This window comes from Virgibacillus sp. Bac332 (assembly GCF_003667785.1).
Taxonomy (GTDB): Bacteria; Bacillota; Bacilli; order Bacillales; family Amphibacillaceae; genus Virgibacillus; species Virgibacillus salarius.
Map to the genome: position 1 here is coordinate 57672 of NZ_CP033046.1, position 922746 is coordinate 980417.

The following is a 922746-nucleotide window of genomic DNA, read 5'->3' on the forward strand; positions in this document are numbered from 1 at the left end:
CTCTTTGTTTCCAAGAAATTTACCTGCTAATGCGCCAAGTAAGGCTACAGATGCAGAAGTATGACCCAAAGCAATATTGTCGTTACCTGTAATCTTCCGCATAAATGGTTGGGTCAGAGCTGGTTGAATTGTCCAGTATAATCCCATGACAACTGCTAGGAAAATTACCAGCTTTCCAAAGGAGACATCACCAGCTGCTTGAATGACAACACCTGCGAATATCGTTGTCGTCCAAAACATCATATGTCCTGTTAAATAGATGTACTTTAACTTCGTAAAACGTGCTAGCAATACATTGATAATAAAGCCTAATGTCATTGCCAATGTTACAGCGCTCCCATATTTCGCATTAAAGCTTTCTTGCCCCATAAAATTGCCTAATGGCTCCGCTGAGAGGTTGAATACTTCCTTCCACAGAGGCTCAAAAACAGTTAAAGCATTAACAATGACTCCAGATCCAGCACTAATAATTAAAAATCCAATAACAGCCTTAAATGTTCCACTAATTGTTTGACTAACTGATTTCTTTTGCAGTATTAGTCCCAAAAGCACGATAAAGCCTAATAATATCGCTGCCTCACCGAAGACGTTCGTAGCGACCCATACAATAACATCCATCCTTAATTCCTCCCCTTTTATATCTCATTAGTAGTTGTAATTAGTTGCTATCAACATTCTGCTCAATTGCTTGATTAATTTCTTCCATATCAAAATAATTGTTCACAATAATAATTTTTGCAGGATGTCCTATTAGCCCTTCCGATAGCTCATTACTTGTAATAATGTAATCAGCATTTATACTGGAAGCAGTTGAAACATCGGTATGCTCAACATCTGCTCGTATCCCTTTCTCTCTAAGCGCCTGCTCTACATTCATTTTTAAAATTAAGCTTGTTCCTTGACCTAAACCACATACAGTTAATACTTTCATCATTCTTATCTCCCCATTTCGATTATTTTGTTTATATCAGCAATTCCTCTTGCATGAATTAATTGATTAATATTGTCAGCATTATTTAATAGTCCAGTTAATTTCCTTAATAAAACCAAGTGCTCATCGCTAGAAGCCGCTCCTAATCCAAATACCAGACGAACAGGATCGTTTGTTGCATGTCCAAATGGAATCGGTTTTTTAAGTTGGACGAGAGAAACCGAGGCTTCATTTACCCCATCCTCGGGCCTTGCATGAGGTATAGCTATTTGTGGTGCTAGTACAAAATATGGACCATTCGTTTGATAAGCTTGTTTCATTGCCTGAATATAGGACGATTCAATTAATTTTTGCTGTAATAGAAGGTTACCAGCAGCTTCTATTGCCTCTTCAGCATTTGCTACTTCTACATCAAACTGCACCATATTTTCTTCTAAAAATTTCATATGCTTTACACACCTAACTTTTCAAATAATAGTTAATTTTCTTTTGAGTAAACGCGGATAAAATGACTAATTTCACTTTTATCCATTGTCTGGGTAAGATGATTTTTATTTTTCTTATTGGAAAATAACCGTGTCAATTGTGATAAGGCTTTTAAGTGCTGCTCGTTATCCTTTGATGCTAATATGACAAGGATACGAACTTCCTTTCCTAGAATATTGACAGGCTCACGTAAGCCAAGCATACTAAAACCAGTTTTGTTAACACCATCGAAGGGGCCGGCATGAGGTAAGGCAAAATGTTCGGATATTACCACGTATGGCCCACTATTTTTTATATTCTCAATCATTTTTTCAATATAATGATTCTCAATATATTTTTCATATAATAATGGTTTTGCAGCTATTCTAACCGCCTGTTCCCATGTATCTACACGTTCCATTACCTTAATTCGTTGTGGTGGTAATAGTTCATGTAAACTCTGCTTCCCTCCCTCATTATCAAGGTGTACTGGAGCATAGAGATATCTTCTTAATTCCTGACGAAGCGCATCCTCATTGTGAATAGAGGAATAACGCCTTACTATATCTAATATAGTTTCAGCAGAATATCTTTGCTGCTTATTCCCATTGTCAAACAAACTATTCACTTTCTTGAATAACTGTTCTTTATCATCATCATTTAGGACAGGATTAACCACAAAAACAGGAACTCCACGTTGTGGAAGCGCTATGGTAGACACGATGAAATCTATCGTTAATTCCATTTGTTGATATTCTCTTAATGAGGTTACACCTTGAATCTCAATATTGGAAAACAACCCCTCAAGCTGACTTTCTAGGAGTCTTGAAGTCCCTAAACCATTGGTACAAACAATGAGTAATTTCTTAGGTGATTGCTCAAGAATTACTCCCTCTTTACGAAGCCAACCGCCAAAGTGAATCGCAATAAATGCTATTTCATTCTCATCAACTTTTTGATTCATGAGATTTTCAAAATGACGCATTACCTTTTTTGTAATATGGAATACCTCTGGATAATTCTGTTTGACGGATGCAACTAGCGTATTTTCTACTTTAATTCCGTATTTAATTCGGTAATAAGCAGGCTTTAGATGAAGCAAAAGATTCTGAATGATAATATCTGGTTCATCAAACTCAACCGCTGCATATAATTGAAAATCAGCAACCATGTTCTCTACCACGTCAAGCAATGACTGCATTTCTTTATTTGCTAAATCTGGGCCTAAATTATATTTCACTTTGGCACTGAGCAAATATTTAGTGATATAATAAACTTCTTCATGTAAAGCTTGTGGGTTTGACAATCGTTTAAATAGTTGCTCGCATAATAATTTAGCCCCTACATATTCCTCTGTTGCTGCGATGATTTGTTTCTCAATAGGGTCATTCTCAATGACTGCTCCTTTTTCCATTCTCTTCATAAAGAAATGAAACCATATTACTAAGTTGTTTAAAACATCATCGATGATCTCAATCTTAAATTGCTGTTCATACTCGATTAGATACTTGTGGAGAATTTGCAGCCACTCCATACGAAAAATAGAGAATGTTTGTAACGGTGGTATTTCATCCATCAGACTATACCAGCCGTCATTTGGGGTTACGATGGAAAGATAGTGAATCAGCAAATCTCTGACATCGCTTTCATTTCCAGTAATATAATAGCCTTCTCCTCGTTCTGAACTTAGTTGTAATGCATATTCACCTATTTCCCGCTTTAATTTCTTGATGTCTTCAAGAATGGTATTCCGGCTTACTTGTAGAAGCTCTTTTAAATCTTCGATAAAATACGCTTGGCTACTACTAGTTATATGAATATATATCCATGCCCTTCGTTCACCTGCAGAATATTCATAATAGGAATCCTCCATCAACGTGTACTTCTTTATTATTTCCTGTTTCGTTTGATCATCAAGGTATATCCCCTCAGATCTAACTTGTTTAATTGCATCAAACCCATGTTCCTTTAACCAATCATTAACCTTTTCTAAATCATTGTAAATAGACCTTCTTGATACATTAAAAATGGTCGAAAGCTTAGATACCGAGATATAAGCATCCTGTTGAATCAATTGTTTTAAAACTGCCATACTACGTTGATTCATATGATTTCCTCCTACATTCAATCGAAAAAGTAGTATGTCTTATTCTTATTATAATCAACTCGTATTGTCTGAATAAGACCAAATCAATCACAGCCAAATATGCAAAATTGGATTTTGATCCATAAATTTGTCGAGGGGGACAAAACGCCAAAAACAACTTTTTTATAAGGTACATACTTATATTTTCCTAATCAATTAGAAAAACTGAGCAAAATTCGCTCAGTCCTTATCACTAAATGCTCAGGTTTGCGCTTCCTCTAGTAGCTATTATGGAATAATAGCTACTGCTGGACCACCACTCCGGCTACCCACTTCCCTTTCCGTGGGGTTTGTCCTTCAGCTAACTTTTTTAGCAAAACCCGCTCAAAAAAGTGGATCTTCAGGTCAAACATTTCCCACAGGAGTTGAAGTGGCCGGCCTTCGCTATTATCAGGCTCTACAACGCTAGCATGAAGTAACACAGCTGCTTTTTATACTCACGGATAACGATTTTCACTTTACCCATTGTAAAAAAAGGTCAACCTATTACTTATGACAAGAATTGTTGCACCTTCTCATAGCGGAGACTAATTACGTAGACTCCTGCGGGATTAGCGCGAGCCGAAAATCCACTTTGCAACGTGTTCTTCTTTGCAAAGTTAGTTGAGGCCGTGCCCACGGAAAGCGAAGTAATTCGTCGGAGCATTGCCAATATACATCAAACATTTCAAAATAACTACTTGGCTTAACGCAGTCATTGCACTGATTTTATACTTTCTTAACTTTGAACAAAAGCACAAGCGCCCGAATAGAAACATAGCGACTGGAGCGAGACAACGGTGATAAAGGAGTCACGGTGAGCTTGCGAGCCGATGATGACTTATCGAAGGGTGATTCGTTTCGTTACCTCGTTTCTAGGCGCTGGAGCTGGACGCGGCTCCACGCGCTCATATTAATCCACAAGAGCGTATTTTATAATTTCTAGGCAATAAAAAACTCACCACTAATACTAAATAGTATTAGTAATGAGCTCTATACACATTAATTATTTTTTACTTTTGTTCATTTAAAAATTTCACACAAACAACTTCGGGAACGTCAACTTCGCTATTCAATTTTGTTAACTTACCCGTCACTTTGTTTCGCTCAAACAAGACCAAATTGCCACTATGCTGATTCGAAGCAACAATAAAGGATTCTGTTGGATCCAAAACAAAGTCACGTGGCCAATCGCCTCCAGTAGCTGTGAATTCAATCAGCGTTAGAAAATCTGTTTCTCCTTCTACTTGAAAGACAGCAATACTATTATGCCCGCGATTTCCTGTATAAAGAAATTTACCGTCCGATGAAATAGAAATTGCACTTGCATCATTCGTATCCGTAAAACCTTCTGGCTTTGCTTTGATTGTTTGTTTTTCAGTAAAGCTTCCATCATCTGCATGATAAGCTAATACAATGACTTCTGAGCTTAGCTCTGTTAGTAAATAAGCAGTCTTTTCGTTTGGGTGAAAAACGATATGCCGGGGACCACTTCCTGGTTTTATAGAAAGTGTATCATGCCGTATCAATTCACCTGCTTCTATACGATAGGTAACAAGTTCATCTGTTCCTAGGTCACATACTACTACATAGTTTCCATCTGGTGTAAAGCCAGCAAAATGAACATGGGATTTTTCTTGTCGTTCATGGGGACCATTACCTTCATGTTTTACAAATTGCCCTAGCTCAAGGGAACCATCCTTATTAACCGAATATAGACCAACTTCACCTTTATGATAATTTCCAGTCACCAATTTTCCATCACGAATACTTACATGGCATGGCGCTCTTCCTTCCAGCAACTGTTCATTAATTTGATTTAATGTATGTGTTTCTGCGTTTATCGCATAAGCACGCATTCCACCTAATTCTCCGTCTTGTCCAACTGAAAATAGGTAGCGATCATCCTCGCTTATTGTTAGATAGGTAGGACTTCCAACAGAAGCTACTGCTTGAACAGCCTGTAATTTTTTAGCTTCGCTGTCGAGCTCAAAACAATAGATTCCCTTACTTTGTTCTCTTGTATAGGTTCCTGCAAATCCAATATACTTTGTCATTCTACCCTTCCTTTTCTCAGTGAATATATAGTAAGATTTTACGTTTAAATCTACTAAATGTAAACCTACATCCATGGATAAATTCTTGAAAGGTCCCTAGCTTCTTAATGCTCCATGCAATATAAAATCTACGAATTGTTCAATCTTTTGTTCATCAAACAAAGATGTTTGCTTTCCTTTGTGAATCCGATGATGTGTACTCATTGCAATAATAGAAGATATGATTCCGACATTTAGCAATTCAAAATCGCAAACACCACTTAAATCTCCATTGTTAATTCGTACTTGTAATTCCTTACTAACTTCATTTTGTTCATATGTATATTGCACGTATTTTTTCGATATTTCCTCATGCAAGGGCGTTTCACGGAACAAGATAGCGTACTGTTCAAAATTCGTTAAGACAGCACGAGTTAATTGTCGTACATATAATTCCAAAAGCTCCTCTGTCCGTTTATGATGTAAACTACTACTTTCTGGTATTTCTAATTTTTCATGCGAAATTGTTTCCATTAAAAGATCGAGCTTACTATTAAAGTACTTATAGATCGTCGCTTCCGATACGCCACATTGATCAGCAATATGCGTCGTTTTTGTCATATCGTAACCTTTTTCAGCAAAGAGCTTTCTAGATTGCTCAACGATCATTTGTCTTGTTTTTTGACCTTTTCTCAAGAGACTAGAGCCCCCTTTCTAAGAAAAACTGAGCAAAATTCGCTCATTCCTTATCACTACATGCTCAGATTTACGCTTCCTCTAGTAGCTATTATGGAATAATAGCTACTGCTTGAACACCACTCCGGCTGCCCACTTCCCTTTCCGTGGGGTTTGTCCTTCAGCTAACTTTTTTTAGCAAAATCCGCTCAAAAAAAGTGGATCTTCAGGTCAAACATTTCCCACAGGAGTTGAAGTGGCCGGCCTTCGCTATTATCAGGCTCTACAACGCTAGCATGAAGTAACACAGCTGCTTTTATACTCACGGATAGCGATTTTCACTTTACCCATTGTAAAAAAAAGTCAACCTATTTCTTATGACAAGAATTGTTGCACCTTCTCATAGCGGAGACTAATTACGTAGACTCCTGCGGGAATTGCGCGAGCCGAAAATCCACTTTGCAACGTGTTCTTCTTTGCAAAGTTAGTTAAGGCCGTGCCCGCGGAAAGCGAAGTAATTAGTCGGAGCATTGCCAATATACATCAAACATTTAAAAATAACTACTTGGCTTAACGCAGTCATTGCACTGATTTTATACTTTCTTAACTTATAAGAAAAACTTGGCTTTTCGCCAAGTAATTGCGAAAACCTTAGTTTCTACATATACATTGTACTTAAAAATGTTCGCTACGTTGCTTAGTCGACTAAGCTAAAGTTTTATATCTTCCTAACGTGAAGAGCAAAAGCGTAAGCACCCGATTAGAAACATAGCGACTGGAGCGAGTCAATGGAGATAAAGAAATTATGATGTGCTTTCTAGCCAATGATGACTTATCGCAGAAAGATTCGTGAAGTCGCTTAGTTTCTGGGCTCTGGAGCTAGGCGCGACCCAACACGCCCATATCCACATGGACAAATTTTATAATTCCTAGACAAAAAAGTAAGGCTGGAGGAATCACCAGCCTTACTATTATAACTTATTTGAATGATGCATAACCATCATCAAGCATAACAATACTTCCATTAATAACATCTGCTTCTTTTAGTGATAGTAAATAGACAGCATTAGCAATAGCCTCTGGTTGAATCAACTGCTCGCGCATTTGCTGTTTCTTCAAATGTTCCAACATCCCTTTATCTTTATAACCTTGAATAATTGGCGTATCAACCCCACCTGGAGCAACACCAACTACGCGAATAGCAAATGGTGCGAGCTCTAGTGCTGCAGTTTGTGTCATCATTCGTACTGCACCCTTACTTGCTTGATAAGCAAATGTACCTTTATTTGCCATATAACCGAATACGGAAGCAGTGTTAATAATAACACCATTTACATTCAATTCCTTCATTTTACGACCTGCTGCGAAGATTCCATATGCCACACCGTGTTGATTCACACCTATTGTTTTATGATAAGAATCTATATTCGGCTCAAGGATTGATCCCATATCGCCAATTCCAGCATTATTAAACATTACATCTATGGATCCATATAACTCCACTGCTTTATCCACTAGGTTTTGTACGTCCTCTTGTTTGGAAACATCTGTTTTTATGAATGTAGCTTTACCGCCATCTTTAGTAATTTGCTTAGCTATATCTTGACCACTTCCATTCAAATCAGCAACTACTACCTTATCCCCTTCTTGCGCAAATTTTAACGCAGTTGCACGTCCAATTCCACTTGCGGCACCTGTTATAACTACTACTCTATCTGCCATCAAAGACACCCCTTTATCTTATTCACTAAAAAGTAAGTAAGTATTCACTTACTTTTTATAATACTAGCATACGCCTTTTTTTATAGATAAGCAATTATGTGAACTGGATAACCTAATGATGGCGGTATCATTTTTAGGGGTTATCCTGTCAATTATATACGGAATAAACAGTAATAGAAAAGTGCAAGCGCAATTTGAGAAGGTAGCTTATCATCCATCAACCCAAATTAGCAGCTTGCACGTAATAAAAATTTTTTCATATAGCTGATAGTAAGCCCTCCGTTTCAATAGTTCGAGTAGTCGTATTGTCGACTACTAGTAAAGCGTTGATTCGTTTTGGCCTACATAGAATTATAATATAAAGATTGTTGCTAGTAGCGGACCACTTTCGTTATACCTCAGAAGGACTGAAGTAACCTTAACTTTATTTTTTAAAGATTCCTTTCAACACAAAGGCAACGTTGGCAGGTCGTTCTGCTAAGCGACGCATATTATATCCAAACCAATCGTCACCATAAGGCATATAAACGCGCACCTTATACCCCTCTTCAATCAATCGTTCTTGAAGTTCAATTCGGATACCATACAGCATTTGAAACTCAAATTGATCTCTGGGAATAGCATGTGTTTTTTCCAGTTCTTTTGTATATGCAATAATATCATCATCATGTGTAGCTACAGCTGTGTAGTTACCATTTAACAGATTCTTCTTAATGATCTTTTTATAATTCTCATCGACATCCTGTTTATTTGGAAAGGCAACCTTTTCGGATTCTTTATAAGCACCTTTTACAAGCCGCAAATATGGGTTAAACTCATTTAGTGCATCTAAATCCTCTTCTACACGATAAAGATAAGCTTGTAGTACCGTTCCAAGATTATCAAATTCCTGCCTCAATGATTTAAAAATGGTTAACGTTTGTTCCGTTCGTTCATAATCTTCCATATCAATTGTGACAATGACTCCATACTCTTTCCCTGTCTGTAGTATTCTACGCATATTTCCCATGACAAGCTCATAAGAAATATCCATACCAAGTGAGGTTAATTTCAACGACAATTGTGCATTCAGATCTTTTTCCGCAATGACCTTAATTGCATGAATGCATTCCTCAGTAGATTGCCTCGCTTCTTCTTCATTGTCAATGAATTCTCCCAAGTGATCGACAGTTACTTCAAACCCCTTATCGTTTAATTCTTTAATCTTCTCAGCTGCACCATTAATATCTACTCCTGCGACAAATCGTGATGCTCCAAACCGAAAACCGTATTTCTTTGCTGCTTTCGTTAGTGGTTTATTATTTGATAAAAATAAAAAGAAATTACGCATGATTTGTTCCACGTTGATCCTCCCCCAAACTTCACTAATTTTCTAAAAAATATGTTCAAAAGATCAGGTAAAAAGGAATTTGCTCTTCCTTTTTACCTTTCTTTTTGAACATGCATTTCCACTTCATTATTTGTAAAGCATTGCAGGAGAGATAGTTAATGTATTATTTACAGCATTTCAGAACTTGTTTTACCTTGCATATGATGGATAAGATAATCTGGTCCACCTGCTTTTGAATCTGTTCCAGACATGTTAAATCCACCAAATGGCTGATAGCCTACAATGGCTGCTGTACAACCGCGATTGAAGTACAGGTTACCTACATGAAAATCCTGACGTGCTTGTTCTTGATGCGTACGATTATTTGTAATTACTGCACCAGTTAAGCCATACTCGGTATTGTTGGCTATATCAATGGCCTCATCAAAACTTTTCGCCTTCGTTAATGCAACCACAGGTCCAAATATTTCTTCTTGCATGATACGAGCCTCTGGATCAACATCTCCAAACACCGTTGGATTTACAAACCAGCCTTTGCTGTCGTCACCTGTACCACCGACTAATAAGTCTCCTTCTTTCTTCCCAACCTCGATATAATCCATAATTTTATCATAAGCTCCTTGATCAATGACCGGACCCATGAAATGGGAATTATCATAAGGATTTCCTGCCGATAACTCGCTGGTAAGTTCTACAACTCTATTTTTCACTTCATCATAGACATCTTCATGAATGACAGCGCGAGAACATGCTGAACATTTCTGTCCAGAAAATCCAAAAGCGGATTGTACAATTGATTCAGCTGCTAATTCTAAATCTGCTTCATTATCAACAACAATAGTATCTTTTCCACCCATTTCAATAATTGTTCGTTTCAACCATTTCTGACCTTCTTGTACTTTTGCCGCACGTTCAAAAATACGGGTACCTACATCACGAGAACCAGTAAAACTTATGAAACGCGTACGTGGGTGATCAACTAAATAATCGCCTACTTCTTTCCCAGGACCAGGAATGTAGTTAATAACTCCTGCTGGCATTCCTGCTTCTTCCAATACTTCCATCAGTTTATAAGCGATAACTGGAGTCGCACTTGCTGGTTTCAATAAAACGGTATTTCCAGTTACCATTGCTGCTACAGTAGTACCTGCCATAATCGCAAACAAGAAGTTCCAAGGAGAAATAACCACACCTACGCCTAATGGAATGTAATGATATTGGTTATATTCAATTGGACGGCTATTCACTTTAACTCCATCTTTTAATTCAAGCATTTGACGTCCGTAATATTCTAGGAAATCAATAGCTTCTGCTGTATCTGCATCTGCTTCCTTCCATGGTTTACCGCCTTCTTTGATTAAATGGGCAGTGAACTCATGCTTTCTGCGACGAATGATCGCAGCAGATCTAAATAAGATATCTGCACGGAATTTCGGATCCGATTTTCTCCAAGTTTCAAACGTTTTATCTGCAACTTGCATTGCTTTCTCAGCTAATTCTTTATTTGCTTTAGAAACATAGCCAATTACTTCCTCTTTATCGGCAGGATTAACAGAAACGATTTTTTCCTCTGTTGTAATACGTTCACCACCAATAATTAATGGGTATTCCTTACCTAAATCCTTCTCTACCTTTTTCAATGCAGCTAGCATTTGCTGTCTATTCTCTTCCACCGTAAAATCTGTAAAGGGTTCATGTGTATAAGGTACGACCATGTATAAAAACCTCCTAAATATAGTTTACTAGTTTCCAATTATTGAAAACGTTTTCAACATCAATGAAAATAATCAACCCTTAAGCGTATACATTGCTCATTAATTTAACTATTACTGTAATCAATAAGATGGCTAGCCTGTTACGGGTTGTTCATTAATGCTCAGAAGAAACTCTAAAAGCTAAAGCTGTTGTGAAATTTGAACTAAGAAAATTTTCTAATAATTTAAAGCGAAACTATTTAAGTATTACTTAAATTATGTTTAAATAAATTATAAGATATTTTTTGCTTTTTCGTCAACTGTTTTCTCATACAATTCTATAAAACTAGGCAAAAAGGACTATCAAAATATTCACAAAGTCTAAGCTGATCTTTTATATCTACAAGTTATCAATTGGGATAAGGGGAGAAATAAACCATGAACCACACACAAAACCTTGGAAGTAAAGTGAAGAACCTACGAAAACAAAAAAAGTTAACACTAAAACAAGTTTCTGAAAAAACCGGACTTTCCATTAGTTTTTTATCACAATTGGAGCATTCCAAAACTTCTGCTACCCTTCTATCTTTAAAACGAATTTCTGAAGCACTTGGAGTGAATCCAAGTTATTTCTTCTCATCATCTATGGATAACTCACGATCAGCAATCACAAGAAATATTGTTGATATGGCAAACTTAACTGAAAATCGATTTATTTATAAGGATTTAACCGGAGGAATGGAGAACCCACTTTTTGTTCCGAATCTTATCATTCTTAACCCAGGAGATAATCGAGGCAATAATTTTTCACACAAAGGACAGGAGTTTCTATATGTGTTAGAAGGCACGCTTACCATTGAAGTTGATTATGAGGAAGCCATTTTACAACCATATGATTGTATATTCTTAGATTCTTCAACACCACATAATTGGTATAATTATACGGACAAACCAATAAAGTTCCTATGTATTTCTTCCAGAGAATAGATATTCCATAAAGTACATGTTGATACAGCAATCTAGACCTTTGAATACTCCTGTTGGGGTGGCTGCCGTGTAAAGCCTAAAATAATTGGATTCATCCACAGGAGTCGGTCAGCCAAATCAGTTGCTCAAGAGGAGGCTGTCTTTTGGGACAGCTCCTTGTCTGATTACAAATGATTATCGATAAACACTGTTAGTACCCTCGCTGGTTCATTATTAACGGGAATAAATAAATGTGACTTATTTCCTTTAAAAAAAGCACTATCTCCTTTTTCCATGTAATGCTTCTCATCTTCATAAAGTAAATGGATAGCTCCCTCTAAAATATAAATAAACTCATCTTGGGAGTGCGTATAGGTCTCTTCGCGGACATTCATATCCCGAGGAGTTACATGAACAATAGTAGGTTCAATTCCTGTAAACCGCGAACGATTTGCCAGCAATTCATAGGAGTAACCCATATTCTCATCACCTACTTTAAATTGCCGTTCTGTATGAGGGAGTAAAACAAGATCTCGATCATCATGATCATCCAAAATCCAGGTTAGTGGTACTTCTAATTCTTCACTAATTTTGGATAAAGTGGCAATTGCTGAAGCTGTCTGTCCATTTTCAATTTTAGATAAAAGGCTTTTGGAGATTCCACATGCTTCCGCTACCTGCTGTTGTGTTTTTTTCATACGCAAGCGCATTTGCTTAATTTTCTTACCTATATTATTAAGATTTATTGCAATTCTCTCCTTCCGCTAGTGGTCACACGTTCTATAAACTTCTTTAATGATAGAATAGAACGAAACTATCGTCAATCCGAACATACAGATAATCACTGCCTATAGATTTAATCACATACAAGCAGAGTGTGCTGTTTTTTTAGCTAGTTCTGTTTACTTTGCTAATATTAACGGGTCAAAGCACCCTTCCTTTCGTTAGGTAACATCACCATTTAAAAAATGAATGATAAAGCACCCAACTACATTCCGAATATACTGATATGCTCGAAAGGTAATTCGGAGTTACTTTATCTTCATTCATTCAAAATGGTTTAATATAAGCGGCTACTAATATGCTTTCTTACTTCCACACATCCTTAGCGATATCTACTACATGTCTAACCTTATTCCATTGCTCTTCTTCTGTTATCAGATTACCTTCTTCTGTAGAAGCGAAACCGCATTGCGGACTAAGACAGAGCTGTTCATACGGAAGGTAGTTAGCAGCTTCAGCAATACGTTTCTTAATAACATCTTTATCTTCCAGCTCTGGGAACTTAGAAGTAACTAATCCTAAGACTACACAAAGATCATCTCTGTTCACATAGGATAAAGGCTCGAAACCTCCAGATCGCTCGTCATCAAATTCAAGGAAAAGCCCGTCCACATTCAACCCAGCGAAAATGGTTTCAGAAACAGCATCATAAGAACCTGTACTGAAATAATGGGAACGATAATTGCCTCGACAAATATGCATGGTGATAAGTAAATCTTTAGGCCTTTCAGCAATCGATTCATTAATCACACGTTTGCAAATATCCCTTAGTTTTTCTGGATTCATGCCCTTTGCTTGCAGTGAGGAAATCCCTTCTTCTGATAGAAAGGATGCCCATGATGTGTCATCTAACTGAAGGTAACGACAACCTGCATCATAAAATGCCTGAATTGCTTGTTGATAAGCCATAATCACATCTGGAACAAGGTCTTCGATTGTTTGATAAATATCTGTATCAAATCCAGCACGAACGAGTAACATGTTCGGACTTGGGATCGTCTGTTTGGCAACATGACGGTTCCCTACCACTTCATTCAGAAACTTAAAATCTGCGAGAAATGGATGCTCTTTATTAAACTCCACCTTTCCAGTAACATGAATGGAATGCTTTTTTGTCTCAATTCCAGCAAATTTCAAGCCATTATTTGGCTCAAATCCCTCAACACCATTTAAATTCTCTAAAAAGTCGAAATGCCACCAAGAACGCCGAAGTTCTCCATCGGTTATAGCCATTAGCCCAGCTGCCTTTTGTTTCTCTACTAGCTTAATAATTTCTGCATCTTCAATTGCTCTTCGTTGTTTTTCACTAATTTCTCCTTTAGCATATTGAGATCTCGCGTGCTTGATACGATCTGTTCTTAGAAAGCTACCTACATGATCTCCTTTGAAAGGTGCTATTCGTTCTACTGCTGTTGTCAATGTATCCACTCCTTTATAGTTATAAAAAGGCTGAGACAAAAGAATGAAGAAACAATTAAAAACGAACAATGATTGGTTGAAAATTAATTATCGTTCGTATTGATCAGAATCATTCATTTAGCACCTGAAATAAGCGAGACTCCGGCCGTAACACCACGAGTCCGAAGATCCACTAGAAAAAGCGTTTTCCTTACCAAGTTAGCTGAGACCGTTCCCGCGGAAAGCGAGTATATTTCACGATGCTGGAATGATACTCCTATTGATAACATGATTATTCGTATTTTGAGTAAATAAGTGTGTTTTGCCTCAGCCTCGTTAAAAAGGGGCTGAGACAAAACCCAGTAACTGAAAAAAGTGGTACGCCAATTTAGGGCGTATCACTTTTTTTACTTTTTTCAATATTTATATACGCAAAAAGGATACCTTCTGATAAAGTTAAAGTAACTACACAAAAACTTAGAAAAGAGGTATCCTTGATGTTTAAACATTATACCATGAATCAAGTCGTTTTGCCTTTAGATTTTGAAATGAAATTACAAGAAAATGATATCGCCTATGCGGTTAACCATATTGTAGAACATATCCGAGAGGAATCATTTGTGGGATTTTTGCGTGAAACAGGTTGTCCTGCATACCATCCACGCATGATGATGAAGATTATCTTATGTGCCTATACACAGTCTGTTTTTTCTGGCAGAAAAATAGAGGGATTAGTCAAAGACAGTGTACGTATGATGTGGTTAGCACAAGGCTATGAACCAAGTTATCGTACCATTAATCGTTTTCGTGTTCATTCCGAAGTAAAAGAATTATTACGTCAGTGTTTTGTCTTATTTCGTTGTCAACTTGTTGAAGAGAAGGCGATTGAAGAAGAGGCTATTTTTATTGATGGTACGAAAATAGAGGCAAATGCCAATAAGTTTACCTTTGTATGGAAAAAATCCATTGAAAAATACAGCACCGATTTAATAGAGAAGTCGAATCAAATGTATGAGGAATTACTGGAAAAAGAAATTATCCCTGAAATAGAAAGGGAAAGTTCCGATGAACTTTCAAAGGAAGAACTCAGTGAAGTGGTTAAAAAGCTAGATGAAAAAGTAGAAAAATATGATAATGCAATCGAAGAAAGCAAAGAAGCAAAAGAACGCAAACAACTTCGTTCCGAACGAAAAGAACCCAAGCAATACCGTAAACAATTCCAAGATTTTGAAGCTCGTAAACACAAATATCAAAAAGATATGGCAATCTTAGGCGATCGCAATAGTTATTCTAAGACAGATCATGATGCCACTTTTATGCGAATGAAAGATGACTATATGAAAAATGGTCAACTTAAAGCAGGTTATAATGTACAAATTGCGACCGAAGGTCAATACACATTAGCCTACGATGTATTTCCAAATCCTACGGATACTCGCACGTTTATTCCTTTTCTCGATAGTATTGAAGATAGGTACTTTCAATTGCCCGAGCATATTGTCGCCGACGCAGGTTACGGTAGTGAACAAAATTACAGTAATGTACTTCATAGAAAAAGAACACCACTGATTACTTATAATTCCTATCGGATGGAAAAGAAAAAGAAATATAAAACAAATCCTTTCCATGTATCCAACTGGGACTACGATTCAGACGGAGACTTTTTCACTTGTCCAAATGGAAAGAAAGTATCCTTTCATTACCTATCAAACAGAAAGGATAAGGCCGGGTTCAAACGAACCTTTCATGTTTATGAATGTGAACATTGTTCTAGATGCCCATTACGCGACCAATGTACCAAAGCAAAAGGGAATCGAAAGATTTATTACAATGCTCAATGGGAACAGCAAAAAGCATATATAAGAGAGCAGCTTTCAAAAGAAGAAACAGGAAAAATCTATGGTAAACGAAAAATAGATGTAGAACCTGTCTTCGGATTTTTGAAGGCCAATTTGCGTTTCACTCGAATATCGGTGAGAGGCAATTCGAAAGTGGAAAATGAATTAGGATTTGCCTTTATGGCGGTGAACTTAAGAAAGTACACCGCCATAACACAAAATTCATGTATTTATGATAATGAAAAAGATTCCAGCTATCTATTTTTGATAACTGGAATCTCTTTTTTACTTCTCCAGGCTAGTTATGTCCCAGCCCCTTTTGTATACATACATCGTCACCTTCTCATCTTTCAAGTTTATAAAACTTGCTAGAAGTAGCACCTTATTTATAAAACAGGTTGCTGAGGTGTCTTCAGGCTAGTCCCTCGACCTCTCTAGATAAGAATATTATGTAATTGAATCAATTTCATAATTGCTGTTTTTAAAAATGCATAGAGTTGTTCCTTGATGATTTTCAAGTTTTTTTAATAAAGGAATCAATTTTATTTATGCAGCTTTTAGCGTCTTATGTTTCATTTCTAGTCTAATCCGATCCGCGGCTAATCTTGAGGCATTATAAACAAGCGTCACCAAATGGAAGTGAAGACTTGATTTTTTCCCGGTTCGGTGACGGACATTATTCAGTCCAAAGAATTCTTTCAAATAGGCATTAACACGTTCGACAGCGGTACGTTCTTTGTACAGTTCATCCCATTTTTTCGATCCCCTTGCGGGATTGGTGTACTTTCGGATATCTGTAGATTGTTTGATTTTAAAAGTCTTTTGACAAAGTGAGTCGTGTTGTAATGGGCACGTTGCACATTCCTTCGGACGTGTATATTTCAATGTCTTGTATTTTGGATCGAAGCTGTCGTAGCGATAGGAATGCTCTAGGACACAAGTCGGTGCGAAGTACTCGTCATAACCAACCGTCTCTCCTTCGTTACGTCGGTTATATGGAATGACAGCTTGTAGATCCTGATCGATTAATTGTTGATAGATTGGTTCATAATCGTAACCGGCATCGAAAAGGCCAGCAGTAAATAAAGACGGAAGATCGCGATCAATTTTCTTTAATAAAGGGATGGCTGCCTTTCCATCATTGAGGCTACCGGACGTCATCATCCCCGCAAGAATGTACTGGCTTTTTGTGCTAACGGCTAAGTGACCTTTGTAGCCAAACCAGAAGATGTTTTTTCCATCACTGTTTTTCTTGACTCCCCATTTTGGTTCGATGGGGGCTTCATTCAACAACACTTCCACTGATTCAGAAAGCTGATGAACAATTTCTTTTTCATAAATCGGACGCGCTTCTTCCTCGGCCTGTTTTTCTTTGAGCCATTGTTCACGCTCAGCTTTTGGTTTGCGTCCGCGCTTTTTCGGTGTTGTCCTTTCTTTCTTATCGGATGTATGAGCGCGATCTCTTGCCTCGAAATGAGTAGCGTCAATAGCGATGTTTTCTTCGCCGATATGCCCTTCATCGATGGCAAGAAAAATAAGCTCATCATGGATATGTTCCATCTCATCTGATTCACTGATGATAGTAACCATTCTTGAATAAGAAGCTTCAGATGGAATTTGGTCAGAGTGAAGAAATCCACAGTCATATCGAAAAATAGGATCACGTTTTAAACGCCTAATCAGGTCTTTGATTGTTACAATTCGCTCCACCACACGAGCGATTAATGAGTAGATCATGGCACCGTAATTCAGTTCTCTTGGGGCACCAACTTTATTAGGTTTATCAAATAAATTCAAGATAGGATCCAAATTGATTGTTGAAAAAACAGCTTCAAAATGATGGGTAGGTTCCATCTCATATAATTCGTGTATGTCAAACAAGCTTTGTTGTCGTATAATAGACATAGGGGGCATCTCACCTCTCTGTTTATGTTTGTGTGGTAACTAACATTATACAGGATTTGGGGAGGTGCTCTAATTTTTATGTCTTTAAAGTCTTGAGCCCCAAGGGCTCTATATTATGAAATTAACTCAATTATTTAAATAATTAAAACTATCATAGCAATTCTATTAAAAAATAGCAAAAGATTCCTCACACTATTTAATAACTGCTGTCCATTTCACCCTTTCTAATAGCTTTATTGACATCTAATAATCAACAGATTCACCTATTATGAGGAAGCATGTAGTGATTATGTCTTTCTGCAAAAGCTACGTATGAAAAATCGACTTTTTACAAATGGTAATTATAGCTTTTATTCATTTTTTCAACCTTATACTAGATATCAAACCATCCATTTAGAGGAGGCTGTACGATGGATCACACCTGGTTCTCCCTCATTCCCTTTACTATTGTTATTGCTTTAGCTATATGGCAAAAAAGACTTCTTCCTGGACTAGTGCTGGGACTCCTTGTAGGTGCTTTTCTGTTAGAATTCAGCGTATTAAACGGAACAAAAGAAGCCGTAAACTATCTCATAACGACATTGGCAGATCCAGGGAATATTAATATTATCGCCTTTTTATATTTATTTGGCGGATTGATTGGTATGATGCAAATTTCTGGAGGAGTTAAAGGATTTTCTGAGTGGGTTGGTGACAAAATTCAATCCGAACGAGGACTTCTAGTTGTCATCTGGTTGACCCTACCTTTTACATTTATGATGCCGATGTTTCGAATAATGATGATTGGACCCGTGGTAAAATCCTTACTTAAAAAGGTGAACATGTCTCACTGGAAAGTAGGGTTCACGATGGATGTATCCACCAGTTCCGTTATCGTATTATTACCAGCTGCCACTGCTTTCGTCGGTTTCATGGTTTCCCTTATTGAAGGGGGAATTCAAAAACATAATCTGGAAGCAGATGCCTATCAAGTATTTTTGTACAGTATTCCATTTAACTTTTTTGCAATTGTAATGCTGATCATTGGACTAATTAGGACATTCTGGTCCAAGCCCAGCAAAAAGCAAACCAACAAAGATCAAAACATGCAACAGACAGATGAACATCACCGCATAGGAATTAAAAAAGAGCTATCCATGGTGAAAGCGCAGCCTTGGAATTTAATTGTTCCTTTGTTTTTATTGCTTGGTCTAACCTTATTTTTATTATGGCAAAACGGCGTAGAAAAAGGAGCTACCGGAATATTTAATGCCTTTGCAAAAGCGGATGCTACCTTTGTTATCTTACTTGCCGTATTTATTACACTCATCATCACGTTTATTTTCTATATGTTAAGGGACCAAAAACTAAGTGAAACCATTTACCACTTTTATGATGGTGGAAACCAACTCATGGAGGCAATTATTCTTCTGGTACTAGTATGGTCCTTATCTTTTGTTGCAGAAGACCTTGGGTTTTCCAAATTTATCGAGGCGACAATTGGCAGTTTTCTTCCTGCATTTACTATTCCAGCTATTGTTTTTTTAGTAGGTTCAGCTGTCAGCTATTTCCTAGGTTCATCCTTTGGAACATGGGGAATATTTATGCCACTGGGGATTGCTCTGGCAACTTCAACAGGAGCTTCATTACCGATGACAGTTGGTGCCGTATTTGCAAGCGGTTCATTTGGAGCAATGACCTCTCCGCTAGGCGACACTACCATTACAACGGCATCTATTCTAGAAGTTCCTCTTGTCGAATATGCACAGTATAAATTAAAAATTGTATCCATAGGCGTAGGTATTGCAGCAGCTTTGTACTTAGTAGTAGCATATTTTATTTAATAGGAAAAGGAAGAGGAGACTGGCCACAACCTATTGTATAGATGGAGGCAAGTCTCCTTCCTGAGAAGAAACGTCAAAGTCTCCTTGATCACCGAGTTGATGAATCGTTTGCTGAATGGTTTAGAGGGTGATGTTACTTACTGAAAGACGTATAAAGTAAAATGGGGGATTTTTGTTCCTCCACTGATGTTAGTACCACAAAGATATGACCTAAATCCCTTTGAACCATTCGGACATTTACTGGCAGTGGCAGTCGATCACTCACTTATTCATATTATTTTCACTTTATTGCTTGAAGTGGAGATATTACTGCCAATTATATAGGCGATAAACTCTTGCTTCATATGGTTTTAAAACCATATTCTTCAGTTGCTCTTCGTTCTCTACATCGTAATTGCTGATTAACAACTTTGCTGATGAAACTATCAGAGTTTCTGTCACGTTGACATCAGCTTCTTCTTCAAATAAATTCACAAGAATTAACATTTGCTGATCTCCATCCGTTCTGGTATAGCCATACACCTGATCATGATCTGCTAAGACCAGGTTGTAACTTCCATAAATAAATGCAGAATATTGCTTCCTAATGTGTATCAATTGTTTGTAATAATGGTAAATGGATGTTGGATCAGCCAGTTGATCGGAAACATTGATTCTTCTATAATTCGGATTGACCTTCATCCAAGGTTGTCCTGTTGTAAAACCAGCATTTTCCTTGCCATTCCACTGCATAGGCGTTCTCGAATTATCTCTTCCTTTTTCCCAAATGATCTCCATGATTTCTTGATGACTTGTGCCTTTTTCAATTTCTTCAGCATACAGATTTTTCATAGCCACATCGTTATAATCTTCAATCGCTGGAAATTGAACATTTGTCATCCCTATTTCCTGTCCCTGATAAATAAATGGTGTACCCTGCATAAGAAAATATAGCGTAGCTAATCCCTTTGCCGAAACCTTCCAATATTCATCATCATTCCCCCAACTCGAAACGGAACGAGTCTGATCATGGTTTTCGAGGAATAATGCATTCCAGCCGACTCCCTCAAGCCCCTTTTGCCATTTAGTTAATGTTTCTTTTAAGGCATGGATGTCTAATCCACCAGTAATACTTTTCCCCCAAAGATCCAAGTGTTCAAATTGGAAGACCATATTAAATTTACCCTTCTCTTCGCCAACCCAAAGTGCAGCGTCCTCCATCGTGACGCCATTCGCTTCTCCAACAGTCATAATGTCATATTGATCAAAGGTTTCATTTTTTAATTCTTGTAAAAATACATGAATTCCTTCTCGATTCATATGACCTGCAAATGACGGAACATATTTTCTGTTATCTGGATTTGGCATATCTGGGAAACCAGGTACTTTTTTGATATGGGATATCGCATCAACACGAAAACCATCAATACCTTTATCAAGCCACCAATTAACCATGCTATACAACGATTGGCGTACTGCTGGATTTTCCCAATTCAGATCTGGCTGTTTCCGAGAAAAGACATGCAAATAATAACTTTCTGTTCTGTCATCATACTCCCAAGCAGAACCACCAAATATAGATTCCCAGTTATTTGGCTCGGTTCCATTTTTACCTTCTTGCCAAATATAATAATCACGATAGGGATTATTTTTTGAAGACCTAGATTCTATAAACCACGGATGTTCATCAGATGTATGATTGATTACTAGATCCATAATCAATTTCATTCCCCGCTGATGAACTTCTTCTAATAACTGGTCAAAGTCATTCATTGTACCGAATTCAGACATAATCGCTTGATAGTCACTAATATCATAACCATTGTCATCATTTGGTGATTGATAGACAGGACTAAGCCAAATCACATCAATACCCAATCCCTCTAAATAATCTAATTTGGAAATAACACCTTGAATGTCTCCAATTCCATCCCCATCAGCATCCATAAAGCTACGAGGATATACTTGATAGGCAACCGCTTCTTTCCACCATACTTTTTTCATCATTGTATACTCCTTCATTGTTCAATTGTTAACATATAATGTAGTCTACCAGTCAGCTACATTGACTTCGATTGCAAAATGATCGGATACCACTGGTTTATTAATACCATTCAAAATAACTCTCGACGTAAGAATTTCTACCTTTTTAGAGGAAAAAATAAAATCAATTCGCTTCTTATCTGAATGATTTTCCCAGCCTGCAATCTCACCTAGAACCGTTACACCAGAATCCTTATGTTTAGCTAGTTGATACGTATCAAAATAGCCAAAGTCCTGAACATAATCATACCCTTCACCAGCAATCCCCGCCGGATTATTAAAGTCACCCATTAAAAAATGTGGTCTTTCATGATTAATTCGTGCAACTAACCGATCCATTTGGGAACGAAAAGGCTCCTCTTCATCCTGCCACCAGCCTAAATGACAAGCGTAAAATGCAGTTGATATACCTTTATAATTAACCGTCATTCCAACTACTTTACGTGTTTTCCAATAAGATGTATCTTGACTGCAACTGACAAAGAATGATTCACGCTGGAGAACAGGGTGCTTTGTTAACAAAGCTACCCCTTCCTCGAAACACTCATAACCAATATGTGAAATATCCCATTCATAGTCATACATCGATCCTAATTCCTTCAGCTTTTGCACAAGCAAAAACCCGAAATTATTAGCTTTTAACTTACCTTTAACCATTTCTGCAGTGATCGATTGACTTACTTCCTGTAAAGCGACTACATCATAGGATTGCTCATGAATTACAGCGGCAAGTATGTCCAGCTTTTTCCATTGATCCGCCTCCTGCCAAGAATGACAGTTAAGTGTCAATAGCTTCATTGGTTATCCTCCAAATAATCCTGTACTTTTGACTTTAGAACGTCGGCTTTTGGACCATATATTGCTTGAACGCCTGAATCTTTTTTCACTAGCCCCATAGCTCCAGTCTTTTTCCAATCCGTTTCTGACGCTACATCAGCTACATCCTTAACCGATACACGTAATCTAGTCATACATGCATCAACTTCGAGAATATTTTCCTGACCACCAAGCAACCGAATAATTTCTGCAATTTCGTTATCTTCAGCTGATTTATGAATAGAAGAATTTTGTTTTTCCTTATCTTTTTCAACAGTCGTATCATCATCTGAGTAATTTCCAGCACGTCCAGGAGTGGGAAGATTCATCTTCTGAATAATAAAGTTAAATAAGAAATAGCTAATTACAAAGAAAACGATACAGGTAATGACAAAGTTAATGATATCTCCAACAAGACCAGCGTTTATTGCCATCGGTAGTCGTGTGGCTAATTCAACTAGTCCAAACGAGTGTAGTCTCAAATCAATTAAATCAACCATCGCAAAGCTTAAACCAGCAATTACCGCATATACAAAATACAATAAAGGTGCTGCGAACATAAACATGAATTCAATCGGCTCCGTTACACCAGTAATAAATACAGCTAGTCCTGCAGAGAAAAACATTGATTTATATTTTGTTAGCTTATCTTTATCCACATTACGATACATTGCAAGTGCAGCACCAATTAAAACGGCACTTGATAAAATCATTTGCCCCATCTTAAACCTTGCCGGTGTCACTTCTTGTAATAAACTGTTGTATGCTTGCATATCTCCAGCTGCTTGCAGGTTTACTAAATCTGAAACCCAAGCAAGCCAAAGTGGATCCTGACCTGCAACTACTTCTCCTACAGATGCACCTGTCATAATCGTGTAGGTTCCACCTAGCTCTGTATAATTAATCGGTACTGTCAACATATGATGTAATCCAAACGGTAAAAGCAAACGCTCCAGCATTCCAAAAGCGAAAGGTGCTAGAAATGGTGCTGAATCCTTTGAATTCGCCAACCAGATACCAAATTCATTAATTACCCCCTGAATAAATGGCCATAAAACAGACATAATGAGTGCAATAATTACAGACCAAAGAATAACGACAAAGGGTACAAAGCGTTTTCCATTAAAGAATGAGAGAGCTTGTGGTAAGCGGTTGAAATTATAATATTTGTTATAAATCGTTGCACCTACAAATCCAGAAATAATCCCAATAAATACTCCCATATTAAGCGCGGGTGCACCTAATATAGAAGTAAAATAATTATCAATGATTAATTCACTTCCAAATAAAGAATTTACTGTTGCTCTGGGTTCAGTGAACATATCACTAGTTACTCCAAATACCACACCAGTAATTCGGTTTATCAAAATAAACGCTAGTAATGCTGCAAAGGCTCCGCCAGCTTTTTCCTTAGCCCATGAGCCACCAATGGCTACCGCAAATAAAATATGCAAGTTATTAATAATTGCCCACCCGATATCTTCCATTACTCGGCCAATCACTAGCAAAAATGAAAAATCGTTCATTGTCATGCCGATTACTTTCCCTAATGAAATCATGATTCCAGCAGCAGGCATAACCGCAACAACGACTAACAATGCTTTTCCAAGCTTTTGCCAGAAATCAAATGAAAACATGTTCTTCATGCTGTTTTCCCTCCTCAAATTTCTTTAGCATCCCAATTTTGATGCAAACGTTTTCGTAAATAAACCTATTCATTTTCCTTATAAAAAGATAGCAAAGGAGATGAATGTAAACACTTTCATTCCATGAATATAGTAATTATACATACTGATCTGAACTGAAATGCTCCATGCATCATTAGTGCAAACGTTTGCATTATTTATATAAACATAGTATAGTAGAATTGAAAGAAGGTCAAGTACCTAAACACTATTTTTTACGATAACTTAAGCAAGGATGGGGAAAACACTGTTAAAAAAACTGTAAGAATAAAGTAGCGCCTCAAAATATCAATCTTTATGCACCGGTAGACGGAAATGTAATTGGTTTAGAAGAAGTACCTGATCCTGTATTTCCCGAAAAATAATGGGTGATGGGATTGCTTTTAACCCAAAAAAAATGGAATTATTTTATCTCCAGTTAATGGGAGAATCATTCAGGTCTTCCTTACTAAGCATGCTCTTGGGATGCGTACAGATAACGGTGTTGAACTATTGATTCATATTGGTCTAGAAGCAGTTCAACTAAAGGGGAAAGGATTCACTTTCTATGTGAAAGAAGGTGATAATGTTTCCGCTGGAGGTAAGTTAATCGATTTTGATATAGTTGAGGAACAAGCAAGTAGTACGATCATTCCTTTAGTTCTAACCAACACAAAGGAAATGACTCGGATCAAGACTGTGACAACCAGTGAGGTCATAGGAGGTAAGGGTCTAGTATCGTTAGTAAGCAAATAAACCTAAATAAAATATCATAGGGGGGCGAATTTAAATATCGAAAGGCGATTAAGTGAAAGTGTGTTTGTTTATCCCCCACTTACCACTATTGATTTCACTTTATTGCTGAAGTGGGGGTATTACTGCCAGTTATATGCGCCATAAATTTTTCTTTCATCACAATTTAAGTTATAGGGTTCTTTTGTGGGCTCAGCTAACACTGCTACTCATATTTTATTTAGCAACGTGAAGCTTCAGAACCACTCATATGTTTTGTTCAGATTGACTAACGATTTTATCTCGATAGGAATGTTTACCATTTCACGATAAAACTCCAAACTACTATTCAAGAATATTTTATTAGTGTTATAGTAGTTATCAGAATTTCTTTTGTTTTGCCCTTGTTCTTGCTTTACACGGTCTTCTTGAAATTACTCAATTGGTAAGCGAGTGCTTTACTAGGAAGTCTCTTGCCTAATTTATCTTGAATATATAAAGCTGCTTGTTGAATTTTTTCTTCTTTTATTCCAGTTTCAATTCCTAACCCATGTAGCAAATAAAGGACATCATTCGTAGCGACATTACCAGCTGCGCCTTTTGCATACGGACAACCCCCTAATCCACCAACAGAGCTATCAAAGCGAGTAATTCCATATTGGATTGATGTCATGATATTTGCGATTGCCATTCCTCTAGTATCATGAAAGTGCATAATAATTTTTTCTTGAGAATAACGAGATAAGACGTGATCTAATAATGCTTCTACTTGACTTGGAACTGCAGAGCCAATCGTATCTCCTAACGAAATCGAATCAACACCATAATCAAATAATTGATCACAAACTGCGACCGCTTGTTCTGGAGAAATTCTTCCTTCATATGGACAATCAAAAACGGTAGATATATAACCGGTTACGAATTTTCCAGCAGTCTTTGCCTCTTGAATAACTTTTTTCAAGACTGGGTAGGTTTCATCTATTGATTTATTAATATTCTTTTGATTATGTGTTTCGCTAGCTGACATAAAGACGGAAGCTGCATCAATTCCTGTTTCCAGCGCATGGTCTAAACCTTTTAAATTAGGAACTAGTGCAGAGTAGGACACATTTGGATTTCGCTTTATCCTTCTTCCAACGTCACGTGCATCTGCCAAGGCAGGAATCCACTTAGGATGTACAAAGGATGAATATTCTATTTCCTGCACACCAGATTCAGATAGCATGTTGATCCATTTTATCTTATCATCGGTATCAATAAATACATTTTCATTTTGCAATCCGTCCCTAGGACCAACCTCTTTTAACTGGACATGTTTAGGATACTGACACATGCTTCCCCCTCCAATTTTTAAATGAATTTTTATAGAACCTACTTACGAAAAGGTTATTATTATCACTGTATGCCATCCTGATCATTTCAGTGCACGAAAAGTATGCGCTTTCATAATTATAGGTTAAAAGATCATTCATTATATCTATATTAGACCAAGTTTCATTTCATTCAACTTTGTTGAATAAAGTATATTATAAAAATTCAGTAAAAGTCAAATAAATACTAACCTAAATGAGGGGTCTGTTCAATAAAATAGCTTATATAAAGAGCGAACCAATCGTTATAATATCATCACTGCATTTATTCTTTCAGCATTAATTGAGCAACTAGATCGAAGTAAAAGGAAGTTTCTTCCTTTCATTATATTTTGGTTTATCTTTACGTATTTGGCTCATACTACCATCATGATTAAATCTGACGAAATGGAGTTGGAGAGAATGGATTCTATTAAGACTAAATTAATTGAATACAAAGAAGGTGTTGGGAAATTCACCGAAAAAATGCCTGAATTTGCGAAGACGTATACATCCTTTACAGAAGCATGCTTCTCAGAACGTGCATTATCTAAAAAAATGAAGCAATTAATGGCGCTAGGTATTAGCATCCATGCCCAAGATGAATATTGTATTATTTATCATACTAAAGGTTGCTTAGACCAAGGTTGCACAGAAGATGAAATTCTCGATGCGATTTGTGTAGCTGCTGCTTTTGGTGGTGGTCCTTCAATAAGCCAAGGAGTTACATTAGTTCAAGCATGCATTGATGAATTGAATCAATAGTTGATTGATTTTGAGGCTGGGACAAAACACAACTTCTTTACTCAAAATACGAATAATCATGTTATCAATAGGAGGAGCTTCGGACTCGTGCTGTTCCTGCCGGAGTCTCGCTTATTTCAGGTGCTAAATGAATGATTATAATCAAAAAGCGAAAAGATAATTAGTTTAAACTAATTAGCATTCGTTTTTTATTGTTTCTTCATTCTTTTGTCTCAGCCTCTTTATCGGACCACATTTTAGCTTTTCATTTTTCCTCAATTATTCCACATTTATCACATACTCATTCCATCTTCTTTGTTTACTATTAGTAGTGTGCTTCCATCTAAGCACAGCCAACTAACTATTTTGATTATATTAGAAAGACGGTGAAAAACAATGGAATTGCTTAGTCTAAATGGGTTGTCTCACATTGTCGGTGTTCCAAAGCACACTGCATCAACCTGGATTGAGGAATTTAACATGTACGTACCAAAGACACAGCAGCAAGATGACATGTATTATCTTCCGGAAGCAATTGACGTTTTGAAATTCATAAAAAAATGCAAGTACCAGCAATATAATAAAACTGACATTGAAAAAAGATTAGCAGATAGAAGCTTTCCAATTAGGGTAGAAAGCACCATTGAAGATGTACAGCAAGCATTTGATCAAGGAAGCTACAAAGAAAACATCTTGACAGTTATGCAAACAATTGGACTGACAGTATCCAATGTTGCAAACCAAGAGAAGTCGATACTAGCTTTACAAGAAGAACAAGCTAGGCGAGCAAAAATCGCAGAACAACAGTCAGAAGAAATTAATAAACTCAAACAACAGATTGAGCGATTAAAATATGAACTAACTCCTGGAGAGAAGTACGAAATGAAGAAGGATTCTTTCGCAAGACTTTTTAAATAGCAGCTTTCATCTAATGAATGGAGGAATAATTATGTTTAAACCAGATAAAAAAAAGGCAAAACCAGGAGATGTTATTGAGTTTGTAAAAGATAACTATATTCTTAAGGGACAAGTATTACCATCAAGTTGTAAACGGAGCATTATCGTTGATATTTCGTCGTCAAGTAATTTGCAAAAAATTAGTCATAGCTTTCCTAATACGGTAGTGGCTCATGAAAATTACAGGATCGTAGATAAAGTGCAAAACTAATTTGGTATAGAGACATAATAGTCGAATAACAATTTTGTCTTTTCATTGGAATATGAAATAAACCTCCGAACTACTATCCGAATATTCATACTCGGATTATAGTTCGGGTTTTCTTTAATTTCTAACCTTGTCCTATTATCCTTTTTATCATACCTCTTTCATAGATATTTATTATGGTTAAACAAACTATTTTTCATCGTATAAATTGCTCGTTTGTTCGCCCCTGATATTCTAGTTCCTCTTAAAATTGTCATCTTATCCCCCTTCGATTATCAGTTATTGTTTTAAACTTATGATTATAAAAGCTCTCTCTACGCGGAAAAACCTTACCTATAACTGTAGAGCATTAGCTTACCATCTTATTTGTGAACTACTCCCACCACTTACCACCCTTACGGGTTGCTTGAAGTGGGGCTTCTTGGGTAATCGCCACTTTTGGTAGCTGACGAAATGGACCAAGCTAACCCTCTTGTTCCAAGAGTTTATATTTTCATTAGGCACTTGCTAATAAGCGAATGCCTTCTTTTTTGATATGAAGCGCTGAATTATAATCTCTATCGAGATTTAGCCCACACGAACAAGCGTAAGTTCTAATTTCTATAGGCATTGGTTGGGTATTTCCGCAACTCGAACAAGTTTTGGTAGATGGGAACCATTTATCAATTTTGATAAGTTGTTTCCCTTGTTCTTTTAGTTTGTACTGTAAGAAAGAAGTGAACATTCCCCATCCATTGAAAAATCTAAGCCAACAACTTTTTCAATTTCCTTCCTTTTTATCTCCTTCTCGTACTCTGTAAGAATCGAAATATAGTATTTTCCTGATGAAGTCATAGACAAGGTACAAGATTTGATGTTGTACTCCGAAGGAATTGCTCGATGTTGCTTGATTTTGACCATTTTTAATTTAGGTAATTTGATATGACCATCCAACAACTGAATATTTCTATTGACGACATTCGTTGTGTAGCTTTGTTTATGACGTTTGCTTTTGAATTTTGGGAACTTGGCATTCCCTTTGAAGAAGGCTTTATATGCCTTATCTAAGTTTAGTTGAGCGTTTGCCAACGCTAATGAATCGACTTCTTTTAGCCATTGGTATTCTTTTTTGTAATTGGCAGGAGTAGGATGTTTTACCTTTTTCCATGCTTCTTTATCAGTTTTTAGGCTTTCATACGTTTCTTTTCGTTCTGCTAACATTTTGTTATAGACAAAGCGAACGCAACCGAAGGTTTTACGTATAACCAAAGCCTGTTCATCTGTTGGATACACTCTAAACTTGTACGCTTTATTTTGTTTAGCCATATCAAATCACCTCACTTTATCCTTTGATTTTCAATCTATTTTTTTACTACTTCAATAGGCGAACCGCAGTCGTCAACAAACAAAAACTTCTTGACCAAAACATTTCTTTCCATAACTTTTTACGAACATGAGGAAAATCCCTCTTGATAAGTCTTGGACTGGCACTTTTATAGGCATTGATGAATTTCGATCATTCACTGTTGGGTTGTGCTCTGAACAAAATATGAATATGTCAATATCGTGGTTCCATTCGACTAATGTGATATTATATTTTCCACTCAACGACACAAACTGATCTTTAGCATAGTCTGAAAATGGTATCATCTATTACTTTCCTTCGATACTTCACAACAAACACAAGATGGTAATACATCAAGAACACTGAATGATTATTACTGTCTAATTTCATTTTTATATCAATCCTTATACTTTATAAGACTGATTATACCATGTTGAGCAAAAAGGAAAAAAAGCCTTTGGGATGTCGCCCAACCGAAATTCATCTCCCCCTTACCGTTGGGCTACGCCCTTCACAAGCTTGAAGATGGAGACTTCTTTCGGAAGTACGTTAAAATCTTGTGTAAGACTACATCTTTTGTATACATGTATATACATGTATACAGTTTGCAAATTCGTTTCCCCTTTTCTTTGCTACTTATAAATTGGCATACTTTTTGCTTCATAATTATGAAAGGGAAATGAAATATAGGGGGTATTTACGATGGAATTCAAGTACATTAAAATAACTTATAACAGCAATATAGCCGTGGTAGAGCTGAATAATCCACCGGCTAACGCATTATCTACTACAACTATTGGAGAATTACGATCAGCTTTTAAGCAATTAGCCGATGCAGAAAATGTACACGCTGTCATTTTAACTGGTTCTGGTAAATTTTTTGCTGCCGGTGCAGATATCAAAGAATTTGTACCTGCTATGGGAGATTACGACAGAGGAATACAGATGTCAGAGTTAGGTCAACAACTTTGTAATGACATCGAGCAACTAAAAAAGCCGGTAATTGCTGCCATTAATGGGCCAGCACTTGGTGGAGGTTTAGAATTAGCAATGGGCTGTCATTTTCGCATTGCCGTTAATGAAGCAAAACTCGGGCTACCAGAAGTAAAATTAGGATTAATACCATCATTCGGAGGAACACAACGACTTGCTAGAATTACAAATATGGCTACTGCACTAGACTTAATTCTTTCCGGAAAACATATAGCTAGTCAAGAGGCTGTTAAACATGGTCTTATCCAAGTAACTGTTTCTGCGGAAGAACTGATGTCTACTGCTTTAACAATTGCAAATTCCTTTACTGAAGGAAATAGTATGGCAAGTGTTACTAGAGCAATACAAAGTATTGTAAAAGGTATTCATGAACCATTTGAAGAAGGATTAAAAAGAGAAAAGCAAAAATTTGCAGAGCTGTTTCTAACAGAAGATGCCAAAGAAGGTGTACAGGCTTTCGTTGAAAAACGGAAACCTTCCTTTCATCATAAATAATCGAGCAAAGGAGATTGTTAGCGTGGAAGAAGAAGTATTATTTTCAACAAATCATAATGGCGTTGCAACGATTACATTAAACCGCCCAAAAGCTATTAATTCACTAAACTATGAAATGCTCGTTCCAATTCGTAAAAAATTAACGGAATGGGAGCAAGATGACACTATTTGTATTGTAATTATGAAGGGAGCAGGTCCAAAGGGATTCTGTGCTGGTGGAGATATTAAAACATTATATCAAGCCAAGAATAATCAAGAAAGCTATGAACAAGCGATTACATTCTTTACAGAAGAATACCTAACCGATCAATTAGTTGCTAGTTTCTCCAAACCAATACTAGCTATTCTAGACGGTATTGTTATGGGTGGCGGAGTAGGACTTTCCTATGGGGCTAGCCACCGTGTTGTAACTGAGCGTAGCAAATGGGCAATGCCTGAAATGAATATAAGTTTCTTCCCAGATGTCGGTGCGGCTTACTTCCTGAATAAAGCTCCAGGTTATATCGGAAGGTATTTAGCGCTTACAGCAACTATTATCACTGCTACTGACATACTCTATGCCAATGGAGCTGATGCTGCTGTTTCCAGTGATCAATTAGATTCTCTTGAAACTCAAATTATGCAAACGAATTGGTATCAAGAGGAAGATAAAATGGCAAGGCTTGACCACCTACTAAAAACTTGTGAAACAGTTTCTTTACAAGAAGGGGAGTTAGCGTCTAAGCAAGCTAAAATTGATCAGCATTTCTCTTATGAAACTGTTGAAGAAATTATCAATTCACTAGAATCAGATGGTAGTGAATTTGCTAGTCGTACCAAAGAACTCTTGTTAACTAAATCGCCTATTTCCCTTAAAGTCACCTTAAATCAGATTATTAAAGGACAAAATAAAACCTTGGAGGAATGCCTGGAGACAGATTTAATCCTTGCTAAAAACTTTTTGAAGACGGAAGATTTTTACGAAGGTGTCCGGTCCGTTGTGATTGATAAAGACAAAAATCCGCAGTATCATTATCAACAATTATCTGATGTATCATCAACGGTTGTTCAATCATTCTTTACAATAGATTAACCAGATTAGTAGTTTGATAAAATAGTTAATGCAAAAGCCGAACTATCATTCGAAACGTTTTGGTACAACCCCGAAAATTAGAGTAAAAAATCTAACTACTGAGGGGGAACCAGTCGAATCGTTCGGCTTTTGCTGGTTCTAAACGTTTGCTGCCGAATCAAAACAAATTTTCTAACAGCCTAGGTTTTTAAAACCACCGTTCCGTTACTACTTTTTTTCTTGTATAAAATTGTACCCCGTCTTTTCCATTGGTTCCTAAATCTCCATAGAAAGACGCCTTGTTTCCTGCAAAGGCAAAGAAAGCCATTGGTGCTGGCACATTCACATTTACCCCAACCATTCCAGCATCTATTTTCTCACGAAAGATTTGTGCATACTTACCACTTGATGTATAAATAACCGCCCCATTCGCAAATTTTGATTGGTTCGTTAATGCTATTCCAGCTTCTAAATCCTTTACACGGACAACGCTTAACACAGGTGCAAAAATTTCATCCTGCCATATTTTCATATTCGGCGTCACGTGGTCAAAAATCGTTGCACCAACATAATAACCATCTGGTGTTTCTTCTTCAATATAGCGACCATCCACGAGCAGGTCGGCCCCCTCTTCTACTCCCGAATCGATATAACTAATTACTTTTTCCTTATGCGATTCACGGATAACTGGGCCAACAAAAGTTGATTCATCCATTCCATCTCCTGCTTTTAACTTTTTTGTTTCTGAAGTAAGCAAATCAAGGAAATCATCTGCTATATCATCAACAACTGCTACAACAGAACAAGCCATGCAGCGTTCCCCACTACTGCCGAATGCGGCACCAATGACACCCTGAACTGTTTTCTCTAAGTCACAGTCAGGCATAACAACGGCATGATTTTTCGCACCAGCAAGTGCTTGAACACGCTTGCCGTTGGCTGTGCCTGTTTGATACACATGTTTCGCCACTGGCTCTGAACCAACAAAGGAAATTGCTTCGATATCCGGGTGGTCCAATAAACCATTAACTACATCTTTTGCACCATGAACAAGATTCAACACCCCTTCTGGAAAACCAGATTGATAAAATAAATCAACAAGTCGTTCAGCCAAGATCGGGGTACGTTCTGACGTTTTTAATACAAAAGTATTTCCGCAAGCAATTGCTAAAGGATACATCCAAAGCGGTACCATCATTGGAAAATTGAATGGGGTAATACCAGCAACAACTCCAAGAGGATAACGCCAAATCGACCCGTCTATCCCTTTTGCAATACTTGGAAGAGCATCTCCCATCATTAAATTAGGTGTAGAAGTCGCTAACTCTACAACCTCTATCCCACGCTGAACCTCTCCTTCAGCGTCTCGCAATGACTTTCCATTTTCTAACGTAATAATCTTAGCTAATTCTGCTTTATGTTCTTTTAGTAGTTGAAGATATTGAAATAAATATCGGGCACGATTTGGTACTGGAACAGTAGACCAATGCCCATATGCTTCCTTCGCAGCGGCTACTGCTCGATCAACATCTTCTTTTTCAGATAATGCTACTTGTGCTATCGTTTCTCCTGTTGCAGGATTTGGAATATCAACCATTTCTCGTCCACTCGATTCCACCCACTTATTCCCAATATAATTCTTCATCACTTTCACTTCCGAAGAAATCATTTTGTTGCCTCCTTCTTCCTTGATTGTTCTTTTACCCGTTGGTAAAGTACAGCCATATCCTTTTCGCCATATCCTTCTTTTTCAACCGATTTATATAGTTCTAGTAATGATTTACTAATTGGTAAATCTAACTGATTCGCATCAGCAACATCCATCGCAAACTCCAAATCTTTTCTAAGCAATTTCAAGGAAAATCCTGGTTTGTAATCGTCGCTAGCAATAAAGGTTTGGTAATTTCGTTCATAGATCCTACTCTGCCCATAGCTAACATTTAGCATAGAGAACAAGTCGTCTAGATCAATGTTTTTCTTATTAGCAATATGCAAAGCTTCACTAACTCCTGCGGTATAAAAACCAATTAATAGATTATTAATCAATTTAACAGTTGTTCCACTGTCTATTTGCTCATCTACATGGAAAATATTCTCGCCTAGTACCTCGAGTACAGGTAGCACAAGGTTATAAACTTCTGTAGGCCCACCGACCATCACAGTAAGTGTTCGATTCTCTGCTCCAATTACTCCACCGCTTACAGGAGCAGCAAGAAAATGAATTTCTTTTTTCTTGCAAGCCTCCGCAATTTTTTGATTAAGTTCAGGTGCGACAGTGCTAGTATCTACTAATAATTTACTCGAATCGCTATACTCAATAAGTCCATCTTCACCTAAGTAGACTTCTTCTACTGCTTTTGATGACGGTAGGCTTGTAAAAATCAGCTCACTGCTTGCTACAACCTCTGAAATAGATGAGGCTATTTCCCCACCTTGCTCTTTCAATTTAAGGACCGCTGTTTCACTTAGATCATACCCCGTTACATGAAATCCTGATCTTATTAACCCCTTTGACATTGGTAGTCCCATATTACCTAAACCGATAAACCCAATTTTATTCATGATATCCCTCATTTCTTTATAAAATAGTGAAGATTCACTCCCCTTTGAATGTACAACCAGAGATTCAACGTGAATTATCTACTACGTTACCCCAAGAAATAACCATTTTTCTCAATAACTTCATTAGCGATTTCTTGTTTCTTTGTAATTATATTTGTATGCATAACAGGGAATGCGTTAATTTCGTTAATTAATTGCTCTTTATCCTCCTCAGAACAAATAGATGAAATGAGTACGATGGCATTGCTCTCCAATCGATAATAGCTTTCTTCACATAATATTTCAGTCATTTTCTTCCTAAATTGCTGATGCTTTTGAATAACCTCTGAATTTATATGGGAGCCCTTCATAACGTATAGCTCCTTCACACAATCCGCTAAAATGCGAGCATATACTTGGTTTAGATTGCGCAAATCGCACGTATTAGAAAGCGCATTCATAATGATGTTTACTATTTTACTTGCATAACGTACAAACAGATTATTGCTTGAACCATTCACGAGTTCTTCTTCAATCGTTGACTTGAATTGACTATACTTTTTGAGAAATGATTTAGCTATCGTCAAACGGTTTATTTCATTAGTACCTTCAAAAATTCGATTGATTCTAGCATCACGATAAATTCGTTCTACCTCATACTCTTGCATATACCCATAGCCGCCATGAATTTGTACAGCCTCATCCACAACATAGTCTAATACTTCGGAAGCAGCTACCTTATTCACTGAACAGTCCATTGCATATGCCGAGAGATTTTTTAAGACGCTTTCATCGTTTTCCTTGTCTAACCGATCTATTCTATCTGCTGTGTAATAAGCAGAGCTTTCAGCACCATATATCGCGATAGCCATATTCGCTATTTTTTCTTGAATCATGCCAAATTGTATAATTGATTGCTTGAATTGTTTACGCTCTTTGCCATAGCCAATAGCAATTCTCAAAGCCTGCTTTGAGGTTCCAATATTTGCGAAGGAGAGTTTTAATCTAGCTAGATTTAGAATATTTAATGCGATATGATGTCCTTTTCCAATTTCACCTAATACTTGATCTTCAGAAATTCGAACATCTTCTAAAATAACCGTTGCTGTGGAAGAACCCTTAATTCCAAGCTTTTTTTCCTCTGGACCAATAGTTACTCCTGGTGTGGATCTTTCGATAATAAATGCCGTCATTCCTTGATCAGTATTTGCAAATACAACATATACATCTGCAATATGAGCATTAGTTATCCATTGTTTCTCTCCATTTAATACCCAATCTGTAGTGTCTGCTACCTTTTTAGCTGTTGTATTTGCCGAAAGAGCATCAGACCCAGCATTTGGTTCCGTTAAGGCATAGGCGCCTACCCATTCACCCGATATGATTCTAGAAAGGTATTTTTGCTTTTGACTTTCCGTTCCGTAATAAACAAATGGCAAGGTACCTACTCCGGAATGAATATTAAAAGATACACTAAATGATCCAGCAAACCCCATTTTTTCTGCAATAAGTCCAGCAGTTCGTTTGCCCATTGCTAATCCACCATAAGCTTCAGGAACATCCGCACCTAATAACCCTAAATCACCAGCATACTTAAATAGCTCTCTAGCTACTTTATAATCATGCGCTTCCAGCTTCTCCATATCCGGGTTCACTTGTTCTAATACAAATTTATCAATTGTTTTCGCAAAAAGTTCTTCCTCATCTGAATGATTTTCGAAGCTACTAGACGATTCATGTGGAAATATAGGATGGTGATGTGTTGATTCTGTTTTTTCCATGTACCTTTCCCCCTTCACCTCTACAATGCAATTTCCATGCCAACTTTTTCAGTGTGTCTACCTGTAAAAACAATGGCAAAAAGTGTTACATGTCTATACAATTGCACATACATATTAACAATTAAGTCCTCCCTACTTGGTTAACAGTTTTAATTAATATATATAACCAAAGCGTAAGTGCGCGATTAGAAACGTAGCGACTGGAGCAAGTCAACGGAGATAAAGGAATCACGGTGAGCTTGTGAGTCGGTGATAACTTATCTTAGAGCGATTCGTGAAGTCGCCTACTATCTGGGTGCTGAAACTGCACGCAGCTCAACACGTCCATATTTATCCACCTGGCAAATTTTATAATTTCTTAGTCTATAACAAAAGATCACAGCTACTCCCCCTGTGATCCTATGTATTATAATTTTTGTCTAATGCATATCGGGAAATTTTATTATATAAGGTGGCTCGAGACACACCTAATAATTTAGCTGCCTGTGATTTGTTCCCCTTTACTTGTTCTAACGTTTGTTTAATTAACTCCTGTTCTTCCTTTGAAGCTTCAGCTAAAAGTTCTCTTCTTTTTTTTAGACTTTGAACAGGTGCAAGCGTACCTTCTTTCTGTAATTCGATATGAAGAAATTCTGGTAATGCATTAAATGAAATATGTTCTCCATCTGTTAAAACAAATAATCGCTCTAAAATATTCATAAGCTCACGAATATTTCCAGGCCAGTCATACTTGTACATCAACTTCAATAACTGTTGATCAATTGTTTTTACATTTGCCTGATAAACTTTAGCCAATTGCTGTAATTTATGGGCTATTATGATAGGAATATCGTTTTTCCGTTCTCTTAATGGCGGAATATCGATAGGGATTACATAAAGTCTATAGTATAAATCTTCTCGAAATTTACCATCATGTACCATTTGGGTTAAGTTTTTATTTGTAGCAGTGATTAACCGAAAATTTAAGGGGATTGGTTGATTTCCTCCCACCCTCTCTACCTTTTTCTCTTGAAGAACTCGTAATATTTTAGCTTGCATCCGTAAAGGCATATCGCCTATCTCATCTAAAAAAATAGTACCATTATGCGCTAATTCAAATTTTCCAGCTTTTCCTTCTCTATCGGCTCCAGTAAATGCTCCTTTTGTATAACCGAATAATTCCGATTCCATTAACCCCTCAGGAATAGCAGCACAATTAACACTTATAAAATCTCCGGCTTTCGTATCTCCAGCATAATGTATAGCCTTAGCAAACTGCTCCTTTCCTACACCACTTTCACCAGTTATAAGCACGGTAGCCTTGGAACTGGCAGCTTTCCTGGCAATCTTTTTAGCATTAGAAATAGCTGGGCTATCCCCTAGTATATCTTCAAAGTTTATGGCACTATCTAAAAAATTACTTACTTGCTTGAGCTGATAATTATGTTCATCTCGTTTATGTAATTGTTCCATGCGTTGGATAACTTGTTGAATTTCCGTTAACCCTTCGTAAACAAGAATTCCTGCTGCTCCGATTATCTTATTATCCTTCCAAATAGGAATACGATGTACCACCAAATCCTGACCTTGTAAGCGATGTGCCTGACTACGCTCTGGTACACCCGTCTTTAATACAACAGGTAATCTCGTATTATCTATTACGTTAGACGCATGTTGACCAACTGCTGCATCCTTAGGAACTCCAACATAACGGCTATACGCCTCATTAAATAACTGAATAACCCCATTCTCATCTACAACCGTTAACCCCTCGTATGCGGTATTAAAAATAAGCTCATACCATTTCATCAAATCCTCTGTTTTTTTCACCTTTTGAGTCAACTCTTTGTGATATAAAAGCAATTCTTTCTCTGTAAGAACCCCTTCTAACTTTCCACTTTCATCACTTACGATATAGCCTGGTAATTCACGAATATCCTGTAGTACTGTATCTTTGTTTAGCCTCACGAATGAATTCGTCATAACATTTGCTGTCTGTTGGTAAGATTTATCACCTTTTTCATTCATTAGGACAATAATATCCTGCAATCGTAAAATCCCTAACAAATGACCGTCTTGAGTAACTGGAAGCTCCGTTTCATTCAAATTTCTTAAGAGCTTTAGCGCTTCATGAACCTCCATTAATGGATCAATTGTTGTTGGCTTTGTATTCATCCACTTTTCAACCGTATCTAATTCTGGTTTCATCAAGGATCGATCTCCCCTTTGCAATTAAATATTTGGGGCAGTATGGAACAGCCTTTATCTTTATCAATCAAATGATTGAGCGCTTGTTCAATAAGCTACCATACTTAGGCCAAAATAATGAAAACCCTTACATTTTTTAGATGAACTATTAAATGAAACTTCAATCAGTTGGGGTTGTTTTAGCTTCCACTGATGGTTAGCAGCACAAGGGTATGACTTAAAGGCCCTTGAACCAAAAGGACATTTACTGGCAGTTGACCCCTCACTTCTCTATATTGGTTGCACTTTATTGCTTAAAGTGGGAGCTTACTGCCAGTTATATGCGGGATAAAGGCTTAACAGCAGTCCAGGAATAATTCGCATCCATTACATACTAGGCACAAAACATGCTTAACTTAGTATATCATATATAGCAATTTTCTGAATTATAGCATTCTTCAAGCACAATCGCAAATTTCCTTTACTGCTGTGTTGCTTAACTTTATGCATCCATATAATTAACTTACGTAGCCAATTACGTGATAAATTCCTCTTCTAGCAAAACAACTATAAAGATACACATGATTTTAACTAACTAAGCCAAACTAACTCGAAAGGAGGTAAAAAAATGGCTAAAGGTAAGACAAAAACGAAGAATAAAAGTAAACAAGAATTGAATGAAATGAAGAATCAAAACAAATATAAACGTAACCGTCCTCCTGGTAACTAAAAACTATGGCAATATGTCCCCTTAAGCTTAAGCAATATTTCTACCGCAGATTTGCTTAAGCTTTTGATGGATTAGTTATTATAATAAAGTAATTCAATCCATGGTATTTTGTTTATTCCCTACCACAAGGAGATGACCTAAAGACCTTGGAACCAATCGGACAGTTGATCCCCACTTATCCATATTGCTTTCACTTTATTCCTTGAGGTGTGGGAGTGATATGCGGGGTAACTGAAATAAAAAAAAACGGAGCAAAATTCGCTCAGTCCTTATCACTACATGCTCAGATTTACGCTTCCTCTAGTAGCTATTATGGAATAATAGCTACTGCTTGACCACCACTCCGGCTGCCCACTTCCCTTTCCGTGGGGTTTGTCCTTCAGCTAACTTTTTTAGCAAAACCCGCTCAAAAAAGTGGATCTTCAGGTCAAACATTTCCCACAGGAGTTGAAGTGGCCGGCCTTCGCTATTATCAGGCTCTACAACGCTAGCATGAAGTAACACAGCTGCTTTTATACTCACGGATAGCGATTTTAACTTTACCCATTGTAAAAAAAGTCAACCTATTACTTATGACAAGAATTGTTGCACCTTCGCATAGCGGAGACTAATTACGTAGACTCCTGCGGGATTAGCGCGAGCCGAAAATCCACTTTGCAACGTGTTCTTCTTTGCAAAGTTAGTTGAGGCCGTGCCCACGGAAAGCGAAGTAATTAGTCGGAGCATTGCCAATATACATCTAACATTTCAAAATAACTACTTGGCTTAACGCAGTCATTGCACTAATTTTATACTTTCTTAACTTAGAAGTAAAGGCTATCGAGGGGTTCTCGATAGCACCGTATTCTTATACTTTCGAACTAGATGGATAATGAAGGTTTAACTGTGAAGGTTAATCATTTTTTGATAAAGAGAGAAAAATACTCTGATAATCCAGCAGAAAAAGGAGATTCGGATGAAGCAGCACTTTTTTTGACTTACTTAATTATAAACATAACCATTCCTTTTAATCCTCGTTCATAGTAAGAAAACTGCTTCATAAAAATGGACCGGTTTTCCCTTTTAACTAAACAAATTTATAGAAGTGATAATAATTGGCATTGCGAAGACGTCGATTAGGAAAGCTCCAACTAAAGGAACAACTAAAAATGCTTTTTTAGAGGGACAGTATCGGTTGACTATTGCATCCATATTAGCAATGGCATTTGGAGTAGCGCCTAGCCCATGCCCTGTGAAACCACCAACCATCACTGCCGCATCATAATTCTTTCCTAGCAATCTAAATAATATAAAGATACCAAATAAAGCTATAAATAGTACCTGTACGATAACAATGACTAATAATGGCAATGCTAAATTAGCAACTTCCCATAATTTAATACTCATAAGAGCCATTGATAAAAAGATACCCAATGTAATATCACCTATAATTCCAATACTTTTCATCTCAATTAATGTTTTATCATATCGATCAAGCACATTTCGAACGATTACAGCAACAAACATGGCACTTACATATCCGGGCAGTACAAAACCGGTTACATTTGAGAATAGCTCTCCTAAATAAGAGCCTAATACCATACATAAAGTAATAATAAAAGCTTGTGTCATAAATGTTTTAGAATTAATAGAGCTTGCTTCTGTTTTAGCTTCAACCGTAACAGCACTTTCCTCTGTTGCCCGCTCCGTAGACTTCAGATTGTATTTCTTGATTAAATATTTTACAATTGGCCCACCAATCAGTCCGCCAGCTACTAATCCTACAGTAGCAGCAGCTAATCCAATGGATAATGCAGAGTCAACTCCAAGCTCTTCAATGGTTGTACCAAATGCAGTTGCGGCACCATGACCACCTTCCATTGATGTAGCTCCAACCATTACACCGATAAGTGGATCTAAGTTTAAAAGCGTTGCAAAAGATATTCCAATAACACTTTGTGCTAGTGCAAGAAATCCACATGATAACCAATAAATGATCAAAAGCTTTCCACCTAATTTGATTAAACCAAAGCTTGCACCCAAACCTACAGTAGTGAAAAAAGTTAACATAAATAAGCTTTGTAAAGATGTATCCAAATTAATATTTACAAGATGAAGTCCTTTTAGTAGTGTTACAAGTATAGCGAAAAGTAGCCCCCCAACAACAGGAGCAGGTATACAAAATCTCTCTAAGAATCTAATTCTTTTATTAAGGTATCCCCCAAGAAGAAATACAGCTATTGCAATAAACAATGTCGTAACTTGATTCATTTCTAATGTCATGTTGTCCCTCCTTCATATGTTAAACAACTGGGAAATTCGATATATTCATCGTTGAAATATTAAAATGTAACATTCTCTCTCATTGAACTGTATTATTAAAATTATGCAAAACCTCCGCCACTAGATAAGCAGCTAGCTTTGTAGTTCGTCCATTTTCATCTAAAAGAGGATTTACCTCTGATATATCAAAGCTACATACATTCTCTTTAGCAACAATATGACGTAATAACGTTCTTACGACAACAGGGTCCAGTCCAAAAGGGGACGGTGCGCTAACTCCTGGGGCTGCAGAAGAAGCAATCGAGTCTGTACATAGCGTAACGATAATGACATCGTACTGGTTACAAAATTGATCAATAACTCCATATTGTTTTTGTATGTTGTGTAGAGCTAGTGATTCTTCTAACACATAAATACATCCAAGCTGCTCTGCAACCTGAAACAGAGATTTTGTATTACCGAATGGTTGAATTCCTAAACATAAATAGCCTGCTTGCTTATCCTGTTCTAAAATCTGCCTAAACATAGTCCCAGATGAAGGTCTACTATCCTGACGCAAATCAAAATGTGCATCTATATTTATAATACCTATCGATGTGTTTTCTCCCACATACTTCCTAATTCCGAGATAATGACCGTACAGCGTTTCATGTCCTCCACCAAGAATAATTGGCGTGGATCTTTTATTAAATATTTGATCAACGCGATCCGCTAATTCTGCCTGCGCAGCTTCTAAGCTTTCTCCTTCGCATACTACATTTCCAACATCGATAATTGAAGCTGTATCTTCAAAGAGATAGGGTAGTTTACCAAGACTTTTTCTTATTTCATCAGGAGCCTTTGCAGCACCAATTCTCCCTTTATTCCTTCGAACACCCTCGTCAGATTCAAAACCAACAAGACAAAAAGCGCTTTCAAAATCATCATCCGTAGAGTTACATATCACACGTTGATGAATGCGAAAGCTATCTTTGTCTATTTTACTATCCACTCTACCTTGCCACGTTTGTCTATTTGGCAATTTATACATATCAACACCTCACTACCTACATATTTTGCTTATTCAGAAAATATATTATTTATTATAAATAACTATACATATAATTACTAATATGCAAATTTTATATTTCTATAGTTTAAAACTATAAATAGAATATAAGAGCAAAAGCGCCCGATTATAAACGCAGCGACTGGACCGAGTCAACGGAAAAAAGGAATCACGGTGTGCTTGCGAACTGATGATGACTTATCATAGAGAGATTCATGAAGTCGCCTCGTTTCTGGACGCTGGAGCTGGACGCCGCTCAACACGCCCAAATTTATCCACATAGGCAAATTTTATATTTTCCTAGACTAGACTAATAAAAAACTACCGACCAAACGTTGGCTATGGCACAACATTTGATCGATAGTTCATTCACTTTTAGGAATTTCATCTGCTGATTCTCTTAGTGAACTACTCCCACCACTTACCACCCTTACGGGTTGCTTGAAGTGGGGGCTTCTTGGATAATCGCCACTTTTGGTAGCTGACGAAATGGACCAAGCTAACCCTCTTGTTCCAAGAGTTTATATTTTCATTAGGCACTTGCTAATAAGCGAATGCCTTCTTTTTTGATATTGAGAGCTGAATTATAATCTCTATCGAGATTTAGCCCACACGAACAAGCGTATGTTCTAATTTCTATAGGCATTGGTTGGGTATTTCCGCAACTCGAACAAGTTTTGGTAGATGGGAACCATTTATCAATTTTGATAAGTTGTTTCCCTTGTTCTTTTAGTTTGTACTGTAAGAAAGAGGTGAACATTCCCCATCCATTATCAGCTACGCTTTTACCGAATTTAAGTGCTTGTGACATTCCTTTCATGTCTAAATCTTCAATCACAACAGCATCGAAGTTAGACACTAATTCCTTTGATTTATGGTGAAGAAAGTTCTTGCGTTGATTGGCAACTTTCTCTTGAATGTTAGCTACTCGAATACGTTGTTTATTCCAATTTGCAGAGCCTTTCTTTTTACGAGAAAGTTTACGTTGTTCTTTTGCTAATTTATTAAGTATTTGTCGATAAAACTTAGGATAATTGGCTTTCTCACCCTCACTATCAACAAACAACCCATCCATTGAAAAGTCTAAGCCAACAACTTTTTCAATTTCCTTCCTTTTTATCTCCTTCTCGTACTCTGTAAGAATCGAAATATAGTATTTTCCTGATGAAGTCATAGACAAGGTACAAGATTTGATGGTGTACTCCGAAGGAATTGCTCGATGTTGCTTGATTTTGACCATTTTTAATTTAGGTAATTTGATATGACCATCCAACAACTGAATATTTCCATTGACGACATTCGTTGTGTAGCTTTGTTTATGGCGTTTGCTTTTGAATTTTGGGAACCTGGCATGCCCTTTGAAGAAGGCTTTATATGCCTTATCTAAATTTAGTTGAGCGTTTGCCAACGCTAATGAATCGACTTCTTTTAGCCATTCGTATTCTTTTTTGTAATTGGCAGGGGTAGGATGTTTTACCTTTTTCCATGCTTCTTTATCATCTTTTAGGGTTTCATACGTTTCTTTTCGTTCTGCTAACATTTTGTTATAGACAAAGCGAACGCAACCGAAGGTTTTACGTATAACCAAAGCCTGTTCATCTGTTGGATACAATCTAAACTTGTACGCTTTATTTTGTTTAGCCATATCAAATCACCTCACTTTATCCTTTGATTTTCAATATATTTTTTTACTACTTCAATAGGCGAACCGCCAGTCGTCAACAAGCAAAAACTTCTTGACCAAAACATTTCTTTCCATAACTTTTTACGGACATGAGGAAAATCCCTCTTGCTAAGTCTTGAACTGGCACTTTTATAGGCATTGATGAATTTCGATAATTCACTGTTGGGTTGTGCTTTGAGCAAAAAAGGAAAAAAGCCTTTGGGCTGTCGCCCAACCGAAATTCATCCTCTTACCGTTGGGCTACGCCCTTCACACGCTTGAAGATGGAGACTTCTTTCGGAAGTACGTTAAATTCCTATTTCTATTCGTTGTATAAAATCCATCTGTGTCAGTGGATACTTTATATATGGAGCCCTTTTAAAACCATTTTCACATTATGTTTGTGTCATAGTATTATCCTGACTGACAATATTTCGCGTTGCTTTTGTATACGACTCCTCTAGCTCACTAACAATTCTCTCAATTGATTGAACCTTGTCAATCGCGCCAATTCCTTGACCAGAACCCCATACATCCTTCCATGCCTTTACTTCTGGATTATCCAATTTTTCAAAGTTAATTTCTTGTTTCTTTTCTAATTGATTTGGATCAAGCCCAGCTTTTACAATACTAGGAATTAAATAATTCGCGTTAACACCACTAAATGCATCTGTATAAATAATATCTTCAATCGATGATTCAACAATCATTTGCTTATATGCATCAGGTGCTCCACTTTCTTCAGAAGGTATAAATCGTGTTCCCATATAAACAAAATCAGCACCTAGAATTTCTGATGCAAGGATATCTTCTCCTTCCGACATACCACCTGCAAGTACGATAGGTCCGTCAAAAAATGAACGGACTTCATGAATAAACGGAATTGGATTTAATACTCCAGCATGGCCGCCAGCTCCACTGGCAACAAGTACCAAACCATCAGCACCTTTTTCAATCGCCTTTTTGGCAAACTTTACATTAATGACATCGGAAAAAACTACGCCACCATACTGATGGGCAATCTCGACAACTGGACTAGGATCCCCCAAAGACGTAATAACAATGGGTGGCTGGTATTTTTCAATTAATTTCAAATCTTCCGTATACCGCTTATTGGAACGATGAGTAATAAAGTTTATACCCCAAGGTGCGATTTTCCTCGTCGGTTCTTTTTCTTTGAGTACATCAATTTCCGTATTAATTTGATGCATCCAGTCTTCTAAAATATCACTAGTTCTTGCATTTAATGCTGGAAAAGTCCCAGCAATTCCAGCACGACAAGCTGCCACGACCATTTTAGGACTAGACACTAAAAACATCGGTGCCATAATGACTGGTAGACGCATTGATAATTTCATTTGTTGAATTGCTTGTTTAGACATTTCTGCAAACTCCTCTTCATTATAATTCTCTCTTTTCTGTCCACTACATCAATAATGTGAAACTCCAATCAGTTGGGGTTTTGTTTTATAGAAGTTTCTCTTGCAGAATCCCTCTACATCGACCTCTAATTGCTAAGTATATTTCCCCCAAAATGCAATCGTTTTCAATTATTCCTATTTAATTACATAAGATATAATTATTGATAATTCTAATAATTCATCCTTTGTATGTCAAGTTATATCTAGCTGGAGATCCGTTGCATAATCCCCCTTTTTAACGTTTAAAAGCGAAGCAACTTCTTCTATATCTGTTGAGAAAATCCGATCTTCACTTATCGTTGGCACGACCTTCCGATATGCTTCCCATTTTTCTTTTAGTTTACCGGCCATTTTGTCTATCCCTGTGCTTTCCACTGCTTGAAGAGCACATATGCATTCAATTGCTAACACACGTCTTGTATTATTTATGATCAGCCTAGCATGTCGAGAACCTATTGTCCCCATACTGACATGATCCTCTTGATTAGCCGATGACGGAATCGAGTCGACACTGGCTGGATGAGCTAACGTTTTATTCTCAGATACGAGCGACGCTGCAGCATATTGCATAATCATGGCCCCAGATTGTAGCCCAGGCTGAGCACTTAAAAATGCCGGTAAGTCATTCAACTGTGGATTAACCAAACGCTCTACACGTCGTTCAGAAATATTGGCAAGTTCAGCAACCGCAATTTTCAGAAAATCCATAGCTATCGCAATCGGTTGACCATGAAAATTGCCCCCTGAGATAACCAGCTTTCCCCCATCAAAAATAAGTGGATTATCTGTTGCAGCATTTGCTTCTATTTCTAATTTTTCCTTTACATAATCCAGTGCTTGCCATGTTGCCCCATGAACCTGAGGAATGCAACGCAAGGAATAAGCGTCTTGGACCCGTTTTTCTCCTTGATGAGTAATTAATTGACTGCCTTCTAACCAAGCTGTCATTCGCTTAGCCACCGCTACTTGCTGCGGATACCCTCGTACTTCATGAACAGCTGGATGAAAAGCATCGATAATCCCTTGCAATCCCTCCATCGTTAACGCAGCTATCCACTCACTGTCATAGGCTAGCTTTTCGGCTTCTATATAATTCATGACACCAACTGCTACCATCGCTTGGGTTCCATTAATTAGTGCTAGCCCCTCCTTTGCTTGTAATACAATTGGTTGAAGCTGTTTTTTAGAAAGAACCGAGGCAGCATCAACCGCTTCTCCCTTTTCATTAAAGACTTTCCCTTCACCGATCATCACTAAGGCTAAATGTGCTAATGGAGCTAAATCTCCTGATGCCCCCAGAGAACCTTGCTCAGGAATAACAGGATGTATTCGCTCATTAACTAGATCTGCTAATAGCTCAACGAGCACAGGACGTACGCCAGAGAATCCTTTTAATAGTGCGTTTAAGCGAAGGACCATCATTGCACGCGATACCTTTTCTTCAAATGGATTACCAACTCCACAGGCATGTGAACGAATTAAATGTAATTGTAAATCCTCTACGTCTTTTGCCTCAATCATAACATCGCTAAACTTCCCAAAACCAGTCGTAATCCCATAAACAATTTCTTTATTGGCAACAATGTTATCCACAGCTAATCTGCTTTCTCGAACCTTCTCCATACTAGTTTTTGAAATGGTAATTTGCTCCTGTTCAATACAGATGCGTTTCAATTGATCTATGGTTAAAGAATCTCCTGATAGCTCAATCATTACGCTTCCCCCTTTTCATTAACACAATAAAAAAGAGGCGATAATGGCATACAAATAAGCCACCATCACCTCCTCATGTCTACTCACTTTAGGTAATGATTTATATAATTAAATATGATTAACACCTAGTCCGACAGCTTCATGCTCCAAGCCTTTTATTGGAGCTCCAATGGTACCGTAAAAGGCAACGGCAATCCATTCACCTTCTTCAGGATTTACATATGGGTTCCCACGAACAACAACGAATCGTAACCCAACGGTACGCATCATTTCACCAATTGCCCACTGCCCTCTAGTAACTCCTTCTAATCCTTCTAAAATTGCATGATAAAGTGCATGTGTTTCTCGATAAACGCCTTCTTGAATTAGCTTGCTTCGTTTCACTGCCGTTTCTACTGCGGAAATCACTTTTTGCATATCCATTGATCCAACTTTTCCTTCACAAATTTGGACATCTGGAACTATCGATTGATAGGACGCTCGTTCTTGCTCATCTAGCATTGCAAGTAACGTAGCAATTTTTCCAATACGAAGTTTTTGTGTCATTGTTTCTTCTCCTAAAGGTCTCTGCTTATACAAAATGGTTTCTCAAAAGTCAGTTGCCTCCATACAACTGGAATACTCCGCTTTCGGGTAGCGGTTCAGCCTTCTTCTGAGTTGAAGACCTACTATGTAGTCCGCATAGCTCCTCTTTTTTGAAAGCCAAGTATATATCAAACGCTCTTTAAAATAATCTAATCTTAACTAATGACTAGTAACTACTTTTAGTATACGTCTTCGTAAAATTATCCGTCAATAACATTTACAAAAAATTCCGTCTATTATTATTCAAAAATCAAATATTACATAGCTATAATCATAGGGTGAAACATCAATTAGTGTGGATTTTTATCCCCATTGAAGGTTTGTACCACAAGATTATGACCTAAAGGTCTTTAAACCACTCGGACATTTACTGGCAGTGGATATCTCTATTATCCATTATTGGTTTCACTTTATTGCTTTTAGTGGAAATATCACTGCCAGTTATATACGCAATAAATCGTATTAACCTAATTCCACCCCATCTTTTGTTATTTCTTATACGGAGGATACATGCCTGTTACATGTGGACAAGTTCTCTTGTTCTACAACTACCTTTCCCTTCTTGATAACTGTATCCACATGATTCATTCCATATTGATAGGATAGCATTAGATAATTTGGTACATTAAAAATCGTAATATCTGCCTGTTTACCAATTTCTAGACTCCCGATTTTATCAGCACAACCAATCGCATGTGCAGCATTGATGGTTGTTGCTGTAATAACCTCTTCAGGTGTCATCCCCATTTTTAAACAGCCAAGATTCATAATAAACTGTAAGGATAACGTTGGGGATGAACCTGGGTTTGCATCCGTAGAAAGAGCAACGGCTAAGCCTTGATCTATCATTTTTCTTGCTTGAGCAAATTCTGCCATTAGGAAAAATGCAGTACCTGGTAAAAGAACACCAATAACATCTTGTTCAGCCATTTGACGAATTCCTACATCCGATGCCTTCAATAAATGATCAGCTGAAATCGCACCAACAGCTGCAGCTAATTCTGCCCCCCCATAGGATTCAATTTCATCCGCATGAATTTTTGGAATTAGTCCATATTCCTTACCCGCCTCCAGAATTCTTCTTGATTGTTCTGGCGTAAATACGCCTCGCTCACAAAACACATCATTAAATGTTGCCAAATTCCGTTTAGCAACCTCTGGAATCATCTCTGAAATAACTCGATCTACAAAAATATCTGGATTTTCTTTTTCGGCTACTGGTACAGCATGTGCTCCCATAAATGTTGAAACAACATCCATGACATGATCCTTATTTAATTGCTTGGCAACTTCCAATTGCTTGATTTCATGTTCTGTCGTTAAACCATATCCACTCTTTGCTTCTACTGTGGTGACGCCATTTGTTAGAAATGTATCTAGACGCAGCTTCGATTCATGATAAAGTTGGTCATAATTTGCTTGCTGCGTAGCTCGAGTTGTTGCGTGAATACCGCCTCCTGCATGCATGATGTCCATATACGACTTTCCTTTTAGTCGCATTGCATACTCATTCTCCCTTGTTCCGGCATGAACAAGATGTGTATGAGGATCGATCAGACCTGGGGAAACTACTTTATTAGACGCATCGATTTGTTTAGCTTGAGCAATTTCATCGGCATACTTCGCTTGAATTTTTTCCGTCGTACCAATGGCAATAATCTCACCGTCCTTCGCAAGTAATCCACCATCTTCTATACTATTAAGCTCTCTCATTGCATCAGTTTTAGCTGGCTTATCGGTATTTCCACTTATGGTAAGTAATTGAGCTGCATGTTTAATAAATAGGATATCTGACATTTATAACGCCCCTTTACGTTGTAGCATTGGAATATGAACACCTTTTTCCTTCGCAGTATCCTCGGCTTTTTCATAGCCTGCATCCACATGACGAACAATCCCCATCCCAGGATCTGTTGTAAGGACGCGATCCAAACGCTCCTCCGCCTCTTTTGTTCCATCGGCAACAATAACCATTCCAGCATGAAGCGAGTATCCCATACCAACGCCGCCACCGTGGTGGACACTGACCCAGCTAGCTCCCCCAACACTATTAATCAACGCGTTTAATATTGGCCAGTCCGCTACCGCATCGCTTCCATCCTTCATCGCTTCCGTTTCTCGATTTGGTGAGGCTACGGAACCTGAATCAAGATGATCACGTCCGATAACAATCGGTGCTTTTAATTCACCTCGTTCAACCATACGATTAATAATTTTTCCAAAGCGGGCTCTTTCTCCATACCCTAGCCAGCAAATCCGAGAAGGGAGTCCTTGGAAACTAATTTTCTCTTGCGCCATGCGAATCCACTTACACAGCGACTCGTTCTCACTAAATTCGCGCAGGATGACCTCATCTGTCTTATAAATATCTTCTGGATCGCCGGATAATGCCACCCAGCGAAACGGTCCTTTACCTTCACAAAATTGTGGGCGAATATAAGCAGGAACAAATCCAGGAAAATCAAATGCATTCGCTACTCCTTCATCCTTGGCTACTTGGCGGATATTATTTCCATAATCAAAGGTAACCGCCCCTTTTTGCTGCATTTGCAGCATTGCCTTAACATGAACTGCAATACTTTGTTTAGATAATTGAACATAATTCCCTGGATTATTCTCCCTTAATTTAGCTGCTTCTGCTAACGTCATATGAACAGGGATATAGCCATTCAGCGGATCATGAGAGGAGGTTTGATCTGTTAGTACGTCTGGAATGAATCCTTTTGTAAGCATTTCCGGTAGAAGCTCAGCTGCATTGCCTAACAAGCCTATAGATAGCGCTTCCCCTTTACTACGCGCTTCTTCAGCAAGCTTTATTGCTTCATCTAAGCTATCCGTAGAGGTATCTAAATAATTTGTATCTAATCGACGCTGGATACGATGAGGATCTATTTCTATAGCAATACAGATCCCCTCATTTAGTATCACCGCTAAAGGTTGCGCTCCTCCCATGCCGCCTAACCCCGCCGTCACAGTAATCGTTCCTTGTAAACTACCGTCAAAATGCTGCCTAGCACATTCTGCAAATGTCTCATATGTTCCTTGCACAATTCCTTGGCTGCCAATATAGATCCAGCTGCCCGCAGTCATTTGCCCATACATCATTAAACCTTTCTGATCCAATTCATGAAAGTGCTCCCAATTCGCCCATGCTGGAACTAAATTCGAGTTAGCAATCAGCACTTTCGGAGCATCTGTATGCGTACGGAACACAGCAACGGGTTTTCCTGATTGAATGAGTAAGGTCTCATTTTCCTCTATCTGTTTTAATTCCTTCACAATCGCCTCGTAGCATTCCCAATTTCGTGCTGCTTTACCTATCCCACCATAAACCACTAGCTCGTCTGGATTTTCTGCCACCTCTGGGCTCAGATTATTATTCAACATTCGAAGAGCAGCTTCTTGTATCCATCCTTTCGTATGTAATGCTGAACCACGATATTGTTCTACTTGCATGTTCTTTTCCATTCTCATTTTCTTCATCTCCTCCCTATGTTAGCAACCTCAAATAAACCGTTTACATTTTCTGTAGTTAAAAAATTCACATTCCTTTTCCATCTGATTATCGATCCTTCTGTTTATTTGGTACTATAGATAATAGAAGACATAACAATTATTTATTTTAATACCATACATTAAAATTATAATTATAATAATATATAATTACAAATATAAATATTCTATATTTTTATAAAATTCAACTATAAATTAAGGAGATTAGGATGGAATTTCGCCATTTAGTCTATTTTGTTACGATTGTTGAACAATCAACCTATACTCGAGCAGCAACCGTCTTACATGTATCTCAGCCATCACTTAGTGCTGCTATTAAAAAGCTAGAGAATGAAGTAGGATTGACATTAATTAAACGTAATACGAGGAGCCTCGAGGTCACAAGTGAGGGTAAAATACTTTATCAAGAGGCTAAAAAATTGTTAAATCACTATCAGCATGTATCTAAAGAAATGATCCGCTTGAAAGAGCAGGGACCGCTGGAACTCACAATCGGTTTAATAGAGTCCTCCAATTTTTGGGTACCAAAAATTTTGAAACAATTTCAGAAAGAATATCAGGATGCTCATATAAAATTATTAGAAATTCTAAGTTTAACGGATGTAGAGAAAGCTTTAACAAACTTCGATATTCATCTAGCTATAACAAATCAGAATTTGAATAATGATGCGATTGAGACATTACCTATCTATGAGGAAAAATTAGTTGCTGTTCTTCCTCAAGGGCACAACTTACAAGATCATACAGAGCTAACTATTTATGACTTGAAAGACGAAACATTTATCATTTGCAAAGAAGGCTTTCAAACAAGAGAGGATATTCTTTATGCATTTGCTAAATCAGGGATTCAGCCAATGATTCAATTTGAAATCGAGCGATTTGAAACAGCATGTCGTCTTGTTATCGAAGGTTTAGGAATCACAGTTGTTCCTGAAAACTATGTTAAAAATACAGTTCATTCAGATTATCATATAAAACATATTAACGATTCACATTTATCCAGAAGCGTATATCTAGCCTATGAGAAAAATCGTTATTTACCTCCAATTGTACTGAAGTTTATAGGATTGGTGGAAGAATTCTTTAAACAGTGATGCCCTTAGTTCACCTAGAAGTATTTCGTCCTATAGAACACGTACCACCTCAAGCATAGACTGGATGTCAACTTGTCATATTTTGATTGATTCGAGTAATTACTCTAGGTGAGATGCTTAGCTAAATTATGTTTTTCCCCACATATAACTAGCAGTAAGACCCCCGCTTCAAGCAATAAAGGAACAACACTATTGGTAACTAGGGGGACAAACAAAACCTTCAATTGATTGAAGGTTCACTTTATTTGTATGTCATTAAAGGAACAATTGAATAAACGATAGGCATCATTTCCTTGCTAAAATTCAAATAGCCTTGCGTGAAATAAGGAAATCTGTTATATTACAGACAATTAAATATTTCTTATTTCAATTATTTGAAGTGAGGATAGAGGTGCATCGGTCATCATTACACAGTTTGAGGATAATGAGATCCATTGACGATTGTGGAAAGGGATCGTTGCCGAAGTAACAGATAACTCATTATTTACTGTTGCTGGTTCTGCTATTGAATAAATACAGGACTGTCGTATAGGTAACTATATGGAGGGCTATCTGACGCAGAAAATGAAATACTACATTTCTGCAGTAGCAAACCCTTGCTGCTGTTTTTTTGCGTTAATTAGAAATGGTCTATCCATCTATTGTTTTAACTTATCACAAGGGGTGTAAAGAAATGGAATTTGGCCAAGTATTAACCGCAATGGTGACACCATTTGATCAACATGGAAAAATTGATTTTCATGCCACAAGATCTCTCGTAAATTATTTAATTAAAAATGGAACGGATGGGCTGATTGTTGCTGGAACTACAGGTGAATCAGCTACATTAACAGATGAGGAAAAGATTCAGCTTATGCGCTTCGTTGTTGAAGTAGTAAATGATCGAATTCCGGTATTAGCTGGAACTGGGGCAAATAACACAAAAGCTACTATTAATTTAACAATACAAGCGGAAAAAGTTGGAGTTAATGGTATCATGCTTGTTACTCCATACTACAATAAACCTTCGCAAACAGGAATTTATCAGCATTTCCAAGCGATTGCAGCAGCTACTAATCTCCCTATTATGCTTTATAATGTACCGGGAAGAACTGGTGTCAATTTAACTGTAGATACTACGGTACAGCTTTCTAAAATAGATAATATTGTTGCCATCAAAGAAGCGAGCGGTAACCTTGATGCGATGTCAGAAATAATTAGACGCACATCCAAGGACTTCTCCCTATACAGCGGAGATGACGGACTAACATTACCAGCATTAGCTATTGGAGGAAAAGGTGTGGTCTCAGTCGCCTCCCATATCATTGGTAATGAAATGCAAGAGATGATAAATCAATTTAGCTTTGGAAATGTCAAAGCTAGTGCAGCGCTACATCAACATTTACTTCCAATCATGAAAGCTTTGTTTGCTGCACCTAGTCCTTCGCCCGTCAAATCAGCATTATCTATGAAAGGTGTTCCAGTTGGGGATGTTCGGCTTCCAATGGTACCTCTAACACAAGAGGAAACAAACAATCTAAAACAAACATTACAGCACTTACAGTCCATCGTTTCAGCAAGTTAAACGATTATGAAGAGCGAGAGACTATAGAAATTGAGATAAGTAATGTCGAACTACTATTCGAATATGAAGTATATCAGGATAGTAGTTCGACAGTTCTTTGGAATAGTAATTATTCTACCGAGAGAAATCGATGCATGAACGTCTATCCTAGCCGAAAAAATTGTGAAAAAAGCACATGTCAAATGTAACTACGCCAGTGAAAAGCGATACAAAAATTCACTAGGATTCAGCTTTTGATAGCCCTCCTCTATTCAGTTCCTTTAAAATTCTTTAAAGGCTACCGTTACTTTACAACAAATTTTGCTCGACTAGATCCTTCTTTTGTCTTCTTTACCTCGAGTACTGCTGGGAACATAGCTTTTAATTCCTGCACATGTGAGATCACGCCAATCATTCTACCCGATTGCTGTAAACTTACCAATGTATCAACTGCTTTGTTTAGTGCTTCTTCATCCAGCGTACCAAACCCTTCATCAATAAACATTGTTTCAATCGAAATATTGCCTTGAAAACTTTGAATAACATCTGACATACCTAGTGCCAAACAAAGAGCTGCATTAAACTTCTCGCCTCCGGATAAGGATTTCACATCTCTTGTCTGTCCCGTGTATGCATCGAAAACGTCGAGGCCTAGACCACTCTGTCTTCCATGCGATTCCTGCCTGTCACTACGACTCAGGAAAAATTGACCATTTGATAATCGATCTAATCGTAAATTTGCCGCATCGATAATCTGCTCCAAATACTCAATTTGTAAATACCGTTCAAAGGATATTTTCTTGTTATTTTGCCCTCTTAATACATCATGGAGATCGGTTATAGTGGCTAATTTCTTTTCCAAGTTATTAGCTTGTTCAGTGACCTCGACAATGTTTTGCTGTAGTGTAATGATTTCCTCATAGTATTTATTTGATTGATCCCATGTCTTTAATGCTTGTTCGTATTCTACTTTTAATTCTTTCAGTTTGGCTTCAATAGTCGTTAATTCAACCTGCTGCTTATCTTTCAATTCTCTGTTCAGATCACGGACCTGCTTTTGCAGCGTAAGCCGATGCTGATTATATTCTTCTATGCTATGCTTTAACTGCTTACGCTCATCCTCTTCCAGCTTAGCTTGTTGAAACACCTCCTCCGTTTGGAAGGACGCTTGGCTTAATGCATCAACAAACTGTTTGTTTGCATTCTCCCGCCTTATCTTCGTTTCCTGCAGCTGGTTGCTTGCATGACTAACATCGGATTCACTTTTAGTCAATTCTTCTTTCTCCTGCAACAGCTTTTGTTGTATTTGCTCCCAGCGCTCCTCCAATTCCTTTCGTTGCTCTTCTTTTACTTCTATTTTTTTCTCTAATTCAGACAGAGTTCTCACATCTTGAGGAATCTTTTGTATTCTTTCCTGATAAACAGCATGAGCAGTACGATAAGATGCAACTTGCTCTTGATAATATTGCTCCGTTCTTTTCACTTTAGCTTCTACATCTTTGGTTTCTTTTAATGCCTGTTCGTACATAGCTTTATATTCAGCAAGCTGTTTTCTATCATGATGTAATTGCTTCACTTCTTCACTTAGTTGCTGCCCTTGAAGTACTAATGCTTCTTTAGCACTTGTTACATCTCTCTTATTTATGGAATAGTTATTTAATTCATTTTCCCTTTCCTTTAATTGTACGCTTACTGAATTCCATTCAGCAAAGCTGTTACGATATTGCGTATCTAGTATCTGAAATTGCTGCTTCGCTTTTTCTAAATGCTCCCTCGATACGTTACGATCCCTATTTATGGCTTTTTGTGGATGATCGATACTTCCGCAGACCGGGCAAGCTTGTCCATCATGTAGATGCGCTGCTAGAATACTAGCTTGATTATTAAGCCAATCCCTTTCAATTTGTTGGTAATCAGCTTGCGCTTGAGATGCTTCTTGATGTTTTTGTTTGGATTCTTTTTCTAATTTATCGTGTTTTTTTGCTAACTCTATATAATCTATTAGGACTTTTACTTGATCTCGCATCTCTTGTAATCGTTGCTGTTTATCTGGTAACTGCTCGACTGTGAGATCGAGCTTTTCTATTTGTTCGTGAATAGCTTCTGCTCGCTGATTCTTTACATCGAGTAGTTTTTGAAGTTTCTCCAATTCGGAGGCGCCATCCTGCACTTGCTGATTCAGCTTATTCAACTGTTGGTTAGACGCATCCATTTCTTTAACTATTGGTAAATAATCCTTTAGTTGTTCCAGAATAATACGTAGTTGTTCTCTTTCTTCCTTCTTATCTTCCTCTTTTTTATACAAGGCTTGCACTTGCTTTACTCGCTCGTTAGCTGTTTTAAGCTTATTTTCTGCGTAGTGAAGATTCTTTTGTTGCATTTCCTCTTCTTTATGCCAATCATTTCGCTGTTTTTCATAAGGAATGAGGTTGTTAGCTCGCTCTGCATCGTCTAATTGTTTTTCTCGCTTTTGATATGTTGTAAGCTGATTATCTAATTCGTTTAGTCTGGCTTTTTTTTGTTGCATTTCATTGAAACGATCATTTATAGCTTTTGCTTGGTGATATTCCGCCTGTTTGTTATTATGACCCTCATATGCTTGTTCATATCTAGCCTTATCACACGCGATTCTCTCCATATAAAAGTGACTTTCTTCTTGTAAACCAGTTATAACCTGATTGATATTGTAATGCTCACTTTCTAAAAGCTGAAATAGAAATGAATTTTCTCGTTTAGGTAACCTCACTTCAATATGCTTAATCAATTGATCACGAGCTTGGATAGCTTTATTGTATGCCTGTTCTGCATTAGCCTTCTTCTCTCTCATCCGTTCACTAATTTTTTTATACGGTTCCGTCTTAAATAGTCGACGTAATATTTCTTCTTTATTATCCGTTTTCGAGGTGAGCAGCTTACGGAATTCTCCTTGCGGAAGCATAACAATCTGCTTAAATTGATCCTGCGTTAAACCAATTAAAGCTTCTATTTTTTTGTTTATTTCAGATACAATCTGCCTATCTACACAAGGAATTTCATTGCCATCTATTAGCTCATAGAATTCGTATCGGTCACCTGTCTTCGTTTTATTCCCTTGCTTCACATGGCCTAGTTGGCGCAGAATTCGAAAAATACGACCGCCTAATTCAAACAGTAACTCCACTGCTGTATGGACATTGTCATCGGCAAAATCACTTCGCAGCATATTTTCTTCTCGATCTTCTCCGCTTGCTGAGCCATATAAAGCAAAGCAAATACCATCAAATATAGTCGTCTTACCGGCACCAGTATTTCCAGAAATAACAAATAAACGATACGCTTCTATTTCCGTAAAATCTATTGTTTCCGTATCTTTATATGGGCCAAGCGCTGTCATTGTTAACTTTAAAGGTCTCAATTATTCCACTCCCTTCTGCATTAAATGGTAAGATAAGGCTTCAACTTTTCTGTTTGTGTTACATCTGATTCCTCATGCAGCCATTCATTCAGTACTTCTTTAAAAAGCTGTTCCGTTTCTTGTGTTGCTTCTGTTCCCTTCACTTCTTTGTAAAAAGCATGAAATAATTCAAGTTCTGACAGCTTGGTGCGTTCTGCCCGATTATTCTCCTCATCATCAGCAAGAGAAAATTGATTATGCTTCCGTTCAACATGCAACGCATTTGGGTAAACAGATCGCACCTTTTCCATCGGTGAAAGTACTGGTAACTCGTCTGTTAAGCGAATAAATACATAATCATCATTGATAGGGTGTGTCAGCAACTCATTTATAGAAGCTTCAACTGTGCGCACATCTCTTCTCGGATGCAGTATACGTTTCTCAACATTAACAGCACCTTCTCCATCTATTTCCACAACATAGAATCCTTTCTTATGATGCTCCTCTGAAATAGAGTACTTCAATGGAGATCCAGCATAACGTATCGTCTCGTTCCATACATAATGCGCTTGATGAAGGTGTCCTAACGCTGTGTAATGAAATTTTGCAAAGTGCTCAGCAGCTACATATTCCGATCCACCAATAGATAATGGACGTTCTGAATCACTCGTATTTTCTTCTTCTGCTCCATAAGGAGTAACGAAAGCATGTCCTACAAATACATGTCTAGCATGTGAATCCATTCTCCCCTCAATCTGCTCGATAATTTTCTTTGCTGCATCATTATGTGTACGAACCGTATCATCCTGAAAAGTAGTTCTTACCACACTTGGATCACAATAAGGAACTAAATGAAAATGAACTTCTCCATCATGATCATGTAAAACAATTGGTTGTAAATCATTCGTGAGCGTCCCTACAATATGGCAGCCATTATCTCGCATAATTTTACTACCAAAATTTAATCGGCTCGGACTATCATGATTCCCAGCAATTGCCAAAACCGGAATACGAAGTTGAAGTACGATTCTCTCTAAAATTTTATCTAAGAGATGTACCGCTTCTGTTGGCGGCACTGCTCTATCATATAAATCTCCTGCAATAATAACAGCATCAGGTTTTTCATTTTCAATAGCCACGATGAATTGATAAAGTATGTACGCTTGATCTTCTGTCATATAGACACCCTGTACTAATTTGCCAAGATGCCAATCAGCAGTGTGAATAAATTTCATTCCATATTCCTCCTTATAATAAGATTCATCTATTATTCTTCGATTACTGTAAAATTCAATATTTCATGTAGTATAAAGTGCAACTTCCATCCGTAGGGGATTTTGTTTATCCCCACGGATGGTTAGCACCACAAGGGTATGACCTAGAGGCCTTTAAACCAACGGACATTTACTGGCAGTCGATTTCCCCCTTATCCATATTGCTTTCTCTCTATTGCTTGAAGCAGGGAACTAACTGCAAGTTATATGTGGGATAAATCGTTAAAAGTTAGAAACCATATCTTCATTCTACCTGCATGCTAGACTAGATGATTCTATGTTTCTCAATCATAATTTTAACATAATGATTCACATCTACGAACTAACTACTAAAGGTATACTTCTAACAAAATCACCCAAATGAATTCCGATTGACCCATAACTTATAGACTACAAACAATATATTTTCTAATTTGTATATTACTTGTAAAATTATCTTGACTAATATGTGAAGTTTCGACAGAAATAGACAAATTATAAAATAAGAATGGTATACTAAAGTAGTAATTTAATTATTTCCATCTGAGTAATAAGGAGGATAATTCCATGAAAGCTGCAGTATGGTACGGTAAAAAAGATGTACGAGTAGAAGAACGAGAATTGAAACCTTTAAAAGAAACTGAAGTAAAGGTGAGAGTAGCTTGGGCAGGCATTTGCGGAAGTGATCTTCATGAATATGAGGAAGGACCTGTATTTGTTCCTGTAGAAAAAGAAGATCCTTTAACAGGTGATACAACTCCATTAACATTTGGGCATGAGTTTGCAGGAGTTGTAGAAGAAGTAGGTGCAAAGGTTACCACATATAAGCCGGGCGACCGAGTAGCAGTAAATCCTACCCTTACATTCGGAAATAAATCAGAGGATCTTGACCCATATGATGGCTTTGCCTTTATCGGTTTAAATACAGATGGTGGATTTACATCATTTACAAATGTTCCAGAAAAAAATGTATATCACCTACCTGAGCCATTAACATTACAAGACGGAGCTTTAGTTGAACCGACAGCAGTTGCTGTTCAAGCAATAAAAGAAGGCGGACTAGTATTTGGCGACACTGTTGCAGTATTCGGTGCTGGACCGATTGGATTATTAACAATCATTGCAGCAAAAGCAGCAGGTGCAAGCAAAATTATTGCATTAGACCTATCGGAAACAAGGCTGCAAAAAGCAAAAGAAGTCGGAGCAACACATATTATTAATTCTGGGGAAACTGATCCAGTAAAAGCTATTACAGATATCGTACCTGAAGGTGTAGATGTTTCCTTTGAAGTTGCTGGCGTAGCTCCTACATTTGAGCAATCTATTCAAGCAACGAAACCAAGAGGAACCATGGTAATCGTATCAATCTTTGCTAGACCGATTGAATGGAACCCATTCCAATTAACAGGTAAAGGTGTGAAAATCACTTCATCTATAGCTTATACACCTACTTCTTTTCAGCAAACGATTGATTTAATGGCATCTGGTCAAATACAGCCACAATCTGTTATCACGGATGAAATACAGCTGGATGACATAATTGAAAAAGGCTTTGAAGCATTATCTAAGGACAAGTCTCAAGCAAAAATATTAGTAGAATTAAGTGGGGAAAAATAAGAAATAACGTTTAATTGTAATTAACCAGATATAGAGCATGGGATGTGCACACTATATAGATAAAGTGAAACAACGATCCGTGGAGGGATGTTTATCCTCCACGGATTGTTAGTACCACAAGGGTATAACCTAAAGGCCTTGGAACCAATCTGACCTATAACTGGTAGTTGATCCCCTTCTTATCCATATTGAGGGCATACTGCACGTGATATGCGGGATACAAGCTCCCGATTGGAAACATAGCGAGTGGAGCGAGTCAACGGAAATAAGGAAATCACAGTGAGCTTGCGAGCCAATGATGAATTATCGTGAGACGATTCGTGAAGTCACATCGTTTCTGGGCGCTGGAGCTGGACGCGGCTTAACACGCATATTTATCCACATGGACAAATTTTATCATTTCCTTCATTTCCGATGACTACCAAAAAATAGATTTCAAAGCAGGTATTTATACTTTAAAATCCATTTTATCTAGCCTATATAGCTAAATTATGTTAATAACTTCATCTATACCATCGCAACAGCAATTAAACCTAATATAAATTCTACCGTTCGTTTCATAGCTAACTCCTTATTTATATTTATCATTTATATACGAACACATTCATTTAATGGTTCCATCAATTATGAATGAAGATCAGCGGTACCAAGCTGGGATACACGTTGTAAAGTTTTTATGATCTCTAATAACATCTAGCGAATAGGTCAGCATGGTCTGATAGTTGCCCATTTTCCTTCCCCACACAAGCGAGGATACAATATGCATGGCACTATATAATGCATATTATATTAGCTGGTTAAACAATACTTGTCAAGGTAGTTGAAAGCTTGATATATAAGGGTTTGTAAATGTTGAATGTATTTTTTGCATTGTAAAATAATATATTCTCCACCAAATAATTGGGGGAGGTTTGGGGGAGTATTTTAATTGAGAGCGGACAGGTGTATCCTAATTTTAAATATCAAAAAAGAGAAGGGTTTTATGCCCTTCTCTTTTACTCTACACCTACAATAATATTTGCGCTGATCTTATGATGTTCAAAATTACCAACATTAAATGTAATCATTTTCGTTTCGGGGTTTGCATTTTGGATAATACCTGTAAACTTTTCGTACTTTCCTTTTCTATATGTAGTGATTGTAATTTCGTTCTTAAATTCCAATGCATCTGCTAGTCGTTCTGAAATCTCTAAAAGCCTATCTTCTGTTAAATTTGGACTGTTACTAGCTGACTTCTTTTTCCCTTTAGGCGGTTTAGGTACAGCAGTCATGTGATTACCTCCAATAAGAACATTTGTTTCTATCATTATATAAGAACATGCATTCTGTTTTCAAGAAAAAAATAAATTAAAAATTTGTCTATTTACTCTTTACTACTACATTTAAATGTAGTATAATAAGATTATAGAAAGGAGGTAAGAAATGGTTATACTGTTAAAAATAATAGCCGTAATAACCGGCATCGTAACGATTCGAAAAGTCTGGCACGACGGTACGAAATCGAAACGAGAAGCCGAGAAATTACGACTAGAAAACCAAAGAATGAGACGTGGGGGTTAATCCCCTCACTCTCAATAACAGTATACCATAAATAATATGGTGGAAAACATAATTAATATATTGTTAATCGTAGTTGCAGGATCATTGCTGATTGTTTGGTTACGTAAAAAATATTGGGACAGAAAAAAGAAAGGGAAGAAATAATATGCACCCTATTGACTCACTTTGTAAAGAATATGAAATGACTCGGTACGCTCTGTCAAAAAAGAGTGGTGTAAGAGAATCCGTATTTTCAAATTTGGTTCAAAAAAATTCATCGATTCAAAACATGAGGTTGGGCACAATTTTAAAAATATCTGATGCGCTGGATCTTCCAATAGGCGTATTAATTGAAAAGCTTTTACAATATGAAAAAACTGCCCCCTCCAACTAAGGACGGGGCAGTTTTTTATGCTATAAGTGCACAAAAAATTATTATTGTTTTGGTGAAAGATAAAATGAAACTGATCAAAATGTTTTTTGAAGTAGATGTTAATAGAAATTTTACAAAAAATATGGAAAATCCCCCTATAAAAAGGTATTATGGACTAGATACTCATCAAGAATGCACTTACATATAATACTTTTTAACTGCTATAGGAGATGAAATAATGAAAGTATTTATACCGAGAAATTTCAATCGCTCAACTATGTATCAGCTATTATCTTCTGTAATTGATTACGATCTCAAACCAAAAGATCATCGCATTGATTTCGATTTTACAAACTTGAAGTTTATTGAACCAGCCGGTGTAACTATTTTAAGTAACTTATTTGAGTGGTTACGAAAACGAGATGTAAATTCAACGATTACATATCCCAAAAACTCTTCAGGAAAGAATAATCCAATTCAGTTCCTTGATGATTCAGATTTTTTTATAAGGTATGCAGGAAAAAACCTTACCAGCTTTCCATCACCAAGACAGACTACTATCCCATTAAAGTTAATAGCTTATAGCGACAGCCCCAGGTGGCTTGAAAAAGAGTTTTCGTTTTGGTTATCTGATCAATTAGATATCCCATTTTCATCATTAGCCACTATAAGAATTTGCTTTGGCGAAATATTTAATAATATACGTGACCACGCTCAAGAAAATATCGGGTGCATATTCGCACAACATTATCCGAATAAAAATGAAGTAAAAATAACTATTTCTGATTTTGGTGTTGGTATTCCAGAAAACATCCGCAAAATCAGACCTTCTTTACAAGATCATGAAGCTATATTTATGGCTGCAACAGAAGGATTTACTACAAAAACTTCTCCGAGAAACTTAGGAGCTGGATTACATACTTTAATAGAAAATGTGGTAAGAAATAACAACGGTTCTGTTCACATTCATTCAAATTATGGTATATTAAACTGTACAAAGGGTATTATTACTAATGAAGTGGAAAAAAACACTTCTCTTAAAAGTAGTTTTTACCCAGGAACTTTAATTGAAACTGTCCTTAAAACGGACAGCATTCAAAATATAACTGATATTGAGGAGGAGTTCGAATGGTAATTAAAATTTCTAACCACGTAGAACGTTGCTACTCCAACGAAGAAGGCAAGATTATCCAAGACATCATTAAGCCTTATTTAAAAAATGATGAACCTTTAACACTTTCTTTTGAAGGAGTGTCCGGTGTTACATCATCTTTTGTTAACACTGCTTTTATTGAGTTACTCGATGAATTCAATTTTGATTTAATTAAGAAAAATATTAAATTTGTTCACACAACGAGGCAAATTAATAAGATGATCAAAGACCGTTACGAATTTGAGGTAAAAAAAAGGAATGATCTGGTCCTCGTTTGAAAACTTAAACTATATTAAGAGCCCTCACTAGGAGGGCTTATTTTCATTTACTCCACTCTCATTTACATACTTCTAACTATCACTAGACTTACTTAACCTCAGCACTAGTACCAGAACCAACATAAATATTACGATTACCTCTACCTGTTTTGATAGTAACTACATCTGGATATGGCTTATCTAGTATTTTATATGTCAATCCACCATACCTAGCAGGAGTAAGGCTCCAATCGCTATTTTTCTTTACAGGTTTAACATTAAGCTTATACGTTCTCCAGGTCTTTGCAGATGCAGGCAAATGAACGGTACCTTTGGCTTGACTAGGTTTAGACTTACTATTTGATTCATTCTCTTTTAAGGATCCATAAACCTCTTTACCAGCCAATCCATCCCGTTTCAACCCATAGTAAGATTGATAACGTTCTACTGCATCTTCTGTGTCGTCTCCATAATATTCATCAATACCGTTGTTTTTAGCTCCTTTGTTTGGATAGAATGGAGGATCGTTTTTAGATAGCATCGTTTGTAATTGTTTAACAGGCTTACCATATTGACCATTTCTAAGCGTCTGTCCTTTCCAATCACCAGTAACCTTTATCCAGTTCGTTACTGTTTCGGACTCTACTTTTTGATCTGGTGCTGTAATGATATCATCTACTTTACTTGTAAGTTTAGGGCGTTTACCAGCTTGTAGTTGTGATAAAGTAAGACCACCAGTCATTTGTAAATGAGGATAATCCTTAAAGCTAGACCAATCCCCGCCCCATTCAAATCCTAACGATTTACCGATTGTTGCAACTCTTTTCCACTTTGCATTAACTGTCCATATAGCCTTTTGACCGTCATCGCTAACAATGAAATAATCTACAGCTAGTCCATAATTATGCAATGATTGCCCAGGTTTAGCATTTGTTACGATATTACCGCTAGTTGTGCGCCCTTGATTATATAGTTTTTGTTGTTCTGCGTGTGAACGGTACCCATCAGATATTTGGACGTATATTCCTTCTTTATACGCCCGTTTAATCACTTCTAGTGCTGTTTGCTTAACAACTTGGTTCATGCCATTACCCATATTACGAATAGAACGTTCTAATAATGTATTTAAAGATACCGCCATCTTACTTCATCCCCCTATCACGTAAGAATTTATCATTATTCTTACCTTTTTTAGTAACAGGATTGTCTTTAAACCATGCCCATACAGCTACGCCAATTGTAGCTACTATAGATACACCTTGATAAATTTGGTCTTCAGTAAACGGTAGTGGATCCCATCCATACACAACTAATGCCTGATTTGCTAATAAAATTACCAATACGACAAGTCTTACAATTGCTTGTTTCATGTTAATTCCTCCTTAAATTTTGGTAATCAATAAAACAACTAGTGTTACTAAAGCAAAAAGCCACCCACCCCATAGGCGGATAGCTTCTGCAACTGATTTTCTTCCTTCTGTTATTGCTTCTATTTTTTCAACTTTGTCTTCTACCACATCAATTTTTTCACGTAAGCCGTTGTATTTTTTTATCATGTTACGAGTTTCTTGCATTTCGTGGCGCAGTCCAACAAAGTCTTTACTCATAGCATTTATCTGCTCAAATAATTGCTGGTTATTATACCATTGGTTACCCTCACTCATATTCAACCCCCTGCAGTAAATATAAAAAGCACCTCGTTTGAGATGCTATTTATTAAGACTATCGTTATAGATTTTTTGAAAATCGACATATCTCCCCACATCAGTAATTAAACTTGTATCGATATATCTATTATTGTAAGATTGTTTTCTTAACCTTTCTATTCTTTCAATTAACTCCTCAATAATTTTCTCGTTGCTTTTCCCATTAACAGAGATGTCTATGTCACCCAATTTATAATTACTTTCGTAGACAGGTTTAAAACCTCTCCTATAGCTTTTTTTATTTGTTGTAATAACTCGCCCTTTTATTTTGTAAACTTCAAAATTAACCTCTATCCATGCAATTACATCATTGTATTTATGATGAACAAAGTACTTGTCAATGTATCTTTGTTTTGCTTTTTCTAACTCTGCTTTGTCGTCATAAACCTCCTCTAATTCCTTATCCCACTTCTTAATAAATTCTTCTTCCCATCTTTTTGGACTAACTCTATATATTGGAACCACAAAGAGTAACATACCATCATTCCTCCTCACCTACTAATTTCGACAAAAAAGAACATTTTTCCTGCATAAAAATAACGCCTATTAAGCGTTAATTAAATTCTCACATTTTAAGAAGCCTTTCATACTCCGCAAACTGCCCCTTAATCATTTCGGGCAATGTCGGCTTCGATTGACCAAAAGTGGCATCAATTCGATAAGTACCTGGTTCATAGACCTCGCTTATCTCAGTAATGCGTGCATTCCTTGTTAATCCCCAACTTCTATTCTGTAAAGTTGTAATATCGCCTAAATCGTAATCCTTCCCATATACAAAAGGTGACATCGTTAATATTTCTGATTCCAGATAAAACTCATTTTCCAGTTCTTTCATCTTTTGTTGTCCACGCTCTGTTAGTTGGTTTGTTTCAGCTACATCTCTAGCATCTATAAATGTTTCAATACGTTCAAGACCAGTAGCTCCCCCTATTTCAATAACTTCACGCTCTACACCTTCTCCTTGACCAGCCACATAACCATAATTTCTCATGTTAATGTCACTGTCAGTAAAAGTCTGGTTTTTCACTGTTTCAAATTCTGGACTAAATAATATTGGTGGCACATCGCTCTGATCAGTTGTTTTATTTACACCTTCTACAACATCAAATACATATTGTCTATTTTCAAGGTCGAGTGTAATATCCCAACCTAGTTCAGTTGCCAAAGAAATGTCTTGCAGTTCCTCTGCTATGTTCTTGTATCTGCTTTGCCATGTAACATGTTGCCCTCGCTTCTGGTCTGGTGCAATCACAAGATTAGGTATTTTACGTTTAGGATCAGCAGGATTTACAAAGTGATTCATAATATAGTGTTTCATGACAGTTTCAGCTGGTCCACTTTTTCGGTCATATTCTGTATTTGCTGGCGGTATAGAAAGACGTTGACCAACAATACCTTTTAATTGATACCCCTTAATAGTCCATTGTTCAGAGCTTTTTCCTTTTTCATTTAGGGGTATTTCTCGATGCTTAATTATACCAACTTTATTAAGCTGACTACCTAACATAATTAACGCATTTTTAAGTAGCTTGTCTGTATGTTGTTTATACCTGTTAATTCGTAAATCAAAGCTGCCAATCGAATGAAAGGAACGTGGAAACTGTAAGGATTCGTAGTTATCTATTTCAGCTAGTAATGTTAAATCTTGCGTTAAAATGCGTATAGGCATCAACTTATTTTGAGCCATGTTTACACTTCCTCTGGGTCTGGTAAATTTTTATTTAACGGTTTTACAAATCCGCACAACGTTTCATCCTGTCTTGTGTCTGTAAGCTTGTATGCTATGAGTTGATCCGGATCTGGCTCGACAGTAGATATTGACAATTCATATAACTCCGTATTCCTAATTAAAGGCGGAATTTTGCCATGTTTTTCTTTCTTCACTACCTCAATATTTCCTGTTATTAAATCCAACTGGACAACATATCTATACATTTTGCCATCTCTTACTCCTGATACATCGTGACTAATATTATTTTCTTCGTAATAATAAGGGAGCCCCCCTATAATCGCATTTCCACTTGATAAACCCATATAATTAGCTGTTGCAAAAGATGGCTCAAGCCCACCCTCAAAAATCCCATCGGATAGTTTCAAGCCACCATTTATGACAATACTGGCTGCTTCTAATTCATCCTCAATGGGTTGTATGCGTTCTTCTAATACTTTCCCTGTTACATATGCTTGACCACGCTGATCTTCAAACCACGTATTCCAATCATCCTTTGTTCCTTGAAACCAGATATTCCAATCGGATTCTGTATTGCTGAACCAATTGTTCCAACTGTTATCATATTCCGTTGTTGCATCGACAAACCAGGCGTTCCATTGCTGCTCAAATTGTAAAATATGTTCGTTATACCAATCTTCCCATTGTCCTTCATGGCTTGCTGTTTTTGCTTCATACCACTGTTGGAACTGATTAAATATTTCTGTTGTATCAGCCTGAATCAATGAGTTAACCAATCCACATACATCATTATTAAGTCGCTCATCCGTAACTTGATACCCTTCAATATAAGACTTACCAGCTTCAATCTTCACCTGTGCTAACGACAATTCGTAAACATTATTTTCTCTAGTTAATACTGGTGCTTCTGGAGAAGTAGCTGGTGTACCTTTTAACACCACAGCATTAATAGATCTCACTTCTAAAGATGTATTTAAGCGCAAAACAATACGGTCAATACGATCTAACTCATTATGTGGTAAGTCATGTTGCAAATAAAAAGGTTCGTCCTGGATTTTATAGAGATAACCCTCTATCCAGCCGAACCCTTGATTAATATATGTTTCTATGTTGTTCCCATCTGCCTCCACTTTTAAATTGGTGCCACCATTAAAGATACCATTTGAAAGCAATCGTCTAAAATACTCGGCAAATTCATCCGCAGTATATTCTCGATCATCGTCCGGAGTCGAGTCAAAAAATCGTGATAATTCGGCCATACTTTACACCCCCACATACATGTTTCTATAGGATATAACTACCCTTGTTTTCGTGCTATCATTATTACTGTTATATTCCAATTGATTTTCTCCTATCTGCAGTTGGAAAAACCAACTTTCCGGATTAATCCAATTAAAAGCATCCGTTCGGTTACCTGCAGCATCTTCTATTTCTACAGACTTTTGACCAAATGTAGTATCAATAATTAACTTATCTGTCTCCGATAGAGTCCGATTGACCTGTATGAATTCTCCTGTAGTATTGTTCTTGATTATAGGGTTAATGGCAGGACCACGAAATTCAATATGCACTGGCGTTTCTACATCACCATCATTTTTAAAAATACGTCTGAAAGACCGCTGTGAGAATTTCGTACCTAGTCGTAATGGGAAAGAGAATCCCCCCATAACAAAAGACATTTGAGAAGATTTAGTAACCGTTTCTCTCCAATAAGGATTAGGACATTTCCACGTAATCATAAATTGTTGCCATACGTTTCGACCACGTTCTGGAAAAACAGGACCACCATCAAGTACACCAAATATTTCTTTGGTATCTCCATCTAATTCTAAAGTTATTTTTCCAAGACCTAATTTAGGATTGCAAACCCTCAGTATTTGTTTTCTAAAGCTCTTTATTTCTACAGGGTTTCTCCTGGTAATAATGCCTTCTAAATTAATAAAGCGAGGTTGTAATAATGTATCAATATGTGTATCTCCATCTTGATAAGGGGCTTTCTCACTCTGTAAATCAGCATCTATTTCACCAATACCTGTTAAGGACTCAATAACTAGAGGTGATAGATAAAAGACAATAGTATCACCCCTACTATTTTCAAATGTTAATCGACTCAATATCTATCACCTCAATTCCATTGCTGCTGTTCTTAGCATTTGCTTATTTTTCCTCGCTGTTTCCGCTGGTGATAATGGCGTCGGACTATGATAATGATTCGTTTGATTGATTTCTTTTGCTTCTCCAGCTGTCTGAAGAAACTCTTTCATTAAACCAATCAATTCATCGATACGATCATTCCCACCATTTTCACCTACTACATTAACTACTGTTTCATTACCTTTCCCATTAAGAGCGAGCAGCTTCATAAACTCATTGCCTCTTAGTCTTTCAGGACTAACAAAGCTTTGCCAGTCTTTTGTACCTTGAGCGTATTTTGGTGCTGACTTTAACAATTTTTCTGTTTCTCGATGCGGTATTACATGAGATCCTTTTGGTAGATTAGGTAATAAGGTATCCGTAGGTGGAGATAAAAAGGTTGAACCGTTAGGGGTTTGTATTAATTCTCTTCCACCGCCATCACCTACGACAGCATGGCCACCAGGATGACCACTTGGGGGTGTACCTTTTGCCCACCATTTAAAACCACTAGCAACAAACTCGATTGTCTTTTGAATTGGACTTTTCGCTTTTTTATCAAGATCATTAATAGAACCTTTATCATCGGCCTTGACATACTTCGTTACCATATCACTTGCAAGGTCATTAATGAACTTAATAGAGCCATTGTCCTTAGCATTAACGTTCTTATCAACGTCTTTAGCAGCTTCTTTGGTACGTGCTTTTTCTTTTTCAATACCCTTGTCTGTTTTGTTGTTGTTGTTGTCAATTTGAGATCCTTGCTTTTTAATAGCGTCAGCACCCAGGTGCACCTCATCTTTTACTTGATCCCACAAATCGGCTTCTTTAAGGATCTTTTTAAGAACGTCGTCGTTTTTTAGAATTTTATTATCAAGCTCAGCAACTTGATCTTTTATCTCTTGTTTGTTTAATCCCTGTTGTTTTCCGTTTTTTATAAGATTTTCACGCTCTTTAAGGTGTTCAGCGTTTTTGTCTTGAAGCTGTTTGACAATGTTACCTTCTTCAACCTTGATATCAGTCTTTAATGCAAGGTTTTCTATATTTAGTTGTTTTTCTTTTGACAGACTTGCAAATCTACCGTTCATGAGTGAGTTTAAATTTTTATAGATGCCTATTTCTTCAAATAAGTAATTCTTAGCCTCTAGTTGCTTGTTATTGCTTTTAACTAGCTTGTTATAACGTTTCTGTTCTTCTGCAGTTAGTTCACCATTTTTTTGACGTTTTAGTTCAAGAGCTTCAATTTCCTCTGTGTTCTTTGAAATGGATTTATCAAGTTGTGATAGACCTTTTTTTCCTTCTTCATTGATTCCAACTTGTTTTAATATGATGTTTTGCATTTCTTCATTTAACGCATCAATTTTCGCAAGTTCTTCTTCACTTTCCTTTTTGGATTCGCGTTTCTTATCAACCTTTTTTTGTAGAGCAGCTACAGCTTTTGCATGGTCACCATTTTCAATATCCATTAATGCTGTCAACTCTTGTTGCAATGAATTTTTTCTTGCTGAACTAGTATTACTATCATTTAGTAATTTATTGATTTCATTCTGCCTAGCTTTATTTTCTGTTAATGATAATTCAGAAGCCTTATTTTTAATATCCATTTCATCCAGCAAACCGTTAAGCTCTTTTTGTTTATCATTTATTTCTTGTTGGATATTTGCCTTTTCGGACAGTGCCGCTGATCGTTGAGCCTCTAACTCTGTCCTTGTCATTTCATATAACGATTCAACATATTCATTTACTGCATCTGAGTTTTTGGCAAACGCATTACCTTGATCAGAAACGTTTTTCTCTACATCAGGTGTTTGTTCAATGATATCTTTATTAGCTTTAAATAACTTTTTTAGCTCCTCTTTAGATAAACCACTATTCTTTGCTAATTGATCATATTGTTTTTGGAGCTCATTAATTTCACCAGGATTACTAGATTCAGATATACGTATATTTAAATCATTTAATTCAGCAAGTTGTTCGTTACTTATCTTTGCTTTTCCTGTTAATTTATCAAACGTATTTGCACTGTTTTCTAGTTCAGTAGCTTGATCGTTTAATGACTGAGCAACTTCCAGATTGACCTCTTTTGCCTTTTTTGATTTTTGAATTAAACCGTGTATGGTTAAACCTAGCCCAGCAACTCCTGCAATGGCTAAACCGACTACGCCACCTTTACTAAGCAACGATAATGCCCCAACAGCGCCTTTTCCACTGGCTACACCGATAGATTTCGATAATCCTCCCATGCCTTGCATTAACATTCCTGTACCCATTGTTAATTTCCCAAAAATACTTAAAACAGGTCCAGCTGCGGCTGATAATAAACCAAACTTCACAATGTTTTCTTGTGTTTTAGGGCTTAATTCCGCAAACCAATTAGTTAAATCTTTTAAGAGATTAATGGTTGTTTCGATGGTAGGCTTAAGGTTTTTGTACATCTCAATAAAGAGATCTTCCAACATAGACTTTAATTCTTTCACGCTACCTGCTACATTATCTTGCATGGTATCAGCCATTTCACTTGCTGCGCCTTCGGATCCTTCGATAGCTTTTGTTAAATCCTTATAATCAGATTCAGAGGCATTTATCACAGCTAATGCACCAGACATGGCTTCTTTACCGAATATAGTTGCTGCAGCTGAGGCTTGTTGTTTCTTGTCCAACTTGCCAAGATTTTTACGTAAGTCTTTCATAACCTTATCAAAAGACTTCATTTCTCCACTTGAATCTGTTAAAGAAATACCGTACTTATCCATTGCTTTTTGCATCGCCTTTGTTGGCTTAGATAAGTTAGTCATCATCGTACGCAATGCAGTACCGGCCTTTTCACCTTTAATACCAGCGTTGGCCATTAAACCAATTGCCTTAGATGTATCTTCCATCGTATACCCAAGTGCACCAGCAACAGGTGCCACATACTTAAAGGCATTACCTAAACCTTGTACATCTGTATTTGCGTTAGATGAAGCAGCAGCTAATATGTCAGCCATACGACTACTTTCTTTTGCTGATTCACCAAAAGCTGTTAAACCATCCGTAACAATATCAGAGACACTTGCTAAGTCCTCACCAGATGCAGCCGCTAAATCCATAACTCCAGATATACCATCCATCATATCTGCTGCATCCCAACCAGCTAACGACATATAGTAAAATGCATCGCTTGTTTCCTTGGCACTAAACACGGATGTTTTACCCATATCACGTGCTTTTGTTTCTAAGTTCTTCATTTCTTCAGCACTAGCACCAGATACAGCTTTTACTTTGGACATACCTGATTCAAAGTCCACGCCTGTTTTAATGGCAGCTCCGCCAACAATCCCAAGGGGTAAGGTTACATTTCGGTTTAATGTACTACCAATATCACTCATACCTGATCCAAAGTTTTTTACTTTTGAACCTGTATCGTGTAATTTATCCCCCATTTTCGTCCAATTCGAGTTGGCAATACGTTGTTCCTCTTTTAATTTGGCCAGTTCATCTTTGGTACGTTCCACATAGCGTTCTAAGTTGTTCAAAGATGCAGCTTGATTGTTGTATTCTCTCGCTGCCTTTTCTGCTTCGGTGGATCCTTCTCCATATTCATCTACCATTTTTTGATACGACTTATACGCTTTATCAGTGACTGCCCTTTGGACTTCTAACTTTTTATTAAGTCCTTTTAAGCGAGTCTCATATTTACCAACCGATCTATCACTGCGGTCAAAAGCAGACATATTAGCTTTCATTTCGCTATTAACCGTTTTAAGTTTAGACTTTAAATCATCCAAACCACTATTAACTTTCATGGTTTCGAGATCTAGCCCAATGGATAAGCCTTCTATTCGTTCACTCATTAGTTACCTCCTTTCTTTGGAGATAATAAAAAATCCCTAACCGCCAAATGCAGCGATTAAGGACTTTTCTTTTTTCGGTTTATTTTTATCTTTTAAGATTTCTACAACGTAATGGATGGGCATATCTAATATTTCATTGATATCCTTACCATTCTCCATCATGTCTACGATGAGTTTATCCATATACTCTGCTTGTTTGGCTAAAGAAAAGTCCTCATCGTTTAACTGTTCTTCGCCAGGTAGTTTTTTGTATCATTACTTTGTTGTCCATGTGCAACGAACAATACTTGATCATACAAGGCATCTTTACCTTCAGGAGCATGAAGACGATTATATATATCATCCTTCGTAATCTTGCCAGCATAAATTTCATTCGCTACAAAATCTGCCAACTTATCAAACTTATCTGCTTCAGACATTTCCATATCTGTTTCCAAATCATCAAACAGTTGAATTGCATCTCTACATACTCGAAACGGAATAAAGGCAGGTGTCCAATGTTTTTCAATTTCCACCTCTCCACCGTTCATTACTTCTTCTGGATTTTTTACAAGTTCTAACATGTTTCGTTTCAAATTCGCCATTCTAACCATCCTCTCTATTAAATTAAAAAAGAGAGCAGGAAAGACCTACTCTCAAGCTAATTATGATTATTGTGCTGGCCAAGGAACATCAAATGTAGATCCATCAGATTTCTCAAAGGTAATGTTAGTACCATCTGAAGTTGCACCAACTACACTAACACCATCAGCACCAGGATCACCCTTATCACCTTTTGCCCCTTTTGATCCAGCAGGTCCCTGTTCCCCCTGAGGACCTTGAGGACCTGCGGGACCTTGTGAACCACGTTCACCACCACTAGATTGCCTAACAAGTCTAGCAACTTCACCTGTCTTAATCGCATCTGTAACATAGCCTATTCCTTCAGTATCAGATGCAATCAGCACTCCACCTTCTCCAACTTCTACAAATTGACCAGCTGATAAATCTTCCCCTGCTTCCACGTTCCATATTGGTTTGTCTTTCATGGTTACAGTAACTACTTGGTTCTCTGTTAATTCACCTGTGGATACAAAGTCTGGTGATTCACCTGCTACGGTAATAGCTAAATGTGGTGCACCGTTACCGCCTGTCATGGATAATAGACGATTAGCCTGAACGTCTTCTGTTACAATAGCTTTAAATGTACTCATTATCCTTCAACGCCTCCTTGATTTTCTGTACCTGGGTATGGCTTACCAAATATTTTCTGGAATAAATCATCACGATTAGTTGTTTGTCCTTTTGGATCTTGGGCAAAAATAACGGATTTTTCCTCGTCAAATCCTTCTACAACACGATCCATAAATTGGGCAGAGATTTCTTCAGAACTAAACTCAACACCATCACCCTTTGTTTGACCACTAATATTTGGCCGAGTGAATAGTCCTTTCGGTAAACCAACATATTCCATCGATCCATCTTCAAATGTTTTCGCAAAGATAACACCTACATATGGAGAATTATCTTGACTACCTGCAGCAGTTAACCCTCCTACTTTCTCCCAACCTAATAACCGTTGCTTGTCCTCTATTGGGATTTTATGAAATTGAGATGTAACAGAAATATCTCCATTGGAGGTAGCCATTTCGGCTGTTTTATTACTTCCGTAAGCTCGAACAATTTCCTGCGGCATTTCTACATTGATATCTTGTAAAAAGTCAACATGCTCAATATATTGCGCTACAACATCATCGCCAACTTCACCATAGTAAAACTCATCTACACCAGTAGCTGCACGATAATTTTTCTTTGTTTCTTCTGCCAATGTAATCACTCCTTGTTTTGGTTATAAAAAACGACAGCCTATAAGCTGTCTAAATCATCTCTATATAAGGCGCCTCGATACCTTCTTGCATCTCGAAAAACACCTGTATCTTTGTCATATTCTTTCGGTCCTGGTTTTTGCGAAAAGCCAAAGACATCCCACATGATGTCACGAACTTTATCCGCTATGGCATCTGTTATTTTTCTATTGAGTGACCAAACATCTATTTGTATTAGATAGTCATACTTCATCCATTTATTAGATCCATAATCACTAGGATCTGGTGTATTAATTGGATCAATAACTATAAATGGCTTGGTTACATCTCCTGTTTCTGGATATTCATAATACTTTATTCTTCCGAGAGCCTGGTCTTTGATGTAATCATCAGCAATTAGTGATTTGTATATCTTATCTAGTATATCCATCACAAACCACCTTTTAAGGCATTACGTACTGCAGCACGATATGCCTTCTCACTATTTTTCATCGCTCTTGCAACCGCACCTTTTCCTCGTGGGTTTGGATTTTTAATTGTTCCCCACTCATTAAGATGTATAATCCGGTAACGACCATGCGGACCACTCCAATGCACCGTCACACGTCTCGCACCATCTGGACCATATTCAGGACCTTTTATAGTAATTTCTTCGATACTATAACCTTCATCTTTAAAGCTCTCAAACTCAGACTTTAATTTTCTAACAAACTCTTTCGCTGCATTTATCAAAGCCTCATCGCTAATTCGTTGCATGGCCTGTTTACCCAACTTAGATTCCAATTCAGATAGTAGTTTATCCAAACCTCTTATTTTAACGCTCACGATTGAATCCCTCCCACAATTTTTATAAACGCATTGTTTTGGGGATCCGGAAAATCCGCTTTTACGTTAAAGTGTTTTCCACGATAACCTCGGGCATCAATGGAAATATAGTGTTTGTTTGTAGGAATGTAGTCGTCTAACGGATCACGAATGGTAATGGTCACATCTTCGACAGTTCCATTCGTTTTCGCTTGTTCCAAATCTTTCATCCAAACATTATCAACTGCTGCAAAACACTCATATAATACTTTTTTGAGCTTTTCACCCGGTTCAGGACTATTATTAGGTGTATACTTATAAAACGTCACAGGAACCCTTAAATCACCTGTATTTTTACGTGGTGGCTTGTATTTAAATGGTTGCATCTTCATCATCCTCATTAGCGAAGGAAATATCTAGACCCAGCGTATTGATTTCGGTTAAAAAATTCGCCTCAAAATATTCAAGAGCATCGTTATATGCATATCGTGTGCGCTCAAAGACTAACTCTTTTGCTCTTAAATCAATATCGGTTTTCCCATCGATTTCAAAGTTGCCACACATACTTTTGATTGAGGAAATAGAAAAAGACAACAATCGCTTTAAATTGTTGTCCTCGTTATGAGATATATGCATACGCTCTTTAAATTCTTTCAATAGTTCATCAGTGACCAATTAGATCACCCCTCAACAGTTCCAGTACCCTCCGCAAGATATAAATCAAGATCATATACTTGAGAGGCAAAGTTATCTTTTGGTTTACCAGTAGCAAACTGCTTTGCAATAAATACATCCGCATCTTCAAGCGCTAAAGTCTCCTTATATTGTTTCACTTCCAATCCACCACCAACAGCAGCAACATATTCTCCTTTAACAAAAAATGCTACTTTCCCCTGTGGAACAAAAACGGATTCTGCTGAAATGGGGTTGAAAGGTAAATTAGTTACATAGACACCATTTGCATTTTGAACAGTTGCATTTGCCTGAATGTCAAAAGTGTCAAATGGATTTGTAACCATAACAACTTTACCAGCAACTTTACGAACCTTTTTCTCTTGATCTTTTCCAACTGGACGAATGGCAAGTTTTTTAATGACACCTTTCATTTCATTGATTGTAGTTCTCCCTGGTTTAAATGTTAACGTTCCAGAACTAGGTTTATCAGTAACTGCACCTGTATCTTTGTCCACTTGTTTTAATAAACCAATTGGTTCATGTTGAGCATCACCACGACCTGCAACATAACCTCGTTCAAGTCCAACAGCCATAGACTCTTTAATGATTGTACGAACATAACGCTCAATCCACTTAGGTCCTAATTTCAGCATGTCTTTTGCAATTGGTACAAATGCAGTTAATTTAAGCTGTTCAATTTTTTCTTTACGGAAGGTCGCATTAAGTTGCCCTTTAATTTCACCAAATAGTGGACCCCATACAGCCATTCCTTCAGGATCACCATAAATAAACTCTGTAACTGCACCCAGATTTTGTAAGCCGAGGTGTTTTAAAAGAGGATGTTCTTCTTTTAAATCTTCAAAAACTCGTTCTTGTGTGGTTTTCGGTAATGTATCTGTGTCTTTAAAACCACCTTCTTCAATAACTGCATTAAAGAATTTAGTCTCTTCACTAGTCAATACATTTTGACCGCGGGACTGTAAAACTACATTATCAGCCATTTGTGTATTGACCTGGTTCATAATATCTTTTTCCACATCTTTAGCTAATGCGTTAAGCATATTTTGTAATGCTTCTGATTGTTCTTCTGGAGTACCTTCTTGTGTTGCTTTGGCAAAATTAAGTTTTTGTTCTTCGAAATTAGTAAATTTAATTGGCATGTTCATTCTCCTTTATTTTAGATTTAAAAAGAGCTTACTCATGTTCTGCTTAGGTTCTGCAGGAGGAGTAGGCTCTGGTTTAGGTGGTTCGTTATTTTGTTGTGATTCGTTTTTTAGTAAGTCTTTTAAAGCAGCAAACATTTGTTCATAGTCTGCTGGATCCTTATCTTTACTTGTGGAAGCAATAGGCTTCAATCTGTTATTAAATTCTTCTGCTTCTTCTTGGAAAACTTCAGACTCTACTTCCTCTGGGTTACCATTAATAATCTCATCAATTAAGCCATGATTTTTAGCTTTTGATGCAGATAAATAAGTTTCATTATCAAGTAAATCTTTAACTGTGTCTTCATCGATTCGGTGTGTATAAGATGCAACAACGGATTCACCTATACTATCTAAATCATCTGCAGACTTACGTAATTCTTTTGCATTACCAATGGCTATAGTCCAAGCATTATGAATCATCATTTGAGAATTACTATACGCTTTAACTGTGTCAGCACCCATGCACATGATTGAAGCTGCACTTGCAGCAATTCCTGTAATAATTACAGTAACGTTACCCTCATGAGATCGTAATGTATTGCAAATATCGATTCCAAGAAACACGTCACCTCCATAAGAGTTAATAGACAATTCAATTTCTTCGTCCTTCTTTATGGAACGCATTTTATGATTAAATTCATATATACTTGAGTTCCAACGAACTATATCTCCTGTAATTTTATGCTTCACTCTTTCTCACCCCCTTCAAGCTTTTCTGAATAGTTTTTCGTAATAACGTACTTCTCATGGATTGGATCATCAGACTCCTCCATTCCTAGTTCATCTCTTAATTCATGACCATTTGCCGTACCAGATGAGCGTAATTTATCAACGGCTGATGCAACATCAAACATATTATTGTAGGACACACGTTTAATGTCTATCCTCTTACCGCTAAGGTACTCACTTTTTTCAAACAGCTGCGCATTAAGTTCGTCACCAATAGATTTAAGAAAAGCATCTATACAGAATTTCATAAAATTACGCGTAGGCTTTTCTGTATCAACTTTGTCACCCTGTATTAAAACGATTGGTATATGCAAAGCCCTAGCAACCTGATTTAAAAAACCATTAGTTACTTTGTCTACTTCATCTACTGATTGCCCTTTCGTTTCTTTTGAATGTTCTTCATAACTAAACCCATTTTGTTGTGGGACAATAGCAATGTCTTTGGAAGAAAAAGCACCGTAAATTTTGTTAACAAAGTTTTGTAATTTTTCCTGTGGTTTTTTGCTCTTTAATCGAGAGGTATCTACATCTACCGTTCCTCGAATCTGGCTTTTCCTCTTTTGGGAATTAAGAATACGCCCAAACAACTCACCATAATCGGAATACAAACCATCAATAATAGGCATTAACCGCTTATTGCTGTATTCTAGGTAAATGACCTCATCACGTTTAAACGTTCGGTTAAATTGAAAATCTTTAACCACAACATCCCTAAAAATATCACCATACAAGGCATATTCGACTTTAGTAAAAGTATCTGCCACTAGTAGATCACTGGTATCAGATTGGATGATGAGACACTCATTATCATAAATAAGTTTGTAGATTACTTGCTGCCAAAATGTAGATGCAGATTGATTCACATTCGGCTTAATGTTCAGACGGTAATACATTTCATTTTTAAGAGACTTTTTACCATTCTTAACACGAAACTCAGACATACTTATTGTTCGTGCAATCAAATTAATGCAAGTTAGCAAGGCCATTTGTTTCATGTAAATACGATTCGAAGTATCTTCTATTAGATCTTGATCATACATAATTTCTAGCTCTTTGTTATTTCCCAAATTTAAGAAGCCTATTTTTAATCACCTCCTTAATCTCTTTTAATGATTACGTGAGGAATACCCAATCTGTCTCGATTTTCGTTAATTCGATCCATTCCTTTTACACAATACTCTTTCTGAAGTTCAAAGCCTATCCAATTTCTTTTTGAATTGTCAGCAGATACTGCAGTAGTAAAACCACCCATGCAATTATCCATGACTGTTTCGCCTTCATGTGTGTAAGTACGTATAATATACTCAAATAGCTCCTCTGGCTTTTGAGTAGGGTGAAATGTCCCTTTATCACGTGGGAAAGATACAACCGATTTGGGATAATTGGTATAACGCACAACATGATAGTTACTTAGAGTTTTATTTCTATCACCTAATGCTTGCATACTAGGATTTCTTTTAACCTGTTTTGGTTTAATTTTCATTAATCCCTGTGGGTTATAAGTCGGGAGCTTTTTATAAAACACACAAATATTTTCATGGTTTTTTAATGGCATCCTGTTTGCGTTTGGAAATCCTGTAACATGATTTTCTTTCTTCCAAATCCACTCGTAACGGAACCACTTAAAATTCGATTCTATTAGTTTGGTAGTAAATGGCTGGCTTGCTGTAAGTGCAATGGCTCCGTTATCTTTAATGATTCGCTTATATTGTTCCCACAACTGATCAAAAGGGATAATACTATCCCAAGAGCACCTGGTAGTTCCATAAGGCAAGTCGCATAAAATTAAATCAATGGACCCGTCAGGAATATGTTTCATTCCCTCCAAGCAGTCCATGTTATAAATCGTATTTTGTTTAATGTTCATTTCCTTTCCCCTCTCATTATGATAATATTTAAAAGGGGAACATTTGTTCTTATTTGTATTGGTTGGAGATCTGTTTTCAGGTCTCTTTTTTTAATTAAAAGTCGATGGCATCCAACATAAAATCCACATCTTCGTCTATCAATTCGTCAGCTTTCCACAAGGCATGAATAAATGCTTGAAATCCATCTGTTTTCCGTTTTATTTCATCTTTCTTTAAATACTCCTTGTTTCCATCTTTTTTGATATTCACATATACATTTTGTGTGTACCATCTCATTAAAGGATTATCTCCAAAAATAATATTATGTTGAGCGAATAAAGTTTCAACCCTTGGAGCAACTCTAGAATGAATTGCTTTTGGGTTACGAATAAACTCAATTTCAAACCCTTCATTTTCCAATGCTGTCTTCACTAAATCTAAACGATAATTATCTATAATAATTTTTGTAAGACCATATTCTTCACGCATTTCTACAAACCAATTAACTATATGTTTGATATGAATAACTGGTCCATCTACAATGGTGAGTAATTCATCATTCTCCCAATCTTCAACAGGAATATTTAAATCTACAGTATTTAAGAATCCACGTCTAACGAATGAGTGAGTTTTCCAGATATAATCCTCGCCATCTTTAAATAGCAACCCAACTGCAGCAAAATCTCGAATACTTGCATAATCCAATCCTCCAACACATGAGCGATGTTTAAGGTCAGGAATTTTTCTAAGTGTTTTAAAATCTGCTTCAAGTCCTGTTCGTCTAATTTCATCCCATGTAGCCACAGAAGTTTGTAAATCAGTGGCAGGAAAGTTCATACGCTTCGTCATAAAGCGAATTCGCGCAGACGGTTTAGAGTTCCCTAAAGTAATATATTGTGTTTTTACTTTCCTGAATAATTCCCTAGCATACTCGCTCATGGGTTCATGAAACATGGGGTTAGCTTTTTGCCAATTGGAATAATCATCAAGTTCTTTTTCATCATCTAATGTGGCCATGAAAACAAAAAGTGGATCTTCAAGCGATTCACCATGTAATACCCTTATGGCTCGCTCTTTCAGATCGTCTAAGTAACCACCTCGTACAAATCCATCAGTAGTAATGAAAAACTCTCTAGAATGCTTGACCTTACCAAGACCGGAACTAAAAACATCAACAATTGCAGAGTCATTATACTCATGAACTTCATCATAGATCACACAGCCATCACGTAAACTATCTTTAGATCTTGGATTCGATGTATGATACTGCAAAACACTACCATTTGTCTTACTTTTAATTTCTGATTTTGTATGATGGAAAAGTGATTGCAATACCCCGTTTTTACCATCGTGTTCAATAGTGTCAAATACTTCATTAAAAGATGTCTTAGACTGATTTTCACTATTAGCAACGATAGAAACATTATAGTTTTCTATACCGTGAAGATCGCTAATAAAAAAATGGGTAAGGGAAGATATTAAACCATTCTTACCCGCTCCACGCGCTTTATATAAAAAGAATTGTTCAAAGAATGGATAATTGCCTTCTTTGTAATATAAAAAAACAAAAGCTGTAATGAACTTTTGAAACGGCATTAAAGGAAAGTAATTTTTTTCGGTAAAAGCAATGTATCTTTCATGAGTAACTTCGTCAAAGTAAATGTCATCGCGATTAAGAACGTAATTTTTTAAATAAGAAAATAAAAGAACCAAATACTTACTGACTTTTATCTTGCCAGCTTCATATTTGTTCATGTAATACTTAACATGTTTATTTATTTTCATTTATACCAAATCATTTACCGTGAATTTTGGTTTATCATCATCAGTGATAAATTCAATGGATCGTTCAATATTGATAATTGATGCATTTACTTTGTTCATTTCTCCCAAGAGGGGGTGAGATTTTACAAATACCTGACTACCATTTTTTGTACGTACAGATACACCCTCTTTTTTTACAGTACGTTCCATCCGTCGATACATTTCAATATGCTTTAAATACCTACCGACTTTTTCAACCTCGACAGGGTTTGAAGTATCTATTCTAGACATTAGATAATCCTTTATTTTATCTACGCCTACATCGGTTCTAAACTTGGTTGTCACATGCACCCACCCCCCTTACGCGAATTTTTACTTGTATATCTGGAATGTCGAGCCCACGCACCGGTCTCCCGGTAAAGAAAAAACATCAAAATATTTTGGCGGGGGGCTATTTATTTTTTATAAATCCCCTATACCCTTCTTTGTTTTTCTCATAGATATCTTTCCTGTTTAATTCCGGTTGACTTGCAATTTCCAACATACTGGTGATCTTATCCTCTAAAGCAGTAGCAATATAAGAACTTAACAAACATTGCAGGCAATTGCACTGCATACCTACCACCTCTCATCATCCCACTTTTTCTTTTTAGACTTAGGTCTAATCTTATCCATTGTCCTACCTTCTTTAACATTGTGATGATAAACGCATAACGTCTCTAAGTTTTCTAGGACTAAAGCTAACTTAGGATAAAACTCTATTGGATACTTGTGGTCAACATTGAGCTTTATCTCTTTGTGTTTACCTTCTTCTTGAATGGAATCGGTTGTCACTTTTCCTTCTCGTTTACACTGTTGACATTCATAGTTGTCACGTTCCAGTGCTTGTATTCTTAAACCATTCGGACCACGCCATGCATTAGAGTTATAAAAAGATTTCTTTTGCTGATCTGTTTTGTACTCAATCGAAGGCATGACCTTTCACCTTGCGTTCAATCCGATTGATTGCTGGATATCCTTTACCTGTATCAATGTGCTCAATGGAATAAGTTAAGCCACCAAAAGTATCTGTATCAGTATCCCAATCTAAGAACACATTACATTTATGCTTAATCTCTTCACCTTTATAAAAGACTTTAGGCACAGACGTTTCATCTTCTAATTCGATAGTTAATAACGAATTGGGCTTATCTTTTTTTGCATATAGTTCATAACGATAGCGATCTACAAAAGCTCCATTGCATTTCGGACAAACTGTTACCTTTTGGTATTCTTCATTCTTATCATTAAATGTTTTTTGAACATGCTCGCAAGCTAAACACTTTCTACTAACCCATGACATTTCATCCATCTCCTTTTACGCATAATAAAAAGACACCTCATACATGAGATGCCTCATAATCTTTTATTAACTTTTTGGATCTTACATCTAATTGATCAGTTCTCTTTTTAATACGTGATTCAATCTTTTCAACTTGTTCAACAAATAACCTTGCTTGACCATCATTAAGTTGATTTCTCCTCCTAAGCGCCTGCGCTCTTTTATTAATACCAGTCAGACGCTCTCTATCTTTTTTATTATCCTTCATTAACCGTCTTGATGTTTTGTCCATAACTAGAATCAAATGCTTATGATTACAATGAGGACAATCCCAATATCTAGCTTGTATACCTGATTTAATTGTATTGTCATGGATGTTTATTTGCTTAGGATGTATTAAGCTATTGCATGATTCACATTTAGTTAGATTGATCACCAGCAACACTCTCGCTTTGTTTAATTTTCTTAATATCTTCTAATAAACTAACAATTTTACCTAATGTTATAAGCACTGTTCCGATTGCAACATTTATTATTAAAGTTGCGATTCCAGCGACCCATGTAGATGTTAAATCATCTTTCATCACCTGCAACCTTATCTCGTCATCCTCGAGTAAATATGAATCATTTTTTAATTCCCCATATTCAGCATAATCAAAAGATGCCATAATTATTATAAATCCAATTACACCAATGATTATAAATAGAATGCCCATAAACTGTGCTAACTTTAAATCTTTTTGTTTTTCCACTTTATTCCCCTCCACATAGTTCTTATGACTCAATTATGATGGAGTTGGAAATTATATGCAATATTCATTTATATGAATCTACTTCTAATTACCTTCAATGATTAATTCTATCAAGCTTTTAACATCATCACTTAAATAACATTTGTGAATAAATCCTTCACTATCAGTAACTGGATTATTTACTTCCTCATAAATTTCAACTGGAATATTATGAAAAGCAGCTTTGGGATCATTCAATCTTCTTTTTAGCATCTTCATTCGTTCCGTTACTTGGTATTTATCCATATCATTTACTTTCAAATCTATCATCCCCTTTGCAACTATAATAACTTTCTCAAAATAATAATCATAGTTTTTATGAGCGGATTTTTTAAATAAAACAATTTGCAAGTATATTTCTTTATATTTTTCTTTAAATACTTTCTTTAGCATTTTGACATTATATGAAGGAAAAATTTTTACTGTACTCTATTTAGCGTACAGTAGTGTACTCTAATTAGCGTACACCCGTTTTTGTTATACCTTATTGAATTTCCGATAATATAAATTTATCACCTTTTAAGCCTAATGATTTAAACCTTTTTTATAATTTTTTTATAATATTTTTCTAGAATTTTTAAATAGGGTAATCAGAAAATAGTGTGGAAAAGTCAGCACCATAGATTTCTTCATAGACCCATTCATATCATCTGTTACTACTTTAAATGAATTCTTCTCCTAAATTGCTATTCCCTTCTATGTTCACCTTGTTTTTCAAACACAAACAAGGTAGGATTCACGCCCTTCAAACTCAGAGGATAAGATTTCAGACAAAAAAACCCTAATCGTTTTGCTTCCCAAAACAATTGATTGACACTTTCAGACAAAATAACGGCTCTCCCGTTAGGATTCAAGACTCTACATACTTCATTCATAATATGGTGATTGAACAATTCTAAATCCTCGTCGGGGGAAATTTGTCTACCAAATGGAAGATTAGTTACAATTTTATCGACATAATCAGTAGCAAAAGGCAATTTCCTTGCATCCCAAACATTAACTTCCACCATCGAATCATCAAGATTATTTTTTGCTATTTTTGTGACTGGTTCAGATATATCTCCACCAACTATCTGATTTGCAGGGTATGTGGCTCGTTCAGACAAAATCGTGCCTGAACCACAACAAGGGTCTACGAAAATATCTGTTGATTTAGGATCTGACAACCACACCATCGCATGAGCCACAGAAGGAAGTAATGATGCACGAGAGAAACGTCGATTCTGATTGCGAAAACGAAACGTCGCATCTGTAAGTCGAAGTGAAAAAATCACATTATGATGTTCAATGTCGAGCCTGAATTCTACCTGATGATTTTGAGACGTTCCAATGTTCCAATCAGGGTAACGCTTTTTAATGCCCTCCATTGCTTTTTGTGCTACTTCAAAACGACTATACGTTTGTTTTCCTTTACGGCTTGCATTTACCCAATATGAATCTTTATGATCAATAAAATCCAAATCCAACTGGGATATTCGATCACTTACCTGAGATAGGTGCTTTTTATGTGGACCAATTTGAAATTGATCAATCACTTGAAATAAATTATCTGCCGACCTTAAAGAACTTAAGCACGTAAAAGACTCAGCTATGGTAAAGAAAACTTTCCCTCTGTTTATTTGAATTATTTCAGAATCACTCACCTTGTTGTTAATTTCATTTGATAAAACGTATTCTAATCCAGACAATACGCTCGCAAAATAAAGAGTCATACTAACGCCTCCAATTTTTTGAACGCCGTTTAAGAACACAAAAAAAGCCGTGAATGAACCACCTTAAGATTCATCACGACCTCTTGTAAACTTTATTTATAAGCTGTTTTTACACGTGTGTGCAAACAGCATATTTAACGGCATTATGATGATTAAGTTCATTGACTGCTAATACTTGAAAATCACATGACAAATTACCCCCATCCATCAGGGTTTTTTTCAAGTATCATTGTTATTCAATTTGTGATTATCGAATAACTGTCAAGAACACTGCCATCATCATAATTAGAATACCTCCACCCATTTAATATTACTATTATTTTAAAACATCGGATTATAAAAAACAATAATTTATAGCATGAGTTGTAAGTTTACTCTCGGATTAAACCAACAATCGTTTAAAGTGATATAGAATTTACTGATACAATTATTTTCTATTACCCACACGATAATCCGAATACCGTTTAAATATAGAGAGACAAAAAATACACCAAACATCAAACTGTTCGGTGTATTTATATTGTTAATTATGACTTTGTAACAGCTATATTAAGGTTTAGAGCCAATTTATAAAATGCTTTCCACCTGAGCTTTGAGTATGTCATCGCACTTATAGGAGGTTGAAATTTAAAACAATAGACATTGATGTCCGTTATATACTCAGCATCTTCTTTAAGGTACCGTTCTTCAATCAGAAATCTCTCCATTTTAGGCAATCGTCTCACAGATCGCTCAATTCGTTCACAATATTTCCTAATCCGTTCCTGTTCAGATACATTGTGTACCGCTATGGATCCAGTTTGGTCACCAGGTAGATTGCTTCTGCCTCCGCCTACATCATCAATATGTGACGTAGTAGACGATTCTCGTTCAAATGTTAAGTATTTATAAATACGATATTTTTCCAACGCAGCTTCCACTGCCTTTTGTGTCTGTTTTCTGTCTAATTCTGGCAGTTCAAATCCCATGTTACGCCCCCTTTTTTAGGGATAAGCCCCGGTCAATTAAACCAGGGCAATATTATTAATTTAATAGATCATCATCATCAAAATTAACATCATCCGGTTCTCCTGAAGGAATGTCATCAAGACTAAGCTGTCCATCTACTACTTCCACAGTGCCATCTTTATCAACACTATAGTCAATTCCTTCATGTGCTTCTGTAGCATCCTGAAATTCTTCTATAGACATTTGAGAAGGTTCCAAGAATAAAGTGACATTACTTCCAGCTAATGAATAAAGTTTAATCACCCTATCTTCGCTATCACCTCTAACATTAAATTTAAGAGCTGTCTTTTTACTATCACGTTGAATCGACTTAAATTCTGCAGTTAATGGATCTGTTTCGCTGTTCTTAACCTCTAAGACTGCTATATTGCCAGCTAATTGAACCAGTTCATCCGAATGCTCTAATTCATCACCTTGTACATGAAATTCTAAAACTTCTTTTTTGTCATCCTTCTGGATCTTTTTAAACAATACACTTAATTCTATTTTTGACATATTAGTTTCCTCTTTTCTTATTAAATTTGGTCGATTTCCGTCGAATCTATCAACCTTTCATATTAATGAGTGTTATTGATCGTTTTATACCTAAAACCTCTCATAATGGCTTAAAAACACTCACAGGACTATCCGACTTTCACGTTATATAAAACCTCAGCTTGATAAGAATGTGATACCCTGCGTTCGACCAACGCCTTAGCTATCTGTGCTAATATATAAGCATCAACTACATTGTCGCTAGTATGGACAAATCCAAAGTGTTTTTTTACTGCATCCATAACAGCTAATTTCTTCTCTTTACCTTTCAAACGCTTTTTATTACCTGGCTCACCTTCCCAACCAGTTACGTGCACAAACTTTTTAACCGCATTTGGCGCAACTTCATAGTAACGGATGCCTTGCTTATATAACTCATTGCGTATGCCGTGATGCAAACCACCAGCAAACATGGCTCTTTGCGTGTTAAATGGCATACCCTCGATACAGATAATGTCTGTTTTTTGTACATGAGTTACTATGTCGTTTATTAAAGTCGTCATTCTCTTAGGATCCTTATCCCCAATACCAGAAAGCTCTTTTGCTTTTAAAACTTGGCCATCTTTTGCTAAAGCAACAAACCCTGTTTTAGATGCTGGATCTATTCCTACATATCTCATTTTCTACCAGCTTCCTTGTTAAGCAGTGGTGTAAGATAAGAAATCTTGTGGTAGTGCTCTCTTTCTTTGTGCTTCATATGATTGCCAACTTTACTGTTAGATTGATAGTATTTATTTGTTTCATCCCTTATCAAAACAAAATGATCAACACATAAGGGAACATAACCATGATATTGCTTGTCCTTAGCCTTCCATGCTCCCTTACCACTTCCTGCATAGCTGTCACCTAAATTCAGCCAAAGTGTGCCATCATTTTTTAAAACTCGTTTTACTTCACGAAATACCTTAACCATATTTTGTACGTAATCACTAACTGATTCCTCTAGTCCAAGTTGGCCATCTACACCATAATCACGTAATCCGTAATAAGGCGGGCTAGTAATACAGGATTGAATCGTATTATCAGGTATTGTTTTTAATAAAGATAAGCTATCACCTTGAAGTATTTGATTTATCACTCTTACACCTCCACCCCTACTGTTTTTAGTGCTGCTTTGCATATTGCTAGTGGGGCTGATTTGTCGTATTCCGTAATCATCTGACCAGAACCTTGATAAAAACTACAGCTGTAATCTTCATCACTCACGAAGCCCAAACCATACAACCAATATCCTTTTACTTTAAGTTTCTCTACCACTTGCCAAGCACACTCGATTTTTTGACTGTAGGATGGGATTCCAAACCTTTTCCCATCTTCCACACGTTGACCATTCCGTACTTCAAATCCCATAATCTTTTCAGCTATTAATCGATCTATCTTTCTGTTATCCATTCCTATGCCTCCTGTAGTTGTTCAGTAAGCCTCATGAACAAATCCCTGTCTTCATTATCGAGAGCATAATCTATTAAAATGTTAAAGATATCTTCATCAGTTACGGATGTTTCCACTCCAAATTCCAAGTCTTTATAATCTATTAATCCCATTTCTTTCTTGAAGGATTTTAAAAGTGCATATCTCAATGCATCAAACTCATCGGCATTCCTCATATAATCAGCCCCTCTTTTTCTTTTCCAGTTCAATAAATTGCTGTTTCCATCCTCGGAACAAGAGCCTAAATTCATTCAATCCTGTGTTTCGTCCTTTAGCTATAAATTGTTGGACCACCTTCCCTTTACTATCAGTGTCTTGTGGATCAACCCATAAAAACTCAACTACATCGGCATCTTGTTCAATGGATCCTGATTCTTTCAATTCTGAGAGCGTAGGCTTTTTAGGATTCTTATCGCTATCTCTGGTCATTTGAGACAACATCATGAAGCAACATTTTAATTCTCTTGCAATTTGTTTAGCTGCTTGTGTTACTTTCCCTATAGCTTCGGATCTTGTTTGTCCTTTAGCCTGTGGTATGTTCATAATCTGTAAGTAATCTACAGCCACCATTGCTAAATCACCGTATTTCCGTTTAAACCTTCGAGCAGTGGCTCTTACTTCTTCAATGGTCACTCCACTGCTGTCCTGCAAGAATATGGGTAGTTTTTCTATTCGGTTATACGTTTCTTCGATTAGTGCGTATTGTTTTGGATTGAGTTCTTTATTTCTGATCCGATTAAATCCAATACCTGTAATGTTGGAAACTATCCTATCTTTTAATTGGTTTTCATCCATTTCCTGCGACCAAATAAGTACAGGACCTGTTTCAGCAACCCCCATTGCTCTTTGGAGTAATTTTGCTGTTTTCCCAACGGATGGGCGCCCAGCAGATATAAATAAGTCGCCTCTATAAATCCCTTTTGCCCATCCATCAAATTGCGGAAATCCTGTTTCTATATACTCAACCGACTTGTCTAAAAGGTGATTGAAATAATTCTGCCTAGTCTCTTGTAGACTTCTCATTTTTCCTTTTACATCAGGTCTAATTTCAGCAGCTAAAGATTCAACTGCAGAAAAGTATTCCTCATCCGTTTCAAAATCTTCTCTTGCTAGATCGGTTATTTTATTTCCTATTTCGGATCCTCTTCTACGTATTGCTTTAGATCGAATAATATTTGCATGATGGACCACATTTGCAGTTGTAGGACAGGATTCTGCTAATTTTATAAAATACGAAGTATCTAATTGATCGGTTTTTTTGTACTTAATGTATTGCTCTGTTACAGTTACTACATCCACAGGGTAATCGTGTCGATCTAAATATTTCATTACTTTATAAATCTGCTGGTGTATTGGATTACGAAAGTCTCTTTCTTCAAGAAATGAAATATCGTCAAGCACATTTGCATCTAAGAAAACCGCACCTAAAACCGATTGTTCAGCTGATATATCTTCAATCGTTCCAGTTGAATTCATCCGGATCATTTCCTTCTGCTATCCATTGTTGTAACTCTATATCTTTATCACGATGGTCTTTAGGTTGTTTTGGCTTCTCAGGCTGTTTTTGTGCTTTCATTTTAATGGCCAACTCTGGAAACTTATCTCGCAATTTTCTAGCTGAAAGAACGTTCGTTTTCCAAAATGAATCATTCACTACCCAATCCATAACTTCCTTTGCCAGCTTTTTATCTACTTCATCAATTTCAACCAACTTCCTCATATCGTCCGCCCAGGTTTGCATATTTGCTTTTTTAGTTAGATGAGGAAGTCCAGCATCTTGCGCTACTTTTTCAACAAGGTTATAGAAATAAACTGCCATCTTGTAAAAGGTGTTATCTTCGTTGTACTTCCTTTTCCTGGTTGTTGGCTTTTTCTTAGGTTTAATCTCTGGAATAGCTTCTTCTTTGCTTGTATTTTTATCTGCCCATTCCTTGTAATTTTTATTGAATGACAATACTCTAGCCCCTTTCTGACCAATCTCTTTTACGGTGACAATCTTTCTATCTATCAAAGCTGTTAACTCTCTGTCTATATAGCTTCTACTTTTTGTATCAATCAATTGCGCTAGATAGCCAGTGGACATTTCATATTCCTTCCGTTGGAACCCATAAGTGAAACGCCATATTGCTATTACAAGCCGGAACTGTGTACCGTTGAGATTGGTCTTCATTATTTGATTTAAGATTTCATTGGCAACCCTTGTATGCCCGTTATGCAATTGTGGATTTGCCATTTATATCAACCCGTTCATTTTTGTTGTTGAAATAATTTAGTAACCATATGTGCAAAGTTCTCAATGTCTTTCTGTTCATCACCAACATAGGGTTTATTTAGCCAGAGCCTAATCATATTAGATAATTCATCCTGAATATTTATTTCAGGTTCATATCCATTTATTAATGCTTCAATGTACTTACGTGGGTTTTCCATAGCGAAATTCCGTAATATAGTCGCCTTTCCTCTTACTCGTGCTGATGGAATTGTCATAAACATAAGTGTTTTTTCATCATCCGACATACCATTCAAACATTCATGATGAAAATCAAATGCTTCAGCTACTTCTTTTGGCACTTTTACGCGCATCATATAACCTCCAATGTATAATGTTTCTTTTCGATAAACCCTTTTTGATACAAAGCTCTTTTCGCTGTCATTTCTGCCAAGGCAGGAAGATTATTATTACTGCTTAAATGCGTTAAATAGATCTGTTCACCCTTACCTTGAATCAACTCAGTTAATGCTGCAGCTGTTTGTACGTTGCTTAGATGCCCTATATCTGAAAGCACCCTAGCTTTTACGCTGTTAGGATAACTAGATGCTTCTACCATTCTTGGTTCGTGGTTGCTTTCTATGATGTAAACCTCTGATTTTTTCATAGCGTGAAGCATGTCGTCATCGACCTTTCCAGTATCAAGACAAACCGATACTTTGCGTTCTTTTGTCTGAACAACATAACCTTTAGGCTCGTAAGCATCATGGTGAACATCGAACGAAATAATTTCTATCCAAGGTTGATATCCTTCATAATCAAACAAAATGCTTTCTTGAGTGATAAAGTATACCAAGTCCTCATTAACGCTTTGAATATCCTTCCATTCACCTTCCGATGCATAAACAGGTATCTGATACTTATTAGCCAACGGCAACCCTTTTGTATGGTCCTTGTGGGCATGTGTAATAAAGATAGCAACTACATTCGTTGGCATAATCCCTACATCAAGCAACCGTTTTTCAATCTTTGTTTTGGCAATGCCAGCATCTACTAGAATGGTAGAATCACCTGCAGTAAGAGCAATACAGTTGCCAGAAGATCCGGAAGCTAGAATGTCAACTTTCATTATTGTTTCCCTCATTATCAGTTACCATCATCGCGAAATTGGCTATATTAGCGCACCGTTTAGTTATTTCCTGCTTATCCCTATTAGGTGATATCTTTATTAACTCATGGCGTAACTTTTCAAGATTCAAGAGAAGAAAACCTGTTAAATCCTGATGATTATCTCTTTTCCAACCGCCTTTATGTTCGTTAGCACTTAACTGTTTTTCCATTTCAAAGGCAAATTTCATCACTTCATTTCTGGGATTCGGCACAGGTCTTGTTTGCTGTACGAAATTAGCCACACATTCGCCAAGTTCATACACCAGAATACAATCTCTATCCATACCATAGCGTAGAGCAATAAGAGTATCGTTATCATCATGAGTACCATTTCTATATGTGTGCATCTCTGAATTTTCCTCAAAAGTTTTCCTTGCATCTTTTACAAAATCTAAATGCCTTTGTTCTATTTGCTGAACCATTTGATTTCCTCCAATTCTTTCTGGCACCGTGGGCAAATACTAAGCCCACGGTAATAATTTTCATTTCCTCGGTTCATTTCATTTCCGCATAATTCGCACTCTGCTCTTCTTTCATATACAACAACATGGGGTAGATACTTATTCAGGTAGTTCATCGTCATCAGCAGCTTGTAACTCCTGTAATTCGATGTTTCTATCCAACAATTCTATTAAGCCTATTAACTCTGACTCAGTAGCTGGATCACTCATTTTTACATTGTTATCTTCTAAATACTTACCGATCTTGGCATTTGTTGTTATTCCAAGTTGCTTAAATTTACTTTTCATTTGTTCGCGTAGACTAGCAATCTTATTTTCAGGCTGTTCTTCCTTTGGTTCAGTAATAGTTTCTTGGTTAGGTGTAATGTCTTTTCGCTCTCTGTGTTGATATTCAGGTACACCATTATCACCTTTACCTTCTACAGCCACCTCATCATCGAAATTAAGGTCATATGCAGCCTTTAGCGCTCTTCTTAACATGTGTTTTTTAAACATGTCGTTGAAATAATTGGTCCACATAGTTTTTTGCATACCGATCTGAGACTTTTTAAAATGTTCTACTTCATCTACTTCCATTACTACCGTGAAAGGCTTCATATTTTCTCTATAGGCAATGGCATATCCGCCAATTACTTTTCCTCTAGGAAATCCCCATGAATGTTCATCAATCACAGCAAAATATCTATCCTGGTCATCTTTTTCTTGGTGCATTTTAAATTCATCATTTTCATGTACCAGCTGTACATCATGCCCTTTGTATCCATCTGATTCCTTAGATTTTCTAACAAAGAATTCAACTGCGAATTGTACTGTTAATTGGCCAGCTCTAACTGCTGGGTATATTTCATTCATTACTGGATTAGCACCTGAAGATTTAGCAATTGACATAAATAATTTAAACTGAGAGTCGTTACAATCCTTTGCTAACGTTTGTCTAATCGTAAGAACATCCTGTTCTGAAAGCTCTCCAAATTCCATTCCTTTAACTGTTGCTAATTGATTATTTGCCATTGTTCATTTCCTCCTTGATAACTTCAATTTCTTCTGTGATTTCTGTAATTACTTGCGTTCTTGTATGTTTAATAATTTTCCCTTCCGCATATAAAGCAACTTTCATTGCTGTTTTTTGATTGTCATACACATAGGATTCTTCTCGATCAGTTGTAACTTTTAAATCTTTAATTGTGTCAGGCCCAAAAAATTCAGATCTTTTTACATATAGGCCTTCTTTAATTTTTACTGTATAGAAAACTTTCGTTTCATTTTTGATTAGTTGATTAGTCATTATTCATCCTCCTTAATCACAATAAGTTCGATTACAATGTGGACAACCGGTAATTAATTCATTTGCTGCTTTCTCAACAGTAATTCCGGTTGTGTATTTTTCTGTCGGCTTTCCTTCTTCCCAAAACAAAGTTCTTTCTTTCTCATTAGGTTCATAGATATTTTTATTGCAATTCCAGCACCATCCACTTCCTGGTGCGAAATGAGGTAGACCGTTTTCCTTACAATATTCCTCTTGTGCTGTTCTGCTTTTGAGAACATTAAATTCACTCATTGTTTGTTTCCTCCCTTTTTTCAAATAAAGAAATAGTTGCATCAAATTGCACTTTATTTAGCAGTAATAAAAGCTCTTCTCTCTCTTTACGAGATTTAAAAATCACATTGACATGAGGTTTCCGAGAATTAAAAGTTAATCCAAATTTAGTCCTGCTCATCTACTTTGACCTCCAACTCTTTCCCAGCAACAACTCTGCTAATAATCAGTTGTCCATTAGGCTCTTTAAACTTGGTGATTGATTCGGCATTATCTACAAACACTGGTGCAATTACTTCACTTTGTTCAGACAATACATTTCTTAATTCAAGCCCTGCTCTAATCCCCTCAGATAAGGACAGTTTTTTATAACCTTTTCCATCCATTTCAATTTCGAAGTCAGGCTGAAGTTCATCAGACGTTTTCAATTCTTTAAACAACTTAATGGATAAGTTTTCGAACAGTCCTTTCACCTTCTCAGCCTGTAGTTCAGCTTCTTTTGCCTCGAAATCTTTTATACTATCAAGAATAAAAATAGACTCATTTAGCGATAAAAGGGTATGCTTTTCGTTGTTTTCAGCCTCAGATACTTGTCCTTGCAAACCTTCTAGTTGCTTATGTTTTGACATCTCTTGTTGAAGAGGTGAACGTTTTGCTTCAAGCTCCCTAACCTTTGTCCTTTGTTCACTCACATCGACATATTCCAGACCTTTCAATTTCTCCTTTAGGGTATTACGCTTGTTGACAATTTCGTTATGCTGAGCTTTGTATTCATCTACACGCTTTGATTTATCATCTTCAACAGCTTGTATAGATTCTTCATCTAATGGCCTTTTACATGTTCTACACGTATCCTCTATCTTTTCATCACGTAGCTTCGGCCATCTCTCTTTAGACATTTCAATTTGATCATTTAATGCTAGAATTTGTGATTGCAGGCTATTAAACTCCGAATTTTTTTCAGCAGCAGAATCTATCACAGATTCAAGTTCTTTGATCTCTTTTTTCAAAATGCTATCTTCTGCATTTAGCGATTCTAACGGAACTGTTGGAGCATTATTTTCTAGCTGTTCTTTTAATGTTTTGGTACGACTCTGTGCTGCTATATATTGCTTGTTCAGCTTATTTTTGTTTTCGCGATGGATTTCCTGCAGATCTTTCATAGAATGTTTCTTTACAAGTTCAGATAACTTATTTCCCTGTGCTTCAGGTAACTCCTTAAACACTTGTTTATTTGCAGGAGCAGATACATACTGTAGAATCATTTTCCGTTGCTTTGTCCAATTTAATGTAAAAAAGTAATTTGGATTGAAGAGTGACAGGAATAAATCCTTATCAAACATTTCTGTTAGTACCTCATTAAATTCAGTTGCCTTGCTTGGTACTTCATTGATGTAATATTTTGCTTTTCCTTTTACTAACTCTCTACCTAGAAGCAAATCTTTACCATCTACATTTAAAAGTAAGGAAACCATTGTTTGATCCGCTTCATAAGTTATGGGCGTTGGATCCAATTTGCTTCCTAATGCATCCGTACCGTATAATAACCATGTAATAGCTTGAGGGATTGTTGACTTCCCTTTCGCATTGTCACCAGTGATCTTAGTCAGGTCGGCAAACTTAACTTCAAGGTCCTGGTGGCTTTTAAAGTTTTGTAGTTTAAGAGATTTAAATTTGATTTGCATACATTAAGACTCCTTCCGAAATACTTTATATTTGCTTCTTAATTCATACCAAGTCTTTATGATTTCCGGCGGTTGCATTATCGTTTGTACAAGATAATCACCTTTAAATGCTTTATATTCTTTCATGCCATCTTCTCTCCAACCAATATAGAACGTTACATCTTCATCTAATTTGATCACTGTATAACCAAGATAAGATCTATCACTAAGGTTTTTATGTTGAGCATCATATCTTTTTGAATGTTTAAGATTTAAGATGTTATCAACGTTTTTTGAATACAGTAATCCAGTCATTAATCCCACTTAACTCACCCTCTCTCAAATAATTATTGCTATAATCAAGGCTATAACCAGTGCACCTGCAAAACTTCCTAGTTTCACATCCTCACCTCCTTAAAAGACCACAATCATAACTTAACTATGTTTTTATAAAGATAGTGGTGCCATTTATCATTTGGATTAATTGTGATCTCTTGACCTATTTTGAATAATTGATATTTAAATGCTCGAATTACTTTTATAGAATCAGAACGATCAAGAATTTTGTTTCCAACTCGAACTTTCACATAACCGATTCGTTTGAAAGTTAATTGATCTACCATGCTCCCACCTCCTTCAATAAGTAATGATTAAGTAATAATTCCAAAGAGCTACAACAGCAAACAATATTCTATAAGTCCATTTAGACTCTTTGACTTTTTCTATCAAAACCAATCTTTCCTAACTTGTTCGTTTACTTTATTAAAACGATTTTCTTTGCCTAACTTCTTTTTGTTGTAATCAAGTATGGCTTTCATGGAATGATTAATCTGAAACAATGCATTCTTTGCTAAATCTTCATTGGCAGTTTTAGCTGACTTTAATCCATTAAGACCAGCTTCTGCTATGTTTTCAATGTGGTCTAAAACCTTGTCCATATCTTCTTCGAGATAGTGGTCTTTTAAAGACATTTAACAAACCTCCCATGTGATCATGTTTTCAAAGTCGTAATCAACGTTGAAAATTGTCTGGTAATTGCCATCTTTATCATAGAAGCTTAAATGACTAATGCTTCCATTTTTACCCCAGAAAATGCTTTTCACTGGACATTGCTTACCTTCAAAATTTATTATTGCTCGCATGTTTTAACCTCCTAAAGTTCTTTTCCGCAATCCTGGCATATTGTGTAAGCTTCATCAGTTCCACCAACTTTTATCGTTTCAAAATTTTCATGTGTGCATTTCATTTTCTATTCCTCCCTCAATTAGCTACTTCGCTAACCTTTTTATACAATTCTGCTATTCCTGAATATGCATTTGGATCTGGTAAAGAAAAGAGCATTTCCATGTCTTTCTGTAATAACTCAGCACGTTGTTTACGGATTTCTGGATAGTTACTTAAAATGTCATCAAATCTTTTTTGCAACAGTTGTAAATGTAATTGATTAGGATCGGTCATTTTGGTTCACTTCCTTCAACTAAAAAGATAATTTCAACGCCTGTCCGCGCTTAATTTGGATTACCATTCATTCATAATTTCTTTCATCACTTCTAAACTTTGTTCATAAAACCAAAAACGTTTCCCTTTTTCCTTTCTTCTCTCCAGGAGTTTCATTCGTGGATCATGCAAGAATTCATTTTCTAAAAAAGATTTACTCATGCACGTTCGTTTCGACATCTCTTCGATATCCCAAACAAATAATGATTTCTTTAATGTTTCATCTAACTTTCCTTTGATGTACTCCCTTATTTCCGATTGATCTACATCAATATTGACTTCTGCTATTGGCAATTAGGAAACCTCCTTTCTGTTAAATCCCTAAAATCTTTCTAATGTGTTTAACATGCTGTTGAGCTTTTGGACCAGTTCTTCTTCCGTTAATGATGTCACTAACGTATGGACTCGAAACCCCTAACTCTTTTGCTAACCACTTTTGAGTAATATTTTGCTTATACATTTCTGATTTAACTTTTGCTGCTAAATCGTTTGACATAACTATTTCTCCTTTCACGTCAATGACATTTGACTATTGCAATGATCTATTTCAATTTGTAACGATGTATTAGGTCGCCACAATTCAACAAAACGAATAGCTTCTTCAAACTTCGCCTTTGGAATGTCGCCATAACGAGGTACTTTAAAATACTGCTTAAACTCTCGCCAGAATGCTGAAAATACACGTTTACTCATTTCGTGATAAGCAGCAGAATCCCCACCGCCTAATGCTTGCACTACTGAATATTTAGCAGCTTGTTGTATTTCTTGTTGTTGGAGCGAATCGACACGCATACTGTCTTTCAGATAATTCACGTCTGACTTTATCGTCTTAATTTCTCGTTCATGTTCTAGTGCTGCTTGAAGAGCAATTTCTAATGATTGTGGTGGTTGTTGTTCTTTCACGTTGTAATATTCATCCACCAACATTTCGTAAGCATCCCAAGCTTCGTCTGTATTTAATGATTTAGCATGTAACCATGCGCCTTTTTCTGTCCAAAGGTAGAGTCTATTAAGGTTAGAAGGCAATTCCTCAAATTGATGATTTGCTCTGAACTCTCTTAAATCATCACCTGTTAAGCAAATAAAATGTTTACCTTCTTTATATCTCTCTTTATTACGGTTAAAATTATTACTAATCATCTTACTACTAGTTCCATAGCTATAAGATAACTGGCTAGTAGTCAAAACCCGTTGATCATTGTGGTTAATAATTGTTAAATCTGACATGTTATCATTCCTTTCTTTGGTATAATGTTCCTATTAATAGTGATGAGAGGTGTATTTACTTGGCTATTCCTAAATTTACTGATAATCAGATTGAAGCTATCTCCAAAATCATAGCCGATACTAATGAAGGAGTTTCTGGAAGTGATTTAACCAGACTACTTTCGCAAATTGGAATTGATGATCCTTCAACTCATACAAAATGGAGAAGACTGGATTACCACCTTAAAAACATCCAGAACAAACAAAACAGTGCAAATAATGTTGTTCAATTTATTCATAATGCTATGGAGCCTTCAAGGTTCATTGATGATATTGAATCTTTTAGCAATATGAGGTTAAAACTTAATAAAGTTCTCCTCCTAAATGGATTAAAATTAAATAACTCTGGTAAAGTTATTGTAGTTAATAAAGCTGAAACTCTTGATGAAGCTCAATCCCGAGCTAATGAATTGAAACGAAAATTAACTCTAAGAACCATCCACAGTAATCTTTTGATGTTTTGTGAAAAAGAGTACTTACAAGAAAATTATTTTCATGCTGTATTTGAAGCTGTAAAAAGTCTCCTTGACCGTATTAGAGAATTAACTAACCTTCATGAAGATGGTATTCCATTAGTTATGAAAGCTTTTAATGAAAAAAAGCCAATACTTAGTTTTAATAAATACCAAACTTCTAGTGAGCAAAATGAATTAATGGGGTTCAGATCATTATTAATCGGTTTAATTAAAATGGTAAGAAACCCTCATGCTCATGAATTAAAAGTAAAATGGGCTATTGAAGAAAAAGATGCTTTAGATGTACTAACCATGGTTTCTTATGTTCATCGAAGGCTAGATGAAACATTTAAGACAGGCTATTAAACTCTAGAAAATTTACGTATTCTTCTGTAAAGCCTAATACTTCGAGATTCATTAATTCCGAATAATAATTCTCAACTTTAGTTGCATAATCTCTAGCTAAATCCCGATCTACGAAAAGCATTGCACTGCTTTTATCAAGTGATATTGTTAACTTATAATCGGTGAGATAGTATTTAATGTGTTCACACTTCAACACTACTGAACTTAAAGTTCCCTCCGTTTTATCGGTGGGATTTTTTTTATCACTCACTCTCATCCCTCCTTTATCACTCACACCCAAGTTTCAAGACCTAAAGTCATGGCGTGACCTATTGGCGTCGCTCACTATCCCAATTGATAGGTCTTGGCGTTACTCCGCTCGTTTAGATTTTGAAACTTAGGTGTGAGTGTTTTTAAAATAAGCTATAAAATTAGCTAAAAATGTTGACATGCAGTATCCAATAGTATACTATTAACCCATAGCTAAATAAGACTATAAATAGCCTGCAACAATACATTTTATCCGTTCCCCAACGCAAAAACTGTATTTAGATAGGTCGTATTTTTTATTGTCTTTTTAGCTAATTAAGTAGCTTATGTGAATATAATAATACAAACGGATACCATAGTCAACCCGAAAGTATCCATTTGTATAATTTATTTCTCTCTAGATAGCTAGGAAGGTTGGTATTATGCTATTTGACAGAGTAAAAAAATTATCAGAAGAACGTGGAGAAAGTTTGAAAACAGTAGCACGAAAACTTGAGTTTAGCGAAAATGCTTTTTATAAATGGAAAAAACAAAGTCCAAAATCAGAAGCTTTACAAAAAGTCGCTGACTACTTTGATGTATCAACAGACTATCTCCTTGGACGTACAGACAAAAAGAGATACTATGACCTAACTGAGAAAGATGAAAAAGATATTCAAAAAGAATTAGAAAAAATGATTAACAGCATGAATAGTAATTCTGGATTCGCTGCATTCGATGGTAGTACCATGGATGATTTAGACGAAGAAGACAAAGAATTATTAATTGCATCCTTAGAACAATCACTCCGTATCGCTAAAAGAATAGCAAAACAAAAATTCACACCTAAAAAATATAGAGACTAGGAGTGTATTGAATGAGAAAAGTAAAAAAAAGGGTAAGTCAATTAGTTGAGCGATATGAAACGAATAATCCGTTTGAAATCGCAAAATCAATCGGGGTTGTGGTACGTCATGTTCCTTTAGGAAATTTATTAGGTTATCATTGTCGCCAGTTTCGGACTTCTATTATTCACATCAATGAGGTATTACCATTAAGCCAGCAAACATATGTATGTGCTCATGAGTTAGGACATGCTATTTTCCACCCTGACGCAGATACTTCTTTTTTAAAGTCCAATACATTTTTTTCTACTGATCAATTTGAAGTTGAAGCAAATACATTCGCAATAGAATTATTATTCTCTAATGAAGCTGTAAATTCTATCAGTATTCGTGAAGCTGTTGAAAAGTACCGAATACCTGAGCAATTTCTTAATAAATTTTTTTACGATTAAAACCGAACAAACGATCTATTTAAGGAGGTGATTTCAATATAAATATGCAACTGATATCTTCCTCCCTATTTTGAACGCCTGTCCGCGCAAAAGAAGGGAAAGATAACAATGAAATTGTATAACAGCAAAAAGGATAAGGAATTGTATTACTACTTTAATGCAAAAAAAGAACAACTATGGTGTTATAGACACAGATATTATGACGTTTTAGGGAAAAGAAAAGAGAAATATAAACAGGGTTTTAAATCAGAAAATGCAGCTTATAGAGAGTTACTTGAAGTAAAGACGGCTATTTTAAACGGGGATGTAAAACAAGTAGAAAAATCTAATTTGACCGTTTCTGAATGGTTGGACATTTGGTATGAAACACATAAAAATGAATGGAAAGAATCGACTAGAGATCACCGTAAGCGTGTAATTAAAACAAGATTCAAGCCTTTAATAGGTAATTACAAACTGGCTGAGCTAGATAAAACAACTTATAAACGAATTTTCATAAACAAACTTTTAACCAGCATGGAGCCAAGCACTGTTCAATTGTTGCATAGAATATTTAAAGCCTCTATCAACGCCGCTGTAGATGATGAAATTTTAGACAGAAATCGATTTACGAAAATAAAAATTATAAAGAAGAGAAAAGAAGAAAAGAACTTCTTAACCCCAGAGGAGTTAAATGTATTCCTTCCAGCAGCCAAGAAGTATCTATCAATTACTAGTTACACATTGACATTATTACTTACTTTTACTGGTTTCCGCAAGGGAGAAGCGTTTGGTTTACAATGGAGTGATATTTGTTTTGAAACAAAAACTATAACCGTAAATAAAACTAGAGATAAACATGGAGTTCGTTCACCAAAAAGCGAAAAAAGCTACCGAAAAATAAAAATAGATGAATTATTAGTTAACCAGTTAAAATTATATCAAAAATGGTGCAAACAAATTAAATTATCATTTGGATCACACTTGAATGATAATGACTTAGTTTTTATAAACAAAGATGGAAGACCATCTCAAGAATATATATTAAATAGAGCATTTAGAAATCTATTTAATAAATTAGACATTAAAGAAATCACACCGCATGGTTTACGACATACACACGCAACTATTTTAATTGGGAATCGTGTTCCTGTAATTGAGATAGCTGAACGCTTAGGTAACACACCTCAAATGATTTATAATATTTACGGTCACTCTTTCGATAAGATGGAAGATGAATCAGTAAGAGGATTTACTAGTAGTGTGGATTTAAGTGCAATACAGTAATTGGGGGAGGTTTTGGGGGAGGTTTTTCTTATGTCTCCTTCAAAGCCTTTGTGAACAGTGATCCTTTCATGCATGGCACTATATAATGCATATAGTTCCCAAAACTTTATAGAAACATCATTTTCGTTATAACCATCAACAATTCCCCTTGTAAACGCATTGCTTACTCGATTAGAAAAAAAGCCGAGTTTTTGGAGATCATGAATAGGATCACCCCAGTCTATTCTCTGAAAATCAATTATTCCTGCAAATCTGCCTTCGTTGATCAATAGATTAGCAGGATGAAAGTCATCATGCTGAAATGTATTTGGCCTATTGTATAATAATTGCTCATTTTCCTTAATATACGACCGAAGCATCCTTTTCATGTTTACATCAACATCGATAGCCTCCAATTCTGACAGATATTTATTACTTTTTCGTCTTTTAATTTCGTACCATGATGGTATATTTTCTGGGGCTGGAAAGGCGTGCAGCTTCTTTAATTCCATACCAGCTTGAATTCCCGCTTCGTACTGTTCATCTTCTGTTAAACATTGTAAGACAGCTTCTCCATCCTTACCGGTAATATAAGTAAGTATCATATATGAATAATCCGTATCCGTTATAGAGCCAAATTCAACTGCTTCAGGGACATACTTGGAATAAGTTTGTAAGCGCATGATTGTCTTAAATTCCTTTTCCCTACTCGCTTCCTGTTCACTTGAAAAAACTCGGATAAGATAGCGATTATCAACTACAAATTTTTTATCAGCTGAAAAACCCTTCTTAATTTTCTTTATTCTTGAATCGTGATTAACAAAAGGTATCTTATCTATTAGTTGATCCATACCATTCACCACCTTAATCTAAAATTTACGCATTAATATTCGACATAATTATGCAAATATCCTGTAAATTATAGACTAAATGTATACATATGAAAAGAGAAACTTTTAGATAAAGTAAAGCTTCAATCAGTGGGGGTTTTTGTTTATCAATTATTGTTTATCCCCCACTGATTACTAGTTGAACAAATAAGTGGGTTTTACCCTTACTCCGCAAAAAAATAATGCCTACTAAGCATTTATTATATCGACACTTCTTTTAATCACCTTTCATACTTCACAAACTGCCCCTTAATCTGATGTTGGTTTCGGTCAACAAAAGGTAGCATCGATCGATAGGTACCCAGTTCATAGACTTCACTTATTTCAGTAATGCGCGCAATCCTAGATAAGCCTTAGCTTCTATTTTGCAGGGTGATAATCTCGCCTAAATCGTTAAGTAAAATAATGTCGGAGAAATAGTCTCTCGGGTCTGCCCCCCACAATGTGCGATACAGAGTGAAGTCTCAGCAACTAATATTTAGTTATGCTATCTACTACTTTTGCTTTCATTTTCCGATGTGAATGTTTGATCTATAAATGCTTTAATAAACTCCTGATATTTTTTCTTATTATAACCATGGTATAATTCACTTGCTAATACATTAGGAACACCAAAGAAAAATCGCTCATATTGTGTTTGTCTGGAACCAAATGGGCTCATTGTCAAATCCCATGCTAATCGAAATAACTTCACCCTTTCCACTGCATCTTTTGTTGCACTCTGCAAATATTGATCCAAATCCATCCGTATAGACGAATTAAAATCTTCCTCTGTAGGTATAGTCATTAATCCGCTAGCAGCAAGTAATTGAATGATTTCCACTGCCCGTGGGTAAATTTTGGGAAATGCGCTACTTGCTGCCTGTAACGAAGCTAATTCCGGTCGCATCAGTCCAAACTCATCCAGTGTCGCATTCACCTCTGATTTAATTAACAATGCTTTTATTGTCTCTAAACCGACAATGATTTCTGCCATCTTCTCTTGTACATTCTCGTACGTACCAGTATGGATTGACTCGATAATCTCCTCAGCAATACCCAAAACGAATTCTAGCTTTACAACCTGCCTATTAATCACTTGATGCAGACTAAAAGGCAAAAACGCACTTTCTCGTTGAAAACGATTACCTACCTCGATGTTTTTATAAAAAAAGACCCGCTCCCATGGTATGAAAACATTATCAAATACAATCATCGTATCCATTTCTTCAAATCGAGAACTTAATGGATAATTAAAAGAGGAATCTCCCTTACAGAATGATTCGCGACAAATGAATTTTAGCCCATTAGCATCACTAGGAACAGATAAAAAGTATGCATTATTTTCTTCAAATATTCTTCCAGCTGAAAAAACAAGCAGCTCATCTGTCATTCCGCCCTGTGTTGCCAAAAGCCGGGCACCTTTTATAATTAAACCTGCTTCTGTTTCATCTACAATTTTGGCAGCAATTGGTTCTTCGCTATCTTCTATATAATGCTTTGACCGATTGAATTGTGGGTTAATAAAGGTATGTGTAAACGACATATCTTCTTCCCTAGCCCTTTCATAAAATTGAACAAGCCGCTTCGGAAAGCAATTTGCTTTTCGTTCCAATAACCTTGCAGAAGAAGCGAAGGCCATTAATACGGTGTTCATATAATCTGGACTCCTACCCATCATTCCACCATGTATTTTTGCCCATATTTGTATCATACGACTACGTTTCTTTAATTCCTGTATCGTCCTAGGCTGTATATAAGAAGTTCCAATACGATCACCTGTATGAGGTGAATGATAGGTCATTTCTTCAATATAATCATCCCTCAGCTGCAAATCATAGAGCATGGCTTGACTTTGAATCGCGCCTTTAAAAGCTGGATGCTGAGAAATCCTCCCATTTATTTTCCCCCCGTTATACCAAATTTCTGTGTTCAACTGATCAATCCGCTTTATATAATCGTCACCTGAAATGGCAGGCATTTGTTACACCCCTTACAATTTCCAAATTAAATGCATCGTATCATTTAAAAAGATTTTCTTTCTTAAAGTGAAACTTCCATCCGGCTTTTACTGAAACAAATACGTACAAAGGCTTAAATCGCCACGTCCTGTGGCAACGCCTTTGTGACCTACTTCCATGTAGGCCCGAACAAATCGGACATTTACTGGCAGTTGAACCCCTTCTTATCTATATTGCTTTCACTTTATTCCTTGAGGTGGGGGGCTTACTGCCAGTTATATGCGGGATAAAAACATCTATATACCAATATATTAGGCAGCCCAAATTATGTTAAAAAATCAAAGCATGCAAATTAAAACTATTTCATCTATAATGAAAGGACACCATTTAAAATTGTTTTTCTTGATCAAGTCATTTATCTTAGACATACTTAATATATATACATAAGTTTCTTTTAGAGGAGGATAAGCATGCGAAATCAAACTATATTTTTAAAGAATTTGAATCAGCATACGTTAAAACTTGATGTTAATCGAATGGCCATTTATAAACAAAGTAAGGTTATAGAAGCCACTGACCTCCAGCAGCAACGATATTATTTATTTTTCCATAACGATAAGTATTTAACGTATGACAGCTCAAGGACCACCCGAAAAACATCTCACCTAAGGAAAGCTTTCCAATACGGACTCGTACTTTCTTCTCCACATCCATTTATCGAATTACAAATCTCACCTTATTCCCAATTTAAGAAACGAAAATATAGTTCCCTTTTTCAAAAACTATTAAATGAATACACACTTCAGGAAACTGCATTAATCACTACCTACTTCGAATCCTTTATAAAAAAAGAAAAGCTAGCAAATTTTATTGAAAAATGCTTTTATAAAGAGCGACGAGATGGAAAATTACTATCTTGTTACCGTATTTTTAGGATCCTTAGAGGCTTTGCTCCTAATCACCGATTAGTTGATACGTTTTCCAGTGATTTAACATTTGCAAAGTACGAGGAACTATACAAACATAAAGATGAGAAAATGCTTATGAAAGACCCCATTTATGTAGAAGAAATTTGTTATGACCATAAATACGAAGATTTTCAAAAGCTTGCACACATATATAAGCAGCAGGAACGATGGATGGATTTAGCCGCTATCCATATAAGCCAAGCTGTCTATACACAACGTAATGCCGATTATCAGGAATTAAAAGCCACGTTAGACCAACACTACCCTGCTATCTCTTTAATAGAGGTTTTGGAAGATTTATATACACGCGGACTTACCTTAGATACATTCCTCAAAGACTTATTGAATGTATATTTATCAACAAAAAACGTACAAAAATTAATGGTTTTGCAAAGCGAGCACAGCCTCTCCTTGGAACCTACCCAATCCAAATCGTTAGTAAATACAATCGAACAAATTACCGTCAATCCCGTCTCACTGAATTCTAAAGAACTCCAGCAGCTCATTCTCACATTACATACGATAGATAGGAAGCAGGCAGATAGGATGTTACATCAAGCTATCTGCCGATTACTCTCTGAACTACCCCTTCCCGATATTTTAAAATGGCTAGAGCCATTTATGACGAAACCATTTGCAAAGCGGATTATTAATCTGGTTCATGAAATAAATGAACTTGCTGAAGACCCTAATCAACAGCGACGTCTGGGTGAACTCTATCATTATTTTAAACAGCAAGAATTAGCTATTGAATGCATGAGTTGGGATATGGAACTATATCCTGATGACCCTAAACCAGTAGAATGGTTATCCATTCTCTATTCTGAGTTAGGTATGGAAGCAGAACATAAAGCATATCAACAGCTTTATATTGATATGGTAAAAAGATCTTCTTAATTCCAATATGTAGAAATTATGTTTGATCAAATAAAAGAAACTCGATAACCTATTTTTCTGCAAAAGGAGCGGTTCAAATGAAATCTGTGAGCGATACGTTATTTACAAAGCCATTCATTGCTAATCCTTATCCAACTTATAATCAATTAAGAAAGGAAGAGCCAATTACCCAAATACGACTTCCAGATGGTCAGTATGCATGGTTTATTACGAGATATGAAGATGCGTTAGCAGCATTAAAGGACCAACGATTTATTAAAGATTTTAGAAAACTGATACATGAAGATGAATTAAATTATTATACCGTTTTAGATGAAAATATGTTGTTTGCAGATATGCCTGATCACAGACGCTTACGTGGTCTTGTTTCTAAGGCATTTACTCCACAAATGATTGTAGGAATGAGAGGTCGTATTCAAGAAATAACAGACCATCTCCTTGACGAAATGGCTAATCACCAGTCTGTTGACGTAATCGATTCACTTGCTTTCCCACTACCAATCATCGTTATTTGTGAAATGTTAGGAATCCCAACAGAAGATCGTGATAAATTTCGCATTTGGTCAAATGTCTTAATTGAAGGAACAAATGGTGCCATGGTACAAGAGGATATGGAACAGCACATGGATAATTTCATCCACTATTTAAAGGAACGGTTTGCTATCGTACGTGTAAATCCTGGTGAAGATTTAATTAGTAAGTTGGTCATTACGGAGGCAGAAGGGAACCAACTTACTGAAAAAGAGTTATACGGTGTTGTATCATTATTAATAATTGCAGGACACGAGACAACCGTTAATTTTATTGGGAATAGCATTATGAATTTATTAGAACACCCTGAGCAGCTAGAATTATTAAAAAAGCAGCCAACATTAATCACCAATGCATTGGAAGAAACACTGCGATTTAATGGTCCGGTTGAATACAGTACATCGCGTTGGGCTGGAGAAGATATCCTATTTAAAGGACAATCTATGAAAAAAGGGGATCTAGTCATCATTTCCCTTAATTCTGCCAATCACGATCCAGAGCAATTCAAAGATCCAGAAATTCTAGATATTACGCGAGAAAAAAGTAAGCATTTAGCATTTGGTAAGGGAATTCACGCATGCTTAGGTGCTCCGCTTGCTCGTTTAGAAGGTGAAATTGCGATTTCTAGCTTCTTTAAACGTTATCCGCACGCTGCCTTGAATATTACCAAACAAGATTTAGTATGGAGAACAGGCATGATTGTACGCGGTGTGAAAAGACTACCCATCCTTCTTAATCATTAAAGTAATTAGCGTTTCGTAGTGAAAAAGGATAAAACGTATGGGAGGCAATCGAGTGAGAGGGAAAGCGAAGTACAGCATTTTCCCTCTCACCAACGTTTTTTTATAATCATGCTTTTATTAATCTTTTTCCTGTTAATTCCCTCTTTGTAGGGAGCATTTAAATTGGATCCATTTCTCACCGATAATGATGTAATAAGTTATCTTTGAATCTATTCCTTATAAAACTTATACTTACCGTAGATCGCTATAGAAAGGATGATTCATATGGGACAAGTTATCAAAGGTAAAGTTGCCTACATTACAGGTGCTAGTAGTGGTATTGGACGAACTACTGCTCTCGTATTAGCAAAAGAGGGAGTCCATGTTGGCCTAATCGCCCGCACAAAAAGCAAGCTAGAAGAAGTTGCAAAGGAAGCAGCAGCCCATGGTGTTAAAGCAAGCTTTGCTACTGCTGATATAGCTAATCTAGAAGAAGTTGAGCAAGCGATTGATTACTTACAAAAAGAAATTGGCTCAGCAGATATACTTATAAATAATGCTGGTATTGGAGCATACGGTGCTTTTCTAGAGATGGACCCAGTAACATGGAAGCATACTTTCGAGGTTAATGTTTTTGGAACATACCACGTTACACGTGCTGTCTTGCCACAAATGGTTGAAAAGAATCAAGGAGACATTATTACTATTTCTTCTAGTAATGGACTAAAAGGCACAGCAGGTTCTACCTCCTATAGTGGATCTAAATTTGCTATTCAAGGTATGACAGAAGCACTAATGCAGGAAGTTCGTAAAAACAATATTCGCGTGTTCACGATGAATCCAAGTCTTGTTGCTACAGAACTTGCCTTCGGAGACCAATTAGCAGAAAAAAATGAGGATAAGTATATGCAGCCTGAAGATCTAGCGGAATATATGGTCGCTCAACTAAAACTACATCCTCGTATTTTCATTAAACAATCTTTACAATGGGCAACAAACCCATTTTAAGATAAGTTGTATAGGTCCACTTTTAAAATTAACAAAGCAGAAGCCCCATCCCTTGGTCTTCTGCTTTCACTTACTTTATAAGTGTATTAGATTAGTAACCTCACCCTTCAACTATCTACATAGCAATATTAAACCATGTATCCTTATTTCATGACAGAAGATCTGTGGATAGCAGATGGAACAGTAGTAGCCCCATTCCATAACGCTTCACGATCCTCTTCCTAATACTAGCTATAATCGGATAATACTATGACCAACGTTTGCTTGATCACCTGTCTTATAATATTTCCTTTTATTCCCTCCACTGGCTTCCGCCGTCATATTCTACTTTATAGAGAAAAAACTTCATCCAGTGTACCACCTTAAAAACTACGCGCCAATATAGCGCTGATATAATTGCTTGGCAGTATTCACATCGCTAACGCCATGTATTAAGGTTCTGCCATCTTGAAACACGACAAAACGAACATCGTCAATTTCAAAAATGAGGACTTCACCATTATCTCTAATTTTATCCGTAAGGTTACCGATCTCTTTCACTAAATTAGAAACTGATAAGCTCCCTTTTTCTCCTGGTCTTACTTGTACCGTATCTCTTCCACAAAGCATAGCCGTTTTCAACCCTTTTTCCTTGGTTAAATAAGGATAAATTGCTGATTGAGAACAAGATGAACAAATGGGATCTACTAACCTACTTACATTAATCGCACTATATGACCGTCCCCATATATCGACTTGTACTAACTCCGGAGATGTACCATTATCTGTTAAGTATTTTAAGCACTCCGTTGTCTGATAGGCAGCTGTCACCTGTACCGCAGGAGAAATAATTCCAACCGTATCACAGGTTTTCCCTTCCTGAGGAAGGTGATCAATTAAACATTGTAAACAAGGAGTTTTTCCAGGAATAATGGTAAGTGCGATGGCAGTACTCTGTAAGCAGCCACCATATGCCCAAGGTTTACGATGTTTTGCTAACACATCATTCATTACAAAACGCGTTTGAAAATTATCTGTTCCATCAATAACAAAATCGGCATCTTGTACTATTTTCTCTCCATTCTCCTCAGAAAACTCTTCTACAATTCCCGTAATCTCCACTTCCGGATTAATCGCTTTTAATCTTCGTTGAGCTGCTTTTGCCTTCGTTCGATTCTGTCTCGCATCATCTTCTGTATAAAGCTGCTGACGCTGAAGATTACTAAGTTCGATATAATCGCGATCAACCAGCGTCAGCTTACCTATTCCTGCTCGAACAAGCATTTCCGCATTTGCACTTCCTAATGCTCCAGCGCCAATTACGACAACATGTTTGGTCACTAATTGGCGCTGGCCAGTCTGTCCAATTGGGGCAAAGCGTTCCTGGCGAGCATACCGTCCTGTTATCATTCAATCATCGCCGTCTCTGGACTACTCTTCATTCCGTACATTCGTTTGGGAATACGGCCTGCTTTATATCCTAATCGTCCAGATTGTACAGCCAACCTCATCGCTTCCGCCATTTGAATTGGATCTTTTGCGCCAGATACAGCTGTATTTAATAAAACCCCATCTGCTCCAAGCTCCATGGCATAAGCGGCATCACTCGGAGAACCAATCCCTGCATCGACAATTACGGGGATGTCGGATTGTTCGATAATAAATTGCAAATTCATTGTATTAATAATGCCTTGACCCGATCCAATTGGTGAAGCCCCTGGCATAATTGCATGTACACCTGCTTCTTCCAATCGTTTTGCTAATACAACATCATCAGAGGTATAGGTTAATACAGTGAAGCCCTCCTCTAGCAGTTGTACTGAAGCTTTCATCGTTTCAAAAGGATCAGGCAGCAAGGTTTTCTCACAACCGATAACTTCCACTTTAATCATGTCACATAAACCTGTAGCCTTAGCTAAACGGGCAATTCTTACCGCCTCATTTGCTGTCTTAGCGCCAGCAGTATTTGGTAGTAAATCATATTGCTGCAAATCTAATTCTTCTAACAGATTCGGCTCGTTTTCATCAAATATGTTCATTCTCCTGACGGCAAAGGTTAATATTTCTGTTTTGGATGCTATCACCGCCTTCTTTTGACTTTGAAATGTCGGGTACTTTCCAGTACCTAGCATCAGTCGGGAATGAAATGATTTTCCGCCAATTGTTAACATGACTTATCCTCCTCCTACAAAATGAACAATTTCAATAGTATCCCCATTAGTTAATATTGTTTCGTCATACACTGTTTTATTAATAATTTGTTGATTCTGTTCGACTACCGCGAGTTTCGCTTGAATGTTAAAGCTTTTTAGTAACTCGCCAATAGTTGAATCCTTAGCTACCTCCACCTGACGTCCGTTCACGTGTATCTGCATATGTGATCCCCTCTTTCCTGAAACGATTTGGTGTAAAAAGACGCTGGATCGATGATGGTACATAACGCTTTAAGACCATATCACTAACTAGTTTCCCTGTAGCAGGAGCAAGAAGAATACCATTTCGATAATGTCCGGTTGCAAAATACAAATGGGGAATCTCAGGATGTTCTCCAATAATTGGCTTACCATCTTTGGTGCCCGGACGAACACCAGTCCAACAGCTATGCAGTTCTTCCTGCTTAAACGATGGGAACAACTTCAATAAGTGATTCATTAATTCAAAAATGCCACCTGTTGACGTATAACTATTGCTATCATCATGATAGCTAGTTGCACCAATAATATAGCGTCCGTCTCGTTTTGGTACCAAATACAGATTGTGAAAGAATAACGTCTGCTGAATAGATTGAATGCTTGGCTTTATGGCAAAGCATTCTCCTTTTGTTGGGACCATTGGATTCATTAATCCTGTCGCTTCAAACCACCTCCCACTTTTTACACCTGCCGCTACAACAACATGATCAGCTGAGATAACATCGTTATCGATTTGAATATGAAAAACATCATGGTCATGGACTATTTCTCCAACTTGACAATTCTCGATCAACTGACCTCCCATTGATAAAGATGCCTGTTTAAAAGCTTCACACACTTTCAATGGTTCTACATGTCCATCTCGCCGCATATATAATCCCCCTACTGCCTGGGATAAAGCTGATGTTCGTTTCCTAATCCCTTCCGCATCCAACCATTCTAAGCCTTCAAATGCATTTTGTTTTGCTCGCAGTCTTTGCTTCTGTTCTTCATTCGTAGCTATCTCGAGTATACCGTTGGTGGAAAGCTGAATATCAATCCCTGATAACGAAAATAGTTCTTTGCTTAGAGATGCATACATATTTCTACTTGCTTGGCAAAATTGATAATACGTACCTTCCTGATCATTTTCTGTGTGTACACCAAGCATGCCCGCAGCAGCTTGTGTAGCTTTTCTTCCACTTCTACCTTGTTCAATTACCGTCGTTACAACCCTACTTTTACTTAAATAGTAAGCAATGGATTGCCCAATAACGCCTCCACCTATAACCACTACATCAACGTGTCTCTTCATATCGATTCACCTCCTTTCGAAACGATTGCACTGCCTGCAGTGGATTATTTTGACTAAAAACACCTGACATTACAGCAATCCCACTTGCCTTCGCTTGATAAATATCCGTTACCTTTGCGCTTGTGATTCCACCGATTGCATAAACGGGAATGCTCACCTCTTTTGCAACTGCTGCTAATTTCTCTACTCCTTTTGGTTTCACCCCTTTCTTGCTCGCTGTCGAAAAGACATGACCATACAAAATATACTTAGCACCTAGCTGCTCCGCTCTCTTAGCTACTTCGTTGGAGTGCGTCGATACCCCTACTTGTAAACCGGGGGATTGTTTTCGGAGATCGTGTACCTCTTGTATTCGCTTTTCTGAAAGGTGAAGTGTCTTCACATTCGTTTCACCAGGTAGTGTTGTATGGCCATGAATAATTAGTTTTTCTTCCGGAACTCCTTGTGCAAGCACACGTTGAATGAACAAAGAATAGTCCTGCTCGGTCATTTGTTTTTCTCGTAGAATGACAGCATCAAGATAGGGAATAATACTCGCTATTGTCTGGATAAGGTATTTCTCCTCCTGTTCACCGGTAGTCACCGCAATTAGTTTCATCACTTCCTCTCCTTTTCTACAAAAAAATGCCACTTTTCCAGCAAAGGAAAAGTGGCATGAATCTATAACGATATCCTAAAAAAGGTATATGTCGCTGATACACACTACTCCTGTCACTTTCCTCCGCTGGTTCTTACTCCAGTTCAGGTTCAAAGGGTCTCCATGTCACACATAGATCTCAGCCATTACGTAAAGGCACCCCTAGTGAAGCGTAATTTAATTATTCAATATGCATTTGTCTATAAAATACATGATTTTGGACTATTCGTCTACCAAAAATGAACAATTTTCTATTTTTTTGCCATTCTCTACTAACAAAAGAGCTGACCTAATGAGCCAGCCCCTTAACATCTCTTTTATTTGGTATAGCGTTTAACTTCATCAATCTTTTGTTCTTTTGCAAGTTCACGAGTTGCGCGTGGCGCGGTCCAAAATGTGGTTAACATGAGTAACGATACAGGAACAGCCGTCACCACAATAAAGGATTGTAGCGATCCAACACTATCCTCGCCAATAGTGATGAGTACAGTTGCGACAAGTCCCATAAGAATTGCCCAGAACACACGCAGGAATTTCGATGGATCTCCATTACCTGTAATCGCCATCGAGATGGTTAATGACATCGAATCGGTTGTCGTTAATACAAACACAATAGTTGCTACTAAAAAGAAGAAACCGATAATCGTACCAAGTGGCAATTGTTCTGCGATAGCAATCATAGCTGCTGGAGGTCCAGCACTATTTAAAGCTTCAGATACGGCACCAGGGTTATTCATTTCAGCAAAAATCCCTGTGCCACCAACAACTGTAAACCAGAACGTCGTTACCACAGGTGCAATTACCGCAACAGCAGTTACAAGCTCTCGAATTGTGCGACCACGAGAAATACGACTAACAAACATCGCCATCATTGGACCATAGCCAATGAACCAAGCAAAGAAAAAAACGGTCCATAAGCCAAGCCAAGCTCCATCTCCACGGAAGGTGTTTAAGGTTAGGAAGTCTTGGACATATAATCCAAATGATTGCAAATAGGAATCAAAAATAAATAATGCTGGACCTAGAATAATCACAGCAACCATTAAACAAACTGCGAGAATAATATTATAGCTGCTTAAAATTTGGATTCCTTTATGAATTCCTGTCGCAGCAGAAATCCCAGCTGCTAGAACAATAACGATAACAATAAGACATTGTACAAATAAATTATTTGGTACACCGAACAATGCACTTAATCCATAACCTGCTTGTAATCCAAGGAATCCAATTGGACCAATCGTACCAGCTGCCACTGACACAATCGAAAAGGCATCAACAAACGTACCAAGTGCACTTTTTTTCATAATCTTATCGCCAAAGATCGGATAAAGCATCGATCTTGGCTTTAATGGTGCATTTCGATGATAATGGGAATACATGAATACAATCGTACCTAATGTTCCTAAAATTGCCCATGAGACAAAACCCCAATCGACAAAACTTGCTGCAAGTGCAGGTACTACTGCTTCTGTAGTCCCAGCCTCAATTCCTGAGAAATGTGGTGGGATGGTTAAAAAATGGCTCAACGGTTCTGCCGCTGCCCAAAAAACACCACCTGCCGCTAGCAGCGTACACATAATAATCGAAATCCACTTGAACGTTCCAATCTCAGGCTTTTCTAATTTTCCTAAACGAATTTTCCCAAACTTTGAATACCCAAGTATTAATGCAATGACTAGAGTTCCTACCATTAGAACTTGATATATCGAGCCGAAATAGGTTACCGACCAATTAAACATCGTATTAACTACATAGGTGACCATTTCCTGGTTTATTAATGCAAGAATTACAAAGGCAAGTAGCGCCCCTCCACTTAGAAAAAGAACTGGCTTATCTATGGTTTGATCTTGCTTCTTTCTATTCTTCAACAATCTGCTCCTCTCAATTCTATACAAAAAAATCTCACATAACCATATACTGACCTTTTTGCTTTTCACTTATTTAGTCAGTTGTATGTGAGATTTAATAAGCATTTTTAAATTAACATACAGCGTTAAAGGATACATTTTTTCCGAAAACCTGTCAAGTTTAATAAATTACCAAAGGAAGAATGCAGTCTTACTAACTTTTGATTATAATTTTTCCATAAAGTGAAACTTTAATCAATGAGGGTTTTGGTTTCTCCCTACCACAAGGGTGTGACTTAAATGCCTTTGAACCAATATTGGCAGTCTCCCATTTACCAACATTGATTTCACTTTATTGGGTTGAAGTGAGAGGCTTACTACCAGTTATATATAATAAATCTGCAAGATCGCCCGCTTATTCATAGCGATCGGGGGTATCAGTATACATCTAAAATGTTTAAGCAAAAGATAGATGCCGCAAACATGAAGCAAAGTATGTCACGAGTCGGACGATGTATTGATAATGGGCCGATGGAATCTTTTTGGGGAACACTGAAAAGCGAGAAGTATTATTTAAATAAATATGAGTCCTTTGAAGAATTATCTGCATCCATAGAGGACTATATACATTTCTATAATTATGATAGATATCAAAAACAACTAAACGGCCTTAGCCCTATCGAATTTAGAGCTAAAACCGCTTAAGTCAGTTTTTATTATTTCCACTGTCTACTTGACAGGGGGCACTTCATTCAACTAATTATCGTCCGTTTTTAATTGTTTCTTTATTCTTTTGTATCAGTCTCTTTTAAGTCTATTTCTGAAAGTCCACCTTTGCTGTTTCTAATAAATGAACATGTGATTCGCTTGGTTTTGTTTCAGCAATTATCATTCCATTACGAACTGAATAGAGTACGGAAGCTTGTTTACGAATAGCTTCGTATTCATCTTCAGCATCCAAGACGATTATGTTTGCTGGTTTTCCAGCTTCAATTCCATAATGTTCTTCGATATTCATTGTTTTTGCACTGTTTGTTGTAATGAGATCGATAGCATTAATAATTTGTTCATAACCCATTAATTGAGAAGCATGAATGCCCATATGGAGCACCTGCAACATATTTCCTGTACCAAGTGGATACCACGGATCAAAGATATCATCATGTCCGAAGCAGACATTCATTTCTGCTTCTAGTAATTCTTTCACACGCGTTAAACCACGTCGCTTCGGATAGGAATCAAATCGTCCCTGTAAATGGATATTAACGAGTGGATTGGAAATGAAATTGATATTTGAAAGTCTTAATAAACGAAACAGCTTATACGCATATGCATCATTATAGGAGCCCATAGCCGTTGTATGACTGGCCGTTACCCTGGAACCTAATCCGCGTTCATATGCCTCTGTAGCCACTACTTCTACAAAACGTGATTGCTCGTCATCAATCTCATCACAGTGAATATCAACAAGACGATCATACCTTTCTGCTAGGTTGAAAGCGATCTTCATCGAATCCACACCATACTCACGGGTAAATTCAAAGTGGGGGATTCCACCAACCACGTCCGCACCTAACTTTAATGCTTCTTCTACTAATTCTTTACCATTTGGATAGGACAGGATTCCCTCTTGAGGAAAAGCTACCAACTGTAAATCTACATAAGGTGCCATTTCTTCTTTAACTTCTAATAATGCTTGTAAAGCTATTAATTTCGGATCAGTAACATCAACATGTGTACGTACATGTTGAATTCCTTGAGCAATTTGCCATGTCAATGCTTTCTTAGCACGGGTTTTTACATCCTTTTTCGTTAAGGAAGCTTTCCGTTCTGACCAACGTTGTATCCCCTCGAATAATGTTCCACTTTGATTCCATGCTGGTTCTCCTGCAGTAAGCGTCGTATCGAGATGAATATGAGGCTCAATAAATGGAGGTAACACAAGTGAACCTTTTACATCAATCGCATCTGTCCCATTCCTTTTTGTATTAGCAGGCGTAACAGACGTAATTATTTTATCCTTAATAGTAATATCCCATTTTCCAGCTTTTCCTCGTAAGGAAGCATTTTTAATAATCATTTTAATTACTCACCTTCTCTACATTAGATGTCATCACCTGTTTTTCCTTTAGTTGGACTAGTCTCATCCCCACTACATGAACGACTGCTGAACCAATTAGCGCATTAAGTGGAGCAATACCTGGTATAAATATAGCTGCGGCAATCCCTGCTCCCCACGCAACTATCGCAACCCAGTTAATCGCTTGAAACGTCATGCTTCTAAAGGCCTGGTAATTTCCCCGGTGAAGGATAAAGAAATCTGCAAGAATGATTGCTCCTATTGGTGGTAGCGCAGAACCTAATAACGTTAAAAATCCAACAAAGTTGTTATATAGCCACATCGCAGCTAATGTTCCAATGATTCCGTTAAAGATGACAAGTTTTTGCTTTGGTAGCTTCGTAATATTTGATAATCCAAGTCCAGAAGCATACAGCGCATTGTCGTTGGTCGTCCAAATATTTAAACCCAATACGACAATTGCAGGTAAAATGAGCTGTTGCATAAACATCACTTCCGAAATATCTGCATACCCTGTTGCAATGGAACCAATCGCTCCAAAAACAAACATCAGTGTATTTCCGATAAAAAAGGCAATGACTGTTGTCACAACTGCTGATCGTTTTTTACGAGCAAATCGAGTAAAATCTGGAGTTAGTGTCCCTGCACTAATAAATGAACCAATACAAATGGTTAAAGCAGCTGCTAGACTAATTGCTTCTTCTGGCTGAAAATTCAATAATCCTTGCATACCACCTATACTGTCAGCTGCTTTAAAAACAGATGTACTTCCTAATATCGTAATTAATGGTACTGCAATAAAACTAATGATAGCGAGAGCCTTCATGCCAAAAAAAGCAGTAAATGTCATAGCCATACCTGCTATGGCAATCAGCAGATAGATATCTATACCGGTTACTTTTTGGACCGGCACTGCAAACATCGCGGTGCCAACTCCAAACCAGCCAATTTGCGTAAAAGCAAGCAGAAATGAGGGAAGAAACGATCCTTTTTCTCCAAATGCATATCGAGCAAGTAAGTGTGTAGATAATCCAGTCTTTGCAGCTATATACGCCAATGCCCCCGTGTACCCACCAAGAATTAAATTACCCACAAGCACAATGCCAATAAATTGTACAAATGTTAGTCCTTGTCCCAATTCTCCCCCAGACATCATACTTGCTGAAAAGAAGGTCAATCCAAGCATGACCACAAGCGTTTTAAAAAATCCATTGCGTTTGTGCAACGGCACTGCTTCTAATGAAAACTCTACGTCCATTTTTTTCATCTATCTTTCCTCCTGGTTGTGGTACCAACCCAAGAAGAGAATATGGTGTTAAAAAATAGGCTTCCAGTCGCTTGCGACAAGAAGCCTATGTTCAAAGGGACTATCCACATCCAAAAACATTGCTAGCTTTACTATGGATAATTGTTAAATCAATACATATCCCTACACATATCCGCTGTCCTTGTCAGCCTCTCTGGACTGAATTAAAGGTACCATATTTAATTAACTCTATTATTACAGAATTTTAGATGGATCGTCAAGGTGAAATTTACTTCCACTTTTTAATTAGCTTATCAGCTTGTTTTTGAAAGCTATCAAAAGCTTTATCAGATATTACATCTTTTTCTAATTGTTGATCAAGTAGACTTTTCCACCCCTTCATGTGTTTCACTACTTTTTTTGCTTTTTGTTTATTTTCATAACGACTCACTGCTATCAAATGTAATTCTAATTCATGGAAAGCATCTGCCGTGTACACTTTATCACGATTATTACGAAGCGACTTCAACAATGATTGTGTACTCGTATCTTGATGCCGTTTTGAAACAAAAACATTTAGTTCTGCTGCGGAAGCAAATCCTCCAACACCTTCAATTGCTTCTAATTTAATATGCGACGCTTCTATTGAATCAAAACGAATACTTTTTTCCGCTTTATCGTTACTCCACTCTCCATTTGCTATTTCTCTAAAATTTTCACCATCGGTACTAGTATACAGCTTGTATTTAGTAATAATTCCATTAGTCCCAGACTGTCTAGGTAAATAGGTAACTTCATTAATTTCGTGCTTGCCCCAAGGTCTAGGGTGATAGATTGTGGCAACTTATCATCTCCAGACCAATCCGTATGCCACATCGTGTTTTGGTTTCCATCAATAGCATTTTCGGCTGGGTCCGAACCTGATTGTTCGCTCGTTGCAGTTGCAGTCATCTCCGATTGTTTAAGTTTATATGGATCCATAATAGACACGTTCGAATAAGCATTAGTGGTATAATCATCTCCACTCTGTTTAAATGTCGAATGGGCTACTATATCATATTCACCTTCGCCTGTATGCTCTGGAGGTATTAATGTGAATGTGGCAGTGACCTCTTTATCCTTATCCAGCTTATTAAACAAAGCGTTTGTCGATCCATCTACTTCCCACCCATTAGGTACTTCTAATGAAAGTAGCACATCTTTCATTTTTTTGGTCGAACCATTCAGAAAGCTTGCTGTCACAGTAATGGGATCTCCAGCTTTTTTCTCATCCGGTACTTCCAAGCGAAATAATGCTGCAGGATCACCTTCGTCATCTCCTACACTACTGGATCCATGTATTGTCATTGTGAAGGATTCACTCGTTGACATTGGTTTGGTCTTTATGTGTACAATACCGTTACGATCTTCCGCATCATAGTACCAACCTTCACTTGCCTTTGCAAAATCTTCCTTCGAATCATATTCCATTAATTTCTTGCCTTTTCCGATCCCTACATTTGCAGGTTTTTCACCTGTATGAACAGTAAAGGTATACGGTCTGCTTTCTGGTTTTCCATCATATTCGCCATCGCTGGAACCAACTGTAATCTCAATATTACCTTTACCATTCTTCGGTGCGTTGGTTGTAATTAATTGTTTAGCCGAGGCTCCATCTTGATACTCCCGACTAATACCATCATCCTCATATAAGGAGAAACTACTTTCGCCATGGGGATAAATATCGAGTATCACTCGATGATCATTGGCTAATTCTTTAAAGGAATTATTTTCCGGCCACATCGGAATAATCGCACCAGCTTTAACAAACAGCGGAAGTTTATCTAATGGTGCATCATAATCGTTCACGATACGTGGTCCGTTATAAACTTTACCACTCCAATAGTCTAGCCATTTCCCTTTTGGTAAATAAATCCCATCTCGTGTTTCTGTATCTTCATATACCGGAGCAACAAGCATGGATTCGCCAAACAAGTATTGATATTGTGTCGTTTTATTCCAAGTTACAGGGTCGTCAGGATATTCTAACACCATGGAGCGAGCTAAAGGCACGCCGCTTTGATGTGCCTCTGCCGCATAGGTATATATATAAGGCAAAAGCTGTTGTCTTAGCTTTAAGTATTTTCGGTTTATGGAGGTATACGGTTCTCCATACCTCCATGGCTGTTTATCTGTATCCGCCCAGCCTGACATGCTCATTAATACTGGATTAAATACTTTCCACTGTAAGTCTCTTACGTATGTCTCTGCACTTCCACCAAAAATCCCATCAATATCTCCTGTTGTGAATGCCTGCCCAGATAATCCGGAACCAGCAATTGTTGGAATATGAAAGCGAATGTTTTCCCATGATCCTGTTTGATCACCAGTCCACTGAACAGCATAACGTTGAGCCCCGGACCAACCTTCAACCATCCAGGTAAAGCCCCGTGCGTTACTATTTTCTTCGATGCCTTGATAGGCTTCTTTTGCAGCGTTTAATGCAAATCGATAACCTGGTCCAACCCAAGCAACATCTAATTTTCTAACACGGACTCCTGCTTCACTAACTTCATATTCCTGATCTGGCAAGCCGTCTTCTGTCCATAGCCCAAGTTCAATATTCCGGTCTCTTAATTCTTGACCTACTTCCACCAGACCTTCATAGCCACAGCCATACCCATCATTAACAAGCATCCAGCCTACAGGCATGCCGTATTGTAGATACCCATTTGCCACCTCTAGAGAGTCTATAGTCGTTTGCCCTTCGTCATTATAGCAATCTGCATCGCCAAGCTCCAGACCATATAATGGCGGCATAAAAGGTCGACCAGTAAGCTCAGTATAACCGTCCAGAATCTCTTTTAAATCAGGTCCATAAAAATAATAGGAGTCAAATCTTTTTTCTTTGTGTATTGTCTTTACTGGGTCGTTAAAGGAATAAGATCCAGGAGAAAAGGTGTTTCGAAAAACGCCATAACCACTTGTACTCATATAAAATGGAACAGCATTCGGATGTCCACCATCTTCCCAATTATAAGAGGTGGATATTTCTATCGTTTCATCTCTATGAGTAAATCGACCATTTTGCATACCACCACCAAAGAACTGTTCTTCTTCAGCACGTTTTAATGTTTGGCTCGTTTCTTCATCATCCCATGATAACCCTTTCATTTCCTTCCATACAACGGTTTTATTGTCTGATTCATATAGCTCAAACCGCAATGGCTGTTTATAAACACGCAATGTCACATCTTTGGTATCAATACGATAGTAATCTCCTTCATTAGACCAATTCGTTGTTAACTCTGGAAATTCATGTTTTACGATGATAGCTTCTCCAGCCGGATCCGTAAATTCTCCATCTTGAGCCAACCAAATCCGGAACATATCATCCTTGTAAAAAACAACACGAACCTTTGCATCACCAGCGGATAACGTATAGGTGTTCTCTTCCACAGAGAAGTCTGTAAGATTCCCAATTACAGTTTCATGTTTTTGCTCCTCCTGCGCAAAACTAGCTGATGCCAACATTGTAAGCGCAACTATGATAACAGCGTTAGAGACGAGCAATTTTAAAAGTTTCTCCACTTTATTAATCACTTCCTATCGTTTAAAATTATTCTCTCTTCCTAGCTATAAAACTAGCTTTTAAAAAATGACCCCTCCTTCGTAGTCGATTACGTTATTGAAGTAATACTAGCCAAAGTAATCCTTCCATTCTTCTGGCTTCCCATTAGATTTAAAAATCATGTGGTTATAACCAGTTGTTTAGAGTATAGATTCTTTCCTTAATATTTAAAAGGGTATTTTTATTCAAAATAAACACACTACTATTAGACTATCTCTATTAATTTAGTACTTACGTTTTAACCATACATAGAAAAGAGAAGTGGATGACTGATTTGATCATACAAAACGTTTACTTTTTAATTGTTTAGGAAAGTAAAAAGACTATTGCACAAATATGCAATAGTCTCTCTAATTCGTTATCACAACTAGCTTTCCTCTGTCCTATTTCCATTAGCTAATTGCTCATGAGTATACTTCCAATACTTTAAAGCTTATCTTTTGTAACTTTAGAGATAAGCGTTCAGGTTATTTACCCATCCTTTCTAACACTTTAGTCTGTTTTCGACAAATACCTACGAATACCTGAAAGCTCCTCATAATACCCTTTTGTTGTCACTGGAATGATTTCCACATCTTTTTTTGAATTTGGTGAATGAATCATCTTACCGTCACCAGCATACATCGCAACATGATGGACACTTCCCTTGCCCTGATCATGGGCAAAAAACAAGAGGTCTCCAGGCTGAATATCTTCATATGCCACCGGCTCACCATGTGTTGCTTGAATACTGGAATCACGTGGAATCGTTATCCCGTGAGATTGATACAGGGTAAATGTAAATCCAGAGCAGTCAAATCCGAATCCACTCATACCTGCCCACAGATAATGCAGGCCCAAGAATTGCTTCCCTGCCTCTACTAACGCTTGTCCCGTTGGCGTCGGAATAGCTTTTTGAGATTCATAGGTTTTGGCATCTGCTTTCTTCACCCATGCATGACTTCCAGATGGTAGCATCACACGATATGCATGCTTGGATTCACCTAGATAAGGTAAGCGTGTATTATAGCTAATCTCCATTCCTTGATGGCGGAAAGCTGGTGTATGATATAAATAACTAGTTGGTGCGTCTACCATAACAAATGGATCATCAGTTTTATTAGCGAACTTCGTTGTATAGGTGAGCTGTGAAGCTGGCATCCAACCGCTGTAACCTAATTCCTCTTTTGGTGTAGGTTGTCCATCAACAGCAACCTTCACCCACTCTCCTTCTGTTTCAAGAATGGTGACTTTATTCCCATACAGAGCCTGCGTCTCCAGCATCCCATCACCAGACAACTGCAATTCTTGTTCATACGTCATATCTTCTTTCCATTTCCAAATAGCTACTGGATTGCTCGCAGATGGTTGATCCACTTCCCGTAAGATATTAGGCTCAGTCCAAAGCGTAGCGACTGCAACATCTATATAAGCAATCATATCTTCTTCGGCTTCAAATACATGCTCCTCAGAATTGCCTGCCGCCTGTGATATGATTGGTTTTACTAAGATACATCCAATTAACGCCATTCCTAGTATTTTCATCCATTTTACAAACATGAATTTGCCTCCTTCTATGATTTTCCATGTTAATCTTTCGGTTGATTCACTGTGCCAATGCCAGCAGCAGATGATAGATGTAATTTCTCACCTTGATAATCAATTACCGTAGGCTGTTCTACTAACCATAGTGGAGCATCCAGGTCATAGTAGAGTACATTTGGATGAGCTGCGGCAAAGTGTGCTGCTGCTCCAACAGAATAACTAGATTCCATCATGCTGCCAATCATACATGGAATTCGATGCACCATAGCTAAATTAGCGATGCTTAGCGCATTCCGAATCCCACCGCATTTCATTAACTTAATATTTAACAAATCCACATAATGACCACTGACAATCGTAAATGCATCTAACGGAGAAAAGATACTCTCATCTGCCATAATTGCCGTCTGCACATGGTCTGTAACAAACTTTAGCCCTTCTAGATCCTTGGCTTTTACTGGCTGTTCAATAAACTCTATTCCCGAATCCATTCGTTCCATCTCTTTAATTAACTGGACAGCTTGTTTCGGTTGCCAGCCTTGATTCGCATCTAGCCTGAGCAACACATCCGTAGGGATAGCTTCTCTTATCGCAGAAACCCTTGCGATATCTAGTTCTGGCTTGGAGCCTACTTTAATTTTCAAACGAGAATAACCAGCTTCGACCCATTTTTTGGCATTAGCTGCCATCTTCGCTGGATCATCGACACCAACCGTCATTGATGTGTGAAGTGATTGATTATCACCTAATAATTGATATAGTGGGATATTCAACCATTTGCTATATGCATCATAAAGTGCCATATCAGCCGCTGCCTTGGCACTCGTATTTCCTATACAACTATTCTGGACCGCTGCCAGCAGCGTTTGGAAATGAGAAAGGTCTTGATGCAAGATAGCCTGTTTAATTGGTCCTTCTAAAGCTGCTTGAATGCTTTGTGCAGAATCACCGGTGATCACCCAAGTCGGTGCTGCTTCTCCTTTACCTACCATGCCATTTTCTAAATGAATAATTATCGTTATACTTTCAATTTCAGTTGCCGTCCGCAATGCCGTTTTAAACGGGGTGTGCAACGGGATTTTTCGGTATGATACCTGTATATCCTCAATAAGCAACACAATTTCCTCCTTTTTCTACTTTTAAACATTGATCTATCTTTCTATTGTTCTGTGAATCTACTGATATCTTATGCCATTTTCTTAAAAAATAGCAGCTTTACAATATTTCAAGTATTTTCCCTATAAACATGCCAAAATACGTACCGAGGAAGGAACCAATTAATGCCATAACTACACCTACTGGGATTAAACTACGACTATAGGAAGCAGCAAGCATCGGTGCTGAGGCCATTCCTCCTATATTTGCTAAGCTGGCAATCCCTAGTGTAAATAAATCGTATTTGAACAGCTTTCCTAGTAACAGCATAATCACTAAATGAATGAACATAATTAAAAAACCAGAAATCAGATAAATAGGAGCTTGGGCAATCTGTGAGAAATCGGATTGCGAAGCGATTAATGCCACGATAATATACAACATTACATTGGAAACATCTAATGCGCCTGGAATTTTAGATATACGTGTTTGCCCAAGTATTAATCCAATAACAGAAGCAATTAGAATTGTCCATGTAGTCGAACTGAACACATCTCCTAAAGCTGGTAAATGATTTCCAGCTAACGTTGCTAACGCAGAGACAAGTAGACCAATCCCAAGCAAGTACATCATATGCTTAAATTCCGTACCTTGCATATCATTCATTTTGCCTGCATCCTCTGCTAAGCCATTATCCATAATCGTTGTATCTGCTTTCGTCCAACGATTAAACGCACCTGCGAACGGAACCAACCAGAACATAAACATGACCCATACTGCATAATTGATCGTATCCATCATTAACACATAACCAAAAATATTTTCTGGAACCTGTAGAATGTCTTGAAGAGCCACCATATTAGCGCTCCCACCAGTCCAACTACCTGCAAGTGCTCCAAAAGCACGCCATGTATCCGCTACATAAAAGTGATTAAATATCAAGTACACAATGGCAAAACCAAGAATGATACTAATTACCGCAACAAAATATCCACCGAGCATGCGTGGGCCAAGTTTAATGATACTGCGAATATCACATTTCAATAGCATCATCATTAACATTGCAGGAAGCAGAGCATTCTTCACAGTAGAATATGCAGGTGCTGTAGCTTCATTATCAAATAAACCAATTGTCTGCAAAAAGGCCGCCCCAATATAAATTAGTACAATACCTGGGATGAATTTTAAAAAGCGGTTCGAGCTAAATTTATTCTCTATTCCAACCATCAGTGCAGCTAACGCTACCAAGACAGCAATATAAAAGAAACCATCTGTAATCATGTTGTTTTCCCCCTAATTATCAAATAATATCTTTCTTACGTTTTATACATAGAAACATCGGATTGTTGCCTCTCCCCCTTTGCCACAAAAGGTGCTCACGTATTCCATAGCAATTACTTTCCCTGTATAATTCTCCATCCAACATGCAATTACCTTAAATTTCAGACCAAATAAAAAATCCAGCCTAACAAATAATGTCAGGCTGGATTTCGACTAGGCTTCTGTAGTCAAAGCAGCTTTCGCTTGGCTATATTTATATCTTGCATCATGATAGGCGACAACTAGCGCCTTTTGCGATGAACCTTGATATCGCTTGCGAATCGCTTCCTCAATACCCTTATCATCCACCATTCGACCAATAAATAATGATCTTACAAACGCATTGGTTAATTGTATCGTTGAGGAGCATTCGCTATCAATAATCTCATCAGTAGTCGCATCAATCACTAATGCTAGAAAAAATTGACTGTACTTTTTCGTAATTGGGTTGTTCTGCGGTGCCTTTGCATCGCCAATTACATAGATGGTATTGTCATTATACAATGAAAGAATCCCCTTTAGGATGCTGCAGATGATATAAGGGGCCAACAAGGGAAACTTGCAGTAACTTATATCATGCATACGCTTTCTTTTAAATATAGTAACATTATAATATTTTTGAAAATTTACGTCAAATACGATCATTCTTACCATAACTCTTACATAAAGTGAAACTTCCATCCGTGGGAGCTTTGTTATCCCCACGGATGGTTAGGTGAACCAATCGGACATTTACTGGCAGTTGATTCCCCTTTTACCAATTTTGGTTTCTCCTTATTGCTTGAATTGGGAATCTTACTGCCAGTTATATGCGGGATAAAGTGAAACTTCCATCCGGCTTTTACTGAAACAAATACGTACAAAGGCTTAAATCGCCACGTCCTGTGGTAACGCCTTTGTGACCTACTTCCATGTAGGCCCGAACCAATCGGACATTTACTGGCAGTTGATTCTCCTTTTACCAATTTTGGTTTCTCCTTATTGCTTGTATTGGGAATCTTACTGCCAGTTATATGCGGGATAAAAAGACATTTAACCACGCCTAGTCATTAAACGATCAAATATATCAATTACTTCATTTCTTGTTGAATTGCCCATTTTAGCGTATATTCTACTAATATGTACTTTCGTTGCCCCTTCTGATATTCCAAGGAATAATGCGATCTCTTTATTACTAAAACCCTTTCTTAATAAATATGCTATATCTATTTGTTTTCTAGTCATAGAAAAACCAGACTTTTCAATACGATAAGCAAATGCCTCTTGGTTTGCTCTTTTTCTTTCTTCAATAGCATGCAGTAATGGCGAAATCAGCTTATTCGGTAAATAATAATTAGTTCTATTTAAACTTTCAATTACCTTTGCAATATTATCAGTAACTGAATCATACTTTACAAATATACTATTTACTCCAGCATCAATGAACTTTAAATTAGTTACTCCTAAACAGGCATCTATAAAACCAATTACTCTAATCTCTCTATCTGATAAATCTTTAATTAATGATAATAAATTGTCAGCTTCGTATCTATCTAAATCAATCAATGCCACCGTATTGTTTAATTTCCTTCCAGACCTGCTTACGTCGTCGATAACCTTTATGCCCTTTGTTGTGCGAAGAGTTCGTGCAATGTTTTTCATAAAGTCACTATTTGGGATGCAAACGATTTTTATCATAGTATGACCTTCATTCCTGCTTTTAAAGCATTGAGTTTTCGAATTACATACATCATACTAAATACATGGTCATATTTTTAGTTACTTTTCTATTAAATAGTCATATTTTTTCGTCTATTTTTGTAATAAATGTTGAAAATAGCTAACAAGTTCTTTGCGGTTATGAATTTGAAACGTAGTGTAAATTCCACTGATATAGTTTTTCACTGTCCCTTCACTGAGAAAAAGCCTTTGGGCAATACGTTTATTAGACATATTCTCTGTTAATAGACAAGCTATATCTAGTTCTCTATTCGATAAATGGATGTTTCGATTTAAAAACGCTTTATTAAGTAGTTCTCTGTTATCATACTTTGTCTCTATAATCTTTCTTGCCAATATCTGTGAGATTTTTCCTGAAAAGACAACTTCATTATGATAAACATCTCTTATAGCTCTAAGTAAATGCTTTGAATCATGGTTTTTTAATAAATAACCTTTACAGCCTGCATTAATAGATGAAATGATTAGATCCTCATCTATAATTGTAGTTAAAACAATTACCTTGATTCCTGAATATTTCTCTATCATTTTTACAATTGCCCTAGCGGTCTGCTTGTAGGGAGTTTGCACATCCATAAGTATAATATCAGGAGTATTCTCTACCATTTTCTCTATTGCTTGATTAACACTGACAGCAGTAGCGATAACCTCTATATCTATTTCATTACTAATTAATGCTCGAAGCCCATCAATAAATAACCTTTGGTCATCTACAATCATCACCTTTATCATTCATATGACCCCTCTATCTCTAATTTCTCCCCTTACATCAAGTGAATAAAGTGAAACTTCCATCCGTGGGGGGTTTTTGTTTATCCCACGGATGGTTAGTACCACAAGGGTATGACCTAAAGGCCTCTGAACCAATCGGACATTTACCGGCAGTTGATTCCCCACTTAGCAATACTGGTTTCTATTTATTCCTTGAAGTGGGGAGCTTACTGCCAGTTATATGCGGGATAAAGTGAAATAAAACGGTACTGATTAGTCAGGAACCAATTTATCTTTACTAACCAATTAAACATAGCTAGTATGTTTTTAAGTAAATATCAAATAGTTCTTTTGTATCATTTCTAAAGTACTATTAATTATACCAAACACAACTATATAATCATAGTTATATTTCAATTCAATGGTTAAATAGTTTAAATTTGGTAATCTGAAAACACCTTAATTTACAGTTAAAAAGAACTAATAAATCGCAGAATTTTTATCAACATGAAGCAAATTTCAACAAAACCCTGATTCCCCAGGATTTTTCATAGATAAAAAGACACGAAAATTTTATTCTAAAAAACATTCATTTTCCCTAAACTTCATCCAATTTCTTCCGATAATAGAGATAATAGTTCTATATATTAGCACGTTTATGTGAGGGAGGACCTATAATGAGCAATAAAAAAATAATCATGTCCGTTACTGCAAGTGCAGCAATAGCCTCGGCAATATTTGCAGCGGAAGAGGTAGAAGCAGCGTCTCATAAAGTTAAAAGCGGCGAGTCCTTATGGACAATAGCCCAAAAGTATAATACAAATGTTGCCAAATTAAAATCGATAAACAAACTATCAGGAGATACGATCTACCCCAATCAAATCATAGAAACAGAGAATAACAACACGTCCGGTTCTAGCTCCAGTTCTTCAAAACCATCTAATAATAATTCGAATAGCTCTAAAACGTATACGGTTAAAAGCGGAGACACGCTGAGCGGAATTGCCATTAAGTATAATATCTCGTTGAGCAACCTTATGAAGTGGAACAACCTTAATTCAACATTAATTTATCCAGGTAATGTACTTGCTGTTTCAAAAAATAGTTCAAACGGATCGAGTTCTACTGGATCTAATTCAGGTTCTAGTTCTTCTAATAACAGTTCGAATCAAACAGGTTCAACAAAGGTATATATCGTAAAATCAGGTGATACTTTATCACGGATAGCTCTTCAATATAAGGTTAGTGTAGCTAATTTAAAAAAGTGGAATAACTTAAACTCTGACTTAATTTTTATCGGTCAAAAATTGAGTATAGGTAGTAGCTCAAACACTAATTCAAACGGAAATACCAATGAAAAACCATCTAACAATGTTCAATATAATGTAGAAAAGGTTATTCAAACGGCAAAGAGTATGCAGGGAGTAAAGTATGTTTGGGGAGGATCGACACCATCAGGATTTGATTGTAGTGGTTTTATTCATTACGTGTACAAAAAAGGCGGCATGAGTATAAATCGACTTTCCAGTGATGGTTATTTTAATCGCTCCCATTATGTTACAAAGCCTCAAGTAGGGGATCTTGTCTTTTTTGCAGGAACCTATCGTCCTGGCATATCTCACCTAGGCATTTATTTGGGGAATAACACCTTCATTCATGCTGGTTCAAGTGGAGTGCAAATAAGCAGTTTAAATAACTCCTACTGGAAAAAACATTTTGATAGTTTTAAACGCTTTTATTAATAGTGTAGCTAGTCATTTTTCGTTAATACAGCTAACAAAATCCTTACATCGCAAGCCAGCGACATAAGGATTTTTTGTTGTTACGATTTTATCAAAGTAATAGTTTATTTACACCATTACGATGCCTCAACCCTTGATTACCATTTTTCACGATAATTCTCTGCTCAATCCAGTAATAGACTCACCATGCCCAGCCAATACTTTCTTCATGTAAGTTTCTATTTTCTTATTTCTCATTCGCATTTATCAATAATTATTCAGCAAAATTTCGTAAAATATAGATAACTATACCAGTTAAATGATATACTGAAAACAATGAAATTACTGAAAAAGGATGTCTGCTATGTGTAACACCTATGTATTACATAATGTGTCACGTTTAAATCATCAAAAATACGACTTTTTTATTGAAGATGGAACAATAAAAGCTATTTCTGAGCCCAAAACTTTAAATGGAGAGCATGTAATTGATTGCACTGGTCTATACGTCTCAAGTGGCTGGATTGACTTGCATGTACATGCCTTTCCTGAATTTGATCCTTATGGGGATGATGTCGATGAAATCGGCATCAAGCAAGGAGTAACAACTGTTGTAGATGCAGGTAGTTGCGGAGCGGACCGCATTGCAGACCTCCACGAGCTATCCAAGCAGTGTAAAACAAATCTACTTGCTTTTTTGAACATCTCTAGCATTGGTCTAAAACGAATAGACGAATTATCTAATCTAAGCTGGATTAATAGTGATAAAGTGGTTAAGGCAGTGGAACAATTTCCTGACTTTATCGTCGGTCTAAAGGCAAGAATGAGTAAAAGCGTTGTAGGTGAACAAGGAATTAAGCCTCTACAATTGGCTCGTCGTTTATCTCTCATCACGAAACGCTCGTTAATGGTTCATATCGGTTCAAGTCCTCCTTATATAGAACAGATTTTCGATTTATTAGAAAAGGAAGACATCGTCACACATTTTTTGCACGGAAAGGCAAATCATCTATTTGATAATAACGAGCACATCCATTCATTTGTTACGAAAGCAGTTAATAAAGGCATTCATTTAGATGTTGGACACGGTTCAGCAAGTTTTTCATTTCAAGTAGCCGAAGCAGCAAAAAGACAAGGATTAAAATTCGACACAATTAGTACGGATATTTATCGAAACAATCGACTGAATGGACCAGTATATAGTATGTCTAAAACACTATCTAAATTCCTCTATCTTGGTTATTCAATAGAGGAGGTAATTGCTGGCGTAACGATCAATGCTGCTAATTGGTTAAAGATGCCAAAACTCGGAAGGATTCAAGAAGGAGAACCAGCTAATTTAACTTTATTTTCAATAGAGAATAGCCCTGTAAAGCTAATTGACTCGGAAGGCGAGGAACAAATAGCTACCAAACATATTAAGGCTAAAGGAGTGTTTAAGAATGGAACGTACCTTACATGCTAACTATGGTTTAAAGCGTGTCATTAATGCAAGTGGTCGAATGAGTATTCTTGGAGTATCCGCTCCGACAGATTCCGTTATGGAAGCTATGAAGCAAGGAGGACAAAATTACGTTGAAATGGCAGATTTAGTGAATAAATCTGGTGACTACGTTGCCAATCACTTAGCCTCTGAAGCTGCTGTAATAGTTAATTCGGCATCTAGCGGAATTGTATTGTCTGTTGCTGGACTAATAACTGAGGGGAACCGTCGTAAAAGCGATCGCCTACATCAGGAACCAATTGAGAAGAATGAGGTTATCTTGTTAAAAGGTCATAATGTACACTATGGAGCCCCTATCGAAACAATGGTTTACTTAGGTGGTGGTACAGTTGTTGAAGCTGGATATGCTAATGAAGGTAAGGCAGAGCATATCCGTGAAGCCATTTCATCAAAAACAGCAGCTATTCTATATGTTCAATCACATCATGCCGTACAAAAAAACATACTTTCCGTTGAGGAGGCTTATCAAGTCGCTCAAGAGAAGCAAATCCCTTTCATTGTAGATGCTGCGGCTGAAGGAGCGTTGCAAAAGTATATAAACTACGCTGATGTTGTTATTTACAGTGGATCAAAAGCAATCGAAGGGCCAACCTCCGGTATTGTCGCCGGTAGAAGAAAATACATCGAATGGATAAAGGTACAATTGCATGGAATTGGCCGAAGTATGAAAGTAGGTAAAGAGTCTATTTTTGGTTTACTTAAAGCGCTTGATGAATATGCGAATAAGCCTGATAATAGTCTACTGCAAAAAGAAGTCTTAACAGAATTAGAAGACTTAAATCATATTTCCGGTATAACTGTAACGGTTGTTCAAGATGAAGCAGGTCGAGCTATATATCGAGCACGAATTCAGATTGATGCCAATATTGCTTCGATCTCTGCAAAAAAATTAACCCAACAGCTTCGTAATGGCAATATAGCTATCTATACAAGAGATTATGGGGCGAACCAAGGTTTTTTTGATATCGACCCACGTTCATTAAAGAATGATGATATCCATATTATTAAAGAAAGTATTAAAACATACGTAGGAGGGATGTAACATGCTAGCCATCGAAAAACGGTTTTATAAGCAGCGTGTCGCATTGAATGTTTTAGCCAATAGCCCCGAAAATGCCAAAGCAGTTTTCCAAGCTGCTGAAGGACATGTTTTAATTGGAGTACTATCAAAAGATTATCAAACAATCGATAATGCTATTGCAGCTATGCAAGCTTATGGAGAAGCGATAGACGGAGCCATATCTATTGGACTAGGAGCGGGAGATAATAAACAAGCTTCTGTTGTTGCTGAAATTGTAAAGCATTATGCTTGTGACCACATTAATCAAGTATTCCCTGCTGTTGGAGCAACAAGAGCTAATTTAGGTGAACGTAATAGCTGGATTAATAGTTTAGTATCTCCTACGGAGGATCCAAACCTCGTTAAGATTTCCACTGGAGCAATTAGTGCTACTATAGAGGAGCAAGCTATTGTACCTATCAAATCTGCAATTGCTCTAATTCGCGATATGGGAGGAAATGCTATTAAATTCTTTCCTATGAAAGGACTTACAACGATTGAGGCATACAAGGCTGTTGCCAAGGCATGTGGGGAGGAAGATTTTGGATTAGAGCCTACTGGTGGAATAAATAAAGAAAACTTTAACACCATTTTGGAAATCGCATTAGCGGCAAATGTTCCTAAAATTATTCCTCATGTATACTCTTCCATTATTAGTAAACAGACTGGTGAAACAAATATTGAAGATATTTATGCGTTAACTGACATCATGAAGAAATTAGTTGATACATATGATTAAGCATATTGCCGCATTTGGTGAAGTCATGATGCGATTGCAGGTTCCTGATTACAAATTACTCTCACAAGCAGATTCATTAAACTATAGCTTTTCTGGTACAGGTGTCAATATTACCGGAGCTCTTACATGTTTTGGACATAGAGGTTCAATCGTAACCACGTTACCTGTTACTCCCCTAGGAGATGCAGCCCAATCCTTTTTGCAAAAATTAGGTATAGATTCCTCCTTTATTATACGACATGGTCAATCGCTTGGTATGTACTTTTTAGAAAATGGCTTTGGTGTTAGGCCAAGCAGAGTAACCTATTCTAATCGTATGGAGAGTAGCTTTAATACAGCGACTCACGATTTCTATCGTTTTGAGAAGCTTGCTGAACAAATTGATATCGTTCATTTTTGTGGGATTACATTAGCGATGAATGATCTTGTTAGACAGCAATTAAAAACCTTTGCACATGCAGTAAAAAAAGCAGGCGGAACCATCATTTTTGATTGTAATTTCCGTCCTTCACTATGGGGAAAGAATGGCCATCATCAGGCTCGCAGCCATTATGAAGAAATATTTGAACTTGCTGATATCGTGATAATGAACGAAAAGGATGCCCTGCATACATTAGGCATGTATACAGAAAAGAAAAGTGAACGTAATCAACTTATGGACCTCATTCCAAAAGTTGCTAATTTGTATAATATTCCTATTATCGCTGGAACACATCGCAATATTCTTGATAATCAAACGCATCGTTTAATGGGTTTTTTATATAAGGAAGAAAGGTTTACGTTCTCTAATAAACGGACATTTTCCGTTTTAGATCGAATTGGAACTGGTGATGCCTTTGCTAGTGGGATTATTCACGGCTTAATCGAAGATTTTAGTAATCAGGACATTGTAGATTTTGCAGTAGCATCAGCGATTCTTGCTCATACAACTGTTGGCGATACACCAAGAGCAACAGAAAAAGAAGTACTCCAAGCAATGAAAACGTGTAGTACAGACGTAAGACGATGATAATAGTAAGAATAAAGACTAGTAACAAATGAGAAATGAATACGTATTAAAAATACTAGTTCTATTGAAACGATATTCGTATTTTATTGACTTTCGGTTGCCGCCTGTGCTTTTAAAAATATTTGATAAAAAGCAAAGAAATATACGTACGCAATAGCAGGCCCTGAGAAGAGTACTAAAAATAATGGATGAATTTGATAGATGATATACAATAAAATACTAACAGCTCCTGCAGCTGCTATTGTATAGGGTAAATGGAAAATCGCCATAAATAATGCTTTACGAATTGAATAAATGATGCTCACTTCAAAATGAACGGTATCAGCAAAAAAATAACTAGTAAAAGCAACAATAAAAATAGTAATGGCTATGAAAAAATAAAATAAGCCAGATCCAATTTCAACCGCTGCTAAATGATAGTTAAGTAACCACACAACCCAAGTAATTGTAAAGAACACACCACCTAAAAGACTACGAATATAATTTTCCTTATAAAAATTCCAGTATGCTCTTATGAATCCTTTATTTTCTCGTTTCATCACCCATTCCCTTACTACGGCAAACATTGCAGTAGTTGCTGGAAAAAAAACAAAAGGGAACAGAGCCAATATTGTAATAGCTAGCAAATATACCTCCTCTTGTGTCTTCGCAAAAACCATACTTAAGATAGCGTAGGCAATTGGAAAATTAAAGAGAACCCATATGATATTCGTTGTCATGAACTTCATCAGCCAGTCAAATATATTATAAAGCGATTCTAGCCTTCCAGTTAGCATCATGTTTCTTCACACTCCGTTTATTCTTATAGGAGCTGGCACCAAAGGAGTCAGCTCCTATCTCAACTAAATATTACCTATCTGCAATCAACGAAGCATTTAACCCGTGGACTAGAAGTTCTATAATAACTTCCGATAGCAATCAAGTAATTTATCCCGCATATAACTGCCAGTAAATATCCGATTGGTTCCCCTTTGCATAATGACAGCTACATAATATGTTATTTGCCTAGTGTTTCTAAGTTTTTTTGCCATTCCTTAGTCTTGTATGCTAGTAAATCAGCATAACCTACGCTTTGTGCACTCTTCTCTGCCTCTTCCAATATCTTGATAACTTCTTCATCACTTTTCGCATTTAGTGCTTCCGCTCTTGCCACTTCAGCAATTTCCCCAACACTTTGTTGAATCTGGCCCTCGGTGGTTTCCGGTAATGGATCAATTCCTAAATAAGCAGTTGCATCATATTGTGTTTTCCACGTAATTTCATTTTGCCAATGCGTCGTCCAATTACGATCTTCCTGAGGTAATGTCTCTGTAAACTTAGCTTTTGCGGTGTCTAGAAAATTTGAATTTCCATTCCATTGGAAGTTTAATGTATCTTCTTCTATTTTCCCAGCACCTTCTGGGTCACTTACATACTTTTCTGTAAATTGAGGGTATCCTTCTTCATCAAAACCATCCCAGTACTTTCCTTCTGGTCCAAAAATAAGCACTGATTGCCCTTCTGGTCCTGTTAACCAATCCAAAAACGCAAATACTGCTTCTGGATCTTCAGCACTTTTCGTAATGACACTTACATTCCATCCCATCATGTCATAAGCCCCCGGATAGATATTATCTTTGTTCAACCCCGCTTTTGCGATCGGCCAAACCATAAAATAGCCATCATCCGAGTCTTCTTCCTGTAAATTGTAATGACCAGGCCGCGCTAAATCCGTAGGACTAGCAGATGCATATACAGCAACTCTACCACTCGATACTTTCTCTGTAACCATGTCGCGATCCTGTGTTAATGCATCTTGTGTAATAAGTCCTTCCCGATAAAGCTTACTGGCGTATTGTAGTGATTCGACATATTCCTCATTCGTAAAAATAGATGTTAGCTTATCTCCCTCAGGAACAGCATTTATTCTAATATTAGCTGGAGACTGATTTTCTGCAAATGCTGAATATAAAACATTAATTCCCTGTCCTTCTACATCCGTTTCGAATGGTGTTATATTTGGATAATTTTCTTTTACTTGCTTTAAATAATTATATAAATCTTCTGTCGTTTCAAGAGGTGGCGAGCCTAGTTCTTCATAAATCCCTTTATTAACTACATAACCCGCATTACCAAATGGTTTTGCATTATACCAATTTGGATATTGATATAATTTTCCATCTTCAGAACGAAGCATGTTGATACCAGATTCTCCGAACCACTCTTGCAAATTTGTATATTTATCTAAGTAAGGATCGAGTGGAACCAGAGCTCCTCCTTTACGTAATCGTTCTACATCTGTTCCTTTATCCAACCATATAAAATCTGGAAGGTCATTACTTGCTATCATCGTACTAAGTCGCTGTGCCGCATTTCCCCCACCATCAATCGCAGTTATATCCACCTTTTTATTTTCTTTAATCCATTTTGTCGCTACATCTTCTCCCCAGGGTGGCATCGTATACCAATCATAATTACCAAACATCGTAATTTCCAATGGTTCTTCACCTAACTTAAATAATTCATCGTTTCCGTGTTTTTCTTTCCCTCCTGTATCGGCTTCGACATTAGATTCTTTGTCTTTACAGCCCGATATAATGATAGGTACAAAGCATAATACCATTATCATAATCCAAATTTTTCTTGATGATATCACTTTTTCATCCTCCTTATTTACAAAAATTTATCTTCAAAGCAAATGCTTTAAATAAGATGTTCCCTATTCCTTTAATGACCCTATCAAAACACCTTTAACGAAATACTTTTGCACAAATGGATAAACCATGATAATCGGTAAAGTAGCTACCATCATTACTGCCATTGACAAGGATTTACCTGTTACCGTGTTAGCTGCCTTACCCATATGTGCAGCTGCACCTGCATCTATTTGACTCATTTGCGAACTAACAGTATTTGAATTTAATACTTTTTGTAATAACGTTTGAATTGGAATCAAATTCTCTGACGTAATATAGATACTCGGAAAAAACCAATCATTCCAATGAAAAACTGCCGTAAATAAGGACAAAGTAGCAATTACAGGCCCAGATAAAGGCAGTACGATGCGGAAGAATATTCCCCAATATCCAGCTCCATCTATTTTCGCAGATTCCTCTAAACCCTTCGGTAACTGTTGAAAAAAGGTCCTAAAGATAATCATATTCCAAACTAATATTAATGATGGAATAATCATTACCCAAAACGAATCCATAAGACCAATGCCTCTCACTAGTAAAAATGTTGGTATTAAACCACCGCTAAAAAACATCGTTACAATACAAAAAACCATAAAATATTTTCTTCCTACTAGTTCCTTTTTGGAAAGTCCATAAGCTAGCATAGCTGTTGCAAGCACAGATAATATCGTACCAACAACAGTTCTAGCCACAGAGATCATAAACGCATTCACCAACCGTTTATCCTGAAAGACAATTTCATAATTATCTAAAGTAAAATCACGAGGCCAAAAAGTTACTCCTCCTAGCATAGTGTCCTGACCATTATTGAAAGAAATAACTAATGAATTCCAAAATGGATAAAACGTCACAAAAGCTAGTAATGTTAAAAAAATATATATCATTATTACCATAAAACGATCACCAAACGTTAATTTCAACATGCTGTATGCTCCCACTTTCCACTTGCGCTTACCATAGACTGTTACCACTCTTACGTGCAAGTTGATTTGCTAATGTTAATAATCCAACACTAATTACAGCTTTAAATAATCCTATTGCAGCAGCATAGGAATAGAGACCATCACTAATTCCAACCCGATATACATATGTATCAATAACATCAGATACTTCTCGTAAGACGGGATTCGAACCTAGTAGCAATAAATCTTCAAATCCAGCATTTAATAGGTTACCTATTTCTAAAATAAAGAAGATTACAATTACTGGCATAATGGATGGTATCGTTATTAAGAAAATCTGCTTCCATTTGCTAGCTCCATCTAAGGAAGCAGCCTCATATAATTGCTGATCAACTCCAGCAATTGCAGCTAAATAGACAATGGAAGCGAAGCCAATGGACTTCCATAAATTAGTGCTTATAATGATTGTCCAAAAATACTCTGGGATAGATAGAAAGTTGATTGGTTTATCAATGAGGTTTATTTTTTCTAGTGCCATGTTTAAACTTCCATTATCTGTTGCTAATATAGAAGTAGCGAACCCAGCAACAATAACCCATGATAAGAAGTGTGGAAGGTAGGTGATGGTTTGTACTGCCCGCTTAAACATCATATGTCTTACTTCATTTAACATTAATGCTAGAATAATTGGTGCAGGGAAACAGATAAGTATTTTAAGAACACTGAGAACGATAGTATTTCTCATGATTTCCAGAAAACGCGGATCCTCAAAAAAGCGTTCAAAATGCTTAAATCCTACCCATTCACTGCCAGCCATTCCTTCAAAGATATTATAATCTTGAAAAGCCATTAACACTCCATACATCGGAATATAATTAAAAATAAAGATAAACAATAGCCCCGGAATAACCATCATTTGCAGATCAAATTGCCTAAAGTATCGAGTTACAAGGCGCTGGTTTCCTTTAAATTGCCTCCTATGCATACTCTCAGCTCGCACGTAGAACATCCCCCCTAATTCAAGAAAGCGCTATCATTTGATAAGATGACTATACCAGTATTTTTAAATATTTTCAATATTTTTTTTATTATTTCTTTTAAAAATATAACAACTATAATACAAATCCATTTACTAAAAGTTGGTATATAATCACTATTTTATATAATTTTTTTACATAAGCAGGGTATAATTTACTAATTATCGGTTAATTCTTAATTTTCTGTTGATATTTATTTGTAGTGATGTATAATCTATATTAGCGAAAAGTTATAACAATTGTATAAAGGAAGGGGGAGTAGTACTGCTTTATTAAGTTACAGTTGTCTATACCTTTCAAAGCAATATTCATTCCAAATTCCCAATATACTTTTCGCATAAACCAGTTTTAGGAGGAGTATAATGAATTCGCTCACATTTATTCCGAAATCGATTAAGCTTACATTTGGGGCATTCGTTATGTTAATTTGCTCCATTGCATTTGCCAGCTCTGTCTCTGCTCATGGATATGTAAACAATCCAGAAAGCAGAAATTTATTATGCGCAGACGGAGCCAATTACGATTGTGGAGCAATTATCTATGAACCACAAAGCCTTGAAGCACCTGGGAATTTTCCAGAAGGAGGACCACCTGACGGAAAAATTGCTAGTGCAAACATTTTTTATGAGCTAGATGCGCAAACAGAGGATCGATGGGCAAAGGTTCCTATGACGAGCGGTCCATTTACTTTTGAGTGGACGTTAACAGCAGCACATGCAACAGATAAGTGGGATTACTATATTACGAAAGAAGGTTGGGACCCAAATGACCCTTTAGAGCGTTCTGACTTTGAGCTATTCTGTTCTATTAATGATAATGGAGAACGCCCGCCATTTACCGTTAATCATGATTGTGTAATTCCAGATCGCACTGGATATCATGTTATTTTAGCCTATTGGGAAGTGGCCGACACAGCAAATGCTTTTTATAATGTAATTGATGCAAATTTTGACGGGGATTATGTTGAACCAGGTGACCCAAATAATCCTGATCCGGGTGATATTCCAGCTTGGGATCCTAATACTGCTTATTTAGGTGGTGATCAAGTTACCTATAACGGTGCTATTTACGAGGCGAAGTGGTGGACACGTGGTGAAACACCTGGTGAAGCTGGAGTTTGGAAGCTAGTTAGTCAAGGTACTGCATCAACTAACAACAACAGCAATTTTCTCCCTTATTTCTATTCATTAGGAACAATTTTAAAATAGGATAAGAACTGAAAATAGGCTCTTCTTCATGGAAGGAGGGTCTTTTCAAGACAGATGAATGTTGCTTTTAGTTATCTGGAGACAATTTCCTTGCTTAGTACGAGTGAGGGAAGTCCCAGATAAACTGACATTCATCATTTTCCTAAGTATGTGAAGAAATAAAGAAAATAAACGATGTTACAATGATTGAAATAATATCACAGGAGCAACTAGCACAGCAATCTATTAAAAAAAGGATCGTTGCTTATGAATAACAAGAAACAAGATCCAACACGAGAAACAGTTAGCGAACGTATGGAAAACTTTCTGTATCATTATAAATACCACACCATATTTTCTGTATTCTTACTCCTTCTTATAAGTTCATTAGGCTACACTATTATAGAAAAGCAGATTGCCAAATCGAATGCAGCAGATCAACTACCAGCAGATATAGACATCATGTTCTTTGGAAGCTATCAAGAAGAGAACCTTTCTCCCCTAAAGCACGAAATTCAACATATATTCCCTAATTGGGAAAGCATACATATTAACCTAGTGCAAACACCAAAGGAAGTAAATTCAGCAGAAGACATGGCAAACTTCCAAAAAGGTCAGATTGCAATCGAAGCAAATAAACCAGATATTTACATATTTGACCTCAATTACTTTCATCGTTTTGTAGAAGATGGACCGTTTCTTTCTCTAGATCAATTAGAGCTTTCAGCATCTGCCCAACTATTATTTTATCAAAAGGAGAATGATACGAAAGAACACCCATATGGCATAGATGTAACCAACCATTCATTGTTCACCAATTTAGCCATTCAAAAAAACACCAAAATTGCAGTAATACGTAAGGATGCTCAGAACAGTAAAAATGCCAAAGCTTTCATTAAGCAATTAGATAAGATAAAGTGAAGTTTCCATCCGTGGTGGGTTTTGTTACTCCCACGGATGGTTAGTACCACAAGGGTATGACCTAAAGGCCCTGAAACCAATCGGACATTTACTGGCAGTGGATACCACCTCTTATCCATATTGCTTTCACTTTATTCCTTGAGGTACGGGATTACTGCCAGTTATGCGGTATAGAGTAGGAATAATTTGTGAATCCAAGGCCGCATTCGTCTAAGTGCATCATGGTAGCAATGTTAGCTGAGCCAAGAGATCACCGTCAATTAGAAAGTATAGGTTTTAATATTATTTGTCTCGCTATCTCTCAATCTCTTCATTTATGCTAAATCATGCTCTAAAGCTATGCAAATTACATGATTCCATTTAACTTTGTCTAACAAAGCACTTACGAAGAGCTACTATCCAGAGGGTAACCCGTATCCTCGGATAGTAGCTCGAAGTTTTTATATCCTCTTCTCTTTTCTTTAAGTTCGCATCTTAAATAGTAGGTAAAGCTTTCAAACAAACTGGTGATTTAATCGGATACTCAATTCCTGTATACGTTGGAATTCCATCTCTCCCGATCTTCATAAGTACGATTGTATTAGAATGCTCATTTGCTACCAAGAGCAAATTTTCATTCGGTATCAATGTAAAATTACGAGGCCATTCACCTATTGAGAATACACAGATAGCATCTGTTAATAATCCGTTACTATCTATTTTACAAATACCAATACTGTGATGACCGCGATTAGAAACATATAAATAGGACATATCATGAGAAATGTGAATATCTGCAGCATAATTAACACCTTCAAAGCTTTTCGGAATCGTCCGAACTTCTTGGATAAGCTCTAGCTTAGTAATGGAAGCATCATATTGATAGACCGCAACTTTTGAATTAAATTCATTGACAACATATATTTTCCGATGACTGTCCGCAATCGCTATATGTCTCGGCCCTGATTTAGCATTGGCTTTTAAATCATATAGTAGTATCAGTTTACCTTGCTGTTCATTAAATTCATAGAGATAGAGCCTATCTAGACCTAAATCCGTTACAACATATTTCTTCGACTTCGGAATAGACATAATGGTATGCGGATGGGAACCTTGCTTATAGACTACTTTATCCGTTAAAAGACCCAGCGAGCCATCTTTTAATACCTGATGTACAGTAGTAGTTCCTTCACCATAATTCACGGTTAATAAATGCGTTTCGTCTGTACTCAATGTTACATAACACGGACCATTTCCAGCTGTTTTCTGTCTGCTTTGTTCGGTTAGCTTATGATCAGCTTCATTTATACGATACGAAACCACTTCACCATCCTCTACTTCACTGCAAGCATATACTACATCTTGCGTGCTATTTACAGTAAGGTAGGAAGGATTCCTTATCCCTTTAACAGCTGACAAATATCTTAAATTTAGATTACTTGTTTGCAGGGATAGTACGTGTAAGGAATGATCATGTTCAGTGCCATAAGTACCTACATATACGTGATAAGCTCGAGAACTAGTTTCCATATGTATCCCTCCTTCTATCCTTAAATTGGCAGTACGTGAAAGAATACATTAGGTGATGCCATCCGATAATAATAACTTGACCATCCTAAGCCTGTAGAGTTTTCAATGTCATGATAATACAATCTTTTTTGTTCCAATTCGTCAATAAAATCGATTTCTCCACTTACATACTCATTAATTCGATAAATAGCAGTTTCCAGCCTTGACTTTAAGCCACCGTAGCGAATATCAATTACTTCCCAGCCAAACGGCTTATGCATATGTAGCCATTGTTTACGATGGGCCAAACGTAACACCTCTGCTTTATCTATTATTTCAGGAAGTACCTGATCTGCAATATGCTTTAATTCTTTGTTATCCCCTCTATCATAGGCTGCTTTTAATTGTACACCGATCGTTGCTTTCACACTCAACAATTCAGCCAACTTTTCTGGGACATCAAAAATATAATCCAACGCATTATTTCCATCTCTTGATACACGTATCTTGTTTGCTAATGCTTTGTAGTGGGAATATAAATCAAGTCCTTCCACATGTTTATCAAATAAACCCAATAATACATCTTGCCATAGTAAAAATTTTGATGGATTCGTTTGTTCCTTATTATTTGGATCTACACCAGGTATGGCATCAAGCTCATTTAATAGTAGGTAAGTCTCTGCATCAATACCGGTGCAAAACTTCACCCGATCATGAAGCTTGCTTCTATCCAACGTTCGTGCATACGCATGCTCAGCATATAATTGTAACCCTAACATTGCTGAAAAATAATTATTTTCATAACCGTCATCTCCCCATAGCGTTACAAATACGTCTTGAATACCCTCTTGTTTACAAGCCTGTAATGCCGCATCACTTGCCCCAAGAGACAAGCCATAATTTGTGGCAAATGTATTCCAAACCCATATTCCACCTGCAAAGGCAGGCTTCCTTCCGAATGCTTTGTGCTTTTTCATCATTGCCAGATATTCTTCCTTCTTCGTATGTGCATAATCCCAATACATGAGGGTAACATTCTTCGGTGTTGCTTCAATTATTTCATCAGGAATTTCAGCCATTAAATCATAATGGGCATCCCCCGTTTTAGAGGCAAGCTTCATGAACATATCACTCCACATCATTGGCATCAGTCCATTTTCGTCCACAATTTCAAGCACTCTATTCAGGTGACTAGTCATTAATTCCAATCTATCTTTATGTCCGAATTTATTTAGATACACGCCTCTCCCAAGTTCTTCTGCTTCATCCATACCAATATGAATTCGCTTACTTCGGAAAGGCTTCGTTACTGACTCTATCATGTCTCTAACAAATGTATAGGTAGCTTCACTTTCAACTAACAGTACACCGCGCGTATCCTTTAATCCACTTGCATCACTCCATTTTAAAAATTCCTCTAAATGAGCAAGTGTTTGAATACATGGTATAAGCTCAATACCAAATTGATGGGCATAATCATCCAGCTGGTTTAATTGATCTAGAGAATACCTTCCCCTCATATAACCGAAATATGGTTGGCTTTCAATTTCATATACATCCTCCATGTATAGCATTGCAGAATTAAAGCCCATTAGTGCTAGCTTACGAAGCATATCCTCAAATCGTTCTGGTTTCATTACTGCGTTTCGTGATAGGTCAAACATTGGACCAATAGTTTCAAACTGTGCATCCTCTTCAATATGGAATGTTTTTGACCGAGCATAGTTCTCTAACAACAAGCCTAATCCTCTGAAGAAAGCCGCTTTCTTATCATAGACAATTTCCCCTTGACCATTCTTTAATGAAACTGACAACCCTTTATCAGCTTGTTTAATTAAAATAGGGATACCATCTTCTGCTAATTCAAAATTCAAATCTGATTGTAATTCTTTTATTGCAGATAACAGATTATTTGTAGCGCCTTTCAGCATTAGCTTCATAACTAATTCCTCCAATTTCCATTATAGAATATGCTAACATCTAAATTTATAACTTAGTTAGAGATTATATGTGCCAAAGTGTCCGTGTAATCCTACGTTTATCCTTTTACTGCACCTGAGGTTGCACCTTTTTCAATTGTTTTTTGTGCAAATAAGTAAAAGATAATGACTGGGACTACTGTCATAGCTATAGCAGCTGTCATTAATCCATAATCTGTCCCATACTGAGAGCTAACATGTGATAGCAATACAACAATTGGCCGAACATGTTCTTGTTCAACTAATACAAGAGATGTGAACAAATCATTGTATGACCATAAAAAGACGAAGGTCCCTACTGTACCAAATATCGGGAGCGAAACAGGTAAGAACACTTTCGTAAACATCTTCCAGCGACTGCAACCATCCATTAATGAAGCTTCTTCTAATTCTTTAGGTATGGTAGCCATATAGCCACTAATGACCAAGATAGCAAACGGAAGATTTCCTGCTGTTTGCGGAATAATCAATGCCAAGTGCGTATTAACAAGCTCTAAATCTATCATCATCCGATAAACGGGCACGATAGTTGCAAATGCTGGAATTAATAGACTCATAACTAATATCGTCTGTAATGCCCCGCGTAACCGGAAGCTTAATCGAGCCATTACGAAGGCTGCTAATCCACCAAAGAATAATACAAAAAAAACAACTGAACCAGACATAATAAAACTATTCAGATAACTTCTACCGATATCTATTGTATCAAATGCATTGATATAATTCTGCAATGTTGGATCAGTTGGTAGTTTAAATGTATCTGTAATGATTTCTCTTGATGGTTTAAAGGAGTTTAAAAATACCCAGACTAGTGGGAAGATGGTTGAAATCGACCATATAATAAGAATGGTGTATATAAAAAGTTTTCCATACTTCGATTTTGAAAAGAATCGACCTTGAAATTTTTCCCAAAATGTAAGTCTATTAACTTCTGTACGCAAATCTTTTCACCTCTTTTTCTAATTAATAAGGTTCAAAAAATCATTGCTAATTTATACCTGTTAAGCATCTTTAATATGTTACTTCATCTTTATTACCCAAAAGCTTGTTTGTTAAAAATGCTAGAGAAAGCCCAATTACGACCATCAGCACCGCTAATGTTGCTCCGTAACCAATCGCACCATCATTAAAGGCTTTTTGATACATATATGTACCCAGTACCTCGGAGGATCTTGCTGGTCCTCCTCTTGTAATAATATAAACTAGTTCAAATATCTTCAGAGCACCTGTAATCGCTAGTACTAGACATGTTTTTAAGTCACTGACGATAAGTGGAATCGTTAATTTGGTCATTCGTTGAAAACCTGTTATACCTTCCAGCTTCGCTGCTTCGTAGTAATCATCTGGAATTTTTTCAATTGCTGTTAATATGATTAAAAAGTAAAACCCTACATAACTCCAAATTGTAGGAATAGCAACCATATAAAGCGAAGATTGTTCTGTAAGCCAAAGCACTCTATCAAACCCTAATCTCACTAATATTTCATTAAGTAATCCATTTCGATGATTATAAATTAATGTGAATAGTAGCCCGATAGCAGCACCAGAAATAACGATTGGAAAGAAGAAGGTTGTACGAAAGAAACGAACACCGTGTTTTATGGAGTCAACCATTACAGCTAATACCAAAGCAATACCTACCTGGAAAACAGCTACATACAGCATTAATTCTAATGAATTTAACGTTGCACCAATTGCAATCTCATCTTCAAAAAGTCTTTTGTAGTTATCCCAACCGATAAATTTAGAATTAAAAAAACCATCGGTGTTATAAAAACTTTGAACAATATTTTCAAAAAAAGGATAATACAAAAAGATTGCTGAAATTAAAAAAGCAGGTGCTAAAAAAAGAAATATAACTAATCTATCACCCTTCATAATAAACCCCTTTTTGATTTTATTTGCAGGAGGAGGCTGAGACAAATGTGTTTTTTATTCACATAATAATAAGAACGATTTCACCTGAATCAATTCGGATTATTTGTTTACTTGAAACAGGTTCTATCATGGCTCCAGCAAAATACTGCGCTTCGTATCAAAATTCGGCTTTTGGGTTAACTATTTTTGCTTCGCCCCAGACCCTCTTCCTGGCCATTTGAAATATACTCCCTTTCCACAGACAGCGCTTTCTTTATCGTCAGTATATATCCACTTACTACTGGAACTAAACAGTTGCTGCTTCTATTCAAACATTTTGATTATTTACTCTAGAGCAGCAGCCTCCTCCAGAACGTGTTTACCTGTTTTCTCACCGCTAACAATTTGTGGTACACTTGTACGAATATGCGTAAATGCTTCAGGTAAAATCCTATCATTAATTGGTGAAGCAACTGCATTCGCCTCCTCTACCATTTTATGACCTGCAGCGATATTTTCTGGTAGATCTGTTAATGCTCCCTTCGCAGGAACCTGTCCAGTAGCTTCTGCAATTCGTACAATATTTTCCTCAGATGTTAAGAAGTTAAAAAGCTCAACAACTGCATCACGCTTTTTATCATCTTCATAAGCCTTGGTACTGATGAACCATCCCTGTGAAGCACCACCTACAACATCACCAGTAGAGCCTCCATCACCATATACCGGCATTGGTAATACAGCTATATTTTCAGCAATCTCCTCAGGCATTGCCCCCCAAGCCCATGATCCTTCGAAAAGCATCGCAGCTTGTTCCTGATGAAATAGGCTGGCAGCGATGGATAAGTCAATTGTACCTGCGTCCTCTGGGAACGCTCCCATTTCAGCATGTTCCCCAATCTTATCCAAGCCTTCTGCCCATGCAACATTTTGATCAGCCAAGCTCGCGTTATAATTTTCAATTCCACCTGCTGCTAGTGCATAATGTTCAACTACATAATAAGAATCTTCGGTAGATGCGGCTACTGGAATAATATCTGTCTCTGCAAATTTCTTAATTGCCTCTTCATATTTCTCCCATGTGGTTGGTAGTTCAACACCATGTTCCTCAAATAACTTCTTATTTACAAATAATCCTTCATAAAATCCAGTTTGTGGTGCAGCGTAAATATTCCCATCTTCACGACGTTGCTGTTCTAGCATGGAATCATAATTTGAAAGATCAACACCTTCAGCCTCTTCCAAATTCACTACTTTACCAGCTTCAATAATTCCTTCAGCATCTACTGTATTAAAATAAAACATAAGATCTGGTTCATTATTTGACGTAAAATCAGTATTTACTTTAGTACGTATCGTTCCTGCATCAGCAGATTGCGATTCATTAATAATCGAAACATGCTCATTATCAGCTTTAAACTCTTCTAAAAGCTTCTCGAATACTTCTCCTGCTGGATCGGTACCTGCCATTGTAGTAACAACTCTTAATTCAACATCTTCCTCTGCGTTGGCTTCTTTACCGTTTGATTCCCCTGATGAATCAGTATTTTCATCACCGGTACAAGCAGCAAGAAGTAGTACGCAGATTGACATAACAAATAGTAAAAAACAAATACTCCTTTTTTCCAACATGATTTCCCCCTTGTTTTGTTATTACAAATAATACAACTAAAGTAACATTTAGTTGTCTATACCGATAGTACCAGTTTTCTGAAAAATGTCAATATTTATAAAGTGGAATTTCAATTAGTTGAGAGTCTTATTTATCTTCTACGGATGGTTAGTACCACGAGGGTATGGCCTAAGGCCCTGAAACCAATCGGACATTTACTGGCAGTCCACCCCACACTTATCCAGATTGCTTTCTCTTTATTGCTTGAAGCGAGGGGCTTACTGCCAGTTATATGCGGGATAAAAAAATAATCGTTATCATCTATTCAAATAAGTTTGTTATATCATTTTACTAGCACCATTTATCATGATCAGCTTAATTACCAGCTCAATACCTAATCAAAACAACTAACTGCTTTATGTAAAGCGAACTCTTGAAAGCCGATGCAAAATTGGTTCCGTACAATTTTTAGTTTTGCAGTAACTATTACCCATGATAAAGGACTCCAATGAATAGTAATCGTCAACTGAATTTATGATTTTCCGTAAAAATGAGTGCAGAAATTCCGTATATATGAAGAAATTTTGCCTCCATTGACTTGATTCACTACGTCCTAAATTATTTATATAGGTACATATACCAATATATTTTTATAAACGCTTTAATTATTTATAATTTTCTATTAAAAACAACAACTTCGCTAGACAACTATATAATTGGGTGCTATTCTAAAAATATATGCCTAAAAAGCTAAGTAACATTACCCATCTAAAGAAACATGAAAAATAACTTCCGTTAAAAGAGCGTCCAATATAGCTCGCTTAGGACACTCTCCAAAATGGAGGAAAACCCTAATAAAACCATACTTGTTTACATATATTCAATATTAAATGTAAATATAGATTTCAAGGAGATCTTAAAATGATTAATAAAAACTCCCCCATCCCGATCTATCATCAGTTGGAGGAATATATTAAGCAACAAATTGAAAATAATGATTTAAAACCAGGTGATGTACTACCGTCCGAACGTGAATTTGCTGAAACATATAATATTAGTCGAATGACAGTAAGACAGGCCATTACTAATCTCGTAAATGATCAGCTTCTTTATCGAATTAAAGGTAAGGGCACTTTTGTCATGGGTCCAAAATTTGAACAAAAGCTTCATGGCCTTACGAGTTTTACGGAGGAAATGCGAGCAAGAGGCATGCAAACGAGCAGTAAGCTTCTTCATTTTGAAATTGTTCCTGCCGACAATGAACTTGCATCACAGTTGAATATTCCGGAATATGCACCTGTCTATGAAATCAAACGAATTCGGCTAGCTGAAGATATTCCGATGGCATTAGAGCGTACCTATATCCCAGCAAATTTAGTAATGGGTATTACGGAAGATATTGTTCAGCATTCACTATATCAGTATATTGAGAATAACTTACAATTAAAAATCACGGACGGTTTTCAAGTCATCGAAGCAGCTATTGCCACAGAGGAGGAAGTAACGCATTTACAAATAGAAAAAAACGCACCTATTCTTTTAATGCAACGAACGACTAATTTAGAGAACAAGCATACATTAGAAGTTGTGAAGTCCTCTTACCGTGCAGATCGATACAAATTTATGATTGATCTCGTTAGACATTAGTTTTATAGAGGAACAGACAAAGCGTTCTTCCTTTTCGAGGAGTCTACGTAGAGTAGTCTTTTGTTCATCTTCAGAAGGGGCTGTTCTATATCGACCACTAAATTCTTTCTAATAAGGCATGACTGCGACGGATTTTATACAGATATTTTTTATAGTCTAGGAACTCAAATAAAATTTGCCCATGTGGATAATTATGGGCGTATTGAGCCGCGTCCAGCTCCAGCACCCAGATACGATGCGAATTCACGAATCGCCCTATGATAAGTCATCATCGGCTCGCAAGCTCACCGTGATTCCTTTATCTCCGTTGACTCGCTCCGGTCACTACGTTTCTAATCGGGTGCTTCCGCTTTTTTTATTTCATTTTCCTCTTCTATTCACGTAATAATACTTATAAACAAGAAGGAAAGGATGATGTATCATGAATACAATATTTTCTATTACTTCCAAAAAACATTCGGAGATGATCGATATTACTGCCCAATTAAAAAGCTGGGTTGGTGAAAATAATATAAGAGATGGAATTTTAGTTGTACAGTCCATGCATACAACAGCCGGAATTACAGTAAATGAAAATGCAGACCCAGATGTGAAGTCGGATATGCTAATGCGCTTGGATGAAATTTATCCATGGAATCACGTTCAAGATAAACATGTTGAAGGAAATACTGCTGCTCATTTAAAAACAAGTACTTTAGGGCACGCACAAACACTAATTATTGAAAATGGAGACCTTGTCCTTGGTACATGGCAAGGAGTTTATTTTTGTGAATTTGATGGTCCTCGCCAAAGAAGATTACATGCAAAGGTAATCTCCTGCTGAATAGGACACTTATGACTTATAATTAAGGAGTACCATAAGAAAACCAAAGCTGAAAAAGGAGGACCTTAAAAGTGTCCTCCTTTTTTCATATAACTACTTTCGATTAGCGAGATCTTGTTCAGCGATTTTTATCATTCGCTTCACCATTTCGCCCCCTACGGATCCATTCTCACGTGCAGTTGTGTCAGCTCCAAGCTCAACATGCTGCTCATTTGCGATTTCATATTTCAACGCATCCACCGCATTTTGTGCACTTGGTACTACTAGCTTATTACGATTTTCTGCCATTGGAATTCACTCCTAGGGAAAGTAGTAGAACAGTATAAGACTGTTCTCTCTTACTATGTGATTTTTTTAGGAAATTACACATTTTTTAACTTTTCCCATACCTCCGTTCGTTTTACTACTTTTTTAAGGTTCTACTTTGCCGTCATCTCCCATTGCTTAACAAAGCTCAATAATTATAAATTGGCTCTGTTTGTCAATCCTACTTTGTAAATAGTTTGAGTTTACCAATTCTCTCCACGGCTTCTACCAGACGTTGCTCAGTTACAAGCAATCCAACCCGAATATAACCTTCTCCTCTATTTCCAAAACCGTTCCCTGGAGCTACCGCAACATGCGCCTCTTCTAACAAGAGATCGGCAAAAGACTCGGATGTAAAGCCCTCTGGAACGGGTAACCAGGCGAAAAAGGTTCCTTTCGAAGGTTCTACCCTCCAACCAATCTCTTGGAGTTTGCTTACAAAGACATTTCGACGATGTTCATACGTTTTGACAAGCTTGACTACTGCAGACTGATCTCCAAGCAATGCTTCTTCAGCAGCTTTCTGTATTGCACCAAATATACTGACATACAAATGATCTTGAATGAGATTAAGACCTTCGACAACAGAATGATTTCCAACAGCAAAGCCTACTCGCCATCCTGCCATGTTATACGTCTTTGACAAGGTATACACTTCTATGCCAACATCCTTTGCTCCTTTAGATTGCAGGAAGCTTTGAGGCTTTTTCCCATCAAATCCCATTGCTCCATAGGCAAAATCGTGAACAACACATGTATGGTATCTTTTTGCAACAGCAACTGTTTCATCAAAAAACGCTTTGCTAGCGAGTGCTGCCGTTGGGTTATTCGGATAATTTAAAAACATCAGCTTTGCCTGTTCCCATTTCCTCCTGCAAATTTTAGAATAATCCGGTAGAAAATGGTTCTCTACTAGTAATGGCATTAACGCTATCTTTGCATCAGCTAATGCTATACCTGACATATAATCTGGATAACCTGGATCTGGTAGTAAAGCTAAATCACCAGGATTAAGTAGACATTGGCTTATTTCTACTAGACCAGCTTTAGCCCCAAACAAAATAGCTACTTCAGTATTTGGGTCAAGGTTTATATTATATTCACGTCTATAATATTGGGAAATAGCTTCTTTTAGAAAAAATTGGCCTCTAAATGGTGAATATTGATGATACAAAGGATTTTCAGCTGCCTCTTGTAATTCCTTGACAACATGAATAGGAGTAGGTAAATCTGGGTTTCCTTGACCTAGATTAATTACATCATGACCTTGTTCTGTTAACCGCTCAACCTTCTGCACAAGATGGGCAAAGAATTGACGCGGCAACCGTTTTAATGTATTTGAATAAGTAAAGCTTTGCACGTTCTTCATCCCCTCAGCATGAACATACTATTTTATACATGTTAGCTATTGTACGAAGAATTGTAAAGATCTTTCAAAATAGATTGACAACTAGAATAAAAAAGTAAGAAAATATGTTTTAAACTCTTTGTATTGTCAGGAAAGGTTATCGTTGGAGAAAACTAATCTTGTTCATACATATAATTCCTAAATGAGCAGCAATTGGAGGCTAGTAGCATGGGAGAATTTCTTACCATATTAAGAGATATCATTTTACCCATTTTCATCCTTATGACCATTGGCTTCTTTTTGAGAAAAAATTTAATCTCGATTTGCAAACATTAGCAAAGCTTAAATCTATTTAGTACCTAGCTCACGGATATTGTTTTAACCGATGACAAATTACAATTAGTTTTTTCTCTTTATGTTTGGACATTTGGTAAGTGTTTCGTAAAATAAGCGGCAAGTACTAATAAAAGTATGGAAATTCCCCAGCTAGCAATCCCCATTAGCTGAAACACGTATGCTACATAATTGATACATGCGGATAATAACAAGCAAATAGGCGTAAGAGCAGTCTTCATCCCTGTCACTCCTGCCCTCTTACGATTTCTTATAATAACGAAACCTGCGATCAGCATTACAAATGGAATGATACTCCATAAACCATCAGCTATCATCTTCATTTCCCCCTTCTTTTACAACGATTAGATGTGAAACTTCAATTATTAGGAATCCTACTGTCAGTTATATGTGGGGTAAACAACAGTGTATTACCTTCATTCTACCTTTTTGAAAAAAATATTCAAATTGTGAACTTCGGCGTTTTCCCTGTGAACTTCATCATTATTCAACTACAAACAACCCCACAGCAACTATGCTGTGAGGCTGTTCGCACTACACCCACCACATCTCGGTGGGCGCTTCTTTAATCGTTACCCTTTTTAAGTTCTTTACAGCTGCTTGAAAGCCTTCATCAATGGACATGATTGGATCTTCATGCTCAATGCTAATTACATAATCATACCCATACGTACGTAACGCACTAATGATGTCGGACCATTCTTTTTCACTATGACCATAGCCGACAGAGCGAAAAGTCCAGGCACGACTTTGGACACTTGCGTATGGCTGCATATCGGTAAGCCCATACATATTAACATTATCTTGATCAATATACGTATCTTTTGCATGAAAGTGATGAATTGCATTTTCTTTTCCTAAAATTTTTATTGCAGCAACAGGATCGATTCCTTGCCACCACAAATGGCTTGGATCTAGATTAGCACCGACAGCATCGTTTGTCGCTTCTCTTAATTTAAGCATCGTATACGGAGTATGCACTAGAAAGCCTGCATGTAATTCAAGGCCGATTTTCACACCATGATCCTTGGCAAATTGACCTGCTTCTTTCCAGTAAGGAATCAATTTTTTCTCCCATTGCCATTTGAGTATATCTGAATATTCGTTTGGCCATGGTGTAACGGGCCAATTCGGATATTTCGATTCCTCGTTGGAACCTGGTGTGCCAGAGAACGTATTAACAACTGGCACATTCATAAGCTCCGCTAATTTCACCGTTTTCATAAAGGTATTATGAGAGGATTGTGCATAATTCTTATTTGGAGAGACTGGATTATCGTGACAACTAAATGCACTAATCTTTAAACCTCTTGAATGAATTTTATCTAAGTATGCTTTTCGTTTCTCTTCACTTGCTAATAGTTCGTCGACATTACAATGTGCTGCTCCAGGGTTGCCGCCTGTTCCAATTTCAACTGCTTCAAGCCCTGATGCTTCGACATAATCAAGCATTTCTACAAACGATTTTTCTGCAAATAATACAGTAAATACGCCTAGTTTCATTTGTCACTCCACCCTTTCTTATGTTAATTTCACGCTGCTTCCAGTTTTACTACTTTGATAAATAGCATCGATAATTTTCGTTACCTTTAATGCCTGTTCAGGTTTTACTACTAATTCCGCTTTCCCTAAGCAGCTATTAACGAAGTTTTCTGCTTGAGCAAATCCAGCCTTAGTTTCATTATGTTCTACCTCAGCATCGCTCTTCATAAATGTTCCAAGCCTTGGTTGATACAATTCAAACGGATAGACACTTAGCCCCCCATCTACTCCAGAAATACTTAGATGCTTTGTATCTTCTTTAATATTGGCTGACCATGAACACTCTAATAACATGGAAATGCCATTTTCAAAGGTAATATAGCCAGATACATGGTCATCGACATTAAAGGTTTCATGATCAAAGCTACCCCAATCGTTAAGTTGATTCGGTAGTTTACTTAATCGATTGTATGTTGTACCCATAACCTCGACAGGCCTCGGATCTCCTAATAACCAGATTGCTAAATCTAGCAAATGACAGCCATAATCAATTAAGCTACCTCCACCTTGTAATTCTTTGTTGGTAAAAACCCCCCAACCAGGTACCTTTCTTCTTCGCAATGCTTGAACCCTTGTTACCAATGGATCGCCAATTTGCTGCTGTAAAACTGCCTGTTTCGCAAGCTGTGCTGAATCTGTATGCCGATAATGATAAGCGATGGCCAACTGTTTATCTGCTTTATCTGCAGCTTCTACCATTCGCTCACACTCAGCCGTCGTCATCGCCATCGGCTTTTCACATAGTACATGAACACCTGCTTCCAATGCGGCCACTGTAATTTCTGCATGAAACTTATTCGGTGTACAAATGACAACTGCATCCACAACAGTGAATAATTCATGATATTGCGCAAACGTTTGTGGTATCGAATAAGCTGCTGCTACTTCTAAAGCTCGCTCTTGATTAACATCTTGTACGGCAACCAACTCCACGCTTTCTTGTAATTCTTGAAACGCTGGAATATGTCTACTTTGGGCGATTCCGCCTACACCAATCAAACCTACTTGTAATTTATCCATAACTTACCTTCCTATATTTTTCTAATATTGTTTGGTTTTACTAGATTCTAAAGCTGTCAACATTACGTCAAGTGACTTGAGTCCTTCTTCGCCATTAATAAGAGGTTCTGTGTCATTAAGAATCGAACCTACAAAGTGATCCATTACATGAGTTGAGGTTTGCCCACCTGCTTCATTAGATTGAATACCACCCAAATCATGCTTGGTTACTTCTCCATTTACATAATGTACAATAAAACAATAGTTCGAATCAGCTTCTAAACGCATGATGCCTTTTTCACCATAAAACGTTGTCGCATTATCCTCTTTTGAAACATAAAGCCCAGCTTGCTGTTCCGATAATGCCGCTTTCCGTTTTTAGAATACATACAGAATTATCATCAACATCCGTCTCCGTTTTAGCATTTGTCTCCACAAAGGCAGCTACTTCTCTAATTTCTTCGCCAAGAAGATAACGAATTAAATCTGCCTTATGTACACCCATTGCTCCAATGAAAGCTTGATCTTTTTGGAAGAACCAGCTCGCTTTCCCATCGATACTCCAACCTTCTGGTCCGCCATGATCAAATGTCGTTCGGAAGCTATATATCTTTCCTAACTCACCGTTTTCAATAATTTCTTTTGCTTTCTGGTGAGAAGGTACAAATCGTTGATTATGACCAATCATTAACTTTTTACCATATTTACTCGCAGTAGCAATCATTTATTGCGCCTCTTCTGGGCTTGTTGCCATTGGCTTCTCACATAACACATGACAGCCAGCCTCCAAAGCTGCAATAGATACAGGGCTTCTCTTTCTCCAACAGTTCTTGGTAATTTGTATAAGCATTCGCTTGAAAGTCTATTGCTATCTCTTGAACTCGCTCATGAATGATATCACAGACAGCAACAATTTCGATTTGATCGTTGGCTTGATATTCTACTAAATGTCTATGTCTAGCAATACTTCCACAGCCAATCACCGCAACACGTAACGATGCCATTTCCAATCTATCCTTTCTTGGAAATTTCTTCTAACGGTTGTTTATTACCATACGTTGGCTTTTTACTTTTGGGACTCGCGGCCCATTTCACACCATTAGTAATAATTCGTTGGATTTCTTGATTATGATAGGTTGGATACGTTTCGTGTCCTGGTCGAAAGTAGAAGATTTTCCCTTGCCCTCGTTTAAATGTAGCCCCACTACGGAAAACCTCTCCTCCCTCAAACCAGCTGACAAAAACCAATTCATCTGGCGCAGGTATATCGAAGTGCTCTCCATACATTTCTTCCTTCTCGAGTTCTACATATTCGCCAACACCCTCCGTAATTGGATGACTTGGATCTACTACCCAAAGCCGCTCTTTATCATCTGCTTCACGCCATTTCAAATCACAAGTTGTTCCCATTAGCTTTTTAAATACCTTTGAAAAATGTCCGGAATGTAAAACAATTAGCCCCATTCCCTCTAGAACACGTGTCTTTACCTGTTCTGCAATCGCTTCTTCAACCTCCTCATGTGCTTTATGTCCCCACCAGACCAAAACATCCGTTTTGTCTAGTACTTCATTTGTTAAGCCATGTTCTGGTTGATCTAGTGTAGCTGTTTGTGTCTTAAAACCTGCTTCCGTTAAAAACCGGGCAATAGTATGATGAATACCCTTGGGGTAAATCGCTTCAACTATTGGATTTTCCTGTTCATGACGAAATTCGTTCCAAACTGTGATTTTCATCTTGTAGTATATCCCCTTCGCCTATTAAGTTTTTTAATTCTTATGTCACCATTATTTTGTTAACATTTTGTTAATTATAATTCGCCTTCCTTCTTGATGTGATCGAACAGATGCTTCATTTATTAACGTAAGTTTTATAAAATCATCCTTCGTAATGCTTGGTTGTTTTTGTTCTTTAATTGCTTGTACCCATTGCTCCAATGGTCTTGGCTTATCAGTCATTGGCTCATCCATTAACGTCCAATTATTTTCATTTACATGCATGCTTTTTATTTTCACTTCTCCCTCTTCTGCCAGTAAAGTTCCCTCTGTACCATATAATTCCAATTGAAATGGGCTGCCATGTGAAAGAAAACTCGTTTCAATAACTCCCAATGCTCCAGACGTATACTCGACCGTGACGACAGCTGTATCATCCACTTGATCACTCTCCTGCTGTTGTAAACGTGCATAAAGAGCTTCTGCCTCTCCTGCTAAACGATTCATTAAATAAATGGGATGTGCTCCGAGATCTATTAAAGCCCCTCCACCTGTCTGTTCCTTTCTGAAAAATCGTTCTGGGAGCCAGCCACGATCTTCTCCTTCATAAATAACACCACCATTATGTGCAAGACGACAGCGAATCATTGATAGCTTCCCAAGCCAGCCTTGCTCAAGCGCTTTCTCAGCATACAAAAACTCTTTTTCTACAAGTCTAGGAAGTGAAAGCATCACTTCAACGCCTTGCTCTTTGACAGCTTCTAGAATTGCTTCACAGTCTTTTACCGTTAATGCTAGTACTTTTTCAGTAAATATATGCTTTTTATGCTTAGCTGCCTTTATAAGTATTTCTTTATGTCTATGAGTCGGTGTCGTTACGATAACAGCATCAATGGATGGATTTGCACAGACACAATCCAAATCCGCTTCGAATGGTACACCTAACTCCCTTGCCCATTGCTCACCTCTTGCTGTATCTTCATCCCAGACCATTTGAATATTTAATGCTTTATTATCCTTTGCTTCACGCGCGTAGTCGTCCGCGTGAACATGCCATCTACTCAATAATGCTACTTGGATGATTGTCATCTACCTCCTTCACTATTAATCAAAATATACAGCCTTACCAGTTTTGGCAGATTGATAGATTGCTTCTAGTATTTGGGTTACCACTAAAGCTTCCTTCGGTTTTACAATCGGTTCGTTATCCTGCATAATTGCATCAATCCAAAGGCGTGCTTCTAAATCAGCTGCACTTTCTGTTTCTCCATCATAGAAAGCGACACCTCCAGCATCTAAATCTACATTTGTTGTATACAACTTACCAAATTCTTCTCCATTAATACGTAATCCATCCTTCATGTCTGCACCACCATCCGTTCCACTTAATGAACATTTGGCTTCATCAACGTCTAATGAATTTAGTGCCCAGCTAGATTCCAGAATGATTGTAGCTCCATTCTTCATCGTAATAAATCCAAACGCTGAATCCTCAACTGTAAAGTCTTTTGGATCCCATGCCCCCCAAGGATTAGCTGCATTTTCTTTCTTACCTAACTGATGATGTGTTGCTCCCATTACAGCTTTAGGTTCATAATTGTCCATCATCCAAAGGGTTAAATCCAATGCATGTGTACCAATATCAATTAATGGTCCACCACCCTGCTTTTCACCATCTAAAAACACGCCCCAGGTTGGAACAGCACGCCTGCGAATTGCATGTGCTTTTGCAAAATAGATGTTCCCTAAATCGCCACGCTGACAAACCTGTCGCAAATACTGACTATCCTGACGAAAACGATTGTTATAGCCAATCGTAAGTTTTTTATTTGACTTCTCTGCAGCAGCCAACATTGCTTTTGCTTCCTCCGTTGACTTTGCCATTGGTTTTTCACACATGACATGCTTCCCAGCATTTAAAGCAGCTATCGTAATTTCTGCATGAGAGATATTCGGTGTACACACATGAACGACGTCGATAGATTCGTTAGCTAAAAGCTCCTTATAATGCTCATATATCATGGCATTAGCAACGCCATACTGATCGGCCGCCTTCTGGGCTTTTTCCTTTTTTGAATCGCAAAATGCTATTAATTCAACCTCACTAATTCTTGATAGACTTGGTAAGTGCTTACCAAAAGCAATTCCTCCACAGCCGATTATTGCAACACGTAGTTTTTCCATCATATTGATCACCCTTTATATTTAGTAGCGAATTCCATGTATATTGCCTAGTAAATGATTGTTTCTATATTGACATTACACTGTTTATTCTTTTACCGAACCAGATGTTAACCCGGAAACGATTCTTCTTTGGAAAAGGAGCACAATTATTACAATTGGTATGGTAACAATAACAGTAGCTGCTGAAATATCCCCCACGGAATAGAGAATTGACTCTGGTACATGGATATCCCCACTGGAACTGTACGCCATACATCATCACTATTTATAGTTAATGCAAATAAGTATTCATTCCATGCAGCAATAAAAACTAAAATACCCGTTGTAAATACACCAGGAGCTGCTAAAGGAAAGATTATCTTTCGAAATGTCTGGAATGGGCTAGCACCGTCCAGCTTTGCTGACTCTTCTAACTCATAAGGTATTTTCTGGAAAAAAGTCGATAAAATCCAAATGGATAGTGGTAGGCTTATTGTAATATACGGTATAACTAGCCCTAGATAGCTATTACGTAATCCTAAACCTGTAACCAAATTAAACATTGGTGAAATGATCGCTATTTGCGGAAACATTGATGCCGCCAATACAAGCCCTAAAATTAATCCCTTACCTTTAATTGGTAATCGTGTTACTGCATAGGCGGTAAAGGATGCAAATACCAAGGATAATAAAGTAGTTAGTATCGATACCACAAAACTATTTAGCATATAGCGTAATAACGGTCGATTCGTCAATGCAGCCTCGTACGATGATAGTGATGGATCAGTAGTAAACCATTTAAATGAGGAAAAGATTTCATTTGTTGGTTTAATAGATGTTAAAAATACCCATATGAAAGGGAACATAACTAACAAGACAAATACGATTAAGAAAAAGTAAAATCCAATATTTCCACGTTTCTTCATGACTTCCCTCCTCATTTTGTACGCCCAGCAAATAAATCAGAGCCGATTAGTTTCACATAAATAAAGCTGATTAGGGCTACAAATAAGAAAACGATTACAGAAAGCACGGAGCCCTCTCCAAAATTCTGTTGGGCAAATAGCGTTTTATATGCATATACGGAGATCGATTCCGTAGCATTTGCTGGACCCCCACCAGTCAATACAAAAATTAAATCAAATACACGAAACGCATCAAGTGTTCTAAATAATAAAGCAACAAGTATCGAAGACTTTAATAATGGTAATGTAATTCGCCAAAACTGCTGAAATTTATTAGCTCCATCCACATTTGATGCTTCATATAACGAATTGGGAATTGTCTGTAGACCTGCTAATAACAGTAATGCCATATAAGGAGTTGTTTTCCAAACATCAGCTAATATAATAGAAAACATTCCTCCAGAAGAAGTAGATAGTAACCATGATGCATCTGGAATAATATTCAATACTTCTAAGTAATGTGCAACAATTCCTGATTGTCCATCATATAAAAATCCCCACATCATGGCGGCAACTGCTGTAGGAATTGCCCAAGGTATTAAAACCGATGCACGTATAATGCCTCTTCCTTTAAACGCACGATTGATTAGTAACGCAATGCACATACCAAGTATCAGTTCTAATGCGACTGTAACTACAGTGAAAAAAGTTGTATTCCAAATTGATTTCCACATACGTGCATCCTGTATATATTTTGCATAGTTATCAAAACCAATAAAATTTGATTTTAAAATAGCTTTTGCAGTTGCACCTAGTAGATCTGCAGCTTGCTGATAATTATCTGCCACTGCACTAGCTTCACTAGCTTCGGCAATCTTCACTAATTCAGCTTGATAACCTTTTAATGCATCACGATATGTTTCAGCAAAGTCATTATCTATCTTCTGATATTTCAGCTCAGAATCTGTAACTGGTTGGAAGTTCATAATTAATTCATCAACTTTGCCTACTTTTTCTTTCGTCTTATCATCCTCTAGCAGTTGGGAATGATAATTGTTAATTTCTTTATTTATGTTCGTAATTGTGGAGGTTATTTCTTCATCTTCTGCAGCAGTTGCCAACTCCTCTAGTTGACTATTTATATAAAAATGATTATCTACATATCTCTCTAGATCGATAGTCGCACTCAACATAAGCTCTGAACGATTCGGATCATTTAATCGATAATCAAATAAACTATTCCAAAATGATTGAGCAACTGGCCAAAGAACAACAACAAACACAAGAATTAATGAAGGTATTACCATCGCATATCCAAGCTGCTTCTCATTTAATTGAAAACTTCGTTTCTTCCTCATGGTTACCTCCCTATTGCAAGAGTAGTTAATTGAAAACCAAAATACTAGAGCCTGTAAGTTTCTATTAATAAAGTAAAACTTCAATCCGTGGAGTTTTTTTATCCCTCACTTACCAATATTGGTTTCAATCTTGCTTGAAGTGGGAAATTTACTGCTAGTTATATGCGGGATAAAGGCAAGATGAGCATAATTTCCCCACCTTGCCTTATTTGTTTCTTTAACTGTATTACTCCTTCATCGCAGCTTCCATTTTAGTTTGCATATTTGTTGCGGCATCTTGCGCAGATTGATCACCAGTTAACACTTTTGAAATTTCAATTTGCATGATATCTGAAATCTCTGGATATATTGGTGATACCGGTCGAGGGACAGCAGTTTGTAATACTTCGCGAAATTCTGAATTAGCAAATAACAAGCTGACATCCTGCACTTCTGTATCATCATATAGATCAATCAATGTTGGTGCACGTCCACCTTCTATTGCAGAAATCTTTTGTCCCTCTGGTCCAGAAATAAATTTTACAAATTCCCAGGCTGCCTCTGGGTGCTCGGAATAACGGTTGATCATGGTCATCCATCCGCCTAACGCAGCAGCACTACCTTCATCTCCTGCAGGAAGCATTGCCATTTCAACATTATCTACAATTTCAGAACGTTCTTCATCATTAGAAGAAGCCATCATATAGGGCCAATTTCTAGCAAACACTGATTTCCCCTGTATCCACGCATTTTCTGTTTCTATTTCTTTAAAATTTAAAATATTTTCTGGAACAAATTCAGACCCGACAACTTCCTTCATTTTTTCTAATGCTTTCACCGTTTCTGGACTATCAGCTACGACGTTATTATCTTCATCAACAATCTGTCCACCGTATGAAGCAATATATTCGATAGCATTTGTAATCAATCCTTCATACTGTGCGGATTGCATTAGATACCCAAATTTCGTACCTTCTTCACCCTGGAATTCCTTTGCCATTGTTATTAATTCATCCCAAGTTTTCGGGGGTTCATCTACGATATCTGATCGGTAGTAGAATACACCAGCGTCAGTATATTGTGGCATTGCCCATTGTTTACCGTTAAATTTCCCAGCTGCTACAGTACCTGGGAAATATGCATTCATATCTATACCATCTTTTTTAATAAATCGATCCAATTCTAGTGCATAATTGGCTTGGGCAAATTCAGCTGGCCAGATAACATCTGCATTAAACACATCAATTTCGGAGCTTTGCGAACTGAAAGCGGTTACATATTGATCATGTGACTGCCCTGTATCTGCTGGCATCTCTCGCTCCTCCACGTTAATATTGGGATGCTTTTCTTCAAAAGCTTTAATAACTGCTTTCGTAGCAGGTGATGTATCGACTCCACGTGCATAAACAATAGTAATTTGTTCGTCATCCTTTGTTGTATCTTCAGAATTATCTGCTGAATCGTTTTCATTTTTACTCTCATCTTCTGATGCTGAATCACTACAAGCAATTAAGAAAAAAGTTAAAGCAATGAATAGCAAACTACTAAGTACATACTTGGATAACCTCAATTTTAGTCCCCCTTAAAATTATATCGATTTCACGTTTGTGCATTTATTGAATATTACAAATAATGAAATCGATTACATTATGGTTTAATTATAACCCTTATTAAAATGTTGTCAACGATTTTTTGAATATGAAAAAGTGAAACTTCAATCAGTAAGCTGATTGTTAGTACCACAAGGGTATGACCTAAAGGCCTTTGAACTAATCAGACATTTACTAGCAGTTGAACCCACACTTACCATTATTCGTTTCACTTATTGCTTAAGGTGGGGATATTATTGCCAGTTATATGTGGATAAATCACTTTACTTTCTAAGGAAAGCTCCTTCAGAATGAATGACCTGCCCAGTGATCCATGCTGATTCTTTACTTGCAAGAAAGGTGACTAGTCTTGCTGCATCCGTTGGTTGACCAATTCTCCCCATTAAAAATTGACTGCCTAGTTCCTGCTTGTCCTCATCAGACATCCACCCTGTATCTGTAGGTCCAGGATTAACAGCATTGACGGTAATCCCTAGTGGAGCTACTTCTGCGGAAAGGCTCACTGTAAATGTAGAAATAGCACCTTTTGTTGCTCCATAAGCTAATTCCTCGATCATTGGCCCTTGATCTTGACCAGATACCAAATTAATAATTCTCCCAGCGGTTTGAGTTGATTTTTTAAATAGACGTGCAAATAGAGTAGAAAGTATCATAGTTGAACGCATATTTACTGAATAGTGAACATCTAAACTACTAGCATTAAGCTTTTCATAGCCATCTCGTTCCGAATGAGCTGCATTATTTACTAAAATCGTTGGTGATCCTATGCTATTTACAGCTACGTCCAAGACTTTCTGTGGTGCATCTGGAATAGATAGATCAATACACATGTGATCACTATTTATCCCTATGTCGGCCAACTCTGCTTGAAAGTTCTCTGGCCAGTCTGCTACTGCTTTCCAATGCGTAAAGAAAATGGAACTACCCGCTTTCGCTAGCTGGCGACAAATTGCTGCTCCTATTGCTTCTCCATGGCTTACCCCCGTAACGATTGCCTTTGCATTAGACAGATTATAAATGTTCATAGCCTCCTTATGTCGATTCACGAATAACTAACTCATGTTCTAATAGCATGCTTTCTACTTCTTCACCTTTAATCTTATTAATGAGCATGGACGCTGAAATACACCCCATGCGATACATTGGCTGCGATACTGTCGTTAATGTTGGATGTGTCATATTGGAAAAACTTATTTTATCAAAGCCAATAATGGCAATATCATCCGGAACCTTCAAACCATTGGCATGAATTTCTTTGAGTGCTCCAATGGCTAGTACATCCGATACAGCAAAGACAGCATCTGGTTTTTCTTCCTGATTGAGAAGTGTTCGCATCGCTTGCTGACCACTTTCAAAATTTAGTTGGTTAATATTATATATCCTTTTCTTTTCTACAGCTATATTAAACTCACGAAAGGCTTTCTCATAGCCTGCACGCCGTTCACGAGCATACAAAAATTTTTCATCGGAATTAATGAAAGCTATTCTTTTTTTCCCAATCTTTATTAAATGCTTCACAGCTTGATATGCAGCTAACTCGTTATCAATGGAAACGTAGGAGATATTCCCTTCTTTATCAAACTCACTGCATTGTACGATTGGATGGTTCGTTGCTAGTTCCAAAACATTTTTACGATTGATAGTTGGATCCATTAAAATAATTCCATCTGCCATCCGATTTCGTACTAAATTAAAATAAATAGCTTCTCGTTTTGGATTCGAGTCTGTCTCACAAAGTAAAATATTATACCCTTCTTTAATGGAAGTATCTTCAATTCCATTAATAATTTCTGTATAAAAAGGATTGGAAATACTTGGGATTAACACAAGAAGTAGCCTGCTTTCTGAATTTCGCAAATTTCGTCCTAGAACACTTGGCTCGTAGTTCAACTCATCTATTGCTTGTTCAACTCGATTTCGTGTCTTCTCTTTTACCTTACTTCGATTATTAATAACCCTTGAAACTGTAGCGACAGAAACTCCTGCCCTTTTTGCTACCTCCTGAATTGTGACCATGATTTCACACGCACCTCTATATGTAATCGATTACAATAAAATATTACTGTTTTGCTAACTATTTGTCAATATGCGAAATAGCCACGGTTGCGTGTTTGAAATAAAAAAATCAACCTTCGAGATCCCCCTATATTTTTGCAGTTAAAATGGGGAAGTATAAATGAATAAGATTATTTTAATACGATTTCTTTTCATCGAATCATTCTCATGAATAACTTTTTAAAAGAAAATCAAAACTTTTTTACTCAGTCATACGTCTTTTTATTACAACATATTACTATTCATGTTGTATTTATGCAAAAGGAGCTCTTTTCTCATGCGCAATAAATCGAAGGATAAGCTTATCTCACTCATTTTAGAAAAAAAAGAGGATTTCTACCGATTAGCCTATAGTTATGTTAAAAACTCGGAAGATGCTTTGGATATTGTTCAAGAATCCATTGAAAAAGCAATTAAGGCTCATCATTCCATTCAGGATAATCAATCTGTTAAAAGCTGGTTTTATCGCATCGTTGTAAATACTTCACTTGATTTTTTACGGAAACATAAACGTACATCATTTGTAGATGAAAATACGCTAGACTATTATAGCTCTGGTAAAAATGATACGTATCAAAATATTGATTTAGAAAGATCTTTAGAGGAATTACCTGTAAAGTATCGCACAGTTATCATACTTAAATATTTTGAAGACCTAAAAATACATGAGGTTGCTGAAATTTTAAATGAGAACAACAACACGATTAAAACTAGATTATATCGAGCGTTAGAAATGCTGAAAGAAAAAATGGAATGAAATTAACCTAGCCAGATGTATACGGCTAATGATAATTGGAGGATGACGCAATTGGATAACAAAATAAAAGAATTAAAAAAACAATATAAAAATACCCCAATCCCTAAAGAATTAGATTCTACTGTCCATAAGGCACTTCATACACGGAAGAAAAGATCTACTTTCCGAGCAAAGTGGTTTATAGGAGTAGCCGCTGCATTATGCTTATTTGTAATTAGCGTAAATACAAGCCCAGCTCTAGCCCAAAGTTTAACGAAGATACCCGTTTTGGGATCGGTTATTCAAGTAGTAACGTTTCAGGATATTCAAGTAGAGAATGGTAATTATCATGCTCATCTTAAGACACCACAGGTAAACAATCTGGATAACAAAGATCTTGAAAATAGTTTAAACCAAAAATATGTGAATGAGAATCAAAAATTGTATGATGAATTCACACAAAAAATAGAGCAAGATGAAGATGGTCATTTTCTAATCGAATCCGGCTATGAAGTAAAAACGAATAATGATCTACTACTTTCGATTGGGCGATACACAGAAGAAATACAAGCATCATCAGCCACTACGCTGAAATATGATACGATTGATAAACAAAGGCAAATTATGTTGACACTACCAATCCTATTTAAAAACAATGATTATATAAATACAATTAGCGAAGAAATAAAAGAACAAATGCGTCAGCAAATAAAAGAAGATCCAGATAAAATTTATTGGGTAGATAATGCAGGAATTGAGGATTTAGACGTAGTCGATAAGTTTGAAAAGATAGATCCTAACCAAAACTTTTATATCAATGAAGACCATAAATTAGTGATTTCATTTAACGATTACACGGTTGCACCAGGGTATATGGGAGTTGTCGAATTCGTTATTCCAACAGAGGTTATAGCTGATGATCTAGTTGGGAATCAGTATATAAAATAACATGTAAATAGGAATTTATTCGCTATTCCATAAGTTACAATTTGTTCATATTTAAATAACCGTATTAGGCATATAGATCTATTGGAAAAAGTAGTTTTTTAGGAGAGAATTTATAATGGAGTGATTCTCTCCAATTCCTTATGTATGATTTAATGATAGCTTTTATATGCCTTTAATCTATTAGAAATTAATATTAATATATTATATTAACAGGTAACAAACCTATGTTTTATTAAATTGACAGCTTTGGAAAGACAGAAAGGATATTACAGCGATGAATACATTATACACACAGAAAGAAAAATACGTTCTATATAACCACCCTCTTCACAAAGGGGGATATAAATTTGAATAAAAGGAGAAATGGTAAACGAAGGTACATATCAGAATTAGATGGGTTACGGGGACTGGCAGTATTAGCTGTCATTTTTTATCATCTTGGCTTTGATTGGGCAGCTGGTGGCTTTCTAGGTGTGTGTATATTCTTTGTTTTATCTGGATATTTAATTACGGATCTACTTGCTGATGAATGGAAGCAAAACAAGCGCATCAACTTTAAAAAATTCTGGATCAAAAGAGCAAGACGATTACTTCCCGCAATGTTAGCTATGTTAATTCTAACATTTATATGGGTATTATTATTCAAACCCACTATTATCGCATCGTTCAAATCAGACTTCATCGCTGCATTGTTTTATATCAGCAATTGGTGGTATATTTTTCAAGATCAATCCTATTTCGAAACGCTTGGAGAACCATCATTACTGACCCATTTCTGGTCACTTGCAGTAGAGGAACAATTTTATATTATATGGCCAATTCTAATGCTGTTAGGCTTGCGCTACATAACCAAGCTTTCCCTAATAAAAATCATGCTTATTACCGCAAGTGTTTCCGCAATTCTAATGATGTTACTTTATCAACCAGGTCTGGATCCTAGCAGAGTCTACTATGGAACAGACACAAGAGCTTTCTCACTGTTAATCGGTGCAGCTTTAGCAATCATATGGCCGAGCGGACAGCTTGCTAGAAAGATACCTCAGAAATTGAAGCATATACTTAATATTGCTGGTTCAATCATGCTTAGTATTTTACTAGTTATGCTTTGGACGACAAATCAGTATGAACCCTTTCTTTATTATGGTGGAATGGTCATTTTATCCATTGTAACAGCCATGCTCATAGCCGTACTTGTTCACCCGGCAAACAGTATAGGCAACCTTTTTAATTTACCGTTCCTAAGATGGGTAGGTATCCGCTCATATGCGATCTATTTATGGCACTATCCAGTTATTATGCTAACAACACCAGCCATCAATACAAATGGTATTTCTTTCATTCGAGTAACGATTCAATTGGCAATTATTCTTGGCTTATCTGCACTATCATGGAAATTTATCGAGGGGCCTATTCGTCATGATGGATTCATTAAATTTTGGAAACAGCTTTCTTTTACAAGACTTCCTTCACGTATTCCATTGAATAAATGGACCGTTATTGGTGGTAGTGTCTTAATCCTACTTACTTCGCTACAATTAGTCACCAATGCTTCCACCTCGAATGCTTCCTATAGTGAAGATAGCTTATTAACGGAATACAGTGAGTCTAAGCATATAAATGAAAACAGAGAATCAGCGGAAAAAGCAACTAAGGAAAAAATAGAAAAAGAGCAAGCGCTCAAACAAGAAAAAGAAGAAAATATACCTGCTAACACTGAGAATAAGGACAAACATGAAACGAAACTGCCAAAAGAAGAGAAGCATAATGCTACTAAAAAAGAGCAGACTCATGAGGAGGAAAAGGAAGCTGTAGCAAATGAGAATTCAGATAAGAAAGAGGTTACCGCAATTGGTGATTCGATACTAATTAATGTATCGCCTTTTCTCGAATCTTATTTCCCTTCCATCCATATAGATGCTTCCATTGGTCGACAAATGAAGCAAGCAAAAAATGTAGTAAAGCAACTGAAAGGCCAAGACAAATTAGGAGAGATCGTCATTATTGGACTTGGTACTAACGGAGCCTTTGCAAAGGATCAGCTTTTGTCTGTGCTTGAGATGATTGGTGATGACCGTCAAGTTCTATTAGTTAATACGCGTATTTCTCGACCTTGGGAACAAGTCGTTAATAGGACATTAGCAGATACGGCCTCAAAACAGGCAAATGTTACATTAGTAGATTGGCATGGTGCTAGCGCTGGACATGATAATTACTTTGCTTCTGACGGAGTCCATCCAAATAAAAAAGGGGCTAAGGTATATGCTGACATTATTAAAAAAGCTTATGATTCGCTAGATTTCTCTTCGTATAGCCAATAATCGTTCAGGGTGTAGCTTAGAAAAGCTATACAGAAATAGGCTTTAAGAAATCAGACGAAGCTAACTCCCTCACTGTGTATAATTACAATGCCCTTTTTCAAGAATGGTGGTTTAGAAATGGATGTAATTGGGAATTACTATACTACCCTTGTAACTCCCCCTTTCTTGTAATATATGAATCCAAGCAGACCTTGAGGTCATTGCTTGGATTTTTTCTTTTTAAAGAAATGAATTCGATCATTTAACAAGTCTTATTGATATTCGAGCATAGTAGTATGTGAATATGACCCAAATAACCATTCTGACAAGTATCAACCTATTCATTATTTTATAGAGCCATTTTTTAAGTGAATGATACCTAATTAACCAATAAGAGGCGGGGTTTTAATCTGGAAAAAAGACGAACAACAAGCTGTCGTAGTTTATTATTCGCCTTTAGAGTGGATATCCTTTTATGATCAAAATTTTTAGTACTTTTCAGCAGCCATTGCCTCCGCTTTTGTTTTATGGACAGTTCCAAAAGGGTGCTCAGGTGGTGCATAAATGGAGTATAATTTTAAAGGATCGGTTCCTACATTGGTTATATTATGCCATTTACCAGCAGGAACCATGATGGCATCGTCATCATTTACATTTGCTTCAAAAGTAAGTTGGTCTTTACGATCTCCCATTTGCACAAATCCTTCTCCCTCTTCAATACGCAAAAATTGATCTGTCGATGGGTGAACTTCTAAGCCAATAGATTCTCCAACATCAATACTCATAAGCGTTACTTGTAAATGGTCCCCCGTCCAAATAGCGGTACGAAAGGTGTTGTTTTGCTTCGTAGCTTCCTCTATATCAATGACAAACGGCTCTCCTCCATAATCCATTGGCCGTCGAAAATTCCCATTTTGTATTTGCTCAACATTAGAGACATTGACTTGATCTCCGTTTAGCGCAGCCAAAAAGATATTTCGTATTTGTGGATCCTGCTGTGTAAGGAAATAGCCTTTCTGATAGGCCTGGTATCCTTCGACTTCTAACTCATAAGCTCTCTGTAAACCTTGCTGATAACTTTCAAAAGTGATGTCATTTACCTGATAGTCAGGCTCTGCCCCTGTTAATTGAATATAAAGATTTGTAACATGTGCCAAATGGTCTTTCTTTCCTGCTAGGGCATGTCGAATGTTATCGGCATGTTCCTCATTTGGTGCTACATTTGCTAACTCCTGATATAACGTAGTTACACAAGCCACTCGTTTTACTTCTTCAAGTATAGATTCACAAAGGCTTTGATAATTTTCCTCTGTATTTCTTGACTGATTATTAGAATCGTACATAGCTGTGCCTACATTATTGTAATGAAAATATGGATAAGCTTGAGGCATATAATACATAACATTTCAATCCTTTCAAACATTATAATATCCATAATCATCATATGCCTACATCCACAAAATGTACTTCAACTACTTATCATCTTAATAAGACTTTTCAGTGTAAATCCTGCTTTTTAGAACGTAAAGCTCCTTCACCTAGCTAAAGTAAACGAGGTGAAGGAGCTTTATTTTGTTACTGTTTGCCTCTGAAAATTACTGGTAGAAGCTGTCTTTCAGCAAAAAGCACTACAAAACATCAATTTTTATTTGCTGGATACACCAGTCCATTTTCGTTAGATCGATTGACCCTGTCTTTTCTTCCATTGCATTTAAAACACCCATGGTTATACCAAATCGAATTAATTCGGTTTCTTGAAGCTTCCTTTCCAACCCGGCAGCAAAACCAGCGATAACAGAATCCCCAGATCCTACTGGATTAACTGCATTTATTTTTGGAGTTGTGACGTGGTAAAAATTGTTTTCGTGTTTTACCACTGCACCAGTCTCTCCTAACGTTATAACCACCCAAGATATATCGTTAAATAATGGCAACTGTAGAGCTTGCTTCATTTCATCTACGTGAAGAATTTCCGAACCGATTAAATCACCAAGCTCGTATTGGTTTGGTTTAATTAAAAATGGCTTCACATCATGCTGTAATGCTTCAGCAAGTAGTTCACCCTTAGTATCTAGTAAAACAGGAGTTCCAGCTTTTTCGGCAATTTCTAGCATCTGATTATAATAGGTTCTGTCTAACCCTGTGGGGAGACTTCCAGAAATAGTAACTACTTCCGCCTGAAGAACATTTTTTTCGAACTCCCTTAGAAAAGATGCTGCTTCATTTTCACTGATTTCTGGCCCACTTTCTAAAATCTCCGTTTGCTTACCGTTATGAATGATAGCAATACAATTACGCGTTTCTCCCTTAATAGGCGTAAAATAATTGTCAATACCATATTTTTGTAATTCAGTACTAATAAAGCTACCTAAGCTTCCACCTAGAAAGCCTGAAGCTGCTACATTCTCCTCAAGTTGATGTAACACTCGAGTTACATTCAAACCTTTTCCTCCTGCCGTCTTAGAGACATCTGTCACTCTATTAATGGCATTCTCCTGGAAGCTTGAGATGCTATATCGAATATCTACGGATGGATTTAAGGTAATGGTTAATATCACTTCTCCACTTCCTTTTCCTCATACTTATTGTATATGCAGAAAATACCGCTTCTATATATTGTGAGTTTTATGCCTTTCCTGCACTCATACAAATTGCTATTTTTTCTTTAACTGCTTCCTTCATCCTAGCTTTGGCAGGACCCATATATTTTCTTGGATCCGTTTCATTTGGATGTTCCATGAGGTGTGCTCGTAATCCAGTAGAGAAAGGAATTTTTAATTCAGTTGAAATATTGACTTTCGCACAACCTAAAGAAATACATTTCTGAACATCTTCCTTCGAAATCCCTGAAGCACCATGTAAAACAATCGGTATAGAAATTAAATTCTTAATCTTTTCTAACCGTTCAAAATCTAAATCAGGCTCTGTCTCATATAAACCATGTCCCGTACCAATAGCTACAGCCAATGAGTCAACACCTGTTTCTTCAACAAATTCAGCTACTGTATCTGGATCGGTATAAGCGGCATCCTTTGCTTCCACAACTAAATCATCCTCTTGCCCTACTAATTTCCCTAGTTCTGCCTCGACTGTAGCACCATAGGCATGTGCCGTATCAACAACTTGTTTCGAGATCGCAATATTTTCCTTAAAGGTATGATGTGACCCATCAATCATAACTGATTTTGTCCCTAACTCTAGTGATTCAACGATAGATTCATAGGTTTCATGATGATCAAGATGTAAGGCAATAGGTATATCATTTTGCTTTGCTGCTACTTCAGCAATTGCTTGAATATAAGCGCGTCCTGCATAGTTCATCGTTCCTGGAGTAGCAGCTAATATAACTGGAGATTTTAATTCTTGTGCCGTTTCTACTACAGTTTGTATCGTTTCTAGGTTATGAATATTAAAAGCAGGTACCGCATAACCTTCTCTTCTAGCTTTTCTTAGCATATCTTCTGTATTTTGCACGTATCCCATATTACTCCTCCTCATTTCCTGTTGTCATTTTTCGATATTTTATGTTCCCATTAATTGCTGTTGCTTGAACCGACAACTCGTCATCCAAAACCACATAATCGGCCAGCTTTCCCGGATGTATACTTCCTATCTCTTCTGCGCGCCCTAAACTCTTGGCAGGGGTTAAACTAGCCAAATGCCATATATCAAATAATGCTTGATCGGACCAGTTATGAAGATTTTTAACACCGTCAATTAATCTTAACGTGCTTCCAGCCAATGACCCCTCTTCTGTGCGAGCTACACCATTTTGCATAACGACAGGAAACTCTCCCAAATGATAATGTCCATCAGGCATCATTCCTGCTCGCATGCAATCCGTAATCAGCATCAGCTTTTCATTTTTTACCTTTAGTGCAAGAGTCGCTACATCAGGGTGAACATGGTAACCATCACAAATGAGTTCAGCATAAACATTGGTATCTGTTAATGCAGCACCAGCAACCCCAGGATTTCGGTGATGAAGCCCCGACATACCATTAAATAAATGAACAAAGTTTTGCGCTCCAGCTGCTATCGCTTCTTGACAGCAACCATAACTAGCATTTGTGTGCCCGATACTTACTAAGACACCTTTATCATCCATTGTTTTAATAAATTCCATAGCATACTCGCGTTCCGGAGCAAGGGCAATTTTTACAATGTTTCCCTTAGCAAGTGATTGCCATTTCTCAAATAATCCAATGTCAGGATCTTGAAAGTACTTTGGATTCTGTGCTCCTTTATACGCTTCCGTAAAAAACGGTCCTTCTAAATAAATTCCTTCGGACAATGCTCCTGGCAAGCCTTCTTCCACAGCTTCTGTAACAGCTTGAATGGCCTTGTCAAGATCAGAGCGTGAGGATGTTAACGTTGTTGGCAAGAATCTTGTAACACCTAGTGTTAACAAGGCTCCTGAAATATGGCGAACTGCTTCCTTCGTGCCATCCATGATGTCGTAGCCATTTATACCATGAATATGCGTATCCACTAGACCTGGAGCAATCATATAACCACTCCAGTCAATTACTTCAGCAGAATCAGGTACCGTTTTGGTCAGATGACCAAATCGTCCATTTTCGACGGAAAGATAGCCAGCTTCTGCTATATGATTTTCCAATATAAACCGATCTGCTTTTATAAAATAGTGCATCCTGTACACTTCCCTTATCTAATGAGTAATACTGTTCGTGAATTAATTTTGTCTACTACCGCTACCCATTACTGCAGCATCTTATTTTAAATACCATCCGATTCATTGACAGCTCTCTTCTTCTTTACTTCAAAGGCTTTAATGCTTTCCTTTCCCTCTGAAATGATACTAGTTACAAAGCTATCTATCGGTTGCTTCCTTTGAAACAAGCCACTTAATAGCATTGGTGAATTCGTTCCACCAATTACATGCACTTGATCTCTAGTTGATGCGATTCGCGAGCTTACATTAAAAGGTGTACCCCCTGCTAAATCAGCAAAGCAGACTACGCCTTCCCCTTCATCAACTACTTCAATCGCTTTAAGGAGTGCTTCTTCTAATTTATCTTGATCCTCTTCAAAGGGAACGACCTCTAATTTTTCTACATCTCCTGCGATTAGCCGAACAGATTCATAAATCCCATTTGGGAATGATCCATGGCCTGTAACGACAATTCCAATCATCTCAAACATCCTTTCTCGATATAAAACTAGGATAAGGTGAACTTCAAACCTTAGGGGTTTTGTTTTTCCCCCACGGATTGTTCGTACCACAAGGGTATGACCTAAAGGTCTTTGAACCAATCGGACATTTACTGGCAGTCGATCCCACGTCTACCCATAGTGGGGGCTTACTCCAGTTATATGTGGGATAAAATATAATTTACTTTACATAATTCCAAAGAATGAACCTACAAGACCAACGAATACAGTAAGGCCAATTAACACAATTGGTGAACGACCTTTTTTTAGTAGCCAATATACAAGTAAGGTATAGGCTAAAGGAAGCATTGCTGGCATGATTTGATCTAAAATATCTGTTTGTACATTTAATTCTGATTCACCCTGTGTCCACGTATAATCAATTTTGAAAGAAACATAAGTGGCTATTAGCCCGCCAACTACTGTTAACCCCACAATAGATGCGGCACGGGATACATGCTTTGTGCCTTCTTTCAACTTACTGATTGCCTTCACTCCAGTTTTATATCCATAACTCATTAACCCAAAACGGACTCCGAAGTGAATAACATTGAACATGATCAAAAATACAAATGGACCAAGAATATTCCCGTTTACTGCTAAAGAAGCTCCAATACTAGCAGTGATTGGTAATAGGGTTAGATAAAACAAGGCATCGCCTATTCCACCTAAAGGTCCCATTGTAGCTACTTTAATACCACGAATTGCATCTCTATCTTCCTTCTTTTGCTCCATTGCTAGAATGACACCCATAATAAATGTAACTAGAAAAGGATGCGTATTGAAGAATTCCATATGATCCTTCATCGATTTACTTAGATCTTTTTTATTCTTATGAATCACTTTTAATCCAGGCAATATGGAATACAGCCACCCAGCTGCCTGCATCCGTTCATAATTAAACGATGCCTGTAAAAGCAATGACCGCCAAGCTAGATGTCGAAGTTGCTTCGGTTGTAAGTCCTGTGCGGAAGCCGTATCTTCATATTGATAACTATTAGATACCATCAGCTATCTCCTCCTCTTTCGGTGTAGGACCTTGCTTGTTCTTATTTTGATAGAAATCATACAGAGCTATTGCTAAACCAATTAATGCAATGGCTAAGATCGGAAGCTCTAGATATGCGGCTAAAATAAAGCCTACAATGAAGAACATAATATACTCCACTTTTATCATGATACGAAGTAGCATGGCAAAGCCAATTGCAGGCATAATCCCCCCTGCAACAGATAAACCATCAATAATCCACTGCGGGACTGTTTCAACAAACGCAGCCGCTCGTTCAGCTCCAAAATAGATGGGAAGAAAGGCAATTACTGCATTAAAAACAAATAGAATCCCTAGTCCCATATAGTTGATCCGTTCTATTCCTTTAGCATTTGCTTCTAATGCATATTGGTCAGCCTTATGCATGACCGGAGCAAAAACCGTGAAGAATAGTGTAATTAATCCCTGTACAGCAACGGCAAAAGGTATAGCAACTCCTACCGCAACCTTTGGATCTTGCCCTGCTATGACGCCAAAAGCAGTTCCAATAACACCACCAATTACAACGTTAGGAGGTTGGGCACCTGCAAGTGGTACCATCCCCATCCAAATTAACTCGAGTGTACCTCCAACGATTAAACCAGTAGTTACATCTCCTAAAATCAAACCTACAACAAGACCGGTAACAACTGGACGGTGAATATGTGTTAATCCATTATATAAATCTATCCCGATGATTCCGGCCCATAAGGCAATTAGTATAGCTTCCATTAACATACTCAATTCCTCCTCCTACACAAATAATGTGTTGCCATCTACGTTTAAATTAACTCAAGAATATTTTGTCCTTTTTCATTTGGTACGCCACGTAGATCAAGGTTTACTCCTAATTTATCGAGTTTCTTAAAAGCTTGAATGTCTTCGTCATCTACCGAAACAGTTGATGAAATTTGTTTTTTTCCTTCCTCATAATGCATATTTCCGACATTAATATGATCAATTGGAACGCCACCTTCCTTTAAGGCAAGTGCGTCTTGAACATCTTTTACGACTAGAAAAATCTTTTGTTTTGGAGAAGCCTTATGAATCACATCGATCGTTTTTTTCAAAGAAAAATACCGCGCTTGAATGACATCAGGAAGCACCATATCCATTAAGCTTTGCTGTACCTCATCTTCTGAAACCTTGTCATTTGCAACTACGACAAGATTGGCTCCTAAGTGATTTACCCATGTGACCCCTACTTGGCCATGGATTAGGCGATTATCAATACGTGTTAATAAAATGTTCGGTGTTGTCATATTATTCATCCCTTCATTTATATAAATCACTTCATGTAAGTGCTATCAAATTTGTTATTTAGGAACCTAATTAGGCTCCTATGTTACGCATTGTTGTATTCGTATATGGTTACTCCTTGCACGACTCGATTTACTCTTCCATCAGGACTCGGATTATCTGGAGTAATACCAAGCTTAATAGACATTTTCAGAGCAAGTACTTGAGCAAACATAATATAGAGTAGACCTAAATAAAAATCATTCGTAAGTTGTTCACTATCACTATTTACCGGAATCACCCAGTCAGCATATTCCTCTATCTCGGAATCTGTTTTTTCTGTAACAGCGACAATTTTCATTTTAGAATCTTCTCCGGACAATTCTTTTAGCATATCTAGGTCATATCTTCTCGTATGTGGATTCTGTGACATGAAAAGGACAACAATGGTGTCGTCATTTAAAATTGATTTTGGACCATGGCGAAAACCTAATGACGATTCATGTACAGCAACCACCTTACCTGCCGTTAGTTCTAGCATTTTAAGTGCTGCTTCATGAGATAATTGACTGAGCAATCCAGATCCTAAATAAACGATACGTTTTATATCGAATTGTAAAATGTCCTCGACAATAGGCGTAAGTTGGTTGACTAGTTTCCCACCATTAGCAATTACTTTAGAAACATTATCACCAGTAAACGGATACACCGTAAATAATCCATAGCAAGCTAGCATCATACTTGTGAAACTACTAGTCATAGCAAATCCTTGATCATGAGCTTGTTCTGGTGTAAGGATTGTTAAGCTATTCGCATCTTGTTCCGTGCTTTTTGCCAATTCGCCATGCGGATTACAGGTAATAACGACCTGATAAAAGTCACTAATAATCGATCCTGCTAATTGTACGGCTGCTACACTTTCTGGGCTATTTCCTGATCTTGCAAATGACACCAAGATCGTTGGAATATCCTTGAACAGATAATGAGAAGGATTAGAGACAATATCCGTTGTGGCAATTGCTTCAAATTGTACATTCCCTTGATACTGCTTTTGTAGCTCTGGAACAAGGATATCCCCTGCAAAGGCTGAGGTACCAGCCCCTGTTAATAGTACTCTTACATGATCATGCTTTGAAAAAATAGATTCAATAAAACCTCTCATTGATTCTTTATTTTCAAAAAGTGTTGTAACTGTCTCTTTCCAAACTTCAGGCTGCTGGTTGATTTCCTGCGCGGTAAAACCTGCCATCTTATTCTGCAGTTCATGCTCTGTTAAATTAAACATCTAATATCCTCCAAATCTACTTGTGGTTATGTTGTCATAACCAGTTGTTCTATTAGAATACTCTATTAAGATTTCATTTAATACTTAATAGAGTACAATCTAAGTCAATTCTACCGTATAATCAAACTTATCTCCTCTAGCCACACTAACAGTATATTCAATTAACTGATCCTGATGATAGGCAAATCGTTTGATTAGCATTGCTGGCTGCTGAGAGGGTATTCCTAAATAACGTGCCTCTGTCTCTCGAAGGCTAGCAGCAGAGAAGCGCTCAAGTGCTTTCGTTACTACTACTTGATATTCTTGGTAAAACACATCATACATTGGTCTTTCTATTAACTGTGCTTTTGTTAGATTAGGAAATCGTTTCTTTGGCAAATAGGATGTTTCATACATTAATGGCTCATTATCGGCAAGTCGTAATCGAATAATTTGAAAAACTTCATCGTACGGTTTGATATCCATTTTTGTTGCTAGTCTTTCTTCCACCGCAATTTCTTCAAAGGACAATACTTGTGTCATGGGAACCTTACCCATCTTTTGCATTTCTTCTGTAAAGCTATAGAGCTTTACTAAATCTTGGTTATAAGATGTTGCAGAAACGAAGGTACCTTTTCCATGAAGCTTATAAATATAGCCTTCCCTCTCTAATTCCTGTAGCGCCTGCCTGACGGTTATCCTACTCAAATCATACATATCACATAATTCGCGCTCAGAAGGTAGCTTTTCATGTTCTTGATATACTTGATTGTCTATCTTCTTAATTAATTCTTCCATTAATTGTAAATACAAAGGTACCTTACTACTTTTATCCAATTCGGACTTCCACCTCCCTTACTTAAAGTGGTTATTACCAGTTGCCTTTAGTATATAAAATCCTTACAAAAATGTAAAGGCTTTAATTTCAATTATTATTAACTTAGTGCTTCAATTATGTCTAAGATCGCACACTTTTACGAATAACAAGCTTTGTTGCAATAAATATTTTCTTTGCTATTTTCCTTCCTGCCAATCGCTCAACCAACGTATCCACAGCTGTTTCTCCCATAATTTCTGTATATACTTTAATCGTGCTCAAAGAAGGATACACATACTTAGATACAGACATATCATTCAAACCAATTACACTAACTCGATCAGGAACGGGAAGGTTGGCTTCATGAAGCGCACGTAAGCTGCCAATTGCCATGACATCACTACTCGTAAAAAATGCAGTTGGCAAATCATCACCTAATTCTTCGATTGCTTGTTTCATTAGCTGATAACCATCGTCCACCGAAAACGACCCTACATACATAAACCGCTCATTATATAATGCTTTTTCTTTCATATATGATTCGAAGGTTTTTTCTCGCAGGTCAATAAGCTCTTCAACCTCTCCCTTTAACAACTCCCTACCACCAATAAACCCAATCGACTGATGATTTGTTTGAATAAAATAGTCAATAACCGTTCTTGTCGCCTTTTCAAAATCAATGACAATCGCATCATATTTATCTTCATCTGGGCTATAATCAACAAATACCACATGTGGGTTAATAGCGGTTAATTCCTTAACCTGTCCATTACTAAATTTACCTACGGCAATTATTCCATCAATGCCTTCACTAGAAATTTCATCTATACTATTAAAAAAATATACTTGAGAATTTATATTCAACGCTTTGCATCGTTCTTCAATACCAAGGCGAATTGATAGATAATACAGATCACTCAGCTCTTCTTTTTCTGTATACCAATGTACAATAGCTATATTCGTACCATGGTACTTTTTTGATGTTTTCTTTCGGTAAGACAGTTCTTCAGCTGCTTCAAAAATTTTTTTCTTTGTTTCATCTGCCACCGATAAGCTTGCATCATAATTAAGTACACGTGAAACAGTTGCCGGTGACACACCAGCTTTTTGTGCTATATCCTTAATCGTTGCCAACAACATCACTCCTAAATCCCTAATCTACTAGTAACTATTTTACCATTTCCCAATACTAGCGTCTGTTTTCTGTAAGAAAAACGGAGCAAAATTCGCTCAGTCCTTATCAAAACATGCTCCGATTTACGCTCCCCCTAGTAGCTATTATGGAATAATAGCTACTGCTTGACCACCACTCCGGCTGCCCACTTCCCTTTCCGTGGGGTTTGTCCTTCAGCTAACTTTTTTAGCAAAACCCGCTCAAAAAAGTGGATCTTCAGGTCAAACATTTCCCACAGGAGTTGAAGTGGCCGCCCTTCGCTATCATCAGGCTCTACAACGCTAGCATGAAGTAACACAGCTGCTTTTATACTCACGGATAGCGATTTTCACTTTACCCATTGTAAAAAAAGTCAACCTATTACTTATGACAAGAATTGTTGCACCTTCTCATAGCGAAGACTAATTACGTAGACTCCTGTGGGATTAGCGCGAGCCGAAAATCCACTTTGCAACGTGTTCTTCTTTGCAAAGTTAGTTGAGGCCGTGCCCGCCGAAAGCGAAGTAATTAGTCGGAGCATTGCCAATATACATCAAACATTTCAAAATAACTACTTGGCTTAACGCAGTCATTGCACTGATTTTATACTTTCTTAACTTACAAAGAAAAATGACAGAAAGATTTCTGCCATATATTAACCATTTATTTTTCGATTTAAGAAGGCACCAGTCTGTTCATTCGCATATAAAGTGAAACAGTAGGAGGTTTGTTTTATCCCTCACGGATGGTTCGTACCACACGGCTATGACCTAAAGCTTTGAATCAATCGGACATTTACTGGCAGGCGATCCCCTACTTCCCCATAGTGGTATCTTGCGTACGGGTATTACTGCCAGTTATATGTAGGATAAAGAAAAAGGGAGATGTTCTTCATCCCCACTAATCCTAGCTGCATCACCCACTTCAACTTCTTTTAATTCTACTTTGGTTTATAGCGAAGGTGGTAGGCTTACAGGTTGCTCACTGTGATAAACTAGGTTTCCTATTCTCTTTCAGAAAATGCTCCAGTAGAATGACTTTACCATTTTCAAGTCTAGACGCCTCAGCGGCAAAAGCAATGAGATGACTCTCCAATGATTTCGTTGCAGAGGTCTTGCTTATATTGATTTCTCCATCAAAGCTTCTTACTTCTCGAAGGAAATCACGCACGATTCCTTCATCACCACCACCGTGACCACTTACAGGCTTGCTTAAATGAATAACTGTTTCATGTTTGGACAAAAAGTCATAAATTGAAATCTTATTTTCATCCATCTTCCCTCTAATTTCACCTTTCGTTCCCATAATTTGCACAATTCTAGTTTGCTCTCTTGTAAAAGCAGACATACTAAACGTAGCTGTGGCTCCATTTACGAATTCTAAATTAACAACTTGATGATCCACCACATTATTGTCAGATTGATACACACATTTCCCATAAGGAGTTGTTTCCAATGCACGTATAATTCCTTCTCGAGTATGGTCCGTCGTAAATTTCTTCGCCCAGCCCTTTCCTTCACCTAAGTAATAATTTCCAGCATGGAAGGGACATTCATTCTCAACCGGACAACCGTCCAAGCATCTTTCTGGAGCTCCATGTGGTTTATTTCCTTCATGAAAATGCATGAGTGAACCGAAAGAGCTTATATGCTTACATGGCTGATCCATTAAGTACATTAATATATCCATATCATGACAAGACTTTTGCAAAATCATTGGGCTAGAATGGTTACTATTATTCCAATTTCCTCTAACAAAACTATGAGACATATGCATAATTTCTACATTCTCATTCAATTGAATAGAAGCAATATCTCCAATCGTTCCTTCATCAATCACTCGCTTTATCGTTGACCAAAAATTTGTGTATCTAAGTACATGGCAAATTGTCAGCAACCTATTATGCTGTCTCGCTTTTCTTTCCATTTCAATACACTCTGCAGGATCTGGAGACATCGGCTTCTCCAATAAAATATGGTATCCTTTTTCAATCGCCTTTATCGTCGGTTTAAAATGTTGTCGATCCAGTGTACATATGAAGGCAACATCTGCTTCTATATTTGCTTCAAGTAATTCTTCCCACGAAGAGAAGCACTTATCTTCCGAAATATGATGCGTATCGGCAATAGATTTTCTTTTATCTTTGTTTAACTCAGCGACTGCGACAATATCTAATTCATGCGGATAATTTATTGCATAAGGAGCATATGCTTTAGCTCCTCTATCTCCTGCCCCAATTAGAACCGCTTTTATTTTTCGCACTGTGATCGCCCCTCTCCTCCTACAAATGATTTCGATTATTTAAGATAACATTACCCTTTTCGCCCTGATAGAGCGATACCTTCAACAAATGCCTTTTGGAATAACATAAAGATGATGATTAACGGCCAAGATGCTAAAAACGTTCCAGCCATTAATACGGGATAATTCGTACTATATTGCCCTTGTAATGAAGCTAACCCTGCTGATAAAGGCATCTTATCAGGAGAGCTATTAACAATTAACGGCCATAGAAAATCATTCCATGACCAGAGTATCGTAAAGATAGCAAGAGCAATTAACCCTGGTTTAGCTAATGGTAACATAATCCTCCAATAGATTTGGAAATGATTACAGCCATCTATCTTCGCAGCCTCTTCTAATTCATCTGGCATTGTCATAAAAAATTGCCGTAATAAAAACGTTCCAAAAGCACTAAATAATCCTGGAAGAACGAGGGCTGTTAATGTGTTTAACAAATCTAGATTAGCTATAATTTGGTACTGTGGTATTAAAAAAGCCTGTGGAGGTATCATTAATACAGACAAATATAAAATAAAAAAGAAATTTCTTCCTGGGAACTTAATACGCGCAAATGCGTATGCTGCTAAAGAACATAAGAATAACTGTCCAATCGTTTTAATAATAGTTGTAATAAAAGTATTCCAATAGAATCCAGCAAAAGGAAATGAGTCAAATATCTCTTTATAATTGCTCCACTGAAAGACTTCTGGAAATATTTTTGGCGGAATTTGCGCTGCTTCCCCAACTGTTTTCAATGAGGTTAATATCATCCATAAAAACGGACCAATCATTAATATTGCACCACATAGTAATAATAAGTGGATGACTAGTTTCCGAGATTTACTGACATTTTCCATACAAACACCTTCTTTCTACTCATAATGAACCCAGCGTTTTTGTAATCTAAATTGAATGATTGTTAATACGAGAATGATAATAAACAACACAAAAGCAATTGCCGCTGCAATACCTTTCTCTCCAATAACAAATGCATAATGATAGAACAAGTAAATAACGGATTGAGCACTGTCAATTGCTGGATTGGTTGGGCTGACCATCATAAATATAAAATCGAATACTTGAAAAGCAGAAATAAATGAAATAACAGCAACAAAAAAGATCGTTGGTGAAAGTAAAGGCAACGTAATCTTAAAGAATGAGTATATAGGACTAGCCCCGTCTAAAGACGCTGCTTCATATAGAGACTTTGGTATTCCTTGTAATCCAGATAATAAGATAACCATATTTGTTCCTATCGCGCTCCAGGTTCCTACTATAATGATGGATATTAAAACCCAATTAGGATCCGTGAGCCAGCTAGGACCGTCAATAGAAAACCATTCAAGCATATGATTAATAATTCCATAGTCTGCATTATATAACCATTTCCAAATCATCCCTATTGCTGCTGGCATTGTGACAACCGGAAGAAAAAACAATGTACGATATATAGTAAGACCCTTTATCTTTTGATTTAGCAATACAGCTATTACGATCGAAATAGCAATACTAAATGGAACCATTACAAACGCATAAACAAGCGTATTTCTAAATGAATACCATATTTGCGGATCATCGAACATGTCTTTATAATTTTGTAAGCCTGACCAGCTGTAATTACCAAAATCTCCCCAATCATTGAAGCTATAATAGAATGTTTGAAAGACAGGGAAAATATAAAAGATTAGTAAGCCCAATAATGTTGGTGCAATAAATAAATAACCCCAGAAAATATCATTCTTTTTTAGTGTCGACATCTGGCGTGTCGCTACCTTAGTATCCTTCATATATAATCACCTCGATGTACTGAGCTTAATATATTACTCACTTGCTAGAACTTCTTCCATCTGTTTATCTATTTTTTCACTTGCTTCTTCTACAGTTATTTGACCAGACCAAGCCTTAGCTAGATTATCCTGTATAATTGTGGACCATTTGGAAGTATCCTTGGACACAGGGTAAGGTTCTGCGACCTCAGCCATATCTAAAAATACTTGTAAATTAAAATTAGGGGTCGATTTTGTCCAAGCATCTTGTGTGCCTTCATATGCAGGAATAATTCCTGATTCCGCTTGCATAACAGCGGCTTTCTCTGAACTTAGGAACGTTACAAACTTCCAAGCTGCATCTTTGTTTTCTGAGTTCTTAGCTATGACGTTTCCTAATCCATGGATTACATTTGAGCGCTTTTGCATTTCTGGTAAAAGGGCTACATCAGCATGCTCGTTCGTATATTCATTTGCTTTAAATTGTGGAATCATATACGAAGCTTGAAACATCATCGCAACCTTTCCTGATTCAAACATACTTGTTGCATCTGTTGTTTCCATTTGGGCATGTGTCGGTGAAACCTTATGTTTGTGAATTAAATCATAATATTTTTGAATACCATCTATCGTATTTGGATCATCGAAACCCGATTCTGTCTTATCTTCAGAAATAATATAACCACCATTTGCTAGAATAGTATTAAAATAACTAGCTTGCGCATCTTGAATAAAGGCGGCAATGCCATAGATATCTTTATCTGGGTTTGTTAGTGCTTTGGCAGCTTCCACGAGATCATCCCATTTCCATGCCTCATTCGGATAATCAATCCCTGCTTCATCAAAAAGTTTTTTATTATACCATAATCCAACAGTGTCATAGTCTTTAGGTAGCGCATAGGTCTTATCCTCATATTGATATAGACCTAGCAGTCCTTTAGGATATGGAGACAAATCTAGCTCATCATCCTTGATACGATTATTTATCGGTTCAAGCATCTCATTGGAAGCATATTTTACAAAGTTCGGCCCATTCATCCAAAAAACATCCGGTAAGCTTCCACCTGTTGCAGCAGCATCTAATTTTGTAAAATATTGATCATATGGAGTTAATTCCAATTTCACCTGAATATTCGGATAATCTTTGTTAAACGCTTTCACAATATCCTTTAACATATCCTCTTGATTCTTATCCCAGTATGCATATTTAATTGTTGCTTTCCCATCAGCGCTAGCACCCTCATCATTCGAGGAACATGCCCCTAACGTAAATACGAGAAAAATAATCAATACTACATAAAATTTTTTCATCTTGTCACCTTCCTATAGCAATTTGTAAAAGACCTAGCTTCGCTTGCTTTTCCACCTCCTACTAAATGTTAGGTCTTTAAAAAGTGAAATTTTGTTCAGGAGTTGTATTACTGCACATTACATTCTCCCAACTGCAAAGTGCAGCGCCAATCACACCTGAATCTCCCTTTAATTTGCTCCCGGTAATTCGCCCAAGCGCTTCTTTTTGCTCAGAGATTAAAAACGGACCAATATTTTGTTTAATTAAATCTAGTAGAAATGGATGATGATTTATAACTCCCCCACCAAGTACAATTTGATGTGGATCTAATAAACTAATAATCGAATAAATACCTTGAGAAATCGCAGGAATAACCTCATCCATAACATCGCTAGCTAACTTATCCCCAGCAATATACGCCTGAAAAAAGTCTTGTGTTGATGTAATGGAATTCCCCATTCTCTCTCTAGCAAGCTTATATATAGCAGGCCCAGATGCTGCATTTTCTAAAGTGGTTAGTTGTCCATCAACACCTGTAATAGGACACAAGCCAATTTCTCCAGCAAATCCTTCTCCTCTCAAAAAGGATCCATTTTGGATAATAGAGCATGAAATTCCAGTACTGATCGTTACATACACACAAGTGGAATTCGGTGCTACATTTAACTTCTTCCACTCCGCATAGGCTGCCATGTAAACATCGTTATCGATAACAATATGATGAATAGAGAATGCCTCTCTAAGTCTATTAACTAATGGAAAATCAATCCAAGGTAAATTATTTTGGTAAACAGCTATCCCGTTTAAACGATCTACCTTCCCTGGAACCCCTACTCCCATTGCTTTAATTTGTGAGATAGATAGATTTGCTTTTTTTAACACCTGATCAATACAAGTAACTACTTGTTTAAACATACTTTCCGAATTATTCGTATTACTACTCACTTTTGATCGATACAAAATAACACCCTGTTCATCCACAATCACAGCAGCAATTTTTGTACCTCCAATATCAACTCCTATTGAGAAACCCAACGTTTGTCACCTCATGTCTACATTCCTAAATTCCTAAATTTTAGTAAATTAATTATTAAATATTTACTAATTGTTTTTAATACTAGCATAGCGAATTTTGAATGTCTATAATTTTTGAAAAATTATAGACTGAATACCTTCTTCTTATTTCCGATTCTAGTAAAAGGAGGAGAAACATAAGAAAACGCTCGTCACTAGCGACTGTAGCCAGTCAACGGAGATAAAGGAGCTTTTCAGCCGATAATACTTATCGTAGGACAATTCGTGAAATCGCCTAGTTTCTGGACGCTGGAGCTGTACACGGCTCAACACGCCCATATTTATCCACATGGACGAATTTTTAATTTTCTAGACTACGAAAAGAGCAACCCTATGAGGCCGCAGCTCACAAGGTTGCCCTTTTGATTACAATCATTCAATGGTGTTGTTAAAAATGAACAGTTTGATAAAGTGAAACAGTTATATGCGGGATAAAGTGAAACTTCCATCCAGCTTTTACTGAAACAAATACGTACAAAGGCTTAAATCGCCACGTCCTGTGGCAACGCCTTTGTGACCTACTTCCATGTAGGCCCGAACCAATCGGACATTTACTGGTAGTTGATACCACCTCTTATCCATATTGGCTTCTCTTTATTGCTTGAAGTGGGATCTTACTGCCAGTTATATGCGGGATAAAGTGAAACTTCCATCCAACTTTTACTGAAACAAATACGTACAAAGGCTTAAATCGCCACGTCCTGTGGCAACGCCTTTGTGACCTACTTCCATGTAGGCCCGAACCAATCGGACATTTACTGGTAGTTGATACCACCTCTTATCCATATTGGCTTTTCTTTATTGCTTGAAGTGGGATCTTACTGCCAGTTATATGCGGGATAAAGTGAAACTTCCATCCAGCTTTTACTGAAACAAATACGTACAAAGGCTTAAATCGCCACGTCCTGTGGCAACGCCTTTGTGACCTACTTCCATGTAGGCCCGAACCAATCGGACATTTACTAGCAGTTGATACCACCTCTTATCCATATTTGTTTCTCTTTGGGATAAACGATTCATCATATTACTGGGTCAAATATTTCGGTGAGTAGCAATGATACAGCCCCTAAAATCGTCGCATCACTTCCTAGCTTTGTTACAGCTACCTTTGTTTCTTTAGCATCTTGGGTTAGTGCACAGCGTTTTATCCTCTCATGGATAGCAGGTAAGATAAAGGATGCACTATTCATCACCCCACCACCTAATATAATTTTCTCTGGGTTAATCATATGAATTAAATTGGTTAAACCGACACCGATGCAATCACCAGTTTCTTTTAAAACATCTATATAAATTTGATTTCCAGCCTTAGCCAGTTCAAAAACACTTTCTCCAGTCAATTTAAACGAGGCTGACTGACCATTCTGGCTTAGCCTTCTATGTGCACGTTCAGCAATAGCAGGACCAGTGGCAAATGTTTGCAAGCAACCACGATTACCGCACTCGCAAATATCACCATTAATATCAATGGTCATATGACCAATTTCTCCGGCAATATCCTGTGCACCGTGGAATAACTTCCCTTCCGTTACGATGCCTGCACCTACACCTCTTCCCAAATTAACAGCAACCATACTGTCTAAATCACCGTGACCTCCAAACCATGCCTCACCTAAGGCCATTGCACGTGCGTCATTTTCCACTTTAACCATGACATGGAACTCTTGCTCAAGCATTTCCTTTATTGGTATATGTGTTAGATTAAGGTTTGGAGCGAATAACGAGGTTCCTGTTTCAACGTTTACCACCCCGTGCATCGCTACTCCAATCCCCATAATTTCCTCTATATCCTTATTCGTTTGACGAAGTACTTGATGAATGCATTCCTTTAAATAAGAGAGAAAAGCATCATTAGTTACAGGTAAATCAAGTGTATACGAATGCCTTGCTTGAATTCTACCAGCAAGGTCTGCAACAATGCATTCTATCTGTTCTGGTCCTGCATCAACACCTAAAATATAAAAAGCTGTTTTATTAATATGAAGCATCGTCGGTTTCCTGCCACCCATGGACTGACCACGATTACTTTCCAATACAATTTGCTGATCAATTAACTCCTTTACAATACTACTGACAGTTGGTGGAGTTAGTTTCGTATCCTTGGCAATCTGCGCCCTAGAGATTGGCTCAAATTTCCTTATTTTATTTAAAATGATTGACTTGTTTACTGATTTCATCAGTTTAAATGTACCTCGTTGCATAGCATCCTCCGAATAATAATAACGTTGTCTCTATTGTATCATGGAGCAACTATTGATAAAGTGAAACTTCCATCCGTGTGGGGTGTGTTTACCCCCCACGAAGTTACGGACATTTACTGGCAGTTGATCCCCCTCTTATCCATAGTGGCTTCACTTTATCCCTTGAAGCTGGGGACTTACTGCCAGCCATGAATTGCTTTTGAACAATTTTTTTATTATACCTCAAGCTGTTCCTTCGCTTTCGTTATATCACTAATTTCCTTTGTTGAATACACAGATAGTTTTAGCTCAAACGAAAAAGATTCAAATTTACAACGATATTTTTCTAACTGATTTTGCCCACAGGAATTAGAACCTAACCCATTTTGCTTATGATCTAAGTGAAGCACAATGTATGGCCTCTTCTCTAAATCAATCGTATGATTAGCATGTTCTAAATCGTTTATCTCATAATAACTCGCATTAAAATCAAAGGTCGACTGCGTACCTACTGCCATGATAGCGACACCGTCATGATCGACAAAACGCACCCATCGTGTATCTGTTCGATTTCCATTCTCCTGTGGATAAACATAATTAGTAAATAATTTACTAACCGAACGTTCGTATACTCCTATTTGATTGGCTTGTTTAGAGTCACTATATGACTCACCAGGACCTCTTCCATACCAACGAGTAGTATCACAATCTTTATTAAGCCGCATTTCTACACCAATTCTAGGTATCATTTTTGGTGCGTTTTCGATTATTCCACTAGGCGTACCTGAAACCTGAAACAACATATCTCCATTAGGATAAATGTGATATTGATACATGCATTCATAATACCAAGCAGAATTCGTTGTCCCATTTACTGTTTTAACAGTAATAATTATTGTATTGTCAGTACGTTTATATTGAACTTCCTCCACTACCTCATGCCATAAATGCATAAAATATTTTTCTTTGTAGTCCTTTAATATATGCATATCATTATCGATAGGAGCCCGCCAAAACTGTAATTTAGGACCTTTTTCAACAACAGCAAGGCCATTTTTCTTCCATGAAATCATTTGACCATTCACTTTATCAAAAATGATCTCAACCTCACTATTAATAATTTCTATTGTGTGCTGCGTTTCCTTTAACGTTAAAGCACCCTTTGGCAAAATAGGCTTTGTTTTTTCTACTGTAATTGGCAGCTTAAATTGGGCAGTTGCAAGCTCATGCCCCTTTGCACTCCAAGTGAAATCTCGGTTGGTCAGATATGATAATGTTAGGTAATATTCCGTACCAGGTTCTTTATAAAAGTTAAAATCAAGATCTAGTATAATTTCCTCCGCTGTTCTTGCTGGAATAGGAGGTAATGCACAAGTCCTAGCATGCAGTGCTTCTCCATCCCGCTGAATCGCATAATGTAATGTGACATGGTTTAATGATATAAAGTCGTACCTGTTCTCTACTTTTATCCTACCTTGATTCAGTTCAACAGCAGACGTATCTATAGGCTCAATTATTTTTTTATACTCTACTAATGCTGGAGAAGGTGTACGATCAGGCATTAATAGACCATCGATGCAAAAGTTCCCATTCGTTGGATCATCTCCAAAATCTCCACCATACCGGTAATATTTGCTACCGTTTTCATCGACCGTTTCAATCCCATGATCATACCATTCCCAAATAAACCCACCTTGTAGATGCTCATATTTATTTATAAGCTCCTGATACTCTTTCAATCCTCCAGGACCATTACCCATCGCATGACCGTATTCACAATGGATATGTGGTTTTTTAGTTGTTTCAGCAATAGCTTGCATGGTTTTTCTTCCTTCTGGTGGATTTTCAAGCCATGTATACATGGTAGAATATACATCCGTTACTTCTGCTTTGCTATCACCTTCATAATGGACTAAACGCGTTGCATCTATATCTTTACAGTGTTTGGCCATTACTTTAAAATTATGACCGAATCCTGATTCATTACCTAATGACCACATGATTATCGATGGATGGTTCTTATCTCTATGCACCATTCGTATTAATCTATCTACATACATATCTTCCCATAATGGATTATCAGAGATCCAATTAAAATTATTCGTTAATTCAAAACCATGACACTCGAGATCTGCTTCATCAACTACATAGATCCCATACGTATCACATAATGTATATAGATATGGGTGGTTTGGATAATGTGCTGTACGAATCGCATTGATATTATGTTGCTTCATTAGGAGAATATCTTGTAGCATATCCTCTTTTGAGACCACTCTACCGGTAGCTGGATGGAAATCATGACGGTTTACTCCCTTTAGCTTAATTGCTACACCATTTACCGTAAACGTTTTTCCTTTGATTTCAATGTGTCGAAATCCAATTTGCTGTGGGATTACCTCGATCACTTGATCATCCAGTAGAACCGTTAAGTGTAACGTATATAAGTAGGGAGATTCTGCACTCCACAGCTCAGGTTGAGGAATTATTTCCTTAATTATAAATCTTTCACCAATACATTGATTTCCTAAAGCAACCGTTTCCTGCTGGTCATTTACTAGTTCATATTGTATGCGAATATTTTCTTGCCAGCCACGAATACTTCCACTCACTAATAATTCTCCCTTGGAAAATTGATCTTTTACGTTAGTTTCTACTTTAAAATCCTCTATTCCTGATTTAGGTTGCGTATATAGTTCAACATCTCTAAAGATTCCACTTAACCACCACATATCCTGATCTTCTAAATACGTACCATCAGACCATTGGTATACACGGACTGTTATTTCATTTTTTCCGTCCATCACATAAGGAGTAATCGTAAACTCTGATGTCATACGAGCACCTTTACTATAGCCTACCATCTCCCCATTTATCCAAATATGAAAGGCTGAATCAACTCCATGAAAGCGCAAAATCACATCATCTTTTAACCAAGTTGTATCAATTGAAAATTTCCGATGATAAATACCAGTCGGATTATCAGATGGTACATACGGCGGGCGAATGGGAAAATGATACCACACATCAGAGTAATGCATCTTACCATAACCTTCCATTTGCCAATTGCTTGGAACCTGTATAGAATCCCAACTGCTCCGATCATGATTAATTTGCTCAAAGCCTACTGGTGAGTATTCAGGGGCAGATAGAAAAAGAAAGTCCCATAACCCATTTAAGCTTTTAAAATGATGCGTATACTCTGGGTCTCCATCTATAGCTGTCTGTTTATTTGGATAAGAATAAAAAAAAGCTCGCGGTTTCATTCTATTTTGATCAGTAATTGTAATATCTTCCCACTCTTTATACATTCTCATTATTTCCCCTCCTATATAAAGTTAGCTATCCTTAGAGACGTTTACCACTTTTCTTTTCTGTCCTTTGTAATTTACTGCAATTATTCCAGTAGCTACAAGTATCAATGCTCCCATGATAAAGATGTTTAATGACTCCCCAGGGATAAACATCGCAGACAAGATCGCTCCTGAAACGGGTGTAATAAATTTAAACATACTTATCTCGCCAGCCTTATTAAATTTCAGAATAGAGTACCAGAGGCCAAAAGCGACAGCAGAAAGCAGTGCGGAGTAAATAAAAAGCATCCACCCAAGTGGTGTAAACGTTATCGCATTTTCTTGCAACTGCGGAATACCAATCACTAGCATAAGACCTGCCCCTATCGTTAACTGCCAACCAGTTAACGCAAAAGGATGGATACCGATAGCAAGCTCCTTTGCCATAATCGTCCCTATGGCGCTTGTTAAAGCTGCCAGTATCATATATCCCTCTCCCGTTACCTGAAAAGTGAGTTTAAGCTCTTCCCCCCAGTTAGCAACAATAATCCCTGCAAATCCTGCCATAAGCCCTACTGTTTTCTTCCAATTGATACGGTCATTTGTATAAAAGAAATGGGCTAAGACAACCGTAAAAAAAGTACCACTTGATAGTAAAATAGCTCCTTGCATACCAGAAACTTCTGCTAACCCATTATAAAAAAAGAAATACTGTAAACTAGTTTGAAGAATTCCGAAGATTACTAGAAAAAGAATCTGTCGCTTCGTAACGAATAATTTCTTAGGATTAGAAAAAATTAATCCCACTAAAAGAATTAGACCTGCTAATAAAAAGCGCATTCCAGCAAAAACAATCTTAGCAATTGTGTCATCTTTAGCCATTTGTAATTCTTCATAGCTTACTTTCAATACTGGAAATGCACTCCCCCATAAAATGGAACAAAAAATAGCAATACATACGACAACCCATTTTCTTTTAAGCATACTATCCATTTTATGTCATCTCCTATGTTGTTTTGTAGAATAAAGTGAAACTTCAATTAGTTGGGGGATGTTTATCACCCACTGATGGTTCGTACCACAAGGGTATGACCTAAAGACCTTTGAACAAATCGGACATTTACTGGCAGCTGATCCCGCACTTATCGATATTGGTTTCACGTTATTCCTTGAAGTGGGGTCTTACTGCCAGTTATATGCAGGGAAAAGTTACCTAGAAATCATTAAAGAGATGGCTTCTCTGTTTCTTTATTCACATATTCATGTGCCAAGATAAGAAACACACTTGACGTCCACGTAAATGCTCGATCTCGTAACCCTTCTCCCGATACAGCATTAAAATTTTCTGCCATTCCATGTTTTAATGCCATATTACAGAATTTATGAGCTAGGTCTCTAGCAAACGCTTCTTCCCCTGATTCCATTAATCCATCAATAAGCAACATGGTGGAAGGTGCCCAAATAGGTCCACGCCAATAACCGTCCTCTAAATAATATGGGCTCTGCAAGCTTTCAGTAGCAAGGCCATGTTCCGTTAAAAACCGGTTTTCATCCTTCAACCCTTCAATTAATCTCAATCGGATTTGTTTTGGAAGTCGCTTTGCTAGAATAATTGGCATAAATAACAATAAACTATCACCAGAACGCACATTTTCACCTGCGAGCTTTGCGACAAACTGCTCACCATCCCAAAAATAGGCTAACATATCGGTTAAAAGCTGATCTGCCTGCTTCTTCCATTCTTCGTAGTCCATTTGGAAATGTAAGCGATTAGCTATTTCTGCCAATGTTTCCATTTGTAAAATTAAAAATGCACAAAGATCTGGACTTTCGATAGGTATCCCTTGATGAAACAATGTACTATTATCCCAGCCACTATCATTACCATGTTGATATTCTGGAAATCCATTGTTATCAACATCACGTTCTTTAAAGAACCAACTGGTCCACTGTTTTAATGGTTGATAAATCTCAGCTAAATTTTCTTTTGATAATTCATTTGAATGTTTTAACATCCATGCCAACGTCCACCCATGAATTGGTGGTTTACTGCAATTCCAATAAGCAAATTGATCATTCATAAAATCTGGCAAAAGGCCGTTTTTTGCTTGTACATCAAAAAATATCATGAATTGATCCCAAGCTAACTTCGGATTCTTTTTGACTAAAGCCATTGCATTAAAGCAATGATCCCAGCTCCAAATATTTGTCATCCAATTCTTTGACATATACATCGCTGACCTTGGTAAATATCCCTCTTGTTTAACAACACAGGACCATGTTATGTAAGCAGCAAGTTGTCTTCCAGCTTCATATTCCGCCGGTACCGGCAACGTGTTTTCCAACCATTTTTTGTATTCGTCATTTACGTGATCAAGGGCTGTTTCAAACGTCGGATAATCGTTTTTTTGTTCATAGATTGTAAGAAACTCTTCAATAATTCCTTCTACAGTACCATTGTCTTCTCTAGGATGAAAATCTGCAATCACATAAGAACTACCATTTATATCCCAAGGCGCACTTACATCTAACTCCCCAATAAAGGGAGTTAACATAAATCGAATGCTTTGTGAAAAAACATTCACTTGCCAGCTTCGCGCTTGATAATAAAAAGCATTATCATAAGCATTTGTAACAAGAGATAACCGTAAACCAACTTGTTCCCCATAAATACGCAGACAATGAGCTTCTGAATAAATTAATCGAACTACTCCTTCTTCCGCTTGAAGGCAGAGGCAAGTCTCCGCTGCAATTGCATTAAAAGGTATACAATGTCCATTTTTCGTCACATCTAATTTAAATAAAGCGCCGACATCGTCATCACCACCTCTGATTGTACGTAAATAAATTCCTTCCGAACGATAGTCATTTTTAGGTAAATAGGAAATACTAAGATAAGAGCCAAATCGGCTAAAGGGTATATGTTTAAGATTTATATTCAACGATATCTTCTCCTCACATTTAATCTTCTATCCTATTTTACTTTACAGATCCGGATATACCTTCGATAAAATAACGTTGCATTACTATAAATATTAAAATTACAGGCAAGAGGGATATCGATGCTCCAGCTGCCATCCCTGTCCAATCCGTTTGATATTTACCAACAAATGAGAGCATACCCACTGCCAAAGTTCGTAAATCTGGATTATTTAATGTCAAAACGAGTGGAATTAAAAAAGAGCTCCAAGTCCAAATAAATTGCATAATTACAGCAGTAGCTATAACTGGCTTCGCAGAAGGAAGAATGATTTTAAAAAATGTTTTTAGAAAACCACTTCCATCTATAGCTGCAGCTTCTTCGATTTCTTTAGGCACGCGAGAAAAAAATGCTGCAAATAATAGAATAAAAAGCACGTGCGCCCCACTGGACTCTGCAAGAACTACACCGAATAACGTGTTAGATAATCCTAAAAACTTCATTAATTCATAAAGCGGAATGATTGTATACCCTGTAGGAATGAACATCAGCGCTCCGATAATAACGATCATTGTCTTTCTACCAGGAAAATCCACTCGCCCAAGCGCATATCCTGTTAAACAGCTTAATAAAACTACTATAGTTACAGTACCTAAAGTGATGACTACAGAATTTAAAAAGTACCCAGAGAAATTGGCAACATCCCATGCTCTAGTGTAGTTCTCCCAGTTCAACGTCTCTGGTATGGGATTAATTCCAGAAGTTAAAAAAGATGCATTGGTTTTTAATGAAGAAGATATCATCCAGATAAAAGGGTATATCCAGATAAAACCAAATAGGATTAAAAAGATATGGATTATTCCCCAAGTTATTTTTGAACGCATTACTTCTCCACCTCAACTTTCAATCCATTTTTATTTTTATGTCTATTGACCTTCATAACTACCCAACCAAGTAATAAACTTATTATGAATACTGTCATGCCTAATATCACACCAACTGTAGAGGCATAACCAACCTGAGATGGACCCTCTGAAGCAAACGCGAATCGATAAATATATAACTCTAAAGTTTCGGTGGAAAAGAACGGACCACCATTTGTTAATGTTTTTACTAGGTCAAATACACGCATACTGCTAACAGTTGTAAGTAATAATATCGTGGCTCCAACTGGTGCCAACATAGGTAACGTAATATAACGTAATGTTTGCCAATGTCCTGCACCATCAATTTTTGCAGCTTCATATAACTCTTTAGGAATCATCTGTAAACCTGTTAGCCAATAAATCATGATAATTCCTATTTCTTTCCAAGATCCAACAATGATAAGAACGATCATAGCTGTAAATGGATTAACTAACCAAGGTATAGCTTGGTCGATCACACCGACCATCACGAGTACTTGGTTGATTAAACCTTGATTACCAAAGATATTTTTCATAATAATCCCAACGATAGCTGTTGTTGTTACGACAGGAAGGAAATAGATGGTTCGATAAATAGTTCTTCCCTTCAGATTTGGACTATTTAATATTAAAGCAAGTATTAAAGCAACAGATACGGAAATAGTGGTAAAGCCAGATGTATAAATAAACGTATTTTTAAATGCATTCCAAAATTTTTCTTCAGTAAACACATTTTTATAATTATCGAATCCAATAAAATCAGTCAGTGGTCCTATACCAGACCAATCATAAAAGGAGTACACATAGCTCATAATAATGGGATAAAGAGATAAGCCCAAAAACACAATTACTTGTGGCAAGATAAATAAATACGCCCATATATATCGTTTCTTTGTATGCTTACTTATCGTCTGCTTTGCTATTTTGTTCATACAAATTCTCTCCTAATCAAACAAGCTCTAATGAAAAAGAAAGAGGACAAACTACTACGTTATCTCATAGTATATTCACTTAAGTAGCTCGCCCAATTTCATCTAACCACTCTATTTCAACTCTTGATACTCTTTTTCTGTATAGGGCTCATACGGAACCCAATTTGGAAATTGAAAATCCTCTCTAGAAACATTTTCATTTTCTTGAATTGCCTTAGTGAAAGCAGCATTATAGTCATCCGTGAAATCCGTTAATGCTCCTTGTAAATCTTCCACCTGTCCCGTTAGGTAGCCCATTAAAATAGAACCTGCGTCATTATCTGGTGCGTTCTTTTGTAGCGCAAGGCGTACTTCTTGCGTTTTCGGGTTGACAACAACCGGATTAGGGACACGAACCGACATCTCAGAGAAAATCTGCGCAATGTCATTTACTTCGGAAAATGGTAGCTCGACATTAATATCAGACGCTTCCTTCGCAATCAATGGCTCACCATCCTTGAGAATTTCGCGATATATATTTTCCTGTAAAAATTCTAAAAATAGTTTTACTTCATCCCAATGCTCGGTATCTTTAGATACATAGAGACCATCGTTACTACCTAATCGAAATTCTCCATATTGCTGACCATTTGGATTCTTTGTGGGTAAGGGAACTACTCCCCAGTCATCAAATCCATTTTCATGAAGTAACTGACCCGTCCAATTCCCATCGATTAGAAAAGCTGCTTGACCAGCAGTAAAAAGTTCTCTTGCTACCGTAGAATCTGTTTCCAAGGTTGATGGTGATAAAGCATTGCTATCCAATAAATCCTTCATCAATTTTATTGTCTCTACATATCCTTCTGTGTCATATTTATAATCGCCATTTGCATAATCATAACCACTTTCTGGTGAAAGCTCTGTTGCCATTAATTGTGTTACAGCCCTTACTAACCAACCAGACTGACCACCGAATATGAGACCATAAGATGATCCATTGGATTGATCATATATTTCTATACCCACTTCCTTTAATTCCTTCCATGTTTTCGGAACTTCATCAATCCCAAGATCATTCAATACTTGTTTATTGTAGAACATATAATATGTCCCACCTTTGTATACCGGAAACAAATACACATTTCCATTTAGTGATGCATTCCCTTCATCAAAGACTCCCTCCGTGTATTGCGATTGAACGTCTTTTGGAAAAACCTCATTTAGTTCATGTACAAGATCTAAATCTACAAATTCATTTAACGTAAAGGCATCCGTACTAAATATATCAGGAAGATTACGATCAGATATTGCTGCTTGGTATTCTGCTTCACTAGATTCAACATTCAAATTATTAAGTTCAACCTTAATATCTGGATGTTCTTTTTCAAATTTTTCGATTAAGATGGGAAAATAGCTTCTCCCCGCAGCAACGTTATTCCAAAGCTTGATTGTTGTTTTATCAGCATCGTCTTTATCTGCTTTTGAACTATCACTTTGACAACCAAGTAATAGAATTCCTAAGAATAAATAACAAATCATTATAAAAAAACACTTTTTTACCATGCGCACACTCTCCTTTATTATTAATTGTAATAGCCTATTAAACTAGCATTTCAATTAGTTGGAAGCTTGTTTATCTCCCACTGATTGGTAGTACCACACAAGGGTATGACCTACAGACATTTGAACTAATCGGACATTGACTGGCAGTTGACCCCACCCTTACCCATATTAGTTTTATTTTATTGCTTGAAGGTGGACTTACTTCCAGTTAGGTGAACCAATCGGACATTGACTGGCAGTTGTTCCCTCACTTAGCCATATTGGTTTCTCTTTATTGCTTGAAGTGGAGAGACTTACTGCCAGTTATATGCGGGATAAACATTCTTACAAAAGGAATACAAAAAACCGTATTTGTAACTGCTTATTCATGAAAATAAGCCCCCGTCCCAAGAAACGAATTGCCTCTTCATAGAACTCAAGCCAATCCTCCACCATCAACGACTAAAGTGGTTCCGGACACCCATGCAGATAGATCACTAGCTAAAAATAGTACTCCTTTGGCAATATCCTCAGGTGTACCAATTCGTTGCAACGGTCGATTAACCCCAGATGACACTAAAAATTCTTGATCATTAACATTTAATTGCTCTGCCTCCCCTCTTAATAGCGGTGTGTCTGTATCACCTGGACATATACAATTAACACGGATATTATCCTTTCCATGATCAATTGCCATTGCCTTAGTCATATTCACCACTCCTCCCTTAGCTGCACAATAAGAAGCGGCATCATCTCCTCCTTTTAATCCCCAGCCGGATCCTGTATTAATAATGCTCCCTCCACCATGATTACGCATGATTGGGATTACATACTTAGATAGTAAAAACACGCTTTTTAGCGATACGTCCATCACAAGATCCCAATCAGATTCCGTATGATCTACCGTATTTTTCCTTCGGATAACACCAGCATTATTAAATAATATATCTATATTACCGGAAACGCTTTCAATAATAGCAACCACAGCTTGGCAATCTTCATTAGAGGTTACATCACATTGTAAAAAAGCGGCATCACCCCCAGCCTGTACAATCTTGTCAGCCTGGTAATTCCCCTCCTCTGTATTAATATCAAGCATAAACACTTTACAATCTAATTCAGCCAATATTCGAGCTGTTGCTAAACCGATCCCTGATGCAGCACCTGTAATAACAGCTACTTTATTTGTTAATCCAAATAATTGTTGATTATCCACGCTAACCGACATCCCCTCTCACCTAAGAATTATTCACTTAATTAAATTAATTAATTATTAAATTTTTAAACATGTTATCATGCTAATATAATTGTGTCAATATTCTTTTTCTTTAAAAATATGTAGAAAATAGCATACTAACTACTAACTTTAATTGTCTAACAGGTACTAATTAGATACAAATATATGTTTGAAAATTATAACTTATTATAGTAGAATTAAATAAATTAATTTAATTAATTATTTTGTAGTGGTTTTTTTCTATTTCTGCGTCGTTATTTATACGTTTATTCAACAGGAGGTACTTATGAACATTGAAGCCTTAAAAAAGGAATTTCATACTATTTTTCATGCAGAAACAACACCACGGATATTTTTTGCACCTGGAAGAATTAATCTTATTGGGGAACACACCGATTATAATGGAGGTTATGTCCTGCCTGCTGCCTTGTCATTTGGAACTTATGCATTGGGAGTAAGACGAAAAGATAAGAAATTTCGTTTTTATTCGATGAATTTTCCTGAAAAGGGGATTGTAACATGTGATATTACGCAGCTCATCTTTGATCCGGCAGATGATTGGGCGAATTATCCTAAAGGAATGATTCAGCTACTACGGGAGCACACCAAATATATTCAAACCGGTGCTGATATTCTCTTTTATGGAAACATTCCAAACAGAGCTGGCCTTTCTTCTTCTGCTTCGATAGAAATGGTAACTGGAATTCTATTAAAAAATTTGTATCAATTAAAAGTGAACCGCTTGCAATTAATTCAATTAGGGCAAAAAGTAGAGAATACATTTATAGGAGTTAATAGCGGCATTATGGATCAATTTGCAATCGGTATGGGAAAAACAGGGCAGGCGATTCTATTGAATTGCCAAAGTCTTGAATACAAATACGCTCCGTTACATTTAGAAAACTATGTCATCCTAATTATAAACACAAATAAACATCGCCAACTTGCTAGTTCAAAATATAATCAACGTCGTTCCGAATGCGAACATGCATTAAAAGCGTTACAGAGTAAGCTCCCCATTCAAACTCTTTGTGAACTGACCCGTGAAGATTTTGATGCAAATAAGCATGTAATTAGGAACAAAGTTATCCAAAAACGGGCAAGGCATGTTGTCTATGAAAATGCTAGAACATTAGATGCAGTGCAAAGCCTACAAGAACATGATCTACAGCAGTTTGGAGAATTAATGAATGCATCACATCAATCGCTTCAACAAGATTATGAAGTGACTGGTTTAGAATTAGATACTGTCGTTGAAGCTGCCTGGGGGCAGGAAGGTGTGTTAGGAGCTCGTATGACAGGTGCAGGTTTTGGTGGTTGTGCAATAGCAATTGTAAAAAAGGACAAAGCTGATTTGATTATAAATCGTATTAATAAAATATATGTCAACACTGTTGGTTACAATGCGACGTTTTATACAGCAGTTATGGAAGATGGAGCAAAAGAACTAAGCGAAGGAGTGCTTTAATTGCGTATTTTAGTATTAGGAGGAGCGGGTTATATTGGCTCTCATGCAGTATATCAATTAATCGATCAAGGTAAAGATGTAGTTGTCATAGACAATTTACAAACAGGTCATTCCAAAGCGATACATCCAATGGCAACCTTTTATAAGGGGGATATTAGAGACATTAACTTTTTACGTGACGTTTTCAAAAAGGATTCCGTTGATGCAGTCATACATTTTGCTGCGAACTCATTAGTTGGTGAATCTATGAAAAAGCCCTTACTCTATTTTGATAATAATGTCTATGGTACACAAGTCTTATTGCAAGTCATGGTAGAGTATGGAGTCAAGCATATTGTGTTCTCTTCAACTGCTGCCACATATGGCGAAGCTACTATCAACCCTATTCAAGAGACGATGCCTACAAATCCAACTAATGTCTATGGCGAAACGAAGCGTACAATGGAGAGATTAATAGAATGGACGGCCAAAGCCCATGGAATTAACTTTGTATCACTCCGATATTTTAATGTAGCTGGCGCACGAGAGACAGCCGAGATCGGAGAGGACCACCGTCCAGAGACACATCTTGTGCCAATCATTTTACAAGTAGCACTTGGACAGCGGGATGCGATAACGATCTTTGGTGAAGATTATGATACTGACGATGGTACCTGTATTCGCGATTATGTCCATGTCGAAGACCTTATTCAAGCACATATCCTAGCACTTGATTATGTACAAAATGGCGGTAAGAGTGATGTGTTTAATCTTGGCAGCAATACTGGATTTTCCGTTAAACAAATGATAGATTCAGCGCGACGCATTACAGGGAAATCCATTCCAGTTAAAACGGGAGAGCGACGAGCTGGTGATCCGGCTGTCCTAATTGCTAGCTCCAAAAAAGCTAAGGAAGTATTGGGATGGAAGCCAATGCGAACTTCGATTGAAACTATTTTAAGCGACGCTTGGAAATGGCATACGACACATCCGAACGGTTATGAAGGGGGATGAAAAGAATCATGATTTACCAACAACTTTCGAGACTAATTAAGCAAGCCCTTACCATTGGTTTCATTGAGGAACATGATCAAATCTATGTTAGAAATCAAGTCATGCATTTACTTAACCTAACCAACTTCCCAGAAGATACCATTCCATCGATAGAGGATTCCATACCTAATTTGCTAGAAAGCATTGTAGAGTATGCAGCTCGCCATCAAGTAATAGAAGATATTTTTGAAGAGAAAGAAATGCTGGCTGCTTCCATCATGAACTGTTTTATGGCTCGTCCATCCGATATCAATAGAACGTTTTACGCAAAATACGAACAATCACCGCAAGCAGCCACGGATTATTTTTACCAGTTAAGTCAAAACAGTAATTATATTCAATTGAAACGAATACAGAAAAATATTCATTTTAAAACAAATACACCTTACGGAAAAATGGATATTACTATTAATCTTTCCAAACCAGAAAAAGACCCTAAGGAGATTAAACGGGAAAGAGAATTAAAGCAAGACCTAAACTATCCTAAATGTGTGTTATGTATTGAAAATGAAGGGTATGCTGGACGTGTGGGCTACCCAGCACGTGCCAACCATCGTGTAATACGGGTGCCATTATTGAAAGAGAATTGGTATCTCCAATATTCACCGTATGTTTATTATAATGAACATAGTATCTTACTTGCAGAAGAACATCGCAATATGAAAATAGATAAACAGGCATTTGAACGTTTGGTACAATTTACCGAAATGTTTCCCCACTACTTTATTGGATCAAACGCTGATTTACCAATCGTCGGTGGTTCCATTTTAGGTCATGATCATTATCAAGCAGGCAATTATAAGTTTGCCATGGCGCAAGCAGAAGATGCTTTTACCTTTGCATTAGATCCATTTAAACATGTATTATGTTCCGTATTGAAATGGCCGTTATCTGTTATTCGGTTGCAAAGTAAAAACAAAGAACAATTAATAGCAGCAGCTAATTTTGTGCTGGAATCATGGAAAGGATATACAGACGAATCCGCCTCTATCTATGCCTTTTCAAATAACATTTCTCATAATACGATTACTCCAATTGCTAGACTACATACTAACGGCGTCCATGAATTGGATCTTGTCCTACGGAACAATCGCACCTCTGACGAACATCCCATGGGAATCTTTCACCCCCATGCTGATGTTCATCATATAAAAAAAGAGAATATTGGACTAATTGAAGTAATGGGGCTAGCTGTATTACCAGCTCGATTAAAGGAAGAATTAGCAGAGATTAAAAAATATCTGCTTGATGAAGCGTGCCATATTGCGGATTATCATCAAGCATGGAGTAAACAATTGAAAGAAACATATGGTTCTATTAAAGATAAAAATGAAGCATTATCCATTATCATGGAAGAACTAGGAAAGAAGTTCACTAAAGCCCTTGAAGATGCAGGCGTATTTAAAAACAAAGAGCAATTCTTACGTTTTATCAACTCACTAAATAGAAGTGACGATACAATATGAACATACTAACTAAAGCAGTTACAGAAAAATGGAAAGAATATACATTAATAAATGACAAGCGAATGTCCGTTAGTCTCTTAAATTATGGCGGTATCATCACAAAAATAATGGTTCCGGATCGAGATGGTAATATAGAAAATGTCGTACTAGGATTTAAAAATTATACAGATTATAAAATCAATCCTGCTTTTTTTGGTGCATTGGTTGGTCCAGTAGCTGGTAGGATTCAAGGTGCTTCCTTTCAGCTCAATGGCAAGGAGTATTTACTGGAGAAGAATCACGGGCTTCATCACCTTCATAGTGGTGCAAACGGATTTCACCAGGTGATCTGGGATGTCCAACCATTGCAAACAGACGATACTGTTGGTGTGAAGCTGACGCATAATACAGCAGGTAGTAATGAATTTCCGGGTAATGTGTCTGTAGCTGTGACATACACGTTAACAAATAGAAATGAACTCACGATTCATTACCATGCAACTACCGATAAAACAACTCCAGTCGCTTTAACGAATCATAGCTATTTTAACTTAAATGGAAATGCAAAACACAGCGTGAAAAATCATGTTGTGGCATTTAATAGTGATTCATTTATTGAACTAGATCATGAATTAATTCCAACCGGAAAACAGCTCGATGTCAAACAGACAACTTTTAACTTCCGCAATGGGCGTTATCTAGCAGACGGCATGTTGACTCCTTCTGAACAGCATGAGATTGCAAGTGGTGGCTATGACCATTACTTTCTGTTTGATGGGATTGGAAATATACAGGTAACCGAAAAAAAATCCGGCCGAGTGATGAATATTACTACAAGCCAACCAGGAATGGTGCTATATACAGCAAATACTTTGGAAAAAGATATGAAGTTAGCCAACGGATTCGCTGACAAGTACATGGGAGTATGCTTCGAAACACAAGGAACTCCAGCCTCTCTCCATCACAAGCAGTTCCCATCCATTCTTTTAGAGCCAAATGAAACATACCAGGAACAAACGGTATACTCCTTCCATATAAAGTGAAACTTCACTCCGTGGGGGTTATTGTTTATCCAGCACGGATGGTTCGTACCATAAGGGTATGACCTAAAGGCCCTTGAATCAATCGGACATCTACTGGCAGTTGGTCCCCAACTCATCCATATTGATGTCCCATTATTACTTGAAGAGGGATATTCCTACAAGGTTATATGTGGGACAAGACGGAGACAAAATTGTTTTGATCAGACAACAGCTAGATCTGATAGCTGCTCTGGATATATACGTCGCTTTTCCGCGAGCACATTGGTTAGCCTCCCTGTGCTAATGGTACTGGTGTTTCTCTAGTTGAATAAGAAAGACTTCGGGTAGCTCCTTCTGACGAGTAGCGAATAGAACGAAGGACATGAACCTTAAAAGATAATTTGTCGTTACCAGACTTCAGTATTCTAGAAAAGGAGATGTCCTATTTTTTTCAAACTATCATTCTACATGCCAATGCAATTAAGTGAACTACTCCCACCACTTACCACCCTTACGGATTGCTTGAAGTGGGGGTTTCTTGGGTAATCGCCACTTTTAGTAGCTGACGAAATGGACCAAGCTAACCCTCTTGTTCCAAGAGTTTATATTTTATTAGGCACTTGCTAATAAGCGAATGCCTTCTTTTCTGATATGAAGCGCTGAATTATAATCTCTATCGAGATTTAGCCCACACGAACAAGCGTATGTTCTAATTTCTATAGGCATTGGTTGGGTATTTCCGCAACTCGAACAAGTTTTGGTAGATGGGAACCATTTAAATTTTGATAAGTTGTTTCCCTTGTTCTTTTAGTTTGTACTGTAAGAAAGAAGGGAACATTCCCCATCCATTATCAGCTACGCTTTTACCGAATTTAAGTGCTTGTGACATTCCGTTCATGTCTAAATCTTCAATCACAACAGCATCGAAGTTAGACACTAACTCCTTTGATTTATGGTGAAGAAAGTTTTTGCGTTGATTGGCAACTTTCTCTTGAATTTTAGCTACTCGAATACGTTGTTTATTCCAATTTGCAGAGCCTTTCTTTTTACGAGAAAGTTTACGTTGTTCTTTTGCTAATTTATTAAGTATTTGTCGATAAAACTTAGGATAATTGGCTTTCTCACCCATTGAAAAATCTAAGCCAACAACTTTTTCAATTTCCTTCCTTTTTATCTCCTTCTCGTACTCTGTAAGAATCGAAATATAGTATTTTCCTGATGAAGTCATAGACAAGGTACAAGATTTGATGTTGTACTCCGAAGGAATTGCTCGATGTTGCTTGATTTTGACCATTTTTAATTTAGGTAATTTGATATGACCATCCAACAACTGAATATTTCTATTGACGACATTCGTTGTGTAGCTTTGTTTATGGTGTTTGCTTTTGAATTTTGGGAACTTGGCATTCCCTTTGAAGAAGGCTTTATATGCCTTATCTACGTTTAGTTGAGCGTTTGCCAACGCTAATGAATCGACTTCTTTTAGCCATTCGTATTCTTTTTTGTAATTGGCAGGAGTAGGATGTTTTACCGTTTTCCATGCTTCTTTATCAGCTTTAGGCTTTCATACGTTTCTATATTTTTTTACTACTTCAATAGGCGAACCGCCAGTCGTCAACAAACACAAGCTTCTTGACCAAAACATTTCTTTCCATAACTTTTTACGAACATGAGGAAAATCCCTCTTGCTAAATCTTGAACTGGAACTTTTATAGGAATTGATGAATTTCGATCATTCACTATTTGATTGTGCTTTGAACAAAAAAGGAAAAAAAGGCCTTTGGGCTGTCGCCCAACCGAAACTCATCTCCCCCTTACCGTTGGGCTACGCATTTCACACGCTTGAGGATGGAGACTTCTTTCGGAAGTACGTTAAATTTCCCAGATTCAAGTACTATATTCATAGCGATAATTATATATAAATTGATTTTGCTTACGGTAAAAAGCTTGAGGAGTCGTTTTCATCATTAAATTACGAATACGACAAAGGAAAGGGTGTTCGAATTGCGCCATAATCCCTACTCGTCTGGAAATCTTGCTGATTTTATTTGCTCTATCTACTCTCTCTTTCTGATAAGCTTGTAATCCACTATCTGGATGATTGAATAAAGACATGCCTAGGATGTAGGCATCTTCAATTCCTTGACATGCGCCTTGTCCTAAGTTTGGTGTCATAGCATGAGCTGCGTCTCCAATAAGAGCAATATTGTCAAAAACATATTGGTCGATTGTAGGAATATCATAGATATCATGTTTTAGGACATGATTATTTTCGGTAAGCTTTACGAAGTCAGTAACATGCTGTGGGTAGTTTTCTAGGCGTTTGATCAAATCTGAAAGAAAATAATTAGATATAAGGTGATCATTTGGCCGAGTGTTAATAAGCATGTACCAGTATGCCTTTGTTTTAGATATCGGTAAATAACCAAAGCGTCCATTCGGTCCCCATAGTTCATGAAGTTCAGCGTTTAAATTCATGTGGTTGTCTATTTGGGTAACTCCTCGCCAACAAGTATAGCCAGCGTAACGAAGTGATATATTCGGCAGCAATTGCTTGCGAATAACAGAATGAATTCCATCTGCCGCGATTAACATGTCCCCTTTGACTTCTTCACCATCATTCATTAACACGGTGACTCCATGTCGATGCTGACGACATTCAACAGCTTTCTTTCCAAAGTAAACAGGGACTGATTTTAATTCCTCTAGAAGAATATGGTGTAAATCTGCACGGTGAATAGCGATTGTTTGTTCAGGAAATAGACTTTCATTAAGCTTTGATAACGTTTTCCCTTTATCAGAGGAAATAACAAAACGGTTTATGAACTGACCATGTTTTTTTAATTTTTGTGTTATCCCCCATTCCTCAAAAATACGGATAACGTTAGGTGCTAAAATAATTCCTGCTCCTACAGGTTCTAGTTTTAGTGCCTTCTCAAACACTTGTACATTCATTCCAAGTCGTTGAAGTGCTATGGCTGTACTTAATCCAGCAATTCCCCCACCTAAAATAATTACTTTTTTCATATACAAATTTTCCTCCTATTTTGTCATTAAAACATAAATAAATGTAAAACTAAGAAAAAGACAAAGGGGCGTATAGGCAATCGTATCCATTTTAGAAAAAGAAGTCCTTCGTACTTTTTTAAATAAACCTACATAATTAAAGTCACCGATGCCTCTAAGAGCAAAAACGAGAAAACAGAAAAAACAAAGGATACTAACTAGCTTCGTTTGCTTTACAAATGGGATAAGTGAGCTTTGAATGCCTAAGATGAAGCATGAACTAAAAAGGCAAACAGCCACTAAGAGTGTTACCCATTTCCCGGGGGTAAACTTGTGATGATTATGAACATCTTGAGGTATGACGGCACTTATTCCTTTTGTTCCCCCAAATGCCCAATAAACGTGAATGAAGGCTAGTAGAAGCAATATGAGACAAGAAATGATCGAAAAGAATATCATTGATCCTCCTCCTTATTCATAATAAATTGTTCGAGAAGCAGTGAAACTCTTCGGTTCACACTTTGAAGAAGTGTCGTTACGGATTGTTCATGATGTACCCACATCATCACCGATGTAAAGTACGTGCCTAAGAGAATAGAAGCAATATCTTCAAGTTCGACATGAACTTTAATATGTTCTCGTTCTATTTCTTCCTTTAATAGATTCATTAACAGGTCTTTAAGTTGTTGAACCGCATTCATTTCATCATCAATAATTCCCGAGGTTTTGAACAATTCGGCTACAGCAAATTTCATTAATTTTGGGTATTCTTCATACCTCGTCGTTAAATCAGTAAATAATGTGATGATTTTCTGTTTTACATCCATATCTAAACTCTCTTGGATATTAGTTATCCGATCCATTTGCGATTGTCCAACAAATAAAAGAACAGATTCCTTCGTAGAAAAATAATTGTAAAACGTTCCTTTTGCAATCCCACATGCTTTGGTAATTTCAGAAACACTGACTTCATCAATACCTTTTTCAGAAAACAAACGAATAGACTCGAAGAAAATCTTTTCTTTTAGCTCTTTTTTTCTAGCTTCTCGTAACACATAAATCACCTCCACAATAATGACCATAGTCATAATTTGACTACGGTCATTATTTTATCATGCTCACCCGTTTATGTCACCAATTTATTGATTTTGATATTTAGTTGCGTCTTGCAAAGACAATATCGGCGATATAGCGCATCAGCATACTTAGCTACTTCCAAGCTTTAGTGCAGCGCATGTGAATAGAACGAAATAGTCATTTATATTATCAATGGATTAATGAACAAACACACGAGCCCCGTAAAACACTAGTAGCAGCAAGCCTCCCATCGTTTATAGAAAGCTGGGAGGCTTGCTGCTACTTCATTTATTTAAGATTGATTTGCTTGAAGTAAGTGAATAAAATGCGCTAAAATTCTTGCGGTTAATCCCCATATTACTTTATCATTATATTGATAAAACAGCTCATCTAGTTGACGAACTTTCCAATCATATTTCTTACCACCTTGAATTAAGTCATACGGAAAATTTGCTTCAGGAATCACTTGAAAATTCACTTTGTAAACCTCAGGTTCTGTTTCAAGAAAGTATTGAAGTGGTACCGTAAAAACTTCTTCTACCTCTGAACGATTAGCTTCTATTCCTTCTGGTTTCTTAAGCCGTCCAACAAAAGGATAAATAATTCTTCCAAAGTCTGATACCATATAATCTAATGGAATAACATCGTCAATTTCCTCCTCACGTATTCCTAATTCTTCAGCAGTTTCACGTATAGCACATTGTCTTTCATTTATATCGTCTTTTTCAACCCTTCCGCCTGGAAAGCAAATGTCACCCGGTTGCTGACGCATTTTTTTCGAACGGACTTCAAAAACAAGATGTGTTTCATTACTTATATCAACTAAAGGAAGTAATATAGCGAACTCATGAAATTTTTCACTACCTAAGATGGTAGGTTTTCGATCACTTAACCTAGAAATAACTTCTTTTGCATGCAAAATCCTCACCTCCAGTTAAAAAATCTATAGTGTACTGCTATTATACAATTCTCTTAATTTAATAAACAATTATTATACAAAAGTGCAAGCGCCCGATTAGAAACGTAAAGACTTGAGCGAATCAACAGAGATAAAGGAATCACGGTGAGTTTGTGAGCCGATGCTGACTTAGATTAGGGTGATTCGTAAAGTCTCCTAATTTCTGGGTGTTGGAGCTGGACGCGGTTCAACACGCTCCTATTTATCCACAAGCTCAAATTTTATAATTTCCTATTAATTTCCTAGACTAATACAAAACGGTCCAATATTAGTACCGTTCTCCGTTTATTGAGAAGAACTTTTAGAAAAACACTGCATAATAAAATGCATCCTCCATCGATGTAAATGACACTCTTATAAAATTCTCTGTTAATAATTGAAAGCAAATAAAAGGAGCCAACGATTCCTACGAGGACAGCAACAGCTGATACCCATGGAAGGCGGCTCAATCTGCAATTAAATAGCCATTATCGTTTTAATGTGATATCTACTACTATCGGAAGGTGGTCGGATGATTCAGAATAATGTACGTTGGAATTTTTATATGTCACATCTGATGAAGTTAGAATATAATCTATACGCTTCGTTGGATGGAGAACGGGATACGTATTAGCTTCAACTACATCTTTAAATGTATCTACAACGTTTAGCCCTGTCTGTAAACGTTCTAATTCTTTACTTTTAGGTTCTGCATTCAGGTCCCCCATTAATACGGTTGGTTCGTTATAATAGGAGGAAATTTCTATAATTTCTTCCACCTGTCCCATTCTTTCTACATGACTTAAACCTAAATGCGTATTAAAAACAGTAAGATGTACTCCCCTTACATTAACCTTACCTATTAGTAAACCTCTTTGCTCCCCATCACTAGATAAATGTATATTCTTCGAATCTATAATTGGATACTTACTAAGTATAGCTGTGCCATATTGTCTATTTTCTACTTGTCCGGGGGCTGGCTTTAAATTTAAATTAGCTCCAAATGTATAATGGTATCCTACTAATTTTGCTAATTCTCTTGCTTGATCTACAAATTGGCTTCGTTCCCCAAAATATCGATCAACCTCCTGAATAGCAATAATATCAGCATTTGTCTCTTTAATCACATTTGTAATGCTTGGTAAGCTTAACTCATTATCCAAACCAACGGCATGATGAATATTATAGGACATCACTTTTACCGTGATATCTTTTCCGAAGCCCTTTGCATGAATATGTTCTGATAAAGCAAAGGATAGAATCAACATGAAGCTAAAACCAATAAAAACTCTCTTCAAATAACCACTTCCTTCTATCATTTCATATCTACATTCATTTACCTTTATTGTAACCAGAATAATCTTACAATATATTAAACTAGCTTAAAGCTACAGTTAATTTTATGTTAATTTGTTTTTTATTTTACATGTCGATATTTCCCGGGAAATAGAAAAACCTGACAAGCATACCCTCTTCATTCTACAAAGTCACTCCATCTTCGAATCTTCATAATGGATCTCTGCACCACTCTTGCTGGATTCATATACAGCAGTTAATATTTTCATTATTTCAACCCCATCATGTACAGGGCTTATTGGTTCTCTTTTTTCTTTGATACAAGTAATAAAATGATCAACTTCATTTTGAAACCCTTTAGTAAAATCAAAGGATAAATCATCTATTTGTGGGGTAATAGTTAAGATTGTGTCATTTTTTTCTGTAATAAGTCGGAGTTCAGGTTCTATTTCTGCGCCACCTTTATCTCCGAAAATCTGAACAGCCATGGCGTCTTCTTTTGCATGGAGTGTGAAGCTGGTATCTAGCAGTAACGATGCACCATTATCAAAACGAATCATTGCATTAGCTAAGTCTTCCACATTATTTTTATCTGGATCGTAGTCTGCAGCCTTATAGTAATCTTTGTGTTTTATATTCGAGCGATTTCCTAATTTGTAATATGTATTTCCACTAACCGATTTTACTTTTGGTTTCCCCATAAGGTACCAGCAAAGATCAATTATGTGGACACCTAAATCAATTAATGGTCCTCCTCCTGATCTTTCGTTATCTGCAAACCATCCTCCTGGATTACCTAATGCTCGTATACATGATGCCTTTGCATAATATATTTCTCCTAAATCTCCAGATTCAATAAATTTCTTTAATACTTGTGTATTTGTACCAAATCGACGTACAAACCCTACTTGTAGTACTTGTTCTGGATTGTTGTCTACCGCCTCTGCAACTGCCATTGCCTCTTTTACTGTTTTACACAATGGTTTTTCAACTAAAACATGCTTCCCAGCGTTTAATGCTTCAATAGCTATAGAAGCGTGTGTATTGTTCCAGGTACAAATACTAACAGCATCTACCTTCCTATCTGCCAACAGCTCCTTATAATCCGTATATACTGTTTTAGCTTGATACGCTGCTGCTTTTTCATGTGCACGTTGGTTATTATGGTCACATATAGCATAAATGTCTACATCACTATTATTTTTATACGATTGCAAATGCATATTAGAAATTGATCCAGCACCTATTAACCCAATTTTCAATTTATTCAATTATTAGCCCTCCCTTTCGTTTTCTAACGTTTAGGCAAAAGACAATATATTCATCTCATTTTTTGTCCTAATAAAATTGTAAATTTATCCCTTTAAAACTGGCAGTAAGACCACTACTTTGAGCAATAAAGTGAACCCTTTATTTAATTCTCCTCTTCCCATAACCTTTTTATATTATCCATACCAATTTTACATGCCTCTTTACACGCTTCCATTCCTTCAAATTCTAACGTAATATTATCATCATAACCAAACTGCTTAATCGCTTGAATTATTTCTCTAATATCGATATCTCCATGACCCACAATAGCGCCTCGCAAATAGTTTCCATTGGATGTTCGAATCCACTTCCCCGCTCCAGGGTTTTTCGATTGTGGCCGGTAATAAAAATCCTTAAAATGGATAAGTGAAGCGTAGGGGAGGTTTTTTTGAACTCCTACTATTGGACTTTCGTCGACACACATAAAATTACCAATATCTAATGTTGTTTTAAAGTTAGGTCTATCCACTGCTTGTAATACACGTTGCACACGGTCACTATGCTGTACAGCTAAACCATGATTCTCAATAGTTGTTGTAATTCCAAATGGAGCAGCATAATCCGCAATTCTCCTACTCCCTTCAACAATGTATTCTAACTTATTTTCAAAATAGTCAATCGTTTGTTCGTCTGAAGATAAATCAAAAGCTGTTACATCATGACGCATATGCTTTATATTCATATGCTTCATTAGGTCAACATGCTTTTTAACTCGATCTATTTCCGCTTCAAATGCCTCTTGTGAATCCTGAATAAAATTAGCCGGAATAGCATAGTTAGAAAGCTCTATCCCATAATATTCTGCCCTTTCACATAGCTGCTCTGCTAGTTTCCAATTATCAACCAATGTATATCCGAACGGAACTATTTCCATATGTTCTCCACCGTTTGCAGCAATCCATTGCACAGCATCCAACACACTCATTTCCCCCGTATTAATAACATCTAGTAAACTATACGTACTTAAACCTACTTTCAAAATGCTCACTCCTTTATTTCCACTTTAATCCTTTAAAGCAGTTGTAATTACGTGAAGGGTATGGTGTAATTCATGAAGCTCATCTTTTTGTGAAGCACCTGTCATCTTTATCACTTTTTCGAATGAAGCTCTATCCCAGTTATTCCACGAAGTAACGAGCATACCTGGCATATTTTTTAATTTTTCACGTTCCTGTGCTTGTTGTATTCCCTGTTCTAATAAATCTACTGCGGCATCTGTTTTATACCAGCAAGCTGGAATTACAGTGAAGCCCTTTGATATAAAATTACCAATAGAAGGGTATGCTGGAAGCTTATCATAATGCCAGTCTGTAATTACAATGTCTTTTGGAATATGGTCAATCGCGTCATGTGTTCCGAATGTATCCCCTTCCCACTCGTTATATCCAAATCTTTCACTGTCATTTAAACGATCTCCCCACATAAACATTTCTACATTATGTGTTCCAACTAAATGATGATGTAAATCATTTACTACGTTTGCAAATAACTTTGCTCTGTCTTTCCCACGGCATCTGGGACAGTTAGGGTTAACCATTTCAAAAACTTCATCCATGCCAACATGAAAGCCATCAGCATCAAACGCTTCTATAATTTCATCCATCAAATCATAGACTAATTGATGTATATCTGGATGTTCCGGACACCAGCTTCTACAAAAAATTTCAGGCCACACTGCATCGAGTGAAATTTCGGGCGTTTCGTCAAATTGTGGGTATGCCGTAAGTATCGAATTACGTTTTCCGCCCCAACCCTGATGACCTAAACATTGAAATAACGGGATTAGTCTAATATTATGCTTTCGACATACGTCTGCAATCACCTTTGCATCCTGTCTCGTTAATGTACCCTCGGTTATCTCTGGATGTTTCTTAAAAACAAACGAGGTATTACATTCTAAAAATAGATAGTTAATCCCTTGCGGAACTAAAACATGATGAATAAATTCTATCAACGGTTCCACTAAGTCATGGGAACCAAATCGTAAATGAAAACCTCTAACCTTTGTTTTCTCCATTGGCATAACCTCCTTCATCATTTATTAAATGGGCTCCCTTTAACAAAATAACCGACTCTATTTAGCACAAATTCGCTAAACATTGAATTTGCCCATGAGAACCAAGGTCTCGTATAATCTGCTGGATTATCGACATGAAAGCCTTCATGCATTAATCCCGTATTTCCATCTGTTACTTTAAAGGCATTTAATATTTCCTCCTTTTCCTGCTCTGTCACTGCAGTCATCCCTTGAATTGCTAGCGCGATATGCCAAATATAATGCTCTGGTGTATGTGGACTTCCTATTCCCTTAGCTGCCTTGCCTTGATAATAATATGGATTATCTTTACTAAGTATGAATCTACGCGTATTTAGATAAATGGGATCGTTGATATCGCAATAACCAAAGTATGGAATGGAAAGTAAGCTAGGAACATTTGCATCATCCATCAGATTATAATTACCAAGACCATCCGTTTCATAAGCATAAATGGTTCCATACGTCGGATGTTGTACTTTAGCAAATTGTTCTATCCCTCGATCTATCTCATTAGCCAATCGAACTGCTTCTTCTTTGAGAAATCGATCATCTAGCACTTCATCTGCTATTTCTGCTAACTGTTTTAAGACGACGACAGCAAACATATTTGCCGGAATTAAGTAACCGTATTGACAGGCATCGTCACTTGGACGAAAACCACTCCATGTCATGCCTGTATAAGCTACAGGTGATCCCTTCCCATTATTCGAAAGTGTATCCTGTTTGGGACAATTGTCCCTTGCAAAATAGTAGGTGGAGTCAGCTTCGTGATCCTGCTCTGTTCGCCAAGTATCAATAATCCTCCTGACTGCTGCTAAAAATTGTGCATTAAAATGAGAGAGTCTTCCGGTTGATTTCCAAAACAAATAAGCCAGCTGTAACGGATAGCAAAGGGAATCAACCTCATACTTACGCTCCCACAGTAATGGAGTCATACTCGTTTGATCATCATGGTATCTATTCCCATTCGCCGTTTCATTAAAGGCATTGGCATATGGATCATGCGTAATAAACATGAATTGCTTTTGCAATACGCCTTGAATCATATCTGCTATTTCATGATCCGTTTCTGCAAGTAATAAATACGGTCGTACTTGTGCAGCCGAATCTCTTAGCCACATTGCTGGTATATCCCCTGTGATCACGAAAGTAGTTCCATCTACTTGAGGGCGAATGGTTGTTTGGTAGGTGTTTGAAAAGCATTGCTCAAACATTGCTTGTATCTTATGATCTTGTTTAAAATGTCGTTTTACCATATCGATCATTTGCTTCATCGATATTGGTACATTTATTTCCACTACATCACCACATCCTTTCCATGTATTAGCAGTATTCATCTCAGCCCACTGAGCAACAAGCCGTTATTGGTATCAGCCAATACGGAATACGTTGTTTATAGTTTTTGTTTAGAAAAACCGATGGTAACAATTTCATGTTTTTTCACAGGAAATGAGCAGCTTGATTCGATTTCGTTCATGAAAGGACTTACTACTTCCTCCAAGACATTACTTCGATACATATAATTGCATGAAGCTGGTGAATGAACCGTTAAACGAGCGTCCCTATTCGTTAAATTGAATCCCCGAGCTATCACATCACTTGATTCATCCGATACTTTTAAAGAAGTAAATGCAAGTAAATTTGATTGCCATTCAACAAACGATTGAGCTGGAGGTAAAACTCCTTCCTGTATAGCTGCCTGCTTTACCATTAGAGGTACTTGGTATTGATACGAGTCTTGAAATGACACAAGCTTGCTGCGCTCCCCTTCATGCGGATAGATACAAATGGAAGCCGTTTGCTCACCTAAACATTGAGCCTCAGGGGTTGGAAAGTATCCCCAATCTCCTAGTTCCCTTACAGATCGAAGTAACGTGATGGCAATTGTATTTCTTCCATCGCGTAATATTTCATACTCATTTAAACCAAAATTAGCGATCGTAAGCCCTTCCAATTCATTACTAACGTTTACAAATGCTTGCTGATGCTGGGAATAGTCTGGATTTGCCCAATCTTTTGCAGGCTCATTTGATCGCTCTGCTACTTCAAATACAGAGTCAGCATAATGCGTATCTGTTTGTATATCTGTCGGAAATAGCATTCGTAACCGATGATCCTTTGCCTGATTAGTAAAGGAAGTAGTAATTTGTACACCACGGTTATTTTTTTCCAATGTGACATAGGTCGTAATCGTATGAGTAATGGTATCCGTAACTCGTTTGGCTTGCCTCCCTGTAAACCAAACAAGCTCTTGCTGTTCCTGATCTAAGAGCTCAGAAGCACCTTTAGGTAGATCCCATTCATGAACAATTTGATAAACCGCACGAAAGGGACTATCCTTAATAATCGTTATTTCCGCTCTTATATCCTTTGTTGTTAGAGGTGTCTCTTCTTTTGGCTGCTTGTACATATATTCGTTTCCAATGTCCCCCGTATCTTCATAGATACATAGATCCTTATAAATGCGGCCATTTTCTTTATTCGTAATAACCAGAGATCCATTTTCATTCATTTTTACATGTGTATATTTATTTTCCATTTCCCTTTCATTTATAACTAATGATTGATTGCTAGCCGTTTTTGATGCTCCTGAACGGTGTACCAATGCAAAGGTTTCATACCCTAGTGTCGGAATATTTTTCGCTTCAAATGTTAAACGCACCCGCCTCGCCATAAAGGGTTGTCTGAATTGGTTATCAGGTAGCTCATAATCAAAAGCTATCCCTAAATCTTCCCATTCACAATCCATTCTATTTCCATACGCATCTACCAATATTTTGGTACCTAATGGGAACGCTTTTAGCTGCTGTTTGTTTACTCCTGCAGAAAAATATTCTTTTCTCACATCTAAAACCACCGAAACAATTCCAGTACGAATTTGACCAGTTGTATTGTACACAGCGAAAGGAATAGCATCTTCTCCCCATTTGGTAAAGGTTGTCGTATCAATATTTCTTGTTACGCTAGCTAAACTCTTATCGATAATAACTTCTGCTACCTGCTGACACTTCTCGAACCGAGTAACCATCTCACGATGAACTTCATCCACACTACAGCCGCATATACTATCATGTGGATGATTCTGCATTAATATTTTCCAACCGTATTCAAATAAACCATGATCATATGTTTCTCCTTGTAAATAGGCAAAGGTAGCAAGAGGTTCTGCAACCTTTTCAAACAGCACCTGACTTTGCTGATTCATTTGTTTAATGTAAATACGGGACGATGCAGTGTTTACAAGTGTCCCCCAACCATCTGTATGCTGGCTTCTTAATTCTCCATCAATGATTTTTATATCACTTGGAATAGAAGATGCAAGCTTCTCACAATACGCATTAAAATTTGAATGCATAAAATCCACATCAGGATTTAATTTCTTAGCTGTTCGCAGGGCTTCGGGCAAATTAAGTTGGATAGGCTGATGGTCACAGCCATTCATTAATAGCAGATGTGGCGTGGATGCATACTCCTTTAATGACTGAAGCTGCTTGTCCCAATAGTCTTGAGCTAATTTTTTAGCTACTGGTACTTCATTTCCATTACAATACCAATTGGCGAATAAGATACCAAGTACAGAAGAACCATCTGGGGAACGCCACAGCATCTCTGAATAAGGAGATTCATAACTTGTATCTTCCTGAACCACATTATTGAATCCTGTGGGCTTTACTCCTCTCCCGAAAACGGCATGATGAATCCCTGCCTGGCTTAATAACTGTGGTGCCTGACCAATATTACCAAAAGAATCCGGAAAGTATCCTACATTGGAAATTCCTCCCCACTCCTTCGAATCTTTCATTCCATATAATAAATTTCGGACATTGGATTCACTACTTGTTAAAAATTCATCCTGTAGAATATACCATGGACCAATATATATCCGCCCTTCTTGAATGAACTGTTTTAGTTTCTCTCTCATTTGCGGACGTACTTGCAAATAATCTTCCAATATTATTGTTTGACCATCTAAATGAAAACTTTTAAAATCAGAATCATTTTCTAAGACTTCTAAGAGCTGATCCATTAATTTGATGAGATACATATGATGCTTCTCATATGGCAAATACCATTCCCTATCCCAATGTGTATGTGAAATGATATGAACTGTCTGGTTACCTTCCAATTGCAATCCTCCTTGATAATAAATAAATGGGTCTATAGAGGTGCGACCTAAATGTTTTTAAACAAAAACTTGCTATTATGGTAGTTTCATCTTTGTAATAAGTTAATTAGTAATACACAGAGTGACTAACATTTTACTTCTATGATTTCGTAAGGTTAACTAGAAATGTTTTTATTTCATATGGCTTGATGTAAAACTTAATCTGTTCTTCATGATGTTTCTCTCCAATTACGCGCTCCATTAGATCACATTCCTGCCATGATAAAATGCAAAAGTCACTAGTAAGTGATACTTCCTCACGTTTCCCCGTAAATTCATGAATCCTTACAATTGCTTGATCGCTATTCTCTGCCTTTTTAACCGCATCTATCATCACATGATTGACAGAGCAACGAAACATGGAAAAATCTCCTTCATTGACTCTTCCATTACTATATATGAGTGGTTTATTTAATGCCCACGCCGCTTCCACGGTTTGCCCTTCGCTCCAATTACCTTGATGAGGAAATAATGCATACGTAAATTCATGATAGCCTTTATCTGCACCTGGATCCGGATGAATCGGCGATTTGAGCAGGGAAAGCCTTATGACATTATCCTTGATATCATAGCCATATTTGCAATCATTTAATAAACTAACGCCATAGCCCTCTTCCGAAAGATCCGCCCACTGATGTCCAACTGTTTCAAATCTTGCATAATCCCAACTTGTATTCCAATGGGTTGGCCGTTTGACATTTCCAAATTGAATATCATACGTTGCCTCTGTTGAACGAATATCAACAGGGAAGGCTACTTTAAGCAGACGTTGATTTTCCTGCCAATCTACAGATGTTTTAAAATCTATACGACGGTGATTGCGATAGACAATCATATCTTGCTGAATAACCGACCGACCATAATTCCAAACAAAACGAATGGTAGCATGTAAGTCGCCAGTTTCAATTACATGAATAGATTGCAATAACGATACTTCCTCCATCTTTTCTTGATAAAATATGTCAATATCCCACGCATCAAACATAAGCGGTTTATCTTCGAATACTTGTAATACATTTCCAATCGCTTCTTTTGCCAGTACTTCTCGATTATTTTTACGATCATACAGACGAGTAATTTGCCCCTTTTCATTCCAAGAAACCATATAAAATGGGGAGATAATCCCGTCCTCAGTATGGTTAAAAACCGGAGCAGCAGCTTGCTTTCGTGCTTCACTTGCAGACTGATACGCTATCCCCTTCCAGCCCATTGCTGGGACGTCTTTAACATAAACATAACAGCCTTCTTCCGTGACCTGTGTAGTTAATAATTTATTGTCACTATCCACCCATTTTCCATTCATATCTATCTGCTCAGACTTACGAATAAATACAGTATCATCTCGATTCCACGGTACAGAATTAAATATTGTCCACTTATTTTTGTCACTCTGAATAATACTTGAAACAGCATCATTCCACGTATTGTTCCCAATATCTTCTGCTTCCTGATACTCTTTCTTAGCATCTTTATATACTTCGTTAATAGAAGAGCCAGGGATGATATCATGAAATTGATTTCGCAATATCGCCTTCCAGCCTATTAATAAGGAAGCATCCGGATAGCGTGAAAAATTATCATGATAAACAGAAGCTATTGTACTAAGCCACTCACTGTCTCTATAAAGTAATTCAAGCTTTCGATTCATTCGCTTCATGAATGCTTGACTGGTATAGGTTCCACGATGAAATTCAAGATACAATTCCCCATCCCATGTATGGACATAGTTCTCGGTTTCTTCCATTGTTTCGTGCAACTTTCGAAAATAATCCTTTGCACGAGACGTTTTCACACGGGGAAGACCAGGTAATTTATCCATCCTGCTTCGCATTTCCAGCATTTCTCTATTTACTCCACCACCACCATCGCCATATCCATAAGAAATCAGTAGATCTTGATTCAGTTGTTTATCCCTATATGCTTCCCATGATTCCTTAATCACTTGTGGTGTCATGAAGCCGTTATATGTATAGTATCTTGAATCTGGCCAAGGCTCTGTCGTGGTAATAAAATGTGTAAGTATTTCACTACCATCTATTCCTCGCCAATAAAACGTATCATGAGGCATTCGATTAAATTGACTCCAGCTTATTTTTGTTGTCATAAATGTCTTAATTCCAGATTTCTTTAATATTTGAGGCAGCGCCCAGCTATATCCAAACACATCCGGTAGCCATAAATATTCACTTTCTATATTTAACTCATCTTTAAAAAACGTTCTTCCTACTAATAGCTGCCGGACAAGTGATTCTCCTGATGGGATATTACAATCAGCTTCTAGCCACATACCTCCATCTGCTTCCCAAGCACCCTCGGCTATTTTTTGTTTGATAGATTCATAGATAGCTGGATAATCTTCTTTTAAATAGGCATATAACTGTGGTTGACTTTGTAAGAATTTATATTCTGGATAGCGCTCCATCAGACGAAGTACTGTGGAAAAAGATCGTGCTGACTTTTCCCTTGTATGCTTTAATCGCCATAACCAAGCTACATCAATATGTGTATGCCCCACAGCATGGAAAGTAACGTGATTTGATTTCTCTAGTGTTTGTAACTGTTCCGTTAAAAAGGTTTGTGCATGATATATCGATTCATAAAAGCTCGAAGCTCCAGGGTTTAACCAATTAATTTTATTGATCGATTGGTTTAGTATTTGTAACAATTGATGCTTCTCCGGCTGATTCTCATTTAATACCTGGATTGTTTCGATCATCGCCTTCGCATCAAAATAAAAACCATCGACGCTTTCATCTAGCCAAGCAACTTCTGCTCTTCGTAACTTATATTCTTGATTAGTAGGATGGCCTCCTCCTTCGAGCCCTGACCATAATCGAAAATCCAAGGCTAGCGCGTTTCCAGCATAATCACTAGAAAGAAAAACCTCTTTATGATTGGAGTCAACGCCTTGATAGGGTTGTTTATTCACAAATAATAATGATTCAAATCCTGAATTATTCCCTCCACCTGTGTTACCAAAATCAAAAAAGCCAATTATTTGTTTTTCATCCCACTCTTTTGGAATGGGAACATTTGCAGACAACCATACATATAAATCTCTACCTTCCCACCTGTCTCCGATTCTAATTGTTGTATTGTCACTAATAGAGTTAGGTGGATATGCACCAATCTCACCTTCTTCATCTATACGAAAAGTCCATTCTGCTATTTTTTTCGCATCTCGATATCTGTATACGGAAAGCTCTTCCATTCTTGCTTTTAGTTTTTCTTCTGTTAAAAACACCGTTGTCATCACCTCACTAACTAATTAGTTATGTAAGAACGGCTCGTATGACATTCCAAAAAGACATACGAGCCATTGTTCAAGTACTTTACTATTCAACACGCATCTAGCTTATCCTATACATTTTTTTATTAACTATCCGACCATCTGTTATAAGCATCCTGATAAATTTCAATATATTCTTCGATTTGCATGTTTTCAATTGTCTTTACATATTCCTCCCAGTTTGATAATGATTCAACACCTGTTATGAATTTAGCTTCCATTTGCTCTACATAGGATTGCAAATCAACTTCGATCGTATTTGCCTTCTTCTGTTCTTCTGGTGATAAATAAACCAATGGATACGGAACCTCTGCATAAGGCGAAATTTTTTCATTTGTTTCTGCAGCAATAAATTTATCGAATTCAGATAAGGCTCTACCTTCTATCGGCCCACTAATTGTAGGGGGTGAAATCCCATAATCTGGGGTGATCGTGCCACGATAATCTTCTTCCGATTTAAAGCCTTCTGGTACCTCGCGATCAACCTTCTCCCCTCCTTCTTTATCCTTCCACTCCCACATGTAACCTTCAGGGCCACGATTCAAAAATTCGTAGCCTTCCTTAGAGTAAAAATAATCTATCCATCTAATAGAAGCTTCAGGACTAGGATTATTGCTAGTAATCGCAAACGTACCTCTCTGAATAGCAGGGCTTCTAGGGATAATTGCTTTATTTGAAATCGAGCTTGTTAGTGGTTGAAACATCGGATTATTCATTGCCTCTTCTTCAGATTCTCCAGTTGTAAAGAATGAAAAATAGTCAGGGAATACGCCAATTCGATTTTCTTGCCCTTTTGCCTTTTTTTGTTCATCTGATTGCGAAAAGGTCTCTGGATCTAATAATTCTTCTTCATAAAGCTTATTCATAAATGTTAAGTATTCTTTATAGTTTTCGGTAATTGGTGTATACCTTACCTTCCCGTCCACTTCCTCTATTCCCCATTCTTTCATTCCAAATGCTCCTAACAGCCATGGTCTAGAGCTATTCATTTTCACATCAAGAAGCGGAATTTCATCAGCCTTCCCATTACCGTTGGGATCCTCTGTCTTAAATCGCTTTAATAGTTGATAGAACTCGTCTGTTGTTTTAGGTAATTCTTTAACTCCTAACGCATCTAGCCATTTACCGTTATACCATAAAGGTCCTCGATACCAGCTAGAAGTAGGTCCTTCAGCAACGGTCGGTAGTGCATAAATATGACCATCTATTGTTGTTATCGATTTCTTTACATCTGGTCTTTCTTCTAAAAGCTTCTGCAGATTCGGAGCATGCTCAGCTATCAGATCTTCCAATGGTACTAATACACCCTGTTCACCATAATCTACTTCCATTGCTGGTGTGAAGTTACTTGAGCCTGCACCATAAATAATGTCTGCTATGTCGCCACTAGCAAATGCTAGATTTAGCTTTGTTTGAAAGTCATTTAACGGAGGTGTAATATACTCAAATTCCATATTTGTCATTTCAGCATATACTTGCAAGGTTGGCATATCACTCCACTCAGCGACACCAGTTCCAGGTGCCATCATGGACAGTTCAAGTTTTTCATCAACAATTGGAAAACCTTCTTCATTTACTTCGACATCAGTAGCCGAAGCAGACTCTTCATTTGTTTCTTTGGATTTACATGCAGCTAAAGTAACTACTAAAAGTCCAGTAATTAACAACAAATATACGATTTTTTTCATCCTACAATCCCCTTTCAGACATGTAATAGATTTCCTAAATGATAAGAAGTGGTCACCTCCTCGCGAATCGATATCACTTCATATTGATTAGCCCTTTAATGAGCCGATGAGAACACCTTTAACAAAATAACGCTGTAGGAAAGGGTAGACGATAATAACAGGAAGGGAAGAGACGATCATAACTCCATATTTAACGATAGCAGCAAGCTGTTGCTTACTATGCATTGCTTCTGCCATGCTTCCTGTCATGTTTGTATTTTGAGAGGCCATTTCCTGTAATACAAGTATTTCTCTTAGTACGAGTTGAAGTGGATACATTTCCTTATCCGATAAGTAGATTAATGCATTAAAGTAGCTGTTCCAATGTCCTACTCCATAAAATAATGCCATTACAGCAATAATTGGAGCGGATAGAGGTAGAATAATCTTTGTAAACAACTTAAAATTTGAGGCCCCATCTATTATTGCAGCTTCCTCTAACCCTTTAGGGATAGAAGTTTGAAAAAACACACGAGCAATTACAATATTCCAAACAGCGGCAGCATTTGGTAAAACCATTGCCCAAATCGTATCAATGAGTCCTAAGCTCTTAACAACTAAATACGTTGGGATTAATCCACCACTAAAAAACATGGTTAATACAAACATACCCATTAATAAATTTCTCCCTGCTAAATCTTTTCTTGATAGAGCATAAGCCGCTGGAATAGTAACTCCTAAATTAATGACGGTTCCTAAAACGGTGTATAGAATCGTATTTAAATATCCTCGCCAAATATCATCATTTTGAAATATTAACTTATATCCCTCTAGCGTTATTTCCTTTGGAAACAACCACATCTCACCAGTATTAACAGCTGATGGATTACTTATTGATGCACTAATAATGTAAATTAATGGATACAGCACAATCAATAATGCCGCAGTAAGAAATAATAGAACCAACGCTTTAAACGCCTTATCTTTTTTTGTATCTTGGATTGCTGAGCCCATATAGTCTGTCCCTCCCTACCAAAGACTAGTCTCACTTGTTTTTCTTGCAATTTGGTTTACCGTTACAAGTAGAATCGCATTAATGACTGCATTAAATAAACCGACTGCAGCAGCAAAACTATACTGTGCATCTAATAAACCTGCTTGATAGACAAATGTTGCAATAACATTTGAAGATTCAAGATTAAGTGGATTTTGTAGTAATAATATTTTTTCAAAGCCCATTGCCATAATATTTCCTACGTTCATTATTAATAAGATAATCATAGTGGGAACAATTGCTGGGATGTTAATATGCCAGATACGTTGAAATCTAGATGCTCCATCTACAATCGCAGCCTCATGATGCTGCGGATCTACACTTGATAATGCGGCAAGATAAATAATCGTACCCCAACCTGTACTTTGCCATACGCCTGATAATACATATACGGTTTTAAACCAAGCAGGATCACTTAAGAAAGCAATTGGTTCAAAACCAAGTAATTGTATAGCATGATTGATAATTCCTGTGGCGGGAGATAGAAAAGCAATTATCATACCAGCCATGACAACGACGGAAATAAAATGGGGCGCATATGTAACCGTTTGTACCGTTCTTTTATACAATCCATCCTTCGCTTCATTTAAAGCTAATGCTAAGATAATCGGTAGTGGAAAACCAACGATTAATTCATATATACTAATGCCTAACGTATTCTTAATTAAATCCCAGAAATAATAGGATTCAAAAAATCGAGTAAAGTGTTCAAATCCTACCCATTCGCTCCCCCATATGCCTAATGTAGGAATAAAATTCTTAAAGGCAATTTGCACACCATACATTGGGATATAATGAAAGATGAAAAAGTATAAAAACGCTGGCAGGACAAATATATATAGCTGCCAATTCTGTAGGATCTTTCTATTCTTTCGATGTTTTTTAGGTTTGTTAATCTTATTGCTTTTACTGAAAGCTTCACCCTCAACAGGGTAAGCCTGCATTTCTTCCTCTCTTAACGGAGAATTAGCTGTGCCCACGTATTTGCCCTCCTTCCAATTTAAGAAACTGCTTACATGTTATATTTTTCAGAAAATACAATCAATATGTGATTTTCATTATAGCTTGTCAGCCAGTTTGTACACATACCGTTTATCAAGGGGTTCACCAATTGTACTATGTTACATTTGTTTTAATATGTTCCGTTTTACATTTCATCGTTTTGATAAAGTGTATCGGTGGGGACAAAAATGTTTTAATCAAAAAAACAAACAACTAGAAATGATCGTTGCTATGAACTACTCAAGAAATATACTTCGCTTTTTTTCGTGGGACGCTCGTGCACTATGGGGTCTCACTAATGCCTTTCCTCCTGCAGGAGCACTAATCGAATTGCTCGACAAAATTTCAAATACTGGAGCCTATCCAAAAAACGTTATTGTAGAAGCATTCGGTGATTTTCATTTTTAACTCTTGTTTCAAATCTTGAGATGCTGAGACTTGGTGTAATAGAATGATTGTTTAGGCTTATAATTCCTCTTTATCTAACCGACAACAAATGGTGGCATGGCCAAACGGTTAAGAAATGAAATGAAGTTTTCAAAAAATTCATTATTAGCTATGGTGGTTGTATTATTATATAGTAGTATGACTTTATCTGTAGCAGAGAATGAGAACGTTTTAGATAAGCAAAAGAAAATTGGAAATGATGTAGATGTACAAGCAATGACAGACGAAGAAATTCGAGATTTACAAAATATAGAGAACAATTGTCAAAGAGATCAACGATCTTAGGAAATTAAACAAGATGGTCTTACAGAAATTCCAATGAAAAAAGAAGATAGTAAAATTAACTATACGCTTTAACAAATGAGGGTGAGTTATTCAGTAATCTTTAACCGATATTTATAATAAAAAGGGGCGAATAAATGGGTGAATTTCAAAAGCTTGAGGGTATAAAATACTTTGTGTAAATGAATGGAATGACAACAAAGAAGACCTTATCTTGATAGAATTGAGTTACCACACAAAATTCACAGAAAAGAGGTCTTCCCAATGAATCAGTTAACAACAGAAATTACGATGCACTAGTCAGAAACAAGATCTCACCGAGGTTTTTCGTACGCATAAATCACATAATGCTTCTTATTCTCGTAAGTTACACACTGAGTTTGGAGACCTAAATATCAAAATTCGATGGATCGTAATGGCGTGTTTAAGCAACAGACCGTAGCTTCGTATAAGCACTTATTGGATTTTAATTAAGCCCGAGCAACGTTAGAAGCGATGTTTGAACAATTACATGAGACGAAAGAGTAGGACTCGCCAGCGCAAAAATTTTGGTGTTTTCAACAGGGATAACCCTTTCAAAAACATCAAAATCAATCCTTCGAACAAGTGTATTTTAAATACAGAGTGACGATCTTTCCGAAAAGATTGGAAACTCATTTACAAAAAATATTGATGGTACCTTGCTCATATCACTGCTTACTAACAATTTTTCATAAATTCGTATTCTTTTTTGATATAGTGCTAATTTCTATAAAGTTAAAAAAAACCACTATAGATTTGTGTGTTAAAAAATTGAAACAAACATTCATTAATGTGTATAACACACTTTTAAGGCTTAGTACTTAAAATACTCTCTCTCCAGAATAGAAAAATAGTATTGATCAACCCATTTATTTTGCCAAAAAAGCTCTTCCTTAAAAACAGCCTCTCTTCTCATACCAATATGTTCCATTAAAACTGCAGAGCGTTTATTATTTGAATTGCACATTCCAAATACTTTATGTGCGTCTAATTTTTCAAAAGCAAATCGCAATAACATTTTTGCTGCTTGGCTTCCGTAACCTTTTCCTCCATATTGGGGAAGTATTGCAAAGCCAATTTCCCAGCTCTTTCTATATTCACTATCGATCCATAATTGCGCTAAACCAATCGGTGTTTTATTCTTGTCTGTAGTGTTAGTAACTACAAAATCATAACTTATCGGATTTACCTTTTCTTCAATTTTTTGTATGTATTCCTCATGTATAACACCTTTATCTGATTCTACATACTCCTCAAAGTACCATAAATTTTCATCAGTCTCTATCCTGCATATAAAATCTAAATCATTGATTGATATCTTTGATAATAATAAATTTTCTCCGTACAGCTCCATTATAATCTCCTTAATAATTTCACCATTTTTTTTCGAATTCCTAATCACCTAAATTGTTCGTTATTTAAAATCGAACAACAATGTTGATTGCATATTTGTAAAGCCTGTATAGTACTGTTACCTAATTCATCACTATAGATAATCATATCAAGCTCAGTATGACAGCTTATTGTTTCACATTTGGAAATATTAGCGATATGATTAACCCCGAACCAAGCTCTGATTTTGCATCCAACTGAATTGCCAAATCATAAGCCATCTTGCTCACTAAGAAGAGTCCCATACCTGTCGATTGTCTTGTATAAGTACCTCTCCTTCCAGTAAAGCCCTTATCAAAAATAAATGGTAAATCCTCTTCATATACACCAGGTCCATTATCACTAATATTTAAAAAAGTTTGATCACTCACTTTGTCATAAACCGTTTCAAATTTCAAAATTGGACTATCCTCATTCTGTGGAACGTGTTTAGTACTATTAGCGATTATTTGTTCTAATATAAAAGCTAATCCTTTGCGGTCAGAAAAAATTTCCATTTCTTCACCTATGAATTGTATTTGAAAACCCGATTCATCTATTAGTGTTTGATGGTCTTCAATTGTCTTTTTACAAAATGCTAGTAAATTTATAGACTCAAAAATATAATCTTTATGAGTAGCCCCAAGTCTTGCAAAATACAAAATTCGCTCTACGTCTCCAAGCATTTGATTCCTAATATGAAGCATACGCTGCCTAACAAAGGGAGATATTTCATCACTGCGGTTATCTAATACCAATGTCATCAATGACAGGGGCTTTTTAATTTCATGAACCCATCCTTCTATATAATTTTCATAATCATTCAACTCAATGACTTGATCATTAAGTTTTGACTGATATGATCTTATGACACTTCCCATTCTACGGATATATGACCAATTTGTCTTAGGAGATAGCTGACATAATATTTCTTCGTTCGCCCCGTTCGGTTCTAATAAAAAATCTTGAAAGACAGCTTCTATAATTTTTTGCTTTCTAATGATGATGAATACGGACAACGATATCATTGTTAGAGTAAAAATAATCATTAGTCCTACTAACACCTTAAAGGTTTCTGGGTAAGCCAACCAGGCTAGAAAGATAAATAGAAGATCTGTAGTAATTAAAATAAGAAACCATAGTTTATAAGCATGAAAACAATCATAGATTTGCTTTATCCATTTCATGGTTTCACCTACCCCCTAAGTCGATAACCTTGACCCCTTATTGTCTCAATATGATTCTCCAAGTCTATTTGCCGTAGTGTTTTTCGTAAGCGAGTCAGATTTACTTGAAGAGCATTTTCATCTATATATTGCTCCGTTCCCCATAAAAGTTCACTTAATGTTGACTTGGATACAATCTCAGGTCTATGCTCCACTAGAGCCAATAAAATTCTTCCTTCATTAGCTGATAATAACAACGACCGAGATCCCTTATACAAAGTAAAGGTATTCGGGTCTAGCGAAAAACTGCCACCATCTACTAACTTTGGTTGCTCTTTAAATCTTCTGAGCAAGTTCTGAATACGCGCTAACAATCTATTTCGATTACATGGTTTTATGAGGTAATCATCTGCGCCTAAATGAAAACCATGTAATTCATCTTGTAACTTATCTCTAGATGTAAGAATCAATATGGGACCAATCCCTTTTGATTTTAGACTTTTGCATATTTCAAATCCTGATTGTTCCGGTAAATTGATATCTAATAAGACTAAGTCTGGTACCAAAGTAGCTATTTGAAGTGCTATATCTTGAAAATCTTCCATTGCTACCGCTTCATACCCTTCTTTTTGCAATATATCCATTAACTCTTCTCTCATTAATAAATCATCTTCAACAATTGTAATCCTCGCCACTTTAGCACCTCCTTTGACTTCTCCTTAATCGATATTTGGCTTCCAACGCAATTTATCAATTTCATGATCTGCTGAACGTGCTACTGCTACGCCATAAATCACAAAAATGCCGAGTACAAGACAGGCAAAGGTAAGGGCAATCGGATACAGTAACACTTGATCATCGAAGTAAATAATAACAAATGAAATCATAGCCCTTATGCCAACCGCTCCACTGACGCATGCGAGAGACATAGGTAACAGAAAAGTCAGCAACACCTGTCTATGCACCGATTGTTTCATTTGCTTACGTTTTGCCCCCAACACGGAAAGCGTTACATAGCGTTGTCCAGTCTGCTTCATCTGCGTCAAAAATTGTAAAGCTATTACCGTACAGGCAATAATTAAGAATAAGAATCCCAAATATAGTGTCGTATAACTTCCGGCAACAACGTAGAAAAGTTTCCGTCCAAAGTTTTGTAAATAACTTTCAAACTCGAAGCCTGAGGATTGTAATAAATCTCTAGCCTCCATCATTGCCTTCATTAAACCTTGCTGTTCTTGCAGCTTTTGTGGAATGCAAAAATTCCAATAAGACACATAGGTTTCCGTATCTAGTAATTGTTCAAACATTTGATCGGGGACGATAAATGCTGAGGTAATTTCTACGGAACGATCTGCTACTAATCCTCTCATTGGAATTGATGGGTGTATAAATACTTCCTGATCATTAATGCTCATTAAACTTTGCCTTTCTTCTAGAGCATCCTCAAGAATACGATCTAGTACAGGCATGCTTTCTACATCATCCATAGGCATAAAATCTGGATTAAAGTATAAAGCAATTTCATCTGAATCTAGGTTCAGTGGTGTCTCTCCTATCGCCTCTAAAAGCCCATTATAAGATGTTTCAGGAATGAGGTAGGGTTTTGTTGCATCGATTTCTAGTACCCCAAAAAGATTAAGTGCTTCAGGATTCTCTGAACTGATATCATAATATTGCATTTCTCCAGATAAAATTTGCTCTCTATAGTTGCTTGGCAAAGCCATAATTAGTTGCTCTCTTAATTTTGACCAGTCTACCAACGATAAAGGCAAGTCGTCTTCCCCATGTTCATCTTGATATTTCATTTGTCCAATTTCAAGAAAATTTAAGTCCTCTACATATGATACCATTTTTTCTGACGTAAGAAATTGCTCAGCCTTTTGATTATCGCTATTAACAGTAAAATCATAGATCGCGGGACCTCTAGTATAAACATTTTCTAACCCCATGATAGTCGAAGCACCATCTGTTAGCAAAATGATAGCGAGCATAATGAGAATCGATGTTACCGCAACAGAAGTAGATCGATTTGCTATGTTTTCTTGAAACTGCCTTAATGTAAATGTGTGCAGACCTTTCGTCGATTTACGCTCGGACATGCTTGCCAATAAGCCTAGTAATTTTGCAAATCCTCTCATAAAAAGGATTGTTCCTAAACTTCCGAGAGCCAATGCCGCGAACAAAATCAGTCCTGCAAAATCCATAAAACGGTATAAAACAATCCAATATGCAGCGCCTAATAAGATAGAACCTACTAATATATTGATAACGTTGCCTTTCAAATGCCCCATATCTTGTTTCTTATCCATTTGCTCATAAAGTAATTGATGTACCTCTTGATTAAATAATCTTCCCCCAAGAATGGCTAACGCTATAAACTGGATGAATAGAAAACCAACTATGGTAAAGAAAATCGCACCTACCGACAAGCTGATTTGATGACCGATAATTCCCTGCCCGACTAATTTAGATACCGTCAAGCTGATTATTTCTGCTAAAAATCCGCCTATCAAAATGCCTCCAATAAGTGCCAAAATAGAAGTAATAAACCCCTCGGCTAAAAGTTGAAGAATAAGGCGTTCCTTGCGCATTCCTAACATGAGGTAGAGCCCAAACTCTTTACTCCTTCGATTTAATTGGTACCGATTAGCAAATAAAGTTAAGAAAAATAATAAAAATAATGAAAATAGATACACAATTGGCATTTGAGCTAAAAGTTTATCAATCGCATCACTTTCAAACTCCTTTAAGAATAAAATAACATCTTGTCTCCCAAGTGAAAGAATGATATAAAACGAGGCTACTGCTGTTACAAGTGTTGCAAAGTAGATTAAATTCTCCTTACGATTTCGTTTAGCATTACGATAAATCAACCTAGAGAACATTTGCACTTCCTCCTCCAAACTGAGCTAGTAAATGCAAAATTCTCTCATAAAATTTCTCTTGTGACTCATCATGTTTGCGGCGCAGTTCATGAAATATCACACCATCTTGAATAAAAAGGATTCTAGAACAAAAACTTGCAGCATTAGGATCGTGGCTGACCATTAAAATTGTTCTTCCTCTACTTCTATTAATACCTTCCAACTTATTCATTAATGTTCTTGCAGAGCGTGTGTCTAATGCTCCAGTCGGTTCGTCTGCAAGAACAATGTCTGGATTAGAAATCAAACTACGTGCAGCAGCTACCCTTTGCTTTTGTCCTCCAGACATCTGAGATGGAAATTTATTAAGAATATCTGTAATTTCTAAAAAAAACGCTAGATCATCTAATTTAGTGTGTGCTTTTGCAAAATCTATCCCATGAATAGATAATGGTAATAGTATATTTTCTTGTCCAGTTAGATTATCCAGTAATTCAAAGTCTTGAAACAAATATCCAATTCGACTACCGCGATACTCGGCTAAATCCTTACTGTCAAAAGCACTGATGTTTTCACCATTTAAAAGTACACGCCCCGATGTTGGTTTTATTATTGTTGCAATACAGTTTAATAAAGTAGTTTTACCAGATCCACTTGGTCCCATTATTCCTAAGAATTCTCCAGGAAGAACATCAAAACTAACACCATTTAAAGCTTTTGTTATATTGTTTTTCTTTCCGTAGTTTTTTTGTAAGTCTTGAACTTCTAGTAATTTTCCTTGTCTGACCACTGTATCAAACACCTTCCTTATTATGCTATTTCGAAATTATAATCGAATTGAGTTATACACATTATAACCAGCATAAAAGACTAGAAACACTTACAAATATTGAAAGGAAAAATAAGAGAAGTTGCTTCGGTAGCTTTTGATCAATATAAATTGCACCTCAATAGTTCAATTATTAAAAGGCATTGCGTAGGGAAATACTTTATACAAAAGAACAAAGCATTCAACTCATTTCTAAATTAAATCCAATGATTACTCAAAATGAACGAGCAAACGGAAAAGGATTTGACTTTTATAAAGATGCAGGTTTATTTGTATGTCCAGCAGGACATTTAGCAATAAGAAAAAGTAAAAAACCAGATCCACATTCAGGAGAATGGTTTATTTATTTGACGTTGAAAAATGTAAGGTCTGTCCACTCCGAAAAGGATGTTTTAAAGAAGGCTCAAAAACTAAAACCTATTCTGTTGCCATTAAATCAGAGGAACATTTAGACCAACAAGCTTTTCAAGAAACAGAAGAATTTAAACGCTAAGCTCGAGAACGCTATAAAATCGAAGCAAAAAATAGTGAGTAAAAAATAAACACGGGTACGATCAAACATCGGCTGCGGGTTTATTTGGTATGCAAATTCAGAGCGCAACGACGATATTCGCTGTCAATCTAAAAAGAATAGAATCTTGAAGCTTCTGAATGAAAAAGAATAATAAAGAGACAAAAAATAGGGCGTTTTCTGTTCAAATTGAACAAAAAGCGCCTTATTTTTCTCTATAATGAATTTATTTATAAAAAACACAAGCTTTTCAGTGCCCTCATACAATATCGAACTCTTGCCCAGCAGGGCACTTAACAAAAAAATTATCGAACTTTATGGGGTCACTTCATGTTGCACTGTGGGGCTCACCGATATCTTTCTCTCCACAGGATAAGGAAGACTTCGCCAGCGATACATGACACGCAGAAAAAGCGCTCCTCTTTTTCAAGGAGTCTACGTATATTTCCAAAGCTAGCGTAGTTTATTGTTCGTCTTAGAATGGACCATTTTAGTTATGACATATCTTCGTTCATAAAGAAAACCACTCATGATAGTTTTGAACAGTTTGACTCGCAGTACCCCAATCTTTAATAGATATGGAATGATTGGAGAAAAGATCAATACTATCCAATACCTGTCTTAGACTTACAGTTTATGCTGTTTTAACACCTTACCACGCAAGGCTTAACTAATTTTGGATACATTTATAATAATTTATCAAAATTAAATTTATTGAGAATACGTACTGCACTTAAAAATGGACAGCTATATTTATTAAGTTATTAAACTTATTTCCGCTAATCAATAGACTGAGAAATTCGTTTCTTTGCCAATGCTATTTTAGAACTATCAATTTCATGTAGGTAATGACAAATTTGTTCAACTACGAAAAGCTGCGACATTTCTGTAATTAATGTACTTCCTTCTTGTGCTACTTCTTTTCCTGCAGTAAACAATATTAATTCAGCGATTTTAGTAATGGGTGAACGCGAATGGTTTGTAATAGCAATCGTTGTTGCGCCATTTTCCTTCACCTTTCTTAACCATTGCAATGTCTCTCTTGTATCACCTGTTACACTAAATGCTATCGCCAAGTCATCAGATTCAATTAAATGAGATGACACCACTCTTGTATGCTGTTCTGAAAAAAAGTATGTTTTATATCCAAGACGCATAAGTCTAATCTGTGCTCCCTGTGCAGCCAAAGCTGAGAAACCGATACCATACAAATAAATTGCATTACTGTTCTTTATTAAACTTGCTGATTGTTTTATTTTATCTGTATTCGTCATCAGTCTAGTTTCATCTAGCATTTTAACAATATCTTGATAGGTTTTTTCAAATTCAGTATCTGCTTCAGTTTCTTTAGCACCAAGGAATTGCTTTGCCATAGTAGTCTTAAATTCATGATATCCAGAAAAGCCCACTTTTTTTAAAAAGCGAATAACAGTAGCTTCCCCGACACCAAATTCATCAGCAAACTCCGTTAAAGACAAAAAAGCAATACGCTGGTAGTTTTCAGAAACAAACGAGGCAACTTTTTTCTCGCTCTTCGTTAAGGACGGGTAAATGCTCTTCACTCTTGCTAAAAAATCCATTATACTCATAGATTAAATTCTCCTTGCGCCAGGGATTACTACTTATAAAGTATTGTTAAATCAATACCAATTTCAAACATTCTTCTCCAAGGTAAATGTACACGAACTTGTGATAATTGGAATTCACAAAAGCTGTTTTTTATCATTTGTTGATAATAAGTTACAATCCTTTTCTCAATTTCCCCAGCAACCTTACTATCCTGATTATTTAACTGGAAATAGTCTGCACCAATTCCAGGAAGAACGGTTTCTGTAACCTCTTTTCGAACAATGGCCTGATATAAACCATCTTCAAGGATATGGTATATGAGATTCTTTTTTATTGTCAAGCTATCTTGCCTATCAAACGCAAAAACGCCTGCAGCAATTGATGTTCCCAGCGTATTACAATTTGTATTCCAGCCTTTATAGGAGATTAATTGATCTAAAAGGTGATAATCATCCAAGTATTGAATTAATTCTATATCTCCTCCATTTGCAAATGCGCTGTCTGCAAGTACTACAGGCTTTCCCATTTCCAAATAGTCTTGGATATGTTCCGTAAAAAAGTGAAGCTGACGATAGCTGCTGTAGGTGACATCTTTTTCATCTTGGTTAAATGCTTCTTGCATTACTTTACCCGGCGTATTGATTGCTAATATAAAATCTGCCTCCTCCGGTTGTAAGGACACTTTGCAGCCAGAAGCAAGCAAATGAGATTTAACACTTTCAGCAAATGGTCTGTCTTCATAAAGTGGTACAATATAGGGGCCTAATGTCGAGCTAAAAAAAGAGTATACCCGCGGTTTCCTATTGAGCACATGATTCAGCATCCGAGCAACTAATGTGGATCCAACCTCATCTGCTCCTGGATAGACCATTACTTTGTTTTGTAATCTTTTTTGTTCGATGTCACGATAAACAACTGTCTGATCTTTTGCAGTATATCCATATACTGCAGCATCATCTTGCGGAATAGCAAGAAAGTTTATTACATCTTTAACAACTAAGTCGAGAATATACATGTTCATCGTAACATTGAATTTACGTCGTCTTTCATAATCTTCAATAAACACTTTTGGAATTTTAGTATTTATTTTTTGTAATTGACTTTTTTCCTTTTCATTTAATCCTGTACGTTTGTCTTTATCTAGTAAATAAGCTCTTTTAAATAACGCTTCTCCATACTCAGCATAATAATCTGGTTCTTCATCAGCACTATTAAACTTCGGAGTACGCATAATTAAATTTGATGCAAATATCAGTAAATGCGGATAAGCTTCTCTTAGCATTTGAAACTTTCTCAAGCGCTCTTTTCCTTCTGATTCACATAATTGATGTAATCTAGAAGGTAAAAGACCACCGTATAGCATCATTTCCACAGAAACCACCAGACCATCAGCCTCGGGTGCATGATCATTGATAAACTTCCATAATTGTTCGACATTTGCCTTCTCTTTTTTCTTGCCAAGTATTTCACGTGGGGGAACGATCAGTTTTATATCTTTTCTTGTTTTCTCCATATATTTTGGATATATATAATTACATGGCCGCTCATCTAAAGGGATATAGATTATCTTTTTCATGTTTTCACCTAACTTTTGGAGATTTATTCATAACTACTTCAATACAGTCCGCTACTGTTTTTTGAATCTCATCTGCTTTTTGCTTTACTTTTTCTGAAGTACCGTCAATTGCAAATGAATATCCTGCTGCTTCGAACATGGAAATATCATTTTCAGAATCACCAATTACATACACATCTTTTGTTGATATATTCATTTCTTTCATAATTTTGCGAACAGCAATACCTTTTGATACGTTTTTTGACATGATTTCCAAGGAAGAATCACTAGTTTCTACACAATTAACAATGTTATCATATTTTTTACTGATAGCAGTTTTTATCTCTTTAAAGCCCAGTTTTTTGCCGAATATAAGAAAACTAGTTGGAATTAGACTATCTCCTACTTCTTTGCTTAATTGTGGATCAATCACTGCCGAATCAACAAATTCAGCGACTCCTCCCATAGGGCGCGGTGAAGAAAAATAACGACGTATAGCATCATTTACTTCAACTCGTTCATTTCTTTCATCCAATATTTCCATGATTCCTTTAGCCACATAAGAATTAATCTCGTCTTTAAAAACTACTGTTCCACCCTTATTTGTTATAACCGCACCATTTTGGCTGATTCGATAGTCGCCCTGAATTCCTAGTTGTTTCTCAACATATACAATATCGTGATCTAATCGTCCAGTAGCAATGATAAATATACCACCGGAGTTCGAAAATGACTGAACTTTTTTCATGCTTTCTAATGATATTTCATTATTTTTATCAAGTAATGTTCCATCTAAATCACAGATTAATACTTTCGTCATGCATACCCTCCTGTTGAACAGTTCTAGTTTAGTTTCTATTTTTCCTTTCAATGGCGGCTACTCGGTTAGTTGCTATTACAAATGGCAAATAAATCAGTACCGATAGCGCAATTAATAGAGCAGATAAAATTGCTGCACGGTAGTCACCTGCTGTCGCTAAAAAAGCAGATAATACAGGTGGAGTTGTCCAAGGAATAAACACAACTGTTTTTGAAATCAGCCCTATAGATGTAGCAAGATAAGCAATATTCAGATTTACAATTGGTACAAGAATGAGGGGTATCGCTAAGATTGGATTTAAAATAACTGGCAGTCCAAACATTAATGGCTCATTAATATTAAATAATCCTGGAGCAGCAGAAAGCTTAGCAACACCACGGTACTCTGCACGTTTAGAAGCAATAAATATGGCAATTAATAAACCAATTGTGTTTCCGCCACCACCCATCATGGTGAAACTATCAATAAATGGCTTAGTTACAATATTAGGTATATTAATGCCTACTTGGAATGCTTCTATATTTTCCTGAATAGCGGCTAGTAAAGTTGGTTCCGTAATTGGTCCAAGGACAAAGGTACCGTGAATCCCTAAAGCCCACAATAAATTTTGGACAAACATAACTCCATTGATACCAAATAACCCTTGATAGATAGTGTCAAGTGGTGCTTGTATAACTTTTGTTATTATTTCTTGCAATCCCAAATCAAATAATGTATTGGTTAGAAATACTAATAGGGCAAACAATGTTAAAGTGAAAAAAGCTGGAATCAATGCGTTAAAAGATCTGGCAACTTCTGGAGGAACACTTTCTGGCATTTTAATTTGTAGTTTCTCGATTTTTTTCAACCGTAAAAAAACTTCTGTTCCAATTAATGCTGAAATAATTGCAAAAATTAATCCAGTAGCTGATGTTTCACTCTGACTAAATACACCTGTTACATGAACCGCTTCTTCATGATCTAGTGGAACAACTTCAACAATACTAGGAAACATGGAAACAAAGACTGCAACTGCCATCACTCCTGGTATAACGCCATCTTCGTTGTAAGAGCGTGCTAGCTTATAAGCGACGGTAAAAGCTATCAAGATCGAAAGCAGTCCTAATGTACCGTTGTAAACTTGGTTTCCAATTTGTTGGTAAACACTTAAATCTACAATATCCGCAAAAATACCGTTATTAGCGTCCAAAACCACATTATTAATCAATATAAAAAATGAGGCTACAATAACAAGTGGAATCAAAATTATAAAACCATCTCGCACAGCTCCTAAATGGCGCTGAGTAGAAAACTTCGTAGCAACTGGTGTTAACCATTGAGCAATTTTATTGGCTATTATATCCATTTTTTATTCCCCCTAGCTCAATATTTTTTCATACTAGCGGTTTACACTATCCTTGATTTGTTTTAAAACATTTTCGACTCGCATTAAACCGTAATCCTGACTGTTAATCACATCAACTGTAAGTAAATTCTCTAATTCTTTTTCCATTTGATTTTTCATAAAAGCAACTTGCGGACCTAATAACAGCAAATCATACTCGTTTTTTTGTAATAGTGAACGTGCTTCTGAAATAGATGCAGCTTCTATTTGCAAATCTATTCCCTCTGTTTCTGCAGCATTCTTTACTTTATTTACAAATAAACTCGTTGACATACCAGCACTACATGCTACTAATACACGCATAACACATACACTCCTTTATAATATTTAATGGTTATAAGCACTCTTACATCATTCTTGTTTCAAATACCTATAGAGCTTTATTTTGCTGTATTGCAATAATTTCTGTTGCCAAGTCTTTTGCCAGCATTGCTGTCATTAAGTGATCCTGTGCATGAACGAATGTAATAGAAAGTTCCATACTTTTTCCATTTGCCTCTTCATGTAGTAATGATGTTTGAATTTTGTGTGCCTGAAGAAGCTGATTATCAGCTTCTTTTAATAATTTTTCAGATTCACCAAAATTTCCTTTTCGAGCATTTTTTAATGCACCCATCGTATAAGAGCGTGCATCACCACTATGCATAATAATTTTAAAACCGCTTTCATTCACATCCATAATCTCACCTCCTAGGCATAATAGTAGCACAAATAAATATTTTTGAATATAATTATTCACCATTTTTAAAATTATGGAGAATTTAATTGGTTTTGCTAAAAATATTCGATAATTAAAAAATCAATAGTAAGAAAAGAATAGGCTTCAATTCTTTTATGTGAGTGGTACTTGTTCCATGCTTCAGACAACAACATTTTTTTCACGCTCCCATACTATGAATCAATTAACTTGATTGCAATATGGTCTGCTTAAACATCCTTTATTCAACAATCGAAATGTATAATAAAATATATCCCTAGATTAATGGTAGTGAGACTTCACATGTAACTAGATACAATTTGACAACTAATAATTCATTTGCTAATCTATGGTTAAATTTATTTTACCGAGTAAATGGAGTGAACATATGAAGGATATAAAGTTGTTAACAACCCATGAACAATTGAAAGCACTGAGTGATCCTTTTAAATGTGAATTGTTATTACGCTTGATGGAAAATCCGCAGACTGGCCAACAGCTTTCCGAGATATTTGAACTATCCCGGGCTAGAATTCATTATCATTTAAAAGAATTAGAGAAAAATGACCTCGTGGCGGTCGTTCGAAAAGAAGAAAAAAACGGGATCTTGCAAAAATTTTACCAAGCGACTGCAGGTGGTTTTGTACCTGATCGTACCCTTCTTCCATACTCAAATATGACTGAAACTGTCCGGCAAATGATGATAAGTATGTTAGATCAGTCAAAGAGAAGAATACTCGCTGCGGCAGAAGAATCATTGCAAGATGATTCTGGGTCCAAAGATCCTTCTGAATGGAAATATCGGTCTAGCGCCTATGAAATCCATGCCACAGAGCAGGATTTCATGGCTTGGCAAAAGAAATTATCCGCTTTAATGGAAGAGCTTGCAGCGATTCAACGACCGAAACCTTCTCCTGATGCTAAATTATATTATTTCCATATTCTAGGTCTGGAAATAGAAGAAGAAAGTTTTGAAAAAAAGGAAAAAGAGTCCTAAACTCTAGGTTTTGGCTCTTTTTTTAGAACCTATTGTTAATTTTTTTTTACCGTATAAAAATAAATTACTGAGGTGAGAAAATGGAACAAACTAAAGCGATTAGGGAAAAAAGGAACATTTCTTTATTTAGGTCAGTGTCTTTTGTAGTATTATGGATTGCGACGGTTATATCCAGTTTAAGTCTATCTATGTTTATGTTTATCCAAACATGGTATGTAGTGGATGGACAAAAAATGGAAGCAAGTCTGGGTATTGTAATGATTTGTTTAACAGTTTCGAGAATGTTATCCATGATTATCGGCGGAGTTCTAGCAGGTAAAAGCAATCAAACAAGAATTATGTTCTTATAGGATTCTTCTAGAGCGATCCTATTGTTGGGATTAGCTATTGCCTTTATGTTTATTATGGAAGTTCCTATATGGATTTTAGCCATAAATGCTGCTTTTTTTGGTATGTTTGGAGGTTTATTCGAACCCGCAAGAGATTCCCTTTTACCAAAAATTATCCAAACTGAACAGCTCACACGTGCCAACTCGTTAATTCAAGGAGCTATCCAAGTAGCTCTCTTTTCAGGGCCTCTTCTCGCTGGATTGCTTATAAGTATTATTAATTATCATATATTGCTAATCTTCATAAGTTTGTTACTGGGTATTGCAGGCCTAGGCGTTCTTTTTATTAGGGTAACTCATGGGACTTCTATGGTAAAAGAGCAGAAAGATATTTCTTTTATCAAACAACTGAAAGAAGGATTTGTGTATACTTGGGAAAAACCATTGTTGCGAGCATTATTTACTATTACAGTTATTACAAATCTATTTATATCAGGTCCACTAATGATGGGGCTGCCCGTTTTTGTTGAAGGTGTGTTGAAGGGAAATTCCTTAGACTATAGCTTCGTTCAAGGGGGATTTACCTTCGGGATGATTGCTGGCTCGATTATTATTAGTATCATTAATATAAATAGAAACAGAGGAGCATATGCTTTATATTTAATTGCTTTTCAAGGGCTGGGAATGCTTCTATTCAGTCAGGTACAAATCATTGAGATTGCCATTCCAGTCATCATTTTAATTGGTATGCTTAACCCCGCAATTAATATTCCGTTAATTTCTATGGTTCAAACATATACAGATAGAAATAAGATAGGAAGAGTAATGAGCTTAATTCGTACAGGGTCTTTAGGGCTTATTCCCCTTTCCTATGCAATTACCTCATTTTTACTAGGTATAGGCATCAAGATTAACATAATAATGGCATGGAGTTCCCTACCATTACTGGTTAGTGTTGTGATATTATTTGTAAGATTTCCTATTATAAGAAAAGCAGACGGATAAGCCTAGTGTAGTGGTTGCATCAATTTAATTAATTTTTGTTTTTTACAAGTGTATAAGCCAAAATTTTGGTTTAAATAAAAAAATATTTTGGCTTATTAAATTTTTCGGAAAAGCGGACCAGAAAGCAAACGTGAGTGATTTCCTATTATGGAAGTGTGCCCGTTTGTCTAAGAGTAAATTATTGTGTACCATCTCGTGTAATATTGATAAGCAATGCTTTGAGTTGTATTCCCTTTTTCAAATTTCAGAGCATTACCAATCTCATCTCTTCCTACAAAACGCCACCCCTCCTTTTCCATCATTTTAATGTATGGCTCCATTTCTCCTCGTTTTACCAAATATCCGTAAATCCCGCCTATCTCTTCTGCTCCTTTTATTTCGGCAATTTCTCTATCTTGAAAAATCATTTTTGACATAGCTAATGCCATCGGAACTGGGTTTCCTTCTTGGAAAATTACATCCTTTTTTAAGGTTAAAAATATAGCTAAAATACTTATTACTCCCATTGTAATTATAAAAGTTTTAGATTTTAACACTCTTTCCATTCAATTACATCCATTTCTCAATTAAGATTCCAGCATACAATTTCGTTAAAGCACCCGTTACTTGAATAATTATATTCAAGTTTATTTTTCTTTTATAAAATAAAACCCTTCTCCATTTTTTTGCGGTACAAATCCTGATAAAGCTGATGAATTCTCTACACTATTTTGTTCTTCTGCGGTTATGACTGTTTTAATGTCCTTACCTTCACGTGCTTCTTGTTCCTCTACTGTTACAACTTTAATTTTATCTCCATCACTAACATCAACTTGCCCTTTTGCTAATACATCTGTAAATCCAGTTGATAGTACAAGAACTCCTATAAAACCAAAAATCAAACCCGATTTCCTTTTCATAAAATCTCCCTCCGTTTTTTAACAAATTATTTTTACATTAATGCTACGTTAACCTAATTACAATTATTTCAAGTCTCTGTTATTTTCACAAGATGTGTTGTTTAATTATCTGGCCGAATTCTAGCACAACTTTGTTCCGTTATTGCGCCCGATTGCTAAAGATCGGTCTCAGATTATTATAGAAACTGACCATCTGGAAAATCAAGATTAATAGTAGTATGACGCAAGATCGATTCATAAGCCTTGGCTTTTTCAGAAAACAGACGCATCAGAACAACAACGTCTAAGGTTTCGCTAGATAAAGCCCCCTCACCTCGGCTACCAATGAGCACCACATCTGGTACAACAAGCCAAGCACCGGCACGATTATAGAAAGAAGCTAAAGATGGTTTACACGTGAATATGCCAAAATCTATGTCTCTTTGTTTTTCAATCCATTGAGTAGCGGCAGCGACTGTACGTAAACCTAACCCTTGACCATGATACTTGGGATGAGTAGCCACACAACTAAGTCCAGCAATATTGAATGTTTGTCCATCGTGCTTGATAGTCTTATGCACTACACCTGCATAGCTGACCAACTTCCCATCTATGTAGGAATAAACTGAGCGTGCATTAAGTTCTTTATCGTGAGCTTTCGGAATCGTTGCTCCCGGCATCGGACAAGCATCTGGCCAAACCTGATGTAGCATTACGGCAATCTCACTTTGTAATGTATCAGGTGCTTGATTATAATAGATTGATTGGACGATAGTTGTCATTGATTTATTCCCCCACCTTCTACTATGTAATGTTACGCATTGTGTTTATTTACCTTCAATACAATCATTTTCCCTAAAGTATTATAATTCTACTTTAACTTTATTCATTCTTAATACTCACAGTCCTAAAACTCGTTACCCATAATTTAACACAATTAATTTTTTAACTATCGCATCTCAGTAGGTCTTCTTCAATTATCTGGCCTAATTCTTGAACACTACTTATTAAACAACTGCGCCCAATAGTTGAAGATGATTTAAATTTTATGAACTACCTTCCCACGAAGAATATATGGAATAATGGATTCACTATTTATAAAATTTTTTTCTTCAGTTACTGCAAAGACTCCCTCTAGTCCACTCTCTTCAAAATCATTTCTTCCCTCCTTTTTATCTTTCTATAAATTAACTAGACACCAATAACCTATTTTCCCGCTTGTTAAATTCAAAGTATTCAATGCTCCACACATAAATTGTATCAAATTTTTTCCAAGTCGCCATCCATCTTTTTCTTGGTTACGTCAAAAGAAAATCCTGCAAGCATAAAAAAATACCGGCACGATAACGTACCGGCTACACCACTTAATTGAACAAAGTTAATAATTAGGGCTCATTCATTTTATTCCACAATTGCGCCCGATAGTTGAATAACCCAACTACCATCTTTCTTTTATTTCTTTTATTACAACTTCTGGATTACCCCAATGTAACATATGAGAAACATTAGGAACTAACTTTACAGTTGCTCCTGTTTTTTGTTCTAATATGCCTGAAGTTAAATCCCTGTACGCATCTTGTGACTTAGGAAGGGTTGCACGGAGTAATAAGATATTTAAGTTATTAGGGAGGTTTTCATAAATATCCTCCGTTTCATCTTTGTGCATACCTCTAATAATGTTACCAGCCGTTTTTCCCCTTGCGTGCCAATAATACCTTCCATCCTTAACAAGGGATAAATCCTTCGCCGCAGTCATTAATAGTGGTGTTCTTCTGGAGTCACCAAAGACAGCCACATCCAAAAACTTTTCCCAAGTCTCTACATACTCTTCAAAATCCTTTTCGTAATACTCAATCTCTTCTTCTATTATAGTAAGAAGAGAATAACCTTCAATTATTTTATCTGATTGGTACTTTTCCTACGCTTCCGACAACAACATGTTTTCACACTCCCATACTATGAATCAATTAATTTGATTTCAGTATGGTCTTATTACTCAACCTTTATTTAACAATCGAAATGTATTAGTATAAAGATAAGGCGCTTATCCTTATGCGGTATAATCGCCATTTAATGGCATAACTAATATTTCAATTTAGCCATAGCCTTGTAAATTTCCAATGCCTCAATAAGGAATTGCTTATTATATCCTGTTTTAAGTTTTATTTTTTCTGACCATTCATCTACTGTATTTAGCGATTGTTCATTAATTAACCCTTCACTGGTACTTAGAAAACTCTTCCAATCATAAAATTCCCAGTGAGCAATATCATTTTTGTAGGGTGTTCTACACTCCAAAAGGGGTTTTGGTTTAATTAAATTCTGCGAGTATTCGGCGGCCTTAAAAAAGTCGTCCTTATTAATTGGTTCCGGATCATAAAATTGTCGTGATACTTTTCCATTTGGTCTATGATATGTTACTTCAATCATGTTTCCTACAGATTTCACTTGAATTTGCGCAGCAGGAAAAAATCCATCCAATTTTTCATATGTAAAGTCTTCACTCATAGAATCTATCAAAATTGGATTTAACCATTGATCGCCTAAATCACAGAGAAAACGGTTACCATTTTCATCTAATGCCACTATTGCAACATGTGCATCAATTGTATTTAAATCATGACCAATTGGGAATGCTTTCACACCATTTTTTTCAAATTCATCAAGTAACCAGATTGCAAGGTCATAACAATTTCCTGTAATACCATATTGGCTTTTATGCTCTTTCATTAGGGAGACATCTCTTTGTCTCCCATTACTTGCTTTATCATAAAACCATGCTTTCGTTAATGTATCCATTGGAAACCCATCGAATTTTCTCCAACAAGATAATATGCTATCCGGCGCTAACATAATCCCCCTCCCTCTATAAATTAAAATTATCTCAGAATTACTCCGTTTTTCTCCCGTTTACTTTATATCATTCAAAGAGAATGGGGGTTGATCGTTCCTTCATCTGTAAATAAATGATATTTATGGAAATAAGGGATGGCACCAACTAAACATCCATGGATTTTTTCCATTAAATGGTTTGCGTTCGTATGATCGCACCTTGGATCTCCACGTTACGCATGGCGGTGGACCCTCCCATGTCTCTCGGCGTCAATGCGCGCAAATTCCTTCGTTCAACCTGACCATGGTGGATGCCGGAAATGCTCCTAAAGCGGGTCAAAGCCCTAACGGTGAAAATATCGACCGGCTTCTCCGTGCTTCGAATGTTCAAACAATGGGTCTCAAAACGAAATAGATCTTTTTTGTTTAGGCAGTTTCCTGTAATTCTGAAACACCGGGGATATCCCGGATCATGCGTTCTTCACTGAAGGTACACTTGCGTGTCCCTAATACATAAAAGATTTTCACAAGTTTACGACTTAGCGCGATAAACGATTGCTTCCCAGTTAAGGGATTGATGGATCGATGACGGTAATGGTCATGAAGCTTTCGGAAAGCTTCATTATGAAACGAGAGGGGGCGTGCCACCTGATACAGGAGCTTTCTCAGCCTTTTGCGTCCTCGTTTCGTAATGGTTGTCTGCCCCTTGAATTTCCCGGATTGATTCATCATCAGATTGAGTCCCGCTAATTTGATAATTTGGCGTGGATCTCTGTAATTCGATAGATCACCGACTTCCGCAAAGAAACCGGCCACTGTCATGGTACTGACACCTTTGATGGCTATCATCTGCTCCGCCCCAGGAACCAGAAGAACGAGTTCTTCGAGTTGTGCTTCAAGAGCGACGAGTCGTTCTTCTAGGGCCTTGTATTGGTCAATAAGATAACGGAATTCTTCGCGTGCCATGCTTAAACCGACCGTCAGGCCGATACTATCTTCGGCTGCCTGTTTTAATGCCTGGATACGTTTCATCCCCACTGCACGTTGGGCAGCGTTTTTCACTTCGGCCATCAAGTCTTCTTCCGAAGCCTGTCGGATATCATCAGGAAGATACCCCTTTTCCAGTAGGTGGAGTGCTGCTTTCCCGGTCCAGTCTTTGAAGACATCTAGGAACTCCGGAAAATAGCGATCCAGCGCATTATGCATCTGTGCTTTGATGGAAGACAAGTCCTCTTGGATGATGTCATGTAGTTTCATGCCTTCCCTCAATTCGGCATAGACATCCTCGGGTAGTGTGGGTTCATGAAAACGCCCGTCTTTAATGATTTGAGCGATGACTTTGGCATCCTTCGTATCATTTTTGGTCGGGGAGTCATCGTCCATTTCCTTGAACCGTTTTACCTTCATCGGATTAACACCTACCGTATGGATCCCTTCTGCTTTCAAATAATAAGCCAAGTTCAGCCCATAATGACCGGTTGGCTCCATGCCGATGATGATGTCCGGACGTTTATGTTCATTCGCCAGCTCTCTCGCCCAGGTGAGAAGCGTAAAAAAACCTTGATGAGAGTTAGTAAACACTAACCTTTTGGCTAGGTCTCTGCCCCGATCATCAATCACCCGTGCTACATGTTTCTTTTTGGCCACGTCGACACCAATGATCAGTGTGTTTTCGTTGATTTGCGCTATGCGCATATTTTGTGTAAAATCCATAGTAGAAGTCCTCCTTCGGTACTTAATTCGAGGTCATCGTGATGACACTCTCTATCGTACCAAGAGGGCTTTTTTTATGCATCCGGACTCTGCTTCGATATCCCCTCAAATTTCTCCCTTACAGGAATGCTCCTAATCCCTTTTCTATTCAGCATTTACGATTATTCAATTAAATGGCTCTAATCCGTAATAAGGGCGCTGGTTCTTGTTCTGGAATTGCGCCCGTTTGATAAAGATTGTATTTATGGAATAGTTTTAACTATCAATTGAGAACTAAATAATAAAGACAAAAGAAGATAAGTACTAGAACGCTTATCGATTTTTTGTTTGCCTTAATAAAAGGTAAATAAGAGAAATACAAAACATGAATGTAAAAGTATTTAACCAATCTAAACTATCATTAGTTAGGTATTTAAACAGCATGACAGCGAAATAAAATATAACGAACAGACATGCATATGTAACCAGAAAATTTGCTTTATCTTTTTTTGGGACATGAATTCCACCTCTTGATTAGTAATCCTCCACAAAATGGCATTTAAAATGTAAAGTTAAGAGCAGGCTCTTATTCAAGAATGGCGCCCGTTTGCTTAATAAATTAATGTTAAATTAGTTATCATCGACTTCAATTAGGTAAACCTTTTCCTTAAAACCACCCCGTTCAACAAATTTCTTTTTTCTTGCTGCTTCTATGTCTTTAAATCCTTCCCCATGAATTGTTGATAAGGAATGTATAATTTCCAGAACATCAGAGAGTTCTTCAACTGCTTCTACATCGTTTTCTGCTTGTAAGTACTCATTTACTTCTTCTTTCAATTTTGTTTTTAATTCCTGAAAATACGTTGATTTATCAAGCATTTTAACCTTGCATGTTTCTCCATTTCTTTCGATTAACTCTGGGATTTTGTCCCGAACAAGTTTATTATAAGCTGGCATTATCCACTTCTCCTATTTCTCTTTATTCTACTAACAATACGTTTTGGCTAATCTGTTTTTACCCACAATTCTTTAACAAATTGGCATAAAGTAAAAATGGCGGCTGCCTCTTATTCCATTCTCGCCCGATTGGTGAATATCATTAAAAATCTTTAAGACACACAATAGTCTTCTAAATACCAAGATGGTATCGGGTTATTCATACCATCAAACCAAGTCAGAACTTCTGCTGCCTGTTCTTGCATAACGCTAATTTGATCTGCACCAAAAGGGATTGCCCAGTATATTGAAGATAATGTATTGCTGCTTATATAGAAAGCCAAAAGTCTAAAAAACTGAACGGGAGGTCTTCCATTAAAATAACCGTTAAGTTGTCCTGTGGCGAAGTACGGGCTGGCAGCAGCACTCCATACAATGCGATTAAATTCTTCCCATGGATCACCGTAGTCATTACGGTTGAAATCAATTATACTCAACTCTCCTTCTGACGAAATAACCATATTCCCAACATGATAATCACCGTGTTGAAAACATTGCGGTCTTTCCTCAAGAAGATATCTGTTCGCCTCAATGTAGTCTAATATATTATTGTCTCCATTTATTTTTATGCCACATTGATTGTATTTTTTTATTTTATTGTCTGTTTTACGATTAAAACGAGTTGCCCAATGTTCTTGTTCATTTGGCGCTGGTATACTGTGTATCTTCCTCAATATCTGTCCTGATTTTATACCTATTGCATATTGCTCAATATTGGCAAGCTTGGGTAATACAATTTCAGCATCTTCACCGTCACACCATTTAAAAAGTGAATACACACTTTTTCCATTGTCACAAATACCAAATTCAATAGGATACGACATAGATAGATTATATTCTGCTATTCTTTTCATCATTTCGAATTCATGTTTCTTTGTATCATATGCTGAAATATCAGTTGTACGGAGTAGCAATTTTTCATTTTCCATCGTTTCAATATAGTATTTTTTGTCACTGGACCAACCTTTGTTTACAGGTTTGATTTTCTTAAACGTTGAGTAACTTTTTATATCGAACACGTTTTTACCTCCTTACCAATACTTGCAATCAGAATGCTGAAAAACAGGAATAGTAAACAATAGTGTGCGCATTTCTTATTCCGCGAAAGCACCCGATTAATGATTAGAAATTAAACAATCCTTGCTCTTTCCATTGGTCAAAGTACTTTTGATAGCCCATATCCTTAGCAGTCATAGTATATTGCACTCCATCCAATTTAAAAGTATGAGAGCCAGACAAGGCTTTATATGTCGGATTTTCTTTTACATCTTGGAAAAGGGATTCGAATGTAGTAATATCAACTTCTGATGAGCCATTTTTCCTTGTTTCAAGAAGAATAAACTCCTCTTCTTCTTGGAATATATCTCTTGTGAAAATTAAACCTGCTTTTTTCAATGATGAGTATAATTGGTTCATATCAATCCCCATTCTCTCTAAAAATTCAATATCAACTAAATGGCCCGTTTGAATTTAATCTCACTACTAGGATAAACATCTGCAAACCAATTTAAGGCTCTGTTATGATGGTTTATAATTTGTTGTGCAGTAATTTCACTAGAAGTCCAGGTACTATGTGTATCTGAAACTAAAGTCACCTTATATCCCATACTAAAAGCTCTCCTACATGTTGTATCTACACAAAGTTCCGTTTGAATCCCTGCAATGTATAAATGTTCAATCCCCTGCTTTTTCAACTTTTCATCCAAAGATGTATTAAAAAATGAATCTGGAGTTGCTTTTTGTATTACTATATCTTCATTTTCTGGAGCTATCTCAGAATGAATTTCCCACCCCTTTGTTCCAAATTCTAAAGGTTTTCCAACAGGTGCATTATGCTGAATATAAAAAACTGGTGTCTTTGTTAATCGTGCTTTTTTTAATAAATCATTTAAGTTTTTTATTAACCTATCACCATTAAAGACAACATTTTCTTCTTGAAACATTCCATTTTGAACATCAATAATTAGTAATACCTTTTTTGTCATATCCATACCTCCCTTTAGGAATCTATGTTCCAAATTCATCATAAATCTCACAATATCCTATTCCACAAAATGGCCAATTTCTAGCACAACTTTGTTCCGTTATTGCGCACTTTTCTGGAACAACTCTTTTATTTAACTAACATCTTTCTAATAATTCGTATTTGACCTCTGTGATTAATTTCATCTTCAAATACGTGAAACCATATAAAATAGTTATTAGATGGATTGCTATCCCATAATCTATTTTCGTACAACCAATCATCATTCCGTTTGGAAAATTCTTTTAAAGTTCCTTTTCGTACCTTAGTAAGTTTATCAATGTAGAAATCTAAACGATTTCCCTTTTATATTTTTTCTTCCTTTTTCACCTAGACTATATGCGTCTCCCTACTCAGCCGTCTCTTGCTCATTTGGACTCTTACCATCAAAAATCTCAATTTGAAATCCTTTTTCAACAGCCGCAATATGTAATAATAGTGCTCCTATGCTATTGGCATCATCATTTGGTAAGAAATCTAATTCTGAGGTCGTTAATCCTTTTACAGCCTCTAAAGTTGTTTTTCTAGCGTAATCCATCTGTGAAACCAAGTGTCCGATTTGAGGAGTAAAGTCTTTTATTTCTGATATCTTAAATTCCACTGAATAAAACTCTTTCTTATTCGTAATGACTAGAAACAAAAACTTTATTTGTTAAACGTAAGAAAGCGATCACTTTATTAAGCAATCATCCCTGTTTGATTAGTAACTGTCTCAATGGTTTCCAGAGACTATATACCAAGTAAATGTTTTGAGTCCTGATAATCTCCTATGTTAGTAATAACTCTGCAAGCTCCGCCTTCTTCTGTAACCATAGTCGCAACCTTTTTAATTACCCCCAGTAGTTCAAGTAATAATCCATTATCACTTTCTTCTAATGTAATTAGAAAAGGTATGTGTTTTTTAGCAATTGCAACAATATGTATTGGGTAAAAAGATTTTGTATGATAATAGGTTAATACATTTTCTATCTAAAACACCTTATTTACTTGGGTTTTACCACTTAATACTTCATCACAATAAAAATCCTTAGTCATAATAACCTAACTTCCTATACTGCTGTTCATTTAACTTTTCTAACTCCTTCTTTGACAATTCTACCCTTTAACTTAATATTAATATCTCAAAATTCCATAATTTACACAATAAGTTTTTCCTGAATATGTGCCTTTTCATGCAAAAAGGCACATATCCTTGCTCCGGAAATGCGCCCTTTTATGGAAGATAGCTTTAAAACAATTATGCTGCACATATATTCTAGAAAAACTTGCTCCTATTTATGAAAAATTGGTTAAACTTTTCTTTGAAACACCGTTTTTACCATCTTTTAGAGAATAGTATTACTTCATTTTGAAAATAATAACCTCAAGGAGGCTACCAATATGAAGAAATGCCTATTCATAATTGTATTATCTGCTTTTTTATTAATGGGTTACAATTCCGTTCAAGCTGAAAATTCACACAAGCACGATTCAAAAGGAATGGAACAGGTTTTTGACCATTTTATGTTAGAACAATTCAACAACAAGATTCACAATGCTTTGGGAAATTATTACAAACGGGATTCTATACATTTCCAATTTGATTGGTGGGCGAAAAACTATGATGTAGTTGAAATGCAACAAAGCGAAAAAGGACGAGAGTTAAGTCATCCATATTTAATAAAATTTACTGTAAAAACGTACTCTGAAGACGGTAAGCACTTGGGAACTGATGCGATAACTTTTGGTGTGACACCTGTCTATAAGAATATGTTAAAAGATAATAATCTAATCACGATGCAAGTTGAACAATTAAACTTGGAACACCAAAAACCTACAACTCCAAGGAAATAATTAAAGGCACCAAAATTGGTGCTTTTTTCAATATATGAGAATTATTCTTCCTAACTCAACAATCTGGCCCAATTCTTGAACACTACTTATTCAATAACTGCGCCTAATGAAATAGCAGTTATGCTTTTGTTTTTAGATACTCTATTTTATGAATATCTTTATAATTATTTTTATCTGCTCGATAACTGTCTTTAGATGAAGCTTCATGTACACGTAAATATTGTTTCAGTGTTAATAAGTAAAATTTTGCGCCTGCCTTTTGATGTGTTTCTATACCCTCTAATAATACTCCTGCGAAAGATGGTAAAGTATCAATGATGCCAAACTCGACTGATAACCCACTTTTTAAAAATTCATGTTCATGTAAATCTACTAAACAATATCCAAGAGAATCCATAAGCCGTACAATACGATCCCAATCAAAAATAGCTTTTTCAGCAGGTACTTCCCAATCTCTTTTATCACCAGGTACATGAATATCTAAATCCTGAGCATCCCAGCTCTTTTCTGTAACAACTTCTAAACCAACTGACCCCATTAACAATGGTATAATTTGAATCTCATTTAATTTTCTTGTTATTCTTAAAAACTCATGAAATTTATGACTTTCCATTTCTCCTCCCTCTATATACTTTAATTATCTTCAAAATACTCTTGTTTTCTTAGAATTAATCAAGCACCATTTCATTGAATGTATTGATGGATAAAGCGTTTAATCAGAGTACAGAATATTCTAACCGGGTTTTATCCATCCTAACAGCCAAATTGTGTACATTTGGTTGAAAAGGGATATAACCATGCCCTCATTCTCCACACCGCTTATGGTCGCTCACCCTCCCATGTATCACGGGATTTTAATCCATACATTCCTTCGTCCTGCGTATCCACAAGGTGGAGGTCGGAAAAAGCTCCTATGCTGGGTCTGGTGCCCGAATGGAATAAATAATCTCCGACTCTGCATTATTGGTGTTTGTTCATTCCAAAACTTAGATGCATTTTTTCAACTACTTTGAAATAGCTTAAACTGCCTGCAATTCTTTCATTTGAGTTAAACCTTGTAATAGCTTGCTACCTTCAAATTCACATTGTTTTCTGCCAATCACAAACAGTACACGTAGTAATTTGCCGCACATTGCAATCAATGACTGTTGTTTCTTCAACGGGTTGACGGATCGGGTCGTGTAATATCTGTGCAGGGTCTTGAACGTCGAGTTACTGGCTACTAATGGCCTAACGGCCAGATATAAAGCTTTTCTCAGCTTTTTCCGCCCTCGTTTTGTTATCCTTGTTTGTCCCTTGAACTTCCCTGAACTATGTTCTCGTAACGACAAACCTGCCATATTGACCAGCTGTTGTGGATGGTCATATTTTTTGAGGTCTCCGACCTCAGAGAGAAAGGTGGCTATGGTGATTGGCCCCAGCCCTTTAATATTCATCATTTCCTGGGCGCCTGGAATGTCTTTCATGAGATCTGTAATTTCCATGTCCAGTTCGGTTAATTGGCTCTGATAGAGCTCGTATTGGTCTAAGAGACTGTGTATTTCTTTTCTTGCGAAACGCAATCCAACTTCAATGCCGACACTCTTCCTTGCCTTCTCAATGAACTGAGTTGCACGCTTGATTCCGACGCCTCGCTTAATTGTCGTTTTCCATTGTGCTAATACTTCCTCCGGAGTCACGCCTCGGAGGTCGGATGGAAACGGAAAGTTACGTAAGCTGAATAAAGCTGTCTTGCCTTCCCAGTCTTTGAATACATCATTAAACTCTGGGAAATATCGCTGAATATGGTTTTGAATGCGTCCTTCAATGATAATCAGCTGTTTGACGAGTTGATCTCGTAATTTGATCCCTTCCCGCAGTTCGGCATAAATGCCATCGAGAAGATTTGGTACGGAGTATCGTCCGTCTTTTATCAGCTGTGCAATGACACGCGCATCCTTGGTGTCATTTTTCGTTGGTGAGTTATCATCGAGTTCTTTGGACTTTTTCACGTGCATAGGGTTTACCAGCACAAAGTTAATATCTTTTGCTTTCAGATAATAAGCAAGGCTCAGCCAAAAGTGTCCTGTTGGCTCTGCACCGATGATTAATTCACTTTTACGGTGTTCTTTTTGAAGTCTGGAGACCCAGTTTAAAAGCTGTTCAAAGCCATGAACGCGATTGTCGAAGATCAGTCGTTTTCCAAATTCAAACCCTCGGTCATCCTGCGCACGTGCCACGTGTTTGTTTTTAGCGATGTCGATTCCTACAATTAATGTTTCTGGTGTGATTTGCGATAGTTTGTGATTTTGATTATAATTCATAGTGGGTCCTCTCCTTGGTATTTATTAATTTCGGGGTCAATGCGCATTGACACCCTGTACTATACCAAGGGGGCTCTTTTTTGTTCAACCCTCAAATTTCTTCATTACAGGAATGCTCCTATGTTATTTAACATTACCATATCTCTTTTTCATTAACCCGCTCCTATAAAATACGACTGATTTTTCAGGTAGTGGTTCTTCAATATCTGGCTCGATTCAAAAGGACGCACTATTCGATTAGCGCACCCATTTGTGGAAAGGTAAATAATGTTTTAATATTTTCATCGAGGATGAAAGTCATAATATTTTCATCGAGGATGAAAGTCATAATATTTTTAACCGTATGTCCTTCCACCATTTAGTGAAAATGTGGGTTCGCCAAAAGTACCGAACCCACATTTTAAAGAATTTTATTCGACTATATTTTGAACAAACAAATGATTATTCCTATACACGATCAAAGCAACAATAGCAAGCAATAATCCCGAAATAAGGAAAACAATCCTGACTCCGAGCAAGTCAGCTAATATCCCCATAACAAGGGATGCCACTCCGAATACACCTGTTGCAACGGCTCCCAAGGATGTGTAAACAGTGGAGAGCTTTATCTTTGGAATACTGGTTTGGATTACTGTTTGCTGTGGAATACCCTTTATTTGTCCAAATAATCCAATTCCAAATGACAGTAATAAAGCGATGGTTGGATTACTGGTTATACTGAACAATATGGTTATTAAAAAGCTAAACAAGGAACCAATAAAGATTACCTTGCCCATCTTCCTTTCCAGAACGGAAGAATTTTTTATACAATAGATACTTCCAACTATTAACCCTAAAAAGAAAGAACCATTAATAAAACCCCACCATTTTTCACCTACAAGTAATGCTTCACTAACAAACACATACAAGATGGCAGCAATCCAAACAGTTCCTGCGATGGTTTTCAATACTTCCATTAATGCTATTTTTCGTAACACAGGAGTATGAAATAAAGTGTTCCAACCCTTTTTAATTTGGTCTAATTTGCTTTCCTGTTCCACTGTTTGTTGTTCAACATTTGCCAAGAAACACAACATGATACTTGATATTGCAAATAAGAAACCAACGACCCAAACGATCTGTTGTGAATTCATCATTACTAAGAATAAACTACCCACAAACCACATAGTAGCCTGAATGAATTGCGTTACCGTTTCAGCTATTCCATTCGCTCGTACTAACTCATCCGGCTCCACATAATGTGGTATCAATGTTTGTCTAATCGGATTGGCACATCCGTCAAGAAATGCGATGACAGCGATATTGATAAACACCAGATAATAGTTCGATTCAGATATTCCAATTAACAAAAGTCCTAATACAACTATTAAGAATGTTTTTCCCAATTGTGAACCAGCCAGTAACCACTTCAAGTTCACTTTCCCAATCAATAGAGGTGTTAAAAGACTAGATACAAACATAGATGACGTAATTGTAAACGGGACAAAAGATGCCGCAGTTGCGGACCCTGTTAAAGCAAAGATCGCACTAATAATACTTACCATATAGAGAACATCACCAATATTCGCAAGTGACTGCCCCGTTAATAATAAAGGAAAATTTTTATTCAATTTTATATCCCCCAATTTAGAATAAATTTCGTATCTAAAACGGGGATTCTCAAATTGGACTGTCCATGATGTAACTCCTTTATATTTAACAGATAAACCTTGGGGATTTAGATTTATCAAAATGTATTTTAATGATCTAAAGATTGTATGAAATTTATATTATCAAATAATGCCGAATTGAACGAATGATTAATTAGAATAAATTCCATTCTAAGTATAACGGAATCTGGATTACAAATCCATACACCTTTTTAAAACAGCAGTCTTTACAAACTTCAACAATGTGATGAGATTTTCGAATAGCATGCCTGGCGTTTTTCAAACGACTTTATTGTAAATTAGACAACATTATCGTTATATAACATCACCAATGACATTTAGGAATTTACAAAGTAATGCCGAAGAAGATATTATAACTCTACACAGCATCTTCCAGAACTTAAACTAACAAAAAATTAAAAAAGACACCATATAAGTGTCTCTGAACCTTTAAGGTAGTTGCTTTTACTTTATTGCACGTTTATTTAACTTCTACATCAAATATAAAGGAAGCCTCTCCGTTTTCCCATTTTGCTTTCACTTCATAAATATATATCCCTCCTTCTTCTGGAACATTAATTTTATTATCTTTTAAAGCGACTTCTTTTGCTTCTTCATCTTCGTTCCATTCAAAGACAGCTACAGATGGGTTTTCTTTAATCATAATTTCTTTCTTATCGACAGTTAACACTCTATCTTCTTCAATGGATTCTACGAATTTATCTCAAGGCATTACTTGTTCTAATGAGAAATAAGGATCAAGTAGAAATAGATTTAACTGTAAAAAAATAGATCCCGTAGCATAACGTATGAAATCATACGTTATGCTACGGGATCTTACGTTAATCGAAACACATCTACTATACTATCCTTCTTGATAGGTAGTTTGATAACAATTCCTTTGTCATTCTGCACGAAATCAAGCTGGGATGCACGGCCTAAGTGTTCTATACGTTGTACATGCTTGTTATAGGGCAGGATAATCTCTTTTTCATGTCCGTTATCTTCATGCTTATCTAACCAAAAGCAATAAGTGGTTTCTCCTTTTTTTGTAAAAGCGAATTCGCGTGTATAATAAGGGTCACACATTCTAGTACCATAGATTGCTTCTCCATGGATATCTAACCATTCTCCAAGTTCCTCCATTCGTTTAATGGCTCCCTTAGGAAGCCGTCCATCTGGCTGTGGAGCAACATTTAACGCTAAGTTACCTCCCTTGGCAACTACTTCAATCAGTGTATAAATAATCTCCTTCGTGGATTTATACGTATCCTCATATTTAAAAGAGAAAGAAGTACCCATCGTAATACAGCTTTCCCAAGGTACATGTATGGGATTATCTGGAATGGTCTGTTCTGGAGTGATATAATTCTCAAACTTTCCTCCCATCATTCGATCGGCCGTTAACAGCCAAGGCTGAATTTTTCTTGCCTTTTCTATGACTTCATCGAGCCGAATATCCTGATTTTCATGACCAACCCATCCAGCATCTAGCCAGAGGATATCGATGTCCCCATATTTCGTCATTAATTCCATAATTTGATTGTGGTTAAATTGAACATATTTATCCCATAGCCAAGGATATTCTTTTGGGTTATATGTTGGTCCACGCCAGCTTTTACTCCCTTGCTCCATTCCCGGAGCCCAATAATAGGGAGTATGCCAATCTGCTTTTGAATAATAAGCCGCAATCCCTAATCCATTTTTACGAAATGCTTGGAATACATGCTTACAAATATCCGCATATTTATGAGTATGAAAAGGGCAATCGTCTGCCGTAATACGATAATCCGTTTCTCTTGTGTCCCACATACTAAAGCCATCATGATGTTTCGTTGTAAAAATTACATATTTAAATCCTGCTTTCTTTGCTAGATCTGCCCATACATGTGGCTGAAAACGAATTGGATTAAAGGTCCTGTTTAGGTCCATGTATTGGCGCTTTAATTCCTGACTATTCGCCTCCCAATCTATTCCTTCTCTAGACCATTCTGCATCCTCATCGCTTAATGCCCACGATTCTACAACGCCTAGTTGTGAATAAGGACCCCAATGCATCATTAATGCCAGCTTCTGATCCTTAAACCATTCTAGTCGCTCTATTAGTTGTGATTCACTTGGCTCCACCCAGTTTTTTTCTGCACTATATCTATGAACTCCTTCTGCAATCATCTGATCAGTAGATTCTTGAGTCATCGCTTTTTCCCCCCTTCAACATGCTATATTGTTAATTATCTTCAGTTTGCTTAGCTTAATAAATAGAATCAATATGTTCTTATCTTATAATTGTAATCATTCTGCTATCCAGACGTATATAAAGCATCGTTAGCCATCCACTATGTACAGTTTTTTTACAGTATGTGATTTTTGATATGCTTAACAATAGCTAATTACAGGCATTAAGTGAAACTTCCATCAGTGGGGGGCTTACTGCAAGCTATATGTAGGATAAAACTACTCCGAACTACGATCCGGATAAAACTTTACTCGGATTATAATTCGGAGCTTCCTTATTTGCATGTCTGTTTGCCTCTCATAGTTGGAGACACTCAAACTCATCTATTCAATTTACGATATTGCCCTGGAGTAACACCTATAATTTTTTTAAATTTACGAGTGAAATTGGCAACATCCTTATAGCCAACCTGCACAACGATATCTTTAATTGGCTGTTGCGTCTCTTTTAGCTGTTTTTTAACATTCTCCATTCGCAGTTCCTGTACGTATTGCGTAAAGGTAACCCCTGTCTGCTCTTTTATAAACCTACTAAGATAAGAAACAGAGAGTTTAAATTTTAGGGCAATACTTTCCAAGGACAGCTCATAGTGTTGATAGTTTTCCTGAATATACGCTAAAATATCATTGCGAAGCTGGTCATTATGACTTTCCTTTTTGCCTTTTACTTCTTGGCAAATGTCTAAGACCAATGTTTCCAATCTTGTATGTAACTGCTCAATGGAATAAAAGTCTACTATCCGATTAAAATCTTGAATATTATTACTCAAACCCGTTTCCGAGATCGTTTTAACGATTGTATTGATTATGTCAAAGCAAATACATTTTAAAACTTGAATGGAATAATCATTATGATCTAACTTGGAAAAAATGTGACGCAATGTTTCAATTGCTACAACCTTATCACCCTGTTTTATACTTTGAATAATCTTTATCTGCTCTTCCTTTGGATAACCAAGAGACTGCTCTGGCTCTAGACTAATATCCTCAAAATAAATAATACTGCCTGGAGGATTTATGAATTTATATTCAATCGTTGCAAGCGCCTCAATGTAGGATCGATTTATTTGTATTTTCTCCGTATAAAGACCTCCTACTCCAATCGTAGGCTCTATCAACGAGAATTCCTTGATAAACTGTCGAATTTCTAGTACTAATTGCTTTCGTAATTCGCTAGGCTGCTTTGCGCTTTCTTCTATACTGATAATCACCGCCATTGCATCATTATATAAAAGATCTATTCCATGAGCATTAGCATTTTCAAATGACATATCAGACAATTTATTAAATAAATTCTCACGTTCTAACATATTAGCTTCATGAAACATTCCTTTATCGAAATAAATAATTCCAACAAAATAGGTACCACCCTTCAGGTCTATTTGTAATGCCTTGGAAAGAGTCTCTATTTCTTCTTTAGTCGGAATATCGCCTTTTAACAGCTTTACAAAAAACTGATCCCTTGCAAATGGCTTTTGCATATACATTGCCTCATTTAAGGTTTGATGATCCTCAAATACATTTGTAATGGTTTGTCTTATCGTTTCTAGTTCATTACCTCCTTCCATTTCTTGCGTATTATTTTTTCCTTTTCTCGTAATTTCAACGATATTTCGAATCGGTTTGTATTGATTGTTACCAAGTAAAATTGCCAATATAAAACCTATAATAAATATAATAACTAATAATATAAAAACTATTAAACTAGTATTTCCCAACCGCTTAAAAAATTGATTGCTATCCATTACGGTAATGAATTTCCAATTACTCATATCGGATTTAACAGACACCATCGAATAGTCTTTACCATCTATCGTTACATTGTTAATTCCGCTTCTACTTGAAGAAGCATAATCAACTTTCTTTATATTTATAGAATCATCATTAATACTGGAGGCAATAATTTGATTGTCTTCATTAATAATATATGCATTCCCCTCAAAATCACCAAGGATATTTTGAATAAGATCTGTCATTTTTCTTTCTTTTATAAAATACATGACTGTACCATAGGGACTTGGATTCCCAGGAGAAATAGGAAATAAATAAGCAATCATATTCTCATGTTCATCCTCGTTAATTACAACATGATCGATTGGCTTAATAAACGGAATTGTTGAATGTAAATCATTTAGTAAATCTTGCTTTTTCCATTCATTAAAACGGTACTTATTATTCAGTAAAGCATCGATGGAATAGGAGCCATGCGTTGAATATATTGTTTCTGCATTATGGTAATAAATAAACAATTCCTCAATGATGGAACTATTCGCTTTATATTTGTTTAATTCATCAATAGCCTCTCCACCATAATAATTATGGCTAAACATATATGGCGTCAATCTTGGATCATATGAAATTCTCGCTGCTAATGTTTCTAACTCCTTCATTCGCTCATTGGTTATGTTTTCAACCTGCTCCAATTTATTAATATTGGATTGTTCTATTTCCTTTCGTAGGCTGGAAACCGAGTTATAATAAATTATCATGCTCATAAGAAGAAAAGGTACAAGAAATATAAATAAATAAGAAATAATATATTTATATAACAGTCTAGGCTTTTTCCAATATCTCCACATAATCTCCCCCCTTATAAACTAACTCATTTGTTTATTCTCTATCTGTAAACAAGCTTGGTGGGCAAACCACATGATAGGTGTAGCAATTATTGATGATCCAGCAAAAACCAATAATATTGGCAGGAAATAGAATACATATAAAAGTAGAATAATACTAATAATCATTGCTATTGTTTCTAATGGTCTGGCCAATGCAATAAGAAAGGATTGTTTAATATATTGATGGAATTTTAAGTTATAACGAACAAATACAGGATAAAAATAGAGCAGCATAATAACATATAATGAACCAATAAATAAAAGTAATGCATGAAAATAAAAGGATTGAATGTAATTTTTCGATATGGCAATATCTATATACATAAATGCCCCAATGCTCATAAATAAAATACCAAATGCATTACTAGTCTTAAAATGCTGTTTATAAACAGCATAAAAATTTTTAAATATCGGTATATCGAAGTCCTTCTCATACCATTTGTGCATGACTGTATATAAGGCTGTAGTTGCAGGGGAAACACCAAATACTATTAATCCTAATAAGGTAAAAGCTACCCATAAAATATGTAAATACATAACTTTATAAAGCCAATTACCAAAATCATATATCCATCGTAAAAAACCATTAAATAAAGACAATTTATATCACTCCTATGCAAACGCTTACCTTGTTGTTTCTAACTACCCCTCCTAATCCCCAACTGAACTTCTTTTGTAAATACCAAATCAAGTGGCGTAATGGAAATAATTGGATGTATTAATAATTAAAATAGAATAATAGCTCTACTTTACAACTATCGACAAGAAAAAACACCTTTCAGCAAGTATAGCATAGAAATCTTTCTTTTATTATAATATTTAGAAAAATAAGACTTAATTATTAGAAATTAAGCCTTATTCGTTTCCTTCTCGTACACATTTCCTATTCTAATTTTTCGTTGTAATTTCTACCTCTTCAGGTCGATATACCGCTGTTATAGTACCTTTCATATCCGTTGCATACATTACAGTACGCTCTGACTCGAGTAAAAATAGATAACTAGTATTCGTCTTTTGATCGGTAATCTTTATTTCGATATCTTTCGAACATTCTGATACAAATATATATAAACAACCATGTTTGAAGGTTAATTTTCTTCCATACATCCCGGGGAGGTTTCCTTTATTCCATTGAAACTCTTCAGGTATTCCTGATCGTCTCATAACATAGGAATATAAAGCTATTATTGGTTCATTACGTTCGTTTAACTCCACAGGTAACCCACACCAGTAAATCATACCCTTTCCATATGGAACTTCTTTCATAGTCTTTCCACCTACATCTACTTCTTTCAACAATTCACCAATCTTTTCATTCCCAAACGATACAAAGTAATCCTGCCCATTCATTTCAAGTATTTCTTCACGAACAAGATTTTGTGTTTTGGTTTTACCTAGAATCGATTCTGTTCTAGAGGTATGGCCCCAATATGCATCGATACTAATTGCACCAGTGAATAACAGATTAACGCCTTTGTCCTTTACCATTGTTAATATCGTATCGAATGTACTTGAACTAAAATTATGTGGACTTGGAATAATAAGTAATTTGGGCAAATCGCTCAATATTTCTTCTACATGATATTCACTAACAGCTCGAAATGGCATATTCATTTCATAAGCTAATACACGTGTTAATTTCGTAGTCGCCCTTATGGAATATCTACGATTGGAGAAATCATTAGAAAATGGGTAAACTACAGCAATATCCTCTAACTTCCTACCTCTAAATAAATCTTTTATTTTATACATGAATTCTCCATAATCATAGGATACATTTGCCTCTGGTTTTTCAGTCCCATCTGCACGTATTGCTCCAATATTTGATTCATTAATATTATTCATAAAGTAGTTTGTATTCCACAGCCATTGAACTGCACCCGCTCCACCAGTTGAGAAAGCATAAGCATACTTCCTCTCTAATATATTTCGTAATTCTTCCTCACTTCTTTTGGCGTGATTATTTGCATTTTCAACATACATGATTCCTGTTTCTTGAATTAAATTAGGTTTTGCAGGCGTTTTAGTGAATATTCCGTCCCAAATTAAGTCATCTAAAAACCACCATGTATGGTTACTGGTATAATCAACGGCTTCACTATAAAACAATGGGGATGGTCGCAATCCACCAAGTGCTTCATCCTGTCCCACAGTAACTAGCTGATCACCAGCTAAGTTCTTAATCGAACTTGCTAGCTCCTTTACCCATTTATTATGCATGTCCATCGTGTATAAGGTGTAATCAAGCCAGCATAATCCTTTCTTCCCAGACATCATATCCCTTATTCCAAAATTGATTTCAGAGGCCTCTGGTGGTTCAACTGCTGCAAAAGAAGGTAATTCTTCTTCCGTTACATTCCACCTTTCTCTTAATTCACGTACAGTTCCGTGCCGTGCTTTAAGCCACTTCTGATAGTTTCTGCGATCATAGCTATCATGACTAGTTTTAGGACCAGCAAATGGACGGTTGGGATCAAATACAGACGGCTCATTAATTAAGTCCCAGTTAATATTTGTTGTTTCTACATGTCTAGAAACAATCGACGTAATAAAACGTGTTTGCGCCTTCAAGCTACGAGAATCAAGATAAGGATTCTCACCGTCCCAAGCCTCAGGAGTAAAGGAAAAGAACGTAAAGGTGACCTCGATATCATGTTTTTTAGCACATAGTATAAAGGCATCAATGGCTCGGAGGACGGCTTCATCCATGTATCCATCAATAAACATCATATTGCGCCAGCCTGTCCAAATTCCAGTACGAATATAATTAATCCCAGCACGTTTCATTTGTGCCATATCGTTATCCCATAAATGGGCATTAGGGAGAAACAAAAAATAACGAGCAACATCTGAGGTCATATAGGTCATTCCAACAATTGGCATAGGTTGTCCGTTTTTATGGAAGTAATCACGATCGCAGTATAAGGGCTCCCCTCTAGCCAAGAGCTGTTTATCCATCCCCCAGAATCCCTGATAGAGTGAGCGTACCTCACCGTTCTCTGACTCAATATAACAACTTACATGATATAATCCAGGTTCAATCGTAATCGGAATAATAAATGAATGATTATAGCGTTGTTTACTAGCTTTTATTGATATAGTCTCTGTATAAAGTGGTTCTGAATTGCTACTTACTGTTAATCTAACCTCCCATTGGACAGGTGCATCGGTAAAGGACTCCATCTGTAAGCTAGCCATCGGTTGTTCCCCTTTTTCATATGTAGCATAGTTCACCTGCAAGGACATCTCCGTCACACCATGACTGGTAAATAGCGCTAATTCTCCCAAAAATTCAATTCCTAATTTGCTCCAAAACCGTTTATCCATCCTTTGATTAATAAATATCCATCGACCGCCTGTAAACGCTCCGTTTCTATTTTCAATCAGAACACTCGGAGCAGCTACTTTTCTTCCGGAATCCGTAAATCCTTGTAGCAAAGGGAATATCCTAGCATCCATTGGTCCTGCTGCACCCATTTCTCCCTTTAAAGAACTGGATTTGGTAACATGCAGGATAAAGTTATATGTATCTTGGATGGCAAATAGCTTTTCCTTTCCTTTAAAAATGGGAATATCATAATTGGATTGTAATTGCGTGACCTGCTTCGTTTTTACTGGCAAAGCCTCGTGAATATTTAATTGTTGGTGGTACGCAGTCTGTTCACGTTCTTTTTTCCATTTGCCGTCTTCTTGAAAGCATGGAACTCGAAAAGGGATGCCACCAAAGTGAACCATACCTTTTCCGGTTGTTAAATAAGAATAGATCGCCTTCCAAGCATTTTTAGGAAAAAATGAACCATGTAGATTAATAAAACAAGTTACCTGATCATCATCAAGAGCTTCTTCCAATGAATTAGCAGTTACAATTGTTCCATTTAAGTCTTCCAAAATAGATCTATTTGGTCTATTACCATCTATAGGAAAATCATAATCATAAAAAATAATTGTTTTTGCCATATAGCGTGCTCCCATCCACATAACGTTGTAATATTCAGAATTGAACTTACATGATTAGCGTACATGTGATGTAAGGCACTGTAAATATGTGATTATCGTAAACTATGTTTTTATTGCATGTTGCTTCTACATGCACCGAATTAGATAGCTAGAATGTGAATTAACGTCATATCGTTACTATTTAATGATATTTGTTTTCGTCACAGTTGAGCTAGCAATTTTCCATCCATCGCTTTCATTGACAAATACATACTCCATATGTGCAATATGATCACGATACGATTCGCCAGCTGCAATAAATGATGCCGTTGCCCGCTGTTCTGCCTCAATTACAATGCGATCATTCGATTCTTCTATTACCTTAAAATCCAATAGTTCATACGTAATATCATAATCCTTAAAAAATACTTCTAATTGTTTTTTTGTATCTTCCCTACTCGCTTCTACAATTGTCTCCAGATACTTATCCATATTTTCATCTTCAGAATAGGTTAAATTATCTTCTAAGACTTGTTTAACTTGAGAAGCATTTTTACTTATCTTGCTTGCATCATCATTACTACAGCCCATTATGACTAGTAGTGTTCCAATTAATAGAAGCATTACCTTATACATAGTACATCATCCTTAAAAGCTTAATAGATATTACGCAAAAGCATTATCTCAATACATAGAAGTCGATTGGGTATGGTCCATTCCTTGCATTTTTTCCACAGCTTGATTCGTAGCTTTTGAGTTATTATGTTTTAAAGCGTGGTAGGAAGAATTGATTTGCTCAAATGTGTTTTTAATTTCTTCAAGCTTATGCAGAATAACACCTGTATTATCTTCTTTGTTCATGCTTGTATAGGACTTTTCAAAGTTTTGAATGGTAGCTTGAAGCTCTGATAATGCCTTATCAATAGGTGCACGTTCGATTTTTACTTCTTCATTCATGAATTACATAATCCTCTCTTCTTTGGTTCACAAAAATAATACTGTCTTCATATGTTGAAGACAATTAACTGCTTAACGTAATGCAGCAGGTACTCGGTATTATAAAATGAAAACCTCAAGCAGTTGGGGGATTTTGTTTATCCCACACTAATTGTTAGTACCACTAGGGTATAACCTAAAGACCTTTGAAGCAATCGAACATTTACTGGCAGTCGATCTCACTTACCAATGTTAGCTTCTCTTTATTGCTTGAGGTCGGGGGCTTACTGGCAGTTATATGTAGGATAAACCCCCTTAAAATTATAAGTGATTACCTTTTATTTTCTAAGTTAAAAAAGTACTAGATTCGCTTATTAATCGACATACTGTGACTAGTAAGTAGGGAAATTGGACTATCATAGTTATTTAATGGGATAATGAAAAACTCCGGAATCTGGTGACTCCGAAGTTTTTCAGTTATTTATAATTTAATCGCTCTGGCAATGCATGAATGGAATCGATTAAAACATTTAATTTCCCTTCAATCCGATGCAATAGATAAAATGTTACAGCTATCGGAAAGCCAACATCTGTAATAAAAGCTATCCATGGATCCATAGCCATAGCCTCCTTTTTAGTTAAATGAAAATTAAAATATAGCCTAGACTACGTTTAAAAAATGGCTGTTATAAACAGCTTCGTGTAGAATAACTGGCATCACCTAGATTCCAGCTTGAAGAACAACCGACTAAAGACACCTTTGTATTCACATAGGCTGAGGCTGATCATGAAAAAGAGCGTGTATTCCCATTGTTTAGAAAGAGAGAGCTGTCTTTTGGTACAGCTCTCTTCCTCTTTACGGATTGGTGCCGTTAATTAATATCTATCTCCTCAACAATCCGTTCTACTATTCGAGCACCCTTTTTAGAAAGTAGCTCCCCGCCACTTGACGAAAATGCATTTTGTTTGAGAATTTCATCCATAGCTGCGTTAACAGCAGTTGGGTCTGCAGGTACTATGGGGTGATCAATCGAATAAGTTACTGTCTTTCCTTCTTTATTCGCAAATTTCAATTCTAGTTTTTTCAACGTATTCCCTCCCTTCTTACTTAGTTACCTTCTTCTTCCTTAGACTGGCTCAATGGCTGAGGTATCCTTACGTTCAACGGAATGAAGCGGAAGCTGCTGCAATCCAGCAATCGCTTGTGCTATTGTATATAGCTGTTCTGCGTTTGCTGTAGGTTTGACGTTATTAAAGCTCTTTGTCTTAACGATTGATTTTCCAGTTACCTCATCCAAGCCTCCGTCAAATACCAACCATAATGAAGAGTCCATTATTTGTGTCGTTGCCATATTTCTTCACCTCCTTCTATCCTTACATTCGTATGGAATAGTAAGAAGGAGGCATGAAAGGAAAAGAAAAATATGTGACGTTATTTATTAGACATAGAGAAAAGAGAGGGTCACTTAACCAGCTGGGAGAATGTGAATTGAATAATATCAACAGGTAAAAAGGATAATTGATTTTTTTATTATCTGCACATAAAAGGATGCTTTTATTTACATACTTATGACGATCTGATAATATATCCTATGTACCAATCATCCTACAAATTTGGAGTGTAAAGAATGCTTAAGAAAACGAATCGCATATCGTTAGTCGACCAAGTTGTTTCGCAAATGGAGAATTTAATTGAAAATGGTCATTGGTCTATTGGTGATAAAGTTCCACCTGAAATGGAATTAATGGAAGAATTCGGTGTTAGTCGTAATACATTAAGGGAAGCTATTCATGCTTTAGTACACGCAGGTTTATTAGAAACAAAACAAGGAAGCGGAACGATTGTCCGTTCATCAAGTTCCCTAGAAGCTGCAATGCATCGCTACATCGAAAAATCTGATCTACTAGAAACGTTAGAGGTTAGATTAGCCTTAGAAAAAGAGGCAGCTCAGTTGGCAGCAAAACGCCGAAGTGAAGAGGATATAAACAAGCTGCACGCAAGTATTAAACAGTGTCAGGATGCGGCTGAACGAGGTGCTATGGAGGATTTTATTAAAGCAGATATCACTTTTCATAAAAATATGGTAAGAGCTGCAAATAATAAGCTGCTACAAGATTTATATGAACATATGACAGATCCGTTATATTCCTCTATCCGCGATATTATGCTAATGGATAATCAATTCGATTATAACAAGGAAATTCATAGCGAGCTTTTAGACGCGATTCGACATCAAGATATAGATGGTGCTACAAAGTATGTTGATGCTTATATTAATGAATTTAAAAAAAGATTATAAAGCATGCACAGAATTTCAAGAGCAATAGAGGACAAGGTTGCTCCAGTATACCACTTTTTTAGAAATAAACTTCGGATTAGTTCCGTTGTTATGATAGATTCGGAGGAAAAATTTTGAATAATAATAGACTAACTTTAGAAAAGACACAAGAAAACCGCAATACTTGGATTTTTTTAATTGGAATTATTTTGATTGGGTCAAACTTAAGAGCTCCATTAACTTCTGTTGGATCCCTAATTTCCTATATACGTGACGATTTAGGAATTAGTAATGCGTTAGCTGGAACAATTACAACTTTACCTTTACTTGCTTTTGCACTTGTATCACCGTTTGCTCCTAAAATAGCAAATAGAATCGGCATAGAATGGACAATATTTATTTCTATCACACTATTAACAATTGGTATTATTATTCGCTCCCTATTTGGTTCCATATTTTTATTTTCTGGAACCATTCTTATTGGGTTAGCTATCGCAATTGGAAACGTATTGCTACCAGGCTTAATAAAAATGAACTTTCCACTTAAGATAGGATTAATGACAGGGATATATGCTGTCTTCATGAACGTATTTGGAGCTTTAGGATCTGGCTTAGGTGTTCCTATTTCTTCTATCGGAGACATTGGCTGGCAAGGCTCACTGGCTGTATGGGGGATACTTTCCTTTATTGCCCTGCTTTTTTGGATTCCTCAGTTACAAAAACAAAACAAGTCAGATCCTACAACAAGTGCAACTCCACAAGCAGAGGGGTCTATTTGGAAATCCACACTAGCATGGTGTATTACATTATTCATGGGATTACAATCGTTAATATTTTATACGCTAATTACATGGCTTCCTGAAATATTACAATCTCATGGTTTTAGTTCGGATAGCGCTGGTTGGATGCTGTTCCTTATGCAATTTGCTATTATCCCGGTAACGTTTATTATTCCTGTTATTGCAGAACAAATGAATGACCAGAAGCTATTAGCTAGTATAACTGCCATTCTATTTATGATAGGAATTGGAGGATTATTTTCTGGAATTATTCCTGTACTAGTTATATCCGTTATTTTTATAGGAATTGCTGGCGGAAGTGCCTTTAGTCTTTCGATGATGTTCTTCAGTCTTCGAACATCAAACGGCCAACAGGCAGCGGAAATGTCAGGGATGGCCCAATCGTTTGGTTATCTATTAGCAGCTTTAGGGCCAGTTTTAATTGGTGCATTACATGATTTAACAAATGGATGGCAAGTTCCACTTATTATGCTATTTATTATTTCAACTATCATTTTAATTGTGGGTTTAGAATCAGGAAAACAGAGAATCGTTACAGATCAATTACAAACTAAAACTGCTTCACTCAAGTTAGATAATTAACGTGTAAACATTCATGATGGAATTATTGTAAATACGACATGTCTTGCATCGAAAAGCTTAGGGAATACTAATCCGTTTGGTGCATACATGTCGGATTGAATCTATTCTATCAAAAGTCTTGTTTAGCTTTGATTTCCTAGCTTTGCTGATAATTCATATACCCCATACAAACCTATCCACTAATTGCATAACACTATTATCCTGAAGCACTTTAACAAATGGAATCAGACCATAAGCAACACTTCTAATAAACACCTTCTGCATAGCCATTATTCGCTAAATAATTTTTTAGAATATTTTTTAATTTACGGATTAATTACTTAATAGTAAAATAGTATGTAGTACGTTTGTCGAGGAGAAAATAGTATGTCTAACAAAAATAAAAATTTCTCACGGATTTCAATCCGTAAGCAAAAAATGAAAACAAATAGAAAGAAGCTATTATTATACATAGGAATCCCCCTTTCCGTAGTTGTAATCACAGTCCTTTCCTACGGCCTCCATCTGTATACAACCGCTAAAGATGCAGCAAATGAGTCCTTTGAAAAAGTTGGAAGAGAAAATGAAAAATCGGATTTACGATCTGAGTCTGTAGATCCTATTGAGGATAATGTATCCGTACTAATTATCGGTGTTGATGATAGTGAAAACCGGGGTTTTAATGAAAAGAGTAGATCGGATACATTAATTTTGGCTACCTTTAACAAAGAAAGCGGAAGTATAAAGCTTTTAAGTATCCCGAGAGATTCCTATGTAAATGTTCCAGACCATGGGTATACAAAAATCAATAATGCACATTTTTTTGGTGGACCAAAAAAAGCAATTAATACAGTGGAACGCTTAATGAATGTACCAGTCGATTACTACGTTCGTCTAAATTTTGAAGCTTTTATAGAAGTTGTCAATTCATTAGGAGGCATTCATTATGATGTCCCATTTGAAATTGTTGAAATGGATTCACAAGATAACAAAAATGCCATTCATCTATTCCCGGGACTTCAAGAGTTAAATGGCGAAGAAGCACTAGCGATGGCAAGGACAAGGAAATATGATAACGATATAGAACGAGGTAAGCGACAACAGGAAATTATAAAGTCAATTGTGAAGCAAGCTGCTTCAGCATCATCTATACTAAAGCTTGATGATTTAATAACCGCTGTAGGCAACAATATGAAGACAAACCTATCCTTTAGTGAAATGAAAAGCTTTATAAGTTATGGAATAAATACAAATCTCTCTCTAAGTTCTGTGAGTCTGGAAGGTACTGGGGGGAAAATGAATGACGGATTATGGTATTATCAAATAAACGAACAAAGCAGAAGCGAGCTCGAAAAAGAATTAAGAGCGCATCTCGACCTCTCCATATCGGATGTAAATAGTTCTGAATTCAGCTCTGAATCTAACGAAGTGAATGAGTCTACGATTAACTAATAAAATGCGTGATCCAGGCTCACGCATTTTGTTAATCTTTTTTCACATATACTCGAAACATAAACTCCACCGCTTTTAAAATTCTTTTCCAGCGAGATGGCTGTTTTAGTAAGCGGTATAACCATTCTAAATTTAAATTAATCCATGCCTTTGGGGCTCGTGGAACCTTTCCCGCCAAAACATCAAATACTCCACCAATTCCAATGAATATCCCTTTTGAAAATTTCTCTTTATGTTTCATAATCCATTGTTCCTGTTTAGGAGAGCCTAGGGCAACAAATATAATATCTGGTTCACTATTTTGTATAGATTCTGCGAACGTCTCATCTTCCATATCTATATAGCCATGATGATGTCCTGCAATCTGAATATGGGGATAACTTCTTTGCACTTCCGATACAGCTTTAGCATTTATTTCATCTTTTGCTCCTAAAAAATAGCAGCTTAAACCATGATCATTAGCATAACTTAGAAGATCTAATGTCAAATCATAACCAGTAACACGTTCTTGCAATGGTTGCTTCTGAAACTTTGCTGCCTTTAAAATACCAACTCCATCAGGAACGATATAGTCTGCTGTTCGAATAATTTGTCGATATGTATCATTCTCTCTTGCTTTCATGACAATTTCTGGATTAGCTGTTACTACAAAACACTTTTGCTCTTCATCTAATCGAGGAACCAAATAATCTCTTAAGAAATCATTCCTTGTTGTATTTAAGAAGGGAATTCCCATTATGGTAACAGTATTATTAAAACTCATTATTTTATGCAACCTTTCGCACTCTAGTAACGTCTATTAATATAGACCTTACAGAATTGTAATATGAATATTATTTACGAATACACATATTCGTAGTAAAATAAAACTTAGTTTTGAAAAAAAGCAAGAAAATTATCATATCTTTAATGATGTTGTTTTATATTAACATTATATAGAACAATTTTCTATTAAATAATTAAGGGTGAATACTGAATGTCAAATAAAACAACGCGTACTAGAGTTGTTCGAAAAAAGAAAAAACGTAGGTTAAAGAAAAGGGCATATTTCATATTGTTACCACTAATAATAGCCTTTTTAACAATAGTGAGTTATGCTTCTTATCTATATATAAAAGCAGACAGTGTTTTAAATGATTCTTATGAAGATGATGGCAGAGAGAAATCAGAACTTAGAGAAAGTAAAGTGGATCCCAATGTGGACAATGTTTCAGTATTAATTATGGGTGTGGATGCCAGCGACCTTAGAAACAATGCTGACAATGCTCGTACCGACACACTAATGGTTGCTACTTTAAACAAAGATGACAAAAGTGTTAAGTTGGTAAGCATTCCTCGTGATTCTTATGTTTATATTCCTGAAGTAGGCTATAAAACTAAAATCAACCATGCTCATGCATACGGGGGTACACAAGCAACAAGAGATACAGTTGAGAATTTATTAGGTATTCCTATAGACTATTATGTCAAAGTTAACTTTGAAGCATTCATAGAAGTTGTTGATGCAGTAGATGGTATTACTGTGGATGTTCCTTATGAACTTAAGGAACAAAACTCAAAAGACAAAGCTGGAGCTATTCACTTACTGCCAGGTGAGCAGCAATTAGACGGAGAAGAAGCATTAGCATTGGCACGGACAAGAAAAATGGATAACGATATAGAACGAGGGAAAAGACAGCAAGAAATAATAAAAGCTGTTATTAAAAAGGCCGTATCCGTTAACTCTATTTTAAAAATTGACAATGTTATAGAGGCAGTAGGAAGTAACATGACAACTAACATGACCTTTAGTGAAATGAAAAGCTTTATCTCCTATGGTACAAAAGGTAAAAACCTTGATTTTGAGACACTCACACTAGAAGGACAGGACTATCAGCCAAGTAAAACCTATTATTGGCAGTTAGATGAAGTTGCTTTACAGGAAACACAAGAAATCTTGAGAAAACATCTAGATTTACCTGCGCAGAATACTGTAACAGATTCCAATGAGGCTACATCACCAGAGGAAACCTCTTACTAATACTATTTAGAATAAAAGCTAAGCGCCCGATTAGAAACGTAGCGACTGGAGCGAATCAACAAACACGGCGAGCTTGGGAGCCGATGCTGACTTAGATTAGAGCGATTCGTGAAGTCGCCTAGTCTCTCGGCGTTATAGCTGGATACGACCTAGCACACCCCATATTTATCCACATGGGCAAATTTTGTAATTTTCTCATTAGCGTTGCACAAAAAATTTTAAAAATAGTCAAGTGCGCAAAACTGGAATATTTATCAAAAATATACCAATTAATAACTGTTCAAAAATTCAGTTTTTTGAATATAGGGTTTATAGAGCCAAAAGGATAAGGGGGTTCTAATTGAAGGTAGCCCTTATCCAGATTTTTACATATCAGAAGATAAGATCATAGGTTACATCATTATTTAAGTACCAGGTCTCCTCTCGTTTAATTTGTTCTAGTATGTTATTAAAGATGCGCTCATGTTCAAGTCGCCTCCGTCCATCCGACGTTCGATTTGGCTTTTTAAACAGTTCTTTTATAAAGGTAGAGAAGCAGCTTGACCAATATACACCAATAAATTCAAGCATTTCGAGAAGTGATCCTTGATAACACACTTTTTTCTTCATCAATAAAGTTAAGCAGAAAGTGATCATAGCTATGTAAATTTGGTTGTAAACGGCGTTTGAGCTCTTTCCATAACACTTTTTGAAAACTAAGTGTTGTTTCATCCATTTAAAGAATAATTCTATTTGCCAGCGATTTCGGTAAAGATCACTGATTTCCTGTGCACTCATTTTCGCATCATTAATGATGATCCTAATAAGATTTCCTTGACTATCTTGTGTTTCGATCAAGCGAACTGGAAATTTCATTTTCCCCAGTTTAACCACAGCCTCACGAAGAATCGTAGATTCCGGATCTACAGGGAGTTCTTCGATGACTTGGATAATGGTATTCTCCTTGATACGAGTACAGAAGCGAATATTGTTCTGACAATAATCATCAAATTTTTGAAAATCAAAGTACCCTCTATCAAACACATGAAGGGCATCCTTCTCTGTGACCATCAATGCGTCCAATTGGGTTCGATCAGCTGGTCTAGCAGGAGTAACAATGATTTTATTGGGGTAACCTCCCCATCACAAAAAACTACACGAGTATGAATTTTTACTCCAGCTTTCGTGTTTCGAAAATCAGCCCACCGATACTGGCTAAGGCAAAAAGAAATGGTCGTTGAATCAATGAGATGGATTTTCTCAAGTAATTCACTTCCCTTTTCTTCCCCAATTTCCTGATGGATCTGTTGGATTAAATGACGCAGAATCGCCTGGAAGATCTCCGGAGGAAGATCAGAAAGTTTTCGAGAAAGTTGAGATTTACTAATACTTTTTAGCCCAAGTTCTTTTTGTAATTTTTTCTTGTGCCGTACCTTGAAACTAATCTCTTTAAGACTTGATAACTGTTTCAATTGAGCATAAATAAATAATTTGGTGAAGGTGAGGCTATCTAGTTTTTTAACATACTTATCAATCTTCAACTGATCAATAATTTTAGAAATGACTTTCATTTCTGTTGGTTGAATATATTCCTTAAAAACTGATTTTGTGTTATTCTTGTCCATGAGAACTCCTTATAATTAGGGTATGGACAGGACTTTGAACCTTCTGTCATCTAATTATAAGGATTTTTTTATATCTTTGAAGACTATAAATTCCCTTTAATTACATTTATTTGAAATTAATTAATACTTGACATTTTTGTTTTTGTTTAATGCAACGATAGTGTAATTTTCTAGACTATAAAAAACTTCTGGTATGAAAACCAGAAGTTTTTTATGGCTTATGTCTTAAGGCTTTAAAGAAGTTTGTCAGTGGTTTATAGTTACTACTTATTAATTCAAGATTTTCAATTAATACTTGCAGAGTTAGCATTGCTACAACAAATATAGAAATGGACCCCCACACTGTAGTCATAGAAAATAAAATTGCTGCAACACTAAACATTGTACTTAAGCTATAGATAAATAATACCGTATGTTTATGAGAGAACCCCATGTGTAATAATCGATGATGTAGGTGTGAACTATCGGGGCTAGATAACGGTTTTTTATTTACATATCTGCGTATTATTGCAATTAAAGTGTCTGAAATTGGAACAGCCAGAATAAAAATGGGTATAACGAAGGAGACAATCGTTACATTTTTAAATCCTAATAGCGCTAATACCGATATCATATAGCCTAGAAATAATGCACCAGTATCCCCCATAAATATCTTAGCTGGATAGAAGTTATAACGAAGAAATCCAACCGTGCTAAAAAAAAGTACAAGCGCCATCGTTGCTACATATATATCCCCCATCAATATTGCCATTCCTGCAATTGTAAATAATGCAATTGCGGATACACCAGCTGCCAACCCATCAAGACCATCAATCAGATTAATCGCGTTGGTAACGCCAACAATCCAAAAAACTGTTATTAAAGAGCTCATAAATCCAAACTCGATTTGTCCTCCAAATGGAAGGTTTACGAACTCAATATGTAAACCACCACCAAGAACGACAAAACAAGCTATTCCAACTTGAACAATAAATTTAAATTTTGGAGATAAATCTGTAATATCGTCAAAAAACCCCAATAAAATAATAAGAAATGCTCCTATTATAATTACAACATGATAACTACTTTCAGGCTGTAAGATAGTTAATCCTAGTAAAAAGCTGATAAAAATTGCTAAACCACCTAAAGTTGGGATTGGCTCTTTATGTACTTTGCGAGCATTCGGCTTATCAGTGGTATTAAATTTCTTTGAAAGCTTTATTGTAATTGGAGTAATAATAGATGAAAATAACAGGGTCAAACAGGCTAACAAAGCTATTTCCAGCATCTAGCCCACCTCATTTTATAAAATACTGTTTGCGTCATATCATTATTTAATGTCTTGCATGCTTTGATATACATTATAAATGTTTTCTGCAAGAATCTCCAATGTAAATTTGGTTGATGCATGATGATATAACTTGCTTCCCATTAATGGTAACATACCCTGATTATAAAAAAATAATGCATCTTTCATTGCAGCAAGTAATTCCCTTGTATTTCCAGGCTTAATTCTCCAGCCCAAAGATTTATCGACAACTAATTCTCCGACACCACCAACATCTGTAGATATAACTGGAGTTTTGACCTTTGCGGACTCTAATAAAACAAGTGGAAAGCTTTCACTTAGTGAGGTGAGTAGCGTTACGTCTGCTAATTGGTAAAAATACTCGATATCATTTCGATAACCTAAAAAATGAACATGCTTTTCTAAATCGAGATTAGCCACCATTCTTTCTAATTCGTGTTGAAGACTGCCATCCCCAGCTAACATTAGATGACAATTCTGAGACGACTTTAGTAGCTCACAAAACGCTTCTAAAGCAATACGATGACCTTTTACTTCCTCAAGCCTAGCCACCATTAAGAAAACAATATCGCCCTCAGGTATACCAAAATCTTGTTTACAGTAACAAGATTCGACACGTTTTTTAAAATCAATTCCATTCAATGTAGTTACAATTTTTTCTGAATCTATATTGGCATCCATCAAGCAGTCTTTAAAAGGCTGTGAAATAGCAATTATTTTATCAGCATTCCTCACTGCATGAAGATTTAACTTGCAGAGTACTTTACCATACATCCCTTTTTCCATGAAGTCTAAAAATGGATTACTATGAATGGTTACTACCCATTGAAATGGTATTATCTTTTTCAGGATGTTTGCATATACATTTGCCCTCGGTCCATGTGTATGTATACACCCAATATCCTCCTGCTGTACATATGATTTTATCCTTTGCATCAATGGAATACTAAATCTAGAATGACAAGGGAAATAAATGGTTCTTATACCGGCATTGTTTGCACGCTTTAATAATTCTCCATCTTCCATAACTCCAAGGATAAACTCCTCTTTATTTAATTCGTTCATTAACCCTAGTATATGATGCATTCCTCCACCAGTCTCATTCCCCGCATTTAAATGCAATATTCTCATTGTTATTCACCTTCACATATACCACTAGTCGTTTCAACAGTTGCAAAATTGAAAGCAGATCCCTAACTATAACTTTTTTACCTTTAATAAAAAGAGCTAGTTACCATTTGATACGATCAGACCCGGATTTTATTCGTTTGGGCTGAGATCTTACGTAGAAACTACTTCTTTTTTAAGAATTAACTTATAAAAGGTAGAGAAAGGGACAAGCAAATAGATAACAGAGAAGAAGCTACCGTTTTTCATATTTGATAACTATTGAATAGCCTTACTAGTTTTAATATATCCAAAAGCGTAGAAATTTATTATCACACGTGAATATAAACAAAAAACGTGTCAATAATTGTACGGAAAGAAACTTCTGATCAGGAGCAATGCTATGAGATTGGATACCAAAAAAATCAATACATTACTATTTATTTTTATTATCCTACAGCCAGTCATCGATCTGTTAACATCCTTAACATCGACCTTTCCAATATCAGTCGGTGCATTTATTAGGACATTGCTAATGACATCATTATTTATTTCAATGTTCATTATTTTTTACCGTCAGCATAAGCAATTGTTCATGCTTTTAATCGCTTCTTATTTAGGGTTAGTAACTAGTTTTTTGTTGAATGCTATGCTAAAGGATAATTTTATTTGGTTCGCCGAATTGAATTTCTATTTAAAGGCAAGTTATTTCATAATCATTCTTTTTACAATTATCTATATTAATCAATACAATTGGTTATCTAAAAATACATTGTATCATGCAACAACCATTGTTAGTTACATTGTGGGAATTACATATTGGATAGCTATTATAACCAATACTAGTATGGATAGTTATCGCTACTATTCATCTGGACATTCTGGCTGGTTTTTCTCAGCAAATGAATTAAGTGTTATTACCCTTGTTCTTTTTACAATTATGATCATCAACCTATTGCAACATAAACGACTTTTGAATTGGATTGCATATATTCTCATCTTGAGTATGTTACCAATGATAGGTACAAAAACGGCTTATCTAGGTGGTTTAATCCTAATTGCCATTCATATTATCTATAGCTTGTGGAGGGCTAAATTACAGATCTGGAAGGATAAACACACGACTACCCTATTTCTTATTCTATTATTGTTCGTTTGCCTCATTCCTTACTCTCCAATGGGTTCCAATACAATTACTGGTAACGAACAACAACTAATTCACCCAGAAATGGAAACAGATGAAGGAAAAGAATATTCCTCAAAGTATGCCATTATAAAAAAGATTCTTAGCTCAAGAGATGTATTCTTCGCTGATGTAAAAACCAATTATTTACACGCAGATATTTTAAGAAAATTATTTGGATTGGGTTATGCAGGAGATTACCAAAAAGAACCAAAATTAGTGGAGATGGATTTTTTTGATTTATTTTTTAGTTTTGGAATTATTGGAAGTATGCTGGTAGCTTTACCAATGATAGGTTTAATGAAGCAATTGCTACCTTCATTCACCCGCTTACATATCGAAAATATTTTTTTATTAGCCATACTAGGTCTAAGCCTTGGAATAGCTTTTTTAGCTGGTCATGTACTATTTGCACCCTCGGTGATGACCTACCTATCAATTCCACTTATGCTTTTAGGAGTCGATCTTTATGAACGTACCTAAGCTGGTAAGCTTTATTATTCCTGTTTATAATGCAGAAAAATCCCTTACCACATGTGTGCAGAGCATTCTGGGACAAACATACAACTCCATTGAAATTATTCTAATAAACGATGGATCTACAGATAACAGTAAAGAATTATGCAATAAATTAGCTGAGGTTTATCCAGCGATTCACGTTATTCATCAAAAAAATTCCGGTGTATCAGCAGCAAGAAATGCTGGTATCAAAAAGGCAAACGGAATATACATTCAATTTGTAGATGCTGATGATTATCTCGACTCTATGATGACGAAAAAACTTGTAAACATTATGAATACTAACATTAATTGTGAGCTTGTTATTTGTGGATATGAAGCAATTTCTACAAGGGGAATTAAAAAATATACTTCTAGCATAGAGGGCATGTTTAAAGAAGATACCTATTTAACCCACTTTGGAGACCTATATAAACGTGTTATTATCCCTTCTCCATGCAATAAATTATATTTGGCTGATGTAATTAATCGTTATCAAATTACGTTTACAAATAGCCTTTCGATAGGGGAGGATCTATTATTCAACTTAAGTTATTTACGTCATTGTAAGCATATCTATATTAATAATGATCCTCTTTATAAATATGTTACAGATAATGAACACTCTCTATCAAGAGGATTTCGTAATAACTATCTAGAAGAACAACAACGCTTACTAGAGGAAGTAACTCGCTTTTTAAGGGAAAGAAATGCTCTAAATCTGACAAATGAACAGAAACTCGGAGAAATATACGCAAATAGTATTATAAATGCATTAACAAACCTTTTTCATCCTGATAATCCTTTACCTCGTAGTAAAACATTTGAAAAGATGAATGACATACTTAATGCTGCAAAACAAAACATAGACATACAACACTTTAGAGGTACCTATCAAAAACGATTAGTAAGAACATTACTGCGGTGCAAAGCTAGCTATGGCTTGTATGCTTTTTTTCGAATGAAGCCGTATTTACAAGAGCAACAACGCATTCTCACTACTTTATTGAAGAAGTTCAAGCATGAATAATCACCACGCTTTAGATTGATCCATTTAGAAATACACAGTTAAAGGAGAAGGTTATAAATGAAGAACGTTATGCTTTATGCCTATTCGCAATATAATTTAGGCGATGACTTATTCATAAAAATTCTCTGTGAAAGGTATCCAAATACTATCTTCCATTTATTAGCACCCCATAATTACAGTCAAACCTTCTCAAGTCAAAAAAACCTAAAAATTATTAGACGTGATTCTGTACTTTTTCGTGGAACAAATCTAATGACAACAAAGCTAGACCAGAGAAAGCTTTTTTATACTTATTTGAGCCGTAACTGCGATGCAATTGTTTATGTAGGTGGATCTTTGTTTATTCAAGGTGATAGCTGGAAAAAGGAACTAAAAAATGTACAGGAAATGCATATAAATAGCAAGCCTTTCTTTCTTTTAGGTGCCAATTTCGGCCCTTTTTCAGAGCAGGCTTTTTTAAAAGCGTATCATCATTTATTTCAACAGTTTACGGATATATGCTTTCGTGACCAATACTCATACACATTATTTAAAGACCTGCCCAATGTCAGAGTTGCTACTGATATGGCATTTCAATTAGAAACAATTAGAGCAGAAACAGATCCTTCGTCAGTTATAATTTCTGTGATTAAGCCATCGATTAGAAAAGCCTTACGCGACTATGACGCAATCTATTACAAGAAAATACGCGAAATAGCTCTTTATTTTATTGAACAAGGATACACTGTAACCTTAATGTCCTTTTGTAGTTATGAAAAAGATAACGAGGCTATAGAAGCAATTACCCAATCTATATCTGTAGGTGCTCGAAGCCATATTCATACTTTTTATTATAAGCATAATCTAGATGAGGCACTGGAACGGATTGCCTCTGCAGCTTTTATCGTTGCCACAAGGTTCCATTCCATGATTTTAGGGTGGATATTTAGAAAACCCGTATTCCCTATTGTGTATAGCAGTAAGATGACAAATATTATGAAAGATATAAACTTCCAAGGTAACTACGCTTCCTTTTATACACTGAATACCTTAAAAGCTGAAACTGTTTTTCAAAGTATTCATGGCAATATGGTTGATATAACAAACCAAATCATCGAGTCTGAAAAACAATTTCTTAAACTAGATATATATTTAAAAACAAAAACCTAAAGGACTGTAGAGAATGGCCAAAGGAGAAAAGCTAGCAAAAGATACAATACTATATAGCATTGCTACTTTTGGTTCGAAGGCACTTGTGTTTTTCATGCTACCAGTTTATACACATTATTTCACGACAGATGAATATGGTACATGGGATTTAGTTCTAACTACTTCCAGTTTGTTAGCTCCAATTATCAGCTTCGAATTAGTTTCAGCTGTTTATCGTTGGTTAATTGTAGAAAAGGAACAAGGGAAGCAAATGATCATTATTACCAGTGGCGTCCTTGCATTAGCTCGTAATCTAATTGTTTTCACAATCATTGCTTTAATATGCCTAGCTTTAATCCCTATTCCATATGGTCTGCTAATGTTAACACTAATCAATTTGGTCATCGTTAACAGCTATATGCAGCAATGCGCGAGAGGCTTAGGATTTAATACGTTATTTGCTTCGATTGGATTATTACAAACGACTATATATATTCTATTAATTATTTGGTTAATATTTGGGTTCCAAATGCGAATTGAAGCATTCTTCTATGCATATATCCTAGCTCATATGATAGCGATCATTACAGCATGGACCGTTATGCGCTTTCATCAATATATATCATTCAATTCCTATTCACATACGTTAATTAAATCATTTTTAACCTACGCGATACCTATTATTCCTGGGGCAATAAGTTGGTGGATTATGAATGCTTCGGATCGCTTTATTATTGTAGGTTATTTAGGATTAGAATTTAATGGTCTATATGCTATAGCTAATCAAATTCCTGCAATGATTATGATGATAAACACTGTATTTAACCTAGCGTGGAAAGATAGTGCCATTCTCCACTTCAATGAAACGGATAAGAATAATTACTATAGCAACGTATTCCAACATTTTTTTCGATTACTAGTAACATCCGTTATCTGTATTACACTACTTACAAAGCCAATCTTTTCTATATTTATTTCTGAAAAATTCTTTGAATCATGGCAATATACGGGCCTATTATTAGTAGGAACCATGTTTAGTGCTTTTTCGCTGTTTTGGAGCGCTGGTTTTCATGGAGCAAAAAAGACCAAGGTGATCTTTGTGACGTCAATCGTCGGTGCGTTTGTAAATATCCTTGTACATATTCTATTCATTAGCTCCATCGGTTTGTACGCAGCGGCTTGGTCAACCTTAATTGCTTTTTTTATCACTTGGATCATTCGGGTTTTTACGTGCAAGCCTTATTTTACGATACATGTGAACCTCAGAGATATGGCTATCTTATTTCCACTATTATTTGTTTCCATCCTTGCCCCATTTTTTATTGATTCACTCGGTTTATGGATTCTTAGTGGTTTAGCGTTCATTTTATTTTTCATTTATAACTTGACGATCATTAGATGGATTATAAAAACGATCCTTTATAAATATAGCAAATAGACTAGTAAGACCATATGTTATGTTATAATTTCATTATTGAGCGAAAGGAGATGGGTGAATGACATTAAATTTTGCACATAGAGGATCGATGACAGAGGCGCCCGAGAATACGGTGCCCTCATTTAAGAAAGCAATTGCTCATGGGACACGGGCAATTGAATTAGATGTCCAGCTCACCAAGGATCATCATCTTGTTGTCTGCCATGATCATAAACTAACGAAATACAATTCATCAGCAAATCAACGAATCATCGATTTAACGTTAGAGGAACTAAAACAAATTGATATCGGCTCATCATTTAATGGAAATTACACAGGGATTACGATTCCAACCCTAGATGAAGTATTAAATCATTGTCCAAGAGATATTTTTTTAAATATTGAAATTAAAAACATTCCTGTTATTTATAATGGAATTGAAGAAAGATTAATTCGTTGTCTCTCTCACCATAACCGCTTTGATAATGTGCTTATCTCATCATTTGATCACCTTGCCTTAAAGAAGATACAGGAAATGGTTCCAAACATCCCTTTGGGTATGCTATTTTACTATCGAATTCTTAATCCTTGGGACTATGCATCACAAAGCGGATTAACCATTACCAGTATCCATCCAAATAATGTTTATACGGATAAAAGTTTTATAGAAAATTGTCATAATAGAGGCTATAAGGTCTACCCTTATACTGTTAATCACAAGGAGCGTTACCGAGAGTTAGTAAATTACGGTGTAGACGGTGTATTTTCAAATAATCCAGAAATATTTTCTATCTAAGAAAACAAGCAACTGACTTTCTAAAGGATCAGTTGCTTGTTTTTAAGAATGAAAGATATGACCAACAATTCGTTTTGTAGATTTACCATCTTGATATTTAAAAAAACGGTCTTTGAATACTTCTATTTGATGATAATTATATTTCCGTTGTTTTATTATATCTATTAATGACATCGTTTCATCTACGATTGGCCCCGGCACTAATGATTGGTATTCATAGTAAAAATCTCTTTCTTTTGTATAGATTTCTAAGTCATATGCATAGAAAATCATGGGCTTGTTTAATAAACTATAATCAAAAACTACTGTGGAATAATCTGTTATTAAAATATCTGATAGCACTAATAATTCTTGGATGGGAAACTCATTTTTCATCATGTAAATAAAATCTTGATGAATTGTGTCTAATTCCTTATAAACCATGTACGGGTGTAAATGTATTAAAAGCGCATGAGAATCTCCTAGATACTCTTGTAATAAAGAAATATTAAATGGTATCTCAAATTTCTCTTGATAATGACTTTTCCCCCTAAAAGTCGGTGCATATAGTAGCAATATTTTCCCTTTCAATTCTGGATAACTTTCATAAAGTTTTTTAATTAATCCATTAAGCTCGTAATCCGAATAAAAATAATCCGTACGAGGAATTCCAAAAGGATATATTTTTTCTTTTGGCATGTTAAAAGCCTCTGCAAAATAGGGAATGACCTCTGTCGAACTAACGTATACCTTAGAATAGTTACTGTGAATCGGAATGTGCTTTAAATACTCTTTACTAGGACCAAACGATTTACCAATTGTACTATAACCAAATTTTTTAAATGCACCAGCACTATGCCATAACTGAATAATCTCAATACCTTTTCTAGGTTTAATCACATATATAGGATAATAATAGTCATCTATAATGAAATATTTTGAAGTAGCCAAATGATAACAGGCTCTTATCATATGGAAGATATATTTAATCTTTCCTTTTAAGGTGCTTTCAAATTTCTTGAAAAGAAGTTTTCTTTTTATTGATGGATAATTCTCTCTTATTTCTCTATTTACAAAAGCTAAATTATCCTTAATTTTATTCGATCGATAAGAAGCAAATGTAACTTTATTCTTATTTAGTGGAAATAGAAGGCAATAGAACATATGTATCGATCTTATAAAATACTTTATAATAATAGTAGGTACTAGTCTTAATAAATTCATATTAGATACCTACCCCTTACTTTAATTTTAGTATATTGGAATAAATATAGTTTACCTGTTTATGCAATACAGGTACTTGATTATCTTTCGAATAGAAAATGTTTAAAACCCTTTTCCTCTCTTCAGAATATAGTTCTGGTTCATAAACAGCCTTCTCTAATTCTATTAAAAGCTCTTCAAAGGTCTGTGATTTAGGTCCAGGAGTTACATCAAAGTAGTTAAAATACATCTGATTAGATTTCTGCAAATATTGGTTTAAATCATAAGAGAAAAATAGTACTGGACGATCTAGTAACAAGTAATCAGTATAGCAACTTGAATAATCAGTTAGCAGAATATCCGTATACTTAAGTAATAATTGTGGATCATAATCTTCTTCACTTATATCAATGATATGGTCATAAATTGTTGGTAGCTGTCCATGACTATACATATGTCGTTTTACAAGAAAAGTATATCCCGTTTGCTCACAAAAATTATTAAGCTTTTGAAAGTCAAAAACTATATTAATATCCATCTCTAATTTCCCAAAATTACGATGAGTTGGCATATACAAGATAATTTTATTAGTTTTAATCCAATCTGGAATTTGTGTATCTTCTTCAGATTCGTTAAAAAAAACATCATTTCTTACCTGACCGAGTTGTAAAATATTTCCCTTTGGCACTAAAAATGTATGCGGATAATAGGAAGATACGTGATCACTAGTCGATACTATGTAATTTTTCCTTGCTTGATTCGTTTTCACTACAAATTTTCCAAAGAAACGTTTTAACCAGCTTTTATCGTTTAAAACTTTGTAAGTAAACGTGTTTTTATTTGCTCCCCATACTTTTTTTAATCCAACCCCATGCCAGGTATTATAGGATATTGCTCCACCTAAAAAAGATTTACTAAAATCATCATTTATGGAATGAGAGTGAATGACTAATTTAGCACGAAGTTGATAAAATATTCCTTTTAATGAATGTTTTTTATATGTTAAATAACCATAACTCTCTAGTTTTTTTACAACTTTTTGGTTGCTAGTTATCCAGACACATTTTAATTTAGGATATTTTGACATCTCCAAAAATAAATATTTAGTGTTACCTCTAAACCCTTGACCGTTTTCTCCTCCAAAAACAACCAAATTTTGCTGTTTAGGAAAGAACCTTGAGATAAAATGTATAGTAATAATAATGGATCTCTTTCCTATTAGTCTTAACTTCTTAACTTTTTTGCTATTTATAGAAATCAAGATTAGTAGCAATAAAGAAATAATTAATATATCTTTATATTCCATGCAGCTCGCCTCTATTTTTTATAGTTATATCATCTGTTTTCTCGATGTCTCTTTTGCATTTTTCTTTGCAATCTGTTTTCTAACTACAATATTTTGACCGTCAAGACAAGTTTCATTATCTGCTAACAATTGAAAGACAACTTCTCCAACATGCTCTGGTTGCATTATCGTACTAGGATCCTCATCTGGTGCTAACACTCTTCTCAGTTCAGTAGCACATCTACCAGGAGATATGCAATAAACCAGAATGCCATAATCAGATAATTCCGCCGATAACGTATCAGACATATTTATTAATGCAGCTTTAGAAGAAGCATATGATAGCCAACCTGGGCGTGCAGAACTGCCTGCAGTTGAAGCTACATTTAATATCTTCCCTCCTGTTTTCTTCATAAACTTAACGACTTCCTTAGTAATATTAAATACCGAATGAACATTTATTTGATATGTTTTTTCCCAATCTTCTACAGAAGTTTCTAATAATGATTTAGGATTGGCATATCCTGCAACATTTATCAACATATCGACAGTTTTATATTTTTCTCCTAAATTATCAATTAAATTATGAACCTCATAATAATTAGTTAGATCAATTGGATAATAGACAATATTTTTCCCACTGCTCATTAGACTTACCGTTTCTTTCAAACCTTCTTCTGTTCTGGATAATAAAATGAAATTCTTTATATCATTTTGAGAACTCAAAGCGATTGCAATTGCTCTTCCTATACCTCTACTTGCTCCAGTTATAATACATGTTTTTGACATTAATAATCCCCCAATAAAATAGTTTCCTTATGAATTGCCTCTGCAATAATTCGATCTATCGGTTTTGTGATCTTAATGTTGTATTCAGAGCCTTTTAGTATCGAAATTTCTGAATTAAAATAATGGAAATATAAACCTGCATCCTCTGTAAAATGTAATTCATCTTCTCTTGCACACTCATGTGCGTATAATATTTTTTTTGTATTGTATTTATGTGGCAGTTGTACATTAATTAATTCTTCACGTTTTAAAATACCTTCCACAATTGATTTTCCATTTAACACCGTAAAAGGTATATCCAGACCTAAGATAGCGCTTTCATTATTTGCGTGAATTAATTTCTTAAATGTATCAGGCGTTACAAATGGTCGGACGGATTCATGAATTATGGTATTTTCGTATGAAGCTTTCTTTAATCCTTTATAAACAGACTCTTGCCTACTTTCTCCACCTTCAACACAAAATATTGGCTTCGTAAATCGATAATCACTTATTATTTGCTGAGTTTTATGTATAAAATTAGTAGGACATGGAATAATAATCTCTTTAATTTCCGAAATATTATCGATTTTTTCTAATACATGGATAAATATTGGCTTACCTGCTAATAATAAGAATTGTTTTGGAGTATTTAATTGATCCTCTTACCAACTCCACCTGATAACAAGATAAAGCTAAATTGCTTCATGGCTCCCCTCCTCATTAATAAACAAAAAACACTTTATAATTAAATTATAAATTAAATTCTAAAAATTTACACTAAATTTACAAACTTATTTAAAAAAATAAAAGAGGAAATTTTTCCTCTTTTATCTATTAATTATTCTGTCTATCTAACAGAAGTGCTTCTTGCTGCCTCTTAAATGCTTCTTCTCGATATGATTTTCGCTCTTTTTTTGACATTTTTTTAAATTCCTTTAGAAACTTTTCATACTTAGGAATTACTTCTTCAACTGTACCAAAGTCTTTTACCATTCCGTATTCTAACCAAAGAATTTTCTCACAGAACTGTTTCATTTGCCCTATGGAATGACTAACAAAAATCATTGTCTTCCCTTTTTCTTTAAATTCTTTCATCTTATTCAAACTTTTTTCAGCAAAAGCCTTATCTCCAACAGATAATGCCTCATCTATAATTAAGATATCTGGGTTAATATTAACAGAAATAGCAAAGCCAAGCCTAGACTTCATCCCACTTGAATATGATTTAACAGGTTGATCAATAAACTTCTCCAACTCTGCGAATTCAATAATCTCAGGTTCTAGTCCCCTTATTTCTTCTTTAGTAAACCCTAACATAAGCAACTTCAATTCAATATTATCTCTACCTGTAAGATCATTTTTCAAGCCAGCAGCAACTGCAATTAATGCAGCCTGACCATTGATTTCTACACTTCCTTTTGTCTCAGGGACAATACCTGCTATAATATTAGATAATGTAGATTTACCAGAACCATTAATTCCTACAAACCCTACAATATCCCCTTTTTCAGCTTCAAAATTAACGTCAGTAAGCGCATAAAAATCTTCACCATAACTTTTTGGGGTAATTAAATCTAATAGCCGTTCTTTTGTACCGTTATATAATTTATATTTCTTTGAAATATTTTTGGCGATAATCGCTTTTTTCATTGTCATCACAAGCCTTTATAAGTAATCAATAAAATGTCGACGGAATTTTACATGGAGCATAGATCCGAATAGGAACAATACAATAACAATTCCCCAGAACACTAAAGTATACTCCCATTGAGTTATAAAATACCATTCCGTACCAAATAAAGCAGCTCGATATCCCTCGATGAGATAATAAAGTGGATTTAATTTTAAAATAGTTAATACCTCTGCAAACTCATCTCCTACCATACTGAGTGGCCACAAGACACCCGATATATAAAGAAACATTCGAAGTACTGAATTAAGCAACATATGAACATCTCTAATAATTGTTGATAGTGTCGACGTTATTAAGGATAGAGCAAATATTAAAGCGATTGCTGCAAAGATATAATAAATCAATTGCAGATAATATATTGAAGCGTAATATCCAATAAAGTTTAATAAGATAATTGATATTCCGAGCATGACAAGGTGAACATAAAACTGCGAAAAAATTACATACCCAGGAATAATACTCATAGGAAAGTTCATTTTAGATAACATCTTCAATCGCGAGTAGATAGATTTCGATCCCTGTATTGTTCCCTGATAAAAAAAGATCCAAAGAAAGAACGCCGCTAATAGCCAGCTAAAAAAGTCAACCTCTTGTCCATCGCTTAAGGGGACATCTTCTCTACTTCTAAGTGTTGTAAATACAAACCAATAAATAACAATTTGAATAGCTGGATTTAATATTTCCCAAAGAATGCCTAAATAGTTATTTTTATTCTTACTCTTTAGTTCATAAATGGAAAGCCTTCTAAGCAAATAAAAATGATCTATTTGTTCTTTAATAACTTTAAGTGCAGATTTCATACGTATATCCTTTCAAGTATCAATATACCATCGTCTTTTTTACGTTATTAAATTATACAAGTAAAAATTATAAAACACAATGAAAATCAAAAACCTGTTTAAAAAGTTATCCTTTAAAAACTTTCTCTATTACACGTTTACTAGCTTCGCCATCTTCTAGATAACAAAATTTTTGATAGAATTCTTCAGTTGTAGCAGATGGTATAAAGCCATTTTCTTCAAGTTGAGATATTTCTTTAATAATTTCTTCCGTTGTTTTTACCAAAGGTCCTGGTGCTTTCAGTTCAAAATCAAAGTAAAACCCCCGTAAATTATCGCGGTATTCTTCTATATCATATACATAAAACAACATAGGTCTTTTTAAGTTTGCATAGTCAAAAAAAACGGAAGAATAGTCGGTAATTAATAGATCAGCTATTAAATACAACTCTCTAATATCCTCATGTTTTGAGAAATCATAAATGAATCCTTCATATCCTTTTAAGTCCAATTTTTCAGCAACTAGATAGTGAAGTCTTAACAAAATAATATAATCTTTACTAAAACGTTTTTTTAATTGATCAAAGTCCATTTGTAAATCAAACTTATACCTTCCCTTTGCATAAAACTGGTTATCTCTCCATGTAGGTGCATATAAAATTATTTTCTTATCTAATGGTAAATTCGCTATTTCTTTTATATTATTAATACTTTCTTGGTTATTCGCATTAATCAAGAAGTCATTTCGAGGATAACCCGATTCTATAATTTCCCTATCAAATTGAAACGCTCGTTTAAATATTTCAGTAGAATATGCATTAGCCGATACTAAAAAGTCCCATTTACTCGATTCCTTAAGGAAATTCTCCTTGTATTTAGTTGTATTTGTACCAGGCATATGAACTTCTTCCATATCAGCTGCTAATCTTTTTAAGGGGGTACCATGCCATGTTTGTAAATACTTTGTATGCTTTGGTTTTGGTATCCACAATGGTAACCTACTATTCGAAACCCAAAACTCAGCTCTTGCCATCAAGTAAACCCATTTCAACGACATCCTTCTTACAGTTTTTATATTCTCTATTTGAAAAGCATCCTTATATCTTCTATCAAAAATCCAATACATTTTATAGTCTAAATCACTATCTAATAATCTCTCGTATATCGCTCTTGGATTATCACTATATTGTTTACCTAAAAAGCTTTCAAAGACTATTAAATTTTTTTTCACAGGAATCCTAGCTATTATAATAAATACTAACTTTAAAAACTTTTGTATAATTCTGGACAGCTTCTTTTTCATCTTTTTTACTCCTCAAAAGTTAATGCCTTTACTTGTTTATAAGTCTCTTTCTATTCATATTATAATTCATTTCTTAGTAAAAAGGCCTGTTTTAACAGACCTTTTTACTAAGAACTATTTAAAAATCCTATCAACTACTCTTTGAGCAGCTTTTCCGTCCTCTAATGAACAGAACTTTTTCTGAAATGATTTATAGTTATCCTTATGATTATAAATAACTTTATCTATGTTCAATACATTTTGTATAATTTCCTGAGTATTAAAGACAAAAGGACCAGGAGCTTCCTTTTCAAAATCTAAATAAAACCCTCTTAAATTATCTCTATATTTCTCTAGATCATAAGTGAAGAACAACATAGGCCTACCTGTATTGGCAAAATCAAACATGACTGATGAATAATCTGTAATTAAAATATCAGTCACTAATAATAATTCTTGAATGTCCGGATACTTAGACACATTTTTAACGAAATCTTTTAAATCTTCATCTATTTGCAGCTTATTGTTAATGACGACATGCATTCTTAATAAAACTATATATTCATTACCTAACTGTTCTTTCATTTTATACAAATCCATATTTATATTAAATAAGAATTTATTTTTGTTATTCGTTTGATCATCCCTAAATGTTGGAGCATACAATATTACTTTCTTATTATCAACATTAAGTCTATTTTTAACTTTATTAATTGTATCTTGTAAGCCGTCCTTATAAAAAATATCATTTCTAGGGTAGCCCACTTCTAAAATTTCATTATTATATTTAAACGCACTCTTAAAAGCTTTTGTAGCATATCTACTAGGAGAAATAAGATAATCCCAACTTTGAACTGCTTTTCCTATTCTTTCTAAGTAATCATCGCTTCTACCATGTATTTCCTCTAAATCAAACAACATTTTCTTTAATGGGGTACCATGCCATGTTTGTAGATAGGTAGTAGATTTCCTTTTCTTTATATACGAAGGGAAATTCTGATTATTAACCCAATAACCTGCTCTTATTAAATAATAATAATATAACGGGCTTAATCTTTTAATTTTTACAGTGTTTTGATCAACGAATCTGTAATTATTATTATAAACCCAGATTTTTTTATAACTAAGCTCTTGTTTTAATATCTCCTCATATATATTTTTAGGGCTATCTCCATATTGCTTACCCAGTCCGCTTTCAAAAAGAATTAAATTCTTATCAACTGGGATAATTTTCGTTCCCAGATTATAAAAAAGCTTCATGCTAGGAAAATAATATTTACTCTTACGATACTTTTTGAAGAGAGCATTTAAAAACATAGCAATTTTAGGATTGTCGCTTATATTTCTTTTAGCACTATATTTACTTATTACTTTATATATTCTTTCAGAAGATAATTTATCTTTGTACTTAATAAATTTATTAGCTTTCTGTTTATAAATATCTTTCACAACAAAATTATTTAATGCATATTCTTCAATTAAATTTAATAAATTATTTTCATTAAAACATATTTCACCTGGTAAATCGTTGTTTAAGTCCAAATGAGACGGCCTATTTCCAATAAATCTTTTTCGATCAAATTGATAATATATTATCGGTTTATCTAGAAAACTAAAATCAAAAGCAACGCTTGAATAATCGGTAATCATAAGTGCACTTTCTTTAATTAACTGTTGTACATCAACTTCACCTTGGTTTATTATTCTTACGTTTTTATCTTGAAAGTGCTTTCTGAATCTTTGCATGTTTGGGTGTAAGCAAAAAATAATTTCAAAATTATGTTCCCGCGAAATTTTATGCAAATCCTTATTATTAATTAAAGCTTTATAATTACAAAAATACTCGCTTTCCAGAAAATCATCATCAGTAATAATCCAATCTCTCCAAGTAGGGATAATTAATAATTGTCTTTTCACTGTACCTTTACCATCAAAAAGAGTATCAAATCTGGATAAACCCGTTACGAAAACATGTCTTGGATCATAATTAAAATCATTAACAATCATTTGCTTTTCAAAGTCAGAACTAACCATAAAAAAATCAGTATCAAAATTAGGAGCATTTTTCCCATAATTAGCTACCATATTTTTAGTGCCCATAATGCCATGCTGAAGAAAAACCTTATCAGCTTTTACCTTTTTCTTAAATGCATAGGTTCTTATAGGATATAGATAATCAGGATGGTGAGATGAAACAATTTTTTCCGCCATTATAGTCTTTAAAATATGTTCCTTAGACTTGTACAAAAGAACATTACCATATTTTTCCACGTTTTTCCTTTCGGGTGAATCTTTATCTATTACATAGTATACTCTTTTCTCTGGATAATTCTCTCTAATATGCTTAAAAAAAGCATAACCTGTGTCTTGAGCTTTATAAGTCCTTTCACCTATAATCCATGTTTTTTTGTTATATTTTACTTTTCTAATTAGCCAAGACCAACGCATTAATTTTCTCATATAATTAAATACATCTGTTGAATAATTGTAAACTTCAAATGACAAGTTTTCTTTTTTAAATGTATAGTATGGATTAACCACTATTGCCTTGTGCTTATGCTTAATATATAAATCCTTTAGAAATAATTTAGCTTTAAATGTTGGTCTCCCAATTCTAATGTACTTTTCTTCATGCATATCATGCATCGAAACTTTAAGAAACAGATCGTATATATCTTCTGTTATATCCTTTTTTTTAAACAATTCAGCTATATTGATTGTAGCTTTATAATAGTAACGATTTAAACCAAATCTATAAGTAACTTCCTCATTCCTATGAGTTAGTTTAAGGCCATTGATTTCCAACTTACTCCCAGTATTTCTACCTAATAGTAAAATACTTCCAGTGGTAATAATAGAATTTTTTGTGAAAAGTTTACCTTCTATATTTATACAACCATGACTTTTTTTAAACTTATCAATTTGAATTTTTGTAGGAGAGTATGGTTCTCCATTTACAATTAACGATAAATTCCCCTTTGTAGTCAGATAATTTATAACTGAATCACTGTTGTAATAGTAAAATGGTAATTTAACTATTTCAGTTAATGCAAATCTGCCACATCGTATTAAATATTCACATAATATTTCATTATCTTCATTAATTATTTTACAATTATCGTTTGTATACTTTTCTTTACTAACTTCAGATAATGGTGTACGTACCTTAAAATACCAATCATAGGAAACACCGGAAATTAAATAATTGTTTTTTATTATTTCATCAAGGTTCACCTCAAACTTAAACTCATGTGTCGGTTTAATCTCTACAATTTTAAAACTTTCATCAGTTTCTCTAGACACCAGCCATAATTCTTTTGCACAGTAACTATCTTTATTAAAAGCCCCTGTAATTACAAGTTTATTTTCCATTTGGATATAGCTTATATTTCTTTTTAATTTATTTATTTTTTTTTTCTTTGATGATGAAAATATATTCATTTAAATCCCCTGCATTCTAGTAGTTTTAATTAGTTTAACAAAAATTATAATGCATTATTCTACAAATTTCTTTGTACTACAAAAATTTTATTATAATTGTTAAAAGTTATTTATTTAAAATCTGAACTAATTCAGATCAAAATAATTAAATCTGTATATATTCTAACACGACGGAATGATATCAATAAAGAATTGTAGAAGAAGATATAAACTCAAACAGAATGATAAAAATAACCATAAATTATTTTATACAAATTTAATAAAATTAGAGTTTATATTATGTAGTTGCTTGGCTGAATTGATTGGGAGATTCAACTGAACTCAACCCTGCCAATTTAATCTTTGGATCGTGCATGGTTGAACGAGTAAATATATTCTTCAATCCGACTTTTAATTCTTCATAGCTTACTAATTTTTCACCATAATACATTTCTTGCTTTAAAATGCCAAAAAAATTCTTCGTAGGTGCATTATCTGCGCAAGTGACTTTGCGCGACATGCTTTGGAATATTTTATTTTCTTTTAGTGTCCTCACTTACTGATTGTGTTGGTAATGCCAGCCTTGATCGGAGTGGATCCAGTACAGTAGGCTACCCGACTCTTCAGTATCCCTATTAATTCTATTAAAGGGGGCATGACAAAATTTAATGTTGGGCCTTTTTTGATGTCATACGTAATAATTTCTCCGTTATAAAGGTCAAGAATCGGATTTAAGTATAACTTCTCTTCGCCTAGACATTTGAATTCCGTTATGTCTGTTACTAACTTTTGAAGTGGAATAGATGTGCTAAAACGGCGGGACAACCGATTTTTCGCTACCTTTCCAACTCTCCCATTATAAGAGTTGTATTTACGGGATTTCCGCATGAACTTCACACATTTTAATCCTAGTTCCTTCATTATGCACTTGGTGCAATGCCCAAATTTCTTTAAATCTTTTGTAATTCGTTTATAACCATAATGTTCATGAAAGGTTCTAAATAGTTTTGTGATGAGCTCTTTTAATTCTGTTTCTGTATCTTCTCTGTCATAGCGTTCCATATGATAATGATGGGTTGCTTCAGGAATCCCTACAGTAGGAAAAATATCTTTTAATCGGAATCCTTCTTCTTTGATTTCGAATGCCAATGCAGTTTGTGATTTTCGTAGAAGACATTCGGATTCCCCCGAAAAGCTTTTAGCTTTTTTAAGTATAACCTTAGTAGTTTCTTGTTACCTTGCTATAAGCTCTCTGACCCTACATAGCCAAAGGTTTTCTAAACCATTAAAATCAAATAGATAGTTTACTTAAAATACATCTAAAAATAATGTATCATATTCGGACTTCTTAATCACGTTATTATCACAAGAAATCGAACAGAGAGAAAAGACAGCTTTAGATATACGTCTTAAAAAAGCAAAGCTTTCCTACATCAAAAGCATTTATGACTTCGATTTTAGTTTTTAACATAGTATAGATGAACGAAGAATTAAAGAAATGTTATCCGGTAGATATATTCATAATGGATATAACATTTACTACTGGGGCCACTAGGGTTAAGAAAGACACATTTAGCCATTTATATGGCTTTCGAGGCTATTACAAACAGTCACCAAGTCCTTTTTATTAATGCCAATAATTTTATACCTGAGTGCCAGAAGGCAGAAAAACAAGGGTGAATCCAACGGATTATTAAAAAGGTATAGTCCCCCAGAACTACTAATTATTGATGAACTAGGTTATTTAGCTTCGATGAACTGAGCGCAAACACGCTTTTTCAAATCATATAAGAAGATATGATCATGGCGCAACGATTATTATTTCAAATAAATCGTATGTTGAATAGGGAAAGATCTTTGGAGATGGAGGATTAGCAACGGCCCCTGGATCGTTGTGACTGCTAAACTAAAGTAGACAGTTTCCGCTAGATTAGAAGAAACACTTATTTACCCAAATATACCAGTAAAATATATAGCTCTCCCATTGTATGATATTTAAGATTATACACACATCAATGGAGGGCGCAGAAAAGGTGGATAAGTGGGAAATGTATATGGAGATTCAACAGTTAATTAAGCAAGGATTTAGTAAATCGAAGGTGGCGGAAAAGTTGGGGGTATCAAGATCAACGGTGTATCGCAACCTGCAGAAGTCTCCTTCGGAGATGGCTGAATGGGTAGAAAGTATAAAAACGAGAGAGAAAAAGTTAGATCCTTACAAAGCGTTAATTTTATCCTGGCTGAGAGAACATCCTGATATGTCAGCAGCACAAGTGCAAGATTGGTTACAGGAAAGGTATGAATCACTGGAGATTGGCGAGAGCACGGTTCGTGCCTACGTTAGAGAATTACGTACTGAATATAGAATAGAGAAAGAGACTCTACCGCGGAATTATGAAGCTATTCCTGACCAGCCAATGGGAGAACAAATGCAGGTTGATTTTGGTCATACAAAACAAAGAACACCTGACAATCAAGAGGTGAAGCTGAGCTTTATCGCATTTGTTTTGTCTAACTCGAGATACAAATATAAAAAATGGTTAGACAGACCTTTCACTACCCAGGATGTGATGGAAGCACATGAAGATGCATTTCGGTGGTATGGCGGAATCCCAAGAGAAATCGTTTATGATCAGGATAATTTAATCGTGGTCAGTGAAAATGGCGGGGATCTTATCTTAACGAAAGAGTTTCAACATTATAAGGAAACCAGGCGTTTAAACCTTAGGGTTTGTAGAAAAGCTGACCCAGAAAGTAAAGGGAAAATTGAAAATGTGGTTGGCTTTATCAAGCATAACTTTGCGAGACATAGAGTGTTTCACAACATTGATTCCTGGAATGAACAGGGTTGGCAGTGGCTAAACCGAACAGGGAACTATAAAATCCATAACACAACAAAAAAAAGACCGGTCGAAGTGTTCTCCTTGGAAAAGCAACACTTAAGACCAGTCGCAGAAAAATTAACTATCAAAAACAATTATGAAAATAGTATAACAAGAAGCGTCCATAAGGACAATACAATTCGTTATTTGTCGAATCGGTATTCTCTTCCACTAGGAACATTCCATAAATATGATACCGTCGGTATCAAGGAAACGGAAGACAAACAACTATTCATCTATATTACCGATACAGGAGAATTGATTGCAAAACACACTATTCCTGAAAGAAAAGGCCAATTAGTGAAGGATAGAAGCCATTCGCGCGATCGGACAAAAGGCATCGATTCATTTATGGATACGGTTGCGAAAGGGTTTGAAGAGGTAGATTCCGCATACGACTATCTCAATATCATCCGGCAAAACCCACCTATCGATTGGGCTGGGCATGGAGGCTCTCAACCAAGGATATAAAGTGATTTTTACTACGATGGGTGATCTCATTCATGTATTAAAGACTGAAGAAATCACAAGGAAATCGAAAACGAGAATGAAGAGAATACGAGAAGCAGATCTAGTTATCATTGACGATTTAATGTTTATGGCAATGGACAAACAGGAAGCCAATATGTTTTTTCATTTGATCAATGATCTGTACAATCAAACATCGATTATATTAACGTCCAATAAAGGTCCTAAAGAATGGGGTGAATTATTAGGAGATCAGGCAATTACAACCGCGATTCTAGATCGTATATTGCATCGAGTGGAAATTATTCATTTAAATGAAGACAGTTGGCGAATGAAGCATCGAAAAACCATATTTGGGCAGCAAAGTGTTTCAAATTAATAAGCAGAAATTGTGTCATTTTACTTGACGGTCACAATCGTCTAATCCATCATTTCACTATCTTTAATATTAAAGCTGACTCTTATCATCTGATGGAAAAGAAAAAGGCTGGCAACAAGCCAGACAAAATTTCCGATAATAGGGAATTTGATTCCGTTGAAGGGAATTCTAAACCATTGTTGACAATTGGTGCAGAGCTCCCATATGATATTTTTTTCTCTAAGGAACGAAATGAAAGGTTTCCGTCTATATATACTCAGTGACAACCTTCACTTTAAATTCTTCACTATATTTAGCCACAAAAACACCCCCAGAAATTAGATCTTTCACTCTAACTTCTGGGGTCGGTACCGACTCGCTCGTCGGCTAAAGGTGTTTCATTTATTACCTTAAACACTATCTATAGGATGGTATATCTAAATGTAAAGAATAAGAACCAATTTGTTGATATAAATTATACATAGTTGTAATTTGCTTTGAAGCCCAACCAATATCCGTAGCATATTGATGTGTTGCTGATCCTGTATTATCCATAGCAAGAGGATTCCATCTCATTTTATATAAAGTATTTTGTCCGGAGGAAATATAATCTCGTCCAATAAATTTAGCGCCTCCTACAATGGCCTTATATGGAGTAGTCCACCCTTCTTCATAAGCCTTTTTAGCCCCACAATCAACCGGGCAACTGTCATATGCCCCGATTCCATACATATTATAGACCGTTTTCCCATTATACTTAACACCACTGGCAAGAGTAGAGGTACCATTACCCGTTTCTAAAATAGCATGAGATACTAGATAGACATCATTAATACTATTTATTATGCTTGCATCAATAAATGCCTGCCCTTGTCCGGCTAGTGTTCCTTTTCCCGATAAGAAATCATTTAGTACAGAAGCAGATATATCACTGGACCTTGATAGGTCTAAGAATTGAAATTTTTGAACATCATCATTAATAAAGTTATTCGGATCTAAATAATATCTAACATCTTCCTCCTTAGCGTTAACCCAATATAATCTATACCAGTCTCCAACTTTTTTTCTTATAGAAACTTTCTCCCCATAATTTAAAGTATCAACTATTGAATAATTAGTACCCGGACCACCTCTTACATTTAAAGTACTTGCGGTAACATAATAGTAATTACCTTTATTATTGTATTGTATATAATCACCATGTACATAATGCACATATTTATCTGTTTTTGGGGTAGCCTTCATTTGTATAGAGACAGCTTCGCTTAGTGTTAAATCATAATAAGAATAGTTTGCAGTATTTTTTTCTAAATGAGATTCATGTACCCAAACCGTCTCCCCTTGTAATTGCCCTTTATACCAAAGTTGACCTCCCACCTTATTTGTTAAAGTTACTTCTAGTATTTCGCCTTTCAAATTAATCATATCTTTTAAATCAAATACTATATTTTTACTTCCACCCCATGGTTTATTGTAAGCTATTCCTTTACCCTTTAAAGTTAATTTTTTCTTATTACTATCTACGCTTTGGTGACTGTATGACGTTAATTCATCCTGTTTGACCCATCCAATGGTTCCACTAGTACTACTTGGTAAATTACTAATTAAGTAATAAATTTCACCATTTATTTCACTTTGACGTTTAATGTAATATACACTATTTAAATACTTCTCTCCTGAATTAATAGCTGATGACTCGTCACCAAGCCTCTTATAAATCTTAGAAGAATCGCTCTTTAATTTCCCTAATTTACTTGTGCTGGTTCCAGTGGTACCAGTTACATGACTTGAGTGAATCCATACTGTTTTTCCATTAACTATTCCCCGATACCATATATTGTTGCCAACCTTTTGAGTCAAATTAACCTGAATACTATAGCCTTCCATAGCATTAATTTCAGTATTATTATAAATAATGTTTTCTTTTCCACCCCATGGACGATCATAGGCTAGACCTGTTCCTTTTAAATATAAATTCTTTGAATTATTATCAATTCCTTCATGAGTATATGAATTAACATCTTCTTTTTTTACCCAACCAATGGTTCCTTCTGTACTACTAGGTTTATTACTTAACAAATAGTAGATTTTGTTGTCTATTTGGCTTTTTCTTTTTATATAAAAAACCTTGTTGGTGTACGTACTTCCAGCATTGATTGTTGTTGTTTCATCACCTAACCCCTTATAGATCTTAGCGGTTTCACTTTTAATTTTCCCTAACCTACTTGTTGCACTACCAGTTATATTCATTAAATGGCTTGAATGAATCCATATACTATTACCTTTTAGATTGGCTCTATACCATATATTATCTCCTACTTTATTAGTCAAGTTAACAATTAGTCCATAGCCTTGCATATTTTTAAGAGCTTCAGAATCATAGATTACATTCTGACTGCCTCCCCATGGTTTGTTATAAGCAACACCTTTTCCGCTTAAGTAGAATATTTTAGAAATGTTATCTACATTTACATGGGTGTACGAAAGCATACTATCCTCTTTTACCCAACCAATTGTTCCTTTATGGCTACTTGGATAATTACTTATATTATAATATAGAATGCCATTTAAATTAATTTGCTGTTTAATATAAAAAACTTTATTTATATTTTCTGACCCTGCAGAACTAGCTGTTAACTCGTTACCTGGTGAAGAATAAATTTTCTCTTTATTACTCTTAATCTTCCCTAATTTACTTGTAGATTGAGGCGATTTTACATGATCCGAATGAATCCATACTGTTTTCCCTTCTAGTATCCCTCGATACCATAGGTTATTACCTACTTTTTGAGTCAAGTTAACTTGAAATATCATTCCTTGTCTCTTTTTTAAATCGTTTATATTATAAACTATGTTTTCTTTTCCACCCCACGGCCTATTATAGGCTATGCCTTTTCCCTTTAAATATAAAGTTTTTTCTTTGCTGTCTAATCCTTCATGAGTATAAGAGAGCAAATCATTTTTTCTAACCCATCCTATAGTTCCTGTAGAGTTGCTGGGTTGGTTACTAATTAAATAATATAGCTGACCGTTCAAATTAATAGATTCTTTTATGTAATACACCTTATTTATAAGTTCATTCCCAGCATAGTTATAATCTAGTTCATTACCCGGGGCAGAATAAACTTTTGCATCCACATCTTTAAATTTCCCTAATCTACTTATTTCACTAGATCTTGTTAGATGATTCGAATGAATCCATACTGTTTTTCCATTTAGTAACCCCTTATACCAAGTATTATTACCTACATTATTTGTTAAATTAACTTCGAATTTGTAACCATTTAGTTTATCTAGTTGAGAAGAATTATATACTACATCCTTACTTCCCCCCAAGGTTTATTATATGCAACCCCTCTCCCATTTAAGTAAAACACCTTTTTTTTAGAATCGACGCTTGTATGAGTATAAGTGGAAAGTTGATCTTTCCTTACCCACCCAATTACTCCATGAGTACTACTTGGTTGATTACTAATTAAATAATATACATCTTTATCAATATTCATTTGTTTTTTTATATAAAAGACTGTGTTCGTATAAGTATCGCCAGCTTTAAAATAATCTTCAGTTCCCTTTTCAGGATTATTATAGATTTTGGTATTAGACTTAATTATCTTGCCAAGTAGGCTTATATTTTTAGTATTTGTTATTTTAGTATCAAAATTATTAGTATCACTAATACTCTTGTTTTCGAGTTCACTAATAACATTATTTTCTTTAGGAACATTAATGCTATCATTATTCTCCACATCAGTATTATCATCACTAATAGAATCTTTAGCTTTTTGAGTTGTAGAACTATGTTCTTTATCCATCTCTAATTTAACTTCAGATTCCTCTTGCTCTAATTTAGGGTTAATAGATTCACCTTCATCATTAACTTGATTTACTGATGTGTCCCCCTCATTTTTTTCAAGATCATTATTTTCTACTGCTTCATCAGCTACTACACTATAAGGGTATAATAGGAATAATAATAATAACAAATTAATAATTTTCTTCATCTCAATCACCCTTTCAAAATTTGGATACTACTAAATTAAACTTTTATAATTAACAGAATTAAATTAATATGGTACTTAAGTGAAATTTAAAATAGATTTCACTTTTGTAGGTTTAAATTCATCCATTTCACATAAAATTTTTCTTTAATTACTACTGTTAGACGATAATGTTTTACTATCGATTTTATGGTTTTGTTCATTTATATTAATAAAAATACTTTTAAAAAACTCATCCCATTGTGCTCCTATAGATTCAATAGAAAACCTCTTTACACTCTCTATAGCATGCAATCCCATTTTTCCTCTTAATTCATTATCTTCTACTAATAGATTAATTGAGTTTGCCAATCCTAAGACATTTTCATTATCTACAAGAATCCCATCAACCTCATTTGTAATTATTTCTGAGGGACCATGCGGACAGTCAAAACTAACAACAGGAACACCACTTTGCATTGACTCTACGATAACCAAACCAAATCCTTCAATTCGTGAACTAACTGCAAAAATAGAAGAGTTTAATAATTCTTTGTTCAAATTCTTAGTCGGCCCCATTAAAAACACATGATTATATAAATGTCTATCTTGTATAAGCTTCATTAATTCATTCTTTTCTTTACCAGTACCATAAATTTTCAACTTCCAATCGGGATTTTTTTTAACAACATATGAAAAAGCTTCAATTAATAAATCATAGCCTTTAATGTAATCAAGTCTTCCCGCTGCTATAACGGTTTTCTCTTTTAATGAAGATTTATATACTTCTTGATTAGCAGAAACTGAATTAGTTATTTTTAAAATTTGTAGATTACTATTTCTATTAAATATCTTTTGATAATGTTCATTATCTTTATCCGTAAGGGTTATAAGATAATCTAATTTTGGATAATATTTTTTAATAGATTTTTTTAAACCTTCTGGGTGCCCTTCGAAGTTAATATGTTCTTGTCCAACTAATTTTATCTTCTTTCTACCAAACTTCGATATAAATAAGTTAAAACAGGGTCTTGTTGATACTAAAACTCCTTCTTTAATCGACCTCAAATATAAAAATAATTTAATATCCGTTAATAATGAGAACTGCTTTATAGATTCTTCATCTTTATGAATAAGTTTACTTTTTCTTGACAATAAAAAGTTAGCAATTTTTGTGCGTATGTCTTGACGATTTCTGTCACGAGCGTATACATCGTGGAGTATTGTTATTTTCACTCTGGGATCCACATGAAAAAAGGGTGTATTTTGCCTTCTAAATAGACTTATAATTTCAATACTATAGTTCTTATTAGCTAAATAATTTGCGGTATTTAAAACAGTTCTTACTGTCCCACCCATTCCATACACATTTAAAATTAAAAAATATATCTTCAAAATAAACCCTCCTAAGATTTCAAGCTATAAAATACCTGATTAATAATTCTTTGTGATGCACAACCATCTTCCCAAGAACAAAATTTATTATAAAACTCTTCATATTTATCAAAGTAAAGCTCAGGTAATGATCTTGAAATCTCTATTGTATCTAATAAATCTTTTCCATTAGTCACAATAGGGCCAGGTGCATCTCTGTGTAAGTTAAAATAGAAACCTCTAAGAGCTGAGGAATATTGTTTTATATCATATGCAAAAAAGATAATTGGTTTTTTTGTATTAGCAAAATCAAACATAACTGAAGAATAATCAGTTATTAATAGGTCAGAAATTAAATATAATAATTTAATATCATCATAGTTAGAAACATTATATATAATATTTTCATATTCCCTAATTTGACATCTTATTGAATCTCTAGGGTGTAAACGAACTAATAGAACATATTCATTTCCAAAGCGTTCAACAAAGTCATTTAAATTAAATTTAAATTCATATGGTTCATTGAACAAACCATTATGAAAGTCATTATCCCTCCATGTTGGAGCATAAAGTATTATTTTCTTATTAGCTGGTATATTTAAATAACTTCTAATTTTATTCACCTGATCACTCTTAAAATCTTTATCTTGATACAAGATATCATTTCTCGGATATCCAACATTTAATATTTGATTTTTAAATAAGTATGCTCTTTGTAATATATTGCCTGTATATTTATTTGGGGACACCAAATAATCCCACCTTTTATTTCTTCTAATTAAATTTTCAGAAGTATTTTCTTTGTATGAAGGTGAACTTGGGTCTATATCGAAGCCCAACTTTTTTAAAGGTGTGCCGTGCCATGTTTGAATATGAACAGTATTTTTTCTTTTTTTGTAGAAGTCTGGAAAATTTCCGTTATTAACGAAATACTTTCCAATTGCTAGATAATAGTAATATCTTAATGTGTTTGGTTTCACTATTTTGGGGTTTCCTTGTATTTTTTGGTTTGTTTTATTCACGACCCATACGGGTTTGAAATCAATACTTTGTTTAAGCATTTCTTCATATAGACCTCTAGGATTACATGAGTAATTCATACCAGTTGTACTTTGAAAAATAACATATTTTGAATTAATGGGTACTACTTTATTCATGAAGTAATAGAATTTTAATTTAATAGAATTACTTAATCTTCTTAGTTCACTATTCTTAACAAATAAACCCTCTAAAGTACTTTCTATTTTCGATGGAAGTAAATTCAAATAGAATACGCTATTGCTTTGGCCAAATTTAATTTCACACTCACATAAATCAAAATTAATATTTTGATATATATTTTCTTTCTGACTGTTGTTTATTGCTGCCGATATTATATACTTGTATTCTAATAATGTTCTACCTGTCTTAATTAATTTTACTTTAACCGGTAATTTCATTTTATGACCATAAGGAAGCTTAAACCTTATATTCCCCTCGATAAGCTCAGGAATTTCATCATTTGGGGTCTGTATATTTAGTAAACCGTCTATTATTAGTTCATTCTTATTAAAAAGTATTCTCTGAAGTTTTTTATTAACAATATGATTTCTGACTAATATTGACACTTCTTCATATAATGTATAATAAACTTTAACCACTTTATTTTCATTTTGTAAATTAGGTGATATTATCTGTGGCATATTGACTATCGAACGTTTATCTTCAATTCCATTTAATCTAGTAACAAAACGTATCCATTCTTCACCGGAAATTAAATAAATATCCCAAACTCCATTAATTAATCTATTACTATGTATTAAATTTTTTACTTCCAATTTATATTCAAATTTATTATTGTATACTTCAATAGAATCTTCAATAATTTCATTTGAATCTCTCTTTTTATCTTTATCCTATGCAACCCGTTTATTTTTATATCATATCTACTGTTTATATATCCTTTTAAACAAACATTATCTGTATTAATTAATATGTTTGTTATTTCAACTTGCATTTTTTGATTTACAAAAATTACCGATAAATGTTTTGATTTATTCGACTTTTTGAATAGGAGTTCGAATAAAGAAGAATTATTTATCATAAATAAATCTTTTAAATTCACTTTATCATTTATTGACAGTGGAATTTTTTTTGTTCCCACTTGTATATATAACTTAAACTCGCTATTCCCCATAGATTTAATATCATCAAACACAATATTCTGTTTGAATTCAACATAGTTTGAACTCTCTAAGATATCTAACTTAAATTTATAATCGCGCTCAGTTTCTTGATCTTCAAAAACTAAAAACCTCTCAGTTCCTATATCACTATCAAAAACTTTACCAGAAATTAACAACTGATTATTATCTACACTTGTTAATTCATGTACTTCTGCAAAAGCGTTATTATAAGTCGATCTTATCGACAGATTCCCTTTAATTGTATTAAAAAGTTGTAGGCTGACATTCTTATTTACTGGATAATATGGTACTTCTAATGATTCGGTTGCAATATCTTTTATTCTAATATATTCTTTACTTGTAATAGAATCAGAAAGCAAATATAGATCCCAGACTTCATTATAACTACCTTCAAAAATTCTTAATGGTAAAAGAAAAACGAAAGTTTCATAACCATTAAAGTATTTTTTTTCCTTTACTTCAAAAAAATGTTTTTCATTAGAATTTCTGTTCTTCACTAACACAAATTCTTCTTTTATCTTTTCACGCTCGTCATTTCCATAGTCAATTTTAGTATATAATTTAATATACTCTTGTCGATAAGAGATTTCATATATTAAGACTTCTTTTTTATTTGAATAATCCCAAATGTAATTAAGTAGTTTCATTTTAAGCTAATTACCTCCACAACATTGAATTTAATAATTATAATTCCACAAACACCAACCATAGTACTATCAAAACTCCCAAAACAGGATGATATTACTATTTCATATTATTTGGCAATATTCGACAATAATTACTTCTAAATAATAATAATAGCATAATTAATATCATTTTTGGAGGTATTAATAGAAGTATCCTTTTAAGAAAGAATTTATATTATTGTACTGAAAATCAAAAATTCTTTTGTTTTCAAATTACTATTAATTATTATTTATGTATCAGTTTGAATTATAAAAGTAATTCAAAAAGTGCTTTCAGATAACAACCCGGACAAATTAAATAGGTTTTATGACCTATACTATAAAATAAACTAGATTTTCAGATTCAATATATTGAATTATAAATAAATTTATTGGTAAGCTTTTATATAGTATCGACAATTATTTTTAATATTTTAGATTTATGTATTTATATTATTCTAGTTTAATTGTATAATATAGTATGCGTGAAATGTTAATCTTTTGTAATTTTATTATAAATTCAACGTAAATATTTTATGGTATTATAGTCCAAGAATCTATACGGAGGTATTTAACATGAAAAAAGTAATCACTTACGGGACTTTTGACCTACTTCATACTGGTCATATTAATATATTGAGACGTGCTAAGGAGTTTGGAGACTATTTAATTGTTGCTATTTCTGCTGATGAGTTTAATGCGTTGAAGGGGAAAAAAGCGTACTATTCATTCGAACAAAGGAAAGCAATTCTTGAAGCAATACGTTATGTAGACGAAGTTATTCCTGAGTATACGTGGGAACAAAAAGTAGAAGATGTACAAAAACACGATGTGGATGTTTTTGTAATGGGAGATGACTGGGAGGGTAAATTTGACTTTTTAAAAGATTATTGTGAAGTCGTTTACTTACCAAGAACCGTAGGAATCTCTACAACAAAAATTAAAGCAGATTTAAATAAGGCGAATAATGGTTAAAGAACTTGCTATTAGTGTATACTTGTTTATTTTTCGTATACTCTTTAACTTTTTTAAGCTCTTTCCTTTAAAAAAGAAGGTAGTTGGAGTCGCTACATTTGGTGATAATATTTATTATACAACGAATGCTATAAAGAAGCTTTCTAATGAAGAAATTATTATTTTAAAAGACTCGTCATGCAAGTATCGCTTTGATAGTCGACAAGCCCAAATAATTGTATTTGATATAAAGCATCCCATTTCTTATATCAAATCTATTTATCATCTTGCTACTGCTTCAACTATTTTAGTAGATACGTATTATGGATTTTTAGCTGCTACTAAATTTAGAGATAATGCTACTTGCATCCAACTTTGGCATGCTGGCGGTGCCATCAAGAATTTTGGGTTAATGGATCCAACAAATGAATTTAGGACAGCAAAAGCAAATGAACGTTTTGCTCAAGTATATCGTACCTTTGATTTTACCGTTGTTGGATCTAACATGATGGCAGAGACATTTAAAAAAAGTTTCGGTCTTACAGATGACCGCATATTGCGTACTGGAATACCACGTTCTGATATACTGTTCGATCATTCTATGAAGGATCATATCTACAGGAATATGACAGAAAAATATCCGATGATTAAAAACAAACAGATTATCTTGTATGCACCGACTTTTCGAAATAACCAGCTCTCTAATTATCAATTACACTTAGATATTCAAAAGCTGTATCAAGAACTTTCGAATGATTATGTTCTGTTTATTAAACCACATCCTGCTGTAACGTATGAGATCAGTGAAGCGTATAAAGATTTTGTATATGATGTGTCGGACTTCTATGATACGAATCATTTATTGCTAATTACTGACTTATTAATTACAGATTATTCATCTATCCCATTCGAATATGCATTACTAGAAAAGCCAATGATATTCTTTGCATATGATATGGAAGAATATAGCTATACTAGTGGCTTAATTGATGACTATGAACATAAAATGCCGGGCCCGGTTGTAGCATCAACAGATGCTATTATTCTCGCAATAAAGGAAAATAGATTTGATTATTTGCAGATTAAAGAATTCGCTGACCAATGGAACGAATACTCTAATGGTACAGCTAGCCTGAACCTTGCTAAATATTTAACTGGTACAGAAGAAAAGGAAAAAGAAAGAGCTATTATCTAACATTCCATTCGATATGAGTGGGATGTTTTTTCTATTTCTGTTACTTCACGTTGTATGAATAATACACTTCTTCCTCACTCATAGAATACCATACTCTCCCACTAACTACTGTTAAGATTCGGTAAATAATATTAATTATCTGTAAATTATACTGAAATTGCCTCTTAAATGTACTACTATTGGTGTTGTCATAAAAGTTAAGTAAAACATTGTATCTGTGAGCACACTTAAAGGGGGCATCTTTACAACGTCATGAAAAAGATATACAAATTTTTCTTCATTCCTATTATGCTAATCACGCTTAGCTTACCTCAACCAGTTTATGCTCAATCGGATATTCATGGACACTATTTTGAAAAAAGTATGTTGATACTTATTGAAAGAGGGATTATGAATGGATACAGTGATGGAACATATCGTCCAAATCGACCAATAACAAGAGCAGAGTTTACTGTTTTTTTAGTTAGAGCTTTAAACCTATCTACTGACTCTACAGGAACTAATTTTTCTGATGTTAAAAAGGACGATTGGTATTACACTGCGATCGTTACCGCAACAAATAATAAGATTATTGGTGGTTATCCAAATCACGTTTTCAAACCAAAAAAGCATATTTCTCGCCAAGAGGTAGCCGCTATGATGAAACGTGCACTAGATCTAAAAGGAGTAAGTGCAGATAAAGCCCCACTTTTATTTACGGATAACAAAGACATTAATCCTATGTTCTACGGTGCTATTCAGGAATTAGTCTATTTAAATATCATTGCTGGTAAAAAAAATAACGAAGGTTTATTTTTTGCACCATTAGATAGCACAACTCGAGGTGAAATGTCAGCTATATTAAATCGGCTGTTGCAACACATCGATGAACCTAAAATAAGAATTGATTACACTCATTATAATTATTCCTTTAAGAAAATGATTGACATTCAAGTAACCAAAACACCTAAAGTAGATGGCGCTGGAAAATATACTGCTAGTAGATCACTTGTCGAATACTATGCGAATCCAAATAATTTCTCTAAGGAATCAAGTGACTACTTTCAGTTTCTAAACCTTTCAGAGAACGCAAATCTAAATCCGCACGAGATTAATAGAAAAGTACTGCAAAATAAGGGCACTTTATCTGGACAAGCTAGCTCATTTATAGAAGCAGGTAGACGATATGGAGTTAATGAAGTGTATTTAATGGCACATGCGCTTCATGAAACCGGCAATGGTACTTCAAAGCTTGCAAGCGGGATTCCAGTGGATAAAAACGGCAATATTGTTTCCGAAAATAAGGCTACCTATACGGTATACAATATGTATGGTTATGGAGCTATAGATAATGATCCATTAAATGGCGGAGCAAAGTATGCTTTTCTGAAAGGCTGGTTTTCCCCAGCAGCAGCCATCATTGGTGGTGCAAAAGATATTGCAAATAACTACATAAACGACGGTCAAAACACATTATATAAGATGAGATGGAATCCAAACAACCCAGGATACCCTCAATACGCTACCCATGTAAGTTGGGCTATTTTGCAAACGAATAGAATTCAAGAGATTTATAATTTACTAGATAATTATGTTTTGAAGTACGATGTACCTACTTTTAATCAACAACCAAATGCCAAAGGTAAACCTAGCGGTGATAAGCAATACCATGTTGATACAAAAAATCAAGGCATAAAATTAACAACTACAGCCAATTTGAACCTTCGAACTGGTCCAACAACATCATTCCGTATTATCAAAACCTTGGAAGATAATATGACAGTAACAGTTATTGGTGAAAATGGAGGCTGGTACAAAGTAAGAGCAAATGAAACTATTGGCTGGGTTTCAGGTAGTTACTTGCAAGCCAAAAATAGTCGGAAGTCGAAACTGATCATGTTTCCTCCTACTGATGATCAAGAAATGCCAAGTCAATCAAAAGCGGTTGGTTCGCTAGTTGCTAGAATCACTGGAAATCATGTCCATTTAAGAACAGAACCTTCCACATCGAATCAAGAGTCAATCATTAAACAACTATTAATTGATACTCCTGTACAAGTGTTCGATGTGCATGAAAATTGGTATTATGTATCAGATTATCAAGATAAAGGTTGGGTGTTTAAAGACTATATTAAGCTTAACAACCTTTTTCAAGTTAAAAATATGGAATCAAATCTGCTTGTGCGCAATAAACCTAATCAAAAAGGAGATATCATTGGCAAACTACAAGCAAATGAATATATTAATGTAGCTTTTAACGAAGAATCTAACGATATTATTCAAGAAGGTGACTGGCTTAAAATTTATTATGAAAATGGATTCGGTTGGGTTCATCATGCCTATCTTCAAAAACAAGATACAACTAACTGATCTTATAATCATGCTTTTCCTTCAAAGGAGTTTGAAAATATGAAGCACGTAACAATTATGGATATACCTTTTTTAAATACAAATCAACATTCTTTTGTACAGCTACTAAACCAACGGATTCAGAAAAAAGAAAAGACATTTATTGTAACAGCTAATCCAGAAGTTGTTATGAAAGCAAATCATGATCAACAGTTCATGCAACATTTGCAGCACGCGACGTATGTTGTTGCTGATGGTATAGGAATCGTAAAGGCAGCTAAGTTGCTAAACCAGCCTTTGCCTGAGCGAGTTACTGGCTATGATACAATGATTGATTTGTTAAAACTCGCAGATAAGAATAGATATCGAATCTTTTTACTTGGTGCTAAAGAAGGAACTTTAGAAAAAACGGTAAACGAAATTTCAACTCGTTACCCAAACATTGAAATTGTTGGTTCTCAGCATGGCTACTTTGATCGAGAATCAAAAGATATTACAGCGTCAATCGCTCGGCTCCAACCAGATATAACTTTTGTCGCGCTTGGTTGCCCTGGACAAGAAAGTTGGATAGCAAATAACCTATCTAATTTTGATTACGGAATATTTATGGGTGTTGGAGGCTCCTTTGATGTTATCGCCGGAACAGTTAAACGAGCACCTATGATTTTTCAAAAGCTAAACTTGGAATGGTTCTACCGCTTATTAAAGCAACCAACCAGATGGAGGAGAATGCTTACACTTCCTCAATTTGCATTCCGGATCGTCAGGCAAAAAACAAAGGGGAAAATTTCATGAGCCGTTCTGCTTTTGTAAAAAGTACGCTGCTATTAACTAGCGCTACATTAGCATCTAAGTTATTAGGAAGCATCTTTCGTATACCACTGCAAAATATAGCGGGAGATCATGTTTTAGGAATCTTTAGCCTCGTGTATCCCGTTTATATGGTTGCTCTTACATTATCGGTGGCAGGAATTCCTATTGCCATTTCGAAACTAATTGCCGAAGCACGAACAAATGGTGAATTATCCTTTATCAAAGAAATTCATGTAACAGCTAGTATTCTTGCTTTGTTATTTGGTATTTGCAGCTTTCTACTAATTTATAGCTTTTCTTTCCCACTTGCATCTGCTTTGGGAGGACATTCTACAAGGCTAGCTTTAATCGTAGTAACAGCCACTTTATTAATAGCGCCATATATGGCCGTTTACAGAGGGTACTTTCAAGGCTTTGATGATATGAAACCAACAGCTATTTCCCAAGTTATTGAACAATTTATTCGCGTCGGATTAATACTAATGATCGCTTATTATTTTGTTCATAAAGGCTTGTCCGATGAAAAGGTAGCTGGTGGTATTATGATTGGATCGGTTGTAGGGGCGCTCGTATCACTTATCTACTTAAGATTAAAATACTTGCGGTCTTCCTTCAAGCAAACGTTAAGTAGAAAATATACGATGCAGCTATTTATTTCCTGGAGTAAACATATATTAAAGCTGTCTATACCTATAGCAATTGGAGCAATTACGATGGCATTAATTAATTTCATCGACTCCTTCACCATTCCATATGGTTTACGAAGTATCGGAGCGTCGGAAACGCGAATTAATTACCTTTACGGTATATATGGACGGGGGCTTTCCGTTGTACAAATTGCAACAGTGTTCGCTACATCCATTGTATTGCCACTCATACCTTTAATAACGACTAAACTCGCAGCAGGTGATAAGTCTCAAGTTCGGTCTATAACAGAAAAGACATACCACATAGCACATATACTTTCTTGGCCCGCAGCGATGGGGTTACTTGCATTAACCTTACCCATTAATTTAGCTTTGTTCACAAACCTAGAGGGAAGCAACGTACTGGCTATTATTGGACTTAGTTCAGTATTTACTTCGTTAACTATACTGAGTACTGGGATTCTTCAAGGTATGAACTTCGCTAAACAAGCAGCTATGATTATTGTTTTCGGTATTATAGCGAAAGCTCTATTCAATATTTATCTAATTCAATTATTGGGTTTACGTGGTGCAGCATTATCTACTCTAGCAGTATACATTATTCTATTTATCATAAATACAATGTTTATTTATAGACACTATTCATTTTCCTTCAGGAAAAAGGTGGTTACAAAAATCGTCGTAGCCTCGGTTCTTATGGGAGCAGTTATTGGGATACCAACATTATTTATCCCAATCTCTGAATGGACGCGAATTCAAGCATTACTCTATTTAGTCGGAGCTACCGTAATTGGAATTATCATATATATTTTACAATTACAGTTATATAACGTAGTGCATAAAAACGACATCCTAAAGAACATTCCTTATTTAAGTCAGAAAGGAAGAGCAAAAAAATGACAAAACAGAAATGGATTTGGCTTACTTTGATTGCCTTACTCGTATGCACGATACCTGGAATCGTTGAGCGCTGGCAGACAGAAACGAAGAACAACACCTATGAGATTGCTGTTCCTTACCAAGAAATTGAACAGTTAGCGACAGAAAATGGAGATGTTAATACGGATGATATTCTCTCTTCCTTAAAAGAAGCTGGATTAACTACCGTTAGTATAAGCCCAATCTCGCTAAAATGGTTGGAAAATCAAGACATAATTACGATTTATAATGAGCAGGAAATAAATAACGCCTTGCGGTTTAACAATCAACAAGCCGTTCATTCAAACAAAAAAGGATATTATTTTTCTCAACCAAAGGAATCCTATTTTAATAAACTCATTAAAGACAATTTGCAGCCTTCCTCTGTAACTATAAACGGTCAAGCATTTTATTTTATTGAACGAGAAAAAGATCTTCTTTCAAAAAATATTGCTTATAACAAAGAAACAATTAAACAAGTTGAACGTCATGGACTTCATTATATGTTTAGAGTTGAAAATGCAAGCCCAACTTGGAATCAAAAGAGTGTTAACGAACTAATTAAATTAAATGAAGCATACACTTCAAATATATTATTCTATGGGCAAGATGTGATTGGTTATCCACATATGGATAACGTAAAAGAATGGACAAACCAACTAATAGACGCTGGTTACCATTTTTATTCTATTGAATTTAGCCATCAGAAGGGATTACAAACGATTGCTCGTACTACAGATTACAATACAATTCGCTTGCATAGCATTCACTTAAATAATAAAACACTTCCAGAAAATATTGATCAAGCTGTAAGAGCTGTTAAAGAACGCAATATACGTTCTATTTTCTTTCATATCCCAACAAATGAGCCTGATAAGAGCTTAAAACAGACAAACACTTTTATTACAGGCGTGCATGATGGCTTAGCTCGTAATTATCAACAGGGAATACCTATACCGTTTAAAGAAATAAGCACACCTATATGGATGCAAGTAATTATTTTCATTACAGGCATTCTGTTTACTGGATTAGCTTCATCGATGTTGTTAAACAGAAAATATACAGCTGCTTCTATCATATTCATGACAATTTTAGCTTTAGCCTATTTCATGACTCAAAAGCTATTTCTCATGCAGGGATTTGCATTAATTATTGCGATCATCGCACCAATATTTGCAGTATTGTCTACAATAAATAAAGGAGATGGAAGACTTCTAAGCATTACCTTACAATTCTTAAAAGCACTGAGTATTACGTTCATCGGAATAATCATTGTGATCGGTTTGTTAAACGGCAATGCCTTTATGTCCGGATTTGAGGTATTTAGAGGAGTAAAATTAGTTTATATCATACCTATCTTGTTTATCGGTGGATTATTATTCTGGAGAAAAGCGTTAAAATTATTACATGTTCCTGTAAAGTATTGGCACCTTCTAGTAATCTTTATCCTTGGTGTAGTCGGTTTTTATTACATTACTAGGACAGGAAATAGTGCTAATGTTAGTGAGATGGAAATGATGATACGAAGCAAATTAGAGGAATGGCTATATGTACGTCCAAGGACCAAAGAATTCCTTATTGGGTTTCCGTTCTATCTATTAGCGATCTATGTCATTAGCACAAATAGACTGCTAGGAAAACTCATGCTTATCCCTGGAATCATTGGGTTTTTATCTGTAATGAATACCTTTACCCATATCCATATTCCTTTACATATTTCCTTGCTACGAACGACATACAGCATTGGAATTGGCTACCTTATTGGACTTTTGCTGATCCTGATATACAGAAAAAGTGCACCGTTTATTGAAAATTACTATCGGAAGAGGTGGACATAATGCATATTGTACTTTCAGGTTATTACGGATTTGATAATGTTGGGGATGAGGCTATTTTATTTTCAATTATTGAACAGATCCGTAAGGTCCAGCCCGATATAAAAATTACTATTTTATCCAATGACCCTGAAAAAACTAAAGATACGTATCAGGTTAATGCTGTAAATCGAAGAAAGATTACCGAGATTACTCAAGCGTTGAAAGAATCAGATGGATTAATTAGTGGTGGTGGAAGCTTATTACAGGATAAAACAGGTATGTTTACAATCCCTTATTATACTGGCATTATTAAGTTAGCAAAGATGTTGAATAAACCCGTTTTTATTTATGCGCAAGGTATGGGACCTATTAACGGAATCCTAAGCAAATGGCTAGTTAAGTATACTTTAAATAATGTTGAACAAATTACTGTACGTGACAAGGAGTCACAGAATTTACTTACTAAGATTGGTGTAAGACATGCATCTACTATTGTACCAGATCCTGTATTAGGTTTAGACTCCAGTTCGTTTACTCATAAGTGGGAAAAGGCTAATAAATTTAACCGAAAATTTATAGCTGTAAGTGTAAGAGATTGGCCGACAAATAAACCATTCATTCAAAAAATAGCATCCTGCTTAGATAAACTCGTTCAAGATGGTTATGCCATTGTATTCGTTCCTATGCATGGAAAACAAGATGAACGCAAATCAAAAGAAACCGCTGAATTAATGAATGAATATAGCTATATTTCACCAGCTAACGCTTCCTTAGAAGCTAAAATTGCACTTATTGGTGAATCCAATCTACTAATAGGTATGCGTCTGCATTCGCTCATATTTTCAGCAATTAATTACACACCATTTATAGCTATTTCCTATGACCCCAAAATAGATGCTTTTGCAGCGCTCTGTGAACAGCCTGTAGTCGGGCATGTTGAAGAAAATAACTGGAACAGCAAACAATTATATAACCAAGCTAATGAGGCATTATGCAATCAAGAACTGAAGCGAACTAAGCTAAGGAAGAAAATAAAGACTTATCAACATGATGCACGGAATACACCTGAACTCGCATTAAATCTTTTCTTTGGGAAAAGGCAAAAACGTCCGTATAGCAATGTTTAAATTTACAAGGAATGGATAAATAGGCCCGAATTTCTATGTTATGTTGCCTTCATTAAAACAGGTACTACATGTTAATTCTATCCAGGATAAGCATGTCTACGAAAAAGAATATGGGGTAGTTAATAGAAAATGCGAACAAAGCTATTAAACTTTGTTCGGATTAGTCTTAGAGTCCAGTTGTCTATTACCTAAGAACTTTAGATAGTACATAATCCTATCTCTTTACCCTAGATAGAATAAAGTGAAACCTCAATCGTTGGGGTTTTGTTTTCCCCTACTGATTGTTATTTAAACCAATCGAACATTTACTGGCAGTCGATCTGCGATCCTCACTTATCCACATCCTAGACTGCCATATAAATACACGGTTACAAGCTTTATTTTAAATTCTTCACTATATTTAGCCACAAAAACCCCCCTGAAATTAGATTTTTTACTCTAACTTCAGGGGGTCGGTACCTTATCGTTCGTTTTTTGATCAGAATCATTCATTTAGCACCTAAAATAAGCGAGACTCCGGCGAGAATAGCACGAGTCCGAAGATTTACTTGGTAATGTGTTTTTCTTTACCAAGTTAGCTGAGGCCGTACCCCCGTAAAGAGTGTATATTTTCACGGTGCGGTAATGATACTCCTATTGATAACATGATTATTCGTATTTTGTGTAAAGAAGTTGTGTTTTGTCTCAGCCTCTTAATACTTTCAATCCTTGGATAATATTTACAACTTTCTTTATGATGGTTACAATAGCATATCCACCTAATATACACATGATTGGTATGATGAAAAATCCATATCGTGGAATAGTTAAGAATAAATTTGATAATCCAATATACATAATAAGAATAGCAGCAATAGCAATTGCCTCTTTCTTTCGAGTAATAAATGAAACGATTGTGGTAATAAATGCTAGATTTACAATTATATTATGAATTAATTTAAATATGTTTACATAGCTATAAGCCGTATAGAAATAAATGGCGTCTGGAAGCTTAAATAATTCGTATGTTTTTCCTACAGTAAACCAAGCAAACCAGAGACCAAAATTATTTTCAAATCCTTCTTTTATTTTCATTATTGCATACTCTTTACTGTCCATCCCCAACTCTGCTTGTTCTTTCCAATAATCAGAAAAACTATACAGGTCAAACGGGTTACTGCCCGCAAACCAGCTATTCCCTGAATGCGTGGATAATAGAATAAACTCATTAAACATAATAAAGTTTCTGATTACCCAAGGTGCGATAATAACCGCTGCGCCAAATGCCCAAACCCCAGTTATAACTATCCACGTTTTTAGCTGATGTCGATATTTTACCAATAAAATAGCAAATGCGATCAGAACTAATGGAGCAATCACTGGTCGTATCATAACTCCATAACAAAATACGACAGCAAAAAGAAAATGAAATATTTTGTTATTCTTTTCAAGCGCTAGTAAAAATAAATAAATTGCTAAACAAAAAAAGAATATTCCTGGTATTTCCGTTAATGACGTCCGAAAGTAATGAAGTGGTGTAAAGTAAGCTGCATACAATGCACTGGCAACAATACCAATCCAACGATTCGCAAACGTCTTAGCGCCAATCAAATAAATTAGTAAAATGGTGCCTAAACTTAATAACATATTAAACAATTTAACTACGGTCATTTGATCTACGTCCAAAATATTTGCTATATGAAACAACACCACCAATATAATTGGATATCCAGGTGTAACAAATGCATTGGACTTCCCATCTGTGTTGTAGCCATAAACACCGTCTTCGATAATCTGGTTTGCCATCTTTGTATATAAGTATGCATCTCTACTTCCATACTTCCATGTATGCTCTCTTAACATTGCAATACGTTCACTTATTTCTCCATTTTCTAATTGTTGCTGGATCTCTGCATCCGTAGGTTGAATAAAATTACTTCCTGGATGCTGAAAGAAAAAATATGTATAAACGATAAAGGAACATAAAAGGATGATTCCAATAATGTATATTGGGGCTTTCTTGTATAACTGTTTATTATCATCTGCTTGATTCATAGTTTACCTCGCTATTAAATATACTCCCAAAACAATAACTGCTGCTCCTACCCATTGACTTGGGGTTACTACCTCTTTAAAAATAACATAGCCAATTACTACACCTAATACGTAAGCTAGACTTTGAAAAGGATATGCAACACTAAAAGGCATTCTAGATAAGATGTATAACCACAGCCCTGTTGCCAACACATAGATAAGGCCACCACCAATAATATAAGGGGATTTTATCACTTGAATAATCGTTCCAAACCCCATTGTTCCAATTTGCTGCATACCTACTTTCCATAACATCTGTCCACTAACTAGAAGCATAATATTTAAAACCAATAACAGATAATTCATACTTTCTTTTCCCTCTTTATCATATTCTCCGAACTTGTATTATCTTGCTGCTGTTCCTTAAGTAAAGCAAATTCTTGCGTTAAATGAATAACTTTACGGTTTAATTTCGAGATGCGTCTAGTTAAATCAAATATCATTATGATCGTACTTAGTAATCCAAATAAAAATAATAGACTCGGTGCATAAGCAATTCCTAACAAATCAGCTATAATTTCTAATAATTTTCGAGATAGACTTAAAATTCCTAAAATAACACATACAAAAATCCAAATTAAAGAGTCACGAGTTTCAAGGATGCCTCTTCGAACCGACTCTATAACGATTGTAAAGAAAAAGCAGATTATGAGAAAACTAAATAATGTAATATTCATGCGAAACTACTCCTTAACAATTGATTGCATCAGGATGGAAAGCGTAACCTTCCCAAAATAGTAAATACTCTTCCATGGAGTTATAGATGATGCTCCACCTTGACGTGCATGCATATTAGCAGTAACTTCTTTGATTCTCATCTTTTTTCGGTTCAAATGCATTAGTACCTCAGGTTCTGGATAATCCTTTGGGTAATTTTGTGCAAATAACGCAATAACTTTTCGATTAATTGCCCGATAACCTGAAGTAGGATCTGTAAAGTTTTTCTTCGTAAGAACTTTCAATACAAAATAAAAATAGTAAATACCAATTCTTCTCGTTATACTTCCTTTATACTCTGTTTTTTGTAAAAACCTGGAACCAATAACCATGTCTTCCTCCCCTTCTATAATTGGTTCCATTAATTCAAATAAATCTTTCGTATTGTGTTGCCCATCCGCATCAAATTGGATTGCAATTTCATAGCCATGATTGTATGCATATTTATATCCAGTTTGCACGGCTCCACCAATCCCTAAATTCTGAGGCAATTTTAATTGAACAATATCAAACTCCTTAATAATCTCCTCCGTACTATCAGTTGAACCGTCATTTACAACACAAACTTCTAGCTTTTCCGTTTTATTCTTTATTTCCATTAGACTTGTTAATGTTGTTGCAATACTATCTTCTTCGTTATAAGCCGGAACAATAATTATCGTTTTAGGAATACTTTTTATATCCATTGATATTCCCTTCCTTTTCAGGATTTTTTGGCATCCTTGGCTGATCCATCTTTCCAAATAGTATCCAATAAAAAGGGATATATCGAAAGGCAAAACGTACAGCAAACCAGCTCAGTAAACCAACAAATATAAATGTTATTACTTGCCAAGTATGATAAATTATCGGTGATCCTGACTGAATTATTTGCCTGAATATCATCAAAAATAAAGGATGAATTAAGTAAATACCAAAGGATGATGCTCCAATCTCCATAAAGACAAATTTGGTCCGTGGCTGAAAACTTTGATCTGCTATGTGTGCTATATAAAACAATAACACCCCGGCAAACAAAGCATGTGTTGCCCATGTAAATTCACCGATATAATTAGTGACAAATTCAGGTGAATTACTTGAAATCGCAGTAAAGACACCAATTCTAACCAAATACATATAGCCCGTATATAAAATTACTAATACACCATAACCAATACTTATTGGTATGATTATACGTTCTTTAAAAAGCGGCTGTGTCCATTTATGCTTTATATCGTTATAGTAGATTCCAAGAAATGCCCCCAGAAAATAAAAGGATAAATAAGATAAGGATATAGAACCTTTCCAAGGGAACTCAAAGTAGTTATTATTTAATACTACCCAAGTCCATTGCAATACCAAGCCGATCCATATTGCGTGTTTTCTTAAGAATCGTAGCTTCCTAAAAGCAATTAGCAACAATGGAAATAGAAGGTAGAATTGCACACTAATAAAGACAAAGTATAAATGTGTATGCGCTTTTCCAAGTGCTAATAAAGTTAAAAATCGGTTTATCGCAAAAGGGATGCTCGGATAATCGTAATAAACAAACATTTTAATAACAAAATAGACTATTGAAAATACAACATAGGGAATTAAAATAAACTTGAGGCGCTTTACATAAAATCGTCTCATTAATCGCCAAGTTATATCTCTAGGAAAGTAATTATAAAATAATACAAAACTGCTTAGCATAATGAAAGTTGGCGTTCCTAACTTTCCGGCTATGTTCAAAAAATTATAAACAGGAAATAATAATGAATCCGTTTCTAAATACGTCACTCCACTAGACGAGGCATGAACTGTTAGTACTGCCAAAATCGCAAAAGCCCTCGCTAGCTGTATTTCATCTAAAGTATTTCTTTGCATATGCTTCACTACAATCACCAAGACCCTATGTAATATTCGAAGCTACTTATACAATGCAACTCCATTACTAAGCTACTTCGTCTTATCTTTACTAGTTGCAATCCAGTTTAATATGGGTCGATACCGCTCGCTAACGATACCGGTTACTTCAACAATAAGCTCTACCATAATAAGTACCGTAACTAATATTATGGTTGTTCCCCACATCGCTGAACGAGTTAATATAACAGCAGCTAAACTAAACAACATACTCAAAGCGTATATCATAATTACCGTCTGACTATGGCTATATCCCATCCGTATAATACAATGATGCAAATGAAATTTATCTGGGGAAGCTAATGGCTTCTTATGTACAATTCGGCGAATTATGGCAAATAATGTGTCTAAAATCGGTATGGCTAAAATAACAATAGGAACCATCAATGAGAAAAGTGCAACATTTTTGAACAGACCCATCACAGCAATAATGCTAATCATATAACCAAGAAACAGTGAACCAGTATCTCCCATAAATATCTTTGCAGGATGAAAATTATATACCAAAAATCCAAGCGTACTCCCTAACAGCATGAAGGATATTAATGCGATTGGATAATTTCCCATAGAAATAGCAAGCACGGAAATTGTTAGTAAGGCAATAGAGGATACTCCCGCTGCTAGCCCATCCAATCCATCGATTAAGTTAATTGCATTAGTAATTGCCACAACCCAAATGATCGTTATTGGAATGGCCGCTAATCCAAAATCAATTCGGTCGCCAAATGGTACTGTAATAAATTCGATGGTGTATCCACCGAATACAGGAACGATCGCTGCTAACAACTGACCTCCAAACTTAACCTTAGCTGATAATTGAAAAAGGTCGTCTAGTGCACCTACTAGCATAATAATGGTTGCACCAATGGCGACAGGCCAAAAGTCAAATGTTATCGGTAGGAAAATTAGAAAACCAAGTAGAAAACTGGTATAAATGGCAAGACCACCTAAACGTGGCATGATTTTTTGGTGTACTTTTCGATTATTTGGTTCGTCAACTGCGCCACATAAAATAGCTAGTTTCTTTACAAACGGTGTTAATATAATTGCTACAATAAAACATATAATAATACCACTATAATTCACAGTAATCCTCCTACTATTTACCAAAGAGGTTGTTCAAACGTTGAACAAACAGATACATCCAATTTTTTTATTGCTTGGAATATATAAGATTCCTTGCGTTTATTGGTATATTTTAGAATAATAGCCTTTTCCGGTTAAACAAAGAAGGCCGGCCTTTAAATGAAAATTGAACTTTCAAATACAGGTTATCTCCTATTGAGGGAACAGGATAGTATTATGAAAGTAGTTAACTACACTTTCCCACCATTTAAGGTTCAAAATTGTATATTACAAAAATAAAAATGCTCTAGGAGCAAAATGTTTCTACTTTTTCTACTCAAAGTATCTATAAAATTAAATAATTACTTTTTGTAATGTTGAAGAATCAGGGTAATGATAGGCTTTATACTTTTCCAATTCATCTGTTGTTACAAGAACTGATGGATACTTCTTAAAGCGTTGCATTTGTTCTACGCTGTTTACCGTCCATGCAACAACTTGAATACCTAGTCCATCACAACGATTTACATATTTTTCTTTTAATCCATCATGTTTCACAGCAATGTAACTTGCATCCAGCTTTTCAATTAGTCGAAAATGGGAGCGTTTCAACTTATTAACGAGAGGTCCTATTTTAATTTCGCTTGATAGCTGACGTAGCTTCGCAAGCGACTTATGATCAAATGAAATAACATAAACTTGATCAATCATATCTACCTTTTGAATCGCTTCAAAGACCTCTTTTTCTAAATAATCATATAATTTCGTATTTTTCATTTCGATTGAAACAATGATTTGATTTTTAGCTAATCGAAGTACATCCTCTAATGTAGGAATTTTTTCTGAATCACCAACTGTAAATTGTTGGAGTTCCGATAGAGTATAATTTCGAATCTCTCCACTTCCATTTGTCATTCGATCAATTTTATAATCATGCATAACCACTGGAATACCATCTTTACTAAGGTGTACATCTAATTCGATATGAGTGAAACCTAATTCAATAGCAGCTTGAAAAGAAGACAGTGTATTTTCTGGATATTTAGCAGGATAACCTCGGTGTCCAATACCTCTAATATTCATCATCATTCTCCTTTCTGCTTCTAAAAAATATATAATTTATTTTCCGATTATTTTCATTATAAATCTCACTTATTAAGCGCATATTAGCTAAGAGTAAATAGTTTGTAAATTTATTCAATAAATAAACATTGGGTAATCTTACTATAAATATGGGAGGCTAAATAAAATGAAAAAAGTCATTACTTACGGGACGTTTGATATTCTCCATACGGGTCATATTAATTTATTAAGACGTGCCAAAAAGTACGGTGACTATTTAATCGTTGCTATCTCTACAGATACATTCAATACACAAAAAGGAAAGCAGGCATACTATACTTTTGAACAAAGAAAAATGATCTTGGAAGCAATTCAATATGTTGATGAAGTGATTCCAGAACATACCTGGAATCAAAAAAAGAAAGATATCACGAAATACAGTATTGATGTTTTCATTATGGGAGATGACTGGAAAGGCAAATTCGATGATTTACAATCGCTTTGCGAAGTAATTTATTTACCAAGAACTATTGGTATATCTACAACAAAAATTAAAAAGGATTTAACAAAACCAAAACATGAGTAGAGAGGTAGTCATCGCTGTTTACTTATTTATCTTTCGCATATTATTTAATCTATTTCGATTGTTACCGATGAAGCGAAAGACTACATTTATTGCTTCCATAGGTCACAATGTCTCATATACAGCCAAAGAATTGAAACATCAAGCGACTGATTCTATAGTAATTTTGAAAACGAATCGCTTCCAGCTAAATTTCAATCCAAATCATGAATACACAATGATTCATTTTAAAGCTTGTCATCCGTTCGATTGGCTACGATCCGTCTATCATTTAGCCACTTCTCATGTCGTGTTTGTAGATAATTATTACGGAATATTAGCCGTTACAAACTTTCGCTCAAACGTAAAAGTTGTTCAGCTTTGGCATGCAGCAGGAGCAATTAAAAAATTTGGACTTCAAGATCGCTCTAATCAATATCGCTCCAGAAAAGCACGTAATCGATTTAGAAAAGTTTATCAACGCTTCACCCACGTTGTTGTTGGGTCAGAAAGAATGGCTTCTATTTTTATTCAAAGTTTTGGCATTAAAGAAAACAAGCTATTACGCACTGGTGTACCAAGAACGGATTTCTTTTTTCAACCTGACAAAATGAAGGTTGCCATGGAAACAATTCAACATAGCATCCCTTTTGATCGTTCAAAGAAGGTTATCTTATATGCACCGACATATAGAAAAACACCTAAAACTGACATTCAATTAGATTTACAACAATTTCATGTTCATATGAAACACGACTATGTCCTATTTTTAAGTATTCATCCATCAGAACGAATGAAAGTGAAAAATAAGTATCCTAACTTTGTTTTTGATGTATCACGCTTTTCATTAAATCATATATTGACTGTTACTGATATACTCATTACGGACTATTCCTCTATCCCATTTGAATTTTCTTTACTAAAGCGACCCATGGTATTCTATGCATATGACTTACAACAATACAAAAGCGAAAGAGGCATATGGGATATGTATGAAGATCAGGTACCAGGGCCTGTAGTTATGAATACAATGGATGCTGTACAAAAAATAAAAGAAGGTTCGTTTAACTTAAATCGTGTATACTATTTTTCAAAGGAATGGAATACTTATTCTACTGGTGTTTCTTCGAAAGAATTAATTAAAGCTATCTATAGTACAAAGATAAAAAATTAATACGAATATAAAGTGAAAAATTTCCATCCGTGAGGGGTTGTTTATCCCCCACGGATGGTTAGTACCACATGGGTATGACTAAAGGCGATGAAACCAATCGGACATATACTAGCAGTCCACCCTTGGTTTTTTTATTGCTTGAAGTGAGGGGAGTACTGCCAGTTATATGCGGGATAAATAATTAAAAAACCTGTTAGTTCACTCTAAAGTGACTCCTAACAGGTTTTCCATCGTTAACTTCGATTTTTTGCTTCAATTTTCTTCGATCCGAGAATCAAATAATTTAATTCCTCTTTAGGAATCTTATTAAATTCCGTTCGTTTTGCAAAATAAAAAATCACACCTAATCCAATCCATGCTGCTAAAGCAATCCGTGATTGGATGCCAAGAAATGCTGGTGATCCAGGTATTAATAATAAAGCTAGGAAAACCAAGCTTGCTAGCATTCCAACTGCTGAGACCGTTTTTTTAAATGGCGACACAGCGTGCTTTTTCGGATCAAAGCTTTTGTCTTTTTTTGTTTTAAACAAAGTGAAAGCCGTGTAGCATGTATAGAAATAAGCAATCGTTACACCTACAGAAGACATATCCACTACCCATAGTAATGCTTCTCGCCCAAACCAAGGAGCGAATGCAGATACAACTACAGTAAATATAATTCCTACATAAGGTGTTTTATATTTTGGGTGAAGCTTTGAAAAGACTTCTGGTAAAATCTTTGCACGTGACATTGCAAATAACAGACGACTTGATGAAATAATAAAACCGTTCAGTCCAGTAAATACTCCCATTGTTAAAGCGGTAACCAGTAGCACAAGTCCCATTGTCCCCAATAGCTCTTGAATTGCAGCGCCTGTACCCCACACATGACTTTCGGCCACTAAACCCTGCCAAGGTTGAATCATTGCCGTTGCGATGATCATGAGACTGTATAATACCGCAGCAAAGAAAATGGCAAGTATGATTAACGAAAAGGCCTTTTTAGATGAAAAGTGAAACTCTTCTGCTGCCTGTGGAACATTATCAAAACCAACATATGCCCAAGGCGCAATTGCTACGATAGAAATAATGGCTGCAAATGCTGTCGTTTCAGTAGGAAAAAATGGTTGCACATTGGAAAGGCCAGCACCTGGCTGCCCACCAACCATAAAGGTTATTGCTACAATACTTAGAATCATAATACTACAAAAGATAAATTGCATACGCCCTGATAAGCCTGTCCCTCTAACGTTAAAATAACCAAATGTACCGAGCGCAACCGAAGCGATAATGATCTCCATTCCATAAACATCCCAACCAGCTACTTGATATAGGGGTAAATTTTCAATAAGTGCTGGAAAAACAAACTTAAACATTAACGCAAATGCCGAAGCGTTTAACGCGACAATACATATATATCCTAGGGTTAAAAACCATCCACTTATAAATGCATGCGTACGACCTAAACTAATAAATGCATACGCAAACTCTCCACCTGATACAGGAAAACTTTTTATAAGGAAACCATAGCTAACTGCTATAAGCATCATTAATAAAGCACCAATACCGAAGCCGATAATTACTCCCATTGGTCCTGCTGCGGACATCCATGTCGTTGGTTGAACAAAAGCCCCCCAACCTATCGATGACCCTAAAGCTATCGCCCAAACCCAATGAGCCTTTAAAGATTTTTTCAGCGTCGTTCTTTCTTCCATGATTGATCTCCTTTTTTTCTTGGTCCTTTGACCTAAGATGTTTACACACCTGTAGAATTCTATCACATTGTCTGATTATTAAACAAATTCCATATTCCTCTATATAGCAAGACATAGACTTTAATCGAGGCATATAGTCACCACCATCGCAAACGTAGTTAAATTATGAGCCATTTCGACTTATTTCCTCACCTACATAACCTTGCATAAGCAATAATGTCTAATGGAAAACTACAGATAGATAGTGGTACCCTTCTTTTATATCGAATAAACATGTTATCTGTCGGATCACCATCCACGTTACGTAAGTAAATCTTCTACATTAAGGAATAACGGTGAGCTTGCGAGCCGTTGATGACTTTTCGTAGGGAGATTTGTGAAGTCGCCTCGTTTCTGTACACTGGAGCTGGCGCGGCGCAACACGCCCCTATTTATCAACAACAAAAAGAGAAGAATCAGATATAACAAGATTCTTCTCTAATCATAACGAAGACTCTCCTTCACCTTTATCAGATTGAAGAAGAGTCTGGATTATTCTATGGTCAAGGAGAGTCGTCTACTTTCCTATTCTCTAGTATTAACTTGTACCGTGTTTTTTCTTCATTTCTTTTAAGTATTCCTCTGACTTTCCCTTAGGAATACTTAACGATTGCCATTGCGTCCCTTTTAGTTGTTTACCTATGTAAAGAATTTGTCCAATATGTGATGAATAGTGTGTTAGTTGCCTTTCAATTGCATCGATTACCGATAAAGACTGAGATCGGATGGTTACATATTTTTCTAGGTCCTCCTCCTTTAAACTCTGAAGCGTGCTGATTAATATACGCCAACCGTATTCCCATGTTTCCAGCAAATCATCCTTAGAGGCAATGGTATTAATAAACTCTTGATCCCTATTTCGATTTTCCTTTTCTCCATCACTAGTTAAAAAATCTGTCCATCTGGATACCATATTTCCACTCATATGCTTAACAATAACAGCAATACTATTTGCTGCTTCATTAGGTACCCAATGGATATCGGGTTCCTCTAATTGTTCCAATGCCCGATCGCCTTGATTCTTCAACTGATTAAATCGGCTATTGATTACTTGTAAATACGTCTGTCCAATTCCCATGTGTATCTCCTTTCATCGCTTACTTTTTCTTTTCAAAGTTAAATCGGTTACGAGATAGAACTATTATAATCTCACTTTGTAGTTCTATCTAAATTGGAGAAGCGTTAAAAAAGATAAATAGCAAAGGCTAAGATAGCTAAAAGAATGGTGATACTGTATATCCATGTTAATATTGGGACATTCGATGATAAAGACTTTGACTCATATTCAATGGATCGCTCCAGCTCATCCTGAGGCGTATGCCCCTCTTCTTCGTACTTCTTCATTTTATTTTCTTCTTGCTTTAATGCAAAAATAGTACCACCTAATGCTGCGATGAATAATACAATTAATAAAAGAATAAGACCTAAACTCATAATATATCACCTGACTTTTTCTGTTTTGGCATCTGCCTTTCTTCATGACAAGATCGCTGAATTATTCTGTTAATGCTTACTGGAAATCCATTAACAATCTTAAGATATACGTTACACTTCAATTCGATGCCTCCTTAAACGGAAAAATGAACCTTCTACCTACTATAATATACCGTTTTCAAATTATATCACCATCCAATTCAGTATCTTTTTCCCCATCAACTTTTATTAAGAAAAACGGAGCAAAATTCGCTCAGTCCTTATCACTACATGCTCAGATTTACGCTTCCTCTAGTAGCTATTATGGAATAATAGCTACTGCTTGACCACCACTCCGGCTGCCCACTTCCCTTTCCGTGGGGTTTGTCCTTCAGCTAACTTTTTTAGCAAAACCCGCTCAAAAAAGTGGATCTTCAGGTCAAACATTTCCCACAGGAGTTGAAGTGGCCGGCCTTCGCTATTATCAGGCTCTACAACGCTAGCATGAAGTAACACAGCTGCTTTTATACTCACGGATAGCGATTTTCACTTTACCCATTGTAAAAAAAGTCAACCTATTTCTTATGACAAGAATTGTTGCACCTTCTCATAGCGGAGACTAATTACGTAGACTCCTGCGGGATTAGCGCGAGCCGAAAATCCACTTTGCAACGTGTTCTTCTTTGCAAAGTTAGTTGAGGCCGTGCCCACGGAAAGCGAAGTAATTAGTCGGAGCATTGCCAATATACATCAAACATTTCAAAATAACTACTTGGCTTAACACAGTCATTGCACTGATTTTATACTTTCTTAACTTAGAACAAACAAAAGCGCAAGCTCCCGATTAGCAACGTAGCGACTGAAGCGAGTCAACGGAGATAAAGGAATCACGGTGCGCTTGCAAGCCCATGATGACTTATCGCAGGGCGATACGTAAAGTCGCTACGCTTCTGGGTGCTGGAGTTGGACACGACTCAACACGCCCTATAATTATACATAGGCTCAAATTTTATAATTTCCTATACTATAAGAAATGTTTTAGCGCTTCAGAAAATCGTTTAATACCTTGATCGATTCGTGCTTCATCTTCTTTCGCAAATGTAAAGCGAATATACGTACTTCGTGTGCCCAAGGCGCTACCTGGCAAATAAATAACCCCACTTCGAATCGCTTCTTCAAGTAAGTGCATCTCATTAATTTTGGTAGGAATTCTACACCACAAATGAATTCCCCCCTCAGGAGCATAAAAAGTAACATAATCACCTATATGAAATTGCAAACTGGATATGATCTGGTCTCTCCTATTAGCTAATTGCCGCCTTAAGCGCTTCATATGAGGATTGAAATAAACAGGCTGGAGGAATTTATCCGCGATCCTTTGAGAAAATGCACTATGACCAAAATCAAGCTGTTGCTTAGCATCTGACAATCTTTCAATAACAGCTCTTGGTCCAATAATCCAACCAATTCGTAAACCAGAGGCAACTATTTTAGACAAGGAACTAATGTAAAGCACATTCCCATTGAGATCCATTGATTTTAATGTACTCATTTTCTCCCCATTAAATGACGTTAAGCTGTAAGGATCATCTTCAATAATTGGAATTCCAAATTTAGCAGAGATGTCAATAACTCTTTGCCGACCGCTGTAGTTCAATATTGTTCCTGTAGGGTTCTGAAAGATAGGATTTAAAAAAATCATTCTTATCTTGTGTACCTTTAGTAATGAAACTAAATCATCTGGATTAATCCCATGCTTCCCAACAGGTAGCGGTAATGTTTTAACTCCAGCTGTTTGAAAAACTGGTAAATGGTAACTATATGAAGGATCCTCGATAGCCACAGTATCACCTGCCTTTAACAGACATTGAACAACAAGATGCAATGCCTGCTGTGCACCTGAGGTAATTAAAATAGAAGAAGGATTAGTATTAATTGCTTTATATTCTTTCACATGTGCGGCAATTGTCTCTCTTAATTTCTCATTACCTAATGGATGATCATACCCAAGCGTTTCTGGAAATTCCCCTGAACCAGCGATTTCCTTTAACGTAGTTGTTGGAAATAAGCCTTCAGATAACTCACCACTGGCTAAATTAATTATATCCTCTTCCGTCATCTCCTCCCGAAGTCGTTGTGTTATAGGAAGGTTTTGTAGAAAGGAGCCGGCTTCTATATATCTGTTCCAATTTGGAATCCTTTTCTTTTCCATTCCCCATATATCTCTACTAATTGTCGTCCCGCTACCTTTTTTTCTTTCTATTAAACCGTTTGCTTGCAATTCATCATAAGCCGCCACTATCGTACTTCTATTTACCTGTAAATCGTTTGCCAGTGTGCGCTCAGATGGCAAAGGCTTATCAGCCAGAAACGTTCCGTCATCTATTCCACTCTCAATATAATCAGCAATTTGTTTATAAATAGGCTTTTTTGCCATGCGGTCCGGTTTCCATTTCATTGCTTAACGTCCTTTACATAGATTCTTTTCTTCTATTATAACAGGATACTATTGGATTCGAATACGCTACCACGATACAATGTCAAACTTTCATTAGTTCCTTTTCCCTCCATTCCTCTCTAAAGCCCCCACGCTTCTATCAATCCACGCTCTCCTATAGGTTCAATTCATCGACGGTAGTTGTTATACCTTTGAAAGAGCGTAAAAGGTGGTTTTCAAGTCAGCTCACCACACAAGCTTTGATGGGTCACTTACACTTTATAAAGTGAAACTTCAATCATTAGGGGAGCATTACTGCCAATTATATGTGGGGTAATTTCTTAAGAAAACTTGAAGTGGGGCTTTTTACGAATAAAAATAAACAATCGGATTCTAGAATTATTAGAACCCGATTGTTTGTCATTCCCTTACGCATCAGTTAGTGATTGTTTAACCAAAGATTTCCCAAAAATTACCGAATATGGACCACAGTTTATCGAAGAGATGTCCAAATAAGCTATCCTTCACACTATCTGTATCTCCAGTCCGTTTAGTTACCGTATAGGTTTCAACCGTTTCATGTCCTGCTAGATCAACTACTTTAAACTCGAAGACATTTTCTCCATCTTCTAAATCTAATTCTACCTCAATCTCTTCATTAAATTTCTTCTTACCGTATGGTTTAGATAGTTCATGTGTATAAACATGATCTCCATCAACATATAAATTAATGTCATCGAAATTATCTTTCACTTTTGCAGTTAATGTAATATGATCTTCTTTCGTTTTCTTTTTGCCTTTTATTTTTAACTTTGCTTTCGAAGAATCAACAAAGTATCTTCTACCTATTTCCGTTTCATTTCCAACATTATCTACTGCCTTAATATGCTTAAAATAGTAACCATCTTTTTTATGAGATACCGGCATTGAAAAATCGTAACGCTCTTCTTCCTCGTTGTAAACAAGCTCTGCTTTTTCCCCGTCAATGGTTACTTCTTTTACACCAGACTCATCCGTAACATACCCAGAGAATACGACTTCTTTATCTGCATCAGCACTATTCATTTCTGGAGTTAATAAGTGAAGATCAGGAACCGTTTTATCAGGCTCTATCATTTCTGCTTCCGCTTCTACTTCATTACCTGCATAGTCAGCCGTTACGACTGTAATCGTTGCATCTTCATCTACATCCGTCAACGTATGTTCTGTTTCACCATTTACATATGGTTCTTCCAATACAGATTCTCCGTTTACAAGAACATCCCAATAAGCTACGCCACTTCCACCTTCCGTATCTTCTGCATGTACGGTGAGAAGCTCTTCATCAAAGCTATAAGATGCCTCTACCTCTGGAGCAGTAGTATCTAATATTACTGGAAGTCTTAGTGTTTGCCATTCCGCACCCTCATAATCAATGACTCCCTCTGCTTGTAGATAATAGTTACCCTCAGGAGCTGGTTTTCCTTTTATTTTCCCATCCCATGCACGATCAGCAGAAATAGAGTAATAAGGACCTGCACCTGAATCATAATAGTTTTTCACTAATTCTGATTCTAATCTAATGGTACGTACTTTTTTGCCATCCTCATCTAAGACCGTGAATTTTGCATCTTTTGCGTTCCTTAAGAAAGATAGCATCATTAATGCATCATCCTGCACGCCATCACCATTTGGTGAGAAAGCAATCTTTTCAGGATCTACTTCACCTGTAGCTAAATCTTCACCAAGGTAGCCATATTGCATTTCTCCTGAGTCATCTTTACCTAATGATGTAACGACAGAAGTCATTTCATAAAAGGAATCATCATCCCATACAGGCTCATCAAAAATAGGTGCATTATCCCACTCACCTTTGAACCCTACATATGGGACAGTTAATTCAGGGTTCGTATCTGTTGGATCCGTTAACGTAACAAATCCTTCTAACCAATATCCATTCGTAAATATTTCTGCAAGTGAATCATCTACCGAACTCACATCAATAGTTACTGTAAAGGTTGTTGAATCATTTGCTGGCACTTCTATGGTAGCGTCTTGATCTCCATTAATTGTCGCTAAGTCACCTAAATCATTTGATGGGAACATATTTGGTGCAGTGACAATCACACCACCTCCATCAACTGGTGTATCCGTTTGTACATTTGCCTCAACATCATAGGTTACCGCTTCATCACTGAAGTTTTGTGCAGTAAGTTCAAATGATACTTGATCACCAGAAATTTCTTTTAAAGCAACTTTAGCTTCATTGGTTTCTGCTTCTGTTACAACTACTGGTGTTGATAATGCTGCATGGAGCTGCATTAATCCTGAACCTTGTCGACGTGGTGATACAGGTTCTTCTTCAAAATATACTTGATCAGATGTATTCATCATTAAATTTTTTGCGAGATTAACACGATCTGCTTGCTCATAACCAAATTCCTCATCCACACGTTGCAGAACTAATGCACTTCCACCAGATACATGAGGAGCAGCCATGGAAGTTCCGCTCATTAATCCGTACTCATTATCATTTAATGTAGAATAAATTTGTCCACCTGGTGCTGTAATTTCCGGTTTAAAATCGAGATTCGACGTAAGACCCCAGGAAGAAAAAGCACTCATTTTCCCAGCATCTGGATTATCTATCGTCGTTGTTTCTCCTGAGAATTCTACTGAAACAGCTTGTCCATTTGCTAATGCTTCTGCAAGTTGATCCCCATCACTTTTCAACATAAATAATTGCGGAATCGTAATGGATGCCTCTGAAGCCATATTCACAACACCGTCTGTATTATTATAAATAATAACACCAGTAGCCCCTGCTTCTTGCGCATTTAATGCTTTTTCGGTAAATGCAAGCTCTCCACGTTGAATGAGTGCATATTTACCTGAGAGATCTCTTCCTTCAAAGTCTTCCGGATATCCTAGTCCTGCATCAACTAGTTCAAACGATGATCCATCCTCAGGCGGGCTTGTCTGACCAGCTGACAAAAATGCTGCAGAGCCTGCTTCTCCATCAATGGTATAACCTAATTGGTCTACTTCCATAAACGTGTTTTCATAGGAAGCAACTTGTAAAGATTCATAAGAAACACCAGGTGATCCTACTAAACCATAATCAGGATTAGATGCATACGGGTAAAAATATCCATCGGCAAATAAAGCAGAGTTCCCAGCAGAAATTGACATTAATACGCCATTATCTACCGCACGAGCAACTGCTTGCTGTTCTGGTGAGTCTGGATCAACATAACCTGCTGTAGACCCAAGGCTCATATTTAATGCGTCTACCCCTAATTTAATGGCATCATCAATAGCCTTCACATAAACATCACCATACGTATATTGCATTTCTGGGTCATTTCCGAATACTTTTAAGGCTAACAACTGAGCTTCTGGTGCAATTCCTAGCACCCCACCATTGTCTTCATCACCATTGGCACCTACTGTACCAGCAACGTGCATACCGTGATAATTTGCTTCTGCATGTATCTCACGAATTTCATCATTTTCATCCATATAGTTATAGCCATAAGGAACCTTATCGGTATAAAAATTCCCAGGTAACCCTTCCTCATCAATGGTTTCATTGACTGCCTCTTCGGTTAATGCAGCCGTGTCTGCATCTGATAAAACCATGTCTTGATGAGTAGAATCGATGCCCGTATCAATGATACCGACAACCATACCTTCTCCTTTATAACCATAATCCCTCCAAGCCTGTTGGGCTTCTACTAATTCTTTACTGTATTTCATTTCAGGCTTAGCAATTGGGCGTTCATACTCATTAACTACGTGTACCTTCTTTACATTTGGTATGTCCTTTATTTTTTTGAGGTCGCCCTGTTTTACCTCTGCACTAAAGCCATTAACGACAGTTGTAAATTCTTGTAAGTATTTTGCTTCCACTTTTTGTTGCTTCATTTCTGATTTAATCGTTTTTTGCTTTGCTTTGGCATCTATCTCCAGTTTCTTTTTCTCGCTTTCTGCAAGACTATTAAATTTTATGCCTTTTTTTGTAGCCACTTCAATAGCTGGCTTATCTTTCACTTCAACGATAACACGTACTTCTTTATCTGGATTTCCTGTTTCTGTCAATTTTTCTGATGTTAAATCAGCTTTTTTCTTGGTTTGTCCAGATAATTGGCCCATTGCACTAGCTGTGGAAAAGTTACTGAATGCGAGTAATAGCACAAATAAGATGATAAAAGACCTTTTTAGCATTGGTTTCCCCTTCATACATTCTCCCCCTTATTAATTTGGTAGTTTACTAGAATCGTGACTCTAGCCTCCTTCCTCTGAATAAACTAAGACTTAATATTCAGATATTAACAATCATAGTAAATTTCCGAATATTAAGCCAGCATCAAAAGTCCTAGTGTTAAAGTTATAGAAATTCTTGGTAATTCGACAAAAAACAACATAAACCTCCAATATTTTGTCATGTTTCTATTACTTTTTCTACATTCAAATGGTAGATAGACTTGTACGGTTTTATTAATATAGTAGGAAATCCACGACGTAACCTGAAATAGGCTCGCTTCACGTTGGCACTTATCAAGCTAACTTGGTAAAGAAAAAAACATTACTAAATGAAGCTTCTGGCTCATGCTGTTCCCGCAGGAAAGATTCGGTAGCCGTACATTGCACGGAGAAAAAATGCACCCTTCTTTTCCCGTTTAAATGGGGAACTCCTTGTTATTCCATACTTCTTGGCCAACATGTCATATTCTAAATAACCCTTTTGATATGCTCTTACTACCATTAATTTATATGGAGCACTATATATAAGCCATAAAGAAACACCCCAAAAGATAGATTTCACTCTAACTTTTGGGGTGCCGTACATCATTTTAGTTCTTTTTATTGTTTCTTATTTACTTTTATGCCGTGGGAGAAATTATCAGTGATGTTTCCGTGTGGCATATTGATTTTTCGGAAAAGCTGAATGACTTTTGTTCTCAAACAAGCTAAGCATCGTCCACAGGATATAGAGACTTTCTGATAATTAGTCATGTTTGATGGACAGCTGATCATCCTTTATAATTCCCGCAAGGTTTTTAATGGGTAATCAATTTATAGCCAATTCGTATGGAAGACGCCCTCTTTATCTTTTCTCTGATAGGTGTGAGCACCAAAGTAATCTCGTTGCGCCTGTAAGAGATTAGCTGGTAAATCTGCAGAACGATAGCTATCATAATAAGCTATTGCACTTGAAAATGCTGGTACAGCAATACCATGCTTAACAGCTGTAGCTACGACTTCTCGTAAAGCTCCTTGGTAGCCTTCGACAATTTCTTTAAAATAAGGATCGAGCATTAAATTAGCTAGTTGTGGTTCACGATCATAAGCTTCTTTAATTTTTTGCAAGAAGTGCGCACGAATGATGCAACCACCTCTCCATATCATGGCGATATCACCATAGCGTAAACCCCAATCATTTTCGTCGGATTGGGCACGCATTTGAGCAAACCCTTGTGCATAAGAGCAGATTTTACTCATATATAGTGCTTTTCGAACAGCTTCAATTAGTGCTTGTTTATCACCTGCAAATGGTACATCAGGACCTTGCAATTGTTTACTTGCTTTTACACGTTCATCTTTCATTGCTGAAATAAAGCGAGCAAACACTGACTCGGTAATCAATGGAAGTGGAACACCTAAATCCAATGCATTCTTACTTGTCCATTTACCAGTTCCTTTTTGTCCAGCAGTGTCGAGAATAACATCAACTAGTGGTTGGCCGGTATCTTCATCTTTCTTTGTAAAAATATCAGCTGTAATCTCAATTAGATAACTGTCCAATTCACCTTTATTCCATTCAGAGAAAACCTCATGAAGCTCATCTGCATCAAGCCCTAGTACATGCTTCAATATGTAATAAGCCTCGGAAATTAGTTGCATATCACCATATTCAATACCATTATGAACCATTTTCACATAGTGCCCGGCACCATCTGGACCAATGTATGTCGTACAAGCTGCTCCGTCTACCTTAGCAGAAATCGCCCCAAAAATTGGTGCCACAAGCTCATAGGCTTCCTTTTGTCCACCAGGCATAATAGATGGACCTTTTAGCGCACCTTCTTCGCCACCAGATACGCCTGTTCCAATAAAATGAATACCTGTTTCTTCAAGTGCCTTATTTCTGCGAATCGTATCTTCATACAGTGTATTTCCACCATCAATTAAAATGTCACCTTTTTCTAAATAAGGCTTCAGTGATTCAATAGTTGCGTCTGTAGCAGGTCCTGCTTTAACCATTAGCAAGATTTTTCTTGGCTTTTCAAGGGAATTCACAAATTCCTCTATTGTCTTCGCACCTATGAAATTTTTTCCTGTTGCTTCATCTTCTAAAAATGCTTCTGTTTTATCTACAGAGCGATTGTATACGGCAACAGAGTACCCACGGCTTTCAATATTTAGTGCAAGATTTTTTCCCATAACCGCTAACCCAATTACACCAATTTGCTGTTTTTGCATATATATGCCATTCCTTTCTAATCTATATGTCAGTAAAGAATTTCTATCTTTATTCTATCCCATTATAGTAAACTTTGCTTAAATAACAAAAGCTTATGATTTACGTATTATCTTTATCTACTTTTCTCTTCTTGAATAGCCTCTGTAATAAGTCAAGCATTGGGCGCTTTCCCCCCATTACAATACCCGCCATTTCTGCAAATACATGCAGGAGAATAAGTACAAAAAAAGTAATAACAAAGGCTGTGGTAATACTCGCATTGGAAAATAAAATTGCCATTGCACCAAACAAGGCACTAAATGCGTAAATTATTAGCACTGTTTTGCGATGGCTATAGCCTGCGTGTAGCAGTTGATAATGTATATGCTTATTATCTGCCATCATTATATTCTCTTTATTATATGCTCTTCGAACAATAGCAAATAACGTATCAAAAATCGGTACTGCTAGAACGATAATTGGAATAATAAAGCTGAATAGAGCAATATTTTTAAATAAACCAAGCATCGACACTACGGCAATCATATATCCAAGAAAATTAGATCCCGTATCTCCCATATAAATCTTTGCTGGATAGAAATTATGATAAAGAAAGCCAAGATTACTGCCTATCAACACTACACATATGTAAGCTACAAGAACTTGCGCATCAATTAATGCCATAATAAATATGCTGATCAATGCGATTGTCGTAACTCCCGTTGCCAGCCCATCTAAGCCATCAATTAAATTGATTGCATTTGTAATACCTACCACCCAGACTACAGTGACAAAAACGCTAATAAAACCTAACTCCACAGTACCGAAAAATGGCAATGTCAGTCTTTCTATAATCAGCCCAGCAGATACGAGAAATGTAGCAGCAATTAGCTGGCCCGTCAGCTTTACAACTGGTCGAATGCTGAACCGATCATCTAAAGCACCTGTAAGAATGATTACAACAGCACCTGCAGCAATTTCTGGTAAATGTGGATGCATAGGATGTAAATAAATCATCCCAGCTATCGTTCCTAAAAATATAGCAAGTCCACCTAAACGAGGTGTCACCTTCGTATGTATTTTACGATGATTCGGTAAGTCGACAGCTCCAATAAACATAGCAAATTTTTTCACTGGATATGTAAGTAAAAAAGCAGTTAAGAGTGCTATTAAAAACGCAATCCATAAATCCAAGTAATTAAACATAGAATTCTCCTAAGTATCCTAGATGACTTTCCTAGCTGGATTATAATTATTTTCAATTCAGATAAGACCAGCTTAAATTATATCGAATAATAGCAGTTTTTAGCAAATCTTATTGTGGAACTTCATAGTACATGGTAAGCTGGTTTTAGCATTTTTACTAGAGGTAAGGAGGATGAGACAGTGATTCCCTATGTTTTTGTCGCTGCAGCAGCATTCGCTGTATTTCCCATTTTAATTCTATTTAAAATAAACGTTGAAAAGCTTAAAAAGGATCCTAGACAGCAAGGTAAAGTACAAACAAATATGATGTTAGGTGTAGCTATAAGCGAAGCCATTCCAATTATTCTCATTATATACGGCTTTTCAAAACTAGCCCCTGTTTCTGATGTTTCTACTTTATATGTCCCTGGAATAATTATTGTGTTTTTCATGTTATTTGCTGCTTTCTTTATTTTTATGCAGAGAAAAGTAGATGTGGAGGAAAATTCCAAATCGGCTGTAAACAACTTTTCGATGATCAGCCTAATGTTAACAATGGCCATCCCACTTATTTCTGTTATTTCTTTATTTTTAATGGTTCCATAACGTATAAAAACCTCCTTGATATGGTGATATGGTAGGAGGTTTAGCTTGTAGAGAACCTTTTGTGTTTTCTACAAGACTTTTTTCGTAGGCGAACGGAATACCACTCGCTTTCCGAGGAAACGACAATAACGCAGCCCATGCAGGTCTTCTGAATCTGCGTAGCTACGTTCCACTTCTCTTTTCTCATTCCGATACATCCACTTACTTTGATTATAAATCCAGTTCCATTGAACCAGTTCTATCGCTCCTTCCCACACATGACGTGTAATGGTTTTCTGGAATAAGCACACCTTCTTTACTCAAAGAATCCGCACCGTGAAACTATACGCGCTTTCCGCAGGCACAGCCTTAGCTAACTTGGTAAAGAAAAACACCTTACCAAGTGGATCTGCGGACGCGTACTGTTCCCGCTGGAGTCTCGCTTATTTCAGGTGCTGAATTAATAATTTTGATCAAAAAACGAACAATAATTAATTTTCAACCAATTATCGTTCGTTTTTTTGATTGTTTCTTCATTCTTTTGTCTCAGTCTCTTGATCCTTCTATGATAGAAGGACTTCTATCTATTTTTACTCTTCTGTTTCTGTCCGATCAGAATCTAAACGTTGAATAAATTCTTCCGCAGCACTATATCCTTGCTGCTGTAAATACCAATTATTTGCTGCCGCTTCAATTAAGCCGACAACATCACGACCAGGCTGTAGCTGTATTTCAATACGAGGAATTGTTACCCCCATATAATCACTAGTTTCCGTAGCTACTTCTAATTCATTATTTAACTCATTCTTTTGCCACGCTGTCAGCTCAATATCAAGAGCAATACGAGTTTCCTCTTGAAATGCCTTTCTACCATACAGTCTTACCACATTTAAGAGCCCAATGCTTCGTAGTGCAAGAAATTCCTTATTTGTACCATTATGTGTACCGAGTAATGTTTCTGGTCCTAATTTTTTTAAGACAACCATATCATCTGCTACAAGCCGATGTCCTCGACCAATTAAGGCATGGGCAATCTCGCTTTTACCAATTCCAGATTTACCACGAATCAATATACCAAGTCCAAAAATATTAACACATACACCGTGAACAGCAGTCTCAGGAGCTAATGCCTTTACCATATAAGCATCATATTTATCCATAAATGTAGATGTCGCTTCCTTCGTACGTAATAATGGAATACCTTCTTGCTTGCAAAATCTAGTCAAATACGTTAATCCCTCTTGATTTGATGTAACAATAAAACAAGGTGGATGATAGTTTACGATGTTACCGATACGTAGCTGCCGCTCCTCATGTGATAATTGATGTAAGTAGGTAATTTCTTTTCTTCCCAATACTTGAACGTGTTCCATCGGAAAGAAATCAAAGTATCCAATAAACTCCAATCCAGGCCGATGCGTTCTAGCTTTTGTTATCGTTCGGTTCAATTGGTCCTTTCCTGCCAATACTTCCAAACTAAATTGCTTTGCTAGTTGCTTTATTGTTACAGCATTCATCTGTATACGCTCCATTTCTATTCACTTCATAGGTCTGAATCTCTTGACTATTCTTATTACGAAAAACAGATACAAGAAGTTTCATGATAACGTATCATGATGAAGTTAAAAAGTGAAGTCGACTTCCTTATTTTCCTGTTTTTCATAGCCCTTCATATAATTAATTCGACGCTGTGCAGAAGCTTGTGTTACTTGCTCATCTGCATGATAGGAAGAACGAACTAATGGACCTGCCTCACAATGCCTGAAGCCTTTATTAATAGCTATTTCCTTCAGCTCTTTAAACTCATCAGGATGATAATAACGCTCTACATTTAAATGTTTTTTAGTTGGTTGTAAGTATTGACCAATTGTTACAATGTCTACCTGATGTGCTAACAGATCATCCATCGCTTGAATAATCTCCTCTTTTTCTTCTCCTAAACCTACCATAATACTAGATTTTGTTGGTGTGTTTGGAGCAATTTCTTTTACCCGTTGAAGTAGCTGCAAGGAACGGTCATACATCGCTCTGGCACGTACACGTTTTGTTAATCTCCTTACCGTTTCAATATTATGGTTAAAAATATCTGGAGCACTATCCATAAGTGTATGCAGACTATCATAGTCACCCTTCATATCAGAAGGTAGAATTTCAATAGTACAGCCAGGATTTTTTCTTCGTACTGCTCGAACAGTTTCAGCAAAAACGGCAGCACCACCATCATTTAAGTCATCGCGAGCAACTGCTGTTACAACAACATGTCTAAGCCCCATTACAACAACAGAATCCGCAACTCTTTCTGGCTCTCCCCAATCCAGTTCATTTGGCAGTCCAGTCTTTACAGCACAAAAACGGCATCCTCGTGTACATGTATCTCCAAGAATCATAAAGGTAGCTGTTTTTCTTTCACTCCAGCATTCATGAATATTCGGGCAACGCGCCTCTTCACATACAGTGTTTAAGCGATTATCACGCATTAGTTTTTTTAGTCCTCTGTATGATTTATTCGTATTTAACTTTGTTTTTAACCATTCAGGCTTTCGAATATACGTCTGATCTTTAGGCATGGGTGACCGCTCCTTTTCTCGTGTTCTCATCAGAATAGTTTGTTTCAGCAAGTTTATATACTTCATCCCATTGACTTTTCGTTAATGAAAAAGGCTCTAGCTTAATGTTTAGTCCTTTCGAGAACCCCTCCATAAAAGCAGGTTTAATTGTTTCGTACGAATGCGCTTGATTTGTTAACTGATTAATTGTTGTTGCTTTTTTCCAAAAGCCTTGTTTTTTTCTTTCTTTCAATTTGTCTGAAGGAAATATAAATAGATCGAATAGCAAATCAATGTTCATGGTTATCGGTATCGATCCATGCTGAAGCAGTACCCCTTTTTTTCTAGTTTGTGCATTTCCTGAGAGTTTTTTACCATCTGCAACCATTTCATAAAAAGCAGGCCGCTCGAAGCAAATACTACTTCTCTCCTTGGAAAATGATTCAGCGTAGGTTGCTTCTATTCCTAAGTTTTGATAACCTTTTAGAATTCCTTTCGACAAATCATAATAAGCTTGGCGAATCGAAGAAGCTATCATAGGATGATCCTCAGAAATAACAATACTGTATGTTAATTCATCATCATGCAATACCGCACTTCCACCTGTCATTCTGCGTACAAACTGACATTGATGTTTTTTTACACCTTCTAAGTCAATTTTTCCATCTACTTTTTGAAAATGACCAATCGAAAGTGTCGGTTTCATCCATCGATAAAACCGTAATGTCGGCGGTATTTTCCCTTCATAATGCCAATGAAGCAAGGCTTCATCTAATGCCATATTAATGGAAGCATCATGTGGTACATTTTCTAAAAATCCCCATTGTTCATGCATGAAAATCGCCTCCCAATAAGAAATCGACTTCCAGCACATAGAAAGAGCTATCGAGATCAAAACTAGACTGACTACCTGCAAAACAGAGAACGATTTGCTATACATTAAATTAAAAACTGCATTCCTTGTGAATGCAGTCAACATTTATGTAGCCTTGGTGACCACACTTTCCCACGCAGGCATTATCCTGTTCGGGTACAGAGGGTCAAAACGAATACGTCTTTCTCAGCTATTCCAAATAGCTCCCCTAGTGCTGTAACATTTCCTATTAAATTTTCTAACAAAAACAGCTTAACAAGATTGGTATAAATTGTAAAGGTCTAAATAAGAAAACTCTGATAGCTCACCTTTAGCAAACTAATAAATCCCTTTAAAACGCTATACGACCAAACAACATGAATGTCGCCTAGTTCTGGAGGCTGGGGCTGGACGCGGCCCAAAACGCGCCTATTTTCCACATTGGCAAATTTTACTATTTCCTAGACGATAAAAAAATAGCTGCGCTGTAATCCATCGCTTCAGAAAACAGGCAGCTATTCCTTTCATGTATGAAATTATTTTGCAAGCTCTACTGCCTGATCTAAAACTTTATCACCTTGTATCATGCCGTATGCCATTTGATCGATTACATCGACGGCAATGCCATGTGGTTCAACCTGTTCTTTAATTTTCTTTTCTAAATAGCGAACCTGTGGACCAATTAATACAACGTCTAGATTATCTAATTCATTTTTTAACTGTGATTCAGCAACTGCATTTATTTCTGCATCTAGATTCCGCTCCTCAGCTGCCTGCTTCATTTTTTTAACAAGCATAGACGTTGACATCCCCGCTGAACAAACTAGTATAATTTTCATTTTATTATCCCTCCAATGTTTGTATTTTCTCATACATGTCTATCATTTCAACCGCTAAGTCTTTCACTGTCATAGCCGTCATTAGATGATCCTGCGCATGGATCAATATTACGGATAAATCCGTTTGTTTTCCATCTGCTTCTTCCTGTAAGAGTTTTGTTTGCATATGGTGTGCGTCATTAAATTCTTTATCAGCCGCTTCAATCTTTTGACGTGCCTCGTTGAACTGGTATGCCTTTGCATAAGAAATCGCTTCCATCGCATGTGACCTTGCATTTCCAGCATGTAAAATAATTTGGAAAGATAACATTTGAACATCCTCTGTTGTTTCCATTGTATTAACCCTCTTTTCGTTGTCTTAGTGTTCTAACTCCTGCCATTATAAACGGTATATACATAAGTACAGCAAGCGTTAAATTAAATACCTGTAAAGCAATTCCACGCCAGCTTCCTCCAGTTACTAAGTAACCGCTTAAAATTGGTGGCGTTGTCCACGGCAAGATCGCCACTGTTCTTGGAACTAGCCCAGTCGCCAATGCTATATATGACGTAACAGTTAACGTAACCGGTATCAAAATAAAAGGAATTAACATTGCAGGATTCAAAACAATTGGCAAACCAAATATTACTGGCTCGTTAATGTTAAATAACCCTGCTGGTGCAGATAATTTTGCCACTTGACGATAAGGGTGATTCTTTTCTCTACGGATGACAATAAAGATAGCAATTAATAAGGCAATTGTGGTACCAGATCCACCCATGAACACGAATGAGTCAAGGAATGGCTTTGTTACAATATTTGGTACTTCAAATGCGGACATTCCACTCTTAAATAGATCTAAATTTTGTTCAATTAATGGTAAATATAATGGTTCAATAACGGATCCAATAATATTCGTACCATGTAAACCAAAGAACCATAGTAAATGATTGAGGAATGAGACAACCATTGCTGCAGGCAGCGTATTCCCTAACCCCTGTAATGGTTCTTGAATAACATTGAAAATAACCTCAAACACGCTTTGCTCTGCAAATACATTCATCAATGCTTGGAAGAAACCAAGAATGATGAGTATAATTACTGCAGGAATTAAAGCTTTAAAAGAACGAGTTACTCCTTCAGGAACACCTTCTGGCATTTTAATTGTCATTTTCGATTTTATTAAGATTCTGAATAATTCCGTTAATACTAATGCAAGAATAATCCCGACGAATAACCCTTGTGTCCCCAACCATGCTGCATTCAAGCCACCATCCTCAGTCCATGGGACGAGCATAATGAAGCCCCCAGCAGATATTAGACCTGCTGATAAGCCATCAACATCATAGGACTTAGCTAAATTATAAGCGATAGAAAAAGAAACTAAAAGTCCCAATACAGCAAAGGTTCCATTCCAAATACTTCCCCCAACTGCCTGCCAATTACCGTCCCCAAAAATACCATTCATCCATTCTACGAAATTGAAACTTCCAAATGGCGGAAAGTTATTAATCAGGATTGCTAATGAACCAACAATAATTAAAGGCATAATCGCAACGAATCCATCACGCACTGCTACTAGATGACGTTGTGATCCAATGCGACCAGCAATTTCAATGAACTTATTCATTCTAATTCCCCCTTGATTTAAATTGTGGTAAATATGATTTATGTGCTTCTAATAACTCATCAAGCACAACCTTACTACCTTTTTCGTTTGCAAGAAGTGGATTCATAACCATTGCTGTATATGCATCGTTGTAATCTCCAGATATACTTGCCCGAATCACTAACTCTTCAAATGCCTTCATTTGATAAATATGGCCTTTCACTGTATGTGGCAATGCACCTACAGAAATCGGTTTTGGACCATTATTTGTAATCATGCAGTTTACTTCAATAACTGCATCTTCAGGCAGATCTGGAATAGCCCCATTATTAATCGTATTTACAGTCTGAACATCCTGTTTGTTGTTATATATAGAGTCCATCAAACTGCAAGCGACGTCACTGTAAAAAGCACCACCACGTTCTTCTAGTTCCTTAGGTTTTTCATATAATGATGGATTACTATAGATGTTAAATAAAGATGTTTCCAAATTTTGCACAACCTCAGCCCTAGTACCATTTTCCTTAAATGCTTTCACATCTTTTTCCAAAACCTCTTTCGTTTGGAAATAATACTGATGATATGGATTAGGAAGAAGTCCAGTTGCTTCAATGAATGTCTTCGACCAGCCTAAATTAACAATGTTTGCAGGTGAGTAATCTAAATCGCCGCTTAACTTCTCCAAAACTTCTTTGGTACGATCTATTCCATTGACATATACCTTCTTACCGAAAACAAAATGGTTCATCCCAATAAATTCAATTAATACGTCATTTGGATCGGCATCCAATATTTCTGCTGTTGAATGACGCATATTGTATGGAATATTACAAACACCAATAACCTTCTTATGTGGTGAATGTTTCAATAATGCCTCTGTAACGATTCCAGCAGGATTTGTAAAGTTTATAATCCACGCATTGGGACAAATTTCATGAACATCTTTTGCCAAATCCAATAATACTGGTATGGTACGAAAGGCCTTAAATATTCCTCCAGCCCCATTTGTTTCCTGACCAATAAATCCGTGACTTAACGGGATTCGTTCATCCTTTGAACGAGCAGCTAAACCTCCTACTCTTATCTGTGTTGAAACAAAGTCAGCTTGTTTAAGCGCTTCTCTACGATCTAATGTCCACGATAGATTAATAGGTTTATTGGATTTTTCTATCATGCGTTGTGCCAGATTACCGATAATCTCGAGTTTTTCCTTCCCAGCTTCAATATCAACTAGAACAATATCTGTAACAGGGAATGAATCATGGCGACGAATTATCCCTTCAATAATCTCAGGTGTATAACTTGATCCACCACCAACTACTACAAGTTTTACTGTCATTGTATAAACTCCTTTGATGAATTTTGAAAACGCTTTTAATTATAATGAAAAATTAAGCGTCTTCTGGAATGATCCAAAAAACTCTAAACTTCTTCCTTAACTATTGGTTACTTATACCTATTCCGTTTCTCCACTAAAAATGTATCATACAAATTATTTATTGTCCATACATTATTAAAAAATTGTTTTATATTGTCATTACATTTATAAAATATTGTCATTAAATGTGTAATCTTGTACACTTTAATTAAATAAATTTACAAGTAAAAGAATTTTAATAACGCATACATGTAGACAGTACAATTACTATCGGGCAATCGACAACCATCTACATTACCTAACCGGGTACTTCATGTATTATCCTGCAAAAAGGTCTTTTGCTTTTTACAACATATAACCAGATAATTTTAGTTTCACGTAATTTTAACGAATTGAAAATTTCCTTTTAACCCATGAACATGATAAAAAGATCAAATAGATAAGGGAGTGCACGAATGGAAAAGAACCAATCATTACATGCCTATATAAAAGAGGAACTACTGAATCGAATTAAAGCTAATAAATATAAGAGAGGAGAAAAGATACCTACAGAGCTAGAATTATGTAAGGGTTTTGGCGTGAGTAGAACAACTATTCGAACTGCTCTCAATCAATTAACTGTTGAGGGTTACTTAGAGCGTCATCAAGGCAGAGGAACTTTTGTCGCCGATCAGAAAGTAAAACAGACATTATCCCAAACCGTAAAACGATATAGCGACCAGATTGCCATTCAAGGGAAAAAAGCAGAAATCACGTTGATTAGTATTCAAGTTGTACCGGCAAATGAATATCTAGAACAATCGTTAGATGTTACGTTAAATGACCCCATTCAAAGGGTGGAGCGGGTTCGTAAAGCGAATACTGAGCCGACTCAATATGAGATCGCCTACATTCCGTGGAATGTTGCACCAGGAATTACAAAGGAACAAGCCGAGACCTCGCTTTATGGAGCTTTAAAAGAGGATTTTAGCGTCCACATAGCAAAAACAACGGAACATATAGAAATCGCACTTGCTGATGAGCGCTCCTCTTCACATTTAAACTGTGAACCTGGTTCACCATGCTTTTATATTGAAACCGTTGCAGAAAATGAAAAAGGGGAGAAGGTAGAATATTCTCGCTCTTACTTTAGAGGAGATAAAACAAATTTTGTCATTGAACGTAACTACCCATTTGAAGCTGAATAAAAGTTTAATAATATGGAGGGGGAAAATATTTATGAAGGTTTTATTTAATGCGGATGATTATGGTCTAACAAAAGGAGTAACAGATGGCATTATACAGTCCCATTTGCAGGGGGTAGTTGATTCTACAACGTTAATGATGAATGGGCTGGCTGTAGACTATGCAGTAGAACAAGCGAAAGCACATCCAACTTTAAAAGTAGGAATCCATCTGGTATTAACTTGGGGGAAACCATTAAGCTCCAAGATATCTGATCTTGTAAACGAGGATGGTACGTTTAGATTTAGTAGTCGTTTTCGACAAATGAATCCGCCCAATTTACAGGAATTGGAGTTAGAATGGCGCTCCCAAATAGAAGCTTTTTTGAATACGGGTCTTCCTTTACATCATATTGATAGTCATCATCATGTACATGGTTGGGAGCCACTTAAACCTTTAATCATGAAGTTAGCAAAGGATTATCAGGTCCCTGTTCGTGTTACTGACTCCTTAAAAGATGAGAAAGATATATTATTAACAGAACAAATCTGGTTAGACTTCTATGGAGAAGGAATAACCCCTGATTTATTCTCACAAATCCAATCACTTGAAGCATCAAGTATTGAAATAATGACGCATCCAGCGATGGTCGACAACGACTTATTAAATATAAGTTCTTATTTAGATAAAAGACAGGAAGAATTAAAGATATTATGCTCCTTACAAGCACCAGATTGGGTGGAAAAAATAGAATAAGCCGAACATCCTATCTTCTGGACGAATCGTTCCTATCATTACATATTAGTAACATGCTTATGAAAGGGGGAACCCTATGAATAACAATGACCCTACTTCTGTAGCTAAAGTCTGCATTCTTGCTGGAAAAATCATGTTGGAGAGTGGTGCAGAAACCTATCGAGTGGAAGATACAATGAATCGAATCGCAATTGCCTATGGATTAGAAAATGCGGAAAGCTATGCGACACCAACAGGTATTCATTTTTCTACTGAAGGAGAAGCGACCTATTTCCGTAGAATCTCCAATCGTTCAACTGATCTCCATAAAATTACTGAAGTAAACAGTATTTCGCGACAAATAGCCGAACAATCTATTGAGGTAAAAGAGGCTTTATTATTGCTAAAGGGCGTTCAGCATGCCAGTGAATCATTTCCATATTGGATGCAAATTCTAGCAGCTGCATTAGTTAGCGGTAGCTTCACCATCATGTTTGGTGGATTATGGGGTGATTTTATCCCTTCTTTTATTGCTGGTGGAGGAGGCTTTGCTGCCATGATCTGGTTTGAAAAGCTAGTGGAGATAAGATTTATTGCCGAATTTCTAGCTTCTTTTATCATTGCCATTCTCGCACTTATAGCTATCGAGCTGAATTTCGGCATGCAAATGGATAAGATTATTATCGGGGCCGTAATGCCTCTTGTACCTGGGTTACACATAACAAATGCAGTACGTGATTTGATGGCAGGTCATTTAGTAGCCGGTGTTTCAAAAGGCGTTGAAGCAATATTAACAGCCTTTGCAATCGGTGCTGGTGTTGCTGTCGTATTTGCCTTTATGTAGGATTAGGAGGAGATAAACTTGCTCTTTGCTCAACTAATGACAAGCTTCATCGCTGCTAGTGGATTTGGTATTCTTTTTAATGCCCCCAGACAAGCTTTAATCCAGTGTGGACTTGTCGGCATGTTCGGCTGGATTGTCTATTATATCTTGGTTGATCAAGGAATTGATACCGTTCCTGCTACTATCTTTGGTTCCATGCTTGTTGCTGTATTAAGTCATCTATGTGCAAGATTATATAAGACACCAATAATTATTTTTAATGTGTCCGGAATAATCCCTCTCGTGCCTGGAGGCATTGCTTATGATGCCATGCGAAAATTTGTTGAAAATGATTATTTTAGCGCTGTTCAACTTTCAGCAAAAGTGATGCTGTTAGCCGGGGCTATTGCCATCGGCTTGATGTTCTCTGAAGTCGCTAATCAAATTTTTAAGAAAGCCTGGGGCTGGTTCCGTCTCGAATAGTTGATTTTCTAATTTCTAACTTATATGATAGTGGAAGTTAATGATTTATAAGTGAAGCTTCAATCAGTTGAGGGGCTGTTTTATCCCCCACTTATGGTTAGTACCACAGGGGTATGGCCTAAAGGCCTTTGAACCAATCGGACATTTACTGGCAGTTGTTCCCATACTTATCCATATTTATTTCAGTTTATTGCCTGGAGTCGGGGGCTTACTGCCAGTTATATGCGGGATAAAGTGAAACTTCAATCCGTGGGTTTCGGATTGATAGTAGAACCAATCGGACATTTACTGGCAGTTGTTCCCATACTTATCCATATTTATTTCAGTTTATCGCCTGGAGTCGGGGGCTTACTGCCAGTTATATGCGGGATAAAGTGAAACTTCAATCCGTGGGTTTCGGATTGATAGTAGAACCAATCGGACATTTACTGGCAGTTGTTCCCATACTTATCCATATTTATTTCAGTTTATCGCCTGGAGTCGGGGGCTTACTGCCAGTTATATGCGGGATAACTTGGCTATCGGCTAATTAGTTAATAGAAAATGGAGAGGGTATTTTGAATACTATAGATAAACCAAACGTAGTAATTGTGATTTTTGGAGCAACAGGAGACCTATCTAAGAGAAAATTATTCCCTTCCATTTATCGCCTTTATCAGAATGGAAAAATTGGTGAAGATTTTGCAGTAGTTGGTCTCGCTCGTAGACCATGGACCAATGAAGTTTTTAGGGAAAATGTAAGAGATTCAATTCAAAATGCTTCTTTAAACGCAGAAGATATAGAAGCTTTTTCATCTCATTTTTATTATCATTCCTTTGATGTAACTGACACGTCTTCCTATGACCATTTAAAAATATTACTTGAAGAGCTGGAGGGTAATTATCAAACAGATGGCAATCGAATATTCTATTTAGCTATGGCACCGGAATATTTTGGTTCCATCGCCAATCAGCTTCAACAAAACGGCTTAAAGGATAGTGCTGGCTGGACAAGACTTGTTATTGAAAAACCATTTGGTCATGATCTAGAATCTGCAAAAGCGTTAAACAATCAAATTCGCGTGGCATTTAATGAAAATCAGATTTATCGTATCGATCATTATCTAGGAAAAGAAATGGTACAAAACATTGAAGTTATTCGCTTTGCGAATGGGATATTTGAACATTTATGGAACAATCGCTTTATCTCCAATATCCAAGTTACTTCTAGTGAAGAACTTGGTGTTGAAGATAGAGCACGCTACTATGATCATTCAGGTGCTACAAGAGACATGGTACAGAACCATATGCTACAAATGGTAGCATTATTAGCAATGGAACCACCAATTAAATTAACTCCAGAAGAAATTCGTTCAGAAAAAGTGAAGGTATTACGGGCATTACGACACGTTGATCCTGACAAAGTGGATGAATTCTTTGTTCGTGGACAGTATGGAAGTGGAACCTCAAAAGGCGAAGTGGTGAAGGGATATCGAGAAGAAACAGAAGAGTTAGCTGGATCTACTACAGAGACATACGTTGCTGGAAAAGTAATGATTGATAACTACCGTTGGGCAGGAGTACCATTCTATATCCGAACCGGCAAACGTATGAAAGAAAAATCCACTAAAATTGTCGTTGAGTTTAAAGATATACCAATGAATTTATATTACAAGGATGAAGCAGAGAAGCATCCTAATTTACTGGTCATTAATATTCAACCAAATGAAGGAATCACTTTGTATCTCAACGCTAAAAAGGCTGGAATCGGCTCAATTGCTGAGCCTATTAAGCTTTCTTATACCAATAATGGCGTGGATGGAATAAACACACCAGAAGCTTATGAAAAACTAATTTATGATTGTATCATCGGCGATACAACAAACTTTACACATTGGGATGAAGTAGCCTATTCATGGGCATTTATCGACTCCTTACTTCAAGCATGGTCAGCATCACAACCTAAATTCCCAAACTATCCTTCAGGTTCAATGGGGCCACAGGCTGCCAATGATTTACTTGAACAAGATGGATTCCATTGGTGGCCAATTACTGAATAGCTGATCATCTCTCAGAAAAAAGTCAGCGTAATATTCTAGTTTAGCAAAATGCTAATTTCTAAAAAAAGACCAAGTAATTCGCATAACATACGAATTACTTGGTCTTTTTAATTTATACGTTTTTGTTCGTCTGAAATGGTTCCAGTAATTATTAGTACAATAGCAGTAATGATATGCATTACCATACCGACAATAGGTATCCACCCAATACATGATGTAATAATTCCTAAAATACTACCTGCTGTAGCTGCACCATCTCTTTTTGATAAAAATAATGTAATGATATGAAGTATTAACATAACAAACAAGGGTGTCCAAAAATTTGAAACAATATATACGCCCCCAAGAATAGGAAAGCCAAGTAGTGCTTCAAATATCCCTGTGACCCATTTCATTATTCTGGATAAAGACATAAGATATCCTCCTCTACTTCTTCTATTCTTCTCAATAAAGTTAATCAAATACATTTTTTGCGGATGTACTCAGGTTAAAATTAGTGAGAAGTGAAAAAAAGCACGCCCAAATTCACAAGGTTTTTGAATCCGGAAATAATTAACTAACAAATATTAATACTTGACTGATCAGGAAAGTGGCTGGGACAAAAGTAAAATAGTTGAAGACGTGCCCACAGAAAGCAAGCATTTGACTAAGCGATGAATGAATGATCTATTTCCAAAACCGAAACTTTATCTAAATATTTCAGATAAAGTTTCGGTTTTACATCGCTAAAAATTCTTTTGTCCCTAACGAGGCTGCTGGGAAATATACTTCGCTTGCCAAGGAGTCTACGTATCTTTCCCAAGATAGTGTATTGTTCACCTTTAGAATGGGCTTTATCGCTTTATCTCAGCAGCTTCTTATCACCTAAGCTTCTTCTTTATTTTTATTTCTTCTTGTAATTTTTGCTGTTAAATCATCAAACAGTGTGTAGATTACAGGAATTAATAGTAGTGTAAAGATACTTGAAACGCCTAACCCAAATATTATTGTGACCGCTAATGGTTGCTGTGTTTCAGCACCTTCACCAAGAGCAAGCGCTAATGGTACCATTGCTAAAATCGTTGTTAATGTTGTCATAGCAATAGGACGTAGCCTGCTTGGTCCTGCTTCTAAAATTGCTTCATAACGATCTTTCCCTTTTTTGCGTAAAAGATTTATATAATCAACTAATACAATCGAGTTATTCACAACAATACCGGCAAGCATGATTATTCCAATAAAAGCAGGAATACTAAGAGGAATATCCGCGATAAACAGTCCGAGCATAACCCCAATTACAGTTGCAGGCATTGCAAACATAATAATTAATGGGAATAAGAAATTCTCAAATTGTATAGCCATCACTGCATAAACAAGGAAAATCGAGAAGACCAACGCAATTGCTAAATCAGTAAATGAATCTGTCATGTCTTGGGACTGACCACCAATTTCATAGCTATAGCCTTCTGGTAAATTCATGCTCGCAAGTACTGATTCTACGTCTGATGATATACTTCCTAAGTCTCTATCAACTATCTGGCTCGTAACATTCATCTGTGGTTGCTGGTTCTCTCTTAGTAAGCTAACAGGTCCGCTCATTTGCTTAAATTCAGCTACTTCATCAAGTGAAATGGTTGATCCCTGCATTGTTTGAATCTTCATATCATGTAAATCTTCTATTGAACTACGCTGATCCTTTGGATACATAAGGCTAACATCCATTTCCTGACCATCTTCCCGATACTTTGTAGCTACTTGGCCCGTAAATTGTAGCTGCACTTGGCCAAGAACCTGTTCCTGAGTCAAACCGTACATTGCTGCTTTATCTTTGTCAACGGTAATATTCATCTGCGGTACACCATCAGATGCAGCTGATTCTGGATTATAAATTCCATCTACTGTGGATATTTCATCGACAACTTGATCCGCAAGTTCTGTTAACACTTCATGCTCTGGACCGTTTAATTTTATTTGAATAGGTTCTCCCATACTCATGCCCGAATCCATTGAGCTTACTGTGATCTCAGCTCCAGGAATATCCTGAAGTGCTTCGTCCATTTCCTGGACAACAGCATTTGTTGTCTTCTCTCTCTCTGATGAAGGGATTAACTGCATGGTGTAAATTGCCTGGTTCGCACCACCGCCACCAGCTCCGGCAAAGCCTCCTCCGCCGACACTTACATAATTTGTTTCAATGACGGAATCAAATGCCTTTAATTCCTTATTCACCTTTTCAACAACCTCTTCGGTATGCTTCAAAGAGCTTCCAGAGGCTGTTTCAATACGAACCTCCATCTGACCTTGATCAGCAGAAGGAATAAATTCAGCTCCAATAAATGGTGTCAACGCCAAGCTACCAACAATGGCTAGGATGGTAACAAATACTGACGTTTTTCGATGACCCAATACCCATTTTAAGATACTGCGATAACGATCATTGATCCAATCTAAGAAACGATCAAACCAATATCGTCTTCCTCCATCCTTGATTGCTTTTTTCAGTAATTTTGAAGAAAGCATCGGAACAAGTGTAACCGCAACAACCAACGAAGTAATTAACGAAAATGAGACGGCTAAAGCAAGCGGTGTAAATAAATCTGATGCTATTCCTTCTACATAAATAATAGGTAGAAATACTACTAGGGTAGTTGTTGTAGAAGCAATAACGGCAGGAGCCAGTTCAGATGCACCTTTTATTGCTGAATCCTTCAAACTATAACCTTTTTGTCTGAAGGAGTAAATATGCTCCAGTATAACGATGGAGCTATCCACCATCATTCCTAAACCTAATGCTAGCCCTCCTAGTGTTAAGATATTTAACGTCTCGCCAGTGAAATACATTAACGTAAAGGTTGTAATAATTGCAATTGGAATTGATAAACCAATTACAATCGTAGCGCGAATACTCTTTAAAAATAACAACAAGATAAAGATGGAGATAATCCCACCGATTAATATGTTTTGAACTACCGAATCAATAGACATTTGAATAAAGTCAGATGTATCAATAATCACATCTAAATTGACATCAGATGGTAATTCTTGTTTTATTTCTTTGATACTGTCTTCGATATTTGTAGCCACTTCAACCGTATTGCTATCTGTTTTTTTCAAAACAGATAAAACGACTGATGGTTTACCATTTACAAGTGTTAGGCTGGATTGTTCTTTAAAACCATCCTTAACCTTAGCCACGTCTTCTACGTGTATCGTAGCACCTGCTTCAGTTTGAACAATCGTTTGTTTAATATCTTCCACTGATGAAAATTCGCCAGTAATACGGAGTTGAAGATCCTTATTTCCTTTTTCAACGGTTCCAACTGAGGCTGATTGATTCGTACTATTTAATGATTGAACAATAGATTGTGTCGTTACCCCATACTGTTGAAGTTTGGATTCATCCAAGATTAATTGAATTTCTCTTTCCTTTCCACCTTCAACAGAAACAGAGCCCACTCCACCTTGTCTTTCAAAGAATGGCACAACTTGATCATCGGCAACCTCTGTTAACGCTGCTGCATCCTGACCAGTCAGTCCTACCCACATTACAGGCATCTGATCTGGATTAAATCGCATAATATTTGGTTCGCCTGCACTATCTGGCAGCATCCCTTTAACCTGATCCACACTTTCACGCACATCTAACAATGCCTGATCTAAATCTGTTCCATTGCTAAACATTAGCATTACAAGTGAGGAGCCAGACTGCGATTGCGATTGAACTGTTTCAATACCTTCTACAGTACTTACTGCAGATTCGATTGGTCTACTTATTAAATTCTCTACCTCCTGTGGTGCAGCATCATCATAAGTGGTTGCGACCACTGCAACTGGGAGATCTATTTTTGGAAATAAATCAACCGTTAAGCTACGGAGTGAAACGGCTCCCAATGCAAGAATGGCCAGAACAATCATGATAACGCCGACAGGACGTTTTACTGATGTTTTTACAAGCTTCAAAATTTATTCCCCTTTCACGACATTGACCTTACTACCATCAGTTAATGTCAGCTGACCATTTACAACAATCTGATCCCCAGCTTTAACGTCACCCTCAATAGCAGTTTGATTTGACTGTGATTCTTTAATCGAAACTATAGTACGAACAGCCTTATTATCTCTTATCACATAAACAAATGACTCGTCATTTTCCTCTGCAATTGCTTCTGTAGGAACGATAACGGCGGAATCAATTCGTTTTTCTGGAATATGCAATTTTCCAGTCATTCCTGGCAATAAATCATTATCCTTATTCTCTATAGTTGCTTCAATTGGATATAGACCTGTATCATCAGGTATTGTTCCTATTGAAGTAACTTTTGCTTTATATTCTTTATCATTAATAATGGTAGTTAATTTGTCTTCTTTATCTAATAAGGAACGGATATCATTTGTTACCGTAAACTGTAGCTTTATCTTTTCTAAATCAACGATCAATGCTAATGGATTTTCCGTTGAAACAATCTCACCTTTACCTAACGATAATTGTGCAATTTCTCCATCTCGAGAAGCTCTAATATTTTGTTTACCTGCCGGTGTCTTTATAGTAGCTATCAGATCGCCCTCATTGACCTGGTCCCCATTCTCAACCTCCAACGTGTCTACTTCTCCAGGATTTTGAACCATAATAGGAGTTGATGTCAATGGTTGTGTTCGTCCATAAACTGTCTTATCGATAACGATATCCCCTTCCGTCGCTTCCTCCGTCTCAACTGGGGTTACTCTCTCTTCGCCTTGCTTCTTATCCTCTTCTTGATTACATGCAGCTAGCAGAACCATTAATAATAATCCCGCAAGACCTATACTTAATCTTTTCATCTATTCGACTCCTCTCTTATCTTTAACACATCATAATAGTTCAACATCGAACACTGTAGCAATTTGTTTAACTTCTTCATTCAATTCAGGATATCCAGTAAAGTGAGCTAACAACCCTTGAATAACTACAGTTTGTGGCTCATTACTATCTGCCTCATTTTGTATGGCCTGTATCACCTGATAGAGTTGAGACTCTTTAGCTCTACTCAATGGTAATTCAGCTACTTTCGACTCTAACTTTCTTAATGCTGCTAGAAAAGGTTGCTTAAAACGCTCATGCTCCGTTGCATTATGATAATCAGAAGGTATTTCTGAGGCTTTGACTAGCGGCTCTTCCTGATTTTCTAGCATTCCTTTAATTAAATCATCTAACCGTCTAACGATAAACATACCTGCTCGATATTTATCAATTGTAATATCATCTATTACCAACCACTTTAAATAACCATGAATGAGACCTTCTACTTGTATAACAGCATCAATAATCATTACATCTATTTGATTACCATAGATATCTCGTAGATTTTCCTTCATCCAATTAAAATTCTCTATCTTTAAGTTGCATATTTGGTTATCCATATCTTGCCCAATTGATATATTTTCACGAAAATACATCATAATATAATCCTTATGCTTATAGATATAATCAATTAGAACAGTGATTTGATTTGCAAAACTCTCTTTAGGTGTTTTTCCATTACTCTTTGCTTGCTTCATTTCCAAAGTAATATGGCGGTGGAAATCTAGAAAAGCTGTAGTAAGGAAATCTTCTTTCGATGGGAAATATATGTAAAAAGAACCTTTTGATACACCAGCCTCATTCGCAATTTCTTGAATAGAAGTGTTAAAGTACCCCTTTTCAGCAATTAATTTCATTCCTGCTTCAATTAACTTCATCTTTTTCTCATTCAATCTCGTCACCACCTGTTTTACGTAATAACTATACGAATAGTTTCAATAAAATCCTGACTTACCGGTCAGTCATTATACCACTTTATAAGTTTAACAACAAAAGCGTTTTCAAAACAAGTAAATTTACGTAAAAAAAAGAAACATATTGTTCCCTATTCTGAGCTACCAGCTTGTCCACCCAACTAAATCTTAATTTCTTTGCGTCCGTCTCTTATTTATCTGTATTAAAATTTAAAATATCGATTTCGGAAACTACGTTGGTCGAATAAAAACCCTCTATTCATATGTACGATTAATTGGCTAGTTCGCTTATATTGCATATCAAACGCATTATGCGAGATATTAATTAGTAAGTCATTGCCATCAAAAAATTTAATATAAGTCTGATCCTTGTACTTTTCATAAGTATCAATATGATGATAAGCCAACCAAACACAGCTTTTATTTTTTATTGAGGCAGTAGGTAGCATGTAAACACCCTTCTCTGGAATTATAGGAACTGGGAGTTTGCTAGACGATTTTAATATACGCTTCACAGCCTTCCTTCTTCCGTCTAACGTCGATCCATATAATAAACAACTATTGTTAATTATCTGTTCTGGTTTATGTAAAGACCTTCTCTGCATATTTCCTTCCAAAATAATAGAGCGAAAGTAGGATCGTTCCTTTAATAAGATAGCTTTCGTTTGTGGAGAAATAATATATACCGATGTAATTCGTTGTTCCATCTATTTACCTCCTGATTTTATTTTTATTAGTTGTAAATCTATTTTACTATGAATATAAATGGTTTTGGTATATATTCAGATGATTTAAAATGATTGGGTATAATTTAAATATATTTAATTTTACCGTTTTATTCTTATAGATTAGGGGTAATGAACTTATAATTAGCTAAAGTCACATGCTTGTATGAGTGAGATTAAAACATCTCCTATCTTTTGTTACGCGGTGACATCATATTAACAGGAGGAGAAAGAATGGCTAAAACTGAAACGAAGAGATCGATCAATGTAAAACAAGTTATATCAGGGACATTAATGGGTGCTGCTGTTGGTGCCATTACATCCTTACTATTAGCCCCTAAAACAGGGAGAGAGCTTCGTAAAGATATTTCAAAGCAGATGGTAAATACAAAAGATAATACGGTAGTAATAACCAAGAAATTTGGAAATTCAGCTAAGGGGAAACTCACAAATGTAAAACAAACGGCATCTGCTACTTCAAAAAAAATAACGGACAAAGTAAAAGCGCAAAGACAAAATAAACAAAAGCTTGAAAACCAGCAGACGGATGTAGAGATTCATTCCGCAAAAAAAGAATTAGCTGCTGCCAATGAAGCAAAAAAATAGAATACTTTATCATCTCATATGTAAAGATAAAGTGAAACTTCCATCCGTGAAGGTGATATTTCCCACGGATTGGTAGTACCACAAGGGTATGACCTAAGGCCCTGTAACCAATCGGACATTTACTGGCAGGCGACCACACACTTATCCATATTCATTTCACTTTATCGCTTGAAGTGGGGGGCTTACTGCCAGTTATATGCGGGATAAAGTGAAACTTCAATCCGTGGGGAGTTTTGTTTATCCCCACGGATGGTTAGGTGAACCAATCGGACATTTACTGGCAGTTGTTCCACACTTACCCATATTGGGTTCACTTTATTGCTTAAAGTGCGGATCTTACTGCCAGTTATATGCGGGATAAAGTGAAACTTCCATCCGTGGGGGTTTTGTTTTTCCCCACGGATGGTTAGTTAAACCAATCGGACATTTACTGGCAGTTGTTCCGCACTTACCCATATTGGGTTCACTTTATTGCTTAAAGTGCGGATCTTACTGCCAGTTATATGCGGGATAAAGTGAAACTTCCATCCGTGGGGGTTTTGTTTTTCCCCACGGATGGTTAGTTAAACCAATCGGACATTTACTGGCAGTTGTTCCACACTTACCCATATTGGGTTCACTTTATTGCTTAAAGTGCGGATCTTACTGCCAGTTATATGCGGGATAAACACAAATTATCTCATTTTACGATAACCATTATGAAATAATTTATAGATTAGATGCCTAGGTCTTTCCACCTATGTTATACTAAATATAGCTCAAACTAACTTTAAGTAGAAAGGCCTGATTTTATGGATATTGCTGCATTGTCTGTTACTATGGCAAATCAACAAGTTCGTTCTGATGCAAGTATTGCCGTGATGAAAAATGCTATGAAAGTAATGGAAACGCAAGGCGTACAATTGCAAGAAATGCTCGACCAATCTGCACCTACAGCACCGCATCCATCGCTTGGCAATCGAGTTGATATCTCGCTTTAGTTCCCCTTGTTCATTGTAGAAGTTTCGCATCACAAGTTTTAAACGTATAAGAAATAATGTAAAATAGAACAAAAGCGCAAGCGTCCGATTAAAAACGTAGCGACTGGAGCGAATCAACGGAGATAAAAGAATCACAGTGAGCTTGCGAGCCGATGATGACCTAGATTAGGGCGATTTGTAAAGTCGGCCTCGTTTCTGGGCGCTGTAGCTGGACGCGGTTCAACACCACATGGGCTATTTTATAATAACAAAAGCAGAACTTTCCTACTTTAGGATTTGTTCTGCTTGTTTAGTGATAATGTGAAACTTCAATCCGCGGGGGTTTGTTTATCCCCCACGGCTTGTTAGTACCACAAGGGTATGGACCTAAAGGCCTTTGAATCAATCGGACATTTACTGGCAGGCGATCCTCACTTACCAATAGTGGTTTCACTTTATTGCTTGAAGTGGGGGGCTTACTGCCAGTAAATGTGGGATAAAAACCTACATTAAGAGTGAAGAGATGAAATGTTATTGATTTCCTTCTCCATTCTCATCTTTGTTTTCATCATCCATCATGTTATTATCATTATTTTCGTCAGTGTCGTTACCATCATTCTCCATGTCAGGATTTTCTTCATTCATTCCTCCATTATCATCAGCAGGATTGTCATCGATATTATCTTCTTCCTGTTGATCTAGAGGTGCCTCATCCTCTACTGGATCCTGATCGTCATCTATTCCGCATGCTGCGATTAAAGACAACGCTAATACTGGTGCACCAAACTTCACTAGAAGTTTTTTCTTCATGTATTTTACCTCCTTTTGTTGTTCGTTATCTGTCTTAGCATAACCATTTCAAAAGAAGTCATACAATTTTTTTCAAAAATTACCTTAAATTTAACATGTATACACATTTGAACCAGAGAAACCAGCTGGATTACTGCCTTCCCTTAACCAACAGTCTAAGAAAAACTGAGCGAAATTCGCTCAGTCCTTATCACTAAATGCTCAGATTCACGCTTTCTCTAATAGCTATTATGGAATAATAGCTACTGCTTGCTTGACCACCACTCCGGCTGCCAACTTCCCTTTCCGTGGCGTTTGTCCTTCAGCTAACTTTTTTAGCAAAACCCGCTCAAAAAAGTGGATCTTCAGGTCAAACATTTCCCACAGGAGTTGAAGTGGCCGGCCTTCGCTATTATCAGGCTCTACAACGCTAGCATGAAGTAACACAACTGCTTTTATACTCACGGATAGCGATTTTTACTTTACCCATTGTAAAAAAGTCAACCTATTACTTATGACAGAATTGTTGCACCTTCTCATAGCGGAGACTAATTACGTAGACTCCTGCGGGAATTGCGCGAGCCGAAAATCCACTTTGCAACGTGTTCTTCTTTGCAAAGTTAGTTGAAGCCGTGCCCGCGGAAAGCGAAGTAATTAGTCGGAGCATTGCCAATATACATCAAACATTTCAAAATAACTACTTGGCTTAACGCAGTCATTGCACTGATTTTATACTTTCTTAACTTTTAAAAAAGAAGACTATTTTATAGCGAACATAATCTCAGCTTCACAGGCAACTTCTCCATCCACTTTAGCAATAGCTTTTCCTTTACCAACTGGACCTTTTAATCGCACTATCTCTACATCCATATGCAATTGATCACCTGGTTTCACTTGTCTTTTAAATCGACACTTGTCAACGCCAGCTAAAAATCCTATCTTCCCTTTATTTTCTTCTAAACCGAGCATTGCAATTGCTCCAACTTGAGCAAGTGCTTCAAGTATTAAAACGCCTGGCATTACTGCGTAATCCGGAAAATGCCCTTGAAAAAACGGTTCATTAGCAGATACATTTTTTATCCCAGATACCCTTTTTCCCTCTTCTATTTCCGTAACCCGATCTACTAATAGGAAAGGATAACGGTGTGGGATCGTTTCTTTAATTTGTTCAATATTCATAAGATCTCTCCTTTTTTAATTTTATTGTTAAACATTTTCTGTCCATTGCAATGCTGCCATTTTATTTGCCGGAGAAAAACATTTACGGTGAAAACAACCGTCTGTTTTTGGAAATCAACTGTGTTCCCATATAAAATTTCAATAAAACTAATCGAATGAAGAGAGGTAGACCTCTACTAAGGAAAACTCAACCAGGGTTTTGTTTCCTCCCCACGGATTGTTCGTACCACAAGGGTATGACCTAAAGGCCTTTGCACCAATCGGACATTTACTGGCAATCGTTCCCCCTCTTACCAATTTTGGTTTCTCTTTATTACTTGAAGTGGGGAATCTTATTGCAAATTGTATGTGGGATAAAGTGAAACTTCTATCCGTGGGAGGTTGGTTTATCCCCACGGATGGTTAGGTGAACCAATCGGACATTTACCGGCAGTTGATCCATCACTTCCCCATATTGGTTTTTCTTCATTACTTGAAATGAGGGGCTTACTGCCGATTATATGCGGGATAAAAAAGAGCATCTAATCTTCTTTGATATTCGACTAGATGCTTTCATTTTATTCTGTTTTAGTTACTATATCAATAATATGCTGCCAAGTCTCTTTCTTTAATACATCTACCGGAGTGCCATCGCCTATTACACCGTATCCAATCATTAATCCTGCCACTAATGCAATAGCACAAAAAAGAAGAACGACAATGATCCGTAACCAAATGGGGAAAATCCGCAACCTTGGTCTTTTTCCCATTTTTCTCTCCTGCTTTTGCTTCTGTTTTTGAGATTTTCTCGTTTTTCCTTCCGCTTCAACAGGACGATCCTTTTTCTCTTTCATCCGATTTAAAAATCGCTGAAATTTAGAAGGCCTCTTAGGTTTTTTTTCCGACATTGCTCGATCCTCTTGATTTATAGACATGATTTGTTTCTCCTTATTCCTTTAAAAATACATAGGCATAACATTTTAATTCTTATGAGCAAGTTAATACATTAGCGTAATTGATTTACTAAGCCTGACATTTGATCACTCATAGATATGGTTCTTGCATTAAATTGATATGAACGTTGTGTCATGATTAAATCTGACATTTCTTTTGATATATCTACATTAGACATTTCTAATGCTCCGCTTTTTAATAAAGACTCATTGTCGCCTACATTTTGGATAATTTCACCGAAATTAAAACCAAGCTCATTTAAGTTTGGTAATTTAAACTCATTATTCCCCGTAGCCTCTAATAATCGAGGTCGAACGGCTTCAACAATTGCAAGTCGACCAACAACCTCCGTTTGGTTTCCTCTTCTTACCTCAATCTGACCATTTGGCTGAATAGCAATATCATCAAAGCCTTCTTCTATTAGAATAGGTCCATTTACTCCAAGTATTGGGCTGCCATCACTGTTGGTTAACATAACTTCTTGATCATTGTTCATAGGACTTAAGTAAAACGCTCCATCACGGGTATAACGCGTTTCTGTTACACCATTTTCGACTACTTGTACTTGGTAAAAATGATTTTCACCCAAAAGCGCCGTATCTAATGCTCGTTCTGTTTCAGTGAGCGTACCTTGTGAGAGATTTATATTTGTTGAACCGAGTTTTGCACCTGCTCCAATACGTAGTCCATCCGGTGTTAGTCTACCTTCTGCATTTGCAGGGTCTGTCATGTTATTCATTTGCTGAAATAATAAAGAAGAAAAATCGGCTTGTCTGCTTTTAAAGCCAGTTGTTTGACTATTCGCCATATTATTTCCGATTAGATCCAGTTTATTTTGCAGTTGATTCATTGTGACTGCTGCTTGTATCATCGTTCTGGACATACCTTATTCCCCCTAGACTAGACGCGCAATTTCGCTTACTGCCTTCCCCATACTCTCATCATAAGCTTTCAATACTCGTTGATTCGTCTCAAACAATCGATAAGACTCCATCATTTGCGTCATAGATTGAAGTGAATCTACATTTGACCTTTCAAGAAATCCTTGTTTGATTGAAAATGTTACGCCTGGGGGTAAATCTGCAGCGTCTCCTGCATATAACCCATTTCCTTCTTTCGTTAACCCATTAGCATCTGTTGCATACGCTACTCCCAAATTAACAGACTGCTCGGGAGTTTGCAGCAAGCCGTCTGGTGTTACGCTAAACTCCATTCCATTTGTATAAATCGGCTCACCTGACTGATCAAGCACGTAGAAGCCTTGATTTGTTACTAAATACCCTTGTCCATCAACCGTAAAATTTCCATTTCTAGTGTAACGAATTTCTCCATCAGTGTCTTGAACAGTAAAAAATAAACTTCCGGCCTCATCAGGTAATTCACCATTAACGATTGCAAGGTCCGTGGCAATACCAGTTTCTCTCATATCACCCTGGGTAAAGTTTGGAATGGTTTCCTGAACATACACCCCTGTATTTAATGAGCCAATTGGCTGTTGTATAGGTACATGCATCGATGTACTTGTGGGAACTTCTTTTCCACCCATTTGATTCAATAACATTTCCGGAAATGCTCGCAAGCTTGTCTGATCGGCTTTATATCCTGGAGTATTGGCATTGGAAATATTGTTAGAAAAAGCTTCCTGTTGACGTTGCTGAGCAATCATCCCGCTTGCAGCCGTATAAAAGCCTCTTAACAAGACGTCCCCTCCTCGATCTGATTTTTAACAGGTCTTAATTCCGTTAGATAACTTTTTTGCGTTCAATCTTATCAATATTTTCCAGCATCATTCCTGTACCTTTTGCTACACAGCTCATTGGCTCCTCTGCAATGAAAACAGGCACCTTAAGCTCTTCTGCAAGTAACTCATCAATACCGTGAATTAATGCTCCGCCACCTGTTAGAATGACCCCTCGGTCAATAATATCAGCAGATAATTCTGGTGGCGTACGTTCTAGTACAGATTTTGCAGCCTGTACGATTAGGAATACGGATTCACGTAATGCTGCTTCAATTTCAGTAGAATTAACGGAAATAGTACGTGGTAATCCTGATACCATATCACGACCTCGGATTTCCATTTCTTCATTTCTTCCACCCTTGAATACCGTTGCCACATTTATTTTTATCTCTTCTGCAGTTCTTTCACCAATTAATAGTTTGTACTTTTTCTTTATGTATTGTAAAATTTCGATATCAAATTTATCACCGGCCATTTTAATGGACTCAGATGTCACAATATCGCCCATTGATAAAACGGCTACATCTGTCGTACCTCCACCTATATCAACAACCATATTTCCACTCGGCTGGAAGATTTCCATACCAGCACCAATTGCTGCTACCTTTGGCTCTTCTTCTAGGTAAACTTTTTTACCACCTGATTTTTCCGCTGCTTCTTTAATAGCCTTTTGCTCAACCTTCGTGATGTTGGTTGGACAACAGATAAGTATACGCGGCTTAGACAAAACTCCTTTTACGTTTATTTTATTGATAAAATGCTTCAGCATAGCTTCTGTAACATCAAAATCAGCAATTACTCCATCCTTTAATGGACGAATTGCTTCTATGTTCCCTGGTGTACGTCCAACCATTTTTCTTGCAGCCTCACCAACCTCTAGCACTTTTCCTGTGTGTCGGTCCATCGCCACAACGGATGGCTCATTCAAAACTATTCCTTTTCCTTTAACATGAATTAATACATTGGCTGTACCAAGATCAATTCCAATATCCCTAGAAAACATGGGTTCAGATCCTCCTACTTAGATTACTATCTCTTTTTTATCCATACTGCTACTAATATAATATTTTACCACAAAACTCTACAATTAACTGCATTTTATTTAAATTTTGTCTAGGAAATTCGACAGGGATAAATGTTTAAATAATATCATTAACGAATACGGTCTAATCACATCCTAAAGAGGCCCGGGGGTAACTAACAACTTCTTTACTCAAAATACGAATAACCATGTTATCAATAGGAGTATCATCGCCGCACCATTAAAATATACGCTCTTTCCGCGGGCACAGCATCAGCTAACTTAGTAAAGAAAAATACGTTACCAAGTGGATCTTCGGACTCGTGCTGTTCCCGCGGGAGTCTTGCATATTTCAGATGCTAAATGAATGATCCTAATCAAAAAACGAACGATAATTAAACCTAAACTAATAATCGTTCGTTTTTCACTGTTTATTCATTCTTTTGTCTCAGCCTCTTTAATTTTCACTAATTTTGTTATAACCACTTATCCTACTGGCTTTGCCTCCTCTGTATGTTTAGGCTCGATTTTATATTTTTTTCTCGTTGCTTCTCCTCCACGCAAATGACGGATAGCCTTATGATGCTCAAGAACCTTCTTTACCCTGTTTGCCAATTCTGGATTAATCTCTGGTAATCGTTCTGTTAAGTCTTTATGGACTGTGCTTTTAGAAACACCAAATTCTTTCGCTATCACTCGGACAGTTTTCTTTGTCTCCACGACGTAATTTCCTATCCTGATAGTCCTTTCTTTGATGTAATCGTGCACACCGTTCGCCTCCCTGAGTTGTATATTTCCGAGGTGGTATTGAGACAAGGTGTTCCATTAGTGGCCTGCATATATGTTGAAATCATAAGTCGCTATGTATACTTGTTTTTACATGTCTACATCCATTATTGTATTTTACTTAATATTCTGTTATTTATATATACAAATTAGCTGATTTATGTGTGTAACCAGAAATAAAGCCACACATGCTCTCACCTCAGACATTTCGGAATGATTGGTTTGTATAAGTTTATTATCGAGTAGGTGTGTTTATGATTAAAAAACCATCTTTAAGGAAAGAAGGACATGCATTTTTTAATGAGGAAAGTAGCAGAACGTTCCCTGAATATGAACATATCAATTTCTTGCGAAGTAATACGTAGTAAAAATATATAAAAAACGATTCAACCTTTTCATCTTGCATTAGTGCTCCTTGTCACGCTTCCTACCAGTAATACTGTATTTTTTTCTTGGTCTTGATTCTTTTCCTAATAGACTACGTAAATTCTCTTTACTTTTAGTCTAACGGTCCAAGATCAGGGTCGGCTTGTATAGACACACCGGAATCAGCAGAAATATTACCAGGAACTAAAGAAATCATCATCACCAATACAGCCATACAAAGAAAAGATTTTACCTTTTTCATTTTATTACCTCCTAAGGAATATAAGGTTAGAAAAAGTTGAATCGTTAATCACCTATTTAGTTTTCATTTAATTAATTCTTCTTCACCACTCTCGGAATATTTTTTCACATTGTCTTCAATATATTGAGAGGTAACCTACTAAAGAAATAATCACTGCGCTTCTCAATAAAATCCTTATGAGATTGCAACAACAGTCGTTTATCATGTTTTGCTTTTCCCATGTAATATAGTCTAAAAGGGCTATTTAATGGGATATTACTTAATATCTCAATCGCTTTGTCTTTATTCCCTTTTGCAATTTCAATATGTGCCTGTTCACTTTTATCTACGGTGGTTATACCTTCCACCTTTTTAAAATGTGCAGCTATAAAAGGAATATTGTTATTTCGAATTAGATGCAAGACATCTTTTAGCTCATATTTTTCAGCTAAAGCAGTAGCCTCTTCTAAATGATGCATTGCTTGAAAGTACGTATCAAATGTATAGGAGAACCCAAGTTTTATATGAACGCCTGCTTTTGTTGAAGGGTTTTGTGAAAGATTAAGTACTCTATAGGCACATTTCCTCGCCATAATAAGTTCATTTCTCGACATATAATAAATCATTAAAATATGATTGAGTCTTATATTGAAAAAGGAAACAAGAAGTCTGTCATCGATTCTAGCAAATAATTGTTGTTGGATTTCTAAAAAATTACCCAATTTTCCCAGTTGATTTAGATCATAATATAAAGTTACCTTAACAAATTCTATTAGGCATTCTGTTTCGGGGTCGTTTATTGTTGGCATTCGTTTAATTCTCTGTAGCAATTCATGTGGAGGAGTTCTCTTTATTCTTCTATCTATCATTAACTGATAAATAGATGCCCATTGTCTGTTGGAAGTATAGGTGGATTTCAGATTCTTCTCAATCAATTGTTGCAATTCTCCAAAGAAGCCATTCATATATAAAAATTCCATGCCTTTTTTCTGAATATCTCGCGATGATGATTGTAAGCAGTATTTTCGGATTAATTGTATCACTGTTTCATCATTATGATCCCGTGATAGAAATTCCTTTAACTGCTCCAATGATAGCTCATCTTTACCCGAAATAAACATAGTAGGTAAGGACATTAATTTTAAACTCCTTTCCAACAAAGAAAAACAAGGCTTATTATCACTTGACTGTAAACAACTTTCGTCAAGCTTCAACATAATATTTTATTAATCACTATATTAACACATTTTCAACAAATAAAAAGAGGTAATCGTTCGACAAATTTTGCTATACATAAGAAACACTATGGTATAGCAAAATTTTTATACTTTCTTATCTTTCTAAAAAAACTGAGCAAAATTCGCTCAGTCCTTATCACTAAATGCTCAGATTTACGCTTCCTCTAGTAGCTATTATGGAATAATAGCTACTGCTTGACCAACACTCCGGCTGCCCACTTCCCTTTCCGTGGGGTTTGTCCTTCAGCTAACTTTTTTAGCAAAACTCGCTCAAAAAAGTGGATCTTCAGGTCAAACATTTCCCACAGGAGTTGAAGTGGCCGGCCTTCGCTATTATCAGGCTCTACAACGCTAGCATGAAGTAACACAGCTGCTTTTATACTCACGGATAGCGATTTTCACTTTACCCATTGTAAAAAAAGTCAACCTATTACTTATGACAAGAATTGTTGCACCTTCTCATAGCGGAGACTAATTACGTAGACTCCTGCGGGAATTGAGCGAGCCGAAAATCCACTTTGCAACGTGTTCTTCTTTGCAAAGTTAGTTAAGGCCGTGCCCGCGGAAAGCGAAGTAATTAGTCGGAGCATTGCCAATATACATCAAACATTTCAAAATAACTACTTGGCTTAAAGCAGTCATTGCGCTGATTTTATACTTTCTTAACTTTTAAGAAAAAACCCAGCTGTGAGAGCTGGGTTTATATGTTTACACTGTTCTTATGCACTTTCGGAAGCATCAGATGTAGCATCCGAGTCTTGCTCATTTTGCTTTTGCTCATCGTTTACATCAGATCCTGAGTCTTCCTCGTTATTCTCATCTTCCTTCGGCTGCTCTTCGGAAGTGTCATCTACCTGTTCATTTTCTTCCTGTTTACCTTCTTCATCTGCAGAATTCTCCGCATCCTCTGTAGACTCCGCTTCTTCAGAAGCTTCCTCTGTAATGCTATGAAGAGCACTAACTGGTTGATTAAAGAATGCTTCTGGATTAACTTTGTTGCCATCTTTTCTTAATTCAAAATAGACATGTGTTCCACTGTCCTTACCAAATACATTTTTACCTGCTGTACCAAGCTTATCACCCTGTTTTACTTCTGCACCTTTTTTCACACTTACTTCTTCAAGGCTAGCATAGTATGTCATTACCTCATTCTCATGTGAAAGTATGACAACATTACCAAGCAATGGGTCCTTTTTTACTTCTTGTATTGTCCCACTCAGTGCTGCAACTACATCAAATGTCTCACCATTTGCTGATGCAATATCTACACCATCACTTTGGTAGTATTTGTTGTTATACAGAATTAAAGCTTTCTCAAGTTCCTCTTGTTCTGCATCAGGATCATAAAATTTAGTTACGATTTCTGCTTCTTCTTGGTTTGTTACTGGCATTTGAATAACCTCTTGCTGATCCAAAACTGGTTCTGCTTCTTGATCATGAGATGGAATGTATTCACCATTCTCTTCCTGTGCGTCTGGAACTTGATTATCCATATTTTGATACCATACTACAACAGATAACAATACAGCGGCAATTGTTAAATAAACAGCTGGAAAAAACCACTTCTTGCGAAAAATTCGGCTCCACTTATTTTTTGAAGCACCTTTGTTTTCCTCTTTCATAAGATCATCACCTCAACAACCATTCTGATCAGAAAAAGGAATTTCTATACATTTTCAAAAAAATATTTTGAGAATTAATGCATTTTTTATAAAATAATGGGGAAATTAAATGAATTTATGAATTCATGACAACTGGAAAAATGATACATGCATAAAAACCCCCGCTTATTTTGCAACGAGGGTTGGAGCTATATTATCTACAGTACTTATTTGTACATTCTGATAATAATATTGCACAATATCTTTATATGATTTTCCGTCTTTAGCCATTCCATTTGCGCCATATTGACTCATGCCTATTCCATGGCCAAAGCCTTTCGTAGTAAAGATAAAATGATTGTTTTTTTGCTCTACCGTAAAATCACTTGATCGTAAATCTAGCTTCTCACGTATATCCCTTCCTGAGAATTTTTGTCCAGCAATTTCTATCTCCTCTACTCGTTTACTATCGGTTCGTGTTAATTGAATGGGTAACGGAGTTTTATTAGAAAAATCTAGCTCTAGTGCTTTTTCTAATTGATCAGAGGAGAATGTCTTTTGATCTAAATATTTTGGAGATTCTTTATCCCAAGGACTAGCAACACTCCTTAAATAGGGAAGTTCATTTTCCCAGTAATCCTCGGAATTCTCTGTATAACCATTACTCGTTGAAAAAAATGCGGGAGTAATTGGTGCATCTTTATACGTTAATATTTCTCCCTCTGTTTCGAGCACCGCTTTCTTTACTTTATTTATCTTCCAATTAAAGTCACTTCCCCATTGCTTTTGAAGCTGATACTCATCTTTGTATACTTGATGCTGCACCGTATCTGTAACATCTGATTTCTTTGACTCTTCCTCATTACCATGAAGCTTATAGTTTACTATATATGTTCTTGCAGCAAGAGCCTGTGCCTTCAGTGCCTCTTTCTCAAAATCTGCAGGCATCTCTGAGGCCACTACTCCAACAACATATTCTTCTAGTGGAATACCTTCTACTTTATCGGAAGCCGACCTCATTACCGATACTGAAAAGGGAGAGGAGCCTAATTCAACTTGTGCTGTAGTTTCATTCTCTGTAGGGGTAGCTCCTTCTTGCCGATCCCCCTTGGCAAATGGAACAACAATTAATGTTGGAACAACCAAAATGATTATTATTAAAGTAGACAATAGGAACATCACAGGAATTTTCCACTTTGATGGCTGCTTTGGTGGTTTTGTTAAAAAATACGGCTTTTTAGATTTAATCGGTAAGAGCTTGTTTTTAACAGGCTGCTTACTAGGAAGCTTTTTGTTTTTATACGAGGCTCGTTGCTTCTCTTTAATTTTCTTTAACAATGAAGAATTACGCTTCTTCCAATCTTTCAGCCCGCTCTTTTGTTGGTATTGGCTTTTTTTCATTACCTTCCCCCTTCCAAGTCATTTAATCTAGCATTCCTACTATTAAATCTATACACCGAATGAAAACAATAGAACCTAAAAATAAAAAACCTGAGACGCTCTCAAGTTTTCCAATAATTCTAATTATTGATAAATACCTTCTCCTTACCTATACATTAATATAACTAGGTAATTCCATTAGTTATGTTTCTCAGAATGACGATTTAAAGACATAGCTTACTTTTTCATAGTTCATTATGTTTTCATAAAATCGATGGGCAGCATCCCTTTGAATACCTGATGATAAAGCAATTGTTTTGTATTTATTTTCTTTAGCCCATTGATGAACATACGTGAGTAATTTCTCCCCATATCCCATTGATCGTTTATCATCATCAACAACCAAATCACAAATCCAGACGAATTTTCCGTAATATAACGTGATCATTGGCTTGAATCCGATAACTCCAACTATCTTTCCTAGCTCAAGTAATGCCATCAATTTATAGTGATCATATTTCATGGCGTCTATAACTAAGCTTTTATATGTCTGCTCATCTAGATGTGTTCTTAATTGTTTCATTATGGGATATGCTTCCATAATTTCAGTAGTTGTATTTAGTTCCTTCACACTTATTGAATTCATTCTTCAACTCCTAATTCTATGACCTAAATAAAGTAGGGTCTTTCTGCCGTTTATATGTGGGATAAAACGATTCCATTAGTTTCTGATTAAGCTCTTAACAGGTTCTTTATTTTCCACTGTTTCATCATATAAGTGACATGCTACATAGTGATCTTGTGTTACTTCTTGCCAAGCTGGCTTGGTCTTGGAACAAATCTCCATTGCCATTGGGCAACGCGTTCGAAAAACACAACCAGATGGAGGATTAATCGGGCTCGGCAACTCACCTTTTAAAATGATCCGCTCTCTTGCTTCTTCAATATCCGGATCCGGAATGGGAATTGCTGAAAGCAGTGCTTTCGTGTAGGGGTGAAGTGGATCATCATACAATGTTGTACTTTCTGTGAGCTCTACTAAATGACCTAAATACATCACTCCAATTCGGTCAGAAATTTGCTTTACCATAGATAAATCATGAGCAATAAATAAGAAGGTTAATCCTTTTTGAATCTGCAACGCTTTTAATAAATTTACCACTTGCGCTTGTACAGATACATCCAATGCAGAAATCGGTTCATCGGCAATAATAAAATCTGGTTCCAGTGCTAATGCACGTGCAATTCCAATGCGCTGGCGCTGGCCACCACTAAATTCATGAGGATAACGATTTGCATGATCTCGATTAAGTCCCACCTCTTCCAAAAGTTGATAAACCCTGTTTAGTTGCTCCTTTTTATCTCTATATATGTTGTGTATTTCCATTGGTTCGGAAATTACTTCTTTAACAGTAGACCTGGGATTTAGTGAAGCGTAAGGATCCTGAAATATCATCTGCATACGACGGTAAAATTGAAATCTATCTTTCTCATTCAAGTCATGTACATTCCTACCATCATATAAAACATCTCCATCTGTCTTATCATATAGTCCAAGAATTGTACGACCAATCGTAGATTTCCCACAGCCTGACTCACCAACAAGACCGAATGTCTCTCCTCTTTTCACGTTAAATGTAACATCATTTACCGCTTGGAGAACTTGACCTTTTCCAACTGTAAAATGCTTCTTTAGGTGAAGTACTTCTAATATCTTGTCATCCATTATGATTCTCCTCAGTGTTGAGCCAATACCGCCTAGCAGTACATAACTCCTTCTCATATTTTGTGTCTTTAATCGCTATTATCTCAGTACCTTTGCCAGTTTGTGGAGAATGCAGCATTTTCCCATCTCCGTAATATATTCCAACATGGTGAATCGTACCGCTTCCTTCTTGATATGCAAAAAATAGTAAATCTCCTGGTTGTAGTTCGTCCACTCTAACTTCTATTCCATCATTAGCCTGATCTCCAGCATCTCTAGCAATTAAATAGCCATTGGCTTTGTGTGCAGCATATGCTAGACCAGAGCAATCATAGCCAAATGAACTCATACCGCCCCAGAAATAATTTAATCCTGTATAAGCTTCTACTGCTTTAACAATCGATTTTCCTGTCCCTTGTTCCAATCCATCAGATGTAGAAAAAATATGAACATCACTTAAATCTAGATAACCCTTTCCATGAGGCGTTTGCACTTGTACACGATCTTCATACACATCATGTACCGGTAAAGTGGTTAAATAGCTTAATTTAAAATCATGATTTTTGCCCTCATATGTTAGCCATGACTTATCCTTTATTACCATAGCTCTCTTTTTTTGATCCCATAGCGATCTGTCAACTTGTTTTAGTTGATGAATAGGAACCCAACCAGGATAACCCCTTTTATCTTTATAAGATGGTTGAGAAGGAATTACAACATGTGCCCATTCTCCTTTTATTTCTGTAACATAAACTTGTTCACCATACAATACTTGTGTCTGCACACGATTGTCCTCACATAAGGCAAGTTTATCCTCATAACTAAGCGTCTCTATCCATCTATCAATATCCGTCGGTGTACTTATTCCAAATGTATCAATCTCTCTACTAGAATCTGGCGAAGTCCAGACAGTTGCTACTTGAACAGATGCAACCCATTGGAACGCATCAATTTGATCAAACGTTTGTTTAGGCAAGCAAAGCGCCCCCTTTCTCTTATTTTGATAATTCCATTTGTACATATAGATAATTCATTGCTACCAAACCTGTAAAGTCCCCATGTAATCTATTGTATTGAATGATAGGTTAGCCTTCCTATTGATTTCTTTTCTCTTATAAAAGCGTTAAAATTATTTTTTGTTACATTGGTTGGCTCTAAATGAGCTACGCTACAGCTGTATATCAGGTTTAGTTTCTAGCCTATTTCAAAACCAACATTCCATTTTCCTTTTCACTATTGTACACCAGGTTTGGCAATAAGCTTTTTATCATATGAGGAAAGACACGCTTCTACCCCTAATGGAATAGCGATATGAGGCATACAATGACCAATTTTAAATCCCGAAATAACTGGAATATCTAATTTTCTAAAATAATCGTCAAACACCTTATCTAGAGGCAGTGATGGTGTTACTTTTGGCTTGGCATCAGCAAAATCACCTAAAATAATGCCTGCTGCTGTTTCTAACTTTCCAGCAAGCTTCAATTGATTAAGCATGCTATCTATCCTATAGGGCTCTTCCCCTATATCCTCTAATAATAACAATCGATTCGTAGTATCAATCTCAAACGGTGTTCCCAGCGAGCTTACTAATAGTGAAAGATTCCCTCCTACCAATTCACCATTTGCATTCCCTTCAGCAATAACATGCAATGGGGATATTTCCTCTGTATACGTATAAGTAGTTGGCTGAAAAAGCTGTTCAAACATACGTGCAGACAGATAATCAAAATCGTCATTCCCGATATCGGAGGCAAGCATCGGACCATGAAATGTGATTAGTCCTGTACGCTGTCGTATTGCAGTATGTAAATAAGTTATATCACTATACCCCCAGAATATTTTTGGTTGCTTTTTGATACAAGCAAAATCAATGTATGGTGTTATACGTGCACAACCATACCCCCCTCTTGCGAAAACAATAGCTTTAATAGCAGGGTTCGTAATCATATCCTGTAAATCTTCAAGCCGTTCACTATCTGTTCCTGCTAAATAACCGTTGCGCTTATCTATATGTTTCCCCAACTGCACACAAAGTCCCATATTTAAAAAAAAGGATATAGCTTTTTGTAAACGAGTTCGATCAGGAGGCCCAGCCGGTGCAATCACACCAATCGTATCTCCTTTCTTCAACCTTGGAGGGTGAATCATGAGCAAACCTTCTTTCTGTTCATCATGTTCTCTGGGTAAAAAAGGAAAGGGCTCAAATACAATCTAATCTGTAATTGAGCCTTCCTCATGGCTTACTGCTTATCTGTATGTTTTAACTCAAGATAACCGACCGGATGGCGCAAAAGGTTGGAGACACCTTCTTGAACAACTTCTACTTGATTATAGTAGCGAATCGGAAATGCTGGCATTTCTTCTGCCAAAAGCTTCTCAGCTTTATACATATATTCCCAACGCTTTTCTTCGTCAGTTTCAGACTTAGCATTTTCAATTAATTCATCGTACTTTTCGCTAGACCAGCCAGTTCGATTCATATACGATCCTGTAATAAAGCTTTCTAAAAAATTTACTGGATCTGCATAATCAAATAAGAAGGAGCTACGAGATAGTTGGTGCTTTAATGCCTTTTGATCTTCTTGGAATACATTCCATTCTGTGTTTTCTAAATTCACTTCAACACCAAGGTTTTCACTAAACATACCTTGAAGTGACTCTGCTACTGCCTTATTTACGTCACTTGTGTTATAAGACAAGGTAACCTTTGGAAGCTCATCATATCCTTCTTCTTCCATACCTTCTTCAAGTAATTTCTTTGCCTCTTCTGGATCAAACGTTACCAATTCACCATTTACGTCACGGAAATCGTCTCCCGACGGATTTTGAAAGCCTGGCGATACAAATCCATATGCCGGTTTTACTTTATTTTTGACTACAAACTCAGCAATATTCTGACGGTTAACCGCCATCGCAAACGCTTTACGGATCTTTGCATTTTGGAAAGGCTCTTCGGTTACATTGAATCGATAAAAATCCAATCCACCTTGTTCTTCTATTTGGACATTATCTCCGTCAATAAGTTGATCAGACATCTCTGCTGGAATATCAGCTGAATCTAACTCACCACGCTCAAACATCTGGTATTCCGTATTCGTATCATTAACCATTGCCCAATGTACACCATCCAGCTTCACTGCCTCTGCATCCCAATATTCTTCGTTTTTCTTAAATACTATTTCGCTATCATGTTTCCATGACTCTAATTTAAATGGGCCATTTGCAACGAAAGATTCTGCTTCTGCATGCCATTCTGGATTTTCCTCCGCCACTTTGTGATTCACCGGAAAGAAAGCCGGGTTAGTAACAACATGCAGGAAATAACCCGTTGGATTTTCCAATTCTACTTCAAATGTCTTTTCATCAACAGCCGTTAATCCAAGATCATCAGCAGAACCTTCTCCGTTATTAAACGCCTCTCCACCTTTTATAAAGTATCCTAAAAAGGCTGCGGAAGAACCAGTTTCAGGATCTAGAAGCCTTTTCCAAGCATAAACAAAATCCTGTGCTACAACTGGATCACCATTAGACCAATTTGCATTCTCGCGTAAATAAAAGGTATATGTCTTTCCATCTTCCGATATATCCCATTTTTCAGCGATAGCTGCTTGAGGTGTATGATCCTCTCCTAATCGTGTTAATCCCTCTAGTAAGTTATTTAAAGCATTCCAAGATACTGCATCAAACCCGATTGCTGGATCAAATGATGTTGGCTCTTCCCCATTATTCAGTTGCAATATTTTCTCTCCTGTTGCCTCTTCCGTACCCTCTCCTTCTCCATCACTCTCTGGTTCTTTTCCAGCATCCTCATTCGCTGTACAAGCTGATAGTACAAAAGTGATAATAATCGTAGCTACTAATAATAGCCATTTCTTTGTCATGCTAAAGTCCCCCTTCTCGTGATATTATTTTTCGGCTGATGTAGCCAATAGCTGTTTTGCCCGATCATCCTGCATCCAGCAGTCCACTTTATGAGAATCGCTTCGTTCAGTCGTCACGGGATAAACTTTATCGCACACCTCCATCGCTAAAGGACATCTTGCTGTAAATGGACATCCTTGTGGGGGTGAGAATAAATCAGGTGGTGTACCATCAATTGGAGTCAATTTCTCTCCCTGTAAATCTAATCGTGGGACCGAATGCAATAAGCCCTTTGTATATGGATGCTGTGTCTGATAAAAAATCTCACGTTTTGTACCAACCTCAATGATTTTTCCAGCATACATAACGGCTATACGATCAGCAATTTTAGCAACAACCCCTAAATCATGTGTAATAAGTATGATCGAAACTCCAGTTACTTCCTGAATTTCATTAAACAGTTCAAGAATTTGAGCCTGAATTGTTACATCTAAAGCAGTCGTTGGCTCATCTGCAATCAGTAATTCTGGTTTACAGATTAAAGCCATCGCAATAACAATTCGTTGTCGCATCCCACCACTAAATTGATGGGGATATTGCTTCAACCGCTCTGCTGGATTCGGAATACCCACTAAGTTCATCATTTCTATCGCTTTAGATTTAGCCTGATCTCCTGTTATTTGTTGATGCTGTTGTAATCCTTCCATTAATTGTGTGCCTATAGTGAGTGTAGGATTAAGCGCAGTCATTGGGTCTTGGAATATCATAGAGATATCTACCCCACGGATTGATCTCATCTCTTTTTCAGAAAGCGTTGTTAGTTCCTTATTTTTAAAAATAATGGACCCGTTTGAAATCTTTCCTGGTGGTTCAGGTATGAGTCGCATAATGGCATTAGAGGTTACACTTTTCCCACACCCAGATTCACCAACAATAGCCAGGGTTTCACCTTTATTTAAATAAAAATTAACTCCCCTTACTGCCTTAACAGTCCCACCGTAAGTTGAAAATGTTACATGAAGGTCTTTTACTTCTAGTATTTTGTCCATCTGTTCACCTACTTCCTAAGCTTCGGATCAAGTGCATCCTGAAGACCATCACCTAATACATTAAACGCAAACATCGTAAACGAAATGAAAAATGCAGGAAAAAACAATGTCCACCAGTTTCCAGATAGAATCGCACCTAATGAATCGTTAGCCATTACTCCCCAGCTGGCAAAGGGTGCTTGGATACCTAGCCCTAAAAAGCTTAAGAAAGCTTCTGCGAAAATTGCGCTAGGAACAGTCAGAGTCATTTGTACAATAATTGGGCCCATCGTATTGGGTAATAAATTTTTCCGAATAATTCGAGGTGTCTTCGCCCCAAATGATTTGGATGCGAGGACAAATTCAAAGTTCTTAATCTGTAATACTTGGCCCCGGACAATCCTTGCCATTCCAACCCATCCAGTAACGGTTAAGGCAATTATTATTGTGCTTAAGCTTGGGCCAAGTACAACCAATAGTAAAATAACAACTAATAAGTAAGGTAGACCGTACAATACCTCAATAATTCGCATCATAATGTTATCCGTTCGACCACCTTTATAACCAGCTATTCCACCATATAAAATGCCGATGGAGAAATCGATTAAGGCAGCCATTAATCCGACAAACAAGGAGATTCTTGCACCATACCACGTTCTGGTAAATACATCTCTACCTGCATTATCTGTCCCAAACCAGTGGTCTGCTGAAGGCGGTTGGTATTGATTTGGTAAATCTTGTTTATTCACATCATAAGGTGAAATCAAAGGGCCGAATATTGAAAAAATTACGAGTACAATTAAGAAAATTAAACCTGCCATAGCTAGTCTATTTTTAACTAGACGCTTCCATGCATCCTGCCAATAGGATAACGATGGTCGGGCAACAGCTTCTGCAGCTTGATTATCTTTTTCCTTCCAATTAAACCAATCATCTGGTATGTCTGTAGGAGAATAGAAATGTTTCGAGGGTTTGTCTTTTAATTTCATACTATTCTCCTCCCTTTTTATGTAACTTAATTCGCGGATCAAGAATACCGTACGCAAGGTCAACAAGGAAAAGCATGATAATTAAGAATGCACTATAAAATACGGTAGTCCCCATTATTACTGGATAATCTCGTTGATTAATGCTTTCAACAAAATATTTCCCCATGCCTGGAACTGCAAATATTTTTTCAATCACAAAGGTACCCGTTAATATTCCAGCAAGCAAAGTCCCCATAATGGTAACAACTGGCATTAACGCATTTTTTAATGCATGCTTGATAACGATTTTCCAAGGAGAAAGTCCTTTAGCCCGCGCCATTTTTATGTAGTCCTGTGTCAATACCTCTAGCATTGTAGATCTTGTCAAACGTGCTATGATAGCCATTGGACCAGTCGCTAACGCCGTTACTGGTAAGATCATATGTGCTGGACTTAGCCATCTTGCTACTGGGAATAGTTCATAGTTTACTGCTAGTTGTTGTATTAACAATGTTGCTAATACAAAATTCGGAATCGAAATACCCAGAACTGCAAATCCCATTGCCATGTAGTCGATTACTTTATTATGTTTGAGTGCTGCAAATATCCCTAGAGTGACTCCAGAAATAACAGCAACAATAATGGTAATAATCCCCAATTCAAATGAGATTGGAAAACCACGACCTAACATATCATTTACTGTCTGCGAAGGTTGCTTAATGGATGGACCAAAATCAAACGTTACAATTGATTTTAAGTATAGAAAATACTGTATAACATAAGGTTCATCTAAATTATAATGAGCCTCTAAGTTTGCCTGTACCGCTTCGTTTGTTCCTCTTTCACTATTAAAAGGGGAGCCAGGAATTGAAACCATTAGAATAAACGTTAATGTAACAATAATCCAAAGTGTTATCACCATGATAAGTAGCCTTTTTAGTATGTATCGTAGCATGCTTTTTCCTCCCTATGAAAATTTTGTGTTCATAGCGAGCTCCGTCATAACAAGCATCGCTTGATACGCTTCTAATATGTCTTTTGCCTGAAAAGATACAACGGTAGATTCAGGCAGTATTTGCGTTCCAGGCATTAAATTTGCCCATTCCGCCTGACCATAATTGTTAAATTCTATCTTTAATATTGGTTGTTTTGGAGGTATTAATGGCTTTACTTGATTTCGATTAGTAATGGCGTGTTTTACTTTCATTGTTAGAAGTTCACCAGCTTTTTTGGGTGTTAAACTTTTAACGGCAGACCTAGATATGGTTTCCTTTACTGTTGCAGTTGTAACATTGGGAATCAGCTCCTGTGCTTCCCTAACTGCCTGGTCATCCCCCGCTACAAAAATTATTGGGACTTGATAATAACCTGCTAAATAGGCATTTAATCCCATTTCCCCAATCGGATGATCATTAATATAAAAATTACGTACAGCATGGATCATTGCATGTGACATAACGCCAAACTGACCTGCTCGAGCATGATATCCGACAAACATTGCTCCATCATATGTATTATCTAATCCTTGCATCATGGAAAAAGGCTTTACATCACCTGTAATTAATTGAGCGTCTGGATGTAATTGGTCTATAAGTATATTATTCATTTTAGAATGACTATCATTTATTAAAATTTCTCTGCAACCTGTTTGAAATGCCGCTTCAATCACATAATTGGTTTCATCTGTCATGATTTTCCTAGCTCTATCATAGTTATGCTCATTAGAATCCACATAGGTATAATCAGGTAAACCTGTTATTCCTTCCATATCAACCGACACATATAATTTCATGATGAGTACTCCTTTTAGGTCTTTTTCAGTATTAGTAATTTTCTTTCAATTCTAACATACAGTTAATAAAATGAAAAGTCGAAATATAACGAACACAAAGAAGGTAAACGCTCTTAGGATCCTCTATTAGTAGTACTTCAACTATTGATTTATGTTACGTTTCTTCGCTCATACATTCTTTTAAATAGTAGGCAAAAGATTAGCGTAAGGAAGTGCCAAGAATAGGAAAAGGCTTGGACAAAACACAACTTCTTTACTCAAAATACGAATAATCATGTTATATTTATAAAGTGGGAGCAGTACAAGTTATATACGGGGGAAATTAGACAATAAGAAAAACGGAGCAAAATTCGCTCAGTCCTTATCACTAAATGCTCAGATTTACGCTTCCTCTAGTAGCTATTATGGAATAATAGCTACTGCTTGACCACCACTCCGGCTGCCCACTTCCCTTTCCGTGGGGTTTGTCCTTCAGCTAACTTTTTTAGCAAAACCCGCTCAAAAAAGTGGATCTTCAGGTCAAACATTTCCCACAGGAGTTGAAGTGGCCGGCCTTCGCTATTATCAGGCTCTACAACGCTAGCATGAAGTAACACAGCTGCTTTTATACTCACGGATAACGATTTTCACTTTACCCATTGTAAAAAAAGCCAACCTATTACTTATGACAAGAATTGTTGCACCTTCTCATAGCGGAGACTAATTACGTAGACTCCTGCGGGATTAGCGCGAGCCGAAAATCCACTTTGCAACGTGTTCTTCTTTGCAAAGTTAGTTGAGGCCGTGCCCGCCGAAAGCGAAGTAATTAGTCGGGGCATTGCCAATATACATCAAACATTTCAAAATAACTACTTGGCTTAACGCAGTCATTGCACTGATTTTATACTTTCTTAACTTAGAACAAAAGCGCAAGCGCCCGATTAGAAACGTAGCCTGGAGCGAGTCAACGGAGATAAAGGAATTCACGGTGAGCCTGTGATCCGAACTTATTGTAGGGCGATTCGTGAAGTCGCCTCGTTTCTGAGCACTGGAGCTGGATGCGGCTTAACACGCTCATATTTATCCACATGGAATAATTTCATAACTTCCTAGACAATAAAAAAACAGATGTGGCAAGAAACCATCACCTGTTTAACAATTCGTATTTTTTCCATAGCATGATTAAGATAGCTCAGCAGCAATTTGATTATTTGTGGCATCTACTTGTACAAAAGAATCTATGGCGTGGCCATTCTCATCCACTCGTTCAATATCAGCTCCAAGGGATGCAAGCTTACCAGAAAAATCTACATATCCGCGATCCAAATGCTTTAGCTCTGTTACTCTAGTAACACTTTCAGCACATAAACCAGCTAAAATTAATGCAGCTGCGGCACGTAAATCTGTTGCTGCTACTTCTGCACCTTGAAGGTTACTTGGACCCTCAATAATGACACTATGACCTTCGATTTTCATTTTTGCATTCATGCGTCGGAATTCCTCTACATGCATAAACCGATTCTCAAATACCGTTTCCGTAATAACACTTGTACCTTGAGCAGCTAGCATCAGTGCCATCATTTGTGATTGCATATCTGTAGGAAATCCTGGATGTGGTAGAGTCTTTATATCAGTTGCCTTAAGCTTCTTAGGACCAATAACACGAAGACCATTGTCTTCTTCAGTAATAGAAACGTTCATCTCTTCCAGTTTAGAAATAACAGAACGAAGATGTTCCTTTTCTGCATTTTCAATCAATACATTTCCATTTGTAATTGCAGCTGCAACCATAAATGTACCTGCTTCAACTCGATCCGGGATAATGGTATGTTCAACCCCATGTAGTGAATCTACACCTTCAATTCGAATCGTCTCTGTACCAGCACCAACAACTTTAGCACCCATTTTATTTAAATAATTTGCCAAGTCAACAATCTCTGGTTCTTTTGCACAGTTTTCGATTATTGTCTTACCCTCTGCAAGCGCAGCAGCCATCATGATATTTTCTGTTGCACCAACGCTAGGCATATCTAAATAAATTTTTGCACCTTTAAGACGCCCATCTACGTTCAGTTCTACAAAGCCATTACCAACATGAGTTTCTGCACCCATAGCCTCGAACCCTTTTAAATGCAAATCTATTGGTCTTGACCCAATTGCGCATCCACCAGGCATAGCTACTTTTGCATGGCCATAGCGTGCCAGTAATGGTCCGATTACTAATACAGAGGCACGCATTTTACGAACATATTCAAATGGGGCTTCCGTAGTTAATTTATTTGAAGCATCAACAGTAACTGTATTATTTTCAAATGTAACATCTGCATTCATATTGCTCAATACTTGATTAATTGTATATACATCAGCGAGTTCAGGGACATCTGTAATAACACTCTTTCCTTCACTTGCAATAAGACTGGCTGCAATGACAGGAAGTACAGCATTTTTAGCACCTTCAACCCTAACGGTGCCCTCCAATTGGTGTCCGCCTCTTACGATGATTTTTTCCATATTTCAAATCTCCTTCAGATCCAATTTCATTATATTAATATTCATTTATTAGGATAGGTGTTCCTATCGTATATGTAGGATAGTCCGATCCTGTATCTTTGATTGCGATTTGTAAGTTCATAGATGTATTATCTACAGAAATTTTTTGATTCCATAGAGGTGTATACCCATAAATTATTTTTTTATGCGTTGAATTCTTCACATTATCAAATTGTGTCTTTACTTGTTGTACTTGAAAATAATTTGTCATGTTTTCTAAAAAATAATCACCACTTATTATATCATTCCCCTTAGTCGTCAGACAAGCAAATTTTTTTACAGCTTCAGTAAAATATGCATTTAAACTAGTAGTTAATACGTTTCTATAGTTTTTTTCAATTTCTTTACTCCAGCTCTTTCCTTTAATAACAATAATGAGTTCTGCATTATACTGCTTTTGCTTAGGAATCACCACATTATATAATACGTTAATCCCCTCTGGTAATAGAGCGTCACTAAAGGAATATTTTAACTTATTTTTGTCCTCGGAAAAATTAGGTTTAAAGTTGGTTTGTAACTCATGTACAAGATGTTTACTATCCTCTCTAGTGATAGCTTCCTTTAAAGTTACTTGCCAATCTTCCACCTTGGCACTGTTATTCATCATATAATTAGCTAAATCAACAAGCTCTTTTTGATTAAATGATTGCTTCGCTGCAACATTATTTGTAATCATTAGTAGCATAATAGATAATATAAATATCTTTTTCATAATAAAATCCCCCGTGTCCAACTATAGTTACCCATAGTATGAACCGAGAGATCTCAATACATACGATACAAATTATGACATTTTACTAGATTTATAAAATATTAATTAAAATAAGTGATTTAAATCTCTAGACCATTGGAGAATTTCTAAAAAGAACCTACTTACTCCAGAGCCAATAACGATCGTTATAAATAAGATAAAGATTTGAGCTTCCTTTGCTCGTCCTTTCTTAATAATAGGTTCAAAGTTGATTGCCGTTATTAACCGCCATGTGAGATATATAAATAGTAGATGCGATAGAATACTAATTATTGCTTGTTGTCCAATCGAAAACATAAGTACCACCTTTATTTTATTACTCTTTCTAACTTTGCCATGTATGCTAAAAAAAGTCAATCATGTAGAGAAATAGAAGGAGAGCGATTATCAAACGCTTACTTTTATTCCTCATATAACTGACAGTAAGACGCCGCTTCAAACAATAAAGTGAAACCAATATGGATAAGTGGGGGATAAACATCGCTCGCTGATTGAAGTTACATTTTATCCATTTCCCGGGAAATATCGACAAACTATTCATACTTTACACAGTAAAAAACCCATTGATTGGGGTTTCACTTTTTCTTGTATTTAATGTATACATTGTTAATTAATGTAATTTTTAGTGGGAATTCAGATTTTATGGTATATCATGAAGTAAAAAACCTTTTATAACTTTTGTTATAAAAGGTTTTTAAGGTAATAAGCAACTATTAAGAATGATTATTAACATTGCCCAATGAATATTACTGACCTATGATCACATGAGTAACGCTATGCTATGGTGGACAAACACCATTGCTTACTTTGCGACTTTTAGTCGATTTATCGCTCTTTGGAGTGCTAATTCTGCCCTCAGGAAGTCAACATTGTCTTGTTTCGACTGCAGGCGTTGTTCTGCACGAGCTTTTGCAGCTTCTGCACGTTGAATATCTATATCTGTAGGTTTTTCAGCAGATTGTGCTAGAATCGTCACCTTGTCTGGTCTAACCTCCATAAAACCTCCATTAACCGCTAATCGTTCGATATTATTTTCACGCTTTAAACGGACAGCACTAATGGATAATGGTGCTACAAGTGGGATGTGCCCTGGTAAAATCCCCAGTTCTCCACTCTCTGCTTTACAGCTGACCATTTCAAAACTATCTTCCAGTATTGGACCGTCAGGAGTAACAACACTCACAGTTAGTGTTTTCAATGTAACCCCTCCTCTGTTGACATGAAGCAATCAATGTATTGGATTGACCAAGTATATACATACTTTTCCATAGCTTCAGCCAACTTCTATTATTCCATTTCTTTTGCTTTTTCCACTACTTCTTCAATACGTCCAACTAAACGGAAAGCATCTTCCGGAAGGTCATCATGTTTACCGTCTAGAATTTCTCTAAATCCTTTCACTGTTTCTGCTACAGGTACATATGAACCCTTTTGTCCTGTGAACTGCTCAGCAACGTGGAAGTTTTGAGATAGGAAGAATTGAATACGGCGAGCACGAGCAACAACTAATTTATCCTCATCACTCAATTCATCCATACCAAGAATAGCGATGATATCCTGTAGCTCACGATAACGCTGTAGTGTTTGTTGTACTTCTACTGCTACTTGATAATGATCGTTTCCAACGACCTCAGGGTCTAATGCACGTGATGTAGATGCTAAAGGATCCACCGCAGGATAAATACCTTGCTCAGATAATCCACGATCAAGGTTTGTTGTTGCATCTAAATGAGCAAATGTTGTCGCTGGTGCAGGGTCTGTATAGTCATCGGCAGGCACATAAATTGCCTGAATAGAAGTAACAGATCCTTTATTTGTTGATGTAATTCGTTCTTGTAATTGTCCCATTTCTGTAGCAAGTGTTGGTTGGTATCCAACCGCTGATGGCATACGTCCAAGAAGTGCAGATACCTCTGAACCAGCCTGTGTGAAACGGAAAATGTTATCGATGAACAATAATACGTCTTGTCCCTGTTCATCACGGAAGTACTCAGCCATTGTTAGACCGGATAATGCTACGCGCATACGAGCACCTGGTGGTTCGTTCATTTGACCAAATACCATCGCTGTTTTAGCAATAACACCTGAGTCCTTCATTTCATAATAAAGATCATTACCTTCACGTGTACGTTCACCAACACCTGCGAACACGGAAATACCACCATGCTCTTGGGCGATATTATTAATTAATTCTTGGATTAAGACGGTCTTACCAACCCCAGCACCGCCAAACAAACCAATCTTACCACCTTTAACATAAGGTGCTAATAAATCAACGACCTTGATACCCGTCTCTAATATTTCCGTCTCCGTAGTCAGGTCTTCAAATTCTGGTGCTTGACGGTGAATTGGATCACGACGTACTTCTGTAGATAATGGCTCATCTAAATCAATATTCTCACCAAGTACATTAAATACTCTTCCAAGTGTCACATCACCAACAGGAACAGAAATTGGCTTTCCTTTGTCTTCAACTTCTATTCCACGCTTCAAACCATCTGTTGATGACATAGCAATTGTCCGAACGCTATTATCACCTAAGTGCAGCGCTACTTCTAATGCTAGCTCTGTCGTTGAGCCTGTTTTTTGATCAGTAACCACTTGGACTGATAAAGCGTTGTAAATATCAGGAAGCTGTCCGTCTTCGAATTTAACGTCAACGACAGGTCCCATAACTTGTGTAACAAGTCCTTTGCTCATCGATTTCCCTCCTAACTAACTTTCCAGAAAACGCAAGGAATGCTACTCGAGAGCAGCTACTCCTCCGCTGATTTCCGTAATCTCCTGCGTAATTGCAGCTTGACGCACGCGGTTATAGGTTAATGTCAAGTCATCAATAAGCTCGCCAGCATTATCCGTTGCACTCTTCATCGCCGTCATACTTGCCGCGTGTTCACTCGCTTTACCATCTAATAATGCACCATAGATTAAACTTTCTGCGTATTGAGGTAAAAGTATATCGAGAATTTGCTGCGCATTTGGTTCATATTCGTATTCACTACTAGAGCTAGCCTGTTCTCCCAGATTAGTAATCGGCAACAGTTGTGTCGTCGTAACTTTTTGTGAGATTGCACTAACATAGTGGTTATAGAACATATATAATTCATCAATTTCCTCATCGGCATACAATTGTACCGTTTCAGAAGCAAGTGCTTTAATGTCTGCAAAATCAGGTTGATCTGCGATCCCTACGACACTTTTAGCAACAGGAAGATCCATTTTTTTACAAAATTCATAACCCATACGTCCAATTGCAATAATCGTATATTCATCTTTTGACTTATGGCGATCCTGAATCGTTTTATAAAGGCTTTTTAAAACATTACTATTGTATGCCCCTACAAGACCTTTATCTGCTGTAATAACAAGGTAACCGCTCTTCTTAACCTCACGCATCTCCAGCATTGGATGCGTTGCATCTGTCGAGGAGTTAGCAATATTTGCCATGACCTCCTGGATTTTTTGGCTATAAGGTTCAAATGCCTTGGTATTTTGTTCTGCTTTTGCCATCTTAGAAGCAGATACCATTTGCATAGCAGAAGTGATCTTTCTTGTCTTCTTCGTAGAATCAATTCTACCTTTAATATCTCTAAGTGATGCCAAGCTATTTCACCGCCCTTTCATGTAAAAGGTTACGCGTATTGTATCTCATACTAAGTTCTAACCTTCAGAAGGCAAGAATGTTTTCTTGAATGTTTCGATTGCATCGTTCATATCAGACTCTTCTGGAAGTTTTCCAGTTTCACGAATAGAGTCTAATAGTTCTTTACGGTTGCTATCCATCCAAATGTTCATCTCTTCTTCAAAACGAAGAATGTCTTCAACTGGAATATCATCAAGGAATCCTCTTGTTAATGCATAAAGACTCATCACCTGTTTTTCAACAACCATTGGCTTATGAAGCCCTTGTTTAAGAATCTCAACTGTACGCTGACCACGATTCAATTTTGCTTGAGTTGATTTATCAAGATCAGATCCAAATTGAGAGAATGCCTCTAACTCACGATAAGATGCTAAATCTAAGCGAAGTGTACCAGCAACTTTTTTCATTGCTTTAATTTGTGCTGATCCACCAACACGAGATACAGATAAACCAGCATTGATTGCCGGACGAACCCCAGAGAAGAATAAATCAGATTGTAAGAATATCTGTCCGTCTGTAATCGAAATTACGTTTGTTGGAATATAGGCAGCGATGTCACCAGCTTGTGTTTCAACAAATGGGAGTGCAGTTAATGAGCCGCCTCCCATTGCATCACTTAACTTAGCAGCCCGTTCAAGAAGACGCGAGTGGATGTAGAATACATCCCCTGGGAATGCTTCACGTCCTGGTGGGCGACGCAATAGTAATGAAAGCTCACGATATGCTACAGCTTGTTTTGATAGATCATCGTATACAACAAGTACGTGCTTTCCGTTATACATAAACTCTTCACCCATTGCTACACCAGCATAAGGAGCAAGATACAATAATGGTGCTGGGTCAGATGCACTAGCTGATACAACAATTGTATAGTCTAATGCACCGTGACGACGGAACGTCTCTACCGTACTTCTTACAGTTGATTCTTTTTGACCGATTGCTACATAGATACAAATCATGTCTTGGTCAGATTGGTTCAAAATAGTATCAACAGCAACTGTTGTTTTACCAGTTTGGCGGTCACCAATAATTAATTCACGTTGCCCACGTCCGATTGGTACAAGAGCGTCGATCGCTTTAATACCTGTTTGTAATGGTTCATCAACCGATTTACGATCCATTACACCTGGTGCCTGGGCTTCGATTGGGCGTGTGTTAGACGTTTCAATAGATCCTTTGCCATCTAATGGCTGACCTAACGGGTTAACAACACGTCCGATTAATTCCTCTCCAACAGGTACTTGCATAATACGTCCCGTACGACGAACTTCGTCGCCTTCTTTAATACCAGTGTAAGGGCCAAGAATTACAATACCAACATTGCTTTCCTCAAGGTTTTGTGCTAATCCCATTACACCATTAGAGAATTCTAGTAACTCACCAGCCATTGTATTATCAAGACCGTGAGCACGTGCGATACCGTCACCAATTTCGATAACAGTGCCGACATCACTTACTTCAATATCTGAATCGAAAGTTTCGATTTGTTGCTTAATCAGATTACTGATTTCTTCTGCTTTGATGCTCATACCATTTCACCCCTATCTTCATTTGTTTGCAGTTACAATATTTCGTTCGATTCTTTTTAGCTTGCCGCTAACGGAGCCATCATAAATCGTATTTCCTAAACGAATTTTCATTCCACCTATAAGTGTTGGATCTACAACGTTTGTAAGCATGATTTTCTTCTTATTAAATCGTTTAGCAAAGCTATCTTCTAATTCACGGCGTTCTTCATCCGCTAATTTACGAACCGAATAAACAGTCGCATCTGCAATCCCTTTCGCATCATTTACTAACTGGATAAAATGATCAATAATGGATGAAGTGAGTTCAATGCGATGTCTTTCTACTAATAGTTTCATCGTATTGATAACATCTATTTGAAGACCGTTAAACACTTCGTCAAGGAACTGTTTCTTTTTCTCATTAGTAATACGTGGATGCTTTAGGAATATATAAAGATCTTCATTATCTTCAACTACTTTTTTAACCACACGAAGCTCATCTAAAAGCTGTTCTAATGTAGCTTTTTCATTTCCTAGTTGAAAAAGAGCCTCTGCATATCGCTTTGCAACTACTGCATTACTCATAGCTCTTCTCCTACCTCTTTAATGTAATCGTTAATAAGTTTCTCCTGATCCTGAGAACTTATTTCTTTTTCAATTACTTTACTTGCGATAAGTACAGATAAGGAAGCAACTTTATCCTGCAATGCTTGCAGTGCCTTTTCCTTCTCATTCTGAATATCAACCTGAGCTGATTCTTTCATGCGATCAGCTTCTGCTTTTGCAGCAGCGATAATTTCTTCTTGCTGTCTAGTTCCAGCATTCCGTGCTTCTTCAATCATTGCTTGCGCTTCTTGCTTCGTCTGCTTTAGTTGTTCCATTGCTTCTTTAGAAGCCTGTTCTGCTTCGGCACGACTTTTTTCAGCTGCTTCAATTTCACCTGCAACATAGTCCTCGCGCTTTTGCATCATGTTCATAACTGGACCCCAAGCAAATTTACGAACTAAAAGAAGCAATACAATAAAGAAAAACAATTGCATTAACATATCACCGTAATGGAAACCACCAAGTGCTGCATAAATCATCGAATAATCCGTGAATGCTTGCACAGAATTCACTCCTTTCACTTCTTATCGTGAACCATCTATCTTCTACTTCCTACTCATTACAAACAACGGCGAAGCACTTTATAAAGATGGTCTTCGCCATTAAAGATACATTCTATTTCTACATAACCATTAATGCGATAACTACGGCAATAATCGGCATTGCCTCAACTAAACCTACACCAATAAACATAGTTGTTTGTAATTGACCTTTTAATTCTGGTTGACGGGCAATCCCTTCAACTGTACGACTAACGATTAAACCGTTACCTACACCAGCACCTAATGCACCTAATCCTACTGCTATTGCAGCTGCTAAAGCTCCCATAATATAAATCCTCCTCAAAATGTTGTATAAGTTTTTAATAATTTCCTATCTCAAATATAAAGACAGGCTAATTAACGATATTAGTGATCTTCACTTACTTTATGTGACATATAAACCATTGCCAACATCGTGAAGATAAAGGCTTGAATTCCTCCAATAAACACACTGAATCCTTGCCATGCCAAGAATGGAATAGCTCCACCTAAAAATCCTAATACGGAAGAAGTAGTTAAACCTACTAATAGAGAAAGTAATACTTCCCCTGCATACAAGTTACCAAATAGACGTAAGCCTAATGTAAGAGTGTTTGAGAACTCTTCGACGATTTTAATTGGAAATAGCGGCCATAGAGGTTGTACATAACTCTTTAAGTATGCTTTTCCACCGCGAAGTTTAATACCATAAAAATGTGTTAAAACAATTACCATTGCTGATAACGTTAGTGTTATTCCTGGATCAGCAGTTGGTGACTTCCACCATACATCATGACCAACAACACCGTTTGTAATTACCCCTAGCATGTTTCCTACTAAAATATAAGTGAACAGTGTTAATGCTAGTGGGAGGAATAGTTTCCCAGTCTTCCAATCCATGGTGTCATTGATGATTCCTTTTACAAAATCTAGGATCCATTCCATTACATTTTGTGCGCCTGATGGCTTCATTTGTAGCTTCCTAGCACCTAGAACACACAATACAAATACAATAAGTGATGTAATGAACATCATTAATACATTAGATAAATTAAAATCAAGCCATGAAATACCAAATAAGTCATGGTAAATCGGTGCAGTATGATCCACGTTATTCACCCCTCTTTCTTGCTCGAATGTTTAATGTTATAAAGAGCAAAATCTATCATAATGACGAGATAGGATGTCATTAATCCAATTAATACAGCAATGATGTGAAAGTTCTCCTCCATTCGAAGTGCAATAATAATTGCTAAAGCAGCCGCAGCGAATCTTGATACAGTGCCGATACCTCGAGTTGGTGTTTTATTGGCTGCCGCATCAGTAAAATCGACAATTTTCTTTTGGAGTAAATATAAGTTATAAAAACTTACAATGCTCCCTAAAAGCAGCCCGAGGAAAATACGAGGATATGGTGTGAATCCAGCCCCAAGTACAAAAATAGCGAGAAGGTAGAACATCCACTTGCGTTGTCGTGCAGTCATTTTTTCAAATTGCGACATAATTCCCTCTTCCCTCGTCATTTATCAACAGAAGTTGAATAGCATGTACTTATTCTTTCAAACATTCGGAAACTAACCTAAACTGTGGTTTATTCCTTATGCGTATTCCTCGTTGTTCTTTGTTTTCACATTCATTGGATTCGAAGTTTCTGTGTGGAAAATCTTATGTTCTTTCAGCTGGGTTACATCGTATATTATGTAACGGCTATTAAATAAGGAGAAATGTACTTAAGTGCTGTGAAACCCCTACCATTCCACACTAAGCAAGTTTACAGGAGCAACCCCTTAATGTCAATTAGTTTCAGGCATATTTTGCATTAAATTTACTAGCCAAAATTTACAACATGATTCAAGGGATTTGACGTTTTTTTTGAAACTGTTTGTAAACCCACTAAGGTATAACAAAAGCCAGGAAAATCCTATTATCAGTATAGTGGATTTTCCTTTGCTAATTCGTGACATTTCTGTGAACAAATGATTACTTTATACTTATTAAGGTATTGTTATCATCGTTTGATGGCTCTCATATGATCCATCTGCTAATTGGACTGTAACAATTGCTAAATAATGGCCTGACTCACCAGCTTCCGATTTCTTTAATTGTCCTTCATTTACTCCTGTATTCATATCTTCCTTGGTCATTAGTCTACGCTCATAAACGAGTGTATCCGGATTGTAAAGATCAATATCAACGCGCTGTGCCGGTTCTGTTACATATAATCGATACGTAAATACATCATCGGAAAAAGGTTTTAATGAAAATTCAAAGCCCATTGCTTTAGGGTTGTCCGCAGATTTATTTACAAACAAATAAGGCATTTCATATGTGTTACCTTGCTCATTAAGGGTTATCCAACCTTGATGTACACCTTTTTTTAATTGTGAAGATGTTACCCTTAACTCAATTGTTATTTGCTTTTTTTCATGCGGTTTTAGTGTAAAAGATTTTGGTAGTTTCCAGCTCAATCCTGCTTGTTTATATGGAATCTTAAAATGATAGGTTTTCGTTTTATTACTGGTGTTTTCAATTATCGTTTTTCGCTTTCTATTTTCACTATAGTCATCAATTTGACCAAACGTTAATTGTGGGTCATATAAAATAGTCTCCGCCTCTATAGCTTGTTTTGGTTGAATTAGACCCATACCCTGAACAATAGGATCAATAGACTCTTCCTCATCATTTTTCAATCTTGCTGCTGTAGTTTTTATGGCTCCATAGATTTTTGCATTTGACCAAGTTGGATTTGCTTCTTTTACTAAGGCAATCGCGCCTGCCACATGCGGTGCAGCCATGCTTGTTCCTTGCAATGCTTGATAACCACCTGGGACAGTGCTTACTATTGAAGCACCTGGAGCTAAAATATCAGGTTTTATGTTCCAATTAACGGTTACAGGACCTCTAGAACTAAAGTCTGCAATGGATTCTTCTATTTTTTTATAGTTGGTTTCTAAAGAAAGCTTCTCTTTTTCATCTAATTTTTTCTTTAGCCATTCCCCGTCGCTTTGAGAAATCGATGCCACTGGTATGTTAATTGGCTGCTTATCTGTATGAATCATCCCCTGAAAATGACCTTCTTCATTATTGTGAATAACTACCGCTTTAGCTCCTGCTACTTGAGCCGCTTGTGCCTTTTGTGAAAAAGGCACGTCATCACGCGTGAACAACGCAATTTTACCTTTAACATTTGCTGTTGTATCAGCATTTACTATCTCATAAAACGTATCAAGATTCCATGGTACAGACCCTGACATAGTGGATAGACTAATCTGTTTATCATCCCATCTTTCATAGAGGAATGGCATCTCTCGTTCTGGACTAGAAGCTCCAACTGACAATGCTTTATTTGCTGTAGCTGGTGATCCAACAGTCCAATTAGCTGGACCGTTATTACCATTTGCTATCACTACAGCTATACCGAGTTCTGCAGCTTTGTTTACTGCCACACTTGTTGGGTAATCAGGTCCATTCACACTATTTCCTAATGATAGATTCATGACATCCACACCATCTTCCACTGCCTGCTCCATTGCCGCAATAACTTGTACCGACGTACCACTGCCACCTGGACCAAGGGCACGGTACGCATAGATATCAGCCTCAGGTGCTACACCTTTCAATTGCCCATTCGCAGCAATAATTCCAGATACGTGAGATCCATGTAAGGTAGGGATGCCCTGCTTAGACTTCGTTTCCATTGGATCATCATCCAAATCTACCAGATCATATCCCCTTTGATAGTTCTTTTGTAAATCAGGATGTTCATAGTCAATTCCTGTATCAATCACACCTACTTTTACACCTTCTCCAGTATAGCCTGTATCATTTAATTCATATGGAAAAACGGCATTTTCACTATCAACGCCTAAATTTTTGAATCTTGTTGTTTCATATGTTTTTACTGCATGTACATTTTTCACAAAATCCAGTGATTGCATTCTTTGTAATTCTTGTGGGGTTCCTTGCAGTGCGAGCCCATTAAATAATTTTGTATAAACAGCTACGACGTCAATAAAGGGATAATGATCCTGTAGATAATTTCGATGTTCACTAGGACTTCCTTCAACTTCTACGATAATGGACTGCTTGTCTAAGCTATCCTCAGCAGCCAAGGATGAAGATAGTGGGATCATTATCATTAAGAGGGTAATAACAAAAAGCAATGGACGCATTATAATTAAACTCCTTTCTGCCATTAGCTTTTGAAAACAAGACAAAAACTATGCACTTGTCATATTTAATGCTATATTGTACAAACGTTTGAATAATTGTTAGGCACATATCATCAATTACTTTTTTAGAGGAAAAAGGGTGTGGGAAAGGATGTTGGGAGTCAAAGAAAACAGCCGAACGATCATCCCGAAACGCTAAAACAGCCTTCGGATCCGTTCGGCTTTATCATGTTTTTTAGATATTTTTTATTTCGAAAAGTATTTCTTTATTTCATCTGCTATTCGACGTGAAGCTTCTCCGTCCCCATAAGGATTAGAAGCTTTTGCCATTTTATCATGTGCGTCTTGATCGGATAATAATTCATTAGCTAGTTGAAAAATTGTCTCTTCATCTGTCCCTGCTAATTTTAATGTACCTGCATCTATTCCTTCTGGCCGTTCCGTTGTATCTCGCAACACAAGGACAGGCACACCTAAAGAAGGTGCTTCTTCCTGAACACCACCAGAATCAGTCAAAATCAAATGAGAACGAGCTGCAAAATTATGAAAATCGACTACTCCGAGTGGTTCAATTAGTTGAATTCTTTCATCATTTCCTAAAATTTCATTCGCAGTCTGTTGAACGACCGGATTCAAATGCACTGGGTATACGACCTGAATATCGTCATGTGTCTCAACCAATCGCTTAATTGCTCGAAACATTTGCTGCATATTATTACCTAAATTTTCTCTCCGATGAGCAGTCATTAAAACAAGGCGTTTGTCTCCAATTTTATTAAGGATTGGATGACTGTAGGATGCATTTACCGTCGTTTTCAACGCATCTATAGCCGTATTCCCTGTCACAGCTATATGCTTCTCAGACTTGTTTTCCTGTATTAAATTCTGCTTGGATTTATCCGTTGGTGAAAAATGCAGATCTGCCATAACGCCAGTAAGCTGCCTATTCATTTCCTCAGGATACGGAGAGTATTTATTCCAAGTTCTAAGACCAGCTTCTACGTGACCTACAGCAATTTGATTGTAAAATGCCGCAAGTGAAGCTGCAAAAGTAGTTGTAGTATCTCCATGGACAAGAACAATATCAGGCTTCGTTTCTTTCATTACTTCATCCAAACCCTCTAATGCCCGCGTCGTAATTTGTGCTAACGTTTGCTGCTTCTTCATAATATTTAGGTCATAATCTGGTGTAATATCAAAAATTTCCAGAACCTGATCTAGCATTTCTCTATGTTGAGCAGTAACAGTAACAATAGATTCAAATTCATCCGATCGCTTATTTAATTCAAGTACAAGAGGTGCCATTTTAATCGCTTCTGGCCTTGTACCAAAAATCGTCATTACTTTTATCCGCTTAGTCATTTTATATTCACTCCAACAGGATATTGTTATTTTGTTCCGAACAAACGGTCTCCAGCGTCACCTAGCCCAGGGATTATATAACCCTTTTCATCTAACTTCTCATCTAAAGCTCCAAGGTAAATATCTACATCCGGGTGCTCTTCCTTAATTACCTCTACTCCTTCTGGAGCAGCTATTAGACACATCAACCGAATGTTTTGTGCCCCCCGTTTTTTCAAGGAATGGATTGCATCGTTTGCCGATCCACCAGTAGCTAGCATCGGATCAATCACGATCAATTCACGTTCTTCAATATCCGTAGGCAATTTAACATAATATTCAACTGGCTTTAGTGTCTGCGGATCACGATATAATCCAACATGACCTACTTTCGCTGCCGGGATAAGCTTTAACATACCATCAACCATACCTAACCCAGCTCGAAGAATAGGTACAAGTCCAATCTTTTTACCAGCAAGTACGTTGGCTTTTGCCTCCATCACTGGTGTTTCTATCGTTTGTTCTTGCAGCGGCAGGTTTCTGGTAATTTCAAAAGCCATAAGCATGGAAACTTCATCTACCAATTCCCGAAACTCTTTCGTTCCAGTGTTTTTATCTCGTATGTACGTTAATTTATGCTGAATTAACGGATGATCCAGTACGAAAACCTTTCCCATTTTGCCGATCACTCCTTTGTATTAGTTGCATCTTTAAAATTGTACTCAAAAATAGATAAGCTTTCAAGCTTAGCGAAAATATTTCCATATTAAATGAATGGTAAATTAGCCTAGCTATTCACGTCTACCTCGAAAAAAGGATGCCCATAAGGACACCCTGTAAAATCTATGCAAAGACAGCATATAATGGGAATTTTTCGGTTAATGCTTTTACACGTTGCTCTGCTGTTTTCAAAGTCGTTTCATCTTCGTGATTTTTCAAAGTTAATGCAATTATAGCAGCAATCTCCTTCATTTCTTCTTTACCAAACCCTCGAGAAGTAACTGCAGCAGTACCAATTCGAATCCCACTTGTTACAAACGGACTCTCTTGATCAAATGGTATCGTGTTTTTATTGGTAGTTATACCAATATCGTCAAGAACCTTCTCTGAAATCTTTCCTGTTAAGCCAAGCGGCGTAACATCTAAAAGCAGAAGGTGATTATCCGTTCCTCCAGATACAATACGAATTCCTTCTTCCTGTAATGCCTTTCCAAGTACAGTTGCGTTTTCAATAATATGCTTGCTGTATGATTTAAAAGAATCGGATAATGCTTCTTTGAATGATACTGCTTTTGCAGCAATAATATGCATTAAAGGGCCACCCTGCATTCCTGGAAATACTGTTTTATCGATCTTTTTAGCAAAAGCTTCTTTACACAATATCATCCCGCCTCGTGGACCACGCAATGTTTTATGTGTTGTTGTAGTTACAAAATCAGCGTATGGAACAGGATTTGGATGAAGTCCTGCAGCAACTAGTCCAGCAATATGTGCCATATCAACCATTAAATAAGCGCCTACCGCATCGGCAATCTCTTTAAATTTTGCGAAGTCGATAACTCGTGAATACGCACTGGCACCCGCAACAATTAACTTCGGCTGAACTTCTTCCGCTTTTTTTAATACTGCATGATAGTCAAGTTGTTCAGATTCTTGATCGACACCGTAATCTACAAAGTTATAAAGCGTACCACTAAAGTTAACTGGACTTCCATGTGTTAAGTGTCCACCATGACTTAAGTTCATTCCAAGTACCGTATCTCCCGGTTCTAAGATTGTAAAGTAGACAGCCATGTTCGCTTGTGCACCTGAATGAGGTTGAACATTTACGTGATCTGCTCCAAATAACTGCTTTGCACGATCACGAGCTAGATTCTCTACCACGTCAACATGCTCGCATCCACCATAATATCGTTTTCCTGGATAACCCTCTGCATATTTATTTGTTAACACAGAACCCATCGCTTCCATAACTGCTTCTGAGACGAAATTTTCTGACGCAATCAGTTCAATTTTATCCTGCTGGCGTTTTTTCTCTGCTTCCATAGCTTCAAATAACTCCATATCTATTTGTTTCACATGCTCCATTGTAAAACCTCCTATGTATTTTAATCACTTCAGATGTTGTTCAAAACATTGGAATAAATTTCAATAGACTTTCATCCAATAATTTGAACAGTGACCCTAATGTGAATAATTAATAATTTGTGAATAGCTGTGTCAACTACTAGCATAGACAGCTCGATGCCCACCAATTCTTTTTGGTCGAGTATATGCTGCTACAACCCTCGCATTACCGAGAAAACGCTGTTGAAAACGAATAGGAACTGCTACAGATTTTAAATGCATCCCAATCATTGTCTCTCCAATATCTATACCAGCATGTGCCGAAATACATTCGACAATCACTGGGTCCTTCAAATGTTTATAAGCATACGATGCCATTGATCCACCCGCTTGACGGGTAGGAATCACGGATACTTCTTCTAATTTATATTGTTGCATTACTTTTCGTTCTACGACAATTGCTCTATTTAAATGTTCACAACATTGAAATGAGAGGTGAATACCTGTTTTTATTTGTAATTCAGTTAGCTGTTCAAAAATGACTTCTGCGATTTCTTCACTTCCAGAAGTACCAATTTGTTGCCCTGCTACCTCACTGGTAGAACATCCTACTACAAATAATTCACCTTGATGTAAGAAACCTGATTTCTCCCATTCCGTTTGCATATTAGACAATTCTAGCTTCATTTGCTTCAGAAGTTCGAACATTTTTATCACCTACCATGTGATATAAGTCTAGGCAAGCCCATAGCTTGCCTTACTGCTCTTCATACGTTGTAATTTTGTTAATTCGATTTTCATGACGTCCACCGTCGAAGTCCGTTTCTAGCCAAATTCTTGCAACCTCACGAGCAAGACCTGGACCGACAACACGTTCCCCCATAGCAAGAACATTTGAATTATTGTGTTGGCGTGTCAATTTCGCACTATATACATCATGAGTTAAGGCACAACGAATACCTTTTACCTTATTCGCTGCAATCGACATTCCAATACCCGTTCCACAAATAAAGATACCTCGATCAAATTCTCCACTGGCTACTCGTTCTGCTGCCGGTAATGCGTAGTCTGGATAATCTACTGACGATTCACAGCTACAGCCAACATCCTCATAGTCAATGTTCATCTCCTCTAGTAAGTCCTTTATTTCATTACGGACAGTCATTCCTGCGTGATCTGCAGTAACAATTACCTTCACTTTTTGTTGCTCCTTTCTAGTACCAAACTAATTTACTTTAAACTGATTGATTTGCTGATTTAAGCTCTTAGCTTGCTCTTCTAATTCATGTGCTAAATGATCCACTTGTTCAATCGTAGATGCTTGCTCGTGAATTGCTGCATTTACCTCTTCTGCTCCAGCCGATGTTTCTTCAGCAATCGCAGCAACCTCTTGTGATTGCTTTACGGTATCCTCAATAGATTTTAATTGGCGATCCACCAATTCCGAGATACGATCAATTTCACTAGCTACATTCTCAACAGAACCTGACATTTGCGCAATTGCCTTGTTCGTTGTTTTACCATTAGCAGCTTCTGCTTTTGCATAGGAAACATTTTCGTTAATTTTAGCAACAACACCAGAGACATCTTTTTGAATTGCAGCAATTAACGCAGAAATTTGCTGTACTGCTTGTGCACTCTGATCAGCTAATTTTCGAATTTCATCAGCTACTACTGCAAAACCTTTTCCATGCTCTCCCGCACGCGCCGCTTCAATTGAAGCATTTAATGCAAGTAAATTTGTTTGTTCGGCGATTTCACCAACCAAGGTAATAATCGTCTCAACTTGTATGGCATTTTGCTTTAAATGGTCAACATCCTTTAATGATAATTCCTGTTCATTGGCTAGCTTCTGAATACCATCAACGAGTTGATTAACAGCTAGCTTACTGTGATTTAGGACGTCGAGCATCTCTCCAGATTTTTCTTTTGAGTGTGTCGCCTTACGCTGAACCTCTTGTGCCAGCTCTGTTGCCAATTCAACTGCTTCAGCAGTATTTTGAATAGCTTCTGATGAGCTCTCTGCCCCTTTTGATATATCATCAATTGACGAGCGTATTAAGGTAGAATGTTGCGTAACCTGATCGGAAGCATCTTTAATATGAATAACTGATTTATTTGTACTTTCAAAATGCCTATCTATATTATGTACGATATTCGTCAGATTTTTAAGCATTTTGTCAAATGAGATTCCAAGTGCTCTGATTTCATCATCCGATTTAGAAATTTCTATAACTTGATTCAGGTTGCCCTTAGCAGCATCAGATGCAGCGGCTTCAAGCTTTTCTAGTGGTTTTACTATGAAACGGGCTGCAAAAAATGCTAATATCCCTGACCAAATAATACCAAGTATAAGTGTTCCGATCGTAAATAGTTGTTCAGAGATTTCCCAGTAATTTTGCACATAATTAAAGACAACATAAATAAAAATGGCACTAACCGAATACGTTACCAGTGCTAATACTGTCGTAAACAACACTAATTTCAGCCGTAAACTAAAACGATATCTTTTCTTTTCCATAATACGTTCCCCTGCCTATTTTGATAATTTTTTTTGCAGTAGATCGATATATTTATCCAATTCATCTAGTGTCTCTTGATATATTCGTAAATCTCCACCAAAGGGATCTGATATATCGTAGTTAATTAAATTAGCCTCGAGTCTTCGAATATTAGTTATGTCTTCTGCAAGATACTCTTGAATCTGTTGGTCTAAGAGAGAATTATCTAGCTTATGCTGATTTTCTTGGATAAATAGTGACCTTTTTTCCTCATATTCCGCATATGACTGCTTTAATTTCTTCCATACTTCTTTATCGGCTTCGGAAACGTATTCTTTTAACGTATAGTACTTATCCTGATAGTTAGGATATTCCATTATAAGTGATTGCTTATGCTGTGTTGTCATTGTCAAAACAACGTCTGCCCAATTCAAAAGCTTATTTGTGACTGGTTGCGATTGATGATTCAGCACTATTTGTTTTTGTCTTAAAACTTCTATGGCTTTTGGACTTGCATACTGACCTTCCGCAGCAAAAATGCCAGCCGATTGTACTTCTGCTTCTGGTATTTTATGTTTCACTAAAGCTTCTGCCATTGGACTGCGACATGTATTGCCTGTGCAAACAAACAATAATTTCATAAAAGGGAACCTCCGATAACTAAACTCTTTCTCCAATATACCATATTCGTCTTCCTATAAACCACCACCTTTTTATTACATTTTAAAAGAACCAATTCTCAGCTAGTAACCAGCGCTGAGAATCAGTTCTTAATTAAAGTACGACTATCTGACTACAATAGCTTAATTTTCAAGATGTAATTTCAATCCTTCATGAGAATTGGTAAATCCAAGCTGTTGATAAAAAGCTAGTGCATCTGGTCGTTGTTTATCTGTCGTTAACTGTATAACATGGCAACCTTTCTCCTTAGCTTGTTGAATAGACCACTCCATAAATTTCTTCCCCACACCACGTCCTCTTACAGATGCATCAATTCTTACTCCTTCTATGGTTGCTCTCCAGCCTCCCTGGTATGTAAGATATGGTGTGAATGTAATTTGCAGTACACCTACCACTCGATTTTCCTTTTCTACCACACATAAGCTATTATTTGGATCTGAGTCAATGGCTTGAAAAGCTTGGTGATAGCTTAGAGGTAATGGGTTTTCATATTTTTCTCTTACTTCCCCAAGCTTATCATCAGCTAGTAACTTGACAATGTCATTGAGATCATCGAGATTAGCAAGCCTAAACGTAAGATTAGATAGCATGATTCTCCTCCTGAGTCGCTTGTTTTCTATTCACCATAAGCTTACCCGAGAAAGCGAATAAAATATAATACGCTCTCATTATCTGAATCAATAATTATAGATTATAATGACAATCGGGCTTACCCAAACAATAATCGAAACCCAAATCCGATTAGAATACTACCTCCTAATAATTCACTGTAAACACCTAGGAATCCTCGTACCTTCCTACCTAAGAGCAATCCGACCCAACAAAGGATGGAACTAATTATTCCAAAAAGCAATAACGCCACAATTGTTTTTACTCCAGATATCCCCAGACTAAGTCCCACTGAAAAGCTATCAATACTCAGTCCGAATGCTAGTAAGATCAGTCCTCCTCCTATAGGCTGGATGATTTTCTTTGCTTGATGATTAAATGCAGAGAACATTATTTGTGCACCAATACCTATGAGTAATAGCCCTCCAGCTAGTGTCGTTAGATGACCAATTTGTTCCGAAATTATTCTCCCTAAAATGATTCCTATAAAGGGCATAATGACATGAAATTGTCCAACGACTATGCCTATTAACGCTATTCGTTTCAGACGCAAGCGCTGCATACCCAATCCCAGGCTTACAGAAAATGCGTCTAGGCCAAGTGCTAACGATAAAAACAACAAAGCCGTAAATTCTCCAATATACCCCGACATCGATAATCCCCCTAGGACACGCTTATAAACTATATGCATGTCCTACATGGAATATGAACATAGGGAAAGTGATTTATACAGACCACCTAACAATCAGATTTTATAGAAAGCAAAAGCCAGACAGATTCGAAACGTTTCAGCTAAATTTCGAACTTGTCTGGCTTTCTCCAGTTATAAAGTGAAGCTTTACTGATTGCTAGTACCAGAAGGGTATGACCTAAAGACATTCGAATCAATCGAACATATATTCGTCTTATGGCATTGCCTCAATTTAATTCTATATACTGGCTTGCAGCTTTTTTTAAACGATTCATCACTGCCTGTCCGATCCCTTTCTCTGAAAAGGACTCACTAATAATAATGTCAACTTTTCCGTTCTTGAACGTTCGTAATGCATCATATAATTTTGACGCGATTTGAGTAAGATTATCTCCTAGCGGGATGACTTCATCCGCAGTTAAATGGTTGGTAGCCTTTGTACTTGCCATTAAGCCCACCAGCTTTCCCTCCATTTTCAACTGGTTGATTTTTCGTTGAATCGCTTCTAAAGAACCCTCCACAATATATAAAGGAACTTCTGGTGAATAATGTTTATATTTCATACCTGGTGATTTAGGTCTTTCGGATTGATTTGCCAAAGCTGGATCAATCATAACAGCCCCAGTTATTTCTTTTATTTCCTCCTGTGTAATGCCACCTGGACGGAGGATAATAGGAATATCTTGTGTACAATCTATCACCGTTGATTCCAATCCAACACCAGTTGCTCCGCCATCCACTACCCCAGCAATTTTCCCTTGTAAATCAGTCCAAACGTGTTCCGCACTAGTAGGACTAGGCTTTCCTGATAAATTTGCACTAGGCGCTGCTATTGGTAGATCACATACACGGAGTAACCACCTTGCTATCGGATGACTTGGGATTCTCACGCCAATGGTTGATAAGCCCGCTGTTACGTTTTCTGCACATACCCCATTACTCGGCAAAACAAAAGTAAGCGGTCCAGGAGCAAAAGCTTCCATTAACTTATCCACATATGCGGGCCATCCACACACAAGTCGCTCTAACTGTTGTTTATTAGCAACATGTGCAATAAGCGGATTATCCTGAGGTCGACCCTTGGCTGCAAAGATTTTGCTAACCGCCTCAGAATTGGTAGCGTCTGCACCTAATCCATAAACTGTTTCGGTTGGAAATGCTACCGTTTCGCCTTGCTTCAAAAGTGTGGAGGCTTCTTGAATCATCTCTATATCTATTTTTTCTTGTTTTGTTAATTTCCAATACTTTGTTTCCATCAATGTTGTTACCTCTTTTCTACTATAATCATTTTAGTAGATAGCAGATGTTTTCGCAATGGAACAAGTATACATTCAGCTTGCATAAATACTCTGTACGTTCCCTAACTTATCTTTTCCTTGAAACTTGAAAAATAAAATTCGAAGCTAAATGAAAAACACCCTCGGTCGATTCCTAAATGAACAAGCAGCTGTTGATCCTAGAGTATTCTAAGCATTTCCCATAGAAAGCAAGAAGTGACTCATCTTAATTTCCCTTCAACTAGATAACTATAGAGAGTTAAGTTATACACATCATCACAATTCAATTTATCCACAGCATTATTCTTTAATAATTTAGTTATACTAACTAATGTTTGAATTATACACATTTATCCACAATAAATACGGTGGATATCCACAGTTTTTGTTGATATGTTTGTGGAATTCCTTAGGACACATGATACAACCACCAATTACCGTTTGATTTATCATACTTATCCACGAAAACTTTTTCCTTTTGTGGATGGAATTGTAACGCTTCCAATAAGATATCAACAACCGGCTGATGACTATGCACATATACTCGCTCAGCATGCTGCTGCTTAGCCATTAAAAGGATAGATTCTAATAAAACAGGAAGATGCGCCGCTTCTGATTGTGTAATATATAGTTGCTTTAACCAATAAGTTCCTTCTTCCATTTCTTCTAGTATAAAGCAACCTTCTATCTCTCCTCTTAATTCAACCACATACCCTTTCCGAAGTAGACTTTCTTGATTCACATTAGGGTTATTTTTTAAAAAATGCTCTATTTGTTCAGAAGAAGCTTTATAAGCTGGAATTAAATTCATTTTATTCACCTCTATCTAGATTTAATAGTCTTTAACCATTTACCTCATTCTATGCAAAAAATGGTATATCTATGACCACCCTAGCCATTCAAATAGAAAAAATTTGACCTCTGTTTTTTCCTCTTGCTTTGCCATTTCTTGCTTCTCTGCTTCCTTTTTCTCCTTCGATTCAGCAGCTACAGCACTAGTACCATTTGAAAAATCAAGAAAACACAATGGAGGAAATAGAACACACCACCAATTAGCACCTTGTCCCTTACCTATCGTGATGAGAACCGCTTCATATTCACCAGCTGGGTAGACGTATGAACCATACACTTTTGCTGGAAACGTTACGTTCTTTCCATATTTCACTTGAAAAGCATTAGAATTTCCTGATTCATCCATAGCATTAGCTATTATTTCCTTAATTTCTGGTGTACGTTCCTCTATTAATCTTCTAGCTGCTTCAATGTCTGTAATCTCTTCTACCCATTTGGTGATTTCTTCATTTACTCGATCTCGTACAAGTCTTTTTAATTGTTGATCTTCCTCACTATCACTGTTCGCTAGAATTCGTAAGCGAATGGCATCATCAGGTATTACTTGATACGATTGATTCATACCCTTTTCATCGGTATCCTTACCGGTAATTTGTGCAGGTATACTTAACATAATAATAACTATTATAAAAACAAAAAATACTAGTTTCTTCATTATCCTGTACCTCCCTACTAACTATAGAAAACAGTATTGTCAGGAAGTGATAAATTTAAACTAGTATTCGATAAAATCATATTTTTATAGCTTTGCAAACAAGATACGATCCTTGCCGTTTATGTCCTTTAGAACGTTTATGTCACTATTAGGATACGTTTTTTTCACTAGGAATGTCACAGCTTCACCTTGTTCATGACCAATTTCAAATGCAATACAGCCATTCTTACGTAATACCTGTTTAGACTGGGATAGAATTTGTTTATATGCTGCAAGTCCATTTTCATCGGCAAATAAGGCAAGCTCGGGGTCAAAATTCTTAACAGTATCCGATAATTCTGATACCTCATCTCTTGATATATAAGGAGGGTTTGAAACAATAATATCTACCTGCATATGCTGCTCTATTAATGGTATTAAAAAATCTCCTTGATAAAAACGTATATTGGTATGATAATGCTGAGAATTTTCTCTTGCTGTAGCCAATGCTTTATTAGATATATCAGTGGCATATATAGAGGCATTTTTTAATTCTAACGCAAGTGTAATCGCTATAATGCCACTTCCAGTCCCCGCATCCACAATTGTTGGTATCTTATCCACAATCTTCGAATTTGTATATTGTATAACATGTTGTACAAGCTCTTCTGTCTCTGGTCTAGGGATAAGTACATGTTGATTAACATGGAATGTTCTACCATAAAATGATTCATAGCCAATCAGATGTTGAATGGGTACCCCTTGTTTAGCATGCTTTACTATATCCTTTTCATATCTTGCTATCACTTCTTCCGGTACGGAGTCACGCATTGTCACAAAAAATTCAGAGCGTGAAACCTGTAGGTGATGCTGCAGAATAAGTTCTGCTACTCTTTTTTCCCTATGATGCTTTTCTAAAAAAAGAGAAGCCCATTCGAGGACTTCATATTGCCTATTCTTTTTCATACTATTCACCAATTTGCTCCAGCTTTTTAGTTTGCTCTTCCATAACTAATGCGTCAATAAATTCATCTAGTTTACCTTGCAATATTTGATCCAACTTTTGTATAGTTAAACCGATTCGATGATCTGTCACACGATTTTGCGGGAAATTATACGTACGAATACGCTCCGAACGATCTCCAGTACCAACAGCAGATTTTCTATTTTCATCATACTCGGCTTGCGCTTCCTGTTGATACTTATCATAAATGCGGGCACGAAGTACCTTCATAGCTTTTTCTTTATTTTTAATTTGAGATTTTTCATCTTGAATCGAAACGACAACTCCAGTTGGAAGATGTGTTAGACGTACTGCTGACATCGTAGTATTAACACTTTGCCCACCAGGTCCGCTGGATGCAAACGTATCAACACGGATATCCTTTTCATGAATATCCACTTCCACTTCCTCAGCTTCCGGTAGGACTGCCACGGTCGCTGTAGAGGTATGAATCCTTCCTCCGGATTCTGTTTCCGGAACACGTTGAACCCGATGTGCACCATTTTCAAATTTAAGTTTAGAAAAAGCGCCTTTACCGTTTATCATAAAGATAATTTCTTTATAGCCACCAACACCTGTCGTACTCGCTTCCATTACTTCAATTTTCCAGCCATACTGCTCTGCATAGCGAGAATACATACGATATAAATCTCCAGCAAATAGTGCTGCTTCATCACCACCAGCTGCACCACGAATTTCCATGAACACGTTTTTATCGTCATTGGGGTCTTTTGGTAATAGAAGAATCTTCATTTTATCTTCTAGTTCTACTATATTATCGTTGAGCTCGGTTATCTCCAATTTCACCATTTCTTGCATTTCTTCATCTAGATTATCTTCTAGCATTTCCTTTGCATCCTTCAGTTGGGATGTCATATCTTTATACTCTCGAAAAGCTTGAACAACATCTTCCAGCCCAGCTTGCTCTTTTGAATATTCACGTAGTTTCTTGGAATCATTTATAATTTCCGGATCACTTAACATTTCATTTAATTTATTGTAACGATCTTCTAAAGACTGTAAACGTTCTAGCATCACGGCCACCTCTTTCTGATTAACAGTATAATTATAGTATACTCACGTTATGAGGTCAAAGTTATACCCACTTGCTCATCTATTATATGATTTTTTCTATTACACATACAGAATATATTTATGCATTGTTATACAGCGAAGTACAAAACAATTTTAACTTAAAACCAAATGTTTAGTTGTCGCTTGTACTTCCTTCTTATCATTCTATTCTTATACAACCAGTTTATCGGGTTTAAAACGCTTTTAAACAGTAAAAACAAAGGATATATAAAGCGAAACTTCAATTAGTGGGGATTATATTTAATATAGAAACTGGAATATACGAGGCTCCTGCGAAAAAAGAAACGATGTAAAGCCCAAGAGGGCTGGACGCAGAAAGCGAGTATATTCCAGTATGTAGGTATGGAGCTGCTTTTAGTCAACCCCTTGATCTTGATAGCTTCGATAAGCTATTTAAAATAGTATTCGTTGGTTTATTAGGCACTTCGTGATGATGGCGGCATCTTGGCTCATAAGACTCCGATGCTCCGACTAAAATAATTGGATCATCATACGAAGCGGGCTTATTATTAATCAAACGTTGTGTACGGCTAGCTGGTGAACCGCAAATCGGACAGATGGCATTCAGCTTCGTCACCGACTCACTTAAAGCCATTAGCTTCGGCATTGGTCCAAATGGTTCTCCGCGAAAATCTGTATCCAAGCCAGCAGTAATCACACGAATCCCTTTATTTGCTAATTCTTCAACTGTGTCAACTATATTCTCATCAAAAAATTGGACCTCATCAATGCCAACGATGTCTACTTTTTCATCCATATGCTCTAATAACTCATCTGAACTACTCACCGGTCTAGCAATAATTGAAGTACCGTTATGCGAAACAACTGCCTCTTCTTCATATCGATTATCAATAGCTGGTTTAAACACTCGTACTGATAGGTTTGCATAGGTTGCTCGACGAACACGGCGGATTAGTTCTTCAGATTTACCAGAGAACATACTGCCACATATTACTTCGACCCAACCACTTTGCTTCATCACATACATGATAAGTGTCCTCTCTTTCAATAATTACAATGTATCTTAGTAGTTTACCCGTCATTTATTTTACCTTACATGGAAATAAAGCATTTATTAAAAAACGCTGTTAATATATCAGAATAACATGATAACGTCTGGTTCGTCCTCTTTCCACATTCTCTCGTAGTAAAAAGTAAAAAACAGGCAAAGATTAGACGTTTTGCCTGTTTTTAAGGTTATTTTCAATAATTCTAGCTAGGACATCAACGTGTTCCTGCTATTTATTTCATATTATATTTTTTCTTGAATCGATCTACGCGGCCGCCAACTTTATCAGCTTTTTGTTTACCAGTGTAGAAAGGATGTGATTCTGAACTGATCTCCACACGAATCAATGGGTATGTGTTACCATCTTCCCACTCAATTGTTTCGTCAGAAGACTTTGTTGAACCACTCAAGAATTTAAAATCTGAGCTTGTATCAAGAAATACTACTTTTCTGTATTCTGGATGAATTTCCTTTTTCATGTTATTCCACTCCTTTTTGCCCTGAGTCCTTTGGAAACAGAGTTATTGTAAGAGCCGTCATAGGTACAATACCTTATCTAAACTCACATAAAAAGATTATAACAGTCTGGCCATCTGAATGCAATAGTATAGAATTAAATAATTGAAGTTGACGCTTTACCTCTTAGTGCCACGGCGTTTCATTTCTTCGTCCATTAATTGGAAAAATTCTTCATTATTTTTTGAAGATTTAAGCCGCCTTAGGAAACGTTCGAGGAAGTCATTTGAATCTTGCATTGTTTTACGGATTGCCCACATTTTATCTAGATGGGCTTTTTCTACAAGTAATTCTTCTTTTCTTGTACCTGAACGTAGAATATCAATTGCAGGAAAGATTCTACGTTGGGCAAGGTTACGATCTAAATGTAATTCCATGTTACCTGTGCCCTTGAACTCTTCATAAATTACATCATCCATCCGTGATCCTGTATCAACTAATGCTGTAGCAAGAATTGTAAAGCTTCCGCCTTCTTCAATATTTCTCGCTGCTCCAAAGAATCGTTTTGGACGGTGAAATGCCGCAGGATCAATACCACCAGAAAGTGTACGCCCGCTTGGAGGGATAACCAGATTGTATGCTCGCGCCAGCCGCGTAATACTATCCATTAGCACAATAACATCACGTTTATGCTCCACTAAACGCATTGCTCTTTCCAGCACTAATTCTGAAACTTTAATATGACTCTCTGGTACTTCATCAAATGTAGAACTTACTACATCAACATCAGGATGTACAGATCTTTCAATATCAGTTACTTCCTCTGGACGTTCATCAACAAGTAGAATAATAAGCTTTGCATCTGGATGGTTTTCAGAAATACTGTTTGCGATCTCTTTTAGAAGCATTGTTTTACCAGCTTTAGGGGGTGCAACAATTAAACCTCGTTGACCATAACCTACCGGTGTCATTAAATCAATGATACGCGTAGACAATTTATTTGTTTCTGTCTCAAGTTTCATTAGACGATCTGGATACAATGCCGTTAGAGCTGGGAAGTGAACTCTTTCCTTCGCTGTTTCAGGATCATCACCATTTACCGCATCTACATGTAATAACCCGTAATATCTTTCATTTTCTTTAGGTGGACGAACTTTACCAGATACTTTATCCCCATTTCGTAAATCAAAGCGACGAATTTGCGATGCAGATATATAAATATCCTCTGCACTCGGGGAATAATTAATAGGTCTTAAGAAGCCGAATCCTTCTGATGGAATAATCTCTAAAATCCCATCCATAAATAGATACCCATCTTTTTCAGCCTGTCCTTTTAAAATTGCAAAAATAAGTTCTTTTTTCGTTAACTTTGCATAATAAGAGACTTTATACTCCCTTGCTAATGCATAAATTTCTTTCAATGTTAACGTCTCCAGATGGGAGATAGTTAATCCTGCCATAAAATCACCACGCCTATTTAATATTAAACATAGAAAAAATATAATTACTAAAACCCATTGCATTATTACGAGTTTGTGATTTTCACTTCTTTTTTGGAAGGTCTGTCCTTGTAGAAATGAAGAAAATTTCGGAAGCTAGATTAGAAGTCCAACGATATAATCATGTATTAAACATATACCATAATACTCTTTTGATGATTAATATTCAACACCATAATGACAAATATCATAGAAAATCTTAAAGATTTAGAGGTTGTGTCATCATTTACATTGAGGTAGCTAGTGATTATTTATTACGTATATCACTAATTCCAATTATTGTTCGCTTTTAAAATACAGCACATGCTAAATTTTGTAGTTTATATAGAAAAGGAAGCCACTACACTTGACTGGCTTCCTTTTCTATCATCTCTAAAAAAGAAAGTATAGCTACACACAACAGTTGTAACCACATTTCATTATTTTCATACGTTATTCTGGTTTAATAACAAGATCAGGTTTTTTCTGCAGGCTATGCGCACCATCAATAAATCGTACTGTACCACTTTTCGCACGCATTACAATGGTTTCTGTTTTAGCCTTTGTACCCTTAAATTGTACACCTTTTAGTAATTCACCATCTGTTACACCAGTAGCCGCGAAAATAGCATCATCACCACTACAGAAGTCTTTCATCGTAAGTACTTTGTTCAAATCAGCTATTCCCATTTTTTCACAACGTTCTTCTTCCTCTGTGTTAGATGGCACGAGCTTCCCTTGCATTTCACCGCCTAGACATTTTAATGCAACTGCAGCTATAACCCCCTCAGGAGCACCACCAGTTCCCAGTAAAATGTCTACACCCGTTTCATCAAAAGCGGTGTTAATTGCACCTGCTACATCACCATTAGAAATTAATTTAATACGCGCTCCTGCGTCACGAATTTCTTGAATCAATTTCTCATGTCTAGGTCTATCTAGAACAGTTACCACAACATCTTCAACAGCTTTATTTTTTGCCTTTGCTACTGCCTGAAGGTTTTCTATCGTTGATGCATTGATATCAATCTTCCCAACAGCCTCTGGTCCAACAGCAATTTTCTGCATATACATATCTGGTGCATGTAATAACGTACCATTGTCAGCAATAGCAATAACTGCTAGTGCATTCCATGAACCATTTGCAACAATACTTGTACCTTCAAGTGGATCAACAGCAACGTCTACTCCAGGTCCATGACCTGTGCCAAGCTGTTCCCCAATATATAACATTGGAGCTTCATCCATTTCTCCCTCACCGATAACTACAGTACCTTGCATTGGAATAGTATCAAATACATCACGCATAGCTGTTGTTGCTGCATCATCTGCTTCATCTTTTTTACCTCTACCCATCCAACGAGCAGATTTTAATGCGGCTGCTTCGGTAACCCGAACCAATTCCATTGTTAAACTTCTTTCCATTACGTATCTCTCCCTTTTGTAAAATATCCTCATCCCGAGAAGAATTTTTACAAAGGTATTCCCTAACCTTATGCTAACTTCTCTCTAAGAATTCTGTAGTTGTATAATTTCTTGATCTGTCAATTCTTCACGCCAAATTTTAGCACCTAGGTCGGTTAATTTATCTGTGATTTTCTCATATCCTCGATCAACATGATCGAGTCCAGTTATTTCGGTAACTCCATCTGCCATAAGTCCAGCAATTATTAATGCGGCACCTGCTCGGAGATCCGTAGCGTTAACTTTAGCAGCTTGTAGCTGAACGGGGCCAGAGACAATAGCAGATCCACCTTCTACTTTAATAGACGCATTCATTCTTCTTAATTCATCTATATGCTTTAAGCGAGCAGAATAAATCGTGTCTGTAACCACACCCGTATTTACCGCTTTCGTCAACAAGGTAGTAAATGGCTGTTGTAGGTCTGTCGGAAATCCTGGGTAAACAAGTGTTTTTATATCAACACTTTTCAATGGATTTTTAGGAGCAATAAGTAACTGTTCCGCACTCTCTTCAATAGATATCCCCATCTCACGTAGCTTAGCTAAAAGTGATTCCAAATGAGGAGGAATTACATTATCGATGATAACCTCTTTCCCTTGTGCTGCAGCAGCTATCGTGTAAGTACCTGCTTCAATACGATCAGGGATAATAGTATGTCTGCAACCATTAAGCGAAGGTACTCCTTCAATCCGGATTACATCCGTACCTACCCCTTTTATTTTTGCTCCCATATTCGTAAGCAGTGTAGCCACATCAATTATTTCAGGTTCCTTTGCAGCATTCTCAATAACTGTTTTTCCTTTTGCCTTTACTGCAGCTAACATGATATTGATTGTTGCACCAACGCTTACAACATCAAGGTAGATTCTTGCACCTCTAAGTTCATTCGCCCGAAGGTAAATAGCTCCTTGTTCATTCGTTACCTCTGCACCAAGTGCTTCAAACCCTTTAATATGCTGATCGATTGGACGTGGTCCTAAAAAACAACCACCCGGAAGTCCGATAACTGCCTTTTTAAATTTTCCTAGCATTGCTCCCATAAAATAATAGGAGGCTCTAAGCTTTTTCACTTTCCCATTAGGGAGAGGCATGGCAATCATATTCTCAGGATTGATATGAACGGTTTGTCCATCCCAGGAAACCGTACCACCGATTTCCTCAAGTAAATCGCCTAATGTATATACGTCTGAAATCTCTGGTAGTCCTTCAATAGTTACATTAGAATCAGCTAAAATCGCGGCTGGCAATAGCGCTACAGCACTATTCTTCGCTCCGCTGATTCGTACTTTGCCATTTAGAACATGGCCACCTTCAACTAACATTTTTTGCATTAAGATAACCCCACTTAGGCAAGGAACATGATTAGCATCGAATTATGCTAACATTGACTTGCAAACTTATTTGCAGCAAGTACTGCTGCTTCTGTTCCTTAGGATGTGTACTTCTTCCATTATTATGCAATTATTTTTGCTTATTCCAATCAGCAAGGAATTTCTCGATTCCCTGATCAGTTAATGGATGTTTTACCAGCTGCTCCAATACTTTAAACGGAATAGTAGCAATATGCGCACCCTTTTTAGCAGCATCTATAACATGTAGTGGATGACGTATAGAAGCCGCAATTATTTGTGCATGAATATCATGTTTATTAAATATCTCTGAAATGGTTTCAATTAATACCATACCGTCATGGCCAATATCATCTAATCTACCTAGAAAAGGTGAAACATACGTAGCTCCTGCACGCGCAGCAAGTAGCGCTTGATTAGCATTGAAAATTAGCGTAACGTTGGTTTTAATATTCAATTCGCTAAATGCTTTAACAGCTTTTAGTCCTTCCAATGTCATTGGAACTTTAACTGTTATGTTTGGTGCGATTGCCGCAAGTTCTTTCCCTTCACGAATCATTCCTTCTGCATCCTCGGAAATCACCTCTGCACTCACAGATCCAGAAACTTCTTCTGTGATTTCACGTAATCGATCGTGAAAAGATACATCCTCTTTAGAAACTAAACTTGGGTTAGTTGTGACACCATCTAAAACGCCAAGTGCATTTGCCTCACGAATTTCATCAATATTGGCTGTATCAATAAAGAATTTCATTGATTGTCGCCTCCTAACTAATAAGCTGTTACCGATTATGCTTGTTGTGATGAACCAAATTCACGCATCTTGCCAATAACGGTTTGCTTGATTGCTTCTGTACCAGGTCCTAGGTATTTACGTGGATCATAAAGCTCAGGCTTATCTTTTAATACTTGACGTACAGCGTTTGTTTGAGAGATTTGGTTCTCCGTATTCACATTGATTTTCGCAGTACCTAAAGAAATAGCACGCTGAATATCTTTAGTAGGGATTCCCGTACCACCATGTAAAACTAACGGTAATTTAACAGTTGAAAGAATTTCTTCCATTTCTTTAAATCCTAAATTGGGTTCTCCTTTGTATGGTCCGTGCACTGAACCAAGCGCTGGAGCTAAACAATCAATACCAGTTTGATCCACTAATTCTTTACATTCCTTTGGATCAGCATAAATAACACCGTCTGCTATCACATCATCTTCTTGACCACCAACTGTTCCCAATTCAGCTTCAACGGATACACCATGAAGATGAGCTAGTTCCACAACCTTTTTAGTAATTGCTATGTTTTCTTCAAGTGGATCATGAGATGCATCAATCATTACGGATGTAAAGCCAGCGTGAATAGCTTCTGCACACTTAGCAAAACTTGAACCATGATCTAAATGTATAGCAACAGGTACGGTTGTACCATACGATTCCATAAGTGCCTTCACCATTGATACAACAACGTTGAAGCCACCCATATATTTAGCAGCACCTTCTGATACCCCAAGGATTACTGGGGAGTTCTCTTCTTCTGCTGCCTGAAGAATCGCTTGTGCGTATTCCAGGTTATTTAAATTGAACTGACCAACTGCATAACCATTGTCTTTCCCTTTTTCTAGCATCTCTTTCATTGATACTAATGGCATATATATCCTCCTCTTAGATGAACTATGCACCTATTTGAAAATAATTTAATTACAATATTAGAATACCAACAACAACTCAAAGTCGCAACAATCCTGCTAGTCAACCAATAATTGATTTGACCAAATCACATACTTCTTGGATATTAAAAGGCTTCGTTAGCACACTTTCTACGTTGCTACAATCTTCATTCTCACGAATAACTTCTTCTGTTATACCGCTCATTACAATAGTTCGTGTAGATACACCTGTTTGATTCATCAATCGTATTACCTCGAATGCATTATAAATTGGCAGCTTATAATCAATCATTAATAATTGGAAAGAAGAGGAAGTGACTTTGTCCAATCCTTCTTTACCTGTTTTCGCAGTTTCCACATGATAACCTTCATTTGTAAGGATATCTGTCAGTAGCATACAGATTCCAGGTTGGTCATCGACAATTAAAATTTTCTTTTTCATATAATGAATATCCCCTTTCCAAAAGCATTTATCCCCCATCACTTATATTCTATATGAACAAGATGATATCCTGCTGTCATATTAGGTTTTTACTGATTATACATACTCAACTCGTAAGAAGCGCAAGGAAATAGACTAAAAAAAGTCAACCTATTACTTATGACAAGAATTGTTGCACCTTCTCATAGCGGAGACTAATTACGTAGACTCCTGTGGGATTAGCGCGAGCCGAAAATCCACTTTGCAACGTGTTCTTCTTTGCAAAGTTAGTTGAGGCCGCGCCCGCGGAAAGCGAAGTAATTAGTCGAAGCATTGCCAATATACATCTAACATTTCAAAATAACTACTTGGCTTAACGCAGTCATTGCACTGATTTTATACTTTCTTAACTTATAAGAAAAACTGAGCAAAATTCGCTCAGTCCTTATCACTAAATGCTCAGATTTACGCTTCCTCTAGTAGCTATTATGGAATCACTCCGGCTGCCCACTTCCCTTTCCGTGGGGTTTGTCCTTCAGCTAACTTTTTTAGCAAAACCCGCTCAAAAAAGTGGATCTTCAGGTCAAACATTTCCCACAGGAGTTGAAGTGGCCGCCCTTCGCTATTATTAGGCTCTACAACGCTAGCATGAAGTAACACAGCTGCTTTTATACTCACGGATAGCGATTTTCACTTTACCCATTGTAAAAAAAGTCAACTATTACTTATGACAGTATTGTTGCACCTTCTCATAGCGGAGACTAATTACGTAGACTCCTGCGGGAATTGCGCGAGCCGAAAATCCACTTTGCAACGTGTTCTTCTTTGCAAAGTTAGTTGAGGCCGTGCCCCATAGCCGTCAAGCTAATAAAAAAGAAGTACGGTGCAATGAAAATATAAACATATTTTTCCAGTTTAATCCGTATTCTTTTATGGGTACTTGTTTTTCTTTTTTACACTTTTACTTACGCGGCACGGAAATGTACTTTATACGCAATGTTTAAGACATCAAAAGGACTTTTATGCTGACAACGATGATCTTTCCTTCCATGCCGGTATATGTTCTGGTAAATATTATCGATGAGAGCTTTCAAAGAAGAAAGGTGATAGAGTGAATACCCCTTCGTCTCTACTATTGCGTTTCTCGCATGATTGATACATTTGTACTCACTTCCTTCTAGTTGATACTTTTCGTAAAGGCAGTAACGGCACTGAAAAGCAATCATCGAAGAAAGAAGAATATGAATGAAAGTCCCATACAAATGACAGTAAAAGCGGTCGGTATTCATTGCCTGCACATCATCAATTTCAAATAACGATTTCCATGTTTTAAAGAGAATCTCCACTTGCCAACGCAAGGAATAGATAGGATACAAGGTTTGCTCATCCATTTCTTCTTGTGTTATATTGGTAGCAAGAATTTGGATATGATTCTTCTTGTTGGCGGATTGGGTATGCCCCCCTTTCCGTCTTCTTTCTTTTAAATAGGTATCTCTCTGTTTTTGTTGCTCTTCGGTTAATCGTTGTACGACTACACGTGCATGAAATGTATTTTTTCCCTTAACACCTAATTGAATGAACCCATAATCCTGTATCTCTCCTGGAGCTAGATGCATGGCATCTTCTTCAGGCTTTATTTGGATTCTTCGTTGCTTGTCATCCAATGTCCAATAGGTCATATTGGCAGGAACACGAGTAATATAATAGGCTCCTGCTCGATCTATTTTTTTAAAGTGATCTCCTGAGAAATAGCCGAGGTCACGCAAGATAAGGTCCTCTTCTCCTATTGTATCTGCCAATTCTTCAGCTGCATCGTGATCACTGTCTCTTGGTCCATAGAACAACGTATGCAAAAAATTCCCTTGATACAGCTCATATTCTAATTGTATTTTCACTCCATCCCAATAACTCGCGGTGTTCTTTTTTACTTGAAAGGATGTGCCATCCAAGATACGGATCCGAGAAAAAGGATAATCAGATGGAGATGGTAACGATAACATCTGTTGTTTTTCCGCTAACCGCATAAAAACTTGTTTTAAAAAAGCCACTCCTTTCTCGTCTAATCGTTGATGTAAGGCTTGTTTAGATATGGATATTTCTGATTCACGAGAAAGGGAGGCACAGAGCTGTCCTAGCCCCTCCGTACCAACTTTTTCATGTAAGAAGGCACATATACTTAAGAAATCTTCCGGCATTATCTTCTTCAATCGTTGTACAAAACCTGATTCCCGAGCAACATTGCGAAGTTCAGAAATAGATAAAATATCGTGCACACTCTTTACAAACGAGTCAAAATGATATTGCTTAGCCATACGTAATCCCTCCAAATTATTCCATTTATAATGTCAGAATAACGAATAACTTTATGGTTTTTAAAATATCCTGCTTAACTTGACGGCTATGGGCCGTGCCCTCGGAAAGCGAAGTAATTAGTCGGAGCACCAATATACATCAAACATTTCAAAATAACTACTTGGCTTAACGCAGTCATTGCACCGATTTTATACTTTCTTAACTTAGTACAAAAAAACATTCATTTCCCTTAAAGCAACAGAAGAGGGTTTTTTAAAAGGAGGAAAGACTCCAGCGAAAAGTGGGCAACCAAAGCGCGTACGCCTGACAAAATAGTGAAACGCTTTTATAAAGTGAAACTTCAATCAGTGGGGATTTTGTATACCCTCACTGATTGTTCGTACCACAAGGGTATGACCTAAAGGCCTTTAAACCAATCGGACATTTACTGGCAGTCGATCCCCACTTATCCATATTGGGTTCATCATTGTCGTGAGGTGGGGGCTTACTGCCTGTTATATGTAAGATAAATCCAGAGGCAATCCTTACAAGCTGAACTGAGATACTCTCTATGACATGATGAATGGTGTAAGCTATATCATTTTCTTGAAGTTTGATTTCTAAATCTAGCGGCAAAATTATTTGATTCATGTTATAATGTTTAAACATAAAAGGATGCCTCCGATTCTGTTATGGTGTGGTTACTTTAACTTTATCAGAAGGTATCCTTTTTGCGTACAAAAATTATTAAATTAGATAAAAAAGTGTCACACACCAATCAACTGGTGCGTGACACTTTTTTATTCTACTGGGTTTTGTCCCAGCCTTTTGATCCATTATTCTTTCGCTTCATTTTGTTTTACTGCTGCTCCAATAAATCCTTTAAATAACGATTGAGGTCTTGTTGGACGGGAGGTAAACTCCGGATGAAATTGACTAGCAACAAACCATGGATGATCTTCAATTTCAATTGTTTCAACAAGTCGACCATCTGGACTTGTACCAGAAAAGACAAATCCATGTTCTATCATTTGGTCACGATACGCATTGTTAAACTCGTAACGGTGTCGATGTCTTTCTTCAATAAATTCTTCACCATCATAAGCTGCTCTTGTTTTCGTATTGTCTTGAAGCTTGCAAGGATATATACCTAACCTCAATGTACCACCTAAGTCAGAAACATCTTTCTGCTCTGGTAATAAATCAATAATTGGATAAGGTGTACTTGGATCAATTTCTGCTGAATGTGCTCCTTGCAAATCCAGTACATTACGAGCAAACTCAACTGTTGCTAGTTGCATCCCTAAACAAATTCCCAAAAATGGGATTTTATTTTCTCTAGCATATTGAATAGCTACAATTTTCCCTTCTATACCACGATCTCCAAATCCTCCCGGAACTAAGATACCATCTACATTTTCTAAAGATTTATGAATCGTTTCCTGATCTAGCTTCTCAGAATTAATCCAATGTACATTAATATCTGCATCATAAACAAAACCAGCGTGTTTTAATGCTTCGACAACGGAAATATATGCATCCGGTAATTCAACATATTTCCCAACAAGTGCGATATCCACTTTTTTGGATAAATTACGTACTTTAGATACAAGCGTTTTCCACTCTTCCATATCTGCTTCTTGGCAATCAAGTCCAAAATGACTACATGTTAGTTGATCTAATTGCTGTTCCTGCAAGGAGATAGGCACTTGATATAGCGTATCTGCATCTCGCATTTCTATAACCGCTTTTTCATTAATATCACAGAATAAAGCAATTTTTTCCTTCATTTCTTTGCTAATCGCACTTTCTGTACGTAATACAATTACATCAGGTTGAATTCCTAGCGAACGTAACTCTTTAACACTATGTTGGGTAGGCTTCGTTTTCATTTCACCAGCAGCCTTAATATAAGGAACAAGCGTACAATGCAAATACATTACACTATCTCTTCCTACATCCTTCTTGATTTGACGAATTGCTTCTAAAAATGGCAAGGATTCAATATCACCTACTGTGCCACCGATTTCGGTTATCACTACATCTGCACCTGTTGCTTCACCGGCACGAAAAACTTGCTCTTTAATTTCATTAGTAATATGTGGAATGACTTGAACTGTTCCACCTAAATAATCGCCTCTGCGTTCTTTACGAATTACACTCGAATAGACTTTACCGGTTGTTATATTACTATATTTATTCAGATTAATATCAATAAATCGTTCATAATGCCCCAAGTCCAAATCTGTTTCCGCGCCGTCCTGGGTTACATATACTTCCCCGTGCTGATAAGGACTCATCGTTCCAGGATCAACATTAATATATGGGTCAAACTTTTGAATAGTTACCTTTAGACCGCGATTTTTCAACAAACGTCCCAAGGAAGCAGCTGTAATTCCTTTCCCTAAAGAAGATACAACTCCTCCAGTCACAAATATATACTTTGTCATCGTCTTTCCCTCTTTCTTTACATGATTTTCTTATCTTGATTTGTTAAATGAATGGGTAAATGATGGGTAGCTTTATCTATTACATTTATCTTGTACTTATCTGCTGAAAAATAATAAAAGCGCCTCCCCAAGTTGGATGGGGAAACGCTTCGATAATTAAAATAAAAGAGCCCAATTTAAATTGTACTGATCCAGCTATAAAAAGTCAAGCTTACTTCAAATCCATTATTTAACACTTTTAACGCTCTAACTCTTCATTATCGTCATCGTCTTCTTCATAATCCTCATCATTTTCATCAAATTCTTCATCGAATTCCTCATCAATCTCTTCATCCATATCATCGATATCAAAATCGTCTTCAAAAATCTCTAGATCATCTTCTACAACATCTAAATCATCTTCTACATCTTCTTCTTTTTTCTTCTTCGCTTTTTTCTTCTTTTTAGGTGCGACGGTAACTTCTTCATCCATTTGCTCTACAGGATACCAGCGTTTTAATCCCCACATATTTGAACCAGTAGTAATAAAACGACCATCTACGTTCAAATCCGTATAAAATTGGGCAATATTAGCTTCTTTTTCTCCGTCTGTAAATCCTTTTAATTCTGCTATCTTATCAAATACGTCTTTAAAATGAAAAGCTTTTTTCTCATCCAAAAGAATTAAATTAGCTACTTCAATCATAGACATATGTTGAATTTCTTCGTGGCTATAATTTTTCAAGCTCACGGTAACGCACTCCCTTTACTTGTATATTGATGGCTTATTTTGCCTAATTTAACTATTTGTTTATTGAATAAGTATTTCTAGTAGTCTTCCTACTACCTTTAACCATACCATACATTATAAACAAATATACAGGGTTTATGCTAGCAATTAAGCAGAAAAAATATGAAGCTTTTTACGGTTTCACTATTTTTTAATATTTAGAAGTCTAAAAATAGCATACATATGCAGTAGTACTTTTTTGTAAATCTTGATATATTGAATTTAAGAAGTAATCGGTGATGGATTTATTCCGAAGCAGTTATACTGCTCATCAAAAAATGGATCTGTCTATCCATGTACTCTTCAAGCGTAAATTGTTTTTGTAGCATCCATCTTCTAAACCCCCACATTTGTCCTTGTATAAAAATATTATTTGCTAGCAATTCTCGATCTCGCTGAGAAATTGAACCGGGAAAACAAGTAGAGATGACACGCTCAAGCATAGATACCATGTCTCTTTCCTTTTGCAATACATATTCTTTTATCTCTTTTTCTAAAGATTTCACTTCCTGATACATAATAAGTACTTCTTCTTGCATTTCATCCATTAATCGGAAATATGAACGAATTGCATTTTTAAAATGATCCACAGACGAATTATTCAAATCAATCTGCGCTTCTAAACGTTCAGACACCTGCTGATAAATAGAATCACATACAAGAAATAGCACATCTTCCTTCGTCCTAATATATTCATATAAGGTTCCAATGCTGAAGCCTGATGCCTTAGCTATTTCTCTGGTCGTCGTACGATGAAATCCTTTTTCTTTAAAAAGCGTCATTGCACCTTTAATCATTTGATTTCTGCGCTTTTCTACTAACTCTTGATCTTTTATGGAAGAAAGAATGGGATCCATATTCTTCTTCACCTCCTACTTCTACCGATCTACTTTCCGGAAGTTATCATTCTTCCTATTACTAAGCGTTGTATTTCATTGGTACCTTCATATATTTGTGTAATCTTGGCATCACGCATAAACCGTTCAACTGGATAATCTTTCGTATAGCCATAACCACCAAATATCTGAACCGCTTCAACCGAGATCCGCATCGCTGCATCCCCTGCAAACAGCTTTGACATGGCCGAAGCTTTTCCATAAGGCTGCCCCTCCGACTCTAGCCAGGCAGCTTGATAAGTTAAAAGTCTTGCCGCTTCTATCTCCGTTGCCATATCTGCAAGTTTAAAAGAAATACCCTGATTATGAGCGATAGGCTTGCCAAATTGTTCTCTTTCTTTTGCATAAGCGGCAGCAGCATCTAATGCTCCTTGGGCAATACCTAGCGCTTGTGCAGCTATTCCATTGCGTCCTCCATCTAGCGTTGACATTGCAATTTTGAACCCTTCACCTTCACTACCTAACAGATTCTCTTTAGGAACTCGACAATTTTCAAATACGAGTTCTGTTGTAGGTGAGGAACGTATACCTAACTTCTTTTCTTTTTTACCAAATGTAAAGCCTTTTGTACCTTTTTCTACAATGAATGCGCTAATTCCTTTATGTTGCTTATCTGCATCTGTTTTTGCAAATACGATATAAATATCTGCTACACCACCATTAGTAATCCACACCTTGTTTCCATTTAAAACAAAATGATCCGCTTCTTCCTTTGCCGTGGTTTTCATGGAGACAACATCACTACCAGCCCCTGGCTCAGACAGTGCGTACGCTCCAAGCGCTTCACCTGTAGCTAGCCGTGTAAGGAAATTCTTTTTCTGTTCTTCATTTCCATATTTGTAGATTGGCCAGCTCGCCAATGATACATGCGCAGATAGCGTAACTCCTGTCGAAGCACAAACACGGGAAAGCTCCTCTACAGTAATGACATAACTCATGTAATCTGCGCCTATTCCTCCATATGCTTCTGGCCAAGGTATCCCCGTTAATCCTAGTTCAGCCAGTTTATGAAAGATTTCTCTATCAAACCGTTCTTCTTCGTCACGTTCAGCTGCGGTTGGTTCAACCTCTTTTTTGGCAAATTCTGCAACCATTTTTCGCAGCATTTGCTGTTCATCTGACAGTTGAAAGTTCATTACTGTCCCCCCTTAGTTATTAAGTAGATGTTTGGCAATTACGATATGCTGTATTTCACTAGTACCTTCATAAATCTCGGTAATCTTGGCGTCTCTAAATAACCTTTCCACAGGATAATCCTCGGTATAACCATAACCACCATATATTTGCACTGCCTCAATGGCATTTTGAACAGCAGCCTTCGATGCATATAGTTTTGCCATGGAAACTTCCTTCCCACAGTCGTTCCCCTGTTCAACAAGAGAAGCAGCTTGATAAACAAGTAACCTTGCAGCTTCTGATCGAGTTGCCATATCAGCTAATTTAAAGGAGATTCCTTGATTATCTGCAATAGACACACCAAATTGTTTTCGTTCCTTTGCATAATTTGTTGCATATTGCACAGCTGCTTCACCTATACCTAAAGCTTGAGCTGCGATTCCAATTCTTCCAATATTTAAATTATGCATGGCTATGTTAAATCCTTCACCTTCTTTTCCTAGCAGCTGCTCTTGTGGTATTTCGCATTGATCAAATGTTAAAGAAACGGTATTAGATCCATGTAATCCCATCTTTTTTTCTCTTTTCCCAATGCTTAATCCAGGCGTGTCTTTCTCAACGATAAAAGCGCTTATATCCTTCTTTCCATCGCCAGTACGAGCAAAAGTGATATATGTATTTGCTTCTCCACCATTTGTGATAAAAATTTTTGATCCGTTCAATATATACTTGTCTCCATGTCTTACTGCCCTTGTCCTTAAACCACTTGCATCTGAACCAGCACCAGACTCCGTTAATGCAAAAGCACCAATATATTGACCAGATGCTAATTTTGGTAAGTAGTACTGTTTTTGTTTATCAGTCCCAAAATAAAGAATTGGATTTGTTCCCACAGAAGTGTGGACAGATAGTATAACACCAATGGTTGCACTAACTTTTGAAATTTCGTGAATGGTTTGAATATAGGATGTGTAATCCATTCCAGCTCCGCCATATTCTTCTGGGATTGGGATACCCATTAACCCTAAATCCCCCATCTTCTTTAAGACTTCTCGTGGAAATCTATCTTCTGCTTCCATCCGTGGGATTTCTTGAACGATTTCTGTTTCTGCGAAATCTTTTACCATTTTACGTAGCATTTTTTGCTCTTCGGTTACCTGTACCATTAGTATTCCCCCTTTTGTCGATTCATGTTGAATCAGTTATACACATAAAAACCTTTTCCTGACTTTTTCCCAAGCCAACCAGCTTTGACATATTGTCTAAGTAACGGACAAGGGCGATACTTACTATCCGCAAAGCCTTCATGAAGAACTTCCATAATATATAGACATGTATCTAAGCCAATAAAATCTGCAAGCGTAAGTGGCCCCATCGGATGATTCATTCCTAGTTTCATAGATGTATCAATATCCTCTACGGAGGCTATACCTTCATATAATGTATAAATGGCTTCGTTAATCATCGGCATCAAGATTCGGTTGGAAACAAAACCCGGAAAATCATTGACCGCAATTGGTGTTTTACTTAATTTCTTCGCCATATCTTCAATGATTTGGTAGGTTTGATCACTTGTTTGTAAGCCGCGAATAATTTCAACGAGCTTCATTACCGGAACAGGATTCATAAAATGCATACCGATAACCTGCTCCGGTCTGTCTGTTACTGCAGCTATTTCGGTTATTGGTAAGGATGAGGTGTTAGACGCAAGAATCGCATCGACGGGAGCGATGACGTCTAATTGGCGAAAAATGTTTGTCTTTACCTCCATATTCTCAATAACCGCTTCAATAATTAAATTAGCTTTGGAAGCATCCTGTAGCGTTTCTGATACAGATAAGCGTTGTAGCGTTTCCAATTTTTCTTGCTCTGTTATCCTTTTTTTTAGCACAGACCGATCCAATAGCTTCTGAATCGTCTGCATCCCTCTTTCCAATGCAACAGCATTGTTATCATTCAATTGTACTTTGAGACCTGATTGTGCACACACCTGTGCAATACCTGCTCCCATTTGTCCTGCGCCAACTACCATAACTCGTTTAATTTCCATGTTTTACCTCCTTTAGAATCCCTTTGTATATACGTTTATTGCTATTACTTCGGTACCTCAATCAATATTGCATCCCCTTGGCCACCGCCACTACAAATAGCAGCAATACCTAAACCACCGCCTCTGCGTCTTAATTCGTATATTAACGTTAAGATAATTCTCGCTCCGCTCGCTCCAATTGGATGTCCTAAAGCGACCGCTCCTCCGTTCACATTTACCTTCTCCTTATCAATTCCTGCTATCTTTCCACTTGCTAACGAAACTGCCGCAAAAGCCTCATTGATTTCAAATAAATCAATATCATCCTTTTTATACCCTGTCTTCTCTAGCAGCTTATTAATAACAAGCCCTGGTGTTTTCGGAAAATCTTTCGCAGGAACAGCTATTTCTGTATGCCCTTGGATGATTGCAAGTGGTGTTTTTTCCAGTTCCTCAGCTTTTTCATCTGACATTACCACAAAGGCACAAGCACCATCGTTAACACCAGGAGCATTCCCAGCTGTAATCGTTCCATCCGTGTCAAAGGCAGGTCTTAACGTACTTAATTTTTCTAGACTTGTATCTTTCCGAGGGGCTTCGTCCGTATCAACGATAACTGCATCCCCTTTACGCTGAGGGATTTCTACTGGAATGATTTCTTTAGCAAATTTCCCTTCCTCTATCGCTTTAACTGCACGTTGATGACTTTGGTACGCCCATTCATCCTGCTCTTCTCTAGTCAATTCGTACTCTTGAGCTGTTGAGTTTCCATAAACACCCATATGAACACCCTTAAAGGAACAGGTTAAGCCATCGTGGACCATCATATCGATTACTTTCTTATCACCCATGCGATTACCCCACCGAGCATCAGGAAGAATATACGGGGCATTGCTCATACTCTCCATTCCTCCAGCTACAATTACTTCTTCATCACCTAGCCGAATTAATTGATCAGCTAGTGTTACACTACGTAATCCAGAAGCACATACTTTATTAATGGTTTCTGTTTTTACCTCCCATGGAATACCTGCTTCTCTTGCTGCTTGACGAGATGGTATTTGTCCTTGTCCACCTTGCAAAACATTTCCCATAATCACTTCATGAATATCTGCGCCATTCATATCCGCACGTTTTAATGCTTCTCCAATTGCCTTACCGCCAAGTTGCGATGCCGTTAATGGCTTTAACGCACCTCCAAATTTACCAAAAGGCGTTCTTGCACCTGCGATAATTACTGATTTTCTCATCTTAAAACATCCCTTCTTTTTTTGATTACGCTTTCTTTATGATTGAACGCTCGCTCAAACAATCTTCTAATAAAAAGCTTGGCATAACCTCCAACCAAGACGCGACGTTGCTTTTCATTTATTGGAAAATAGAGGAGGATGGCTCCCCCTCACATTTCTCTGAGTAAACCGTTGCTTTTCCATAAATATAATAAACGTAATATATAACTAGCTGCTTAAGCACTCTTTACCTCTTCTTCTCTAAACACAGATAACGCAAGTATTTCTGCTACATCCATCGTGCTAATATCCTCTTCTACTTCTTTTGCTTTTGTACCATCACTTATCATTGTTAAACAGTATGGACATGCACTAGATATCATGTTTGGCTGTACTGCCATCGCTTGCTCCGTACGTGCTACATTAATTCGGTTACCGGTTGTCTCCTCTGACCACATAAGTCCCCCGCCAGCACCACAGCACATACCATTCTCCTTGCTGCGATTCATCTCTACTAATTCTAATCCTGGAATGGAACGAAGTATTTCTCTAGGAGGATCATACACTCCGTTATATCTTCCTAAATAGCATGAATCATGATAAGTTAGACGCTGATTTATTTCACGTTGTGGTTCAAGCTTTCCATTTAGAACTAAATCATATAGTAATTGCGTATGATGGTATACTTCAGCTTCAAATCCAAAATCAGGGTATTCATTTTTAAAAATATTATAAGCATGTGGATCAATGGTAACGATTTTCTGAACATTATTTTTTGTGAATTCTTTAATGTTCTTCTCAGCAATTTCCTGGAATAAAAACTCATTTCCTATTCTCCGAGCTGTGTCTCCTGAATTGGCCTCTTTATTGCCTAAAATTGCAAAGCTTATACCTGCTTGATTCATTAATTTAGCAAATGCAATAGCAATTTTTTGACTTCTGCTATCATAAGCCCCCATTGAGCTTACCCAAAATAAATATTCAAATTCCTTATCTTCTTTCTTCAACTCTTTTACTGTAGGGATATATACTGCTTCATCCTGCTCTCGCCACTTGATTCGATCTTTTTTAGACAGTCCCCAAGGGTTTCCTTGCCTTTCAATATTCATCACCGCACGTTGGACGTCCTGATCCATTTTCCCTTCCGTCATAACGAGATAGCGGCGCATATCAATAATAGTTCCTACATGTTCATTATTTACCGGACACGCATCCTCACAATTTCGACATGTCGTACACCCTGATAATTCTTCTTCTGTAATAACGTCTCCGATAAGACTTGCGCTTTGAACCGTTGCTGCTGCTTCATTATCTGCACTTGCACTGTTTCCTTGAGTATTTGAAAAAGCATATGCAGGAACCCATGGTGATTTACCAGTAATAGCTGCGCCCTTCTCCGTCAAATGATCACGTACTTTAATCATTATGTCCATTGGTGACAGCATTTTTCCTGAACCAGCTGCAGGGCATACATCTGTACATCTACCACACTCGACACATGCGTAGAAGTCTATCATTTGATGCTGCTCAAAATCTTCTACCTTGCCTACGCCGAAAGAAATCTCTTCTTCGTCTGCTTCTTCATCCATATCAAAATCAAGTTTTTTTAGCTTGCCTGGTACACGCTTACTTAAAAACACATTTACAGGCGCAGCCAATAAGTGAGCATGTTTAGATTGTGGTACATAAACTAAGAAAGTTAGAATTGTAATTGTATGCACCCACCATGCTATATAAAATAGTACCATTGCTACCGTCGGTGTAATCCATCCAAATACTAATGCTATGGAACTAGCAATTGGCTCAGTCCAAGTCGGATCATGTCCATGCCATAGAAGTGCCATTCCATTTCCAAATAACACGGAAATCATTAAAGTCCCAATAAATATTAGCACTAGTCCCGCTTTAAACCCTCGCTTCAGTCGGACAAGCTTTTCCATATAACGGCGATAAAATGCCCATGCTACTGCGACAAGAATCATTAATGTAACTAACTCTTGGAAGAATACAAACCCTGGATAGAATATACCGAGTGGTAAGTGATTGTCCGGAGATAGCCCTTTTATAAACATATCAATAGCACCGAATTGGACAAGAATAAACCCATAGAACATCATGACATGAATAATACCGGATTTTTTATCCTTTAATAATTTTGATTGTCCAAACACAATTTTTCCAATTCTTCTGAATCTTTCTTTGAAATCACGATCAAATTCTGATTTTCTGCCTAGCCTAATATAGGCTACTCTAGTTGCCACAACCTTAACGAATAGGTAAATACCATAGATTGTGATTGCTACAAAGGCCAATGCGTTAATAAGCAGAAATGTTTCCATTCATTCGCTCCCCCTAATCATGTAGTAATCTATTATAATGTGAAATTTTCATTGTTACTAACAATGAAAGATTTATAACCACCATGATAGCGATTCCATTTTTCAGAAAAATAACTTCATTTAAAATCTTATGTATCCCTACTATAAAATATGAATGATCATTCAGTCAACCTTTTTTTGCTATAGGCGATTTCACCTTCTGTTTCACTATGCAACAGTATATAGGTTAGAATGCAGGTAGATAGTAATAGATCAATGCTATCTTAATTATTCCAAATAAACATACTATTCACAAGTATCAACTCCAATAAATCAAAATCTCCTCTTTGCTTCCGCGGAAGTTGGAATGTTGCCCACGTAATGCGAAGTGTATATCCCCTGCAGGGTCAGGATTGCTGTATAGAGTAAAGCTTCAATCATTTGGGGTATTACTGCCAGCTATATGTGGGATAAAGAATTTAAGAAAAACTGAGCAAAATTCGCTCAGTCCTTATCACTAAATGCTCAGATTTACGCTTCCTCTAGTAGCTATTATGGAATAATAGCTACTGCTTGACCACCACTCCGGCTGCCCACTTCCCTTTCCGTGGGGTTTGTCCTTCAGCTAACTTTTTTAGCAAAACCCGCTCAAAAAAGTGGATCTTCAGGTCAAACATTTCCCACAGGAGTTGAAGTGGCCGCCCTTCGCTATTATCAGGCTCTACAAAGCTAGCATGAAGTAACACAGCTGCTTTTATACTCACGGATAGCGATTTTCACTTTACCCATTGTAAAAAAAGTCAACTATTACTTATGACAGTATTGTTGCACCTTCTCATAGCGGAGACTAATTACGTAGACTCCTGCGGGAATTGCGCGAGCCGAAAATCCACTTTGCAACGTGTTCTTCTTTGCAAAGTTAGTTGAGGCCGTGCCCCATAGCCGTCAAGCTAATAAAAAAGAAGTACGGTGCAATGAAAATATAAACATATTTTTCCAGTTTAATCCGTATTCTTTTATGGGTACTTGTTTTTCTTTTTTACACTTTTACTTACGCGGCACGGAAATGTACTTTATACGCAATGTTTAAGACATCAAAAGGACTTTTATGCTGACAACGATGATCTTTCCTTCCATGCCGGTATATGTTCTGGTAAATATTATCGATGAGAGCTTTCAAAGAAGAAAGGTGATAGAGTGAATACCCCTTCGTCTCTACTATTGCGTTTCTCGCATGATTGATACATTTGTACTCACTTCCTTCTAGTTGATACTTTTCGTAAAGGCAGTAACGGCACTGAAAAGCAATCATCGAAGAAAGAAGAATATGAATGAAAGTCCCATACAAATGACAGTAAAAGCGGTCGGTATTCATTGCCTGCACATCATCAATTTCAAATAACGATTTCCATGTTTTAAAGAGAATCTCCACTTGCCAACGCAAGGAATAGATAGGATACAAGGTTTGCTCATCCATTTCTTCTTGTGTTATATTGGTAGCAAGAATTTGGATATGATTCTTCTTGTTGGCGGATTGGGTATGCCCCCCTTTCCGTCTTCTTTCTTTTAAATAGGTATCTCTCTGTTTTTGTTGCTCTTCGGTTAATCGTTGTACGACTACACGTGCATGAAATGTATTTTTTCCCTTAACACCTAATTGAATGAACCCATAATCCTGTATCTCTCCTGGAGCTAGATGCATGGCATCTTCTTCAGGCTTTATTTGGATTCTTCGTTGCTTGTCATCCAATGTCCAATAGGTCATATTGGCAGGAACACGAGTAATATAATAGGCTCCTGCTCGATCTATTTTTTTAAAGTGATCTCCTGAGAAATAGCCGAGGTCACGCAAGATAAGGTCCTCTTCTCCTATTGTATCTGCCAATTCTTCAGCTGCATCGTGATCACTGTCTCTTGGTCCATAGAACAACGTATGCAAAAAATTCCCTTGATACAGCTCATATTCTAATTGTATTTTCACTCCATCCCAATAACTCGCGGTGTTCTTTTTTACTTGAAAGGATGTGCCATCCAAGATACGGATCCGAGAAAAAGGATAATCAGATGGAGATGGTAACGATAACATCTGTTGTTTTTCCGCTAACCGCATAAAAACTTGTTTTAAAAAAGCCACTCCTTTCTCGTCTAATCGTTGATGTAAGGCTTGTTTAGATATGGATATTTCTGATTCACGAGAAAGGGAGGCACAGAGCTGTCCTAGCCCCTCCGTACCAACTTTTTCATGTAAGAAGGCACATATACTTAAGAAATCTTCCGGCATTATCTTCTTCAATCGTTGTACAAAACCTGATTCCCGAGCAACATTGCGAAGTTCAGAAATAGATAAAATATCGTGCACACTCTTTACAAACGAGTCAAAATGATATTGCTTAGCCATACGTAATCCCTCCAAATTATTCCATTTATAATGTCAGAATAACGAATAACTTTATGGTTTTTAAAATATCCTGCTTAACTTGACGGCTATGGGCCGTGCCCGCGGAAAGCGAAGCAATTAGTCGCAGCATTGCCAATATACATCAAACATTTCAAAATAACTACTTGGCTTAACGCAGTCATTGCACTGATTTTATACTTTCTTAACTTATAAATCAAAACCACCAGTGTGAACTGGTGGTTTGCTCTGCGGCTGAAAGCCTTTGTTACCGACCTCGGCCTTAAAGGCCCACCGAACGGGTCTCCCATTTGCACCACATTCACTCACTGATTCTAAAGAATCTTCTATTTCTTCTTATTTTTTTGGCCTGTAAACGGGTCGTACTCTTCGAATAATGTTAATTGATCACCCATGAAGTCTTCTCTAAGCTGATTTCTAATGTATTCTTGTATTTGCCTTCTATTTCTACCCACTGTATCAGCATAGAAACCTCGGCACCAAAACTTTCTATTGCCATATTTGTATTTTAAATTGGCATGACGATCAAAAATCATCAAACTACTTTTACCTTTTAAATATCCCATAAATTGAGACACACTTATCTTTGGTGGAATACTTACCAACATGTGTATGTGATCTGGACAGCCGTTAGCTTCATGAATGGTTACACCTTTCCTTTCACATAAATCTCGAATAATTTGACCTATACTCTTTTTATACTTTCCATAAATAATTTGCCTTCTGTATTTTGGAGCGAAAACTATATGATACTTACAATTCCACATTGTGTGTGCTAAACTATTCTTGTCCTTCATTGGACACGCCTCCTTCTTAGGTGAGATTTAGTGGTCGGGAAACCAACTTTATCTTACCATGAAGAGAGGCTTTTTTTGACCCCACGCTTAAAGCTTTCCGGAACCCCTGGCACAGCCAGGGGTTTTCAAAAACATAAAAAAGCTATTTTCCACGATTGATGTTGGAAAATAGCTGTAGCTTTTAGAAAATACCGTTTTTTTCTTTGCAAGTTTGTTATGCCTATCGAACGAATACACTCGCTTTTCACTAACGAACGTCCAAGTCTCCTCATTTCTATTTGTGCGTTTTTCTCCTTGATTAAAACACTTTTGTTTTCGTCTCTGAATCTTTTTATTACATCTTTTCAGGTGCTGTTACACCAATTAGTTGAAGTGCATTAGAAAGCGTAATTCGAACTGCTTTCATTAATGCAATTCGAGCTTGAGTTCTCTCCTTATTATCTATATCCAAAACCTTTTCAGCATTATAAAAGCTATGCAGTAAAGTTGCAAGATCGTATACATATTGCGTCACTTTATGTGGTGTTTGCTTTTCAGCAGCATCTGCTACAACCTGTGGAAATTCAGCTAGTTTTTTCAATAAATCCGTTTCTTTCTCAGAAGTGAGTAAAGATACATCCATTGATTCTTCAGTCAAAAGCCCTTTGGCTTTAGCTTGCTCTAGCATTGTACAAATACGAGCATGTGCATATTGTACATAGAACACTGGATTATCATTTGATTGTGAGCGTGCAAGGTCCATATCAAAATCCAATTGGGAATCATTTGAACGAGTTACGAAATAGTAACGAACTGCATCCACACCAACTTCTTCTATTAATTCTCTTAATGCAACTGCCTTGCCTGTTCGCTTACTCATCCGAAGCTTTTCGCCATTTTCAAATAGATTTACCATTTGAATAATTTTCACATCAAACTTTTCTACTGGATAGCCAAGTGCCTGTATTGCTGCTCGCATACGCGGAATATAACCATGGTGATCTGCTCCCCATACATTTACGATCTTATCAAAACCTCTATCTAATTTATTCTTATGATAAGCTATATCTGGTGTAAGATATGTGTAACTACCATCTTGTTTAACCAAAACACGATCCTTATCATCGCCAAAATCCGTCGTACGGAACCACGTCGCGCCATCTTTTTCATAAATGAAATTGTCTAATACATCTAATGCTTCCGTAATTTTATTTTCTTTATATAAGGAACGCTCCGAGAACCAAGAATCAAATTCAACACGAAACTCTGCAAGATCCTTTTCAATTTTACCAAGTTCATATTTTAACCCATACTCTTTAAAGAAGGCTAACCTGTCCTTCTTCTCTTTAACTGCCCATTGATCGCCGTATTCTACACCCAGTTGCTTACCGATTTCTACAATATCTTCACCATAATAACCATCCTCCGGCATTTCAGCATCGTTACCTAATGCTTGTAGATAACGTGCTTCTACTGATAGAGCTAGATTATCGATTTGATTTCCCGCGTCATTGATATAATATTCACGTTCCACCTCATATCCAGCAGCATCTAACACATTGCATAAAACATCGCCAAACGCAGCTCCACGAGCATGCCCTAAATGGAGATCCCCAGTAGGATTTACTGATACAAATTCCACCTGAATTTTCTCACCTTGACCTGCATTTGTTTTTCCGTAAGATTGTTGTTCGCGCAGAATCGTTGGAATTATTTCACCAAGAAAATTGTCCTTCATGAAGAAATTAATAAAACCAGGCCCAGCTATTTCAACCTTATCTACAGCTGCTTCAGCCTTATCTAAATGCTTAACAATATCATCGGCGATTTGTCGAGGCGACTTCTTAGCAATACGCGCTAGCTGCATGGCAATATTTGTAGCAAAGTCTCCATGTGTTTTATCTTTTGGTTTTTCTAATATAACATCTGGCATCTCCGCTTCGTTTGTAAGCTCTGCCTGAATAACTGCTTTCGTAATTTGCTGTTTTAATATATTCTCTGTTTGTGCTAAGACATTCATGTCATGTCCTCCTCTTTAATCGTTACATCGATTTTATGTTGCCGTTCCTCTTGTCCATTTAGTTTGACAGTATAAGCTATATGTAAACTTCCATCTTCCCGGGCTTTTAATGGGGAATACAAAATAGATTGTGTGAAGGTTTCCATATGTATGCTGCCATAAGGATGCTTTAATACATTTTCTGTCGTTTGCCTTTCCTGGAACTGTTGATTCATCGTAACGTTACCAGAACGCTTAATATTTACCCTATCTGATTGAATAGTAATAAGATTTTTAATGACCGAATTATCGTCTGCCATTTCTTCAAATGTAAGTACATCCAAACTTCCTTTTTTGTATAAAAATCCATTTTGCTGAATTTTATTATATTCCATTTGACCATTATCGTCGATCGTCGTACAAAGTTCAATAGCCACTTGCTTATGTAAACTCATTATATCGCCTCAACTTTAGATAAATCCTACCAGATTATAAGCCTTTTATAAACATGTATTCCTGTGTATTCTATTATAACAGAATATTTTTATCAAGCATTGATGTACCAAGGTTTTATAAAGTGAAACTTCCATCCGGCTTTTACTGAAACAAATACGTACAAAGGCTTAAATCGCCACGTCCTGTGGCAACGCCTTTGTGACCTACTTCCATGTAGGCCCGAACCAATCGGGCATTTACTGGCAGTTGATCCCACACTTAACCATATTTGTTTTCTTCATTGTAAACAACATAAAATTTGCTTCTTTACCTTACGTACTTCATCACTTTTTTTATACGTTCACAAACCGATTAATTCCAAACATTATCTAAAATCCCATTATTAACACATATCTTTAGTTGCCAAACAATGCAGCCTCGATACATATCGAGCACTTGTTTTTTATGCATATGCATAATGTTACGAGAATAACGCTCGTGTAGGATAACTAGTGAGATACGAGCATTCACAGGAAGAATACAGGAAGCAGGTAAAGAATTTCAACCAAATATGTGACGGTAACCTTACTGTGTAAATTTTATATTTATGATATCATCTAGAAAATATATGTTAGGAGTGTTTTTTTGGACATCTTTATAACTATAGTTTTAATTATTGCCATTTTCGCTTCAATCGCTGCGTGGATCAATACCCAGACTATTTTAAAAGAATTAAAAGAAATAAAAGAGCATTTGGGTTTGAAGGGTGAGCAGAATGTCACGCCTCCATTCATTAAAAATGATCTCGATAAATGAATAACAGACCCTTTCAATTAAGGAGGGTCTGTCTGTGCCTAAATTATGAATAGACATTATAAGCTATTATTTTACCCAACCAAGCAACATTTCACGGATGAATTTACTTGCTGCAATCGCGGTCTTTTCCGAATGATCGTAAATGGGTGCAACTTCCACTACATCTGCACCAATTACCTCAACATTTGCATTTGCAATAAGCTGAATCACGTCTAACATTTCTGCAGAGGTAATACCACCCGCCTCCGCTGTACCAGTACCAGGTGCGAAGGCTGGGTCTAATACGTCAATATCAATGGTCACATAAACTTTTTTACCGGCTAGCTTTGGCAACATTTCCCTAAGTGGTGCAAAAACGTTGTACTTTGCCATATACATGCCGCTTTGCTTAGCAAATTGAAACTCCTCACGCATACCTGAGCGAATTCCAAAAGAATAAACATGATGAGCCCCGATCAATTCACAGATTTTTCGTATGGGCGTAGAATGAGAAAGGACTTCTCCTTCATATTCCTCTCTTAAGTCGGCATGAGCATCTATATGGATGAGAACCATGTCTGGATACATCTCATGCACTGCTTGAATTACTGGCCACGTAACTAAATGCTCCCCACCTAATCCAAGGGGGAATTTACCATCATGGACTATCTTTGAAACATAATTTTTAATTTTAGTTAAGCTTCTTTCCGCATTGCCAAATGGAAGTGGGATATCTCCTGCATCAAAATAACTTACTTCTTCTAAATGCTTATCCAAATATGGACTATACTCTTCAAGACCAATTGAGGCCTCACGAATTCGTCCAGGACCAAATCGGGATCCAGGTCTAAAGCTTACGGTCCAGTCCATTGGCATTCCGTAAATAACAGCATCTGCTTGATTATAATCTTGGCCAGCCATAATAAAAACTTTCCCAGAATAGGCTTCATCAAATTTCATAAAACGATCCTCCCCCTCTTAGGTCAGCAAGTCATTTACAAACTTAGGTAAAGCGAAAGCAGCCATATGCAGCTCAGAAGTATAATACTTTGTATTGATTGTGCTAAATCTTTCTTCTTTTACCTTTTGTGGATCATGTATTTTACTTCCCATTGTAAATGTCCATAATCCACTTGGGTACGTTGGAATATTAGCAGTATATAATTTTGTTATAGGAAAAATTGCTTTGACATCATGATACACCTGTGTAATTAGATCTGCTTTAAACCAAGGATTATCTGTTTGTGCAACAAATATCCCATCATCCTTTAATGCTTGAGAAATACCGGTGTAAAACCCTTGTGTAAATAGATTAACAGCCGGGCCCACCGGTTCCGTTGAATCTACCATAATGACATCGAAGGCTCGTTTGCTATTTGCTATATATAAGAAGCCATCCTCTACTTTGACTTCAACCCGAGGGTCTTCAAGATAGCCAGCTATCGTGGGCAAATATTTTTTGGAATAGGTAATCACCTGCCCATCAATTTCAACTAGTACAGCTTTCTCTACGGAAGGGTGCTTTAGCACTTCTCGTATAACGCCCCCATCTCCGCCTCCAACAACTAACACATGCTTTGGATTAGGATGGGTGAACAAGGGAACATGTGCCAACATCTCATGATAAACAAATTCATCCTTTTCTGTAGTCATTACCATATCATCAAGTACAAGCATTTTTCCCCATTCTTCTGTTTCTATTATGTTTAAATCCTGATAATCCGTTTGCACGGTAGTTAACGTTTGCTTTATTTTTGCTGTAATTCCAAAATTAGCTGTTTGCTTTTCAGTAAACCACATGCTCATACGAACACATCCTTTCCATATAACGACAATAAAATTATAGAGAAATTTGACAAAAAGACAAGCATTTTTTTCACATACGTTTATTTGCCTATATCTTTTCCCATAATGCTAGTAAAGAACACATAAATTGTAACTTTATGGAGAAAAGGATATGTTCATTCACTAAACATTTTCGGGTTATTCCCCACCTATATAATGAAAATTCAATCCATTGGGGGTTTTGTTTATCCACCTCACTGATTGTTAGGTGAACTAATCTTTACTGGCGGTTGATCCCCCACTTACCAATAGTGGTTTCTCTTTATTGCTTGAAGTGGGGGGCATACTCCCAGTTATATGCGGGATAAAAGTGAAACTTTTTCACCTGGCTTTGATAAGCTTTTTTTACCTTTAACTTAGGATATGAGGGAAAAGAACATGGCAAAAAAAAGAAAGATACGAATACATAAATTATTTCTGATTAGCATTGGATCTCTATTCCTTACTGGAATTTCCTTATTTATCTTTGTTTACTTGCTAAGCTTTGTTTTAGGTCCTCCAGAATTAGCAAATGATCAGAATACCATTCTATATAGCAGCTCAGGAGAAATCATTGGCGAACAGCATGGAGGAGAAAATCGAGAATGGGTAAATCTGAAGGATATGTCGGAGGCTGTTATCCAAGCTACAGTAGCGATTGAGGATCGTAATTTCTATGAACATCATGGATTTGATATAAAGCGAATCTTTGGTGCACTATTAAAAGACATTCAAACATGGTCACTAAAAGAGGGAGCCAGCACCTTAACTCAGCAATATGCGCGAAATTTATATTTATCACATGAAAAGACATGGTTACGAAAGATGAAGGAGGCATTTTATACTGTTCGTTTAGAGATGTTTTATTCAAAAGATAAAATCTTAGAGGGGTATTTAAATACGATTTACTATGGACACGGGGCATATGGTATCGAATCGGCAAGTAATTTATTCTTTGATACAAGTTCCAAACAGTTAACGTTAGCGCAAGCTTCCATGTTAGCAGGTATTCCTAAAGGACCAACCTATTACTCTCCATTAAATGATAGTAAAAGAGCAGAAGATCGACAGAAGCAAATTTTACAGGCAATGTATCAGCAAGGCAAGATTACAGAAATGGAGTACAAACAGGCCGCTCAAGCGAAGTTAGTATACAAAAAATCGAATGCACAGGAAAAAGAGCGAGTAGGTCCCTATTTTCAAGACTTCGTAATAAAGGAGGCTGCTGATCTGCTAAATATGGAAGTTGAAGGGATACGTTCTGGAGGCTACCAAATTCACACAACACTTCAAAAAGATCATCAGCTACTATTAGAGGAACAGATAAATCATGCGATTACACCTACAAGTGAAGTACAAGCAGGAGCCTTAGCAATGAATCCAAATACTGGAGGAATCATTGCAATGGTTGGGGGACGTAACTATCAAGAAAGCTCCTTTAACCGAACCGTTCAAGCAAAACGACAGCCTGGTTCTTCATTCAAGCCGTTCCTTTACTATGCTGCTTTAGAGAATGGCTATAAACCGAATACGATGCTACCAAGCAAACCAACTACATTTCAATTAGCAAATGGGGAAACCTATCAACCAAGTAATTATAATGGCTATTATGCTAACAAGGAAATAACGTTAGCCCAAGCATTGGCATTATCAGATAATATATATGCCGTTAAAACAAATCTGTTTGTTGGACCTAAAACTTTAGTAGAGACTGCAAGGGAATTTGGGATCACAAGTAAACTTCCAGAAGTTCCTTCACTAGCACTTGGCTCAGCAGCTGTATCTATGAAAGAAATGGTTACTGGATACAGTATGTTAGCAAATGGCGGGTACAAGATCGATGCCCATTCCATATCCAAAATTATTGATCATAACGGCAAGACCGTCTATAAACATAAATCTGAAAAGAAAAATCAAATACTTGACCAGAGAAAAACATTTATTCTAACGCATTTAATGACAGGGATGTTTGATCACGAACTTGATGGGTATATGCCCGTTACGGGTTCAACAATTACCGATCAACTAAATCGACTCTATGCTGGAAAATCTGGATCAACCAATTCTGACAGCTGGATGATTGGCTTTAGCCCCTCAATTGCCACTGGTATTTGGATAGGCTATGACGATAACCGTAAAATCGAAAAAGTTGCAGAGGAACGATATGCAAAGGAAATATGGGCTGATTTTATGCAAAAGTCTCATGAAAATTTACCAAACGAGACCTTTTCTGTACCCAGCGGAGTCATTGGAGTACCCGTTGATCCTACAACCGGAAAGCGTGCCACTCCTTATTGCAATACAAGTAGGGTGATGTTCTTTGAGAAAGGTACAGAGCCCCATGAATATTGCACGGAGCATTTCCATCACAGCCAAGAAGATAAGGATGTAAAAAGAGAAGATAAAAGCATCGTCGAAAAAATATTCGACCTCTTTGATTAACCATTTTTACCTGAGCAAGATTCATCAAACAAACAGTCTTGTTGAAACTCGAAAAATTTTTATGTAAATATAGTGGGATACAGCTAATTGTTACTACAGGCGAACCTTCTAAAACAGATTCTCCTGAACAAAAGCGCAAATGCCCAATTGGAAACGCGGCGACTGGAACGAGTCAACGGAGATAAAGGAATCACGGTGAGTTTGCGTGTCGATGATGACTTAGCTTAAGGTGAGTCGCCTAGTTTCTGGACGCTGGAGTTAGACGCCGCTCAACAGATCCATATTTATCTACATGGGCTAAATTTATAGTATCCTATACTAAGAAAAACTGAGCAAAATTCGCTCAGTCCTTATCACTAAATGCTCAGATTCACGCTTCCTCTAGTAGCTATTATGGAATAATAGCTACTGCTTGCTTGACCACCACTCCGGCTGTCCACTTCCCTTTCCGTGGGGTTTGTCCTTCAGCTAACTTTTTTAGCAAAACCCGCTCAAAAAAGTGGATCTTCAGGTCAAACATTTCCCACAGGAGTTGAAGTGGCCGGCCTTCGCTATTATCAGGCTCTACAACGCTAGCATGAAGTAACACAGCTGCTTTTATACTCACGGATAACGATTTTCACTTTACCCATTGTAAAAAAAGTCAACCTATTACTTATGACAAGAATTGTTGCACCTTCTCATAGCGGAGACTAATTACGTAGACTCCTGCGGGATTAGCGCGAGCCGAAAATCCACTTTGCAACGTGTTCTTCTTTGCAAAGTTAGTTGAGGCCGTGCCCGCGGAAAGCGAAGTAATTCGTCGGAGCATTGCCAATATACATCAAACATTTCAAAATAACTACTTGGCTTAACGCAGTCATTGCACTGATTTTATACTTTCTTAACTTATAAAAAAGAAGCCGAATCCAGATATACTGGTTTCGGCTTCTTTTTTGTCCTAGTAATACATGAGTAGCCCATGTACTCCTATATTTTACAAATTTCTAATACAAAGTACAAGATAAAATCGATTGCTTTAGCTCGACGTCACAAAATGTTCACTTTTAAATGTTAGCATAAGGAAGTATTCTTAACAATTATTGAATGATTGTAAGAAGTAAAGACTTCGCCGTTTTCCACTTCAATACATCAAGTTTATCACGCTCTGTCCATTAGCAATGGATGTCAACTATCCAACCCTTGTACTCTTTTGAAATCACTCAAGCAATGAAGAAAAAACAAAATGGTTAAGTGTGGGATCAACTGCCAGTAAATGTCCGATTGGTTCGGGCCTACATGGAAGTAGGTCACAAAGGCGTTGCCACAGGCGTGGCGAATGAAGCCTTTGTACGTATATGTTTCAGTAAAAACCGGTGGAGCTTACTGCCAGTTATATGCGGGATAACAGATTTACGAAAACCTTCTAGGTTGGCTAGATTGCCAAGCTAGAAGGTTTTCTCCTTATTCTGGAAGTGAATCTTTCAATTCATCTTTGGAATTTTTCCACATGTCTGGATCAAATTCAACCAAGAAATCCTTTAATAATTTCTTAGAATGCTCATCCATATGGTCTACGATAACTTTACCTTTTAACGACTTTTCCATATGTGTAACATGCTCAGGCATGGATTTGTAGGCTCGTTTAATCGAACGGTCAACGCGTAGCTCACTACCTGCTACACCAGAATAATATGGTCCATTTTCACCTTGATCAACATTCACCCATACAATCCAATATAATTTACCATTGGGTACCTCGTTTTTATCATTCAAATATTTTACGCGACGTTCGATATCACTTCTTGCATGCATTGCTGCCATATCAACATAAGCCTTATTTTCATTGGGATCCACAATTACGGAAGACATGTTTTCTAAACTAATCGAACCATATCCGTAACCACCATGTCCATCCGTTGAATCATCCTTAATGATCGTAAAGTTATTTTTTTTCTTATTCGAAGATTGATCGGAACTCATCCCAGAACCCTCCTTCTATGTTTACTGCTTTTTATTGTAGCATAGGTATTACCATGTTGACACCTATCTGTCTCTATTGCTTCAAGCCTTCAATAAAAGCGTGTGCCGCTTGTATTTCTTCATTCGTATATTTTTGCTTTGGTTTCACCGTATGTACCTTTGCAATATTTTCTTCTGTCGATAAGCCATCAAAATATAGCATTGTTGCAACAAGCTCTAAAAATCTAGAGCTTTTCCCCTTCATTGCTTCCACCTGACTGGAAAAATCGGGCATGTCCATTGCAAACTGATGTAAAAATTCTTCCCCATCATTTGTAATTGTATAATGATATTGATAATAATTGCTTTTATCTTCCTTTTCCTCATGAATGAACCCCAAATTACATAATTCCTCTACTCGTAATGTTAGCTCTTCCGAATAGGGACCATAGAAATGAAATTCATACTTTTCTTCAAAAGGCATACCACACTTTTGAAGGATATAAATCATTTTTTGAAGCTTTTTCCTGCCAGTGACTTCATTAGCAACGGAAAAAAACTGCATTAGCTTTGCATGATTAGTTAGCATTCTTTACCTCTCCCTGACCACTAAGAATTTCTTCTACACGTTTCTTCACCGTACTATCTTCTATCTTCTCTATTAAATCAATAGGAAAGTACAATTTGTGATCCGTTCGTTTTTTTCCAGAAATGGATTCAACAATTTCCGACTGTCTAGATAACTCCCTCAACTCACCATTTGGCATAAGCAAATGAATGGGTAACCGCTCCTCCTCTTCCCCTGGGCGATAAAAATCATAGGGTAAATCAGATGAGGAATCGACTACAAGATAGTAGTCTGGATCAATTCCTGCATTCATAAATAGGCGATGCAGCTCCATCCATTCATTCATTTGTAGGTTCGGGTTAAATTCAATATATTTAAACAACCTTCGATTGGTAAATCGTTCACACAAATCGCTCAAAATGTCATCTTCTTCTTCCTGCCAAAGTTGAAAATAATAGGAAACAATCCCCTCATCTAATTTCAAATAATCTTGTAGTTTAACATCCCCAGTAAAAAACGAGAGAAAGTGCGTAGGCTCCAGTTTAAATGTATAATTTGAATCTTCATACAATACCTTTGCTCGATGAAGGATTTTCGATAATATGACTTCTGCACTTCTTGTAACAGGATGAAAATAGACTTGCCAGTACATTTGATAACGACTCATAATATAGTCTTCTACCGCATGCATGCCCGTATACTTAATAACAACTTGATCCTCCATTGGACGCATCACTCGCAGGATTCTCTCCATATCAAAATGTCCATAGCTAACCCCAGTAAAATAGGTATCTCGTTGTAAATAATCCATGCGATCCGCATCAATTTGACTGGAAATTAAACTAACAACTAGCTTATCCTTATAAGTTTTTGCAATAACATCTGACACATCCTGCGCAAATCCTTTTACTACACGTTCCAATATTGCGTTTACCTTCGTATCACCTAATATAATCTGCTGTGTGAAATATTCGTGATCTAATTTAAATACTTTTTCAAACGAATGGGAGAACGGGCCATGTCCCAAATCATGCAATAACGCAGCACATAAACAAAGAAGACGTTCCTCACTGTTCCAATGTGGTCGTCCTTCGAAGTTAGTTATAATTCTACGAACAATCTCATAAACACCAAGAGAATGATTAAATCGGCTATGCTCAGCACCATGGAAAGTTAAATTCGTTGTACCTAATTGCTTTATTCTACGTAACCGCTGAAATTCCGGTGCTGCAATTAAATCCCATATCACCCTGTCCTTTACATGTACGTACCGATGTACAGGATCTTTAAATACTTTTTCTTCATGTAATTGTTCATCTTTATATGCCATGCATTCCCATCCGTTTCTTTTCGACGATTTCTTTTTATTATATAATAGATAAAGTGAACCTTCAATCAGGTTTTTACTGATTGGTAGGTGAACCAATCGGACATTTACTGGCAGTTTCCACTATTTTCTCTTCATGATATGTACTATAAATTGAAAGGGAATCTTACTGCCAATAGTGGCGGGATAAATAAACGAAAAAAGTAAGAAGCTAAACATACTAATACCTGGAGCATTCGTTTATTATTCAAGTAAATCAAGGAGTAAACTATGAAAAATTGGAAAGATTTGATACAACAAGATACATTTCGTTACATCGACCACTCTACACTAACTACCTTCAATAATGAAGCTTATACAGCCATACATTCGTTTGCGATTGATGATGCCCTGGCTCTTTCAATTAGTCATAGGTTATCACCACCAACTATGCGCTTATGGGTTCATCCAAACACCATTGTACTTGGTATTCCAGATGCAAAGCTGCCTTATATCGATGAAGGTATACAGCTGCTGAAAAGGGCTGGATTTCACGTAGTTGTTCGCAATTCCGGTGGTTTGGCAGTTGCTTTAGATAACGGTGTACTAAATATTTCATTAATCCTTCCTGGAGTAAAAGATCTATCCATTCACGAAGGGTATGAAGCTATGGTCCGTTTTGTTACGTACATGCTTGATGATCTAACAGATCAGATTGAAGCATACGAAATTGTTAATTCCTATTGCCCTGGAGATTATGATTTAAGTATTAATGGGAAAAAATTTGCAGGCATTTCACAACGTCGGGTGAAGGATGGTGTCGCTGTGCAAATTTATTTGGATGTTGAAGGCAATAGCTATAAACGGGCGAAAGTAATTAGAGATTTTTACGATATTAGCAAAAAAGGAGAGAAAACTAAATTCACTTACCCTTCGGTAGATCCACATGTGATGTCTTCGTTGTCAGACTTATTGAATACACAACTAACCGTGGAGGATATGAAAGTTAGAGCGAAGAAATCCTTAGCAGCTTTCAATAACGAGGTGATTGAACAGCCATTTTCTGATTCGGAACAGGCGGATTACGAAAAGCGTCTCGAACAAATGAAAAAACGAAATGAACGAATTGAATCCACAAGCACCTGAAATGATACATTCTATTAAAAAAAACTGAGCAAATTTCGCTCAGTCCTTATCACTAAATGCTCAGATTTACGCTTCCTCTAGTAGCTATTATGGAATAATAGCTACTGCTTGCTTGACCACCACTCCGGCTGCTCACTTCCCTTTCCGTGGGGTTTGTCCTTCAGCTAACTTTTTTAGCAAAACCCGCTCAAAAAAGTGGATCTTCAGGTCAAACATTTCCCACAGGAGTTGAAGTGGCCGCCCTTCGCTATTATCAGGCTCTACAACGCTAGCATGAAGTAACACAGCTGCTTTTATACTCACAGATAGCGATTTTCACTTTACCCATTGTAAAAAAAGTCAACCTATTACTTATGACAAGAATTGTTGCACCTTCTCATAGCGGAGACTAATTACGTAGACTTCTGCGGGATTAGCGCGAGCCGAAAATCCACTTTGCAACGTGTTCTTCTTTGCAAAGTTAGTTGAGGCCGTGCCCACGGAAAGCGAAGTAATTAGTCGGAGCATTGCCAATATACATCAAACATTTCAAAATACTACTTGGCTTAACGCAGTCATTACACTGATTTTATACTTTCTTAACTTAGAACAAAAGCGTGAGCGCCCGATTAGAAACATAGCGACTGGAGCGAGTCAACGGAGATAAAGGATTCATGGAGCTTGCGAGCCAATGATGACTTATCGTATGGCGATTCGTGAAGTCGCCTCTTTTCTGGATGCTGGAGCTGAACGCGGCTCAACACGCCCCCTATTTAGCCACATGGCTAATTTTATTTTTTCCTAGATCACCAAAAAACGAAAGATAATTAACCTACACTAATTATCTTTCGTTTTTTATTACTTTTGTCTAAGCCTCCATAGCAGATAACTGGAATATACTTTCTTTCCACGGAAAACAAATTTCAGCCTCTCCTCAGGATAACACTCACTGTGGATCTTTAAACCGTTTCTCCTTCCGTAGTCTGTATATTCAAGTTTTTCATCTAAAAAGGTTTCCGAAACAATCCCTTTCATTATTCTGCTTGAGCAGCAGTAATTAATGCTAAATTATAAACGTCCTCTGCACTACAGCCTCGTGACAGATCATTTACAGGCTTGTTCAAACCTTGTAAGATCGGACCAACTGCTTCAAATTCACCTAAGCGTTGGGCAATCTTATAGCCGATGTTTCCAGCTTCAAGACTTGGAAATACAAAGACATTAGCATCACCCTGAAGTTCAGCATTCGGTGCTTTTTTCTTTGCTACACTTGGAACGAATGCTGCATCGAATTGAAACTCTCCATCAATAGTTAAGGAAGGATTCTTTTCCTTTGCAATGTTTAGAGCTTCAACAACTTTTTCCGTTTCCTCTGACTTAGCTGAACCTTTAGTAGAAAAACTAAGCATAGCTACACGTGGCTCCACGCCAAATAATTCTGCAGTTACCGCACTTTCCACTGCGATTTCAGCAAGATCTTGACTATTTGGAGCTATATTAATGGCACAATCAGCAAATACATATTTCTCCTGTCCTCGCACCATAATGAATACACCTGATGTTTTTTGGACACCTGCTTTTGTCTTAATAATTTGTAATGCAGGTCTAACTGTATCGGCAGTTGAATGCGCAGCACCACTTACTAGTCCATCTGCTTGATTCATGTAAACAAGCATTGTCCCAAAGTAATTCTCATCTAGTAGAATTTTTTCCGCGTCCTCTTTGGAAACTTTACCTTTACGACGTTCCACAAACGTCTCCACCATCAAATCAAATTCTGGAAATTCAACTGGATCCATCAATTTACAACGAGATACATCTACTCCAATGTCCTCTCCCTTTTGTTTAATAACCGTTTTATCACCAATTAATATTGGTGTTAGGATGTCAGCTGCTGCCAACTGACTAGCTGCTGTCAATATACGTTCATCTGTCCCTTCTGGAAACACGATAGATTTATTTTGGTTAGAAACCTTTTCTTTCACTTGCTCAAATAATTGACTCACTTTTATAAAACCTCCTAAATGGATATAGTTAAATAGTAGATGATTTTTTACATAAATTAAAGCAATTCCTATCTAGCTTTATACGTTTTTTGACAGTCTTATGACAATATAGCGAACGATGACGAATTGATATGTTTACGTCATGAATATACTGCCCAAATTATGCTATAGTAAAAACAGATCGTAAATAAATTAAAAGGTGCTCGTCATAACCTTACACACATAGTTAAAGGAGAGATAAATATGGTAGAAGCAGTGGAAACGATGGACGGCTGGTATAGCCTCCATGATTTTCGTACAGTAGATTGGACTTCCTGGAAACTTGCTACAGAAGATGAGCGTAAGGAAGCAATTGACAGCCTTCAACATTTACTTGTTAAATGGGATAAAGTTGAAGATGGGAAAGATGGAAGTCATGCCCTTTATAATATAGTAGGGCAAAAAGCAGATCTTATGTTTATGTTCCTTCGTCCTACAACAAATGAATTAGCTACCATTGAAACAGAATTGAATAAATCAAAAATGGGTGAGTTTTTAATACCTGCTCATTCCTATGTTTCGATTGTAGAACTTTCAAAATACCGACCGTATAAAGAAGAGCATCCGGAAGAAATACCAGAAATAGCCGCAAGGTTAAAACCAATCTTACCAAAATGGGAGCATGTATGCTTTTATCCGATGGATCGGCGACGCCATGGTGATGAAAACTGGTACACGCTTGAAAAAGATGTGCGAGGTAAACTGTTATACGAACATAGCATGACTGGCAGAAAATATGCGGGTAAAGTCTCACAAATTATAACTGGTTCCATTGGTCTTGATGACTGGGAATGGGGAGTTACTTTATTTGCTCATGACCCATTGCAATTTAAGAAAATTGTCTATGAAATGCGTTTTGATGAAGTAAGTTCTAAATACGGAGAATTTGGTGAATTCTTTGTAGGAAACCATCTTCCAAATGAAGCAATAGCAACATATTTGGAAATATAAGCCTCCTACTTAGCGAATTAAAAGATGTCCATGAATTGGGCATCTTTTTTATAGTCTAGGAAATTATAAAATTTAAGCCTATGGGTAAATATGGGGTCGACTCGTAATCACAGCGTGATTCCTTTATCTCCGTTGACTCGCTTCAGTCGCTATGTTTCTAATCGGGCACTTGCGCTTTTGTTCTTTTCCTTTAACAAAGCAAACGTAACATTTGATTTTATAACATATTTTCAATGCCTGCCACATACATATACTAATGCAACCAGAATGGACAGAAATGAGGAATGCAAATGGCTCTTGTCGCACATACAGATAATGATGTGGCGTTGTTAGCAAGATTAATGCGTGCGGAAGCGGAGGGGGACGGGGAGTTAGGAATGCTTATGGTAGGTAATACAGGTATTAATCGTGTCATTTCTAATTGTCTTGATTTTACAGAAATTCGAACGATTAATGATATGGTATTCCAAAGCCCTGGTGGGTTTGAAGCGACACAAAAAGGTTACTTTTACCAGCGAGCACGCGAAGCTGATAAACGGTTAGCTCGTAGAGTCATTCAGGGAGAACGACAGCATCCAGCAACAAATTCGTTATGGTTCTTTATGCCCGCTGGAGATTGTCCTGCTCAATGGTATGGTCAATGGAATGTAGGAAGATTCAAGTCTCATTGCTTCTATGCACCTACCGCCTCTGAATGTCCTTCCGTTTTCCGATAGTGAGGCATTAATATTTACTAATAGGAGGGTTTTACATGAGTGAAAACCAGGAAAATAACAATCAGCAAGCAGGAAACGGATATCAACCTTATCCGTATTACTATTATCCACCTTCATCTCCAGCTTATTATCCAAGTTATAATATGAGACAATACCCACCAACACAACAACAGACACAGCAACCATATCCTACGACCAGTAATCAGGGAATGCTTCCCATGCAGGAATCATACATCGAAAATATTCTTCGTTTAAACCGAGGAAAAGAAGCTACTGTTTATATGACTTTTGAAAATAATGACCAGTGGAATGCAAAAGTTTTCAAAGGGATCATTGAAGGTGCAGGCAGAGATCACATTATTCTAAGTGATCCGCAAACGGGTAAACGCTACCTCTTGCTGATGGTTTATTTAGACTATGTAACCTTTGATGAAGAACTAAATTACGCGTATCCATATGCAAATACCTCATACTCACCACGTTAAAAATCAAAATACGATCTAATAGAAAAGGGATGACACAACTTCCTTTGTGTTATCCCTTTAGCTATTAGATGTTTAGCAGTAAACAGAAAGGATGGATTCCATGAAGCATCCTTATGAAAAATTTATATTAGTCGAACTTATTACATTAGCTTGTGCCGCTGTAATCGGATTAATTGCACTTATAAAAGGCTATTTATTCTTAATTCTTTTCTGTCTTTTCCTTATTTCCATTAGTCTCGTATGTGATGGAATGATGGAATGGAACTTATACAAATCCATTCAAGCATTAAAGCAAGTGGCTCGTGCAGTACTTATCGTATTATTTTCTATCTATTTCCTATTTCAACTATAAACTATCGTATATAAAGCTATAAATGTTTTACAGCGAATGTACCCAATAGCACCCAGCCAATCAAAAATGCTACACCACCGAGCGGTGTGATCATTGCAAAGGTTTTAATTGCAGTTGTCGAATAAATATACAAACTTCCCGAAAACAGAATGATACCGATAAAGAACATCCAGCCTGCCCAAATAATACTAGCAGGATCAGCCTTCATCATTAATAATCCTGTTACTAATAATGCCATAGTGTGAAACATTTGATAATTTACTGCTTTTTCCCAGGTTGATAAAGCTTTTTCTGAAAGTCTTCCTTCTAAACCATGGGCACCAAACGCTCCCAACGCTACTGCTAAAAACCCATTAATCATGCCTAATACTAAAAATAGCTTCACGATTTACACCTCTTTATTAAAAATCAAAAATTGAATCCCCATTTGCTTCATCGTGTTCATTACCCGAGCTTGGTTTTGATGGTCTATGTAGTTTCGCATCATTATCGCCAAGCATCGCCTTCATCTCTAAGGGAGAAATACCATTAACCTTAGCCCTAACTTGATCTTTTGCACTATCCTCAAGGAACAAATCACATAATAAACGAACATGACGAATATGCTTCACCAACTCTTCAGTGTTATTATCTTGATCTTTTGCTTCGTTTAGTTCATTTATCATTTTTTGTATGATTGTGGTATTTGCCACTGCCATTCATCTTGCTCCTTTCTTTTCTACCTCTTTTCATTATAAAAGCTGTGCTTCAGTAAAACAAACGTTTATTTGCATCATTCTCTCTTCATAAATCACTTTCTATAACAATAAGAAAAACTGAGCAAAATTCGCTCATTCCTTATCACTAAATGCTCAGATTTACGCTTCCTCTAGTAGCTATTATGGAATAATAGCTACTGCTTGCTTGACCACCACTCCGGCTGCCCACTTCCCTTTCCGTGGGGTTTGTCCTTCCGCTAACTTTTTTAGCAAAACCCGCTCAAAAAAGTGGATCTTCAGGTCAAACATTTCCCACAGGAGTTGAAGTGGCCGGCCTTCGCTATTATCAGGCTCTACAACGCTAGCATGAAGTAACACAGCTGCTTTTATACTCACGGATAGCGATTTTCACTTTACCCATTGTAAAAAAAGTCAACCTATTACTTATGACAAGAATTGTTGCACCTTCTCATAGCGGAGACGAATTACGTAGACTCCTGCGGGATTAGCGCGAGCCGAAAATCCACTTTGCAACGTGTTCTTCTTTGCAAAGTTAGTTGAGGCCGTGCCCACGGAAAGCGAAGTAATTAGTCGGAGCATTGCCAATATACATCAAACATTTCAAAATAACTACTTGGCTTAACACAGTCATTGCACTGATTTTATACTTTCTTAACTTAGAACAAAAGCGCAAGCGCCCGATTAGAAACGTAGCGACTGGAGCGAGTCAACAGAAATAAAGGAATCACGGTGTGCTTGCGAGCCGATGATGGCATATCGTAGGGCGATTCATGAAGTCGCCTCGTTTCTGGGCGCTGGAGCTGGACGGCGGCCTAACACCTCCATATTTATCCACATGGCCTAATTTATAATTTCCTAGACTACAAAAAAGTCCTGAGTATTGCAGGACCTTGTTTTTTCGTATACTGGTTATCTTTTTCCCTATCAACTCGATGAAAAAACGAATGAGCATCAGTTTCCATACTCTCTACCCCAATTCCAAAATTCTTTTGGGTTGTTCTTCTTTATAGCGTTTATACATCCATTGCAAAAACCTGATTTCGTTATCCTGCAATTTTCTGCCAAGCTTCTTCTCCATATCTTTACATATTTCTAAAAAGCTAACCATACGCTTAAGATTCCCCCTAGTATGAAACGAGTTGATAATGCTATTCTATTGTACCTCGGTTTATGGTGATTATCAACTACAATATGATAAATAGGCAGAATTTACAGATAACTACTGTTTTTGACAAAATAGATTCCCTGTATTATGACAATTTTCCCTCCCTAAGCGAGCTTGTGAAGTATTTTCTTCAAATCCTATATTCATCGCCATCATGGCACATTTAAATGACGCAGGAACGAAATCAAAACCATGAAGACGAACCATACATTGCATTCGCTATATATGGAGACGAGACTTCTTGAAAAAAGAGCGCTTTTTTTGCATGCGATGTATCGCTTATCCTTTGGGAAGATATCGGCACCCCCTTAGTGTATAGCACGATAATCCGTCATCAGCCGAAGAGCAAGTATATTTCCCAAGTGGGTTTTTGCACGAAATTACTTCCTATTTACATTGAAATCATTTTATCGCAGCCTCATTCATTATTCTGAACGATCTTCAAGCTTGTTTTCAAGCTCAGTAATACGAGCCCGTAACTCGTTAACATCCTCCTTTGTCGCTAACCCAAACTCTTTAGCGAGCTTCTGTGTTTGCTCATATTGCTGCGTATTCCATTCATCCTTTTTCATTTCACCTTTCTCCACAAAATTTTGCAGAACCGTGCGTGCTTGATCTTGTGTTAGTTCATTCTTATCGACCAGTTGCTTTACCTTGCGTTCAAACTTCTCTTTACTAGTTACTGCAGCTCCTAATCCCAAAAGAAAACCTTTTTTTAAGACATCATTCATGTGTATCTCCTCCTTATTACTTTGATCGAATGTTGCGGTAATGCTTCATGAATAATAAAATCATCATTACAGCAAATATACTTGCTCCGGATATAGCAATGGTGGTCAATCGCCCTAAGTTTTGGTAATAGCCAAATAGGATACAGCTAACACTAACCAATAGTAGAACAAAACAGATTACTTCAAGTAAAACAAAGTAATTATGTGTCAGTTGCTTTTGTTGCTTCTCTCTCTCCCACTTTCTTTCCTTTTCCCCATTTTCTAGCCAACCTAACATAGCTTTTGGAAAGGATAATACTGGTTGAACTGCATCCTTTACATATTGCTTATAAATGGATTCCGCTAAATTTCTCCCGCCAAACCATTTTTTAATTTTAGGCTTTGCCCATTTCTGCAAATCTATATCTGGATAAATGGCTAGTAGGATACCTATAACGATTGATATCGCTCTTCCTAAATACGCATAATCCGCTGATAATTGGATTGGCTGATCACTTATAAACAAACGAATATCTTCTTTTAATTGTTCCATTGTATGAGCATCCATTGTATTTAATGAACCATTCTGATACATAGCAATGGTCTGTCTAATCATTTGTTTTAATTTCTTTCGATTCGCCTGAGGTAATATGAAATTCATTTCATCTAATGTTTCGATTACCCGATCGTAATCATCCATAATTATATTTTGTATTAGTTTTTTGAAATAATGCGTATCCTGCTTTCGTACCTCTCCAACCATGCCAAAATCAATAATTACAATCGTTCCATCCTGTTGAATCAAGATGTTTCCAGCATGGGGATCTGCATGAAACATACCTTCATTCAAAAATTGCTCTAGATAAAAGTCAAATAAGCTTCTAGCTATCTGCTGCGTTGAAACCTGATGTCGATGCATATACGAGACATCCGTTATTTTTGCACCGTCTATCCACTCCATCACCAAGACCTTTTTCGTACATAACTGCTCTATATAATTTGGAATATGTATGGCCTTATTATCTTGGAATCTCTCTTGAAAGTAACAGGCATGCTTTAACTCTTGTTGAAAATCTAGCTCCTTATTCATAACCGTGATAAGTTCTCGGTATAAGGAAGGTAAATCGGCCTTCTTACCAAATGACGTAAATACAGAAATCAACCAAAAAACGATTCGAAGTGCTTTAAAATCTATATGAAAAATTTCCTCAACACGATAACGCTGTACTTTTATTGCTACGTCTGAATGGTCTTCTCTTAACTTGGCTAAATAAACTTCACCTATGGATGCAGATGCGATGGACGTCGGTTTAATATCCTCTATATATTCATAGATGTCCCCTCCCCATTCCTCTTCTAATAGCTTCCGCGCATAGCTAAACGGCATTGGTGGGACACGATCAACCAATCCACTTAGTTCTTTGAGGAACGCATCGGGCATAAAGTCAGTCCTTGTACTAAGGAATTGCCCAACCTTAATTAATACACCGCCTAATTCAACAGCCTTATTACGATATTCTCTTGCTAATTTTGTTACTAATATATTCCATTTAGCGATCGTCCGGTCATCCCATACTTTATTTCTAAAATGGAACTTGTACATGAGAAAAATAAATTTGATTGTCATCCAGATCATGATACTGCAGCGATATACTAATCTATATTTAAGCCCCTTATTCACCTTCAACACCTCTTTAGATATGTACCCGATTATCTACTTATTTAAAACAAGTCGGTCCTAATAAATAGTTGGATAATGCGTATATTTCCCTTATAATAAATAAGAAATATGGAACAATGGGGGTTCTTATGAAGAATAATCACTTTACCATAAAAGACCATATTAAGGTTATCATCCCATCCTTAATTGGTATCTTTTTATTTATGTCACCTATACAGACAGAAGAAGGGCTTACGATACCAATAGCCATACTTGCTGGGAAGGTTCAAACCCTACTTGCTGATCAGTTATCTGCTATTATGATGGTAATTATTGTTATTACTGCAATAATGAGTGTATTCGCTAAGCTTATAGGAAGGGAAAAATTAAAAGGGACTCCTTTTTTTCAACAGCTTTTTCATGTGAGCACATTTTGGACAATTACCCGTGTTATAGCTGCCATATTTGCAGTAATGGTTTACTTCCGTATTGGTCCAGAATTTGTTCATGGTGAAGCAACTGGACAATTATTACTTGATGATCTGTTGCATGTATTATTCGCCGTATTTTTATTTGCCGGATTGTTTTTACCATTACTTATGAATTTTGGTTTACTTGAATTATTCGGTACATTAATGACGAAAATCATGAGACCATTATTTCGTTTACCAGGACGTTCCTCCATTGATTCTTTAGCATCTTGGGTTGGTGACGGGACAATTGGCGTATTACTTACTAGTAAACAATACGAAGAAGGTTACTATACAAAACGAGAAGCTGCTGTAATCGGTACAACATTTTCTGTCGTATCGATCACCTTTTCATTAGTAGTGATATCGGAAGTTGAACTCCAAGATATGTTCTTACCTTTTTATGGAACAGTCTTAGTAGCCGGATTTATTGCTGCATTAATCATGCCTCGGATTCCTCCGCTCTCGCGCAAATCCAATACGTATGTAAACGAAGAGGCGGAAGGATTATCTGAAGAAATTCCGAAAGGTGACAACGTGTTTACCTTTGGATACCGAAAAGCATTGAACCGTGCAAAGAAGGAAACAAGTGTGTATAAATTCATAAAAGAAGGTGGCCAAAACATCCTAGACATGTGGATGGGTGTCGCTCCTGTCGTGATGGCATTTGGACTGATCGCCTTAATAATTGCCGAAAATACACCTGTTTTCCAATGGCTTGGTATGCCATTTATACCGTTATTAGAACTCTTACAAATTCCTGCTGCTGAAGCAGCTTCAGAAACAATCCTAATTGGTTTTGCAGATATGTTCTTACCAGCTATCTTTGCTTCTTCCATTGAGGCAGATATAACCCGCTTTACTATAGCTGCACTTTCTGTAACGCAATTAATTTATATGTCTGAGGTTGGGGGATTATTATTAGGGTCTAAGGTACCGGTATCTTTTAAAGATTTGGCAATCATCTTTTTGTTACGTACAATAATTACCCTACCCATTATTGCAATCATTGCTCATATTATCTTTTAAGCTGCTATGCTATTAATGTAACCAAAAACAGACGGCCTATCCTTAGCCGTCTGTTTTTTATATTTAAAAAAAAGGGGGTTATTTTATTATACGTTCTCTCTAAACATTTGGTTCATTAATTTATTTATTTTCTCTGTTCGTAATGCCGTATTCTTCGGCATTTCTCCATCTACCATTTCCTCGACAGATGCTTTCCTTACAAGTTCCGGATTGAAACCCATTTTTTCAGCCATTAATCGCATAAATTCATAAAAGCTTCTAGTCTTAGGAGAACCGGCATTAAATACACCAGATACGTCATTAACTACCATTTTTACAATGACAGCCGCTAAATCCTCCACATGGACAAATGTACGAATTAAATCATCACGGAATGCAATTGGCTTACCTGACCGTAAATGATAGGAAAGTTTATCTGTTCGTTGATCAAGCCTGCCAACCTGATTTTCCCCATAGACAGACCTACTCTTAAGATGACATAATTGGTCAATTCATTCGTTATAAAGCGTTCAGCTTTGACTTTAGCATTCGCATAATTACTCAGCTCATGATCATCTGGTAAAGGGGTTGCGGGATCCTCCTCATCATACGGACCATTCCCAGCACTGTAGACGAAATCAGATGAAATATAAACGAGCTTTGTTTCAGGGGTAAGGTGGGTTAGCAAGTGCAGAAGCCCATGCTCCGTCAATTGATGTTCTTGTGGTCCGTGCATCACCGACCAAACAACTACATCCGGTTGCATTGCTTTATAGTAGTTGGAGAAGGATTCTGGCTCATTTATATCCAATTTTACTAAATCAGCAACTATTGCAGGTTCATCCAAATATGTTCCACTAACAGTAATTTCGGGGATAGCCTTGAATCGTTTGTAAACAGAACTTCCAACATAACCACTTGCACCAAACACACAAACTTTCATGATTATTCTTCCCCTTTCTTTTATTGTTATCAGATTAGGATTCTGTCTTTGGATGCTGCTTACTTATTTTTTGATACGTCTTTTTGATAATTGATACTCTTCCTTCAATAACTGGCTGCCAAATACCGAGAACTGGCCTACTTGATAACAGAAGAACTAACGCTAACGAAATAGCAGCAAGACCAACCAAATCTATTATTCGATTTACCTCAAATAATTCTGCTTGTCGAAAATATTGAATGAAAAAACCGTGAAGCAGATAGACATACAATGTTCTAGCTCCTAAAACAGTCCAATTAAATTGCTTTTTAGGCACCCACGATAATACGCTGACAATCATGAGAGCAGCCGTTAAATAGACAAGTAATCTTGCTAGTCCTCCAAATTCTCCCATTCCTAAATCTCCATATGATTTAGAAGCAAGCAACCAACCTGAATTAAAATCAGGCATATAATAAATAGCAGTTGCAATTCCAGCCATTACTATTATTGATGCTACCTTTATTCCTTTGTTCTTGATCAACATTAACTGTTTTTCCGTAATGAAGTAGCCAATTAGGAAAAACGGAAAGAATACAAATGTACGCGATAAACTAAACGTATGACCAATTTCACCAAAGTAACCTACAATTAGACCTAATTGAATTGAAATAACTACTGCCAATACTGGAGGTAGCTTTTTAAACCAATATAATAACATATGCCAACAGAATAAACTGAATAAAAACCATAATGCCCAATGAGGACTAAACAAATCCGTTTCCCATCCAGATTTACCAATCAGGTAATAATATCCTGAATAGAGGATTTGAAAAACAACATATGGTACGAGTAATTTTTTCATTAAATTTAAGATATATTTTATATTCCCAGAACCTTTAGCAAAAAAACCTGAAAGAAAGATAAATGCTGGCATATGGAAAGTATAAATCCACATATATAGCGTATTAATTTTCGGAGATCCGTCTGTAAAAGGCTGGATCATATGACCGAATACAACGAAAAAAATTAATAGCACTTTTGCATTATCAAAAAAGGCATTTCTTTCCATTACGCATCTCCTTTTTTAAAAAATTCTGAAACTTATCCCTTGGTCAATGTTAAATAAGTGTGCAATATCCACTTTACCCTATTTTTTATAGAAATAAATAGGTTACTAACCGATTTCATAGACTTGTTAGGTTATTGTAAAAGATTTGAAAAAAAGCTGTCATGATGTAATGGATAAAGTAAAAATTCAATCCGTGGAGGTTAATGTTTACCTCCCACGGAAGGTTAGTACCATAAGAATATGACCTAAAGACTTTGCAGTCGATCCCCACTCACCAATATTAGGTTCACTTTATTGCTTGAAGTGGGGCTTACTGCCAATTATATGCGGGGTAAAATTGGCCAAAGTTCTATTTTGAAGCATTCCACTGAAAAATCAGCTTTTATAGAAACCCTGTGTGTGGGTGGACGAATATCAATTGCTTTTCGTGAAAACAACAATAACGCAGCCCATGCAGTTCTTTTAAAGCTGCGAGGCTACGTTTTACTTTTCTCTTTTCTTATTCGGGTAAATCCACTTTCCTTTATGAGAAGGCCAGTCCAAGCAAACCCGTTCTTTCACTTCTTTCCACACATGACGTTTTGTACACTTCGTAAGTAGCCTGTCGAGACATTTTTGACAGCATGAAAAGAGGCTGGGACAAAACACAACTTCTTTACTGAAAATACGAATAATCATGTTATCAATAGGAGTATCATCGCCGCACCGTGAAAATATACGCTCTTTCCACGAGCACGGCCACAGCTAACTTGGTAAAGAAAAACACGTTACCACGTGAATCTTCGGACTCGTACTGTTCCCGCCAGAGTCTCACTTATTTCAGGTGCTAAATGAATGATTCTGATCAATAAACGAACGATAATTAATTTCAACCAATCATCGTTCGTTTTTAATTGGATTCTTCATTCTTTTGTCTCAGCCTCTTTATGAGCCTGTCTTCTTCTTTTTTGCCGTTGTTTTCGTCTTTTTCTTCGGTTGCTTTGGCTTTGGCTTTTCTTGTTTCGCTCGATCCAATGAGGCCTGCAGTGCATCCATTAAGTTTGTAGCTGCCTCTGGAGCAGGCTTTTCTGTTGCTGTAGCAGTAGATTCATCATTGTTCTTTTTCTGTTCAATTAGATCGAGTAATGCTGTACGATACTCATCTTTATATTTCGTAGCATCGAATTCAGTTGTTAATTGATCAATAAGCATTTTTGCCGTATCAAGCTCTTTTTTTTCGGTTTCCACTTCATCAGGTACATTTGGTACATCTTTCACATCACGAACCTCATCAGGGTAATGAATGGTTTCTACTACCAATGTATTCTCGTAAACACGAATAACAGCTAACTGTCCTTTTGACCGGATGATCATTTTGGCTATCCCTATTTTACCTGTATCTTTTAAAGCATTTCGTAACAGACCATATGCTTTTGCTCCCCCTTCGTTCGGAGATAAATAATAGCTTTTTTCGAAATAAATAGGATCAATTTCCTCTAATTGTACAAAGTCGACAATTTCCACTGCTTTATCTTCCTGTTCCTTCTGTAATGCTTTTAAATCCTCTTCATCCAGTACAACAAATTTATTTTTGGCATACTCATATGCTTTTACAATTTCATCATTCTCTATTGGTCGATCACAGACCGGACAACTTTTTTCATATTTGATTGGTGACTGGCATTCCTTGTGCAGCTGTCGAAGTTTAACATCTTTATTTTCTGTTGCAGCATGCATTTTTACAGGAATATTTACTAAGCCAAAGCTTATCGTACCTTTCCACATTGTATGCATTCACACATACCTCCCTTTGTCATAGTTTGGCTGAAATAACTTTATTTATCCTTCCTGATTAAACAACAGCATTTGTGTAAAAATAAGATAAATACAACCGTATCTTTTTAAAAGGGAGCATGAAATATGCATGTTATGAAACCGATAGCAAGTACAGATATACCTAAAGGTGACAATTGGATGTTTGAGGTGAAATACGATGGATTTCGTTGTGTTTTAAAATGGGAGCACGATAATATCCGTCTAATGAGTAAGAATAATAAAGATCTAACTTTACAGTTCCCGGAAATCATCGAATATTGCAAACGGAATCAAGAGAGACTTCTTTCCTTTCTACCTATACAGCTTGATGGAGAACTAGTTGTATTAAATAACATGTATCAGGCTAATTTTGCTTGGATTCAGAAAAGGGGGCGGCTAAAAAATAAAGACAAGGTCCAAGAAGCCGCTATCCATCGTCCAGCCAGCTTTCTAGCATTTGATCTTATTATGCAAAAGGGCAGACAACTATACCAAGAAATGTTTACGAAGCGTAAGCAAGCTTTAGAAGCTCTCATTTCTCAACTGAAGCACAACAATATCATACAATTTGTAAACGCATATCCAAATGCTGAGCTGTTATTAGAACGCGTTTTTACAAATAAAGGAGAAGGAATTATTGCTAAACGAAAACGTAGTACTTATAAGGCCGGTAAAAACCATCAGGATTGGTTTAAAATAAAAAATTGGAGAACATTACATGGTTTCTTAACTGCCTTCGATATGAGAAATAATTATTTTTCCGTCGCCGTCTTCCAAGAAGATACCATCGTTGACATCGGAAAGTGTAAACATGGATTAGATGAGGAAGCACTTCATACATTAAAAGATCTATTTATCCATAAGGGTAGTAAACAAACAGGTTCTGTATTCACGTTACCACCTGCCATTTGCGCGGCCATCCATAGTTTAGATTTATACGATGGGGAACTTCGAGAGCCAGAGTTTACCAAACTACAACCTGATGTACACGCGAAAGACTTAACAGTTGATAGATTACATCTTGATATGGCTATGCTTCCTGAAAATATAGAATTGACAAATACGACAAAATTACTCTGGCCAAAAAGGCATCTAACGAAGGGAGATCTGCTTATTTATATAAGAGAAATCGCTCCTTATATGCTGCCATTTTTAAAGGAGCGTGCTTTAACTATCATTCGTGCACCAGATGGCGTAGAAGCTGAGCACTTCTTTCAAAAGCATTTACCAGCGTATGCACCAGATTTTATTCCACGTGTACAAGCGGATGGTGAAAGCTCTATTCTTTGTGATTCGCTCCATACACTCATATGGCTTGCTAACCATGGCACTGTTGAATTTCACGTTCCGTTTCAAACGTTGGCTAGTAGCTATCCCCAAGAAATCGTCTTTGATTTAGATCCTCCCGATAGAGAACGATTTCATTTAGCCATAAAGGCGGCACAAATAATCAAACCCATACTAGATGACTTAAAATTGACATCCTTTGTGAAGACTTCAGGCAATAAAGGATTGCAAATCTATATCCCTATTCCGGAAAGAAGCATGACCTATGAGCAGACCGCATTATTTACGCAAGCAATTGCATGGACTGTTGAAAATGCTTATCCTCAGTTATTTACAACTGAACGTATGAAAGACAAGCGAAATGACAGATTATATATTGACTATGTGCAACATGGGAAGAACAAGACAATTATTGCCCCTTATTCACCAAGAAAAACCGTAGATGCCACTGTTGCAACTCCATTATTTTGGGATGAATTGACAGACAAGCTCAATCCTCAAGCCTTTACGATCAAGAATGTAGTGGATCGTGTGAAATACAAAGGCTGCCCTTTTAATAGCTATCACAGGGAAAAGGAGAAACAATCCGTATCCAACGTATTAAAGCTATTACAAAAATAAAGTGAAACTTCAATCCTTGGGGGTATTACTGCCAGTTATTTGTGGGATAAACTACGCACTCTCCAGAAATATACGTAATTACTGTGAGAGGAAAGATCTCGCTGCCCCCAAGGAAGCTTAACAGCCGCATGCCAAAAGTGAAGTCGATTTCTGGAGCAGCTTAGTTACACGAACCATCATTCCAGTTGTTGATAAACACAGTTTTATCCTCGTCTCCATCTAGTTAAACAAATGTTTATTTTTATTGCGTAACAATTTTTTCATACGTAAGCTGATCGCAAATTATAAATAGTTTTGCATCCGTTGGTATAGGTTTTTTCAATTGATTTATTATGGATAAATCGTTGCCATTTGCTATTAGCATTGCTCCTTGCTGTGCTAAATCAGTACGCGCTTCTTCATACGTGTTCCATGTTTCTTTTTTACCAATCGAATAAAGATCGTAGCCTTTATGACTCGTCAGTTGTCGAATGATTTCACTCGAGCCATTGAAAAGTATGGAACGTGCCGCAAGATGCCCAGCTGTATCGTTTGCAGTAATAAATTCCTCTACAGAAGCATGTTTAAATGCTTGAATATGCGTCGATTCCAATACTTCACAAATGGTATAGATATTTTGTTTATATTCCTTCCCTATTCCTTCAAGGATGGTCGCAATTAGTAAGGTTTGCCCATCTGCCTGAGATGTTGCTATCGTATTCTCAGGAGCAAAAACCATCACGGATTTGCACTTCAGCAAATTTGCTTGTAATAATACATCCTGATTCGCTGGATTTCCGTGAACAAATTCTACTTGTTCATGCAATATTGGGGTTTTCTCTAATTTTTCGTCAATAACAACAATTGGTATATCCTTAAACGTATGTAAAAGCTCATCTAACGTAATTTTTGCTTTTTTTGTCCAGTTAATTAAAATAATATGTCCCTCTGTTGAGATATTCAATTTCCCTTCCTCCTTTAACCGTTTGCGGATACTTAAAAAATCAATTGCTTTACCGATAAATATTGTCATAAGCCCTATCCCAACAATGTATAAAAACATTGCAAATAGCTTCCCGGGAACGGTAACTGGAGAAACATCGCCATAACCTACTGTTGTTACAGTTGTCATGGTCCACCAAAGCCCTTCAAAAGGACTTGCAAATGTATCTGGTTCTAAAAAATATATAAAGTAACTGCTAGCAAAAACCAATGTTAATGTTGCAAATAGCAGAAACCAATTATTTAACTTAATTACTTTTACGAATAATTGCTTAAAAAATATCACGCAGGTTCCCCCCTTTTTCTTTCTAATAACACTAACATACGCATCCTAATACCTAATAAAATAGTAACATAAATATAAGATTCGTATAGAAAAAAACGAATAGATTCATGAAATCCGATTATATTTTTAGCGAAACCGGCGAGTTATCCGATTAGCTAAAATAACTAGTGAAAGCAGTAAGGATTAGAGAGAGAAGCGGTGTCTCATTTCCGCAAGAGCTTTTTGTAAGCAAGTAGCTTGCCTGGCTTGTACAGGATCAATACCACCACTTCACTACTGCATCTAAAAGAATCTTTTATTTTTTGTCCTGTAAATGAACCAAACGCTTCAAATAATGTAGATTGATCACTCATATAAACTTCCTTGAGCTGATTCCAAATATATTCTTAGATCTTTTTTTATTACGCTATAAGCTCTCTGGAACCCCAGCATAGACGGGGCTTTTCTAAACAATTAAATAAAAAAAACTGAGCAAAATTCGCTCAGTCCTTATCACTAAATGCTCAGATTTACGCTTCCTCTAGTAGCTATTATGGAATAATAGCTACTGCTTGCTTGACCACCACTCCGGCTGCCCACTTCCCTTTCCGTGGGGTTTGTCCTTCAGCTAACTTTTTTAGCAAAACCCGCTCAAAAAAGTGGATCTTCAGGTCAAACATTTCCCACAGGAGTTGAAGTGGCCGGCCTTCGCTATTATCAGGCTCTACAACGCTAGCATGAAGTAACACAGCTGCTTTTATACTCACGGATAGCGATTTTCACTTTACCCATTGTAAAAAAAGTCAACCTATTTCTTATGACAAGAATTGTTGCACCTTCTCATAGCGGAGACTAATTACGTAGACTCCTGCGGGATTAGCGCGAGCCGAAAATCCACTTTGCAACGTGTTCTTCTTTGCAAAGTTAGTTGAGGCCGTGCCCGCCGAAAGCGAAGTAATTAGTCGGAGCATTGCCAATATACATCAAACATTTCAAAATAACTACTTGGCTTAACGCAGTCATTGCACTGATTTTATACTTTCTTAACTTAGAACAAAAGCGCAAGCGCCCGATTAGAAACGTAGCGACTGGAGCGAGTCAGCTGTGATAAAGAAATCACGGTGAGTCTGTACGAGCCAATGATAACTTATTTTTAGGGCGATTCGTGAAGTCGCCTAATTGCTGGACGCTGGAGCTAGACGTTGCTCTACATACCCATATTTATCCACATGGGCAGATTTTATAAATTCCACAGACTACAAAAAAGCTTGTAGAGAAACTCTAAGTTCTCTACAAGCTACCGCTTCATATTGACAATAATCTTAAAGGGATGAACTTTCCTCTATTGCCGTTTTATCATTAAATATTTTAACATCCATCTTTTTTAATATTCTCGATGTCAATGTCCCACTAACCATAGAACCATTAACATTAAGAGCAGTACGTCCCATATCAATAAAGGCTTCAATGGAAATTAAGAGCCCAGCTAGTGCAACTGGCATATTCATGGAGGAAAGTACAATTAATGCTGCAAAGGTTGCTCCCCCACCAACACCAGCAATTCCAAATGAACTAATACCAATAATAAGTACTAATTGCAATATAAATCCAGGTGATAATGGATCGATTCCTACTGTTGGCGCAATCATAACAGCCAGCATAGCTGGATATATACCTGCACATCCGTTTTGTCCCATTGTTGCACCAAATGACGCTGACATGTTGGCAATACCTTGATCAATACCTAGCGAATTTCGTTGTGCTTGAATGTTTAGTGGGATCGTTCCAGCACTTGAACGTGATGTAAACGCAAAGCCTAATACAGGAATGACCTTACGTAAATATATGAACGGGTTCAATCCGAATAAACTTACTAATAATAGATGAATAACAAACATAACGATTAACGCAACATATGATGCGAGAACAAATTTACCTAGTTCTACAATGCCTGCGAAGTCTGTGCTTGCCACCGTATTTGCCATCAATGCTAAAATACCATAAGGTGTTAAACGTAAAATTAATGTAACGATTCTCATAACGACTGCATAAAGAGAATTAACGATCTTTGTAAACATTTCTGCCTGTTCTGGGTTCTTCCTACGAACTCCGAGAACAGCAATACCGACAATTACCGAGAATATAACTACTGCAATAACAGAAGTAGATCGCTCTCCAGTCATATCTAAGAAAATATTAGACGGGATGAAATTCAGAATTTTTTGTGGAGCTGATTGATTTTCAACTTCACCCAATGTGGTCTCAAGCATTGTTCCTCGTTCATTTTCTGCATGCCCAGCTTCTATTTGGTCAGCACTTAAGTCAAATAGTGTTGCCGAACCAATTCCGATCAAGGCAGCAATCATCGTTGTTGTTATTAAAATGCCAATAATCCAAGCTGACATTTTTCCTAATTCAGCAGTTTTTTCTAAATTTATAATGGATTGAATAATCGACACCATAACAAGCGGTACTACAATCATCATAAGAAAACGGATATAACCACTACCTACGATGCTATACCACTCCGTAGTTTCTGTTAATACTTCTGAACCTGTACCATAAACCAGCTGTAATATAGCACCTAAGACAATACCAGCACCTAGCCCAGTAAACACACGCTTCGTAAATGAAAAATGCTTTTTCTGCATCCATATAAGTAATCCAATTAAAATAACTAGTACTGCGATGTTTACAATGGTATAAAGTAAACTCATTATATAAACCCTCCTTGTTTGTCATTTCCGTTATTATTTGCATATGAAGTTGAACTTATCATATGCGCAAAAAATTTTTATCGTTACCATATTTTATTATTCCGATAAAATTAGTATGACTTTAAATAAGATACAACGGTTTAGCATTTGTGTCAAGAGAATGATTTCTTCCATCTTGGATGCACTGGTTAGAGTTTTTAAGAGGGCTGACAACCACTTACGAACAAAAGCGCTAGCGCCCGATTACTGGAGCGAGCCAACAGAGGTAAAGGAATCACCGTGAGCTTGCAAGCCGATGATGACTTAGCGTAGGGCGATTTGTGAAGTCGCCTCGTTTCTGGGTGCTGGAGCTGGACGTGGCTCAACACGCCCATCTTTATCCACATGGGCTAATTTTATAATTTCCTTTGACAATTAGAAAAACGGAGCAAAATTCGCTCAGTCCTTATCACTAAATGCTCAGATTTACGCTTCCTCTAGTAGCTATTATGGAATAATAGCTACTGCTTGCTTGACCACCACTCCGGCTGCCCACTTCCCTTTCCGTGGGGTTTGTCCTTCAGCTAACTTTTTTAGCAAAACCCGCTCAAAAAAGTGGATCTTCAGGTCAAACATTTCCCACAGGAGTTGAAGTGGCCGGCTTTCGCTATTATCAGGCTCTACAACGCTAGCATGAAGTAACACAGCTGCTTTTATACTCACGGATAGCGATTTTCACTATACCCATTGTAAAAAAAGTCAACTTATTACTTATGACAAGAATTGTTGCACCTTCGCATAGCGGAGACTAATTACGTAGACTCCTGCGGGATTAGCACGAGCCGAAAATCCACTTTGCAACGTGTTCTTCTTTGCAAAGTTAGTTAAGGCCGTGCCCGCGGAAAGCGAAGTAATTAGTCAGAGCATTGCCAATATACATCAAACATTTCAAAATAACTACTTGGCTTAACGCAGTCATTGCACCGATTTTATACTTTCTTATCTTTTAAAAAAACCGGTTTCTCCTAAAGAAACCGGCTAACATAAATAGAATATTGTGATTTTAAAAGCTAATTACTAATCCAGCTTTATCATCTGATTTTTTGAGCCTAGGATATGTACTACACTCTGGATCTGCTTTTTCAAAATGGAGCAGATCTTCGATATAAGAATCTATCCCTTTCTGTATAATCAAAAATGACAAATACCCCCAGCAGTTTATCTCGCTTGGAACGATTCCTTTAGGTAACATCATTCCATCTGTTAGTGAACCATTAAAAAGAAGCTGCCTCAATAGTCAGCTTCCTTTCCTGTTTTTTTAAAATGAAACTCGGTCATTCCAAGCCTTATCTGCTAGACTAAATTTTGTGACAAACACTTATCAAACTAGGGTTGGTTCTAATTCAATTTCCACATTTCCTTTTAATGCTCTAGAAATCATACAGCTTTGTTCTGCCTTGATGACTAATTTGCGGAGTTGACTATGTTGACCTTCTGTCGCATGCTCTGTTAAAGTAACCGTTGGCCGATGTATAATTCGCTTATACGTGAATACTCCCTTTGTCACGTCCACGATCCCTTCCGAATGTAAATACATTTGCTTTAAAGGCAATTCCGCTCTTTCAATCATTGCTGCTAATGTAATAATATAACAGGTAGCAGCTGCACCTAATAGCATTTCGTCCGGATTTGTTCCAATTCCTGGACCATCCATTTCAGGTGGTATAGATATATTTGTTTTCAAGTTACCTGTCTCTAGGAAGCCTTGACTATTTCTCCCACCTGGCCAATCTGCTTTTAAATGAAAATGATGCTCTGCCATGTAATCACCTCTTAGCTATAGACTACTAAACATCCATTTCTAAAGGGAATAGTTATGCTTCAAACCCTGCTCACATAATTATAAAAAGTATTTCATCAGAATAATCACAATAATTCAGCAGCCTATACAGGTACGCTCAAAAAATACAGTGAAACTTCAATCAGTGGGGGGTTTTGTTTAGCACCCACTGATTGGTAGTACCACACTGCTTTACTTTCCCCTATTATTTCTTTGTAGGGAGTTGAACAAAAATTGAACCACAGAGAGCGCTTCTCCCTCACACGAGGTTAACGTGTTGTCGACTAAGATGACCATTCCACTGATTTTAAAAGAGACTTTTTTGAAAACCTAATCTATTCCTTCATAAAAGATCATTCATTGACGTTAATCCTGAGCTTTTTCTTTTTTGTTTGCATCGCTAGAGGTAAACCAACCAATAACCGCAATTCCTACTAATACGACATAGAATATCGATTTCCATAATGTTGAATGTGGAAAATCATGTGGTATCCAAGCAATATCTGGATGTGCAAGAACGATTAAAGCTAGTTTAACTCCGACCCAGCCAACAATTACAAACGCCGCAATTTCCAAACCAGGACGCTTATTTAATAAATCCACAAAAACATTAGCTGCAAAACGCATGATAATTAATCCAATCATTCCACCAGCAAAAACTACCAAGAATTGTCCGGTGTCTAGACTTCCGATATGGCCAAGATTAGTTGGTGGTAAAGCTACTGCTAAAGCTACTGCTGCAAGAATAGAATCGACCGCAAAGGCAAGGTCAGCAAATTCTACTTTTAAGACGGTCATCCAAAAACCGCTACCTTTTTCTTCTTTGGCACTCGCTTCTTCATCTGGTTCATCCTTGGATTTTAACTTATCATATAAATGTTTAATCGATATAAATAACAGGTAAGCTGCACCAATCGCTTGTACTTGCCATACATCGACAAGGAATGAAATAATAAACAATGAACCAAATCGTAATACAAATGCACCAGCCAATCCATAGAATAATGCTTTCTTTCGCTGATCTTCCGGTAAATGCTTCACCATTATCGCTAAGACAAGCGCATTATCAGCGGCTAGTAAACCTTCGAGTCCAATTAAAACTACTAATACCCATAAATATTCCACTAATAATTCAATACCCATTCTCTAGGCTCTCCCTTCTGCTACGCTCGTATAGAGCTTTAACCTTATATTCGACTTGAAGCTTTTACTTCTACCTAAAATTACGTTATGTAACTTCGTACAAATAAAAAAGCTCCTACCAATAGGTAAGAACCATCAAAAAAGACCCTTACCTAGACTGGTAAAGGTCTCGCTAACAACGATCGTTGCCAATTCAGCCGGAGAATATTCTCGTAATGACGACTAAAATTGTACAGCTACTCCCCTTTAATAGGAATATAACATTACTTACTATTAAACATCGATAAACATAAAATGTCAACGATTGATTCTACCATGTGTCTAGTTTTAGTAACTAGCCTTCCCCACAGAATCAAATCTATTCACCATATTAGCCCTCGATAATTTGTTCAAGAATCCGTTCCATAGCTTGTTTTAATGCAGAAATCCTTTGTATGCTCTCTTTTTCATTTTCCGTACAAACCCCATAATAACATTTGATTTTTGGTTCAGTACCTGATGGGCGAAGGCAAACCCAGCTATGCTGTTCTAAAATAAATTTCATCATATTTTCTTTAGGTAGTTCAATAGCTTCTATATTTTCTGGATTATCGAGCGTATAGCGTTGACCAATTAAATAATCTTCTGTTGCTTTCACACATAAATCAGCAATTTCCTGTAATGGTTCTGAGCGGATTGTAGCCATAATCTTAGCTATTTGCTCAGACCCTTGCTTCCCTTTTAAAGTTAGAGATGTCATGTCTTCCTTATAATAGCCATGCCTTTCATATAGTTCATGAAGCGCATCATGCAAAGTTTTACCTTTATTCTTCCAATAGTATGCCATTTCACTTGCCATCATAGCTGCTTGTATCGCATCTTTATCTCGTGCAAAGCTACTCGTTAAATAACCATAGCTCTCCTCATAACCAAATACGAAAGTTTCACCAGTTGCGTCAAACTCCCGTATTTTTTCTCCAATATATTTAAAGCCTGTCAAAGTATTAATTGTCGTTATTCCATAGTAATCCGCCACTGCTTTACCTAGTTCCGATGTCACTACTGTTTTTAGCATCCGTCCGCTTTTTAATAATGCCGAATCACTATGCGATAAAATATAATCCAGCATTAATGCACCTAACTGATTACCAGTTAACACTTGATAATTACCCGTGTCGTCTTTGACAGCAACACCTAAACGATCGGCGTCCGGATCTGTTGCTAATAAAATAGCTGCATCATGCTTTTTCCCCTGTTGTATTGCCCTTGTGAATGCTTGATGCTCCTCTGGATTAGGTGATTTCACAGTAGAAAACTCTGGATCTGGGACAGCTTGTTCTTCTACAACATGAACATTCGTAAAATTCAATTGTGCCAATCCCTGAGATACGAGCTCGTAAGCAGTTCCGTGAAGTGGTGTAAAGACAATTGGTATAGCTTTCTCTTGCTCACGTTCTTCTGCAGGCAGCTTAGATATATCAATCAATTTTTCTAAGTAGGCATTATCAATTTCATTCCCAATCCAGTTAATTAGTTCTTCTTTTTCTAATGTAGCTTGATCCATATAGGGAACTAATAATTCATCGTCTGTTTGTTGAATGCAGGCAATAATGTCAGCTGCCTGATTTGGTGTTATTTGTCCACCATCCTCATTATACACCTTAAAACCGTTATATTCTGGAGGATTATGACTTGCTGTAATCATTATTCCTGATACCGTTCCCAAATAACGTACCGCAAAGGAAAGTAGCGGGGTCGGTCTTAATGATTTAAACACATATGCTGTTATTCCAAATGCCCCTAATACTTTTGCTGTCTCAATAGCAAATTCTTTTGACATATGTCTGGAATCGTACGCGATTACAACACCTCTGTCTTTTACATTTACCGTATGTTCTAATAGATAATTTGCCAGTCCATTAACAGCCTTACGAATGGTATATATATTCATACGGTTTATTCCAGGACCAATGATCCCTCTCATCCCGCCTGTCCCAAATGTTAATTCTTTATAAAAAGCATCTTCCAATGCGAGCTGATTTCCATTTAATTTCGTTAACTCATTCTTTAAATTCGCATCAAGATCTTGGAATGTTTCCCATTTTTGATAGACTTTTTCCCAACTGGTCATTCGTTATGTCCTCCAACTGTATATAATCTATACGAATTTTAGCATACTTACACAGATTATTCTATCGATCAAATTTTGAATCGTTTATGATTTCATAAATTAGGTTAAAATAATAGAAAACGTAAAGATCAAAGCTGTCTTGTTTGGGAATATCATTGTTACTTTAGCGTCGTCGTATCAAAACAGTTCGTAAAGCTAAATAAGATATACTTTCTATTATTCTTTGAAACAGGTAAAATAGATACAAATGATTTGTGAAGGTTGGGATGTTGGTGGTAAATAAACGCTGGTTTCAGTTTTTAGTGTTTTTCATAATGGTTTTTCTGTTAATATTACTTATTTCGGTTACTGATTTTATTTTTACACCCTTTTTGAAAGTAATAGGGGCCGTCGCCGTACCTATTATAGGTGCAGGTATTCTTTACTATTTAACAAAGCCGTTAATGTACTTCTTTGAACGCCTTAAAATAAATCGTATCTTTTCAATTATTCTTGTATTTCTTGTATTAATTCTTCTTGGTGTTTTTGTCTATATGTATATTGCTCCAATTGCCCAACAACAATTTAGGAATTTAATTGATAATGTTCCAACAATGGTAAACTGGGCGCAGGATATGATTTCTTTATGGCAATCAAACCAAACTGCTATTCCTGCAGAAATAGACAAAGCAATCAATAATTTTACGAATAACCTTCAATCACATATTGATAGTGTATTAAATTATTTGTTTGGATTTATTGGACAACTCATTGGATTTGTTACTGCATTAGTTCTCGTTCCATTTTTCTTATTCTTCATGTTGAAGGATGGAGAGAAGCTAGTTCCATTTATTACACAAATCTTTTCCAAGAAAAAAGCGGAGAATATTCGTAGCTTGTTTGTCAAAGTAGATGGAACGTTAACAGCCTTTATACAAGGGCAGTTAATTGTTAGTTTTGCCGTCGGTGTGCTGTTATTTATTGGATATTTGATCATTAACTTAAAATATTCCTTAACACTAGCGTTATTTGCTATGGTAATGAATGTAATTCCTTTTGCTGGTCCATTTATAGCCGTAATTCCGGCATTAATCGTTGGAGCATTCCAAGATCCGTTTATGGTGATTTGGGTGTCCATCGTAATGATAGCCGCGCAGCAAATTGAAAGTAATTTAATTTCACCAAATGTTATGGGGCGTGCATTAGACTTACATCCATTAACAGTCATTACCGTTATCTTAGCAGCAGGAAGCATTGCTGGATTCTTAGGTATTCTATTTGCTGTACCATTTTATGCAGTGATTAAGACGATCATTATCCATTTCTATAAAACATACGTAAACTCTAAAAAAAATAAGGAAGATGCATTAATCTAATGCTGAGCTTATTAAAAGCATAAATTACATGTAGATAAAGTGAAACTCCAAACTATAATCCGAGGTTACGAACTTAGTTCCGGATATTGGTTTGGAGTTTTATCATTTATGGTGGTGAAGACTTCTGTGATAACTGATGAGCTCGAAGAATCAGTTGCTAAGCAATTTTTTTAGTGCGTTAGCTGATCATCATAAAGGTTCCCATCGTTTAGATTGCGATTTTAGAACATGGTATTATATTTGCTTGTGAACTACTCATTTAGTTTTAACCTAACCACTCGGTTATCTCTAAAACAAATAGACAATAGCAGAACCAATTTTATAATAGCCAATCTTCTTGTAAATATTATTTGCAGTTGGGTTCGACAAATCTGTATATAAACTACAAAATTGATACCCGTCATTTAACAGCTTTTGACTTAATTGGCTTACAACACTTGTAGCATACCCTTTTTTCTTATATTTATCAGGGGTATAGACAGCATTAATTGTCGCACCATGCTTCGTCTCCCTTGATTTATTCGCCATGGAAACCTTATTCTCCCCTATCTGCAAAAAATAAGCTGATTGCTTATGTAAAAACTCCGCCGCCAAACTAGATGCTCGCGACTCATCTATTGGTGCATTAGCTTCCTCTCCAAAAAGAAGAAGCCACTTTGCTAGAAGTGCATGATCAGCTAATTCTGCTTGAATTAGCTGTCCTGGTAAAGGATACTCTATCTGCACACGGTCTAATTGATAGATCAATTCATTCATATGTACGGATGCTGTTTTCCCGCTTTTTTCTTCCCATTGCTGGGCGAAAGCTTTTGCATACTTTATTGGCCCTAGTACGCCAGGAACCTCATAGCCATGTTGATTTAAATAATTCGTAATAACCGGTATGAAATCGAGAGAATTCACTTCAATATCTGGCAAGATCCAATTATGGGGTGGAGTTCGCAGGAATGCATAAATAATTTCCCCATTCGCTTCTACCCAACCTAAGAAACAATCTGTTTTGTTTTCCTTCAAGCGATTCATAATACCAAGCATCAAATTATTACATGCTTCTTTCTGAAGTAAAAGCGGTTCAACTCGTTTTGCATATGAATCAACAGCCTGGTTAATAAACACCTTCACCTTAACCATTCCCTCTCTATTTTTCTAATACTATGAATGTTTTTACCTGTTTTGTAAAGTGTTTTTTGCTACACTAGTATAAAGAGGTGATGAACGATGACAATAGAGCAGTTACAAGCAAAGCTTGATGAGTTAAAATCCGATTACGTACGGATTCAAAGTGACTTAGATAAACTTGAGTATGTCCGCGGCAGAGTATCATCTGCAGAGGAACAACTTATTCGTCTTGAAGGAGAAATTGCTGAAGTTAATAAACAATTAGCCGATTTAAATAAGAAAAACTGAGCAAAATTCGCTCATTCCTTATCACTACATGCTCAGATTTACGCTCCCTCTAGTAGCTATTATGGAATAATACCTACTGCTTGACCACCACTCCGGCTGCCCACTTCCCTTTCCGTGGGGTTTGTCCTTCAGCTAACTTTTTTAGCAAAACCCGCTCAAAAAAGTGGAACTTCAGGTCAAACATTCCCCACAGGAGTTGAAGTGGCTGGCCTTCGCTATTATCAGGCTCTACAACGCTAGCATGAAGTAACACAGCTACTTTTATACTCACGGATAGCGATTTTCACTTTATCCATTGTAAAAAAGTCAACCTATTACTTATGACAAGAATTGTTGCACCTTCTCATAGCGGAGACTAATTACGTAGACTCCTGCGGGATTAGCGCGAGCCGAAAATCCACTTTGCAACGTGTTCTTCTTTGCAAAGTTAGTTGAGGCCGTGCCCGTGGAAAGCGAAGTAATTCGTCGGAGCATTGCCAATATACATCAAACATTTCAAAATAACTACTTGGCTTAACGCAGTCATTGCACTGAATTTATACTTTCTTAACTTAGAACAAAAACACAAGAGCCCGATTGGAAACGTAGCGACTGGAGCGAGTCAGCGGAAATATAGGAACTACAGTTTGCTTACGAACCGATGTTGACTTAGCTTAGGACGATTTGTGAAGTCGCCTCGTTTCTCGGCGCTGGAGCTGGACGCAGCTCAACCCGACACCATATTTATACAAATGGGCAAATTTTATTATTTTCTAAAAGAGTGAAGCGTTTGAACTGCTCCCCTTAAGTTAGACAGATTAACAAATAAAAATCTGTTTTACCTTAGGGGGAATTTTTTATGTCCAAGAGATCTCATTCGAGTGAATTTAAATTTGAAGTAATAATGTCAACAATAATGAAGGTGATACAAAGAAGGATGTTCAAATATCAAATAAATAATACAACCCTTTCTAGATGGATGGAGACATTTGAAACGGACGGAATAAGTGGGTTAAAGGAAGCAGCTGTATTTGATTAGTTGTCAGGAGACTATTCTTATAAAGAAGTTCCAATGGAATCATTTTGGGGGGCTCTCAAATGTGAGAAGTACTATTTACATAAGTATGAAAGATATCAAGAAAGATTATACGGCCCTAGCCCTGTTAAATATAGAGCTAAAGCCGCTTAAATCCATTTTTATTATTTCCAATGTCTACTTGACAGGTTCAATTCAGCTTCATACTTCTTTTTCATTCCCTTTTGTATTGTTATTTCGCTGCGTTTCTAACTTGGCTTGAATCTTTGCTTTTTCTTTATTAGGTGGTGTCAGACTTACTATTGTATCCCCTACTGCTGGAACAGTTCGCATTTCTTCGGAATAAAATTTCAATTGACCTGAAGGCTTAATTAGATAAAGAAAAGCAGTAGATTCATCTTTGTCAGCTACATATTGCTTATAGTTATATTGTGAAGTTAACGTAGTTTGTCTGAACACATAATGATTATTCAGCTTTTCCAACAAATCTTCCATCGTAAATTTCTTATCAAATAAAATCCGTCCTCCAACTTTAGATACAACCTCTGTTGTATCACCTTTTATTTGATCAAGTGGACTAACTTTAAAGACATTAGTTCTACCATATTCGGGCATAAATGTTGTACATACAAGGGAATTAAAAGCATGATCATCTGTTATAGCTAGCAAATATTCATATGGAATTGTATCCAGGTTATATTCCGACTGCTCAGAGAGTATATTTCCATGATAAAAATTAATACCTGCCTCACGAACTGGCCTTAATCTTTCCCATGAAGAGTCAACAATTATTACTGGAAAATTAGCCTTTGCCAGTGATTTAGCTAATTCAACTGTAAAGCGATTAGCTCCATTAATTAATGCTCCTGGTCTTCCTTCCATAGATAAATGTAATTTTTTCGCCAACCAACCAATTGAAAATCCATGAGCTACAACCGTAAAAATTACTAGTCCAAAGGTAAGTGTTGTTAGTATTTGTGCATCTTCATAACCTGCTTCGGTCAATACACTAGCAAAATAGCCTGATACGGTCAACGCTACAATTCCTCTTGGTGCAATCCAACCTACTAGAGCTTTCTCATTAAATGATAATCCCGTGCCAATGGTAGAAAGGAAAATCGATAATGGGCGAACAATGAACATCATTAATAATACATAGCCAATAATGTTGGGACTAAATATTTGCAGTAGGGTTTCTAATTGCAAGGATGCGGTTAGCATAATAAATATCGTTGAAATGAGTAAAATTGAAATGTTTTCTTTGAAATGACGCATGTCAGAAATAGAGCTTATCCCCATATTGGCAAGTGTAATTCCCATAGCTGTTACTGATAATAATCCTGTTTCGTGCATAATTTCATCTGCACCAGTAAAACAAACAATAACAACAATGACAACTGCTGGAGATTTTAAGAATTCTGGAATATGGCCTGTTTCAAACATCCAGCCAATTCCTTTACCACATGCCCAGCCAAATATTGCCGCAAAAATAGATGCTGCAAAAAATAGTGTTAACTTTGCTCCATCCGGATCATTTGCTGTTAAAAAGGTAATAATCTCAAAAGCGAACACTGCTAAAAGTGCACCAATTGGATCAACGATTATTCCTTCCCATTTTAGGATTTTAGCTGGTCTAGGCTTTAGCTTTGATTGCCGTAATAATGGCATTATTACAGTTGGTCCAGTAACAATAAATAGGCCACCAATTACAAAAGCAACGGTCCAAGACAAACCTGCAATATAGTGAGCAGTTAATGAGCCGAGAATCCAGGCTATAAATGCACCAACAGTGGAGATTCGGAAAACAGGCTTGCCTAGTCCCCTGAGCTCCTTAAAGCTGAGATTTAAGCTGCCCTCAAATAAAATAATGGCTACTGCTACAGATATAATTGGGCTATATAAACTGCCAAAGTCTTCCTCAGGGTTCATTAAACCAAAAACTGGTCCTGCCAACAGTCCAGTGATCGACATAACAACAATAGCCGGCATACGGTAACGCCAAGCGATCCATTGGGACCCGATCCCTAAGAAGCCTATTAGCATGATTTCAAATAATAAAGACGGAACCATGTGATACCCCCTATTTAAAATTTCAACGAAACTACTTCCTTATGTAACATTGCAATCAATCCTACAGAAAGTAAAACGTCGGATAGCCATATAAAAGGAAATAACACATTCCTTTGTAATGGCAAATTATAGATAAGATAAAAACATTTTAAATGTGAAAGGAAAGAATGTAAACAATTTTAATTCAGGCAAATATAAATCATACTATTATCAACATTTACTTTTCTCTCCTTTTCCATTGACAATCTTAACCTGTTACTGTTAAGATGATGTCTGCTTTGCGTTATTTTCTGAAAAAAATTAATTCAAAAAATCGCCCTTTATTTTCAGATTATATTGAAAAAATAGATATTACTCTTCTTTCTTTAGTATTTGATAATACAGGAATGTTCATTCCATTTCGTTTTAATTTAAGGAGTGCTATACAACTGTATTCAATAAACAATCTCAACAGGAAATCATATAGAAGGGATACACGTATGATGAATAAAGATACATTCATAATCGGCTTTATGTTATTTGCTTTATTTTTTGGTGCTGGAAATCTCATATATCCTCCTGTACTTGGACTCCATTCAGGATCGTCTTTTATTACTGCTATTGCAGGCTTTGTGATAACTGGTATAGGTTTACCTATTTTAGCAGTTACTGCTATTTCGTTCGTAAAAAAAGATGCCAGAGAAATAGCAAATCGAGTCCACCCTCTATTTGGCATTCTATTTACAACAGCTGTGTATTTAGCAATTGGACCATTTTTTGGAATACCTCGTGCAGCTACAGTTGGCTACGAGATGAGCATCGAACCCTTTCTTAATAACGTATCACCTTATACGTTATTGCTGTTCACAAGTGTATTTTTTATTTTCGTCTTTTTTATCAGTTTAAATCCTTCAAAAATGGTAGATCGAATTGGACAGTATTTAACACCTATACTATTGCTGTCTATTACAGCATTAGTAATTGGCGCTATTATCTTATTTGACCAGCCAGCTACAGCACCTACCAGTGATTATGCTAGTAGTCCTTTTTTTAAAGGCTTTGTCGAAGGCTATTTAACTATGGATGCTATTGCAGCTCTAGCCTTTGGAATTATTGTGGTAAATGCCTTTAAAGAAAGGGGTGTTTCCACACAGAAAGGGCTTATTACTGCAACATTGAAGGCTGGATTGGTCGCTGGAGTAGGTCTGATCACTGTCTATACCTCTATCGGCTGGATTGGTACAAAGGTGGCAGGATCAGCTAGCTTCAGTAATGGCGGAGAGATACTCTCACATGCTGCAACTTCAATCTTTGGAACATTTGGAACACTGCTGCTAGGAATTATTGTTACGTTAGCCTGTTTTACCACTTCTGTCGGTTTAGTAGTTGCTTGTGCGCAATTTTTTTCAAAATTGGTGCCAATCTCTTATTCCTTGATTGCTTTTATAATTACTTTCTCTAGTTTTGTTATTGCTAATCAGGGTTTAGATGCAATCATTAGTTTTTCTGTTCCCGTACTTGTATTCTTATATCCAATAGCTATTGTACTTATTATGCTAACCTTTCTACGGTCATTATTTCAGAATAGGCCGGAGGTCTACCGTGGGGCAATTCTATTTACCGCAGTCATAAGCTTAAATGATGGGATTACGTCCTATGGTATTGATATTCCAACTGTCACGAACTATGTAATGAAAATTCCTTTATTTGATATTGGTTTGGGCTGGCTACTACCAGCTATTATTGGAGGATGTATCGGATTTCTAGTTTCAAAGCTTAGACCCCAAAAGACTTAACTATTACTTTAGGCTAGTGTATTCCAGTAAAGCTGTGAGATATTGCTGAATTAGCCAATACCGTCCGTACATTAAACGATAAGCTCATGAAAGCTAAAAATCATATCAACTTATAAAAATGAAACTTCAATCAGTGGGGTCTTACTACCAGTTATGTGTGTGGTAAAATTATAGAATATTTGTATATGCAGGAGCTGTATCTTTACAGCTTCTTTTTTTCTTCTATAACCAACTACAGAAAGAATATGTTAGGATGGTACATGTAAAAGGAGGAAATACATCATGGGAATGAAGGAAGAAAAACTACTTCAAACGTATTTCGGTTATGAAACCTTCCGTCCAGGGCAGAAGGAAACCATTGATTACATCTTAGCTAAAAAGAATATTCTCGCTGTCATGCCTACTGGTGGGGGAAAGTCCATATGCTATCAAATACCCGGCTTAGCATTGCCAGGCACTGCAATTATCGTATCTCCTCTTATTTCTTTAATGAAGGACCAAGTAGATGCATTACAGTCTTTAGGAATTGCTTCTACTTATATTAATAGCTCATTAACTGCAGGTGAACAACAGCATAGGCTAAAGGATATTGCATTAGGAAGATATAAATTTGTTTATGTAGCACCCGAACGATTTGATTCAGGAAATTTCTTGAATGTACTTAAGCAAATAAATATATCATTAATTGCCTTTGATGAGGCACATTGTATTTCCCAATGGGGTCACGATTTCCGACCGAGCTATCGATCAATCATTCCACAATTAAAGCAATTACATCATGCTCCAATTATAATGGCGTTAACGGCAACGGCAACAGAAGAAGTCATATTCGATATCCAGCAGTTATTACACATAAATCATGTAGTAAATACAGGCTTCGAAAGAGATAATTTATCCTTTCACGTCATTAAAGGAAAGAATAAATCCTCCTATATCCGCTCTTTTTTACAGGAAAGAGGCACTGAATCAGGAATTATTTATACAGCAACAAGAAAACAGGCAGACAGTCTTTATGATCAGCTAGAAAGACGCGGTTATTCGATTGCTAAATATCATGCAGGTCTTTCAGAACAAGAACGACAACATGCGCAATCTGCATTTATTCATGATGAAAAACAGCTTATGGTTGCAACAAATGCATTTGGTATGGGGATTGATAAATCTAATGTTCGTTTTGTCATTCACTATGCTATGCCAATGAATATTGAATCGTACTACCAAGAAGCTGGGAGAGCTGGAAGAGATGGGGAGCCAAGTGATTGCATATTATTATTCTCAGCACAGGATATACAGCTACAGAAATTTCTTATTGAACAATCCTTAATGGATGATGCCGCAAAGCAAGGGGAATATCGTAAACTGCAGTCCATGATTAACTATTGTCATACCCATGGATGTTTAACTACGTTTATCTTAAATTATTTTCATCAAGAGGATAACAATGAATTATGCGGTCGCTGTAGCAACTGCATCCAACGTCAGGAAAAAATAGATATTACAGAGGAAGCGCAGAAAATACTTTCTTGTGTAAAACGGATGGGAGAAAGATTTGGAGTTGGGATGACAGCGAAGGTACTTAAAGGATCGAAAGACAAAAAGCTAAAAGAGTTTCGGCTCCATACATTATCTACATACGGAATCCTCTCAGCTTTTACCGAAAAAGAATTAACTGAATGGATACATTTCTTGGTAGCAGAACAATTATTAGCTACGGAGGAAGGGAGATTTCCAATTCTAAAGTTAAATCATCAATCTGTTGAAGTGTTAAAAGGAAGAAAGTCTGTATACATGTTTACGATGCCGATCCCGATAAATGAGCAGACTGATTACCATAAAGATTTATTTACGGCATTGCGTAACTTAAGAAAGCAGTTGGCTGATGAAAAAGGGGTTCCACCTTATGTTTTATTTTCTGATGCAACCTTAAAGGAATTAAGCAGATATTTTCCGGTTACCAAAGAAGATATGCTAGAAATTAAAGGGGTAGGTGAGAAGAAATACGACCAATTTGGTGAAGCATTTTTAAACGTTCTAAAAGAATGGCGATCACAGAATCCTGATGTAAAAAACATCATTCGCATAAATGATCCTGTTCATCCAAAACCTAAAAAAAATAACCCTGAAACAGACGAGAATCCAAGTCATGTTATAAGCTATAAAATGTTCCAATCTGGCAAATCTATTAAAGATATAGCTGTTATACGTGATATATCCCATCAGACGGTAGAAAATCACTTATTTAAAGCCTTTAAAGACGGATATCCGATCGCTTGGGAAATATTTTTTACATCGAAGGAAGAGGAAGCCATCTTACAAGCTAGAGAACAACTTGATGACATCAAGTTAAAGTCTCTTAAAGAGGCACTACCGACGGAATATGATTACACAAAGATAAAAGCTGTACTGACAAAACATAGCTTCATCTAATCGGAAATTGGGTAAAAAAAGATGGTCCTTGCCAGACTTGACGACGAGTACCAGTGTAATGTCCTAGTGAGTAAAGACCCAAATCTCCTATAGCGTAACAATTGATCCTAGATTCCCGAACGAAGCGATTTCCATGAGGAAACCTACGCATTCAACCACGGAAACGAAAGTCCTTCACCTTCGGACAAGAAGACCCTTGGATCCGTATAAACGGAAGCAGTCAGCTCTCTATTTCGAGCTGACTGCTTCCGTTGTTCACCTTTTATCCCGCATATAACTGGCAGTAAGATCACCCACTTCAAGCAATAAAAAGAAAGCAATATATATAAGTGGGGGATCGACTGCCAGTAAATGTCCGATTGGTTCCAGGGCCTTTAGGTCATACTCTTGTGGTACTAACAATCAGTCGGGGATAAATCATACCCCCAACTGATTGTTGTTTTACTTTATATCTAATGCCCAAGTTCCATTACGGAAAATAGCTTCTGTTGTTCCATCTTCAAATACACCGTCTATATCCAATTGCTCTGAACCAATCATGAAATCGACATGATTTAAACTATCATTCACTCCATGCTTATCTAGCTCCTCTTCGTTCATTGCAGCTCCACCCTCTACATTTGTAGGATATGCCTTACCAAGCGCAATATGACAAGAGGCATTCTCATCAAACAACGTATTATAGAAGATTAAACCAGATTGAGAAACTGGTGATTCATGAGGTACTAATGCTACTTCACCAAGGCGCTTAGAACCGTCATCTGTTTCTAATAAATGCTTTAAGGTATTCTCCCCTTGTTCAGCTTGATAATCAACCACTTTTCCATCTTTAAACGTTAGACTAAAATTATCGATTAAGCTACCACCATAATTAAGCGGTTTTGTACTGGCTACTGTACCATTCACACCATATTTGTGGGGCATAGAAAACACTTCTTCTGTTGGCATATTCGGATTAAAGGTCGTGCCACTCGACGTTTTTGCAGAACCCCCCTTCCAAATATGTCCTTTAGGAAGTTCCATCTCTAAGTTTGTTCCTGGCGCAGTAAATACTAGCTTCTTATAATTTTTCTTGTTTAAGATTTCACGAGCAGTTCGGAGTGTTTCGTTATGTGCATCCCAAGCTGCTATCGGATCATCTTGATCAACCCTTACTATTTTTACAATTGCGTCCCAAAGGCTTTCAATGGCATCTTCTCTTGATTTTTCTGGGAAAATCTTTTGTGCCCAATCTCCTGTTGGAATAGAAATAATTGACCACGGAATGATATCATTCATGGTATACTTCCGAAGGTGCTTCATCGCCTCGCCAGCTGCTTTATTTGCTTTTGCTACACGGGAAGGATCAATATCCTTTAATAAATCAGGATTCGTTGAACGAATATTTAATATTGCCGCTCCATCCTCAACATAGCTTTTTTGTAGCTCCACTTTCCACTCAGGAAAACTAGCAATAACTTCATCTGGAGCGTTTTCATATTTTAACAATGTAAGCTCATCATCCACCCAATTAATATGTACGTCCTTTGCTCCTAACTCATACGCTTTACGTACAACGATTCTTGTAAAATCTGCACCCTCAATTGGCGCATTAACCATTAATGCCTGATCCTTCTGTATATTCACACCAGTGCGTAATGCTAACTCTGCATATTTTTCTTGTGTACGTTGACTAACCATCTCTTTACCTCCAAATTAAATTATTTCGTATACCGTTATTATTTCATAAATTCAATAAAATTACCAAATAACTTTTTATAATTAGAATAAATTGGAAAATATTTGTTATTATCCCCCTTATCTATTTACGACATATCGAGATTATGTTATCCTAAAAATAGGTTACTTTTCGTAATAACTGTAGAATTTGCTAATAGATATATGATACCGATTGAGGTGATGATCATGGAGAACCTTTGTCCACGTTTCGAAAAAGCTATGGGACTTCTTAGCACACGCTGGGTAGGGCTTATACTTTTTGAACTATTAAAAGGTACAAAACGTTTCTCTGAAATGGAAGCTGATTTGCCTATCAGCGGGCGGTTGCTCTCTGATCGACTTAAAATGCTAGAAAAAGAAGGAATCGTTACAAGAGATATTTATTCGGAGTTTCCTGTTCGTATTGAATATTCTCTTTCCGAAAAAGGAAAAGCATTAGAACCAGTTATTAAAGAAATTCAATGTTGGGCAGATCATCATATTTCATTAGAAGAAATAGATGAAGAGTGAAATGAGACTGAGACAAAAGAATGAAGAAACAATAAAAAACGAACGATGATAAGTTAAAATTAATTATCGTTCGTTTTTTGCACGGAATCATTCATTTAGTACCTGAAACAAGCGAGACTCCGGCGGAAACAGCACGAGACCGAAGTTCCACTTGGTAACGTGTTTTTCTTTACCGAGTTAGCTGTGGCCGTTCCCGCGGAAAGCGAAGTAATTAGTCGGAGCATTGCCAATATACATCTAACATTCAAAATAACTACTTGGCTTAACGCAGTCATTGCACTGATTTTATACTTTCTTAACTGACGAGAAAATTAACAGACCACATTGCACAATGCAATGTGGTCTGTTTTGAACTATTCTGTATTACCTGTTTGTTCTCTTCCCCAATACTCGATTCCTTCTTGATTATCTAGAGTATCTCGGTAAAATACTGGATCCTTACCTTCTTTACGCTGTCTTCGATAATCCTGGAGTACTTTATTAGCAATTTTAAATAGCTTCGATATCGCATAGAGATTGATCAATGCCATAATAGCCATTGTCAAGTCAGCTAAAGACCAAACAAAATCAAAGGATGCTACTGCTCCAAAATAAACCATCGCTAATGCTGCAATCCGATAAAGGAACAGTCCTGTTTTACTATTCTTTATATATGCAATATTATTTTCACCATAGTAATAGTTGCCTAAAATAGAGCTGTAGGCAAATAGTAAAATGGCAATTGCAATGAAGCCGCTCGCCCAGTCTCCAATATGAAAAGCAAAAGCATTTTGTGTTAATTGGATTCCATCTGCCTTACTACCCTCATATCCACCTGCAGTGATTAAAATAAATGCCGTAGCACTACAAATTAATAACGTATCAAAGAAAACACCTAAGGCTTGAATAAACCCTTGCTTGGCTGGATGTGATACTTCTGCTGTTGCTGCAGCATTTGGTGCACTACCCATACCAGCTTCATTGGAAAATAAGCCTCGCTTAATTCCCCACATAATTGCCAAGCCAAAGCCTCCACCGGCTACTTGCCGAATACCGAATGCGTTCGTAATTATAATCGATAACATATCTGGAATTGCAGTAAAGTTTACAAGTAAAATATACAACGATAAGATAATATATAAAATGGCCATAATCGGTACGATAATCTGTGTAACGTTTGCAATACTTTTTAAACCACCAAAAATAACAATTGCAGTAAAAACAAATAACAACAAAGCAATCAAGTGTTGATTAATATCAAACTGTCCTTTAAAGGCTAAACTAATTGTATTCGATTGCACAGAGTTAAATACGAGACCATATGTAAAGGTGATCGTTATTGCAAAAATAATTGCCAGCCACCGTTTTTTTAATCCCTTTTCCATATAGTAAGCTGGCCCTCCACGGTATTGATTCTTATCCGGTACTTTATACACCTGTGCAAGTGTACTTTCTACGAAGCCAGATGCTGATCCAAGTAATGCAATTAGCCACATCCAGAATACGGCACCAGGGCCACCTGTTGCTATGGCTGAAGCCACTCCAGCCATATTTCCAGTACCTACTCTAGAGGCAGCACTTATTGCAAAAGCCTGGAATGAAGAGGTACCTTTCTTACCACTCGCGCTAATTGTTCGTTTATCGAACAATACTCGAAACATCTCTGGAAGATATTTAAATTGTACAAATCCCGTCTTAAACGTAAACCACAGCCCCAGTCCAATTAAGACAATAATCAATACATACGTCCATAAGATGTTATTGGCTTCGCTAATTAGATTTTTTAAAATCTCCATCCTGTAAACTTCCTCCTTTTACACTATCCACATTTTCTTAGCTCATATCGTTATACTTATGTGTGTGTTATTCGTTATTACCCTAAATATTGTATACTAAATCTACAATAAAGGAATGAACCACACAAAAAAGAGAAATCTCTCTTTTTTCTTGTTGAAAAGGAAATTATAAAATTTGCCCTTGTGGATAAATTGGCGCGTGTTGAGCCTCGACCAGCTCCAATGCCCAGAAACGAGGTGACTTCACGAATCGCCCTACGGTAGTAAGTCATCATCTACTCGCAAGCACCCCGTGATTCCTTTAATCTTCGTTGACTCGCTCCAGTCGCTACGCTTCTAATCGGACGCTTGCGCTTTTGTTCTTATGTATTCCCCCTACTTATTCTAAGAAATTCCCCTTTATTTTCCTCGACTATTCCACGGATAATCCGTTCCAAATTCCTGTGCAAATTCTTTCGATTGTTTACGACGCTCAATCCTTTGTTTAGCTCTGACGGCAGCTAGCTCATGAAGTTTTTTCTCATGATCTGTCTCAGGTACAACTTCAGGGACTGGACTTGGTTTGCCGTCTTCATCAACAGCAACAAAGGTCAAAAAGGCCGTAGCACAAACACGTCTTTCTCCAGTTCGTAAATCTTCAGTAACTGCTTTAACGAAAACTTCCATTGATGTTTTATGCGTCCAGGTTACAAATGCCTCAATACATATCGAATGACCTTCTTTAACAGGAGCAAGGAAATCAACAGAATCTGTAGAGGCAGTTACTACAGGCTTACGTGCATGACGTGATGCAGCTATTGCAGCCACATCATCAATATGGGCCATTAACTTGCCTCCAAACAATGTCCCATATGAATTCGTATCAGGAGGCAATACATGAGACGTTTTAACAGCTAATGATGTCGAGCATGTTTTCTTTTCCATTTTAACTTTTCTCCTTTCAAACTTGTTATAATACTGGTGATATTAATCGGGAGATAGATTCTTTAAACCGTATGCCTAACGATCGTTTACTATATAACTTCTTGGTCATTTGTGTAGATAGCACAATATCTTCCTTAAAAGCCTCAACCAACCGCTTCGTTAACTCTTTATCATAAAGAAATGCATTTACTTCAAAGTTCAAACGAAAGCTTCTGACATCGATATTAGCAGTTCCCACCGATGCAATTTTTCCATCCACTACGATTGTTTTAGCATGAAGAAATCCATTCTGATAAATATACACCTCTGCACCTGCATCTAATAAATCACCGACATAGGATAATGTTGCCCAATAAACAAACGGATGATCCGGTTTATTTGGAATCATAATCTTTACGTCTACCCCCGATAAAGCAGCAATTCTAAGAACATCCCGTAAACTTTCATCAGGAATAAAGTAAGGTGTTTGGATATAAATATAATCCTTGGCAGACATAATCATTTTAATGTATCCATTTTTTATCTGCTCCCAATCTGAATCTGGTCCACTCGAAACGATTTGCACACCCACATCACCAGCTGGAACAGCGTTGTAATAACGATCTTCATATAAGATATCATTCCTAGAAGCTTGGTTCCAATCCAAAATAAAGCGAGTTTGCATATGCAGAACCGCATCACCATAAATACGCAAATGTGTATCGCGCCAATTTCCAAATTTCTTATCCTGCCCAAGATACTCATCACCAATATTAAAACCACCAATATATCCCACCTTACCATCTATAATGCCTAATTTTCGATGGTTACGATAATTAATTTTGAAATTGATTTTCGGAATCTTTGGCGGAAAAAACGCCTCCACTTCTACGCCAGCTCTTCGTAATCGTCTAATATACTTTCTTCGTAATGAACGGGAACCCATATCATCATAAAGTACACGAACCTCTATACCTTCATTAGCCTTCTTAATAAGAATGTCAGCAATACGCTTACCTAGTTGATCATCACGAATGATGTAATAAAGCAAATGTATATGATCCGTAGCTTTTTCCAGATCAGCAATGAGGGATTCAAACTTTTCTGTTCCATCCGTAAAAATGGTCACTTTATTATCTTGTGTAAAGATGGCATCATCATTACGTAAATGTAAATAATATAAATCCTCATACTCTGCTATCTCTTTATGTTTGAATGCAAACGTACCGTTTTCAATTGCACGAAGCTGGGATTGTACAGCTGTTTTTACACCAAGTCTACTCTTTGTATCCCAAGTAAATATCCTTCGTTTACTAATCGGCTTACCAAAGATTAAGTATAAAAAGAAACCTGCAATTGGAATAAACAATAATACCATTAACCACGCCCATGTAGCACTAGCATCCTTTCGTTCCAAAAAGATAATAGAAACACCTAAGGCAATATTAAAAATTAAAATAAATCCTAATAAGTATGACAGTATTTCCATAGTCTGACAAATCCCCCCTTACATGAAAATTGTTTTAGTTCGTGCCATGTCTTATCCAGTAACAATTTTCTATTATCCTCCCCAAACTAGACTGTTCCTATTTTTAAGGGTGAGGACATCAAATTACGCTAAAGTAGAAAGAGTATATATCCATCACCTCTACAATCAATAATATAGCATACATTTTAATTTGTCGTTAGCTTAGCAGAATGCAAGCGCTACCTATTATTTATAGAATAAATGATATTAGCTTATTGTATTAAATTTTATCCTTTTTATGTACCTTGATGCTGTTATAAAGCACTTCATATGAAAGAAAACCATAACCTTTCTACGTATCAAATCGTATTTACGATTCATAAATGTGGTACTGACATCATGAATGAACATTATATATGATCTCATTATTAATAACACCAGCGTATCTTATGTTTTTGTATATCTAACAGTCTTTTCGTTAAGGGTTACTTTGAACTGTTTAACCAGGTCTTAGAAAAACTGAGCAAAATTCGCTCAGTCCTTATCACTAAATGCTCAGATTTACGCTTCCTCTAGTAGCTATTATGGAATAATAGCTACTGCTTGACCACCATTCCGGCTGCCCACTTCCCTTTCCGTGGGGTTTGTCCTTCAGCTAACTTTTTTAGCAAAACCCGCTCAAAAAAGTGGATCTTCAGGTCAAACATTTCCCACAGGAGTTGAAGTAGCCGGCCTTCGCTATTATCAGGCTCTACAACGCTAGCATGAAGTAACACAGCTGCTTTTATACTCACGGATAACGATTTTCACTTTACCCATTGTAAAAAAAGTCAACCTATTACTTATGACAAGAATTGTTGCACCTTCTCATAGCGGAGACTAATTACGTAGACTCCTGCGGGAATTGCGCGAGCCGAAAATCCACTTTGCAACGTGTTCTTCTTTGCAAAGTTAGTTGAGGCCGTGCCCGCGGAAAGCGAAGTAATTAGTCGGAGCATTGCCAATAGACATCAAACATTTCAAAATAACTACTTCGCTTAACGCAGTCATTGCACTGATTTTATACTTTCTTATCTTTAAAAAAAAACCTATACCAGCTACTACTAGCATAAGCGTATTATTTCTTCGCTACTTGTCATCTAGCTTGTTTAATGCTTGCTCCAAATCCTCCCAAATATCTTGCCAAGCCTCTAAACCCACCGATAAACGGATCAGTTGCTCCGTTATTCCCATCATGTCACGCTCAGCTTCTGGCACAACCGCATGTGTCATTGTTGATGGATGTTGTATAAGCGTCTCTGCATCTCCTAAGCTAACTGCAATTTTTAAAAACTCCAAGTTATTTAAGAACTGTTGAACATCGTATTTATCCCCAACTAATTCAAATGATATAACTCCAGCACCACGCTTCATCTGCTTTTGATATATCGCAAAATTTGGATGCCCCCTATCACCTGGATAATAAATAGTTGAAATCCTTGGATGAGTACCTAATTTCTCCACAATCTTTTCTGCATTATCTGAATGTCGATCAAGCCGAATCGGCAGTGTTTTCAAACCCCTTAATAATAGCCAAGCATCAAATGGCGAAAGAACGCCTCCAATATCTTTTTGTGTCGTCATGGCAACACCGTCAAGAAATGAACTTCTTCCTACTACCAAACCACCAATTACATCTCCGTGTCCGCCAATATATTTTGTAGCACTATGAACAACAACATCACAACCAAATTCCAGTGGTCGCTGAATATAAGGGGATGAGAAGGTATTGTCTACAACGACCGGAATATGGTAGCGCTTTGCAACCGTTGCTACCATTTGTAGATCGATCAGCTTCATGGTGGGATTAATTGGTGTTTCAATATAAATACAGGTTGTTTCTGGCCTTAGACAAGCCAAAACCTCTTCCTCACAATTCATTTCTGAGAAATCATGATTAATATGATACTTATCCTTTAACATGGATAACAATCCATACGTACAGCCATAAAGCCCGGAAGAACAAAGAATATGATCATTTGCTTTTGTTAGTGAAATTAATACCGCTGAAACGGCAGCCATTCCAGAGGAAAAAGCCAACCCTCGCTTCCCTCCTTCTAATGCCGCAATCCGCTCTTCCAAAAGCTGTACAGTAGGATTACCTAAACGCGAATATACAAAACCATCCTCTTCCCTTGCAAAACGCCGCTCTCCTTGTTCTGCTGAATCAAATGTAAAAGTAGAGGTTTGAAATAAAGGAGCTGCTAAACTTCCTAACATCTCTTCTGAATGATAACCTTCATGAACAACCTTCGTCTCCAATTGCTTTTCTTTCTTCTTCACATCCATTCCTCCTCATGTAAACTCTTGTAAACTGACTACCTATATATATCCTATTCAAATAAACGCATAAATGAATACGTTTTCTTTAGAGACGTTATCTTTGCTTTTTTTCTGGAGCAATTCTAAAATAGATTTACTTTATACCGGAAGAAGGGATGAAACCTTATGAACGCTAATCAGGATCCGAACGGTATGATCTACACATCATCAGCATACATATTATGGGGATTTCTACCAATCTATTGGAAGCTTCTTGACCATGTTTCTCCAGGGGAAACATTAGCTCACCGCATTATTTGGTCTTTCGTCTTCACATTTTTACTTGTTCTCATTATGCGTAAATGGTCGGATTTTACGAAGGAATGGAAGGAATTGCTTCATAATAAAAAGAAGCTATTTGGTATTTCTTTGGCTACGCTAGTAATTAGTCTAAATTGGTTAATATTTATTTGGGCCGTTAATAGTAATCATGTTGTTCAAGCAAGTCTGGGCTATTATATTAATCCACTTATAAGCATATTACTAGGAATTATCGTATTAAAAGAAGCCTTTACTTTCCGTCAAACTATTTCATTTATTCTAGCAGGAATCGGTGTGCTTTATTTAACGATAAGCTATGGTGTGTTTCCTTGGGTGTCATTATTACTTGCCATCAGCTTTGGACTGTATGGTTTATTGAAGAAAAAGGTCGATATCGGACCAATGATAGGGTTAACCATTGAAACCATGCTTATTCTCCCCTTCGCAATTATTTACCTAGCCATTTACCCTGATAACGCCTTTCAGCTTCATGAATTCTTTTCATCTACGAACCTATTATTAATGGGTGCAGGTGTTATGACAGCAATTCCCTTGTTACTGTTTGCAAGTGGAGCGAAACGCATTTCTTTAGCAATGGTCGGATTCTTGCAATATATTGCACCAACATTAATGTTATTACTAGGCGTATTTATATATAAAGAAGCCTTTACTTCTGCTCATTTAATTGCTTTCGCGTTCATTTGGATAGCTCTAGTAAACTTTATGCTTACGAGCTACCGAAGACCACTGAGGAAAAAGCATGTATAAAAAGATATAACATGCTCTAGGTTTTCTTACGTTTTGGCGATGGTATTATGCCTGCCTTTTGTTACGATTTAAAACTAGTGGTTGACAAAAGATTATGTACACCTATATAATATTCAATAATTTAGAAAAATACATCTCTTATCAAGAGCGGTGGAGGGAATAGGCCCTGTGAAGCCCAGCAACCAAAAAGCGATGAAATATTGCTTTTTACGGTGCTACATCCTACAGATCCATTTTATGATCTGGAAGATAAGAGGAGGAACGGTTAAATCCAAGCCCTCTTCTTAGGAAGAGGGCTTTTTCATTTTCCCCCTCTTCCTCCAGACACAAGGATTGCTATTCAGTAACTGGCCACGTCAATACTAGTCGTGGCAATACAGAACTACAAACTATCCTAGGAGGAATGAATAATGGCAAAATTTCACCAGAAACAACCAGATACAGTATTACTACACGGAGGTCAGGTGCCAGACCCAACCACGGGTTCTAGAGCTGTCCCTATTTATCAAACAACATCCTATGTTTTTCGTGACACGGAGCACGCACAGAATCTATTTGGCCTTACCGAACCGGGCAACATTTATACACGGATAGGGAACCCTACCGTAGATGCTTTCGAGCAACGAATTGCCGAATTAGAAGACGGTGTAGCAGCAGTAGCAACAGCATCTGGAATGGCAGCTATTACCTTTGCTATCCTAAATGTTGCTAGTACAGGAGATGAAATTATAGCTGACAGTAATTTATACGGTGGTACTTATAATCTATTTGCAAACACACTTCCTCGCTATGGTATAACGGTTAAATTTGTTAATGGCAAGAACAAGAATGAAGTCGAAGCTGCTATCACAGATAAAACAAAAGCAATCTTCGGTGAAATTATTACGAACCCTAGTCTGCACATCTTTGATGTCGAGACCATTGCTGCTTTAGCTCATTCTTATAATATTCCTTTAATAATTGATAATACATTCGCACCTTATATTGCTAAGCCGATAGCATGGGGAGCAGATGTTGTGGTCCACTCCGCTACAAAATGGATAGGAGGACATGGTACGACCATTGGAGGTGTTGTCGTTGATGGCGGAAGGTTTAATTGGAATAACAGCAAATTCCCTGGCTTTACAGAACCAGATGAGAGCTATAATGGCCTCCGTTTCATTGATGTTGGTCCTGCGGCTTTTGCTACTAAATTAAGGGTACAATTATTGCGTGATATTGGTGCGTGTATTAGCCCGCATAATGCGTTTTTACTATTACAGGGTTTAGAAACCTTGCATCTTCGTATTCCTCAACATAATAAAAATGCACAGATAATTGCCGAATACTTAGCTAAAAATCCTGCGATCGAATGGGTGAACTACCCAGGTTTACAAAGCCATTCATCAAACAAGCGAGCTAAAAAATATTTTAGTGAAGGTGCTGGATCTATCATCACTTTTGGAATTCGAGGGGGGAGAGAAGCTGGACGACAATTAATTGAATGTATTGAATTATGGTCACATGTAGCTAATGTTGGTGATGCAAAATCACTAATTATTCATCCTGCTTCAACAACGCATCAACAACTAACCGTTGAAGAATTAAAAACTAGTGGTGTTACGGAGGAAACAATTCGTCTATCGATTGGTTTGGAGTCTGTTACCGACTTATTATACACCTTAGATGCTGCTATCGCTGAAGCTACTGGCGAAGCAAAAACGATAACAACCAATGATTCCGTCGCTATCAGTTGGCTACTTAGCTCTCCGTTTGATCGTAATAATGGAAATATACGAAAAAAAACCATTGCCGTATACGGCTGGGAAGATGCAGGAGAGAAAGAAAGGGAAAAAGTCAAACAGCTACAATCTATTGGTTTTGAGCTTTATTATATAAGTCATTCAACAACTGAAGAATCTCAGCATGTGTTCAGAGACTTATCAGCTATTCCAACTGAGCTTGATGCTGTATGGTTTCTCCAATCAGACCTCCCATCAGGTGTTATCGAACAAGTTATAAATAAACAAGGAAAAATAGTATGGTTGGAACAGCCTTATCAAAATAGTACTTTAGAATATGCCAAAGCAGCTGGGATCACTGTTATTACCGCAAAAAATCCTTATGACGAGTTTTTAGCATTGCGATCACAAGACGATGCTTCTGACCTCACTCATGTTTGAACGAGCAAACAGTATGCTGGAATCAAACTAATTTTAGAAATTTAGAACTAATTATTTATGTAACAAAACTGTTTCACTTTTAGAAAGGAGGTTTACTTTTACTACCGATTGGAAAAATTATAAATAACCTTCCCTTACTGATCGCCTGTTATTGAAGGCGATCTTATTTTATCCCGTATATAACTGGCAGTAAGATCCCTACTTCAAGCAATAAAGTAAAACCAATATGGGTAAATGTGGGGATCGACTGTCAGTAAATGTCCGATTAATTGAAAGTCCTTTAGGTCATACCCTTGTGGTACTAGCAATCAGTAAGGGATAGACAAAAGCCCCAGCGGATTGAGGTTTCACTTTATTTCCTTCATTGAACAAGTTATGAAGTACATATATATAGGAAATACTTTCGAATGTATTTTATACATGAGACAATAAAGAAAAAAGGTTATGAACATAACAGCATAGGTGTGAGTAAACATGAAGAAAAACTACTATTATTTCGGTGCTATTTTTGTGATGCTTTTAGGGATCAGTCTTATCTTTTTCCTGACACATCAGCCTGACCCAAAGTTAAATGATGTTATCATTTCGGAGAAAGACAGTAAAACAAATGGGGATCAGCAGAAAGAAGCGACTAAGACAGATCAAGATGAAAAACAAGATGATCAAACGGAAGAAAAGCCATTCTCCGAAATGGTAGTAAGTGCTGTTGAACAAACCATTCAGTTCTTTTCAAATAAAACACATGTTACAGCAATAGGTGATTCCCTTACACAAGGAGTTGGCGATTCAACCGCACAAGGTGGATATGTAGGGATTTTGGAACGGGCTATTAACAAGGATAAAAAAGTAGTAACATTCGATAATCTAGGTGTCCGCGGTAATCGCTCTGATCAGCTGCTTAAAAGACTGGATAAACCCGAAGTTGTTTCCTCGATTAAGCGATCTGATATAGTATTAATAACTATCGGAGCCAATGATATAATGCAAGTCCTTAAGCAGAACATTACCAATTTAAAAATGGAAGACTTCACGAAAGAGCGTGCACAATATCAAGAAAGATTGCATCATATCTTTTCCAAAATTGAAACAATTAACCCGAAAACAAAGATTTATTTATTAGGATTTTATAATCCATTCCAAAAATATTTTAAAGATATAAAGGAATTAGGAATCATTGTTGAAAATTGGAATAATACAGGGAAAGAAATAGCAGCTAGCAAAAAAAATGTATCGTTTATTCCGACAAAAGATTTATTTGATAACACAGATGAAAACCTATTTGCAGAAGATAATTTCCATCCGAATCACCTCGGCTATAAGCGAATGGCCCAGCGTGTATTGGATTTCCTAACAAACGAAGATGAAAGAGGATGAGTAATATGGCAGAAAGAAACGTACGTCGATCTAAGAGGAGTAAGTGGAAAAAGCGGTTTATAGGCTTGCTTTCATTAAACATTGTCATATTAATCATTATTTTAGCACTTATTTTTTGGCCAGTACCACGTGTAGATTATCCGGCTCAACATGCAGATAAAGCTGATGAAAGCTCAGAATTTGTCGTTCGTACGACGAAACAAAATTTGAATGAGTTAATTAACGCATATATCGATCAAATGCTCAACGATACAAAACATCGCTATCGAATTGAGTTAGGTGAGGATGTACATTTAATTGGTGAATTACCAGTATTTTCAACAACCGTACCATTATCTGTTCATTTAGAGCCATTTGTTCAAGATAATGGCGATATTATATTAAAGCAAAGATCGATCTCTATCGGATTACTTGAATTACCAAACCAAAAAATTATGGAGTATATTGATAAATACTTACCAATGCCCGAATGGGTAACGGTAAATCCAAAAGATGAAGCTATCTATGTTGCAGTTACAGATATGAAGCTAAAAAGTAATTTTCAAGTAGCTGTTGAGCATATTGACCTTGACGCTAATAACTTAGCATTCAAATTCCGCGTACCTTACCAAACTTTAGGTATCGAATAGTTTTAAAGCCTATCGTTACTGTCTCATTACAGAAAAAAAGCGCAAGCGCTCGATTAGAAATTTAGCAACTGGAGCGAGTCAACGGAGATAAAGGAATCACGGTGAGCTTGCGAGCCGATGACGACTTATTGTGGGATGATTCGTGAGGTCGCCTAGTTTTTGGGCACTGGAGCTTGCCGCAGCTCAACACGCGCCTATTTATCCATAGGCTCAAATTTTATAATTTCCAAGACTACAACAAAAGCTGGACGTTGTTCGTCCAGCTTTTTTCTCATGAATAATACGGTATAAACTAAAACTTTAATCCGTGGGGATCTTGTTTATCCCTCACCGATTCCATTACCATAATAGTATACCCTAAAAGCCTTTGAACAAATCGAACATTTACCGGCAGGTATATATGAGGAATAAATGATCATTTTGTGGCTAATTTCACTTAAAAGCAGTGTAGCAAATGCTTCGCTTCGGATTGAAATACATCCTATTATCAGCTAATATATTAACTTAAATTGACCTTTTTACTTAACGGATAACAAACCGTTTTACTTTTGAAGATAATAAAATTAAAAATGATTGCTTTGTCTTTTCTTCAACAACTATAGTACTTAAAGATTCCTGATTCCCGAACGGATAATCGCCTAGCTTACCTTTATAAATCAATTCCATACCTTCGTGATTCCGAATATCAGCAGGTGTAATAAAACAAGCAGGTTTCTTCAAGCTAAAAGATGGTACACCTCTTAGAACAGTCGCTACAAATTGTGAACAAAATAGTGCACACTTTCGATTAATTTCAATTTGTAACAATATACCAAATAGCCCAATAAAATTATATCTATATTTATGCTGTTGCCTTTCAATATCCTTAATATTTTTTACTATTTTCTCACACTCATGATCAGCTACTGTAAATTGATAAACGGCACAGTCTGATTTCTTCATAAAATCACTACGAATATCCTCTTTAACAAATCCTCCAATGAATGGATTTCTCGGCCGCTTCCGTCCAAAACTATAGACTTCTGTTAATTCATGATCAAAGCCAATAGATACATGGTTTAAAGACTGCTTCGTAAAGAAATTTATCGCTTTAGCTAAATTAGTACCTGTATCTGTAAAGAGAAAATAGATGACCTTCTCTCCCAATAAACACCCCTCCCCCCAACTTCTATTATAATGAAGAAGCGAATTTAGGTAAAACCCTTTTCTATTCTACTATTACAAATAATTGTAAATTATACAAGTTAATTTTTTATTGTGACAAAAACGTAAGAAACACATATGAAGTCTCTTGCATTGATGTTATGGTTCATGTTTCTAGTTAACGAAATCTACCCCGTACATCATAGCAAGAGTTTTATGTCTAGACCTATTCAAAATTCAATGTTTAATCATGTCTAAACATTGACGAAAGCCTAGAAATAACGTAAGCTAACCATGATTACAATTATTATATTGGAGGAAATTAACAAGCATGATTAATGTTTCTAATGTTAGTTTACGATATGGCGATAAAAAATTATTTGAAGATGTAAATTTAAAATTCACTTCAGGCAATTGTTATGGATTAATTGGAGCAAACGGCGCAGGAAAATCAACGTTTTTAAAAATTTTGTCAGGTGAGATAGAACCTCAATCTGGACATGTATCGTTATCACCTGGTGAACGACTTGCTGTATTAAAACAGGATCATTTCGCCTATGAAGATAATCAAGTACTTGAAACAGTTTTGATGGGCCATGAAAGGCTATATGCTGTCAAACAAGAAAAAGATGCTATATATATGAAAGGTGATTTCTCAGAAGAGGATGGTATGCGAGCAGCTGAGCTAGAGGGAGAGTTCGCAGAAATGAATGGTTGGGAAGCAGAATCTGATGCAGCAGTCCTTCTAAAAGGCCTTGGAATTAAAGAATCACTACATGATAAGCAAATGGCTGATTTGTCTGCAGATGAAAAAGTAAAAGTATTGCTTGCACAATCATTATTTGGTAATCCAGACATCTTACTACTGGATGAGCCAACGAATGGATTAGATATTCATGCTATACAATGGTTGGAAGAATTTTTAATTCATTTTGAAAATACTGTAATCGTTGTATCACATGACCGTCATTTCTTGAATAAAGTGTGTACACACATTGCTGATGTCGATTATGGAAAAATCGAAATTTATATTGGTAACTATGATTTCTGGTACGAATCAAGCCAATTGGCTAACAAAATGGCTCAGGAAGCTAACAAAAAGAAGGAAGAAAAGATCAAGGAGCTACAAGCATTTATTGCACGCTTTAGTGCGAATGCATCTAAATCAAAGCAAGCAACTTCTCGAAAGAAATTACTGGATAATATAACACTAGATGACATTAAACCATCGTCCAGAAAATACCCATATATCTCCTTTACCCCCGGTCGCGAGATAGGGAATGATTTATTACGAGTCGAAGGGTTAACCAAAACGATAAATGGAGAAAAAGTGCTTGATAACGTTAGTTTTACAATGAACAAGGATGACAAAATTGCTCTTGTAGGAAAAGATGACATTGCTAAAACAACATTATTTAAAATTTTGATGGGCGAGATGGAACCTGATGCAGGAACCTATAAATGGGGTGTGACCACTTCACAGTCCTACTTTCCGAAAGATAATGCTGCGTACTTTGAAAATAACGACCTTCCTTTGGTTGATTGGTTACGTCAATATTCGCCAGAGGATGAAACAGAAACATTTTTACGAGGGTTCCTAGGTAGAATGCTTTTCTCTGGAGACCAAGCACTAAAAAAAGCAAATGTGCTTTCCGGTGGTGAGAAAGTTCGTTGTATGTTATCCAAAATGATGTTAAGTAATGCGAATGTACTTCTATTAGATGAACCAACGAACCACTTAGACCTAGAATCTATTCAATCATTAAATAATGGATTAATTAAATTCAAAGGATCCATTCTGTTTACGTCACATGATCATCAGTTCATACAAAGTATTGCAAATCGCTTAATTGAAATCACACCAAACGGTTTGATTGATAAGGAAATGAGCTATGACGAGTATGTTCAGGACAAAGAATTGCAAGATAAGATTGCCAAAATGTATGCAAGTTAATTAGCTCTAAAAAGTGGTTACGCTTTACCTATGTGATCATAAAGAGGCTGAGACAAAAGAATGAAGAAACAATAAAAAAACGAACGCTAATTAGGTACCGACCCCCTGAAGTTAGAGTAAAAAATGTAATTTCAGGGGGTGTTTTTGTGGCTAAATATAGTGAAGAATTTAAAGGGAAGGTTGTCACCGAGTATATAGATGGAAATCTTTCATATCGTTCCTTAGCCAAAAAATATCATATGAGTAGCTCTACACCACTATATGAATGGGTGAAAAACTATGAGCGTCACGGTATGGCGGGACTAAAACGAAGAAATACAAAGAAGGAGTATTCTGTTCAATTTAAATTAGATGCGATACAATTTATGTTAGAGACAGGTGCTTCTTATACAGAAACTGCTGTTCAATTTAAGTTGAGCACTTCGTCCATTGTTAAACTCTGGATGAAAAAATTTCGCAAACAAGGTAAGGAAGGCCTGGAATTAAAACAAAAGGGGCGTCCTTCTATGTCTAAAAAACCCATGAAACAGAAGAAGCAGAAAGCAAAAAAGAGAACACGTGAAGAAGTGTTAGAACGTGAGAATGAGCTACTAAGGCTAGAGAATGCCTACTTAAAAAAGCTAAAAGCTTTTCGGGAGAATCCGAATGCCTTCTACGAAAAGCACAGGCAAAGGTGGCATTCGAACTCAAAGAAGAAGGATTCCGATTAAAAGATATTTTTCCTATTGTGGGTATTCCTGAAGCAACCTATCACTATCATGTGAAAAATTTTAGAAGAGAAGATTCGGACACAGTATTAAAAGAAATCATTACAGATTTATTTAAAAAGTTCCATGAACGTTATGGCTATAAACGTATTACAGGAGAACTAAAGAAATTAGGATATGTTATCAACCATAAAAAAGTGTATCGCATTATGCGAGAATTGGGATTAAAATGTGTGAAATTTATGCGGAAATCCCGTAAATACAATTCCTATAAGGGGAACGTTGGAAAAGTGGCGAAAAACCGATTGTCTCGCCGTTTTAACACATCTATTCCACTTCAAAAGTTAGTAACAGACATAACGGAATTCAAATGTCTAGGCGAAGAGAAGTTATATTTAAATCCGATTCTTGACCTTTATAACGGAGAAATTATTACGTATGACATCAAAAAACGCCCAACATTAAACCTTGTCATGACCCCTTTAAAAGAATTAATAGAGATACTGAAGAGTCGGGCAATCTACCGCACTACGATCCACTCCGATCAAGGCTGGCATTACCAACACAATCAGTGGGTGCGGACACTAAAAGAAAATAAAATATTCCAAAGCATGTCGCGCAAAGCCACCTGTGCAGACAATGCACCAATGGAGAATTTCTTTGGCATTTTAAAACAAGAAATGTATTATGGTGAAAAATTAGTACGCTATGAAGAATTAAAAAGTCGGATTGAAGAATATATCTACTGGTATAATCATGAACGAATAAAGGAAAAATTGGCTGGGCTGAGTCCAGTTGAGTACCGAACGCAATCCAGCCAATCAGCTGCATAGTATAAACTCTAACTTTTGGGGGTAACCACCTTAGTTGAAATTAATTAGCGTTCGTTTTTTGATTAGAATCATAAATTTAGCACCTGAAATAAGCGAGGATCCGGCGGGAACAGCACGAGTCCGAAGATCCACTTGGTAACGTGTTTTTCTTTACCAAGTTAGCTGAAATCCGTGCCCGCGGAAAGCGCGTATAGTTTCATGGTGCGGCGATGATATTCCTATTGATAACATGATTATTTGTATTTTGAGTAAAGAAGTTGTGTCTTGTCCCAGCCTCTTCTTTGTCAATATCTTTTTGTATCGTCCTCTGTTGTTTATCCCGATATAACGGGCAGTAAAACCCCCACTGATGGAAGTTTCACTTTATTTTACAAATTTCATACTCACCTTGTTAAGCATTTCATTCGTCATTTTGTCAAGGTCATATGCTGCCTTAAAGCCCCATTCTTCCGTGGCTGCCGAAGAATCGATACTATTTGGCCAACTGTCTGCAATTCGCTGCTTAACAGGATCTACCTGATAATCCAGTTTAAAATCTGGGATATGCTTTTGTATAGACTTAGCAAAGTCCTCAGGTGCTGCTGAGATAGCAGAAATATTAAATGCATTTCGATGCTTTAATTTGTTTGGATCTGCTTCCATTAACTGGATAATGGCATTTAACGCATCTGGCATATACATCATATCCATGTACGTCCCTTCTGCAATGCAAGACGTGTAGGTTTTATGCTTAATAGCTTCATAATAGATTTCCACCGCATAGTCTGTAGTTCCGCCACCTGGAAGCGTAACATGAGAAATCAAACCAGGATAACGAACTCCTCGCGTATCTACACCAAACCGGTGATAATAATAATCTGCTAACAATTCACCAGATACTTTGTTGACACCGTACATGGTTGTTGGACGCTGTAACGTATCCTGTGGTGTATGATCCTTAGGTGTTGTTGGTCCAAAAGCACCTATCGAACTTGGGGTAAAAAACTGTAAATTCAGTTCCCGAGCAGTTTCTAATGCATTAACAAGGCCACCCATATTAATATGCCATGCTAATTTTGGATTCTCCTCAGCTTTAGCAGATAATAGTGCTGCTAAATGCATGACAGTATCTACATTATATTTCTTAGCAACACTATATACTTGATTAGCATCCGTTACATCAACAAGTTCAAATGGCCCTTCTGCAATGATCCCTTCTGCCTTACGGATATCTGTCCCAATAACATTTTCTACACCATATGTTTCTCTTAATTTAACGACAAGCTCTGAGCCAATTTGTCCCAAAGCTCCTGTGACTAAAATTTTCTTCATTTCACGATATTCCTCTCTATTGTTACACAATTTCCCGCTGTTTTATATAATCCCTAATTCCTTACCAACTTTCTCATACACTTGAATTGCCTTATCTAGCATTTCCTTCGTATGTGCCGCACTTGGCATATTTCTTACTCTCCCTGTACCACGTGGTACCGTTGGGAAGACGATAGACTTCGCATAGACACCTTCCTCATTCAAACGCTTACTGAATGTTTGTGTCGCATTTTCATCACCAATGATACAAGGTGTAATTGGTGTTTCACTATCACCAATATCAAAGCCTAGCTGTTGTAATCCGTCTTTCAAATAATTCGCATTCTCCCATAGCTTTTCATTTAATTCCGTACTCTCCATTAATATTTCTACTGCCTTCGTACTAGCAACAGCATCAGCTGGTGACACGGCAGTAGAAAATAGAAATGGACGAGAGCGTACCTTTAACCAATCAATTAAGTTAGCTTTTCCTGCAACATAACCACCTATTACGCCAATGGCTTTTGATAATGTACCCATTTGGAAATCAACTTTATCCTGTAGTCCAAAATGCTTCACGGTTCCAGCTCCCTTACCTAATACACCAGATCCGTGTGCATCATCAACGTAAGTAATAAGATCAAATTCCTCTGCAATTTCTACAATTTCAGGGAGCTTGGCAATATCTCCGTCCATTGAGAATACACCATCGGTAATAATCATAATTTTATTATACTGACCTGATTCGACCGCTTCTTTAGCTTTTTCACGTAAATCATTCATGTCCGAATGATTAAACCGTATTATTTTTGCTTTTGATAAACGACAGCCGTCAATAATAGAAGCGTGGTTTAATTCATCAGAAAGGATGGCATCATGCTTATCCATAACTGCAGAAATAGCAGCCATATTGCAATTAAAACCAGATTGAAACGATATAACTGCTTCTGTACCTTTAAATGCAGCAAGCTTTTTCTCTAATTCCAAATGAAGATCAAGCGTACCATTTATTGTCCGAACGGCACCTGCACCAACACCGTGTGAGTCCACTGCTTGCTTTGCTACTTCCTTTAAGCGTTCATCAGTAGCAAGCCCTAGATAATTATTAGAGGACAAATTAACTAATACCTTCCCATCGATTGTTATCTCCGGACCATTTGGACCTTGGACTGGGTCAATTTCATTATATAGACCTCGTTCTTTTAAATCTGCAATATTGTCATTTAAAAAAGAATCTAATGCTTTACTAGTCATTTTTAATTTTTCCTCCTTATTATGTAAACGATTTGCAGCTAATGAATGAAACAGCAACAATGTTTATCATAAACAACTGTTTCGCTTCATAGTATTTTATACACGATTATTTCTTCTTCAGTTTAACATAAAGCCTGAAAAATGTTTAATGAGATAAGTCGTATGAAACTGTAGGATATTGGAATAGTAGCGGCTGACTTTTTCTTTTCTTTATGTTTTACAATTACCTGTTAAAAATGCTTCAATAACTTACAAATTTGTAAGAATTCCCACAAAAAATGTCATAAAAAACTATGGTTATTAAAAAACATTTTTATTATACTGAGTATAGAAATCACATATGGAGGAATAAACATGAAGAAAGTTCTTGTTGCCATGTTTGCTATCTTAATTATTACTTTCGGAATTTTTGGATATGTGGAATTAAATGATGATTCCAATGAAATAGTGGATAAAAATCCTAATTCTATTAAAGTAAATTCATAATATACTTCTAAACCATGAACCTACTAAATTCTACAGCTGATCATTTAACACTTACTATTCTACTTACTTTTTATATCCAGCCCTTATTTCTAGCAATTTCAACCGCTTCTATGCGGTTTTTTGCTGCTAGCTTTTGGATAATCTCTGATATATAGTTTCGTGCCGTACCGTAGGACAAATATAATGTACTTGCTACTTCCTTCGCAGTTTTTCCCATGGCTATAAGTTGAAGTATTTTTTGCTCCCGCTGATTTAAAGGGTTTTCATCTTTAAGTATTCCTACCATTAACTCCTGACTATAAACCTGCTTCCCTGCTGCTACCTGGCGTATACCTGCAGAAAGTTCATCAATAGAACGATCTTTTAATAGGTAGCCATCAATGCCTAATTTTAGTGCTTTTTCAAAATAACCAGGTTTTTGGAAGGTAGTTAAAATGATAACTTTCGGACCATTCTCTATACGCTTTACATAGTCAGCAACTTGCAACCCATCCATTACAGGCATTTCAATATCTACCAAACAGATATCTGGGTTTAAGGTTTGAATAAGCTTTAATGCTTGTTCGCCATTAGTTGCCTGACCAATCACTTCCATATCCTCCTCTAAATCCAATAAAGAACTGAGCGCCCCCAATAACATTTTTTGATCTTCTGCAATTACAATTCTATACATATGTTTCCACATCTTTCTTTACTTTAGGAACCTGCATTTCCAGTACACTACCATTCGTAGTATGTACAGTCAACGTTCCATTAATTAAAGATAACCTCTCTTTCATCCCCTTTAAACCATTCCCTTCTCCCCATTCCCGGGATTGCCCAATTCCATTATCTGCCACGATTAAGTATGTATTTTCAACTGTATCCTTTAAATCAATCCAACAATAAGATGCTTTACTATGTTTTACAATGTTTGTGACCGCTTCACGTAGGCATAAACTAAGCATACTCTGCTCGACTATTGGTAGACTCTCCATATGAATATTTATATTCGTATGAACTTGTATGTTAGCAGTTTGTAAAATATCTTGTACATAAATAAGTTCTTCCATAATGGTATGAGACTTCATACTGGTTACTAATTCCCTCACTTGATCCAGCGCTATCCTAGATGTTAATTCTATTTCCTTAACCTCTTGTTTAGCCCTGTTTTTATCTTTTGTTATCAAACGTTCAACTAGCTGACTTTTCAGGGTAATTAAAGACAACGTATGGCCAAGCGTATCATGTAAATCACGGGCAATTCTTGTTCTTTCTTCCCGTTTAACTAGCTCTTTTATTTTTGCATTAGCTTCATCTAGCTCGCTTTCCAACTCCATTCGTTTATTCATTGAACGTATTCCAAATGGGGCAGCAAGAATTACCACTACAAAAGGGAGAGCGTTCAAAAAAGGAAATGAATGTGTAATAAAACCATGGTATACCAATGGTACTCCAATTGTACATGCAAGCCAGCCCCAGGCAATATGGAATTGCTTTTTCTCTAAGTACCATGAAATAAAGTTTACAGTAAAAAAACTTAAGTACATAAAATTATAATGATAAAAAATACTTTGGATACAAATAATCACCATTTGTATGCCTAGCCATATAGAAAAAGACGTATGACTAGTAATGTAGTAGAGTTGTCGATATGATACAGTAAATAATATTAATAGAAAGAAGCCTAATAATTTCTTCATCCCCACCTCATCCCACAGAAATGAAATAGGGATAAATAAATATACTAAAAATATGTATGGATATAAGCCATATTTGAATGGGAAAATGGAAAACCTGCATTGCTTTACCAAGCTAATCACACCACCTCTTGTCTACGTCTTATATAGGTTGATAATATCATAAATAAACCCGTAAAGAAGAAAAGAATTAGCATATTACCCCAATGTGGAGTATTCCCTCGTATTATTTCCCAGGGACCATTAACAAAATTATAGGAGGGTAACCACTCGGCTATTGCTTGCAGCCACTTAGGCATAGTATCTAAAGGCATCCACATACCACCTATTAATGCTAATGCAAGAAAAAGGATATTACTTACACCATTTGCAGTATCCACTTTTTTCATAGTACCAATGAGTGTCCCTAATGTTAAAAATGCAAAAGAACCTATTATAATCCACAAACCACTTATTATCCATTGCATAGCAGTTAGGGAAACACCATTTATTACAAAGCCAGCAAAAAATATTACAATAATCGATAATAGATGAATACAACTTTGTCCAATCATTTGACTCAATAAATAGGTTGCATTAGACAGAGGAGTCACTTTTATAAATTTGATCCAACCAGTCGACTTCTCTTGAACCATCCGTATACCTAGTGACATGATACTTGACCCCATCACACTAAATGTAGTCATCGACATTAAATAATGTGACGCCCAGAGTTCTCCATCACTCACTCCAACATTTATCACGTTTGTAAAAACAAAATAAAAAATGACAGGAATACATAGAGACCAAAAAACATAGTACGGATTTCGAAATGCCCTTTTCATCTCGGCCATAGATTGATAATATAAGACTCTCATTTATTTACTCCCTTCTTTGACTAAAGTGTGAAAGACATCTTCCATCTTGCCTTTATCAATTTGAATATCGTATGTGTTTGTTTGATGTTGAGTAATGTAAGAAACGATAGAGTCGGTATCCTTGGTCTCAATATATATTCGGTCGTATCGTTGTTCAATACCGATAATAGCTGGGTGCTTCAATTGAGGTATTCCCGTATCATTATTTATTTTGAATGATACATACTGTTTTGAGAGTTTTTCTTTTATCTCGTCTGAAGAACCATTAGCAATTACACGTCCTTTATTAAACAGAATAATTCGATTAGCGATATCATCAGCTTCATGTAAATAATGTGTCGTAAAAATAATCGTCTTTCCTTGGTTTGCTAGTTGAGTAACTCCTTGCCAAAAAGATGCCCTAGATATCGCATCCAAACCATTAGTTGGTTCATCCAGTATAAGCACTTCTGGATTACCCGCTACTGCTAACGCAAAATTCACCCTTCGCTTTTGACCACCTGATAAATATTCAACTTTATTTTGAAGCTCTTTGGTTGTTAATCCTGTTATTCTTATCATGTCATCCAATAAAAGTGGTTTTGTATAATAGGAACGAAATAGCTTAAGTAGTTCTCTAACAGTTAATCTATCCATTAAGCCTGTTTCCTGAAGCATAACACCAATTCTTTGCTTAACAAGTTGATTTCTTGGGTCCATTCCTAGCAAACGAACCGAACCAGCTGTTGGTGTTAGTAAACCTAAAATGATGGATAAAATGGTTGTTTTACCAGCGCCGTTTGGCCCTAACAGGGAAACTACTTCACCCTGTCTAATTGAAAATGAAACAGTATCTAATGCACTAACCGTAGTATATTTTTTACTTAATCGATTCACTTCGATTATCTTACTAGACATTCTACATCAGCTCCCTTTTCCTAAGTTTAGTAGATATAAGTGCGTAAATTTTAGTATAGTATGTCACAAAGTATAGTTGACAGTTGTCATTTTTTAACCGCAGATATCACAAATGCATTTTTCTGCTGAAATAAAAAGGGGCTGGGACAAAACCCAGTAAAATAAAAAGTGGTACTCGCCAATAATTTGGTGAGTACCACTTTTTTAGAGATTTATGTACGCAAAAGGGATAACTTCTGGTAAAGTTAAAGTAATCACACCCAAACAGAACCGGAGGTATCCCTTATGTTTAAACATTATACCATGAATCAAGTCGTTTTGCCTTTAGATTTTGAAATGAAATTACAAGAAAATGATATCCCCTATGCGGTTAACCATATTGTAGAACATATCCCAGAGGAATCATTTGTGGGATTTTTGCGTGAAACAGGTTGTCCTGCATACCATCCACGCATGATGATGAAGATTATCTTATGTGCCTATACCCAATCTGTTTTTTCTGGCAGAAAAATAGAAGGCTTACTTAAAGATAGTGTACGGATGATGTGGTTAGCACAGGGTTATGAGCCGAGCTATCGTACCATCAATCGATTCCGTGTTCATCCCGAAGTAAAAGAGGTGCTACGCCAATGTTTTGTCCTATTTCGCTGTCAACTTGTTGAAGAGAAGGCAATTGAAGAAGAGGCCATTTTTATTGACGGCACGAAATTAGAAGCGAATGCCAATAAGTTCACTTTTGTATGGAAAAAATCCATTGAAAAATACAGCTCCGATTTAATAGAGAAGTCGAATCAAATGTATGAGGAGCTACTGGAAAAAGAAATTATCCCCGAAATAGAAAGAGAAAGTTCTGATGAAATTTCAACGGAGGAACTCAATGAAGTAGTTAAAAACCTAGATGAAAAAGTGAAGAAATACGATCAAGAAATCGAGGAAAGTGAAAAAGCAAAAGATCGCAAACAACTCCGTTCTATGCGAAAAGAACCCAAGCAATACCGTAAACAATTCCAAGACTATGTAATTCGTAAACAGAAATATCAAAATGATATGGAGATCTTTGGCAACCGCAATAGTTATTCTAAGACGGATCATGATGCCACTTTTATGAGAATGAAAGATGACTATATGAAAAATGGCCAACTTAAGGCGGGTTATAATGTACAAATTGCGACCGAAGGCCAGTACACATTAGCTTATGATGTATTTCCAAATCCTACGGATACTCGCACGTTTATTCCTTTTCTCAATAATATTGAAGAAAGGTACTTCAAGTTACCCAAGTATATTGTCGCTGACGCCGGTTATGGTAGTGAACAAAATTATAGTGAGGTATTACACCGAAATAGAACTCCACTCATTACGTATAATACCTATCGGAAAGAAAAGAAAAAGAAATATAAAGAAAATCTTTTTTATGTGTCAAACTGGGACTATGATTCAGACAGCGACTTCTTTACTTGCCCAAACGGAAAGAAGGTACCTTTTCAATATCTATCGAATCGAACAGATAAAGCCGGATTTAAACGAACCTTTCGTGTTTATGAATGCGAAGATTGTTCGGGATGTCCATTACGCGTTCATTGTACCAAAGCAAAAGGAAATCGTAAGATTTTCTATAATGCCCATTGGGAACAGCAAAAAGCATATATAAGAGAGCAGCTTTCAAAAGAAGAAACGGGAGAAATCTATGGAAAACGTAAAATAGATGTAGAACCTGTCTTCGGATTTTTGAAGGCTAATTTGCGTTTCACTCGTATGTCAGTGAGAGGCAAATCGAAAGTGGAAAATGAATTAGGATTCGCCTTTATGGCGGTGAATTTAAGAAAGTACACCGCCTTCAGGCAAAATACAAGCCTAAATTATAACAAAAAAGATTCCAGCTATCATTTTTTGATAACTGGAATCTTTTTTAACTTCATAAGGGCTAGTTATGTCCCAGCCCCTTTTTTAAATTATCTTCAATTATTTTACGATAGTGACATTAACTGTTTTTACGCCCCAATTCATGGCTGCGCTTTTTGATGGTACGTGAACATCTATTTTATTACCTTTGATAGCACCACCCACATCGGCTGCAGTTGCATAGCCATAGCCTTCAACATATACTTCTGAACCGAGTGGAATCACATTTGGATCAACAGCGATTACTTTTGCATTTGGATTTGCATTCAGGTCAACTCCTGTTGATGTTACTCCAGAGCAACCACCACAATCTGCAGTATACGCCGTTGCTGTAACAGAAATGGTTTTTCCTTCTGGATTGTCATTCTGTGATTTAGATTCGTTCTTCTGTGTATTTTCACTTACTTCTTCTTTTTTCTCGTTTGAATCTGCTGACTTTTGCTCTACTTTTGCTACTGGCTTATCTTCTTGTGAAACATTAACACCTTTAATCGTTAATTCTTGTCCAATAACGATGATGTCTGATTTCAGGTCATTCCATTCTTTAAGATCTTCTATAGATACATCGTATTCTTTTGAAATATCAATCAATGTATCTCCTTTTTCAACTGTATATTTATCATTTATAAATAATGTTTGTTTTGGTTGAATAGTTGTTGATTTTAATTCATTAATTTCAACCAAGTCTTCAACTGTTGTATTATATTCATCTGCAATATCCCAGAGATTGTCCCCTTTTTTTACTTCGTATTCTTCCGCTGATACAGAAGTAACAGCAGCGCCAGCAATAATGATGCCCGTAGCGAATGAAGCCACAAGTTTTTTCATTCGTAGTCCCTCCTTAAATTTCTGACATTGCCTATCGTACCATAGGGGTATAGGCAATGCAGTTACAAGTCGTTTAAGACTCCATTACAAGCATTACCAAATCTAGCGCTATTTATTACAAATGTAATAGATTTGTGATAAAAGTTCTGTGAATCTAGTATTTTGTATTTCAATAGTCATCATTTATGGGATTTTGTAATAAAGTGAAACTTCTATCAGTGGGAGCCTTACTGTCAGTTGTATATAGGATAAAAAAACGGAGCAAAATTCGCTCATTCCTTATCACTAAATGCTCAGATTTACGCTCCCTCTAGTAGCTATTATGGAATAATAGCTACTGCTTGACCACCACTCCGGCTGCCCACTTCCCTTTCCGTGGGGTTTGTCCTTCAGCTAACTTTTTTAGCAAAACCCGCTCAAAAAAGTGGATCTTCAGGTCAAACATTTCCCACAGGAGTTGAAGTGGCAAGCCTTCGCTATTATCAGGCTCTACAACGCTAGCATGAAGCAACACAGCTGCTTTTATACTCACGGATAGCGATTTTCACTTTACCCATTGTAAAAAAAGTCAACTATTACTTATGACAAGAATTGTTGCATCTTCTCATAGCGGAGGCTAATTACGTAGGATCCTGCGGGATTAGCACGAGCCGAAAATCCACTTTGCAACGTGTTCTTCTTTGCAAAGTTAGTTGAGGCCGTGCCCGCCGAAAGCGAAGTAATTAGTTGGAGCATTGCCAATATATATCAAACATTTCAAAATAACTACTTGGCTTAACGCAGTCATTGCACTGATTTTATACTTTCTTAACTTATAAAAAAACCTCTTTTTTAACTAGATCGTAGCTTATAGAGAAACAAACCATTTTTATTGGCAGAAAATAATACCTGTTTGTCTTATCAACTGGAATGATATCCCCTTTTAAAAGAAATAAAAACTGCCGAGAAAAATTTCTCGACAGCTTGAGGGAAGATCTATGTTTTTGGCTATTCGTTAATTAAATAATCCTTTAAAAAAGTTGCTCAATGCTTGGAATAATTCACTAAAGAAGTTTGCTACTTTCTCCCAAAATCCCTCGTCCAACCCAAGCTCATTTGCCTTATCCTTAATCGTCGATGCAATATCTTCTAATTGATTTTTAACTTTATCAAAATCAATATTTAAGTCTCGCATCTTTTCAAATAAATCAATCAGCATTTGCTTATCTGCTTCACTAAGAGATATCTCTAGCTTGTCAAGCTGTTCTTGTACAATACGCTCAACATCCTCTTTCGTAGCAGGGTTTTGTTCAGCAATTGTCTGTTTAATTTCGGTTAGTAATTCACTAACCTTTTCCTGACTCATGCCTTCTTTTTTTGCGAGGTCTGTAGCGACATCCAATTCGTCGTTTGCTAGCTCCATACGTTCTTTATCTAGTTGCTCTCCTTTAACATCATAAGCCTTATATATACCCGTTAATGCAGAATGTCCACTAACTTTAACAGGTGAAGCAACGTCCACAGTAGCATTTTCTACTCCCGCGGTCAGCAGGGCGTTCGCATACATTTCTTTCGTAACTTCTGTAATGTTATCTGGAGTAACAATATTAATTGTTAAGCCGTTTCCTTCTTCCTGACGGGTAATTTTTGCACTGGAATACATGTTCGAATTTGGATCACCATTAATATATTTGGCACCATCTTGCCCGGAGACATCAAATTCTTCTACATTATCTGCCTCTTTGATGTTTAATAATTTTCGAACCTCGGTTCGCTGATTCTTATTTAATTGAGCCCCATAAACAACGATTGGTGAGCCTAACTTTTCATTTATACTTTCTGTATCACTAGCTCCATTGTCCGCTTGTACAGGCAAACTTATTCCAAGTACTAGTCCAACAATCAGCATCCCTATTAAAAATTTTTTTAATTGACGTTTTAACATTTTTGTTCTCCTTTTATGTGTACTAATTTATCCTATATTTATTTATTTCCAAATAACATTATGCACCCATTATACCTGTTTTCAAATAATATGGGTATCATTCTTATAAAAAATAAGGCTTGCGATGTAGATAATACGTCTACAACTACTATATAGATTTTAGTCATATATTAATGAAGACTTAACTAGTAAGCAAATTATTTTTCTTTATGTAGCATCTCCTATATATTTAGGGTAACGAAATAATTAGGAAAGAAGGGCATGACCATCATTGATAATCATCCTATAGTAAAGCGAAACTTAGCAATCATGTGGTTTGCTAACTTTTTTATTGCCGGAAGTATGACAATGGTACTTCCATTTATTTCTTTATATATTGAAACAATGGGTAATTTCTCAGATTCATATGTACAGAATTGGTCAGGATGGATATTTGCAATAACCTTTGTAACGGCATTTATTTTTTCTCCGATTTGGGGCAGGATTGGAGACAAATATGGTAGAAAGAAGATTTTAATTTTCTCCGCGGTTGGAATTGGTATCTCCATTTTATTAATGGGATTTGCCACTTCCGTATGGCAGCTATTTTTACTCCGTTTATTTATGGGAGTAGCAACTGGATTTATTCCGATGTCACAAGCCTTTATTTCCACACAGACTCCAAAACATATTGCCGGAAGAGTATTAGGTACGCTGCAAACAGGAAGCATTACCGGAACGCTTATGGGACCTTTACTTGGCGGAACACTTGCTGATACTTTTGGTTATGCCAACACGTTTAAGTGGGTTTCTGTTACTGTTTTCATTTCTGGCATCATCGTTTTACTCGGTGTTAAAGAAGTAAAAACAAAGCTTTCGGATGACGCGAATGATTACCGCACATACACAAGAAAACAGGTTATCCAACACATCGTGAATCAACCCGTGTTACTTGTTGTTATACTAATTTCAACGTTAGTACAAATCGCGCATTTTAGCATTCAACCGATCTTATCATTATTTGTTGCAGATATACATGGCCCAGAAAACATAGCATTGTTTGCTGGTATCGCCTTTTCAGCAGCTGGACTTGGAAATTTATTAATGACTAGAAAATGGGGTAAAATTGGTGACAAAATTGGATATATAAAGGTTCTTATCTTTCTGTTATTTATGGCAGGCATTGTATATCTTCCCGGTGCCTTTGTTACGTCGATTTGGCAACTCGTAATATTAAGGTTTTTACTTGGAATATCCATCGGTGGGATTATCCCTTTACGTATCGCGTATATTCGCCAAAAAGCTCCCCTTTCTATGCAAGGAGAAGTACTTGGTTATAACACAAGCCTCCGTTTTTTGGGGAATATTATCGGGCCAGCACTTGGGGGTGCTCTGGCAGGGTTTTTTGGTTTTTCTGCAGTCTTCGTGGTAACAAGTGCATTATTACTTCTGAGCGGTGTTATCATGCTTGTATGCTGGTTTAAATATGAGTATAGCCAAAATGATTCCCATTCACTGTCTACACACAGATCATAACGAAATAAATTTCGTAAGTATATGCGAAGTTAGAATTAGCACAATCTGTGCTCCTAATCCCATGTTAGGCTAAAGAAATTGATTTATCTGTTAGAATATGCTAAAACTAACAGAGTCCCTTCCTTTGAAGGGACTAGTATCAAATAGAAAGAAAGTGATAGCAGTGGGAATAGTCGTAGTAGAGGTCTGTGACGGAAATGCAATCACTTCCATTAATATAGAAGAGATTCTTGAGAAGGAATTTCCTGAGGTAGCTGTACTCATGAATGAATGTTTATCTTTTTGCGGGCTTTGTAGAGTTAAACCTTATGCACTCGTGAACAATAAACGCATTTTCGGAAACACACCTGAAGAGTGTTTAGACAAAATTAGAGCAGTAATAAAAGAAGAACTGGCTGTGTATGAATAAGCAGCCAGTTCTTCTTTTTATTTAATCATTTCCCGGGAAATATGTCATTATTTGTTATAATTAACTACTTAAAGACTTGCTTGGAAAATTTCAATCGAATCTTGTTTGGTTAATTCCTTAAAGTTGCCGTATCTGGGCTTAGCAATGACTGTTTTCTCAGCCATTTCTTCTACAGAGCTTGCATCAATCGAATAATCGGCTAGGCTAGAAGGCGCACCAATTCCACTCCAAAAAGCGCGTAACCTTTCAATCCCCTCTAAGGCGATGTCACGATCTGTTTTATCTGTAGGGTCTACCGCAAACACACGAATAGCTAGTTGTTTAAAACGCGCTTCGTTTGTTTCGTCCAGTACATGCTTCATCCAATTAGGGAATAATATTGCTAACCCACCACCATGAGGGATGTCATGTACTGCGGATACTGCGTGCTCTAGGTTATGTGTTGCCCAGTCACCTCGAAACCCCATGCTTAGCATATCATTCAATGCTAATGTACCGCTTAACATGATCGTCTCACGGAACTCATAATTCGTTAAATCATTTAATAGCTTTGGTGCTGTTTCCATTACCGTAAGTAAGATAGATTCGCAGAAACGGTCTTGTATTGGCGTATTCCCTGTTTGGTGGAAATAATGTTCCAACACATGTGACATCATATCTACGATACCGTAAATGGTTTGATTTCTCGGAACTGAGAACGTGTGCGTTGGATCAAGGATGGAAAATCTTGGATTTGTATATGGAGAACCCCACCCATGCTTTTCATTCGTTTCCCAATTGGTAATAACAGAACCACGATTCATTTCAGAACCGGTAGCTGCTAAGGTTAGGATGGTACCGAATGGAAGTGCATCAAGCGCTTGCTCCTTCTTCGTCACAATGTCCCACATATCTACATCTGTTTTTGCACCTGCAGCAATTGCTTTAGTACAATCAATCGTACTTCCGCCCCCAATAGCTAAAAGAAAATCGATGCCTTCTTTTTTACAAATCGCTACCCCTTTACGTACAGTAGAGATTCGCGGATTAGGTTCTACCCCTGCTAATTCATATACTTCTGCGTGAAACTCATTTAGCTTAGTTAAAACATTATCATAAATGCCGTTACGCTTTATACTTCCGCCGCCATAAACGATAAGTACCTTTTTTCCATACGGCTGTATCTCTTCAGGAAGTTTATCCAATTGGCCTTTTCCAAAGATTAATTTTGTCGGATTATGGTATGTGAAGTTCTCCACTGTTTTAACCTCCTATGCTTTCGTATATACAATAACATCCATTTCAACGAGTACATCTTTAGGTAATTTACTTACCTCAATCGTAGCTCTTGCAGGATAGGGTTCTGTAAGGTAACTACCGTAAATCTCGTTGATTATTGCAAAGTCTGTCATCGATTTTAAGTAAATCGTAAATTTTACTGCTTTAGAAAAATCCGTGCCTGCTTCCTGTAAAATTGCTTTAATATTTTCTAAAACTTGTTTTGTTTGACCCTCAATTCCATTAACAACGTTGCCGCTGATCGGGTCAATTCCTATTTGTCCAGACACATAAAGGAAATCACCTGCTTCAATTGCTTGCGAATACGGTCCTAGTGCAGCTGGTGCTTGTTCGGTATGAATCGCCTTCACCATGTTACATTCCTCCTTTTATTTCTTTTCACCCCGCATATAACTGGCAGTAATACTCCCACTTTAAGCAATAAAGTGAAGCCAATATGGATAAGTAGGGGATAAACAAACCACTAACTAATTGAAGTTTTACTTTATCATCATAACATGTTCGATTCTACTCTTCTGCTAATTTGTCTTTATATGCCATAACTGATTTCACATAATAAATATCTCCATAGCAAGCTCCTAATTCTTCGGCTCCATCGCGAAGACATCGGTACTTCTCCTTATCCGGATCATTTGCATACATTTCCTGAGAAAATATGATGGCAGCTTCTTGAGAAAATTGATCGGAATGCTTCTTCATATAGTTAATAAACCCTTTTCCAAAATTATAGGATTGAACTGCTACAAGCAAATCTCCGTTTGCCTCTTTTAATGTTTGTGAAAAATAATAGACTCCCTGTTTAATAGAGAGCTGTGGATCTTGGATACACCCACGTTCACCACAATAGCTTTCGGATGATTGCATAGGGTCATCTCCTCTTCCGCCAGATTCCTGCATCATCATTGCTAATAATGTATCAATATGTTGCGACACATCATACTGTTTCGCATATTTTTCAACAACTGGCCGATACGCTTTAACTTCCTCACTAATGATCGGAGAGGAGGAAGTAGGTGATGAATTTTCTGCCTGTTCTTGATAAGCTAATAGCGAAATTCCAATAAATAGGGAAAACAGTAGAAAAGCTAGGAAGATGGTTCGTTTTATAGCTGTTTTTATTTTCTTATTGCGTTTCATATGCATCTATTCCTTTATATACGATCTTTAAATAACTATATCTTACCTTCATTGTCGAACATCCTTCATTCTTTACTGTTTTTCTTTCCTAAAATCACAAATGCTCCAGCAATTGCTCCAAACATCATATGACTGATCATCCAGTAGAAAAATGCCATCCCATCCGTTATATCAGGGGTACGGGACGACATTATTGTTGTTGTATATAATAGCAATCCAATAATGCTACCAGATATTACATAAGCTATCAGTTGATTTTGTCGACCAAACTTGTTCAACACAACATATAAGATTGGAACGAGAATAATAGATACGATTAGATGCAGGGAAAACTCTTCTAGCTCATTTAGAGTCCATTCCTTTATAATAGGAATGTAATCTATATTTAATAAGAGTGTATAAACTTGCTTAGAGGTTGTAATTTGTATCAGTTTTAATATTCCACCAAGCATAACACCAGCTACAAGACCTATTACGGCAAGCTTTGATAATTTCATCTCCAGCTTCTCCTTTATCCCATTACATGCTTGATCAAAAACTCTATTCCTAGATTACCTTACTTTAGTTATATTAACAAATCTATTACTAGATCAAAAGATACTAGCTTCATCGCCCATTGCTTGCAACGCAAATAAATCGACAACATAATCATTTAAAAAAAGACCAGTAGGATCTAGCTGCTTTCTAATATTTAGAAATTCATCCAACTTCGGGTAAAGCGCCTTCAATTTTGAGAGATTCAGCTTATGCATTTTCCCCCAATGTGGTCTCCCTTGATAATTTTGAAGTAGCTTTTCCATATCACCGAAATAATTCTCATAGGGCATCCCCTTATACATATGAAAAGCGATATATGCAGAATTACGCTTATAAGCAGGACTGAGCCAAAACTGATCTTGTTTGACCATTCTTACCTCAATTGGAAAATGAACCTGATATCTGGCAGTTTCTATTTTTTCACGTATCGCAATTAGAGCTACTTTTACGTTTTCTAGAGGAATACTGTACTCCATTTCACGAAATCGCACTCGTCGTTCCGTTGCAAATAAATCAAAGCTTTTTCCATGAATAGTTGATGAACCAATTGCCTTTGCTGATAATCGACTGATCGATCGACTTGTGGAAGGGAATAGTCTAACGGTTTCTGATAGAAGCTTAAATAGGTGATTCTCTACTATTAATGCTTCCATTCGATGCTTTCGTAAGGACTGGGGAGCTTGTTCTGAGAGGTTCATTGTCTTTATTTGGACGAGATCAGAGTAAGGAAATAAAAAGCATTCAAAATGACGATTTTGCTCTATTAATGTAGGTAATTGTTCTAATAAGTCTCTAAACTTATATTTACTGCTCGTAAGTTTGTAAGTAGGTGCAGGTATCACGCTGATGGTAATTTCTACGATAACACCCAACAAACCTAAGGAAATGACCCCTGCATGAAATAACGTTTCATCTTGCTCTTTTGCTATAGTTAGAGTTTCTCCTTTTGCAGTTACAAGCGTGAAGCTCAACACCTGTGTAGCTAAATTACCAAATTTAATTCCGGTGCCATGTGTACCTGTAGATATTGCTCCTGCGATACTCTGCACGTTAATATCTCCTAAGTTTTCCTGAGAATAGCCCTCAGCTGCTAATTGCTTTGACAATTCATGAAGGCGTGTACCTGCAAGGATAGTAGCCGTGTTCAATTCCTTATCTAAATGCGTCACTCCAGTTAAATGGTCTAATGACATTAAGTAATCTTCACTGACAGCAATTTCGGTAAATGAATGCCCTGCTCCAACAACTCGTATCCGCCGTTGTTCCTTTCTTGCCATATTTACATAGTCACATACCTCTTCTGCTGATGTTGGAAATAACACTTCTCTAGGCTTACAATGAGCAGTTTCAGACCAATTTTTCCATTCTCTAGTTTCCTTCATTAAAAGAAGCACATCCCTTCTCCACGATATGTTTTATAATGGTCCACAACTTTTCCATTTGTTATACAAGCTATATTCGTAAATCGTTCACATATTTCACCAGCTTTAGCAGCACGAAAAACAACATAATCCCCTAAATGCATTGGTACTGGAATAAACACAGGTGTCTGCACCTCACCCGTACCCTCGACCGAAATGAGTTTGCTACCCTCAGGAAAAACTGGTTGCGGTAACTTATCCACCCCTGGGCTTCCGGAAGCCACATATCCCCCTCCTAAACAAGTATAGATTTGTTGTTCAGGTTGCCGTACAATCGGTAATGTAAAGAAAAGAGAAGGATTCGTTCCGATCGGCTGCTTATAATAATCAAATAACAATGGTGCATAAAAACCAGATCCAACGGTTACCTCTGTTACAACTCTTTCGTTAGAAGTTGTTACCAAACTACCTGTCCCACCCCCATTGACAATTTCAAGAGAGAATCCTTCATTTGTTAAAGCATTGATTATCGCCTTTCTTCTATCGGCTATCTTTGCCACTGATTTTTTCTTTAATACTGTTACAGCTTTGTTCAATACCCATTGCTTGGGTAGTTGATCAGGCACACCAGCAAGCTGCGCTTCATAACCCATTACACCAGTCAACTTTAGATGGGATTGTTTGGAAATAACATGTGCTATCTCTATTACACTCGTTACATCACGTAATGGCGAACGACGGACGCCAAAATGAAAGCCAAAGAAATTAGTACTCATATCGATATCAAGACAGGTATAAATGAGTCCATCATACTGTTTAGCAATGGATTGTAAAAACACAATCTGTTCACGCTGATCTACCATACAAATAATTTTCCCACCCGATTTATTAATCTTTGCAATTTTTGCAAGCAGGGAAGCATCCCAAACCGGATAGCCTAGTAAAATATCACGAAAACCATATTCATACAGAAATAATGCTTCTTTTGGACTAAAACACATTAATCCTTGAAATACGGAACTATTCGCTAATATTCTCTCGATGACTGGAATCGAACGGATCGATTTCGTAGCAATCCTCACCTTTTTGTTATTTGACTTTTCAGAAATTATATCGCAGTTTTTATCTAACGCAGCTAGATCAAGCACCAAACCAGGATGTGGCTCCCGCTCGAGTAGCTCTTTTGTGAACATGACATCACCACCTTTATTCTAGTATCCTTTAATGAAAACTAAAGTGCAAGCTAATAATAAACTAACAACTTTGGCAGTAATCCAGGGATAAAACCCACATTATCTGGAAGAATAAAAAGCGCAAGCGCCCGATTAGAAACCAAGCGACTGGAGTGAACGGTGTACTAGCGATTCGGTGATGACTTAGATTAGTACGATTCGTGAAGTCGCCTAGTTTCTGGGCGCTGGAGCTGGACGCGACTCAACACGCCCATATTCATCCATATGTAATTTTCTAGACAAAAACCAAAAAAATTCTGCTATCAATTGATAGCAGAATTCCTATATCGGACTATCTCCAAAAACTGTCATATCAATGGAATATACTCCCTTTTCGTAAGCAGCCACCAAACAGCACTGCTTTCACATAGCTTATTATATAAAAGGCTTTTCTTCCAAATATTTATAGCCCTAAATCTTTCCTATACTGCTCTAATTCTTTTGTCGTACAGCGCACCCAATGTCCAGGTTTCACTTCACGAAACTCTGGTTCTTCACTTTTATCATGAACGGATGGATCATATGCTGTACGCTGACGACCTCGTTCATAATTCGGATCTGGCAGTGGAATAGCGGATAACAATGATTTCGTATATGGATGAATCGGATTATTATAGAGCTCTTCACTGTCTGCTAGCTCCACCATATTCCCAAAATACATAACGCCAATTCGATCACTAATATATTTTACCATCGATAAATCATGGGCAATAAACAGATACGTTAGCCCTTGATCACGCTGTAGCTTTTTCAATAGATTGACAACCTGTGCTTGAATAGAAACATCCAGTGCCGAAATGGGCTCATCGGCAATAATTAATTCTGGCTCTACGGCAAGTGCTCGCGCGATACCAATCCGTTGACGCTGCCCACCACTAAACTCATGAGGAAAGCGGCTCGCATGCTCTTTATTCAGCCCTACCACCTGTAGTAATTCTTCTACTCTCGCCTTCCGTTCTGCCTCGTTATTTACGAGATGATGGACATCCAAGCCTTCCGCTATAATATCCATGACTGTCATACGCGGATTTAACGATGAGGATGGATCCTGAAAAATCATCTGCATTTTTCGATTAAATTTAAGCAGATCCTTCTTCGACTTCTTCCCATGTACATCCTCGTTATTAAACAGTACTTGACCACTTGTGGCCTCATATAAACGAATGATTGTTCTTCCCGTTGTCGACTTTCCACAGCCAGATTCGCCTACTAATCCAAAGGTCTCCCCTTTATAAATATCGAAAGAGATACCATCGACAGCCGTAATGATTTTCTTCCGCCCAGCTCTAAAATGTTTCTTTAGGTTTTTTACTTCTAGTAATTTTTCTTGCTCCATCAAGCTTCACCGTCCTTACTAGCCGTACTCGCAAATCCCTGCATTCTCCGTTTTACCGATGCTGGCGGCTCGATTTTCGGTGCGTCCTCATGGAGTAGCCATGTCGCTGCATAGTGTGTGTCAGATACCTTAAACATCGGCGGCTCCATGACGGTGTCAATTTCTAATGCAAATTCATTACGTGGGGCAAAGGCATCGCCCTTTGGAGGATTCAGCATATCCGGTGGACTTCCAGGAATCGCAAATAATTCCTCTTCATCACTGTCCAGCGTTGGCATCGAACCTAGTAGCCCCCATGTGTATGGGTGCTTCGGATTATAAAAAATATCATCTGTTGTCCCAATTTCGACAATTTTTCCAGCGTACATCACCGCCACTCGGTCTGCAATATTAGCTACAACACCAAGGTCGTGCGTAATAAAAATAATTGCACTATCCGTTTCCTTTTGAATATCCTTCATCAGCTCTAAAATCTGTGCTTGTATCGTCACATCTAATGCCGTTGTTGGCTCATCGGCAATGAGAATCTTTGGATTACAGGCAAGCGATATCGCTACGACCACGCGCTGGCGCATTCCGCCAGAGAACTGGTGAGGATATTGGTTAATCCGTACTTCTGGATTAGGTATACCGACCAATTCCAGTAATTCCATCGCTTTTTTCTTCGCATCCTGTTTAGACATATTCTGATGCTTAATTAAACCTTCAATGATTTGGTTCCCTACCTTCATCGTCGGATTTAACGATGTCATCGGATCTTGGAATACCATCGAAATATCTTTACCACGGAGTTTTTGCATCTCTTTCGTAGATTTGTTAACCAAATCCTCACCTTCAAACAAAATCTCCCCTGATTTGACAAAGCCGTGTGGCTTAGGTAAGAGCTGCATTAACGCCATCGATGTTACCGACTTTCCCGAGCCAGATTCACCAACAATCGCTAATGTCTCCCCCTTTTTCAAATCAAAGTTCACACCTCGAACAGCTTGTACTTCACCGTTGTAGGTGTTAAATGAAACGCTCAAATCCTTTACTTCTAACAAATTACTCATTTAGAAACACCTACCTTCTTATTTATGCATTTTCGGATCAAACGCATCACGTAATCCATCTCCAATTAAGTTAAATGCAATCATAATGACTGAAATCAGTACTGCTGGGTAGACTAATAGATATGGATATTGTCTGATATTGTCGAATCCAGTATTTATTAGCGTACCTAGAGATGCATCCGGCGGAACCATCCCTAATCCAATAAAGCTTAGAAATGCTTCAAAAAAGATGGCACTAGGTATCGTAAACATCGTATTAATGATAATAATCCCACTAATATTTGGTACTAGATGCTTCCGAATAATTTTTCCATTCGTTGTGCCCAACGTTCGTGCAGCAAGCACAAATTCCTGATTTTTCAGCTTCAACACTTCACCACGGACGATCCGGGCCATTCCAATCCAACCCGTTATCGTCAGAGCGATAATAATCGATATAATACCTGGCTGTAATACGAGAATCATTAATAGAATAACAACAAGATTCGGAATTCCGACTAATATTTCTAGTATTCGTTGCATCACATTGTCGACTCTTCCGCCATAATATGCGGAAATACCACCATATGCGACACCAATTACGAGATCAATCGCCGCCGCAACTAATGCGATAATTAAGGAAACTCGTGTACCTAACCATAATCTTGTCCATTGATCCCGACCAAGCGTGTCGGTGCCTAGCCAGAAATATTGATCGGACATATCCTTGGCTTCATAAACATGATAAGTAGCTTTTACTTCTGCAGAATTATTGCTGCCATCCCCTTCAGACAGCACCTTTATATCAATAAATTCTTCTTGGTTATCATAACGGGATATAGCCTTTTGTGTAGCTTGTTCAACATTATCACCTTTGAATTCATCCTTTAATGTCCCATCAAAACCTAACCATGAAATATTTTCTAAAACGGGGGCATGCGGAGGCATTTTGGCTCGTGATAAGTCTTGATCATCTAAACCATGCTCATTCATACCCGGTCCGATGATACTAAATACAACAATCACAGCCAGCAGAATAACACAAAACATTGCCATTTTATTTTTGAAGAAGGTTCGTCTAGCATCTTGCATAAATGTTCGACTAGGGCCTGATATTTTTTCACTATCATTCTCTTTATCTTTTATAGGTACTAGTAATTCTTTTGGGACCTGATTTTTTTGATGATCTTTCTCCATATTAGCTTTCCCCCCTGTAAGCCTGATTCTAGGGTCAATTAATACATATAGGAGGTCGATGATTAAGATGATTACTACAAATAAAAATGCGAAAAGTATTGTCGTTCCCATAATTACTGGATAATCATTAACCATAACCGATGTAACAAATTGTTCTCCTATTCCTGGCACAGCGAATATTTTTTCAATAACAAGCGTTCCTGTCATTAAACTCACTGCCATTGGACCAATCACGGTCACAAGTGGAATAAGTGCATTACGCAAGCCGTGTTTAAAGATAATGCCGACTTCGCTGACACCCTTTGCACGTGCCGTTGTAATAAAGTTAGAACCCATTACTTCGATCATTTCCGTACGCGTAAAACGAGCAGCCGTTGCCATCGGGAATATCATCAAGGCGATCGTTGGTAATATGGTATGTTCAAACGTTCCCCATAATGCGACAGGGAACCAGCCTGTTTCCACGGCAAGGAACCATTGGAGTAGTCCAGCAAATACGAAGGATGGAATAGATGTCCCGAGTACTGCTAATATTGTCGAACTATAGTCAAGAAATCCATTGTGCGATATTGCAGCTATTAAACCGAATAAAATTCCTAGAATTGTTCCTACTAATAATGATTGCGCTCCCAACTGTGCAGATGGGCCTATTCGATCCATTAAAATATTCGTTACAGGTGTATTATCAAACGCAAAGGAAATACCTAGATCTCCCTGTACAAGACCTTTCATATAATTTACGTATTGAACGGGAACCGGGTCATTCAAGCCGTATTTTTCTAATACAATGGCTTTTTGTTCTTCACTCAATTTATCCTCTGCATTAAGCGGACTACCAGGCAACATTTTCATCAGAAAGAATGACACGGTAGCAATAATAAACAGTGTAATTGCCATATACATGACGCGACGTAAAATGTAGCGTAACATGCTTGCACCTCCTAAAATTAAGCTAATGTTCAATATTATGAGAATATATCAATATAAGGGGAAAAAGAGAGTATGCATCATGCAGTGCCTACTCTCTCTTTAAAATTTCTATCTTAACTTAAAATGATGTGCGCTTATTCTACACTTGCCCATTTGTACTCATATGTTGGACCAAATGCGTTCATGTATACGCCATGCATCTTAGGAGATACTAATTGTGCTTTAGCACGTTGATAAACAGGTGCTATTGCAGCATCTTCAAATAAAATCTTTTCTGCTTCCAAGAAATTCTCGTAGCGAGCAGTATTATTAGTAGCTAATTCAGTTGTCGTTTCTTCTACTAATTTGTCATATTCTTTATTTGAATATCCCATTTTATTGTTTCCACCGTCTGTCACCCAAAGGCTCATATATGTGTATGGGTCAAGGTAATCTGGTCCCCAACCAGACAGTTGGATGTCATAATCCATTTTTGTGTCTAGGTCTAAACGTTGTTCACCAGGTACTTGCTTTAGGTTGATTTTTAGGCCATCTAGATTTGACTCTAGTTGATTAACAAGATATTCATTCATTGTTTTAGCCGTTTCTGTATCACCAGATAGGAATTCAAGCTCAATGGAATCTTTACCTAATTCTTTTAGACCTTTTTTCCAGTATTCTTTTGCTGCTTCTGGATCATACGTAATATGATCTCCACTTACTTCGCGGAAGTCTTTTTCACCTTCTGGCATTTGAACAAAGTTTTCGGGAATTAAACCATTTGCAACGACAGAACCATTGTTAAGAATAACATCAACTAATGATTGCTTATCGAATGCTCTACTTAGTGCAGCACGAATATTTGTATTAGCTAAAGCTTCATTTCTTGTTTCATTAAATTTTAGATACCATACTGACATTTCAGGAGAAACATTGTAATCTTCGTGTGTAGCATATTGGTCAACCAAATCTGAAGATAAGTCAGCACGATCTACTGTACCTTTTTCATATAGGTCCACTGCTGTTTGTGGGTCTTTAACAACCTCATATGTCAATTTATCTAGTTGTACTGTATCCGCATCCCAGTAACTTTCATTCTTTTCTAGATCCCAAGAACTGCTTGTGCTAGTCCAATTTTTCAATACAAATGGACCGTTTGATAATACTGTCTCAGAACTTGTAGCATATTTATCACCTTGTTCTTCAACGAACTTTTCATTTAATGGTAAGAACGTACCGAACGTTGTGAGTGATTCAAAATATGGAGTTGGGTTTTCAAGCTCAACTACTAATGTATAATCATCTTTAGCAGTAACTCCTAACTCGTCTACAGCAGCATCTCCACTACTAACGGCTTCAGCGTTTTTAATAACACCGCTCATCATGTAAGGACCATACTCTGAACCAGTTTCAGGGTTAACCGCACGTTGCCATGCATAAACAAAGTCATTTGCAGTAACTGGGTCCCCATTTTCCCATTTAGCATCTTCACGTAGTGTAAAAGTCCAAGTTAGACCATCGTCACTTACTTTATGTTCTTTTGCGATACCTTCTGTAGGTTCGCCATTTTTATCTAAGCGATATAGTCCTTCCATAGTAGAACCTAAGAACTGGAAAGAGAACTCATCTGTTGCCATGGAAGAATCCATTGTAGAGATTGTTCCACTTTGTAATAGATTAAGTGTATTATCGCCACTACTTTCACTTGTACCAGAATCTTTACTTTTTGATCCTTCAGTACTATTGTCATCGCCACCGCAGGCTGCTAAAAAAACACTTAGTACGATACCAAGTGCAACCAATAATGACCATTTCTTCATACTAATATCCTCCCTTAGATGTCCCTTTTTTCTGAATATTTTAGTATTTTTCGCTACTAAGAATTCGGTTACAGTTAAAAATTATATAACTTTTAGACAAGTTTGAAAAGGCTTTTTACCTAAAACAGTTTATTTTAATTATTCCTACATTTCTTAATTTATAAGACTTCGTTATTACTAAAATGTCGTTTAATCCTGATTTCATGCATGTTTTCGTCATTTTTCTACAAAGTTTTCATATTCAAAATTTTAGGATATTTGGTTTAAAATACAAGTAATTTTCAGTCAAAAGAATGACGTTTTAAGAACTATTTAAAAATAGGTAACTGAATTAATTTTCATTTTTTAATATCCTTATTGAAATCCGATTCATCTAGAAGTGTTATAAAAATCAAAAAAGCTACTAAAATTAAGAAAAAACTGAGCAAAATTCGCTCATTCCTTATCACTAAATGCTCAGATTTACGCTTCCTCTAGTAGCTATTATGGAATAATAGCTACTGCTTGCTTGACCACCACTCCGGCTGCCCACTTCCCTTTCCGTGGGGTTTGTCCTTCAGCTAACTTTTTTAGCAAAACCCGCTCAAAAAAGTGGATCTTCAGGTCAAACATTTCCCACAGGAGTTGAAGTGGCCGCCCTTCGCTATTATCAGGCTCTACAACGCTAGCATGAAGTAACACAGCTGCTTTTATACTCACGGATAACGATTTTCACTTTACCCATTGTAAAAAAAGCCAACCTATTACTTATGAAAAGAATTGTTGCACCTTCTCATAGCGGAGACTAATTACGTAGACTCCTGCGGGATTAGCGCGAGCCGAAAATCCACTTTGCAACGTGTTCTTCTTTGCAAAGTTAGTTGAGGCCGTGCCCGCGGAAAGCGAAGTAATTAGTCGGAGCATTGCTAATATACATCAAACATTTCAAAATAACTACTTGGCTTAACGCAGTCATTGCACTGATTTTATACTTTCTTAACTTAGACAAAAGCGGAAGCGCCCGAATAAAAACGTAGCGACTGGAGCAAGTCAACGGAGTTAAAGGAATCATGGTGTGCTTGCTAGCCGATGATGCTTTAGCTTAGAGCGATTCGTGAGGTCGCCTCCGTTTTCTGGGCGCTGGATCTGGACGCGGCTCAACATGCCCATTTTTATTCAGATGGGCTAATTTTATAGTTTCCTAGACAACAAAAAATAGGCTGCCGAAATATTACGACAACCTATCTCTTGAATCATGTAATTTTTTTATCCCGCATATAACTTGCAGTAAGACCACACTCCAAGCAATCAAGTGAAACCAATATTGGTGAGTGGGGATAAACTGCCAGTAAATGTCCGATTGTTTCTAGGGCCTTTAGGTCATACCCTTGTGGTACTTCGAATCCGTGGGGGGATAAACAAAATCTCCCACGGATTGAAGTTTCACTTTATTGTTCACTTGCTTGCTGCATCAGCTCTGTTTGCCCTTGGGAGCGATTCATCATAAATTGAACAGCAATCATAATGATAAATGCAATAAGCCCATAAATATCTGTATTGCCTTCTGGATAAATGAGCATTAAACCTACTACCACGGAAATAATTCGGACGAGCCAATTTAGCTTAAGATACCAAAATCCAATTAAACCAGCACCAATTGCAATCATGCCCGTAATAGCCGTAAAGAGAATCCAAATAATACTTAGTACGGTCGTATCAATCATTAACAGCTGTGGTTGTAGAACGAACATATATGGAATGATAAATGCTGCTACTGCCAATTTCGCAGCATTCACCCCTGTTCGTATTGGTTCACCGCCAGATATTCCCGTCGCTGCAAATGCGGCAAGTGCTACTGGAGGTGTAATATCAGCAACAATTCCAAAATAAAACACAAACATATGACCTGCAAGTACTGGTATGGCAACTTCAAGTTGATCATTCAATGCTAATATAGCTGGTAAAGCAATCGTTGATGTAATGATATAGTTAGCTGTAGTTGGTGATCCCATCCCCAATATAATGGAAGCAACCATTGTGAAAAACAGTGTAAGCAGTAACTGCATATCAGCAGAGCTTGCAAGAGAGCCTGCCATACTTACAAGACTATTTCCCAATTTCAGCCCAAGACCTGTTTTTGTTACGACACCGACAATAATACCAGCGCAAGCAGTTGCAGCTGCCACACCTAGTGCCGTTCTTGCTCCAGAGGTTAACGCCGTTATAAATTTTGATAGATTAATCCGTGTATCTTTTCTAAACATACTAACCAAGATCGTAATACCTATTCCTAGTAACGCTGTTCGTTCAATACTAAACCCTTTAAATAGTAACCAGACAATAGCTATAATCGGAAGCAATAAATGAATCTTTTTGAAAACTTCCTTTTTAGGCGGGATCTGGTCCTTTGGCAAGCCGTGTAAGCCGGTACGCTTTGCCTCTAGATGCGTCATTATCCAAATACCAGAAAAGTATAAAATAGCTGGTATCGTAGCCGCCTTCGCAATTTCCCAATAACCCACTCCAGCAAACTCTATCATTAAAAACGCTGCAGCTCCCATAATTGGTGGCATAATTTGACCACCAGTAGAGGAAGCCGCCTCAACGGCACCAGCGAAATTTGGTTTATAACCGAGCTTTTTCATCATCGGTATGGTATAAGACCCAGTTGTAACAGTATTAGCAACAGAGCTTCCTGAAATAGTACCATTCAAGGCACTTGAAAAGATGGCAACCTTTGCTGGTCCACCTGTTCGACGACCCGCAAGTGAAATTGCCAAATCATTAAAGTAATTTCCTACCCCAGTTTGTACTAAAAATGCACCAAATAATAGGAATAAAAAGATATAAGTTGACGATACCTGTAAAGGCGTACCTAAAATACCTTGCGTTGTAAAAAACATTGAATCAATTAACTGTTGTAGACTCAGCCCTCTATGTGCAAGCATGCCTGGCATATACGGGCCGAATAATGCGTATACCAAAAAGATAATTGCAATAATGGTTATTGGAAGCCCTACTGCTCGTCGAGTAGCTTCCAGAACAAGTAATATCGCTGCTCCACCAATAAACATCTGCACCTGTGTAATACTTCCAATTTGCTGTACTAACGTCTCATAGAAAACTGGCCAGTAGCCACAAACGATAATGGACAATAATACAAGCAAATAATCATACCAAGCAACCTTCTTCTTGTTCCCCTTTTTTCTTGCTGGAAACAATAGAAAAATTAGGGATAGTGCAAAACCTAAATGGACCGTACGCTGAATGTAAGCAGTGTATTGGCCAAAGGCTCCTGTATAAAGCTGAAATAAAGAAAATGCTAATAATCCGATAAAAACGATAGCAGCCGCTGTACCAGCAAGCTTTCTCGTATTCGATTCAGAATCATATTTCTGTAACAATTCCTCTTGCTGTTTTTCGGTTAATTGATCTTTTGAGTCACTCAACGATCCTCACTCCTTTCAAGTATTCCCATAGTGTTAAATTTTCTATTTTTAAAGTAAACCAAGAGCCTGGCTCAAAGTATTTATTTAGGTAGATTTGATGCTCTGCGTTCTCGCCCCAAACAAGTCGATTTTCAGAAACGGTTTTGCCGTTTCTTAATTTAATGTTAGGAAAAATATTATCCAGCCTTTTAATATGGTATTTTCCATCCTCATACGTGAATTCTTCACCTTCTTGAGCATTAGATGGCATACCAATTCCAAATTCTTCATATACAATTTCATTTTGCTTCATATTCTGATTATCTAGTACAACATATTTTTCCACAACATCCGTTAAATGAATAGAATGTTTGAAAATTAATTGGAAGGGGGCGCCTTCTTCTATAGGAAGGAACGCATCAATTTGCTTTGTATTTTCTTCATAAAATACTAGGGCTGTTCGGAAAGGAACACATAAAGCAAGTAGAGTAATTAATAGTAGAAGAACCAGAATAGCTATCATTCTCTTTTTCTTAAAAAACTTCATGAATATTCACCTAGAAACCGTTGAGATTTGTATAAGAAGATGTAAACGCTTCTAAACATGGGTTGACCGGCAGCAAATTCCTACATTCATGCAGGATTACAGCCGGCCACCAAGTTATTTATTGTAAAACTTATTTTGAAGCAGAAATACCTTCTTCTTCAAAATATTTCTTTGCACCTGGATGCAGATCAATTCCAATACCATCTAACGCAGATTCCTTCGTAATAAATTCACCTTTTGCATGAGAAATTTTATCCGTGTTTTCGTATATTGCTTTCGTAATATCGTATACTACCTCTTCAGATAAACTATCTCTTACAGCAAGCATTGCCAATACTGCTACTGTTGTTACATCTTCTTCAATATTATACGTACCTGCTTTAACTGTATCTTCAGCATAATATGGATACTCTTCAACTAATGCCTGAACCTTATCTTTAGCAATTGGAACAATTCCTACATCAACCGTTGCTGATAATCCTTCAACAGCTCCTGTTGGCGTACCCGCTGTGATAAACGCGGCATCAATATTACCGTCTTGGATACCACCAGTAGACTCTCCAAAATCAAGGTTTTGCGCATCAATATCATCCATTGTCATACCATGTACTTCTAGGATTTGTTCTGCATTTACATACGTACCAGACCCTGGTGCACCAACGGAAACCGTTTGCCCAGCTAGATCTTCTACAGATGCAATTCCGGAATCTTTTGTTGTTACGATTTGAATAGTCTCTGGATATAGCGAACCAATCGCCTGAACATTATCTACAGCTTTACCTTCAAAAGAATTGATTCCTTCAATAGCATTTGCTACAACATCTGTCTGAACGAATGCTAGATCTGCTTCTTCGTTACTTAATGCCATTACATTATCAGCAGAAGCATTGGAAGATGGTGCATCTGTTTGTATACCTGTTTCATCATCAATAATCTTTGCCATTTCTCCACCAAGCGGGTAATAGGTACCGCTTGTTCCACCTGTAAGCATGCTTAGAAACTTAGGTTTGTCTCCACCATCTGATCCACCATCACCATTTTTGCCTTCTTCATTACCACCACATGCCGCTAGAAATAGAGCTAATACTAGTAGCATAGCAATAGAAACCATAAGGTTTTTATTTTTCATACAAACTCCCCCTTATACATCGTTAACATGTGAATATATTTTACATTTATTTTCATGATATTGTCAAACTATTCCTAACAGAACCAATTTCAATTACTTTTCCACATGTAAGCGAGTTCAATTGTTGCGTAGGATTTCACTATTCATGCAGGTATTATTTGCCACATGACGAACGTTTTTATCCCGCATATAACTGGCAGTATATAGAGGATAAAAATCCTTGCTAACACACGCTGGCAGCAAGGATTTTCCTGTCATTACACTCCTAATTCCTTTTTGTATCGCTCCAATTCTTTTGTCGTACAGCGCACCCAATGGCCAGGTTTTATTTCCCTAAATTCAGGATCTTCGCTAACATCATGGATTGTTGGGTCATAATTCGTTCGTTGACGAGACCGTTCATAATTCGGATCTGGCAGTGGAATAGCGGATAACAATGATTTCGTATATGGATGAATCGGATTATTATAGAGCTCTTCACTGTCTGCTAGCTCTACCATATTCCCAAAATACATAACGCCAATTCGATCACTAATATATTTTACCATCGATAAATCATGGGCAATAAACAGATATGTTAGCCCTTGATCACGCTGTAGCTTTTTCAATAGATTGACAACCTGTGCTTGAATAGAAACATCCAGTGCCGAAATGGGCTCATCGGCAATAATTAATTCTGGCTCTACGGCAAGTGCTCGCGCGATACCAATCCGTTGACGCTGCCCACCACTAAACTCATGAGGAAAGCGGCTCGCATGCTCTTTATTCAAGCCTACCACCTGTAGTAATTCTTCTACTCTCGCCTTCCGTTCTGCCTCGTTATTTACGAGATGATGGACATCCAAGCCTTCCGCTATAATATCCATAACTGTCATACGCGGATTTAACGATGAGGATGGATCCTGAAAAATCATCTGCATTTTTCGATTAAATTTAAGCAGATCCTTCTTCGACTTCTTCCCATGTACATCCTCGTTATTAAACAGTACTTGACCACTTGTGGCCTCATATAAACGAATGATTGTTCTTCCCGTTGTCGACTTTCCACAGCCAGATTCGCCTACTAATCCAAAGGTCTCCCCTTTATAAATATCGAAAGTGATTCCGTCAACGGCTGTAATGATCTTTTTTCTACCTGCTTTGAAATGTTTTTTCAAATCCTTCACCTGTAATAATTTTTCCGTCATCGTCGGTCACCACCTTTATTACCGGTATTCGCAAATCCCTGCATTCTCCGTTTTACCGATGCTGGCGGCTCGATTTTCGGTGCGTCCTCATGGAGTAGCCATGTCGCTGCATAGTGTGTATCAGATACCTTAAACATCGGCGGCTCCATGACGGTGTCAATTTCCAATGCAAATTCATTACGTGGGGCAAAGGCATCGCCCTTTGGAGGATTCAGCATATCCGGTGGACTTCCAGGAATCGCAAATAATTCCTCTTCATCACTGTCCAGCGTTGGCATCGAACCTAGTAGCCCCCATGTGTATGGGTGCTTCGGATTATAGAAAATATCATCTGTTGTCCCGATTTCGACAATTTTTCCAGCGTACATCACCGCCACTCGGTCTGCAACGTTAGCTACAACACCAAGGTCGTGCGTGATAAAAATAATTGCACTATCCGTTTCCTTTTGAATATCCTTCATCAGCTCTAAAATCTGTGCTTGTATCGTCACATCTAATGCCGTTGTTGGCTCATCGGCAATGAGAATCTTTGGATTACAGGCAAGCGATATCGCTACGACCACGCGCTGGCGCATTCCGCCAGAGAACTGGTGAGGATATTGGTTAATCCGTACTTCTGGATTAGGTATACCGACCAATTCCAGTAATTCCATCGCTTTTTTCTTCGCATCCTGTTTAGACATATTCTGATGCTTAATTAAACCTTCAATGATTTGGTTCCCTACCTTCATCGTCGGATTTAACGATGTCATCGGATCTTGGAATACCATCGAAATATCTTTACCACGGAGTTTTTGCATCTCTTTCGTAGATTTGTTAACCAAATCCTCACCTTCAAACAAAATCTCCCCTGATTTGACAAAGCCGTGCGGCTTAGGTAAGAGCTGCATTAGCGCCATCGATGTTACCGACTTTCCTGAGCCAGATTCACCAACAATCGCTAATGTCTCCCCCTTTTTCAAATCAAAGTTCACACCTCGAACAGCTTGTACTTCACCGTTGTAGGTGTTAAATGAAACGCTCAAATCCTTTACTTCTAACAATTTACTCATTTAGAAACACCTACCTTCTTATTTATGCATTTTCGGATCAAACGCATCACGTAATCCATCTCCAATTAAGTTGAATGCAATCATAATTACGGATATTAATATAGCTGGGAACACGAGTAAATATGGGTACAATCTCAGGTTCTCAAATCCAGTATTAATCAATGTCCCAAGAGACGCCTCTGGCGGAACCATCCCTAATCCAATAAAGCTTAAGAATGCTTCAAAGAAAATCGCCCCTGGAATCGTAAACATCGTATTAATGATAATAATCCCACTAATATTTGGTACTAAATGCCTGCGAATGATCGAGCTATTTGGCGTACCTAGCGTTCGTGCAGCAAGCACAAATTCCTGACTTTTCAACTTTAGCACTTCACCACGGACGATCCGGGCCATTCCAATCCAGCCTGTTATCGTCAGAGCGATAATGATCGAGAGCATTCCCGGCTGTAATACGAGAATCATTAAGACAATGACGACGAGATTTGGTATACCGACAAGAATTTCAATAATTCGCTGCATCACATTATCCACTTTACCGCCATAATATGCGGAAATACCACCATATGCGACACCAATTACGAGGTCAATCGCCGCCGCAACTAATGCGATAATTAAGGAAACACGCGTACCTAACCAAATCCTTGTCCATTGATCTCGACCAAGCGTGTCGGTGCCGAGCCAGAAATATTGATCAGACATATCCTTGGCTTCGTAAATATGATAAGTAGCTTTTACCTCTGCAGAATCCTTACTGCCATCTCCTTCGGACAATACCTTTATATCAATAAAATCTTTATCATTATTGTATCTTTGAATTGCATTTTGCGTTGCATGTTCTACATCGTTACCCTTAAATTCATCTTTTAATGTACCGTTAAAGCCAAGCCATGAAATATTTTCTAAAACGGGTACGTGTGGTGGCATTTTAGCACGTGACAAATCTTGATCATCTAAGCCATGCTCATTCATACCTGGTCCGATAATACTAAATAAACTAATCAAGCCTAGAATAATAACACAAAAAATCGCCAATTTATTTTTGAAGAAGGTTCGGCGAGCGTCCTGCATAAAAGTTCTGCTTGGACTCGTTATTTTTTCACTTGTATCTTCTTTTCTTTCAATTGGTATTAATAATTCTTTTGGTACTTGTTGCTCGTTTTTTTTGTTATCCATTTTTAGCTCTTCCCTCCTGTCAGTCTAATTCTCGGATCAATTAATACATAGAGGAGGTCGATGACTAGAATAATGACAACAAATAAAAAGGCAAATAAGAGGGTTGTCCCCATAATTGTAGGGTAGTCATTAACCATAATGGATGATACAAACTGCTCACCTATCCCAGGTACGGCAAAAATTTGTTCAATAACAAGCGTTCCTGTCATTAAACTCACTGCCATTGGACCAATTACGGTCACAAGTGGTATAAGTGCATTACGCATACCATGCTTGAAGATGATTCCGTATTCACTTACACCCTTCGCACGTGCGGTTGTAATAAAATTAGAACCCATTACTTCGATCATTTCCGTACGCGTAAAACGAGCAGCCGTTGCCATCGGAAATATCATCAAGGCGATCGTTGGCAATATGGTATGTTCAAACGTTCCCCATAATGCGACAGGGAACCAGCCTGTTTCCACGGCAAGGAACCATTGGAGTAGTCCGGCAAAAACAAACGAAGGTATGGAAGTACCTAGTACAGCAAGAATGGTTGAGGTATAATCGAGGATACCATTATGCGAAATCGCGGCAATTAACCCAAATAAAATACCTAAAAATGTTCCCACTAGTAACGATTGTGCACCTAGCTGTGCCGACGGACCAATTCGATCCATAAGTATTTTTGTAACCGGTGTATTATCAAACGCAAAGGAGATACCTAAGTCCCCTTGCATTAAATCTTTCAAATAAGTTATGTATTGCACTGGCACAGGATCATTTAAGCCATATTTCTCAAGAACGATTTCTTTTTGTTCTTCGGTCAGTTTATCTTCTGCCTTCAACGGACTACCTGGTAGCATCTTCATTAAAAAGAAAGATACGGTCGCGATGATAAATAGCGTAATTACCATATAAAATACACGTCGTAGTATATAACGAACCATTCGTGCACCTCCTATTAAGCTGAATATTCTAAAAATAGTAAATGTTATTTATTATAAGTCTTTTTCTTGACAGGGGAAAAGAGAGTATATACCAAAGGGTCATACACTCTCTTAACCTACTAATCTTTAGCATATTAATTTAGACTACTATTATTCTTCTGATCCAACGCTAGCCCATTTGTATTCATATGTTGGTCCAAATGGATTCACATAAACACCTTTAACTTTAGGTGATACTAATTGTGCCATTGCACTTTGGTAAACAGGAGCGATTGCTGCATCTTCAAATAGCATCTTTTCTGCTTCAAGGAAGGTTTGGTAACGTGCTTCATTATCTTGAGCTAATTCCGTAGTAGTTTTTTCTAATAACGCATCATAGTCAGGGTTAGAGTAGCCCATTTTATTATTACCACCATCCGTTAACCATAGGTTAAGGAAGGTATATGGATCAAGATAGTCTGGACCCCAGCCGGAGAATTGAATATCATAATCCATATTCGTATCTAAGTCTAAACGTTGCTCAAACGGAACCTGCTTTAACGTAACTTTTAATCCAGGTAAATTTGTTTCTAGCTGATTAGCAAGGTATTCATTCATCGTTTTAGCCGTTTCTGAATCACCTGCAAGGAATTCAAGCTCGACAGAGTCTGTTCCTAGTTCTTCTAGACCTTTTTCCCAATATTCTTTCGCCTTTTCTACATCATATGTCACTAAGTCGCCACTAACTTCACGGAAATCCTCTCCACCGCCTGGCATTGGGGTAAAGTTAGCAGGAATTAAACCATTAGCTACTAGCGATCCGTTGTTAAGGATTTGATCGACTAGTGCTTGCTTATCAAATGCACGACTAATTGCAGCACGGACATTTGTATTTGCTAATGCTTCGTTTCTCGTTTGGTTCATCTTCAAGTAAAAGACAGATGTTTCAGGTGTTACTACATAATCTTCATGTGTAGAATACTGATCAACTAAATCAGATGATAGTCCAGCACGATCAACTGTACCGCTTTCATATAAGTCAACACCAGTTTGTGGATCCTTCACCACTTCATACGTCATCTTTTCTAGCTGAACCGTTTCTGCATCCCAGTAATCTGCATTCTTCTCCAGATTCCATGAGCTGCTTGTGCTTTCCCAATCTGTTAGCTTATAAGGACCATTAGATAATAGCGTATCTGTACTTGTAGCAAACTTATCGCCTTGTTCTTCAACAAATTTTTGATTTAACGGGAGGAACGTGCCAAAGGTAGTTAATGATTCAAAATAAGGTACAGGATTTTCTAGCTCTACAACAAGGGTGTAATCGCCATCCGCTTTAACACCTAAATCCTCTACAGGAACGTCACCAGTGTTAACAGCTGTTGCATTTTTAATAACGCCACCCATCATATACGGGCCATATTCAGAGCCAGTGTCTGGGTCTACAGCACGCTGCCAAGCATAAACGAAATCATGTGCAGTTACAGGATCGCCATTTGACCAAACTGCATCTTCACGTAAGGTAAATGTCCATGTAAGACCGTTCTCACTCACTTTGTGCTCTGTTGCAATACCTTCAACTGGTTCTGCGTTCTCATCCAAGCGATAAAGACCTTCCATGGTTGCACCTAGAAACTGGAAGCCATATTCGTCAGTAGCCATGGATGGATCCATCGATGGAATTGTATCTCCATTAATAAAATTAAGTACTTGTTCTACATTTTCTTCGTCTTTTGCTGGTTCTTCTTCTTTCTTATCATCAGAACCAGTGCCTTCTGCTGAATCTCCGTCATCACCTGAGCATGCTACTAAAAACACACTAAGCAATAGACCAAGAGCCAATAATAGTGACCATTTTAACTTCATAGTTAAAAAGAACCCCCTTAAAGTAATAGTTTTTTGATTTTTTCGCAGATTTAATCTACTAACGAAATTATACAATCAACCCAGCTAATTTGCAAAACATTTTTTATAATAGTGTAAAAACTATCATTATTTCCATTTATTAAAAATATGTGTAAACAGCGTTAGATTAATGCTTTCGTCCTAAATACAATTCATTAAATTTTTTAAATAATGCGCTTTTTGCAACATAAAATTCTATGATATAATTAGTTCAACTTATCTAGAAGGTGACTCTATGAATAAATCAAAACATGGGCTGTATTTCCTGCTCACGATATGCTTAACGATTGTAATTTTTCTTATTTTCGCTCCATCCTATAATCTCGTGAACTTTATAAATGCACTATTCTATGTGTTTTTACTGCTTCTCGTCATTACATTGTTTATCTATACCAAAAAAGGCGGCTTCTTTGATGGTGTCACGTTTGGCTTCAGAAGATTTTTAAGTATGATGTCAAATGACTATATGGAAGAATGGAAAGAAAAGCCTGCTCCTTCTGAAAAGGTAAATCCCTCATTTTATAAGATCATGCAATTCCAAACAATTACTACCTTTGTGTTATTAGGGCTACTACTGATTATTTATTATTACATTTAGCTATAAAGAGTGTTCTTCGAAGGTAGCTCGCTCTAATATTCTTTTCTTCAAAAACGGAACTTCCCGAAAAGATATCGTTCAGATGTCGCAGCGAAACTATACAAGACTTCAGTGAAAAAGTAACCGTGTGATATCCTCACACGGGACTTGCCCATAAAGAGGGTAAGCCGTTGCCGTGGAATGAAAAATGTATTTCAAATATGTGTGAAAAGAGGCAGGAACAAACGTATTTTTATCAAAAGAAGATGTATGACAACTTCGCTTTCCACGGGACCGTCCCAGCCTGTATGTTTATTTCATACTGTTTTTTTAGGTAGTCCAGTCAGCTAGATATATGTATAAGTAATGCAAATATATTATTTTAGGATTGACAATTATGAGAAAATTCAATACTATATTGCTATTAGCGAAAGTTGTCGATTGTTGTTCGTTAAATATTGATGGACGCTTTACTGTATTAAAGCAAAGAAGCGATGTCAATACTTGCTTACAGTGTACGTCCAGCTTCAGAAAGTTTTCTAAGACTGATATGTAAGGTGGTCTATACAATATGAATTTTCGAGAATTGGAAAAATCCATACATCACAAATTGGAACCGGTAAGCGATCATTTTTCTGTTTATATTGAAACAAATGAAGGTACTATTTCCATTAATCCAGCTCAGTTAAGATGTGCAGCCAGTTTGGCTAAATTACCAATTTTAATTGCAGGCTTTCGTCAACTAGATAAAAACCCACATTTACAGGACAAGCTTGTTTATATAAAAAGGGAAAATATGGTTGGCGGTGCTGGAGTAATTAATTATTTATCCCATTCTCATATTTATAGTTATCGAAACTTATTGGAGCTAATGATTATTGTTTCAGATAACACAGCTGCCAATGTATTACTTGATATATTAGGTGTAGAAACAATCAATCAATTAACAAAAGATGCTGACTGCCAACAATCGATCATTCAACGTAAGTTTATGGATCTACAGGCAAAGGAAAATGGATTGGACAATTATACAAGTGCATATGATATCGCAAAATTGTTGCATTTAATTTCAGAAAATAATAAATTTTTAACAAAAGAGAGCCAGAAAATGATTTTAACTATTTTAGCTAACCAGCAATTTACTAATAAGCTCCCTAGTTATTTGCAGGCAGAGGATGAGATTCAGTTTTACCATAAAACGGGGGAGCTACAAGGAGTCACCCATGATGCTGGCATTATGAAATATCAGGATAAGACGATACATGTTGTTCTTTTATCAGAAGGAATCTCCCTTAATGCAGAAAGTGAAAGAATAATTGCAGATATCGGTCATTTATTAATTCGTTACATCAAGTAGGGAAGCTAGTTTAAATAAAAATAGGATTACATAGTAAAAAAATTTGCATTTATAATCATTTATAAGAACATGGGAGCGTTTAGAATGAAAATTAAGATTGCAGCTTTTGGTAATGAGGATGTAATGAAACGCATTATGAAGCTCGCTGATACGAAAAGCGATATCGAGCTTATGCCCTTTACCTACTCAAAGGCTGAAGATGTTACAGAATTAATTGAAAAAGCATATGTATGTGATATTTATTTATTTACGGAACAGCTCTCTTATCTATATGCAAAAGACTTGTTAGTGAAGAAGCGAATTCCAAGTATTCAAATACCGTATGATGAATATATGATTATTCACTCCTTATTCCGGTTAAACCATCTTCATAAACAAGTTATTAACCGCATTTCTCTAGATGTGTTAAGTGGGAAGCATGTCAGCAACGTACTAGCAGATATAGCCATGAAAAATAAGGATATCTATATTTTTCAGCCAAATAAACAACAGCAGGTGCAATCAGATGACATTGTGTCCTTCCATCAAACGTTATGGAAGGAAGGAAAAATTGATACTGTCCTCACATCTACAAAGGAAATCGAAATAAAATTAAGACATGAAGGTATACCCGTAAGCTGTATGACAATACCTAGACTAAATATTGCATGCGCCCTCGAAGAGGCTCGAAAAATCGTGACACTTTCAGAGCCCAATACTACACAAATTGTTTCTGGATACGTACGATTAAAGCAATGGGAAGTTATTGAGCAACGAAGAGGTAGTACGGTGGCTAAGCAATCGCTACAGAAATTACATCGTTTACTCTTAACATTTGCCAAGCAAACGAACGCTTCCGTCTTTCCAAGTGATGATAACCGTTTTATTTTATTCGGTACCAAGGGAGTCATTGACCATATTCAAAATCATTATCGGGATTTTCCTTTACTGTACGATATTGAGAAAACATTGCAAACACCTGTCGATATTGGATTTGGATTGGCTTTAACCGCAAAGGAAGCAGTGGAAAATGCGAAATTAGCATTAGATGCATGCAGTACGGAAAAAGACAGTAAATGCTATATTGTTAATGAACGGCAAGATACGATTGGACCAATTGGTATTATTAAACATTTTGATACATCGAAGCTTTATCAAGCACTCATTCATAAGGCACGTTTAAATAATGAACTATCCTATAATTTTATCGATTTTATTCAATCTCGAAATAACGAACCATTCTCTTCTCACGATATTGCATCGCATTATAAAGTTACAAAACGAAGTGCAGAACGTACCATTAATAAACTGTTAGCTGGCGAGGTCATAAAAGTGGCAGGTGAGGAAAAGCCTTATCTAAAAGGAAGGCCGAGAAAACTATTCCGATTAAATCAGTAAACTTGATAAAGTAAATCTTCCATCCGTGGGCTTGTTTATCCCCACGGATGGTTAGGTGAACCAATCGGACATTTACTGGCAGTTGATTCCCCTCTTACCAATTTCGGTTTCTCTTTATTGCTTGAAGCGAGAATCTTACTGCCAGTTATATGCGGGATAAATCCCTTCGTACCCATCATCTCATTTCCTGCCATTTTCTTTCCGATAATTTCTTATACTGTTCAATAGCTTCGATTGTTGGCTGCAAGGATGCTTCCCAAAATGACAAATCTGTAATGTCCTGCTTTAGATAGTGGGCTGCCAATTGTTCAATTGTCATTTTTCCTGTGTTTTTTAAAAATGCATCGTATTGAGCCGGAAACTGTACGGGATTTTCCTTATATTGTGCATACATTACATTGCTGAGTAGATAGCCAATGGTGTACGGAAAATTATAAAATGGCAGCTCTGTACGATAAAGGTGTGGGATGGTCATCCATAGATAAGGGTTCATGTCTTTCACCGTGTCTCCATAAACCTGTTTAAACGTGCTTGTCATTAATTCATTTATTTCATTGGGTTTCAATGGGCCAGACTTCCGTTGTTCATATAATTTCATTTCGAAATCAAACATTGCTGGAACAGTCACTTGATACTTTAGACCATTTCCAATCTTCATTTCTAGCAAGGTTAATTTTTCTTCTTCATTTGATGCGCTGTCTATTACAGCATCGAGTACTAGATTCTCAGCGAACGTTGAAGCTGTTTCCGCAATACTTGTACTTCTTTCCTGTGCAAAAGCGGGTTGATCGTTGACTAAGTAATTATGATAAGCATGCCCAAGTTCATGAGCAATCGTTACAACATCTTGATAACTGCCGGTATACGTTAAAAAAATACGACTTTCTTTAGCAATTGGTAAGTAGGCACAAAACCCACCATGCATTTTCCCCTTCCTATCCTCTGCCTCTATCCAACCATTCGCAAAAGCATTTGCTGCAAAAGTTCCAAGTTTTTCACTAAACTTAGAGAATTGGGTAATGATCAAATCTGCCGCTTCTGCGTAAGTAATTTTATTTTTTGATGTAAAGCTTGGTACATCCGTATCATACCATGCCATTTTCTTAAGCTTCATTAACTGCGCTTTTCGTTTTAAATAAGGTTGCATGATGTAACTCTTCGCGCGTATAGCTGATAGCATGGTATGTAGCGTTTTCTCCTTCATTCTATTTTTATCCATTGCCTCTTTTAGCATATTGTCCCAGCCACGCTTTTCATACACATCTAAGCGAAATCCACTTATTCGATTAAATGTCGTGGCAAAAGAGGAGCCATTTTGTTGCAATACATCCATTAATGCTTCCGCTGTATTTTTCCTTAGCGAGCGATTGGGCGAAGCTAGATACATTAATGCTTGTCCTATCGATGCTTCCTCTACCTTTCCCTGTTTGTCGATGAGGATTTTCAATTCACCCATTAACTGTTCGTAGTAATTCTCCCAACCAATAAATCCGTTAATCGCCAATTTATTAATTAACTTTTCCATTTCAGCAGGGAGACGATCTTTGATCCCGGCTCTACGCTCTTCTAGATAAAAACGAACATCTTGAACTTCCTGTAATTGAATAAAATGATTCCATTGATCGACGGAAAAATGATCAATATGCGTGTCAATATCTACAAATAATGCTTCAAACATGGAGCGTACATGATCTATCTCATTCATTATTTTTAATATATCGGGCTCTCCCACATTAACTGCATAGAGGCAGACAATGTAATCCTCTAGCTCTCTTAGACCTTTTAGATTTTTTTGCACATCGCGTAAACAGGAAGCAAATGATAATTGATCATCCACTGTTCCAATCTTCGTATGCAGCCTATCTATCTCTCGCTTTAATTGATTCAACGTCTCATGTAATTTTTTGGAATCTTTACCGCCAGCGTATAATGTATCAAGTTCCCAATTTTCTTTTATAGTTTGTTCCACTTAGCATCCTCCCTTATGAAAAGTATAGCTTATTTTAAATTTTCTGACTCCGTCTTAAGTCGTATATTTATTACATACACAGATTTAATTTTACTTGATGTTAATTACTTTCCTATTAAATTAAATAATTCATGAAGAAAGCATTCTTACACTATGCTTAGTATGTCAGCACAAAAGATATCAAACTTATATTGTATTGAAGGGGCACTATTATAAAGAACCATGGCTTAGGACAAACTCTATTAAACTATCGTAAAAAGAATGGTATGACAATTCGTGAGTTTGCCGATGATGCAGGAATTAGCACGTCAATTATTAATCAAGTAGAAAGAGGACAAGGAAATCCTTTGCTTACTGTATTAGAGTTAATTGCAAAAGCATTAAACGTACCACTGTACGCTTTTTTTTAATGAAATTGATACAGATTCCCTTATTTCCAGAAAAAAAGATCGCGTGAACGTATATCGTGAAAATAATAACCATATTGTCTATGATGTTTTAACACCAGACCTTATGAAGGCACATATCGAACTAGAAGGGACCGAGTATTTTTTAGATGAAGGAGATGTGGTACGTACTCTACCAAATATGAAGCATCGTTTTTTGAATAAAAGTGATAACTCGAGCCTATTTTATTCGTACTTACGTCATCGTTGTTTTAAACCTCTCCTTATCATGTAAGCGTAACTCCTTAAACACGAATAGGGGGCGTTGCAAACATCGATCTAGTATCCATGTTTGCAACGCCCCGTGTTTAACTTTTTTATAAACCAAATACACTTATTACATCGTTACGTTTTATATATTTAATAGTTCCCTGACATCATCTTCACTCAAGCTGGATATCATCGTTTCTCCAGGTTGGATTACTTGATCGATTAATTCTCGTTTCTTTTGCTGCAGCTCATATATTTTCTCTTCAATAGTACCTTCCGTAATAAGCCGAATCACTTGAACTACATTTTTTTGGCCAAAACGATGAGCACGACCTGTTGCTTGGTCCTCAACTGCTGGGTTCCACCATAAGTCATATAGAATAACGGTGTCGGCACCTGTTAAATTAAGTCCCGTTCCACCGGCTTTTAACGAAATTAGAAACACGTTGTTTTCACCATTGTTAAATCGCTCACTGATCTCAACTCTTTCATGCGATGGTGTCTGACCATGTAGATAAAAATAGCCGATCCCTTCATGATCTAACTTCTTAATCAGAATTTCATGCATCGAAGTAAACTGAGAAAATATTAGCATACGCTTCCCATTTCCTAATGCATTCTTTATTGTGTCCATAAGTTGTTCTAGCTTTCCGGATTCCCCTTGATAGTTTTCTAAAAATAGAGATGGGTGACAGCAAATTTGTCTTAGTCTTGTCAAACCGGCAAGTATCTTCATACGGTTTTTTTGAAAGCCATTTTCGTTCATTGATTGTGCAGCTTCTTCTTGTAGCTGTCGATGATAGCCTACATATAAATCTTTTTGCTCCTTCGTTAACTCAGAAGTATGCACGGTTTCAATTTTATCGGGTAGCTCATTTAGCACATCCCGTTTTAGGCGTCGTAAAATAAATGGTCTTGTCATCATAGCAATTTTTTCGTAAGACAGTTGTTTAAATGTTTGATGATTCGGCATTAATCCTGGGAGAATTACTTGGAAGATAGCCCATAGCTCATCAATCGAGTTTTCAATTGGGGTCCCACTTAAGGCAAATCGTCTCCCTGCTTTAATTTGCCGAATAGCTTTCGATGTTTTCGTAGCATAATTCTTTATATATTGCGCTTCATCGAGAATCAGTGTTTGAAAAGATAATTCCTCATACAGTGCAATATCTTGCCGTAACGTTGCGTAGGAAGTAATCCAAACATCCATATTTTTTGAATCCGAAAATTTTCGTCTTCTTTCCTGGGGAGATCCAGTTAAGACAGCTACTTTTAATGTTGGTGTAAATTTTTCAAATTCTTTTTTCCAATTATATACAACAGATGAAGGCGCCACAATCAGATGAGGATCTTCACAAAGCTCTGACGCAATATATGCGATACTTTGTAATGTCTTCCCTAGACCCATGTCATCCGCTAGTATACCTCCCAAATGATAATGGCTCAATGATTTAAACCATTGATAGCCAATTTGCTGATAATTTCTAAGTGATGCCTCCAGCGTATCTGGAAGTGGGTATACTTGTTCTTCTGGAGATTTTAACTGATGTAGTAATTTACGAAATGATAGATCATAACGCTTACTCGTTTCCAGTAGCTCATCTACCTGTGTACCTTGATACACTGGCACCTTAACCTTGCCTTCATCCAGATCATTGACCTCAATATCCATCCCATCTAAGAACCGTCTAACAGATGAAAATGTGTCACTTTCCAAGGAAAGAAGTGCTCCATTATCCAAACGATAATAGCGTTTTTTTTCAATAACTGCCTCTAATATTTGATTTACCTCTGTGTCATTTATCCCCTCAATATCAAAACCGATATCAAGTAAATTTGATGCATTTTCCAATTTAACACTTGTACTTGTCATCGGTTCTTGTTCGACGATTAGATTCCGTATTTCTGAGGTTAAGTAGAGCTCCACATACTCCTTTAGCTTTGGAAGCATATAATAAATGAAATCATACATTTCCTCTTCGTTTTCCATATCGATATAGAGCTCTTTCCCATTATAGTGAAAATCAGCATGTTCTATGAGTCGCATAATTTGTTGTTCTTTTTCCACATCACGAATAATAATGACTTCATTTTCTTCACGTCCACTAAAGGGGTCAATTTGTTCTTTTCCATAATGATATTCTAATCTACCTACGACCCATGCTGCCTTCACCTCTAAATAGAGTTTTGCCTGTAATGGTACTTGAATAATATCTTTAGCTACCTTATCATCGATCGCTACCTCACCAATTTTTTTCAATGATGGAATAACAGTAGAAACAAATTCATCTGCCTGCTTCTTGGCGATTGGTAAATGAAAACCTTCATTACGGAAATGACTAATCTGTTCAATCACTGGAACTTGATGACTTTGAAGAAAATAAAATATTCCTTCAGAAAATAGTAATTCATAGGCATCTAAGTAGATAAAATCATTCACCTTTTCCATTTCCAATTGCAAATCTTCTTGTTCACTAGCGGTTAAAGAAAATTGAAAAGGTAACGAATCCCTATTAATGGATACAGATGGATACGTGAGATCCTTTGTTTCCACAGTCAATGACTGCGCTACTAATTTTTCTAGCAACGCTTTTGCCTCTAGTGGTGGAATGATAATCGATCGTTTACTTGCTTGATCGCCTCTAAAAAAAGGATTGGTATGATAAATTCTTTCATTTTTAATGATGGCAGATAATGTCTCTAAAATCTGCCGATCCACATCTGAAAAAGTGTGTATATCTGGATTATAGGAAAATTTTTTTGTCATCGGGTATTCCGATGCTTGTGAAACATGTTGGAGAAATTCACCTGCATTTTTCACAACAAAACAACGCTTTTCTCCCACTTTAAGCTCAATTTCCAATTGACTATTAAAAGCTAATTTGCAACTATACTCTACCTTAAGCATCGTTTGCTTTGGTAACGCAGTTTCATTGTCGTTATTGTTTTGCGGAATGTTATGAAGTGCATTCATAAATTTCCGAGTCATGTTGTAATCATATGAGGAATATTTAGGAACCTGAAATTTCTCATTGTCTTTATTAACGATATGGATTAATACCGCAGCTATATGCTTACATGAACCAAATGCGTCAAATGCCGGACAATCACAATACGTATCAATGGTACCTTTAGAAAAATCCTTCATATTAATCTCGACAAAATAATTTTCCGATCCGTGTACGATGGCAGTCCATACTTGATAATTAATATCGTATAAAAGATCACTTACCTTATCTTGTAAATAGTAGTCTAATCCTCGCTTATATATAACGGAAGGAAATAATTTTTCAACATTGATGTTTCGGATACTTTTCAAAATAGCAAATACCATCCTTTACCAATTCTTATTACTATTGTATACGAGTTTTCATTGATTTTAAACTGAAGCCTGCTCATAAAACAGCTTTTCCCGTCATTTACCCTTACAAAACTGTAAGCTTGCTGAAAGGAAAATCCATACCTTCTAACTCCTAATAACGGTAGACTAGCATTAGAAAATAAAGTTGGAGGTAGGATTATGAGTCAACCTGTATTACACGTAAACCATTTAAATAAAGTTTATGGGAAGAAAAATGAAAATCAATTTCACGCATTAAAAGACGTCTCTTTTGATATAGAGAGCGGTGAATTTGTTGGAATTATGGGGCCATCAGGCGCCGGAAAAACCACTCTATTAAATGTTATTTCTACATTAGATCAATCTTCTAGTGGAACCATTGAGATCGCTGGTACGAATATTACCGCTATGAAGCAAAACCAGTTGGCAGATTTTCGTTCCGAGCAGCTTGGATTTATCTTTCAAGACTTTAACCTGTTAGAAAACCTGACTGTATATGAAAACATTGCTCTACCGTTATCATTAAAAGGTGTTTCCACTCGACATATTAAGCCAAGCGTGATGAACGTTGCACAAAAATTAGGTATTGAAAAGATTATCGATAAATATCCTATTACAATATCTGGAGGTCAAAAACAACGTGTTGCTGCTGCGCGAGCACTTGTACATGAGCCTGCCATGATTTTAGCAGATGAGCCAACCGGTGCCTTGGACTCTAAAAACGCAAAAAGCTTAATGGAAACATTAGTTCACTTAAATGAAAAGCTTAATACTTCAATTATGTTAGTTACACATGATCCGTTAAGTGCTAGCTATTGTCAGCGAATCTTATTCATCCAAGATGGCCAATTATATAAAGAAATCCATCGCAACACAACAAGAAATAGCTTCCATCAGGAAATCCTAGATGTACTTGCTGAGTTTGCTACATCAAATGAATTGGAATAGAAAGTAGGTGATACGATGTTAGTAAAATTAACTTTATCAAGTATGCGAAAAATGTTTAAAGATTATTTAGTATTATTGTTTGGATTAACGATATCCATTGCTATTTTTTACATGTTTCAAACGTTAGCTCAAAATAAAGCATTTGTTGAAGCAAATTCATTAATTAGTTCCATCATGTTTGTGTTTCATGTTGGTTCCTTTATTTTAGGGTTTATTACCATTTTCTATATATTCTATGCCACTTCTTTTATTCAAACATTAAGGCAAAAAGAAATGGGCATGTATATGACACTTGGAGCTAAAAAGGGTAAAATCACACAACTGATGTTTTTCGAAACATTCTTCATTGGGATTATCTCTCTTGTCGTAGGAATCATAGTCGGAGTTGGATTATCGATTGGTATTTCTGACTTGTTAATGCAACAGCTTGATTTTTCAGTAGAAGGATTTAAGGCAGTATATACTTCCTCCATCCTTACAACCGTTATCTTTTATATTATTTTATTCCTGTTGACTTCCATCGTAAATGCTTGGCAGATTGGCAGAAGAAGTGTATTACATTTACTACACGCTGGTCAGAAGCAAGATTTCGTGAAGGTAAGTGGTGTAAAAACGTTCTTTGGCGTGCTATTTGCCATTATATTAATCGGCATTGGCTATTTCGCAATGATTGAAATTGAAAAGCTACAGCAGTTAGGTGTAATTTTAGCCTCCGTTACAATTATACCAGGAACATACCTTGTTTTTATCTCGTTTTTACCCTATTTCTTGAAAAAGCTAAAGCAAAACCGACAGCTTAATGAGAAAGGAATTAATTCATTTACACTTGGACAACTTCGTTTTCGTATGCTTAACTTAACAAAGGTACTAGGAACGGTTGCCATGCTTATTGCTCTTGGATTAGGAGCCATGACAGCAGGGATCTCCTTTTATCATAATATTGAAATTCAATCTTCCATGTTCCATGCGAATGATGTCGCCATACATCAACCAACTGAGCAAGATTTAGAAGCACTCAAGTCGATGGATGTGACTGAACAGCATACGTATACGTATAAAGTAACTGATGATGGTATTTATTTTCTTAAAAATAAGCTAATCGAAGATCCACCATTGGTGCAGGCGTACAATGCACAGTTTGAGTTACCAAAAAAGCAACGTGTTGAAGATAAATTACCTGCTTCGTCTTATTCACTTCAAGAAGATGCAGGCTCTGAGGAATTACCTGAAAATTGGTGGTCAGCAATATCTACCGAAATCAATGCTAGCTACAACATGTTTGGCTCTACTTCAGTGTATGTTGTTGATCAGGCTAAGTACGACGAGATAGATGCGAACGATAATGAAGTAATTTTGGCTCGCGTCGAAGATTTTAAGGCGGACATTCCGCAGATAGAAAAAATCGATAAGGGTCAAGCTCAGATCGCAGAAAAATATCGTGGAGAACCAGTTGAAAATACCGGTAGTAAGTTCACGAACTATGTTGCATTAAAGAGTCTTGCTAGCGGAACCATTTTTATGGGAATATTCCTAGGAATAGCTTTCTTAATGATGATGGCCAGTGTTCTGATGTTTAAATTACTATCAAGCGCAGGGGCAGATATACATCGCTATAGTATGCTAAGGAAAATTGGCGTACGCAAATCATTATTGAAGAAATCTATCTACCGTGAGCTCTTCCTATTATTCCTTTTTCCAGCGTTAGTTGGCTTAGTGCATGTAATTGTGGGAATGCAAATGTTCTCGTTTATTATCATTGAGCCTTATACAAAAATTTGGATCCCAATTAGTATTTTCTTCGTAATTTACGGACTATACTATTTGATTACCGTTCATTTATATAAGCGAATTGTCCTTCCAAAGGAAAAATAGTGTTAGCAGCTAATCTAAAAACCAAGCGATAATTATCTTCGCTTGGTTTTTTACTGCCGATTATGACTACGAGCTGCCTTCCATACTAGATATATATATAAAATAATCGAAAGCGACACAGAGCCTGCAGCTGTTACATAAATGAAAGAATAATTGAATACAAAGGCAATTTGTCCAAATATAATAGCGCCTAACCCTATACCTAAATCAAAGAAAGAGAAAAATGTTGCATTTGCCATACCCTTTCGATTACCCGGCGCATTTTCAACAGCCCATGCTTGTAAGGCTGGCTGCACAGAGCCAAATCCAAGTCCATACATACCAGCTGCAATTAGCATAACTGCAGTATTTGGCAGCCAGGCTAATAAGAGCATTGCCCCAAAAATTAAAACCGTCCCTGGTAAAAAGACATAGAGATGCCCTTTTCGATCATACACTTTACCAGCAAAGGTACGAGAAATCATTAAAAAAATGGCATATACAAGAAAATAAGATTCGATTCCAGCTACACTTTTTTCTGCTGCGTGTAACGGAAGGAAAGTGGCAATTCCTCCAAACGTAAAGGTAATAAAAAATAATAACATGGAAGGCTGTATTGCAGTTTTTTCAAAGATATCGAACTTCACCGCAACTGTTTTATGTTCAGACTGGTCTACCTTTTTATACCTGATTGTACTCGATAATATAAATGCAATCAAACCACCACTAGCACAGATTAGAAATAGTTGTGGAAAGGTTATGACATCTACTAATGTCAATCCAAGTGAAGGACCAAAGGCAAGAGCAATGTTACCTGATAATCCGAAATAACCCATCCCCTCTCCACGGCGTTTAGGGGGAATAAGATCGGTGGCAATTGTTCCAGTCGCTGTGGTTGAAAATCCCCAGCCTATTCCTTGAACAATTCGCATCATAAGTAAAAAGGCTATGCTTGTAACGAAGGCGAAAGAGCCAACCGATAATACAAACACACCAAGACCGAACATATAAACAAAGCGTCTCCCTCTAGATTCCAGTGCATGACCAGCATATGGTCTCATTAAAAGTGCTGAAAATGTAAAAATACCAACAATAATGCCGATTAGCTGATCACTACCACCAAGCTCTTTCACAAATAATGGCAGGGTTGGGAGCGTCATTTGAAAACCTAGAAAAATAAAGAAATTAGCTAAACAGATTAGTATAAAGTCACGCGTCCAGATTTTTCCAGATTTATTTGTAGTAGCTTGCTGTGCATCCACAATAACCCTCCTTTTTCTTCGACACTCGAAATATATTATACAGATTTGGAGGGAGAAAGCAATGATTACAAACTATGAAGCTATTCATTTAGTTACTTGTTCTATAAGAGTGACTGTTTTTTGTTGAACAGTAAGGTGGATGAGACAACTACCAATGAAAATAAAGGGAAAATTCAATTCAGTTGGAGATGTTTATATACCGTTAATCACCAGTACAACTAGTATAGTTCTGTCTTTTATTGATACAATGAAAAAAACAATATGATTATACAAGGAGGATACAATTGTATCTTCGTTATGTACTGAAAGTAGGGATATAAATGACTACATACTACCTTGGTGTCGACATAGGCACAACAAGTACAAAGGCGGTACTCTTTACAAAAGATGGAAGAATTACCTCAAATCATACGATCCATTATCCGCTACACACCCCAACTCCATTGATTGCCGAACAGAATCCATTGGAAATATTTGATGCAGTGATCCGTAGTATTCGCGAAACAATTCGAAAAAGCAACATTTCACCGATGGATGTATCATTTATTTCCTTCAGCTCAGCAATGCATAGTCTCATTGCTGTGGATAAATCGGATCAACTTTTAACCAATAGCATTACATGGGCAGATACACGAAGTACAAAGTACGCGGATCAAATAAAGGAAAATAATGGACATGCTTTATATTTACGCACGGGGACACCTATTCACCCAATGTCTCCATTGTCTAAAATAGTGTGGTTGAGGGAAGAAAAGCCAGAGATATTTAGACAGACCAAAAAATTTATTTCCATTAAAGAATATGTATTTTTTCGGTTATTTAAAACCTATGCTATTGATTATTCTATAGCTTCCGCAACGGGTTTATTGCATTTAAATAGGTTGGATTGGGATGAAGAAGCATTACGTGTAGCAGGGATATCAACAAGTCAACTCTCTAAACTGGTTCCTACCACTGAAGTATTCACTGGCATATCCGATGAACTGAGTCATTTTATGGGAATTAAACAAACAACGAAATTTGTCATTGGCGCAAGTGATGGCGTTCTTTCTAACCTCGGAGTGGATGCAATGGAGCAAGGTGTTATTGCAGTTACAATTGGTACAAGTGGTGCCATACGGACAGTTACAAATAAACCACATACCGATGTAAAGGGTAGGACCTTTTGCTATGCATTAACAGAGAAGCATTGGATCATTGGGGGAGCTGTTAATAATGGAGGCATGATACTACGATGGCTCCGAGAGGAATTGGCTGATGCTGAGGTCGAAACAGCAAAACGCCTAGGTATTGATCCGTACGACATGCTCACTGAGATCGCCTCTAAAGTAAATCCAGGTGCGGACGGATTGCTCTTCCATCCATATATGACTGGTGAACGTGCCCCATTTTGGAATGCTAATGCCCGTGGTTCTTTCTATGGGCTTAGTATCCATCATCAAAAGCAACATATGATACGAGCAGTACTAGAGGGCGTTATTTACAATCTATACAGTGTATTACTAGCATTACAGGAACATATTGGAGAACCATTAAGGATCCAAGCAACAGGTGGATTTGCTCGTTCTGAGATGTGGCGGCAGGTATTGGCAGATGTCTTTGATAAACCAGTTATCGTGCCTAAAAGTTATGAAAGCTCATGTTTAGGTGCTGTGATTCTTGGAATGTATGCCCTTGGTGAAGTTGAAGACCTGCAAAGTATTTCCGATATGATTGGCAGCACGCATACACATTATCCAGAAAAAAATTCAAGCGATATTTATCGGGAGCTACTTCCAATTTTTATTCGCTTATCAAATTTATTTGAAGATGAATACCAGTGTATAGCGGACTTTCAACGAAAGCATAGCACGAATTATTAGAGGTAAATTACTATTCGCTGATATCTAAGTGTCATTCAATTTAATCAACGATATTAGATACGAGCAGGAAAAGATTATGCAAAATGTATGACGTAATTAAAAGAGGTAACAGCTTTTGAGTTGAACTTTCAAAAGATCGTCTCGAATTTCAAGTGCTTATTCCGCTTCCCGGTATTGGAGAAATTACAGTCGTCAGAGAGTTCGACGATAGTCGTCGTTTTAAAAACCATAAAGTGAAACTTAAGCCGTGGGGGGTTTTGTTATTCTTCATGGATTGGTAGTACCACAAGGGTATGACCAAAGGCATTTAAACAAATCGGACATTTACTGGCAGTCGACCACGCTTATCCATATTGGGTTCTCTTTATTACTGGAGGTGGGAGCTTACTGCCAGTTATATGCGAGATAATCTTTTTAGAATAAATAATTTACCACCTGAAAATATGAGAGACTCCTTAAAAAAGAAGAACACTTTTTCAAAGAACCTATGTAATTATCGAAGATGCATGGCTCGTCTTTGTAACGGAACGTTTTAATTATATGATAACTTCTTGTTGACTAGTTAACACTCACAACGATTTATAATTGTTCGATTAATAAATATATTCCTGTAAACAACAATAGCCCATATGTTAACTTTTGGAATAATGCTTGATTAATCCTTTTAAAAAGAATTTGACCAGTAATTAGCCCTATTACCACGAGCGGAAGTGACCACGCACTTGCTATCCAAATTTGCTTTGACGTTCCAGCAGCAACAACCTGTATAATTAAGCTAATCATGTAAATAAATAGGTAAAATGCTAGCGTTGTTGCCCGCAGCGTCTCCTTCGATGTATTCGTACTCGAAAAATATAATAAAATGGGGGGGCCTGGCATACCAATACTTGTTGTAAACGCTCCGGAAAATCCGCCAGCTATATAATCGCGATGATTTGTTTGTTTCAGACGAAATTGCATCATTAATAATATGGTTAAGAGTAATATAGTTACACTAATTATAAGCGTCAAGACCTCCACATCAATAAGCAGAAAAATTACTGTACCGACAGGTAAACCAAACACACTTCCCCATCCAAATCTTTTTACAATACCTAAATCTACATCGTGTCTAATTTTATAGATTAGTGCACATGAAATAATTAATGAAATAACTAAGTTTATTTGGATTGCTTCTCTAGGTTCAAAGATTAATAACAAAAGAGGTGTAGCAATAATAGAAAAGCCAAATCCGGTACTCGTTTGCAATATAGAAGCAACTAATATAATGAAGGAAAAAAGAAAAATGGATTCCATATACTCACCTACAGCATGGTAAATTTTAGATAACCTTATTATATCAAAGAACGCTGAAAGAATATGAATGATTGCTTGTGCCATGAAAAATGCCCGAGCTATCTCGCTCGGGCACATTGGATCTATTCAGCTATTACACCACAGGCTATACGGTCTCCTGCATCTCCTGATGGCTGAGATATATAATCATCTGCACCAGCATGGATTACTAAAGCTGTTCCTCCCTCTTTATAAAGCGAATTATCTTTCCCTTTTTTCAGCGTAACCAATTCGGCTGTTGTTTCTGTGTTTACGGTACCATCTTCCCCAACTTCAATATTCGGTAGATCGCCTGCATGAGGACCTTCTGGGTGCTTCTTTCCATGCTTAGTTTGACCAGGATTAAAATGTCCCCCTGCCGACTTAAAATCTGGCGGTTGACAGGATCCTGTTTCATGAATATGAAAGCCATGTGTTCCAGGTGGTAAGTTTTCTCCGTTAAGTTTTATATGAACACCCGATTTCACTTGCTTTAGTGTCGCTGTTGCAACAACATGATCATCTTTATCTTTTAATGAAACGAGAACCTCTTCCTCTGCAGTTGCATTATCTGGATTCCCTACAGTTGGACTATCTTCATTTTGTTGATCTTGTTCATTATTTTTATCGACGTTACCTTGCTGCTCCTCATTATTTGGATTACACGCTGCTAGAAGTAGTAATACCAATCCGAAAATTAGTATAGCATACGACCTTTTCATACCATTACGCTCCCTTCGAGGATGTTTAGTATCATCATTCACTTTTGTTAGACTCCTTAAACATCAGAGTAGCGTAAATTGATGAAAACAATAGGTATACTACTGATAATAGCCCCTTTATTACTTTTAAATGACGTATGTTCCAGCAATAAAATCGTGTATAGCTAAGTTATCTATCTCACCCCCACCATAAGGACGCTGACAATTACACCAATATATACCAAAGTTAAGAACATAGATGAGACTCGAAATTATAACACGAAGTAGGATGGCTATAATCGTGTTATTCACATGGGTACATTTTATAATTTCCTAGGCAAAAATAAAAGTGAGCTGCCCTTTAAAGACAGCTCACTTACGATTGTCATTTTTTATATTATTAACCACTTCATATCTAACATCTATTTGCTAAGAAGCTTAACTATCAAATCGGTTAAATACTATGCCACTTTCATGTTTGTTTTTTTGCCAGTCGGTTTATGATCTTTTAGAAATGGGATAACCCAGCGATCCAATCCATATCTGCCAGCGTTATAACCAGCTACAAGTAAGAATGTCGTTAGTAATACCATTTGCGCATTTGTGCTGACTGTTCCGCTAAATAAGAAGGCAAAATTCATTGTTATTCCCATTAAAGCAGCGAAGTTGGTGAAAATTCCTAATATCAATGCAATACCTACTAATAATTCTCCCCACATCACAAGAAATGTGAATAGTTCTGCATTTGGAAGTGCAACTTTTTCTAGAAATACAGCCCACCAACCTTGAACTGCAGGGTGTTCACCACCTGCACTTGCTATTGCACCTTGTAAAAATCCACTAGCATCAAATCCACCGCCAGTTATTTTTCCATATCCGGCAGTTAGCCATTCATAGCCAATATAAATACGTATGATTGCCAATATTCCTGCTGCCACTTTATGATTGCGAATAAAATTCATGATCATTACTTTCATCTCCTTTTCAAATGCTCACTATTTCACAAGAACTTGTGTATTTCTTACTACACCTATAGTTTACCATGATTCATTTAAATTTAAATCACTTTGCTCACTATTTCACATTTAGTTCATAACTTTATTACCATTTCATGTAGGATGGAAATTTATTCTTGACACCCTACCTTAATCCTATATACTGTATATAAACACATACACAGTATAACAGTATAAGGAGGATTTACTTATGAAGGAATGGAAGCAAGCTTACCAAGTAGCAAAACTAGAATTAACTCATTCGATAAAAGGCTTTTTCTTTTATTTTATCTTTTTAATGTTTATCTTATCCTTTCTTGCCACATCTCTAGAATCTTACATAGATAATGACTTTATGGGATATGATTTCTTCTTCATTTTCCTTTTTTTCATGGGGGGATTTTGGGCAAAACCAAAGGTGTTTCAAAGTCAAAAGCAGGCTTTAGATTTTTTAGTGTCACCTACCTTAATCATGCAACTCCAATTACCTATTAAGCAGGATGTGCTTATTAAGAGTAGATTTATAATCTATTTTTGTTATTCACTACCTTGGCAAGTTATCTTTTTGATACTGTTTTATTATGTATCCCCTATAAACGAAATGCTATCTATCAGCGCATATATTGCTTTCTCCGTCATTTGGTTGTCGACAGCTGTTTATGTTGGAACGTTATTTCCAATGAGTGATGCAGGAGAAAGAGGCTTTGCTGCAACAACGATTGGTACCATTATTATTGCTATCATGGTGTTATTTTTGATGTTCATTGCTTTTCTAGGTATCTATTTTTTTACTGATCATGGCTTCGTATATTGGTCTATCGTTATTGCCAAAAAATGGCCTTTTCTTGCATCCATACTGTCTATCGGATTGGCTGGCGCTGCTCTCCAAGCTCATCAAATTTATATGAAAAAGATAATGAATAAACTGGATTATATATAAAATTGGAAAGGAGTAATTAAAGTGGAATTGCCAATACGTCTTTCCAAGTCATCTCGTGAACCAATATATCATCAAATCGAAAATCAACTGAAGGCATTAATTGCAGGTGGACAGTTACCGGAAGGGGCTCCCTTACCATCTATTCGCTCACTATCCAAAGATCTGGAGACAAGTGTTATCACCATTCGAAGAGCCTATCAAAACTTAGAATACCAAGGGTTTATTCGTACATCCCAAGGGAAAGGAACCTTTGTAGCTGAAATTGAAGATGCACTGAAGCAGCAGGTTAAGGTTTCAGAGGTGTACCAAACGATTGAAAATGCAGTTGATACGGCACTTAGCTATGACTATACGATAGATCAAATAAAGGAGATCTTTACTGAAGTGATGGAATCACATACTAGAAAGGATGATAACAGTTGAATGGAATAATGGAAATTTCCAACCTAGAAAAAGGCTTAGATTCATTCCATCTTGGACCTATAAATTTAACGCTGGAACCGGGAACAATAACAGCATTAGTTGGTAATAACGGATCAGGAAAAAGCACCATATTAAAGTTAATTATGAATTTAGTAAAGCCTGATAAAGGGAACATTAAAGTGTTAAATAAATTTGTCCATGGTCCAGATGAAGGTTGGAAGACAACCGTAAGCTACCAACCACAGCCAATAATTGGCTGGAATGCTTTCTCAGGTAGAACACTTAAGAAATTTATTGCCCCTTACTATCCAAATTGGGATGAACACTTATTTGAAGAAATGGTGAAACGTTTCGATATTTCCCTAGATAAAAAGTTTATTCACTTATCTCCTGGCTCACAACAGAAGTTATGTCTTGCGTTAACCTTACCGAAAAACACACCTTTATTGCTGCTTGATGAGCCAACAACATTTATTGATATCCCTGCAAAGCAAGTATTTCTGGATATGATCGTAGCATGGATGGAGCGGGGAGATCGAGCCATCGTTATGACCAGCCATCAATCTTCAGATATTATGAAACTTGCTGATTACTTATGCGTATTAAAAAGAGGGGAATGGGTTGGAACATATGAAAAAGAGGCATTAAATAATATGTTTAAACGCTACTGGTTATCCGATACGTTACCTGAAGAAAGGATACCTGGAGAATTACTGCGAACCAATAACCAAATCATTTCGAATAACCCAGATGATACAGAGGCATATTTCCATAATCAACATATAAAAAGCTCTTCTCAAGCACGCTTAGATTTAGAAGAAATGATTACATTATTAGTTGAATAATGAAAGGACGATGTCGACTTGAACACAATGCTTACTGTCAAAAGCTTAGGTAAATCCTTTAAAGGGATACAGATTATTTCCAATATTTCTTTTGAAGTAAAACAAGGAGAAATAATGGCTATTCTTGGTCCTAATGGAGCAGGAAAATCAACAACCATTCGTAACATCATGGGAATCATGTATCCGGATGAGGGATCCATTACATTTCATCATAGTAAAGGAGCTACTATTCCAAGACATAAAATTGGTTATTTACCAGAAGAGCGCGGCCTCTATAAAAATGTTAAGGTAATGGATATTTTACTTTATTTAGCCGAATTAAAAGACTATCCACTAGATAAGGCGAAACAACGGGCACTCGATTACCTTAAAAAGTTTGATCTAGAGGGTAAAGAGAAGGTTAATGTGGAAGAGTTATCCAAAGGGATGGGGCAAAAAGTGCAATTTATTGCCTCCATTATTCATGAGCCAGAATTATTGATTTTAGATGAACCATTTTCTGGTCTTGACCCTGTCAGTCAGGAGCTATTTAAGCAGGAAATTAGGAATCTCGCTCAGAATGGTACCGCCATATTATTATCCTCACATCAAATGAATCTTGTTGAGGAAATGGCAGATCGATTATTTATGATTCATCGCGGACAAAAAGTTATATATGGTGAAATGACAGATGTAAAAATGGAGTATGCTAACTTTAAATGTACGATACACGGCAAAAATAACAAACAAGATTTAGCAAAACTTCCTAATGTTCAACGGGTCGAACAGGAAGATGACCGCAGTATCATTTACCTTAGTAAGGACGTGCAGCCCGCAACATGGCTAAGACAGCTTCCGAATCATATTAACATTCAGGAACTTACGCTGAATCGTATTTCACTCCATGAAATTTTTATTGATATTGCAACAGACAAAAATCTATTACAGGAAGAAGGTGAGGAGCATGCGTAATACCATGAAGGTAGCCAAATGGGAGATCAAACGAAATCTAAAAAACAAGACATTTATTATTGGCATGTTTCTAACACCAGTTCTCATAATTGGTTTTATGCTACTCGGAAATACCTTTGGAGGGTCTGATACAGAGGAAACACAAGAGCTGACAACCGTTTTTATAAATGATCAGCTTCAATTATTTTCTGCCATCGAGAATACGGTTAAAACAAATGATCTCCCTTGGGAGTTAAAACAATCAGATTTAAGTGAAGAAGAAGTAAACAAAGAATTAGAAGATACAGATGATACTGCCTACTTATTTATTGATCAACGTTCACTAGAAGAGGGTGTTATTCGAGCCTACACTTCTGAAGAGATACCCCCTTACTTTATCAACCAGGCACAAATTGTGGCAGGTCCATTACAAACGATGCAGATGAAGCAGCTTGGTTTAACCGAGAAAGAACTTGCGACGCTTTCACGTGGAGTTTCTGTTGAAGCGATTGTATCTAAAGAAGCGCAAGAAACTGTAAATGAAGAAGAAGCTGGAGCTGACCCGCTGAAACGAATTGTACCAGGTGCGTTCGCTGGATTTATCATGCTATCCATTGTATTTACAGGAATGGCGATATTCCAAAGTGCGTCACAGGAGAAGAAAGATAAGATTGCAGAGATTATTCTTTCATCATTAACACCAGCAGACCTTATGCAAGGAAAGATTATTGGCTATTTCGTTCTGGGTCTCATTCAGGCTGTGGTTTCCATTACACTTGTGTTGCCTATCATTGCTTGGCGTGTAGATATATCCATTTTGCAGTATTTATTAGTACCTGAACTAGCCTTTTATATTGCTATTGCCATCTTAGGCTACCTTCTCTTCGCCTCTATTTTTGTAGGTGTTGGAGCTACGATGGCAGACGTTTCAACTGCCGGTAATTTTCAGGGAATGGTCATGATGCTTCCATTTCTGCCATTCATTTTCATTGGTCCGGTCTTAAGTGATCCAAATGGATTCATGGCTCAGATTGGTTCTTATATTCCCTTTACTTCTCCAGGGGTTCTCTTACTACGATTAACTAGTTTAGAAGAATGGCCATGGATGGAAATTGCCATTTCATTGGCGATTCTAATCATCAGCGTCTGGTTCTTTATGAAACTAGCTGGAAAGATATTTAAAGTTGGTATATTAATGTATGGTAAAAATGCTACACCTGCAGAAATATGGAAATGGATACGCGCTTAAACCTATGATCATTTTAAGGAGCGGGAAGATCACATTTCCACTCCGCTCCTTCCTTTAATTCCAGCTTTTTATTACTACGTTAATCAGTTTCTCGATTCGTTTACAGCCTACCAAAGTAAAAACTTCAATCAGCGGGGGGCTTACTGTCAGCAGTATTTCGTAATAAATCACCAAACAAAGCACTCCGTTGCCTATTCGGTAAATTTTTCCAACTCCTTATCCCTCCATTTACGTTAAACCTCATCCTGCTTCTTCTTTTTCCTTCGTTTTCTAAAGTGAAATATAATCATACTAACCACTACAATACTAGCTATTATAAATATCGTGCTAGTAATAGGGTGAATGGTAAACGCATATAGCCATTGATCGATAAAGTATATATCTCTTGGGTCTGATACATCCTCAGGTGTAAATATCGTCTTATCTTGCCAATTAGGCTCGAGCATCAGGTAGGAACCAGTCCAAGAGGTTAGAAATAATGTATATATGGAAACGATCAGTAATACGATGAAAACGATTATTTTTTTCATTCGTGATTCACCCTTAAAGTACTCAAATAGGTTATTAATGCCTGTTTATTAGTTATAATGACCTGTTTATCGTTATAGCTGCTCAACATATTGCAAATATCCTGTCTTTTCTGCTCAAATTGTCTATTCCACTGCAACATACTGATAAATATAGAAAGTGTAGGTTGATAATTGGCAGGTTCGATGCCTAACTTCTGCCTTAGGAATCTTTTACAAATTCGAAACGACCGAACATGTTTATTCGTATCCAATATGATAATAAGATCTGCGTGTTTAATACTAGGAATTACCAAATTATCACGATGAACACCTTCAATAATCCAAGCAAATTATTGACATATGCTTGAAAGTATCTTCTTACGTTCTTCGATTGTTCTTTTTATATCCCCTGTCTTCCTTCTATACCACACGACATTGTCCAATTCATAATAGGTTATACGAAGCTGTTTCGCCAGCAACTTAGCTAACGTCGTCTTCCCACTACCTACAGAACCAATGATACGTATCTTACTTGGAATCTTCAACTGTGGCTCACCTACATTCTTTATTACTGTTCTTGCTTTATACTAGGTCTCAGCTGATGAAGTATGTGATGCGGTCTTACTTCGAATGCTTCATATGGGATGTAGGTTGGATGCATTGCATCTAATACCCTATCTAAAAAATGCTCTCGTGTAATATATTGAGATGTATTCGTAGGTGTTAATTTTCTAAAGCACACTTCTGTTGTTTCCTCTTCTTGCGTGCGTAAGTCACCAGATATGTATTTTCCTCTAAATACAATATTTATGATTCCCTTGGTAACATTCTGATAAATTCCAGTTATACCATCCATCTGGACGATAGCTCCTGTTTCTTCCTTAATTTCTCGATGTACTGCTTCTAATAATGACTCCTCTTCTTCCACTTGTCCTCCTGGTATCTCCATGGTATCTGCACGATCCATATTACGTACTAGTAGAACTTCCCCCTGATCATTCGTTATATAACCACTAACAGAAACTATATGCTTAGGATATTGATCGTTTCCTGTAGAAGTTAAGAATTCCTGACGACTATCTATAATGATATCCCCCAATTCTTTTCTTTTTTTGTGTCCCATTTTATGTAAGTCACTTGCTCTAATGTTCGCTTCGATACGCTCATATTCCTCCATATTATTATATGCCCACATAGCTGTTATTTCATCGTTTGATTGATTTACCCATCTGCCAACAAGGTTTGCCCCATAGGTAAGCTGATTCGGAAGCAAATATTCATGAAAGAAGTTATTAAAAGCTTCAACGGTGCCCTTTTTCAATTTGTATGTTTTCTTTCTATATATCATCTTTGGAATAACTCCTTTAGCTAAATCATTTATTTTATCTATAAATAAGATTCTTCTCTCACTTCTAAAATACCTGCTGAAGAATACAATTTAAGAAAAGGAAAAATTTCATGAGTTTTTAGGATTCCTTACCGTCCAAGGTATCCATAGGATTATGCCTGTTAAGATGGTAAAAACACTACAGTCTTTTGCTAAATACGGCTTCATTCATCCTGAAAAATCTTTCATAGGGAGGATAATACATGAAAATTGCTGTATTTCATGGTTCCACTCGAGTTAATGGAAATACGGAATATTTAACGTATCAAGCAGTTCCTAAAGAGAAAGGAACCCATATTTATTTACGCGATCATGATATTCAACCAATTATTGATAAACGTCATGCACCAGAAGGATTTCCAGTAGTTGAGGATGATCATACACAGTTAATCGATCAACTGTTAGAGCACGATACGCTTGTTTTCTCTACACCAATTTACTGGTATGGGATGTCTGGTCCAATGAAAACCTTTATTGATCGTTGGTCACAAATTTTAAGAGACGACAGCTATTCACATTTTCGTGTCGCATTAAAAGAGAAAAATGTTTATCTAATAATTGTTGGCGGTGATCATCCACGAGTAAAGGGACTACCGCTTATTCAGCAATTCAATTATATCTGTGAATTTTATGGAATGACACTAAAAGATTACGTGATTGGCCAAGCAAGACGACCTGGAGACATTGTTAATGATCAAGTTGCACTGACTGCTGCTTCAACGCTCATTCACATAGATTGAATTGGTATACATTAATAAACGACAGCTGTCTGCTATCAGAAAGAGAGTAAGACAAAAACCCCCATTTAACTTTATTACTTGAGGTGGGGGCTTACTGCCATATGCGGGATAAAGTTATGTAACACTTATGACAACGGCTTTTGTTAGCTGTTGTTTTTTTACTGTAGGTTAAGCCTCTGTCTTTTTATACATGCAATAGTTATAGCCAATTTGCAAACAGTTGCCAGTTAGAAAAGCGATAAAAACTAGAATTTCGACAGTCGGCCGCATATGAGTAATATAGATGGCCAGTAAAATAATTGCTATATGAATAGGAAACGTCCAAAGGCTGCGAATTAACTTTCTTCGGTAACTAAGCTGAAAATAGATAATCACTCTACCACGATCAATTTTTGGCTTATTTTTATAAACAATCGACATAACAATGGTTGCCATGATAGCTACCATCACTGGTATCAGTATATCCGTAACTGGAAAAGGTGTATATGCAGTTTGTAACCAAAAATAAAACAACGATATCCCCTCATTTTTTCCAAATTCCTTAAAAAGTTTAATAATGAACGTTACGATCTCCCGAAGACTTTTTCATAGAAGCCCTCTCTTCCACATGTAATAGTAAAACACCATTATAACAAACCCTAAAACAAATACAAAGATAAGATTAGTATCTTGACAGTTGATTATTTTAGATAAAGTGAAACTCCTATCAGGGTTTTGTTTATCCCCCCACTGATGGTTAGTACCACAAGGGTATGACCTAAAGACCATTGAACCAATCGGACATTTACTGGCAGTCGATACCCCACTTATCTATATTGGTTCCACCTTATTGCTTGAGGTGGGGGTCCTACTGCCAGTTATATGCTGGATAGAGGTATTTTTTGTGTTAATTCCTGCTACCCATCTAGCAATCTAGTACTTCATAGTTTATTTTTCAGAAACATAGTTTAATTAGTTATCTCCTTGTACATACTGTTATTACATTAAATTACTATTAAGAGGAGATTGCTATGCGGTTTATCTATTATATTGTTAGTAGCTTTGTCGTTATCTTTGTATCTATGCTTTTTTTTCCTAATGAAAGTCAAGCAGATACTCGAGAGCTTTTTGAAGTAGGAGAAACAATGCTAAATGTTAGAAGTGAACCATCAGACCAAGCAGAAATCATCGGTAAGCTACAAGCTGGTGATCAATTAGTCGCCTTCGAGGAAAAATATGGATGGATTAAAACATTTTATGATGGGAAGGAGGCATGGGTAGCAGGGCATTATTTGCATAATATTGGACAAGTAAGTGAAGCGAAAGAAACAGAAGAAGAAAAAATAAAAGTAGTAACAAAGAACACGCATATTCGCTCTGGTCCTGGCTCTAGCTATTCTAGTATTGGAACATTACCAGCTGGAAAAAGCTATAGACTAATAGAAACCAAGGGTGAATGGCATCAAATAGAAGTAAATAATGGACAAAACGGTTGGATAGCTTCCTGGCATACGGATACCCCAGCTCAAGAAGCTACAAACGCAAGTGTATCCGCCCACACAATCAAAGCACCAGACCAGCAAACATCAAGTATAACATCAGCGACAAAACCGCTTGATGGTTATCATATCATGCTAGATCCAGGACATGGCGGGAAAGATTCAGGGGCAATGGGCTTGAAGAATGTATACGAAAAAAATTTAACATTTACGACCGCTCAGAAAATTGCTGATAAGCTACGTGAAGCTGGGGCAACGGTACTGACTACGAGATCAAAGGATACGTATATATCATTAGATCGAAGAGTTGAATTAAGTCATTCTAACAAGACCAACGCATTTATTAGCATTCATTATAATGCATTTCCTGATTCATCTGTTAGTGGCTTAAATACCTTCTATTATTCTAAGAAAAATGATCTTCGATTAGCAGAAAATGTGCATACATCACTAACAGCTTCTATTGATATGAAAGACCGTGGGATACTCCAGAAAAACTACCGTGTCCTACGAACAAATCATGCGCCATCTATTTTACTGGAGCTTGGTTTTATTACAAACCCAAATGATCTAGCCAAGATTCAAAGTGAATCATTTGAAACGAAGGTAGCCGAAGCAGTTACCGATGGATTAAAAAACTATGTGCAAGAATAACGTAATGGAAGCTGTCTGTTATTAGTGGATAGCTTCCATTACGTTTAATTGTAGTACATATTGTTCTCCTTTTTTCCCAATAATCCTTTTCCCACTATCTACAAATCCACATTGTTGATAAACGTGTTGTGCTATCATATTTTGATGGTTTACTCCAAGGACAACCTCATTTTTTTTCGGAAAGTGGCAATTTAGAAAAGCAGGTAACTGTAGAAGTGATTGTTTTGCAATTCCTCTCCCTTGCATCTTGTACGCAATGGAATACGAGCAAAGCAGTAATGCCTGTTGGTTATCACTATACATTTTAAGACTTTCTCCATCCTCTAGTACAAAAAAACCTGCAACATGGTGTTGAAACAGAATGACAATCCCATGTCTTCTTGCTTCTGAAGCTTCTTTAGCCAATGCTTCCTTAGGATGTGCGGTATACATTAATTGATCTGTTGATAAATGGTAGTAAGTTAAATCAGCGAGATATTTATCTTGAAAGAAATCCAATCTAACTGCTGGCGTATTATTCATGCTTTATCACCACAAGCTGTCTTTTGGGCATAAATCATGCTTAAAATATCATTAAACGGATATGCTTTTACATCATAGTTATGTTCTTTTAACCATTCTATTAGGATAGAGCGATCCGCATAATATTCATCTTTTATGGCGTAAATTGCCTCTTTATTGCCCGCATCCTGAAAATATTTCATAACTTGCTTGCGTTGTCGTTCATTAATAAACATTAAATCAGCTATACAAATTTGCCCACCTGCTTTTAATACTCGATCCATTTCCTGTAATGCTAGTATTTTTTCTTCGTCAGTAATATGATGTAGTGCATAGCTGGAAACAATCCCATCTACTTGCTGATCCATCAACGGCAAGGCTAAAAAGTGTCCTTTACGTATTTCTATGGCTGGGTGCTTTTGTTTACAAACATGTAACATGTTTTCGGACTGATCAATGCCAATGACGTTTATTCCTTTGGGTAAAAACTTTGCACCGAGATTTCCTGTACCAATTCCAATATCTAGGCACGTATTGCCAGCTTCTAGCTGGATGGTTTCAACTACTTTTGTTAACGCCTTATCATAGTCCTGATGTACATTAAAGCGATAGCCATGCATCTTGATACTAGAATCATAATCCTTAGCTTGACTATCAAAATTCCATTTGTCTTGCCAATTTCGACGAATTTCCTTTAAATTTTTTAAATGAGTCGCTAATTGATAGATTGCTTGCATATTATCATAATCATCCGATGTACGATCTAGCATTTGATCGATCGTATGAATCATATCCTTCATTTCGAGCCATTTTTCATAGAGAGCAGATCGTTGTATGTTTAGATACTGCGAAATGCTTCGCTGTTCTTCGTTTAGAACGTGGGATATCTCACTAACGCTAAATCCGATTTCTCGAAGAGCTAATATCGTACTTAATCGGGCAATATCTTCTTCAGAAAAGCTGCGATACTCATTGTTGTCTAACTTTGCAGGCTTAATTAATCCCTTCTCCTCATAAAAGCGAATTGCTCTCGGAGTAGTATTTAATTGCTTTGCTACTTCTTTTATTTGCATATTCCTTCCTCCTCAACTTCACTATAAACCTTGACGTTACGTTAATGTAAAGTGGAAAATTCGATTTTTTGATTTTTGCTCATTATATCATTTTGTAATATGTGAATTCGTTCCTAAAGGAATGATATACTATAGGCAAAGTTATAAAGTAGGGGCTTCCTGCCAGTTATAAACGAGATAAAAGGAACTATCTATTTAATGTCAAACTGAAATAAAGTGAGGGTATCTATATGCATAAGCGAGTACAAAAATTGATTGACGTTACAGCAGATGAATGGGGACTAGATAAATATTATTTAAAAAGACACAGCTTTGTTAAAGAAGAAAATCCTAATGAAGGCGTATCCTATGAGTTAACCATGGAATGGTTTCCTAATGAAGCAGCGGAAACAGAAGAAGGCTTAAATCCTCCAGGAACAGCCGTTGTTGATGTAGACCTTCATAGTGAACGAATCAAAAAAATAATCTTTGTTAATGATATATCTTATGCTCATGCAGAGGCGTTAACTGTCATTCACCAAACCAGTGAACAAATCATTGAATGGGTTGAGGAAATGACGGGTCTAGAATATGGTAGACAGTTTCAATTAGTCGAGGAATCAAAAAATGAAATGCATTTCCGATCTGCTGTAGACAATATTCCCGTCTATCCAGGTGGGAACATCGATATAACCTTTAATGAGCAAGGACAACTTACACTCTTTTCTATCCATGGGAGCTTTCCTACAGAGGATCAAGTTCAGTGGGAACCCTTTGCTTTAACGTCGGAAATCGTTGAACCCATTGCTCTAGATCATTGCAAGTTGATGGAAATTCCAGTGGAGAATGAACAAAAATGGATTTCCGTATACGGGACATCTATGTTCTTCCTTACCAATAATGGAGGAAAGACGATTTCCTATGATCAAGTGGAAAAATCCATCATTTATTGTAATAGCGTTGAACCTATCACATGGAGCCATACTAGTTCCGCTTCTACCATATCTCTAGAAAAAATCGATCTGTCACCAGAAATTTCCGAGTCTGAGGCATTGAGCAATAATAAAGAGATTGATAGAAAAAGATCTATTTCCAAAGATGAACAAACTAGAATTATTACAGAAGTGAGTCGTCTACTACAGCAAGAGTTACCAGATGACAATGGCCAATGGAAACTAACTACCATTCAACAGGAACACAACTACCTATTTGCAATCTTGCATCCAGTAAAGCAAGATTTTCGTATCATCGGTCCTAAGATAAAGGTTATTATGGATTCAAAAACATTAAAGCCTCTTAATTATATGGACAATCGTCAATTGCTCGATGTCTTTCGTGATTTTAAAGAAGCAGAAATGCCTGTTATTTCAAAGGGAGAAGCATCCGAAAAGCTCCGTAGCTACCTTGAGATCTCACCTGTCTACGTCTATCAAAAAGGTAGGTATATGTTATGCGGTAAAATTGAATGTAGCTATGTAGTAGATGCAGTAACGGGGGAAATGATTAGCTTAGACGAATAAAGTAAAACTTCAATTAGTGGGTGTTTTGTTTATCCCTCACTTGGTTCTCTTTATTGCTTGAAATTGGGGGCTTACTGCCAGTTATATGCGGAAAAAATCAAACAAAATACCCTGCCTCTAGAAGCAGTAGGTTTCTAATAGGTGCAGCTACTTTTGCTCTATATCTAGCACACGCATAAGAAAAACGGAGCAAAATTCGCTCAGTCCTTATCACTAAATGCTCAGATTTACGCTTCCTCTAGTAGCTATTATGGAATAATAGCTACTGCTTGACCACCACTCCGGCTGCCCACTTCCCTTTCCGTGGGGTTTGTCCTTCCGCTAACTTTTTTAGCAAAACCCGCTCAAAAAAGTGGATCTTCAGGTCAAACATTTCCCACAGGAGTTGAAGTGGCCGCCCTTCGCTATTATCAGGCTCTACAACGCTAGCATGAAGTAACACAGCTGCTTTTATACTCACGGATAGCGATTTTCACTTTACCCATTGTAAAAAAAAGTCAACCTATTACTTATGACAAGAATTGGTGCACCTTCTCATAGCGGAGACTAATTACGTAGACTCCTGCGGGATTAGCGCGAGCCGAAAATCCACTTTGCAACGTGTTCTTCTTTGCAAAGTTAGTTGAGGCCGTGCCCGCGGAAAGCGAAGTAATTAGTCGGAGCATTGCCAATATACATCAAACATTTCAAAATAACTACTTGGCTTAACGCAGTCATTGCACTATTTTATACTTTCTTAACTTATAAAATAAGCTGTCGAATTTCTCGACAGCTTGAGGAATCGGCGATATCGTCGATTTCTTTTTTATAAATCATCAAATCCGTTTAGGTCACTTGTCTTAGTATATTGACGTGATTTCTGTTCAAAGAAATCTGTTTTTGTTCCATCAAAATTATCCACATAAGCTCTAATCCATTTTAGTGGATTATCCAAGTGATCTGGATAAATATCTTGTAACCCCATCATACGAAGCATTTTATTTGCACGATATTTTATATAACCTGCCATTTCATCTAAATCAATGCCTTCTACATTACCTAATACATAGTTAGACCATTCAATCTCTAATTCTACGGACTCTTTGAAGTGATCATATACCCATTGTGTAAATGATTCCGTGTTATATTCTGGATTTTCAGCCAATGTCGCACGGAATAGCTCCGAAATAAATCGACCATGCTCTAACTCATCCCTATTAATATAACTGATCATCGTAGAAGTTCCAACCATCTTATTATGGCGTGCTAGATTATAGAAAAATGCAAAGCCGGAATAGAAGAACATCCCTTCTAATAGCGATGTATAGACCATCGTTTTTAAAATATTTTCAATCGATGGCTCTTCAACAAATGCGTTATATTGCTTAATTAGATTTTCATTACGTTTAAGTAAAATGGGATCCTTTCTTCCTAATTGAAAGGACTTATTCTGTTCGTCTAGTGAGACAACAGAGGATAGAACATAGGAATAACTTTCATTATGCACAGCTTCCTGCTGTGCGATTACTGCCATAATCGATTGAACCGATGGATCTGTTGCATATAAAGATAGTAATAATGCTGTTCTCGTTTGTGGTGCATCTAATGTTGATAACAATCCAATAATTTTTAGATATGCATCTTGTTCTTCTTCTGATAAAGAAGGAAATTGTTTGATATCGCTCTGCATATTCACTTCATCTGCTTGCCAATAATTTCCGACAAGTCGCTTGTACATTTTATACCAGTGTGGATAAGCAATATCATTCCAATTCAGAATACCACTTGATTTACCTCCAAAAATCCCCGTGGACTTATTTGGATTTAGTGGCTCTAATGTTTTCGCTTTTTCAAGCATGACTTTTGACATGATGCAGTACTCCTTCCACCCAGTCTTTCACTTTTGATTCTTGTAAACCACGTGGGGATTGTTCAACCTTCAACCCCTGCCATGGACTGTTATAAAAATGACTTAATTTATCAACTGCTCTACAAAATAAGTCGTCTCCGCCAAACTGTGTATCTCCCGTTCCAAATATGGCAACATTACTTGGTTTATAGCCTACTTCCAGTATAAAATCTTTTACTTCCTCTGGTGTACTTCCTTTATCCCAAGTAAAGGTGCCGATAAATAGTATATCATATTCGGACGGACGTATCGGCGGGTCAATTCCAATTCGGTGAACCGCCGTAGTAAACCCTTCCTGATTTAAGGCATCTTCAATAATCGTAGCTACTTCTTGTGTATTACCACTATATGTCAAGTACGCAATTAACGCCCTCAACTTTGACACCACTCACATTCCTCAACTTCACTTGAGGTGGATCGAACGTAATAGGTAGTTTTTAAGCCCTCTCTCCAAGCTTGTAAATGAAGGTCCAGTAACACGGAAGCTCTAATCGTATTCGGAACATAAAAATTAAATGATAGACTTTGATCAATATGCTTTTGTCTTGCAGCATTTTGTTTTACAGACCAACGCTGATCCACAATATAAGCAGAACGTCGATATACATTATATGTCTCATGCGTTAAATCTGGTGCAGTGACAGGAATTTTAAAATCCTTCTTCTCTTCGTTATAGAACGGCTTGAAGATTGGGTCAATACTAGCTGTTGAGCCAGCAATCATTGCTGTTGTTGAGTTCGGTGCAACTGCCATTAAATAGCCGTTACGCATACCGTGTTCTTTAACAGCTTCTTTTAATGTTAGCCACTCGCCTTTATGATAACCCTTCAAATCAAAATATTCTCCTGAGCTCCACTTACTGCCTTCGTACGCTGGATAGCTTCCTTTTTCTTTACTTAATTCCATGCTGGACTTAATTGTCAAGAAAGCAATTTTTTCGTATAAATCATTCGCATAGTTTACTGCTTCATCGGTTTCCCATTGCAAATTCTTTCTTGCTAATAAATGGTGCCAACCAAATGTTCCAAGTCCGATAGCACGGTATTTTTTGTTCGTTAACTGCGCCTGCATAATCGGTAAATTATTGATATCTATCACATTATCTAACATACGCACTTGAATTTTAATTAACCGTTCTAATATTTCGTCTGGAACAGCCTTACCCAAATTAATCGAACTTAAATTACAAACCACATAATCTCCTGATTGATATTTCTTGACGATCGTGCTCTCACCTTCAAGAAATTCCTCCATAAATTCAGATGGAGATTGGTTTTGTGTAATTTCTGTACATAGATTAGAACAATAGATCATTCCATTATGACTATTACTGTTCTGACGATTTACTTCATCACGGTAAAACATAAATGGTGTACCTGATTCAAGCTGTGACTTCATAATGCGCTTCATAATATCGATCGCTGGTATTTTTCGCTTTGTTAACTGATCGGATTCCACACATTCTTGATATTTTTCACGCCACGTACCGTTTCCTTTTGCTTCATCATAAAAGTCCTCTAATGAATAGCCCATTACTTGCCGAACTTCATGTGGATCAAATAAATACCAGTCTTCACGTTTTTCTACCTGTTCCATAAATAGGTCTGGAAGTGTTACACCTGTAAAGATATCATGGGCACGCATGCGATCATCCCCATTATTTAGCTTAAGATCAAGGAATGCTTCAATATCACGATGCCAAACATCTAAATATACAGCAATTGCACCTTTTCTGGTTCCTAGCTGATCCACATTTACTGCTGTATTGTTTAATTGTTTAATCCATGGGACAACACCACTCGACATACCTTTAAATCCTTTAATAGAGCTACCGCGGCTACGAATCTTACCCATATATACGCCAATTCCACCACCGTTTTTCGATAGCTTAGCAATGTCTGTGTTACTGTCGTAAATTGATTGTAAGCTATCATCTACTGTATCAATAAAACAGCTTGAAAGTTGGCCATGAGTCTTACCTGCGTTCGCAAGTGTCGGTGTAGCAACTGTCATATAGAGATTGCTTAGTGCCCAATAAGCTTCCAAGACATGTTCCGTACGATGTGCCTTATCCTCATGTTGCATTAACGTCATTGCAATAACCATCCAACGTTCTTGCGGAAGTTCAAAAACGTTCTTATCATGATCCGTTGCAAGGTAACGAGTTGCTAACGTATATAATCCTAGATATGTAAATGATAAATCTTTTGCTGCGTTTATTTGTTGTGCAAAATAATCAATCTCTTCTTTTGTATACGTATCAAGTAATGTAGGCTTATAAATCTTTTTATCCGTAAGCATGTTTAATAATGCGTAGAAATCGCCATACTTTGCATGTCCATCATATTGACGATTCTCACCTGCTTGACGATACAGTTCTTGTAAATAAATACGGCTTGCTAGATATGTCCATTCTGGTTCAGATTCATCAATATTTTCCAATGCATTTTTAACAAGCATATCAATTGCTTTTTCAATTGGTGTATCCTCATGTATGGTTTTAAACGCTTTTTGCTTGTATGCTTCTGTGTGAATAGCTAGTCCTTGCGCAGCATTATCAATTACTTCTATAAGTTTCTCTTTATTCGATGTCAATTCAATGATCATCTATAATCCTCCCTTTAACTGCTTCTAAATCCTGTTCAGCGATCTAGTAAGAAATACGCCCCTGTCATTAACCTTTTTCGCAAGACATGAAACAGATCCTAGTAAAAAATGAATATCTATTAATTTTAATAATTATCATGCAAAAATAAAAAACCGCTGTATCTCGTGAGGATAGAATTCTTGATCCTTTTGGGTTCTCAACAATCTCAATTTTCTAACACGAAATCGGTTACTTAAATATCATAAAAACACTATATATAGTATTTGTTTCTTAACAATTTTACGATATATTGTGTTAAAAGCTTAGCATATAACATTCCGGAATGCAATCATTTTAGCGAAAAAATAGAGACGACAGAACGTTCAAAAACGGTCAAAATTGAGATAAAACAATGCTAGAAACTGCTTTAAAAATTTAATAGAAAATATTCCCTATGATAGAGAACAGGCTAACAGTCATAGACGTCTTACAACCTTGTATATTAAATTTCTTCTGATCAGATATTCAAGACAAATATCTAATGTATGAATTATTCCTATGTGTAAATCTTAATACATACATACGATCAGATTGATATGCAGTAGTAAACCCTTATTCAAGTAAGTTTACCTCCATTTAAAGCAATACTTCAATTTTGGTGCTTTGTTATGACCTGTACGCTTATCCGAGAAGGAGTAAGGGCATCTCCATGGTTTGTCGATGGAACAAAATAAATTTTTATCGCTGGATAAACGCCCCCTTCTGTAACATCAGATAATAAGAATACTACATATTGATGGTAGAAAGGATGATTCTTTATGAAGACAAAGCTAATCGATTGGCGTACATTTATCAGTGCTTTAATTCTTTTATTATGTGTATGTTTACCCTTAATCTTCTTCCCAGAGGCCGGTGCGGAGCTTGTCAATGCAGCTAACAGCTTTATGACTGGTAAGTTCGGGTTCCTCTACTTAGCACTTGGCTTATTATGTTTTGTTTTTCTTTTATATGTTGCCATTAGTAAATTCGGTAATATTAAGTTAGGAACGAAGCAGGACGATAAAGAGTTCGGGAGTTTCTCTTGGGCGGCCATGCTATTTGCAGCGGGAATAGGATCGAGTATTCTCTATTGGGGAATGATCGAGTGGGCCTATTACTATCAAGGACCCCCATTCGGTATAGCTCCTGAGTCGGCAGCAGCAATTCCGTGGGCAGCCTCCTATGGTATATTTCATTGGGGCCCAATAGCTTGGGCGATTTATACATTACCGGCATTACCTATTGCCTACTTTTATTATGTTCGTAAGACATCTGTATTAAAAATTAGCGAAGCGGTCAGACCTGTCATTGGAAAATGGATTGATACGCCAATTGGCATTATCATTGATGTACTGTTTATGTTTGGATTATTAGGCGGTGCTGGTACTACGTTAGCCTTAGGCACACCTATGATCGCAGAAGGAATCAACAACTTAACCGGCATTCCTGTCACCTTAGGTCTAAAAGCTATCGTTATGTTGATTTGCACACTAATTTTTGCTATCAGTGCCTATTCCGGCCTTACAAAGGGAATTAAAGTACTAAGTGATATTAACTTATGGCTTGCCATTTTTGTCCTTTTATTTGTTTTTATCTTTGGACCTACACTTTTCATTACCGAGACTACTTTTACTAGTGTCGGACAGGTAGCCGATAGCTTTTTTAAAATGGCTACATGGCTTGAGCCATTCGCTAATTTAGCTGGATTTGAAGAAACAAGATTTCCTGAATCCTGGACGGTATTTTATTGGGCATGGTGGGTTGTCTACGCACCGTTTGTTGGATTATTTGTTGCACGTATTTCCAGAGGACGTACCATACGTGAGATGGTTTTAGGAACTATGATATACGGAACTTTCGGCTCCATTTTGTTTTTCGGTATTCTCGGAAATTTCGGGTTGTATTTACAATTAAGCGGACAATTTGATGTGATCGGTTTTATGAATGAACATGGTGCGCCTGCCGCAATTATTGCTATTTTAGAACAGCTGCCATTAGCTAAAATGATGATTGGTGTTTTTACGGTATTGGCCATTATATTTTTAGCAACTACCTTTGATTCCTCATCATTCATTTTGGCAGCTGTGGTGCAAAAGAAAATTCAATCTGAACCGCTTCGGTGGAATCGGCTATTTTGGGCATTTACCCTATGTCTTCTTCCAATGGTACTCATGTTTGTCGGCGATTTGGAAACATTACAAACAGCAAGTATCGTGGCAGCTTTTCCTGTTATTTTCATCATGGCACTTTTAGCATGGTCCTTTATTAAGGCCGCTACTGTTGATATTCGCGCATCCAAGCATTACCGTAGTTCAACCATCTACATCCATACAAAAAGTACCGATGATAAATAAAGTGAAACTTCAATCTGTGGGGTTTTTGTTTACCTTTATTGTTTGAAGTAACGGAAAAATCGCGTTCTGAAGACGCGCTCGCGGAAAGCGAAGCATTTGACTAAGCGACGAATGAACTACCTGTCTCCAAAACAATAACCCCAAACTTCATCTGAAATATTTCAGATATAGTTTGGGGTTTACATCGCTAAAAATTCTTTTGTCCGAGCCCCATATTCTTTAAAATTTAGAGGAGATAACTTCCGCACCCGTTAGGTTAATCTAAACGGCGTGGGGGGGATGCGTTTTTGTCATGCTTACGATTTTCTACTTCTTTAAACAGATCATCTTCATTTGAAGTTTGCTTCATTTGCTCATTTAAGCTTTGTAAGTGCTTCGTTATTTCATACAATTGTTGGTTCGGAGCATTTGCCTGTAACGCATTTTTTAACTCATTAGCTAGCTCCTGAAATTCTTTCTTCGTTACCGGCTGTGCCTCTGGCTTTAAGGCAAAGCCTACTTGACCATTTGGTTCTAGTGTCGCCCATTGCACATCTCGAATACTTGTGACGTTCTGTTGTCTTAAGTTCATTTCTAATTGATCGACAGTCAAGCGTAGTTTTTTCAAATGTTGTTCTTGTATGACACCATTATGTATAAGTAATTTTGACTTTCCTGTAATAACATTTTCAAAGAAATCTGATTTAATTTGAACAAATTCCATAACGATTAACGTAAGTACTAGAACTGCTCCTACTCCTAATGTAACCCAAATATTCTTGCCAGCTAACGGCTGGATGAGTAGTGAACCTATCCCAATCATAATAACCGTTTGTGTCAAGGTCATTTGTGAAATAGATTTTCTACCAGCAAATCGTAGAAGTAATGTACCTCCTAGTACAATCAATACCGCTTTCCAAACCCAGGCAAACTCCATTCATTAAGCCTCCTTCGATCTATTCTCTTGTTAGTTTGACTGCTAGGAGGTAATTTATACGAATTACCTATGCCAAAATCCAATTTTGCCGACTAAACGTATGGAGATTCTCTCACAATCAAGCTGGATAAATCATGATTCTTTCTTTTAACGCTGTTAACCTGTTAAGAGCTTTTAACCCCAGTCTCTTGACGTCTAAGTTCCGAGAACTCGTCCCGATTTTCTACAAAAATCTGATGCCATAGCATAAATACAAGTACAGTCCATAGCTTTCTTGCATGTTCTCCCTTATTAGCAGCATGCAACTCCAATAAATTTAACATAAATGATTTGTCAACTAGATGATCGGTTTCACTCGTTTTAATTAAATTTTTCGCCCACTCATATAATTCATCTCGTAACCAGGATTTCATTGGTACGGGAAAACCGAGCTTTTTCCGATTCAGCACATGAGCTGGAATAATATCGTGCACCGCTTTTCTTAGAATAGACTTCGTCGTACCATCAGCTATCTTGTATTGTGTGGGTATTTGTTTTGCAACATCAAAAACGGCCTTATCTAAAAACGGTACACGTAACTCTAATGAATTTGCCATCGTCATTCGATCTGCCTTTACTAAAATGTCCCCTGATAACCATGTATGGATATCAATATATTGCATTTTTTGAACGGGATCTGCGGCCTCTACACACTTATATAAAGATTTTGTCCAAGATTGATAGGACTGGTTACTAGCATAATTCAGCATAAACTGTTGTTTTTCCGCTTCTTCAAACATCTTAGCATTGCCAATATATCTGTCTTTAAGTGATGTAGTTCCCCGCTGTAAAAAGCTTTTACCTCTCACACCCTCTGGCATCATATCTGCGATCCGTTTGACTAGTGGCATAATGCCTTTAGGTATATATTGAAAGCACCTTAATGCTTCCGCCTCTCGGTAAATATTGTATCCACCAAATAATTCATCTGCACCCTCGCCCGAAAGCACAACTTTAACATGCTTTCTTGCTTCATTTGCTACAAAATAAAGCGGAATACTTGCTGGATCGGCTAAAGGGTCATCCATATGCCAGATTATTTTTGGTAGTTCACTAACAAATGCTTGGGCTGAGATATATCGATGAATATTTTCAACGCCAAGCTTTTCAGCACTCTCTTTTGCTACATCGATTTCCGAGTAGCCAGCCTCGTCAAACCCTACCGAAAAAGTTTTTATTTGTGGATTTATTTGTTTTGCCATTGCTACTATGATTGTTGAATCAATTCCACCAGACAAAAAAGCACCTACTGGGACATCACTTTGCATATGTGCTGTCACTGAATCAAATAATACTTCACGTATAGCAAACATCAGCTGTCTTTCATTTTTATGCACTGGTTGCAGACTTGCATGAAAGTATCTAGAGATTTGTATCGGCTTTTGCCAATCCTTAACAAAATAATGATCAGGCGCTAAACGTTGTATCCCTTCTGTTATTGTTAATGGATCTGGCACGTATTGAAACGATAAGTAATGCTGAAATGCTCGTTGATCAACTACATCCTGCTTATTTAAATAAGAGATACACTTTTTCTCTGATGAAAAGACAGTATCATGTTCATTTTCACAGTAGTAAAATGGTTTGATCCCAAAAGGATCCCTAGCTCCATAAAGTCTTTTCTCGTCTTTATCCCAGATTAATATGGCGAACATACCACGAAGTTCTGAGAATCCTTCAACACCTTGATCTAGAAATAAGAAAGCAGCAACCTCTGTATCTGAATTGGTGGTAAAATGATACCCTTTTTTCTTTAATTGCTCTTTTACTATTTTGTAGTTATATATCTCACCATTAAAAACCATCCAATACCGTTGCTTGCCAAAAGAAAAAGGCTGCTGTCCTCCATCAATATCAATAATACTTAACCTTCGGAAGGCTAATGCTATATGATCATCATGGTAGCTACCATCATCATCCGGACCTCGATGTCTAATTAGCTGATTTGCTAGTTTGATTTCTTCCAAATGCTCATTACTGAATTGAACCTCTTGATCTAATAGTACTCCTACGAATCCACACATAGCATTATCCTCCTTAAATTAACTACTTCACAATTTCAAAGCTTTCTAAAATATAATGGAAGCGAGCTCCATGTCCTTCAGCTGCTTCTAAAAAATACGCTTGTTTAATAACAAAAACCTGCCCGTTCATCGAATCTGTAACATAATATTGGTAAATAGGAGTGTCCCATTCAGGATATTTGCTCCCCCTGCCACGTATCAACTCTGCCTCTATAGGATTTTTTGTTCGAGTTTCTTCAACAATTTCCATTTCTTCGTTATTCAATGTTTCTTTAATATCGGCAACTACTTCTTCTGTTGTGGTATTTTCTTCTCTCCTAATTTCCATATAAACATCTGGATAACTGTCTGGAAGCTCTTCTTTTAGTTCAATTCGGTCAGCTTCTCCACCCTTATCCATCTTATAGCGATCATCATCGAGATAAATAACATAGCGAAGCTCCTCGTTTGTTTCCAGGTGCGTATCTAGCTCCTCTTGTTGACCTTCCATGTCGATCTGTTCTTGCTTTTCTTCAATAAACAAATCTTTTAAGTTTTGTATCATAGCCTGACCAGTCTCTGTCATTACTCCAAATAATAGAATGAGCATTACTGCCGCTAATGATATGCCAGCTACCCATACTCCTCGTCGATTCTTATCATGTTCCGTAATGGAGTGGAATAATTCATCCTCAATGCTTTTCCAGATCGCTTGTTTGACGTCCATATCAAGCTGTGTTTTCCTTTTGAGTTCTGCTTCTAGTTGTTTATCAAACAGGTTATTATCTTTCATCAGAAGCACCTCCCATCATACCTTTCAATTGCTTTCTAGCTTTAAACAGCCTAGACTTCACTGTGTTCACATTTAACTCAAGCACTTCCGCAATATCTTTTTCCGTAAATCCGTTTAAATATTTTAATATGATTACTGTGCGATGATTTTCCTCCAATTTATCCATAGCTAGATACAAATCATCAAAATGGTATGCTTCTTCTGTTTGTTGGTGCAAAAAATCTAGTAACTGATCTGATTCGATACTCCTTGCTTGCTTTGTTTTCTTTTTCATATACCGCCTAGTCTCATTAATTAATATTTGATAAAACCACGCCTTAAATGATCTGGACATATCATAGGAATCAATATTTCGATAGACACGAATAAAGGTTTCCTGAACGATATCTGATGCATCTGACTGATTTTTTGTAATGGCAAAAGCTGTTCGTAGCGAATAGTCAGCAAATCGATCATATAGATTCTTAAATGCCTGATGATTGCCTTTCTTTATTTTTTTAATAAGCCTGGTTTCTTTATCCACCACCAGTGACAATCTCCCTTCATGACGTTCTTACTTATATATACCTTGACATTTTGTAAAAAGTTTTCGACCAGTTAAAACTTTACACTCTACCTTACATTTATTTTAGATAAGATACGTAGCATCATACAGAAAAGCAAATTTGTAATGTATTCGCTTACATGATACGATTGGAAGTACCTATATATTTCTTGAATCCTCAATGCACTTACCATCAGTTACACAGAATACTTTTCAACTGTTGGAAAGATGTAATGCTCATTCCATAGACAAAACGAAGCGCAGCGATACCTGAGAAACAGCGTGTTCTGGTGAGACCTCTCTGCAGCGGCGAGGGGACTCGTAGACCGACTGCCCGTTGTGACAATCTGCCATATTCCATTATTCACATATAAATTGTTCGAGTGGTTAGTTTGAGTGAAGAGATAGACTCACTTTATAAAATAGGAGGGATCTTGATTGGGTAAAACAAAACATAAGGGACCTATTAAGCTCTCGAAGAAACCAGACCCATCCCTTTGGGTCAGTAAAATTCCTTTTGGTTTAGGAAAAATCAAGCCACATCATATCCGAGATACCGCCAAAGTAGCTTGGGAAAACAGAGATAGGCTACCCTACGCTACGCGTATCCTTACACAAGGAGTTTGTGATGGCTGCGCCCTTGGCGTACAAGGCCTTAAAGATCAAACACTAACCGGCCCTCACCTTTGTACTACCAGATTAAATGTTCTTCGCTTAAATACAATGCCAGCAATTAAGAAAGAAATACTACATGCAGATATAGATGAGCTACGAAATCGGAGTAGCACGGAATTACGTCAGCTTGGTAGAATTCCTTACCCTTTAATCCGTAAACAAGGTGAACGTAAATTTCGTCGTATCTCTTGGGATCAAGCTCTAGATACAATTGCTACTAAAATACAATCCTTGCAACCGAAACAATTTTCCTTCTACACGACTTCTCGTGGAATAACGAATGAGACATACTATGTTCTTGGAAAAGTGGCGCGTTTCCTTGGAACAAACAACATTGATAATGCCTCAAGAATTTGCCACTCTCCTTCCAAAACTGCATTAAGCCGATCACTTGGTGTAGGTGCATCCACTTGTAATTACAAGGATTGGATCGGAACGGACGTTCTTATATTCTGGGGTTCGGTTGCTGCGAATAATCAGCCTGTGTCAACCAAATACATGTATGCAGCAAAGAAAAAGGGAACGAAAATTATTGTTATCAACCCATATCATGAACCCTCTATGGATCAATATTGGATACCTTCTATTGCAGAATCCGCCCTATTTGGCACGAAAATAGCTGACGATGTTTATCAGGTTCATATTGGTGGTGATATCGCCTTTATGCACGGGCTTATGAAGCATTGGTTCGAAATGGAGAAGGAAGTACCTGGCTCAGCGCTTGATCATGGTTTTATTAGTAAACATGTTAATGGCCTTGAAAAACTACAATCCACCGTTAATACATATTCATGGGAGCAGCTGGAAGAATCATCTGGTCTCTCTAGGAATAGAATGATTGAATTAGCTACACTCTTAGCACATGCTAAATCAGCAGTATTTGTTTGGTCAATGGGTTTAACGCAGCATCGTTTCGGTACAGACAATGTATCACAAATCGCTAATCTGGCATTACTCCGTGGTTTTATCGGTCGAGAGTTTTGTGGACTAATGCCAATACGTGGGCATTCAGGTGTACAGGGATCAGGTGAAATGGGAGCCGATCCGTTCTCATTACCTGGAGGTAATATGAATGATGATCAGCGAAAACGATTAGAGGGTATTTGGAAGTTTGATATCCCTACCTGGCAAGGTGATATTGTGGGTGAGTCTCTCGAAAATGCTTGCTTGCCAGATGGTCATGAACGAAAACTTCATCTTTATTATTTATCCGGTGGGAATTTCTTAGAAACGATGCCAAATCCAGATTTTATTCAGACATGTCTTGAGAACGTCGAGCTCAGGGTCCATCAGGATATTATCTTAAATACATCCACGCTTACAGATGCAAAAGAAGCAGTACTCGTATTACCTGCAAGAACTAGATACGAACAGCGTGGTGGCGGAACCTCTACATCTACGGAACGAATGGTTTATTTCTCTCCAGAGATAAAGGGCCCACGAATTGAAGAAGCCCGTACAGAGTGGGAAATCTATATAGACTTGGCTAAACGGGTATGTCCAGAGAAGCAAGAACATATTCATTTTGACAATGCATCAGCTATTCGCAAGGAAATTGCAGAAGCTGCACCAAATTATGACGGCATCCAGCACCTACATAAACGAGGGGATCTTTTTCAATGGGGTGGCGCTTGGCTGTGTGAAGATGGAATTTGTCCTACTCCAGATGGCAGGGGAAATTTAATAGCAATCGAAATTCCAGAATTAAGAAAACCCGAAGGGCATTTCTATGTAACAACTCGAAGAGGAAAACAGTTTAATTCCATGGTCTACAGTGAAACAGATCCCTTTAATGATGCAAAACGAGAGGATGTACTAATTAGTGAAGAGGATGCCGTTAAGTATCATATCGAAGATGGTGAGCCAATCGTTGTTTATAATCAACATGGGTTATTTGCCGGACGCGCAAAGTTTGCTCCAATGAAATCTAGTAATTTAGAAGTGCATTGGCCAGAAGGGAATGTTCTTATACCAAAAGGAGTATATGAGGCATATGCTGGAATTCCCGAATATAACACAGTAGTTATTTTAGAAAAAGCTGTGTCCTATTATGCACAAAAAGATAGAAAATATGCCCAAAAACGTATCGAAGAATTAGAGATTGACAGCCACTAAAAGGAGGAGTGACATGCGTTCCAATGAAGCAAATTGGGAGATGATCCGCTTTGATAATACAGGAGATTCAAATGAAACCTCACTAGTGGCTGTAGAAATGCCAATTACTATTCATATAAATGGAAGTGAGTTTGCCACAATGGTATGCTCTCCAAGCAATCTTAAAGAGCTCCTCATTGGATTTTTAGCATCAGAAGGTATAATTCGTAGTTATTCTGCTATTAAAGATCTAGCTATTGATATCGATACTGGCTATGCATATATAGAAATAGATCCTCTCCCAACTACATTTCATCAGGACCATTCTAAGCGTTTCATTGGCTCATGTTGTGGGAAAAGCAGACAATTTTATTTTAAAAATGACGTAAAGACAGCAAAAACTATTCTTTCCAAGCATATGATATCAGCTAAACAGTGTTTTTACTTAATGCATGAATTACAGCAATCCTCTAGTCAGTTCCGTAAAACTGGTGGTGTGCACAATGCTGCACTAGCTACTACTAACGAACTTATGGTTGTTCGTACGGATATCGGGAGGCATAATGCACTCGATAAGCTTTTTGGGCATATTTTGGTAAACAATGTTCCTGTACATGATAAAATTATTGTCTTTAGTGGACGTATCTCTTCAGAGGTCCTTTTAAAGCTATCCAAAATGGGAATTGGTATATTAATTTCTAAATCAGCACCTACTAATTTGGCATTACAGCTGGCAGAGGATCTGAAGATTACCGTTATTGGATTCGTTCGTGGATACCAAATGAACGTATATACCCATCCAGAACGTATCGTGAGAGGAACATAAAAATAAAAGCAAGTCCTACCTTACTGCAGGACTTGCTTTTATTTATTCATACTCGAAAAGAAGTCTTTTAATGGATCCTCTTCTTCCTCTTCGATTACCTCTTGCTGTTGGTTTGTATCTAACGAATCCAAACGTAAACTATCTAAATCTATTTCTTCCTTTAGAGCTGTTTCCTCCAACACAGGCTTACCTGTGTCAATATCATTTTCTTGTAAGTATAGTGCCTCATCAATATTCGTATGATTACTGTTTAAGGAAGCCAATAAGGTCGTAGCTCGCATTGGATCACTTAATAATTGATATAGAATGGTACCTACTAATGCTTCTGAATGCTCATGTTTCAACCAACTCTTTTGTTCCTTGGTTAATTGTTTGGGGAGCGGGACAGTGACCGTTTCCCGCTCTTTTGTAACACTTTCACTTAAGCCTCGTAATACAAATTGGGCAATTTGACTAGAAAAATTTCTCCGTTCCGTTTCCTTGAGTCGTTGTAGTGCCTTTAGTAAATAATCCGGTGTATCGGAAGGAACACGAAAGGTTATTGATTGCCCTCGTTCAATTGTGTTTTTGGCCATTATATCACCCTATTTTGCTTTTGCCTTTACTGCTTCTTTCTCTTCCTTTTCTTGCTTGGCATTCTTATTTACAAAATCAGTTATTAACTTATAATAAGCATTAGCCATCATCCAAATACTTTCCTGTTCATCTTCAAAGAAATCAATGTTAAAGCCATCGAGTTTATTATTAAGTGCTTTTAAATAATCTTTTAAGACTGCTGATCCACCACCGACAAAGTAACAAATTTCCGATTGGGAATTCTTAGCCCACACGTTTCTTAAGAATCGATACTCTTTTTTAGCCAATTCAAGTAGGATATGGTCTGTAATATCGTGAACGCTTGTCCTACTTCCTTTGACCATGATGTGATGTCGGTCATTTTTCCTTGTAATAATATCTACTACATCACGGCGACTATCTAGCTCTACACCATGTTTTGTTCGAATTTCTTCCCTAATCTGCTCCAGTGATTCAGAAACGCCTAAATTAAATCCTTGGGCTTTATCATCGTCAACATTACGATTACGAATCACCGCGATATCTGTTGACAATCCACCAATATCTTGAATAAGTATTTGTTTATCAATCAAATCTTTATTAATAACTTTTAAATCATTATCCATAATTAAATTCACATATGCTGCAAACCCCTCTGGATAAACCTTTACTTCATCAAATTTAATGTTTACTTTCTTACCCTGATGATGTGGTGTTACTAAAAATTCAACTTGGTGAACCGATCCCAGTAATTGAGAACGATAACCTACATCCTTACCTTCCTTTACCTCTCGGAGTGGTAGCCCAGTTCCAAGGGTATAATTTGCATCAATAACTTTATTCTTCATGGAAAAGGCTCCATTTTCTACTGCATCCAATGCTAAGGAAGCAAATAGCATAATTAAGGTTTGATCCTCTTCTGCCTTGCTACTACCGGGATCTAGCTCTGTTGAATTGTTTGTCTTTGTTGCTAAATTCCCAACACGGTAGATTACGTTATTTTCTTCGAGCGCAGGTGAATGTACGCGAATATGAATATTATCCAATACCTCTTTTTTATCTAGCTCTTCAATGCCAATTACGGGACGGTCTTCAAAATCCTGGGCGACTACATTGGGAATATATACCTCGTGTTCCATCTTTCCAAAGTTTGCCTTTAACGCATCGTTTCCCACGTCCACTGCTGCTATTCTTGTTTTTGTCATGTAAGAAAACTCCTCTCCATAATAATACATTCTATCTAAGAGTACTTCCTTTCTTCTTATAACGCAATCCGACTTTTTTCGTATTCTATTTTGTATACATGTTTACAGTTTAGTTTTCGTTGATATAACAGTGTCTACACATATTTGTACACAAGTAAACATTTTTGTGTTCTTCATGTACACTTTTTGTTTACTTGTATACATTATTGTTTGCAAATGAAGTTGATGTGACTATATGTAAAAAATGAGGCCGTGTATTGCTTTTCCAAATAGCAGCATACTCGATTAGAAGGAAAACTAAACGTTACTCAACAAAAAATTAGTTTTCAGGTGATAGCTAACCAAACAATTAATATTAATCCAATGATGTGCTTTCCTATAATAATGAAAACCAACCGATGTTTAATTTTCCACATGGAATTGGTTTGCTTATATTTTTTTCAATTGACATTTTGTTAAGTAACATCAATTTGCTTTTTCTTTACGATTTGTTTGTACACGCTGAAAACGAGAAGAAGAAGGTTTCATGTTTTGATCACCATTACTTTGTTTCACTGTTATCTTCTTTTTTCTTATTGTGAATTTAGTTATAAGTCCTCTCCTTTCTTCTTGCACCTCTTTTATTCCTGTTATAATGAATTGCATGGCGAATATGGTTAGAATAAAAGCTAATAAAGGAAAAAGCGCTAACCAATACGTTTCACCATCAAGTATCGAATTTTTTGCATTGCCCAGTAAACCCGACCATTCGATATGGATTTAGGGGGTTTATCATAAATCGTACCACCAAAAAAGAAGGTAAATACGCCTAAATGTATACATCGTTACCTTAATCTATATAAGATATTGTTGTTGCAACTGCTTTCAAGAACTTTAAAACTAGGAATCTAAAAAAACGGCATGTTACAATAGAAGCAAGGATAGCTTTATTCCATAAGGAGTGAGCGTACATGAGTAAGGTCATTCTCTTTGATGGTGTTTGTAATTTCTGTGATCAGAGTGTTCAATTTATCTTAAAAAGAGATAAGCAAGAGCAGTTTACATTCGCCTCCATACAAGGAGACGCTGGTCAGGAACTCTTAAAAAGAAACCATGTAGCAACTGACATGAATAGTTTTATCCTCATTGACGGTAATAAAACGTATTTTAAATCAACAGCAGCGCTTAGGGTATGTAAAGAATTAAACGGCGCATGGAAGCTTTTATACGGCTTCATGATCATTCCTAAACCGCTTAGAGACTTCCTATATGGAGTGATCGCCAACCATCGCTATGAATGGTTCGGACAGAAACAAAGCTGTACATTGCCGTCTCCTGAAACAAGGAAACGGTTCTTGTAGATAGTGACAGATGAGGAAGTAAAAAACCTAAGTGCAAATTGCACTTAGGTTTCTCCTTTAGCCAACATTCTTTTTCTTCATTTGTTTACTTCTAAGTTGTCCACAAGCGGCATCAATATCTGCACCATTCTCCCAACGAACACCACAATTGATTCCTTTATCCTTCAACGTTTCAAAAAAGGCTTGTATAGATGCTGATTCACTACGCTGATATTGGTTATGTTCATCAACCGAATTATAAGGTATTAAATTGACATATGCTAAGTGTCGATGATTCTCAAGCAGCTTCGCCAACTGAAGCGCCTCCTCCTGATGATCATTGACATCTTTTAACATAATATACTCATACGTAATTCTTCGATTCGTTTTCTCTAAATAATAATCTACTGCCTTCATTAGCTTTTCAATAGGGAAGGCTTTGTTTATTTTCATGATTTGTGTACGTAACTCATTGTTAGGAGCATGGATAGAGATCGCTAGGTTAACTTGGATTCCTGTATCTGCAAACTCATATATTTTATGAGCTAAACCACTCGTTGATACAGTAATATGTCTAGCACCTATATTTAATCCTCTATCGTCGTTTACTACATACAAAAAGTCCATTAAATTAGTAAAGTTATCAAATGGTTCGCCAATTCCCATGACAACAATATGACTAACCCGATCATCCTCACCACGAGAATCTAAATCTTTTTGTACATTCATGATCTGTTCAACAATTTCACCACTAGATAGATCACGATTTTTCTTTAATAGCCCGCTAGCACAGAAACTACAACCGATGTTACAGCCAACCTGCGTAGTTACACAAACAGACAATCCGTAGTTAAATCGCATTAAAACAGTTTCAATTAAATTACCGTCTGCTAAGCGAAATAAATATTTAATCGTACCATCTTTTGATTCTTGCTTAACCTCTTCTTCTAGTGTACCTAAGACAAAATTGTCCTCTAACAAAGCAATCGTCTGTTTATTAACATTCTTCATGTCAGTGAATCGATGGACACGTTTTTTATAAAGCCAATTCCAGACCTGATCAACGCGGAAACGCTGTTGACCATGATCCATTAGCCAATCCGTTAATTGTTCATATGTTAGTCCATAAATGGATGGTTTACTCATGATTTACCCTCATTTCTAGATTATCTTATCCAAACAAACTGCAAAATTTGATAATCTAATACCTAAAAATATTTCTCACCATACTATCTTACTGCAAGTAGTATTTTGTTGCAAACTCATTTCTCCGTACTTTTATGCAGATCACAAGTTATTTGTCTAAAACTTACCTTTTTATGTACGAAGATCACATAATAGTGGTGTGTAGACACGAAAAAGCGCCACCGCTCCATACATTGTATGAAACAATAGCACTCCATTTTCGACTTATGGTAGCACAGTTTCTCCCATTAAATAACGATCACATTCCCTGGCTACGCCTCTTCCCTCATTTATCGCCCAAACAATTAGACTTTGTCCGCGTCGCATATCACCTGCAGCAAACACACCGTCTACATTTGTTTTATAGTCATCATAATCAGCGGCGACGGTCGATTTAGCCGTAGTTTCAATTTGCAATTGCTCAATAAGATCCTGTTCTGGTCCACGGAAACCAATCGCAATCAATACAAGATCTGCCGGCCAAATTTTTTCAGTACCAGGGATTTCATCCCGGACTTTGTTGCCAGCTTCATCATAACGAAGGCGAACGTTTACTGTGTGCACCTCTTTAACATATCCATTGTCATCCCCAACAAATTTTTTAGTCATCACAGCATAAGCACGTGGATCTTCCCCATAAGTACTTGCTGCTTCTTTATGACCGTATTCTACTCGATGAATCGTTGGATATTGCGGCCATGGATTTGTTTCCATATCACGAACTAATCCTTTTTTATCGTAAATATCAAACTGAGTTAGACTCTTACAATTATGGCGAACAGATGTGGCTAGACAATCTGTTCCTGTATCTCCACCACCAATAACAATAACATCCTTACCCGTAGCAGATATATAATTGCCATCCTGTAAATCTGAATCTAGTAGGCTTTTCGTATTGGAATGGAGGAAATCCATTGCATGATGAACACCTTTTAATTGACTCCCCGCCACTTGAATATCACGATGCACTGTCGCACCACCACATAGTACAATCGCGTCAAATTCCTTTCTAAGTTCTTCAGTAGTAATATCTTTACCGACTTCTGTATTCGTTACAAAGGATATTCCTTCTTGCTGCAAAATTTCGACGCGTCTTATCACTACATCATAGGAAAGTTTCATCTCTGGAATGCCGTAAGTTAATAATCCTCCGACACGATCATCTCTTTCAAAAACTGTAACGAGATGACCTGCTTTATTCAACTGAGCTGCTGCGGCTAGCCCTGCTGGTCCAGAGCCAACGACAGCCACTTTTTTGCCAGTTCGCTTTTCTGGAGGCTTCGGGACTACCCAGCCTTCTTGAAAGCCTTTCTCAATAATTGAACGCTCTACGGTTCGAATAGCAACAGGCGGCTCATTAATACCGAGCACACAAGCTCCTTCACACGGAGCCGGACAGGCAATCCCAGTGAACTCCGGGAAGTTATTTTGCTCATGCTCTCGATCTAATGCCTCTTTCCACTTCCCTTCATAGACAAGCTGATTCCATTCGGGAATAAGATGATACACTGGACAACCAGAGGTTACACCATTAATTTCCATTCCTACATGACAAGTAGGTACACCACAATCCATACAGCGTGCCCCCTGTATTTGAACCTCTTTATCCGACAATGGAGCTGTATAATCAAACCAATCCTTGGTACGGACCGCTGGGTCTCGCTCCCGCCGTACTTGTCTGTCATATTCCATAAACCCTGTCTGTTTCCCCATCAAAGGCCTCCTTTTCCAACAAGCAAACGCATATCTATCCCTTTCTTAATTGGCAAACATGGCTATTGTAATGCTCCTACCTCTTTCTTTTCTTCTTTTGCAGGCTGCTTACTCTCCTCAAAGGCAAGCATCTCTGCATCGAATTTGCTCATTCCTTCTGCTCTTAACGTTGCAATTCGGTCATTTATTTTCACAAATGCTTTTGGAATAATTTTCACAAACTGTTCTACATATTTGTCCCAATAGGATAAAATTCGCTCCGCATGTGTACTATTTGTTTCATTTACATGTTGTTGAATAATTCGATAAAGTCGCTGAATTTCTGCTTGATCTGCTACTGTTTCTATATGCACAAGCTCGTCATTCACCTTCGAACAGAATGAATCGTCTTCATCGAATATATATGCTACGCCACCAGACATACCTGCAGCAAAATTTCTTCCCGTACTTCCTAATACTACGACTGTACCACCTGTCATATACTCGCAACCATGATCTCCTACACCTTCAACAACGATGGTTGCTCCACTATTTCTTACTGCAAACCGTTCTCCTGCGAGTCCGCGTATATATGCTTCTCCTCGTGAAGCGCCATAAAAGGCTACATTACCGATTATTGTGTTTTTCTCAGGTGGGAAGGTAACAATAGGGTCTGGATGGACGATAATTTTCCCTCCAGATAGACCCTTTCCTACAAAATCATTGGCATCACCGATAAGTCGTAATGTCATACCTGGTGGAATGAATGCTCCAAAGCTTTGCCCAGCAGATCCGTTAAAATTCAATTTAATCGTATCTTCAGGTAACCCAGCTTCCCCATAGCGATTGGTTATTTCACTGCCTAATAGCGTACCAGTTACCCGATTTATATTACGTATTGCTGTTGTAAACTCAACTGCCTTTTTCTGTTCAATTGCCTGTTTACAATTCGGAATTAGTTCTTGATAATCAAGTGTCTTTTCAATTCCATGATCTTGTTTGATTGTCGCATATCTTCCTACTTTTGCAGGTACATCTGGTTGATAAAGCAACTCTGTCAGATCTATACCTTTTACCTTCCAATGATCAATGGCTTGATTAAATTCAAGCACATCCGTACGACCAATCATTTCATTGATGGTTCGAAAGCCAAGTTCTGCCATTAATTCACGTGCTTCCTGTGCAATAAATTTCATAAAATGGACTACATGTTCCGGGTCTCCCATAAATTTCTTACGTAGTTCCGGATTCTGTGTTGCTATCCCAACTGGGCATGTATCCAAATGACAAACACGCATCATTACGCATCCCAATACGACTAGTGGGGCTGTAGAGAAGCCGTATTCCTCGGCACCCAGCAGACTTGCTACTACTACATCACGCCCTGTCATCATTTTACCGTCTGTCTCCACAACAATTCGATCTCTAAGTCCATTTAATAAAAGCGTTTGATGTGTTTCAGCCAATCCAATCTCCCAAGGTAGCCCTGTATGCTTCAAGCTTGTACGTGGTGCTGCTCCAGTTCCACCATCATAACCACTAATTAAAACTAGATCTGCTCTACCTTTTGCGACACCTGCTGCAATGGTACCAACGCCAACTGCTGATACAAGCTTGACACTAATTCTTGCATTTGGATTCGTATTTTTTAAGTTATGAATTAACTCAGCCAAATCTTCAATGGAGTAAATATCATGATGTGGTGGTGGAGAAATGAGCTCAACTCCTGGAGTAGATCCGCGTACCTCAGCAACCCATGGATATACTTTTTTTCCAGGTAAGTGTCCACCTTCACCAGGCTTAGCACCTTGGGCAATCTTTATTTGGATCTCATCAGCATTCACTAGATAATTGCTGTTTACTCCAAACCTCCCTGAAGCAACCTGTTTAATGGCACTCCTTCTTAGATCACCATTCTCATCACGAGTAAATCGGTCTGTTGATTCACCGCCCTCACCACTATTACTACGCCCACCGATGCGATTCATGGCAATCGCTAAAGACTCATGAGCTTCCTTACTGATCGAGCCAAAGGACATAGCACCAGTTTTAAAACGAGCACAAATAGATTCTATAGATTCTACTTCGTCGAGTGGCACTGGTTTACGTTTTTTAAAGGACAGTAAGCCCCTTAAAGATTGAAGATTCTCCTTTTCATCTGTCAAAAGCTTTGAGTATTCCTTAAATAACTCATAATTACCTGTTCGACAGGCATGCTGTAAAATATGAATAGTTTTAGGATTATATTGATGGTCCTCCCCATCTTTACGATATTGGTATTCATCGCCAGCTTCTAAGGTATAGCTGCCACCACGATTTTCTGAAAAAGCCTTTTGGTGACGCATACGTGTTTCTTCCTCAATTAGGCCAAGATCAATACCACCCAATCTTGAAGCAGTACCAGTAAAATACTTTTCTATAACATCTTTTCTTATACCAATTGCTTCAAAAATTTGTGCTCCTCGATAACTCTGGATTGTCGAGATTCCCATTTTCGAGAGTATCTTTATAATTCCATCTGTCACTGATTGAATATAATTCCGCTTCGCCTGTTTTGCTGTATACTGTTCTAATTCTTGTTTCTCAGCAAGATCTTCTATGGAGTGAAAAGCAAGATACGGATTTATCCCTTCTGCGCCATAGCCGATTAAGCTTGCAAAATGATGAACCTCTCTTGGTTCTCCCGATTCGATTAATAGACTCACTTTAGTACGTAGCCGCTGACGAATTAAATGGTGGTGTAAACCAGATACAGCTAGTAATGCAGGAATAGCTGCTTTATCTTTGCCGATTCCTCGGTCAGATAAAATGAGGATTACAGCACCTTCATTAATGGCTTTATCTGCCTTTACAAAGAGTTCGTTCAGTGCTTTTTCCAATGCATTCTCCTGATCATTTACATCAAAATGCATAAACAAGGTTACTGCTTGAAAACCGGCTAATTGTTGAATACGTAATTTTTCTAATTCGCCATTTGTAAGGATTGGTGTTTTCAAACGAATGTGTCGGCAGCTTTCTGCAGTGGGGTGTACTAGATTCCCCTCTGCTCCAATAGTCGTCTCGACCATTGTGATAATCTTTTCTCTAATGGCATCAATTGGAGGATTTGTTACTTGAGCAAACAATTGCTTAAAGTAGTTGTATAGCAGCTGTGGCTTCTTAGACAGTACAGCTAAAGGTGAATCGTATCCCATGGAACCAATCGGGTCTTTTCCGTCCGTAACTAATGGTTTAATGATTTTATTCAATTCTTCCCGGGTGTATCCAAATGCATGCTGCTGTTTAATTAATTTTTCCTCTCCAAATACCGGCTGTCTATACATTACATCTGGAATATCATCTATATCTATTTTATTATTCAACCATTCCTTATACGGTTGTTCTGATGCAATTTGCATTTTAATGTCTTCATCTGGAACAATGACACCTTTCTCCAAATCAACTAAAAGCATTCTTCCAGGCTCTAATCTACGTTTATACAATATGTCATCAGCAAATATATCCAGGGCACCAACCTCTGATCCAAGAACGATCATTCCACTCTTCGTAACATAATAGCGTGCGGGCCGCAATCCGTTACGGTCCAAACATGCGCCTATTTGCGTTCCGTCAGAAAAGACAAGTGCCGCAGGCCCATCCCAAGGCTCCATCAGTGTACTATGATATTCATAGAAATCTCGTTTTTCTTCTTTTATTCCATTATCATTTGCCCAAGGCTCTGGAACCATCATCATTGCTGTATGCGCTAGAGAACGTCCAGATAAATGCAGGAATTCAAATGTATTATCAAATATAGATGAATCGCTTCCCTCATAGTCAATTACTGGCAATATCTTTTCCATGTCCTCTTCTGTAAAATATTCCGATGAACACATTTGCTCCCTTGCACGCATCCAATTCACATTGCCTCTTAGTGTATTAAATTCACCGTTATGAATGGTGTATCGATTTGGATGCGATCGTTTCCAGCTTGGAAAGGTATTAGTACTAAAGCGAGAGTGAACTAATGCGAGTGCTGATTTAAAATCAGGATGGTTTAAGTCGATATAAAAGGCATCTAACTGTTCAGGGACGAGCATCCCTTTGTAGACGATGGTACTTGAGGACAAGCTACTAATATAAATATCCTCGAATTCTGGGGATTTTGCAGCTTCTTGTTCGATTCGCTTCCGAATGACAAATAACTTTCGTTCGAACGCTTTTTTATCTTTCACATCTTCCGGTTTCTTTATAAAGATTTGACGAATGGAAGGCATACTTTTTGCTGCTACTTTCCCAATAAATGATTCGTTAATAGGGACTGGTCTCCAGCCAAGAAATGTTTGTCCTTCTTCTCGAATAATTCGTTCAAACATCCTTTTACTTTCCATACGGAGATTATGATTTCTCGGAAGAAATACCATCCCCACACCGTAGTCCCCTTTTGCTGGAAGTTGAATTCCTTCCTTTGCACATTGCTTCTGAAAAAAACGATTCGGAATCTGTGTTAAGATTCCGGCACCATCCCCTGTACTGGTATCTGCCGATTGACCACCACGATGCTCCAGGTTACAGAGAATATTAATGGCATTTTGCACAATATTATGCGTCTTCCTACCGTTTATGTTTGCAATCATCCCTATCCCACATGCTTCATGTTCAAAATCAGGACGATACAATCCCTGTGATTCAGGGAATCCATTTCGCGACATCCCAACATCCCCTTTCTTAACATCAAAATTCACATGATCTATATTTTAATTTCATTGATTTCAGAAGCTTTAAAACCACCTATCACATAATTTTCGCACTGTTCCATCCATTCGGAAAAAAGTATAGTAGGATTATCATATCATAATTTTTATTTTACCTCAAAATTCAGATAAGTTATTTTAATACAATATTATTAAATTTTAATAAATGAAAACGCTGTCTTTTTCGTGTTTCTATTTTCTTTATTCATCTAAACTGCATGATTGACAAGGGGTATAGACAGGTTGAGGATTACTTCACAAAAATTTCAATTTTTATTAAAAATTTTCTTTGAATTTTTCTTAAACCATGGTTAAATGATCAATTCTTTCGTGGTCTAGACCAGTTGAATTATATACAATTGATTTATCCGCTTTAACAGCTATCAACGAGCTATCTGTTTTCTACCGAAGCTAATCGTTGGACGGTTTATAAAAAAATCCGTATCATTTCTTATTAAGAAATAAGCGAAGAGGTGAAAAATAATGACTCATACGAAGACATTTCAGCATATACCATTATCTGTCTTAGACTTAGCTCCTGTTAATGAAGGCAGCACACCAAGCGATTCTTTTAAAAATAGTGTAGCTTTAGCACAGGATGTAGAGAAATTTGGCTTTAACCGTTACTGGCTAGCTGAACATCATAACATGCCTGGAATAGCTAGCTCTGCAACCTCCGTAATTATCGGACATATTGCCGAAAAAACAAATCACATTCGTGTAGGAGCAGGTGGTGTTATGCTGCCAAATCATGCAACACTTGTCATTGCCGAGCAATTTGGAACGCTTGAGTCACTCTATCCAGGACGCATTGATTTAGGGCTTGGCCGTGCACCAGGGAGTGACCAAGCGACAGCATATGCGCTAAGGCGGACACTAAATATGAGTGTGGAAGATTTCCCTATGCAAGTAAATGAATTACAAGATTACTTCGCTAAAGATCCGGTTTCTCGTGTAAAAGCTGTTCCTGGTCAAGGGTTAAACATCCCTATTTGGTTACTCGGTTCTAGCGATTTTAGTGCTAGATTAGCAGCTCAAAAAGGGTTGCCATTTTCCTTTGCTAGTCATTTTGCACCTGCATATACAATTCCTGCATTAAACTTATATCGAGAACAGTTCCAGCCATCCGAATATATGGATAAGCCATATGCCATGGTTGGTGTTAATGTAATTGCTGCAGACTCTGATGAGAAGGCGAGCTATTTAGCGACTTCCTTGCAGCAGCAATTCTTAAATATGCGTCGTGGAAAACCAACAAAGCTAAAGCCACCGATTGAAAATATCGAGGCCCATTTCTCTATTAACGAGCTTGAAGCTATCAAACAAACGCTAGACCCTCGTACAACGATAATTGGCAGCAAAGAAACGGTTAAACAGGGGTTGAAAAATTTCTTAGAGGAAACACAGGCGGATGAAATGATTATAAGCTCTCAAATCTATCATCAAGCAGATCGGCAGCGGTCGTTCGAAATTATTTCTGAGTTAATGGATTAACAAGCTATCATTAATGTTTACTTAAAACAGGTTCTATCACGCTCCATTAACATACTTCCCTTTCCTGCGGGATCTTCAGCCCGTACACTGTTCCCGCAGGATAAGGAAGGCATCAGCAGCGATGCATCGTACGCAGAAAAACGCTCTTCTTTTTAAGGAGTCTACGTATTGTGACTTCGCTTCGTATCAACATTTTATCCCGCATATAACTGGCGGTAAGCCCCGCACTTCAAGCTATGAAGTGAACCACTATGGATATGTGGGATCAACTACCAGTAAATGTCCGATTGGTTCACGGGCCTTTAGGTCATACCCTTGTGGTACTAACTATCCGCGGGGATAAATAAGCCCCCCACGGATGGAAGGTTCACTTTATCATTTGGCTTTTGGGTTAACGATTTTAGGTTCGTCCCCGACCTTTTTATCCTTTATTTTTTTCTAACAACTTCTTAATCTCTTTTAATTCCTTCTGAACCTCAGCTAGTTTCATATCCGTTGGTGATGGAGAATCTTCTCTACTAGCTTCTTCTACATTATTGACAACAACCCCAACAAATAAATTAACAATTACAAATGCACCAATAAGAATGAATGTGACGAAGTACCACCAGGATGAAGGATCTTCAGCTAAGATTGGGCGCATTACACCACTTGCCCATGACTCCAATGTGATGACCTGAAAAAGCGTCAATAAAGACTGGTGTAGTGTACCGAAGTATTCAGGAGCGATTAGTTGAAACATCATCGTACCAATAACACCGTATACATAGAAGAAAATACCTAACAGCAGTAGGATCGTTCCCATTGAAGGAATAGTGAGAAGTAATGCATTAACCATCTTTCGTAATGAAGGTATAATAGAAATGGCCCTTAACACACGAAGCACACGCATTATTCTTAATACCGTTACATAATAGGAGCCAACCAATACATGTCCACTAAGTACAATTACAAAATCAAATACACTCCAAGGATCTTTAAAGAATGCCTTAAGAGAACGACTGCCAATTAGTCTAATTACAATTTCCAATGTAAATATCCAAAGTAATATTCGATCGGCAAGATATATCCAACCTGCATACTTTTCTGCAACAAAACTATATGTCTCTAAACCGACTAAAATGGCGTTCAAAACAATTAATACTATAATTGTATTCATAAAAGCAGGATGTTCTGCTAGCGTTGCACACTTTTTACGAATTGTGCTCATGATATAATACTTGCCTCCTTCTCTTTAGTAATTTTACTGATTTCCCTATCGTTTGTCACCTACATATTACTTTTCTACTGTTAATTTTCCGTGAACAACCAAACTCGTAAATAGAAAGCGACAGTGAATTTATGTCTATACCCCCTACCATCGCATACGTTATTGAATTATAAAGCTCTCAACGGTTTAAAAAAACTGAGCAAAATTCGCTCAGTCCTTATCACTAAATGCTCAGATTTACGCTTCCTCTAGTAGCTATTATGGAATAATAGCTACTGCTTGCTTGACCACCACTCCGGCTGCCCACTTCCCTTTCCGTGGGGTTTGTCCTTCAGCTAACTTTTTTAGCAAAGCCCGCTCAAAAAAGTGGATCTTCAGGTCAAACATTTCCCACAGGAGTTGAAGTGGCCGGCCTTCGCTATTATCAGGCTCTACAACGCTAGCATGAAGTAACACAGCTGCTTTTATACTCACGGATAGCGATTTTCACTTTACCCATTGTAAAAAAAGTCAACCTATTACTTATGACAAGAATTGTTGCACCTTCTCATAGCGGAGACGAATTACGTAGACTCCTGCGGGATTAGCGCGAGCCGAAAATCCACTTTGCAACGTGTTCTTCTTTGCAAAGTTAGTTGAGGCCGTGCCCGCGGAAAGCGAAGTAATTAGTCGGAGCATTGCCAATATACATCAAACATTTCAAAATAACTACTTCGCTTAACGCAGTCATTGCACTGATTTTATACTTTCTTAACTTACGAGTAAAGGGAGAAGCTAAGAGCTTCTCGCCCCTCTCACACCCTAGATAGTCGCCATGCCTGGCGCATCTAAAAAAGCTGGTCAAATCATCAAAGATTTGACCAGCTTATACTATTCTCCAAACTATTTAACTTTTTCAGCTACTTCAACTGTACGTTTTGCTTGATGCTTAACAGCAGCTTCTACATCCTCTACCATTTTTCCGTCTTGTCCTTGGGTTACACTTGTACCATATGGATTTCCACCAGCTCCAAAGATTACTTGGTCACTATATCCTGGAGGTACAATTATAGCTCCCCAGTGCATCATCGATGTGTACAGTGATAAAATGGTAGCTTCTTGACCACCATGCGGATTGCTGGCAGATGACATCGCACTTACTACTTTGTTAACCGTTTTACCTGCTCCCCAAAGACCACCCTGCATATCTATAAATTGTTTCATCTGTGAAGCCACGTTACCAAATCGAGTAGGGGTTGAGAAAATGATTGCATCAGCCCATTCAATATCATCGGATGTAGCTTCTTTTACATCTTTTGTTGCATCATAGTGAGCTTTCCAAGCAGGGTTTGACTCAATTGCAGCTTCTGGTGCAAGTTCAGGAACTTTCACCAACCTTACTTCAGCTCCTGATTCTTTCCCAGCTTCCTCAGCCCATTTAGCTAACTCGTAGTTCGTTCCTGTAGAACTATAGTAGATTACAGCTAATTTTACATTGCTCATCGAATTACGCTCCTTTGTAAAAAGTTTTTCAGCTATTTTATCAAGAAATTTCATATTCCTTAATATCTCCTTGCTGTTCTGATTTATTCGATAAAGTAATCGTTATTACAAACCAACCAAAAGAATTAATTCTGGCTATTCATTAAAAAGTTAATTACTTTATGTAACTATAGTAAAATAACCATAAACTTATGTCAAGTAATTTTATTATAAAAAGTAACTATAATTAAATATTGGGTTTTTACAAGGATCTATCGCCTATCCTAAACCTTCCAAAAATACATCTATAAAATTTGTTGTAAGGCGACGGGCTACATAATATAATGAATGTGAATGATCCACAGATACAGATTATAGGTAAAGGGTGAGAATGTGGGAAAACGAATATTTTACTTTTTGTTAACGAACATTTTAGTTCTAGCAACAATCACGATTATTTTTACGCTCATTCCTGGTACATGGAACTATATTCAGGCGGACGGAACACTTCATTTAGGCACATTATTAATTTTTAGTGCGATTATTGGTTTTACAGGATCATTCATTTCATTAGCTATCTCACGTTGGATGGCAAAACGAATGATGGGTGTCCGCGTCATTAATCCTGAAAAACCAATGTCAGAATATGAAAGAGCAGTAGTAGAGAAAGTACATCGCTTATCTCGAGCTGCCGGATTAATGCATATGCCGGAAGTCGGCATTTACGATTCACGTGAAGTCAATGCATTTGCTACTGGACCATCGAAAAAACGCTCCTTAGTAGCAGTATCTACTGGTTTATTACAGGAAATGGATGATGCTGTTGAGGGTGTTATTGCCCACGAGGTAGCTCACGTTGCCAATGGAGATATGGTAACGATGACACTCTTACAAGGTATCGTGAATACCTTTGTTGTGTTCTTAGCTCGAATTGCGGCTTTTATTGTCTCTCGTTTTGTTAAAGAGGAATTAGCACCAATCGTCCATTTCATCGCGATTATCCTCTTCCAGATTGTCTTCTCTGTCCTAGGAAGTCTCGTTGTATTTGCATATTCAAGACACAGGGAATTTCATGCTGACAGAGGTGGTGCAGACCTGGCTGGTAAAGATAAAATGAGACATGCTCTCGAATGTTTACGTATGTATACAAACCGTGTTCGAGGTGACGAAACTTCGATTTCTACTCTAAAAATAAACGGGGCTAAAAAATCTTCTATCTTTTCAACCCATCCAAATTTAGATGAAAGAATTGAGCGTCTAGCTTAAGTCAGTTACCACCTCCCTTACTTAGGGAGGTTTTTTCATCAAATCAGACCTTACTCAATCCATCCCGAATCCTTCAACTTTGCAATTGCCTCGATCCGATTTCCAACTTCTAATTTGTCCAATATTACGGAAATATAATTCCGAACGGTACCTGTGGTAATATATAATTCCTTAGCAATCTCTTTGGTATTTTTCCCTACCGCTAATAGGCGTATAACTTGTTCCTCACGTTCTGTTAATGGATTTTCATTCTTATAAGCCAAATCAATAAGCTCTGGGGAATAGACCTTACGCCCACTTACGATAACTCGTATAGAATTGGCTAATTCCTCACTGGGACTATCTTTTAATAAATACCCACTTACCTTAGCGTTTCTAGCACGTTCAAAATAACCAGTTCTAGCAAAGGTTGTTAAGATGATTACCTTGCAATTATTATCTTTTAATTCTTCAGCAGCATCCAAACCACTTTTTATTGGCATTTCAATATCCATCATACATATATCTGGCTGTTGCTCCTTAACTAATCGAACTGCTTCTTCTCCATTACTTGCCTTACCAACAATTTCTATGTCCTCTTCTAAATTTAGTAATGCACCTAATGCACCTAATAACATCGTTTGATCTTCAGCCAGAACAATTCGTATCATTCTACCTTCTCCTCTCCCGTTTCTGATTGTTTGATGACATTTGGGATACGAATAGTTAATACAGTCCCTTTTGTGCCTGTAATTTCCAGGTTCCCATTTACAAATTCTAAACGTTCTTTTATACCACGAAGCCCATTCCCTTCATTATCTTGCAACATCTTTGCATTACCTACTCCATTATCTTTAATCTCCATCATCCACGCACTCGCTGTTTGATGTACATTAATATAACAATCGGTAGCATAACTATGCTTTACCACATTGGTGACAGCTTCTTTCAAGCACATACTCAATACATTCTCTACTAAAATGGGAGTTTTTATAAAGTCAGCATTGATGTCTGTATGTAACTGCATTTGTGCAGCATCCATCATCTGTCGAGCATGAATAATTTCTTCTTTTAACTTGACTCTTTTCATTTCCGAAACCAAGTCTCTTACTTCTTTTAACGCTGTCCTAGCTGTTTGATTAATATCCTGCAATTCATTTTTAGCCGATTGTGGATCAATCGTAACTAGCTTACCTGCTAGATCACTTTTCAAACCAATAAGCGATAGCTTTTGTCCTAAGGTATCATGCAAATCCCTTGCAATTCGCTGACGCTCTTTTATAACCATCAATTGTGAAATTTTCCGATTTGCATCCTCTAACTGGTGCTCTAATTTATCCTGTTTATTCCGATTATAAAGTGTAAAAGGTAAGAGGATGACACCAAAAACGGTTATCGCAATAAACGGCAGCTGTGATAAAAAGAGGGTACTTTGTATATAAAAACCAAGACTAACTGCCGATATAGTTGAAACTAAATGAATAACATATAATGTGATAAATCCATTTTTACTTTCCAAATTACCAATAAAAAATGCTAGAAACAACGAAAAATAAACATACCCAAAATATAAAGTCATCCCAATACTTATCGCCATTTGGATACTAACGGAAAAATAAACCGTCCAGCCTTTTTTTATAAAAGAAAGCCGATAGGTGGTAAAGAAGCACACAATTAATACAATACCTATACCAACTTCCAAAAGTGATGAAGAACGAATAATAAAATAAAAGGGCAATAAACAAAAAACAACCCATGCAAATGCACTTAATCCTGTATTTTTTGGGAATATATGATACCAATTTTGCATTGTTTGCCCTCCTTAAGCTGATGTATTAAGTATAGCAATATTTTCGTGCCAACTCATTCCTTTCGATAGGATTCAACACCATTTCAAAAAAATACCGAACTACTATCCGGATATAACTTCTATACACTAGGATTATAGTTCGGAGTTTCTTTATCTTCTTTTTTCATTACTGGCGAATGTTACAATTATTTCTCTTGAACACTTGTTTTCATAGAAATATTCACATTCGTGTTTTTCTGCAATGTCTTCAATTCTTTAAAGCTGATAAATGTTCGTGAAGCTTCATCATACAGACGGAATCGAATGGATTGCAAACTAGTTAACAATGTAATCGTTGTTGCTTTTTGCAGAGGTGGTGTTGATTCATGAGCATCTTCTAAGTGGTAATTAGGAACTTTTGGACTCAAATGATGTACATGGTGATAGCCAATATTTCCCGTCACCCATTGTATTATTTTTGGCAGCTTATAATATGAACTTCCATCCACAGCAGCTTTTACGTAATCCCATTCTGCTTCGTTTTCAAAATAGGAATCTTCAAATTGATGTTGTACATAAAAGAGCCAGATACCTAGCGAGCCGGATAAGAAAAGAATTGGTAATTGAATAATGAGAAAGGCTTGCCATCCAACTATCCAAATTAGTGAGGCATAGATGACTACGATGGACAAATTAATGAAATACGTATTTAAACGTTCCTTACGTCTTGCACCTTTTCTGTTAAACCGATTCGATAGTAAAAAAAGATATAATGGTCCTAATCCAAACATAATTATGGGATTTCGATAAAGACGATAGGCGAGTCTTCTCCAAAAAGATGCTTCCTTATATTCGTTAACTGTCATTACCCATACATCACCTGTACCACGTTTATCTAGATTGCTACTCGTCGCATGATGTATCGCATGACTACGTTTCCACTTTTCAAAGGCAAACAATGTAATAATTCCTGTGAGTGTACCCACCATTCGATTTGCTTTTGGGCTCTTGAAAAAAGAACTATGTGTGCAATCATGGAAAATAATAAATATCCGAATAACAAACCCTGATGCCACAACTGCCAGTCCAAGCGTAAGCCAAATAGAAATGGACAGACTTTGATAAGCAAGAAACCAGAGAACTAAAAATGGAAGAATCGTATTAACGAGTTGGATGACACTTCGCCTTACATCCGAATTTGCAAAAACTGCAACACTTTTTCTTAATTGAGTTTGTTTCTGTCTACTCATGTTTTCCTCCTAGTTACTATCTTTTCCTATCATCGTAAAGGTTTTACCTAATGATAAGAAGACATAAATATCAAGGAGCGTACATGACAAATATCATATCTGCTATGTTACAACTTCATAATTCGTTGATTAACGCTTCACCTTCTCTCTTATCAGTGAATAAGCGCCCCCCAACAAACGGATCTTTCAAAGAATGGTAATCATGCATACCTCCACCACCAAAACCGTTACTTCTCTAACTGCATATAAGTCCTGTATACATTCACCTGAAACGTCCAATACATGTCCGAATAGATCTGTTTGTAATCCACCTAATGTTTTTCTACTCAGTATATATAGCCGAACTGCAATGAGCGGACCATTTTTACTATCTAAAATTTTATGCGGTGATGCTACGAGAATAAACTTATCTCCGACATATTCTCTTGAACCCCTTATTGCTGTTACCTGTACATCTTTTGAAAATGTATTATCTATTTCACGATCTCTCGCTTGAATCTGCCTTTCCATTGCATCTATACGAAGAAGTTTTTGACCCCAATGCTCTCGAATCATGAATTCGCATTCTTCGCTGCTCTGGTGAATTAACTAACTAAAAACAGACCATCAAATGACTACCATGCTTACCCAAAAGATTGCTCCGGTTCTTGGTCTAATAACAACATGCGTCTCCCTCCACGCAACCTCACTTGCAGTAACAATTCTCGCTAGTCCTACTCCAACAATAATGACATTATATTACATAAGCTACCTCCTCAGTAAGGATTCATTAGATTCGCTATTCCCACAGAGAATCCTTCTCTAAAGAGGCTTGTTTAAGTGTTCGTATTCCATTTAAAATAATGAGCTACATGCCATAAATCTTTAAACTCAAGGTCAGCAGTAGGCTGTTGTGCATGTCGACGATCTCCAACGAGTATTGTATTTACTCCTGCCTTTTTTCCAGCCTCTATATCCATTTCTCTATCTCCCACCATATAACTATGACGAAGATCAATTGCATGCTTCCTGGCTAAATCGTAAATCATTTGCGGTTGAGGTTTACGGCATGCACAGTTAGCATGCGGTTTATGAGGACAATAGGCAATATCATCAATGACTCCATGAAATTCGGCTATTTCTTCCTTCATTCTTTGGTGTACTTGATGTAATGCTGCTTCGTTCATATAACCAAGTCCAAGTCCACCTTGATTCGTAACTACAAAAACTTTATACCCTAAATGATTGAATAGGTTGATAGCCTCTCCTACACCATCAAGCAGGTAAAAATCCTCTGGCTGATTTACAAATTTCACACGTTCTGTTAATACTTCATTGATAACTCCATCACGATCTAAAAACATTGCAGGCTGTTTCATCTAATCCCCCTATCCTTCATAATCCTTAGTATGTACGAAGAGGCCAAGATTTATATAAAGTAAAACTTCAATCCGCGGGGGTTTTGTTTTCCCCACGGATTGGTAGTACCACAATGATATGACCTAAAGGCCTAGAACCAATCGGACATTTACTGGCAGTTGATCCTCCATTTACCCATATTAGTTTCGCTTTATTGCTTGATGTGAGGGGCTTACTGCCAGTTAAATGCGGGAGATATGTCGCTTATGGCGCTGCGATTATCTCAACAAGCACATCATCCATGAATGATGCACTAATAAACCTTTAGGAGTTAACAAATTATTTCTACCGATAGATTCACTTGATGGAATATCAATTTCCAAATGACTAAACCTGATCTGTGAATTCTCTGCTTTGTCTCGGCGTAGCACTGATACTCAAAATTTCCTATTCTATTATACCCCTTGTTTATGTTGGGAAGATGTCAATCTTGTTTTCGCTATTTGGTCTGCCCTAATGCCGAAATCACCGACCCGGTTGCTTGAATCCAACTTCCAATAGCATTTACTTCTTGCGCGTCATCGCCAGTTCTTCCCGATAGAGCTTGTAGCGAATTACCGATAGCTTGAAGTAAATTACCATAAATATTACTAAGTTCATTTTCATTTGGCTCATGTCCTAGAGCGTCCGCTAGTGCTACTCCACCACCTAAAGCTTGAAGTAAATTACCTTTGATATTTAAATCATTCTTTATTTTTTCATTAAAATCAATAACAATTCCAGTAATAACTGTTGAGTTACCAATTGCTTGAATCTCATTGCCTAGTTTATTAAGTGTAAAGTGATCAATACTATCTGCCACTAAAGAATTTCCAGTTGCTTGCATTACATTTCCAACTAAATTCAGTTCCTTCGCCAAGGGAGCTGGTATATTTATAGAGGGGGTTGAGCCTATTGCTGATAAGGTTGTTCCAATCGCTTGTACCCACGACCCAAATGTTGCTTTCCATTCATTACTCATCAACTCAGCACCTCCTCCTAACCATATTGTAAACATTGTAAAACAGCTTTGTTACATCCTTCATGAAAAATAGATAGATGAATGACGTACAATAGCCAACTAGCAAAATTCGCTCAGTCCTTATCACTAAATGCTCAGGTTTACGCTTCCTCTAGTAGCTATTATGGAATAATAGCTACTGCTTGACCACCACTCCGGCTGCCCACTTCCCTTTCCGTGGGGTTTGTCCTTCAGCTAACTTTTTTAGCAAAACCCGCTCAAAAAAGTGGATCTTCAGGTCAAACATTTCCCACAGGAGTTGAAGTGGCCGGCCTTCGCTATTATCAGGCTCTACAACGCTAGCATGAAGTAACACAGCTGCTTTTATACTCACGGATAGCGATTTTCACTTTACCCATTGTAAAAAAAGTCAACCTATTTCTTATGACAAGAATTGTTGCACCTTCTCATAGCGGAGACTAATTACGTAGACTCCTGCGGGATTAGCGCGAGCCGAAAATCCACTTTGCAACGTGTTCTTCTTTGCAAAGTTAGTTGAAGCCGTGCCCGCGGAAAGCGAAGTAATTAGTCGGAGCATTGCCAATATACATCAAACATTTCAAAATAACTACTTGGCTTAACGCAGTCATTGCACTGATTTTATACTTTCTTAACTTTTAAAAAAACAAACCTGAAATTATGGGATTTTTGCCGTCGGTTGCATGTAAGGTGAACCTACCCTGCATGTTTCATAACCCTTCCATAGTTGGAAACGAAAGTCGACGACTCCTGCCTTAAAAGTGTGTGCGGGTGTGACTTCACAAGAGTGAAGCCACGAGGGGTCTCACAGGCACCGTCCGCAGAAGGTAGCAATCAGCTTCTTCCTAACAAAAGCGCAAGCGTCCGATTAGAAACATAGCGAATGAAGCGAGTCAACGGTGATAAAGGAATCACGGTGTGCTTGCGCTAAACGCGGCTCATACCCTATTTAACCATATGGACTAATTTAATCATTTCCTAGACTATGAAAAAGCTACATCTCTTTTTACAGAAATGTAGCTTCCTCATTATATAGATCCCCTTTATCTAATCGAACCATCTAGAAACTAATCCTGCCCAATTAGTTCCTGCATTGTCCCCTGTTTCGTGTAACTAACATGCCAGCTCATTGCCTTTTCCAAATTATGAGGTGTCTGCCCACCACCTTTAATTGCTTCCTTATAGTAATTCCATAATTGCTTACGATACATAGGATGTGCACAATTTTCAATAATCAGTGGAGCTCTTTCCCTTGGAGCAAGCCCTCGTAAATCTGCATAGCCTTGCTCCGTAACTAATATATCTACATCATGCTCTGTATGATCGATATGCGAAGCAAAGGGTACAACACTTGAAATAGTACCATTCTTAGCAATAGATTTTGTAACAAAGATGGCGACCCTAGCATTTCGGGCAAAATCACCAGATCCCCCTATCCCATTCATCATCTTCGTGCCCGCCACATGAGTTGAATTGACATTCCCATAGATATCAAATTCTAACGCTGTGTTAATGGATAAAAGTCCAAGTCTACGAATAATTTCTGGATGATTGGATATTTCCTGTGGACGCATAATTAATTTATTTCGATATCGCTCGAAGTTGTTAAAGACCTCTTGCATTCTAGCCTCAGAAAGCGTAATCGAACAGCAAGATGCCATCCGCACCTTATTTGCATCCATTAAATCAAATACAGCGTCCTGTAATACTTCCGAGTAAATCTCTAGATTTTCAAATTCTGAATTAACCATTCCATGTAAAACAGCATTTGCAACTGAGCCAATACCAGATTGAAGTGGAGCAAGGTTTTTAGTTAATCTCCCTGCCGCAACCTCCTCACGAAAAAAGTGCAGCAAATGATCGGCCATAACCTTTGTTTCTTTATCTGGCTGTACAATCGTAGAGGGAGAATCCGTTTGGTTTGTAAAAACGATTCCTTTAACTTTCTCCACATCAATCGGAATACCGATTGTACCAATTCGATCATGTACCTCAGTTAAAGGAATAGGTTTGCGCTTTCCTTGCTTATCCGGGCTGTATAGGTCATGCAGCCCTTTTAACAATAGAGATTGAGCTAAATTGATCTCAATAATAACTGCCTTTGCGCTCTCTGCAAATGAAAGGGAGTTACCAATTGAAGTAGTTGGTATAATTAACCCTTCAGCCGTGATGGAAATCGCTTCCAAAATAGCATAATCAACTTTTTCTATTACATTCCCCGTAGTAATTCAGCGGTATGCGAAAGATGATGGTCAACGAATAGATGCTCTCCTTGATTTATTTTCCTCCGCATGAATGGATCTGCTTGAAAAGGTAAGCGTTTATTAACCAAGCCTGCTTCCGCAAACATCTTATCAACGTCTGACCCCAAAGAAGCACCTGTAAAAACATTCACCTTTAGGCGCTCCCCATTTTCGACTCGCTTTACTAACGCTGTTGGTACAGCTTTTACATCCCCTGCCCGGGTAAAGCCGCTTAATCCAAGTGTCATTCCATCCTTTATCCACGATGCTGCTTCTTCTGCAGTTACAACGCGATCATGCAGTCGAACATCCTCTATTCTATCATGTTCACATCTCATCCCAAACCCCTTCTTTCTTATTAGAGTTTAAGGACTATTCTATATGAAGCGCTTTCTTTTTTGTGGAAATATGTCTGGAATAGAAGTATATTGCTTAGACCAGTACCAGATACTTTTAAAACAGTATTTGTATTCAAAATCCTAATAGCTTCCGAAAATAACTGGAATAGGATTGGCTAACAGGTATTTGGTCTCCATTTCTCATAGCTAGCATAAATGTCGAATGCGTATCTGGATAAATATGCTCAATTTGATTCACATTAACTATAAATGATCGATGACAACGAATGAACGATTCTCTTGGTAGCATATACTCAAAATCCTGCAACGTAAGCCGATGTACACCATTCAATTCTTGAGAAATAACATTTGTCCTCCTGTCCTTCACTTCGATATATTGGACTTTCTCAAAAGGAATTGGTTTCCAACCGTCTGAAGTCTTTACGGTAATAACTGATTTCCCCTCCGTTAATGCTGGATAAATAGCAAGCACACATCCTCCTAAATGAGCTCCATCATAAAAGGGAACTGCCATACCATGATACGGGATCCCAAATACATTTCGGGGTATGAATTCAGACACTTTCTGCTCCATTACCAGAGCCTTGCTAGCAAGTGTTTCTTCCTTAATTGAATCTCCAGGTCTAATTTTTAAATCAATTCGTATACTTGGGCGATAGTAGATATATTCCGATGTCGTTGTTACGGCAATAGATATCTCATCGGAAAAAAGTTCACCAATTACATCTAATAATGATCTAGTAGTGAGTCTTTGCATGATAATGCTCCTTTTTCCTTACTTCATCCATTTCCTCGTGGATTTTTTTACAAAGTGTTTCCTTTATAGCTTTGACCGAATGATTAGAAAGCCAATCTATATTAAACTGTGCATGCTTATCTTCCTTTAAGTGTAGCTCAATCAAAGTACTTACTTCTTTGAATCTCTTTATATCTTCGAAGGAAATCCGTTTCCTTGGTAAACATAATCCGCGATAAATTAAAATCTCATTATCCTCCATACGAATGTAATCCTTTTTCCACATGGTTTGGTAATGGATCCCTTGAACAAGCGAAAAAAAAGCAAATATACTACTTATTACAACGAATGCAGGATGATAAAAATCATTCTCACTAATTTGTAACCATAAAATAACCATAACGGCTAGTGAACTGAAATATGCATTTCGAGCTTTTCTTTTCCAAATGGCTTCATTATAAAATGGATATCCCATACGCACACCCTTTTTGACTCAATCCTTATACATATTACAACACATTAATCTACAAAGTGAAACTTCAATCAGTGGGTATCTTACTGGTTATGTACAGGTTAAACTTCTGATTTTTGTTTAAACGCTGCTGGCATTACCGCAGCTATCACTTCTCCCTTTGCACAGCAGTCGTTATGAGCAAACACTTCCGTGCGTATTTTGAATTTCTTTGGATGTATTTCTTCAACAGTTCCAATAGCCTTCAGAGGTATACCATGAGGTGTCGGTTTCATAAAGTCTACACGTAAAGATGCGGTAACAAAACGGGGTGGCTCTGTCCCATCTCCAATTTCATGGCCATTTTTACGATGTAAAGCCATTGACGCTGAGCCTGTTCCGTGGCAATCAATTAAAGATCCAATTAATCCTCCATATACAAATCCAGGAATAGCTGTATGTTCTGGCCTAGGTGTATACACCGTAATCGTTTTATCACCTTGCCAGATGGTTTTAAAATGAAGTCCTTCTTTATTCAGCCTTCCACAGCCGTAGCACCAAGCATAGTCCTCTGGGTAAATATCTTGTATTGCATCTATAGACATGTTGTCCCCTCCTTTTTTGACTAGTATAGCATACAAGCATATGTTGAAATATATGGTATAAGCATAAATTTTACATCCTCAGTCAACACAGTGTAGTTGATAACGGATCCATTGCTTGTCGAAATCAATCAAATGGTGACATCGCTTTATATCTTCGCTAGAATATAAGTATACAGATATTACTTTCAGAGATGGGGTTTTGTGGCATGAAAAGATTGGTCATATTAGGCGGGGGGTACGGTGGACTGAAGGCCTTGTTAGGTCTGCTTGATTATCAGCTGCCAGAAGAAGTAGAAATTACCTTAGTGGATCGAAATCCTTACCATTCTATTAAAACAGAGTTCTATACAATAGCAGCAGGTACTTCTGCAGAAAAAGATGTTCGATTACACTTTCCTGACGATCAACGTGTACGTTATTTTTACGGGGAGATTAAAGAAATTAATACGGTTAAGGAAGAAATTTTATTTTCTAATTCCAGTGAAATCATTCCCTATGACTATCTCGTAATTGGTTTAGGTTGTGAGGATAATTATCACGGCATTCAAGGAGCTAAAGAGTTCACACATAGTGTTCAAACCTTTGAAAATGCAAGAAATACAGGGCTTGCCGTTTGTAATTTGAAAGCTTACGGGAAAGTCTCAGTCGTTGGTGCTGGACTAAGTGGTATCGAAGTGGCTTCAGAAATAAGAGAAAGCCGCCCTGACTTAAATATTCGCTTATTAGATCGTGGTGCAAGTGTTTTAAAGGCTTTTGATGCAAAAATACAGCAGTACGTATCAGAATGGTTCATTAGAAACGATGTAGATGTACTCCACCACTCCAATGTAGAATATGTAGAAAAAGATGGCGTCTGCAATAACGGTGTTTGTTTTGTAAACGATGTTACCATCTGGACTGCAGGTGTAAGACCACATTATTTAGTTCGAGAACTTCCCTTTGCTAAAGATGAGCAAGAGAAAATCGTTGTGAATGATTTCTTCCAAATACCAGAAAGAACAAATATTTATGTAGTAGGGGATTGCGCTTCCTCTGAATATTCACCTAGTGCACAGCTAGCTGGTCAGCAAGGGGAGAAAATCGCAGAGGTGCTTTTAGCAGTTCTCAGTGATAAAGAGCCAAAAAAACCAAAGGAAATTAAATTAAAAGGTACACTTGGCTCACTCGGCAAATCGGATGGGTTCGGAAACATGATGCAAAAGCCAATGACTGGGCTTTTACCACGATTAGCTAAATCAGGGGTTCTTTGGTTAAATAAGCGCCATTAATACGTAAAAACCGAGGCTGATCACTCTGAATTGCCTCGGTTTTATTATTCACTGGACAGTCAACGTCACATTTATAGCATTAGATGAACCAAACCAGGGGTAATGATGGAAACAACAACTGCACTTACAACCATAGCAATCGTGCTAATCGCCCCTTCTAGCTGACTTTTTTCCATAGATGTCGCTGTTCCAATTGCGTGAGATGCACTCCCCATTCCAACACCACGCCCTAAATAATGATCCAATCGAAACAATCTAAGAACAAAAGTATGCATCAATACACCACCGATTCCTGCTATCATAACAAATACTGCTGATAACGACATAACACCACCCAGAGTATCTGTAACAGCCATCGCTACTGGGGTTGTTACAGACTTTGGCGTTAACGAATAGATAATGCTTGATTCAAACCCCGCCCACTTAGCTAATAATACGCCTGTTGAAATACCTAAGATTGCCCCAAACAATGTCCCTACTAAGATTGGTATGGTTACTTTTTTTAAAGTTTCTCTATGTTGATATAATGGATAAGCAAGCGCAACAACTGCCGGACCTAACAGCTCATTAATCCACTTTCCACCAATCATATATGTTTCATAAGGAATATGAAACATAGCTAGTATAATAATGATTATTGTCGTCGCAATTAAAACTGGCGCCGTTAAAGGGTAATTCCACGTATGATGAATACGAACTGCAAGTTGATAGATGAAAAACGTTCCGATAATTGCCACTGTTGCTAAGATGATTTCATTCATGCTGACATTCCTTTCTGCGAATTAACCACTGACTTACAACACCTGATCCACCCATAACAAAAATCGTGCTTATTAATACGATAATAATCAGGAAAAAACCTTTTCCAGAAAATAAGTGAAAATAATTGATAACACCAACTGTAACTGGAATAAAAAAGAATGCTAGATTATTAATAATATAATTAGCACCTTCATCAACCCAGGAAATACGAAAAACGTTGGTTATTAATAATAGAAATAAGATCAACATACCTATTACACTACCAGGAATAAATAAATGCAATGTGTTTTGTATCCAATTGCCAAACAAAAATATGATATATAATAAGCAAATATGGAGGATCATTTTACCTAACTTCTTCAAGATGGTCACTTCCTACTCTAAGATGTACCAATTGAAATAAATAGCTTATCATTAAAACACCGCGAGACAAAACGAAAAAGACTTGCTCGTAAATCCATTGAATCATCGCTGTGTTTCACCAGCTATTTTTCAAATGACATATACCATTATAGCAGTTATACAAACTACGTTGTAAATTGATAAGTGAAACTTCAATAAGTGGGAGGGTGTTTATCCCCTATTTACCAATATTGGTTTCTCTTTATTCCTAGAAGAGGTGGTGTTATTTCCAGTTATATGTGGAATCCTATCTTCCCGCCCTATTGCACAGAAAAACAACCGGGTTCACCATACCCGGTTGTAGAAGTTAGCTATTAATAAGATGACGCTTGGTGTGTACGGTTGGCCAATCGTTCATTTTTAACTTCAAGCCATTGCTTATTCATGTTAATGGCTTGTGTGATGCTCTCAAGCTGATTGTTTACTTGATTTTTAGCTGTTCCTCCCAGAACATTACGTGCTTGTACAACGGCTTCTGGTGATAGAAAATGATAAATATCAGCTTCAACCTTTTTAGAGAAAGACTGAAATTCATCCAACGTTAGCTCTGTTAAATATTTATTTTCTTTGATACAATATAGCACTGTTTCACCTGTTATCGCATGCGATTCTCTGAAAGGTATCCCTTTTCCAACTAGATAATCAGCAAAATCTGTTGCATTAGAATAATCTCTTTGTACCGCATTGTACATAACATCTTTGTTTACTTTCATCGTTTCAATCATCGGCGCAAATAAAGATAGCGCTCCTCTTAACGTCGCGACAGTATCAAACATACCTTCTTTGTCTTCTTGCATGTCTTTATTATATGCTAGCGGCAATCCCTTAAATGTTGTCAGCATTCCCATAAGATGACCGTATACTCGACCAGTTTTACCTCTTACTAATTCTGCCACATCAGGATTTTTCTTTTGTGGCATCATACTACTACCAGTAGAAAATTCATCATCGAGCTCAATAAAATGAAATTCTTGACTAGACCATTGAACAAGCTCTTCACAGAGTCTTGACAGATGCATGGAAATCATTGATGCATCACTTAAGAATTCAATAACAAAATCTCGATCACTAACTGCGTCTAAACTATTTTCACAAACACCTTCAAAGGCAAGTTGTTCAGCTACGAATCCTCGATCGATTGGAAACGTCGTCCCCGCTAGCGCACCAGCACCGAGCGGCGATTGATTCACACGCTTCCAGCTATCCGTTAATCGATCGATATCTCGTTGGAACATCCAAGCATATGCCAGTAAATGATGGGAAAATAATACTGGCTGAGCTCTTTGAAGATGTGTATAGCCTGGTAAAATGGTATCCATATTTGCTTTCGCTTGTTTTAGTAATGCGATCTGTACATGGACTAGTAAATCGATTAACTCCACCAAAGCATCACGTAAATATAAACGCATATCAAGGGCTACTTGATCATTTCTACTTCTCCCTGTATGAAGCTTTCCACCAACGGGACCAACTTCTTCAATCAGTAGCTTTTCTACGTTCATATGAATATCTTCATGTTCTTCACTTAATCGTGCTTCTCCACTTTCTATTTTACTAGCAACAATGTTAAGACCCTCTGCTATGGTTTTAGCCTCTTCTGTCGTTATAATCTTACATTTACCTAGCATAGCCACATGTGCTAGGCTTCCCTCAATATCATAGGCTGCTAATTTCTTATCAAAATAAATGGAGGCTGTATACTCATCTACTAATTGACTCGTCGGCTTAGTAAAACGCCCTCCCCATAGCTTCATGGCTTGACAGCTTCCTTCACATCTAATACGGCGTCTTTCACAGACTGATCAACAGCTTTATGTGCGTGATTTACAGTTGCGTGTACTTTTGTAGGCAGTCCCCAAAGCTTAATAAATCCTAAGGCAGCTTCATGATCAAAGGCGTCCTGTGCATTGTACGTAGCTAAATCAAAGTCATACAACGACTGTTGTGATTCACGACCAACTACTTGTGCATGACCTTTATATAATTTAACTTTAACTGTACCAGATACATCGTTTTGTGTTTCTTCAATAAAAGCTTTCAGTGCATCCGTAAGTGGAGAATACCAAAGGCCGTCATAAACCGTTTGCGCCAGCTTTTGCTCCATTAACGGTTTAAATTGAGCTACCTCTCTAGGCAAGGTTAGTGCTTCTAATTCTTGATGGGCAGCAATTAACGTAAGTGCCCCCGGAGCTTCGTAAATTTCTCGTGATTTAATTCCAACTAAACGATTTTCCACATGGTCAATTCTTCCGACACCATGCTTTCCAGCAACACGATTTAATGTAACGATAAGTTCTTCTAATGGCATAGAATTGCCATCTAAGGAAACAGGCTTACCTTGTTCAAATGTAATTTGCACAATTTCCGGATCATTTGGCGCCTCCACTGGATTTGTAGTTAAGTCAAATGCTTCTTCTGGTGCTTCAGCCCACGGATCTTCTAATATTCCACATTCGTTACTACGTCCCCACAAATTTTGATCGATGCTAAACGGATTATCTAGATCAATCGGAATAGGAATATTATGTTTTTTTGCATATTCAATCTCTTCTTCTCTCGACATTGCCCATTCACGTACAGGTGCAACAATTTTTAAATCTGGCTGTAAAGCAGTAAACGCAACATCAAACCGTACTTGATCATTTCCTTTACCAGTACAGCCATGTGCTACTGCTACTGCACCTTCTTCTTTAGCAATATTCACCAATATTTTGGCAATCAATGGACGTGAAAGCGCTGATATTAAAGGATACTTTCCTTCATATAATAAATTAGCTTGTAGCGCAGGTAACACAAATTCATTTGCAAACAATGCTTTGGCATCGATGACATACGACTTAATTGCCCCTACTTGTAATGCTTTATTTTTTACAAATTCAAGGTCTTTCCCTTCACCTACATCAAGGGCTACTGCTATTACATCATAATTATATTTATCCTGAAGCCATTTTATCGCTACAGATGTATCTAGTCCGCCAGAATAAGCTAATACGATTTTATCCTTGGTCATTCTCACCACTCCTGTTCATTAAGTTCTTATTGAATTATTATGCATTAACATGAATATATATTCAATAGGTAACTATAATATTTTTATAGAAAATATGTTTTATAGTATTAATTCCTGTGTAAACCCTTGATACAAAGAGTATTAATTTAACTGATCGTCATGCACAAGATGTATTTTACGTTTATTAAAAAGATATAGATTTGGAGTGGAAATAAATTTATGTTGGCGAATTAAAAACCCCCTTCTAATAGGGGGAGTGTCAACGAACTATCAACATTTACAATAAGGAAAGAGCAAAGAAGGCTGGGACAAAACACAACTTCTTTACTCAAAATACGAATGATCATGTTATCAATGGCTAGTATCATCGCCGCACTGTGAAACTATACGCACTTTCCACGCACGGCCTCAGCTAACTTGGTAAAGAAAAACACGTTACCATGTGGATCTTCGGACTCGTGTTGTTTCCACCGGAGTTTCGCTTATTTCTGGTGCTAAAATAATTATTCTAATCAAAAAATGAACGATAATTAATTTCAACTAATCATCGCTCGTTTTTAATTGTTTCTTCATTTTTTTGTCTCAGTCTCATTTTTTATAAATTTTAAATCCTTAAGGTGGGTAATTATTTTTCGCTTTTTTTCTGATACCAGTGAGCATAAATATACAGTAACATTGCAAAAATAGAGGTTCCGATATTTCCTAACCATTGTACTGTATCATTGAAAGTGAATTGCTTTATTGTTAAAAAAAGAAAAACGCCGATAAGTACAGCAATATTGTAAATCAATCTATCACGCACTCTCTCTAAGTTAATTACTTTAACGAAGTACCTAGTTTTATCATAAGGTAATTAGAGTGAAAACCAGTCAAATTAAAACCTCTTTTTTCTGCTGAGGCTATACAAGTTGTGAGCATCCATATCATGGTTATGGGTATACCGCCACCTTTAACACCTGACATTCACTATATCAAGATCCTTTTAACCCCTCTAAGCTTCCACGTTTGGGAGTGTCTACCGGCGAGGGACCCCCTAAGATTGGGGAGTTCGATAAATGGGATCTGGGACCAACGGTATGATAAAATATGATAGCTGATACGGAGTTTAAAGCGAAAAATACGTCTCATCCTATTAGATAATACATTGATGCCAAAATTTTGTATAGAGGTATTTTAAAATGGACAATTCACCTATCTAAATCGCTAACTGCTATCTCCGCAGAACCCCCCTTAATTTTTCTGTAATATGGATGAACAGGTTGTAGTCATTGTTGTTTTAATCAGAAGGATTATTATTTCAAAAAGATCCGAACTACCATCCGAATATCACTTCGTTACTCGCATAATAGTCCGGAATTGCTTTATCTATATTTCATTTGTCTCGTCCGCTATATTTTATAAACTGGTCAATGCTTTCGTTATTTCGCTGTCCCCGGATACTAAATCAAAGGATTTACAGAATGTATTCTTTTCTTTAAGAGTTGCTATGACAGTTGAGGCTACATCCTCCCTTGGTATAAATCCTCTTGTTAAATTCTCAGCTGCTGACACTTTACCAGTACCTGGATCATTTAACAACCCGCCAGGCCGAACAATGGTATAGTTCATCCTCGTAGTTTTTAGCATTCGATCAGCGTAATGCTTCGCTACATAATAAGGCCTAATCTGCTCATTCCAATTTTCCCGATGATGAGCTTGATGAGCACTAACAATAATATATCTATCGATGCCTACCTGCTCAGCAGCTTCCATCGTTTTTACCGCTCCATCTAAATCAATGAGTAACGTCTTGTCCAGGCCTGTGCTTCCTCCAGATCCTGCTGTAAAAATAATTGCATCTGTCCCTTTCATTGCTGCTGCTAATTCATCAACACTGCCTTCTAGATCTGCTATAACTACGTCGATTCCTTTACTTTCTAGCGCTGTTGCTTGTTCCTGCTTTCTTACCATCGCTTTTACCGTATGTTCTTTACTAGTCGTTAATTGTTGTAAAATATGTTTCCCAATTTGGCCATTCGCTCCTACTAAAAATACATGCATATGATCGAACTCCTTCCTAATGTGAGTGTTCTGGCTCCATTATTTCAGACAATCTTAACCGAAGCAAAAGTACTGTTTCGTATAGAAGTTATATTACTTAGAAGTTGCTGTATCAGTTAGTTACACTACTATTCCTTAGTATATGTGGCCATAATATGGATACATTCGCTTCATTTAGGATATTTGACGTTCACAGTACTCCCACAAAGGACAATCCGTACAAATCGGGGTTGCTTTACAATGTACTTTTGCATGCATCACAATTAGTGCATGATATTCATTATATATTTCCACGCTTTCTGGAAGCTCCCTTTCCACATCAGAACGAAACGCATCATAGGTATCTGGCATATTAAAACCAAGTCTTTTAAAAAGTCGCCTTGCATAAGCATCAACTACGAATATAGGTTTACCAAAAGCATACAAAAGGATTACATCTGCTGTCTCTTTCCCTATACCATGAATTTGCAGCAACTGCTCCCGTAACTCTAGTCTTTTTAAATAGCGAAGCTTCCTTACGTCATAATCATACTGTCTAAACCACATAAGAAATGATTTTATACGCTTTGCTTTCGTGTTAAAAAACCCACTAGGACGAATAAGTGTGGCTAATTCGTCAAGCGACAATTCATATAGCTCCTCTGGAGATCGATATACTTTTACATTTTTCATTGCCTTTTCGACATTATTCCAGTTAGTATGTTGTACTAGAATGGCTCCAAGCATCATTTCCATTGCAGAATCTGCCGGCCACCAGCCTTGTGGACCATAGTGAGAAAATAACGTATCATAAATAGCTTGGTAAGTACGCATGTGTATTACTTTCCCCCATCATTAAATTTTCAACCTTACCTATCATTTTCTCCATCTTAGCAGAATGCCGTTTATCATTAAACTACATTCCCTATAAAGTGAATGCTTAAAATAGAAAAGCTTCCTATTCTCACCCGCCAAAAACCTCCCAATATTCACCTATTACGACAGTGTATTTTTCTCTCTTGCAAGTTATAAAAGGACCATTTTTCTATTAATTTACAAAACATTTACATTGATAACATACTAGCTTAATAATCGCCTACTATACTAGCAAATGAGAGGGGCAACCCTCCTTGATAATAATATATACGCTAAACAGGGGAGGCAATTTTAATGAAGTTCAAGAAGTACCTTATGTTCTTTCTTATCGCCGCACTTGCCGTTGTTATCGCAGCATGCGGGTCGGATTCAGAAGGAGATAGTTCAGAGAAAGAAAATGACTCATCTGAAAACGCAAATGCTGAAGGTGAAGGCGGATCTGAAGAGCTAGAGGGTAGTGTTGTCATTGATGGATCTGGAACAGTCTATCCTTTAATGTCAAGATTAGCTGAAGAATATATGGTTAATGAACAACCAAATGTATCTGTAGAAGTAAGTCGCGCAGGAACTAGTGCTGGATTTGAAAAATTCCTTGTAGAAGACGGAACAGACTTTAACGATGCTTCTCGTGTGATTAAAGAAGAAGAACAAGCAAAAGCCGATGAGCTTGGGCTGGAAATTAAAGAATTAAAAGTAGCCTTAGACGGATTAACAATCGTTACTCATCCAGATAATGATTGGGCTACAGAATTAACGGAAGACCAAATCACAGGCATTTTCCTTGGAGAATATACAAACTGGTCAGATATTAATTCAGATTGGCCAAATGAAAAAATTCAAACCTATGGACCAAACGAAAATCATGGAACGTATGAATTTTTCTATGAAAACATTTTAGAGGAAAAAGATCTAGTAAGTGATATTAATTTGCAACAAGATTATTCAACACTTGTTACGTTAGTTTCAGAAGATAAAAACGCTATTGGGTTCTTTGGCTTCGGCTATTATGACAGTAACAAAGATAAGCTGCAAGCAGTTAACGTAGATTTTGGTAACGGACCGGTTGAACCTTCTTTAGACACCATTGCTGAGGATGGAGATTATGCAGGGTTCACTCGCCCAGTATTCACATATTTGAATGTTGGTCACGCTAAAGAGAAGCCCCAAGTACTTGATTACGCGCTATTCGTTATGAACAACATAAATAAATTTGCTGGTGAAACTGGTTTTGCTCCAATCCCAGATGAAGAAGCAGAGAGCTTAATCAGTGATTTAGAAGCTCTTAAATAACAGGACAAACCATTAGTGCTCTGTACTAATGGTTTCGGTCTTTCTCATCTTAAGATGTGCTCGTAACGCTAGTAAGCACCTAATCTAATTAACTCCACATGATATGAGAGATGAGAGCTGCTATGCTCTCATTTCTTGTGACTTAACGCTCTGGAAGGAGGGCACCAATAATGGCATCGAACAACGAGATAGACAATCACGAAAAAACAAAAGTTAGAGACATGATTGCCAAAAATAAAAATGGACAAAACATGCGTAAGGTAACAGAGAAGATGATCCCAGTACTCCTCTTTTCCATAGCCGCTATTTCCATTCTTACTACAATTGGTATTGTCTTTACACTATTAACAGAAACGATAGAATTCTTTAAACGTGTACCGATAGCTGATTTCTTTACAGGGACTGTCTTAAAACCGCTTAGTCAAAATCCGGAGTTCGGGGTACTTCCCCTTATCAATGGAACTATTATTTCATCTTTCATTGCTATGTTAGTCGCAGGGCCGATTGGAATTATGACAGCCGTTTTCTTAAGTGAATATGCTTCTGAAAGGGTCAGAAGAACGTTAAAACCACTTTTAGAAATCCTTGCAGGGATTCCTACTATTGTGTATGGATTCTTTGCTTTTACGTTCGTAACACCACTAATAAGAGAAATATTTCCAAGTGTAGAAGCAACTAATATTTTAAGCCCTGGATTAGTGATGGGAGTAATGATCATCCCCATGATAGCTTCTTTATCGGAAGATGCTATGACTTCTGTTCCCAATTCTATGCGCGAAGGAGCTCTCGCATTAGGTGCAACAAAGCTAGAGGTTACATTTCGAGTCGTTATTCCCGCTGCGCTTTCAGGAATTATCGCATCCTTTGTTTTAGGAATATCTCGAGCAATCGGCGAAACAATGATTGTAACCATTGCAAGTGGAAGCTCGAAGAACTTCACCTTTGATATAACCCAATCCATGCAAACAATGACTGCTTACATTGTGGAAGTATCAGGTGGGGATGCACCTGCTGGATCGACCATTTACTATAGCCTATATGCAGTTGCTATGACACTATTTGTCTTCACACTTATCATGAATTTACTTGCTAGATATGTCTCTCGTAAATTTAGGGAGGAATATTAATCATGAAATATGTCAACATCGAACAAGTACAGAAAAAGATGAATACGCGTTTACTAAAAAACAATCTATTAAAATCATTATTCTTTGCAGCAACGTTATTTGGCTTAGTCGTTCTAGCAATCTTAATTATCCGCGTCTTACTACAAGGTGCTAGCTGGATTAACATGGATTTTTTAACAGGAAAGCTATCAACTTCTCCGGATAGAGCAGGGATTATGGGGGCAATATTAGGAACCTTCTGGCTCATGGTCGTTGTTATTCCTGTCACATTGTTCCTGGGAGTAGGTACTGCCATCTATCTTGAATTATATGCAAGCAAAGGACGTTTTCAATCCTTTATTCAAACAAATATAGCAAACTTAGCTGGTGTACCTTCGATTGTATATGGAATTCTCGGTATGACATTATTTGTCCGTGCGCTCGACTTTGGAAACATTGTTTTAGCTGGCGGACTCACCATGTCATTACTTGTACTTCCTATCATTATTGTTGCTGCGCAAGAATCTATACGTGCCGTACCTCAGCATCTTAGTGAAGCATCCTATGGGATGGGAGCAACCAAATGGCAAACCGTAAAGAATATTATCTTACCAGCAGCATTACCTGGTATACTTACAGGTTCTATCTTATCGCTTTCTAGGGCTATTGGCGAGACCGCACCCCTTGTTGTTATTGGGATTCCAGCTCTATTAATCCCATTTCCAGGTGGTATTATGGACAAATTCACTGTCCTCCCTATGCAGATTTACTATTGGACGTTGGATTCATCCCTAGTGGAAGAGTATGCGAATTTAGCTGCGGCTACCATCATTGTTTTGTTAGTATTACTATTTTTACTAAATGCAGCGGCAATTTTTATCCGCAATAAGTTTCAAAAACGATATTGATAAGGAGTGAACAGAATGAGCACCTTAACAAAACCAAAAATGAAAGAACCACTTGCATTCTCAGAAAATACTGTACAAATGCCCCAGAAAAACATTGTTTATGACACGAACGATTTAAATCTATGGTATGGAGAAACGCATGCTTTAAAAGATATTAACCTATCCATCTACGAAAAAGAAGTCACTGCCATCATTGGCCCTTCTGGATGTGGTAAGTCAACGTATCTAAAAACATTAAATCGTATGGTTGAGCTTGTTCCTAGCGTTCGTACCTCGGGAACAATTACCTATAATGGAAAAAGTATATTGGATAAATCTTTTAAAGTGGAAGATTTGAGAACAAGAGTAGGAATGGTTTTTCAAAAACCGAACCCATTTCCAAAATCAATCTATGATAATATCGCATACGGTCCTAAAATTCATGGTATTCGCAATAAAAAAGTACTCGATGAAATCGTGGAAAAGAGCTTACGAGGTGCTTCTATCTGGGATGAAGTAAAGGATCGTTTAAAAGAAAATGCCTACGGGCTTTCCGGAGGACAGCAACAGCGGATCTGCATTGCGCGCTGTTTAGCGATTGAACCAGATGTCATTTTAATGGATGAACCAACATCTGCATTAGATCCAAAATCAACATTGAGAGTGGAAGAATTAATCCAAGAATTGAAAAAGGATTATTCAATCATCATTGTTACACACAATATGCAGCAGGCCGCAAGAATATCTGATCGTACTGCCTTTTTCCTTAACGGTGAAGTCGTTGAATTCGATGATACCAATACGATTTTTACGAATCCAGCAGATAACCGCACGGAAGATTATATCTCTGGAAGATTTGGTTAGACGATTTGCGTAAACCAATTATATAACCTCCCCCTTCATATTTATAAAGTGAAAGCTCAATCGGTTGGGGGGTTTGTTTATCCCCTACTGACTGTTACTATGAGTACCGCAAGAGTAACTTTCTAAACTATCAAAAGACGAACAATAATTAACCTAAATTAATTATTGTTCGTCTTTTATCAATTATCTCTCAATCTTTTTTATAGCCTTATAAGCTCATGTTACTTCATCATTCTACATGGAAGCGCTGCGAATGATGCGAGAGCGAATCCGATATGTCTGTAAGCTTGCGTCCAATTTGATAATTGTTTTTCAGTTGAATGACTTGTTCATCACTACTTATCAGCATCTGTTCTGCACTCTCTAAATTTTCCCTCGATACGGAAGAATATTGAATGGCCGTTTGTTCTATATTAGGGAGTATATCTCCAATTCGCTGTAATTCTATTTGTATTCCTCTAAGTTGATGACTTACATTCGTAATTTCCTTTAGCAATGCATCAAAAGCATCCTTAGAAACGTTAGACATCATTAATGTCTTGTTTGTTTTCGTTAACATCTGCTCAAATGCTTCAGAGGCATCTGCTGTGTTTAACTCCATGCTAGAAATAGAATTAGTGATTTCAATAGCGGCTTGTGAAGATTGCTCCGCTAGCTTGCGCACTTCATTAGCTACAACTGCAAATCCTTTGCCAGTTTCACCTGCTCTTGCTGCTTCAATTGCCGCATTTAACGACAACAGCTTTGTCTGTTCTGCAATTGCTTGTATCATATTAACAAGATTAGCTATGGAATGTGAATTTGCTTTTACGCTATTTATTTTTTCCGTAAGGTGAGCAAAATCGCTTTCGAAAGTGCTAATGGTTTGAATTAGCTTCTCCATTTGCACTTCACCCGTTTGCGCAGACTGATTCATCGTATCGGAGCTAATAAAAATACCCTTCATCGTCAAAATCGTTCGTTCCAAATCATCCTTCATCACCTTAAAGGTCTTGACACTTTGCTCTGAGCTCGATGCGGTCTGTTCAGCACCTTGCTTTACCACATGAATCGCTTCCTTTAATTGTTCTCCAGAATGTAACGTCAATTCTGAAGAAACTTGTAGCTCTCCACCAGCTTTCTTAAGGTCTACCGTTGTATCTTGTATTTCATGAAGCATGGTACGCATATGAGTAATCATTGTTTCATAACTTTTATGGAGGGATATAAACTCTGGTAATGTTGTTTGTATAGCTGGAGCCTGCTGCAGATTGCCTTTTCTTACAGCTTCCATTGTCTTTCTCAATACCATTAAAGGCTTTATTACACTACGAACAAATAAAATGATGAAAAGGATAGTAATGATACTGCTTACAACAATAATAAAAAAGGTAAAATAAGCCATTTCATGAACTGGCCCCATGTATGAAGCAGTAGGAACAAGCAAAACATATATCCCTTGGATTTCTTCCATCTCTTGAAAGGTTATAGTATATTCCTCGTCATTTATTGTTCGATGAAACAAACCCTTATTTTTTTCTACGATATCATTTACTAATTGTTCGGAGATAACAGGCAATTCTCCCTTACTAACTTTAAAGGGGACTGCTTGTCCGCCTTCTATGTAAAAATAATGAGAGGTCATTCCATCATCGGCTAATTTCAATTTCTGTGACCGCACATTCGCTTCTAACTGTTGCTTAAAATAGGAATCATCACTGACATATAAAAACTTCAAATTATCCGCGATATAACCCATTAATTCCGTCTCTCGTATTAGACGATTTTCAATCGAAGTCATCGTCGTTTCTTTTGCTTTTAAGTATGAAATAACTCCTACTGCTATCATAGAAAATAATAGTAACGTAATAAACAGCATGAGTAATCGACTTCGTAAGCTTAATTTTTCCAATATCCGTTTGCTAACATGCGTAGTATTATGGAACCATTTTTGAATAACCTGCTTCAAGCAAACTCCCCCTGCATCATTGCTTCATTATCAACAAGTATATCAAGTAAGTATTAATTTTTTGTAAAGCAATCGTTAAAAATGGTTAATTTGAACCATGAAAAATAACACACGACGATTCCTAATTTAAAAAAGAGGTGGGGACAAAAGGATTTTGATCGAAGAAAAAACGAACATCGAAAAAATATATTCGTGTAACGAGGCTACTCCAGAAATAGCGTAGTTTATTGTTCGTCTTTAGAATGAACCATTTTCGTTATGTCCCACCCTCACCAACATCCATCTATCTCTTTTTCTTATCCACATACTCGTTTGGTTCGTTACCGCCGTGGGAATTACTATTCTTAAATGGACTTTTACGACCGTTGCGATGTTCTCCATGATTACTATTTTCCTTAAATTGATTGTTCTTATCAGCCATTATAAAATAACTCCTTTCTACGTAAGCTTTAGTAAAGGCGTTTAAAAGAGATATACATGAATGGTATTGCTTTAGGATCTTATTACAACAGGTAATAATCCTTATGCTGCCGAGATACTCTTCTAAACAAGCCATTTATAGTCTTTGTAAGAGTAACTAAATTATTCCTTTTTTCGGCGATCTTCCGAAAAGGATGAGTCGTCATTTTTCTCAAAACGTCCATTTATCGTTATAATAATAGTAGTAGAATGTTCTTTGGAAGGACTGTTCAACATGTTATCTTTAGAAATGCTCATCTTTCTCTTTTCTGCGATGCTCATTGTCGGAGTATTAGCAACCAAATTCTCCACTCGATTGGGCTTACCAGCCCTCGTGTTGTTCCTCTTAATTGGTATGGGCCTTAACAAATTTGTTTTCTTTGAAAATGTAGAGCTTACCCAACTAATCGGAATTATGGCTTTAATCATTATTTTATTTGAGGGTGGGACACAAACAAAGTGGGAACAGGTTCGGCCTGTCCTTGGAGCAGCAGGCTCGTTAGCTACATTAGGAGTCTTATTAACCACCATATTAACAGGCTTTGCTGCTATGTATATTCTTGATCTATCTTTACTTGAAGGAATGTTATTCGGGGCCATTGTTGGTTCTACAGATGCAGCTGCTGTTTTTTCCGTTCTTGGTAATAAAAATATCAATACGAAATTGACATCTACACTTGAAGCAGAATCCGGTTCCAACGATCCCATGGCGGTATTCCTTACTGTTTCCTTTATTGAGCTCATTCAAATACCCGAAACATCCATTTGGAGTACGATTGGTAGCTTCTTTATACAAATGGGACTTGGCTTATTAATCGGACTATTACTCGGTAAGCTAACCGTGATGCTTATCAATAATATTAAGCTTGATACTGCCGGCCTATATCCAACATTAGCTATTGGTATGGCTACAGCTACATACTTTCTAGCGGACTTTTTAGGCGGAAGTGGCTTATTAGCTGTTTATGTAATGGCTGTATTTGTTGGTAATAGTGATTTAATGTATCGTTTCTCTATCTTACGATTCAACGAAGGATTTGCATGGATGATGCAAATTGTCATGTTTATCCTCCTCGGACTACTTGTTTTTCCAAGTCAACTTACGGAAGTCTTTTGGCAAGGTATTATTCTCTCCATCATTTTAATGTTTATCGCGAGACCGATTGCTGTATTTATTTCCATGGTATTCATGAAATATAATGTTAAAGAAAAATTGTTTATTTCATGGGCTGGGCTAAAAGGAGCTGTTCCTATCGTTTTAGCCACTTATCCGATCATTGCTGAAGTAGATAACAGTGACTTAATTTTTAATGCGGTATTTTTCGTTGTATTAATTTCAGCTTTGGTTCAAGGAAGCACATTATCATGGCTAGCTACAAAATTAAAATTAACCGGCTATAAAAATGATCCTACTAAACCTTCAATGGAACTCATTAATCTAGGAAATACAGAAGCGGAGATCATGGAAGTCAGGATATTCTCTCAATCTCCGGCAGTTAATACATCATTAATAGATATAGAACTTCCTGACGAGACATTAATTATCGGTATTATTCGTGATAAACAGGTTATTACTCCTACTGGTAATTCCGTTATTTTAGAGAATGACATCTTATACGTATTGAGTAATAAGAAAAATAGAGAAAAATCAAAGAAGGTATTATTGGGTCAAAAAGAAAAGAAAAAGCCTGTCAAAACGGAAGCATAAAGTAAAACTTCAATCAGCAGGGATATTACTGCCAGTTAAATGTGGAATAAAAATGAGCTATGCCAAAGTAAACGAAAGAAGCAAAAAGCTGAACGATATTCGAAATGGTTTAATGAATATTCGGATTCGTTCAGCTTTTTTGTTCTATATCATTTCCATGTTTTTAATAAACGCCTTTTAGTGGTACATAGATACTTTCTTTTAAACTTTCTTGCCTCGTATTTTAGTCGTTAGAAGTGAGCATTAAGTGTTACCCCTGCCCCTTTCGCATTTTCTATTCCTCTAAGATATACTTCCTTAAGGCATAGCCGACTCCATTGTTTTCATGATGCTTCGTAATGTAGGTGGCATGTTGTTTCACTTCATCCTCAGCATTTTCCATCGCGATACACATTCCAGCAATAGAAAACATAGGTACGTCATTATAATTATCTCCTATTGCCACTGTATGCTTTAAGGGAATATTAAAATAATCTGCCATCTGCTTTAAGCCATAGCCCTTATTCGCATTAGGATGAGCTATTTCTATCTTTTGTTTACCTGAGGATGTTATGGATATATCATTTCTATTTTTCAGAATACTTTGGAGTATATTCCTTTTTGGCTTTTCGAAAGAAAGAACAAATAATTTATATACCTCTAAATCCGTATAATCGATTTCATTATAATTAGAAACATGTAGTAAGCCGTGCTGCCTGTTTTGCATATCAATGATATGATCTACCCAATCGATTGCTACGTCTAAATCCTGTATTCCTCTTTTTTCTCGTTCAAGGATCCCACTAATTTGGCTTTCTACTAAAATCCCACCTTTCGTGTATATTTCAAAATAGACTAATTGCTGTTTAAGTATCTCGATGAGGTCACCTATAACATCACTTGTTAGGAATAAGTGATACAGAAGTTTATCATTATCATATGCTTTTGCACCATTACCTGCAATAATTGGACAATCTATAGCAGCACGCCTAAGAATCTCTTTTGTATCATGAACCGAACGTCCAGACGAAATCACGACAATGTCATCTTTCCTTTGGACCTCATGAATGGCCTGCACATTCTCATCAGAAATCGTTCCATTTTCGGAGAGAAGCGTCCCATCCAAATCTATAGCAATCAACTGCATCCTATTTTCCCCCTTTCATCATTGAAGCTAAATGATAGGGGACTGCCTTAATAGACATCCCCTATCTTGTCAATTTATGCTTCAATAATAGAAGGAACTACTTTTCCTTTACTTCCTACCATCCGTATTTTGGAAGCAACCATAGCTTTTGCAGCTTCTTTTGCTTTTTGTAAGTAGGCTCGTGGATCCAAACTTTCTGGTTCCTCTATAAAATGCTGTCTTATTGCTTCGGAATACGCATTTTTTAATTCTGTAGATACATTTACTTTAGCCATTCCTAGTGAAACACACTTCCGAACATCTTCCTCTGGTACAGCAGATCCCCCATGCAATACTAATGGAGTATCTACCAATTCACCAATCTGTTCAATCCTTGAAAAATCAATATTTGGTTCACCTTTATAAATACCATGCGCAGTTCCAATCGCCGGAGCTAGTGTAGGTACACCTGTCATTTGAACAAATTCCTTACATTCTGTTGGAACTGCTTTTTGTGCATCTTCTTCTGATACAACAATATTATCCTCTACTCCACCTACTTTCCCTAGCTCTGCCTCTACATTTACACCAAGTGAATCTGCTAAATCCATTACCTCCTGTGTTCTGCGGACATTTTCCGCAAATGGATGCATAGAGGCATCAATCATTACTGAGGAATAACCAGCTCGAATTGCCTGCTTAATCACTTCATAATCAGTACAATGATCTAAGTGTAAGCCAGTAGGAACATGATAATATTCGGAGGCTGCCTTAACAACTTTCACAATGTTTTCTGCACCGAGTGATTTTACCGTACCAACAGTTGTTTGCAATATAACTGGTGATCTCATTTCTGCAGCCGCTTCTAGTACCCAGTAAATACTATCAAATGAATGGACATTGAACGCTACAATTCCGTATTTTCCCTTTTTAGCTTGGTTTAACAATGGTGTAGTTGATATAATTCCCATTTTATATCTCTCCTCCTGAAATAGCAGTTGCTACAATATTTGCTAGCTGCTCGTTTGTTGTTGCATCAAGCATCGATTGTCTAACTTCTTCATCCATCAACGCGCGTGATAAGGCAGATAATGCCTGTAGATGGGTTGAACCAGCTTCTGATTTAGGTATTAACAGGGATAAAAAGAAGAATGCTGGTTGACCGTCAAAAGATTCCCATTCAATACCAGTTTCTGTGCGAACAATAATAATCGCTGGTTTCTCTACCGCTTCCGTCTGCGTGTGGGGGATTGCAAAACCATCCTGGAACCCAGTTGTACTTTGTAATTCTCTTTGTTTTAAACCTTCGATAATCGCTTCTGCTGAACTGGCGATCCCATGTTTTTTTGCAATGTCAGCAATCGCTTGAAATACACCTTGCTGTGAAGAAGCTGTCGCCTGAAGCTGAATAAAATCTTTATTAATTAAATGTTTCATACTGATCACTCCTCAATTGGCTTATTGTGTGCTGCTTTTTTTCGATATAGACCATATAGGAAAGCACCAATTAGTGAACCTACTAAAATAGATAAAACCCATTGGAAAGCTCCTGTAACAACTGGAAGAACTAAAAACCCACCATGCGGTGCTGGCACTTGAACGCCGAACATGTAAGTCATGATCGCTGCTATGGAGGAGCCGAACATAATAATCGGCAGGACAATTAAAGGGCTCTTAGCTGCAAAGGGAATAGCTCCCTCTGTAATGTGCGTCGATCCTAATATAAAGTTGACAGCTCCAGCGTTTCGTTCCTCTTTTGTAAAATATTTGGGAAAAATAACTGTAGCAAAAGCAATAATTAACGGTGGCGCAATACATGCTGCTGATACCCCTGCCATAAAATACAGATTTCCTTCGGATAATAATAGTGTCCCAGTAACATATGCCGCCTTATTAAACGGTCCGCCCATATCGAATCCACACATTGCACCGACAATTAATCCTAATAGTAATGGATTTGTTGATTGTACGGATGCTAGGAAGTCCATTAATCCTTCGTTTAAACTTGTTAATGGTTGGATAATTGGCGTCATAACGATACCAATTAGAAAGATTCCCAAAACTGGATACAAGAAAATAGACTTCAATCCATTCAATGAGTGCGGCATCTTTTTTAACAGTTTTTGCAGGAGAATAATGATATAACCTGCAATAAAACCTGCTAATATTCCGCCTAAAAATCCTGCTCCGCCTTCATCTGCCAATAGCCCACCAATGAAGCCAACAACCATCCCCGGCCTTTTAGAAATGGATTCGGCAATAAAAGCTGCCAATATCGGCACCATTAAACTAAAACCTAATCCACCAACTTGATTTAGCAATGCTGCAAATTCATTGTACTGCTCATGGTCCGGGTCAGCCGAATAGATACCGAACAGGAAGGAAACTGCAATGAGCACTCCACCCCCTACAACAAATGGGAGCATGTGTGATACGCCATTCATTAAGTGCTTATATATTGAATGAACCCATCGTCTATTTTGCTTGGTAGCCTGATCCCTCTCATCGACTTCCATTTTATCTGCCTCATTACCTGACTCTTGATAATCTGAGTCATAATAAGTAGAAGCTTCTTGATTAACTATTTGATTAATAAGTTCTTCTGGAGAACGAATGCCTTTCGAAACTGGTACATCGACTAAGGGCTTTCCATGAAATCGATACGCCTGTACATCCTTATCTGCAGCAATAATAACACCATCTGCTTCCTTTATTTCCTCAGGAGATAAGGCATTTTCAACACCAACCTGACCATGGGTTTCCACTTTAATCTCCACACCCATTTTTTCTGCAGCTTTTTTAAGCGCTTCTGCAGCCATAAATGTATGTGCAATACCTGTTGGACAACCTGTAGCTGCAACAATTTTCTTTTTAACCATACTTAATCCCCCCTATAATTAGTGATGGAAACTTGCTTCATAAGTTCTGCTATATTTGATAAGTCACTAAGACCTTTAGAAAAAGCCGTAGATGCTCCAGTAGCAACTGCATATTTTAACGTTACATCTAATGGAGCGTTTTCCATTGTTTTTGCAATAAACGCGGCGAGCAAAGAGTCTCCAGAGCATGCCGTATTTACTACTTCTCCAACTGGTGAACTAACGTTTACTAAATGATTGTCATTTAAGAAAATTGCTCCATTTCCTCCTCTAGATATAATGACGTTTTTAGCTCCCTTATATAAGAGCTCCTTACCATAAACGATTATTTCTTGCTCTGATAACGGCATATCTTTTCCAACTAAATGAGCAAGCTCTTCTTCATTTGGCTTCAATAAATAAGGACGATACGGAAGAGTTTCTAATACAATAGATGAGCTTGAATCAATTACAAGGTTAACGTCATTTTCAGCACAGATTTTGGCTATATCTACAAGAATACTCTCCTCTACTCCCCTAGGTAAGCTTCCTGAAACGATTAATATACTTCCCTTTGGAATAGTCTTTATTTTTTGTAGTAAGTTATCAACATCTTTTTGCCCAACTTCTGGACCTTGATTGACAATTTTATATTCCTCATCGGCATTTACAAACACATTAATTCGTGTTATTCCATCCACATTGATGAAATCACTGTTAATCCCTTGCTTAGTTAATTCTTCTTCAATAAATTTACCTGTAAATCCACCGATAAATCCTAATGCTGTATTTTCTATTCCCATTTTTTGAAGCATAATAGAAACATTGACGCCTTTTCCATTTGCTTGATAATCTTCATCAAACGTACGATTTACTCTATTTGGTTTCAAGTTGTCTATGGCTACGTATAAATCAATAGCTGTGTTCATTGTACAGGTATAAATCACAGCTTCACCCTCTTTCTTTGTTGTTAAGTAAAGTATCTCATATTCATTTATGTAAATGTTTTCAGCTTATGTAAACCTTTGCAGTGAAAGGATGCGAAGGTATGACAAACCTAGTAAATTTTAGTAGCGTTAATGAAGCTGCTTGCCACTATGGCGTTGTGAAAATATTAAGTGAAACTACTTAGCAGCAGGGGTCTTACTGGCAGTTATATGCGGGGAAAAAAGCTAAAAAAGGAATGAAGAAGCAATAAAAGACGAACGATAATTATTTGATAATAATTATCATTCGCCTTTTAGCGATTTAGGAAAATATAAAATTTGAGCCTGTGTATAAATATGGGCGTTTTGTCTATCCCACACTAATTGTTAGTACCACAAGGGTATGCCCTAAAAGTCCTTGAACCAATCGGACATTTAATGCAGTCATTCCCACACTTACCAATTTTGGTTTGTCTTTATTGCTTGAAGTCGGGGTCTTACTACCAGTTATATGTGGGATTACATGATTATTCGTATTTTGAGTAAAGAAATTGTTTTTTTATCCTAGCCTCAGACGATATTCAGAAAAAAGGATGTTTCCCAATAATTAACGGAATGCTCCTTAGAAGAATAATCAATATCGGATTATCACAGAACTGCATTTATTTTTTTGTACGGATTACGTAAGAATCAAGAAGTATTCTAGCTATTACATTAAGTGAAAGTCTTGAACGAACTTCATATTCTGGAAAAAGGGAATGATCTGTTTTATACCCTAATAGAGTCATATCAGATAATCTACTAAGTGACGAGTCAACCTTGGTAGTTAGTGTAATCGTTGTTACTTGTCTCATATTTAAGTTTTGGCATGCCTCCACAAGCTCAGGTGTTTCACCATTTAACGATACAAAAATAGCTATATCATTTTTTCCTACTTTACGAGACTTCACACGAATGATATTAGGGTCTTCATGTGTTTCACATATTTTATCTAAAGCCTGTAATTTTACCATCATTTCTTTTGCAATCATTTCTGAAAAGCCACGGCTAAAAATATAGACTCGTTCTGCATTAAATATTTTTTGGACGGCATCTTCAATTTGACCAATGCTTTGTAGCTGGATGGTTTTCGTAACCTCTTCCTCATTTTTCTTAATTACCTGTTTAATATCGTCGTCAATATTTCCAAGCCAATCATGGGTGTCCTCCATTTTCTTGTCCTGTTTTAAACGATATTTAAAAGATGTATAGCCGTTATAGCCTATTTTCTTCATCAGTCTGACAATCGTAGCTGTAGACACATTTGCTCTTTCACTTAACGTAACAATTGACATGGTAGCTATCTCGTCAAGATGTTGGTGTATAAATTCCAATAAATAGCGCTCCGCTTGACTGAGCATAGAATAGGTTTGATGCGGAATATCAAATAAAGGTTTATCCATCATGAAAACCTCCTTCCTTAGTTATAGGAGTAAGGAAATCCTGTTATGTAACGGTATACCAGCTTTGGGTGTATTTCTATTGTTGTCTATGCTTATAGAAATATTACTATTATATCGTTCCGTTCGAATTAGTATCCTATAGAAAATGTACCCTATTCGTATAATGAAAGAATACCACATCGAGCCTACCAACTGCTACTTTAACAGCTAACAAGGCGATACAGAAAAAACCAATTTAGTTATGTTCCAACCTCATCACCATTCTCTTACTCTAGTCTTATCAGCAACTTATCGATTTCCATAATTTGTATTAGAAGAATAAAGTCCAGCTTCCAATCTTGAACTTTAACCTTGCTGACGCAGGAAATTATTCATTAGCACGGGCAAGGAAACTAATATAGGCGGATCATTTAAACGTGGTGCACGAAGTGTTACATACAGGTGTGGTACAGATGAACGAGGTTGCACTACAATTGGATGATGGATTTTAGCTCTTAGTGTAGTGTGTGGGAGCAAAATATCTGTTGCCTGCGAATCCCAAGTTACCGCAGTTGCCATTAAATAGTAACGACCTGGCTTCACATTAGAAAATGAAAATTCACCTAATGTCGACAGTAGTGTACCATATTTCGGCATTCCCTCTGGAATTGGCTTCGGAAACAATCCTATTAAAATAACTCCACTGAACGGAACTTCTGCATCAATTGTTCCTGTAACATAGTTATGTGCTTTTTTAACAATGCTTGTTTGTTTCCATGTCGCCAGTTGATTCAAGGATGTCAAATGCTTGTTCACTACCTGTGGTGAATGACGAAACGCAGATGGTGACATACCTACCCGGTTTGAAAACCTTGTTGTAAAGGTACCAAGACTTTGCTGGCCGATCTCCATACCGATGTCACGGATACTTAAGTTTGTCTTTAACAATAAATCCTTTGCCTTCTGTAAACGAATAGAAGCAACGTAATAATGAGGGGGCAAACCAACATATGCTTTGAAGATACGGGAAAAATGATAAGGACTGTAAGCTGCATAGCGTGCTAATCGAGCAAGCGATAGGTCTTCATCAATATGCCTTTTTATATAAAATAGCACTTCATCCATTTCTGAAGAATAACTTGGCACGTTACGTTCCTCCTGACCTAAATACCTATTAATAGTATTCGATTTAAATCAAAGAATTCCTTTAAGCATTTCCATTATTTCATCGACAATTGAATTATTTTCTTATAAAATCAGAATAGAAAAAATTATTACAAGTAAAACTTCAATCAGTGGGAGTTTTGTTATCCCCACTGATTGTTAGTATCACAAAGGTATGACTTAAATGCCTGATGGGGGCTTACTACTGTAGCTATGTGTGGGATAGAAATGTACGTTTTGAAGATTAAGCTATTATGTAAAAGGAGTGTGGTGAAGTGAATAGTCCCATTAAAAATCAGGTTAATACAATATTTGTCAGCGTTAGTGAATTGCACAGATCGGTAAAATGGTATTGTGATTTATTAGGGCAGAAGTATCAAGCAGAACATCTAAACCAACCTGTTTATAAGCTTGATATCAATCATCATACGGGGTTGATATTAGATGCCGGGCCTAGAGGAAAAGTTCAAAAAGTTACTCCGTCTCCACACCCATTATACAACTTTCATACAGATGATATTCAAGCGGCATTTCGATTTGTAGAAAAACCGAACTATCAAATCACATCACCCATAACAGCGTTTACAGCCGTAAAAGATCCTGATGAAAATATTATTATGGTATGCAATGGCTGATCCAATAACGAATTCCGGAGGACTGCATATGTTCAGAATTCTTTTAGAGGGCTGGTTACCATTTATTCTAACAGGATTAATTACTGCTTCCATTATCATTCTTTTAGCAAGATACATGAATCGTGTAGGACTTTATATAATTACAACACTATTGAACTTCGCCAGTTTTGCATTATTCATCATTAGTATATTTGCGATTGGTCCCTGGACAGGAATGGGAATAGGGCTTTTTTCCATTTCTTTTCTAATTGGTGTTAACATGGGAATTGTCATTAGCTTCTTTATAAAGTGAAACTTCAATCTATTGGGGTTTTGTTTTCCCCCACTTAACCAATATTAGTTTCAATTGCTTGAAGTGGGGGGTATGACCAGTTATATGCGGATAAGAAAGAAATAGCGTGAGGTTGTATGTTATGTCACATGCAACCTTTACTTAACGATGTAATTCTGCTTTCATATCCCATGACGTTCCATTAAGCCCTACTTTTATAAAACCAAAGCGCTTGTACAGCTGTACAGCAGTATTATTGGGATCAACGCTTAATGATACTGCAGGATACCCAGCTATTGTGAGCCTTCTCAGCAATTCATTAAGAAGTAGCGTGCCAATTCCTTTCCCTCTATAATCAGGTAAAACTGCCATACTAAGCACAGGAGTATCATCAGCAATATAACCATAGGTTTGATTTTTCTCATTAAATAAGCGCGTCCATATTGCGCCTACATGGTTTCCTGTCTCATCCAGGGCAATCAGAGCAATATCTCCATCTCTTCCCCAATTGCGAACATATTTCTCTAAGGCTGGATCTTTTATTATTGCTCTTGATGGTCGATCCACACCTTCAGGAACATATATTGCTTGATAAAGCATCTCCCATAAGAAATCGATATCAGCAGCTGATCCAGAATGAATCGTATACTTTTCCATAAACACATCTCTCTTTCCTTAGTTAAAAGCCTTTAACTATATTGATAAAAGACACTGTTGAATTAATTCGATACTACTTAAGAGAATCCCTACCTGAGGCAAGTAAAATGGTAAATCAATTGAATCACATGCTTGTAGGAGTAAAGCTAGGGACTAAATGAAACAGTAAAAAAAACTGAGCAAAATTCGCTCAGTCCTTATCACTAAATGCTCAGATTTACGCTTCCTCTAGTAGCTATTATGGAATAATAGCTACTGCTTGACCACCACTCCGGCTGCCCACTTCCCTTTCCGTGGGGTTTGTCCTTCAGCTAACTTTTTTAGCAAAACCCGCTCAAAAAAGTGGATCTTCAGGTCAAACATTTCCCACAGGAGTTGAAGTGGCCGGCCTTCGCTATTATCAGGCTCTACAACGCTAGCATGAAGTAACACAGCTGCTTTTATACTCACAGATAGCGATTTTCACTTTACCCATTGTAAAAAAAGTCAACCTATTTCTTATGACAAGAATTGTTGCACCTTCTCATAGCGGAGACTAATTACGTAGACTCCTGCGGGAATTGCGCGAGCCGAAAATCCACTTTGCAACGTGTTCTTCTTTGCAAAGTTAGTTGAGGCCGTGCCCGCGGAAAGCGAAGTAATTAGTCGGAGCATTGCCAATATACATCAAACATTTCAAAATAACTACTTGGCTTAACGCAGTCATTGCACCGATTTTATACTTTCTTAACTTAGAACAAAAGCGCAAACGCCTGATTAGAAGCGTAGCGACTGGAGCGAGAAAACGGAAAGGAATCACGGTGAGCTTGCGAGCCGATGCTGACTTATCGTCAGGCGATTCATGAAGTAGCCTAGTTTCTAGGCGCTGGAGCTGGATGTGGCTCAAACACGCACCCTATTTAACCACATGGCTAATTTTGTAATTTCCTAGACAGTGAAAAAAGAGTGTATCCTCCCGTTGTGCGGGTAAGAAAACACTCTCCTCTAGTTTATTCTTTTGTAAACGCAATCGTACTTCTTACCGTATCAATTGGACGAACCATTTCCTCTATCTCTGCTCGATTTGGTTCAAGAAACGGTGGAAGTGATAAGCTTTCTCCTAAAGTTTCATAAGGCTCATCACCCATAAACCCTGGTCCATCTGTTGCAAATTCAAATAGAATTTGTGGAGCTACCCGGACATATAAGGATTCAAAGAAATGGCGGTTGACATACCCTGATGTTTGAAACCCAAAATTCTCCATACGGTTAATCCAATCCTCTAAAACGTTTCGGTCTTCTACACGGAATGCGGCATGATGCACTGTACCAAAACCCTGCCGTGCATTAGGTAGCACTGGATTATATTCCACTACAACCTGTGCACCATTACCACCTAGCCCAACTTCAAACAGGTGAAATGCTCCTTCTTGATCAATCTCTTTAAACTGTAGCACGTTCTCCATCATTTCTTTAAAGTAATCAAAGTTAGCAATACGAACAAAGATTGGTCCTAAACCTGTGATCGCATATTCTAATGGAATCGGTCCTTTTTTCCAAGGAATACCGGAATCAACACCTTCATTAGCTTCATCAGAAATTAATTGATATTGTTGATCATCGAAATCCACAAAGGATAGAGACTTTTTGCCAAATTGCTCCTTAATACCTGTATGCTTAACTTCTAAACGCTCAAAGCGTTGCACCCAATAATCTAATGCTGCGTCTGATGGAACTCGGAAGGATGTTTTGTAGATCTCATTCGTTCCATGTGACCCTTTTGGAATGCCGGGAAAATCAAAGAAGGTCATATCTGTACCTGGATTCCCGTTATCATCAGCGAAAAATAGATGGTATGTCTGAATATCATCCTGATTAACTGTTTTCTTCACTAAACGCATGCCAAGAACATATGTGAAAAACTCGTAATTTTTTTCTGCACTGCTCGTAATCGCTGTAACATGATGTATTCCCTTTAATCCTTGCATGTCATTACCTCCTCATTTTCTAACTGGCTTAATATTTTTAATTAAGATATCTTTAATTAAATATAAATATACCACGTTTCCTTCTACTTGTCCATTAACTAAACTTCATTCATATAGTGAAACTACCATCCGTGGGAGGGTTGTTTATACCCAACGGATGATTAGTACCACAAGGGTATGACCTAAAAGCCTTTGAACCAATCGGACATTTACTGGCAGTCGATCCCTCTCTTACCGATTTTGGTTTCTCTCTCTATTGCTTGAAGTCGGGGTATTACTGCCAGTTATATGCTGAATAAAAATAGCACACTACCTAGGATGAGCTAAATAATCGTTTATTATTTTTCATTTAAATGCTCGTTTAATTCATTTGAAATCTGATTCAATACACCCTCATCTATTTTTTCATAATAAATCCCATCCACTGTTATTTTTTTCTTTTTAATCGTTATATCCTTTGTCTCAATGGAAAAGGAATGAATACCATCTCTTATCTTGTCTAACTTCGCAGATGATAAATTTGTTGATTCAATTTGTTCTGTCAATTGTTCTACCAATTTACTACTATTTTCCTTATAGTTAATTTTATCCCAAACCATTTTGGTAGTACTCCTGTGCTTATCCGTTTCAACCCAATCCTTTAGAAATTCTGTTAAAATGACAGCATAGTAATCGATCGGAACATCGAAATAATTTTCGAAGGTTGCTATCACGGGTTCGATCTCTTGATTATAAGCCATTGCATTCGCAATTTTATCCTTCCGCATATTGTCATTATGTGCATCAATAATGGTTGCATAGGCATCTCGAGGTATTGGAACTAGTTTTATACTTTCCATTGCAGAATTATATGTAAGTACCAGCTGAAATACAGATCGATGAGATTCTTCCGCCAATATTAACACAGAAAATGTGTTTTTTACGTCAGTAGATACTGCTTGATTGTCCTTCGTATAAAGTGAAGGCATTATTACTCCAATTGCTAAGATCACGATCAGCATAGTGGCAATCGTAGGACCGATATAAGACGTAGACGTTCGTTTCCGTTTTTTCTTTGCTGTATGAATCTGCTGTAATGTCTGTTGACGATCTGCTTCTGTGAATGTTAACGATTCATTCTCGATAAACGAAATGTATTCTCTCTCTTTTTTACCCATGATAGTTCACCTCCAATTTAGTTTTCAATCGTTGTCTAGCTCTTTTCAACCTTGTTTTTACTGTACTTGTGTTCAATTCCATCATGTCACCAATTTCTTCAATTTGAAAAGATTGATAATAGTACAAGTAAATAACTTCACGATAGATAGTTGGTAACGTATAAACTACCTGCTGCAGTTCCTCCTTTGCTTCTTTCTGAATAACATTATCTTCTACGGATGAAAAGATAGCGCCTGCGACATCCTGAATAAGTTGAACTGCCTGCACCTTTCGATGATGCCAGCTTTTCAAATAATCCTTGCAGCCATTGATCGTTATCCGATACAGCCATGTTTTTAGTGAAGACTTATAGCGAAAGGAATCCAAATGCTGATAACATTTAATAAACGTAGATTGGACAATATCCTTTGCTGTCTCTACATTTTTCACATAATGAAATGCAAGTCGGACCAATTCATCTCCATACATAATCATGACTTCCTCTAATACCCTTTCTTTTTCTCGTTCCATAATTCCCCCCCCTCATCCATTGCTGTTGTTTGCTTGTTCGTTTGACGATCCTATCGAAGAAATAGTTTCAGCTAAACGAAGAAAAAAGCATCCCCCGTAGAATGCTTTCAGTATAGTTGTTTCAGATTGCGATTAAGAAAAAATGAATAGTCGGCTTTCGAAATGCTCGTTTTGTTTTTTAACGCTTATCCATTTAAAGTATATCTTTCCTTTAAAAAAACAACAGATTGATGAATTAATTGCTTCAATACGTCAATATCAATATCTGATAGCTTGTTAATATAGACACATGCTTTCCCACTCGTATGTTTTCCAAGTTTCTGCAATAATATCTCTCGCTCTTCGTCTCCGGTAGCGAAATATAGACTAAATTTAGCCTTTCTTGGTGAAAAGCCAGCAAGCATTGCATCACCTTCATGTCCACTCTTATATTTATAATGGTAGGACCCAAAACCAACAATACTTGTTCCCCACATTTTTGCAGGATAACCTGTTACTTCTGTAAAAATATCTAATAGCCTGTAGGCATCTTCCTTTTTTCTTGGACTCGCTACTTGTTCAATAAATTCGATAACACTACCATCATTTTCTTTTGTCTTTAGTTCATACATCTTCACATGCACTCCTTTTTAAAGAATTCGACATCGAAGTAACCATAATCTAATATACATATTCTATGCAGCTCAAATAAAATCCTTTTATAGCTATTCAAGTGTATCCGCTTTGCTTAAATCCTACATTCCTATACTATTATAGAATAGAGGATTATCTAAGAATGATTCATTAAACCGTCTTATTCAGGAGGAGAAACGATGTTTTTAGCATGGAATGAGATCAAGAATAACAAATTACGTTTCACTTTAATTGTTGGTGTATTAATGCTTGTATCCTATCTTGTCTTCTTTTTATCAGGATTAGCAAATGGATTAGAAAATATGAATAAAGAAGCGGTAGATAAATGGGATGGCCAAGGCGTGATATTAACAGAGGAATCCGATATTAATTTACCTCAGTCTAGTTTGACCTTAGATGATTATAATGGTGAAGGTGTGGATGAATACGCTAGCCTTGCACAGATTAATTCCATTGCTACTTCGGATGATCATAAATCTAATGTTTCTATTTTTGGCATTGATAAAGAAGAGTTTATTATGCCAAATGTCATTGAGGGTGATGCCTTTGCTAAGGAAGGAGAAGTTATTGCCAATGAATCTTTAAAAGATGAAGGATTTAAGCTTGGTGACAAACTAAGTCTTTCTTCTACAGAAGAAGATTTAACGATCGTCGGCTTTACAAATAATGCAAAATTTAATGCAGCACCAGTTCTTTATACCGATTTGTATACATTACAAAAGGTTCGTTATGGCAAAGCCGCAGAAAACTATGAAGATCGAATAAATGCCTTCATACTACGTACCGATAATCTGTCTGATATAGAAGTACCGGATGAATTACAAGTGGTAGATACGACAACATTTATCGAAAATCTACCTGGCTATTCGGAACAAAACTTAACGTTAACATTTATGATTTATTTCTTGTTTATAATTTCAGCAGTCGTACTGGCTATTTTCTTATACGTATTAACGATTCAAAAGGTCAGTATCTTTGGTGTGATGAAAGCCCAAGGGATTTCAAGCAGTTATTTAGCACGCTCTGTTATAGCTCAAACATTCTTATTAGCTATTGCTGGAGTAATTATCGGCTTTATTCTCACAATGATTACAGGCTTCTTCTTACCTGCAGCTGTTCCAGTAGCATTTAATTATCTTGACCTGCTGGTATATGGCATTGTACTTATATTTGTATCCGTGTTAGGTGCTTTATTTTCAATACAAACGATTGTTAAAATAGACCCGCTAAAGGCGATTGGAGGGTAAGACATGGCTATTCTTGAGATGAACCAGGTAAATAAATTTTTTGGCTCAGGTCACACAGAAATAGAAGCATTAAAACCTACAAATTTCCAAGCAGAAAAAGGAGAGTTAATCGCGGTAATTGGCCCATCCGGTTCAGGTAAAAGCACCTTTTTAACTATTGCTGGCGGCTTACAAACACCTACAAACGGAAAGGTTATTATTAATGAAATGGATATTACCAGCCTAAAGGAGAAAAAACGTTCAGCCATCCGCTTACGTGAAATTGGCTTTGTTTTACAAGCTTCAAATCTAGTGCCATTCTTAACAGTAAGTCAGCAAATGCAACTGTTAGATAAAGTGAAAAAGCATAACTTATCTGCAGAGAAGCTGAAAGAGCTCTATCAATCCTTAGGAATCGAAGATCTCTTAAACAGCTTTCCTTCTGATTTATCGGGAGGAGAAAGACAGCGTGTTGCGATTGCAAAAGCATTGTATACAGATCCAAGTATTATTCTTGCAGACGAACCGACTGCTTCCCTTGATTCAGATCGCGCCTTTGAAGTAATGGAGATGTTAAAGGAAGCGACCACGAAAAACGACAAAACAACGATTGTAGTAACGCATGATACACGCTTAATTGATTACTGTGATAAAGTTTATAACATTACAGATGGTAGGTTAAGCTTAAAACAACCGAGCCATTAAGATATAGATTATTTTACGATTGATCAAATGCAGCTAGGACAAAGGAAAAGCCGGAAAAATTCGAAACGTTGGGAGTAACCAAGTAACCACCCTAGCAAACGATCGAATTTATTCGGCTTTTATTGTTCTAATTTGTTTGATAAGCTCTTAAACAAACCCCTAAGAAAAACGGAGCAAAATTCGCTCAGTCCTTATCACTAAATGCTCAGATTTACGCTTCCTCTAGTAGCTATTATGGAATAATAGCTACTGCTTACTTGACTACCACTCCGGCTGCCCACTTCCCTTTCCGTGGGGTTTGTCCTTCCGCTAACTTTTTTAGCAAAACCCGCTCAAAAAAGTGGATCTTCAGGTCAAACATTTCCCACAGGAGTTGAAGTGGCCGGCCTTCGCTATTATCAGGCTCTACAACGCTAGCATGAAGTAACACAGCTGCTTTTATACTCACGGATAACGATTTTCACTTTACCCATTGTAAAAAAAGTCAACCTATTACTTATGACAAGAATTGTTGCACCTTCTCATAGCGGAGACTAATTACGTAGACTCCTGCGGGAATTGCGCGAGCCGAAAATCCACTTTGCAACGTGTTCTTCTTTGCAAAGTTAGTTGAGGCCGTGCCCGCGGAAAGCGAAGTAATTAGTCGGAGCATTGCCAATAGACATCAAACATTTCAAAATAACTACTTGGCTTAACGCAGTCATTGCACTGATTTTATACTTTCTTAACTTATAAAAAAAAGACTTCGTAGCGTCCAAGAGAACGAGAAATTTAACAAATCCCAAACGCTTTTTATTCTGAATCTATTTCTAATTCTTTTGGACGTTCTCCTTTTTTATTCATCAAACGAATGTGTAACGGTTTAATCTCTAATATGGTTAGATTTGGATCGTCTGGTCCATCAAACCATACTTTCATTTGCTCATTCCAAATCTGCTTTTTTAGGTCAGGGGAATTATTAAAGGAAACCTTACCTTCGTATTCTACATAGGAATCACCGAATCCCTCACCGTCATAACCCAAAATAATATGCGTATATGGGTTTTCTTCTATATCTTCTGTCTTGTCTGTTTGCTTACTCGTTGGTGTATATAGAGATAGGTTTTCATGAAAAAAAGTCATATACCTTGAATGTGGCATCTTGTTTTTTACCGTTGCCATCGTACCAACAAAGCTGTTGTCTAAAATATGCTCAATATCTTGTTTTATTTTATGCTGACTCACACTTTTACACTCCTTTTTGTTTCTGCTATAGATATTATTCCTTAGTTACAAAATCTTAAACAGGGAGAAGATCAAATCTGTAATAGAACGGCAGAAAGAACTTCTCATTTACTTCGCATGTATGATAAAAACGTTATATTTCTGGCTAGCCCTTTAAATGAGATTGGATATATTCATACCCTTGTTTATTTCCAGTAATCTCAGCTAGTTTATATACATTTTTTAGCAACAACTTCCGGTCAAGCTCGAAAATAAATTCTGTATAAATATGATCTATTGTATTTCTTGCAAATTCCCATATCACTTGATGGTGTTATTCATTTATGGACTCAGCCAACCGTGCTAAAGCTGCGATTATATCCGTAATAACTGGGTAGGTTTTTTTGTGAATAGTGCCGAATAATTCCCAACCCTTGATAAAGATGATATTCAAAGTTATCAACACCTAGTAATAGACGTACCTGGTGATTATTATCCATTAAGTACGGCGAAAACGTGGTACGTTGTTCTAAATATAGCAGTAGGTCTGTTACTTGGTATATTGTATTGGAAGCTGTTTTTGGATCATCGTTACCAATTGATTTTATTGCTATCTCAGCAAGCTTATTTAATCCATTTCAAATCTTGAATCTCGGTTTCTTTGTGTCCAATACGAATAAGCTGTATATACTTTGATTCATCAATAGCTCCTGCACCAGGGCCCCAATAAGAAAAACTACCAACACGTACTTCCATCTTCAACAAAATGTTGTCTTTCTGTGCCTCCTCAATTAGTTCATTGAAAAGTATAAGTTGAACATAACCAGATAAAGGTGTTGATACAGTATGTAGTTCTTTTCTATATGTTTCCATTAGATTCCCTGGCTATTGCTGGAAGTGGGGGACTTACCAGTTATATGGATAAAAAAATAGCTGCCGATATATGCTCTCGGCAGCTTAAAAAGCCATTCAACGTCCCCTCGTTTTCTATACAACGAGAGATTGCACTACATTTCATGTTAGCTTCTTTTTACTTTGCAATAGCTAATGTATCCTTAATCGTAATATCGGAAGAGAAGGCCATGACTGTTGTGTTATCTGCATCAGCGTCAGATGCAAGCCCTGTCTAATACTTTCCAGCATCACAGGTTTTTATATCGCTAAAATTGTCTTATATTGAACTACCTTCACCTCACGCTTCATCGTCCAATACGCTCGACTTCACTTAGTCGTTGTTGCACTTATTCATAATATGGCACTCCTTCATTATCACCAATCAAGCCAACTACCATGGAACAAAACGTATTAGCAAAATGAAGCGTTCTAGCTAGTTCCCAGCCGTGCAACAGTCCATATAGCATACCTGCATTAAAGCCATCGCCTGCGCCAACCGGATCCACTACCTTTGAAGCCTTAAAGGTGTTTACAAATTTTATTGGACCTGTTGATCATGGATTGAAAACAATCATCGCCTCACCTAAGGTAATCACTTCATTCATGCTAATTCCTCCAAACGACTCTTCCATCTAATTATCCCCGGTGTCGTGTATCAATAATGCCGTTCTTAGCAGCAATAACCATATCTGTCATATTTACAAACAAACCAGTTTCTACAACACCTACCGTTTGTTTTAATTGCTCATGTAATTGTTCTGGTTGTTCGATAAGATCAAACTGGCAATCAAGAATATAATTATGGTTGTCAGAAATAAAAACGTCCTGATCACTTTTTCTTAGTTTTGGGTTACACCCAAATGCCGCGATTCTTTCCGCTGTCTTTTCCCAACCAAACGGGACAACTTCCACTGGCAATGGAAAACTCCCTAGATGTGTAACCATTTTTGAATAATCGACGATAATAATCAGCTTAGTGGCTGCTACATCGATAATTTTTTCCCGAACAAGTGAACCTCCCCCACCTTTTGTTAATTGCAATGAGCTATTAACCTCATCTGCGCCATCAATTGCTAGATCAATCTTAGTTGCTTTAGAAAATCCAATCAATGGTATTCCAAGCTTTCTAGCAAGCTTTTCTGTTTTTACAGATGAAGGAATGCCTTTTACATCCATGCCTTCTTTAATTCTCTTTGCTAGTGCTTCCAACATATAATTTACCGTCGATCCAGACCCAAGTCCTATCGTCATCCCAGTCTGAATGTATTTGACTGCTGCTTCTGCTGCTAATTGTTTATCCTCAATTGAGCTACTCAATGGTAAATCACTCCTTTAACTAAACAAATTAGGTATAAAGTGAAACTTCCTTCCGTGGGAGAGTTGTTTATCTCCCACGGATGGTTAGTACCACAAGGTTATGACCTAAACGCCTTTGAACCAATCGGACATTTACTGCCAGTTATATGCGGGATAAACAACCCCTTCCAACGCTAAAGCTAGTACGCTGCTTTTCTACTATACTGTCTAGCTATTTCTGTTAATTGTTGATAATCCTCGGGACTTTTTAGCCGCTGAACGTTTACCAGGTTACTGCCTATGCCTACCGCCTTACTTCCTTTATCCAGATACGCATTCATATTATCTAGTGTTATTCCCCCTGTAACCATTGCTTCTACATGCGGAAGTGGGCCAAGGATATTTTTAACATAATCGGGACCGAATGTATCAGCTGGAAAGATTTTAACCATCTTCGCCCCATGCTCATAGGCATTAATAATTTCTGTGGGAGTTAACACACCAGGTATAGTAAGCAATCCATATCGATTCGTTAGTTTGAGCGTCTCTGTATTTAAGGTTGGAGATACAATGAATGCTGCACCAGCAAGCATTACTGTCCTTGCTGTTTCTGGATCAAGTACAGTTCCTGCTCCAATGCATACATCCTGTTTCATATGTTCTACTGCTTTCGCAATTACATTAGCTACATTAGGGGTTTCTGCTGTAATCTCAACAGCTTTCACCCCCCCTGCAGACAATGCTTTTAATATCGGTACAATGTTATCTTCGTTTGCTTTACGAATAACCGCTACAACTTTGGTATCTTTAATAATATCTATTGGATTCATTATTTTATCCCCTCTTTACTCTAAATTTGCGTGCCTTTGATTTAATTCTTTAATCTGATCCTTCGGTAGATGTTGCAATATATAAGCAATTACAGCATCTAGCAACAGATGAGCAGGTTGATCAAATTGACTACCTAACGGTTGAATAGTTGAAGGCTCGGGTGGCAACCTTTTTTAGTAGCAGCTGGAACCTTCACGACACATTGACTCAACGTTGCAATTGCCGATTGTTTATTTGTCGTAACCAAGGCTATTTTCGCTTCAATTGCTTTGGCCTTTTCGGCAAAGTACGTAAGCGTACCTGTGCTTCCGGATCCGGATAAAATCAGCAACAAATCATTCGCATCGAAAATATCTTACCAATGAAGCCAGATCGTCCTGTGTCAGCAACAAAAATTCGATTTGCTTTTTGGAGTGCTCCAGCTAAATTTATGCCTTCCTCTGTTTTTACACGGTGTAATCCTTCTGATACTTCCGATGCAATCGTATTAATCGTTCTTTTTATAAACATCCTTCCTTTCAGCTAGCATGATTCCCTGTCTATTAATTGAGGTGAAAAACGGTAAACCTGAGCTGCTGTTCCTTGATCTTCTTGATTTATTTGCTTAAAAAGCAATTGTGCAGCTTTTTTTCCCATTTTAAATGCAGGCTGGGAAATTGTCGTTAGCGTTGGATAATAGAACGAAGCAAACGATACATCATCAATCCCAATAATCGCCAAATCATTCGGAATATTCACATGATGATCCTTCGCGTATTGTAAAATCTCAAATAACACACGATCATTCAAAGCTAGCAGAGCCTCAGGTGGATCTGACAACGAAAGCATTTGTTGAATAATCATTTGCATGTCAGTAAATGCTCCACTTGCTAAATATTCTGGTTGAAATGATAGATTGTATTTTGCTAATGCTGTCTTATATCCTTGAATTCTTTCCAGTCTTGGTGTTACAGGCATATCTATCAGTGGAGAAATCATTCCTATTTTTTTATAACCAGCCTTAACAAATTGATCTACAGCTAATTCAGATGCTCGTTTATTATCTAATAAAACAGCATCCATATGAATTCCCGGCACTAGTCTATCCATAAATACGAAAGGATATCTTTCATCAAGCAGTCCTTGATATAACTCCATATTTTCTCCCGTAGGAAAAGCTATAATACCATCAACCTGCTTTGCACGAAGCATTTCAATATAGCGTTTTTCCTTTACAGGATCATCATCTGCATTACATACGATTACGTGAAAGTTTGATTCGTGACAAAAATCCTCAATTGCACGAATAACCTGTGTGGAAAAAACATGGAGAATATTTGCAACGATGACCCCAATTGTCTTTGTTGATTTCTGCTTTAAACTACGAGCAATAATATTTGGACGATAACCTAGTTCAGTAACAGCTGTCTCAATGCGCTTTTTCGTTTCTTCCCCCATATAGTCATATCGTTTATTTAAAAACTGAGATACCGTGCTTTTAGAAACATTAGCATGTGCTGCTACATCAGCAATTGTAATTTTTTTCATTTTATTCTCCTTATCCAATTACTAAATCGGTTTAGTAAATCGGTTTATTTCAAGTATAAATGAACTGAAAGCGGTTTACAAGATAAAATGAAACTTCCATCAGTAGGGAGCTTACTACCAGTTATATGCGGGATAAAAAGAGGTTGGGACAAAACACAACTTCTTTACTCAAAATACGAATGATCAAGTTATCACGCCGCACCGTGAAAATATACGCTCTTTCCGTGGGAACGGCCTCAGTTAACTCGGTAAGAACACGTTACCACGTGGATCTTCGGACTCGTGCAGTTCCCGCCGGAGTCTCGCTTATTTCAGGTGCTAAATGAATGATTCTGATCAAAAAACGAACGATAATTAATCCAAACTAATTATCGTTCGTTTTTATTGTTTCTTCATTCTTTTGTCTCAGTCTCGCTTAGCAAATATTAATTTCTATGAATAACGTTTTTTTCGGATACCTTTCCAAACGTTTTCACTATGATTGGGGTTAACCATTCCATGCTATATTCAAGTAAATCCTTCAAATCATTAAATGTGTGTATATCTGCAAAGCTGATTTGAACAACAGCACGACTTGTGTGAAGCTTGTCCACATGCATTTGCGGTAAGATTTCTTTCTCCTCACTTACCAACTGATGCATCCAATCGCGTATCTCATTAACTTCTGGAAACTTCCGCTTAGAATTCGCTTGATAGTACACATAGATTAAAAAAGCAATTTCTCCATTTTGCTCAAAAGGATGTAACAAATCAAGCACACATTCAAGGTATACATGACCATATTCAATTACCCATTCTGGTTTTGCAATTCGTGCAATCGCCTTAAATTCTTCCGCTCCCTGTAAAGCATCCATTTCAATTACATCTTGTTCAGCAACGTTTATTTGACAAATTAATTTTTTAAACAATAAATGACGCTGTTGCTCATCCAGATCCGGATTTGCCAATAATGTAATAGCATGCTCTTCCAGACTCATATCAGCCACATAATAGAAGCGTTCAAGCATCTCCTGAAAGTTAAGAAATAGCTGCTTCAGTGATTCGTTTGTAAACAAGTTAGCCCATATATCCTGTAAAAAAGTTCGATAATCAACGATATGAATATTTTTAACTTGGTCCTTACCAAAAGGGTCTAACGTTAAAATGACATAATCCACGAAAACAGTAGTATGATCAACACCAAGCTTCGTACAAAGGTTTTCTAAAGCGGTATCCGTTTGAAGGCATTCTGTATGTTTACCATTTTCATCAGGGTTTAGTATATTTTCAATAACGACAATATGGTTAATCTGATTATCTTCTACTACTAAAAGCACAAGATCAATGATACCCATACTTTTTCCGAGTGCCATTCTCGAACGAGCTCGTACTTCGGTGTTAGCGTTTATCTCAACATGTAATGTACTGAAATCTCGGAGAAATTGAAGTGCAAATTCTGAGGAGTAGTTGATAAAAGTAGCAAACATATTAGCGATGACATCTTTTTGATAAAAACAGTTAAGCGCGTCAAAAATATTTAAGGAATTTGTGTTAGCAGCATCTAGAGTATGTTTCACAAATCGTACCTCACTTCTATTAAATTCACGTAGGAATAATTTACCACGTAATTAGTTTAATAGAATGAACGAAGAAAGGAAACAAAAAATACTTCAAATAAGCAAAATATTAAGTAGAAAATACAAACGTTTCATTCAAATTAATGTAGGACCCTGATAAGTTCATCTATGCTTCTCCAATAACTACCTCGTTAACGGTTATTTTATCCCACATATAACTGATTAAAGTTTCAATTTATTGTTTTTAGTCATGAATGACTAGAAGCATTCATAGGTATAAATGAAAACTCTATTTAGCAGAGAACATGTTCATCTTTCTCAGAAAAGAATCGAAACAAATGAATGTAAGGTGGGGGCTAATAATGAATGAGACGATAGGAGTTACAGAAGAAGAGATTAAACGTTTTTATGTTTTACACGACCAGAAAAAAGAAATCGAACAAGAGTTACATCAATTAAAGAAGAAGTTCCACCAATTTCTTGATGGATCCATTGGTAAAGAACGTAAAGGAGAAATTATACGTGGTGACTATCAGGTACATCGCCAAATCCGTTCCTCTAGCAATTATATGCCTGAAGTAACTGTGCAAAAACTAGACGACTTAAATTTGAGTGATTTTATTATTACTGAGAAACGACCAGATACAGAGAAGCTTGAAGCAGCAATAAAGTTGGGGTTTGTAGACGCAGCTACTTTTGAAGATTGTAAGAATACCAAAGTAACTCAAGCGATCGTTGTCAAAGAAGTAAAACAGTAAAGAAGAGCTTTTACATTTACAATGGGAGTGTAATATTAACTGTGTAAGTAAGAAATGCGTACGGTTTCTTATTTACACAATTTTTTATTTGGTAGAATAACAAGGTAAAAGAGTGTTTTAAATGGGTAAACCTAAAAGAGATCCTAACTTAAAATTAGCTAACAAGATTATGGAACAGTATCAACCTGAAACGGTAAAAGATGTGCAAATGCATTAAAAAACATATTTGAGCCTATGTTTGAGACGATGTCAAATGGCGAAATGGACCATAGGTTACTCTTCAATGAATCTTAGTTATTTTGATCAATCCCGTTTCAGCCAAGATTTCAAAAGTCGGAAAGACTTCAGATAACCTATCTGGAAAGAAACAAACGCTAGGAGTAATAACCCATTTGAGAATAATCGAATACATTAGCTTCACAAAGAACAAAACGAAGGGCGGTTAATCCTATGCTTACAATTCTAGCTGGAATTGGCTTAGTAGGAATAGTTATTTCAGGAATCTTCTTAGGAGTTTTTACGAGCGGACAGCAGCAACGAGCTAATTACCATTCAGAAACAAGAGAACATTATGCGTTCCGTACAAAAATTGGGCTCTATTGTGGCAGTATTGGTTTAGTTTTCCTCGGAATTGCTGGGTTAATATGGTATTTTTAAAGTAGCGAAAACGCATTTCTAAGAAAAGTTGGTGATCGTATGTATGCAAATCAATTACCCATCCTGATTTTTATCATGAGTATACTGTATATCTTTATCATTCCTTCTGAACCAGAGAACTTTAAGCTTTTCTTTAAATTGATTCCCATGATTTTAATCATTATATATGCGTTAAAACAAATGCCTCGTCAGCAAACAAAAACACATTGGCTTATTCTTATGGGTCTCATTTTTTGTTCAATCGGAGACGGAACCTTACAATGGTTTGTCGTTGGTCTTACTGCATTTTTAATCGGACATCTATTCTATTTAGCTGGTTTTTCTTTACAATGGAAATTTTCCATTATTCGAGCTGCTAGCATCATCCCGCTAATTATCTATGGATTATTCATGGGAAATGCATTAATTCATGCAATCATTACCTCAGGAAATCAATCGCTCATTATCCCTGTCATTTTTTATATTGTAGCCATTTCCTTTATGGCTTGGCTCGCAATAATGACTGGGAACCGATTTGCGATTGCAGGTAGTATCTTATTTGTTATATCTGATTCCATCCTGTCTTGGAATATGTTTATATCACCAGTTGTCTATTCACATGTACTTATTATGACAACCTATTATGCTGCACAATTTTTAATAGCGCATAGCCTTAGCAGCTTGTCTAGCAAACAGAGTCGGCTTGTTTGGTAAGGCACCGAATTATGCTACCTTATAAAGGAGGATATCATGCACATTCTACTTGCTCCTGACTCTTTCAAAGGAAGCTTAACATCGTTAGAAGCAGCAACAATTATGAAGCAGGCTATCCTTTCTATTGATAACGAGGCTACCGTTACACTAAAGCCAATGGCAGACGGTGGTGAAGGTACAGTTGACGTCATTCTTGCTTCTACAACTGGACAAAAAATAAACGTAACCTGTACAGGTCCTTTAGGTGAAACCATCCATACCTATTACGCCATCCTCCAAGACCATACAGCTATTATTGAAATTGCCAATATTGCTGGTCTTGTTCAAGTTCCAAAGCCTAAAAGAAATCCAGAGAACACCACCTCTTTCGGACTTGGTGAAGTGATAAAGGATGCACTCGATCGCGGATGTAGCTCCCTTATTATCGGCCTAGGAGGAAGTGCAACAAACGATGGTGGGCTTGGTTGTTTGCAAGCTTTAGGCATGAAAGCATGGAAGCAAGATGGTAGTCAAGCTGACGTGTTTGGAAAAGACCTTTTAGACATTGATCATATATCATTTGCGGACATCGACCCTAGATTAGAGGAGGTTACAATCCATGTGGCTTGTGATGTCGATAATCCATTAATCGGTCAGCAGGGTGCGAGTTCCATTTACGGCCCACAAAAGGGTGCTACTGAACAGCAGGTGACTCTATTTGACGAAGCACTTGCAGCTTATGCATCCTTGCTTGCAGTGAACCGAGGTAAGGATTTCTCTAATAACAGAGGTTCAGGGGCCGCTGGTGGACTAGGTTTCGCTCTATTAACAATTGGTGCAAGACTAACTTCTGGGGCAGCCCTTATTGCTGAGGCTACACAATTACATCAAGCAATGAAACAGGCCGATTTCATAATTACTGGTGAGGGGCAGAGTGATGAACAAACATTATCCGGAAAAGCTCCAGGTTATATTGTCGAGCTAGCGAATACGTTGCACGTCCCTGCGCTATTAATTTCTGGAGCACTATCAGGAGACCTCACGGCGCTGCGTAAGCAATTCCATGGTTGTTTTTCGATCGTTAATCGACCATTGTCTGTTGAGGAAAGTATGGAGCAGGCACAACGATTACTATACGACCAAACCATTAACATATTCCAATTAATTCGTGCAATCATAAAAAACTAATGTATCGACTATGCTCTTCCCCTACCTTTCAAAACTGTAAGCTGCTTGTAAGGTAGATCCAACGAAGAAGAACAGCTCTCCGTGATAGTATTTAGTCAACAGGAATGGAGAGGATGCACTAAAATGAAAAAATTATTTTTTATAATCATATTTATTAGTACAATTATTGTGACTGGATTAGCCATCATGCTCTTATTTTCGAATGAAATTACAGATCGCTTTAATCCACTAGTACCCAAAGAAGAAATCTATGTACAAGTAAATAAAGATGGACATGCAAAAAGTCCAGGAGGTTATGATTATACATTGATCGGATATAATGCGAAGGGGAAGCAAAAACAAGTTACTTTCTATGCTAGTGGTGAACTACAAAAAGATGCATACTTACGCGTTTATGCAAAAGGGAAGTATATTGAAACATGGGAAGAAGTCAGCCATAATGACATACCTAAAAAAGCAAAAGCACATTTTTCCTAAGTTAAAAACAAAAAGTCATACTACAACTTGAAGTTGCTTTTTAAATAGGATAATGTTACTATATGCTTAATAAATAAATATGCATCACATGTTACTGATACGATCAGGCATGGTGGTATGATAGAGCAACCTTAGGTTCTCTGTATACTGCCATGCCTTTTTAAATTGAAAAACACATGATGTATTCTTGATTTTAGGACAGACTAAGGTTTACTTACCTGCTCCCTTTTTATAAAAATATCTATCAAACATGAGAATCAAACAGAAAGGTGTACTGTTTATGTTTAAAAAAATGTTTAAAAAATCAAACGAACAACAAATTTTCGCTCCAATAAATGGTAAAAATGTTGCTTTAGAGAAGGTTCCTGATCCAGTATTTAGCCAAAAAATGATGGGCGAAGGGATAGCAATTATACCTCAAGATGGTAACGTCATTTCACCTGTCAATGGAAAAGTGGTACAAATACCTGAAACAAAACATGCGATTGGATTACTTGCCGATGATGGTACAGAAATCTTAATCCATGTCGGATTAGAAACGGTAGGTTTAAAAGGTGAAGGCTTCAAGGTACAGGTGAACACCGGAGATACCGTAAAAGTCGGCCAACCGCTATTGGAGGTTGATTTAGATTATATCAAACAGCATGCAGCGGATATCATCACACCAATTATAATTACGAATAGCAAAGAACTAGATAAACATTTTACATTCACGAAAGAAGCAAACAGTAAAGCAGGTGAAACAATAATTATCACTATTTAAGCCTAATAAAGCTGTTAACTGAAAAAATAGGAGGTGACTTCCGGTGAGAATTACAAAAATATTGAATAACAATGCAGTAATTGTGACCGATGGGAAGCAAGAGAAAATCGCCATCGGTGCAGGAGTTGCCTTCAATAAGAAGAGAAAGGATATTATCAGCCAGGAAAAGGTTGAAAAACTCTTTGTCTTAAAGGAAAACGAAAAGCTACAAGAATTGATTCTGCGAATCCCGGAAGAACACCTTATGCTTTCAGAAGAGATTATTGATTATGCAGAAGAGCAGCTGGGTACTAAATTAAACGAGCATATACTTTTAGCACTTACGGATCACCTATCGTTTGCAATTGAAAGAGAGCAACAAGGAATACACCTAAAGAACAAGCTGTTACAAGAAATTAAAATTATGTACAAGCAAGAATTCGAAATTGGGGTTTGGGCGATTCAACATATAAAGGATAAGTTAGAAGTTGAAATGCCCTTAGATGAAGCAGCTTTTATCGCGCTTCACATACATACAATGAAAATTCAGGGAGGTGATTTACACGAAACTGTAAGACAAACAGCAATTGTTAAAGATATGGTGGAAACCATCAAACAGGATTTGAACATCACATTTAATGAAGATGACTTGGCCTATGAGCGATTGATGACACACCTTCGCTTTGCGCTAAATCGTGTATACCAATACGAGGTACATTCAATGGATGAAGAAATGCTAGAGATGATTAAAAGAAAGTTTAAACGCTCGTATCAATGTTCCGTACATGTTGCCAAGAAGTTGTCTTCCGCTCATGGAATAGATTTACCACCAGAGGAATTGGGGTACATTACACTGCATATTGAACGCTTAAAAAAATATCAATACTGACTCCGTCTTTATATAATACTAATTTTGATAGCGTATTCAACTGCAATGCTTCAATAAAACGTATAGGAGGAATTCTTATGATGAAATATTTACAACGACTCGGTCGTTCATTAATGCTGCCAGTAGCAGTGCTACCAGCTGCAGCCATCTTGATGGGGATCGGATATTGGATTGACCCATCTGGCTGGGGGGAAGGAAATGCAATTGCAGCCTTCTTGATTAAAGCTGGTTCTGCCATTATTGATAATATTCCGATTCTCTTTGCTATTGGTGTAGCGTTAGGAATGTCGAAGGATAAGGACGGTTCTGCTGCATTAAGTGGACTTGTGGGTTATCTAGTTGTCACTACATTACTTTCAACAGATACCGTCGCTTTATTACAGGGCATCGAAGCAGAAAATGTTAATGCTGCGTTTGGAAGTATCGCAAATGCCTTTATCGGTATGCTTTCAGGTGTCATCGCCGCTAGTATGTACAACCGGTTTAGTCATGTACAGCTACCGGATGCATTGGCATTCTTCAGTGGCAAACGGCTTGCGCCAATTATGACATCCTTTGCGATGATTATCGTAGCAGGTGTGTTATTCTTTGTTTGGCCAGTCATCTATTCTGGATTAGTATCATTTGCCGAGTCCATTAGTCAATTAGGAGCTGCAGGTGCTGGCTTGTATGGATTTTTCAACCGACTATTAATTCCAACTGGATTACATCATGCGCTGAACTCCGTATTCTGGTTTGATGTTGCTGGAATTAACGATATCGGAAACTTCTGGTCTGGTGAAGGTGAAAAAGGGGTAACTGGTATGTATCAAGCTGGTTTCTTCCCTATCATGATGTTTGGTTTACCAGCAGCAGCACTTGCTATGTACCATACGGCTAAAACTAAACGTAAAAAACAAGCTGCATCACTACTACTGGCAGCTGGATTCGCAGCTTTCTTTACAGGTGTAACAGAGCCACTCGAATTCTCATTCATGTTTTTGGCTCCAGCATTGTATTTTGTTCACGCAATACTAACAGGACTTTCCTTAGCTATCGCAGCATTTTTCAATTGGACTGCAGGGTTCGGTTTTAGCGCAGGTTTTGTTGATTTATTCCTAAGCTCTCGCCTACCTTTAGCCAATCAGCCGTATATGCTAATCGTCCAAGGGTTAGTATTCGCTTTGATCTATTATGTTCTCTTCCGTTTCTTAATCAAGAAGTTTGATATGAAAACACCTGGACGTGAAGATGATCAGGATCTGGAAGACGAACAAGCTACAGAAGAAGTTCCAGCAGATCAAAAATTCACTGCAATGGCCGCTCAAATATATGAAGGACTTGGTGGAGATGCCAATGTTACATCGGTAGATAATTGTGTAACTCGCTTACGAGTAGAGGTTAATGATATGAATAAAGTGAATCAAGATAAAATTAAAGCTACTGGTGTTCCTGGAATTAATGTTGTAGGTACGCATAGCATTCAAGTAATTGTTGGTACGAATGTCCAATTTGTCGCTGATGAGGTAGCAAAAATCCGCGGAAAATAAGCAGGAATAAGAAAAAAGCGCAAGCGTCCGATTAGAAAAATGTATCGACGGTACGAGTCAAAGGGGATAAAGGAATCACGATGTGTTAGTGAGCCAATGATGACTTATCTTCGTACGATTCTGAAGACGCCTAGTTTCTGGGCGTTGGAGCTGGACGCGGCTCAACACGCCATATTTATCCATATGGGCTAACTGTAAAAAGAGGCTGAGACAAAAGAATAAAGAAACAATAAAAACGAAAAGATAATTAATTTGAATTAATTATCTTTTCGTTTTTTGATCAGAATCATTCATTTAGCACCTGAAATAAGCGAGACTCCGGTGGGAACAGCACGAGTCCGAAGATTCACTTGGTAACGTGTTTTTCTTTACCAAGTTAGCTGAGGTCGTGCCCACGGAAAGAGCATATATTTTCACGGTGCGGCGATGATGCTCCTATTGATAACGTAATTATTCGTATTTTGAGTACAGAAGTTGTGTTTTGTCCTAGCCTCTTTTCATTACAAGAATATTTCCCTATACGCGTAACTTTGATAAGATAAATTTAAAGAAAGTGTATAAAGGTATCTAAAGGGGAACTGATATGAATGGCTCCATTAAATGAGGATCAATTATCACAGATTCGAAATGAACGAAAAGACCAAATTATGCGAGCAGCTTTAACGGTATTTGCTGAAAATGGAGTAAAGCTGACAAAGGTTGGAATGATTGCAAAAGAAGCAGGAATTAGCCATGGCTTACTTTATCATTATTTCCACTCCAAAGATGAAGTTCTTTATCAAAGTCTTAAATGGGCAATGCAAGGAACTGACGAACTGTTTAAAGAAATTCAAACCCTTCAACTATCTCCATTGGGAAAAATAAAACATTTTACAAGGATTGCTATTGAAGAGGGGAATAGTGATATCTTCCGAGTCATTCAACATATTACAAAGAGCAGCTATCCTATACCAGCACAAATCCACGAATTAATCGAATCATCTGGAAATAGCTATTTTAAAGAGCTACTTCCTTTATTTATAGAAGCACAGAAGCAGGGAGAGATGATTGCAAATGATCCTCAAGAACTTCTTGATCTGTACTTAACGGTTATATCTGGAATAATTGTCGAGGATCTACCTTGGATACAGAAAGATACAGAGAAAAAGGTTGATCTCATCTTACGAATGTTAACCGTACGATAGATTCTCCTTTAATTAATAGTGATCTTTCCTTAGGCTCCATTTTGATAAAACGCTTACAATCCAGGGGATTTTGACGTATAATTTTTACTAATGACATATGGAGGGAATGAAGATAAATGTTTAAAAAGCTGTTGAATTCTGTTGGTATCGGTAGTGCAAAAATTGATACGAAATTATCAAAAACAGAATTTGTTCCTGGCGAGGCTTTAGAAGGTGTTTTAGAGATTGAAGGGGGCAATAATGAACAAGAAATTGACGCAATCTACTTAAAGCTAATGGGTTCTTATACATACGAATATGGCGAAGAAGATAAAGAGGCTGAGAGCTCTGTACTATTACAAAAGTATGAATTAGGTAATCATTTTACTATTGAGCCTAATGAATCTAAAACGATTCCTTTTCATTTTGAGTTGCCTGCCGATATTCCAGCAACATTAGGGAAAACAAAGGTATGGATCGAAACAGGTCTGGATATTAAAAAGGCAATCGATCCAAGCGATCGTGACTATATCAAGGTATACCCCCATCCGCTTGTCGACGCATTTTTACGAGCTGCAAACAGCCTTGGATTCAAATTGAAAGAAGTAACTTGTGAAAATGCACCACGTCAGCTACGGAAACGATTACCTATCATGCAAGAATATGAATTTAAAGCATATCAGGGTAAGTTCAGAGGAAAATTAGACGAGATAGAAGCCATATTCTTCGTATCTGAATCTGATGTTGAGGTTATTTTAGAGATTGATAGAAAAGCAAGAGGGGTTGGCGGCTTTCTTTCAGAAGTTCTAGAAATGGATGAAAGTAGAGTTGGCCTACGCTATGGGCCAGACGATATAGATAATCTTTCTGACGATCTAGAAGAGATTATTAACCAACACAGCTAGCTCCATTGTTAATGTTAGGATAAAGAATAAAGTGAAACTTCCATCCTTTGGGGGTTTTATTTATCTCCACAGATGATTAGTACCACAAGGATATGACCTAAAGGCCCGTGAACCAATCGGACATTTACTGGCAGTTGATTTCCTTCTTACCAATTTTGATTTTACTTTATTGCTTTGAATCGGGAACTTACTGCCAGTTATATGCGGGATAAAGTGAAACTTCCTTCCGTGGGGAGTTTGTTTATCCCACGGATGGTTAGATGAACCAATCGGGCATTTACTGGCAGTTTATACCCATTTACCAATACCTTGATGTGAAGTCTTACTGCCAGTTATATGCGGGATAAACTAGCCTACTTGATTTCAAAAACACATTGACATTGAGTAGGCTTCCCTTTAAGCTTATATTGACTGATTAAGTCAATCAAAAACAAAGTGAGGGAAATTAATGATGGAAGTTAAGCAAGCATGTAAGTTAGAGAAATCTGTTAAAAGAGCAATTAGTTCTATATTTGTTGATGGATTTGGCGAGCATCTCACCTTCTTCTCTAAGGATAGAGAAACATTAATTACTGCCCTTGAGCACATGTTTGTAACAGAGGTTTTTTATGTAGCTATTATCGATGGAGAAATTGCTGGAATAACCGCATGTACAGACGGTCATGCTCTATCTGTTCACCCCATTAAGCAAGAGCTAAGAAAGCATTTAGGTTTCTATAAGGGCACCTTTGCCTACTATGTTTTTAAACGGGAATTTAAAAAGCCTCCAATTGAAACTGGCCCGGGTAAGGCATCTATAGAATTCGTAGCTACCGCTCCTCAGTATCGGGGAAAGGGCGTTGCTAGAGATATGATAGAGCAATTGCTTGCTCTTCCTACTTTTACAGAATATATATTAGAAGTAGCCGACACCAATACGAAAGCGATGAACCTCTACACGAAGTTAGGTTTCAAGGAATTTACCAGGAAGAAGCAATCATTTAGCAAAATAAGCGGGATAAATTATCGTGTTTATATGAAATATACGACAAAAAATTAGCATCTCCATTTAAATCGTAAGTCCCCCCTTTCTTCCTTTCCTAACTAAAGAGAGAATCTTTTCATATATCCCATTTGTAGTAAAATTAAGTATTTAATAGAAATCCTGTACGAAAAGATTCCTTGTGGTATAATAAACTGTCTGTCAACAAACTTCCTCACTCTTAAACACATTCGCTTTCAGTGACGAGCCACATTTATCAAGTACCAAACTTCATCTAACAATTTCATAATGGGGGGTAATATATAGAAATGACTAATTTTACAATTTGGGCATTAATGATTGATATTAGTATTATTTCAGGATTGTTATTAATTGGAACCATTCTACGCGCAAAAGTGAAATGGATACAAGCTTTATTTCTACCTGCTAGTATGATTGCTGGCTTTATTGGACTTGCCTTCGGACCAAGTGGAGTGAATGTATTACCTTTTTCTGATCAATTCAGCACATATCCTGGGCTGTTAATTGCGGTTATCTTTGCTGCTATTCCTATTGGTGCAGCCAAAGTTAACATAGGAGACGTATTTCATCGCGTTCGTAACATGTTCTCTTATTCCATGATACTCACGCTTTCCATGTGGGGAGCAGGAGCGTTATTCGGCTTGCTTATCCTCGTGCCTCTTTTCTCAAATTTACCTAGTGGATTTGGTCTTATCTTAGGCGCTGGCTTTCTAGGGGGACACGGAACAGCCGCGGCCATAGGCGAAGGGTTTGCACATTACGGGTGGGAAGAAGCAATGGACCTAGGAATGACTTCAGCAACCATTGGAATATTAGTCGCTGTATTAGGTGGATTGTTTTTAATTAAACGCAGTACGGAAAAAGGACAAACACAATTTATTACAAGCTTCAAAGACTTACCGGACGAGCTTAGGTCAGGACTAATGCCTAAAAACAAACGGTATCATATGGGACAAGAAACCGTATCTTCTAGTTCTATCGATCCGTTTGTTCTACACTTGGCAATTATAGCTTTTGTCATTGGTGTTGCTTATTGGCTTACGAATATGCTAACTGCTTTCATTCCTTCTGTATCTATTCCATTATTCAGTGTTGCTTTTGTGTTAGGACTTATTTTCCAATCCATTAGCAGAAGGATACATGCAGATGATTATATAGATCAACGTGTCATGGAACGTATTGGTGGAACTGCTACTGATTTCCTTGTCGCAATTGGTATTGCTTCCATAAATATTACAGTAGTGATCGACTATGCTGTACCGCTTATTCTTTTGTTTGTGTTTGGGATCCTTTGGGCATACTTTTTATTCCGCTTTATTGGTCCAAACATATTTCAAGAATACTGGTTGGAAAAGTCATTATTTGGCTGGGGATGGAGCACGGGGACAGTAGCTATGGGACTAGCGCTTTTGCGAATTGTTGACCCAGAGCTGAAGAGTAAAACGCCAGAAGATTATGCATTAGCTTATATTGGTGTTGCTCCTGTAGATATTATTATTGTTACGTTTACACCAATTCTATTCTCTCTTGGATTTACTTGGATTATTCCAGTTGTACTCTTACTCATTTCTGCACTTATAGTCGCTATATATAAATATACAGGTCTATGGGGCAAAAACCATAAACAACAGATGTAAAAGAACAGAAGCTGGGACAAAACACAACTTTTTTACGCAAGTTATCAATAGGAGTATCATCGCTGCACCGAAAATATACGCGCTTTCCCCGGGCACGGCCACAGCTAACTGGGTAAAGAAAAACACGTTACCAAGTGGATCTTTGGACTCGTGCTATTCCCGCCGGAGTCTCGCTTATTTCAGGTACTAAATGAATAATTCTGATCAAAAAACGAACGATAATTAATTTCAACTAATCATCGTTCGTTGTTTCTTAATTCTTTTGTCTCAGCTCATGCCTTGTTTATACAGCGATTATACAAAACTTTGTAGAAAAGAACTATGTGCAGCCACTAGAATGAGTGGGGGGGATCACACAAGGCTGATCCTTGCCCACAGAAGAGAAGTATACTCTCATTGCACAGGAATAGCGTTCCCTTTTAGGACAGCCCCTTGCTTACCCTTATACTACTTTTGGGCCGACTAATGATATTGGTTTTTTTCCAAGTACCAAACCACTTAAATTGCTATAGCCAATTTGCTTGTAAGCATGTAATAGCTGTTTAAGATCATTTACCCGTTGATCTTCTTTTAATTTTTCAATTTCCGTATTATATACATTTAGTATATATTCATCCTGAACAGCCGGCCTGAATTTCTTTGCATCTTCATCCATAATAAGGCAGCCCATGTATTGAAAGTTAAATTGCAACTGTCTTGTTAATTGAATGACATGCACGAAACGCTGATATACAGCTGGTTTATCTTCTTTGAATTTAGCAATGGCCTGCTTTGCATGTAATAAATCTTGATAGCTAGATGTGATAATCATGAAGTCTTCTCCCCTTTCGCTTACTCATCCCAAGGCTTTTTAACCGAAAGCTTGGCCACAAGGTCTTTGTTTTGTTGCCTTTTCAACTTACGTATCTTAGCTCGTTCTTCACCAGTTGAATAGAGAAATTGCTCCTCTTCAGATTCGGGAATAATGGCTGGAACGTCAATTGGCTTTTTATTTTCATCTAAGGCAACGAACGTTAAAAATGCTGTAGCTGCAATTCTTCGTTCTGCTGTAATCATGTCTTCTGCAATTACCTTACAGAAAATTTCCATAGAGCTTTTACCCGTATAAGAAACAAAAGATTCGATACATACCGAGTCACTTTGACGTATTGGTGAAATAAAATTAACGGAGTCCGTCGAAGCTGTCACACACTCCTTCACACGAGAGTGTCTTCGTGCAGATAGCGTAGCACATGCATCCAGCTTCTTCATAAGCACTCCGCCAAACAATGTATGATAGTTGTTTAAATCATTTATCAAAACTTGATCATTTTGAATGATACGTGTTTCTTTACTCTTCTTAGCTTGCATATATAAATCACCTTATCTATTAATTTCAGGGTCGGCTCTCACCTCACCACTAATCCATTATAAACCCCTACACTTTGGTACGTACAATGCCATTAATGTTGATGTACCATAACAAAATGTTATGTAAAGGCTTAACTTGTGAAATGTATGTCCTTCATTAGTCAAGAGGTAAGCGCAAGATGTGGGTTTCTATTTAGATGAAGAAAAAAAGCGCAAGCGCCCGATAGAAACGTAGCAATTGAAGCGAGTCAAGGGAGATAAAGGCATCACGGTGACCTTACGAGCCGATGATGACTTAGATTAGGGCATTCGTGAAGTCGCCTAGTTCTCTGTTTAGCTGGACGCAGCTCTCAACACGCCTATTATTTATCCACAGGCTCAAATTTAAAATTTCCTAAACTATAAAAAAAGCTTGCAGAGAAATAGAATCTCTACAAGCTCATTCATGATTCATTACGTAATAGCTTTTCTTTGGCGAAGCGTATAAACTCTTCCATCACCTGAGGAAGCTGTCTATCTCTTTTCCAGATCAAAGCAAGATCCCACACAATTGTAGGATTTTCCACAGCTATTGCTTTAACATCATTAGTCAGTTCTGTACTGGTGCTCTCTGGTAATAAAGTAATCCCGACATTGGAAGCTACCATCTCCTCCATAAAATCTAATTGAGAAGTTTCCGATATAATGTGCGGTTCAAAGCCTGCATCTTCACATGCAGTAACGATGCTATCTCTTAATGAAAAGTCTTTATTAAACATAATAAACGATTCATGCTTCAAATCTAGTAAGCGAACCTGTTGTTTAACAGCAAGCGGGTGACCAGATGGAACAACCACTTTTAAACCTTCTTTTATAAACGAATAATGATAAAATTCGTCATGTGTAGTCGGTAGCACAACAACACCAAAATCAAGCTTATCATGAAGGACCTTCTCTTCGATTCGTTTAGATCCATCCTCATCTAATTGAAAGGTTATTTCTGGATATTCTTCATGAAACGAAGCGATTAACTGTGAAAAGAAAAAAGAATTCGTTATCGAAGGTAATCCAATACGCATATGCCCCTTTTTAAGTTGTTGTACTTGATCTAGATCTAACATCATCGCTTGATATTGCTCAACAAAATTTTGGGCATGCTCGTACAAAACGCGGCCTGCTTCCGTTAATGACAATTGCTTCCTCGAGCGTATGAATAATGAAACACCAAGTTCTTCTTCCAGAGATTTGATGATTCTGCTAATAGCAGGCTGAGTTATATATAATGTAGTGGCAGCCTGCGTAAAACTGCCTGCTCTTGTGACTTCAATAAAGTATTGTAGATGCTTAATCTCCACTACCTTGTTCCGCTCCCTATTTGAGAATCATTTACGTGCTCATGTCATTTTAACATAATACACTATGGAATTACTCATTATTGACTCGATTTAAAATGCTCTTTAAATGCTGAAAGGAATGCTTCCGGTGAGGACTTCACTGTATAGGTATATACCCCGCGTAATGTATGCAGATATAGAATGCCGCCTTGGTTGGCAATTTCTCGATAAGAAAAGTCCATAACATCCTTTATTGGAAATTCTCGATTTTGTGTGACAACGCGATCATGGTATAAATAAATCACCCGCTGATGTTCTATATCTATTTGCTCCACACTGGTCACTTTTCGTTCTATTTTTATATATGGATGCTTTGCTATCAAATACATTCCGTCCTCCTAAAATAAGGCTTAGATGTTTTTATCGTAACATATTTACTATTTCCCAAGCTTCTATAAACCATCATACCAAAAGTTTAAATTAATTTTTTTGTATCCTTACTTTCATCAAACTTTCACAAACCTACGTTATCATGTAAATACTTGAAATTTTATGGAGGCCAAGGATTATGCCGTCAGCAACAGTTCTTACAACAATTTCAATACATGTAATTAGTATGAGTGTTGGATTTATTGCCTATTTTCTTAGCAGTAATTTACCTATAGCAGAGCGAAAGCAAGTATCGCAACAAATGATATCTTATTTAGTGAATTTTGTAATCTTTATTTGGATAGGGAAAATAGTTCTGAACCTCTCCTTATTTATTTCTGATCCAATTGCTGTCTTAGCATATCCGAGTAATGCACAAGCATTTTATTTCGCACTGTTTCTACTAGCAATACAGCTATGGTATAAAGCAAAACGTAGCGAAGTTGACATAGAAATACTGTTGTACTGCTATGTCCCTGTATTACTCGTAGCATCATTCATGTATCAATTTATCGAAATCATTTGGAAAAATAATACACTTGCTTGGGGGGACTTTATTCTCTTACTCATTCTGCTACTTACATTTCTGCTTTTACGCGATCGATTAAGGAAATCCACCCTATTGCTTTGTATGGTCTGGGTCTGGGCAATTGGAAAATTAAGTATAACGTGGATAATGCCATTCACAACCATATTTGGCTATATGATCCACCCATTCTTTTTCATTACCGTCGGGCTTATATTTAGCATTTTATTCGTATTCAAAAGAAAGAAGGTGTCTGAATGATGCAAGCTGCAGATCTTACTATTTGGCTAGCTCTAGGTGCGGGAATGCTTTCATTTCTCTCACCTTGTACATTACCTATATTTCCAGCTTATCTTTCCTATATAACTGGGATGAGTGTAAAAGAATTAGAAAATAACAACAACATAAAAATTAGAAGTAAGCTCCTAGTTCACGCTATTTTCTTTCTTATAGGAGTGTCCTTGATTTTCATCGGCCTCGGTGTAGGTGTGTCCTTCCTCGGTCAATGGATTCAAGGAATTTTAGCAGGAGAATCCGGTCAACTCATTCAACGTATAGCTGGAATTTTTATTATTATCATGGGTTTATTTGTAGCTGGTTGGCTAAAAATTACCTCCTTCATGAAAGAAAAACGATTTCGCTTTACCAAGAAACCGGTAGGATATGCAGGAACTGTTTTTGTTGGAATGGGCTTCGCTGCAGGATGGACGCCTTGTATCGGACCTATATTCGCTTCCATCTTAGTAGTCGCTGCAGCGAATCCAACACAAGGAGCTTGGTACACGCTTTTTTATGTCATTGGTTTTGCCCTACCATTTTTGATTTTAACGTTTTTCCTTGGGTCAACAAGGTGGATTGTCCGATATAGTGACAAGATCATGAAAGTTGGAGGAACCATTATGATTCTCATGGGAGTACTCTTGTTTACTGGACAAATGCCTAGAATATCAGCCTTTTTATTAAAGCTTGTTCAAGATACATGGTTAACCAATTTAGGCTAAGGAGGGATTTTAATGAAGAAAACTATACTTATCGTCGTAATTCTAGCAATGTTTTCTTGGGCACTCTATGATTTTGTTTTTTCATCAAATCAAACCGTTCAAGAGGATGAAGAGACTTCCGTTGCAAAGAATACCATTACTTCGGAGGTAAAAGATAATCCAGACGAAGAAAAAGCGGCGAATACCGATAAGGAAGGTCTAAATATTGGCAATATGGCGCCGGATTTCAAATTGCAAACACTAGACGGTGAAACCGTTCAACTTTCTGATTTCCGGGGAAAACGGGTCATGATTAATTTCTGGGCAACATGGTGCCCACCATGTCGTGCTGAGATGCCTGATATGCAGAAATTCCATGAGAAAAAGGATATTGTTATTTTAGCTATTAATTTAACCGAAACTGAAAGTAATCTTCTTGATGTTAAACGTTTTGTAAAAGATTTTGAACTTACCTTTCCTATTTTAAAGGATGAAAAAACGACGGTTGCAAATCAATATCAAATACAGCCAATACCTACCTCGTACATGGTTGACTCCAAGGGACGCATTCAATACAAAGCCTTCGGAGCAATGAACTATGATTTAATGGTGCAGGAATTTGAGAAAATGCAATAAATGATACTTTTTTCTACTTACTTTATAGCATAGCTTTTTTCAGCAAGGATTGTTTACCATTTGAAGAAAGAGCGAAACATTGAATAAGAATGCAGTACATTATATTCTTTTTCTGCAAATTACGGTAAACTAACGCATGGGTGGTGAAAATATGAAGCAAACAATTATGGTTGTTGAAGATGATAAAATGATTCGAAAACTTATTCGATTATATTTAGAGAAGCACCGTTATGAAGTCATTGAAGCAGTGGATGGAGATGAAGCAAAATCCTTATTCTTAGCACACCATCCATGCTTAATCATCCTTGATTTAATGCTGCCAAAGGTAAGTGGTGAAGCTTTCTGTAATTGGGTTCGAAAGCAAGTAAATGGTGAAGTATCCATTATTATGTTATCGGCAAAAGCGACAGTAGAAGATAAAATTACTGGCTTAAATATTGGTGCAGATGACTATATAACCAAACCCTTCGATCCTAATGAGCTTATCGCCCACGTTGAAGCAGTTTTACGCCGCACCAGCCATTTTTGTCAAAAAATCGTTAGTGATGGGCTCTGTATAAAGCCTCGTAAAGGCGAAGTGCTTCTTTATGATCAGCAGATTAAGTTAACAAAGCATGAATTTAACCTGCTCCATTATTTTATGCAAAACCCAAATTTTGTTTTATCACGGGAGCAGCTTGTTTCGCAAATCTATCCGAATGCTGAGCAAATGGTAATGGAAAGGACAATCGATGCACATATTAAAAAGCTTCGCGAAAAAATAGAAAGAGAGCCTGGCAAGCCACAGCGCATTCAAACCATAAGAGGAATGGGGTATAAGTTTGTCACATCTACGTAAGAAAATAACCAATATCCTACCTGAGAGCTTCTTATGGCGATTAACGATATTACATTTTCTCGTCATTGTAGTTGCCATGATTATTAGTGGCTGGGCGTTATATCATACTGCCTGCTTCTTAGCAGCAGGAGTTGGTAATTTAAACGAACAGCGACAAGAACAATTCAATCAAACATTATTAAATTATGTATGGTTGTTTATTATCATCTCTATTATTGCTGGTACTATCGTTTATTTTTATCTAACTAGACGACTACTAAAGCCCGTTCGTAGTTTAATGCATGCTACAGAACTATTAAAAAGAGGGGAGTATCCAGAAGCAATTACCGTGTCCAGAAAAGACGAAATTGGACAATTAGTGGAGCAGTATAATGAATTGATTGAAAAACTAACGAAAAATGAGGTAGAACGTAAAAAGCTTGTTTCCGATATATCTCATGAATTCCGAACGCCTCTTTCCAATCTGAACGGCTATTTACTTGCTTTAAAATCTGGCGATATAACAGGTGATGAGCAATTATTTGCAGCACTTTATCAAGAATCCAAGCGTCTAACTTCTATGCTCGAACAGTTTGATCAATTAAAAAAGTGGGACTATACTACATCGCAAACACCGTACCATAAAGAAAAAACCGCCATTCATACACTAATCCAACAATGTATTGCTATGTTTAATTGGACGTTAAAGCAGGAAAAGATAGCAATTGATGTACAACTAGAGGAATCTAGCTTATCCTTACACCCAGAAGGAATTCAACAAGTAGTTAGCAATCTGCTGGATAACGCAATCCGATATTATCAGGGTACTGGAGCTATACATATATCAGGCAAAGTACAGCAATATCAATATATTATTTCCATTACAGGTCCAAGTGAAAACATACCTCAAATGGAGCAAGAAAAGCTTTTTGAACGATTCTATCGGCTAGATTCTTCACGAAGCAGGGAAACGGGTGGAGCGGGCTTAGGTCTTGCTATTACAAAAGAAATCATCGATCAACATGATGGAAGCATTACTATTCGTTCTTCCGACAACCAAAATACCTTCAACGTTTACTTACCAATAAAGTGAAACTTCAATCAGTGGGAGGGGTTATCACCCCACTGATTGTTAGTACCACAAGGGTATGACCTAAAGGCCTTTGAACCAATCGGACATTTACTGGCAGTTGCCTCCTCACTAACCCATCCTTGGTTTCACTTAAATGTTTGAAGAGGGGGCTTACTGCCAGTTATATGCGAGATAAAGTGAAACTTCCATCCGTGGGGTTTTGTTTTTCCCTACGGATGGTTAGTAGAACCAATCGGACATTTACTGGCAGTTGCTTCCTCACTAACCCATCCTTGGTTTCACTTAAATGTTTGAAGAGGGGGCTTACTGCCAGTTATATGCGGGATAAAGACAGCGTATTTCTTCATTAGAAAAACGGAGCAAAATTCGCTCAGTCCCTATCACTACATGCTCAGATTTACGCTTCCTCTAGTAGCTATTATGGAATAATAGCTACTGCTTGACCACCACTCCGGCTGCCCACTTCCCTTTCCGTGGGGTTTGTCCTTCCGCTAACTTTTTTAGCAAAACCCGCTCAAAAAAGTGGATCTTCAGGTCAAACATTTCCCACAGGAGTTGAAGTGGCCGGCCTTCGCTATTATCAGGCTCTACAACGCTAGCATGAAGTAACACAGCTGCTTTTATACTCACGGATAGCGATTTTCACTTTACCCATTGTAAAAAAAGTCAACCTATTACTTATGACAAGAATTGTTGCACCTTCTCATAGCGGAGACTAATTACGTAGACTCCTGCGGGAATTGCGCGAGCCGAAAATCCACTTTGCAACGTGTTCTTCTTTGCAAAGTTAGTTGAGGCCGTGCCCGCGGAAAGCGAAGTAATTAGTCGGAGCATTGCCAATAGACATCAAACATTTCAAAATAACTACTTGGCTTAACGCAGTCATTGCACTGATTTTATACTTTCTTAACTTAGAACAAAAGCGCAAGCGCCCGATTAGAAACGTAGCGACTGGAGCAAGTCAACGGAGTTAAAGGAATCATGGTGTGCTTGCTAGCCGATGATGACTTAGATTAGGACGATTCGTTATGTCACATCGTTTCTGGGGCGCTAGAGCTGGACGCAGCTATTTACCTGTTTCAGCAAATCGCTTTATTCGAGCGCCAATTTCATCTCTTACTCGTTGAAATACCTGCCACTTCACTTCTATCGTTCCTTCCGCCTTTGCTGGATCATCAAAGCCCCAATGCTCCCGATGTACATGCGAAGGTGTGACAGGACATTTGTCCTTAGCGTCTCCACATAGCGTCACAGCGATGGTAGCATGCTGTAAGATAGTCGGATCAATAATATCCGACGTGTGATCAGAGATATCAATACCAACCTCTTTCATTGCCTTCACGGCATGAGGATTGACCCCATGAGCTTCTATACCAGCACTTCTTACTTCCCAATCTTCACCTAGATACCTCTTAGCCCAGCCCTCTGCCATTTGACTACGACATGAATTTCCTGTACATAAAAAGTAAATTATTTTTTTCGTCATTTTCATCCTCCTTTTAAAATAACCATAACGTAATATATAGTCCTATGAGTGTAATAAACAAAATTGGGACAGTTAATATAATGCCTGTCTTCACATATGTGCCCCACGATATTTTTACTCCTTTTTGTGATAGCACATGAAGCCATAACAGGGTAGCGAGTGATCCGATTGGTGTAATTTTTGGACCTAGATCCGATCCAATTACATTTGCATAAATCAGCGCTTCCTTTATTACTCCAGAAGTGCTAGTTTCAGCGATTGCTAAAGCATCAATCATTACTGTTGGCATATTATTCATAATTGATGATAGAATCGCAGCAATAAATCCCATTGCAATTGTAGCAACGAATAATCCTCTATCTGCGCTTGCTTGAATTATACTTGCCAGCATTTCAGTAAGACCAGCATTCCGTAGACCATATACTACGACATACATTCCAATCGAAAAGAACACAATAGCCCAAGGTGCTCCTTTAATTACCATCATTGTATTGACTGAATTGCTTTTACGAGCCATCAATAGAAAGAATATGGCAATAATCCCAGCTACGATGGAGACTGGCACACTGATCAATTCGCTCACAAAATAACCGATTAATAAAATTGCAAGAATGAACCATGATAGTCGAAACATCTTTAGATCGCGGATAGCTGTTTTCGGCTCTCTAAGCTGGTCGACTGCATAGCTTCTCGGAATCGATTTTCGAAAGTAAAGCAATAAGATACCGATCGTAGCTACAAGGGAGAAGAGATTTGGAATAATCATTCTAGAGGCATATTCTACAAAACCAATTTGAAAAAAGTCTGCCGAAACAATATTAACAAGGTTACTTACGACTAGAGGAAGTGAAGTTGTATCAGCTATAAATCCACTAGCAATAATGAACGGAAATATCATTTTTTCTTTAAAATTTAAATTACGAACCATTGCCAAAACAATTGGTGTTAAGATTAGTGCAGCCCCATCATTGGCAAAAAAGGCGGCAACGATGGCACCTAAAATACTGATGTAAATAAACATCTTAACTCCGTTACCTTTAGCTAATCTTGCCATATGCAAGGATGCCCATTCAAAAAATCCTATTTCATCTAAAATCAGTGAGATAAGTATAATAGCTACAAATGCTAAGGTCGCATTCCAGACAATTTGAGTTACTTCAATCACATCATTAAAGCTAACAACTCCCAGTAGCAACGCCAGGATAGCCCCACCACATGCGGACCACCCAATGGATAACCCCCTAGGCTGCCAAATGACAAACAGGAGAGTTAGTATAAAGATAACTAATGCTAGAAAAATCGATGATGTCAACATACTCCCTCCTACTTACAACAATTAATTCTTGTTCCGTTTTCTTCCAATTGTTTTAACTGGTAACTTTGATCTGGAAGCTGATCAAGTAGTGTTTGGATGAAAGGATATTCCGAACTATTTTTATTCATGGAATAAAATATCCACTGACCTTTTCTCTCCTCCTGTACCAAACCAATATCTCTTAACTTACGTAAATGCTGGCTAATGGATGGTTGACTAACTTGAAAGATCTCAACAAATTCACAAACACAGCAATCTTGATCATCAAGGATCTTCATCATGATTAGCCTTGTTTTATCTCCTAATAATTTACAGATCAAAGCAGCACGATCTGTTTCTACTGATGTATCCTGCATAAACACCCTCCTCATTAATATAAGTATATAAGTATATACTTATATATTCAAGATATTTATTCCTTATGTATTACTATAACAAAAGCGCAAGCGTCTGATTAGAAACGTAGCGACTGGAGCGAATCAGCGGAGATAAAGAGCTTGCAAGCCGATGATGACTTAGCTTAGGGCGATTCGTGAAGTCGCCTCGTTATCTGGGCGCTGGAACTGGACTCTGCTCAACACACGCCTATTTATCCACATGGGCTAATTTTTTAATTTACTAGACTATAAAAAACGCTGACCACTTCATGCTTATGCATGAAAGATGTCAGCTTCCAAGTTACTATCTACTTTTTACAAGTAGATTAACTGCTTCTTTTATTAATTCCTCCGTATTTTCACCATTTCTCTGTTCTTCACGAATACATTTTTCTAGATTCTGACTGACAATGAGTGCTGCTGTGCGATCCAATGCACTCCTAGCAGCTGACATTTGTGTTACAACGTCTCGGCAATCCTTTTGTTCTTCCATCATCTTTAATAACCCACGAATTTGACCCTCAATTCGTTTCATTCGATTCATTACTTTTTCATCGTATTTCATACTTACTTCGCTCCTTTGTCCCATCATAGCATAAACAAAAGCTTATTGTGCACTCTAACTTTAAAAAGAATGCAGATCTTTAGTGAAACCACTACCAACCTAATTACCTATTTATTCCAAAAATCCGTTTAATCATTTCTCGTTAAAAAACTCCAAATGATCTGTATACAAATATAGAAATACAGTTGATTTCACAACAGGTACAGACAGCGATTGAACCGTCTCCTCGTTTTCCTACCTGAACAAGCTATTTCTCCCATTAATTCTGTCTTCTGTGCCAAGTTATGGAATCAGACTATCATCCCTTCACGAACGATCGAAAATTATCCGGGGCCATAACAGACAGCAGTGTTTCCTCCTCTCCCTAATACTGAGTCAAATCTATCTTGATAACTGAGGGGAATGGAATCCCCTTACTCATGACTTGGTTCTGTATGTTTCCGTATTTCCCGCTTTCTAATTTGTACTCGTTTAATTGTACGATCTTCTACAGATAAAACTTTAAACCATAAATGATCTGTTGATATTTCCTCACCTGCCTCTGGAAAATAATGAAAGGCTTTAAGCAAGAACCCAGACAGGACATCCTCTTCCTCCGGGATGTCAGTATGAAAGATGGTATTCAAGCGATGAAGTGGAATTTTTCCATGACATATAATTTCAGAGTCTGTGACTTTCTCTACCATTGATTCGTTACCCTTATCTGTTTCATCTTCTATTTCTAAACCAATCAAGACTTCGATTATATCTTCATGGGTTATGATCCCTTCCGTACCACCATACTCATCAAGAACAATTGCCATATGCTTTTTATCCTGTATCATTTTTCGGAATACCCAATCAACCGAATGGAATTCGAAAACGATTAACGGGTTCATATCGCTAAACGACTCTAATGATTTTTCCGGTTCCATCGCCCAAGACAACAGATACTTTGAATGGAATACACCTACAATATTGTCAATCTCCTCTTCATAAATTGGATACCTTGTAAATGGGTTATCAATAGCAATATTTCTAACCTCTTCAAATGTTGAATCACAAGGAAGTGCCATAATATCCACACGGGGTGTCTTCAATGCATCCTTCACATTAAGATTATTAAATTCCAGTACCCCTTTAATACGATAGGTCTCGTCCTGTTTAAAAATACCCTCGGTACGCGCTATATCCACCATAGCCCGAATTTCTTCTCTCGATACAGATGTACTATCTTCCTGTCCTTTTGATAAAAAGCGAATGATAGCACCAGTAATTCCATTAAGCAGCATGGTTAATGGCTTAAAAATAGTAACGACTGCTTGAATAACTGGGTAGACCACATGTGCAATTCGATCAGGAAAGGCGGCCGCTACTGATTTAGGAATTACTTCTGAAAAGATTATAATCGTAATCGTTAATAACGCTGAAGCAATCCCTACATTTATACCGTAGTCAATCGCTACCATAGTAACGAGCGTCGGTAGTAAGATATTTGCAATATTATTCCCTATTAGAATTGCTGTAATAAATTGTTCTGGCTTGGATACTAATTCAAGCAGCTTCCCAGATCGTCTATCATGATTCTTAGCTTTTGTCTGTAATTTCATTTTATTTGTCGCGGTTAATGCCGTTTCACTGCCTGAAAAGAAAAAAGATACAAATAATAAAATAATGATCGCAATGATCACGTATGTCTTCCTCCTTATGTAAGTTCATATACTTGTTAGGATATGTCAGTCATTTACCTATGATACATTATATTTCCCACCATTTCACTGGGCCAAACCACTGTGAGCTTAACCCTATAATCCTGCACATATTTTAGGTGAAAGTTAGAAAAAATAAGACGAAACTACTTCACTGGAGCATAAACATACGCTACTAACAGAAAGGAAGGTGGATTCAGATGGATAAGGAAAGAGCTCAAGAAATAATGAATGCAGTAGAGATGATACAAGTCCGCTATCGAGGAATCCCAGTCTACATCAAATCGTTACATGAAAAAAATACAACAGCCACTATCTTTCCTCTAGATGAAATGGAAAATGAGCAAATTGTGGACATACAAGGACTACACGAACTACAATTAGACAACTAATAGAATTGTGTCTCAAATGGTTCGGTTTATATAACAACTAAGAAGGACAGAACGCTTCTAAGGTGGGAAGCTTTAGAAGTTAAAATGTGATGTTTCATAAGTGGAAAAAGCCCGTTTTGGGGAAAGTATATGTCCATTCGTGTACGTATGGAGCTGAGGGCAGCTCCATACTCATAGTTGTAATCCGGTCCATTGCCAATACGTAAAATAAAATACAATCATAACAAGGATATAAACTGGCATAAGTATTGTACTTAATTGAAGCAATTGTTTTGCGTCAATCGTCATATCACCTTCTTCATAGAATAGTAATATTGCTTTTGAACTAACTGGAAATGTTAAACAATAGTTCATTCCAAGTAAACTCAAGAAAACAACTGCCGCAGTGTTTAGCCCTATGGACTCACTAAATACAATAATACTTGGAATAAAAATAATTGCTCTTGTGGTATGTGAATGTACATATAAATGACTTGTCACCGCAATCACTAACATAATCATCATGAATAGCCAATTGGGAATATGATCAAATACATTGAACCCCTGCTCGATAATTCGCAAAAAATGAGAAGTTTATGAGAAAGCTGGTGATAGAAGATGTAAGGCTGTCCATTACTCGAAAAAAAAACTCCTTAAGCAAGAGGTTTCTAGATTATTCAACTTATTTATGATTGTTTCCATCATTTCGATTAATCCGAAGTGGTAATCAACTGCCAGTAGATGTCCGATTGGTTCTAACCTCTATGGTACTAACAATCTGTGGGAGTTGTTTATCCCCCACGGATTAATTTAACCGATCAAATGATTGTTGTAAGGCTTCATTGAATTTTTGTTGCTCTTCCACCATCTCAAATGTGTGTTGTTTATTAGATAATGTTGATTAGGTTCTTTCAATCTTCATTATTTTTATAAATCTCTTTATAATTGACATGATTAATATATACCCCCATTATTATGACTGCTTATTTTGAGTTCTTCGTAATTGGGACATTTCAACTATATGTATCTACCCCTTTTAAATAAAAGATCCCTTCATCTGTTAAAAAAATATGATACGATAATAAATACAATTATGTGAAAAAGCTGAAGGGAGTCATTACACTTACTATTATTATAATAGAGAAAACGAGCAAGATTAAAATTTATATCATTCCATTTAACTACTTACAAACAACATCAGCACGGAGGAAACAACATGAAAAGAATTTTACAGATTGCCAGTGCATTTATCGGAATAGTCGTTGGAGCAGGCTTTGCTTCTGGACAAGAAATTTTGCAGTACTTTACTAGCTTTGGTTACATTGGGACAATTGGATCCATTGTTTCCACTGGTTTATTCGCCTATCTAGGTATGACACTTACACGACTTGGGAGCAAGTATCAAACAACCTCGCATCGAGAAGTCATCTATCTGATGAGCGGGCGCTTTTTAGGGACAATGGTTGATTACATTATTGTCTTTACATTGTTCGGTGTAGGAGTAGTCATGATCGCAGGGGCTGGATCAATCTTTAGTCAACAATTTGGGCTTTCATCCTTTGCTGGAATTACCGTAATGACGATACTCGTTATCCTTACCGTTATGATGAATGTCAATCGTGTAATTGCGGTTATTGCAAGCATTACACCTTTTTTAATTCTAACCGTCATCTTACTTTCCATCTATAGCATGATGACAATGGATACTTCCTTTGCAGCAATGGAACCAATTGCTAGAAATCAGCCAGCTGCTTTATCGAACTGGTTTATCTCTGCCGTTAATTATGTATCGTTTAATATAGCTTTAGGTGCACCTATGGCACTAGTTATGGGGGGATCTGAAAAAAATGAAAGAATTGCTACCATTGGCGGACTACTCGGCGGTCTCGGGATCGGTTTACTTATTGTTTTTAACCATTTAGCGATTTTTTCTAATATGGAAGCAGTTGTTGGCTACGAGATGCCTATTTTAAAAATCGCGGATGATCTTTCTCCTATACTTGGAATGCTATATTCCATCATTCTTTTTGGCATGATTTTTAATACCGCTGTTAGCATGTTCTTTTCATTTGGATCTCGGTTTATGAAAAGTGAAACAAAGTCATTTCGTATGTTTATTGTGTTCACAATTCTTACCGCATTTGCTTTAAGTTTTGTTGGCTTTACAGAATTGGTCTCCTTTTTCTACCCCCTAATTGGTTATTTAGGTCTGTTTTTAATTGCTGTACTTATTATCGTACCGGTCCGATTACATAAAAAGAAAAACGGGAATGCTCAAATGGAAGATAATTAACTATAGAAGTGCGAGATTGGAGGGAATATCTTGCTAAAACAATGGCTTTACGAAGCGAAATATACGGTTGTTTTCACGGGAGCTGGGATGTCGACAGAAAGTGGTTTGCCAGACTTTCGTTCAGCTAATCAAGGGTTGTGGAACAAGCAGAATCCTACTAAAATCGCTAGTACTGATGCATTAAATAATAACGTTGAGGCATTTACAACATTTTATCGAGAGCGAGTATTGGGAGTGAAATCCTATAAACCACATAAAGGCCATTATATTCTTGCAGATTGGGAGAAGGCCGGTACCATACAATCGATTATAACGCAAAATGTAGATGGGTTTCACCAGCAAGCTGGGAGTAATCGTGTTGCTGAGCTTCATGGCACGCTGCAAAGGCTCCACTGTCAATCCTGCCAGAAGGAATATAGTAGTGAAGAATATGTACACAAAGACTACTTTTGTAAATGTGGTGGCATCTTACGTCCTTCCATTGTATTATTTGGAGAGACATTGCCTGCCCAAGCTTTTCAAGCGGCACTCTCTGAATCAGAAAAAGCTGATTTATTTATGGTCCTTGGCTCATCATTAAGTGTAACACCGGCAAACCAATTTCCGTTAATCGCCAAAGAAGGTGGTGCGAGATTAGTCATCATTAATCACGAACCTACTGCATTAGATGCTTACGCAGATATGCTCATACACAATCGACAAATAGGAGACGTATTAACTGAATTAGACCAGTAAGAAGCAAGATAATTGAGTTATCTAAACTATAAATTGAAACTTCCATCCGTGGGGTGGTTTATCCCCATGGATTGGTAGTACCACAAGGGTATGACCTAAAGGCCCTTGAACCAATCGGACATTTACTGGCAGTTGATTCTACACTTATCCTTATTGGTTTCACTTTATTCCTTGATGTAGGGAGCTTACTGCCAGTTATATGCGGGATAAAGTGAAACTTCCATCCGTGGGGGGGTTGCTTATCCCCACGGATGGTTAGGTGAACCAATCGGACATTTACTGGCAGTCGAACCCACACTTATCCTTATTGGTTTCACTTTATTCCTTGAAGTGGGGAGCTTACTGCCAGTTATATGCGGGATAAACAACTTTTCTGTATGGTGATTAAAAACGTGCTGGGACAAAACACAACTTCTTTACTCAACATACGAATAATCATGTTATCAATAGGAGTATCATCGCCGCACCGTGAAGATATACGCTCTTTCCGCGGACACGGCCTCAGCTAACTTGGTTAAGAAAAAATACGTTACCAAGTGGATCTTCGGACTCGTGCTGTTCCCGCCGGAGTCTCGCTTATTTCAGGTGCTAAATGAATGATTCTAACCAAAAAACGAAAAGATAATTAATTCAAATTAATTGTCTTTTCGTTTTTTATTGTTTCTTCATTCTATTGTCTTAGCCTCTTTTTATTACGTCATCCATTTAGGGGGTGTGTTTTTATCCCAATATATTTCACCAATGTCATAGTGTTTTTCAAAATTATCAGCTTGGAGATGGTAATGGAAATTAAACCAATGACCTTCTAATGGACGATGAACCCTTCTCACATGGAATTTAGCCACTTTTTCCTGCGCCTTCAAGTCATAAATATTAAATATTCTTTCTCCATAGCCATCAGCGGGATCCTCCGATATGTCATAGTAAGTCACAGGCGCTTTATCATCAAATAAAATTGTCTCCATCACTTTTTCTATGTTCGGTAAAATAACGGCTGTAAACTCGTCCTCAATTCGATGTGAAATTCTTGGACCCATCTTTATTAATGCCTGTTCTTTCGCCTTTTCCGTTAATTGATCTATGGTATATGCTTGAATAGGGACGACATCTTCTGGCGTTTCTAATACCGAGACAGGTGTAGCTTCGTCTAGAACTGACCCTGAATCATAACGTTCTTTATGCTCCTCAGGATCTGCCGTTAATGAAGTTGGAACGTACATCCCTAATGTCATAATTGTGATAAGAACAACAGCTATTTTTCTCATCCATTGCTTCATTTTAGAGCGCACTCCTTTGTATCTATTACTATAAATTCTATCACTTCTGTATCATTTGTCTATCCTATTTTTCAGAATTTAGTAAATTGATAGTGTAAAGGCTGCGATTACAAAAAACGTCATATACTATTTCTCTTAATAAGGCATTTAAGGAATATTCCATACATGTTTGAGTTTAAAGAAGCGACAGATGTTCGATCATTCTATTCTTGTACCTAGTGTTAATCCGCCATCAACAACAATTTCGGCACCGGTGCAATAAGAACTTTGATCTGAAGCAAGGAACCCAATAACATGTGCAACTTCTTTTGGTTCACCGATTCTTCCTAGAGGAGTTTGAGAATAAATAGGTATTGTTCCACTTGTTTGAGCCATTCCCGTATTTATTCCGCCAGGGTGTACGATATTTATTCTTATCCCATCTTTCCCTACCTCTACAGCCGTCGCTTTTGACATTGCCACAACGGCTGCTTTCGTAGAAGCATATGCAGCCGTTCCATCTAAAGGTGCAAATGCTGAAATAGAGACATTGTTAATGATGGAGCCCTTCTTTTGCTGAGACATTATCGGTATAACCGATTGCATGCCAAGGAATACACCAATCTGGTTAACATTAATAATTTCACGATATTGATGAAGTTCTGTCTCCGTCAACGCAGCATTGTAGTATAATCCTGCATTGTTCACCAGAACATCTATCCTACCAAATGCTTCTATGGCAGCATGAATTGACCTTTCCCATTGTACTTCATTTGTTACATCAAGCTTAACAGGAAGTGTTTTATTCTTATCAAATTCTTGTGACAGTTTTTCCGCATCATTCAGCTCCCGTGCAGCAATGATTACACGAGCACCTAACGATAAGAAGTAGCGTACTTGTGCCTCGCCTTGCCCTCTAGATGCACCTGTTACAAGAACAACTTTATCTTCTAGATTATACAACATGATATCACCATTTCCGTTAGTATTTAACTTTACCTTCTTTTATAGGGTAACAGGCACGACTAGAAACTTCACGATATTAGACTACGCATGATCATTAACAAAAAAACTGAGCAAAATGGTTAGTCCTTATCACTACATGCTCAGATTTATGCTTCCTCTAGTAGCTATTATGGAATAATAGCTACTGCTTAACCACCACTCCAGCTGCCCACTTCCCTTTCCGTGGGGTTTGTCCTTCAGCTAACTTTTTTAGCAAAACCCGCTCAAAAAAGTGGATCTTCAGGTCAAACATTTCCCACAGGAGTTGAAGTGGCCGGCCTTCGCTATTATCAGGCTCTACAACGCTAGCATGAAGTAACACAACTGCTTTTATACTCACGGATAGCGATTTTCACTTTACCCATTGTAAAAAAAGTCAACCTATTACTTATGACAAGAATTGTTGCACCTTCTCATAGCGGAGACTAATTACGTAGACTCCTGTGGGATTAGCGCGAGCCGAAAATCCACTTTGCAACTCCTTCTTTGCAAAGTTAGTTGAGGCCGTGCCCGCGGAAAGCGAAGTAATTAGTCGGAGCATTGCCAATATACATCTAACATTTCAAAATAACTACTTGGCTTAACGCAGTCATTGCACTGATTTTATACTTTCTTAACTTTTAAAAAACGGATTGTTTTCGTTATGTCCCAACTTATTTCAATAGATATATTCATAACTAAAGCTGCCGATGATACGTTTTCCTCCCATCATGGGAATAAATAACTTTCTTATCCTCCACATAGGTTTCTAAATATACTGTTTTGCCCCAAAGCTGATGAATATAAGGAAGCACATGCTCTAAATATTTTAGATCTAATTCTATCCCTTCATAATTGTGAACCAAATAGAGCTCCCCATTCCGCAAGTAATCACCATTTTCTACGGTTATATATGGAAATCCTCCATTTACTCGCATGGAAATAAGCTGATCACGTACTGCTTCATAATCTTTATTGGTAATTTGATAGTTTCTCCCCTTTTTCTCAAATAAATACATATCTTCTCTCGCTACCAAGTCTTTCGTTAAATAATTACGGATGAAGGAGATATCCGATTCCAGCTCTCTTACTTCAAAAATCTTTTCTCTTCCTGAATTTTCTTTTATGCCTAATTGCTTCATTTCCTTCGTCGGATGATTATACCGCTCCTCAATGTCTTCAAAAATTTTTATCCCTAAATAATAAGGATTTATTTGATGCTTCGAAGGCTGCACAACACCGGCATTTAATGTAGCAAATTCAACGGTCTCATCACTTGTTAAATCCATCTCACGTAAAATACGCTGATGCCAATAAGATGCCCAGCCCTCGTTCATAATTTTTGTTTCTAGCTGTGGCCAAAAATATAGCATCTCCTCACGCATCATTGTTAAGATATCCCGTTGCCAATCCTCTAGGTCTCTACTGTATTCTTCAATAAACAATAATAGATCCTTCTCTGGCTGAGGAGGAAACTTCTTCCGCTTGTTTATTTCCCTCTTCTTGTTATCATCTGATTTCTCATCTAAGCTCCATAAATCATCATAAGGTGTTTTAGGAGCAGATGTATCTTCTTCCTCTTCGTCCTCCATATAATAAGCAGGTAATTTTGGCCTTACGATGGATGGGTCAATATGTTCTTGAATTGCAAGAATCGCATCTAAAAACTTCTCCACTTCCCTTTTTCCATAAACCATCTCATAATGTGCAATTCGTTCAGCGGTAGCCGTCATACTTTCTACCATGTCTCTTCTTGTATTCGAGAAACGGACATTATTTTTGAAAAAATCACAATGCGCCAATACATGCGCTACAATTAATTTATTCTGAATAAGACTATTCGTATCAAGCAAAAAAGCATAGCATGGGTCAGAATTGATAACAAGTTCATATATTTGGCTTAGACCTAGGTCGTATTGTAGCTTCATTCGATGAAACTGTTTACCAAAGCTCCAATGACTAAAACGCGTCGGCATACCATAAGCACCAAATGTGTAAATAATATCGGCTGGGCAAATTTCATAACGCATTGGATAAAAATCTAATCCAAATCCTGATGCAATTTCTGTAATTTCATCAATGGCACGATGAAGCTCCTTCATCTCTGTCAAATAGATCCCCCCAAACGTACTTTATACAGTTTATGAACAAATACTAGAATGATTACAGTTAATAAGATTTGCATGTACAATTACTTGTACTTTTAATTTGCTTTCTTATACAAAATGAGTACTTATTACCTAGTTAAAATATGTTAACGTAAAATTTTTGATCAAAAGTATTGCTATTTTTAAACCAGTACCATATAATTTGCCTATAGGAAACATTTTAATCCTGATAAAATGTTTTGGACATAATACAACAAGAGAATTACTAACATAAGATACAAGTAGATTTTTTTTAGGCTTGTTTTGCCTTAGACAAACATTATTAGAGAGGGGAAATACTACATTGAGGAAGATAGGATTATTTTGCTTAACCGTATTACTTATCATTGGGATCGTGGGTTGTTCTTCCGGATCTGATGAAGCTAATGGATCGGAAGAGAATCCCATAAACGTCGTTACAACGATAGCCCAAATTGGAGATATAACCGAGAATATCGGCGGAGATCTTGTTGAGGTAAATAGTTTAATGGGACCTGGAGTCGATCCGCATTTATATAATGCAGTTCAAGGTGATATTCAGAAGATGACAGAGGCAGATATCATTTTCTATAACGGACTTCATTTAGAAGGACAAATGGGAGAGATTTTTGCAGAAATGAAACAGGAAAAACCTACTATTCCCGTTGCAGAAAATATACCAAAAGAAAAATTATTAGCTGATCCGGAAAGCCCAGATATTAGTGATCCACACGTTTGGTTTGATATTAATCTCTGGAAATATGCAGCAGAAGCTGTCCGAGATGGATTAATTGAGTTGGACCCCGATAATAAGGAAACGTACACCCAAAATACAGCGGCTTATCTAAAAGAGCTTGATGAATTAAATGATTATGCGCTGGAACGATTCGAGGAAATTCCAGAGCAAAGCCGTGTACTAGTAACCGCTCACGATGCATTCAATTACTTTGGAAAAGCCTATGGCTTTGAAGTAATGGGATTACAAGGCTTAAGCACAGAGTCAGATTATGGAGTAAATGATATCCAGCGTATTATTAACGTATTAGTAGAACGAAATATTAAAGGTGTATTTGTAGAAAGCAGTGTTTCCGAACGCTCGATTAACGCTGTGGTAGAAGGTGCGAAGGAAGAAGGTCAAGAAGTATCCATTGGCGGTGAATTATATTCTGACGCAATGGGAGAAGCAGGTACTGAAGAAGGTACTTATATCGGAATGTTTAAACACAATGTGGAAACCATTGTTGAATCTCTAAAATAAGGTGGGAGTTAGTATGTACGCATTATCAGTAAAAGATATATCGGTAACCTATGATAAACAGCTTGCCCTTGAGAACGTGTCTTTTGCTGTACCGGAGGGATCGATAACAGGGATTATTGGTCCAAACGGTGCTGGTAAGTCGACACTTATTAAATCTATTCTACAATTACTACCTACTTTATCAGGTAGTGTCGAGATATTTAATAAGCCTATACGCACACAAAAGAAAATCATTGGTTATGTCCCTCAACGAAGTGAAGTTGATTGGGACTTCCCAACTAATGCTCTAGATGTGGTATTAATGGGGAGATACAATCATATTGGATTATTTAAACGAGCAAACAAAAAAGAAGTGGCATGGGCAAAAGCATGCCTTGAAAAAGTGGGAATGCAAGATTACGCTACACGCCAAATTAGCCAATTATCAGGGGGGCAACAGCAGCGCGTATTTCTTGCCCGAGCCATGGCACAGGATGCCAAAGTATACTTTATGGATGAGCCATTTGCAGGAGTAGATGCTTCAACCGAAAAAGCTATTATTCAATTAATGAAAGAATGGAAAGCAGAAGGTAAGACAGTACTTGTCGTACACCATGACTTACAGACAGTTAATGATTATTTTGATCATGTATTATTATTAAATAAATCACCAATTGCTTATGGGGAAACACAGTCGGTATTTACGTTAGACAATTTGGAACAGGCATATGGCGGGAAAATTGCATTTTTACAAAAAGCCCCTTCAACAGTAAAGGAGTATACGTAAAATGGAAGCAGTAACATCCTTTTTCTCCAGCGCTAACCTGCAATGGGTGCTCATCGGTAGCTTACTTCTAGGGTTTGCTAGTGGTGTCATCGGCAGTTTTGTTTTACTCAAAAAACAAAGCCTTATCAGTGATGCCATGGCCCATGCAGCTTTACCAGGGGTATGTATTGTATATATTCTGTTTCAAGTAAAATCTGTACCTTTTTTATTAGCAGGTGCGGCGGTTACAAGCTTAATTGCAACGCAATCGATTCAAACGATTGTAAATAGGTCGCGCATTAAAACCGATGCTGCTATCGGAATAATCATATCTGTTTTCTTTGGTCTTGGAATTGTTTTACTGACGTATATCCAGCAAAATTCAAGTGGTAACCAAGCTGGGCTTGATTCATTCATCTTTGGGCAAGCTGCTTCGTTAGTACGAAGTGATGTTCAACTAATTGCCATTGGTGCATTCGTTTTAATCATTCTTACTGCTTTGTTCTTTAAAGAATTTAAAATTAGTATCTTTGATCCGCAATTTGCACGTGGAATTGGTTTACCAGTAACATTTTTCAATGGGGTTCTGCTATTTCTAGTAGTTGCCGTCGTTGTAATTGGTATTCAGATGGTAGGTGTTGTCTTAATTGCAGCACTATTAATTACACCACCGATCTCAGCAAGATATTGGACGGATCGTCTCGGGTTAATGACCATCCTAGCTGGTATTTTTGGAGCCATTTCTGGTGTGAGCGGCGCTGTCTTAAGTACTGCTCTTCATAATCTACCCACAGGTCCGGTGATTGTTCTAAGTGCATCACTTATCTTTTTCATTTCCTTACTTTTTGGATCAAGAAAAGGGCTTTTATTTAAAGGAGTGAGGCACGCATGACGTATACAATGTGGATTATATTAACTGGATGTCTTGTAGGTGTAACCTGTGGTGTAACTGGGTCTATCCTTGTATTACGTAAAATGTCAATGATTGCAGATGCGATCAGTCATACTGTTTTATTAGGTATCGTGGGAGCATTTTTCGTAACCCAATCGTTAAATGGGGTTCCCATGCTAATTGGAGCTGGTATCGTTGGTATTTTAACGGCTCTATTTGTTGAAATGCTACACTCCTCAGGCGTACAATCAGATGCTGCAATTGGGATTGTATTCACATCCTTGTTCGCCCTAGGTGTCGTACTAATATCCTTTATTGGAGACCAAGTACATTTGGATGTACAGCACGCACTTATGGGAGAAATTGCTTTTGTACCGTGGGATACTCTGACAATCAATGGTGTCAGCTATGGACCCGTTGCCGTTTGGATGCTTGGGGCAGTGCTGATTATTAACTTACTATTGATTATTCTGTTTTATAAAGAAATAAAAATGTCAACATTTGATGCACAGTTTGCAACATTAATTGGTGTACCTGTCGTCTTAATTCATTATTTATTAATGACAATGGTATCCCTATCTACGGTAGCATCCTTTGATAGTGTGGGAGCAATACTAGTGGTAGCCATGCTTATTGTACCAGGGGCCACCGCCTATCTGCTAACCGATCGATTTCTTGTATTACTCATCCTAAGTGGTGTGATCGGTATCCTATCTGCACTAATGGGCTATTGGTTTGCCGTTCAATTAAATGTATCCATTGCTGGATCAATGGCAGTAGCAACAGGTGTACTATTCCTTGCAGCTTTCTTGTTCAGTCCAAAACAAGGAGTTATTACACGGAAATTCAGAAATAGTAAGGAAGAAACCATACAACAGTCAGCATAAGGACAGGCCGTAGTGCAATTCTAATCGGGTATAAACCAAGGGACTTCCTCATCGGAATTCCTTGGTTTATTTTTTAATATATTGCTATTTGTGAACTAAGCAATCTTATTGTGAACTTCAACTGTATGATTCTCCTCAATCGGGAAAAGCTAGTTCATAGGAGGAATCACTATGGCAGATCAATTTTTAACAATTGAACAGTTTAATAAGCTTTTGAAAAAGTGGAGTGGAAAACGTGTAAAAATTGCAAAACAGGAGCTTCACGATTATGATGAAACGATTATGGATCTATCTAAAGTTTCTTATGAGACAAACACACGTAGAATTGATGATTACCAGCCCTTACATGCTCTACAACTGAATGGAATGGGTGAAGTCGAAAATGCTTCCAATCATTTTGAAGAATTGCCAACTTCTATGTACGAAATTCCACTGGAGGATACATCCCTATACCAATTTGACGGCTCACGTTTTGCCTTGGTAACAGATCGTGCCATCTATACCATCGAAATAGCAGATTAGCATCCATAGCCTTCCAGATAAATAAAAGCGCATACACCCGCCGATTAAAAACATAGCGACTGGAGCGACTCAACGGGGATAAAAGAATCACGGTGTGTTAGTGTAGCCGACAATGACTTATCATAGTGCGATTCGTGAAGTCGCCCCCGTTTCTGGGTGCTGAAGCTGGGCGCGGCTCAACACGCGCCTAATTTCTTAATTTCTTAAGTTTTATACAACAATCAAGCCGTTTCTTTTTCAAGATTATTTGGTCCATTTATAATACACAAATTTTAACTTCTGACCATTCATTTCAAATTCTTGATCACTGGTTTTTGTTTGCTCAAATCCATTTTTCTCTAAAACCTTTTGGGATGCTATGTTATTGGTTGTTGTTTTTGCCTTAACCTGTTCAATATCTCGATCTGTTAATGTTTCTAATAATAATTTCAATCCTTTCTTAGCAACACCTTTTCCAGTATGTAGTTGTCCTACTCTATAGCCTAGATAACCAATTTTTTGAGATCTATCAATATCAACTAAATTAATTCTTCCTAAAATAGAACCATTTTATCTTTAATTAAATAGAAATATGAAACTCCTTCAGCTTGCTCTTTAAGTAATGTTTCATGTCTTCTTTTAAAAATCTCAAACTTATAGTATTCGTTTCCTCGGGTCGGTACCATTTTTTCGAAAAAATATTTGTTTTCAAGTTCAAACTTATACAAATCTTCCGCATCTGTGGCATGTAACTTCTCAATTAATATATCCATGTGTAATATCCCCGTTCAATTTTAATGTTTACATTAATAACCTTCTAAAAACTAACCTACACTTTTTCTTGAATTGTTGCTTATTCCATAATCTGGCCCTAATCCGTAATAAGGGCGCTGGTTCTTGTTCTGGAATCTCTCCCGTTTGCTTAAATAAGCATTATAAAACTTGAAATTAAAAATACTATAACTAAAATTAGCTTTATGTAACCACTATATTTTGGTGTTCCATGCCGTTTTTCTAAAAATTGCACATAGCCCACAAGTAAAAAAGATCCAACAACTAATATAGTAAACCCAACTTTATCATCTTGAATAATCATAACCCTTAACGCCATATACCCTATTATGAAATATCCTAAATGCCCCATTGTATATTGGAGAATATGCTTCATATCTCCCCTCCTGTGTTTATATAACAATCTGGCCCTATTCTAAAATAGAGCATAGATTCTTATTTGGAAAAGCACCCGTTTGTTTAAGTCTATTGGAGAAGGTTGGGAGACTATTTCCCAAAGTACAATTTTTATATTTCTCGTCGGTATCTTAAAGAAATATAATCTTCTTCTTCAGCATTACTAAATGCCTCTTTTTCGTACATAAAATTAAACCCTCTTGCTTCATAAAATGGAATACCTTTATTATTTCCCTTTTGAACGGATACCCACTGTTCCTTAGAACCTTTTGTCTGTTGTATATCTGTTAAATTGTTTAAAAGTTGAGTACCGATCCCTTCCCCACGGCGTTCAGGATCCAAGTATAAAACATAAACTTCACTTTTATCATCATCTATCATGCCACCACCAATAGCCCCAACAACAACTCCATTGTCGAGTGCTACAAAATAGCCGTCCCAATCGTCCACTTCATCTAACTCATGAAGTATACGGTCATAATTATAAAATGTCTCATTATTCCTTCTTATATTTTCTGGACTTCTAATACCCTCATATGTGTCCAGACAACCTTCGGAACAAACTTTAGAAATACCTTCAACATGCTCTGGCAATCCTCTTTTAACTACAATCATGCTATTTCCCCCGCTTATATTTCCTTATAATTTTAATTGGGAAATGAAAAAATCACTTCTCCAACAAACTGGACCGATTCTGAAACAATGGTTACTGTATATTAAGCCAAAAATGGGTTTCCATATTTTTCGCAGTAATTATAAAACCCGTGCTTATTCATATACATCATTTTTTTGACATTCTCTGGTGTGTCAAATTCAATCAATTCCAAAACTAATTGAGTAAATTCAATAGCAGCCGTTCCATTTGCAGTGACCAATTTTTTATCCTTTACTGCCTGTTCCTCTAGGAAATTACCCTTAGGATTATAATTTTCATAATCGTTCCAGATATAAGCGGAATTTCCGGTATGATTATGATCATTTAGGAAACCATTCTTTGCCAAAAAGTCCACTGCACCGCATATAGCCCCTATGGGAATATTGTTTTGAAATGTAGTTTTGATTAATGGCAAGAGCTTTTTATTATCATTTCCCCATGAATTCCCACCAATCATAACTAATAAATCAAAATCCTTAGGTTCTGAACCAATGATATAATCAACAGAAGTTTTAAAACCACCTATTGAATTTACACTATCATCTAAAGAAATAGTATCAACAGACCAATCTTCTCTTTGATTTAATGCCGACGACAAGTAAGCACCTTCCCAATCTGCATACTCGTCCAATATAAGAAATAACGCCTTTTTCATAACAACACAATCCCTCTTCTCAATACAACTCTCATAAAGTTTATTTAACCAGATTAATATTCCATCATTTGGCCCAATTCTAGCACAACTTCGTTCCGTTATTTCGCCCGTTTCTTGAATAAATCCCTGTTATAGAAAAAACTACTCTTATCGCTTACTATTTATAACTATAATTCAAACATTCTGTTTTCTTTTCATATGGTTACGAATTAGCCGGATTTGACCTCGATGATTTAGCTCATCCTCAAATACATGAAACCAACGGAAATAGTTATTTGCTTTATGATTTGGACCGAAAGGGGAAACTTTATCTAACCATTTATCCTCTATTTCCTTAAAACAATCTAGTGTGCGCTCTCGTACTAAGTTTAACTTTTCTACATAGAACTCAATTCCATTATTGGTGATTTCTGTATGTGCCTTTTCACCGAGATTCAATCCTATATCAAGCTTTTGTAGCTCTTCTTTAGTAGGTTTCCTATCCTCAAATGTCATAATTTGATAGACTTCTTCAACACATGCTATATGATACAAAAGGCATCCTATTGAATTCCCCTTGCCATCTATACGATAATCAAGTTCTTCTGCTGTTAACCCCTCTATGGCTTCGAGCGTTGTAATTCGTGTATATTCCAACATAGATAATAATCTTCCTATTAATGGGGTATAACCTGATTTTACGTCAACAATAAATCGTTTATCTTTTAAATTCTTCATTTTTTCACCTTCCTTATTTCATAAAAGAATAACTGATTTTGACCTTATAACAATTGTCAAATTCGTAAATATCCACAATCATTTTTCCGTTATTGCAATTTGAAAAGACGTAATTTGTAATAATCGCGCCCGTTTCATGAACAATCTTATACTATATTAACTTATTGTTGCCGGCTTGATAAGTTCCGTATCGTCCGAAATATAACCTAATTGTCTGCTTATTGAAACGATTTATCCTTTGTGATGAAATTCATGAGTAGCGGCATGCGTAAAGTGCCAAAGGGGTGTGAGCTCTTCTTCTTCATCCTGCCATGGAACTGGGCCGGAAATGCTAAGATTCCATCCAAATTAGTAAAGCTAACCAAGTGTCTTTCTTGGATGGAAAATACAATTAGTCGTCCCCCTTGCTTTACTCAACGAAATGGCCCTAATCCTTAATAAGGGCGCTGGTAATTGTTCGGGAATCGCTCCCAAATGTGGTTACTAATGTTCTTACGCTGTAGTAATAATCGGTCCTTCATTCGTAAGAATAATCGTATGTTCGTATTGAGCGACATAGCTTTCATCGGTTAGGAAGGTCCATCCATCTTCGGATTGGAAAACTTCTTCTTCAAACGTAGATATTATCGGCTCAAAGGCAATTACCATACCCTCTTTTAAAATTTCGTCATCCCAGCGTGAGAAGTAATTGAAAATATGTGTTGGTTCTTCATGAATCGAACGCCCAATACCATGCCCAGTAAGATTTTTTATAACTGTTAAGCCATGCTGTTTCGCTACATTATGTGCAGCTTTACCCAGCGCATTTTTTTTCGAGCCTGGTTTTGCCTTCCTAAGCCCCGCTTCGAACGCTTCTTTAGCAACGTCACATATTTTCTGTAAAGTAATCTCTCCTTTACCTACTACAAAGGAAATTCCCGTATCTGCGAAATACCCATTTTTAGAACCTGAAACATCAATATTTACAATATCTCCCTCTTGAATGGTCCGTTTCCCCGGAATCCCGTGCGCTACTTCTTCATTTATGCTAATGCACGTATATCCAGGAAAACCGTATTCTCCTTTTGGTGCAGATTGGGCTCCTGCTTTTTCAAACATCTTCTTCGCAATTTCATCGAGTTCTTTTGTGGTAATTCCAGGTTTTGTACAATGGACTAATTCATCTCGAATCGCTCCACAAATTCCCCCAATTACTTTTAATCCATTAAAATCCTTTTTAGTCCTTGCAACCATTGTATATCCTCGCTTTTTAAAGTATTTTGTGATTAGTATACCATTTAGTTTCTAGCATAAACGAAACGGATTGTTCTTCAACATTTTGATCCGTTTACTACATAGTATGAGAATGTTTTGTTGGTATCGTTACTTCAACCTATATAGTTTTACTAAATTTTTTTATACACCTACTACTTTTAACTGCTTTAGTACTTGTTTGTTATTATCTTCTAGTTTCTTGATTTCCGTTTTAGTGAATCTATAATGGCATTTTTATTGCTGCCTTTCATTTCTCGTTTTAATTGTTTTGGTGTTGGCATTTGCGAGTCCTGCTTCCTTAATAATTCAATTCTCTCACGAATCTCAGTATTGTTGTACAATGTTGCTTTCCCTACACCTGCTTCCTCTGCAACACTATTGTAATTTCCTAGACTAAAAAAAACTGAGCAAAATTCGCAGTCCTTATCACTACATGCTCAGATTTACGCTTCCTCTAGTAGCTATTATGGAATAATAGCTACTGCTTGACCACCACTCCGGCTGCCCACTTCCCTTTCCGTGGGGTTTGTCCTTCAGCTAACTTTTTTAGCAAAACCCGCTCAAAAAAGTGGATCTTCAGGTCAAACATTTCCCACAGGAGTTGAAGTGGCCGGCCTTCGCTATTATCAGGCTCTACAACGCTAGCATGAAGTAACACAGCTGCTTTTATACTCACAGATAGCGATTTTCACTTTACCCATTGTAAAAAAAGTCAACCTATTACTTATGACAAGAATTGTTGCACCTTCTCATAGCGGAGACTAATTACGTAGACTCCTGCGGGATTAGCGCGAGCCGAAAATCCACTTTGCAACGTGTTCTTCTTTGCAAAGTTAGTTGAGGCCGTGCCCACGGAAAGCGAAGTAATTCGTCGGAGCATTGCCAATATACATCAAACATTTCAAAATACTACTTGGCTTAACGCAGTCATTACACTGATTTTATACTTTCTTAACTTATAAGAAAACCGGGCAATACTGGATCATATTTGCCCGGTTTATGTTTTATACTAATGCCTCTTCTTTTTGGAAGAAGGTCTTTAAAGCTTGGTAAATATCCGCTTTTTCTTTCACGATATAACATCTGAACTTCGGATTATTAATTTCCTCAAAAGCTCGCATCAGGGTTGACTTGCGACTATACCCATTTACTTCTCCATATCCAAACATACTCGAATGAGTCATGATCTCGTTCACCAACTCGATACAGGAAGGATTATCGGAAGTGATATTTTCTCCATCAGAAATATGAAATGGATAAATATTATAACGAGATGGATGATACTTATTATTTATCAGTTCTAACGCTTTATTATAGGCAGATGAACAAATTGTTCCACCACTTTCCCCTTTGGAAAAGAAATCCTCCTCCGATACAATTTTGGCTTCTGTATGATGTGCAATAAATTCAATTTCAACAGATGCATATTTAGTACGTAAAAACCTGATCATCCAAAAGAAGAAGCTTCTAGCTACATATTTCTCAAATGTACCCATCGAAGCACTCGTATCCATCATGGCGAGGACAACAGCTTTTGATTCCGGCTTCGTTACATCATTCCATGTTTTAAAGCGTAAATCATCATTGTAAATTGGTGTAATCCCTGGCCTACCTTCCCTGGCGTTACGTTTGATTGCTGTCAGGATAGTACGCTTTTTATCAATATTACCCATTAACCCCTTTTTGCGAACATCATTAAATTCAATCTTCTCGATGGTTATCTCCTGCTGTTCTTTTTCTTTTAGGTTTGGTAATTCAAGCTCTCGAAAGAGTGCTTCTTCGATTTCCTCTAAGGATACGTCAGCTTCATAATAATCTTCCCCTGGTTTATCGCCTGCCTTCTTACCTTTTCCTTGTCCCTGCTCTTCTCCCTGAGGAGCTCGAGCAATGATATCCCCTACTTGGCTATCTCCTTTCCCCTGCCCTACATGCTTTGATTTATTGTAGTTATAGCGAATCTTATATTCATCTAAAGAACGAATTGGAATTTTTATAACATCTTTTCCATTGGACATAATAATATTTTCTTCACTCACCAAGTCGGGTAAATTATTCTTGATAGCATCTTTAACTTTATCCATATGACGTGTTTGATCCTGATAACCTTTACGGTGGAGGGACCAGTTTTCCTTTGAAACGACGAAGTTCCCACTATCTTCCTGCATGCGTTCCCCTCCTATATAATTTGATCTACTTGCCTTTTGATGCTTTCTTTATCCTATGCACGTACAAGTTTATTATTGCATTATTTAAACTATTTTAAAAAATAGCCGTTGCTAATAAGTTTTAATCAAAAACAACTGTTTATTGTTTGTCTTTAGAATGGTTCGTTTTAGAGTTATGTTCCAACCTGTCCCAGCCAATGAAGAACTAAAGCAAGTGCCCGATTAGAAACGTAGCAGACTGGAGCGAGTCAACGGAGATAAAGGAATCACGGTGTGCTTGCGAGCCGATGATGACTTAGATTAGGGTGATTCGTGAAGTCGCCTCCGTTTCTCTGCGCTGGAGCTGGACGCATCTCAACACGCCCATATTGATATCCGCATGGGATAATTTTTTAATTTCTTAGACCGTAACAAGGTTGGGACAAAACACTTCTTTACTCAAAATACGAATAATCAGGTTATCAATAGGAGTATCATCGCCGCACCGTGAAAATATACTCACTTCCCGGGCACGGCCTCAGCTAACTTGATAAAGAAAAACACGTTACCACGTGGATCTTCGGACTCGTGCTGTTCCCGCCGGAGTCTCGCTTATTTCAGGTTCTAAATGAATTGTTCTATTAAAAAACGAAAAGATAATTAATTCAAATTAATTATCTTTTCGTTTTTTGGTTGTTCCTTCATTCTTTGGTTTTCGTCTCTTAATTAGTAAGGTCTATACCTATTTAGGTTGTAGCAACACTATCTATTCAATAAACTGCCAACATAGCGAAGCAGCTCATTTGCAGAAACTGAATTATATCCATATTCATCGACCAATCTGGCAATGACCTCATTAATCTTTTTCAATTGTGACTCGTCTGGTGTTTTTGAAGAGGTTGTTATTTTTACAACATCTTTCAAATCCGCAAACAGCTTTTTCTGAATTGCTTCACGTAAACGTTCATGTGAATTATAGTCAAAGCGTTTTCCTTTCCTAGCAAATGCAGAAATCCTAATAAGAATCTCCTCACGAAACGCTTTCTTTGCATTTTCTGATATACCAATTTGTTCTTCAATCGACCGCATTAGCTTCTCATCCGGATTCATTTCTTCCCCAGTGAGCGGATCACGCAGCTTATTCTTATTACAATATGCCTCTACATTATCCAAATAATTATCCATTAATGTCTTAGCTGATTCCTCATAGGAATACACAAACGCCTTCTGAACTTCTTTCTTGGCGATCTCGTCATACTCTTTCCTGGCAATGGAAATATAATTCATATATGTTTCTTTATCTTCTTGAGATATAGAAGCATGCTGGCTTAACCCTTCCTTTAGGGAACGTAAAACATCAAGAGCATTGATTGCTGGTACCTCTTTACGAATGATTGCCGAAGAAATGCGATTAATCACATAACGTGGATCAATGCCATTCATCCCCTCCACTGGAGATTCCTTCTTCAATTCCTCTACATCCATCTGATTAAAGCCTTCAACACTCTCGCCGTCATACAGCCGCATCTTTTTTACGATATCAACTCCTTGTTTATTAGAATCCTCCAAGCGAGTCAGAATAGAGAAGATAGCCGCTACTTTTAAAGCATGTGGAGCAATATGCACATGTGCCATATCACTTTCCTTAATCATCTTTTTATAGATTCTTTCTTCCTGCGTAACTTGCAGATTATACGGTATTGGCATCACAATAATTCGAGAATGCAATGCTTCGTTCTTTTTATTTGAAATAAATGAGCGGTACTCTGCTTCATTCGTATGCGCAACAATTAATTCATCTGCACTAATTAACGCAAACCTGCCCGCTTTAAAATTTCCCTCCTGTGTAAGTGATAGTAAATGCCATAAGAACTTCTCATCACACTTCAACATTTCTTGAAATTCCATCATTCCTCGATTGGCCTTATTTAATTCCCCGTCGAACCGATAGGCACGAGGATCTGATTCGGAACCATATTCGGCAATTGTGGAAAAATCAATACTACCAGTTAAATCAGCTATATCCTGTGATTTCGGATCAGACGGACTAAACGTACCAATCCCTACCCGTTTATCTTCAGAAAGAAAAATGCGTTCCACACGTACGTCTTCAATCTTTCCATCATATTCCTTCTCTAATCGCATCGTATTTAGCGGAGATAAACTGCCCTCAATACGTATCCCATACTCCTCTGCAAATTCATCCCTTAAATGATGTGGTATTAAATGTAGTGGATCTTCATGCATAGGGCAATCTTTAATGGCATAGACAGCTCCTTCATCGGTTCGAGAATAGCTTTCTAAGCCACGCTTTAACATAGTAACGATAGTCGATTTCCCACCACTTACAGGCCCCATTAATAATAAAATACGCTTACGTACATCTAGACGTTTAGCTGCAGGATGAAAATACTCTTCTACCAATCTTTCAATCGCTTCTTCAAGCCCGAAAATCTCTTCACCAAAAAAATCATACATCTTCTTACCGTCTTTTTCAGTTAAACCAGAGCACTTAATCATATTATAAATCCGTGAATGAGCAGTTTGAGCCACCTCTGGCCTTTCTTTAATGATCTCCAGATATTCCGCGAACGTCCCTTCCCACTTCAGAAGCTGTTCTTCTTCGCGATGCTGCTTCATTTTGCTAAGAATATCCATGTTATTCCTCCATCCAGTGTCTGATTACTATAGCCTATGCTTAATTGTTTTTTATGATGCCGGTAAGTTAAAACCTTTTCTTGTCTAATATTATGCCTGTAAAGGAGCTATATTTTTAATTCGTATAAATTAATAAATTACTTTGAGATTTAAAATAATGTAGTAAATCACATAATATTTTGTTGTCAAAATTATAATTAAACATTGACTATTTAAAGTAACTTTGCTATTATTTGCATGATGTTTGACTAATTTAAAAATTCAGTAGACTATGTTAACAAATTATGACAGCACAGTATTCGACAATTTAAATGAATTAGACATCGCTAGAAAACGTTTTTGGGATAAAGGAGCAGAAGAGTATTTACTAAAACTTGGAGAAGTAGTCCATCGCCATGGACTTACAGATGTAGTTGGTATTACAATGGCTCATAGACATTTTCGTGTTAGAGATGGAGAACAATTAGTTAAGGAAGTCAGAGACAATAGTTCCGTAATAAAACCATTATCCAATCTTAATAATGATGAAGTTATTCCTTTTACATGGAAGCTATCTAAAAATAAAAATGGGAATCTTCTTTGGCATCCCCTAGAATTTGTTAAAGTTAATACATTAACAGAGGAATCAATCAATAATGAACTAACACTTAGGAATAGTTATGATTTTCTCAATGAATTTTCTAGTACATTAATAGAACTTGGTCTGGAAGATATTTTTGGTCTTTGTATTGTACATCGTGAATTTCAACTTTCACCTAATGAGATGTTAGTTGAAAGTTTGGAAGAAGAGTCACGAACATTGTCATTTAATATAACTCCTAGACAGACTTTAACCCATACGGTATTAATTCCTACTTTTTGGCGTTTTGATAAAAAGGGGAAAGCGTTACAGGCCGAGGCTTGGAAACATTGCATAGGTCACTGATTCATATACTACCTCCTATCATATAGATAAGGAGGTTTTTATATGATTGGGGCACTAAGCTTAACTAACATTATTTTGCTCTTCACAAAAGTACCTTGGTTAAACTTCGTAGCACATTTTAGTATTTAACACTAATATTCTTCTTAAACGTAAAAGTTTCCCTAAAATATTAATAATTTATCTTATGAAAGCGAGGTGATGTATTGTGGTTACACACTTACTTCGTCAAAAGAATTTCCTGTTCATTTGGGCTGCCCGCCAAACTTCGGCGTTGGGTGATTGGATTTTATTAATTGTTTTGCCTCTATACATACATAATCTGACAGGATCAACTATCGCAACTGGTACGATGTTTATAACTCAGATGATTCCACGACTTTTCTTTGGTTCCATTGCAGGGACTATTGTTGAGAGATTAAATAAAAAATGGACATTGGTCTTTACGGATTTAATTCGTGGGATCATATTGTTTGGCTTATTTGTCATTCCTGCCGATCACCTCTGGGTCTTTTTTTTGATTGTTTTTATTCAAAACATGATTGGCACTGTATTTATGCCAGCTCACCGTTCATTGATGGTAGATATTGTAGAACGAGAGCACATCGTTGATGCTAATTCAATCACAATTGTAAGTGACAATATTATCCGTCTTGTTGGCCCTTCTTTAGGTGGTGCATTACTAGGTATCGGTGGACTTCATATATCAATTGCAATTGATATATTATCATACATCATCTCAAGCATCCTTATATCATTAATCACATTATCAGTTGTTAAACAAGCAGAATCCAAAGAAAAATCGACACTAATGGTAAAATGGTTAAAGTTTTGGAATGACTGGTGGAAGGGTATTAAAATCGTTCGAAAAAATCAATTATTTCTAGTCATTTTCTGGATGTCATCTATTACTTGGCTTGCTCAAGGTATGATCAATGTCCTATTTGTACCCTATGTATTAGATGTAATGGGTGAAAGTTCAGTTGAATTTGGTTGGATAGAATCAGCTGAAGGAGTCGGTGGATTAATAGGTGGCTATTTATTGTTAAAATTAAATAAAAAGGTAAACCCATTTCCACTTATTATGATCAGTTTGTTGCTTACTGGAATTATGTTTCTTTTCATGTTCAATTTACCGTATCTGTTAATCGTTTTAATCCTAAATGTTCTACTAGGAGTGCCTAATATCATATTTAGTGTAAGGTTAGAAACATTACTTCAGGAGCATGTTCCTGAAGATTACCTAAGTCGTGTTTTTGGCTCGTATAATACAATGATAGCCTTGGCTACTTTAGCCGGAATGGCTTTAGCAACCATTTTTAATTTTATTGGTACAGTTCTTTTACTAAACCTGACAGCAGTATTGTTTATTGCTGTGGGAATTTTACTTTACAGGCCTTTAAGACATAAGTTAAGAGAACAAGGTAATTCAAATTAAGCATATGGAACTGTAATTATATGATTATTTATTCCGATAAAGGGAGTTGAATTCTAAATACCAATTAATATCAATTTTACGTCAGTTCCATTATTTTATAGCTTAACTTTTTATTCAGATTATTTGTAAGATACACACCGACAAATGCATGTTTTATTCTAACTTATCGATTTAGAAACTCTATATCTATAGCTAATACGCTTTTGTTCAACGCTTTTATCCGGGTGATACAAAAAGATGCCCGGAAAAGTCAGATGGATCATTGAACAAAAGCGCAAACGCCCGAATAGAAACGTAGCGTTTAGAGCGAGTCAACGGAGATAAGGAAATCACGGTGAGCTTACGAGCCGAAATGACTTAGATTAGGGCGATTCGTGAAGTCGCACCGTTTCTGGGCGCTGGTGATGGACGCGGTTCAACACGCCCATATTTATCCACTTGGGCATTTCCTAGGCTAAAACAAAAAAAGCTCGGCAGTCATTCCCATTTTGGAAGACCGCCAAGCTTGATGATGCTACATTAAAATTATTTAGTGACGTACAGAAGCAGGAAAATATCTTTTTTTCAGCCGCGTCGATAATACTTCTAAAATAATGGCTATGAGAAGAATAGCATACGTAATAAATCCAACCTCACTCAAGTCAAAATAAAAACCGGAGGCCATAAATAACTCAAACCCAATACCACCTGCACCAGCAGCAGCTCCCATCGCTACAGCAACTGAAAAGTTAATTTCAAAACGTAAAAACGTCCATGATAATAAATATGTAAATGTGGAAGGAAGCACACCATGCATTACTACATGCCACCAATTCGACCCGGTAGCTCGCAATGCTTCCAGTATTCCTTTATCTACTTCTTCAAATGCTTCTGAAAAAGCTTTTACAAGATAAGCAATGGAATGAAAGAGCATACCAAGGACCGCAGCTTCACTACCTAATCCTGCTGCAATTGCAAAAATCAAGACCCAGAGAACGGTGGGCACTGCTCGAATAAAGGCAACGATAATCCGAACAATTTTAGAAATCCACTCTTTGGACAAATTTGTAGCCGCCATCAACGAAAGAAAGAGAGCAATAACTGCTCCAAGCACGGTTGAAAGAACTGCTAACCCAAGTGTAATCCCTATTTGATAAAGTGCTTCTCCCCAACTAAAGTGATTTAAGGCAGGCTCTAGAAACATTACTTTCAAATTATATGCCGTCTCTGTAATGGCAGTAGTTAGATGCAGACCCGTATAATCAAAGAATAGAAAGCCTACAATCGTCAACAGAATAAATAAAATTATTGTCCAGCGCATTACTCGCTCTGACTTACTACCAGATTTAAGAGAAATACTGCCATCTTTTTTTCGCTTCATATACGTTGGCTTTGTTATAGTTTCCATTACAAAATCACCTTCCGTATATAATTTGAGATTAGTTCAATGATGATCACTGCGATGACAATACTAAATGTCACAAGCGCTACCGCATTGTAGTTCATCGACTTATAATACATATCAAAGGTATAACCTATTCCCGTACCAGTAAGAATACCTACCAGTGTTGCACTTCTAATATTGGTTTCGATCATGAATAGAATCCAGCTAATCATCTGCGGCAAGCATTGTGGAATGACCGCTTTATTGACAATATGAAAATACGTCGCTCCAGTAGCCGTCAATGCTTCAACAGAGCTTTGACTAGCTTCATCAATGGATTCGATAAAAGCTCGAGTTAAGAAACCGACCGTCCCGACAAACAAAGCTAAGTATCCCGTTATCGAATTTTGTCCAAATGATAGAAGCAAAATCAGCGCCCATGCAACAACGGGGATATTTCTTGAAACAGCTGCAATGAATCGAGCCACTACACTTAATATTCCATTCAAGCTTGTTGTTTTAGATCCCATTAATCCTAAAAATATCGATACGACTGCAGCTGTTGTGGTTGCTGCAATAGACATGAATACGGTCTCGTTTAGCTTTTCTAGAATGGTTGGCAGTCGTTCCAATGACTCTTGTGTAATTAACAAATTGGAGATGATCCAGCCGATAGCGGCAGGAAAAGCGGCTAAGCCATCCACAAAATTAAAGTTAGTTATGACAGCTGAAAGATACGTAATAGCTATAATAATTAATAGAAACAAAGTAGATTGCCATTTTCGTTTTTGCATCACTTTTTGATTCACAGTCGATTTCTCCTCACACCGTAATTAATTCTCTTGTTTGTGTTCCATAAATACGATTAATTCGATCATCTGTTAATTGGTGATTGGAACCGTCAAATACAACTTTCCCTTGATTTAGACCAATAATGCGATCCGAATATTGTTGAGCTACTTCCACTTGGTGCAAATTCACTATACAGGTTATACCCAGCTCGGAAGTAATTGATTTCAGATGGTCCATAATAACCTTGGAAGCATTCGGATCAAGTGAAGCTATTGGTTCATCACATAGTACAAGCTTTGGATCTTGAATAAGCGCGCGGGCGATTCCCACTCGTTGCTGCTGCCCTCCACTTAGTTGATCACAGCGCTTATAAGCATGCTCTTCAATGCCTAGCTTTTGCAGAAGAAAAAAGGCACGCTTTTTTTCTTGTTCCGTGAATCTACCTAAGACCCCCTGCAATGTTGTTTTATATCCAAAGCGCCCGTGAAGGACATTTTCAATTACGGTTAAACGAGGTACTAAATTATAATGTTGAAATACCATCCCAATATTTGTCCGTAGTCGTCGTAACTGTTTTTTTCCAAGAGTTCCCACATTAGCACCATCGAATAGGACATTTCCTTCACTAATTGTCACCATCCGATTGATACATCGAAGCAATGTTGATTTTCCAGCTCCTGAAGGACCAATGATGGATACAAACTCACCAGCTTCTATATCAAAATTCACATTCTCTAATACCTTTGTTTCTGTATCGTACGATTTACCAAGACCAACTACTTGCAACAATGACATGATAGCTTCTCCCTTCCATTTGTAAAATGAAGAGTATGCCCAGAAAAAGGTGCATACTCTTTTAACCATCATCTACCTACCAATCTTACTTCGAAATTTCACGTATTGGATCAAACCAAGCATCCTCTGCTGGCGCGAATCGTTCCTTATCGGATTTGAAGAATAGTGCGGAATCCTCCGAATTCTCTGGTACAAAAATTCCTTGGTTATTCGCAACTTCATCTGAGGTTAGAACCTCTTGTAATTTTTTATAATCTTCTTCACCTAACGTATCCATATTTGCAGCAAAGGGCGCATTTAATACTGGGGTTACACTCATTAGTGTAAATTCGCTACCTGTTACCTTATTAAATGGTTCTGCAGCATCGTCCTTCACGCGATAAACAGAACCTACTGTATTTTCTTCACCTTCCGCAACCTCCACATAATTTTCTACACATGTATCACAAAATGCAGCAACATCTGCATTACCCGATAATAAATTCACAGCAGATCCTTGGTGAGAATTCCCAAACAATACTTGAGAGAACAGCGGGCCAGCTTCCATTAGATCTTCTTCCGTTAAATCTGCATATTCATCCTGTTCGGTGAAATGTGCTAATATACTTGAGGAAGGTACTTTAAATCCTGAGGTAGAACTGTTTGATACAAAGGAAAACTTTTTGTCAGCAATGGTATCAAGTGAAAATTCCCCATCCTTTTTGTAATTGTCCTGATCATCAATGTTTACCGCTAACCAGCTATGGTATACCGCATCATCTAATGTTCCTGATGGGCCTGTAGGAACAACTAAAGGTTGAATAGCGTCATTACTTTTATTGGCCTCAATGTATCCCTGCGCCCCCATGAAGGCAACATCTGCATTATTGTTCACCAAAGTCTCAATAGCAATGGCATAATCTGTCGTTAAGTGATGCTCTACTTCTTTTCCGGTTGCGTCTGCAATTACCTTACCAATTTCATCACGAGATGATTTCAAATCCTCACCAGATTCATTTGGATACCAAACAATATCAATCACATCATCAACTTCAGCCTCTCCGTTGGCATTACCTTTCGAGCAACCAACCGCAACAATAGCTAATAAAAGCAAAACAGCAATCCTCGTTATTGTTTTTTTCATCCTTAACGCTCCTCATCCATAGATTATCTGACAAGCCAATAGACGAAATAGGGGGATAGCATTCACGGTTCTATTGATTTGTCCTATATCATTGAAACATAAATAATCTAAAAATAGTTTATATTTACATTTTTTTAACTATTATTTAAGCTTGTTTACATATCCTTAATAATTAACCGTTCGTTCAATCGGAATCTGAGGACTAACGATAGATCCTACAGTGATTGGAGTACCAAATGCACCGTGATAATCTGTTCCACCTGTCATTATGAGTTGATATGTATTAGCTAGTTCTTCTACATGTTGATAATCTATTTTCGTATGATCTGGATGATTCCTTTCAATGCCTCCCAACCCAACCTCGACTAATTCAGGAATGATATCGTACGAATGAAGTTGGCCGGGATGTGCAACTACTGCAAGTCCACCATCTGCTACAATGCCTTTCACCGCATCAAAGGCATCCACATACTCAATATCTCCAGAAGCGGGTCCATTACCTTTAAACAGGCTTTGATATAGTTGTTGATATGCGTCAGAAGTGTAAGCAGATGTTGTTAAATAATTCATAACATGTTGTTTATAAACTGTTAGACTAGGTAGAGCCGACGAAATAATAGCTTGTTGATCCAGTCGATAGCCTACACGTTTTAGTTGCTCGATTTGCCAAAGAGTATGTTGTCTACGCCTTTCTCGTATAGGCTGGCAAAGTGCTTCAATATGTTTAGCCTGTTCATGGTAATGATAACCAAGGATATGAACCTTTCGTTTACGCTTAAAATCATATGCTGATATTTCTATTCCAGGAATCACTTTTATCCCTAGTTCGGCACCAAGCGCTTGTTTTTCCCCCAGCCCCATCGTACTGTCATGATCCACAAAGCTTACGTAATTGACCCCATGATGAGCTGCTTTTTGTAGAACTTCATAAACAGAATCTGCACCATCGGAGTATGTACTATGAACATGGAGATCAGCCTTCACATAGAACACCTTCCTCCTGTAGAGGTACAGGACTAGATTTCATATCGTACACCTTATCGCAAAGCCCATCCATAAATTCGATATCATGAAAAATACCGACTAATGTAGTACCATCTGCTTTTAGTTTCTCGATAATCTCACGTACCTTCACTTTTGATTGCTGATCTAAACTTGCAGTAGGTTCGTCAAGTAGCAGTAACCTTGGTTTCTTTACTGTTGCGATTGCAATATTTAATCGAAGCTTCTCCCCGCCTGAAAACGTATTGGGATACGCATCCCATAATTTTCGATCCAATTCAAAATGCTTTAATGCTTTCTCAGCCTCTGCTTTGGCAACAGCTGCCGGTTCCTCCATTTCTAGTAACGCTTTTTCTATGAGCTGTCTAGATGTTGTACGAGGCATGACATTCAAAAACTGAGATACATAGCCAATCTCATGCTTTCGCAAATACAGCATTTCTCGCTCCGTTACCTTCGCTAAATCAATCTTTCCGAACCGATTTGAATCATATACTATATTTCCAGTATCGGGCAGATAGGTTCGGTAGATACTTTTTAAAATAGTAGATTTGCCGCTCCCACTTTTGCCAACAATCCCTATAAATTCACCTTTATCCAATGAAAAATGAATGTTCTCCACAGCTTGCATCGTTTTCCCCAGATGATGAATCGTAAATTGCTTACCGAAATTCTTAACCTCTAATAATGCCATCGAACTATTCCTCCTTACTCCTACGTCTTTAATTGGTACGATAGTTTGTCGTTGTAATTAACGCTCCATTTACCATCGTAGCTGTCAGCATTGGATACCCATCATCCATCCGTTCAATGATGATAATGTCTGCTTTCTTTCCAGTCTTAATAGAGCCGATCTCTTCATCCATGCGTACGGCTTTAGCAGGATTAAGCGTGACTTTCATAAACATCTCATGTAAATCATTGCTGTACGACTCACTTAATGTAAAAATGGCATGTAATAATGCTGCTGGATAATAGTCACTACAAAGAATATCAATACTGTTCTCAGCAATTGCCTCAGCAGCAGATAGATTGCCAGAATGAGAACCCCCAAGCATTACATTAGGAGCTCCAGCAATTGTCTTTAGCCCTAATTCTCTAGCCTTTTTGGCAATATCAAGGGTTATTGGAAATTCGCTAATCGTGGTTCCAAATGAAGCTACTAAATCCAGCTTCTCCACATTATCGTCATCATGCGAGGCTACAGCTATTCCCTTTGCTAAAGCTATGTCAGCTATTTCTTTTATTTGATCGATCGACAAGCATTTCATATTTTGACGTTCTAAAATAATTGTCTGTACATCATCATCTGATAATGCACGATATCCCTGAAGGGTTTGTCTGTATACCTCCAAATCACGATACTGTCCTTGCCCAGGTGTATGATCCATAAAAGACAATAAATGGACTTTATCATCGTTTATATTTTGAATCAGTCGATCAACTTCTGAAACATTATCAATCTCAAACCGCGCATGCAGTCGATGGCGGATTAAATGAAGCTCATTATGAGTCGCTGCAATAGCATCTACCATGCGCTGCACATTCTCTGGATAACGCATTGGCTTATGTGTAAATACATCCTCACGATAGAAGGAAAGCGAGTGGAACATCGTCGTTATTCCATGACTAATTAGTATTTTTTCGGCCTCACGTAAGCTAATATGGAAATCCATCATACTCGTTGGCCGTGGAGAAGCAATTGTCTCAATATAATCAGAATGAATATCAATAAATCCAGGTGAAATATACCCACCATTTGCGTTTATGTGGTCTGCAGTTTTATATTCATTAATGCTTTCTTCAGGAATAATCGCTTGGATATGATCACCTTCCACAACAACAGCATATCCTTCTAAAATCGTTTCTTCTGTAATCACTTTTCCATTATGAATAATATACACCGTAGCTATCCCTCCTATAATAATGAGTAAACCAATCGTTGCGTGTACGCATGTTGTGGATCTTCCATAATCTGATCTGTTAGCCCTTGTTCAATAATGGCTCCGTTCAGCATGACAATTGTGCGATCTGCCAGCATTCGAATAACTGCTAGATCGTGCGATACAACGATCATACTAATACCAGATTCTCTTTGAATCCTCTTAATTAAGTCCAATACATTTGCTTGAACGGACAAATCAAGACCTGTTGTAACTTCATCGAGAAATAGAATGGGCGGATTATTCGAAAGTGCTTTTGCAATTTGAACACGCTGCTGCATACCACCGGAAAAATTACGTGGCTCCTCCTTCGCTCGAAACAATGGGATATGGACATTTTCTAACAACTCACTACCCGTCCTCTCCATCGTTGTAACGTTACGATTACCTGCAGCAATTTGTTTTTCTGCAATATTACCCATGGTAGAAAAATTCATTTTTAATCCTTTTACCGGATTTTGATAGACCATTCCGTATTTATGATTACGAATATATCGTTTCTTTTGTGAAGACAGATTAAATACATTCTGCCCTTCCAATTCAATATCATGAATATATGCATCTCCGGAAGTAACTGGCTCATCAAAATATAAGCACTGCATCATCGTAGATTTTCCACTGCCACTTTCTCCTACAATCCCAAGGATTTCACCAGGGAATAATTCCAAGGATACATCCTGGCAAGCATATACCGTCCCACATGTGGAGCAATAATTTCTCTCTAGTTTTCGAGTGGACGTTTCTCTACAATCCTGACAACCACCACCAAATTGTTTATTTAAATTCCGAACGCTTAAGATTGGTTGTTCATGCATGAGTGGGTGCAGCCTCCTTTTCCTTCAGTGAATTTAACCGATCGACACAATAGCTTGTATCATTACATTGATAATAGCTCTTACCAGAAGTTTCATCGATTAGCTCATCGAGAAACACATCATCAGCACCGCATAAATAACATGTATGATCGGCAAAGGATTCCACTGTAAAAGGATAATCCTCAAACGCAAGTGAATTTACATCGGTATATGGCGGGACAGCATAAATTTTCTTCTCTCTCCCTGCACCCAGAAGAATAAGAGCTTCGGAATAATGCAATTTCTGATTATCAAACCTCGGAATTGGGCTAGGGGCCATTACATAACGCCCATTCACATAAACCGGATGATCCGCCCCTGTTGCTGTCTTTCCGTACTTCATAATTTGTTCAAACAAAAGCAGCCATGCTCCACTATATTCATCTTCCGCATGTAATCTTTTGGTTATATATTCACTAGCTTCCACTTGTCTAAGTGGTTCTGGAGTTGGTACCTGCAATACAAGTATTTGCTCCTTCGTTAATGGTACTTCCGGGATTCGGTGCCTTGATTGTATAAGTGATGCTGCTTCTGTGTTCTCCGTTAGTGCTACATTGGTTGTTTGTTGCACCAACTTCTTAATGCTAACAGCGTTTACGGATTCATCAGCCCCTTGATCAATTACTTTTACGATATCTGTCTTGCCAATTAAGGATAGGGTAAGCTGAAGTCCTCCTGTCCCCCAGCCTCTTGCTATCGGCATTTCTCTCGAAGCAAAAGGGACTTGATAGCCTGGAATAGCGACTGCTTTTAAAGTGGCGCGACGAATCTCTTTTTTAGAACCTTCATCAAAAAAGGCAAAGTGTGTCATTGTTTTCATTACTTTTTCCCCTCCTTTTTCACTTCACGAACACTATCCAGCTTAGACTGAAAGGTCACATAATGTGGTAGCTTCAAATGTGAAATGAAACCAGTAGACTCAACAGAGTCAATATGTAGCAGTACAAACTCTTCATCATGTGTAGGAAAATCGGATTCAGGATGCTCCAAGCATTGATCTAAAATACTCATTGAAATTGCCTTCGTTTCATTTTGGCCATAGCAAACACCATATCCGATTTCAAATTCCAATTCCGCTTCATTCTTTTGGTTTTTCGTTGATACTGGTACAAACGACTCCACTTCCGAAACTTTAATTTCCCCAATATAATATTGATCTTCATGATTCTGTCCTGTATCATTTGGCTGGTCAACATAGACTGGTAGTGTGCCCACACGTACTTCTCCAACGGTTGGATGTACTTGCCCATATCCCCGTAAAGATGCATATCCCAATGCAGTTACCGCTCCTGTTTGACCACGAGTTAACACTTGCAGCCTTGCACTTCTTGGAGCAGGGAATGGAAGGTTTTCCTTCGTGATATCAACCGGTTTCGTATCATCAGCCTCATAGGTATCAAATAACCCTTCTTTTCTTAGATATTCCACCACTTTAGGGAAATAGCTAACCTTATCCGTAGCTTTTATGTTTGTAAGCTCCAGTTCATAAGCTTTTACCCATTCTTTATTCTGCTTAACACGCTCATCCAATAAAGAAAAATCCAATAATCGATGTGTATAATCTGTGGTTGCTCCTAGCAATTGCCCCCCAGGAATATCTTTAAAGCTTGCAGAGATACGACGCTCAACAAACATTGACTCCGATTCTACGGTTTGACTGTAATATAGTCTAGGCAAGGTTGATCGATGTGCTCGCATAATAAAAACGGCCTCTTCCATACTTCCCTCAGCCTGTTTGATGGATAATGCTGCTAGAAAAGGAGAATACAAGCTACTCTCCGACATAACTTGATCAACTAGGGATCGCATTGTTGCCATTATCGTTTTAACCTCAATAATCTCACTTTCCTTTAAGCGCTCATAGGTTAATCGTTTAATCGATGCCTCAATCGCCTTTGTTCCACCTTTAACTGCTACATATCCCATTTATTCCACCCCCGTAATTTCAACTGTAGTCGTTCTAGGGATACAAACGATATGTGCCTGTGTATCTGTTATAATCAGATCGATGCCTAAGGGGTACTCATTTATTCGTTCCTTACGAGCTTGCCATACTTTTGTATAAATGCCCGTAAACAGCTTGACCTCATTTTTAATACCGGGTCCCATTAATTTCAATTCAGCAGTATTCGAAAGTTTTGGTGTTTCGATGATCCACGTGCTGGAATTTTGGGGATCAATTAAATCACCTATTTTACACTGATAAATCGCCTGTAAGATGGATAGCTCCGTTGCATCCTGTAAAACGATAATATAATCTGCCTTATCAGCAGGTGCTTGCTTTGCTAAGGTATATTCCGCTATTTTTCCGCCAATCTGCTGCTGTTTTTCTGATATAAGATGAAAGGAAACCTCTCCATCTAATAAAGCCATTGCGCTAAGTAAAGTAGCATCATAACATGGTAATTGATAATCCACCTGCTCTGCCTGTTCTCGAAGAATTGAAATGTCACCAGGTCGAGACATACTATACAAGATCTTTCTATATACTTGCTGTAAATCATGCACTTGATCTATAGCCATACAATCTCCCCTAATCCCCTATTTTTAATAAACTGAAACTTCAATCAGTATGAGTTTTGTTTATCCTCCACTGATTGCTACCGGTCAACAACTACTCGTTCCATACGATAACTCTTTCCCAGGGTCTGGTATCTTCTAGTCGTTGTGTCTACCTGTACCTTTTGAGACTTCCCAATTAGCTTCAACTCAATTGTCCATCGTTTCAAAGTTTACCTTTGTTTCAAATAGTTCTGCCTGCTTTTTAGCTTTTTTCATCGTTATTTCGGTTTCTGCCTGTAGAAGTAAATCATGCCATTCCTTCGTTTGCGGTAAATTGGCATTGTAAGCAGCATCGATAATGGCAAGCTGTAATGCTAATTCGTCTTCCATTCCCTGGACAACACCAATGCCGACATGCTGATTGATTTCTACTTTTGCTTCTGTTACAAGTACTTCGCCAATATAGAATAAGGAGTTCTTAGCCGACTCTCGCATCTTAACCATCGTTAATCCGTAGTGCGGAGCGACAATTTCTCGATAAGTATAGTTCTGTAAAAGGCTTTCTGCGAGCTGCTTTGCCAATGTTGTATCATCTTGAATAAGAATTTCGGTTCTTCTGCGCCTCTTCATTTCATGCACCCTCCTTTACAAATCCATCGTAACTTGTTGCCAAGTTGCTGTGTTTTAAAATATCGTAAAGTATTTGTAAAGGAATCCTTTATCATGTAAACAAACGAAGACAGATGACCTTTAGTCCATATAGCAAAACAGCATACCAAAGGATACTATTTTCACATAAAGTGAAACTTCAAATTAGCTGAGGTCTAACTGCCAGTTAGATGTGGGATAAAACGAGACAAACAAAAAGACCGGAAATAGCTAATGCTATTCCCAGTCTCAACCGTTAGACTTATAGAGTTCATTATTTTTCAATACATACGTTACCCCATATTCAGGTATTACTAGCCGACCACGGTCTGGAATGAGTCGTTCGGGATGAAAACTATGTAACGGGATCAATGTTTTTGGGTTCAACCTCTCCAATACATACTTTAAATGCTGCGGAATGGCATGCCCCCCAGTACCTGCTAAAAATCTTGGCAAATCAAGCACGTTTAATAAATTTATCAAATGATGATAAGCCGGATCATAATCTCCTAAAGGTGTACCGTTAGAGTGAAGATACGCTCCTTGACTCACATGTAAATCAAATAGCTCTAACGAATTTTCATAACTCATTTGTAATAAATACGCCGATGGATTTCTGTTAATAACGCTTGCATCCACTGTTTCATAGCGACTCATTAAATCCTTCTTCCAACAAGGTAATGGCCCTATGGTGCTCTCATGCTTCGTATTTGCTGGAATATATACTGAAAAATTCCTTTTGCCGAGAAATTGTTCAGCTATATATGCTGTTTCTAATTCAAACACAAGCTTTCGCTTAGCTAAATTGGCAACTTCCAGCATTGTTTTTAAACGTTCAATATTGCGGTGATAGATATTAAATAACCCGAGACCGGTTGTCTCCTGTAAGATTTCTATCATATGACCAGCAATACTAGCTTCCTTTACTAGGCTCGTAGGCAATGCTCGATCAGCAATAATTGGCTGTTTCCTTTCTTCAATTCCCCGTAATGTTGTTCCTTCCATGATGAGCACATCAAAGCCTCGGTCCTTCACTTTTTCGATCGCGGCTTCTATCCATTGAGGATTTTTTCCGTGCAGACGAAAATCGCCGGTATAAAATACTGCTCCATCTGGGGTCTGCACATGAAAACCACAGGCACCTATGACATCATGATCAACTCGAATTGGCGTAATAAAAATCTCGCCAATTTGAAACGTCTCATCATATGTACAAGCATGAAGGCTTGGTTTATGCCCCTTTACGGCTTCCCCTACTACTTCCAATGACCGATACAATTTCAAGGAGTCCTCTGTGAAATAGACAGGAATTTGTGGTGACAGCATACCGACGCCTCCCATATGATCCAAATGTAAATGAGAAACAATCACAGCTGTTTGCTTTGCGTCCCGTTCTTCTGGAAGAGGATCAGCTAATCCCTCGAGATCTTCAGCCAGATAGATACCATCTATCGGTGGGATCAATCCGAGTTTCAGGTAATCCTTCACTATCTTGCTTGATCGCTCTTTTATTTTCTCATCCAACATACTGGCATCTGGGCTAAAGATTAAACCAAAATCAAAAATTACCCGACTCCCTTTGTATTCAATGGATACAATTGTACCGCCAATCGTACGCAGTCCACCCCAAAAGCGGATTTTTGTGTGATTACATGCTTCTTTCAACCTACTCGCCTACCTTCTTATAATTACAAGGAGGAGCCTATTCAGCTCCTACCTTTCTATATACTGTTAATGTTTCCACTTTTGCTTAAACCTACTTATTTGCTTTATCTACAGCATCCTGTGCCGATTTTTGCAAGTCCTTTAGTCCATCTTCAATTGACTTTTCTTGTAATAATACGGATTGAATCTCCTTATTCAAAGCTTCATTTATACCAGATTTTCCTTTGATATGGGGATCATAGTAGCCAGCATCAAATTGAGAAGCAGCTACTCCATAGGCCGGATTTTCCTCTACATACTTTTTCCATTCATCCGTCTCTAATGCAGACGTACGTACTGGCACATAACCAGTGGATTTTGCCCAAAAAACAGTCTGTTCCGTACTTGTTAAAAACTTCATATATTCCCAAGCAGCAAGCTTTTCTTCGTCGGTTGCAGAATTAAATATAGCTAAATTGGTACCCTGAAAAGCCGTTGCTGCTGCTTTACCTTTTGGTAATGGTGCTACAGACCAGTTGATCTTTCCCTCCGCTTCAGCACCAACAAAGGATATCCCAGCTGATGATCCTACATACATTGCAACGTCCCCCGACCAAATGGACTCGACATATAACCATCTTCTCCAGCAAGCCTGGCAGTACCTTCTGCAATCATCCCATTTAAAAATTCAAGCGCTGTTTTGGCTTCTGGGGTATTGAAGGTTACTTCATCCACTGCATCATCGATTGTTTTGCCTCCTGCTTGGCGCACATACGTTGGGAACGATAGCCCTATTGAGTTCTCGAAGCCTAATCCAACCACTTGCTTACCGTCTTTATTCGTAGTAAGTGCTTTTGCTGCAGCCTGATAACCTTCCCAGGTTGCTGGTATCTCTAGATTCTTTTCTGTTAGCATATCTGTATTGTAGTAAAGGACTTCAGTACTCTTATTAAATGGGACACCATACATCTTGTCCTCCCATGTATTCGCTTCACGGAAAACCGAAACAATATCGTTTAATTCATCTTTAGACCAACCATGTTGCTTGTGTTCCATATATGGTGTTAGGTCAGTGATTAAATCATTCTCAATGTACTGCGTCATCCAATCTTCATAAGCCTGTGCCATGACGGGCGCGTTTTCTGCTTTAGCAGAAGCCATTAATTTTTTTGACAAATCATCGTACGAGCCTTGGCTAACAAGCTTTACCGTAATATTATCCTGAGACTGATTAAATCCATCTGTCATTGTTTTTAACGTCTCCTCTAGACCACCTGTCATAGCATGCCAAAATTCAATTTCTACTGGACCCGTTAGCTCTTCTGGAACAGAAGCCGTTTCTTTTTTCTTGTCCTCATTTGGCTTCTCAGCATTCCCACATGCCACTAAGCTAATTGCGATTAGACCTACAAGCAAAACGAATAAAAACTTTTTCATATTATACCCTCCATCATTATGTATTTTATATTGTAAAAACGTCACTCTGTAGAGCATTGATTCCTCTAACATAAGTAAGTTGAACAATTAGCACCTATCTGTGTCTCTGCTTTAGAACGTAAAGCTCGAGGTTCCACCACACCGCTAGTCGAACTTATCCTTTTAAACCGGTTTTTGCTACCCCTTCAATAATGTACTTTTGCAAAATAATATATAAAATGATCATCGGCAGAATAATCATAGTTGAAGCGGCCATTAATAATTCATAGACAGTACCTGTTTCTGTACTGAAAGCAGTCAAGCCCACTGGAAGTGTCCGCATTTCCTCTGAATTAGTCACAATTAATGGCCAAAGGAATGCGTTCCAGCTACCGATTGCTTTTAGTATTACAATGGTTATTAGCGCAGGCTTTGCAAGTGGTACCATGATTGTCCAAAGAAACTTGAAATCACTGCAACCGTCAATTTTGGCAGCGTAGGAAAGTTCTTGGGGAATTCCAAGAAAGAACTGACGCAATAAAAAAATCGAAAATATACTTGCAAGCCATGGGACAATTAAAGCTTCATATTGATCAATCCAACCTAAATTTACCAACGTAACAAAATTTGGTGTCAGTAGTACTTCTCCTGGTACCATCATGGTTCCTAGTAGTATGGCAAAAATGATATTTTTCCCATAGAATTGAACTCTCGAAAAGGCATAGGCTGCCAAAATGGTCGTTATTAATTCACCTAGCGTACTTGCAATCAATACAAAAATACTATTAAAGGCATAGCGCGCAAACGGGGCAACTTCAAATGCTTTCGAATAATTCTCCCACTGAAAATCTCCAGGAATCCATTGCGGAGGCATAATCATAACTTCATTAGAGGCCTTTAATGAAGTACTAATCATCCAGACGAATGGAAGGAGCATTAATAAAGCACCTAGCGTTAGTAACAGATAAATAAATCCTTTAGACATCGCTTCTTTCTTTACCATAATTTTCTTCGCATCCTCCCTATTAATAATTCACCTTTTTCTTCCCAACATATAGCTGGATTAAGGTAAAGATAAAGATTACCAAAAACAACATATACGCAGCAGCAGAAGCAACGCCAAAGTCCCAATCCCCATAAAATCTATTGAAGATGTAATACACAATGGTTTGAGCACTACCAGCAGGACCTGGCTGCCCGCCAAACAGTGCAAACACTTCATCAAACACCTTGAATGCATTGATAATCGAGATAATAGAAATAAAAAAGGTCGTCGGAGAGATTAGTGGTACTGTAATATTTTTAAATCTCTCCCATTTAGAAGCACCATCTATCTGTGCTGCTAAATAATACTGCTTGTTCACATTTTGCAGTCCTGCTAGAAAAATAATAATGTTATAGCCGAGCCCCTTCCAAATTGCAAGAATAATTAATGAGGGCATTGCCCACTGTGGATCTGTTAGCCATTCAATTGCGTCAATTCCAATAAAGCTTAAGAAATAATTCAAAACGCCGTATTCTGTATGGAAAATCCATCGCCAAACAATAGATACTGCAACAACGGAGGTAACAAACGGAACAAAATAAATGGTACGGAACAATCCCCTGAGACGAATGTTCTGGTTTAGCATCACAGCAATACCTAATGATAAAAGAATGGAAATCGGTACTACCCCTATCACATATATCAACGTGTTATACATAGAACTCCAAAATTCATCATCTTGAAGGATATACAGATAATTATCGAACCCACGAGCATATACCTCGTCTTTAAAATAGTCGTAATCCGTATAAAAGCTCATGATAAAAGACTTTATAATTGGATATAAATTAAATACGATAAGCACCGCCAATGCTGGAAGCAGATAGAAAAATGCTTTTATTGTTTTTCTTATAGTAGGACTTTCATTCAAACTACTTCCTCCTCACTACGCTGATGGCTAGTTATAAGCGATTTTCCTGTTAATAGATTCTCTCCATCTGTTTTTCTAAAAACATGAAAGCGATTTGGATGTAATCCGAATTTAACCCGCTGTCCTTGTGTGATGGAGGCATCCAGCGGGACGATTGCTCTTACCTTTCGTTCACCTACAAGGAAACTTACCAAGTTATCCCTGCCAATTCGTTCGATTATAAGCACCTTCCCTCCAATACCCTGCTTGTTTTCATTGACTTCTATATAGAAGTCCTCAGGTCGAATACCAACGAGCAATAATTCATTCAACTTAACTTCCTTTGAAACTGGGTATGGAAGTTGAATAACTTCTCCCGTTTCCGTGAGCTGAACGGTATACCTATCTCCACTGAGAGTTGCTGGTAAAAGATTAATAGGTGGATTCCCGAGAAATTGTGCGACAAATTCGTTTTTAGGATGATCATAAATATCTTGTGGCCCACTAAACTGTTGAAATCTGCCATTCTTCATCAAGAGAATTTTATCTGAAATGCTTAACGCCTCTTCCTGATCATGTGTCACAAAAATGGTCGTAATACCTGTGGCTTGTTGAATACGTTTAATCTCTTCACGCATTTCCAACCTTAGTCGAGCATCTAAATTAGATAATGGCTCGTCCAACAAGAGTAACTTCGGTTTTTTTACAAGTGCACGAGCGATGGCAACGCGCTGCTGCTGTCCTCCTGACAATTGGCCAGGCTTTCGATCTAATAAGTGATCTATATGTACGAGCGACGCCATATCACGAGCTTTTTCCATAGCAATCTTCTTTGGCACCTTTTCCATTTTTAGAGGAAACATAATATTTTTAAGCACCGTCATATGTGGGTATAGTGCATAATTTTGAAAAACCATACCAATTTCTCTTTTTTCTGGTGGGATGTTATTGACGAGCTGATCACCAAAAAATAATTGGCCAGAAGTAGGCTGGTATAATCCAGCCAACATGAACAAGGTAGTACTTTTTCCACATCCACTTGGTCCTAGCAAAGAAACTAGGCTACCTTCCTCCATCGTTACATTAAGCTTGTCTACAGCAATTACATCATCAAATTTCATGGAAATATTCTTTAAGATTATTTTCATATGGAGCCCTCCTAAATTAGCCATAACTTATTATCTGAATATTACATATAATTTAAAAATAAAAACCTTAGGTAGTAAATTTATTTCAAATAAGTTATATTTAAATGTTAAGGTGTTTTATTACAATCACATTATCTACGAGCTATACATAAAAAACAAGACGTATCGCTGTTAATTTACACTAAATTTACAATATTTTAAATTTTTACTATTTAATCCCGGCATGTTTCGTATATACAATTTCACACATCAAAAAAACAGCTATCTTCACAGAAGAAGGTTTAGCTGGTTTTTATTTTTAAAGATATCTTTGCTAAATTCTATTTAAGATTACCGAATTATAGGAGACCGAATTGATGAAAAGAGCGTTTGGTATACACATTTTCAGGAGTTTAAAACACCCCATTCTCATTAGGGGAATCCTCTGGAATGGGTTGACCCACATCCCACAATTCAACAATCTTGTCATCCTGGAAACGGAAAATATGAACAACAACACCTCCAAGGTCATCCTTGTTTTGTTTGACAAGTGAATGAACCGCAACGAATTCGCTATCTCCAATAATACGTTTGGCCTCAAATAGCTTGTCAGGATTCTCTGCTGCATTTTCCTCCATTGCTAACATAAGTGAATGAGCATCACCACGAAAATAAGGGGGGTGATGGCAAAAGCCTGGACCGACGTGACTACTATACGCTTTCCTGACTTTCCCTGATGCTACGAGTCGTAAAAACGAAACTGCTTTCTCTTTCATCGAAAGCGTACCTTTACTTTCCTGTTTTTCATCCATTTTCACCATCCTATCGTATGTGTAAGACGACATATTTTAAAAATCCCGAACCTTCAATCAGTAGGGGTTTTGTTTATTACCCTCTGATTGTTAGTACCACAAGGGTATGACCTAGAGGTCTTTGCTTTGAACCAATCAGACATTTACTGGCAGGCGATCTCCCATTTCATTAGTAATTGAAAGTGGGGGTCTTACTGCCAGTAATAGATGGGATAAAAATACCTCTTTAGATATTGGTTTATCTAAAGAGGTAAAGTAAAACGAATCTAGTTTTTTATTGGCTATCCTATAAATAAGGAGTGTTACTAGTTCCTATTGCATCGTAATATCGTATTTAAATTTATCACTCCGGTAGAGTATTTTCGTATACTCGAGGACATCCCCTGTCTCTACATCCAAGCAGTCACTTTCCACGATAATAAGTGGTACCATACTGCTACAAGATAATAATTGCTGCTCAGAAAAAGTAGGGAACGTAATACTAAGCAATGTTTGATTACTCGTAAATTGTGTATAGCCTAATTCTCGATAATAAGAAAACATCGACTTAATCTTAGGGCCATCTTCAGCAATTTGCGGGAACTTCAACTCGTTTACAAAGGATTGGTGAATGGCAATTGGTTCATCATCAATCAAGCGAAGTCTACCTATTTGATAAACGGTATCTCGGTTGGTTGCCTTTAGTATCTTGAATATTTTCTCTTCATAATCGATTTTCTTACAAAACGCATTCTTTGTTGTTAGATTGTAGCCAGCTTGCCTCATTTTATCTGTAAAGCTTACCTTCCCCGTTAAATGTAGCTGAATGGGAATAGGTGCCTCCTTTAAAAAACGTCCTTTCCCATGCACAGAGTATATATAACCACGTTCTTCTAGTACCATAAGAGCTTTTCTGGCAGTAATTCGTGGTACACGATAGGCAGTTGCTAGCTGGTTTTCTGAGGGGAGCTTTTCTCCTGGCTCCATTGCTTTTTTAATCATTTTCTCCATCAAATCATCGATAATACGTGCTTCCTTATCCACTGTGATCCCAAACTCCTTTTCAGCATTAAGCTGTTATAGGTTCTCTAGAAACACACGGATGACATCTACACCACCGATAAAAGTCCCGAGTGAGCTTCCTAAATTAGCAAGAACCACAATCAATAATACTCTTGTCACTTTATTCCTCCAAAAGCCCTTAACGGTGAATACATCCTCCGAAAGTGTTTCAAAATCCCGCACATGTGGCCTGCGAATATAGGCCTGAACAAAGCCGGCAAACCAACCAGCTGCTAACAATGGATTTAATGAAGTAAGAGGAGCGACCAAAAATGCAGTAAGAATTGTTAACGGGTGACCAAATGCTATTAAAGCTCCAATTGCGGACAAGCTTCCATTCCAAATCACCCAGCTCAGCGTTTGTTCCCACCCAGCTGCTGGATTCGCAAAAAACGTATAAGCAATGATAGCGAGAATAAGCACAGGGATAGACCAACCAATAATCTTGGGAATCTTCGACTTTGGTGGAATTTCTGCTAGTTTTTGCAAATTGTGCTCCCGCTTAATCTCTTCTTTAATTCCTGGGACATGAGCTGCGCCGAGTACAGCAACGACCTTATTACCCGGGGCATCTTTAATTTTTTGCGCTAAATATTGATCCCTTTCATCGATTAACGGCTCTTTTAACTTAGGAAATGTATCGGTAAACTCCTGCAAAATGGTATTTATAGTATCTTGTGTCTTCATTTTTTCTAACTCTTCTTCGGAAATACTCTCCCTACTGAAGATACTAGCTATCACTTGCGTTAATAATATTGCTTTTCCCTTTAATCCAATATTATGCCATATTCGCGAAAAGGTAATCTGGATATTTCGATCTGCTAACACAAGTTTTGCATCATTCTCCTCTGCAGACTTAATGCCTTGAATCATTTCTTGACCTGGATTAATACCAAACTGTTTCGCCATTCGTTTTTGAAAAGAAGATATCGCAAGATTCATTAATAATAAGGTTGCCTTCTTTTCTTTAATTACCTTAAATATATCCATTTCCCGCCAGCTATTACCATCTTGAACCGATTGGAAGCGCTGCTCATCTAATTCTACACAGACAGCATCTGGTTTTTCTGCTTCAATCACATTCTTTACCTGTTCAGCACTATGCTTAGAAACATGGGCAGTTCCAATTAAGATATATTCTTTATTTCCTATATGTATCCGCGTTATATTCTCTTCCGTCATGAATTACCTTCCTTTTTACTAGACAATTAAGTAAAGCTTTGTACTGTAATTATACTTTAAATACAAATAATTTTATATTATAAAATAAAACTTCTCTGAAAAAAGGGTTCTGCTTTAGAGATCGCTGATGTTCACATTTAGAACATATGAGATCAGCGCTTTCTGTACACACCTAACCTAGTAACTGCACTCATATGTGTTACTCTTCTCATTATCTGCAATCACTACTTTAGCGCCTTCTATAACCAGACCCACCTGATTTTGTAAACGTCTGATTCTCATTATTTACTAACCTATCTAATGTAATTAATATTATTTATCATTACATACATATCCAATAAAGTGAAACTTCAATCAGTGGGGGTATTGTTATTCCCCACTGATTGTTAGTACCACAAGGAGATGATTAAAGGCCTTTGAACCAATCGAACAATTACTGACAGATATATGTGGGATAAAAAAAACTGAGCAAAATTCGCTCAGTCCTTATCACTAAATGCTCAGATTTACGCTTCCTCTAGGGGCTGGGACAAAACCCAGTAAAATAAAAAGTGGTACTCGCCAATAATTTGGTAAGTACCACTTTTTTTGAGATTTATGTACGCAAAAGGGATACCTTCTGGTAAAGTTAAAGTAATCACACCCAAACAGAACCGGAGGTATCCCTTATGTTTAAACATTATACCATGAATCAAGTCGTTTTGCCTTTAGATTTTGAAATGAAATTACAAGAAAATGATATCGCCTATGCGGTTAACCATATTGTAGAACATATCCCAGAAGAATCATTTGTGGGATTTTTGCGCGAAACAGGTTGTCCTGCATACCATCCTCGAATGATGATGAAGATTATCTTATGTGCCTATACCCAAACTGTTTTTTCTGGCAGAAAAATAGAAGGCTTACTTAAAGATAGTGTACGGATGATGTGGCTAGCACAGGGTTATGAGCCGAGCTATCGTACCATCAATCGATTCCGTGTTCATCCCGAAGTAAAAGAGTTACTACGCCAATGTTTTGTCCTATTTCGCTGTCAACTTGTTGAAGAGAAGGCAATTGAAGAAGAGGCCATTTTTATTGACGGCACGAAATTAGAAGCGAATGCCAATAAGTTCACTTTTGTATGGAAAAAATCCATTGAAAAATACAGCTCCGATTTAGTAGAGAAGTCGAATCAAATGTATGAGGAGCTACTGGAAAAAGAAATTATCCCCGAAATAGAAAGAGAAAGTTCTGATGAAATTTCAACGGAAGAACTCAATGAAGTAGTAAAAAAACTAGATGAAAAAGTGAAGAAATACGATCAAGAAATCGAGGAAAGTGAAAAAGCAAAAGATCGCAAACAACTCCGTTCTATGCGAAAAGAACCCAAGCAATACCGTAAACAATTCCAAGACTATGTAATTCGTAAACAGAAATATCAAAATGATATGGAGATCTTTGGCAACCGCAATAGTTATTCTAAGACGGATCATGATGCCACTTTTATGAGAATGAAAGATGACTATATGAAAAATGGCCAACTTAAGGCGGGTTATAATGTACAAATTGCGACCGAAGGCCAGTACACATTAGCTTATGATGTATTTCCAAATCCTACGGATACTCGCACGTTTATTCCTTTCCTCAAGAATATTGAAGAAAGGTACTTCAAGTTACCCAAGTATATTGTCGCTGACGCCGGTTATGGTAGTGAACAAAATTATAGTGAGGTATTACATCGAAATAGAACTCCACTCATTACGTATAATTCCTATCGGATGGAAAAGAAAAAGAAATATAAAGAAAATCCTTTTTATGTGTCAAACTGGGACTATGATTCAGACAGCGACTTCTTTACTTGCCCAAACGGAAAGAAGGTACCTTTTCAATATCTATCGAATCGAACAGATAAAGCCGGATTTAAACGAACCTTTCGTGTCTATGAATGTGAAGATTGTTCGGGATGTCCATTACGCGTTCATTGTACCAAAGCAAAAGGAAATCGTAAGATTTTCTATAATGCCCATTGGGAACAGCAAAAAGCATATATAAGAGAGCAGCTTTCAAAAGAAGAAACGGGAGAAATCTATGGAAAACGTAAAATAGATGTAGAACCTGTCTTCGGATTTTTGAAGGCTAATTTGCGTTTCACTCGTATGTCAGTGAGAGGCAAATCGAAAGTGGAAAATGAATTAGGATTCGCCTTTATGGCGGTGAATTTAAGAAAGTACACCGCCTTCAGGCAAAATACAAGCCTAAATTATAACAAAAAAGATTCCAGCTATCATTTTTTGATAACTGGAATCTTTTTTAACTTCATAAGGGCTAGTTATGTCCCAGCCCCGCTTGACCACCACTCCGGCTGCCCACTTCCCTTTCCGTGGGGTTTGTCCTTCAGCTAACTTTTTTAGCAAAACCCGCTCAAAAAAGTGGATCTTCAGGTCAAACATTTCCCACAGGAGTTGAAGTGGCAAGCCTTCGCTATTATCAGGCTCTACAACGCTAGCATGAAGTAACACAGCTGCTTTTATACTCACGGATAACGATTTTCACTTTACCCATAGTAAAAAAAGTCAACCTATTACTTATGACAAGAATTGTTGCACCTTCTCAAAGCGGAGACTAATTACGTAGACTCCTGCGGGATTAGCGCGAGCTGAAAATCCACTTTGCAACGTGTTCTTCTTTGCAAAGTTAGTTGAGGCCGTGCCCGCGGAAAGCGAAGTAATTAGTCGGAGCATTGCCAATATACATCTAACATTTCAAAATAACTACTTGGCTTAACGCAGTCATTGCACTGATTTTATACTTTCTTAACTTATTAAAATAACCATGAGTTAGAATCTCATGGCTTAACATGTACTTATCTGCGATTTTTAAAACCACAAGTGAATGCCGTTTGTAGTCGCATATATTTGTATAACGTGCGAGCATGTCTCCCTTTCTCTGTCGTTGGGTCTATTTTAGATTGGAGACGCTTCATAAATTCTCGATCACATCTGCATGGATCTCCGTATTTTTGATAGCATTCATCATGGGCTTTGCAGGCTGCATCAACGTCATTTATCGGCTCTCCAGGACCGCTACAGCCAGGACCACACCACCTATACCCTCACGGAAAACAAAATCTTGGGTGGTGCTTCATTGGTCTAGGTTGCCTCAATGCTTACACCTCCCTCTCAATATCGCTACAATACTATATTCCAATGTTTATAAATTTGTCTATGCATTTGTCCTCTTGTTTTATATCTACTTGGATTTACACTTCCAAAAAATTAACTTCGTGTTCGATTCTGCTTGTCATCGTTGTCATGATTACAATGGACACTTACGTAGACGTTAACGATCCGTATATTGTTCAAAAGTCCACTATATAAAGTAAAACTTCAAGCAGTGGAAATAAGGGCATGACCTAAAAGATCTTTGAACCAATCGGACATTTACCGGCAGTCAGTACCAGCTACTTACCAATTTGTTTCACTTTATTGTTTGAAGTGGGGAGCTTACTGCCAGTTATGTACGGGATAAAACTACTACAATATCTAAAATTGCTCCCTAATCAACTCCAAAAATGCTTGTAGATTAGGCGATAGCCATTTATTCTTATGGATAGCTGTATATATCCCAATTGTATTCGATGGGCTACAGGATGGCATTTCTACGAGTTTACCTTCCTGTAGTTTATCTTTTATAGTGAAATAAGGGAGCATTGTATTACCAAGGCCGCATAGTACACATTGTTTAATTGCTTCAATACTTGGTAGCTCCACTTTGGTAACCGAGCTGTTGCCGATCGCTTTTATATGCTGATCAATTATTGGCCGCCAACTACAAGCATATTCCGTTACGAGCATTGTTTCAGCAGTTGATGAAGAGCAATGATCTGTGGGCTGTACTAAAGATAGCTTATCCTCCGCTATTTTATGAATAATTAATTCATCATGAGACCAATTATTCTCCTCCACTAAAACAGCGACATCTATATCTCCTCGTTTCAGCTGTCCTTCCAAGTTGTCATATTGAAGTGATTTTAGCGTTAATTCAACTTTAGGAAATTTTTTTCGAAATGTCATAATCAACGTTGGAAGCCAATAAATCATGAGAGACTCACTTGCACCAATTGTTAATGGACCAGCTGGCTCACTACTAGCATGAATCGCAGCCTTGGATTTGGAGTAAAGTTGAATAATCTCTGTTGCGTAAGGTAGAAAGTTTTTTCCAGCCTGTGTGAGAACGACCTTTTTTCCCATACGATCAAATAGTGGATGTCCCAATTCCTTTTCCAAATCCTTTATATGTGCTGTAATCGATGATTGCGCATATCCTAATGTCTCTGCAGCTTTCTTAAATCCACCAACATCGACAATCGTTTTAAACGTAATAAGCTGACGTAGTTCCATACTTCTCTTCCTTTATATCAATTTTATTGAACTAAATGTTCAAATATATCTATTTTACTGAATTATGTAATTAGTATATGCTATTTATAGCATCATTACAAAGGAGAGGAAAAATGATGAAAATCATGACACTTTTAGGTAGTTCAAGGAAAGACGGCAATACAGCTTACCTTACAGATAAAGCTTTAGACGGCATCGAACATAAGCGTGTGTTCTTACTAGATAAACAGCTAAATCCGATCATCGACCAACGACATGATAAAGATGGATTTGAAACAGTAGATGATGATTATGAAGCGCTCTTTTTTGAATTCTTGAAGTATGATACGTACTTCTTTGTTACGCCAGTATATTGGTTTGGAATGTCTGGTCAAATGAAAATATTCTTCGATCGCTGGAGTCAATACATGAAGGATAAGCGAATTGATTTTTGGGAAGCATTCCGTGGAAAAAAAGCCTATGTTATTGTCACAGGTGAAAAACCAGACCCCAAAACGGCGGCATTACCTCTTATTCAGCAATTCAATTATATTTTTCAATATATGGATATGGAATTTGTCGACTATGTCATTGGTAAAGGAAATAAGCCAAATGATATTCTATCAGATGGTTACGCTCTTGAAAAAATGAAGCTGTGGAACAGTGAAATTAAAACACAATTGAAACCCACTACTGTTATCAATTGATTCCACAAACAGCAGGTTCTCTGCTTGGCCACCTCTATTGCTAAAGAACAAATATGACAAACATCCATTTGTAAACAATTGCACATTTTTCGTCACAGATGAATAACATATGGGTGAACATAAGGAGGTCGATGGGATGAACCATTCGCATTATCATATGGAAAGTAGCCACGCTGACTATCAGCCAATGCATGAGAACAACTGGAACGTAAAACAACAGGTAGATATGAAGGATTTTTGTAAACAACAGTTATATCAATATATTCAGATTGAAGTAAATGACGGAAGTACCTATATAGGTATTTTACACAGTTTCGATGACAATCAATTATATTTATTAATTCCTACTCCTGATCAAGATACAAATCGAAATGACGCTAATGACCAGCGATTGTTTCCCTTCTTCGGGCCATTCGGTCTATTTGGTTTTCCATTCTATGGAATAAGGAGGTTTGGTCCATACCGCCCATATTGGTGGTGGTAGAGATGCTACGACAAACGTATTTTAGGTAAAGCACAAGCCGAACTATTATTATTTGAATCATTCGGCTTGTGCTTTACCAGTCTCATGTTAGTAGAGGAACAACACGTAGACTCCTAGGTGAAAAAGCCTTGGTAAGATATCACGTTGTTATACTGCTAATCAGTTGTCGCCAAAAGGAAGTATTTACCGGAACACTAATGATTCCCCACCATCATTTCCCATAGACTAACTTACTTTCTTGTTATTTTTTGTCTGTACAGGCGTGCGTCTCCGTTAAGCATGAACTTTTTTTAAATAGAACAAACAGTAAATGAAAATTCAATCCGTGGGTGGTTTATCCCCACGGATTGGTAGGTGAACCAATCGGACATTTACTGGCAGTTTAAACCATACTTATCCTTATGATTTCACTTTATTTCTGAAAGTGCGTTCTTACTGCCAGTTATATGCGGGATAAAGTAAAACTTCAATCCGTGGGTGGGTTATCCCCACGGATTGGTAGGTGAACCAATCGGACATTTACTGGCAGTTTAAACCATACTTATCCTTATGGTTTCACTTTATTTCTGAAAGTGCGTTCTTACTGCCAGTTATATGCGGGATAAAGTAAAACTTCAATCCGTGGGTGGGTTATCCCCACGGATTGGTAGGTGAACCAATCGGACATTTACTGGCAGTTTAAACCATACTTATCCTTATGGTTTCACTTTATTTCTGAAAGTGCGTTCTTACTGCCAGTTATATGCGGGATAAATTTGTTATTATGCTATTATTCAACCGTGTATAAACATATAATAAGGTAATTAACTATCTGGGAGGTATGTCCATGTCTGATATAGCCAAAACACCTAAACCACCATATTACGCAGCTATTTTCACATCAAAACGTACGGAGAATGATAACGGTTATAATAAAATGGCTGAAAAAATGGTAGAATTAGCCGCTAAGCAAGAAGGTTTTCTAGGGGTTGAGAGCGTTCGCGAGAAAGGACTTGGTATTACGATATCCTATTGGAATTCGCTAGAGGCAATTCATCATTGGAAGCAACATGCTGTTCACCAAGCTGCTCAAAGGAAAGGCAGGGATGAATGGTATCGTACATATGCTGTACGCATCTGCAAAGTAGAAAGCGAAAGCGTTTTTGACATGTAAGGTCTCGAGTTTTATAAGTGGCTGGGTCAAAACACAACTTCATTACTCAAAATACGAATAATCATGTTATCGATAGGAGTATCATCGCCGCACCATGAAAATATACTCGCTTTCCGCGGGCACGGCCTGAGCTAACTTGGTAAAGAAAAACACGTTACCAAGTTAGCTCAGGCCGTGCTGTTCCCGTTAGATAAGGAAGGCTTCGGCAGCAATACATCGCACGCAGAAAAAGCGTTCTTCTTTTTCAAGGAGTCTCGCATATTTCAGGTGCTATATTAATTATTTTAATAAAAAAACGAACTATAATTAATTTCATATTTTAAAGTCTTATATTCGGTATCATCTTTCCCTATTATTTCTGTTGATATATTGTAGCTTAGCTGATTCCCAATATCATCAAACACCCCTTATTTAAAGTAATTTCTTAGTTACTAGCCTAAACTTCATATCAATGCCTCCGTACTTTGCCACCATTGATTCTAAACTGTTCGTAAAAAAATAGATGTAGAGAATATGTTTAGAAACATACCTTATGTTTAGTTTATAGAAATAATTAATTATCTATCTTGATATTTCACTTTTTGGAGATGTTGCAAATGATTAGGATATTGTATGTTGATTATGATGAAATTTTTTAGTAACGGTCTAAGACTAATTATAGAAAAAGAAGCGGATATGAAATTATTGGGAACAACGCTTAATAAGAATCAACTATTTAAAACAGCAAAAGAACGAAAACCAGATGTTATTATATTCAATACTAAAGTGAAGAATATCAATGTTATCCAAACAACGATTGCTTTAAAACGTATAGTTAATCATATTAAGATTATCTATATGATGCAAGATTGTCATCAAGACTTAGTACTTAGAGGACTAGAAGAAGGGGTCAATGGTTTTATACTAAACAATATTAATAGTAGAAATTTTATTAATAGTATACGAAATGTCTACCATAGTCATTATATTTTATCCGGGGAGATACCTAAGCTCATCCTGAATCATATTCAAATAATTCAATTACAAGATAAACAGAGAATGAAATTTAGGTTACTGCAGCGAGGAATAGTTGTTACGTTACGTGAGCTAGATATTCTCTATCTTTTATACAAAGAGTATAACAATAAAGAAATTGCCATTACGCTACATTTAAGTGAAAAGACTATAAGGGATTATGTAAGTCATGCATATAAAAAAATTGGGATCAACAAACGAAATAAAGTCATTAAATTTTCAAAAAATGTCATGAATAAGAGTTATTGATTGTAATATATTGCTCTCTACAATGACAAGCGTTTCTATATCGTAGATGTAACTATATTCAAATTTTTGAAACAATGTTCAATATTATCAATTTAACAATTGACGGTATAATAAATGAAATCTACCACCATAATCATTGATTACAAATTATGTATTCATTGATTTTTAGAGGATGAAAAACATGAACCCGTTAACCAATAGAAAGATTTTTCTAATCATTAGTCTATTACTCCTAACGCTAAACAGTATTCGAATTATCTGGATTACTTATCATAAAACACCAGACCATCCACATGCCAAGGATGGGGTAATAGATTTTCAAAATTGGAAGTTTACGAATTATCATTTGATTACCCTTGATGGAGAATGGGAATTTTATCCAAATCAATTTCTAACCCCTAGCTCTTTTGACAAACGTGCTAAAGCGGTTAACCATTTTATTACTGTTCCTGAAAAGTCGCAAAATAGTGTAGACAAGCGATCCCCATATGGTTACGGCACATATCGTCTACAGGTTTTACTCCCTAAAAGTAAAGAAAAACTCTATGGTGTGCAAATACAACGAATTGCATCAGCTTTCGACATTTACATCAGTGGTAAACTCATTGGAGGCTCGGGGAAGCCAGCAAAATATCCAAACCAATACAAACCTGAATCACTCCCCTTTTCCACTTTCTTTCAAACAGAAGCAAATACTATGGAAATTATCATACATGTAGCAAACTATGACTATCATTCTGGTGGAATCATAAAACCTATCAAATTTGGAACGGCACAAGCGATTAATCATGAAACGAATTCCTTAAAAAACCTGGAAGTTATGACCTTCATTATTTTACTTTTACACTGTGTATATGCATTTATTCTTTATATAATTGGAAATAGAAAAACAGAGTTAGTTTATTTTTCTCTAGTTCTTATTTCTTCCATGTTTGCAACCTTATTAGATGATAGTAAGCTATTACTTCATTGGTTGCCAATAAATTATGAATGGTCGATAAAGCTTAATTATATACCTTATATTTATATAAATCTTTTTGCTCTTCTATTTATTAAGCAAGTACTTTTCAACTCAAAACAAGTACTACTCTCACGTTGGATTTTAATATTATTCTGTGTTTTGTCAATTGTGCTTTTAGTATCCCCTTTTCCATATACTTTTTATATTGGACGAATCACATTAAAACTAAGCTATATTCCTTATATATATACAATCGTTTTAATTTGGAAGTCGATACGTAACGGGAAAAGAGATGCCATCTACTTATTATTATCAGTAATAAGTATGGTTAATAGTACGGTGTGGGGAGCAATAAAGGGAAAATGGCTGGAGTTAACCTATTATCCGTTTGATATCATCATTGCAGTGATTTTATTTGCTTGTTATCTATTTCGACTCCATTTGCATATTGCGAAGCAAAATGAACGTCAAGCCATAGAATTAAAAAGGGTGGATAAGATAAAAGATGAGTTTTTAGCAAATGCAGCTCATGAATTACGGAATCCACTTCATGGTATCATCAACATCGCGGAAACGATACTAACTTCAGGCTCTTTTTCCATAAAAGACAAGGAACACTTACAACTATTAGTTATGATAGGTCGTCGCATGTCCTACACATTGAATGACATCCTTGATATAACACGTTTGAAGGAACCAAACGTACAATTACAAAAACAGCGCGTTCATGTACAAACTATTACAAATGGTGTGGTAGATATGCTCCAATTTATGACCCAACGGAAACCAATAACTTTTAAGGTTGTTATACCAGAATCGTTCCCTTACGTATTTGCTGATGAAAATCGTTTGATCCAAATATTATTTAATCTGCTTCACAATGCGGTTAAATATTCAGATGAAGGGACAATTACCGTCACTGCGAGTAGAAAGAATCACATGGCAATTATTCATATAACAGATACAGGACGGGGAATGGATAATCGTACGTTACAAAAAATCTTTCTACCGTATGAACAGGAAAACACAGATACGAATTCAGGTATTGGAGGAATTGGACTTGGGTTAAGCATATGCAAACAGCTAATTGAGCTACACGGCGGATCAATCCATGTCGAGTCTACGCCTGGTAAAGGTTCTATATTTTCTTTCACATTACCAATAGCTAAAAATACTGATCATAAAAAAGGAGAATCAGAAGTTGCTACAACCATTCATTCCCCTTCAGATACGTTAAAACCATTGGGAGACTTAAAGTCAGAAACACCTGAATTCTCTCCCTTAGAGGAGGAAGGGGATAATAAACAAAGAATTATTCTCGTCGATGACGACCCGATTAATTTACAAATCTTAACGAAAATGCTTAGTTCAGAGTTTTATATTTCGACAGCAAATTCTGGAAAGGAGGCATTAACGTTGCTTCACCAACGGGAGTGGGATTTAATCATTTCCGATGTTATGATGCCAAATATGTCTGGATACGAATTGACCAGACATATCCGTAAACAATATTCTATTTCAGAATTACCCATTCTACTACTTACTGCACGTAACGAATCAGAAGATATACACACTGCCTTTCTTTCAGGTGCAAACGATTATGTAATAAAGCCGGCAGAATCCTTAGAGCTAAAGTCACGTGTTCGAGCTTTAACGAACCTAAGAACATCTATTAAAAAACATCTTCAGATAGAAGCTGCATGGTTACAAGCGCAAATACAGCCGCACTTCTTATTTAATACGTTAAATACGATTGCATCATTAAGTGAAATTGATACGAAAAGAATGATCCACCTGCTTAATGAATTCGGAAATTACTTACAAAGAAGCTTTGATGGAAAAAACACAGAGACAACTATTCCGTTAGCAGATGAGCTTGATTTGATTCGCTCCTATTTATATATAGAGAAGGAACGATTTGGCGACAGAATAAATGTAGATTGGGATCTTGAGGAGAACAATAGCCTGATGATACCACCAATGGCTATTCAAACACTCGTTGAGAATGCGATCCATCATGGCATACTAAAACGGACTCAGGGTGGTAATGTTCGCATACAACTTATAAATCATGATGCTTTTTTTAAAGTAACTATTGCAGATGATGGTATAGGTATGGAAAAATGGAAGGCTGACAAGATTCTTAATAACCACCTTAGCACTAGTGGGGTTGGATTAGCTAATACGAATCATCGATTAATCAAAGCGTATGGACAAGGATTAGACATTACAAGCATTCCAGATAAAGGAACCACCGTAAGCTTCTGCGTACCGAAAACTCAGCCGTAAATGAGATTTGTCTCCTATTAGTCAATTGGATCGATAATCAGACCATTTCGATCACTTTATTAATTTGTAGAATACGACTGTATAATGGTTTTAGGTTATCTTGTATATATGAGAAAAACCTGATGTAATTTGGATCAATCACATCAGGTTTTTTGCGCCGTATTCGTTACACTATATCACCCTATCATTCGATTTTTTTCTTCTCAACTAGAAGAGAACGCCAATGCCTGTAAAGAAGAGATTAAAACAAATATTTTTTATCATTCTGAAGGATTAATAAAGCTCATTTAATCCTTATATAACTATATACAACATTGTTCTGAACAGAAGTTTAAATACCTCGCAACCATTTTGTCAGTAATCCGTCTATCAGTAGCGATAATTAATCCTTTAAGCAATAGCATACAAGAAATTTACTTACTAACTTTCTTCCAATGATTGTACCATTGAATGGTTTCAAGACTTGGCGTTATGTTTAATTCAACTAACATATCCCTGTTTAACTGGTCAAATTGTTGGTCAACTAATTTAGGATTACCCTCCATAGCATATAATTTCATTAAGGCTACGTAAGCTTCTTCCGTACCTGGCTGTTGATTACATATATTGGTATACCAATGTATTGCTTTTTTTATATCTCCTTTTTTCTGATAAAGTTCAGCTAATTGAAACGAAAAATCAAGCCAAGTTTGCTCAAGTCGATGTCGTTCAGCCTCCGCCCACCAATAATCATATTCCTGAAGATAGGCACCTGTGTATACATTCATAATCTCCTCATATTCTTCAACCGCTTCCAAAATAAGCGGCTGTGCTGAATTAAGCCTTCTTTCCCATTCCTCAACATCAATTGTTACATCCTCTGTACGAAGAATATACCCTTCTTTCGTACTCTGGATATAAAAATGGTGGCTATACCTTTTTAACGTTTTACGCATATTATATACCGTCGTATACAACAGGGGGTATATTTTATCTAAATCACAATCGTTCCAAAATAGATCAATTAAGACTGATTTCCGAACAGGCTGTTCTCTATTTTGCAATAAATAGAGAAATAGCTCTTGTGCTCGGGCTGTCCGCCAACTTAAAGTTTCAGCTTTACCTGCTTCGTTTACAATTGTTAGCTGTCTACAAACATTTACTTGAATCTTACTCTTTTCGCCTGGAGACTCCTGTTGAGGCATAGCAAGACGTGCATTTATACGTGATACAGTTTTATGTAATCGATCCAGTTGTAAAGGTTTGACAACATAATCTAATGCGTTAATTTCAAAAGCATGTACAGCATATTGATCATAGATGGTTACAAAAACGATCGTTATATTTGGCTTGCTTTCCATTATTTGCTCAGCTAGCTGCAAACCATTTATCTCTGGTAAATGAATATCTAAAAAGACGACATCGACATGAGATCGTAAAATGCAATTCTTTGCTTGAAGAGGATCAATGAATTTATCAATAATTTGTACATTACCTATCTGATGAAGCTTCCGCTCTAGGAAATCTAATGCCAGCTGTTCATCATCGACGAGAATAGCTTTCAAAAAAAGACCTCCTTTTTCAGCCCTTTTTTTATATCTTCCGCTAACGAATAACATCCGTCAATATTTCCTGTCACCCAAGTGTGAAAATGAATCTTAATACCTACAAATCAACTTAGCAAGATAAAAAAGATAGTATTTAAGCAATAGCTCATTTATACCTTTCACTGCTAAAAAACCATTTATATCCTAAATATCTACATAATACTTTAATCCATGAGGGTCATTAATAATAGAAATCAGGTGCGTTTTAATATATCCACAGGGGGATAAAAAATGGTAACTGCTACTTTTTTAATAACACTTCACGATAATTTTAAGAGACTCAAATAACCGATATAAATCGCTAGACAAACGATATTATATCGGTATTCGAAAACTATGATAATTACATTTACACACATTATATTATTAAAAAACGATTTGGCTTAATTTATAGAGAATAACACTACAAGTGTATACCCTAAAACAGCTAAAATAACCGAACCAATGATTCCCGCAGCAAATGATTTCATACCTAATTTGCGGAAGGTTTTTATATCGACATTTAAACCGAGACCTGCCATTGCCATAGCAATAAGCAAGTAAGCGATATTAACAATTACTCCTGCAACCTCCTCGGATACAATCCCAAGGGTATTAAATCCGCTCATTGCAATAAATCCTATAATAAACCAAGGAATGATAGACATGGATAGCCTGCTTTCTGTTTGCCCACTACCTCGCTGAAAGAGATAACCAATGATGATAGCTACTGGCACTAGTAATGCCACCCGTGTTAATTTGACAATAACGGCTAAATCTACGGCATCATTCCCTCCAGCCGTAGCTGCTGCCACCACATGAGCTACTTCATGCAGTGTTGCCCCAGTGAATACACCGTAACCAGCTGGTGATAAATGTAAAGCTGTATATAAAACCGTATAAATTAATGTAAAAATCGTTCCTAATACAGCAACAGTGGCAGCACCTACTGCTGTTTCATCATCCTTCGCTTTTACTTGTGGCGCGATAGCTACAACAGCAGCCGCACCGCAAATAGCTGTTCCACATGCCGTTAAGATTCCAAGTCGTTTGCCTACACCAAACCATTTTGTTAACCCATAAACAATAAATAAAGTTACTACCAGACATATAGCAGCAATTAGAAATACGCCAATACCCGCGTTATAAATATCGGCTAAGTTTAACCGCATTCCTAATAAGATAATGCCAAAGCGCAATAATTTCTTATTCGAGAATGTCACCCCAGCCTGTAAATTTTCCCGAACACCGATAGTCGCTTTCCATACCATTCCGATAATAATTGCGATAACTAACTGTCCCATAATTGATAAGAATGGTAGCTGAGCAACATACTTTGCAATAATAGCGATAAGTAATGTAATACCTACCCCTTTCACAAAGGCATACTTATCTGCCTGATGGTTACCAATTGCTTTCCCCATTACCGACACTTCCTTTAAGTGGTTTCTACTTAAACTTTACCGAAAGTATTATTATTAGTAAAATACATATATATAATTATAACTATTAGTAATATTAATAATAAGGGGAGAAGTTTAACTTGTACTATGATGCATTGCGCACCTATGTCGCGTTAGTAGAGGAAAGGAATTTTACGAAGACAGCTGAGAAATTACATATATCACAACCTAGTGTCAGCCTGCATATAAAAAATTTAGAGAAAGAGTTCGGTACAGAATTAATCATACGTTCACCTAAATCCATGCAAATTTCGCCCACTGGAGAGGTGCTATACCACCGTGCTAAACAAATTCTAACAATCTACGAACAGACAAAGCAGGATATCATGGAACATCACCAGACTATTAAAGGCAATTTAAAAATTGGCGCCAGCTTCACCATTGGAGAATATATCATTCCCGATTTACTCGTTGAGCTTCAAGATAAATACCCTGAGCTTACTCTCGAAGTAGTCATTGGCAACACAGAAGAAATTGTCCAGCGAGTACGACTATTCCAGGTTGATATCGGTTTAATTGAAGGGCAGACGAATGATAAAGAGCTTTCTGTTTATCCATTTATGCAGGATGAATTATATGTTCTAGCTGCGACCAACCATCCACTAGCAAAGAAAGCTACCATTACGATGAAGGAACTGCATAATCAAGCCTGGGTGACCCGAGAAGAAGGCTCTGGTACAAGGGAATACCTTAATCATGTCATTCGTTCAAATGGGGTAAAAGCGAAATCGATACTTACAATAAGTAGTAATCAAGGGGTTAAAGAAAGTGTTATCAAAGGAATGGGGCTATCGCTGCTTTCGCATAGCGTAATAGAGCGAGATGTTCAACAGAACCAACTCGCTATTCTCCGACTAAACAACACAACCTTCAATCGAACATTCTCCTACGTTTATTCACCAATCATGAAAAGTAAAAAAAACGTGGAAGCATTTATCGAAGCATTAAAACAAAAATGGCCGTATACGTGAACCTTCCATCAGTGAGGTAATTTCGATCATCCCTCACTGATGGTGCATGTTCTACTATCATTACTACCCACTTTGCATAAGCTTCGATTAATCAACCATACAAATCCAGGTAGCAGCCTTTGCTGAAAAGCGATGCTACTCAGCATTTATTTTATTCTCCAATCGATAAATACCTTTTCGATCTCTAAGCATACAGCCATTTCGTTTAAAGATTGCTATCATGTTCGTATTAGCTTCATCTGTACTACCAACATAATACGTAGCATGGAATAGTTTTAACAATGATAGAGTATGAAGATGTAGTTTAGCACCATAGCCTTTTCCCCTCCATTCTGGTACAACACCAAAGTAAAACATCCTCCCTTCATCAGCTGTACCCATCTCAATGTGAGGAATAGCTATACCAAGTTTTTCATTATTAGACGTAAAATAAAAACAGTGATCACGCCAATGAGCTCCCAATTCATGGTGTAAGGATTGCATGATCTGTTCAATCGTCTGCTGTTTGTTTTTATTCGCCGAGCCTGACCGACAAGCTTGATAAAGGCTAGCAAAAACTTGATCACTCATATTACTCTCTGATAGCGAATAAGCTTGTATCTCACCATCTAAAATCGGAATGTCCTCCAACGTTCTTGTATACTCGACAATTGTGGAGATTTTCGTAAAGCCAAGCTGCTTTAATTCTTGCTCGTGCACTTCATCCATCAGTACAGAAATATAACCAATGTTTCCCTCCTGCCATTCTCCTAATAGCTTTTGAAACATTTCCATATAAGCTTCTGTGGATATACCTTCCTGTTTGACTTGATCAACAAGCCAATATTCTTTTTCATTTTTAATTGTATTATACAAATTCATCTGCTTATCTCCCCAATATAATTTTTCACGATCATTGTAATAATGACGTAAATCAATATGCACTACTAGACTAGTTTCATTTACTAAAATTATCTATTAAACTACCACTATTATTCTAGTCCTTATACCTAAAAACAGCCATTTTTTAGGTAATAATTCCTGTTTTTACAATAATTAGAAGGATATCACGAATATTTCACGAAATCAGAAAATAACAACCAAAAAGGGAGAGGATATACATGAAAAGAATTTCTTCTATTGCACTTATTCTTATCTTAACACTTTTGGCAATACCCACTACAGGATTAGCTGAACAGCATCAACACCATGATCAGTCAGCAGCAACATCTACTTATATTGAAACACTACCAAAAGCGAAAGAATTTGCACCAGAACAAGGGCCAGCCAAAATTGAACAATCGACTAAAGTGAACGTATTAGATGAAAACGGTAATGTGAAAAAGGTCAAAACAACGAAGAAAACTACCTCTACAAACAAGTATAAAGAGAGGGGAGAGTTACAACCACAGGCAACAAAGACAGTAACTGTACTTGCAGTAGCCGATGAGGAGTACCGAGCAGCCTATAGCGATTGGCAAGATCGTGTCCAACAAATTATAGAGAATACAGATGATGCATTTATTCGTGATCATGGAATTGACTTTGAAGTACAAGCGGTAGCAAGCTGGACATCACAAGGTGGAAGTAGCGAACAAATTTTGGCGGATTTACAAAGAGACTGGTCTAACGAACCTTATGATTTTGTAACTGGATTTACTAAAGATGCAAACTTTGATGCGGGAGGAATTGCATACGTATATAATTCAGCTCCAGGAACAGCATATAGTGTTAACTTAGATCAAGGAATAACGAACACTTCAAAAGCTGCACAGCATGAGTTTTCCCACAACTATGGACTAGGCCATGACCCGCAGGGCAGTGGAATACGCTGTATTATGAACTATGATTACGCATATTCCGTCGACTATTGGCACCCAGAGCACCATGCACAAATTCAAAATAACAAACAATGGTATGGTCAATAATAACCAAGTTCAAAGAGGGCCGTCCTAGAAGACAGCCCTCTTCTTACTAAATGCTTCCCCTACCTCAATAATGGAGCAGCCTCTTCATGAGCTGAACCCACTTACTTTGTCTTATTTTCTAACGGATTTTAAATCTTTAGTTCCATAATCAAACACTTCAACAAGATCTCCACTAGCTACAACTCTACTTTCTGGTTTACTCGGAATATCGCAAGTGATCAGTGTAATTTCATCTTTTCCATTATCATCGATAATAAAGTAATCTTTTTCATCGACCTTTCTTACACGGTTAATGACATATTTATATACTTTATCTAGATCGGTTACATATATTACATCATGAATAGACAAACGAGCTACATCATGAAATAACAAGCCCTTTTCCTTCATTCGATGCCCTGCCAGTGCATAATTACCTTTTCCCAGATCATCATATTCCTTCATTTCGCCTGCTCCCATTAGAAGATTGTTATTATTAACTGTACTAAAAATGGGAAGTTCTAACTCGGTAGAAGGAATGAACAAATATGCAACTGGGTTCCCTGTATAATTAATATTCTTTAAAACATCATATTCAGACGGGAAGTCAATAATTACTTCTTCCTTTTGCTTCTTCTCCCTATTATCCTTCAACGTTTCACTATCAGATTTTTTAATTTCTGCAACTACTTTATTAATTTTCTTATTCATTACGTATTCTTTTAGATATGGAGACACAAAAAAAGTTATACCAATTAAAGTAAATAAAATGATTATGAAAACAGTTACCTTTTTCATTTGCTCGATCTACTCCTTAAAAGAAGGCGGAGACAAACGTATCTTAATCTAACAAAGAGCAAACAACTATAAAGTGCAACTTCAACCAGTAGTGGTTTAGTTTATCCCCCACCGATTGTTCGGTCCACAAGAGTATGACCTAAAGGAATTGGAACCAATCGGTCATTTACTGGCAGTCCCCCCCCCTTTCACTATATTGCTTGAAGTGGGGGGATTACTGACAGTTATATGTGGGATAAATGATGGTTCGTGTAACGAAGCTACTTCGCTTTCCGTTGGGGGGCGGGTTAGCATTCTCGTGCTGACACTATGAGGTCTCGTCGTTGCCTATACTCGTGCAAGACAAGGAAGGCTTCGGCAACGATACATCACATGCAGAAAAAGCGTTCTTCAATTTCAAAGTGTCTACGTACATTCCCGAAATAGCATCATGCATTATTTGCTTTACATTAGACTGTTTTAGTTACTCCCCAACCCTCTTCTTATACAGCTGGAATATCCTAATTTGATTCATTGTTTTCTTTTTTACGTACCAACCTTGCGAGTATAACTGCTGCCGCTAGGAAAAGACTACCTAACATATAATTTATCGTGTTCGTTTTATCTCCTGTTTTTGGTAATTTTTTCGGAGCTTCTTTTGATTGCTGTTCGTTAGTACTTGCTTTCTTAGCATTGTTCTTCATGGTAACGTTTACAGTTTTGCCGGTTTCTTCTATGGCAAACTCGTAAACGGTTTGGTCAATTTCATAACCCTCTGGTGCTTCTACTTCTTGATATGTGTACTTCCCAAAAGGCAAGCCTTCCACCATTGCTAATCCTTGTTTATTCGTTGTTACCGTAGAAATATGATTCCCCTCTACATCTTTAATTTCAAACGTTGCTCCTTCTAGTGGTTCATTAGTCTTTTCATCTACTTTGTTTAGCTCAAAGTTCCCACGGATGATGTCATTTGTTATTTCAGCTGTAACTTCCCCGTTTTCTAAGACCGCAATCTCGTATATATTTTCATCAAGCACATAACCAGCTGGCGCTTCTATCTCTTGGTATGTGTATTTCCCGAAAGTTAAACCTTCTGTTATTGCCAATCCTTGTTTATTCGTTGTCATGGTAGAGACAATATTACCTTTTTCATCCTTTATTTCAAAGGTTGCTCCTTCAAGTGATTCACCTGTCCCGACATCCGTTTTATGAATAACAAGGTCTCCCTTTACAATGTCATAATTGATAGAAACACTTACATTAGCTTCCTTTGTATCTGTTTCCATCCATGTTATTCGTTGTAGCTTTTCTCCATCTACACCCTGTCCACGCTTGTCACTATCTTGGTAGCGTGGTTCATATTTATAGACATTTTCAATATCTGTAGTAGCTTTAAAAGCTAGTTCAATTTTCCCTTTTTCCTCAATATCCTTTGCGTTCAAACGAATCTTAAACGCATTCCCATCTAATATATAATCATCCGTTACAGTATTACCTTCAAGATCAACAAAATATGCGTTGTAAAGGTTTTTCTTTGTAAAAACCACTTTAGCATTTTGATTATTGACTTTTAGCTGTAAAACATCTGATTCGAAATATGTTCCATTCTGTACAAGTTTGTTTGCTTGCCCTTCAAGTTTAATATGTAAATCTTCTTCTGCTGGAACATCAAGTAAATTGTTCTCAATATAATCCACGTGTTTCTCAATAATTTTATATAATTCCTCAGAAATCTCATGATCTATCTCACCACGAGTGTGTTTAATTAAAGAATCGATCGTAATATTTTTACTATTCATATCATGAGAGACAATGTACAGCGCTACTTGAGAAACATAATAACGTTGATCTTCTGTCAGCTTTTTCCCGTTGATTGTATAATCATTCGTAATATCTTGGTCGTTGCCATATGCATAGACCATAGCAGTGTATTCTTCTTTAGTTAAACGTTCAGATGTCTTCTTATACTCGTTTCCTCCATCCTTTTCTAACAATGGAGAATCTAAATCCCAATTCAGGCAATAAACAATAACACCATTTTCATCAACTTTGAAGCGCGTACCCAGAATCGCACCACCAAGTGGATTATTTTCTGTTATTCGATCAACATAGCCAATAGATGGTGGTCTGCCATCATCATATGTAATATTACCTCTGTCTAAACTAAAAAACGTTTTGTATCTCGGAGAATCATTTGCACTAGCAGTATCGATTAAAAAAATAGTGGTATAAAGCAAGCTTAAAATTAATGTGAGAATTACTGTAATTGTAATAAATTTGCTTGATTTTAATACATTCAATTTTTACAATCCCCCTGAGGTGTATTTTTAGCTGCAATCTAAGATAATTACTTAAAATTACCACCTCACTTACCGAAATAAAATTAAACATACTCATTGAAAGTCTGGATTGTCTCATCTATATTTATAGATAAATATAAACAATCAAACCCAACACGACATATAATGTCGTTTATTGCTTACATTTTACCTGACGTTATATGTCGCGTCAATGCGAAAAAGGAGAACACATCTATGAATATTGGAAGTAAATTGAAGAACATCCGAGAAGAAAACAATTTGAAACAAACGGATCTAGCTAAAGTATTAAACGTTAGCACCAGACAAGTTCAACGTTATGAAGCAAACCATAGCATACCTAGTATCCAAAAATTACAATTACTTTCAGAATATTTCAGCGTCGGCATTGACTACTTTACAAAGCAATAACATAAAGTGAAACTTCAATCAGAGGGGATTTTGTTTATCCCCAACTGATTGCTCATACCACAAGGGTATAACCTAATGGCCTTTGAACCCATTGGACATTTACTGAGGAATAGTATTTGGTTTTTATGTTTATTTGTTTTTGTTAGGAAAGATAGCATTTTCTCTATTATGTCGTCTTTTACAATTTTAATAATGTTTTTTTGGCTGCCCTAATTTTAGAATTAGAAATAAATAGGTTACCAGTATTGATAACCCATTTATATTAGTATATATCGCAAGCATATATTTTTTGTTTCCCATTTCTTCTAAACAACATCCAGAACTTAAAAACTATTATTCTATGGTTAATTACATCTTCTCCGTAGATAACCATAATCTACGAATCCTTATGCATAAAATCTTCTTCCATAATCCTTCTATTCTATAGGATAATAACTATACATTACTCCAATCACAATCTTCCTTAAACTCGAAAAGTCTGTACGAAGCATATTTCATTATCAATCACTTGCTTCTTTTCTTCAAAGTTGATATTTAGCTTCTGATAAGCCTTTCTCCAAAATGAAACAGCAGGTTTATTCTTAGCTAATTCAGCTACAACGTATTTCCCTCTTTTCTGCTTAAACAGCTCCTTTAATAGCAAAATTGTAATTCCTTTACCTCTAAACTTCCTTAACATAAAAATATCATTAATACTATAATCATATTCTTTCTTTAAAAAAGGCCTTTCTAATAGGAGTAAGAACCCAACAATTTTTTCCCTGTCTTTAAGGAAATATGGTGCTAAGCCATCCGTCTCCCAGATCAAATCAAAAGAATCATATGCAAATGAACCATTTTCCGATATGTCTAAATCATTTGTAAAGCTAGAAAGATCATGTAAATAGAGAGAATATAAATTATAAAGAATTTGCTTTTCTTCTTGAGGTGTTAGCGATAATGACACCAATGTTTTTGCTCCTCTCTTAAGTAATTGTGTTTCTTAGTATTTTCTCACAAAATCATGTTTTTCCTTCTTAAATGTATATTCATACAACCACTCCCCCCTTGAAATTCCGAGAGCCTGTTTTTCATTTTACTAAAGCAATCTCTTTATCTCCTACATATACTGATGAAACGAATGATCATAAGTTATAAAGGAGAATTAGACTAGTGGATTATACACACTCTCGATTTTTTCGTATTACTGATCCTTCCTCTCGCGAATTTATCTTCCCACTGCCAAATACTTGGGAAACTAGATTTTATGAATATGAATGGGTAAAACAGTTTGCTCATGAAAAAGATACGGTACTAGATGCAGCATGTGGGATTGCCCATCCATTAAAATTCTATTTGGCAAACGTATGTCGATCCGTCTATGCATGCGATATAGACCAGCGCATTTTATCAAAAGAAGCCATCCTGCATGATGCAGTGTCAACTTATCCGCGGAACGTGGAACAACAGGAGATAGATGCTTTTCTTCAAAATATAGACATCCAATGCTGTTCATTGACCCAGCTTCCCTATGAGGATAAACTTTTTGATAAGGTCTTCTGCATCTCCGTATTAGAGCACCTAAGCCAAGAAGATAGTATTAAATCCTTTTTAGAACTTAAACGCGTATTAAAGGACGACGGTCAAATGATCTTTACCTTCGATTATCCGACGATCTCCATCGAGACACTTACTAAAATTATCGATATCACCGGGCTAACATTTTATGATCACTATACTTTATCTAAACCTGACGATGCGATTGTTTCTAGAATTTGGCAGGAGTTAAATTGCTTTAGAGCCGTATTAAAGAAAGTGTAGCTGTTTCAAATTAGGCTCTCATCATGAACACATGCCATTATTGATTGTTCGTGAATAATGATCTGCTGCCAACTCGATAAAATCGATTCGCGGCAGATCAAAGACTTATGCACTAATAAAATATCACCCTATTTTCTCCCTCCTTCCGGATGATTATGTTTAAATTGCTTAGGGGTCATCCCATGTTTTTTAAAAACCTTAACAAAATAACTTTGGTCTGTAAAATTTAGCCAATTGGCTATGTCAGAAACGGCGTAATTAGTTAATATAATTAGTTTTTTCGCTTCGTCGATTCGCTGCTTCTGGATATACGCACGAATCGACATCCCTACTTCCTTTTTAAACATTGACGATAGGTAATTTGAACTTAAATGACAAAGCCTAGACAAATTCACTAGCGAGATATCATTATACAGATTGTTATAAATATAGTGCAGACAAGCTGTTATTGGTGCAGAATGTTTTTGTTTATGTAATTGGTGTACGCGTTTCGTATAATCGTATATAGCTTCTTTCACTAAGTTCAATATTTCTTGCAAGCTTCTTAATTCTTCAAGCTGTTGGATATAGAAGTCACTTAAAGTAAAAGCTGCTTCCTCATTTAGTCCTCCCTTTATGGCAGCCCTGCAAACAAGTGCGATTGCTGTTATCATTAAATTTTTCTCACTTTGTAATCGGCTTCGCTTAGACAAAATACCCAACGCCGCTTCTCCGACAATCGAGTAATCGGTGACGTCAGCTAGCTTGTCAATGCGACCATTAGTTATATGTTCCAATAATACGCGCTCGTAGTAAAGTTAGAATGAAAAATAAAATCCCTTCTACCTTTCGAAAGCTCAAGATCTGCATTTTCTATTTGCATATCTTTTGGTTCCAATATGCTATTTTGTTGTTTAACCAATGTTTTTTCTAATCGCTTTTGATAAATCATATAATAAACTTCTTTGCTAATCACTAATAATTGCTCCCTCGATATAACAGCAACAGTTCTGTAATAATCAATCAGGTTTCTTTTATTTTCGTACCCTTTAAAAAGATCCATTATCTGTGTTATTTGTTTTTCGGACATTTCTGTTTCTATGGTAGGACCAACAATAATTTTTCCCAAAGAAACATTCTCCTGATGAACCTTGATCATAAAAAAATGTAAGAAGGAATTGGAAAAAAACAGAGGGGAATCCGCTAGGTTACCTGAACCGCAGAAAATACTTAATTGTTCTTTTATTGGACGATAAAATGGATTTTTTTGTAGTTCTGCTTTCGTAAATTCGTATTCAAGATCCCCGTTTGCATTGACATAATACACTGGTATTTGGTGGGCTTCCGAGATAAGCTGACACGTATATTTCACATGCTCTTTTAAAGATTTCATAATTACTTCCTCATTTCATACGTAAGCGCTTATATTTTTAGTCTTTATAAGAGAAAAATACTATTTTTCTTACGTAAATACAATCTTTGATGATATACATCGTCTAAAATAATAGTTGAAGATCTATTAAAGAGGGAAATAAGGATGGAATTAGCACACAAAGTTGCTGTAATTACTGGTGCTGGCAGTGGTATTGGTAGAGCAAGTAGTCTAAAGCTAGCTAATCACGGTGCAAAGGTTGTACTAGTTGACTTTAACCAAGAAACAGGGAATGAAACCTTAAAACTTGTACAAGAACAGGGTGGAGAAGGTATTTTCGTCCAAGCAGATGTTTCCAAAAACGAAGATGTACAGAATTATGTTAATCAGGCTATGGAAGTATACGGACGTATTGATATATTTTTTAATAATGCAGGGATTATCCAAAAGTTTGCTCCTTTTACAAAGGTAGAAGAAGCAGAGTATGATCGCATTATGTCGGTTAATGTAAAAGGTGTATTTCTCGGATTACAATATGTATTAAAGGTAATGGAAAAACAGGGAAGTGGCTCGATCATTAATACTGCTTCTACAGCTGGTGTTCGTCCAGAGCACAGTGTGGCTGTTTATTCTGCTAGCAAGCATGCCGTCATTGGTCTAACGATAGGTGCTGCATTAGAATATGCTAATAAAGGAATTCGAAAAAGATGGTTACGTTCCTGAGGAAATATCAAATATGAGAATGGGGCGTTATGCTGAACCAAATGAGCTTGCCGAAATGGTTACCTTCTTAGCATCTGATAAAGCAAGCTATATGACTGGCTCCATTGTTGTTGTCGATGGTGGATTAACATTATAAGCCTATCTTTAAGGCCTACGACTCTCTCCTTTACGCAAACAGCTTGTACACTAAATCGCTAAAGGAGAGTGTTTTTTTATGGTAAATAGACACTAAAAATTTCTTAAATAAACAACTTGCAGCAACTATAACTATTTAAACAGATCCATGTAGTCTACTTCTATATGTTTTTTGTTTAAGTATAACTCCAGTAAAGAACAACCCTACCAGTAGCAATATGAACTTAATACTAATTAATGGAATAATAAAAATAATGCTATAGGAAAGAGATAGCCACAAGAACAAAATGCTTACTATTTTCACTTTTAATGGTATACCTTTACCTGAACGATAATTTTGGATATAAGGTCCAAAAAGCCTGTTCGCCAATAGCCAATGATACAATTTCAGTGAACCTTTAGCGTAGCATGCTGCAGATAGTAAAAGGAATGGGGTTGTTGGAAGAATTGGAACAACAATGCCTAACACCCCTAATCCGAGTGAAAAAGTTCCACATATATTAAGCGATAATTTTGTCATGTTTACACCAACTTATAATTATTCGTAGATATGAACTAGTTATCCTAGTAACTTAACATTCAACATCCATCAGAGGGGGAGCCTCTACCAATGGCTAGTTAAACTAATCGAGCTCTTATGGGCAATTAATCCCTCCACATTCAGGTAGTTAACGATGCGATTTCTTTTAAACTGTTAAGTCAGCTTAAAAGATGAAGGGAATAAAATCCTTTTCTGAAAGTAACCTACCATAAAATTCTTAAGGAGGCTCAGGTCCGCTTAACTCATGCCTCATTTTTTACTTTTACACTCATTATTCTTGTTTTATTCGGACCATTAGTAACATGAAAAAGGAGATGATAACTATCGAGATCACCCATAGCCATGCCAATTCGATATTCCCTGAATCAAGCGCTATATAAATTGCCATAGGAATGGTCTGTGTTACTCCTGAAATATTACCAGCAAACATTAACGTCGCGCCAAATTCGCCTAAGGCACGCGCAAAGCTTAATATACTCCCTGATACCAGAGAGCGGAAAGCCAACGGAATGGAAATCAGAAAGAAAATCTTCCATTCATTTGCTCCGTCTACCCTTGCTGCTTCCTCAATACTAAGATCGATCCCTTGAAAGCCCGTTTTGGCAGACTGATACACAAGTGGGAAGGCAACAACTGCAGAAGCTATAACAGCAGCCCACCATGTAAATATAAGGGGTTGCTTAAACAGCCATTCAGTAGCCTGTCCAACTATGCTATTCTTTCCAAATAGGATGATTAGCAAAAATCCGACGACCGTGGGAGGTAGAACCATTGGAAGCATAATGATGGTTTCTAATAATGCTTTTCCTTTAAACGTCTTTCTGGCCAAAAATCGTCCTACTATTGTTCCGATTAAAATAACTACAACACCAGATATGGCCGTCACCTTTATAGACAACCATATTGGACTCAAAAATTTTTGCATAACTACCTCATTTTGTAGTAAATCCATATTCCTCAAATACCTTCAATGCCTTGTTGGTTTGTAAATAATTATAAAAATCTTTTGCTGCTTTGTTATCTTTTGAAGTCTTGATGATTCCAATTGGATAAGTAATAGGGGAATGTGTCTCTGAATTGGCTTTTGAGACAATATTCACTTTATTAGAAACGATAGCATCTGTTTTATATACCATTCCAGCATCAACATTACCCGTTTCAACATAAGACAATACTTGCCGAACGTCTTTTGCATAAACTATTTTTGATTCTATATCTTTCCATATATTCATCTCTTTTAAAGATTCCTTGGCATAATTCCCAGCTGGCACGGATTCAGGTATACCAATGGAAATTTTACCTACTTCTTTCTTTACAAGATCTTGAAAGCTTGTAATAGTAGACCTTTTAATTTTGGGAACAACCAATACAAGTTCATTCCCAAGAAGATCTACGCCATCTTCTTTTGCAATTTTTCCTTCATCGATTAATCGATCAAATTTATCTACTGCTGCTGAGAAAAAAATATCCACCGGTGCTCCTTGAGAGATCTGACGTTGCAGAGAACCAGACCCTCCAAAATTAATTTTTAAATCCACCTCTGGATGCGCTTCTTGATAGGTATGTTGAATAACTTCCATTCCATCCCTCAAACTTGCTGCTGAGGCAGTTAACTCAACATTTCCCTTCTTATCTGAAGATGGACCTGTACTCTGTTTATTGGAACACGCCGTAATAATCATAAGAATAAGCGTAATGCCTAACGTAATCCTTTTCATGCTTCCATCTCTATTCTATAGATAATAATCTATAATCTTTCATACTACTTAGCAATGACTTTCATCACATTATTTAAAAATCACTCATAATAAAGTGAAACTTCAATCAGTAGGGGGCTTAAGACTTTGATCATTTTTACCTGTTGCTTCTATAATCACATCAATATATAGTGACTTCAATCACAAACAAACGCTATATATTGTGTTAGGATGATAGAAGATTAACAAGATACATAAGTCTAAAGGAGAGGTTTATGCATGTTCCAAAATACGATTGATATTATCGACAAATTTACATTGCAACAAGAAAACAAGCAAACAGATTATCTTAGGCACGAAAACAGTAATTATGTTTATTCCTTACCACTTTTAAGGCATAATTTAACCAATCATGCGGAGGAAGAATTTCTTTTTAATCATATTCTCCCATTAAAAATAAAAGAGTTATATGATGAGGGAATTGTCTATGTACACGATAAACAGCTTGCACCATATTGTGTATCCATTAGCTGTAAGGATATTGCTACAAAAGGTATACCATCGCTGGCTAAAAATATGATCTCATCCAAACCAACTAAGCGGATGTCAACTTTATTACGACATTTTAGTAATGTTGTTACACTAGTATCACAGCAAGTCTCAGGTGCAGTTATGTTAGCACAACTATCAACCATTGCAGCTTCTTATTTGTTTGATGAGGAGCGCCGTAGTATTACGTATACAGATGAAGAACTCGTAGGGCTATTTCAAAGTCTTATCTGGGAACTAAATATGCCACTTAGATCTGGGGCACAAAGTAGTTTTTCTAATATTACATTAGAGTTTGGGAAACCTTCTGAAGAAATAAAAGAACAATATATCATTATCGGTGGTGAAGGACGAAATATCCAGTATAAGGATATACCAGCAACTTACTTTGATCGTATCAACCAAGCAATTATTAATGTAATGAAAAATGGAACAGGCAGTGATGGAATTCCTTTTACTTTCCCATTATTGACAGTCCAAATTGATGATCATTTTGATTACCAAAACCCATTATTTATCGAACTACTGGATAAAATGTATCATTGGGGTGGTGTATATTTTGAGAACTTTAAAACAAAGCCATTTAAGGATCCATATTACAAAGCATTAAATCCACTCATTCAAGCAAAGGATCCAGAAGTGAGTAGGAGTCTCTGTTGTAGGCTGCAAATCAACTTAGAGACACTATCGAAAGCCGGTGGTGGTGTTTTCGGATCATCAACAGGCTCCACAGGTGCTGTACAGGTGCTCAATTTAAACATGAACAGGGTGCTTTTGGAATTCGGACATGATATGAATCTCGTCAAAGTGAAGATACGTGAGTATATGGAAGTTATGCAGGAAGCCCACATGGAAAAGAGAAAGTGGATTGAACAAAACAAAGAATTATATCCGACTTTTTTCGCCTTTAATAAAAACTTGAAAAACTATTTTAATGTATTCGCCCTTACTGGTATGAATGAAGGTCTCATTAATTTAGGCTATAAGGATGGAATTAAAGATAAAAATGGTAAAATGATTGCTCACGAAATTATGCAATACATGACAGAGATTGTAAATGAATTTATTGTGAGAGATAACGTGGCATGTGGAATTGAGTATGCCCCTGCCGAAAATGCTGCCATTAAACTTGCACGCCATGACCTTAAATGGGCAAAAGCAAATAATCGTGAAATCTATGTACAAGGTGAAGGAGATAATCCTTACTTGACTAGCGGCTGTATGACTCCATTTTCTGAAGATGATTTCGCAGAACAATTAGAAAACAGTGCTGAATTCCAAGGCTATGCTACATCCGGCAGTGTATTACATCATTTTCTTGAAGTAAAAGTAAAACCAGAAGCCTTAGCCAAATACTTGGATAAAATTTTTGAAAAACCGATTAATTATATTACATTGACACCAACGATTACGTCTTGTATGAGTTGCGGTCAGAAAATCATTGCTGAAGATGCTAAGAACATTCATCGTTGTCCCGTCTGTGAATCAAAAGACATTGCAACTTTCAGCAGAGTTATTGGTTATTTGAAAATGATCTCCAGAAACAACGTCCATGTAGATGATAAGGGATATTATGAAGGGAGATATAACTTCTGGTCAAAAGCGAGAAGATACGATTGGGCGATGAGAAAACGATTAAAAGAAGCTGCGTTGAAGGAGGCTGTCCACCGTTAATTAGCGGTGATAACATCACAATGAAATTATACAATAACTTTATTCGCACATTTACTGACTTGCCTAATCATACCACATTATTGATTCATTCATTGTCAGGCTGTCCCCTTCATTGTTTGGGCTGTCATAATTATGAGGAAATCATCGCTAACACACCAAAAGAATATAAGACCACAAATGATTTATATGACTATTTGAAGAAAAGTGGCTTTTTATTCGATGCTATAATGTTCAGTGGAGGCGAATTTCTGATTAACCCATTAGATGAAGTGCGTGACCTATTGCAACAAGTGAGAGCACTTTTTGGTGGAAGAATAATTGTAACAACTAGCGGAATTTATTACCAAAAGGTTCGTGCATTATACGCGGAAAACCTTGTTGATGGCATCCATATCGATATGAAGCTGCCATATCATGTATTAGATATAGAAGAAGATGCACAAATATATAAAGATGTTATGGGAATCACACCAAGCAAAAAACTTGTTGATCAATTAATCGCAAGTGTTGACGCAGTAATTGAACATAACTCAATCTTAGACCAAGTTCGAACAGTGCAATATCCATTGCTAGATGAGGCATTTTTTACAGAGATAAAGCATTTTGTAGAGGAAAGAAAAGCATCTCATAGAAGCATTGTGCCTTATTTCCTAAATGAATTTGTTTACCCACGGAGCTAATACGAAACACATGGATCGGATACATAACTAAAATAGATAGCAAAAGCGGAACGATAAAATAGTAAAAAGAGCGCTTATCTTTTTCTATGTGCGATGTATCCGAATCACACCTTACAGGAAAAGGGCGAGGAAGATCCAGGAAAGCGTCTTTGCTTCCGAGAAATCTGAAGCCGGACGCAGCTCAACATGCGCCTATTTATCCACATCGGCAAATTTTTTAATTTCCTAGACTACCAAAAACCGAGAACGACAAAAGATATGTCATTCTCGGTTTTTGTGTCGTTTATATTCGCTTAAACAAGATATTATTCTCCAAATGAACATGCTGGAATGTATCATCTTCCAATTCAGCTAATCTAGCATAGGTAATTTGATACGTACCGCATGCATTCACAGGAGGTTGATATCCATCGGTAATGGCCCGCATTTCCTTCAAGTCTTCTCCAACAACGTCATGCTCTTTTTCTAATTTATGAATTGTCTCATAAATTTGCTGTAACAGCTTTTCATTCGGGTTTAATTCGTATTCCTTCAATAAAGGAAAAAGTTCATTCTCTTCTTTTAAAGTATGCTCCTCCATTTCTACTTTGAAATGATTGTATAATCGATGCAATTCTATTAAATGTGGTTGATCTGCTCCATGTCGACGAAAAACCTTTGTAACAAATTCCCCTAATGCAGGGAGTTCCTCTAACAAATAGGCATGATGTGTATGAACGATGTGATCTACTAGTTCTGATATAGAGAACGTACCCCAATCGACAGTAGAATCATTTGCCTGCCATCCTTGATAATTGGTATTTAATTCCTTTAAAATCGCATCTCCATCAAGATTGTTTTGAGCAAATGCTTCCTTAAGAGGGCGATCTCCGTTACAGCAAAAGTCAATCTGATGCTCCTTAAACAAGTCACTGGCCTTCGGGAACATCTTTACAATATGAGCTGGTGTGTGATCTTTCGTAAATGTATTCATTATGATTACCTCCAATACCTGACTTATCTCCAATGTAAGCTATTTCCTTTCTAGAGTCAGTGATAGAAATCACTTTTACAAAAAAGCAAAATTATCACTTATTAACTATGATGATCTCTATATTTCGACTGATTGAATTCTGTCAGATCATTAAACATGCCTACATAATATTTAACATCACCAACATTATTCTTAACGGCACTTATATTGAGCCACTCCTTGTATATTTCTCCATTTTTTCGTTTGTTCCAAATTTCTCCTTCCCAGAATCCCTTTTGATGGATATGGACCCACATTTTCTTATAAAAGGCAGCATCCTGTTTTCCAGAATGTAGTATACTTGGTTTTTTGCCAATTACATTTTCTTTTGTAAAACCGGTAACACGAGTAAAAGCAGGATTCACGTTTTGGATAACACCATCCTTATTGGTTATAATAATTGCTTCTGCAGTACTTTCAATAATTTTCCGTTCAATATTCATCTGATCTTGGTAATATAAAAACAGGACGATCACTAAACATATGAATGCAAATTGAGATAAAGCCATAAAACCGATAGAATAATGGTCTGTTATTGTATAAACAGCTGTTAGTATGATTGGCGGAAAAAAGCCACCTAATCCCCCCATTGCAGAGACGATGCCATTTACAATACCTGCTTGTTTTGAGAAGTATAAAGGAACAAGTTTAAAGACGGTTCCATTCCCAATACCCACGCTCATAGCAACAGCAATAGACCCTATGGTGTACCAGCCAATTCCTGGGGAAAAGGACAATAAAATCCCCGAAAATGCGATACCGATAAAGGTAATCATTAACATAATATACGCATTGAATTTGTCTGCCAGCCAGCCGCCTAAAGGGCGAAAGAGCGTGGCTAACACAATGAATCCAGCCGTCCTCAAACCCGCATCTACTGTATCTAAGTGATAATTATTCACTAAAAAGTTTGGAAGAAATACCGTAAAAGCGACAAAGGCACCGAATGTTACAAAATAAAACAGACTTAAAAACCAAAGTGTAGCATTACGATACACACCCTTTATTTGCTCAGACATCGAATTTTTGACCTTTGTTTCCTGTTTATCACCAAACAAAAAATTCAATCCAATAAAAAGGATTATTAAAAGGATATATAATCGAATAGTGCTTTGCCAGCCCAGAGACTGAGCGATAACAGGCGCTGCAAAAGTTGTAATGGCCGTACCTGCATTCCCAACCGCATAAATACCATTAATAAAACCATGTTTTTCTTTTGGATAATACTTAGGTAGCGATGTGACCCCAATAGAAAATGTAGCACCACTAACCCCGAGAAGTAATCCACCTATTAATAAATCTGTAAAGGAGCTTGCAATACTCAAATAATAGACAGGGAATAGTAGGATGATAAAGCTAACTATGAATACCCATCGGGCGCCAAATCGATTGGCATAAAATCCAATAGGAATACGTAATATAGACCCAAGAATCACAGGAATTGCAGTTACTAGTGAAGCCTGACCTGATGTTAAAACAATATCTTCCCGAATACTAGGCATTAAAGATGAGATTAAAACCCAGATCATAAATCCAACAATTAGGCTAGATGTTTGCATCGATAACTGTATACCAGGCTTTTTCATAGGAATAATTTCCCCTTTCTCCAAGTTGATCTCGACATCTTTACGATATCGATTTACTTGATGATTGGCTGTGAAAAACATCACATATTTATCCTGTAGTAATTCACAGAGAAAGCAGTGACATACCATAAGTATAGAGTGATGTTTTTCACAACTTCGCATAATGCGCTATGATTAACTTAAATTACAGATACAAAAAGCACTTTATTATTGGTTTCACTCTTAGTACCTAAAGTGGAGACTTACTGCCAGTTATATGCGGGATAAAAGAGACAACGAAGCGTGGCAAAACTATATTTCAATGGGGTTACTTTAGGAATTGAAAAGGGAATCGTATGACACATAGATTAAACAAACACTCCACGGAAGAAAAGTTCATGAATATAACAAAAGAAAAAACTAAGAAAAACTGAGCAAAATTCGCTCAGTCCTTATCACTACATGCTCAGATTTACGCTTCCTCTAGTAGCTATTATGGAATCACTCCGGCTGCCCACTTCCCTTTCCGTGGGGTTTGTCCTTCAGCTAACTTTTTTAGCAAAACCCGCTCAAAAAAGTGGATCTTCAGGTCAAACATTTCCCACAGGAGTTGAAGTAGCCGGCCTTCGCTATTATCAGGCTCTACAACGCTAGCATGAAGTAACACAGCTGTTTTTATACTCACGGATAGCGATTTTCACTTTACCCATTGTAAAAAAAGTCAACCTATTACTTATGACAAGAATTGTTGCACCTTCTCATAGCGGAGACTAATTACGTAGACTCCTGCGGGATTAGCGCGAGCCGAAAATCCACTTTGCAACGTGTTCTTCTTTGCAAAGTTAGTTGAGGCCGTGCCCGCGGAAAGCGAAGTAATTAGTCGGAGCATTGCCAATATACACAAACATTTCAAAATAACTACTTGGCTTAACGCAGTCATTGCACTGATTTTATACTTTCTTAACTTAGTACAAAAACAATTCAATTAGGCTATCAATTTAGTAAGGGGGTAAATTCCTTTTGCTTTTCATGAAATAGGAACTCTAACGCATTGTCTTTTTTAAAGATGGCAGGAGCCTCATTCATGGAACGAATTCTATGACACAAGCACAAAATTTCTATAAGAAACTAATCGTTTAGGAGGTTACATTAAATGGTTGAACGTCGAAAACCAATTAAAGTGAACGATGCATTAAAACGTGTGATCAAATATGCTCCCCAGGGAAGTATCCATTACATCCCTATCCATCAAAGCTACGGACATTTCCTTGGAGACGATTTGGTAGCTGATCATCCCATCCCTCCTTTTGATCGCTCGCCCTATGATGGGTTTGCAGTTCGCTCTAAGGATACAGAAGCTGCTGCTAGTACCAATCCTCAAAACTATGAAGTTATTGCAGAGATTGGTGCCGGGAGCGTGTTTACTGGGAAGGTTGGCAAAATGCAAGCCGTACGAATCATGACAGGTGCGCAAGTCCCCAATGGTTGCGATGCCGTTATTATGTTTGAATCTGTAAAAGAGTATGAAGCTTGTGAAAAACGATACATCCAAATTAAACGAAGGCTACAACAAGGAGAGAATATTTCCTTTACCGGTGAGGATGCCAAATCTGGAGAGGTTCTAGCTAAAAAAGGCACCTATATCAGTCCAGGAATAGTTGCCTTATTAGCCACCTTCGGTTATAAGCATGTTCCCACAAGCAAAAAACCAACTGTCGGAATTATCGCAACTGGTAGTGAACTATTAGAGTTAGATGAAGAAATACAGCCAGGTAAAATTAGAAATAGTAATGCTTATATGGTTCAATCACAAGTAATACGTGCAGGAGGGGAACCCTATTATTTTGGTCAGTTCAGTGATCATTTCACAGCCTGCTTTGAGCAAGTGAAACAGGCATTGGATCAGGTCGATATTTTAATAACTACCGGTGGTGTTTCAGTCGGAGATTACGATTATATGCAGGATATCTATAAAGAACTGGGAGCAGAAATTCTATTTAATAAAGTGGGAATGCGTCCTGGCAGTGTCACAACTGTTGCAAAAAAAACAGGCAAGCTGTTATTTGGTTTATCAGGGAATCCATCTGCCTGTTTTGTAGGTTTTGAACTTTTTACAAGGCCGGCAATTCGAAAATTTCTCCATGCTTTTCATCCACTTTTAAAAAAGGAAACGGCAATATTGGGTGCTGATTTCTCCAAACCAAATCCGTTTGACAGATTTGTCAGGGGCCGTCTAACTTTTCATCAAGGAAAGTTAGTCGCGACACCAATTGGATTGGATAAATCCAACGTTGTCTCTTCGCTTGGGGCTGCCAATGTATTTATCGAATTTCCTGCTGGTACAAGGGGATACAAACAGGGTAGTGAAATTTCGGTAATTTTATTAGATGATATGTAAGTATTATTTTAATATTGTAGAATAACCAATTCAGGTCGATGCCTTAGTTAAAAGGAAAGCTGATGCAATAACAACATTTATTGGTACTGTCCGAGAATGGGCAGAGGGAACGTACCCTTTATTTGGAATATCAAGCTTATGGTTAGACAAATAACAATTACAGATTTTAAAGAAAAACTAAAGAACATGTATCCTCTCGGATTAGATCAAACAATGTAGCGATTAACGAAGGATATGCTAGAAACGAAGGCGTAGTAAAATCTGGGATACGGTTGCTTTATCCCATCTGTAAGCAGTGGTTGAGGAGGATTCATATGAAAATTATTCAAGTTGTCGGATATAAAAACAGCGGAAAAACAACCCTTGTATCCAGAATGATTAAAACGTTCTCCAAACAAGGATTCCGAGTAGCCTCCTTAAAACATCACGGCCATGGTGGTTATCCATTGGGAATGGAGAACAAAGATAGTGAAAAACACGTAAAGGCAGGCGCAATTATCTCAGGAGTGGAAGGAGATGGTATGCTTCAATTATCTTATCAAAATCCTGTATATGTAGACCAAATAGTGAAAATCTATCAAATGATGGGGATAGAGCTGTTGATCATAGAAGGATACAAGCAAGCGAACTATAGCAAAATTGTCTTCATTAGGAGTGAACAAGACCTTCACCTCTTGGATCAAATGACAAACATTCAGGCAGTCATAACATCACTACCATTACAGCAACGCTCCGATCCGTATCCAATATTTAATCATATCGAGGCGTTCATGAGGTGGCTTCTTAATAACTTTGATTAAAGAATAGCACAGTGTGATCGCCAATACAGGCAATAGGCATGCCATTCTTCATCAGCCTGTACTAGCGTAATACTGTGCTATATAATTTTCCAGAAGCGACTCGGTGTTGTCCTCACTTACCATAGACATTAAAAACACTCATCTATTTAGTTAATGTTGCATATTTCAATCGGACAATCCTCACAGCCAATTTCATCTCTTAGGAACTGAATATCCTTTATGAGAATTTTTCCGCTACTATTAATGGATATGATGTCCATTTTCCTAAGTCTACTAAGCATCCGATTGACGCTTTCCCTACTTGCTGCGCAAAACAAAGCCATCTCTTGATTAGTAAAAGCCATGTCAATAAGAATACCATTAGAACAAGTTACACCATAGCTGTTTGATAAACGAATAAGCGTAGAGTATAATGCACCTTTTTTGCCATTCAAGAGCAGATCTCTAATTTTAGATTGGAATTTCCGCATATGGTTTCCCGACCACTTCATAAATTCAAGTGTTAAGGCAGCATTAGAGAGGAGTTCTTTTTCCAATCTATCCTTATTAATGATTACGACCTCACCAGACTCCACAACCTTCGCGCTGAGAAAGTACCTAGCATTCTCACTAAATAATGTAAGCTCGCCTACAATATCGTCATGATTACATATACGAAGAGATAATTCCTTGCCGTCTGCAGTAAGCTTATTAATTTGAATCAGACCAGACTTAATCAGGTAAATTTCATGAGCTTCCATTCCTTCATGAAAAAGATGGGAGTCCTTATACATTTTTTTCTTTGAACCAATTTCTTCTAGTAGGGCATACAGCTCATGGGATATACGCTCTCTACCATGAGGTGATTTTTCAAGCAAACTGGTTTGCATATATATCAGCCCCTTTCCATAGTATCAAAGGTTTTACATATATCATTTTATCATGAACATTTATGATGTAGAGACGTAATAATTTACAATATATTGAATGAACTCGTTATCGTTTTATTGGGTTTAGGTGATAATGCAAAAGACGGAAAGTGTGGGACTAGCCAGATGGGCATTGCCAAGAAGTATATGACCAACTTCGTGGAACAACGGGTTTATTTGATTTTATGATGAATGCAATTAGCTAGTAGGAGGCTTTGGTTAATCCCCCACTGATTGCTAGTACCACAAGGATATGATCTAAGGCCTTTAAATCCATCGGACATTTACTGGCAATTTACCCTATTGCTTGAAATGAGGTCTTACTGCTAGTTTATATGCGGGTTACATAAACGCCTTACCCTTCCTTTATCCATATGTTCATCGAATAAACGTTGGATATACTCTGATAACACCCAAAAAATTTTATTTTGCTCATGATAGCAAATCCATTTTTTCACTAGAGCTGATTCGTTGCTCATGCTCCAATAGCCATTCCTTCCGCCATAAACCACCAGCATAGCCTGTTAGCTTCCCGTTTGCTCCAATAATTCGATGACATGGGATGGCAATACTAATTTTATTTTTACCATTGGCACTTCCAACTGCGCGAACAGCCTTTTCTCTACCGATAGTCCGTGCAATATCACGATAACTAGCCGTTTTTGCATATGGAATGGTCGTCAATGCCTGCCATACCTCTCTTTGAAACGCTGTTCCGCTCACTTCATAAGGAAACGTGAATTCCAATCGTTTTCCAGCAAAGTACTCCTCTAGCTGCTGATAGCAAATTTCAATAGCTTGTGGCGTATCCGAAGTTCGAGCATATTCAACAATTTCACGATCAGCAAATAACACGGAATAAACAGTGTCTTTTGTTCCAGCAATCTCTATTACACCAATCGGTGATGGAAAATCAACTTTATACAGGTTCATCATATAAAGACCTCCAAAGATAGAAGGTAGCATAAGCCTGCCAGCCTTCCCAATTCGTTGCTATTACTTCAATTTCCTTTATTGATGGCTTTTTATCTAAGCCTAGCTGAATTTTTAGAGCATTGTGCAAGCCGACATCGGCGATTGGTAATGCATTGGCTCTCCGAAAACATTTCATCAACACATAGTCGGCTGTCCAGTTTCCAATACCTCTAATCGCTACTAACGCCTGCTTTATCGTATCGTAATCCTTTCCCTGTAAGTCATCCTTGGTTACATAACCATCACGTATTAACCTAGCAACGCCGATGACATATTCTGCCTTTCTAGTAGAAAATTGCAGGGCTCTTAGCTCTTTGACAGTTAGTATAGCAATCTTTTCTGGCTCTGGAAACAGCCAGAACGTTTCTCCCTTAAATGTAATATATTCCCCATACTTCTCTGTAAATCGCCTTTTTAATTTGTAAGCAAAGGTTAAATTAATTTGCTGACCAATAATTGCCCAGGATAATGCTTCAAAGAGATCGGGAATACCAATCATGCGTAAGCCTCGATACGTTAATGTAAGTCGGCTGAGCAACTGATCCTGTTCTGCAGCTTGATAAAACAATTCTACGTTCCTATCTAAATCAAACCATTCACAAATAAAGCGCACTACCTCTCGCTTTTCTTCGGTAGAAGGAACCTCTATTGGAAAATGGACGGCTAGTACCTGATCATTATAAACAATGCGACATAGTATTATAGAATCGTTTATTTTTAACAGCTTATATACACCTTCCTCATGAATAACATGTACAATCTCTTGATCTGACCTGTTAAGGAATAGCAAACATTCATGAAAATTAAAATGTTCCGGAGGGATTATTTCTATATATGTTTGGCAATCGCACCATTTCATTCTTACCGTTCCCCTCCTTGCTGAATTAGGCCATCTCGATATTCACTAGGTGAACAATGCTGATGTTTACGAAAGACTTTATAAAAATTAGATGGGCTATGAAACCCTACTCGATAACAAATTTCCAAATTCTTCAAATCAGTATTTTTTAATAAATACGCCGCCTTATCCATCCGAATTTTTTCTAAATACGTGCGAGGTGTTTCCGATGTTTCCTCTTTGAACACTCGTTCTAAATAATAGGAGCTCATACCAATGTGATCAGCAATATCCTGCAAGACAATTCGTTGCCTATAATGCTGTAGCAAATACGAGATAACGCTCTGCACAAGTGCCACATGCGGGGAGTGCTCTACCTCTGGCTGACATCTTTTACATGGCCTATATCCCGCCGCTTCTACTTGATCCATTCGATCATAAAATTCTACATTACATTTTTTGGGCTTACGCGATCTACAAGATGGGCGACAATAAATCTTTGTGGTCTTGACAGCTGTGTAAAATTGTCCATCATACATTCGATCACAAGCGACGATCCGCTCCCACATTTCTTCAAAGGAAAGATCGATCATGGAAAGCTCACTCCCTTCACGTTTCTACCTTATTCCTAGTTTAACAAAAAATTCACTTGTTTATCGTCCTCAATCTTGCGGTTACCGTCTTTCGCAAATCTATTGAAACAAATCGGACATCATATTCGTAATAAAAGACAAGCAATTTTATTATTTCGATGATAGAAGGTGACAAACATATGTATGCAAACATGAAAGAACCTGATCAACACATTTCCAAAGACGCCATTCGCGTCTGGCGGATCTCTAATTGCATGATCCATATAAGCTTTATACTGATAGCAATAATCCTACTTATACTTGATAATTATTTTGACTGGTATAATTGGGTCACTTATGTCCTATGGATTGTTCTTACTTTAGATATTATCACTGCGATCTGGTCCATCTTTTTCGAGCCTGTATTGCTACAAAAATATTGGCGATACGGGGTAGACGAAGCGTATGTAAAATTACGGCACGGTAAATGGCACATTCATAATCAAGTGATTCCGATGACCAAAGTACAGTATGTCGGATTGGAACAAGGTCCATTATTACGAAAATACAATTTGTATACGATTTCTATTGGGACGATGGCGTCCACCCACCAGATTCCTGCACTATCCGAACAAGAGGCAACATCGCTAAGAAATCAAATTGCAACACTAGCGCGGATAAAGGAAGTGGAATACTAATGGATTTAAGCAAGCGAATGCATCCACTGATGATACCCGTTTCCTATATTAAATCTCTAAAGAATACATTCTTCATATTCTTTATTTTATTTATTATTAACTTATCCAATGATGCTATGTGGGTGAAAATAGGCAGAATTCTATTTATCGTTTATTTGGTTTACGCATTATTTTCTATTATTCTAAAATGGTGGAAAACAACCTATACGCTAAAAAAGGATGCTGTTGAAATAGAGGAAGGCGTATTTACCAAAAAACACCACACTATTCCATACCAACGTGTCCAAAATGTCCAATCACATACGCCATTTTATTTACGCATGTTTCAATTAACGTCCATAACGTTAGAAACTGGGGCTGAAAGTAATGATGCTTCATTTACATTTACCGCTCTAGCAATAAAAGAAGCACAACGTATGGAAGATACGTTGGATCAATTTAAACAACAAGATGCAGAAAAAGATTGTGTGAGAATAGAGTCCTCTGAGGACTTGGTTAATCATGAAAAAAGAACGATCCATTTTAATCCAAGCAAGAATGATATTTTGAAGGCCTCCGTGTTGTCCTTTAGTTATTTATTGCTTATTCCTTTACTCATTTCCGTCTTTCAGAATATCAATGAGGTTTACGATCTGACAGACTTCGCTGAGGGGACCTTCGACTTCCTCATCCATTCTTGGCTATTGTTAACAATCGTTATTATGTTGGTTATTCTTGCTGCTGTAGTCTTTGGATTAGTACGAACCTACCTTCAGTATGGAAAATATGAAATAGCTTCTGATGAAAACCGTATTTATATTAGAAAGGGCATACTCAATGAACAGCATTTTTCGATACGAAAACAAAACGTGCAAGCTGTCCATATCGAACAATCCTTATTTAAACGAATACTACATCTAGCAGAAGTTAAGCTCATTAGCGCAGGTGGAGTTGATTTTTCCGGGGATGAGGTTAATTCCTTGTATCCATTCTTGCCAACTAAACGAGCGATTACACTAATCGAAGAGCTGCTTCCTGATTTTGAAGTGAAAACAGAAATGGAACGTTTACCGAAGAAGTCACTTATCGTACGATTATGTCGCATTCCGTGGCTTTGGTTAATTGTTACAGCAATACTAATGATTTGGAAGCCTGAATGGTGGATTATTTCGCCGATTCTCTTTGTATTAACATATACTTCTCGTATATTAGATTTCTATTTTACACGCTTTTTGATTCATGAGGAATTTCTACAGATTCGTTCCGGTGGCTTTTCGTTAACTACTGTCATAACAACTCGTGAAAAAATTATCGAATTTGACTTATCTCAATCACTACTAAAAAAACGTTTAGGACTTGCCACCATTACAACAACAAACCGAGGGAAACCAATCCATGTGGAGACATTAGATGATCTATCCTATGATCAGGCAAAGGGAGCGTTTATTTGGTATACCGGACGTAAACCAGCATTAGATATGGAAGGTGACAGTTATGGAGAACAATAATGTTTTTATTTCCGATAACTTTTTATCATCCGGCTATACTACTATGAAGAATAAGCATAATGAGGAGATAGGCTATCTTGATTTAAAGACTGCTTTCTCGCTCTGGAGTTGCCGTATATGATGACAAGCAAGTCAAACAAGCCTCAGGAAAGCTTGCGTCCTTTTCTAATCAATGGACGGTATATGATCACAATGCGAAGTGCTTGGTGTAGTGAACTACTCCCACCACTTACCACCCTTACCGTTGGGATACGCCCTTCACACGCTAGAAGATGGAGACTTCTTTCGGAATTGTATTAAAAACAAGCTGGTTCTCATTCTCAAAAAAATATAGCTACAAAACTACTGGCAGGGGGACTTATACGATAACTTCTCCTACCTTCTCAAAAGCATTCACTGTTGTCGATACGAAGGGTAATGAAATTGCTATGTTTAAGCGAATGAATCATTTCTTTTCTTCCCCTGCTTATGAACTAGTTAAACACACGAACCATATAAGCATGGCAGAACTCGTCATTGTAGTCATGGGAGTGAATGCAATTGAAAAAAGGAAACAGTCAAGTTCCACAAACAGTGCGGGTGGAAGTATATAATGTATTTCCATCCGTAAGAAGCTAAACCATGGAAAAGTTATAAGCATCCATCCTGTTGGTTAATAAAGTGAAGATTCAATCCGTAAGGGTTTTGTTGACCCCAACGGATTGTTTGTACCACAAGGGTATGACCTAAAGGCCTTTAAACCAATCGGATATTTACTGTCGATCCCCCACTTATCCATATTAGCTTCACTTGCATGAAGTGTGGTTCTTACTGCCAGTTATATGTGGGATGAATCCTTGTACAACAGACTTATCTAAACGGGCGGGTGTTATATCACCATTCGTTCAGGAGGGTATGTGCTACGACTATTTTACAACCTCAAAAAAGTCAGTATAACTAGTAAGGTAGAAATCAGCTGAAATATATTGATTTTGGAAGCTGCATGTTTTTATTCCTAGTTTCTTTGCTGGGATCAGATCAATTTCGCGATCACCTACAGCTAAATCAAGCCGATATTTCTCATGTAAATAAACATATGAGGAAGTATCCGGCTTACGAGGAAAACCATCATCGATCGTCACCATATCCGAGAAATATGACGCTAAACCATGGTAGTTTAATACACGTAGCAAATTTTTACGATCCTTATGCGTCATAATGACATTGGTATCAGCAAATTGCAAGACATGTTCTAACCCCTCAAAAGGATTTACTTCTTCGGGCGAGATATGATCTATGAGACGTCTCACCTCTTCTTCTTGTTCTCTTGTCATCCTAAAATAGGTAATAGCATGACCAAACGAAATCTTTAATTGTTGATAAATTTCGTGTTCATCCGCTTTGTCCTGTAAAACCTCCTTAAAACATTCCGTATAACGAGGGTATGTATCTATTAATGTACCATCAAAATCCCATAATATATTCAATTAAATCATTCCTTTGCTTCTTAATCGGCTGCTAAACGATGGCGACATTAATACCCTTTTTCCAGGTTAACAACATTCATATTTGGTAATTCTCCCTTAGCATAGCGCTGTAAGTTGGGCAAAAAAATATCATCGATGACGCGCTTAGCATAATGCTCAGTAGAACCAGCTGTATGTGGTGTTATAATGACGTTTTCCATATCCCAAAGTGGGCTTTCTGATGGTAATGGCTCCGTTGTAAATACATCCAGCCCCGCTCCAGCAATTTGCTTTTGTTGCAGAGCATGGACAAGATCCTTCTCATTAATAATTGGACCACGTCCAATATTAATTAATATGGCGGTTTCCTTCATTTGTTGGAATTGCTGAGCTGCAAACATCTGCTTCGTCTCCTCGGTTAACGGTAAGGTTATTACGACAAAATCACATTGCGGAAGTACTTCAGCTAATTGATCAGCTCGATACATCTGTTCCACATCATCTGTCGGCTTTCCGGAATGTCGTACACCAAGTACACGCATCCCAAATGCCTTCGCAATTTTAGCTGTTTCTAAACCGATTGCTCCAACGCCGATGATTCCAATGGTCTTGCCATGGATCTCTTGGTTGAGGTGAGCATGATGCCATAGCTTTGCTTGCTGCTGACGAACATACGTATGAATTTTACGAGTAAGTCCAAGCATTAAAGCAAATATAGTCTCTGAAATTGGATAAGCATGCACACCATTCGCACTTGTTACTACAATATTCCTTTCTTTTAAAGTAGCAAGCGGAAGACTGTTCACCCCTGCACTCCATGTTTGTACCCATTGCAAATTCGTATTTTGCTCCAGTATGGTTGGGGCAATCGCTTTCTTCCAATGCAGAATCACTTCCGCCTCTGATAATTGCTCCAATACGTTCTCAGGATGTTTATCTGCCACTACCCTCCATTCTGGTATTATTTCTTTTATTGTGTTTATCTGTGTTTCGTCCAAATCAAGATTTATCACTAAGGTTCGCTTCTTCATCATTTCCTCCTATATGAAGTGGCTAGCCGGCCCCTCTAGTTTAAAGAAATAGTTACTTTAGTTCCGTTCTCTTACATAACCAGACTCTAATTCAGGCTCTTGTTGTATCGTAGACTTAGGAAAAATAAATGTCCACGGCATACTACATCTAGGCTCAAGCGTTAACCTTGCATCTGAAAAGGTATGGGTAGCAATTGCATAACCTTTTTCATCGTAGGTCAAACGCACACCATCCAATGTCAGAATATCGTCCGTTAGATTTTGAATGATTACTGTAATAAGAAGGTCATCACGGTGATTACGCGCTTGCCAAAATGGAATAAACCGTTCCGGATGATCTGCTTGATTTGCTTTTTCAAATGCTTTCAAGAGGTCCTGTCTATCCTGTGAATCAATTGTCTTGTCCCACGCCTTTTCAAAGACTAAACGTTGCATGTTAACCACCTCTTCCTTTCTTCCACTAGTATATCATTTACATGAAAATTACTCTTCCACTGGCTACTGTGTAATGCACTTTCCCATTATTTTTTAACTACAAAAACAAATACCTTGCATTACAAGGTAAATAATCATATATTTGCATTACCTTGTAATACAAGGTAAAGAAAGAGGTGTTACTCCATTGTCTACAACTCAAATGATGAAAGGTATTCTCGATGGTTGTCTGCTAGCAATTATTAAGGATACAGAGGTATATGGATATGAGCTAGCTGAAAAGCTTGAAGACTACGGCTTCCATTCATTTAGCGAAGGAACGATCTATCCATTACTTATGCGCATGCAAAAAGAAGAGCTAGTAACTTCAACCTTAAAAAAATCAACTGCTGGACCAAGAAGAAAATATTACTCACTGACAGAAAAAGGTGAAAGCGAATTACAACATTTTATGGAGCGGTGGCAAACGTTGCAAGCAAACGTAAACCGTGTACTGAGCGATGAGACAAAATAAAGCCTATTTACATAAAGGGGATGTTGAAATGAATACAAATCGTATTGTACTTTCGAAAAAGAGTAAACGATTCTTAGAAGATTTACGCATCTATTTATTCTCAAGTGGAAAAAATGCAGATGAAATTGAGGATATCGTAGAGGAATTACAAGTGCACCTCATCGAGGCAGAGCGAGATGGCAAGTCAATTGATAACATTGTTGGGCAATCGCCTAAGGCATATATGGATCAAATCTCTGATGAAATGCTAACAGACTATCAGGAATGGTTTACGTATATTGTTATTATTGTTTTTGGCTCCTTTGGTTTTATTATCATGAATGACCTGTTTCAGGGGAGCGTGTCCTATTCTCTATTAGAAATCATTGGTTACTTAAGTATTGCTACTGTTTTTATCATTTGTGTATTTCAAGCATTTAAATATATTGCTGCACATAATCTTTCCAAAATAGTCGAATATGTCATTTTTTACGTACTTGGCCTATTGCCAATTAGTTTGTACATAGGTTTAATCTTTTTAAACGAAGTAATAGAAACACCCGTTATCCATCTAGAAATGCTTGGTATGATAATTACTGCAATCCTTACACTCGCCTTACTACTAGCTATTTCATATTGGGCAAAAACGTGGGCCATGTTGATTATTCTAGCATTACTAATCTTACCAGATACCGTTTTGCATTCCTTTCATATTTCTGAAACGCTTCACCTCCTTTTAGGAACATCCATCAGCTTCGTTGGTATTGCCATTTACCTTGTTATTCATAGCAAATTAAGCCGCGCTCATTCATAATGGGTACGGCTTCATTTCACACATACCCAGCACGCACATTCTATTAATACGCTCTCTATTTAGTCCAAAACCGCCGTTATTATTAGCCACCGTCACCATCTTTCATACTATTCAATCCTATTTCAACATAGTAAGTATGATAGAGTCCATGTTATAATCTATAATGGAAATTAAGCGATTATTATCAAATAAAGTGAAACTTCAATGCGTGGGGGGTTTTGTTTATCCCTCACCGATTGTTTGTACCACAGAAGTATGATCTAAAGGCCTTGGAACCAATCGGACATTTACGGGCAGTTGATCCATACTTATCCATTTTGGTTTCACTTTATTGCATAACCGGGGCTTACTACCAGTTATATGTGGGATAAATAGACAGATAAACAGCTAATGAATTGAAACAGCCAATAGAGATGGAGGATGGACATGTCAGACTTAGGGAGCTTTGTTGCACATTACGGTTATATAGGGATCTTTATTGTTCTTATCTTAGGTATTATTGGGTTACCAATACCTGATGAGTTTTTACTCACTTACGTTGGTTACAGCGTATTTGCAGGACGTATGTCACTATCCTTATCACTTCTTGTAGCAATATTAGGGTCTGTCATAGGTATCTCGATTAGTTATTTTCTTGGGCAAAAACTAGGGCTACCGTTTATTAAACGATTTGGTCCTAAAGTACATATAACGGAAAAAAATATTACATGGGTGCAACATAGCTTTAGAAAATTTGGTGGATTTTTTCTTTTAACCGGCTATTTCATCCCTGGGGTTAGACATATTACCGCCTATATGGCAGGTATAACAAGCTACCGCTATTTATATTTTTCTATTTTTGCTTATATTGGTGCAATGATATGGGTATCGACATTTATTTTTTTAGGAATGATTTTAGGTAATAACTGGGAAGTTATCAAGCACGTCTTTCTTCATAGCACCAAAATATTCTGGATCATGCTTTTTATCATTATTCTTTATATTTATGGGAAAAGATGGGCGAAAAAAAGGGAGAAAGCTAGTTAGCAATAACCCCAAGACTTTCTCCATATTTTATTTCACGCCATGCTGATACATCTTCTGCAAACTGAAAGTTGTCGTTTTCTATTAATAATATGACGGTGGACCCAAATGAGAAATAAGCTAACTCTTCTCCCGGTTCTACTTGTTCATGTTGATTGGTAAGATGGATACTATTTACATTTAGAGCGCCAACCTTAACAACTGCAATATTTTTCTTGTTACTTTCTATTTCTGTAATGGTGCGGTAATTTGTAGATAATGGGCGATTTCCATATTTTATACCAATCCTATTTACTGGATAGGATTTACCTCCAAGTGTCCAGTTCCCTTTAATATGCCCTTTGATTGGACTATGAATTCTGTGATAATGCTGCGGAGATAAATATAGAATGATATACTTTCCGTCCTTATATTGATTAGCTTTTTCCTTACTTCCTAGCATTTCTTCTAATAAAATCTGCCTATCTTTCACCTCATATGTTTCTGTCTCGCTTATCGAGCCAAATGCACGAATAACACCATCAACTGGGCTGACAAGAGCCCCTTCATGATTGTCGATTGGTCGACTTCCCGGCTTCAGTACTCTAGTAAAAAAATGATGAAGACTCTGGTATTCTGAAAGTGGAAGCTTGATCTCTGCTAGATTAATCCGATACACTTTTACAAACAAAGGAATTAGCATTCGACTAGATTTTGATGTTGTCACAGCTATTAGTAACTTAGATATATATCGATTTCCGGTTAGTTCTACAAGTAGCTTAAGTAGTGCCTTTAACACTGTGTGTCCCTCCAATACCATAAAGTGAAAACTTCCATCCGTAGGGTTTTCTTTATCCACCACGAATTGGCAGTTGAACTAATCGGACATTTACTGGCAGTCTCCCCCCCTTCCCCATGCTTGACCGGGGGCTTACTACCAGTTGTATGCGGGATAAAGTGAAACTTCAATCCGTGGGTTCTTCTTTTCTCCCACGGATTGGTAGTACCACAAGGGTATGACCTAAAGGCCCTTAAACCAATCGGACATTTACTGGCAGTTGATCCTCACTTACCCTTATTGTTTCACTTTATTGCTTGAAGTGCGGATCTTACTGCCAGTTATATGCGGGATAAAGCAACTTTGTAAATCTCTTTCGACAAAATATAGTATAATTTTCTTTAACAGCAAAGTAAATGGGGAACGCGTTGTATTCTGTTTTTAAATGAATTAATTTCAATTATTCGTGCACGAGCAATGACGCTCATTCCATACATACAAACGATAGGCGGTTATTCCTACGGGATAGCGCGTTCAGACAAGCCCCCGTAGAAGCAACGTGGAAACTCGCGAAGCCACACACAGAAAGTAATTGACTCGTAGTGGCCATCAACTATATTTTCACTAGTTACATACAGATTTTTAGATTCTACAAGACTAGTTACATGACGAAATTCACCCAACTATATTGATAGACCTATTAGGAGGACATCATGAATATAAGGAAACAAATACCAAATATCTTTACACTAGGAAATCTTTATTGCGGCTTTCTATCCATTGGTTATGCCGCTTCAGGTCAATATAAAAATGCTGCTGTTCTCGTTCTTATCGGCATGATGCTAGACAGCATGGATGGCCGGATCGCTAGAATACTTCATGCTGAAAGTTCATTAGGTAAAGAATTAGACTCTTTAGCCGATATAGTAACTTTTGGTGTAGCTCCATGCTTTTTAGTATACTATACGGTATTTTTTAATAATGGCATGCTAGGATTTGCAGTTTCCGGATTATTTCCCTTATTCGGCGCATACCGATTAGCACGATTTAATATTACATCTGAGCAACAATCCATGAATCATTTCACTGGTGTACCAATCACCGCTGCTGGCGGCATATTAGCACTATTAACCTTGTTTAATGATGAAGTTCCTAGTATTGTAACAACGGTTGTCTTTACTGCTTTATGTTTTTTAATGATTAGTACGATTAAAATTCCAAGCTTTAAAAAAATTCCTTTACCTCGCTACGGAACTATTGTGACTGTCTTTTTAGGTGCATTATTAATTATAGTGAATATCGAGTCACATGGCCGATTTCCATATTTGCTTTATGTAGCAACACCTATCTATTTAATTTATGTAGCTTATCGATTTGTCAAAGTAAGAGAAACAAGATAATACATGTAAAGATACTATGTATCTAGGACGCTACTATAAAGCTGTTATGGATTTAGGAAATGGGTTGTAAAGAATAATCAGACTAATTTAGGCAAAAGGGGAATGTCACCGGTCAACCTTCATCACTCATATGTTAGTAACGGTACATGAGTCTAGAGGGGAGGAAGAAAGATGTATTATCCAAATGATCACTATAAGAGTAAACGTCCCCATCCAGCCTATCCTTTTACACAAGCTCCATATTATAGCTATAGCGACATATACACCGCACCCCCATATAACCAAGATCGGCAGCAGCCAGTTAGCGGGCAGGCTACATGGACGGATGGAGGACAAATTACACAATGTGGTATTCCATGGTCAGATAATCTGTATATGACGGCGGCGGTAGGGGAAAACTCTCCTTACCAATGCGGACAAACGCTAAAAATAAGAAATCTATCCATACCTGGTCAACGAGAAATTCTAGTAACGGTCGTTGACCAGGTTCCAAACTATCCTCCAAATAGGATTAATCTTCATCGCAAAGCATTCGAAACATTAGGAGCAAATGTAAATATGGGTGTCATTCATATTGACATTATACCCTCTCCTGAATTAGATGAAGAAAAATGGGGGAAATATCTGTTGGAAATAACACAAACTGCTTACCCTAATTACCAAATAACAGAGTATAGTAAGGTAAGAAAAACAAAGGTTTCCGCAACACGAACAGAGGAAGTATATGAATATGTGTTACAAGCACCGCAGGATAAAATCACCGTTAGAGGGACCGTCGTTTATAATCCAAAAACAGATAAAGTGATATCGTTTGATATAAAAGAAATTTGATGAAATATGAACAGATACAGCTTCGGTATGATACCGAAGTTGTTTTTTAGGAAGAAAAAGGAAAAAACTAATGGAAGCATTGATGGATCTGGAATATTTCATATATGGTTACTCTTCATTTGCTCTTCTTTTCTGATAATTAAAGGTTGTACAAGCTTCATTTTGGAATAGAATAGTATTATAAGCTATTAAGAACTTCTCGATAGCTATACAACAAGCTTTTCATTAAATAATACCACCCAAAAATTGTAAACCGCATAACCGCATTTTTTAAATAGGGAGGGGAGCCACTTATGAACACCTTTTTTAGCTATATACTTCTTGGACTATCTTTATCTGCTCCAGTAGGTCCTATTAACGCTGCTCAATTAAATAAAGGAATACATCATGGCTTTCTTCATGCTTGGCTCGTCGGCTTGGGAGCAATGCTTGGTGACCTCCTATTTATGGTGCTTATCTATTTTGGTGTTGCCCAGTTTTTGACTACACCCTTGATGAAAACCTTTCTCTGGTTATTTGGCTTCTTCATTTTAATCTATACGGGTATTGAAAGTATTTTAAGTGCTAGAAAAGCTTTACGAGAAGATAAAGCGCTGGCTGCATCAACAAAAGGAAAATCATTTAGGACAGGCTTTTTTATGGCAATCTCTAATCCGCTAAATATCGTTTTTTGGTTGGGGATTTACGGAGCAGTATTAGCGAAGACTAGTGACCAATATAGCAATCAGCAGCTTCTCCTATTTAGTAGCGGCATATTTCTAGGAATCCTCATATGGGACGTGTTTATGGCTGGGCTAGCAAGTACGTTTCGTAAGTTTTTTCAATCAAAGACCCTTAATTACATATCGGTGTTTGCCGGCATCATTCTAATTGGGTTTGGTTTATATTTCGGGTATCAAGCATATATTCTTTTAGCGAATTAGCATAGGCATGCACCCAATTTCTCCTTCGATAATACAGTATGGTAGAAGGAGGAAAAACAAATGGGATTACTTTATGATAAGCAGCAGCTAGATGAACAGCTGGAAATACTTCCGAAATGGCAACAGGAAGCCTTTCAATCCTTCTCTTCCATGATTGCTGATACAAACACCTATCCATGTGTCCCTGCACGTCAAGGGTTTCTAGCTAATCATTTACGATTTCTTTTTGCAGGTGATCCAAACAAAGAAAGTACTGTAAAGCAGCTTGCTGATGCTTTAAGAGAGTATAGCGATTGTTCACGAAATGCAGGAAACTATACATCGTTAGCCGTATTTTTTCAAACCTCTAAGGAAATTAGAAATCGTTACGCGGAAGCGGATTATCGAGAGCTGTTCTGGTCCATTTTAAACCATGTAACAGCATTTGATGAAGCAGCATGGCCCAAGGATATTCCGACAGATCCCGCTCATCATAAATGGGAATTTTGCTTTCATGGCGAGCCGTACTTTGCCTTTTGTGCTACACCAGCTCACCATCAAAGGAAAAGCCGTCACTTCCCCTTTTTCCTCATGGCTTTTCAGCCTAGATGGGTATTTGCAGAAATGAACGAGTCCACTGCTTTTGGACGTAAAATGAAAAGCATTATCCGCAAGCGACTCACAGACTATGACGGCATTCCTGGGCATCCTGATCTCAAATGGTATGGCCAAGAGGATAACCATGAATGGAAGCAGTACTTTCTAAATGATGATGACACGAGCCCGAACAATTGTCCATTTCAACGTATGAAAAGCAAGCTTACAACGTTTTTTTAAATAAAGTGAACCTTCCATCCGTGGGGGGTTTTGTTTTTCCCACGGATGGTTAGGTGAACCTAGAATGATTATGTTGATTCTCTTATGATTAGTTTAGTGGGAAGCTTCATAACTTCACGCTTCAGTTCAACACCCTCTTCAATATGTTTTAGTAATTCTAAAACAACCTGTTGACCTAGTTCTATTATTGGTATTTCGATAGTTGTAATTGTTGGAGTTGTAACCTCACAAATCAGCTGATTATCATAGCCAATAACAGCTAAGTCATCAGGGACTTTGTATCCGGATAAAATTGCCTTTTTAATAACACCTGCAGCAACCTGATCATTCCCTGTATACAAAGCTGTAGGTTTTTCTTTTACATTTATCAGCTCTTCAAAAATTCGTAAGCCATCTTCAATATTAAATGCCTTACCAAAAAACCATTCATCTATATACGGAAGATCATAATCGGATAAAGCTTGTAAATAGCCTGCTTTTCTTTCTTTTTGCGCTTGACTATAAGACAGATCATAGCAAAACCCAATTTTTCTATGTCCCTTTTTGATTAAATATTTAACTGCTTTATAGGAGGCATCAAATTCATCATACCCTATAATTGGGATTGGAGCTGAATCGTGATACTCATTACACAATAAAATTGGACCCTCTTTTAAATAAGGTTCAATAAGTCCCCATTTATTTTCTAAAGAACACAAAATTACCCCATCAATCTCTTTCTTTTTTAGTAAATCCAAGACTTTTAATTCTATTTTTTTGTTATAAAAAGTTTGAAAGATAAGAACTTTATAATTTTTCTCTAATGCATTAAAGGAGACAGCACCTTTGATTAATTGGGCAAAGAAGGGATGATCTATTCTCGGAATAGATATTGCAATAATATAGTTCTTTTTGGCCCGAAAATTACGAGCAAGACCGCTTGGCGTATAATCAAGCTGATTTATTACATGTAATATCTGTTCACGCTTTTCCTTGGAAACATAAGGCTGATTATTCAGTACTCGTGATACCGTGGTTCTAGATACATTACACAATCTAGCTATTTCATTTATTGTAGCCATTATTTCCCTCCTTAAAAAAAGTTGTTGACATGATATCGATTCCATATATTAGGATAAATACGACTTAATCATATTATATAGGGAGGGAGCAGTTGTTGAAAACTATTGTCCAAGTTACTGGTAAAAGCGACACAAATTTGTGGTTATTAAAGAATCTAAGTAGTAAATTACAAGGAGATTATTTTGAGATTCAAGATAGCATCGTAAATCAGAAGTTACATGCAACATTTTGTAGTGAAAAAGATTTTGATTTGGAAAAGGATATTTTGAATCATAAATCAGAACCACTAGATAAGGTTCCATTCATGCCTGTAAATCGTCTGATATCTGAAGATGAGGTAAATGATATTCTAGAAACTTTATCAAACGTATTACCGACTGGACAATATACAAGTGGTCCATATTTAACAGAATTTGAAGACGTCTTATCATCTTACTTACAAAAAAAGTATGTGATAGCAACAAGTAGTGGTACAGATGCGTTAATGATTAGCTTATTAGCATCCGGTCTAAAGCAAGGAGACGAAGTTATAATGCCAGCTAATAGCTTCGCCGCCACCGAGAATGCCGTGCTTGCAACTGGAGGTGTACCAGTATATGTAGATATACATCCGCACACTTATTGCATCGATAGCAATAGAATTGAATCAGCTATTACGGGTAAAACGAAGTTTATCTTGCCAGTACATATTTATGGCAAACATGCAGATATGCTTTCTATTAGAAATATAGCTGATCAGTTTAACTTAAAGGTCGTTGAAGATGCATGTCAAGCAATAGGTATAGCTAATCTAGGTGAAAAGGCAGACATTACCACATTAAGTTTTAATCCCTATAAAAACATCGGAGTATGTGGAAAAGGTGGAGCAATTGCCACAGACAATAAAGAACTTGCTGAGAAATGTATCCAATATAGCTATCATGGATTTGCAGCAGGTAAAAAAAATGTGAAAGCAATAGATTACGGTTTAAATTCAAAAATGGATAATTTACAAGCAGCTATCGGATTACAGAGAATCAAGTATTTATCATTAAATAATTTTAAGCGACTTTTGTTGGCAAATAGATATATTACTAAATTGAGTACCTTACAGAATGAGGGACTAATAGAAATTCCTGAATTAAATGGAGATAACGTTTGGCACTTGTTTCCGATCAAAATTAAAAACGATCGTAGGGGTCACGTTATGAAAGCAATGAAAGAGAAATTCAATGTTGAAACTGACTTATTCTATCCAGTATTGGCACACAAACAAGATACGGATTTAGTTAAAGTAAATTATCAGGAAGTGCATTTACCTAAGACAGAATTAGCACATAGGGAGATAGTGCATTTACCACTATATCCTGACTTAGCCGTAGAAGAGCAAAACTTGGTATTGGAAGGTTTATACCATGTTATCAAGTAGTAAAGGGGGATTTAGACTATTACCGACTGTTGATTCTCCTAAATACATTGTTTTCAGTGATTTTGATGAGACATATTACCCTCATGAAATGACTAATGAAAGACAAAAGGCATTGTATGAACTTGAAGATTACTTAGAGGAGAAAAGCCAGCAAGGATTACTATTAATTGGATGGGTTACAGGAAGCAGCTTGGAATCTGTATTGCATAAAATGGAAAAAGGGAATTTCAGGTCATTTCCTCATTTTATCGCTAGTGATCTAGGAACAGAAATCACCTATTTTCTTGACCATAATTTTCTTCTACAGGATTTGGATTGGCAGTCAACCATCGACCAAACAAACTTTAACAAAAAAAATATTGATGAGATCATATCTCTATTAAACAAGGAAGACATTGAATTAAGTCCACAAACCCAATTAGGAAGTTCTCGTTATAAAAAAAATTTTTACTATCGATCTTCCATGGATACAAAGATGGATAAGAGGAATTTATCAAAGATTAAAGAAGTTGTTAAGAAATTTGGTCTTAACGTAAATATCAACCGTTGCAACCCGCTTGCTGGGGATCCGGAAGACAGTTACGATATAGATTTCATCCCAACAGGTACTGGGAAGGATGAAATTGTGAGGTTTATGTTAGAAAAATATAAAGTACATCCAGAATATGCTATTGCATTTGGTGATAGTGGAAACGACTTAAAAATGCTCAAAGCGGTAAAACATGGTTACTTAGTAGAAAATGCAGTTAAAGAGGCTAAGGATAATCACACGCATATATCTACTGGTCCATATTCTCAAGGTATCATGAATGCTTTAAAATCAATTATTCAATAAGGTAGTGTAAAAAGCTTTATGAAAACAACATGACAGACGCAAACGGCAGCGTCTCTGACGTTGATCGATTTCTATTTTGGAAATGCTTTACGAACGGGTTCATTACATGAAGGTACTATTAGTTACATCCTTTTATTGAATTGCGGGTCACCTCATAAATAACCTCGTTTATTAGCAGTACGTTTTTATAAGGAAACTTTTGACAGTACGTTAAATAATTAGGAGGAATAATGATGAAAAGAATCGGGATAGTTGGGGCTGGAGGTATAGCTAAAGCACATGCAATAGCATTATCTACTATTAAAGATGTTGAACTAGTTGGTGTACATGACATAAATAATCATCATTCTGAACAATTTGTAAGAAGCTTCGGTGGAAAATCATATCCTGATTACGCTGAGCTGATGCAAGATGTAGATGGTATTATCGTTGCATCTCCGAACTTTTGTCATAAGGAACATACATTACAGGCATTGTATGAAAATAAGCATGTATTATGCGAAAAGCCCATGGCAATATCTATTGAAGAAGCGAACCTAATGAGAAAAACGGCAGAACAAAACAGCGCCTTAGCTGTTATGGGTTTTAACTACCGCTATTTAGAAATAGTTAATATCCTTAGAAGCCTAATTATCAGTAACGAACTCGGGCACGTACTAGCAATAAAAATTCATTTTAAAAAGAACAGTGCATTAAGGAGAAAAAAGTATACTTGGAGAGACGACGCTAATAGTAAAAAAACAAGTGGAACGCTAGGAGATCTGGGGATTCACCTTATTGATTTAATTTGGTACTTATTTAAAAGTAACTTCAAAGAAGAAACCGTAAATGTCAAAATAGAAACAAATGTTAAAACAAAAGAAGATAAACATGTACACGTAGATGATTATGCTGAAGTCTTCGGACAGCTGGAAAACCAAGTTTTTGTTAACTTAATTACTTCGAAAATATCCGATATAGAAGAATGCGGTTTTGGAATAGAGGTTATTGGTCATAAAAAGGAATTTAAATATCATACCAAAAATCCTCTTGTATATGAATTAAAAGCTGGTATAGACAAGGAAGAATATTCCGTACCGCCTACTTTACTATACAACCCTCCAACTGAGTTTTATGGGTGGTCTGATTCATTTAGAAATGAGTTAATTGCATGGATTAACAAAGCAAACCAGAAACCTTTAATCGATATACCAACTTTTGCAGATGGATATCGTTCTCAAGAAATATTAGAGATGTTCTTCCAGAAGGAAAAAACAAACAAATATCAGGAGCTTGTAACGAGTTAAAGAACAAAAGCACAAGCGAAACGTAGGACTGGAGCGAATCAACGAAGGTAAAGGAATCACAGTGAGCTTGCGAGCCGATGTTGATTTAGATTAGGGGTTTCGTGAATTCGCATCGTTTCTGGGCGCTGGAACTGGACGCAGCTCAATACGCGCCTATGTATCCACACAGGCAAATTTTATAATTTCCTGAACCAATAAAAAACAGGGATTTAAAAGTCCCTGTTTTTTCAATAGGAGTGATACCGTGAGAGGGATATTCATCTTCGGATGTATGTTTTACTTCGTAGTTGGTGTAATTCATATAAGTATAGGAAGCCTCACACCATACTTATTAGATTATTTCAACATTGCAGCAAATGACCTATCTGTTATTATATTTTTTCAGTTTTTCGGTTTTGTAAATGGGGTAATACTATCTCCAATGATCGTAAAAAGATATAACCATCTTCAGGTCATTACGTTTGGTTTAATCGTTTTAATCCTTGTATTGAGCGGATTCTTTATCATAAAGGATTGGTACTATATTGGTATCATGATGTTTTTATTAGGGTATGGTGCTGGAACTCTAGAAACGACAATAGGCTCTTTAATCATAGCAACTCACAAAGATAATGTAGAAAAAATGAGTAAATTAGAAGTATTTTTCGGGTTAGGTGCATTTACTTTCCCTATTTTGGTACATATTTTTATAGACATAGAAAACTGGTTCTTACCTTTCTACGTTCTTTTTTCCCTACTACTAGTGATGCTAGTCGGATGGTCTATCTTATTGTCAAAAAATCAATTTGAAATAAACGACATGAAACATCAATTTCATATAGCACCGGATAATAATAAAGTTATTCAACACTTTATTCATCATCCGAGAAAATTTAAATTTTTATTTTTAATTGCATGTTTTGCTTTTTTATATGCAGGAATTGAAACGAACCTGGCGAATTTTTTACCCGTAATCATGATAAATCTAGGCTTTGAGAATTATAGCTTAATTAGTGTATCTGTTTTCTGGAGTGGGATTGTATTAGGGAGATTAGTTATCGGGAATTTGAGTAAAAAGATTACTTATTCAAACTATCTAATTGTAAGCTGTTTGTTATTGATCGTTTTCTTGAATCTTTTTCCTTATATTGCATACCCGTTACTACAGTTAGTAAATATTTTCCTAATCGCATTCAGTATTGCGGGGATATTCCCTATCGTTTTGACATTGAGCTCTATTATCATTGGGAAATATGTTGATGAGGTTACGAGTATATTTATAGCCGCTGCTAGTTTTGGTGGAGCGATAATATCTCTTTTGATTGGCTGGAGTATAGAAAATGGCCATACTTTGCTTATCTTTACGATTATGGCTGCTATTTTGATATGGATATCAACAAAGATAAAATATGAAGATACAGTGAAAGTCAATTCAACGCAAAAGCTCTCTTAATGTATTATTTGTCTGATGATATTAATACGAGCAGCCACGATAATTTATATCTTTTGCTTTATTTCATATTCTGTTACAGATTCTACCAGAAATTTCGCGAAAGAGATTGATAATCTGTTAGGGACACATAACTCCTTAAGCTCCATTCTAAAGACGAACAATCAACTACGCTATCTCCGGAAACGTAGAGACGTGCAGAAGGAAAGGCTGTGATGAAACCCTAAAGCTCGCACCATGAGAAGGCTCACCAGCCGACCGATGAAAGCAGAGTATAGTTTCCGGAGACACTTTCATATGTGAACCATTCTTGCTAGTTGATCGTTTTTTTGATGCAAACACTTTAGTCCTCATGGTTCAATATTGCCTTCGTTTATGAATGATACTAGCAGCAATGGCAATGAGTAACAGAAAAATCAAGCTCACGATAAACCCTACCCTACTTGCCTTCTCCATCACGGTGCCCAAAACTGTGACAGTAATGAGTAGCATACCTATTGTTGTTTTGATCCAATCCATCACTGATGGCTGCATTAGCTTCGTATACGTCGCTAAAATAAATACCCAATTATAAATCAGCATTAAGCCAGCAGCAGTCGTCACATATTCAAAGATTTTCTCTGGCAATAAAATTGCAATAATCGTTGAAATAAAAAGACCTGCTGCGGTAAATAAAAAAGCTGGTATCGGAATTTTCCACTTCCCCTTTTTAGCGATCCGTGCTGGTGCATCGTGATCCTCTGCAAGGGATGTTAAAATCGTTACTACTGCATAAAGAGCTGCTACCATTGTTGAAAAACCAGCAATGATTAAGATCCCATTTAATATGTCTGTTACGTAAGGGACATGAAAAGTGGAAAGCGCTGTTATAAACGGGCTTTCATCTGGGTTTATTTCATGCCAGGAAACTAGCGACAAAGCAAGTGCAAGCGACATTACATAAATAAATGTAAGTCCTATTATCATAATTCTGCCTGCTTTCGGCGCAGACTTTGGCTCTTTTAAATCAACAACTAATAGACCCATAACCTCTATTCCTCCAAAAGCGTAAAACGCATAAAGCATAGCATTCCACATTCCCAAGGTACCCTCGGAAAAGAAATTACCATCTTTTTCAAGAAGCGTTGCTTCACCGATCAATCCCCGGATAATAAGCGTAATGGCGACAATAATAAACATGAGAATAGCTGCTGTCTTCACAACGCCAAATACGTTCTCAAACTTCTCAAAGCCTTTCATACCAGTTAAAATAACAAGCAACCCTAGTACCGAATAAATCGCAGCCAGCAACCATAAGGGTATGCTAGGAAACCAGAATTGCGTAAAGATGCCTAATGCAATGAGCTGACTGCCCATAATCAACATTTCAGATATGCAATACACCCAGCCATTACTGAATCCGGCCCATCTCCCAAAGGCTCGTCTGGCATAAACGCGAAACGAACCCTTATCTGGATGCTCCACAGACATCTTTGCTAATGCATCATACACGATGTACGTTCCTATTGCCGCCAAAATAAATGGAATTAAAACAGCTGGGCCGCTTTTTTGGATCGCAATACTGGAGCCAAGAAAAAAGCCCGTTCCTATGGTGCAGCCTACGCCAAGCAGAGACAGCTGCCACCACTTCATATTCCCCCTACTTCTACGCATCAACAGCGTCACCCCCCATAAGATTATTACATTGAGCTTTTCCGTTGAAGGGGGAGCGTCATGCAACGTATGCCTCCACCAGCCTTTTCTAACTCAGTAACTTCAATTTCGATGATGTTCTTCCTTTGTAATTTCGGATGACTTCTTAACCTTTGTTTATGTGCTTGCTTACTAATAAGAATGGTTTCTGGATTAAGATTAAGAAAATTAATATCAGGAATCGTATTATATTCTTCAAGCCAGTAAACCTCAAAACCATGACGATTTAGGAATTGCTCTGGCATCTCATATCTTGATGCTCGCTCTGTCCAAACATGAATAGGAAAATGGCGAACGAAGCTTTTGGACACGACCACATCCTTACTAGCTACATTGCAATTCATATCTAAATGTAGTGTATCTGTACGTCTTGGTAAGCTAATAATTCCTATTTCAGAAAAACCCGCAGCAAATATACTCTGCTTTATCTGCTCCACACTTTCTATACTTGTCCGCATGCCAACATTAATCCAAACGGCATCTCGATTAAGCAAAAGCACATCCCCATACTCTAGTGCTTTTATGTAGTTATTTTCATGCATTCTAAAGGAATTTGGAAACCATTTGTCCATTAATACATGTGCTTGTACATATTCTGGACGTCTCATCGACGTACCTGCTTCTCCAGGTAGAATGGTATTCCCAAATACACAGGCTAAATCTCTCACAAAAAAACGATTGATGAGTTGGTCACTTAGCTGTTGATCCTCTTTAGTTAAATACGCTGAATAATCAATAACCTGAACGCCGGCATTTTGTAAAGCTGCTTTCAATTCAAGAAAATTTTCATGTGCTTTTTTATAATTAACAGGCGCACTCCACTGTACTTCCTCAGCTGTCTTTATATCTGGAATACTTACCATTGATGGTGCACATACTAGCACCGTTTCCAACACATCATGCTCCGACCAACAATTAGGCTCAAATGCTAACATGGCATATCCTACCTTCTATTATGTATTCATCTTATCGTTTCCAACTCGAAAAAAATTTATGTGGAGGATATACCGAAAAGAAAAAATGACATTTATACATGAAAATTCCTAAATCGGAGAATCTAAGCATGGACAAAATTAACATAGGAGGTATTAGGATGGAAAATATGAATAATATGAATCAACAAGGAAATCAACAGCAGCCCAGCAACATGCCACAAAATCAGCCGATGCAAAACCATGGAGGACATGAATTATTTGATGCGCATGAGGTAATTGCTGGCATCATTAGCATGCTCGATCAATATCAAATGTACGATCAGCACATTCAAGATCCGGAGTTAAAGGAAATCCTACAACGCCAATCGACATTTGTTACACAAGCATACAATACAATTGTACAAGCGTTCCAGACAGGACAAGATCCACAAGTCCCGACACAACAATACGAAATGGAGCAGAACAACAATACCGTCTATGGCATCAAGCCAGGGCAGCCTAAAAAACCAAACGCCTCAATTAATGAGCTTTCTGATCAAGGGCTTTCCGCTTACATGCTAGGACAAACAAAATCCCTAACTTCTCTACTAGCGATGACTGCGGTGGAAATGACCAACCCGGTCTTACGCCGTGTAATCGCCGATACCGTTCCGAACTTTATTGAGCTAAGTTATGAAATATTCCTTTATCAAAACAAGCATGGGTACTACCAAGTACCTCAGCTAAGCCAACAGGATATGAACCAAATGCTAAACAGCTACACAACCGTTCCTCAACAAGGAACTAACTTGCAATAAGAATAGGTGGAACAAAGGCAAAACATTAGCAAAAACGAACTCTTTATTGCCCAACACCACAACGAGCTACTTCTTTAAAAGAGGAGTAGCTTTTTCTATTGCAATATATCATCATCAAACTAACCTGTTGCCTGTGAGCTTAAATGATAGCACATGAATATCGGTTCGGTTGATCGTAATTTCATCTCTTTCTTCAATGAATCCTCAAAACCCTTATCCCATTACTAATTTTTAATACGGCAAATCAGTTCCTCTATTGCTTTTTTAATAATCAAATGATATAATAAGATTTAATTATTTTTGTTCGGTGTAAAGGATAGCATGAGTAATCACTTTTCGTCTTGAGATTCGCTTTGGGCAAGGATAGTAATATAATGTGCGAGAACGCACTAGGAGGCAACATAATGGAACAAGGTATTGTTAAATGGTTTAACGCAGAAAAAGGGTTTGGTTTTATCGAGCGCGAAGGTAATGACGATGTATTCGTACACTTCTCTGCAATCCAAAGTGAAGGGTTTAAATCTTTAGACGAAGGTCAAAAAGTTACTTTTGATGTTGAGCAAGGTGCTCGCGGACCGCAAGCTGCTAGCGTTCAAAAAGCTTAGGTGGAACAAAGAGGCTGAGACAAACGAATAAAGAAACAATTAAAACGAACGATAATTAGTTGAAATTAATTATCGTTCGTTTTTTGATTAGAATCATTCATTTAGCACTTGAAATAAGCGAGACTTCGGCGGGAACAGCACGAGTCCGAAGCTCCACGTGGTAACGTGTTTTTCTTTACCAAGTTAGCTGAGTCCGTGCCCGCTGAAAGCGCGTATAGTTTCACGGTGAGCGATGATACTCCTATGGACAACATGATTATTCGTATTTTAAACAAAGAAGTTGTGTTTTGTCCCAGTCTTTTTTTGTAGTCTAGGAATTTATAAAATTTTCCCGTGCGGATACATAGACGCGTGTTGAGCCACGTCCAGCGCCAGCACCCACAAACTAGTCTACTTCACGAATCGCCCTCTAAGTCATCATCGGTTCCAAGCTCACCTTGATTCCTTTTATCACCGCACTCCAGTCATTACATTTCTAATCGGGCGCTTGCGCTTTTGTTCTCGAATAAGTTCCTATATAGTTGATTTCCTAGAACATCAGTATCTCACGAATATCTTCCTCAGTAATGGATGAGGCTAATTTATTCTGGGGATCAATCATTTCTTCAATCAGATGCTTTTTCTTCGCTTGTAGTTCATTCATTTTTTCCTCAATGGTACCCTTTGAAACTAGCTTAATCACTTGCACGACATTCTCTTGTCCCATGCGATGAGCGCGGTCAGCAGCTTGCTGTTCTACTGCTGGATTCCACCACATATCATATAATATCACTGTATCAGCACCTGTTAAATTAAGACCCGTTCCCCCTGCTTTCATAGAGATAAGAAAGAAATCACGTTCTCCCATATTAAACCGACGACATCGGTCCACTCGTTCTTTTGACGGCGTCTCTCCATCTAGATAAAAATAAGGAATCCCTTGATGTACTAAATCTTTCCCTATCAGATCTAGCATTTTCGTAAACTGAGAAAAGATCAATACCCTTCTACCGGCAAGACTTGACTCTTTGATCAGCTGTTTAAGCTGCTCTAATTTTGCTGAGGAACCTTTATAGCCTTCAACAAATAATCCTGGATGGCAGCAAATCTGACGGAGCCTTGTTAATCCGGCAAGTATTTTGATACGATTTTTCCGTAATGTATCTCTATCTAAGTGCTTTAAGGTATCCTGCCGCAGCTTCGCTAAGTAAGCTGCATAAAGCCTTTTTTGATCAGGCAACAACTCTATAGATTCTATCGCCTCCATTTTTTCCGGCAGCTCTGCTAACACATCTTTTTTTATTCTACGAAGTAAAAATGGGCGCATTCGTCGGATAATCTGTTTCCTCGTTAGATTGTGAAAGTCCTTCAATCCCTGAAAAAGCACAGGAAAGACGACGTGAAAAATGGACCATAATTCCTCTAGGTTATTTTCCATTGGTGTTCCCGTTAGAGCAAAACGATAATCGGCCTGAAGTTTCTTTACCGCCCTAGCTGTCTGCGTCACTGGATTCTTAAACGCTTGTGCTTCATCAAAAAATATAGTGTGAAAGAGCTGCTTCTCAAACCAATGTATATCTCTGCGTAAAAGCGGATACGAGGTAATCACAACATCCATTTCCATAATCCGTTTACGTTTTTCCACGCGCGTCTTTTGATTGCCATCGATAATAGCTGCTTGGATCTCCGGGGTGAACGTATTCAATTCATGAAGCCAATTATAGGTTAACGAAGATGGACAAATGACTAATACGGGAAGACCACGTTTTCGAATTGTGTTAAGCTCTGACTGTATAAACGTCATACTTTGCATCGTTTTCCCTAGCCCCATATCATCTGCCAAAACCCCACCAAATCCATAGCTGGACAGTGTTTTCATCCAACGAAATCCATACTTTTGATATTCACGTAACACCGACTGTAAACGTGCTGGGATCGGATATTGATTTAGATCAGGATTCTCTATCCTCTTCAAAAACTGCCGGAACGATTCCTCTAAGGTAAAGACTGTATCGGAAGCAGCATCCAATAGTTCAAATCCTTTGGTTACTGGTACATGTAGTCCTGCTTCTAGATCATCATCCTGGTTTGGAACTGCCTGTAAAAATCGCTGTATTTCTTCAAATTCACTTGTTTCTAACGTGAGTAGCGAACCATCTCGTAACCGATAATACTTTCTTTTTTCTTCAAGCGTCGCTAACAAATCGCGAATATCTTGTTCCGGAAAACCTTCAATTTCAAACTTAAATTCCAGCCAATTCATCCTATCCTTATGTGCCTTCACTTTAATTCTTGGCGGAACAGGGCTCTTTATAACCCGAGCTCGAACCGCTGACGTCGCATAGACGTTGACCAGCTTCTGTAGCTTCGGGAGTTTATGATATAAAAATTCATATTCGAGTGCTTCATTATGCAGGTAGTATCCTTCTTCTGTAACAGCAAATTGACTGTCCTTCATCCATTGGAGGATAGCCTCCTCCTTTTCCCTATCCCTAATAATTATCGTACCCGTTGGAATAGGACGATTCTCTAACGGATTAATCACGATATTTTCATAATGAAACTCGATACTTGCCAATAGTCTATTTTTTACACGATCCAAATACAGCTTGCCACGAAGTGGTGTTTGGGTTAGAACAGATGATAATTTAGCAGACAAATGTAAGGAACCTAATTTTCGTAGTCTAGGAACGACGTTTTCCATAAATACTGCAACCTGTTCAGTAGTGATCAATATATGCTTTGCTTTTGTTGCATGTAGCATTTGCTTAAGCTCTCCCAAATACGTCATATCCTCCCGATCCAAAGGCATGAAACTGCGATCAAACAGAACCATTTGATATATAGTTAGGATTTCTACACGATTAAGCCCGTCTATTTCTAGCAGAAAACCATCGCCAGTATTCGTTTCTTTCACAGAAAATTGGATTGGCAGGGCCTCCCTTTCTATACGCAGACCTACGAATGCTTTTCCATTCATATGAAGTGTTACATCTGATAATCCGGTAAGTAATGGCAGCAATTGTTGCCAAGCAGTCGTAGGAATCGGTAAGAGATCCTCCCTTTGCATGTGTGCGGTACTTACATAGACATTCTCATCCGTCATCACCTGAATCAACTGCTGCAGCACTGCATCTTTATCAATGGTAAAACAATGAAGCTCTGGATCATAAGAAGGTAGAAAATAGGGATTTCCTTCTCCCACAGCCGACAGAAAATCGCGAACATGTTGTATTCGCTCCGCACCTAACTGTATGCCAATACCAATCATGCTCTGCCCTTTGCTATTTGAGATTATTTCACAATTAAAGCCAAGAGAAAGCACCTGTCTATCTTCAAAATGCCGTTGTCTACCACTAGGCCTAGCAGTACGCTGATCAAACATATTGATAAATCCTTCTGCTAGCTGTTGGTTCGAAAGATTCGCCTGCTTCTCCTGCTGTCGATCAGCTATCGCCAGCAAGACAGCGGCAATATGCTGACAATTCTTTGAAAATGAGGCTAACGACGGACAGCTACAGCTTGTATGTACTTCATTTTTATCTGTTCTTTCGATGGATACCTGAAAGTCTTCGTTACCAGTAACTGTTGCCTCACAGTAATTGTCCGTATAGGTGTTTAAGGTCACTTTATTTGCTCGAAAAAAAGAGACTCCTTTTTTCAAGGAGGATGTTCCGCACATTTCTTCTATTTTTTTATGAGTTAGTTTGATATCCACTAGTATCGCCTGCTTCTCTCTAACGTCCATTTATTACTAAGTAAGATTGTATCATATGCAAAGGTTGTTACCTAACGTTCTAATAGTGATAACAGATGAGATATTAACTTACAGCATATTGGTAAAAAAAGGAGTCAGTTGTGAAAGCTACAGGTTGACGGATTGTTCAAGCCGATGACTAAAATTTGACTACATAAAAAAGAGGGTACTCAATATGAAGGAGAATATGGAGAACCAATATTGCATAAGCAAATTTTAGATATAAATTTAAAGGGATAATACTTTAGTGCCATATGTTTTCTGAGTAAAGAAAGTAATATACAATAATTTAAAAATCTATTAATAATAGGCGGATTTAAAATGAAAGTAGTTAGAAATCCTGAAAGCGTTCATAAACCGTTAGCACCATATAACCATCAAATAGAGACAACAGGAAATATGAGGTGGCTGACTTTATCCGTCAACTTGGTATGGACGTTAAGGAGAATGTACCAGAAGATTCCTCAGAACAGTTAAAATTGGCTTTTCAAAATATAAAACTTAATTTACAAGAGGCAAATATGGATGTAAAGGATCTCACTAAACTTGTGTTTTATATTGTTGGAGAAATGGATGCAGGCAAAAGAAGAGAGATGATTGGTGAATTCCTAGGGGAGTATTTACCTTGAACAACAATGGTGTTTGTAGTAGCTTTAGCCGCTCCTCCATTTAAAGTGGATGTTGATGCATGGGCATGTAAAGAAGAATGAAATAAAAGTATAATTAGGCCCAAAAAGGAAAACCTTTTTGGGGAATCGTCAGGATTGTGAATTTACAACAAGACACTTTTCCCATGTTTAACAACATTAAGAAAGTACTAATCCGTCTTAACTATCAATCTATTATTTAATTTGCGACGTATTAATTATCATTTCATATATTCAATGTTTTCAGTAATATTATCAAGGACTTCGTCAGGTTGCTTTGAATAATAAACCCAATACTTGACTTCTTTTGAAAAATCCTCCGTAATTTCTATTGTGAACTTAGTCATTCTTGCTGATTTGCCAAAGATTTTAACATCTTTCACATCGGCGTCCTCTGGTTGAACGATAGTAACAATCGGTGCATCCCCTGCGCTAAGGGAACTTGTTTGAATAGCATCCCAGCTCTTTATCCAAACAAGCTTGTCTTTTTCATTTTTTAAAATCGCTGGACTTAATCCATTTGTAGGATTATACAAAAATACATAAATGTAGTCTTGTTTAAGATCATAATCGACAATATCTTCGGGATTATAGCTATTTGCTTTTATTACTTTTTGAATTTGCTCCTCGAAAGAGAGCGTTTCAGAAGCATTTTCATCTACACCCTCAGATACAACGCTTTCATTTTTGGTATGATCATTACTTTCTTCATTGGAGCAACCAAAAAGGAATAGGATTACAGTAACGGATAACAGTAGCTTCTGCAAACAAACCTCTCCTTTTCTTTTAAGCTTCGTTTACTTATTTAAATTTATTTTCGTATAAAGTGAAACTTCAATCTGCAGGAGTTTTGTTAGCTCCCACGGATTGTTCGTACCTCAAGGGTATGACCGACATTTACGCAGTTGATCCCACACTTATCAACATTAGTTTTATAGTTAATATGATCATACCATACAATAAGTATAACGTTCATGACAATTATCAAATTCTCTTATAGTGTCACCTCTATCTCACCTTCCATCCCCGCTTCTTTATGTCCGGGGATCGTGCAAATATAACGATATGTACCTGGTATAAGCGGGGTAAATGTAGTAACTTGATTCTCACCCGCATCACTATGCAGCTGAATCGAATAATTCGATTCCTGATGATGAGCAGAGGATGTACCCTGTGCTTTCAATCCGATAATTACTAAATGATGCTCCATCGTCCCACGGTTAGCTAAGACAAGATTTATTGTTTCTCCAACTGCTACCGTCGCTCGGTTTGGCAAAAACGTATATTCATCAGCCTCTATCTGTAGATGCTTTGCCTGAAGCTGGCTATGGCTATTGTTATAATCATTGGCTGAATAAGGCATAACCGGACCTAATTGCTGATACGCCATTAAAAATAGGGGAATTATCACAATAAGTGTTAAGGGATGGAGGAACCAGCCACTTGCTTTTGTAGTAGATTCTTGCTTCATTAAATAATAAAGAATGAGCACGGTACCTACAAACAATGCAACTATGATTCGAATCATTGCCTCCTGGTTTTCTGCAGCAATCATATCCCCTAGCATCGCTCCCATCATCCCTCCCATGATACCCGCTAAAGCCCCATCAATTACTGCCATCATGCTTATTGGCATACCAGCCAAATAACCAGTAGCCATTCCTACTAGTATTCCAATCACTGTCGAATCAAACAAATTCCCAGATAGAAAGGCTCCTATGATTACACCAATAGCTAATCCAGCACTCATTCCAAGGGCCATTGCCACCATCATCCCAGACATCACAGCAATCTTATTTCGATAATAGATTGTATTCCAGATAATAAAGGCAGAAAGTAAAGCAATAACTAGTATGGTTATAAACATTGAAATTGTCATTTTCCATTCTCCTCGCAAACTTGTCCTATTGCTTCATTATATGAATCGTTAAGCTATTCATTCACTATAAAGTTCAACTAATCGGACATTTACTGGCAGTCGATCCCCGCTTACCAATTTTGATTTCATTTTATTGCTTGAGGTGGGGGCTTACTGCCAGTTATATGCAGGATAATAAATCAATCATAGTTGTCACAGAAAATTTTGATTTCATGCATCGTTTCTTCACACATTTTTTTTAGACTTTATAGAGTGAAGCTTCAATCAGTGGAAGTTTTATTGATCCCACACTTATCCATATTGATTTCACTTTATTACTTGAAGTGGAGTCTCACTAGCAGTTATATGCGGATAACTAGAAGGAGGAGATACTTTGAGAATCACTCACTTACTTATTGCTATTTTACTGATTAGTTTTTTGTCTGCGTGTTCGCAACAGGGATCGGAAACCAACGCGAATCAAGAAAAAGGGGATACGGCACACGTTAAAGAGGAGAATTTTACCGGAAAGAAAGTAAATGAATTCGATTTGACAGCTATGGAGACCACATGGAAATTAACTGCTGAAAATACAATAAATGCTTGGACCTATAATGACACTGTTCCAGGTGAACAACTACGTGTCAAAGAAGGGGAAGTGGTTAAAGTTAATCTAACGAACGAATTACAGGAGCCGGTTTCTATCCATTGGCATGGCATCCCTGTACCCAATACAGAGGATGGTATTCCAGGGATAACACAGGATGCTGTTTTACCAGGTGAATCTTACACATATGAGTTTGTTGCAAACGATCCCGGAACCTATTGGTACCATTCCCATCAAAATGGCGTAGACCAGCTTGATAAGGGATTGTATGGAACGATCATTGTAGAACCTACAGATCCTAAAGAAGAAGCTGACATAGATCGAGATTATACATTAGTACTCGATGAGTGGGAATCTGGAAATTATCAAGTAGAGAATACAGATAATACAGATCACGCTAACATGGACATGAACAATAAGAGCGGAATGATGGATGGAAAAGGAATGGGACATGACATGTCTTCCTATGACATCTTTACTATTAACGGCAGATCCTATGAAAATAGTAAACCACTAAAGGTGAGAAAAGGGGATTTAGTAAAGCTTCGTTTCATAAATGCAGGGTACATGGTTCATCAAATACATATTCCAATAGACTACAAAATTACTCATGTAGATGGACAAAAGGTGAATAAACCACAATCCGTAAACAAATCGTTGTTTGAAATTGCCCCCGGAGAGCGTATAGACGTTGAATTTACAGCTGATGGCAGTAGTAACTTTACCATTGACCGTCATGGAGAGGCAGAAGCATCACAGGCCATGAAAATAGATGTTGTATATGAGGACAGAAACGTTCAGGATAACAAGCATGAAACAACGACCAATACAGTGGATATTACCCAGCTTGGAAAACAAAGGGAATCCCAATTCTCCATTAATGATAACTTTGATGTAGAATATGAAATGGATTTAGCTACACAGATGAGCATGGATGCTGAGATGGGCATGGTTTGGACAATTAATGGGAAGACCTTCCCAGATGTATCTCCTTTAAAAGTAAATAAGGGGGATAAAGTGAAGGTTACCTTAACAAATAATAGTATGGATAAAGCTACGCACCCCATGCATCTTCATGGACACTTTTTTCAAGTTTTAAGTAAGAACGGAGAACCACTTAGCCATTCACCTATTATGAAGGATACGTTAAACGTAAAACCAGGAGAAACTTACGAGGTAGCATTTCTAGCAGATAATCCAGGAAATTGGTTGTTTCACTGTCATGACCTACACCACGCTTCCAATGGAATGGTAAGCATGGTCAACTATAATAACTTTAAAGCATTTTATCAAGACAACGGAAACGTAGATAATCAGCCGGAATAAATTAGCGGCTGAGACAAAACACAACTTCTTTCCTCAAAATACGAATAATCATGTTATCACGCCGCACCGTGAAACTATACGCTCTTTCCGCGAACACGGCCTCAGCTAACTTGGTAAAGAAAAGCACGTTACCAAGTGGATCTTCGGACTCGTGCTGTTCCCGCCGGAGTCTCGCTTATTTCAGGTACTATATGAATGATTCTAATCAAAATACGAGCGATAATTAATTTCAACTAATTATCGCTCATTTTTATTTGTTTCTCATTCGTTTGTCTCATGATTTAAAAAACGATTCTTTCAGAATGGAATACATATACAAATCATCAAACTTTCCACATGTAAATTCGTAATGTCGCAATAAGCCTTCCCTTATAAATCCCTGTTTTTCCACTAATCGTTGGGACGGACGATTTAGAGGTTCAATTAAAGCCTCAATTCGCTCCAGTTCAAAATGCTTATACCCATAGTCTAGGACAGCTTTTAGTGCTTCTTTAGCAATGCCCTTTCCCCAATACAGCTTACTTAACTCAAATCCTACCTCTGCACGATAATGCTTGGGATGCATGTTCAAAAAACCACAGCTGCCGATAACTGTATCCATATTTTTTAGAGTTATACCCCAGCGAATTCCCGTTCCTTCTTCTCGTATTAACTGATACCAGTTAATTTCCTCCAGAACTTCGGTTGGTGTTTTATATGGCTCCAAGCCCATATGTTTGACCACGTCTTGATCAGATAAGTAGTCAAACATAGCTAGTGCATCTTCATTTGTTACTTCCCTTAAAATAAGCCGTTCCGTTTCAATGATTGGAAATGTATTCATTGCTAATTCTACTTTTGTAATGGGGGATATCCTTCTCCAGCTCCACCCTTTGCCTTGTATGAATGAATGCTATCTTAATTGTACCTTATGAACTCATTAAAAAGCTGCTAGAATCTTGACAATAGGGTTTTAAACTCATCCCTTACAATGTAAAAAAAGAACCTTTAATCTTAACATAGATCAAAGGTTCTGCGTTTACGTTAAATGCTGTCCTGTTATCAGAATCCCAGTATATACAGCCAATATGAATAAGTGGGGGGATAAACAACCCCCCTACCGATTGAAGTTTCACTTTATGTGAATGGATGTTCCAGCTTAACTATGCACCTTTTCTTTTTCACCAAGTCCAAGTGTCTGTGCTGTTGATGTATGAACCTCTCGAAGAAGCTCCGGATTTTCTGCTAGTGAGACACCATAAGAAGGAATCATCTCTTTTATTTTTGGCTCCCAGTCTTTTACATGTTGAGAGAAACATTTTTCGATTACCTCAAGCATGACGTGAACCGCAGTAGACGCACCTGGCGAAGCTCCTAGCAATGCAGCTATCGAGCCATCTGCAGAGCTGACAACCTCCGTACCAAATTGAAGTGTTCCTTTGCCATTCTCCGTATCCTTGATCACTTGCACCCGTTGCCCAGCCACTACTAGACCCCAGTCCTCACTCTTAGCATCCGGAATAAATGCTCGTAATTCTTCCATGCGCTTTTCCTTCGAAGATATTACTTGTTCAATCAAATATTTTGTCAAGGAAGCATTTTTCACACCAGCCGCTGACATTGTCACGAGATTATCTGTTTTAACCGAAGCTAACAGGTCTAGCATGGATCCCGTTTTCAAGAACTTCGGTGAAAAGCCTGCGAACGGTCCGAAAAGCAATGATTTTTCATGGTCGATAAATCTTGTATCAAGGTGTGGCATAGACATCGGTGGAGCTCCTACCTTAGCTTTACCATACACTTTTGCATGATGCTGTGCGATCACCTCTTGGTTATTACATACCATGAATAGTCCACTTACAGGGAAGCCACCAATATGCTTCGATTCAGGAATCCCGGTTTTTTGCAGTAAATGCAGACTGCCTCCACCACCGCCGATAAAAAGAAAGTCTGTCGTATGGTACTCAATTTTCCCATTATCGATGTCATGGACTTTTACTTCCCATGTACCGTCACTCAAACGTTGAATGTCCTCAACCGTATGTCTATAGTTCACCTCAACGTCTTGACTTTCTAAGTGATCGAACATTTTACGTGTTATTTCTCCAAAATTGACATCGGTTCCAGAATCAATCTTTGTTGCTGCAATTGGTTCATCCGCTATCCTATCTTTCATCATGAGTGGAATCCACTTCTTAAGCTGTTCCTGATCATCGGAAAACTCCATATCCTGAAACAACGGATGATCTGACATGGTTTTGTAGCGCTTTCTTAAAAATTCTACGTTCTTCTCCCCTTGCACAAAACTCATGTGAGGCAAAGGCATAATAAAATCCTTTGGATTACGTATCAGATTACTGTTTACAAGGTAAGACCAAAATTGTTTTGAAACCTGGAATTGCTCGTTTACTTTAATTGCTTTCGTCATATCTATCGAGCCGTCAGGTTGTTCATGCGTATAGTTCAGCTCGCACAATGCAGCATGCCCCGTACCTGCATTATTCCAAACGTTTGAACTCTCTTCTCCTGCTCTTTCCAGCTTTTCAAACACACGAATGTTCCAATTTGGTACCAATTCTTTCAACAATGATCCTAACGTTGCACTCATGATACCTGCACCAATTAACATAACATCTGTTTTCGTATAGTTTTTGCTCATTCCCATTCATTCTCCCTATTTTCAACAGAAAAGATGTAATCGCTCTTGTTGAATGATACATCAAACAAGATGTATCTCGTTACAAATCTTTCCTAGAAATATTTAACCCACTCTCTAGTTTACCACTATTAAAGAAATATTTAAATTTTATTTGGTAATTATAAGGAGGTAACAAGCGGACTAGAGTGCTAAAACGTTGAAGCTGCACTGACTAGATTCGAAATTTTATTTAATCTTCATATAACTGGCAGACATATCCCATAAACAGAACCCCTAATTGAAGTTTCACTTTATGATGTTGGTCTGTGTTTCAACCCTGTGATCCCCTGCATCATTTTTCATGAGTAATGGATCAAGTAAGAAAGCTATGGAGGATAGACTGAAAAAATTAGAGAAAAAAATATTACACGAAAATTACTTAATGAGTGAAGATGATGATCAAGAAGGAACAGAACAGCCGAAAGTTCAAGAGACTGAACAGACTGAGTATAAGGAATTTGAAAAAAATAAAACGGTACAGACTAAAAAAGATGAAGAAGTAGACCAAAAAAGAAGTAAATTAGTGAATTTCTCTAAAAAAAAGGTTGAGGAAACTCATAATCGTACATTTCTAGTTGAAAATACACTGTTTAAGAGATTAAATAATTTATCAAAAGGAAAGCATGGTTTTAAGACATAGTTTATAAACTATGCGATAGAAAAAGCACTTATTGAGCTTGAAGATGAGTTTGGAAAATAATACATCCCTATGGGCAGAGCTACAGCGTGTAATATTGTCGCTCTTTTTAGCAAATATTCATACTGTAGCATATAACCTTATTTCCTCTATTAAACTTTCCGCACCATCTTTGCTTAGATTAATTTTTCCATCACCGAAAGCAATATTATCCTCTGAAATCTCACCAGTAACCAAACAAGCGTTGTTAAATTTCTGTAAAATCATTATATCATTGTCGATCAAAAATTTCACAAGATGTGGTAGTACCAGCGAAGCTGTCACTACCCGTAATAAGGAATACAATTAAAAATGTAAAGGGTTTTTATAAAACTTAAAATCAACTATAATTCACATCAACATAATGGCAAACTAGAAAATAGTTCAACACTTATTAGCTCCTATTTCTTTCATAACGAGTGAACAACAACAAAATTTAAAAGCATAAAAAATCCATTGGAGTCATTATAGGGATGGTACCAAATTAAGTGGAGCAAATGACGATCAATATTGAGATTAAATGTTTTTTAGAGTTTATAACACAAAAAACTAGTATTCCTCCAATGATTGATATAAATATAATTGAATTAATTATTGGAATTTCCGAAAAATAATCCTTTAGCTGGAATATTTTGTATGCTATGATTAATATAGATAAGATTTAAAAATATATTAGGAGGAATTTTTATGAAAACGTTTTTAAATAACTATTGGAAAAAGGGAATTTCTATGCTTTGTGTAATAATGTTATTGGTTACAGTATCGACTTCTTCTGTTAGTGCAACTATACAACAAGATTCTACTACATTATCTAACTCAGAACAAAATGTTCAAGTATTAATTTATGAAGATGAAAATGAAGCTATATATGCGGAAGTTCCAAAGTCAAAAGTAGATGAGTATAAGAAAGATTTAAAGAATAGTAGTTTTCTACATAATGAAGTACAAAAAGCACGAGGAAATAACGTAAGTACTAAGGAAGTTACAACTTATGGATCTTGTGGCGGTACAACAACTAAATACTTTAACAAAAATGCCGTTATAGACACTTTAGAACATATGGAAAGAGGAACGAATTGGTCTAGACTTTTAAGTAATCCTATCTCCGATCCTGCTGTGGCAGCCGCTACAAAATTATTAACTAAAAGTAATTTATTATCAGTAATAGCAACTGCCACAACATGGGCTGCTGGAGACTTAATGGGTAGACAAACTGCATATTGGAAAGATTCAGCCATAATGATTTTGAAAGGGAAGATAAGAGGGGTTAAGTTAACTATAAAACCTAACTGTACCAGTAATTATCCAGCTGTGTATAAAAAGTATACTAGATATTAAACAACATTATGGATAGGAATGAGAGTAAATGGATGTGAAAACTAGTAAAATAATTAACATAATTGGAATAATATTAGTTATTGTTACAGGTATTTTGCATTGGTTATATTATGATGCTATGAAATCTTGGTTTACTGGTTTACCGGGGCTTATAATTATTATAATATTAGCTACTATGATTTTTTATAGACCGAAAAAAAAGAAGTAAGAAAACAGGAAAAACAGAGAGAAAATGAATTAATGCATACTGGCGATAAATTAAAAGACAGTAATGGAATATGGAGTTGTATGTCTAGCAACACAGCACGTTATTAATGATTCTATTTTCAACCATAAGAGATGGACCTTGTAATGGTTCATCTCTTTTTTTAGGCTCTAAAACACATGTTCGGGTACTGAGAAAATTCAGCCAAAAAAAACACGCAAACTCCGAATTTTGTTAGACTTGTTTTACCCACAAAACAAACACAAAAGGAGTTACGTGTAAGTGAATTTTAACATGTCTTTACCAGGTTTAGAAGCCTTTCGTATTAAAAAAATGATGGAGTTTTTCAGCTCCATGTGGAACTAGATGTTAAACCCCATCGTTGTCCAGTATGTAATGTGCTTACAAAAAAGGTGCATGATTACCGTACGCAAAAGATCCAGCATTCAAAACTGTTTGTAAGAGAAACACTTATTTTTTACCGCAAGCGTCGCTATAAATGTGAACAACCGAATTGTGAAAAACGGTTTTATGAGAATAACTCATTAGTAGAACGCTATCAACGGCAGTCTAAAGAACTAAAGCAAGCTATTGAATCTAGATTTAACATTTCGTCAACTACTGTAATGCGTAGATTTGATGAAGTGGGATCTAGTTTTTGAAGGAAACAAAAGAGTTGACTTCTGTAATCGCTATTGATGAATATAAGGGAGATTCAGACGGAGAAAAATACCAAACCATTATTGCCGGATAGGAAAAAGGAAACGGTAGAGACTTACTTGAAAGAGCATGGGCAAAGGGGAGAAGTGGTGGTTATGGATATGAGCCCTTCATTTAAAGCAGTCGTGGACTAAGCATTAGGGAAACCAATTGTAGTAGCTGAACGTTTTCATTTTTGCCGGCATATTTATTGGGCTCTTGAACGTGTAAGGAGAAAAGAACAAAAGCAATTTAGCGACTACGACCGTAAAAAGTATAAGCGAATGAAGCACGAAACCTTAACTGAGAAGCAATGTGGTATCTGGAACGTTACTTAAAAATGTCGGATACATTGCGGATAGCATACCAATTAAAAGAAGCATATCAGCTTTGGTTTGAAGAAGCAAAGGACCTAGGACCTTCTAACTTAACGGCAGTCAAAGAACGCTTGTATGAGTTTTACAACTTAGTAAAAGCATCTGGATTTGAAGAATTATGGAAACCTTCCAAAACTGGCAAAAAGAGATTATAGCTTTATATTTTAACTTACATAATGGCTATGTGGAGGGGATTAACAACCAAACGAAAGTCAAAAGAAACGCTTTTGGTTATCGGCGTTTTGATCGGTTTCGAATGAAAGTATTATTACATTATCAATATAAAAATATAAATGGGCGAGTCGCATAAGCGAATTAGGTTTGAGCATACGAATTTATGGGAGAAGGAAGCTTTCTAATTATGAAAATCTACTTAATCGATTATTTTTGTTTTATAAAGACTTCTATGATACAAGAGATGAATTTGAAAAAGATATCTGGGATGTTAGAAATATTCCTGGTGCAAGATTTCCCGATCATGAATCAAAACATATCCTGAATTTCGAGGATATCCCTGTTCCCTTTCGCCCTCTTGCAAAAAGATATTTAAAATTTAGGATCAGTCATTTATCTCTTGGCCAATGTACTCTTGACGTTAGAATATTAAAGTTATTTTTGGAATTTATACATAATAAAAATCCTTCTTGGAAGGATTTAAATGCCCTAACTCGGAAAGATATCGAAGATTATCTTATATTTCACAATAAAAAGTTTCATGACAAAATACCGTCAAAGAGAAGTTACTTAATTGTTCTAAATGTATTCTTTGAAACAATTGAAAAACTGCAATTCGATGAAGCGCCAACGTTGCCTGTGAATCTATTGTTGTTTAAAGAAGATTTCCCTAAACCGATTTAAAAATCTGAACATGATATCAAATACATTCCTGAAGGCGTTCTTCAACAAATTGAGGAAAAACTAGAGTTCTTAAAACCATCAAAGTACATACCGATTGTTGTCTTACTTCGGGCTACTGGTTGGAGAATATCAGATATTCTTAATCTACGTTATGATAATTGTTTAGAACAAACATCTCAGGGATGGTACTTATGCGGTGATATTAAAAAAACACAGGTAATGAATCATCGTGTACCGATTACAAAAGAAGTAGCAGAGATAGTAGAAGCTGTAATAAAAGTGATTAAAGATCAAAGCAATACGATTAATAATCCTAAAAATTATTTATTCGTACAGCTTGAGGGTGTCCGGAGAGGCCGACCCTATAATTATTACGACATTCGCAGAAGTTTGAAGCGCTTTACTGAAGAACAAAACATAGTTGACGATTCTGGGACTCCCTTTTTTATCAAAAATCATGCCTTTCGGCATACAAAGGGTGTGGAACTACTTAACAACGGAATGAACATACTCCATGTTCAAAAATGGATGGCTCACGCTTCCCCTGAAATGACTTTACAATATGCAAAAATTCTCGATACAACCATGCGTAAATCGTGGGAAGAAGCTACAAAACAGGGCATATTTCGAATTGACATTAAAAATAAACGACCAGTTAAAGTTGAACTTACGGATATTGAGAATGAAGATATCATTGAATGGGAATATATACGCCATAATTTAGACGCTGTAAAGATGGAGCTTGGCTATTGTATGAAACCAATTAAGCAGCCACGCCCTACTCAAGTGAACCCATGTCTTTCCTGTCGCAATTTCTGTACAACACCAGAATTCATACCTAAATTTGAAACGGAAATTAAAGAAGTTAAAAATGTAATTGAGCGCGGTAGGGTTTTAGGTCGTCAAGTTTGGATAGATAAAAATCAGACCACCCTCGAACGTCTAGAGCCTATCCTAGAAACTTTGAAGGATGGTGCAATGCATCATTTAGCCGGGAAAAAAGGACGCGAATATATTGGAGAGGAACGCAATCATGAAAAGTAAACATATCAGAAATACCGAAGGTGTGAAAAAACATGCCCAAATGAAAAGCCAAGAGGCTACACAAAAAGTAGATCAGGCTATACAACGTCTTATCAAAACGAAGGCTAAAATTAATTTTAATCAGGTTGCCATGGAATCAGGTGTATCTAAGGCATTTCTTTATAACAATCAAGAAATAAGAAATCGAATAGAAGGACTACGAAAGCAACAAGAAGGATTGAAATCCTCACAAGCCATGAAACGTAATATGACAGATGCCAGTAAAGATTCGCTTATCGTAGCCAAAAATAACCGAATAAAAAAGCTTGAAGAGGAAAATAAGCATCTAAAGGATGAATTAATGAAACTACGTGGTATAATCTACGATAAATTTTGAGATTTAAAAACTTTATTATCGTATTTCGATTTTACTTCTTGTGCTAACTAAGCAGGTTATTTCAATATTGAATTGACGGGAGGAAATTTAATGAGGGCTAATCCAAAGGAATTTCATATTCATAATTTAAATTATATTGTAAGGTCTGCAATAGAAAATGATGCGATAAAATTGTCTGAAGTAAGATTGCAGATAGATGGCGAAACAGAAAATTTAGATAGAGAAAAAGGTGAGGCGTACATAGATGAATCAGGTTTTAAACGAATTATTAAAGATGATACAGAAAGCACCACTAACCTATTTTTAGTCGCTGAAGTTGATGAAAGAATTGTAAGTTTTTCAAGATGTGAAGGGAACAAATTGAAAAGAACTGCTCATAAAGTGGAGTTTGGAGTCTGTGTATTAAAAGAATTTTGGGGATATGGAATAGGAAAAAACTTATTAAAAGAATCTATTCATTGGGCAGATTCAAATGGAATCAAGAAAATTACTTTGAATGTTCTTGAAACCAATGAAAAGGCTATAGCGCTGTATAAAAAATATGGTTTTGAAGTAGAAGGCATTTTAAAAAAGGACCAAGTTCTATCTGACAGGAATTACTATAATACCGTATTAATGGGGAGATTTAATAAATAAGGATTAACCTTCCCAAATGCTTTATCTGCCATTTTCGGTCCGAGTATAGCCCTGTTGTCTTTTTTTACAAATACAATATAACAAATATCAGAAAATTTGTTCAACTTGATTGAAATCTAAAAATATATTCATTGACTTTTACAGTTATTTTTTATGCAACGCTAGTGTTTTATTAACAATGTATAAAATCCTGCATAAACGTATAATATTCAAAGTCAGTGGAACTATTGATATAATAGATTTTCCAAAATTACCGAACTTACTCAAAGAAACATCATGTAAACTAAAAATGAATATGACATTCATTCAGCCGGTAAAACACATCATTTGTAAGACGTTCATTTATATATAATGTCAGCGTATTATTCTTATAAAAATGTATACTTTATACATGAGGTGACCACTAAATGACAAAAAATAATATGAGGATAATTACATTAACAATTATAATGCTTTTATTTTCAGTTCAAACTACACATGCAAAAAATCAAGAATCAACGGATGATGAAAATTTATATTATTCTTATATAACACTTCTTTCCCCTTATATCTTAAAGGAGTTAGAAAATAATGGACTAGGAGACCGCTCTTTTGCATTGTACGATGCAAAAATAGTAAACATTAAGCGTGAAGAAGATCCATCTTTTACGTTTTATCCAACAATTCAGGTTAATACTTATTTTGGTGCTCACAATCCACCCTATGGATTAGCAACTGTTACATTTAAGGTATCTCCAGGCGAAGTAAAAACAATTAATTTTAAGCACAAAGATATCAAAGATAGTAATTAGTTCGGTGGTGATGTGTTATACATAGTAGTTTGTAGACCAAATTCTAAAGCTTTTAATTTATTTGCAGCTGAATCCACTCCAATATATATCAAACCAATGCGAAGATAAACTACTACTACAATTCACATCACCCATATTTTCAATACGAAACGTGTTAGTACCAAAAAAATACTTTTTTATATTTACGCTTCTTCTATTTGCTTTTGCTTCGCTTCTCTTTTAAGTTTTATCGGCGCATAGATCAAACCTAATATTAATACAAGTCCCATATAGCCAATGGTTGGATAGAAAAGAGAGACTAGATCGGTAAACCCGATAAAACTTACGATAAATCCAACGAGTAGGATGATCGTATAAAAGATTTTAAACTTGCTTGTCTCTACTTTCGTAAAGCGAGCAGCAAACGAATAAAACATACTTATCGCTGTATTAAATATCATAGCAAAGATCACAATCGCCATAATTGTACCTAGTATTGGCGAGATATCGTTGACAATCGCAAGCATTGGCATATCCATATCGCCAACCTCCTCGATTTTAGAGAAGATGGCTAGATAACTCAAAATAATAAGTAATCCAAGCACGAAGCCACCAACTAGTCCTCCTAAAGCTGCTGCCCTTCTATCTTTTTCAGCACCACCCATTACTAATGCCATCGATGCACCTACTGCTGTATTGAAGGATGCATAATTCACCCCTGCAATAAACCAATTTGGCAATGTTGTCGGCTGTTGCTTCGCTAAGTCATCCAAGGAACTGAACGACACATCCATCGTTAAAAAGCTATAGACTGAAATCATCACAATAAATAGAATTAAGAAAGGAGTAATCCCACCAATAACAGAAACAACCTTGTCCACATTCATCATCCCAAGTACCAAGACAAGTACTGTCATAAGGATCGTACCTAAAATTGCTGGCAGTCCAAATTGTTGAGCTAAGTTAGAACCCGCCCCAGCCAACATAACCACACCAACACCAAATAGAGTAAAAATAAGAATATAATCAATAACTGTCCCTATCACGCGACCAAAAATGGTCTCCCCACTTATTGTATAAATAACATCCTTGTGTGAATTCGTTTTCATTTTACTGCCGACCCAGACGAGTGCCATCCCAACATACGCAAATAAAGCGGTTGCAATAACTCCCCCAATAATCCCCATCAGGCCGAAGCTAGTAAAGTATTGTAGCACTTCCTGTCCAGAAGCGAAACCTGCACCAACAATCACCCCAATAAAAGCGCTTCCAATTAACAGGATTTTTTTCATTGTATTTCCTCCCATCGTGTTGCATGATTACTATAACATCTTCACTATGAAATCGATTTGTGTATATACTAAAATAATAGAATAAAATTTTGTTTATTTGTTCAAACCATACACGGAGGAATAAGGTCTATGTCCCAACAGAAAGATATACTGAATAGCTTAAAGGAAAAGATAACATCCCTCGATCAGCTTGCAGACCAGATTGCAGATATCTTCGGATGTCCAATTACAATAGAAGATTCCAATCATCATGTCGTATCCTACAGCAAACATAAAGACAATATCGACCAAGTCCGCATTTCCACGATTATCAACCGAAAGGTCCCAGATAAGGTAATAAATGCATTGTGGAAAAAGGGTGTGATGCCAAAATTAATTGACAGTGATAATCCTGTTCGCATTCCCAAAATTAACGAGATTGGTCTTGGCAATCGCGTTGCTATTTCCGTACGCAACCAAAATGAAATATTAGGATTTGTGTGGGCCCACACATCCGACAAAGCCTTTACAGACGAGGATTTAATATTATTCAAAGAAGCGGCTGCTTACGTGAAGAAATTCTTCATCAAAGATCTACAGCGCCATCGCAAGCTGGAAGAAGGATATCGAGACTTCTTTTGGCAGCTGTTGCGTGGAGATTTGCAAGATACGGACGCTATTAAACAACGGGAAAAGAAATACAATATGCACTTGGATGGTAATAAAGCGATTGTCATTATTCACTTTACAGATGAAATAACCGAACAAATGGAAAAGCATGCCTTTTACTTATCAGAATCGCAGGTCAAGCTACATGTAATTACAAGTCTCTTTGACAATAATGATTTTATTATGCTCGTACATCTAAAGGATGCATTCGATTACAAGCAAACGATGTATGCCTTTATGGACGACTTCATTACACTGATTAGCCAACAACTAGACTTAGCGGACATATTTGCAGCAGCAGGACTAGTTTATCAACCGGCGCAACAGATCCAAAACTCCTACCAACAGGCTAGAGAAGTATTAAAACTACAAGAAAAGCTACCAGATACCATCGCTCCTGTAAAACTCTACGAAGATTTAGGGGTGTACCAATTTATCGAGCAATTAGCAGCTGCACGGAAGATGAATCAATACAAGAACCCATTTATCGAAAAACTACGGGCTTATGACCAAATTCACGGGACTTCCCTTCTAGCGACATTAGAAATGTATTTTCACTGTGATAGCAATGTCTATAACACAGCCAAAAGGCTATTTATTCATCCCAATACAATGAATTATCGCTTAAAGCGAATTAAAGAGGTTAGTGGCATTGATTTAAAAGACCCAAACCAAAAAGCAAATTCCTATCTTGATCTAATTATAGAAAGCATACGAAAAGCATGATTTGTGCATTTACACAAATCATGTTTTTTCCTTTTATATTTTTTCATAATGAAACCGTTTTACATAAACGTTATGATACAAGAACAGATTGATTGAGAAGGAGTTGGATAATGATGATTATCGGTGTACCAAAAGAAATTAAAAACAACGAGAACCGTGTTGCTATGACACCCGCTGGGGTGATTCACTTAATAAATGCTGGTCATACCGTCTATATCGAAAAAGACGCAGGTATGGGAAGTAATTTTACAGATGCGGAATACCAAGAAGCTGGAGCAGAGATGATCGCTAACGCTGCAGATGTTTGGGAAAAAGCAGATATGATTATGAAGGTAAAAGAACCACTTGCATCAGAATACAAATACTTCCGCAAAGGACTTATTCTATTCACATACCTTCATTTGGCTGCAGAACCAGAACTAACCAAAGCATTAGTGGAAACTGGAGTAACTGCCATCGCTTATGAAACCATTACAGCAAACGGCACATTGCCATTGTTGACACCAATGAGCGAAGTAGCTGGACGAATGGCTACACAAATTGGCGCACAATATCTTGAAAAATCGGAAGGCGGAAAAGGCATCCTCCTTGGTGGAATTCCCGGGGTAAAACGCGGAAAAGTAACCGTCATTGGTGGGGGCGTTGTTGGGACAAATGCTGCAAAAATTGCACTTGGCTTTGGTGCAGAAGTAACCATCATCGACTTAAACCCAGTACGTCTTCGTCAACTAGACGATATCTTTGGTTCAAGCATCCAAACATTAATGTCAAATCCGTACAATATCGCAGAAGCGGTGAAAGAATCGGATCTCGTTATCGGTTCTGTGCTCATTCCAGGAAGAAAGGCTCCCAAATTAGTAACAGATAAAATGGTTCAATCCATGCAGCCAGGTTCTGTGATTGTTGACGTTGCCATCGATCAGGGAGGTAACTTTGAAACAGTGGACCACCCGACCACGCATGATGATCCAATCTATGTAAAGCATGATGTTCTCCATTATGCGGTTGCCAACATCCCTGGTTCCGTACCACGTGCGTCCACGGTTGGCTTGACAAACGTAACCGTTCCATATGCTGTACAAATTGCATCGAAGGGCGCTGTGAAAGCGATTCAGGATAATCCAGCAATCCTTTCCGGTGTCAATGTGATGAATGGAAAAGTAACATACGAAGCAGTCGCAGCAGATCTTGGGTACGATTTCGTATCACCGGAAGATGTATTGAAAGACGCATAAGTAAATAGCAGCTATGTGCCCTTCTACCTTGGTATGAAGGGTGCTTTTATTCACATATAACTAACTGCCAGTAAATGTACGATTGGTTCTAGGGCCTTTAGGTCATATCCTTGTCGTACGAACTATCCGTGGGGGGGGGATACCCCCCAACTGATTGAAGTTTTACTTTATATTAGGTATGATCGAAAAGTGCGTTGCCTCATTGCAGAAATTCAACATCGGTAGTCACCTAAGGAGAGATGCAAAATGAAGCTTGGAAGTTACCGCGATACATGGGCAGAAGTTTCGTTAGATGCGATTAAGAATAATGTCAGCGCCTTTAGAAATCATATCGGCAAGCAAACCAAACTGATGGCTGTCGTCAAGGCAGATGGCTATGGGCACGGAGCCGTAGAAGTTGCAAATGAAGCCATTGCAGCCGGTGCTGACTATCTCGCTGTCGCCTTATTAGATGAGGCGATTCAGTTGCGGCGAGCAGGAATTGATTTCCCTATTCTCGTACTTGGATATACACACCCAGCTGGTGTGAGAACAGCGATCGAGCTGGATATTACCTTGACAATTTTCACGGAAGAAGCAGCTATGAAAGTGAAGCATGAAGCAGAGGTGCTGCAGAAGCCCGCACGTATTCACTTAAAGATCGAAAGTGGCATGAATCGAATTGGTGTGAACAGTAAAGAAAAAGCCATTCAAGTAGTCGAAGCAGCTACATCCGACTATGTCATACTGGAGGGTGCCTTCACACACTTTGCCGATGCAGATAATACCGATCCAACTTATACAGAGAAGCAATTCCATCAATTTTGTTTGGTTATTTCATTTCTCAAGCAATACCGCCATATTCCAATTATTCACTGCTGTAATACCGCAGCAACCATCGCCTATCCAGCTATGCATCTAGACATGGTACGTGTCGGTATTGGGCTTTATGGTTTATATCCAGAGAAACATCTCAAGGAAAAGATTAACTTGACCCAGGCCATGAGCTTCAAAACCAAGCCTATCCATATCAAGACATTAGCTCGCAATGAATTGATAAGTTATGGACTAACCTTTCAGACTACAAGGGAAAGTAAGATAGCAACCATTCCCGTTGGCTATGCAGATGGCTTTTCGCGCTTACTATCCAATCGTGGCGATGTAACCGTCCACGGAAAACGCGTACCGATCGTCGGCAGAATCTGTATGGATCAATCAATGATTGATATTACCGAGGTTAATAAGAATGTCAGCTTAGAGGATGTGATTACCATTTTTGGTGAGCCTAGCGAAGGCTATGTCGCCATGGAGGAGGTTGCTGATTTAATGGGAACTATTCATTATGAAACAGCCTGTTTAATGGGGAAACGCGTCCCACGTGTTTATGTAAGAGGCGGGAAAGCCATGGAGTTTAGAGGAATGGTTGAAGAAGGAGTTATTACTGGTAGTTGAAAAAAAGCAAAAAGAATACAAATGTGACTTTCTCCGCTTTACGTAAAAGTTCCATTAAGAACGAAAAGCGGATTTTTATATTGTAGAACAAAAGCAGATGGTATAGATGTAACCTATTCCAATTGACTTCTATTATCGCTTCTGCTAGATTATAGGTAATTCATATACGTAACGAAAAGGAATGTTACCTTTAGTGGGCATAACCTGACGAATAAGGAGCACCATTGCTGTGTCCCTTGCATTCGTCAGGTTTTTTTATTGCCGTTATGAAAATATGGAACGTAAAGGAGCAGAGATAATGGAAAATTATACATTTCCAGATGGGTTCTTATGGGGTGGCGCAATTGCAGCAAACCAAGCTGAAGGGGCTTATCAAACAGATAATAAGGGCTTAACCATTGTTGATTTATTGCCGACAGGAGATAGTCGTCGCGCAATCATGAAGGGGGATGTTCCTTCCTTACAACCATTGGCTGGCGAGTTCTATCCGGCTCATGAGGCGATTGATTTTTATCATAATTATAAAGAGGATATTGCTTTATTTGCAGAAATGGGCTTTAAAGCACTACGTGTGTCAATTGCTTGGGCACGGATCTTTCCAACTGGAGAAGATGCAACACCAAATGAAGCAGGATTAGCATTCTATGATGCGTTATTCGACGAGCTACGAAAGCATGATATAGAGCCAGTCGTAACGCTTGCACACTTTGATGTGCCTGTTCACTTAATTGATACGTATGGAAGCTGGCGCTCTCGTAAGCTTGTGAGCCTATTCGAACGCTATGCAAAAACGGTGTTTGAACGTTACCAAGACAAGGTGACATATTGGATGACCTTTAATGAAATAAACATGCTGCTTCACCTTCCATTTCTCGGTGCTGGACTGGTCTTCGCTGAAGGAGATAATCAAAAACAAATTCAATATCAAGCAGCCCATCATCAATTAGTGGCTAGTGCCTTAGCAGTAAAAGCATGTCATGAAATCATTCCAGATGCACAAATTGGCTGTATGCTAGCAGCAGGGATGTTCTATCCATACAGTTGTAATCCAGAAGATGTAAAGCTGGCGATGGATAAGGATCGTGAATCCTTCTTCTTTATCGATGTACAAGCACGTGGGGAATATCCAGGCTATGCAAACCGCTTCTTCAACGAAAATAACATTCACATTGCGATGGAGCCTGGAGATCTTGAAATCCTCAAGAATCATACAGTCGATTACATCGGATTTAGCTATTATTCCAGTAGAACGATCAGCTCTGACAAAGAAGTGATGAAAAAAGCGACAAGCGGGAACGTATTCGGTTCAGCAGTGAACCCTTATGTATCTAAATCAGAATGGGGCTGGACGATTGACCCAGTTGGATTTCGCATCACCGCAAATCAATTGTATGATCGCTATCAAAAACCGTTGTTCGTAGTAGAAAATGGCTTAGGTGCTATTGACCAAGTAACTGAGGCTGGAACGATTGAAGATGATTACCGTATTGCATATTTACGTAGACACATTGCCGAAATGGCTGAAGCGATCGAAGATGGCGTACCAATTATTGGTTATACAAGCTGGGGGCCTATCGATATTGTCAGTGCCTCTTCCGGAGAAATGAAAAAGCGATATGGCTATATTTATGTCGATCGCGACAATGAAGGAAATGGTACTGGTAAGCGAATCAAAAAGAAGAGCTTTGACTGGTATAAACGCGTTATTTCATCTAATGGTCAGCAACTTGATTAGCATTTTAACGAATAAGAACTTTGGTATGCTCTTTCTTTTATGAAAGCGTTGACGTATGAAAAGAAATAGGCTTATAATACTAGTAAGTTATGAATAACTATAGATATGATGATTAGGGTTGTAACTGGTCAGCAGGCAAAACCTAAGTCACCTTTTATAGACCTGTATTAGGTTTATTTCAAAGTGGCTTAGGTTCTTTTACTTTTCACGAACGTTGTATGTGAAGGAAGGATAGCGAATGAAGATTCATAAAGTACTAAATAACAATGTTGTCAGTGCATTTGATGAAGAGGGCATGGAATTGGTTGTCATGGGAAGAGGGCTAGCATTTCAAAAGAAAGCTGGTCAAGAAATCGAAGCGGATAAAATTGAAAAGGTGTTCACCTTAAAGGATCAGCAAACCTTTGATAACTTTAAGCTATTGCTACGAGAAATTCCGGCTGAGCTCATGTCTGAGGTTGAGCTGATCATTAAGGATGCTAAGGAAGCCTTGAATACAGAGCTCAATGAAAAAATTTATTTATCCCTTCCAGACCATATTCATTTTTCTATCGAGCGTTATCAGCAAGGGATTACCATACGAAATGATATTCTTTGGGAAATTAAGCAGTTGTATAAGGATGAATTTGCGGTTGGAAAAAGAGCAGTAGCACGCATTAATCAACGGTTTGATGTCGAGCTGCCCGAGGATGAGGCAGCGTTTATCGCCATTCATATTATTGAAGCAAATATGAATGAGGACACAGAAAATACGTTTAACACGACGAAGTTTATTCAACAGATTATCAATATCGTCAAATATCATTTTAATGTGGAGTTCAATGAAGATTCGTTGAACTACGGACGCTTTATTACACACCTCAAATATTTTGCCCAACGTGTATTTAATGGTTCTCATTATAAAAATGATGATGATTACTTATATATCATGATTAAGCAAAAGCATAAAGAAGCATCCAAATGCACCGAGAAGATTAAAAGCTATATTAAAAGGCAATATAATCACGAGCTGACAAATGAAGAAATGCTTTATTTAACGATTCATATCGAACGTGTCGTGAACCGTTAAAATCCAGATGGATAGCCCTGTCATCATGAAATACCTTAACAAATAAATCATAAAAGCGATTAGGATTGTTACTGATTAAGCAGGCAAAACCTAAGTCATGGAAGAGGAACACGAGTATGTTCTAGCTCTTCTATTGGCTTAGGTTTTTTTCATACTCTTTTCGCTCAAACGCCTAGAGGAGGTTTACTATGGATAACCAAGCATTAGCTAAAGAAATTATACATCATGTGGGCGGCGAGGATAATGTACAATCACTTGTTCATTGTGCTACGCGTCTACGCTTTACCTTACAGGATCCTTCGAAGCCTAATAAGGACAAATTAGAAAATACAGAGGGTATTATTACAGTGAAGGAGAGCGGTGGACAATTCCAAGTGGTTATAGGAAACACCGTGCCCGAAGTGTACCAAGCAATTGGTGCGATTTCTAATATTCTAGAAGATGATAAAAAAACGACAGATGCTTCCACTAATGAATCAAAGGGGAATATTGTCGGACGTGTCGTAGATGTCATTTCTAGTATTTTTGCACCATTGTTAGGCGTAATGGCTGGAGCAGGTATTTTGAAGGGGCTACTATTAATTGCTGATAACCTAAATTGGTTAGACCCAGCCGGAAGCACCTACACGATTTTATATGCAGCTTCAGATAGCTTATTTTATTTCCTACCACTACTATTAGCGGTAACCACCGCACGTAAATTTGGTGCGAATGTTTTTACCGCATTGACAGTTGCTGGCGCACTTGTCTATCCAACCATTGTAGAATTAGAAGCACAGGATGCTGCTATCGATTTCTTCGGCATTCCTGTCGTGATGATGCCTTATTCATCAACGGTTATACCGATTATTCTATCTGTAATTATGATGAGTTATGTAGAAAAGCTCTCGAATCGCTATATTCACCAAAGCGTGAAAAACTTTTTAACACCGTTAATCTCTTTAGTCGTACTGGTGCCAATTACCTTAATTGTCTTCGGACCAATCGGTGTATCGATTGGTAATGGGATTGCCGACGCACTACTTGCTGGATTTAATTTTAGCCCATTACTTGCAGGAGCAGCATTAGGGGCTGGCTGGCAGCTATTCGTTATCTTTGGGGTGCACTGGGGACTTGTTCCTGTCTTTATCAATAACATCGCTGTTTACGGACAGGATGGAATTAAACCAGCAGCTACCGCTTCGGTATTCGCTCAAACTGGAGCAGCCTTTGGGGTATTCTTAAAAACGAAAAACAAAAAATTAAAAGCACTTTCCGGTTCAGCCACGATTACCGCATTATTCGGGATTACCGAGCCTGCGGTTTACGGAGTAACCTTACGATTGAAGAAACCCTTTATCGCCGGCATTATCGGTGGGGCCGTTGGTGGGGCAATTATCGGATACGGTGGTACACAAGCATTTGCCTCCGGTGCACCAGGGTTATTAACCCTACCGATCTTCTTCGGGCCAGGTGGCGAAGGATTTTTCGCCTTAATTCTTGGAATTACCGCTTCCTTCATAATCTCTGCCGTGCTAACCTATATGCTAGGCTTTGGTGATCCAGTGGAAGAAACTGTTGAGGAAGCAAACACAGCTATAAAAGACGATAATATAGAATCGGTAGATGAGCAAATTTTTAGCCCATTGGAAGGAGAGGCAATTGCATTGACCAATGTAGCTGATCCTACCTTCGCTTCAGAGGCAATGGGTCAAGGGATTGCGATTAAGCCTCAGACAGGTCGGGTTGTTTCTCCAGTTAATGGAACCATCTCCGTTGCCTTTAAAACCAAGCATGCGATTGGTATCGTTTCGGAGAATGGTGCTGAACTATTGATCCACGTTGGTATAGATACCGTACAGTTAGATGGGCAGTACTTCACTTCTCACATCCAACAGGGAGATGTAGTGAACATTGGTGATGTTTTAGTAGAATTTGATATAAATAAAATCAAGGAGGCCGGTTATGATGTAACCACTCCAATCATTGTCACCAACTCGAACCAATACAGTACAGTCGATGCTACAGCTGAAAATCAAGTAAAAGAAAAAGATTCGATCCTGACACTTGTTGCAAAGGACTAAACAAATAAAACCCTCTATTGTAATAAACTAACCTAGTAATATGAGACAAGAAAACGCACCTATACTGCCTTTGCCCTGAATGGAACAGGGGGAAGGCAGTTTAGTTTTGAAAAAGGCCGTATATAGTTGTATATCGTACAGTACAATTCTATTTTTTCTAGTACAATAGTATTTGTAAGACACACCCTTTGGAAGGATACAATGATGGTATTATCAAAGCAACTCCCTTTCCGGGACATGCTTACGTAGTATAATCAGGTTGAATCTCCAGTAACTGGAGAACGTAAAATAAGATATTGGAGGTGAGTCATGTGCATGCAAACAGCGGCATGGATTTTCAGAAGGTTTTAGATTCTAAAGCTGTGACGGATACGTTTTCCATTGGGCAAGTGGCGAAAATGATTGGAACTAAGGTCAGAACCGTCCGTTATTACGATGAAATTGGGTTAATAAAGCCTACGAGCCATACGGATGGTGGACATCGATTATATACGGCAGAAGATATATGGCGTTTAGAGTTAACGATTACCTTGCGCTATCTTGATTTTAGTATTGATGAAATAAGCCAGCTCATTTCTGGGGAATTGCCGGTTGAAAAGGCACTCGATTGGCAGATCGAATCGCTTTCGACACAGGCTAGCGCACTCACCAATATGATTGCGATTTTACGTCAGGCGAAGCAGCACCAAGGGGATTCACTGCGTTATGTTTACGACCTCGTTCATGAAAAAGAATTAACTATCGAGAAACGAAAACAGTTCATTTCTGAGAAGGTGGAAACCTTGAACATTTTTGAAGAGATTCCTTCAGAATGGAAGGAGCCAATGTTATATTTTTTCAATAAATATATTGTCAATCAAGCGAGGGTAACAGCAAAACAAACAGCCGCTTGGAATGAGCTTCAGGAGCTGATAAACGATCCCCAATTTATCAAGGAACTGAATAATATTGAGTTTTTCTTCTTACATACAGGTTATAAACCTCGTTACAGTGTAGCCACATGGATGAAAAAGCTTGAGAATATACAATATCGATTGAATCATGCGGTGGATAAAAAACATGCTGCCGACAGTCCTTATGTACAGGCCATTGTCGAGGATATGATTATGCTTTATGTCAATACAGAGCAAGCATTTAATAAGGAAGATTTTATCCGTTCTTTTGCAGAATATGTTCAGCAAACGAGGGCGCCACTGCTCGAACGCTGCAATACACTATGTTCCATTATAAGTCCTTCATTTCATTTGCTTGCAAAAGGTAATCTCGTACTTTATCAGAGCTTACAGCTAAAGCTAGAGCAACTGTCAGATCAATCATGCGAACAGCCTGAAGGCTAACGTCCCCTGGCTGTTCACCTGTACCATTTAGCCTTTTTCCAGCTCAAACGCCGGGTGTTCCCCCATATTTTGCTCCAATAGCTTAAATGGCTGCTGCTTTAAATAATGATCGAAGAAATCCTGCGTGTAATCGTTAATGAGCCGATGAGCCTTTCGGGCATCAACCCCCTCCAGTTTTTCATATATTGGTGAAAACAGATATAAATCAGAGAAGCCCATATGCTTCATGTCTTTTATTTTCATCCAGTAATTTCCACCTACAGCCACATGTTTATACCGCGGTAACGTTTCCTCTATAATTTGGACAGACACTGTATCTGCGGTGTTTTTCACCTCTATGGAGTCATCGGCACTCATCATCATAAAGGGCTTTTTCATCCCTTCTGCTGGAATCCGTTGTTTTCCATATAAAATGCCATCCATATTAATTGCAGCCTTTATTCTAGAATCCGACATTAGCATCTGTGCACTTGTCGCCCCTCCAAAAGAGTGGCCAAACATCCCTACATTGCTCATATCCATGCGACCCGTAAAACGACGATCCGGATCATTATTGGCTAGCTTCTCTACTTGATCCAGCACAAACTTGGCATCTGCTACCCAGCCTTCATTCGCTTTATCCAAGTAAGCGATTGATTCGGTATCTTGTGGCACAAAGTTTGCAACACGACCATCAGCAAAAACAGATGCTGTACTACTGTACGTATGATCTATGCCCACCACTATATATCCATGACTCACTAAATGCTCGATCTGAAAAGTATTCTGATTCTTATGCCCACTAAATCCATGCGAGAAAATAAGAACCGGATAAGATGGCTCCCGATTGGAAATCGCCGCGTTCTCAATGGCATGTGTTTTAACATAAGCGAACGTCGTAAACAACAGTTTCGGCATATTCAGAAGCTTACTATACCCCTCCACAAACACATCTGGGTTAGAAAAATAGAGCTCTGTTTCTCCTTCTGCTTGAGCATCTGCAGGATACCAGATCTGCACCATTAACTCTCGCTTGTCACCCGGATCTGGCGTGAAGGTTTCATCCCGCGCCTGATCCTTCCAGTCGTAGGTAACGGTGCCGATTTTGTACGGACCTGTCGGCTCCTCAAAGGTGAAGACCGGAAGTATAAGCGGCAGCGCAACGGCCACGGAAGAATAGATTACAGCTAACGTTATCAGTGCTATTCGTTTTACGCGGGATGCTTTTGTCACCACTCGCTCAGCAGACTGTTCGGATTTGAACAGCAATCTACCGGCTACAGCCACTAACGGAACTACTGTCATAACATAAGCCGGAATCATCTGCCAGCGCCAGCCTTCAATAACTCCATGTATCAGTATTAGAATGGTGGAAACACCGAAACCAATAAGCAACCAAGGCACAGGCTTTTTCTTGGCAACTAGAATCCAACCGATCAGCAAAAGGTTGAAGACAATAACGACTATCTCAAAAAATCTCATATGCATAGAACCTCCTCGTTTACGTTAGCTTCTAGCTTCAAATGCTAGCTGCTTGCTAATATAAACAATACAATATCCAGTAGGTGGAGATTCAAGGACTATTTTATTCATTCAATCACTGCAACTTAACGGAAAGGCGAAGTTGGTAAATGGCGAATTTCGTCTCTAGATATTCTGTACGAGGCTCTTTAAGCAAGTATTAACTTTATTTTTTAATGATTGCTTAAAAGAAGTACATGGTATAGGCGTTAATAATATAGGTGACCTCTGAGCGGGCAGTGGATACATTGCTTTCTTACTCATGATTAAGTTTAAAGTTAGAATATGTTCAGATTAATTTGTGATTCATTATAACCATATCCTTTAATAGCCCTTTGCGTAAGTCACTCCAATTATATTAATCTTAAGTCTTCTTTTAGAATAATTACTTTCATTCTTGTCTTTGTCGCCTTTGAAAGCGAGTAACTTTTTCACGATTTCCGCATATTCTCATTGAACACCATTTTCGCCTTCCACGAGTATCGATAAACAATAAAACGCAACTAGGATTCGCACAACGATGTATAGAGGATAATTTATTGCTTGTATAAAGTTTAATAGCATCCAGTGCTACTAGCGAAATTAAAACATTAGATGGTTGTCCAATGGGGACAGGTATTAACTCATTATTTTCTACCTTATAAGTGAATGGTGCCTTTTCAATAGCTGTTTCCAGATAATTAATCCACCCTTCAGAAAGATCTTCTCTATCGGCTAAACTTTCATATCCCTTACGCAAAAATGAGCGAATCTCTCTTAAGATTGGTAAGGCCTGACTAGACCACTCTTGTACATTATCTGAAATTTGTTTAGTTAGAAGAATATTCTCCTCTAGTAAAGTATTCACCCAATTAATTACATCTTCTGATTTTGTCAACAAATCATATCGGGTTCCATTCCGAACCACTTCTGTATTTACCAAATCCAAAGATAGATAACCAGAAATTAGTGGGAAGTTACTTTCACTAACCATTATAATCCCTCATTTCTATAATTATTTTAATATTAACCTATTGTAGCATACTTGACAGGTTAATTATAATTGTATATTGTATTAACCATTAAAACCGAAATTTAATGGTTAATGCATTTATAGGAGGAGATTTTTTGCAACATTCTTTTATGGGTAATCGAGTTATTCTGATTACATTTATCACACTTATGGGAGCATTTGGTCTAAACCTGACAGCAGGGCAATTTTTTGCTCCACTGAATAACACCTACGGATGGGACTTAACAACACTTAGTTTAGCAGTGTCTCTCAATATGATAACTTGGGGGATTTTCCAACCGATTATGGGAAAATTGATTGATAGGTTTGGTCCTAAGTCAGTAATTGCTAGTAGTGCAGCGTTAATGGGAATTGCATTTTTGCTATCCGCAACAATCACTGAAGTATGGCAATTCTTTATTTATTATGGGGTTTTTACCGCAATTGGTTTTGCAGGCTGTGGTTCTATGGCCAACTCAGTATTAGTATCGAGATGGTTTGTGAAGAAACGGGCTAAAATGCTTTCAAGAAGTTCAATGGGAATGAACATTGGTCAACTTTTGCTATTACCTTTAACTGGTTATCTAATTGCTAACACTGGTTTCCGCTCTGCATTTGTGGTACTTGGAATGATTATTCTGGTTGTTGTCGTGCCTTTAGTTTTATTTGCAGTTAAAAATAATCCAGAAGATGTTGGTCAATTGCCAGATGGAGATTCTACGGCAATATTTTCACCACCTCGGAGTGCAAAATTGTCAGAGGCATTAAGAAGTGGTCAGTTTTGGATTGCAAGCCTAGGATTTGCTTCTTGTGGTTTTACACTATACTTAGTAACCATGCATCTTCCAAATTTCGCAGTTGATCTAGGGGGGGATACCTCACTTGGGGGGCAATTACTTGGTATTGCTGCTTTTGCGAGTGCAGTTTCAATGTTTGTAACAGGACAATTAACTCGTAATTTTGGAAAGAAAAATTTGTTGATTATGCTTTATATTATTCGCCTGATAGCATTTATTTGGCTAGCAATATCACCGGGGATATGGCAGTTATATGTATTTTCAATTGTTTATGGAGTTTCATCAATGCCAATCATTCCACTAGTTACGGGGATTATTGGTGATCGATTTGGTAAAAATGCAATGGGAAGTATTCTAGGGTTTAGTTGGCTTCTTCACCAAATATTTGCTGCATTAGGTGTATTCCTTGGTGGGTACCTTCGAGCAGTAAGTGGAGATTACTCTTATGCATTTGGAATGGGTGGCTTAATATTAGCAATCGGTGCAGTAATTACATTTTTTATGCATCCAGAATAATCATATTATAGTTAAGCTCTTATAAACTATGAAATATAGCAAATTGACAAGATTAAAGATAATATAGTAGCATGTTACTATATTGATGTAGTAATTAATTATAATGTAAAATGCAATTTAATACGAGGTGTATAAATTGAATGATTTCCAAAGTCTATCTGAAACGGAAATGAAAATAATGAAAGAAATTTGGAAAATAAATCGTCCCTTTAAATCGAATGAATTATTGGAAGTTTTTCTAGTAAAAGAAGGTAAAAAATGGAAAGGGCAAACAATCGCAACCTTTCTTTCTAGGTTAGAAGATAAAGGGATGCTTGCTGTAAAGAGAGAAGGACGGTCAAATGTTTATAGCCCAAGATTATCGTTTGAAATGTACGAAAAAAAGAAAGCACAGGGTTTTTTAAATACGATGTATAAAGGATCTGTGAAAAATTTTTTAGCGACACTTTATGATGACGATATTAATTCTGAAGAATTGGATGAAATCAAAAAATGGTTTGATGATAAGTAGGTTTGATAATGGTGGAATATCTAACTATAATTATTGGTCTATCTATAGCAGGAAGCAGTGTATTGTTATTTTCACTATTTATAACATATCTTTCTAAAAGGACTCTTTCATCAAAGTGGTATTATCGGAATAGAAAATTATCTTTATTCTTTTTTCTTGTTCCAGTCTTTCTAGTGTCAGATTTATTATCGGTAATTAACAGCGAAGATGTGACTACTCAATATATAGAACAATCTATTATTTTTCAACCTGTCTTATCTTTAACAACGGCTTTTTTTCAAGTCGTTGTTGTAGTTTGGGTTATTGGCGTAACGATTAGTAGTTTAGGATTTATATATATATTTATGCGATTCACGAAAAAACTTAAAGCGAGTTGCTTTTCTGTTCCAAAAGAAAATATTGTATACGATGTTCTACGCAAACAGATGGAGAATATGAATCTAAACTCTCCTGTCGAAATCGTATTTTGTCGTTTAAATATCAGTCCCATAATTATTGGTGTTTTTAAGCCTACTATTGTATTACCGATGCATGATATTCTACCAGATGAGTTAGAAATGATAATTAAGCATGAATTAATACATTATAAGCGAAAAGATTTATGGGTAAAGAGAGCTGCGTTGCTCGCAACCATACTCCATTGGTATAACCCATTTGTTTATATATTACAAAAAGAAATCAATAAATGGAGTGAACTTTCCTGCGATGAAGATGTCGTGATAAAAATGTCTCACAGAGAGAGAAAAAAATATGGTGAAACCATTTTAAATATGATCTACCGTTCCAATCAAGAGACAAACCCATATCTTTTGGGTACTTTTTTTGCGACAGGTCAAGTCAATTTAAGAAAAAGATTATTGAGAATATTAGAAGCAAAAAAGGTTAGAAAATCTATTGTATTCCTATCCTTCATAATATTTATAGCTATCGGAAGCGGTAGTGTTGTAAGTGCTAACTTAATTCACAAAAATATAAATAGAGTATCAGAAGTGGTGCTTTTTAAAGCTGGTATTGACAAGTCAACAGAAGAACAAGAAGAAGGGAGTAATTATGAAATAAATTCAGTCAAGAAATCTGATGAATCTAAATTCTCGAGAGAAGATTGGGAAGAAATTCTTAAACAAGTTGAAAATGGTGAAATAGTTTTAGAAGACGAATGAATAGAATAAAGTAAAACATCATTAATTATAATAAATCACTTATACGAGAAATCATATTCTTTAATACTCAAAGAAAGCGGCTTATACATGCATTGCATAAGTCGCCTTCTTTTTAGTATTATCTATCTACCAGCAACATTTGCTCACAAAGGGTTGAAGTTTTATCTTTTCTTTTTTTTTCTTTTTTTAGTTAACAAATAACGAAATAGGAAAAAAACTATTAAAGCCCCTACCCCTACAAATATTATTTGAGAAAAGAACGTATTGAGTTCAAAACCACCCATAAAAATAACTCCTTTTATTTTGAAGATTTAGAGCTAGAAGTCCATTTCACTTTTGAATTAGTAGCACTTGTGATTTTTAAAGTAGTTGTTAAATCAAAAGAATCGCTAAACCCGATTGGTTGACCTCCAATAACTATCCCATTTACTTTAGTAAATGAACCTCGACTTTTTACTGTTTTCTTATTATTAATGACTTTTTTCAAAGAGTCAACTACTATGGTTGTTGGTGCATTTGCTTTTGTGCCAGCTTTAGTAACGTCAGTTATCTTAATAGAACCTTTGTTGACTGTGTAACTAGTATTTATTTTAGCTCTAGCCGCTAAATAAACTCCCCAAAAGTCAACTTTATAACTTGTTTTCCATTTTGAACCTGGTTTTCCACTATGACTAGCAAATGTTGAAACAGAATTTGAATTATCTTCACTAACAGTAGCAGTTTCGGCAACTACAAAACTACCGTCATCGAACTCTACAATCTCTCTATCGTTTAATCCTAAATCTAAGTTTTCTAACTCATCTTCGACTAAATTATAATTAAAAGCACTGACTTTAGTATTTAAATATTGATATACTTCATCTTCTGTGTATTTACTTTGAAATTCAATTACTTCTGGTAATTCTCCTATTTGATCTTCAGACCATCCATCTAAAACTTTTTCTTTAATCAATCCCATCAATTCTTTATAATCTTTCTCCATTGTATTTTCCGATGTTAAATCAGATGCGAATACGCTTAAAGGCGATACTAGGCTTAATAATAAACCAATAATTAAAAATGAATTGAGTAATTTTTTCAAAATTAAAACCCCCCTGTACATAAATATAAATAAAATTACGGGAATCTTTAAACCTATGATTTTCTTTTTCCAAATCAGCATTCGTTTAAAGTTTCCTTATTAACTATCCTCCTTTTACTAGTTATCAACATTCATTTTGTAATTAAAAAGACATGCAATTACAAAAATAAATTATGAACTACAATTATGTAGTACAATTATCACTATACCATTGTAGTGATTCATTGTAAATATTAACTATCCGAAAAGAATGAATTTAGCGTAGGTTAAAACGAATATATTTTTAAAAGATGCTAATAAATCGTTAATAAATTAATTCTAAATTTAAAGACTGTCTAGATTGTTTATTAAAACTACACCATACTTTTTTAAAGCACATTTAAATTAAGCTAAATGAATATATTTTTACTACATGCATGTAGAAAAAAGTAAATATAGCTATTATAATAGAATAATCACAGTTAATTATTCATAGGGTATATCTTTAAATTACTAGTGATAGGTAAAACGTAATGCTTAAAGGAGCTGTAACAATGGTTAAGAAGTATTTTGTAATGGTGTTTAGTCTGTTTTTTATGTTTTTATTTCATGTGGGTACTGCAAGTGCAGAGGAAAGTTCAATTTCGGATATGGATTCAGAAGATTTTGTTGCTGAACTTGTGTATGAAGGGGATCAATCTACTGAAGAAGAATCTATTGACAAAATATCACCATTTTTAAATTTTACTGTTAGACATTCTTCTCTTGGTATAAATAAACATGTTAAATCTAAAAACAAGTATAAAATGTCAAAAAATCAAAAAGTAAAGGTTGGTGTAATTACATGGAAGCCCTCATCACAAAAAATACAATTAGGATTTATTAATGCTAGTAATGGTAAACAATATTGGACAAAAAGTTATGGTGGTGGGAGGAAAACAAGTGGTAGTTTTATACTAAGTGGACCTAGTGGTACATATTATATTGCCATCCGTACTCCATCTACAAATACTAGAAGTATTAATGTAAAAGGAAGTTTTGACTTTTAATACTTAATATGAATTTGCTCCAGAATATAATAGTTGATGAATTAAATTTATCCGGTGACTTTTTAATTTTACTCTATTAATTATATCAGTAGTTTTAACAATAATTTCTTTGTTTTTATCATTATAAAAGAATTTCTAGAAATTAAAAGTGTCGAGTAGACTTTTTGCAAGTTTTCGAGTGGATAAAAAAAAGATGGTTAACTTTTATTTATATTACAAACATTAACAGGGCACTAAAACCAAAAATCACTCTAAGTTATTCCTAAAATTAGAGTTTGTGACTAATTTTAGGAATAATCTTATTTATAAGTTCGAGTTTCATTATAATCATATCCTATGTTCTAAATAAAGTGTACAAAAACGCGTGTGTCTCTTTGTAAGAAATCTACGTTTTCAGTATTGGCTGTTTGGAATACACTCACAAACAATATAGCTTTAAAACCAATAATTACATGGGTGGAATTTCTATAGTTAATAATGTATTACAATCATTAATTGATTATCCGACCTCTCAGTCGAGTAGCCAATGGGAGTTTCACCCAAAGGCTCTCACAGAACCGTACGTGAACCTCTCAGTTCATACGGCTCTTATCATTCAGCCATTTAAGGAGTCATTCGGAGAGCCCAATGTGAAAACATTCTGGGCTCTCTTTTTGCAAGTTCTTTAAGCCATTTTTCCGCACGTCTCCGATGACCTCTAAATCGTTTATATTTGCACATTGCCCATTTGATTAATCTTCGATTTAAACAATCAATGGAATATTTCACTGCTGATGGGTTGTACTTTATGAAATAGTTGAGCCATCCTCTAACGGTGGGATTTATCATTTCCGCTATCATTTCAATTTTGCAACCCGTAAAACTATGAATTTTCATCGTCTTTATCTTGTCTCAAAAGGCTTTTGCGGACTTTTTACTTACTGATGGAAGGAAATTAAACTGTAATCTCCCTAACCTATCTTTAATGAATATTCTTCGAAAGGTGTATCCCAGAAAGTCAAACTCCGTAACAGGATATTCCTTCTTCCTGTCCTTATCTTTGCAGTAGACTATCTTTGTTTTCTTCGGATGTAATTCAAGTTTGCATTCTCTTAGTCGCTGATAGAGTTTTCTCAATATATATTGCGCTTCCATTTCCGACTTGCAATGTATTATCGCATCATCTGCATATCGCTCAAACGGCGCATGAGTATTTGTTCGCACCATCCACATATCAAACGCATAATGCATAAACAAATTCGCAAGAACGGGACTAATAACGCCTCCTTGCGGTGTCCCACTATTTCGTTCAATTGTACATTCTTCGGAATCAACAAATGGTGCTTTGAGCCATCGTTCAACATACAGTATTATCCATGGCTCTCTTATGTGTTTCCTTACTGCCCGCATCAATAGTTCATGGTCAATGTTATCGAACAATCCTTTAATATCGAATTCTATGACGTAGTCATACTTCCAGCATCTTTTCCTTGCTTTTCCTATCGCTTCTAGTGCTGACTTATTTGGACGATAACCATAGGAGTCTTCATGAAATACTGGTTCTACTTTTGGCTCAAAGTACATCTTTACCACCATCTGTGCAACTCTGTCTTCGACAGTTGGAATACCAAGTCCACGTTTTCCACCAGTTTTCTTAGGTATTTCAACTAACTTCACCGGTGGTGGAAAATAGCTGCCCGAACTCATTCTATTCCAGATTTTATACAGGTTATCTTTAAGGTTGTCCTCAAATTCTTTCAAATCTATACCATCAATCCCTGCACTTCTTCTGTTCGCTTTGACTCTTTTGAATGCAGATAAACTACTTGTTTTGAAATCTTATATGGCTTACTCTTTTTCATCAAATCCTCCTGCTTTCACAGTTGTTTTCAGTTTTCGAGTTGAATGATGGTGCCCCTTCGCTCCTTGCCATTACAGCAACTTCGTTACTACTACGAACACCTCCGCCCCTACATAACGCTTCGCTATTTCGACCTCACCTTTCTGTGGTTTGTGTCTTTTCACTTATCATCGTAATGCAGGTTCCTGTGTTTCACATCAGAGCCTGATATACACTCATGCCACCTTAATACCGTTTGCCAAGCAGACAGCATTTCAGGAATCTTCTGCTCTTGTCCCTACCTAGTGGTGATCGGTAGGCTTTGACAAAGTTTTACGTTATCGATACTTCCTCAGCGGTTCACTTGCGTTCATCTTTGTATATCCCACATGATCGTTTTATTACAACCTTTTCCCTAGACGCTTACTACCACAACTCTTTATTGCAGCAGCTTAGGGTTGTTTGATGGATTTGCCTGATTCAATCTCCATCGAGGGGCCTTCCCTCATCTCTGATGTGCCTTTCACAGCACACCACCATCGTACGTACGGATCCGTATACGGCTGTTCAATTTCATACTAAGTATGTACTTTATTGTAGTGTTGAACACAAGAGATTAGTCCGAACTTGGCTAATCTCTTATTCATAATTGTCGTAGTGAATACCCACGAGTTGACAATGCGGATAACACCTTTACTTGTATGGCTATATTTATAAGCATTATATTTGTCCATTCACAATTTGATTAGGTTCTTTCAACGGTTCTTAGCTGTCTCATGAAGTAGGTATCCACTTTTCCACTTCGTGTCAGTGATTTATTTCCTCTTCCAATCTAGATTTCTATAACAGCTTCTGCTGACTTCTCACTATCCAGTCTTGTGATCACTACAAGGTTTTGGTGTAGACCAATGAGACCTCCCCAGTTAAGGTAAGAACTCTTTCCATCTATCTGCCACATATACACCGTATGATTGTAGTAGCAAATGAATTATAACTTCTTTGTCAGTCTTATCCTCATACGTTGCCTCCTATATGCTTTCTATTCAGACCAGAGATTTGCCTCGAGCTTCCTGCAAATTCCACGTCACCCATGGACACCCTTACTTTTGACTAAGTACGTACCGCTACAAGGTCGTACTGAAGACTTCCCTCCTTAGAGTCCGCCCATGCTGGGCAAACCAAAAACGACCCACCTATTAGGTGAATCGTCCTAGTGCTATTCAAGGAACTTCTGCATATCCTCATTTAAATAAACCCAGCCTTTCCAGCCAATATGAATCGTATCACGCATAAAATGAGGGTCGTATTCATGGTCGGAATAATCGGCGTAAGTAAAGCCACTATCATTAATTTGCTTCTTTATACGAGTGTAGTATTCTTGCCGTCCTTTTTCGGGGAAGCCTGTGTAGTCATAATACGCCCCATTCACAGGTATAATGACAAAAAGAGGGTCGGCATTAGCTTCCTTGAGAATATCAAGCATCAGCTGGAAATCTTCATACTCAAGTGATTCTGCATAGGAATGTCCTTTATTCTTTCCTTTCATTCCCTTGATATAATGCTTCCTATACTTATACACGTTGTCATCAATATAAAATTTGGAATGCTGTGTCCGTTTCTCGCCATAAGCATCAGCTTGTGCCTGCAGTTCTTCCCACGTCTTGTCCTTCACTTCGTTTGACTGATGCCGATTAGTTGGTTTATCCTTCAGAAGTGTGAAATACAGATCCTTTTTCTTAAGTAAGGATATATAAGCCTTTGCAGAAACTGAAAAAATATTAAACTTAACCTTTTTGTCATTCAAATAAGCATCATAAAGCTGATAAAGTATCGTGTCGTTCTTAACCGCATCATACGTTATCAGGCGTTGCATCAATTTTCGTTTCACTTGCTCGTCCACTTCCTTATTAAAAGGAAGCTGGTAGGCTTGCAGAGCGGAATAGTTGGGTGCAAAATGCTGCTCGTCTGTACCATGCTTTACAAACCATTGCGGCGATACGATGATGACCATCTGCTTGTTCTTCAATTGATCAGCATGCGTGGCAAAGTTTAAATCATGAATAATAGAGGTCATCCCGCCTTTTCCTATTAAATAAGGTGTAAAGACAGCGGCATTCATTTCGAAATAATTTGATGGATGGAATGGATCCCAGCGCGACAATTCGGAAGAACCATAGATTGGAACATACGTCGAATGTTTGAGCATTTCACTTTGCAAATATGTTCCTTGGAACATATTTGACTCCAGACTGGTAGCCGATTCCTCCAAACGATCCTCCGGAACTAACTTAGCAAGCCATGATACGGGTACGAGTACTACCCCGGCAAACAGGACCAATGCAAGAATGATTGGTCCAAAAAAATACTTCTTCTTCATTATTTCAACTCATTCAGACGATCAACGATAGCATTTGGTGTATTCCATGTATCTCGATCGAACTCCGTAATCGGTACATTGATATCAAGCTGCTCCTCGAATTGAACAAGTAATTCTACTGTCGCAAATGAATCAATCAGTCCTGCGTCGAATATATCCAAATCATGCTCTTCTTTCACAACATCATCTTCACAAACTTCTGCAATAACCTGTAGTACTTTTTCTTTAAAATTCATATTCATATTCCCCTTTTATTGAAATGGTCTGCCAGAAAACAGATAAAAACCGAAACAAACGACATGGAAAGTGATAACGATAGACACAATTGTCATCGCTCTTCCTGTTGGCCAGCGTTTATGTTTTTTATTCCAGGTCTCGAAGAAATTAAATCCGGCCATCATCAAGGCATGATATGCTCCATAAATGATGTACTGAATCGCTAAACCATGCCATACTCCCATTAGCAGGAACAGCAGAATATAACCTAGATTCGAGACGAGCATTTTGTTCTGTATCCATTTTTTCTTCTTCATTAAAAAGACGAAGCGCATGAACACATAGTCACGGAACCAGAACGACAGTGACATATGCCATCGATTCCAGAAATCCTTGATGTTGCGGCTGATGAATGGCTTATTAAAGTTCTCCGGTGACCGGATTCCCATCATATAACTGACTCCGACTGCAAACGCCGTATAGCCGGCAAAGTCGAAGAACAGGTACAAGCTATAGCTGTACATATACAACAGATGATAGATAAACTTGTAATCCGCTATATATTCTAGATTCATAATGAAGTACGTATTGATGCTGTAGCCGGTTATAAATTTATACAAAAAACCAAGGAAGATTTTGTTAATCCCTTTATAAAGCAGTTCCTTGTACTCCTCCGGTGTCCAATGCTTTTCTTCATCCTTTTGAAATCGGCGGAAGCGATCAATCGGACCTGATGAAATTGTTGGATAAAACAGCATAAAATTGACAAGCTGAAAAATCGAGAGCTGATCCTTAATCAATCCATCTCTTGTTTCAATAATGATTTGAACAGCTCGGAATGTCAGATAGGAAATACCCAGAAAGCTTGCCCAGTTATCCACTGCTAAAATCGGCAAAACCTTGGATAAAATCAAAGGCAGGATCGATAGAAAACTTATTACATAGAATACGAGGCTGCTATTCTTTGTCTGTCGATAAGTAATATAGCCTTTGACCAGTACAACCTGAAGAATGGTGAAGGCTACTAACGAGAAGAAGCCTGCGTCCCCTCCTGAAAATATAATAGCCAATACAACAATGGTGACGAACACATTGTAATACCGCAGCCGCTTACCCATTGTGCCGAGAATCATCGTCGGCAGTAGCAAAATACCTAGAATGATAAAGAAAAGGAAAGAACTATACGGGGTCATGCGAATACCTCTTTCTTCATTTTCTTACGGTCTACTTTCCCATTCATCGTCATTGGAATAGCAGTATGATACGTGAACTTCCGCGGGATCATATATGCCGGCAAGCGCAAAGCAAGATCTTTTCGAATAGCAGCTGTCAGCTTGTATTCCTTCTCAAAGTCATGATCGGCTGGTACCACTGCCGCAATCAAGTATTCAATTTCCTCGTTTGGCGCATGAGGGATAACAATGGCAGCCTTAATATAATCAGATTGATTAAGGTGGAATTCAATCTCTTCCAGCTCCATCCGGTAGCCGTGCAGCTTGATTTGATAATCCAGTCTGCCTTGGCAATACACCAAGCCGTCCTGAATAAAGCCGGCATCTCCAGTACGATAGGCGTTCATTCCGTTTATAATGCCGAATGCATTTTCTGTCAGCAGCGGCTCACCCAGATAGCCCTTTGACACACTTGGCCCTGCAAGGATAAGCTCCCCTTTTTCACCTTCAGGTAACAGATTTCCCGATTCGTCCACAACGAGAATACGCATATCGGGCTTTGGATAGCCAACCGGCAATGCCTTCTCTTTCGCGAGCAATTCTTCCGTAATTTCAACAGACGTCACAGCAACCGTTGCTTCTGTAGGTCCGTATGTATTAAAGATTCTCGCTCTCGGAAAACGTTTTTTCAGCTCTTTGGCTACAGCTAACGGCAGTACCTCACCACAGAACAGGAATACCTCAAGCTCAGGAAGCATTTTTTCATTAAAGTCCGGATTCGGAAAACACATTTGTACGAAGGATGGCGTCGATGTCCAAATTTGCAATGCCGAGCGACTCAAGTTCTCAAACAAAAGCTTTGGCTTATTGATTACATCTTTCTCCAATGCATGAACCGAACCGCCACTTTGCAACGCTGGATAAAAGTCCATGACAGACAAATCAAATGAAAACGGTGCCTGATTCAAGAACACTTTTCCTTGCTCTAACGGAAAGTCACCTGTCATCCAGTTAGTAAATGACTGCAGATTTGCAGCGGTTATTTGAACACCTTTTGGATTTCCCGTACTGCCGGATGTATAAATGATATAAAAAACTTCATCAGGCTGGACCCAATATTGATCACCAATAGGCTCTACTGTTTCCAGCTGCAGTGCTGACACGTGTAAAACAGCGATATTATCAAATTCCAGGCTGCTATCTGTTGTATTAATTACTAATTCTGCACCGGATTTTTCCACGATATAGCGCATCCGTTCCATTGGAATGGATGCATCTACCGGTATATAAGGGTGGCCAGCCTGCACACAGGCGAGGAAAGATACCGGTATATCGGTTCCCATATGACCATATACAACAATTGGTGTCTGCCGTCCAAGCTGTCTGGCATGTATGAAGCTTGCCAGTCTGCTCGACCTGTCCCAAAGCAATTCGTAGTTCAGCACCTGGTCCTCTGTACGAAATGCCGTCTGTTCCGGGTTGCTTGCCGCATGCTGTGCAATACGTGTTAAAAGTTTCATGTTATTATCTTCTCCATTTAGAAATCATTATAGATATAGTTGCCTGTATTAGCCGTATGGAAGCCGTACATCAAAAACAAGGTGACAAGAATTGCCAGATAAAAACAAGTATGCAAAGCAAAACGGACACCAGTGTGCGCATACAGCTGCTTGAGTTTATTCATCTTTTCTCTTCCTTTTATTCAAATTTATAGCCGGTTCCAATAACAGTCTTGATGTGATGTGATTCACAGCTTAGCTTAGCTCTCAGCTTTTTAATATGTGTATCGACAACGCGACTATCACCATCGAAGTCCAACCCCCATACGTGATTCAAAATTGCCTCACGTGAAAGGACGTTATTTTTATGGTGAAGCAAGAACACCAATAATTCATATTCTTTTGGCGTCAATTCTACTTGTTTGCCCTCAAGCTGAAGCTGATGGGACTTCATATTAACGATTGCTTGACCGAAGCTGATCATATGACCAGTGGGCAGGTAATGTTCGGTTGCGCGTTTCATTAAAGAATTAGCACGTGCGACTAGCACTTTCGGACTAAATGGCTTGGTTACATACTCGTCGGCTCCAAGTTCAAACCCATGAATTTTATCATCGTCACTAGATCTCGCTGTCAGCAAAATGATTGGTACGCCAGATCTCTTTCGCACCTGCCTGGTAACAGCAAATCCATCCATTTGCGGCATCATGATATCGAGAATGACTAAATCCGGATAAACCGCATCATACCAATCGATAGCACTGCTACCATTATCCGTTTCATACACTTCCCAGCCGTCCTGTTTGAAGTAATCGGCTACAACTTCCCGGATTCTTACTTCATCCTCGACAAGCAACACTGTCTTTCCCATCGTGAATCTTCCTTCCACTCTATATACATAAATTAACAAGGTTATATGTCTTTTATGTGTCCTAATAAGTAATTTATCCCATTATTTGAAACGAACATAGAAACGCACACCGTCAGGCATGTTTTCCGCTCCGTAATGAAATGCATGCAGGTCTAGAATTTGCTGGACGATAGCTAGCCCCAATCCTGTACCGCCTGTCATTCGGCTTCGAGAGGATTCGGTCCGATAGAAACGTTTCCAGATCTCATCCAGCTGCTCTTCCGGTATTTGCTTGCCTTTGTTTTCAATTAAGAATACACTGTCACCGTTTTCTTGATCTAATTCGATTCGAATCGAAATGACAGAATCGCTCTCACTGTGCCGGACAGCATTGATAAGGAGATTTTGCATTACTCGTTCCATCCACTCATAATCCGCCAAAACAGGCTGTTCATTCTTCGGCATGATTTCAATTATGACATTTTTCTCTTTCGCGATACAAAATAGTTTATTTGCCAAGCTCTCAATCATTTCACTAAGTAGAAAAGATGTTTTTCTTAATCGGATTGCACCGTTTTCCAACTTAGCCAAATCCAGCATATCCTTGATCAGCACTTCCATCTTGTCCGACTCTTCAATAATTACTTCAATATAGTGATCTCGCTTATCCGGACTGACACCATCCTGCAGCCCCTCTGCGAAGCTTTTGACAATGCTGAGCGGTGTCTTTAATTCATGTGATGCATGCTCAAAAAACTCGCGCTGCTCCTTCTCCATCTGCTCGCGCTTTTCCATATCCTGCTTTAGCTTTCCATTCGCTTGTTTCAAATCATTTAATGCGACATCGAGATTTTGTGCCATAACCAGCATATTGTTTGAAAGGCTCCCAAGTTCATCCTTCTGCTTAATCGGCTTTGCTGATGAGAAGTCCAGATGCACCATTTTTTTTGCCATTTCATTCAGTTTAATCAGCGGTCTGCTAACAAGACGTGAGTAGAATAGCGACAGCAATAGGATGAGTATAAAGCCTGCGATTCCTATATATACATAAAATACTTGAAGTGATTCATTAGTGTCTCTAATTTCCTGAAGAGATGTGACAGAGAACATAAATTGCATTTCTCCATCTTTCTCAAACGGCTCAATTAGTACTAAATTATGTTTTCCACTCCATGACTCTACCCAGTCCAGCTGCAGGCTCTCCCCTTTAGAAAGCTGCTTTATCTGCGCCTTCTCAAGCGGGAACCATTCCACCAGTGCATCATAGAGAAGTCCGATCCCCCTATTCCACATCCCAGCCTTAGGCAGCGAAATGCTTTTTACTTCCCCTTCGATTGTCACTTCATTATCGACCAGATCTTCACCGACACTAGACGTATTCTTTGTAATAACAGATGGATAAATGACGGAAGGAACCATGGCATCTGCTTCTCCTTGCACAATCAATGTATCTCCTTTTGCGATATGTAATGCGCGCAGCTGTTTTCCGTAATCTGTGACGAGTAAGGAAAGCGATATTTCCACAACTTTGCCGTCTTCTGTTTCCAGCATAATGTTAAACGGATCCTGCACCAGCTGAAAACCTTCTGCGTCCACAATCGTCAACGGGCTTTTGGTCTCTCTCATGTAAGAGAGTGTCTGTTTTGTCAGTTCCTCTTCGCTCCAGGAATTTTTCTCATAAGCTTCTGCTAACTGATGTATGTGCTTTGCTGCTTCTTTTGTTTTATGATGCTGATAAAATCGATCAAAAAATAATAACTGAAATATCATAATCATGGCGTAAAACACCAAAAAGAATAAAGCTGTCACAGCGAATAATTTAACGGTGATACCGCGTTTTCTCATGTTATACTCCTTTATTTCATAAGCGTTTTTTAATAACTTAAGCTATGGGTATGTTATTTATGTGTCCACATACCCCCTCTATATCGTACACATTTTTTTCAAGTTGCGGAATCTTTTTTGTACCTGCATATGACCAGAATAGAGGGCTATCGTGAGCAAAGATAATCAGTATATGAATTTACAAAAAGGCAATTCAATATCTTAGTGATATAGCTTGTTTATTGCATACGCGGATCAGCTCATGTTGCGTTAATTCTCCTTTCACTAATGAGGTCGAAACAACTCATACGCACCTGGCAGCTTGCAAATATTCCACAAGGCTGGTGGTATTGAGAAACATGCGCAAATGACTATACTCGATGCATCTATCCTAGATATATTTTTCGGTTCCGATATCCTGGTAAGACCTATTTCCTTAATAAAAAGAAGCTATAGGAAACCCTGCGTCCTTGAACAAATGTAGAAATAAATTTAGATTATCCCTATACAATAAAGTAGGGAAAACACTCTCATATCTTCCCCCTTATCAAACCGTACATGCCATATTAAGGCATACGGCTTTCCCGTATATTAAAATGTCTCAAAGGTTGCATTCCAGGCTTTTTTGCATCTTTTGCAGTCGGTGAGGAGTAAAGTACTCTTCACCTTTTCTTTTCGCTCGACTTTCTTTTTATAGTTTTGCTTCGCTGTTTTAGTGATTTCCTCCAAATAATTCTCTTCCGTATACCCATATGCCTTGTTCAAATAAAGCCATGCTTTCAAATGTTCCTAAAGAATTAATGACCTATTTTTTAAGCTCTAATTAAGCCAATGAATAATTGGGAAGAAGAGATACTAAACTATTTCAATTCTCCCATTATAAACACCTATACAGAGTCCTTGAATCTTTTAATTAAGACAATGAACCATTGTTGGTCGTGGTTACTTTTTTGAAGCCCTTAGAGCAAAGATTTTGCTTATTCAAGGCTATCGTAAAGTTAAAAAGAAATTCGAGAGGTTGAAGTTATTTTCGGAAAATTGTTAGCTGATCAATTCCCAGATTGGTCACAAACTGGTTATAAATGGGTGTATGAAAATATTTATGGTGCTGATTTTTCCACACTATTTACCAATTACCTTATTATTTCAGTAATAAAACTCAAAAGTTGTCCCATCCCATCCCCTGTCCCCGATATGATAAAATAAGACATATCTCAACACATAGGATGAAAAATATGAAAGAACTAAAAGAAGCACTTGCTGTATATCCAAAGAAAACAATCGATATTAATCAACTACAAGAATTATCATCACCTTTTTTCGATAGCTATGAAGCTTTTGCTGAAGAAGTGCTTGCTTTAGAAGAAGCGGGCATTTTAGCGATGGTGAAAAGCAAAGGGCGTTCACCTAGAAAACCTTCTGTCGCCTTGCATTATCGTATTCAAAAAGCGAAGTTAAAACAAGCGCATCACCACCTCTTACAACAGTACCGTATTCAATTCCATCGTGAAATAAACCTTGACTATTACTATCAACATGATCCGAAACAGTGGCAGAAGGATTTACCCTACTTACGACAAATAGATCAATATATACGAACAAATGGTTTTCCTACAGAAGCGATTCCAACACCAGAAAGAAGCTATGAGATTGCTGGTGATGAGAAATGGATAACTGAGAAAAAAGGTAAAGAATTATTAGAACGGGTTCACCTATTCGATAAAATGAAAATAATGCCTGTATCAGAACCATTAAAATATGCGATTAATCCCAATCAAGTACAAGAGCCCAAACAACTCCATTTAATTGTTGAGAATAAAACCACCTATCAAGGTCTATTGCCAGCCATCAAACAAACAGCCTTTGCCACCTTGATTTATGGAAGTGGCAAAACGATCATACAGAGTATCGAGCAATTTAATCAGCAATATCCAATCACTGCTGACCACCACTTCTTTTATTTTGGTGATATCGACCGTGAGGGGATATCGATCTGGCATAGTTTGGCGAACAAAATCGAACTACGTTTAGCGTTTCCTTTTTACCGAGCTTGCTTGGCAAAACAGCCTGCGCAAGGTAAAGCCTATCAAAGAAAGCGTGAGGGAGCAGAGGATGCCTTTTTACAGTGGTTCGATCAACAAGAGCAGCGTCAAATCAAGCGATTACTCGCTGAAGGCTATTATTACCCACAAGAAACATTAAGAACAAAGGAATTACAACAAATATGGGAGGGATCAAATTGGAACGACATGATATAGCAACGATTACAGCAGGCTATCAGGAACGGATTCGTCGTCTGGCGTTATTTGATCCCTTAACGGATTTAGAACGTAAACGGGAAAAGGATGAGAATGGTAAGTTAATTGATATGAAGGGTTTAGGACTATTAACGTTACTATTTTTCTTTGAACAAAAAGTGATGCGTCACTATAAAACAGGGGTAAAGCAGTTAGCTGTCTTTATTCAAGAAGTGACGGCAGAACAGTATCAGTTACAAGCAAGTGATTATTCTCGTCTTGCTAGTAGTCTGATCGATAATTTTCGTCCAGGGACAGGGGTCAAGCGAACCTATTCCTTCTATAACTGGGAAACAGGTCAAGACGAACAGCTCGAATATTCGATTCTCAAAACGAATAATTTTAATCCAACGACAAATGAACAGTTTTATACGTTAGACGATGATGGCTTGGAACTTGTCTTTGCTACAAAAGAGTTCTATAGTGAATTTCAATTATCGATTAATCAATTGATGCTTCGTAAACAATTAGAGCGCGGCGAGTTCAATGGGGCATTAAGACAAGTCAATGAAATGCGTGTCGCAGTAGAAAGTATTGATGAGCGGATGCTGGCACTCAAACAGGAAATTCAACGCAGTATTGTTTCAGAAGAAACGTTTGATCGTTATAAAGAGTTATTAAATGATAGTTACAGTCGTTTGCAGCGTGAAGATGATGAATTTAAAGAGTTGCGCCAATTTGTGAAAGAAACGAAGGACAGGCTCTATGCGAAAGATATTCATCGCAAAGAACAAAAAACGTATGATTTAATTTTGACGATCACTAGAGAGCTAGAGGCGGTTCACTACGATCATTCGAGACTACTAGAACAGACCTTATCATTAAAAAATACGACCTTAATTACAGCGCAAGAGTCGTTGTATTACACGGGAATTGAAGCGTTTAATTTCGATCATGAAATTACCTCGCATATTATTTCGGTGCCGTTGCCACTGGAAACGATGAAAGGTGTGCTCCATCCGTTCTTAAAAGTAGAGGAAGAACGAACCTGGTCACCACTAACACTTTTTGCTGATCAAAATATTGTTGAAGATCAACAAGCAGATCAAACGACGACAATGCCTGAAGCGGAAAGTGATGAGGAAATCGATGCTAGAGCAAAAGCGTTAAGAAAACTATATAAAAAACTAATGGAAGAATTATTATCTGTTTTAAGTAAGATGCGAGAAATCAGACTATCTGCCTTTTTTGACTATTTAACCGAGACCAATCAAGCCCAACTGTACGCATCAAGGTCTTTTTATGAATTTTGGTTAATCTTACATCAGCGTTCACCGATAACGCGTGGTGATATGGAGCATGACGAGGATGGTAAATCGCTATTAACCGAAGCATTGTACATCCTTGGTGATAATCGTTTAGTTATTACCGAAGAGAAAGCCATTTTAAATCGTTATAAACGTTATTCCATTCAAGAGATGGTGATCCGATTGGAGGAGTCATAGTGCATTACAGTGAGGAAAAGGTAATCGAAGCCTTTCGTATTTATACGAAATTAGCGCGTACGTCTGTTACAGATCAAGAAGCGGTCCAGCTATATCGAGCCGACGATGATATTCGTAGTTTACTAGATTTATATGCAAAAGAAGTAGATGCTGTTATCGTGAATACGAGTGAACATTTATATTTAATTCCTGAGACGAAATTGTCGAGCTTTCATGTTAGTAATGACTGGATGAAACGCCATTATTTGCGTTCTGGCGCTACTAATGCAGATATTTACTTACTGTATTTTACGACGATCATTTTGTTTGGTAGCTTCTATAATTCTTATCAAAGCGCACGCCCGACACGTGATTTCTTACGGATCGAGGAGTGGATGCACCAGATTCAGGAACGGATTGAGCAATTGCAGGCCTTAGAAGAAGAAGTTTTAAAGGAAAAAGAGCGTGAATTCTCCTATAACTGGCGCCAAATAGTCGATAAATGGAATGATATGAATGATGTGAAAGAGAGTGCCAAACGTCAAACAGGTAATACGATTAGTCGCTATAGCTTTATCGATACTGTGAAGCGTTTTTTACTTGATCAAGATTTAGTCAAAGCCCTTGGAAATCAAGAAATAACCTTAACTGATAAAGCGCAAACCATTATCCAGCGCTATTTTATGGAAGTGGAATATAACAAAGGAATCCTTACATTTATCTATGAGATGGAGGGAGAGAATACAGATGCCAACGATTAGTAAAATTCGCTTAGCCAATGTCATCTATGAGGAAGGCAATAAACGTTATAATGATGAATTATTTTTATTTGATGGCTACAATGGGGCAATTCTATTAGAAAATGGTGGCGGTAAAACGGTGTTGATTCAAACAGCACTACAGGCAATGCTACCACACACAGAGCTCGCTAGTCGCAAAATCGGCAAAACATTAACATTAGAAAGCGCGCCTGCCCATATTGCGGTCGAATGGATCATTAATGACAAACCAAGGCGTTACGTCGTGACAGCTGTCACCCTTTTTATGAATAAGCATGGCGTCGATTCGCTCCGTTATGTCTATGAATATCAGCATGGTGATCCCCATGCGATTGAGGAGATCCCTTTCGTCCGTGAGGTGCAAGGTGGTAAGCGTCCTGCTGAGCGCGGGGAAATGCAAGATTACTATAGTATGATGAAGGATAAATCATTGTCAGCGAATACCTTTGCCACGATTAAAGAGTATCGCCAATATATTGAAGACAACTATCAGATTATTGCCAGCGAGTGGGAGAACATTGTCAAAATCAATAGTTCAGAAGGTGGTGTTGAAGCCTTCTTTGAAGCGTGTAGAACGACGAATCAGCTGTTTGATCGCTTGCTAATTCCAACCGTTGAAAGCGCGATGGCTGGTCATAATCCTACCCTTTTTGCTGATTTGTTTGAGCAACGGTATGAAAGCTTTAAAAATTATCAAAAGTTAAAAGAAACGATTGCTGAAAACCAGAAGATCCAGGATGAATTAGTTGGCTATACGACTGCTTTTGAGCGTCTCCATACGAAAGAGCAACAATTGCTCGAGGCGAAGCAACGAACCAAAGGAATCTGGGAACAAACCAAAGCAGACAAACAGACCTTTTTAACAGAAAAAGAAGCGATCGAAGCAAAAATAATGAGCTGGCAGGATGATACTGATCAACACGAAGTAAAAATCGCTTCCAGTACAATTGCCGCAAAAGAAGCAGAAAAACAGCAAATCGACAAGGACTACCAAAACGCAAGTCTGCTTTTACAAGAACAAAAAACAACGGTAGCTGATATCGAAGGGCGTCACGCAGCATTACGGTATGCCAAATTTGCCGAACAACAACAAGCAGCAAATGAATCCTTATCCTTTATCCAAGATCAAATTGCTTCGTTCGAAAAGGAAGCAGATATCGAGATGTTAAAGGATCAGCTGATAGAAGTAGAGCAAGCCTTACATGGTGCCTATCAAGCTCAAATCGATGACATTAACAAGCAACAACAAGACTTACAACGGGAAAGGAATCCATTACAAGAGCAAATCAAAACCTTAGAGAAACAACTCACCAACCATGAGCAAACGGACCAACAGTGGAATAGCAAGGTAAACAAGCTTCAATCTTTTATCGAAACTCGTGAAAAAGATAGTGATCGCTTGCGTCAAGCACTGCTCGCGAATCCAGAACAGGAAACAATTGAAGAGCTATTACCAAAATGGCAAGCTCGTTACCAAGTGTTAGATGATGAATTGGTTCACTTGAAAACAGAAAGCAAACGATTGGCGCGTGAAATAGACGAAAAGCAGCAAGAAAGAAATCACTTACAAAAGGATTTCCAAGAACAAGCTTTACAAATACAGCGTGTCGAACAACAGTTACAGGCGATGTCAGATGAAGAACAGCAACTAGTCGAGTCTCTGGCGATGTTAAGAAGTGCTTGGCAGGATGTTGCAGGTGTTCACTTACAGCAACAATCGATCGAAGGTCAACTCGAAAACTATATTGAAAAACAACGATTCGAGCGCAAGAAATGGTTGGATAAGGAGCGGGTTGCGTTACGCTATGTTGATGACTACGGAGAGCAAGAGACTTTCTTCAGTGATCCATTCCTCTCCGAACAAATCGAGCTATGGAAGAATCAACTCGATTATCTGGAAACAGGTGTGAATTATCTCAACCAGCTACCAGAAGAGCAGCAGGCATTGTTAAAGCAGGCGACGTTATGGCCGAGTATTTTGGTGACAACGACAAAGGCAAAGCCCCGATTAATCAAGCGTTTAGAACAGGTTTCCGATCGCTTTATCTTGCCGGTGATGGTGGTGACGACAGAAGAAGCAACCGCTATGACGGATATCGAAAAAGGCAACTGGATCGTCCCGAATCATTGGCGTGACAACATAGACTCCGAAACGTTTATCGCGTGGCAACAGCAATTAAAACGTCATGCTGGCGAGATCACAACAACAAGAGAAAACGTTGAGATCGAGGTGAAAAGCTGGGAGCAAGCGTTGACACAATTCCGCCAGTTTTTAAGGAAATATCCTTTTGAGCAGGTAGAAGACTGGCAAGAGCAGTTACACAGTCTGCAAACAGAGCAGGAAAATCTAGCAGCCAAGATCGAGCAAACAGACAAACAAATTACGGATCATCAAGCAACCATCGATAAATATCGTAACAGAGCAGAAGAAGCAGAGGCTGAGCGCACCGGAATCGAATCAAAACTGCGAGATGGCCAGCAATATGTAAGCTTCCAAAAGGAAATCTCCCAGCATCAGCAGGAAGTTGACACATACCAAGAACAACAACAGGAACTAGCGCAGAAAATCAAGCAGACGAAACGATCGATGACTCGTTATCAAGAAGATGTCGATCTGTTAAACGACCGTATTCGTGATCTAGAGATGAAACAAGAAGTAATCACCAGTGAAGAGCAATATCAGGAAGTAGCAACATTACCAGCAACGTTCACAGATGAAAGGATCACCAGTCTGAAATCAAAACGCAAAGAATTACAGCTACAGAAAGAAAAGATCACACGTCAAACCGGTGAATGGGAAGCGAAACAAGAAACCGAACAGCAGCGGATCGAGACGACTACAGAACGGATGGACGAAATTGAACAAGCTTTCCCATCCGTTGATAAAACAGAAGTATTCCCAGCTGATGGTGACCAGTATATTGACCGATTACACGGACAATTACAGACAGCAAAAAGCGAATTAACCGAAATTAGAGCAACCTATCAAACGACTGAACGAGATTTACATGTCAAACAAGAGTTACTAAATGAAGCATATAAAGACTTTTATAAACGATTCCCTGATGACGAAGTAGTGCGATTTGAGCAAGACTTAACCGTTGTTAACGAACAGTTACAACAAGAACAAACCGAGCTAAAAAAGCAAAAAGCTTATCTCGATCAAGAGTTCAAGCGTGTGAACAAGGAGTTAGCTAGTCTTGATGAAGCGGAGAGGCTATTGGAGAATTTTATAGAAGGGTATCACTTTAACGCACCAGGAATTGCGAGTATTACGTTAACGGAACAAGAAGCAACTGATTTTCAATACCAGCGCAACCGTTTTGCCAAACAAGCGACAGATAAACTAAAAGAAATGAAGCAGCTAGTCGATGACGAAAGCGAGCTTGTCCGTCTTGCTAGGGATCAGTTCCGTATCTTTTGTCGAACAAAAATTACCGATAAAAAATTACAACAAATGGCGATTCAAGGAGTCGAACAGAAGCGTGACTATCAGGAAGTCGTCACCTTTAAACAGAATATGTTCGCAAGCATTCAACGAATCACTAAATATGCCAATGAGCATATTCGCAAAAGTGATGAAGAGCTGCAACTTTTTATCAATCAAATTCATACCCATTTGCAAACATTAGTCGAAGAACTCGAGCAAATCCCGAAGAAAACGAGAGTGAAAGTGGATAACTGGAAGCCAATCTATAGTTTCTCCATTCCAAAATGGGAGCCAGAAGACGGCAAGTTACGCATTCGTGATCATACCGAGTGGATCATTAACCAATTAGATGGTGAGAAGTACCACAATGAGCAAGGGCATCAGGATATGAATAAGATTCGTGTGAATTTAGAAAAATGGCTGGAATCCAAGCAATTACTCAAGGTTGTCATGGATCGCGATGTGATGAAGGTGCATTGCCGTAAAGTAACCAATGATAATCAAATTTCAACCCGTTCGTATTCCTGGGAGCAAAGCAATGTCTGGTCAGGAGGAGAAAAGTGGAGTAAAAACATGACGCTTTTCTTAGGCATATTAAAATATGTAGCAGAAAAGAAAAAAGCCAACTTAACCGACCGTGCTGTTATTTTAGATAATCCATTTGGCAAAGCATCAAGTGATCATGTTCTAAGTCCGGTCTTTTTTATCGCCGAGCAGTTAGGCTTCCAAATCATTGCGTTAACGGCTCATGCTGAAGGCAAGTTTCTGCAGGATTACTTCCCGATTATTTATAGCTGTCGATTACGCGCGTCAAAGGATGAAAGCAAAAAAGTCATGACAACAGATAAATGGCTGCATCATGCTTATTTTCAGGATCATGAGCCAGCTGTTATTGATCGGTTAGGGCAGGCAGAGCAGTTGGATTTGTTTGAATGATAGGGTTTGATAGGGTTATGTGGTGATACAGCCATTGAAATGACCCACTTCTGACATACTAAAGACCACTAAAAGACAAAAAGTGTACCAAAGAATGACAGAATTGTACACCACTCCAACCTTCTGGTGAAACCATACTTTATTTTTGAGAACTGAAAATAAAGTATGGTTTTTTAGCCAATCATCCAGTACATAGCTTATGGGCAAGATTAACCCTTGTATGGTGTAGTAGACTGATACTGTGAAACAAATTATTTCCATAATTTTATTGTGAAGATTTGTTGTATTGTGAAGTAATTCCCTTAAACTAACTGGTAGGTTATTACAAGAAGAACAAGGAACCAAATTACAAATTTCGGTCTTCTCGTTGAATATAACCGTATTTGGTATCAGCCCCCCAAAGCTGTTTGGATACTGTGATGACACGAATTCGTGCCAATTTTCCTTGGATATTTCTTTTGGGTGTGCAGTTTTTCTTTAACAAGGAAAACGAAAAGTAAGAGAACATGCGAATATGAGCTTGGACGTACAAAATTAGATACATGATTAGCTTGTATTTATAGATAGTAGTCTTTTATAAGGGATTACGTTAACAGAACCTGATTTGGGAAGAAAAGTATGAATTCACTAGCTAGTCTCCAAATTCATTGGTAATATATATGAACATACTTAAAATTCCATTATTGTATATATAATATTACTAAGAAAAATAAGTTATCTATTATGGAGATTGTATTATGACAAAAAATGATTCTACCAATTTTGTTTTGCATGCAAAAAGTAAACAGTTTTACTGGGAAGGTAATGGGCTTTACCATTAAAACATTCTTTAATGGTAAAGCCCATTATAAGACTAACAAAGGCTTCTTTGCTGTTGAAGAGAATAGATACCCTACTCCTCAATAAGGGTGCATACACACTTTTATTGTTTTGTAAACTCCGTTAGAAGCTAAATTTCCTATTTTTCTGTTAATAGTGTTATTATCTATTATATCATCAAGAACATCTACTTGGAGTTTTGTATAAGAACCATCATCATATTTAATCATTTTAGTGACGGGTTCGCTATTTTCTAAAGTAGAAATTAATCCATTATTATCACTCTCTAAAATATCTTGATTAGAGAAAAACATTTTTTCGTTACTTTGCATTGCCTTAGTTGAATCTAAAGTTTCCCCAGCTTTTATCTTTTGGATAACCTTTTCAATATCACTATCTGAGATGCCATCTTTTTTCATATGCTTAGTAATTTCGGATATTTCTTCTGAAGATATCTTAGTAGATTCTGCGGAGACATTGTTGTTTTGGAAAGCAAAAAACAAGGTGAATACTAGAAGTAAAACAAATGAATAATTAGTTTTTATCCCCATTAAAACACCCCTTATGTTATTTGTATTAATCATATTATACAAAATATTACAGTGGAAGGAGAATTTTATGGCAATTACAATAATTGTATCAATTATCTTTCTATCAATCATTGGAGGAATACTAGGCTTTTTGTGTTATAAACTCTTAAAAAAACACTTGATCTCAATATTGATCGTCATTTGCACTACTTATTTAGGTACGATTCCTATATACATGGTGACTCCGATTGTTTACTTATGTATACCATTAGGAATAGTTGTTTACTTTTATTTAATATCTGATTTAAAATCATAACTTTTTTTAGGGGTACCGTCAGGAAAATGCGGACTTACAACGCTAAGCTCATTTTCCTGACGATACCCCATAATGATATTTATCAGAGAAATAAGAGTATTGATATAACAGACTCTTATTTCTCTATATACGTTTCTGCTAAAACTTATGAAACAAAACTCCAAAAACTAGATGGTTTACTAACAGATGAATCCTTTACTAGTTCGTAACCTGACATATAAATACCCCGCTTTCGAAAATTCTTATAAAAAAACCTCATTTACTTATGATACGGTTCACCTCTATTAATCCGAAACCCACGATAAACCTGCTCCAACAATACCAAGCGCATCAATTGATGAGGAAATGTCATTTTTGAAAAGGACAATGCTAAGTCGCTTCGTTTTTGTACTCCCTCACTGATTCCTAAAGACCCACCGATGACAAAGGCAATTTTACTTTTACCGTATGTAGCTAGCTCGTCCATTTTCTTGGCAAGCTGTTCTGAGCTTAGCATCCTGCCATTGATCTCTAGTGTGATGACATAGGTGTCTGCGGAAAGCTGTGATAAGATGCGCTCGCCTTCCCTCTCCTTGACCTCCAGCATTTCTGCTTCGCTCATATTTTCTGGTGCTTTTTCATCCGCTACTTCTTTTATCGACACTTTGGCGTAAGCGTTTAACCGTTTCATGTATTCGTCAATACCTTGCTTCAAGTATTTTTCCTTTAATTTTCCGACCGATACAATCGTAATTTTCATAATACGTAACTTCCTTTTTCGAATTTTTCTATCCCTTATTTCAGCATAATACCATACAACCCATTTCCTTCAACTCACCAATTAAAAACTACACCACCAACCAAACAACAACATATAGTGCGAATATACAAACAAGGCTAATGCAAAGTAACATCCTTGTTGTTCGCTTCGATAAACGCTGCATTTGTTTTCCTCTATACCAACCTGAGAATTGATACTTATTGCGATACAAAATATAGATGACCCCTAATACCCCTACTCCTTGAAGAAGTCGAAAGAAGAACAAATATCCATTGTCCTCGATTAGTTCTTGAACATCTAGGTTGGTCGTATTTTCAAAAACACCATTCACAACTATTCCGATTAACGCAAAAAAGAAAACTATAACCACAAGCACACGGACGATTTCCAATATAGCTGATAGCATAACCTTCATCCCCAACACCCCATCGTTTTTTCTTTACTATAACAAATTCTCCTCGCAGTTTACATAAATCTTCCAAAAATTAACTTGTCCTCTTGAATTCTTTCTTGTATTATATATCTAAATGATACATATCATATAGATAGGAATGAACAAATATGAATAAAACCTACAATCACACCACCTATGCATTGCTTGGAATATTAACGACAGATTGTCGTACGGGGTATGAGATAAAGCAATTGATCGATCAGAGCTTAAATCACTTTTGGAAAATTAGCTATGGACAGATTTATCCAACCTTAAAAAAGCTAGTAGCCGATGGGTTAGCAACCGTTACGACGACAGCTCAGGATGGGAAGCCAGATCGCAAAGAATACACCTTAACCGCAGAAGGTAAAAAAACGTTACAGGAATGGCTGGAGCAGCCGCTTCAGCAGATTCCTGTCGAGCGAAATGAAGTCATTTTGAAGCTTTTCTTCAGTCGCCACCAGCGTACAGAGCATACCTTAGCGCTACTACAGGACTACAAGCAAAAATTACTGGAGCGTTATGAAACCTATCAATCCATCGAACAAATGATCAAAGGCAGCCACCTAGAAAGCGCGGATGCAAACTATTGGCTGTACACGTTGGATTATGGCAAGCGGATGACGAAAGCCACCATGGAGTGGTGTGAGGTAACCAAGGGACAAATCAATCAGGAGGAGGATTAAGATGGGGAAACAGATCTTTCACGGTCGCTATACGACAGAAAATGATGAGGATATGGTTGTCTTTCTAATTGGCATGCGGATTAATCGTCGGCTGGCTGTTCACAAATGGCTTCCTGTTTTTACCGCAATGCCTGGCATGATTAAGGAGCTGTATACACATCAAGAGGAGTTAGGGTTTCTAGCGATGGAGAATTACTTCGGCTTACGAACAACGGTGATGATCCAATATTGGCAGTCGACAGAGCATTTGTTGAACTATGCAAGGGGGCAGAAGCATTTGGCTGCTTGGCGGGCATTTAATCAAAAGGCGAGCGCTACGAATGCTGTTGGTATCTATCATGAAACATATGTTGTTCCAAAAGGGCACTATGAATCGATATATGGAAATATGCCCATCTATGGTCTAGCAAAGGCAAAGAATCACATTCCTGTAAGCGCAGAAGAACGGAAAGCAAAAAAGCGATTAAAGCTACATGTCTAGTATTATAGAGCAACCTATGTAGCATAACCTCATGTCTCATCAAGCAGCTGCAAATAAAGCAACTGTATTATACGATAGCCTTATGAGAAACAGTCATGCGCAGCCTCAGATGATACTAACGAATGGACGGAACCTCCAGGAACAAGGTTAGTGTATTCCAATAGTGTAAAAAGGGAAGCTATCTCTTCGGACAGCTCCCTTCCTCTCTTTCTACCATTTCACTACATAGCTAGCTTCATAACGATTCATTTTATCAATTAATGCTGCTGGCTCTTCGGCAACAATAATCATATCGCGATATTCCTTTTTCATAAATCCTTCATCAATTGTATGGTCTAGCATTTGAATTAGTGGATCGTAAAAGCCGTTGACATTCAATAAAGCGATTGGCTTATCATGATATCCTAATTGTGCCCATGTAAACACCTCGAACCATTCCTCTAACGTTCCCGCTCCACCTGGTAATGCTACAAAACCATCGGCTAAATCTGCCATTTTTGCCTTACGCTCATGCATCGTTTCTACTACATGAAGCTCTGTTAAATGCTCATGGGCAATTTCTACATCCATTAGCTTTTGGGGGATTACGCCAATCGCTTGGCCACCTTGATCTAACACAGCATTTGCCACAGCTCCCATACAACCGACCTGGGCACCGCCATATACCAAGGTTTTATTGTTTGCTGCCATCGCTTCACCTAGTTGCTTTGCGTTTTCTATATAAACACTGTCCTGACCAGCGCTTGACCCACAGAATACAGCAATTCGCTTCAAATCCATCCTCATCACCCTCATTTCTTGATTGTCATACTTCCATTATATCATTCTCACATCAAGTTGCTGCATTTTAATTTATTATGTTTCCTTATCTAATTATTATTGAGAATGGCACCTTCAATAAACGCTACAGCTCTACTAGTCATTTTAGTAAATTCGCAGTTTTCATTACAATCGATTTTATATGAAAATTTTTGTTTACTAGACTCTTGTCATGTGGTTTTCGCCCATTTTTCAAAAAAAGAATTTGAAAGGTAGAGAGGGATTTACGTGACCTTCCTAGAAATAAAGAATTTGATACGCAAATAAGTTTTGCTGGAGGAGCAGTTTGTAAATATTTATTTCAAACAACAGTCGATACGTATGGAGGTAAAGACAGGCTTGTAAAATACTTTCCTAAGTGGGTGTTGTAATTGAATCATTTAAATAGTGTTTTTAATAGAATAGGATTATTAGACTTAATATTTATAGTTCCTATGTTTATGTTATTTTCTTATTTACCTAGCTATAATGTTTGGAGTGTATTATTAAACATAGTTATTGTTATATTTTTTGCTTTTGGTTTAGCTATGGCTTTTCACATTATTGTTGGCTCCATTAAAAAAAAGAAGAGCCATTGACTTTCAACCTGATTAAAATGAATCTGACAAAAGTATTCTATTCACATAATAATCCGAACCATTGTGATATGCTCCCTTTATCGTAGACAGAGAAAATAAAAATTCTCTTACTACTATGAAGGGAGTATTTATTGTGTTTAAAAGAACACCAAGCAGACTGATATTATGTCAATAAAATAGATGCAGCGAATGGGGAGAATTTTTCTTTTCCCTACCGTGCCTCGCTTACTGCCCTCTCTGTTAGGAGAAGGATAATACCTTCTACACAGTGTATGGTTTAAGCGCTTATCATACTTCTTTTCATCGTTAATCGGTGACATGTATTGATTAGTTAAGCCTTTACATTTTATATTTTGACTTTTGCTACAAAATGAGGTACATTACTAATAGACGAACAATCATAATATATTATATAAAATCATTCGGATTTTGGGGTGTAAATCATGGAAAATGTATTTGATTACGAAGATATTCAGCTAATTCCTGCAAAATGTATGGTGAATAGCCGTGCAGAATGTGATACAACTGTTACGTTAGGTGGAAACACCTTTAAATTACCAGTCGTTCCTGCAAATATGCAGACGATCATAGATGAAAAGATTGCTTTGTTTTTAGCAGAAAATGATTACTTCTATATCATGCACCGCTTCGAACCAGAGAAGCGTATTGCCTTTATCAAAGATATGCAAGCGCGAGGCCTAATTGCTTCGATTAGCGTTGGTGTAAAAGAAGAAGAGTATGGATTTGTGAAGCAACTAGCTGATGAGCAGCTAACACCAGAATATATCACCATTGATATCGCTCATGGTCATTCAGAAGCAGTTATTAAAATGATCAAGCATATTAAACAGCATGTACCTCAAAGCTTTGTCATTGCTGGAAACGTTGGAACACCTGAGGCGGTTAGAGAATTAGAAAATGCTGGTGCTGATGCGACAAAAGTGGGAATCGGCCCTGGGAAAGTATGTATTACTAAAATAAAAACAGGCTTTGGTACAGGTGGCTGGCAATTGGCGGCACTTCGTTGGTGTGCAAAAGCAGCAAGCAAGCCTATTATTGCCGACGGTGGCATCCGGACACACGGTGATATCGCGAAATCCATTCGCTTTGGTGCAACCATGGTAATGATCGGTTCATTATTCGCAGGACATGAGGAATCCCCTGGCGAAACGATTGAAAAGGACGGTAAGGTGCTGAAGGAATATTTCGGCTCTGCCTCTGAATTTCAAAAAGGGGAAAAGAAAAATGTAGAGGGAAAGAAAATGCTTGTGGAGCATAAAGGCTCCCTTACAGATACGCTAAAGGAAATGGAGCAGGATCTACAATCATCGATTTCTTATGCAGGTGGCAACAAGCTGGAGTCGATTCGCCATGTAGACTATGTTGTCGTTAAGAACTCCATCTTTAATGGAGATAAAGTTTACTAATTACGTGTTGATGAATAACTTGGTATTTCAAAAGGGACATACGATTAGCCGGGATCTTTTTCAACTAGCCCGTACAATCCCCCAGATAAGATAATGGAAGCCGAACTAGCATCCGTGGATACGACGTTATATCCGGATCATAGTTCGGCTTATTTTTGAAATGGTAATACGTCTTACCGAAAAAACTAGATTCCGAGGGATCTGCTAAGAAAATAGCATCTGTCCATAGAACCATGTATCGGAAAATAAATTAACGCTGACAATAACCGCAGGAAGCATCCTCTATGTCAAATTACGATGAAAGCATAAAATGATTATACGGCTTTCAAGATCGCTCCCCTTATAGCACCTCTTTCACTAGACCCTTCTACCTAAATTTTCGTTCAATTCTACGAAAACTGCTATACTAGATGTAGCCAAATCCGCTCGGTAAGGAGGGGGTATTTCCGTGTGGGAATTATTATTAACCATGATAGAACGGATTGGGATTCTCGTTACGATCGCATTCATCTTAACAAGGTTCCGATTCTTCCGCAGTATGTTCTATCAAAATCAACTGAATCGCAGACAGCAATTTACCGCCATTCTATTCTTCGGCTTCTTCGGCATTATCGGTACATATTCAGGTGTTAGTCTCAGCACAGAAAATTTGGAATTTCACCGTTGGGCAGCGGACCTATCGGCTGATGAAGCAATTGCCAACTCGCGTGTTATCGGTGTGGTAATTGCAAGCCTGCTTGGCGGTCCAACGGTTGGAATTGGCGCAGGGATCATTGCCGGATTACATCGATTTACCTTAGGCGGATTTACGGCAATTGCCTGTGGTCTTGCCACGATAATCGCTAGTATCCTTGCTAGTCTATTTTATAAAAAGCATAAACGGGTGAGACTGCAAACCGCATTTATTATTGGTGCGCTTGCGGAGTCCCTGCAAATGTTAATTATTTTAATGATTGCCCAGCCGTTTGAACAGGCAAGCGCACTTGTGAACATTATTGGCATTCCCATGATTTTAGCAAATGGGCTTGGATCTGCACTATTCCTGCTCGTCATTAAAAATGTATTAAGCGAGGAAGAAAAAGTAAGCGCTCTCCAAGCGCAGAAGACGCTTCGTATTGCCGATCAGACGATTTCTCACCTACAGCATGGATTAACACCAACGGCGGCTGAAGCCGTTTGTCATATTATCCATCAGGAAATTCAAACGAGTGCTGTTTCGATTACGAATCGTTCGGAAATATTAGCACATGTTGGGCTTGGACATGATCACCACCGTACCAATAGTCCGATCCAAACAAAGATTACGCTTGATGCCATCCAACAGGGGAAGGTCTTGATTGCCAATCAGGAGTCGATTCATTGTGCAGTTACGAATTGCCCCTTAGGCGCAGCAGTTATTGCACCACTTAGACAATGCGGAAAGACAATTGGCACCTTAAAGTTCTATTTTCGCTCGGAAAAGGAGATTACAAACGTAACAAAAGAGCTGATTAAAGGACTTAGTTCGATGATTAGTCACCAACTTGAAACGGCAGAGGTAGATCGTGCCTATCAGCTGGCAAAAGAGGCAGAGATAAAAGCGCTTCAAGCACAGATTCGTCCACACTTCTTGTTTAATACGCTGAATACGACTATCTCCTTAATCCGCTTAGATCCAGGTAAAGCCCGGAAAATGCTCATGTCTCTCTCTCATTTTCTCAGGCAGAATCTATCAGCTACGACCCAAAGCACGATCACCTTACAACAGGAATTGGCTCATGTGAAGGCTTATTTATCCATTAAAGAAGAACGATTTAAAAATAAATTAACGGTTAGCTATGAAATCGATCCTTGTGTACTTAACCAGCTTATTCCGCCACTTACGCTACAACCAATAATTGAAAACGCCATGAAGCACGGCTTTAAGGATAAAGAAACAGATTGCATGCTGAAAATAAAAATAAACCGGAATCAAGATAGAATTTGCATTTATGTAGCAGATAATGGCAAGGGAATGAGCACAGAGCTGGCTGAGCAAGTCATTCAAGCGCCTATTGATTCAGCCTCTGGCAGTGGCTTGGCCCTGTACAATGTAAATAGAAGATTAAGCATTATGTTTGGCGAGGATGCTTCGCTGCAAATCAGCAGTAGCATTAATCAAGGAACTGCTATTCAGTTTTCCATACCCTATAAGGAGATGTCACAACAATGGATCAGTTAATTCAAACACTTATTGTGGATGATGAATTATATAGTAGAGATGAATTGAAGCATTTATTAAGCAGCTTTCCTTCTATTCAGCTCGTTGATGAAGCTGCGTCTGGCGAGGATGCTGTGATAAAGGCCCTTCAGCACCAGCTAGATGTTATCTTCTTGGATGTAGAAATGCCAAAGATGGATGGGATGAAGGCAGCAGAAGCCATTCGAAAGCTGAAGCATGCACCGTTAATTGTGTTTGCAACTGCCTATCCACAATTTGCAGCGGAGGCATTCCGTCATGATGCTGTGGATTATTTGCTGAAGCCCTATGATGAGGAGCAATTACAGGAGACAATTCAACGAATTGAAAATAAATTATTTACTAGCCAGCAGACCGATAAAACGAAACCAACGGGTAAGCTAGCCGTTGATGCGGATGGGGAGATCTTTTATCTGGAGCCAAAAGAAATTCTCTATATGTCACGGGTGGATAAATTAACAAAGCTGATTACGAAGACCGGCGAATATGAAACGAAGATCCCATTAAAGGAATTAGAAAGCAGGCTGCTTGCATACGGATTTTTCCGGATTCATAAAAGCTTCTTAGTGAATTTAGAATATGTTAGCCGGTTAACCCCATGGTTCAATGGTGCCTATCACCTGCATGTAGATGGACATGACGAAGTGTTATCCGTAAGCAGGAATTATGCCAAAGCATTAAGACAGCGTTTAGAAATCTAGTAAGCTATTTCACATCTTAATAGAACAAGCTAACATGTTAATCTGATTTTTCTACGTGTTATTCTCCATTCCCCCTTTCTTTCTTAGGTTTCTTTTATACTTTATGTAATCGCATTCATTTATAGAAATAGGGGGAGAGCGCGTTGTATACTTTTTTAGCTGGAATTGCACTACTGATTATCGGTTATTTCACATATGGTAAATTCATTGAAAAATTATTCGGTGTAAAACAGGAGCGAGCAACACCTGCTTATGTAAACGCTGATGGGGTAGATTATATTCCAATGAGTACCGCAAAAAATTCATTTATCCAGCTGTTGAATATTGCTGGTACTGGCCCTGTATTTGGACCAATTATGGGAGCACTCTATGGACCAGCAGCCTTCATTTGGATTGTTGTTGGCTGTATTTTTGCAGGTGCGGTACACGATTATTTAACAGGGATGATTTCCATTCGTAATCGTGGTGCGCATTTACCGGAATTAGCTAGTAAATTTTTAGGAAAGGTCATGAAGCATATTGTAAATGCATTCGCTGTCCTGCTCCTGTTATTAGTAGGTACGGTATTTGTTTCAACACCAGCCAGTCTGCTTCACTTACTTACAGAAGGTAGTGTTGCCGTGTGGATCTTTATTGCTGCTATTTTTGTTTATTATATTGTCGCTACACTACTTCCAGTAGATAAAATCATTGGCAGACTCTATCCATATTTTGGCGCACTGCTATTACTAAGTGCACTTGGCGTTGGTGTTGGATTAGTAGTCACTGGTGCACCGATTCCTGAGCTGTCCTTACAAAACTTCCACCCAGACCATGCACCTATCTTTCCTTTATTATTTTTTACCATTACTTGCGGTGCGCTTTCTGGATTTCATGCAACGCAGACACCGATTATTTCGCGTACAACGAAGAAGGAAAAAGAAGGACGTAAAATTTTCTATGGTATGATGATTGCTGAAGGGATTATTGCAATGATTTGGGCAGCGGCAGCGATGAGCATGTTTGATGGCTATCAAGGACTAAGTGATATCTTAGCAGCTGGCGGACCAGGAGCGATTGTAAGTGAATCCTCAACGGTATTACTAGGAGCAATCGGCGGGACACTTGCTGTCCTAGGTGTCATCGTTTTGCCAATCACGTCCGGAGATACTGCATTTCGTAGTGCAAGAATGATTATTGCAGATTATCTGAAGATCGCTCAGAAAAAGCTATCCAGCCGCTTATGGATTGCCTTACCACTGTTTGCTATTTCGGTTGTCTTAACGCAAATTGACTTTAATATTTTATGGCGTTACTTTAGCTGGGCGAACCAAGCCACAGCTGTGATCGCGCTATTTGTAGGAGCGATGTATCTTTATATCGCAAAGAAAAATTACTTTGTTTCACTCATACCAGGTACATTCATGCTTGTTATGGTAATCACCTATATTCTATCCCAGCAAATCGGCTTCGGCTTACCGATGAACGTTGCTTGGGCCGGTGGTGTTATTGGAACGATAATCCTGCTTGTCCTATTCTTTAAGGCTGCGAAGAAGGCTCGAGCAAACAATGTTCCATTGGAGGAGGATATCTCCAATTGGGACAGCGCTGCATAAGAAATTTATCTATGAAGAGGTATTGTCTTAATGGGCAATACCCTGTTTTTTTGTACAACGATGCCTTCATATTATTCATTTGCGTATATCTTTTGAAACTTTGTACGATTTTCAGAGGAGGTATAGAACTTATCCGTATCTTACTTTATAATAAATAGCATCATCGGAAGGGGGATAATAGCATGCCAATTAATGTACCTAAGCAATTACCTGCACGTCATGTGTTAGAGGAAGAGAACATCTTCTTAATGGATACGGATCGGGCGACGACACAAGATATTCGTCCGTTAAATATAGTTATTGTCAATCTAATGCCTGAAAAAGAACGCACGGAAACACAATTACTGCGTTTATTAGGTAATTCGCCATTACAGGTTACCGTTACATTCCTTCATACAGCAACACATGAATCAAAGACAGTTAGTCCGTCCCATTTAAATCAATTTTATAATACATTTGCCAATATCAAGAACCAGCGATTTGATGGCATGATTATTACTGGTGCACCTGTGGAGCTCATGCCTTTTGAACAGGTTGATTACTGGGAAGAGCTTTCTGAAATTATGGAATGGTCGAAAACACATGTTACCTCTGTCTTACATATCTGTTGGGCTGCCCAGGCAGCACTTTATTATCATTATGGTATCGGCAAATTTGAGCTACCCGCTAAATGCACAGGGGTGCTCTCTCATACAGTGGCAAATTCTACTGTAGAGCTTGTCCGTGGATTTGATGAGGAATACTTAGCACCACATTCCCGTTATACGGGTACATCAGCGGAGGAAGTGGAAAAGAATGATAAGCTGCTACTCCTGTCATCGACGTTAGACAATGACCCATTTATTATCTTGTCTAAGGATGAAAAACACGTGATGGTTACTGGTCATTTGGAATATGATGATCTTACGCTTGCGGACGAATATTATCGCGATCGAAATAAAGGCATCGATGCAGCTGTTCCTAAAAATTACTTTCCCAACGATAATCCGGAAATAAAACCATTAAACCGCTGGCGCTCCCATGCACATTTACTGTTCTCGAACTGGCTTAATTACTACGTCTATCAAGAAACACCATATGAATGGAAATAGGCCAAAAATGGTCATCCGGTAAGACGGATAAGCTAGAAATAAAAAGCAAGTGTGGTAAATAGCATCCCACTGTCTTACGGGAGGTATCGGTGAGATCCCGCAGCATTAGGGGCTCACCAGCCGCCCACGGCAAGCGAAGGATATTTCCGAGTAGCTTCGTTTCATGAACATCATTTCTAGTTATTTTTTCTTTGATTCAAACACTTTTCCTTCTTCCCCAACGGATTTGGCTCCTTTCGTAAATGTGGCTGTCACAGAAAGGGTGCTTCCACTCATGCTCCATTAGGTATCTGACATATGTTGGTTCTTTTTATACCAATTCATTACAAAGGGCTTCTTTGCTTTGCTGTAGAACCTCGTGTCATCATAGCGGATTGATAAACGCTCCTTTTAGCTACCATAGCGTTCGACTCCCTCTGGATGAGCGCGAAGCATAGAATTATCATATCTTTAGCATATTGGCTTCTTATCGGCTAAATGAACAGGGTTACTGCTATGAACCGTAAAGAAAGGTACTGTATACGGCTTTCATGATTCTTTGACTTTTTCACCTTTTACGTTGCGATTTATAAGATGAACCCTATCACTAAGACTTACTTGGTGAATTTGTGGTACATAATGTTTGCATATTAACGTGAAATAACTTTATTTCTATTTTACACCTTCCTTACCAATCATCTATCCATAGTTTGTAAGGTGTACATTTGCAGTACTTTCGGAATAAGGATTTGAGCCTATTAGCATAAAAGGGACAGATTGTGGAATCACACTAGATACTTCTTTCTTTATAGAGAGGGTTTAGTTGAATAGTCCCTAAAGGAATATTAATGTTAGTTCGCAGAACGCGGAACTGTTGGTACTTGTGAGAAAATAAAATGTGTTACAGTTTGTGCGTACGGATTTACTTCTTCTATGAATTTCTCCGCTTTTGATAAGTTTTCAAAGTGCATTTTAAGCATGTAACAAGCATTTCCAGCTATACGATAACAAAAATGTACGTTTGGGAGTTTTAGAATAAAGTTTTTGAACGACGTATAGTCCCCATTTTTGACTGTTGCTTCAATTATACATTGGATAGGTAGACCTAATTTCTCATAATCGATTTCTAATGTATAGCTTTTAATAATACCGAATGATTCCATTTGTCTAACCCGTTCTGTTACAGAAGGAGAAGATAGGTTAACTCTTCTTCCAAGTTCACTCATAGATAAGCGACTATTTTTATGTAATTCATCTAAAATCTTTCTGTCAACATTATCAATTTTCATTTTTAAATAAATCCTCCTAATATCGTTAATTGTTTAATTAATTTATCGATTACTCATTATAAATTTAATGTTATTTTTGTATTAAATCTTCTAAAATTAAATATAGCAAAGGAGGATTTTAAATGGCAAGAATTAAGGAATCAAGTTTCGGAGACTCACCATTTCAACGACTTTTAGGACACAACGTAGAAGTAATGAAAGGATGGTCACATTTAGGGAAAGTATTAGAAAAAGGAGGATTGCTTTCTTCTGAATTAAAGGAGCAAATAAGGAGAACGTTAGCCCAAAGTAATGGTTGTGAGTATTGTAAAGTGAAAGGTAAACCTAATCCTGATAAGTTTGATGAAAAAACTTCTATTGCGGTTGCTTTTACGGAGGTGTTTTTAAAGCTAAGGGGGAATATACCAAATTCAATTTTTAACGTTTTACAGGATTGCATGACTGAGGGAGAAATCAGTGAACTTTGTGCTTTTATTTCGTTTACTACTGCTTCACAGTACTTTGGAGCTATGATGAAATTAGAACCTGTAAAGAAATAATTTTAAATATAAAAGTTCTTCCTAACTAGTTGCTTTTGTTTAATAAGGCTTTTAATGATCTTCAACAAAATCGGCTAATAAACTATATTTCTTCATGCTATACTAAAATTGTGTATGACAAAAAAACCTTCCGAATCTAACAGTAGGAAGGTTTTTCATTTTATAGGTAGTGATTTCACTTCCTAGCAACTCGCGAAGAAATCGCGCTTCCTGCTCAAACATTTGTACCCATTTTTTATCGTAATCTGTTAATCGCACCTTCATCACCCGAGCCCTCCCTTATAAAATACACAGCATATTGTTTCCTTCAATGAATCCTGTTCAAGATAGCAAACGCTTCATTAGCCGTCAACGGTTAATGGAGCAAATAATAGCTAAGCCACCACATACATCATGTGATGGCTTATATATCATAAAGAGGTTTTCATTCAACCAGACAACGAGTATAGTACAGCTGACCTTGAATCAAGCATCTTCCATTTATCTATTTCATCTTTATTCTTCATTGATCTAGCTAATACCCGCCATAATACGGTGGGTAAGGGGGTGGATAATAGCCGTAGCCACCATCATCGAACGCATTCACAAGTGTTCCTGCTAAAAGCCCGCCAGCTAACCCACCAATTAGTGGAACGCCGAACCCGCCGAAAAACGGGCCACCGAATCCTGGGCCACCAAATCCCGGACCTCCAAATCCTGGACCTCCAAATGGTGGTCTGCCATAGCCTCCTTTAAATCCTGGGCCAGGACCAAATGGTGGTCTGCGTTCAATATCTTCCTGTACATAAAATTGTTGCTCAGGAGGCATCGCCGCAGGCATATTCCAATCTCCATTCATAGAACTTCCCTCACTTCCATATTGTCTATGAAATTAGGATATGCATTTGCCCAGCAAAACTATTGGGCGATTATACTAGGACATAAAGGGATTTTCCTTATTCCCTTCGTCTTTATTCAGATATCCAGCTACAAAGCGCTTTCAAGGAGCAACGTATATTTCCGGAGTTAGTTTATATACCATTATCTTCGATCGCAGCAATAGATTTTTTTACATAAGAAAAACGGAGCAAAATTCGCTCAGTCCTTATCACTACATGCTCAGATTTACGCTTCCTCTAGTAGCTATTATGGAATAATAGCTACTGCTTGCTTGACCACCACTCCGGCTGCCCACTTCCCTTTCCGTGGGGTTTGTCCTTCAGCTAACTTTTTTAGCAAAACCCGCTCAAAAAAGTGGATCTTCAGGTCAAACATTTCCCACAGGAGTTGAAGTGGCCGGCCTTCGCTATTATCAGGCTCTACAACGCTAGCATGAAGTAACACAGCTGCTTTTATACTCACGGATAGCGATTTTCACTTTACCCATTGTAAAAAAAGTCAACCTATTACTTATGACAAGAATTGTTGCACCTTCGCATAGCGGAGACTAATTACGTAGACTCCTGCGGGATTAGCACAAGCCGAAAATCCACTTTGCAACGTGTTCTTCTTTGCAAAGTTAGTTGAGGCCGTGCCCGCGGAAAGCGAAGTAATTAGTCGGAGCATTGCCAATAGACATCTAACATTTCAAAATAACTACTTGGCTTAACGCAGTCATTGCACTGATTTTATACTTTCTTAACTTTGAACAAAAGGGAGCAATACGCTCTCCCTTTTTGGTTATTAAATAAAACAAATGAATTGCTTTATTTAAATAATACATTTGTAGATACAAATGAAAAAATCGCTAATATCACCAGAATCACAACTAACGTATAAATTGTTTTTTTAACTCTTGACATATCCACTTACCTTTCCCTTGTTGGTTACACTTACACACGACATTTTCCATCCTTATACATCCAAGCCCCTTTAAAAACAAATGAGATAGCCATATTTGCCTGAGAATACGCACTTGTTTTTGAATGACCTTCTATTTTTCCAAGAAAACTAAAGGGCTTATACCGTTATCGATAGTCTCCTCTTTCCTTCCAATGGATATATGACGTTTACCAGACAAATCAAACAGCTCTACTCGTAAAACAAATGATGGAGCATTCGATCCTTATTCTCAAAAAACTGCCGCATCATAGCATAATGACTTGTCTCTTCTAACGTCGTTTCCCGTATACCCGAATCCGATAATTCAAATAATAGAGACTGTGGATACGCCATAAGAATTGGTGAGTGGGTGGATATAATAAATTGTGAGCCATTTTCTACTAATTCATGAATGCGCGTAAGCATGGACATTTGTCGTAACGGTGATAAAGCCGCTTCTGGTTCATCTAATATATAAAGACCATTCCCTTGAAAACGATGAATAAAAGTTGCGAAAAAGGCCTCTCCATGAGATTGCTCATGTAAAGATTTACCTCCAAAGGAGTCAATAATACGTGGCCCAGCCATTGGCTGACTATCCATCACTTCAATATTCGTTGCTACATTGTAAAACGACTCTGCACGAAAGAAAAAATGATCGATCGGGCGCTGGACACCTTTACTAATCCGAATATAGTTATCTAAAGGTGAATGCGAATCATAGCTGGAAAAGTTAAAATTCCGCGTACCTCCCTCTGGATTAAAGCCTAATTCTACAGCAATTGCCTCTAACAGTGTTGATTTACCCATGCCATTTTCACCGATGATATACGTAACATTTGGATGAAAATCTAACACTCCCAAATGACGAATAACGGGTAGATCGAATGGAAATGTATCAAAGGAAGGCACTTGCTCCTGTTTTAACTGTAAGCTTTTTAAAAAAGGATTTTCAGATGTTAATCTAGGCATAGGGAATCACCTCTGCATAACGAGCTCTTTTTCTTTTCATTTTAGCATTCCAAGCTACATTTAGCGATAGCCATCTTCAACGTAAAAAGAGCTGCCCAAAAAGCAGCTCTCCTCCGACATAACTGAATATACAATTCAATATTCTCGTAAGTAAACCTCTTTCACACACAAATTCTTCTCCCGAAGGGGTTTCCAAATAGGTTAGTTACTGTATTTACATAATACCTCAGCCATCCTCCATGGCATTCATTATTCTTCCGTAAATTCATGTTTTGCTAACGTGGTAGCTAGTTGATCTTCCACTCCTCTAATCGTTGCACTAGAACCCACGTAATTATTTACCATGATGGAGAAAATAAGCGGCTTCCCATCCTTCGTTGTAACATAGCCAGAAAGGGTGGATACCCCCGTTAACGATCCTGTTTTTGCTGTCACATTTCCTTTTGCTGGCTCTGATGTCATTCGATACCGAAGTGTACCTCCAACTAACCTTTCTGCTTCACCTGCAACCGGTAATGACTCCTTATAAGCAGCGAACCAGTCCTCATCCTGTACGTTGTAAAGCAATTCAGCAAGATCATTTGCTGGAATCATATTCTTATGCGACATTCCAGAACCATCCCGAAGTAGTATCGTGTCTTCATCTACACCAAAATCGGTAATAACGTCTCCGATCACCTGCAGCCCCTCATCCCAGCTGCCTTCATCGTTTATTACTTTTCCCATTTCCTTTGTCAGCACTTCACCATGCCCGTTATTGCTTAGTTTCATAAACGGAATGAGTAAATCCTTTAATGGCATTGACTGTTTAGATGTTAGGAGCTGGGCATCTGCCGGTGTTGCTGCAAACGTATCCTTGGAGTTGCCAATAAAAGAGATCCTCTGTGCTTTTAATGATTTTTTAAATACATCGAGCGCATATCCAGTTGGCTCCCATACCGATACCCACGTCCTAGACGCTGCACCTTCTACTGGCATCGTACCCTCAACAACTACCGTATTCGATCCATGCTCTCGCTCAATCGAAATATCCCTCGGCTCTCCGGCATCCACCATTTTCGTGTTATTTTTAATCGTTATATAATCTGTCTCTGGCGTAACACGTATTTCCGCTTTTCCTTTGGCAGTATCTTTCGCAGTTGCTTCTACAATTACCGTACCAGCATCGTAGTCTTCATTTGGTGACAGGGTTAATGCCGAGACCTGTGCACCTGTATAAAATGGCTCATCAGACCAATTCAGATCCTGCGAAAGACGAACGTCATCATACCATGTATCATCACCTACAAGATCTCCCTTAATTTTCCGAATTCCTTGCTTCTTTAAATCCTTAGCAAATTGAACAAAATCCGTTTGGAGGAGGGTGGGATCACCCTTTCCTTTTAAGTATAGATTTCCATGTAGTACCTTCCCTCTTCGCTTACCATCCGTTAATATCTCTGTCGCAAATTGGTAGTCCTTCCCAAGTGTTTCTAAAGCTGCTGCTGCAGTTAGTAATTTCATGTTAGAAGCCGGATGTAGTCGAATGTCACCGTTCTGTTGATAAAGTAGTTCACCAGTATCTGCACGCTTAATGCTAACACCCGTAACCGTCCCTTCCAGATGCTCATTCGCTAGTATAGCGGAAAGCTTTTCATCCAACGGAGCATCTTCATCCATTTCTGCCTCTGTTATATCTTCGGATGCTTTTACAAATAAGGGCTCCTCCTGTTTCAAAAATGGGATTATCGTAATAAGTAAGAACAAGAGGAGCAAAAATCCTTTCTTCATGTGATTCTTCCAATCCATGAGCTTGTCCACATCCCCTCATTTTATTTGAATATTTTAATTATACAGTAAAATAGTGCGTTTATTAGAAATTTTATAAAAAAAGCTTCCATAGACCTAGATAAATAGGACCTTATTTATCCCTTCTACAGTCGCTAAGAGCTCCGCATACGCTCTTTCCATCAACGATACGAACCCGATCGATTCAACAACGATACCTTTGAAAGAATGCAAAGGTAAGTTTCACTGTATCTCACCAATCGGGCTTTACGAGCAATTGACCGCTCATTTATCTTTCATGATTCCATCGAGAAGCTTAAAATGTGGACCTTTCTTCCCGATAATTCGGCTTAAAAAACGTGTCTTAGAAATAAAAGGAATGTCATGTAATTTATGTTTCATTACCATATCATCTGAGACAGGTTTCATAAGATAAAAGGTTATAACATGACAAACAAAGGAAAAGCCCATTGGTTTCTACTAGATTTTTATATATAGAAGAGTGTCGTTTTATAACCTATTACCCTATCATATACATAAGCTTATGGAACGATGGACCACAATACTTTAATTGGGATTTATTTTATTTTGTAAGTTAGCCATCGTTACAATACATAAACAATTAAATTTCTTGCATAATCGGTTATAACTATCCTAGTGCGAATATCATTAGCGATTAATCGCGGAAACTAAAGTGGTACAATTTGACCTCTAATCTCCCCTGCAGGATTTTGTTCAGTATGAGCATTTACATACGTTAGTTCTCGTTCCATAGAATTTATTAAATCCTCTACAGTCCTTATTCCTACCTCATTTGGTACAATGTCATCATCAGTAATAATGCCAGTAACAACACCTCTTTGCGTCGTAATGCCATTTTGTTCCTCAAGCGTTTCTAGGTTAGCCCCAAATAGGAAAACTACTACTGGTCCATTTTCTCCACGTTCACCAAAGTGAATATGAGCCTGAATGAAATTTCGAATGTTCCGAACATCTAGCGAAAACTTTACTTTAGTTCTTCTTTTATTTACTACAAATTTTGCACTACCAAAAGCGTTAGTCTTTACCGGGGGGACTTCGTTATCTCCCTTCAATCTAGCTTTAAACGTTTTTAGCATGTTTTCACCTTCCTTCCATATAATTGCTATAGTTTATGTATGGATATATGGTCTGTATAGTTTTAAAACCTAATTGTTGGATGTATAGTAACGAGCCAGGTCACGCGGACATTAACTGTCAATGAAGGAACCAAAAGGCTAGCTTCTCAATTTTAATACTTGGGAATTAGAAATTCTGTAAAATCCGCATTTTCCTAATACATCATGTTGTCAAAGGAAATGCTAAAATTAGTTGCTTACATAATTTTATTTTGTTTAAAAGCCCGTAGGGTTAGCTTCCCTACAATAGGTGTCACTGAATATGCGTTTTCTTCATGTTTACTTATTAACATATTTTCCATCGATGCGCCCATTGTAGGGTCCATAAGCCATAACATCATTTTTCAATCATGAATATCCCTCCTCTTGATATACGTTTAAAATGCCTCACGTAGTGAGGTTATGCAGTTCTAGACGGAAAAATCTTATCATTATCAGCGTATAACCAATCATAATAAAGCCTTCATTCATAGGTTATAAGAGAAGTCTATTTATTAGGGTCCGATCTAAAAATGTCACAGTATGGTGGTGGATTTGCGCTAGTTGTTGTGTTGTTTGTCGTTCTAATTATTGTTGGTGCTGGATCATTCGGCTATGGTGGTTACGGCTAATAAACGTAAATAAGAATTAAGACGAAATAAAGTAACCCGATTTAACGAATAATGATAGCCATGTTTGTCACTCCTACTATGTAGAGAGTGTTGATATAAATTTAATTTTGTTTATCCCCCACGGATGGTTAGTACCACAAGGGTATGACCTAAAGACTTTTGAACCAATCGGACATTTACTGGCAGTCGATCCACCACTTACCAATTTTGATTTCATTTTATTGCTTGAGGTGGGGGTCTTACTGCCAGTTATATGCAGGATAAAAAGGAGGGATATGAATGTCATTCGGATATGGCGGTCAAGGCTATGGTGGCGGTTACGGCTGCGGCTATGGTGGTGGCTACGGATACGGTGGTGGATTTGCACTTATTGTTGTATTATTCATTCTATTAATCATTGTAGGAGCTGCAGCATTTGGACACAGTTATTAGAAAGTTTTAACGTAATAAATCGACAATTGAAGAAATGATGATGCTGACTTACATTTTATTTTTGTCAGCATCTTTTTTATGAAAACTTTCCAATCAATTACACCTACTTGGATATGTGATCATACCCTAAAAGATAATTCTTTTATCAAATAAGGGAGATGGTTTTTTTGTATCCATTTTATAATTACAGAGTAAGCAATTGGGAAGCTGTTTTATCTTTGTTGTACCATAGTTTGTATGCTGAAGAAATGGTATGTGCTATGAGTAGCGAGTTATTCCATATACCGGAAACAAAGGATTTAAAAGGGAACAACGAAATGCATAGTCACCTAGTCCCTGCATCCTATCATCGTATAACCGCAGTGGGATCATCTCAAAGACTTACGAATGGTGAGCAACGGCAATCTATTATTGACACATTAATAGCTTGTATAATTAATGCGGAGACGCAAGATAAAAAAGTGCGTGAGGGCTTAGATACGATGGCTGAGAATGCGCCAACTGAATATAAATCCTTTATGGAAACAATTATCATATGGCAAGAGCAGGCAGAAGCGTATTTAAATGAAACAAAAGAAGCTTTACAATCAATGGGAATTTCTGTTCCATCAGAAAGCGAACAGTATAGTTCATGAGGTTGGTCTTAGTGACTAACCTTTTTGTTTATATATAAAAATAATTGCGGAGATACAAGGGGTAGTATTTATTTAAAACAAAAGGAGCCTATACTTTTCCTTCTATACTCTAAATATAGAAGGAACAAAAGCGGAAGCTCCCGAATGGAAACGTAGCGACTGGAGTGAGTCAACGGAGATAAAAGAATGAAAGGTGATTTTAATCCGTTTTGGAGTATTACGTTGATTAATTTGCATTTTATAATTTTGAAATTCCCTTTATTTTAGCTGCATCATTTAATGTGGAGAATTGGGCATGTACCACTATTAAATTGCCAACAATAAGATGATATTTTAAATTTATTAGTTATATTTTGTAACATTTGCCTATGGGATGAATATTTTAGGAGTGAGGTAATATAGGAAGGAAGGATACAATGCACTATCAACATGAAATGGATCACCCATATCAACACTATGAATCACCATATGAACCAGGCTATGATTCTCCATACATGGATCATAATACACACAAAAAACAAATGTATGAATTATGTAATAAATTTCATTTATACTTTGTGCAAATTCAAGCAATAGATGGGCAAATGTATGATGGCATTATTGAAGATGTAGATGACGACAGTGTAACATTGCTTATGCCATATGGTGATATGGACAGAGAAGAGGGAACGGAACGCCAATACGGCTTTGGGTATGGTGGATATGGTGGATATGGTGGATATGGCGGATATGGCGGATATGGTGGATTCGGTTTTCCTAGAAGGTTTCGTCGTTTTAGACGGTTCCGATTTCCATTTTTCCGACTACGTCGTTTATTTTTCCCATACTATTATTAATATTTCCCTCCGAATTGTTAATCCTTTCGAAAAAGATGCCTCTTTCATAAGTTGATAAGAGGCATCTTTTGATGATTAAAATCCTTCGATGTGTACTAGTAATCATTATTCATACTCGACTTTTTAGAAGGGTTCTTTTATTTTAAATAAAGAATAATGATGTCAACAATACAAGGGAAACAATAGCAAAGAAGGGAAAAAAGAACCCTGATACACCTGAATCAAGATAAATTCCTTTAGGAGTAACATCCTTTAGAACACCACGATAACATTTCCCATAGTGATCTACGACCTTAACTGGCTTTCCATAGTATTTACAGGCTTTTTGATAAAAGTAATCAGCTTTCATCGAATTCCTCCTTTCTTACCAATACAGTATTATCATATTCTAAAAGATTCTAACTGTATGGATAAGTGAAGGAGGGGTTAAGTACAAATAAGTATCCGCTCATCAAACGGGCTGTTTAAGTTTCGCCATATGAAGGACACTTTACCAACGAGAAGCTGGGACAAAACACAACTTCTTTACTCAAAATACGAATAATCATGTTATCAATAGGAGTATCATCGCCGCACCGTGAAACTATACGCGCTTTTCGCGGGCACGGCATCAGCTAACTTAGTAAAGAAAAACACGTTACCAAGTGGATCTTTGGACTCGTGCTGTTCCCTCCGGAGTCTCGCTTATTTCAGGTGCTAAATGAATGATTCTAATTAGAAAACGAATTGTTTCTTCATTCTTTTGTCTCAGCCTCTAATTTTATAATTTCCTCACTAGCGATCATTACATTTTGAAACTAAAGCCAAGCAACATACATTTCCTCAAGATTGCGAATATTGGTAATTCCAACTATAAAAATTCATGAAAAAACTTTATAATTAGGGTATGGTAGTCCTGTCCAAATCCCTAACTATAAGGAGTTCACATAAACAATCCTACCATTAGATTCAAAAATTATACAAAAAATGATTGAACACGCACAACTCGATACAGACTTGGCTGGGAATACATTGAGTTTTGTAGTCCTCATTCAAAAAAATACCTAATGTGTAAGAATTAGCTCCCAGCTTGCGTTACTTAAAGTGAAATCAAAAAAGGAGGAATAGAGATGATAAAAATTGGCGCTGTATTTATCCCTGTAACCAATATGGAAAAATCTGCTCAATGGTATCAGGAGAAGCTTGGGTTAAATCCTATTGGCGCTTGGCCAGATGGTAATGGAGCAGATTTTTATTTTACAGAGGAAAAGCAATATGTAACACTTATAAAGGTGAAAAAAATGCCACCAACCACTTTCCCTGACATTACGGATTTTCAGAATTCCTACTTCAATTTTACAACTGCTGATGTGCATGCATTACATACTGAATTAAAGCAAAAAGGTGTGCATGTTTCCGAGGTAGAGGATCATGGAGCAATTACTGGCTTTGACTTTTATGATCTAGATGGCAACACGTTTAGTGTCATTATAGATAGCTAGTATGAAAAGGGACAAACCAAACGAAATATAGATAAGGAAACTCTGAACTCCATTCGATATACGAAGTTATGTTCGAATAATAGTTCAGAGTTTTATCGTTTATTCTTTGGAAATGATATTTGTTTGTCTTAATTGAGCCCTTCTGTAAATCTAGCTTTTCTTTACGGGTATTAATATCGTAAATTCTGGCTCCTCTTCGATTTTATCCATCTTGTATAGCTCAACATGGGTTAAATGACCGACAGGGTTCTCCTCATACCCTTGGCTTTGAATCCATTCATAGATATTTTGGTAGGAGCGATCTATTGCCTGTCCTTTTTCATGATCACACGTTGCATATGTTAGCTCAGGTAGGGTTACAATCTCCATACCCGATGGAATCTTTTCCACGTCAGTCACTTCCACGACAGCATAATGGATGAAACCATTCGAAGCTGGATTTGCATGATAAGATAATCCAAAGAAACGATCTGGCTCCAATGCATCGACTATTTCATGTACTCGCCTTCGCAATTCTCTTTGCAGATTTCGAATTTCTCCAGCGGCCGCTCCAACAAATGTACCTTCCCATTTTAGACCAATTGCTGTAAACCCAGCTTTTGTCAATAGTTTCGCCTCATTAGCCTGCTTATCCCTCAAAATTATCAACCCTTTCCTAATTTTCTAACTAATTATATACTAATAGTGTGACAGGTCTAGTCTATATTTCCAACTATTTTCGGGAGAAGGGGGGCTACATTCTAACAAGCATGCTTACAGCTTAGTATAGCACGCCCTTCGACCAACCCTTGATGGAGCTAACAGTCTTACTTTATTTCACGAACAAATGCATAAGCTGGAAAGGAAAATTGCTTCTATGAAATTCTACATAGCCTCTAGTTTTAAAAACAAAGAACACGTACGTTACTTAGCAGAAGGGCTCGTCCATAACGGGCATCTACAAACATACGACTGGACACAGAATACCCGAGCAACCACGGAAAAGGAGCTACAATTCATTGGCAGCAAAGAGAAGCAAGCAGTTGTAGACTGTGATGTATTTTATTATGCTAGTACCTGCAGGAAAAGGGAGTCATATAGAATTAGGCATTGCGACGGCTTTGGAAAAAACAATCTATATCTTTTCAGAAACAACCATACCCCCAGAAAAAGCAAGTACCTTCTACTATTTGCCTTTTATCCAGAGAAGGCAGGGACTACTGAAAGATTTTCGGAACGAGCTAATAAAAATGAGCTGATCGTTTGCTAACATTCTTCCGCTATAATTGGCAGGTTCGAGATGAATGGTTTGATTGGTGTAAGCCAATTTCTCATGATGAACTGGTAAAGCAACGAACTGGTGGTGTAAGAAGTATTTTGGGTACGCTCTTTCACATCATAGATGTGGAGCAAGCGTGGATAAACGGATTAGCTGGTAAAGAAGAATACCATTATGACAAAGAAGAATTTACCACCTTAGAGGATATAGTAACATTTTCCCAAACTTGTAGGAGACAAATTTTACCTTATATCGAATCGTATTATGCTGGTAAAGATTATAAGCCTTGTTTTGGAATGTTTACCCACGGGGAAATCATGCGTCATGTCATTGCTCACGAAATCCACCATGTGGGACAATTATCTATCTGGTCGCGCGAGCTAAATAGGGAACCCATCACTGCCAATTTAATACGAAGAGGACTTTATAACACAGATAAGGAGTAATACTATTGTTTATCGTAAATGTAGAAGGCGCCATTTATAAAGACAACAAATGGTTAATTGGAAAACGTAGTGTAAAGAAGATCATGCCGCTAATACATTATCACTAATTGATGGAAAAGTAGAGCAAAGAAGGCAATACGGATACCATACTTGAAACGACATTACGTAGAGAAATTACCGAGGAGGTAGGAATTTCTGTTAAGCACCCTATATATATAACAAGCGCCTCCTTTGTAACCGATACAGGTATCCATGTTGTAAATATAGTATATCTATGTGAACATCAATCTGGTAAAGCAATTGCGAAAGATCCTAACGAGATAGCTGCTGTTTATTGGATGACAACAGAGGAGATCATCCACGGGTCCACGATCCCAGGATATGTGAAAGCTTATATTAAGCAAGCAGATCGCTTAAAGCAAAAGGTGATAACCAAAACAGAAAAGACATTCGAAACGTAACTACTTTTGTAATCGATTATCTCACGTATATGATTTGGAGCAGCAGTAAGGGGATTGCTACACAACTTTCCCTTAAGCTTTCATTATTTATAAGAGAATAGTCATATACGAGCTATAGAAGGGATTGTGTGTACGTGATACTAACAAACGAAATGGCTTTGCAGATCGAACAAGCTGAGATTGATACACTCCAATCAAGATTAACTGCTATTTCCCACATCCAAGGAAATCCAATGGATGCTGACGTAAGAACATTTGGAAATGCTACTGCATTTACTGCTACCAAAATTCCTGGCCCTTCCTTTAATACAGTGAAAGGACTGACTGATAATGATAGCGACCATTTAGAGGAGATAATTGACTTTTACCAGCAAAAGAACATTCCGTTACAATTCGAACTAACTCCAGCCCATGTGTCAAATGTTGTATTTGATGCACTTGCTTCCAGAGGCTTTTACCAAAAAGGATTTCATACCGTTCTTTATGGAGAAACGGCGAAGCTTAAACGCAGACAGTTTCCTGATATTACTATCAAACCAATACATATAGACAATTTTAATACATTTGCACATATTTATACAAAAGGATTCGCAATGCCTGATTTTTTAAACCCCTTTATTGCAGAAAATAACGCTGTTTTGCACAAGGTGCCTGGCTGGACGTTTCTACTTGCTAATAGCAGCAATACACCGGCAGGAGTTGGTGTACTATTTACAAAGAATACGATTGCGAACTTAGCTGCCGCAGCAACGCTTCCTACCGACCAAAATAAAGGTGTGCATCAAGCCTTACTTCAACGACGTATCCAGCTTGCAAGAGAGGCAAACTGTAAAATCATCGTTGGTCAAGCCACATTTGGTAGTGTGAGCCAGCAGAACATGCAAAAAGTAGGAATGACCATCGCATACACCAAGTCAATTTGGCGGAAGAAATAATCTCCTTATAGAAATAGGGATCATTTAACAGAATCCAGCATACTTTCAGTTAATAAGATTGTTGAGAGGTGTGATATCGTTGCATAAAACGGTTGTATTGGTTTATCTAATGCTTTTCTTAATAGTGTTTGCCGCGTGTGAAACGGACAGTAAAGTGAAAGAAGACAGCGTAAAAGCTATAAAAGGGAATGATGAAAATTCAACAACTGCATTAAATGAAGCATATAATGATTGGGAGCTTACTCCAATCTTTGAGTATCATACGAAAAGTAAGGATGGTGAAGATTTAACTTATGAAGTTATCGGAAAAAAGGATGCATTTGGTATAACTGGCCCTTTCCCAATCGTATCTAGTAAATCACAAAAATATTTTTGGTTTTATTGGGGGCAAGAAAATATTAAAAATCAACCAGTAGAAATAATGGCATTAAAAAAAAGGAGCAAAAGATTTAATTAAGGTGTTTTCTGGAGAATTCTACAGCGGAGCACAAATTAATAAAAACGAAGTTAATATGCCATCAAATTTATTATTCCCATCTCCCGGAGTTTGGAATGTACTCATTTTTATATAGTGAAACTTCATCCCGTGGGAGTTTTGTTTATCCCCCACGGATTGTTAGTTGAACCAATCGGACATTTACTGGCAGTTGATCCCCACCTATCCATATTGGTTTTACTTTATTGCTTGAGTGGGGGTCTTACTGCCAGTTATATGCGGGATAGATGATGAGCTTACTGGGAACATTGTCGTAGAAGTAGTATCAACTGATTAATTACGATGAACTGTAACATATTTATTTAAATACATCATTTAAGACAGCTTACCATCCCCACGGAAAAAATTGATCTAATACATAACCTAGCTACCTTCCAACAACAGATAGCTAGGTATTGATTTTTTTCAACTAATAGACTCCAACAGCATTATAGGCTTGTTCGACAGCTGCCACCGCCTCTGATTCGTCTCCATATAGATCCGTAGCCGCTTGTATAGCAGCTTGACGCATCATGCTAAAATCGGAATTACTTGTTAAATAAAGGGATAGGGCGCGATAATAAATTTGTTCTGTTACATCACGGCCAACTCCATTCACTTCAACATCGTAATGCTCTCCTCCCTCTGAAACTAAATAAGCTGCTTTATTATTAATACTGCTGTTTATATGGACGCCACCATTATCTAATGGTCCTGTATATCTTCTATCCCAATGATCTGGATAGGGCTCCTGTGTGCGTCTTTCAATCAATGCCGTCGGATCTTCCATTGATCGCAAGGCCATCGTTCCATCTGCCATAATTGCATCACCGATTAGCCAATCATCCCGATCAACCATTGCCCCAAATATATCTGCAAACGATTCATTCAAGGCGCCAGACTGATTACGATAAATTAATCCGGCTGTATGCTGAACAACACCATGGCTCATTTCATGAGCAGCAACATCAAGTCCTCCTGCTAACGGATGAAAACGAATGCCATCTCCATCCCCATAGGACATCTGCCTCCCATTCCACGATGCATTATTCCAGTTATGTCCGACATGAACCGCTGATATTAAAATTTGACCATTGTCATCTACAGAATTACGATTAAAGGTATCCAAATAATAATCATATGTTTTTTGTGCATTTGCATGAGCATCGACGGCTGATCCATCCCGGAACATCTTATTTAAACTTGTTATATCTACATTTGTACCTGTTGTATGGTCATACGTTACTACCCCATCACCACGAGTAATATCAAATAGCCTGTACATCCCATTAAATGCCTGAGCCTCAAACATCTGTTTATCACCAAACACGCCTCTTCCAAAAGCAGTAACATGATGAGCAGCATTATATGAATCGATAATGCTACCATTGGACGCGTCAACAAAATAATGCCAAAACCCTACGGATGGCTGTGTAGTAGAAGCCGTAACAAGATACGTGTCATAGAATTTTTCCTTATATTCATATAAATATCGTTTTGCATCTACTTCACCATCATAATCCTTTACTTCCCCAATTTTCTTTTCAATATGTGCTTTAGCAATTTCTTTTGCTTTCGCTGCTGATACCGTCGTTTTTTCTGCCACATTTTTCGTTTCTATTGCAGGAATAACCTTACCGAAATACGCAGTAACGTCTTTATTTTCATCTAATGTAATTGTCTGATCCGCGCCAAATATAGGTATGCCTTTATACAACTGCTCTAGCTTAAAGTGGGTGGTGCCTGTTTCCCGATCTATTTGTTCATTTGTTATGTTAAAATTAATATGCGAACGATCTGTTAATTGAAAGTGTTCTTGATTGGATTCCAAATATGAAAGGACAACCTCTTTTTTGGATAGACCACTTGGTGCCTGCCATTTTTCAATAATATATGAGGGGGTATCGTAGGAGTTATCTATGTTTATTTTTGTTTCTTGCGCATGAATCATAGTACTATGGGTAATCATTCCAAATGACAATGGAACCGCCAGTGTCAAAGCCATCCATTTTTTCTTTAATTTCATACCTACCATCCTTTCCATCTTTCATAAATTAGCCGCTGCCCGGATCAAGCGGAGCCGTTCATCCTTCACTCCCTTTCTGCTATTAATTATGAAGTCTACACCCTCTTAACTCTAGTAAATTTTAAAAATGAATTGCTAGAATCTTACGTGTAGAAACTATTATAGATTAATAGACTCGATAAATTTGTCGAAACCCGTAGCTATGTTTATGAATAATAAAAAATGATTAATATGTACTGATTTCTGTTTACTTATACATAGGAGTTAGGAATGAAACCCATTAGAAAAGAAGCTGATTTCGTTACTTTTTTCGAGGCTAAATAACTACCCTTATCGGTCAACGAAAAGAAACCTCTGTTAAAAACGATTCAAACCTCCTAATAAAGCTACGGTTATTATAAATAATAGCTAAAATGTTATAACTTATTCACTATAAATCCGAGAAAAATTAGCGATTATACTCCATCATTCGTCTTGACCCTTCATTTGTTTGCACCTTTTTCCTCAGTTTATTTGGAAAGCAAAACAGAAATAGTTTTTATTTTTTCAGCAATAAAATAGAAGGAAATTCTACAAAATAACTCGAAATAGATAGATGGAAGGAAGTGAAAGCGATGTTAAAAGGAAAACATTTCTATCTAAGGCCGTTTACCGAAGACGATGTGACCGAATGCCTGAATCTCGAAAAACGGAACCGCTCCTTTTTTGCAGCCTATTCCATAGAAAGAGAAGAGGATTTTTATACAGAAGAGGCTCAGCTTAAAAGAATTCGGCAAGCGATAAGTAGACAAGCGAAAGAAGAGGAGTACCATTTTGGGATGTTTCTAAACGAAGAGCACAAGCTAATTGGTACGATTAATTTGTTTCAAGTAAAGCGGGGACCAGTACAGTGTGCACTTATCGGCTACGTTCTTGATAAATCTCATAATGGCAAAGGATACATGACCGAGGCGGCTAAGCTTGTAGTAGATTTCGGATTTAACGAGCTGAAGCTCCATCGGATTGAAGCAGGAGTTATGCCACATAATATCGGATCGATTCGTGTATTAGAGAAGGCAGGATTTCATAAAGAAGGTATTGCCAAAAAGAATGTGAAAATAAACGGAAAGTGGGAAGACCATCAAGTATTAGCTATCATCAATCCAGAAGATATGTAGGAACAAAAGCGCAGATCGATTATCGTCATGCGCTTTTGTCAATTCGACGTCTCCTCAAAGGAAATTCCTTCTACTTTTTCTGACGATACATGATGCTTTATATGAATTCGCACACCAAATTCCTTATCTCCTTCTCGTAGCCACAGCTTAAATTTTTCTATTCTTGAGTCATCCTGTTCTTCATTGCCACTGTATAAATAATCAACAATCTCGGCATCTGGATATTTAGCCATCGTTGCTTTGACAGCCATTTTACCCCACTTTGCATAGGCAGGAACTTCTTCAACAACAGCTGCAGCAGCTTGTTCTGTAGGAATTAGAGAAGTCGCCCCTGTAATAAGCATCAACCCACTCAAGCTAACTGCCATAAAAAATGTATGCATCGGTCCATCCTCCTTTATACATTTAGAATGTGAAGAATTTGTGAATTTATACGTATCTTGATTTGTGAACTTCGAACACGTTTACTGTGAACTTCAACGAATTTTATTTAGTATAATAAATGAATAGGTGATGAAGGGGAGGGAGCAATGAACATGACAACTATTTGTTTAATTAGACACGGGGAAACCGATTGGAATGCCGCGGGAAAGCTCCAAGGCAAAACGGATATTCCATTAAATGATACTGGTAGAAAGCAAGCTATGAAATGTGCTACATATTTAAATAGCGAAGATTATGATGAACTGATATGTAGTCCATTACGAAGGGCGAAGGAAACTGCAGAAATTATAAATAAGCAACTACAATTACCATTTAAAATAATGGAAGCGTTCAAGGAACGATCTTTTGGAAAAGCAGAAGGAATGACCATCTCAGAAAGGAATGAAGCTTATCCTGATCGCAACTTCCCTAATCAGGAAGAGCGGGAGGATTTTCAAGCACGAGTAATGGGTGGTATTGCAAAAGTGAAGGAGCAATACCCTAACAAACGGATTTTATTAGTTGCACATGGCGCTGTAATTAATGCGATACTCTCCGAGCTATCTGACGGGGAAATTGGTTCTGGTAAAACAAAGCTTATGAATGGATGTATTAGTAATATTCATGTTCAGCAAGATGATTGGAAGGTTCGTGACTATAATCAAACAGAACATCTCTCCTAAGAAAAAAGCGCAAGCGCTCGATTAGAAGCGTAGCGACTGGAGTGAGTCAATAGAGATAAAGGCTTCAAGTTGAGCTTGCGAGCCAATGAAGACTTATCGTAGGGGTGCCCGTCATGGTGGCACCCCCTATATTTGTGTATGTTAATCAATTATCAATGTATCTTCCTTCATTTTGTAAGCACATTACATACCGGACAACGATGGGGCTTAACATCCAGTTCCACATGGAGCTGAAAAACTCCACACATAGACATCTGTCGTCCTTTTTTGATGATCACTCCTTCACTTCAATAATAAAGCTAGCCTCGATTTCCTGTATACGTACTTCTACATTTCCTGATTCCGTAAATGTATAGGGGGAAAGCTCATATATACCTTGCACATCATGCGCTTCTGCCAAACCATTGATTACTTGGTCATTTAATTCGGTTATATTTGCCTCCCACGTTTCCGTTGCACCTGATGGATAGGTAAGCTCTACTACCGTGTTGCCCTCTAAATTCCAATCTTCCCATGTGACAAGATGAAGATTGGCTTCTTTATCTTTAGTTACAAGTCCATCACCATAATATCCGACATCACCAATTTCTCCAAAAACTGTATGTTCATTCCCATTCACCTGTATATCTAAATAGGGTGGTTGATAGGTCACTTCATAATAAATTCCATAAGCGAGCGATACAACGCCTGCAACGGAAAGCCCAATCATTAACTTTTCAAATGTTCCTTTTTTAAAACCACTCATAAACTCCGAAAACGCCGCAAATTTAGCTATTAAAAATAAAACAATAATAACAGCAATTATACCAATTCCTAAGATAATATACATTTTCTCTCTCCCCATCCCTAATCTAATTTTATAAATTTCTGAATTAGAATGTCAACAGCATAAATAAACGAACGTATATTCTTGTTTTTATGCGTAAACAAAGCTATACTTTTAACAGGTACAATTAAAACGAAACATAAGAGGAGTGACTAATCATGAACTATAAAAATGCACTTACACAGTATATAGATGCAACGAACTCACATGATTTCCAACAGGTTGAAAAGATGTTACATAAGGATGCACATTATTGGTTTACCGATAAAACCTGTGCTTCCATCCCTGAAATAAAAATGTATTTCGAGCAAGCGTGGAGAACAATTGAGGATGAAATTTACCAAGCAAAAAACATTCAGTGGATCGCTGTCGATGAACATACAGCAACCTGTATCTACAACTACCATTATAAAGGGTACTATGAAGGGCGGCTTGTTTCAGGAAGCGGACGTGCAACGAATGTTTTTGTACAAACAGAGGATGGGAAGTGGAGGCTTATTCACGAGCATTTAAGTAGTTTGTGAGTTCATCACATAACGTTTAGCAAGAAAAATTCTACATAATAGCTAAACAATTAAGGACACAACCTTTGTATACGAGCAAGTTATCTTCATTTTTATATAATGGAAAAGGGATAGGATAGGATCTAACTAAAACAGTCCATTCTAAAGATGCACAATAGCAAATATTCGTAGATTGTTGAAAAAAGAAGATCGCTTTTCCTGCGTGCGATGTACTGCTGTCGAAGTCTTCCTTATCCTGCGAGAGTACAAGATAAAAGGCTTCGAGCAGACATCATAGTACGACATTTCAACAGCAAGAGGAGGGACACCAGCCGAACGCGGAAGCACGTATATTTCTGGAGCGAATTAGTTGAACGAACGATCATTTTTAGTTGTTTCATTTTTTTCTTCGATTAGAACGCTTTTGCCCCCGCATATCTAGTACTTTTTCATTAGAATGCTGCTGTCCAGCCTGCATCTGCAGTAATGACCGTACCATTTATAAAGCTTGAATCTTCAGATGCTAAGAATAGAGCCACATTGGCAATTTCTTCAGGTTGTCCAGCACGTGGCATAACTGCCTGACCAGCTTTTGTACGACTTGCTCCAAGCTCGTTTACGTTTTTCATGGATGCACCGATATTGGTTGCAACACCACCTGGAGCAATTGCATTACATCGAATACCTTTATCTGCATACATATAGCCAGTGTTCTTCGTAAAACCAATTACAGCGTGTTTGGAAGCAGTATATGTTGCACCAGCATGCGCCCCATTTAAACCGCCAGTTGACGCAGTATTAACAATAACGCCTTTTCCTTTTTCCAGAAAGATCGGTAGGGCTTTTCTTGTAGCACGCATTACCGCAGTTGTATTAATGGCAAAGATTCGCTCCCAATTCTCATCTTCGATTTCGCCTGCGGGCTCAAAGCCATCCATAATTCCTGCATTATTGACTAGAATATCTAGCGTCCCAAATTCTTGAACAGTTATATCAATTAATTGGTCGATTTCTTCACGTTCTGCTACGTTTGTCTTCATTGCTCTTGCTGTACCACCAGCTGATTCGATGGCAGAAGCTACCGCATCTGCACCTTCTAAATTAATATCCGAAACGATTACTTTAGCACCCTCTTTGGCATAGAGCTCAGCAATAGCTTTTCCCATACCTGAAGCAGCACCAGTAACAATTGCTACTTTGCCTGATAATTTCATTCATAATCTCTCCTTTATCTACATATAAAAAGGTCTTCCAACTAATGACAATATCATGTGACTGTATACTAGAAGCATAATGTACTATACTTAAGGTAGCAATATTCAAATAACCGCTAACATGTTGATTAATCAACATTAAACACCCTTGATGTTGAACATAACAAAATAATAAACAGATTGGTGGTAGATTGTATATGAAAGTAGATCGGCGGATTCATAAGTCAAAAACTGCATTAAAATCTGCGTTGCTTACACTTATGAAAGAAAAGGAATTACGACAAATCACCATCACGGATATTGTCAAAACAGCGGATTTAAATCGGGGAACATTTTATAAGCACTACCAAATACAAGAGGATCTACTCCATGAGCTAGTCGACGATGTCATATCTGATTTAACTAAATCTTACCGCGATCCATATGCTAATAAGGAAATATTTAGTCTCCATGACCTGACCCCTGCTAGTATTAAAATATTTGAACATGTGGCACGTTTTGCTGATTTCTATCAAACCATTATTTATCACGAACATGTATTACCAGGTTTTCAAAATAAATTATGTGATATTTTGAAAAAATTGCCAATGAACGACCTTGCACAGCTGCAAAAAGAGGACAGGGGAGACAATTCAATTGAAAAAGACTTACAGATAAGTTATCAAGCTTATGCGTTATTTGGAATGATTATGGAATGGGTAAAAGGTGGATTCAAATATTCCACTGACTACATGGCTGACCAATTAATTAAAATGCTGTCAAACAGACCTATTTCTATGCAATATCTTACACCTAAAGTAATGGAAGCATCGGAAACAACTTCATAAGTTAAAAAGAACGTCTCATAAGGTAGCTTATCGATACTAACTGGAATACACTACTCTTCCTTGGCAATGATTCAGCTTGCGCATGAGAGAAAATTCACTGCCAGATTCGTGAAGTCGCCTCGTTACGGGGCGCTGGAGCTGGGCGTGGCTCAACACGCCATTTTTATCCACATGGGCTAATATAATACTTTCTTAGCTTTTTAACCTTATGAGACAGTTCTAACATTACGCTAGAATTGATGCTGTATCGCCATAAATATGCATTCCTTTGATTTGCTACGATTCATACAGATAATTTCTTCTAAGGTTTTCCCTTCGAACAGCATCATTTATCCTTACGTTAAATAATCATTTTCTAACAAGTAATTAATAACCTGCTGCGTCGCTTCTTCAATCGATTGTTTCTCTGTATCAATTGTTAGTTCAGGAGCAATTGGTTCCTCATAAGGTGCATCGACACCAGTAAAACCCGCTATTGCACCAGCACGTGCTTTTTTATATAATCCCTTGGGATCACGTTCTTCACACGCTTCTAAACTACATTTTACATATACCTCAATAAATTCTTTATCTGGTAGCAGCGCTCTTACAAGATTGCGGTCTTCTCGATATGGAGAGATAAAGGCAGTCAATGTAAGAACACCCGCATCGATAAATAGCTTCGATACTTCGCCAATTCGTCGGATATTTTCCGCTCGATCCTCCGGTGTAAACCCAAGATTCTTGTTCAATCCATGCCTAATATTATCACCATCTAGCCGATACGTGTAAATACCTAGTTGATAGAGCTTCTTTTCCAGCTCCACGGTAATCGTTGATTTCCCGGAGCCAGATAGCCCCGTAAACCAAAGTACTGCACTTTTATGTTTGTTTCGTTTCTGCCTAGCTTCTTTTGATACAATCGAGTCATGCCAAGCAATATGCTTCGACTTAGTCACATTTTTCCCTCCTAAAACCACCAGAAGTATACAATCATTACCGTAATAATCATTACCAAGATACTTAATGGTGTCCCTATTTTCACATAGTCTTTGACTGTATAGCCACCAGGACCATAGACAATTAGATTCGTTTGATACCCAATCGGCGTAATAAAGCTAGAAGACGCCGCGATCGTCATTGTAACTGCAAAGCCCATTGGCTCTAAATCTAGGTTAGCTGCCATTTCGAAGACAATCGGGATCATCAAAATAGCCGCTGCGCTGTTTGTAATGATTTCCGTGAATAGATTTGTTGCTATATAGATAAGTAATAGTAAGCTAAATAAGCCAAGTGGCTCTCCTACACTCAATATTTTATCAGCAATCCAAGGTGCTAAGCCTGATTTCATCATCGCCATGCCAATACCAAATGAACAGGCAATTAGCAATAGCACATCAAAGTAAATATATTTCTTTACCTCTTCCATTGTGATCACCTTCATTGCTAACATGATTACAACTACGATGGCCATCGCCTTAAACATGCTCAATATACCGATTGTAACCAATAGAATCATCGCTAAAAAGAGAATGATTGTTATCCAGCCTTTAAAAGGATTTCGCTGAAATGTATTCGGTCGATCTAATGGGGTTACTACATAAAAGTCTTCCGATTGCTGATACTTTTCCATAAAATCGGCTCCTGCTAGTAATAGTAAGCTATCACCTGGCTTTAACAAAATATCACCAATTTTGGATTTTATTCGTTCGCTATCTCGGTGAACTGCAATAACTCCAGCATCGTATAAGGATCGAAACTTAGATTGCTTCACCGATTTGGAAAGCAAGGAGGACTGATGCGATACAACAGCTTCTACAATTGTTGAGCTGCCATTCTTTAAATCATCAAAATCAACTTGCTTTCCCATTCTTAACGATAACCCTTTCGTTGTTTGCACCTCAGCTAATGCCGTGATTATACCGGTAAAAATGAGACGATCACCAGCTTGAATAATGGTTGTAGCGCGGACAGGTGATACGCGCTCCTTACCACGGATAATTTCGATTAAATAAAGTCCCTTTAACTCTCTTAATCCAGCTTCTTTCACACTACGATTTACCGCTGAAAACGAATCCTCAACAACCATTTCAGCAATATATTCTCGGGAATCCTCTTTTACCTGCTGTTGAAAACCTTTATTTTCCGGTAACAGGCGTCTGCCTATGACAATCAAATAAAGGAGACCAACAATGGTAATCGGAACGCCAATAATTGCTAACTGAAAGACTGAAAATCCATCATAGCCGTAATCAATTAGCATACCATGTACGACAAGGTTGGTGGACGTCCCCATTAACGTAATGGTTCCACCTAAAATGGTCGCATAGGAAAGGGGGATTAAGAATTTTGATGGTGCAATTTGATGCTCCTCACACCAATTTTTAATTAATGGCGTAAACGTAACAACAATTGGTGTATTATTTAAAAATGCAGAAAGTGTAGACGTTGGTATCAGTACTCGGACCATTGAGCCGATTAAACTATTACTTTTATTTAGCCAGTTCTTCATAATGTCTTCGATAATACCGCTTTTTTGAATGGCACCAGCTATAATAAATAACAGAGCAATGGTTAGCATTCCTTCATTAGAAAAACCAATAAGCGCGTCCTCTGGTGTTACAATACCTATTAATAAAAAGATGGTTAATGCGGTAAACACAATGATGACTGGATGCGCAATATCCATGATAAGTCCACCGATCATGAAACAAATTACGATAGAAACAATGATCATCTCGCTCGACATGAGGAACCTTCCCTTTACTTAACGTTGTCTGAAGCCTTCCCTTAACACTTTTGCTACTTCTGGGCGTGAAAATTCTTTTGGCAAATCTTCTCCATTACGTAGCTTCTCACGTACTTTCGTGCCACTTAAATGAACGTGGTAGGATTTATCATGTGGACATGTTTTTTCTGTTCCCATGTTTTCACATGCTGTGCAATAAAATGCATGTTCAAATGCAAATATTTGAATTCCTAGCTCTGCCTCGTATTGGGAAATTAACTCCTGCGCTTCGTAAGTACCATAATAATCACCAACACCTGCATGGTCCCGCCCAACAATAAAATGCGTACAGCCATAGTTTTTTCGAACAATAGCATGTAAGATAGCCTCTCTTGGACCAGCATAGCGCATCGCTGCAGGATAGATTACTAGTCTCGTTCGGTCTTTCGGATAATATTTATCTAAGATGACTTCATAGCTTTTCATTCGTATATCAGCTGAGATATCATCTGATTTTGTTTCTCCTACTAAAGGATTAAGCAATAGCCCATCAACAGATTCTAATGCACATTTCTGAATATACTCGTGTGCGCGGTGCACTGGGTTCCTTGTTTGAAATCCTACAATTGTTTTCCATCCTAATGCTGCGAATAATTTCCTTGTTTCTCTTGGATCTAGCTGATAATTAGCGAATTGATTATTTGCTTTCTTTTGAAGTAGATGAATAGGACCAGCTAGATATATATCACCTTTTTCATACACTTTTTTAACACCTGGATGTGATGGGTCAGTTGTGCCATACACAAGCTTTGCTTCTTTTTCCTTTTCATAGTGATACTTCTCGGTAAGATTTAAGACACCATATACCTCATCATCCTCGCCAATCAGTGCGATTTGATCACCGATTTCCAATGCCTCTGCTTGTGCTTTTTCTACATCTAGTGTGATGGGGATACTCCAAATCGTGCCATCCTCCAACCGCATTTCTTCTACAACTCTTGTATAATTTGTCTTCCCCATAAATCCAGTAAGAGGGCTAAAGCCTCCATTCGCAATCAATTCCAAATCGGAGAGATGCCACGTATTTACTGTTACTGTTTTTACGTTCGCTATTTTTTGCAAATAGGCACCCCGTTCTTCCTTAGCGACTTGCCTTTGGATTAATTTACCTCCATGAGGTATACTTCCTATCTGTTCCGTTGTTGATATCACTTAAGCTCCCTCCTATTCGCTTTCATGGCATAACGCTTCATTGAACAACCTGTTGTTCGTAATAATGATTCATTTCTACGACCATTCTTCCCATCTTCGGTTTCGTCGGATAAAAAACATCCTGAATCTGATTCTTTCTTAATTCCTGTGCAGTTACTTTTCCTACTGCAGCAGCTAGGGCATGTTTATTAAAGGCGGCTATTACCTGTTTTCTATGCTCATGTGAAAGGGAGTGGAAAAGATTCTGAACCTGTGTTTTGCTTGTAAAAATAACAGCATCTAAGGATTGATGAATAATTTCATCCCTTAATTCCTGTAATACCTCAGCATCTGGTTGCTTATAATAATATGGTTTCGCCAAATAGACAGCATATCCTAAGTGCTCTAATGCTGCTTGTAACTGTAAATCATCTTGGTTATATGCCTGTAAATAAACACGCTGTCCTTGCCGATTAGGTTGATTAGCAAGCGTCTGTATAAGATCCTCCATGGTGCCATCTTTCGATACAAATGTCGGAGAAATAGCGTGTTCTTTTAACCAATGACGTGTCTTACTGCCTCGAATTGCTAACGTCGTTTGTCCTAGCTTCTGAATAAAATCGGAAAAGCAATGGAGCTTTCGTGCAACTCTTTCTAAGCTCGCTGCCCCAATTCCTGTAGTTAAGATGATGAAGTCAAATGATCCTGACAATAATGTTGAAATATTCGCTTCACCTGTTTGATCATCAAATACTTGTTCTCCTTGAATAGAGAATACGGAGGGTATGCCTCCATTTTTTTTAACTAATGTAGCTATCTCTTCCACTTTACGTGTAGCAGCAATACCTACCTGCTTATTATTTAATCCATTCACTTGCATCGATCCTTCCCGTTATTGCTCTTAACGACTGTAATGCCTGAAGTTGTTTATCTTTACACAGAAATTCCTTAGATACGAGCGATTGTAATAGTTTTTTCTGCTGCTGCTTATCCACGGTGGATTGTTTCAATAGCTGTCTGCTTTGATATAGAAAATCTACATAGCCTTCATAGTCCTTGTTATAGATGCGTTCAAGTTCTTTCTTAATCTTGGATGATAGTGCTGGACTTGCTTCATTGGTTGAAATACTAATGGACAATCTTCCTTGCTTCAGATATGCAGGAAAATGAACATGACTCGCTTTTGCATCTGAAGCATTATTTACAAGGCACTCGGCTGGTGCTGACATAGATACGAATTGATTCACCAATTGATCGTCTGTAGCGGCAACAACAAGTACAGCCTGCTGGATATCCGTTGCCTCGAATGTCTTTTGTTTCCATGTAAGAAAGCCCGCTTCCCAAGCCGTTCGAATTGCCTTATTAATCATAGGACTAATTACTGTAATGTAAGCACCACTGTCTATGATTGTGTTTATACGTCGTTCTGCTATCGTGCCACCACCAACAATAACTACTTGCTTTTCATTTAATTCAAGCATTAATGGAATTCGCCCCATTGCATTCAACATCCTTTTTATAAAATTGCTTTACACGATTGCCTCTATAACGCGATCCTTTAATGCTTCCTGCATTGCCGGATGCTTTCCTAAATGATGACAAAGGATGATTTCCCTCTTGCTTCCCCCAATTTCTGTAATCCTTTGCTGAATATGTCGCATCAAAAATCCGGTAAACCAAATATAAGGGACGATAACAATTTGCGAGTTTTCCTCCGTAACAGCTGCCCGCAACTTTCCCTCAAAAGCAGGGGTACATGCAGCTAGATAGCATGCTTCCACATGAGCTACCCCCGTTATTTTTTTTAGTCGATTTGCGATGGTTTCGATATCGATTACTGTTTGTGGATTACTACTGCCTCTGCCTACTAACAGCACCTTCATATCTGACTTAATAGTTACCACTGCTTGATTCATTCGCTCAGCCAATATCTGCGTTAATCGATCCTGTACACCAAGTGGTTGACCATAGGTAAATGAAATAGCTGGATATAATGCCTTTTGCTGCTCAATAACCTGCGGAATATCGTGATAATAATGACCTGCTTGTAATAATAGCACCGGTACAATTGCGATGCGGGTTGCCCCTTGAGTTACCAAATTAGCAATTCCCTGCTTCATATCAGGAGTGGCCAATTCGAGAAAGCAGATTTCCTGCAAGGGAATATCCACCTGTTCTTTCACCGTTTCAAGAAACGATATGGCTTCTGCCGTAGCATCAGCGTATCTACTGCCATGACTTACATAAAGAACAGCTTGCATGTAGCTTCCTCCCTTTGTTACCCAATGACAGCAATTGGCGATTCGGATGCTTCATAAGCCAGCCCTTCAAACCACTTTATTTGTTCACGTAGCCGAACGACCTCACCAATAATAATCATCGAGGGGTTTTTTAGATGTTTAGCTTTCGTTGCTATCGTGTGCAACGTACCTGTTATCGTTTGTTGCGCTTGTGTTGTCCCATAATGTATAACGGCAATCGGCGTCGTTGCATCCCTGCCATATTTAATTAGATAATGGCATATGTCTGGAAGGTTTTTTACACCCATATAAATACATAAGGTTTCAGCGCCCTTAGCAAGGTGCTCCCAATATGCTTCACCTGTATCTCCCTTTCGAGTTACTCCCGACACAAAAGCAACAGATGAGCTAATCTGTCGATGGGTTAACGGGATTCCGGCATAGGCTGGCGCAGCTGATCCAGAAGTAATTCCTGGTACAATTTCAAATGGAATCTGGTGTTTTCCTAGAGTGAGCGCTTCCTCACCCCCTCTTCCAAAGATAAAAGGGTCACCGCCTTTTAATCGCGTAACAACCTTCCCTTGCCTTGCATATTGCCAAAGTAATTGATTTATTTGCTCCTGCTTTAATGCGTGGTGATCTGGACGCTTCCCACAATAAATCAGTTCTGCTTGTTTAGGTGCATAGTCCTCTAATAATTGTTCATTCACTAAACGATCATATAAAATAACATCCGACTGACCGATGATCTTTGCACCTTTTACCGTAATCAAATCGGGGTCACCTGGACCTGCTCCAACCAAATATACCTTTCCCATTTCCTACCCCCGCCTCTTCTATTAATCTGGTTTAAACCTGCACTACCTATGAAAATCAAGTCCGGAATGTACAGCTTCCACATAATTCGCTCGAATAACGTAGTCTCCAAAATGCTCCCCATCGAGCCGTTCCCTTGCATACTGATTGAGAATAGGACGAAGTGTATCTAAAATCTCCTGCTCGCCTATATTTTCTCGATAGAGCTTACTTAATCGTTCCCCGGTAAAACTTCCACCAAGGTACATATTGTACTTACCTGGCGCCTTACCAATGAACGCAATTTCTGCTAGAGCTGGTCGCGAGCATCCATTGGGACAGCCTGACATGCGTATAACCATTTCTTCTTCACGTAGTCCTGCTTCATCAAGAATCCCTTCTATCTTTTCAATTAATGAAGGAAGGTACCTTTCTGATTCCGCCATTGCCAAAGCGCAAGTTGGTAACGCAACACAAGCCATCGAATTACGGCGTAACCCGCTAAATTGCCCACCATCTGTTAGTTTGTACGTTTTGATAAGTTGATCGATCTGTTCTTTCTTTTGTTTCGTAACATTTGCAATGACTAGATTTTGATTAGGTGTTAAACGAAAATCACCCGTATGCACCTTTGCGATTTCCCTCAGTCCTGTCCTTAATGGATAATCCTCTGTATCCTTTACACGGCCATTTTGAATAAATAATGTGAAGTGCCATTTGCCGTTTCCCTCCACCCAGCCATAGCTATCCCCATTATTTTCAAACTGATAATTTCTCGTTTCCTCCAATTCCCAGCCTAATCGTTCATGTAACGTTTGCTTTAGCCAATCAATACCTCTTGCATCGATCGTGTATTTAAATCTTGCATTCTTACGGTTGGATCGATTTCCATAGTCACGTTGAATTGTAACAATTTCCTCTGCTACAGCAATTACTTGATCTGGTGTACAGAAGCCAATCACCCGCCCTAATTGCGGATACGTATCGGTATTTCCGTGCGTCATTCCCATACCGCCACCAACAGAAACATTAAACCCCACCAGTTTACCTGCCTCTTGAATAGCAATAAAGCCAAGGTCTTGAGAGAATACATCAATATCATTTGATGGTGGTACAGCAATGCCAATCTTGAATTTTCTTGGCAAATACGTTGTTCCATAGATTGGTTCTATTTCCGTTTCATCTCGCGAATCAACTACTTTTTCTTTATCTAGCCAAATCTCATGATATGCTCCGGTTCTTGGTGAGAGGTGGTCACTAATTTTTTGTGCCCACGTTTGAACCTCTGCATGGACCGCCGATTGATATGAATTGGTATTGCACATTACATTTCGATTTACATCACCACATGCTGCTAAAGTATCCATAAGTGTATGGTTAATCTCTTTTATCGTATTTTTCAAATTCCATTTCAAGATGCCATGTAATTGAAATGCTTGCCTTGTGGTTAGACGAATCGTTCCATTTGCATAATTGTCAGCAAGTTCATCCATCACCAGCCATTGCTTAGGGCTGGCAATTCCTCCTGGAACACGCACTCGCAGCATAAATTGATAGGCAGGCTCTAATTTTTGACGTCTCCGTTCATCCCGTAGATCACGATCATCCTGTTGATAACTCCCGTGAAACTTCAGCACTTTATTATCATCATCCGAAATAGCTCCTGTTATTGGGTCTGCAAGTCCTTCCGTTATTGTACCTCGTAGAAATTTACTTTCTTTTTTAATTCGCTCCATATCATCCAATGTGGTCTCATGTAGTGAGTCCTTTCCCTTTGCCATTCGTTAAACTCCCTCCATTCCTTAATCTTCACGTGTAATAGCACCAAGCATGGATCCTAAATAACATGCCTATTTAACCAACAAGAGCCATTAATACACATCTCGCTGGTAGCGTTTCTCCTGACGCATTTGCTGCAAATACGATTCAGCCTCCTCCGCAGTCATGTCTCCCTCCTGCCTTAAAATCGTAAGTATTGTTTGCTGGACGTCTTTTGCCATATGCTTTTCGTCTCCACACACGTAAACAGCAGCGCCTGCTTTTAACCATTCATAAAAATCCTTACTTTTTTCAAGCATCTTGTGTTGTACATATACTTTTTGATCGGTATCCCGTGAGAATGCCACATCCATTCTCGATAGCACACCAGATTTTAACCACTTTTGCCAATCCACTTGATAAAGGAAATCACAGGAGAAATGCTGTTCTCCAAAGAAGAGCCATGTTTGTTGCTCCGCTTCGGTTTCCTCTAGTTCCTCCAGATAAGAGCGAAATGGTGCAACCCCGGTACCAGGACCAATCATAATCACCCTCGTTTCCGGGTCATCAGGAAATTGAAAATTAGCGTTTTGATGGATATACACTGGCAATTTCTCACCGACTTCCACTCGTGTGGCTACTTGACTGGAGCAGACGCCCTCACGTTCACGCCCATGAGCAAAATAATTTACCGTACCAACAGTTAGATGAACTTCATCAGGGTTGGCTTCATAGCTGCTGGCAATGGAATAAAGACGAGCAGGTAGCTTCCGTAATATGCTGACAAAATCCTCAGCCAGCAGCTTCTTAGGCGGAAAATCGGTTACTAAATCTAAAACATCCCTTCCCTCAAGATACGACTTTAAATTTTCCTTATTGCTTGCTGTTAATAGATCGGTTAATGCTTCATTAGCAAATAATGTAGCTGCCTTTTCTACTAGTGGCTTCGTTAAAACCGTAATCTCAAAATGGGAAAGTAAAGCTTCTCGTAATGACCTAATTTCCCCCTGTTTATTCACAGATACAGTTTGTTCTGCATCCCAATTCATCGCCTTCATAAGTTGATCGACTAATACGGGGTCATTTTTCGGAAATATCCCTAAGCTATCTCCTGGTTTGAAGGTAAAGCCAGACCCATCAATGGACAATTCTAGATGGCGGGTTTGCTTATTGGAACCGCGACCACTTAAATTAATATTCTCCACAACCTCGGCCATAAATGGATTTGTTCTTGAAAAACCAGGTTGTTCGGAAACGAACGTGCCTGCCGTTTGTTGACCTGCTAGAACGGTATTGTCAACAACTTCAGATGACTGCTTTAAAACCCCGAGTACTCCCGTCATCCACTCAGACGCTTGCTCATCAAAATCCAAATCACAATCTACTCGGTCATATAGCCTCTCTCCACCTAATTCTTCTAGGCGTTTATCAAAGTCTTTTCCTGTTTGACAGAAAAATTCATACGACTCATCACCGAGCGCTAGCACTGCGAAACGCAAATGATCCAATTTAGGTGCTTTTCTGCTGTGAAGAAATTCATAGAAAGAGATCGCATTATCCGGTGGATCACCTTCTCCATGGGTTGCCGTTATAATTAATACATCCTCTGTCTTCTTTAATTTCTTTGGCTTAAAGTCATCAAGCGCGGAGCAAGTTACCAAAAAATTCGCTGCGTCTAGCTTTTCAGCCATCGATTCTGCTAATGAGCGGGCAGTCCCTGTCTCCGATCCATATAATACGGTTACTTCTCTCGGATCTGTGCCAGCATTCGTTGCTTGACTGACGGCTTGGGGGTCTGGATTACCAGATTGGACTTCTTTTGATATAAAAGCTGAAAGGTAACCACTTAGCCAAACCTTTTGATGATCCGTTAAAGTAGGTAACAGGAGATTTAATTGTTCTATTTGTTCGTGATTAAAAGGGCTATTTGTTACATTCAACGACAACACGTTCCACCTCACTATTAAGTTCTTTTTTATACCTATACAATCAAATACTTAGTATACCAATTAATTTACTAGGAATTAAACGAAATAAAAAAGATGAATACTCAGATCATCACGATTCGCTTTTATTAACCGTGGTATGCAAGCCACATTCCGTTTTCGTTTGCCCCGTCCATCTACCTGCACGTAAATCATCAGAGTCGGCTACTTGGGAGGTACAAGGAATACACCCAATACTTGGATAATTTCTATCATGCAGTTCATTATAGGGCAATTGTTGTTTTTGAATATAATTCCATACATCGTCCCAAGTCCAATAAATTAACGGACATATTTTAATGCTTTTAAATCGTTCATCCCTATTCACAAAGTCTGTTTTACTACGACTTGGTGACTGCTCTCTACGAAGTCCAGATATCCAAGCAGGTACCTTATCTAGTTCTTCTTCAAGAGGCTTGATCTTACGAATGAAACAACATTGATCTGGCTGTCGCTTCCACAAGGCCGAGCCATGCTTTGCTGCCTGTTCTTCCACTGTCAAATCAGGCTGCTTTAAGCGAATCCGCAAATCAGGGTACCTTTTTTTCACTTCATCGATGAGATCATACGTTTCTTGAAAATGTAACCCTGTGTCTAGAAAGACAATCTCTGCATCAGATTTCTCCTTTGCTATTAAATCAATTAGCACCATACCTTCTGCGCCAAAGCTACATGCATAAACGATGGAATCCCCATATTGCTCATATGCCCAACTTAAAATGGTAGAGGCTCCTTTCGTTTCATCCTCAGGGAGAAAATCTTTAAAAGGATCAACAGTAAAATCTTGATATGACAGCATATGACTTGTCACGCATTATCCCTCCTACGTTATTCTTAAAAATAAAGGCGTAAGGTCTAGGCAAACAAATGTACTGGAAATAGGCAGTGAGGTAAACATAAACATGCTATGAAAAACTCTTCCTATCCATGTGATAAGAAGAGTAATTTGTACGGTATCTTGCACTCTTCTTATCTATCAGACCATTGTCTGTAGGAATTGGCACAGTGTTAGAATAACCTGCTGCCGAAGCTTCAAAGGGCCTTTTCCCTCCACCTCTCTTGATAAGAATTAAAATCTATGACTGTATTGTTTGATATATTAAATGGTTTTCCAGAAAAAGTCAATGCCTTTTTCCAAAACATGAGAATAGTTTGATATTCATGTTATATACAAAAAACAAGCCAGATGTGACAATAAATTTTTTTAGATCATGAAAAGAATCACCTAAATGTGAACGTACTATTCTCCCAAAAGCATGTGTATTCTAATATGCTTATGATAATGCTTTTAACCCGGTAACTCCAATAATAATCGCAATCAAACTAGCAATTCGATACTTATTCGTAGATTCACCAAAGAAAATCATGTTCATCAATACCGCACCGGCCGTTCCAATGCCAATAAACACAGAATATGCCACACTTACAAGTAAATACGAGAAGGATGCATATAAAAAGATGAATGAACCACCTAATCCACCAATATAAAGCAGTCCATTTCGTATAGTCTTCTGTTGACTATAGAGACGTAAACCTAAGACACCTAACATTTCAAATACAGATGCACTCGCAATAAATAACCAACCCATTAGGATTGAACCCCCTTTGTCGCTTCAGACTGTTCCGGTTGATCAGAAAGTTTTAAGCCAATAACCCCTAGAACTAGAATCAACATAAAGAACATTTTTCCTACATTTAAACTTCCACCAAACAAGTAAATATCCATGATGGCTGTACCTACTGTTCCCGCAGCAGCAAATATCGCATATACGGTACCTGTTGGTAGATTTTCACAAGCTTTAGACAGGAAATGGAGATCTAAAAGGATAGCTCCTATGATTAGGACCCAATGCCACCAAGCGTTAGCGGTATTAAATCCATAGATCCAGATCAATTCAAAAACACTCGTTAATACAACATATATCCATGATTTATTCATTTCTGTATTTCATCCTTTATCACATGACTGACTTTCAGTCATTATATTTTTAGAAAACCTGAGCAAAATTCGCTCAGTCCTTATCACTACATGCTCAGATTTACGCTCCCTCTAGTAGCTATTATGGAATAATAGCTACTGCTTGACCACCACTCCGGCTGCCCACTTCCCTTTCCGTGGGGTTTGTCCTTCAGCTAACTTTTTTAGCAAAACCCGCTCAAAAAAAGTGGATCTTCAGGTCAAACATTTCCCACAGGAGTTGAAGTGGCCGGCCTTCGCTATTATCAGGCTCTACAACGCTAGCATGAAGTAACACAGCTGCTTTTATACTCACAGATAGCGATTTTCACTTTACCCATTGTAAAAAAAGTCAACCTATTACTTATGACAAGAATTGTTGCACCTTCTCATAGCGGAGACTAATTACGTAGACTCCTGCGGGATTAGCGCGAGCCGAAAATCCACTTTGCAACGTGTTCTTCTTTGCAAAGTTAGTTGAGGCCGTGCCCACGGAAAGCGAAGTAATTAGTCGGAGCATTGCCAATATACATCTAACATTTCAAAATAACTACTTGGCTTAACGCAGTCATTGCACTGATTTTATACTTTCTTATCTTTTAATAAAAAACTTGGATTACACCAAGTCCAATTACTTACATAATGCATGTAATGCAAATTCTAAGACTTCTCGTTGTTTTTGTTTAGCAGACTCCTCGTCTTGTTGGTCATACAGATAGGATTGTTCAGCGGCCGATTCAATTAGGCCAATTAGTAATTTAGCTGTTCCGTTAATATCAATCGAATCTCGTAATTTACTAGCAGCCTTTGGTTGCTCAAGAAATTCTTGCATCCAGGCATAATAAGGCTCATAGATTTTTTCCCACTCACTCAAATAGTCACTTGAGGCTAATCCAGCAAAAATCAGCGCAAATATTTCCCGATATTCCTTTGTCAGGTCAAATATAATGGAGACGACTTGACCTAATTGATCCGTAAATGCCGTTTCTCGATTTACTTTTCGCTCCATTTCTTCTACGATTCGTTCTACCATCACTTCAGCAATTGAAGGCATAACTGCAAGTTTCGAGGGAAAATATAAATAAAAGGTTCCTTGTGCGATGCCTGCGCCTTTTACAATGTCGGAAACCTTTGTTTTTTCTATCCCTTTTTCACGAAACACATGAATAGCAGACTTCGTAATTTTTTCCTTTTTATTATCCATATCACCGCCCCTTTCATAGTATTCATTTCTCTTGACTGACTTTCAGTCATTTTATAGGATAAATTCCTTCCTGTCAAGCATCTCTCTTGTTTCTTCAAAAACTTGACGGAAGGAATCGTTTTACTATCCTATTTCGTCCAACCTAAATCCTCATTTTTCCATTGTAGCATTCCGCCTCGTATATTAATTACTTCAAAGCCTTCATTTAATAATATACTTGCGGCTATCGCAGAACGCTTTCCAGAGGCACAGTGAACAGCTATCGGCTTACTTGTGGACAGCTCTTTGACTCGCTCCTTTACATGTGGCAGCGAAGCATGTATTGCTTCTGGAATGCGTGCTTCCTCCCATTCATCTTGATAACGCACATCCAAAATTTGCACTTCATTCTTTTGAAACCTTCGTTCAATCTCTGTTGGTGATTGATTTTGGTACGAACGTAGACTGGATGCCGTTTGAATTAACGATGTAGAGAAAAACCCCCTAAGCTTATCCATACCAATGCTTATAACGATTTCTCTTAATTCATCAAAGCGATATGGCTCAGCTATGAAATAGATGTTGGACTCATAATCAACGAGCTTACCTATCCAATCAGCAAATAACCCGGGATATGGAAGGTTTATTGTTCCTGGAAGACTAGCATTAGCATAATCGATAGCATTTCGAGTATCAATGACTATATTTTTCTTGTCTTTTGCTAATTCTGCGATACAGTCTCCCTGTAATTGAAATTCTACACCGGCAGGCACATTGGCTAACGGTGTCATTCCCCTTTTGTTTATTGCTTTCATCTTGGCAAAATAAGCGGGTGGTTCTGGTTGGCCATGAAGCAAAAAGTCCACAAAGGGCTGCTCCTCTGTAAACTGAAATGCCGGATTATACATTCGCTCGTATCCTACTGTACTAGTAGGTATGGAGCCAAGACCTTTACCACATGCACTTCCAGCTCCATGACCTGGCCAAATCTGTATATAATCAGCATATTGTTTGAACCTTTGTAGCGACTTAAACAGCTGCCGAGCTCCTTTATCAGCAGAGTCTTTCACACCTAACGCCTTTTCAAGAAGATCTGGGCGACCTACATTTCCTACAAAAACAAAGTCACCCGTAAATATCCCCATTGGCAAATTGGCTGTCGCCTTATCTGTTAGCTCATATGCCATGTGTTCTGGTGTATGACCAGGAGTATGTATTGCTTTGAGTTGGACATTACCGATGGTTATAATGTCTTGGTCTCGTAATCCTTGAACGGTTAAACAATCATCCCAATCATACCCTCCATTGTTCGGTCCTTCCGTCGAATAAAAAATCGTCGCTCCCGTACGCCGAGATAGTTCTGTGACACCAGATACAAAATCAGCATGAATATGTGTCTCCACCGCTGCGGAAATATGAAACCCCTGCTCATTAGCAAGATGGATATATGCATCGATATTCCTTGCTGGATCAATAATGGCAGCTTCTCCAGTTGACTGGCAGGCTACCATATAAGAAGCTTGCGCTAAGGAAGAATCATAAAAGTATTTTAAATACATCTATCTAATAACCTCCTTCTATTCCATACATTTCTAACAAACGAACTATTAGGAGATTCCCCGACTAAGGAGAGCCGGGGAACTTTTTCTACTTCATTTCTTTCTGACAATAATACCAATCAACGCAATCATAGTCCTGATCATTCATTCGTTCATTTGCTTCCTGCTTTGTTTGTGGTGGTTTGACAAGGGCCTTGTCACCTGATTGCCAATTAGCTGGAGTCGATACACCATATTCATCCGTTGTTCGCAATGCTTCTACAAGGCGAACAATCTCATTCATATTCCGTCCAGTTGTAAGTGGATAATAAATGAGTGCGCGAATCGTCTGCTTCTCATCTATGACAAAAACAGCTCGTGAAGTTTCTGTGCCCGTAGATTCTGGCATAATCATACCGTACTTCGTCGCTACTTTTTGATCTAGATCAGCAATGATAGGAAATTCTATGGTCGTCTGAAAGTTCGCTTCTATATTCCGCAGCCAGGCAATATGCGAACTAACACTATCAACACTTAAACCAATCAATTCCGTATCCAGTGCACGTAATTGTTGATATACCTCCTGAAAGGCAACAAATTCAGACGTACAAACTGGTGTGAAATCAGATGGATGGGAAAACAATACAACCCATTTCCCTTGATAGTCACGAAGGGAGATATCTCCCTGTGTCGTTTTAGCCTGAAAATCAGGTGCCTGCTCCCCAATTCGTGGTAATCCATTTACTTCCACGTGGTGTTCCTGTTGTTCCATGTTTGAATCCCCTTTCTTTTTACTTCTAGTTCTGCTAGTCTTTACCTTTATATTACGTGGACTAAACATGCATGTTAAAAAAATCTGAATTGTCATGGAATGTTAACAATTTAGCGTGCTTGTAAATAATTGTTTAGTGAGAGAAAAAGCAACGAAACTACGATCGAATAGTTAGCGGGAATTCGCTAGGCGGTTCGATCGTTCGTCCGGGATAACAGACAACTAACCCTTGAGTACTTGACAGACGCCGATGTGTGATACGTACCATTCTATGGCTAGAAACCCGGGCACTGCCAAGATTAAAAAAACTGAGCAAAATTCGTTCAGTCCTTATCACTACATGCTCAGATTTACGCTTCCTCTAGTAGCTATTATGGAATAATAGCTACTGCTTGACCACCACTCCGGCTGCCCACTTCCCTTTCCGTGGGGTTTGTCCTTCAGCTAACTTTTTTAGCAAAACCCGCTCAAAAAAAGTGGATCTTCAGGTCAAACATTTCCCACAGGAGTTGAAGTGGCCGGCCTTCGCTATTATCAGGCTCTACAACGCTAGCATGAAGTAACACAGCTGCTTTTATACTCACAGATAGCGATTTTCACTTTACCCATTGTAAAAAAAGTCAACCTATTACTTATGACAAGAATTGTTGCACCTTCTCATAGCGGAGACTAATTACGTAGACTCCTGCGGGATTAGCGCGAGCCGAAAATCCACTTTGCAACGTGTTCTTCTTTGCAAAGTTAGTTGAAGCCGTGCCCGCCGAAAGCGAAGTAATTCGTCGGAGCATTGCCAATATACATCAACCATTTCAAAATAACTACTTGGCTTAACGCAGTCATTGCACTGATTTTATACTTTCTTAACTTATTAAAAAAGCTAGTAGAGGTGCAGAGCGCTCCTCTACTAGCCTAGACTAGTGAAGTAATCTTAGCAGTATTGACGTTTTCTAGTAAAAACTATTTTATTAGCGCATTTGTACACGATGCAAGTGAGCAAAAATACCATCTCGCTTAAGTAAATCTTCATGACTCCCCTCTTCTTCAATGCCCTCCTTTGTTACCACCATTATCCGATCTGCATTTTTGATTGTAGCAAGACGATGGGCAATCACGAGCGTTGTACGATTCTTGGAAAGCTCTGTTAGAGCCTTTTGAATAATTGTTTCGGTCTCGGTATCGAGCGCTGAGGTTGCTTCGTCTAAAATAAGAATTGGTGGATTCTTTAAGAACATACGCGCAATAGCAATCCGTTGCTTTTGTCCCCCCGACAGCTTCAATCCACGCTCACCAACCTGCGTTTCATATCCATCTGGAAGCTCCTTAATAAATTCTTCCATATGAGCACGACGTGCGGCTAGCTCAATTTCCTCATCCGTCGCATCTAATTTTCCATAAGCTATATTCTCACGCAACGTACCAGTAAACAGAAATACATCCTGTTGTACAATACCTATTTGCTGGCGAAGTGATTCTTTCGTCATATCGCGAATATCCATGCCATCAATTGTCACGCTCCCGCCGTCCACATCATAAAAACGTGGAATTAGCGAGCAAATGGTTGTCTTACCTGCTCCCGATGGTCCGACAAAGGCAATCGTCTCTCCTGCATTAATTCCAAAGCTAAGCTTATCTAATACAGGTTTTTGTGTTTTTTCGTAAGCAAACGTAACATGTTCAAATGAGATATTTCCCTTTAGATGTTCTACTACTGTTGCATCGTCTTTATTTTGCACATCTGGTTCAATTTCTAATAGATCAACAAATCGTTTAAATCCTGCCATTCCTTTAGGGTATAACTCCAGCAGAGCAGTTATTTTTTGAATCGGTGTAAATAATACATTTACAAATAATACAAAGCTTACCAATTCACCAATAAGTAGCTCCTCCTGATAAGTGAGCCATGCCCCTACTACTAATACAACCAGCGTTATTAGGCGCATAAGCATATAGATATTTGAATGTACAATTGCCATTACTTTATAAGCACCAACTTTTGCTTTACGGAAGCTATAATTGTCCTTAGTAAAGCGATCCATCTCATGTGTTTCATTCGTGAATGACTGGACAACCCGAACTCCAGACACTGCGTCCTCCACTCTTGCGTTAACACCGGCAATATCCTCATACATTTTCTTCCAAGCTTTATTCATTTTTATATTGCTATAAGCAATAAGGAAAATTAAAATAGGCACGGCGAAAAGAATAACAATTGCTAGTTTAACATTAATCGTAAACATAATAATGAATGCTCCGATAAACGTCATAATGGATATAAAGAAATCCTCTGGACCATGGTGAGCAAGCTCACCAATATCAAACAAATCATTGGTGATACGACTCATGATATGACCTGTTTTCGTATTATCAAAGAAACGAAACGATTGTCGTTGAACATGATGAAACAACTCTTGACGCATATCTGTCTCAATATTTATTCCTAATTTATGTCCTAAATACGTTACGACATATTGTAAAGCAGTACTGATCAGATAAACCAATAACAATAAAATACTTACCAGCACAATGATATCCCAATCATTTTCAGGTAGTAATTTATCAATAAAGCTTTGCACAGCAACTGGGAAGGCAAGCTCCAGAATAGCAACAATTACTGCAGAGGTAAAATCTATGATAAATAAACGCTTATGTGGCTTATAATAGGAGAAAAAACGGCGTATCATTTCCAAGTACACTTCCTTTCTGCATTCTAAAAGAAATTATAAGGCTAATGATGGGGCTTGGCAAGATAGCCAACCTAAGATTTTAAAAAGCTTGGCAAGGTTGTCTACCTCTCTGCATATATATAAAGGGAAGCTTCCATCGGTTGCGTTCTCCTACATGCCTCACTGGTGGTTAGCCTAGTTCTATTGACCCTAAGACTTCTGCTATGCTTCGATCCATCGATAGTGCAAAGCAAGTTGGTTTATATATCCACAAAAATATGTTTTTCTGTTCACACCGTTTGGACATTTGCAGATAGTGAAACGTCTAGTTACACTATGCGATTTCTGCGAAAACTTATGGTGGATCCCTACTGCCTATTCATGCAGGTTTAAACGAACAACAAAAAAGGGAGGTATTTTGTGAAAGGTACATTGAAGTTGCCATTATATCAATGGGTATGCTATTCGATTGGTTTTGTATTTATAACTTCTGGGATGATGAAGTTAATCGTGCATGATTTCAAAGGGATATTTACACAGTTAGGAATACCCTTTCCAGAAACAACACTTTTCCTAATTGCTCTCGTTGAAATTGTTTGTGGAATACTTATTGCTGGTAAAATGTATGTAAAAATCGCTGTCCCTCCATTGATTCTTATCATGTTTGGAGCAATCTATCTAACCAAATTACCAATACTATTAAATCAAAATCTACTTGCTTTCTTATTCGAAGCACGTCTTGATATTGTCATGTTCATTTTATTGCTAACAATTTGGGATAGAAATAAGTAAACTCCAATCCGTGGGGGTTTTGTTTATCCCCATGGATGATTAGACCAGTCGGACATTTACTGGCAGTCGATTCCACACTTACTAATTTTGGTTTCACGTTATTGCTCGAGGTGGGGGCTTACTGCCAGTTCATGTTCAACTGTTGATAAATAGTGTATAACTTGGCAGTTTCCTGTTGAAAAACGGTGATTACCCACAAAGTTATCCACATATGCACAAATGTTCGCAGTTATTTTGTGATCAAATTGTTTATCTATACCATATATTGATTTTTGTCCATTTTTTTATCAACAAAATGTGCATAACTCTTATTTTCTGTGGATATTTAAATTTATTCGATATTATAAAGCTTTCTTCTCCTTATAAAATACAGCTTCCTTTTCGAAAGTATGTTGGCTAACAACCCAAAAAACTGAGCAATATTCGCTCAGTCCTTATCACTACATGCTCAGATTTACGCTCCCTCTAGTAGCTATTATGGAATAATAGCTATTGCTTGACCACCACTCCGGCTGCCCACTTCCCTTTCCGTGGGGTTTGTCCTTCAGCTAACTTTTTTAGCAAAACCCGCTCAAAAAAGTGGATCTTCAGGTCAAACATTTCCCACAGGAGTTGAAGTAGCCGGCCTTCGCTATTATCAGGCTCTACAACGCTAGCATGAAGTAACACAGCTGCTTTTATACTCACGGATAACGATTTTCACTTTACCCATTGTAAAAAAAGTCAACCTATTACTTATGACAAGAATTGTTGCACCTTCTCATAGCGGAGACTAATTACGTAGACTCTTGCGGGATTAGCGCGAGCCGAAAATCCACTTTGCAACGTGTTCTTCTTTGCAAAGTTAGTTGAGGCCGTGCCCACGGAAAGCGAAGTAATTAGTCGGAGCATTGCCAATAGACATCAAACATTTCAAAATAACTACTTGGCTTAACGCAGTCATTGCACTGATTTTATACTTTCTTAACTTACCAAAAAAGCTGTCGAGAAGTTCTCGACAGCCTATAGGGCTAGGTGAAGCCAAACTGTTCATCAAAATGTTAATAGCCTTCGAAATCCGTGCGGCTTTGTTTAATTCTACATGCTTTGTTCTATTTACGGAAGTATGTTTCCACAGCGCTGTACAAACACTATCCTCTGTATAATTTCACATAGAACCTGCTATGCAAGCTTTTTTTCCAGTTCTTGTGCCATCTTCAAGGAGAGCATTTAACGGATTCTTTCATTATCCACAGCCCTTTGGCTTTGACCACTTATTTTTGGGTACCCAATTTAATCGTTGTTTCTTTGCGCTTCCCATCACGGTAATAAACGACGGAAACGTCATCGCCAACCTCTTTTTCTTGATATAAAATTTTACGTAAATCAATCATGTTCATAACCTGTTTACCATCTAATTCAGTTATTACATCTAATCGCTTCAATCCTGCCTGATCAGCTGGTGATAATGGTTCTACACTCCACACATACACACCGCCTTCGATCTCATTCGGCAGATTAAGCGTATTATTCCATTCAGATTGCGGCACCTCATCTAATGAGTAGATTTCAACACCTAAATAAGGTCTCGTTACTTCTCCTTTACTTTCTAGCTCAGTAATAATCGGCATTGCCGAATCAATCGGAATGGCAAATCCTAATCCTTCCACGGCTGTTTCATTAATCTTCATGGAATTAATACCAATTAACTGACCCTTAATGTTAATTAATGCACCACCACTATTACCAGGATTAATCGCAGCGTCTGTCTGAATAACTTCAGCTTGCCAATCTGCGCGTCCATCTTGGTTGAAATCCTGTGGTATTGTTCGCTCCGTTCCACTAATTACACCTTGAGTTACAGAACTAGAAAACATGAGTCCTAGTGGATTTCCAATGGCAATGGCTGGCTCTCCTACCTTCACACTACCAGATGAGCCTAATTCAATAACCTTATCTACCTGTTCTCCATCCATTCGTAACACGGCTAAGTCTGAAAACAAATCACTGCCGATTAACTCTGCCTCAATATGTGTTTCATCAAATAATACAACTTCTATGGTATCCGCACCCTCAACGACATGATGATTTGTCACCACATAAGCTGTGCCATCCTCATTTTTATAAATGACACCAGAGCCTTCTCCAGCTTGATTATCACTTTCCTGTTGCTGCCAAAAATCATTTTTCCGTTGAATATTAATTACACCAACAACTGCCGGGGTGACTTGATTCACCACATCGGTTATCTGTGTAGATACATCAACATTCAGCGTTTGCGTTGGTACATTGGAATCTGTACTACCAGATTCTGTATGCAGCTGACTTTCTTCCGTTATGGAGATAATTCCCGAATCAACTAATGCGGGTAATGCTATTGTCACTAGCAGTACTCCGATAATTACGCCTAATAATACAGGTACAAGCCAATTTTTCTTTCTCTTTCGATATGGATTTGGTGGATAGTGCTCATCATAATAACCCATTTACCTACCCCCTTACGATCAACAGTTTAAAACATTTCACACTTAGTTATTCCCATAATGATTAAAAAAATAAACAAAATGTTAAACAACCTCATAAAGTGGTGTTGGACTTTTATGATCTGTATCCAATAAATTTAAGGATATTCCTCTTTCTCGTAATACACTATCTACCGACATACGAGCAAGATCTCGCATATTATTGTCAAGGCTCAAATGAGCTAAGTAAATACGTTGTGTATTATTTCCTATAATATCAGCTAAGGCGAGTCCACAATCCTCATTAGAAATATGTCCTGAATCGCCTAAAATACGCCGTTTTACATTCCAGGGATACCTTCCCATTCGCAGCATACCTACGTCATGGTTTGCTTCAAAAATGTAGGCGTCCGCATTTTCGACCGTCTTTTTTATTCGTTCTGATACATATCCCAAATCCGTCACAAGCGCAACTTTCTTTCCATGATGATGAAAAGTATAAAACATCGGTTCAGCAGCATCGTGTGAAACGCCAAATGACTCTACATCTAAGTCACCAAACGTCTTCACCTCTTCCATCCCAAAAAGAAACTTCTGTTCCGTTGCGATTTTTCCTATCGATCCTTCCATCGCTTTCCAAGTGTTTTGATTCGCATAGATTGGTAGATTATATTTACGAGCTATAATGCCAAGTCCTTTTATATGGTCACTATGCTCATGTGTTACTAATATGGCTGATAATTCTGCTGGGTCGATATTAATCTCCTGAAACAATCGATCCATCTGTTTTCCGCTTAATCCTGCATCTACTAGCAATTTTTCCTTTTCTGTTTCTATAAAAAAAGCGTTACCTGTACTTCCGGATGCTAGTACACTAAAACGTAGGGTCATTCCTGTTCACTCCGATTTTTATTATCATCTACTAATTGATTTAAGTAGTCAATAAAGCCTGTCTTCCACTCGACCTCATCGTTTATTTGTTTATACAACGGTAGGCTGTCGGTTATTGTTGAAGTAATAAAGCTCGTGTCATCACTAGGATAAATATAACTTTCAACTGCATTAAAGAAATAATTTCTAATGTTATCCTCTGCGTCCTTAATACTGACTAGATAGGTTGGTGCAAACACATGAGCTCCTGTATCTCGTTTGATTCTCGTATAATAACCATTCTCTATATTAACAATTTCATCATTCGAATATAATTTGTTTTCCTTATATAATTCATTAAACATCGTATTAACCTTAATTAAGGTCAACTTTTCCCCTTGTGGCTCTGCTTCACCGAGTAACGTCTGTGTGTAATACATCATTTCATTTGCATCATTTAAATACACAAGTAATAAACCATATTGATTGTAGTAGATAGGTCGGTTATTTTTATTTTGGAAAAAGATTAATACATTCGTGTCTTTATTCCAACCCCAATAGCTAAATTCATCGGAAAAAGCAACATAGCTTTTGACAAGCTGACTAATACTCGTTACACTTGCTTGCTTGGGAATCGAAACAGGCTCTTTGAACCTTGAAACAACCGTATAATTATTAATAATTTGTGGGTCCTGATTACTTAATCCAGCTATTCTCTCCATTTCAGTATCTGTCAGCTTTTTGGGTGATACCTTAATAACCGAATCCTCTGTAATATCCACCTCTTTATCACTAATTTTAATGCTTTCTGCGGCGAGCTTATCTTCGAGCGTCTGCTCCTGATAATTAAATTGCTCGGGATTCGCTCGATCTTGCTTATCGATAAATTGATATAGCAAATAAACATCGAGGATTAAGAAGCAAAGAATAAATAATGTTTTGATTTGATTCCACTGCATGCCTAATCCTCCTTCTTTTGAGGATTTAGTCGTTCCTCAAAATTAATTCTCTGCCAAGATCCATTTAACTTCATAAACCAGCTCGGCTCCAATTCAACGTAATCGTTTGGATCATTTTCCTTATAATTATATTGATAGCCTAATTGAATACCTTGAAGGTTTTTTATACCCTCACCAAGGCGATCTTCCAAATGAGAAATAACCGCTTCACCAGAGGGGATATCCCATTGCTCTTTTTCCAATTCATTTCTTATGCGCAGTAATGAGCGTTTATAGCTAAAAATTTCCTGTTCACGGAACTGCATTTCCATTAATGATAGGCCAAACTGGTTGTAAACAGGATAGCCATTATAATGCATTTGATAGGTGATACTATTTGTTGCTAGATCCGCGCTCATCAATTTGTAATCGCCTGTCCAGCCATTATGTTCATTGATTTCATCTACACTTTTCTCCAATAAATTCATAAACCCAAAATTCGATAGCACCTTAGGAATCGGATTGTAGTAATCCATTCTTCTACCGTTTTGCTCCACTCTTAACTCACTAATCCCATTTGAATAATTAGCTGAACTAAGCTCTGTATTCGATCTACTGACCGTATCCGGATTTTTAAATAATGTCTCTACTAATAAATTTGGTGATATTTTTTGAATGGTAAACAGATATTTATACTGATTTGTTGGTTTACTTGGAATATAAAAAGCTTGCTGTCCTTCACCAACTTGTAAGAACTCGGTTAACCCTTCCCGTGAAGCAATTAATTGCCTGAGATTCTCATAAATTACTGAGTCCGTGATCACTGCCTGTGCTGTTTTACTACCATTTAACGCCGGAATTTGTAATGTTATCGTAGATGCATCAACATTCAATGTCATATACATACGCTGAAAAGACCAGGTTGGTAGCTTTTCCATACTTTCTGAATCTGTAAACGAGAAGAGTCTGTTGGCCAATTCAATCGGCAGCTCCTCTGGGAAAATCAATTCTATATCATAATCGGATAACTTCTGCTTCGCATTATAGATAGAAAAATCCGTTAAAATCCACGATTGCATTTCTTCAAAAAACCGTTGGTTTTCCTTGGGATCTTTATAGCCAAGATGCTGATTAGTCGCGTGAAAAATAACAGATTGAGGTGCAATCAAGCTGTTTGTTTTCACAGCTGACCCACCAATATCTATTCCTCCTACCGCAGGATTCTTATCTAACGGACTATACTCTTTCTGGTAGCTCCAAAGTCCAAATGTTAGTAATAAGCTTACGCCTATCAACAGGACTAATGCAAATGATTTAAATGTTTCTAGCTTCACGATGCACCCCTCCGCTTCTGATTCATAAGCGGCAGTGTAAAGAAGATCGTTGTCCCTTTACCTTCTTTGCTCTTTGCCCAAATTTGTCCATGATGCGCCTCCACAAGCTCTTTCGCAATTGCTAAGCCGAGTCCTGTACCACCAAGCTTCCTCGTCCTCGCTTTATCTGCACGGTAAAAGCGTTCGAATATTTTATCTAGTTTATCATAAGCAATACCTAGTCCCTGGTCATGGATGCTAATCAATAAATAATGACGTTTTTGTTCAGCTTTTAGCTTAATCGTACCACCTTCAGGAGAATATTTAATCGCATTTGAAATAATATTATCCAATACCTGTGTCATCTTATCCTTATCAATCCATACATGATAGCTTCCGTTTGGAATTTCTCGTTGTAATGCAATATGCTTCGGAATATGCATTTCAAATCGATCAATAATATGGTGGTAATAGCTAATAAAATCTGTTCGTTCCTTCTGCAATGGATACTCCTCTGCATCCATTTTTGAAAGCTGTAATAAATCATTAACCATACGAATCATTCGTTCCGTTTCATTTTGTGCCACACTTAGGAACTTAGGGGCTATTTCTTTATCCTGCCAAGCACCGTCCGTTAACGCCTCGATATAACTTTTCATCGTCGTTAAAGGTGTGCGCAGCTCATGTGATACATTGGAAACAAATTCTCTACGTTCCTGATCAATCTTTTCTTGCTCCGTAACATCACTAATCACCGTTATAAAGCCAGTTACTTCATCTTCATCATCAAACACTGTGGAAAAATTAGCGCGCACAATAAACGCTTGTTCCTCATCACTAAAATCAATAATCATCGAGCCACTATCCTGTAATTCTGTAACATCGACCATTTTTTCGTCCAGCTGCAGTACATCCAATAAATATTCTCCGATCATATCATCAGGGTTATACCCAATTAATCTTCCTGCAGCTTCATTCATAAGCGTAACGGAACCAGAATTGTCCGTAGCAATTACACCATCTGACATATTTGACAAAACCGAGCTAAGCTTTCTACGCTCCTCCTCAATGGTTGCATACGAATGCTTTAACCGGTTATTTAAATCATTAAATGTCTCTGAAAGATGACCAATTTCATCTCTTCCATATACATTTACTTTCTGTGTAAAGTCACCTGTTGCCATGTTTTGCGCCTGCCTACGCATTTCAATAATCGGTTTCGTAATGGTACGAGCCACTAATATCCCTATGAAGGCAGAAACCGTAATTGCTAATATCGAGCCACGAAGGAATATTTTACTAATATTGCTTAATTGATCATAGACGGATTCTAAAGACGCCTCTAAATAAATAACACCGACAACAATATCACTATCATCTTTATCTAAAATAGGCTGTGCTAGGATATAAAACCGATCATTTGCCTTTGCTCGTATATCAGGTTGAGGGGCATTACTTGTAAGTGCACCTTGCACATAACTATTGGTTGTCTTCTTTCCAATATCATCCTGTGTTGTATAGTCACTTGTAGCAATCACTCTACTTTGATTACTAATCACCTGTAGACTTGTAATATCATCTGCTTGAACCTCTGAAACAATACTTTGAATTTCCTCATTTAATGTTGGTTCATCAGGATTGTCCTCATCACGCTCACGTGCAAAAGCCTGAGCTAAATTATGACTTAACAGCTCCACTCGATCCATAATAGATCCTTTAAAGCTCTCTACTAAGCTCTCCTCTAATTTCACTGTAAAAAATGAGCCGATAACCTGAATAGCTACCAGCAATAAAAGAATATAAATAATAATAAATTTTAATTGAATAGAACGGAAAAAGCCGACTTTTCTCATGAATAACTACTCCTGATCAGGATTTCGTAAATAATACCCTACACCTCTTCGGGTTACTATCCACATTGGATTACTAGGATTCTCCTCTATTTTCTCACGTAGTCTTCTCACCGTAACGTCAACGGTACGAACATCACCAAAGTAGTCATAACCCCATACGGTCTCCAATAAATGTTCCCGCGTCATAACTTGTCCCATATGACGAGCAAGGTAATGAAGTAATTCAAATTCGCGATGGGTGAGTTCTATTTGTACACCATCACGGGAAACAACATACGCATCTGGATGGATGACTAGCGATCCAATTACAATATCCTTTGTTGCCTTCACAGTATCGTCTGGAACTACCTGCTGTCTACGTAGATTTGCCTTCACACGAGCAATCAGTTCGCGATTACTAAATGGCTTCGTTACATAATCATCAGCACCTAGCTCTAGCCCTAGCACCTTGTCTATCTCTGAATCCTTTGCTGTCAGCATAATAATCGGCATTGTTTGCGTTTTTCTAATCTCTCTACATACTTCATTGCCATCTTTATTTGGTAGCATAATATCCAAGAGGACTAAGTCAGGCTTTTCAGCTTCTGCAGCCTCAATCGCTTCGTCACCATCATTCGCTACAATAACTTCATAGCCCTCTTTTTCTAAATTAAATTTTACTATATCTGCAATTGGCTGTTCATCATCTACTACAAGTATTTTTTGACTCATATCTGCCACATCCTTCTCTTTCACAATCCTAAGTTTATTTTATCTTACTTTTGTTCAAAAGTCTTTTCTAGTATACGGGTTCATTATCAGGTAAGTTGCTTTTACTATAACCTTATATATGTTCGAAAGCAATGAGAGGTTTTTAACGTAGATAAGAGAGGAATTTTAAATTTTTTTACATTTATTCTCTTTGGAGTTCATTATTATCTTAATTCTATATCATAAAAAAGACTGATTCAAGAGCAGCTCCTGAATCAGTCCTTTATAATTACTTTAAATAATCGGTAGGATCCTTACGTACCCCATCTTTATACAACTCAAAATGTAAATGAATACCAGTTGATCTACCTGTCGTCCCCATTACACCAATTTTACTACCTTTTTCTACGGTTTCACCAGCTTCTACATCCATCGAGGCTAGGTGGGCATAAATGGTTTTCATCCCGTTGTTATGATTGATAACAATTTTATTACCATACCCTCCATTATCGTAGCCTGCTGATACAATGGTTCCATTATCAGCTGCTTTAATGGTGCGACTGCTCGGCCCAGCGATATCAATACCTTTATGAACGCTTCCCCAGCGTTTTCCCATCGGACTGGATATATGACCGCCAACAGCTGGCCATGTCAATTTGCCTGTTCCACGAGAAGGGATTACTTTCGTACCTTTGATAATGATCTCTTTTTGTGGTTTTTTTATGATTTTTTCATCAATGACTGTTTGATTTATTTCTTCACCATTACGTTTCTCCATAGCATACAAGACTTCTTTTTTACCATGTTTACCTTGCTGCTTTACTTTCTCTTCTCCCTTGTAAAGCTCATCCGATTTAATCACTTTCGTTTCATGCTTTACGTTTTCTTCTGCTACATGTGCTTCCTTTACAACAACCTCGGCAAACGGACGATAAGCAGTCACATGAATCGCTTGATTAACATGGAGCACGCTATCCTCAGCTAACGACTTGTTTAACTCAAGCAATTCTTCCATAGATAAATTATATTTGCTAGCAATCTCACCTAGCACTTCTCCTTCATCCACCTTATGCACCTGTTCTTCCAATGTTCCTTTTTTCATCATAGTAAGACCTTGCTCTACTGTTAATAGCTTCTCCGGATCAATAACACCATCTGTATATGTAACATGGTTTGAAAGCTCAATACTTGTTACAATACGATCGCCAACTTCTAAATCATCCGCAGTAATTTTTGTTCGGCGTTGATTATCTGGATTTACCGCCATTTTTTCCTCTAATGTCTGCCATTCTTGTTTCTCGACATATTCTGCTTTATAGCTTGCTATGACTTGCTCCGCTGTCTCATAATCTTTAAAAAAGCCTACGCTTTTATCGCCAATTTTTAGCTCGATAGCTTCTGCCTCTATCGTTATATTTTCCTGCACAGCAGCTAACACCTTTTCATTATCAAATGTTGGATTAAAGACCTTTTCGGAGATAAGCGAAATATCTTGTTTGGGACGTAACGTCAAATTGCCATCATTATGCTCCACTGTAGCTATCTTCTTATCTATCATTTGTTGAATCGCTTGCTCATTATCAACCTTACCAATGTGCTCACCGTCTATATACACATGGTAAACCGTTTTTAGATCGTCTGCTGCATAGACGGTTGAAACAGTAAAGAATGTGGCTATTAGTAGGAAAACACCTAATTTTATGTATAAGCTTGATGAAGCTTTATTTCCTTTTGTAAACACTTACAGTTGCTCCTTCTTGCATTTCTCTCTATCTACATTTTTATCCTCTTTTAAACTAACATAGGATAATAGTCTCAGAAAGAGCTATAACAGAACTGTAAAGAAAATGTATAATAGCATACAATTTTTTACTATTCTATCGAAATAGCAAAACAGTGTGCTTCATTATTGCTTGGTAGTCAGTTTTAATACATTTATTTCTGGAGAGTTGAACAAACGAAAATTTAAAAAAGATACGGCATCGCTACTCCCTAAGCCGGCACTCACATATTGCTTCGTTCCTTGATACTCCCACAACCCCTTAATTCGATCAGCAGGAGGAAAAAATCGATTTGGTTCATACCAGGGTTCAGGAACAAAGATAGGTCCTAGAATAGGTAACCTGATTTGTCCACCGTGATAATGTCCAGCAATAATTAGATCATACTTCCTCCATATTAAATCAGGGCTTGCCTTAATCGTTTCTATTCGCTTGTCGACAATAGGATAATGATTTACGGCAATAAGCAGATCTGATGTATCCATATCTTCTAACACTTTTAGATCTTTAATCAGCTGCTGTTGATAACTTAAATAAGCAGGATTTTGAGCATATGGAGGCTGAACTACCCCTTGTACATTACCCAGAGCACGTTCATTTTTGATAATAGATAGTTCAAAATTAACAAAATGGATGGCTGATTCCCCTTTATCAATGGTATAAAGTGATTCTAAGAACGTAACATTTCTTTTTTTCAATCCGTTTATAAATTCACTTGTTTCTACTGTTGAATCAACCTGATAGCTAAGCGGATCAGTATTACCTGGAACATAGAGGATATTTTCCTTATTATCCAACCCATCAATAATCGTATAAAACGCCGAATCATTTTTGCTTCTAATGCTATCGAGCATATCACCTGTAAAAACAAGCACATCATAGTCAATACCATTAATAGCTTGGATTAATTGCTGTTGATTTTCCCCAAATAGTTGTTCATGTAAATCTGTTATTTGTAGGATCGTAAAATCTTTAAAGGAATCTTGAATACCATTAACCTTAATTTCTTGCTCCACAACAACAAATCGATGATTATCCCATATTGTATAGGTAACGAATCCAAGTAAACTACACAATATGAGCATGGCTATCTTTTTTCTCCCTATAGTAATCATTCAGGAAATCTCCTTTAACCTGCATATAACCGGAAGTAAGAACCCTCTTCAAGCAAACAAAATATGGATAAATGGAGGATCTACTGCCAGTAAATGTCCAATTGGTTCGGACCTACATGGAAGTAGGTCACAAAGGTGTTGCCACAGGACGTGGCGATTTAAGCCTTTGTACGTATTTGTTTCACTAAAAGCCGGATGGAAGTTTCACTGTATATAAGGTACTTCATGTATTTTCCTTCTACTTCAAACCGTAATAAATGGATTAGCGAATGGCTTGTGTCTGTTTCTGTAATAACTGACATAGGATACCTTGATCGTCCGATTCTAACTGTCTAAAAGTCCCCATTTGCTTGACCGCCCCTTTATCTAACACAATGACTTGATCAGCGTGATGAACCGTAGACAACCGATGGGCAATTACTATCAGTGTCATCCTACCCTTCAATTTGTTTAACGATGATAAAATCTCTCCTTCATTTTCGCTATCCAGCGCACTAGTTGCCTCATCCAACACAAGAATTCCTGGACTTCTTAAGATCGCACGTGCCAATACTAGCCGTTGCTTTTCACCACCAGATAGCTTCATACCCCTATCGCCAATAACCGTATCTAGTCCATTCACTAAATTCCTCACAAACTTAGCAGCAGATGCAAAATCTAATGCTTCCCATAGTTCCTGTTCTGTAGCTCCTGGCTTAATTAACAACAGATTTTCTCTTATGCTTGTATTAAATAAGAATGGATCTTGGGCAACATAACTTACTGTTTGCCTTAGCTCGATCAAATTTTCCTTTGTAAGTGGAATCCCATCTACAAAGACCTCGCCCTTTTCTGGTTTATTTAAACCCATTAAAATATCTATTAACGTGCTTTTACCTGCCCCAGATTTCCCTACAAATGCGGTCATTTTATTTGCTGGAATAAATAGAGATATGTTACGTAGCGTATAACCAGCTTTGTTACTTTCATAGCGAAAATAGACATTTTTGCATTTGATACCCTCATTTACAGTTATTGGCTTTATTTCTTCATGAGATCGAGACGTAAATTCTATCGCTTGATTACATTCATGTTGCAAATGCTTTACCGCTTGAAAGGATGGAATAGTCGTGGCAATTCGTTCCATGGAGGCTTGAATATCTACAACCCTCGGCCATAGTCTGGAAAAGATGATAATAATTAACATGAGCTGGCTGCCTTCGGCCTGTAAAAGCTGAATGGCCACAAATATAAAAAAAGCGATTAAAACAGCAGAAGCTATTTTATAGTAAAGCTGTGATGTCATTTTTAATGTTGTAAAATGAACTTGTTCTGCTTGCATACGCTCTGTTATAGATTGATACCACCTTATTCGAGATCCTTCCAGTGTGTTGCTTTTAATATCCTTGATTCCATTTATATGATCCGTAATTCCTGCAAGATAATCTCTTCCTAACTCATAGTTTTTACGACCTAATTGTAGGGATTGCTTTAAGAACTTTCGATTAAAGTAAATGAGTAGCAACCCACAGATTAATACCATTATGGTAAGAGTTGGTGATAATATAAAGGCAAAACCAATTTGCACGAGCGTAAACACAAGTGACGTACAAAACATAAGAATCGAATTTATTCCTGAACTGGTACGAGAAATTTCTTTCTTTAATAGATTAATCAGGTCAGACTTTCGATGCTTTAGATAAAAGCCCCAATTCGCCTGCATTAAACGACTGTATGTTTGTATACGTAAATGCCTTAGGAAGCCCTGCTGTACGATAGCATTTTTAATGGCAACGCGCCGTTGGAGAAGGTTCTGTACGATTGCTAGCAAAATAAAAATGCCTAATATAATAGGCAACCCCATTGAGCTCGGAATGGTAGATAAGAAATCAAACTGTTGTATTATTGCTAGCTCTTCTGTATTTATGTCAACAATCCCCATCAAGCTTATCATTGGGACGAGTAGTAATATGCCTGCTCCCTCCAAAAAACTCATGCATATCATAGCAAGCAAATTTACGTAAAGTGTTTTCCCAGCAAATTCATGAATTTGTCTTAGGAAGTAATAAATATCTTTCATCTCGTGCTCCCCCTAATTGCATACCTCACTGTCTTTCTCCAAAGCCATAAAAAAGGGCGTAGCGGGAAATATAAAACATGTAGTTTTTTCGGCAGTGGTAATGTTTCTCCATCCTCTGGATACGGATATAAAAAGCTTAATATAAAAACTAGCTTTTGCTTCGGTGCCATGAGTGAAAACAAATGCCATTTATGATAGCGAGAAACCTCTTCAGGAACTGGGGAAGCATGGAGATTCACCTTTCTTTCCAGATAAAATAATGCATCTTGCGCTAACGCTCGGGAGCGTTCTGTACAAAGCGTTTTCCATTCCTTGGGAAGTGTCGTGTTTACTAGATCACGGGCTAACGTAATACTCTGCCCGCCTATGTGATGATAACCGTACTTTTTTAAATGCTTATTTAAGCTCATCCAGTCCATTTTCTGCAATTTCAGCATTTGCTGTATATCTATAATCCATCGTAACCTTGACCAGCCATGACGTGCTCCATGTGAAACAAGAAACAAAAACAAGTCCTCGTATCCAAGTAAGTAAACAGGTGACTTATGAAGCGAGCTTTTCCTCCTTCTATCCCATAATTGAGTGAAAGACGGTTCTTTGGCAGGGCCTGGATGTAATCGCCAATGTAATTCCAATTTAATTTGTTTTTGTGGATGAATATATGTAACATGATGATGTCTCCATTTCCAATCATTTAAAATAGTTTGGATATAATCATCTTTTTCATATCCAAAGCGTTTAAGTAATGCCTCTGCTGTCTTCAAACGATCGAGCGGGATAAGTACATCAATATCACTTGAAGTCCGTAGAGAAATATCCCCGTATAACTCGTGTGCAAGCACTGGCCCTTTTAAAACAATAAGCGGAATAGCTTGTTTGGCAAAAACATTACTTACCTCATCGATTTCTGCTGAAAGATGAAGCATTTCCATTGTATTGCGTCTATATTCCTTACTTAAAAACTGTATGACATCAGAAGGTAACGATATTGCTTTGTTCACTTTAAGCCTCGAATAAAGTAATGGATAAATACGATGATGCTTCATAAGATCTATACATTTATCCCAATCAATAGCTGCAAAAATAGCTTGTTCATTGTTTTCATTTATAAGGTCAAGAAGTAGCTTTACTTCATTAGGTAGGCGAGAAAGGTTTAAATACTTATCCATGATAATCACCAACGGACTTACCTGAATTTGTGCGCATCGCGAATGTTGCTACCACCGTGAATTTTCTCATTCCTTCTTTACCTGTAACATAATAAGAACCACTACGTAGCCAGGAATGAGCGATCAATTCATCATTCGCATCTTTTGCCGTTCCTAAATACAATGTGCTTTCCATATGGCGTCGACGTAGCATTTTTTGTCCAGCAATCGCTTTTACTAGACACTGACTATCCCATGGTGTGTATCGACTCATTATTTCAATAGATTCTGAGATGTGCTTCAACACGTGGATATTCGTTTCTGTGATCTGACTTGATGTTTCTTCCGATTGATTGCCTAACAAAGGAGAAACCATTGCGAAGGGTAATGCTTTAAGAATCCTTCCCCATCCTAAATAAAAGAAAGCTTCTAATAAACGTATTTTTGCTTCAGAATTCAATAAAATAAATAATTTTACGTTATGCATCATACATGTCTAATTCCTTTCCAACGTCATTTAAAAAGGAAATAAAGATTAGGCTCTTATCTGCTTGCATCGCTACATTGAAGCATATTCTATGATAGCGATTCCGGATTAACTTGAATTAATCCCTCGTTTAATAAATGCCTCAAAAAAGTCAGAACCTGTTCCTCACAAGCGTGCTCCTCTACATCATATTGACTAGTTAGTAATGAGATTAAAGCCTTGATGGATATTGGCTTTTCGATATGTTCCCAAATATCCCCTCCCACTGTTCCCAAATTATAATACGAGCTATTTTCCATACATAGCATGACTTTTTCACCATCCATGTCACTTACAATTGCATTGGTATCTTGGCTAACTAATTGATGGATGGTAAGCTTTTGCTGCTTGATCATTTGTATTCCTCCTTGCTATCCATTCTGATTCGATAACGTCTGCAAGCTGTTCCGCCGTAAAATAGGATGTTGGGCGTTGTAATTGATAGATATCTAGTTTATTTACCATTTTAGCTATCGTATGAAAATGCCATTCCAATAACCCTGATTTTTTCAGTAATGACTTGCGAAACGTATGTTTATACAGCGTTTGCAACCGTTCAAGATTGTGAATTGGCTTTACCTGAATATCCTGCTTATCACTTTTTACTAATTCATATACACCAATCAAAGGTAACCATTCGGAGACAAATTGGTTCAAGACCGGAATAGCAAATTTTGATGCTCTATCGATAAGTGGACGATACTTCGTTTCCTCCATTCCAAAATGATGTAAACTTTCTAACCATAATTTTTGTTGGGGATACGCTGGCTTAATATATGGAATGCCACTCTTCTGGAAGGTTACTGGAATAAGGTCATCACTTATTAAATGATATCCTCTTTGTAAAAATTCAGATGCTAGCGTAGACTTTCCAGCTCCTGAGGAACCTACAATGGCAATGGCAGCTCCATCAACAGCTATCGCACTCCCGTGTAAAGGAAGCGTTTTCCGCTGCATTAATAGTATTCCCATACTTGTACCTAGGATAAATAAACGAACTTGATCTTCCTGTGCACCATCACATGGCGAAACAGTTATGTTAGTTCCTCCATGGATTGCATAGATAGCCACCCCATCAACCTTAAACATACAAAAATTCTCTTTAATTATAAAAAATTCATCCTCTTGAAATAGCCTTGCCCATTGTTCCGTTAAATCCGCTCTCGTTATGATCACGTCACGTCCTTGTCCCTCATTTTCAAAAGACATAGGCAGTAGCTCTGGTAACACGATATCACTAGATATCGTTAATCCGAATGCCCGATAATCCACGCCTCTCATTCCCCCTCTTTATCCCGCATATAACTGGCAGTAAGACACCACTTCAAGCAATAAATGTCCGATTCGTTTCAGAGCCTTTAGGTCATACCCTTGTGGTACTAACCATCCGTGGGGATAAACAAAACCCCCCACGGATTAAAGTTAAATTTGTTCGGGCTGTCTCAAATTTAGCTCTCTACTTTTACAACTACAGGATGAGACAAGCCCTAATGTAAGTAATGTGATATGGCTGTTTTAATTCTTATTCAAGAAGTGTTCAGCCGCTAACAAAACGATGTTTTCTTTAGCTACCAAGATTATCGTCTCCTGAATCATCACTATCATCCCACCATTTGCCACCATGGCCTTTGCCCTTGGTAAGGCTTACACTAAGCTGATCTAATACAGGCTTTTCCCATTCTTTTTTCATGAAGTTCCCCCCTTTCATCATTCGTTCATTATAAAGAACATTAAATGGATAAAAAAGTGCGAATAACTTCGCAATTTCGTTCTTTATAAAGAATATAGTGCTAATTTACCATGACTCTCTGCTATTGTCAATGCTAAGAACGATGAAGTCAAGCTAATTTCCTAGATACTTTATCGTATTACCCTCTTGCTTAACATGTGGTGATGTATTTTCATTAATGTATATCCATTCTTTAATTGAAGTGGAATCAATCTCTGTATATATCACATTATCTAAGATGGCTACCTCCTTCGCTTTATTAATACGGATAATGGGGATCTTTGTTGCTGACTCAAATTGTGAAGATTGAATAACAGCTTCTACACCAGTATTATCTACATGTAAATCGCCAATTTGCTTAAATACACAATCGTTAAATTCATAGTTACCTAAACTATTCAGATCAATCCTTCCCTTTCCTGGCTCTGATGATGCAAATTCACAGCCATTATATGTTCCTCTAGGTAAATCAAGTCCATACGTTGCGTTATAGTCAATAACTTTCAAGCGATTAAAGATACTACCATCAGCTACTTCACCGACTATATTACGTTCGACCGTTTCGCCTGTGATCGTTACATCACTTAATTTTATGGGTTGATCCTTGATTTGTAGCGAATTGATTTGTTTTCTATCATTTGCTAAGGTAATATTTGAAACTTCTACGCCATATGGCTCTTTACTTTGAATACTTAATTGTGAATTTGTGAATTCCATATCTGTAAGTAGTGTATCTGGACCGAAAATCGTTGCTAACGAGTCCGACATACGGTTACCGCGAAAGACTGCTTCACCTTCCGCCACAATTTTACTAGCATCAAACGTATTATTTTTAATAACAGCACCAGACCGAAACGATGTAGCTATCGCAAGACCAATGGAGGAATTCGCTTTATTCGGCCCAAGATAATTTTCATCAACCGTGACATCTTGACCATCATAAAGAATAATATTATACCTTTCATTATTATATATCCGATTCTCTTTTATAAGGATATTGTAATTAGGATAAAAACCTGCTTCAATATCAATTCCTGATTGAGGGGCGATTCCCTTGATGTTATGTATCTTATTTTGCGTGATCTCCATGTTAGAGACGCCTGCAACGGTTATTCCCTGCCTACGATTATTTGCTGATTCACTATGCTTTATTTCAACCTGATTGGATATATCCTTATTCCAATACTCCAGTTCTACGCCAGCTATCTCTTCTGTATCAAACACAGCATGAAAGTACGCTGCCTGCTCTGGCACATTGACCATACTCCAATCAAGCTCCTGATTCTCTACCTTTTGAATAAATGTACCATCTGAACGATAAAAAAAGATATCATAAGGGGTATTGGCATTCATATTTTTTGGGCGCGAGAGCTGAATAACTCTGTTTGCATCAAAAACGGGATGCTGGAAATTTGTCTTTACATTTCCTTTGGTTCGAATCTTCGTAGAATCAGCTATCAATTCTCCCTTCTTACCAATTGCACCCAATTCAAAATCACTTTCTTTTAATCTATTTATTTGTTTCGAACTCCCGCCAACCATAATGCCATCTCCAGTGAAATTAATCGTCTTTACATCTTCTATCTTTAAATTATCGGTACCAAGAGCTAATATTCCCATACCAAACTCATGGGTGCCATGGCTATGAGACGTATCCTTTCCAGTATAATCGTGTGTGTCGCGATCTCCTTGAAATGTCCCACCTTTAATCGATACATTCTTCGTCTCTGGACCGACATATACAATTTCATAGCTCTCATATGAATTGGTTTCCTTTTTTAGAGTTGCTTCATCAGCTAGTTCTAGTGTTAGATCGCTTACCATATTTAGGCGAGCATTCGGATCAGACGGCTCCTGTCCCTTATCTATTAGATACGTTCCAGCCGGTATATAAAACGTGTTGTAATCATTTCTACTTGCCCACAGTAACGCTTTGTTTAAGCCTTCTGTCGTTTCCTTTGGATGTGTACCATCATTATAGATCCCCCATCGTTCCAAATCCACAGTATAACGCGACGTAGAATTATTATCACCACCGCCTTGTTCATCTGTAAATTTCATTATCAAAAAAACAGCACCTAAGACAACAAGACCTAAAAATAGCAAATACTTCTTCTTCAATTCTTTCACCTCGCTCGACAGCTGGATTCTAGCAAGCACCCACATTATGTTAAACTTCTATTGCATTGCCTTATATATATACACATTTTTTCCCTTTAATGGGATCGTTTTCTGTAGTGAAAAGTAAGATGTTCCTTCCAACTTCTCGGTTCTTAAAATGATATTAACCTGGTATTTTTTCATTAAAGACCGTAATTCTGTTTGCGTCAATTCATTGATATGACCAGCATTATCATACTTTCCATCATATATATCCATGAACCGTTCCGCCCATTCCTTATAATATTTTTCATTAAATGGAAAGTCTTTGCTAACCGGTACACTTCGATTTGCAATTAAGCGTAGTTTTTGATTTACTAAATGATCCACATCAATATCTGCTAATATTTGTGCATCCTGAGCGGTATGTTCCTTCACCCATGCATAAAGCTCATTCCGTGGTTCTGAAATATCAGGAATATTAAAAGCTAGTTTTCGATCCAACACAAAAAAGCTACCTGCAAAAGCCAATAGTACGAGTATCAAATAGAAATAATGTAAACCTATTCGTTTCATTAAATAGCGATCTAAATAAATATGAAGCTTCAATCCTTTTTTAGCGAACAACCAATCACTCCATACTGCATAAACGAATACAGCCCCCATCATTAATGTAGAGAGCTTTATATCCTGTGTAAGTACAGGGATAAACGGAAGATGCAGCAATAGGAATGAAAGATAATCTTTATTTCGTAATTTGTAATACATGTAATAGGCAAAGATAAATAAATAGAATCCGGGGACAAATACAAACGTGCGATAGGGAATTATGGTTACGATCGATTTGATAGGAACCACTTCAACAAAAAGATAACCAATAGCCATCATGAACGTAATATAAAGCCCATACAGCTTGAGAAACCTTAGAATAGAAGCTGGCAGCCTCTTTCTTATTACATAGATCATATAGATGATGATAACGGCGTACATGATAGCAATGAACCAAATTTCGATACCAAATTTCGATGGAATATAATGATGGGGATGTCTAAGATCACCAATGATTGTTGTGTATTCCTTACTCGATAAGAGTGCTACTCCCTTTTCCGACAGCTTTAATGGTATATAGCTAACGAAAAATGCTCCGATTATCGAAAGCAAACCCAAAATGGGCCAACGATTTATCATCGATTTGATTTCACTGAAATTATACGTAGCAACGAAAAGCAGTCCAGCTATCGCTAATCCATGTAATGTTAATACAGGGTGAAGCAGCATAGCAATAGCAAATAACATACATGATGAAAAGATGTTAGCTCGATAAATTAGAACGAAGCCAAACAGAATAAACACTAAGGAAAATTCCGCTGCACTGAATACAGGTGTACTGAAAAACCAGGCAATCGTTCTCGGAATACTATAAAAAGAAATGGCTCCTAAGAACATTCCAATAAGAGCGATATACGTTTGCTTGTTGCTAAGAACATATAATAAAGTGAAAACTGCAATGTTTAGCAGAAAAATCCGTAAAAGATTTACAAATGCAATGAACACTGTATAATCTACATGAAACACGTTTGCTCCAAAAATATAAAAATAGGAAACGTACAATCTAGGGGAAAATTCTTCAAATGTATTTGTATAAAAGTCAGCTGGCAGAAACTGCTTATTTAATAGCTTCTCAATTTGTGGAAAGCTATCTACTACAGGCCACCCCCAAGCAACCTGATAAAAGTAAACGGAAAATAAACTAATGAGAATAATTATAAGGCAGAAGATCAATGATCCATATTTCTTTGTCCTATTATCATTCACCCTAAACTCCCCCTAGATCCATTACGCTTCCCATAGATGGACATACTCACGTTTTGTACATATTGCATCCACATGTATAGCATTCGCTAGTAAATCATCCTGATAATTAGTAATATCCTCTGGTCTGCCTTGCAACTCAGGAGACACCAAGCATAATTTAAATCCTGCTTGCTTCAATTTCGTAAAACGTTCCCTATCAATTGGTAGTCTGGTAAAGCAATCTATCCAAACCCAATTCACTCGCCCCTGCATCGCAAGAATCGTATCTATCCCTTCGAACTCGGAAAATCGGATAGCAATATTCCGTTCTCCATGACGTGTCAGTTCATAAATCATCGGAAAGGAAGAATCTAGAAAGAAGTAGTTCGTAATATGATAGTTTTTTAATAGTGTTTGAACCTTATGCTCAATTCGTTCACTCTTAATATTTAAGATCATACAACCATGTTGATAATGCTGCAGAAACTCCTCCAAATCCTCTCCATCCTCAAAAGGATCATGTTGCAAAATAATGCGTCCTCCTGCATCTCGCAAATCAATCTCAACCCCATAATGCTTAGGTAGCTTATTTAATTGAGCAACGGTATTTATTCGATGAGCAATATAGTCCATTATCTAGCTAACTCCTTTTTTAAGGTCGTACTAAAATCTAGGGTACGTTTTATAAATTTTACCTTGGCAGCTAACCCATTATTCCAGCTTGATTCCCCATGTAATCGGTCTGGGAATACGACAGCAAACCGATGAATTTCCAAATCGGCCTTCCTAGCCATATAGAACGCATATAGATCCAGCGAAAAGTCATCTGGCGGATTAGACCAGCTTAAATAAAAGCTACGATGGAATACATTTGGCTGCGCATTTATATCACGGAGCTTTTGCTTTAAATATAAGCTTTCAAACAAGCTCATTCCGCCTGTAAACAGCTGATCGAACAACGGCCTATTTTTTCGATTTCCCTTCACAAATATATGTTGAGGTGAGGGACTATTGTCTATTACCTCCATCGCTTTGATAACATCTAATGGATCTGTTTGTAAATCTGCATGGGTCCACCCTAAAAATTCACCTCTGGCATGACTTAAACCGTATAAAATACCATATCCATATCCGCGATTCACTTCAATTTCTAAGCGTTGAGCAAATGAATATTGAGGAACCCATTGCTGCAACGTTTCGCTGCTTTCATCCTTGGAACCATTATTGACTAAGAGAATTTCGACATCCTTTCGTTCCATTACCTGCTCCCATCTAGCTAATAAAGCTGGGATATTTTTCGCCTCATTATAGCAAGGAATCACAATGGAATACTTGATCATTTTTTAAACACCCACCATTTCTGAACCGTAAAATTTATAATTGTACTTGCTGCCGTCGCAATCGTAAAGCCAACTAATGTTATCGAGCTTATATACGTCAGGATGAAGAAATTTACACCAACATTAACTCCAAGTGTACTTACATACAGAAGTGTAAACTTATAAAATTGGATGATAGCATGTTGTTTCTTTTCAAACGTCCAATACTTATTGAGAAGAAAGGCAATGATCATTCCGCAAATATATGAAATCAGTTTGGCAATATTGGGATCTAAATTTGGAATCAGGATAAAATATAGCAAGCAATCCACAGCAACAGCCGACATTCCTACTACGATGAAACGCAATATCTGTCTAACATGGCTATTCATTAAAGGGAAACTGGCTTTTTCCATTGATACAATGCATCCAACTCAGATATTTTGTCTTTATTTATAAATGTATCCAAATGTAAACGGTAGGGATGCCAAGCACATTTATGGAAGAAGCTCTGCCAGTATTGGAATGTTTTTAAATCCGTGGGTGTACCCCAACCAATATAATGATCCACCTCAAGCACTTTTACATGTAATCCCATCTCGATTAGTTCATTGAAACAGCTATCTATATAAAATTCACCATTCACTCGTATATTTTTTGCAAATAACCGGTTGATAGCCTGTTGAAAATAGCTCGCTTTTCTAAAATAAAACGTCCCAACAATCGCATGATCATCATAAGGATGATCACTGATTGGCTGCTTTACGGATACCTCTGTTACACGATTCTGTGTGTCCACCTTCACCCATCCATACATTTCTGGATTTACTTTACTAGAAGGATGTCTTCGAAACGTCCATATAATGGCATCAATATCATCATCATGCATTAATTGTTGATATACGGCCTCATTCCATAAGGCTCCGTGGTCACAGGCTGAAATAAGTAAGGATTCATCCAGATTTATTCTATCCAAGGCTAATGCACAGGTTTTCGCCTGCCCTTCCATTAGCTCTTCTACCACTAAAATTTCACCCGACTCCCCATACATTCTTAGGTCTTGTTCTATATCATAGCGCTGCATATGTTCTTCCAAGCACATTAAAAATTGTTTGTTAGCCTTTGGTAAATATGCGTTTGCTTGTATAAACATCGGTTTCCCAGAAACCTCTATAAAAGGCTTCGGCAGCGAATAACCATTTCTAGCAAAGCGACTCCCCGCACCAGCTAATGGTAGTATGGTTGTCATTGGATATATTTCCTCGGCTTTGTTTCCTTCCATAACCCTATGAAAATAGCTCGACCAACGTTGGTATGCTTCCATATCCTCTGGCGTCCCCCATTGAAGCATATGTTGTATTTCGTAAATGAATGTATGCAATCCGTCCCTTTGTAATAGGTTATAAACGAGACTGACATAGTATTCTCCGTTCACATGGATATTCTTTTCCATAAGTTCTGTAAAATATTTTTTTACAAAAAAGCCTTTTTTAAAGTAATAGGTTCCGCTTGAAGCAAATTCCTCCATTCTATTCGAAGTGAACGGCTGTTTTTCTTTTATTTCTAGCATCCAGTTATGCTGATGACGCATAAATGCATAATTGGTTGTTCCTAACATATGGGGATGAAAACCTCTATACGCCGGTATGGCACCGTCAGCATTTCTTTCTCGAGTACGTGCTAGAAAATCATCATAGCTCCAGTAGCAAGAGAAGTCACAATAATTAATAATGACCTCTTCCTCATCGTTTATTTCCTGCATAGCTCTTGTAACTGCATATACTGGTCCCTGCTTATGTGGTGATATACTAATAATTTTTCCCTCTGGAGCAATCCGCCTAAGTATACTTTCCATATTTGTGGCTTGCAGGTGATCCTCTCTACAAATAAATATAAAGCCCGTTTCTTTGGGAAATAAATTCACTACATGCTCAATCATTGGCATGCCATCCACTTCAATTAATGGCTTTGGTTGCTGGTAACCTGCTCGAACAAATCGACTGCCTTGTCCTGACATAGGTATAATAATTTTCACTTTCATCCTCCTAATCCCTTATTAACGCGCAGGAAAACCTCTACTGTTAAACGTTTACTTTATACGCTCTGTCTAAATTTCTCTGCTTCCCAATCGCTTAAGTACCGTAACTCGTTATTATCTAATGGTTGTTCTTCACCATATAACGATGCAAGTGTCATAATATGTGCTTTGAATACTTCCTCCGTTTCTTTTGCTTTTTTGCGATTTACAGACACAAAAAATAAGTAGCCTTTATAAATAACTACTTTCGGTAGAGTTTGATACATATCCATATACTCTTTTAATGCTGCTACGTCCTGTTTACTAGTTACATTTACAGCGTAGTAACCACAAAACACAAATGTATCTGGACATAAAGGCGGTTTGTAAAATAATGTTCGCACATGCTGGAGCATCTGTGTCAAGTAAGGATCCTCCGATAAATAAGCAGTGATTGGGGAGCTGTCAACAGTGTACATTAGTTGTGAAAGTTCATTGCTAAGTCGATAGTGATCGAAATAAACACCTAGATGCTTTTCAATGGTCATAACAACATGATTGGTTAATCGCTTCACTTCATTTGCGTCATCCGCGCTAACAATTAATCCGTGATTTTGTAAAAAGATAATCTGAGGTAATTGCTGCCATTGATCTAGATAGTTCACACACCTCTCGTTTAATTTGATAGCGAGATCGATCCCGGGTGTTTCGTATGGAATAAATAGAGCTTCAGGAAATAGCAACTGTAGTTGGTCTCTCCCATTTTGTTTACATGTAAACATATTTACGACGATTGGGTGCGTATGAAGCGTATATTTATAAAGCAGAGCATGTAGGAATGTTTCGATAGATGGTCTATGGTCAACCGAATATACCGTTTCTTTCATTAAATTCCCGGCAAGCTGCTCTCGCTTTTTTTTATCTGTTTCATGTAAGACTTGTTCATTTTCTAGGATTTCCTGTATCTTATTAAGGCTAACTTCTACAAAGGCATCCGTCTCATTTACATCCGACAGCAGTTGTCCCGAGGCTTTAATGAGCATCTTTCCATTCGCTAACTTAACAGAGGAATTGCCACCTCCAGCTTGAATTAAATCGAACCGTTCCCCAGCGAAGCGTGAAAGCCCAACAAATAGCTTCTTCTCCTCAACCATGTTTCTATCCACTCCCTTCCATAAACTGGTTTTATAACAGCAGGCGAGGTGCTGTTAAATTTTTTCGTATACATGCAAAAAGTTCCCTATAGCTAGTGGGTTTTTATGAGCAGCCTTTTGATTCAACCAAAAAGATGTTATTCCTAATGTCGATGCTGCTACGACATCTTTTTCATAATGATCACCAATCATAATGACTTCTCCTGCTTCCATTCCCAATTTGTTTAACGCAAGCTGAAAAATATGCGGATGTGGTTTTTCTACACCTGCTTCTTCACTCGTCACCATGTAGTTGATACGTTCTTGAATACCGAGATAGACTAGCTTCCGATGCTGAATATGAGTCGTCAAATCCGTTACGATACAAATTGGTATTTCTTTCGTTTTATTTAGAAAAGCATGAACACCTTTTTTCAGCCGCATCGCTGGTAAAAATGTATCCCAATATAACCGATACGCTTCTAATGTATGTACTTGCGCATTTACGTGTAAATATTCAAACATCCGTTGAAAATAAAGCATTCGATTATGGGAAGCTGCAGTAGCACCTAGATCTGCCTTTACAGAATTCTTTGCTAGTTGAAACACTTGCTCCAGCTCCGCATAACTCCTAGATGTATGAGAGGCTATATAAGCAAATACGGCATCCATCCCCTGCTGATGCGCATATTCATAATCATATAGTGTATCATCAAGGTCCAATAGGATTGCTTTAAAATCCATTGCAATTACCTACCTTTCATTTTCTCACTAATAAATACGAGGATAATTAATTGTATAAATGCCTCATAGCCATCCCGCCACTCAATCATATGGCCACGAGTAACTTCATTTAAATTTTCAATACAGTGATTAGCTAATTCATGGACTGTTTGCCGATCAATTGGCGCATGTAATTTTATCATCTGATGCTTTAAATTAGCGTGATAATCATGTGTATATGAAATATTTGCATTATCCATTTCCTCCAATACATGCTCGAGAAAAACATCCGCATTACAGGTGATTGTTAATTGAATTGCAGGATTCTCATCTGGGTTCCCGATCGCAAATGGCTTATCTGTATAATATTTGATAATAATATCGGCATATTTTTTTTGCGGATAGATATATTTCTTTGCATCTTCCACCCTAGCGTCAATTTGCTTCATCAGCTTCTCTATCGAGTAACCACGTTCGTTACAGTCTCGTATAATCTTCCAATGTCTTCGCAATTGTTCATCTGTATCCAGATAAATTTTTAGATCTAATACCTTTCTCGTTCTGGCTAATAAAAGTGGATGTAGTCCACACATGACAATAAAATCATTCGGGTCTATCTTCTGGGGATTTGTAAAGCTCCCCTTTTGATGGTCGTATTCAACGCGTTTTGCCGAGTTACCATTCTTCAACCTTTCTAACGTAGACGCCTGTTCATGCAGAAAATTGGCCTTCGGGTTTAAATGGGTATACTCTTTCCACTTCTCATGACCTCGCTCCCATTTATGATCACCGTCTCCTTCAACTATAAGTAACCTCTCGGCACCAAATAAATTCATTAACCCTTTTGTTAGTGTTGTTTTTCCAACACCACTATCGCCGCCTATGCCAATTACGGTTGGCCTTAACCGCACTTTGTATAAGGAATTACTAATAATGCCATACCTATAAAAAATCCAAATTAAACATAGCAAAATCCCTTCAAATAACGTAAATATCAAATTAGGTACAAAGCTATCATTCTGATCGATATGAAAGAATTCAGAAATAGCAAGTAATGTTGGATTTGTATTGGGATAAAAAAAGATAAAATAACCTAAATAAGCGGTAGTTAATAGTAAATATTGATACATATTATGTTTATTCTCATACGTCTTAATAAAAAAGAATGACGCAAACACAAAGGACCAGGCATACCAATGAGGCATTGGTGGAATAAATAGCACAAATGCAAAATAAAGCATGCCTAAATAGGTATACAATAAATCAGCATTAATTTTATCGAATCGAAAAAAGTGAATATAAATTAATGCAATAACAAGCGGTGCTACATAAATCTTGAGATAGTCAATTTCCAAATATATATCGAACATTTTAAATTGATCTTCATAGTAAAAAACCGATAGTTGATACCCCTTTGAAAATAGAAAAGGGCTTGATAAAAGAAACCAAGTCCCAAGTGCGATTATACTGAATTTCATTACATCAATCGTTCGATGCATTTTCAAAAAATAGATAAGAAGTAATGGCAATGCAAAAATTACTGGCATTTTTAACGACAATCCAACCGCATAGAAAACCGCAGCAATGACATGCTGTTTGCGTAGTAAATAAAATACTGATAGCAATAAAGCAGCTATCGGTAATAAATCATGATGTGGATATAGATAACTCGCTATAAAAATAAGGGGAGAACCATAATAGATAAACATGACCCGCTTTTGCTTTGTCGGAAATGTTCGCAGTAGTACATAATAAATAAGCATATCTGCTAGTAATGTTGGTAGCTGTATTAAAAACGTTTGAAGATGCTGCCCATCCAATCCGAACAGTACAACTGGCCAGAAAAAAAGCGCTAATATAAATAGCATTCCTGATGGATAAGGAAACGTCTCAAGAAATTCTTTTCCCTCATAAAACATAGGCCATGCATCACTAAATGTCCTAATAAAATGGTCTACACTTGGTATTGTTACATCAAACATATCCTTCGGTATCCAAGCATACATCATGATCACTTTAAGACATGTTATACCAATAAACCATTTACTCTGAAAGGTGTCACTTCGATCCATCTTCATATCATCCCCCCTTATGGGATTTTCTTAAGAAAACTGAGCAAAATTCGCTCAGTCCTTATCACTAAATGCTCAGATTTACGCTTCCTCTAGTAGCTATTATGGAATAATAGCTACTGCTTACTTGACTACCACTCCGGCTGCCCACTTCCCTTTCCGTGGGGTTTGTCCTTCAGCTAACTTTTTTAGCAAAACCCGCTCAAAAAAGTGGATCTTCAGGTCAAACATTTCCCACAGGAGTTGAAGTGGCCGGCCTTCGCTATTATCAGGCTGTACAACGCTAGCATGAAGTAACACAGCTGCTTTTATACTCACGGATAACGATTTTCACTTTACCCATTGTAAAAAAAGTCAACCTATTACTTATGACAAGAATTGTTGCACCTTCTCATAGCGGAGACTAATTACATAGACTCCTGCGGGATTAGCGCGAGCCGAAAATCCACTTTGCAACGTGTTCTTCTTTGCAAAGTTAGTTGAGGCCGTGCCCCGGATAGCGAAGTAATTAGTCGGAGCATTGCCAATATACATCTAACATTTCAAAATAACTACTTGGCTTAACGCAGTCATTGCACTGATTTTATACTTTCTTAACTTATAAGAAAAACAAGTGATTATTTATGAGAAAAGGTTTTCTCTACTACTGGGTGCTTCATGAGTTTCGTGCTTACGATTCGTTTAGCAACATGATAGAGATAGTTAAACTCTTCTGTCTTTCGAAACAACAGATAAAACAATACATTGGGAATGATTATGCATATAGTACCTCTGAATAAAATTGTCCACATGGTATATGTGGTGAAAAAGCTTCTGGCAATAAAATCCGTTATGATAGCAGCTATAACAACAATTAAGGTATACACCATATATCGTATAAAGTGAAAGCGAACTGGTTGAAAAAAAACATATCTAAAAAGGATATATGGATCATACCAAAAATAAACGCTCCATCTACTTATAACCGTTCCTATGAACACTCCCGCCAAGCCAATTTCCTTTGCTAGTATAATGGAAACTAAAATATTTATTCCTGCTGCTATAATCGGTCGATATTTACCCTTCCTAAATAAACCCGTTGTTTCTCTAAACGTAGTAGTCGCATTTTGCATACCCGCCGTAAAAAAGTTTAAGATTATGGCAAATACGATAAACATATTTAATACGTACTGATCGCCTAACCAAACGGTAATAAACGGATTAAATAAATTCCAAAGACAAATAGCACAGAAGCCAAATATCCAGAAATTAGTAAAGCGAATAACACGAAATATAAAATACTTCTTTTCCGCACTTTCTTCAACATGTAAGTTACCAACACTTGCTGTTATCGAGTGAAATAAATAGCCTAAAAGCGTAGTAATCGTGCTAATAATTAATAAATAATTGGCATACATCCCTACAAAGGCGATACCGGCAAAAACGGATATAATGATATTGTCTGCACCATGAATAACAACACCGCTAATCTTATATAAAAAGAGAGCATACAAATTACTAAAAAATTGTTTTCTATCTTTTTTCGGTAGCGTTGCATGTGCTCCTTCCATCAAAAATGGATACAATTGATTCGCTTTACGTGCTATATAAACATTCTCCATTACTCGGAAAGCGACCTGTGTAGAAAGAACGACAATATAATTTTTAGTTGTTAATAGTAATACAATCAAACATAGATTAGTCATAACGATAAACACACTGTGTATCTTTGATATTATATGATGTCGTTGATCTGCAATAATAATTGCTTGCTTATGCACAAAATAATAGGACATAACAGATTGCAATAAAAATAACAGATAGATTGCATGCAAATGATCAATTCGTGTATCACCATTTAGTAGGTATGGCAGAAATGGTAATAGTAATAGTCCGATGACACAAACAGCAGCGCCGATGATTCTATATGCCTTTTTAAATAGATTCATGTACGCTTGAATTTTGATCGTATCCTTTTCTGCCAACGGTTTATATAAGCTATAGATCATAGCAGTATCAAAGCCTAAATTCGTTAGTGATAAAATTAAGAGAACACTGCTGAACAGCCCTTCAACACCTACGTATTCGATACCAAGCGTATAAATAAAAACGGTGCGAACAATCATCCCCATGATCAGACTAATTACTTGTCCTGAAACCCCAAAGAACATATTTCTAATTGAGTTTTCGATTCTCATATAAACGCCTTCTACTTTATAAATTTTGCATTCGTATTCGATTTAACCGAGTGCGTACTCTGCGAATAATTATTGGAACGAACTTTGTTAGTCTGTATTTTAAAAGTGCTTTTTTTCTTTTAGCCGCAAAATCATACATTACGAACCAAGCCACTAATTCCTGATCCATAATTTTTTCCTGATTCTCTTTCATTCTGTCTTTAGATAGGTTCCACTGCATGATTCGCGCCGGTGTAAAATACTTCACGTTATCCTTTAAAAAATCGCTTATATGTTGAGATAGACTTCCTGTTATAGGAAATCCGAAATCACTTGGATCGCTACCCTCCGCAACAATACCAACTATTGTACGAACACATTTCTCGCAATGACAGCAATTTTTTTCATTTAAAAAACAGACCCTGAGGTTCACATCCGTTTCCTTGTTTGCGTAATAGTCTACAACTAATTTCACTTTTTCCTGCCGATTTATCTCATAACCGTCATGAAACACATGTCCCGAAGCAAATTTTATCTCATTATCAATCGTTGGATCCGATGCACACTTTGCCCTATATCCTCTAAAATAAGAGCTAGCAATGTATATACAGTTGATTTTCTCCTTATAGGCGATCGGGATAGCCGCAGAAATAATAGCTAAACTATGATGTAAGCCATGCCACCAAGAATCACCAAGTTTCTTTAGAAAATGTCTATCAATTTCTTGAGCGCTAATAAATGTCCCATAATTGGAATGAATAAGAATGTTATCAAGGTTATGTTCACAAGCAAATCGAGTCACGTGTTTTTCATCGGCATCCCATACCTTACTTCGTTGTACGGAATGCTGATGCCATCCATATTCAGTAATAAGTAAGGGCTTCTTTTCCTTGATCCGAATAAAGGTAGCAAGTGCATCAAGCCCCCCACTAAATAACTGAGCAGCTTCATGTTCAGGGGTATAGCTATTCTCTATGAGGTGATCCACATGTATTTCACCTGAAAAAATTACATCTGGGTACATTCGCTGATAGGCTTTCTTGATGTTGGCAAGGCAATCATAAAAGGATTTATCCAATTCAGAAACATAGATGGATGAATTGGTTATCCAAGCAAGTGGTGCGGTGTTCGCAACAAATGGAATAGCTGCTACACTAACCGGGACATCTTTCAAATCATCATTATATTGAAAAAAGAGATGATTACCTTGTTGAAAATACCGTTGGAGTTTCTTGTCTACACGAAACGAAATATCAATCCTTTTTCCATTCACTGCAACATCATCGAGTATAATAGCTTTCATTGAGCACCTCTAAATGACAATTCGGTATCGGACGTATTCACTTGCCTAAATTGTTGTAGCCACGTATTTATTCGCTTGAGATCTAGCTTTACATCAGTAGTAATCGCGGAATGTATGGTGGTTTCTAATTGACTCATTTCTCTTCTGTCTAGTTGATTAAGGTTATATGTCTCTCCCATGCCTCGCGCCCTTTCATCAATACCAATAATAATAGCTCGCTTTTTATGTCTCATTGCATAAATTCCTCCATGTAAACGTGTACCGATATAATCAATATCTTGAGACAATATTTTTTCATACGCTACTAACGTTGGAGAAACAATCTGAATCCCTTCTATATTATCGAGTGTATGAAAGTAATGCAGATCCTCTTTATCTTGAATCCAGAAATAGATCTTTTCATAATTTTTTTGTAAGACATTTATTAATAACTGATCGCATTCTTTATGTCTCGCATGAAAAGTAAGTGTAAAAACCACCGATGTAGCTTTATGTTTCGGAATTTGCAAACAAAAATCTGGCGTGAGTGACCATAATGTCGCACAGCCAGTATTAATTGCCTTCAGCCCCATATCTTCTACGAAACTTTTTGTTCGTTCGTCTCTAACACTATGAATATAGTCATGCGATAATACTTTTTTATAAAGCATTTTTGTATATCGCTTTATTTTAGTTCCTTTTCCTGCACCAACTCCAACCAAAATACTTCCTTTTAAAGGTTGATAATTAAATAGATTAATATTCCATTGTGGAAAATGGGTTAGCATATCCATTGTCAGTAAATTGGATCCTCCGACAAATTTGTATTTCGCATTACTATATAGTTTTACACGGTTAGAGCCTCTAACCACTTGATACCAATGAAATGGAGCTAAATGCGTTGGTAAGGTAAGTACGTAATCCTCCTTTGTAATTTCCGTTAAGTGCTCTCTCACGCACTTCATAATAATGTCATCACCCTTATTCAGAGACCCTACAGATGTATCTAATAATACAATATTATCCATTAAAGACTATGACCTCCCTGCGACTTCTTGTTCAAATGTCTGATATAGCTTTTTGATTTCTAATTTATTGCTATAATCCAATTGCTTGGTATTCTCTACTAGTCTTTCTCGGTAGGATGTATGATGAATCAGCTGCTTGATGCCGGTAACCAAACCATCAATTCCGAGAGCACAAATGCATCCATCTACGTTATGCTTAAGCTGACTTGCAGCGGTTGGATAATTGGTAATTAGAACTGGTTTTGCTAAAATTTGCGCTTCTGTTACTGTCACTGCTTTTCCTTCATATCTAGAAGGTTGCACGTAAAGATCTGCTGCTTTCATAAAGGGATACGGATTGACTTTTTTCCCTAATAAGAAAAAATGATTTTGTAGGTGATTGTTGGCGATCAATCGATACAGCATTTGCTCATCTCCACCATAGCCAACAACGTACCAAGCAAGGTTTTTATAACCACTATCTATTATTTGCTTTAATGCTTTTATCGCCATATCAATCCCTTTCGCATGAGATAAACGTGCAACCGTTACGATCTTAAATCTAGTATCGTTTAGCATCGGATTTTCTACTTCTTTTGTTGCCATCTTCCTAACAAACATAGGTGATATCATATTCTCCACTACTTTTACATCAAGTCCTTTATATACGTTTAAAAAAGCCTCTCTGCATGCCTCCGAAACCGCAATAATCGAGTCGAATTTAGCCCACATATCGTAATCCATTTCTTTGTCAACCTGCACTGTTGAATAATCTGTATGTATCCAAGCGATTTTATGATGTGCTTTCACCTTTTCAGCAACAAAATAATGGGGCCATAAATAACTAATTGCAACATCATACTGCTCTTTTATAGTCGGTAGCATCGGCAAGGTATATTTCCACATGAGCTGTGATTGATAATAGCCTGGCTCCGAAGCTTTTAATTTAAAACCGTTTATTTGTGCATGTAGCTTCGCCATTATTCTGGAAAAACCTATCTGGTAATGCCGTTCTTTTATAACGGTTGGAATGGACTTACGAAATGTCGTATACGCTGGTATTTCAGTTAATATATTTACGTTATGTGGAACGAGCTTCAAAAATTCCCCCTGCTGTCTATACAGCATTAAATCGACATGGTACGTATCGTAATCTAGATTTTCAAGTAAGCTAAGGAGACTCCTTTCTACCCCACCAACCTCCATATCAAAGGAGGCGATAAATATTTTTTTCTTCATATACACCACCGCTATCGGATATATAAATGCCCATCAGCTTTGCAATAGCTAGGGAAACCGAATATCCATTTTTTTCGAAAGCAGCTTTCACTTTCATCGTATTCTTTTCTCTCTTATACACCATGTTCATAATTTTATCTGCCCAATATTGTGGCCCTTCCTGCAAAGAAATTCTCGAGATTAGTCCTAATTTAAGGTCTGCCTCCGGTTGAATTGCTTCGGAAACGATACATGGTAAGCCACTCGCTTGTGCCTCTAGTAACACAAGACCCAGCCCTTCATAAATGGATGGAAATAGAAATACATCCATTGTATGCAGAATGGTAGGAATATCCTTGCGAAGACCTAAAAAACGAATATTCTGATCAAGCTTTTCTTGTTTAGCAGTTTCCTGAAGCTCTTTTTGTAACTTACCTTCCCCAACAAGAATTAGCATGACTGTAGGATCTTTTTGTCTACAAACTTTTAGGATTTCCAGTAGAAATCGATGATTTTTAGCTGCGATGAATCTACCAATGTGACCAATAATCCGCTGATTTGATAACCCTTCCTCCCTCTTAAACTGTTCTACCTGCTTGTGATCCTTATACAAAAAATGCGTATACTCAATTGCATTGGGAAAATAGGCATACGTTTGTTTCGATAGCCCTCTTCGGCCGAATAGATAGTGACCAGCATGATTACTACATGCTAATAAATGCGTGGAAAATAGCTGAATGAGCAATCGCATCGTGGGCTTATAGGCTTTTCTAATGATACTGTTGCCTTCATCCTTCGTCGTATGTGCATGCGATATTCTTCGCTTAACACCAGCTAGATAACCGGCTGTCATAGCAACCCCGCAGTGAAATAGCGTATGTGCGTGGATGGCCACATATGGGCCATAGTGCTTGATAGCATGATAGATCTCACGAATTGAATTTGTCTTTGTAAGCGTAATAACGCTACCACCTAAACTTCTAATTTCCTGATCATAATCCGCTTCTTCACTACTGTAAGATATAAAATCGAATTGTATTTGTTGATGGTTTAGTCTTCGATAGATATTCATAAGCAATGTTTCTGTTCCACCACGATTCATTGCACCAACCACATGTAATACTCTAATCGGCTTCTTCTGTTTCATTTATGATCTCCTTTGTAAATTTAAACAGTTCATTTTATTAGCCTAAATCATCTTTCTCCTTTTGCCACTTTGCAAATTCAATCACTGCGCGATATTCATGAAGTTGCCCCTTGTCAATGCCTGTTCTCTTTAGTTCATTTACAAAATCTATCCACTCATGCTCTGGCAATTTTGCATCTTTATCATCTAAGCCTAATATCGTTCGGAGATCGACATCCAACACAGCTGCGATTTTCTCTAATATTTGGATCGATGGATTATGATTGACATTCCTTTCCATACTGCTTAAATAAGATTTCGATATATTTGCACGTTGTGCGCATTCTGTTAAACTAATTCCCTTTTTTTTACGAATACGTTTAATATTTTTTCCCAACATCTCCTATACCTCGCGTTTTCCTATAATAAAAAAACTCCCATTTGGGAGAGAACGCTTAAACGCCTTTCGAATACAAGTAATAACTCGAAACTGCTGCTCTTCCGTTAAGTTTGACCCAGAAGGAAGACAAATCCCTGTTTGAAACAATTGTTCGGCTACGTGAAGGTTTTCTTGATGTGGATAGTACGTAGCATCGTAAAAAAGTGGCTGTAAATGAAGAGGCTTCCAAACTGGTCGTGCTTCTATATTTGCTTCTTCTAAGGTCCTTAACACCTCGTCTGCTGTTGTGTTCGTAGCCTCTGTACTAACGGTAAACGTAGTCAGCCAACGATTGGATCTTGTGTTTTTTAGCTCTTGCATAAATTGAATACCTGGTAAATCTCCTAATAATCGTTCATACCTATCGAACACCTGCCTTCTTGCAGCAACACGTTCCTCCAACACACGTAATTGTGACCTACCAATCCCAGCTACAATATTACTCATTCGGTAATTAAATCCGATTTCGCTATGTTGATAATGTCGTGCTTGATCGCGAGCCTGCGTCGCAAGAAAACGCGCTCGTTGTATAGATTCAACATCGTTTGAGATGAGCATCCCCCCTCCGGATGTAGTAATAATTTTATTTCCATTAAATGAGTAAATTCCATACTTGCCAAACGTACCGGAAGCCTTGTTTTTATAGGTGGTACCTAGGGACTCCGCTGCATCTTCTATGATAGGGACTTCATAGGCATTACAAATCTGTACGATGGCATCCATTTGGGAGCTTTGTCCATAGAGATGAACAACAATAACTGCTTTCGGAAGCTTTCCCCGTAAGACAGCATCCTCCATTGCCCGCTTTAAAGCTTGCGGTGACATATTCCAGGAATCAGGCTCTGAATCTATAAAAACCGGTTCTGCCCCTTGATATAAAATGGGATTAGCGCTAGCAACAAATGTTAACGTAGAGCAAAACACCGTATCTCCTCTCGTAACATTCATCAAACACAGCGCTAGATGAATAGCGGCCGTTCCCGAGCTTAGCGCAACCGCATCCTTAACACCTACTCGCTCAGCCATCTCTTGCTCAAACCTATCTACATTTGGGCCAAGTGGGGCAATCCAATTCATCTCAAACGCCGCTTCTATATATTCCATTTCTGTACCACTCATATGTGGCAAGGATAGATTAATTCTTGGCTCTGTCAATAAGCTCACCCTCTTTTTTCGTTTTATCATTATTGACGAATCTATCTATAATTCGTGTAGGGGAACCAACAGCTTTACTATAGGCTGGGATATGCTCAATAACGGTAGACCCTGCACCAATAATGGACCATTTTCCTAGATGCTTTCCTGGTATGATAGTAGCTGATGAACCAACATGAACTCCCTCACCCGTGCTTACATTCCCCGCTAATGTTGCATTTGGTGAAACATGCGAATAATCACCTATTGTACTATCGTGCTCTACAATTGCTGATGTGTTGATAATCGAGTACATTCCTACTTCAGCATTCGCATTGATTATCGCATGAGGCATAATTACTGATCCAAACCCAATGGTAGCAGATTTACTCACTATAGCTGACGGGTGAGCTATGGATAGATAATGCTTTGGTAACAATGGTAGTTGCTCCACAATTTCCTTTCTCACTTTATTGTCACCAATAGCAATAACCACCTTAGTTCCTTTACGTAAAAGCTTTATAAGATAAGATACGGGTGCATGAATGACACCTTCTATCTGAAATCCACGTTCATACTTATCATCTAAAATAGCTACAACATGATAATTTTCCTTAGCAAATATCATCTCTTGTACAACCTTGCTATGTCCACCATCTCCTATGATAATGATCCGCATCTTATTGGGCTTCTTTCGTGCCATGAAACTTTGTCATTGTTGCTGAACCCTGTTGAGTTATCCCTTCTCTTTTAAGCACTTTAATAAAAGTTAAAACTAAGATTCTACTATCTAATAGGAGATTTTGATTTTTTGCATACCAAATATCTAATTTAAATTTTTCCTCCCACGTAATTGCATTTCTTCCATTTACTTGAGCCCACCCTGTTATGCCAGGTTTCACCGTATGACGAAGTAACTGCTCTTCGTTATATAATGGAAGGTATTCCATCAGTAGTGGTCGAGGACCAACAATACTCATCTCACCTTTTAGCACATTAATAAATTGTGGAAGTTCATCTAAGCTGTATTTTCTTATCCACTTACCCAAAGCTGTTAAACGTTCTTCATCTGTTAATAGGACGCCATTTTTCTCCTTTTCATTTATCATCGTTCTGAGCTTATACAGCTGAAACGGTTTATGATGCAAACCAGGGCGTTGTTGTTTAAAAATAATAGGACTTCCCAATTGCAGCCTGACCCCCCAGCAACGATAAGGAAAATAGGAGAAAATAAAATAAGGATACTAATGGACAAAAAAACATCAACCAATCGTTTCATATATTTAACTCCTTTCTATGAAGCGTTTCCCTTATAAAAACTGCCGTATACACGAACAAAAGCGCTAGCGCCTGATTAGAAACGTAGCAACGAAGTGAGTCGGCAGAGATAAAGGAATCACAGTGAGCTTACGAACCGATGATGACTTATCGTAGAAGGATTCGTGAACTCGCCTAGTTTCTGGGCGCTGGAGCTGAACACGGCTCAACACGCCCATATTTATCAACAAGGCAGATCCCTCATTTCCTAGACTAGAAAAACGGAGCAAAATTCGCTCAGTCCTTATCACTAAATGCTCAGATTTACGCTTCCTCTAGTAGCTATTATGGAATAATAGCTACTGCTTGCTTGACCACCACTCCGACTGCCCACTTCCCTTTCCGTGGGGTTTGTCCTTCAGCTAACTTTTTTAGCAAAACCCGCTCAAAAAAGTGGATCTTCAGGTCAAACATTTCCCACAGGAGTTGAAGTGGCCGGCCTTCGCTATTATCAGGCTCTACAACGCTAGCATGAAGTAACACAGCTGCTTTTATACTCACGGATAGCGATTTTCACTTTACCCATTGTAAAAAAAGTCAACCTATTACTTATGACAAGAATTGTTGACCTTCTCATAGCGGAGACTAATTACGTAGACTCCTGCGGGAATTGCGCGAGCCGAAAATCCACTTTGCAACGTGTTCTTCTTTGCAAAGTTAGTTAAGGCCGTTGCCCGCGGAAAGCGAAGTAATTAGTCGGAGCATTGCCAATATACATCAACCATTTCAAAATAACTACTTGGCTTAACGCAGTCATTGCACTGATTTTATACTTTCTTACACTACAAAAAAGCGCTGAGAGCGCTTTTTTAAGGCTTCTTTTAATTGAGTAGAAGAGGAGAAGCATTATAAAGTTGGATAAAAAGCCATTAAAAAATCCCTGCATTTTTTATCAGGGATACATTCGTTTTATTCCGTTTTGTTACTTCCTCATAGCCATTTAGATTAGTAGATTGCCATCTCCACGTATCCTTACACATAGCGTCAATTCCTCTGGTTGCTTGCCACCCAAGTTGTTCTTTTGCTTTCGAGCAATTTGCATAACAAATGGCTGCATCCCCAGATCTTCGTGCTTCTATCGTATAAGGAATAGTTCTACCAGTAGCTTTTTCAAATGCAGCTATTACTTCTAATACACTGTATCCTCTACCAGTACCAAGATTAAATGTATTTATACCTGTGGAGGATTGTACGTTTTCTAGTGCACTTAAATGACCAATAGCTAAGTCAACCACATGAATATAATCTCTTATTCCTGTCCCATCTTTCGTAGGATAATCATTTCCAAATACATGAAGCTTATCTAACTTTCCCACAGCAACCTGTGAAATATAAGGAAGTAGGTTATTCGGTATACCATTTGGATCCTCTCCTATCAAGCCACTAGTATGCGCACCAATTGGATTAAAATAGCGCAATAAGGCTATACTCCAACGTTGATCTGAAAAGTATAAGTCTTGCAGCATTCCCTCAATTATTTGTTTCGTACGTCCGTAAGGGTTTACTGGCTTCAGCTCCGTATTCTCATCAATCGGAACTTGATTTACAGCACCATATACTGTGGCCGAGGAACTAAACACCAATTTATTGACCCCATACTCACGCATAACCTCACATAAAATGACGGTGCTATGGACATTATTACGATAATATTTAAGCGGGAATGAAACAGACTCACCCACTGCTTTATAACCAGCAAAATGCATGACCGCCTCTATATTATGCTTAGCGAATACCTCTCTAACACTCGCTTTATCTAATAAACGGATAGGATATGCTTTCACTTGCTTACCAGTAATTTCCGTTATCCGCTTTAATACATTTGGATTACTATTTTCAAAGCTATCCATAATAACGATGTCATAACCTTTATTAAGTAGCTCCACACAGGTATGACTACCAATATATCCAGCCCCTCCAGTAACGAGAATGGTCATTTTTCTCCCCCTTTCGTGTTCCATACAAGGTAATCACTTTCATATAAAATTTGTAGGCTTATTACATTTTCATAATAATAATAAGCGAAGTAGCAAATTAAAATTCCAAAGTAGATAAATTTTTGGTCCTTTTCACGAAATAGCTTTACAATCCATGAAATAAGAATTAACTGATATAACTCAAAATAAATGGAAATTCTAGCGAATATCCAATTCTGCGTAGATATCAACATAAAAATAAATCCTAATAGCGACATATTTACAATATAATCACTATTTGGAGTTAATTCCCTTAATTTATTCCTACCTAGAAAAGCAATAAATAAAGGCACCGCACCTACCGCAACCCGCAGGATATTCGACCCACCTTCCTCAAAGCCTTTATAGTGACCATATTGGGTATCCTCTAGTGCTGAAAATAATAGTGCTGAGAATTGTTCAAATCCAACTACGATGACTAAAGATACCGTAATTAATACAAGCGTCGCTTTGGACCATGCCTTAAATCGCACTAAAAAATATATAGGTAATAGAATAAGTGCGCTTTGATGAAACAAGGAAGCCAAACAAATAATCAATGCATATTTGATAAAACTTCCTTCCGTTACATATTTTATTGCTGTGAAAGCAATTGCAGCAGCTAATACTTGCCGTATGCCGTTCATAGATACAAGGAATAAACCACCTGTGATGTAGACATACAAACTAAGCTCTAGCATTCTTGAATAATGGTATAAAACAAAAATGATGAATACATTTGTGATAAGAGCTGTTGTAAAAATCAAGATTTGTGGATCTTCTGAAATAAAATTTTTTAATAGCATTTGTAGCAAACCAAAACCGATATCCTTTTGCGCTATTACTGTATCCCATGTGAAATTATTAAGTTCATAGGAATATTTGTAAAAAAAAGTATCTCCAATATTAGATCGTAGTCCGGAAATGACTACAAGAGATGCTAATGAAGCAAAAACAAATAATTTATTTGGTCGAACCGCATCAACTACGCCTGGAACGGTAATTGGTGTTGCCACATATCGGGCTAAAAAAGAAAATGAGAAAACGAGCATAAGGTTAAACCAAAGCAAGGCCATATGATTTTTCCTTTCGGGATAAAGTAAATCTTTATTGGGCTGAGGTCATTGTGGTAGTAGTCGATCTAAACTTAATATATAAGAACAATAAAAAGCCAAGTGGTATAGCTAATATTGTAAGTGTTTTTACTGGTGTCTCTTTGAGAAATGAACGATTATTACTTAGCATACTGCTTGATACATAGTGGATAGCCTGCCTAAATTTAAAAGAAGTACTAGCGAACGGTAGCTGCATTAGCTCTTTACGGTAAAAAGAAAAACCCTTTGGGTTATTTCGATACTGATTTATCATATTATAAGAAGAACCATCAGGTAGATATTCTACATGGCATAGTACTTGATTCATTAATAACATTTCATAATCCCTATCTAGCATAAAATATTTATATGCTAGTCCTAGATAGTTTTCATTTTCAAATAGTGGATAGTTATACTTCCGCGTTAATGCTGTTCGATAGACAAGCTTCTTATCCCCTTTAACACCATATCTGTGATAAAGATTAAATAATGTTGATTGGCTGACGTGCTGTGGTAACGGAGTGCCAATAATCTTATTATGCTTATCTGCATCAAGGCCAATAATTCCACTAACTTGTTCACTGCCATAGTCATCCCAAAATGTTAGAATCTTTTCAACAGCATCCGTTGGCATATAATCATCTGAATCGATACAAACATTTAATTCTGTTTGGATGCGTTCATAGGCAGTGTTATGTGCACCATGCATCCCTTTGTTTGGCTGCCAACAATAATCAATTTGTATCACATCTTCTTCTTTCCACTTTTCTACTAATTCGCGCGTATGATCGGTCGAACCGTCGTCCACAATTAACCATATAAAATCTTCAGAGGTTTGTGCTTTTAGGCTTTCGTAACAATGGTGAAGACAATAGGCCCTATTATAAGTAGGAGTAAATATCGTTATACGTTTCATACAATCTCCTCTCGTAAATTGATGTAAGCGTCTTGGGTTTCACGTGCGGTTTTTCGTATATCATATCCCCTTTGCGACACTGCATCTTCATACATATAACGAGTGAAGGCAGCTTTATGACATTTCATTATCTGCTTGATCCAACGATCCTTAGCATTAAGTTCTATATATTCTATAAGACCGAATCCCATATCCACTTCTTTCGTAATCGTATTAGCAATGATGCAGGGTAAACCTGCACTTTGCGCTTCAATCAATGTAACCGGTAACCCCTCATGTAAAGATGGAAAGATAAACGTATCAAACGCCTGTAATAAAAGATGTATATCCTTTCGTATACCAAGTAAACGCACATGACTTTCAAGATTCAACTCACTAATTCTTTTTTTCACTTTTGATTTTAATGGTCCATCCCCAACTAATAATAGGACGGTATTAGGTATTTCACGTTGTATTTCCTTAAATAATTCTAGTAAATATAGATGATTTTTTTGTCGTGTAAACCTTCCAACATGACCTATTACAAATGTATTTTCTGATATACGCAGCTTTTCCCGCATATCGTTGCGTAACTGCTGAGAAAATTGAAATTTATCTGCTTCAATGCCGTTCTTTAGAATAAAAGCTTGCTGTGCCTTATTTTTAAACAACCAATTTGCTGCAGCTTGAGAACATGCATAATAATGGGTAGCACTCTGTGTAATAAAGCTGCCTGCAAAGCTCTTGTATAGTTTTGTAGCTAGACTTCCTTCACTTTCCGTATTGTGGCTATGGGATATTCGAATGGGTACATTCGCTGCCTTAGCTTCTCGAAGAACGAGTCCACTCATCTTATCGAGGTGGGAATGAACAATGGAATATTCTTGATTTTGTTGAAAAAACTGTCGTAAACCCCGCCTAAATCCATGATGCCCAACATCCGTAATATAAGGGATCCGATGAATACGTCCACCCATCTGCTTAATTGTTGCATCGAATTCACCTTCTCTACACGTTAAAAAATCAAATTGAACCCTTGTTCGGTCCATATTTCGATATAAATTCATCAGTAGCGTTTCTGCTCCCCCTCTGTTCATATTTACGACAACATGAAGGACTCTTAGTGGGCTACCCATACTTTCTCCTCCCCTTCGTTCATATACCTTTTATAAATGCTACGCAACTGCTCTAGTACCAAGCTTTGACTATAATATTGTAAAATTGTATCACGAGCATTTTCACCTAATGATTGCCTTTGTGCTGGTGTTTCAGATAGAAGCTTTATTTGTTGAGCAAGCAATCTAGAATCCATTTGTGGTAGCACGATACCATTTTCATTACACTTGATTAATTCCCTATATCCTCTATTATTCGTAGCGACTATTGGAATACCGCATGCCATTGCCTCCATAATACTTACGGGTAAGCCTTCTCGATAACTGGAACCCAACGCAATATCACAAATAGGCAAGAGGTTATGTACATCCTTACGAAATCCAAGAAATTGGATAAGATGTTCCACGCCAAGCTTTGTAGCTAACTCCTTACAAAAATGGAATTGATCACCCTCCCCAACAAGGAGTAGCTTTACATTCGGGAGCTCTTCTTTTAAATAAGCTAAAGCATGGATGAGGAATTGCTGATTTTTATTTTTGTTAAATTCTCCAGCGTGAAATAGTAAAAAGTCATCTGGTTGAAACCCGAATGACTTTTTTTGTATTGCTTTTTTTGCCTGGTCTATCGGGATAAATGTAGCTGGATCAACACCAACACCATTAACCTTGTTGATCTCCCCTGCTTTAAAACCATGCTTCACCGCTAATTGATAGTCCTCATTATTAATTACTATTAAGCTATCCGATAAACGAGCAAGAT

The 922746-nt window shown here is 37.2% G+C and carries 855 protein-coding genes, 30 pseudogenes and 6 riboswitches (2 of these 891 running past the window's edge); of the genes and pseudogenes, 247 read left to right on the forward strand and 638 right to left on the reverse strand.

Annotation, left to right across the window (positions count from 1 at the left end; genetic code table 11):
* The 10 genes from D9782_RS00245 to pruA form a co-directional block, all read right to left on the reverse strand.
* Nucleotides 1-618: the beginning of a PTS ascorbate transporter subunit IIC gene (locus D9782_RS00245; RefSeq protein WP_026682002.1), read on the reverse strand. 678 nt of this gene lie to the left of the window's left edge; 618 of the gene's 1296 nt are visible here — the first part of the coding sequence; it begins with the start codon at nt 616-618; its stop codon lies off the left edge, out of view.
* Between the two features lie 40 nt (nt 619-658).
* Nucleotides 659-931 carry a PTS sugar transporter subunit IIB gene (locus D9782_RS00250; RefSeq protein WP_121605777.1) on the reverse strand — a complete coding sequence of 91 codons (273 nt, stop codon included), beginning with the start codon at nt 929-931 and terminating at the stop codon, nt 659-661.
* A gap of 5 nt (nt 932-936) precedes the next feature.
* The gene (locus tag D9782_RS00255; protein ID WP_026682000.1) at nt 937-1377 is read right to left on the reverse strand and encodes a PTS sugar transporter subunit IIA; all 441 of its coding nucleotides are present in this window, start codon (nt 1375-1377) and stop codon (nt 937-939) included.
* Nucleotides 1378-1409: 32 nt separating this feature from the next.
* Nucleotides 1410-3503, reverse strand: coding sequence for a BglG family transcription antiterminator (locus tag D9782_RS00260; protein ID WP_034679319.1), 2094 nt, complete (start codon nt 3501-3503; stop codon nt 1410-1412).
* 281 nt (nt 3504-3784) lie between these two features.
* Complete coding sequence (locus D9782_RS00265; RefSeq protein WP_121603745.1) at nt 3785-3964, reverse strand: hypothetical protein; 180 nt, start codon at nt 3962-3964, stop codon at nt 3785-3787.
* A 570-nt stretch (nt 3965-4534) separates the two neighbouring features.
* Nucleotides 4535-5578: a lactonase family protein gene (locus tag D9782_RS00270; RefSeq protein WP_121603746.1), complete on the reverse strand. Its 1044-nt coding sequence runs from the start codon at nt 5576-5578 to the stop codon at nt 4535-4537.
* Nucleotides 5579-5674: 96 nt separating this feature from the next.
* On the reverse strand, nt 5675-6253 hold the full coding sequence (locus D9782_RS00275) for a TetR/AcrR family transcriptional regulator (protein ID WP_121603747.1): 579 nt from the start codon (nt 6251-6253) through the stop codon (nt 5675-5677).
* A 957-nt stretch (nt 6254-7210) separates the two neighbouring features.
* Nucleotides 7211-7954 (reverse strand): SDR family NAD(P)-dependent oxidoreductase, encoded by a 744-nt coding sequence (locus D9782_RS00280; RefSeq protein WP_121603748.1) that lies wholly within the window; start codon nt 7952-7954, stop codon nt 7211-7213.
* Nucleotides 7955-8378: 424 nt separating this feature from the next.
* Nucleotides 8379-9296, reverse strand: a complete 918-nt coding sequence (locus D9782_RS00285; protein WP_026679813.1) for a proline dehydrogenase family protein — start codon at nt 9294-9296, stop codon at nt 8379-8381.
* 155 nt (nt 9297-9451) lie between these two features.
* Complete coding sequence (gene pruA / locus D9782_RS00290) at nt 9452-10999, reverse strand: L-glutamate gamma-semialdehyde dehydrogenase (RefSeq protein ID WP_026679812.1); 1548 nt, start codon at nt 10997-10999, stop codon at nt 9452-9454.
* A 417-nt stretch (nt 11000-11416) separates the two neighbouring features.
* Here pruA and D9782_RS00295 point away from each other — a divergent pair, with 417 nt between their 5' ends.
* The gene (locus D9782_RS00295) at nt 11417-11965 is read left to right on the forward strand and encodes a helix-turn-helix domain-containing protein (protein WP_026679811.1); all 549 of its coding nucleotides are present in this window, start codon (nt 11417-11419) and stop codon (nt 11963-11965) included.
* Between the two features lie 164 nt (nt 11966-12129).
* Here D9782_RS00295 and D9782_RS00300 read toward each other — a convergent pair whose 3' ends face one another.
* Both D9782_RS00300 and D9782_RS00305 read right to left on the reverse strand, forming a co-directional pair.
* On the reverse strand, nt 12130-12642 hold the full coding sequence (locus D9782_RS00300; protein ID WP_240455776.1) for a helix-turn-helix domain-containing protein: 513 nt from the start codon (nt 12640-12642) through the stop codon (nt 12130-12132).
* 391 nt (nt 12643-13033) lie between these two features.
* Nucleotides 13034-14146: a 5-methyltetrahydropteroyltriglutamate--homocysteine S-methyltransferase gene (locus tag D9782_RS00305; protein WP_026679809.1), complete on the reverse strand. Its 1113-nt coding sequence runs from the start codon at nt 14144-14146 to the stop codon at nt 13034-13036.
* A 476-nt stretch (nt 14147-14622) separates the two neighbouring features.
* Between D9782_RS00305 and D9782_RS00310 the strand changes: the two genes are divergently transcribed.
* The gene (locus D9782_RS00310) at nt 14623-16335 is read left to right on the forward strand and encodes an IS1182 family transposase (protein ID WP_162986293.1); all 1713 of its coding nucleotides are present in this window, start codon (nt 14623-14625) and stop codon (nt 16333-16335) included.
* Nucleotides 16304-16408: riboswitch (SAM riboswitch) on the reverse strand. (Overlaps the previous gene by 32 nt.)
* A gap of 101 nt (nt 16409-16509) precedes the next feature.
* Here the strand turns inward: D9782_RS00310 and D9782_RS00315 are convergent.
* Nucleotides 16510-17868: a transposase gene (locus tag D9782_RS00315; protein WP_121603749.1), complete on the reverse strand. Its 1359-nt coding sequence runs from the start codon at nt 17866-17868 to the stop codon at nt 16510-16512.
* A 410-nt stretch (nt 17869-18278) separates the two neighbouring features.
* Here D9782_RS00315 and D9782_RS00320 point away from each other — a divergent pair, with 410 nt between their 5' ends.
* Together D9782_RS00320 and D9782_RS22625 are read left to right on the forward strand one after the other, a co-directional pair.
* Nucleotides 18279-19691 carry a Na+/H+ antiporter NhaC family protein gene (locus tag D9782_RS00320; protein WP_026679807.1) on the forward strand — a complete coding sequence of 471 codons (1413 nt, stop codon included), beginning with the start codon at nt 18279-18281 and terminating at the stop codon, nt 19689-19691.
* Between the two features lie 186 nt (nt 19692-19877).
* Nucleotides 19878-20015 (forward strand): hypothetical protein, encoded by a 138-nt coding sequence (locus tag D9782_RS22625; RefSeq protein ID WP_162986294.1) that lies wholly within the window; start codon nt 19878-19880, stop codon nt 20013-20015.
* Here the strand turns inward: D9782_RS22625 and D9782_RS00325 are convergent.
* Genes D9782_RS00325 through D9782_RS00335 form a run of 3 tightly spaced genes read right to left on the reverse strand, consistent with a single transcriptional unit; the run spans nt 19998 to nt 24175 of the window.
* Nucleotides 19998-21674 (reverse strand): glycoside hydrolase family 13 protein, encoded by a 1677-nt coding sequence (locus D9782_RS00325; RefSeq protein WP_034678361.1) that lies wholly within the window; start codon nt 21672-21674, stop codon nt 19998-20000. The two genes, D9782_RS22625 and D9782_RS00325, sit on opposite strands and share 18 nt — an antisense overlap.
* Before the next feature lie 45 nt (nt 21675-21719).
* Nucleotides 21720-22511 carry an endonuclease/exonuclease/phosphatase family protein gene (locus D9782_RS00330; RefSeq protein ID WP_121603750.1) on the reverse strand — a complete coding sequence of 264 codons (792 nt, stop codon included), beginning with the start codon at nt 22509-22511 and terminating at the stop codon, nt 21720-21722.
* The gene (locus tag D9782_RS00335) at nt 22508-24175 is read right to left on the reverse strand and encodes a PTS transporter subunit IIBC (RefSeq protein WP_121603751.1); all 1668 of its coding nucleotides are present in this window, start codon (nt 24173-24175) and stop codon (nt 22508-22510) included. The genes D9782_RS00330 and D9782_RS00335 overlap by 4 nt, the downstream gene beginning before the upstream one ends.
* A gap of 471 nt (nt 24176-24646) precedes the next feature.
* On the opposite strand from D9782_RS00335, the gene D9782_RS00340 reads away from it, so the two are divergent.
* The gene (locus tag D9782_RS00340; protein WP_240455838.1) at nt 24647-24949 is read left to right on the forward strand and encodes a PTS sugar transporter subunit IIA; all 303 of its coding nucleotides are present in this window, start codon (nt 24647-24649) and stop codon (nt 24947-24949) included.
* Between the two features lie 391 nt (nt 24950-25340).
* On the opposite strand, the gene D9782_RS00345 is transcribed toward D9782_RS00340, so the two are convergent.
* A complete protein-coding gene (locus D9782_RS00345) occupies nt 25341-26258 on the reverse strand; it encodes a hydroxymethylglutaryl-CoA lyase (RefSeq protein WP_026679803.1) in 918 nt (305 codons plus the stop codon).
* A gap of 424 nt (nt 26259-26682) precedes the next feature.
* Here D9782_RS00345 and D9782_RS00350 point away from each other — a divergent pair, with 424 nt between their 5' ends.
* The 3 genes from D9782_RS00350 (at nt 26683) to D9782_RS00360 (ending at nt 28186) form a co-directional block, all read left to right on the forward strand.
* The gene (locus tag D9782_RS00350) at nt 26683-27039 is read left to right on the forward strand and encodes a carboxymuconolactone decarboxylase family protein (protein ID WP_026679802.1); all 357 of its coding nucleotides are present in this window, start codon (nt 26683-26685) and stop codon (nt 27037-27039) included.
* A gap of 375 nt (nt 27040-27414) precedes the next feature.
* Nucleotides 27415-27936 carry a MerR family transcriptional regulator gene (locus tag D9782_RS00355; protein ID WP_026679801.1) on the forward strand — a complete coding sequence of 174 codons (522 nt, stop codon included), beginning with the start codon at nt 27415-27417 and terminating at the stop codon, nt 27934-27936.
* 31 nt (nt 27937-27967) lie between these two features.
* The gene (locus tag D9782_RS00360; RefSeq protein ID WP_026679800.1) at nt 27968-28186 is read left to right on the forward strand and encodes a DUF2187 family protein; all 219 of its coding nucleotides are present in this window, start codon (nt 27968-27970) and stop codon (nt 28184-28186) included.
* Between the two features lie 493 nt (nt 28187-28679).
* On the opposite strand, the pseudogene D9782_RS00365 reads toward D9782_RS00360, so the two are convergent.
* Together D9782_RS00365 and tnpA (D9782_RS00370) are read right to left on the reverse strand one after the other, a co-directional pair.
* Nucleotides 28680-29488, reverse strand: a pseudogene (locus tag D9782_RS00365) (RNA-guided endonuclease TnpB family protein).
* Nucleotides 29489-29534: 46 nt separating this feature from the next.
* A pseudogene (gene tnpA / locus D9782_RS00370) lies at nt 29535-29897 on the reverse strand (IS200/IS605 family transposase).
* A 312-nt stretch (nt 29898-30209) separates the two neighbouring features.
* Here tnpA (D9782_RS00370) and D9782_RS00380 point away from each other — a divergent pair.
* Nucleotides 30210-30995 (forward strand): enoyl-CoA hydratase-related protein, encoded by a 786-nt coding sequence (locus tag D9782_RS00380; protein ID WP_026682948.1) that lies wholly within the window; start codon nt 30210-30212, stop codon nt 30993-30995.
* A 22-nt stretch (nt 30996-31017) separates the two neighbouring features.
* Nucleotides 31018-32067 carry an enoyl-CoA hydratase/isomerase family protein gene (locus D9782_RS00385; RefSeq protein WP_026682949.1) on the forward strand — a complete coding sequence of 350 codons (1050 nt, stop codon included), beginning with the start codon at nt 31018-31020 and terminating at the stop codon, nt 32065-32067.
* 187 nt (nt 32068-32254) lie between these two features.
* Here the strand turns inward: D9782_RS00385 and D9782_RS00390 are convergent, their stop codons facing one another.
* The 14 genes and pseudogenes from D9782_RS00390 to hutU form a co-directional block, all read right to left on the reverse strand.
* Complete coding sequence (locus D9782_RS00390; RefSeq protein ID WP_026682950.1) at nt 32255-33715, reverse strand: CoA-acylating methylmalonate-semialdehyde dehydrogenase; 1461 nt, start codon at nt 33713-33715, stop codon at nt 32255-32257.
* The gene (locus D9782_RS00395) at nt 33712-34608 is read right to left on the reverse strand and encodes an NAD(P)-dependent oxidoreductase (protein WP_026682951.1); all 897 of its coding nucleotides are present in this window, start codon (nt 34606-34608) and stop codon (nt 33712-33714) included. Before D9782_RS00395 ends, D9782_RS00390 begins: the two co-directional genes overlap by 4 nt.
* Before the next feature lie 86 nt (nt 34609-34694).
* Nucleotides 34695-36368, reverse strand: a complete 1674-nt coding sequence (locus tag D9782_RS00400; RefSeq protein WP_026682952.1) for an acyl-CoA dehydrogenase family protein — start codon at nt 36366-36368, stop codon at nt 34695-34697.
* A 399-nt stretch (nt 36369-36767) separates the two neighbouring features.
* Complete coding sequence (locus D9782_RS00405; RefSeq protein ID WP_121603753.1) at nt 36768-38555, reverse strand: sigma-54-dependent Fis family transcriptional regulator; 1788 nt, start codon at nt 38553-38555, stop codon at nt 36768-36770.
* A 1033-nt stretch (nt 38556-39588) separates the two neighbouring features.
* Nucleotides 39589-39786 carry a hypothetical protein gene (locus tag D9782_RS00410; RefSeq protein ID WP_121603754.1) on the reverse strand — a complete coding sequence of 66 codons (198 nt, stop codon included), beginning with the start codon at nt 39784-39786 and terminating at the stop codon, nt 39589-39591.
* 540 nt (nt 39787-40326) lie between these two features.
* A complete protein-coding gene (gene gltS, locus D9782_RS00415) occupies nt 40327-41526 on the reverse strand; it encodes a sodium/glutamate symporter (protein WP_121603755.1) in 1200 nt (399 codons plus the stop codon).
* 79 nt (nt 41527-41605) lie between these two features.
* On the reverse strand, nt 41606-42556 hold the full coding sequence (hutG, locus tag D9782_RS00420) for a formimidoylglutamase (RefSeq protein ID WP_026679605.1): 951 nt from the start codon (nt 42554-42556) through the stop codon (nt 41606-41608).
* Nucleotides 42557-43106: 550 nt separating this feature from the next.
* Nucleotides 43107-44219, reverse strand: coding sequence for an RNA-guided endonuclease TnpB family protein (locus D9782_RS00425; protein ID WP_121603756.1), 1113 nt, complete (start codon nt 44217-44219; stop codon nt 43107-43109).
* Nucleotides 44220-44230: 11 nt separating this feature from the next.
* Nucleotides 44231-44440, reverse strand: a pseudogene (gene tnpA, locus D9782_RS00430) (IS200/IS605 family transposase); the annotation flags it as partial.
* 192 nt (nt 44441-44632) lie between these two features.
* On the reverse strand, nt 44633-45619 hold the full coding sequence (locus D9782_RS00440) for an NAD(P)H-dependent flavin oxidoreductase (protein ID WP_121603758.1): 987 nt from the start codon (nt 45617-45619) through the stop codon (nt 44633-44635).
* Nucleotides 45620-45850: 231 nt separating this feature from the next.
* Complete coding sequence (gene hutH / locus D9782_RS00445; protein ID WP_121603759.1) at nt 45851-47371, reverse strand: histidine ammonia-lyase; 1521 nt, start codon at nt 47369-47371, stop codon at nt 45851-45853.
* 108 nt (nt 47372-47479) lie between these two features.
* Nucleotides 47480-47917, reverse strand: a complete 438-nt coding sequence (gene hutP / locus D9782_RS00450) for a histidine utilization transcription antiterminator HutP (protein WP_121603760.1) — start codon at nt 47915-47917, stop codon at nt 47480-47482.
* A gap of 534 nt (nt 47918-48451) precedes the next feature.
* The gene (gene hutI / locus D9782_RS00455) at nt 48452-49753 is read right to left on the reverse strand and encodes an imidazolonepropionase (protein WP_026682426.1); all 1302 of its coding nucleotides are present in this window, start codon (nt 49751-49753) and stop codon (nt 48452-48454) included.
* Nucleotides 49754-51430, reverse strand: a complete 1677-nt coding sequence (hutU, locus tag D9782_RS00460) for a urocanate hydratase (RefSeq protein WP_371413980.1) — start codon at nt 51428-51430, stop codon at nt 49754-49756. It lies immediately after the preceding gene.
* A 248-nt stretch (nt 51431-51678) separates the two neighbouring features.
* Here hutU and D9782_RS00465 point away from each other — a divergent pair, with 248 nt between their 5' ends.
* Nucleotides 51679-52563, forward strand: a complete 885-nt coding sequence (locus tag D9782_RS00465; protein ID WP_121603761.1) for a LysR family transcriptional regulator — start codon at nt 51679-51681, stop codon at nt 52561-52563.
* 378 nt (nt 52564-52941) lie between these two features.
* A riboswitch (Lysine riboswitch) is annotated at nt 52942-53122 on the forward strand.
* A 114-nt stretch (nt 53123-53236) separates the two neighbouring features.
* Nucleotides 53237-54127 (forward strand): 4-hydroxy-tetrahydrodipicolinate synthase, encoded by an 891-nt coding sequence (dapA, locus tag D9782_RS00470; RefSeq protein ID WP_121603762.1) that lies wholly within the window; start codon nt 53237-53239, stop codon nt 54125-54127.
* A 283-nt stretch (nt 54128-54410) separates the two neighbouring features.
* Here the strand turns inward: dapA and D9782_RS00475 are convergent, their stop codons facing one another.
* Together D9782_RS00475 and D9782_RS00480 are read right to left on the reverse strand one after the other, a co-directional pair.
* Nucleotides 54411-57500 carry an AAA family ATPase gene (locus D9782_RS00475; RefSeq protein WP_121603763.1) on the reverse strand — a complete coding sequence of 1030 codons (3090 nt, stop codon included), beginning with the start codon at nt 57498-57500 and terminating at the stop codon, nt 54411-54413.
* 20 nt (nt 57501-57520) lie between these two features.
* Nucleotides 57521-58714: an exonuclease SbcCD subunit D gene (locus D9782_RS00480; RefSeq protein WP_121603764.1), complete on the reverse strand. Its 1194-nt coding sequence runs from the start codon at nt 58712-58714 to the stop codon at nt 57521-57523.
* A 585-nt stretch (nt 58715-59299) separates the two neighbouring features.
* Here D9782_RS00480 and D9782_RS00485 point away from each other — a divergent pair.
* Nucleotides 59300-60349, forward strand: coding sequence for a 2,3-butanediol dehydrogenase (locus D9782_RS00485; RefSeq protein ID WP_026682432.1), 1050 nt, complete (start codon nt 59300-59302; stop codon nt 60347-60349).
* A 995-nt stretch (nt 60350-61344) separates the two neighbouring features.
* Here the strand turns inward: D9782_RS00485 and D9782_RS00490 are convergent.
* On the reverse strand, nt 61345-61656 hold the full coding sequence (locus D9782_RS00490) for a YolD-like family protein (RefSeq protein ID WP_121603765.1): 312 nt from the start codon (nt 61654-61656) through the stop codon (nt 61345-61347).
* A gap of 115 nt (nt 61657-61771) precedes the next feature.
* Between D9782_RS00490 and D9782_RS22630 the strand changes: the two genes are divergently transcribed.
* The 4 genes from D9782_RS22630 (at nt 61772) to D9782_RS00510 (ending at nt 63692) form a co-directional block, all read left to right on the forward strand.
* The gene (locus D9782_RS22630) at nt 61772-61909 is read left to right on the forward strand and encodes a hypothetical protein (RefSeq protein ID WP_161629300.1); all 138 of its coding nucleotides are present in this window, start codon (nt 61772-61774) and stop codon (nt 61907-61909) included.
* 91 nt (nt 61910-62000) lie between these two features.
* Nucleotides 62001-62282, forward strand: coding sequence for a helix-turn-helix domain-containing protein (locus D9782_RS00495; RefSeq protein WP_162986296.1), 282 nt, complete (start codon nt 62001-62003; stop codon nt 62280-62282).
* A 217-nt stretch (nt 62283-62499) separates the two neighbouring features.
* A complete protein-coding gene (locus D9782_RS00505; RefSeq protein ID WP_121603768.1) occupies nt 62500-63396 on the forward strand; it encodes an ATP-binding protein in 897 nt (298 codons plus the stop codon).
* Nucleotides 63390-63692 carry an STAS-like domain-containing protein gene (locus D9782_RS00510; RefSeq protein WP_121603769.1) on the forward strand — a complete coding sequence of 101 codons (303 nt, stop codon included), beginning with the start codon at nt 63390-63392 and terminating at the stop codon, nt 63690-63692. Before D9782_RS00505 ends, D9782_RS00510 begins: the two co-directional genes overlap by 7 nt.
* 88 nt (nt 63693-63780) lie before the next feature.
* Here D9782_RS00510 and D9782_RS23860 read toward each other — a convergent pair whose 3' ends face one another.
* The 53 genes from D9782_RS23860 to D9782_RS00755 all read right to left on the reverse strand — a co-directional run bounded on the left by D9782_RS23860 (nt 63781) and on the right by D9782_RS00755 (nt 98424).
* Nucleotides 63781-64812 (reverse strand): M15 family metallopeptidase, encoded by a 1032-nt coding sequence (locus D9782_RS23860; RefSeq protein ID WP_121603770.1) that lies wholly within the window; start codon nt 64810-64812, stop codon nt 63781-63783.
* Between the two features lies 1 nt (nt 64813).
* Nucleotides 64814-65041, reverse strand: coding sequence for a phage holin (locus D9782_RS00520; protein WP_121603771.1), 228 nt, complete (start codon nt 65039-65041; stop codon nt 64814-64816).
* Nucleotides 65042-65053: 12 nt separating this feature from the next.
* Nucleotides 65054-65335, reverse strand: coding sequence for a hypothetical protein (locus tag D9782_RS00525; protein WP_121603772.1), 282 nt, complete (start codon nt 65333-65335; stop codon nt 65054-65056).
* Between the two features lie 45 nt (nt 65336-65380).
* Nucleotides 65381-65854: a hypothetical protein gene (locus D9782_RS00530; protein ID WP_121603773.1), complete on the reverse strand. Its 474-nt coding sequence runs from the start codon at nt 65852-65854 to the stop codon at nt 65381-65383.
* An 88-nt stretch (nt 65855-65942) separates the two neighbouring features.
* Entirely contained in the window at nt 65943-67064 is a 1122-nt protein-coding gene (locus tag D9782_RS00535) for a siphovirus ReqiPepy6 Gp37-like family protein (RefSeq protein ID WP_240455777.1), read from the reverse strand.
* 2 nt (nt 67065-67066) lie between these two features.
* On the reverse strand, nt 67067-68326 hold the full coding sequence (locus D9782_RS00540) for a hypothetical protein (RefSeq protein ID WP_121603774.1): 1260 nt from the start codon (nt 68324-68326) through the stop codon (nt 67067-67069).
* A gap of 3 nt (nt 68327-68329) precedes the next feature.
* Nucleotides 68330-69181 carry a phage tail family protein gene (locus tag D9782_RS00545; RefSeq protein WP_121603775.1) on the reverse strand — a complete coding sequence of 284 codons (852 nt, stop codon included), beginning with the start codon at nt 69179-69181 and terminating at the stop codon, nt 68330-68332.
* A 6-nt stretch (nt 69182-69187) separates the two neighbouring features.
* Complete coding sequence (locus D9782_RS00550; RefSeq protein WP_121603776.1) at nt 69188-73033, reverse strand: phage tail tape measure protein; 3846 nt, start codon at nt 73031-73033, stop codon at nt 69188-69190.
* A gap of 36 nt (nt 73034-73069) precedes the next feature.
* Complete coding sequence (gene gpGT / locus D9782_RS22635; protein ID WP_162986297.1) at nt 73070-73216, reverse strand: phage tail assembly chaperone GT; 147 nt, start codon at nt 73214-73216, stop codon at nt 73070-73072.
* A 38-nt stretch (nt 73217-73254) separates the two neighbouring features.
* Nucleotides 73255-73617 (reverse strand): phage tail assembly chaperone G, encoded by a 363-nt coding sequence (gpG, locus tag D9782_RS00555; protein ID WP_121603777.1) that lies wholly within the window; start codon nt 73615-73617, stop codon nt 73255-73257.
* Nucleotides 73618-73683: 66 nt separating this feature from the next.
* Complete coding sequence (locus tag D9782_RS22640; protein ID WP_162986298.1) at nt 73684-74226, reverse strand: collagen-like protein; 543 nt, start codon at nt 74224-74226, stop codon at nt 73684-73686.
* Nucleotides 74226-74840 (reverse strand): major tail protein, encoded by a 615-nt coding sequence (locus tag D9782_RS00565; RefSeq protein WP_121603778.1) that lies wholly within the window; start codon nt 74838-74840, stop codon nt 74226-74228. The genes D9782_RS22640 and D9782_RS00565 overlap by 1 nt, the downstream gene beginning before the upstream one ends.
* 38 nt (nt 74841-74878) lie before the next feature.
* The gene (locus D9782_RS00570) at nt 74879-75268 is read right to left on the reverse strand and encodes a gp17 family tail completion protein (RefSeq protein ID WP_121603779.1); all 390 of its coding nucleotides are present in this window, start codon (nt 75266-75268) and stop codon (nt 74879-74881) included.
* On the reverse strand, nt 75268-75663 hold the full coding sequence (locus D9782_RS00575; RefSeq protein ID WP_121603780.1) for an HK97-gp10 family putative phage morphogenesis protein: 396 nt from the start codon (nt 75661-75663) through the stop codon (nt 75268-75270). Before D9782_RS00575 ends, D9782_RS00570 begins: the two co-directional genes overlap by 1 nt.
* Nucleotides 75660-76028, reverse strand: coding sequence for a glutathione S-transferase family protein (locus tag D9782_RS00580; RefSeq protein ID WP_121603781.1), 369 nt, complete (start codon nt 76026-76028; stop codon nt 75660-75662). Before D9782_RS00580 ends, D9782_RS00575 begins: the two co-directional genes overlap by 4 nt.
* Complete coding sequence (locus tag D9782_RS00585; RefSeq protein ID WP_121605780.1) at nt 76015-76278, reverse strand: phage gp6-like head-tail connector protein; 264 nt, start codon at nt 76276-76278, stop codon at nt 76015-76017. Before D9782_RS00585 ends, D9782_RS00580 begins: the two co-directional genes overlap by 14 nt.
* Before the next feature lie 44 nt (nt 76279-76322).
* Nucleotides 76323-77477: a phage major capsid protein gene (locus tag D9782_RS00590; RefSeq protein WP_121603782.1), complete on the reverse strand. Its 1155-nt coding sequence runs from the start codon at nt 77475-77477 to the stop codon at nt 76323-76325.
* A gap of 12 nt (nt 77478-77489) precedes the next feature.
* Nucleotides 77490-78212, reverse strand: coding sequence for a head maturation protease, ClpP-related (locus D9782_RS00595; protein WP_121603783.1), 723 nt, complete (start codon nt 78210-78212; stop codon nt 77490-77492).
* Complete coding sequence (locus D9782_RS00600) at nt 78209-79291, reverse strand: phage portal protein (RefSeq protein ID WP_121605781.1); 1083 nt, start codon at nt 79289-79291, stop codon at nt 78209-78211. The genes D9782_RS00595 and D9782_RS00600 overlap by 4 nt, the downstream gene beginning before the upstream one ends.
* A gap of 56 nt (nt 79292-79347) precedes the next feature.
* A complete protein-coding gene (locus tag D9782_RS00605) occupies nt 79348-80118 on the reverse strand; it encodes a DNA-methyltransferase (RefSeq protein WP_121603784.1) in 771 nt (256 codons plus the stop codon).
* A gap of 94 nt (nt 80119-80212) precedes the next feature.
* Nucleotides 80213-81883: a terminase TerL endonuclease subunit gene (locus D9782_RS00610; protein WP_121603785.1), complete on the reverse strand. Its 1671-nt coding sequence runs from the start codon at nt 81881-81883 to the stop codon at nt 80213-80215.
* The gene (locus D9782_RS00615) at nt 81884-82207 is read right to left on the reverse strand and encodes a P27 family phage terminase small subunit (RefSeq protein ID WP_240455778.1); all 324 of its coding nucleotides are present in this window, start codon (nt 82205-82207) and stop codon (nt 81884-81886) included. It abuts the gene before it with no gap.
* Nucleotides 82208-82313: 106 nt separating this feature from the next.
* Nucleotides 82314-82454, reverse strand: a complete 141-nt coding sequence (locus D9782_RS22645; protein ID WP_162986299.1) for a hypothetical protein — start codon at nt 82452-82454, stop codon at nt 82314-82316.
* Between the two features lie 26 nt (nt 82455-82480).
* Nucleotides 82481-82837 (reverse strand): HNH endonuclease, encoded by a 357-nt coding sequence (locus tag D9782_RS00620; RefSeq protein ID WP_121603786.1) that lies wholly within the window; start codon nt 82835-82837, stop codon nt 82481-82483.
* On the reverse strand, nt 82824-83204 hold the full coding sequence (locus tag D9782_RS00625) for a hypothetical protein (RefSeq protein ID WP_121603787.1): 381 nt from the start codon (nt 83202-83204) through the stop codon (nt 82824-82826). The genes D9782_RS00620 and D9782_RS00625 overlap by 14 nt, the downstream gene beginning before the upstream one ends.
* A 37-nt stretch (nt 83205-83241) precedes the next feature.
* Nucleotides 83242-83619 carry a hypothetical protein gene (locus tag D9782_RS00630; RefSeq protein ID WP_121603788.1) on the reverse strand — a complete coding sequence of 126 codons (378 nt, stop codon included), beginning with the start codon at nt 83617-83619 and terminating at the stop codon, nt 83242-83244.
* Nucleotides 83603-83935 carry a hypothetical protein gene (locus tag D9782_RS00635; RefSeq protein ID WP_121603789.1) on the reverse strand — a complete coding sequence of 111 codons (333 nt, stop codon included), beginning with the start codon at nt 83933-83935 and terminating at the stop codon, nt 83603-83605. Before D9782_RS00635 ends, D9782_RS00630 begins: the two co-directional genes overlap by 17 nt.
* 84 nt (nt 83936-84019) lie before the next feature.
* Nucleotides 84020-84367 carry a hypothetical protein gene (locus D9782_RS00640; RefSeq protein ID WP_121603790.1) on the reverse strand — a complete coding sequence of 116 codons (348 nt, stop codon included), beginning with the start codon at nt 84365-84367 and terminating at the stop codon, nt 84020-84022.
* Nucleotides 84368-84660: 293 nt separating this feature from the next.
* Nucleotides 84661-85686 carry an EmtA family 23S rRNA (guanine(2470)) methyltransferase gene (locus D9782_RS00645; RefSeq protein WP_121603791.1) on the reverse strand — a complete coding sequence of 342 codons (1026 nt, stop codon included), beginning with the start codon at nt 85684-85686 and terminating at the stop codon, nt 84661-84663.
* A 527-nt stretch (nt 85687-86213) separates the two neighbouring features.
* A complete protein-coding gene (locus tag D9782_RS00650) occupies nt 86214-86654 on the reverse strand; it encodes an ArpU family phage packaging/lysis transcriptional regulator (protein ID WP_121603792.1) in 441 nt (146 codons plus the stop codon).
* Between the two features lie 55 nt (nt 86655-86709).
* Complete coding sequence (locus D9782_RS00655) at nt 86710-87189, reverse strand: hypothetical protein (RefSeq protein WP_121603793.1); 480 nt, start codon at nt 87187-87189, stop codon at nt 86710-86712.
* A gap of 128 nt (nt 87190-87317) precedes the next feature.
* Nucleotides 87318-87848: a hypothetical protein gene (locus D9782_RS00660; protein ID WP_121603794.1), complete on the reverse strand. Its 531-nt coding sequence runs from the start codon at nt 87846-87848 to the stop codon at nt 87318-87320.
* On the reverse strand, nt 87845-88306 hold the full coding sequence (locus D9782_RS00665) for a DNA methyltransferase (protein WP_240455779.1): 462 nt from the start codon (nt 88304-88306) through the stop codon (nt 87845-87847). The genes D9782_RS00660 and D9782_RS00665 overlap by 4 nt, the downstream gene beginning before the upstream one ends.
* 2 nt (nt 88307-88308) lie before the next feature.
* Complete coding sequence (locus D9782_RS00670; protein ID WP_121603796.1) at nt 88309-88620, reverse strand: BC1872 family protein; 312 nt, start codon at nt 88618-88620, stop codon at nt 88309-88311.
* Between the two features lie 2 nt (nt 88621-88622).
* Nucleotides 88623-88835 carry an IDEAL domain-containing protein gene (locus tag D9782_RS00675; RefSeq protein WP_162986300.1) on the reverse strand — a complete coding sequence of 71 codons (213 nt, stop codon included), beginning with the start codon at nt 88833-88835 and terminating at the stop codon, nt 88623-88625.
* A gap of 4 nt (nt 88836-88839) precedes the next feature.
* Nucleotides 88840-90135: a replicative DNA helicase gene (locus D9782_RS00680; protein ID WP_121603798.1), complete on the reverse strand. Its 1296-nt coding sequence runs from the start codon at nt 90133-90135 to the stop codon at nt 88840-88842.
* A complete protein-coding gene (locus tag D9782_RS00685) occupies nt 90113-90892 on the reverse strand; it encodes a replication protein (protein ID WP_121603799.1) in 780 nt (259 codons plus the stop codon). The genes D9782_RS00680 and D9782_RS00685 overlap by 23 nt, the downstream gene beginning before the upstream one ends.
* A gap of 14 nt (nt 90893-90906) precedes the next feature.
* Entirely contained in the window at nt 90907-91242 is a 336-nt protein-coding gene (locus D9782_RS00690; protein ID WP_121603800.1) for a hypothetical protein, read from the reverse strand.
* Nucleotides 91242-91997, reverse strand: coding sequence for an MBL fold metallo-hydrolase (locus D9782_RS00695; RefSeq protein ID WP_121603801.1), 756 nt, complete (start codon nt 91995-91997; stop codon nt 91242-91244). The genes D9782_RS00690 and D9782_RS00695 overlap by 1 nt, the downstream gene beginning before the upstream one ends.
* Nucleotides 91987-92460, reverse strand: coding sequence for a hypothetical protein (locus tag D9782_RS00700; protein WP_121603802.1), 474 nt, complete (start codon nt 92458-92460; stop codon nt 91987-91989). The genes D9782_RS00695 and D9782_RS00700 overlap by 11 nt, the downstream gene beginning before the upstream one ends.
* 138 nt (nt 92461-92598) lie before the next feature.
* Complete coding sequence (locus D9782_RS00705; RefSeq protein ID WP_121603803.1) at nt 92599-93510, reverse strand: RecT family recombinase; 912 nt, start codon at nt 93508-93510, stop codon at nt 92599-92601.
* Nucleotides 93500-93784, reverse strand: coding sequence for a hypothetical protein (locus D9782_RS00710; protein WP_121603804.1), 285 nt, complete (start codon nt 93782-93784; stop codon nt 93500-93502). The genes D9782_RS00705 and D9782_RS00710 overlap by 11 nt, the downstream gene beginning before the upstream one ends.
* Nucleotides 93785-93796: 12 nt before the next feature.
* Nucleotides 93797-94057 carry a hypothetical protein gene (locus tag D9782_RS00715; protein ID WP_162986301.1) on the reverse strand — a complete coding sequence of 87 codons (261 nt, stop codon included), beginning with the start codon at nt 94055-94057 and terminating at the stop codon, nt 93797-93799.
* On the reverse strand, nt 94050-94217 hold the full coding sequence (locus D9782_RS22650) for a hypothetical protein (RefSeq protein WP_162986302.1): 168 nt from the start codon (nt 94215-94217) through the stop codon (nt 94050-94052). Before D9782_RS22650 ends, D9782_RS00715 begins: the two co-directional genes overlap by 8 nt.
* Nucleotides 94204-95721 carry an AAA family ATPase gene (locus D9782_RS00720; protein WP_121603806.1) on the reverse strand — a complete coding sequence of 506 codons (1518 nt, stop codon included), beginning with the start codon at nt 95719-95721 and terminating at the stop codon, nt 94204-94206. The genes D9782_RS22650 and D9782_RS00720 overlap by 14 nt, the downstream gene beginning before the upstream one ends.
* Nucleotides 95722-95724: 3 nt before the next feature.
* Nucleotides 95725-96015 carry a hypothetical protein gene (locus D9782_RS00725; protein ID WP_162986303.1) on the reverse strand — a complete coding sequence of 97 codons (291 nt, stop codon included), beginning with the start codon at nt 96013-96015 and terminating at the stop codon, nt 95725-95727.
* 113 nt (nt 96016-96128) lie between these two features.
* Nucleotides 96129-96323, reverse strand: coding sequence for a hypothetical protein (locus D9782_RS00730; RefSeq protein ID WP_121603808.1), 195 nt, complete (start codon nt 96321-96323; stop codon nt 96129-96131).
* Nucleotides 96324-96425: 102 nt separating this feature from the next.
* Complete coding sequence (locus tag D9782_RS00735) at nt 96426-96671, reverse strand: hypothetical protein (protein ID WP_121603809.1); 246 nt, start codon at nt 96669-96671, stop codon at nt 96426-96428.
* On the reverse strand, nt 96672-96842 hold the full coding sequence (locus tag D9782_RS22655) for a hypothetical protein (RefSeq protein ID WP_162986304.1): 171 nt from the start codon (nt 96840-96842) through the stop codon (nt 96672-96674).
* A gap of 118 nt (nt 96843-96960) precedes the next feature.
* A complete protein-coding gene (locus tag D9782_RS00740) occupies nt 96961-97158 on the reverse strand; it encodes a hypothetical protein (protein ID WP_121603810.1) in 198 nt (65 codons plus the stop codon).
* A gap of 60 nt (nt 97159-97218) precedes the next feature.
* Nucleotides 97219-97491 (reverse strand): hypothetical protein, encoded by a 273-nt coding sequence (locus D9782_RS00745; protein ID WP_121603811.1) that lies wholly within the window; start codon nt 97489-97491, stop codon nt 97219-97221.
* Between the two features lie 19 nt (nt 97492-97510).
* Nucleotides 97511-97693 (reverse strand): helix-turn-helix domain-containing protein, encoded by a 183-nt coding sequence (locus tag D9782_RS00750; RefSeq protein ID WP_121603812.1) that lies wholly within the window; start codon nt 97691-97693, stop codon nt 97511-97513.
* Between the two features lie 14 nt (nt 97694-97707).
* A complete protein-coding gene (locus tag D9782_RS00755) occupies nt 97708-98424 on the reverse strand; it encodes an ORF6C domain-containing protein (RefSeq protein WP_121603813.1) in 717 nt (238 codons plus the stop codon).
* 59 nt (nt 98425-98483) lie between these two features.
* On the opposite strand from D9782_RS00755, the gene D9782_RS00760 reads away from it, so the two are divergent.
* Nucleotides 98484-99284 carry a TIGR02391 family protein gene (locus tag D9782_RS00760; protein WP_121603814.1) on the forward strand — a complete coding sequence of 267 codons (801 nt, stop codon included), beginning with the start codon at nt 98484-98486 and terminating at the stop codon, nt 99282-99284.
* Here the strand turns inward: D9782_RS00760 and D9782_RS00765 are convergent.
* Entirely contained in the window at nt 99268-99534 is a 267-nt protein-coding gene (locus D9782_RS00765) for a hypothetical protein (protein ID WP_121603815.1), read from the reverse strand. The two genes, D9782_RS00760 and D9782_RS00765, sit on opposite strands and share 17 nt — an antisense overlap.
* Nucleotides 99535-99952: 418 nt before the next feature.
* Between D9782_RS00765 and D9782_RS00770 the strand changes: the two genes are divergently transcribed.
* From D9782_RS00770 to D9782_RS00780, 3 genes are all read left to right on the forward strand, one after another.
* Nucleotides 99953-100378, forward strand: a complete 426-nt coding sequence (locus D9782_RS00770) for a helix-turn-helix domain-containing protein (protein WP_121603816.1) — start codon at nt 99953-99955, stop codon at nt 100376-100378.
* 11 nt (nt 100379-100389) lie between these two features.
* Complete coding sequence (locus D9782_RS00775; protein WP_121603817.1) at nt 100390-100809, forward strand: ImmA/IrrE family metallo-endopeptidase; 420 nt, start codon at nt 100390-100392, stop codon at nt 100807-100809.
* Between the two features lie 108 nt (nt 100810-100917).
* A complete protein-coding gene (locus tag D9782_RS00780) occupies nt 100918-102075 on the forward strand; it encodes a site-specific integrase (protein ID WP_121603818.1) in 1158 nt (385 codons plus the stop codon).
* Here the strand turns inward: D9782_RS00780 and D9782_RS00785 are convergent.
* Nucleotides 102000-102905, reverse strand: a complete 906-nt coding sequence (locus D9782_RS00785; RefSeq protein WP_121603819.1) for an aminoglycoside phosphotransferase family protein — start codon at nt 102903-102905, stop codon at nt 102000-102002. The genes D9782_RS00780 and D9782_RS00785 overlap by 76 nt on opposite strands.
* Nucleotides 102906-103431: 526 nt before the next feature.
* Nucleotides 103432-104904 (reverse strand): 4-hydroxyphenylacetate 3-monooxygenase, oxygenase component, encoded by a 1473-nt coding sequence (hpaB, locus tag D9782_RS00790; RefSeq protein ID WP_121603820.1) that lies wholly within the window; start codon nt 104902-104904, stop codon nt 103432-103434.
* 450 nt (nt 104905-105354) lie between these two features.
* Between hpaB and D9782_RS00795 the strand changes: the two genes are divergently transcribed.
* The 3 genes from D9782_RS00795 to D9782_RS00805 all read left to right on the forward strand — a co-directional run bounded on the left by D9782_RS00795 (nt 105355) and on the right by D9782_RS00805 (nt 109010).
* Nucleotides 105355-106749, forward strand: a complete 1395-nt coding sequence (locus D9782_RS00795) for a hypothetical protein (protein ID WP_121603821.1) — start codon at nt 105355-105357, stop codon at nt 106747-106749.
* A gap of 77 nt (nt 106750-106826) precedes the next feature.
* A complete protein-coding gene (locus tag D9782_RS00800) occupies nt 106827-108023 on the forward strand; it encodes a cytochrome P450 family protein (RefSeq protein ID WP_026682435.1) in 1197 nt (398 codons plus the stop codon).
* Between the two features lie 264 nt (nt 108024-108287).
* Entirely contained in the window at nt 108288-109010 is a 723-nt protein-coding gene (locus D9782_RS00805) for a 3-ketoacyl-ACP reductase (RefSeq protein WP_026682436.1), read from the forward strand.
* 369 nt (nt 109011-109379) lie between these two features.
* Here D9782_RS00805 and D9782_RS00810 read toward each other — a convergent pair whose 3' ends face one another.
* From D9782_RS00810 to D9782_RS00835, 6 genes are all read right to left on the reverse strand, one after another.
* Nucleotides 109380-110396, reverse strand: a complete 1017-nt coding sequence (locus D9782_RS00810; protein ID WP_121605783.1) for a ThiF family adenylyltransferase — start codon at nt 110394-110396, stop codon at nt 109380-109382.
* Entirely contained in the window at nt 110396-111160 is a 765-nt protein-coding gene (locus D9782_RS00815) for a thiazole synthase (protein WP_121603822.1), read from the reverse strand. The genes D9782_RS00810 and D9782_RS00815 overlap by 1 nt, the downstream gene beginning before the upstream one ends.
* A 3-nt stretch (nt 111161-111163) precedes the next feature.
* The gene (gene thiS, locus D9782_RS00820; protein WP_121603823.1) at nt 111164-111364 is read right to left on the reverse strand and encodes a sulfur carrier protein ThiS; all 201 of its coding nucleotides are present in this window, start codon (nt 111362-111364) and stop codon (nt 111164-111166) included.
* Nucleotides 111324-112475, reverse strand: coding sequence for a glycine oxidase ThiO (gene thiO, locus D9782_RS00825; RefSeq protein ID WP_121603824.1), 1152 nt, complete (start codon nt 112473-112475; stop codon nt 111324-111326). The genes thiS and thiO overlap by 41 nt, the downstream gene beginning before the upstream one ends.
* On the reverse strand, nt 112459-113073 hold the full coding sequence (locus D9782_RS00830) for a thiamine phosphate synthase (RefSeq protein WP_121603825.1): 615 nt from the start codon (nt 113071-113073) through the stop codon (nt 112459-112461). The genes thiO and D9782_RS00830 overlap by 17 nt, the downstream gene beginning before the upstream one ends.
* A 101-nt stretch (nt 113074-113174) precedes the next feature.
* A riboswitch (TPP riboswitch) is annotated at nt 113175-113286 on the reverse strand.
* A gap of 143 nt (nt 113287-113429) precedes the next feature.
* The gene (locus D9782_RS00835; RefSeq protein ID WP_026682441.1) at nt 113430-114980 is read right to left on the reverse strand and encodes a BCCT family transporter; all 1551 of its coding nucleotides are present in this window, start codon (nt 114978-114980) and stop codon (nt 113430-113432) included.
* Nucleotides 114981-115367: 387 nt separating this feature from the next.
* Here D9782_RS00835 and D9782_RS00840 point away from each other — a divergent pair.
* Nucleotides 115368-115664 (forward strand): annotated as a pseudogene (locus D9782_RS00840) (transposase); the annotation flags it as partial.
* A gap of 109 nt (nt 115665-115773) precedes the next feature.
* Here D9782_RS00840 and D9782_RS00845 read toward each other — a convergent pair.
* From D9782_RS00845 to D9782_RS00895, 10 genes and pseudogenes are all read right to left on the reverse strand, one after another.
* Nucleotides 115774-117039, reverse strand: a complete 1266-nt coding sequence (locus tag D9782_RS00845; protein WP_121603827.1) for a cytosine deaminase — start codon at nt 117037-117039, stop codon at nt 115774-115776.
* Nucleotide 117040: 1 nt separating this feature from the next.
* Complete coding sequence (gene codB, locus D9782_RS00850; RefSeq protein ID WP_121603828.1) at nt 117041-118306, reverse strand: cytosine permease; 1266 nt, start codon at nt 118304-118306, stop codon at nt 117041-117043.
* A gap of 268 nt (nt 118307-118574) precedes the next feature.
* Entirely contained in the window at nt 118575-118817 is a 243-nt protein-coding gene (locus D9782_RS23280; protein WP_205601744.1) for an FIMAH domain-containing protein, read from the reverse strand.
* Between the two features lie 105 nt (nt 118818-118922).
* A pseudogene (locus D9782_RS00860) lies at nt 118923-121798 on the reverse strand (TIM-barrel domain-containing protein); the annotation flags it as partial.
* A 589-nt stretch (nt 121799-122387) separates the two neighbouring features.
* Nucleotides 122388-123419, reverse strand: coding sequence for a C40 family peptidase (locus D9782_RS00865; RefSeq protein ID WP_371414001.1), 1032 nt, complete (start codon nt 123417-123419; stop codon nt 122388-122390).
* Between the two features lie 44 nt (nt 123420-123463).
* Nucleotides 123464-124534, reverse strand: a complete 1071-nt coding sequence (locus D9782_RS00870) for a dipeptide epimerase (RefSeq protein ID WP_121603830.1) — start codon at nt 124532-124534, stop codon at nt 123464-123466.
* 100 nt (nt 124535-124634) lie between these two features.
* The gene (locus D9782_RS00875; RefSeq protein ID WP_026682075.1) at nt 124635-125795 is read right to left on the reverse strand and encodes a DUF819 family protein; all 1161 of its coding nucleotides are present in this window, start codon (nt 125793-125795) and stop codon (nt 124635-124637) included.
* Nucleotides 125796-126008: 213 nt separating this feature from the next.
* The gene (locus D9782_RS00880) at nt 126009-126338 is read right to left on the reverse strand and encodes a DUF3870 domain-containing protein (protein ID WP_026682076.1); all 330 of its coding nucleotides are present in this window, start codon (nt 126336-126338) and stop codon (nt 126009-126011) included.
* 528 nt (nt 126339-126866) lie between these two features.
* Nucleotides 126867-127385: a helix-turn-helix transcriptional regulator gene (locus D9782_RS00890; protein WP_162986307.1), complete on the reverse strand. Its 519-nt coding sequence runs from the start codon at nt 127383-127385 to the stop codon at nt 126867-126869.
* 240 nt (nt 127386-127625) lie between these two features.
* Nucleotides 127626-128285 carry a response regulator transcription factor gene (locus tag D9782_RS00895; RefSeq protein WP_121603833.1) on the reverse strand — a complete coding sequence of 220 codons (660 nt, stop codon included), beginning with the start codon at nt 128283-128285 and terminating at the stop codon, nt 127626-127628.
* Nucleotides 128286-128941: 656 nt separating this feature from the next.
* Between D9782_RS00895 and D9782_RS00900 the strand changes: the two genes are divergently transcribed.
* The 5 genes from D9782_RS00900 (at nt 128942) to D9782_RS00920 (ending at nt 134297) form a co-directional block, all read left to right on the forward strand.
* Nucleotides 128942-130006 (forward strand): C40 family peptidase, encoded by a 1065-nt coding sequence (locus D9782_RS00900; RefSeq protein ID WP_121603834.1) that lies wholly within the window; start codon nt 128942-128944, stop codon nt 130004-130006.
* Nucleotides 130007-130349: 343 nt separating this feature from the next.
* Entirely contained in the window at nt 130350-131450 is a 1101-nt protein-coding gene (locus D9782_RS00905; protein ID WP_121603835.1) for an amidohydrolase/deacetylase family metallohydrolase, read from the forward strand.
* Nucleotides 131428-132531 carry a DgaE family pyridoxal phosphate-dependent ammonia lyase gene (locus D9782_RS00910; RefSeq protein WP_026682080.1) on the forward strand — a complete coding sequence of 368 codons (1104 nt, stop codon included), beginning with the start codon at nt 131428-131430 and terminating at the stop codon, nt 132529-132531. Before D9782_RS00905 ends, D9782_RS00910 begins: the two co-directional genes overlap by 23 nt.
* 1 nt (nt 132532) lies before the next feature.
* Nucleotides 132533-133288 (forward strand): 2-dehydro-3-deoxy-phosphogluconate aldolase, encoded by a 756-nt coding sequence (locus D9782_RS00915; RefSeq protein ID WP_026682081.1) that lies wholly within the window; start codon nt 132533-132535, stop codon nt 133286-133288.
* Nucleotides 133281-134297, forward strand: coding sequence for a sugar kinase (locus D9782_RS00920; protein WP_121605786.1), 1017 nt, complete (start codon nt 133281-133283; stop codon nt 134295-134297). Before D9782_RS00915 ends, D9782_RS00920 begins: the two co-directional genes overlap by 8 nt.
* Before the next feature lie 83 nt (nt 134298-134380).
* Here D9782_RS00920 and D9782_RS00925 read toward each other — a convergent pair whose 3' ends face one another.
* The 4 genes from D9782_RS00925 to D9782_RS00940 all read right to left on the reverse strand — a co-directional run bounded on the left by D9782_RS00925 (nt 134381) and on the right by D9782_RS00940 (nt 138859).
* Nucleotides 134381-135076 (reverse strand): YesL family protein, encoded by a 696-nt coding sequence (locus D9782_RS00925; RefSeq protein WP_026682083.1) that lies wholly within the window; start codon nt 135074-135076, stop codon nt 134381-134383.
* A 218-nt stretch (nt 135077-135294) separates the two neighbouring features.
* On the reverse strand, nt 135295-136905 hold the full coding sequence (locus D9782_RS00930) for an extracellular solute-binding protein (protein WP_034679343.1): 1611 nt from the start codon (nt 136903-136905) through the stop codon (nt 135295-135297).
* Nucleotides 136906-136995: 90 nt separating this feature from the next.
* A complete protein-coding gene (locus D9782_RS00935; protein WP_026682085.1) occupies nt 136996-137895 on the reverse strand; it encodes a carbohydrate ABC transporter permease in 900 nt (299 codons plus the stop codon).
* 28 nt (nt 137896-137923) lie between these two features.
* Nucleotides 137924-138859 (reverse strand): ABC transporter permease, encoded by a 936-nt coding sequence (locus tag D9782_RS00940; protein ID WP_121605787.1) that lies wholly within the window; start codon nt 138857-138859, stop codon nt 137924-137926.
* Nucleotides 138860-139273: 414 nt separating this feature from the next.
* Between D9782_RS00940 and D9782_RS23865 the strand changes: the two genes are divergently transcribed.
* Together D9782_RS23865 and D9782_RS00950 are read left to right on the forward strand one after the other, a co-directional pair.
* On the forward strand, nt 139274-140119 hold the full coding sequence (locus D9782_RS23865) for a lytic polysaccharide monooxygenase (RefSeq protein WP_051388368.1): 846 nt from the start codon (nt 139274-139276) through the stop codon (nt 140117-140119).
* Nucleotides 140120-140365: 246 nt separating this feature from the next.
* Nucleotides 140366-141019, forward strand: coding sequence for a hypothetical protein (locus D9782_RS00950; protein WP_026682087.1), 654 nt, complete (start codon nt 140366-140368; stop codon nt 141017-141019).
* A 474-nt stretch (nt 141020-141493) separates the two neighbouring features.
* Here the strand turns inward: D9782_RS00950 and D9782_RS00955 are convergent, their stop codons facing one another.
* From D9782_RS00955 to D9782_RS00975, 5 genes are all read right to left on the reverse strand, one after another.
* Entirely contained in the window at nt 141494-142528 is a 1035-nt protein-coding gene (locus D9782_RS00955; RefSeq protein WP_121603836.1) for a lactonase family protein, read from the reverse strand.
* A gap of 20 nt (nt 142529-142548) precedes the next feature.
* Nucleotides 142549-144447: a beta-N-acetylhexosaminidase gene (locus tag D9782_RS00960; protein ID WP_121603837.1), complete on the reverse strand. Its 1899-nt coding sequence runs from the start codon at nt 144445-144447 to the stop codon at nt 142549-142551.
* 98 nt (nt 144448-144545) lie between these two features.
* The gene (locus tag D9782_RS00965) at nt 144546-145427 is read right to left on the reverse strand and encodes a carbohydrate ABC transporter permease (protein WP_026682089.1); all 882 of its coding nucleotides are present in this window, start codon (nt 145425-145427) and stop codon (nt 144546-144548) included.
* Between the two features lie 70 nt (nt 145428-145497).
* The gene (locus D9782_RS00970) at nt 145498-146364 is read right to left on the reverse strand and encodes a carbohydrate ABC transporter permease (protein ID WP_026682090.1); all 867 of its coding nucleotides are present in this window, start codon (nt 146362-146364) and stop codon (nt 145498-145500) included.
* A gap of 324 nt (nt 146365-146688) precedes the next feature.
* Nucleotides 146689-147969, reverse strand: a complete 1281-nt coding sequence (locus tag D9782_RS00975; RefSeq protein ID WP_051388370.1) for an ABC transporter substrate-binding protein — start codon at nt 147967-147969, stop codon at nt 146689-146691.
* 904 nt (nt 147970-148873) lie between these two features.
* Here D9782_RS00975 and D9782_RS00980 point away from each other — a divergent pair.
* Together D9782_RS00980 and D9782_RS00985 are read left to right on the forward strand one after the other, a co-directional pair.
* Nucleotides 148874-149599, forward strand: a complete 726-nt coding sequence (locus D9782_RS00980) for a GntR family transcriptional regulator (RefSeq protein ID WP_121603838.1) — start codon at nt 148874-148876, stop codon at nt 149597-149599.
* A gap of 421 nt (nt 149600-150020) precedes the next feature.
* Nucleotides 150021-150422, forward strand: coding sequence for a secondary thiamine-phosphate synthase enzyme YjbQ (locus D9782_RS00985; RefSeq protein ID WP_121603839.1), 402 nt, complete (start codon nt 150021-150023; stop codon nt 150420-150422).
* 93 nt (nt 150423-150515) lie between these two features.
* Here D9782_RS00985 and D9782_RS00990 read toward each other — a convergent pair whose 3' ends face one another.
* The 14 genes and pseudogenes from D9782_RS00990 to D9782_RS01055 form a co-directional block, all read right to left on the reverse strand.
* Complete coding sequence (locus D9782_RS00990; RefSeq protein ID WP_026682321.1) at nt 150516-150710, reverse strand: alpha/beta-type small acid-soluble spore protein; 195 nt, start codon at nt 150708-150710, stop codon at nt 150516-150518.
* A 199-nt stretch (nt 150711-150909) separates the two neighbouring features.
* Nucleotides 150910-152088, reverse strand: a complete 1179-nt coding sequence (locus D9782_RS00995) for a pyridoxal phosphate-dependent aminotransferase (protein WP_026682320.1) — start codon at nt 152086-152088, stop codon at nt 150910-150912.
* Nucleotides 152089-152489: 401 nt separating this feature from the next.
* Nucleotides 152490-152747, reverse strand: a complete 258-nt coding sequence (locus D9782_RS01000) for a hypothetical protein (RefSeq protein ID WP_051388398.1) — start codon at nt 152745-152747, stop codon at nt 152490-152492.
* A gap of 217 nt (nt 152748-152964) precedes the next feature.
* On the reverse strand, nt 152965-153933 hold the full coding sequence (locus D9782_RS01005) for a sugar phosphate isomerase/epimerase family protein (protein WP_121603841.1): 969 nt from the start codon (nt 153931-153933) through the stop codon (nt 152965-152967).
* Between the two features lie 18 nt (nt 153934-153951).
* On the reverse strand, nt 153952-154992 hold the full coding sequence (locus D9782_RS01010; RefSeq protein ID WP_121603842.1) for a Gfo/Idh/MocA family protein: 1041 nt from the start codon (nt 154990-154992) through the stop codon (nt 153952-153954).
* A 21-nt stretch (nt 154993-155013) separates the two neighbouring features.
* Nucleotides 155014-155975 (reverse strand): annotated as a pseudogene (locus D9782_RS01015) (Gfo/Idh/MocA family protein).
* Nucleotides 155976-155982: 7 nt separating this feature from the next.
* Nucleotides 155983-156705 (reverse strand): ThuA domain-containing protein, encoded by a 723-nt coding sequence (locus tag D9782_RS01020; protein ID WP_026682316.1) that lies wholly within the window; start codon nt 156703-156705, stop codon nt 155983-155985.
* A gap of 51 nt (nt 156706-156756) precedes the next feature.
* Nucleotides 156757-157773, reverse strand: a complete 1017-nt coding sequence (locus D9782_RS01025) for a Gfo/Idh/MocA family protein (RefSeq protein WP_321132492.1) — start codon at nt 157771-157773, stop codon at nt 156757-156759.
* Nucleotides 157774-157788: 15 nt separating this feature from the next.
* A complete protein-coding gene (locus D9782_RS01030; RefSeq protein ID WP_026682314.1) occupies nt 157789-158871 on the reverse strand; it encodes a Gfo/Idh/MocA family protein in 1083 nt (360 codons plus the stop codon).
* An 81-nt stretch (nt 158872-158952) separates the two neighbouring features.
* Nucleotides 158953-159773 (reverse strand): annotated as a pseudogene (locus D9782_RS01035) (carbohydrate ABC transporter permease).
* An 11-nt stretch (nt 159774-159784) separates the two neighbouring features.
* Nucleotides 159785-161110: a carbohydrate ABC transporter permease gene (locus tag D9782_RS01040; protein WP_026682312.1), complete on the reverse strand. Its 1326-nt coding sequence runs from the start codon at nt 161108-161110 to the stop codon at nt 159785-159787.
* A 226-nt stretch (nt 161111-161336) separates the two neighbouring features.
* Nucleotides 161337-162659 (reverse strand): ABC transporter substrate-binding protein, encoded by a 1323-nt coding sequence (locus D9782_RS01045; protein WP_121603843.1) that lies wholly within the window; start codon nt 162657-162659, stop codon nt 161337-161339.
* A gap of 303 nt (nt 162660-162962) precedes the next feature.
* Nucleotides 162963-163724 (reverse strand): SDR family oxidoreductase, encoded by a 762-nt coding sequence (locus D9782_RS01050; RefSeq protein ID WP_121603844.1) that lies wholly within the window; start codon nt 163722-163724, stop codon nt 162963-162965.
* A 7-nt stretch (nt 163725-163731) separates the two neighbouring features.
* Complete coding sequence (locus tag D9782_RS01055; RefSeq protein ID WP_026682309.1) at nt 163732-164715, reverse strand: LacI family DNA-binding transcriptional regulator; 984 nt, start codon at nt 164713-164715, stop codon at nt 163732-163734.
* A gap of 316 nt (nt 164716-165031) precedes the next feature.
* On the opposite strand from D9782_RS01055, the gene D9782_RS01060 reads away from it, so the two are divergent.
* The 3 genes from D9782_RS01060 (at nt 165032) to D9782_RS01070 (ending at nt 168756) form a co-directional block, all read left to right on the forward strand.
* The gene (locus D9782_RS01060; protein ID WP_026682308.1) at nt 165032-165511 is read left to right on the forward strand and encodes an RNA polymerase sigma factor SigV; all 480 of its coding nucleotides are present in this window, start codon (nt 165032-165034) and stop codon (nt 165509-165511) included.
* Nucleotides 165512-165562: 51 nt separating this feature from the next.
* The gene (locus tag D9782_RS01065; protein ID WP_026682307.1) at nt 165563-166438 is read left to right on the forward strand and encodes an anti-sigma-V factor RsiV; all 876 of its coding nucleotides are present in this window, start codon (nt 165563-165565) and stop codon (nt 166436-166438) included.
* Between the two features lie 347 nt (nt 166439-166785).
* The gene (locus D9782_RS01070; protein ID WP_034679435.1) at nt 166786-168756 is read left to right on the forward strand and encodes an acyltransferase family protein; all 1971 of its coding nucleotides are present in this window, start codon (nt 166786-166788) and stop codon (nt 168754-168756) included.
* Between the two features lie 467 nt (nt 168757-169223).
* Here the strand turns inward: D9782_RS01070 and D9782_RS01075 are convergent, their stop codons facing one another.
* The 28 genes from D9782_RS01075 to D9782_RS01195 form a co-directional block, all read right to left on the reverse strand.
* Nucleotides 169224-170135 (reverse strand): cupin domain-containing protein, encoded by a 912-nt coding sequence (locus D9782_RS01075; RefSeq protein ID WP_026682305.1) that lies wholly within the window; start codon nt 170133-170135, stop codon nt 169224-169226.
* Between the two features lie 228 nt (nt 170136-170363).
* The gene (locus D9782_RS01080) at nt 170364-171293 is read right to left on the reverse strand and encodes a hexose kinase (RefSeq protein WP_026682304.1); all 930 of its coding nucleotides are present in this window, start codon (nt 171291-171293) and stop codon (nt 170364-170366) included.
* 67 nt (nt 171294-171360) lie between these two features.
* Complete coding sequence (locus tag D9782_RS01085) at nt 171361-172218, reverse strand: tagatose-bisphosphate aldolase subunit GatY (RefSeq protein ID WP_026682303.1); 858 nt, start codon at nt 172216-172218, stop codon at nt 171361-171363.
* A 1-nt stretch (nt 172219) separates the two neighbouring features.
* Entirely contained in the window at nt 172220-173389 is a 1170-nt protein-coding gene (nagA, locus tag D9782_RS01090; RefSeq protein WP_026682302.1) for an N-acetylglucosamine-6-phosphate deacetylase, read from the reverse strand.
* 86 nt (nt 173390-173475) lie between these two features.
* On the reverse strand, nt 173476-173892 hold the full coding sequence (locus D9782_RS01095; RefSeq protein WP_162986308.1) for a PTS sugar transporter subunit IIA: 417 nt from the start codon (nt 173890-173892) through the stop codon (nt 173476-173478).
* A gap of 204 nt (nt 173893-174096) precedes the next feature.
* On the reverse strand, nt 174097-174918 hold the full coding sequence (locus D9782_RS01100; protein ID WP_026682300.1) for a PTS system mannose/fructose/sorbose family transporter subunit IID: 822 nt from the start codon (nt 174916-174918) through the stop codon (nt 174097-174099).
* Nucleotides 174908-175675: a PTS N-acetylgalactosamine transporter subunit IIC gene (gene agaW / locus D9782_RS01105; protein WP_026682299.1), complete on the reverse strand. Its 768-nt coding sequence runs from the start codon at nt 175673-175675 to the stop codon at nt 174908-174910. The genes D9782_RS01100 and agaW overlap by 11 nt, the downstream gene beginning before the upstream one ends.
* A 44-nt stretch (nt 175676-175719) precedes the next feature.
* Nucleotides 175720-176199, reverse strand: coding sequence for a PTS N-acetylgalactosamine transporter subunit IIB (gene agaV / locus D9782_RS01110; protein ID WP_026682298.1), 480 nt, complete (start codon nt 176197-176199; stop codon nt 175720-175722).
* Nucleotides 176200-176282: 83 nt separating this feature from the next.
* Nucleotides 176283-177461, reverse strand: a complete 1179-nt coding sequence (locus D9782_RS01115) for an SIS domain-containing protein (RefSeq protein ID WP_121603846.1) — start codon at nt 177459-177461, stop codon at nt 176283-176285.
* 99 nt (nt 177462-177560) lie between these two features.
* Nucleotides 177561-178277: a GntR family transcriptional regulator gene (locus D9782_RS01120; protein WP_026682296.1), complete on the reverse strand. Its 717-nt coding sequence runs from the start codon at nt 178275-178277 to the stop codon at nt 177561-177563.
* A 121-nt stretch (nt 178278-178398) separates the two neighbouring features.
* Complete coding sequence (locus tag D9782_RS01125; protein ID WP_026682295.1) at nt 178399-179391, reverse strand: LacI family DNA-binding transcriptional regulator; 993 nt, start codon at nt 179389-179391, stop codon at nt 178399-178401.
* Between the two features lie 158 nt (nt 179392-179549).
* Nucleotides 179550-179747, reverse strand: coding sequence for a hypothetical protein (locus D9782_RS01130; RefSeq protein ID WP_121603847.1), 198 nt, complete (start codon nt 179745-179747; stop codon nt 179550-179552).
* A 644-nt stretch (nt 179748-180391) separates the two neighbouring features.
* Nucleotides 180392-181672 carry a Gfo/Idh/MocA family protein gene (locus tag D9782_RS01135; RefSeq protein ID WP_026679626.1) on the reverse strand — a complete coding sequence of 427 codons (1281 nt, stop codon included), beginning with the start codon at nt 181670-181672 and terminating at the stop codon, nt 180392-180394.
* Nucleotides 181673-181722: 50 nt separating this feature from the next.
* Nucleotides 181723-182550: a carbohydrate ABC transporter permease gene (locus tag D9782_RS01140; RefSeq protein WP_026679627.1), complete on the reverse strand. Its 828-nt coding sequence runs from the start codon at nt 182548-182550 to the stop codon at nt 181723-181725.
* Nucleotides 182551-182565: 15 nt separating this feature from the next.
* The gene (locus D9782_RS01145; RefSeq protein WP_026679628.1) at nt 182566-183480 is read right to left on the reverse strand and encodes a carbohydrate ABC transporter permease; all 915 of its coding nucleotides are present in this window, start codon (nt 183478-183480) and stop codon (nt 182566-182568) included.
* A 33-nt stretch (nt 183481-183513) separates the two neighbouring features.
* Complete coding sequence (locus tag D9782_RS01150) at nt 183514-184770, reverse strand: ABC transporter substrate-binding protein (RefSeq protein ID WP_026679629.1); 1257 nt, start codon at nt 184768-184770, stop codon at nt 183514-183516.
* Nucleotides 184771-184846: 76 nt separating this feature from the next.
* Nucleotides 184847-185785 carry an ROK family protein gene (locus D9782_RS01155; protein ID WP_051388219.1) on the reverse strand — a complete coding sequence of 313 codons (939 nt, stop codon included), beginning with the start codon at nt 185783-185785 and terminating at the stop codon, nt 184847-184849.
* 495 nt (nt 185786-186280) lie between these two features.
* On the reverse strand, nt 186281-186406 hold the full coding sequence (locus D9782_RS23720; protein ID WP_256365762.1) for a hypothetical protein: 126 nt from the start codon (nt 186404-186406) through the stop codon (nt 186281-186283).
* Nucleotides 186407-186484: 78 nt separating this feature from the next.
* Nucleotides 186485-186610, reverse strand: a complete 126-nt coding sequence (locus tag D9782_RS23725) for a hypothetical protein (RefSeq protein WP_256365762.1) — start codon at nt 186608-186610, stop codon at nt 186485-186487.
* 78 nt (nt 186611-186688) lie between these two features.
* The gene (locus tag D9782_RS23730) at nt 186689-186814 is read right to left on the reverse strand and encodes a hypothetical protein (RefSeq protein ID WP_256365763.1); all 126 of its coding nucleotides are present in this window, start codon (nt 186812-186814) and stop codon (nt 186689-186691) included.
* Nucleotides 186815-186843: 29 nt separating this feature from the next.
* The gene (locus tag D9782_RS01160; RefSeq protein WP_026682522.1) at nt 186844-188025 is read right to left on the reverse strand and encodes an ROK family transcriptional regulator; all 1182 of its coding nucleotides are present in this window, start codon (nt 188023-188025) and stop codon (nt 186844-186846) included.
* A 215-nt stretch (nt 188026-188240) separates the two neighbouring features.
* Nucleotides 188241-191321: a beta-galactosidase subunit alpha gene (gene ebgA / locus D9782_RS01165; protein ID WP_121603848.1), complete on the reverse strand. Its 3081-nt coding sequence runs from the start codon at nt 191319-191321 to the stop codon at nt 188241-188243.
* 21 nt (nt 191322-191342) lie between these two features.
* Nucleotides 191343-192290 (reverse strand): DMT family transporter, encoded by a 948-nt coding sequence (locus D9782_RS01170; RefSeq protein ID WP_121603849.1) that lies wholly within the window; start codon nt 192288-192290, stop codon nt 191343-191345.
* A gap of 230 nt (nt 192291-192520) precedes the next feature.
* Nucleotides 192521-194239 (reverse strand): amylo-alpha-1,6-glucosidase, encoded by a 1719-nt coding sequence (locus D9782_RS01175; RefSeq protein ID WP_121603850.1) that lies wholly within the window; start codon nt 194237-194239, stop codon nt 192521-192523.
* Between the two features lie 37 nt (nt 194240-194276).
* A complete protein-coding gene (locus D9782_RS01180) occupies nt 194277-195101 on the reverse strand; it encodes a carbohydrate ABC transporter permease (protein ID WP_026682526.1) in 825 nt (274 codons plus the stop codon).
* Entirely contained in the window at nt 195101-196054 is a 954-nt protein-coding gene (locus D9782_RS01185; RefSeq protein WP_051388431.1) for a carbohydrate ABC transporter permease, read from the reverse strand. The genes D9782_RS01180 and D9782_RS01185 overlap by 1 nt, the downstream gene beginning before the upstream one ends.
* 111 nt (nt 196055-196165) lie before the next feature.
* On the reverse strand, nt 196166-197596 hold the full coding sequence (locus D9782_RS01190) for an ABC transporter substrate-binding protein (protein WP_121603851.1): 1431 nt from the start codon (nt 197594-197596) through the stop codon (nt 196166-196168).
* Nucleotides 197597-198011: 415 nt separating this feature from the next.
* Nucleotides 198012-198803, reverse strand: coding sequence for an SDR family NAD(P)-dependent oxidoreductase (locus D9782_RS01195; protein ID WP_034679513.1), 792 nt, complete (start codon nt 198801-198803; stop codon nt 198012-198014).
* A 295-nt stretch (nt 198804-199098) separates the two neighbouring features.
* On the opposite strand from D9782_RS01195, the gene D9782_RS01200 reads away from it, so the two are divergent.
* Genes D9782_RS01200 through D9782_RS01215 form a run of 4 tightly spaced genes read left to right on the forward strand, consistent with a single transcriptional unit; the run spans nt 199099 to nt 203800 of the window.
* Complete coding sequence (locus D9782_RS01200) at nt 199099-200280, forward strand: galactokinase (protein ID WP_026682529.1); 1182 nt, start codon at nt 199099-199101, stop codon at nt 200278-200280.
* Nucleotides 200281-201273, forward strand: coding sequence for a UDP-glucose 4-epimerase GalE (gene galE, locus D9782_RS01205; protein WP_121603852.1), 993 nt, complete (start codon nt 200281-200283; stop codon nt 201271-201273).
* Between the two features lie 8 nt (nt 201274-201281).
* Nucleotides 201282-202778, forward strand: a complete 1497-nt coding sequence (locus tag D9782_RS01210; RefSeq protein ID WP_121603853.1) for a UDP-glucose--hexose-1-phosphate uridylyltransferase — start codon at nt 201282-201284, stop codon at nt 202776-202778.
* Nucleotides 202775-203800 (forward strand): aldose epimerase family protein, encoded by a 1026-nt coding sequence (locus D9782_RS01215; RefSeq protein ID WP_026682532.1) that lies wholly within the window; start codon nt 202775-202777, stop codon nt 203798-203800. The genes D9782_RS01210 and D9782_RS01215 overlap by 4 nt, the downstream gene beginning before the upstream one ends.
* A gap of 591 nt (nt 203801-204391) precedes the next feature.
* Here the strand turns inward: D9782_RS01215 and D9782_RS01220 are convergent.
* The 16 genes and pseudogenes from D9782_RS01220 to D9782_RS01295 form a co-directional block, all read right to left on the reverse strand.
* Nucleotides 204392-205343: pseudogene (locus D9782_RS01220) on the reverse strand (RNA-guided endonuclease TnpB family protein); the annotation flags it as partial.
* Nucleotides 205344-205541 (reverse strand): annotated as a pseudogene (locus tag D9782_RS01225) (transposase); the annotation flags it as partial. It lies immediately after the preceding pseudogene.
* A gap of 125 nt (nt 205542-205666) precedes the next feature.
* A complete protein-coding gene (locus D9782_RS01230; RefSeq protein ID WP_026682533.1) occupies nt 205667-206806 on the reverse strand; it encodes an FAD-dependent oxidoreductase in 1140 nt (379 codons plus the stop codon).
* A 15-nt stretch (nt 206807-206821) separates the two neighbouring features.
* A complete protein-coding gene (locus D9782_RS23900; protein WP_026682534.1) occupies nt 206822-207244 on the reverse strand; it encodes a DUF3995 domain-containing protein in 423 nt (140 codons plus the stop codon).
* A complete protein-coding gene (locus D9782_RS01240) occupies nt 207241-207873 on the reverse strand; it encodes a TetR/AcrR family transcriptional regulator (RefSeq protein ID WP_080668741.1) in 633 nt (210 codons plus the stop codon). Before D9782_RS01240 ends, D9782_RS23900 begins: the two co-directional genes overlap by 4 nt.
* 281 nt (nt 207874-208154) lie before the next feature.
* Complete coding sequence (locus D9782_RS01245) at nt 208155-208781, reverse strand: NUDIX hydrolase (RefSeq protein ID WP_026682535.1); 627 nt, start codon at nt 208779-208781, stop codon at nt 208155-208157.
* A gap of 506 nt (nt 208782-209287) precedes the next feature.
* The gene (locus D9782_RS01250) at nt 209288-210097 is read right to left on the reverse strand and encodes an endonuclease/exonuclease/phosphatase family protein (RefSeq protein WP_240455782.1); all 810 of its coding nucleotides are present in this window, start codon (nt 210095-210097) and stop codon (nt 209288-209290) included.
* A gap of 189 nt (nt 210098-210286) precedes the next feature.
* On the reverse strand, nt 210287-211366 hold the full coding sequence (locus D9782_RS01255) for a Gfo/Idh/MocA family protein (RefSeq protein ID WP_121603855.1): 1080 nt from the start codon (nt 211364-211366) through the stop codon (nt 210287-210289).
* A 143-nt stretch (nt 211367-211509) separates the two neighbouring features.
* Nucleotides 211510-212385 carry a sugar phosphate isomerase/epimerase family protein gene (locus D9782_RS01260; RefSeq protein WP_121603856.1) on the reverse strand — a complete coding sequence of 292 codons (876 nt, stop codon included), beginning with the start codon at nt 212383-212385 and terminating at the stop codon, nt 211510-211512.
* Between the two features lie 24 nt (nt 212386-212409).
* Nucleotides 212410-213423 (reverse strand): family 20 glycosylhydrolase, encoded by a 1014-nt coding sequence (locus tag D9782_RS01265; protein ID WP_051388433.1) that lies wholly within the window; start codon nt 213421-213423, stop codon nt 212410-212412.
* Between the two features lie 17 nt (nt 213424-213440).
* On the reverse strand, nt 213441-214781 hold the full coding sequence (locus tag D9782_RS01270; RefSeq protein WP_240455783.1) for a glycoside hydrolase family 125 protein: 1341 nt from the start codon (nt 214779-214781) through the stop codon (nt 213441-213443).
* Nucleotides 214782-214837: 56 nt separating this feature from the next.
* Nucleotides 214838-217570: an alpha-mannosidase gene (locus tag D9782_RS01275; RefSeq protein WP_121603857.1), complete on the reverse strand. Its 2733-nt coding sequence runs from the start codon at nt 217568-217570 to the stop codon at nt 214838-214840.
* Nucleotides 217571-217709: 139 nt separating this feature from the next.
* Entirely contained in the window at nt 217710-220853 is a 3144-nt protein-coding gene (locus D9782_RS01280; protein WP_121603858.1) for an alpha-mannosidase, read from the reverse strand.
* A 131-nt stretch (nt 220854-220984) separates the two neighbouring features.
* Nucleotides 220985-222586 (reverse strand): extracellular solute-binding protein, encoded by a 1602-nt coding sequence (locus D9782_RS01285; RefSeq protein ID WP_121603859.1) that lies wholly within the window; start codon nt 222584-222586, stop codon nt 220985-220987.
* 87 nt (nt 222587-222673) lie between these two features.
* Nucleotides 222674-223579 (reverse strand): carbohydrate ABC transporter permease, encoded by a 906-nt coding sequence (locus D9782_RS01290; protein WP_121603860.1) that lies wholly within the window; start codon nt 223577-223579, stop codon nt 222674-222676.
* A 15-nt stretch (nt 223580-223594) separates the two neighbouring features.
* A complete protein-coding gene (locus tag D9782_RS01295; protein WP_226983558.1) occupies nt 223595-224599 on the reverse strand; it encodes an ABC transporter permease in 1005 nt (334 codons plus the stop codon).
* A gap of 157 nt (nt 224600-224756) precedes the next feature.
* Between D9782_RS01295 and D9782_RS01300 the strand changes: the two genes are divergently transcribed.
* From D9782_RS01300 to D9782_RS23400, 3 genes and pseudogenes are all read left to right on the forward strand, one after another.
* Nucleotides 224757-225029, forward strand: coding sequence for a hypothetical protein (locus tag D9782_RS01300; RefSeq protein ID WP_121603861.1), 273 nt, complete (start codon nt 224757-224759; stop codon nt 225027-225029).
* 96 nt (nt 225030-225125) lie between these two features.
* Complete coding sequence (locus tag D9782_RS01305) at nt 225126-225353, forward strand: hypothetical protein (protein ID WP_026682545.1); 228 nt, start codon at nt 225126-225128, stop codon at nt 225351-225353.
* Between the two features lie 261 nt (nt 225354-225614).
* A pseudogene (locus D9782_RS23400) lies at nt 225615-225815 on the forward strand (transposase); the annotation flags it as partial.
* Nucleotides 225816-226185: 370 nt separating this feature from the next.
* Here the strand turns inward: D9782_RS23400 and D9782_RS01310 are convergent.
* From D9782_RS01310 to D9782_RS01330, 5 genes are all read right to left on the reverse strand, one after another.
* Entirely contained in the window at nt 226186-226725 is a 540-nt protein-coding gene (locus tag D9782_RS01310; protein WP_026682546.1) for a GNAT family N-acetyltransferase, read from the reverse strand.
* Nucleotides 226726-226891: 166 nt separating this feature from the next.
* On the reverse strand, nt 226892-227929 hold the full coding sequence (locus tag D9782_RS01315; RefSeq protein ID WP_121603862.1) for a sensor histidine kinase: 1038 nt from the start codon (nt 227927-227929) through the stop codon (nt 226892-226894).
* Between the two features lie 8 nt (nt 227930-227937).
* The gene (locus tag D9782_RS01320) at nt 227938-228603 is read right to left on the reverse strand and encodes a response regulator transcription factor (protein WP_026682548.1); all 666 of its coding nucleotides are present in this window, start codon (nt 228601-228603) and stop codon (nt 227938-227940) included.
* Between the two features lie 24 nt (nt 228604-228627).
* On the reverse strand, nt 228628-230793 hold the full coding sequence (locus D9782_RS01325) for an ABC transporter permease (RefSeq protein ID WP_121603863.1): 2166 nt from the start codon (nt 230791-230793) through the stop codon (nt 228628-228630).
* Nucleotides 230783-231562 (reverse strand): ABC transporter ATP-binding protein, encoded by a 780-nt coding sequence (locus D9782_RS01330; protein WP_121603864.1) that lies wholly within the window; start codon nt 231560-231562, stop codon nt 230783-230785. The genes D9782_RS01325 and D9782_RS01330 overlap by 11 nt, the downstream gene beginning before the upstream one ends.
* A gap of 373 nt (nt 231563-231935) precedes the next feature.
* Between D9782_RS01330 and D9782_RS23905 the strand changes: the two genes are divergently transcribed.
* Nucleotides 231936-232094, forward strand: coding sequence for a transposase (locus D9782_RS23905; RefSeq protein ID WP_371413981.1), 159 nt, complete (start codon nt 231936-231938; stop codon nt 232092-232094).
* A 797-nt stretch (nt 232095-232891) separates the two neighbouring features.
* Here the strand turns inward: D9782_RS23905 and D9782_RS01340 are convergent.
* The 6 genes from D9782_RS01340 to D9782_RS01365 all read right to left on the reverse strand — a co-directional run bounded on the left by D9782_RS01340 (nt 232892) and on the right by D9782_RS01365 (nt 238119).
* Nucleotides 232892-233701: a MurR/RpiR family transcriptional regulator gene (locus D9782_RS01340; RefSeq protein ID WP_121603865.1), complete on the reverse strand. Its 810-nt coding sequence runs from the start codon at nt 233699-233701 to the stop codon at nt 232892-232894.
* A 29-nt stretch (nt 233702-233730) separates the two neighbouring features.
* Nucleotides 233731-235257, reverse strand: coding sequence for a DUF4127 family protein (locus tag D9782_RS01345; RefSeq protein ID WP_121603866.1), 1527 nt, complete (start codon nt 235255-235257; stop codon nt 233731-233733).
* Nucleotides 235258-235261: 4 nt separating this feature from the next.
* Nucleotides 235262-236056 (reverse strand): HAD family hydrolase, encoded by a 795-nt coding sequence (locus tag D9782_RS01350; RefSeq protein ID WP_121603867.1) that lies wholly within the window; start codon nt 236054-236056, stop codon nt 235262-235264.
* Between the two features lie 28 nt (nt 236057-236084).
* Nucleotides 236085-237401 carry a PTS sugar transporter subunit IIC gene (locus tag D9782_RS01355; RefSeq protein WP_121603868.1) on the reverse strand — a complete coding sequence of 439 codons (1317 nt, stop codon included), beginning with the start codon at nt 237399-237401 and terminating at the stop codon, nt 236085-236087.
* A 33-nt stretch (nt 237402-237434) separates the two neighbouring features.
* On the reverse strand, nt 237435-237743 hold the full coding sequence (locus D9782_RS01360) for a PTS sugar transporter subunit IIB (protein ID WP_121603869.1): 309 nt from the start codon (nt 237741-237743) through the stop codon (nt 237435-237437).
* A gap of 67 nt (nt 237744-237810) precedes the next feature.
* On the reverse strand, nt 237811-238119 hold the full coding sequence (locus D9782_RS01365) for a PTS sugar transporter subunit IIA (protein ID WP_121603870.1): 309 nt from the start codon (nt 238117-238119) through the stop codon (nt 237811-237813).
* A gap of 406 nt (nt 238120-238525) precedes the next feature.
* Here D9782_RS01365 and D9782_RS01370 point away from each other — a divergent pair, with 406 nt between their 5' ends.
* The 3 genes from D9782_RS01370 (at nt 238526) to D9782_RS01375 (ending at nt 240468) form a co-directional block, all read left to right on the forward strand.
* Nucleotides 238526-239134: a winged helix-turn-helix domain-containing protein gene (locus D9782_RS01370; protein WP_121603871.1), complete on the forward strand. Its 609-nt coding sequence runs from the start codon at nt 238526-238528 to the stop codon at nt 239132-239134.
* A 134-nt stretch (nt 239135-239268) separates the two neighbouring features.
* Complete coding sequence (locus tag D9782_RS23410; protein ID WP_240455785.1) at nt 239269-239484, forward strand: hypothetical protein; 216 nt, start codon at nt 239269-239271, stop codon at nt 239482-239484.
* A gap of 45 nt (nt 239485-239529) precedes the next feature.
* On the forward strand, nt 239530-240468 hold the full coding sequence (locus D9782_RS01375) for an MFS transporter (protein ID WP_240455786.1): 939 nt from the start codon (nt 239530-239532) through the stop codon (nt 240466-240468).
* A 167-nt stretch (nt 240469-240635) separates the two neighbouring features.
* On the opposite strand, the gene D9782_RS01380 is transcribed toward D9782_RS01375, so the two are convergent.
* The 12 genes and pseudogenes from D9782_RS01380 to D9782_RS23415 all read right to left on the reverse strand — a co-directional run bounded on the left by D9782_RS01380 (nt 240636) and on the right by D9782_RS23415 (nt 249924).
* A complete protein-coding gene (locus D9782_RS01380) occupies nt 240636-241004 on the reverse strand; it encodes a hypothetical protein (RefSeq protein WP_026679665.1) in 369 nt (122 codons plus the stop codon).
* A 90-nt stretch (nt 241005-241094) separates the two neighbouring features.
* Nucleotides 241095-241367 (reverse strand): hypothetical protein, encoded by a 273-nt coding sequence (locus D9782_RS01385; protein ID WP_026679666.1) that lies wholly within the window; start codon nt 241365-241367, stop codon nt 241095-241097.
* A 176-nt stretch (nt 241368-241543) separates the two neighbouring features.
* On the reverse strand, nt 241544-242128 hold the full coding sequence (locus D9782_RS01390) for a GNAT family N-acetyltransferase (RefSeq protein WP_121603872.1): 585 nt from the start codon (nt 242126-242128) through the stop codon (nt 241544-241546).
* A 656-nt stretch (nt 242129-242784) separates the two neighbouring features.
* A complete protein-coding gene (locus D9782_RS01395; protein WP_121603873.1) occupies nt 242785-243147 on the reverse strand; it encodes a hypothetical protein in 363 nt (120 codons plus the stop codon).
* A gap of 281 nt (nt 243148-243428) precedes the next feature.
* Nucleotides 243429-244199 carry a hypothetical protein gene (locus D9782_RS01400; protein WP_200862536.1) on the reverse strand — a complete coding sequence of 257 codons (771 nt, stop codon included), beginning with the start codon at nt 244197-244199 and terminating at the stop codon, nt 243429-243431.
* Nucleotides 244200-244604: 405 nt separating this feature from the next.
* Nucleotides 244605-245891, reverse strand: coding sequence for an IS110 family RNA-guided transposase (locus D9782_RS01405; protein ID WP_121603874.1), 1287 nt, complete (start codon nt 245889-245891; stop codon nt 244605-244607).
* A gap of 609 nt (nt 245892-246500) precedes the next feature.
* Complete coding sequence (locus D9782_RS01410; RefSeq protein ID WP_026679669.1) at nt 246501-246827, reverse strand: nucleoside triphosphate pyrophosphohydrolase; 327 nt, start codon at nt 246825-246827, stop codon at nt 246501-246503.
* A 152-nt stretch (nt 246828-246979) separates the two neighbouring features.
* Nucleotides 246980-247885 carry an aminoglycoside phosphotransferase family protein gene (locus D9782_RS01415; RefSeq protein WP_121603875.1) on the reverse strand — a complete coding sequence of 302 codons (906 nt, stop codon included), beginning with the start codon at nt 247883-247885 and terminating at the stop codon, nt 246980-246982.
* A gap of 103 nt (nt 247886-247988) precedes the next feature.
* Nucleotides 247989-248282 (reverse strand): hypothetical protein, encoded by a 294-nt coding sequence (locus tag D9782_RS01420; protein ID WP_026680041.1) that lies wholly within the window; start codon nt 248280-248282, stop codon nt 247989-247991.
* A gap of 35 nt (nt 248283-248317) precedes the next feature.
* The gene (locus D9782_RS01425) at nt 248318-248851 is read right to left on the reverse strand and encodes a cysteine hydrolase family protein (protein ID WP_121603876.1); all 534 of its coding nucleotides are present in this window, start codon (nt 248849-248851) and stop codon (nt 248318-248320) included.
* Nucleotides 248852-249238: 387 nt separating this feature from the next.
* Nucleotides 249239-249529 carry a DinB family protein gene (locus D9782_RS23910; RefSeq protein WP_371413982.1) on the reverse strand — a complete coding sequence of 97 codons (291 nt, stop codon included), beginning with the start codon at nt 249527-249529 and terminating at the stop codon, nt 249239-249241.
* 72 nt (nt 249530-249601) lie between these two features.
* Nucleotides 249602-249924 (reverse strand): annotated as a pseudogene (locus D9782_RS23415) (HIT family hydrolase).
* 345 nt (nt 249925-250269) lie between these two features.
* On the opposite strand from D9782_RS23415, the gene D9782_RS01440 reads away from it, so the two are divergent.
* Nucleotides 250270-250722, forward strand: coding sequence for a DUF3888 domain-containing protein (locus D9782_RS01440; protein WP_026680039.1), 453 nt, complete (start codon nt 250270-250272; stop codon nt 250720-250722).
* A gap of 118 nt (nt 250723-250840) precedes the next feature.
* On the opposite strand, the gene D9782_RS01445 is transcribed toward D9782_RS01440, so the two are convergent.
* The 14 genes from D9782_RS01445 to D9782_RS01505 all read right to left on the reverse strand — a co-directional run bounded on the left by D9782_RS01445 (nt 250841) and on the right by D9782_RS01505 (nt 265751).
* A complete protein-coding gene (locus D9782_RS01445) occupies nt 250841-251335 on the reverse strand; it encodes a phosphoribosylanthranilate isomerase (protein ID WP_121603877.1) in 495 nt (164 codons plus the stop codon).
* Between the two features lie 406 nt (nt 251336-251741).
* Complete coding sequence (locus tag D9782_RS01450) at nt 251742-253025, reverse strand: IS110 family RNA-guided transposase (RefSeq protein WP_121603878.1); 1284 nt, start codon at nt 253023-253025, stop codon at nt 251742-251744.
* Nucleotides 253026-253254: 229 nt separating this feature from the next.
* Nucleotides 253255-253383, reverse strand: a complete 129-nt coding sequence (locus D9782_RS23735; protein ID WP_256365764.1) for a hypothetical protein — start codon at nt 253381-253383, stop codon at nt 253255-253257.
* 52 nt (nt 253384-253435) lie between these two features.
* Nucleotides 253436-254641 (reverse strand): MFS transporter, encoded by a 1206-nt coding sequence (locus D9782_RS01455; RefSeq protein ID WP_121605789.1) that lies wholly within the window; start codon nt 254639-254641, stop codon nt 253436-253438.
* A 514-nt stretch (nt 254642-255155) separates the two neighbouring features.
* Nucleotides 255156-255365, reverse strand: a complete 210-nt coding sequence (locus D9782_RS01460) for a hypothetical protein (protein ID WP_026680037.1) — start codon at nt 255363-255365, stop codon at nt 255156-255158.
* A 146-nt stretch (nt 255366-255511) separates the two neighbouring features.
* Complete coding sequence (locus D9782_RS01465; protein ID WP_121603879.1) at nt 255512-256870, reverse strand: alpha-L-fucosidase; 1359 nt, start codon at nt 256868-256870, stop codon at nt 255512-255514.
* A gap of 359 nt (nt 256871-257229) precedes the next feature.
* Complete coding sequence (locus tag D9782_RS01470) at nt 257230-259488, reverse strand: helix-turn-helix domain-containing protein (protein ID WP_121603880.1); 2259 nt, start codon at nt 259486-259488, stop codon at nt 257230-257232.
* 18 nt (nt 259489-259506) lie between these two features.
* On the reverse strand, nt 259507-260127 hold the full coding sequence (locus D9782_RS01475; protein WP_026680035.1) for a YesL family protein: 621 nt from the start codon (nt 260125-260127) through the stop codon (nt 259507-259509).
* A gap of 288 nt (nt 260128-260415) precedes the next feature.
* Complete coding sequence (locus D9782_RS01480) at nt 260416-263484, reverse strand: beta-galactosidase (RefSeq protein WP_121603881.1); 3069 nt, start codon at nt 263482-263484, stop codon at nt 260416-260418.
* A gap of 177 nt (nt 263485-263661) precedes the next feature.
* Nucleotides 263662-264099, reverse strand: a complete 438-nt coding sequence (locus D9782_RS01485) for a hypothetical protein (protein ID WP_026680033.1) — start codon at nt 264097-264099, stop codon at nt 263662-263664.
* A 48-nt stretch (nt 264100-264147) separates the two neighbouring features.
* Nucleotides 264148-264420, reverse strand: a complete 273-nt coding sequence (locus D9782_RS01490; RefSeq protein ID WP_026680032.1) for a DUF5344 family protein — start codon at nt 264418-264420, stop codon at nt 264148-264150.
* A 456-nt stretch (nt 264421-264876) separates the two neighbouring features.
* Nucleotides 264877-265017: a YvrJ family protein gene (locus D9782_RS01495; RefSeq protein WP_080668622.1), complete on the reverse strand. Its 141-nt coding sequence runs from the start codon at nt 265015-265017 to the stop codon at nt 264877-264879.
* Between the two features lie 254 nt (nt 265018-265271).
* Nucleotides 265272-265487, reverse strand: coding sequence for a DUF2922 domain-containing protein (locus tag D9782_RS01500; protein WP_121603882.1), 216 nt, complete (start codon nt 265485-265487; stop codon nt 265272-265274).
* A gap of 39 nt (nt 265488-265526) precedes the next feature.
* Nucleotides 265527-265751: a DUF1659 domain-containing protein gene (locus D9782_RS01505; protein ID WP_026680030.1), complete on the reverse strand. Its 225-nt coding sequence runs from the start codon at nt 265749-265751 to the stop codon at nt 265527-265529.
* A 276-nt stretch (nt 265752-266027) separates the two neighbouring features.
* Between D9782_RS01505 and D9782_RS01510 the strand changes: the two genes are divergently transcribed.
* The 3 genes from D9782_RS01510 (at nt 266028) to D9782_RS01520 (ending at nt 269491) form a co-directional block, all read left to right on the forward strand.
* A complete protein-coding gene (locus D9782_RS01510) occupies nt 266028-266699 on the forward strand; it encodes a FadR/GntR family transcriptional regulator (protein WP_121603883.1) in 672 nt (223 codons plus the stop codon).
* Nucleotides 266700-266812: 113 nt separating this feature from the next.
* On the forward strand, nt 266813-268060 hold the full coding sequence (locus tag D9782_RS01515) for a CynX/NimT family MFS transporter (protein WP_026680028.1): 1248 nt from the start codon (nt 266813-266815) through the stop codon (nt 268058-268060).
* Nucleotides 268061-268426: 366 nt separating this feature from the next.
* The gene (locus tag D9782_RS01520; protein WP_121603884.1) at nt 268427-269491 is read left to right on the forward strand and encodes an LCP family protein; all 1065 of its coding nucleotides are present in this window, start codon (nt 268427-268429) and stop codon (nt 269489-269491) included.
* Between the two features lie 31 nt (nt 269492-269522).
* On the opposite strand, the gene D9782_RS01525 is transcribed toward D9782_RS01520, so the two are convergent.
* Nucleotides 269523-270254, reverse strand: a complete 732-nt coding sequence (locus D9782_RS01525) for a WecB/TagA/CpsF family glycosyltransferase (protein ID WP_121603885.1) — start codon at nt 270252-270254, stop codon at nt 269523-269525.
* Nucleotides 270255-270467: 213 nt separating this feature from the next.
* Here D9782_RS01525 and D9782_RS01530 point away from each other — a divergent pair, with 213 nt between their 5' ends.
* Nucleotides 270468-271511 carry an LCP family protein gene (locus tag D9782_RS01530; RefSeq protein WP_121603886.1) on the forward strand — a complete coding sequence of 348 codons (1044 nt, stop codon included), beginning with the start codon at nt 270468-270470 and terminating at the stop codon, nt 271509-271511.
* A 372-nt stretch (nt 271512-271883) separates the two neighbouring features.
* Here the strand turns inward: D9782_RS01530 and D9782_RS23420 are convergent, their stop codons facing one another.
* From D9782_RS23420 to D9782_RS01550, 4 genes are all read right to left on the reverse strand, one after another.
* Nucleotides 271884-272573 (reverse strand): IS4 family transposase, encoded by a 690-nt coding sequence (locus tag D9782_RS23420; RefSeq protein WP_240455787.1) that lies wholly within the window; start codon nt 272571-272573, stop codon nt 271884-271886.
* Nucleotides 272561-273115, reverse strand: coding sequence for a DUF4372 domain-containing protein (locus tag D9782_RS23425; RefSeq protein ID WP_121603888.1), 555 nt, complete (start codon nt 273113-273115; stop codon nt 272561-272563). The genes D9782_RS23420 and D9782_RS23425 overlap by 13 nt, the downstream gene beginning before the upstream one ends.
* A gap of 211 nt (nt 273116-273326) precedes the next feature.
* On the reverse strand, nt 273327-274382 hold the full coding sequence (locus tag D9782_RS01545) for an MraY family glycosyltransferase (protein ID WP_121603889.1): 1056 nt from the start codon (nt 274380-274382) through the stop codon (nt 273327-273329).
* Between the two features lie 42 nt (nt 274383-274424).
* Nucleotides 274425-275534, reverse strand: a complete 1110-nt coding sequence (locus D9782_RS01550) for a glycosyltransferase family 4 protein (protein ID WP_121603890.1) — start codon at nt 275532-275534, stop codon at nt 274425-274427.
* Between the two features lie 379 nt (nt 275535-275913).
* Between D9782_RS01550 and D9782_RS01555 the strand changes: the two genes are divergently transcribed.
* From D9782_RS01555 to D9782_RS01575, 5 genes are read left to right on the forward strand one after another with little or no spacing between them, the layout of a single operon-like run.
* Nucleotides 275914-277176 carry an O-antigen ligase family protein gene (locus tag D9782_RS01555; RefSeq protein ID WP_121603891.1) on the forward strand — a complete coding sequence of 421 codons (1263 nt, stop codon included), beginning with the start codon at nt 275914-275916 and terminating at the stop codon, nt 277174-277176.
* Nucleotides 277163-278221, forward strand: coding sequence for a glycosyltransferase (locus tag D9782_RS01560; protein ID WP_121603892.1), 1059 nt, complete (start codon nt 277163-277165; stop codon nt 278219-278221). The genes D9782_RS01555 and D9782_RS01560 overlap by 14 nt, the downstream gene beginning before the upstream one ends.
* A 57-nt stretch (nt 278222-278278) precedes the next feature.
* A complete protein-coding gene (locus D9782_RS01565; protein WP_121603893.1) occupies nt 278279-279370 on the forward strand; it encodes a polysaccharide pyruvyl transferase family protein in 1092 nt (363 codons plus the stop codon).
* A gap of 13 nt (nt 279371-279383) precedes the next feature.
* Nucleotides 279384-280787, forward strand: coding sequence for a lipopolysaccharide biosynthesis protein (locus D9782_RS01570; RefSeq protein WP_121603894.1), 1404 nt, complete (start codon nt 279384-279386; stop codon nt 280785-280787).
* Between the two features lie 58 nt (nt 280788-280845).
* On the forward strand, nt 280846-281562 hold the full coding sequence (locus D9782_RS01575) for a glycerophosphodiester phosphodiesterase (protein WP_121603895.1): 717 nt from the start codon (nt 280846-280848) through the stop codon (nt 281560-281562).
* Between the two features lie 42 nt (nt 281563-281604).
* Here the strand turns inward: D9782_RS01575 and D9782_RS01580 are convergent, their stop codons facing one another.
* The 10 genes and pseudogenes from D9782_RS01580 to D9782_RS01625 all read right to left on the reverse strand — a co-directional run bounded on the left by D9782_RS01580 (nt 281605) and on the right by D9782_RS01625 (nt 293123).
* Nucleotides 281605-282765 (reverse strand): CDP-glycerol glycerophosphotransferase family protein, encoded by a 1161-nt coding sequence (locus D9782_RS01580; RefSeq protein ID WP_121603896.1) that lies wholly within the window; start codon nt 282763-282765, stop codon nt 281605-281607.
* A gap of 16 nt (nt 282766-282781) precedes the next feature.
* Nucleotides 282782-284050, reverse strand: a complete 1269-nt coding sequence (locus tag D9782_RS01585) for a CDP-glycerol glycerophosphotransferase family protein (protein WP_121603897.1) — start codon at nt 284048-284050, stop codon at nt 282782-282784.
* A gap of 24 nt (nt 284051-284074) precedes the next feature.
* Entirely contained in the window at nt 284075-284818 is a 744-nt protein-coding gene (locus D9782_RS01590) for an SDR family oxidoreductase (protein WP_121603898.1), read from the reverse strand.
* Nucleotides 284818-285411, reverse strand: a complete 594-nt coding sequence (locus D9782_RS01595) for an IspD/TarI family cytidylyltransferase (protein WP_121603899.1) — start codon at nt 285409-285411, stop codon at nt 284818-284820. Before D9782_RS01595 ends, D9782_RS01590 begins: the two co-directional genes overlap by 1 nt.
* 223 nt (nt 285412-285634) lie before the next feature.
* Nucleotides 285635-286450, reverse strand: coding sequence for a teichoic acids export ABC transporter ATP-binding subunit TagH (gene tagH / locus D9782_RS01600; protein ID WP_121605790.1), 816 nt, complete (start codon nt 286448-286450; stop codon nt 285635-285637).
* Nucleotides 286451-286465: 15 nt separating this feature from the next.
* Complete coding sequence (locus tag D9782_RS01605) at nt 286466-287293, reverse strand: ABC transporter permease (RefSeq protein WP_121603900.1); 828 nt, start codon at nt 287291-287293, stop codon at nt 286466-286468.
* 106 nt (nt 287294-287399) lie between these two features.
* Nucleotides 287400-288584 (reverse strand): annotated as a pseudogene (locus tag D9782_RS01610) (CDP-glycerol glycerophosphotransferase family protein); the annotation flags it as partial.
* Between the two features lie 105 nt (nt 288585-288689).
* Nucleotides 288690-291995 carry a CDP-glycerol glycerophosphotransferase family protein gene (locus tag D9782_RS01615; protein WP_121603902.1) on the reverse strand — a complete coding sequence of 1102 codons (3306 nt, stop codon included), beginning with the start codon at nt 291993-291995 and terminating at the stop codon, nt 288690-288692.
* Between the two features lie 277 nt (nt 291996-292272).
* Nucleotides 292273-292494, reverse strand: coding sequence for an IS3 family transposase (locus D9782_RS01620; protein ID WP_121603903.1), 222 nt, complete (start codon nt 292492-292494; stop codon nt 292273-292275).
* Nucleotides 292495-292526: 32 nt separating this feature from the next.
* Nucleotides 292527-293123 carry an IS3 family transposase gene (locus D9782_RS01625; protein ID WP_121603904.1) on the reverse strand — a complete coding sequence of 199 codons (597 nt, stop codon included), beginning with the start codon at nt 293121-293123 and terminating at the stop codon, nt 292527-292529.
* A gap of 223 nt (nt 293124-293346) precedes the next feature.
* On the opposite strand from D9782_RS01625, the gene D9782_RS23915 reads away from it, so the two are divergent.
* From D9782_RS23915 to D9782_RS01640, 4 genes and pseudogenes are all read left to right on the forward strand, one after another.
* A complete protein-coding gene (locus D9782_RS23915; RefSeq protein ID WP_371414004.1) occupies nt 293347-293442 on the forward strand; it encodes a hypothetical protein in 96 nt (31 codons plus the stop codon).
* Between the two features lie 116 nt (nt 293443-293558).
* The gene (locus tag D9782_RS23920; protein WP_371413983.1) at nt 293559-293654 is read left to right on the forward strand and encodes a hypothetical protein; all 96 of its coding nucleotides are present in this window, start codon (nt 293559-293561) and stop codon (nt 293652-293654) included.
* Nucleotides 293655-293962: 308 nt separating this feature from the next.
* The gene (istA, locus tag D9782_RS01635; RefSeq protein WP_240455788.1) at nt 293963-295327 is read left to right on the forward strand and encodes an IS21 family transposase; all 1365 of its coding nucleotides are present in this window, start codon (nt 293963-293965) and stop codon (nt 295325-295327) included.
* Nucleotides 295272-295703 (forward strand): annotated as a pseudogene (locus D9782_RS01640) (ATP-binding protein); the annotation flags it as partial. The gene istA and the pseudogene D9782_RS01640, both read left to right, overlap by 56 nt.
* Nucleotides 295704-296099: 396 nt before the next feature.
* On the opposite strand, the gene D9782_RS01650 reads toward D9782_RS01640, so the two are convergent.
* From D9782_RS01650 to D9782_RS01670, 5 genes are all read right to left on the reverse strand, one after another.
* Nucleotides 296100-299018: an N-acetylglucosaminidase gene (locus D9782_RS01650; RefSeq protein WP_121603907.1), complete on the reverse strand. Its 2919-nt coding sequence runs from the start codon at nt 299016-299018 to the stop codon at nt 296100-296102.
* Nucleotides 298997-299686 carry a hypothetical protein gene (locus tag D9782_RS01655; protein WP_121603908.1) on the reverse strand — a complete coding sequence of 230 codons (690 nt, stop codon included), beginning with the start codon at nt 299684-299686 and terminating at the stop codon, nt 298997-298999. Before D9782_RS01655 ends, D9782_RS01650 begins: the two co-directional genes overlap by 22 nt.
* Before the next feature lie 144 nt (nt 299687-299830).
* Complete coding sequence (locus D9782_RS01660; RefSeq protein ID WP_121603909.1) at nt 299831-301057, reverse strand: glycosyltransferase family 4 protein; 1227 nt, start codon at nt 301055-301057, stop codon at nt 299831-299833.
* A gap of 11 nt (nt 301058-301068) precedes the next feature.
* Entirely contained in the window at nt 301069-302856 is a 1788-nt protein-coding gene (locus D9782_RS01665; RefSeq protein WP_121603910.1) for a CDP-glycerol glycerophosphotransferase family protein, read from the reverse strand.
* Nucleotides 302847-303872: a hypothetical protein gene (locus D9782_RS01670; RefSeq protein ID WP_121603911.1), complete on the reverse strand. Its 1026-nt coding sequence runs from the start codon at nt 303870-303872 to the stop codon at nt 302847-302849. Before D9782_RS01670 ends, D9782_RS01665 begins: the two co-directional genes overlap by 10 nt.
* A 594-nt stretch (nt 303873-304466) precedes the next feature.
* On the opposite strand from D9782_RS01670, the gene tagD (D9782_RS01675) reads away from it, so the two are divergent.
* From tagD (D9782_RS01675) to csaB, 7 genes are all read left to right on the forward strand, one after another.
* Nucleotides 304467-304865 (forward strand): glycerol-3-phosphate cytidylyltransferase, encoded by a 399-nt coding sequence (gene tagD, locus D9782_RS01675; protein ID WP_121603912.1) that lies wholly within the window; start codon nt 304467-304469, stop codon nt 304863-304865.
* Nucleotides 304858-306039, forward strand: coding sequence for a CDP-glycerol glycerophosphotransferase family protein (locus D9782_RS01680; RefSeq protein WP_121603913.1), 1182 nt, complete (start codon nt 304858-304860; stop codon nt 306037-306039). The genes tagD (D9782_RS01675) and D9782_RS01680 overlap by 8 nt, the downstream gene beginning before the upstream one ends.
* Nucleotides 306040-306327: 288 nt before the next feature.
* Complete coding sequence (locus D9782_RS01685; protein ID WP_162986309.1) at nt 306328-308388, forward strand: SH3 domain-containing protein; 2061 nt, start codon at nt 306328-306330, stop codon at nt 308386-308388.
* Between the two features lie 39 nt (nt 308389-308427).
* Nucleotides 308428-309162, forward strand: a complete 735-nt coding sequence (locus D9782_RS01690) for a WecB/TagA/CpsF family glycosyltransferase (protein ID WP_121603915.1) — start codon at nt 308428-308430, stop codon at nt 309160-309162.
* Nucleotides 309159-310727: a putative polysaccharide biosynthesis protein gene (locus tag D9782_RS01695; protein ID WP_121603916.1), complete on the forward strand. Its 1569-nt coding sequence runs from the start codon at nt 309159-309161 to the stop codon at nt 310725-310727. Before D9782_RS01690 ends, D9782_RS01695 begins: the two co-directional genes overlap by 4 nt.
* Nucleotides 310724-312583, forward strand: coding sequence for a DUF5693 family protein (locus D9782_RS01700; protein ID WP_121603917.1), 1860 nt, complete (start codon nt 310724-310726; stop codon nt 312581-312583). Before D9782_RS01695 ends, D9782_RS01700 begins: the two co-directional genes overlap by 4 nt.
* The gene (gene csaB, locus D9782_RS01705; RefSeq protein ID WP_121603918.1) at nt 312583-313689 is read left to right on the forward strand and encodes a polysaccharide pyruvyl transferase CsaB; all 1107 of its coding nucleotides are present in this window, start codon (nt 312583-312585) and stop codon (nt 313687-313689) included. Before D9782_RS01700 ends, csaB begins: the two co-directional genes overlap by 1 nt.
* 684 nt (nt 313690-314373) lie before the next feature.
* Here csaB and D9782_RS01710 read toward each other — a convergent pair.
* The 7 genes from D9782_RS01710 to D9782_RS01740 all read right to left on the reverse strand — a co-directional run bounded on the left by D9782_RS01710 (nt 314374) and on the right by D9782_RS01740 (nt 320514).
* Nucleotides 314374-315723, reverse strand: a complete 1350-nt coding sequence (locus D9782_RS01710; RefSeq protein WP_121603919.1) for an ArnT family glycosyltransferase — start codon at nt 315721-315723, stop codon at nt 314374-314376.
* Between the two features lie 3 nt (nt 315724-315726).
* Nucleotides 315727-316068, reverse strand: a complete 342-nt coding sequence (locus tag D9782_RS01715) for an EamA family transporter (protein ID WP_121603920.1) — start codon at nt 316066-316068, stop codon at nt 315727-315729.
* Entirely contained in the window at nt 316065-316439 is a 375-nt protein-coding gene (locus tag D9782_RS01720; protein ID WP_121603921.1) for a DUF2304 domain-containing protein, read from the reverse strand. Before D9782_RS01720 ends, D9782_RS01715 begins: the two co-directional genes overlap by 4 nt.
* A gap of 6 nt (nt 316440-316445) precedes the next feature.
* The gene (locus D9782_RS01725) at nt 316446-317165 is read right to left on the reverse strand and encodes a glycosyltransferase family 2 protein (protein WP_255637645.1); all 720 of its coding nucleotides are present in this window, start codon (nt 317163-317165) and stop codon (nt 316446-316448) included.
* Nucleotides 317143-318327: an acyltransferase gene (locus D9782_RS01730; protein WP_205601745.1), complete on the reverse strand. Its 1185-nt coding sequence runs from the start codon at nt 318325-318327 to the stop codon at nt 317143-317145. Before D9782_RS01730 ends, D9782_RS01725 begins: the two co-directional genes overlap by 23 nt.
* 72 nt (nt 318328-318399) lie before the next feature.
* Nucleotides 318400-319452, reverse strand: coding sequence for an MraY family glycosyltransferase (locus D9782_RS01735; protein ID WP_121603923.1), 1053 nt, complete (start codon nt 319450-319452; stop codon nt 318400-318402).
* 333 nt (nt 319453-319785) lie between these two features.
* The gene (locus tag D9782_RS01740) at nt 319786-320514 is read right to left on the reverse strand and encodes a glycerophosphodiester phosphodiesterase (protein WP_121603924.1); all 729 of its coding nucleotides are present in this window, start codon (nt 320512-320514) and stop codon (nt 319786-319788) included.
* A 166-nt stretch (nt 320515-320680) separates the two neighbouring features.
* On the opposite strand from D9782_RS01740, the gene tagD (D9782_RS01745) reads away from it, so the two are divergent.
* Nucleotides 320681-321079 (forward strand): glycerol-3-phosphate cytidylyltransferase, encoded by a 399-nt coding sequence (gene tagD, locus D9782_RS01745; RefSeq protein ID WP_121603925.1) that lies wholly within the window; start codon nt 320681-320683, stop codon nt 321077-321079.
* A complete protein-coding gene (locus D9782_RS01750) occupies nt 321072-322229 on the forward strand; it encodes a CDP-glycerol glycerophosphotransferase family protein (protein WP_121603926.1) in 1158 nt (385 codons plus the stop codon). Before tagD (D9782_RS01745) ends, D9782_RS01750 begins: the two co-directional genes overlap by 8 nt.
* Nucleotides 322230-322462: 233 nt before the next feature.
* Here the strand turns inward: D9782_RS01750 and D9782_RS01755 are convergent, their stop codons facing one another.
* From D9782_RS01755 to D9782_RS01795, 9 genes are all read right to left on the reverse strand, one after another.
* Nucleotides 322463-323923 (reverse strand): APC family permease, encoded by a 1461-nt coding sequence (locus D9782_RS01755; RefSeq protein WP_121603927.1) that lies wholly within the window; start codon nt 323921-323923, stop codon nt 322463-322465.
* 577 nt (nt 323924-324500) lie between these two features.
* A complete protein-coding gene (locus D9782_RS01760) occupies nt 324501-325040 on the reverse strand; it encodes a DUF1572 family protein (protein ID WP_121603928.1) in 540 nt (179 codons plus the stop codon).
* A gap of 104 nt (nt 325041-325144) precedes the next feature.
* Complete coding sequence (locus D9782_RS01765) at nt 325145-325396, reverse strand: hypothetical protein (protein ID WP_026679837.1); 252 nt, start codon at nt 325394-325396, stop codon at nt 325145-325147.
* Nucleotides 325393-325518 carry a hypothetical protein gene (locus D9782_RS23740; protein ID WP_255637642.1) on the reverse strand — a complete coding sequence of 42 codons (126 nt, stop codon included), beginning with the start codon at nt 325516-325518 and terminating at the stop codon, nt 325393-325395. The genes D9782_RS01765 and D9782_RS23740 overlap by 4 nt, the downstream gene beginning before the upstream one ends.
* Nucleotides 325519-325711: 193 nt before the next feature.
* The gene (locus D9782_RS01770; protein ID WP_121603754.1) at nt 325712-325909 is read right to left on the reverse strand and encodes a hypothetical protein; all 198 of its coding nucleotides are present in this window, start codon (nt 325907-325909) and stop codon (nt 325712-325714) included.
* A gap of 490 nt (nt 325910-326399) precedes the next feature.
* Nucleotides 326400-327833: a MocR-like pyridoxine biosynthesis transcription factor PdxR gene (locus tag D9782_RS01775; RefSeq protein WP_121603929.1), complete on the reverse strand. Its 1434-nt coding sequence runs from the start codon at nt 327831-327833 to the stop codon at nt 326400-326402.
* A gap of 429 nt (nt 327834-328262) precedes the next feature.
* A complete protein-coding gene (locus D9782_RS01780) occupies nt 328263-332033 on the reverse strand; it encodes a S8 family serine peptidase (protein WP_240455789.1) in 3771 nt (1256 codons plus the stop codon).
* Nucleotides 332034-332870: 837 nt separating this feature from the next.
* Nucleotides 332871-334277, reverse strand: coding sequence for an NADP-dependent phosphogluconate dehydrogenase (gene gndA / locus D9782_RS01790; protein WP_026681743.1), 1407 nt, complete (start codon nt 334275-334277; stop codon nt 332871-332873).
* A gap of 100 nt (nt 334278-334377) precedes the next feature.
* Nucleotides 334378-335463, reverse strand: a complete 1086-nt coding sequence (locus D9782_RS01795) for a glycosyltransferase family 4 protein (RefSeq protein WP_026681744.1) — start codon at nt 335461-335463, stop codon at nt 334378-334380.
* Nucleotides 335464-335643: 180 nt separating this feature from the next.
* Between D9782_RS01795 and D9782_RS01800 the strand changes: the two genes are divergently transcribed.
* Nucleotides 335644-336048, forward strand: coding sequence for a hypothetical protein (locus tag D9782_RS01800; protein WP_026681745.1), 405 nt, complete (start codon nt 335644-335646; stop codon nt 336046-336048).
* Nucleotides 336049-336617: 569 nt separating this feature from the next.
* Here the strand turns inward: D9782_RS01800 and hprK are convergent.
* From hprK to D9782_RS01835, 7 genes are all read right to left on the reverse strand, one after another.
* A complete protein-coding gene (gene hprK, locus D9782_RS01805; protein ID WP_121603931.1) occupies nt 336618-337544 on the reverse strand; it encodes an HPr(Ser) kinase/phosphatase in 927 nt (308 codons plus the stop codon).
* 105 nt (nt 337545-337649) lie between these two features.
* Complete coding sequence (gene lipA, locus D9782_RS01810) at nt 337650-338594, reverse strand: lipoyl synthase (protein WP_026681747.1); 945 nt, start codon at nt 338592-338594, stop codon at nt 337650-337652.
* Nucleotides 338587-339408, reverse strand: coding sequence for a lipoate--protein ligase family protein (locus D9782_RS01815; RefSeq protein WP_121603932.1), 822 nt, complete (start codon nt 339406-339408; stop codon nt 338587-338589). Before D9782_RS01815 ends, lipA begins: the two co-directional genes overlap by 8 nt.
* Nucleotides 339409-339559: 151 nt before the next feature.
* Nucleotides 339560-339667, reverse strand: a riboswitch (TPP riboswitch).
* Nucleotides 339668-339962: 295 nt separating this feature from the next.
* On the reverse strand, nt 339963-340265 hold the full coding sequence (locus tag D9782_RS01820) for a PTS sugar transporter subunit IIB (RefSeq protein WP_121603933.1): 303 nt from the start codon (nt 340263-340265) through the stop codon (nt 339963-339965).
* A 4-nt stretch (nt 340266-340269) separates the two neighbouring features.
* Entirely contained in the window at nt 340270-340599 is a 330-nt protein-coding gene (locus D9782_RS01825; RefSeq protein ID WP_121603934.1) for a PTS lactose/cellobiose transporter subunit IIA, read from the reverse strand.
* Nucleotides 340600-340603: 4 nt separating this feature from the next.
* Nucleotides 340604-341875 (reverse strand): PTS sugar transporter subunit IIC, encoded by a 1272-nt coding sequence (locus tag D9782_RS01830; protein ID WP_121603935.1) that lies wholly within the window; start codon nt 341873-341875, stop codon nt 340604-340606.
* A gap of 1 nt (nt 341876) precedes the next feature.
* On the reverse strand, nt 341877-343193 hold the full coding sequence (locus D9782_RS01835) for a 6-phospho-beta-glucosidase (RefSeq protein ID WP_026681752.1): 1317 nt from the start codon (nt 343191-343193) through the stop codon (nt 341877-341879).
* A 494-nt stretch (nt 343194-343687) separates the two neighbouring features.
* Between D9782_RS01835 and D9782_RS01840 the strand changes: the two genes are divergently transcribed.
* From D9782_RS01840 to zwf, 5 genes are all read left to right on the forward strand, one after another.
* A complete protein-coding gene (locus D9782_RS01840) occupies nt 343688-344419 on the forward strand; it encodes a GntR family transcriptional regulator (RefSeq protein ID WP_121603936.1) in 732 nt (243 codons plus the stop codon).
* Nucleotides 344420-344450: 31 nt separating this feature from the next.
* Complete coding sequence (chbG, locus tag D9782_RS01845) at nt 344451-345152, forward strand: chitin disaccharide deacetylase (protein ID WP_121603937.1); 702 nt, start codon at nt 344451-344453, stop codon at nt 345150-345152.
* A 76-nt stretch (nt 345153-345228) separates the two neighbouring features.
* The gene (locus tag D9782_RS01850) at nt 345229-345975 is read left to right on the forward strand and encodes a threonine/serine exporter family protein (RefSeq protein ID WP_121603938.1); all 747 of its coding nucleotides are present in this window, start codon (nt 345229-345231) and stop codon (nt 345973-345975) included.
* A 36-nt stretch (nt 345976-346011) separates the two neighbouring features.
* Entirely contained in the window at nt 346012-346437 is a 426-nt protein-coding gene (locus D9782_RS01855) for a threonine/serine exporter family protein (protein WP_121605793.1), read from the forward strand.
* 557 nt (nt 346438-346994) lie between these two features.
* A complete protein-coding gene (gene zwf, locus D9782_RS01860; RefSeq protein WP_026681757.1) occupies nt 346995-348476 on the forward strand; it encodes a glucose-6-phosphate dehydrogenase in 1482 nt (493 codons plus the stop codon).
* Between the two features lie 107 nt (nt 348477-348583).
* Here the strand turns inward: zwf and D9782_RS01865 are convergent, their stop codons facing one another.
* From D9782_RS01865 to D9782_RS01885, 5 genes are all read right to left on the reverse strand, one after another.
* On the reverse strand, nt 348584-348889 hold the full coding sequence (locus D9782_RS01865; protein ID WP_121603939.1) for a hypothetical protein: 306 nt from the start codon (nt 348887-348889) through the stop codon (nt 348584-348586).
* 451 nt (nt 348890-349340) lie between these two features.
* Nucleotides 349341-352415, reverse strand: a complete 3075-nt coding sequence (locus tag D9782_RS01870) for an efflux RND transporter permease subunit (protein ID WP_121603940.1) — start codon at nt 352413-352415, stop codon at nt 349341-349343.
* A gap of 3 nt (nt 352416-352418) precedes the next feature.
* Complete coding sequence (locus D9782_RS01875) at nt 352419-353273, reverse strand: efflux RND transporter periplasmic adaptor subunit (RefSeq protein WP_121603941.1); 855 nt, start codon at nt 353271-353273, stop codon at nt 352419-352421.
* Nucleotides 353274-353303: 30 nt separating this feature from the next.
* Nucleotides 353304-354185, reverse strand: a complete 882-nt coding sequence (locus tag D9782_RS01880) for a TetR/AcrR family transcriptional regulator (RefSeq protein WP_121603942.1) — start codon at nt 354183-354185, stop codon at nt 353304-353306.
* Between the two features lie 224 nt (nt 354186-354409).
* Nucleotides 354410-354913, reverse strand: coding sequence for a competence protein ComK (locus D9782_RS01885; protein WP_121603943.1), 504 nt, complete (start codon nt 354911-354913; stop codon nt 354410-354412).
* Between the two features lie 252 nt (nt 354914-355165).
* Between D9782_RS01885 and D9782_RS01890 the strand changes: the two genes are divergently transcribed.
* Nucleotides 355166-355537: a YtxH domain-containing protein gene (locus tag D9782_RS01890; RefSeq protein ID WP_121603944.1), complete on the forward strand. Its 372-nt coding sequence runs from the start codon at nt 355166-355168 to the stop codon at nt 355535-355537.
* A gap of 806 nt (nt 355538-356343) precedes the next feature.
* The gene (locus D9782_RS01895) at nt 356344-356517 is read left to right on the forward strand and encodes a YjfB family protein (protein WP_240455790.1); all 174 of its coding nucleotides are present in this window, start codon (nt 356344-356346) and stop codon (nt 356515-356517) included.
* A 510-nt stretch (nt 356518-357027) separates the two neighbouring features.
* Here D9782_RS01895 and D9782_RS01900 read toward each other — a convergent pair.
* From D9782_RS01900 to D9782_RS02265, 74 genes are all read right to left on the reverse strand, one after another.
* Nucleotides 357028-357306 carry a hypothetical protein gene (locus tag D9782_RS01900; RefSeq protein WP_121603946.1) on the reverse strand — a complete coding sequence of 93 codons (279 nt, stop codon included), beginning with the start codon at nt 357304-357306 and terminating at the stop codon, nt 357028-357030.
* A gap of 228 nt (nt 357307-357534) precedes the next feature.
* Nucleotides 357535-357750: a hypothetical protein gene (locus D9782_RS01905; protein WP_162986310.1), complete on the reverse strand. Its 216-nt coding sequence runs from the start codon at nt 357748-357750 to the stop codon at nt 357535-357537.
* 294 nt (nt 357751-358044) lie between these two features.
* Nucleotides 358045-358464, reverse strand: a complete 420-nt coding sequence (fabZ, locus tag D9782_RS01910) for a 3-hydroxyacyl-ACP dehydratase FabZ (RefSeq protein ID WP_121603948.1) — start codon at nt 358462-358464, stop codon at nt 358045-358047.
* A gap of 557 nt (nt 358465-359021) precedes the next feature.
* Entirely contained in the window at nt 359022-359378 is a 357-nt protein-coding gene (locus D9782_RS01920; protein ID WP_026681764.1) for a DNA-directed RNA polymerase subunit beta, read from the reverse strand.
* A gap of 71 nt (nt 359379-359449) precedes the next feature.
* The gene (locus D9782_RS01925) at nt 359450-360280 is read right to left on the reverse strand and encodes a flagellar hook-basal body protein (RefSeq protein WP_026681765.1); all 831 of its coding nucleotides are present in this window, start codon (nt 360278-360280) and stop codon (nt 359450-359452) included.
* Between the two features lie 12 nt (nt 360281-360292).
* Nucleotides 360293-361096, reverse strand: a complete 804-nt coding sequence (locus D9782_RS01930; protein ID WP_026681766.1) for a flagellar hook-basal body protein — start codon at nt 361094-361096, stop codon at nt 360293-360295.
* A gap of 43 nt (nt 361097-361139) precedes the next feature.
* The gene (locus tag D9782_RS01935) at nt 361140-362141 is read right to left on the reverse strand and encodes a rod shape-determining protein (RefSeq protein ID WP_026681767.1); all 1002 of its coding nucleotides are present in this window, start codon (nt 362139-362141) and stop codon (nt 361140-361142) included.
* 504 nt (nt 362142-362645) lie between these two features.
* Entirely contained in the window at nt 362646-362927 is a 282-nt protein-coding gene (gene spoIIID, locus D9782_RS01940) for a sporulation transcriptional regulator SpoIIID (protein WP_026681768.1), read from the reverse strand.
* Between the two features lie 517 nt (nt 362928-363444).
* Nucleotides 363445-363573 carry a hypothetical protein gene (locus D9782_RS23745; protein WP_255637807.1) on the reverse strand — a complete coding sequence of 43 codons (129 nt, stop codon included), beginning with the start codon at nt 363571-363573 and terminating at the stop codon, nt 363445-363447.
* Between the two features lie 104 nt (nt 363574-363677).
* Nucleotides 363678-364688, reverse strand: a complete 1011-nt coding sequence (locus D9782_RS01945) for an AimR family lysis-lysogeny pheromone receptor (RefSeq protein WP_026681769.1) — start codon at nt 364686-364688, stop codon at nt 363678-363680.
* A 290-nt stretch (nt 364689-364978) separates the two neighbouring features.
* Nucleotides 364979-365176 carry a hypothetical protein gene (locus D9782_RS01950; protein WP_121603950.1) on the reverse strand — a complete coding sequence of 66 codons (198 nt, stop codon included), beginning with the start codon at nt 365174-365176 and terminating at the stop codon, nt 364979-364981.
* 333 nt (nt 365177-365509) lie between these two features.
* A complete protein-coding gene (locus D9782_RS01955) occupies nt 365510-366412 on the reverse strand; it encodes a stage II sporulation protein SpoIIQ (RefSeq protein WP_121603951.1) in 903 nt (300 codons plus the stop codon).
* A 165-nt stretch (nt 366413-366577) separates the two neighbouring features.
* Complete coding sequence (gene spoIID, locus D9782_RS01960; protein WP_051388413.1) at nt 366578-367792, reverse strand: stage II sporulation protein D; 1215 nt, start codon at nt 367790-367792, stop codon at nt 366578-366580.
* A gap of 190 nt (nt 367793-367982) precedes the next feature.
* Nucleotides 367983-368417: a GNAT family N-acetyltransferase gene (locus D9782_RS01965; RefSeq protein ID WP_121603952.1), complete on the reverse strand. Its 435-nt coding sequence runs from the start codon at nt 368415-368417 to the stop codon at nt 367983-367985.
* A 75-nt stretch (nt 368418-368492) separates the two neighbouring features.
* A complete protein-coding gene (locus D9782_RS01970; protein ID WP_026682418.1) occupies nt 368493-369497 on the reverse strand; it encodes an ABC transporter ATP-binding protein in 1005 nt (334 codons plus the stop codon).
* Nucleotides 369490-370452: a C40 family peptidase gene (locus D9782_RS01975; RefSeq protein ID WP_205389105.1), complete on the reverse strand. Its 963-nt coding sequence runs from the start codon at nt 370450-370452 to the stop codon at nt 369490-369492. The genes D9782_RS01970 and D9782_RS01975 overlap by 8 nt, the downstream gene beginning before the upstream one ends.
* A gap of 257 nt (nt 370453-370709) precedes the next feature.
* A complete protein-coding gene (locus D9782_RS01980; protein ID WP_026682416.1) occupies nt 370710-371627 on the reverse strand; it encodes a S66 peptidase family protein in 918 nt (305 codons plus the stop codon).
* Nucleotides 371628-371719: 92 nt separating this feature from the next.
* Nucleotides 371720-373360: a peptide ABC transporter substrate-binding protein gene (locus tag D9782_RS01985; RefSeq protein WP_026682415.1), complete on the reverse strand. Its 1641-nt coding sequence runs from the start codon at nt 373358-373360 to the stop codon at nt 371720-371722.
* A 24-nt stretch (nt 373361-373384) separates the two neighbouring features.
* Nucleotides 373385-374389: an ABC transporter ATP-binding protein gene (locus tag D9782_RS01990; RefSeq protein ID WP_026682414.1), complete on the reverse strand. Its 1005-nt coding sequence runs from the start codon at nt 374387-374389 to the stop codon at nt 373385-373387.
* A gap of 8 nt (nt 374390-374397) precedes the next feature.
* Nucleotides 374398-375357 (reverse strand): ABC transporter permease, encoded by a 960-nt coding sequence (locus D9782_RS01995; protein WP_026682413.1) that lies wholly within the window; start codon nt 375355-375357, stop codon nt 374398-374400.
* Nucleotide 375358: 1 nt separating this feature from the next.
* Complete coding sequence (locus D9782_RS02000) at nt 375359-376291, reverse strand: ABC transporter permease (protein ID WP_026682412.1); 933 nt, start codon at nt 376289-376291, stop codon at nt 375359-375361.
* A 12-nt stretch (nt 376292-376303) separates the two neighbouring features.
* Entirely contained in the window at nt 376304-377128 is an 825-nt protein-coding gene (locus tag D9782_RS02005; protein WP_026682411.1) for a M55 family metallopeptidase, read from the reverse strand.
* A 416-nt stretch (nt 377129-377544) separates the two neighbouring features.
* Entirely contained in the window at nt 377545-377742 is a 198-nt protein-coding gene (locus D9782_RS02010) for a hypothetical protein (RefSeq protein WP_121603754.1), read from the reverse strand.
* A 547-nt stretch (nt 377743-378289) separates the two neighbouring features.
* Nucleotides 378290-379618 (reverse strand): UDP-N-acetylglucosamine 1-carboxyvinyltransferase, encoded by a 1329-nt coding sequence (murA, locus tag D9782_RS02015; RefSeq protein ID WP_121603954.1) that lies wholly within the window; start codon nt 379616-379618, stop codon nt 378290-378292.
* Between the two features lie 34 nt (nt 379619-379652).
* Nucleotides 379653-380369, reverse strand: a complete 717-nt coding sequence (locus tag D9782_RS02020; protein ID WP_026681771.1) for a YwmB family TATA-box binding protein — start codon at nt 380367-380369, stop codon at nt 379653-379655.
* 105 nt (nt 380370-380474) lie between these two features.
* Nucleotides 380475-380705, reverse strand: a complete 231-nt coding sequence (locus D9782_RS02025; RefSeq protein ID WP_026681772.1) for a DUF1146 family protein — start codon at nt 380703-380705, stop codon at nt 380475-380477.
* A 505-nt stretch (nt 380706-381210) separates the two neighbouring features.
* Nucleotides 381211-381606 carry a F0F1 ATP synthase subunit epsilon gene (locus D9782_RS02030; RefSeq protein WP_026681773.1) on the reverse strand — a complete coding sequence of 132 codons (396 nt, stop codon included), beginning with the start codon at nt 381604-381606 and terminating at the stop codon, nt 381211-381213.
* Nucleotides 381607-381695: 89 nt separating this feature from the next.
* A complete protein-coding gene (gene atpD, locus D9782_RS02035; protein WP_026681774.1) occupies nt 381696-383108 on the reverse strand; it encodes a F0F1 ATP synthase subunit beta in 1413 nt (470 codons plus the stop codon).
* Between the two features lie 42 nt (nt 383109-383150).
* On the reverse strand, nt 383151-384011 hold the full coding sequence (gene atpG / locus D9782_RS02040) for an ATP synthase F1 subunit gamma (RefSeq protein ID WP_026681775.1): 861 nt from the start codon (nt 384009-384011) through the stop codon (nt 383151-383153).
* Nucleotides 384012-384068: 57 nt separating this feature from the next.
* The gene (atpA, locus tag D9782_RS02045) at nt 384069-385580 is read right to left on the reverse strand and encodes a F0F1 ATP synthase subunit alpha (protein WP_026681776.1); all 1512 of its coding nucleotides are present in this window, start codon (nt 385578-385580) and stop codon (nt 384069-384071) included.
* Nucleotides 385581-385598: 18 nt separating this feature from the next.
* Nucleotides 385599-386144, reverse strand: a complete 546-nt coding sequence (locus tag D9782_RS02050) for a F0F1 ATP synthase subunit delta (protein WP_026681777.1) — start codon at nt 386142-386144, stop codon at nt 385599-385601.
* Nucleotides 386141-386668, reverse strand: coding sequence for a F0F1 ATP synthase subunit B (atpF, locus tag D9782_RS02055; RefSeq protein WP_026681778.1), 528 nt, complete (start codon nt 386666-386668; stop codon nt 386141-386143). Before atpF ends, D9782_RS02050 begins: the two co-directional genes overlap by 4 nt.
* 118 nt (nt 386669-386786) lie before the next feature.
* A complete protein-coding gene (gene atpE / locus D9782_RS02060) occupies nt 386787-386993 on the reverse strand; it encodes a F0F1 ATP synthase subunit C (protein WP_019378207.1) in 207 nt (68 codons plus the stop codon).
* A gap of 80 nt (nt 386994-387073) precedes the next feature.
* Nucleotides 387074-387796, reverse strand: coding sequence for a F0F1 ATP synthase subunit A (atpB, locus tag D9782_RS02065; protein WP_026681779.1), 723 nt, complete (start codon nt 387794-387796; stop codon nt 387074-387076).
* Nucleotides 387797-387801: 5 nt separating this feature from the next.
* Nucleotides 387802-388188, reverse strand: a complete 387-nt coding sequence (locus D9782_RS02070) for an ATP synthase subunit I (RefSeq protein WP_026681780.1) — start codon at nt 388186-388188, stop codon at nt 387802-387804.
* Between the two features lie 492 nt (nt 388189-388680).
* A complete protein-coding gene (locus D9782_RS23870; protein ID WP_121603955.1) occupies nt 388681-390858 on the reverse strand; it encodes a S8 family serine peptidase in 2178 nt (725 codons plus the stop codon).
* A 246-nt stretch (nt 390859-391104) separates the two neighbouring features.
* Nucleotides 391105-392220 (reverse strand): non-hydrolyzing UDP-N-acetylglucosamine 2-epimerase, encoded by a 1116-nt coding sequence (gene wecB / locus D9782_RS02080; protein ID WP_026681782.1) that lies wholly within the window; start codon nt 392218-392220, stop codon nt 391105-391107.
* A gap of 26 nt (nt 392221-392246) precedes the next feature.
* A complete protein-coding gene (gene upp / locus D9782_RS02085) occupies nt 392247-392876 on the reverse strand; it encodes a uracil phosphoribosyltransferase (RefSeq protein ID WP_026681783.1) in 630 nt (209 codons plus the stop codon).
* Nucleotides 392877-393042: 166 nt separating this feature from the next.
* A complete protein-coding gene (glyA, locus tag D9782_RS02090) occupies nt 393043-394287 on the reverse strand; it encodes a serine hydroxymethyltransferase (RefSeq protein WP_026681784.1) in 1245 nt (414 codons plus the stop codon).
* A gap of 132 nt (nt 394288-394419) precedes the next feature.
* On the reverse strand, nt 394420-394932 hold the full coding sequence (locus D9782_RS02095; protein WP_371414005.1) for a TIGR01440 family protein: 513 nt from the start codon (nt 394930-394932) through the stop codon (nt 394420-394422).
* Nucleotides 394933-395023: 91 nt separating this feature from the next.
* Nucleotides 395024-395431 carry a ribose 5-phosphate isomerase B gene (rpiB, locus tag D9782_RS02100; RefSeq protein WP_246484630.1) on the reverse strand — a complete coding sequence of 136 codons (408 nt, stop codon included), beginning with the start codon at nt 395429-395431 and terminating at the stop codon, nt 395024-395026.
* Nucleotides 395432-395491: 60 nt separating this feature from the next.
* Complete coding sequence (locus D9782_RS02105) at nt 395492-396787, reverse strand: methyl-accepting chemotaxis protein (protein ID WP_026681787.1); 1296 nt, start codon at nt 396785-396787, stop codon at nt 395492-395494.
* A 15-nt stretch (nt 396788-396802) separates the two neighbouring features.
* Complete coding sequence (locus D9782_RS02110; protein ID WP_026681788.1) at nt 396803-397408, reverse strand: low molecular weight protein arginine phosphatase; 606 nt, start codon at nt 397406-397408, stop codon at nt 396803-396805.
* Between the two features lie 162 nt (nt 397409-397570).
* Nucleotides 397571-398038 (reverse strand): GNAT family N-acetyltransferase, encoded by a 468-nt coding sequence (locus tag D9782_RS02115; RefSeq protein WP_026681789.1) that lies wholly within the window; start codon nt 398036-398038, stop codon nt 397571-397573.
* Between the two features lie 119 nt (nt 398039-398157).
* Complete coding sequence (locus D9782_RS02120; RefSeq protein WP_026681790.1) at nt 398158-398709, reverse strand: manganese efflux pump MntP; 552 nt, start codon at nt 398707-398709, stop codon at nt 398158-398160.
* A gap of 266 nt (nt 398710-398975) precedes the next feature.
* The gene (locus D9782_RS02125) at nt 398976-400004 is read right to left on the reverse strand and encodes an L-threonylcarbamoyladenylate synthase (protein WP_121605794.1); all 1029 of its coding nucleotides are present in this window, start codon (nt 400002-400004) and stop codon (nt 398976-398978) included.
* Between the two features lie 430 nt (nt 400005-400434).
* Nucleotides 400435-400836 carry a GNAT family N-acetyltransferase gene (locus D9782_RS02130; RefSeq protein ID WP_026681792.1) on the reverse strand — a complete coding sequence of 134 codons (402 nt, stop codon included), beginning with the start codon at nt 400834-400836 and terminating at the stop codon, nt 400435-400437.
* 69 nt (nt 400837-400905) lie between these two features.
* Nucleotides 400906-401532 (reverse strand): stage II sporulation protein R, encoded by a 627-nt coding sequence (gene spoIIR, locus D9782_RS02135; RefSeq protein WP_121603956.1) that lies wholly within the window; start codon nt 401530-401532, stop codon nt 400906-400908.
* Nucleotides 401533-401616: 84 nt separating this feature from the next.
* Nucleotides 401617-402477: a peptide chain release factor N(5)-glutamine methyltransferase gene (gene prmC, locus D9782_RS02140; RefSeq protein WP_121605795.1), complete on the reverse strand. Its 861-nt coding sequence runs from the start codon at nt 402475-402477 to the stop codon at nt 401617-401619.
* A 1-nt stretch (nt 402478) separates the two neighbouring features.
* Nucleotides 402479-403549, reverse strand: a complete 1071-nt coding sequence (gene prfA / locus D9782_RS02145) for a peptide chain release factor 1 (protein WP_026681795.1) — start codon at nt 403547-403549, stop codon at nt 402479-402481.
* Nucleotides 403550-403967: 418 nt separating this feature from the next.
* Entirely contained in the window at nt 403968-404597 is a 630-nt protein-coding gene (locus D9782_RS02150) for a thymidine kinase (protein WP_121603957.1), read from the reverse strand.
* A 254-nt stretch (nt 404598-404851) separates the two neighbouring features.
* Entirely contained in the window at nt 404852-405097 is a 246-nt protein-coding gene (locus D9782_RS02155; protein WP_026681797.1) for a type B 50S ribosomal protein L31, read from the reverse strand.
* Nucleotides 405098-405253: 156 nt separating this feature from the next.
* Complete coding sequence (gene rho, locus D9782_RS02160) at nt 405254-406534, reverse strand: transcription termination factor Rho (protein WP_026681798.1); 1281 nt, start codon at nt 406532-406534, stop codon at nt 405254-405256.
* Between the two features lie 471 nt (nt 406535-407005).
* On the reverse strand, nt 407006-407977 hold the full coding sequence (gene glpX / locus D9782_RS02165) for a class II fructose-bisphosphatase (RefSeq protein WP_121603958.1): 972 nt from the start codon (nt 407975-407977) through the stop codon (nt 407006-407008).
* An 84-nt stretch (nt 407978-408061) separates the two neighbouring features.
* Nucleotides 408062-409348, reverse strand: a complete 1287-nt coding sequence (locus tag D9782_RS02170; RefSeq protein ID WP_121603959.1) for a UDP-N-acetylglucosamine 1-carboxyvinyltransferase — start codon at nt 409346-409348, stop codon at nt 408062-408064.
* Nucleotides 409349-409478: 130 nt separating this feature from the next.
* A complete protein-coding gene (fsa, locus tag D9782_RS02175) occupies nt 409479-410120 on the reverse strand; it encodes a fructose-6-phosphate aldolase (protein WP_026681801.1) in 642 nt (213 codons plus the stop codon).
* A gap of 35 nt (nt 410121-410155) precedes the next feature.
* Nucleotides 410156-411013 (reverse strand): class II fructose-bisphosphate aldolase, encoded by an 858-nt coding sequence (locus D9782_RS02180; RefSeq protein WP_026681802.1) that lies wholly within the window; start codon nt 411011-411013, stop codon nt 410156-410158.
* A 100-nt stretch (nt 411014-411113) separates the two neighbouring features.
* A complete protein-coding gene (locus D9782_RS02185) occupies nt 411114-411473 on the reverse strand; it encodes a response regulator (protein WP_026681803.1) in 360 nt (119 codons plus the stop codon).
* 465 nt (nt 411474-411938) lie between these two features.
* On the reverse strand, nt 411939-412130 hold the full coding sequence (locus tag D9782_RS02190) for a hypothetical protein (protein ID WP_121603960.1): 192 nt from the start codon (nt 412128-412130) through the stop codon (nt 411939-411941).
* Between the two features lie 287 nt (nt 412131-412417).
* On the reverse strand, nt 412418-413764 hold the full coding sequence (locus D9782_RS02195) for an IS4 family transposase (protein WP_121603961.1): 1347 nt from the start codon (nt 413762-413764) through the stop codon (nt 412418-412420).
* Nucleotides 413765-414131: 367 nt separating this feature from the next.
* A complete protein-coding gene (locus D9782_RS02200; protein ID WP_162986286.1) occupies nt 414132-414395 on the reverse strand; it encodes a hypothetical protein in 264 nt (87 codons plus the stop codon).
* A 185-nt stretch (nt 414396-414580) separates the two neighbouring features.
* The gene (locus D9782_RS02205; RefSeq protein ID WP_121603963.1) at nt 414581-416194 is read right to left on the reverse strand and encodes a CTP synthase; all 1614 of its coding nucleotides are present in this window, start codon (nt 416192-416194) and stop codon (nt 414581-414583) included.
* A 238-nt stretch (nt 416195-416432) separates the two neighbouring features.
* Complete coding sequence (gene rpoE, locus D9782_RS02210) at nt 416433-416924, reverse strand: DNA-directed RNA polymerase subunit delta (protein ID WP_026681806.1); 492 nt, start codon at nt 416922-416924, stop codon at nt 416433-416435.
* Between the two features lie 284 nt (nt 416925-417208).
* The gene (locus tag D9782_RS02215) at nt 417209-417820 is read right to left on the reverse strand and encodes a TetR/AcrR family transcriptional regulator (RefSeq protein ID WP_034679226.1); all 612 of its coding nucleotides are present in this window, start codon (nt 417818-417820) and stop codon (nt 417209-417211) included.
* Between the two features lie 29 nt (nt 417821-417849).
* Nucleotides 417850-418995 carry an acyl-CoA dehydrogenase gene (locus D9782_RS02220; RefSeq protein ID WP_026681808.1) on the reverse strand — a complete coding sequence of 382 codons (1146 nt, stop codon included), beginning with the start codon at nt 418993-418995 and terminating at the stop codon, nt 417850-417852.
* A gap of 12 nt (nt 418996-419007) precedes the next feature.
* On the reverse strand, nt 419008-420141 hold the full coding sequence (locus D9782_RS02225; RefSeq protein ID WP_026681809.1) for an acyl-CoA dehydrogenase: 1134 nt from the start codon (nt 420139-420141) through the stop codon (nt 419008-419010).
* A 32-nt stretch (nt 420142-420173) separates the two neighbouring features.
* A complete protein-coding gene (locus D9782_RS02230) occupies nt 420174-421025 on the reverse strand; it encodes a 3-hydroxybutyryl-CoA dehydrogenase (RefSeq protein WP_026681810.1) in 852 nt (283 codons plus the stop codon).
* A 44-nt stretch (nt 421026-421069) separates the two neighbouring features.
* A complete protein-coding gene (locus tag D9782_RS02235) occupies nt 421070-422254 on the reverse strand; it encodes an acetyl-CoA C-acetyltransferase (protein ID WP_121603964.1) in 1185 nt (394 codons plus the stop codon).
* A 215-nt stretch (nt 422255-422469) separates the two neighbouring features.
* Entirely contained in the window at nt 422470-424572 is a 2103-nt protein-coding gene (locus D9782_RS02240; protein WP_026681812.1) for a (Fe-S)-binding protein, read from the reverse strand.
* 545 nt (nt 424573-425117) lie between these two features.
* The gene (locus D9782_RS02245) at nt 425118-425315 is read right to left on the reverse strand and encodes a hypothetical protein (protein ID WP_121603965.1); all 198 of its coding nucleotides are present in this window, start codon (nt 425313-425315) and stop codon (nt 425118-425120) included.
* 287 nt (nt 425316-425602) lie between these two features.
* On the reverse strand, nt 425603-426949 hold the full coding sequence (locus tag D9782_RS02250) for an IS4 family transposase (protein ID WP_121603961.1): 1347 nt from the start codon (nt 426947-426949) through the stop codon (nt 425603-425605).
* A gap of 344 nt (nt 426950-427293) precedes the next feature.
* Entirely contained in the window at nt 427294-427764 is a 471-nt protein-coding gene (gene tnpA, locus D9782_RS02255) for an IS200/IS605 family transposase (protein WP_026681813.1), read from the reverse strand.
* Nucleotides 427765-428098: 334 nt separating this feature from the next.
* A complete protein-coding gene (gene argS, locus D9782_RS02260) occupies nt 428099-429763 on the reverse strand; it encodes an arginine--tRNA ligase (RefSeq protein ID WP_026681814.1) in 1665 nt (554 codons plus the stop codon).
* Nucleotides 429760-430197 (reverse strand): YwiB family protein, encoded by a 438-nt coding sequence (locus D9782_RS02265; protein WP_034679229.1) that lies wholly within the window; start codon nt 430195-430197, stop codon nt 429760-429762. The genes argS and D9782_RS02265 overlap by 4 nt, the downstream gene beginning before the upstream one ends.
* A 625-nt stretch (nt 430198-430822) precedes the next feature.
* Between D9782_RS02265 and D9782_RS22660 the strand changes: the two genes are divergently transcribed.
* Nucleotides 430823-430993, forward strand: coding sequence for a hypothetical protein (locus D9782_RS22660; protein ID WP_161629276.1), 171 nt, complete (start codon nt 430823-430825; stop codon nt 430991-430993).
* A 66-nt stretch (nt 430994-431059) separates the two neighbouring features.
* Here the strand turns inward: D9782_RS22660 and speB are convergent, their stop codons facing one another.
* Together speB and speE are read right to left on the reverse strand one after the other, a co-directional pair.
* Complete coding sequence (gene speB, locus D9782_RS02270; RefSeq protein WP_121603966.1) at nt 431060-431932, reverse strand: agmatinase; 873 nt, start codon at nt 431930-431932, stop codon at nt 431060-431062.
* Nucleotides 431933-431950: 18 nt separating this feature from the next.
* Nucleotides 431951-432778 (reverse strand): polyamine aminopropyltransferase, encoded by an 828-nt coding sequence (speE, locus tag D9782_RS02275; RefSeq protein WP_026681817.1) that lies wholly within the window; start codon nt 432776-432778, stop codon nt 431951-431953.
* Between the two features lie 417 nt (nt 432779-433195).
* On the opposite strand from speE, the gene D9782_RS02280 reads away from it, so the two are divergent.
* On the forward strand, nt 433196-435238 hold the full coding sequence (locus tag D9782_RS02280; protein WP_121603967.1) for a transglycosylase domain-containing protein: 2043 nt from the start codon (nt 433196-433198) through the stop codon (nt 435236-435238).
* Nucleotides 435239-435629: 391 nt separating this feature from the next.
* Here the strand turns inward: D9782_RS02280 and D9782_RS02285 are convergent, their stop codons facing one another.
* The 4 genes from D9782_RS02285 to D9782_RS02300 form a co-directional block, all read right to left on the reverse strand.
* Nucleotides 435630-435845, reverse strand: coding sequence for a hypothetical protein (locus tag D9782_RS02285; RefSeq protein ID WP_121603968.1), 216 nt, complete (start codon nt 435843-435845; stop codon nt 435630-435632).
* Between the two features lie 836 nt (nt 435846-436681).
* Entirely contained in the window at nt 436682-437200 is a 519-nt protein-coding gene (locus D9782_RS02290; protein WP_121603969.1) for a YwhD family protein, read from the reverse strand.
* 73 nt (nt 437201-437273) lie between these two features.
* Nucleotides 437274-437768 carry a YwgA family protein gene (locus D9782_RS02295; RefSeq protein ID WP_121603970.1) on the reverse strand — a complete coding sequence of 165 codons (495 nt, stop codon included), beginning with the start codon at nt 437766-437768 and terminating at the stop codon, nt 437274-437276.
* A complete protein-coding gene (locus D9782_RS02300; RefSeq protein ID WP_121603971.1) occupies nt 437758-439077 on the reverse strand; it encodes an HD domain-containing protein in 1320 nt (439 codons plus the stop codon). Before D9782_RS02300 ends, D9782_RS02295 begins: the two co-directional genes overlap by 11 nt.
* Nucleotides 439078-439344: 267 nt before the next feature.
* On the opposite strand from D9782_RS02300, the gene D9782_RS02305 reads away from it, so the two are divergent.
* Nucleotides 439345-440199, forward strand: a complete 855-nt coding sequence (locus tag D9782_RS02305) for a lipoate--protein ligase family protein (protein WP_121603972.1) — start codon at nt 439345-439347, stop codon at nt 440197-440199.
* Between the two features lie 132 nt (nt 440200-440331).
* Here D9782_RS02305 and D9782_RS22665 read toward each other — a convergent pair whose 3' ends face one another.
* Both D9782_RS22665 and pta read right to left on the reverse strand, forming a co-directional pair.
* A complete protein-coding gene (locus D9782_RS22665; protein ID WP_162986311.1) occupies nt 440332-440502 on the reverse strand; it encodes a hypothetical protein in 171 nt (56 codons plus the stop codon).
* A 710-nt stretch (nt 440503-441212) separates the two neighbouring features.
* On the reverse strand, nt 441213-442184 hold the full coding sequence (pta, locus tag D9782_RS02310) for a phosphate acetyltransferase (protein WP_026681823.1): 972 nt from the start codon (nt 442182-442184) through the stop codon (nt 441213-441215).
* Nucleotides 442185-442427: 243 nt separating this feature from the next.
* Between pta and hemQ the strand changes: the two genes are divergently transcribed.
* From hemQ to D9782_RS02330, 4 genes are all read left to right on the forward strand, one after another.
* Nucleotides 442428-443174 (forward strand): hydrogen peroxide-dependent heme synthase, encoded by a 747-nt coding sequence (gene hemQ, locus D9782_RS02315; protein ID WP_026681824.1) that lies wholly within the window; start codon nt 442428-442430, stop codon nt 443172-443174.
* 290 nt (nt 443175-443464) lie between these two features.
* Complete coding sequence (locus tag D9782_RS02320; RefSeq protein WP_026681825.1) at nt 443465-443890, forward strand: cell wall hydrolase; 426 nt, start codon at nt 443465-443467, stop codon at nt 443888-443890.
* Nucleotides 443891-443925: 35 nt separating this feature from the next.
* The gene (gerQ, locus tag D9782_RS02325) at nt 443926-444375 is read left to right on the forward strand and encodes a spore coat protein GerQ (RefSeq protein WP_026681826.1); all 450 of its coding nucleotides are present in this window, start codon (nt 443926-443928) and stop codon (nt 444373-444375) included.
* 100 nt (nt 444376-444475) lie between these two features.
* Entirely contained in the window at nt 444476-444727 is a 252-nt protein-coding gene (locus tag D9782_RS02330; protein WP_026681827.1) for a hypothetical protein, read from the forward strand.
* 16 nt (nt 444728-444743) lie between these two features.
* Here D9782_RS02330 and D9782_RS02335 read toward each other — a convergent pair whose 3' ends face one another.
* From D9782_RS02335 to D9782_RS02355, 6 genes are all read right to left on the reverse strand, one after another.
* Complete coding sequence (locus tag D9782_RS02335) at nt 444744-445112, reverse strand: DUF423 domain-containing protein (RefSeq protein ID WP_026681828.1); 369 nt, start codon at nt 445110-445112, stop codon at nt 444744-444746.
* Between the two features lie 16 nt (nt 445113-445128).
* Nucleotides 445129-445425, reverse strand: a complete 297-nt coding sequence (locus D9782_RS02340) for a YwdI family protein (protein ID WP_026681829.1) — start codon at nt 445423-445425, stop codon at nt 445129-445131.
* Between the two features lie 180 nt (nt 445426-445605).
* Nucleotides 445606-445821: a hypothetical protein gene (locus D9782_RS02345; protein ID WP_121603973.1), complete on the reverse strand. Its 216-nt coding sequence runs from the start codon at nt 445819-445821 to the stop codon at nt 445606-445608.
* Between the two features lie 592 nt (nt 445822-446413).
* The gene (locus tag D9782_RS22670) at nt 446414-446554 is read right to left on the reverse strand and encodes a hypothetical protein (protein WP_162986312.1); all 141 of its coding nucleotides are present in this window, start codon (nt 446552-446554) and stop codon (nt 446414-446416) included.
* Between the two features lie 482 nt (nt 446555-447036).
* Nucleotides 447037-447342, reverse strand: coding sequence for a phasin family protein (locus D9782_RS02350; RefSeq protein ID WP_026681830.1), 306 nt, complete (start codon nt 447340-447342; stop codon nt 447037-447039).
* A 16-nt stretch (nt 447343-447358) separates the two neighbouring features.
* Nucleotides 447359-448948, reverse strand: a complete 1590-nt coding sequence (locus D9782_RS02355; RefSeq protein WP_240455791.1) for an ABC1 kinase family protein — start codon at nt 448946-448948, stop codon at nt 447359-447361.
* Nucleotides 448949-449130: 182 nt separating this feature from the next.
* On the opposite strand from D9782_RS02355, the gene D9782_RS02360 reads away from it, so the two are divergent.
* Nucleotides 449131-450480 (forward strand): YjiH family protein, encoded by a 1350-nt coding sequence (locus tag D9782_RS02360; protein WP_026681832.1) that lies wholly within the window; start codon nt 449131-449133, stop codon nt 450478-450480.
* 86 nt (nt 450481-450566) lie between these two features.
* Here the strand turns inward: D9782_RS02360 and D9782_RS23435 are convergent, their stop codons facing one another.
* From D9782_RS23435 to D9782_RS02375, 4 genes are all read right to left on the reverse strand, one after another.
* Nucleotides 450567-450821 (reverse strand): SDR family oxidoreductase, encoded by a 255-nt coding sequence (locus D9782_RS23435; protein WP_226983562.1) that lies wholly within the window; start codon nt 450819-450821, stop codon nt 450567-450569.
* Between the two features lie 17 nt (nt 450822-450838).
* On the reverse strand, nt 450839-451402 hold the full coding sequence (locus D9782_RS02365; protein ID WP_226983563.1) for a sugar nucleotide-binding protein: 564 nt from the start codon (nt 451400-451402) through the stop codon (nt 450839-450841).
* Between the two features lie 34 nt (nt 451403-451436).
* The gene (locus tag D9782_RS02370; protein WP_026681833.1) at nt 451437-452453 is read right to left on the reverse strand and encodes an acyltransferase family protein; all 1017 of its coding nucleotides are present in this window, start codon (nt 452451-452453) and stop codon (nt 451437-451439) included.
* A gap of 924 nt (nt 452454-453377) precedes the next feature.
* Nucleotides 453378-454226 carry a non-homologous end joining protein Ku gene (locus D9782_RS02375; protein ID WP_026681834.1) on the reverse strand — a complete coding sequence of 283 codons (849 nt, stop codon included), beginning with the start codon at nt 454224-454226 and terminating at the stop codon, nt 453378-453380.
* A 126-nt stretch (nt 454227-454352) separates the two neighbouring features.
* Between D9782_RS02375 and D9782_RS02380 the strand changes: the two genes are divergently transcribed.
* The gene (locus D9782_RS02380; protein WP_121603974.1) at nt 454353-456155 is read left to right on the forward strand and encodes a DNA ligase D; all 1803 of its coding nucleotides are present in this window, start codon (nt 454353-454355) and stop codon (nt 456153-456155) included.
* 241 nt (nt 456156-456396) lie between these two features.
* Here D9782_RS02380 and D9782_RS02385 read toward each other — a convergent pair whose 3' ends face one another.
* The 9 genes and pseudogenes from D9782_RS02385 to D9782_RS02425 all read right to left on the reverse strand — a co-directional run bounded on the left by D9782_RS02385 (nt 456397) and on the right by D9782_RS02425 (nt 465190).
* Complete coding sequence (locus tag D9782_RS02385) at nt 456397-457422, reverse strand: ion channel (RefSeq protein WP_026681836.1); 1026 nt, start codon at nt 457420-457422, stop codon at nt 456397-456399.
* 293 nt (nt 457423-457715) lie between these two features.
* Nucleotides 457716-457808: pseudogene (locus tag D9782_RS23440) on the reverse strand (IS200/IS605 family transposase); the annotation flags it as partial.
* Nucleotides 457809-457952: 144 nt separating this feature from the next.
* Nucleotides 457953-458168, reverse strand: coding sequence for a hypothetical protein (locus D9782_RS02395; RefSeq protein ID WP_121603973.1), 216 nt, complete (start codon nt 458166-458168; stop codon nt 457953-457955).
* 555 nt (nt 458169-458723) lie between these two features.
* Nucleotides 458724-460118: an L-cystine transporter gene (locus D9782_RS02400; RefSeq protein ID WP_121603975.1), complete on the reverse strand. Its 1395-nt coding sequence runs from the start codon at nt 460116-460118 to the stop codon at nt 458724-458726.
* A gap of 486 nt (nt 460119-460604) precedes the next feature.
* On the reverse strand, nt 460605-460820 hold the full coding sequence (locus D9782_RS02405; protein ID WP_121603976.1) for a hypothetical protein: 216 nt from the start codon (nt 460818-460820) through the stop codon (nt 460605-460607).
* Nucleotides 460821-461160: 340 nt separating this feature from the next.
* Complete coding sequence (locus D9782_RS02410; protein ID WP_121603977.1) at nt 461161-461391, reverse strand: hypothetical protein; 231 nt, start codon at nt 461389-461391, stop codon at nt 461161-461163.
* A gap of 87 nt (nt 461392-461478) precedes the next feature.
* Entirely contained in the window at nt 461479-461919 is a 441-nt protein-coding gene (locus D9782_RS02415; RefSeq protein ID WP_026679635.1) for an OsmC family protein, read from the reverse strand.
* Nucleotides 461920-462303: 384 nt separating this feature from the next.
* Entirely contained in the window at nt 462304-463080 is a 777-nt protein-coding gene (locus tag D9782_RS02420) for a TerC family protein (RefSeq protein ID WP_026679634.1), read from the reverse strand.
* 370 nt (nt 463081-463450) lie between these two features.
* The gene (locus tag D9782_RS02425; RefSeq protein ID WP_121603978.1) at nt 463451-465190 is read right to left on the reverse strand and encodes a phospho-sugar mutase; all 1740 of its coding nucleotides are present in this window, start codon (nt 465188-465190) and stop codon (nt 463451-463453) included.
* Nucleotides 465191-465492: 302 nt separating this feature from the next.
* On the opposite strand from D9782_RS02425, the gene D9782_RS02430 reads away from it, so the two are divergent.
* Nucleotides 465493-466545, forward strand: coding sequence for an AI-2E family transporter (locus tag D9782_RS02430; protein ID WP_371413984.1), 1053 nt, complete (start codon nt 465493-465495; stop codon nt 466543-466545).
* A 288-nt stretch (nt 466546-466833) separates the two neighbouring features.
* Here D9782_RS02430 and D9782_RS02435 read toward each other — a convergent pair whose 3' ends face one another.
* Entirely contained in the window at nt 466834-467676 is an 843-nt protein-coding gene (locus D9782_RS02435; RefSeq protein ID WP_121603979.1) for a GNAT family N-acetyltransferase, read from the reverse strand.
* 87 nt (nt 467677-467763) lie between these two features.
* Between D9782_RS02435 and D9782_RS02440 the strand changes: the two genes are divergently transcribed.
* On the forward strand, nt 467764-467952 hold the full coding sequence (locus D9782_RS02440) for an SE1832 family protein (protein WP_026679630.1): 189 nt from the start codon (nt 467764-467766) through the stop codon (nt 467950-467952).
* Between the two features lie 73 nt (nt 467953-468025).
* Here the strand turns inward: D9782_RS02440 and D9782_RS02445 are convergent, their stop codons facing one another.
* Entirely contained in the window at nt 468026-468223 is a 198-nt protein-coding gene (locus D9782_RS02445; RefSeq protein WP_121603980.1) for a hypothetical protein, read from the reverse strand.
* 567 nt (nt 468224-468790) lie between these two features.
* Between D9782_RS02445 and D9782_RS02450 the strand changes: the two genes are divergently transcribed.
* Complete coding sequence (locus tag D9782_RS02450; protein WP_121603981.1) at nt 468791-468970, forward strand: helix-turn-helix domain-containing protein; 180 nt, start codon at nt 468791-468793, stop codon at nt 468968-468970.
* A 198-nt stretch (nt 468971-469168) separates the two neighbouring features.
* Here D9782_RS02450 and D9782_RS02455 read toward each other — a convergent pair whose 3' ends face one another.
* Nucleotides 469169-471037, reverse strand: coding sequence for a cation:proton antiporter (locus D9782_RS02455; RefSeq protein WP_026682621.1), 1869 nt, complete (start codon nt 471035-471037; stop codon nt 469169-469171).
* 479 nt (nt 471038-471516) lie between these two features.
* On the opposite strand from D9782_RS02455, the gene brnQ reads away from it, so the two are divergent.
* Nucleotides 471517-472812 (forward strand): branched-chain amino acid transport system II carrier protein, encoded by a 1296-nt coding sequence (gene brnQ / locus D9782_RS02460; RefSeq protein ID WP_121603982.1) that lies wholly within the window; start codon nt 471517-471519, stop codon nt 472810-472812.
* Nucleotides 472813-473094: 282 nt separating this feature from the next.
* Nucleotides 473095-475239: a DNA helicase RecQ gene (recQ, locus tag D9782_RS02465; protein WP_121603983.1), complete on the forward strand. Its 2145-nt coding sequence runs from the start codon at nt 473095-473097 to the stop codon at nt 475237-475239.
* Between the two features lie 255 nt (nt 475240-475494).
* Here the strand turns inward: recQ and D9782_RS23290 are convergent, their stop codons facing one another.
* Together D9782_RS23290 and D9782_RS02470 are read right to left on the reverse strand one after the other, a co-directional pair.
* Nucleotides 475495-475641, reverse strand: a complete 147-nt coding sequence (locus D9782_RS23290; RefSeq protein ID WP_205389136.1) for a hypothetical protein — start codon at nt 475639-475641, stop codon at nt 475495-475497.
* 39 nt (nt 475642-475680) lie between these two features.
* Entirely contained in the window at nt 475681-476919 is a 1239-nt protein-coding gene (locus D9782_RS02470) for an aminopeptidase (RefSeq protein WP_121603984.1), read from the reverse strand.
* Between the two features lie 225 nt (nt 476920-477144).
* Here D9782_RS02470 and D9782_RS02475 point away from each other — a divergent pair, with 225 nt between their 5' ends.
* Nucleotides 477145-477468, forward strand: a complete 324-nt coding sequence (locus D9782_RS02475) for a winged helix-turn-helix transcriptional regulator (protein WP_026682617.1) — start codon at nt 477145-477147, stop codon at nt 477466-477468.
* A 353-nt stretch (nt 477469-477821) separates the two neighbouring features.
* Here the strand turns inward: D9782_RS02475 and D9782_RS02480 are convergent, their stop codons facing one another.
* From D9782_RS02480 to megL, 5 genes are all read right to left on the reverse strand, one after another.
* On the reverse strand, nt 477822-479243 hold the full coding sequence (locus D9782_RS02480) for an alanine/glycine:cation symporter family protein (protein WP_121603985.1): 1422 nt from the start codon (nt 479241-479243) through the stop codon (nt 477822-477824).
* A 399-nt stretch (nt 479244-479642) separates the two neighbouring features.
* Entirely contained in the window at nt 479643-480167 is a 525-nt protein-coding gene (locus D9782_RS02485) for an acyl-CoA thioesterase (RefSeq protein WP_026682615.1), read from the reverse strand.
* 25 nt (nt 480168-480192) lie between these two features.
* Nucleotides 480193-481635 carry a cardiolipin synthase gene (gene cls, locus D9782_RS02490; RefSeq protein ID WP_026682614.1) on the reverse strand — a complete coding sequence of 481 codons (1443 nt, stop codon included), beginning with the start codon at nt 481633-481635 and terminating at the stop codon, nt 480193-480195.
* Nucleotides 481636-482210: 575 nt separating this feature from the next.
* Entirely contained in the window at nt 482211-482408 is a 198-nt protein-coding gene (locus D9782_RS02495) for a hypothetical protein (RefSeq protein WP_121603986.1), read from the reverse strand.
* 334 nt (nt 482409-482742) lie between these two features.
* Entirely contained in the window at nt 482743-483936 is a 1194-nt protein-coding gene (gene megL / locus D9782_RS02500) for a methionine gamma-lyase (RefSeq protein ID WP_371413985.1), read from the reverse strand.
* A gap of 165 nt (nt 483937-484101) precedes the next feature.
* On the opposite strand from megL, the gene rarD reads away from it, so the two are divergent.
* From rarD to D9782_RS02520, 4 genes are all read left to right on the forward strand, one after another.
* Nucleotides 484102-485004 carry an EamA family transporter RarD gene (gene rarD, locus D9782_RS02505; protein WP_121603988.1) on the forward strand — a complete coding sequence of 301 codons (903 nt, stop codon included), beginning with the start codon at nt 484102-484104 and terminating at the stop codon, nt 485002-485004.
* A 135-nt stretch (nt 485005-485139) separates the two neighbouring features.
* Nucleotides 485140-485260: riboswitch (SAM riboswitch) on the forward strand.
* Nucleotides 485261-485414: 154 nt separating this feature from the next.
* The gene (locus D9782_RS02510; RefSeq protein ID WP_026682611.1) at nt 485415-487166 is read left to right on the forward strand and encodes a PLP-dependent aspartate aminotransferase family protein; all 1752 of its coding nucleotides are present in this window, start codon (nt 485415-485417) and stop codon (nt 487164-487166) included.
* A gap of 474 nt (nt 487167-487640) precedes the next feature.
* On the forward strand, nt 487641-488540 hold the full coding sequence (locus D9782_RS02515; protein WP_026682610.1) for an SGNH/GDSL hydrolase family protein: 900 nt from the start codon (nt 487641-487643) through the stop codon (nt 488538-488540).
* Nucleotides 488541-488545: 5 nt separating this feature from the next.
* Complete coding sequence (locus D9782_RS02520) at nt 488546-489169, forward strand: YpmS family protein (protein WP_026682609.1); 624 nt, start codon at nt 488546-488548, stop codon at nt 489167-489169.
* Between the two features lie 522 nt (nt 489170-489691).
* Here the strand turns inward: D9782_RS02520 and D9782_RS02525 are convergent.
* Nucleotides 489692-490315 (reverse strand): hypothetical protein, encoded by a 624-nt coding sequence (locus tag D9782_RS02525; protein ID WP_026682608.1) that lies wholly within the window; start codon nt 490313-490315, stop codon nt 489692-489694.
* A gap of 328 nt (nt 490316-490643) precedes the next feature.
* On the opposite strand from D9782_RS02525, the gene D9782_RS02530 reads away from it, so the two are divergent.
* The 3 genes and pseudogenes from D9782_RS02530 to D9782_RS02540 form a co-directional block, all read left to right on the forward strand.
* Entirely contained in the window at nt 490644-492266 is a 1623-nt protein-coding gene (locus D9782_RS02530; RefSeq protein WP_026682607.1) for an ABC-F family ATP-binding cassette domain-containing protein, read from the forward strand.
* 146 nt (nt 492267-492412) lie between these two features.
* Nucleotides 492413-492976, forward strand: a complete 564-nt coding sequence (locus D9782_RS02535) for a helix-turn-helix domain-containing protein (protein WP_162986313.1) — start codon at nt 492413-492415, stop codon at nt 492974-492976.
* Nucleotides 492934-493806 (forward strand): annotated as a pseudogene (locus tag D9782_RS02540) (IS3 family transposase); the annotation flags it as partial. The gene D9782_RS02535 and the pseudogene D9782_RS02540, both read left to right, overlap by 43 nt.
* A 363-nt stretch (nt 493807-494169) precedes the next feature.
* On the opposite strand, the gene D9782_RS02545 reads toward D9782_RS02540, so the two are convergent.
* Together D9782_RS02545 and D9782_RS02550 are read right to left on the reverse strand one after the other, a co-directional pair.
* Nucleotides 494170-495117 carry an L-threonine 3-dehydrogenase gene (locus D9782_RS02545; protein WP_121603991.1) on the reverse strand — a complete coding sequence of 316 codons (948 nt, stop codon included), beginning with the start codon at nt 495115-495117 and terminating at the stop codon, nt 494170-494172.
* 42 nt (nt 495118-495159) lie between these two features.
* Nucleotides 495160-496350, reverse strand: a complete 1191-nt coding sequence (locus D9782_RS02550) for a glycine C-acetyltransferase (protein ID WP_026682605.1) — start codon at nt 496348-496350, stop codon at nt 495160-495162.
* A 354-nt stretch (nt 496351-496704) separates the two neighbouring features.
* Here D9782_RS02550 and D9782_RS23750 point away from each other — a divergent pair, with 354 nt between their 5' ends.
* A complete protein-coding gene (locus D9782_RS23750; protein ID WP_255637811.1) occupies nt 496705-496836 on the forward strand; it encodes a hypothetical protein in 132 nt (43 codons plus the stop codon).
* A gap of 70 nt (nt 496837-496906) precedes the next feature.
* On the opposite strand, the gene D9782_RS02555 is transcribed toward D9782_RS23750, so the two are convergent.
* From D9782_RS02555 to D9782_RS02570, 4 genes are all read right to left on the reverse strand, one after another.
* Nucleotides 496907-497509 carry a response regulator transcription factor gene (locus D9782_RS02555; protein ID WP_026682604.1) on the reverse strand — a complete coding sequence of 201 codons (603 nt, stop codon included), beginning with the start codon at nt 497507-497509 and terminating at the stop codon, nt 496907-496909.
* A complete protein-coding gene (locus tag D9782_RS02560) occupies nt 497502-498518 on the reverse strand; it encodes a sensor histidine kinase (RefSeq protein ID WP_240455792.1) in 1017 nt (338 codons plus the stop codon). Before D9782_RS02560 ends, D9782_RS02555 begins: the two co-directional genes overlap by 8 nt.
* 116 nt (nt 498519-498634) lie before the next feature.
* Nucleotides 498635-499372 (reverse strand): ABC transporter permease, encoded by a 738-nt coding sequence (locus D9782_RS02565; RefSeq protein WP_121603993.1) that lies wholly within the window; start codon nt 499370-499372, stop codon nt 498635-498637.
* Nucleotides 499373-500269: an ABC transporter ATP-binding protein gene (locus D9782_RS02570; RefSeq protein ID WP_026682601.1), complete on the reverse strand. Its 897-nt coding sequence runs from the start codon at nt 500267-500269 to the stop codon at nt 499373-499375.
* Between the two features lie 285 nt (nt 500270-500554).
* Between D9782_RS02570 and D9782_RS02575 the strand changes: the two genes are divergently transcribed.
* Complete coding sequence (locus D9782_RS02575; RefSeq protein ID WP_121603994.1) at nt 500555-502291, forward strand: IS1182 family transposase; 1737 nt, start codon at nt 500555-500557, stop codon at nt 502289-502291.
* Here D9782_RS02575 and D9782_RS02580 read toward each other — a convergent pair.
* The 3 genes from D9782_RS02580 to D9782_RS02590 all read right to left on the reverse strand — a co-directional run bounded on the left by D9782_RS02580 (nt 502232) and on the right by D9782_RS02590 (nt 504923).
* Nucleotides 502232-502999 carry a 3D domain-containing protein gene (locus tag D9782_RS02580; RefSeq protein WP_026682253.1) on the reverse strand — a complete coding sequence of 256 codons (768 nt, stop codon included), beginning with the start codon at nt 502997-502999 and terminating at the stop codon, nt 502232-502234. The two genes, D9782_RS02575 and D9782_RS02580, sit on opposite strands and share 60 nt — an antisense overlap.
* Before the next feature lie 334 nt (nt 503000-503333).
* The gene (locus D9782_RS02585) at nt 503334-503531 is read right to left on the reverse strand and encodes a hypothetical protein (RefSeq protein WP_121603995.1); all 198 of its coding nucleotides are present in this window, start codon (nt 503529-503531) and stop codon (nt 503334-503336) included.
* A gap of 462 nt (nt 503532-503993) precedes the next feature.
* Complete coding sequence (locus tag D9782_RS02590; protein ID WP_026682254.1) at nt 503994-504923, reverse strand: DUF1002 domain-containing protein; 930 nt, start codon at nt 504921-504923, stop codon at nt 503994-503996.
* Nucleotides 504924-505184: 261 nt separating this feature from the next.
* Between D9782_RS02590 and D9782_RS02595 the strand changes: the two genes are divergently transcribed.
* Nucleotides 505185-506438, forward strand: coding sequence for an MFS transporter (locus D9782_RS02595; protein ID WP_121603996.1), 1254 nt, complete (start codon nt 505185-505187; stop codon nt 506436-506438).
* Nucleotides 506439-506601: 163 nt separating this feature from the next.
* Nucleotides 506602-506847 carry a YuzB family protein gene (locus D9782_RS02600; RefSeq protein WP_026682256.1) on the forward strand — a complete coding sequence of 82 codons (246 nt, stop codon included), beginning with the start codon at nt 506602-506604 and terminating at the stop codon, nt 506845-506847.
* 68 nt (nt 506848-506915) lie between these two features.
* Here the strand turns inward: D9782_RS02600 and D9782_RS02605 are convergent, their stop codons facing one another.
* The 20 genes and pseudogenes from D9782_RS02605 to D9782_RS02700 all read right to left on the reverse strand — a co-directional run bounded on the left by D9782_RS02605 (nt 506916) and on the right by D9782_RS02700 (nt 529960).
* Complete coding sequence (locus D9782_RS02605; RefSeq protein ID WP_121603997.1) at nt 506916-508085, reverse strand: iron-containing alcohol dehydrogenase; 1170 nt, start codon at nt 508083-508085, stop codon at nt 506916-506918.
* Between the two features lie 12 nt (nt 508086-508097).
* Nucleotides 508098-508478 (reverse strand): RidA family protein, encoded by a 381-nt coding sequence (locus D9782_RS02610; RefSeq protein ID WP_121603998.1) that lies wholly within the window; start codon nt 508476-508478, stop codon nt 508098-508100.
* Between the two features lie 154 nt (nt 508479-508632).
* Entirely contained in the window at nt 508633-509262 is a 630-nt protein-coding gene (locus tag D9782_RS02615; protein WP_121603999.1) for a lysozyme family protein, read from the reverse strand.
* 65 nt (nt 509263-509327) lie between these two features.
* Complete coding sequence (locus D9782_RS02620; RefSeq protein ID WP_121604000.1) at nt 509328-509759, reverse strand: hypothetical protein; 432 nt, start codon at nt 509757-509759, stop codon at nt 509328-509330.
* Between the two features lie 93 nt (nt 509760-509852).
* Nucleotides 509853-511181, reverse strand: a complete 1329-nt coding sequence (locus tag D9782_RS02625; RefSeq protein WP_121605798.1) for a D-arabinono-1,4-lactone oxidase — start codon at nt 511179-511181, stop codon at nt 509853-509855.
* On the reverse strand, nt 511181-512353 hold the full coding sequence (locus tag D9782_RS02630; RefSeq protein WP_121604001.1) for an alanine racemase: 1173 nt from the start codon (nt 512351-512353) through the stop codon (nt 511181-511183). Before D9782_RS02630 ends, D9782_RS02625 begins: the two co-directional genes overlap by 1 nt.
* A 442-nt stretch (nt 512354-512795) precedes the next feature.
* A complete protein-coding gene (locus D9782_RS02635; RefSeq protein ID WP_121604002.1) occupies nt 512796-513728 on the reverse strand; it encodes an ABC transporter ATP-binding protein in 933 nt (310 codons plus the stop codon).
* Nucleotides 513728-514780: an ABC transporter ATP-binding protein gene (locus tag D9782_RS02640; RefSeq protein ID WP_121604003.1), complete on the reverse strand. Its 1053-nt coding sequence runs from the start codon at nt 514778-514780 to the stop codon at nt 513728-513730. The genes D9782_RS02635 and D9782_RS02640 overlap by 1 nt, the downstream gene beginning before the upstream one ends.
* 18 nt (nt 514781-514798) lie before the next feature.
* On the reverse strand, nt 514799-515956 hold the full coding sequence (opp3C, locus tag D9782_RS02645) for an oligopeptide ABC transporter permease (protein WP_121605799.1): 1158 nt from the start codon (nt 515954-515956) through the stop codon (nt 514799-514801).
* Nucleotides 515957-515962: 6 nt separating this feature from the next.
* Nucleotides 515963-516886: pseudogene (opp3b, locus tag D9782_RS02650) on the reverse strand (oligopeptide ABC transporter permease); the annotation flags it as partial.
* A gap of 134 nt (nt 516887-517020) precedes the next feature.
* Nucleotides 517021-518685, reverse strand: a complete 1665-nt coding sequence (locus D9782_RS02655; RefSeq protein WP_034679422.1) for a peptide ABC transporter substrate-binding protein — start codon at nt 518683-518685, stop codon at nt 517021-517023.
* A gap of 483 nt (nt 518686-519168) precedes the next feature.
* Complete coding sequence (locus tag D9782_RS02660) at nt 519169-519384, reverse strand: hypothetical protein (RefSeq protein ID WP_121603973.1); 216 nt, start codon at nt 519382-519384, stop codon at nt 519169-519171.
* A 728-nt stretch (nt 519385-520112) separates the two neighbouring features.
* Nucleotides 520113-522113 carry a TRAP transporter permease gene (locus D9782_RS02665; protein WP_026682263.1) on the reverse strand — a complete coding sequence of 667 codons (2001 nt, stop codon included), beginning with the start codon at nt 522111-522113 and terminating at the stop codon, nt 520113-520115.
* Complete coding sequence (locus D9782_RS02670) at nt 522106-522639, reverse strand: DUF1850 domain-containing protein (protein WP_121604004.1); 534 nt, start codon at nt 522637-522639, stop codon at nt 522106-522108. Before D9782_RS02670 ends, D9782_RS02665 begins: the two co-directional genes overlap by 8 nt.
* Before the next feature lie 130 nt (nt 522640-522769).
* Nucleotides 522770-523768 carry a TAXI family TRAP transporter solute-binding subunit gene (locus D9782_RS02675; protein WP_121604005.1) on the reverse strand — a complete coding sequence of 333 codons (999 nt, stop codon included), beginning with the start codon at nt 523766-523768 and terminating at the stop codon, nt 522770-522772.
* A gap of 257 nt (nt 523769-524025) precedes the next feature.
* On the reverse strand, nt 524026-524955 hold the full coding sequence (locus tag D9782_RS02680) for an ABC transporter ATP-binding protein (RefSeq protein WP_121604006.1): 930 nt from the start codon (nt 524953-524955) through the stop codon (nt 524026-524028).
* Complete coding sequence (locus D9782_RS02685; protein WP_121604007.1) at nt 524952-526007, reverse strand: ABC transporter ATP-binding protein; 1056 nt, start codon at nt 526005-526007, stop codon at nt 524952-524954. Before D9782_RS02685 ends, D9782_RS02680 begins: the two co-directional genes overlap by 4 nt.
* A gap of 18 nt (nt 526008-526025) precedes the next feature.
* Nucleotides 526026-527183, reverse strand: a complete 1158-nt coding sequence (opp3C, locus tag D9782_RS02690; RefSeq protein ID WP_121604008.1) for an oligopeptide ABC transporter permease — start codon at nt 527181-527183, stop codon at nt 526026-526028.
* A 2-nt stretch (nt 527184-527185) separates the two neighbouring features.
* The gene (gene opp3b, locus D9782_RS02695; RefSeq protein ID WP_121604009.1) at nt 527186-528115 is read right to left on the reverse strand and encodes an oligopeptide ABC transporter permease; all 930 of its coding nucleotides are present in this window, start codon (nt 528113-528115) and stop codon (nt 527186-527188) included.
* Between the two features lie 150 nt (nt 528116-528265).
* Nucleotides 528266-529960, reverse strand: a complete 1695-nt coding sequence (locus tag D9782_RS02700; protein ID WP_121604010.1) for a peptide ABC transporter substrate-binding protein — start codon at nt 529958-529960, stop codon at nt 528266-528268.
* 274 nt (nt 529961-530234) lie between these two features.
* Between D9782_RS02700 and D9782_RS02705 the strand changes: the two genes are divergently transcribed.
* The 3 genes from D9782_RS02705 to D9782_RS02715 all read left to right on the forward strand — a co-directional run bounded on the left by D9782_RS02705 (nt 530235) and on the right by D9782_RS02715 (nt 533310).
* On the forward strand, nt 530235-530597 hold the full coding sequence (locus D9782_RS02705; protein WP_121604011.1) for a DUF3899 domain-containing protein: 363 nt from the start codon (nt 530235-530237) through the stop codon (nt 530595-530597).
* Between the two features lie 550 nt (nt 530598-531147).
* Nucleotides 531148-531933, forward strand: a complete 786-nt coding sequence (locus D9782_RS02710; RefSeq protein ID WP_121604012.1) for a serine hydrolase — start codon at nt 531148-531150, stop codon at nt 531931-531933.
* 84 nt (nt 531934-532017) lie between these two features.
* Nucleotides 532018-533310, forward strand: coding sequence for a hypothetical protein (locus tag D9782_RS02715; RefSeq protein ID WP_026682957.1), 1293 nt, complete (start codon nt 532018-532020; stop codon nt 533308-533310).
* Between the two features lie 35 nt (nt 533311-533345).
* On the opposite strand, the gene D9782_RS22675 is transcribed toward D9782_RS02715, so the two are convergent.
* Both D9782_RS22675 and D9782_RS02720 read right to left on the reverse strand, forming a co-directional pair.
* Nucleotides 533346-533504: a hypothetical protein gene (locus tag D9782_RS22675; RefSeq protein ID WP_162986314.1), complete on the reverse strand. Its 159-nt coding sequence runs from the start codon at nt 533502-533504 to the stop codon at nt 533346-533348.
* Nucleotides 533486-535279: a M3 family oligoendopeptidase gene (locus tag D9782_RS02720; protein ID WP_121604013.1), complete on the reverse strand. Its 1794-nt coding sequence runs from the start codon at nt 535277-535279 to the stop codon at nt 533486-533488. Before D9782_RS02720 ends, D9782_RS22675 begins: the two co-directional genes overlap by 19 nt.
* Nucleotides 535280-535545: 266 nt before the next feature.
* Here D9782_RS02720 and D9782_RS02725 point away from each other — a divergent pair.
* A pseudogene (locus D9782_RS02725) lies at nt 535546-535941 on the forward strand (helix-turn-helix domain-containing protein).
* 136 nt (nt 535942-536077) lie between these two features.
* Here the strand turns inward: D9782_RS02725 and D9782_RS02730 are convergent.
* A complete protein-coding gene (locus D9782_RS02730) occupies nt 536078-539254 on the reverse strand; it encodes a DEAD/DEAH box helicase (RefSeq protein ID WP_121605800.1) in 3177 nt (1058 codons plus the stop codon).
* 201 nt (nt 539255-539455) lie between these two features.
* On the opposite strand from D9782_RS02730, the gene D9782_RS02735 reads away from it, so the two are divergent.
* A complete protein-coding gene (locus tag D9782_RS02735) occupies nt 539456-540223 on the forward strand; it encodes an ABC transporter ATP-binding protein (RefSeq protein ID WP_026682960.1) in 768 nt (255 codons plus the stop codon).
* Nucleotides 540224-540238: 15 nt separating this feature from the next.
* Nucleotides 540239-542095, forward strand: coding sequence for an ABC transporter permease (locus D9782_RS02740; protein ID WP_121604014.1), 1857 nt, complete (start codon nt 540239-540241; stop codon nt 542093-542095).
* Nucleotides 542096-542145: 50 nt separating this feature from the next.
* On the opposite strand, the gene D9782_RS02745 is transcribed toward D9782_RS02740, so the two are convergent.
* Nucleotides 542146-543336 (reverse strand): MFS transporter, encoded by a 1191-nt coding sequence (locus D9782_RS02745; protein WP_226983566.1) that lies wholly within the window; start codon nt 543334-543336, stop codon nt 542146-542148.
* Nucleotides 543337-543656: 320 nt separating this feature from the next.
* Between D9782_RS02745 and gntK the strand changes: the two genes are divergently transcribed.
* Nucleotides 543657-545198 carry a gluconokinase gene (gene gntK, locus D9782_RS02750; RefSeq protein ID WP_121604015.1) on the forward strand — a complete coding sequence of 514 codons (1542 nt, stop codon included), beginning with the start codon at nt 543657-543659 and terminating at the stop codon, nt 545196-545198.
* A gap of 579 nt (nt 545199-545777) precedes the next feature.
* Here the strand turns inward: gntK and D9782_RS02755 are convergent.
* The 3 genes from D9782_RS02755 to D9782_RS02765 all read right to left on the reverse strand — a co-directional run bounded on the left by D9782_RS02755 (nt 545778) and on the right by D9782_RS02765 (nt 548181).
* Nucleotides 545778-546494: a sulfite exporter TauE/SafE family protein gene (locus D9782_RS02755; protein ID WP_121605802.1), complete on the reverse strand. Its 717-nt coding sequence runs from the start codon at nt 546492-546494 to the stop codon at nt 545778-545780.
* Nucleotides 546495-546616: 122 nt separating this feature from the next.
* Nucleotides 546617-547234, reverse strand: a complete 618-nt coding sequence (locus D9782_RS02760; protein WP_026682965.1) for a superoxide dismutase family protein — start codon at nt 547232-547234, stop codon at nt 546617-546619.
* 440 nt (nt 547235-547674) lie between these two features.
* Nucleotides 547675-548181 carry a DoxX family protein gene (locus tag D9782_RS02765; protein ID WP_034679828.1) on the reverse strand — a complete coding sequence of 169 codons (507 nt, stop codon included), beginning with the start codon at nt 548179-548181 and terminating at the stop codon, nt 547675-547677.
* A gap of 238 nt (nt 548182-548419) precedes the next feature.
* Between D9782_RS02765 and D9782_RS02770 the strand changes: the two genes are divergently transcribed.
* From D9782_RS02770 to D9782_RS02790, 5 genes are read left to right on the forward strand one after another with little or no spacing between them, the layout of a single operon-like run.
* The gene (locus D9782_RS02770) at nt 548420-549148 is read left to right on the forward strand and encodes a hypothetical protein (RefSeq protein WP_121604016.1); all 729 of its coding nucleotides are present in this window, start codon (nt 548420-548422) and stop codon (nt 549146-549148) included.
* A 21-nt stretch (nt 549149-549169) separates the two neighbouring features.
* Entirely contained in the window at nt 549170-549571 is a 402-nt protein-coding gene (locus tag D9782_RS02775) for a GntR family transcriptional regulator (protein WP_026682968.1), read from the forward strand.
* Nucleotides 549568-550416, forward strand: a complete 849-nt coding sequence (locus tag D9782_RS02780; RefSeq protein WP_121604017.1) for an ATP-binding cassette domain-containing protein — start codon at nt 549568-549570, stop codon at nt 550414-550416. The genes D9782_RS02775 and D9782_RS02780 overlap by 4 nt, the downstream gene beginning before the upstream one ends.
* An 18-nt stretch (nt 550417-550434) precedes the next feature.
* The gene (locus tag D9782_RS02785) at nt 550435-551367 is read left to right on the forward strand and encodes an ABC transporter ATP-binding protein (RefSeq protein WP_121604018.1); all 933 of its coding nucleotides are present in this window, start codon (nt 550435-550437) and stop codon (nt 551365-551367) included.
* Nucleotides 551360-552595, forward strand: a complete 1236-nt coding sequence (locus D9782_RS02790; RefSeq protein WP_121604019.1) for an ABC transporter permease — start codon at nt 551360-551362, stop codon at nt 552593-552595. The genes D9782_RS02785 and D9782_RS02790 overlap by 8 nt, the downstream gene beginning before the upstream one ends.
* Nucleotides 552596-552828: 233 nt before the next feature.
* Here D9782_RS02790 and D9782_RS02795 read toward each other — a convergent pair whose 3' ends face one another.
* From D9782_RS02795 to D9782_RS02805, 3 genes are all read right to left on the reverse strand, one after another.
* The gene (locus D9782_RS02795; RefSeq protein ID WP_121604020.1) at nt 552829-553125 is read right to left on the reverse strand and encodes a DUF4306 domain-containing protein; all 297 of its coding nucleotides are present in this window, start codon (nt 553123-553125) and stop codon (nt 552829-552831) included.
* Between the two features lie 329 nt (nt 553126-553454).
* Nucleotides 553455-553649, reverse strand: a complete 195-nt coding sequence (locus tag D9782_RS23445; protein WP_226983567.1) for a shikimate kinase — start codon at nt 553647-553649, stop codon at nt 553455-553457.
* Between the two features lie 23 nt (nt 553650-553672).
* Nucleotides 553673-554452, reverse strand: coding sequence for an NUDIX domain-containing protein (locus D9782_RS02805; protein WP_121604021.1), 780 nt, complete (start codon nt 554450-554452; stop codon nt 553673-553675).
* A gap of 242 nt (nt 554453-554694) precedes the next feature.
* Between D9782_RS02805 and D9782_RS02810 the strand changes: the two genes are divergently transcribed.
* Nucleotides 554695-555231: a flavodoxin family protein gene (locus D9782_RS02810; RefSeq protein ID WP_026682974.1), complete on the forward strand. Its 537-nt coding sequence runs from the start codon at nt 554695-554697 to the stop codon at nt 555229-555231.
* Nucleotides 555232-555399: 168 nt separating this feature from the next.
* Here D9782_RS02810 and D9782_RS02815 read toward each other — a convergent pair whose 3' ends face one another.
* A complete protein-coding gene (locus tag D9782_RS02815; RefSeq protein ID WP_026682975.1) occupies nt 555400-555744 on the reverse strand; it encodes a hypothetical protein in 345 nt (114 codons plus the stop codon).
* 497 nt (nt 555745-556241) lie between these two features.
* Between D9782_RS02815 and D9782_RS02820 the strand changes: the two genes are divergently transcribed.
* Nucleotides 556242-557363 carry an N-acetylmuramoyl-L-alanine amidase family protein gene (locus tag D9782_RS02820; RefSeq protein ID WP_121604022.1) on the forward strand — a complete coding sequence of 374 codons (1122 nt, stop codon included), beginning with the start codon at nt 556242-556244 and terminating at the stop codon, nt 557361-557363.
* A gap of 21 nt (nt 557364-557384) precedes the next feature.
* Here D9782_RS02820 and D9782_RS02825 read toward each other — a convergent pair whose 3' ends face one another.
* The gene (locus tag D9782_RS02825) at nt 557385-557885 is read right to left on the reverse strand and encodes a GNAT family N-acetyltransferase (RefSeq protein ID WP_121604023.1); all 501 of its coding nucleotides are present in this window, start codon (nt 557883-557885) and stop codon (nt 557385-557387) included.
* Complete coding sequence (locus tag D9782_RS02830) at nt 557882-558937, reverse strand: MerR family transcriptional regulator (protein WP_026682977.1); 1056 nt, start codon at nt 558935-558937, stop codon at nt 557882-557884. Before D9782_RS02830 ends, D9782_RS02825 begins: the two co-directional genes overlap by 4 nt.
* A 230-nt stretch (nt 558938-559167) precedes the next feature.
* Here D9782_RS02830 and D9782_RS02835 point away from each other — a divergent pair, with 230 nt between their 5' ends.
* The gene (locus D9782_RS02835; RefSeq protein WP_121604024.1) at nt 559168-560436 is read left to right on the forward strand and encodes a hypothetical protein; all 1269 of its coding nucleotides are present in this window, start codon (nt 559168-559170) and stop codon (nt 560434-560436) included.
* Between the two features lie 262 nt (nt 560437-560698).
* On the opposite strand, the gene D9782_RS02840 is transcribed toward D9782_RS02835, so the two are convergent.
* From D9782_RS02840 to D9782_RS02855, 4 genes are all read right to left on the reverse strand, one after another.
* Nucleotides 560699-560896, reverse strand: coding sequence for a hypothetical protein (locus D9782_RS02840; RefSeq protein WP_121603754.1), 198 nt, complete (start codon nt 560894-560896; stop codon nt 560699-560701).
* 345 nt (nt 560897-561241) lie between these two features.
* Complete coding sequence (locus tag D9782_RS02845) at nt 561242-562285, reverse strand: ribonucleotide-diphosphate reductase subunit beta (RefSeq protein WP_026683060.1); 1044 nt, start codon at nt 562283-562285, stop codon at nt 561242-561244.
* Nucleotides 562266-562712, reverse strand: a complete 447-nt coding sequence (locus D9782_RS02850) for a flavodoxin (protein ID WP_026683061.1) — start codon at nt 562710-562712, stop codon at nt 562266-562268. Before D9782_RS02850 ends, D9782_RS02845 begins: the two co-directional genes overlap by 20 nt.
* Nucleotides 562697-564931, reverse strand: a complete 2235-nt coding sequence (locus D9782_RS02855) for a ribonucleoside-diphosphate reductase subunit alpha (protein ID WP_026683062.1) — start codon at nt 564929-564931, stop codon at nt 562697-562699. The genes D9782_RS02850 and D9782_RS02855 overlap by 16 nt, the downstream gene beginning before the upstream one ends.
* A gap of 798 nt (nt 564932-565729) precedes the next feature.
* Between D9782_RS02855 and D9782_RS02860 the strand changes: the two genes are divergently transcribed.
* Nucleotides 565730-567304 (forward strand): BCCT family transporter, encoded by a 1575-nt coding sequence (locus tag D9782_RS02860; RefSeq protein WP_121604025.1) that lies wholly within the window; start codon nt 565730-565732, stop codon nt 567302-567304.
* A gap of 256 nt (nt 567305-567560) precedes the next feature.
* Here D9782_RS02860 and D9782_RS02865 read toward each other — a convergent pair whose 3' ends face one another.
* The 4 genes from D9782_RS02865 to D9782_RS02880 form a co-directional block, all read right to left on the reverse strand.
* On the reverse strand, nt 567561-568220 hold the full coding sequence (locus tag D9782_RS02865; protein WP_121604026.1) for a DUF421 domain-containing protein: 660 nt from the start codon (nt 568218-568220) through the stop codon (nt 567561-567563).
* Between the two features lie 164 nt (nt 568221-568384).
* Nucleotides 568385-570283: an asparagine synthase (glutamine-hydrolyzing) gene (gene asnB, locus D9782_RS02870; RefSeq protein ID WP_121604027.1), complete on the reverse strand. Its 1899-nt coding sequence runs from the start codon at nt 570281-570283 to the stop codon at nt 568385-568387.
* Nucleotides 570284-570305: 22 nt separating this feature from the next.
* Nucleotides 570306-571055: a hypothetical protein gene (locus D9782_RS02875; protein ID WP_121604028.1), complete on the reverse strand. Its 750-nt coding sequence runs from the start codon at nt 571053-571055 to the stop codon at nt 570306-570308.
* Nucleotides 571045-571581 carry an RNA polymerase sigma factor gene (locus tag D9782_RS02880; RefSeq protein ID WP_121604029.1) on the reverse strand — a complete coding sequence of 179 codons (537 nt, stop codon included), beginning with the start codon at nt 571579-571581 and terminating at the stop codon, nt 571045-571047. Before D9782_RS02880 ends, D9782_RS02875 begins: the two co-directional genes overlap by 11 nt.
* A gap of 456 nt (nt 571582-572037) precedes the next feature.
* Here D9782_RS02880 and D9782_RS02885 point away from each other — a divergent pair, with 456 nt between their 5' ends.
* A complete protein-coding gene (locus D9782_RS02885) occupies nt 572038-574389 on the forward strand; it encodes an FdhF/YdeP family oxidoreductase (RefSeq protein ID WP_121604030.1) in 2352 nt (783 codons plus the stop codon).
* 13 nt (nt 574390-574402) lie between these two features.
* Nucleotides 574403-575194: a formate dehydrogenase accessory sulfurtransferase FdhD gene (gene fdhD, locus D9782_RS02890; RefSeq protein WP_121604031.1), complete on the forward strand. Its 792-nt coding sequence runs from the start codon at nt 574403-574405 to the stop codon at nt 575192-575194.
* 38 nt (nt 575195-575232) lie between these two features.
* Here the strand turns inward: fdhD and D9782_RS02895 are convergent, their stop codons facing one another.
* The 3 genes from D9782_RS02895 to D9782_RS22680 all read right to left on the reverse strand — a co-directional run bounded on the left by D9782_RS02895 (nt 575233) and on the right by D9782_RS22680 (nt 577599).
* Nucleotides 575233-575769, reverse strand: coding sequence for a hypothetical protein (locus tag D9782_RS02895; RefSeq protein ID WP_121604032.1), 537 nt, complete (start codon nt 575767-575769; stop codon nt 575233-575235).
* Nucleotides 575770-575778: 9 nt separating this feature from the next.
* The gene (locus D9782_RS02900) at nt 575779-576954 is read right to left on the reverse strand and encodes a ParM/StbA family protein (protein ID WP_121604033.1); all 1176 of its coding nucleotides are present in this window, start codon (nt 576952-576954) and stop codon (nt 575779-575781) included.
* Between the two features lie 465 nt (nt 576955-577419).
* Nucleotides 577420-577599, reverse strand: a complete 180-nt coding sequence (locus D9782_RS22680) for a hypothetical protein (RefSeq protein ID WP_162986315.1) — start codon at nt 577597-577599, stop codon at nt 577420-577422.
* 305 nt (nt 577600-577904) lie between these two features.
* Here D9782_RS22680 and D9782_RS02905 point away from each other — a divergent pair, with 305 nt between their 5' ends.
* The gene (locus D9782_RS02905) at nt 577905-578294 is read left to right on the forward strand and encodes a thiol-disulfide oxidoreductase DCC family protein (protein WP_121604034.1); all 390 of its coding nucleotides are present in this window, start codon (nt 577905-577907) and stop codon (nt 578292-578294) included.
* A 57-nt stretch (nt 578295-578351) separates the two neighbouring features.
* On the opposite strand, the gene rlmN is transcribed toward D9782_RS02905, so the two are convergent.
* The 3 genes from rlmN to gltB form a co-directional block, all read right to left on the reverse strand.
* The gene (rlmN, locus tag D9782_RS02910) at nt 578352-579419 is read right to left on the reverse strand and encodes a dual-specificity RNA methyltransferase RlmN (protein ID WP_026683071.1); all 1068 of its coding nucleotides are present in this window, start codon (nt 579417-579419) and stop codon (nt 578352-578354) included.
* Nucleotides 579420-579683: 264 nt separating this feature from the next.
* Nucleotides 579684-581171: a glutamate synthase subunit beta gene (locus tag D9782_RS02915; protein WP_121604035.1), complete on the reverse strand. Its 1488-nt coding sequence runs from the start codon at nt 581169-581171 to the stop codon at nt 579684-579686.
* 62 nt (nt 581172-581233) lie between these two features.
* A complete protein-coding gene (gltB, locus tag D9782_RS02920; protein WP_121604036.1) occupies nt 581234-585841 on the reverse strand; it encodes a glutamate synthase large subunit in 4608 nt (1535 codons plus the stop codon).
* Nucleotides 585842-586366: 525 nt separating this feature from the next.
* On the opposite strand from gltB, the gene D9782_RS02925 reads away from it, so the two are divergent.
* Nucleotides 586367-587377, forward strand: a complete 1011-nt coding sequence (locus tag D9782_RS02925) for an LLM class flavin-dependent oxidoreductase (protein ID WP_200862597.1) — start codon at nt 586367-586369, stop codon at nt 587375-587377.
* Between the two features lie 421 nt (nt 587378-587798).
* Here D9782_RS02925 and D9782_RS02930 read toward each other — a convergent pair whose 3' ends face one another.
* The 3 genes from D9782_RS02930 to wrbA form a co-directional block, all read right to left on the reverse strand.
* Nucleotides 587799-588587: an ion transporter gene (locus D9782_RS02930; protein ID WP_121604037.1), complete on the reverse strand. Its 789-nt coding sequence runs from the start codon at nt 588585-588587 to the stop codon at nt 587799-587801.
* Nucleotides 588588-588845: 258 nt separating this feature from the next.
* Nucleotides 588846-589061 carry a hypothetical protein gene (locus D9782_RS02935; protein WP_121604038.1) on the reverse strand — a complete coding sequence of 72 codons (216 nt, stop codon included), beginning with the start codon at nt 589059-589061 and terminating at the stop codon, nt 588846-588848.
* 408 nt (nt 589062-589469) lie between these two features.
* Nucleotides 589470-590069 carry an NAD(P)H:quinone oxidoreductase gene (wrbA, locus tag D9782_RS02940; protein ID WP_026679655.1) on the reverse strand — a complete coding sequence of 200 codons (600 nt, stop codon included), beginning with the start codon at nt 590067-590069 and terminating at the stop codon, nt 589470-589472.
* Nucleotides 590070-590441: 372 nt separating this feature from the next.
* Between wrbA and htpX the strand changes: the two genes are divergently transcribed.
* A complete protein-coding gene (htpX, locus tag D9782_RS02945; RefSeq protein ID WP_121604039.1) occupies nt 590442-591314 on the forward strand; it encodes a protease HtpX in 873 nt (290 codons plus the stop codon).
* 50 nt (nt 591315-591364) lie between these two features.
* Here htpX and D9782_RS02950 read toward each other — a convergent pair whose 3' ends face one another.
* From D9782_RS02950 to D9782_RS03000, 11 genes and pseudogenes are all read right to left on the reverse strand, one after another.
* The gene (locus D9782_RS02950; protein WP_121604040.1) at nt 591365-591964 is read right to left on the reverse strand and encodes a response regulator transcription factor; all 600 of its coding nucleotides are present in this window, start codon (nt 591962-591964) and stop codon (nt 591365-591367) included.
* Nucleotides 591961-593103 carry a sensor histidine kinase gene (locus D9782_RS02955; RefSeq protein ID WP_121604041.1) on the reverse strand — a complete coding sequence of 381 codons (1143 nt, stop codon included), beginning with the start codon at nt 593101-593103 and terminating at the stop codon, nt 591961-591963. The genes D9782_RS02950 and D9782_RS02955 overlap by 4 nt, the downstream gene beginning before the upstream one ends.
* Nucleotides 593104-593288: 185 nt before the next feature.
* Nucleotides 593289-594332 carry a Delta(5) desaturase DesA gene (locus D9782_RS02960; RefSeq protein WP_026679659.1) on the reverse strand — a complete coding sequence of 348 codons (1044 nt, stop codon included), beginning with the start codon at nt 594330-594332 and terminating at the stop codon, nt 593289-593291.
* Nucleotides 594333-594518: 186 nt separating this feature from the next.
* Complete coding sequence (locus D9782_RS02965) at nt 594519-594887, reverse strand: FAD-binding protein (protein ID WP_308036044.1); 369 nt, start codon at nt 594885-594887, stop codon at nt 594519-594521.
* A gap of 260 nt (nt 594888-595147) precedes the next feature.
* Nucleotides 595148-595690, reverse strand: coding sequence for a D-glycero-alpha-D-manno-heptose-1,7-bisphosphate 7-phosphatase (locus D9782_RS02970; protein ID WP_026679661.1), 543 nt, complete (start codon nt 595688-595690; stop codon nt 595148-595150).
* Between the two features lie 479 nt (nt 595691-596169).
* On the reverse strand, nt 596170-596691 hold the full coding sequence (locus D9782_RS02975; RefSeq protein ID WP_121604042.1) for a DUF6944 family repetitive protein: 522 nt from the start codon (nt 596689-596691) through the stop codon (nt 596170-596172).
* Between the two features lie 175 nt (nt 596692-596866).
* Nucleotides 596867-597064, reverse strand: coding sequence for a hypothetical protein (locus tag D9782_RS02980; RefSeq protein ID WP_121603754.1), 198 nt, complete (start codon nt 597062-597064; stop codon nt 596867-596869).
* A gap of 712 nt (nt 597065-597776) precedes the next feature.
* Nucleotides 597777-599290 (reverse strand): annotated as a pseudogene (locus D9782_RS02985) (acetyl-CoA hydrolase/transferase family protein).
* A gap of 133 nt (nt 599291-599423) precedes the next feature.
* Nucleotides 599424-600068, reverse strand: a complete 645-nt coding sequence (locus tag D9782_RS02990) for a LytTR family DNA-binding domain-containing protein (RefSeq protein ID WP_121604043.1) — start codon at nt 600066-600068, stop codon at nt 599424-599426.
* The gene (locus D9782_RS02995) at nt 600049-600522 is read right to left on the reverse strand and encodes a hypothetical protein (RefSeq protein WP_121604044.1); all 474 of its coding nucleotides are present in this window, start codon (nt 600520-600522) and stop codon (nt 600049-600051) included. The genes D9782_RS02990 and D9782_RS02995 overlap by 20 nt, the downstream gene beginning before the upstream one ends.
* Nucleotides 600523-600620: 98 nt before the next feature.
* The gene (locus D9782_RS03000) at nt 600621-601103 is read right to left on the reverse strand and encodes a PaaI family thioesterase (protein WP_121604045.1); all 483 of its coding nucleotides are present in this window, start codon (nt 601101-601103) and stop codon (nt 600621-600623) included.
* 206 nt (nt 601104-601309) lie between these two features.
* On the opposite strand from D9782_RS03000, the gene D9782_RS03005 reads away from it, so the two are divergent.
* On the forward strand, nt 601310-602371 hold the full coding sequence (locus D9782_RS03005; RefSeq protein ID WP_121604046.1) for an NAD(P)/FAD-dependent oxidoreductase: 1062 nt from the start codon (nt 601310-601312) through the stop codon (nt 602369-602371).
* A 71-nt stretch (nt 602372-602442) separates the two neighbouring features.
* On the opposite strand, the gene D9782_RS03010 is transcribed toward D9782_RS03005, so the two are convergent.
* From D9782_RS03010 to D9782_RS03035, 6 genes are all read right to left on the reverse strand, one after another.
* Entirely contained in the window at nt 602443-603132 is a 690-nt protein-coding gene (locus tag D9782_RS03010; protein WP_026680445.1) for an LrgB family protein, read from the reverse strand.
* On the reverse strand, nt 603125-603496 hold the full coding sequence (locus tag D9782_RS03015; protein ID WP_026680444.1) for a CidA/LrgA family protein: 372 nt from the start codon (nt 603494-603496) through the stop codon (nt 603125-603127). Before D9782_RS03015 ends, D9782_RS03010 begins: the two co-directional genes overlap by 8 nt.
* A 353-nt stretch (nt 603497-603849) precedes the next feature.
* Nucleotides 603850-605289 carry an argininosuccinate lyase gene (argH, locus tag D9782_RS03020; RefSeq protein ID WP_121604047.1) on the reverse strand — a complete coding sequence of 480 codons (1440 nt, stop codon included), beginning with the start codon at nt 605287-605289 and terminating at the stop codon, nt 603850-603852.
* On the reverse strand, nt 605286-606545 hold the full coding sequence (locus D9782_RS03025; protein ID WP_121604048.1) for an argininosuccinate synthase: 1260 nt from the start codon (nt 606543-606545) through the stop codon (nt 605286-605288). The genes argH and D9782_RS03025 overlap by 4 nt, the downstream gene beginning before the upstream one ends.
* 1395 nt (nt 606546-607940) lie before the next feature.
* Entirely contained in the window at nt 607941-608585 is a 645-nt protein-coding gene (locus D9782_RS03030; RefSeq protein WP_121604049.1) for an SDR family oxidoreductase, read from the reverse strand.
* Nucleotides 608586-608759: 174 nt separating this feature from the next.
* Nucleotides 608760-609398 carry an endonuclease III domain-containing protein gene (locus D9782_RS03035; protein WP_026680440.1) on the reverse strand — a complete coding sequence of 213 codons (639 nt, stop codon included), beginning with the start codon at nt 609396-609398 and terminating at the stop codon, nt 608760-608762.
* A gap of 336 nt (nt 609399-609734) precedes the next feature.
* On the opposite strand from D9782_RS03035, the gene D9782_RS03040 reads away from it, so the two are divergent.
* The 4 genes from D9782_RS03040 (at nt 609735) to pstB (ending at nt 613587) form a co-directional block, all read left to right on the forward strand.
* Complete coding sequence (locus tag D9782_RS03040; RefSeq protein WP_026680439.1) at nt 609735-610730, forward strand: PstS family phosphate ABC transporter substrate-binding protein; 996 nt, start codon at nt 609735-609737, stop codon at nt 610728-610730.
* A 170-nt stretch (nt 610731-610900) separates the two neighbouring features.
* Nucleotides 610901-611857 (forward strand): phosphate ABC transporter permease subunit PstC, encoded by a 957-nt coding sequence (pstC, locus tag D9782_RS03045; RefSeq protein WP_121604050.1) that lies wholly within the window; start codon nt 610901-610903, stop codon nt 611855-611857.
* Nucleotides 611858-611859: 2 nt separating this feature from the next.
* Entirely contained in the window at nt 611860-612744 is an 885-nt protein-coding gene (gene pstA / locus D9782_RS03050; RefSeq protein WP_026680437.1) for a phosphate ABC transporter permease PstA, read from the forward strand.
* 39 nt (nt 612745-612783) lie between these two features.
* Nucleotides 612784-613587, forward strand: coding sequence for a phosphate ABC transporter ATP-binding protein PstB (gene pstB / locus D9782_RS03055; RefSeq protein WP_240455840.1), 804 nt, complete (start codon nt 612784-612786; stop codon nt 613585-613587).
* Between the two features lie 229 nt (nt 613588-613816).
* On the opposite strand, the gene D9782_RS03060 is transcribed toward pstB, so the two are convergent.
* Both D9782_RS03060 and D9782_RS22685 read right to left on the reverse strand, forming a co-directional pair.
* On the reverse strand, nt 613817-615535 hold the full coding sequence (locus D9782_RS03060; RefSeq protein WP_240455793.1) for a methyl-accepting chemotaxis protein: 1719 nt from the start codon (nt 615533-615535) through the stop codon (nt 613817-613819).
* Between the two features lie 283 nt (nt 615536-615818).
* Entirely contained in the window at nt 615819-615956 is a 138-nt protein-coding gene (locus D9782_RS22685; RefSeq protein WP_162986316.1) for a hypothetical protein, read from the reverse strand.
* Between the two features lie 273 nt (nt 615957-616229).
* On the opposite strand from D9782_RS22685, the gene D9782_RS03065 reads away from it, so the two are divergent.
* Nucleotides 616230-617702, forward strand: a complete 1473-nt coding sequence (locus D9782_RS03065) for a potassium/proton antiporter (protein WP_026680434.1) — start codon at nt 616230-616232, stop codon at nt 617700-617702.
* 274 nt (nt 617703-617976) lie between these two features.
* Here the strand turns inward: D9782_RS03065 and D9782_RS03070 are convergent, their stop codons facing one another.
* From D9782_RS03070 to D9782_RS03100, 7 genes are all read right to left on the reverse strand, one after another.
* On the reverse strand, nt 617977-618828 hold the full coding sequence (locus D9782_RS03070; protein WP_026680433.1) for a Cof-type HAD-IIB family hydrolase: 852 nt from the start codon (nt 618826-618828) through the stop codon (nt 617977-617979).
* A gap of 74 nt (nt 618829-618902) precedes the next feature.
* Nucleotides 618903-619778 (reverse strand): class II fructose-bisphosphate aldolase, encoded by an 876-nt coding sequence (locus tag D9782_RS03075; RefSeq protein ID WP_121604052.1) that lies wholly within the window; start codon nt 619776-619778, stop codon nt 618903-618905.
* 1 nt (nt 619779) lies between these two features.
* A complete protein-coding gene (locus D9782_RS03080; protein ID WP_026680431.1) occupies nt 619780-620244 on the reverse strand; it encodes a PTS sugar transporter subunit IIA in 465 nt (154 codons plus the stop codon).
* 5 nt (nt 620245-620249) lie between these two features.
* Complete coding sequence (locus tag D9782_RS03085; RefSeq protein ID WP_026680430.1) at nt 620250-621686, reverse strand: PTS fructose transporter subunit IIC; 1437 nt, start codon at nt 621684-621686, stop codon at nt 620250-620252.
* A 2-nt stretch (nt 621687-621688) separates the two neighbouring features.
* On the reverse strand, nt 621689-622612 hold the full coding sequence (gene pfkB, locus D9782_RS03090) for a 1-phosphofructokinase (protein WP_121604053.1): 924 nt from the start codon (nt 622610-622612) through the stop codon (nt 621689-621691).
* Nucleotides 622613-623253: 641 nt separating this feature from the next.
* A complete protein-coding gene (locus tag D9782_RS03095) occupies nt 623254-624033 on the reverse strand; it encodes a MurR/RpiR family transcriptional regulator (protein WP_026680428.1) in 780 nt (259 codons plus the stop codon).
* Between the two features lie 345 nt (nt 624034-624378).
* Complete coding sequence (locus tag D9782_RS03100) at nt 624379-625137, reverse strand: helix-turn-helix transcriptional regulator (RefSeq protein ID WP_255637698.1); 759 nt, start codon at nt 625135-625137, stop codon at nt 624379-624381.
* A 314-nt stretch (nt 625138-625451) separates the two neighbouring features.
* Between D9782_RS03100 and D9782_RS03105 the strand changes: the two genes are divergently transcribed.
* Together D9782_RS03105 and D9782_RS03110 are read left to right on the forward strand one after the other, a co-directional pair.
* A complete protein-coding gene (locus D9782_RS03105) occupies nt 625452-625811 on the forward strand; it encodes a VOC family protein (RefSeq protein WP_026680426.1) in 360 nt (119 codons plus the stop codon).
* 28 nt (nt 625812-625839) lie between these two features.
* Nucleotides 625840-626103: a hypothetical protein gene (locus tag D9782_RS03110; RefSeq protein WP_034678684.1), complete on the forward strand. Its 264-nt coding sequence runs from the start codon at nt 625840-625842 to the stop codon at nt 626101-626103.
* 141 nt (nt 626104-626244) lie between these two features.
* Here the strand turns inward: D9782_RS03110 and D9782_RS03115 are convergent, their stop codons facing one another.
* From D9782_RS03115 to D9782_RS03140, 6 genes are all read right to left on the reverse strand, one after another.
* Nucleotides 626245-626739 (reverse strand): GNAT family N-acetyltransferase, encoded by a 495-nt coding sequence (locus D9782_RS03115; protein ID WP_121604055.1) that lies wholly within the window; start codon nt 626737-626739, stop codon nt 626245-626247.
* Nucleotides 626740-626991: 252 nt separating this feature from the next.
* The gene (locus D9782_RS03120) at nt 626992-627189 is read right to left on the reverse strand and encodes a hypothetical protein (protein ID WP_121603754.1); all 198 of its coding nucleotides are present in this window, start codon (nt 627187-627189) and stop codon (nt 626992-626994) included.
* Nucleotides 627190-627728: 539 nt separating this feature from the next.
* Nucleotides 627729-628706: a ring-cleaving dioxygenase gene (locus D9782_RS03125; protein WP_026680424.1), complete on the reverse strand. Its 978-nt coding sequence runs from the start codon at nt 628704-628706 to the stop codon at nt 627729-627731.
* 338 nt (nt 628707-629044) lie between these two features.
* A complete protein-coding gene (locus tag D9782_RS03130) occupies nt 629045-629863 on the reverse strand; it encodes an LCP family glycopolymer transferase (RefSeq protein WP_121604056.1) in 819 nt (272 codons plus the stop codon).
* Complete coding sequence (locus D9782_RS03135; protein WP_371413986.1) at nt 629856-630374, reverse strand: sigma-70 family RNA polymerase sigma factor; 519 nt, start codon at nt 630372-630374, stop codon at nt 629856-629858. Before D9782_RS03135 ends, D9782_RS03130 begins: the two co-directional genes overlap by 8 nt.
* 185 nt (nt 630375-630559) lie before the next feature.
* Nucleotides 630560-630985, reverse strand: coding sequence for a DUF1801 domain-containing protein (locus tag D9782_RS03140; protein WP_034678681.1), 426 nt, complete (start codon nt 630983-630985; stop codon nt 630560-630562).
* Between the two features lie 201 nt (nt 630986-631186).
* Between D9782_RS03140 and D9782_RS03145 the strand changes: the two genes are divergently transcribed.
* Together D9782_RS03145 and D9782_RS03150 are read left to right on the forward strand one after the other, a co-directional pair.
* A complete protein-coding gene (locus tag D9782_RS03145; protein ID WP_026680420.1) occupies nt 631187-632254 on the forward strand; it encodes an ABC transporter permease in 1068 nt (355 codons plus the stop codon).
* A 3-nt stretch (nt 632255-632257) separates the two neighbouring features.
* Entirely contained in the window at nt 632258-632938 is a 681-nt protein-coding gene (locus D9782_RS03150) for an ABC transporter ATP-binding protein (RefSeq protein WP_121604058.1), read from the forward strand.
* 253 nt (nt 632939-633191) lie between these two features.
* Here D9782_RS03150 and D9782_RS03155 read toward each other — a convergent pair whose 3' ends face one another.
* The 4 genes and pseudogenes from D9782_RS03155 to D9782_RS23925 all read right to left on the reverse strand — a co-directional run bounded on the left by D9782_RS03155 (nt 633192) and on the right by D9782_RS23925 (nt 635014).
* Nucleotides 633192-633386: a hypothetical protein gene (locus D9782_RS03155; protein WP_121604059.1), complete on the reverse strand. Its 195-nt coding sequence runs from the start codon at nt 633384-633386 to the stop codon at nt 633192-633194.
* 344 nt (nt 633387-633730) lie between these two features.
* A complete protein-coding gene (locus tag D9782_RS03160) occupies nt 633731-634162 on the reverse strand; it encodes a pyridoxamine 5'-phosphate oxidase family protein (RefSeq protein ID WP_026679572.1) in 432 nt (143 codons plus the stop codon).
* Nucleotides 634163-634307: 145 nt separating this feature from the next.
* A complete protein-coding gene (locus tag D9782_RS22690; protein WP_162986317.1) occupies nt 634308-634466 on the reverse strand; it encodes a hypothetical protein in 159 nt (52 codons plus the stop codon).
* Nucleotides 634467-634491: 25 nt separating this feature from the next.
* Nucleotides 634492-635014, reverse strand: a pseudogene (locus D9782_RS23925) (DUF2254 family protein).
* Between the two features lie 44 nt (nt 635015-635058).
* Between D9782_RS23925 and D9782_RS03175 the strand changes: the two are divergent.
* Nucleotides 635059-635271, forward strand: a complete 213-nt coding sequence (locus tag D9782_RS03175) for a hypothetical protein (protein ID WP_162986318.1) — start codon at nt 635059-635061, stop codon at nt 635269-635271.
* Between the two features lie 111 nt (nt 635272-635382).
* On the opposite strand, the gene D9782_RS03180 is transcribed toward D9782_RS03175, so the two are convergent.
* The 7 genes from D9782_RS03180 to D9782_RS03205 all read right to left on the reverse strand — a co-directional run bounded on the left by D9782_RS03180 (nt 635383) and on the right by D9782_RS03205 (nt 640245).
* On the reverse strand, nt 635383-635541 hold the full coding sequence (locus D9782_RS03180; protein ID WP_240455794.1) for a PfkB family carbohydrate kinase: 159 nt from the start codon (nt 635539-635541) through the stop codon (nt 635383-635385).
* A 130-nt stretch (nt 635542-635671) separates the two neighbouring features.
* Nucleotides 635672-636352: a ribose-5-phosphate isomerase RpiA gene (gene rpiA / locus D9782_RS03185; protein ID WP_281949937.1), complete on the reverse strand. Its 681-nt coding sequence runs from the start codon at nt 636350-636352 to the stop codon at nt 635672-635674.
* Between the two features lie 179 nt (nt 636353-636531).
* A complete protein-coding gene (locus D9782_RS03190; RefSeq protein ID WP_121604063.1) occupies nt 636532-637161 on the reverse strand; it encodes a bifunctional 4-hydroxy-2-oxoglutarate aldolase/2-dehydro-3-deoxy-phosphogluconate aldolase in 630 nt (209 codons plus the stop codon).
* Between the two features lie 134 nt (nt 637162-637295).
* Nucleotides 637296-637496: a phosphoheptose isomerase family protein gene (locus D9782_RS23450; RefSeq protein WP_226983570.1), complete on the reverse strand. Its 201-nt coding sequence runs from the start codon at nt 637494-637496 to the stop codon at nt 637296-637298.
* Nucleotides 637487-637672 carry a phosphoheptose isomerase family protein gene (locus D9782_RS23455; protein WP_240455795.1) on the reverse strand — a complete coding sequence of 62 codons (186 nt, stop codon included), beginning with the start codon at nt 637670-637672 and terminating at the stop codon, nt 637487-637489. Before D9782_RS23455 ends, D9782_RS23450 begins: the two co-directional genes overlap by 10 nt.
* A gap of 12 nt (nt 637673-637684) precedes the next feature.
* The gene (locus tag D9782_RS03200; RefSeq protein WP_121604064.1) at nt 637685-638689 is read right to left on the reverse strand and encodes a LacI family DNA-binding transcriptional regulator; all 1005 of its coding nucleotides are present in this window, start codon (nt 638687-638689) and stop codon (nt 637685-637687) included.
* A gap of 425 nt (nt 638690-639114) precedes the next feature.
* Nucleotides 639115-640245: a hypothetical protein gene (locus D9782_RS03205; protein WP_121604065.1), complete on the reverse strand. Its 1131-nt coding sequence runs from the start codon at nt 640243-640245 to the stop codon at nt 639115-639117.
* Between the two features lie 362 nt (nt 640246-640607).
* On the opposite strand from D9782_RS03205, the gene D9782_RS03210 reads away from it, so the two are divergent.
* The 13 genes and pseudogenes from D9782_RS03210 to D9782_RS03265 all read left to right on the forward strand — a co-directional run bounded on the left by D9782_RS03210 (nt 640608) and on the right by D9782_RS03265 (nt 651865).
* On the forward strand, nt 640608-641003 hold the full coding sequence (locus D9782_RS03210) for a hypothetical protein (protein WP_026679564.1): 396 nt from the start codon (nt 640608-640610) through the stop codon (nt 641001-641003).
* 121 nt (nt 641004-641124) lie between these two features.
* Nucleotides 641125-641279, forward strand: a pseudogene (locus D9782_RS23460) (IS256 family transposase); the annotation flags it as partial.
* A gap of 174 nt (nt 641280-641453) precedes the next feature.
* Nucleotides 641454-641660, forward strand: a complete 207-nt coding sequence (locus tag D9782_RS03215) for a DUF5316 family protein (RefSeq protein ID WP_034678008.1) — start codon at nt 641454-641456, stop codon at nt 641658-641660.
* Nucleotides 641661-641735: 75 nt separating this feature from the next.
* A complete protein-coding gene (locus D9782_RS03220) occupies nt 641736-642353 on the forward strand; it encodes a lysoplasmalogenase (RefSeq protein ID WP_240455796.1) in 618 nt (205 codons plus the stop codon).
* Between the two features lie 36 nt (nt 642354-642389).
* Nucleotides 642390-643520, forward strand: a complete 1131-nt coding sequence (locus D9782_RS03225) for a glycerate kinase (RefSeq protein WP_026679562.1) — start codon at nt 642390-642392, stop codon at nt 643518-643520.
* Between the two features lie 123 nt (nt 643521-643643).
* Nucleotides 643644-643997, forward strand: a complete 354-nt coding sequence (locus tag D9782_RS03230) for a YxeA family protein (RefSeq protein WP_026679561.1) — start codon at nt 643644-643646, stop codon at nt 643995-643997.
* 280 nt (nt 643998-644277) lie between these two features.
* On the forward strand, nt 644278-644760 hold the full coding sequence (locus D9782_RS03235; protein ID WP_121604067.1) for a PTS sugar transporter subunit IIA: 483 nt from the start codon (nt 644278-644280) through the stop codon (nt 644758-644760).
* 43 nt (nt 644761-644803) lie between these two features.
* The gene (locus D9782_RS03240; RefSeq protein ID WP_026679559.1) at nt 644804-645628 is read left to right on the forward strand and encodes a PRD domain-containing protein; all 825 of its coding nucleotides are present in this window, start codon (nt 644804-644806) and stop codon (nt 645626-645628) included.
* Nucleotides 645629-645705: 77 nt separating this feature from the next.
* Nucleotides 645706-647157 carry an N-acetylglucosamine-specific PTS transporter subunit IIBC gene (gene nagE, locus D9782_RS03245; protein ID WP_026679558.1) on the forward strand — a complete coding sequence of 484 codons (1452 nt, stop codon included), beginning with the start codon at nt 645706-645708 and terminating at the stop codon, nt 647155-647157.
* Between the two features lie 587 nt (nt 647158-647744).
* Nucleotides 647745-648341 (forward strand): TetR/AcrR family transcriptional regulator, encoded by a 597-nt coding sequence (locus D9782_RS03250; protein ID WP_026679557.1) that lies wholly within the window; start codon nt 647745-647747, stop codon nt 648339-648341.
* Nucleotides 648342-648457: 116 nt separating this feature from the next.
* A complete protein-coding gene (locus D9782_RS03255; RefSeq protein WP_121604068.1) occupies nt 648458-649225 on the forward strand; it encodes a sporulation protein in 768 nt (255 codons plus the stop codon).
* Nucleotides 649226-649673: 448 nt separating this feature from the next.
* A complete protein-coding gene (locus D9782_RS03260) occupies nt 649674-650264 on the forward strand; it encodes a GNAT family N-acetyltransferase (protein ID WP_121604069.1) in 591 nt (196 codons plus the stop codon).
* Nucleotides 650265-650515: 251 nt separating this feature from the next.
* Nucleotides 650516-651865 (forward strand): sodium/glutamate symporter, encoded by a 1350-nt coding sequence (locus D9782_RS03265; RefSeq protein ID WP_026679554.1) that lies wholly within the window; start codon nt 650516-650518, stop codon nt 651863-651865.
* Nucleotides 651866-652307: 442 nt separating this feature from the next.
* On the opposite strand, the gene D9782_RS03270 is transcribed toward D9782_RS03265, so the two are convergent.
* From D9782_RS03270 to D9782_RS03285, 4 genes are all read right to left on the reverse strand, one after another.
* On the reverse strand, nt 652308-652676 hold the full coding sequence (locus tag D9782_RS03270; RefSeq protein WP_026679553.1) for a hypothetical protein: 369 nt from the start codon (nt 652674-652676) through the stop codon (nt 652308-652310).
* A 20-nt stretch (nt 652677-652696) separates the two neighbouring features.
* Nucleotides 652697-653215 (reverse strand): acyl-CoA thioesterase, encoded by a 519-nt coding sequence (locus D9782_RS03275; protein WP_026679552.1) that lies wholly within the window; start codon nt 653213-653215, stop codon nt 652697-652699.
* 443 nt (nt 653216-653658) lie between these two features.
* On the reverse strand, nt 653659-654549 hold the full coding sequence (locus tag D9782_RS03280; RefSeq protein ID WP_026679551.1) for a LysR family transcriptional regulator: 891 nt from the start codon (nt 654547-654549) through the stop codon (nt 653659-653661).
* A gap of 77 nt (nt 654550-654626) precedes the next feature.
* Nucleotides 654627-654917: a hypothetical protein gene (locus D9782_RS03285; protein WP_026679550.1), complete on the reverse strand. Its 291-nt coding sequence runs from the start codon at nt 654915-654917 to the stop codon at nt 654627-654629.
* A 179-nt stretch (nt 654918-655096) separates the two neighbouring features.
* Between D9782_RS03285 and D9782_RS23295 the strand changes: the two genes are divergently transcribed.
* From D9782_RS23295 to D9782_RS03310, 5 genes are all read left to right on the forward strand, one after another.
* The gene (locus tag D9782_RS23295) at nt 655097-655744 is read left to right on the forward strand and encodes a hypothetical protein (RefSeq protein WP_026679549.1); all 648 of its coding nucleotides are present in this window, start codon (nt 655097-655099) and stop codon (nt 655742-655744) included.
* Nucleotides 655741-656484 carry a cytochrome c biogenesis CcdA family protein gene (locus tag D9782_RS03295; protein ID WP_026679548.1) on the forward strand — a complete coding sequence of 248 codons (744 nt, stop codon included), beginning with the start codon at nt 655741-655743 and terminating at the stop codon, nt 656482-656484. Before D9782_RS23295 ends, D9782_RS03295 begins: the two co-directional genes overlap by 4 nt.
* A gap of 12 nt (nt 656485-656496) precedes the next feature.
* On the forward strand, nt 656497-657099 hold the full coding sequence (locus tag D9782_RS03300; RefSeq protein ID WP_121604070.1) for a TlpA disulfide reductase family protein: 603 nt from the start codon (nt 656497-656499) through the stop codon (nt 657097-657099).
* Between the two features lie 151 nt (nt 657100-657250).
* Nucleotides 657251-657937 carry a response regulator transcription factor gene (locus tag D9782_RS03305; RefSeq protein ID WP_026679546.1) on the forward strand — a complete coding sequence of 229 codons (687 nt, stop codon included), beginning with the start codon at nt 657251-657253 and terminating at the stop codon, nt 657935-657937.
* Complete coding sequence (locus D9782_RS03310) at nt 657921-659009, forward strand: sensor histidine kinase (RefSeq protein ID WP_240455797.1); 1089 nt, start codon at nt 657921-657923, stop codon at nt 659007-659009. Before D9782_RS03305 ends, D9782_RS03310 begins: the two co-directional genes overlap by 17 nt.
* A 432-nt stretch (nt 659010-659441) precedes the next feature.
* Here the strand turns inward: D9782_RS03310 and D9782_RS03315 are convergent, their stop codons facing one another.
* The 6 genes from D9782_RS03315 to D9782_RS03340 all read right to left on the reverse strand — a co-directional run bounded on the left by D9782_RS03315 (nt 659442) and on the right by D9782_RS03340 (nt 664422).
* Entirely contained in the window at nt 659442-659639 is a 198-nt protein-coding gene (locus D9782_RS03315; RefSeq protein ID WP_121603754.1) for a hypothetical protein, read from the reverse strand.
* A 436-nt stretch (nt 659640-660075) separates the two neighbouring features.
* A complete protein-coding gene (gene arsC, locus D9782_RS03320; protein ID WP_026679706.1) occupies nt 660076-660495 on the reverse strand; it encodes an arsenate reductase (thioredoxin) in 420 nt (139 codons plus the stop codon).
* A 13-nt stretch (nt 660496-660508) separates the two neighbouring features.
* Nucleotides 660509-661807, reverse strand: a complete 1299-nt coding sequence (locus D9782_RS03325) for an arsenic transporter (protein WP_026679707.1) — start codon at nt 661805-661807, stop codon at nt 660509-660511.
* An 11-nt stretch (nt 661808-661818) separates the two neighbouring features.
* The gene (locus D9782_RS03330; protein WP_026679708.1) at nt 661819-662166 is read right to left on the reverse strand and encodes an ArsR/SmtB family transcription factor; all 348 of its coding nucleotides are present in this window, start codon (nt 662164-662166) and stop codon (nt 661819-661821) included.
* A gap of 325 nt (nt 662167-662491) precedes the next feature.
* Nucleotides 662492-662752, reverse strand: a complete 261-nt coding sequence (locus D9782_RS03335; RefSeq protein ID WP_026679709.1) for a metal-sensitive transcriptional regulator — start codon at nt 662750-662752, stop codon at nt 662492-662494.
* 413 nt (nt 662753-663165) lie between these two features.
* Nucleotides 663166-664422: a hemolysin family protein gene (locus D9782_RS03340; protein ID WP_121604071.1), complete on the reverse strand. Its 1257-nt coding sequence runs from the start codon at nt 664420-664422 to the stop codon at nt 663166-663168.
* 218 nt (nt 664423-664640) lie between these two features.
* Between D9782_RS03340 and D9782_RS03345 the strand changes: the two genes are divergently transcribed.
* On the forward strand, nt 664641-664832 hold the full coding sequence (locus D9782_RS03345) for an H-type small acid-soluble spore protein (RefSeq protein WP_121604072.1): 192 nt from the start codon (nt 664641-664643) through the stop codon (nt 664830-664832).
* A gap of 171 nt (nt 664833-665003) precedes the next feature.
* Here D9782_RS03345 and D9782_RS03350 read toward each other — a convergent pair whose 3' ends face one another.
* On the reverse strand, nt 665004-665393 hold the full coding sequence (locus D9782_RS03350; protein ID WP_205601746.1) for an anion permease: 390 nt from the start codon (nt 665391-665393) through the stop codon (nt 665004-665006).
* 634 nt (nt 665394-666027) lie between these two features.
* On the opposite strand from D9782_RS03350, the gene D9782_RS03355 reads away from it, so the two are divergent.
* Together D9782_RS03355 and D9782_RS03360 are read left to right on the forward strand one after the other, a co-directional pair.
* Nucleotides 666028-667104, forward strand: a complete 1077-nt coding sequence (locus tag D9782_RS03355) for a YkvI family membrane protein (RefSeq protein WP_026679713.1) — start codon at nt 666028-666030, stop codon at nt 667102-667104.
* Nucleotides 667105-667134: 30 nt separating this feature from the next.
* The gene (locus D9782_RS03360) at nt 667135-667839 is read left to right on the forward strand and encodes an NAD-dependent protein deacylase (protein ID WP_121604074.1); all 705 of its coding nucleotides are present in this window, start codon (nt 667135-667137) and stop codon (nt 667837-667839) included.
* Nucleotides 667840-668531: 692 nt separating this feature from the next.
* On the opposite strand, the gene D9782_RS03365 is transcribed toward D9782_RS03360, so the two are convergent.
* The 4 genes from D9782_RS03365 to D9782_RS03380 form a co-directional block, all read right to left on the reverse strand.
* Entirely contained in the window at nt 668532-669116 is a 585-nt protein-coding gene (locus D9782_RS03365) for a YpjP family protein (RefSeq protein WP_121604075.1), read from the reverse strand.
* Between the two features lie 198 nt (nt 669117-669314).
* Nucleotides 669315-670061, reverse strand: coding sequence for an SDR family NAD(P)-dependent oxidoreductase (locus D9782_RS03370; protein ID WP_309299792.1), 747 nt, complete (start codon nt 670059-670061; stop codon nt 669315-669317).
* A 181-nt stretch (nt 670062-670242) separates the two neighbouring features.
* A complete protein-coding gene (locus tag D9782_RS03375; RefSeq protein WP_121604076.1) occupies nt 670243-670440 on the reverse strand; it encodes a hypothetical protein in 198 nt (65 codons plus the stop codon).
* A gap of 337 nt (nt 670441-670777) precedes the next feature.
* Nucleotides 670778-672181, reverse strand: a complete 1404-nt coding sequence (locus D9782_RS03380; protein ID WP_121605807.1) for a SpoVR family protein — start codon at nt 672179-672181, stop codon at nt 670778-670780.
* Between the two features lie 349 nt (nt 672182-672530).
* On the opposite strand from D9782_RS03380, the gene D9782_RS03385 reads away from it, so the two are divergent.
* From D9782_RS03385 to D9782_RS03405, 5 genes are all read left to right on the forward strand, one after another.
* Nucleotides 672531-673463, forward strand: a complete 933-nt coding sequence (locus tag D9782_RS03385; RefSeq protein WP_026681863.1) for a metal ABC transporter solute-binding protein, Zn/Mn family — start codon at nt 672531-672533, stop codon at nt 673461-673463.
* Nucleotides 673464-673476: 13 nt separating this feature from the next.
* The gene (locus D9782_RS03390) at nt 673477-674229 is read left to right on the forward strand and encodes a metal ABC transporter ATP-binding protein (RefSeq protein WP_026681864.1); all 753 of its coding nucleotides are present in this window, start codon (nt 673477-673479) and stop codon (nt 674227-674229) included.
* Nucleotide 674230: 1 nt separating this feature from the next.
* Entirely contained in the window at nt 674231-675100 is an 870-nt protein-coding gene (locus D9782_RS03395; protein WP_121604077.1) for a metal ABC transporter permease, read from the forward strand.
* Nucleotides 675097-675987, forward strand: coding sequence for a metal ABC transporter permease (locus D9782_RS03400; protein ID WP_026681866.1), 891 nt, complete (start codon nt 675097-675099; stop codon nt 675985-675987). The genes D9782_RS03395 and D9782_RS03400 overlap by 4 nt, the downstream gene beginning before the upstream one ends.
* A 171-nt stretch (nt 675988-676158) precedes the next feature.
* A complete protein-coding gene (locus tag D9782_RS03405; protein ID WP_026681867.1) occupies nt 676159-676509 on the forward strand; it encodes a protein YmzB in 351 nt (116 codons plus the stop codon).
* Between the two features lie 243 nt (nt 676510-676752).
* Here the strand turns inward: D9782_RS03405 and D9782_RS03410 are convergent.
* The 10 genes and pseudogenes from D9782_RS03410 to D9782_RS03455 form a co-directional block, all read right to left on the reverse strand.
* Nucleotides 676753-677261: pseudogene (locus D9782_RS03410) on the reverse strand (GNAT family N-acetyltransferase).
* Nucleotides 677262-677410: 149 nt separating this feature from the next.
* Nucleotides 677411-677656, reverse strand: a complete 246-nt coding sequence (locus tag D9782_RS03415; protein ID WP_026681868.1) for a hypothetical protein — start codon at nt 677654-677656, stop codon at nt 677411-677413.
* A gap of 131 nt (nt 677657-677787) precedes the next feature.
* On the reverse strand, nt 677788-678291 hold the full coding sequence (locus D9782_RS03420; RefSeq protein WP_026681869.1) for a GNAT family N-acetyltransferase: 504 nt from the start codon (nt 678289-678291) through the stop codon (nt 677788-677790).
* A gap of 101 nt (nt 678292-678392) precedes the next feature.
* Nucleotides 678393-678986, reverse strand: a complete 594-nt coding sequence (locus D9782_RS03425; protein ID WP_121604078.1) for a type 1 glutamine amidotransferase family protein — start codon at nt 678984-678986, stop codon at nt 678393-678395.
* 174 nt (nt 678987-679160) lie between these two features.
* Nucleotides 679161-679703, reverse strand: coding sequence for a DinB family protein (locus D9782_RS03430; protein WP_121604079.1), 543 nt, complete (start codon nt 679701-679703; stop codon nt 679161-679163).
* Nucleotides 679704-680195: 492 nt separating this feature from the next.
* Nucleotides 680196-680936, reverse strand: coding sequence for a type I methionyl aminopeptidase (gene map / locus D9782_RS03435; protein ID WP_121604080.1), 741 nt, complete (start codon nt 680934-680936; stop codon nt 680196-680198).
* 162 nt (nt 680937-681098) lie between these two features.
* Nucleotides 681099-681343, reverse strand: a pseudogene (locus tag D9782_RS03440) (DUF6262 family protein); the annotation flags it as partial.
* Between the two features lie 92 nt (nt 681344-681435).
* Nucleotides 681436-681633, reverse strand: a complete 198-nt coding sequence (locus D9782_RS03445) for a hypothetical protein (RefSeq protein ID WP_121603754.1) — start codon at nt 681631-681633, stop codon at nt 681436-681438.
* 328 nt (nt 681634-681961) lie between these two features.
* Nucleotides 681962-683122 carry a sporulation protein YhbH gene (yhbH, locus tag D9782_RS03450; RefSeq protein WP_121604081.1) on the reverse strand — a complete coding sequence of 387 codons (1161 nt, stop codon included), beginning with the start codon at nt 683120-683122 and terminating at the stop codon, nt 681962-681964.
* Nucleotides 683123-683863: 741 nt separating this feature from the next.
* Nucleotides 683864-685759, reverse strand: a complete 1896-nt coding sequence (locus D9782_RS03455; protein ID WP_121604082.1) for a PrkA family serine protein kinase — start codon at nt 685757-685759, stop codon at nt 683864-683866.
* Between the two features lie 271 nt (nt 685760-686030).
* Between D9782_RS03455 and D9782_RS03460 the strand changes: the two genes are divergently transcribed.
* Nucleotides 686031-686684, forward strand: a complete 654-nt coding sequence (locus tag D9782_RS03460; protein ID WP_121604083.1) for a hypothetical protein — start codon at nt 686031-686033, stop codon at nt 686682-686684.
* Between the two features lie 205 nt (nt 686685-686889).
* Entirely contained in the window at nt 686890-688119 is a 1230-nt protein-coding gene (locus D9782_RS03465; RefSeq protein ID WP_162986319.1) for an MFS transporter, read from the forward strand.
* 529 nt (nt 688120-688648) lie between these two features.
* On the opposite strand, the gene phnE (D9782_RS03470) is transcribed toward D9782_RS03465, so the two are convergent.
* The 20 genes and pseudogenes from phnE (D9782_RS03470) to D9782_RS03565 all read right to left on the reverse strand — a co-directional run bounded on the left by phnE (D9782_RS03470) (nt 688649) and on the right by D9782_RS03565 (nt 708258).
* The gene (gene phnE / locus D9782_RS03470) at nt 688649-689506 is read right to left on the reverse strand and encodes a phosphonate ABC transporter, permease protein PhnE (RefSeq protein ID WP_026681875.1); all 858 of its coding nucleotides are present in this window, start codon (nt 689504-689506) and stop codon (nt 688649-688651) included.
* Nucleotides 689506-690291, reverse strand: a complete 786-nt coding sequence (gene phnE / locus D9782_RS03475) for a phosphonate ABC transporter, permease protein PhnE (protein ID WP_121604085.1) — start codon at nt 690289-690291, stop codon at nt 689506-689508. The genes phnE (D9782_RS03470) and phnE (D9782_RS03475) overlap by 1 nt, the downstream gene beginning before the upstream one ends.
* A gap of 13 nt (nt 690292-690304) precedes the next feature.
* Nucleotides 690305-691069, reverse strand: coding sequence for a phosphonate ABC transporter ATP-binding protein (phnC, locus tag D9782_RS03480; RefSeq protein ID WP_121604086.1), 765 nt, complete (start codon nt 691067-691069; stop codon nt 690305-690307).
* A gap of 85 nt (nt 691070-691154) precedes the next feature.
* Nucleotides 691155-692192: a PhnD/SsuA/transferrin family substrate-binding protein gene (locus tag D9782_RS03485; protein WP_121604087.1), complete on the reverse strand. Its 1038-nt coding sequence runs from the start codon at nt 692190-692192 to the stop codon at nt 691155-691157.
* 165 nt (nt 692193-692357) lie between these two features.
* Nucleotides 692358-693176: a PHP domain-containing protein gene (locus D9782_RS03490; protein WP_121604088.1), complete on the reverse strand. Its 819-nt coding sequence runs from the start codon at nt 693174-693176 to the stop codon at nt 692358-692360.
* Nucleotides 693166-693888: a phosphonate C-P lyase system protein PhnL gene (gene phnL, locus D9782_RS03495; RefSeq protein ID WP_121604089.1), complete on the reverse strand. Its 723-nt coding sequence runs from the start codon at nt 693886-693888 to the stop codon at nt 693166-693168. Before phnL ends, D9782_RS03490 begins: the two co-directional genes overlap by 11 nt.
* Before the next feature lie 28 nt (nt 693889-693916).
* On the reverse strand, nt 693917-695098 hold the full coding sequence (gene phnM, locus D9782_RS03500) for a phosphonate metabolism protein PhnM (RefSeq protein WP_121604090.1): 1182 nt from the start codon (nt 695096-695098) through the stop codon (nt 693917-693919).
* Nucleotides 695099-695112: 14 nt separating this feature from the next.
* Nucleotides 695113-695952, reverse strand: a complete 840-nt coding sequence (locus D9782_RS03505) for an ATP-binding cassette domain-containing protein (protein ID WP_121604091.1) — start codon at nt 695950-695952, stop codon at nt 695113-695115.
* Complete coding sequence (locus D9782_RS03510; RefSeq protein ID WP_121604092.1) at nt 695945-696811, reverse strand: alpha-D-ribose 1-methylphosphonate 5-phosphate C-P-lyase PhnJ; 867 nt, start codon at nt 696809-696811, stop codon at nt 695945-695947. Before D9782_RS03510 ends, D9782_RS03505 begins: the two co-directional genes overlap by 8 nt.
* Complete coding sequence (locus tag D9782_RS03515; protein WP_121604093.1) at nt 696811-697917, reverse strand: carbon-phosphorus lyase complex subunit PhnI; 1107 nt, start codon at nt 697915-697917, stop codon at nt 696811-696813. Before D9782_RS03515 ends, D9782_RS03510 begins: the two co-directional genes overlap by 1 nt.
* Complete coding sequence (phnH, locus tag D9782_RS03520; protein ID WP_121604094.1) at nt 697918-698514, reverse strand: phosphonate C-P lyase system protein PhnH; 597 nt, start codon at nt 698512-698514, stop codon at nt 697918-697920.
* Nucleotides 698515-698700: 186 nt separating this feature from the next.
* Nucleotides 698701-699123 carry a phosphonate C-P lyase system protein PhnG gene (phnG, locus tag D9782_RS03525; RefSeq protein ID WP_121604095.1) on the reverse strand — a complete coding sequence of 141 codons (423 nt, stop codon included), beginning with the start codon at nt 699121-699123 and terminating at the stop codon, nt 698701-698703.
* 267 nt (nt 699124-699390) lie between these two features.
* Nucleotides 699391-700806 carry an MBL fold metallo-hydrolase gene (locus tag D9782_RS03530; protein WP_121604096.1) on the reverse strand — a complete coding sequence of 472 codons (1416 nt, stop codon included), beginning with the start codon at nt 700804-700806 and terminating at the stop codon, nt 699391-699393.
* A 91-nt stretch (nt 700807-700897) separates the two neighbouring features.
* Nucleotides 700898-702294: pseudogene (locus tag D9782_RS23930) on the reverse strand (ABC transporter substrate-binding protein).
* Nucleotides 702295-702376: 82 nt separating this feature from the next.
* Nucleotides 702377-703204, reverse strand: a complete 828-nt coding sequence (locus D9782_RS03540) for a carbohydrate ABC transporter permease (RefSeq protein WP_121604097.1) — start codon at nt 703202-703204, stop codon at nt 702377-702379.
* Nucleotides 703205-703226: 22 nt separating this feature from the next.
* Nucleotides 703227-704117, reverse strand: a complete 891-nt coding sequence (locus D9782_RS03545) for a carbohydrate ABC transporter permease (RefSeq protein ID WP_121604098.1) — start codon at nt 704115-704117, stop codon at nt 703227-703229.
* Nucleotides 704114-705244 carry an ABC transporter ATP-binding protein gene (locus D9782_RS03550; RefSeq protein ID WP_121604099.1) on the reverse strand — a complete coding sequence of 377 codons (1131 nt, stop codon included), beginning with the start codon at nt 705242-705244 and terminating at the stop codon, nt 704114-704116. The genes D9782_RS03545 and D9782_RS03550 overlap by 4 nt, the downstream gene beginning before the upstream one ends.
* A gap of 392 nt (nt 705245-705636) precedes the next feature.
* On the reverse strand, nt 705637-706035 hold the full coding sequence (locus D9782_RS03555; RefSeq protein ID WP_026681891.1) for a nuclear transport factor 2 family protein: 399 nt from the start codon (nt 706033-706035) through the stop codon (nt 705637-705639).
* Nucleotides 706036-706347: 312 nt separating this feature from the next.
* Nucleotides 706348-707058 (reverse strand): GntR family transcriptional regulator, encoded by a 711-nt coding sequence (locus D9782_RS03560; RefSeq protein ID WP_308036005.1) that lies wholly within the window; start codon nt 707056-707058, stop codon nt 706348-706350.
* Between the two features lie 33 nt (nt 707059-707091).
* Entirely contained in the window at nt 707092-708258 is a 1167-nt protein-coding gene (locus tag D9782_RS03565) for a TraB/GumN family protein (RefSeq protein ID WP_121604100.1), read from the reverse strand.
* A 668-nt stretch (nt 708259-708926) separates the two neighbouring features.
* Between D9782_RS03565 and D9782_RS03570 the strand changes: the two genes are divergently transcribed.
* Nucleotides 708927-710642: an IS1182 family transposase gene (locus D9782_RS03570; protein ID WP_240455800.1), complete on the forward strand. Its 1716-nt coding sequence runs from the start codon at nt 708927-708929 to the stop codon at nt 710640-710642.
* Between the two features lie 461 nt (nt 710643-711103).
* On the opposite strand, the gene D9782_RS23480 is transcribed toward D9782_RS03570, so the two are convergent.
* Nucleotides 711104-711307 (reverse strand): phospholipase, encoded by a 204-nt coding sequence (locus D9782_RS23480; RefSeq protein WP_240455842.1) that lies wholly within the window; start codon nt 711305-711307, stop codon nt 711104-711106.
* A 475-nt stretch (nt 711308-711782) separates the two neighbouring features.
* Nucleotides 711783-712640, reverse strand: a complete 858-nt coding sequence (locus tag D9782_RS03580; protein WP_026681989.1) for a LysR family transcriptional regulator — start codon at nt 712638-712640, stop codon at nt 711783-711785.
* A 113-nt stretch (nt 712641-712753) separates the two neighbouring features.
* Between D9782_RS03580 and D9782_RS03585 the strand changes: the two genes are divergently transcribed.
* The 5 genes from D9782_RS03585 (at nt 712754) to D9782_RS03605 (ending at nt 719476) form a co-directional block, all read left to right on the forward strand.
* Nucleotides 712754-713326 carry a flavodoxin family protein gene (locus tag D9782_RS03585; protein ID WP_226983574.1) on the forward strand — a complete coding sequence of 191 codons (573 nt, stop codon included), beginning with the start codon at nt 712754-712756 and terminating at the stop codon, nt 713324-713326.
* A 136-nt stretch (nt 713327-713462) separates the two neighbouring features.
* Nucleotides 713463-713810: a hypothetical protein gene (locus D9782_RS03590; RefSeq protein WP_121604101.1), complete on the forward strand. Its 348-nt coding sequence runs from the start codon at nt 713463-713465 to the stop codon at nt 713808-713810.
* A gap of 826 nt (nt 713811-714636) precedes the next feature.
* Nucleotides 714637-714963 carry an antibiotic biosynthesis monooxygenase family protein gene (locus D9782_RS03595; RefSeq protein ID WP_121604102.1) on the forward strand — a complete coding sequence of 109 codons (327 nt, stop codon included), beginning with the start codon at nt 714637-714639 and terminating at the stop codon, nt 714961-714963.
* Nucleotides 714964-715584: 621 nt separating this feature from the next.
* Nucleotides 715585-716226, forward strand: a complete 642-nt coding sequence (locus tag D9782_RS03600) for a LuxR C-terminal-related transcriptional regulator (RefSeq protein ID WP_226983636.1) — start codon at nt 715585-715587, stop codon at nt 716224-716226.
* A gap of 181 nt (nt 716227-716407) precedes the next feature.
* Nucleotides 716408-719476 carry a hybrid sensor histidine kinase/response regulator gene (locus D9782_RS03605; RefSeq protein ID WP_162986322.1) on the forward strand — a complete coding sequence of 1023 codons (3069 nt, stop codon included), beginning with the start codon at nt 716408-716410 and terminating at the stop codon, nt 719474-719476.
* Nucleotides 719477-719889: 413 nt separating this feature from the next.
* On the opposite strand, the gene D9782_RS03610 is transcribed toward D9782_RS03605, so the two are convergent.
* Nucleotides 719890-721020 carry a response regulator gene (locus D9782_RS03610; RefSeq protein WP_162986323.1) on the reverse strand — a complete coding sequence of 377 codons (1131 nt, stop codon included), beginning with the start codon at nt 721018-721020 and terminating at the stop codon, nt 719890-719892.
* 425 nt (nt 721021-721445) lie between these two features.
* Nucleotides 721446-722465 (reverse strand): YeiH family protein, encoded by a 1020-nt coding sequence (locus tag D9782_RS03615; RefSeq protein ID WP_121604106.1) that lies wholly within the window; start codon nt 722463-722465, stop codon nt 721446-721448.
* 119 nt (nt 722466-722584) lie between these two features.
* Here D9782_RS03615 and D9782_RS03620 point away from each other — a divergent pair, with 119 nt between their 5' ends.
* Nucleotides 722585-723475 (forward strand): LysR family transcriptional regulator, encoded by an 891-nt coding sequence (locus D9782_RS03620; protein WP_026682323.1) that lies wholly within the window; start codon nt 722585-722587, stop codon nt 723473-723475.
* 135 nt (nt 723476-723610) lie between these two features.
* On the opposite strand, the gene D9782_RS03625 is transcribed toward D9782_RS03620, so the two are convergent.
* A complete protein-coding gene (locus D9782_RS03625; protein ID WP_121604107.1) occupies nt 723611-724336 on the reverse strand; it encodes a GNAT family N-acetyltransferase in 726 nt (241 codons plus the stop codon).
* 239 nt (nt 724337-724575) lie between these two features.
* On the opposite strand from D9782_RS03625, the gene D9782_RS03630 reads away from it, so the two are divergent.
* The gene (locus D9782_RS03630) at nt 724576-725382 is read left to right on the forward strand and encodes a zinc-dependent metalloprotease (protein ID WP_121604108.1); all 807 of its coding nucleotides are present in this window, start codon (nt 724576-724578) and stop codon (nt 725380-725382) included.
* 111 nt (nt 725383-725493) lie between these two features.
* On the opposite strand, the gene D9782_RS03635 is transcribed toward D9782_RS03630, so the two are convergent.
* Nucleotides 725494-726159, reverse strand: coding sequence for a class A sortase (locus tag D9782_RS03635; protein WP_121604109.1), 666 nt, complete (start codon nt 726157-726159; stop codon nt 725494-725496).
* A gap of 500 nt (nt 726160-726659) precedes the next feature.
* Nucleotides 726660-728438 carry an LPXTG cell wall anchor domain-containing protein gene (locus D9782_RS03640; RefSeq protein WP_121604110.1) on the reverse strand — a complete coding sequence of 593 codons (1779 nt, stop codon included), beginning with the start codon at nt 728436-728438 and terminating at the stop codon, nt 726660-726662.
* 234 nt (nt 728439-728672) lie between these two features.
* On the opposite strand from D9782_RS03640, the gene D9782_RS03645 reads away from it, so the two are divergent.
* Nucleotides 728673-728867 carry a helix-turn-helix domain-containing protein gene (locus D9782_RS03645; RefSeq protein WP_162986324.1) on the forward strand — a complete coding sequence of 65 codons (195 nt, stop codon included), beginning with the start codon at nt 728673-728675 and terminating at the stop codon, nt 728865-728867.
* Between the two features lie 463 nt (nt 728868-729330).
* On the opposite strand, the gene D9782_RS03650 is transcribed toward D9782_RS03645, so the two are convergent.
* Nucleotides 729331-729816, reverse strand: coding sequence for a GNAT family N-acetyltransferase (locus tag D9782_RS03650; protein ID WP_121604112.1), 486 nt, complete (start codon nt 729814-729816; stop codon nt 729331-729333).
* 203 nt (nt 729817-730019) lie between these two features.
* Between D9782_RS03650 and D9782_RS03655 the strand changes: the two genes are divergently transcribed.
* Nucleotides 730020-730667, forward strand: coding sequence for a class I SAM-dependent methyltransferase (locus tag D9782_RS03655; RefSeq protein ID WP_121604113.1), 648 nt, complete (start codon nt 730020-730022; stop codon nt 730665-730667).
* A gap of 128 nt (nt 730668-730795) precedes the next feature.
* On the opposite strand, the gene D9782_RS23485 is transcribed toward D9782_RS03655, so the two are convergent.
* A complete protein-coding gene (locus D9782_RS23485) occupies nt 730796-731443 on the reverse strand; it encodes an AraC family transcriptional regulator (RefSeq protein ID WP_240455801.1) in 648 nt (215 codons plus the stop codon).
* Entirely contained in the window at nt 731431-732039 is a 609-nt protein-coding gene (locus D9782_RS23490) for a hypothetical protein (protein ID WP_240455802.1), read from the reverse strand. Before D9782_RS23490 ends, D9782_RS23485 begins: the two co-directional genes overlap by 13 nt.
* A 144-nt stretch (nt 732040-732183) precedes the next feature.
* Between D9782_RS23490 and D9782_RS03665 the strand changes: the two are divergent.
* Nucleotides 732184-732877: pseudogene (locus D9782_RS03665) on the forward strand (SDR family NAD(P)-dependent oxidoreductase).
* Nucleotides 732878-733012: 135 nt separating this feature from the next.
* Here the strand turns inward: D9782_RS03665 and D9782_RS03670 are convergent.
* From D9782_RS03670 to modA, 3 genes are all read right to left on the reverse strand, one after another.
* Nucleotides 733013-733396, reverse strand: coding sequence for a YbaN family protein (locus D9782_RS03670; RefSeq protein ID WP_121604114.1), 384 nt, complete (start codon nt 733394-733396; stop codon nt 733013-733015).
* Nucleotides 733397-733688: 292 nt separating this feature from the next.
* The gene (gene modB / locus D9782_RS03675; protein ID WP_121604115.1) at nt 733689-734369 is read right to left on the reverse strand and encodes a molybdate ABC transporter permease subunit; all 681 of its coding nucleotides are present in this window, start codon (nt 734367-734369) and stop codon (nt 733689-733691) included.
* Nucleotides 734350-735135 carry a molybdate ABC transporter substrate-binding protein gene (modA, locus tag D9782_RS03680; protein ID WP_121604116.1) on the reverse strand — a complete coding sequence of 262 codons (786 nt, stop codon included), beginning with the start codon at nt 735133-735135 and terminating at the stop codon, nt 734350-734352. Before modA ends, modB begins: the two co-directional genes overlap by 20 nt.
* 258 nt (nt 735136-735393) lie before the next feature.
* On the opposite strand from modA, the gene nrdD reads away from it, so the two are divergent.
* Nucleotides 735394-737337, forward strand: a complete 1944-nt coding sequence (gene nrdD, locus D9782_RS03685; protein WP_121604117.1) for an anaerobic ribonucleoside-triphosphate reductase — start codon at nt 735394-735396, stop codon at nt 737335-737337.
* A gap of 20 nt (nt 737338-737357) precedes the next feature.
* Nucleotides 737358-738017, forward strand: coding sequence for a 4Fe-4S cluster-binding domain-containing protein (locus D9782_RS03690; protein WP_026682335.1), 660 nt, complete (start codon nt 737358-737360; stop codon nt 738015-738017).
* 283 nt (nt 738018-738300) lie between these two features.
* On the opposite strand, the gene ric is transcribed toward D9782_RS03690, so the two are convergent.
* The 3 genes from ric to D9782_RS03705 form a co-directional block, all read right to left on the reverse strand.
* Nucleotides 738301-738990, reverse strand: a complete 690-nt coding sequence (ric, locus tag D9782_RS03695) for an iron-sulfur cluster repair di-iron protein (RefSeq protein WP_121604118.1) — start codon at nt 738988-738990, stop codon at nt 738301-738303.
* 101 nt (nt 738991-739091) lie between these two features.
* Nucleotides 739092-740615 carry a nitrate/nitrite transporter gene (locus D9782_RS03700; RefSeq protein WP_121605809.1) on the reverse strand — a complete coding sequence of 508 codons (1524 nt, stop codon included), beginning with the start codon at nt 740613-740615 and terminating at the stop codon, nt 739092-739094.
* A gap of 472 nt (nt 740616-741087) precedes the next feature.
* Nucleotides 741088-741279 (reverse strand): hypothetical protein, encoded by a 192-nt coding sequence (locus tag D9782_RS03705; protein WP_121604119.1) that lies wholly within the window; start codon nt 741277-741279, stop codon nt 741088-741090.
* Nucleotides 741280-741747: 468 nt separating this feature from the next.
* On the opposite strand from D9782_RS03705, the gene glp reads away from it, so the two are divergent.
* The 3 genes and pseudogenes from glp to mobB all read left to right on the forward strand — a co-directional run bounded on the left by glp (nt 741748) and on the right by mobB (nt 743792).
* The gene (gene glp / locus D9782_RS03710) at nt 741748-742992 is read left to right on the forward strand and encodes a molybdopterin molybdotransferase MoeA (protein ID WP_121604120.1); all 1245 of its coding nucleotides are present in this window, start codon (nt 741748-741750) and stop codon (nt 742990-742992) included.
* Nucleotides 742993-743020: 28 nt separating this feature from the next.
* Nucleotides 743021-743132: pseudogene (locus D9782_RS03715) on the forward strand (molybdenum cofactor biosynthesis protein MoaE); the annotation flags it as partial.
* Between the two features lie 174 nt (nt 743133-743306).
* On the forward strand, nt 743307-743792 hold the full coding sequence (mobB, locus tag D9782_RS03720) for a molybdopterin-guanine dinucleotide biosynthesis protein B (RefSeq protein WP_034679445.1): 486 nt from the start codon (nt 743307-743309) through the stop codon (nt 743790-743792).
* A 146-nt stretch (nt 743793-743938) separates the two neighbouring features.
* Here the strand turns inward: mobB and D9782_RS03725 are convergent, their stop codons facing one another.
* The 4 genes from D9782_RS03725 to D9782_RS03740 form a co-directional block, all read right to left on the reverse strand.
* A complete protein-coding gene (locus tag D9782_RS03725; RefSeq protein ID WP_121604121.1) occupies nt 743939-744661 on the reverse strand; it encodes a Crp/Fnr family transcriptional regulator in 723 nt (240 codons plus the stop codon).
* A gap of 471 nt (nt 744662-745132) precedes the next feature.
* Nucleotides 745133-745636 carry a methylated-DNA--[protein]-cysteine S-methyltransferase gene (locus D9782_RS03730; RefSeq protein ID WP_205389280.1) on the reverse strand — a complete coding sequence of 168 codons (504 nt, stop codon included), beginning with the start codon at nt 745634-745636 and terminating at the stop codon, nt 745133-745135.
* A complete protein-coding gene (locus D9782_RS03735; RefSeq protein ID WP_121604122.1) occupies nt 745620-746534 on the reverse strand; it encodes a DNA-3-methyladenine glycosylase family protein in 915 nt (304 codons plus the stop codon). The genes D9782_RS03730 and D9782_RS03735 overlap by 17 nt, the downstream gene beginning before the upstream one ends.
* 2 nt (nt 746535-746536) lie before the next feature.
* Complete coding sequence (locus D9782_RS03740; RefSeq protein ID WP_240455803.1) at nt 746537-747106, reverse strand: bifunctional transcriptional activator/DNA repair enzyme AdaA; 570 nt, start codon at nt 747104-747106, stop codon at nt 746537-746539.
* A 179-nt stretch (nt 747107-747285) separates the two neighbouring features.
* Here D9782_RS03740 and D9782_RS03745 point away from each other — a divergent pair, with 179 nt between their 5' ends.
* From D9782_RS03745 to D9782_RS03755, 3 genes are all read left to right on the forward strand, one after another.
* Nucleotides 747286-747783: a PH domain-containing protein gene (locus D9782_RS03745; RefSeq protein ID WP_121604123.1), complete on the forward strand. Its 498-nt coding sequence runs from the start codon at nt 747286-747288 to the stop codon at nt 747781-747783.
* A complete protein-coding gene (locus tag D9782_RS03750; RefSeq protein WP_121604124.1) occupies nt 747783-749270 on the forward strand; it encodes a PH domain-containing protein in 1488 nt (495 codons plus the stop codon). Before D9782_RS03745 ends, D9782_RS03750 begins: the two co-directional genes overlap by 1 nt.
* Nucleotides 749271-749542: 272 nt before the next feature.
* A complete protein-coding gene (locus D9782_RS03755) occupies nt 749543-749863 on the forward strand; it encodes a hypothetical protein (RefSeq protein WP_026682344.1) in 321 nt (106 codons plus the stop codon).
* Nucleotides 749864-750175: 312 nt separating this feature from the next.
* On the opposite strand, the gene D9782_RS03760 is transcribed toward D9782_RS03755, so the two are convergent.
* From D9782_RS03760 to D9782_RS03770, 3 genes are read right to left on the reverse strand one after another with little or no spacing between them, the layout of a single operon-like run.
* Nucleotides 750176-750736 carry an HAD-IA family hydrolase gene (locus D9782_RS03760; RefSeq protein WP_121604125.1) on the reverse strand — a complete coding sequence of 187 codons (561 nt, stop codon included), beginning with the start codon at nt 750734-750736 and terminating at the stop codon, nt 750176-750178.
* A gap of 47 nt (nt 750737-750783) precedes the next feature.
* Entirely contained in the window at nt 750784-751746 is a 963-nt protein-coding gene (locus D9782_RS03765; RefSeq protein ID WP_121604126.1) for a D-2-hydroxyacid dehydrogenase, read from the reverse strand.
* A gap of 57 nt (nt 751747-751803) precedes the next feature.
* On the reverse strand, nt 751804-752181 hold the full coding sequence (locus D9782_RS03770) for an SLAP domain-containing protein (RefSeq protein ID WP_121604127.1): 378 nt from the start codon (nt 752179-752181) through the stop codon (nt 751804-751806).
* A gap of 202 nt (nt 752182-752383) precedes the next feature.
* Here D9782_RS03770 and D9782_RS03775 point away from each other — a divergent pair, with 202 nt between their 5' ends.
* The 3 genes from D9782_RS03775 (at nt 752384) to D9782_RS03785 (ending at nt 754514) form a co-directional block, all read left to right on the forward strand.
* The gene (locus D9782_RS03775) at nt 752384-752695 is read left to right on the forward strand and encodes a PadR family transcriptional regulator (RefSeq protein WP_121605812.1); all 312 of its coding nucleotides are present in this window, start codon (nt 752384-752386) and stop codon (nt 752693-752695) included.
* A gap of 28 nt (nt 752696-752723) precedes the next feature.
* Nucleotides 752724-753488: an HAAS domain-containing protein gene (locus tag D9782_RS03780; RefSeq protein WP_121604128.1), complete on the forward strand. Its 765-nt coding sequence runs from the start codon at nt 752724-752726 to the stop codon at nt 753486-753488.
* 426 nt (nt 753489-753914) lie between these two features.
* Entirely contained in the window at nt 753915-754514 is a 600-nt protein-coding gene (locus D9782_RS03785; protein ID WP_308036003.1) for a DedA family protein, read from the forward strand.
* On the opposite strand, the gene D9782_RS03790 is transcribed toward D9782_RS03785, so the two are convergent.
* Nucleotides 754507-755289: a phosphatidylserine decarboxylase gene (locus tag D9782_RS03790; protein WP_026682348.1), complete on the reverse strand. Its 783-nt coding sequence runs from the start codon at nt 755287-755289 to the stop codon at nt 754507-754509. The two genes, D9782_RS03785 and D9782_RS03790, sit on opposite strands and share 8 nt — an antisense overlap.
* 692 nt (nt 755290-755981) lie before the next feature.
* Between D9782_RS03790 and pssA the strand changes: the two genes are divergently transcribed.
* From pssA to D9782_RS03810, 4 genes are all read left to right on the forward strand, one after another.
* Entirely contained in the window at nt 755982-756668 is a 687-nt protein-coding gene (pssA, locus tag D9782_RS03795; protein ID WP_121604130.1) for a CDP-diacylglycerol--serine O-phosphatidyltransferase, read from the forward strand.
* Between the two features lie 171 nt (nt 756669-756839).
* Nucleotides 756840-757499, forward strand: coding sequence for a DUF3889 domain-containing protein (locus D9782_RS03800; RefSeq protein ID WP_121604131.1), 660 nt, complete (start codon nt 756840-756842; stop codon nt 757497-757499).
* Nucleotides 757500-757792: 293 nt separating this feature from the next.
* Nucleotides 757793-758422 carry a LysE family translocator gene (locus D9782_RS03805; protein ID WP_026682351.1) on the forward strand — a complete coding sequence of 210 codons (630 nt, stop codon included), beginning with the start codon at nt 757793-757795 and terminating at the stop codon, nt 758420-758422.
* Nucleotides 758423-758482: 60 nt separating this feature from the next.
* Nucleotides 758483-759238 (forward strand): YqcI/YcgG family protein, encoded by a 756-nt coding sequence (locus D9782_RS03810; RefSeq protein WP_026682352.1) that lies wholly within the window; start codon nt 758483-758485, stop codon nt 759236-759238.
* Between the two features lie 68 nt (nt 759239-759306).
* Here the strand turns inward: D9782_RS03810 and D9782_RS03815 are convergent, their stop codons facing one another.
* Nucleotides 759307-760299 carry a LacI family DNA-binding transcriptional regulator gene (locus D9782_RS03815; protein ID WP_121604132.1) on the reverse strand — a complete coding sequence of 331 codons (993 nt, stop codon included), beginning with the start codon at nt 760297-760299 and terminating at the stop codon, nt 759307-759309.
* Nucleotides 760300-760394: 95 nt separating this feature from the next.
* Here D9782_RS03815 and D9782_RS03820 point away from each other — a divergent pair, with 95 nt between their 5' ends.
* The 4 genes from D9782_RS03820 (at nt 760395) to D9782_RS03835 (ending at nt 765261) form a co-directional block, all read left to right on the forward strand.
* Nucleotides 760395-761708, forward strand: a complete 1314-nt coding sequence (locus D9782_RS03820) for a DegT/DnrJ/EryC1/StrS family aminotransferase (RefSeq protein WP_121604133.1) — start codon at nt 760395-760397, stop codon at nt 761706-761708.
* Nucleotides 761695-762543, forward strand: coding sequence for an HAD-IIB family hydrolase (locus tag D9782_RS03825; protein WP_026682354.1), 849 nt, complete (start codon nt 761695-761697; stop codon nt 762541-762543). Before D9782_RS03820 ends, D9782_RS03825 begins: the two co-directional genes overlap by 14 nt.
* Nucleotides 762544-762776: 233 nt before the next feature.
* A complete protein-coding gene (locus tag D9782_RS03830; protein ID WP_026682355.1) occupies nt 762777-763829 on the forward strand; it encodes a Gfo/Idh/MocA family protein in 1053 nt (350 codons plus the stop codon).
* A 271-nt stretch (nt 763830-764100) separates the two neighbouring features.
* Nucleotides 764101-765261, forward strand: a complete 1161-nt coding sequence (locus D9782_RS03835) for an MFS transporter (protein ID WP_051388410.1) — start codon at nt 764101-764103, stop codon at nt 765259-765261.
* A gap of 354 nt (nt 765262-765615) precedes the next feature.
* Here D9782_RS03835 and D9782_RS03840 read toward each other — a convergent pair whose 3' ends face one another.
* Nucleotides 765616-766911 carry an amino acid permease gene (locus D9782_RS03840; RefSeq protein WP_026682357.1) on the reverse strand — a complete coding sequence of 432 codons (1296 nt, stop codon included), beginning with the start codon at nt 766909-766911 and terminating at the stop codon, nt 765616-765618.
* Nucleotides 766912-766937: 26 nt separating this feature from the next.
* Nucleotides 766938-767885 carry an arginine deiminase family protein gene (locus D9782_RS03845; protein WP_026682358.1) on the reverse strand — a complete coding sequence of 316 codons (948 nt, stop codon included), beginning with the start codon at nt 767883-767885 and terminating at the stop codon, nt 766938-766940.
* Between the two features lie 167 nt (nt 767886-768052).
* Here D9782_RS03845 and D9782_RS03850 point away from each other — a divergent pair, with 167 nt between their 5' ends.
* Both D9782_RS03850 and D9782_RS03855 read left to right on the forward strand, forming a co-directional pair.
* The gene (locus tag D9782_RS03850; protein WP_080668732.1) at nt 768053-768682 is read left to right on the forward strand and encodes a spore coat protein; all 630 of its coding nucleotides are present in this window, start codon (nt 768053-768055) and stop codon (nt 768680-768682) included.
* Between the two features lie 404 nt (nt 768683-769086).
* Nucleotides 769087-769287 carry a cold-shock protein gene (locus D9782_RS03855; protein WP_026682360.1) on the forward strand — a complete coding sequence of 67 codons (201 nt, stop codon included), beginning with the start codon at nt 769087-769089 and terminating at the stop codon, nt 769285-769287.
* 529 nt (nt 769288-769816) lie between these two features.
* Here the strand turns inward: D9782_RS03855 and D9782_RS03860 are convergent.
* A complete protein-coding gene (locus tag D9782_RS03860; RefSeq protein ID WP_026682361.1) occupies nt 769817-772984 on the reverse strand; it encodes a DEAD/DEAH box helicase in 3168 nt (1055 codons plus the stop codon).
* Nucleotides 772985-773344: 360 nt separating this feature from the next.
* Here D9782_RS03860 and D9782_RS03865 point away from each other — a divergent pair.
* Nucleotides 773345-773733: pseudogene (locus D9782_RS03865) on the forward strand (Rid family hydrolase).
* Between the two features lie 158 nt (nt 773734-773891).
* Here D9782_RS03865 and D9782_RS03870 read toward each other — a convergent pair.
* Both D9782_RS03870 and D9782_RS03875 read right to left on the reverse strand, forming a co-directional pair.
* The gene (locus D9782_RS03870) at nt 773892-774437 is read right to left on the reverse strand and encodes a hypothetical protein (protein WP_121604134.1); all 546 of its coding nucleotides are present in this window, start codon (nt 774435-774437) and stop codon (nt 773892-773894) included.
* Nucleotides 774438-774664: 227 nt separating this feature from the next.
* Nucleotides 774665-775549 carry a cupredoxin domain-containing protein gene (locus D9782_RS03875; protein ID WP_121604135.1) on the reverse strand — a complete coding sequence of 295 codons (885 nt, stop codon included), beginning with the start codon at nt 775547-775549 and terminating at the stop codon, nt 774665-774667.
* 373 nt (nt 775550-775922) lie between these two features.
* Between D9782_RS03875 and D9782_RS03880 the strand changes: the two genes are divergently transcribed.
* Nucleotides 775923-777461, forward strand: coding sequence for a multicopper oxidase family protein (locus tag D9782_RS03880; protein ID WP_121604136.1), 1539 nt, complete (start codon nt 775923-775925; stop codon nt 777459-777461).
* Nucleotides 777462-777735: 274 nt separating this feature from the next.
* On the opposite strand, the gene D9782_RS03885 is transcribed toward D9782_RS03880, so the two are convergent.
* Both D9782_RS03885 and mqo read right to left on the reverse strand, forming a co-directional pair.
* Nucleotides 777736-778284 (reverse strand): GNAT family N-acetyltransferase, encoded by a 549-nt coding sequence (locus tag D9782_RS03885; protein ID WP_026682365.1) that lies wholly within the window; start codon nt 778282-778284, stop codon nt 777736-777738.
* A gap of 315 nt (nt 778285-778599) precedes the next feature.
* Nucleotides 778600-780099, reverse strand: a complete 1500-nt coding sequence (gene mqo / locus D9782_RS03890) for a malate dehydrogenase (quinone) (protein ID WP_121604137.1) — start codon at nt 780097-780099, stop codon at nt 778600-778602.
* A gap of 367 nt (nt 780100-780466) precedes the next feature.
* Between mqo and D9782_RS03895 the strand changes: the two genes are divergently transcribed.
* Nucleotides 780467-780778: a hypothetical protein gene (locus D9782_RS03895; protein WP_121604138.1), complete on the forward strand. Its 312-nt coding sequence runs from the start codon at nt 780467-780469 to the stop codon at nt 780776-780778.
* A 117-nt stretch (nt 780779-780895) separates the two neighbouring features.
* Here the strand turns inward: D9782_RS03895 and D9782_RS22700 are convergent, their stop codons facing one another.
* The gene (locus tag D9782_RS22700) at nt 780896-781099 is read right to left on the reverse strand and encodes a hypothetical protein (protein WP_162986325.1); all 204 of its coding nucleotides are present in this window, start codon (nt 781097-781099) and stop codon (nt 780896-780898) included.
* Between the two features lie 402 nt (nt 781100-781501).
* Here D9782_RS22700 and D9782_RS03900 point away from each other — a divergent pair, with 402 nt between their 5' ends.
* From D9782_RS03900 to D9782_RS03955, 7 genes and pseudogenes are all read left to right on the forward strand, one after another.
* Complete coding sequence (locus tag D9782_RS03900; RefSeq protein WP_121604139.1) at nt 781502-782152, forward strand: hypothetical protein; 651 nt, start codon at nt 781502-781504, stop codon at nt 782150-782152.
* A 499-nt stretch (nt 782153-782651) separates the two neighbouring features.
* Nucleotides 782652-783743: pseudogene (locus D9782_RS22705) on the forward strand (ISL3 family transposase).
* 77 nt (nt 783744-783820) lie between these two features.
* The gene (locus D9782_RS03935) at nt 783821-784291 is read left to right on the forward strand and encodes a hypothetical protein (RefSeq protein WP_162986326.1); all 471 of its coding nucleotides are present in this window, start codon (nt 783821-783823) and stop codon (nt 784289-784291) included.
* A 135-nt stretch (nt 784292-784426) separates the two neighbouring features.
* Entirely contained in the window at nt 784427-785335 is a 909-nt protein-coding gene (locus D9782_RS03940; RefSeq protein WP_240455843.1) for a tyrosine-type recombinase/integrase, read from the forward strand.
* Nucleotides 785325-785711: a DUF6262 family protein gene (locus tag D9782_RS03945; protein ID WP_121604147.1), complete on the forward strand. Its 387-nt coding sequence runs from the start codon at nt 785325-785327 to the stop codon at nt 785709-785711. Before D9782_RS03940 ends, D9782_RS03945 begins: the two co-directional genes overlap by 11 nt.
* A 90-nt stretch (nt 785712-785801) precedes the next feature.
* Complete coding sequence (locus tag D9782_RS03950; protein WP_121604148.1) at nt 785802-786347, forward strand: GNAT family N-acetyltransferase; 546 nt, start codon at nt 785802-785804, stop codon at nt 786345-786347.
* A gap of 407 nt (nt 786348-786754) precedes the next feature.
* Nucleotides 786755-787138 (forward strand): DUF3888 domain-containing protein, encoded by a 384-nt coding sequence (locus tag D9782_RS03955; RefSeq protein ID WP_121604149.1) that lies wholly within the window; start codon nt 786755-786757, stop codon nt 787136-787138.
* Between the two features lie 182 nt (nt 787139-787320).
* Here the strand turns inward: D9782_RS03955 and D9782_RS03960 are convergent, their stop codons facing one another.
* Nucleotides 787321-788409 carry a YkvI family membrane protein gene (locus D9782_RS03960; RefSeq protein ID WP_026682367.1) on the reverse strand — a complete coding sequence of 363 codons (1089 nt, stop codon included), beginning with the start codon at nt 788407-788409 and terminating at the stop codon, nt 787321-787323.
* 129 nt (nt 788410-788538) lie between these two features.
* On the opposite strand from D9782_RS03960, the gene D9782_RS03965 reads away from it, so the two are divergent.
* The 7 genes from D9782_RS03965 (at nt 788539) to D9782_RS03995 (ending at nt 798653) form a co-directional block, all read left to right on the forward strand.
* Nucleotides 788539-789783, forward strand: a complete 1245-nt coding sequence (locus tag D9782_RS03965; RefSeq protein ID WP_121604150.1) for a PucR family transcriptional regulator — start codon at nt 788539-788541, stop codon at nt 789781-789783.
* A 113-nt stretch (nt 789784-789896) separates the two neighbouring features.
* Nucleotides 789897-791018: an alanine dehydrogenase gene (gene ald, locus D9782_RS03970; protein WP_121605816.1), complete on the forward strand. Its 1122-nt coding sequence runs from the start codon at nt 789897-789899 to the stop codon at nt 791016-791018.
* Between the two features lie 246 nt (nt 791019-791264).
* Nucleotides 791265-792449, forward strand: a complete 1185-nt coding sequence (gene alr, locus D9782_RS03975) for an alanine racemase (protein WP_121604151.1) — start codon at nt 791265-791267, stop codon at nt 792447-792449.
* A 298-nt stretch (nt 792450-792747) separates the two neighbouring features.
* Entirely contained in the window at nt 792748-794184 is a 1437-nt protein-coding gene (gene ascB / locus D9782_RS03980; RefSeq protein WP_026682371.1) for a 6-phospho-beta-glucosidase, read from the forward strand.
* A gap of 238 nt (nt 794185-794422) precedes the next feature.
* On the forward strand, nt 794423-795253 hold the full coding sequence (licT, locus tag D9782_RS03985) for a BglG family transcription antiterminator LicT (RefSeq protein WP_026682372.1): 831 nt from the start codon (nt 794423-794425) through the stop codon (nt 795251-795253).
* Nucleotides 795254-795441: 188 nt separating this feature from the next.
* Entirely contained in the window at nt 795442-797316 is a 1875-nt protein-coding gene (locus tag D9782_RS03990) for a beta-glucoside-specific PTS transporter subunit IIABC (RefSeq protein ID WP_121604152.1), read from the forward strand.
* 311 nt (nt 797317-797627) lie between these two features.
* The gene (locus D9782_RS03995; RefSeq protein ID WP_240455804.1) at nt 797628-798653 is read left to right on the forward strand and encodes a MerR family transcriptional regulator; all 1026 of its coding nucleotides are present in this window, start codon (nt 797628-797630) and stop codon (nt 798651-798653) included.
* Between the two features lie 27 nt (nt 798654-798680).
* On the opposite strand, the gene D9782_RS04000 is transcribed toward D9782_RS03995, so the two are convergent.
* Both D9782_RS04000 and D9782_RS04005 read right to left on the reverse strand, forming a co-directional pair.
* Nucleotides 798681-800114 (reverse strand): alpha/beta hydrolase family protein, encoded by a 1434-nt coding sequence (locus D9782_RS04000; RefSeq protein WP_026682375.1) that lies wholly within the window; start codon nt 800112-800114, stop codon nt 798681-798683.
* Nucleotides 800115-800544: 430 nt separating this feature from the next.
* A complete protein-coding gene (locus D9782_RS04005) occupies nt 800545-801126 on the reverse strand; it encodes a CGNR zinc finger domain-containing protein (RefSeq protein ID WP_121604153.1) in 582 nt (193 codons plus the stop codon).
* Nucleotides 801127-801260: 134 nt separating this feature from the next.
* On the opposite strand from D9782_RS04005, the gene D9782_RS04010 reads away from it, so the two are divergent.
* From D9782_RS04010 to D9782_RS04020, 3 genes are all read left to right on the forward strand, one after another.
* Nucleotides 801261-802457: an MFS transporter gene (locus D9782_RS04010; protein WP_205601747.1), complete on the forward strand. Its 1197-nt coding sequence runs from the start codon at nt 801261-801263 to the stop codon at nt 802455-802457.
* A gap of 127 nt (nt 802458-802584) precedes the next feature.
* Nucleotides 802585-802968: a BlaI/MecI/CopY family transcriptional regulator gene (locus tag D9782_RS04015; RefSeq protein ID WP_226983584.1), complete on the forward strand. Its 384-nt coding sequence runs from the start codon at nt 802585-802587 to the stop codon at nt 802966-802968.
* A gap of 8 nt (nt 802969-802976) precedes the next feature.
* The gene (locus D9782_RS04020; RefSeq protein WP_026682379.1) at nt 802977-804128 is read left to right on the forward strand and encodes a M56 family metallopeptidase; all 1152 of its coding nucleotides are present in this window, start codon (nt 802977-802979) and stop codon (nt 804126-804128) included.
* Nucleotides 804129-804426: 298 nt separating this feature from the next.
* On the opposite strand, the gene D9782_RS04025 is transcribed toward D9782_RS04020, so the two are convergent.
* On the reverse strand, nt 804427-805209 hold the full coding sequence (locus D9782_RS04025) for a hypothetical protein (protein ID WP_026682380.1): 783 nt from the start codon (nt 805207-805209) through the stop codon (nt 804427-804429).
* Nucleotides 805210-805742: 533 nt separating this feature from the next.
* On the opposite strand from D9782_RS04025, the gene D9782_RS04030 reads away from it, so the two are divergent.
* Nucleotides 805743-806237 (forward strand): hypothetical protein, encoded by a 495-nt coding sequence (locus D9782_RS04030; RefSeq protein WP_026682381.1) that lies wholly within the window; start codon nt 805743-805745, stop codon nt 806235-806237.
* 603 nt (nt 806238-806840) lie between these two features.
* On the opposite strand, the gene D9782_RS23495 is transcribed toward D9782_RS04030, so the two are convergent.
* From D9782_RS23495 to D9782_RS04070, 9 genes are all read right to left on the reverse strand, one after another.
* On the reverse strand, nt 806841-807113 hold the full coding sequence (locus tag D9782_RS23495) for a group II intron maturase-specific domain-containing protein (protein ID WP_200862575.1): 273 nt from the start codon (nt 807111-807113) through the stop codon (nt 806841-806843).
* Between the two features lie 15 nt (nt 807114-807128).
* Nucleotides 807129-807977 carry a group II intron reverse transcriptase/maturase gene (gene ltrA / locus D9782_RS04035; RefSeq protein WP_240455805.1) on the reverse strand — a complete coding sequence of 283 codons (849 nt, stop codon included), beginning with the start codon at nt 807975-807977 and terminating at the stop codon, nt 807129-807131.
* Between the two features lie 1295 nt (nt 807978-809272).
* Nucleotides 809273-810433, reverse strand: coding sequence for a D-alanyl-lipoteichoic acid biosynthesis protein DltD (gene dltD / locus D9782_RS04040; RefSeq protein WP_121604155.1), 1161 nt, complete (start codon nt 810431-810433; stop codon nt 809273-809275).
* Nucleotides 810433-810669 carry a D-alanine--poly(phosphoribitol) ligase subunit DltC gene (gene dltC / locus D9782_RS04045; protein ID WP_026682562.1) on the reverse strand — a complete coding sequence of 79 codons (237 nt, stop codon included), beginning with the start codon at nt 810667-810669 and terminating at the stop codon, nt 810433-810435. Before dltC ends, dltD begins: the two co-directional genes overlap by 1 nt.
* Before the next feature lie 15 nt (nt 810670-810684).
* Nucleotides 810685-811842, reverse strand: coding sequence for a D-alanyl-lipoteichoic acid biosynthesis protein DltB (dltB, locus tag D9782_RS04050; protein ID WP_121604156.1), 1158 nt, complete (start codon nt 811840-811842; stop codon nt 810685-810687).
* Nucleotides 811839-813341, reverse strand: coding sequence for a D-alanine--poly(phosphoribitol) ligase subunit DltA (gene dltA / locus D9782_RS04055; RefSeq protein WP_121604157.1), 1503 nt, complete (start codon nt 813339-813341; stop codon nt 811839-811841). Before dltA ends, dltB begins: the two co-directional genes overlap by 4 nt.
* 17 nt (nt 813342-813358) lie before the next feature.
* A complete protein-coding gene (locus D9782_RS04060) occupies nt 813359-813505 on the reverse strand; it encodes a teichoic acid D-Ala incorporation-associated protein DltX (RefSeq protein ID WP_080668743.1) in 147 nt (48 codons plus the stop codon).
* A 14-nt stretch (nt 813506-813519) separates the two neighbouring features.
* Nucleotides 813520-814191: a response regulator transcription factor gene (locus D9782_RS04065; RefSeq protein ID WP_121604158.1), complete on the reverse strand. Its 672-nt coding sequence runs from the start codon at nt 814189-814191 to the stop codon at nt 813520-813522.
* An 81-nt stretch (nt 814192-814272) separates the two neighbouring features.
* Nucleotides 814273-816015: a sensor histidine kinase gene (locus D9782_RS04070; protein WP_121604159.1), complete on the reverse strand. Its 1743-nt coding sequence runs from the start codon at nt 816013-816015 to the stop codon at nt 814273-814275.
* 810 nt (nt 816016-816825) lie between these two features.
* On the opposite strand from D9782_RS04070, the gene D9782_RS04075 reads away from it, so the two are divergent.
* The 6 genes and pseudogenes from D9782_RS04075 to D9782_RS23500 all read left to right on the forward strand — a co-directional run.
* Complete coding sequence (locus D9782_RS04075; RefSeq protein ID WP_121604160.1) at nt 816826-816948, forward strand: transposase; 123 nt, start codon at nt 816826-816828, stop codon at nt 816946-816948.
* Between the two features lie 281 nt (nt 816949-817229).
* Nucleotides 817230-818252 carry a Wadjet anti-phage system protein JetD domain-containing protein gene (locus D9782_RS04080; protein WP_026682557.1) on the forward strand — a complete coding sequence of 341 codons (1023 nt, stop codon included), beginning with the start codon at nt 817230-817232 and terminating at the stop codon, nt 818250-818252.
* Nucleotides 818234-819736, forward strand: a complete 1503-nt coding sequence (locus D9782_RS04085; protein ID WP_026682556.1) for a hypothetical protein — start codon at nt 818234-818236, stop codon at nt 819734-819736. The genes D9782_RS04080 and D9782_RS04085 overlap by 19 nt, the downstream gene beginning before the upstream one ends.
* Nucleotides 819736-820476 (forward strand): DUF6063 family protein, encoded by a 741-nt coding sequence (locus D9782_RS04090; RefSeq protein WP_026682555.1) that lies wholly within the window; start codon nt 819736-819738, stop codon nt 820474-820476. Before D9782_RS04085 ends, D9782_RS04090 begins: the two co-directional genes overlap by 1 nt.
* On the forward strand, nt 820463-824860 hold the full coding sequence (locus tag D9782_RS04095) for a coiled-coil domain-containing protein (RefSeq protein ID WP_121604161.1): 4398 nt from the start codon (nt 820463-820465) through the stop codon (nt 824858-824860). Before D9782_RS04090 ends, D9782_RS04095 begins: the two co-directional genes overlap by 14 nt.
* Before the next feature lie 737 nt (nt 824861-825597).
* Nucleotides 825598-825782 (forward strand): annotated as a pseudogene (locus D9782_RS23500) (AraC family transcriptional regulator); the annotation flags it as partial.
* On the opposite strand, the gene D9782_RS04105 reads toward D9782_RS23500, so the two are convergent.
* The 3 genes from D9782_RS04105 to D9782_RS04115 all read right to left on the reverse strand — a co-directional run bounded on the left by D9782_RS04105 (nt 825760) and on the right by D9782_RS04115 (nt 827700).
* Complete coding sequence (locus D9782_RS04105) at nt 825760-826230, reverse strand: hypothetical protein (RefSeq protein ID WP_121604162.1); 471 nt, start codon at nt 826228-826230, stop codon at nt 825760-825762. The pseudogene D9782_RS23500 and the gene D9782_RS04105 sit on opposite strands and share 23 nt — an antisense overlap.
* Nucleotides 826231-826784: 554 nt before the next feature.
* Nucleotides 826785-827264, reverse strand: a complete 480-nt coding sequence (rlmH, locus tag D9782_RS04110; RefSeq protein WP_121604163.1) for a 23S rRNA (pseudouridine(1915)-N(3))-methyltransferase RlmH — start codon at nt 827262-827264, stop codon at nt 826785-826787.
* 88 nt (nt 827265-827352) lie between these two features.
* On the reverse strand, nt 827353-827700 hold the full coding sequence (locus tag D9782_RS04115; RefSeq protein WP_121604164.1) for a hypothetical protein: 348 nt from the start codon (nt 827698-827700) through the stop codon (nt 827353-827355).
* Between the two features lie 146 nt (nt 827701-827846).
* Between D9782_RS04115 and D9782_RS04120 the strand changes: the two genes are divergently transcribed.
* Together D9782_RS04120 and D9782_RS04125 are read left to right on the forward strand one after the other, a co-directional pair.
* Complete coding sequence (locus D9782_RS04120) at nt 827847-828404, forward strand: PadR family transcriptional regulator (RefSeq protein WP_121604165.1); 558 nt, start codon at nt 827847-827849, stop codon at nt 828402-828404.
* Nucleotide 828405: 1 nt separating this feature from the next.
* Nucleotides 828406-828885, forward strand: coding sequence for a DUF4188 domain-containing protein (locus D9782_RS04125; RefSeq protein WP_121604166.1), 480 nt, complete (start codon nt 828406-828408; stop codon nt 828883-828885).
* A gap of 210 nt (nt 828886-829095) precedes the next feature.
* Here the strand turns inward: D9782_RS04125 and D9782_RS04130 are convergent, their stop codons facing one another.
* Nucleotides 829096-829659, reverse strand: a complete 564-nt coding sequence (locus D9782_RS04130; RefSeq protein WP_026681924.1) for an LOG family protein — start codon at nt 829657-829659, stop codon at nt 829096-829098.
* 479 nt (nt 829660-830138) lie between these two features.
* Here D9782_RS04130 and D9782_RS23505 point away from each other — a divergent pair, with 479 nt between their 5' ends.
* From D9782_RS23505 to metA, 6 genes are all read left to right on the forward strand, one after another.
* Nucleotides 830139-830282, forward strand: a complete 144-nt coding sequence (locus D9782_RS23505) for a DUF6007 family protein (protein ID WP_371414006.1) — start codon at nt 830139-830141, stop codon at nt 830280-830282.
* Between the two features lie 443 nt (nt 830283-830725).
* Nucleotides 830726-831709 carry a GMP reductase gene (guaC, locus tag D9782_RS04140; RefSeq protein WP_121604168.1) on the forward strand — a complete coding sequence of 328 codons (984 nt, stop codon included), beginning with the start codon at nt 830726-830728 and terminating at the stop codon, nt 831707-831709.
* A 448-nt stretch (nt 831710-832157) separates the two neighbouring features.
* A complete protein-coding gene (locus D9782_RS04145; protein WP_121604169.1) occupies nt 832158-833909 on the forward strand; it encodes a sensor histidine kinase in 1752 nt (583 codons plus the stop codon).
* On the forward strand, nt 833897-834628 hold the full coding sequence (locus D9782_RS04150; RefSeq protein ID WP_121604170.1) for a LytR/AlgR family response regulator transcription factor: 732 nt from the start codon (nt 833897-833899) through the stop codon (nt 834626-834628). The genes D9782_RS04145 and D9782_RS04150 overlap by 13 nt, the downstream gene beginning before the upstream one ends.
* 143 nt (nt 834629-834771) lie before the next feature.
* Complete coding sequence (locus D9782_RS04155; protein ID WP_121604171.1) at nt 834772-836223, forward strand: carbon starvation CstA family protein; 1452 nt, start codon at nt 834772-834774, stop codon at nt 836221-836223.
* A 182-nt stretch (nt 836224-836405) separates the two neighbouring features.
* Nucleotides 836406-837314 (forward strand): homoserine O-acetyltransferase MetA, encoded by a 909-nt coding sequence (metA, locus tag D9782_RS04160; protein WP_026681917.1) that lies wholly within the window; start codon nt 836406-836408, stop codon nt 837312-837314.
* A gap of 830 nt (nt 837315-838144) precedes the next feature.
* Here metA and D9782_RS04165 read toward each other — a convergent pair.
* A complete protein-coding gene (locus tag D9782_RS04165; protein ID WP_026681916.1) occupies nt 838145-838582 on the reverse strand; it encodes an Lrp/AsnC family transcriptional regulator in 438 nt (145 codons plus the stop codon).
* 122 nt (nt 838583-838704) lie between these two features.
* Here D9782_RS04165 and D9782_RS04170 point away from each other — a divergent pair, with 122 nt between their 5' ends.
* The gene (locus D9782_RS04170; protein WP_121604172.1) at nt 838705-839121 is read left to right on the forward strand and encodes a carboxymuconolactone decarboxylase family protein; all 417 of its coding nucleotides are present in this window, start codon (nt 838705-838707) and stop codon (nt 839119-839121) included.
* A gap of 102 nt (nt 839122-839223) precedes the next feature.
* Here the strand turns inward: D9782_RS04170 and D9782_RS22710 are convergent, their stop codons facing one another.
* From D9782_RS22710 to D9782_RS04200, 6 genes are all read right to left on the reverse strand, one after another.
* Entirely contained in the window at nt 839224-839385 is a 162-nt protein-coding gene (locus tag D9782_RS22710; RefSeq protein ID WP_161629279.1) for a GrpB family protein, read from the reverse strand.
* Between the two features lie 250 nt (nt 839386-839635).
* On the reverse strand, nt 839636-839929 hold the full coding sequence (locus tag D9782_RS04175) for a hypothetical protein (protein ID WP_121605818.1): 294 nt from the start codon (nt 839927-839929) through the stop codon (nt 839636-839638).
* Nucleotides 839930-840246: 317 nt separating this feature from the next.
* Nucleotides 840247-840462 carry a hypothetical protein gene (locus D9782_RS04180; protein ID WP_121603973.1) on the reverse strand — a complete coding sequence of 72 codons (216 nt, stop codon included), beginning with the start codon at nt 840460-840462 and terminating at the stop codon, nt 840247-840249.
* 669 nt (nt 840463-841131) lie between these two features.
* Nucleotides 841132-841893, reverse strand: coding sequence for an AAA family ATPase (locus D9782_RS04185; RefSeq protein WP_121604173.1), 762 nt, complete (start codon nt 841891-841893; stop codon nt 841132-841134).
* Between the two features lie 249 nt (nt 841894-842142).
* Nucleotides 842143-843681 carry a D-alanyl-D-alanine carboxypeptidase/D-alanyl-D-alanine endopeptidase gene (dacB, locus tag D9782_RS04190; RefSeq protein WP_121604174.1) on the reverse strand — a complete coding sequence of 513 codons (1539 nt, stop codon included), beginning with the start codon at nt 843679-843681 and terminating at the stop codon, nt 842143-842145.
* 668 nt (nt 843682-844349) lie between these two features.
* Nucleotides 844350-844778 carry a CHRD domain-containing protein gene (locus D9782_RS04200; protein WP_121604176.1) on the reverse strand — a complete coding sequence of 143 codons (429 nt, stop codon included), beginning with the start codon at nt 844776-844778 and terminating at the stop codon, nt 844350-844352.
* 551 nt (nt 844779-845329) lie between these two features.
* Between D9782_RS04200 and D9782_RS04205 the strand changes: the two genes are divergently transcribed.
* The 4 genes from D9782_RS04205 (at nt 845330) to D9782_RS04220 (ending at nt 847331) form a co-directional block, all read left to right on the forward strand.
* Nucleotides 845330-845428, forward strand: coding sequence for a YjcZ family sporulation protein (locus tag D9782_RS04205; RefSeq protein WP_080668706.1), 99 nt, complete (start codon nt 845330-845332; stop codon nt 845426-845428).
* A gap of 279 nt (nt 845429-845707) precedes the next feature.
* Complete coding sequence (locus D9782_RS04210; protein WP_080668705.1) at nt 845708-845860, forward strand: YjcZ family sporulation protein; 153 nt, start codon at nt 845708-845710, stop codon at nt 845858-845860.
* Nucleotides 845861-846018: 158 nt separating this feature from the next.
* Nucleotides 846019-846495 carry a hypothetical protein gene (locus D9782_RS04215; RefSeq protein ID WP_371413987.1) on the forward strand — a complete coding sequence of 159 codons (477 nt, stop codon included), beginning with the start codon at nt 846019-846021 and terminating at the stop codon, nt 846493-846495.
* A gap of 416 nt (nt 846496-846911) precedes the next feature.
* Complete coding sequence (locus tag D9782_RS04220; protein WP_240455806.1) at nt 846912-847331, forward strand: hypothetical protein; 420 nt, start codon at nt 846912-846914, stop codon at nt 847329-847331.
* Nucleotides 847332-847473: 142 nt separating this feature from the next.
* Here the strand turns inward: D9782_RS04220 and D9782_RS04225 are convergent, their stop codons facing one another.
* Complete coding sequence (locus tag D9782_RS04225) at nt 847474-847680, reverse strand: DUF2642 domain-containing protein (protein WP_034679890.1); 207 nt, start codon at nt 847678-847680, stop codon at nt 847474-847476.
* A gap of 760 nt (nt 847681-848440) precedes the next feature.
* Between D9782_RS04225 and D9782_RS04230 the strand changes: the two genes are divergently transcribed.
* Nucleotides 848441-848812, forward strand: coding sequence for a VOC family protein (locus D9782_RS04230; RefSeq protein ID WP_121604178.1), 372 nt, complete (start codon nt 848441-848443; stop codon nt 848810-848812).
* A gap of 150 nt (nt 848813-848962) precedes the next feature.
* Here D9782_RS04230 and D9782_RS04235 read toward each other — a convergent pair whose 3' ends face one another.
* Nucleotides 848963-849451 carry a GyrI-like domain-containing protein gene (locus D9782_RS04235; protein ID WP_121604179.1) on the reverse strand — a complete coding sequence of 163 codons (489 nt, stop codon included), beginning with the start codon at nt 849449-849451 and terminating at the stop codon, nt 848963-848965.
* A gap of 603 nt (nt 849452-850054) precedes the next feature.
* Between D9782_RS04235 and D9782_RS04245 the strand changes: the two genes are divergently transcribed.
* From D9782_RS04245 to D9782_RS04260, 4 genes and pseudogenes are all read left to right on the forward strand, one after another.
* Nucleotides 850055-850516: a DinB family protein gene (locus D9782_RS04245; RefSeq protein WP_121604180.1), complete on the forward strand. Its 462-nt coding sequence runs from the start codon at nt 850055-850057 to the stop codon at nt 850514-850516.
* A 5-nt stretch (nt 850517-850521) separates the two neighbouring features.
* A pseudogene (locus D9782_RS04250) lies at nt 850522-850977 on the forward strand (NUDIX hydrolase).
* Nucleotides 850978-851111: 134 nt separating this feature from the next.
* Nucleotides 851112-851912 (forward strand): GNAT family N-acetyltransferase, encoded by an 801-nt coding sequence (locus tag D9782_RS04255; protein ID WP_162986327.1) that lies wholly within the window; start codon nt 851112-851114, stop codon nt 851910-851912.
* A gap of 109 nt (nt 851913-852021) precedes the next feature.
* The gene (locus D9782_RS04260) at nt 852022-852369 is read left to right on the forward strand and encodes a hypothetical protein (RefSeq protein ID WP_162986328.1); all 348 of its coding nucleotides are present in this window, start codon (nt 852022-852024) and stop codon (nt 852367-852369) included.
* 448 nt (nt 852370-852817) lie between these two features.
* On the opposite strand, the gene D9782_RS04265 is transcribed toward D9782_RS04260, so the two are convergent.
* The gene (locus D9782_RS04265; protein ID WP_034679881.1) at nt 852818-854413 is read right to left on the reverse strand and encodes a M4 family metallopeptidase; all 1596 of its coding nucleotides are present in this window, start codon (nt 854411-854413) and stop codon (nt 852818-852820) included.
* A gap of 614 nt (nt 854414-855027) precedes the next feature.
* On the opposite strand from D9782_RS04265, the gene D9782_RS04270 reads away from it, so the two are divergent.
* Entirely contained in the window at nt 855028-855570 is a 543-nt protein-coding gene (locus D9782_RS04270) for a GNAT family N-acetyltransferase (protein ID WP_121604181.1), read from the forward strand.
* A 38-nt stretch (nt 855571-855608) separates the two neighbouring features.
* Here D9782_RS04270 and D9782_RS04275 read toward each other — a convergent pair whose 3' ends face one another.
* Complete coding sequence (locus D9782_RS04275) at nt 855609-855953, reverse strand: DUF3889 domain-containing protein (RefSeq protein ID WP_026683044.1); 345 nt, start codon at nt 855951-855953, stop codon at nt 855609-855611.
* A 153-nt stretch (nt 855954-856106) separates the two neighbouring features.
* Here D9782_RS04275 and D9782_RS04280 point away from each other — a divergent pair, with 153 nt between their 5' ends.
* On the forward strand, nt 856107-856676 hold the full coding sequence (locus D9782_RS04280) for a histidine phosphatase family protein (protein WP_121604182.1): 570 nt from the start codon (nt 856107-856109) through the stop codon (nt 856674-856676).
* 274 nt (nt 856677-856950) lie between these two features.
* Here D9782_RS04280 and D9782_RS04285 read toward each other — a convergent pair whose 3' ends face one another.
* On the reverse strand, nt 856951-857505 hold the full coding sequence (locus tag D9782_RS04285; protein ID WP_121604183.1) for a hypothetical protein: 555 nt from the start codon (nt 857503-857505) through the stop codon (nt 856951-856953).
* Nucleotides 857506-857660: 155 nt separating this feature from the next.
* Here D9782_RS04285 and D9782_RS04290 point away from each other — a divergent pair, with 155 nt between their 5' ends.
* Nucleotides 857661-858026: a YybH family protein gene (locus tag D9782_RS04290; protein ID WP_121604184.1), complete on the forward strand. Its 366-nt coding sequence runs from the start codon at nt 857661-857663 to the stop codon at nt 858024-858026.
* Between the two features lie 431 nt (nt 858027-858457).
* Here the strand turns inward: D9782_RS04290 and D9782_RS04295 are convergent, their stop codons facing one another.
* A complete protein-coding gene (locus tag D9782_RS04295) occupies nt 858458-859219 on the reverse strand; it encodes an SDR family oxidoreductase (RefSeq protein WP_026683041.1) in 762 nt (253 codons plus the stop codon).
* A 197-nt stretch (nt 859220-859416) separates the two neighbouring features.
* Between D9782_RS04295 and D9782_RS04300 the strand changes: the two genes are divergently transcribed.
* The gene (locus D9782_RS04300) at nt 859417-860046 is read left to right on the forward strand and encodes a TetR/AcrR family transcriptional regulator (protein ID WP_121604185.1); all 630 of its coding nucleotides are present in this window, start codon (nt 859417-859419) and stop codon (nt 860044-860046) included.
* A 335-nt stretch (nt 860047-860381) separates the two neighbouring features.
* Here D9782_RS04300 and cysC read toward each other — a convergent pair whose 3' ends face one another.
* From cysC to D9782_RS04380, 16 genes are all read right to left on the reverse strand, one after another.
* Nucleotides 860382-860984, reverse strand: coding sequence for an adenylyl-sulfate kinase (cysC, locus tag D9782_RS04305; RefSeq protein ID WP_121604186.1), 603 nt, complete (start codon nt 860982-860984; stop codon nt 860382-860384).
* 11 nt (nt 860985-860995) lie between these two features.
* Complete coding sequence (locus D9782_RS04310; protein ID WP_121604187.1) at nt 860996-862774, reverse strand: SLC13 family permease; 1779 nt, start codon at nt 862772-862774, stop codon at nt 860996-860998.
* Between the two features lie 18 nt (nt 862775-862792).
* Nucleotides 862793-863962: a sulfate adenylyltransferase gene (gene sat / locus D9782_RS04315; protein ID WP_371414007.1), complete on the reverse strand. Its 1170-nt coding sequence runs from the start codon at nt 863960-863962 to the stop codon at nt 862793-862795.
* A 40-nt stretch (nt 863963-864002) separates the two neighbouring features.
* Nucleotides 864003-864818, reverse strand: a complete 816-nt coding sequence (locus D9782_RS04320; RefSeq protein ID WP_121605821.1) for a uroporphyrinogen-III synthase — start codon at nt 864816-864818, stop codon at nt 864003-864005.
* Nucleotides 864802-865443 (reverse strand): NAD(P)-binding protein, encoded by a 642-nt coding sequence (locus tag D9782_RS04325; RefSeq protein ID WP_121604189.1) that lies wholly within the window; start codon nt 865441-865443, stop codon nt 864802-864804. The genes D9782_RS04320 and D9782_RS04325 overlap by 17 nt, the downstream gene beginning before the upstream one ends.
* 30 nt (nt 865444-865473) lie before the next feature.
* Entirely contained in the window at nt 865474-866205 is a 732-nt protein-coding gene (locus D9782_RS04330; protein ID WP_121604190.1) for a sirohydrochlorin chelatase, read from the reverse strand.
* 17 nt (nt 866206-866222) lie between these two features.
* Nucleotides 866223-867002: a uroporphyrinogen-III C-methyltransferase gene (gene cobA / locus D9782_RS04335; protein ID WP_026683034.1), complete on the reverse strand. Its 780-nt coding sequence runs from the start codon at nt 867000-867002 to the stop codon at nt 866223-866225.
* 42 nt (nt 867003-867044) lie between these two features.
* Nucleotides 867045-868760 (reverse strand): assimilatory sulfite reductase (NADPH) hemoprotein subunit, encoded by a 1716-nt coding sequence (cysI, locus tag D9782_RS04340; protein ID WP_026683033.1) that lies wholly within the window; start codon nt 868758-868760, stop codon nt 867045-867047.
* Between the two features lie 90 nt (nt 868761-868850).
* Complete coding sequence (locus tag D9782_RS04345; protein WP_121604191.1) at nt 868851-870683, reverse strand: assimilatory sulfite reductase (NADPH) flavoprotein subunit; 1833 nt, start codon at nt 870681-870683, stop codon at nt 868851-868853.
* 112 nt (nt 870684-870795) lie between these two features.
* On the reverse strand, nt 870796-871521 hold the full coding sequence (locus D9782_RS04350) for a phosphoadenylyl-sulfate reductase (RefSeq protein WP_034679895.1): 726 nt from the start codon (nt 871519-871521) through the stop codon (nt 870796-870798).
* A gap of 167 nt (nt 871522-871688) precedes the next feature.
* Nucleotides 871689-871791, reverse strand: a riboswitch (SAM riboswitch).
* A 205-nt stretch (nt 871792-871996) separates the two neighbouring features.
* Nucleotides 871997-872311, reverse strand: a complete 315-nt coding sequence (locus tag D9782_RS04355; RefSeq protein WP_026683030.1) for a DMT family transporter — start codon at nt 872309-872311, stop codon at nt 871997-871999.
* Nucleotides 872311-872661, reverse strand: a complete 351-nt coding sequence (locus D9782_RS04360; RefSeq protein WP_026683029.1) for a DMT family transporter — start codon at nt 872659-872661, stop codon at nt 872311-872313. Before D9782_RS04360 ends, D9782_RS04355 begins: the two co-directional genes overlap by 1 nt.
* A 649-nt stretch (nt 872662-873310) precedes the next feature.
* Nucleotides 873311-873883 (reverse strand): TetR/AcrR family transcriptional regulator, encoded by a 573-nt coding sequence (locus tag D9782_RS04365; protein ID WP_026683028.1) that lies wholly within the window; start codon nt 873881-873883, stop codon nt 873311-873313.
* Nucleotides 873884-874011: 128 nt separating this feature from the next.
* Nucleotides 874012-875421 (reverse strand): MBL fold metallo-hydrolase, encoded by a 1410-nt coding sequence (locus D9782_RS04370; RefSeq protein WP_026683027.1) that lies wholly within the window; start codon nt 875419-875421, stop codon nt 874012-874014.
* Between the two features lie 88 nt (nt 875422-875509).
* Nucleotides 875510-876172 (reverse strand): peroxiredoxin, encoded by a 663-nt coding sequence (locus D9782_RS04375; RefSeq protein ID WP_121604192.1) that lies wholly within the window; start codon nt 876170-876172, stop codon nt 875510-875512.
* 965 nt (nt 876173-877137) lie between these two features.
* Nucleotides 877138-878853 (reverse strand): ABC transporter ATP-binding protein, encoded by a 1716-nt coding sequence (locus D9782_RS04380; RefSeq protein ID WP_121604193.1) that lies wholly within the window; start codon nt 878851-878853, stop codon nt 877138-877140.
* A gap of 402 nt (nt 878854-879255) precedes the next feature.
* Here D9782_RS04380 and D9782_RS04385 point away from each other — a divergent pair, with 402 nt between their 5' ends.
* Complete coding sequence (locus tag D9782_RS04385) at nt 879256-879627, forward strand: DoxX family protein (protein WP_240455807.1); 372 nt, start codon at nt 879256-879258, stop codon at nt 879625-879627.
* A 489-nt stretch (nt 879628-880116) separates the two neighbouring features.
* On the opposite strand, the gene D9782_RS04390 is transcribed toward D9782_RS04385, so the two are convergent.
* The 40 genes and pseudogenes from D9782_RS04390 to D9782_RS04585 all read right to left on the reverse strand — a co-directional run.
* Nucleotides 880117-880314 (reverse strand): hypothetical protein, encoded by a 198-nt coding sequence (locus D9782_RS04390; RefSeq protein ID WP_121604194.1) that lies wholly within the window; start codon nt 880312-880314, stop codon nt 880117-880119.
* Nucleotides 880315-880880: 566 nt separating this feature from the next.
* On the reverse strand, nt 880881-882092 hold the full coding sequence (locus D9782_RS04395; RefSeq protein WP_121604195.1) for a S1C family serine protease: 1212 nt from the start codon (nt 882090-882092) through the stop codon (nt 880881-880883).
* 81 nt (nt 882093-882173) lie between these two features.
* Nucleotides 882174-882959: an MBL fold metallo-hydrolase gene (locus tag D9782_RS04400; protein WP_121604196.1), complete on the reverse strand. Its 786-nt coding sequence runs from the start codon at nt 882957-882959 to the stop codon at nt 882174-882176.
* Nucleotides 882956-883897: a two-component system regulatory protein YycI gene (locus D9782_RS04405; RefSeq protein ID WP_121604197.1), complete on the reverse strand. Its 942-nt coding sequence runs from the start codon at nt 883895-883897 to the stop codon at nt 882956-882958. Before D9782_RS04405 ends, D9782_RS04400 begins: the two co-directional genes overlap by 4 nt.
* A gap of 2 nt (nt 883898-883899) precedes the next feature.
* On the reverse strand, nt 883900-885210 hold the full coding sequence (locus D9782_RS04410; protein WP_162986329.1) for a YycH family regulatory protein: 1311 nt from the start codon (nt 885208-885210) through the stop codon (nt 883900-883902).
* On the reverse strand, nt 885207-887042 hold the full coding sequence (walK, locus tag D9782_RS04415; protein WP_121604199.1) for a cell wall metabolism sensor histidine kinase WalK: 1836 nt from the start codon (nt 887040-887042) through the stop codon (nt 885207-885209). Before walK ends, D9782_RS04410 begins: the two co-directional genes overlap by 4 nt.
* Nucleotides 887043-887048: 6 nt before the next feature.
* Nucleotides 887049-887753, reverse strand: coding sequence for a response regulator YycF (yycF, locus tag D9782_RS04420; protein WP_026680489.1), 705 nt, complete (start codon nt 887751-887753; stop codon nt 887049-887051).
* A gap of 268 nt (nt 887754-888021) precedes the next feature.
* Nucleotides 888022-889473 (reverse strand): M23 family metallopeptidase, encoded by a 1452-nt coding sequence (locus D9782_RS04425; protein ID WP_121604200.1) that lies wholly within the window; start codon nt 889471-889473, stop codon nt 888022-888024.
* 165 nt (nt 889474-889638) lie between these two features.
* On the reverse strand, nt 889639-890628 hold the full coding sequence (locus tag D9782_RS04430; protein ID WP_121604201.1) for a metallophosphoesterase: 990 nt from the start codon (nt 890626-890628) through the stop codon (nt 889639-889641).
* Nucleotides 890629-890890: 262 nt separating this feature from the next.
* Nucleotides 890891-892687, reverse strand: a complete 1797-nt coding sequence (locus tag D9782_RS04435; RefSeq protein WP_121604202.1) for an ABC transporter ATP-binding protein — start codon at nt 892685-892687, stop codon at nt 890891-890893.
* The gene (locus D9782_RS04440) at nt 892684-893856 is read right to left on the reverse strand and encodes a nucleotidyltransferase domain-containing protein (RefSeq protein WP_226983590.1); all 1173 of its coding nucleotides are present in this window, start codon (nt 893854-893856) and stop codon (nt 892684-892686) included. The genes D9782_RS04435 and D9782_RS04440 overlap by 4 nt, the downstream gene beginning before the upstream one ends.
* On the reverse strand, nt 893849-894325 hold the full coding sequence (locus tag D9782_RS04445) for a lasso peptide biosynthesis B2 protein (RefSeq protein ID WP_240455808.1): 477 nt from the start codon (nt 894323-894325) through the stop codon (nt 893849-893851). Before D9782_RS04445 ends, D9782_RS04440 begins: the two co-directional genes overlap by 8 nt.
* Nucleotides 894326-894411: 86 nt before the next feature.
* Nucleotides 894412-894717, reverse strand: a complete 306-nt coding sequence (locus D9782_RS04450; protein ID WP_121604203.1) for a lasso peptide biosynthesis PqqD family chaperone — start codon at nt 894715-894717, stop codon at nt 894412-894414.
* Nucleotides 894677-895642: an aldolase gene (locus D9782_RS04455; RefSeq protein WP_121604204.1), complete on the reverse strand. Its 966-nt coding sequence runs from the start codon at nt 895640-895642 to the stop codon at nt 894677-894679. Before D9782_RS04455 ends, D9782_RS04450 begins: the two co-directional genes overlap by 41 nt.
* Nucleotides 895643-895925: 283 nt before the next feature.
* Complete coding sequence (locus D9782_RS04460) at nt 895926-896051, reverse strand: paeninodin family lasso peptide (protein WP_161629264.1); 126 nt, start codon at nt 896049-896051, stop codon at nt 895926-895928.
* A 153-nt stretch (nt 896052-896204) separates the two neighbouring features.
* The gene (locus D9782_RS04465; protein ID WP_162986330.1) at nt 896205-898220 is read right to left on the reverse strand and encodes a right-handed parallel beta-helix repeat-containing protein; all 2016 of its coding nucleotides are present in this window, start codon (nt 898218-898220) and stop codon (nt 896205-896207) included.
* A 48-nt stretch (nt 898221-898268) separates the two neighbouring features.
* On the reverse strand, nt 898269-900005 hold the full coding sequence (locus D9782_RS04470; RefSeq protein ID WP_121604207.1) for a DUF6798 domain-containing protein: 1737 nt from the start codon (nt 900003-900005) through the stop codon (nt 898269-898271).
* A gap of 21 nt (nt 900006-900026) precedes the next feature.
* Nucleotides 900027-900617 (reverse strand): PI-PLC domain-containing protein, encoded by a 591-nt coding sequence (locus tag D9782_RS04475; RefSeq protein ID WP_121604208.1) that lies wholly within the window; start codon nt 900615-900617, stop codon nt 900027-900029.
* The gene (locus D9782_RS04480) at nt 900617-901324 is read right to left on the reverse strand and encodes a glycosyltransferase family 2 protein (protein ID WP_034678712.1); all 708 of its coding nucleotides are present in this window, start codon (nt 901322-901324) and stop codon (nt 900617-900619) included. The genes D9782_RS04475 and D9782_RS04480 overlap by 1 nt, the downstream gene beginning before the upstream one ends.
* Nucleotides 901321-901719 carry a GtrA family protein gene (locus tag D9782_RS04485; RefSeq protein ID WP_121604209.1) on the reverse strand — a complete coding sequence of 133 codons (399 nt, stop codon included), beginning with the start codon at nt 901717-901719 and terminating at the stop codon, nt 901321-901323. Before D9782_RS04485 ends, D9782_RS04480 begins: the two co-directional genes overlap by 4 nt.
* Nucleotides 901695-903338, reverse strand: a complete 1644-nt coding sequence (locus D9782_RS04490; RefSeq protein ID WP_205389357.1) for an NTP transferase domain-containing protein — start codon at nt 903336-903338, stop codon at nt 901695-901697. Before D9782_RS04490 ends, D9782_RS04485 begins: the two co-directional genes overlap by 25 nt.
* A gap of 59 nt (nt 903339-903397) precedes the next feature.
* Nucleotides 903398-904474 carry a class II aldolase/adducin family protein gene (locus tag D9782_RS04495; protein ID WP_121604210.1) on the reverse strand — a complete coding sequence of 359 codons (1077 nt, stop codon included), beginning with the start codon at nt 904472-904474 and terminating at the stop codon, nt 903398-903400.
* Between the two features lie 54 nt (nt 904475-904528).
* Complete coding sequence (locus D9782_RS04500; protein ID WP_121604211.1) at nt 904529-905197, reverse strand: HAD family hydrolase; 669 nt, start codon at nt 905195-905197, stop codon at nt 904529-904531.
* Between the two features lie 5 nt (nt 905198-905202).
* Nucleotides 905203-907254, reverse strand: a complete 2052-nt coding sequence (locus D9782_RS04505) for a hypothetical protein (protein WP_121604212.1) — start codon at nt 907252-907254, stop codon at nt 905203-905205.
* Between the two features lie 117 nt (nt 907255-907371).
* Nucleotides 907372-907566: a hypothetical protein gene (locus D9782_RS04510; protein ID WP_121604213.1), complete on the reverse strand. Its 195-nt coding sequence runs from the start codon at nt 907564-907566 to the stop codon at nt 907372-907374.
* A gap of 299 nt (nt 907567-907865) precedes the next feature.
* Nucleotides 907866-909425: a lipopolysaccharide biosynthesis protein gene (locus D9782_RS04515; RefSeq protein WP_121604214.1), complete on the reverse strand. Its 1560-nt coding sequence runs from the start codon at nt 909423-909425 to the stop codon at nt 907866-907868.
* Between the two features lie 16 nt (nt 909426-909441).
* A complete protein-coding gene (locus tag D9782_RS04520) occupies nt 909442-910707 on the reverse strand; it encodes a peptidase (RefSeq protein ID WP_121604215.1) in 1266 nt (421 codons plus the stop codon).
* Nucleotides 910704-911714: a polysaccharide pyruvyl transferase family protein gene (locus D9782_RS04525; RefSeq protein ID WP_121604216.1), complete on the reverse strand. Its 1011-nt coding sequence runs from the start codon at nt 911712-911714 to the stop codon at nt 910704-910706. Before D9782_RS04525 ends, D9782_RS04520 begins: the two co-directional genes overlap by 4 nt.
* A 6-nt stretch (nt 911715-911720) precedes the next feature.
* Nucleotides 911721-912932 carry a glycosyltransferase gene (locus tag D9782_RS04530; RefSeq protein WP_226983592.1) on the reverse strand — a complete coding sequence of 404 codons (1212 nt, stop codon included), beginning with the start codon at nt 912930-912932 and terminating at the stop codon, nt 911721-911723.
* Nucleotides 912901-914058: a glycosyltransferase family 1 protein gene (locus D9782_RS04535; protein WP_121604217.1), complete on the reverse strand. Its 1158-nt coding sequence runs from the start codon at nt 914056-914058 to the stop codon at nt 912901-912903. The genes D9782_RS04530 and D9782_RS04535 overlap by 32 nt, the downstream gene beginning before the upstream one ends.
* Nucleotides 914059-914095: 37 nt before the next feature.
* Nucleotides 914096-914437, reverse strand: coding sequence for a helix-turn-helix domain-containing protein (locus tag D9782_RS04540; RefSeq protein ID WP_121604218.1), 342 nt, complete (start codon nt 914435-914437; stop codon nt 914096-914098).
* A 3-nt stretch (nt 914438-914440) separates the two neighbouring features.
* Nucleotides 914441-915661, reverse strand: coding sequence for a DegT/DnrJ/EryC1/StrS family aminotransferase (locus D9782_RS04545; RefSeq protein ID WP_121604219.1), 1221 nt, complete (start codon nt 915659-915661; stop codon nt 914441-914443).
* The gene (locus D9782_RS04550; protein WP_226983593.1) at nt 915612-916313 is read right to left on the reverse strand and encodes an acetyltransferase; all 702 of its coding nucleotides are present in this window, start codon (nt 916311-916313) and stop codon (nt 915612-915614) included. Before D9782_RS04550 ends, D9782_RS04545 begins: the two co-directional genes overlap by 50 nt.
* A pseudogene (locus D9782_RS04555) lies at nt 916291-916889 on the reverse strand (sugar transferase). Before D9782_RS04555 ends, D9782_RS04550 begins: the two are co-directional and overlap by 23 nt.
* A 323-nt stretch (nt 916890-917212) precedes the next feature.
* Nucleotides 917213-917428, reverse strand: a complete 216-nt coding sequence (locus D9782_RS04560; RefSeq protein ID WP_121604221.1) for a hypothetical protein — start codon at nt 917426-917428, stop codon at nt 917213-917215.
* Between the two features lie 368 nt (nt 917429-917796).
* A complete protein-coding gene (gene galE / locus D9782_RS04565; protein ID WP_121604222.1) occupies nt 917797-918864 on the reverse strand; it encodes a UDP-glucose 4-epimerase GalE in 1068 nt (355 codons plus the stop codon).
* Nucleotides 918861-919958: an EpsG family protein gene (locus D9782_RS04570; protein ID WP_121604223.1), complete on the reverse strand. Its 1098-nt coding sequence runs from the start codon at nt 919956-919958 to the stop codon at nt 918861-918863. The genes galE (D9782_RS04565) and D9782_RS04570 overlap by 4 nt, the downstream gene beginning before the upstream one ends.
* 31 nt (nt 919959-919989) lie before the next feature.
* Nucleotides 919990-920892: a glycosyltransferase family 2 protein gene (locus D9782_RS04575; RefSeq protein ID WP_121604224.1), complete on the reverse strand. Its 903-nt coding sequence runs from the start codon at nt 920890-920892 to the stop codon at nt 919990-919992.
* On the reverse strand, nt 920889-922007 hold the full coding sequence (locus tag D9782_RS04580) for a glycosyltransferase family 1 protein (protein WP_121604225.1): 1119 nt from the start codon (nt 922005-922007) through the stop codon (nt 920889-920891). Before D9782_RS04580 ends, D9782_RS04575 begins: the two co-directional genes overlap by 4 nt.
* Nucleotides 921992-922746, reverse strand: the 3' portion of a protein-coding gene (locus tag D9782_RS04585) for a glycosyltransferase family 4 protein (protein WP_121604226.1). It continues 400 nt past the right edge of the window; only the last 755 of its 1155 coding nucleotides appear in the window; the start codon falls outside the window, past its right edge — the gene reads right to left on this strand; its stop codon occupies nt 921992-921994. The genes D9782_RS04580 and D9782_RS04585 overlap by 16 nt, the downstream gene beginning before the upstream one ends.

Coding starts and splice junctions, on each gene's coding strand:
- D9782_RS00250 (WP_121605777.1), bottom strand. CDS start 931: ATGAAAGTATTAACTGTATGTGGTTTAGGTCAAGGAACAAGCTTAATT.
- D9782_RS00255 (WP_026682000.1), bottom strand. CDS start 1,377: ATGAAATTTTTAGAAGAAAATATGGTGCAGTTTGATGTAGAAGTAGCA.
- D9782_RS00260 (WP_034679319.1), bottom strand. CDS start 3,503: ATGAATCAACGTAGTATGGCAGTTTTAAAACAATTGATTCAACAGGAT.
- D9782_RS00270 (WP_121603746.1), bottom strand. CDS start 5,578: ATGACAAAGTATATTGGATTTGCAGGAACCTATACAAGAGAACAAAGT.
- D9782_RS00280 (WP_121603748.1), bottom strand. CDS start 7,954: ATGGCAGATAGAGTAGTAGTTATAACAGGTGCCGCAAGTGGAATTGGA.
- pruA (WP_026679812.1), bottom strand. CDS start 10,999: ATGGTCGTACCTTATACACATGAACCCTTTACAGATTTTACGGTGGAA.
- D9782_RS00295 (WP_026679811.1), top strand. CDS start 11,417: ATGAACCACACACAAAACCTTGGAAGTAAAGTGAAGAACCTACGAAAA.
- D9782_RS00300 (WP_240455776.1), bottom strand. CDS start 12,642: ATGAAAAAAACACAACAGCAGGTAGCGGAAGCATGTGGAATCTCCAAA.
- D9782_RS00310 (WP_162986293.1), top strand. CDS start 14,623: ATGTTTAAACATTATACCATGAATCAAGTCGTTTTGCCTTTAGATTTT.
- D9782_RS00315 (WP_121603749.1), bottom strand. CDS start 17,868: ATGTCTATTATACGACAACAAAGCTTGTTTGACATACACGAATTATAT.
- D9782_RS00320 (WP_026679807.1), top strand. CDS start 18,279: ATGGATCACACCTGGTTCTCCCTCATTCCCTTTACTATTGTTATTGCT.
- D9782_RS22625 (WP_162986294.1), top strand. CDS start 19,878: ATGTTAGTACCACAAAGATATGACCTAAATCCCTTTGAACCATTCGGA.
- D9782_RS00325 (WP_034678361.1), bottom strand. CDS start 21,674: ATGAAAAAAGTATGGTGGAAAGAAGCGGTTGCCTATCAAGTATATCCT.
- D9782_RS00330 (WP_121603750.1), bottom strand. CDS start 22,511: ATGAAGCTATTGACACTTAACTGTCATTCTTGGCAGGAGGCGGATCAA.
- D9782_RS00335 (WP_121603751.1), bottom strand. CDS start 24,175: ATGAAGAACATGTTTTCATTTGATTTCTGGCAAAAGCTTGGAAAAGCA.
- D9782_RS00345 (WP_026679803.1), bottom strand. CDS start 26,258: ATGTGTCAGTATCCTAAACATGTCCAGTTAAAAGAGGTTGGTCCTAGG.
- D9782_RS00350 (WP_026679802.1), top strand. CDS start 26,683: ATGGAGTTGGAGAGAATGGATTCTATTAAGACTAAATTAATTGAATAC.
- D9782_RS00355 (WP_026679801.1), top strand. CDS start 27,415: ATGGAATTGCTTAGTCTAAATGGGTTGTCTCACATTGTCGGTGTTCCA.
- D9782_RS00360 (WP_026679800.1), top strand. CDS start 27,968: ATGTTTAAACCAGATAAAAAAAAGGCAAAACCAGGAGATGTTATTGAG.
- D9782_RS00380 (WP_026682948.1), top strand. CDS start 30,210: ATGGAATTCAAGTACATTAAAATAACTTATAACAGCAATATAGCCGTG.
- D9782_RS00390 (WP_026682950.1), bottom strand. CDS start 33,715: ATGATTTCTTCGGAAGTGAAAGTGATGAAGAATTATATTGGGAATAAG.
- D9782_RS00395 (WP_026682951.1), bottom strand. CDS start 34,608: ATGAATAAAATTGGGTTTATCGGTTTAGGTAATATGGGACTACCAATG.
- D9782_RS00400 (WP_026682952.1), bottom strand. CDS start 36,368: ATGGAAAAAACAGAATCAACACATCACCATCCTATATTTCCACATGAA.
- D9782_RS00405 (WP_121603753.1), bottom strand. CDS start 38,555: ATGAAACCAGAATTAGATACGGTTGAAAAGTGGATGAATACAAAGCCA.
- gltS (WP_121603755.1), bottom strand. CDS start 41,526: ATGACATTAGAAATGAATCAAGTTACGACATTGTTTATTGCAATAGCT.
- hutG (WP_026679605.1), bottom strand. CDS start 42,556: ATGTATAAATTGCCAAATAGACAAACGTGGCAAGGTAGAGTGGATAGT.
- D9782_RS00425 (WP_121603756.1), bottom strand. CDS start 44,219: ATGGCTAAACAAAATAAAGCGTACAAGTTTAGATTGTATCCAACAGAT.
- D9782_RS00440 (WP_121603758.1), bottom strand. CDS start 45,619: ATGTCTAAACAAGCAATTCAACAAATGAAATTATCAATGCGTCTACCA.
- hutH (WP_121603759.1), bottom strand. CDS start 47,371: ATGATTGAGCTATCAGGAGATTCTTTAACCATAGATCAATTGAAACGC.
- hutP (WP_121603760.1), bottom strand. CDS start 47,917: ATGACACAAAAACTTCGTATTGGAAAAATTGCTACGTTACTTGCAATG.
- hutI (WP_026682426.1), bottom strand. CDS start 49,753: ATGTCAGATATCCTATTTATTAAACATGCAGCTCAATTACTTACCATA.
- hutU (WP_371413980.1), bottom strand. CDS start 51,430: ATGAGAATGGAAAAGAACATGCAAGTAGAACAATATCGTGGTTCAGCA.
- D9782_RS00465 (WP_121603761.1), top strand. CDS start 51,679: ATGGAATTTCGCCATTTAGTCTATTTTGTTACGATTGTTGAACAATCA.
- dapA (WP_121603762.1), top strand. CDS start 53,237: ATGGAATTTGGCCAAGTATTAACCGCAATGGTGACACCATTTGATCAA.
- D9782_RS00480 (WP_121603764.1), bottom strand. CDS start 58,714: ATGAAATTTATTCACACTGCTGATTGGCATCTTGGCAAATTAGTACAG.
- D9782_RS00485 (WP_026682432.1), top strand. CDS start 59,300: ATGAAAGCTGCAGTATGGTACGGTAAAAAAGATGTACGAGTAGAAGAA.
- D9782_RS00490 (WP_121603765.1), bottom strand. CDS start 61,656: ATGATAGAAACAAATGTTCTTATTGGAGGTAATCACATGACTGCTGTA.
- D9782_RS22630 (WP_161629300.1), top strand. CDS start 61,772: ATGGTTATACTGTTAAAAATAATAGCCGTAATAACCGGCATCGTAACG.
- D9782_RS00505 (WP_121603768.1), top strand. CDS start 62,500: ATGAAAGTATTTATACCGAGAAATTTCAATCGCTCAACTATGTATCAG.
- D9782_RS00510 (WP_121603769.1), top strand. CDS start 63,390: ATGGTAATTAAAATTTCTAACCACGTAGAACGTTGCTACTCCAACGAA.
- D9782_RS23860 (WP_121603770.1), bottom strand. CDS start 64,812: ATGGCGGTATCTTTAAATACATTATTAGAACGTTCTATTCGTAATATG.
- D9782_RS00520 (WP_121603771.1), bottom strand. CDS start 65,041: ATGAAACAAGCAATTGTAAGACTTGTCGTATTGGTAATTTTATTAGCA.
- D9782_RS00525 (WP_121603772.1), bottom strand. CDS start 65,335: ATGAGTGAGGGTAACCAATGGTATAATAACCAGCAATTATTTGAGCAG.
- D9782_RS00530 (WP_121603773.1), bottom strand. CDS start 65,854: ATGTTACTCTTTGTGGTTCCAATATATAGAGTTAGTCCAAAAAGATGG.
- D9782_RS00535 (WP_240455777.1), bottom strand. CDS start 67,064: ATGGCTCAAAATAAGTTGATGCCTATACGCATTTTAACGCAAGATTTA.
- D9782_RS00540 (WP_121603774.1), bottom strand. CDS start 68,326: ATGGCCGAATTATCACGATTTTTTGACTCGACTCCGGACGATGATCGA.
- D9782_RS00550 (WP_121603776.1), bottom strand. CDS start 73,033: ATGAGTGAACGAATAGAAGGCTTATCCATTGGGCTAGATCTCGAAACC.
- gpGT (WP_162986297.1), bottom strand. CDS start 73,216: ATGGATAAACTCATCGTAGACATGATGGAGAATGGTAAGGATATCAAT.
- gpG (WP_121603777.1), bottom strand. CDS start 73,617: ATGGCGAATTTGAAACGAAACATGTTAGAACTTGTAAAAAATCCAGAA.
- D9782_RS22640 (WP_162986298.1), bottom strand. CDS start 74,226: ATGAGTACATTTAAAGCTATTGTAACAGAAGACGTTCAGGCTAATCGT.
- D9782_RS00570 (WP_121603779.1), bottom strand. CDS start 75,268: ATGGATATACTAGATAAGATATACAAATCACTAATTGCTGATGATTAC.
- D9782_RS00580 (WP_121603781.1), bottom strand. CDS start 76,028: ATGCAACCATTTAAATACAAGCCACCACGTAAAAATACAGGTGATTTA.
- D9782_RS00585 (WP_121605780.1), bottom strand. CDS start 76,278: ATGCATATATCTCATAACGAGGACAACAATTTAAAGCGATTGTTGTCT.
- D9782_RS00590 (WP_121603782.1), bottom strand. CDS start 77,477: ATGCCAATTAAATTTACTAATTTCGAAGAACAAAAACTTAATTTTGCC.
- D9782_RS00600 (WP_121605781.1), bottom strand. CDS start 79,291: ATGTATGATCAAGATCTAATAGAAGATACTTCGAATCGTATTTACATG.
- D9782_RS00605 (WP_121603784.1), bottom strand. CDS start 80,118: ATGAACATTAAACAAAATACGATTTATAACATGGACTGCTTGGAGGGA.
- D9782_RS00610 (WP_121603785.1), bottom strand. CDS start 81,883: ATGAAAATAAATAAACATGTTAAGTATTACATGAACAAATATGAAGCT.
- D9782_RS00620 (WP_121603786.1), bottom strand. CDS start 82,837: ATGCCTTCGATTGAGTACAAAACAGATCAGCAAAAGAAATCTTTTTAT.
- D9782_RS00625 (WP_121603787.1), bottom strand. CDS start 83,204: ATGTCATGGGTTAGTAGAAAGTGTTTAGCTTGCGAGCATGTTCAAAAA.
- D9782_RS00640 (WP_121603790.1), bottom strand. CDS start 84,367: ATGCTAAAGAAAGTATTTAAAGAAAAATATAAAGAAATATACTTGCAA.
- D9782_RS00645 (WP_121603791.1), bottom strand. CDS start 85,686: ATGACTCTTTATTTTGCGAGCGTATTGTCTGGATTAGAATACGTTTTA.
- D9782_RS00650 (WP_121603792.1), bottom strand. CDS start 86,654: ATGGGATTTGAACTGCCAGAATTAGACAGAAAACAGACACAAAAGGCA.
- D9782_RS00655 (WP_121603793.1), bottom strand. CDS start 87,189: ATGTCAAAAATAGAATTAAGTGTATTGTTTAAAAAGATCCAGAAGGAT.
- D9782_RS00660 (WP_121603794.1), bottom strand. CDS start 87,848: ATGAGATATGTAGGAATAGATCCAGCATCTAAAACAGGGTTTGTTGCT.
- D9782_RS00670 (WP_121603796.1), bottom strand. CDS start 88,620: ATGGATAACAGAAAGATAGATCGATTAATAGCTGAAAAGATTATGGGA.
- D9782_RS00675 (WP_162986300.1), bottom strand. CDS start 88,835: ATGAGGAATGCCGATGAGTTTGATGCATTGAGATATGCACTTTTAAAA.
- D9782_RS00680 (WP_121603798.1), bottom strand. CDS start 90,135: ATGAATTCAACTGGAACGATTGAAGATATATCAGCTGAACAATCGGTT.
- D9782_RS00685 (WP_121603799.1), bottom strand. CDS start 90,892: ATGGCAAATCCACAATTGCATAACGGGCATACAAGGGTTGCCAATGAA.
- D9782_RS00690 (WP_121603800.1), bottom strand. CDS start 91,242: ATGCGCGTAAAAGTGCCAAAAGAAGTAGCTGAAGCATTTGATTTTCAT.
- D9782_RS00695 (WP_121603801.1), bottom strand. CDS start 91,997: ATGAAAGTTGACATTCTAGCTTCCGGATCTTCTGGCAACTGTATTGCT.
- D9782_RS00700 (WP_121603802.1), bottom strand. CDS start 92,460: ATGGTTCAGCAAATAGAACAAAGGCATTTAGATTTTGTAAAAGATGCA.
- D9782_RS00705 (WP_121603803.1), bottom strand. CDS start 93,510: ATGGCAAATAATCAATTAGCAACAGTTAAAGGAATGGAATTTGGAGAG.
- D9782_RS00710 (WP_121603804.1), bottom strand. CDS start 93,784: ATGACTAATCAACTAATCAAAAATGAAACGAAAGTTTTCTATACAGTA.
- D9782_RS00715 (WP_162986301.1), bottom strand. CDS start 94,057: ATGAGTGAATTTAATGTTCTCAAAAGCAGAACAGCACAAGAGGAATAT.
- D9782_RS22650 (WP_162986302.1), bottom strand. CDS start 94,217: ATGAGCAGGACTAAATTTGGATTAACTTTTAATTCTCGGAAACCTCAT.
- D9782_RS00720 (WP_121603806.1), bottom strand. CDS start 95,721: ATGCAAATCAAATTTAAATCTCTTAAACTACAAAACTTTAAAAGCCAC.
- D9782_RS00725 (WP_162986303.1), bottom strand. CDS start 96,015: ATGACTGGATTACTGTATTCAAAAAACGTTGATAACATCTTAAATCTT.
- D9782_RS00730 (WP_121603808.1), bottom strand. CDS start 96,323: ATGGTAGATCAATTAACTTTCAAACGAATCGGTTATGTGAAAGTTCGA.
- D9782_RS00735 (WP_121603809.1), bottom strand. CDS start 96,671: ATGTCTTTAAAAGACCACTATCTCGAAGAAGATATGGACAAGGTTTTA.
- D9782_RS22655 (WP_162986304.1), bottom strand. CDS start 96,842: ATGCGAGCAATAATAAATTTTGAAGGTAAGCAATGTCCAGTGAAAAGC.
- D9782_RS00740 (WP_121603810.1), bottom strand. CDS start 97,158: ATGACCGATCCTAATCAATTACATTTACAACTGTTGCAAAAAAGATTT.
- D9782_RS00750 (WP_121603812.1), bottom strand. CDS start 97,693: ATGTCAAACGATTTAGCAGCAAAAGTTAAATCAGAAATGTATAAGCAA.
- D9782_RS00755 (WP_121603813.1), bottom strand. CDS start 98,424: ATGTCAGATTTAACAATTATTAACCACAATGATCAACGGGTTTTGACT.
- D9782_RS00775 (WP_121603817.1), top strand. CDS start 100,390: ATGAGAAAAGTAAAAAAAAGGGTAAGTCAATTAGTTGAGCGATATGAA.
- D9782_RS00780 (WP_121603818.1), top strand. CDS start 100,918: ATGAAATTGTATAACAGCAAAAAGGATAAGGAATTGTATTACTACTTT.
- D9782_RS00785 (WP_121603819.1), bottom strand. CDS start 102,905: ATGGATCAACTAATAGATAAGATACCTTTTGTTAATCACGATTCAAGA.
- hpaB (WP_121603820.1), bottom strand. CDS start 104,904: ATGCCTGCCATTTCAGGTGACGATTATATAAAGCGGATTGATCAGTTG.
- D9782_RS00795 (WP_121603821.1), top strand. CDS start 105,355: ATGCGAAATCAAACTATATTTTTAAAGAATTTGAATCAGCATACGTTA.
- D9782_RS00800 (WP_026682435.1), top strand. CDS start 106,827: ATGAAATCTGTGAGCGATACGTTATTTACAAAGCCATTCATTGCTAAT.
- D9782_RS00805 (WP_026682436.1), top strand. CDS start 108,288: ATGGGACAAGTTATCAAAGGTAAAGTTGCCTACATTACAGGTGCTAGT.
- D9782_RS00815 (WP_121603822.1), bottom strand. CDS start 111,160: ATGTTAACAATTGGCGGAAAATCATTTCATTCCCGACTGATGCTAGGT.
- thiS (WP_121603823.1), bottom strand. CDS start 111,364: ATGCAGATACACGTGAACGGACGTCAGGTGGAGGTAGCTAAGGATTCA.
- thiO (WP_121603824.1), bottom strand. CDS start 112,475: ATGAAGAGACACGTTGATGTAGTGGTTATAGGTGGAGGCGTTATTGGG.
- D9782_RS00830 (WP_121603825.1), bottom strand. CDS start 113,073: ATGAAACTAATTGCGGTGACTACCGGTGAACAGGAGGAGAAATACCTT.
- D9782_RS00845 (WP_121603827.1), bottom strand. CDS start 117,039: ATGATTATTAAAAATGCTTCCTTACGAGGAAAAGCTGGAAAATGGGAT.
- codB (WP_121603828.1), bottom strand. CDS start 118,306: ATGAAAAAAATGGACGTAGAGTTTTCATTAGAAGCAGTGCCGTTGCAC.
- D9782_RS00865 (WP_371414001.1), bottom strand. CDS start 123,419: ATGAAAATACTAGGAATGGCGTTAATTGGATGTATCTTAGTAAAACCA.
- D9782_RS00875 (WP_026682075.1), bottom strand. CDS start 125,795: ATGATTACAGATGGTTTCTTTTATATTGCTGTCTTGGTAGCGTTAGCT.
- D9782_RS00895 (WP_121603833.1), bottom strand. CDS start 128,285: ATGATAAAGGTGATGATTGTAGATGACCAAAGGTTATTTATTGATGGG.
- D9782_RS00900 (WP_121603834.1), top strand. CDS start 128,942: ATGAGCAATAAAAAAATAATCATGTCCGTTACTGCAAGTGCAGCAATA.
- D9782_RS00905 (WP_121603835.1), top strand. CDS start 130,350: ATGTGTAACACCTATGTATTACATAATGTGTCACGTTTAAATCATCAA.
- D9782_RS00910 (WP_026682080.1), top strand. CDS start 131,428: ATGGAACGTACCTTACATGCTAACTATGGTTTAAAGCGTGTCATTAAT.
- D9782_RS00915 (WP_026682081.1), top strand. CDS start 132,533: ATGCTAGCCATCGAAAAACGGTTTTATAAGCAGCGTGTCGCATTGAAT.
- D9782_RS00920 (WP_121605786.1), top strand. CDS start 133,281: ATGATTAAGCATATTGCCGCATTTGGTGAAGTCATGATGCGATTGCAG.
- D9782_RS00925 (WP_026682083.1), bottom strand. CDS start 135,076: ATGATGCTAACTGGAAGGCTAGAATCGCTTTATAATATATTTGACTGG.
- D9782_RS00930 (WP_034679343.1), bottom strand. CDS start 136,905: ATGATAATGGTATTATGCTTTGTACCTATCATTATATCGGGCTGTAAA.
- D9782_RS00935 (WP_026682085.1), bottom strand. CDS start 137,895: ATGTTGAAATTAACGTTTGGTGATCGTTTTATGGTAATAATGATATAT.
- D9782_RS00940 (WP_121605787.1), bottom strand. CDS start 138,859: ATGCATAGGAGGCAATTTAAAGGAAACCAGCGCCTTGTAACTCGATAC.
- D9782_RS23865 (WP_051388368.1), top strand. CDS start 139,274: ATGAATTCGCTCACATTTATTCCGAAATCGATTAAGCTTACATTTGGG.
- D9782_RS00950 (WP_026682087.1), top strand. CDS start 140,366: ATGAATAACAAGAAACAAGATCCAACACGAGAAACAGTTAGCGAACGT.
- D9782_RS00955 (WP_121603836.1), bottom strand. CDS start 142,528: ATGGAAACTAGTTCTCGAGCTTATCACGTATATGTAGGTACTTATGGC.
- D9782_RS00960 (WP_121603837.1), bottom strand. CDS start 144,447: ATGAAGCTAATGCTGAAAGGCGCTACAAATAATCTGTTATCTGCAATA.
- D9782_RS00970 (WP_026682090.1), bottom strand. CDS start 146,364: ATGAAGGGTGATAGATTAGTTATATTTCTTTTTTTAGCACCTGCTTTT.
- D9782_RS00980 (WP_121603838.1), top strand. CDS start 148,874: ATGATTAATAAAAACTCCCCCATCCCGATCTATCATCAGTTGGAGGAA.
- D9782_RS00985 (WP_121603839.1), top strand. CDS start 150,021: ATGAATACAATATTTTCTATTACTTCCAAAAAACATTCGGAGATGATC.
- D9782_RS00990 (WP_026682321.1), bottom strand. CDS start 150,710: ATGGCAGAAAATCGTAATAAGCTAGTAGTACCAAGTGCACAAAATGCG.
- D9782_RS01000 (WP_051388398.1), bottom strand. CDS start 152,747: ATGATAGCTGATGGTTTATGGAGTATCATTCCATTTGTAATGCTGATC.
- D9782_RS01005 (WP_121603841.1), bottom strand. CDS start 153,933: ATGAAACTAGGCGTATTTACTGTATTATTTGCAGAAAAATCGTTTGTA.
- D9782_RS01010 (WP_121603842.1), bottom strand. CDS start 154,992: ATGGATAAATTACAAGTAGGTTTGATTGGTGTAGGCGGAATCGCCCAA.
- D9782_RS01020 (WP_026682316.1), bottom strand. CDS start 156,705: ATGAAAATCACAGTTTGGAACGAATTTCGTCATGAACAGGAAAATCCA.
- D9782_RS01025 (WP_321132492.1), bottom strand. CDS start 157,773: ATGACAATCATCCAAGTAGCATTATTGAGTAGATGGCATGTTCACGCG.
- D9782_RS01030 (WP_026682314.1), bottom strand. CDS start 158,871: ATGATGGAAAAACTACGTGTTGCAATAATCGGCTGTGGAGGAATTGCT.
- D9782_RS01040 (WP_026682312.1), bottom strand. CDS start 161,110: ATGAGGAAGAAACGAAGTTTTCAATTAAATGAGAAGCAGCTTGGATAT.
- D9782_RS01050 (WP_121603844.1), bottom strand. CDS start 163,724: ATGAACATTTATAATCTGTCTAATGCAAAGGCAATCGTTACGGGGGTA.
- D9782_RS01055 (WP_026682309.1), bottom strand. CDS start 164,715: ATGGTCACAATTCAGGAGGTAGCAAAAAGGGCAGGAGTTTCTGTCGCT.
- D9782_RS01060 (WP_026682308.1), top strand. CDS start 165,032: ATGCGCAATAAATCGAAGGATAAGCTTATCTCACTCATTTTAGAAAAA.
- D9782_RS01075 (WP_026682305.1), bottom strand. CDS start 170,135: ATGTATTATATGCCTCAAGCTTATCCATATTTTCATTACAATAATGTA.
- D9782_RS01085 (WP_026682303.1), bottom strand. CDS start 172,218: ATGGGATACGTGCAAAATACAGAAGATATGCTAAGAAAAGCTAGAAGA.
- nagA (WP_026682302.1), bottom strand. CDS start 173,389: ATGCACTATTTTATAAAAGCAGATCGGTTTATATTGGAAAATCATATA.
- D9782_RS01095 (WP_162986308.1), bottom strand. CDS start 173,892: ATGATTGGAATTGTCGTTACAGGCCATGGATCATTCCCAAATGGGATT.
- D9782_RS01100 (WP_026682300.1), bottom strand. CDS start 174,918: ATGGTATCTAATAGTTATCAATATGAAGATACGGCTTCCGCACAGGAC.
- agaW (WP_026682299.1), bottom strand. CDS start 175,675: ATGTTAATGGAAGCTATACTAATTGCCTTATGGGCCGGAATCATCGGG.
- agaV (WP_026682298.1), bottom strand. CDS start 176,199: ATGACAACACCGAACATTTTATTAACACGTATTGATAATCGCCTAATC.
- D9782_RS01115 (WP_121603846.1), bottom strand. CDS start 177,461: ATGTTTAATTTAACAGAGCATGAACTGCAGAATAAGATGGCAGGTTTT.
- D9782_RS01140 (WP_026679627.1), bottom strand. CDS start 182,550: ATGGAAAATGTCAGTAAATCTCGGAAACTAGTCATCCACTTATTATTA.
- D9782_RS01145 (WP_026679628.1), bottom strand. CDS start 183,480: ATGAAGGATACTAAGGTAGCGACACGCCAGATGTCGACACTAAAAAAG.
- D9782_RS01150 (WP_026679629.1), bottom strand. CDS start 184,770: ATGAAAAAATTTTATGTAGTATTGATTATTTTTCTCGTATTTACGTTA.
- D9782_RS23720 (WP_256365762.1), bottom strand. CDS start 186,406: ATGGATAAGAGGTGGTATCAACTACCAGTAAATGTCCGATTGGTTCGG.
- D9782_RS23725 (WP_256365762.1), bottom strand. CDS start 186,610: ATGGATAAGAGGTGGTATCAACTACCAGTAAATGTCCGATTGGTTCGG.
- D9782_RS23730 (WP_256365763.1), bottom strand. CDS start 186,814: ATGGATAAGAGGTGGTATCAACTGCTAGTAAATGTCCGATTGGTTCGG.
- D9782_RS01160 (WP_026682522.1), bottom strand. CDS start 188,025: ATGCAACGAGGTACATTTAAACTGATGAAATCAGTAAACAAGTCAATC.
- ebgA (WP_121603848.1), bottom strand. CDS start 191,321: ATGAGAATGTATAAAGAGTGGGAAGATATTACAATTACTGATCAAAAT.
- D9782_RS01170 (WP_121603849.1), bottom strand. CDS start 192,290: ATGGATAGTATGCTTAAAAGAAAATGGGTTGTCGTATGTATTGCTATT.
- D9782_RS01180 (WP_026682526.1), bottom strand. CDS start 195,101: ATGCGTTCAAAAATAACTTGGGGAATAATCCATATCTTTTTAATCCTA.
- D9782_RS01185 (WP_051388431.1), bottom strand. CDS start 196,054: ATGAACAAAATAGCAAAGCAGACGATAAGTAAGCATACAAAGAAACGA.
- D9782_RS01190 (WP_121603851.1), bottom strand. CDS start 197,596: ATGGTAAAAAAGTGTTTTTTTATAATGATTTGTTATTTATTCTTAGGA.
- D9782_RS01195 (WP_034679513.1), bottom strand. CDS start 198,803: ATGTCGGTTAGCGTGGATAATCAACAATTATTTGGATTAACAAATAAA.
- D9782_RS01200 (WP_026682529.1), top strand. CDS start 199,099: ATGAACATTGAAGCCTTAAAAAAGGAATTTCATACTATTTTTCATGCA.
- D9782_RS01210 (WP_121603853.1), top strand. CDS start 201,282: ATGATTTACCAACAACTTTCGAGACTAATTAAGCAAGCCCTTACCATT.
- D9782_RS01215 (WP_026682532.1), top strand. CDS start 202,775: ATGAACATACTAACTAAAGCAGTTACAGAAAAATGGAAAGAATATACA.
- D9782_RS01230 (WP_026682533.1), bottom strand. CDS start 206,806: ATGAAAAAAGTAATTATTTTAGGTGGGGGAATTGCTGGATTAAGTACA.
- D9782_RS23900 (WP_026682534.1), bottom strand. CDS start 207,244: ATGATATTCTTTTCGATCATTTCTTGTCTCATATTGCTTCTACTAGCC.
- D9782_RS01240 (WP_080668741.1), bottom strand. CDS start 207,873: ATGACTATGGTCATTATTGTGGAGGTGATTTATGTGTTACGAGAAGCT.
- D9782_RS01265 (WP_051388433.1), bottom strand. CDS start 213,423: ATGGAGAAAACAAAGGTTAGAGGTTTTCATTTACGATTTGGTTCCCAT.
- D9782_RS01270 (WP_240455783.1), bottom strand. CDS start 214,781: ATGAATACTGCTAATACATGGAAAGGATGTGGTGATGTAGTGGAAATA.
- D9782_RS01285 (WP_121603859.1), bottom strand. CDS start 222,586: ATGAAAAAAATCGTATATTTGTTGTTAATTACTGGACTTTTAGTAGTT.
- D9782_RS01290 (WP_121603860.1), bottom strand. CDS start 223,579: ATGGGCTCAGCAATCCAAGATACAAAAAAAGATAAGGCGTTTAAAGCG.
- D9782_RS01300 (WP_121603861.1), top strand. CDS start 224,757: ATGTTCCGTTTTACATTTCATCGTTTTGATAAAGTGTATCGGTGGGGA.
- D9782_RS01305 (WP_026682545.1), top strand. CDS start 225,126: ATGGCCAAACGGTTAAGAAATGAAATGAAGTTTTCAAAAAATTCATTA.
- D9782_RS01310 (WP_026682546.1), bottom strand. CDS start 226,725: ATGGAGCTGTACGGAGAAAATTTATTATTATCAAAGATATCAATCAAT.
- D9782_RS01315 (WP_121603862.1), bottom strand. CDS start 227,929: ATGAAATGGATAAAGCAAATCTATGATTGTTTTCATGCTTATAAACTA.
- D9782_RS01325 (WP_121603863.1), bottom strand. CDS start 230,793: ATGTTCTCTAGGTTGATTTATCGTAATGCTAAACGAAATCGTAAGGAG.
- D9782_RS23905 (WP_371413981.1), top strand. CDS start 231,936: ATGGTTTATTTATTTGACGTTGAAAAATGTAAGGTCTGTCCACTCCGA.
- D9782_RS01340 (WP_121603865.1), bottom strand. CDS start 233,701: ATGAGTATAATGGATTTTTTAGCAAGAGTGAAGAGCATTTACCCGTCC.
- D9782_RS01345 (WP_121603866.1), bottom strand. CDS start 235,257: ATGAAAAAGATAATCTATATCCCTTTAGATGAGCGGCCATGTAATTAT.
- D9782_RS01350 (WP_121603867.1), bottom strand. CDS start 236,056: ATGACGAAAGTATTAATCTGTGATTTAGATGGAACATTACTTGATAAA.
- D9782_RS01355 (WP_121603868.1), bottom strand. CDS start 237,401: ATGGATATAATAGCCAATAAAATTGCTCAATGGTTAACACCAGTTGCT.
- D9782_RS01360 (WP_121603869.1), bottom strand. CDS start 237,743: ATGCGTGTATTAGTAGCATGTAGTGCTGGTATGTCAACGAGTTTATTT.
- D9782_RS01365 (WP_121603870.1), bottom strand. CDS start 238,119: ATGGATGTGAATGAAAGCGGTTTTAAAATTATTATGCATAGTGGTGAT.
- D9782_RS01370 (WP_121603871.1), top strand. CDS start 238,526: ATGAAGGATATAAAGTTGTTAACAACCCATGAACAATTGAAAGCACTG.
- D9782_RS01375 (WP_240455786.1), top strand. CDS start 239,530: ATGTTTATTATGGAAGTTCCTATATGGATTTTAGCCATAAATGCTGCT.
- D9782_RS01385 (WP_026679666.1), bottom strand. CDS start 241,367: ATGAAAAGGAAATCGGGTTTGATTTTTGGTTTTATAGGAGTTCTTGTA.
- D9782_RS01390 (WP_121603872.1), bottom strand. CDS start 242,128: ATGACAACTATCGTCCAATCAATCTATTATAATCAAGCACCTGATACA.
- D9782_RS01400 (WP_200862536.1), bottom strand. CDS start 244,199: ATGTTAGCGCCGGATAGCATATTATCTTGTTGGAGAAAATTCGATGGG.
- D9782_RS01405 (WP_121603874.1), bottom strand. CDS start 245,891: ATGGATTTTACACAAAATATGCGCATAGCGCAAATCAACGAAAACACA.
- D9782_RS01410 (WP_026679669.1), bottom strand. CDS start 246,827: ATGCCAGCTTATAATAAACTTGTTCGGGACAAAATCCCAGAGTTAATC.
- D9782_RS01420 (WP_026680041.1), bottom strand. CDS start 248,282: ATGAACCAATTATACTCATCATTGAAAAAAGCAGGTTTAATTTTCACA.
- D9782_RS01425 (WP_121603876.1), bottom strand. CDS start 248,851: ATGACAAAAAAGGTATTACTAATTATTGATGTTCAAAATGGAATGTTT.
- D9782_RS01440 (WP_026680039.1), top strand. CDS start 250,270: ATGAAGAAATGCCTATTCATAATTGTATTATCTGCTTTTTTATTAATG.
- D9782_RS01445 (WP_121603877.1), bottom strand. CDS start 251,335: ATGGAAAGTCATAAATTTCATGAGTTTTTAAGAATAACAAGAAAATTA.
- D9782_RS01450 (WP_121603878.1), bottom strand. CDS start 253,025: ATGAATTATAATCAAAATCACAAACTATCGCAAATCACACCAGAAACA.
- D9782_RS23735 (WP_256365764.1), bottom strand. CDS start 253,383: ATGGTGGAAGGACATACGGTTAAAAATATTATGACTTTCATCCTCGAT.
- D9782_RS01465 (WP_121603879.1), bottom strand. CDS start 256,870: ATGACTCAAGAATCTACTGATCAGATGATTGCAGAAGGAGTTCATAGA.
- D9782_RS01470 (WP_121603880.1), bottom strand. CDS start 259,488: ATGTGGAGATATTGGAAAAAGCCTAGACTGTTATATAAATATATTATT.
- D9782_RS01480 (WP_121603881.1), bottom strand. CDS start 263,484: ATGGCAAAAACAATTATTTTTTATGATTATGATTTTCCTATAGATGGT.
- D9782_RS01485 (WP_026680033.1), bottom strand. CDS start 264,099: ATGTATAAGGTAATGCTTCTATTAATTGGAACACTACTAGTCATAATG.
- D9782_RS01490 (WP_026680032.1), bottom strand. CDS start 264,420: ATGAATGAAGAAGTAAAAATCGAACGTGCACCTATTGATAAGGCATTA.
- D9782_RS01495 (WP_080668622.1), bottom strand. CDS start 265,017: ATGGATCCATGGATAGCTTTTATTACAGATGTTGGCTTTCCGATAGCT.
- D9782_RS01505 (WP_026680030.1), bottom strand. CDS start 265,751: ATGGCAACGACACAAATAATGGACTCTTCATTATGGTTGGTATTTGAC.
- D9782_RS01510 (WP_121603883.1), top strand. CDS start 266,028: ATGCTTAAGAAAACGAATCGCATATCGTTAGTCGACCAAGTTGTTTCG.
- D9782_RS01520 (WP_121603884.1), top strand. CDS start 268,427: ATGTCTAACAAAAATAAAAATTTCTCACGGATTTCAATCCGTAAGCAA.
- D9782_RS01525 (WP_121603885.1), bottom strand. CDS start 270,254: ATGAGTTTTAATAATACTGTTACCATAATGGGAATTCCCTTCTTAAAT.
- D9782_RS01530 (WP_121603886.1), top strand. CDS start 270,468: ATGTCAAATAAAACAACGCGTACTAGAGTTGTTCGAAAAAAGAAAAAA.
- D9782_RS23425 (WP_121603888.1), bottom strand. CDS start 273,115: ATGGACAAGAATAACACAAAATCAGTTTTTAAGGAATATATTCAACCA.
- D9782_RS01545 (WP_121603889.1), bottom strand. CDS start 274,382: ATGCTGGAAATAGCTTTGTTAGCCTGTTTGACCCTGTTATTTTCATCT.
- D9782_RS01550 (WP_121603890.1), bottom strand. CDS start 275,534: ATGAGAATATTGCATTTAAATGCGGGGAATGAGACTGGTGGAGGAATG.
- D9782_RS01555 (WP_121603891.1), top strand. CDS start 275,914: ATGAGATTGGATACCAAAAAAATCAATACATTACTATTTATTTTTATT.
- D9782_RS01560 (WP_121603892.1), top strand. CDS start 277,163: ATGAACGTACCTAAGCTGGTAAGCTTTATTATTCCTGTTTATAATGCA.
- D9782_RS01565 (WP_121603893.1), top strand. CDS start 278,279: ATGAAGAACGTTATGCTTTATGCCTATTCGCAATATAATTTAGGCGAT.
- D9782_RS01570 (WP_121603894.1), top strand. CDS start 279,384: ATGGCCAAAGGAGAAAAGCTAGCAAAAGATACAATACTATATAGCATT.
- D9782_RS01575 (WP_121603895.1), top strand. CDS start 280,846: ATGACATTAAATTTTGCACATAGAGGATCGATGACAGAGGCGCCCGAG.
- D9782_RS01580 (WP_121603896.1), bottom strand. CDS start 282,765: ATGAATTTATTAAGACTAGTACCTACTATTATTATAAAGTATTTTATA.
- D9782_RS01585 (WP_121603897.1), bottom strand. CDS start 284,050: ATGGAATATAAAGATATATTAATTATTTCTTTATTGCTACTAATCTTG.
- D9782_RS01590 (WP_121603898.1), bottom strand. CDS start 284,818: ATGTCAAAAACATGTATTATAACTGGAGCAAGTAGAGGTATAGGAAGA.
- tagH (WP_121605790.1), bottom strand. CDS start 286,450: ATGAAAAAAGCGATTATCGCCAAAAATATTTCAAAGAAATATAAATTA.
- D9782_RS01605 (WP_121603900.1), bottom strand. CDS start 287,293: ATGAAATCTGCACTTAAAGTTATTAAAGAACAAATAGATCATTTTTAT.
- D9782_RS01615 (WP_121603902.1), bottom strand. CDS start 291,995: ATGAATATATTTTCATCATCAAAGAAAAAAAAAATAAATAAATTAAAA.
- D9782_RS01620 (WP_121603903.1), bottom strand. CDS start 292,494: ATGTCGCGCAAAGTCACTTGCGCAGATAATGCACCTACGAAGAATTTT.
- D9782_RS23920 (WP_371413983.1), top strand. CDS start 293,559: ATGGCTTTCGAGGCTATTACAAACAGTCACCAAGTCCTTTTTATTAAT.
- istA (WP_240455788.1), top strand. CDS start 293,963: ATGATATTTAAGATTATACACACATCAATGGAGGGCGCAGAAAAGGTG.
- D9782_RS01655 (WP_121603908.1), bottom strand. CDS start 299,686: ATGAAGAAAATTATTAATTTGTTATTATTATTATTCCTATTATACCCT.
- D9782_RS01670 (WP_121603911.1), bottom strand. CDS start 303,872: ATGAAACTACTTAATTACATTTGGGATTATTCAAATAAAAAAGAAGTC.
- tagD (WP_121603912.1), top strand. CDS start 304,467: ATGAAAAAAGTAATCACTTACGGGACTTTTGACCTACTTCATACTGGT.
- D9782_RS01680 (WP_121603913.1), top strand. CDS start 304,858: ATGGTTAAAGAACTTGCTATTAGTGTATACTTGTTTATTTTTCGTATA.
- D9782_RS01685 (WP_162986309.1), top strand. CDS start 306,328: ATGCTAATCACGCTTAGCTTACCTCAACCAGTTTATGCTCAATCGGAT.
- D9782_RS01690 (WP_121603915.1), top strand. CDS start 308,428: ATGAAGCACGTAACAATTATGGATATACCTTTTTTAAATACAAATCAA.
- D9782_RS01695 (WP_121603916.1), top strand. CDS start 309,159: ATGAGCCGTTCTGCTTTTGTAAAAAGTACGCTGCTATTAACTAGCGCT.
- D9782_RS01700 (WP_121603917.1), top strand. CDS start 310,724: ATGACAAAACAGAAATGGATTTGGCTTACTTTGATTGCCTTACTCGTA.
- csaB (WP_121603918.1), top strand. CDS start 312,583: ATGCATATTGTACTTTCAGGTTATTACGGATTTGATAATGTTGGGGAT.
- D9782_RS01710 (WP_121603919.1), bottom strand. CDS start 315,723: ATGAATCAAGCAGATGATAATAAACAGTTATACAAGAAAGCCCCAATA.
- D9782_RS01715 (WP_121603920.1), bottom strand. CDS start 316,068: ATGAATTATCTGTTATTGGTTTTAAATATTATGCTTCTAGTTAGTGGA.
- D9782_RS01720 (WP_121603921.1), bottom strand. CDS start 316,439: ATGAATATTACATTATTTAGTTTTCTCATAATCTGCTTTTTCTTTACA.
- D9782_RS01725 (WP_255637645.1), bottom strand. CDS start 317,165: ATGGATATAAAAAGTATTCCTAAAACGATAATTATTGTTCCGGCTTAT.
- D9782_RS01730 (WP_205601745.1), bottom strand. CDS start 318,327: ATGCAAAGAAATACTTTAGATGAAATACAGCTAGCGAGGGCTTTTGCG.
- D9782_RS01740 (WP_121603924.1), bottom strand. CDS start 320,514: ATGAATATTAGAGGTATTGGACACCGAGGTTATCCTGCTAAATATCCA.
- tagD (WP_121603925.1), top strand. CDS start 320,681: ATGAAAAAAGTCATTACTTACGGGACGTTTGATATTCTCCATACGGGT.
- D9782_RS01750 (WP_121603926.1), top strand. CDS start 321,072: ATGAGTAGAGAGGTAGTCATCGCTGTTTACTTATTTATCTTTCGCATA.
- D9782_RS01755 (WP_121603927.1), bottom strand. CDS start 323,923: ATGGAAGAAAGAACGACGCTGAAAAAATCTTTAAAGGCTCATTGGGTT.
- D9782_RS01760 (WP_121603928.1), bottom strand. CDS start 325,040: ATGGGAATTGGACAGACGTATTTACAAGTAATCAATAGCCGATTTAAT.
- D9782_RS01765 (WP_026679837.1), bottom strand. CDS start 325,396: ATGAGTTTAGGTCTTATTCTTTTATTAATTGTATTATTCATCGCAGCA.
- D9782_RS01775 (WP_121603929.1), bottom strand. CDS start 327,833: ATGAAATGGAAACCGGACCGCATGGCAAAAAAGCCTATTTATAAACAA.
- D9782_RS01780 (WP_240455789.1), bottom strand. CDS start 332,033: ATGAAGGGGAAACCAATGCTAAAAAGGTCTTTTATCATCTTATTTGTG.
- gndA (WP_026681743.1), bottom strand. CDS start 334,277: ATGCAAAAACAGCAAATTGGTGTAATTGGGTTAGCGGTTATGGGAAAA.
- D9782_RS01795 (WP_026681744.1), bottom strand. CDS start 335,463: ATGTTTAATTACTTGGATTTATGGATTGCGTTTTTAATAGCACTCTTA.
- hprK (WP_121603931.1), bottom strand. CDS start 337,544: ATGAATGCTGTAACAATAAAGCAACTAGCAAAGCAATTTAGTTTGGAA.
- lipA (WP_026681747.1), bottom strand. CDS start 338,594: ATGCCTAAAGATCAGACGTATATTCGAAAGCCTGAATGGTTAAAAACA.
- D9782_RS01815 (WP_121603932.1), bottom strand. CDS start 339,408: ATGCATGAACAATGGGGATTTTTAGAAAATGTACCACATGATGCTTCC.
- D9782_RS01820 (WP_121603933.1), bottom strand. CDS start 340,265: ATGAAAATTATACTAGTTTGTTCAGCGGGGATGTCAACGTCTATGCTT.
- D9782_RS01825 (WP_121603934.1), bottom strand. CDS start 340,599: ATGGAAACAACAGAGGATGTTCAAATGTTATCTTTCCAAATTATTTTA.
- D9782_RS01830 (WP_121603935.1), bottom strand. CDS start 341,875: ATGAATAAGTTCATTGAAATTGCTGGTCGCATTGGATCACAACGTCAT.
- D9782_RS01835 (WP_026681752.1), bottom strand. CDS start 343,193: ATGACAGTAAAACTTGTAGTAGTTGGTGGTGGATCAAGTTATACACCT.
- D9782_RS01840 (WP_121603936.1), top strand. CDS start 343,688: ATGGAAAAGAACCAATCATTACATGCCTATATAAAAGAGGAACTACTG.
- chbG (WP_121603937.1), top strand. CDS start 344,451: ATGAAGGTTTTATTTAATGCGGATGATTATGGTCTAACAAAAGGAGTA.
- D9782_RS01850 (WP_121603938.1), top strand. CDS start 345,229: ATGAATAACAATGACCCTACTTCTGTAGCTAAAGTCTGCATTCTTGCT.
- D9782_RS01855 (WP_121605793.1), top strand. CDS start 346,012: ATGACAAGCTTCATCGCTGCTAGTGGATTTGGTATTCTTTTTAATGCC.
- D9782_RS01865 (WP_121603939.1), bottom strand. CDS start 348,889: ATGTCTTTATCCAGAATAATGAAATGGGTCACAGGGATATTTGAAGCA.
- D9782_RS01875 (WP_121603941.1), bottom strand. CDS start 353,273: ATGAAAAGATTAAGTATAGGTCTTGCGGGATTATTATTAATGGTTCTG.
- D9782_RS01885 (WP_121603943.1), bottom strand. CDS start 354,913: ATGGAACAACGAATTACATCGGTATATATTATTTCTCCACAAACGAAA.
- D9782_RS01890 (WP_121603944.1), top strand. CDS start 355,166: ATGGCTAAAACTGAAACGAAGAGATCGATCAATGTAAAACAAGTTATA.
- D9782_RS01900 (WP_121603946.1), bottom strand. CDS start 357,306: ATGAAGAAAAAACTTCTAGTGAAGTTTGGTGCACCAGTATTAGCGTTG.
- fabZ (WP_121603948.1), bottom strand. CDS start 358,464: ATGAATATTGAACAAATTAAAGAAACGATCCCACACCGTTATCCTTTC.
- D9782_RS01920 (WP_026681764.1), bottom strand. CDS start 359,378: ATGTCTATAAATCAAGAGGATCGAGCAATGTCGGAAAAAAAACCTAAG.
- D9782_RS01925 (WP_026681765.1), bottom strand. CDS start 360,280: ATGTCCAGAACGATGATACAAGCAGCAGTCACAATGAATCAACTGCAA.
- D9782_RS01935 (WP_026681767.1), bottom strand. CDS start 362,141: ATGTTTTCTAGGGATATTGGAATTGATCTTGGTACAGCCAATGTATTA.
- D9782_RS23745 (WP_255637807.1), bottom strand. CDS start 363,573: ATGAAAAAGGTAAAATCTTTTCTTTGTATGGCTGTATTGGTGATGATG.
- D9782_RS01945 (WP_026681769.1), bottom strand. CDS start 364,688: ATGTCCTTACCTACTATGTTTATTTCGGGTAAAGATGAGCTATCATTG.
- D9782_RS01955 (WP_121603951.1), bottom strand. CDS start 366,412: ATGAAAGAGGAAAACAAAGGTGCTTCAAAAAATAAGTGGAGCCGAATT.
- spoIID (WP_051388413.1), bottom strand. CDS start 367,792: ATGAAAAAAAGCCAATACCAACAAAAGAGCGGGCTGAAAGATTGGAAG.
- D9782_RS01965 (WP_121603952.1), bottom strand. CDS start 368,417: ATGAATTCAATAAGTGTGAAGGAACTAAATACAACTACTGAAATTATG.
- D9782_RS01970 (WP_026682418.1), bottom strand. CDS start 369,497: ATGGATGACAAGATATTAGAAGTACTTCACCTAAAGAAGCATTTTACA.
- D9782_RS01980 (WP_026682416.1), bottom strand. CDS start 371,627: ATGATTCACCCTCCAAGGTTGAAGAAAGGAGATACGATTGGTGTGATT.
- D9782_RS01985 (WP_026682415.1), bottom strand. CDS start 373,360: ATGACAAAGAAATGGCTATTATTAGTAGCTACGATTATTATCACTTTT.
- D9782_RS01990 (WP_026682414.1), bottom strand. CDS start 374,389: ATGGACAAAATACTAGAAGTAAAAGACCTTCATGTAACATTTTCAACT.
- D9782_RS01995 (WP_026682413.1), bottom strand. CDS start 375,357: ATGAAATTAAAAGACAAACCCTCGAAACATTTCTATTCTCCTACAGAC.
- D9782_RS02000 (WP_026682412.1), bottom strand. CDS start 376,291: ATGCTACGATACATACTAAAAAGGCTACTTATCATGGTGATAACACTT.
- D9782_RS02005 (WP_026682411.1), bottom strand. CDS start 377,128: ATGAAATTATATGTGTCGGTTGATATGGAAGGAATAACAGGTTTACCT.
- murA (WP_121603954.1), bottom strand. CDS start 379,618: ATGGAAAAAATCATCGTAAGAGGCGGACACCAATTGGAGGGCACCGTT.
- D9782_RS02020 (WP_026681771.1), bottom strand. CDS start 380,369: ATGAAAAAGATATTTATATTATCTATTATGCTACTAATGATTACAAAT.
- D9782_RS02025 (WP_026681772.1), bottom strand. CDS start 380,705: ATGTTTTCGATTGGACAACAAGCAATAATTAGTATTCTATCGCATCTA.
- atpD (WP_026681774.1), bottom strand. CDS start 383,108: ATGAGCAAAGGACTTGTTACACAAGTTATGGGACCTGTCGTTGACGTT.
- atpA (WP_026681776.1), bottom strand. CDS start 385,580: ATGAGCATCAAAGCAGAAGAAATCAGTAATCTGATTAAGCAACAAATC.
- D9782_RS02050 (WP_026681777.1), bottom strand. CDS start 386,144: ATGAGTAATGCAGTAGTTGCAAAGCGATATGCAGAGGCTCTTTTTCAA.
- atpE (WP_019378207.1), bottom strand. CDS start 386,993: ATGGGAGCTTTAGCAGCTGCAATAGCAGTAGGATTAGGTGCATTAGGT.
- D9782_RS02070 (WP_026681780.1), bottom strand. CDS start 388,188: ATGTCGCAATTTGAAAAAATGACTGCACGACAACGCAAGTGGATGTTC.
- D9782_RS23870 (WP_121603955.1), bottom strand. CDS start 390,858: ATGCGTCCATTGCTTTTTGTTATTACCCTCTTAATGATAATGATCCCA.
- wecB (WP_026681782.1), bottom strand. CDS start 392,220: ATGACTAAGCGGATAAAAGTAATGACGATTTTTGGTACAAGGCCAGAA.
- upp (WP_026681783.1), bottom strand. CDS start 392,876: ATGGGAAAGGTTTTCGTACTGGATCATCCGTTAATTCAGCATAAATTA.
- glyA (WP_026681784.1), bottom strand. CDS start 394,287: ATGGAGCATGTGAAACAAATAGATATGGAGTTATTTGAAGCTATGGAA.
- D9782_RS02095 (WP_371414005.1), bottom strand. CDS start 394,932: ATGCAAACGGAATGGGAGAAATCAGGTTTCTTACATCAAGGTGAATTA.
- rpiB (WP_246484630.1), bottom strand. CDS start 395,431: ATGACTGTCCGTAATGAAATAAAGGACTTACTAGAGGAGATGAACATT.
- D9782_RS02105 (WP_026681787.1), bottom strand. CDS start 396,787: ATGGAAAAGAAAAGATATCGTTTTAGTTTACGGCTGAAATTAGTGTTG.
- D9782_RS02110 (WP_026681788.1), bottom strand. CDS start 397,408: ATGAAATTATTGTTTGTTTGCACAGGCAATACATGTCGCAGTCCAATG.
- D9782_RS02115 (WP_026681789.1), bottom strand. CDS start 398,038: ATGCTATCTAATCTTACGTTTAGGCTTGCTAATCTCGATGATCTCAAT.
- D9782_RS02120 (WP_026681790.1), bottom strand. CDS start 398,709: ATGTCGGGGTATATTGGAGAATTTACGGCTTTGTTGTTTTTATCGTTA.
- D9782_RS02125 (WP_121605794.1), bottom strand. CDS start 400,004: ATGGAAACAAAGTATTGGAAATTAACAAAACAAGAAAAAATAGATATA.
- D9782_RS02130 (WP_026681792.1), bottom strand. CDS start 400,836: ATGAATTTAATTCCAGCTTATAAAGCTTCTTCTGAACAAATAGAGCAT.
- spoIIR (WP_121603956.1), bottom strand. CDS start 401,532: ATGAAGAAACTAGTATTTTTTGTTTTTATAATAGTTATTATTATGTTA.
- prmC (WP_121605795.1), bottom strand. CDS start 402,477: ATGAAAAAGAATAGGCAATATGAAGTCCTCGAATGGGCTTCTCTTTTT.
- prfA (WP_026681795.1), bottom strand. CDS start 403,549: ATGCTAGAACGTTTACAGTCTTTAGAAGATCGTTACAATAAATTAAAT.
- D9782_RS02150 (WP_121603957.1), bottom strand. CDS start 404,597: ATGTATGTGATGAAGCAAAGTGGTTGGGTCGAAGTAATATGTGGCAGT.
- D9782_RS02155 (WP_026681797.1), bottom strand. CDS start 405,097: ATGAAAAAGGAAATTCATCCAGAATACAGAAAAGTAGTATTTCTTGAT.
- rho (WP_026681798.1), bottom strand. CDS start 406,534: ATGGCAGGATTAACTATCTCCCATCTGGAGACGTTAACATTGAAAGAA.
- glpX (WP_121603958.1), bottom strand. CDS start 407,977: ATGGAAAGAAGTTTAACAATGGAATTGGTTCGGGTTACCGAAGCAGCC.
- D9782_RS02170 (WP_121603959.1), bottom strand. CDS start 409,348: ATGCAAAAAATGTTAGTTGAAGGTGGCCATGTTCTAAATGGCAAAGTA.
- fsa (WP_026681801.1), bottom strand. CDS start 410,120: ATGAAATTCTTTATTGATACAGCCAATATTGATGAAATTCGTGAGGCA.
- D9782_RS02180 (WP_026681802.1), bottom strand. CDS start 411,013: ATGCCATTAGTATCAATGAAAGAGATGCTAGAAAAAGGGAAAGACAAT.
- D9782_RS02185 (WP_026681803.1), bottom strand. CDS start 411,473: ATGAAAAAGAAAATTTTAATTGTCGATGACCAACCTGGAATCTGTATG.
- D9782_RS02195 (WP_121603961.1), bottom strand. CDS start 413,764: ATGGCTAAGCAATATCATTTTGACTCGTTTGTAAAGAGTGTGCACGAT.
- D9782_RS02200 (WP_162986286.1), bottom strand. CDS start 414,395: ATGAATCAAATAATTTTGCCGCTAGATTTAGAAATCAAACTTCAAGAA.
- D9782_RS02205 (WP_121603963.1), bottom strand. CDS start 416,194: ATGACAAAGTATATATTTGTGACTGGAGGAGTTGTATCTTCTTTAGGG.
- D9782_RS02215 (WP_034679226.1), bottom strand. CDS start 417,820: ATGGATCCCATTCTTTCTTCCATAAAAGATCAAGAGTTAGTAGAAAAG.
- D9782_RS02220 (WP_026681808.1), bottom strand. CDS start 418,995: ATGAACTTTCAACTGTCAGATGAACAGCAAATGCTGCGAAAAATGGTT.
- D9782_RS02225 (WP_026681809.1), bottom strand. CDS start 420,141: ATGGTACAGGTAACCGAAGAGCAAAAAATGCTACGTAAAATGGTAAAA.
- D9782_RS02230 (WP_026681810.1), bottom strand. CDS start 421,025: ATGGAAATTAAACGAGTTATGGTAGTTGGCGCAGGACAAATGGGAGCA.
- D9782_RS02235 (WP_121603964.1), bottom strand. CDS start 422,254: ATGAGAAAATCAGTAATTATCGCAGGTGCAAGAACGCCTTTTGGTAAA.
- D9782_RS02240 (WP_026681812.1), bottom strand. CDS start 424,572: ATGGAAACATTTCTGCTTATTAACGCATTGGCCTTTGTAGCAATCACA.
- D9782_RS02250 (WP_121603961.1), bottom strand. CDS start 426,949: ATGGCTAAGCAATATCATTTTGACTCGTTTGTAAAGAGTGTGCACGAT.
- tnpA (WP_026681813.1), bottom strand. CDS start 427,764: ATGAAGGACAAGAATAGTTTAGCACACACAATGTGGAATTGTAAGTAT.
- argS (WP_026681814.1), bottom strand. CDS start 429,763: ATGAATGTCTTAGCACAAACAGAGAATATATTAAAACAGCAAATTACG.
- D9782_RS02265 (WP_034679229.1), bottom strand. CDS start 430,197: ATGAGTTTACATAAGCAAGTGGCTATTGAACTTTGTACGACGATCGAC.
- speB (WP_121603966.1), bottom strand. CDS start 431,932: ATGAAATTTGATGAAGCCTATTCTGGGAAAGTTTTTATTATGGCTGGC.
- speE (WP_026681817.1), bottom strand. CDS start 432,778: ATGAGCATGTGGTTTACTGAAAAGCAAACAGCTAATTTTGGAATTACA.
- D9782_RS02280 (WP_121603967.1), top strand. CDS start 433,196: ATGGCAAAAAAAAGAAAGATACGAATACATAAATTATTTCTGATTAGC.
- D9782_RS02290 (WP_121603969.1), bottom strand. CDS start 437,200: ATGAGTTCCGATCAATCTTCGAATAAGAAAAAAAATAACTTTACGATC.
- D9782_RS02295 (WP_121603970.1), bottom strand. CDS start 437,768: ATGCTAACTAATCATGCAAAGCTAATGCAGTTTTTTTCCGTTGCTAAT.
- D9782_RS02300 (WP_121603971.1), bottom strand. CDS start 439,077: ATGGCATATAAAGATGAACAATTACATGAAGAAAAAGTATTTAAAGAT.
- D9782_RS02305 (WP_121603972.1), top strand. CDS start 439,345: ATGAAAAATTGGAAAGATTTGATACAACAAGATACATTTCGTTACATC.
- hemQ (WP_026681824.1), top strand. CDS start 442,428: ATGGTAGAAGCAGTGGAAACGATGGACGGCTGGTATAGCCTCCATGAT.
- D9782_RS02320 (WP_026681825.1), top strand. CDS start 443,465: ATGGCTCTTGTCGCACATACAGATAATGATGTGGCGTTGTTAGCAAGA.
- gerQ (WP_026681826.1), top strand. CDS start 443,926: ATGAGTGAAAACCAGGAAAATAACAATCAGCAAGCAGGAAACGGATAT.
- D9782_RS02330 (WP_026681827.1), top strand. CDS start 444,476: ATGAAGCATCCTTATGAAAAATTTATATTAGTCGAACTTATTACATTA.
- D9782_RS02340 (WP_026681829.1), bottom strand. CDS start 445,425: ATGGCAGTGGCAAATACCACAATCATACAAAAAATGATAAATGAACTA.
- D9782_RS22670 (WP_162986312.1), bottom strand. CDS start 446,554: ATGGTTAGCTTTTTAGAAATATGTAAAGATATGGAGAAGAAGCTTGGC.
- D9782_RS02350 (WP_026681830.1), bottom strand. CDS start 447,342: ATGAATGATGTCTTAAAAAAAGGTTTTCTTTTGGGATTAGGAGCTGCA.
- D9782_RS02355 (WP_240455791.1), bottom strand. CDS start 448,948: ATGACAATCAAATTTATTTTTCTCATGTACAAGTTCCATTTTAGAAAT.
- D9782_RS02360 (WP_026681832.1), top strand. CDS start 449,131: ATGAAGAATAATCACTTTACCATAAAAGACCATATTAAGGTTATCATC.
- D9782_RS02365 (WP_226983563.1), bottom strand. CDS start 451,402: ATGAAAGTTTGTGTGTTTGGTGCAAGTGGTTATGTTGGAAGTTCTGTT.
- D9782_RS02370 (WP_026681833.1), bottom strand. CDS start 452,453: ATGGAAAGAAATGCCTTTTTTGATAATGCAAAAGTGCTATTAATTTTT.
- D9782_RS02375 (WP_026681834.1), bottom strand. CDS start 454,226: ATGCATACAATGTGGAAAGGTACGATAAGCTTTGGCTTAGTAAATATT.
- D9782_RS02380 (WP_121603974.1), top strand. CDS start 454,353: ATGCATGTTATGAAACCGATAGCAAGTACAGATATACCTAAAGGTGAC.
- D9782_RS02400 (WP_121603975.1), bottom strand. CDS start 460,118: ATGAGTTTACTTTATACCATTGTAAACATCGCAGTACTAGTTATTTTA.
- D9782_RS02415 (WP_026679635.1), bottom strand. CDS start 461,919: ATGGCAGAGCATCATTTTCATTTAAAAGCAGATTGGCCAGGTGGGAGA.
- D9782_RS02420 (WP_026679634.1), bottom strand. CDS start 463,080: ATGGGTATTGAATTATTAGTGGAATATTTATGGGTATTAGTAGTTTTA.
- D9782_RS02425 (WP_121603978.1), bottom strand. CDS start 465,190: ATGACCAGTTGGGAAAAAGTCTATCAAAAATGGGAAACATTCCAAGAT.
- D9782_RS02435 (WP_121603979.1), bottom strand. CDS start 467,676: ATGGTTAAGGTGAAGGTGTTTATTAACCAGGCTGTTGATTCATATGCA.
- D9782_RS02440 (WP_026679630.1), top strand. CDS start 467,764: ATGACAATAGAGCAGTTACAAGCAAAGCTTGATGAGTTAAAATCCGAT.
- D9782_RS02450 (WP_121603981.1), top strand. CDS start 468,791: ATGTCCAAGAGATCTCATTCGAGTGAATTTAAATTTGAAGTAATAATG.
- D9782_RS02455 (WP_026682621.1), bottom strand. CDS start 471,037: ATGGTTCCGTCTTTATTATTTGAAATCATGCTAATAGGCTTCTTAGGG.
- brnQ (WP_121603982.1), top strand. CDS start 471,517: ATGATGAATAAAGATACATTCATAATCGGCTTTATGTTATTTGCTTTA.
- recQ (WP_121603983.1), top strand. CDS start 473,095: ATGGGAATGAAGGAAGAAAAACTACTTCAAACGTATTTCGGTTATGAA.
- D9782_RS02470 (WP_121603984.1), bottom strand. CDS start 476,919: ATGGTTAGTCAACGTACACAAGAAAAATATGCAGAGTTAGCATTACGC.
- D9782_RS02475 (WP_026682617.1), top strand. CDS start 477,145: ATGGAGAACCTTTGTCCACGTTTCGAAAAAGCTATGGGACTTCTTAGC.
- D9782_RS02480 (WP_121603985.1), bottom strand. CDS start 479,243: ATGGAGATTTTAAAAAATCTAATTAGCGAAGCCAATAACATCTTATGG.
- D9782_RS02485 (WP_026682615.1), bottom strand. CDS start 480,167: ATGGAAAAGAAAACATGCTCGACATCATTAGCTGTTAAAACGTCTCAT.
- cls (WP_026682614.1), bottom strand. CDS start 481,635: ATGGAAATACTGTCATACTTATTAGGATTTATTTTAATTTTTAATATT.
- rarD (WP_121603988.1), top strand. CDS start 484,102: ATGAACGCTAATCAGGATCCGAACGGTATGATCTACACATCATCAGCA.
- D9782_RS02510 (WP_026682611.1), top strand. CDS start 485,415: ATGGCAAAATTTCACCAGAAACAACCAGATACAGTATTACTACACGGA.
- D9782_RS02515 (WP_026682610.1), top strand. CDS start 487,641: ATGAAGAAAAACTACTATTATTTCGGTGCTATTTTTGTGATGCTTTTA.
- D9782_RS02520 (WP_026682609.1), top strand. CDS start 488,546: ATGGCAGAAAGAAACGTACGTCGATCTAAGAGGAGTAAGTGGAAAAAG.
- D9782_RS02530 (WP_026682607.1), top strand. CDS start 490,644: ATGATTAATGTTTCTAATGTTAGTTTACGATATGGCGATAAAAAATTA.
- D9782_RS02545 (WP_121603991.1), bottom strand. CDS start 495,117: ATGAAGAAAATTTTAGTCACAGGAGCTTTGGGACAAATTGGCTCAGAG.
- D9782_RS02550 (WP_026682605.1), bottom strand. CDS start 496,350: ATGACTAGTAAAGCATTAGATTCTTTTTTAAATGACAATATTGCAGAT.
- D9782_RS23750 (WP_255637811.1), top strand. CDS start 496,705: ATGAAGAAAGTTCTTGTTGCCATGTTTGCTATCTTAATTATTACTTTC.
- D9782_RS02555 (WP_026682604.1), bottom strand. CDS start 497,509: ATGTATAGAATTGTAATTGCAGAAGATCAAAAAATGTTATTGGGGGCG.
- D9782_RS02560 (WP_240455792.1), bottom strand. CDS start 498,518: ATGAAGAAATTATTAGGCTTCTTTCTATTAATATTATTTACTGTATCA.
- D9782_RS02565 (WP_121603993.1), bottom strand. CDS start 499,372: ATGAGAGTCTTATATTATCAATCTATGGCCGAGATGAAAAGGGCATTT.
- D9782_RS02570 (WP_026682601.1), bottom strand. CDS start 500,269: ATGTCTAGTAAGATAATCGAAGTGAATCGATTAAGTAAAAAATATACT.
- D9782_RS02575 (WP_121603994.1), top strand. CDS start 500,555: ATGTTTAAACATTATACCATGAATCAAGTCGTTTTGCCTTTAGATTTT.
- D9782_RS02580 (WP_026682253.1), bottom strand. CDS start 502,999: ATGAAAAAACTTGTGGCTTCATTCGCTACGGGCATCATTATTGCTGGC.
- D9782_RS02590 (WP_026682254.1), bottom strand. CDS start 504,923: ATGTTAAAACGTCAATTAAAAAAATTTTTAATAGGGATGCTGATTGTT.
- D9782_RS02595 (WP_121603996.1), top strand. CDS start 505,185: ATGACCATCATTGATAATCATCCTATAGTAAAGCGAAACTTAGCAATC.
- D9782_RS02610 (WP_121603998.1), bottom strand. CDS start 508,478: ATGGTGAAGGCGATTCATACCGAACAAGCACCAGCTGCACTAGGACCG.
- D9782_RS02615 (WP_121603999.1), bottom strand. CDS start 509,262: ATGAAACGCAATAAGAAAATAAAAACAGCTATAAAACGAACCATCTTC.
- D9782_RS02620 (WP_121604000.1), bottom strand. CDS start 509,759: ATGAAATTATCAAAGCTTGCCGTAATAGGTCTTGTAGCTGGTGTTATG.
- D9782_RS02625 (WP_121605798.1), bottom strand. CDS start 511,181: ATGAAGGAAACTAGAGAATGGAAAAATTGGTCTGAAACTGCTCATTGT.
- D9782_RS02630 (WP_121604001.1), bottom strand. CDS start 512,353: ATGTTCACAAAAGAGCTACTCGAGCGGGAGCCACATCCTGGTTTGGTG.
- D9782_RS02635 (WP_121604002.1), bottom strand. CDS start 513,728: ATGGAGCAAGAAAAATTACTAGAAGTAAAAAACCTAAAGAAACATTTT.
- D9782_RS02640 (WP_121604003.1), bottom strand. CDS start 514,780: ATGAGTAATTTGTTAGAAGTAAAGGATTTGAGCGTTTCATTTAACACC.
- opp3C (WP_121605799.1), bottom strand. CDS start 515,956: ATGGAGAAAGATCATCAAAAAAATCAGGTCCCAAAAGAATTACTAGTA.
- D9782_RS02655 (WP_034679422.1), bottom strand. CDS start 518,685: ATGAAGAAATGGTCATTATTGGTTGCACTTGGTATCGTACTAAGTGTT.
- D9782_RS02670 (WP_121604004.1), bottom strand. CDS start 522,639: ATGAAGTTTTTTAAGAAAAAGAGAATGATAGCTATTCTGGTTCTTCTA.
- D9782_RS02675 (WP_121604005.1), bottom strand. CDS start 523,768: ATGAAAAATAAAAACCTTATGGTTTCTATTGCTATGCTACTAGTATTA.
- D9782_RS02680 (WP_121604006.1), bottom strand. CDS start 524,955: ATGACGGAAAAATTATTACAGGTGAAGGATTTGAAAAAACATTTCAAA.
- D9782_RS02685 (WP_121604007.1), bottom strand. CDS start 526,007: ATGAGTAAATTGTTAGAAGTAAAGGATTTGAGCGTTTCATTTAACACC.
- opp3C (WP_121604008.1), bottom strand. CDS start 527,183: ATGGATAACAAAAAAAACGAGCAACAAGTACCAAAAGAATTATTAATA.
- opp3b (WP_121604009.1), bottom strand. CDS start 528,115: ATGGTTCGTTATATACTACGACGTGTATTTTATATGGTAATTACGCTA.
- D9782_RS02700 (WP_121604010.1), bottom strand. CDS start 529,960: ATGAAGTTAAAATGGTCACTATTATTGGCTCTTGGTCTATTGCTTAGT.
- D9782_RS02705 (WP_121604011.1), top strand. CDS start 530,235: ATGAATAAATCAAAACATGGGCTGTATTTCCTGCTCACGATATGCTTA.
- D9782_RS02710 (WP_121604012.1), top strand. CDS start 531,148: ATGAATTTTCGAGAATTGGAAAAATCCATACATCACAAATTGGAACCG.
- D9782_RS02715 (WP_026682957.1), top strand. CDS start 532,018: ATGAAAATTAAGATTGCAGCTTTTGGTAATGAGGATGTAATGAAACGC.
- D9782_RS22675 (WP_162986314.1), bottom strand. CDS start 533,504: ATGGCAGGAAATGAGATGATGGGTACGAAGGGATTTATCCCGCATATA.
- D9782_RS02735 (WP_026682960.1), top strand. CDS start 539,456: ATGAGTCAACCTGTATTACACGTAAACCATTTAAATAAAGTTTATGGG.
- D9782_RS02740 (WP_121604014.1), top strand. CDS start 540,239: ATGTTAGTAAAATTAACTTTATCAAGTATGCGAAAAATGTTTAAAGAT.
- gntK (WP_121604015.1), top strand. CDS start 543,657: ATGACTACATACTACCTTGGTGTCGACATAGGCACAACAAGTACAAAG.
- D9782_RS02755 (WP_121605802.1), bottom strand. CDS start 546,494: ATGGAATCCATTTTTCTTTTTTCCTTCATTATATTAGTTGCTTCTATA.
- D9782_RS02760 (WP_026682965.1), bottom strand. CDS start 547,234: ATGAAAAGGTCGTATGCTATACTAATTTTCGGATTGGTATTACTACTT.
- D9782_RS02765 (WP_034679828.1), bottom strand. CDS start 548,181: ATGATCATGAATTTTATTCGCAATCATAAAGTGGCAGCAGGAATATTG.
- D9782_RS02770 (WP_121604016.1), top strand. CDS start 548,420: ATGAAGGAATGGAAGCAAGCTTACCAAGTAGCAAAACTAGAATTAACT.
- D9782_RS02790 (WP_121604019.1), top strand. CDS start 551,360: ATGCGTAATACCATGAAGGTAGCCAAATGGGAGATCAAACGAAATCTA.
- D9782_RS02795 (WP_121604020.1), bottom strand. CDS start 553,125: ATGAAAAAAATAATCGTTTTCATCGTATTACTGATCGTTTCCATATAT.
- D9782_RS02805 (WP_121604021.1), bottom strand. CDS start 554,452: ATGATATATAGAAAGAAAACATACAAATTGAAAAAGGGCACCGTTGAA.
- D9782_RS02810 (WP_026682974.1), top strand. CDS start 554,695: ATGAAAATTGCTGTATTTCATGGTTCCACTCGAGTTAATGGAAATACG.
- D9782_RS02820 (WP_121604022.1), top strand. CDS start 556,242: ATGCGGTTTATCTATTATATTGTTAGTAGCTTTGTCGTTATCTTTGTA.
- D9782_RS02825 (WP_121604023.1), bottom strand. CDS start 557,885: ATGAATAATACGCCAGCAGTTAGATTGGATTTCTTTCAAGATAAATAT.
- D9782_RS02830 (WP_026682977.1), bottom strand. CDS start 558,937: ATGCAAATAAAAGAAGTAGCAAAGCAATTAAATACTACTCCGAGAGCA.
- D9782_RS02835 (WP_121604024.1), top strand. CDS start 559,168: ATGCATAAGCGAGTACAAAAATTGATTGACGTTACAGCAGATGAATGG.
- D9782_RS02845 (WP_026683060.1), bottom strand. CDS start 562,285: ATGTCAAAAGTCATGCTTGAAAAAGCGAAAACATTAGAGCCACTAAAT.
- D9782_RS02855 (WP_026683062.1), bottom strand. CDS start 564,931: ATGATCATTGAATTGACATCGAATAAAGAGAAACTTATAGAAGTAATT.
- D9782_RS02860 (WP_121604025.1), top strand. CDS start 565,730: ATGAAGACAAAGCTAATCGATTGGCGTACATTTATCAGTGCTTTAATT.
- D9782_RS02865 (WP_121604026.1), bottom strand. CDS start 568,220: ATGGAGTTTGCCTGGGTTTGGAAAGCGGTATTGATTGTACTAGGAGGT.
- asnB (WP_121604027.1), bottom strand. CDS start 570,283: ATGTGTGGATTCGTAGGAGTACTATTAGATCAAGAGGTTCAATTCAGT.
- D9782_RS02875 (WP_121604028.1), bottom strand. CDS start 571,055: ATGAAAGATAATAACCTGTTTGATAAACAACTAGAAGCAGAACTCAAA.
- fdhD (WP_121604031.1), top strand. CDS start 574,403: ATGCGTTCCAATGAAGCAAATTGGGAGATGATCCGCTTTGATAATACA.
- D9782_RS02895 (WP_121604032.1), bottom strand. CDS start 575,769: ATGGCCAAAAACACAATTGAACGAGGGCAATCAATAACCTTTCGTGTT.
- D9782_RS02900 (WP_121604033.1), bottom strand. CDS start 576,954: ATGACAAAAACAAGAATAGCAGCAGTGGACGTGGGAAACGATGCGTTA.
- D9782_RS22680 (WP_162986315.1), bottom strand. CDS start 577,599: ATGCAATTCATTATAACAGGAATAAAAGAGGTGCAAGAAGAAAGGAGA.
- D9782_RS02905 (WP_121604034.1), top strand. CDS start 577,905: ATGAGTAAGGTCATTCTCTTTGATGGTGTTTGTAATTTCTGTGATCAG.
- rlmN (WP_026683071.1), bottom strand. CDS start 579,419: ATGAGTAAACCATCCATTTATGGACTAACATATGAACAATTAACGGAT.
- D9782_RS02915 (WP_121604035.1), bottom strand. CDS start 581,171: ATGGGGAAACAGACAGGGTTTATGGAATATGACAGACAAGTACGGCGG.
- gltB (WP_121604036.1), bottom strand. CDS start 585,841: ATGTCGCGAAATGGATTCCCTGAATCACAGGGATTGTATCGTCCTGAT.
- D9782_RS02925 (WP_200862597.1), top strand. CDS start 586,367: ATGACTCATACGAAGACATTTCAGCATATACCATTATCTGTCTTAGAC.
- D9782_RS02930 (WP_121604037.1), bottom strand. CDS start 588,587: ATGAGCACAATTCGTAAAAAGTGTGCAACGCTAGCAGAACATCCTGCT.
- wrbA (WP_026679655.1), bottom strand. CDS start 590,069: ATGAGCAATGTAAAATTAGCTGTAATCTACTATAGTTCTACAGGAACG.
- D9782_RS02950 (WP_121604040.1), bottom strand. CDS start 591,964: ATGATACGAATTGTTCTGGCTGAAGATCAAACGATGTTATTAGGTGCA.
- D9782_RS02955 (WP_121604041.1), bottom strand. CDS start 593,103: ATGCAAAATTGGTATCATATATTCCCAAAAAATACAGGATTAAGTGCA.
- D9782_RS02960 (WP_026679659.1), bottom strand. CDS start 594,332: ATGAGTAGACAGAAACAAACTCAATTAAGAAAAAGTGTTGCAGTTTTT.
- D9782_RS02965 (WP_308036044.1), bottom strand. CDS start 594,887: ATGATTCGAGAGCATTGGGGTCAAAAACTTCTTCGTATAGATGCAATG.
- D9782_RS02970 (WP_026679661.1), bottom strand. CDS start 595,690: ATGAAACAGCCTGCAATGTTTTTAGATCGTGATGGAGTTATCAATGAA.
- D9782_RS02975 (WP_121604042.1), bottom strand. CDS start 596,691: ATGAGTAATGAATGGAAAGCAACATTTGGGTCGTGGGTACAAGCGATT.
- D9782_RS02990 (WP_121604043.1), bottom strand. CDS start 600,068: ATGCAAAGACTCACTACTAGATCATTATTAGATGTAATTGGTGAACTT.
- D9782_RS02995 (WP_121604044.1), bottom strand. CDS start 600,522: ATGGGATATCCATTTTATAATGAAGCCATTTGGAAAAGAAAAGCTCGA.
- D9782_RS03000 (WP_121604045.1), bottom strand. CDS start 601,103: ATGTCTATAGATGCAATACAAGATATTTACCCAGAGGACTATGCTTGG.
- D9782_RS03005 (WP_121604046.1), top strand. CDS start 601,310: ATGAAAAGATTGGTCATATTAGGCGGGGGGTACGGTGGACTGAAGGCC.
- D9782_RS03010 (WP_026680445.1), bottom strand. CDS start 603,132: ATGAATGAAATCATCTTAGCAACAGTGGCAATTATCGGAACGTTTTTC.
- argH (WP_121604047.1), bottom strand. CDS start 605,289: ATGAAGCTATGGGGAGGGCGTTTTACTAAGCCGACGAGTCAATTAGTA.
- D9782_RS03025 (WP_121604048.1), bottom strand. CDS start 606,545: ATGACCAAGGATAAAATCGTATTAGCTTATTCTGGCGGACTAGATACA.
- D9782_RS03030 (WP_121604049.1), bottom strand. CDS start 608,585: ATGCATGTATTTTTAGTAGGAGCGAATGGCCAAATTGGGAAACATATT.
- D9782_RS03035 (WP_026680440.1), bottom strand. CDS start 609,398: ATGCGTACTTACCAAGCTATTTATGATACGTTATTTTCTCACTATGGT.
- D9782_RS03040 (WP_026680439.1), top strand. CDS start 609,735: ATGAAGTTCAAGAAGTACCTTATGTTCTTTCTTATCGCCGCACTTGCC.
- pstC (WP_121604050.1), top strand. CDS start 610,901: ATGGCATCGAACAACGAGATAGACAATCACGAAAAAACAAAAGTTAGA.
- pstA (WP_026680437.1), top strand. CDS start 611,860: ATGAAATATGTCAACATCGAACAAGTACAGAAAAAGATGAATACGCGT.
- pstB (WP_240455840.1), top strand. CDS start 612,784: ATGAAAGAACCACTTGCATTCTCAGAAAATACTGTACAAATGCCCCAG.
- D9782_RS22685 (WP_162986316.1), bottom strand. CDS start 615,956: ATGGCTGATAAGAACAATCAATTTAAGGAAAATAGTAATCATGGAGAA.
- D9782_RS03065 (WP_026680434.1), top strand. CDS start 616,230: ATGTTATCTTTAGAAATGCTCATCTTTCTCTTTTCTGCGATGCTCATT.
- D9782_RS03070 (WP_026680433.1), bottom strand. CDS start 618,828: ATGCAGTTGATTGCTATAGATTTGGATGGGACGCTTCTCTCCGAAAAT.
- D9782_RS03075 (WP_121604052.1), bottom strand. CDS start 619,778: ATGGGAATTATATCAACTACACCATTGTTAAACCAAGCTAAAAAGGGA.
- D9782_RS03080 (WP_026680431.1), bottom strand. CDS start 620,244: ATGAAACATTTAATTAATAAAGATTTTATTCAGCTTCAGGCGACAGCT.
- D9782_RS03085 (WP_026680430.1), bottom strand. CDS start 621,686: ATGGTTAAAAAGAAAATTGTTGCAGCTACAGGTTGTCCAACAGGTATT.
- D9782_RS03095 (WP_026680428.1), bottom strand. CDS start 624,033: ATGGATAAACCTTTATTTGATATTCCGCATCAAACCTATTCTATGCTC.
- D9782_RS03100 (WP_255637698.1), bottom strand. CDS start 625,137: ATGGATGAAGTGCTATTTTATATAAAAAGGCATATTGATGAAGACCTA.
- D9782_RS03110 (WP_034678684.1), top strand. CDS start 625,840: ATGTTCAGAATTCTTTTAGAGGGCTGGTTACCATTTATTCTAACAGGA.
- D9782_RS03115 (WP_121604055.1), bottom strand. CDS start 626,739: ATGGAAAAGTATACGATTCATTCTGGATCAGCTGCTGATATCGATTTC.
- D9782_RS03125 (WP_026680424.1), bottom strand. CDS start 628,706: ATGCAAGGATTAAAGGGAATACATCATGTTACAGCGATTACGAGCAGT.
- D9782_RS03130 (WP_121604056.1), bottom strand. CDS start 629,863: ATGGGTAAAAAAGAGAGAGAATACATTTCGTTTATCGAGAATGAATCG.
- D9782_RS03135 (WP_371413986.1), bottom strand. CDS start 630,374: ATGGAACGAGAAAAAGAAAGGGTATTAGAGGAAGTCATGATTATGTAT.
- D9782_RS03140 (WP_034678681.1), bottom strand. CDS start 630,985: ATGTATGAACTAAAGACAAAAGAAAATGATGGTAGTGTTATCGAATTT.
- D9782_RS03145 (WP_026680420.1), top strand. CDS start 631,187: ATGTTTTTAGCATGGAATGAGATCAAGAATAACAAATTACGTTTCACT.
- D9782_RS03150 (WP_121604058.1), top strand. CDS start 632,258: ATGGCTATTCTTGAGATGAACCAGGTAAATAAATTTTTTGGCTCAGGT.
- D9782_RS03175 (WP_162986318.1), top strand. CDS start 635,059: ATGGATAAAAAAATAGCTGCCGATATATGCTCTCGGCAGCTTAAAAAG.
- D9782_RS03190 (WP_121604063.1), bottom strand. CDS start 637,161: ATGAATCCAATAGATATTATTAAAGATACCAAAGTTGTAGCGGTTATT.
- D9782_RS23455 (WP_240455795.1), bottom strand. CDS start 637,672: ATGTTTATAAAAAGAACGATTAATACGATTGCATCGGAAGTATCAGAA.
- D9782_RS03200 (WP_121604064.1), bottom strand. CDS start 638,689: ATGAAAAAAATTACAATTGCTGATGTAGCAGCACATGCTAATGTTTCT.
- D9782_RS03210 (WP_026679564.1), top strand. CDS start 640,608: ATGAATGAGACGATAGGAGTTACAGAAGAAGAGATTAAACGTTTTTAT.
- D9782_RS03215 (WP_034678008.1), top strand. CDS start 641,454: ATGCTTACAATTCTAGCTGGAATTGGCTTAGTAGGAATAGTTATTTCA.
- D9782_RS03220 (WP_240455796.1), top strand. CDS start 641,736: ATGAGTATACTGTATATCTTTATCATTCCTTCTGAACCAGAGAACTTT.
- D9782_RS03225 (WP_026679562.1), top strand. CDS start 642,390: ATGCACATTCTACTTGCTCCTGACTCTTTCAAAGGAAGCTTAACATCG.
- D9782_RS03230 (WP_026679561.1), top strand. CDS start 643,644: ATGAAAAAATTATTTTTTATAATCATATTTATTAGTACAATTATTGTG.
- D9782_RS03235 (WP_121604067.1), top strand. CDS start 644,278: ATGTTTAAAAAAATGTTTAAAAAATCAAACGAACAACAAATTTTCGCT.
- nagE (WP_026679558.1), top strand. CDS start 645,706: ATGATGAAATATTTACAACGACTCGGTCGTTCATTAATGCTGCCAGTA.
- D9782_RS03250 (WP_026679557.1), top strand. CDS start 647,745: ATGGCTCCATTAAATGAGGATCAATTATCACAGATTCGAAATGAACGA.
- D9782_RS03255 (WP_121604068.1), top strand. CDS start 648,458: ATGTTTAAAAAGCTGTTGAATTCTGTTGGTATCGGTAGTGCAAAAATT.
- D9782_RS03260 (WP_121604069.1), top strand. CDS start 649,674: ATGATGGAAGTTAAGCAAGCATGTAAGTTAGAGAAATCTGTTAAAAGA.
- D9782_RS03265 (WP_026679554.1), top strand. CDS start 650,516: ATGACTAATTTTACAATTTGGGCATTAATGATTGATATTAGTATTATT.
- D9782_RS03270 (WP_026679553.1), bottom strand. CDS start 652,676: ATGATTATCACATCTAGCTATCAAGATTTATTACATGCAAAGCAGGCC.
- D9782_RS03275 (WP_026679552.1), bottom strand. CDS start 653,215: ATGCAAGCTAAGAAGAGTAAAGAAACACGTATCATTCAAAATGATCAA.
- D9782_RS03285 (WP_026679550.1), bottom strand. CDS start 654,917: ATGTATTTGATAGCAAAGCATCCATATATAAAAATAGAACGAAAAGTG.
- D9782_RS23295 (WP_026679549.1), top strand. CDS start 655,097: ATGCCGTCAGCAACAGTTCTTACAACAATTTCAATACATGTAATTAGT.
- D9782_RS03295 (WP_026679548.1), top strand. CDS start 655,741: ATGATGCAAGCTGCAGATCTTACTATTTGGCTAGCTCTAGGTGCGGGA.
- D9782_RS03300 (WP_121604070.1), top strand. CDS start 656,497: ATGAAGAAAACTATACTTATCGTCGTAATTCTAGCAATGTTTTCTTGG.
- D9782_RS03305 (WP_026679546.1), top strand. CDS start 657,251: ATGAAGCAAACAATTATGGTTGTTGAAGATGATAAAATGATTCGAAAA.
- arsC (WP_026679706.1), bottom strand. CDS start 660,495: ATGACGAAAAAAATAATTTACTTTTTATGTACAGGAAATTCATGTCGT.
- D9782_RS03330 (WP_026679708.1), bottom strand. CDS start 662,166: ATGCAGGATACATCAGTAGAAACAGATCGTGCTGCTTTGATCTGTAAA.
- D9782_RS03335 (WP_026679709.1), bottom strand. CDS start 662,752: ATGAAATACGATGAAAAAGTAATGAATCGAATGAAACGAATTGAGGGT.
- D9782_RS03345 (WP_121604072.1), top strand. CDS start 664,641: ATGGATAAGGAAAGAGCTCAAGAAATAATGAATGCAGTAGAGATGATA.
- D9782_RS03355 (WP_026679713.1), top strand. CDS start 666,028: ATGAAAAGAATTTTACAGATTGCCAGTGCATTTATCGGAATAGTCGTT.
- D9782_RS03365 (WP_121604075.1), bottom strand. CDS start 669,116: ATGAAGCAATGGATGAGAAAAATAGCTGTTGTTCTTATCACAATTATG.
- D9782_RS03370 (WP_309299792.1), bottom strand. CDS start 670,061: ATGTTGTATAATCTAGAAGATAAAGTTGTTCTTGTAACAGGTGCATCT.
- D9782_RS03380 (WP_121605807.1), bottom strand. CDS start 672,181: ATGAAGGAGCTTCATCGTGCCATTGATGAAATTACAGAAATTGCATCA.
- D9782_RS03390 (WP_026681864.1), top strand. CDS start 673,477: ATGTACGCATTATCAGTAAAAGATATATCGGTAACCTATGATAAACAG.
- D9782_RS03395 (WP_121604077.1), top strand. CDS start 674,231: ATGGAAGCAGTAACATCCTTTTTCTCCAGCGCTAACCTGCAATGGGTG.
- D9782_RS03400 (WP_026681866.1), top strand. CDS start 675,097: ATGACGTATACAATGTGGATTATATTAACTGGATGTCTTGTAGGTGTA.
- D9782_RS03405 (WP_026681867.1), top strand. CDS start 676,159: ATGGCAGATCAATTTTTAACAATTGAACAGTTTAATAAGCTTTTGAAA.
- D9782_RS03415 (WP_026681868.1), bottom strand. CDS start 677,656: ATGAAGCATATTCTCCAATATACAATGGGGCATTTAGGATATTTCATA.
- D9782_RS03420 (WP_026681869.1), bottom strand. CDS start 678,291: ATGATTGTAGTTAAAAGAGGATTGCCAGAGCATGTTGAAGGTATTTCT.
- D9782_RS03425 (WP_121604078.1), bottom strand. CDS start 678,986: ATGAAAAAGGCGTTATTTCTTATATTGGACGAGTATGCAGATTGGGAA.
- D9782_RS03430 (WP_121604079.1), bottom strand. CDS start 679,703: ATGAAGAATTTAAAAGATAAACGATTTATTGTTGACGTAAAATCAGGT.
- map (WP_121604080.1), bottom strand. CDS start 680,936: ATGGTTGCAAGGACTAAAAAGGATTTTAATGGATTAAAAGTAATTGGG.
- yhbH (WP_121604081.1), bottom strand. CDS start 683,122: ATGCAGGAAGATAGTGGGAACTTCGTCGTTTCAAAGGAAAACTGGTCC.
- D9782_RS03455 (WP_121604082.1), bottom strand. CDS start 685,759: ATGGATATTCTTAGCAAAATGAAGCAGCATCGCGAAGAAGAACAGCTT.
- D9782_RS03460 (WP_121604083.1), top strand. CDS start 686,031: ATGTTAACAAATTATGACAGCACAGTATTCGACAATTTAAATGAATTA.
- phnE (WP_026681875.1), bottom strand. CDS start 689,506: ATGGAAACTATAACAAAGCCAACGTATATGAAGCGAAAAAAAGATGGC.
- phnC (WP_121604086.1), bottom strand. CDS start 691,069: ATGTCATTGTTGCAAGTAGTTGGTCTTGGTAAATCGTACGATACAGAA.
- D9782_RS03485 (WP_121604087.1), bottom strand. CDS start 692,192: ATGAAAAAAACAATAACGAGGATTGCTGTTTTGCTTTTATTAGCTATT.
- phnL (WP_121604089.1), bottom strand. CDS start 693,888: ATGGCATTATTAGAGGTTAAGAATTTCGGTAAGCAATTTACGATTCAT.
- D9782_RS03505 (WP_121604091.1), bottom strand. CDS start 695,952: ATGCATGAACAACCAATCTTAAGCGTTCGGAATTTAAATAAACAATTT.
- D9782_RS03510 (WP_121604092.1), bottom strand. CDS start 696,811: ATGAAAACAATGACACACTTTGCCTTTTTTGATGAAGGTTCTAAAAAA.
- D9782_RS03515 (WP_121604093.1), bottom strand. CDS start 697,917: ATGGGATATGTAGCAGTTAAAGGTGGAACAAAGGCGATTGAGGCATCG.
- phnH (WP_121604094.1), bottom strand. CDS start 698,514: ATGGCTATAGATCAAGTGCATGATTTACAGCAAGTATATAGAAAGATC.
- phnG (WP_121604095.1), bottom strand. CDS start 699,123: ATGAAGAGGCGCAGAAGAACCGAAATTCTTATTCAAGATGATACAACA.
- D9782_RS03540 (WP_121604097.1), bottom strand. CDS start 703,204: ATGGTAAAGAAAGAAGCGATGTCTAAAGGATTTATTTATCTGTTACTA.
- D9782_RS03550 (WP_121604099.1), bottom strand. CDS start 705,244: ATGAAAATAATCTTAAAGAATATTTCCATGAAATTTGATGATGTAATT.
- D9782_RS03555 (WP_026681891.1), bottom strand. CDS start 706,035: ATGGATGAAAAACAGGAAAGTAAAGGTACGCTTTCGATGAAAGAGAAA.
- D9782_RS03565 (WP_121604100.1), bottom strand. CDS start 708,258: ATGACGGAAGAGAATATAACGCGGATACATATAGGAAATAAAGAATAT.
- D9782_RS03570 (WP_240455800.1), top strand. CDS start 708,927: ATGTTTAAACATTATACCATGAATCAAGTCGTTTTGCCTTTAGATTTT.
- D9782_RS03580 (WP_026681989.1), bottom strand. CDS start 712,640: ATGGAACTACGTCAGCTTATTACGTTTAAAACGATTGTCGATGTTGGT.
- D9782_RS03585 (WP_226983574.1), top strand. CDS start 712,754: ATGATGAAAATCATGACACTTTTAGGTAGTTCAAGGAAAGACGGCAAT.
- D9782_RS03590 (WP_121604101.1), top strand. CDS start 713,463: ATGAACCATTCGCATTATCATATGGAAAGTAGCCACGCTGACTATCAG.
- D9782_RS03595 (WP_121604102.1), top strand. CDS start 714,637: ATGTCTGATATAGCCAAAACACCTAAACCACCATATTACGCAGCTATT.
- D9782_RS03600 (WP_226983636.1), top strand. CDS start 715,585: ATGATGAAATTTTTTAGTAACGGTCTAAGACTAATTATAGAAAAAGAA.
- D9782_RS03605 (WP_162986322.1), top strand. CDS start 716,408: ATGAACCCGTTAACCAATAGAAAGATTTTTCTAATCATTAGTCTATTA.
- D9782_RS03615 (WP_121604106.1), bottom strand. CDS start 722,465: ATGGGGAAAGCAATTGGTAACCATCAGGCAGATAAGTATGCCTTTGTG.
- D9782_RS03625 (WP_121604107.1), bottom strand. CDS start 724,336: ATGAATTTGTATAATACAATTAAAAATGAAAAAGAATATTGGCTTGTT.
- D9782_RS03630 (WP_121604108.1), top strand. CDS start 724,576: ATGAAAAGAATTTCTTCTATTGCACTTATTCTTATCTTAACACTTTTG.
- D9782_RS03635 (WP_121604109.1), bottom strand. CDS start 726,159: ATGAAAAAGGTAACTGTTTTCATAATCATTTTATTTACTTTAATTGGT.
- D9782_RS03645 (WP_162986324.1), top strand. CDS start 728,673: ATGAATATTGGAAGTAAATTGAAGAACATCCGAGAAGAAAACAATTTG.
- D9782_RS23490 (WP_240455802.1), bottom strand. CDS start 732,039: ATGAAATCTTTAAAAGAGCATGTGAAATATACGTGTCAGCTTATCTCG.
- D9782_RS03670 (WP_121604114.1), bottom strand. CDS start 733,396: ATGACAAAATTATCGCTTAATATATGTGGAACTTTTTCACTCGGATTA.
- modB (WP_121604115.1), bottom strand. CDS start 734,369: ATGGATTTACTACAAAATGAGGTAGTTATGCAAAAATTTTTGAGTCCA.
- modA (WP_121604116.1), bottom strand. CDS start 735,135: ATGAAAAGGATTACGTTAGGCATTACGCTTATTCTTATGATTATTACG.
- nrdD (WP_121604117.1), top strand. CDS start 735,394: ATGTTCCAAAATACGATTGATATTATCGACAAATTTACATTGCAACAA.
- D9782_RS03690 (WP_026682335.1), top strand. CDS start 737,358: ATGAAATTATACAATAACTTTATTCGCACATTTACTGACTTGCCTAAT.
- ric (WP_121604118.1), bottom strand. CDS start 738,990: ATGAATACATTTACGAAAGATCACACACCAGCTCATATTGTAAAGATG.
- D9782_RS03700 (WP_121605809.1), bottom strand. CDS start 740,615: ATGAAAAAGCCTGGTATACAGTTATCGATGCAAACATCTAGCCTAATT.
- glp (WP_121604120.1), top strand. CDS start 741,748: ATGGTTGAACGTCGAAAACCAATTAAAGTGAACGATGCATTAAAACGT.
- mobB (WP_034679445.1), top strand. CDS start 743,307: ATGAAAATTATTCAAGTTGTCGGATATAAAAACAGCGGAAAAACAACC.
- D9782_RS03725 (WP_121604121.1), bottom strand. CDS start 744,661: ATGCAAACCAGTTTGCTTGAAAAATCACCTCATGGTAGAGAGCGTATA.
- D9782_RS03730 (WP_205389280.1), bottom strand. CDS start 745,636: ATGATGAACCTGTATAAAGTTGATTTTCCATCACCGATTGGTGTAATA.
- D9782_RS03735 (WP_121604122.1), bottom strand. CDS start 746,534: ATGAAATGGTGCGATTGCCAAACATATATAGAAATAATCCCTCCGGAA.
- D9782_RS03740 (WP_240455803.1), bottom strand. CDS start 747,106: ATGATCGATCTTTCCTTTGAAGAAATGTGGGAGCGGATCGTCGCTTGT.
- D9782_RS03745 (WP_121604123.1), top strand. CDS start 747,286: ATGTATGCAAACATGAAAGAACCTGATCAACACATTTCCAAAGACGCC.
- D9782_RS03750 (WP_121604124.1), top strand. CDS start 747,783: ATGGATTTAAGCAAGCGAATGCATCCACTGATGATACCCGTTTCCTAT.
- D9782_RS03755 (WP_026682344.1), top strand. CDS start 749,543: ATGGAGACTTCTTTCGGAATTGTATTAAAAACAAGCTGGTTCTCATTC.
- D9782_RS03765 (WP_121604126.1), bottom strand. CDS start 751,746: ATGAAGAAGCGAACCTTAGTGATAAATCTTGATTTGGACGAAACACAG.
- D9782_RS03770 (WP_121604127.1), bottom strand. CDS start 752,181: ATGCAACGTTTAGTCTTTGAAAAGGCGTGGGACAAGACAATTGATTCA.
- D9782_RS03775 (WP_121605812.1), top strand. CDS start 752,384: ATGATGAAAGGTATTCTCGATGGTTGTCTGCTAGCAATTATTAAGGAT.
- D9782_RS03780 (WP_121604128.1), top strand. CDS start 752,724: ATGAATACAAATCGTATTGTACTTTCGAAAAAGAGTAAACGATTCTTA.
- D9782_RS03785 (WP_308036003.1), top strand. CDS start 753,915: ATGTCAGACTTAGGGAGCTTTGTTGCACATTACGGTTATATAGGGATC.
- pssA (WP_121604130.1), top strand. CDS start 755,982: ATGAATATAAGGAAACAAATACCAAATATCTTTACACTAGGAAATCTT.
- D9782_RS03800 (WP_121604131.1), top strand. CDS start 756,840: ATGTATTATCCAAATGATCACTATAAGAGTAAACGTCCCCATCCAGCC.
- D9782_RS03805 (WP_026682351.1), top strand. CDS start 757,793: ATGAACACCTTTTTTAGCTATATACTTCTTGGACTATCTTTATCTGCT.
- D9782_RS03810 (WP_026682352.1), top strand. CDS start 758,483: ATGGGATTACTTTATGATAAGCAGCAGCTAGATGAACAGCTGGAAATA.
- D9782_RS03815 (WP_121604132.1), bottom strand. CDS start 760,299: ATGGCTACAATAAATGAAATAGCTAGATTGTGTAATGTATCTAGAACC.
- D9782_RS03825 (WP_026682354.1), top strand. CDS start 761,695: ATGTTATCAAGTAGTAAAGGGGGATTTAGACTATTACCGACTGTTGAT.
- D9782_RS03830 (WP_026682355.1), top strand. CDS start 762,777: ATGAAAAGAATCGGGATAGTTGGGGCTGGAGGTATAGCTAAAGCACAT.
- D9782_RS03835 (WP_051388410.1), top strand. CDS start 764,101: ATGTTTTACTTCGTAGTTGGTGTAATTCATATAAGTATAGGAAGCCTC.
- D9782_RS03840 (WP_026682357.1), bottom strand. CDS start 766,911: ATGCGTAGAAGTAGGGGGAATATGAAGTGGTGGCAGCTGTCTCTGCTT.
- D9782_RS03845 (WP_026682358.1), bottom strand. CDS start 767,885: ATGTTAGCATTTGAGCCTAATTGTTGGTCGGAGCATGATGTGTTGGAA.
- D9782_RS03850 (WP_080668732.1), top strand. CDS start 768,053: ATGAATAATATGAATCAACAAGGAAATCAACAGCAGCCCAGCAACATG.
- D9782_RS03855 (WP_026682360.1), top strand. CDS start 769,087: ATGGAACAAGGTATTGTTAAATGGTTTAACGCAGAAAAAGGGTTTGGT.
- D9782_RS03875 (WP_121604135.1), bottom strand. CDS start 775,549: ATGACAATTTCAATGTTTATAACCATACTAGTTATTGCTTTACTTTCT.
- D9782_RS03885 (WP_026682365.1), bottom strand. CDS start 778,284: ATGAATACATTTCCAATCATTGAAACGGAACGGCTTATTTTAAGGGAA.
- mqo (WP_121604137.1), bottom strand. CDS start 780,099: ATGAGCAAAAACTATACGAAAACAGATGTTATGTTAATTGGTGCAGGT.
- D9782_RS03895 (WP_121604138.1), top strand. CDS start 780,467: ATGGAGGATAGACTGAAAAAATTAGAGAAAAAAATATTACACGAAAAT.
- D9782_RS03900 (WP_121604139.1), top strand. CDS start 781,502: ATGAAAACGTTTTTAAATAACTATTGGAAAAAGGGAATTTCTATGCTT.
- D9782_RS03945 (WP_121604147.1), top strand. CDS start 785,325: ATGAAAAGTAAACATATCAGAAATACCGAAGGTGTGAAAAAACATGCC.
- D9782_RS03950 (WP_121604148.1), top strand. CDS start 785,802: ATGAGGGCTAATCCAAAGGAATTTCATATTCATAATTTAAATTATATT.
- D9782_RS03955 (WP_121604149.1), top strand. CDS start 786,755: ATGACAAAAAATAATATGAGGATAATTACATTAACAATTATAATGCTT.
- D9782_RS03960 (WP_026682367.1), bottom strand. CDS start 788,409: ATGAAAAAAATCCTGTTAATTGGAAGCGCTTTTATTGGGGTGATTGTT.
- D9782_RS03965 (WP_121604150.1), top strand. CDS start 788,539: ATGTCCCAACAGAAAGATATACTGAATAGCTTAAAGGAAAAGATAACA.
- ald (WP_121605816.1), top strand. CDS start 789,897: ATGATTATCGGTGTACCAAAAGAAATTAAAAACAACGAGAACCGTGTT.
- alr (WP_121604151.1), top strand. CDS start 791,265: ATGAAGCTTGGAAGTTACCGCGATACATGGGCAGAAGTTTCGTTAGAT.
- ascB (WP_026682371.1), top strand. CDS start 792,748: ATGGAAAATTATACATTTCCAGATGGGTTCTTATGGGGTGGCGCAATT.
- licT (WP_026682372.1), top strand. CDS start 794,423: ATGAAGATTCATAAAGTACTAAATAACAATGTTGTCAGTGCATTTGAT.
- D9782_RS03990 (WP_121604152.1), top strand. CDS start 795,442: ATGGATAACCAAGCATTAGCTAAAGAAATTATACATCATGTGGGCGGC.
- D9782_RS04000 (WP_026682375.1), bottom strand. CDS start 800,114: ATGAGATTTTTTGAGATAGTCGTTATTGTCTTCAACCTTTTGCTGATC.
- D9782_RS04005 (WP_121604153.1), bottom strand. CDS start 801,126: ATGGTTAGTGAAAGTAACTTCCCACTAATTTCTGGTTATCTATCTTTG.
- D9782_RS04020 (WP_026682379.1), top strand. CDS start 802,977: ATGGTGGAATATCTAACTATAATTATTGGTCTATCTATAGCAGGAAGC.
- D9782_RS04030 (WP_026682381.1), top strand. CDS start 805,743: ATGGTTAAGAAGTATTTTGTAATGGTGTTTAGTCTGTTTTTTATGTTT.
- D9782_RS23495 (WP_200862575.1), bottom strand. CDS start 807,113: ATGAAAATTCATAGTTTTACGGGTTGCAAAATTGAAATGATAGCGGAA.
- dltD (WP_121604155.1), bottom strand. CDS start 810,433: ATGAAGAAGAAGTATTTTTTTGGACCAATCATTCTTGCATTGGTCCTG.
- dltC (WP_026682562.1), bottom strand. CDS start 810,669: ATGAATTTTAAAGAAAAAGTACTACAGGTTATTGCAGAAGTTTGTGAA.
- dltB (WP_121604156.1), bottom strand. CDS start 811,842: ATGACCCCGTATAGTTCTTTCCTTTTCTTTATCATTCTAGGTATTTTG.
- dltA (WP_121604157.1), bottom strand. CDS start 813,341: ATGAAACTTTTAACACGTATTGCACAGCATGCGGCAAGCAACCCGGAA.
- D9782_RS04060 (WP_080668743.1), bottom strand. CDS start 813,505: ATGAATAAACTCAAGCAGCTGTATGCGCACACTGGTGTCCGTTTTGCT.
- D9782_RS04065 (WP_121604158.1), bottom strand. CDS start 814,191: ATGGGAAAGACAGTGTTGCTTGTCGAGGATGAAGTAAGAATCCGGGAA.
- D9782_RS04070 (WP_121604159.1), bottom strand. CDS start 816,015: ATGAGAAAACGCGGTATCACCGTTAAATTATTCGCTGTGACAGCTTTA.
- D9782_RS04075 (WP_121604160.1), top strand. CDS start 816,826: ATGAATAATTGGGAAGAAGAGATACTAAACTATTTCAATTCTCCCATT.
- D9782_RS04080 (WP_026682557.1), top strand. CDS start 817,230: ATGAAAGAACTAAAAGAAGCACTTGCTGTATATCCAAAGAAAACAATC.
- D9782_RS04095 (WP_121604161.1), top strand. CDS start 820,463: ATGCCAACGATTAGTAAAATTCGCTTAGCCAATGTCATCTATGAGGAA.
- D9782_RS04105 (WP_121604162.1), bottom strand. CDS start 826,230: ATGGGGATAAAAACTAATTATTCATTTGTTTTACTTCTAGTATTCACC.
- rlmH (WP_121604163.1), bottom strand. CDS start 827,264: ATGAAAATTACGATTGTATCGGTCGGAAAATTAAAGGAAAAATACTTG.
- D9782_RS04115 (WP_121604164.1), bottom strand. CDS start 827,700: ATGAAGGTTATGCTATCAGCTATATTGGAAATCGTCCGTGTGCTTGTG.
- D9782_RS04120 (WP_121604165.1), top strand. CDS start 827,847: ATGAATAAAACCTACAATCACACCACCTATGCATTGCTTGGAATATTA.
- D9782_RS04125 (WP_121604166.1), top strand. CDS start 828,406: ATGGGGAAACAGATCTTTCACGGTCGCTATACGACAGAAAATGATGAG.
- D9782_RS23505 (WP_371414006.1), top strand. CDS start 830,139: ATGTTTATGTTATTTTCTTATTTACCTAGCTATAATGTTTGGAGTGTA.
- guaC (WP_121604168.1), top strand. CDS start 830,726: ATGGAAAATGTATTTGATTACGAAGATATTCAGCTAATTCCTGCAAAA.
- D9782_RS04150 (WP_121604170.1), top strand. CDS start 833,897: ATGGATCAGTTAATTCAAACACTTATTGTGGATGATGAATTATATAGT.
- metA (WP_026681917.1), top strand. CDS start 836,406: ATGCCAATTAATGTACCTAAGCAATTACCTGCACGTCATGTGTTAGAG.
- D9782_RS04165 (WP_026681916.1), bottom strand. CDS start 838,582: ATGAAAATTGATAATGTTGACAGAAAGATTTTAGATGAATTACATAAA.
- D9782_RS04170 (WP_121604172.1), top strand. CDS start 838,705: ATGGCAAGAATTAAGGAATCAAGTTTCGGAGACTCACCATTTCAACGA.
- D9782_RS22710 (WP_161629279.1), bottom strand. CDS start 839,385: ATGAAGGTGCGATTAACAGATTACGATAAAAAATGGGTACAAATGTTT.
- D9782_RS04175 (WP_121605818.1), bottom strand. CDS start 839,929: ATGCCTCCTGAGCAACAATTTTATGTACAGGAAGATATTGAACGCAGA.
- D9782_RS04185 (WP_121604173.1), bottom strand. CDS start 841,893: ATGCCTAGATTAACATCTGAAAATCCTTTTTTAAAAAGCTTACAGTTA.
- dacB (WP_121604174.1), bottom strand. CDS start 843,681: ATGGATTGGAAGAATCACATGAAGAAAGGATTTTTGCTCCTCTTGTTC.
- D9782_RS04200 (WP_121604176.1), bottom strand. CDS start 844,778: ATGCTAAAAACGTTTAAAGCTAGATTGAAGGGAGATAACGAAGTCCCC.
- D9782_RS04205 (WP_080668706.1), top strand. CDS start 845,330: ATGTCACAGTATGGTGGTGGATTTGCGCTAGTTGTTGTGTTGTTTGTC.
- D9782_RS04210 (WP_080668705.1), top strand. CDS start 845,708: ATGTCATTCGGATATGGCGGTCAAGGCTATGGTGGCGGTTACGGCTGC.
- D9782_RS04215 (WP_371413987.1), top strand. CDS start 846,019: ATGGTTTTTTTGTATCCATTTTATAATTACAGAGTAAGCAATTGGGAA.
- D9782_RS04220 (WP_240455806.1), top strand. CDS start 846,912: ATGCACTATCAACATGAAATGGATCACCCATATCAACACTATGAATCA.
- D9782_RS04225 (WP_034679890.1), bottom strand. CDS start 847,680: ATGAAAGCTGATTACTTTTATCAAAAAGCCTGTAAATACTATGGAAAG.
- D9782_RS04230 (WP_121604178.1), top strand. CDS start 848,441: ATGATAAAAATTGGCGCTGTATTTATCCCTGTAACCAATATGGAAAAA.
- D9782_RS04260 (WP_162986328.1), top strand. CDS start 852,022: ATGCTTTTCTTAATAGTGTTTGCCGCGTGTGAAACGGACAGTAAAGTG.
- D9782_RS04265 (WP_034679881.1), bottom strand. CDS start 854,413: ATGAAATTAAAGAAAAAATGGATGGCTTTGACACTGGCGGTTCCATTG.
- D9782_RS04270 (WP_121604181.1), top strand. CDS start 855,028: ATGTTAAAAGGAAAACATTTCTATCTAAGGCCGTTTACCGAAGACGAT.
- D9782_RS04275 (WP_026683044.1), bottom strand. CDS start 855,953: ATGCATACATTTTTTATGGCAGTTAGCTTGAGTGGGTTGATGCTTATT.
- D9782_RS04280 (WP_121604182.1), top strand. CDS start 856,107: ATGACAACTATTTGTTTAATTAGACACGGGGAAACCGATTGGAATGCC.
- D9782_RS04285 (WP_121604183.1), bottom strand. CDS start 857,505: ATGTATATTATCTTAGGAATTGGTATAATTGCTGTTATTATTGTTTTA.
- D9782_RS04290 (WP_121604184.1), top strand. CDS start 857,661: ATGAACTATAAAAATGCACTTACACAGTATATAGATGCAACGAACTCA.
- D9782_RS04295 (WP_026683041.1), bottom strand. CDS start 859,219: ATGAAATTATCAGGCAAAGTAGCAATTGTTACTGGTGCTGCTTCAGGT.
- D9782_RS04300 (WP_121604185.1), top strand. CDS start 859,417: ATGAAAGTAGATCGGCGGATTCATAAGTCAAAAACTGCATTAAAATCT.
- D9782_RS04310 (WP_121604187.1), bottom strand. CDS start 862,774: ATGTCGAGCGAGATGATCATTGTTTCTATCGTAATTTGTTTCATGATC.
- D9782_RS04325 (WP_121604189.1), bottom strand. CDS start 865,443: ATGGGGCGAATTCCATTAATGCTTGAATTAAATGAAAAGCAAGTAGTT.
- D9782_RS04330 (WP_121604190.1), bottom strand. CDS start 866,205: ATGCAAGCTGTTCTTTATGTAAGTCATGGCAGTAGATACGCTGATGCT.
- cobA (WP_026683034.1), bottom strand. CDS start 867,002: ATGGGAAAGGTATATTTGGTTGGAGCAGGTCCAGGTGACCCCGATTTG.
- cysI (WP_026683033.1), bottom strand. CDS start 868,760: ATGGCAAAGGGAAAGGACTCACTACATGAGACCACATTGGATGATATG.
- D9782_RS04350 (WP_034679895.1), bottom strand. CDS start 871,521: ATGCTGTCATATCAAGATTTTACTGTTGATCCTTTTAAAGATTTTCTC.
- D9782_RS04355 (WP_026683030.1), bottom strand. CDS start 872,311: ATGGGTTGGTTATTTATTGCGAGTGCATCTGTATTTGAAATGTTAGGT.
- D9782_RS04360 (WP_026683029.1), bottom strand. CDS start 872,661: ATGAATAAATCATGGATATATGTTGTATTAACGAGTGTTTTTGAATTG.
- D9782_RS04365 (WP_026683028.1), bottom strand. CDS start 873,883: ATGGATAATAAAAAGGAAAAAATTACGAAGTCTGCTATTCATGTGTTT.
- D9782_RS04370 (WP_026683027.1), bottom strand. CDS start 875,421: ATGTATTTAAAATACTTTTATGATTCTTCCTTAGCGCAAGCTTCTTAT.
- D9782_RS04375 (WP_121604192.1), bottom strand. CDS start 876,172: ATGGAACAACAGGAACACCACGTGGAAGTAAATGGATTACCACGAATT.
- D9782_RS04380 (WP_121604193.1), bottom strand. CDS start 878,853: ATGATACGCCGTTTTTTCTCCTATTATAAGCCACATAAGCGTTTATTT.
- D9782_RS04395 (WP_121604195.1), bottom strand. CDS start 882,092: ATGGGTTATTATGATGAGCACTATCCACCAAATCCATATCGAAAGAGA.
- D9782_RS04400 (WP_121604196.1), bottom strand. CDS start 882,959: ATGACCCTACGTTTTAGTGTACTAGCATCCGGAAGTACAGGTAACGCT.
- D9782_RS04405 (WP_121604197.1), bottom strand. CDS start 883,897: ATGCAGTGGAATCAAATCAAAACATTATTTATTCTTTGCTTCTTAATC.
- walK (WP_121604199.1), bottom strand. CDS start 887,042: ATGAGAAAAGTCGGCTTTTTCCGTTCTATTCAATTAAAATTTATTATT.
- yycF (WP_026680489.1), bottom strand. CDS start 887,753: ATGAGTCAAAAAATACTTGTAGTAGATGATGAACAGCCAATTGCAGAT.
- D9782_RS04430 (WP_121604201.1), bottom strand. CDS start 890,628: ATGATTACTATAGGGAGAAAAAAGATAGCCATGCTCATATTGTGTAGT.
- D9782_RS04435 (WP_121604202.1), bottom strand. CDS start 892,687: ATGAAAGATATTTATTACTTCCTAAGACAAATTCATGAATTTGCTGGG.
- D9782_RS04440 (WP_226983590.1), bottom strand. CDS start 893,856: ATGGATAAGTATTTAAACCTTTCTCGCCTACCTAATGAAGTAAAGCTA.
- D9782_RS04445 (WP_240455808.1), bottom strand. CDS start 894,325: ATGATGCATAACGTAAAATTATTTATTTTATTGAATTCTGAAGCAAAA.
- D9782_RS04450 (WP_121604203.1), bottom strand. CDS start 894,717: ATGATCAAGCAGCAAAAGCTTACCATCCATCAATTAGTTAGCCAAGAT.
- D9782_RS04455 (WP_121604204.1), bottom strand. CDS start 895,642: ATGAGAGGCGTGGATTATCGGGCATTCGGATTAACGATATCTAGTGAT.
- D9782_RS04460 (WP_161629264.1), bottom strand. CDS start 896,051: ATGAAAAAAGAATGGGAAAAGCCTGTATTAGATCAGCTTAGTGTAAGC.
- D9782_RS04475 (WP_121604208.1), bottom strand. CDS start 900,617: ATGGACTATATTGCTCATCGAATAAATACCGTTGCTCAATTAAATAAG.
- D9782_RS04480 (WP_034678712.1), bottom strand. CDS start 901,324: ATGATCAAGTATTCCATTGTGATTCCTTGCTATAATGAGGCGAAAAAT.
- D9782_RS04485 (WP_121604209.1), bottom strand. CDS start 901,719: ATGGAAAAAGCCAGTTTCCCTTTAATGAATAGCCATGTTAGACAGATA.
- D9782_RS04495 (WP_121604210.1), bottom strand. CDS start 904,474: ATGGTTGAGGAGAAGAAGCTATTTGTTGGGCTTTCACGCTTCGCTGGG.
- D9782_RS04500 (WP_121604211.1), bottom strand. CDS start 905,197: ATGGATTTTAAAGCAATCCTATTGGACCTTGATGATACACTATATGAT.
- D9782_RS04505 (WP_121604212.1), bottom strand. CDS start 907,254: ATGAAGATGGATCGAAGTGACACCTTTCAGAGTAAATGGTTTATTGGT.
- D9782_RS04515 (WP_121604214.1), bottom strand. CDS start 909,425: ATGAGAATCGAAAACTCAATTAGAAATATGTTCTTTGGGGTTTCAGGA.
- D9782_RS04520 (WP_121604215.1), bottom strand. CDS start 910,707: ATGAAAGCTATTATACTCGATGATGTTGCAGTGAATGGAAAAAGGATT.
- D9782_RS04525 (WP_121604216.1), bottom strand. CDS start 911,714: ATGGATAATATTGTATTATTAGATACATCTGTAGGGTCTCTGAATAAG.
- D9782_RS04530 (WP_226983592.1), bottom strand. CDS start 912,932: ATGAAGAAAAAAATATTTATCGCCTCCTTTGATATGGAGGTTGGTGGG.
- D9782_RS04535 (WP_121604217.1), bottom strand. CDS start 914,058: ATGAAACAGAAGAAGCCGATTAGAGTATTACATGTGGTTGGTGCAATG.
- D9782_RS04540 (WP_121604218.1), bottom strand. CDS start 914,437: ATGTTGGGAAAAAATATTAAACGTATTCGTAAAAAAAAGGGAATTAGT.
- D9782_RS04545 (WP_121604219.1), bottom strand. CDS start 915,661: ATGATAAAACGAAAAAAGAGGGTGAGCTTATTGACAGAGCCAAGAATT.
- D9782_RS04550 (WP_226983593.1), bottom strand. CDS start 916,313: ATGGCACGAAAGAAGCCCAATAAGATGCGGATCATTATCATAGGAGAT.
- galE (WP_121604222.1), bottom strand. CDS start 918,864: ATGACCATTCTCGTTACTGGAGGGGCTGGATATATTGGTAGTCATACC.
- D9782_RS04570 (WP_121604223.1), bottom strand. CDS start 919,958: ATGGCCTTGCTTTGGTTTAACCTTATGCTCGTTTTCTCATTTTCTTTT.
- D9782_RS04575 (WP_121604224.1), bottom strand. CDS start 920,892: ATGAAACGTATAACGATATTTACTCCTACTTATAATAGGGCCTATTGT.
- D9782_RS04580 (WP_121604225.1), bottom strand. CDS start 922,007: ATGGGTAGCCCACTAAGAGTCCTTCATGTTGTCGTAAATATGAACAGA.